At 73.5% G+C, this 922,746-nt stretch carries 810 protein-coding genes, 1 tRNA gene, 6 rRNA genes, 7 pseudogenes and 5 riboswitches (2 of these 829 only partly in view); of the genes and pseudogenes, 302 read left to right on the forward strand and 522 right to left on the reverse strand.

Annotated features, from left to right (window positions below):
• Both C8E97_RS36270 and C8E97_RS24645 read right to left on the reverse strand, forming a co-directional pair.
• On the reverse strand, positions 1–183 hold the 5' portion of the coding sequence (locus tag C8E97_RS36270) for a type I polyketide synthase (protein WP_281275456.1). 22,392 nt of this gene lie to the left of the window's left edge; 183 of the gene's 22,575 nt are visible here — the first part of the coding sequence; the start codon lies at positions 181–183; its stop codon lies beyond the left edge, outside the window.
• Positions 184–467: 284 nt separating this feature from the next.
• Positions 468–668 carry an antitoxin gene (locus tag C8E97_RS24645; RefSeq protein WP_121007856.1) on the reverse strand — a complete coding sequence of 67 codons (201 nt, stop codon included), beginning with the start codon at positions 666–668 and terminating at the stop codon, positions 468–470.
• A 365-nt stretch (positions 669–1,033) separates the two neighbouring features.
• Here C8E97_RS24645 and C8E97_RS24650 point away from each other — a divergent pair, with 365 nt between their 5' ends.
• Entirely contained in the window at positions 1,034–2,431 is a 1,398-nt protein-coding gene (locus C8E97_RS24650; protein ID WP_121007857.1) for a M20/M25/M40 family metallo-hydrolase, read from the forward strand.
• Positions 2,432–2,498: 67 nt separating this feature from the next.
• Here C8E97_RS24650 and C8E97_RS24655 read toward each other — a convergent pair whose 3' ends face one another.
• The 3 genes from C8E97_RS24655 to C8E97_RS24665 form a co-directional block, all read right to left on the reverse strand.
• The gene (locus C8E97_RS24655; RefSeq protein ID WP_147455222.1) at positions 2,499–2,987 is read right to left on the reverse strand and encodes an STAS domain-containing protein; all 489 of its coding nucleotides are present in this window, start codon (positions 2,985–2,987) and stop codon (positions 2,499–2,501) included.
• Between the two features lie 140 nt (positions 2,988–3,127).
• The gene (locus C8E97_RS24660; protein WP_121007859.1) at positions 3,128–4,351 is read right to left on the reverse strand and encodes an Nramp family divalent metal transporter; all 1,224 of its coding nucleotides are present in this window, start codon (positions 4,349–4,351) and stop codon (positions 3,128–3,130) included.
• A gap of 69 nt (positions 4,352–4,420) precedes the next feature.
• Entirely contained in the window at positions 4,421–5,284 is an 864-nt protein-coding gene (locus C8E97_RS24665) for a manganese catalase (RefSeq protein WP_121007860.1), read from the reverse strand.
• 188 nt (positions 5,285–5,472) lie between these two features.
• On the opposite strand from C8E97_RS24665, the gene C8E97_RS24670 reads away from it, so the two are divergent.
• The 11 genes from C8E97_RS24670 (at position 5,473) to C8E97_RS24720 (ending at position 13,587) form a co-directional block, all read left to right on the forward strand.
• A complete protein-coding gene (locus tag C8E97_RS24670) occupies positions 5,473–6,183 on the forward strand; it encodes an AfsR/SARP family transcriptional regulator (protein WP_121007861.1) in 711 nt (236 codons plus the stop codon).
• Positions 6,180–6,398, forward strand: a complete 219-nt coding sequence (locus tag C8E97_RS24675; protein WP_121007862.1) for a hypothetical protein — start codon at positions 6,180–6,182, stop codon at positions 6,396–6,398. Before C8E97_RS24670 ends, C8E97_RS24675 begins: the two co-directional genes overlap by 4 nt.
• A complete protein-coding gene (locus tag C8E97_RS24680) occupies positions 6,395–6,952 on the forward strand; it encodes a hypothetical protein (RefSeq protein WP_147455223.1) in 558 nt (185 codons plus the stop codon). The genes C8E97_RS24675 and C8E97_RS24680 overlap by 4 nt, the downstream gene beginning before the upstream one ends.
• A gap of 302 nt (positions 6,953–7,254) precedes the next feature.
• The gene (locus C8E97_RS24685; RefSeq protein WP_121007864.1) at positions 7,255–8,160 is read left to right on the forward strand and encodes a Ppx/GppA phosphatase family protein; all 906 of its coding nucleotides are present in this window, start codon (positions 7,255–7,257) and stop codon (positions 8,158–8,160) included.
• An 11-nt stretch (positions 8,161–8,171) separates the two neighbouring features.
• Entirely contained in the window at positions 8,172–8,549 is a 378-nt protein-coding gene (locus C8E97_RS24690) for an STAS domain-containing protein (RefSeq protein WP_121007865.1), read from the forward strand.
• 507 nt (positions 8,550–9,056) lie between these two features.
• A complete protein-coding gene (locus tag C8E97_RS24695; RefSeq protein WP_147455224.1) occupies positions 9,057–9,413 on the forward strand; it encodes a hypothetical protein in 357 nt (118 codons plus the stop codon).
• A gap of 10 nt (positions 9,414–9,423) precedes the next feature.
• Positions 9,424–9,918 carry a GNAT family N-acetyltransferase gene (locus C8E97_RS24700; protein ID WP_121007867.1) on the forward strand — a complete coding sequence of 165 codons (495 nt, stop codon included), beginning with the start codon at positions 9,424–9,426 and terminating at the stop codon, positions 9,916–9,918.
• 54 nt (positions 9,919–9,972) lie between these two features.
• Positions 9,973–10,893 carry a sensor histidine kinase gene (locus C8E97_RS24705; protein ID WP_211347128.1) on the forward strand — a complete coding sequence of 307 codons (921 nt, stop codon included), beginning with the start codon at positions 9,973–9,975 and terminating at the stop codon, positions 10,891–10,893.
• Between the two features lie 129 nt (positions 10,894–11,022).
• Entirely contained in the window at positions 11,023–11,745 is a 723-nt protein-coding gene (locus C8E97_RS24710; protein WP_246019131.1) for an alpha/beta fold hydrolase, read from the forward strand.
• Positions 11,746–11,974: 229 nt separating this feature from the next.
• Entirely contained in the window at positions 11,975–12,622 is a 648-nt protein-coding gene (locus tag C8E97_RS24715) for an HAD family hydrolase (RefSeq protein ID WP_121007869.1), read from the forward strand.
• Positions 12,623–12,630: 8 nt separating this feature from the next.
• Positions 12,631–13,587 carry a TIGR03557 family F420-dependent LLM class oxidoreductase gene (locus C8E97_RS24720; protein WP_121007870.1) on the forward strand — a complete coding sequence of 319 codons (957 nt, stop codon included), beginning with the start codon at positions 12,631–12,633 and terminating at the stop codon, positions 13,585–13,587.
• Between the two features lie 34 nt (positions 13,588–13,621).
• On the opposite strand, the gene C8E97_RS24725 is transcribed toward C8E97_RS24720, so the two are convergent.
• Entirely contained in the window at positions 13,622–15,136 is a 1,515-nt protein-coding gene (locus C8E97_RS24725; RefSeq protein ID WP_121007871.1) for a serine/threonine-protein kinase, read from the reverse strand.
• 205 nt (positions 15,137–15,341) lie between these two features.
• Here C8E97_RS24725 and C8E97_RS34930 point away from each other — a divergent pair, with 205 nt between their 5' ends.
• Entirely contained in the window at positions 15,342–15,500 is a 159-nt protein-coding gene (locus C8E97_RS34930; protein ID WP_170211984.1) for a hypothetical protein, read from the forward strand.
• Positions 15,501–15,706: 206 nt separating this feature from the next.
• Here C8E97_RS34930 and C8E97_RS24730 read toward each other — a convergent pair whose 3' ends face one another.
• Genes C8E97_RS24730 through C8E97_RS24740 form a run of 3 tightly spaced genes read right to left on the reverse strand, consistent with a single transcriptional unit; the run spans position 15,707 to position 18,022 of the window.
• Positions 15,707–16,189, reverse strand: coding sequence for a hypothetical protein (locus C8E97_RS24730; RefSeq protein WP_170211985.1), 483 nt, complete (start codon positions 16,187–16,189; stop codon positions 15,707–15,709).
• Positions 16,190–16,232: 43 nt separating this feature from the next.
• Positions 16,233–16,697 carry a hypothetical protein gene (locus tag C8E97_RS24735; RefSeq protein ID WP_121007872.1) on the reverse strand — a complete coding sequence of 155 codons (465 nt, stop codon included), beginning with the start codon at positions 16,695–16,697 and terminating at the stop codon, positions 16,233–16,235.
• A 47-nt stretch (positions 16,698–16,744) separates the two neighbouring features.
• On the reverse strand, positions 16,745–18,022 hold the full coding sequence (locus C8E97_RS24740) for a PucR family transcriptional regulator (protein ID WP_121007873.1): 1,278 nt from the start codon (positions 18,020–18,022) through the stop codon (positions 16,745–16,747).
• Positions 18,023–18,504: 482 nt separating this feature from the next.
• Between C8E97_RS24740 and C8E97_RS24750 the strand changes: the two genes are divergently transcribed.
• The gene (locus C8E97_RS24750) at positions 18,505–19,932 is read left to right on the forward strand and encodes an aldehyde dehydrogenase family protein (RefSeq protein WP_121007875.1); all 1,428 of its coding nucleotides are present in this window, start codon (positions 18,505–18,507) and stop codon (positions 19,930–19,932) included.
• Between the two features lie 147 nt (positions 19,933–20,079).
• Here C8E97_RS24750 and C8E97_RS24755 read toward each other — a convergent pair whose 3' ends face one another.
• A complete protein-coding gene (locus tag C8E97_RS24755) occupies positions 20,080–21,132 on the reverse strand; it encodes an AI-2E family transporter (RefSeq protein ID WP_121007876.1) in 1,053 nt (350 codons plus the stop codon).
• A gap of 87 nt (positions 21,133–21,219) precedes the next feature.
• On the opposite strand from C8E97_RS24755, the gene C8E97_RS34935 reads away from it, so the two are divergent.
• From C8E97_RS34935 to C8E97_RS24770, 3 genes are all read left to right on the forward strand, one after another.
• On the forward strand, positions 21,220–21,834 hold the full coding sequence (locus tag C8E97_RS34935) for a hypothetical protein (RefSeq protein WP_170211986.1): 615 nt from the start codon (positions 21,220–21,222) through the stop codon (positions 21,832–21,834).
• 379 nt (positions 21,835–22,213) lie between these two features.
• Positions 22,214–22,948, forward strand: a complete 735-nt coding sequence (locus tag C8E97_RS24765) for a class I SAM-dependent methyltransferase (RefSeq protein WP_121012284.1) — start codon at positions 22,214–22,216, stop codon at positions 22,946–22,948.
• A 459-nt stretch (positions 22,949–23,407) separates the two neighbouring features.
• A complete protein-coding gene (locus C8E97_RS24770) occupies positions 23,408–23,926 on the forward strand; it encodes a lytic polysaccharide monooxygenase auxiliary activity family 9 protein (RefSeq protein ID WP_121007877.1) in 519 nt (172 codons plus the stop codon).
• Between the two features lie 61 nt (positions 23,927–23,987).
• Here the strand turns inward: C8E97_RS24770 and C8E97_RS24775 are convergent, their stop codons facing one another.
• The 3 genes from C8E97_RS24775 to C8E97_RS35590 all read right to left on the reverse strand — a co-directional run bounded on the left by C8E97_RS24775 (position 23,988) and on the right by C8E97_RS35590 (position 25,817).
• On the reverse strand, positions 23,988–24,716 hold the full coding sequence (locus C8E97_RS24775) for an SDR family oxidoreductase (RefSeq protein WP_121007878.1): 729 nt from the start codon (positions 24,714–24,716) through the stop codon (positions 23,988–23,990).
• Positions 24,717–24,996: 280 nt separating this feature from the next.
• Positions 24,997–25,638: a UdgX family uracil-DNA binding protein gene (locus C8E97_RS24780; RefSeq protein WP_425470672.1), complete on the reverse strand. Its 642-nt coding sequence runs from the start codon at positions 25,636–25,638 to the stop codon at positions 24,997–24,999.
• Positions 25,635–25,817: a CsbD family protein gene (locus tag C8E97_RS35590; protein ID WP_121007880.1), complete on the reverse strand. Its 183-nt coding sequence runs from the start codon at positions 25,815–25,817 to the stop codon at positions 25,635–25,637. The genes C8E97_RS24780 and C8E97_RS35590 overlap by 4 nt, the downstream gene beginning before the upstream one ends.
• 72 nt (positions 25,818–25,889) lie before the next feature.
• Here C8E97_RS35590 and C8E97_RS24790 point away from each other — a divergent pair, with 72 nt between their 5' ends.
• On the forward strand, positions 25,890–26,246 hold the full coding sequence (locus C8E97_RS24790) for a VOC family protein (RefSeq protein WP_121007881.1): 357 nt from the start codon (positions 25,890–25,892) through the stop codon (positions 26,244–26,246).
• Positions 26,247–26,441: 195 nt separating this feature from the next.
• Positions 26,442–26,933: an ANTAR domain-containing protein gene (locus C8E97_RS24795; RefSeq protein ID WP_121007882.1), complete on the forward strand. Its 492-nt coding sequence runs from the start codon at positions 26,442–26,444 to the stop codon at positions 26,931–26,933.
• Here C8E97_RS24795 and treZ read toward each other — a convergent pair.
• From treZ to C8E97_RS36275, 9 genes are all read right to left on the reverse strand, one after another.
• Complete coding sequence (treZ, locus tag C8E97_RS24800) at positions 26,882–28,612, reverse strand: malto-oligosyltrehalose trehalohydrolase (RefSeq protein ID WP_121007883.1); 1,731 nt, start codon at positions 28,610–28,612, stop codon at positions 26,882–26,884. The genes C8E97_RS24795 and treZ overlap by 52 nt on opposite strands.
• Entirely contained in the window at positions 28,609–30,765 is a 2,157-nt protein-coding gene (treY, locus tag C8E97_RS24805; protein ID WP_121007884.1) for a malto-oligosyltrehalose synthase, read from the reverse strand. The genes treZ and treY overlap by 4 nt, the downstream gene beginning before the upstream one ends.
• The gene (glgX, locus tag C8E97_RS24810; RefSeq protein WP_121012287.1) at positions 30,762–32,885 is read right to left on the reverse strand and encodes a glycogen debranching protein GlgX; all 2,124 of its coding nucleotides are present in this window, start codon (positions 32,883–32,885) and stop codon (positions 30,762–30,764) included. The genes treY and glgX overlap by 4 nt, the downstream gene beginning before the upstream one ends.
• Positions 32,886–32,964: 79 nt before the next feature.
• On the reverse strand, positions 32,965–33,300 hold the full coding sequence (locus C8E97_RS24815; RefSeq protein ID WP_121007885.1) for a hypothetical protein: 336 nt from the start codon (positions 33,298–33,300) through the stop codon (positions 32,965–32,967).
• Positions 33,301–33,386: 86 nt separating this feature from the next.
• Positions 33,387–35,249, reverse strand: coding sequence for a 4-alpha-glucanotransferase (locus C8E97_RS24820; RefSeq protein WP_121007886.1), 1,863 nt, complete (start codon positions 35,247–35,249; stop codon positions 33,387–33,389).
• A gap of 106 nt (positions 35,250–35,355) precedes the next feature.
• On the reverse strand, positions 35,356–36,303 hold the full coding sequence (locus tag C8E97_RS24825) for a LacI family DNA-binding transcriptional regulator (RefSeq protein WP_121007887.1): 948 nt from the start codon (positions 36,301–36,303) through the stop codon (positions 35,356–35,358).
• A 183-nt stretch (positions 36,304–36,486) separates the two neighbouring features.
• Complete coding sequence (locus C8E97_RS24830; protein ID WP_121007888.1) at positions 36,487–37,437, reverse strand: LLM class F420-dependent oxidoreductase; 951 nt, start codon at positions 37,435–37,437, stop codon at positions 36,487–36,489.
• A 202-nt stretch (positions 37,438–37,639) separates the two neighbouring features.
• Positions 37,640–38,575 (reverse strand): M23 family metallopeptidase, encoded by a 936-nt coding sequence (locus C8E97_RS24835; protein ID WP_246019133.1) that lies wholly within the window; start codon positions 38,573–38,575, stop codon positions 37,640–37,642.
• Positions 38,576–39,624: 1,049 nt separating this feature from the next.
• Positions 39,625–39,732, reverse strand: a complete 108-nt coding sequence (locus C8E97_RS36275; protein WP_342776277.1) for a helix-turn-helix domain-containing protein — start codon at positions 39,730–39,732, stop codon at positions 39,625–39,627.
• A 74-nt stretch (positions 39,733–39,806) separates the two neighbouring features.
• On the opposite strand from C8E97_RS36275, the pseudogene C8E97_RS24845 reads away from it, so the two are divergent.
• Positions 39,807–40,561, forward strand: a pseudogene (locus C8E97_RS24845) (IS982 family transposase); the annotation flags it as partial.
• 30 nt (positions 40,562–40,591) lie between these two features.
• On the opposite strand, the gene C8E97_RS24850 reads toward C8E97_RS24845, so the two are convergent.
• From C8E97_RS24850 to C8E97_RS24870, 5 genes are all read right to left on the reverse strand, one after another.
• Entirely contained in the window at positions 40,592–41,704 is a 1,113-nt protein-coding gene (locus C8E97_RS24850; RefSeq protein WP_121012290.1) for an IS630 family transposase, read from the reverse strand.
• Between the two features lie 119 nt (positions 41,705–41,823).
• Positions 41,824–43,935 carry a transglycosylase domain-containing protein gene (locus C8E97_RS24855; protein WP_246019139.1) on the reverse strand — a complete coding sequence of 704 codons (2,112 nt, stop codon included), beginning with the start codon at positions 43,933–43,935 and terminating at the stop codon, positions 41,824–41,826.
• 226 nt (positions 43,936–44,161) lie between these two features.
• Positions 44,162–45,202 (reverse strand): carbohydrate kinase family protein, encoded by a 1,041-nt coding sequence (locus tag C8E97_RS24860; RefSeq protein WP_121007890.1) that lies wholly within the window; start codon positions 45,200–45,202, stop codon positions 44,162–44,164.
• Positions 45,203–45,221: 19 nt separating this feature from the next.
• A complete protein-coding gene (gene shbA / locus C8E97_RS24865; protein ID WP_121007891.1) occupies positions 45,222–45,917 on the reverse strand; it encodes an RNA polymerase sigma factor ShbA in 696 nt (231 codons plus the stop codon).
• Between the two features lie 309 nt (positions 45,918–46,226).
• Positions 46,227–46,907 (reverse strand): alpha/beta hydrolase, encoded by a 681-nt coding sequence (locus C8E97_RS24870; protein WP_121007892.1) that lies wholly within the window; start codon positions 46,905–46,907, stop codon positions 46,227–46,229.
• A 56-nt stretch (positions 46,908–46,963) separates the two neighbouring features.
• On the opposite strand from C8E97_RS24870, the gene C8E97_RS24875 reads away from it, so the two are divergent.
• From C8E97_RS24875 to C8E97_RS24890, 4 genes are read left to right on the forward strand one after another with little or no spacing between them, the layout of a single operon-like run.
• The gene (locus tag C8E97_RS24875) at positions 46,964–47,791 is read left to right on the forward strand and encodes an alpha/beta fold hydrolase (protein WP_121007893.1); all 828 of its coding nucleotides are present in this window, start codon (positions 46,964–46,966) and stop codon (positions 47,789–47,791) included.
• 50 nt (positions 47,792–47,841) lie between these two features.
• Positions 47,842–48,027 (forward strand): helix-turn-helix domain-containing protein, encoded by a 186-nt coding sequence (locus tag C8E97_RS24880; RefSeq protein WP_121007894.1) that lies wholly within the window; start codon positions 47,842–47,844, stop codon positions 48,025–48,027.
• Positions 48,028–48,031: 4 nt separating this feature from the next.
• A complete protein-coding gene (locus C8E97_RS24885) occupies positions 48,032–48,592 on the forward strand; it encodes a nucleotidyltransferase family protein (RefSeq protein ID WP_121007895.1) in 561 nt (186 codons plus the stop codon).
• Positions 48,593–48,634: 42 nt separating this feature from the next.
• Positions 48,635–49,273 carry a hypothetical protein gene (locus C8E97_RS24890; protein WP_147455225.1) on the forward strand — a complete coding sequence of 213 codons (639 nt, stop codon included), beginning with the start codon at positions 48,635–48,637 and terminating at the stop codon, positions 49,271–49,273.
• A gap of 104 nt (positions 49,274–49,377) precedes the next feature.
• On the opposite strand, the gene C8E97_RS24895 is transcribed toward C8E97_RS24890, so the two are convergent.
• Positions 49,378–50,142 carry a DeoR/GlpR family DNA-binding transcription regulator gene (locus C8E97_RS24895; RefSeq protein ID WP_121007897.1) on the reverse strand — a complete coding sequence of 255 codons (765 nt, stop codon included), beginning with the start codon at positions 50,140–50,142 and terminating at the stop codon, positions 49,378–49,380.
• Positions 50,143–50,249: 107 nt separating this feature from the next.
• On the opposite strand from C8E97_RS24895, the gene C8E97_RS24900 reads away from it, so the two are divergent.
• Positions 50,250–50,987 (forward strand): SIS domain-containing protein, encoded by a 738-nt coding sequence (locus tag C8E97_RS24900; protein WP_121007898.1) that lies wholly within the window; start codon positions 50,250–50,252, stop codon positions 50,985–50,987.
• A gap of 63 nt (positions 50,988–51,050) precedes the next feature.
• Positions 51,051–52,640, forward strand: coding sequence for a penicillin-binding transpeptidase domain-containing protein (locus C8E97_RS24905; protein ID WP_121007899.1), 1,590 nt, complete (start codon positions 51,051–51,053; stop codon positions 52,638–52,640).
• 90 nt (positions 52,641–52,730) lie between these two features.
• On the opposite strand, the gene C8E97_RS24910 is transcribed toward C8E97_RS24905, so the two are convergent.
• From C8E97_RS24910 to C8E97_RS24935, 6 genes are all read right to left on the reverse strand, one after another.
• A complete protein-coding gene (locus tag C8E97_RS24910) occupies positions 52,731–54,575 on the reverse strand; it encodes an ABC transporter ATP-binding protein (RefSeq protein ID WP_425470584.1) in 1,845 nt (614 codons plus the stop codon).
• A gap of 555 nt (positions 54,576–55,130) precedes the next feature.
• The gene (locus C8E97_RS24915; protein ID WP_121007901.1) at positions 55,131–55,982 is read right to left on the reverse strand and encodes an enoyl-CoA hydratase/isomerase family protein; all 852 of its coding nucleotides are present in this window, start codon (positions 55,980–55,982) and stop codon (positions 55,131–55,133) included.
• Positions 55,983–56,048: 66 nt separating this feature from the next.
• Positions 56,049–56,258, reverse strand: coding sequence for a helix-turn-helix domain-containing protein (locus tag C8E97_RS24920; RefSeq protein ID WP_015103570.1), 210 nt, complete (start codon positions 56,256–56,258; stop codon positions 56,049–56,051).
• A gap of 164 nt (positions 56,259–56,422) precedes the next feature.
• Positions 56,423–58,051 (reverse strand): ABC-F family ATP-binding cassette domain-containing protein, encoded by a 1,629-nt coding sequence (locus C8E97_RS24925; RefSeq protein ID WP_121007902.1) that lies wholly within the window; start codon positions 58,049–58,051, stop codon positions 56,423–56,425.
• A 322-nt stretch (positions 58,052–58,373) separates the two neighbouring features.
• A complete protein-coding gene (locus tag C8E97_RS24930; RefSeq protein WP_121012296.1) occupies positions 58,374–59,039 on the reverse strand; it encodes an acVLRF1 family peptidyl-tRNA hydrolase in 666 nt (221 codons plus the stop codon).
• Positions 59,040–59,142: 103 nt separating this feature from the next.
• Positions 59,143–59,718, reverse strand: a complete 576-nt coding sequence (locus C8E97_RS24935; protein WP_246019141.1) for a hypothetical protein — start codon at positions 59,716–59,718, stop codon at positions 59,143–59,145.
• A gap of 307 nt (positions 59,719–60,025) precedes the next feature.
• On the opposite strand from C8E97_RS24935, the gene C8E97_RS24940 reads away from it, so the two are divergent.
• On the forward strand, positions 60,026–61,003 hold the full coding sequence (locus C8E97_RS24940; protein ID WP_121007903.1) for a helix-turn-helix transcriptional regulator: 978 nt from the start codon (positions 60,026–60,028) through the stop codon (positions 61,001–61,003).
• A 116-nt stretch (positions 61,004–61,119) separates the two neighbouring features.
• Here the strand turns inward: C8E97_RS24940 and C8E97_RS24945 are convergent, their stop codons facing one another.
• The 4 genes from C8E97_RS24945 to C8E97_RS24960 all read right to left on the reverse strand — a co-directional run bounded on the left by C8E97_RS24945 (position 61,120) and on the right by C8E97_RS24960 (position 67,970).
• Positions 61,120–62,694: a deoxyguanosinetriphosphate triphosphohydrolase family protein gene (locus tag C8E97_RS24945; RefSeq protein WP_121007904.1), complete on the reverse strand. Its 1,575-nt coding sequence runs from the start codon at positions 62,692–62,694 to the stop codon at positions 61,120–61,122.
• 99 nt (positions 62,695–62,793) lie between these two features.
• Positions 62,794–62,910, reverse strand: a 5S ribosomal RNA gene (gene rrf / locus C8E97_RS24950).
• 116 nt (positions 62,911–63,026) lie between these two features.
• Positions 63,027–66,106 (reverse strand): 23S ribosomal RNA (locus C8E97_RS24955).
• Between the two features lie 348 nt (positions 66,107–66,454).
• Positions 66,455–67,970: ribosomal RNA gene (locus C8E97_RS24960) — 16S ribosomal RNA — on the reverse strand.
• Together the 16S, 23S and 5S rRNA genes form the textbook arrangement of a ribosomal RNA operon.
• A gap of 355 nt (positions 67,971–68,325) precedes the next feature.
• Between C8E97_RS24960 and C8E97_RS24965 the strand changes: the two genes are divergently transcribed.
• From C8E97_RS24965 to C8E97_RS24980, 4 genes are all read left to right on the forward strand, one after another.
• Positions 68,326–69,300, forward strand: coding sequence for an MASE1 domain-containing protein (locus C8E97_RS24965; RefSeq protein WP_246019143.1), 975 nt, complete (start codon positions 68,326–68,328; stop codon positions 69,298–69,300).
• The gene (locus tag C8E97_RS24970; protein ID WP_121007905.1) at positions 69,300–70,385 is read left to right on the forward strand and encodes a lycopene cyclase family protein; all 1,086 of its coding nucleotides are present in this window, start codon (positions 69,300–69,302) and stop codon (positions 70,383–70,385) included. The genes C8E97_RS24965 and C8E97_RS24970 overlap by 1 nt, the downstream gene beginning before the upstream one ends.
• A gap of 40 nt (positions 70,386–70,425) precedes the next feature.
• Positions 70,426–72,129 carry a GGDEF domain-containing protein gene (locus C8E97_RS24975; protein WP_121007906.1) on the forward strand — a complete coding sequence of 568 codons (1,704 nt, stop codon included), beginning with the start codon at positions 70,426–70,428 and terminating at the stop codon, positions 72,127–72,129.
• Positions 72,130–72,219: 90 nt separating this feature from the next.
• Complete coding sequence (locus tag C8E97_RS24980) at positions 72,220–73,338, forward strand: carboxylate-amine ligase (RefSeq protein WP_121007907.1); 1,119 nt, start codon at positions 72,220–72,222, stop codon at positions 73,336–73,338.
• 114 nt (positions 73,339–73,452) lie between these two features.
• Here the strand turns inward: C8E97_RS24980 and C8E97_RS24985 are convergent, their stop codons facing one another.
• The 8 genes from C8E97_RS24985 to C8E97_RS25020 are packed head-to-tail and all read right to left on the reverse strand — an operon-like array spanning position 73,453 to position 80,137.
• Positions 73,453–73,869, reverse strand: a complete 417-nt coding sequence (locus tag C8E97_RS24985; RefSeq protein ID WP_121007908.1) for a metal-sulfur cluster assembly factor — start codon at positions 73,867–73,869, stop codon at positions 73,453–73,455.
• Positions 73,866–74,309 (reverse strand): Fe-S cluster assembly sulfur transfer protein SufU, encoded by a 444-nt coding sequence (sufU, locus tag C8E97_RS24990; RefSeq protein WP_121007909.1) that lies wholly within the window; start codon positions 74,307–74,309, stop codon positions 73,866–73,868. The genes C8E97_RS24985 and sufU overlap by 4 nt, the downstream gene beginning before the upstream one ends.
• Entirely contained in the window at positions 74,310–75,587 is a 1,278-nt protein-coding gene (locus C8E97_RS24995) for a cysteine desulfurase (protein ID WP_121007910.1), read from the reverse strand. It lies immediately after the preceding gene.
• 55 nt (positions 75,588–75,642) lie between these two features.
• Positions 75,643–76,416 (reverse strand): Fe-S cluster assembly ATPase SufC, encoded by a 774-nt coding sequence (sufC, locus tag C8E97_RS25000; RefSeq protein WP_121007911.1) that lies wholly within the window; start codon positions 76,414–76,416, stop codon positions 75,643–75,645.
• Between the two features lie 35 nt (positions 76,417–76,451).
• Complete coding sequence (locus tag C8E97_RS25005; protein WP_246019415.1) at positions 76,452–76,763, reverse strand: non-heme iron oxygenase ferredoxin subunit; 312 nt, start codon at positions 76,761–76,763, stop codon at positions 76,452–76,454.
• A 5-nt stretch (positions 76,764–76,768) separates the two neighbouring features.
• Positions 76,769–77,962, reverse strand: coding sequence for a Fe-S cluster assembly protein SufD (gene sufD, locus C8E97_RS25010; protein ID WP_246019145.1), 1,194 nt, complete (start codon positions 77,960–77,962; stop codon positions 76,769–76,771).
• A gap of 1 nt (position 77,963) precedes the next feature.
• Positions 77,964–79,409 carry a Fe-S cluster assembly protein SufB gene (gene sufB, locus C8E97_RS25015; protein WP_121007913.1) on the reverse strand — a complete coding sequence of 482 codons (1,446 nt, stop codon included), beginning with the start codon at positions 79,407–79,409 and terminating at the stop codon, positions 77,964–77,966.
• Positions 79,406–80,137: a helix-turn-helix transcriptional regulator gene (locus C8E97_RS25020; protein ID WP_246019146.1), complete on the reverse strand. Its 732-nt coding sequence runs from the start codon at positions 80,135–80,137 to the stop codon at positions 79,406–79,408. Before C8E97_RS25020 ends, sufB begins: the two co-directional genes overlap by 4 nt.
• Positions 80,138–80,233: 96 nt before the next feature.
• Here C8E97_RS25020 and mptB point away from each other — a divergent pair, with 96 nt between their 5' ends.
• Entirely contained in the window at positions 80,234–81,817 is a 1,584-nt protein-coding gene (gene mptB / locus C8E97_RS25025; RefSeq protein ID WP_121007914.1) for a polyprenol phosphomannose-dependent alpha 1,6 mannosyltransferase MptB, read from the forward strand.
• Positions 81,818–82,092: 275 nt separating this feature from the next.
• Complete coding sequence (locus tag C8E97_RS25030) at positions 82,093–85,752, forward strand: patatin-like protein (RefSeq protein WP_121007915.1); 3,660 nt, start codon at positions 82,093–82,095, stop codon at positions 85,750–85,752.
• Between the two features lie 352 nt (positions 85,753–86,104).
• Here C8E97_RS25030 and C8E97_RS25035 read toward each other — a convergent pair whose 3' ends face one another.
• Both C8E97_RS25035 and C8E97_RS25040 read right to left on the reverse strand, forming a co-directional pair.
• Complete coding sequence (locus C8E97_RS25035; RefSeq protein WP_121007916.1) at positions 86,105–88,135, reverse strand: glycosyltransferase; 2,031 nt, start codon at positions 88,133–88,135, stop codon at positions 86,105–86,107.
• Entirely contained in the window at positions 88,132–88,749 is a 618-nt protein-coding gene (locus C8E97_RS25040) for a DUF998 domain-containing protein (RefSeq protein WP_121007917.1), read from the reverse strand. The genes C8E97_RS25035 and C8E97_RS25040 overlap by 4 nt, the downstream gene beginning before the upstream one ends.
• Positions 88,750–88,886: 137 nt before the next feature.
• On the opposite strand from C8E97_RS25040, the gene C8E97_RS25045 reads away from it, so the two are divergent.
• The 3 genes from C8E97_RS25045 (at position 88,887) to C8E97_RS25055 (ending at position 91,654) form a co-directional block, all read left to right on the forward strand.
• Positions 88,887–89,819 carry an ABC transporter ATP-binding protein gene (locus tag C8E97_RS25045; RefSeq protein ID WP_246019147.1) on the forward strand — a complete coding sequence of 311 codons (933 nt, stop codon included), beginning with the start codon at positions 88,887–88,889 and terminating at the stop codon, positions 89,817–89,819.
• Positions 89,816–90,607, forward strand: coding sequence for an ABC transporter permease (locus tag C8E97_RS25050; protein WP_425470586.1), 792 nt, complete (start codon positions 89,816–89,818; stop codon positions 90,605–90,607). The genes C8E97_RS25045 and C8E97_RS25050 overlap by 4 nt, the downstream gene beginning before the upstream one ends.
• Before the next feature lie 105 nt (positions 90,608–90,712).
• Positions 90,713–91,654 (forward strand): COX15/CtaA family protein, encoded by a 942-nt coding sequence (locus C8E97_RS25055; protein WP_121007919.1) that lies wholly within the window; start codon positions 90,713–90,715, stop codon positions 91,652–91,654.
• Here the strand turns inward: C8E97_RS25055 and C8E97_RS25060 are convergent.
• Genes C8E97_RS25060 through C8E97_RS36585 form a run of 4 tightly spaced genes read right to left on the reverse strand, consistent with a single transcriptional unit; the run spans position 91,591 to position 95,826 of the window.
• A complete protein-coding gene (locus C8E97_RS25060) occupies positions 91,591–92,055 on the reverse strand; it encodes a GbsR/MarR family transcriptional regulator (protein ID WP_121007920.1) in 465 nt (154 codons plus the stop codon). The genes C8E97_RS25055 and C8E97_RS25060 overlap by 64 nt on opposite strands.
• A gap of 45 nt (positions 92,056–92,100) precedes the next feature.
• Positions 92,101–92,634 carry a DUF742 domain-containing protein gene (locus tag C8E97_RS25065; protein ID WP_121012314.1) on the reverse strand — a complete coding sequence of 178 codons (534 nt, stop codon included), beginning with the start codon at positions 92,632–92,634 and terminating at the stop codon, positions 92,101–92,103.
• Positions 92,635–92,641: 7 nt separating this feature from the next.
• Positions 92,642–93,085: a roadblock/LC7 domain-containing protein gene (locus C8E97_RS25070; protein ID WP_121007921.1), complete on the reverse strand. Its 444-nt coding sequence runs from the start codon at positions 93,083–93,085 to the stop codon at positions 92,642–92,644.
• A complete protein-coding gene (locus tag C8E97_RS36585; RefSeq protein WP_121007922.1) occupies positions 93,082–95,826 on the reverse strand; it encodes a nitrate- and nitrite sensing domain-containing protein in 2,745 nt (914 codons plus the stop codon). Before C8E97_RS36585 ends, C8E97_RS25070 begins: the two co-directional genes overlap by 4 nt.
• A 359-nt stretch (positions 95,827–96,185) precedes the next feature.
• Between C8E97_RS36585 and C8E97_RS25080 the strand changes: the two genes are divergently transcribed.
• Positions 96,186–96,590: a DUF485 domain-containing protein gene (locus tag C8E97_RS25080; protein ID WP_121007923.1), complete on the forward strand. Its 405-nt coding sequence runs from the start codon at positions 96,186–96,188 to the stop codon at positions 96,588–96,590.
• A complete protein-coding gene (locus C8E97_RS25085) occupies positions 96,587–98,164 on the forward strand; it encodes a solute symporter family protein (RefSeq protein WP_121007924.1) in 1,578 nt (525 codons plus the stop codon). Before C8E97_RS25080 ends, C8E97_RS25085 begins: the two co-directional genes overlap by 4 nt.
• 130 nt (positions 98,165–98,294) lie before the next feature.
• Here the strand turns inward: C8E97_RS25085 and C8E97_RS25090 are convergent, their stop codons facing one another.
• Positions 98,295–99,161: an ATP-grasp domain-containing protein gene (locus tag C8E97_RS25090; RefSeq protein ID WP_121007925.1), complete on the reverse strand. Its 867-nt coding sequence runs from the start codon at positions 99,159–99,161 to the stop codon at positions 98,295–98,297.
• A gap of 865 nt (positions 99,162–100,026) precedes the next feature.
• Positions 100,027–100,335, reverse strand: coding sequence for a hypothetical protein (locus C8E97_RS25095; protein WP_246019148.1), 309 nt, complete (start codon positions 100,333–100,335; stop codon positions 100,027–100,029).
• Positions 100,336–100,372: 37 nt separating this feature from the next.
• On the opposite strand from C8E97_RS25095, the gene C8E97_RS25100 reads away from it, so the two are divergent.
• From C8E97_RS25100 to C8E97_RS25110, 3 genes are all read left to right on the forward strand, one after another.
• On the forward strand, positions 100,373–101,995 hold the full coding sequence (locus C8E97_RS25100) for a DUF885 domain-containing protein (protein WP_246019149.1): 1,623 nt from the start codon (positions 100,373–100,375) through the stop codon (positions 101,993–101,995).
• A 161-nt stretch (positions 101,996–102,156) separates the two neighbouring features.
• The gene (locus C8E97_RS25105) at positions 102,157–103,128 is read left to right on the forward strand and encodes a quinone oxidoreductase family protein (RefSeq protein WP_121007927.1); all 972 of its coding nucleotides are present in this window, start codon (positions 102,157–102,159) and stop codon (positions 103,126–103,128) included.
• A 281-nt stretch (positions 103,129–103,409) separates the two neighbouring features.
• On the forward strand, positions 103,410–104,615 hold the full coding sequence (locus C8E97_RS25110; RefSeq protein ID WP_121000639.1) for an IS110 family RNA-guided transposase: 1,206 nt from the start codon (positions 103,410–103,412) through the stop codon (positions 104,613–104,615).
• 77 nt (positions 104,616–104,692) lie between these two features.
• Here the strand turns inward: C8E97_RS25110 and C8E97_RS25115 are convergent, their stop codons facing one another.
• Entirely contained in the window at positions 104,693–105,289 is a 597-nt protein-coding gene (locus C8E97_RS25115; protein WP_121007928.1) for an FKBP-type peptidyl-prolyl cis-trans isomerase, read from the reverse strand.
• Positions 105,290–105,512: 223 nt separating this feature from the next.
• Here C8E97_RS25115 and C8E97_RS25120 point away from each other — a divergent pair, with 223 nt between their 5' ends.
• From C8E97_RS25120 to C8E97_RS25135, 4 genes are all read left to right on the forward strand, one after another.
• Positions 105,513–106,520: a hypothetical protein gene (locus C8E97_RS25120; RefSeq protein ID WP_121012320.1), complete on the forward strand. Its 1,008-nt coding sequence runs from the start codon at positions 105,513–105,515 to the stop codon at positions 106,518–106,520.
• Between the two features lie 6 nt (positions 106,521–106,526).
• The gene (locus C8E97_RS25125; RefSeq protein ID WP_246019150.1) at positions 106,527–107,174 is read left to right on the forward strand and encodes a hypothetical protein; all 648 of its coding nucleotides are present in this window, start codon (positions 106,527–106,529) and stop codon (positions 107,172–107,174) included.
• A gap of 49 nt (positions 107,175–107,223) precedes the next feature.
• Positions 107,224–107,877, forward strand: a complete 654-nt coding sequence (locus C8E97_RS25130; RefSeq protein ID WP_121007929.1) for an HD domain-containing protein — start codon at positions 107,224–107,226, stop codon at positions 107,875–107,877.
• A 141-nt stretch (positions 107,878–108,018) separates the two neighbouring features.
• Positions 108,019–108,606 carry a sigma-70 family RNA polymerase sigma factor gene (locus C8E97_RS25135; RefSeq protein WP_281275460.1) on the forward strand — a complete coding sequence of 196 codons (588 nt, stop codon included), beginning with the start codon at positions 108,019–108,021 and terminating at the stop codon, positions 108,604–108,606.
• A 145-nt stretch (positions 108,607–108,751) separates the two neighbouring features.
• On the opposite strand, the gene C8E97_RS25140 is transcribed toward C8E97_RS25135, so the two are convergent.
• Positions 108,752–109,675, reverse strand: a complete 924-nt coding sequence (locus C8E97_RS25140; RefSeq protein ID WP_121007930.1) for a heme o synthase — start codon at positions 109,673–109,675, stop codon at positions 108,752–108,754.
• 263 nt (positions 109,676–109,938) lie between these two features.
• Here C8E97_RS25140 and tkt point away from each other — a divergent pair, with 263 nt between their 5' ends.
• The 7 genes from tkt (at position 109,939) to C8E97_RS25175 (ending at position 120,227) form a co-directional block, all read left to right on the forward strand.
• On the forward strand, positions 109,939–112,032 hold the full coding sequence (tkt, locus tag C8E97_RS25145; RefSeq protein ID WP_121007931.1) for a transketolase: 2,094 nt from the start codon (positions 109,939–109,941) through the stop codon (positions 112,030–112,032).
• A gap of 23 nt (positions 112,033–112,055) precedes the next feature.
• Entirely contained in the window at positions 112,056–113,183 is a 1,128-nt protein-coding gene (tal, locus tag C8E97_RS25150) for a transaldolase (RefSeq protein ID WP_121007932.1), read from the forward strand.
• Positions 113,184–113,189: 6 nt separating this feature from the next.
• A complete protein-coding gene (locus C8E97_RS25155; protein WP_121007933.1) occupies positions 113,190–114,806 on the forward strand; it encodes a glucose-6-phosphate isomerase in 1,617 nt (538 codons plus the stop codon).
• 73 nt (positions 114,807–114,879) lie between these two features.
• Positions 114,880–116,421: a glucose-6-phosphate dehydrogenase gene (gene zwf, locus C8E97_RS25160; RefSeq protein WP_121007934.1), complete on the forward strand. Its 1,542-nt coding sequence runs from the start codon at positions 114,880–114,882 to the stop codon at positions 116,419–116,421.
• On the forward strand, positions 116,418–117,824 hold the full coding sequence (gene opcA / locus C8E97_RS25165) for a glucose-6-phosphate dehydrogenase assembly protein OpcA (RefSeq protein ID WP_425470588.1): 1,407 nt from the start codon (positions 116,418–116,420) through the stop codon (positions 117,822–117,824). Before zwf ends, opcA begins: the two co-directional genes overlap by 4 nt.
• Positions 117,821–118,600, forward strand: coding sequence for a 6-phosphogluconolactonase (pgl, locus tag C8E97_RS25170; RefSeq protein ID WP_121007936.1), 780 nt, complete (start codon positions 117,821–117,823; stop codon positions 118,598–118,600). The genes opcA and pgl overlap by 4 nt, the downstream gene beginning before the upstream one ends.
• 271 nt (positions 118,601–118,871) lie before the next feature.
• Positions 118,872–120,227, forward strand: coding sequence for a sensor histidine kinase (locus tag C8E97_RS25175; RefSeq protein ID WP_211347131.1), 1,356 nt, complete (start codon positions 118,872–118,874; stop codon positions 120,225–120,227).
• 383 nt (positions 120,228–120,610) lie between these two features.
• Here C8E97_RS25175 and C8E97_RS25180 read toward each other — a convergent pair whose 3' ends face one another.
• The 9 genes from C8E97_RS25180 to uvrC all read right to left on the reverse strand — a co-directional run bounded on the left by C8E97_RS25180 (position 120,611) and on the right by uvrC (position 129,685).
• Entirely contained in the window at positions 120,611–120,955 is a 345-nt protein-coding gene (locus C8E97_RS25180) for an RNA polymerase-binding protein RbpA (RefSeq protein WP_015103628.1), read from the reverse strand.
• 35 nt (positions 120,956–120,990) lie between these two features.
• On the reverse strand, positions 120,991–121,224 hold the full coding sequence (gene secG, locus C8E97_RS25185) for a preprotein translocase subunit SecG (RefSeq protein WP_121007938.1): 234 nt from the start codon (positions 121,222–121,224) through the stop codon (positions 120,991–120,993).
• 91 nt (positions 121,225–121,315) lie between these two features.
• Positions 121,316–122,104: a triose-phosphate isomerase gene (gene tpiA / locus C8E97_RS25190; RefSeq protein WP_121007939.1), complete on the reverse strand. Its 789-nt coding sequence runs from the start codon at positions 122,102–122,104 to the stop codon at positions 121,316–121,318.
• Positions 122,104–123,267, reverse strand: coding sequence for a phosphoglycerate kinase (locus C8E97_RS25195; protein ID WP_211347132.1), 1,164 nt, complete (start codon positions 123,265–123,267; stop codon positions 122,104–122,106). Before C8E97_RS25195 ends, tpiA begins: the two co-directional genes overlap by 1 nt.
• A 23-nt stretch (positions 123,268–123,290) precedes the next feature.
• On the reverse strand, positions 123,291–124,295 hold the full coding sequence (gene gap, locus C8E97_RS25200; RefSeq protein ID WP_121007940.1) for a type I glyceraldehyde-3-phosphate dehydrogenase: 1,005 nt from the start codon (positions 124,293–124,295) through the stop codon (positions 123,291–123,293).
• Between the two features lie 526 nt (positions 124,296–124,821).
• Complete coding sequence (gene whiA / locus C8E97_RS25205; protein WP_121007941.1) at positions 124,822–125,808, reverse strand: DNA-binding protein WhiA; 987 nt, start codon at positions 125,806–125,808, stop codon at positions 124,822–124,824.
• Positions 125,799–126,824, reverse strand: coding sequence for a gluconeogenesis factor YvcK family protein (locus tag C8E97_RS25210; protein WP_121012332.1), 1,026 nt, complete (start codon positions 126,822–126,824; stop codon positions 125,799–125,801). Before C8E97_RS25210 ends, whiA begins: the two co-directional genes overlap by 10 nt.
• Before the next feature lie 5 nt (positions 126,825–126,829).
• Entirely contained in the window at positions 126,830–127,687 is an 858-nt protein-coding gene (gene rapZ, locus C8E97_RS25215; RefSeq protein ID WP_170212153.1) for an RNase adapter RapZ, read from the reverse strand.
• 39 nt (positions 127,688–127,726) lie between these two features.
• Positions 127,727–129,685 carry an excinuclease ABC subunit UvrC gene (uvrC, locus tag C8E97_RS25220; protein ID WP_121007943.1) on the reverse strand — a complete coding sequence of 653 codons (1,959 nt, stop codon included), beginning with the start codon at positions 129,683–129,685 and terminating at the stop codon, positions 127,727–127,729.
• Positions 129,686–129,805: 120 nt separating this feature from the next.
• Between uvrC and C8E97_RS25225 the strand changes: the two genes are divergently transcribed.
• Complete coding sequence (locus tag C8E97_RS25225; protein ID WP_121007944.1) at positions 129,806–130,018, forward strand: helix-hairpin-helix domain-containing protein; 213 nt, start codon at positions 129,806–129,808, stop codon at positions 130,016–130,018.
• Between the two features lie 317 nt (positions 130,019–130,335).
• On the opposite strand, the gene C8E97_RS25230 is transcribed toward C8E97_RS25225, so the two are convergent.
• From C8E97_RS25230 to C8E97_RS25240, 3 genes are all read right to left on the reverse strand, one after another.
• On the reverse strand, positions 130,336–130,758 hold the full coding sequence (locus tag C8E97_RS25230; protein ID WP_246019151.1) for a Rieske (2Fe-2S) protein: 423 nt from the start codon (positions 130,756–130,758) through the stop codon (positions 130,336–130,338).
• A 169-nt stretch (positions 130,759–130,927) separates the two neighbouring features.
• Positions 130,928–131,323 (reverse strand): Rieske (2Fe-2S) protein, encoded by a 396-nt coding sequence (locus tag C8E97_RS25235; protein WP_121007946.1) that lies wholly within the window; start codon positions 131,321–131,323, stop codon positions 130,928–130,930.
• A 14-nt stretch (positions 131,324–131,337) separates the two neighbouring features.
• Positions 131,338–131,826 (reverse strand): hypothetical protein, encoded by a 489-nt coding sequence (locus C8E97_RS25240; protein WP_121007947.1) that lies wholly within the window; start codon positions 131,824–131,826, stop codon positions 131,338–131,340.
• A 414-nt stretch (positions 131,827–132,240) separates the two neighbouring features.
• On the opposite strand from C8E97_RS25240, the gene C8E97_RS25245 reads away from it, so the two are divergent.
• The 3 genes from C8E97_RS25245 (at position 132,241) to C8E97_RS25260 (ending at position 136,078) form a co-directional block, all read left to right on the forward strand.
• On the forward strand, positions 132,241–133,659 hold the full coding sequence (locus C8E97_RS25245) for a helix-turn-helix domain-containing protein (protein WP_246019152.1): 1,419 nt from the start codon (positions 132,241–132,243) through the stop codon (positions 133,657–133,659).
• Entirely contained in the window at positions 133,659–134,144 is a 486-nt protein-coding gene (locus C8E97_RS25250) for a hypothetical protein (RefSeq protein WP_121007949.1), read from the forward strand. The genes C8E97_RS25245 and C8E97_RS25250 overlap by 1 nt, the downstream gene beginning before the upstream one ends.
• Positions 134,145–135,091: 947 nt before the next feature.
• Entirely contained in the window at positions 135,092–136,078 is a 987-nt protein-coding gene (locus tag C8E97_RS25260; protein WP_170211988.1) for a helix-turn-helix transcriptional regulator, read from the forward strand.
• Here C8E97_RS25260 and C8E97_RS25265 read toward each other — a convergent pair.
• Positions 136,035–137,369, reverse strand: coding sequence for a M28 family peptidase (locus tag C8E97_RS25265; RefSeq protein WP_121007951.1), 1,335 nt, complete (start codon positions 137,367–137,369; stop codon positions 136,035–136,037). The genes C8E97_RS25260 and C8E97_RS25265 overlap by 44 nt on opposite strands.
• A gap of 518 nt (positions 137,370–137,887) precedes the next feature.
• Between C8E97_RS25265 and C8E97_RS25270 the strand changes: the two genes are divergently transcribed.
• The gene (locus C8E97_RS25270; RefSeq protein WP_121007952.1) at positions 137,888–139,006 is read left to right on the forward strand and encodes a serine hydrolase domain-containing protein; all 1,119 of its coding nucleotides are present in this window, start codon (positions 137,888–137,890) and stop codon (positions 139,004–139,006) included.
• Between the two features lie 46 nt (positions 139,007–139,052).
• Here the strand turns inward: C8E97_RS25270 and C8E97_RS25275 are convergent, their stop codons facing one another.
• The 6 genes from C8E97_RS25275 to rpe form a co-directional block, all read right to left on the reverse strand.
• A complete protein-coding gene (locus tag C8E97_RS25275; RefSeq protein WP_121012335.1) occupies positions 139,053–139,481 on the reverse strand; it encodes a PH domain-containing protein in 429 nt (142 codons plus the stop codon).
• A 5-nt stretch (positions 139,482–139,486) separates the two neighbouring features.
• Complete coding sequence (gene ribH / locus C8E97_RS25280; RefSeq protein ID WP_121007953.1) at positions 139,487–139,966, reverse strand: 6,7-dimethyl-8-ribityllumazine synthase; 480 nt, start codon at positions 139,964–139,966, stop codon at positions 139,487–139,489.
• The gene (locus C8E97_RS25285; protein ID WP_121007954.1) at positions 139,963–141,234 is read right to left on the reverse strand and encodes a bifunctional 3,4-dihydroxy-2-butanone-4-phosphate synthase/GTP cyclohydrolase II; all 1,272 of its coding nucleotides are present in this window, start codon (positions 141,232–141,234) and stop codon (positions 139,963–139,965) included. Before C8E97_RS25285 ends, ribH begins: the two co-directional genes overlap by 4 nt.
• The gene (locus C8E97_RS25290) at positions 141,231–141,923 is read right to left on the reverse strand and encodes a riboflavin synthase (RefSeq protein ID WP_121007955.1); all 693 of its coding nucleotides are present in this window, start codon (positions 141,921–141,923) and stop codon (positions 141,231–141,233) included. The genes C8E97_RS25285 and C8E97_RS25290 overlap by 4 nt, the downstream gene beginning before the upstream one ends.
• Before the next feature lie 10 nt (positions 141,924–141,933).
• Positions 141,934–142,911, reverse strand: coding sequence for a bifunctional diaminohydroxyphosphoribosylaminopyrimidine deaminase/5-amino-6-(5-phosphoribosylamino)uracil reductase RibD (gene ribD / locus C8E97_RS25295; RefSeq protein ID WP_121012338.1), 978 nt, complete (start codon positions 142,909–142,911; stop codon positions 141,934–141,936).
• 164 nt (positions 142,912–143,075) lie between these two features.
• Positions 143,076–143,741: a ribulose-phosphate 3-epimerase gene (rpe, locus tag C8E97_RS25300; protein WP_211347283.1), complete on the reverse strand. Its 666-nt coding sequence runs from the start codon at positions 143,739–143,741 to the stop codon at positions 143,076–143,078.
• A gap of 196 nt (positions 143,742–143,937) precedes the next feature.
• Between rpe and C8E97_RS25305 the strand changes: the two genes are divergently transcribed.
• Positions 143,938–144,567: an SDR family NAD(P)-dependent oxidoreductase gene (locus C8E97_RS25305; RefSeq protein WP_170211990.1), complete on the forward strand. Its 630-nt coding sequence runs from the start codon at positions 143,938–143,940 to the stop codon at positions 144,565–144,567.
• 39 nt (positions 144,568–144,606) lie between these two features.
• On the opposite strand, the gene C8E97_RS36590 is transcribed toward C8E97_RS25305, so the two are convergent.
• From C8E97_RS36590 to pyrR, 20 genes are all read right to left on the reverse strand, one after another.
• On the reverse strand, positions 144,607–147,486 hold the full coding sequence (locus C8E97_RS36590) for a helix-turn-helix transcriptional regulator (protein ID WP_281275462.1): 2,880 nt from the start codon (positions 147,484–147,486) through the stop codon (positions 144,607–144,609).
• A 31-nt stretch (positions 147,487–147,517) separates the two neighbouring features.
• Positions 147,518–148,072 (reverse strand): flavoprotein, encoded by a 555-nt coding sequence (locus C8E97_RS25315; RefSeq protein ID WP_246019153.1) that lies wholly within the window; start codon positions 148,070–148,072, stop codon positions 147,518–147,520.
• A gap of 223 nt (positions 148,073–148,295) precedes the next feature.
• Positions 148,296–149,723, reverse strand: coding sequence for an RsmB/NOP family class I SAM-dependent RNA methyltransferase (locus tag C8E97_RS25320; protein WP_121007958.1), 1,428 nt, complete (start codon positions 149,721–149,723; stop codon positions 148,296–148,298).
• A complete protein-coding gene (gene fmt / locus C8E97_RS25325) occupies positions 149,720–150,646 on the reverse strand; it encodes a methionyl-tRNA formyltransferase (protein WP_121012346.1) in 927 nt (308 codons plus the stop codon). Before fmt ends, C8E97_RS25320 begins: the two co-directional genes overlap by 4 nt.
• Positions 150,647–150,648: 2 nt before the next feature.
• Complete coding sequence (def, locus tag C8E97_RS25330) at positions 150,649–151,194, reverse strand: peptide deformylase (protein WP_121007959.1); 546 nt, start codon at positions 151,192–151,194, stop codon at positions 150,649–150,651.
• A gap of 61 nt (positions 151,195–151,255) precedes the next feature.
• Entirely contained in the window at positions 151,256–151,468 is a 213-nt protein-coding gene (locus tag C8E97_RS25335; protein WP_147455226.1) for a hypothetical protein, read from the reverse strand.
• A gap of 108 nt (positions 151,469–151,576) precedes the next feature.
• Positions 151,577–153,346: a gamma-glutamyltransferase gene (ggt, locus tag C8E97_RS25340; protein WP_121007961.1), complete on the reverse strand. Its 1,770-nt coding sequence runs from the start codon at positions 153,344–153,346 to the stop codon at positions 151,577–151,579.
• Between the two features lie 367 nt (positions 153,347–153,713).
• Entirely contained in the window at positions 153,714–155,705 is a 1,992-nt protein-coding gene (locus C8E97_RS25345) for a primosomal protein N' (protein WP_121007962.1), read from the reverse strand.
• Positions 155,706–156,092: 387 nt separating this feature from the next.
• The gene (gene metK, locus C8E97_RS25350; protein ID WP_170211991.1) at positions 156,093–157,295 is read right to left on the reverse strand and encodes a methionine adenosyltransferase; all 1,203 of its coding nucleotides are present in this window, start codon (positions 157,293–157,295) and stop codon (positions 156,093–156,095) included.
• A 107-nt stretch (positions 157,296–157,402) separates the two neighbouring features.
• Positions 157,403–158,641: a bifunctional phosphopantothenoylcysteine decarboxylase/phosphopantothenate--cysteine ligase CoaBC gene (coaBC, locus tag C8E97_RS25355; protein ID WP_121007963.1), complete on the reverse strand. Its 1,239-nt coding sequence runs from the start codon at positions 158,639–158,641 to the stop codon at positions 157,403–157,405.
• Positions 158,638–158,916: a DNA-directed RNA polymerase subunit omega gene (rpoZ, locus tag C8E97_RS25360; protein ID WP_015103666.1), complete on the reverse strand. Its 279-nt coding sequence runs from the start codon at positions 158,914–158,916 to the stop codon at positions 158,638–158,640. Before rpoZ ends, coaBC begins: the two co-directional genes overlap by 4 nt.
• A 61-nt stretch (positions 158,917–158,977) precedes the next feature.
• Complete coding sequence (gene gmk / locus C8E97_RS25365) at positions 158,978–159,580, reverse strand: guanylate kinase (RefSeq protein ID WP_121007964.1); 603 nt, start codon at positions 159,578–159,580, stop codon at positions 158,978–158,980.
• Positions 159,577–159,894 (reverse strand): integration host factor, actinobacterial type, encoded by a 318-nt coding sequence (gene mihF / locus C8E97_RS25370; protein WP_033427832.1) that lies wholly within the window; start codon positions 159,892–159,894, stop codon positions 159,577–159,579. Before mihF ends, gmk begins: the two co-directional genes overlap by 4 nt.
• Positions 159,895–160,194: 300 nt before the next feature.
• Positions 160,195–161,013, reverse strand: a complete 819-nt coding sequence (gene pyrF / locus C8E97_RS25375) for an orotidine-5'-phosphate decarboxylase (protein ID WP_121007965.1) — start codon at positions 161,011–161,013, stop codon at positions 160,195–160,197.
• The gene (gene carB / locus C8E97_RS25380; RefSeq protein WP_121007966.1) at positions 161,010–164,321 is read right to left on the reverse strand and encodes a carbamoyl-phosphate synthase large subunit; all 3,312 of its coding nucleotides are present in this window, start codon (positions 164,319–164,321) and stop codon (positions 161,010–161,012) included. The genes pyrF and carB overlap by 4 nt, the downstream gene beginning before the upstream one ends.
• A 1-nt stretch (position 164,322) precedes the next feature.
• Positions 164,323–165,462, reverse strand: coding sequence for a glutamine-hydrolyzing carbamoyl-phosphate synthase small subunit (carA, locus tag C8E97_RS25385; protein ID WP_121007967.1), 1,140 nt, complete (start codon positions 165,460–165,462; stop codon positions 164,323–164,325).
• Complete coding sequence (locus C8E97_RS25390) at positions 165,459–165,944, reverse strand: PH-like domain-containing protein (RefSeq protein WP_121007968.1); 486 nt, start codon at positions 165,942–165,944, stop codon at positions 165,459–165,461. The genes carA and C8E97_RS25390 overlap by 4 nt, the downstream gene beginning before the upstream one ends.
• Positions 165,941–167,296 carry a dihydroorotase gene (locus tag C8E97_RS25395; RefSeq protein ID WP_121007969.1) on the reverse strand — a complete coding sequence of 452 codons (1,356 nt, stop codon included), beginning with the start codon at positions 167,294–167,296 and terminating at the stop codon, positions 165,941–165,943. The genes C8E97_RS25390 and C8E97_RS25395 overlap by 4 nt, the downstream gene beginning before the upstream one ends.
• Positions 167,293–168,252 (reverse strand): aspartate carbamoyltransferase catalytic subunit, encoded by a 960-nt coding sequence (locus C8E97_RS25400; RefSeq protein WP_121007970.1) that lies wholly within the window; start codon positions 168,250–168,252, stop codon positions 167,293–167,295. Before C8E97_RS25400 ends, C8E97_RS25395 begins: the two co-directional genes overlap by 4 nt.
• On the reverse strand, positions 168,249–168,821 hold the full coding sequence (gene pyrR / locus C8E97_RS25405) for a bifunctional pyr operon transcriptional regulator/uracil phosphoribosyltransferase PyrR (RefSeq protein WP_121007971.1): 573 nt from the start codon (positions 168,819–168,821) through the stop codon (positions 168,249–168,251). Before pyrR ends, C8E97_RS25400 begins: the two co-directional genes overlap by 4 nt.
• A 259-nt stretch (positions 168,822–169,080) precedes the next feature.
• On the opposite strand from pyrR, the gene bldD reads away from it, so the two are divergent.
• Positions 169,081–169,569, forward strand: a complete 489-nt coding sequence (bldD, locus tag C8E97_RS25410) for a transcriptional regulator BldD (protein ID WP_015103676.1) — start codon at positions 169,081–169,083, stop codon at positions 169,567–169,569.
• A gap of 286 nt (positions 169,570–169,855) precedes the next feature.
• Here the strand turns inward: bldD and nusB are convergent, their stop codons facing one another.
• From nusB to C8E97_RS25425, 3 genes are read right to left on the reverse strand one after another with little or no spacing between them, the layout of a single operon-like run.
• The gene (nusB, locus tag C8E97_RS25415) at positions 169,856–170,275 is read right to left on the reverse strand and encodes a transcription antitermination factor NusB (protein ID WP_121007972.1); all 420 of its coding nucleotides are present in this window, start codon (positions 170,273–170,275) and stop codon (positions 169,856–169,858) included.
• Between the two features lies 1 nt (position 170,276).
• Positions 170,277–170,840, reverse strand: a complete 564-nt coding sequence (gene efp, locus C8E97_RS25420; RefSeq protein ID WP_121007973.1) for an elongation factor P — start codon at positions 170,838–170,840, stop codon at positions 170,277–170,279.
• Between the two features lie 51 nt (positions 170,841–170,891).
• Positions 170,892–171,977 carry a M24 family metallopeptidase gene (locus C8E97_RS25425; protein ID WP_121007974.1) on the reverse strand — a complete coding sequence of 362 codons (1,086 nt, stop codon included), beginning with the start codon at positions 171,975–171,977 and terminating at the stop codon, positions 170,892–170,894.
• A gap of 52 nt (positions 171,978–172,029) precedes the next feature.
• Here C8E97_RS25425 and C8E97_RS25430 point away from each other — a divergent pair, with 52 nt between their 5' ends.
• Positions 172,030–172,434, forward strand: a complete 405-nt coding sequence (locus C8E97_RS25430; protein ID WP_121007975.1) for a B-4DMT family transporter — start codon at positions 172,030–172,032, stop codon at positions 172,432–172,434.
• On the opposite strand, the gene C8E97_RS25435 is transcribed toward C8E97_RS25430, so the two are convergent.
• From C8E97_RS25435 to C8E97_RS25470, 8 genes are all read right to left on the reverse strand, one after another.
• Positions 172,431–173,930, reverse strand: coding sequence for a glycoside hydrolase family protein (locus tag C8E97_RS25435; RefSeq protein ID WP_121012352.1), 1,500 nt, complete (start codon positions 173,928–173,930; stop codon positions 172,431–172,433). The two genes, C8E97_RS25430 and C8E97_RS25435, sit on opposite strands and share 4 nt — an antisense overlap.
• A gap of 188 nt (positions 173,931–174,118) precedes the next feature.
• Entirely contained in the window at positions 174,119–174,589 is a 471-nt protein-coding gene (gene aroQ, locus C8E97_RS25440; protein WP_121007976.1) for a type II 3-dehydroquinate dehydratase, read from the reverse strand.
• Complete coding sequence (gene aroB / locus C8E97_RS25445; protein WP_121012355.1) at positions 174,586–175,692, reverse strand: 3-dehydroquinate synthase; 1,107 nt, start codon at positions 175,690–175,692, stop codon at positions 174,586–174,588. The genes aroQ and aroB overlap by 4 nt, the downstream gene beginning before the upstream one ends.
• 200 nt (positions 175,693–175,892) lie before the next feature.
• The gene (locus C8E97_RS25450; protein WP_121007977.1) at positions 175,893–176,414 is read right to left on the reverse strand and encodes a shikimate kinase; all 522 of its coding nucleotides are present in this window, start codon (positions 176,412–176,414) and stop codon (positions 175,893–175,895) included.
• On the reverse strand, positions 176,411–177,610 hold the full coding sequence (gene aroC, locus C8E97_RS25455; protein WP_121007978.1) for a chorismate synthase: 1,200 nt from the start codon (positions 177,608–177,610) through the stop codon (positions 176,411–176,413). Before aroC ends, C8E97_RS25450 begins: the two co-directional genes overlap by 4 nt.
• Positions 177,611–177,631: 21 nt before the next feature.
• A complete protein-coding gene (locus tag C8E97_RS25460) occupies positions 177,632–178,198 on the reverse strand; it encodes a prepilin peptidase (RefSeq protein WP_246019155.1) in 567 nt (188 codons plus the stop codon).
• Between the two features lie 90 nt (positions 178,199–178,288).
• A complete protein-coding gene (locus C8E97_RS25465; protein WP_121007980.1) occupies positions 178,289–178,744 on the reverse strand; it encodes a PTS sugar transporter subunit IIA in 456 nt (151 codons plus the stop codon).
• Positions 178,741–178,974, reverse strand: a complete 234-nt coding sequence (locus C8E97_RS25470) for a PTS sugar transporter subunit IIB (RefSeq protein ID WP_121007981.1) — start codon at positions 178,972–178,974, stop codon at positions 178,741–178,743. Before C8E97_RS25470 ends, C8E97_RS25465 begins: the two co-directional genes overlap by 4 nt.
• Positions 178,975–179,138: 164 nt before the next feature.
• On the opposite strand from C8E97_RS25470, the gene C8E97_RS25475 reads away from it, so the two are divergent.
• Genes C8E97_RS25475 through C8E97_RS25485 form a run of 3 tightly spaced genes read left to right on the forward strand, consistent with a single transcriptional unit; the run spans position 179,139 to position 181,522 of the window.
• On the forward strand, positions 179,139–179,909 hold the full coding sequence (locus C8E97_RS25475) for a GntR family transcriptional regulator (RefSeq protein WP_121007982.1): 771 nt from the start codon (positions 179,139–179,141) through the stop codon (positions 179,907–179,909).
• Positions 179,906–181,222, forward strand: a complete 1,317-nt coding sequence (locus C8E97_RS25480; RefSeq protein ID WP_121007983.1) for a PTS transporter subunit EIIC — start codon at positions 179,906–179,908, stop codon at positions 181,220–181,222. Before C8E97_RS25475 ends, C8E97_RS25480 begins: the two co-directional genes overlap by 4 nt.
• 30 nt (positions 181,223–181,252) lie before the next feature.
• On the forward strand, positions 181,253–181,522 hold the full coding sequence (locus C8E97_RS25485) for an HPr family phosphocarrier protein (protein WP_121007984.1): 270 nt from the start codon (positions 181,253–181,255) through the stop codon (positions 181,520–181,522).
• A 105-nt stretch (positions 181,523–181,627) separates the two neighbouring features.
• Here C8E97_RS25485 and C8E97_RS25490 read toward each other — a convergent pair whose 3' ends face one another.
• From C8E97_RS25490 to C8E97_RS25515, 6 genes are all read right to left on the reverse strand, one after another.
• Positions 181,628–182,464, reverse strand: coding sequence for a shikimate dehydrogenase (locus C8E97_RS25490; RefSeq protein WP_121007985.1), 837 nt, complete (start codon positions 182,462–182,464; stop codon positions 181,628–181,630).
• Positions 182,465–182,466: 2 nt separating this feature from the next.
• On the reverse strand, positions 182,467–183,678 hold the full coding sequence (mltG, locus tag C8E97_RS25495) for an endolytic transglycosylase MltG (RefSeq protein WP_121007986.1): 1,212 nt from the start codon (positions 183,676–183,678) through the stop codon (positions 182,467–182,469).
• On the reverse strand, positions 183,675–184,190 hold the full coding sequence (gene ruvX / locus C8E97_RS25500) for a Holliday junction resolvase RuvX (RefSeq protein ID WP_121007987.1): 516 nt from the start codon (positions 184,188–184,190) through the stop codon (positions 183,675–183,677). Before ruvX ends, mltG begins: the two co-directional genes overlap by 4 nt.
• On the reverse strand, positions 184,177–186,849 hold the full coding sequence (alaS, locus tag C8E97_RS25505) for an alanine--tRNA ligase (RefSeq protein ID WP_121007988.1): 2,673 nt from the start codon (positions 186,847–186,849) through the stop codon (positions 184,177–184,179). The genes ruvX and alaS overlap by 14 nt, the downstream gene beginning before the upstream one ends.
• A gap of 63 nt (positions 186,850–186,912) precedes the next feature.
• On the reverse strand, positions 186,913–187,179 hold the full coding sequence (locus C8E97_RS25510; RefSeq protein WP_121007989.1) for a hypothetical protein: 267 nt from the start codon (positions 187,177–187,179) through the stop codon (positions 186,913–186,915).
• On the reverse strand, positions 187,176–187,568 hold the full coding sequence (locus C8E97_RS25515; protein WP_121007990.1) for a DUF948 domain-containing protein: 393 nt from the start codon (positions 187,566–187,568) through the stop codon (positions 187,176–187,178). The genes C8E97_RS25510 and C8E97_RS25515 overlap by 4 nt, the downstream gene beginning before the upstream one ends.
• Positions 187,569–187,781: 213 nt before the next feature.
• Between C8E97_RS25515 and C8E97_RS36595 the strand changes: the two genes are divergently transcribed.
• From C8E97_RS36595 to C8E97_RS25525, 3 genes are read left to right on the forward strand one after another with little or no spacing between them, the layout of a single operon-like run.
• Complete coding sequence (locus C8E97_RS36595; RefSeq protein ID WP_281275464.1) at positions 187,782–187,904, forward strand: hypothetical protein; 123 nt, start codon at positions 187,782–187,784, stop codon at positions 187,902–187,904.
• A gap of 9 nt (positions 187,905–187,913) precedes the next feature.
• Positions 187,914–189,104 carry a cupin domain-containing protein gene (locus C8E97_RS25520; RefSeq protein ID WP_121007991.1) on the forward strand — a complete coding sequence of 397 codons (1,191 nt, stop codon included), beginning with the start codon at positions 187,914–187,916 and terminating at the stop codon, positions 189,102–189,104.
• A gap of 16 nt (positions 189,105–189,120) precedes the next feature.
• Positions 189,121–190,053, forward strand: coding sequence for a ferredoxin family protein (locus tag C8E97_RS25525; RefSeq protein ID WP_121007992.1), 933 nt, complete (start codon positions 189,121–189,123; stop codon positions 190,051–190,053).
• A 181-nt stretch (positions 190,054–190,234) separates the two neighbouring features.
• Here the strand turns inward: C8E97_RS25525 and C8E97_RS25530 are convergent, their stop codons facing one another.
• Positions 190,235–190,966, reverse strand: coding sequence for an SAM-dependent methyltransferase (locus tag C8E97_RS25530; protein ID WP_170211992.1), 732 nt, complete (start codon positions 190,964–190,966; stop codon positions 190,235–190,237).
• 65 nt (positions 190,967–191,031) lie between these two features.
• Complete coding sequence (locus C8E97_RS25535) at positions 191,032–192,378, reverse strand: replication-associated recombination protein A (RefSeq protein WP_121007994.1); 1,347 nt, start codon at positions 192,376–192,378, stop codon at positions 191,032–191,034.
• A 158-nt stretch (positions 192,379–192,536) separates the two neighbouring features.
• Between C8E97_RS25535 and C8E97_RS25540 the strand changes: the two genes are divergently transcribed.
• Positions 192,537–193,322, forward strand: coding sequence for a helix-turn-helix transcriptional regulator (locus tag C8E97_RS25540; protein WP_246019156.1), 786 nt, complete (start codon positions 192,537–192,539; stop codon positions 193,320–193,322).
• Between the two features lie 117 nt (positions 193,323–193,439).
• Here C8E97_RS25540 and C8E97_RS25545 read toward each other — a convergent pair whose 3' ends face one another.
• The 6 genes from C8E97_RS25545 to C8E97_RS25570 all read right to left on the reverse strand — a co-directional run bounded on the left by C8E97_RS25545 (position 193,440) and on the right by C8E97_RS25570 (position 197,120).
• Complete coding sequence (locus tag C8E97_RS25545) at positions 193,440–194,060, reverse strand: TetR/AcrR family transcriptional regulator (RefSeq protein WP_211347134.1); 621 nt, start codon at positions 194,058–194,060, stop codon at positions 193,440–193,442.
• 62 nt (positions 194,061–194,122) lie between these two features.
• Positions 194,123–194,989: an SDR family NAD(P)-dependent oxidoreductase gene (locus C8E97_RS25550; protein ID WP_121012358.1), complete on the reverse strand. Its 867-nt coding sequence runs from the start codon at positions 194,987–194,989 to the stop codon at positions 194,123–194,125.
• Between the two features lie 128 nt (positions 194,990–195,117).
• Positions 195,118–195,618: a hypothetical protein gene (locus C8E97_RS25555; RefSeq protein WP_121012361.1), complete on the reverse strand. Its 501-nt coding sequence runs from the start codon at positions 195,616–195,618 to the stop codon at positions 195,118–195,120.
• An 11-nt stretch (positions 195,619–195,629) separates the two neighbouring features.
• Complete coding sequence (locus C8E97_RS25560; RefSeq protein WP_121007997.1) at positions 195,630–196,259, reverse strand: hypothetical protein; 630 nt, start codon at positions 196,257–196,259, stop codon at positions 195,630–195,632.
• Positions 196,252–196,518: a WXG100 family type VII secretion target gene (locus C8E97_RS25565; RefSeq protein ID WP_121007998.1), complete on the reverse strand. Its 267-nt coding sequence runs from the start codon at positions 196,516–196,518 to the stop codon at positions 196,252–196,254. The genes C8E97_RS25560 and C8E97_RS25565 overlap by 8 nt, the downstream gene beginning before the upstream one ends.
• Positions 196,515–197,120 (reverse strand): hypothetical protein, encoded by a 606-nt coding sequence (locus C8E97_RS25570; RefSeq protein ID WP_147455227.1) that lies wholly within the window; start codon positions 197,118–197,120, stop codon positions 196,515–196,517. Before C8E97_RS25570 ends, C8E97_RS25565 begins: the two co-directional genes overlap by 4 nt.
• Positions 197,121–197,276: 156 nt before the next feature.
• Here C8E97_RS25570 and C8E97_RS25575 point away from each other — a divergent pair, with 156 nt between their 5' ends.
• From C8E97_RS25575 to C8E97_RS25615, 9 genes are all read left to right on the forward strand, one after another.
• A complete protein-coding gene (locus C8E97_RS25575) occupies positions 197,277–197,882 on the forward strand; it encodes a uridine kinase family protein (RefSeq protein WP_246019157.1) in 606 nt (201 codons plus the stop codon).
• A 96-nt stretch (positions 197,883–197,978) separates the two neighbouring features.
• Positions 197,979–200,462, forward strand: coding sequence for a DEAD/DEAH box helicase (locus C8E97_RS25580; protein ID WP_121008001.1), 2,484 nt, complete (start codon positions 197,979–197,981; stop codon positions 200,460–200,462).
• 76 nt (positions 200,463–200,538) lie between these two features.
• Positions 200,539–203,532 (forward strand): AfsR/SARP family transcriptional regulator, encoded by a 2,994-nt coding sequence (locus C8E97_RS25585; RefSeq protein ID WP_121008002.1) that lies wholly within the window; start codon positions 200,539–200,541, stop codon positions 203,530–203,532.
• A gap of 102 nt (positions 203,533–203,634) precedes the next feature.
• Positions 203,635–204,474 carry a LytR/AlgR family response regulator transcription factor gene (locus C8E97_RS25590; protein ID WP_211347135.1) on the forward strand — a complete coding sequence of 280 codons (840 nt, stop codon included), beginning with the start codon at positions 203,635–203,637 and terminating at the stop codon, positions 204,472–204,474.
• Entirely contained in the window at positions 204,471–204,860 is a 390-nt protein-coding gene (locus C8E97_RS25595) for a DUF485 domain-containing protein (RefSeq protein WP_121008003.1), read from the forward strand. The genes C8E97_RS25590 and C8E97_RS25595 overlap by 4 nt, the downstream gene beginning before the upstream one ends.
• Positions 204,857–206,566, forward strand: a complete 1,710-nt coding sequence (locus C8E97_RS25600) for a sodium/solute symporter (protein WP_121008004.1) — start codon at positions 204,857–204,859, stop codon at positions 206,564–206,566. Before C8E97_RS25595 ends, C8E97_RS25600 begins: the two co-directional genes overlap by 4 nt.
• Positions 206,563–207,735, forward strand: coding sequence for a histidine kinase (locus C8E97_RS25605; protein WP_121008005.1), 1,173 nt, complete (start codon positions 206,563–206,565; stop codon positions 207,733–207,735). The genes C8E97_RS25600 and C8E97_RS25605 overlap by 4 nt, the downstream gene beginning before the upstream one ends.
• Positions 207,736–208,026: 291 nt before the next feature.
• Positions 208,027–208,308 carry a hypothetical protein gene (locus C8E97_RS25610; protein ID WP_121008006.1) on the forward strand — a complete coding sequence of 94 codons (282 nt, stop codon included), beginning with the start codon at positions 208,027–208,029 and terminating at the stop codon, positions 208,306–208,308.
• 57 nt (positions 208,309–208,365) lie between these two features.
• A complete protein-coding gene (locus C8E97_RS25615; RefSeq protein ID WP_121008007.1) occupies positions 208,366–208,653 on the forward strand; it encodes a hypothetical protein in 288 nt (95 codons plus the stop codon).
• Positions 208,654–208,924: 271 nt separating this feature from the next.
• Here the strand turns inward: C8E97_RS25615 and C8E97_RS36880 are convergent.
• A pseudogene (locus C8E97_RS36880) lies at positions 208,925–209,260 on the reverse strand (transposase); the annotation flags it as partial.
• 425 nt (positions 209,261–209,685) lie between these two features.
• On the opposite strand from C8E97_RS36880, the gene C8E97_RS25625 reads away from it, so the two are divergent.
• The 3 genes from C8E97_RS25625 to C8E97_RS25635 are packed head-to-tail and all read left to right on the forward strand — an operon-like array spanning position 209,686 to position 212,672.
• Positions 209,686–210,525: a metallophosphoesterase family protein gene (locus C8E97_RS25625; protein WP_121008009.1), complete on the forward strand. Its 840-nt coding sequence runs from the start codon at positions 209,686–209,688 to the stop codon at positions 210,523–210,525.
• The gene (locus C8E97_RS25630) at positions 210,522–211,184 is read left to right on the forward strand and encodes a 4'-phosphopantetheinyl transferase family protein (RefSeq protein WP_121008010.1); all 663 of its coding nucleotides are present in this window, start codon (positions 210,522–210,524) and stop codon (positions 211,182–211,184) included. The genes C8E97_RS25625 and C8E97_RS25630 overlap by 4 nt, the downstream gene beginning before the upstream one ends.
• A 9-nt stretch (positions 211,185–211,193) precedes the next feature.
• Positions 211,194–212,672, forward strand: a complete 1,479-nt coding sequence (locus tag C8E97_RS25635; RefSeq protein WP_121008011.1) for a glutamate-cysteine ligase family protein — start codon at positions 211,194–211,196, stop codon at positions 212,670–212,672.
• Positions 212,673–212,825: 153 nt separating this feature from the next.
• Here the strand turns inward: C8E97_RS25635 and C8E97_RS25640 are convergent, their stop codons facing one another.
• Together C8E97_RS25640 and C8E97_RS25645 are read right to left on the reverse strand one after the other, a co-directional pair.
• A complete protein-coding gene (locus C8E97_RS25640; protein WP_246019158.1) occupies positions 212,826–213,782 on the reverse strand; it encodes an isopenicillin N synthase family dioxygenase in 957 nt (318 codons plus the stop codon).
• Positions 213,783–213,817: 35 nt separating this feature from the next.
• A complete protein-coding gene (locus tag C8E97_RS25645) occupies positions 213,818–215,257 on the reverse strand; it encodes an MFS transporter (protein ID WP_246019159.1) in 1,440 nt (479 codons plus the stop codon).
• Positions 215,258–215,411: 154 nt separating this feature from the next.
• Here C8E97_RS25645 and C8E97_RS25650 point away from each other — a divergent pair, with 154 nt between their 5' ends.
• A complete protein-coding gene (locus C8E97_RS25650; protein WP_246019160.1) occupies positions 215,412–216,134 on the forward strand; it encodes a TetR/AcrR family transcriptional regulator in 723 nt (240 codons plus the stop codon).
• Positions 216,135–216,205: 71 nt separating this feature from the next.
• Here the strand turns inward: C8E97_RS25650 and C8E97_RS25655 are convergent, their stop codons facing one another.
• Positions 216,206–216,613 carry a type III secretion system chaperone family protein gene (locus tag C8E97_RS25655; protein WP_121008014.1) on the reverse strand — a complete coding sequence of 136 codons (408 nt, stop codon included), beginning with the start codon at positions 216,611–216,613 and terminating at the stop codon, positions 216,206–216,208.
• A gap of 238 nt (positions 216,614–216,851) precedes the next feature.
• Between C8E97_RS25655 and C8E97_RS25660 the strand changes: the two genes are divergently transcribed.
• Positions 216,852–218,465, forward strand: coding sequence for an AMP-dependent synthetase/ligase (locus C8E97_RS25660; RefSeq protein ID WP_121008015.1), 1,614 nt, complete (start codon positions 216,852–216,854; stop codon positions 218,463–218,465).
• Here C8E97_RS25660 and C8E97_RS25665 read toward each other — a convergent pair.
• The 7 genes from C8E97_RS25665 to C8E97_RS25695 all read right to left on the reverse strand — a co-directional run bounded on the left by C8E97_RS25665 (position 218,429) and on the right by C8E97_RS25695 (position 225,232).
• Positions 218,429–219,052: a DUF998 domain-containing protein gene (locus C8E97_RS25665; RefSeq protein ID WP_246019162.1), complete on the reverse strand. Its 624-nt coding sequence runs from the start codon at positions 219,050–219,052 to the stop codon at positions 218,429–218,431. The genes C8E97_RS25660 and C8E97_RS25665 overlap by 37 nt on opposite strands.
• A 187-nt stretch (positions 219,053–219,239) precedes the next feature.
• Positions 219,240–219,758, reverse strand: coding sequence for an HD domain-containing protein (locus C8E97_RS25670; protein WP_121012370.1), 519 nt, complete (start codon positions 219,756–219,758; stop codon positions 219,240–219,242).
• Between the two features lie 50 nt (positions 219,759–219,808).
• Entirely contained in the window at positions 219,809–220,723 is a 915-nt protein-coding gene (locus C8E97_RS25675; RefSeq protein ID WP_121008017.1) for an XRE family transcriptional regulator, read from the reverse strand.
• 557 nt (positions 220,724–221,280) lie between these two features.
• Positions 221,281–221,856, reverse strand: a complete 576-nt coding sequence (gene idi / locus C8E97_RS25680; protein ID WP_121012373.1) for an isopentenyl-diphosphate Delta-isomerase — start codon at positions 221,854–221,856, stop codon at positions 221,281–221,283.
• Positions 221,857–221,884: 28 nt separating this feature from the next.
• On the reverse strand, positions 221,885–223,237 hold the full coding sequence (locus tag C8E97_RS25685) for a class I adenylate-forming enzyme family protein (RefSeq protein ID WP_121008018.1): 1,353 nt from the start codon (positions 223,235–223,237) through the stop codon (positions 221,885–221,887).
• A 4-nt stretch (positions 223,238–223,241) separates the two neighbouring features.
• Complete coding sequence (locus C8E97_RS25690; RefSeq protein WP_121008019.1) at positions 223,242–224,408, reverse strand: 3-dehydroquinate synthase II family protein; 1,167 nt, start codon at positions 224,406–224,408, stop codon at positions 223,242–223,244.
• Positions 224,409–224,440: 32 nt separating this feature from the next.
• Entirely contained in the window at positions 224,441–225,232 is a 792-nt protein-coding gene (locus C8E97_RS25695) for a 2-amino-3,7-dideoxy-D-threo-hept-6-ulosonate synthase (RefSeq protein WP_121008020.1), read from the reverse strand.
• A 214-nt stretch (positions 225,233–225,446) separates the two neighbouring features.
• Here C8E97_RS25695 and C8E97_RS25700 point away from each other — a divergent pair, with 214 nt between their 5' ends.
• On the forward strand, positions 225,447–226,640 hold the full coding sequence (locus C8E97_RS25700) for a LysR substrate-binding domain-containing protein (protein ID WP_121008021.1): 1,194 nt from the start codon (positions 225,447–225,449) through the stop codon (positions 226,638–226,640).
• Between the two features lie 71 nt (positions 226,641–226,711).
• Here the strand turns inward: C8E97_RS25700 and C8E97_RS25705 are convergent, their stop codons facing one another.
• Positions 226,712–227,293: a dihydrofolate reductase family protein gene (locus tag C8E97_RS25705; RefSeq protein ID WP_121008022.1), complete on the reverse strand. Its 582-nt coding sequence runs from the start codon at positions 227,291–227,293 to the stop codon at positions 226,712–226,714.
• A gap of 93 nt (positions 227,294–227,386) precedes the next feature.
• Here C8E97_RS25705 and C8E97_RS25710 point away from each other — a divergent pair, with 93 nt between their 5' ends.
• From C8E97_RS25710 to C8E97_RS25730, 5 genes are all read left to right on the forward strand, one after another.
• Positions 227,387–227,998: a TetR/AcrR family transcriptional regulator gene (locus tag C8E97_RS25710; RefSeq protein WP_121008023.1), complete on the forward strand. Its 612-nt coding sequence runs from the start codon at positions 227,387–227,389 to the stop codon at positions 227,996–227,998.
• A 101-nt stretch (positions 227,999–228,099) separates the two neighbouring features.
• Positions 228,100–229,497: an SDR family oxidoreductase gene (locus C8E97_RS25715; protein WP_246019164.1), complete on the forward strand. Its 1,398-nt coding sequence runs from the start codon at positions 228,100–228,102 to the stop codon at positions 229,495–229,497.
• 171 nt (positions 229,498–229,668) lie between these two features.
• Entirely contained in the window at positions 229,669–229,947 is a 279-nt protein-coding gene (locus C8E97_RS25720) for a hypothetical protein (protein ID WP_147455230.1), read from the forward strand.
• A complete protein-coding gene (locus tag C8E97_RS25725) occupies positions 229,944–230,882 on the forward strand; it encodes an ATP-binding protein (protein ID WP_121008026.1) in 939 nt (312 codons plus the stop codon). The genes C8E97_RS25720 and C8E97_RS25725 overlap by 4 nt, the downstream gene beginning before the upstream one ends.
• Complete coding sequence (locus C8E97_RS25730) at positions 230,879–233,146, forward strand: hypothetical protein (protein WP_121008027.1); 2,268 nt, start codon at positions 230,879–230,881, stop codon at positions 233,144–233,146. The genes C8E97_RS25725 and C8E97_RS25730 overlap by 4 nt, the downstream gene beginning before the upstream one ends.
• A gap of 305 nt (positions 233,147–233,451) precedes the next feature.
• Here C8E97_RS25730 and C8E97_RS25735 read toward each other — a convergent pair whose 3' ends face one another.
• From C8E97_RS25735 to fxsA, 4 genes are all read right to left on the reverse strand, one after another.
• Complete coding sequence (locus C8E97_RS25735; RefSeq protein WP_147455231.1) at positions 233,452–234,600, reverse strand: hypothetical protein; 1,149 nt, start codon at positions 234,598–234,600, stop codon at positions 233,452–233,454.
• A gap of 31 nt (positions 234,601–234,631) precedes the next feature.
• Complete coding sequence (locus tag C8E97_RS36600) at positions 234,632–235,594, reverse strand: hypothetical protein (RefSeq protein ID WP_121008029.1); 963 nt, start codon at positions 235,592–235,594, stop codon at positions 234,632–234,634.
• 19 nt (positions 235,595–235,613) lie between these two features.
• Positions 235,614–239,330, reverse strand: a complete 3,717-nt coding sequence (gene fxsT, locus C8E97_RS25745) for an FxSxx-COOH system tetratricopeptide repeat protein (protein WP_147455232.1) — start codon at positions 239,328–239,330, stop codon at positions 235,614–235,616.
• A gap of 83 nt (positions 239,331–239,413) precedes the next feature.
• Entirely contained in the window at positions 239,414–239,581 is a 168-nt protein-coding gene (fxsA, locus tag C8E97_RS25750) for an FxSxx-COOH cyclophane-containing RiPP peptide (protein WP_170211993.1), read from the reverse strand.
• 160 nt (positions 239,582–239,741) lie between these two features.
• On the opposite strand from fxsA, the gene C8E97_RS25755 reads away from it, so the two are divergent.
• The 4 genes from C8E97_RS25755 to C8E97_RS25770 all read left to right on the forward strand — a co-directional run bounded on the left by C8E97_RS25755 (position 239,742) and on the right by C8E97_RS25770 (position 246,336).
• Positions 239,742–240,863: an FxsB family cyclophane-forming radical SAM/SPASM peptide maturase gene (locus C8E97_RS25755; RefSeq protein WP_121008032.1), complete on the forward strand. Its 1,122-nt coding sequence runs from the start codon at positions 239,742–239,744 to the stop codon at positions 240,861–240,863.
• On the forward strand, positions 240,860–242,005 hold the full coding sequence (locus tag C8E97_RS25760; protein ID WP_170211994.1) for an aKG-HExxH-type peptide beta-hydroxylase: 1,146 nt from the start codon (positions 240,860–240,862) through the stop codon (positions 242,003–242,005). Before C8E97_RS25755 ends, C8E97_RS25760 begins: the two co-directional genes overlap by 4 nt.
• Before the next feature lie 270 nt (positions 242,006–242,275).
• Complete coding sequence (locus C8E97_RS25765; protein WP_121008034.1) at positions 242,276–245,725, forward strand: TM0106 family RecB-like putative nuclease; 3,450 nt, start codon at positions 242,276–242,278, stop codon at positions 245,723–245,725.
• A gap of 71 nt (positions 245,726–245,796) precedes the next feature.
• A complete protein-coding gene (locus C8E97_RS25770) occupies positions 245,797–246,336 on the forward strand; it encodes a snapalysin family zinc-dependent metalloprotease (RefSeq protein ID WP_121008035.1) in 540 nt (179 codons plus the stop codon).
• A 193-nt stretch (positions 246,337–246,529) separates the two neighbouring features.
• Here the strand turns inward: C8E97_RS25770 and C8E97_RS25775 are convergent, their stop codons facing one another.
• Genes C8E97_RS25775 through C8E97_RS25785 form a run of 3 tightly spaced genes read right to left on the reverse strand, consistent with a single transcriptional unit; the run spans position 246,530 to position 249,191 of the window.
• Positions 246,530–247,486, reverse strand: a complete 957-nt coding sequence (locus C8E97_RS25775) for an ABC transporter substrate-binding protein (protein ID WP_121008036.1) — start codon at positions 247,484–247,486, stop codon at positions 246,530–246,532.
• A gap of 11 nt (positions 247,487–247,497) precedes the next feature.
• A complete protein-coding gene (locus tag C8E97_RS25780; RefSeq protein ID WP_170212156.1) occupies positions 247,498–248,250 on the reverse strand; it encodes an amino acid ABC transporter ATP-binding protein in 753 nt (250 codons plus the stop codon).
• The gene (locus tag C8E97_RS25785; protein ID WP_121012376.1) at positions 248,250–249,191 is read right to left on the reverse strand and encodes an amino acid ABC transporter permease; all 942 of its coding nucleotides are present in this window, start codon (positions 249,189–249,191) and stop codon (positions 248,250–248,252) included. The genes C8E97_RS25780 and C8E97_RS25785 overlap by 1 nt, the downstream gene beginning before the upstream one ends.
• Positions 249,192–249,886: 695 nt before the next feature.
• On the opposite strand from C8E97_RS25785, the gene C8E97_RS25790 reads away from it, so the two are divergent.
• On the forward strand, positions 249,887–250,534 hold the full coding sequence (locus C8E97_RS25790; protein WP_121008038.1) for an LPXTG cell wall anchor domain-containing protein: 648 nt from the start codon (positions 249,887–249,889) through the stop codon (positions 250,532–250,534).
• Positions 250,535–250,835: 301 nt separating this feature from the next.
• Here C8E97_RS25790 and C8E97_RS25800 read toward each other — a convergent pair whose 3' ends face one another.
• Complete coding sequence (locus tag C8E97_RS25800) at positions 250,836–251,429, reverse strand: enoyl-CoA hydratase/isomerase family protein (protein WP_147455234.1); 594 nt, start codon at positions 251,427–251,429, stop codon at positions 250,836–250,838.
• Between the two features lie 43 nt (positions 251,430–251,472).
• On the opposite strand from C8E97_RS25800, the gene C8E97_RS25805 reads away from it, so the two are divergent.
• The 5 genes from C8E97_RS25805 to C8E97_RS25825 all read left to right on the forward strand — a co-directional run bounded on the left by C8E97_RS25805 (position 251,473) and on the right by C8E97_RS25825 (position 259,092).
• Entirely contained in the window at positions 251,473–252,024 is a 552-nt protein-coding gene (locus C8E97_RS25805; RefSeq protein WP_147455235.1) for a hypothetical protein, read from the forward strand.
• A 215-nt stretch (positions 252,025–252,239) separates the two neighbouring features.
• Positions 252,240–255,128 (forward strand): type 2 lanthipeptide synthetase LanM family protein, encoded by a 2,889-nt coding sequence (locus C8E97_RS25810; protein WP_121012379.1) that lies wholly within the window; start codon positions 252,240–252,242, stop codon positions 255,126–255,128.
• Positions 255,125–255,334 (forward strand): hypothetical protein, encoded by a 210-nt coding sequence (locus C8E97_RS25815; protein WP_121008041.1) that lies wholly within the window; start codon positions 255,125–255,127, stop codon positions 255,332–255,334. The genes C8E97_RS25810 and C8E97_RS25815 overlap by 4 nt, the downstream gene beginning before the upstream one ends.
• A gap of 84 nt (positions 255,335–255,418) precedes the next feature.
• Positions 255,419–258,340 carry an ATP-binding protein gene (locus C8E97_RS25820; RefSeq protein WP_121008042.1) on the forward strand — a complete coding sequence of 974 codons (2,922 nt, stop codon included), beginning with the start codon at positions 255,419–255,421 and terminating at the stop codon, positions 258,338–258,340.
• Positions 258,341–258,405: 65 nt separating this feature from the next.
• Entirely contained in the window at positions 258,406–259,092 is a 687-nt protein-coding gene (locus C8E97_RS25825; RefSeq protein ID WP_121012382.1) for a peptidylprolyl isomerase, read from the forward strand.
• Positions 259,093–259,202: 110 nt separating this feature from the next.
• On the opposite strand, the gene C8E97_RS25830 is transcribed toward C8E97_RS25825, so the two are convergent.
• Both C8E97_RS25830 and C8E97_RS25835 read right to left on the reverse strand, forming a co-directional pair.
• Positions 259,203–259,505, reverse strand: a complete 303-nt coding sequence (locus C8E97_RS25830; RefSeq protein ID WP_246019165.1) for a hypothetical protein — start codon at positions 259,503–259,505, stop codon at positions 259,203–259,205.
• The gene (locus C8E97_RS25835; protein WP_147455236.1) at positions 259,502–259,846 is read right to left on the reverse strand and encodes a hypothetical protein; all 345 of its coding nucleotides are present in this window, start codon (positions 259,844–259,846) and stop codon (positions 259,502–259,504) included. The genes C8E97_RS25830 and C8E97_RS25835 overlap by 4 nt, the downstream gene beginning before the upstream one ends.
• A gap of 271 nt (positions 259,847–260,117) precedes the next feature.
• On the opposite strand from C8E97_RS25835, the gene C8E97_RS25840 reads away from it, so the two are divergent.
• Complete coding sequence (locus C8E97_RS25840) at positions 260,118–261,290, forward strand: helix-turn-helix domain-containing protein (RefSeq protein ID WP_211347136.1); 1,173 nt, start codon at positions 260,118–260,120, stop codon at positions 261,288–261,290.
• Positions 261,291–261,323: 33 nt separating this feature from the next.
• On the opposite strand, the gene C8E97_RS25845 is transcribed toward C8E97_RS25840, so the two are convergent.
• Positions 261,324–262,046, reverse strand: a complete 723-nt coding sequence (locus tag C8E97_RS25845) for a hypothetical protein (protein WP_121008045.1) — start codon at positions 262,044–262,046, stop codon at positions 261,324–261,326.
• Between the two features lie 100 nt (positions 262,047–262,146).
• Between C8E97_RS25845 and C8E97_RS25850 the strand changes: the two genes are divergently transcribed.
• Positions 262,147–262,800 carry an MOSC domain-containing protein gene (locus C8E97_RS25850; RefSeq protein WP_121008046.1) on the forward strand — a complete coding sequence of 218 codons (654 nt, stop codon included), beginning with the start codon at positions 262,147–262,149 and terminating at the stop codon, positions 262,798–262,800.
• 175 nt (positions 262,801–262,975) lie between these two features.
• Here C8E97_RS25850 and C8E97_RS25855 read toward each other — a convergent pair whose 3' ends face one another.
• Together C8E97_RS25855 and paaZ are read right to left on the reverse strand one after the other, a co-directional pair.
• Positions 262,976–263,815 (reverse strand): aldo/keto reductase, encoded by an 840-nt coding sequence (locus tag C8E97_RS25855; RefSeq protein ID WP_121008047.1) that lies wholly within the window; start codon positions 263,813–263,815, stop codon positions 262,976–262,978.
• Between the two features lie 138 nt (positions 263,816–263,953).
• Complete coding sequence (gene paaZ / locus C8E97_RS25860; protein ID WP_121008048.1) at positions 263,954–265,984, reverse strand: phenylacetic acid degradation bifunctional protein PaaZ; 2,031 nt, start codon at positions 265,982–265,984, stop codon at positions 263,954–263,956.
• Positions 265,985–266,201: 217 nt separating this feature from the next.
• Between paaZ and C8E97_RS25865 the strand changes: the two genes are divergently transcribed.
• Entirely contained in the window at positions 266,202–267,173 is a 972-nt protein-coding gene (locus tag C8E97_RS25865) for an LLM class flavin-dependent oxidoreductase (RefSeq protein ID WP_121008049.1), read from the forward strand.
• 119 nt (positions 267,174–267,292) lie between these two features.
• Here C8E97_RS25865 and C8E97_RS25870 read toward each other — a convergent pair whose 3' ends face one another.
• The gene (locus tag C8E97_RS25870) at positions 267,293–268,192 is read right to left on the reverse strand and encodes a proteasome assembly chaperone family protein (RefSeq protein WP_121008050.1); all 900 of its coding nucleotides are present in this window, start codon (positions 268,190–268,192) and stop codon (positions 267,293–267,295) included.
• Between the two features lie 12 nt (positions 268,193–268,204).
• Positions 268,205–269,215 carry a TetR/AcrR family transcriptional regulator C-terminal domain-containing protein gene (locus tag C8E97_RS25875; RefSeq protein ID WP_246019167.1) on the reverse strand — a complete coding sequence of 337 codons (1,011 nt, stop codon included), beginning with the start codon at positions 269,213–269,215 and terminating at the stop codon, positions 268,205–268,207.
• 73 nt (positions 269,216–269,288) lie between these two features.
• Between C8E97_RS25875 and C8E97_RS25880 the strand changes: the two genes are divergently transcribed.
• Both C8E97_RS25880 and C8E97_RS25885 read left to right on the forward strand, forming a co-directional pair.
• Positions 269,289–270,485, forward strand: a complete 1,197-nt coding sequence (locus C8E97_RS25880) for an FAD-dependent monooxygenase (protein WP_121008052.1) — start codon at positions 269,289–269,291, stop codon at positions 270,483–270,485.
• Between the two features lie 227 nt (positions 270,486–270,712).
• Positions 270,713–272,593 (forward strand): ABC transporter ATP-binding protein, encoded by a 1,881-nt coding sequence (locus C8E97_RS25885; RefSeq protein ID WP_246019419.1) that lies wholly within the window; start codon positions 270,713–270,715, stop codon positions 272,591–272,593.
• A gap of 81 nt (positions 272,594–272,674) precedes the next feature.
• Here the strand turns inward: C8E97_RS25885 and C8E97_RS25890 are convergent, their stop codons facing one another.
• From C8E97_RS25890 to C8E97_RS25905, 4 genes are all read right to left on the reverse strand, one after another.
• Positions 272,675–273,193: an SRPBCC family protein gene (locus tag C8E97_RS25890; RefSeq protein WP_121008054.1), complete on the reverse strand. Its 519-nt coding sequence runs from the start codon at positions 273,191–273,193 to the stop codon at positions 272,675–272,677.
• Positions 273,190–273,540 (reverse strand): metalloregulator ArsR/SmtB family transcription factor, encoded by a 351-nt coding sequence (locus C8E97_RS25895; RefSeq protein WP_121008055.1) that lies wholly within the window; start codon positions 273,538–273,540, stop codon positions 273,190–273,192. The genes C8E97_RS25890 and C8E97_RS25895 overlap by 4 nt, the downstream gene beginning before the upstream one ends.
• A gap of 21 nt (positions 273,541–273,561) precedes the next feature.
• Positions 273,562–274,644, reverse strand: coding sequence for a M20 family metallopeptidase (locus C8E97_RS25900; protein ID WP_121008056.1), 1,083 nt, complete (start codon positions 274,642–274,644; stop codon positions 273,562–273,564).
• 155 nt (positions 274,645–274,799) lie between these two features.
• A complete protein-coding gene (locus C8E97_RS25905) occupies positions 274,800–276,437 on the reverse strand; it encodes an AMP-binding protein (protein ID WP_121008057.1) in 1,638 nt (545 codons plus the stop codon).
• 80 nt (positions 276,438–276,517) lie between these two features.
• Here C8E97_RS25905 and C8E97_RS25910 point away from each other — a divergent pair, with 80 nt between their 5' ends.
• Positions 276,518–277,105 (forward strand): hypothetical protein, encoded by a 588-nt coding sequence (locus C8E97_RS25910; protein ID WP_121008058.1) that lies wholly within the window; start codon positions 276,518–276,520, stop codon positions 277,103–277,105.
• 48 nt (positions 277,106–277,153) lie between these two features.
• Positions 277,154–278,001, forward strand: a protein-coding gene (locus tag C8E97_RS25915) for an IS5 family transposase (RefSeq protein ID WP_121012388.1) whose coding sequence is annotated in 2 segments (ribosomal slippage) — positions 277,154–277,507 and positions 277,510–278,001 — 846 coding nt in all. Because the reading frame shifts where the segments join, the coding sequence is not laid out codon by codon here.
• A gap of 210 nt (positions 278,002–278,211) precedes the next feature.
• Here the strand turns inward: C8E97_RS25915 and fxsT (C8E97_RS25920) are convergent.
• Complete coding sequence (gene fxsT / locus C8E97_RS25920) at positions 278,212–280,593, reverse strand: FxSxx-COOH system tetratricopeptide repeat protein (RefSeq protein WP_147455237.1); 2,382 nt, start codon at positions 280,591–280,593, stop codon at positions 278,212–278,214.
• Between the two features lie 370 nt (positions 280,594–280,963).
• On the opposite strand from fxsT (C8E97_RS25920), the gene C8E97_RS25925 reads away from it, so the two are divergent.
• Both C8E97_RS25925 and C8E97_RS25930 read left to right on the forward strand, forming a co-directional pair.
• A complete protein-coding gene (locus tag C8E97_RS25925; protein WP_121008060.1) occupies positions 280,964–281,566 on the forward strand; it encodes a DUF4230 domain-containing protein in 603 nt (200 codons plus the stop codon).
• 12 nt (positions 281,567–281,578) lie between these two features.
• Positions 281,579–282,484: an RluA family pseudouridine synthase gene (locus tag C8E97_RS25930; RefSeq protein WP_121008061.1), complete on the forward strand. Its 906-nt coding sequence runs from the start codon at positions 281,579–281,581 to the stop codon at positions 282,482–282,484.
• A 40-nt stretch (positions 282,485–282,524) separates the two neighbouring features.
• Here the strand turns inward: C8E97_RS25930 and C8E97_RS25935 are convergent, their stop codons facing one another.
• The 8 genes from C8E97_RS25935 to C8E97_RS25970 form a co-directional block, all read right to left on the reverse strand.
• Complete coding sequence (locus C8E97_RS25935; RefSeq protein ID WP_121008062.1) at positions 282,525–283,103, reverse strand: DUF305 domain-containing protein; 579 nt, start codon at positions 283,101–283,103, stop codon at positions 282,525–282,527.
• 81 nt (positions 283,104–283,184) lie between these two features.
• Positions 283,185–283,961, reverse strand: a complete 777-nt coding sequence (locus C8E97_RS25940; protein WP_121008063.1) for a lytic polysaccharide monooxygenase — start codon at positions 283,959–283,961, stop codon at positions 283,185–283,187.
• Between the two features lie 399 nt (positions 283,962–284,360).
• A complete protein-coding gene (locus tag C8E97_RS25945) occupies positions 284,361–285,119 on the reverse strand; it encodes a lytic polysaccharide monooxygenase (protein WP_121008064.1) in 759 nt (252 codons plus the stop codon).
• 446 nt (positions 285,120–285,565) lie between these two features.
• A complete protein-coding gene (locus C8E97_RS25950; protein WP_121012391.1) occupies positions 285,566–286,639 on the reverse strand; it encodes a glycoside hydrolase family 19 protein in 1,074 nt (357 codons plus the stop codon).
• A gap of 303 nt (positions 286,640–286,942) precedes the next feature.
• Entirely contained in the window at positions 286,943–287,788 is an 846-nt protein-coding gene (locus C8E97_RS25955) for an alpha/beta fold hydrolase (RefSeq protein WP_211347137.1), read from the reverse strand.
• Positions 287,785–288,651, reverse strand: a complete 867-nt coding sequence (locus tag C8E97_RS25960; RefSeq protein ID WP_121008065.1) for an LLM class flavin-dependent oxidoreductase — start codon at positions 288,649–288,651, stop codon at positions 287,785–287,787. Before C8E97_RS25960 ends, C8E97_RS25955 begins: the two co-directional genes overlap by 4 nt.
• Complete coding sequence (locus C8E97_RS25965) at positions 288,651–289,598, reverse strand: zinc-binding dehydrogenase (RefSeq protein WP_121008066.1); 948 nt, start codon at positions 289,596–289,598, stop codon at positions 288,651–288,653. Before C8E97_RS25965 ends, C8E97_RS25960 begins: the two co-directional genes overlap by 1 nt.
• Before the next feature lie 89 nt (positions 289,599–289,687).
• A complete protein-coding gene (locus C8E97_RS25970; RefSeq protein WP_121008067.1) occupies positions 289,688–290,326 on the reverse strand; it encodes an alpha/beta fold hydrolase in 639 nt (212 codons plus the stop codon).
• A gap of 42 nt (positions 290,327–290,368) precedes the next feature.
• Between C8E97_RS25970 and C8E97_RS25975 the strand changes: the two genes are divergently transcribed.
• The gene (locus C8E97_RS25975) at positions 290,369–291,328 is read left to right on the forward strand and encodes a helix-turn-helix transcriptional regulator (protein WP_246019168.1); all 960 of its coding nucleotides are present in this window, start codon (positions 290,369–290,371) and stop codon (positions 291,326–291,328) included.
• Here the strand turns inward: C8E97_RS25975 and C8E97_RS25980 are convergent.
• Complete coding sequence (locus C8E97_RS25980; protein WP_121008068.1) at positions 291,282–291,989, reverse strand: SDR family oxidoreductase; 708 nt, start codon at positions 291,987–291,989, stop codon at positions 291,282–291,284. The genes C8E97_RS25975 and C8E97_RS25980 overlap by 47 nt on opposite strands.
• A 488-nt stretch (positions 291,990–292,477) precedes the next feature.
• On the opposite strand from C8E97_RS25980, the gene C8E97_RS25985 reads away from it, so the two are divergent.
• The 10 genes from C8E97_RS25985 (at position 292,478) to C8E97_RS26030 (ending at position 303,040) form a co-directional block, all read left to right on the forward strand.
• Positions 292,478–293,899, forward strand: a complete 1,422-nt coding sequence (locus C8E97_RS25985) for a Dyp-type peroxidase (protein WP_121008069.1) — start codon at positions 292,478–292,480, stop codon at positions 293,897–293,899.
• 377 nt (positions 293,900–294,276) lie between these two features.
• Complete coding sequence (locus tag C8E97_RS25990) at positions 294,277–295,311, forward strand: LacI family DNA-binding transcriptional regulator (RefSeq protein WP_121008070.1); 1,035 nt, start codon at positions 294,277–294,279, stop codon at positions 295,309–295,311.
• A gap of 162 nt (positions 295,312–295,473) precedes the next feature.
• Positions 295,474–296,796: a hemolysin family protein gene (locus tag C8E97_RS25995; protein WP_121008071.1), complete on the forward strand. Its 1,323-nt coding sequence runs from the start codon at positions 295,474–295,476 to the stop codon at positions 296,794–296,796.
• Complete coding sequence (locus tag C8E97_RS26000) at positions 296,793–297,827, forward strand: hemolysin family protein (RefSeq protein WP_121008072.1); 1,035 nt, start codon at positions 296,793–296,795, stop codon at positions 297,825–297,827. Before C8E97_RS25995 ends, C8E97_RS26000 begins: the two co-directional genes overlap by 4 nt.
• Before the next feature lie 159 nt (positions 297,828–297,986).
• Positions 297,987–298,484: a toxin-antitoxin system HicB family antitoxin gene (locus C8E97_RS26005; RefSeq protein WP_121008073.1), complete on the forward strand. Its 498-nt coding sequence runs from the start codon at positions 297,987–297,989 to the stop codon at positions 298,482–298,484.
• A 49-nt stretch (positions 298,485–298,533) separates the two neighbouring features.
• Positions 298,534–299,400, forward strand: a complete 867-nt coding sequence (locus tag C8E97_RS26010) for a DUF4097 family beta strand repeat-containing protein (protein WP_121008074.1) — start codon at positions 298,534–298,536, stop codon at positions 299,398–299,400.
• Complete coding sequence (locus tag C8E97_RS26015) at positions 299,397–300,590, forward strand: cytochrome P450 (protein ID WP_121008075.1); 1,194 nt, start codon at positions 299,397–299,399, stop codon at positions 300,588–300,590. The genes C8E97_RS26010 and C8E97_RS26015 overlap by 4 nt, the downstream gene beginning before the upstream one ends.
• A 223-nt stretch (positions 300,591–300,813) precedes the next feature.
• Positions 300,814–301,752 carry an ATP-binding cassette domain-containing protein gene (locus C8E97_RS26020; protein WP_121008076.1) on the forward strand — a complete coding sequence of 313 codons (939 nt, stop codon included), beginning with the start codon at positions 300,814–300,816 and terminating at the stop codon, positions 301,750–301,752.
• Positions 301,749–302,522, forward strand: coding sequence for an ABC transporter permease (locus tag C8E97_RS26025; RefSeq protein ID WP_121008077.1), 774 nt, complete (start codon positions 301,749–301,751; stop codon positions 302,520–302,522). Before C8E97_RS26020 ends, C8E97_RS26025 begins: the two co-directional genes overlap by 4 nt.
• Before the next feature lie 215 nt (positions 302,523–302,737).
• Positions 302,738–303,040 carry a hypothetical protein gene (locus C8E97_RS26030; protein ID WP_121008078.1) on the forward strand — a complete coding sequence of 101 codons (303 nt, stop codon included), beginning with the start codon at positions 302,738–302,740 and terminating at the stop codon, positions 303,038–303,040.
• 186 nt (positions 303,041–303,226) lie between these two features.
• Here C8E97_RS26030 and C8E97_RS26035 read toward each other — a convergent pair whose 3' ends face one another.
• Entirely contained in the window at positions 303,227–304,459 is a 1,233-nt protein-coding gene (locus C8E97_RS26035; RefSeq protein ID WP_121008079.1) for an MFS transporter, read from the reverse strand.
• Between the two features lie 198 nt (positions 304,460–304,657).
• Between C8E97_RS26035 and C8E97_RS26040 the strand changes: the two genes are divergently transcribed.
• Together C8E97_RS26040 and C8E97_RS26045 are read left to right on the forward strand one after the other, a co-directional pair.
• Entirely contained in the window at positions 304,658–305,533 is an 876-nt protein-coding gene (locus C8E97_RS26040) for a 3-methyladenine DNA glycosylase (RefSeq protein WP_121008080.1), read from the forward strand.
• A 191-nt stretch (positions 305,534–305,724) separates the two neighbouring features.
• Complete coding sequence (locus tag C8E97_RS26045) at positions 305,725–307,503, forward strand: substrate-binding domain-containing protein (RefSeq protein ID WP_121008081.1); 1,779 nt, start codon at positions 305,725–305,727, stop codon at positions 307,501–307,503.
• 119 nt (positions 307,504–307,622) lie between these two features.
• On the opposite strand, the gene C8E97_RS26050 is transcribed toward C8E97_RS26045, so the two are convergent.
• The gene (locus C8E97_RS26050; protein WP_246019169.1) at positions 307,623–308,045 is read right to left on the reverse strand and encodes a M15 family metallopeptidase; all 423 of its coding nucleotides are present in this window, start codon (positions 308,043–308,045) and stop codon (positions 307,623–307,625) included.
• Positions 308,046–308,234: 189 nt separating this feature from the next.
• On the opposite strand from C8E97_RS26050, the pseudogene C8E97_RS26055 reads away from it, so the two are divergent.
• Positions 308,235–308,906, forward strand: a pseudogene (locus tag C8E97_RS26055) (response regulator transcription factor); the annotation flags it as partial.
• A 184-nt stretch (positions 308,907–309,090) separates the two neighbouring features.
• Positions 309,091–310,218, forward strand: a complete 1,128-nt coding sequence (locus tag C8E97_RS26060; protein WP_281275466.1) for a sensor histidine kinase — start codon at positions 309,091–309,093, stop codon at positions 310,216–310,218.
• On the opposite strand, the gene vanX is transcribed toward C8E97_RS26060, so the two are convergent.
• From vanX to C8E97_RS26080, 4 genes are all read right to left on the reverse strand, one after another.
• Positions 310,182–310,802 carry a D-Ala-D-Ala dipeptidase VanX gene (vanX, locus tag C8E97_RS26065; RefSeq protein WP_121008084.1) on the reverse strand — a complete coding sequence of 207 codons (621 nt, stop codon included), beginning with the start codon at positions 310,800–310,802 and terminating at the stop codon, positions 310,182–310,184. The two genes, C8E97_RS26060 and vanX, sit on opposite strands and share 37 nt — an antisense overlap.
• Positions 310,799–311,839, reverse strand: a complete 1,041-nt coding sequence (gene vanA, locus C8E97_RS26070) for a D-alanine--(R)-lactate ligase (protein WP_121008085.1) — start codon at positions 311,837–311,839, stop codon at positions 310,799–310,801. Before vanA ends, vanX begins: the two co-directional genes overlap by 4 nt.
• Positions 311,832–312,857, reverse strand: a complete 1,026-nt coding sequence (locus C8E97_RS26075; RefSeq protein ID WP_121008086.1) for a D-isomer specific 2-hydroxyacid dehydrogenase family protein — start codon at positions 312,855–312,857, stop codon at positions 311,832–311,834. The genes vanA and C8E97_RS26075 overlap by 8 nt, the downstream gene beginning before the upstream one ends.
• A gap of 428 nt (positions 312,858–313,285) precedes the next feature.
• Positions 313,286–314,263 carry a helix-turn-helix transcriptional regulator gene (locus tag C8E97_RS26080; protein WP_121008087.1) on the reverse strand — a complete coding sequence of 326 codons (978 nt, stop codon included), beginning with the start codon at positions 314,261–314,263 and terminating at the stop codon, positions 313,286–313,288.
• A gap of 62 nt (positions 314,264–314,325) precedes the next feature.
• Here C8E97_RS26080 and C8E97_RS26085 point away from each other — a divergent pair, with 62 nt between their 5' ends.
• Together C8E97_RS26085 and C8E97_RS26090 are read left to right on the forward strand one after the other, a co-directional pair.
• Positions 314,326–314,745 carry a DUF3224 domain-containing protein gene (locus C8E97_RS26085; RefSeq protein WP_121008088.1) on the forward strand — a complete coding sequence of 140 codons (420 nt, stop codon included), beginning with the start codon at positions 314,326–314,328 and terminating at the stop codon, positions 314,743–314,745.
• A gap of 46 nt (positions 314,746–314,791) precedes the next feature.
• On the forward strand, positions 314,792–318,385 hold the full coding sequence (locus C8E97_RS26090) for a hypothetical protein (protein ID WP_147455238.1): 3,594 nt from the start codon (positions 314,792–314,794) through the stop codon (positions 318,383–318,385).
• Between the two features lie 64 nt (positions 318,386–318,449).
• On the opposite strand, the gene gcvP is transcribed toward C8E97_RS26090, so the two are convergent.
• From gcvP to C8E97_RS26130, 8 genes are all read right to left on the reverse strand, one after another.
• Positions 318,450–321,338 (reverse strand): aminomethyl-transferring glycine dehydrogenase, encoded by a 2,889-nt coding sequence (gene gcvP / locus C8E97_RS26095; protein WP_121008090.1) that lies wholly within the window; start codon positions 321,336–321,338, stop codon positions 318,450–318,452.
• 161 nt (positions 321,339–321,499) lie between these two features.
• Positions 321,500–321,590: riboswitch (glycine riboswitch) on the reverse strand.
• A 76-nt stretch (positions 321,591–321,666) separates the two neighbouring features.
• The gene (locus C8E97_RS26100; protein WP_121008091.1) at positions 321,667–322,233 is read right to left on the reverse strand and encodes a MerR family transcriptional regulator; all 567 of its coding nucleotides are present in this window, start codon (positions 322,231–322,233) and stop codon (positions 321,667–321,669) included.
• 568 nt (positions 322,234–322,801) lie between these two features.
• A complete protein-coding gene (locus tag C8E97_RS26105; protein ID WP_121008092.1) occupies positions 322,802–323,275 on the reverse strand; it encodes a bifunctional nuclease family protein in 474 nt (157 codons plus the stop codon).
• Positions 323,276–323,418: 143 nt separating this feature from the next.
• The gene (ftsR, locus tag C8E97_RS36295; protein WP_246019170.1) at positions 323,419–324,333 is read right to left on the reverse strand and encodes a transcriptional regulator FtsR; all 915 of its coding nucleotides are present in this window, start codon (positions 324,331–324,333) and stop codon (positions 323,419–323,421) included.
• The gene (garA, locus tag C8E97_RS26115) at positions 324,330–324,794 is read right to left on the reverse strand and encodes a glycogen accumulation regulator GarA (protein ID WP_015103832.1); all 465 of its coding nucleotides are present in this window, start codon (positions 324,792–324,794) and stop codon (positions 324,330–324,332) included. The genes ftsR and garA overlap by 4 nt, the downstream gene beginning before the upstream one ends.
• Before the next feature lie 113 nt (positions 324,795–324,907).
• Positions 324,908–325,309 (reverse strand): glycine cleavage system protein GcvH, encoded by a 402-nt coding sequence (gene gcvH, locus C8E97_RS26120; RefSeq protein WP_170211995.1) that lies wholly within the window; start codon positions 325,307–325,309, stop codon positions 324,908–324,910.
• 39 nt (positions 325,310–325,348) lie between these two features.
• Entirely contained in the window at positions 325,349–325,936 is a 588-nt protein-coding gene (clsA, locus tag C8E97_RS26125; RefSeq protein ID WP_121008093.1) for a cardiolipin synthase ClsA, read from the reverse strand.
• A gap of 204 nt (positions 325,937–326,140) precedes the next feature.
• Positions 326,141–326,380 (reverse strand): hypothetical protein, encoded by a 240-nt coding sequence (locus C8E97_RS26130; protein ID WP_121008094.1) that lies wholly within the window; start codon positions 326,378–326,380, stop codon positions 326,141–326,143.
• A 547-nt stretch (positions 326,381–326,927) separates the two neighbouring features.
• Here C8E97_RS26130 and C8E97_RS26135 point away from each other — a divergent pair.
• Positions 326,928–327,239 carry an STAS domain-containing protein gene (locus C8E97_RS26135; RefSeq protein WP_246019171.1) on the forward strand — a complete coding sequence of 104 codons (312 nt, stop codon included), beginning with the start codon at positions 326,928–326,930 and terminating at the stop codon, positions 327,237–327,239.
• Here C8E97_RS26135 and C8E97_RS26140 read toward each other — a convergent pair.
• Positions 327,178–327,984, reverse strand: a complete 807-nt coding sequence (locus tag C8E97_RS26140) for an ATP-binding protein (protein ID WP_121008096.1) — start codon at positions 327,982–327,984, stop codon at positions 327,178–327,180. The two genes, C8E97_RS26135 and C8E97_RS26140, sit on opposite strands and share 62 nt — an antisense overlap.
• Positions 327,985–328,111: 127 nt before the next feature.
• Between C8E97_RS26140 and C8E97_RS26145 the strand changes: the two genes are divergently transcribed.
• Positions 328,112–328,537 (forward strand): ATP-binding protein, encoded by a 426-nt coding sequence (locus C8E97_RS26145; protein WP_246019173.1) that lies wholly within the window; start codon positions 328,112–328,114, stop codon positions 328,535–328,537.
• Complete coding sequence (locus tag C8E97_RS26150) at positions 328,534–329,322, forward strand: SigB/SigF/SigG family RNA polymerase sigma factor (protein ID WP_121008098.1); 789 nt, start codon at positions 328,534–328,536, stop codon at positions 329,320–329,322. The genes C8E97_RS26145 and C8E97_RS26150 overlap by 4 nt, the downstream gene beginning before the upstream one ends.
• 488 nt (positions 329,323–329,810) lie before the next feature.
• Here the strand turns inward: C8E97_RS26150 and C8E97_RS26155 are convergent, their stop codons facing one another.
• The 6 genes from C8E97_RS26155 to C8E97_RS26180 all read right to left on the reverse strand — a co-directional run bounded on the left by C8E97_RS26155 (position 329,811) and on the right by C8E97_RS26180 (position 334,345).
• A complete protein-coding gene (locus C8E97_RS26155) occupies positions 329,811–330,104 on the reverse strand; it encodes a WhiB family transcriptional regulator (protein ID WP_121008099.1) in 294 nt (97 codons plus the stop codon).
• Positions 330,105–330,196: 92 nt separating this feature from the next.
• Positions 330,197–330,457, reverse strand: coding sequence for a hypothetical protein (locus tag C8E97_RS26160; protein WP_425470596.1), 261 nt, complete (start codon positions 330,455–330,457; stop codon positions 330,197–330,199).
• Complete coding sequence (locus C8E97_RS26165; RefSeq protein ID WP_121008100.1) at positions 330,454–331,419, reverse strand: TIGR03557 family F420-dependent LLM class oxidoreductase; 966 nt, start codon at positions 331,417–331,419, stop codon at positions 330,454–330,456. The genes C8E97_RS26160 and C8E97_RS26165 overlap by 4 nt, the downstream gene beginning before the upstream one ends.
• Positions 331,420–331,638: 219 nt before the next feature.
• Positions 331,639–332,295, reverse strand: coding sequence for a M50 family metallopeptidase (locus C8E97_RS26170; RefSeq protein WP_121008101.1), 657 nt, complete (start codon positions 332,293–332,295; stop codon positions 331,639–331,641).
• Between the two features lie 243 nt (positions 332,296–332,538).
• Complete coding sequence (locus tag C8E97_RS26175) at positions 332,539–333,270, reverse strand: DUF4383 domain-containing protein (RefSeq protein WP_121008102.1); 732 nt, start codon at positions 333,268–333,270, stop codon at positions 332,539–332,541.
• Between the two features lie 502 nt (positions 333,271–333,772).
• A complete protein-coding gene (locus tag C8E97_RS26180) occupies positions 333,773–334,345 on the reverse strand; it encodes a class I SAM-dependent methyltransferase (protein WP_121008103.1) in 573 nt (190 codons plus the stop codon).
• 179 nt (positions 334,346–334,524) lie between these two features.
• Here C8E97_RS26180 and C8E97_RS26185 point away from each other — a divergent pair, with 179 nt between their 5' ends.
• Together C8E97_RS26185 and C8E97_RS34160 are read left to right on the forward strand one after the other, a co-directional pair.
• Positions 334,525–335,493, forward strand: a complete 969-nt coding sequence (locus C8E97_RS26185; RefSeq protein ID WP_121008104.1) for a zinc-binding dehydrogenase — start codon at positions 334,525–334,527, stop codon at positions 335,491–335,493.
• A 1,292-nt stretch (positions 335,494–336,785) separates the two neighbouring features.
• The gene (locus tag C8E97_RS34160; RefSeq protein WP_147455239.1) at positions 336,786–337,070 is read left to right on the forward strand and encodes a hypothetical protein; all 285 of its coding nucleotides are present in this window, start codon (positions 336,786–336,788) and stop codon (positions 337,068–337,070) included.
• Between the two features lie 397 nt (positions 337,071–337,467).
• Here C8E97_RS34160 and C8E97_RS26200 read toward each other — a convergent pair whose 3' ends face one another.
• The 4 genes from C8E97_RS26200 to C8E97_RS26215 all read right to left on the reverse strand — a co-directional run bounded on the left by C8E97_RS26200 (position 337,468) and on the right by C8E97_RS26215 (position 339,602).
• Entirely contained in the window at positions 337,468–338,181 is a 714-nt protein-coding gene (locus tag C8E97_RS26200) for an anti-sigma factor family protein (RefSeq protein ID WP_121008105.1), read from the reverse strand.
• Positions 338,178–338,729 carry a sigma-70 family RNA polymerase sigma factor gene (locus C8E97_RS26205; protein ID WP_121008106.1) on the reverse strand — a complete coding sequence of 184 codons (552 nt, stop codon included), beginning with the start codon at positions 338,727–338,729 and terminating at the stop codon, positions 338,178–338,180. Before C8E97_RS26205 ends, C8E97_RS26200 begins: the two co-directional genes overlap by 4 nt.
• A 232-nt stretch (positions 338,730–338,961) precedes the next feature.
• Entirely contained in the window at positions 338,962–339,339 is a 378-nt protein-coding gene (locus C8E97_RS36605; RefSeq protein ID WP_170211996.1) for a hypothetical protein, read from the reverse strand.
• Positions 339,312–339,602 (reverse strand): hypothetical protein, encoded by a 291-nt coding sequence (locus C8E97_RS26215; protein WP_147455240.1) that lies wholly within the window; start codon positions 339,600–339,602, stop codon positions 339,312–339,314. The genes C8E97_RS36605 and C8E97_RS26215 overlap by 28 nt, the downstream gene beginning before the upstream one ends.
• 198 nt (positions 339,603–339,800) lie before the next feature.
• Between C8E97_RS26215 and C8E97_RS26220 the strand changes: the two genes are divergently transcribed.
• Positions 339,801–340,790, forward strand: coding sequence for a PHP domain-containing protein (locus C8E97_RS26220; protein WP_121008108.1), 990 nt, complete (start codon positions 339,801–339,803; stop codon positions 340,788–340,790).
• 173 nt (positions 340,791–340,963) lie between these two features.
• Here the strand turns inward: C8E97_RS26220 and C8E97_RS26225 are convergent, their stop codons facing one another.
• On the reverse strand, positions 340,964–341,968 hold the full coding sequence (locus C8E97_RS26225; protein WP_121008109.1) for a radical SAM protein: 1,005 nt from the start codon (positions 341,966–341,968) through the stop codon (positions 340,964–340,966).
• Positions 341,969–342,161: 193 nt separating this feature from the next.
• Between C8E97_RS26225 and C8E97_RS36300 the strand changes: the two genes are divergently transcribed.
• From C8E97_RS36300 to C8E97_RS26250, 4 genes are all read left to right on the forward strand, one after another.
• The gene (locus C8E97_RS36300; protein ID WP_246019175.1) at positions 342,162–343,070 is read left to right on the forward strand and encodes an ATP-binding protein; all 909 of its coding nucleotides are present in this window, start codon (positions 342,162–342,164) and stop codon (positions 343,068–343,070) included.
• A 7-nt stretch (positions 343,071–343,077) separates the two neighbouring features.
• Positions 343,078–343,746, forward strand: a complete 669-nt coding sequence (locus C8E97_RS26240; protein WP_121008110.1) for a response regulator — start codon at positions 343,078–343,080, stop codon at positions 343,744–343,746.
• A gap of 210 nt (positions 343,747–343,956) precedes the next feature.
• Positions 343,957–344,580, forward strand: a complete 624-nt coding sequence (locus tag C8E97_RS26245) for a helix-turn-helix transcriptional regulator (RefSeq protein ID WP_121008111.1) — start codon at positions 343,957–343,959, stop codon at positions 344,578–344,580.
• Positions 344,581–344,728: 148 nt separating this feature from the next.
• A complete protein-coding gene (locus C8E97_RS26250; protein WP_121008112.1) occupies positions 344,729–345,568 on the forward strand; it encodes an NPCBM/NEW2 domain-containing protein in 840 nt (279 codons plus the stop codon).
• Between the two features lie 19 nt (positions 345,569–345,587).
• Here the strand turns inward: C8E97_RS26250 and C8E97_RS26255 are convergent, their stop codons facing one another.
• A complete protein-coding gene (locus C8E97_RS26255; RefSeq protein ID WP_147455241.1) occupies positions 345,588–345,839 on the reverse strand; it encodes a hypothetical protein in 252 nt (83 codons plus the stop codon).
• A gap of 70 nt (positions 345,840–345,909) precedes the next feature.
• Between C8E97_RS26255 and C8E97_RS26260 the strand changes: the two genes are divergently transcribed.
• The 8 genes from C8E97_RS26260 to C8E97_RS26295 all read left to right on the forward strand — a co-directional run bounded on the left by C8E97_RS26260 (position 345,910) and on the right by C8E97_RS26295 (position 350,005).
• The gene (locus tag C8E97_RS26260; RefSeq protein WP_246019176.1) at positions 345,910–346,770 is read left to right on the forward strand and encodes a helix-turn-helix domain-containing protein; all 861 of its coding nucleotides are present in this window, start codon (positions 345,910–345,912) and stop codon (positions 346,768–346,770) included.
• A gap of 2 nt (positions 346,771–346,772) precedes the next feature.
• The gene (locus tag C8E97_RS26265; protein WP_121008114.1) at positions 346,773–346,955 is read left to right on the forward strand and encodes a DUF397 domain-containing protein; all 183 of its coding nucleotides are present in this window, start codon (positions 346,773–346,775) and stop codon (positions 346,953–346,955) included.
• Positions 346,956–346,959: 4 nt separating this feature from the next.
• A complete protein-coding gene (locus C8E97_RS26270; RefSeq protein ID WP_425470597.1) occupies positions 346,960–347,148 on the forward strand; it encodes a DUF397 domain-containing protein in 189 nt (62 codons plus the stop codon).
• 10 nt (positions 347,149–347,158) lie between these two features.
• Entirely contained in the window at positions 347,159–347,335 is a 177-nt protein-coding gene (locus tag C8E97_RS26275) for a DUF397 domain-containing protein (protein ID WP_121008115.1), read from the forward strand.
• Positions 347,336–347,491: 156 nt separating this feature from the next.
• Positions 347,492–347,851, forward strand: a complete 360-nt coding sequence (locus C8E97_RS26280) for an ATP-binding protein (protein WP_121008116.1) — start codon at positions 347,492–347,494, stop codon at positions 347,849–347,851.
• Positions 347,848–348,594, forward strand: coding sequence for a SigB/SigF/SigG family RNA polymerase sigma factor (locus C8E97_RS26285; protein WP_121012420.1), 747 nt, complete (start codon positions 347,848–347,850; stop codon positions 348,592–348,594). The genes C8E97_RS26280 and C8E97_RS26285 overlap by 4 nt, the downstream gene beginning before the upstream one ends.
• Before the next feature lie 64 nt (positions 348,595–348,658).
• On the forward strand, positions 348,659–349,030 hold the full coding sequence (locus C8E97_RS26290; protein WP_147455242.1) for a hypothetical protein: 372 nt from the start codon (positions 348,659–348,661) through the stop codon (positions 349,028–349,030).
• A 114-nt stretch (positions 349,031–349,144) separates the two neighbouring features.
• A complete protein-coding gene (locus tag C8E97_RS26295) occupies positions 349,145–350,005 on the forward strand; it encodes a baeRF2 domain-containing protein (protein WP_246019177.1) in 861 nt (286 codons plus the stop codon).
• Positions 350,006–350,036: 31 nt separating this feature from the next.
• Here the strand turns inward: C8E97_RS26295 and C8E97_RS26300 are convergent, their stop codons facing one another.
• Positions 350,037–350,999: a DNA topoisomerase IB gene (locus C8E97_RS26300; protein ID WP_121008119.1), complete on the reverse strand. Its 963-nt coding sequence runs from the start codon at positions 350,997–350,999 to the stop codon at positions 350,037–350,039.
• Between the two features lie 76 nt (positions 351,000–351,075).
• Here C8E97_RS26300 and C8E97_RS26305 point away from each other — a divergent pair, with 76 nt between their 5' ends.
• Positions 351,076–352,209, forward strand: a complete 1,134-nt coding sequence (locus C8E97_RS26305; RefSeq protein ID WP_121008120.1) for a carboxylate-amine ligase — start codon at positions 351,076–351,078, stop codon at positions 352,207–352,209.
• A 14-nt stretch (positions 352,210–352,223) separates the two neighbouring features.
• Positions 352,224–352,583, forward strand: a complete 360-nt coding sequence (locus C8E97_RS26310; RefSeq protein ID WP_170211997.1) for an STAS domain-containing protein — start codon at positions 352,224–352,226, stop codon at positions 352,581–352,583.
• A gap of 105 nt (positions 352,584–352,688) precedes the next feature.
• On the opposite strand, the gene C8E97_RS26315 is transcribed toward C8E97_RS26310, so the two are convergent.
• Both C8E97_RS26315 and C8E97_RS26320 read right to left on the reverse strand, forming a co-directional pair.
• Positions 352,689–353,117, reverse strand: a complete 429-nt coding sequence (locus C8E97_RS26315) for a nucleoside deaminase (RefSeq protein WP_121008122.1) — start codon at positions 353,115–353,117, stop codon at positions 352,689–352,691.
• 189 nt (positions 353,118–353,306) lie between these two features.
• The gene (locus tag C8E97_RS26320) at positions 353,307–355,919 is read right to left on the reverse strand and encodes a CHAT domain-containing protein (RefSeq protein ID WP_121008123.1); all 2,613 of its coding nucleotides are present in this window, start codon (positions 355,917–355,919) and stop codon (positions 353,307–353,309) included.
• Positions 355,920–355,951: 32 nt separating this feature from the next.
• Between C8E97_RS26320 and C8E97_RS26325 the strand changes: the two genes are divergently transcribed.
• From C8E97_RS26325 to C8E97_RS26340, 4 genes are all read left to right on the forward strand, one after another.
• Positions 355,952–357,196, forward strand: a complete 1,245-nt coding sequence (locus tag C8E97_RS26325) for a S8 family peptidase (protein WP_246019178.1) — start codon at positions 355,952–355,954, stop codon at positions 357,194–357,196.
• A 165-nt stretch (positions 357,197–357,361) separates the two neighbouring features.
• Entirely contained in the window at positions 357,362–357,916 is a 555-nt protein-coding gene (locus C8E97_RS26330; protein ID WP_281275496.1) for a sigma-70 family RNA polymerase sigma factor, read from the forward strand.
• Complete coding sequence (locus C8E97_RS26335; RefSeq protein ID WP_121008125.1) at positions 357,888–358,349, forward strand: hypothetical protein; 462 nt, start codon at positions 357,888–357,890, stop codon at positions 358,347–358,349. The genes C8E97_RS26330 and C8E97_RS26335 overlap by 29 nt, the downstream gene beginning before the upstream one ends.
• 182 nt (positions 358,350–358,531) lie before the next feature.
• Positions 358,532–360,247 carry a diguanylate cyclase domain-containing protein gene (locus tag C8E97_RS26340; RefSeq protein ID WP_246019180.1) on the forward strand — a complete coding sequence of 572 codons (1,716 nt, stop codon included), beginning with the start codon at positions 358,532–358,534 and terminating at the stop codon, positions 360,245–360,247.
• A 109-nt stretch (positions 360,248–360,356) separates the two neighbouring features.
• Here the strand turns inward: C8E97_RS26340 and C8E97_RS26345 are convergent, their stop codons facing one another.
• From C8E97_RS26345 to C8E97_RS26360, 4 genes are all read right to left on the reverse strand, one after another.
• Positions 360,357–360,965: a GTP-binding protein gene (locus C8E97_RS26345; RefSeq protein WP_211347138.1), complete on the reverse strand. Its 609-nt coding sequence runs from the start codon at positions 360,963–360,965 to the stop codon at positions 360,357–360,359.
• A gap of 38 nt (positions 360,966–361,003) precedes the next feature.
• Positions 361,004–361,426 carry a roadblock/LC7 domain-containing protein gene (locus C8E97_RS26350; protein WP_121008128.1) on the reverse strand — a complete coding sequence of 141 codons (423 nt, stop codon included), beginning with the start codon at positions 361,424–361,426 and terminating at the stop codon, positions 361,004–361,006.
• Positions 361,423–364,566 carry a sensor histidine kinase gene (locus tag C8E97_RS26355; RefSeq protein WP_121012426.1) on the reverse strand — a complete coding sequence of 1,048 codons (3,144 nt, stop codon included), beginning with the start codon at positions 364,564–364,566 and terminating at the stop codon, positions 361,423–361,425. Before C8E97_RS26355 ends, C8E97_RS26350 begins: the two co-directional genes overlap by 4 nt.
• Before the next feature lie 259 nt (positions 364,567–364,825).
• Positions 364,826–365,851: an ABC transporter substrate-binding protein gene (locus C8E97_RS26360; protein WP_121008129.1), complete on the reverse strand. Its 1,026-nt coding sequence runs from the start codon at positions 365,849–365,851 to the stop codon at positions 364,826–364,828.
• Positions 365,852–366,034: 183 nt separating this feature from the next.
• On the opposite strand from C8E97_RS26360, the gene C8E97_RS26365 reads away from it, so the two are divergent.
• Positions 366,035–367,237, forward strand: coding sequence for a 4-hydroxybenzoate 3-monooxygenase (locus C8E97_RS26365; RefSeq protein ID WP_121008130.1), 1,203 nt, complete (start codon positions 366,035–366,037; stop codon positions 367,235–367,237).
• Between the two features lie 102 nt (positions 367,238–367,339).
• On the opposite strand, the gene C8E97_RS26370 is transcribed toward C8E97_RS26365, so the two are convergent.
• The 11 genes from C8E97_RS26370 to ald all read right to left on the reverse strand — a co-directional run bounded on the left by C8E97_RS26370 (position 367,340) and on the right by ald (position 376,661).
• Positions 367,340–368,227: an ABC transporter ATP-binding protein gene (locus C8E97_RS26370; RefSeq protein WP_121008131.1), complete on the reverse strand. Its 888-nt coding sequence runs from the start codon at positions 368,225–368,227 to the stop codon at positions 367,340–367,342.
• A gap of 1 nt (position 368,228) precedes the next feature.
• Positions 368,229–369,026, reverse strand: a complete 798-nt coding sequence (locus C8E97_RS26375; protein WP_121012429.1) for an ABC transporter permease — start codon at positions 369,024–369,026, stop codon at positions 368,229–368,231.
• Positions 369,023–369,790 (reverse strand): ABC transporter permease, encoded by a 768-nt coding sequence (locus C8E97_RS26380; protein WP_121008132.1) that lies wholly within the window; start codon positions 369,788–369,790, stop codon positions 369,023–369,025. Before C8E97_RS26380 ends, C8E97_RS26375 begins: the two co-directional genes overlap by 4 nt.
• A gap of 589 nt (positions 369,791–370,379) precedes the next feature.
• Entirely contained in the window at positions 370,380–371,120 is a 741-nt protein-coding gene (locus tag C8E97_RS26385; protein WP_121008133.1) for a pseudouridine synthase, read from the reverse strand.
• Complete coding sequence (gene scpB / locus C8E97_RS26390; RefSeq protein ID WP_246019181.1) at positions 371,113–371,820, reverse strand: SMC-Scp complex subunit ScpB; 708 nt, start codon at positions 371,818–371,820, stop codon at positions 371,113–371,115. Before scpB ends, C8E97_RS26385 begins: the two co-directional genes overlap by 8 nt.
• Positions 371,817–372,650, reverse strand: a complete 834-nt coding sequence (locus tag C8E97_RS26395; RefSeq protein ID WP_121008134.1) for a segregation and condensation protein A — start codon at positions 372,648–372,650, stop codon at positions 371,817–371,819. The genes scpB and C8E97_RS26395 overlap by 4 nt, the downstream gene beginning before the upstream one ends.
• Entirely contained in the window at positions 372,647–373,141 is a 495-nt protein-coding gene (locus tag C8E97_RS26400) for a hypothetical protein (RefSeq protein ID WP_121008135.1), read from the reverse strand. The genes C8E97_RS26395 and C8E97_RS26400 overlap by 4 nt, the downstream gene beginning before the upstream one ends.
• Positions 373,138–373,962, reverse strand: coding sequence for a ParA family protein (locus C8E97_RS26405; RefSeq protein WP_246019422.1), 825 nt, complete (start codon positions 373,960–373,962; stop codon positions 373,138–373,140). Before C8E97_RS26405 ends, C8E97_RS26400 begins: the two co-directional genes overlap by 4 nt.
• Before the next feature lie 253 nt (positions 373,963–374,215).
• On the reverse strand, positions 374,216–374,536 hold the full coding sequence (locus C8E97_RS26410) for an ArsR/SmtB family transcription factor (RefSeq protein WP_121012438.1): 321 nt from the start codon (positions 374,534–374,536) through the stop codon (positions 374,216–374,218).
• A 137-nt stretch (positions 374,537–374,673) separates the two neighbouring features.
• Positions 374,674–375,546, reverse strand: coding sequence for a site-specific tyrosine recombinase XerD (gene xerD / locus C8E97_RS26415; protein WP_170212159.1), 873 nt, complete (start codon positions 375,544–375,546; stop codon positions 374,674–374,676).
• A 5-nt stretch (positions 375,547–375,551) separates the two neighbouring features.
• Entirely contained in the window at positions 375,552–376,661 is a 1,110-nt protein-coding gene (ald, locus tag C8E97_RS26420) for an alanine dehydrogenase (RefSeq protein WP_121008137.1), read from the reverse strand.
• 69 nt (positions 376,662–376,730) lie between these two features.
• On the opposite strand from ald, the gene C8E97_RS26425 reads away from it, so the two are divergent.
• Complete coding sequence (locus tag C8E97_RS26425) at positions 376,731–377,357, forward strand: DUF1707 domain-containing protein (RefSeq protein ID WP_121008138.1); 627 nt, start codon at positions 376,731–376,733, stop codon at positions 377,355–377,357.
• Positions 377,358–377,388: 31 nt separating this feature from the next.
• On the opposite strand, the gene C8E97_RS26430 is transcribed toward C8E97_RS26425, so the two are convergent.
• The 12 genes from C8E97_RS26430 to C8E97_RS36305 form a co-directional block, all read right to left on the reverse strand.
• Complete coding sequence (locus tag C8E97_RS26430) at positions 377,389–377,772, reverse strand: DUF2752 domain-containing protein (RefSeq protein ID WP_246019182.1); 384 nt, start codon at positions 377,770–377,772, stop codon at positions 377,389–377,391.
• Between the two features lie 153 nt (positions 377,773–377,925).
• Positions 377,926–378,570: an NUDIX domain-containing protein gene (locus C8E97_RS26435; RefSeq protein WP_170211998.1), complete on the reverse strand. Its 645-nt coding sequence runs from the start codon at positions 378,568–378,570 to the stop codon at positions 377,926–377,928.
• Positions 378,567–380,258, reverse strand: a complete 1,692-nt coding sequence (locus tag C8E97_RS26440; protein ID WP_121008139.1) for a CTP synthase — start codon at positions 380,256–380,258, stop codon at positions 378,567–378,569. Before C8E97_RS26440 ends, C8E97_RS26435 begins: the two co-directional genes overlap by 4 nt.
• A gap of 1,035 nt (positions 380,259–381,293) precedes the next feature.
• A complete protein-coding gene (locus tag C8E97_RS26445) occupies positions 381,294–382,232 on the reverse strand; it encodes a copper transporter (RefSeq protein ID WP_121008140.1) in 939 nt (312 codons plus the stop codon).
• A complete protein-coding gene (steA, locus tag C8E97_RS26450; RefSeq protein WP_121008141.1) occupies positions 382,229–383,416 on the reverse strand; it encodes a putative cytokinetic ring protein SteA in 1,188 nt (395 codons plus the stop codon). The genes C8E97_RS26445 and steA overlap by 4 nt, the downstream gene beginning before the upstream one ends.
• A gap of 231 nt (positions 383,417–383,647) precedes the next feature.
• Complete coding sequence (locus tag C8E97_RS26455; protein WP_121008142.1) at positions 383,648–384,250, reverse strand: hypothetical protein; 603 nt, start codon at positions 384,248–384,250, stop codon at positions 383,648–383,650.
• The gene (gene recN, locus C8E97_RS26460) at positions 384,247–386,025 is read right to left on the reverse strand and encodes a DNA repair protein RecN (RefSeq protein WP_121008143.1); all 1,779 of its coding nucleotides are present in this window, start codon (positions 386,023–386,025) and stop codon (positions 384,247–384,249) included. Before recN ends, C8E97_RS26455 begins: the two co-directional genes overlap by 4 nt.
• Before the next feature lie 69 nt (positions 386,026–386,094).
• The gene (locus tag C8E97_RS26465) at positions 386,095–386,976 is read right to left on the reverse strand and encodes an NAD kinase (RefSeq protein WP_246019423.1); all 882 of its coding nucleotides are present in this window, start codon (positions 386,974–386,976) and stop codon (positions 386,095–386,097) included.
• A 179-nt stretch (positions 386,977–387,155) separates the two neighbouring features.
• Positions 387,156–387,962, reverse strand: a complete 807-nt coding sequence (locus C8E97_RS26470) for a TlyA family RNA methyltransferase (protein ID WP_121008144.1) — start codon at positions 387,960–387,962, stop codon at positions 387,156–387,158.
• Positions 387,963–387,966: 4 nt separating this feature from the next.
• The gene (locus tag C8E97_RS34945) at positions 387,967–388,140 is read right to left on the reverse strand and encodes a hypothetical protein (protein WP_170211999.1); all 174 of its coding nucleotides are present in this window, start codon (positions 388,138–388,140) and stop codon (positions 387,967–387,969) included.
• Positions 388,141–388,144: 4 nt separating this feature from the next.
• On the reverse strand, positions 388,145–388,930 hold the full coding sequence (locus C8E97_RS26475; RefSeq protein ID WP_121008145.1) for an HAD-IIA family hydrolase: 786 nt from the start codon (positions 388,928–388,930) through the stop codon (positions 388,145–388,147).
• A 60-nt stretch (positions 388,931–388,990) separates the two neighbouring features.
• The gene (locus tag C8E97_RS36305; RefSeq protein ID WP_246019183.1) at positions 388,991–390,034 is read right to left on the reverse strand and encodes a tetratricopeptide repeat protein; all 1,044 of its coding nucleotides are present in this window, start codon (positions 390,032–390,034) and stop codon (positions 388,991–388,993) included.
• Between the two features lie 75 nt (positions 390,035–390,109).
• Between C8E97_RS36305 and C8E97_RS35615 the strand changes: the two genes are divergently transcribed.
• Positions 390,110–391,294 (forward strand): hypothetical protein, encoded by a 1,185-nt coding sequence (locus tag C8E97_RS35615; protein WP_211347140.1) that lies wholly within the window; start codon positions 390,110–390,112, stop codon positions 391,292–391,294.
• 46 nt (positions 391,295–391,340) lie between these two features.
• Here the strand turns inward: C8E97_RS35615 and rrf (C8E97_RS26485) are convergent.
• The 4 genes from rrf (C8E97_RS26485) to tyrS form a co-directional block, all read right to left on the reverse strand.
• Positions 391,341–391,457 (reverse strand): 5S ribosomal RNA (rrf, locus tag C8E97_RS26485).
• A 118-nt stretch (positions 391,458–391,575) separates the two neighbouring features.
• Positions 391,576–394,656: ribosomal RNA gene (locus tag C8E97_RS26490) — 23S ribosomal RNA — on the reverse strand.
• A 348-nt stretch (positions 394,657–395,004) separates the two neighbouring features.
• A 16S ribosomal RNA gene (locus C8E97_RS26495) occupies positions 395,005–396,520 on the reverse strand.
• A 512-nt stretch (positions 396,521–397,032) separates the two neighbouring features.
• On the reverse strand, positions 397,033–398,307 hold the full coding sequence (gene tyrS / locus C8E97_RS26500) for a tyrosine--tRNA ligase (protein ID WP_121012451.1): 1,275 nt from the start codon (positions 398,305–398,307) through the stop codon (positions 397,033–397,035).
• A 234-nt stretch (positions 398,308–398,541) separates the two neighbouring features.
• Between tyrS and C8E97_RS26505 the strand changes: the two genes are divergently transcribed.
• The gene (locus C8E97_RS26505; protein WP_211347142.1) at positions 398,542–399,066 is read left to right on the forward strand and encodes an EF-hand domain-containing protein; all 525 of its coding nucleotides are present in this window, start codon (positions 398,542–398,544) and stop codon (positions 399,064–399,066) included.
• Here C8E97_RS26505 and C8E97_RS26510 read toward each other — a convergent pair.
• From C8E97_RS26510 to pheS, 12 genes are all read right to left on the reverse strand, one after another.
• Positions 399,063–399,704, reverse strand: a complete 642-nt coding sequence (locus tag C8E97_RS26510) for a DNA-3-methyladenine glycosylase (RefSeq protein WP_121008147.1) — start codon at positions 399,702–399,704, stop codon at positions 399,063–399,065. The two genes, C8E97_RS26505 and C8E97_RS26510, sit on opposite strands and share 4 nt — an antisense overlap.
• Positions 399,697–401,040: an argininosuccinate lyase gene (gene argH, locus C8E97_RS26515; protein WP_246019424.1), complete on the reverse strand. Its 1,344-nt coding sequence runs from the start codon at positions 401,038–401,040 to the stop codon at positions 399,697–399,699. The genes C8E97_RS26510 and argH overlap by 8 nt, the downstream gene beginning before the upstream one ends.
• A 44-nt stretch (positions 401,041–401,084) precedes the next feature.
• Positions 401,085–401,465, reverse strand: coding sequence for an adenine nucleotide alpha hydrolase family protein (locus C8E97_RS26520; RefSeq protein WP_121008149.1), 381 nt, complete (start codon positions 401,463–401,465; stop codon positions 401,085–401,087).
• Positions 401,458–401,964, reverse strand: a complete 507-nt coding sequence (locus C8E97_RS26525; protein ID WP_121008150.1) for an arginine repressor — start codon at positions 401,962–401,964, stop codon at positions 401,458–401,460. Before C8E97_RS26525 ends, C8E97_RS26520 begins: the two co-directional genes overlap by 8 nt.
• Positions 401,961–402,908, reverse strand: a complete 948-nt coding sequence (gene argF / locus C8E97_RS26530) for an ornithine carbamoyltransferase (RefSeq protein ID WP_121008151.1) — start codon at positions 402,906–402,908, stop codon at positions 401,961–401,963. Before argF ends, C8E97_RS26525 begins: the two co-directional genes overlap by 4 nt.
• Positions 402,908–404,080 (reverse strand): acetylornithine transaminase, encoded by a 1,173-nt coding sequence (locus C8E97_RS26535; protein ID WP_121008152.1) that lies wholly within the window; start codon positions 404,078–404,080, stop codon positions 402,908–402,910. Before C8E97_RS26535 ends, argF begins: the two co-directional genes overlap by 1 nt.
• The gene (gene argB / locus C8E97_RS26540) at positions 404,077–404,973 is read right to left on the reverse strand and encodes an acetylglutamate kinase (protein ID WP_121008153.1); all 897 of its coding nucleotides are present in this window, start codon (positions 404,971–404,973) and stop codon (positions 404,077–404,079) included. The genes C8E97_RS26535 and argB overlap by 4 nt, the downstream gene beginning before the upstream one ends.
• Positions 404,970–406,163: a bifunctional glutamate N-acetyltransferase/amino-acid acetyltransferase ArgJ gene (gene argJ, locus C8E97_RS26545; RefSeq protein ID WP_121008154.1), complete on the reverse strand. Its 1,194-nt coding sequence runs from the start codon at positions 406,161–406,163 to the stop codon at positions 404,970–404,972. Before argJ ends, argB begins: the two co-directional genes overlap by 4 nt.
• A complete protein-coding gene (argC, locus tag C8E97_RS26550) occupies positions 406,160–407,176 on the reverse strand; it encodes an N-acetyl-gamma-glutamyl-phosphate reductase (protein WP_121008155.1) in 1,017 nt (338 codons plus the stop codon). Before argC ends, argJ begins: the two co-directional genes overlap by 4 nt.
• 428 nt (positions 407,177–407,604) lie before the next feature.
• The gene (locus tag C8E97_RS26560) at positions 407,605–408,084 is read right to left on the reverse strand and encodes a hypothetical protein (RefSeq protein ID WP_246019184.1); all 480 of its coding nucleotides are present in this window, start codon (positions 408,082–408,084) and stop codon (positions 407,605–407,607) included.
• A gap of 328 nt (positions 408,085–408,412) precedes the next feature.
• Entirely contained in the window at positions 408,413–410,890 is a 2,478-nt protein-coding gene (pheT, locus tag C8E97_RS26565; RefSeq protein WP_121008158.1) for a phenylalanine--tRNA ligase subunit beta, read from the reverse strand.
• A gap of 3 nt (positions 410,891–410,893) precedes the next feature.
• Positions 410,894–411,961 carry a phenylalanine--tRNA ligase subunit alpha gene (gene pheS / locus C8E97_RS26570; protein WP_121008159.1) on the reverse strand — a complete coding sequence of 356 codons (1,068 nt, stop codon included), beginning with the start codon at positions 411,959–411,961 and terminating at the stop codon, positions 410,894–410,896.
• A 358-nt stretch (positions 411,962–412,319) separates the two neighbouring features.
• On the opposite strand from pheS, the gene C8E97_RS26575 reads away from it, so the two are divergent.
• Both C8E97_RS26575 and C8E97_RS26580 read left to right on the forward strand, forming a co-directional pair.
• Positions 412,320–414,086 (forward strand): HSP90 family protein, encoded by a 1,767-nt coding sequence (locus C8E97_RS26575; protein ID WP_121008160.1) that lies wholly within the window; start codon positions 412,320–412,322, stop codon positions 414,084–414,086.
• Positions 414,083–416,881 carry a hypothetical protein gene (locus tag C8E97_RS26580; RefSeq protein ID WP_121008161.1) on the forward strand — a complete coding sequence of 933 codons (2,799 nt, stop codon included), beginning with the start codon at positions 414,083–414,085 and terminating at the stop codon, positions 416,879–416,881. Before C8E97_RS26575 ends, C8E97_RS26580 begins: the two co-directional genes overlap by 4 nt.
• Positions 416,882–417,330: 449 nt before the next feature.
• Here C8E97_RS26580 and C8E97_RS26585 read toward each other — a convergent pair whose 3' ends face one another.
• From C8E97_RS26585 to infC, 4 genes are all read right to left on the reverse strand, one after another.
• Positions 417,331–418,167: a TrmH family RNA methyltransferase gene (locus C8E97_RS26585; RefSeq protein ID WP_121012457.1), complete on the reverse strand. Its 837-nt coding sequence runs from the start codon at positions 418,165–418,167 to the stop codon at positions 417,331–417,333.
• Positions 418,164–418,553: a 50S ribosomal protein L20 gene (gene rplT / locus C8E97_RS26590; RefSeq protein ID WP_121008162.1), complete on the reverse strand. Its 390-nt coding sequence runs from the start codon at positions 418,551–418,553 to the stop codon at positions 418,164–418,166. The genes C8E97_RS26585 and rplT overlap by 4 nt, the downstream gene beginning before the upstream one ends.
• Positions 418,554–418,619: 66 nt before the next feature.
• On the reverse strand, positions 418,620–418,814 hold the full coding sequence (rpmI, locus tag C8E97_RS26595; RefSeq protein WP_121008163.1) for a 50S ribosomal protein L35: 195 nt from the start codon (positions 418,812–418,814) through the stop codon (positions 418,620–418,622).
• Between the two features lie 71 nt (positions 418,815–418,885).
• On the reverse strand, positions 418,886–419,500 hold the full coding sequence (gene infC / locus C8E97_RS26600) for a translation initiation factor IF-3 (RefSeq protein ID WP_121008164.1): 615 nt from the start codon (positions 419,498–419,500) through the stop codon (positions 418,886–418,888).
• Between the two features lie 267 nt (positions 419,501–419,767).
• Here infC and C8E97_RS26605 point away from each other — a divergent pair, with 267 nt between their 5' ends.
• Positions 419,768–420,118, forward strand: coding sequence for a DUF1844 domain-containing protein (locus C8E97_RS26605; RefSeq protein ID WP_211347143.1), 351 nt, complete (start codon positions 419,768–419,770; stop codon positions 420,116–420,118).
• Between the two features lie 571 nt (positions 420,119–420,689).
• Here the strand turns inward: C8E97_RS26605 and C8E97_RS26610 are convergent.
• The gene (locus C8E97_RS26610) at positions 420,690–421,313 is read right to left on the reverse strand and encodes a hypothetical protein (protein WP_121008166.1); all 624 of its coding nucleotides are present in this window, start codon (positions 421,311–421,313) and stop codon (positions 420,690–420,692) included.
• A 90-nt stretch (positions 421,314–421,403) separates the two neighbouring features.
• Here C8E97_RS26610 and C8E97_RS26615 point away from each other — a divergent pair, with 90 nt between their 5' ends.
• Positions 421,404–423,689, forward strand: a complete 2,286-nt coding sequence (locus C8E97_RS26615) for an ATP-binding protein (protein ID WP_121008167.1) — start codon at positions 421,404–421,406, stop codon at positions 423,687–423,689.
• Between the two features lie 140 nt (positions 423,690–423,829).
• Here the strand turns inward: C8E97_RS26615 and C8E97_RS26620 are convergent, their stop codons facing one another.
• The 3 genes from C8E97_RS26620 to C8E97_RS26630 form a co-directional block, all read right to left on the reverse strand.
• Positions 423,830–424,213: a RidA family protein gene (locus C8E97_RS26620; RefSeq protein WP_121008168.1), complete on the reverse strand. Its 384-nt coding sequence runs from the start codon at positions 424,211–424,213 to the stop codon at positions 423,830–423,832.
• Between the two features lie 203 nt (positions 424,214–424,416).
• Complete coding sequence (locus C8E97_RS26625) at positions 424,417–425,223, reverse strand: IclR family transcriptional regulator (RefSeq protein WP_121008169.1); 807 nt, start codon at positions 425,221–425,223, stop codon at positions 424,417–424,419.
• Positions 425,220–426,188, reverse strand: a complete 969-nt coding sequence (locus C8E97_RS26630) for a sugar kinase (protein ID WP_121008170.1) — start codon at positions 426,186–426,188, stop codon at positions 425,220–425,222. Before C8E97_RS26630 ends, C8E97_RS26625 begins: the two co-directional genes overlap by 4 nt.
• Before the next feature lie 85 nt (positions 426,189–426,273).
• Between C8E97_RS26630 and C8E97_RS26635 the strand changes: the two genes are divergently transcribed.
• Genes C8E97_RS26635 through C8E97_RS26645 form a run of 3 tightly spaced genes read left to right on the forward strand, consistent with a single transcriptional unit; the run spans position 426,274 to position 430,567 of the window.
• Positions 426,274–427,557: an amino acid deaminase gene (locus C8E97_RS26635; RefSeq protein WP_121008171.1), complete on the forward strand. Its 1,284-nt coding sequence runs from the start codon at positions 426,274–426,276 to the stop codon at positions 427,555–427,557.
• Between the two features lie 14 nt (positions 427,558–427,571).
• On the forward strand, positions 427,572–429,176 hold the full coding sequence (locus C8E97_RS26640) for an N-acyl-D-amino-acid deacylase family protein (protein WP_121008172.1): 1,605 nt from the start codon (positions 427,572–427,574) through the stop codon (positions 429,174–429,176).
• The gene (locus C8E97_RS26645; protein ID WP_121008173.1) at positions 429,173–430,567 is read left to right on the forward strand and encodes a GntP family permease; all 1,395 of its coding nucleotides are present in this window, start codon (positions 429,173–429,175) and stop codon (positions 430,565–430,567) included. The genes C8E97_RS26640 and C8E97_RS26645 overlap by 4 nt, the downstream gene beginning before the upstream one ends.
• 95 nt (positions 430,568–430,662) lie before the next feature.
• On the opposite strand, the gene C8E97_RS26650 is transcribed toward C8E97_RS26645, so the two are convergent.
• Both C8E97_RS26650 and uvrA read right to left on the reverse strand, forming a co-directional pair.
• The gene (locus tag C8E97_RS26650; RefSeq protein WP_121008174.1) at positions 430,663–431,127 is read right to left on the reverse strand and encodes an SRPBCC family protein; all 465 of its coding nucleotides are present in this window, start codon (positions 431,125–431,127) and stop codon (positions 430,663–430,665) included.
• A gap of 220 nt (positions 431,128–431,347) precedes the next feature.
• Positions 431,348–434,224 (reverse strand): excinuclease ABC subunit UvrA, encoded by a 2,877-nt coding sequence (gene uvrA / locus C8E97_RS26655; RefSeq protein ID WP_121008175.1) that lies wholly within the window; start codon positions 434,222–434,224, stop codon positions 431,348–431,350.
• Positions 434,225–434,455: 231 nt separating this feature from the next.
• On the opposite strand from uvrA, the gene C8E97_RS26660 reads away from it, so the two are divergent.
• Positions 434,456–435,247, forward strand: coding sequence for a maleylpyruvate isomerase N-terminal domain-containing protein (locus C8E97_RS26660; protein WP_121008176.1), 792 nt, complete (start codon positions 434,456–434,458; stop codon positions 435,245–435,247).
• Positions 435,248–435,381: 134 nt separating this feature from the next.
• On the opposite strand, the pseudogene C8E97_RS26665 reads toward C8E97_RS26660, so the two are convergent.
• Positions 435,382–436,317 (reverse strand): annotated as a pseudogene (locus C8E97_RS26665) (acyltransferase family protein); the annotation flags it as partial.
• A 121-nt stretch (positions 436,318–436,438) separates the two neighbouring features.
• On the opposite strand from C8E97_RS26665, the gene C8E97_RS26670 reads away from it, so the two are divergent.
• The gene (locus C8E97_RS26670; RefSeq protein ID WP_121008177.1) at positions 436,439–437,116 is read left to right on the forward strand and encodes an MBL fold metallo-hydrolase; all 678 of its coding nucleotides are present in this window, start codon (positions 436,439–436,441) and stop codon (positions 437,114–437,116) included.
• Positions 437,117–437,145: 29 nt separating this feature from the next.
• Here the strand turns inward: C8E97_RS26670 and C8E97_RS26675 are convergent, their stop codons facing one another.
• Positions 437,146–437,550, reverse strand: coding sequence for a PIN domain-containing protein (locus C8E97_RS26675; RefSeq protein ID WP_121008178.1), 405 nt, complete (start codon positions 437,548–437,550; stop codon positions 437,146–437,148).
• Positions 437,543–437,821 carry a type II toxin-antitoxin system Phd/YefM family antitoxin gene (locus C8E97_RS26680; protein ID WP_121012460.1) on the reverse strand — a complete coding sequence of 93 codons (279 nt, stop codon included), beginning with the start codon at positions 437,819–437,821 and terminating at the stop codon, positions 437,543–437,545. Before C8E97_RS26680 ends, C8E97_RS26675 begins: the two co-directional genes overlap by 8 nt.
• A 67-nt stretch (positions 437,822–437,888) precedes the next feature.
• Between C8E97_RS26680 and C8E97_RS36310 the strand changes: the two are divergent.
• A pseudogene (locus tag C8E97_RS36310) lies at positions 437,889–438,076 on the forward strand (MBL fold metallo-hydrolase); the annotation flags it as partial.
• Positions 438,077–438,889: 813 nt separating this feature from the next.
• Positions 438,890–441,664 carry an AfsR/SARP family transcriptional regulator gene (locus C8E97_RS26690; RefSeq protein WP_121008179.1) on the forward strand — a complete coding sequence of 925 codons (2,775 nt, stop codon included), beginning with the start codon at positions 438,890–438,892 and terminating at the stop codon, positions 441,662–441,664.
• Between the two features lie 9 nt (positions 441,665–441,673).
• On the opposite strand, the gene C8E97_RS26695 is transcribed toward C8E97_RS26690, so the two are convergent.
• Genes C8E97_RS26695 through C8E97_RS26710 form a run of 4 tightly spaced genes read right to left on the reverse strand, consistent with a single transcriptional unit; the run spans position 441,674 to position 450,856 of the window.
• A complete protein-coding gene (locus tag C8E97_RS26695) occupies positions 441,674–444,580 on the reverse strand; it encodes a pPIWI_RE module domain-containing protein (RefSeq protein WP_147455244.1) in 2,907 nt (968 codons plus the stop codon).
• Between the two features lie 10 nt (positions 444,581–444,590).
• The gene (locus tag C8E97_RS26700; RefSeq protein ID WP_211347144.1) at positions 444,591–448,211 is read right to left on the reverse strand and encodes a pPIWI_RE_Z domain-containing protein; all 3,621 of its coding nucleotides are present in this window, start codon (positions 448,209–448,211) and stop codon (positions 444,591–444,593) included.
• 28 nt (positions 448,212–448,239) lie between these two features.
• Entirely contained in the window at positions 448,240–449,313 is a 1,074-nt protein-coding gene (locus C8E97_RS26705; protein ID WP_147455245.1) for a pPIWI_RE_Y domain-containing protein, read from the reverse strand.
• A 28-nt stretch (positions 449,314–449,341) separates the two neighbouring features.
• Entirely contained in the window at positions 449,342–450,856 is a 1,515-nt protein-coding gene (locus tag C8E97_RS26710) for a PD-(D/E)XK nuclease family protein (RefSeq protein WP_121008182.1), read from the reverse strand.
• 336 nt (positions 450,857–451,192) lie between these two features.
• On the opposite strand from C8E97_RS26710, the gene C8E97_RS26715 reads away from it, so the two are divergent.
• The 5 genes and pseudogenes from C8E97_RS26715 to C8E97_RS26735 all read left to right on the forward strand — a co-directional run bounded on the left by C8E97_RS26715 (position 451,193) and on the right by C8E97_RS26735 (position 455,519).
• Complete coding sequence (locus tag C8E97_RS26715) at positions 451,193–452,380, forward strand: serine/threonine protein kinase (RefSeq protein ID WP_121008183.1); 1,188 nt, start codon at positions 451,193–451,195, stop codon at positions 452,378–452,380.
• 103 nt (positions 452,381–452,483) lie between these two features.
• Positions 452,484–452,591, forward strand: a pseudogene (locus tag C8E97_RS36315) (MBL fold metallo-hydrolase); the annotation flags it as partial.
• 473 nt (positions 452,592–453,064) lie between these two features.
• On the forward strand, positions 453,065–454,423 hold the full coding sequence (locus C8E97_RS26725) for an MFS transporter (RefSeq protein ID WP_246019187.1): 1,359 nt from the start codon (positions 453,065–453,067) through the stop codon (positions 454,421–454,423).
• A gap of 410 nt (positions 454,424–454,833) precedes the next feature.
• On the forward strand, positions 454,834–455,313 hold the full coding sequence (locus tag C8E97_RS26730; protein ID WP_121008185.1) for a DUF2975 domain-containing protein: 480 nt from the start codon (positions 454,834–454,836) through the stop codon (positions 455,311–455,313).
• On the forward strand, positions 455,313–455,519 hold the full coding sequence (locus C8E97_RS26735; protein ID WP_026874506.1) for a helix-turn-helix domain-containing protein: 207 nt from the start codon (positions 455,313–455,315) through the stop codon (positions 455,517–455,519). The genes C8E97_RS26730 and C8E97_RS26735 overlap by 1 nt, the downstream gene beginning before the upstream one ends.
• Positions 455,520–455,559: 40 nt before the next feature.
• Here the strand turns inward: C8E97_RS26735 and rnhA are convergent, their stop codons facing one another.
• Together rnhA and C8E97_RS26745 are read right to left on the reverse strand one after the other, a co-directional pair.
• Complete coding sequence (rnhA, locus tag C8E97_RS26740; RefSeq protein WP_121012467.1) at positions 455,560–456,024, reverse strand: ribonuclease HI; 465 nt, start codon at positions 456,022–456,024, stop codon at positions 455,560–455,562.
• 360 nt (positions 456,025–456,384) lie between these two features.
• Entirely contained in the window at positions 456,385–457,527 is a 1,143-nt protein-coding gene (locus C8E97_RS26745; RefSeq protein WP_121008186.1) for an aminotransferase-like domain-containing protein, read from the reverse strand.
• Positions 457,528–457,611: 84 nt separating this feature from the next.
• Between C8E97_RS26745 and C8E97_RS26750 the strand changes: the two genes are divergently transcribed.
• The gene (locus tag C8E97_RS26750) at positions 457,612–457,914 is read left to right on the forward strand and encodes an ArsR/SmtB family transcription factor (protein ID WP_121008187.1); all 303 of its coding nucleotides are present in this window, start codon (positions 457,612–457,614) and stop codon (positions 457,912–457,914) included.
• 237 nt (positions 457,915–458,151) lie between these two features.
• On the forward strand, positions 458,152–458,862 hold the full coding sequence (locus C8E97_RS26755; protein WP_121008188.1) for a S1 family peptidase: 711 nt from the start codon (positions 458,152–458,154) through the stop codon (positions 458,860–458,862).
• Between the two features lie 88 nt (positions 458,863–458,950).
• On the opposite strand, the gene C8E97_RS26760 is transcribed toward C8E97_RS26755, so the two are convergent.
• Both C8E97_RS26760 and C8E97_RS26765 read right to left on the reverse strand, forming a co-directional pair.
• Positions 458,951–460,423 carry a choice-of-anchor A family protein gene (locus C8E97_RS26760; RefSeq protein WP_121008189.1) on the reverse strand — a complete coding sequence of 491 codons (1,473 nt, stop codon included), beginning with the start codon at positions 460,421–460,423 and terminating at the stop codon, positions 458,951–458,953.
• 220 nt (positions 460,424–460,643) lie between these two features.
• Positions 460,644–461,699 (reverse strand): DNA polymerase IV, encoded by a 1,056-nt coding sequence (locus tag C8E97_RS26765; protein WP_121012470.1) that lies wholly within the window; start codon positions 461,697–461,699, stop codon positions 460,644–460,646.
• Between the two features lie 344 nt (positions 461,700–462,043).
• Here C8E97_RS26765 and C8E97_RS26770 point away from each other — a divergent pair, with 344 nt between their 5' ends.
• From C8E97_RS26770 to C8E97_RS26780, 3 genes are all read left to right on the forward strand, one after another.
• Positions 462,044–462,493, forward strand: coding sequence for a DUF309 domain-containing protein (locus C8E97_RS26770; protein ID WP_121008190.1), 450 nt, complete (start codon positions 462,044–462,046; stop codon positions 462,491–462,493).
• Positions 462,494–462,736: 243 nt separating this feature from the next.
• On the forward strand, positions 462,737–462,919 hold the full coding sequence (locus C8E97_RS26775; RefSeq protein WP_121008191.1) for a hypothetical protein: 183 nt from the start codon (positions 462,737–462,739) through the stop codon (positions 462,917–462,919).
• Between the two features lie 87 nt (positions 462,920–463,006).
• A complete protein-coding gene (locus tag C8E97_RS26780; RefSeq protein WP_121012473.1) occupies positions 463,007–463,759 on the forward strand; it encodes an EI24 domain-containing protein in 753 nt (250 codons plus the stop codon).
• On the opposite strand, the gene C8E97_RS26785 is transcribed toward C8E97_RS26780, so the two are convergent.
• Positions 463,752–465,677 (reverse strand): beta-propeller domain-containing protein, encoded by a 1,926-nt coding sequence (locus C8E97_RS26785; RefSeq protein ID WP_121008192.1) that lies wholly within the window; start codon positions 465,675–465,677, stop codon positions 463,752–463,754. The two genes, C8E97_RS26780 and C8E97_RS26785, sit on opposite strands and share 8 nt — an antisense overlap.
• Positions 465,678–465,920: 243 nt before the next feature.
• Here C8E97_RS26785 and C8E97_RS26790 point away from each other — a divergent pair, with 243 nt between their 5' ends.
• The 6 genes from C8E97_RS26790 to C8E97_RS34170 all read left to right on the forward strand — a co-directional run bounded on the left by C8E97_RS26790 (position 465,921) and on the right by C8E97_RS34170 (position 469,835).
• Entirely contained in the window at positions 465,921–466,289 is a 369-nt protein-coding gene (locus C8E97_RS26790) for an FKBP-type peptidyl-prolyl cis-trans isomerase (protein ID WP_121008193.1), read from the forward strand.
• 123 nt (positions 466,290–466,412) lie between these two features.
• On the forward strand, positions 466,413–466,937 hold the full coding sequence (locus tag C8E97_RS26795; RefSeq protein WP_121008194.1) for a YbaB/EbfC family nucleoid-associated protein: 525 nt from the start codon (positions 466,413–466,415) through the stop codon (positions 466,935–466,937).
• Between the two features lie 165 nt (positions 466,938–467,102).
• Positions 467,103–467,936, forward strand: a complete 834-nt coding sequence (locus tag C8E97_RS26800; RefSeq protein ID WP_121008195.1) for a hypothetical protein — start codon at positions 467,103–467,105, stop codon at positions 467,934–467,936.
• Positions 467,937–468,110: 174 nt separating this feature from the next.
• Positions 468,111–468,695: a DNA-binding protein gene (locus C8E97_RS26805; RefSeq protein WP_121008196.1), complete on the forward strand. Its 585-nt coding sequence runs from the start codon at positions 468,111–468,113 to the stop codon at positions 468,693–468,695.
• Between the two features lie 21 nt (positions 468,696–468,716).
• Positions 468,717–469,373 (forward strand): RES family NAD+ phosphorylase, encoded by a 657-nt coding sequence (locus C8E97_RS26810; RefSeq protein WP_121008197.1) that lies wholly within the window; start codon positions 468,717–468,719, stop codon positions 469,371–469,373.
• 171 nt (positions 469,374–469,544) lie between these two features.
• Entirely contained in the window at positions 469,545–469,835 is a 291-nt protein-coding gene (locus C8E97_RS34170) for a hypothetical protein (protein WP_147455246.1), read from the forward strand.
• A 172-nt stretch (positions 469,836–470,007) separates the two neighbouring features.
• Here C8E97_RS34170 and C8E97_RS26815 read toward each other — a convergent pair whose 3' ends face one another.
• The 5 genes from C8E97_RS26815 to C8E97_RS26835 form a co-directional block, all read right to left on the reverse strand.
• Positions 470,008–470,571, reverse strand: a complete 564-nt coding sequence (locus C8E97_RS26815) for a GNAT family N-acetyltransferase (RefSeq protein WP_121008198.1) — start codon at positions 470,569–470,571, stop codon at positions 470,008–470,010.
• 33 nt (positions 470,572–470,604) lie between these two features.
• Positions 470,605–471,210: a hypothetical protein gene (locus tag C8E97_RS26820; protein ID WP_246019189.1), complete on the reverse strand. Its 606-nt coding sequence runs from the start codon at positions 471,208–471,210 to the stop codon at positions 470,605–470,607.
• Positions 471,211–471,251: 41 nt separating this feature from the next.
• On the reverse strand, positions 471,252–471,965 hold the full coding sequence (locus C8E97_RS26825) for a Crp/Fnr family transcriptional regulator (protein ID WP_121008200.1): 714 nt from the start codon (positions 471,963–471,965) through the stop codon (positions 471,252–471,254).
• 77 nt (positions 471,966–472,042) lie between these two features.
• Positions 472,043–473,947 carry a S9 family peptidase gene (locus tag C8E97_RS26830; protein WP_121008201.1) on the reverse strand — a complete coding sequence of 635 codons (1,905 nt, stop codon included), beginning with the start codon at positions 473,945–473,947 and terminating at the stop codon, positions 472,043–472,045.
• 110 nt (positions 473,948–474,057) lie between these two features.
• Positions 474,058–475,053: a TerC family protein gene (locus C8E97_RS26835; RefSeq protein WP_121008202.1), complete on the reverse strand. Its 996-nt coding sequence runs from the start codon at positions 475,051–475,053 to the stop codon at positions 474,058–474,060.
• A gap of 296 nt (positions 475,054–475,349) precedes the next feature.
• On the opposite strand from C8E97_RS26835, the gene C8E97_RS26840 reads away from it, so the two are divergent.
• From C8E97_RS26840 to C8E97_RS36320, 3 genes and pseudogenes are all read left to right on the forward strand, one after another.
• Positions 475,350–478,202 carry an alpha/beta fold hydrolase gene (locus C8E97_RS26840; protein ID WP_121008203.1) on the forward strand — a complete coding sequence of 951 codons (2,853 nt, stop codon included), beginning with the start codon at positions 475,350–475,352 and terminating at the stop codon, positions 478,200–478,202.
• On the forward strand, positions 478,202–479,131 hold the full coding sequence (locus C8E97_RS26845; protein ID WP_121008204.1) for an ABC transporter permease: 930 nt from the start codon (positions 478,202–478,204) through the stop codon (positions 479,129–479,131). Before C8E97_RS26840 ends, C8E97_RS26845 begins: the two co-directional genes overlap by 1 nt.
• A 4-nt stretch (positions 479,132–479,135) precedes the next feature.
• Positions 479,136–479,357, forward strand: a pseudogene (locus C8E97_RS36320) (IS481 family transposase); the annotation flags it as partial.
• A gap of 354 nt (positions 479,358–479,711) precedes the next feature.
• Here the strand turns inward: C8E97_RS36320 and uvrB are convergent.
• Entirely contained in the window at positions 479,712–481,868 is a 2,157-nt protein-coding gene (gene uvrB / locus C8E97_RS26855) for an excinuclease ABC subunit UvrB (RefSeq protein WP_121012476.1), read from the reverse strand.
• Between the two features lie 126 nt (positions 481,869–481,994).
• The gene (locus C8E97_RS26860; RefSeq protein WP_121008205.1) at positions 481,995–483,383 is read right to left on the reverse strand and encodes a DUF5685 family protein; all 1,389 of its coding nucleotides are present in this window, start codon (positions 483,381–483,383) and stop codon (positions 481,995–481,997) included.
• Positions 483,384–483,493: 110 nt separating this feature from the next.
• On the opposite strand from C8E97_RS26860, the gene C8E97_RS26865 reads away from it, so the two are divergent.
• Positions 483,494–484,006 (forward strand): ribonuclease FAU-1 family protein, encoded by a 513-nt coding sequence (locus tag C8E97_RS26865; protein ID WP_121012479.1) that lies wholly within the window; start codon positions 483,494–483,496, stop codon positions 484,004–484,006.
• A gap of 135 nt (positions 484,007–484,141) precedes the next feature.
• Complete coding sequence (locus C8E97_RS26870; RefSeq protein ID WP_121008206.1) at positions 484,142–484,660, forward strand: ribonuclease FAU-1 family protein; 519 nt, start codon at positions 484,142–484,144, stop codon at positions 484,658–484,660.
• On the opposite strand, the gene coaE is transcribed toward C8E97_RS26870, so the two are convergent.
• From coaE to rpsA, 3 genes are all read right to left on the reverse strand, one after another.
• On the reverse strand, positions 484,636–485,772 hold the full coding sequence (coaE, locus tag C8E97_RS26875) for a dephospho-CoA kinase (RefSeq protein ID WP_121008207.1): 1,137 nt from the start codon (positions 485,770–485,772) through the stop codon (positions 484,636–484,638). The genes C8E97_RS26870 and coaE overlap by 25 nt on opposite strands.
• A gap of 71 nt (positions 485,773–485,843) precedes the next feature.
• Positions 485,844–486,464 carry a hypothetical protein gene (locus tag C8E97_RS26880; RefSeq protein ID WP_121008208.1) on the reverse strand — a complete coding sequence of 207 codons (621 nt, stop codon included), beginning with the start codon at positions 486,462–486,464 and terminating at the stop codon, positions 485,844–485,846.
• 98 nt (positions 486,465–486,562) lie between these two features.
• Positions 486,563–488,056, reverse strand: coding sequence for a 30S ribosomal protein S1 (gene rpsA, locus C8E97_RS26885; RefSeq protein WP_121008209.1), 1,494 nt, complete (start codon positions 488,054–488,056; stop codon positions 486,563–486,565).
• A gap of 204 nt (positions 488,057–488,260) precedes the next feature.
• Between rpsA and C8E97_RS26890 the strand changes: the two genes are divergently transcribed.
• From C8E97_RS26890 to C8E97_RS26910, 5 genes are all read left to right on the forward strand, one after another.
• Positions 488,261–489,091 (forward strand): class I SAM-dependent methyltransferase, encoded by an 831-nt coding sequence (locus C8E97_RS26890; protein ID WP_121008210.1) that lies wholly within the window; start codon positions 488,261–488,263, stop codon positions 489,089–489,091.
• 9 nt (positions 489,092–489,100) lie between these two features.
• Complete coding sequence (locus C8E97_RS26895; RefSeq protein ID WP_121008211.1) at positions 489,101–490,066, forward strand: GNAT family N-acetyltransferase; 966 nt, start codon at positions 489,101–489,103, stop codon at positions 490,064–490,066.
• An 82-nt stretch (positions 490,067–490,148) separates the two neighbouring features.
• Positions 490,149–491,354: a P-loop NTPase family protein gene (locus tag C8E97_RS35620; protein WP_211347145.1), complete on the forward strand. Its 1,206-nt coding sequence runs from the start codon at positions 490,149–490,151 to the stop codon at positions 491,352–491,354.
• Positions 491,351–493,246: a YhgE/Pip family protein gene (locus C8E97_RS26905; protein ID WP_121008212.1), complete on the forward strand. Its 1,896-nt coding sequence runs from the start codon at positions 491,351–491,353 to the stop codon at positions 493,244–493,246. The genes C8E97_RS35620 and C8E97_RS26905 overlap by 4 nt, the downstream gene beginning before the upstream one ends.
• The gene (locus C8E97_RS26910) at positions 493,243–493,839 is read left to right on the forward strand and encodes a TetR/AcrR family transcriptional regulator (protein ID WP_170212000.1); all 597 of its coding nucleotides are present in this window, start codon (positions 493,243–493,245) and stop codon (positions 493,837–493,839) included. The genes C8E97_RS26905 and C8E97_RS26910 overlap by 4 nt, the downstream gene beginning before the upstream one ends.
• A gap of 473 nt (positions 493,840–494,312) precedes the next feature.
• On the opposite strand, the gene C8E97_RS26915 is transcribed toward C8E97_RS26910, so the two are convergent.
• The 3 genes from C8E97_RS26915 to C8E97_RS26925 form a co-directional block, all read right to left on the reverse strand.
• Positions 494,313–494,957 carry a Rossmann-fold NAD(P)-binding domain-containing protein gene (locus C8E97_RS26915; RefSeq protein ID WP_121008214.1) on the reverse strand — a complete coding sequence of 215 codons (645 nt, stop codon included), beginning with the start codon at positions 494,955–494,957 and terminating at the stop codon, positions 494,313–494,315.
• Positions 494,954–495,550: a P-loop NTPase family protein gene (locus C8E97_RS26920; protein WP_121008215.1), complete on the reverse strand. Its 597-nt coding sequence runs from the start codon at positions 495,548–495,550 to the stop codon at positions 494,954–494,956. Before C8E97_RS26920 ends, C8E97_RS26915 begins: the two co-directional genes overlap by 4 nt.
• 71 nt (positions 495,551–495,621) lie before the next feature.
• Positions 495,622–496,230, reverse strand: a complete 609-nt coding sequence (locus tag C8E97_RS26925) for a TetR/AcrR family transcriptional regulator (RefSeq protein ID WP_121008216.1) — start codon at positions 496,228–496,230, stop codon at positions 495,622–495,624.
• 64 nt (positions 496,231–496,294) lie between these two features.
• On the opposite strand from C8E97_RS26925, the gene C8E97_RS26930 reads away from it, so the two are divergent.
• Both C8E97_RS26930 and C8E97_RS26935 read left to right on the forward strand, forming a co-directional pair.
• Positions 496,295–496,750 carry a DUF1453 family protein gene (locus C8E97_RS26930; RefSeq protein WP_121008217.1) on the forward strand — a complete coding sequence of 152 codons (456 nt, stop codon included), beginning with the start codon at positions 496,295–496,297 and terminating at the stop codon, positions 496,748–496,750.
• Positions 496,751–497,015: 265 nt separating this feature from the next.
• Positions 497,016–497,504, forward strand: coding sequence for a hypothetical protein (locus C8E97_RS26935; protein ID WP_147455247.1), 489 nt, complete (start codon positions 497,016–497,018; stop codon positions 497,502–497,504).
• Between the two features lie 115 nt (positions 497,505–497,619).
• Here C8E97_RS26935 and C8E97_RS26940 read toward each other — a convergent pair whose 3' ends face one another.
• Positions 497,620–498,975: an alpha/beta hydrolase family protein gene (locus tag C8E97_RS26940; protein ID WP_121008219.1), complete on the reverse strand. Its 1,356-nt coding sequence runs from the start codon at positions 498,973–498,975 to the stop codon at positions 497,620–497,622.
• A 95-nt stretch (positions 498,976–499,070) separates the two neighbouring features.
• Positions 499,071–501,740, reverse strand: coding sequence for a DNA polymerase I (gene polA / locus C8E97_RS26945; protein WP_121008220.1), 2,670 nt, complete (start codon positions 501,738–501,740; stop codon positions 499,071–499,073).
• A gap of 31 nt (positions 501,741–501,771) precedes the next feature.
• Between polA and C8E97_RS26950 the strand changes: the two genes are divergently transcribed.
• On the forward strand, positions 501,772–502,224 hold the full coding sequence (locus tag C8E97_RS26950; protein WP_121008221.1) for a hotdog fold thioesterase: 453 nt from the start codon (positions 501,772–501,774) through the stop codon (positions 502,222–502,224).
• Complete coding sequence (locus C8E97_RS26955; RefSeq protein WP_121008222.1) at positions 502,221–502,763, forward strand: DUF4352 domain-containing protein; 543 nt, start codon at positions 502,221–502,223, stop codon at positions 502,761–502,763. The genes C8E97_RS26950 and C8E97_RS26955 overlap by 4 nt, the downstream gene beginning before the upstream one ends.
• A gap of 654 nt (positions 502,764–503,417) precedes the next feature.
• On the opposite strand, the gene C8E97_RS26960 is transcribed toward C8E97_RS26955, so the two are convergent.
• The 7 genes from C8E97_RS26960 to C8E97_RS26990 all read right to left on the reverse strand — a co-directional run bounded on the left by C8E97_RS26960 (position 503,418) and on the right by C8E97_RS26990 (position 510,496).
• Entirely contained in the window at positions 503,418–504,122 is a 705-nt protein-coding gene (locus tag C8E97_RS26960; protein WP_121008223.1) for an ABC transporter ATP-binding protein, read from the reverse strand.
• Entirely contained in the window at positions 504,112–504,852 is a 741-nt protein-coding gene (locus C8E97_RS26965) for an ABC transporter ATP-binding protein (protein ID WP_121012482.1), read from the reverse strand. The genes C8E97_RS26960 and C8E97_RS26965 overlap by 11 nt, the downstream gene beginning before the upstream one ends.
• 32 nt (positions 504,853–504,884) lie before the next feature.
• The gene (locus C8E97_RS26970; protein ID WP_121008224.1) at positions 504,885–506,027 is read right to left on the reverse strand and encodes a branched-chain amino acid ABC transporter permease; all 1,143 of its coding nucleotides are present in this window, start codon (positions 506,025–506,027) and stop codon (positions 504,885–504,887) included.
• Entirely contained in the window at positions 506,024–506,986 is a 963-nt protein-coding gene (locus C8E97_RS26975; RefSeq protein WP_121008225.1) for a branched-chain amino acid ABC transporter permease, read from the reverse strand. The genes C8E97_RS26970 and C8E97_RS26975 overlap by 4 nt, the downstream gene beginning before the upstream one ends.
• Positions 506,987–507,118: 132 nt before the next feature.
• The gene (locus C8E97_RS26980; RefSeq protein ID WP_246019193.1) at positions 507,119–508,288 is read right to left on the reverse strand and encodes a branched-chain amino acid ABC transporter substrate-binding protein; all 1,170 of its coding nucleotides are present in this window, start codon (positions 508,286–508,288) and stop codon (positions 507,119–507,121) included.
• 265 nt (positions 508,289–508,553) lie between these two features.
• A complete protein-coding gene (locus C8E97_RS26985; protein WP_121008227.1) occupies positions 508,554–509,165 on the reverse strand; it encodes an ANTAR domain-containing response regulator in 612 nt (203 codons plus the stop codon).
• Between the two features lie 365 nt (positions 509,166–509,530).
• Positions 509,531–510,496: a hypothetical protein gene (locus C8E97_RS26990; protein WP_121008228.1), complete on the reverse strand. Its 966-nt coding sequence runs from the start codon at positions 510,494–510,496 to the stop codon at positions 509,531–509,533.
• Between the two features lie 349 nt (positions 510,497–510,845).
• Between C8E97_RS26990 and C8E97_RS26995 the strand changes: the two genes are divergently transcribed.
• The 8 genes from C8E97_RS26995 (at position 510,846) to C8E97_RS35625 (ending at position 520,805) form a co-directional block, all read left to right on the forward strand.
• The gene (locus C8E97_RS26995; protein ID WP_121008229.1) at positions 510,846–512,432 is read left to right on the forward strand and encodes a thiamine pyrophosphate-binding protein; all 1,587 of its coding nucleotides are present in this window, start codon (positions 510,846–510,848) and stop codon (positions 512,430–512,432) included.
• Entirely contained in the window at positions 512,429–512,935 is a 507-nt protein-coding gene (locus C8E97_RS27000; protein WP_121008230.1) for a DinB family protein, read from the forward strand. The genes C8E97_RS26995 and C8E97_RS27000 overlap by 4 nt, the downstream gene beginning before the upstream one ends.
• A gap of 124 nt (positions 512,936–513,059) precedes the next feature.
• Positions 513,060–514,559 carry an aldehyde dehydrogenase family protein gene (locus C8E97_RS27005; protein ID WP_121012485.1) on the forward strand — a complete coding sequence of 500 codons (1,500 nt, stop codon included), beginning with the start codon at positions 513,060–513,062 and terminating at the stop codon, positions 514,557–514,559.
• Between the two features lie 172 nt (positions 514,560–514,731).
• Positions 514,732–515,802 carry a CaiB/BaiF CoA transferase family protein gene (locus C8E97_RS27010; protein WP_246019195.1) on the forward strand — a complete coding sequence of 357 codons (1,071 nt, stop codon included), beginning with the start codon at positions 514,732–514,734 and terminating at the stop codon, positions 515,800–515,802.
• A 169-nt stretch (positions 515,803–515,971) separates the two neighbouring features.
• Positions 515,972–516,781: a S1 family peptidase gene (locus C8E97_RS27015; protein WP_121008231.1), complete on the forward strand. Its 810-nt coding sequence runs from the start codon at positions 515,972–515,974 to the stop codon at positions 516,779–516,781.
• A 149-nt stretch (positions 516,782–516,930) separates the two neighbouring features.
• Positions 516,931–517,359, forward strand: coding sequence for a CoA-binding protein (locus C8E97_RS27020; RefSeq protein WP_121008232.1), 429 nt, complete (start codon positions 516,931–516,933; stop codon positions 517,357–517,359).
• A 236-nt stretch (positions 517,360–517,595) separates the two neighbouring features.
• Positions 517,596–518,396 (forward strand): alpha/beta fold hydrolase, encoded by an 801-nt coding sequence (locus C8E97_RS27030; protein WP_121008233.1) that lies wholly within the window; start codon positions 517,596–517,598, stop codon positions 518,394–518,396.
• 345 nt (positions 518,397–518,741) lie between these two features.
• Positions 518,742–520,805, forward strand: coding sequence for an NACHT domain-containing protein (locus C8E97_RS35625; protein ID WP_211347146.1), 2,064 nt, complete (start codon positions 518,742–518,744; stop codon positions 520,803–520,805).
• Here the strand turns inward: C8E97_RS35625 and C8E97_RS27040 are convergent.
• Positions 520,774–521,232, reverse strand: coding sequence for a DUF2269 domain-containing protein (locus C8E97_RS27040; RefSeq protein WP_121008234.1), 459 nt, complete (start codon positions 521,230–521,232; stop codon positions 520,774–520,776). The two genes, C8E97_RS35625 and C8E97_RS27040, sit on opposite strands and share 32 nt — an antisense overlap.
• A gap of 270 nt (positions 521,233–521,502) precedes the next feature.
• Between C8E97_RS27040 and C8E97_RS27045 the strand changes: the two genes are divergently transcribed.
• A complete protein-coding gene (locus C8E97_RS27045) occupies positions 521,503–522,081 on the forward strand; it encodes a TetR/AcrR family transcriptional regulator (RefSeq protein WP_121008235.1) in 579 nt (192 codons plus the stop codon).
• A 129-nt stretch (positions 522,082–522,210) separates the two neighbouring features.
• Here C8E97_RS27045 and C8E97_RS27050 read toward each other — a convergent pair whose 3' ends face one another.
• The gene (locus C8E97_RS27050) at positions 522,211–523,029 is read right to left on the reverse strand and encodes a pentapeptide repeat-containing protein (RefSeq protein WP_121008236.1); all 819 of its coding nucleotides are present in this window, start codon (positions 523,027–523,029) and stop codon (positions 522,211–522,213) included.
• A gap of 368 nt (positions 523,030–523,397) precedes the next feature.
• Entirely contained in the window at positions 523,398–525,200 is a 1,803-nt protein-coding gene (gene recQ, locus C8E97_RS27055) for a DNA helicase RecQ (RefSeq protein WP_121008237.1), read from the reverse strand.
• 283 nt (positions 525,201–525,483) lie between these two features.
• On the opposite strand from recQ, the gene C8E97_RS27060 reads away from it, so the two are divergent.
• Together C8E97_RS27060 and C8E97_RS34950 are read left to right on the forward strand one after the other, a co-directional pair.
• The gene (locus tag C8E97_RS27060) at positions 525,484–527,334 is read left to right on the forward strand and encodes a DNA/RNA helicase domain-containing protein (RefSeq protein WP_121008238.1); all 1,851 of its coding nucleotides are present in this window, start codon (positions 525,484–525,486) and stop codon (positions 527,332–527,334) included.
• A gap of 57 nt (positions 527,335–527,391) precedes the next feature.
• On the forward strand, positions 527,392–528,594 hold the full coding sequence (locus C8E97_RS34950; RefSeq protein ID WP_246019197.1) for an HNH endonuclease: 1,203 nt from the start codon (positions 527,392–527,394) through the stop codon (positions 528,592–528,594).
• Between the two features lie 7 nt (positions 528,595–528,601).
• Here the strand turns inward: C8E97_RS34950 and C8E97_RS27070 are convergent, their stop codons facing one another.
• The 3 genes from C8E97_RS27070 to C8E97_RS27080 all read right to left on the reverse strand — a co-directional run bounded on the left by C8E97_RS27070 (position 528,602) and on the right by C8E97_RS27080 (position 533,131).
• Entirely contained in the window at positions 528,602–529,633 is a 1,032-nt protein-coding gene (locus C8E97_RS27070; RefSeq protein WP_121008239.1) for a hypothetical protein, read from the reverse strand.
• A gap of 216 nt (positions 529,634–529,849) precedes the next feature.
• On the reverse strand, positions 529,850–532,372 hold the full coding sequence (locus C8E97_RS27075) for an FtsX-like permease family protein (RefSeq protein ID WP_121008240.1): 2,523 nt from the start codon (positions 532,370–532,372) through the stop codon (positions 529,850–529,852).
• Positions 532,373–532,375: 3 nt separating this feature from the next.
• The gene (locus C8E97_RS27080; protein ID WP_121008241.1) at positions 532,376–533,131 is read right to left on the reverse strand and encodes an ABC transporter ATP-binding protein; all 756 of its coding nucleotides are present in this window, start codon (positions 533,129–533,131) and stop codon (positions 532,376–532,378) included.
• A 134-nt stretch (positions 533,132–533,265) separates the two neighbouring features.
• Between C8E97_RS27080 and C8E97_RS27085 the strand changes: the two genes are divergently transcribed.
• Entirely contained in the window at positions 533,266–534,492 is a 1,227-nt protein-coding gene (locus C8E97_RS27085) for a sensor histidine kinase (protein WP_121008242.1), read from the forward strand.
• A complete protein-coding gene (locus tag C8E97_RS27090) occupies positions 534,480–535,124 on the forward strand; it encodes a response regulator (RefSeq protein WP_121008243.1) in 645 nt (214 codons plus the stop codon). The genes C8E97_RS27085 and C8E97_RS27090 overlap by 13 nt, the downstream gene beginning before the upstream one ends.
• A gap of 202 nt (positions 535,125–535,326) precedes the next feature.
• Here C8E97_RS27090 and C8E97_RS27095 read toward each other — a convergent pair whose 3' ends face one another.
• Positions 535,327–536,976 carry a S8 family peptidase gene (locus C8E97_RS27095; RefSeq protein WP_121008244.1) on the reverse strand — a complete coding sequence of 550 codons (1,650 nt, stop codon included), beginning with the start codon at positions 536,974–536,976 and terminating at the stop codon, positions 535,327–535,329.
• 529 nt (positions 536,977–537,505) lie between these two features.
• On the opposite strand from C8E97_RS27095, the gene C8E97_RS36610 reads away from it, so the two are divergent.
• From C8E97_RS36610 to C8E97_RS27115, 4 genes are all read left to right on the forward strand, one after another.
• Positions 537,506–540,337 carry an AfsR/SARP family transcriptional regulator gene (locus tag C8E97_RS36610; RefSeq protein WP_121008245.1) on the forward strand — a complete coding sequence of 944 codons (2,832 nt, stop codon included), beginning with the start codon at positions 537,506–537,508 and terminating at the stop codon, positions 540,335–540,337.
• Between the two features lie 549 nt (positions 540,338–540,886).
• Entirely contained in the window at positions 540,887–542,107 is a 1,221-nt protein-coding gene (locus C8E97_RS27105; protein ID WP_121008246.1) for a glycosyltransferase 87 family protein, read from the forward strand.
• Positions 542,108–542,180: 73 nt separating this feature from the next.
• The gene (locus C8E97_RS27110; protein ID WP_342776260.1) at positions 542,181–542,651 is read left to right on the forward strand and encodes a winged helix-turn-helix transcriptional regulator; all 471 of its coding nucleotides are present in this window, start codon (positions 542,181–542,183) and stop codon (positions 542,649–542,651) included.
• 239 nt (positions 542,652–542,890) lie between these two features.
• Positions 542,891–544,060, forward strand: coding sequence for a sensor histidine kinase (locus tag C8E97_RS27115; protein WP_246019199.1), 1,170 nt, complete (start codon positions 542,891–542,893; stop codon positions 544,058–544,060).
• Positions 544,061–544,132: 72 nt separating this feature from the next.
• Here C8E97_RS27115 and C8E97_RS27120 read toward each other — a convergent pair whose 3' ends face one another.
• The 18 genes from C8E97_RS27120 to C8E97_RS27205 form a co-directional block, all read right to left on the reverse strand.
• Positions 544,133–544,537, reverse strand: coding sequence for a YbaB/EbfC family nucleoid-associated protein (locus C8E97_RS27120; protein WP_211347147.1), 405 nt, complete (start codon positions 544,535–544,537; stop codon positions 544,133–544,135).
• A gap of 1,161 nt (positions 544,538–545,698) precedes the next feature.
• Positions 545,699–560,377 (reverse strand): protein-glutamine glutaminase family protein, encoded by a 14,679-nt coding sequence (locus tag C8E97_RS27125; RefSeq protein WP_121008248.1) that lies wholly within the window; start codon positions 560,375–560,377, stop codon positions 545,699–545,701.
• A gap of 38 nt (positions 560,378–560,415) precedes the next feature.
• Positions 560,416–561,132: a hypothetical protein gene (locus tag C8E97_RS27130; RefSeq protein WP_121008249.1), complete on the reverse strand. Its 717-nt coding sequence runs from the start codon at positions 561,130–561,132 to the stop codon at positions 560,416–560,418.
• A 29-nt stretch (positions 561,133–561,161) separates the two neighbouring features.
• Positions 561,162–561,563, reverse strand: a complete 402-nt coding sequence (locus C8E97_RS27135) for a YbaB/EbfC family nucleoid-associated protein (protein ID WP_121008250.1) — start codon at positions 561,561–561,563, stop codon at positions 561,162–561,164.
• 132 nt (positions 561,564–561,695) lie between these two features.
• Positions 561,696–565,058 (reverse strand): right-handed parallel beta-helix repeat-containing protein, encoded by a 3,363-nt coding sequence (locus tag C8E97_RS27140; RefSeq protein ID WP_246019200.1) that lies wholly within the window; start codon positions 565,056–565,058, stop codon positions 561,696–561,698.
• 15 nt (positions 565,059–565,073) lie between these two features.
• The gene (locus C8E97_RS27145; RefSeq protein ID WP_147455248.1) at positions 565,074–567,968 is read right to left on the reverse strand and encodes a hypothetical protein; all 2,895 of its coding nucleotides are present in this window, start codon (positions 567,966–567,968) and stop codon (positions 565,074–565,076) included.
• A 2-nt stretch (positions 567,969–567,970) separates the two neighbouring features.
• Positions 567,971–569,329, reverse strand: a complete 1,359-nt coding sequence (gene eccB, locus C8E97_RS27150; RefSeq protein WP_121008252.1) for a type VII secretion protein EccB — start codon at positions 569,327–569,329, stop codon at positions 567,971–567,973.
• 6 nt (positions 569,330–569,335) lie between these two features.
• Positions 569,336–570,760, reverse strand: a complete 1,425-nt coding sequence (eccD, locus tag C8E97_RS27155) for a type VII secretion integral membrane protein EccD (RefSeq protein ID WP_121008253.1) — start codon at positions 570,758–570,760, stop codon at positions 569,336–569,338.
• Positions 570,761–570,878: 118 nt separating this feature from the next.
• Positions 570,879–574,922: a type VII secretion protein EccCa gene (gene eccCa, locus C8E97_RS27160; RefSeq protein ID WP_121008254.1), complete on the reverse strand. Its 4,044-nt coding sequence runs from the start codon at positions 574,920–574,922 to the stop codon at positions 570,879–570,881.
• A gap of 34 nt (positions 574,923–574,956) precedes the next feature.
• Entirely contained in the window at positions 574,957–577,767 is a 2,811-nt protein-coding gene (locus tag C8E97_RS36615; RefSeq protein ID WP_121008255.1) for a WXG100 family type VII secretion target, read from the reverse strand.
• A 161-nt stretch (positions 577,768–577,928) separates the two neighbouring features.
• On the reverse strand, positions 577,929–578,639 hold the full coding sequence (locus tag C8E97_RS27170; RefSeq protein ID WP_147455249.1) for a hypothetical protein: 711 nt from the start codon (positions 578,637–578,639) through the stop codon (positions 577,929–577,931).
• A 110-nt stretch (positions 578,640–578,749) separates the two neighbouring features.
• Positions 578,750–578,998, reverse strand: coding sequence for a hypothetical protein (locus tag C8E97_RS27175; RefSeq protein WP_147455250.1), 249 nt, complete (start codon positions 578,996–578,998; stop codon positions 578,750–578,752).
• A gap of 89 nt (positions 578,999–579,087) precedes the next feature.
• Positions 579,088–579,420 (reverse strand): WXG100 family type VII secretion target, encoded by a 333-nt coding sequence (locus C8E97_RS27180; RefSeq protein WP_170212003.1) that lies wholly within the window; start codon positions 579,418–579,420, stop codon positions 579,088–579,090.
• 194 nt (positions 579,421–579,614) lie between these two features.
• The gene (locus C8E97_RS27185; protein ID WP_246019202.1) at positions 579,615–580,781 is read right to left on the reverse strand and encodes a hypothetical protein; all 1,167 of its coding nucleotides are present in this window, start codon (positions 580,779–580,781) and stop codon (positions 579,615–579,617) included.
• A complete protein-coding gene (locus C8E97_RS27190; protein ID WP_246019204.1) occupies positions 580,778–581,410 on the reverse strand; it encodes a type VII secretion system-associated protein in 633 nt (210 codons plus the stop codon). The genes C8E97_RS27185 and C8E97_RS27190 overlap by 4 nt, the downstream gene beginning before the upstream one ends.
• A gap of 273 nt (positions 581,411–581,683) precedes the next feature.
• Positions 581,684–582,373, reverse strand: a complete 690-nt coding sequence (locus C8E97_RS27195) for a helix-turn-helix transcriptional regulator (RefSeq protein ID WP_342776261.1) — start codon at positions 582,371–582,373, stop codon at positions 581,684–581,686.
• 385 nt (positions 582,374–582,758) lie between these two features.
• Positions 582,759–584,261, reverse strand: a complete 1,503-nt coding sequence (locus C8E97_RS27200; protein WP_121008259.1) for a hypothetical protein — start codon at positions 584,259–584,261, stop codon at positions 582,759–582,761.
• 354 nt (positions 584,262–584,615) lie between these two features.
• Complete coding sequence (locus C8E97_RS27205) at positions 584,616–585,044, reverse strand: hypothetical protein (protein ID WP_121008260.1); 429 nt, start codon at positions 585,042–585,044, stop codon at positions 584,616–584,618.
• 193 nt (positions 585,045–585,237) lie between these two features.
• Here C8E97_RS27205 and C8E97_RS27210 point away from each other — a divergent pair, with 193 nt between their 5' ends.
• The 3 genes from C8E97_RS27210 to C8E97_RS27220 all read left to right on the forward strand — a co-directional run bounded on the left by C8E97_RS27210 (position 585,238) and on the right by C8E97_RS27220 (position 588,639).
• Entirely contained in the window at positions 585,238–585,609 is a 372-nt protein-coding gene (locus C8E97_RS27210; RefSeq protein ID WP_121008261.1) for a YciI family protein, read from the forward strand.
• Between the two features lie 83 nt (positions 585,610–585,692).
• Positions 585,693–586,952, forward strand: coding sequence for an RNA polymerase sigma factor (locus C8E97_RS27215; RefSeq protein ID WP_211347289.1), 1,260 nt, complete (start codon positions 585,693–585,695; stop codon positions 586,950–586,952).
• A 505-nt stretch (positions 586,953–587,457) separates the two neighbouring features.
• Positions 587,458–588,639, forward strand: a complete 1,182-nt coding sequence (locus C8E97_RS27220) for a M35 family metallo-endopeptidase (protein WP_121008263.1) — start codon at positions 587,458–587,460, stop codon at positions 588,637–588,639.
• A 439-nt stretch (positions 588,640–589,078) separates the two neighbouring features.
• Here the strand turns inward: C8E97_RS27220 and C8E97_RS27230 are convergent, their stop codons facing one another.
• On the reverse strand, positions 589,079–589,993 hold the full coding sequence (locus tag C8E97_RS27230) for an alpha/beta hydrolase family protein (RefSeq protein ID WP_121008264.1): 915 nt from the start codon (positions 589,991–589,993) through the stop codon (positions 589,079–589,081).
• 164 nt (positions 589,994–590,157) lie between these two features.
• Between C8E97_RS27230 and C8E97_RS27235 the strand changes: the two genes are divergently transcribed.
• The gene (locus tag C8E97_RS27235; protein WP_121008265.1) at positions 590,158–591,063 is read left to right on the forward strand and encodes a helix-turn-helix domain-containing protein; all 906 of its coding nucleotides are present in this window, start codon (positions 590,158–590,160) and stop codon (positions 591,061–591,063) included.
• A gap of 312 nt (positions 591,064–591,375) precedes the next feature.
• Here C8E97_RS27235 and C8E97_RS27240 read toward each other — a convergent pair.
• Both C8E97_RS27240 and C8E97_RS27245 read right to left on the reverse strand, forming a co-directional pair.
• A tRNA-Leu gene (locus C8E97_RS27240) sits at positions 591,376–591,449 on the reverse strand.
• Between the two features lie 105 nt (positions 591,450–591,554).
• Positions 591,555–591,836, reverse strand: a complete 282-nt coding sequence (locus C8E97_RS27245) for a metal-sensitive transcriptional regulator (protein ID WP_121008266.1) — start codon at positions 591,834–591,836, stop codon at positions 591,555–591,557.
• A 278-nt stretch (positions 591,837–592,114) separates the two neighbouring features.
• Between C8E97_RS27245 and C8E97_RS27250 the strand changes: the two genes are divergently transcribed.
• Positions 592,115–592,456, forward strand: coding sequence for a histone-like nucleoid-structuring protein Lsr2 (locus tag C8E97_RS27250; protein ID WP_121008267.1), 342 nt, complete (start codon positions 592,115–592,117; stop codon positions 592,454–592,456).
• A gap of 105 nt (positions 592,457–592,561) precedes the next feature.
• Here C8E97_RS27250 and pabB read toward each other — a convergent pair whose 3' ends face one another.
• Positions 592,562–594,619 carry an aminodeoxychorismate synthase component I gene (pabB, locus tag C8E97_RS27255; RefSeq protein ID WP_121008268.1) on the reverse strand — a complete coding sequence of 686 codons (2,058 nt, stop codon included), beginning with the start codon at positions 594,617–594,619 and terminating at the stop codon, positions 592,562–592,564.
• A gap of 178 nt (positions 594,620–594,797) precedes the next feature.
• Between pabB and C8E97_RS27260 the strand changes: the two genes are divergently transcribed.
• The 4 genes from C8E97_RS27260 to C8E97_RS27275 all read left to right on the forward strand — a co-directional run bounded on the left by C8E97_RS27260 (position 594,798) and on the right by C8E97_RS27275 (position 598,713).
• Positions 594,798–596,144 (forward strand): metallophosphoesterase, encoded by a 1,347-nt coding sequence (locus C8E97_RS27260; RefSeq protein WP_342776278.1) that lies wholly within the window; start codon positions 594,798–594,800, stop codon positions 596,142–596,144.
• 74 nt (positions 596,145–596,218) lie between these two features.
• A complete protein-coding gene (locus C8E97_RS27265) occupies positions 596,219–597,406 on the forward strand; it encodes a type III PLP-dependent enzyme (RefSeq protein ID WP_121008269.1) in 1,188 nt (395 codons plus the stop codon).
• Between the two features lie 57 nt (positions 597,407–597,463).
• Positions 597,464–597,874 (forward strand): adenosylmethionine decarboxylase, encoded by a 411-nt coding sequence (gene speD / locus C8E97_RS27270; protein WP_121008270.1) that lies wholly within the window; start codon positions 597,464–597,466, stop codon positions 597,872–597,874.
• Positions 597,871–598,713 (forward strand): spermidine synthase, encoded by an 843-nt coding sequence (locus tag C8E97_RS27275; protein ID WP_121008271.1) that lies wholly within the window; start codon positions 597,871–597,873, stop codon positions 598,711–598,713. The genes speD and C8E97_RS27275 overlap by 4 nt, the downstream gene beginning before the upstream one ends.
• Before the next feature lie 60 nt (positions 598,714–598,773).
• Here C8E97_RS27275 and C8E97_RS27280 read toward each other — a convergent pair whose 3' ends face one another.
• Complete coding sequence (locus C8E97_RS27280) at positions 598,774–600,831, reverse strand: S9 family peptidase (protein WP_121012517.1); 2,058 nt, start codon at positions 600,829–600,831, stop codon at positions 598,774–598,776.
• 441 nt (positions 600,832–601,272) lie between these two features.
• On the opposite strand from C8E97_RS27280, the gene C8E97_RS27285 reads away from it, so the two are divergent.
• On the forward strand, positions 601,273–601,731 hold the full coding sequence (locus tag C8E97_RS27285; protein WP_147455252.1) for a hypothetical protein: 459 nt from the start codon (positions 601,273–601,275) through the stop codon (positions 601,729–601,731).
• 92 nt (positions 601,732–601,823) lie between these two features.
• Here the strand turns inward: C8E97_RS27285 and glyA are convergent, their stop codons facing one another.
• From glyA to C8E97_RS27320, 8 genes are all read right to left on the reverse strand, one after another.
• Complete coding sequence (glyA, locus tag C8E97_RS27290; RefSeq protein ID WP_121008273.1) at positions 601,824–603,089, reverse strand: serine hydroxymethyltransferase; 1,266 nt, start codon at positions 603,087–603,089, stop codon at positions 601,824–601,826.
• Positions 603,090–603,098: 9 nt separating this feature from the next.
• Complete coding sequence (gene gcvT / locus C8E97_RS27295) at positions 603,099–604,199, reverse strand: glycine cleavage system aminomethyltransferase GcvT (protein WP_246019428.1); 1,101 nt, start codon at positions 604,197–604,199, stop codon at positions 603,099–603,101.
• A gap of 107 nt (positions 604,200–604,306) precedes the next feature.
• A riboswitch (glycine riboswitch) is annotated at positions 604,307–604,392 on the reverse strand.
• 1 nt (position 604,393) lies between these two features.
• A riboswitch (glycine riboswitch) is annotated at positions 604,394–604,481 on the reverse strand.
• Between the two features lie 68 nt (positions 604,482–604,549).
• On the reverse strand, positions 604,550–604,852 hold the full coding sequence (locus C8E97_RS27300; RefSeq protein ID WP_121008275.1) for a DUF3817 domain-containing protein: 303 nt from the start codon (positions 604,850–604,852) through the stop codon (positions 604,550–604,552).
• Between the two features lie 22 nt (positions 604,853–604,874).
• A complete protein-coding gene (locus C8E97_RS27305) occupies positions 604,875–605,231 on the reverse strand; it encodes a hypothetical protein (protein WP_121012519.1) in 357 nt (118 codons plus the stop codon).
• Between the two features lie 467 nt (positions 605,232–605,698).
• Positions 605,699–606,187, reverse strand: a complete 489-nt coding sequence (locus C8E97_RS27310) for a helix-turn-helix transcriptional regulator (protein ID WP_121008276.1) — start codon at positions 606,185–606,187, stop codon at positions 605,699–605,701.
• A 189-nt stretch (positions 606,188–606,376) separates the two neighbouring features.
• Positions 606,377–606,538 (reverse strand): hypothetical protein, encoded by a 162-nt coding sequence (locus tag C8E97_RS34955; RefSeq protein WP_170212004.1) that lies wholly within the window; start codon positions 606,536–606,538, stop codon positions 606,377–606,379.
• Positions 606,539–607,079: 541 nt separating this feature from the next.
• On the reverse strand, positions 607,080–608,210 hold the full coding sequence (locus C8E97_RS27315; protein ID WP_121008277.1) for a CaiB/BaiF CoA transferase family protein: 1,131 nt from the start codon (positions 608,208–608,210) through the stop codon (positions 607,080–607,082).
• Positions 608,210–609,358, reverse strand: a complete 1,149-nt coding sequence (locus C8E97_RS27320; RefSeq protein WP_121012522.1) for an acyl-CoA dehydrogenase family protein — start codon at positions 609,356–609,358, stop codon at positions 608,210–608,212. Before C8E97_RS27320 ends, C8E97_RS27315 begins: the two co-directional genes overlap by 1 nt.
• A 195-nt stretch (positions 609,359–609,553) precedes the next feature.
• On the opposite strand from C8E97_RS27320, the gene C8E97_RS27325 reads away from it, so the two are divergent.
• The 4 genes from C8E97_RS27325 (at position 609,554) to C8E97_RS27340 (ending at position 614,107) form a co-directional block, all read left to right on the forward strand.
• Positions 609,554–610,756 (forward strand): acetyl-CoA C-acetyltransferase, encoded by a 1,203-nt coding sequence (locus C8E97_RS27325; RefSeq protein ID WP_121012525.1) that lies wholly within the window; start codon positions 609,554–609,556, stop codon positions 610,754–610,756.
• Positions 610,756–612,819, forward strand: a complete 2,064-nt coding sequence (locus C8E97_RS27330) for a 3-hydroxyacyl-CoA dehydrogenase NAD-binding domain-containing protein (RefSeq protein ID WP_121008278.1) — start codon at positions 610,756–610,758, stop codon at positions 612,817–612,819. The genes C8E97_RS27325 and C8E97_RS27330 overlap by 1 nt, the downstream gene beginning before the upstream one ends.
• Positions 612,820–613,098: 279 nt before the next feature.
• Complete coding sequence (locus C8E97_RS27335; RefSeq protein WP_121008279.1) at positions 613,099–613,455, forward strand: peptidase inhibitor family I36 protein; 357 nt, start codon at positions 613,099–613,101, stop codon at positions 613,453–613,455.
• Positions 613,456–613,522: 67 nt separating this feature from the next.
• The gene (locus C8E97_RS27340; protein ID WP_121008280.1) at positions 613,523–614,107 is read left to right on the forward strand and encodes a hypothetical protein; all 585 of its coding nucleotides are present in this window, start codon (positions 613,523–613,525) and stop codon (positions 614,105–614,107) included.
• Positions 614,108–614,171: 64 nt separating this feature from the next.
• Here the strand turns inward: C8E97_RS27340 and C8E97_RS35630 are convergent, their stop codons facing one another.
• The 3 genes from C8E97_RS35630 to C8E97_RS34175 form a co-directional block, all read right to left on the reverse strand.
• Positions 614,172–614,372, reverse strand: coding sequence for a hypothetical protein (locus C8E97_RS35630; protein WP_211347149.1), 201 nt, complete (start codon positions 614,370–614,372; stop codon positions 614,172–614,174).
• 678 nt (positions 614,373–615,050) lie between these two features.
• Positions 615,051–616,043 carry an AraC family transcriptional regulator gene (locus C8E97_RS27350; protein ID WP_121008281.1) on the reverse strand — a complete coding sequence of 331 codons (993 nt, stop codon included), beginning with the start codon at positions 616,041–616,043 and terminating at the stop codon, positions 615,051–615,053.
• Positions 616,044–616,736: 693 nt separating this feature from the next.
• Positions 616,737–617,123 (reverse strand): hypothetical protein, encoded by a 387-nt coding sequence (locus C8E97_RS34175; protein ID WP_147455253.1) that lies wholly within the window; start codon positions 617,121–617,123, stop codon positions 616,737–616,739.
• Positions 617,124–617,306: 183 nt separating this feature from the next.
• On the opposite strand from C8E97_RS34175, the gene C8E97_RS27360 reads away from it, so the two are divergent.
• Complete coding sequence (locus C8E97_RS27360; protein ID WP_121012528.1) at positions 617,307–618,338, forward strand: LacI family DNA-binding transcriptional regulator; 1,032 nt, start codon at positions 617,307–617,309, stop codon at positions 618,336–618,338.
• Positions 618,339–619,003: 665 nt separating this feature from the next.
• Here C8E97_RS27360 and C8E97_RS27365 read toward each other — a convergent pair.
• The 13 genes from C8E97_RS27365 to C8E97_RS27425 form a co-directional block, all read right to left on the reverse strand.
• Positions 619,004–620,425 (reverse strand): GH1 family beta-glucosidase, encoded by a 1,422-nt coding sequence (locus tag C8E97_RS27365; RefSeq protein WP_121008283.1) that lies wholly within the window; start codon positions 620,423–620,425, stop codon positions 619,004–619,006.
• A gap of 4 nt (positions 620,426–620,429) precedes the next feature.
• Positions 620,430–621,254, reverse strand: a complete 825-nt coding sequence (locus tag C8E97_RS27370) for a carbohydrate ABC transporter permease (RefSeq protein WP_121012531.1) — start codon at positions 621,252–621,254, stop codon at positions 620,430–620,432.
• A gap of 5 nt (positions 621,255–621,259) precedes the next feature.
• Positions 621,260–622,156, reverse strand: coding sequence for a carbohydrate ABC transporter permease (locus C8E97_RS27375; protein WP_246019429.1), 897 nt, complete (start codon positions 622,154–622,156; stop codon positions 621,260–621,262).
• A gap of 59 nt (positions 622,157–622,215) precedes the next feature.
• A complete protein-coding gene (locus C8E97_RS27380) occupies positions 622,216–623,490 on the reverse strand; it encodes an ABC transporter substrate-binding protein (protein WP_121008285.1) in 1,275 nt (424 codons plus the stop codon).
• Positions 623,491–623,993: 503 nt separating this feature from the next.
• Complete coding sequence (locus C8E97_RS27385; protein ID WP_121008286.1) at positions 623,994–626,501, reverse strand: ABC transporter permease; 2,508 nt, start codon at positions 626,499–626,501, stop codon at positions 623,994–623,996.
• 4 nt (positions 626,502–626,505) lie between these two features.
• Complete coding sequence (locus C8E97_RS27390) at positions 626,506–627,258, reverse strand: ABC transporter ATP-binding protein (RefSeq protein ID WP_121008287.1); 753 nt, start codon at positions 627,256–627,258, stop codon at positions 626,506–626,508.
• A gap of 720 nt (positions 627,259–627,978) precedes the next feature.
• The gene (locus C8E97_RS27395) at positions 627,979–630,951 is read right to left on the reverse strand and encodes a helix-turn-helix transcriptional regulator (RefSeq protein WP_121008288.1); all 2,973 of its coding nucleotides are present in this window, start codon (positions 630,949–630,951) and stop codon (positions 627,979–627,981) included.
• 11 nt (positions 630,952–630,962) lie between these two features.
• Positions 630,963–631,151, reverse strand: coding sequence for a hypothetical protein (locus C8E97_RS27400; RefSeq protein WP_121008289.1), 189 nt, complete (start codon positions 631,149–631,151; stop codon positions 630,963–630,965).
• 155 nt (positions 631,152–631,306) lie between these two features.
• Positions 631,307–633,643, reverse strand: coding sequence for a chitinase C-terminal domain-containing protein (locus C8E97_RS27405; RefSeq protein WP_121008290.1), 2,337 nt, complete (start codon positions 633,641–633,643; stop codon positions 631,307–631,309).
• Positions 633,644–633,815: 172 nt separating this feature from the next.
• Complete coding sequence (locus C8E97_RS27410) at positions 633,816–636,674, reverse strand: AfsR/SARP family transcriptional regulator (protein WP_246019208.1); 2,859 nt, start codon at positions 636,672–636,674, stop codon at positions 633,816–633,818.
• 458 nt (positions 636,675–637,132) lie between these two features.
• A complete protein-coding gene (locus tag C8E97_RS27415; protein ID WP_121008292.1) occupies positions 637,133–637,780 on the reverse strand; it encodes a DedA family protein in 648 nt (215 codons plus the stop codon).
• A gap of 728 nt (positions 637,781–638,508) precedes the next feature.
• Complete coding sequence (locus tag C8E97_RS27420) at positions 638,509–638,715, reverse strand: DUF397 domain-containing protein (protein WP_425470606.1); 207 nt, start codon at positions 638,713–638,715, stop codon at positions 638,509–638,511.
• Positions 638,708–639,568, reverse strand: coding sequence for a helix-turn-helix domain-containing protein (locus tag C8E97_RS27425; protein WP_121008293.1), 861 nt, complete (start codon positions 639,566–639,568; stop codon positions 638,708–638,710). Before C8E97_RS27425 ends, C8E97_RS27420 begins: the two co-directional genes overlap by 8 nt.
• A gap of 172 nt (positions 639,569–639,740) precedes the next feature.
• Between C8E97_RS27425 and C8E97_RS27430 the strand changes: the two genes are divergently transcribed.
• Positions 639,741–640,061, forward strand: coding sequence for a hypothetical protein (locus C8E97_RS27430; protein ID WP_121008294.1), 321 nt, complete (start codon positions 639,741–639,743; stop codon positions 640,059–640,061).
• A gap of 241 nt (positions 640,062–640,302) precedes the next feature.
• Here the strand turns inward: C8E97_RS27430 and C8E97_RS27435 are convergent, their stop codons facing one another.
• The 3 genes from C8E97_RS27435 to C8E97_RS27445 form a co-directional block, all read right to left on the reverse strand.
• Positions 640,303–640,917 (reverse strand): rhomboid-like protein, encoded by a 615-nt coding sequence (locus C8E97_RS27435; protein WP_121008295.1) that lies wholly within the window; start codon positions 640,915–640,917, stop codon positions 640,303–640,305.
• 24 nt (positions 640,918–640,941) lie between these two features.
• Complete coding sequence (gene gndA / locus C8E97_RS27440) at positions 640,942–642,381, reverse strand: NADP-dependent phosphogluconate dehydrogenase (RefSeq protein WP_121008296.1); 1,440 nt, start codon at positions 642,379–642,381, stop codon at positions 640,942–640,944.
• Between the two features lie 262 nt (positions 642,382–642,643).
• On the reverse strand, positions 642,644–643,240 hold the full coding sequence (locus C8E97_RS27445; protein WP_121008297.1) for a LysE family translocator: 597 nt from the start codon (positions 643,238–643,240) through the stop codon (positions 642,644–642,646).
• 59 nt (positions 643,241–643,299) lie between these two features.
• Here C8E97_RS27445 and C8E97_RS27450 point away from each other — a divergent pair, with 59 nt between their 5' ends.
• Positions 643,300–643,809, forward strand: a complete 510-nt coding sequence (locus C8E97_RS27450; protein ID WP_121008298.1) for an Lrp/AsnC family transcriptional regulator — start codon at positions 643,300–643,302, stop codon at positions 643,807–643,809.
• Positions 643,810–643,837: 28 nt separating this feature from the next.
• Positions 643,838–645,265 carry a pyridoxal phosphate-dependent decarboxylase family protein gene (locus tag C8E97_RS27455; protein ID WP_121008299.1) on the forward strand — a complete coding sequence of 476 codons (1,428 nt, stop codon included), beginning with the start codon at positions 643,838–643,840 and terminating at the stop codon, positions 645,263–645,265.
• A 48-nt stretch (positions 645,266–645,313) separates the two neighbouring features.
• On the opposite strand, the gene C8E97_RS27460 is transcribed toward C8E97_RS27455, so the two are convergent.
• The 3 genes from C8E97_RS27460 to pyk are packed head-to-tail and all read right to left on the reverse strand — an operon-like array spanning position 645,314 to position 648,285.
• On the reverse strand, positions 645,314–645,874 hold the full coding sequence (locus C8E97_RS27460) for a Uma2 family endonuclease (protein WP_170212005.1): 561 nt from the start codon (positions 645,872–645,874) through the stop codon (positions 645,314–645,316).
• Between the two features lie 50 nt (positions 645,875–645,924).
• Positions 645,925–646,851: an acyl-CoA thioesterase II gene (tesB, locus tag C8E97_RS27465; RefSeq protein WP_170212006.1), complete on the reverse strand. Its 927-nt coding sequence runs from the start codon at positions 646,849–646,851 to the stop codon at positions 645,925–645,927.
• Between the two features lie 9 nt (positions 646,852–646,860).
• Positions 646,861–648,285: a pyruvate kinase gene (pyk, locus tag C8E97_RS27470; protein ID WP_121008301.1), complete on the reverse strand. Its 1,425-nt coding sequence runs from the start codon at positions 648,283–648,285 to the stop codon at positions 646,861–646,863.
• A gap of 106 nt (positions 648,286–648,391) precedes the next feature.
• On the opposite strand from pyk, the gene C8E97_RS27475 reads away from it, so the two are divergent.
• Entirely contained in the window at positions 648,392–648,709 is a 318-nt protein-coding gene (locus tag C8E97_RS27475) for a VanZ family protein (RefSeq protein WP_246019210.1), read from the forward strand.
• A gap of 410 nt (positions 648,710–649,119) precedes the next feature.
• Here C8E97_RS27475 and C8E97_RS27480 read toward each other — a convergent pair whose 3' ends face one another.
• Positions 649,120–649,773 (reverse strand): DUF2461 domain-containing protein, encoded by a 654-nt coding sequence (locus tag C8E97_RS27480; RefSeq protein ID WP_121008302.1) that lies wholly within the window; start codon positions 649,771–649,773, stop codon positions 649,120–649,122.
• A gap of 92 nt (positions 649,774–649,865) precedes the next feature.
• Here C8E97_RS27480 and C8E97_RS27485 point away from each other — a divergent pair, with 92 nt between their 5' ends.
• Positions 649,866–651,815, forward strand: coding sequence for a helicase-associated domain-containing protein (locus C8E97_RS27485; RefSeq protein WP_121008303.1), 1,950 nt, complete (start codon positions 649,866–649,868; stop codon positions 651,813–651,815).
• A 546-nt stretch (positions 651,816–652,361) separates the two neighbouring features.
• On the opposite strand, the gene C8E97_RS27490 is transcribed toward C8E97_RS27485, so the two are convergent.
• From C8E97_RS27490 to dctA, 3 genes are all read right to left on the reverse strand, one after another.
• On the reverse strand, positions 652,362–653,867 hold the full coding sequence (locus C8E97_RS27490) for a glutamate synthase subunit beta (RefSeq protein WP_121008304.1): 1,506 nt from the start codon (positions 653,865–653,867) through the stop codon (positions 652,362–652,364).
• Complete coding sequence (gltB, locus tag C8E97_RS27495; RefSeq protein ID WP_121008305.1) at positions 653,860–658,425, reverse strand: glutamate synthase large subunit; 4,566 nt, start codon at positions 658,423–658,425, stop codon at positions 653,860–653,862. Before gltB ends, C8E97_RS27490 begins: the two co-directional genes overlap by 8 nt.
• 408 nt (positions 658,426–658,833) lie before the next feature.
• A complete protein-coding gene (gene dctA / locus C8E97_RS27500) occupies positions 658,834–660,207 on the reverse strand; it encodes a C4-dicarboxylate transporter DctA (RefSeq protein WP_121008306.1) in 1,374 nt (457 codons plus the stop codon).
• A 348-nt stretch (positions 660,208–660,555) separates the two neighbouring features.
• Between dctA and C8E97_RS27505 the strand changes: the two genes are divergently transcribed.
• Positions 660,556–661,485 (forward strand): TAXI family TRAP transporter solute-binding subunit, encoded by a 930-nt coding sequence (locus tag C8E97_RS27505; RefSeq protein WP_246019211.1) that lies wholly within the window; start codon positions 660,556–660,558, stop codon positions 661,483–661,485.
• Positions 661,486–661,511: 26 nt separating this feature from the next.
• Here the strand turns inward: C8E97_RS27505 and C8E97_RS27510 are convergent, their stop codons facing one another.
• The gene (locus tag C8E97_RS27510) at positions 661,512–662,915 is read right to left on the reverse strand and encodes a sensor histidine kinase (protein WP_121008307.1); all 1,404 of its coding nucleotides are present in this window, start codon (positions 662,913–662,915) and stop codon (positions 661,512–661,514) included.
• A 366-nt stretch (positions 662,916–663,281) separates the two neighbouring features.
• On the opposite strand from C8E97_RS27510, the gene C8E97_RS27515 reads away from it, so the two are divergent.
• The gene (locus tag C8E97_RS27515) at positions 663,282–663,812 is read left to right on the forward strand and encodes an AMIN-like domain-containing (lipo)protein (RefSeq protein WP_121012546.1); all 531 of its coding nucleotides are present in this window, start codon (positions 663,282–663,284) and stop codon (positions 663,810–663,812) included.
• A 74-nt stretch (positions 663,813–663,886) separates the two neighbouring features.
• On the opposite strand, the gene C8E97_RS27520 is transcribed toward C8E97_RS27515, so the two are convergent.
• The 8 genes from C8E97_RS27520 to C8E97_RS27555 form a co-directional block, all read right to left on the reverse strand.
• The gene (locus tag C8E97_RS27520; protein WP_121008308.1) at positions 663,887–664,555 is read right to left on the reverse strand and encodes a response regulator transcription factor; all 669 of its coding nucleotides are present in this window, start codon (positions 664,553–664,555) and stop codon (positions 663,887–663,889) included.
• A gap of 5 nt (positions 664,556–664,560) precedes the next feature.
• The gene (gene lgt / locus C8E97_RS27525) at positions 664,561–665,715 is read right to left on the reverse strand and encodes a prolipoprotein diacylglyceryl transferase (protein WP_211347290.1); all 1,155 of its coding nucleotides are present in this window, start codon (positions 665,713–665,715) and stop codon (positions 664,561–664,563) included.
• Positions 665,716–665,750: 35 nt separating this feature from the next.
• Complete coding sequence (locus C8E97_RS27530; RefSeq protein ID WP_147455254.1) at positions 665,751–666,128, reverse strand: hypothetical protein; 378 nt, start codon at positions 666,126–666,128, stop codon at positions 665,751–665,753.
• 152 nt (positions 666,129–666,280) lie between these two features.
• The gene (gene trpA, locus C8E97_RS27535) at positions 666,281–667,066 is read right to left on the reverse strand and encodes a tryptophan synthase subunit alpha (protein WP_121008310.1); all 786 of its coding nucleotides are present in this window, start codon (positions 667,064–667,066) and stop codon (positions 666,281–666,283) included.
• Entirely contained in the window at positions 667,063–668,286 is a 1,224-nt protein-coding gene (gene trpB / locus C8E97_RS27540; RefSeq protein WP_121008311.1) for a tryptophan synthase subunit beta, read from the reverse strand. Before trpB ends, trpA begins: the two co-directional genes overlap by 4 nt.
• A 10-nt stretch (positions 668,287–668,296) precedes the next feature.
• On the reverse strand, positions 668,297–669,106 hold the full coding sequence (gene trpC, locus C8E97_RS27545) for an indole-3-glycerol phosphate synthase TrpC (RefSeq protein WP_121008312.1): 810 nt from the start codon (positions 669,104–669,106) through the stop codon (positions 668,297–668,299).
• A 201-nt stretch (positions 669,107–669,307) separates the two neighbouring features.
• A complete protein-coding gene (locus tag C8E97_RS27550; protein ID WP_121008313.1) occupies positions 669,308–669,784 on the reverse strand; it encodes a Trp biosynthesis-associated membrane protein in 477 nt (158 codons plus the stop codon).
• The gene (locus tag C8E97_RS27555; RefSeq protein WP_121008314.1) at positions 669,777–671,318 is read right to left on the reverse strand and encodes an anthranilate synthase component I; all 1,542 of its coding nucleotides are present in this window, start codon (positions 671,316–671,318) and stop codon (positions 669,777–669,779) included. The genes C8E97_RS27550 and C8E97_RS27555 overlap by 8 nt, the downstream gene beginning before the upstream one ends.
• A 155-nt stretch (positions 671,319–671,473) precedes the next feature.
• Between C8E97_RS27555 and C8E97_RS27560 the strand changes: the two genes are divergently transcribed.
• Positions 671,474–672,088 (forward strand): TetR/AcrR family transcriptional regulator, encoded by a 615-nt coding sequence (locus C8E97_RS27560; RefSeq protein ID WP_246019213.1) that lies wholly within the window; start codon positions 671,474–671,476, stop codon positions 672,086–672,088.
• Positions 672,089–672,116: 28 nt separating this feature from the next.
• Here the strand turns inward: C8E97_RS27560 and hisI are convergent, their stop codons facing one another.
• From hisI to hisF, 3 genes are read right to left on the reverse strand one after another with little or no spacing between them, the layout of a single operon-like run.
• Entirely contained in the window at positions 672,117–672,479 is a 363-nt protein-coding gene (hisI, locus tag C8E97_RS27565) for a phosphoribosyl-AMP cyclohydrolase (RefSeq protein WP_121008316.1), read from the reverse strand.
• Positions 672,476–672,844, reverse strand: coding sequence for a hypothetical protein (locus C8E97_RS27570; RefSeq protein WP_121008317.1), 369 nt, complete (start codon positions 672,842–672,844; stop codon positions 672,476–672,478). The genes hisI and C8E97_RS27570 overlap by 4 nt, the downstream gene beginning before the upstream one ends.
• A gap of 1 nt (position 672,845) precedes the next feature.
• Complete coding sequence (gene hisF / locus C8E97_RS27575; RefSeq protein WP_121008318.1) at positions 672,846–673,619, reverse strand: imidazole glycerol phosphate synthase subunit HisF; 774 nt, start codon at positions 673,617–673,619, stop codon at positions 672,846–672,848.
• Positions 673,620–674,117: 498 nt separating this feature from the next.
• On the opposite strand from hisF, the gene C8E97_RS27585 reads away from it, so the two are divergent.
• Positions 674,118–674,321: a cold-shock protein gene (locus C8E97_RS27585; RefSeq protein WP_121008320.1), complete on the forward strand. Its 204-nt coding sequence runs from the start codon at positions 674,118–674,120 to the stop codon at positions 674,319–674,321.
• Between the two features lie 88 nt (positions 674,322–674,409).
• On the opposite strand, the gene C8E97_RS27590 is transcribed toward C8E97_RS27585, so the two are convergent.
• Positions 674,410–674,604, reverse strand: coding sequence for a hypothetical protein (locus C8E97_RS27590; RefSeq protein WP_121008321.1), 195 nt, complete (start codon positions 674,602–674,604; stop codon positions 674,410–674,412).
• A 58-nt stretch (positions 674,605–674,662) separates the two neighbouring features.
• Between C8E97_RS27590 and C8E97_RS27595 the strand changes: the two genes are divergently transcribed.
• Together C8E97_RS27595 and C8E97_RS36345 are read left to right on the forward strand one after the other, a co-directional pair.
• Complete coding sequence (locus tag C8E97_RS27595; RefSeq protein WP_121008322.1) at positions 674,663–675,028, forward strand: PPOX class F420-dependent oxidoreductase; 366 nt, start codon at positions 674,663–674,665, stop codon at positions 675,026–675,028.
• Positions 675,029–675,377: 349 nt separating this feature from the next.
• Entirely contained in the window at positions 675,378–675,578 is a 201-nt protein-coding gene (locus C8E97_RS36345) for a Clp protease N-terminal domain-containing protein (RefSeq protein WP_246019215.1), read from the forward strand.
• Here C8E97_RS36345 and priA read toward each other — a convergent pair.
• The 5 genes from priA to C8E97_RS27625 form a co-directional block, all read right to left on the reverse strand.
• Positions 675,544–676,275, reverse strand: a complete 732-nt coding sequence (priA, locus tag C8E97_RS27605; RefSeq protein WP_121008323.1) for a bifunctional 1-(5-phosphoribosyl)-5-((5-phosphoribosylamino)methylideneamino)imidazole-4-carboxamide isomerase/phosphoribosylanthranilate isomerase PriA — start codon at positions 676,273–676,275, stop codon at positions 675,544–675,546. The two genes, C8E97_RS36345 and priA, sit on opposite strands and share 35 nt — an antisense overlap.
• Before the next feature lie 53 nt (positions 676,276–676,328).
• Positions 676,329–676,964 carry an imidazole glycerol phosphate synthase subunit HisH gene (gene hisH / locus C8E97_RS27610; RefSeq protein WP_121008324.1) on the reverse strand — a complete coding sequence of 212 codons (636 nt, stop codon included), beginning with the start codon at positions 676,962–676,964 and terminating at the stop codon, positions 676,329–676,331.
• Between the two features lie 9 nt (positions 676,965–676,973).
• A complete protein-coding gene (locus C8E97_RS27615; protein WP_147455255.1) occupies positions 676,974–677,450 on the reverse strand; it encodes a hypothetical protein in 477 nt (158 codons plus the stop codon).
• Positions 677,451–678,061: 611 nt separating this feature from the next.
• Positions 678,062–678,943 carry a transketolase family protein gene (locus C8E97_RS27620; protein ID WP_425470675.1) on the reverse strand — a complete coding sequence of 294 codons (882 nt, stop codon included), beginning with the start codon at positions 678,941–678,943 and terminating at the stop codon, positions 678,062–678,064.
• Positions 678,944–679,017: 74 nt separating this feature from the next.
• The gene (locus tag C8E97_RS27625) at positions 679,018–679,707 is read right to left on the reverse strand and encodes a thiamine pyrophosphate-dependent enzyme (RefSeq protein ID WP_121008327.1); all 690 of its coding nucleotides are present in this window, start codon (positions 679,705–679,707) and stop codon (positions 679,018–679,020) included.
• 71 nt (positions 679,708–679,778) lie between these two features.
• On the opposite strand from C8E97_RS27625, the gene soxR reads away from it, so the two are divergent.
• Positions 679,779–680,222 (forward strand): redox-sensitive transcriptional activator SoxR, encoded by a 444-nt coding sequence (gene soxR / locus C8E97_RS27630; RefSeq protein WP_425470677.1) that lies wholly within the window; start codon positions 679,779–679,781, stop codon positions 680,220–680,222.
• A gap of 344 nt (positions 680,223–680,566) precedes the next feature.
• On the opposite strand, the gene C8E97_RS34960 is transcribed toward soxR, so the two are convergent.
• Genes C8E97_RS34960 through hisD form a run of 4 tightly spaced genes read right to left on the reverse strand, consistent with a single transcriptional unit; the run spans position 680,567 to position 683,734 of the window.
• Entirely contained in the window at positions 680,567–680,722 is a 156-nt protein-coding gene (locus C8E97_RS34960) for a hypothetical protein (protein ID WP_170212008.1), read from the reverse strand.
• Positions 680,722–681,321, reverse strand: a complete 600-nt coding sequence (gene hisB / locus C8E97_RS27645; RefSeq protein ID WP_121008330.1) for an imidazoleglycerol-phosphate dehydratase HisB — start codon at positions 681,319–681,321, stop codon at positions 680,722–680,724. Before hisB ends, C8E97_RS34960 begins: the two co-directional genes overlap by 1 nt.
• The gene (locus C8E97_RS27650) at positions 681,318–682,421 is read right to left on the reverse strand and encodes a histidinol-phosphate transaminase (protein WP_121008331.1); all 1,104 of its coding nucleotides are present in this window, start codon (positions 682,419–682,421) and stop codon (positions 681,318–681,320) included. Before C8E97_RS27650 ends, hisB begins: the two co-directional genes overlap by 4 nt.
• On the reverse strand, positions 682,418–683,734 hold the full coding sequence (gene hisD / locus C8E97_RS27655; protein WP_121008332.1) for a histidinol dehydrogenase: 1,317 nt from the start codon (positions 683,732–683,734) through the stop codon (positions 682,418–682,420). Before hisD ends, C8E97_RS27650 begins: the two co-directional genes overlap by 4 nt.
• Positions 683,735–684,350: 616 nt before the next feature.
• Between hisD and C8E97_RS27660 the strand changes: the two genes are divergently transcribed.
• Positions 684,351–685,658: a M14 family metallopeptidase gene (locus C8E97_RS27660; protein WP_121008333.1), complete on the forward strand. Its 1,308-nt coding sequence runs from the start codon at positions 684,351–684,353 to the stop codon at positions 685,656–685,658.
• Here the strand turns inward: C8E97_RS27660 and C8E97_RS27665 are convergent.
• Entirely contained in the window at positions 685,639–686,814 is a 1,176-nt protein-coding gene (locus tag C8E97_RS27665) for an aminotransferase class V-fold PLP-dependent enzyme (protein ID WP_121008334.1), read from the reverse strand. The two genes, C8E97_RS27660 and C8E97_RS27665, sit on opposite strands and share 20 nt — an antisense overlap.
• 102 nt (positions 686,815–686,916) lie before the next feature.
• Here C8E97_RS27665 and C8E97_RS34965 point away from each other — a divergent pair, with 102 nt between their 5' ends.
• A complete protein-coding gene (locus C8E97_RS34965; RefSeq protein WP_121008335.1) occupies positions 686,917–687,684 on the forward strand; it encodes a hypothetical protein in 768 nt (255 codons plus the stop codon).
• Here C8E97_RS34965 and C8E97_RS27675 read toward each other — a convergent pair.
• Positions 687,681–689,225, reverse strand: a complete 1,545-nt coding sequence (locus C8E97_RS27675) for an ABC transporter substrate-binding protein (RefSeq protein WP_121008336.1) — start codon at positions 689,223–689,225, stop codon at positions 687,681–687,683. The genes C8E97_RS34965 and C8E97_RS27675 overlap by 4 nt on opposite strands.
• Positions 689,226–689,254: 29 nt before the next feature.
• Here C8E97_RS27675 and C8E97_RS27680 point away from each other — a divergent pair, with 29 nt between their 5' ends.
• Together C8E97_RS27680 and C8E97_RS27685 are read left to right on the forward strand one after the other, a co-directional pair.
• Positions 689,255–690,028 carry a carbon-nitrogen hydrolase family protein gene (locus C8E97_RS27680; RefSeq protein WP_121008337.1) on the forward strand — a complete coding sequence of 258 codons (774 nt, stop codon included), beginning with the start codon at positions 689,255–689,257 and terminating at the stop codon, positions 690,026–690,028.
• Between the two features lie 157 nt (positions 690,029–690,185).
• The gene (locus tag C8E97_RS27685) at positions 690,186–691,109 is read left to right on the forward strand and encodes a DUF2382 domain-containing protein (RefSeq protein WP_121008338.1); all 924 of its coding nucleotides are present in this window, start codon (positions 690,186–690,188) and stop codon (positions 691,107–691,109) included.
• A gap of 111 nt (positions 691,110–691,220) precedes the next feature.
• On the opposite strand, the gene nadC is transcribed toward C8E97_RS27685, so the two are convergent.
• The 3 genes from nadC to nadA are packed head-to-tail and all read right to left on the reverse strand — an operon-like array spanning position 691,221 to position 694,683.
• On the reverse strand, positions 691,221–692,051 hold the full coding sequence (gene nadC / locus C8E97_RS27690; protein ID WP_121008339.1) for a carboxylating nicotinate-nucleotide diphosphorylase: 831 nt from the start codon (positions 692,049–692,051) through the stop codon (positions 691,221–691,223).
• Positions 692,048–693,667, reverse strand: coding sequence for an L-aspartate oxidase (locus C8E97_RS27695; RefSeq protein WP_121008340.1), 1,620 nt, complete (start codon positions 693,665–693,667; stop codon positions 692,048–692,050). The genes nadC and C8E97_RS27695 overlap by 4 nt, the downstream gene beginning before the upstream one ends.
• The gene (nadA, locus tag C8E97_RS27700; RefSeq protein WP_121008341.1) at positions 693,664–694,683 is read right to left on the reverse strand and encodes a quinolinate synthase NadA; all 1,020 of its coding nucleotides are present in this window, start codon (positions 694,681–694,683) and stop codon (positions 693,664–693,666) included. The genes C8E97_RS27695 and nadA overlap by 4 nt, the downstream gene beginning before the upstream one ends.
• Before the next feature lie 66 nt (positions 694,684–694,749).
• Here nadA and C8E97_RS27705 point away from each other — a divergent pair, with 66 nt between their 5' ends.
• The 4 genes from C8E97_RS27705 (at position 694,750) to C8E97_RS27720 (ending at position 698,494) form a co-directional block, all read left to right on the forward strand.
• Positions 694,750–695,439 carry an NUDIX hydrolase gene (locus C8E97_RS27705; protein ID WP_170212009.1) on the forward strand — a complete coding sequence of 230 codons (690 nt, stop codon included), beginning with the start codon at positions 694,750–694,752 and terminating at the stop codon, positions 695,437–695,439.
• Positions 695,436–696,101, forward strand: a complete 666-nt coding sequence (locus tag C8E97_RS27710; protein ID WP_121008342.1) for an LON peptidase substrate-binding domain-containing protein — start codon at positions 695,436–695,438, stop codon at positions 696,099–696,101. The genes C8E97_RS27705 and C8E97_RS27710 overlap by 4 nt, the downstream gene beginning before the upstream one ends.
• Before the next feature lie 342 nt (positions 696,102–696,443).
• Positions 696,444–697,709, forward strand: coding sequence for an MFS transporter (locus C8E97_RS27715; RefSeq protein WP_121008343.1), 1,266 nt, complete (start codon positions 696,444–696,446; stop codon positions 697,707–697,709).
• A gap of 2 nt (positions 697,710–697,711) precedes the next feature.
• Positions 697,712–698,494 (forward strand): putative hydro-lyase, encoded by a 783-nt coding sequence (locus C8E97_RS27720; protein ID WP_211347293.1) that lies wholly within the window; start codon positions 697,712–697,714, stop codon positions 698,492–698,494.
• Between the two features lie 283 nt (positions 698,495–698,777).
• Here the strand turns inward: C8E97_RS27720 and C8E97_RS27725 are convergent, their stop codons facing one another.
• From C8E97_RS27725 to bioD, 4 genes are all read right to left on the reverse strand, one after another.
• Positions 698,778–699,368 (reverse strand): DUF2567 domain-containing protein, encoded by a 591-nt coding sequence (locus C8E97_RS27725; protein WP_211347294.1) that lies wholly within the window; start codon positions 699,366–699,368, stop codon positions 698,778–698,780.
• A 40-nt stretch (positions 699,369–699,408) separates the two neighbouring features.
• Positions 699,409–699,615, reverse strand: a complete 207-nt coding sequence (gene bsaP / locus C8E97_RS27730; protein WP_121008346.1) for a biotin synthase auxiliary protein BsaP — start codon at positions 699,613–699,615, stop codon at positions 699,409–699,411.
• The gene (bioB, locus tag C8E97_RS27735) at positions 699,612–700,628 is read right to left on the reverse strand and encodes a biotin synthase BioB (protein ID WP_121008347.1); all 1,017 of its coding nucleotides are present in this window, start codon (positions 700,626–700,628) and stop codon (positions 699,612–699,614) included. The genes bsaP and bioB overlap by 4 nt, the downstream gene beginning before the upstream one ends.
• Positions 700,629–700,778: 150 nt before the next feature.
• Complete coding sequence (bioD, locus tag C8E97_RS27740) at positions 700,779–701,495, reverse strand: dethiobiotin synthase (protein WP_121012555.1); 717 nt, start codon at positions 701,493–701,495, stop codon at positions 700,779–700,781.
• A 60-nt stretch (positions 701,496–701,555) separates the two neighbouring features.
• Between bioD and C8E97_RS27745 the strand changes: the two genes are divergently transcribed.
• Positions 701,556–701,795 carry a glutaredoxin family protein gene (locus C8E97_RS27745; RefSeq protein ID WP_121008348.1) on the forward strand — a complete coding sequence of 80 codons (240 nt, stop codon included), beginning with the start codon at positions 701,556–701,558 and terminating at the stop codon, positions 701,793–701,795.
• Positions 701,796–702,294: 499 nt separating this feature from the next.
• Here C8E97_RS27745 and C8E97_RS27750 read toward each other — a convergent pair whose 3' ends face one another.
• The 3 genes from C8E97_RS27750 to dnaE form a co-directional block, all read right to left on the reverse strand.
• Positions 702,295–703,563, reverse strand: coding sequence for an adenosylmethionine--8-amino-7-oxononanoate transaminase (locus C8E97_RS27750; RefSeq protein ID WP_121008349.1), 1,269 nt, complete (start codon positions 703,561–703,563; stop codon positions 702,295–702,297).
• A complete protein-coding gene (locus C8E97_RS27755) occupies positions 703,550–704,776 on the reverse strand; it encodes a cytochrome P450 family protein (RefSeq protein ID WP_121008350.1) in 1,227 nt (408 codons plus the stop codon). The genes C8E97_RS27750 and C8E97_RS27755 overlap by 14 nt, the downstream gene beginning before the upstream one ends.
• A 237-nt stretch (positions 704,777–705,013) precedes the next feature.
• Complete coding sequence (dnaE, locus tag C8E97_RS27760; protein WP_211347150.1) at positions 705,014–708,550, reverse strand: DNA polymerase III subunit alpha; 3,537 nt, start codon at positions 708,548–708,550, stop codon at positions 705,014–705,016.
• A 163-nt stretch (positions 708,551–708,713) separates the two neighbouring features.
• Between dnaE and C8E97_RS27765 the strand changes: the two genes are divergently transcribed.
• Positions 708,714–709,646, forward strand: coding sequence for an AsnC family protein (locus C8E97_RS27765; RefSeq protein ID WP_121008351.1), 933 nt, complete (start codon positions 708,714–708,716; stop codon positions 709,644–709,646).
• Here the strand turns inward: C8E97_RS27765 and C8E97_RS27770 are convergent.
• The 7 genes from C8E97_RS27770 to C8E97_RS27800 form a co-directional block, all read right to left on the reverse strand.
• Positions 709,643–710,059 carry a hypothetical protein gene (locus tag C8E97_RS27770; RefSeq protein ID WP_147455257.1) on the reverse strand — a complete coding sequence of 139 codons (417 nt, stop codon included), beginning with the start codon at positions 710,057–710,059 and terminating at the stop codon, positions 709,643–709,645. The two genes, C8E97_RS27765 and C8E97_RS27770, sit on opposite strands and share 4 nt — an antisense overlap.
• Positions 710,060–710,168: 109 nt before the next feature.
• Entirely contained in the window at positions 710,169–711,053 is an 885-nt protein-coding gene (locus tag C8E97_RS27775; RefSeq protein ID WP_121012561.1) for an RluA family pseudouridine synthase, read from the reverse strand.
• Between the two features lie 41 nt (positions 711,054–711,094).
• A complete protein-coding gene (gene lspA, locus C8E97_RS27780) occupies positions 711,095–711,799 on the reverse strand; it encodes a signal peptidase II (protein ID WP_121008353.1) in 705 nt (234 codons plus the stop codon).
• 4 nt (positions 711,800–711,803) lie between these two features.
• Positions 711,804–713,120: an aminotransferase class V-fold PLP-dependent enzyme gene (locus C8E97_RS27785; protein ID WP_121008354.1), complete on the reverse strand. Its 1,317-nt coding sequence runs from the start codon at positions 713,118–713,120 to the stop codon at positions 711,804–711,806.
• Between the two features lie 38 nt (positions 713,121–713,158).
• Positions 713,159–713,273: riboswitch (SAM riboswitch) on the reverse strand.
• Between the two features lie 166 nt (positions 713,274–713,439).
• Positions 713,440–714,912 carry a potassium/proton antiporter gene (locus C8E97_RS27790; RefSeq protein WP_425470678.1) on the reverse strand — a complete coding sequence of 491 codons (1,473 nt, stop codon included), beginning with the start codon at positions 714,910–714,912 and terminating at the stop codon, positions 713,440–713,442.
• Between the two features lie 360 nt (positions 714,913–715,272).
• The gene (locus tag C8E97_RS27795) at positions 715,273–715,557 is read right to left on the reverse strand and encodes a DUF167 domain-containing protein (protein ID WP_121008356.1); all 285 of its coding nucleotides are present in this window, start codon (positions 715,555–715,557) and stop codon (positions 715,273–715,275) included.
• Complete coding sequence (locus C8E97_RS27800; protein WP_121008357.1) at positions 715,550–716,101, reverse strand: TetR/AcrR family transcriptional regulator; 552 nt, start codon at positions 716,099–716,101, stop codon at positions 715,550–715,552. Before C8E97_RS27800 ends, C8E97_RS27795 begins: the two co-directional genes overlap by 8 nt.
• A 314-nt stretch (positions 716,102–716,415) precedes the next feature.
• Between C8E97_RS27800 and C8E97_RS27805 the strand changes: the two genes are divergently transcribed.
• Genes C8E97_RS27805 through C8E97_RS36620 form a run of 3 tightly spaced genes read left to right on the forward strand, consistent with a single transcriptional unit; the run spans position 716,416 to position 717,804 of the window.
• Positions 716,416–716,964: an RNA polymerase sigma factor gene (locus C8E97_RS27805; protein ID WP_121008358.1), complete on the forward strand. Its 549-nt coding sequence runs from the start codon at positions 716,416–716,418 to the stop codon at positions 716,962–716,964.
• Positions 716,961–717,680 (forward strand): RNA polymerase sigma factor, encoded by a 720-nt coding sequence (locus C8E97_RS27810; protein ID WP_121008359.1) that lies wholly within the window; start codon positions 716,961–716,963, stop codon positions 717,678–717,680. The genes C8E97_RS27805 and C8E97_RS27810 overlap by 4 nt, the downstream gene beginning before the upstream one ends.
• Before the next feature lies 1 nt (position 717,681).
• Positions 717,682–717,804: a hypothetical protein gene (locus C8E97_RS36620; RefSeq protein ID WP_281275471.1), complete on the forward strand. Its 123-nt coding sequence runs from the start codon at positions 717,682–717,684 to the stop codon at positions 717,802–717,804.
• 203 nt (positions 717,805–718,007) lie between these two features.
• Here the strand turns inward: C8E97_RS36620 and C8E97_RS34970 are convergent, their stop codons facing one another.
• The 14 genes from C8E97_RS34970 to ftsW form a co-directional block, all read right to left on the reverse strand.
• Positions 718,008–718,163 (reverse strand): hypothetical protein, encoded by a 156-nt coding sequence (locus C8E97_RS34970; protein WP_170212010.1) that lies wholly within the window; start codon positions 718,161–718,163, stop codon positions 718,008–718,010.
• Between the two features lie 401 nt (positions 718,164–718,564).
• Positions 718,565–721,675 (reverse strand): isoleucine--tRNA ligase, encoded by a 3,111-nt coding sequence (gene ileS / locus C8E97_RS27820; RefSeq protein WP_121008361.1) that lies wholly within the window; start codon positions 721,673–721,675, stop codon positions 718,565–718,567.
• 285 nt (positions 721,676–721,960) lie between these two features.
• Positions 721,961–723,553, reverse strand: coding sequence for a caspase, EACC1-associated type (locus tag C8E97_RS27825; protein ID WP_170212011.1), 1,593 nt, complete (start codon positions 723,551–723,553; stop codon positions 721,961–721,963).
• 230 nt (positions 723,554–723,783) lie between these two features.
• Complete coding sequence (locus C8E97_RS27830) at positions 723,784–724,290, reverse strand: hypothetical protein (RefSeq protein ID WP_121008363.1); 507 nt, start codon at positions 724,288–724,290, stop codon at positions 723,784–723,786.
• Positions 724,291–724,334: 44 nt separating this feature from the next.
• Positions 724,335–725,147, reverse strand: a complete 813-nt coding sequence (gene wag31, locus C8E97_RS27835) for a DivIVA-like cell division protein Wag31 (RefSeq protein WP_121008364.1) — start codon at positions 725,145–725,147, stop codon at positions 724,335–724,337.
• Positions 725,148–725,192: 45 nt separating this feature from the next.
• Positions 725,193–725,477, reverse strand: coding sequence for a YggT family protein (locus tag C8E97_RS27840; RefSeq protein ID WP_121008365.1), 285 nt, complete (start codon positions 725,475–725,477; stop codon positions 725,193–725,195).
• Positions 725,478–725,497: 20 nt separating this feature from the next.
• Positions 725,498–726,118, reverse strand: coding sequence for a cell division protein SepF (locus C8E97_RS27845; RefSeq protein ID WP_121008366.1), 621 nt, complete (start codon positions 726,116–726,118; stop codon positions 725,498–725,500).
• A gap of 68 nt (positions 726,119–726,186) precedes the next feature.
• A complete protein-coding gene (locus C8E97_RS27850; protein WP_121012564.1) occupies positions 726,187–726,921 on the reverse strand; it encodes a YggS family pyridoxal phosphate-dependent enzyme in 735 nt (244 codons plus the stop codon).
• 116 nt (positions 726,922–727,037) lie between these two features.
• Entirely contained in the window at positions 727,038–727,742 is a 705-nt protein-coding gene (pgeF, locus tag C8E97_RS27860; RefSeq protein ID WP_121012567.1) for a peptidoglycan editing factor PgeF, read from the reverse strand.
• 142 nt (positions 727,743–727,884) lie between these two features.
• A complete protein-coding gene (ftsZ, locus tag C8E97_RS27865; protein WP_121008367.1) occupies positions 727,885–729,201 on the reverse strand; it encodes a cell division protein FtsZ in 1,317 nt (438 codons plus the stop codon).
• Positions 729,202–730,189: 988 nt separating this feature from the next.
• On the reverse strand, positions 730,190–730,918 hold the full coding sequence (locus C8E97_RS27870; protein ID WP_121008368.1) for a cell division protein FtsQ/DivIB: 729 nt from the start codon (positions 730,916–730,918) through the stop codon (positions 730,190–730,192).
• Complete coding sequence (gene murC / locus C8E97_RS27875; protein ID WP_246019432.1) at positions 730,915–732,261, reverse strand: UDP-N-acetylmuramate--L-alanine ligase; 1,347 nt, start codon at positions 732,259–732,261, stop codon at positions 730,915–730,917. The genes C8E97_RS27870 and murC overlap by 4 nt, the downstream gene beginning before the upstream one ends.
• 44 nt (positions 732,262–732,305) lie before the next feature.
• On the reverse strand, positions 732,306–733,409 hold the full coding sequence (gene murG, locus C8E97_RS27880; protein ID WP_121008370.1) for an undecaprenyldiphospho-muramoylpentapeptide beta-N-acetylglucosaminyltransferase: 1,104 nt from the start codon (positions 733,407–733,409) through the stop codon (positions 732,306–732,308).
• 123 nt (positions 733,410–733,532) lie between these two features.
• Positions 733,533–734,972: a putative lipid II flippase FtsW gene (ftsW, locus tag C8E97_RS27885; protein ID WP_121008371.1), complete on the reverse strand. Its 1,440-nt coding sequence runs from the start codon at positions 734,970–734,972 to the stop codon at positions 733,533–733,535.
• Between the two features lie 145 nt (positions 734,973–735,117).
• Here ftsW and C8E97_RS27890 point away from each other — a divergent pair, with 145 nt between their 5' ends.
• Positions 735,118–735,978 (forward strand): aminoglycoside phosphotransferase family protein, encoded by an 861-nt coding sequence (locus C8E97_RS27890; protein WP_246019217.1) that lies wholly within the window; start codon positions 735,118–735,120, stop codon positions 735,976–735,978.
• Here C8E97_RS27890 and C8E97_RS27895 read toward each other — a convergent pair.
• Together C8E97_RS27895 and C8E97_RS27900 are read right to left on the reverse strand one after the other, a co-directional pair.
• Positions 735,968–736,138, reverse strand: coding sequence for a DUF397 domain-containing protein (locus tag C8E97_RS27895; protein ID WP_121008373.1), 171 nt, complete (start codon positions 736,136–736,138; stop codon positions 735,968–735,970). The two genes, C8E97_RS27890 and C8E97_RS27895, sit on opposite strands and share 11 nt — an antisense overlap.
• On the reverse strand, positions 736,128–736,994 hold the full coding sequence (locus C8E97_RS27900) for a helix-turn-helix domain-containing protein (RefSeq protein ID WP_170212012.1): 867 nt from the start codon (positions 736,992–736,994) through the stop codon (positions 736,128–736,130). The genes C8E97_RS27895 and C8E97_RS27900 overlap by 11 nt, the downstream gene beginning before the upstream one ends.
• Positions 736,995–737,097: 103 nt before the next feature.
• Between C8E97_RS27900 and C8E97_RS27905 the strand changes: the two genes are divergently transcribed.
• Positions 737,098–737,457: a hypothetical protein gene (locus C8E97_RS27905; protein ID WP_170212013.1), complete on the forward strand. Its 360-nt coding sequence runs from the start codon at positions 737,098–737,100 to the stop codon at positions 737,455–737,457.
• Here C8E97_RS27905 and murD read toward each other — a convergent pair.
• The 8 genes from murD to mraZ all read right to left on the reverse strand — a co-directional run bounded on the left by murD (position 737,442) and on the right by mraZ (position 747,500).
• Positions 737,442–738,845 (reverse strand): UDP-N-acetylmuramoyl-L-alanine--D-glutamate ligase, encoded by a 1,404-nt coding sequence (gene murD, locus C8E97_RS27910; protein ID WP_121008376.1) that lies wholly within the window; start codon positions 738,843–738,845, stop codon positions 737,442–737,444. The two genes, C8E97_RS27905 and murD, sit on opposite strands and share 16 nt — an antisense overlap.
• Before the next feature lie 3 nt (positions 738,846–738,848).
• Positions 738,849–739,937 carry a phospho-N-acetylmuramoyl-pentapeptide-transferase gene (mraY, locus tag C8E97_RS27915; RefSeq protein WP_121008377.1) on the reverse strand — a complete coding sequence of 363 codons (1,089 nt, stop codon included), beginning with the start codon at positions 739,935–739,937 and terminating at the stop codon, positions 738,849–738,851.
• Positions 739,934–741,394 (reverse strand): UDP-N-acetylmuramoyl-tripeptide--D-alanyl-D-alanine ligase, encoded by a 1,461-nt coding sequence (locus C8E97_RS27920; protein WP_121008378.1) that lies wholly within the window; start codon positions 741,392–741,394, stop codon positions 739,934–739,936. Before C8E97_RS27920 ends, mraY begins: the two co-directional genes overlap by 4 nt.
• Entirely contained in the window at positions 741,391–742,920 is a 1,530-nt protein-coding gene (locus C8E97_RS27925) for a UDP-N-acetylmuramoyl-L-alanyl-D-glutamate--2,6-diaminopimelate ligase (RefSeq protein WP_170212014.1), read from the reverse strand. The genes C8E97_RS27920 and C8E97_RS27925 overlap by 4 nt, the downstream gene beginning before the upstream one ends.
• Before the next feature lie 240 nt (positions 742,921–743,160).
• On the reverse strand, positions 743,161–745,068 hold the full coding sequence (locus C8E97_RS27930) for a peptidoglycan D,D-transpeptidase FtsI family protein (RefSeq protein ID WP_121008380.1): 1,908 nt from the start codon (positions 745,066–745,068) through the stop codon (positions 743,161–743,163).
• An 85-nt stretch (positions 745,069–745,153) separates the two neighbouring features.
• The gene (gene ftsL, locus C8E97_RS27935; protein WP_121008381.1) at positions 745,154–745,966 is read right to left on the reverse strand and encodes a cell division protein FtsL; all 813 of its coding nucleotides are present in this window, start codon (positions 745,964–745,966) and stop codon (positions 745,154–745,156) included.
• Positions 745,963–746,907, reverse strand: coding sequence for a 16S rRNA (cytosine(1402)-N(4))-methyltransferase RsmH (rsmH, locus tag C8E97_RS27940; protein WP_121008382.1), 945 nt, complete (start codon positions 746,905–746,907; stop codon positions 745,963–745,965). The genes ftsL and rsmH overlap by 4 nt, the downstream gene beginning before the upstream one ends.
• A 161-nt stretch (positions 746,908–747,068) precedes the next feature.
• Positions 747,069–747,500, reverse strand: coding sequence for a division/cell wall cluster transcriptional repressor MraZ (gene mraZ, locus C8E97_RS27945; RefSeq protein WP_121008383.1), 432 nt, complete (start codon positions 747,498–747,500; stop codon positions 747,069–747,071).
• A gap of 444 nt (positions 747,501–747,944) precedes the next feature.
• Here mraZ and C8E97_RS27950 point away from each other — a divergent pair, with 444 nt between their 5' ends.
• The 3 genes from C8E97_RS27950 (at position 747,945) to C8E97_RS27960 (ending at position 753,989) form a co-directional block, all read left to right on the forward strand.
• A complete protein-coding gene (locus tag C8E97_RS27950; protein WP_121008384.1) occupies positions 747,945–749,039 on the forward strand; it encodes an AAA family ATPase in 1,095 nt (364 codons plus the stop codon).
• Between the two features lies 1 nt (position 749,040).
• A complete protein-coding gene (locus tag C8E97_RS27955; RefSeq protein WP_121008385.1) occupies positions 749,041–750,306 on the forward strand; it encodes a DUF58 domain-containing protein in 1,266 nt (421 codons plus the stop codon).
• Positions 750,307–751,568: 1,262 nt separating this feature from the next.
• Positions 751,569–753,989: a transglutaminase TgpA family protein gene (locus tag C8E97_RS27960; protein WP_121008386.1), complete on the forward strand. Its 2,421-nt coding sequence runs from the start codon at positions 751,569–751,571 to the stop codon at positions 753,987–753,989.
• A 434-nt stretch (positions 753,990–754,423) separates the two neighbouring features.
• Here C8E97_RS27960 and C8E97_RS27965 read toward each other — a convergent pair whose 3' ends face one another.
• The 6 genes from C8E97_RS27965 to C8E97_RS27995 form a co-directional block, all read right to left on the reverse strand.
• Entirely contained in the window at positions 754,424–754,807 is a 384-nt protein-coding gene (locus C8E97_RS27965; RefSeq protein WP_121008387.1) for a DUF3040 domain-containing protein, read from the reverse strand.
• A 929-nt stretch (positions 754,808–755,736) separates the two neighbouring features.
• Positions 755,737–756,693, reverse strand: a complete 957-nt coding sequence (locus tag C8E97_RS27975) for a hypothetical protein (RefSeq protein WP_121008389.1) — start codon at positions 756,691–756,693, stop codon at positions 755,737–755,739.
• Between the two features lie 333 nt (positions 756,694–757,026).
• Positions 757,027–757,284: a hypothetical protein gene (locus tag C8E97_RS27980; RefSeq protein ID WP_121008390.1), complete on the reverse strand. Its 258-nt coding sequence runs from the start codon at positions 757,282–757,284 to the stop codon at positions 757,027–757,029.
• A gap of 113 nt (positions 757,285–757,397) precedes the next feature.
• The gene (locus tag C8E97_RS27985; protein ID WP_246019219.1) at positions 757,398–758,081 is read right to left on the reverse strand and encodes a Crp/Fnr family transcriptional regulator; all 684 of its coding nucleotides are present in this window, start codon (positions 758,079–758,081) and stop codon (positions 757,398–757,400) included.
• 195 nt (positions 758,082–758,276) lie between these two features.
• A complete protein-coding gene (locus C8E97_RS27990; protein WP_121012573.1) occupies positions 758,277–759,587 on the reverse strand; it encodes a DNA polymerase IV in 1,311 nt (436 codons plus the stop codon).
• A 52-nt stretch (positions 759,588–759,639) separates the two neighbouring features.
• A complete protein-coding gene (locus C8E97_RS27995) occupies positions 759,640–760,740 on the reverse strand; it encodes an amidohydrolase family protein (RefSeq protein ID WP_121008391.1) in 1,101 nt (366 codons plus the stop codon).
• A gap of 37 nt (positions 760,741–760,777) precedes the next feature.
• On the opposite strand from C8E97_RS27995, the gene C8E97_RS28000 reads away from it, so the two are divergent.
• Positions 760,778–762,103: a glutamine synthetase family protein gene (locus C8E97_RS28000; RefSeq protein ID WP_121008392.1), complete on the forward strand. Its 1,326-nt coding sequence runs from the start codon at positions 760,778–760,780 to the stop codon at positions 762,101–762,103.
• A gap of 25 nt (positions 762,104–762,128) precedes the next feature.
• On the opposite strand, the gene C8E97_RS28005 is transcribed toward C8E97_RS28000, so the two are convergent.
• On the reverse strand, positions 762,129–762,728 hold the full coding sequence (locus C8E97_RS28005) for a sigma-70 family RNA polymerase sigma factor (RefSeq protein ID WP_121008393.1): 600 nt from the start codon (positions 762,726–762,728) through the stop codon (positions 762,129–762,131).
• Positions 762,729–762,812: 84 nt separating this feature from the next.
• Positions 762,813–763,535, reverse strand: a complete 723-nt coding sequence (locus C8E97_RS28010; RefSeq protein ID WP_121008394.1) for a class I SAM-dependent methyltransferase — start codon at positions 763,533–763,535, stop codon at positions 762,813–762,815.
• Positions 763,536–763,569: 34 nt separating this feature from the next.
• Here C8E97_RS28010 and C8E97_RS28015 point away from each other — a divergent pair, with 34 nt between their 5' ends.
• Genes C8E97_RS28015 through C8E97_RS28030 form a run of 4 tightly spaced genes read left to right on the forward strand, consistent with a single transcriptional unit; the run spans position 763,570 to position 766,855 of the window.
• A complete protein-coding gene (locus tag C8E97_RS28015; protein ID WP_170212015.1) occupies positions 763,570–764,412 on the forward strand; it encodes a ParA family protein in 843 nt (280 codons plus the stop codon).
• A complete protein-coding gene (locus C8E97_RS28020; RefSeq protein WP_121008396.1) occupies positions 764,409–765,044 on the forward strand; it encodes a LysE family translocator in 636 nt (211 codons plus the stop codon). Before C8E97_RS28015 ends, C8E97_RS28020 begins: the two co-directional genes overlap by 4 nt.
• Positions 765,031–765,825 carry a DNA-formamidopyrimidine glycosylase family protein gene (locus C8E97_RS28025; RefSeq protein ID WP_121008397.1) on the forward strand — a complete coding sequence of 265 codons (795 nt, stop codon included), beginning with the start codon at positions 765,031–765,033 and terminating at the stop codon, positions 765,823–765,825. The genes C8E97_RS28020 and C8E97_RS28025 overlap by 14 nt, the downstream gene beginning before the upstream one ends.
• A 10-nt stretch (positions 765,826–765,835) precedes the next feature.
• Positions 765,836–766,855, forward strand: a complete 1,020-nt coding sequence (locus C8E97_RS28030; RefSeq protein ID WP_121008398.1) for a quinone-dependent dihydroorotate dehydrogenase — start codon at positions 765,836–765,838, stop codon at positions 766,853–766,855.
• Positions 766,856–767,014: 159 nt separating this feature from the next.
• Here C8E97_RS28030 and C8E97_RS28035 read toward each other — a convergent pair whose 3' ends face one another.
• From C8E97_RS28035 to rimO, 7 genes are all read right to left on the reverse strand, one after another.
• Entirely contained in the window at positions 767,015–768,256 is a 1,242-nt protein-coding gene (locus C8E97_RS28035) for a uracil-xanthine permease family protein (protein WP_121008399.1), read from the reverse strand.
• A gap of 413 nt (positions 768,257–768,669) precedes the next feature.
• Positions 768,670–769,488, reverse strand: a complete 819-nt coding sequence (gene pspM, locus C8E97_RS28040; protein WP_246019221.1) for a phage shock envelope stress response protein PspM — start codon at positions 769,486–769,488, stop codon at positions 768,670–768,672.
• Positions 769,489–769,517: 29 nt separating this feature from the next.
• Positions 769,518–770,369: a PspA/IM30 family protein gene (locus C8E97_RS28045; RefSeq protein ID WP_121008400.1), complete on the reverse strand. Its 852-nt coding sequence runs from the start codon at positions 770,367–770,369 to the stop codon at positions 769,518–769,520.
• A gap of 312 nt (positions 770,370–770,681) precedes the next feature.
• Positions 770,682–771,104 carry a helix-turn-helix domain-containing protein gene (locus tag C8E97_RS28050; protein WP_121008401.1) on the reverse strand — a complete coding sequence of 141 codons (423 nt, stop codon included), beginning with the start codon at positions 771,102–771,104 and terminating at the stop codon, positions 770,682–770,684.
• Between the two features lie 151 nt (positions 771,105–771,255).
• Positions 771,256–771,735 (reverse strand): CinA family protein, encoded by a 480-nt coding sequence (locus C8E97_RS28055; RefSeq protein ID WP_246019222.1) that lies wholly within the window; start codon positions 771,733–771,735, stop codon positions 771,256–771,258.
• Positions 771,732–772,316, reverse strand: a complete 585-nt coding sequence (gene pgsA, locus C8E97_RS28060) for a CDP-diacylglycerol--glycerol-3-phosphate 3-phosphatidyltransferase (RefSeq protein WP_281275472.1) — start codon at positions 772,314–772,316, stop codon at positions 771,732–771,734. The genes C8E97_RS28055 and pgsA overlap by 4 nt, the downstream gene beginning before the upstream one ends.
• A complete protein-coding gene (gene rimO, locus C8E97_RS28065) occupies positions 772,313–773,683 on the reverse strand; it encodes a 30S ribosomal protein S12 methylthiotransferase RimO (RefSeq protein WP_211347296.1) in 1,371 nt (456 codons plus the stop codon). The genes pgsA and rimO overlap by 4 nt, the downstream gene beginning before the upstream one ends.
• A gap of 286 nt (positions 773,684–773,969) precedes the next feature.
• Between rimO and C8E97_RS28070 the strand changes: the two genes are divergently transcribed.
• Together C8E97_RS28070 and C8E97_RS28075 are read left to right on the forward strand one after the other, a co-directional pair.
• Positions 773,970–774,470, forward strand: a complete 501-nt coding sequence (locus tag C8E97_RS28070) for an amino-acid N-acetyltransferase (RefSeq protein WP_121008404.1) — start codon at positions 773,970–773,972, stop codon at positions 774,468–774,470.
• Between the two features lie 63 nt (positions 774,471–774,533).
• The gene (locus C8E97_RS28075; protein ID WP_121008405.1) at positions 774,534–775,367 is read left to right on the forward strand and encodes a MerR family transcriptional regulator; all 834 of its coding nucleotides are present in this window, start codon (positions 774,534–774,536) and stop codon (positions 775,365–775,367) included.
• A 381-nt stretch (positions 775,368–775,748) separates the two neighbouring features.
• On the opposite strand, the gene C8E97_RS28080 is transcribed toward C8E97_RS28075, so the two are convergent.
• Positions 775,749–778,265, reverse strand: coding sequence for a DNA translocase FtsK (locus C8E97_RS28080; protein ID WP_121008406.1), 2,517 nt, complete (start codon positions 778,263–778,265; stop codon positions 775,749–775,751).
• Between the two features lie 129 nt (positions 778,266–778,394).
• Here C8E97_RS28080 and C8E97_RS28085 point away from each other — a divergent pair, with 129 nt between their 5' ends.
• The gene (locus C8E97_RS28085) at positions 778,395–779,174 is read left to right on the forward strand and encodes a lysophospholipid acyltransferase family protein (RefSeq protein ID WP_121008407.1); all 780 of its coding nucleotides are present in this window, start codon (positions 778,395–778,397) and stop codon (positions 779,172–779,174) included.
• Positions 779,171–780,082, forward strand: coding sequence for an EamA family transporter (locus C8E97_RS28090; protein ID WP_246019223.1), 912 nt, complete (start codon positions 779,171–779,173; stop codon positions 780,080–780,082). The genes C8E97_RS28085 and C8E97_RS28090 overlap by 4 nt, the downstream gene beginning before the upstream one ends.
• Positions 780,083–780,819: 737 nt before the next feature.
• Here C8E97_RS28090 and C8E97_RS28095 read toward each other — a convergent pair.
• From C8E97_RS28095 to thyX, 6 genes are all read right to left on the reverse strand, one after another.
• Positions 780,820–782,499 carry a ribonuclease J gene (locus tag C8E97_RS28095; RefSeq protein ID WP_121008408.1) on the reverse strand — a complete coding sequence of 560 codons (1,680 nt, stop codon included), beginning with the start codon at positions 782,497–782,499 and terminating at the stop codon, positions 780,820–780,822.
• On the reverse strand, positions 782,496–783,392 hold the full coding sequence (gene dapA, locus C8E97_RS28100; RefSeq protein WP_121008409.1) for a 4-hydroxy-tetrahydrodipicolinate synthase: 897 nt from the start codon (positions 783,390–783,392) through the stop codon (positions 782,496–782,498). Before dapA ends, C8E97_RS28095 begins: the two co-directional genes overlap by 4 nt.
• Positions 783,393–783,442: 50 nt before the next feature.
• On the reverse strand, positions 783,443–784,063 hold the full coding sequence (locus tag C8E97_RS28105) for a TIGR03085 family metal-binding protein (protein WP_121008410.1): 621 nt from the start codon (positions 784,061–784,063) through the stop codon (positions 783,443–783,445).
• A 194-nt stretch (positions 784,064–784,257) separates the two neighbouring features.
• Positions 784,258–785,685, reverse strand: a complete 1,428-nt coding sequence (locus tag C8E97_RS28110) for a serine/threonine-protein kinase (protein ID WP_246019225.1) — start codon at positions 785,683–785,685, stop codon at positions 784,258–784,260.
• Between the two features lie 117 nt (positions 785,686–785,802).
• Positions 785,803–786,192, reverse strand: coding sequence for an ACT domain-containing protein (locus C8E97_RS28115; RefSeq protein ID WP_121008412.1), 390 nt, complete (start codon positions 786,190–786,192; stop codon positions 785,803–785,805).
• 2 nt (positions 786,193–786,194) lie between these two features.
• Positions 786,195–786,947, reverse strand: coding sequence for an FAD-dependent thymidylate synthase (gene thyX / locus C8E97_RS28120; RefSeq protein ID WP_121008413.1), 753 nt, complete (start codon positions 786,945–786,947; stop codon positions 786,195–786,197).
• 384 nt (positions 786,948–787,331) lie between these two features.
• Between thyX and C8E97_RS28125 the strand changes: the two genes are divergently transcribed.
• On the forward strand, positions 787,332–787,853 hold the full coding sequence (locus C8E97_RS28125) for a toxin-antitoxin system HicB family antitoxin (RefSeq protein ID WP_121008414.1): 522 nt from the start codon (positions 787,332–787,334) through the stop codon (positions 787,851–787,853).
• A gap of 6 nt (positions 787,854–787,859) precedes the next feature.
• Entirely contained in the window at positions 787,860–788,753 is an 894-nt protein-coding gene (locus C8E97_RS28130; RefSeq protein WP_121008415.1) for a DUF4097 family beta strand repeat-containing protein, read from the forward strand.
• A 277-nt stretch (positions 788,754–789,030) separates the two neighbouring features.
• Here the strand turns inward: C8E97_RS28130 and C8E97_RS28140 are convergent, their stop codons facing one another.
• Together C8E97_RS28140 and C8E97_RS28145 are read right to left on the reverse strand one after the other, a co-directional pair.
• A complete protein-coding gene (locus tag C8E97_RS28140) occupies positions 789,031–790,236 on the reverse strand; it encodes a winged helix-turn-helix domain-containing protein (RefSeq protein WP_121012585.1) in 1,206 nt (401 codons plus the stop codon).
• A gap of 25 nt (positions 790,237–790,261) precedes the next feature.
• Positions 790,262–791,113, reverse strand: a complete 852-nt coding sequence (locus tag C8E97_RS28145; RefSeq protein WP_121012588.1) for an EamA family transporter — start codon at positions 791,111–791,113, stop codon at positions 790,262–790,264.
• A 42-nt stretch (positions 791,114–791,155) separates the two neighbouring features.
• Here C8E97_RS28145 and C8E97_RS28150 point away from each other — a divergent pair, with 42 nt between their 5' ends.
• Positions 791,156–791,701, forward strand: coding sequence for a GNAT family N-acetyltransferase (locus C8E97_RS28150; protein WP_121008417.1), 546 nt, complete (start codon positions 791,156–791,158; stop codon positions 791,699–791,701).
• Positions 791,702–791,731: 30 nt separating this feature from the next.
• On the forward strand, positions 791,732–792,232 hold the full coding sequence (locus C8E97_RS28155) for a YqaA family protein (protein ID WP_211347297.1): 501 nt from the start codon (positions 791,732–791,734) through the stop codon (positions 792,230–792,232).
• Positions 792,233–792,364: 132 nt separating this feature from the next.
• Here the strand turns inward: C8E97_RS28155 and C8E97_RS28160 are convergent, their stop codons facing one another.
• The 20 genes from C8E97_RS28160 to rimP all read right to left on the reverse strand — a co-directional run bounded on the left by C8E97_RS28160 (position 792,365) and on the right by rimP (position 812,370).
• Positions 792,365–792,718, reverse strand: a complete 354-nt coding sequence (locus C8E97_RS28160) for a PRC-barrel domain-containing protein (protein ID WP_147455258.1) — start codon at positions 792,716–792,718, stop codon at positions 792,365–792,367.
• 238 nt (positions 792,719–792,956) lie between these two features.
• Positions 792,957–793,412 carry a tetratricopeptide repeat protein gene (locus C8E97_RS28165; protein ID WP_121008420.1) on the reverse strand — a complete coding sequence of 152 codons (456 nt, stop codon included), beginning with the start codon at positions 793,410–793,412 and terminating at the stop codon, positions 792,957–792,959.
• The gene (gene dapB / locus C8E97_RS28170; protein ID WP_121008421.1) at positions 793,409–794,176 is read right to left on the reverse strand and encodes a 4-hydroxy-tetrahydrodipicolinate reductase; all 768 of its coding nucleotides are present in this window, start codon (positions 794,174–794,176) and stop codon (positions 793,409–793,411) included. Before dapB ends, C8E97_RS28165 begins: the two co-directional genes overlap by 4 nt.
• A complete protein-coding gene (locus C8E97_RS28175) occupies positions 794,173–795,477 on the reverse strand; it encodes a M16 family metallopeptidase (RefSeq protein ID WP_425470679.1) in 1,305 nt (434 codons plus the stop codon). Before C8E97_RS28175 ends, dapB begins: the two co-directional genes overlap by 4 nt.
• Positions 795,478–795,586: 109 nt before the next feature.
• Positions 795,587–797,830, reverse strand: a complete 2,244-nt coding sequence (locus C8E97_RS28180) for a polyribonucleotide nucleotidyltransferase (RefSeq protein WP_246019227.1) — start codon at positions 797,828–797,830, stop codon at positions 795,587–795,589.
• Between the two features lie 232 nt (positions 797,831–798,062).
• Positions 798,063–798,332: a 30S ribosomal protein S15 gene (gene rpsO, locus C8E97_RS28185; RefSeq protein ID WP_121008423.1), complete on the reverse strand. Its 270-nt coding sequence runs from the start codon at positions 798,330–798,332 to the stop codon at positions 798,063–798,065.
• 125 nt (positions 798,333–798,457) lie between these two features.
• The gene (locus C8E97_RS28190) at positions 798,458–798,925 is read right to left on the reverse strand and encodes a 2'-5' RNA ligase family protein (RefSeq protein WP_121012591.1); all 468 of its coding nucleotides are present in this window, start codon (positions 798,923–798,925) and stop codon (positions 798,458–798,460) included.
• Positions 798,922–799,407 carry a helix-turn-helix domain-containing protein gene (locus tag C8E97_RS28195; protein ID WP_121008424.1) on the reverse strand — a complete coding sequence of 162 codons (486 nt, stop codon included), beginning with the start codon at positions 799,405–799,407 and terminating at the stop codon, positions 798,922–798,924. The genes C8E97_RS28190 and C8E97_RS28195 overlap by 4 nt, the downstream gene beginning before the upstream one ends.
• A 91-nt stretch (positions 799,408–799,498) precedes the next feature.
• Positions 799,499–800,437: a bifunctional riboflavin kinase/FAD synthetase gene (locus tag C8E97_RS28200; RefSeq protein ID WP_121008425.1), complete on the reverse strand. Its 939-nt coding sequence runs from the start codon at positions 800,435–800,437 to the stop codon at positions 799,499–799,501.
• Between the two features lie 123 nt (positions 800,438–800,560).
• Positions 800,561–800,929 carry an apolipoprotein L family protein gene (locus C8E97_RS28205; RefSeq protein WP_147455259.1) on the reverse strand — a complete coding sequence of 123 codons (369 nt, stop codon included), beginning with the start codon at positions 800,927–800,929 and terminating at the stop codon, positions 800,561–800,563.
• Positions 800,930–800,945: 16 nt separating this feature from the next.
• On the reverse strand, positions 800,946–801,842 hold the full coding sequence (gene truB, locus C8E97_RS28210) for a tRNA pseudouridine(55) synthase TruB (protein ID WP_121008427.1): 897 nt from the start codon (positions 801,840–801,842) through the stop codon (positions 800,946–800,948).
• A gap of 11 nt (positions 801,843–801,853) precedes the next feature.
• Positions 801,854–803,173, reverse strand: a complete 1,320-nt coding sequence (locus tag C8E97_RS28215; RefSeq protein ID WP_121008428.1) for an MFS transporter — start codon at positions 803,171–803,173, stop codon at positions 801,854–801,856.
• Between the two features lie 83 nt (positions 803,174–803,256).
• Positions 803,257–804,555 carry an MATE family efflux transporter gene (locus C8E97_RS28220; RefSeq protein WP_281275474.1) on the reverse strand — a complete coding sequence of 433 codons (1,299 nt, stop codon included), beginning with the start codon at positions 804,553–804,555 and terminating at the stop codon, positions 803,257–803,259.
• A 926-nt stretch (positions 804,556–805,481) separates the two neighbouring features.
• Entirely contained in the window at positions 805,482–806,468 is a 987-nt protein-coding gene (locus C8E97_RS28225) for a DHH family phosphoesterase (protein ID WP_121008429.1), read from the reverse strand.
• Positions 806,469–806,478: 10 nt separating this feature from the next.
• Positions 806,479–806,928 carry a 30S ribosome-binding factor RbfA gene (gene rbfA / locus C8E97_RS28230; protein WP_121008430.1) on the reverse strand — a complete coding sequence of 150 codons (450 nt, stop codon included), beginning with the start codon at positions 806,926–806,928 and terminating at the stop codon, positions 806,479–806,481.
• 42 nt (positions 806,929–806,970) lie between these two features.
• Positions 806,971–807,267: a DUF503 domain-containing protein gene (locus C8E97_RS28235; protein ID WP_121008431.1), complete on the reverse strand. Its 297-nt coding sequence runs from the start codon at positions 807,265–807,267 to the stop codon at positions 806,971–806,973.
• 69 nt (positions 807,268–807,336) lie between these two features.
• Positions 807,337–810,372 (reverse strand): translation initiation factor IF-2, encoded by a 3,036-nt coding sequence (gene infB / locus C8E97_RS28240; protein ID WP_121008432.1) that lies wholly within the window; start codon positions 810,370–810,372, stop codon positions 807,337–807,339.
• A gap of 87 nt (positions 810,373–810,459) precedes the next feature.
• Positions 810,460–810,873 (reverse strand): YlxR family protein, encoded by a 414-nt coding sequence (locus C8E97_RS28245; RefSeq protein WP_246019232.1) that lies wholly within the window; start codon positions 810,871–810,873, stop codon positions 810,460–810,462.
• Complete coding sequence (nusA, locus tag C8E97_RS28250; RefSeq protein ID WP_121008434.1) at positions 810,827–811,849, reverse strand: transcription termination factor NusA; 1,023 nt, start codon at positions 811,847–811,849, stop codon at positions 810,827–810,829. Before nusA ends, C8E97_RS28245 begins: the two co-directional genes overlap by 47 nt.
• Complete coding sequence (rimP, locus tag C8E97_RS28255; RefSeq protein WP_121008435.1) at positions 811,846–812,370, reverse strand: ribosome maturation factor RimP; 525 nt, start codon at positions 812,368–812,370, stop codon at positions 811,846–811,848. Before rimP ends, nusA begins: the two co-directional genes overlap by 4 nt.
• A gap of 144 nt (positions 812,371–812,514) precedes the next feature.
• Between rimP and C8E97_RS35635 the strand changes: the two genes are divergently transcribed.
• On the forward strand, positions 812,515–812,961 hold the full coding sequence (locus tag C8E97_RS35635) for a hypothetical protein (protein ID WP_246019234.1): 447 nt from the start codon (positions 812,515–812,517) through the stop codon (positions 812,959–812,961).
• Positions 812,958–813,386: a ferritin-like domain-containing protein gene (locus tag C8E97_RS35640; protein ID WP_246019235.1), complete on the forward strand. Its 429-nt coding sequence runs from the start codon at positions 812,958–812,960 to the stop codon at positions 813,384–813,386. Before C8E97_RS35635 ends, C8E97_RS35640 begins: the two co-directional genes overlap by 4 nt.
• Positions 813,387–813,645: 259 nt before the next feature.
• Here C8E97_RS35640 and C8E97_RS28270 read toward each other — a convergent pair whose 3' ends face one another.
• From C8E97_RS28270 to C8E97_RS28285, 4 genes are all read right to left on the reverse strand, one after another.
• A complete protein-coding gene (locus C8E97_RS28270) occupies positions 813,646–814,332 on the reverse strand; it encodes a hypothetical protein (protein WP_121008437.1) in 687 nt (228 codons plus the stop codon).
• Between the two features lie 475 nt (positions 814,333–814,807).
• On the reverse strand, positions 814,808–815,818 hold the full coding sequence (locus C8E97_RS28275; RefSeq protein WP_121008438.1) for an aminotransferase class V-fold PLP-dependent enzyme: 1,011 nt from the start codon (positions 815,816–815,818) through the stop codon (positions 814,808–814,810).
• Between the two features lie 54 nt (positions 815,819–815,872).
• Entirely contained in the window at positions 815,873–816,355 is a 483-nt protein-coding gene (locus C8E97_RS28280) for a DUF4442 domain-containing protein (protein WP_121008439.1), read from the reverse strand.
• A gap of 42 nt (positions 816,356–816,397) precedes the next feature.
• Positions 816,398–817,174, reverse strand: a complete 777-nt coding sequence (locus tag C8E97_RS28285; protein ID WP_121008440.1) for an SDR family NAD(P)-dependent oxidoreductase — start codon at positions 817,172–817,174, stop codon at positions 816,398–816,400.
• 82 nt (positions 817,175–817,256) lie between these two features.
• Between C8E97_RS28285 and C8E97_RS28290 the strand changes: the two genes are divergently transcribed.
• The 3 genes from C8E97_RS28290 to C8E97_RS28300 all read left to right on the forward strand — a co-directional run bounded on the left by C8E97_RS28290 (position 817,257) and on the right by C8E97_RS28300 (position 819,669).
• Positions 817,257–817,664 (forward strand): YjbQ family protein, encoded by a 408-nt coding sequence (locus C8E97_RS28290; RefSeq protein WP_121008441.1) that lies wholly within the window; start codon positions 817,257–817,259, stop codon positions 817,662–817,664.
• Between the two features lie 78 nt (positions 817,665–817,742).
• The gene (locus C8E97_RS28295) at positions 817,743–818,870 is read left to right on the forward strand and encodes a DUF8017 domain-containing protein (RefSeq protein ID WP_147455260.1); all 1,128 of its coding nucleotides are present in this window, start codon (positions 817,743–817,745) and stop codon (positions 818,868–818,870) included.
• Between the two features lie 115 nt (positions 818,871–818,985).
• The gene (locus tag C8E97_RS28300; protein ID WP_121008443.1) at positions 818,986–819,669 is read left to right on the forward strand and encodes an HAD family hydrolase; all 684 of its coding nucleotides are present in this window, start codon (positions 818,986–818,988) and stop codon (positions 819,667–819,669) included.
• A gap of 151 nt (positions 819,670–819,820) precedes the next feature.
• On the opposite strand, the gene C8E97_RS28305 is transcribed toward C8E97_RS28300, so the two are convergent.
• Positions 819,821–821,569: a proline--tRNA ligase gene (locus tag C8E97_RS28305; RefSeq protein WP_121008444.1), complete on the reverse strand. Its 1,749-nt coding sequence runs from the start codon at positions 821,567–821,569 to the stop codon at positions 819,821–819,823.
• Between the two features lie 270 nt (positions 821,570–821,839).
• Here C8E97_RS28305 and C8E97_RS28310 point away from each other — a divergent pair, with 270 nt between their 5' ends.
• The 8 genes from C8E97_RS28310 (at position 821,840) to C8E97_RS28345 (ending at position 830,089) form a co-directional block, all read left to right on the forward strand.
• Positions 821,840–822,190, forward strand: a complete 351-nt coding sequence (locus C8E97_RS28310) for a VOC family protein (protein WP_121008445.1) — start codon at positions 821,840–821,842, stop codon at positions 822,188–822,190.
• Positions 822,191–822,378: 188 nt separating this feature from the next.
• Positions 822,379–823,113 (forward strand): peroxide stress protein YaaA, encoded by a 735-nt coding sequence (gene yaaA / locus C8E97_RS28315; RefSeq protein WP_121008446.1) that lies wholly within the window; start codon positions 822,379–822,381, stop codon positions 823,111–823,113.
• A 374-nt stretch (positions 823,114–823,487) separates the two neighbouring features.
• Positions 823,488–823,835: a hypothetical protein gene (locus C8E97_RS28320; RefSeq protein WP_121008447.1), complete on the forward strand. Its 348-nt coding sequence runs from the start codon at positions 823,488–823,490 to the stop codon at positions 823,833–823,835.
• On the forward strand, positions 823,808–824,767 hold the full coding sequence (locus tag C8E97_RS28325) for a GlxA family transcriptional regulator (RefSeq protein WP_121008448.1): 960 nt from the start codon (positions 823,808–823,810) through the stop codon (positions 824,765–824,767). The genes C8E97_RS28320 and C8E97_RS28325 overlap by 28 nt, the downstream gene beginning before the upstream one ends.
• Positions 824,768–824,818: 51 nt before the next feature.
• Complete coding sequence (locus tag C8E97_RS28330; RefSeq protein ID WP_121008449.1) at positions 824,819–825,337, forward strand: hypothetical protein; 519 nt, start codon at positions 824,819–824,821, stop codon at positions 825,335–825,337.
• Between the two features lie 457 nt (positions 825,338–825,794).
• Positions 825,795–826,706, forward strand: a complete 912-nt coding sequence (locus C8E97_RS28335; protein ID WP_121012600.1) for a serine protein kinase RIO — start codon at positions 825,795–825,797, stop codon at positions 826,704–826,706.
• Between the two features lie 483 nt (positions 826,707–827,189).
• Positions 827,190–828,650: a DEAD/DEAH box helicase gene (locus tag C8E97_RS28340; protein WP_246019237.1), complete on the forward strand. Its 1,461-nt coding sequence runs from the start codon at positions 827,190–827,192 to the stop codon at positions 828,648–828,650.
• A 401-nt stretch (positions 828,651–829,051) separates the two neighbouring features.
• On the forward strand, positions 829,052–830,089 hold the full coding sequence (locus C8E97_RS28345) for a hypothetical protein (protein WP_121012603.1): 1,038 nt from the start codon (positions 829,052–829,054) through the stop codon (positions 830,087–830,089).
• Here C8E97_RS28345 and cobA read toward each other — a convergent pair.
• From cobA to C8E97_RS28385, 8 genes are all read right to left on the reverse strand, one after another.
• Complete coding sequence (gene cobA, locus C8E97_RS28350; RefSeq protein ID WP_121008451.1) at positions 830,034–831,251, reverse strand: uroporphyrinogen-III C-methyltransferase; 1,218 nt, start codon at positions 831,249–831,251, stop codon at positions 830,034–830,036. The genes C8E97_RS28345 and cobA overlap by 56 nt on opposite strands.
• A gap of 248 nt (positions 831,252–831,499) precedes the next feature.
• Positions 831,500–832,288, reverse strand: a complete 789-nt coding sequence (locus tag C8E97_RS28355) for a S1 family peptidase (RefSeq protein ID WP_121008452.1) — start codon at positions 832,286–832,288, stop codon at positions 831,500–831,502.
• A gap of 368 nt (positions 832,289–832,656) precedes the next feature.
• Positions 832,657–833,910: a cobalamin biosynthesis protein gene (locus C8E97_RS28360; RefSeq protein WP_121012606.1), complete on the reverse strand. Its 1,254-nt coding sequence runs from the start codon at positions 833,908–833,910 to the stop codon at positions 832,657–832,659.
• 16 nt (positions 833,911–833,926) lie between these two features.
• A complete protein-coding gene (locus C8E97_RS28365; RefSeq protein ID WP_121008453.1) occupies positions 833,927–834,769 on the reverse strand; it encodes a bifunctional cobalt-precorrin-7 (C(5))-methyltransferase/cobalt-precorrin-6B (C(15))-methyltransferase in 843 nt (280 codons plus the stop codon).
• Position 834,770: 1 nt separating this feature from the next.
• Positions 834,771–835,838 carry a cobalt-precorrin-4/precorrin-4 C(11)-methyltransferase gene (locus C8E97_RS28370; protein WP_121008454.1) on the reverse strand — a complete coding sequence of 356 codons (1,068 nt, stop codon included), beginning with the start codon at positions 835,836–835,838 and terminating at the stop codon, positions 834,771–834,773.
• 292 nt (positions 835,839–836,130) lie between these two features.
• The gene (locus C8E97_RS28375; RefSeq protein ID WP_121012609.1) at positions 836,131–837,642 is read right to left on the reverse strand and encodes a cobyrinic acid a,c-diamide synthase CobB; all 1,512 of its coding nucleotides are present in this window, start codon (positions 837,640–837,642) and stop codon (positions 836,131–836,133) included.
• A complete protein-coding gene (gene cobO, locus C8E97_RS28380) occupies positions 837,639–838,253 on the reverse strand; it encodes a cob(I)yrinic acid a,c-diamide adenosyltransferase (RefSeq protein ID WP_121008455.1) in 615 nt (204 codons plus the stop codon). The genes C8E97_RS28375 and cobO overlap by 4 nt, the downstream gene beginning before the upstream one ends.
• Before the next feature lie 8 nt (positions 838,254–838,261).
• Positions 838,262–840,283: a putative cobaltochelatase gene (locus C8E97_RS28385; RefSeq protein ID WP_121008456.1), complete on the reverse strand. Its 2,022-nt coding sequence runs from the start codon at positions 840,281–840,283 to the stop codon at positions 838,262–838,264.
• Between the two features lie 38 nt (positions 840,284–840,321).
• A riboswitch (cobalamin riboswitch) is annotated at positions 840,322–840,437 on the reverse strand.
• 185 nt (positions 840,438–840,622) lie between these two features.
• Between C8E97_RS28385 and C8E97_RS36625 the strand changes: the two genes are divergently transcribed.
• On the forward strand, positions 840,623–840,757 hold the full coding sequence (locus C8E97_RS36625) for a hypothetical protein (protein WP_281275475.1): 135 nt from the start codon (positions 840,623–840,625) through the stop codon (positions 840,755–840,757).
• Positions 840,758–841,363: 606 nt separating this feature from the next.
• Here the strand turns inward: C8E97_RS36625 and C8E97_RS28390 are convergent.
• Complete coding sequence (locus tag C8E97_RS28390; RefSeq protein ID WP_211347151.1) at positions 841,364–842,611, reverse strand: cytochrome P450; 1,248 nt, start codon at positions 842,609–842,611, stop codon at positions 841,364–841,366.
• Positions 842,612–842,653: 42 nt separating this feature from the next.
• On the opposite strand from C8E97_RS28390, the gene C8E97_RS28395 reads away from it, so the two are divergent.
• Positions 842,654–843,841, forward strand: coding sequence for an 8-amino-7-oxononanoate synthase (locus C8E97_RS28395; RefSeq protein ID WP_121008457.1), 1,188 nt, complete (start codon positions 842,654–842,656; stop codon positions 843,839–843,841).
• Here the strand turns inward: C8E97_RS28395 and C8E97_RS28400 are convergent.
• Positions 843,795–844,253, reverse strand: a complete 459-nt coding sequence (locus tag C8E97_RS28400) for a GNAT family N-acetyltransferase (protein WP_121008458.1) — start codon at positions 844,251–844,253, stop codon at positions 843,795–843,797. The genes C8E97_RS28395 and C8E97_RS28400 overlap by 47 nt on opposite strands.
• Positions 844,254–844,701: 448 nt before the next feature.
• Here C8E97_RS28400 and C8E97_RS28405 point away from each other — a divergent pair, with 448 nt between their 5' ends.
• Positions 844,702–845,313 (forward strand): LysE family translocator, encoded by a 612-nt coding sequence (locus C8E97_RS28405; RefSeq protein WP_121008459.1) that lies wholly within the window; start codon positions 844,702–844,704, stop codon positions 845,311–845,313.
• Positions 845,314–845,480: 167 nt separating this feature from the next.
• Here C8E97_RS28405 and C8E97_RS28410 read toward each other — a convergent pair whose 3' ends face one another.
• A complete protein-coding gene (locus C8E97_RS28410; RefSeq protein WP_121008460.1) occupies positions 845,481–846,230 on the reverse strand; it encodes a S1 family peptidase in 750 nt (249 codons plus the stop codon).
• Between the two features lie 96 nt (positions 846,231–846,326).
• A complete protein-coding gene (locus C8E97_RS28415) occupies positions 846,327–847,343 on the reverse strand; it encodes a M48 family metallopeptidase (protein WP_121008461.1) in 1,017 nt (338 codons plus the stop codon).
• A 69-nt stretch (positions 847,344–847,412) separates the two neighbouring features.
• Here C8E97_RS28415 and C8E97_RS28420 point away from each other — a divergent pair, with 69 nt between their 5' ends.
• Positions 847,413–848,345, forward strand: a complete 933-nt coding sequence (locus C8E97_RS28420; protein ID WP_121008462.1) for an alpha/beta hydrolase — start codon at positions 847,413–847,415, stop codon at positions 848,343–848,345.
• Positions 848,346–848,726: 381 nt separating this feature from the next.
• Here the strand turns inward: C8E97_RS28420 and C8E97_RS28425 are convergent, their stop codons facing one another.
• Positions 848,727–849,527, reverse strand: coding sequence for an SAM-dependent methyltransferase (locus C8E97_RS28425; protein ID WP_121008463.1), 801 nt, complete (start codon positions 849,525–849,527; stop codon positions 848,727–848,729).
• 234 nt (positions 849,528–849,761) lie between these two features.
• On the opposite strand from C8E97_RS28425, the gene C8E97_RS28430 reads away from it, so the two are divergent.
• The gene (locus tag C8E97_RS28430) at positions 849,762–850,313 is read left to right on the forward strand and encodes a cysteine hydrolase family protein (protein ID WP_121008464.1); all 552 of its coding nucleotides are present in this window, start codon (positions 849,762–849,764) and stop codon (positions 850,311–850,313) included.
• Positions 850,314–850,326: 13 nt separating this feature from the next.
• Here C8E97_RS28430 and C8E97_RS28435 read toward each other — a convergent pair whose 3' ends face one another.
• On the reverse strand, positions 850,327–851,199 hold the full coding sequence (locus C8E97_RS28435) for an aminoglycoside phosphotransferase family protein (protein ID WP_147455261.1): 873 nt from the start codon (positions 851,197–851,199) through the stop codon (positions 850,327–850,329).
• 173 nt (positions 851,200–851,372) lie between these two features.
• Here C8E97_RS28435 and lon point away from each other — a divergent pair, with 173 nt between their 5' ends.
• Complete coding sequence (lon, locus tag C8E97_RS28440) at positions 851,373–853,721, forward strand: endopeptidase La (RefSeq protein WP_121008466.1); 2,349 nt, start codon at positions 851,373–851,375, stop codon at positions 853,719–853,721.
• Positions 853,722–853,800: 79 nt separating this feature from the next.
• Here the strand turns inward: lon and C8E97_RS28445 are convergent, their stop codons facing one another.
• Together C8E97_RS28445 and C8E97_RS28450 are read right to left on the reverse strand one after the other, a co-directional pair.
• Entirely contained in the window at positions 853,801–855,447 is a 1,647-nt protein-coding gene (locus tag C8E97_RS28445) for a PstS family phosphate ABC transporter substrate-binding protein (RefSeq protein WP_246019239.1), read from the reverse strand.
• 115 nt (positions 855,448–855,562) lie between these two features.
• The gene (locus C8E97_RS28450; protein ID WP_121008468.1) at positions 855,563–856,393 is read right to left on the reverse strand and encodes a polysaccharide deacetylase family protein; all 831 of its coding nucleotides are present in this window, start codon (positions 856,391–856,393) and stop codon (positions 855,563–855,565) included.
• A 194-nt stretch (positions 856,394–856,587) separates the two neighbouring features.
• On the opposite strand from C8E97_RS28450, the gene C8E97_RS28455 reads away from it, so the two are divergent.
• Positions 856,588–857,115, forward strand: coding sequence for a YbhB/YbcL family Raf kinase inhibitor-like protein (locus tag C8E97_RS28455; protein WP_121008469.1), 528 nt, complete (start codon positions 856,588–856,590; stop codon positions 857,113–857,115).
• 40 nt (positions 857,116–857,155) lie between these two features.
• The gene (locus C8E97_RS28460) at positions 857,156–858,529 is read left to right on the forward strand and encodes a mycothione reductase (protein WP_121012615.1); all 1,374 of its coding nucleotides are present in this window, start codon (positions 857,156–857,158) and stop codon (positions 858,527–858,529) included.
• A gap of 152 nt (positions 858,530–858,681) precedes the next feature.
• On the opposite strand, the gene C8E97_RS28465 is transcribed toward C8E97_RS28460, so the two are convergent.
• Entirely contained in the window at positions 858,682–859,941 is a 1,260-nt protein-coding gene (locus tag C8E97_RS28465) for an MFS transporter (RefSeq protein ID WP_121008470.1), read from the reverse strand.
• An 86-nt stretch (positions 859,942–860,027) separates the two neighbouring features.
• Here C8E97_RS28465 and C8E97_RS28470 point away from each other — a divergent pair, with 86 nt between their 5' ends.
• Positions 860,028–860,699, forward strand: a complete 672-nt coding sequence (locus C8E97_RS28470) for a FadR/GntR family transcriptional regulator (protein ID WP_121008471.1) — start codon at positions 860,028–860,030, stop codon at positions 860,697–860,699.
• A 444-nt stretch (positions 860,700–861,143) separates the two neighbouring features.
• Here C8E97_RS28470 and C8E97_RS28475 read toward each other — a convergent pair whose 3' ends face one another.
• Entirely contained in the window at positions 861,144–862,052 is a 909-nt protein-coding gene (locus C8E97_RS28475; protein ID WP_121008472.1) for a LysR family transcriptional regulator, read from the reverse strand.
• 73 nt (positions 862,053–862,125) lie between these two features.
• On the opposite strand from C8E97_RS28475, the gene C8E97_RS28480 reads away from it, so the two are divergent.
• On the forward strand, positions 862,126–863,007 hold the full coding sequence (locus C8E97_RS28480) for an EamA family transporter (RefSeq protein WP_121008473.1): 882 nt from the start codon (positions 862,126–862,128) through the stop codon (positions 863,005–863,007).
• A gap of 126 nt (positions 863,008–863,133) precedes the next feature.
• Complete coding sequence (locus tag C8E97_RS28485) at positions 863,134–864,060, forward strand: pentapeptide repeat-containing protein (protein ID WP_342776265.1); 927 nt, start codon at positions 863,134–863,136, stop codon at positions 864,058–864,060.
• A 339-nt stretch (positions 864,061–864,399) separates the two neighbouring features.
• Here the strand turns inward: C8E97_RS28485 and C8E97_RS28490 are convergent, their stop codons facing one another.
• The gene (locus tag C8E97_RS28490) at positions 864,400–865,965 is read right to left on the reverse strand and encodes a cobyric acid synthase (RefSeq protein WP_121012621.1); all 1,566 of its coding nucleotides are present in this window, start codon (positions 865,963–865,965) and stop codon (positions 864,400–864,402) included.
• Here C8E97_RS28490 and C8E97_RS28495 point away from each other — a divergent pair.
• The gene (locus tag C8E97_RS28495; protein WP_246019243.1) at positions 865,943–866,680 is read left to right on the forward strand and encodes an alpha/beta fold hydrolase; all 738 of its coding nucleotides are present in this window, start codon (positions 865,943–865,945) and stop codon (positions 866,678–866,680) included. The two genes, C8E97_RS28490 and C8E97_RS28495, sit on opposite strands and share 23 nt — an antisense overlap.
• Here the strand turns inward: C8E97_RS28495 and map are convergent.
• The 6 genes from map to dxr form a co-directional block, all read right to left on the reverse strand.
• Positions 866,667–867,524, reverse strand: coding sequence for a type I methionyl aminopeptidase (gene map, locus C8E97_RS28500; RefSeq protein WP_121008475.1), 858 nt, complete (start codon positions 867,522–867,524; stop codon positions 866,667–866,669). The genes C8E97_RS28495 and map overlap by 14 nt on opposite strands.
• A gap of 269 nt (positions 867,525–867,793) precedes the next feature.
• Positions 867,794–869,551: a penicillin-binding transpeptidase domain-containing protein gene (locus C8E97_RS28505; protein WP_121012624.1), complete on the reverse strand. Its 1,758-nt coding sequence runs from the start codon at positions 869,549–869,551 to the stop codon at positions 867,794–867,796.
• A 60-nt stretch (positions 869,552–869,611) separates the two neighbouring features.
• The gene (locus C8E97_RS28510; RefSeq protein ID WP_170212018.1) at positions 869,612–870,466 is read right to left on the reverse strand and encodes a GNAT family N-acetyltransferase; all 855 of its coding nucleotides are present in this window, start codon (positions 870,464–870,466) and stop codon (positions 869,612–869,614) included.
• A 50-nt stretch (positions 870,467–870,516) separates the two neighbouring features.
• Complete coding sequence (ispG, locus tag C8E97_RS28515) at positions 870,517–871,674, reverse strand: flavodoxin-dependent (E)-4-hydroxy-3-methylbut-2-enyl-diphosphate synthase (RefSeq protein WP_121008476.1); 1,158 nt, start codon at positions 871,672–871,674, stop codon at positions 870,517–870,519.
• Positions 871,675–871,701: 27 nt separating this feature from the next.
• Positions 871,702–872,895 carry a M50 family metallopeptidase gene (locus C8E97_RS28520; protein WP_246019245.1) on the reverse strand — a complete coding sequence of 398 codons (1,194 nt, stop codon included), beginning with the start codon at positions 872,893–872,895 and terminating at the stop codon, positions 871,702–871,704.
• Between the two features lie 2 nt (positions 872,896–872,897).
• A complete protein-coding gene (dxr, locus tag C8E97_RS28525; protein WP_121008478.1) occupies positions 872,898–874,118 on the reverse strand; it encodes a 1-deoxy-D-xylulose-5-phosphate reductoisomerase in 1,221 nt (406 codons plus the stop codon).
• Between the two features lie 158 nt (positions 874,119–874,276).
• On the opposite strand from dxr, the gene C8E97_RS28530 reads away from it, so the two are divergent.
• Positions 874,277–874,543 (forward strand): GlsB/YeaQ/YmgE family stress response membrane protein, encoded by a 267-nt coding sequence (locus tag C8E97_RS28530; RefSeq protein ID WP_121008479.1) that lies wholly within the window; start codon positions 874,277–874,279, stop codon positions 874,541–874,543.
• A 745-nt stretch (positions 874,544–875,288) separates the two neighbouring features.
• On the opposite strand, the gene C8E97_RS28535 is transcribed toward C8E97_RS28530, so the two are convergent.
• The 6 genes from C8E97_RS28535 to C8E97_RS28565 all read right to left on the reverse strand — a co-directional run bounded on the left by C8E97_RS28535 (position 875,289) and on the right by C8E97_RS28565 (position 882,336).
• The gene (locus C8E97_RS28535) at positions 875,289–875,939 is read right to left on the reverse strand and encodes a response regulator (protein WP_121008480.1); all 651 of its coding nucleotides are present in this window, start codon (positions 875,937–875,939) and stop codon (positions 875,289–875,291) included.
• On the reverse strand, positions 875,936–877,573 hold the full coding sequence (locus C8E97_RS28540; protein WP_246019246.1) for a sensor histidine kinase: 1,638 nt from the start codon (positions 877,571–877,573) through the stop codon (positions 875,936–875,938). Before C8E97_RS28540 ends, C8E97_RS28535 begins: the two co-directional genes overlap by 4 nt.
• Positions 877,574–877,613: 40 nt before the next feature.
• The gene (locus tag C8E97_RS28545; protein ID WP_121008482.1) at positions 877,614–878,426 is read right to left on the reverse strand and encodes an ABC transporter permease; all 813 of its coding nucleotides are present in this window, start codon (positions 878,424–878,426) and stop codon (positions 877,614–877,616) included.
• Positions 878,423–879,271 carry an ABC transporter permease gene (locus C8E97_RS28550; protein WP_121008483.1) on the reverse strand — a complete coding sequence of 283 codons (849 nt, stop codon included), beginning with the start codon at positions 879,269–879,271 and terminating at the stop codon, positions 878,423–878,425. Before C8E97_RS28550 ends, C8E97_RS28545 begins: the two co-directional genes overlap by 4 nt.
• A 775-nt stretch (positions 879,272–880,046) precedes the next feature.
• The gene (locus C8E97_RS28560) at positions 880,047–881,192 is read right to left on the reverse strand and encodes a polyamine ABC transporter substrate-binding protein (RefSeq protein WP_121008484.1); all 1,146 of its coding nucleotides are present in this window, start codon (positions 881,190–881,192) and stop codon (positions 880,047–880,049) included.
• Positions 881,185–882,336 carry an ABC transporter ATP-binding protein gene (locus C8E97_RS28565; RefSeq protein ID WP_121008485.1) on the reverse strand — a complete coding sequence of 384 codons (1,152 nt, stop codon included), beginning with the start codon at positions 882,334–882,336 and terminating at the stop codon, positions 881,185–881,187. The genes C8E97_RS28560 and C8E97_RS28565 overlap by 8 nt, the downstream gene beginning before the upstream one ends.
• 167 nt (positions 882,337–882,503) lie before the next feature.
• Here C8E97_RS28565 and C8E97_RS28570 point away from each other — a divergent pair, with 167 nt between their 5' ends.
• Positions 882,504–882,761 (forward strand): DUF2631 domain-containing protein, encoded by a 258-nt coding sequence (locus tag C8E97_RS28570; protein WP_121008486.1) that lies wholly within the window; start codon positions 882,504–882,506, stop codon positions 882,759–882,761.
• A 170-nt stretch (positions 882,762–882,931) separates the two neighbouring features.
• Entirely contained in the window at positions 882,932–883,432 is a 501-nt protein-coding gene (locus tag C8E97_RS28575; protein WP_121008487.1) for a beta-class carbonic anhydrase, read from the forward strand.
• A 78-nt stretch (positions 883,433–883,510) separates the two neighbouring features.
• Here C8E97_RS28575 and rlmN read toward each other — a convergent pair whose 3' ends face one another.
• Entirely contained in the window at positions 883,511–884,617 is a 1,107-nt protein-coding gene (gene rlmN, locus C8E97_RS28580; protein WP_121008488.1) for a dual-specificity RNA methyltransferase RlmN, read from the reverse strand.
• Between the two features lie 107 nt (positions 884,618–884,724).
• Here rlmN and C8E97_RS28585 point away from each other — a divergent pair, with 107 nt between their 5' ends.
• Positions 884,725–885,354, forward strand: a complete 630-nt coding sequence (locus tag C8E97_RS28585; RefSeq protein WP_121008489.1) for a PadR family transcriptional regulator — start codon at positions 884,725–884,727, stop codon at positions 885,352–885,354.
• Positions 885,355–885,391: 37 nt separating this feature from the next.
• Here the strand turns inward: C8E97_RS28585 and C8E97_RS28590 are convergent, their stop codons facing one another.
• Positions 885,392–886,138: a class I SAM-dependent methyltransferase gene (locus C8E97_RS28590; RefSeq protein WP_246019247.1), complete on the reverse strand. Its 747-nt coding sequence runs from the start codon at positions 886,136–886,138 to the stop codon at positions 885,392–885,394.
• Positions 886,139–886,193: 55 nt separating this feature from the next.
• Here C8E97_RS28590 and C8E97_RS28595 point away from each other — a divergent pair, with 55 nt between their 5' ends.
• Complete coding sequence (locus tag C8E97_RS28595) at positions 886,194–887,009, forward strand: VOC family protein (protein ID WP_121008490.1); 816 nt, start codon at positions 886,194–886,196, stop codon at positions 887,007–887,009.
• Positions 887,010–887,051: 42 nt separating this feature from the next.
• On the opposite strand, the gene C8E97_RS28600 is transcribed toward C8E97_RS28595, so the two are convergent.
• The 5 genes from C8E97_RS28600 to rpsB all read right to left on the reverse strand — a co-directional run bounded on the left by C8E97_RS28600 (position 887,052) and on the right by rpsB (position 891,226).
• Positions 887,052–887,927 (reverse strand): phosphatidate cytidylyltransferase, encoded by an 876-nt coding sequence (locus tag C8E97_RS28600; RefSeq protein ID WP_121008491.1) that lies wholly within the window; start codon positions 887,925–887,927, stop codon positions 887,052–887,054.
• 80 nt (positions 887,928–888,007) lie between these two features.
• Positions 888,008–888,565, reverse strand: coding sequence for a ribosome recycling factor (frr, locus tag C8E97_RS28605; RefSeq protein WP_121008492.1), 558 nt, complete (start codon positions 888,563–888,565; stop codon positions 888,008–888,010).
• A gap of 47 nt (positions 888,566–888,612) precedes the next feature.
• Entirely contained in the window at positions 888,613–889,323 is a 711-nt protein-coding gene (gene pyrH, locus C8E97_RS28610; protein ID WP_246019436.1) for a UMP kinase, read from the reverse strand.
• Between the two features lie 112 nt (positions 889,324–889,435).
• Positions 889,436–890,251 carry a translation elongation factor Ts gene (gene tsf / locus C8E97_RS28615; RefSeq protein WP_121008494.1) on the reverse strand — a complete coding sequence of 272 codons (816 nt, stop codon included), beginning with the start codon at positions 890,249–890,251 and terminating at the stop codon, positions 889,436–889,438.
• A gap of 108 nt (positions 890,252–890,359) precedes the next feature.
• Complete coding sequence (gene rpsB, locus C8E97_RS28620) at positions 890,360–891,226, reverse strand: 30S ribosomal protein S2 (RefSeq protein ID WP_121008495.1); 867 nt, start codon at positions 891,224–891,226, stop codon at positions 890,360–890,362.
• Between the two features lie 610 nt (positions 891,227–891,836).
• On the opposite strand from rpsB, the gene C8E97_RS36355 reads away from it, so the two are divergent.
• Positions 891,837–892,697, forward strand: a complete 861-nt coding sequence (locus C8E97_RS36355) for a M23 family metallopeptidase (RefSeq protein WP_246019437.1) — start codon at positions 891,837–891,839, stop codon at positions 892,695–892,697.
• 135 nt (positions 892,698–892,832) lie between these two features.
• Here C8E97_RS36355 and C8E97_RS28635 read toward each other — a convergent pair whose 3' ends face one another.
• The 27 genes from C8E97_RS28635 to allB form a co-directional block, all read right to left on the reverse strand.
• Positions 892,833–893,663, reverse strand: a complete 831-nt coding sequence (locus C8E97_RS28635) for a FliA/WhiG family RNA polymerase sigma factor (RefSeq protein WP_425470680.1) — start codon at positions 893,661–893,663, stop codon at positions 892,833–892,835.
• A 181-nt stretch (positions 893,664–893,844) separates the two neighbouring features.
• Positions 893,845–894,822, reverse strand: coding sequence for a tyrosine recombinase XerC (locus tag C8E97_RS28640; RefSeq protein WP_121008496.1), 978 nt, complete (start codon positions 894,820–894,822; stop codon positions 893,845–893,847).
• 33 nt (positions 894,823–894,855) lie between these two features.
• Positions 894,856–896,004 carry a DNA-processing protein DprA gene (gene dprA / locus C8E97_RS28645; RefSeq protein ID WP_121008497.1) on the reverse strand — a complete coding sequence of 383 codons (1,149 nt, stop codon included), beginning with the start codon at positions 896,002–896,004 and terminating at the stop codon, positions 894,856–894,858.
• A complete protein-coding gene (locus C8E97_RS36630) occupies positions 896,001–896,126 on the reverse strand; it encodes a hypothetical protein (RefSeq protein ID WP_281275476.1) in 126 nt (41 codons plus the stop codon). Before C8E97_RS36630 ends, dprA begins: the two co-directional genes overlap by 4 nt.
• 1,605 nt (positions 896,127–897,731) lie before the next feature.
• On the reverse strand, positions 897,732–899,252 hold the full coding sequence (locus C8E97_RS28655; RefSeq protein WP_121008499.1) for a YifB family Mg chelatase-like AAA ATPase: 1,521 nt from the start codon (positions 899,250–899,252) through the stop codon (positions 897,732–897,734).
• Position 899,253: 1 nt separating this feature from the next.
• Positions 899,254–899,610 carry a YraN family protein gene (locus C8E97_RS28660; RefSeq protein ID WP_121008500.1) on the reverse strand — a complete coding sequence of 119 codons (357 nt, stop codon included), beginning with the start codon at positions 899,608–899,610 and terminating at the stop codon, positions 899,254–899,256.
• 272 nt (positions 899,611–899,882) lie between these two features.
• Positions 899,883–900,206 carry a DUF2469 domain-containing protein gene (locus tag C8E97_RS28665; RefSeq protein ID WP_015104440.1) on the reverse strand — a complete coding sequence of 108 codons (324 nt, stop codon included), beginning with the start codon at positions 900,204–900,206 and terminating at the stop codon, positions 899,883–899,885.
• A complete protein-coding gene (locus C8E97_RS28670) occupies positions 900,206–901,000 on the reverse strand; it encodes a ribonuclease HII (RefSeq protein WP_121012636.1) in 795 nt (264 codons plus the stop codon). The genes C8E97_RS28665 and C8E97_RS28670 overlap by 1 nt, the downstream gene beginning before the upstream one ends.
• Positions 901,001–901,009: 9 nt before the next feature.
• On the reverse strand, positions 901,010–901,912 hold the full coding sequence (lepB, locus tag C8E97_RS28675) for a signal peptidase I (protein WP_121008501.1): 903 nt from the start codon (positions 901,910–901,912) through the stop codon (positions 901,010–901,012).
• 4 nt (positions 901,913–901,916) lie between these two features.
• A complete protein-coding gene (gene lepB / locus C8E97_RS28680) occupies positions 901,917–902,831 on the reverse strand; it encodes a signal peptidase I (protein WP_121008502.1) in 915 nt (304 codons plus the stop codon).
• Between the two features lie 35 nt (positions 902,832–902,866).
• Positions 902,867–903,226 carry a 50S ribosomal protein L19 gene (gene rplS / locus C8E97_RS28685; protein WP_073896548.1) on the reverse strand — a complete coding sequence of 120 codons (360 nt, stop codon included), beginning with the start codon at positions 903,224–903,226 and terminating at the stop codon, positions 902,867–902,869.
• Between the two features lie 167 nt (positions 903,227–903,393).
• Positions 903,394–904,131 carry a tRNA (guanosine(37)-N1)-methyltransferase TrmD gene (gene trmD / locus C8E97_RS28690; protein WP_121008503.1) on the reverse strand — a complete coding sequence of 246 codons (738 nt, stop codon included), beginning with the start codon at positions 904,129–904,131 and terminating at the stop codon, positions 903,394–903,396.
• Positions 904,121–904,639: a ribosome maturation factor RimM gene (gene rimM / locus C8E97_RS28695; protein ID WP_121012639.1), complete on the reverse strand. Its 519-nt coding sequence runs from the start codon at positions 904,637–904,639 to the stop codon at positions 904,121–904,123. The genes trmD and rimM overlap by 11 nt, the downstream gene beginning before the upstream one ends.
• A gap of 8 nt (positions 904,640–904,647) precedes the next feature.
• Positions 904,648–904,887: an RNA-binding protein gene (locus tag C8E97_RS28700; RefSeq protein ID WP_015104447.1), complete on the reverse strand. Its 240-nt coding sequence runs from the start codon at positions 904,885–904,887 to the stop codon at positions 904,648–904,650.
• Complete coding sequence (gene rpsP / locus C8E97_RS28705) at positions 904,884–905,312, reverse strand: 30S ribosomal protein S16 (RefSeq protein WP_121008504.1); 429 nt, start codon at positions 905,310–905,312, stop codon at positions 904,884–904,886. The genes C8E97_RS28700 and rpsP overlap by 4 nt, the downstream gene beginning before the upstream one ends.
• Before the next feature lie 151 nt (positions 905,313–905,463).
• A complete protein-coding gene (locus tag C8E97_RS28710) occupies positions 905,464–906,216 on the reverse strand; it encodes a LamB/YcsF family protein (protein ID WP_121008505.1) in 753 nt (250 codons plus the stop codon).
• Complete coding sequence (locus C8E97_RS28715; protein ID WP_121008506.1) at positions 906,216–906,992, reverse strand: CPBP family intramembrane glutamic endopeptidase; 777 nt, start codon at positions 906,990–906,992, stop codon at positions 906,216–906,218. Before C8E97_RS28715 ends, C8E97_RS28710 begins: the two co-directional genes overlap by 1 nt.
• Positions 906,993–907,006: 14 nt before the next feature.
• On the reverse strand, positions 907,007–907,717 hold the full coding sequence (locus tag C8E97_RS28720) for a CPBP family intramembrane glutamic endopeptidase (RefSeq protein WP_121008507.1): 711 nt from the start codon (positions 907,715–907,717) through the stop codon (positions 907,007–907,009).
• Positions 907,718–907,794: 77 nt separating this feature from the next.
• Positions 907,795–908,871, reverse strand: coding sequence for an amidohydrolase family protein (locus C8E97_RS28725; RefSeq protein ID WP_121008508.1), 1,077 nt, complete (start codon positions 908,869–908,871; stop codon positions 907,795–907,797).
• A complete protein-coding gene (ffh, locus tag C8E97_RS28730; RefSeq protein WP_121008509.1) occupies positions 908,868–910,406 on the reverse strand; it encodes a signal recognition particle protein in 1,539 nt (512 codons plus the stop codon). Before ffh ends, C8E97_RS28725 begins: the two co-directional genes overlap by 4 nt.
• Before the next feature lie 36 nt (positions 910,407–910,442).
• On the reverse strand, positions 910,443–911,009 hold the full coding sequence (locus C8E97_RS28735) for an AAA family ATPase (RefSeq protein ID WP_121008510.1): 567 nt from the start codon (positions 911,007–911,009) through the stop codon (positions 910,443–910,445).
• A gap of 572 nt (positions 911,010–911,581) precedes the next feature.
• The gene (locus C8E97_RS28740; RefSeq protein WP_425470682.1) at positions 911,582–913,900 is read right to left on the reverse strand and encodes a [protein-PII] uridylyltransferase; all 2,319 of its coding nucleotides are present in this window, start codon (positions 913,898–913,900) and stop codon (positions 911,582–911,584) included.
• 39 nt (positions 913,901–913,939) lie between these two features.
• Entirely contained in the window at positions 913,940–914,278 is a 339-nt protein-coding gene (locus C8E97_RS28745; RefSeq protein ID WP_121008512.1) for a P-II family nitrogen regulator, read from the reverse strand.
• A complete protein-coding gene (locus C8E97_RS28750) occupies positions 914,275–915,609 on the reverse strand; it encodes an ammonium transporter (RefSeq protein ID WP_121008513.1) in 1,335 nt (444 codons plus the stop codon). The genes C8E97_RS28745 and C8E97_RS28750 overlap by 4 nt, the downstream gene beginning before the upstream one ends.
• Before the next feature lie 249 nt (positions 915,610–915,858).
• Entirely contained in the window at positions 915,859–917,427 is a 1,569-nt protein-coding gene (locus C8E97_RS28755) for an alpha/beta hydrolase (protein ID WP_121008514.1), read from the reverse strand.
• A gap of 118 nt (positions 917,428–917,545) precedes the next feature.
• Entirely contained in the window at positions 917,546–918,544 is a 999-nt protein-coding gene (gene alc / locus C8E97_RS28760) for an allantoicase (protein WP_121008515.1), read from the reverse strand.
• On the reverse strand, positions 918,541–919,845 hold the full coding sequence (gene allB, locus C8E97_RS28765; protein WP_121008516.1) for an allantoinase AllB: 1,305 nt from the start codon (positions 919,843–919,845) through the stop codon (positions 918,541–918,543). The genes alc and allB overlap by 4 nt, the downstream gene beginning before the upstream one ends.
• 150 nt (positions 919,846–919,995) lie before the next feature.
• On the opposite strand from allB, the gene uraD reads away from it, so the two are divergent.
• Both uraD and pucL read left to right on the forward strand, forming a co-directional pair.
• Complete coding sequence (gene uraD, locus C8E97_RS28770) at positions 919,996–920,517, forward strand: 2-oxo-4-hydroxy-4-carboxy-5-ureidoimidazoline decarboxylase (RefSeq protein ID WP_121008517.1); 522 nt, start codon at positions 919,996–919,998, stop codon at positions 920,515–920,517.
• On the forward strand, positions 920,502–921,380 hold the full coding sequence (gene pucL / locus C8E97_RS28775) for a factor-independent urate hydroxylase (protein WP_121008518.1): 879 nt from the start codon (positions 920,502–920,504) through the stop codon (positions 921,378–921,380). The genes uraD and pucL overlap by 16 nt, the downstream gene beginning before the upstream one ends.
• A 43-nt stretch (positions 921,381–921,423) precedes the next feature.
• Here the strand turns inward: pucL and C8E97_RS28780 are convergent, their stop codons facing one another.
• Positions 921,424–921,651: a hypothetical protein gene (locus tag C8E97_RS28780; protein ID WP_121008519.1), complete on the reverse strand. Its 228-nt coding sequence runs from the start codon at positions 921,649–921,651 to the stop codon at positions 921,424–921,426.
• A 113-nt stretch (positions 921,652–921,764) separates the two neighbouring features.
• Between C8E97_RS28780 and C8E97_RS28785 the strand changes: the two genes are divergently transcribed.
• Together C8E97_RS28785 and C8E97_RS28790 are read left to right on the forward strand one after the other, a co-directional pair.
• Positions 921,765–922,622: a helix-turn-helix domain-containing protein gene (locus C8E97_RS28785; protein ID WP_121012642.1), complete on the forward strand. Its 858-nt coding sequence runs from the start codon at positions 921,765–921,767 to the stop codon at positions 922,620–922,622.
• A 2-nt stretch (positions 922,623–922,624) separates the two neighbouring features.
• A protein-coding gene (locus C8E97_RS28790; RefSeq protein ID WP_121008520.1) for a DUF397 domain-containing protein crosses the window boundary here: on the forward strand, positions 922,625–922,746 show its 5' portion. The gene runs 58 nt beyond the window's last position; 122 of the gene's 180 nt are visible here — the first part of the coding sequence; the start codon lies at positions 922,625–922,627; its stop codon lies beyond the right edge, outside the window.

Consider the following 922,746-nt stretch of genomic DNA (forward strand, 5'->3'; position numbering starts at 1 on the left):
GTCCACCCGGTCCAGGTAGCCGCCGGGGCGGGTACCCGCGCGCCCCTCGGGCGGCGGGCCCACCGCGTCCACCCCGTCGCGCAGCAGCCGCCAGAACGCCTCCGGGTCCGGTGCCTTCGGCAGTCGGCAGGACATTCCGACGACCGCGATCCGATCGTCGTCCGACGTGGTGGCCGAGCCCATCGAATCAACCTCCCCGAGCCGGAGAATGCGGTTGGTTCGCGGACGTCCGACCACGGCGTCGGAATTCCCCGCAGACCTCGCGCGGCCATTCGCGCGCTTCGTGGGCGAATGGCCAACCGGAACGTACCTCGGGCTACGGCCGCCCGCTACGGCCGTCCACCGGGTTCGGCGCAACCGCATCGGGAAACCGATTGTCGGACTGGCACCGCGCGCGGAGTTCGGCTTCAATGACCGTGCACGACAACGGGGGCCGTCCACGGACGACCCCCGTTCGGCTTGACGGCCTACTGCTGTTCGCCGAGATTCCGGAGACCCTCCTGGGCCTTTTCGGTCCCCTTCCCGATCTGTTCGGAGTGCTGCCCGCCGGTCTTCTCGTCGACGAACCCGCCCGCCCGCTCGACGCCCTCCTGGGCCTTGTCGCCGTGCTGCCCCAGCGCGTCCTTGGCCTTGTCCTTCAGCTCGTCGAACTTGTCGCCGATGCCCATCTGAACACCCTCCTGACGCGGAGCCTCCCGAGTGGACACTCCGTCGGCAGGGGTACCCGCGCCGAGCGCGGTTCGAGGCGGACTCACTCGAACGAGGGATGACATCAGGTCACCCCATCACCCCTGTCGGGGATGGCGTGGAACATCCGGCTCCACGCGGTGACGATGAGTCCACTCGGGACGGAATTCCAGCCGCCCGCGACTCCCGGAACACGAGCCCGTCACACCTTCGTGGCATCCGTCGCTCCCGCCCGGTCGGCCCGGAGGTCCCGTGCCACGATGCCGGTGAGGCGGTTCGCCCGCGGCCCGCGCGCCCGACCGCGCCGCCTCGCTCACGCCGGACCCGGCCACCCGGAGGGCTGCCCATGACCGCGACCTCCTCGACGCGCGACGTGCGCGAGCGGGTCCGCGGCCACCTGCCCGCGCTGTGGCGCACGCTGGCCGAGCTGGTCCGCGACCGGTCGGTCGGCGCCGACCCGGACCCGCCGCTCGCGGTCACCGCCGAGAAGGTCGCCGCCCTGTTCCGCGGCGCGGGCCTGCCCGGAGCGGCCGTCACGGCGGTCACCCACGAGGGCCGCACGTCCGCGCCGCTGGTGCACGCCGACGCGCCGGGCCCGCCCGGAGCGCCGACCGTGCTGCTCTACGCGCACTACGACGTGCAGCCGGCCGACGGGTCGAAGTGGACCGTCACCGCGCCCTTCGAGCCGAAGGAGGTCGACGAGGGCGACGACACCCGCCTGTACGGGCGCGGCGCGGCCGACGACAAGTCGGGGATCGTGATGCACCTGGGCGCGCTGGAGGCGTTGCGCGCCAACGGGTCCGACCTGCCGATCGGCGTGAAGCTGGTGGTGGAGGGCGAGGAGGAGGGCGGCGACAGCGTGCTGGCGGCGCACGTCGCCGCGAATCCGGGCGACACCCGGTTCCACGCCGACGTGGTCGTGGTCGCGGACACCGGCAACCTCGCGGTCGGCCGGCCCGCGCTGACGTCGACGCTGCGCGGCGCGCTCGTGGTCGACGTGGCGGTGCGCACCCTGCGCCACGAGGTGCACAGCGGCGTGCACGGCGGGCCCGCGCCCGACGCCTTCCTGACGCTGGCGCAGATCCTGGCGACGCTCCAGGACCCGGTGACCGGTGACGTGGCCGTGCCCGGCCTCGGCGTGCTCGACCACCCGTGGCCGGAGGTGCCGCCCGAGGAGTTCCGGCGGGACGCGGGCGTGCTGGACGAGGTGGACCTCATCGGGTCCGGCACCATCGCGCAGCAGCTGTACGGGCGGCCGTCGGTGACCGTGGTCGGCCTGGCGGGCGCGCCGAGCGCGGCCCGGCCCGCGAACGTCCTCACCCCGTCCGCGACCGCCCGGATCAGCCTGCGGCTCGCGCCGGACCAGGACCCGGACCGGGCGTTCGCCCTGCTGCGCCGGCACGTGCTCGGCGTCGCGCCGTTCGGGGTGCGGCCGGTGGTCACCCCCGTCGGCCGGGGCGCGGGTGTCACGGCGGGCGGCGGCGCGTTCCAGGCGGAGGTGGAGGCGGCGCTCGCCGCGGCCTACGGCACGACGGAGGTGGCGCACGTCGGCCAGGGCGGCTCGATCCCGCTGGTCGCGGCGCTGCGGGCGGCGAACCCGCGGGCGGACCTCGTGCTGTGGGGCTGCGAGGAGCCGCGGGCGCGCATCCACGGCGACGACGAGAGCGTCAGCCGCTCGGAACTGGAGCACATGACGGTCGCGGAGGCCCTGCTGCTGCACGCCCTCGCCGGGCACGGCCGCTGACCACCCGCGGATCGCCTGTCCCCCCTCGCTCCACACCGGGGAGCTGGGCGGTCGGGTCCGGCTGGGCTCACGCGAGGGCGTCGCCCAGCGTCGGCACCAGGTGCAGCACGTGGTGCGCCCGCGTGACGAGCAAGGGCCGGAGGACCCTGCGGTGGGCGGCGACGACGGACAGGCCGACGCCGCGCCGACGCGCGCACCGCTCGACCCCGACGAGCACCGAGACACCGCACGCGCCGAGGAACCCGACGCCGCGCAGGTCCACCACCAGGGTCGCGGGGCGCTCGTCCAGCCGCGCCAGCAGTTCCGCGCGGACGGTCCCGGCGGTGGACGCGTCGACCTCACCGGCCACGGTGGTCACGACGGCGTCCCGCCGCCACTCGCTCCGGAGGCTGACGAGCCCCGCGGGGTCGTCGGCGGCGATCAGGCGCCGGTCGTGGGTGGCGGCGCGGGCCGGGTGCGCGCCGTCCGGCGTGCCGCCGGGCCGCGGCAGGTCGTCGACCCGCCGCACGTGCCGCCGCGGGTACCGGGTCACCGGGTCGTCGTCGAACAGGTCCATCGCGCCCACCGCCCAGCACCAGTGCCCGTCGCCGGCGCCGACTGTTTGACGCCTGCCCGGACTACCCCGGACACCGGTCCGCTACCGCCGCGCGGGCCACTGTTCCGATCAAGTCGCGCCGACGCCGGTGTCCCCGGCCCTCAGCCCGTGATCGTGCGCACGACCAGGAACACGTTGAGCCCCGAGATCAGCACCGCGCCCGCCACGCCGAACCACGTCGTCGCCCGCCGGTCGGCCGACTCGCCCATCACGTCCGCGCGACGGCCCAGCAGCACCAGGGGGACCAGGGCGAACGGGATGCCGAACGACAGCACGACCTGGCTCAGCACCAGCGCCTGCGTCGGGTCGACGCCCGCGGCGAGCACGCACAGCGCGGGCGCCATCGTCAGCAGCCGGCGCAGCGCCGGCGGCACGCGGCGGCGCAGGAAGCCCTCCATCACCACCTGGCCCGAGTAGGTGCCCACGCTGGACGCGGCCAGCCCGGACGCCAGCAGCGCCAGCGCGAACGCCAGCGCCGCGCCCGGACCGAGCACGTCGCCCAGGCCGGAGTGCATGTCCTCCAACGACTTTCGGGGCGGCGCGCCCGCCGTGTGGAACGCGCCGGCCGCCACGATCAGCATGCCGGCGTTGACCAGACCCGCGATGCCCAGCGCCACGACGATGTCCACCCGACCGGCCCGCAGGGTCCGCGCCCGCACGGCCGGGTCCGGGTGGTGGTGCCGCTGGGTGAGCGCCGAGTGCAGGTAGATCACGTGCGGCATGACGGTCGCGCCGAGCATCCCGGTGGCCAGCAGCACGCTGTCCGCGCCCGCGAAACCGGGCACCAGGCCCGCCGCCGCGCCGGTCGGCGGCCCGAGCCGCAGCGCCTGGTAGAGGAAACCGCCCAGCACGACGCCGAGCAGCCCGATGATCACCGACTCGAACCCGCGCCTGCGCACCGGCGCGAGCCCCAGGATGCCCGCCGACACCGCGGCGGTGATCAGCGCGGCGGGCAGCAGCGGCACGTCGAACAGCAGGTTCAGCGCCACCGCCGCGCCGACGAACTCCGCCAGGTCGGTCGCCATCGCGACCAGTTCCGCCTGCGCCCACAGCAGGACCGCGACCGGGCGCGGGTAGTGCTCCCGGCACAGCTCCGGCAGGTTGCGGCCGGTCACCACGCCCAGCTTCGCCGACTGGTACTGGACGAACATCGCCAGCAGGCTCGCGCCGACGATGACCCACAGCAGCAGGTGGCCGTGGCTCGCGCCACCCGCCATGTTGGTCGCGAAGTTGCCCGGGTCGACGTACGCGACCGCCACCACGAACGCCGGACCCATCACCACCGCGGCCGAGCGCAACCGCGCCGCCACCGGCAGACCGACCATCCGGACCGCTCCTTCCCGTGCCGGGGCGCGTGCCGCCCGGTGCGGGCGGCACGCGCCGAGGGGATCCCCTCACGTGAGCTTGCGGATGGCCTTCTCGATCAGGCCCAGGTTGGCCGGGCTGGTCGCGTACAGCAGCGGGTCCGGCGCGGGCGCGGACGCCTTCTCGCCCAGCGGGGCCGGCTCGGTGACGTAGCTGAACTCGTGCGCGCCGTCGGGGGTGGGCCCGGAGGCCCAGCGGCCCTCCTGCCCGGCCGGGCCGTCCGAGTTGTGCCAGATGGTGGCCGCGTGCTCCTGGTGCTCCTCGTCGAACAGCGCGCTCGGCACGATCGGCCCCTCCAGCCCGTCCTCCTGGAGTTCCTCGATCGCCGCCAGCCACATGTTCTGGTGCGCGGTGTCGCGGGCGAGGTTGAACCGGAGCATGTCGCGCACGCCAGGGTCGTCGGTCATGTTGTACAGCCGGGCGGTCTGCAACCGGCCCTGCGCCTCGGCGGCGACGTTGGCCCGGAAGTCGGCCATCAGGTTGCCGCTGGCGACGATGAACCGGCCGTTCCACGGGACGCCGTTGCTGTCGGACAGGGTCGGGCCGCCGCCGCTGACGATCGCCTGCTGCGGGTCCATGCCGCCGATCACGGCGGCCACCACGGGGTCGTCGGCGACGGCCTTGGCGGTCACCTCCGAGGGTGCGCCTTCCAGCAGGCGGGCGACCATCGTGGCGATCATCTCGACGTGCCCGATCTCCTCGGTGGCCACGTCCATGATCAGGTCCTTGTACTTGCCCTCCATCCGGCAGTTCCAGCCCTGGAACAGGTACTGCATGGTCACGGTCATCTCGCCGTAGGCGCCGCCGATGAGCTCCTGGAGCTTGCGCGCGTAGTGCGCGTCCGGCTGGGTCGGCTTGGCCTCGAACTGCAACCTGCTGGTGTGCAGGAACATCGCGCCTCCTCGATGCGGGGACCCCCGACGCTAGGGAGCCCGCGTGACCGCGCCCGCGCGCCTGCGTCACCGCCGCGTCACCGCCGCTGGTGGGACGCCTGGAAATTTCGTCGGGCGGCGGGTGTGCGGACGCGATCCGGGGGCATCCGACAGGAGTTCGATCGATCCTCGACAGATGGGGCGTCCCGATGACCGACACCACGACCCGGCCCCTCAAGATCCGCCTCCTCGACGGGTTCGGCGTGGACGACGGTCGGTTGCACGTCATACCCGCCGCGCGGAGGCTGCTGGCGCTGCTCGCGATCCGGGAGACCGCCGTGACCCGCGCGACCGCCGCGGGCCTGCTGTGGCCGGAAGCGCCGGGCAAGCGGGCGGCGGCGTCCCTGCGGTCCACCCTGTGGCGGCTGGCCAAGCCGACCGGGCCGCTGGTCGAGACCGACGACGACGTGCTGCGGCTGCGGCCGGGCGTGGAGGTGGACTTCCACGCGGCGCGCCGCCTGGTGACCACCGTGGTGTCGACCGACCGCGTCCCCGACGCCCGCGCCCTCGACCTGCTCCGGGCCGAGCTGCTGCCGGACTGGGACCAGCCGTGGCTGGTCGCCGAGCAGGACTGGTGGCACGAGGCGCGCCTGCGGGCGCTGGAGGCGCTCAGCCAGCGCTTCCGGTGCGCCGGCGACCACCACCGCGCCCACCAGGCGGCGCTCGCGGCCGTGCACAGCGACCCGTTGCGCGAGAGCGCCCAGCGGACCCTGGTGGAACTGCACCTGGCGGACGGCAACCCGGCCCAGGCGGTGCGGCAGTACACCGGTTACCGGCACCGGCTGCGGGCCGAGCTGGGTCTCCACCCGTCACCGGAGATCCACCGCCTCGTCCGCCCGCTGCTGGACCGCACGCCGTGACGGGCCTCGGCGCCGCCCTCACCGGCACGGGGCTGACCTGGCTGCTCGGGCTCGGCGTGTTCGCCCTGGCGTGCCGGGTGTCCGCGACCGAGCCGCGCGGGTCGCGGGTGGCGCGGCGGATCGCGGCTTGGCAGCGCGCCGTCCCGTGGGCGGCGGCGACGTGCGCGGTCTTCGTCGTGACCGGCGCGGGACTGCTGCTGACGTCACCTCCGTGACCCGTGGTCGTGGCCGGCGGCCGTGGCGTGGCACCGCCGTCGTGGCGCGGCGGGGCCGGTGGCCCCTGCGGCGGAGCTTCCTGTGGCTGCACTGGCTGGACCAGTCGACCAGGGTTCAGAAGCCGGCGGCCTACCCGGGCGCGGAACTGGCGCCGCGCGCCACCGCGGCGGCCGGGCGGCCCGTGCTGGGCCGGGAGAGCTACCTCGGCCAGCTCAACGAGCGCCGCCTGTCGCTCCGGACGCCGCGCGGCGACGACCCGCCGGCGGGCGCTTCGGGCATCGTGCGCCCGTGGCGGGCGGACTGGCACACCCCGCTGCTGTTCGGCCTCACCCCGCTGCTGCTGACCGGTTTCCACGTCGCCGCGAACATCCGGCACCCCGGCACGCCCGCGCCGATCCGGCTCGCGGCCGTCGGCTGCGCGCTGGCCCTGTGGGTGTTCAGCCTGACCCGGTTCGCCGACTTCCCGCGCGACGCCAAGGCGGTGGAGCAGGCCATCCTCGCGGCGGCGGTGTGCGGGCCGCTGTCGCCGCAGCGCGGGGGCGACCGGCGCTGACGGCCCGCCGGGACGGCCCGGTTCCCGCGTACCCGTGCACGTCACCCGACCTGCATCGATCCCGCGCGACGGGCAGTCGGTCGCGTCCGCGGCGCACCGTCGGACCGGGAAATCCCCCGCCCACCCGACCGCCGCGCGGGTGGCGTGGACCTCACGCCACCGACACCCCACCTTCGGGCGACGCGGGGTGCTGAACAATCGGGGTACTACTACGTACAGCTATGGAAATCAGCGGGGGTTTCACCCGATGTCGCTGTGGGCACCCCCCGGTACCTCGTCCAGTGGCGGTTTGGTGGTTACGGATGTCCGGAGGAACAGGTCGGGTCGGCGTGCTCGACGTCGGCTGCTTCAGCGCACACCTGGTCGTGGTCGAGGGCTCGCTGCTGCGCCCCGTGCTGTCCCACAAGACCAGGTTGCGCCTGGACCTGGCCCTGGACGACGAAGGGCGGTTGTGCCGCTCCGGTGTCGAGCAGGTCGTGGCGGCCGTCCGGCAGGCGGGCGAGGTGGCCGACCGCGCCGGTGTGCGCCAGGTGGTGCCGTGGGCGACGTCCTCGCTGCGTGACGCGCCGAACGCCGCCGAGGTGTTCGGCGAGGTGGCGCGCCGCACCGGCACGAGGCTGACCGTCCTGAGCGGCGCCGAGGAGGCCCGCCTGAGCTACCTCGCCGCGCGCCGCTGGTTCGGCGCGCAGGCGGGGCCGCTGCTGGTGCTGGACATCGGCGGCGGCACGGTCGAGGTCGCCGCGGGCGCCGAGGGCGAGCCGTCCGTCGTCGCCTCCCTCCCCTACGGTGCGCGCACGGTGACCCGGCACCCGGTGGACCCGGCGGTGGTGCGGGCCGACGTGCGCGCGGCGCTGGGCGACGTGCGCGGCCACTTCGCGGTGGGGTGCTCGAAGGTGTTCCAGCAGCTCGCCCGGCTCTCCGGCGCGAGACCCCAGCGCGACGGGCCCTGCGTGCGCCGGTCGCTGCACGTGGACGACCTGCGGCGCTGGATACCGCGCCTGGCGTCGATGCCGGCGCGGAAGCGTGCCCGCCTGCCCGGCATCTCCCGGCACCGCGCGGGCCAGTGCCTGGCGGGCGCGCGGGTGGCCGAGGCGCTGATGACGGCCGCCGGGCACGACGAGGTGGCCATCTGCCCGTGGTCGACCAGGGAGGGGCTGCTGCTCCGCCTGGCGGGAACGGGTGAGGACGAGATGTGCCGGGTGGCGTGAGAGGACCAGGGATGCTGGCGTTGTCGGTCGAATCCCACCGGACGGGGTGCGCGGTGGTGGTGGCGACCGGGGAACTCGACCTGGCGGGCGCCCGCCGGGTGCTGGACAAGCTGGACCGCCTGGTGACCGAGGGGCGGGACCGGATCGTGCTCGACATGTCCGGGGTCGCCTTCTGCGGCGCGCAGGCGATGAGCGCGCTGGTGCGCACCCGCGCGCGGGCCCAGCGCGCCGGCGGTTGGCTGCGCCTGGCCGCCGTGCCGCCGCACGTGCGGCGGGTGTTCGGCCGCATGGACCTGGACCGGTTGTTCCCGCACTACCCGGACGTGGCGGCGGCGGCGACGGGCCGGGCCATCCCCGCCCAGCGGACCCCGCCCACCAAGGCCAAGTGACCGGACCCCGCTCCCGACCACGTGCTCGCGCTCGACGACGCGACCGACGTGCCACTCGCCTTCCGGGCCGCTGGTGGGCTGTCTTGGACGGTCGTCGGGAACGCTGAGCAGAGCGGCCACCCCGACGACGAGACCCTCGCTCGGCCGCGATCCCCCGTCTGTCGGGCTTGGCGCAGCACCGCTCCCGGGGTCGGTGACGGGTCGAAGCCGAACGGACGGGAGGTCCGCCCGGCGGATTCGTACCCGGTCGAAGGGGTGGTCGTTGTGCGTAGCGCCCCCGACGACCGTCCAAGACCTGCCTGGCTCCCGGCCACCCCGCCGTCGTGGTCCCCCTGCTGTGGTCCCGTTGCTCCAAAAGAAGATGCGTGGAGCCTCGGCTGCGTCGGAGTCGGGACATTCCGCGCCCCTGGGTGCGGCGCGGGTGGCAAAGTCGGCGGCGGTTCGGGCGAAACCGCTGGTCGCAGGCATGGGCTCAGGCTGTCGGGGTAACCCGGTCGAGTGATTACGGTGCGACGTGACATCGCGGCCCTACCCGATCTGGTGTTCGCCACCGCGGCCGAACCGCAGAAGGTCGCCGGCTGGTTGCCCGAGCCCTGGGAGCTGGTCGGCGTCAACGACGGCGTCCTGATCCTCCGCGCGGGCGACCGCCTGGCGCAGGTGCGCCTGACCGCCGACCTGGACCGCCTGGTCCTGTCGTGGACGGCGCTGGCCGACGACGGCTGCACCGGCTCCCTCCGGGTCAGCCCGCTGGGTGCGGGGCAGAGCGTCGCCGAGCTGGAACTGGACCACTCGGATGAGACGTTGGCCGCACGGCTCCTCGAAGCGCTCGCCGACGGGGTTGAAGCGACCTTCACACCGGGGTGATCATGCGGGCGTGCAGATCAGACCAGCGCTGCCCGCGGAGTTCCCGACCCTCCAGGCCATCGAGGTGGCGTCCGGCGAGCCGTTCCGCGCGCACGGGATGCCCGACATCGCCGACGACGACCCCATGCCGCTCGACGTGCTGCGCGGCCTGCACGTCTGGGTTGCCGCCGACCCGGAGCCGGTCGCCTGGATCGCCGCCGAACCCGTCGACGGGTACGCGCACGTCGAACAGGTCAGCGTGCACCCCGACCACGCGCGCCGGGGCATCGGCGCGGCGCTGCTCGACCACGTCCAGGACTGGGCCGCCGCGCGCGGCCTGCGAGGGCTGACGCTGACGACGTTCCGCGCCATCCCGTGGAACGCCCCGTACTACGAGCGCCTGGGGTTCCGGGAGGTGGCGGAGCCGACGCCCGGCCTCGCCGCGATCGTGGCGGCGGAGGCGGCCAGGGGTTTGGACCCGGCCGAACGGGTATGCCTGCGACGAAGCCCACAGCAGGGCGTTTGAGGGCGATACTGCACGGGGCAGACCTCCTGCAGCACACCGTTCGGGGGTTGGCCAGTGGTCGATTTCGTGCACGAGGCGTTGCTCTACCGCGATGCCGGGCAGTTCCTCGCGGGAACGGTGCCTTTCGTGCGTGAGGGCTTGTCGGCCGGTGAGCACGTGTTGGTCGCCGTGCCGGCGGCCAACCTCGAACTGCTGCGCGACGGCCTGGGCTCGCACGCCGACCAGGTCGAGTTCCTGGACATGGCGCGGGCCGGCCGCAACCCCGGCCGGATCATCCCCGGTGTGCTGGGCGCGTTCACGGACAACGCGCCCGGCTGCCGGGTCCGGATCGTCGGCGAGCCGGTCTGGCCGGGGCGCACCGCGCTGGAGTACCCGGCGTGCGTGCAGCACGAGGCGTTGATCAACACCGCCTTCGCGGACCGGCCGGCGTGGATCCTGTGCCCGTACGACGTCGGCGCGCTGGGCCCGGACGTGCTGCGCGACGCGGAGGCCACCCACCCGGTCGTGGTCGAGGGCGCCCGCCGGCGGGCCAGTCCCGGCTACCGGGAGCCGTTCGAGGTCGCGGAGGAGTTCAACCGGCCGCTGCCCGCGCCGCCGCCGGACGCGCGCCTGCTGCCGTTCGACGCGGGCGGCCTGGTCGCCGCGCGGCGGCTGGTGGCGTCGTTCGCGCTGGACGCCGGGTTACCGCGGGACCGGGTGGAGAACCTGGTGATCGCGGTCAACGAGCTGACCACCAACAGCGTGGTGCACGCGCGGGGGCACGGCGTGCTGCTGCTGTGGCAGGACGGGAGGGACGTCGTGTGCGAGGTGCGCGACCGTGGCCGCATGACGAACCCGATGGTGGGCCGCCGCACCCCCGCGCCGTCCGCGCACGGCGGGTACGGCGCGGTGCTGGTGAACCTGCTGTGCGACCTCGTGCGCGTCCACACGGGCGAGAGCGGCACGACGGTCCGCGTGCACCTGTCCGCCGAGTGACCCCCGCCGATGGCCGTGGCACGGATCACGGCAGGCGGGCGCGAACCGCCGGCTCGGGGCGACGGTCGTGCGCGGTGACCCCGAAGAACCCGCCACGCCGCACGCACCCGGCCCGGCAGAATCCTCCGCGTGACCACAGCTCTCCTGCTCGCCCACGGCGCCGGCGGCACCGCGCGCGCGAACTTCGGCCCGCTCATCCCCGCCCTGTCCCGCGACCGCGCGGTGTTCCCGGTGGACTTCCCCGGTTCCGGCGACACGCCGCGCGCCGCGCGGCCGTTGCACCTGGACGACCTGGCCGACCGGCTGGTGACGGCCGCGGGTGACACGCCCCGGTTCGCGATCCTCGGGTACTCGCTGGGCTGCGCCGTCGCGGTGCGCGCCGCGCTGCGGTATCCCGAACGGGTCACCGGCCTGGTCCTCACCGCCGGGTTCGCGCGGGTGGACGAGGAGTCGCTGGCCCGCACCACCGAGTGGCGGCGGCTGCTCGACGGGGACCGCGCGGCGCTCGCCCGGTTCGTCATGTCGGTGTTGCTGGGCGAGCCGTTCCGCCGCGCCATGACCCACGAGCAGGTGGCGGGCTTCCTGGAGATCATCGCGGCGACCGTGCCCGCGGGCGTGGACGAGCAGGTGGAGCTGGTGCAGCGGTTGGACGTGACCGAGGACCTGCCGCGGCTCGCCCTGCCGACGCTGGTCATCGGCACCAAGCACGACCGCCTGATCACCCCGTCGTCCACCCGCGCGCTGGCCGACGGGATCCCCGGCGCGCGGTGGGCCGAGCTGGACAGCGGCCACGCGCCGGCGCTGGAGGCGCCCGCCGAGTGGACGCGGCTGGTGACCGAGTTCCTGCGCTGACCGGCGGAGGACGGCGGCGGGCGACCACGCGGATCCTCTTCCGGCCGGCGGCGAGCGGGGCCGGGGATCGCGCGCCGACCGGTCGGCCTCGCCCGTGGCGCGGCTCGCCGCCGGCCGGCGACGTGGCCGATCACGGGAGCCGGACCCGGCCCGCCGCCCACCCGGACGTGTGAAGCGGTGACGTACCGGCGCGGTTTGCCGGTGGGCCGGTCGGGCTAACCACGCCGGTATGAGGAACACGCTGGTCCTGGACGTGGACGGCACGCTGGTCGACACCAACTACCACCACGCCGTCGCCTGGTTCCGGGCGTTCCGGCGCTTCGACATCACCGTGCCCACGTGGCGCCTGCACCGGGCCATCGGCATGGGCGGGGACAAGCTGGTCGCCGCCGTCGCCGGCCAGCGCGTCGAGGACGAGCACGGCGACGGCCTCCGCCAGGCGTGGGAGGCCGCGTTCGAGCCGATGCTCGCCGAGATCCGGCCGTTGGAGGGCGCGCACCGGCTGGTCACCGCGGCGCTGGAGCAGGACTTCACCGTCGTGCTGGCCAGTTCCGGCAAGCGCCACCACGTCGACCACTACGTCAAGCTCCTCGACGTCAGCGGCGTGGTGACCACGTCCTCCGACGACGTCGAGAAGTCCAAGCCCGCGCCCGACCTGATCGAGGTGGCGCTGAGCCGCGTCGACGCGGAGGGCCGGGCCGTCGTCATCGGTGACTCGGTGTGGGACTGCGACGCGGCCGGCCGCGCCGGGCTGCCGGTGGTGGCGATGCGGACCGGCGGCTTCGGCGAGGCCGAGCTGCGCGAGCACGGCGCGTCCGCCGTCTACGAGGAACTCGACCAGTTGCGGGCGGACTTGACCGACCTGCCGATGGCGTAGGAGGAACCGTGCGGATCGGCTACACGCTGATGACCGAGCAGGCCGGACCCAAGGCGCTGGTGGACCACGCCGCGCGGGCCGAGCGGGCCGGGTTCGACTTCGAGGTCATGAGCGACCACTACTTCCCGTGGCTCGCCGAGCAGGGGCACGCGCCGTACGCGTGGAGCGTGCTGGGCGCGGTCAGCCAGGTCACCGACCGGGTCGAGCTGATGACCTACGTGACGTGCCCGACGATGCGCTACCACCCGGCGGTCGTCGCGCAGAAGGCGGCGACGGTGCAGCTGCTCAGCGACGGCCGGTTCACCCTCGGGCTGGGCGCGGGCGAGAACCTGAACGAGCACGTCGTCGGACGGGGCTGGCCGCCGGTGAACGTGCGGCACGAGATGCTGCGGGAGGCCGTGGAGATCATCTCGATGCTGTTCGACGGCGGGCACGTCAACTACGCGGGCAAGCACTTCCGGGTGGACTCGGCCAAGCTGTGGGACCTGCCGGAGAAGCGGGTGCCGCTGGCGGTCGCGGTGTCCGGCAGCCAGTCGGTGCAGACGTTCGCGCCGCTGTCCGACGCGATGGTGGCCACCGAGCCGGACGCCGAGCTGAGCCAGGGCTGGGACGTGTTCCAGGGCGGCGAGGCGCGCAAGATCGGGCAGCTGCCGGTGTGCTGGGACCGGGACCGGGAGAAGGCCGTGGCCCGCGCGCACGAGCAGTTCCGCTGGTTCGCGGGCGGGTGGAAGGTGAACGCCGAGCTGCCCGGCCCGGCCGGGTTCGCGGGCGCGACGCAGTTCGTGCGGCCGGAGGACGTGGCCGAGCAGATCCCGTGCGGCGCGGAGGTGGGTCCGATCGCGGAGGCGGCGCGGGCGTTCGCCGACGCCGGGTTCACGGACCTGGCGCTGGTCCAGGTCGGCGGTGACCACCAGGAGGAGTTCCTGGAGTTCGCGCGGGACGAGCTGCTGCCCGCGCTGCGCTGACCGCCCGCGGCGGACGGGCGTCGCCGGGGTCCGCTCAGCCCCCGTCGTCCTTGCCGCCGCGGTGCTCGGGCTTGCCCTTGCCCTTCCCCGTGGGCGGCGACGGGCGGTCGTGGTCCTGGTGCTGCCCTTGTCCCCGGCCCTGACCGGCCGGGGGTTCGGCGGTCGTTTGCGGCGAGGGGTCGTCGGCGGCGGGTCGGTCCTCGGGCGGGACGGCCCGCGCGGACCCGGTGGGCGAGGTGGACGGGGGCGCTTCGGTCGGCGCGGGCAGCTCCCGGACGACCGTCACGGTGGACGCGCTCGGTGGCGGCACGGCGGTGGCGTCGATTGTGACCGGTGGCCCCGACTGCTGCCGCGTTTCCGCGCCGGGCAGGTTCACGGCCACCACCACGGCCAGCACGCCGACGGCCGCCACGACGCCGCTGAGCACCAGCACGGCTTTCCGGCGGGACGACGGGCGCACCGGTACGGGGTCGGAGGCCGGGACCCCGGCCGGTGGAGCCCCGGCCCGCGCGAGCCCGGCGCGCGGGACCTCGGCCGGTCCGCGCCGCGCCGGCGCGGCGTCGACCGGCACGGCCCCGGCGGACGCGACCTCGATCGACCCGACCTCGGCCGACCCGACATCGGCCGACCCCACCTCGGCCGGCCCGACATCGACCGGCGGGGCGTCGACCGGCGGGGCGTCGACCCGCACCACCGGGGCCGGCACGCGCGACGCGGGCACGACCTCCGTCGACGGGGCCGCCCCGGCCCGCTCCGCCTCGGTGAGCAGTGCCGCGCACTCGGCGGCGTCGGGGCGCCTGGTGGGCAGCGAGCGGGTCATCGCGGTCAGCGCGGCGATCCACGGCGCGGGCAACCCCTCCGGCACGCGCGGCTCGCGGTGCAGGCGGGACAGGGCCGCCTCCGTGTCGCCGCCGGGGTACTCGGGACGCCCGGTGAGGCACTCCAGCAGCACCAGGCCGAGCGCGTAGACGTCGGCGGCCGGCCCCACCTCGGCGCCGCGCACCTGTTCCGGCGCGAGGTAGCCGGCGGTGCCGACCAGCATCCCGGACCGGGTCACCCGCGTCACGTGGGCTTGCAGCGCCAGCCCGAAGTCGGCCAGGTAGGCGCGGCGCTCATCGGGTTCCAGCAGGATGTTGGACGGCTTCACGTCCCGGTGCACCACGCCGTGCCGGTGCACGTGGGCGAGCACCTCGGCCACCTGCGCGCCGATCCGCGCCACCACGCCCGGCGGCAGCGGCTCCCGCATCCGGCGGCGCAGCGTCCCGCCCTCGACGGGCTGCATGACGAAGAACGGGCGGCCCTGGAACGACCCCGTGTCGTACACCGCGACCACGCCGGGGCAGCGGAGGGCGGCCAGCACCTGCACCTCGCGGTCCAGCCGGACCCGGTCCTCGCGCGTGGCGCTGCCCTGGAACAGCTTGATGGCGACCCTGCGGTCCAGCCTGGTGTCGAACGCCCGGTACACGTCGGCCATGCCGCCCGACCCGTAGAGGTCGCCCAACGCGTAGCGCCCGCCGATCACCTCTCCGGTCAGGTCCCCGTCCCACATCCGGTCGACCTCCGCTGGTGTCCCCAGAGCCGTTCGTGCGCCGCGTTCGTCGGCGGAACCTACCGGCCGCGATCAGGAGCGGGCTACCCGTTTGGTCGTTCCGCGTCCACCTACCCGTAGTGCTCCGGACACAAACACCCCGTTCGTGCCCGTCGGCGGGGGACCGGGAGGTTCGGCACCGCGCCGCGCCGGGTAGACCCCCGTCATGACCGGACACGAGCGGGAGCCCACGCTGAACGAGTTCATCGAGGACCCGGAGGCGAAGCTGGACGCCCTGGGCGAGGTGGACGGCACCAGGGACGTGGTGGACACCGAGTCGGACCCCGACGAGGAGTACGAGCACGCGCCGGTCGACGAGGTGTGAGGCCGCCGGGCACCCCGCCCACGACCTGACGCACGCCCGACCCGCTCCGAGCACCGGCTGCCGCCACCCGGCCGGCGCACAGGCGCTTTCCCCCACGACCGGGACCGCGGCGGCCATCGGGACCCGCCCACGTCCTGCCGGCAGGCCGCGCCCGCACGACCGGGCCGTGGTCGCGGGCAGGCGCGCCCGCGACCACGGCCCTCGTGTCACGCCACCGCGGTAGCGCAGGGCGTCGTGGGCGGTGTGGTGGTCGCCGTCGGCGAGGGCGCGGTGCTCGGCGGACCACCCGACGCCGGGCGCGTGCCGCTGCACAGGTTGGTCTCGACCGCGCCGTCACCGCTGTCGCCGTGCGCGAACACCAGGTACTTCACGCCCACGGTGAGCCGCACGCCGCACGCCGCCCCGCTGGTGGAGGTGAGCACGTCCACCCGGCGCGGCACGTCGCCCTTGTACTCGCGACCGACCCGGACCGCGTAGCGGTACTTGTCGTCGTGGCCCACGTCCGGGTCGCCGGTGACCGGCTCCTCGCTCACGACCACGCCGGCGAACACGTGGCTCGCCCGTGCGTACCGCTGGGGCTCGTCGTCGCCGGGGATGCAACTGCACGCGCCGGCGGTGCCCGTGGTCACGGCGGTCAGCAGGCCCGCCACCACCGTCGCGACGGCTGCCGCGTGGGTCGGGGTTCGCAAGCTCGCCAAGGTAATACCCCTCCAGGTGTCGGCTCGTGCGGCGTCACGGCGCGGCGGTGGCGCAGGTGGGCGCGGCGGACGCGGTCGTGCCGGGCGGCAGGCTCGTACTCGGTGGGCCGCCCGAGGCGAGGCGGGTGCCGCTGCACTGGGTCGACTCCACCTGGCGGTCGCCGCTGTCGCCGTGCGCGAACACGAGGTACTTCGCGCCCACGGTGAGCCGGATGCCGCACGCCGTGCCCTGGTAGTGGGTGGTGATCTCGACCCGGCGGGGCACGTCGCCCTTGTACTCGTGGCCGACCTTCGTGGAGTAGATGTAGCGGCTGCCGGGTTCGAGCCGTTCGCTGAGCACCACCGCGACGAACACGTGGTCCGCGCGGTGGTACTTGGCGGCCTCGCCGCCGGGAAGGCAGCTGCACGCGCTCGCGGTGCCGGTGAACGCCGCGGTGACCAGCCCCGCGGTGAGGGTGGTGACTGCCGCGGCGTGGGCTAAGAGACGTCTGCGCGCCAAGGTGTCCCCCTGGGATGGGATGTGGACGCGGCGGCGCCGCGCACAGCCTACTGCCCGGCGTGCAGGGCGAACCAGAGTTCCGCGCGCAGTCCCGGCGAGTCGAGCGAGCGGCCCAGCAGCTCCTCCGCGCGCCGCACCCGGTTCCGGATGGTGTTCCGGTGCACGCCCAGCCGGGCCGCGGCCCGGTCCCACTGGCCGTGGCAGGCGAGCCAGACCCGCAACGAGTCGCGCAGCCGCGCGTCCAGCGGTGCGAGCAGCGTTTCGGCGTGCCGGGCGGCGTCGGCCGCCAGCAGGCCGGCGCCGGGCACCTCCTCGAACGTCGCGACGTGCTCGTCCCGCGCCCGCAGCGCTTCCCGGTAGCCGCGCGCGACCTCCGACGCGTCCACCGGGCTCGACGCGTGGGCGGGCCGGTCGAGCTCGGCGGCGAGGACGACGACGTGCCCGTCGTGCTCGGCCCAGAAGCCGGGCGGCTGCTCGGTTCCCTTCGGCAGCACGAAGACCCGGAACGGGCCGGTGGGCGCGTCGGGGACCGGCACGCCGGCGAGCAGCAGGCGGAACCGCGCGGTCCGCAGCTCGCGGCGCACCACGTCCACGTCGTCCGACCGGGCGAGCGCGAGCGTCAGCAGGGACGCGGCGGTGTCGACGACGGTGCGGTCGGCGGGGTCCAGCGGCGCGGCGGTGGCGACGGCGAGGTAGCCGGGCCGGCCGAGCGCCTGCATCGCGAGGTGCCGGTCGCCCGCCCGCCACGCCGCGCCGGCCGGGCCGGGGCCGAGCCGCTGGGCCTCGGGGCGCAGGTCGGGCAGGTCGCCGTGGACGTGCACCGGGTCGCCGGCCGCGTCGAGCAGCCCCACCGCGCCGCGGACCAGGCCGGCCAGCCTGCGCACGACGGCCGCCGCGGAGGTCAGCGCGGCGCGGGTGAGCACGCGCTGGGCGTCACTGGTGCGGGCGAGGGTGGCGTACTCGTCGGCCGCGACCGCGCGCGACACGGCCTTGGTGATCGCGATGAACGGGATCTCGCGGGGCACCTCGACCAGCGGCAGGCCCGCCTCGCGCGCGGCCTCGACCAGGCCCGCGGGCACGTGGTCGTGGCTGAGGCCGGTGCCGAAGCCGAGGCCGGCCGCGCCCGCGTCCACCAGCCGCCGGACGTAGGCGCGGTGGGGACCCAGCGCGATGCCGGTGGTCAGCAGCAGCTCCCCGCCCGCCAGGAACGGCGTCGGGTCGGCCAGCTCGGTGCTGTGCACCCAGGCGACCGGTCGGTCCGGTCCGGGGTCGACGTGCACCGTCAGCCCCACTTCCCGGACCAGGCCGGCGAGCGTCAGCGGCATGGGCACTTTGTACAGGGTCGACGCCGTCCTTGGCCATTTCCGACACTGGCGGTCGGGCGTCCGAGGACGGATGCTGGACCCGTGCTCCGACCGCCCACGCCGCTGCCCGCACCCGGGTCGCCGCGGCGCGCCGGACGCGGGACGGCGCCGGTCGCGTCGACGCAGGTCAGGCCGGCGCTCGCGGCGACGGGACTCGGGTCGACGCTCGCGTCGACACCGGTCGCGTCGACGCCGAGCGGGCGAGCGGCAGTCGGGTCGGCGGCGGTCGGGTCGACCGCCGTCGGATCAGCACCGGTCGGATCAGCACCGGTCGGGTCCGCCGGGCGGACCCCCGTGGCCGGGACGGCGTGCCACGCGCCCGGCGTGGCCGTCCTCACCGGTCAGGCGCACGGCGACGCGCCCCACCCGCCACCGGTCGTCCCGGACGACCCGCCGGGGCGCGCCGAAGCGCCGCGACAGGCCATCACCGAAGGAGTTGGGCGATGAACACCCCGTACTGGGTAGCGGGACAGGCCGCGACGAGCGACGACGTGGTGGAGGTGCGCAGCCCCCACGACGGTGCGCTCGCCGGCACCACCTCGAACGCGTCGGCGGACGACGTCGAACGCGCCATCGCCGCCGCCTCCGCCGTGGCGGAGGAGTTCGCCGCCCTGCCCGCGCACGCCCGCGCCGCCGCCCTGGACCACGTGTCCCGCCGGCTCGCCGAGCGCGCCGACGAGGTCGCCGCGCTGATCACGGCCGAGTCCGGCAAGCCGCTGAAGTGGTCGCGGATGGAGGTGTCGCGGGCCGTGTCGACGTTCCGCTGGGCCGCGGAGGAGGCGCGCCGCTTCTCCGGCGACCTCCAGCGCCTGGACACCGACCCGGCCGCGACCGGCCGCATGGCCCTGGTCCGCCGCGAGCCGCGCGGCGTGGTGCTGGGCATCGCGCCGTTCAACTTCCCGCTGAACCTGGTCGCGCACAAGGTCGCGCCGGCCATCGCGGTGGGCGCGCCCATCATCGTGAAGCCCGCGCCCGCCACTCCCCTCGTGGCGCTGCTGCTGGGTTCCCTGCTCGCCGAGACCGACCTGCCCGCCGGGTCCTGGTCGGTCCTGCCGGTGCCCAACGAGGTGGCCGGCGAGCTGGTCGAGGACCCGCGCCTGCCGGTCGTGTCGTTCACCGGCTCGGGCCCGGTCGGCTACGGCATCCTGGACCGCGTGCCGCGCAAGCACGTGGTGCTGGAGCTGGGCGGCAACGCGGCGGCCGTCGTCTGTCCCGACTGGACGGACCTGGACTGGGCGGCGCAGCGCATCGCCACGTTCGCGATGTACCAGGGCGGCCAGTCGTGCATCTCGGTCCAGCGCGTGTACGTCCACCGGGACGTCTACGACTCGGTGGCCGACGCCGTCGTGGCGCACGTGCGCAAGCTGAGCACGGGCGCGCCCGACGACCCGGCGACCGACGTCGGCCCGCTGATCAACGAGGCGGCGGCGCGGCGGGTCGAGTCCTGGGTGGAAGAAGCGGTGGCCGCGGGCGCGCGCGTGCTGACCGGTGGCACGCGTTCCGGCGCGACCTACGCGCCCACCGTGCTGGCCGACGTGCCCGAGGGCTGCAAGGTGGTCGAGGAGGAGGTCTTCGGCCCCGTGCTGGTGCTGGCGGCCGTGGATTCCGTGGAGGACGCCTTCGCCAAGGTCAACGCGTCGCGGTTCGGGCTCCAGGCGGGCCTGTTCACGCACGACCTGCGGGTGGCGTTCCAGGCGTCCAAGCGCCTGGCCGTCGGCGGCGTGATCGTGGGCGACGTGCCGAGCTTCCGGGCCGACCAGATGCCCTACGGCGGTGTGAAGGAGTCCGGCACCGGCCGCGAGGGCGTGCACGCGGCGATGGAGGACCTGACCGACCCGCGCGTCCTGGTCCTGACCGGGCTCGACCTGTGACGCCCCTCGGCCGCTGAGCCGAGCCGGGACGCCCCGCGGCGACGAGCCGCCGGCGCACGCGCTCCCTGGGTGCGCGTGCGCCGGCGGGTCCGGCCGCGCTCGGGCGGTCGTCCGGGCCGCCCGAGCGGCAACCGGGCGGCGGCCCCGTCAGCTCCGCCCCGGCACGCGCGGGGCGGGCCGCACGCGGGAGGTCAGCAGCGCGTCGGCCCACCGGGCGCGCGGGTCCACGTCCACCAGCAGCAGCTTGGCCAGCAGGGTCAGCGGGATGGCCAGGATCGCGCCCAGCGCGCCGAGCAGCCACGCCCAGAACAGCAGGGCCAGGAACGTGACCGTGGTGGAGAGGCCGACCGAGTCGCCGACGAACCGGGGCTGGATCAGGGTCTGCACCACGAAGTTCAGCACGCTGTAGGCCACGACCACCCACGCCGCGAGCGGCCAGCCGCCCTCCAGCAGCGCCAGCAGGACCGGCGGGATCAGGCCGAGGACGAACCCCACGTTCGGGATGTAGTTGGTGATGAACGACAGCAGCGCCCACAGGACCGGCAGCGGGATGTCCATCACCGCCAGGGCGACGCCGTCGAGCACCGCCACGATCGCGCCGAAGACCGTCGACACCACCAGGTACTTGCGGGTGCCCGCCGCGAACCGGCCCAGGGCCGCCGCGACGTCCGGCCGGTCGGCGGCGATCAGCGCGGTCCGCTCGCCGACGGTGTTCGCGTCGACGCTCAGGAACAGCAGCAGCGACAGCAGGAACACGATGTTGGACGCCAGGCCGCCCACGCTGCTCAGCACCGCGCCGAGGACGCCCGCGAGCCGGCCGACGTCCAGGCCGTCGGCGAGCCTGGTCAGCTGCTCCGCGCCCACGCCGAACGCGGCCAGCTCGCCCGCGGCGGCGTCGACCAGCGCGCCGGCGCGGTCGGCGTAGCGGGGCAGCTCCGTCGCCAGCCGCGCCGCCGACACGACCAGGACGGCGACCAGGGACAGCAGGATCGCGTACACGCAGACCACCAGCGCGGTGGACGCGAGCCAGCCAGGCACGCCCTTCCCGCGCAGCCAGGAGTGCACGGGGCCGACCGCGATGACCAGGGTCAGGGCGAGGAACACCGGGCCGATGAGCCAGGACATCGCCATGACGCCCGCGCCGGTGACCACCGCGGCGGCCGTGCCCAGCAACACCACCAGACCTCGGGGCAGCACCATCGTCCGAGCGTAGGACCGGGGTGGCGGATCGGCTCGGGTTGCGCGCGGCGGCCCCTCGCCGGCGGGGGCGCCGGTAGCGTCACGGCGATGCGGGTGACGTCCGGCGCGGAGCTGTCCCGGCTGCCGCGCGAGCGGCCGGTGCTGGTGCTGGTGGGCGGCGCGGACGGGATGGCCGCCGAGCCGCTCGCGGCGCTCGGCGCGGCGCTGGCCGACCTGGTGCCGGTGCTGGACGAGCTGGGCGCCGTCGTCGTGGACGGCGGCACCGACACGGGTGTCATGCGCGCCGCGGGTCGGGCCCGCGCCGCGGCGGGCGGTCGGTTCCCGCTGATCGGGGTCGTCGCGGACGGGGTGACCGCGACCTACGAGCCGAACCACACCGACCTCGTGCTGGTGCCGGGCGACCGGTGGGGCGCGGAGGCGCCGTGGCTCGCGGACGTCGCCGGGGTGGTCGCGGGGTCGCGGCCGTCGGTCACCGTGCTGGCCAACGGCGGCGGGATCGCGTACGAGGACGCCGCGCTGAGCCTGGCGCGTGGCCGCCGCCTGGTGGTGGTGCGGGGCACCGGCCGCACGGCCGACGCGATCGCCGGGCGCGCCGGGCCGAGGGCGGCGCGGATCGCCGCCTCGCCGCTGACCGCCGTGGTCGGGTTGCCGGGGCTCGTCGCGCACGTCGGTCGGGTCCTGCGGGAGGCGGGCGGCGCCTGAGCGGGGCGGGCATCCGACCGGGTCTGGCCGGCCGACGCCGCGTCACCGGGCGGTGGGTGCGGCTGGTGCCGACGACGGCCACCGCCGCGACCGGCGTGGCGGCCGGCGCAGGACGCGGTGCGCCGCGAGCACCCCATGTGGCCCGGACCGCCCCGAACCGATCCCGCCGAGCCGACCGGCATCCCACCGCTGACGAGCCGCGCGACCCACGCGCCGTGCCGGGCACCCCCGCCCCCGTCCCGCGCCGCCGCCGCTCCCCCGGACGCGGAGCCGCACCGGGCGAGTGGTGCGCGCGGGACGGCAGCGCCGACGCCGTGATCGGCTGGGCCGCGAGATGACCTCCTGGCGTCTTGATCGATCACGCGACAGTATGGGGAACATGCCTGCCAATCTTGAGAGCTCCGCCGACGTGGCCGTGGAGAACGACTACGACAGCTTCGCCGAGGCGTACGCGGCCGAGAACGACAGCAGCCTCGTCAACGCCTACTACGCCCGGCCCGCGATCCTGGACCTGGCCGGCGACGTGGCCGGCCGGCGGATCCTCGACGCCGGTTGCGGCGCCGGCGCCGTGTCGGCGGCGCTGCGCGACCGCGGTGCCGTCGTGACCGGCTTCGACCGGAGCGCCCGGATGGTGGAGCTGGCCCGGCAGCGCCTCGGCGCCGACACGGACCTGCGGGTCGCCGACATCACCCGACCGCTGCCGTACCCCGACGGCGCGTTCGACGACGTCGTCGCCGCCCTGGTGCTGCACTACCTGGAGGACTGGACCGGACCGCTGGCCGAGCTGCGGCGGGTGCTGAAGCCCGGTGGCCGGCTGATCGTGGTGGTCAACCACCCCATCATCCTCAAGATGGCGCATCGCGAGAGCGACTACTTCGCGACCACCAAGTGGTCCGACGAGTACGACTTCAACGGCCGGAAGGCCGTGCTCACCTACTGGCACCGGCCGCTGCACGCGATGACCGACGCCTTCACCGCGGCCGGCTTCCGCACGGCCGTCATCAGCGAGCCGCCGCCGGCGCCGGAAGCCCACGAACTCTTCCCCGACGAGATGGCGAGGTTCCCCTCCGGGGCCTTCCTGAGCTTCCTGTTCTTCGTCCTGGAGGCCGCCTGACCGCGGCGCATGAATGACAAAGCCGCTCCCGAGCTTGAGTTCGTCGCGGCACGCCTCAGTCAGGGACCGGTCCTACCCGGACAGGCTGTCCAACGGATGCATCCGGGTCAGCGCCCAGGTCCTGATCCGGCGCTGATCAAGGTAGCGGGCGTGCGACTTCGGCTGCCCGGTGCCCGAGACGCCCGTCCACCGACCCCGAGCGCGACACCGGCCCGGTGTCGGCGCGGCCGTCCACGCTCGTCGCCCCGCCCGGCGTCGGACCGCTCGCCGAGCCCTGCCGGAGCCCCCGGAGCACGACAAACGGAACCACGGTCGAGCTAAAAGTTGTCACTCGGCAATCACACAGAGTATGGTCTAGACCTGCCGCCGCGTTGGGTGAATGTCCTGCCCAGAGCGGTTCACGCTGCTTCGGGTAAGGGGGTGCCCAGCGAAGTTCCCGCCCTCCCGAAAGGAGCCGACATGGCTCTCCGCCGAAGGATCGCCGCACTGGCGGCCGGTGTTCTCGCCGCGCCGCTCGTGGTCGTCGCACTGCCGACGGCACCGGCGTTCGCCCACGGATACGTGTCGTCGCCGCCGAGCAGGCAGGCCCAGTGCGCGAAGGGCACGGTGCCCTGCGGCAGCATCAAGTACGAGCCGCAGAGCGTCGAGGGCCCCAAGGGCCTGCGCACCTGCCACGGCGGCAACGCCGGGTTCGCCGAGCTGAACAACGACAGCAAGGGCTGGAAGGTCACCAACGTCGGCCGGAGCGTCACGTTCAACTGGGTGTTCACCGCCCGCCACCGCACCGCCAACTACGAGTACTACGTCGGCGGCCAGCGGGTCGGGTACGTGGACGGCAAGATGCAGCAGCCGCCGTCGACGGTGTCCCACACCGTCAACCTCGGCAACGTGTCGGGCAAGCAGAAGGTCCTCGCGATCTGGAACATCGGGGACACCTCGAACGCGTTCTACGCCTGCATCGACGTCAACGTGAGCTGATGACGCGGTTCTGAACACCGGTGGGGGCGTGCCAGCCTGTAGGCACGCCCCCACCACCGCGTCAGATGGTGAAACCGCCGTCGACGTGCAGCTGCGCGCCGGTGAGGTAACCGGCCTCCGGCGACGCCACGAAGGCCACCAGGGCGGCGACCTCGTCCGGCTCGGCGTACCGGCCGACCGCCGTGAAGCCCCGGATCACGTCCGCGAACGGGCCGTCCGCCGGGTTCAGGTCGGTGTTCGTGGGCCCGGGGCTCACCAGGTTCACGGTGATGCCGCGCGGCCCCAGCTCACGCCCCAGCGCCTTGGTGAGGCCCACCAGCGCCGCCTTGCTCGCCGAGTACAGCGACAAGCCGGGGAAGGGCGCCCGCTCGGCCACGTTGCTGCCGATGCCGATGATCCGGCCGCCCTCGCCCAGGTGCGGCAGCGCCGCCTTCACCGCCACCCACGGCGCGCGCACGTTCAGGTCGAACGTGCGGTCGAAGTCCGCCACACCCAGCTCCTCGACCGGGCCCACGAGGTAGGCGGCGGCGTTGTTCACCAGGATGTCCAGGCGTCCCAGCGCGCCGACCGCCTCGTCCACGGCCGCCGTGACGGCGTCCGCGTCCGCGCCGTCGGCCCGGATCGCCACCACCCGGCGGCCGAGCGCCTTCACCCGCTCCACGATGTCGTCCGCGTTGTTCCGACAGGTCACCGCGATGTCCGCGCCGTCGCGGGCCAGCCGCGCCGCGACCGCCGCGCCGATGCCCCTGCTGCCGCCCGTGACCAGCGCGACCTTGCCTTCGATGTGCATGGGGACGATCTTCGACGGCTCCCGGCGACGGGTCCGGCGGCAATCGGACGCCGTGCCGGCGGCGCCGGAAATCCGTTGCGCGGTGTCACCCGATTGCCTAGCGTTCCCGGTACACGAGGAAGGAGGTGGTCCGAAGTTGTATAGCTACAGGACTCGTCGTGAGGTGGCTGTCCGCTAGGACCGGCCTTTCCCAGGTGGTCCGGGCGAATCCCAGGCAGCCACCCGGCCCCCGTGACCCCGAGCCCAGTCCAGCTCGGCCCGCACCCCGTGCGGGAAGCGGTCAGGGGGCCGTTTCACGTTCCAGGTGCCGCCGCACCACGCGCAGGTCGGCCAGGAACCCGGCGTACGCCTCGGCCCGGTCGGGCGCGCGCAGCACCGCCGACGGGTGCACGGTGGCGATCACGTGGTGGCCCTCGTCGCTGCGCTCCAGCCGCCCCCGGCGCTCGCTGACCTTGTAGTCGACGCCCAGCACGGCCTTCGCGGCGGTCGCGCCCAGGCAGACCACCAGGTCCGGGCGCACCTCGGCCAGTTCCGCGCGCAGCCACGGCAGGCACGCGACGACCTCGCCCCTGGCGGGCGTCTTGTGGATGCGGCGCTTGCCGCGCTCGGCGGGCACGAACTTGAAGTGCTTCACCGCGTTGGTCACGTAGACGCCCTCGCGCAACAGGTCCGCCTCGTCGAGCGCCTTGTCCAGCAGCTTCCCCGCGGGCCCCACGAACGGCTCGCCCTCGCGGTCCTCCACGTCGCCGGGCTGCTCGCCGACGAGCAGCAGGCGCGCGTCCGGCGGACCCGACCCGAACACCGTCTGGGTCGCCGGCCCGTACAGGTCGCAGCCCCGGCACCCGCGCGCTGCGGCGCGCAGCGCCGCCAAGTCCGCGCCCTCGGGCACGAACGGGGCGGCGCTGCGCTTGCGCACGGTCAGTGGCCGTCGGGGCGGAAGGCGTCCTTGACCTTCTCGCCGGCCTGCTTGAGCGCGCCCTTGGCCTGCTCGGCCTTGCCCTCCGCCTGCCACTGCTCGTTGTCGGTGGCGTCGCCGAGGGTCTCCTTGGCGCGACCCTTCATCTCCTCGGCCTTGTTGCTGACCTTGTCGTCGGCACCCATGAGCGGTCCTTTCGTCGACATCAGGTCCCACCCGAGGCATACCCACCGGGGCCGCCGGGAAACCCGGCGGCCATGACCAGCCGGATCATCGCCATCGCCCTGGACAGCCCCGCCGACCACACGGCCCTGCGCGGGTTCTGGTGCGCCGCCCTCGACTACCGGGTGTCCCGGACGTGGCGCGACGCGAAGGGCGTCGAGTACGCGGAGCTGTCCGGCGACGGGCCGGTGCTGCTCCTCCAGCCCGTCGACGAGCCGAAGCGGGTCAAGAACCGGCTGCACCTCGACCTCGCGGCGGACGGCGACCGGGACGCCGAGGTGGCGCGGCTGGTCGGGCTCGGCGCGCGGGTCGTCGACCGCGACCCGGAGCTGCCCTGGGTCGTGCTGGCCGACCCGGCGGGCAACGAGTTCTGCGTCCTCCCGCCGCGCTGAGGACCCTCCGGTTTCTCCTCCGCACCCGGCTCTACTACGGTGATCGTCTACGCGGTTGAAAAGCCAGCCGCAAGCCACCCGGCGCCCAGCCCTTGGGCACCAGGGTCAGCGTCAGCTGAGGGCTTGCCGGAGCTGGCACCGCCTGCCCTCGCATGCGCCGCTGACCCGGTTTCGACGTGCGAGAGGAGCCCGACCGTGGTCGGGGACGACGGACTGGACGAAACGCTTGCCGCGCGGATCGCCAGCCTTGAGGCCGAGGTGATGGGACTGCGCAAGGCGGTGCAGACCCGCACCGTCATCGGACAGGCCACCGGCCTGATCGCGGCCGTGCAGGGCTGCACGCCCCAGCAGGGCTTCCAGCTGCTGGTAGCCATGTCGCAACACCACAACGTCAAGCTGCACACCATCGCGGTGAAGCTGCTCGACCTCGCGGCCGAACTCGGGCCGCGCCAAGCCGTGCGCGCGGTGCACCTGTCGGCCGAGTCGAACGGCGCGGTGGCACCAGCGGACTGGCCCGGCGTCGAGGTCGTGCACGCGGCACGGCGGCTGGTCGCGGCCTACGACGCGGCGGGCACGGCCGGTGACGAGCACCCGGACGTGCGAAGACAGCTGGCCGACCAGATCACCCTGGCCGGTCAGCTGCTGGCGGAGAAGTTGACCGAGGTCGGCTGGCTGCCCGACAGCTGAACGACCGCGAACGACTCGGCGGGCAGGCGCACCGCCTGCCCGGCCGCCTCCGCCGCGTCGGACGCGAGCAGCACCTCGCCGGGCGCGCCGAGCGGCACCTCCGCGGCCGGGCCGAGGTTGCACACCACCCGCAGCGCGCCCCGGTGCAGCACCAGCACGTCACCCGAACAGGTGACGTGGAAGCGGTCCAGCCGGGGATCGGCCAGTTCCGGCCGCGACCGGCGCAGCGCGATCAGCGACCGGTACAGGTCGAGCACCCGGCGGTGCGGCTCGGCCGACAGCTCGTCCCACGCCAGCGTCGAGCGCTCGACGGTGGCCGGGTCCACCGGGTCGGGCACCTCCGACTCGCCCCACCCGTGCCGGGCGAACTCCCGCCGCCGCCCGGTGCGCACCGCCTCCGCCAGCTCCGGGTCGGGGAACGAGGCGAAGAACTGCCACGGCGTGCTCGCCGCCCACTCCTCGCCCATGAACACCATCGGCGTGTACGGGGAGCAGAACACGATCGCCGCGCCCACCGCGAGCCGCCCGAACGGCACCGTCGCCGACAGCCGGTCGCCCACCGCCCGGTTGCCGACCTGGTCGTGGTTCTGGAGGTAGGCGAGGAACCGGTAGCCGGGCAGGCGGCGGTCCACCGGCCGCCCGTGGTGCCGCCGCCGGAACGACGACCAGGTGCCCGCGTGGAGGAACACGTCCCGCAGGGTCCGGGCCAGCGCGCCCTCGAAGTCCGGGTAGTACCCGGTGGTCTCCCCGCTCAGCGCCACGTGCAGCGCGTGGTGCAGGTCGTCGGACCACTGCGCGGCCAGCCCGTACCCGCCCGCCTCGCGCGCGGTGACGAGCCGGGCGTCGTTCAGGTCGGACTCGGCAATCAGCGTCAGCGGCCGGCCGAGCGCCGCCGACAGCGCGTCCACCTCCTCCGCGAGCTGCTCCAGCACGTGCCGGGCGCCGCGGTCCACCAGCGCGTGCACCGCGTCCAGCCGCAGCCCGTCGACGTGGAAGTCGCGCAGCCAGCCGAGGGCGTTGTCGACGACGTAGCGGCGCACCTCGTCGGAGTCCGCGCCGTCCAGGTTCAGGCCAGGGCCCCAGTCGTTGCTGCCCGCGAAGTACGGCCCGAACCGGTCCAGGTACGCGCCCGACGGCCCGAGGTGGTTGTAGACCACGTCCAGCAGCACGGCCAGTCCTCGCGCGTGGCAGGCGTCCACGAACCGCTTGAACCCGTCCGGCCCGCCGTACGGCTCGTGCACCGCGCCCCACAGCACGCCGTCGTAACCCCAGCCCGCGACGCCGTCGAACGCGTTCACCGGCATGACCTCGACGTGCGTGATCCCCAGGTCGACCAGGTGGTCGAGCCGCTCCACCGCGCCGTCGAAGGTGCCCGCCCGCGTGAACGTCCCGACGTGCAGCTCGTAGATCACCGCGCCCGGCAGCGCCCGCCCGGTCCACGACCCGTCGGTCCACTCGAACGCCGAGTGGTCGTAGACGCGGGACGCCTCGTGCACGCCGTGCGGCTGCCACCGCGACCGGGGGTCGGGCAGCGGGTCGCCGTCGAGGACGAACGCGTAGTCGGTGCCGTCGACGGGCGAGTGCCACCACCCGCCGTCGCCGGCCGTCATCTCGTGATCCTGCCCGTCGACCCGCACCGCGACGCGCTCGTGGTGGGGCGCCCACACCGAAAAGCTCACCGATCTCCTCGCACCAGCAGTGCCACCGGGTAGTGGTCCAACAGGTCGGCCAGGCGGGTCGCCGCGGGCCGGGACGTCAGCACGTCGGTCCAGCGGCCCGGCGGCAGCGGCAGCTCCGTGTCGCCCCAGCCGCCCGCCTCGGCCAGGCCCACCGGCAGGCGGGTCGCCACCGCGACCAGGCCGGAGCGCTCGAACGCGACCAGGTGGTCGGCCGCCGGCCCCGCCGCGCGCAGCGGCCGGTAGCCGCGGAACAGCTCGGGCCGCGCCCGGCGCAGCGCCAGCGCCCGGTGCACCACCAGCAGCTTGGCCGCGCCCGAGTCGTCCACCGCGGGCAGCCACCCGGCGCGGACCCGGTCCAGCAGCCCGCGGCGCACCGCGTAGTCCACCGGCCGCCGGTTGTCCGGGTCGACCAGCGACAGGTCCCACAGCTCGGTGCCCTGGTACACGTCCGGCACGCCGGGCGCGGTGAGCTGGAGCAGCTTCTGCCCCAGCGCGTTGGACCAGCCGTGCGGCGCGATCCGGGAGACGAACTCCGCCACCTCGCCGGCGACCGGGCCGCCCAGCACCTGCTCCGGCCACGCCGCGACGGCCGCCTCGAACTCCTCGTCGTGGTCGACCCACGTGGTGCGGACCTTGGCCTCCTTGGCCGCCTTGTCCAGGTAGGCCGCCATCCGCTCGGCGGTGATGGGCCACGCGCCCACCAGCGACTGCCACGCCAGCGCGGCCAGCGACGGCTCGTCGATCGGGTGCGCGGATGACCAGCGCCGCACGGCGGCGGCGAACTCGTCGGGCAGCTCGGCCAGCACCGCGAGCCGCGCCCGCACGTCCTCGGACCGCTTGGTGTCGTGGGTGGACAGCGCGGTCATCGCGGCGGGCGACCCGGCCTCCCGCGCGGCGGCCCGCGCGTGGAACTCGGCGGGCGGCACCCCGAACCGGTCCGGCGCGCCGCCGACCTCGTTCAGCGCCACGAACCGGGTGTACCGGTAGAACGCGGTGTCCTCGGTGCCCTTGGCCACGACCATGCCGGAGGTCTGCTGGACGCGGGTGGCCAGCTCGCCGCGCGGGTCCGCCCGCACCTGCTCGTCCAGCGCCCGCGCGGCGGGCGACGTCGCGGCCGCGACCGCCGCGCGCCAGGCGTCCCAGCCCTCCGGCAGGTACGACCGGTACACCGGGAACGCGACCATCACCTGCGCCACGGCGTCCTCGGCCTGCGCCCGGTCGGGGTGGTCGACCAGCGCGGCGATCCGCCGCACCTCGGCGCGCAGGATGCTCCGCGCCACCAGGTCGCGGCACTCGCGCTCGACCGCCGCGAAGTCCACCGGCACGCCCAGCTCCGCGGCCAGCGCCGTGATCGCGGGCTCGCCCGCCGGGTCCACGAACACACCGCACACCTCGCGCAGCGCGTCGTAGCCCGTGGTGCCGTCCACCGGCCAGCTCGCCGGCAGCGCCTCGTCGGGCCCGAGGATCTTCTCGACCACGAGCCAGCAGCCCGCGCGCTCCTTGAGCCGCCGCACGTACCCGCCGGGGTCGGCCAAGCCGTCGGGGTGGTCCACCCGCAGCCCGGTCACGTCGCCCGCCGCGACCCACCGCAGCACCTCGCGGTGCGTCGCGTCGAACACCTCCGGGTCCTCCACCCGCACGCCGGCCAGCGTGGTGATGTCGAAGAACCGCCGGTAGTTCAGCTCGGCGTTGCCGCGCCGCCAGAACACCAGCCGGTAGTGGTCGTGCTCGCGCTCGTCCTCCGGCGACCCGGCGAACGGCAGCAGCAGCGGGCCCGCGGACCGGTCGACGTCGAAGTAGCCCGCGTAGGGCGAGTCCTCGCCGCGCTGGAGCACGTCCCACCACCAGGGGTTGGCGGGGCTGTCGTCCACCGCCATGTGGTTGGGCACGATGTCCAGCACCAGGCCGAGGCCGGCTCGCCGGAGCGCCTTGCCGAGCGCCTGCCTGCCGGTCTCGCCGCCGAGCTCCTCGCGCGCCCGCGTCGGGTCCACCACGTCGTAGCCGTGCGTCGACCCCGGCACGGCCTCCAGCAGCGGAGAGGCGTAGAGCGCGCCGACGCCCAGCGCGTCGAGGTAGTCGACGACGGCCTCGGCGTCGGCGAAGGTGAAGTCGGGGGTGAACTGGATGCGGTACGTCGACGCGGGCGGGGTCATTCGACGCCCGTCCGCTGGAGCACCACCAGCGACCGCGCGGTCAGCGCGACCGTGCCGCCCGCGGGCACCGCCTCGCCGCGCTCGGCGTCCCGCACCACACCGGTCGCCGTGTCGACCACGACCGTCCACTGCGGACCGTAGCTCGGGTCGGGCAGGGTGATCGCGATGTCCTCGTGGTGGGCGTTGAACGCCACCAGGAACGAGTCGTCGAGCACGCGCATCCCGCGCGGGTCCAGGTCGGGTATGCCCTCGCCGTTGAGGAACACCACGACGCACCGGCCGAAGTCGTCCTCCCAATTCTGCTCGGTCATCTCCTCGCCCGACGGCGTGAACCACGCGATGTCGCGCAGCTCGTCGCCCTTGCGGATCGGCTTGCCCTGGAAGAACCGGCGCCTGCGCAGCACCGGGTGCGCGCGGCGGAACGCGGTGAGCGCGGCGGTGAAGTCCAGCAGGTCGCGGTTCTTCTCGACCAGCGTCCAGTCCACCCAGGACAGCTCGTTGTCCTGGCAGTAGGCGTTGTTGTTGCCCCGCTGGGTCCGGCCCAGCTCGTCGCCGTGCAGGAGCATCGGCACGCCCTGCGACAGCAGCAGCGTCGCCAGCAGGTTGCGCCGCTGGCGGGCGCGCAGTTCGTTGACCTCCGGGTCGTCGGTCGGGCCCTCGACGCCGCAGTTCCACGAGCGGTTGTCGTCCGCGCCGTCGCGGCCGTCCTCGCCGTTGGCGTCGTTGTGCTTGTCGTTGTAGGACACCAGGTCGTTGAGGGTGAACCCGTCGTGGGCGGTGACGAAGTTGACCGACGCGTAGGGCCGGCGGCCGTCGTCCTGGTAGAGGTCGGAGGAGCCGGTGATGCGGGACGCGAACTCGCCCAGCGTGGCGGGCTCGCCGCGCCAGAAGTCGCGCACGGTGTCCCGGTACTTGCCGTTCCACTCGGTCCACAGGGGCGGGAAGTTGCCCACCTGGTAGCCGCCCGGCCCGACGTCCCACGGCTCGGCGATCAGCTTGACCTGGCTCACCACCGGGTCCTGCTGCACCAGGTCGAAGAACGTCGACAGCCGGTCCACGTCGTAGAACTCGCGGGCCAGGGTGGCGGCGAGGTCGAACCGGAAGCCGTCCACCCGCATCTCGGTCACCCAGTACCGCAGGGAGTCCATGATCAGCTGGAGGGTGTGCGGGCTGCGCACGTTGAGCGAGTTGCCGGTGCCGGTGTAGTCCATGTAGTACTCGGGCTCGTCGTCCACCAGCCGGTAGTACGCCTGGTTGTCGATGCCGCGCATGGACAGCGTCGGCCCGAGGTGGTTGCCCTCGGCGGTGTGGTTGTAGACCACGTCGAGGATGACCTCGATGCCCGCCTCGTGCAGGGCGCGCACCATGCCCTTGAACTCCTGCACCTGGTTGGCCTGCTCCGGCAACGCGGCGTAGCCGTCGTGCGGCGCGAAGAACCCGATCGTGTTATAGCCCCAGTAGTTGCGCAGGTCCTTCTCGGTGAGCCCGTGGTCGGTGACGAACTGGTGCACGGGCATCAGCTCGACCGCCGTCACGCCCAGCGACTTGAGGTGGTCGATCACCGCCGGGTGCGCCAGCCCCGCGTACGTGCCGCGCAGCCGCGGCGGCACCTCCGGGTGCTGCATGGTCAGGCCGCGCACGTGCGCCTCGTAGATGACCGTCTCGTTGTACGGCGTCTTCGGCGGCCGGTCGTTGGCCCAGTCGAAGAACGGGTTGACCACCACCGACAGCGGCACGTGGCCGGCCGAGTCCTGGTCGTTGCGCTCGTGCGGCTTGCCGAACCGGTAGCCGAACAGCGACTCGTGCCAGTCGACGCCGCCCGTGATCGCCTTGGCGTACGGGTCGATCAGCAGCTTGTTCGGGTTGCACCGCAGACCCTGCGCGGGGTCGTGCGGTCCGTGCACGCGGTAGCCGTACTTCTGGCCGGGACCGACGCCCAGCAGGTAGCCGTGGTGGACGAAGCCGTCCACCTCCGGCAGCCGCACGCGCGTCTCGGTCCCGTCGTCGTCGAACAGGCACAGCTCGACGTACTCCGCGACTTCGGAGAAGAGGGTGAAGTTGGTACCTACGCCGTCATAACCCGCGCCGAGCGGGTAGGGCGTTCCGGGCCAGGGCCGCAGCACTGATGCTCCTCGGGGGCGAGCTGGAACGAATGCCTCTCGGGGACGAGCGGGAACTGGTCGACCCTGCGCTGCTGGATCACGTCCTCCGGGCCTGCGACCGGACGAGCCTGCCGCGGGCCGCGACGAGCAGCAGCCTGGCCTCCTGGAGTTCGCCGTACCGCAGGTGCTCGGTGGCGGCCTCGGCGCAGGCCACGGCCTGCACCAGGGCGTCGTCGGTGCCCGGACCGGCGCGGCGCAGCGCTTCCCGGAGGGTTTCCTCGGCGGTGAGCGCGCCGGACAGCGGGTCCGCGAGGTTCGACGGGCGGACCGCGTCCAGGGCGCTCTCCACGGCCAGTTCGAGCACGTCCGCCGAACGCGGCGGGATGACCTGTTCAGGCACCAGCCCGGTGCGGGAGACCAACTCGGTGTTCACGGGAGAATGCCACCTCCAACCATGACGCGGTGACTGACAGACGATACTCCGCACCGGTGCGGGTCGCGTGACGAGCGGGTTCCCGCTCAGCGCCCGCGACCCGCCGCCAGGGCGGCGGCCACCGCGCGCACCCGCGCGTCGGTGAAGAACTCCGACAACCGCACCGGCAGCGGTATCCGCCAGTTCGGGTACTCGTCGACGGTGCCCGGCAGGTTCGGCTGGCGGATCTCGCCGAGCGCGTCCTGGGGTGAGGTGAGCAGCAACGACGAGGGCGCCTTCGCCAGGAGGGCGTGGAACGCGGTGACGAGGTCATCGACGGCCAGACCTTCCTGTTCGAGGAGCGCGACCAGTTCGGCGCGCTCGCGCCCGGCAGCGTGGTATTCCCCGTCCACGTCGCCTTCAAACTGCCCCAGTTCGGCTCGCACCCGAACGTGTTCCGCCGCCAGGAACCCGGCCGCGGTCGGCAGGTCGTGGGTGGAGATGCTGGCCATCGCGGACCCGGTCCACTCGGCAGGCGGGATCAGCGGGTGGCCGGGCCGCTCGTAGTCGCGCTGGAACCACAGGACGGCGGAGCTGAGCATCCCGTGCTCGTGCAGCGCCTCGGTGACCTTCGGCTCGACGGTGCCCAGGTCCTCGCCGACGACGACCGCGCCCGCCCGGTGCGCCTCCAGCGTCAGCACGGCCAGCATCGCTTCGTCGTCGTAGCGCACGTAGGTACCGCGCGCGGGCGACTCGCCCGGCGGTATCCACCACAGCCGCCACAGCCCGGCGACGTGGTCGACGCGGATGCCGTCGGCGTGCGCGAGGACGTTGCGGATGACCGCGCGGAACGGCTCGTAGCCCTGCTCCGCCAGCCGGTCGGGCCGCCACGGCGGCAGGCCCCAGTCCTGGCCCTGCCTGCTGAACGCGTCCGGCGGCGCGCCGACCCGGACGTCCGGCGCGAACGCGTCCCGCACCGCCCACGTGTCCGCGCCGCCGGGGTGCACGCCGACCGGCAGGTCGTGGACGATGCCGACGGCCATCGCGCCGGCCGCCCGGCGCGCGGCGGCCAGCTGCTGCTCGCACAGGTGCTGGAGCCAGGCGTGGAAGGCGACGCGGTCGGGGTCGGCGGTCGCGGTGGCCGGGTCGCGCTGCTGCTCGGGCCAGGCGCGCCAGTCCGGGCCGTGCACCTCGGCCAGCGCGCAGAACCGGGCGAAGTCGCGCAGCTCGCCGGTCGGCTCGACGTGCTCCACGCGGGTCCAGAGCAGTTCGAGCGCGGCCTTCTTGGCCAGCCACACGGCGTCGTAGTCGATCAGCTCGGTGTCGTTGTCCGGCCGGAGCGCGTCCACCGCCGCCCTGGTCGCCGCGTCGGCGTCCCGGTAGGCGGGCACGTCGGCGACCCGCAGGTACAGCGGGTTCGCGAACCGGCGGCTCGCGGGCGAGTAGGGCGACCGCTCGACCGGGGTGGTGGGGCTGATCGCCTGGACCGGGTTGACCAGCAGCACGCCCGCGCCGAGGTCGTCGGCGGCGCGGCGGGCGGTGGTCGCCAGGTCGCCGAAGTCGCCCATGCCCCACGACTCGTCCGACCTCATCGCGTAGAGCTGGAGCATCAGGCCCCACGTGCGCGGTGGCGGCGGTAGCCGGCGGGGCGCGACGATCACCGTGCGGTCGCCCAGCCGGTGGTAGCCGGGCGGGAGCGCGGCGGGCAGGGCGACGGAGCCGCCGTCCTCCAGCGCGGCGACGCCCGGCCCGTCGAGCACGTCGCCCTCGCGCAGCACGACGGTCCTCGGCTCGGGCCGGGGCGCGGCCAGCGCGCGCCGCACCGCCCCCGGTGTCGAGGCGTCCACGTCCAGTTGGGCCAGCACGGCGACCACGACGTCGGCGTCGACGTCCACCCGGCGCTGCCCGGCGTCCTCGTAGTGGGTGGCCACGCCGTGTCGTTCGGCCAGTGCGATCAGCTCGTCGTCCACGTGGGACAGCTTCGCGGCACGGGGCGACCGGGAGCCAGGCGGGGGTGGTCTTGCTCACCCGATGGTCGCAGGAACCGGCGCCGGCGTCCACGGACGGGACGGCCGGTCATCGCGGTCCCGTCGACTCCCGGACCACCAGGCGCACCGACGGCGGCTCGCCGCCGTGGGACTCGCCGCCGTGGGACTCGCCGCCGTGGGACTCGCCGCGCAGCGCGGCCAGCAGCCGGCCGACGGCGTGCTCGCCGCGCTCCCGCCAGGCGCCCTCGACGGCGGTGATGCCGACCGCCCGCGCGAGTTCGGTGCCGTCGAGGCTGACGATCGACACGTCGCCGGGCACGTCCCGGCCGTCGCGGCGCAGGCGCAGGAACACGCCGAGCGCGACCTCCCCGCCCGCGCAGACGACGGCGGTGGGCAGCCGGTCGCCGTCCAGCAGCACGTCGACCACCTGCTCGCCGCCCGCGACCGTCGGCGAGGACCACAGCGTCCACTCCGGGCGCACCCGCAGACCCGCCTCGACCAGCAGCTCGCCGCAGGACTCGTCGGCGTCCTCGGCCAGCACCAGGGCGACCTCGCGGTGCCCCAGGTCGCGCACGTGCGCGGCGGCCAGGCGCAGCGCGTCGCGCAGGTCGTCGTCGCGCACCGCGACCACGGGCACCGCCACCCCGTCCAGCGCGGCCCGCTCGTCGTCGGCCAGCCGCGCCGACAGGGCGAGGACCCCGTCCACCCGGCGGGCCAGCGCGGGCAGGTCCTCGAAGAACGCGGCGCGCGCGCCGTCGTCCCGCAGCACGTAGAGCAGCACGTCGTAACCCGCGGCGCGCAACGCGCCCTCCGCGCCCGCGAGGAGGTCGCCGCGCCCGCCGTCGGCGGTGAGCACCGCCACGGCGTACTTGCGGCCGCCCGCCAGGCTGGAGGCGTCGCGGGCGATCGCGTACCGCATCCGCTTGGCCACCTCGGTGACGTAGCGGCGGGTCGCCTCGGACACGCCGGGCTCGCCCCGCAGCGCCCGCGACACCGTCGCGGCGGACACCCCGGCGGCCCGCGCGACATCGGACATGCTGGTCAACTCACACCTCCCGGACTGACACGAGAGTAGCCAGGACCGGGCGGCGACCTCGGCGCGAGCACGGTGCGCGACGTTCCCACGACGCCGCGCCGGAAGGCCACCGCGCGACCCGCGCCTCGGGCAGCGAGGAGCCCACCCGCGGTCGCACCGCACACGGATGTCGGCCGGTCCCCCTCAGGCTCCGGGCGCGAGCGCGCGCACCAGGTCGAGCTGGTCCGCGCCCGTCGGCAGGACGGCGATGATCGGCGTGTCCACCCCGTTGGCCGCGTACTCGGCGACCCGCGCCCGGCACCGGTCCACGTCGCCGTGCACGACCAGGTCGTCCACGACCTCGTCCGGGACGAGCGCCGCCGCGCCGCGCCGGTCACCGGCCGCCCACGCCTCGTGCATCGGGCGCAGCGCCTCGCCGCGACCGAGCCAGTCGTGGAACGCCGCGTACGCGGGCACGGTCAGGTAGGTGCTGATCAGCGCCCGGCCGAGCGCGCGTGCGGCGGCGGCGTCCGCCGTGGGGCACACGAAGACCCGCGCCGCGAGTTCGCCCCGGCCCAGCTCGGCGCGCACCTTGCCGACGTCGCCCGCGCCCAGCCAGTTGGTGATCGCGCCGTCGGCCTCCCGCCCGGCGAGCCGCAGCATGGTCGGGCGCAGCGCGGCGAGCATGATCGGCACCCGCCGCTCCGGCGGGCGTTCGAGGCGGAACCCCCGCACGGCGAACGTCTCGTACTCCTCGCTGACCTTCCCACCCGCCAGCGCGGCCTTGAGGAAGCGGAGGGTGTCGCGGGTGCGCTTGACCGGCTCGGCGAAGTCGACCGCGTTCCACCGCCGCACGATCGTCGGCGAGGACGAGCCGATGCCGAGCACGAACCGGTGGCCGGACACCTCGGCGAGCGTGGCGGCGGTCATGGCGAGCGTCGCCGGGCCGCGCGTGTAGACCGGGGCGACGGCCGTGCCGAGGCGCAGGCCGTCCGACCACTGCGCGGCGAGCGCGAGCGGCGTGAACGCGTCGGCGCCCGCCGTCTCCGCCGACCAGACGTCGGTGTAGCCGAGGTCGGCCAGCTCGGCGACCAGGGCGCGGTGGTCGAGCACCGGGACGCCCGTCAACGGCAGCGTGACTCCCCAGCGGCCCACGTCCGCCTCCGTCCCGAGGTTCCGGGGTTCCGAGCCGCCACCGTACCCCAGGTACCGACCAGTCGGTATGCGCGTACGGGTGCGCGCACGGCCGTGGGCCCGTGCCCCGGCGTCACCGGGTCACGGGCCCACGGCCGTGTGTGTCGAACTGTCGGTCCCGGATCACCACGCCTCGGGGTGGCGCAGGGTGCTCCGGACCGGATCAGAGGGTGATGCCCCGCTCACCGAGCCAGCCGAGCGGGTCGATCTTGTCCGACCCGCCGATCCACACCTCGAAGTGCAGGTGCGGGCCGGTCGACTGGCCGCGGTTGCCCATCGTCGCGATCTGCTGGCCCGCGCCGACCTGCTGGCCCTGCGCCACCAGGATCTCGTTGACGTGCCCGTAGACGGTGATCGTGCCGTCGTTGTGCTGCACGCGGACCCAGAGGCCGAACCCGCTGGCGGGACCGGCCTCGACCACGACGCCGTCCATCGCCGACAGGATCGGGGTGCCGATGGAGTTCGCGATGTCGACGCCGAAGTGGGTCGTGCCCCACCGCGAGCCGTAGCCCGAGGTGAACGTGCCCTCGGCCGGCTTCACGACCGAGGCGCGTGGCGCACTGGCGGCCGGCCGCTCGACCGGCCGCTCGACCGGCCGGGCCGCGGCCTCCTCGGCGGCCCGCGCCTCGGCGTCGGCCTGGGCCTGGGCCTGGGACCGCTCGGCGGCGACGCGGGCCTTCTCCGCCTCTTCGGCGGCGACGCGGGCCTTCTCGGCCTCCTCGGCGTCCTTCTGGCGCTTGATCTCGGCCTGGCGCGCGGCGTAGCCCTCGGAGGCGTGCCGGAGGGCCTGGTCGACGTTGCGGCGGGCGTAGAGCCCTTCGGACCGCATGAGCTTCGCCGTCTCCAGGCCCGGCTCGATCGCGTGCCGGGTCTCGGCGGTCCGGTGCGTGGACGGCTCGGCCAGCGCGGCGGCCAGGTCCGTGCTCGCCGCGAGCGGCGTGATCCGGGGGTCGATCGAGTTGGCGACGACGCCGACGCCCGCGGTCAGCGTGCCGAACGCGAGGACCGCCGCGATCTTGCCGGTGAGCGGTGTGGTCTTCCGGTCTTCCACGCGGTGGGAGCCGGACTCGCCGGTGGGTTTCGGGGACGTGCGGAACACGCTGCGACCACCGGCTTTGAAATGCCGTGTCAAAGGGTTGCCTTCCTGCATCGGGGAGCCCGGTCAGGACGTCCGGCGGGGGATCCGGGTGACGGCGCTTTCGGGGAGCGCCGCCGTGTCCTTTTGGTGACCGAACCGTGACATGCGGCGGGGAACGTAACCCGATGTCACGAATGAAGGCAACCCACACTTCCGCGACTAGGCAAGATTGGTGACATACCACACTGATCGCTACTTTTCGTGTTCAAGTACCCCCAAGTTCTGAAACCTGGCGTTATAAACCGCAGGTCAGGCAACGGTTCGCAAGATCACACGATCCCCGTTCAAACATGATCGAAATGCGCACCGTGCCGAACTCCTGACGCACCGCCACAACGCCGACAAAGCCCCATTCCGCACCGAAAATCGACCACTCGCGCCGCCTCGAAGATCACGCCCGAGCACTCCCCGCGCCCCCGGAAGATCACGACCCGAACGCTTTCCCCTCCATGTGAAGATCGGCACCGGAGCGCTTTCCCGTCCAACCGAAGATCGGGCCCCGAGCGCTTTCCCCGCCCATTCGGAGAGCAAGTTCGCGCACGCCCCGGCCCGCCGGGACAGGTCGACGCGGGCACGTCCGCCGATCGGGATCATGCCGCCCACCGGCGACAGGTCGGTCAGGCTGCTCGGGATCGTGGGCGGCCCCGGCGTTGGTGGCGTTCGCTGCGGATGCGTGCTCGTTCGCGGCGTCGGACGTCGGGGTGACGGGCGTTGGCGTTGCGCCGGCGCAGATGCTGCTGGAGCCGTCCGGCCGGGACGGTGTGGTTGGGGTGGTTGATGTTGGCGATGACGAAGGTGCGCAGTGGCCCGAGCTGCTTCGTGCACGGTGCCCGGCCCGAGCCGTGGTGCGGGCGGATCGACAGCGGCCCGCACTGGTCGAAGGCGGAACACCGGTTCGAAAAGCGGGTCAGGACCTCGTCGCTGCGGTCGAGTCCGGCGTCGAAGTCGGGACCGTTGGAGGTCTTCCAGGTGCGGGTGCGCTGGAAGCCGACGCCGTAACGGTGCGGGATCTACCGCAGCCGCTCCCGGCCGGGGTCCAGGGCCGCCGGGCCGCGGGCGTTGAAGTCGTGGATGACATCGCGGACGGTGTCCGGGTCGGCGGCGACCAGCCGTGCGATCGACGGCGCGGGGGTCCCGGACGACGAGGCCGGGGATGATCATCGCCCGGCGCATCCGGATCGTGCCCTGCCAGCTGCGGTTCCTGCCCGCCCGGAGGCCCGGCGCGTTCCGGCACCTGCCCGGCCAGTCACGCTACAACCGCCGCCTGCGAGCCGCGTTACCGCTGATCAAGCCGGTCACGCGCTGGCCGGCGACCGACACCGACCTGTGGACCGACACACCACCTGGATCGTCGACTCCACCCCGGTCGAATCCGGCCGGTCCCGGCCCACGGTCAAGCGCTCGGAGTTGGCCGGCTGGGCGAGGTACGGCTACTGCCGCTCCCACTCCCGCTGGTTCCAGGGACCGCGGCCGCACCCGGTCTGCACCCCCGCCGGGCTCCCGGTCACCTGGGCACTGGCCGACCCGGAGATCGACGAGCGGCAGGTGCTCACGGCGATCTGCGACCACGAACCCCGCCTGCTCGCCGACCGCCCCGGCCTGCTCGTCATCGCCGACAACGGCTACGTCTCCCGCGAACTCGACCACTACCTCGCCGAACGCGGCGTCCGACTGATCCGGCCCTCCTACCGCAACCGCACACCGCGCCCGGCCGAACCACTGCTCAAGTCCATCCGCCAGCTCATCGAGTCCGTCAACGACACCCTGAAGAGCCAGTTGGACCTGGAACAGCACGGCGGGCGCACCATCGACGGCGTCGGAGTCCGCCTCGCCCAACGCATCCCGGCCCTCACCGCCGCCATCCGGCACAACCGCGCCACCGGCCAACCCGTCACCCGATCCTTGACCGCCTACGACCACGGACCGGGTTACGCATTACTCGTCTAGTGCGTTGACCACATAGGTTCGCCGGATTGGTCAGGCTGCTCGCGGTCGGCCCCAGCGTTGGTGGCGTTCGCTGCGGATGCGTGCTCGTTCGCGGCGTCGGGCGTCGAGGACGTCGGGGTGACGGGCGTTGGCGTTGCGCCAGCGCAGGTGTTCTTGGAGCCTGCGGGCCAGAACGGTGTGGTTGGGGTGGTTGGAGTTGGCGATGACGAAGGTGCGCAGTGGTCCGAACTGCGGCTCGATGGGATTGGCCCAGGAAGCGTAGGTGGGGGTCAGGCGGATCTCGACGTTGTTGTCGGAAGCCCAGCCGAGGATTTTCGGGGTCTTGTTGGCCGACAGGTTGTCCATGATCACGTAGATCGGCGTGCCGTCCGGTCTGGCCGCCCGGATCGATCTGAGGGCGGCCAGGCTGTGGTCGCCGCCCTTGCGGCGGCGGGTCATGCCCCAGAGCTTGTCGTCGCCGACGGAGTAGCAGCCGTGGAAGTAGCGGATTCCGTGGGTGCGGCGGTAGGTCGCCGGCAACCGTTCCGGCTTCGTGCGCGGTGCCCAGCCGGAGCCGTGGTGCGGGTGGATCGAGAGTGGTCCGAACTGGTCGAAGGCGAAACACCGGTGCGGGAACCTGATGAGGACCTCGTCGATGCGGTCGAGTTTGGCGTCGAAGTCCGGATCGTTGGAGGTCTTCCAGGTCCGGGTGCGCTGGAAGGTCATCCCGTGTTCGCGCAGGATCTGCCGCAGTCGTTCCCGGCCGATGCGCACCCGCCGGTCGGGGTTGCGGTGCAGATGGGCGGCGAGTGTGCGCAGGCTCCACCGGGTGAAGGGCAGGCCCGCCCTCGCGGGGCGGGCCTTGGCCGTCGCCAGGACGAACGCGATGTCGTCGGGGCCGATCAGGCGGGGACGGCCTCCCGCCCAGCTAGGGTCCAGCGCCGCCAGGCCGCGGGCGTTGAAGTCGTGGATCACGTCCCGCACGGTGTCCGGGTCGGCCGCGACCAGCCGGGCGATCGACGGCGCGGGTGTCCCGGACGACGAGGCCAGGATGATCACCGCCCGGCGCATCCGGATCGTGCCCTGCTTGCCCCGCCGCACGTAATTCAGCAGACGACGGCCCTCGTCCTCGGTTAATCGACGTGCTCTGACCGGCTCGGCCATCGACCCGTCCTCGTGCTCGGCGGCGACTACGTCACCACCGAGCACGAGATCACCACGAACCGGAATCGGGGATCTTGTCCGGCGTGTCCCCAACCCGGTGAACGTATGTGGTCAACGCACTAGCGGTAACGGGGTTCGACTGGTGGCAGGGGCTTGTGCGGCAGTGGTTCGTGGAGGACGCGCATGGTGTTGAACCACGTCGGCGCGGCCACCTGGCCGCCGAAGACGCCGTTGCTGTCGTTCGTCCCGCACAGGCGCGGCGGGGTGCTGTTGCAGATCACCTGGGGCGCCACGCCGTCGGTGAAGGTCATCACCGCGCCCGCGTAGTCCGGGGTCGCGCCGAGGAAGGCCACCGAGTGGTGGTTCTCCGTCGTACCGGTCTTGCCCACCATCGGCCGGTCCCAGCCCCTGGCCGCGCCGTGCGCCGTGCCGTTGGGCTTGACGTCCGCGCTCATCGCGGTGGCGAGGGCGTTGGCGACCTCGGGCGCCACCGCCTGGTCGCACGGCGCTTCCTTGAGCTGCACCGGACGGCCCTCGCGGTCGACGATCTTCTCCACCGGGGTCGGCGGGCACCACTTGCCGCCGCTGACGATGGTCGCCGCCACGTTCGACAGCTCCAGGATGCTCGTCGGACCCGCGCCCAACGTGAACGACCCGGCGTTGTCGCGCTTGTACTGGTCGCCCTGCGACGGGCCGTTCGACCCGTCCGCCTTCAACGGCTCACCGCGGCTGTTCACGCCCTGCATCGACTCGCGCAGGCCCAGCCGGTACGCCATGTCCACGACGTTGTTCAGCCCGGCGATCTCCTCCAGGATGATGAACCCCGTGTTCGGCGACTGCGCGAGCGCGTCGGTCAGCGTCATCTTCTCCGGGTACGTGCCCGCGTTGCGCACCGTGTAGCCCTTGGTGCCGCCGTACTGCCGGGACGTGTACACCGATGGGACGTCGATCTGCCGGTCGATGCCCGCCACGCCGCGCTCCAGCGCCGCCGCCGCCGTGAACACCTTGTAGATCGAGCCCGCGCCGAACTTCGTCACCTCGGCCGGGATCGAGTAGGCGCTCTGCCCGGCCTCGGCGTTGTTGCCGAAGTCGCGGTTCGCCGCCAGCGCGCGCACGCGGTGCTTGTCGCCGCCCGGCTGCACGACGGCGATGGCGTTCGCCACGCCCTCCTGGGTCTTGGGCACCTGCTGCTCCGCGGCCTCCTTCGCGGCGTGGGTCGCCACCGGGTCCATCGTGGTGGTGATGGTGTAGCCGCCCTTGCGCAGGTCGTCGATCGACAGGCCGCTCTTGTCGAGGTAGTCGATCAGGTACCGGCAGAAGAAGCCGTACACCGGGCCGTCGCCCGCGCCCACGCAACCGTTGGGCAGCACCCTGAGGTCCGGCACCACGCCGATGTCCGCCGCCTTGTACTCGGCGGCCTTCTCCTCGGCCACCTTCTGGTCCGCGCCGAACGCGCCGTTCTCCCGCATCTTGTCGATCACGGTGTTGCGCCGCTTGATCGCGGGCTCCACCGCCGCGCCGGGGTTGAGCCGGCTCGGCTCGTTGACCAGGCCGGCGAGCATCGCCGCCTGCGGCACGGTGAGCTTGTCCGGCGTCGTGCCGAAGTAGGTCTTGGCCGCCGCGCCGACGCCGTAGGTGCCGTTGCCGAACGGGACGACGTTGAGGTAGTTCGTGAGGATCTCGTCCTTGGACATCTTCTGCTCGAGCTGCGTGGCGATGCGCGCCTCGCTGATCTTGCGGCCCAGGGTCGCCTCGGTCGCCTTGGCGTACGCCTCCTGCTCGCCCTTGCCCACCACGAACGCCAGGTAGTTCTTGACGTACTGCTGGGTCAGCGTCGACGCGCCCTGCGACGTCTCGCCGTCCACGCCGGCCTTGGCCGCCGCACGCGCGATGCCCTGCCAGTCCACGCCCTTGTGCTCGAAGAACCGCTTGTCCTCGATCGCGATGATCGCGGCCTTCATGGTGTCCGCGATGTCCTTGGACGCCACCGGGATGCGGTACTGGTCGTACAGGTACGCGATCGGCTGGCCGTGCATGTCCTGGACGGTGGTGACCAGCGGCAGCTCGGCCTTGGTCAGCTCACCCGAGGTCTGGTCGACGGTGTCGGCGGCCCGGTTGGACGCGAGGCCCATCCCTCCCACGACGGGGAACAGCAGGGCGGCCACCAGCACACCCGCCACGAGGCACAGCCCCACCAACTTGAACAGACCCGTCGCGCGCGCGGCGAACACTGGTCAACCCCTTCCGAAAGCCCTGCGAAGCCCCTGTGATCCCCCACGGGAGAAAAGCTCCCTGGTCATTAAGTCGCGCGGCGACCGCCCCAGGTTGCTTGCGCACCCGAAATTACTCCTGCCCCGTCCGGCCGGCGGCGAAACCCCCCGCGCTCGGGTGGCCGCCGTCCGTCCGGGTACAGTGTCGAACAGGAGTTCGATGGTGGGCAAGATCACGATCGGGTGATCAGCCCGAGGCGCGCAGGCGGATCGTCGCGCTCGCCCGCCGCACCTCCGCGCCCGCGTGGCACGGCAGGACGTCCTCCAGGAACGCGTACCCGCGCAGGTCCTCGTCCACCGCGCGCCGGCTCACCGTCCGCCACCACGTCGCGATGTCCACCCAGCCCGGCGCGGACAGCGACCCGCCGAAGTGCTGCACGGACAGCGCCGCGCACAGGTTCGCGAACCGCACGCGGTGCGCCAGCGGCCACCCGGCGAGCGTGCCCAGGACGAACCCCGCGCCGAAGACGTCGCCGGCGCCGGTCGAGTCCAGCGGAGCGACGTTCAGGCCGCGCACGTCCACCACCTCGCCGGTGGCGGAGTCGACGGCGACCGCTCCCCGGCCGCCGCGCGTCACCACCACCACGGGCACGTGCTCCGCCAACGCCTTCGCGGCGCGCTCGGGCGACTCGCAGCGCGCGTAGCTCATCGCCTCCACCTCGTTGGGCAGGAACACGTCGTACCCGTCGAGCCGCCGCAACAGCTCCGCGCCCCACACCTCGGTCCGGTCCCACCCGATGTCGGCGAACAGCAGCGCGCCGTCCTCCTTCGCCCGCCGCACCCACCGCTCCTCCTCCGGCTGGAGGTGCACGAAGCACGCCCGCGTGCGCGGTGGCGGGTCCAGCATCTCGTCGGCCGACACGGGCGCCCGGTGCCCGTGGGTGACCATCGAGCGGTCGCGGTCCATCGCCATCGACACCGTGACCGGCGAGTGCCAGCCGTAGAACCGGCGGCAGTAGGAGAGGTCGACGCCCTCCTGCTCGGCGAGGACCTCCCAGCAGAAGTCGCCGTAGGCGTCCTCGCCGAACGCGGCGGACAGGGCGGTGCGGAGCTGTAGCCTGCGCAGCGCCACGGCCAGGTTCGCGATGCCGCCGGGGCACGAGCCGAGGCCCTCGGCCCACACCTCGGTGCCCGGCGCGGGCGTCCTGGGCAGGCCGGTGAAGATGATGTCCAGGAACACCGTGCCGGACAGCAGCACGTCGAACCGGGGCGCGTCGGCGGACTCCATCCCCCAACGATGCCAGGCGTCAGCCCTGCACGGCGGCGAACATCTCCCTCATCCGGGCCAGCGCGCGGTGCTGGGCGACCCGCACCGCGCCGGGCGTCGAGCCGACGGCCGCCGCGGTCTCCTCGGCGGACAGCCCCACCGCGACCCGCAGCACCAGGATCTCCCGCTGCCGCTCGGGCAGCTGCTGGAGCAGCTGGGTGATGTGCCCGATCATCTCGCCGTTCACGGCGCGCTGCTCCGGCCCGTCCTCCGGGGCGGGCGTGTCGGGCAGCTCGGGGACGACCTCGGAGCGGCTGCGCACGGCGCGCCTGCGCGCGTCGGCCACCTTGTGCGCGGCGATGCCGTACACGAACGCGAGGAACGACGCGGGCTCGTACCGGTACCGGCCGACCGCCGACACCACGGCCAGGCACACCTCCTGCGCGATGTCCTCGGCCGACACGAGGGTGCGCTCGCGGGAGCCCACGCGCGCCCGGCAGTAGCGCAGGACCAGCGGCTGGATGCGGACCAGGAGCTGCTCGATCGCGCGCGGCTCGCCCGCGAGCGCGGCGTCGACCAGCTCGGACAGCTCGGCCTCGGCCAGCCAGCGCGCGGTGATCCGCCGCGGCGCGCCGCCGGCGACCAGCCTGACCTCGGGACGACCGGGCGCACCCGCGTCGCCGACCGCGCCGATCCCGATCCCGACGTCGGCTCGCGCGGATGCGTGCTGCGCCATCCGGCGACCTCCTCACGCTCGTCAACCCTGCCCGGCACATCCCGGCTCACTCATGAGGAGGGGGAACCGCGCCTCCTGATACGGGATTCGCCAAAGCTGACCACGAACGGAGTCCACGTGGTGGGAACAGCACCCGTCCGAGGGAGGGAAGCAGCCGATCGGATCAGTCGCAACGCGCGTTGGTTCACTTCACCGAGCGGACACGCACCCGAACGGGGTATCGAGAAACGACGTTCCAGCGTAGACGTGTGCAGGTGGTCGGTTGGGCGTGCGGCATCCGGTGATCTGTGCGGTGCCGCCGCGCGGTCGTCACAGGGGCACCGCCATGTCCCGCGACGCGGGCTCGCGCATGGCGGCGGCGAGGTAGGGCGCGACCGGCCCGTCCCCGAGCTCGCCCGCCACGAAGTCGGTGACCAGCCGGGTCCAGTCACGGGCGCGGTGCAGCATCGTGTGGCCGCCCCCGCGCACCGAGAACCGGGCGACGCGGTCGCTGACGCCCCCGGCGAGCAGCGCGTAGCGGCGGGACCCGTCGGGGTCGGTGTCGCGGTCGCGGTCGCCGTGCGCGATCAGCACGGACCGCCCGGCCAGGTGCCGGTACGGCTCGTCGTCCTCGACCCACGGCGCCAGCGCGCACACCGCCACCACCCCGGCCTCGTCGGCGACGCGCAGCGCCGTCCGGCCGCCCATCGAGTGGCCGACGAGCACCACGGGCACGCCGGGGTGCTCGCGGCGGATCCGGGCCAGCGCCCGGCGGGCGTCCACCACGGGGTGCAGGTGCGGCGCGTTCCACCCCCGGTACCGGTGCCGCAGCAACCACGCCGCCACGCCGTCGCCGCGCCGGCGGACGGCCAGCCCGAACGGGACCATCCGCAGGTAGGGCGGCGCCAGGCGGTGCACCCGGCCGTAGTGCTCGGTGCTGCCGCCGTGCAGGAGCAGGACCACCGCGCGGACCGGTCCGGCGGGCGCGAGGACGTCGATGGCGGGTTCCACGCCACAATGGTCGCTCGCACGGCACGACCGGATCAGGGATGGGGACTCGGATCACAGTGATCGAACAGCTCGGGGTGGAGACGGCCGAAGGCGTTTTCGACGCGATCGCGGCGGGGCCCGCCGACGGCAGGCCGGTCCTGTTCCTGCACGGCTTCCCGGAGGCGGCCGTGCAGTGGGAGCACCAGGTCGCGGTGCTGGGCGGGCAGGGGTACCGGGCGGTGGCGTTCGACCAGCGCGGCTACTCCCCCGGCGTGCGGCCCGACCACCACCGCGAGTACGGGATGGACTCGCTGGTGGGCGACGTGCTCGCGGTCGCGGACGCGCTGGGGTGGTCGTGCTTCGACCTGGTCGGGCACGACTGGGGCGCGGCGGTGGCGTGGTGCGCCGCCCACGAGCACCCCGGACGGCTCCGGACGCTGACGGCGGTGTCGACGCCGCACCCGCGCGCGTTCGCCGACGCGGTGGAGTCCGACGAGGACCAGCACCTGCGGTCCAGGTACATGACCGAGTGGCGGTCGACGTCGACCGAGCAGCGGATGCTCGCGGACGACGCGGCGGCGCTGCGGCGGATGTTCGAGTGGCAGGTGCCGCCCTCGAAGGTCGACGAGTACGTGCGGCGGCTGTCCGAGCCGGGCGCGCTGACCGCCGCCCTGAACTGGTACCGCGCGGGTCGTCCGGGCAAGGGCATCGGCCGCGTCACCGTGCCGACGCTGTACGTGTGGAGCACGGAGGACGTGGCGTTCGGGTCGACGGCGGCGTTCGGCACCGCGGAGTGGGTCAGCGGGCCGTACCGCTTCGAGATGCTGGAGGACGTGTCGCACTGGGTGCCCGAGCAGGTGCCCGAGGTGCTGACGGCGCTGATCGCGGAGCACCTCGGAACGTGATTTCCCCCGTCGGTTGAACCGAGCACCCGGCGTGGCACGTGTGCTCTCGTATGACGGAGTTGACCTACTCGGAGCGCAGGGTCGCGTCCCTGGCCGCGTGCGGCCACAGCAACCGGGCGATCGCGATGCGGCTGCACATCACCGTGAGCACCGTGGAACAGCACCTCACCAGGGTCTACCGGAAGCTGGCGGTGAGCAGCCGGGCCGAGTTGAAGGGGCACCAAGCCCTAGTGTGACCTCGTGCGGGTCGCGGGGTTGCTGCTGGCCGCGGGCGCCGGGCGGCGGTTCGGCGGCCCGAAGGCGCTGGTGACGCGCGGTGGCGCGCCGTGGGTCGAGTCGGCGGGCGCGGTGCTGCGCGACGGCGGGTGCGCGCCGGTGGTCGTGGTGCTGGGCGCGGGCGCGGACGAGGTGCGGGCGCGGGCGGCGCTGGACGACGTCGTGGTGGTGGAGAACCCGGCGTGGGCGACGGGCATGGGTTCGTCGCTGCGGGCGGGGTTGGCGGCGTTGCCGGGCTCGGCGGACGCCGTCGTCGTGCTGCCGGTGGACACGCCGGGTGTGACGGCCGCGGCCGTCCGGCGGTTCGTGGACCTGGCCGCGCCCGCGGCGCTGGCGCGCGCCTCGTACCGGGGTGCGCCCGGTCACCCGGTGCTGATCGGCCGCGAACACTGGGCCGGCGTGTCCTCCGCCGCCACCGGGGACGCCGGCGCGCGGCACTACCTGCGGGTCCACGGCGCGGCGCGGGTGCCGTGCGAGGACGTGGCGGACGGCGCGGACGTGGACCGGCCGCAGGACTTGCCCTGATCCGCGCGCGCCGGGGGAACCCCCTGTGCCAGAGTCGACGACATGTCGCATCTCAGAGCCGGGCTCGCACTCGCCGCGGTGGTCGCGCTGTCCGGGTGCGGCGCGCCCGCGGGCGCGGGCTCGGACGGTGTGCTGTCCCTGGCTCCCCCGCCGCCGTCGCCGACGCCGACCGGTCCCACGTTCGTGCCGGCGAGCGGGCAGTGCCAGGTCACGCTGAACGCGCCGGAGCCCACGGCGGCGGCGACCACCCAGCCGACCGCCCAGCCGGACCCCGGCGGGCCGACGACCACCCGCGCGCTGCCCGGCGACATGCCGCCCAACCACGCGGACAACCGGTCCTGGCGGGTGCGCAAGCCGCTGTCGCCGGAGAACCACGCGCGGGGGCTGACGTTGGCCGAGCGGGTCCGCCCGGAGCTGGCGGCGCTGTGCGACGCGGGCAACTTCGCCCAGGACGCGACCCGCGCGGCGTTCGCCGCGGCGGGCCACCCCGAGGTGTGGGTGACCGGCATGAAGTCGTTCAGCGGCGACACGCCCCCGGCGGGCGTCGTCTTCAACGCCACGCTCGCCGACCCGGCGCAGGGCACCGCGTGCGTCCTCGGGCTGCTCCAGCCCGGTTCGGTGGCGATCTCCGTGCTCGGCACGACCGGCGAGGGCTCGTGCGTCGAGCCGGACTCGCACTGAGCGCCCCGGCGCGCGGTCCCCGACCGCCACACCGGGGCGCCGCACGGGCAGGACGCCCGGCGCGGCGAACGCGTGCGCCGTGGTGACGCGGGCCCCGCACCGGGTCAGACCAGGCGGACCTCGACGCCCTCGTCGCGCAGGCGCGCCACCTCGTCCTCGGGCGCGTCCTCGTCGGTGACCAGCACGTCGACCTCGCGCGCGCCGCACACCCGGCCGAACGCCGCGCGCCCGAACTTGGAGCTGTCGACGGCCAGGACGACCCGACCGGACGCCTCGACGGCGGCCCGCTTCACCGCGCCCTCGGCCAGGTCGTGGGTGGACACGCCGTCGCGCGCGCTGAAGCCGCAGCCGCCCAGCACGGCGGTGTCGAACCGCACGACCCGGAACGCCTGCTCGGCGAGCGGCCCGACGAACGCCAGCCCGCCGGGCCGCAGGTCGCCACCGGGCAGCACCAGCCGCACCCGGTCGGCGGCGCGCAGCACGTCGACGGCGTGCAGGGACAGGGGCAGCACGGTCAGCCGCCGGTCGGTCAGCCGCCGCGCCACCTCCAGCGCGGTGCTGCCGCCGTCGAGCACGACGGTCTCGCCGTCGTCGAGCAGCGCGGCGACCGCCGCGCCGATGCGCCGCTTGACGTCCAGCCGCTGCCGCGCGCGGGCCGCGAACGGCGTCTCCTCGCCGGTCGGCACGCCCTCGGCCGCGCCGCGCACCCGGCGCAGCAGCCCGTCGCGTGCCAGCGCGTCGAGGTCGCGCCGCACGGTCATCCCGGACGCGCCCACCAGCCGCGCGAGCGCGCCGACGCCGACCCGCCGGTGCTCGCGCAGGCTCTGGAGGATCAGCTCGTGCCGCTGGGCGACATCCACGGCGTTCATCCGAACACGCGTCGTGTTCGATCGTCAACCCGGTCCTGGCGGTCGGACCGGAGATCGGGTAGGACTGGCGACCACGTCTTGGTGTAGACCACTGGAGGGTGGACCGCATGACCGACACCGTGCCCGGCTCCGACTACGGCGACGTCGTGCGCACCCACCTGACGAGGGTGGAGCAGCAGAACGCCGCCGCGCTGGACGACGTGGCCGAACTGGTGCTGGCCAGCGTCCGGGCCGACGGCATGGTCCTCGCGGCGGGCGCGGGCCACTCGCTCGCCGCCGTCGCCGAGACGTTCTACCGCGCGGGCGGCCTCGCGTGCGTGCGCCCGATCTACCACCCCGAGCTGCTGCCCATGCACGGCGCGGTGAGCAGCACCGCCGCCGAACGCCGCTCGGGCCTGGCCGCCGAGGTGCTCCGCGAGGCGGGCCTCGCCGCCCACGACGTGCTGTTCGTGTTCTCCACCTCGGGCGTGAACCCGTACCCGGTGGAGCTGGCCGTGCAGGCCGCCGACGCGGGGTGCCCGGTGGTCGCGGTGACCTCGCTCGCCGCCGGCGCCGCCGCGCCGCGCCGCGCGGGCACGACGCTCGCCGAGAACGCCACCGTGGTGCTGGACAACCTCGTGCCGCCCGGTGACGCCACCTACCCGCCGGACAACCCGGTCACCGCCGCCGTGTCCACCGTGGCCACGGCGTTCCTGTGGAACCTGCTGCTGGTGCGGCTGATGGACAAGGCCACCGAGGCGGGCGTGGTCCTGCCGCTGTGGCGCAGCGCCAACGTCGAGGGCGGCGACGCGGCCAACGCGGACCTGCTGCGCAAGTACCAGGTGCGCGTGCCGCAACTCGGCTGAGACCGGACGCTCACGTTTCCTCCACAAGGTCTGGCTAGTCTCCGACCGACGAGGGGGGAACACGTGAACAGGACAACCAAGCGCGGGGTGCTGGTCGCCGGGGGCCTGGGCGCGGTCGCGGCCGTCGTCGCGGGCGTGGTCGTGCTCCTGCCGGGCGGCGGCTCGTCCGCCACCTCCGGCCCCGGCACGACCACCGGCGCGGCGGGACCCGCGCCGGGCCCGGTGGCGCAGGAGTTCGTCGGCGCGCTCGCGGCGGGCGACCCGGCCAGGGCCGCGGCCGCCACCGACGCCGCCGCGACCGCCGGACCCGCCATCACGCGCACGTTGCAGGGCATGAAGGACGCGCGGTTCAGCGCCCGCCTCGGCGCGACGCCGCCGATCGGCGACGACACGACCACCGTGACCATCGACGCCGACGTCACCTGGACGCTGCCCGGCGGCGTGCCGCTGAAGCACACCACCGGCGTCGGGCTGCACCGCGCCGGCGACCGGTGGCAGGTGCGGTGGTCGCCGACCCTGCTGCACCCGCAACTGGCCGAGGGGCAGGCACTGGCCTACGAGGCGACGTCCGGTGACGGCGCGCTGCTCGACCGCGACGGCAAGCCGGTGGGGCCGGGGTTCGCGCCGGTCGTGCTCGGGTCGGTGAACCGCGAGGTCGGCAGCCTCTCCGGCACACCGGGCTGGCAGGTCGCCGTCGTCGACGCCGCCGGCGCACCGGTCACCGTGGTGCGCGAGCAGAAGGCCGTGGCCAAGCAGAAGCTGACGCTCACCCTCGACCCGGCCGCGCAGCACGCCGCGCAGGCCGCCGTGGACCGGGTCGCGCTGCCCGCCGTGGTCGTCGCGCTCGCGCCGTCGAACGGAGAGCTGCTGGCCGTGGCGCAGAACCAGGCGGCCGACCAGCAGGGGCCGATCGCGCTGCAGAACCTCTTCGAGCCGGGCTCCACGTTCAAGATCGTCACCGCGGCGGCGGCGCTGACCGGCGGTATCGCCACCGCCGACACCCCCGTCGAGTGCCCCGGCAAGGAGACCATCGGGCCGCGGCAGATCGTCAACGACGGCCAGTTCGACCTCGGCACGGTGCCGCTGCACCGGGCGTTCGCCGCGTCGTGCAACACCAGCTTCAGCCGGCTCGCGGCCGGGCTGCCCGCCGACGCGCTGCCGCGGGCCGCCGCGATGTTCGGCCTGGGCGCGGACTACACGGTCGCGGGCATCACCACCAACACCGCCAAGGTGCCGCCGTCGGAGACGGTCACGCAGCGCGTCGAGGCGGGCATCGGGCAGGGCACGATGCAGGTGACGCCGTTCGGCATGGCGTTGGCGGCGGCGACCGTGGCGCGGGGCAGCACCCCGACGCCCCAGCTCATCCGGGAGATCCCGACCACCGGCGGTGGCGGCGCGCCGCTGCCCGGCGGGGTGGCGACCGCGCTGCGCTCGATGATGGGCGAGGTCGTGACGAGCGGCACGGCCACCGCGCTCGCCGGGCTCGGCGGTGTGCGCGGGAAGACGGGCACGGCGCAGCACGGCGACGGCACCCGGTCGCACGGGTGGTTCGTCGGCTACCGGGGTGACGTGGCGTTCGCGGTGATGGTGGTGGACGCCGGGACCTCGAAGGCGGCGGTCGACACCACCGCCGCGTTCCTCCGCGGCCTGTGAGCGGGTCCACCGGCGCGCTCGGACGGGTCCGGGCGCGCCGGTGGACCCCCGCCGGTGATCGGTCCGCCGTCCCCGGCGGCGGACCCGCCGTCAGGCCGCCGCGGGCGCGTCGTCGAACTGCGTGCGGTACAGCTCGGCGTAGCGCCCCTCCTCCGCCAGCAGCTCGCCGTGCGTACCCCGCTCCACGACGCGCCCGTCCTCCACCACGAGGATCTGGTCGGCGGCCCGGATCGTGGACAGCCGGTGCGCGATCACGAGCGCCGTGCGCCCGTCGAGCGCTTCGGCCAGCGCCTCCTGCACGGCGGCCTCCGACTCGGAGTCGAGGTGGGCGGTCGCCTCGTCCAGGATCACGACCCGCGGCCTGGCCAGCAGCAGCCGCGCGATGGTCAACCGCTGCCGCTCGCCGCCGGACAGCCGGTAGCCGCGTTCACCCACCACCGTGTCGAGCCCGTCGGGCAGCGACTCGACCAGCGGCCGGAGCCGGGCGCGGTCCAGGGCGTCCCACAGCTCGGCCTCGGTGGCCTCCGGCCGCGGGTAGGTCAGGTTCGCGCGGACCGTGTCGTGGAACAAGTGCCCGTCCTGCGTGACCACCCCGACCGCGCCGCGCAGCGAGTCGAACGCCAGCTCGCGGACGTCCACACCGGACAGGCGCACCGCGCCGTCGTCCACGTCGTAGAGGCGGGGCACCAGCGAGGCGATCGTCGACTTGCCCGCGCCGGACGACCCGACCAGCGCGACCAGTTGGCCGGGCTCGGCGCGGAAGCTGATGCCGTGCAGGACCTCCTGGCCGCCGCGGGTGTCCAGGGTGGCCACCGACTCCAGCGAGGCGAGCGAGACCCTGTCCGCCGCCGGGTACCCGAACCGGACGCGGTCGAACTCCACCGACACGGGGCCGTCGGGCAGGGCGGCGGGGCGCGGCGACTCGTCGATCATCGGCTTGAGGTCGAGCACCTCGAAGACCCGCTCGAACGAGACGAGCGCGGTCATGACGTCGACCCGCGCGTTGGCCAGGGCGGTGAGCGGCGAGTACAGGCGGCTCAGCAGCAGCGCCAGCGACACGACGGTGCCCGCGGCGAGGTGGCCGGTGAGGGCGAGGTAGCCGCCCAGCCCGTAGACGAGGGCCTGGGCGAGCGCCGACACCAGCGTCAGCCCGGTCATGAACCAGCGGGTGGCCATCGCGGTGCGCACGCCGATGTCGCGGACGCGGGCGGCCCGCTCGCCGAACTCGGCGGCCTCGGCGCGCGGGCGGCCGAACAGCTTGACCAGCGTCGCGCCGGGCGCGGAGAAGCGCTCGGTCATCTGCGTGGTCATGCCCGCGTTGAGCGTCGACGCCTCGCGCTGGAGGTCGGCCATCCGGTTGCCCATGCGCCGCGCGGGCAGCGCGAACACCGGCAGCAGGAGCAGCGCCAGCGCCGTGACCTGCCAGGAGAGCGTGAACATGACGCCGAGCGACAAGCCGAGCTGGATGACGTTGGTGACGACGCCGGACAGCGTCGAGGTGAACGCCCGCTGCGCGCCGATGACGTCGTTGTTGAGGCGGCTGACCAGCGCACCGGTGCGGGTGCGCGTGAAGAAGGCGACCGGCATCCGCTGGACGTGCTCGTACACGGCCCGCCGCAGGTCGTAGATGAGCCCTTCCCCGATCCGCGCCGACTGCCACCGCTCGGCCAGGCCGAGCCCGGCGTCGAGGAGCGCGATGCCGGCGATCACGACGGCCGGCCAGACGACGACCGACACGTCCCGCCCGCCGACGATGGCGTCCACCACCCGGCCGGCGAGGATCGGGGTGCTCACGGCGAGGACCGAGGACACGACGGTCAGGAGCAGGAAGGCGACCAGCTTCGCCCGGTGCGGGCGGGCGAACGCGAGCACCCTCCGGAACGTGCCCCGCCGCACCCCCTTGGGCAAGTCGGAAGCCGCCATCGCACTGCGCATCAAGCCACGGGACCCGTCCACACCAGACTGGAACACCCGCCGACCTGGCAACCTTCCCGACTACGCCGACGGCGAACCCACCCCGCTCACGCCACCCCTGCGACACCCGACAGCAGCCACCCCTTCGGCGGCAACCGTCAGCAGCCACCCCTTCGGCGGCAACCGTCAGCAGCCACCCCTTCGGCGACCAGCCCCCGACACCCAGCCCTGGAGCGGCATCCCTCGGCGCCCGTCAACGGCCGGTTCCTCAGCGTGTTCTCAGCGCGAGCACGCGATTGTCGGTATGCCACGGGAGAATGGAATCGGGGGCCGGAGGCCAACCCGCATCACCGCACCACTACGAAAACGACCGCCACCGATCACCCGATCCAGCACGGGAACCGACAGCGCGATCACCGGGCGAAGTCACCCGATCCAAAACACCGGATCATCCGATCATTCCGGGGTCGAGCCCGGACAACCCCACCGGGCCACCCCTCAAAACCGCTCAGCCGGAACCACGCGCAACCGAAAGACCGGCCGAATTCGCGGACCGCACGACCCCGCGACCGCCGCTCAGGCCGACCCCTCCGCGAGCGCCTGCCCCTTCGCGAGCGCCGACCCCTCCGCGAGCGCCGACAGCTCCGCGAGCCGCCGCACCTGCGCCACCCGCTCGGCCCGCAGCTGCTCCTCGGCCGAAGCCCCCTCGGCGGCGTGCGCCAGCAAAGCCAGCGTCTCGCGCACCGCGCCGGGCATCGGGCGGAGCACCTGCGCGACCAGCTCGTCCACCGCCGAGTCGAGTTCGGCGCCGGGCACCACGCGGTTCACCAGACCCGTGCGCAGCGCCTCCTCACCACCCACCCGCCGCCCGGTCAGGCAGAGCTCGGCCGCGCGGGAGTACCCGACCAACCGGACCAGCGGCAGCGTGCCGCCCAGGTCCGGCACGAGGCCCAGGGACGTCTCGGCCATGCAGAACAGCACGTCGTCGGCCGCCACGCGGAAGTCGCATGCCAGCGCCAGCTGGAAACCCGCCCCGATCGCGTGGCCCCGCACCGCCGCGATCGTCACCCGGTCGGGGTCGCGCAACCAGCGAAAACCCTCCTGGAACTCCGCGATCAGCGCCGCGCCCTCATCCGGGCCGCGCAGCGCGATCTCCGCCAGACCGGGCTCGCCCTCGACCCGCGCGCCACCGAACATGCGCCGGTCGAGACCGGCCGAGAAGGCACGACCGGAGCCCCGGACGACCACGACGCGGACGTCCGGGTCCAACTGCGCGCCGATCGTCCGCAACGCCACCCAGGTGGTCGGCGTCTGTGCGTTGAGCACGTCGGGACGGTCGAGCGTGATCGTCGCGCGCGGTCCGTCGACGACGAGCCGCACGCCACCACGCTCCAGCAGGTCGGCGTCGATGGTGGTCGGTGCCGACATGCGCGGGACCTCCGGGTTCGCGAGGGCGTCGGCTCTCCTCGACGCCTTGTGTTACCGGAGGGTAGCTTACTTCTTCTTCGTGCGGGTGGCGCCACCGCGACCGCGCAGCTGGACACCGGACTCGCTCAACACCCGGTGCACAAAGCCGTAGGAGCGCCCGGTGGACTCCGCCAACGCCCGGATGCTCGCGCCCTTTTCGTACTTCTTCTTCAGGTCAGCGGCCAGCTTGTCCCGCGTGGCGCCGGTGATCCGGGCGCCCTTCTTCAGGTCAGCCACCTTGTCCCGCCTTCCGTAGACAGCAGGTCGGGCCGTGAAAGCCCCTGTCGGGGCAATGATCGAACACGACGACCCAGAAGGCCAGCCGATCATGCGAAAAGATCGGTGAGCGGTCGGACGACCACTGAGGGTGGATCAGGCGGGCACGGGTGGAAACCCTTGGCTCAGGCCAACTGCACGAGTTCCAGGTACTCCGCCGACCAGTGGTCCTCGGTGCCGTCGGGCAGCAGGATCACCCGCTCGGGCTCAAGCGCCTCCACCGCACCGGGGTCGTGCGTGACGAGCACGACCGCGCCCTCGTAGCGGCGCAGCGCGTCGAGCACCTGCTCGCGACTGGCCGGGTCCAGGTTGTTCGTCGGCTCGTCCAGCAGCAGCACGTTCGCCGCGCTCGACACCAGGCCCGCGAGCGCCAACCGGGTCTTCTCGCCACCCGACAGGGTGCCGGCGGGCTGCTCCAGCTGCTCGCCGCTGAACAGGAACGTGCCGAGCAGCGACCGGAGCTGCTGCTCCTGCACGTCCGGCGCGGCGTGGCGGATGTTCTGCCACACCGTCGCCTCGTGGTCGAGCGTCTCGTGCTCCTGCGCGAAGTACCCGAGCTTGAGCCCGTGACCCGCGATCACCTCGCCGCTGTCCGGGCGCTCCATCGACCCGATCAGGCGCAGCAGCGTCGTCTTGCCCGCGCCGTTGAGGCCGAGGATCACGACCCGCGAGCCGCGGTCGATCGCCAGGTCGACGCCGCTGAACACCTCGAGCGACCCGTAGGACTTGCTCAGCCCCTCGGCGGTCAGCGGGGTCTTCCCGCACGGCGCCGGCTGCGGGAAGCGGATCTTCGCCACCTTGTCCGCCTGGCGCGTCTCCTCCAGGCCGGACAGCAGCTTCTCGGCGCGGCGCGCCATGTTCTGCGCGGCCACGGCCTTGGTCGCCTTGGCCCGCATCTTGTCCGCCTGGGCCATCAGGGCGCCCGCCTTCTTCTCGGCGTTGGCGCGCTCGCGGCGGCGGCGCTTCTCGTCGGCGGCACGGGCTTCCAGGTACTTCTTCCAGCCCATGTTGTAGATGTCGACCTCGCCGCGCGTCGCGTCGAGGAACCACACCTTGTTCACCACGTCGTCGAGCAGCTCGACGTCGTGGCTGATCACGACCAGCCCGCCGTCGTGCGACTTGAGGAACCCGCGCAGCCAGGCGATCGAGTCGGCGTCGAGGTGGTTGGTCGGCTCGTCGATCAGGAGGATCGTGCTCGACTTCGCGCCGACACCCGCCTCGGACGCGGCGAACAGGATGCGCGCCAGCTCGACCCGGCGGCGCTGACCGCCGGACAGCGTGCGCAGCGGCTGCGCCAGCACCCGGTCCGCGAGCCCGAGGTTGGCGCAGATCCGCGCTGCCTCGCTCTCGGCGGCGTACCCGCCCAGGGCGGCGAACCGCTCCTCCAGCCGGCCGTACTTGCGCACGGCGGCCTGGAGTTCGGCGTCGTCCACCAGCTCGGCCATCGTCGACTGGGCCTTCTCCATGTCGCGCAGCAGCTGGTCCAGCCCGCGCGCGGACAGCACCCGGTCCTTCGCGATGACGGAGAGGTCGCCCTCGCGCGGGTCCTGCGGCAGGTAGCCCAGCTCGCCGGAGCGCCGGACCTCGCCCGCGTAGGGCTGCCCCTCCCCCGCGAGAACGCGCAGGGACGTGGTCTTGCCCGCGCCGTTGCGCCCGACGAGGCCGATGCGGTCGCCGGGCTGGACGCGCAGGGTCGCGTCGGAGAGCAGGATGCGCGAACCGGCGCGCAACTCGAGGTCGGTCGCGGTGATCAAGAAGAACTCCGGGGTGGTGTGGTCGTGCGGGGTCGACGGCGCGGCACGCGCCGGACCTACTCGATCAAGATGACCACGACACCAGTCTACGGGTACCGCGCGACCGAATTAACCACATGTGTCCACCGGCATAACCGACCGTCGCGGGGTGCGCGGGTCGGCGTTCCGGCCGCGGAGGCGTTCCGACCGGGAGGCCCGAGCAGGAGAGGCCCGAGCAGGAGAGAGGCTCAGGGCAGGAGGGAGGCTCAGGGCAGGAGGGAGGCTCAGGGCAGGAGGGAGGCTCAGGGCAGCACGAGGGGTTCGGGCGCAAGCGGGGGTGGCGTCAGTCACGCACGACGACCTCCACCGCGCGGGCGCGGTCGGCGGCTTCGTCCAGCACCGCTCGCCGGGGTTCCGGCACGTCCAGGACGCGCCGGGAGGCGCGGGCGAAGATCGGCTCCAGCCGGCGGTCGGCCCGGAGGGCGTCCAGCGCCTGCCGGTCACCGCCGAGCACCACGGCGTCCAGTTCCGCCAGGCGCGGCAGCAGGACCCTGGCCGCGTCGTCGGCTGCGGCCTGGAGGGCGACGCGGGCCTGCCCTTCGCGGCGGCGGGCGAACCGCTGCTGGGACCAGCCGCCCGCCTTGTTCCGGCCGTGGACCTGGCGGCTGCCGGTCGTGGAAACGAGCACCCGGCCGTCCTGCGCGACGCCGAGGCTGTGGCCGCCCAGGCGGACCAGGAGGAGGCCGAGGCGGCGGGGCCGCGTGGCGTTGGCCAGCAGCGGGCCGAGGTCGAGGCCCTCGGCTTCGCCCGCGGGGGCGAACTCGTCGAAGGCCGCGGCGACCTCCGCGGTCGCGCCGTCACGGGCCGCGACCAGGACGTGGGACGGGGTGGTGCGGGTCGTCGCGATGCCGTCGTGGCGGGCGGCGAACCGGGTGAACCAGCCCGCCAGGCGCTCGGGCGCGACCTCGACGGCCCTGCCGCCGCCGGAGACGGGGCGCACCTTGGTCATGACCGGGCCGACCGAACCGCGGCCGACCCGAGGCACCGCGACTCCGGGCACCGGGTTCCCGGGTGCGGCGACGTCGGTCGCCGTGGCATCGCGCCTGCGCGTGTCATGCCGGTGCGACGGCCACCCACACCGGCAAGGGGTGGCCGCACTCGGCGGGCGACAGGCGTTGCACCGAGCTGAAGCCCGCGGCCGACAGCTCGTCCGAGACCTGTCGCGGCGACAGCACGCGGTGCCGGGTGGCGACCGCGTTGGCCACCTCCCACGTGCTCCGCCCGCGAACCAGTCGCACGACCTCCAGGGCGTACGACTCGCCGTCGGGTGACCAGTCCCACAACTGGACCGTCACCTGCCGGTCCCTCCCGTGACCCGAGACCTTCGGCGGCGGCGCCGTGGGGCGCAGGCGGCTGAGCCGGTCCAGTTCCGGCACGGCCGCGACGAGGAGCCCGCCCGGCCGCAGCGCCCGGCGGGCCAGCCGGAGCGCCTCGGGCAGGGCGTTCTCGTGGGCCAGCATCGGCAGGAGGTCGTCGCCGGCGCGCACCACGTCGACCGGGTTCGGGGCCGGGCCGTCGACCACGTCCAGCAGGTCGACCACCTGGAGCCCGTCCTCGCCCAGGACCGCGGAGGCCACCCTGGTCAGCGGGTCCTCCGGCACGGGCACGAGGTCCTCGGCGGCGGTCACCCGGACACAGTAGGGCCAACCGATCACCCGACGCCACGGTCCGCGGCGGCCGTGCTCCGGGCAGAGCCATAACGCGGCACAGATAGCCAAGAGGCGACTACCTGGACGGGAGACACCTCATGCACAATATTACCGGCGGGTTTACACGAACCGAAGCAAGAGCAATCACCACTTGACAGAACGAGTGCCCTCCCAGTGAACTCTTAACCCGTATGGCCCAACCACTGACTCCGCCTGGCAGCCATCAACGCACCGTGTTGGCGGGTAGGGTCACTGGGGCGTGATCTAATGACAGCGGGGAGTCACAATGACCAACGCTGCCGGTCGACCCAACCTGTCCGTCGACGAACTCGACTCGACGGGACACGGCAGTCTTGCGCAACTCCTGACCACGGGACCGTTCCCCGAGGCGTTGCGAGCGGCGATCAAAGCCAGCAGGCTGAGCCTCGACCGCATCCAGCACCGGCTTGCTCTGCGCGGGGTCACCATCAGCGTCGCGACGCTGAGCTACTGGCAGTCCGGCCGACGCCGACCGGAGCGACCCGAGTCGCTGGAGGCGCTGCGCCACCTGGAGACCGTGCTCGGCGTGCCGCAGGCGGGCCTGTCCGCGCTGCTCGGCCCGCCGAGGCCGCGCGGCAGGCGCTCGCGGCCCACGACGATGATGCCGATCGACGCGCTGTGGGCGCGCCGCGAGCGGGTCGCGAACCTGCTCACGAAGGTCGACACGTCGTCCGACGTCAAGCTCGGCCGGATCAGCCAGCACGACCGCATCGAGATCGCGGCCGACGGAGGGCAGCGGTCGGCCTGGGTGCGGCAGATCCTGCGCGCCGAGCAGGACGGCCCGGACCGCTGGGCGCTGGTGTTCGAGACCGAGGAGTCCGACGTCCTGCCCCGGGTCGCGAACCTGCGCAACTGCCACCTGGGACGGGTCGCCGAGGACACCGACGCGAACATCATGGTCGCGGAGCTGATGTTCGACCGGCCCCTGACCAGGGGCGAGACCATCATCATGGAGTACGAGCTGCTGTTCGCCGAGGGTCACTACCCGGCAGGCAACAACACGTTCGCCCGCAAGTTCCGGCTCCCGGTGCGCGAGTACGTGATCGAGGTGCGGTTCGACCCCTCGTACCTGCCGTCGCGCTGCCAGCAGTTCAGCGTGCCCGCCGGGGACGACACGCCGTCGCGGCGGCGCAACCTGGCGTTGGACAACGCCGGCGGTGTGCACGCGGTGGCCCTCGGGTTCGGGCCAGGTGTGTTCGGCATCCGCTGGGAGTGGCCGAAGTAACCGACCGGCGCACCCGCACGACGTGCACCGGACCGCGGGCGTCGGGGCACTCCACCGGATCGCGGTGACGGCCCTCGGGACACGTGCCCGAGGGCCGTCGCCACATCCACCACCGCTCACAGCACGAACGCGTCCGTCCAGAGCTGGCCGGTGCGCCCAGACAGCGCGTCGAGCAGCGCGGCGGCCTGGTTGTCGGTCAGCGAGGCGACGAAGTCCACCACCGCCCGCCCCCGCGCGAGCGCCCGGACGGCGTCCGGACCGGACGGCCGGTCGCCCGTCGCGCCGACCAGCGCCGCCGGGTCCGCCCGGAACAGCGCGGCGTACTCGGCGCTCGCGAGGTCGACCAGGTCGTGCAGGCGGCGCGGCAGCCGGTTCGCCTCGTGCCGGTCGGTGACCCACTGCTCCAACGCCTCCAGCAACGCCGTCAGCAGCCTCGCCTGACCGCGCTGGTGCAGGGCGAGGTCGGGGCGCAGCAGCACGAACCTCCGGTGCACGAACTTCAGCACCTGCACCTCGTGCCACTGCCGGACCGCCAGGACGACGTGACCGGACCTGGTGGTGGGCTCCTCGACCACACCGACCGCGTCCACCAACCGCCGCGTCCACCGGGCCGAGAAGCCCGCCACCGCCTGCTCCGCCTCGACCGAACCGTCGAACGGCACGGACAGCAGCCCGTCGACCAGCTCCGCCCGGACCTTCGCCACGGCCTGGGCGAACGCGTCGTCGTCCACCGCCCACGAGTCCTTGGCGTGCAGCCTGCGCCGCATCGCCTCCAGCGAGCGGCCCGGCCGCCGCTCCTGCGCGGCCAGGTCGGCGGCGCTCAGCCCCGCCAGCTCGACCGCGTGGTCGAGCCACGTGTTCAGCTCGGCCGAGACGGTGGCGTGCTGCAACACACCGACCCGGTAGAAGTCCTCCAGGTCGTGGATGGCATAGGCGATGTCGTCCGCCGTGTCCATCACCGACGCCTCCACCGTCTGCTGCCACGGCTCCACCCGACCGCTGTAGAACGAGCGGGCCTGTGTCACGTCGTCCAGCTCGGTGACGTAGGCGGAGAACTTCGCCGCGCCCGTGCCCGGCGCGTCGGGCGGTTCCGCGGCACCGCGCGGCGGCGCGGCCATGTCCTTCGGGTGCGGGTCCGGGTAGGACAAGCGGGTCCACGGGTACTTGAGCATCGCCGCGCGGACCGCGACCGTGAGGTCGAGTCCCAGCGCGGCCGGGCCACGCACGTCCGTGGTGGTGACGATGCGGAAGGACTGCGCGTTGCCCTCGAACCCGTCCGACAACCCGAACCGGTGCCGCGCCAGGCGGTCGAGCACCTGTTCGCCGAGGTGCCCGAACGGCGGGTGGCCCAGGTCGTGCGCCAGCGAGGCCGCTTCCACGACGTCCGGGTCGCAGCCGCCGAGCTTGTCGAGCACCCCGGCGAGTTCCGGCCGCGCGCCCAGCCGCTCGGCGATGGCCCGCGCCGCTTGCGCGACCTTCAGGCTGTGCGTCAGCCGGTTGTGCACCAGCAGTCCCGAACCCGTGGAGCTGACGACCTGCGTGACACCGCCGAGGCGCGCGAAGAACGGAGAACTGGCCACCCGGTCGCGGTCGACGCGGAAGGGGCTGGCCGCCAGGTCGGCCGGGACGGGCGTGGTGCTGTCGCCACCTGATCTGCGGATCGTCCGGGGGTCGGCGTGCTCGGGGTGCATGACAAGAAACTAGTCCGCGGGGACGCCGGCAGCAGCTCCGGAACGCCAAAAAGCCCTCAGGGGCACCCGGATGAACCGGGTGCCCCTGAGGGAAAGAATGTTCGGCGGCGTCCTACTCTCCCACACCCTCACGAGTGCAGTACCATCGGCGCTGGAAGGCTTAACTACCGGGTTCGGAATGGGACCGGGTGTTCCCCCTCCGCCATGACCACCGAAACACTATGAAATTACCAACCCGTCGGCACCCCCACAGCCCCAGACACAGTCTGGAACCACCAGGGGGTGGTCCGGTTCGGTTCTTTCAGAACCGCACAGTGGATGCGTAGCACCTTCATGACAAGTCCTCGGCCTATTAGTACCGGTCAACTCCAGCCGTTACCGACCTTCCATCTCCGGCCTATCAACCCAATAGTCTCTTGGGGGCCTTACCCCACAAAGGGTGGGATACCTCATCTAGGAACGAGCTTCCCGCTTAGATGCTTTCAGCGGTTATCCCTTCCGAACGTAGCCAACCAGCAATGCCCTTGGCAGGACAACTGGCACACCAGAGGTCCGTCCGTCCCGGTCCTCTCGTACTAGGGACAGCCTTCCGCAAGTATCCTACGCGCGCGGCGGATAGGGACCGAACTGTCTCACGACGTTCTAAACCCAGCTCGCGTACCGCTTTAATGGGCGAACAGCCCAACCCTTGGGACCTACTCCAGCCCCAGGATGCGACGAGCCGACATCGAGGTGCCAAACCATGCCGTCGATATGGACTCTTGGGCAAGATCAGCCTGTTATCCCCGGGGTACCTTTTATCCGTTGAGCGACCACGCTTCCACAAGCCATGGCCGGATCACTAGTTCCGACTTTCGTCCCTGCTCGACCCGTCGGTCTCACAGTCAAGCCCCCTTGTGCACTTGCACTCGACACCTGATTGCCAACCAGGCTGAGGGAACCTTTGAGCGCCTCCGTTACCCTTTGGGAGGCAACCGCCCCAGTTAAACTACCCACCAGGCACTGTCCCTGATCCGGATCACGGACCGAGGTTAGACATCCAGTACGACCAGAGTGGTATTTCAACGACGACTCCACAACCACTGGCGTGGCCGCTTCACAGTCTCCCACCTATCCTACACAAGCCGAACCGAACACCAATACCAAGCTATAGTAAAGGTCCCGGGGTCTTTCCGTCCTGCCGCGCGTAACGAGCATCTTTACTCGTAATGCAATTTCGCCGGGCCTGTGGTTGAGACAGTCGAGAAGTCGTTACGCCATTCGTGCAGGTCGGAACTTACCCGACAAGGAATTTCGCTACCTTAGGATGGTTATAGTTACCACCGCCGTTTACTGGCGCTTAAGTTCTCAGCTTCGCCCCGAAGAGCTAACCGGTCCCCTTAACGTTCCAGCACCGGGCAGGCGTCAGTCCGTATACATCGTCTTGCGACTTCGCACGGACCTGTGTTTTTAGTAAACAGTCGCTTCTCGCTGGTCTCTGCGGCCGAAAAATCCTAGCCCGCAAGGGGCTTCAAATTCCTCGGCCCCCCTTCTCCCGAAGTTACGGGGGCATTTTGCCGAGTTCCTTAACCACAGTTCGCCCGATCGCCTCGGTATTCTCTACCTGACCACCTGTGTCGGTTTGGGGTACGGGCCGCATGAACACTCACTAGAGGCTTTTCTCGACAGCATGGGATCACCCTACTTCGCCTCAATCGGCTATGCATCACGTCTCAGGATGATGAACTGCGGATTTGCCTACAGCTCTCCCTACACGCTTACACCAGTACTACCACTCACTGGCGGAGCTACCCTCCTGCGTCACCCCATCGCTTGACTACTACAAGTTCAGGTCCCGCGCTCCACACCACACCATCACCCGAAGGATCAGGTGCGGGCTTCGGGCGGTTAGTATCACAAGGTTCGCCATGGGCGCGTTCACACGGGTACGGGAATATCAACCCGTTGTCCATCGACTACGCCTGTCGGCCTCGCCTTAGGTCCCGACTTACCCTGGGCGGATTAGCCTGGCCCAGGAACCCTTGGTCATCCGGCGGCAGAGTTTCCCACTCTGCTTTCGCTACTCATGCCTGCATTCTCACTCGTCCAGCCTCCACACCTGGATCACTCCGGCGCTTCCACGGCTGAACGACGCTCCCCTACCCATCCCGGCAGAACCGGAATGACACGGCTTCGGCGGTGTGCTTAAGCCCCGCTACATTGTCGGCGCAGGACCACTTGACCAGTGAGCTATTACGCACTCTTTAAAGGATGGCTGCTTCTAAGCCAACCTCCTGGTTGTCTGGGCGACCCCACATCCTTTCCCACTTAGCACACACTTAGGGGCCTTAGCCGGCGTTCTGGGCTGTTTCCCTCTCGACTACGAAGCTTATCCCCCGCAGTCTCACTGCCGCGCTCTCACGTACCGGCATTCGGAGTTTGGTTGATTTCGGTAAGCTTGTGGGCCCCCTAGACCATCCAGTGCTCTACCTCCGGCACGAAACACACGACGCTGCACCTAAATGCATTTCGGGGAGAACCAGCTATCACGGAGTTTGATTGGCCTTTCACCCCTAACCACAGCTCATCCCCCAGGTTTTCAACCCTGGTGGGTTCGGGCCTCCACGCAGTCTTACCCACGCTTCACCCTGGCCATGGCTAGATCACCCCGCTTCGGGTCTAGACCACGCGACTCCACCGCCCTCTTCGGACTCGCTTTCGCTACGGCTACCCCACACGGGTTAACCTCGCCACGCAGCACTAACTCGCAGGCTCATTCTTCAAAAGGCACGCCGTCACCCCGAAAGGCTCCGACGGATTGTAGGCACACGGTTTCAGGTACTATTTCACTCCCCTCCCGGGGTACTTTTCACCTTTCCCTCACGGTACTCGTCCGCTATCGGTCACCAGGGAGTATTCAGGCTTAGCGGGTGGTCCCGCCAGATTCACAGCAAATTCCACGAGCTCGCTGCTACTTGGGAACACTACAAAGAGACGCCGGGTTTTCACGTACGGGACTCTCACCCTCTACGGCCGCGCTTTCCAGACACGTTCCGCTAACCACAACGTTTTCTGACTCTTTGCCAGTCCGGCAGAACTGACCAGTAGGTCCCACGACCCCGCACACGCAACCCCTGCCGGGTATCACACGAATACGGTTTAGCCTCTTCCGCTTTCGCTCGCCACTACTCACGGAATCACGGTTGTTTTCTCTTCCTGCGGGTACTGAGATGTTTCACTTCCCCGCGTTCCCTCCACACACCCTATGTGTTCAGGCGTGGGTGACCCCACATGACTGGGGCCGGGTTTCCCCATTCGGAAATCCTTGGATCTCAGCTCGGTTGACAACTCCCCAAGGCTTATCGCAGTCTCCTACGTCCTTCATCGGCTCCTGGTGCCAAGGCATCCACCGTATGCCCTTAATAACTTGCCACAAAGATGCTCGCATCCACTGTGCAGTTCTCAAAGAACAACCAGACACTCCCCACCACGCACAACGCCTACCCGGCAACCCAGGCGGTTCGAAGGCTAAGGAAGCCCTGCCGTCTCCTCGCTGAAAGAAACACAACACGCGTGTTCCCTCAGGACCCAACAGCGTACCGAACAGAAACCATGAACCCTTCGAAGACCCTTCCACACCCTCACAGGCAGTACTAACTCTCCGAACAACCCACGCTCTGCACTAGCCAGCATCCACATCATCGAGCAACCACCGGCCGATCGTTCGCCGACCGCATGGTTCTCCGAGCACACCGAGATGCACCCGCAGAATGCTCCTTAGAAAGGAGGTGATCCAGCCGCACCTTCCGGTACGGCTACCTTGTTACGACTTCGTCCCAATCGCCAGTCCCACCTTCGACCGCTCCCCCCCATACGGGTTGGGCCACGGGCTTCGGGTGTTACCGACTTTCGTGACGTGACGGGCGGTGTGTACAAGGCCCGGGAACGTATTCACCGCAGCGTTGCTGATCTGCGATTACTAGCGACTCCGACTTCACGGGGTCGAGTTGCAGACCCCGATCCGAACTGAGACCGGCTTTCTGGGATTCGCTCCACCTCACGGCTTAGCAGCCCTCTGTACCGGCCATTGTAGCATGTGTGAAGCCCTGGACATAAGGGGCATGATGACTTGACGTCATCCCCACCTTCCTCCGAGTTGACCCCGGCAGTCTCCCATGAGTCCCCGCCATCACGCGCTGGCAACATGGAACGAGGGTTGCGCTCGTTGCGGGACTTAACCCAACATCTCACGACACGAGCTGACGACAGCCATGCACCACCTGTACACCAGTCCGAAGAGGCCCCCATCTCTGGAGGTTTCCGGTGCATGTCAAGCCCAGGTAAGGTTCTTCGCGTTGCATCGAATTAATCCACATGCTCCGCCGCTTGTGCGGGCCCCCGTCAATTCCTTTGAGTTTTAGCCTTGCGGCCGTACTCCCCAGGCGGGGTGCTTAATGCGTTAGCTGCGGCACGGAGGACGTGGAAGCCCCCCACACCTAGCACCCACCGTTTACGGCGTGGACTACCAGGGTATCTAATCCTGTTCGCTCCCCACGCTTTCGCTCCTCAGCGTCAGTATCGGCCCAGAGACCCGCCTTCGCCACCGGTGTTCCTCCTGATATCTGCGCATTTCACCGCTACACCAGGAATTCCAGTCTCCCCTGCCGAACTCAAGTCTGCCCGTATCGACCGCAGGCTCCACGTTAAGCGTGAAGTTTTCACGGCCGACGCAACAAACCGCCTACGAGCTCTTTACGCCCAATAATTCCGGACAACGCTCGCACCCTACGTATTACCGCGGCTGCTGGCACGTAGTTAGCCGGTGCTTCTTCTGCAGGTACCGTCACTCACGCTTCGTCCCTGCTGAAAGAGGTTTACAACCCGAAGGCCGTCATCCCTCACGCGGCGTCGCTGCATCAGGCTTTCGCCCATTGTGCAATATTCCCCACTGCTGCCTCCCGTAGGAGTCTGGGCCGTGTCTCAGTCCCAGTGTGGCCGGTCACCCTCTCAGGCCGGCTACCCGTCGTCGCCTTGGTAGGCCATCACCCCACCAACAAGCTGATAGGCCGCGGGTCCATCCCATACCGCCGGAACTTTCCACCCCCCACCATGCGATGGAAGGTCGTATCCGGTATTAGACCTAGTTTCCCAGGCTTATCCCGGAGTACAGGGCAGGTTACCCACGTGTTACTCACCCGTTCGCCGCTCGTGTACCCCGAAGGGCCTTACCGCTCGACTTGCATGTGTTAAGCACGCCGCCAGCGTTCGTCCTGAGCCAGGATCAAACTCTCCAATAAGGATTGTGTTGATCGCTCGAACAACACTGACACACGAACCGGAATATGGTCCGTGACATTGCCAGTTGTCCAGTCAATCTCAAAGGAAACCTCTTGACGAGGTTCATAAATTTACTGGCTATTCGGCACGCTGTTGAGTTCTCAAAGAACACGCGCTCACCATCGTAACCCACTCGATCCGAGTGACTTGCTCCGGGGCTTGTGCGCCGCGCTCCGTTCCGGTTTTCCCGGCCCGTTCCGCGCTGGCAGAGAGAAACTTACACGACGATCGTCGGATAGTGAAATCGGGGGGTCGATCCGGGCATCTCCGCAGCTAGGCGTGGTGCGGGCGCGGTGGACGGTGGATGCTGTCGGGGTGCTGCTCCCCCCTCGACTGCGTCCGTGGGGCAGGTACGCCTGCCACCTGGCGGTGGTCGCCGCTTGCTACTACGCCGGCGCACGCCTCGGTCTGCTCCAGGCGTTGGTCGGCGACCAGGTGACTCCCCTGTGGCCACCCAGCGGTGTCGCGCTGCTCGCCCTGATGCTGGGCGGCGTGCGACTGTGGCCCGCCGTCGCGGCGGCGGCGTTCCTCGTCAACGCGACGCTCGGCGACAGCGGCGCGGCGTTCCTGATCAGCGCCGGCAACACGCTCGGCCCGGTCGTCGCCTACCTGCTGCTCACGCACACCGGGTTCCGGCTGGAGCTGGACCGGGCGCGGGACGCGCTCGCGCTGGTCTTCCTGGGCGCGTTCGCGGGCATGGCGGTCAGCGCGTCGATCGGCACGGGTGCGCTGCGGTCGGCGGGCGTGATCGACGAGGCGGAGTTCTGGTCCACCTGGTCCGTGTGGTGGACCGGCGACGCGATGGGCGTGCTGATCCTGGTGCCGCTGGTGCCGGCGCTGCGCGGCCTGCGCTTCCCCCTGCGCCCGGCGCGGGTGCTGGAGGCGTCGGCGCTGCCCGCCTGCACGCTGGCGGTGATGCTGGTCGCGGTGAACAGCCCCGTCCGGCTGCTGTACGCGGTGTTCCCGTTCGCCGTCTGGGGCGCGCTGCGGTTCCAGCACGGGGGCGCCGCGCCGTGCGCCCTGGTGGCCGCGGTGCTCGCCGGGCACGGCGCGGCGGCCGGGACCGGGCCGTTCGCCGGGCTGGACGTGGTCGACCGGATGGTGACGGTGCAGGCGTTCAACGGCACGGTCGCGTTGACCGCGCTGCTGTTGAGCGCCGTGGTCGCCGAGCGCAACGAGGCGCGCAGGGCGGTCGAGCGGACGTGCGCCCGGCCGACCGAGGTGGTGGCGCAGTACCGCTCGTTGCTGCCGGCCGACGCGCGACCACCGAGCCCGCCGGACGCCCGCTGATGGACGTGGTGGTCGTCGGCGGTGGTCCGGCGGGACGCGCGCTGGCGTCGGCGTGCGCGGCGCGTGGCCTGGGCACGACCCTGGTGGACCCGCACCCGGAGCGGCCGTGGCGCGCGACCTACGCGGCGTGGTCGGACGAGTTGCCGCCCGGCGCGCCGGTCGCGGTGTCCACGACCCGCGCGCGGGTCGTGGCGGTGCACGAGCACCGGATCGCGCGCGGGTACGCGGTGTTGGACAACGACCGGCTCCGGCAACTGCCCGAGGCGGTGCGGGTCGTCGCGGGGACGGTGGTCGACCGGGGACCGCGGCACGTGGTGCTGCGCGACGGTCGGCTGCTGCGCGCCGGCGCGGTCGTGGACGCGGCGGGCGCGGCCGGTGGCGGGGCCGCCCAGCACGCGGTGGGCGTGGTGGTGCCGAGGGAGCGCGCCGCGCCGTTCGTGGGCGACGACGAGGCGCTGATCATGGACTGGCGGAAGCCGCCGGACGCGGCGGCTCCGGACCCGACGTTCCTCTACGCCATCCCGGTGGGGCCGGACGCGGTGCTGCTGGAGGAGACGTCGCTGGCCCGCGCGCCCGGCCTGCCGTTGGCCGAGTTGCGCCTGCGGTTGCACGCGCGCCTCGCGGCGCACGGCGTCCCGGTGCCGGACGGCGAGGAGAGGGTGCGCATCCCGCTGGCCGGCCGGGTGGCGCCCGGCGCGTTCGGCGCTTCGGCGGGCCTGGTGCACCCGGCGACCGGGTACGGCGTGGCGACCGCGCTGCGGCTCGCGCCGGAGGTCGCGCGGGCGGTCGCGGACGGCGTGCCGGTGGACCGGGTGCTGTGGCCGGCGCGGGCCAGGGTCGTCCACGCGCTGCGGCGGCACGGCCTCGCGGCGCTGCTCGCCATGCGGCCCGACGAAGTTCCGGAATTTTTCGACCTCTTCTTCCGAATGCCGGAGAATAGGCAACGAAAGTACCTGTCCGACCGGGCTGACCCGTGGGGCTCGCTGGCCGCGATGGCCGCCCTGTTCCACGCCTCGCCGTGGCGGCTGCGTGCGCGTTTGGCATTTTCCGTGCAGCCGGCCAAGCGTGTGAGAACACCAGGTTAACCCTCTGGGCATTTGAAGATCGACCGGGCAGGATCGTGGTGTGCCCGCCTTGCTGGATGACGTTCGCTTCGCCTTCCAGCCGCTGTTCAACCTCAACACCGGAGGGGTCGTCGCGGTCGAGGCACTGGCCCGCCCGCACGACGGCAGCGTGCAGGATCTGCTCCGCATGGCCTTCCGTGCGGGGTACTTGGCGAACACCGACGTGGCTCTCGCCTGTCGTGCGGTCCGCAGCGCGGCCGACCACGACTTCACCCTCCCGCTGCACGTGAACCTGCTCGCGATGACGATCGCGGACAAGCCCGAGCAGCTGGCGCCGCTCTACGCCGCGCTGCGCGACGCGGGCCGCCCGCCGTCGAACCTGGTGGTGGAGGTCGGCACGCCGTACTCGCGCGCGCCGCGCCACCGGCTGGTCAAGGGCCTGGAACGGCTGCGCGTCGACGGGTTCCGCATCGGGCTCGACGGCGTCGGCGAGGGCGACTCGCCGCTGTCGCTGCTAGCCGAGGTGCAGCCCGACGTGGTCAAGCTCGACCGCGAGGTGGTGCAGGAGCTGCCCACCGACCCGACCAGGTTCGCGCTGGTGCAGGCGTTGCAGCACCTGTGCGAGGCGACCGGTTCGCAGGTCGTCGCCGAGGGCGTGGAGACCGAGGCGCAGCTGGTCGCGCTGCGCCGGCTGGGCGTGCGGCTCGCGCAGGGCAACCTGCTAGCGGCGGCGCAGCGCAGGCCGAGGGTGGACGCGACCATCTCGGCGGTGCTCAGCGAGGCCAACGACCCCGAGGCGGCGGCCACCACGATGACCAAGCCGCTGCGCCGCAAGGCGGGGCCGAAGGTCACCGACTTCCTGCACCCGGCGACCACGCTGCCCGAGTCGGCGACCTCCGAGGAGGTCCGGGACGTCCTGGCCAGCCAGCCGACGGTGAGCGGCGTGGTGCTGCTGGACGACGACGGCAGGCCGACGTGGACCGTGGACCGCAACCGGTTCCTGCTGGCGGTCACCGGGCCGTTCGGGCACGCGCTGCACGCCAAGCGGGAGGCCGCGCGGCTGGCGGACAAGCCGCGGGTGATCGGCGCGGACTCCGCCGCGCTGGAGCTGCTGGACATCGTCGCGCACGCCAACCGCGAGCGCACCAACGACGACCTGGTGGTCGTGGACGACGACGACCGGTGCGTGGGCGTGGTCCGGGTGGCGGACGTGGTGCGCGGCATCGCGGAGCTGAAGGTGGAGCAGGCCGCCGCGCTCAACCCGTTGACGCGCCTGCCCGGCAGCGACTCGATCGCGCGCGAGGTGGACCGGCGCATCCTCAACGGCGACATCTTCGCCGTGGGGTGGCTGGACGTGGACGCGTTCAAGCGGGTGAACGACTCGGTGGGGTTCGCGGCGGGGGACGACCTGATCCGGGCGCTCGGGCGGACGCTGTCGGAGTGCGCCGCGGGGTTCCCCGGCGTCCAGGTGGGGCACGTCGGCGGGGACGACTTCCTGGTCGTCGCCGGGCTCAACGAACTCGTGCCGTACGCGACGGGCGTGCTGGACACGCCGTTCGACGCCGAGGGGCACGCCGTCACGCTGTCCCTGGCCACGCTGGTGTGCGCGGCGGGCTCCGCGGTCTCCTACCGGGAGGTCTCCCGGTTGCTCGCACCGCTGAAGGAGCACGCGAAATCCTTGCGCGGCAACAGCTGGGTGCTGGGCCGTCCGGGTAGCGACCAGGTGGACGTACTGCGCGGGGGCGCTCATCTCGCGGTGAGTTGATCGATCGCGAAGTTCACCGCAACGATGCCTGTGCACCCCCTCCGGTCACTCATAGCATCAGGGTGACTACCCATCGCAGGGAGGTCCCTGGTGAGCGAGGTCGAAGTCACCGCTCTACCGCGTCCGCGAACCGAGTTCGACACGGCGTTGTCGATAGGGGTCGAAGAGGAGTTCCTGCTCGTCGACGCGGACACCGGCGCGCTGGTGCCGCTGGCGGGCGAGGTGCTGGGCGACGCGGACGGCGTGCTGGATCTCCAGGCGGAGATCACCCGGTACCAGGTGGAGAGCGCCACCTCCGTCTGCCTGAACATGGCCGAGGTGCGGGACGACCTGCTGCTGTCGCGGCGCACGCTGCGCGACCTGGCGCGGGTGCACGGCGCGCGGGTCGTGGCCACCGGGACGCCCGTGCTGGCCGGGGGTCGCCCACCGCCGCTGACCGACCGCGAGCGGTACCGGGACATCGCGCGGCGGTACGGCTCGCTGGTCGACGTCCTGACCATCTGCGGGTGCCACGTGCACGTCGGCATACCGGACGAGGAAACCGGCGTGCTCATCTCCAACCACCTGCGGCAGTGGCTGCCGGTGCTGCTGGCGATCAGCGCGAACTCGCCGTTCTCCGAGGGGCGCGACACCGGGTACGCGAGTTGGCGCTACCTGTCGTGGAGCCCGTGGCCGTCGGCGGGCGCGCCGCCGTGGTTCGCCTCGCCCGAGGACTACCACCTCAACGCGCGGGCGCTGCGGATGTCGGGCGCGGCGATGGACGCGGGGATGATCTACTGGGACGTCCGCCTGTCGGCCAACCACCCGACCGTCGAGCTGCGGGTGTGCGACGTGGCGGCGACCGTGGCGGAGGCCGTGCTGATCGCGGCCCTGACGCGGGCCATCGCGGCGACCGCCGTGACGGGGCGGCCCGCGCTGCCGGTGTCGGACCTGGTGCTGCGGACGGGGTTGTGGCGCGCGGCGCGGGACGGCGTGGAGGGCGCGGCCCTCGAACCGCGCACCGGGCGGCTGGTGCCCGCGGCGGACCGGGTGCGGGCGCTGGTGGAGTGGACGCGGCCCGCGTTGCGCGCGTCCGGCGACGAGGACCTGGTGGACGAGGGCGTCGCGCGGCTGCTGGTCGACGGGTGCGGCGCGACGCGGCAGCGGCGGGCGTTCCAGCGGCGCGGCTCGCTGGCCGACGTGGTGGACATGCTGGCGGAGCAGACCTAGCGCCGGCGCTCACCCGGCGCGCAAGACGCGTTCGGCCCCTCCGGAACGGGTCCGGAGGGGCCGACCCGGTCGTCCGGACGGTGTCCGGCGGCGCGGGTGCGCGACCTGTGCGGGTCAGACGGTGAAGCCGAGGGCGCGCAACTGCTCGCGGCCGTCATCGGTGATCTTCTCCGGCCCCCACGGCGGCATCCACACCCAGTTGATGCGGAAGTCGTCGACGATGCCGCCGCCCGGACCGCCGACCAGCGCCGAGCGCGTCTGGTCCTCGATCACGTCGGTCAGCGGGCACGCCGCCGAGGTCAGCGTCATGTCGATGACGGCGACGTTCTCCTCGTCCACGCGGATGTCGTAGACCAGGCCCAGGTCGACCACGTTGATGCCCAGCTCCGGGTCGACCACGTCGCGCATGGCCTCCTCGACGTCGTCGAGGTTCGCCACGTCCGCCTTCGGCGCGGGCGGTTCGGGCATCCCCTCGACGCCGCGGACGACGTCCTCCGCCTGACCGCCGACCGTCTCTTCCGGCGTGGTCATGCCTTCGCTCCTTCGCTGCGGGCCACCGCGTCCTTGAAAGCCATCCACCCCAGCAGGGCGCACTTCACGCGTGCCGGGTACTTCGCCACGCCGGCGAACGCGATCCCGTCCTCCAGGACGTCCTCGTCCGGCTCGACCTGGCCCCTGCCCTGCATCAGCTCGACGAAGGCGTCCATCTTCACGAACGCCTCGTCCACCGGTCTGCCGACCACGAGGTCGGTCAGCACCGAGGTGGACGCCTGGCTGATGGAGCAGCCCTGGCCGTCGTACGACACGTCCGCGACCTTGTCGCCGTCCAGCTTCACCCGCAGCGTGACCTCGTCGCCGCACGTCGGGTTGATCTGGTGGGACTCCGCGTCGAACGGGTCGCGCAGGCCGCGGCCGTGCGGGTTCTTGTAGTGGTCCAGGATGATCTCCTGGTACATCTGCTGCAACTGCATCTACGCCACCCCGAAGAACTTCTGGGCTTCGCGCACGCCGTCCACCAGGGCACGCACCTCGTCCAGCGTGTTGTACAGGTAGAAGCTCGCGCGCACCGTGGCGGCGACGCCGAGGCGGCGGTGCAGCGGCCACGCGCAGTGGTGGCCCACGCGCACCGCGACGCCGAGGCTGTCGAGCACCTGCCCGACGTCGTGGGCGTGGATGCCCTCCACGACGAACGACACCGCGCCGCCGCGGTCGACCGTGTCGAGCGGGCCGACGACGCGGACGCCGGGCACCTCCGCCAGGCCGCGCAGGGCGGCTTCGGTCAGCAGGTGCTCGTGGGCCGCGACGCGGTCCATGCCGATGGCGTCCAGGTAGTCCACGGCCGCGCCGAGCGCGACCGCCTGCGAGGTCATCGGCACGCCCGCCTCGAACCGCTGCGGCGGCGGGGCGAACGTGGAACTGGCCATCTGCACCATCTCGATCATCGACCCGCCGGTCAGGAACGGCGGCAGCGCCTCCAGCAGCTCGCGGCGGCCGTAGAGCACGCCGACGCCGGACGGCCCGAGCATCTTGTGCCCGGAGAACACGGCGAAGTCGACGCCGAGGGCGGCGAAGTCGACCGGGCCGTGCGGCACGGACTGGCACGCGTCCAGCACCGTCAGCGCGCCGACCGACCGCGCCCGGTCCACCAGCAGGCGGACCGGGTTGACGGTGCCCAGCACGTTGGACTGGTGGGTGAACGCGACGACCTTGGTGCGCTCGTTGACCAGGTCGGACAGGTCGGACAGGTCGAGCCTGCCGTCGTCGGTGACGCCGAACCAGCGCAGGGTCGCGCCGGTGCGGGCCGCCAGCTGCTGCCACGGCACGAGGTTCGCGTGGTGCTCCATCTCGGTCACCACGATCTCGTCGCCGGGGCCGAGCCGGAAGCGCTCGGCCTCCGGGCCCGCGACGGCGGCGTTGCCCATCGCGTACGCGACGAGGTTCACGCCCTCGGTCGCGTTCTTGACGAACACGACCTCGCCGAAGTCGACGCCCACGAAGGCGGCGATCCGGGCGCGCGCGCCCTCGTACGCGTCGGTCGCCTCCTCGGCGAGCTGGTGCGCGCCGCGGTGCACGGCGGCGTTGGCGGTCTCCAGGAACGCCCGCTCGGCGTCGAGGACCCGCCCCGGGCGCTGCGAGGTGGCGCCGGAGTCCAGGTACACCAGCCGCTTGCCGTCCCGGACGGTACGACCCAGGATCGGGAAGTCCGCCCGCACGGCGGCGACGTCCAGCGGGGTGGCGGTGGTGGTCACGGCCGCGACGCCTCCTCTCGAACTCTCGACACGAAGTGCACGTACAGGACGAACGTCAGCCGACCTTGGCGGCTTCCTGGCTGCCGGTGTACTTCACGTAACCCTGCTCCTCGAGCTGGTCGGCCAGCTCGCGACCGCCGGACTCGACGATCCGGCCGTTCGCGAACACGTGCACGAAGTCGGGCTGGATGTACTTGAGGATGCGGGTGTAGTGGGTGATCAGCATGACACCCGCCTCGCCGGACGCCTTGAACTTGTTGACGCCCTCGGACACGACGCGCAGCGCGTCGACGTCCAGCCCGGAGTCGGTCTCGTCCAGGATCGCGATCTTCGGCTTGAGCAGGCCGAGCTGGAGGATCTCGTGGCGCTTCTTCTCACCGCCGGAGAAGCCCTCGTTGACCGAGCGCTCGGCGAAGGCCGGGTCGATGTCCAGGTCGGCCATCGCGCCCTTGACCTCCTTCACCCAGTGCCGCAGGTTCGGGGCCTCGCCGCGCACGGCGGTGGCGGCGGTGCGCAGGAAGTTCGACATCGAGACGCCGGGCACCTCGACCGGGTACTGCATGGCGAGGAACAGGCCCGCGCGGGCGCGCTCGTCCACGCTCATCTCCAGCACGTCCTCGCCGTCGAGCAGGACGGTCCCGGAGGTGACGGCGTACTTGGGGTGGCCGGCGACGGCGTAGGACAGGGTGGACTTGCCCGAGCCGTTCGGACCCATGATCGCGTGGGTCTCGCCGGACCGGATGGTCAGGTCGACGCCCTTGAGGATCTCCTTGGACGTCTCGTCGGTGGTGACCGAGACGTGCAGGTCCTTGATCTCCAGAGTGGCCATTGGTGCTCAGTTCTCCCGGGTGGCGAAGCGAAAAGTCAGTTCGTGGTGGTGGTGACGTCGACGTGGACGTCACCACCGCGGATCTCGACGGCGAAGACGTCGACCGGTTCGGTGGCGGGCGGGGACGACGGTCGGCCGGTGCGCAGGTCGAAGCACGACCCGTGCAGCCAGCACTCGACGCCCTTGCGGGTCACCTCGCCCTCCGACAGCGAGACCTCCGCGTGCGTGCACAGGTCGTGCAGCGCGTGGACGGTCCCGCCGTCGCGGACGAGGACCACGGGGGTGTGCTCGTCGCCGACCTCGAACGCGACCGGCTTGCGGTCGTCCAGGTCGGCCAGCGAGCACACCCTGATCAAGCTCCCACCGCTTCCAGTTCCGCCTCGATCGCGGCCTCCAGGCGCTCGCGCACCTCCGGCACGGTGATCTTCAGGAGGATCTCGTGGAAGAAGCCCCGCACGACCAGCCGGCGCGCCTGCTCCTCGGGGATGCCCCGCGCCTGGAGGTAGAACAGCTGCTCGTCGTCGAACCGGCCGGTGGCGCTGGCGTGGCCCGCGCCCTCGATCTCGCCGGTCTCGATCTCCAGGTTCGGCACCGAGTCGGCGCGCGCGCCGTCGGTGAGGACCAGGTTGCGGTTCAGCTCGAACGTCTCGGTGCCCTCGGCCGCCGCGCGGATCAGCACGTCGCCGATCCACACGGTGTGCGCGTCCTCGCCCTGTAGCGCGCCCTTGTAGACGACGTTGCTGCGGCAGTTGGACTCCGCGTGGTCGACGAACGTCCGGTGCTCCAGGTGCTGGCCGGCGTCGGCGAAGTACAGGCCCAGCAGCTCGGCGTCGCCGCCGCGCCCGGTGTAGGTGACCACCGGGGTGAGCCGGACCAGGTCGCCGCCCAGGGTGATGACGGTGTGCCGGAACGTCGAGTCCCGGCCCAGCTTCGCGTGGTGCGCCGACACGTGCACCGCGTCGTCGGCCCAGTCCTGGATGGCCACGACGGTGAGGTGCGCGCCGTCCTCGACGACGAACTCGACGTTGTCCGCGTACGCGCCGGAGCCCCGGTGGTCCAGGACGACGACGGCCTCGGCGAACCGCTCGGCCCGGACCTGGAGGTGGCCGTAGGCGACCTGGCCCGCGCCCGCGCCGGTCACCTCGACGGTGGTCGGCGCGACCTTCGTGTCCTTGGGCAGCGTCACGACGGTCGCCTCGGTGAACGAGGTCCACGCCTGCGCCGCGATCCGGTCGCCGGGGGTGCCCGCGACGCCCAGCCGCTCGTCGCCGCGCGCGACGGTCTCGACCCGGACGCCCTCGGGCGCCTCGACCCGGACGGTGGCCGAGCCCGTGGCCGCCGCGCCGGTGTGCAGGCCCGCCAGCCGCTTCATCGGGGTGAAGCGCCAGATCTCCTCGCGCCCGCCCGGCACCTCGAACGCGTTCACGTCGAACGAGGTGAAGTGGTCGGCCCGCGACGAGATCGGCGCCGCACCGGCGGGCTGCGCGCCGCCGCCGTGCGAGTGGGCCGTCAGGCCGTGTTGCTGGTCTTCGGTGGTGACGGCCATGTCAGCCGACGGCCCCTTCCATCTGCAGCTCGATCAGGCGGTTCAGCTCGAGGGCGTACTCCATCGGCAGCTCGCGCGCGATGGGCTCCACGAACCCGCGCACGATCATCGCCATGGCCTCGTCCTCGTTGAGACCGCGGGACATCAGGTAGAACAGCTGGTCCTCGGACACCTTGGAGACGGTCGCCTCGTGGCCCATCGACACGTCGTCCTCGCGGACGTCCACGTACGGGTAGGTGTCCGACCGGCTGATGTTGTCCACCAGCAGCGCGTCGCACTTCACGGTGGACTTCGAGTGGTGCGCCCGCTTGTTGACCTGCACCAGGCCCCGGTAGGAGGTGCGACCGCCGCCGCGCGCCACCGACTTCGACACGATGGTGGACGACGTGTGCGGCGCCATGTGCACCATCTTCGCGCCGGCGTCCTGGTGCTGGCCCTCGCCCGCGAACGCGATCGAGAGGACCTCGCCCTTGGCGTGCTCGCCCATCAGGAACACGGCCGGGTACTTCATGGTCACCTTGGAGCCGATGTTGCCGTCGACCCACTCCATCGTCGCGCCCTCTTCGGCCTTGGCGCGCTTGGTGACCAGGTTGTAGACGTTGTTCGACCAGTTCTGGATCGTCGTGTAGCGGCAGCGGCCGCCCTTCTTGACGATGATCTCCACGACCGCCGAGTGCAGCGAGTCGGAGGAGTAGATGGGCGCGGTGCAGCCCTCGACGTAGTGCACGTACGCGCCCTCGTCGACGATGATCAGCGTCCGCTCGAACTGGCCCATGTTCTCGGTGTTGATCCGGAAGTACGCCTGGAGCGGGATGTCGACGTGCACGCCCTTCGGCACGTAGATGAACGAGCCGCCCGACCACACCGCGGAGTTCAGCGCGGAGAACTTGTTGTCGCCGGACGGGATCACCGAGCCGAAGTACTCCTTGAACAGCTCCGGGTGCTCCTTGAGCGCCGTGTCGGTGTCCAGGAAGATGACGCCCTGCTCCTCAAGGTCCTCGCGGATCTTGTGGTAGACGACCTCGGACTCGTACTGGGCGGCGACACCGGACACCAGGCGCTGCTTCTCCGCCTCCGGGATGCCCAGCTTGTCGTAGGTGTTCTTGATGTCGTCGGGCAGGTCGTCCCAGGTCGCCGCCTGCTTCTCGGTCGACCGGACGAAGTACTTGATGTTGTCGAAGTCGATGCCCGAGAGGTCGGAACCCCACGTGGGCATGGGCTTCCGGTCGAACAGGCGCAGCGCCTTGAGCCGGAACTCCAGCATCCAGTCGGGCTCGTCCTTCTTGGCCGAGATGTCCCGGACGACGTCCTCGTCCAGTCCCCGACGGGCGCTCGCGCCTGCCACGTCCGAGTCGGCCCAGCCGAACTCGTAGTTGCCGATGCTCGCCAGGGTCTCTTCCTGGGTGAGCGGGGCGGTGGTGGTGCGCTGCTCGGCAGCGGCAGTCATGCGGGCTCCCCTCCATCTGAAGTCCGGGTGTCGGCGTCGCGGCCGACCTTGAGCGGGGGTGTGTTCGGGATGTGCGTCGTGCACACGGCGTCGCCGCGGGCGATCGTCGCCAGCCGCTGCACGTGGGTGCCGAGCAGGTCGGCGAACGCCGCCGTCTCGGTCTCGCACAGCTGCGGGAACTCGGCGGCGACGTGCGCGACCGGGCACAGGTGCTGGCACAGCTGCTCGCCTGCCCCCACGTGCCGCGCGGACGCAGCGTAGCCCTCCCTGGTCAACGCGGTCGCGAGGGCCTTGGCCCGATCGGCGGAGCCGGTCTGCCCGGCGATGGCGTCGCGGTGCTGCGCGACGAACGCGGCCACCCGGCGCTCGGCGAAGGCCCGCACCGCTTCCTCCCCGCCCTGCTCGGCGAGGAACCGCAGCGCGGCGACGGCCAGGTCGTCGTAGGCGTGCCCGAAGCGGGCCCGCCCCTGCTCGGTCAGCAGGAACAGCTTGGCCGGACGACCCCGGCCGCGCCTGCCCCGGCTCGGGGCCTCCCTGCCGACCGCCTCGCCGTCGGCCACCAGCGCGTCGATGTGCCTGCGCACCGCCGCGGGGCTCAGGCCGAGCTGCTCCGCGACGGACGCCGCGGTGATCGGCCCCTGCTCCAGCAGCAGGCGGGCGACGCCGTGCCGGGTCCGGCCGTCGTGCCCGGCGGGCACGGTGGCTGGGTCGGTCCCGACGTTTTTCACAACACCAGTGTTGCGTATTTCCCCGGTGACCGCAAAGAGGGCTCCGGCGCGGGTGACCCGACTCACGCGCGCGACCGGGTCGCTACCCTTCCGGGCGTGACGGCGGGCGGATTGCTGATGGCGGACCGGGACGGGACGGGCGAGGCGGGTCCCCTCGACGCCCCGGAACGGCGACAACTGGACATCATCCGCCGCTGGGGCACCGTGGGCGCGCTGCTGATGGTCGTGGGCGCGCTCGGCACGGGCGCGGCGCCGGTGTTCAGCCCGCTGCCCGGCACGCCCGTCCTGGGCCTGTTCGCCCGGATGCCCAGCGCGGCGATGGCCGTCGTGTGGACCGGCGTCTTCCTCATCGTGTCGGCGTGGCTGTGGCTGGGCAGGTTCGCGCGGCCGGGCCGGCCGCGGCTGGTGTCGCGCAGCCAGCTCGACCGCACGCTGTTGATGTGGATCACACCGCTGGTGTTCGTGCTGCCCATGTTCAGCCGCGACGTGTACAGCTACCTGGCGCAGTCGCAGATCGCGGCCAACGGCCAGGACCCCTACGAGCTGGGCCCGGCCTCCGCCCTGGGCGTGGACCACCCCCTGACCACCAACGTGCCGAACATCTGGCGCGAGACGCCCGCGCCCTACGGCCCGCTGTTCCTGGCGATGGGCCGGGTCATCTCGATGGTGACCGGCAACAGCGTCCTGCCGGGGATCTTCCTGCACCGGCTGCTGGTCCTGGTCGGCCTGGCGATGATCGTCTGGGCCCTGCCGCGCCTGGCCCGCCGGTTCGGCGTGCCGCCGGTGAGCGCGCTGTGGCTGGGCGCGGCCAACCCGCTCGTGCTGTTCCACCTGGTCGTGGGCGTGCACAACGAGGGCCTGGCCATCGGCCTGATGCTGGTCGGCCTGGAGCTGGCGCTGCGCAGGATGCCCACGACGCCGGGCACGCCCATGACGCGCGAGGAGCTGCTGTGGATCTCGCTCGGCGCGACGATGATCACGTTCGGCGCGGCCGTGAAGATCCCGGCCGCGCTCGCGCTGGGCTTCCTGGGCGTGATGATCGCCCGGCGCATGGGCGGCTCGTTCGCGGACCTGCTGAAGTCGGCCCTGCTGCTGACCGTCGTGTCCGGCGTGGTGATGGTGGCCACCTGCCTGGGCACCGGCCTGGGCTTCGGCTGGATCGAGACGCTGAACGTGGCGGGCACGGTGAAGAGCTGGATGTCGCCGCCCACCGCGATGGGCTTCCTCGGCGGCGGCCTCGGCCTGCTGCTGGGCCTGGGCAACCACACCGACGCGATGATCGCGCTCATGCGCCTGGTCACGCAGGCGGTGTCCGTGGTGATCGCGGCCACCCTGCTGTGGAAGGCGTTCCGGGGCCGGATCAAGGCGGTCAACGGGCTGGGCGCGGGCCTGGGCGCGGTCCTGGTGCTCGGGCCGGTGCTCCAGCCGTGGTACGTGCTGTGGGCGGCCCTGCCCCTGGCGACGGCGGTGCTGGCCAAGCGCTTCCGGCTGTTCGCGACGTGCGCCAGCGCCGTGATCGCGGTCATCCTGCCGCCCACCGGCTCGGCCTTCGACGGCCGCGCCTACATCGTGCCGCAGGCGGTGCTGGGCGCGCTGTTCGCGTTCGGCGTCTGCCTGTTCGTGGCGCGCAAGCAGGTGATGCCGCTGATCCGCCGCGACCCGCTCCCGCACGCGACGTAGCCACCCGGCACCGCCCGCAGCACCACCCGCACCGCAGCACCGCCCGCAGCACCGCCCGGCACCGCAGCACCGCCCGCCGCCTGCCGCACCACCCGACGCACCCGCACCGCCCGCCGCCCGGCATCGGCGGAGAACGCGGTCTTCCGCTGCCGTTCACCCGCCGTCCGTAACGCGGCGGGGCCGCCGCGCGTTGCCACCAACGGGCGGCCTGCCGGCGACCCTGGGAAGATCCGCCCGACGCCGGGAGCCCGACCTCACCGTGGGAGGGGAGCGCGATGGCCGACGTGCCGCAGGAGGAGATCAGGTTCGCCGTGGTGCTCAACGGCGGCGTCAGCCTGGCCGTGTGGATGGGCGGCGTCGTGCTCGAACTGGACCGCCTGACCAGGGCGGACGGCCCGTACGCCGACCTGCTCGACGTGGTGGGCAGCACGGCCAGGGCCGACGTGATCACCGGCACCTCCGCCGGCGGGATCAACGGCGCGGCCCTCGCCCTGTCGCAGGTCAACGCGAACGCCAAGCTGGACCGCCTGCGCGACCTGTGGGCCGAGCAGGGCCGGATGGAGCAGCTGCTCCGCACGCCCTTCCGCGGCTCGCCCGTCTCGCTGCTCAAGGGCGACGAGTTCTTCCTGCCCCGCCTGCGGGAGGCGCTCGACCGGCTGACCACCGACTTCGAGCCGACGCCGCCCGACCAGCGCCCGGTGGACCTGCGGATCACCACGACGCTGCTCGCGGGCGTGCCGACGGTGACCCACGACGACCTCGGCCAGGAGCTGGTGCAGTCGTCCCACCAGGGCAGCTTCGCGTTCCGCCGCGAGCCGGGCGGCCGGGACGACTTCACCGCCGACGGGCTGCCGACCCTGGTCGACCGGCTGGCGCTGGCCGCACGCTCGTCGGCGTCGTTCCCGTTCGCCTTCGAGCCGTCGTTCGTGCCGGTCACCGCCGAGGCCGCCGGCGGCGACCGCCCGAACATGGCCGAGGTCGCGTCGTGGGCCAACGGCGCGGACAACCGGTCCCGGTACGCGGTGGACGGCGGCGTCCTGGTCAACACGCCCACCAGGGAAGCCCTGGAGGCCATCGACCGGATGCCCGCCGAGGGCCCGGTGCGGCGCGTGATGCTGCTGGTCTTCCCGCACGCGCCGGAGTCCGCGACCGAGCCGACCGCGCCGGTGGACGGCGCGCCGCCCAGCACCATCGGGACGGGCGCGAAGCTGCTCAACGCGCTGACCCGCCAGAGCGGGCGCACCTACGTGGAGCGGATCGAGGAGCACAACCGCCTGGCGGCCTCCCGGCGCGGCGGGCGCAGCGCCCTGTTGGACCGCCTGGCGGCGGGCGGTTCGGTCACCGCGAAGCTGTACGCGCTGGCGGCCACCCTGCACGACCACTACGAGGACGTGCGCATCCGGCACGCGGCGCGCGACGTCACCGCCCGCCAGTTCGAGGTGCCGGGCGCGAACGCCGCCGGGTGGACCTTCGAACGGGTCCGGGCGGCGGCGGAGGCCGCGCAGCGCGCGCACCTGGCCAAGTGGGGCGGCCTGCCGTACGTGCCCGGCCGGCCGCAGCCCGCGGCGCTGCCCGCGACCGGCTGGCCCTGGGGCGTCGGGATGGCCGACCGGCTCGCCTCCGCCGTGCTCGACCTGCTCAAGCGCCTGGTGTGGGTGGTGCCGACGGACCTGGCCGCCGAGGGCAGGCTGGCCCAGGCCCGCACCAACCTCTACGACCTGCGGGCCGAGCTGCGGGCGGCGCGGGCCGAGCTGGACGCCCGGTGGACGACCAGCCGGCGGCAGCCGCTCAACCAGGCGTACTGGGAGCAGCGGGTGGAGGCGTTCGCGGCGGCGATGCTCTCGGCGGACGGGGTCGGGCAGCGCGTGCGGGTCCAGGTGGACCGCATCGGCGGCATCCTCGGCGACGCGCGCGACGTGCTCGACCGCCTCGACGACGACCGGGTGCGGATGGCCGGCCTGCGGTCGTGGCGCGCGCTGCTGGCCGAGCCGCGCACCGACGGCGAGACCGCGGCCGGGCTGGTCGGCAACGACCTCCTGCTGTCGCGGGTGCTGGCGCTGGAGGTCGCGGCGACCTGCCTGGCCGACGACTCGCGCGGCGGGTCGGACCAGGCCGTCGACCTCGTCCAGATCAGCCTCCAGACCCGCAACGCCTTCGCGGACTACAGCGTGACGCCCGACGACAAGGCGGGCGGCGCGTCGCTCAGCAGGTTCGCCGGCTTCCTGAAGCGGTCGTGGCGGGTGAACGACTGGATCTGGGGCCGGCTGGACGGCGCGACCATGCTGTGCAAGGTCGTGTTCGACCCGCAGCGGCTGCTGCGCATCGACCGGCTCACCGCCTCGGACGCGCCACCGGAGCAGCGCGCGCGGCGACGCGTGGACGACCTGGTGGGCAAGCTGTTCGGCGACGGGGTGCCCGACCGGCTCGCGCCGTACGTGGAGCGGGCGGTGGAGGAGCTGACCGCGATCTACGCCGACCCGGACGGCGACCACCCGCCGACCTGCCAGGCGCTGGCGGAACTCGGCGCGTGGGGCCTGCACGTGCGGATCATCTGCGAGGAGCTGCCCGCGCTGCGCGCGGCGATCCTGGCCGACCGCACCGAGGGCGCGGACCGGCGGTCGCGCGGCGAGCTGTTCCTGGAGGAGCAGGCGGCGCTGCTGGCGAAGCTGCCGGTGCGTAGCGACGCCGAGCGCGTCGAGATCGGCATGGAGGCGCTCAGCGCGTTCGACCGCGCCGGGATCGGGCGGGAGCCGCTGTCCCAGGAGGCGTCCAGCGACCAGGTGATCCGGACCGCCGCGACGGCCGCCGCGGTGGCGATCACCGTGGCGGACAGCGAGAACTCGGGCCTGGGCCCGGCGAAGCCGCTCACCCGCGCGCTGCGCGGCGCGGCGCTGCTGCCCTACTGGACCATCACCGGGCTGACCAGGGGCGGCCGGCTCGCGCAGTTCCTGGGGCTGCTCGGGTTCGCGCTCGGCGGCGCGCTGCTGGTGCTGGCGCTGTTCGACCTGCTGCCGCCGTGGGCGGTCGGCCCGGCGGCGGCGTTCGGCAGCGGCACCCTGCTGGCCGCGTTCGGGTACGCCGCGCTGCGGTCGGGGACGCTCCTGCACGGCCTGGTGCTGCTGTCGCCGGTCATACCCCTGATCGCGCTGGCGGTCGACCGGACGCGCGGCGCGGTGGCGGGCGGCGGGTCCGGTGAGCAGGTGGTGACCGGAGTGGTCGCCGTGGTCGGCGTCGTGCTCGTGGTGGTGGGCCTGCTGCTGATCGGCAGCCTGCCCGCGCCGGTCGGCACGCCGCTGGCGGTGCTGCGCGGAATCCGGCTGCGGCCCCGCCTGCTGGCCCGGCTCGGGGTGGTCGCGCTGATCGTGGTCGGCATCTGGGCGGTGGTGCGGTACCGGCTGTACGACATGAGCGCGACGCTGGTCGTGGCGGGCACGGCGGTGGCCATCGCGTTCGGCGCGGTCGTGTCGCTGCGGCTGGGCCGCTCGCTGCAGCGGTGGCGGCGGGTCGACGGCATGTGGGGCACCGAGCACGCCGAGCCGCCCGCCGCGGCGACCGCCGGGTGGGCGGCCGTGTACGGGTCGGCGCTGCTGCTCGTCGCGGCCTGCGTGCAGGTGTTCGAGCTGCGGTTCGTGGGCTGGGAGGCGGTGCTGGCGACGGCCCTGTCGTTCGGCCTGGTGCTGCTGCTCGTGACGACCTGGTGGGTGCCGCTGAAGGCGCGGCGGCGGATCGCGCGGAACCTGGTGGAGCAGTCGTCGTTCGTGGACTTCGAGGACGACGTGGCCGAGGGGCTGCTCAAGCGCTTGGAGGGCCACGCCATGCTGTTCCGCTTCCTGACCACCGTGGACGCCTCCGGCAAGCCGGCGCTGGGTCCCGGCGGGCTCCGGGTCGCGCGCCGCATCGCGCGGTTGCGGGCCACCGGGGTGGACCGGGACTGACGCGCCCGGCACCGGGCGCGCCGGGTGCCGGCGGGCTCCCCCTCGCCCACCGGCACCCGATCCCCCGGCACCCGTGGGCGCCTGATCCCCAGCCCTGTGAATGCCCGACCCCCTGGCACCCGCCCCCTGAACCCCCGACCTCATCCCCGGCCCTCGCCCCCCGGCAACCGATCCCCCGGCCCCGTCGCCCCATCCCCAGCGCCGGTCCACGGGCACCGTCCCCCGAAGCCCGATCCCGACGTCGATCCCCCACGCCCGCCCCCTGTGCCTGCCCCCTCTGTGCCTGCCCCCTGTGCCGCACCGCCCCCGATCCCCGGCCCACCGCCGCCGGACCCCACCGGCGGCCCGCGGCCTACGCCGCCAGCGCCTCCCGCTCCACCACCAGCGGCAGGCCCATCGCCCGCGCGTACAGCGCCTCGAACGTCTCCAGGGTCGACTCGATCGCGTGCGCCGAGATCAGCTCGCTGCTCGCCGCGCCCATCCGGGCCGTCACCGACGGGTCCGAGACGACCGAGTGCAGGCGCTCCGCCAGCCCCGCCACGTCACCGGGCGTGAACAGCCACCCGTTGCGCCCCGGCCGGCACAGGTGCGGCAGGGCCATCGCGTCCGCCACCACCACGGGCTTGCCCGCCGCCATCGCCTCCATCGTCGCCAGGCTCTGCAGCTCCGCGATGCCCGGCATGCAGAACACGTCCGCGCCCTGGTAGGCGTCCAGCAGCTCCTCCTCGCCCACGAAACCCCGGAACCGGACGCGGTCGGCGATGCCCAGGTCGGCCGCCAGCAGCTCCCACTCCGCGCGGCACGAGCCGTCGCCCACGACGTCGGCGTGCAGGCGGGGCACGAGGGCCACCGCGCGCAGCAGCTCGTCGACCCGCTTCTCCTCGTCCAGGCGGCCCACGAACAGCACCGTCGGCGCGTCGTTCGTCCGCACGGCCGGGCGCAGGCGGTACCGGTCGATGTCGATGCCGCACGACACCGGCACCGCGCGCTCGGGGAAGCCGTTGTCGTGCAGCAGTTGCACGGCGCGCGGTGTCGGGGCGGTCACCACGTCCGCCGCGCCGAACACCCGCACCAGGTCCCGCCACGCCCAGCGCGACGCCACGCCCTGGAGCCACGCGGGCACGCGGGCGTGGCCGAACAGGTTCTCCGGCATGAAGTGGTTCGTGGCCACCGTGGGTATGCCCAGCTCCGCCGCCTGCCGCAGGACGTACCGGCCGACCACGAAGTGCGCCTGGACGTGCACCAGGTCCGGCGTCAGCCGGGTCAGCAGCTCGCGCACGTCGCCGCGCACCTGCCACGGCAGGCCGATCCGGAACGTGCGGTGGAACGGCGTCCGGTGCGACCGCAACCGGTGGACGGTGATGCCGTCGACGTGCTCGGTGCGCGCGACGCCGACCGGGTCGACGGCGATCACGTGCACGTCGTGGCCGCGGCCCGCGAGGCCGGTGGCGAGCCGGTGGGCGAACCTCGCCGCGCCGTTGACGTCCGGGGGGAACGTCTCCGCGGCGATCACGATCCGCATGGCGCGTCCGTCGTTCACGATGGTCTCCGATCTGGGAAGTGCGGGAAGGACAGGGAGTTCCGGAGAGCGGGCCAGCACGACCACGCCACCGATGGCGACCGCGGCGCAGGCGACCTCGGCCAGGGCGACGAGCCCGCTGGTCCGGGTGGCTTCCCCGAGCAGGCCGGCGCCGATGCCGACGGCCACGAGCGGGTCCACCACGGTGAGGCAGGCCACCGCCAGGTGCGGCGGCCCGGCGGCGTAGGCGTGCTGGATGAACCAGCCGCCGACGACGAGGGCGACGGCGATGCCCGCCGCCGAGAGCCCGGTCGACCACGCGACCGCGCCCTGCTGGACGTCCTGGGACACCGAGCGCATGAGCACCGAGACGTAGCCGTAGGCGACACCGCCCGCCGCGCCGAAGCCCAGCGCGCGGGCGGTGGGCGCGGCGGCCAGCACCCCGAGCAGGCCCGGCGCGGCGATCAGGCCGAGCGCCACCAGCCCGGCGGTCAGCTCGGCCTCCGGCGCGACCGGGGTGGCCGTGGCGCTGCCCGCCGCGAGGAACACGAACGCGCCGACGCCGAACGTGGTGAGCGCCACGGCGGGCAGCTCCCGACGACGGCCGTCGAGCACGGCCGTGATGCCGATCGCGAGCACCCCGACGGGCTGGACGACGCTCAACGGCGCCATGCCCAGCGCCGCCGCGTGCACCGCCGCGCCGACGACCAGCAGCACCAGCCCCGCGAGCCACCGCGGGCGGCGCAGCAGGTCCAGCACCCGCAACGCGCCTTCCGCGGCGTGCACGGCGTCGTGCTGGAGCCGCGCGGCGAACGCGAAGAACGCGGCGCCCACCACCGCGAGCAGGACGGCGAGCCACGTCACGACCGCGCCTCCCGCCCGACCGCGGCGGCCAGCGCGAACAGCAGGCCGTACAGCATGAGGAAAAGCACCCGCTCGAAAAGCCCGAGCAACACGGCCCCCTCATAGCTGAGCGTCACGTGGCTCACCATGAATGCGCACGAGGTCAACCCCGCGGCGACCGAAAAACGACGCACCGCGGTACTGGAAATGAACCGACGGGAAATCAACCACCCCGCCAGCGGCAGGCTCGCGAACATCACCGCACCCGCGTACCGGTGCACCGCGCCGGAGAACGAGGTGGGCGTGCCGGTCGGGTCCGTGGGGAACACCGCGGCGACCGTCAGCCCGCCCACCCACAGCCCCATCAGCACCGTCACCGGCCCCCGCCTGGGCAAACCCCGCCGGACGAGGACCGCCAGCAGCACCGCCGAGGCCGCCGCGAGCGACAGCGCGGTCACCGCCAGCAGCCCGGAACCGTGCGCCACGAAGATGTAATCGCTGATCGTGTGGCTGATCGGGCTCAACTCGCCGACCGACGCCACGTGCAGGTAGACAATCGGGAACAGCGACAGGACAAGGCCCGCGACCGCCAGCGGCAAGGCCGCCGCGCGTCTTTCCCCCCGGATCTCCGTCACGAGGGAATCCTGTCGTCCGAACGGGTGGCGAAACTATCCGGAACACCCCCGAGGAAACCCTGAGGCGACCCCCAGGGGCCAGGTGGGGCTGACCCCACCACCGGGCCGGGGCGCGCCACGCCCTAGGCTCTGCCGTCGTGAGCCCGCACCCCCAGCACCCTGCCGTGGAAGTGTCGGGGCTGGTCAAGCGATACGGCTCGGTCGTCGCGGTGAACGGACTCGACCTCACCCTCGAACGCGGCACGGTGCTCGCCCTGCTCGGCCCCAACGGCGCGGGCAAGACCACCACCGTCGAGGTGTGCGAGGGGTTCCGGCGCGCCGACGGCGGACAGGTCCGCGTGCTCGGCCTGGACCCCCGCGCACCCGAGCTGCGCCCCCGCATCGGCGTGATGCCGCAGGGCGGCGGCGGCTACCCCGGCGTGCGCGCCGACGAGATGCTGCGGCTGGTCGCGACCTGCGCCGCCGACCCGCTCGACCCGGCCTGGCTGCTCGACGTCCTCGGGCTGTCCGGCGTGGGCCGCACGCCCTACAAGCGGCTCTCCGGCGGGCAGCAGCAGCGGCTGTCGCTCGCCTGCGCGCTGGTCGGCCGCCCCGAACTGGTGTTCCTGGACGAGCCGACCGCCGGCATGGACCCCCAGGCCCGGCGGGTCGTGTGGGACCTGGTCGCGGCCCTGCGCGCCGACGGCGTCAGCGTCCTGCTGACCACCCACCTCATGGACGAGGCCGAGGCGCTCGCCGACCGGGTCGTGATCGTGGACGCGGGCCGCGTGGTGGCCGCCGGCACACCCGCCGAACTGACCTCCCACCGGACCGAGGAGCAGCAGCTGAGGTTCCGCGCCCGACCCGGCCTGGACCTGACGCTGCTGTCCGACGCCCTCCCCGAGGGGATGCGGGTGCGCGAGGCCACCCGCGGCGGCTACCTCGTGCAGGGGCGGATCGACCCGCAGGTCGTCTCGACCGTGACGTCCTGGTGCGCCCAACAGGGCGTGCTGGCCGAGGAGCTGACGGTGGCCAAACGAAGCCTGGAAGACGTCTTCCTGGACCTGACGGGGCGGGAGCTGCGGTCGTGAGCGCGGACACCACCCGGTTCCCACCCGGCACCTTCACCCCCGCGCCCGGGCGCGGCGGCCTCGGCCGGATGCTGTGGGCGCAGGCCCGCACCGAAGCCCTGCTCACCCTGCGCAACGGCGAACAGGTCCTGCTGACCGTGCTGATCCCGGTCGCGCTGCTCATCGGGCTCAGCCTCATGACGGTGATCCCGCTGCCCGAACCGCGGGTCGCCTCCGCCACCGCGCGCATGCTGGCGCTGGCGGTCATCTCGTCGGCGTTCACCGGGCAGGCCATCGCCCTCGGGTTCGACCGCCGCTACGGCGTGCTCAAGCGGCTGGCCGCCACCGCGCTGCCCCGCTGGCTGCTGGTGGCCGGGCGCGTCGCCGCCGGGTTCGCCGTGGTCGCCGTGCAGGTCGTCATCCTGGCCGGGACGGCCCTGCTGCTCGGGTGGCGGCTGCCCGGCGCGGGTGGGCTGCTGTGGGCCGTGGCCCTGCTGGTGCTCGGCACCCTGGCGTTCGGGGCGCTCGGCGTCCTGCTCGGCGGCGCGCTGCGGGCGGAGATCGTGCTCGCGCTCGCGAACATCGTGTGGTTCCTGCTGCTCATGGTCGGCGGCGTCGCGGTCGGCGTGGACAGCCTGCCGCCCTGGCTCGCCACGGCGGTCGAACTGCTGCCGTCGGCCGCGCTGGCCGAGGGCCTGCACGGCGCGCTCGTCGACGGCTCCGCGCCCGGCCTGCGCCCGGTGCTCGTGCTGCTCGGCTGGGGCGCGGCGGCCGCGGCGCTGGCCGCCCGCACCACACGGCTCTCCTGACCTGGGCGACTCTCCTGACCTGGGCGGCCCTCGCGGACCCGGTCGGCGGCGGGACCGCCGACCCGGCCAAGCCGTCTCAGGAAGCGGTACCTACCATCGGTAGCCGTGCCCACCTGGTTCACCGCCCCGCTCGTCAGGTTCCAACGCGCGTTCGCCATCGCGGTGGTGATCGCCGAGGCCGGGATCGCGGTCACCGGGTCGGTCGTGCGGGTCACGGGCTCCGGCCTGGGCTGCCCCACCTGGCCCGAGTGTGTCGCGGGCAGCCTCATCCCGGTGGAGCACCCCGAGGTCGCCCCGCTCAACCAGTGGGTGGAGTTCGGCAACCGCACGCTCACCGGCGTGGTCGGCATCATCGCCGCGCTGTGCGTGCTGTCCGCCTGGTACAACCGCCCGCGCCGGCCGCGGGTGCTCAAGCTGGCGCTGGTCCAGTTCGGCGGCGTGGTGCTCCAGGCCGTGATCGGCGGGATGCTCGTGCTGGTCGACCTGCTCTGGTGGGCGGTCAGCATCCACATGTTGGTGTCGATGGTGCTGGTGTGGGCCGCCGTGCTGCTCGTGGCCTCGCTGCGCGAGGGCGACGAGCCGGCCGTGCCGCTGGTGTCGAAGAACGTCATGCGGCTCCAGGTCGTGCAGGCCGCCGTGCTGGGCCTGCTCATGCTCGCCGGCACGTTCGTCACCGCCGCCGGGCCGCACGCGGGCGACGCCGCCACGCCGCGGCTGGACCTGCCCGTGCCCACGCTCGCGCAGGTCCACGCCGACCTGCTCTTCCTGTTCCTCGGGATGCTGATCGCGCTCGGGTTCATGCTCGGCAGGCACGCCCGCCGCGCCTACGCGATCCTCGTCGCCGCGGTCGTCGCGCAGGGCGCGGTGGGCATGGTGCAGTACTGGACCGGTGTGCCCGAGGTGCTGGTCTCGGTCCACGTGCTGGGCGCCGGCGTCGTCGTCGTCGCCACCGCCAACCTGTGGACCGCGACCCGCGTGCGGCCTCACCTGGACGAGGCGGGCCTGCGCTCCCAGACGGCGGGCAGCTCGGTCGCCAGCCACGTGTAGAGGTCGTCCACGGTCCGCAGCCGCATCGCGCGCTCCGGGTCGCCGCTCATCAGCCGCATCCCGGACTCGGTCAGCTCCCGGACGCTCACCAGCGCGTCCAGCTTGCGCTGCACCAGGTCGGCCCACCTCTTCTCGTTGATCCGGAACTGCGCCGCCTGCCTGCCGCGCCGCGTGCGCTTCGTCACCAGCCCGGCGTTCACCAAGAACTTCAGGTTGGTCGAGATGGAGCCGCTGGACGCCTCCAGCTCCTGGGACAGCTCCGCCGCCGTCCGCTCCGACGGCAGGCACACCAGCAGGTAGCCGAGGATGCGCCCGCCGATGAGCGGGATGCCCTCCTCCGCGAAGTGCGCGGCGAACCGCTCGATCCACGCCGACAGCCGGGTCTCACGTCCGACGCCCACTGGCCATCCCCCTCATTCGGTCGACACTGAAGCCATAGTAGGCAGTCAGAGGCGCCGGAGGCCCGCCAACACGCGCTCCATCAGACCGAGATCCGGCTGTTCGCCGTCGGCGGACGCCGTCTCGTGCACGTCGATCAGCCCGCGCTCGGCCATGTCGCCGAGCAGCACCTTGGCCACGCCCAGCGGCAGCCGCAGCAACGCCGCGACCTCCGCCACCGAGCGCGGCCCGCCCACGAGGTTGATCACCTCCTGGTACTCGGCCTGCACCGCGCCGCGGTGGTCCCGGTCCACCGCCGACACCAGCGTCTCGACCTCCAACTGGCGCGCCGACGTGGTCCGCCCGCCCGTCCACGAGTAGGGCCGCACGATCGACGCGGCCTCCTCGCGCGGGTAGTCCTCGCGCGGGTGGTCGAGGTCCGCGTCGTCGTCCTGGAAGACCGGGTGCGGCCGGGTCGGGCGGTCCACCGGGTCCGGCTCCGGCGGCGGCCCGGTCCTGCGCCGCCGGTCGGAGCCCAGGCTGATCCCGTTGAGCAGCTCGGCGAACGCCCGCTCCGCGGACTCCTCGTCGTCCTCGCTCATGACCACCTCACGCCGACGGGTGGGCCATCATCCGCTGCGCGCCCTGCAACTCCGCGCGCAGCTCCGGGGTGAGGAGCTGGCCGACCTGGTCCACCACCACGGTCATCTCGTAGGCGACCTGGCCGACGTCGGCGTCCGGCGCGGCCAGCACCGCGAGGCACGAGCCGTCCCGGATCGACATCAGCAGCATGATCCCGTACTGCATCTCGATCACCGAGCGCAGCACGCCACCGCCGTCGAAGCACCGCGCGGCCGACTCGGTCAGGCTCGTCACGCCCGCCGCGATCGCCGACAGCTGCTCCGCGCGGTCCTCCGGCAGCCCGTCCGACGCCGTGAGCAGCAGCCCGTCCACGGAGATCACCACGGCGTGCGCGACACCGGGCACCCGATCGGCGAAATTGCTCACCAACCAGCCGAACTGGTCGACCTGCCGTGACCTCTGCCCGCTCATGTCGTGTTCTCCCGCCCCGTTCGGTGCTCTCCCGAGTCCCGGACACCTTGCCGGACCCCCGTCTGGTAACTCGCCAGGAACCCGCGTGTCGCGTTCGCATCCCTCCGGACGGGTGCCACCGCATCGGGTGCACCCGGCCGCTCGGCGACCAGGTTCGAGCGCGGACGCCGCTTGGGCAGCTCCGCGTTGTTCTCCTGCACAGGCGCCTCCCCCTGTCCGGGCACGCGCGCGTGCCCGGACTGTTCAACGGGCGGGAGGCGTGAGGGTTCCACGGCGTTGCGCCGCCCGGTGAACCACGTCGAGCCGGGCCGGGGCCCGGCGGGCGCCCGCGTCGCGGGTGTCGGCGCGCCGGGTGCGGAGGGCGGCGCGCCGGTGGGGTCGGCCGGCGCGCCGTGCGCGCCGGGTGCGGAGCGGGTCGGCACGCCGGGCGCGGGGCTCGGCGCGTCGGGTGGGACGAACCCGTTGAACACCGAGGACACGGGTTCGACGGTGTGGCCCTGGAAGGAGGTCCAGCCGCTCTCGCGGGACGCCGCGGGGTGCGCCGCCGTCGCGTGGTGCCCCGGACCGGCGGGCGCGGCGGTGGCCGGCGTCGGGAAGTCCGGCGCGGCGGCGTTCGGCGCGGGGTTCGGGGTCGCCGAAGCCGGTGCGGGGTTCGGTGCGGCGGCGGCCACGGGCGCGGGGGTCGTCGGCGCGGCGGTCGTCGGCGCGGGGGTGGTCGGCGCGGGGGTCGTCGGCGCGGCGGGCAGCCCGAACGCGGGTGGCGCGGCGGCGTGCCGGGAGGTCTGCGGACCGGCGGCGGGCCGGGCACCCGGCGGGGGCGCCGCCCGGACGAGGTCGGCGGGCAGCGCCACGACCGCGCGCACGCCCTCGCCGTGGTCGCGCAGCGCCACCTGGACGCCGTGCCGCCCGGCCAGCCTGCCCACCACGTACAACCCGAGCCGCCGAGCCACCGGCAGCTCGGCCGAGTCGTCCGCCGCGGCCAGCGCGATCTTGCGGTTGGCCACCGCCAGGTCCTCCTCCGACATGCCGACGCCGACGTCGAGGACGTCCACCAGCACGCCGCCACCCGGCCGGGCCCGACCGCCGACCACGACCTGCGTGCTCGGCGGCGAGAACGAGGCCGCGTTGTCCATCAGCTCGGCGACCAGCCGGACCAGGTCGCCCGCCGCGTAGCCGACCACCTCGACCGACGGCGTGGCCTGCACGACGACCCGCTGGTACTGCTCGATCTCCGACGCCGCGGCGCGCAGCACGTCGCCCAGCGGCACCGGCCGGGTGAAGCGGCGCGCCACGTCGCTGCCGGAGAGCACTATCAGGTTCTCGTTGTTGCGGCGCATCCGCGTCGCCAGGTTGTCCAGCTTGAACAGGTTCGCGAGCTGCTCGGGGTTCTCCTCCTGCCGCTCCAGCTCCTCCATCAGCCGGAGCTGCCGCTCCACCAGGCCCTGGCTGCGGCGGGACAGGTTGATGAACGCGTTGCGCATGCCCGTCCGCAGCTCGGCCTGCTCGGCGGCGGAGCTGACCGCCTGCCGGTGCACCGCGTCGAACGCGCGGGCGAGCTGGCCCAGCTCGTCGGTGGTGTGCACGGGCACCGGCTCCACGGTGACGTCCGGCGCGGCGTTGTCGCGCAGCTGCGCGACCAGGGTGGGCAGCCGGTGCTGGGCCACGTCGAGCGCCGCGACCCGCAGGGCGCGCAGCGAGCGCAGCATGTTCCGGCCGACGACGAACCCGACCGCGCCCGCCGCGAACAGCGAGGCGAGCAGGACCACCGAGGCCGCGCCCGCCCGGTCGCTGGTCTCGTCCTGTAGGCGTGTGGCCGCCTCGGTGAGCTGGTTCTCCAGGCCGCGCAGCACGACGTCGAACCGCTCGGCGGTGCCCACCGACCCGCTGTGCCACGCCTCGGCGTCCACGGCGGCGATCCGGTCCGGGTCGCCGCGGACCTGCTGCAACAGGCTGTTGCGCGTGTCCACGGGCAGGCCGGCGATGGTGGCGCGGTAGTCGGCCTGCTGCCGCGGCGTGGCGACGGCGTCGAAGTCGGCGATCTTGTCCTGCTGGCGGGTCCACGACTGCTCCAGCGCGGTCCGCTCGTCGTCGGCCAGCGCGCCCCGGCTGATGCCCGCCAGCACGGTGGCGTGCTGCCACGACATCTGCTCGTCCGCCATCGCGAGGTTGTGCAGCGCGGTGGCGGTGCCGGACAGCGCCGGGTCGCCGAAGTCGCCCACCATCGCCTGGTCGAAGTCCAGCAGGGCGCGCAGCACGACGGTGTAGCCGCCGATCGCGCTCGCGAGGTCGACACCGCCCGCGAGCACCCGGCCGCGCAGCTGCGGCAGGCCGTCGAGCTGCACGGTGGCGTCCAGGAACCGCGCGCTCGCGACGTCGCCGAGGGACGTGGCGCGCTCCATCAGGTTCCGCACGCCGGCCGCGGCGGCGTCCGTGGCGCGCGTGAGGTCCTTGAAGCGCCGCTCGTTGACGCCCGCGTTCTCGCCGCGCCGCGCCGAGAACGCGCGCTCCGCCTGCACGCCCGAGATCAACGGGTCCAGGCCGGCACGCAGGGTGACCATGTGCCGGGAGGCGGTGTAGCCGTCGGCCGCGCGGACGTAGCCGCGGATCTGCACCACGCCCGCGCCGACCGCGACGATCACCGGCACGGCCAGCACGGCGGCGAGCTTGACCGGCAGGCGCCAGTTGCGCCAGTCCGCGACAGCGCCCCACCACTGCCGGCGTGCGCTGTTGTCGCCAGTCACCAGACAAGTCCCCGGAGATGTGTCGGAAGTGTTCGCCCCACCACGCGATACGACACCCGCGCGGGTACGCGGCCGGCGGCGGGTGCTGCTGCGCGATAGTAGGTCGTGTTCCGGGCCACGACAACGACCTCGGCGCATGTGCTCATCCGTTCGGATCAGCCACGGATAGTGATCATCGCTCCACGATCGGGTCGGGGGCCCGCGCGGGCGAGGACCGTGAGCTGCCGGGACGACCACCCCCGCGGCGGCGGTCGCCGGTTCCGCCGTTGACTGGCGGCCACGCGCGGTTAGGCTGATCGCCCACCCAGCCGCGCTGCCCCCTGCGGTGGAGAGGCACATCCCATCCCCGTGGAGGTCCGATGGAGAAGGCGATCCCGCCCCCGGCGGGCACCCGCGCCCGCGGGTTCGCGACCTTCGACGAGCCACCGCCTCCCCTGCTGGTCGACGAGGCGGGAGAGCCGGACTACCCGGCGATCCGGGACAGCGCCGAGTTCCGCGAGCTGCGCCGCCGCACCGCCCTGTTCGTGGTGCCCGCGGTCCTGGGCTTCCTGACCTGGTACCTGGGCTACGTGGCGCTGTCGGCGTACGCGCCGGGCTTCATGGGCACGCCGGTGGTCGGCCTGGTGAACGTCGGGATGGTGTTCGGCCTGCTCCAGTTCGCCACGACGATCGCGCTGACCGCGTGGTACGCCCGCCACGCCCGCCGCCGGATCGACCCGCAGGTCGCGGCGGTCCGGGCGCTCACCGCGGAGGAGCGCCGGTGACCGGCGGCAACACGGCGATCAACGTGGGCGTGTTCGCCGTCTTCGTGCTGATCACGCTCTACGTCGTCTACCGGGTCGGCTCCCGCAACGCGACCGCGTCGGACTACTACGCGGCGGGCAGCAGCTTCACCGGGCCGCAGAACGGGGTGGCGCTGTCCGGCGACTTCCTGTCCGCCGCGTCGTTCCTGGGCATCTCGGGCAGCATCGCGGTCAACGGCTACGACGGGTTCCTGTACTCCATCGGCTGGGTCGTGTCCTGGCTGATGGGCCTGATGATCATCGCGGAGCGCCTGCGCAACACCGGCCGGTTCACCCTCGGCGACGTGCTGGCGTTCCGGATGCGGCAGCGGCCGGTGCGCGCGGCGGCGGCGAACGTGACGCTGGTGATCTCGCTGTTCTACATGATCGCGCAGATGGCGGGCGCGGGCGCGTTGATGGCGCTGCTGCTCGACGTGCACACCAAGGGCGGGCAGGCGGTCGTCATCGCGGTCGTCGGCGTCGTCATGGTGATGTACGTGCTGGTCGGCGGCATGAAGGGCACCACGTGGGTGCAGATCATCAAGGCCGTGCTGCTGATCCTGTGCGTGACGCTGATGACCGCGTTCCTGCTCGGCAAGTTCGGCTTCAGCATGTCGGCAATCCTGGAGAGCGCGAGCCGCAACACCCCGCTGGGGCCCGAGGTGCTGGCGCCGGGCGCGCGGTACGGCGGTTCGCCGTTGGCGCGCCTGGACTTCATCTCGCTCGCGCTGGCGCTGGTGCTGGGCACCGCGTCGCTGCCGCACGTGCTGATGCGGTTCTACACCGTGCCGAACGCGCGCGAGGCGCGGCGCTCGGTGGTGTGGGCGACCTGGCTGATGGCGACGTTCTACCTGTGCACGCTGGTGATCGGGTTCGGCGCGCTGGCGCTGGTGGGTTCGGAGGCGATCGAGTCCGCGCCCGGCGGCGAGAACTCGGCGGCGCCGCTGCTGGCGTTCCGGGTCGGCGGCGCGGTGCTGCTCGGCATCGTGAGCGCGGTGGCGTTCGCGACGATCCTGGCCGTGGTGGCGGGGTTGACGTTGACGGCGTCGGCTTCGTTCGCGCACGACGTGTACGCGAACGTGATCAAGCGCGGCGCGGCCGACCCGAAGTCGGAGGTGCGGGTGGCCCGGCTGACCGCCGTGGCGGTGGGGCTGCTGGCCATCGGCGGCGGGATCGCGGCGAACGGGCAGAACGTGGCGTTCCTGGTGGCGCTGGCGTTCGCGCTGGCGGCGTCGGCGAACCTGTCCACCATCATCTACTCGATGTTCTGGAAGCGCTTCAACACCAACGGGACGCTGTGGGCGATCTACGGCGGGCTCGGGTCGTGCGTGCTGCTGATCGCCTTCTCGCCCGCCGTGTCCGGCGCGAAGACGTCGGTGTTCCCGGACGTGGACTTCGCGTGGTTCCCGCTGGGCAATCCGGGCCTGGTGTCGATCCCGTTCTCGTTCCTGTGCGGGTGGCTGGGGACGGTGCTGAGCAAGGAGGAGGCGGACCCGGCGAAGCAGGCCGAGATGGAGGTCCGCTCGCTGACCGGCATCGGTTCCGGTCTGCGGTAGCCGCGTTCGGGTGGTCGGGCGTCCGGTCGTTCACTCGAACGATTCCACTCGAACGTGGTGTTTCGATCATGCTTCGGGGTGTCGTCCGGGCTGCGGGGCTCCCGAGGCCGGGGGGCTCGCGGACCGCCGGTTACGCCGCCACCCTCGCGCCCAACGCGGCCCGGACCGCCGACGCGAACCTCATCGGCGCCGACGCGTCGGTCTGCCGGAGCCCCAGCGAAGGCTCGACCAACTCCAGTTCGAGCACCAGCGGCGTGCCGTCCGCCCCGTTCACCAGATCGACCCGCGCGTACAGGAAGTCGTTGCGCCGCAAGCCGACCAGGGCCGCCGCGGCGTCCAGGGCGTCCTCGGCGACCCGCCGCTGGGCCCCGGACGGCGACGCGCCGGCGAGCCGCTCCACGACGAACAGCCCCGACTCGTCGACCTCGGCGTCGGGCGTGAGCATCGCGCCCTTGGCGAAGGCGTGCGAGTACTGGCCGCCGAAGAACACCACCGCCGTCTCGCCCTGGGTGTCCACTGCCGCCTGGTAGGGCTGCACCAGCGCCGTGCCGCCGAGCGCGTCGAGGTGGTCGGCGGCGGTCGCGAGATCGCCGGCGGCGACCCGCAACGCCCCGCGCGACCCCGCGCCGACCGCCGGCTTGACCACGAAGTCGCCCGCGGGCCAGTCGCGGAAGCCGGGCGCGGCGAGGGCGGTCGGCACCACGGGCACACCCGCGTCGGCCAGCTCGACGAGGTACTTCTTGTCGGTGTTCCACGGCACCACGGCCGCCGGGTTGGCCAACGCCGGCACCGAGGCGACCCACTCCAGGAACTCCGGCAACCGCTCGGTGTAGTCCCACGTGGACCGCAGGATCACGAGGTCGGCGTGCCGCGACTCGGCCGCCCCCCACACCGTCCACGAGGCGTCCACGCCGACCTCGGCGAGGGCGTCGACCAGCACGGCGTCGTCGCCGTCGCCGGTGGGCAGGGAGGCGCACGTCGCGAACAAAACCTTCACATCCGCAGCCTAGACAACCGAATCCCGCCACGCCGCACGGCGAGCCGCAGGTCACGCCCGCCGCCCCCGGCGCTCAGGCGCCCGACCGACCGGCACGGGCACACGAGTGACGCGACCGGCGCGGGCACACGAGTGACGCGACCGGCGCGAGCGCACGAGTGACGCGACCGACGCGAGCAGCGGAATGTCCTCTCGCGACGCGTCCTCTCGCGACGGTCTGGGTCCTCTGCCGAGCGACCGCAGGTACCTCCGGCGAGCGACGGCGGGGCCTCTGGCGGCGAGGGTGGGAGGCCCTGGCAGCGGTGAAGAGCGTCCGAAGAGTGTCCTCTGGCGACGCTTGGGCCGCCGTGCGGCATCAGGCGCAGCGGCGCTGTGGCGTCTCGGCTCCACTGTGGCCGGTCCGGTCACGCGCCGCGCTTCGGCACCTGCCTCCGGGAGCACCGGCCTCGGGCGGACCTCGGGCGAGGGCTTCGGGCGGGCTCCACGCGCGCGGGAGCGATCCACCACACGCGCCTGGCCGCGCAATCGCCTGGCCGCTCCGCCGTGCAGCCGCTTGGCCGTGCAATCGCCTGGCCGCTCCGCCGTGCCGCTCGGCCGTGCAGCCGTCTGGCCACGCAATCGCCTGGCCGCGCAGTCGCCGGCTCCGCAGCCGCATCAGCCCGCCGACGCCGCCCCATCGCCGACGCCGGTCCACCCAAGCGCGCCGGCCCACCCACGCGGCGCCACCAGCGGGCGCTTGAGCCTGGGTGGTGTTCCCCCCGCCAGCGCCGCCTCCTTGTTCTGGCAACGCGAATGGTAATGAAAAGGTGCCGCGAATCCGCCCAGTTCAGCCGATAGGGTGATCAAGGAGCAGCGGAAGCACTGGTCAGCGGCCTGCCATCCGGTGGCGGTGCCCGGCGCCGATCTTCACCTGCGCGGTCGTCTCCCGGTCCCACTCGTGCTGCTCCAGGTCGGGCACGGCCGCGATCAGCGCCTCGGCATCGGCCACCGAGCGCACGAACACGTCGCCCATCGCGCCGTCCTCACCCACCAGCACCACGCGCGCACCGGCCCGCCCGACGTTCTCCACCACGGCCCGCGCGGACTTTCCATGGGCCGCCACGAACGCCTTCGCCGCCTTGACCGCCGCACCGACCTTCCGGTCCCCGATGTCGACCTTCTTGTCCTCAGCCACCCCGCCAGCCTAGAACCTGCGGGTAACTTCCGTGCACGTGACCGAAACCACGACTCTCCCCCACCTGGTCGAGCAGTTCCTCGCCTGGCAGTTCGACCGCACCCCCGGCACCGCCGCGATGCTCGGCTCCCTCAACCACGACCACACCCTGGGCGACTTCAGCGCGCAGGCGTTCGCCGACCACGACCGCGAGGCCGACGCCTGGCTCGAACGGTTCGTGCGGGTCCGGACCGACGACCTCGAGGAGTCCGTCGACCGGGACCTCGTCGTCTCCGTCCTGCGCGGCCACCAGGCGATGACCGCTTGGCCCACGTGGCGGCGCGACCCGTCGTTCTACACCTCGGCGGTGCTGTTCCCGCTGTTCACCGCCTTCCTCAACCGCCTGCGCCCGGAGCCCGAGCTGGTCGCCAAGGTGATCGCCCGCCTCGCCGAGGTGCCCTCGCTGCTGGCCGCGTGCGAGGCCAACCTGGACCCCGACCTGGCCTCGCCCAAGATCGTCGAACGCGCCGCCGCCCAGGCCAGGACGGGCCGCTCCTTCCTCACCCGGACGCTGCCCGGCGAGGTCTCCGACCCCGCGCTGGCCGCCCGCCTCGCCGAGGCCGCCGAACCCGCCGCCGCCGCGTTCGACCGGCTCGCGGACTTCCTCACCCGGTTCGCCGGCACGGCCACCGGCGACTGGCGGATGGGCGAGAAGCTGTACTCGACGCTCCTCCAGGACAAGGAAATGCTGGGGTACGGCGCGGCCGAGCTGCACGAGCGCGGCAAGGCCGCGTACGCCGAGCTGGACGCCGAGATGCGCCGGCTGGCCGGGTCGGACGACTGGCACTCGGTGATGCTCGCCCTCCAGGACGACCACCCGCCGACGCCGGAGGCGATGCGCGCCGAGTACGAGGCGGAGACGCGGCGGGCGCGGGCGTTCCTCGTCGAGCACCGCCTGGTGACGCTCGCCGACGGCGAGGAGTGCCGCGTGGTGCCGTCGCCGACGTTCCAGCGCCCGGTCCTGAGCGTCGCGTCCTACATGTCGCCGCCGCCGCTCACGACCGCCCGCGTGGGCCACTTCTTCGTGCCGTCCCCGCCCGAGGACTTCACGCCGGACCAGGTGGCGCAGCGGTTGCGCACGAACTCCCGCGCCCAGCTCGCCTCGATCGCCGTGCACGAGGCGTACCCCGGCCACCACTGGCACCTCTCGTGGCTGGCCGCGCAGGACCGGCCGGTGCGCAAGGTGTTCCGCACCCCGTACTTCTCCGAGGGCTGGGCCCTGTACGCGGAGCACCTGATGCGCGAGCACGGCTACTTCAGCGCGGACACCGTCGGCGACGCCGGGAAGGCACGCGCCCAGGAGCTGGCGCACGTCGAGGCGCGCCTGTTCCGCGCCGCCCGGATGATCGTGGACACCGCCCTGCACTGCGGCGAGATGAGCACCGACGAGGCCGAGCACTTCATGACCACCAGGGCCTCCCTCACGCCGGGCACGGCGCGGGGCGAGGTCACCCGGTACTGCACGTGGCCGACGCAGGCACCCTCGTACCTGACGGGCGCGTTGGAGATCGAGCGCATCCGGGACGAGTTCACCGGCACCCGGCGGGAGTTCCACGACAAGCTGGCCGGGTCCGGCGCGCTGCCCCTCGGCCTGGCCCGGCGGGTCGCGCTCGGCCGGTGACGTCCCGTTGCCCGGCACGACGTCCCGTTCTCCGGCAGGGCGTCCCGTTCTCCGGGACGCGGAACAGGCCGCGCCGCGCGGCGGTTGCTGTTGAGCACGACCGAAGCGCGACGAGCAGTCGCGACCGAGCAGTACGACCGAGCAGTACGGAGGACGGGGACATGCCCAAGGCAGTGGTGGTGCGCGCGACCGGCGGGCCGGAGGTGCTGGAGTTCGACGACGTCGAGCCGAAGTCGCCGGGCGCGGGTGAGCTGCTGGTCGACGTGGCCGCGGCGGGCGTGAACTACATCGACACCTACCACCGCGAGGGCCGCTACCCGCTGCCGCTGCCCTTCGGCATCGGCCTGGAGGGCACGGGGCGGGTGGCCGCGCTGGGCCCGGACGTGTCGGGGTTCGCGGTCGGCGACCGGGTGGCGTGGGCGGCGGCGCTGGGCAGCTACGCGGAGCAGGCGCTGGTGAAGGCGTCGGACGCGGTGGCGGTGCCGGACGGCGTGGCCGACGACACGGCCGGCGCGCTGCTGTTGCAGGGTCTGACGGCGCACTACCTCGTGGCGTCGACCTACCCGGTGCGGCAGGGCGACGCGGTGCTGGTGCACGCCGCCGCGGGCGGGGTCGGGCTGCTGGTGACGCAACTGGCCAAGGCGCGCGGCGCGCGGGTGATCGGCACGGTGTCCACGGAGGCCAAGGAGGCGCTGGCGCGGGAGGCCGGCGCGGACGAGGTGATCCGCTACGACCGGGACGAGTTCGCGCCGCGGGTGCGGGAGCTGACCGGCGGCGAGGGCGTCGCCGCGGTGTACGACGGGGTGGGCGCGGCGACGTTCGACGGCAGCCTCGCGAGCCTGCGCCGACGCGGCTACCTGGTGCTGTTCGGCGCGTCCAGCGGCCCGGTGCCGCCGGTCGACCCGCAGCGGCTCAACCAGGCCGGCTCGGTGTTCCTGACGCGGCCGTCGCTGGGCGCGTACACGGCCACCCGCGAGGAGTTGACGTGGCGCGCGGGCGAGCTGTTCGCGGCGGTGGAGGACGGTTCGCTGGACGTCCGGGTCGGGGGCCGCTACCCGCTGGCCGACGCGCGCCGGGCGCACGAGGACCTGGAGGGCCGCCGCACCACGGGCAAGCTGCTGCTGATCCCCTGACCAGGCCCGCCGGGCGGCGACGTTGGGGGGCACCGGCCGGCGCCGGTGCCCCCCGTTACCTTTTTCGTAGCTCCTGATCAAGGAGTTGTGGTCGCCGGGTCCGGCATGACTGACGCCCCCAGTCGAAGGCATGATCCGGGGGGTGGTGTCACCGGACCCGGTGGCATCGCCGGACCGCTGATAGGGACACGGCCGCCCGCCGGGCAGGTCTCGTCGTAACGTGGGTGCCGGCCTGCGATGCCCACCGCGCGACCACCCGCGACGAACGAACGGCACGACCGATGACCAGTACTTTCGGGGTGTTCCTCGGCCTGGACGTGGGCAAGGGCGAACACCACGCCGTGGGCTTGGACCCCGCCGGGAAGCGGCTGCACGACGCACCGCTGCCCAACAGCGAACCGAAGCTGCGCGCGTTGTTCGACAAGCTCGCCGTCCACGGGCCGCTGCTGGTGGTGGTCGACCAACCCGCCACGATCGGGGCGCTGCCGGTCGCGGTGGCCCGCGCGGCCGGTCACCGGGTGGCCTACCTGCCCGGTCTGGCCATGCGCCGCATCGCCGACCTCTACCCCGGCCGGGCCAAGACCGACGCCCGCGACGCGTTCGTCATCGCCGACGCCGCCCGGAGCCTGCCGCACACCCTGCGCCCGGTCGACGTCGGTGACGACGCCCTGGCGGAGCTGGACGTGCTGGTCGGGTTCGACGACGACCTGGCCGGCGAGGCCACCCGGATCGCCAACCGCATCCGCGGCCTGCTCACCGGCGTCCACCCCGCCCTGGAACGCGCCATCGGCCCCCGCATCACCCACCCGGCGGTGCTGGAGATCCTGTCCCGCTGCGGCGGCCCGACCGGCATCGCCAAAGCTGGCCGCCGCAAACTCACCGCGATCGCCACCGCACACGCGCCCCGCATCGGCGAGGAGCTGGTCGCCACGATCCTGGCCGCGCTGGACGAACAGACCGTCACCGTTCCCGGCACAACGGCAGCGGACACCGTGCTGCCGCGTCTGGCCGACAGCCTGAAGACCGTTCTCCTGCAACGCAAACAGGTCGCCGCCGAAGTCGAAGGGATACTCGATGCGCACCCTCTCGCCGGGGTCCTGACCTCCATGCCCGGCATCGGGGTCAGGACCGCAGCCCGCATCCTGCTCGAGATCGGCGACGCCTCGGCCTTCAAGTCCTCCGGGCACCTGGCCGCCTACGCCGGCATCGCCCCCGTCACCCGCAGCTCCGGCAGCAGCATCAAGGGCGAACACCCGGCCCGCACCGGCAACCGCAAACTCAAACGCGCGTTCTTCCTCGCCGCGTTCGCCGCCCTCTCCGACCCGACCAGCAGGGCCTACTACCAGCGCAAACGAGACCAGGGAAAGAAACACAACGCCGCCCTGATCTGCCTGGCCCGACGACGCTGCGACGTCCTGTTCGCCATGCTCCGCACCAAAACCCACTACCGACACCCCGAGACCACTTCTGCCCCGGCTGCGGCTTGACAACCACATAGGGACACCCCCCAAGCGCCGGAACCCCAGCGTCGCAACCTCGGCGGCGGAACCTCAGCGGCGGGGCGTCAGCCCTGCACCTTCACGGCGTCGACCACGAAGACCAGCGTCTCGCCGGGGCGGATGTCGCCCTTGCCGTTCGGGTAGCCCTTGTCGGACGGCACGACGAGCAGCCGCCGCCCGCCCTCCTTCAGGCCGATGAGGCCCTCGTTCCAGCCCTGGATGACCTGCGCCTGGCCGATGTTCTTCAGCTCCAGCGGCTTGTTGGTGTCCCAGGACGCCTCACGGGTCTTGCGGTCGCGGAAGGTCGCGAGCACGTAGTGCAGCTCCGCGGTGGAGCCCGCCTTGATCTCCGCGCCGGTGCCCTCGGTGAGGTCCTTGACCACCAGGCCGTTCTGCGGCGTGCAGCCGGTGGGCACGGTGATGGTCGGCTTCGCGCCCGGCTCGCCGGTCACCTGGTACTGGGCGGGCTCGCACGGCGGGCCGCTCGGCTGGGACGGCTCGGACGGCTCGTCGGAGGTCCGGTCGTCGCTCGCCGCGGGCGCCGTCGCGGTGGGGGTGGTGGTCAGGGTGGACGGCCGGTCGCTCGCGGTGCACGCGGTCAGCGCCAGTCCGGCGGACAACAGGGACACGAGGGCCAGGGCCGTTCGGCCGACAGTACGCATGGTTGCGGAGCTTATGGTGCGGCCTCCGACGCCGTGCCGCCAGGCCCACCGGCAGGCGCAACGCCGATCACGGTGCGCTGCGGCTTCACCCCGAATTAATCCGCAAATGTGCCACTAATTGCCGCTATCGAAGTTCGACACCCGAGCGTACAGTAACTCCGCGCACCTGATCGGATACCTTCGGCCGTCGCTCTTCCGGGTGCCCCCCAAGGAGGTGACCACCGTGTCCGCGGAGCCCGGCGGGGAACGCGGCAACCTGTTGCGTGAATTGTTCTGGACCAGGACCGGGCTGCTCCTGCTGGTCCTCGTGGTCACGTCGGCGGCCTGCCTGGCCATTTCCAGCGGTATGGACCAGGGCACGCTGCGGAACTTCATCGGCTCGGTCGGCACCGGCACCATGATCTCCGCCGTGGTCGGGTTCGGGCAGACGCTGATCACCAGTTCCGCGGCGCAGCGCGCGCTCATCACCCCGGTCGTGGCGGAGAGCCGGAAGGCGCTGCGCGACCTCACCGCCGAGTACCGTGCGCTGGACCGCGAGTTCTTCCCGAGCCACGTGTTCGAGCCGACCGCCCGACCCGACCCGGTGTTCAACCAGGTGATGATGCAGGACCTGGAGCGCACCCGGCGGTACGGGTTCCGGGGGTTCGCGGGGCGCTACGCGGCGTGCCGCGTGCTGCTGTCGCACGCGGAGTGCGAGCTGAAAGCCGTGCTCGCGGACCCGCGCGACGCCGACGCGATCAGCGGCCGGGCCCGCTACCTGCTGCGGCACGAGGGCGCGGACGGCGACTACGACACCATCGTCGAGCGGCTGCGCGACCAGATCTCGATCGGCCTGGTGGGGCTGTTCATCGCCCGCAGCCGCTGCTCCCGCATCGACCTGACGATCGTGTCCGACCCGCCGCTGGACCGGCTGGAGCTGTTCGACGACAGCGCGTGGCTCACCCTCTACAGCAACACCAACGCGGGCGTGGTCCGGCTCTACCCGCGCACCCTCCGGTTCTCGGAGGGGTCCTTCCTCTACGGGATGGAACGCGCCGAGTTCCTGCGGATCAGCAATTCCAAGGCAGGACTGCACATCGTCATCACGCCGCGCACGACGCGCGACGACTTCCGCGCGCTGTTCGAGAAGATCACCGGCATGGCGCTGACCGAGGAGGGTTTTCGCGCCCTGGAGGACAAGTTCCACCGGTTCCGCCGGGAATTCTCCGCCTCTGCTCAATTGGGGAGCTGATAAGTCGTGTTGACCGAGTACGCCGGGCGCTCCGCCGTCGCGGAGCTCGCCGCGCTGATCGCCGTGGCCGACCCCCCTGTCGCCGACCACTGGGGGCACGTCGCGGGCCGTTTCCGGGAGTGGGCGGCCCGACCCTCGCTCAAGGAGGAGCTGCGCGCGCACCTGCACGCCCTGAGCCCGCGGGAGGAGATGAGGGTCGCCGCGCGGTCGCGGGAGACGACCACGCACTTCGCGTGGTGCCTGCGCGACGAGCCGGCCGAGCCGTTCACCTTCTGGTTGCACGAGTACAAGCCGCAGCGGGATTGGCGACGGGGTTACGCGGACTCGATCCACAACCACCGCTACCACTTCTGCACGACCCTGTTGACCGGCTCCTACCTGCACGAGCGCTTCACGGCGCGGCTCGCGGCGGACGGCCGGTCCATCGAGGACACGACGCTGCTGCGCAGCACGCACGCCCACGAGGGTGATTCCGGGACGATGCTGTCGCACGAATTCCACCGCATCCCGAAAGCGGCGGACGACACGCTGACGTTCCTGGTGAAGAGCCGCGCGGTGAGCCCGTGGAGCCTGTCCTACGACCCGGACACGCGCACCAGCCACCGGCACGTCCCGGTGGAGTCCAGGCTGGAGGAGTTGGCGAAGGCGCTCTGAGGGCCGCCCGGCCGCCTTACCATCGGCCCACCCGGCACGGGAGGGTCCAATGAGCACGGTTTCGGCACCGACGGTCACGGCGCGGGCGGTCTCCGAAGTGGAGCACGAGGTGTGGCGGCTGTGCCGCGACCTCGCCGCGAAGTTGCAGTTCCACGGCTGGCACCACGTCAGCTTCGTGCGCGAGAAGGCGGTCGACTTCGCCCGGCGCAACGGCGCGGACGTGGCGCTGGTCGAGGTCGCCGCCCTGGTGCACGACGTCAACTACATGGTCCGCAGGAACTCGCTGCCCGTCGACGGGCGGCGGCTGCGGTTGTCCATCCTGGCCGGCGCGGGCGTGCCCGACGCGGTGGCGGCACGGGTGGACGAGGTGGTCGAGGAGGCGGAGATGCGCACCCGGCACCGGCACATCTCGCTGGAGGCGCAGGCGCTGTCGGACGCGGACACCCTGTTCAAGGCGCTGCCGGTGACACCGGTGGTGCTCGCGCCGAAGTACCTGGCGGAGAACGGGATCACGCTGCGCGAGCTGGCGCACAAGATCGTCGGCGAGCAGCGGGCCAAGCACGACGAGGGGTACTACTTCTACGACCCCGAGGCGGCGGCCACGTACTCGCGGTGGGCGACGGCGAACCTGGAACTCTGGCAGTGCATCGTAGAATCGTTGAACGATCCTACGGTGGACCGCCTGCTCGCCGAGGTGCCCTGATTACAGTTCCACACCTGAATCACCCCTAGTTGGTCCGAAAGAAACGGCAAATTAGTCCGAATGCCCGCGTAAGACTCACGCACAGTGGCCGTCATCGGAGTGATGTCGCGGTGGGCGCCGCGGCTGGGGCGGAGGTGTGCGGTGTTCGCGGACGACAGGACGGTGCCGTTAAGGGAGACGGTCGCGCCGGAGGTCGTGACGGCGGCGGTGGCGGGCGACCGGCACGCGGTGGAGCAGCTGCTGCGCGCCGTGCGACCGGCGGTGCTGCGGTACTGCCGCGGGCGGCTGGGCGGGTCGGTGCTGTCCGCGGACGACGTGGCGCAGGAGGCGTGCCTGGCGGTGCTCAAGGCGTTGCCGCGGTACCGGGACGAGGGGCGGCCGTTCCTCGCGTTCGTGTACGGCATCGCGGCGCACAAGGTGGCCGACGCCCACCGCTACGGCGCGCGCAACCGGGTCGACCCCGTCGCCGAGGTGCCCGACAGCCCGCTGGCCGAGGCCGGGCCCGAGCTGCTGGTGCTGCGCGGCGAGCTGTCGGAGGAGATCTCGCGGCTGCTCGACGTGCTGCCGCCCAAGCAGCGGGAGATCCTGCTGCTGCGGGTCGTCGTCGGGCTGTCGGCGGAGGAGACCGCCGACGCGGTCGAGTCGACGCCGGGCGCGGTGCGGGTGGCGCAGCACCGGGCGTTGACCAAGTTGCGGAAGGTGCTCGCCGAGCACCTGGTCAGCAGCTGAGCACCCGGTCGGGAGCCGAGGGCGGGCACCGCGCTCGGCTCCGCCGGCCACCGGCCCCGAACGAGCCCCTGGAGACCAGCCCTCAAGACCCCCTGAAGACCAGCCCGAAGACCTGAAGACGAGCCCCGAGCCCCGCGTACGGGCCCTAGAACGGCCAGCCGAGGACCGGCAGCCCGACGACCGCGTCGACCGCCAAGCCGCAGAACACGAACATCAGGTACAGGTTCGACATGTGGAAGAACTTCATCGTGTTCGTCGAACCGCCGCGCCGCACCACGCCGTGCAGCCGGTGCGCGAACACGGCGAACCAGATGCCCGACACCGCCGCCACGCCCACGTAGATCCAGGAGGTGACCGGGGCCAGCAGCAGGGTGCACACCACGGTGATCCACGAGTAGATGACGATCTGCCGCGTCACCTGCTGCGCCGTCGCCACCACCGGCAGCATCGGCACGCCCGCCCGCGCGTAGTCCTCCTTGAACTTCATCGCCAGCGCCCACGTGTGCGGCGGGGTCCAGAAGAAGATCACGCCGAACATCACCAGCGCGGGCCACGCGACCGTCCCCGTCACCGACGACCAGCCGATGATCACCGGCATGCAGCCGGCCATGCCGCCCCAGATGATGTTCTGCGACGTCCGCCGCTTGAGCACCAGCGTGTAGACGAAGATGTAGAACAGGATCGTCGCGACGGCGAACACCGCCGAGATCAGGTTCGTCGTCAGCCAGAGGAACAGGAACGACACCACGCCCAGCACCACGCCGAAGATCAGCGCGTTGCGCGGCGGGATGGTGTTGCGGGCCAGCGGCCGGGCGCCGGTGCGCTTCATCACCGAGTCGATGTCGGCGTCGACGTAGCAGTTCAGCGCGTTCGCCGAGCCCGCGGCCAGCGTGCCGCCCGCCAGCGTGCACGCGATCAGCCACAGCGGCGGCAGGCCGCGGGCGGCCAGCAGCATCGCCGGGATGGTCGTGATCAGCAGCAGTTCGATGACGCGCGGCTTGGTCAGCGCCACGTACGCGCCGACGACCTGTCGGGGCGACCGCGCCGGAAGCTCGCTGACGGCACTCATCGCACTCCTTGGTCGCGTCGGGGGATGCCCAGATCGTAACCGCGCGTTGAAAGCACAGCCCGTTCGGGTACGCCTGGACCGGACGGAAGACCCGTTCACGCCCCTTGTGCGTACACCCACAGAGTGTTCGCGGCACGGGGGCCGGACCAGCCGACTAGGCTGGCCGGCGGACGAGGGAAAACCGCGGATCGGGCCGGACGGGATCGATTGAGAACAGCGCCCGTCGGACGCCGCCGCCTACGTGAGACTGGAGCTGGAAGTCCGTGTCCGTCACCGATGACATCAAGCGGCTGACCGAGGCCCACCTGCCCGACGACTGGACGGAGTTGGACCAGCGCGCCGTCGACACCGCCCGCGTCCTCGCCGCCGACGCGGTGCAGAAGGTCGGCAACGGCCACCCCGGCACCGCGATGAGCCTGGCCCCACTGGCCTACACCCTGTTCCAGCGCGTCCTGCGGCACGACCCGGCGGACCCCGACTGGGTGGGCCGCGACCGGTTCGTGCTCAGCGCCGGCCACTCCAGCCTGACCCTCTACATCCAGCTCTTCCTGTCCGGCTACGGCCTGGAGCTGGACGACCTCAAGGCGTTGCGCACGTGGGGTTCGAAGACCCCCGGCCACCCCGAGCACCGCCACACCCCCGGCGTCGAGATCACCACCGGCCCGCTGGGCCAGGGCCTGGCCTCCGCCGTGGGCATGGCGATGGGCGCGCGGCGCGAGCGCGGCCTGTTCGACCCGGACACCCCGGTCGGCGAGAGCCCCTTCGACCACCACGTCTTCGTGATCGCCTCCGACGGCGACATCGAGGAGGGCGTGACCTCCGAGGCGTCCTCGCTCGCGGGCACCCAGCAGCTGGGCAACCTCACGGTGATCTACGACGACAACAAGATCTCCATCGAGGACGACACCGCGATCGCGCTGTCGGAGGACACCGCCAAGCGCTACGAGTCCTACGGCTGGCACGTGCAGGTCGTGGAGGGCGGCGAGAACGTCACCGGCATCCTCGACGCGCTGGAGAAGGCCAAGGCGGAGACCGGACGGCCCTCGTTCATCCTGCTCCGCACGATCATCGGTTACCCCGCGCCGAACAAGCAGAACACCGGCGCGGCGCACGGCGCGGCCCTCGGCGCGGACGAGGTCGCGGCGGTCAAGGAGGTCCTGGGCTTCGACCCGGAGCGGACCTTCGAGGTCGCCGACGAGGTGCTGGCGCACGCCCGCGAGGTCGTCAAGCGCGGCGAGGCCGCCAAGGCCGAGTGGCAGCGGTCGTTCGACGCGTGGGCGGCGGCGAACCCGGAGCGCAAGGCGCTGTTCGAGCGCCTGAACAACCGGGAGCTGCCCGACGGCTGGACCGACGCGCTGCCGTCGTGGGACGCGGACCCGAAGGGCGTCGCGACCCGCAAGGCGTCCGGCGAGGTGCTCAAGGCGCTCGGCCCGGTGCTGCCGGAGCTGTGGGGCGGCTCGGCCGACCTCGCCGAGAGCAACCTGACCACGATCAAGGGCGCCGACTCGTTCGGCCCGGCCGCGATCTCCACCAAGATGTGGCAGGCCAACCCGTACGGGCGCACGCTGCACTTCGGCGTCCGCGAGCACGCGATGGGCTCGATCCTCAACGGGATCGCGCTGCACGGCCCGACCCGCCCCTACGGCGGCACGTTCCTGGTGTTCTCCGACTACATGCGCCCGGCCGTGCGGCTGGCCGCGCTGATGAAGTCGCCGGTCACCTACGTGTGGACGCACGACTCCATCGGCCTGGGCGAGGACGGCCCGACGCACCAGCCGATCGAGCACCTGGCCGCGCTGCGCGCCATCCCCGGCCTCACCGTGGTGCGGCCCGGCGACGCGAACGAGACCGCCGCGGCCTGGGCGGCCCGGCTGGAGCAGCTGGAGGGCCCGGTCGGGCTGGCGCTGAGCCGCCAGAACCTGCCGGTGCTGGAGGGCACCAAGGAGAAGGCCCGCGAGGGCGTCAAGCGCGGCGGGTACGTGCTGGCCGGCGACGGCGAGCCGGAACTGGTCCTCATCGCCACCGGCTCGGAGCTCCAGGTCGCCGTGGAGGCCCGCGCGGTCCTGGAGGCCGAGGGCGTCGCCACCCGCGTGGTGTCGATGCCGAGCGTCGAGTGGTTCGACGCGCAGGACGCGGACTACCGCGAGTCGGTGCTGCCGTCGTCGGTGAAGGCGCGGGTCGTGGTGGAGGCGGGCATCGCCCAGCCGTGGCACCGGTTCGCCGGCGACGCGGGCGAGATCGTGTCCATCGAGCACTTCGGCGCGTCGGCCGACTACCAGACGCTGTTCCGCGAGTTCGGCTTCACCACCGAGGACGTCGTCGCGGCGGCCCGCCGGTCGCTGGCCAAGGTCCGCTAGAACCGCAACGGGAGATGACGAGGATGACTGCCCCAGAGCAGGGAGCGCAGCCGCTGGCCGCGCTGAGCGACGCCGGTGTGTCCATCTGGTTGGACGACCTGTCGCGCAACCGGCTCGACACCGGCAACCTGGCCGAGCTGATCGAGCACAAGCACGTGGTGGGCGTCACCACCAACCCGACGATCTTCGCCGCCGCGCTGGCCGTCGGCACCGCGTACGACGAGCAGGTCCGCTCGCTCGCCGCGCGCGGCGCGGACACCGACGCGGCGGTCCGCGAGATCACCACGACGGACGTGCGCAACGCGTGCGACCTGTTCCGCTCGCTGTACGAGTCCACCGACGGCGTGGACGGCCGCGTGTCGATCGAGGTCGACCCGCGGCTGGCGAACGACACCGAGGCCACCATCGCCGAGGCGCTGGACCTGGCCAAGACGGTGGACCGGCCGAACCTGCTGGTGAAGATCCCGGCCACGGTCGAGGGCCTGCCCGCGATCACCAAGGTGCTCGCCGAGGGCGTCAGCGTGAACGTGACGCTGATCTTCTCCACCCAGCGCTACCGCGACGTCATGGAGGCGTTCGTGGCCGGCCTGGAGCAAGCCAAGGCGAACGGGCACGACCTGCGCGGCATCCACTCCGTGGCGTCGTTCTTCGTGTCCCGCGTGGACACCGAGATCGACAAGCGGCTCGACGCGCTGGACACCCCGCGCGCCGCCGAGCTGCGCGGCCGGGCCGCGATCGCGAACGCGCGACTGGCGTACGCGGCGTTTCAGGAGACCTTCCAGGGCGAGCGCTGGGAGGCGCTGGCCGCCGCCGGCGCGCGGGCGCAGCGCCCGCTGTGGGCGTCGACCGGCGTGAAGGACCCGGCCTACTCGGACACCCGGTACGTGGACGAGCTGGTGGTGGCCGGCACGGTCAACACGATGCCCGAGAAGACGCTGCACGCCGTCGCCGACCACGGCAGGATCACCGGTGACACCGTGACCGGGCGGGCCGCGCAGGCGCAGGAGGTCTTCGACGCGCTGGCCGAGGTCGGCATCGACCTCGACGACGTCTTCGTGATGCTGGAGACCGAGGGCGTCGACAAGTTCGAGAAGTCCTGGGCGGAGCTGCTGGAGACGGTGACCGGACAACTGGACCAGGCTAAGGACTGAGCGCACATGACCGAGGTGGTCTCCGTGGAGATCGTCCGCTCGCCGAACGAGGACCAGGTCGCCATCGTGGTGGACGACCTGGTCCGGGACGGGGTGGCGAGCAAGCTCACCGCCGGTGACGCCACGCTGTGGGGTCCGGAGGCGGAACCCGAGGCGTCCATCCGGCTCGCGTGGACCCGGCTGCACGAGACGTCCCGCCCGCTGGTGCCCGAGATCGCGGCGCTGCGCGCGGAACTGCTGGCCGAGGGCGTGGACCGGGTGGTGCTCGCGGGCATGGGCGGCTCGTCGCTCGCGCCCGAGGTGATCACCGGCACGGCGGGCGTGCCGCTGGTGGTGCTCGACACCACCGACCCCGGCCAGGTGGCCGAGGCGCTGGCGGGCGACCTGCACCGGACCGTGCTGGTGGTGTCGTCCAAGTCGGGCGGCACCGTGGAGACCGACAGCCACCGGCGGATCTTCGAGGCCGCGTTCGCCGCCGAGGGCATCGACGCGGCGTCGCGGATCGTCGTGGTGACCGACCCCGGCTCGCCGCTGGAGGCGGCGGCGCGGGAGGCGGGCTACCGCCGGGTGTTCCTGGCCGACCCGAACGTGGGCGGCCGGTACTCGGCGCTGACCGCGTTCGGCCTGGTGCCGTCCGGGCTGGCGGGCGCGGACGTCGGCCGGCTGCTGGACGAGGCCGCCGCCGCCGCGCCCCTGGTGTCGGCGGACTCGCCGGACAACCCGGCCGTGGTGCTCGCGGCGACGTTCGCCGTCGCGCACGCCCACGGCGCGGAGAAGGTCGTGTTCGCCGACACCGGCTCGGGCATCGCGGGCCTCGGCGACTGGGCCGAGCAGCTGATCGCCGAGTCGACCGGCAAGGACGGCACCGGCCTGCTGCCGGTCGTGGTCGAGGGACCGGGCGCGCCCGGCTTCGTGGACGCCCGCTCGGACGCCACGACCGTCGCGATCGGACCGGCCACCGGCTCGTCGTCGGTCGCCGTGGAGGGCGCGCTGGGCGCGCAGTTCCTGGTGTGGGAGTACGCGACCGCGCTCGTCGGCCGGGTGCTCGACATCAACCCGTTCGACCAGCCCGACGTGGAGGCCGCGAAGAAGGCCGCGCGGTCCCTGCTGGACGCGCCCGCGGCGTCGACCGCCGCGCCCGCGCTCGTCGACGGCCCGATCGAGGTGCACGCGAGCGGGGGCTGGCTGCCCGGCGACGTGAAGACCGTCGCCGACGCGATCAAGGCGCTCGTCGCCGCCGCGCCGGACCACGGCTACCTGTCCGTGCAGGCGTACCTGGACCGGCTGGACGACGCGTCGTTCGCGCTGGTCCGGCCGGAGCTGGCGCGGCGGTCGCACCTCCAGACCACGTTCGGCTGGGGCCCGCGGTTCCTGCACTCGACCGGCCAGTACCACAAGGGCGGCCACCAGAACGGCGTGTACCTCCAGCTCACCGGCGCGACGAGCGCCGCGCTGGACGTGCCGGGCCGGCCGTACGACCTGACCACGCTGCAACTGGCCCAGGCGCTGGGCGACGGCCAGGTGCTGGCCGAGCGCGGGCGCCCGGTGCTGCGGCTGCACCTCACCGACCGCGTCGCCGGGCTCGCGCAGCTCGTCGAGGCCATCCAGGAGGACGGTTCGTGATCGAGTTCGCAGGACTGCCGCGCGCCGCCGCACCGGCCGGCCGCCGGTCCGCCGCGCGCGGCGAGGGGGTGCGATGACCGCGCCGACCAAGCGGAACCCGCTGCGGGACGCCCGCGACAAGCGGCTGCCCCGCATCGCCGGGCCGTGCGGCCTGGTGATCTTCGGCGTGACCGGCGACCTGTCGCGCAAGAAGCTCATGCCGGCGATCTACGACCTCGCCAACCGGGGCCTGCTGCCGCCGGGCTTCGGGCTCGTCGGGTTCGCCCGGCGCGACTGGGCCGACCAGGACTTCATGCAGGTGGTCCACGAGGCGGTCAAGCAGCACGCCCGCACGCCGTTCCGGCAGGAGGTCTGGGACCAGCTCGCCGAGGGCATCCGGTTCGTGCAGGGCACGTTCGACGACGACGCCGCCTTCGACACGCTCGCCACCACGATCGCCGACCTCGACCGCGAGCGCGGCACGGGCGGCAACCACGCGTTCTACCTGTCGGTGCCGCCCAGCGCGTTCACCACGGTGGTCAACCAGCTCAAGCGCGCCGGCCTCGCCTCGCCGGCGGTGGACAGCCCCGGCCAGTGGCGGCGGGTCGTCATCGAGAAGCCGTTCGGGCACGACCTGCACAGCGCGCGGCAGCTCAACGGGATCGTCAACGAGGTCTTCCCCGAGGAGTCGGTGTTCCGCATCGACCACTACCTCGGCAAGGAGACGGTGCAGAACATCCTGGCGCTGCGGTTCGCGAACCAGCTCTACGAGCCCATCTGGAACGCCAACTACGTCGACCACGTGCAGATCACGATGGCCGAGGACATCGGCCTCGGCGGTCGCGCGGGGTACTACGACGGCATCGGCGCGGCGCGCGACGTGATCCAGAACCACCTGCTCCAGCTCCTCGCCCTGACGGCGATGGAGGAGCCGGTGTCGTTCCGGCCGTCCGACCTGCGGGCCGAGAAGGTCAAGGTGCTGTCCGCGACCCGGCCGGTCGGCCCGTTCGACGAGACCACCGCGCGCGGCCAGTACACCGGCGGCTGGCAGGGTGGGCAGAAGGTGCCCGGACTGGTCGAGGAGGGCGGGTTCGCCAAGGACTCCACCACCGAGACCTACGCGGCGATCACCTGCGAGATCAACACCCGGCGGTGGGCGGGCGTGCCGTTCTACCTGCGCACCGGCAAGCGGCTCGGCCGCCGCGTCACCGAGGTCGCCGTGGTGTTCAAGCGGGCGCCGCACCTGCCGTTCGACGACACCGCCACCGAGGAGCTGGGGCAGAACGCCCTGGTGGTGCGCGTGCAGCCGGACGAGGGCGTGACCATGCGGTTCGGCTCCAAGGTGCCCGGCAACACGATGGAGGTCCGGGACGTCACGATGGACTTCGGCTACGGCCACGCGTTCACCGAGTCGTCGCCCGAGGCGTACGAGCGGCTGCTGCTCGACGTGCTGCTCGGCGAGCCGTCGCTGTTCCCGAAGAACGACGAGGTCGAGCTGTCCTGGGAGATCCTGGACCCCGTGCTGGCCCACTGGGCCGCGACCGGCGCGCCGGAGAAGTACAAGGCGGGCACCTGGGGACCGGCGTCGGCGGACGAGATGCTGGCCCGCACCGGTAGGCACTGGAGGCGTCCGTGATCATCGACCTGCCCTCGACCACCACGTCGCAGGTCAACAGCAAGCTCGTCCAGCTGCGGGAGGAGGGTGGCGCGGTCACCCTCGGCCGGGTGCTGACCCTGGTCATCGTGACCGACGACGGCGCGAAGACCGAGGACGCCGTGGACGCGGCCAACGACGCCAGCCGCGAGCACCCCTGCCGGGTGATCGTGGTGGCCAGGGGCGCGCGCAAGGCCGCGCCCCGGCTGGACGCGCAGATCCGGGTCGGCGGCGACGCGGGCGCGTCCGAGGTGATCGTGCTGCGCCTGTACGGCGAACTGGCCAACGAGGGCGCGTCGTGCGTCGTGCCGCTGCTGCTGCCGGACACCCCGGTCGTGGCGTGGTGGCCGCACGAGGCGCCCCCGGTGCCCGCGCAGGACCCGATCGGGCAGCTCGCGCAGCGCCGGATCACCGACGCGGCAGCCGAGAAGAACCCGATCAAGGCGCTGGACCAGCGCAAGGCGTCCTACGCGCCGGGCGACACGGACCTGGCGTGGACGCGGCTGACGCTGTGGCGGGCGATGCTCGCGTCGGCGCTGGACCTGCCGCCGTTCGAGCGGGTCACCGAGGCCGAGGTCAGCGGTGAGGCCGACTCGCCGTCGACCGACCTGCTGGCCGCGTGGCTGGCGGGCGCGCTGCGGGTGCCGGTGAAGCGGTCCAAGGCCGCGCGCGGTGTCGGCATCGTCGACGTGCGGCTCGTGCGCCGCTCCGGTGTGGTGGAGCTGGTGCGCCCGGACGGCAAGGTCGGGACGCTGTCCCAGCCGGGCCAGCCCGAGCGCCGGGTGGCGTTGCAGCGCCGGGAGATCCGGGACTGCCTGGCCGAGGAGCTGCGGCGGCTCGACCCCGACGAGGTGTACGAGTCGGCGTTGCGCGCGCTGGGGAAGATCGTGCGCGGGCGCTCGCCGGCGAAGACCTCGACGAGGACGCCGGCGAAGGCCGCGGGCAAGGGGTCCGCGGCGGCGCGCAAGCCCGCGGCGGGCGCGGCCGGTGGCGCGGACAAGGCCGCTTCGGACGGCGCGGGCTCGGACCGGGCCGCCGCCGACGCCGCCAAGGCCGGGTCGTCGGCGGGCAGGGCGGGGTCGGACACCAAGGCGGACGGCAAGGCTGCGGACGGCAAGGCGACGACCGGTCGGTCCGGGTCGGCGGGCAGGTCGACGGCGGGCAGGTCCGCGGCGGCGGCCAAGTCGACCGCGGCGGCCAGGACGGCGTCGGCCTCCGCGTCGGCGCGCGTCGGCAAGGCGACGACCGGCGGCAAGACCGCGACCAGGGGCAAGGCGGCCACCGGCGGCAAGACCGCCACCGGGGGCAAAGCCGCTACGGGCGGCAAGAGCGCCGGGGGCAAGGCCGCGAGCGGCGGCAGGTCACGGGCGAAGGCGGGCGCATGAGCCGCCCCGAGGTCGTGGTGCACCGTGACGGCGACCTGCTGGCCGCCGCCACGGCCGCCCGCCTGGTCACCAGGCTGGTCGACGCACAGGCCGCGCGCGGCTCCGCGTCGCTGGTGCTGACCGGCGGTCGGACCGGCACCGCCGTGCTGGAGCAGCTGCGCGCGGCGCCGGCCCGCGACGCCGTCGACTGGTCTCGGGTGGACCTCTACTGGGGCGACGAGCGGTTCCTGCCCGCCGGCCACGAGGACCGCAACGAGACGCAGGCCAGGGCGGCGCTGCTCGACCACGTGCCGGTCGACCCCGACCGGGTGCACGCGATGGAGCCGTCCGACGGCCGGTTCGGCGACGACCCGGACGCGGCGGCCGACGCGTACGCCGACGTCCTCGCCGCCGCGTCCCGGCCCGAGGACCACGGTTCGGTGCCGTCGTTCGACGTGTGCCTGCTCGGGGTGGGCGAGGAGGGCCACACGGCGTCGATCTTCCCCGGCTCGCCCGCCGTCTACGAGCGCGACCGCTCCGTGGTGGCGGTCCGCAACTGCCCCAAGCCGCCGCCGACGCGGGTCAGCCTGACCCTGCCCGCCCTCCGCCAGGCCACCGAGGTGTGGCTGATGACCACGGGCGGTGCCAAGGCCGCCGCGGTCGCGATGGCGTTGACCGGGGCGGGCGAGGTCCAGCTCCCGGCGGCGGGCGCGCTGGGCAAGCGCCGCACGCTGTGGCTGCTCGACTCGACGGCCGCGGCCAAGGTGCCGGAGCTGTTCACACCTCCGCTGGCGTGACCCCGTGCGGTGCCGGTCCCCCGACCGGCACCGCACCGGTCGCCCGCCGGACCGCCCTGGTTCGGGCGTCCACTCCCCTCCGCACCGCCCCGACGGCCGGTGGCGCGCGTGATAACGGTCACCTCCTACTGGATTTCCGCGCTTTCTTCACCGTGAACGGGTGTTCGCGCGCGCAATTTTGTGGTCTCGTCAGCGTCCCATTCGGGTAATCGAGGCGTCTCGTTGGGTGAGGCGGGCCGGTGTGGACACTTCGGGGGCTGAGGAGCGGGTCATGCCAAGCGCGATGACGGCGCAGTACGGTGACGAGCAGCGGGTGGCTGACACGGGAGGGCGAGTCCTGGCCGGCAACGCTGTCGAACGGCTGCCGAGCGGCGGGGTCAATGGCGTCCCGGCCGAACGGGTGTCCGGGCCTGCCCGCCGTCTCCGGGAGCGGCTGGCCGAGCACCGGCGGGTGTTCGTCGACGCGGGCGCGGTGGCGGTCGCCGCGTTCGACGTGTGGTTCTGGTTCGCGCCGGACGCCAAGTCGTACAACTACGCGCTGTCGGTCGTCGCGGTGCTCGCGCTGGCGTTCCGGCGGCGGTTCCCGTTCCTGGTGGTGCTGCTCACCGTGCCGGGCTTCCTCGCGGGCATGGCGCAGCTCGCCGCGATGATCGCGCTGGGCACGCTGGCCAGGCAGCGGCTGCTGGCCGCGCAGACCTACGTGGCCGCCGCGCTCGTGTGGTTCAGCCGGTTCTTCCCGTGGCCGCCAGGGGAGTTCTTCGAGCGGCCCTGGACGACCCACGTGCACGACGCCATCTACGGCTGCATCGTGGCCGGGATGCCGGTGGCGATCGGGCTGCTCGCGCACGCCCGAGAGGAGCTGTCCGCCCGCATCGCGGAACTCGCCGCCAGCCGGGAGCGGGAGCGCCTGCTGCACGCGCACGCCGTCCGCGCCGACGAACGGGCCCGCCTCGCCCGCGAGATGCACGACGTGGTGTCGCACCAGGTGAGCCTGATCGCGATGCAGGCGGGGGCGCTGCGGGTGGCCGTCGCCGACCCGGACGCGCAGCGGGTGGCGAACACCATCCGGGCGCTGAGCACCCGGACGCTGGACGAGCTGCGGCAGCTGGTCAGCGTCCTGCGCACGACCGGCGGCGACGACTCGCCGCAACCACGCGTCGAGGAGCTGCCGCAACTGGTGGCGGGCGCGGGCGTCCCGGCGTCGCTGACCGTGCGGGGCCCGGTGGACGACCTGCCCGCGCCGATCTCGGGCGCGGTCTACCGCACCGTGCAGGAAGCGCTGACCAACGTGCGCAAGCACGCGGGCGGCGCACCCACCACCGTGCACGTCCAGGTCGAGGCCGACGAACTCAGGGTCGAGATCCGCAACGACGCCCCGGCGGGGCCCCGCGAGTGCTCCTCCCTGCCCAGCGGCGGCCACGGCCTGGTGGGGCTCCGGGAGCGGGCGGCACTGCTCAACGGCACCTTCACCGCCGGACCGTCGGAGGACGGCGGCTTCCGGGTCGCGGTGGTGTTCCCGCTGGCCTGCTCGCTGAACCGGTCGGGGGTGGCGGCTGGGCCCGGCGCGGCGGGGGAGGCCGGGGCGGCGGGAGGGGCTCGGGCGGTGCGGGAAGGGTGTGAAAGATGAAAAGCGGCGCTCGCCGCTGGGCAGGCCGCCGGGGGTAAGGGCGTCGTGTCCTCCCGCATGGCCTGCCGGAGGCAACCACCCTTGGCCGGCCGCGTCAAGCGAAGGGCGTGCTTGACACGGCCGACCGAGCGCGGTTGGGCTGCGCCCAGGCCATACGGGAGGACACGAGGCCCGAGTGGGCGCTGGCGCGGGGCTGGGGTGGGAGGGACCGGTTGTGTGGGTGCCCTGCGGTTGCGTTTTGGCGGGGGGTGGGGGGCGGAGGTGGGTCCCGGAGGTTGGGTGGCGGCCTCTGTCGTGGAGGCGCGGTAGTGGCAGGGTTGTCGCGGGCTGAATGACAGCGGCCCCCGTGGAGTTGTCCACGGGGGCCGGTGCGCGGGCTGACGCTAGGGCTCTTCGCGCTGCTTGCGCAGCTTGGTGAGAGCCTCTTCGAGGATTGCTTCGCCGTCCGCGTCGGAACGGCGCTCCTTCACGTACGCCAAGTGCGTCTTGTACGGCTCGTTGCGCGGAGGAGCAGGGGGTGCCTGCTCGTCCCTGCCCGCCGGCAGACCGCACCGGGGGCAGTCCCAGTTCTCCGGGATTTCCGCTTCGACCGCGAACGACGGACGCGACTCGTGCGCGTTGGCGCACCAGTACGACACCCGACGTCGGGGCGCGGACTCGCCGCGCTCCGACTCGCCCATCGGGCCTGCGCCGACGCGGGTACCGCGAATCGCGTTACCACCAGCCATCGACCCTCACACCCCCACCACGTGGTTTCCCTCTGTCAGTTGACCTTGAGCAGAAGCCCGATGCCGATGATGGCGATGACCCAGATCGCACCGACGAACAACGTCAGGCGGTCGAGGTTCTTCTCCACCACGCTCGACCCGGACAGGCTCGACTGCATACCGCCGCCGAACAGCGAGGACAGACCACCACCGCGGCCTCGGTGCAGCAGCACCAGCAGGATCAGCAGCACGCTGGAGACGATCAACAGGATCTGTAGGAACAGGATCATTTCTTCCTCGCTGTCAGGCAGGTGACGCCACAGAGTACCCGGTCGACTGCCGACCGTGGACCACCGTGTTGGCCGGGGGTGTTCGACCACATCAGGGTAGAGGCCCGCCGGCCGCCAGGGCACACAGCTTGGCGAACTCGTCCGCTTCCAGGCTCGCACCGCCCACGAGGGCACCGTCGACGTCCTTCTGCGCGATCAGCTCGCCGATGTTGCCGGACTTCACCGAACCGCCGTAAAGCACCCGAACGGCCGATGCCACGTCCTCGCCGTGCAGCTCGGCGAGCTTGGCCCGCAGCGCCGCGCACACCTCCTGCGCGTCGGACGACGACGCCACCTTGCCGGTGCCGATGGCCCACACCGGCTCGTAGGCGATGACGACGTCCTTCACCTGCTCGGCGGTCAGCCCCCGGAGGCCCGCCACGAGCTGGTCGGTGCAGTGCGCGACGTGGTTGCCCGCCTCGCGCACGTCCACCCGCTCGCCGAGGCAGAAGATCGGGGTGACGCCGTGCTTGAGCGCCGCCTTGACCTTCCGGTTGACCAGCGCGTCGTCCTCGTGGTGGTACTCGCGCCGCTCGGAGTGCCCCACGGTGACGTAGGAGCAGCCGAGCTTGGCCAGCATCGGACCGGACACGTCGCCGGTGTACGCGCCCGAGTCGTGCGGCGACAGGTCCTGCGCGCCGTACTTGAGCAGCAGCTTGTCGCCGTCGACCAGGGTCTGGATGGACCGGATGTCGACGAACGGCGGCAGCACCGCCACCTCGACCTTGGCGAAGTACTTCTCGGGGAGCGAGAAGGCGATCTTCTGCACCAGGGCGATGGCCTCGAGGTGGTTGAGGTTCATCTTCCAGTTGCCCGCGATGAGCGGCTGGCGCGTTGCCATCAGTCCTCCAGGACGGAGACGCCGGGGAGTTCCTTGCCCTCCAGGAACTCCAGGGAAGCCCCACCGCCGGTGGAGATGTGCGAGAAGCCGTCCTCGGGCAGGCCGAGGGCGCGCACGGCCGCCGCCGAGTCGCCGCCGCCGACCACGGAGAACGCGTCACCGGCGACCAGCGCCTCGGCGACCGCGCGGGTGCCGCCGGCGAACGCCTCGAACTCGAACACGCCCATCGGGCCGTTCCAGAAGACGGTGCGGGCGTCGGCCAGCTTCGCGGCGAACAGCTCACGGGACCGCGGGCCGATGTCGAGGCCCTGCCGGTCGGCCGGGATGGCGTCGGCGGGCACGACCTCGTGCTCGGCGTCGGCGGCGAAGTCCACCGCCGCCAGCACGTCGACCGGCAGCACGATCTCCACGCCGCGCGCCTCGGCGTCCTTGAGGAAGCCGGTGACGGTCTCCAGCTGGTCCTCCTGGAGCAGCGACCGGCCGACCTCGTGGCCCTGGGCCTTGAGGAACGTGTAGGCCATGCCGCCGCCGATGAGCAGCCGGTCGACCTTGGTGAGCAGGTTCGCGATGACGCCGAGCTTGTCGGACACCTTCGCGCCGCCCAGCACCACCACGTACGGGCGTGCCAGGTCGTCGGTCAGCTTGCGCAGCACCTCGACCTCGGCCAGCACCAGGTTGCCCGCGTAGTGCGGCAGCTTCTTCGCCACGTCGTAGACCGACGCCTGCTTGCGGTGCACGACGCCGAACCCGTCGGAGACGAACGCGTCGGCCTTGGCGGCCAGCTCGTCGGCGAACGCCTCGCGCTCCGCGTCGACCTTGCTGGTCTCGCGCGGGTCGAAGCGGATGTTCTCCAGCAGCGTGACGGTGCCGTCGGCGCCGGCCTCCGTGCCCAGCTCGACGGTCCGGCCGAGCAGCTCGCCCAGCCGCACGGCGACCGGGGCGAGGGAGAACTTCGGGTCGGGCTCGCCCTTGGGCCGGCCCAGGTGCGCGGCGACCAGCACGCGCGCGCCCCCGTCCACCAGCGCTCGGAGCGTGGGCACCGAGGCGCGGACGCGGCCGTCGTCGGTGATCTTGTCGCCGTCGAGGGGTACGTTCAGGTCGGCGCGCACCAGGACGCGCCGACCCGACACACCCTCGGCGATCAGGTCGCTGAGAGTCTTCACAGCTCCGCTTTCGGCTGGGGTGGTCAGAGCTTGGAGGCGACCAGGTCGACCAGGTCGGCGAGGCGGTTGGAGTAGCCCCACTCGTTGTCGTACCAGCCGACGACCTTGACCTGGTTGCCGATGACCTTGGTCAGCGGCGCGTCGTAGATGCACGACGCCGGGTCGGTGACGATGTCGCTCGACACGATCGGGTCGTCGTTGTAGCGGAGGTAGCCCTTCAGCGCGCCCTCGGCCGCGGCCTTGTAGGCGGCGTTGACCTCGTCGACGGTGGTCTCCCGGCCGACGGTCACGGTGAGGTCGGTCGCCGAACCGGTCGGCACCGGCACGCGCAGCGCGTAGCCGTCGAGCTTGCCGTTCAGCTCGGGCAGGACCAGGCCGATCGCCTTCGCGGCACCGGTGCTGGTGGGCACGATGTTCAGCGCGGCGGCCCGTGCGCGGCGCAGGTCCTTGTGCGGCGCGTCCTGGAGGTTCTGGTCCTGGGTGTAGGCGTGGATGGTGGTCATCAGGCCACGCTCGATGGTGAACTCGTCGTGCAGCACCTTGGCCAGCGGGGCCAGGCAGTTCGTGGTGCACGAGGCGTTCGAGATGACGGTCTGCGAACCGTCGTACTGCTCGTGGTTCGCGCCCAGCACCACGGTGAGGTCCTCACCCTTGGCCGGCGCGGAGATGATGACCTTCTTGGCGCCGCCCTCGTCCACGTGCTTGCGCGCCGAGGCGGCGTCGGTGAAGAAGCCGGTCGACTCGACCACGACGTCGACACCGAGGTCCTTCCAGGGCAGCTTGCCGGGGTCGCGCTCGGCCAGCGCCTTGATGGTCTTGCCGTCGACCTCGATGCCCTCGTCGTTCACCTTCACGTCGTGCGGCAGGCGGCCGAGGATGCTGTCGTACTTCAGCAGGTGCGCCATCGTGTTGACGTCACCGAGGTCGTTGAAGGCCACGATCTCGATGTCGTGACCGCTGGCCTGAACGGCGCGCCAGAAGTTGCGACCGATCCGGCCGAAACCGTTGACACCTACGCGAACCGTCACGGTGAGTCTCCTCGATACTCGACTGGCGATGCGCCAGTGGGCGTGCGGATTGACTGTCACAGCAGCCGCGCCTCAGCCTAGCCTCCGCGCTGCGCCCCTGGTCACGTGGATCACCAGGATCTCTTTATCGAGCAAGAAAATCCACCGCTACCGTCTAGTAACAACCAAACCGCTTTCCCTCTCGCATACCCACAAGCACCAACCCGCACACCCCGAACGTCACCGCCAGTGCGCACCGCGCACACCACCGGCCTCGTGTTCTCCCCGTATGGCCTGCCCGCAGGGCAACCGCGCTTGTCAAGGCAGGTCAAGCACGCCCTTCGCTTGACCTGCCTTGACAAGGGTGGTGGTCTTCGACCAGGCCATACGGGGAGAACACGACGCCCTTCCCCCTCCTCGGCGGCCTGCCCGTCCGGCGAGGACGCTCTTGATCTTTCACCAAGAGCCGCACCGCTCCACCTCGCCGATGACCGAGATCAGCACCGCACCACCTCTCCGACACCCGGAGCCGCACCGCGACAACCAGTCAGACCTCGGCTTCCAGCATGTCCGCCGTGACCGCCGACTCCGTGTCCGGCATGCCCAGCTCCTTCGCCCGCTTGTCCGCCATCGCCAGCAGCCGCCGGATGCGCCCCGCCACCGCGTCCTTCGTCATCTGCGGTTCGGACAGCTGCCCCAGCTCCTCCAGCGACGCCTGCCGGTGCGCGAGCCGCAGCGCGCCCGCCGCCGCCAGGTGGTCCGGCGCCTCCGGGCCCAGGATCTCCAGCGCGCGCTGCACCCTGGCCGCCGCGGCGACCGCCGCCCGCGCCGAGCGCCGCAGGTTCGCGTCGTCGAAGTTCGCCAGCCGGTTCGCCGTCGCGCGCACCTCCCGGCGCATCCGGCGCTCCTCCCACGCCAGCACGCTGTCGTGCGCGCCCAGCCGGGTGAGCATCGCGCCGATCGCGTCGCCGTCCCGGATCACCACGCGCTCCGCGCCGCGCACCTCGCGCGACTTCGAGCTGATGCCCATCCGCCGCGCCGCGCCGACCAGCGCCAGCGCCGCCTCGGGACCGGGGCAGGTCACCTCCATCGACGAGGAGCGGCCGGGTTCGGTCAGCGAGCCGTGCGCCAGGAACGCGCCGCGCCAGGCCGCCTCCGCGTCGCACACCCCGCCGGACACCACGGGCGCGGGCAGCCCGCGCACCGGGCGGCCGCGCGGGTCGAGCAGGCCCGTCTGGCGGGCCAGGCCCTCGCCGTCCTTCACGACCCGCACCACGAACCGGGTGCCCTTGCGCAGCCCGCTCGACGTGATGGTGAAGACGTCGGACTGGTGCCCGTACAGCTCGTGGACCTCCCGCCGCAGCCGCCGCGCGGTCGAGCCGAGGTCCAGCTCGGCCTCCACCACCACCCGGCCGCCCACGATGTGCAGGCCGCCCGCGAACCGCAGCAGGGACGCGACCTCGGCGCGCCGGCAACAGGTCTTGGCGACGGCCAGCCTGCTCAGCTCGTCCTTGACCGCAGACGTCATCGCCACGGCTCATCGCCTCCCCTGGTCTCGCGGTGTTCCTGGAGGGTTGTACTCGACGGCGCGCCGGCCGCCGCAGGCAGGCCGTCCAACGCGCGGCGGATGCTCGACGCGAGGGCGACCGGGTCGTGGCGGTCCGGTGAACCCGCCAGCGCGATCGGCGACAGGTGCGCCGCGGCCCCGAGAGCTGCGGCGGCCCGGCACAGCCGGTCCGGGACGGTCACCGCGTCCGCGTCCGCGATCACCGCGTCCACGCGCAACGTCGGCGCGTGCTCGCACAACACGTCCAGGTGCAGCTCCGGCGAGAATCCGGCGGTTTCCCCCGGTTGGGGGACGAGGTTGAGCACCACGACCTTCGCCGCCGCCGTGCGCGTCAGCGCGTCGTTCAGCTCCGGCACGAGCAAGTGCGGCAGCACGCTGGTGAACCACGACCCCGGTCCCAGCAGCACCACGTCCGCGCCCAGCACGGCCTCGACGGCCTGCGCGCAGCCGCGGGGCGCCTCGCCCGCGCCACCCGGTCCGTGGAGCCGGATGCGCTGCACGCGCCCCGGCGTGGTCGCGACCGCCACCTGGCCCCGGATGCGGCGCACCACGTCGGCGTCGTCGTCCAGGCCCGTCACGTCCGCCTCGATCTCCAGCGGCTCGGTGCACATCGGCAGCACCCGGCCGCGCACGCCCAGCAGCCGGCAGGCCGCCTCCAGCACCGCCACCGGGTCGCCGAGCTGCTCCAGCAGGCCGGCCAGGACGAGGTTGCCGACCGCGTGGCCGGCCAGCGCGCCCGTGCCGCCGAACCGGTGCTGGAACAGCCGCGCCCACAGCGCACCGCTGCCGCCGTCGTCGGCCAGCGCGACCATCGCCTTGCGCAGGTCGCCGGGCGGCAGCAGGCCCAGCTCGCGGCGCAGCCTGCCGGACGAGCCGCCGTCGTCGGCGACCGTCACCACCGCGGTCACGTCGTCGGTCAGGCGGCGCAGGGCGGTGAGCGTGACGTGCAGTCCGCGCCCACCGCCCAGGGCCACCGCTTTCAGGCCCGTCACTCGCGTCCCAGGTCCCGGTGGACGACCTTCACGGCCATGCCGTCCTCGGCGGCCAGCCGGGCGGCCAGCTCCTCGGAGATGGCGACGCTGCGGTGCTTGCCGCCCGTGCACCCGACGGCCAGCGTCAGGTACCGCTTGCCCTCGCGCCGGTAGCCCGCGCCGATCAGCCGCAGCAGCTCGTGGTAGCGGTCCAGGAACTCCTCCGCGCCCTCCTGCGTGAGGACGTAGTTCCGCACGTCGCCGTCCAGGCCGGTCTGCTCGCGCAGCTCGGGGATCCAGAACGGGTTCGGCAGGAACCGCACGTCCATCACCAGGTCGGAGTCCATCGGCAGGCCGTACTTGTAGCCGAAGGACAGCACCGTCACGCGGGTGCGCGTGGCCGACTCGGTGCCGAACGTGTCCTCGATCTTGGCCCGCAGCTGGTGCACGGACAGCGCCGACGTGTCCAGCACCAGGTCCGCCTCCTCCCGCAGCGGCGTCAGCAGGATGCGCTCGGCTTCGATGCCGTCCGCGAGCCTGCCGTCCGCCTGGAGCGGGTGGCCGCGGCGCACCGACTCGAACCGCCGGATCAGCACGTCGTCGGTGGCCTCCAGGAACAGCACCTTCGGCTTGTAGCCGCGCGCGTCCAGGTCCTTGATCACCGCCGCGAGGTCCTCGGTGAACGCGCGGCTGCGCACGTCCATCACGACCGCGACCCTGGTGATGGCCCCCCGCGCCTGCGCGCCCAGCTCCACCATCGTCGCGATCAGCTCGGGCGGCAGGTTGTCCACCACGAACCAGCCCAGGTCCTCCAGGCACTTCGCGGCGGTGCTGCGGCCCGCCCCCGACAGGCCCGTCACCACCGCCACCTCGATGCCGGACTTCTCGCCGGCCTGTGCGCTCACTTGTGCTCCCTAGTGGTTGTCGGCTCCGCCGACGCCTTCGGTACCGGCCGCGCTCAACGTCGCGTGCACGGCCTCGGCGGTGCGCCTGCCCACACCAGGCACCCCGCTGATCTCCTCGATGCTCGCCTCACGCAACTTCTTCAGTGAGCCGAAGTGCTTGAGCAGCGCGGCCCGGCGCGTCTGGCCCAGCCCCGGCACGTCGTCCAGGGCCGAGGTCGTCATCCGCTTGGACCGCTTCTGCCGGTGGTACGCGATCGCGAACCGGTGCGCCTCGTCCCGCACCCGTTGCAGCAGGTAGAGGGCTTCGCTGGTGCGGGGCAGGATCACCGGGTCCGGCTCGCCGGGCACCCACACCTCCTCCAGCCGCTTGGCCAGGCCGACCACGGCGACGTCCGTGATGCCGAGCTCGGCCAGCACGTCCGACGCCGCCTGGGCCTGCGGCGCGCCGCCGTCGACCACCAGCAGGTTCGGCGCGTAGGCGAACCGGCGCGGCTTGCCCGTCTCCGGGTCGACGCCCGGCAGCGCGCCGTCCTCCCGGTTCGCGTTCTCCCGCAGGTACGCCTGGAAGCGCCGCCGCACGACCTCCGCGATCGAGCCGACGTCGCCCTGCTCCGCCCCCTCGCGGAGGGCGAACCGCCGGTACTCCGACTTGCGCGCCAGGCCGTCCTCGAACACCACGAGCGACGCCACCACGTCCGTGCCCTGGACGTGGCTGATGTCGGTGCACTCGATGCGCAGCGGCGCGGTGTCCAGTCCCAGCGCCTCCTGGAGCTCCTGCAACGCCGCCGACCGGGCCGTCAGGTCGCCCGCGCGGCGCAGCTTGTGCTGCTGGAACGCCTCCTTCGCGTTGCGCTCGACGGTCTCCATCAGCGCCCGCTTGTCGCCGCGCTGCGGCACCCGCAGCACGACCTTCCCGCCCCGCAGGCCGCTCAGCCAGCGCTCCACGGCCGCCGCGTCGTCGGGCAGCTCGGGCACCAGCACCTCGCGCGGCACGGGCGCGGACTCCACCCCGCTGGCCCGCGCCGAGTCGACCTGCTCACCGTAGAACTGGGTGACGAACTGGTCGACCAGCGCCGCGACGCCGGTCTCCTCCACCTTGTCGACCACCCAGCCGCGCTGGCCGCGCACCCGGCCGCCGCGCACGTGGAAGACCTGGACGGACACCTCCAGGTCGTCCTGCGCGAACGCGACCACGTCGGCGTCCGTGCCGTCGCCGAGCACCACGGCCTGCTTCTCCAGGGCGCGCTTGAGCGCCGCCTGGTCGTCGCGCAGCCGGGCGGCCCGCTCGAACTCCAGCGCCTCGGCGGCGGCGGTCATCTCCTTCTCCAGCCGGCGCACCATGAGGTCGGTCCGGCCCGCGAGGAAGTCGCAGAAGTCGAGGACGATGTCGCGGTGCTCCTCGGCGGTGACGCGGCCGACGCACGGCGCGGAGCACTTGTCGATGTAGCCGAGCAGGCAGGGCCGGCCGATCTGGTTGTGCCGCTTGAACACGCCCGCCGAGCAGGTGCGCGCCGGGAACACGCGCAGCAGCAGGTCCAGCGTCTCGCGGATCGCCCACGCGTGCGCGTACGGGCCGAAGTAGCGGACGCCCTTGCGGCGCGGCCCCCGGTAGACGTGCAGGCGGGGGAACTCCTCGTGCAGCGTCACCGCCAGCACCGGGTAGGTCTTGTCGTCCCGGTAGCGGACGTTGAACCGCGGGTCGAACTCCTTGATCCAGTTGTACTCCAGCTGGAGCGCCTCGACCTCGGTGCCGACGACGGTCCACTCGACCGCCGCGGCGGTGGTCACCATCTGCCTGGTGCGCGGGTGCAGCCCGGCGATGTCGGCGAAGTACGAGTTCAGCCGCTGCCGGAGGCTCTTGGCCTTCCCGACGTAGACGACGCGGCCACCCGCGTCGCGGAACTTGTACACGCCGGGGGCGTCCGGGATGGTGCCTGTCGCGGGGCGATAGGTCGACGGGTCGGCCACTCGACAAGACTACGTGCGACCACCGACAGCGCAGGCCCAGGGCCGGGCCCGGCGGTGGGTAGGGTCACCGGGTGGGACACCGTGGCGTGACGCGCGCCACGGCCGAGGTGGGGGGATGGCATGGCGCCGCAGGACGCGACCGACACCGAGTACCCGGCCGGGATCGGGCGGACCGCCCGGCGGGTGCTCGAACTGCACGGCTACACGCGCTACGACCAGCTGACCGGCGTGACGCAGGCGGAGCTGCTGAAGATCCACGGGGTGGGGCCGAAGGCGATCCGCATCCTGGCGGAGGAGCTGGCGGCGAGGGGTTTGTCCTTCGCCGGCGGCTGACCTCCGCCGGACGGGGGTGTCACTCGGCGCAGGGCGACAGCGGCACCGCGCGCCTCGTGCACGGCGGTCGCGCACCGGCGCACGGCGGCACACGCCGTGCGCGGCTGGTCGGCCGGACGCGCCGCGTGCCCGACCGGGCGCGTCAGCCTCGTCGAGCGGCCGGGCACGTCAACCCGTCGAGCAGCCGGTCGGTCGTGCGCGGCTGGTCGTGCGCGGCTGGTCGTGCGCGGCTGGTCGTGCACGACCGGTCCGTCGCGGTCGGTCCGTCGCGGTCGGTCCGTCGCGGCCGGCTCTTCGCGGCCGGCGGGCGGTCCGGGTCAGGACAGGACCACCCGGTCGCCCTCCACCGCCACCGGCACGGCCGTCAGGCCCCTCGTCGCCGGTCCCTTCTTCACCGCCCCGTCTGCCGCGTTGAACTGGCTGCCGTGGTTCGGGCAGGTGATGGTGCCGCCGCTGGGCGCGCCGACCGCCGTGCCCGCGTGCGGGCAGGACGCGTCGAACGCCTTCACGGTGTCACCGGTCCGGGTGACGACCAGCTGCCGGCCGTCGGCCTCCACGACCACGCCGCCGCCGTCCGGCACCTCCGACAGCGACACGACGCCCTCACCGGCCCGCCCGCCGGACGAGGTCGGCGTCGCGCCGCCGCCCGTCGTCCCGGTGGTGCCGGCGGGCGGGGTCGACGTGGTGGGGGCGGTCCCGCACGCCGCCAGGCCACCGGGCACGGCCAGTGCCACGAGCACGCCGCACAACATCGATCGACGGGACGGTCCTGGGTTCTGGGTGGCGCTCAAACCGGTCCTCCGCGGTGTGGTGGTTCGTCGTTCGGTCACACCCGCACTACGAGACCACGCCGGGGCCGGTTCGACACTTCGACCGGCGCAAGCTGTCGACATCGACAGGTGACCGGCGTCACGCCAGCACGACGTCCTCGCCCGACACCCGCACGGGCACCTCCACCAGGCCCTTCGGCGACGGCCCGGTCAGCACCGCGCCCGAGTCCGGGTCGAAGGTGCTCTTGTGCGTCGGGCACGTGATCACGCCGGCCGCCGGCGGGTTGACCACCGTGCCCCGGTGCGGGCACGCCGGGTTGAACGCGCGCACCCCGTCCGCCGAGCGCACCACCAGCAGCAGCCCGTCACCGGGCAGGTCGACCAGCGCGCCCGAGCCGACCGGGACGTCGGCGAGCCCGGCGACCCGGTCCCCCGTCCTGGCGGAACCCACGCCGGGCCGTCGGGCGGCCCCGGCCCCGGAGCCGCACCCGGTCAGGGCGAGCAGTCCGCACAGCAGCAGCGTTCGGCGTTCCACCCGCCCATCTTCACCTACCGGTCCTGGCCGGCCGCCGTCCGGGCCAGCGCCAGCACCGCCGTGAACGGCGGGAACCAGTGCCGCGAGTGCGACGGCGGGTTCGCCCAGCGCAGCGAGCCGTAGCGGGTCATCGTGGGCGGCAGGGCGATCCGCTGCGGCGAGCGGACGAACTGGACCTCGGGCGGCGCCTTCAGGTGGGTGGGCAGCAGGGCGACGAGTTCGGCGAGGAAGATCCAGTGCTCCCGGGGGCCCGGTATGACGGTGACGGGCCCGGCCAGCATCCTGGCCTTGAGGTCGGCCAGCACGCGCGAGCCGATCCGCGCGGGCATGGCGAGGGCGGTGGTGGCCGGGCCCAGCGGCAGGAAGACGCCCTGCTCGGTGACGGACACCTTCCAGCCAAGCAGGCGGTAGCCCGCGATGGCCTCACCGAGCGCCTGCTGGTGCGCTCGGTCGCGGGGCCCGGAACGCGGGCTGCTCTCTGCGGTCGTGGCGGTGCTGCTCATCGGCGGAGGTCCCTCCCCGGTCGGGTGGAGCGGGCGGGTGCTCGGGCACGGGGGTCGTCCCGACTCGGACACACCGGGAGCGTGCGGCGAACCGGCCGCGATGACCACACCGGACGCGGGTCGGACCCATGCACCGGACGCATCAAGCCCATCCACCACACGGCGTCACCACGTCCCGACACGACGTCTCACCCCGTCTTATGCACGAAATGCATGGACTCGCGATCACGGGTATATACACTGTCGAGCACGCTCAGTGACGGGAGCGAGCCGATGGAACCGAAAGCTCGAAGAGCATCCAGTACCAGGCGCGCTTGTCCGTTGTGCGGGGCGCTCATCGCCGCCGACAACACCGACCGGCTCTGCCACCGGTGCCGTCGCAACGCGCGTACCGATATCTACGGCCCGCCCGAGGTGCCAGCCGACTTCTGGGACCACGAGGTGATGGCCGCCGCCTTCGCCGATCGTGACATGGGAGCGGTCCTCGCCGCTTACCGCCACCACCCGCACCACGTCAGCCGCGTCACCCAGGACCGCATGGCGTCCTGGCTGGGGATCAGCCAAGCGCAGCTGTCGCGGTACGAGACCGGCGAGAACCCGATCGACCGGATCGACCGCCTGCGCCACTTCGCGCGGGCGCTCGGCGTGCCCGGTGACCGGTTGTGGTTCGACCGCGTCGGAATCCCAAGCCAGGCGGACCGCCCTGAACAGGGCACCCCGCCCGATGTGCTCGCCGCGGCGTGGGACGCGTCGAGCATCGCAAGATCGGTCGAGGAGACGGCGAGGAGCGACTTGGCGATCAGCAGACGAGCGGCGCTCACCGGAGCAGCCGCGGTGGCTATGGGACCTGCCCTGGTCGAACCGCTACAGCGGTGGCTTCACCCTCTTCAGCCCCTGTCCAAGTGGTCGTCCAGCGCGGCGATCGGCGAGGAGGAGCTGGCGGCGTTGCAGCGCGTCGCCGACGGGCTGCGCGGGTGGGGCGGACGAGGCGGGTACGGGCTGGCGCGCAAGGCCGTGCTCGGGCAGTTGGAGGAACTGGCCGAGCGGTTGTCACGGGCGCCCGCAGGGCCCACTACGGAGCGGGCCTTCTTCATCGGCGCGGAACTGTCCAAGGTCGCGGCGAGCATGTCGTGGGACGCGGGGATGCACGACGCGGCCCAGCGGTACTACGTGCTCGGGGTCCGCATGGCGAAGGCGGGCCGCAACGACCCGTTCGCCGCGCTGTGCCTGGCGGCGATGGCGCGGCAGATGTTCGACCTCGGGCGGCCCGAGGACGGGCTGGAGCTGGTGCAGCTCGGCCAGTACGGCGCGCGGCGCAACGCCACGCCGACTTTAGAAGCGCTGCTGCGCACGCGGGAGGCGTGGGCGTACGCGCAGATGGGTCGGGTGCGCGAGTTCCACCGGGCGGTGGGGCAGGCGCAGGACAGCTTCGCGCAGCGCAGGGCGGACGCCGAGCCGTGGTGGCTGGACAGCTTCGACGAGGCGGAACTGGAAGGCGTGATCGGGGCCCGGATGCGGGACCTGGCCGGGCACGACCCGCGCCAGGCGCCGGGCGCCGAGCAGCACATCCGGCGTGCGCTGGACCTGCGTGACCCCGCGCGGGTGCGGAACCGGACGTTCGACGTGATCGGGCTGGCGCGCACGCGGATGGTCGCGGGCGAGCCGGAGGAGGCATGCGGCCTGATCCACGACGTCCTGCCGACGGCGGCGGGGCTGGCCTCGGGGCGGGTCGTGCGCAAGTTGCAGGACTTCGCCAAGGAGGCCGAGCGCCACCGCGACCTGCCGGTGGTGCGCGAGACCCGTGAGGCGATTCGCGGGGTGCGGACGGCCTGATGCGCGTGGGGATCACCGGGCACAGCAATCTGGTGCCCGACTGCGTCGACGCCGTGCGGGCGGCGATCCGGGCGGCGTTGGAGGCCGAGGCGGCGGGCGGGTCATCCCTGGTCGGGGTGACCTGCCTGGCGCCGGGCGCGGACCAGCTGTTCGCGCGGGCGGTGCTGGACCTCGGCGGTCGGGTCGAGGCCGTGCTGCCCGCCGCGGACTACCGGGACAAGCTCAAGCCGGAGCGGCGCGCCGAGTACGACGAGCTGCTGTCGAAGGCGCACGTGGTCAGCGTGCTGCCCAACCAGCTGTCCGGTCGGCACGCCTACGTGATGGCCAACGAGCGGATGCTCGCGTCGGTCGAGCTGCTGATCGCCGTGTGGGACGGCAACCCGCCGGACGGGCGCGGCGGCACGGCCGACGTCGTGGAGACGGCACGCGCGTCGGGCGTGCCGGTGGTGGTCGTGTGGCCGGAGGGAGCGCGCCGGAAGACCTGAACCCCGAGGCCGGGACCGGGGCCTGGGTTCCTGGAGAGCTGGGTACTCAGGGGCCTTGGGCCTTGGGCACAGCGGGCCATAGGCCGAAAGAAGGGGGACGCGGCCGCGGATTCGTACACAGGCGATGGGGTGGTCGTCGTGCGTAGCGTCCCCGACGACCGTCCAAGACCTGGCGGCCTTCCGGGCACGCGCACTCCGTGCTCACCCTGCTGTGGTCCCGGTGCTTCAAAACCAAGGACCGCAAAGCCACGAACCGGGGGGCCACGAACCGGGGCCACGAACCGGGGGCCACAGGGGCACGACACCCCTACCCCCAGGACTGAAGCCCATCAGGTCTTCTACGCAACGGGACCACAGCCAGGACACCACGGACCCAACGCGCCCGGAAGCCACGCAGGTCTTGGATGGTCGTCGGGGACGCCACGCAGCTCGACCACCCCCTCCGCTGTGTACGAATCCGCCGCGCCGATCCCCCATCTGTTCGAGCCTCGGCCATCAGCTACCGGGTCGCGGTCGCTGATGGCCGAACGGACGGGAGATCCGAACGGCGGATTCGTACACAGGCGATGGGGTGGTCGTCGTGCGTAGCGTCCCCGACGACCGTCCAAGACCTGGCGGCCTTCCGGGCACGCGCACTCCGTGCTCACCCTGCTGTGGTCCCGGTGCTTCAAGACGACAAGCAAAGCCCTCTGCATCCCACCGGCCGACCGGCCACACACGCGCCCCGCAACCCGGCAGGAGCGACACCCTTCATCTTTCGACGCAACTGGACCACGGCAGAGGGACCACGGGCTCAACACGCCCCCTCCGCCTGAGTACGAATCCGCCGCGCCGATCCCCCATCCGTTGGGGCCCGGTCTGGGAGTCGCCCGGCCACGGGGACCAGGCAACGCACACGGGCTGGATCGAGGACAGGAGTCGTCCGCGTCGCCTGCCAGACTGGCCGCATGCTCGAAACGTCGGCGCGCCTGCTGAAGCTGCTGTCCCTGCTCCAGGTCCGGCGCGACTGGCCGGGCCGGGAGCTGGCCGCGCGGCTCGGCGTGGACGTGCGCACCGTGCGCCGCGACGTCGACAAGCTGCGCAGCCTCGGCTACCCGGTGAACGCCGCGCCCGGTGTCGCGGGCGGCTACCAGTTGGGCGCGGGCGCGGAGTTGCCGCCGCTGCTGCTCGACGACGACGAGGCGGTGGCCGTGGCGGTCGGGTTGCGCACCGCCGCCAACGGCACCGTGTCGGGCATCGAGGAGACGTCGGTGCGGGCCCTGGCCAAGCTGGAGCAGGTGCTGCCCGCCCGGCTGCGGCGGCGGGTCAACGCCCTCCAGGAGCACACGGTGTCGTTGGCGCCCGCCGTCGCCACCGTCGACCCCCGGACGCTCACGGTGATCGCCGGCGCGTGCCGCGACCACCAGCGGCTGCGGTTCGCCTACGCGGGACGGGAGGGCGCGACGAAGCGGCACGTCGAGCCGCTGGGCCTGGCCCACACCGGGCGGCGCTGGTACCTGGTGGCGTGGGACGTCGACAAGGGCGACTGGCGCACGTTCCGGGTGGACCGGATACCCGAGGAGCCGACGCAGGGCGCGCGGTTCACGCCCCGCGAGCCGCCGGCGGAGGACCTGGCGTCGTACGTGTCGCGGCAGCTCACCGTCGCCCCGTACACGTACCGGGCGGAACTCGTCATGCACGCGCCGCTGGAGGAGGTCGAGCTGCGCACGTCCCGGACGTCGGTGCACCTGGAGCGCATCGACGACCGGACGACCCTGCTCACCGTCGGGTCGCCGTCGCTGGAGGAGCTGGGCCTGTGGATCGGGCTCATCGGCATCGACTTCGACGTGCGCGACCCGCCCGAGCTCGCCGAGCACCTGCGGGTGCTCGGCGAGCGGTTCCTCAACGCCGCTACCTCCGGGCGCGGGCCAGGCGGTACGCCGCCGCGCCGATGAGCTCCAGCGACACCTGGAGCCGTTCGACGCTGACGTTGGCCGCGATGGTGTCCTCGGGCGTGTGGTAGAGCGGTTCGAGCTGGTGCGGGCCGCCCTCGCCGCGCCAGCTGAAGTTCGCGGCGGCGATCCCGCGCTCGTGGAACGGCACGTGGTCGCTGCTGCCCCTGGCCACCGGGCCGTGCACGCGGGGGTCGTAGCCGAGGCGCGCGGCGGCGGCGGCGACCTCGCGGGTGGTGGCGTTGTCGCCGCCGTCGACCGAGAGCAGCCAGTACGCGGTGGCCGGGCCGTGGCTGGTCGCCACCATGTCGTTCTGGAAGACACCCGAGATGCGCGCCGCGTCCGCGTCCGCGAGTTGGCCGACGTAGTGCCGGGAGCCGAGCAGGCCCTGCTCCTCCGAGCCCCACAGCGCGAACCGCAGCGCCTGGTGCGTGGGCAGGTAGCGCAGGACGCGGGCGAGTTCGAGGGTGAGGGCGGTGCCGCTGCCGTCGTCGTTCGCGCCGGGCGAGCCGGGCACGCTGTCGTAGTGCGCGGTCACCATCACCACACCACGGCCGCCGAACGTCGCCGGTCGCTCGGCGAGCACGTTGTAGGAGGTCAGCGCCGCGTGGTGGGTCGTGGAGACGGTCAGCGAGGCGGGCGGGGCGGCGCGCAGGCGCTCGACGTGGACCTGCGCGACACCCAGCACCGGCACCGGGACGGTCGAGGTCAGCGCGGGCGAGAACGCGCTGGTCTTGCCCGCCGGCGGCGTCGAAACGCGGCCGAGGAGGATCGCGGCCGCGCCGCGGGCCGCCGCGTCCTGCACGGCGGTCGAGGTGGCGGGCACGTTGACCAGCAGCACGATCTTCCCGCTCAGGTCGGCGGGCAGCGCCGCGCCGCTGTCGGCGTCCACCACGGGCCCGGACGCGGTCACGCCGAGCGCGCCGGACTTGGACGCCCCGGCGTGCCACGTCGACCGGTCCGGCAGCACCAGCGACGACAGGTACTTGTCCGGCACGGTGAACGGCTGGAGCTCCACCCGGTAGCGCAGGTCCCGCAGCACGCCCGCGAGGTAGTCGCGGGCGCGGTGCTCGGACCCGGTGCCGCCGATCCGCTGGCCGATGCGGTCGCTGAGCACCCGGAGGTGCTCCATCGCGCGCCGGGCCCGCACCCGGCCCACCACGGGGTGGTCGCCGAGCAGCAGCTCGGGTGACTGGGACGCGCCGGGCCGCTGCGCCCGTGCCGCCGGGTTGAGCCCGAGGGTCACGGCGCCCGCCGCCGCGACCGCGCCCGCCAGAACGGATCTCCTACGCATCCAGGCCCCCTAGGTTCGGATCGGTCACCTGAACGTAGGCACGCCGGGATGGCTCCGGAAGAGTGCGGACGGTGGACAACGGTGCGCCGACCGTTCCACGACGACCAGGGGTTGCGCGCTCGCTGTTCGCCGTCGCCGCCGGCTCGCGCCTTGTCGGTCTCGTCATGTCGGTTCTCGGAGCAACGGGACCACAGCAGGGTGAGCACGGGCGCGCGTGCCCGGAAGGCCGCCGGGTCTTGGACGGTCGTCGGGGACGCTACGCGGCTCGACCACCCCATCGCCCGAGTGCGAATCCGCCGCGTCGATCCCCCATCTGCCCTGGTCACGGCCGGCAGCGATCCGGGTCGCGGTCACTACGAGCCGTACGCGGCGCGCCCAGAGCCTGAAGGGCTTCAGCCCTGGAGGGTTCGAGGGCTTCGGCGTCGCGGGGTCGAGTTCGCGTCCAGTGCGTGGGATGGCGTCGGGCTGGGACGTCGGTGACCATAAGCGCACGTGCCCTGAGATCCGGAGGTCGACCGATGCCACTCACCGTGGAAGGGATCGTCGCACCCGGTCTCGAACAGGTCGCGGAGGCGTTCCGGACCGTCGAAGCGCCCGCCCAGTGCTGCGTCCACCTCGACGGCGAACCCGTCATCGACCTGTGGCGCGGCCTGGGCGAGGACGACGTCCAGGTCGTCTTCTCGGCGACGAAGGGCGCGACGGCGGCGTGCGCCAACCTGCTCGTCCAGCGGGGCCTGCTCGACCTGGACGCCACCGTCACGCACTACTGGCCCGAGTACGGCGGGCACGGCAAGGAGTCGACCCTCGTGCGGTGGACGCTGACGCACCGCGCGGGCGTCCTGGCCCCCGCGCCCGGCCTGACCTTCGACGACGTGACCGACTGGGGAACGGTCGCCGACGCGCTCGCCGTCGCCGCCCCCGCGTGGGAGCCCGGCTCGGCCTACGGCTACCACGCCCAGTCCTTCGGCTGGCTGGTCGGCGAGCTGGTCCGCCGGGTGGACGGCCGCGGCCTCGGCCGGTTCTTCGCCGAGGAGGTCGCCGGGCCCGCGGGCGCCGACTTCTGGATCGGGCTGCCCGAGTCGGAGGAGCACCGCCTGGTCGAGGTCGTCTCCGCGCCGCCACCGCCACCGCCCGGCGACGTGGACGACGTGGACCTGTCCGCGTTCATCGGACCGCACCTGATGACCGCGTTCACGCTGAACGGCGCGCTGCCCCAGGACCTCGTGGCCGCCGCCGCGGACCGCCGCTACCGGGCGGCCGGGATCGGCGCGTCCGGTGGCGTGTCCAACGCCCGCGGCCTGTCGCGCCTGTACGCGTGGCTGCTGGACGAGTTCACCGACGACACCGTCGCCGACGTCCTGCGCCCCGAGACCTCCGGACCGGACCAGGTGCTGTCCACCCCGTCGATGCACGTGGAACAGCGGTTCGGGCGCGGGTTCCTGCTGCCCCGGCGCGCCGAGACGCCCGCCGACACGCCCACGTTCGGGCACGAGGGCGCGGGCGGGATCACGGCGTTCGCCGACCCGGCGCGCCGGCTGGCGTTCGCCTACACGACGCCCCACCTGGTGCCCGGCCCGCCCGGCCTGCACCCGGTGGTCGAGCCGATCGTCCGCGCCCTGTACGCGGCGCTGGCCTGAGCGCCGCCGGCGCGGGTAGGCCCCGACCGGCGCGGAGGACCGGCGGTCAGCCCCGCGCGGCCCGGTGCAGCTCGCGCAGCGCCCGCACGGCCGCCACGGCGTGCTCGCGGTCCACCGCCTGCACCGCCATGATCGACACGTACTCGTCGTCCGGCAGCTCCAGCCGCGCCCAGGACGCGCCGTCCGGGAACGACACGTGCAGCACCTCGGACCACTCGAACCGGCGCGCGGTGATCACGTTGCGCACCTCGACCCCGGTCTCGTCGGCCCGCACCCGCGGCCTGGCCAGCAGCAGCACGCCTGCCGCCAGCAGCACCCCGAGCAGCACCATCGCCACCTGGTCGGACGTCCGGAAGATCACGCCGGTCGGCGTGTCGCCCAGCAGCCAGCCGACCACGCCGAACACCGCCACCAGGAACACCGCGCTGACGACGGCGACGGTGCGGATCTTCCGGGGGCGGAACTCGACGGCCACGGCGATCACGACGTCGCCCTGAGCGAGCGCAGCACGAGCGCCGCGTCCAGCGCCGCCACCACCGCTTCGAAACCCTTGTCCTCCACGGAGTCGGCGAACCCGGCGCGGGCCAGCGCCTGCTCCTCCGTGTCGCACGTCAGGACCCCGTTGCCCACGGGCGTCGACGTGTCCAGCGCGACCCTGGTCAGACCGGCCGTCACGGAGTCGCACACGTACTCGAAGTGCGGCGTGCCGCCCCGGATGACCACGCCCAGCGCCACCACGGCGTCGTGGGTCCGCGCGAGCTCCTGCGCCACGACCGGCAGCTCGACGGCGCCGGCCACCCGCGCCACCGCCGGCGCGGCCACGCCCGCCTTGGCGGCGGCGGCCAGGGCGCGCTCCACCAGCTGCGACGTGATCTTCTCGTGCCACCGCGTCGCCACCACGGCCAGGCTCACGCCCGCCGCGTCCGGCACCACCGCTTCCGGTCGGCCCTCGCCGCTCATTCCACGCCCTCCGTGCTGACGATCGCGCCACCCTGGCTCAACGCCTCGTACTGTTCCAGCTGGTGCAGCTCGTGCCCCATCCGGTCCCGCTTGGTGCGCAGGTAGCGCAGGTTCTCGGGGTTCGGCGAGATGGGCAGCGGCACGCGGTCGAGCACGGTCAGGCCGTAGCCCTCCAGGCCGACGCGCTTGGCCGGGTTGTTGGTGAGCAACCGCATGGACTTCACGCCCAGCTCGCACAGGATCTGCGCGCCGGTGCCGTAGTCGCGGGCGTCGGCGGGCACGCCCAGCGCCAGGTTCGCGTCCACGGTGTCCGCGCCGCGGTCCTGGAGCTGGTACGCCTGCAACTTGTGCATCAGGCCGATGCCGCGCCCCTCGTGGCCGCGCATGTAGAGCACGACACCGCGCCCCTGCGCCGCGACGGCCTCCAGCGAGGCGTCCAACTGCGGTCCGCAGTCGCAGCGCAGCGACCCGAACACGTCACCGGTCAGGCACTCGGAGTGGACGCGGACCAGCACGTCCTCGCCGTCGCCCAGGTCGCCGTACACGAGGGCCACGTGCTCGATGCCGTCCAGCTTGGAGTCGTAGCCGACCGCCGTGAACGTGCCGTGCGCGGTCGGGATGCGCGCCTCGGCGGCGCGCACCACCTGCGTCTCCACCCGCCGCCGGTAGGCGATCAGGTCGGCGATGGTGATCAGCACCAGGTCGTGGTCGGCGGCGAACACCTCCAGCTCGTCGCGCCGCGCCATGTCGCCCTCGTCCTTCTGCGACACGATCTCGCACAGCACGCCGGCCGGCGCGAGGCCCGCGAGGCGCGCCAGGTCCACGGCCGCCTCGGTGTGGCCCGGACGGCGCAGCACCCCGCCGGCGCGGGCGCGCAGCGGCACCACGTGGCCGGGCCGGGTGAAGTCCTTGGCCTCGGCCGACGGGTCGGCCAGCAGCCGGATCGTCCAGGCGCGGTCGGCGGCGGAGATGCCCGTCGTCACGCCCTCGCGGGCGTCCACGGTCACCGTGTACGCGGTGCCTCGCTGGTCCTGGTTCGTGTGGTACATCGGCGGCAGGTCCAGGCGGGCGCAGTCCTCCTCGGTGAGCGACACGCAGACGTAGCCCGACGTGTACCGCACCATGAACGCCAGCAGCTCGGGCGTGGCCTTCTCGGCGGCGAAGATGAGGTCGCCCTCGTTCTCCCGGTCCTCGTCGTCCACCACGATCACCGGCCGGCCGGCCGCCAGGTCGGCGAGGGCCCGCTCGATGTCGGCGATGTTGTTCACCGTGCCTCCTCCGCGTCGGTGCCGCCCGGCCCCGGTTCGCCCTGGCCGGGCGCGTGCGGAGCGGACGCGCGCAGGTGGGGCAGTGCGAGCCGTTCGACGTACTTCGCCAGCACGTCCACCTCAAGGTTCACCCGGTCACCGGGGCCACGCCTGCCGAGCGTGGTCAGCTCCAGCGTGGTGGGGATGAGGCTGACGGTGAACTCGTCCTGCGTCACCGAGACGACGGTCAGCGACACGCCGTCCACGGTGATGGAGCCCTTCTCGACCACGTACCGGGCCAGGTGCGGCGGCAGGCCGATGCGGACGACCTCCCAGTGCTCGGCCTTCTCGCGGGCCAGGACGGTGCCCGTCCCGTCCACGTGGCCCTGCACGAGGTGGCCGCCCAGCCGCTGCCCGACGGCGGCGGCGCGCTCCAGGTTGACCCGGTCGCCCTCGGCGACACCGGCCAGGCTGCTGCGGACCAGCGTCTCGCGCATGACGTCGGCGGTGAACGCGCCGTCCGCGACGTCCACCACGGTGAGGCACACGCCGTTCACCGCGATGGAATCGCCGTGCTTGGCGTCGCTGGTCACCAGCGGACCCGCGATGGTGACGCGCGCCGCGTCCGGGAGGCCCGCCGCCCGGTCCCCGGCGTCGTCGAAGGCGACCCCGACGACCTCCCCCAACTCCTCGACGATCCCGGTGAACACCGTTCCTCCTCTAACGCGCGGACGCCGGCACTGCGGAGATCCGCACGTCCGGTCCGCACATGGTGACCTGCTCCACGACCAATCCCACGGCGTCGGTGATGGTCGACACCCCCATGTCCCGCAGCGCCGACGGCCCGTCGCCCAGCAGCTTCGGCGCGACGTAGGCCAGCACCCGGTCGATCCGGCCCGCTCTCGCGAACGCACCCGCCAGCGTAGGGCCACCCTCCAGCAGCACGTCCACCGCACCGCGCCGGACGAGTTCGGTCAACACTTCGTCCGGGTCGTGCGTGCGCACGTGCAGGGTCTCTGCTTCGTCGTCCAGGACCCTGGCGCGCGCGGGGAGGTCGCTGGTGCCCACGACCACCCGCAACGGCTGCCGGGCCGCTCCTGTTCCCCGCGCGGTCAGCCGGGGGTCGTCCACCCGCACCGTGCCGGTGCCGACCACGATCGCGTCGACCGCCGTGCGCAGCGCGTGGACCTCGGCGCGCGACTCCGCGGAGCTGATCCAGCGGCTGGTGCCGTCCGCGGCGGCGGTGCGGCCGTCGAGGGTGGCGGCGTACTTCCACGTGACGTGCGGGCGGCCGGTGCGGGCGAAGTGCAGCCACGCCCGCAGCGGCTCGACGTGGGTGGGCAGGTGGACGACCTCGACGCCGGCGGCGCGCAGGACGTCCGCTCCCCCGGCGGCCTTGGGGTTGGGGTCGGGGTGGGCGAAGACGACCCGCGCCACGCCCGCCGCCACCAGGGCTCGCGCGCACGGCGGCGTGCGGCCGAAGTGGGAGCAGGGTTCGAGGGTGACGACGGCCGTGCCGCCGCGGGCGCGCCCGCCCGCTTCCGCGAGGGCGACGACCTCGGCGTGCGCCTGGCCGGGCGGCCGGGTCGCGCCGGTGCCGACGACCTCGCCGTCCGCCGACAGGACCACCGCGCCCACCGGCGGGTTGGGGCTGGTCGTGCCGCGCGCCCGCGCGCTCGCGGCGATGGCCAGGGCCATCGCCTCGGCCAACGACGGCCGGGCAGCCGCGCCCGCCCGCACCACGACGGGTCCACCGGGCCGCGGGCCGTCCGTCGGACCACCGGGCGTCGCGCCACCGACCCGCGACCCGTCCGGACCGGGGGCGCGGTCGGCGGGCCGGCCGCCCGCCGCCTCGTCCCCGCTCACCGGGCGTGGGACGCCTGCGCGCGCGCCGCCTGACCGCGCAGCCGCTCCAGGGCCTGGCCCGGATCGGAGGCGTCGTAGATGGCCGAGCCGGCGACGAAGCAGTCCACCCCGGCCTCCGCCGCCTGCTCGATGGTGTCCGCGTTGATGCCGCCGTCGATCTCCACCACCAGCTTGAGGTGCCCGGTGTCGACCAGGCGGCGGGCCGTGCGGACCTTGTCCAGCACGTCCGCCATGAACTTCTGCCCGCCGAACCCCGGCTCGACCGACATCACCAGCAGCGTGTCGTAGTGCTTGAGCACGTCGACGTACGGCTCCAGGGGCGTGCCGGGCTTGAGCGACAGGCCGGCCTTCGCGCCCGCCGCGCGCAGGTTCCCGGCCAGGCGCACCGGGTCGGCGGCGGCTTCCACGTGCACCGTCACGTTGTGCGCGCCCGCCTCCGCGTAGCCGACGGCCCAGCGGTCCGGGTCCTCGATCATCAGGTGGCAGTCCAGCGGGATGTCGGTCGCGCCGCGCAGCGACTTCACCACCGGCAGGCCGATGGTCAGGTTGGGCACGAAGTGCGCGTCCATGACGTCCACGTGCAGCCAGTCCGCACCGGAGACGGCGGCGGCCTCGTCGGCCAGGCGGGCGAAGTCGGCGGACAGGATGCTCGGGGCGATCATCGGCTGGTGGACCACGGGCAGTCAGTCTAGGGTTCCGCGATCGCCCGGACCTACCGGGGAGTCATATTTCACCCCCGCCACCCGACCACGCGGTTTCGCGGTCACCCCGGTCTTTTCCGACTACTCACGCGGGTGGTTCCCCAACCGGCCGTCCGGCGATTACGTTCGTCGCGGGCCGAGCTGGGGAGCGCTGGAGATGAACGCCGAATTCGATCACGGGATCGCGCTCGTGACGGGCGCGTGCGCACCGCTGGGCGGCGAGGTGGTGGAGTGGCTCGCGCGGCAGGGCGCGCTGGTCGCGGCCGTGGACAGCGACGGGGCGCGGTTGGCCGACCTGGTCGAGCGGTTGCAGGCGGAGGGGTTGCGGATCGCGGGCAGGCAGGTCGACGTGACCTCCAGCGCGGCGGTCGACGCGCTGGTGGACCAGGTGGAGCGCGAATTCGGGCCGGTCGACGCGCTGGTGACGGCCGTGGGCGCGGCGCGGCCCGGTCCGGTGCTGTCCATCACCGACGAGGACTGGTCGCACGCCTTCGCGGTGAACGCCGACGGGGTGTTCCACGTCTCGCGCGCCGTGGCCGCGCGGATGGTGCGGCGCGGGCGCGGCGCGATCGTGCTGGTCGCCGCCCGCGCCGCCGTGCCCCGGTCGAACGCGGCGGCCTACGAGGCGTCCCGAGCCGCCGCCGTGGCCTACGCCGAGTGCCTGGCGACCGAGGTCGCGGCGCGGGGCGTGCGCTGCGCGGTGGTCTCGCCGGACGACTCGCGGCCGGTGGTGGAGCAGGTGCGGTTCCTGCTCGCCGACGCCGTGTCACGGCCCCGGTCGGCGTAACACCCGGCCTGGGTGACACCCGGCCTGCGCGACGCCCGCTCAGCGCAGTGCCCGGACCTCTGCGTGCGCCTGCTCGTGTGCCAGCCGCGCCAACTCGACCCGCGAGCTGATCCCGAGCTTCTTGAAGATGCAGCGCAGGTGGTAGTCGACGGTGTGGGGTGACAGGAAGAGCTGCTTGGCGACCTGCCGGTTGGTGAGCCCCACGCCCACGAGGCGGGCGATGTCGCGTTCCGGCCCGGTCAGCCGCTGCCAGTCGGTCGCCGCGGCGGTGACCGGGCTCGCGGCCCGGCCGTCGGGTGCGGCGACGGCCTCGTCGTCGGGCGCGGCGTCCCCGTGCCGTCCGTCGGGTGCCGGGTTCCCGGTGGGTACCTGGTCGGCGGCCGTGCGGTCCCCGTCGGGACGGCCGGGAGCGGCGCCGGCGACCACCGCGTCGTCGACGGCCGGGGTCGGCGCGGGGATCGCCCCGGCGGGGCCCGGCGCGGGGATGTCACCGGCGGGCGTCGGTTCGGGGATGCCGCCGGGCGTCGCGACGGGGATGCCGCCGGGCGTCGACGCGGAGGTGGCGCCGCCGGGCGTCGGGACGGGGATGGCGTCGACCGGGGTCGGGGCGGGGGTGGCGTCGGCCGGGGTCGGGGCGGGGGTCGTCCCGGCGCGCGTGGTGACCGCCCGGTCGCGCAGCCGGGCCACCTCGCCGTCCGCGCCCATCCGCGCGAACATCCGCGCCGCCTGCTCGCGGTGCCCGGCGGCGCGCTCGGCCCGGCCGCGCCGGGCCAGCAGCAGTGCCAGGTCCTCGTGGGCGTTCGCCTCGGCCCACGGGTGCCGGTGCCGCCCGACCACCGCCCGCAACGCCTCCTCGTCCCGGTCCACGAGGGCGCGGGCGTGGCTCGCCGCCGCCGACACCGCCGCGAAACCGGGGTTGCCGCGCGCCAGCTCCTCCGCCGCGCCGACCGCCGCGCCTGCCAACCGGCTGTCGCCCACGGTCAGCGCCAGCCGCACCAGCCACGCCGCCGCGCCCGGCTCCTCGACCAGCACCCGACGCGCGCGGTCGGGGTCGCACAGGCGGTCGCGGGCCAGTTCCGCCGCCCGTCCCGGCCCTCCCGAGGCGTGCGCGAGCAGCAGCTCCACCCAGTCGTGCCGCCCGGCGTGCGGCACGCCGCCACCCGCCAGGTCGCCCCGGCAGGGCCGCGCGTGCCGGGCCGCCGCCGACACGTCGCCGCGGTGCAGGGCGACCTCCGCCAGCACGCTCGACGCCGACGGCACCAGCAGCCGCAGGCCGCGGTCGCGCGCCAGCGACAGACCGGCGCGGGCGGCTTCCTCGGCCTCCGCCAGCCGGCCCGCGCGGGCCAGCACGTGGGACAGGGCGATCACCCGCGCCGCGGGCGCGCCGGCCGGCACGGTGTCGTCGGCGAGGGGGCCGTCGCCGCGCACGAGCCGCTCGGCCTGGTCGAACTCGCCGAGCGCGGACAGCTTCAGCGCGAACGCCACGGCGGTGTGCGACTGCCACCAGGCGGTCGGCCCGTCCAGCTCCCACCGGGCGGCCTCGCGGGCCCAGTACATGCTCTCGGCGAGCCGTCCCGCCGACCACTCCAGGCACGAGTGCACGGTCCCCGCCATCACCACGTCGGCGTCGCTGACCTCCCGGTCGCGGGCGGTCAGCACGGACATCGCGTGCGCGCCCGCCTCCCGGACCGTCGAGAGCAGCAGCGCCAGCAGGCGGCCGGCGGCGGCCGTCCGGCGCGGCCCGTCCGGCAGCTCCGGCACGGCCAGCGCGTGGTCCAGCTCCGCGACGGCCTCGGCGGGACGGCCGTCGGCGAGCAGCACACCGGCGAGCGCGAGGTGCATCTCGGCGGCGTCGGGCCCGTGCGGGCGCAGGGCGAGGCCGGCGCGGGCCAGCGCGACGGCCGACCCGAGCCGGCCGCTCGCGGCCAGCGCCCGGACGCCGGGCAGCGCCGCCGCGCCCCGGTCCTCCCCCGACCGGCCCGCCGCGGCCGGGGGCGGCAGGTCGCGCGACGCCGCGCGCAGCACCGCCGCGTCGCGGCGCAGCGCGTGCGCCACCGGATCGGGGATCGACTCGACCACGGCCCGCCACACCAGCTCCGAGGCGAACGCGAGCCGTTCGCCGGCGCGCACCACGAGGCCGGACGCGATCATCTCGTCCACGGCGGGCAGCAGCGCGGCGGCGGTCTCGCCCACCATCGTCGCGACGTCGGTGAGCGGGAACGACCGGCCGAGCACGGCCGTGACCCGGAGCAGCCGGGCGGCCTTCGCCGACAGCAGGTCGACCCGGCCGCCCACCAGGCCGGTCACCCGGCGCGGCAGCCGGCCGCCGCGCAGCCGGGCCGTGCCGCCGAGCACGTCGAGCCGGCCCTCCTCGCGCAGGCCGGTGACGAGTTCGCCGACCAGCCGGGGGTCGCCGGCGGCGGACGCGACGAGCGCCGCCAGGTCGGGTCGCGGTGTCGCGCCCAGCAGGTCCTCGACCACCCGCCGCACGACGTCGTCGCCCACCGGTCCGAGGACGAGCACGTCGCCGCGGCGGGGCAGGGCGCGGCGGACCTCCGCGCCCGCGTGCGCGCCGCTCAGCGCGACGAGGCCGGTGACGCGGTGCTCGCGCAGCCGCGGCAGCAGGTCGAGGAGCGCGCACGGGTCGCGGTGCGCGTGGTCGACGGCGACCAGGGTGCGCGCACCCGGCTCGCGCTCGGCCCGGCGCAGGGCGTCGGCGACGTCCGCCGAGGTCGCGACCTGCTCGCCGGGGACGAGGACGACGGCGTAACCCAGGTCGCGGGCCGCGCCGACCGCCTCGTGGAGCAGGTGGGTCTTGCCCGAGCACGGCGGGCCGTCGATGGCCAGCAGGCCACCGGGCGTGGACAGGAAGCGGAGAACCGAAGCCCATTCACGATCCCGGCCGTACAATTTCGACACATTCAAGACTGCTACGCGTCTCGTCCGGCTGTCAATTCAGGTCCGATTTGTCGAATGCGGCGAACGGCGCAACCAACGCCGGTTCCGCCATCACCGCTCCCGGCCCGCCCTCGACGAGTCGGACCCCCGCGTCGCGCAGCACCGCGAGGTGGCCGGCAAAGGCAGGATGACGGGATTGCTCCGCGCCGACCTGGACGAGCACGACCATCGGCGCGCGGCGGCCGAGCGCCTCGCCCAGCGCGGTGAGCGCCTGGTTGTCGCCGATGCCGAGGGCGAGCTTGGCGAGGGAGTTCAGCGTGGCGGGCGCGAACACGAACGCGTCCGGCACGGGGTGCGGCTTCGGCTCGGACGGCAGCCGCGAGCGCCAGCGGACCGGCAGGTCCGTCACCGCCGCCAACGCGGGCAGCTCGGGCTCCAGCCACCGGGCGGCGGTCGGGGTGAGCGTGATGGCGAGCCGCCAACCCCGCCGCGCCAGGGGCTCCGCCAGCCCGGTCCGGAACCACCGCTCGACGCCGCCGCCCGCCGAGGCGACCAGCCCCAGCACCGGGCGGTCCGCTCCCGACCGGCCCGCCACCGGTTCGCCCACCTGTGATCACCCCTGCCCCGGCGGCGCGTCCACCCGCGCATTCGGTTCACTCGCGTCAGCATTGTTGCGGCCCACTTGCCACCTTCGAGCCGTTGCAATCGGCAAATTCACCTTCAGCCTTCATGCAATCAGCTCGACGCCGCGGTGCCCGCCCGTCGCGCGGGCACCGGGTCCGCCGGATCGTCCGACGAATGGCGTCGTCCGACGATCCGGCGGTTCCCCGTCAGGCCGGACGGCGCAGCAGGGCGCAGAACATGGCGTCGGTGCCGTGCAGGTGCGGCCACAACTGCACGTGCGGGCCGCCGCCCAGGTCGGGCACGCCGGGGAACGCCGCACGGGTGTCCAGGCGTTCCGCGCCGGTCCGCCGAGCCACGTCCGCGACCACGCCGACGGACTCCGACAGGTGCGGCGAGCACACCACGTACGCCACCACACCACCGGGCCGGACCAGCTCCAGCGCCGACGTCAGCAGCTCGCGCTGCAACCGGGCCAGCGGGGCCACGTCGGACGGCTGACGCCGCCACCGCGCCTCCGGCCGCCGGCGCAACGCGCCGAGGCCCGTGCACGGCGCGTCGACCAGGACGCGGTCGAACCCGCCCGCGGGCAGGCCCGAGTCGCGGCCGTCGGCCACGTGCACCGTCACCGGCAGGTCGCCCGCCGCCTTGCGGATCAGCTCCGCGCGGTGCGGCGCCTTCTCCACCGCGTCCAGGGTCGCGCCCGACAGCGTCGCCAGCGCGCCCAGCAGCACGGCCTTCCCGCCGGGGCCGGCGCACAGGTCGAGCCACCGCTCGTCGGGGCCCTCCAGCGGGGCGCGGGTCAGGGCCAGGGCGCACAGCTGGCTGCCCTCGTCCTGCACCGTCGCCAGCTTCTCCCGCACCGGGTCCAGGTCGCCAGGGTCACCCGCGCCCGGCTCCAGGTGCACCCCGTACGGCGAGTGCGGCGCGACCTCGCCACCGGTCATGGCGGCCAGCTCGTCGGCGCTGCACTCGCCCGGCCGGGCTGCCAGGTGCACGGCGGGCCGCGCGTCGTCGGCGGTCAGCGCCGCCCGCAGCGGCTCGCCCCGGCTGCCCAGGGCCTCCGCGAACGCCTGCGCGATCCACCTCGGGTGCGCGTGCGCCATCGCGAGGTAGCCGACCGGGTCGGTCTCCTCGTCCGGCGCGACCTCGTCGATCCAGCCGGCCTCGTCCTGCCCGGTCACGCGCCGCAGCACCGCGTTGGCGAACCCGGCCGCGCCCGAGCCCAGCTCCGCGCGCACCAGGTCCACGGTGGACGCGACGGCGGCGTGCGCCGGGATGCGGGTCCGCAGCAACTGGTACGCGCCCAGCCGCAGGGCGTCCAGCACCGACCCGTCCACCTCGGACAGGGGGCGGTCGGAGCACGCGGCCAGGATCGCGTCGAGCAGGCCCTGCGCCCGCGACGTCCCGTAGGCCAGCTCGGTGGCCAGCGCGGCGTCGCGGCCGGTGATCCGGCGGTCCCGCAGCAGGCCGGGCAGCACCAGGTTGGCGTAGGCGTCGCGCTGCCGCACCGCGCGCAGCGTGTCCAGCGCGGCGAGCCGGGCCGGGTCCTCCACCGGGGGGCGCGCCGGACCGGTGCGCCTGCGCGGCGGGTGCGGGCCGCGCGGGCGGGACGGGCGCGAGGAGCGCTGGGTCATGAGATGCGCTCCCCCGCCTCGATGCGGACGCCGCGCGCCCAGTCCGTCGCCGCCATCCGCTTCTTGCCCTGCGCCTGCACGTCGCTGAGCACCACGGGCGTCGTGGCCGTGCCGACCAGCACGCGCTTCCGCTCCACCCGCAGCTCGCCGGGCGCGAGGCCCTCCTCGTCCACCGGGGTGACGGGGCCGAGCTTGAGCCGTTCGCCCCGGAACTCCGCCCACGCGCCCGGTTCCGGCGTCACGGCCCGCGCGACCCGGTCCAGGGCCGCCGCCGGGGTGCACGCGAAGTCGAGGCGGGCGTCGTCCACGGAGACCTTGGGCGCGTAGCTGACGTTCTCCTCCGGCTGCTCGACCGGGCGCAGCGTGCCGTCCTCGATGCCGTCGACCGTGGACAGCAGCAGCTTCGCGCCGGACTCCGCGAGCCGGCCGAGCAGCTCGCCCGCCGTGTCGCGCTCGCGCACCCGCTCGGTGACCACGCCGAACACCGGACCCGCGTCCAACGCCTTCACGATCCGGAACGTGGTCGCGCCGGTGATGTCGTCACCGTGCCGCACGGCCGCCTGCACCGGCGCCGCGCCGCGCCACGCGGGCAGCACCGAGAAGTGCAGGTTCACCCAGCCGTGGCGCGGGATCGCCAGCGCCGACTCGGGCAGCAGCGCGCCGTAGGCGACCACCGGGCACAGGTCGGGGCCGATCTCGCGCAACCGGTCCAGGAAGGCGGGGTCGCCCGCCTTGGCCGGCGTCAGCACCTCGATGCCGCGCTCGTCGGCCAGCGCCGCCACCGGTGACCGCTCGACCTTGCGGCCCCGGCCCGCCGGGGCGTCCGGACGGGTCACGACGGCCACGACCTCGTGCCGCGAGTCGAGCAGGGCGCGCAGGGAGGGCAGCGCCACCTCGGGCGTGCCCGCGAAGACCAGGCGCACGGTCACGCACCCCCGAACAGCGGGTGCGGCGACTGCTTGATCGTCGGCATCCCGCCGTCGAACCAGGACTGCCGCCGGATCGCGCGCATCGCCTCCTTGCGGGTCCCCTCGTCGAGCCGGTCGAGGAACAGCACGCCGTCCAGGTGGTCGGTCTCGTGCTGGATGCACCGGGCCAACAGGTCGGTGCCCTCCACCTCGATCGGCTCGCCGTGCATGTTCCAGCCGCGCGCGACGACGTTGCGGTGCCGCCGGCAGTCCCAGGACAGGCCGGGTATGGACAGGCAGCCCTCGGGGCCGTCCTGGACCTCGTCGCCGACCACCTCGAAGGTCGGGTTGACCAGGTGACCTGCGAATCCGTCGCAGTGATAGGTGAACACCCGCAGGCCGACCCCGAGCTGGGGGGCGGCCAGCCCCGCGCCGCCGGCGTCGCTCATGGTGTCCCACAGGTCCTTGACCAGCTTGCGCAGTTCCGCGTCGAAGTCGGTGACCTCGACGGCGGGGGTCCGCAGCACCGGGTCGCCGAACAGCCGGATGGGTTGGACGGTCACGCACTCTCCTCGAACGGGGGCAGACCGCCAGTCTAGGAGAGCGGCCAAAGCGGGGTGGGGCTCAGTGGTCGACTCGGTGGTCGGCTCGGTGGTCGGCTCGGTGGTCGACGTGCCGTCCGAGGAGGCCCAAGCCGGCCGGCGCGGTGAAGTGGCCGACGAACCGGGTGGCCGTCACCACGCCGGTCGCCACGCCCGTCGCCGCACCCGTCGCCGCCCTGGGGACCGCGCTGTGCACCGCCCGCATCCACGCCAACCGCCCCGTCAGCGAGCGCACGACCGCGCCACACCCGCCCCGGGGGTCCAGCGAGGCGGCACCACCCACGCCGCACCGACACCACGTCGACAGCGGAGCGCACGGCCTTCACCCCGCCCCTGAGGGTCCTCAGCGAGGCGACACCACCCGCGCCGCTCCCCCGCCACGCCGGGTCGTCTCGGCGGCGGCCCGCCAGCGCCCGTCGGGCAGGCGCTCGACCGCGGTGACCGCGCCGATCTCGTCGGTCGGCGTGAAGCGGTGCCCGAGCGCGTGCAGCGCGTCGGCCTCCCCCGTCGCGAGGAACGCCTTCTCCGCCTGGGTCGTGGCGGCGTTGCGCTGGGACGCGCGCGGCGCGGCGATGGCCGCCACCAGCGGCAGCCCCCGGTCCAGGCGCTGGGTCAGCACCTGGAGGACGGTCGTGATGATGCTCGCACCGCCCGGCGAACCCAGCGCCAGCACGGGTTGGCCGTGGTGCAGCACGATCGTCGGCGACATGGACGAGCGCGGGCGTTTGCCGGGTCCCGGCAGGTTCGGGTCGGGCACGCCGGGCGTCACCGGCGTGAAGGAGAAGTCGGTCAGCTCGTTGTTGAGCAGGAAGCCGCGGCCGGGCACGACGATCCCGCTGCCGCCCTCCTGCTCCAGGGTGAGGGTGTAGGCGACGACGTTGCCCCACCGGTCGGCGACGGTGAGGTGCGTGGTGTCGGTGCCCTCGTAGGGGGTGGCCGCGGGCGCGCCTGCCGTCGCGCACGGGCGCGGGTCGTGCGGGTCGCCCGGTGCGACGGGGCTGGTCAGGACGGCCGTCGGGGAGATCAGGCAGGCCCGGCTGTCGGCGAACCGCTGCGCCAGCAGCCGCTCGGTCGGCACGTCGGCGAAGGCCGGGTCGCCCACCCAGCGGTTGCGGTCGGCGTAGGACAGCCGGCTCGCCTCCAGGAACCGGTGCAGGTACTGGACCGGGGTCTCGTCGCCGAGGTCGGTGTGCTCCAGGATGTTCAGCGCCTCGCCGACCGTCGTGCCGCCCGAGGACGGCGGGGCCATGCCGAACACGTCCAGGCCGCGGTAGCGGGTGCGGGTGGGCTCGCGCCGCGCCACCTCGTAGCCGGCGAGGTCGGCGGCGGTCATCGCGCCGGGCCGGACCACGCGCGTCGTGCCGGGCGTCACGGGCGGTTCGGTGACGGCCGCGACGACGTCGCGCCCCAGGCGGCCCCGGTAGAGCGCGGACACGCCCTCCCGGCGCAGTTCGCGGTAGGTGTCGGCCAGGTCGGGGTTGCGGAACCGGCTGCCCACCGCGGGCACCGGCAGGTAGAGCGCCTTGGTGGAGGTGAAGTCGGCGAACCGGTCGGCGTTCTCCGAGACCTGCCGGTGGAACGTCGCGTCGACGGTGAACCCGCGCCGGGCCAGCTCCTCGGCGGGTGCGAGCGCCCGGTCCAGGGACAGCGTCCCCCATCGCTGGAGGGCACGCTGCCAGGTGCGCGGCGTGCCCGGCACGCCCACCGACAGGCCGCTGGTCACGGCTTCGGCGAACGGGAGCGCCCGGCCGTCCTCCACGAACAGGTCCGGGCCGACGGCGGCGGGCGCCGTCTCCCGGCCGTCCAGCGTGGACACCCGGCGGGTGCGGGCGTCGTAGTGCACGAAGAACCCGCCGCCGCCGATGCCCGCCGAGAACGGGTCGGTGACCCCGAGCGCGGCGGCGACGGCGACGGCGGCGTCCACCGCGTTGCCGCCCCGGCGCAGGACGTCCACGCCGATCCGCGAGGCGTCCGGGTCGATGCTCGCGACCGCACCGCCCCACCCGACGGCTTCCGGCTCGCGCGGCGGCGCGGCCGGTTCGGCTCGGGCGGGTGCGAGCGGGGCGACGAGGAGGAGTGACGCGAGTGCGCTGACGACCGTCGACCTGAGCATCGTTCCCTTGTACTCCACCGGGAGGAACCGGAGAAGCCCCTCCGACGAATCCCCCTGCGGAACGACCCGCCGCCACCGCTCACCGGGACGAGGGCTCGGCCGGTGGTCCGGCCGGGGCCCGGCCGCGGCGGGAGGAGTCCCGACGCGGGCCGATCCCCGGCGGCTTTCCCCCACGAGCCGTCCCCACGAGCCGTCCCCCGGAGGCTTCCCGGCGGGTCCCGGCGAGCCGATCCCCGGAAAGCTTCCCGGCGGGTCCCGGCCGGCCGACCTCTAGCAAGCGCCCGGCGGGTCCCGGCGGGCCGCCCTCCGGAGGACTTCCGGTGGGTTCCAGCCGGCCGGCCCCGGCGAGGGCTCCACCGGGTCGGGCTCAGAGGACTTCCAGCGGGTCGAGCTTCACCCGGATCGGCTCCGGGTCCTTGCGGGCGCTGCGCGTCGCCTGGAGGGTGGCCAGCGCTTCGGAGAGCGCCTTGCCCTCCGCCCTGGCCACGCGGACCAGGGCGCGCTCCTTCCGGCCGTCCTCGGACAGCGGCACCGGACCCAGCACCTCGCCGGTCGGCGGCAGCCGGAGGTCCTCCAGGGCCGACGCCAACGCCTCCGGCGCCCCGTCGACCGTGGCCATCCGCACGGCGGGCGGGAAGCCCAGCTCCGTCCGGGCCGCCAGTTCCTGCCGCGCGTGCCACACCGGGTTCCAGCGGACCAGCGCCTGCACCGGCGGCAGGGCCGAGTCGGCGATCACCACCACCCGCCCCGCCGGCCGGGTCAGCGCGGCGGCCGTCATCCAGCGGCGCAGGGTCTCCTCGGTCGCGCGCAGGTCGGCCCGGCCCAGCAGCGCCCAGCCGTCCAGCAGCAGCACCGCGCCGTAACCACCCTCGGCGGTCGGCTCCGCGCCCGGCGTCGCCACCACCAGCGCCGGACCGGACGGCACGGCGGACAGCACCTCGTCCGCGCCCGACGTGCGCACCGCGATCCCGCTGAACGCCCGCCCCAACTCCTCGGCCGTGCGCCGGGCGCCGATGACCTGGCCGCGCAACCGGCGCGAGCCGCAGGCCGGGCAGCGGAACGCCGCCTCGGTCGCGCCGCACCACCGGCAGTACGCCGGTCTCGGCACGCCGTCCTCGGTGCCGCCGGGCAGCGCCAGCGGCCCCGCGCACCGGCGGCAGCGGGCAGGCGCCCGGCACGTGCCGCACGCCAGCGACGGCACGTAACCCCGGCGCGGCACCTGGATCAGCACCGGCGCGCCCTCCGCGAACGCCGCCCGCGCCGCCTCGAACGCGATCGTCGGCAGCCGCGCCGACCTCGCCGCCGGGTCCTTCACCTCCTGCCACGCGTGGTCGCCCACCGCCACCACGCGCGGCGCGACCGCGCGCAGCGCGTCCCGCGACGCCACCACCTCGTGCGCCCAGCCGCTGTCCACCAGCAACTGCGCCTCGGCGGTCCGCGCGAACCCGCCGACGAGGAACGACGCCCCGGTCAGGTGCGCACGCTGCACCAGCACGTCGCGCACGTTCGGGTACGGCATGCGCGGCTCGGTGTGCAGGTCGTCGCCGTCGTCCCACACCACGACCAGCCCGAGGTCGCGCACGGGCGCGAGCGCCGCGCCCCGCGTGCCCAGGACCAGCCGCACCGAGCCCCGCCGCACCGCCAGCCACCGCTGGTAGCGCTCGGACGGCCCGAGGTCGGACGACAGCGTCACCACCGCCTCCGGACCGGCCAGCGCCACGCACGCCTCGTGCAGCCGCGCCAGGTCGCGGTGGTCCGGCACGACGACCAGGGCTCCCCGACCCGCGCTCACCACCGAGGTGGCGGCCTCGGCCAGCCGCGCGGGCCAGTCCTCCGCCGGCAGCGCCTGCCACACCGCCCGCGCCGGCCGACCCGCGCGGAGCGCGTCCAGCAGGTTCGGCCCGTACGGGTACCGCGACCAGCCCTCGGTCGGGGGCGCGGCGGGCAGCGGCGCGGGTTCGGGCGACGGCTTGGCCTCCACCCGCGCGTGCCGGGGCGGGATCGCCATCCGCAGGACGTCGGTCAAGGACCCCGCGTACCGGTCCGCCACCGCCCGCGCCAGCTCCGCCACCTCGGGCGACAGCACCGGCTCCGGCGAGATCACCCGGTCGAGGAAGCTGAGCTTGCGGCCGTAGTCGGACTCCTCCACCCGGTCGAGGAGGAAGCCGTCGACCAACTGGCCCGCGAACCGCACGCGGACGCGGCAACCGGGCACCGCGTCGGCGTCCTGCTCGGTGGACACCCGGTAGTCGAACAGCTTGTCGAGGTGGGGCAGCGGCACGTCGACGCAGATCCGGGCGACGGACAGCGCAGCCGCGGGCACGCGCTCCCCGCGCCTGGTGGTCGCCTTGCCTGCCATGCGCTGAGGTCTACCAGACAGCCTCCCGGCGGGTTCCGGGGCGGTGCGGCCGGACGGGTGAACGGATGGACGGTGCGGGGCGCGGGGTGGGGGCGTGGGGTCTCATGCGTCCATCTTCGAACGGGTGTTCGAGGCACGCAAGATCACGATCGGGTGAAGTCGATCGGGGACCCGACGGCACGGACGCACCGACCACGTCGTCGATCAAAGCCGCGACGAGCGGAAACCCGGAGAACGACCGCGCCACCCGAGCAGCCCGCCGGCCACGACGACACCCGCTGAAGAAACCCGCTGCCGACACCGACCCGCCGACGGCCGAGGCCCCGGACAGCCGACGGGGGCCGCCCGACCGGACGGCCCCCGCCTCACGTCAAGCGGTGCCTGGGATCACGCACCCGCCGCCGCGCGCAACGCCCCGGCGCGGTCGGTGTTCTCCCACGGCAGGTCCACGTCGGTGCGACCGAAGTGGCCGTACGCGGCCGTCTGCGCGTAGATCGGCCGCAGCAGGTCCAGGTCGCGGATGATCGCGGCGGGCCGCAGGTCGAAGACCTCGGAGATGGCCTGCTGGATCTTGCTCGGGTCGACCGTCTCGGTGCCGAAGGTCTCCACGAACAGGCCCACCGGCGCGGCCTTGCCGATCGCGTACGCGACCTGCACCTCGATCCGCGTGGCCAGGCCCGCCGCCACCGCGTTCTTCGCCACCCACCGCATCGCGTACGCGGCCGACCGGTCGACCTTCGACGGGTCCTTGCCGGAGAACGCGCCGCCGCCGTGCCGCGCCATGCCGCCGTACGTGTCGACGATGATCTTGCGGCCGGTCAGGCCCGCGTCGCCCATCGGGCCGCCGATGACGAACCGGCCGGTGGGGTTGACCAGCAGCCGCACGTCCTCGGTGTCCAGGCCCAGCTCCGCCAGCTCGGGCAGCACCACGTGCTCGCGGATGTCGACGCCGAGCAGCTTCTCCAGGTCGATGCCGTCCGCGTGCTGCGACGACACGACGACCGTGTCGAGCCGCACCGGCTGGTCGCCCGCGTACTCGATGGTGACCTGGGTCTTGCCGTCCGGGCGCAGGTAGGGCACCGTGCCGTCCTTGCGCACGGCGGTCAGCCTGCGGGACAGCCGGTGGGCCAGCGCGATCGGCAGCGGCATCAGCTCCGGCGTGTCGGTGCAGGCGTAGCCGAACATCAGGCCCTGGTCGCCGGCGCCCTGCTTGTCGATCTCGTCGTCCGCGCCGCCGACCCGCTGCTCGTAGGCGGTGTCCACGCCCTGCGCGATGTCCGGCGACTGCGAGCCGATCGCCACGTTCACGCCGCACGAGCGGCCGTCGAAGCCCTTGGCCGACGAGTCGTAGCCGATCTCCAGGATCTTCTCCCGGACGATCGACGGGATGTCCGCGTAGGTCTCCGTGGTGACCTCGCCCGCCACGTGCACCTGGCCGGTCGTGATGAGCGTCTCCACGGCCACGCGCGAGCGGGGGTCCTTGCGCAGCAAGGCGTCGAGGATCGAGTCGCTGACCGCGTCGCAGATCTTGTCCGGGTGCCCCTCGGTCACCGACTCACTGGTGAACAGCCTGCTGCTGTGCTGGCTCACGGCACTCCCTCATCTGCTCTCAAGTGATCCGACGACCTGTCCGGGCGCTCCCGCCGACCCGATCGGCTGCGACACCCTCAGCTTACTGAGGGTTGGCACGTGGGCCCTCACCCGCGGAACCACCGTTCGACGGCATCCCACACTGCGGACGCAAGACGCGCCTTCGAGCCGTGTGGTAGTGGCGTCTCGGTCCCGTCGGAGGACAGCAGCCAGCCCGCGTTGTCCTCGACCTCGAACGCCCGGCCGTCGCCGACCGCGTTGACCACGAGCAGGTCGCAGCCCTTGCGGGCGAGCTTGGCGCGGCCGTAGGCCAGCACGTCCGCACCGTCGTCGCCGGTCTCGGCCGCGAACCCGACGACGACCTGGCCGTCCCGGCGCGCGCGGACCAGCTCGGCGAGGACGTCCGCGTTGCGGGTCAGCTCGACCGGGTCCGGGTCGCGGTCGGTCTTCTTGATCTTGTGCGGGGCGAGCGCCGTCGGGCGGAAGTCCGCCACCGCCGCCGCCATCACGACGGCGTCCGCGTCCTTCGCGGCCCGGTGCACCGCGTCCCGCAGCTCGGCGGCCGTGCCCGCGCGCTCGACGTCCACTCCCGCCGGCGGGACGAGGTCGGCGGTGTGCGCGGCGACCAGCGTGACCCGCGCGCCGCGCTGCGCGGCGACCCTGGCCAGCGCGAACCCCTGCCGCCCCGACGAGCGGTTGCCCAGGAAGCGCACCGGGTCCAGCGGCTCGCGGGTGCCGCCCGCGGAGACCACGACGTGCCTGCCCTCCAGGTCGCGCGGCAGCGCGTCCGGGCGCTCCAGCAGCAACCGGGCCAGCTCGACGATCTCGGCGGGCTCGGGCAGCCTGCCCTTGCCGGTGTCCTTGCCGGTCAGCCGGCCGCTCGCGGGCTCGGCGACGACCACGCCGCGCGAGCGCAGCAGCGCCACGTTGGCCCGCGTCGCCGGGTGCTCCCACATCTCGGTGTGCATCGCCGGCACCAGCAGGACCGGGCAGCGCGCGGTCAGCAGGGTGTTGGTGAGCAGGTCGTCGGCCAGCCCGTGGGCGGCCTTGGCCAGCAGGTTCGCCGTGGCCGGCGCGACGACGACCAGGTCGGCGTCCTGTCCGAGCCGCACGTGTTGCACGGACGGTACGTCCGAGAACACGTCGGTGTGCACGGGCTGCCCGGACAGCGCCTCGAAGGTGGCCGCGCCGACGAACTTCAGCGCGCCCTCGGTCGGCACCACCCGCACGGCGTGGCCGGACTCCGTGAGCCTGCGCAGCACCTCGCACGCCTTGTACGCGGCGATGCCCCCGCCGACACCCAGGACGACCCTGGGGCGGACGGGGGCATCGGCGGTCTCGGTCACTCGCCTTCGGTGTGCTCGAGGAGACCCGCGTGGATCTCCCGGAGCGCGATCGACAGCGGCTTCTCGCGCGGGCCCGGCTCGACCAGGGGGCCGACGTACTCCAGCAGGCCCTCGCCGAGCTGGGCGTAGTAGTCGTTGATCTGGCGCGCCCGCTTGGCCGCGTAGATCACCAGCGCGTACTTCGAGCTGACCTGCTCCAGCAGGTCGTCGATCGGCGGGTTGGTGATGCCCTCCGGAGAACCCGAGAGCGGGCCCAGCTCGGTGTGCGTGGTCACTCGTCAACGCTCCTGCGGTCGGTGTGCGGAATCCGGGCCGTCCCGCGCCTGCGGACGCGCGTCACCGCACGTCGGGCGCCGGGCCGACCACCAAGTCTAGCAAGCGGGCCGCGGCGGAGCGCACGTCGGCGTTCACCACGACCTCGTCGAACTCGGGCTCGGCCGCCAGCTCCTCGCGCGCGATCGCCAGCCGGCGGGCCACCACGGCGGGGTCCTCGGTGCCGCGGCCGGTCAGCCTGCGCACCAGGTCGTCCCAGGACGGCGGCGCGAGCATCACCAGCTGCGCCTCGGGCATCGCGGCCCGGACCTGGCGCGCGCCCTGGAGCTCGATCTCCAGCAGCGACGGCCGGCCTGCCGCCAGCGCCCGCTCCACCGGCTCCCTGGGCGTGCCGTAGCAGTTGCCCGCGAACTCGGCGTGCTCCAGCAGCTCGCCGTTGGCGACCATCTTGCGGAACTCACCGGCGTCCACGAAGTGGTAGTGGACGCCGTCAACCTCCCCCGGCCTCGGCTTCCGGGTGGTCACCGAGACGCTGAAGTGCACGTCGGGCCCCTGTCGGCGCAGCTCGGCCAGCACGCTGGACTTGCCGACGCCCGAGGGCCCGGAAAGGACGGTGAGGCGGGACCGGGCGCGTGCGCCCGGTCCCGCCCCGGTGCCATCACTCACTCGCCGCTGAACTCGGTGAGCAGCGCCTTGCGCTGCCGCTCACCCAGGCCGCGCAGCCGACGGCTCGGAGCGATCTCAAGCCGCTCCATGATCTGCTGCGCGCGGACCTTGCCGACGCCCGGAAGCGCCTCAAGCAGCGCGGACACCTTCATCTTGCCAAGGACCTCGTCGCTCTCGGCGGCCTTCAGCACGTCCGTCAGGGTCGTGCCGCCACGCTTGAGGCGCTCCTTGAGCTCAGCCCGAGCGCGACGAGCGGCAGCAGCCTTCTCCAGCGCTGCGGCCCGCTGCTCCTCGGTAAGCTGGGGAAGGGCCACGATTTCCTCCGTGGTGTGGGAATTTCAATTCTGGATCGGTGCCGCGACCGTACCGAGCGCAATTGCCTGGGTACAACGTGGGCCCCAGTCAGGTGAATCTTTCAGCGCCTGGAGGTTGCGGCGGGTGGTAGTAGTACCAACACCCTCCGACAAGCCCATCACCGCCACCGGTAACGCCGTGCGCACGACCTGTGTGGTATGCGCTCGATGGGGGATGATCCCGTCAGTGGCCTGGACCGTACCAGGCCACGTTTGCGCAGGTGAGCGGACCACGCTCAGCGGGTCGGGATTTGATCGTGATCACATCTCCAGGGAGTGCCGGACAGCGGCCGCCGCGGACCGCAAACTTGCGGGTTCGGGACCGTGCCGGAGCACGTCCCGCGAGCTGGTCGGCAGCACGCCGCGCAGCTCCCGGCCGAACACCGCGCGCAGGTCCGCCACGGTGCCGCCCTGGGCCCCGAAACCGGGGGCCAGGACGTATCCGTGCAGGTCGGAGAGGTCGACGCCGAGGTCGCCCACGGTCGCGCCGACCACCAGCCCGACGTCGCCGAGGGGGTCGGCGCCCGCGTTCCGGGCCGCCGCCGCGTCCACGACCGCCTGCGCCACGGAACGCCCGTCCGGGCCCACCGCGCGCTGCACCGAGGAACCCTCGGCATTGGAAGTCAACGCGAGGACGAATACTCCGCGCCCGCTCGCGCGTGCGGCTTCGAGCGCCGGGTCGAGCGACCCGAAACCGAGGTACGGCGACAGCGTGACCGCGTCGCCCGCCAACGGCGAGCCGTCCGCCAGGTACGCCGCCGCGTAGGCGCTCATGGTCGACCCGATGTCGCCCCGCTTGGCGTCCACCAGGACCAGCGTGCCGCTGTCGCGCAGGTCCGCGACGACGCGCTCCAGGACGGCCACGCCCCGTGAGCCGTGCGCCTCGAAGAACGCCGCCTGGGGCTTCACCAGGGCCACGTGGCCCCCGAACGCCTCCACGCAGGTCAGCGCGAACCGCTCCAGCCCGGAGACGTCCCGCGGCAGGCCCCAGGCGTCCAGCAGGCCGGGGTGGGGGTCGATGCCGACGCACAGCGGGCCGTGCTCGGCCACGGCCCGCGCGAGTCGCTGCCCGAACCTCATCCGTCACCCCGCAGGGCCGCCTGGAGCGCCTGGAGGGGCCGTACGCCGATGTCGCCGCGGATGGCCGCCTCGATGCCGTGCACGGCCGCCGCCGCGCCCTGGATCGTGGTGACGCACGGGATGTCCCTGGCGACCGCCGCCGTGCGGATCTCGTAGCCGTCGACGCGCGGGCCGCTGTTGCCGTACGGCGTGTTGATGACGATGTCCACGGTGCCGTCGAGGATGGCGTCGACGATGTTCTTGTCGCCGTCGGAGTGCTTGCGGACCACCGTGCACGGGATGCCGTTGCGGCGCAGCACCTCGGCCGTGCCCTCCGTCGCCAGCACCTCGAACCCCAGGTCGGCGAGCCGCTTGACCGGGAAGATCATGGCGCGCTTGTCCCGGTTGGCGACCGACACGAACGCCCGGCCCGAGGTGGGCAGCGAGCCGTACGAGGCGGTCTGGGACTTGGCGAACGCCGTGCCGAAGGACACGTCGATGCCCATGACCTCGCCGGTCGACTTCATCTCCGGCCCGAGCAGCGAGTCCACGCCCTGGCCCTCCGGCGTGCGGAACCGGTGGAACGGCAGCACGGCCTCCTTGACCGCGACCGGCGCGTGCGGCGGCAGCTTCGCGCCGTCGCCGGACGCGGGCAGCAGCCCCTCGGCGCGCAGCTCGGCGATGGTGCCGCCGAGCATGATCCGCGCGGCGGCCTTGGCCAGCGGCACGGCCGTCGCCTTGGACACGAACGGCACCGTGCGGGACGCGCGGGGGTTGGCCTCCAGCACGTAGAGCACGTCGTCCTTGAGCGCGTACTGGACGTTGAGCAGGCCGCGCACGCCGATGCCCTCGGCGATGGCCCGCGTGGACCGGCGCACGTTGTCGATGTCGGTCTCGCCCAGCGTGATGGGCGGCAGCGCGCACGCCGAGTCGCCCGAGTGCACCCCGGCCTCCTCGATGTGCTCCATCACACCGCCGATGAACACGTCCTCGCCGTCGAACAGCGCGTCGACGTCGATCTCGATGGCGTCGTCGAGGAACCGGTCGACCAGCACGGGGTGCTCCGGGCTGACCTCGGTGGCGCGCTGGATGTAGCCGCGCAGCGACTCCTCGTCGTAGACGATCTCCATGCCGCGCCCGCCCAGCACGTACGAGGGCCGCACCAGCACGGGGTAGCCGATCTCGTCGGCGATCGCCTTGGCGCCCTCGAAGGACGTCGCGGTGCCGTACTTGGGCGCGGGCAGGCCGGCCGCGGTCAGCACCTCGCCGAACGCGCCCCGGTCCTCGGCCAGGTGGATGGCGTGCGGCGGGGTGCCCACGACCGGCACGCCCGCGTCCGCCAGCCGCCGCGCCAGGCCCAGCGGCGTCTGGCCGCCCAGCTGCACGATCACGCCCGCGACCGTGCCGGAGCGCTGCTCGGAGTGGACCACCTCCAGCACGTCCTCGAACGTCAGCGGCTCGAAGTACAGGCGGTCGGAGGTGTCGTAGTCGGTGGAGACGGTCTCCGGGTTGCAGTTGACCATCACGGTCTCGTACCCGGCCGCCCGCAGCGCCATCGCCGCGTGCACGCACGAGTAGTCGAACTCGATGCCCTGCCCGATCCGGTTCGGCCCCGAGCCCAGGATGAGCACCTTGGGCTTGTCCCGCTGCTCGGTGACCTCCGTCTCGGCCTCCGGGTCCAGCTCGTAGGCCGAGTAGTGGTAGGGCGTCCGGGCGGCGAACTCGGCCGCGCAGGTGTCGACGGTCTTGTACACCGGCCGCACGCCCAGCCGGTGCCGCAGGGCGCGCACGCCGTCCTCGCCGGCCAGCTCGCCGCGCAGCACGGCGAGCTGGCGGTCCGACAGCCCCGCCCGCTTGGCCCTGCGCAGCAGGTGCTCGTCCAGCACGGGCGCGCGCTCGATCTCCTCGCGGAGGCCGACCAGCCACGCCATCTGCTCGATGAACCAACGGTCGATGCGCGACGCCTCGTGCACCTGCTCGATCGTCGCGCCGAGCCGCAGGGCGCGGTCCACCGTGTACAGGCGGCCGTCGTGGCCCGTGCGCAGGGCGTCCAGCGTGGACTCCAGCGCGGTGGCGGGGTCGGTGTCCGCGTCGGGCACCGTCCAGAAGCCGGCCGCCTTGGTCTCCATCGAGCGGAGCGCCTTGCCCAGCGCCTCGATGAAGCTGCGGCCGATGGACATGGCCTCGCCGACGGACTTCATGGTCGTGGTCAGCGTCCGGTCCGCGCCGGGGAACTTCTCGAACGCGAACCGCGGCACCTTCACCACGACGTAGTCCAGCGTCGGTTCGAAGCTGGCCGGCGTCTCGCCCGTGATGTCGTTGCGGATTTCGTCGAGCGAGTAGCCGATGGCCAGTTTCGCGGCGATCTTGGCGATCGGGAACCCGGTCGCTTTCGACGCCAGGGCCGAGGAGCGGGAAACGCGCGGGTTCATTTCGATCACGACCATGCGCCCCGTTTCCGGGTTGATCGCGAACTGGATGTTGCAGCCGCCGGTGTCGACGCCGACCGCGCGGATGACCGCGATGCCGACGTCGCGCATGTGCTGGAACTCGCGGTCGGTCAGCGTCATCGCGGGCGCGACCGTCACCGAGTCGCCGGTGTGCACGCCCATCGGGTCGATGTTCTCGATGGAGCACACGACCACGACGTTGTCGTTGCGGTCGCGCATCAGCTCCAGCTCGTACTCCTTCCAGCCGAGCACGCTCTCCTCGATCAGCACCTCCGTGACCGGGGACTCCGCGAGGCCGGAGGCGGCCAGCCGCTCCAGCTCCTCGTGGGTGTGCGCCATGCCGGAGCCCAGGCCGCCCATCGTGAACGACGGCCGGATCACCACCGGCAGGCCCAGCTCGGCCACCGTGGCGCGGACCTCGTCCATCGTCCGGCACACCGCGCTGCGCGGCACCTCCGCGCCGATGCCCCGCACCAGGTCCTTGAAGATCTGCCGGTCCTCGCCGCGCTGGATGGCGTCGACGTCCGCGCCGATCAGCTCGACGTCGTACTTCTCCAGCACGCCGCGCTCGTGCAGCGCGATGGCCGTGTTCAGCGCCGTCTGGCCGCCCAGGGTGGCGAGGATCGCGTCCGGGCGCTCGGCGGCGATCACCTTCTCCACGAACTCCGGCGTGATCGGCTCGACGTAGGTGGCGTCGGCGAACTCCGGGTCGGTCATGATCGTCGCCGGGTTGGAGTTCACCAGGCTGACCCGCAGGCCCTCCTCGCGCAGCACCCGGCACGCCTGGGTGCCGGAGTAGTCGAACTCGCACGCCTGGCCGATGACGATCGGACCCGAGCCGATGACCAGCACGTGCTTGATGTCGGTCCTCTTCGGCATGTCAGCGGCCCTCGCCCTTCGTCTGTCCACCGGCCGAGCCGGACATGAGGTTGCAGAACTCGTCGAACAGCGGAGCGGCGTCGTGCGGGCCCGCCGCCGCCTCCGGGTGGTACTGCACGCTGAACGCGGGCACGTCCAGGGCGCGCACGCCCTCCACGGTGCCGTCGTTCGGGCAGTAGTGGCTGAGCTGGACGCGGCCGAAGTCGGAGTCGAACTCCTCCCCCGGCTCGCCCTCCAGGGCGAAGCCGTGGTTCTGCGCGGTGATGGCCACCTTGCCGGTCGCGACGTCGATGACCGGGATGTTGATGCCCCGGTGGCCGTAGCGCATCTTGTAGGTCTCCCGGCCGAGCGCGCGGCCCAGGATCTGGTTGCCGAAGCAGATGCCGAACAGCGGGATCCGCCGGTCCAGCACGGCGCGGGTCAGCTCGACGGCGTGCGCCTGCGTCGCCGGGTCGCCGGGACCGTTGGACAGGAACACCCCGTCCGGCGCGATCGCCGCGATCTCGTCGTAGGTCGAGGTCAGCGGCAGGACGTGCACCTCGATGCCGCGGGCCGCCATCATGCGCGGCGTGTTGGACTTGATGCCCAGGTCCAGCGCGGCCACGCGGAAGCGGCGCTCGCCGACCGCGTCCACCACGTACGGCTCGGCGGTGGTGACGTCGCCCGCCAGGTCCGCGCCCGCCATGCCGGGGCCGCCGCGGACCCGCTCCAGCATCTCCTCGGCGGTGCCCAGCTCGTCGCCGGAGAACACGCCCGCGCGCATCGCGCCCCGCTCGCGCAGGTGGCGGGTCAGCATCCGGGTGTCGACGCCGGAGACGCCGACGACGCCCTGGCGCGCCAGCTCCTCCTCCAGGCCGCGCGTCGACCGCCAGTTGGACGGCACGCGGGCCGGGTCGCGCACGACGTACCCGGCGACCCAGATGCGGGCCGACTCGTCGTCCTCGTCGTTCCAGCCGGTGTTGCCGATCTGCGGCGCGGTCTGCACCACGATCTGCCGGTGGTAGGACGGGTCGGTCAGGGTCTCCTGGTAGCCGGTCATGCCGGTGGAGAAGACGGCCTCGCCGAGGCTCACGCCGAGCGCGCCGTATGCCTCGCCGCGGAAGACCCGCCCGTCTTCGAGGACCAGTGCCGCGTTCGTCATACCTTGCCTCCCAGCACTCGCACCCACTGCTCGTACACGTCCTTGTCGTCGCCCCGGAACCCGGTGTCGAAGGTCTGGCCCTCGCGCCGCCAGCGCACCACCAGCAGCCCGTCGGCGCTCATCACCTTGCCCGCCAGACCGCGCGCGGTGCGGGCGCCCACCACGTCCTCCAGCGGTATCCACATCGCGCCCGCGCCGGTGCGCTCCACCAGCACGCCGCGCTCGGTCAGCCGCAGCGTGGCCTCGGCGCGGTGGCCGATGTCACCGACCGCGACCCGGTCCTGCCAGTCGTCGCCGATCGTCGTGCCCACGTAGACGCCGGTCGTCTCCAGCCGCGCCGAGCCGGGCTCGGCGGGTGGCCGAGGGAAGTCCGGCAGCGCCCCGGCCTGGCGGCGGGCCCTGGCGCGCCAGCCGTGCCACATGCCGTAGAGGCACAGCGCGAAGACGGCGAGCACCGCCAGGGACAGCAGCACGCGGGTCATGCGGCGACCCTCCCGCCGGTGGCCGTCACGCGTCCGCGCAGCAGCGTCGCCACGACCCGGCCGGGCAGCTCCATGCCCTCGAACGGCGTGTTCGCCGCGATGCTGGCCAGCTCCGCGCCCCGCACGGTCCACCGGGCGTCCGGGTCGACCAGGGTCAGGTTGGCCGGCTCGCCGACCGCGATCGGACGGCCCTGGTCGGGCAGCCCGGCGATCTCGGCGGGCCGCTCGCTGAGCACGCGGGCCACGCCGCGCCAGTCCAGCAGGCCGGGCCGGAGCATGGTCTCCACGACGATCGACAGCGCCGTCTGGAGGCCCAGCATCCCCGGCCGGGCGGCGGACCACTCGACGTCCTTGTCCTGGACGGCGTGCGGCGCGTGGTCGGTGGCCACGCAGTCGATGACGCCGTCGGCGAGGGCCTGCCGCAGCCGCTCGACGTCGGCCGCGGTGCGCAGGGGCGGGTTGACCTTGTTGACCGGGTCGTAGGTCGCCAGGCGCTCGTCGGTCAGCAGCAGGTGGTGCGGGGTGACCTCGGCGGACACCTCGGTGCCGCGCGCCTTCGCCCAGGCCAGGACGTCGGCGGTGCCCGCGGTGGACACGTGGCAGACGTGCAGCCGGGCGCCCACCTGCGCGGCCAGCAGGCAGTCGCGGGCCACGACGGCCTCCTCGGCGGCGGCCGGCCAGCCCTGGAGGCCCAGGCGGGCCGCCTGCTCGCCCTCGTGCGCCTGCGCGCCGACGGTCAGGCGGGGCTCCTCGGCGTGCTGCGCGACGACCACGTCCAGCGCCTTCGAGTACTCCAGGGCGCGCCGCATGATCAGCGGGTCGTGGACGCAGTGGCCGTCGTCGGAGAAGACCCGGACGCCCGCCTTGGCCATCGTGCCCAGCTCGGCCAGCCGCTCGCCCCCGAGGCCGACGGTGACCGCGCCCACCGGGTGGACGTCCACCAGGCCGACCTCCCGGCCGCGGCGGGCGACGTGCTCGACCACCACGGCGTTGTCCGCCACGGGGTCGGTGTTGGCCATCGCGAAGACGGCGGTGTAGCCGCCCAGGGCCGCCGCGGCCGAGCCGGTGGCGATCGTCTCGGTGTCCTCGCGGCCGGGTTCGCGCAGGTGGGTGTGCAGGTCGACGAAGCCGGGCAGGAGGACCGCGCCGCCGCCCTCGACGGTCCGGTGGCCGGTGCCGCCGCTCGTGACGTCACCGCTCGTGGTGCCGCCGGGGTGGACCGGGTGGCCGTCGAGGGTGGCGGAGGTCTCGTCGTAGGCGCCGATGGCCGCGATCACGCCGTCGCGGATCAGCACGTCGACCGGGTCGCCCTCGCCGTACGGTCGTACACCCTTGAGGATCAAGGGGCTCACGCGGTTTCCTCCTCGTGGGCAAGCAGGTGGTAGAGGACGGCCATGCGGACGTGGACGCCGTTGCGCACCTGGTCGGTGATGGCCGCCCGCGGCGAGTCCGCGACCGAGGACGCGATCTCCATGCCGCGCAGCATCGGACCGGGGTGCAGGACCACGGCGTGCTCGGGGAGGAGCTTCAGGCGGTTCTCGTTCAGGCCGTAGGCGATCGAGTACTCGCGGGCCGAGGGGAAGAAGTGGCCGTTGCCCTTCGCGCCGGCGGGCCCGCTGTACATCCGCTCCGCCTGCACCCTGAGCAGCATCACCGCGTCCTGGCTCGGCAGCTCGGCGTCCAGCTCGTGCGAGACGGTCACCGGCCAGTTCGCCACGCCGGCGGGCAGCAGCGTCGGCGGCGCGACCAGGGTCACGTGCGCGCCCAGCGCGGTGAGCAGGTGGACGTTCGAGCGCGCCACCCGGCTGTGCAGCACGTCGCCGACGATCGCGATCCGCCGGTCCGCCAGGTCGCCGAGGCGCTCCCGCAGCGTGGCGGCGTCCAGCAGGGCCTGCGTGGGGTGCTCGTGCATCCCGTCGCCGGCGTTGACCACCGACGTGCCGGCGTCCTGGAGCCAGTTCGCCAGGCGGTGCGCCGCGCCCGAGGCCGGGTGCCGGACGACCACGCAGTCCGCGCCGGCCGCCGCGAGGGTCAGCGCGGTGTCCCGCAGCGACTCGCCCTTGCCGACGCTGGACCCGGACGACGAGACGTTCACCACGTCCGCGCTCATCCACTTGCCGGCGATCTCGAAGCTCACGCGGGTGCGGGTCGAGTTCTCGTAGAACACCGTGACGACGGTCCGGCCCCGCAGCGTCGGCAGCTTGCGGACCTCGCGGCCCTCCAGCGACTGCTTGAGGGTCGCCGCCGTGTCCAGGATCGCGGTCGCCGCGGCCGGGTCGATGCCCTCGGTGGACAGCAGGTGCCTCACCGCAGCACCACCCCGTCCCGCTGGTCGAACTCCTCCAGGAGCACGTGGACCTCCTCGGACCGGGCGGTGGGCACGTTCTTGCCCACGTAGTCGGCGCGGATCGGCAGTTCGCGGTGGCCCCGGTCGACCAGCACCGCGAGCTGCACGGCGCGGGGGCGGCCGTGGTCGCGCAGGGCGTCCAGCGCGGCGCGGATCGTGCGGCCGGAGAACAGCACGTCGTCCACGAGGACCACCAGCCGGTCGTCGACGCCGCCGTCCGGGAGCTTCGTCGCCTCCAGCGGCCGGGTGGGGCCGCGGCGCAGGTCGTCCCGGTAGAGCGTCACGTCCAGCGTGCCTGTGGGTACCGCCACACCGCTGAACTCGTTGATCTTCACGGCTAGTCTTCGGGCGAGCGGCGCACCTCGGCTTGGAATCCCCATCAGGACTACTTCGGGTGCGCTCGGTGCATCGAGAGCGGTCTTCTCGATGATCTGATGGGCCATTCGGGCGACGGTGCGCGCGACGTCACCGGCCGAGAGCAGCTCGCGCTCTCCCGCCGGGTCCGTCGCGCCACGTTGACGTGGCGCCACGGTTGGACCTCCTTCCCCGCCTCGCTGGACGGGTCCTTAAAGGACGTCGGACACCCGGTTGCGACCGGGCTGACCAGCACGGTATCAGGCTTTCCCGGTCAATCTTCCGGGTGGTCCGCGTGGTCTCGACCACCTCGGCCGGCGAGATCAGCTTGACCTGGTGACCACGGAGAGCAATCATTACTCTGCGTATTGATCTAAGCCTCCCCGCGGCAGTCCCCTACCGGCTGACGGGGCGAATGAACGGAGAACCGCCAACATGGGCGACTACGCCAAGGCGCTGGGGGCAAAGCTCCGCGCGATCCGCCAGCAGCAGGGCTTGTCCTTGCACGGCGTCGAGCAGAAGTCCGGCGGTCGCTGGAAGGCCGTGGTCGTCGGCTCGTACGAGCGCGGCGACCGGGCCGTGACCGTGCAGAAGCTCGCCGAGCTGGCCGACTTCTACGGGGTGCCGGTCGCGGAACTGCTGCCCGAGGGCCGCGTCCCGTCCGGTGCCGAACCCGCCACGAAGATCGTCATCAACCTGGAGCGACTGCAACAGCTGCCCGCCGAGAAGGTGGGGCCGCTCGCGCGCTACGCGGCCACCATCCAGAGCCAGCGCGGCGACTACAACGGCAAGGTCCTCTCGATCCGCACCGAGGACCTGCGCTCGCTCGCGATCATCTACGACATGACGCCGGGCGAGCTGACCGAACAGCTCATCGACTGGGGTGTGCTTCCGCCTGAGGCCCGACCGGCCAAGGAGGACTGAGGTCCCGAGCCCTCGGGGGCCGGGGGTCGGAGCGTGAGGGCCGCTGCCTGTCGTGGTCAGGGGGTGGCCCTCGGGGCTCTGCGCCGGAAAGCGGAAAAGAGAAAAAGAGAAAAAGAGCGTCCTCGCCGGACGGGCCGGCCGCCGAGGATGGGGGCACTGCTCCAAGCTTCGCTTGAAGCAGTGCAGAGCGTGTCATCCCCGTATGGCCTGCCCTGCGGGCAGGCCATACGGGGATGACACGCTGGACTCGGTGTGCGCTGGGGCGCGTGGCCGGGTGTGCGCTCGGTCAGAGGACCGCGCGCAGTTGGTCGGCGATCACGGCGATGCGGCCGAGCACGCCGTTGACGAATCGCGGGGAATCGTCGGTCGACAGTTGTTTCGCCAGTTCCACGGCCTCGTCGATGGCGACCGCGTCGGGCACGTCGGAGGCCCACAGCAGCTCGTAGAGGCCCACGCGCAGCACCGCCCGGTCGACGCCCGGCATCCGCTGGAGGGTCCAGCCCTCGGCGTGCTCCGAGATCAGGTCGTCGATCCGCGCGCGGTGCGCCGTGACGCCCTCCACCAGGCTGACCGTGTAGTCGTTGATCGGCGGCACGTCCGGTGAGCCCACTCGCTCGGCCAGGAGCGTGACCGCGTCGATGCCCCGCAGGTCGCCCTCGTAGAGGACGTCCACGGCGCGTTTCCGGGCCTTGCTGCGTGCGCCCATGTCAGCCGTTGACGCGGCCGAGGTAGCGGCCGTCGCGGGTGTCGACCTTGATCTTCTCGCCGGTCGAGACGAACAGCGGCACCTGGATCTCCGCGCCCGTCTCCAGGGTCGCGGGCTTGGTGCCGCCCGTGCTGCGGTCGCCCTGGAGGCCCGGATCGGTGTGCTGGATGACCAGCTCGACGCTGGTCGGCAGCTCCACGTAGAGCGCGACGCCCTCGTGGACGGCGACGACCGCCTCCTGGTTCTCCAGCATGTAGTTCGCCGCGTCGCCGACGGTCTCCGCCGGGATGCTGATCTGGTCGTAGGTGTCGCCGTCCATGAAGACGAAGTCGGAACCGTCCCGGTACAGGTAGGTCATGCCCCGCTTGTCCACGGTGGCCGTGTCGACCTTGGTGCCCGCGTTGAAGGTCTTGTCCACGACCTTGCCGGACAGGACGTGCTTCAGCGTGGTGCGCACGAAGGCGCCGCCCTTGCCCGGCTTGACGTGCTGGAACGCGGTGACGGTCCACAGCTGGCCGTCGAGGTTCAGCACCAGGCCGTTCTTCAGGTCGTTGGTGGTGGCCACGGGGTGGGCTCTCCTGTTACTCGTGTGCGGGCGTCCGCCGGTGTTCGGGCATCAGACGACCACCAGCTCTTTCGTGGTCAGGGTGAGGAGCTCCGGGGCGCCTCGGCGCACCACGAGCGTGTCCTCGATGCGGACACCGCCCTTCCCGGCGAGGTACACACCAGGCTCGACGGTGACCGCCATACCGGGCAGAAGTGTACCGGCACCCGCCTTGGACAGCGCTGGAGCCTCGTGGATCTGGAGGCCGACGCCGTGCCCGAGACCGTGCAGGAACTGCTCGCCGTAGCCCGCCTGCTCGATCACGTCGCGCGCCGCCGCGTCCACCGCGCTGAGCGCCGTGCCGGGTGCGAGCGCCTGCCTGCCCGCCGCCTGCGAGGCCGCCACCAGGTCGTACAGCTCGCGCTGCCAGTCGGCCGCCGAGCCGACGACCAGGGTGCGGGTCATGTCGGAGTGGTAGCCGTCGACCAGCGCGCCGAAGTCCAGCTTCACGAAGTCGCCCGCGTGCACGACGGCGTCGGTCGGGCGGTGGTGCGGCACGGCCGAGTTCGCGCCGGCCGCGACGATGGTCTCGAAGCTGGGCGCCGCCGCGCCGTGGTCGAGCATCCGGCTCTCCAGCTCGCGCGCGATCTCCCGCTCGGTGCGGCCGGGGCGCAGGCCGCCGTGCGCGATGAGGTCGGCGAGCGCGCGGTCGGCCGCCGCGCACGCCATGCGCAGCGCCTCGATCTCCGTCTCGTCCTTGACCAGCCGCAGCTCCTCCACCAGCCCGGCCGCCCGGACCAGCTCGACGTGCTCGGCGGCGTCGGTGAGGACGTCCAGGCCGTCGACGGTGACGTGGTGGCTCTCGTAGCCCGCGCGGCGCAGGCCCGCCTTGCTCGCGCGTTGCGCCAGCGCCGCGTCGCACGGCCGGTCGATGACGCGTTCCAGGTCGGGCACCTGCCGCTCGGCCTGGGTGAGGTAGCGGCCGTCGGTGCAGAAGACCGTCTCGGCGTCCGACTCGGCGGACACCAGCAGCGCGGCGTTGGAACCGGTGAAGCCGGTCAGGTAGCGGACGTTCAGCAGGTTGGTGACCAGCAGCGCGTCCAGCTCCCGGTCCCGGAGCGTGGCGCGCAGCGCGGCGCGACGAGGTGCGTACGGCATACCCGCAGCCTAGAGGCACACAGGGGGCCGCACAGCGGCCTAGGGTAAGCCCATGCGCGGGTGGCTGCCACGGGGGCTTTGGACGGGGGTGCTGCACGGCGGGGTGCAGGTCGGCACGGGCGCGGTGGCCGTGCACAGCCCCGGCGGGTCGGCGGCGGCGCGGTACGCCGCGCTGGGGCTGGTGGTCGTGGTCGGGGTGGTGTGGGGCGCGCTCGACTCACGGCGCGGCCTGGACGAGGGCGGCCTGGTGTGGTTCTCCGCCGCGCTGGTCGCCGGGCCGGTGGCCGGTGTGGTGGGTGTGCTGGGCAGGTCGCTCCTGGTGGACCGGACGGGTGTCGAGGCGCTGGGGCCGGCGTTGACCGGCGGCGCGGCGTTCACGGCGCTGCTGGTGCTGGTCGCGGCCGGGCCGGGCCTCGCGCTGGGCCGCGTGGTGCCGCGACCCCGGCGGTCGTCCTAGCGGCGCAGGTCGCCCGCCTGTTCGTAGCCGTCCCAGGTCTTCTGCGAGACGGCGGAGACCGGGGACGAGTTGAGGGTGGTCACGTCCTCGCCGCCGACCAGCCACAGCCTGCCGTCCAGCAGCAGGCCCACCCGGCCGTCGGGCGCGCGGACGGCCTTCGCGCCGGCCGGGACGCGGGCCGCCGGCGGCAGCGCGTCCACGACGGCCGGGCGGCGGTCCAGCACGCGGGTCGCGAGGCGGTCGGCCACCGAGCGGCGTTCCACCCGGACCACCTCGCCGCCGACGACCAGGTCGACGGTGTTCTCGGGCGACGGCACGGCGAACCCGTCCAGCACGCGCGCGGCGTCCTTGGACCGGCAGCCGGGCGCGTTGACCACGTCCAGGCCGAAGTGGCCCAGGTCGGTGGGCGCGGCGGCGGCGCCGTCGACGGTCGCCCGCACCACGTCGAGCGGGATGCGCCCGCACGGGTCCTCCGGCGAGACCGGCGCGTGGCCGTCGGTGGTGCGGATCAGCCCCGGCCCCTCCCGCCAGCGGCCGGGGATGGTGACGGCGGGGATCGGGTTGACCTTGAAGTCGTTGTCCCAGAAGGTGACCGTGGTGCCCTGCTCGGTCTCGTGGGCGATGGCGAAGGACCTCAGCGCGTCCACGTACATCCAGTCGGCGCTGAACGCGTCGACCACCGAGCGGGTGCGGGGCTTGCGGGTGTCGGCGACCGGCTCGAACCCGCGTTCGCCGAGGGCTTCCACGTGGTTGAGGAACGTCGGGTTGCGGGCGCGCAGGACGAACTGGCCCGCGCCGTTCCAGCCGGCGGCCCGGCCGGTGGTGTCGGTGAACAGCAGGTAGAACCAGCCGTCGACGAACAGGACGGACGGCTGGCCGACGCCGTAGGTGTTGTCGCGGGTGGTGTCGTAGGAGGGGCTGACGATGGGCATGCCGCCCGCGTCCCTGGTCCAGTGGACGCCGTCCGGGCTGGTGGCGACGCCGATGGCGTTGCCGTGGGCGTGCTCGCCCGCCGCGCCGGTGTAGTACAGGTAGTACGTGCCGCCGACCTTGAGCACCGACGGGTCGCAGACGTGCTTGCCGTCGAACCCGGCCTCGCTGCCGGACAGGACGGACTGGCCGGGGCTGCCGTCGGGCGCGGTGAAGGGCCCGTCGGGGGTCGCGCTCTCCGCGAACAGCAGGTCGTCGCCGGGCGGACCGGCATCCCGGAGCTGGCTGCACCACCACATGCGCAGCTTGCCGCCCTCGCTGACGACGGCCGGCCCGTAGTTGTACGGGGCCTCCGCGCCGGCCGCGACAACGCCGGGACTCTGCCGCCCCCGCTCGGTCCCGACCGGAGGGGCAGGCGGCGGCTTCCTGCTCGTGGTGGCAGCGGCCGAGGCGGACGAAAGGGTGGTGGACACTGGTACGGCGACCGGCGCGGCCGTGCTGGGCGCACACGCCGCCAGCACACCCAAGGCGGACAACGCTCCGAGGAGCCGCGACGGGCCGGCCATGATCTCCACTTCCGACAGACGGACGACACCGCGGAAACCGCCACGGTCCGTTTCGCCCCAGTGTAGAGATCAACTCACTCGATCGGGTGAGAGAGCCAGACCCAACCCACGCACTACCGCGCCCGCGAGGCCGCGTCGGGGTGTCGCGCCTCATTTCCCGCCGATCCCGCTTTTGGATCGGCGGGAAATCAGGCGCGACGGTCCGACTCCCAGGCGGCCGAGCCCGCCGCGACGGAGTCGCGGCAAATCCAACGCAGCGCCAACGCGTACCCCTGCACGCCCAGGCCCACGATCACCCCGTCCGCCACGGCCGACAGGACGCTGTGGTGGCGGAACTCCTCCCGCTTGTGCACGTTCGAGATGTGCACCTCGACCAGGGGCGCGGTGAGCTGTGCGCACGCGTCGCGCACCGCGATGGAGTAGTGCGTCCACGCGCCCGCGTTGAGCACGACCGGGGTGCCCTCGTCGGCCGCGCCGTGCAGCCAGCCGAGCATCTCGCCCTCGAAGTCGGTCTGCCGGACCTCCACCTCGACGCCCAGCTCGCGGCCGGTCTCCTCGCACAGGGCGACCAGGTCGGCGTGGGTGGTCGCGCCGTAGACGGCAGGCTCGCGGGTGCCGAGGCGGCCCAGGTTCGGGCCGTTGAGCACGAGCACCTTCACAGCAGCACGCTCCCGCCCGCGGTCGGCTCGGCGGCCACCGCCGAGTACGCCGCCGCGATCAGCGCCGGGTCCGGGCCCTCCAGCCGCCCTGGCTTGGCGGGCCCGTCGAGCACCACGAACCGCAGCACGCCGGCGCGGTTCTTCTTGTCCGACCTCATGCCCTCCAGCAGCTGCGGCAGGGCGTCCGGGTCGTAGCGCGTCGGCAGGCCGAGCGCGGTGAGCACGCGGCGGTGCCGGTCGGCGGTCTCGTCGTCCAGGCGGCCGGCGAGGCGGGCCAGTTCGGCGGCGAACACCAGGCCGACGCTGACCGCCGCGCCGTGCCGCCAGCGGTAGCGCTCGCGCCGCTCGATGGCGTGGCCCAGGGTGTGGCCGTAGTTGAGGATCTCGCGCAGGTCGGATTCGCGCAGGTCGCTGGACACGACGTCCGCCTTGACCTGGATCTTGCGCCGGACCAGCTCCTCGATCACCTCGCCGGTCGGGTCCAGCGCCCGCTGCGGGTCGGCCTCGATCAGGTCGAGGATCGCCGGGTCGGCGATGAAGCCGCCCTTGACGACCTCCGCCATGCCCGCGATCAGCTCGTTGCGCGGCAGCGTCTCCAGCGTGGCCAGGTCGACCAGCACCGCGTGCGGCTCGTAGAACGTGCCGACCAGGTTCTTGCCCGCGTCGGTGTTGATGCCGGTCTTGCCGCCGATGGCCGCGTCGACCATGCCGAGCAGCGTGGTCGGCACGTGCACCAGCCGCACGCCGCGCATCCAAGTGGACGCGACGAACCCGGCCAGGTCCGTCACCGCGCCACCGCCGAGGCCGACGACGGCGTCGCGGCGGCCGAGCCCGATCTGCCCGAACACGTTCCAGCAGTACCCGGCGACCCTCAGGTCCTTGCCGTCCTCCGCGTCGGGGATCTCGACGCGGTGCGCGTCGACCCCGGCGGCGGCCAGCTCCTCGCGGACCGCCTCGGCGGTCTCGGCGAGCGTGGGCGTGTGGACGATCGCCGCCTTGTCCGTGCCCCGCAGGGTCTCGACCAGGTCGCCCAGCAGGCCGCGGCCCACCACCACGTCGTACGGCCGTTCCGCGGCCACGCGAATCCGCACCGGCTCGCCCATCACCACTCCTCTTCGTCGGTCACCATTCGACCACGGTCACCCGCGGCGCGTCCGCCTCCCCGGCACCGCGCCCGGGGGTACCCCGGTCCGACCGCCGGACCGACCCGGCACGGCGCGGCCTGCCTCGGGCGCACGGGCAGGCAGCCACCGGTCCCGGCCGCGGGCGGACACCGCGGCTCGGCGGCGGTCGGCCCCACCGGTCACTCGGACGCCCGCGCCGGCTCCCACCGGTCGAGCACGGCGTCGACCACCTGTTCCGGCGCCAGGTCGTCGGTGACCACCTCGATGGTCGCCACCTCCCGGTACAGCGGCAGGCGGGCGTCGAGCAGCGCCTTGAACGTCGAGCGCGGGTTCACCCCGGCCAGCAGCGGGCGCGCGGTGGACAGGCCGGTGCGCCGCACGCCCTCGGCCATGCCGACGTTGAGGAACACCACCGCGTGGCCGGCCAGGCGGGCCCGCGTCACGGCGGACAGCACCGCGCCGCCGCCCAGCGCCAGCACGCCGTCGTGCTCCGCGAGGCCGCGCTCGACCGCCGCCTCCTCCAGCGCCCGGAACGCCGGTTCGCCGTCGGTGGTGAAGATGTCCGCGATGGGCCTGCCCGCCGCGGCCACGACGTCCTCGTCGGTGTCCCGGAAGGACGCGCCCAGCCGCTCGGCGAGCAGTCGCCCGACGGTCGTCTTGCCCGCGCCGGGCGGGCCGAGGACGACCAGCCGGGGGCTCACCGGCCCTCCCAGCGGGCTTCCAGCGCGGCGAGGTAGGCCGCGACGTTGCGCTTGGTCTCGGTGATCGAGTCGCCGCCGAACTTCTCCAGCGCCGCCTCCGCGAGCACCAGCGCCACGACGGACTCCAGCACGACGCCCGCCCGCGGCACCGCGCACACGTCCGACCGCTGGTGGATCGCCACCGCGGGCTCGCCGGTGCGGACATCCACCGTGGACAGTGCACGCGGGACGGTCGAGATCGGCTTCATCGCGACCCGCACCCGCAGCGGCTCGCCGTTGGTGATGCCGCCCTCCAGCCCGCCCGCCCGGTTGGAGCGCCGCGTCACGCCCTTCGGCCCCGTGCCCCGGTCGATCTCGTCGTGCGCCTCGCTGCCCCACCGCTCGGCGGTGGTGAAGCCGTCGCCGACCTCCACGCCCTTCATCGCCTGCACGCCCATCAGCGCGCCCGCGAGCCGCGCGTCCAGCCGGCGGTCCCAGTGCACGTGCGACCCGAGGCCGGGCGGCAGCCCGTAGGCGATCACCTCGATGACGCCGCCGACCGTGTCGCCCGCCTCCTTCACCGCCTCCACCTCGGCCACCATCGCCTCGGTGCCGCGCGGGTCGAACGCCCGCACCGGGCTCGCGTCCACCGCCGCGAGGTCGCCCGGACCGGGCACCGGCGCGTCGGCGGGCGTCTTGGCCCGGCCGATGGACACGACGTGGCTGACCACGTCGACGTCGAAGACCTGCTTGAGGAAGTGCCTCGCCACCGTGCCCAGCGCGGTCCGGGCGGCGGTCTCGCGCGCGCTGGCCCGCTCCAGCACCGGCCGCGCCTCGTCGAACCCGAACTTCTGCATGCCGGGCAGGTCGGCGTGGCCGGGGCGGGGCCTGGTCAGCGCCTCGTTGCGCCCGGTCGGCTTCAGCTCCGACGGGTCGACGGGGTCGGCGGACATCACCTTCTGCCACTTGGGCCACTCGGTGTTGCCGATCCGCACGGCGATGGGGCCGCCCTGGGTCAGCCCGTGGCGCACACCGCCGAGGATCTCGACGTCGTCGGCCTCGAAGCCCATCCGGGGGCTCCGCCCGAACCCGAGCCGCCGCCGTTCCAAGTGGACGGTCAGGTCGGCAGTGGTGACCTCCACCCCGGCGACCATGCCTTCCAGCACGGCGACCAGGGCGGGTCCGTGGGACTCCCCAGCGGTGATCCAGCGCAGCACGCGCCGAATCCTTCCACAGCGTCACCACGGACCCCACACTGACGTCAGCCAGGTCGCACCCACCGCGCCGGGACCGTGCGGCAGCCCACCCGGGGGCCGCCACAGCGCCACGACCAGCGTGATCGCGCTCGCCAGCGCCGCGCCCACCGGGAGCGCGAGCCACGACACCGACCCGAGCACCGCCCCCAGCGCGCCGGACAGCTTGACGTCGCCGCCGCCGAGGGCCGCCGGCGCCAACAGGTGCACGGCCGCGTGGAGACCGGAGAAGACCAGACATCCGATCACCGCCCGCTCGAGGTCGGCGCCGGCGAGCCACAGCGCCACCCCGAGCACCGGGTGCGCGGAGAGGGTCAACGCGTCGGGCAGGCGGCGACATCGGAGGTCCGCAGCCACCAGGAGCACGCCCAACCACGCCAGCGCGAGCGGCACCGGCAGCCACCGCGGCGGACTCGCCGCCGAGGCGACCGACCACAGGACGGCCGTGGGCAGCGCGCACCACAGCCATCGGACGTCAACGCCGCGCGGCAGGACGCGCAGCACCCTCGAACCCAGGACTCCGGCGCTGAAGCCGGACAGCGGAATGACCATGGGCCCACCGTGGCGGCTGGGCCGTTCGGAGCACAAGGGCGGGCGCGGCCGAATGGTCCATTCGCCCGAACCCGCCCTCGGCGACCGTCCTCAGCGCTGCCAGGAGAACAACGCGCCACCGGCCGCGACCGGGCCCGCGGGGGCCTGGTCGAGCAGCGCGTCGGGGGCCGCGTCCAGCGCGATGACGGGGCAGATCGGGGCGAACCCGGCCGCCTCGACCTCGGCGGGGTCCCACGTGACGACCGGCTGGCCGGCCCGCACCGCCTCGCCCTTGACCACGTGCAGCGTGAAGCCCTCGCCCTTGCGCTTCACCGTGTCGATGCCCAGGTGCACGAGCACCGCCTGCCCCTCCGCCGTCGCCACCACGAACGCGTGCGGGTGCAGCGTCACGACGGTGCCGTCGACGGGGGACACGACCTCGCCGGCCACCCGGTCCGGCTCCACGGCGACGCCGGGGCCCACCATCGCCTGCGAGAACACCGGGTCCGGCACCTCGCCCAGCGGGACGACCCGACCCGCGACCGGGCTCGCCACGCGCAACGTCACAGCAGGTCCTCGATGTCGCTCGCGATGGTGTCGGCCTCGGGGCCCACGACGACCTGGACGATGTTGCCCGACCGCATCACGCCGTGCGCGCCGAGGCCCTTGAGCGCCTTCTCGTCCACGAGGTCGCCGTCCTCCAGCTCGCAGCGCAGGCGCGTGATGCAGGGTTCGATCTCGACGATGTTGTCCGCGCCGCCCAGCGCGGCAACGATCTTCTCGGCCTTGTCCGCCACTTCAAGTCCTCTCTCGACACCCGGAGCGCGGGCGCCGCCGCTCGGCCACGGTCGCGTAACGGCGGTTGACACCCGCTTGGAGCGCGGAGCATCCTCCCCGCACCAACTGGTCTAGACCGGAAAGTACCAATCGCGGTCTGAGTGCGCGAGCACGGGGAGGTGTCATGAACCGCAACGATGTGATCGTCGACGGGCCCAAGCCCAAGCACGCCCAGCTCAGGGACATCCTGCGGCGCATGGCCGAGCAGGAGCTGCCGCCCGGCGCGCCCATCCCCTCCGAGCGCGACCTCGCGCGGCAGTACCGGGTCTCCCGGATCACGGTGCGCGCCGCGGTCGGCCAGCTGGTCGCCGAAGGTCTCCTGACCAGGGCGAAGGGCCGGGGCACCTTCACCGCCCGCCGCCGGATGGACGTCCAGCTCTACCTGGAGTCCTTCACCGACGACATGCGCAGGCGCGGGCTCGTGCCCGCGACCGAGGTGCACCGGTGCGCCGACGAGGTGCCGCCGCCCGCCGCGGCGACCGCGCTCGGCCTGCCACCCCACGAACCCGCGTGCCGGCTCGTCCGGCTCCGCCGGGCCGACGGGGTGCCGCTGGCCGTCGAACGGGGCTGGTACCACCCGCGCATCCTGCCCGACCTGCACCGGCACGACCTGACCGGCTCGCTCTACACCCTGCTGGCCGACACCTACGGCGTGCAGCTCGACCACGCCAAGCAGACGGTCTGGGCCGAGGGCGCGGACCCGGAGACCGCGAGGTTGCTGGGCATCCGGACGGGCAGCCCCCTCCTCGTCTTCCGCCGGGTGGCCAGCTCGGCCGGGCGGCCCGTCGAGGACGCGACGTCCTGGTACCGGGGCGATCTCTACCAGGTGACCATGCAATTGGACCGGACCGACCCGGAATCCGGCCCGTTCTCCGCCAAGGGAGGTAACCCATGAGCGCCAGCGCCCCACAGGCGGTCGGCGGTCGTGACATCAAGGGGCTTGCCACGCTCCAGCGCTTCGGCCGCAGCCTCATGCTGCCGATCGCCGCGCTGCCGGTGGCAGGTCTGCTCGTCCGGCTGGGCCAAGCGGACCTGCTCGGCAAAGACGGGCTGGGCCTGGACAAGGTGTCGGCCGTCGTCGGCGCCGCCGGCGGTGCCATCACCGACAACCTGCCGATCCTGTTCGCGGTCGGCATCGCGATCGGCTTCGCCCGCCGGGGTGACGGCTCCACCGCCCTCGCGGCCGTGGTCGGCCACCTGGTGCTGAACGGCGTCTTCAAGGCGCTGTCGCCGTTCGTGCTCGACCAGCCGACCGACCCCACCGCCAAACCGGTGCTGATCAACTACGGGGTGCTCGGCGGCATCGTCGTCGGCCTCATCAGCGCCCTGCTGTGGCAGCGGTTCCACAAGATCAAGCTCCCGCCGTACCTGGCGTTCTTCGGCGGACGGCGGTTCGTGCCGATCCTGGTCGCCGCCACCATGATCGTGGTCGGCGTGCTCCTCGGCCTGATCTACCCGATCTTCAACGCGGGCATCACCTCCATCGGCAACGCGGTCACCGGCAGCACCATCGTCGGCGCCGGCATCTTCGGCTTCGTCAACCGGCTGCTGATCCCGCTCGGCCTGCACCACATCATCAACAACGTCGTGTGGTTCCAGTTCGGCACGTTCACCGACGCGACCGGCAAGGAAGTCCACGGCGACATCACCCGCTTCCTGGCCCAGGACCCGACCGCGGGCACCTTCCAGACCGGCTTCTTCCCCATCATGATGTTCGCGCTGCCCGCCGCCGCGCTGGCGATCGTGCACACCGCGCGCCCGGCGCAGCGCAAGCTGATCGCCGGCATCATGGGTTCGGCCGCGCTGACCGCGTTCCTCACCGGCGTCACCGAGCCGCTGGAGTTCGCGTTCATGTTCGTGGCGTGGCCGCTGTACGTGGTCCACGCGTTCCTCACCGCCACCTCGCTGATGATCACCAACGCGCTGGGCATCCACGACGGCTTCAACTTCTCGGCCGGCCTGTTCGACATGGTGCTCAACTGGGGCATCGCGACCAAGCCGCTCCTGCTCGTCGGCATCGGGCTGGTCTACGCGGTGGTGTACTACTTCCTGTTCCGCTTCATCATCACCAAGTGGAACCTGAAGACGCCGGGCCGCGACGAGAGCGAGGACCCGGAGGACGACCCGAGCGTCGTCGAGGGCGCCGGTGACCCCGACCGGAAGAACAAGCGCAGGAACGCCAAGGACGAGGGCGCTACCGCGTCCTGAGCACGGTGCACCACAACGAAAGGACGGATCATGCCTGAGCGACGGGTCACCGTGGCGAGCAAGGTGGGACTGCACGCCCGCCCTGCCGCGCTGCTGGCGAAGGCCGCGGCCGGCCAGCCGGTGAAGGTCACCATCCACAAGGACGGCGGCGAACCGGTCGAGGCGGCCAGCGTGCTCGGCCTGATGACACTGGGCGCGATGCACGGCGACGAGGTCGTGCTGACCGCGGACGGCGAAGGCGCGGACGCCGCGCTGGAGGCCATCGCGGAACTCATCGCCTCCGACCTGGACGAGGGCTGATCCCTCCCCACCGGCCCGCGGCCCTGCTCGCACCCTCGCGCGAGCAGGGCCGCGGTCGTGTCGTGCCGGGGCAGCGGTCCGCGGGAGCACCGCGCCCGCGGACGCTCACAGCGGCAGCGGGAGCACCCCGTCGGTCGCCGCCCGCAACGCGTCGCGCATCGCCGCGCGGGGCGCGGGGCGGCCCGTGAACTGCTCGCACTGGCCGAAAGCCTGGTGCAGCAACATGTCCAGCCCGGTCGCCGACGTGCGACCGCGCCGCTCCACCGCCTGCGCCAGCGGCGTGGGCCACGGGTGGTACACGACGTCGAGCACGCAGGGCGCTTCCGCCAACGCGTCGGCCACCGGCTCGGTCGCCGCCGTCGGCACGGTGCTCACCAGCACGTCCGAGGACGCCGCCAGCGCCGCGAAGTCCGCGCCGTCCCACGGGACCACGTCGAGCCGCACGCCCGCCCGCTCCGCGCACGCCACCGACTCCGCGGCGCGCTCGGGCGACCGGACCACCAGCGAGAACGACGGCACGCCGAGCGAGGCCAAGCCCACCAGCGCGGCCGTCGCGGTGCCGCCCGCGCCCAGCAGCACGGCGCGGGACCCGCCGGTGAACCCGCACGCGGCGCGCAGCGCGCCCACCACCCCGTCCACGTCCGTGCAGTCGGCGCGCCAGCCGTCGGCCACCGGCACCAGCGTGTTCGCCGCGCCCACCAGCGCCGCGCGGGGCGTCACCGAGGAGGCGACCGCCAGCGCGGCCCGCTTGCCCGGCATGGTCACGGACAGACCGGCCCACGACGGGTCCAGGCCGCGCACCAGCGGTTCGACGCCCTCGGCGTCGCACTCCACGCGCGTGTAGGTCCACGGCAGGCCCAGGGCCGCGAAAGCGGCGTTGTGCAGCACGGGCGACAACGAGTGGGCCACCGGGGAGCCGATGACCGCGGCTTGGCGGACCACCGTCAGAAGACACCTTCCGCACGGGCCTTGTCCGACAGCCGCCGGTGCTCGTCGTAGTTCTCCGAGAAGCACGTCGTGCCGTCCTTCTGGCACTTCACGAAGTACAGCCACGGACCGGGCTCGGGGCTGATCGCCGCCCTGATCGCCTCGCGGCTCGGCGAGCCGATCGGGGTCGGCGGCAAACCCTTGACCTTGTAGGTGTTGTACGGGCCGGAGCGGTCGCGGTCCTCGTCGCTCGTGGTGACGATCGGGCGGTCCAGCTTGTAGTTCACCGTCGAGTCGAACTGGAGGATCTGCTCGATGGACAGGCGCTTGTAGATCACCTGCGAGATCTTGGCGAAGTCCTTCTCCAGCCCTTCCTTCTCGATCAGCGAGGCGATCACCAGCACCTCGTACGGCCGGAAGCCCGTGCCGCTGGTGCCCGCCGGGATGCCGTAGCCCTGGAGGCGCGTGTTCGACGTCTCGATGACGCTCTTGAGCAGCTCCGGTGCCGACGCGCCCGGCTTGAGGTGGTAGAGCCCGCGCGTGATGAGACCTTCCAGGCGGTGCTCGCGCGGCGCGCGGTTGAAGTCGGCCAGCGCCCAGTCCGGCACGCCCAGGGCCGCCGCGTCGGCGTTCTCCGCCGCGTCGCGCAGCTCCTGCGGGCTGACGCACTTCCGCACGCCGTCCAGCTCCGCGCACGAGGCGTCGGACAGCATCGACAGGATGCCCTTGGTGACCTTGCCGTCCACGCCGGTGATGTCGTGCAGGACGTTCCCGCCCCGGACCTCCAGCGGCACGACCTTGGCCTTCGGGTCGGTCATCCGGTCGACCGCAGCCTGTCCGGACATCTTCGTCTTCATCAGGTAGAAACCGGGCTGGATGGCGGTGACCCGCGAGTCGCCCTTGCCCGCCTCGGTGAACGCCCGCGTGCTGGCCACGACCTCCTGGTCGCGCAGCGTGGTGGCGATGGTGGTGACCAGGTCGCCGTCCTTGACCTCGACCACCACGTCGGCCTCGCCCGTGCCGGGGTAGTCGTCGTACGACCCGATGCCGCTGAGCGTCCGGTAGCCGTAGTACGCGCCGACGCCACCGCCCGCGAGGACCAGCGCGACCACGACCCACAGGATCGTCCGCTTGCGCCGGACCTCGGCGCGGCGGGCGGCCTTGGCGCCGCGCGGTCGTTCGTCTTGGTGCACGTCAGGTTCGCTGAACAACCCGAGGTCGTCGCTCACGTGCGGTCCTTCGCTCCGGGGGCCTGCTCCTCATCGGCGGAGCGGGCCACGTGTCGTGCCCGTGCGTCCAACCAGGACTGGAGGATCTCGACCGCGGCAGCCTGGTCCACGACGGCACGTTGCCTCTTGCCGCGCACACCGCGCTCGGCGAGCACCCGGCTCGCCGTGACCGTGGTCAGCCGCTCGTCGTGCAGCCGCACCGGGACCGGGGCGACCCGCTCGGCCAACGCCGCAGCGTACGCCGACGCCGCCTCCGCCGCCGGCCCGTGTCGCCCGGCCAGCGTACGGGGCAGGCCGACCACGACCTCGACCACGTCGTGCTCGGCGACGAGCCCGACCAGGTCCGCGAGGTCCCGACCGGACTTCTCGTCCCTGGCCAGGGTAACCAGCGGGGTCGCCAGGAACGCGCCGGGGTCGCTGACCGCGACGCCGACCCGCACCGCCCCGACGTCGACGCCCAGCCTCCTGCCGAGGCCGGGATCGTCGACGCCGGGCCGGTCAGTGCTGCTCAACGGCGCGGTCCACCTCGGCGCGCAGGGCGGCCAGGGCCTCGTCCACCCCGGCGGGGTTGGTGCCGCCGCCCTGGGCCAGGTCGGGCTTGCCGCCGCCCCGGCCGCCGACGGCGGGCGCGAACGCGGGCACCAGCTTCCCGGCGGCGAGCCCCAGCGAGCGGGCCGCGGCGGTGGTGGCCACCACGAAGCTCACCTTGTCGCCGTCCGGCGCGAACAGGCCGACCACGCCGGGCCGCTCGCCCAGCCGGTTGCGCACCTCGCCCGCCAGCGTCCGCACGTCGCCCGCGGCGACGCCGCCGGGCAGCGCCACGGCCACCACGGCGACCCCGCGCACGTCCAGCGCCTGCTCGGCGAGCGAACCGGCGCTCGACAGGAGCTGGGCGGACCGGACGCGCTCCAGCTCCTTCTCCGCCGCGCGCAGCCGCTCGACCAGGGCCTCCACCCTGGCCGGCACCTCGGCGTCGGGCACCTTCAGCAGGGAGGCCACGTTCTGCACCAGGGCCCGCTCGCGGGCCAGGTACTGGAACGCCTCGATGCCCACGTACGCCTCCAGGCGGCGCACGCCGGAGCCGACGGACGACTCGCCGATCACCGTGATGGGTCCGATCTGGGACGAGTGCTCGACGTGCGTGCCACCGCACAGCTCGCGCGACCACGGGCCGCCGATCTCGACCACGCGCACGGTCTCGTCGTAGGTCTCGCCGAACAGCGCGACCGCGCCCATCTCCTGGGCGCCGCCCATGTCGGTGTAGACCACGCGCACTGGCAGGTCGCGGCGGACGGCGAGGTTGGAGACCTCCTCGATCTCGCTGCGCGCCTCCTCGGACAGGCCGCCCGTCCAGGCGAAGTCCAGCCGCAGGTAGCCCGGCTTGTTGTAGGAGCCGCTCTGGAGCGCGGACGGGCCGAGCACCTGGCGCAGCGCGGCGTGCACGACGTGCGTGCCGGAGTGGCCCTGGCGCGCGCCGACGCGCCACTCCGGGTCCACGCGGGCCTCCACGTGCTCGCCCTCGGCGATCTCGCCGGACAGCACCCGCACCTGGTGCACCCACAGCTTGCGGGCCACCTTCTGGACGTCGACGACCTCCAGCTCGGCCCCGCCGGACACGATGGTGCCCGCGTCGCTCTCCTGGCCGCCGGACTCGGCGTACAGCGGGGTGCGGTCGAGCACGACCTCGACGATCTCGCCCTCCTTGGCGGACCGCACCCGCTTGCCCTCGCGGATGATGCCGCGCAGGGTGGCCTCGGAGGCCAGCTCGGTGTAGCCGGTGAACTCGGTCGCGCCGAGGTCGAGCAGCTCGCGGTAGACGGTCTGGTCGCCGTGGCCGGTCTTCTTGCCCGCCGCGTCGGCCTTGGCGCGGGCGCGCTGCTCGGCCATCAGCTTGCGGAACCCGTCCTCGTCCACGGTCAGGCCCGCCTCGGCGGCCATCTCCAGGGTGAGGTCGATCGGGAAGCCGTAGGTGTCGTGCAGCTGGAACGCCTTGTCGCCGGGCAGCGTGGCGCGGCCGTCGGCCTTGACCTCTGCGGCGGCGTTGTCGAAGATCCGCGACCCGGACTCCAGGGTCCGCAGGAAGGTGTCCTCCTCGGCCTTGAGCACCTGCGCGATCCGGGCGAACCCGCTGACCAGGTCGGGGTACGTCGGGCCCATCGCGTCCCGGACGACCTCGGCGAACCGCACCAGCACCGGCTCGGTCACGCCCAGCAGGCGGGCGGAGCGGACGATGCGGCGCAGCAGGCGGCGCAGCACGTAGCCGCGGGCCTCGTTGCCGGGGGTGACGCCGTCGCCGACGATGAGCACGCCGCTCCGGGCGTGGTCGGCGATGACGCGGAACCGCACGTCGTCCACCGGGTTGTCGCCGTACTTGCGCCCGGACAGCTCCTCGGCCGCCTGGATCACCGGCCGCACCAGGTCGGTCTCGTAGACGTTGTCCACGCCCTGGAGCAGCACCGCGACGCGCTCGACGCCCATGCCGGTGTCGATGTTCTTCTTCGGCAGCGAGCCGATCGGCGGGTGGCCCAGCTTGGGGCTCTGCTCGCCGCGCACGTCCTGCATGAAGACCAGGTTCCAGATCTCCAGGTACCGGTCCTCGTCCGCCACGGGGCCGCCGGGCGCGCCGTACTCGGGGCCGCGGTCGTAGTAGATCTCCGAGCAGGGCCCGCCGGGACCGGGCACGCCCATGTCCCAGTAGTTGTCCTTGCCGTCCCGGCGCTGGATGCGCTCCGGCGGCAGGCCGGCGATCCGCTGCCAGAGCCCGATGGCCTCCTCGTCGTCGAGGTAGACGGTGACCCAGATGCGCTCGGGGTCGAAGCCGAAGCCGCCGTCCTCCTGCGCGCCGGTGATCAGCTCCCAGGCCAGCCGGATGGCGTCTTCCTTGAAGTAGTCGCCGAACGCGAAGTTGCCCGCCATCTGGAAGAACGTGTTGTGGCGGGTGGTCTTGCCGACCTCGTCGATGTCGGGCGTGCGCACGCACTTCTGGATGCTGGTGGCGCGCTTGTACGGCGCCGGGGCCTCACCGAGGAAGTACGGCTTGAACGGCACCATGCCGGCGTTGACGAACAGCAGGTTCGGGTCGTCCAGGATCAGCGACGCGCTGGGCACGACGGTGTGGCCGGCGCGCTCGAAGTGCTCGCGGAAGCGCTTGATGATCTCGTGGGTCTGCACGGGTCTGTCCTCAATCACGGAGTGGGTTCGGGCGCGGATCGGGCACGGCGAGGCGAACGACCCCTAGCGGTCGTTCGCCCTGCGCGCTCGACGACCCGGCGTGAAGCCCGTCTGCCGCTCCACGGTGTCGTGCAGCTCCTGCTCGCGCTCGGACATCCCGGCGCGCACCTCCGCGCCGAACGAGCCGATCGCGCCGGCCAGCTCCCGCAGGCCCTCGCCGACGTTCGCGCCGATGCCCGCCGGGGTGGCGGCGTGCGCGGCCTGGCCCGCCTTGCGGGTGGCGAACACGCCGGCGGCGATGCCGAGGCCGAACCAGAACAGCCGCCTCATCGCCGACCTCGCCGGGAGTGCTTCTTCGGGGCCTGCGCGGCGCTGCGGCGCGCCCGGATGGCCTTGCTGACGCCGTAGGACAGCGCGGCGGCCTTCACCAGGGGCCCGCCCAGGGTGGCGGTGAACAGCGAGGTGAGCGCGGAGACGTTGCCGGTGACCGCGCGCGCGTTGGCGGTGATGCCGTCCACCCGTTCAAGCTGGGTGTTCACGTGCGTGATCGTGGTGTTCGCGCCGGTGAAGAGGGGGTCGCTGTTCTGGTGCGCCTTGCGGATCGCGATGGTGGCCTCGTCCAGCGTGCGGCCCAGCTTGATCAGCGGTACGGCCAGCAGGATCACCAGCAGCACGAACGCGCCGGCGACGACCAGCGCGGCGATCTGCCCTGGCGACACGGATCCTCCTGAATAGGGCTTGCTGGGTGCGTGGGCGACCCAGGTTACCGCGTGTCGCCCGAATGACCTCTGGTGGATCACCGTTGTGCCTGCCGGAACCCCCCGATCGGCAGCCCGCGCGCATGTGAGAAGTACTCGGATGACCGATGACCAGGGCCGTTCCGCTGCACTACCGTGATCTTCGCTGTTCCCATCCAGCGAGGAGGACACGGCATGGCACAGGAGATCGAGACCCACGAGGCGCCGTCCAGCGGCCTGCTGCTCAGCGCGGAGGCGCTCACCGGCGCGGTCGACCGGCTGAAGACCGGCGGCGACGAGAACGACAACAACGACTAGCACCGAGCGATGGGCGTGGGGCACGCGCTGGCTGACCTCGTCGCACCGGTCGGGGTCAGCCGCTTCTTCCACACGGTGCAGGGTCGGGGGCACCGCCGGTTCCCCGGACGGGCCGGGCGGTTCGCCGACCTCCTGAGCTGGGCGGACGTCAACCGGGTGCTGCGGGAGCACCGCCTGGAGTTCCCCAGGGTGCGGCTCGCGCAGGACGGCGAGGTCGTGCCCGCGCACACCTACTCGGAGCTGGTGGAGACCCGGCGCACCGGTCCGGTGGCCCGGCTGCTGCCCGCCGCGTTCGCGGAGCGGATGCGCGGCGGCGCGACCCTGGTGCTCGACTCGGTCAACGAGCTGGTCGGGTCGGTGCACGAGCTGGCCGTGTCGCTGGAGCACGAGCTGCGCGAGCGGGTGCAGGTCAACCTGTACGCGGGGTGGGGCGTCACGCACGGCTTCGACGTGCACTGGGACGACCACGACGCGTTCATCGTGCAGGTCTCCGGCCGCAAGCGGTGGCGGGTGCACGGCCCGACGCGGCCCGCGCCGTTGCAGCGGGACGTGGCGCAACCGGAGCCGCCGTCGGACGAGCCGCTGGACGACTTCATCCTGGAGGACGGCGACGTCCTGTACGTGCCGCGCGGGCACTGGCACGACGTCTCGGCGATCGGCGAGGAGTCGCTGCACCTGACCATCGGGTTCAACCGGGCGACCGGCGTGGACCTGGTGGCGTGGCTGGCCGACCGGCTGCGCGCGGACGAGGTGTTCCGCGCGGACCTGCCCCGGTTCGCCACCCCCGAGGAGCAGGCGGCGCACGCCGACGTGCTGCGCGCGCGGGTGGCCGAGCTGATGGACGGCGGGGTGGTCGGCCGGTTCCTCGCCGACCGGGACGCCCACGGGCCGGCCATGTCGGTCATGGGGCTGCCGTGGACGGCGACGCGCGAGCTCCTGCCGCCCGGCGACGAGGCGGAGGTGCGCCTGCTCACCCCGCGCGCCGTGCTCACCTCGGACGCCTCGACGGTGACGCTGGCCGCGGCGGGCAGGCGGCTGGTGTTCGCGGCGGCGGCGAGGCCCGTGCTGGAGCGGTTGGCCGGCAGCGCGCGGCACTCGGTGAAATCACTGGTGGACGCCGGAGCGCCCGCCCTCGATCGGGTGACAGTGCGAGCACTGCTCGGAGAATTGGTCACTCAGGGTCTACTGGCACCCGAATGATCCGATAAGCTTAGGTATGCCTAACGTAAGTCCGGACGGCTTGCCTGGCTGCGCGGTGGTCACCCGGCTGCTCGGCAGCAGCCCGGCGGGCACCGCGACGCGGATGAGGTCCTGGCTGCTGGTCGAGCAGCCGGGGCCGTGGCCGGTCGACGCGGTGGAGCGGACGCTCGCGCCGGTGCTCCCGCCCGAGCGGCTGGAGCCCCTGCGCGCGGCTGGCCTCCGGCCGCTGCTCATCCGCCGGCCGGGCAAGCACCGGCGCGACCCGTCCGCGCCGCGCGCGGTGTACGTGGGCAGCGGGGTGCCCGGCAACCGGTGGCTGGAGCGGCTGGAGGTCGCCGACCTCGCGGAACTGGCCTCGCTCGACCTCGCCGCGGTGGCGGCGGGCCTGCCCGGCCACGGCGAGCGCGTCGACGGCCCGCTGTTCCTGGTCTGCACGCACGGCACGAAGGACGTGTGCTGCGCGGTGCTGGGCCGGCCGCTGGCGGGTGTGCTGGGCGAGAACCACCCCGGACGGGCGTGGGAGGTCAGCCACGTCGGTGGCGACCGCTGGGCGGGCAACCTGCTGGTGGTGCCGGACGGGTTCATGCACGGCCAGCTCGACCCGAACGAGGCGAGCCTGATCGCGAAGTCGGCGGTGGGCGGGCACGTCCTGCCGGAGCACCTGCGGGGCCGGACCACCGCGCCGAGCCCGTGGTCGCAGTTCGCGGAGATCGTGGTGCGCAAGGAGTTCGGGCTGCGCGGGCTGGACGCCGCGCTGGCCGTGGAGGAGCGCCCGCTGGAGGCGCCGGACGGCGAGTCGTGGGCGGTGACCGTGCGGACCGCCGGGCACGCCTACGAGGTGACCGTGCACCGCAACGACGTCCGGCCCAGCGGCGGCAGCCGGTGCTCGTCGTCGATCAAGCCGCCCGCCTTCACGACGAAGGCCATCAAGATCCTCGCCGGCGTCTGACCGGTCGGGCGCGCCGGGCACCGGCCCGGTCGGGCGCGCCGGCTCCGCGGGCCGGTCGGGCGCGCCGGGCACCGGCTCGCGGGCCGGTCGGGTCGCCTGCGGTCGTACCGGGCGTGGTCGTACCGGGAGCGGGCGGGTGCCGCCCCGCCCGGTATCCCCGGCCGGACGGGACGGCGGGTCCCTACCGGCGGACCAGCGTGAGGTAGGCGAAACCGAGGACGCCCCGGTAGCCCTTCAGCCAGCCGTCGCGGTGCTCGTCCACGATCGCCCGCACCTCGTCCGCCTCCGGGTGGTCCGGGTGCTCCAGCAGCCAGCGCTCGCGGCTCGCGCACCAGCGCGACTCGAACGAGTCCCACTCGTCCGACGTGGCGGTGGTCAGGTTGAGCAGCCGGAAGCCGGCGGCCAGCGCCAGGTCCACCAGCCCGTCGAGGGGCTCGAACTCGTCGCGGTCGAAGGTCTCCAGCGTGCGGGCGTTCGGCTCGGCCGCCCAGAACCCGTCGCCGAGCAGCAGCCGCCCGCCCGGCTTGAGGCGGGAGCGCATGGCGTCCAGGGTGGCACGGGTGCCGCCCCACGCGTGCGACGCGCCCATCGAGATGACCGCGTCCGCCGGCGGGGCCTCCCAGGTCGTCACGTCCGCGAGGTCGAGCCGCACGCGCCCGCCCAGGCCGCGGGCCTCGACGTTCGCCCGACCGCGCTCGATGGCGCGCTCGTCGGAGTCCACGCCCAGCGCCGTCGCGCCCGGTTCGTGCTCCACCGCCCTGAGCAGCAGTTCCGCCCAGCCGCAGCCGTAGTCCACGACGGTGCCGCCGGTGAGCGGGGCGAGCGAGGCGATCAGGTCGTACGACTTGGCGTCGGACAGCGGCGAGTTGAAGTCGAGCAGGGCGTGTCCGTTGGCGGGCGGAGCGGTAGTCACGGCGCACACCGTCGCAGACGCGGCCCTGATCGGCACCGGATTTACGCCGGCGCCGGCTCCCCCGGTCACTCCTGGCCCCGCACCACCCGGCGCAGCTTCGGCAGGCGCTCGGCGAGGTGGCGCTCCGCGCCCCGCCCGGTCGGCGCGTAGTAGTCGCGGCCCACGAGGTCGTCCGGCGGGTACTGCTGGGTCAGCACACCTTCCGGCACGTCGTGCGGGTACCGGTAGCCCCGCGCGTTGCCCAGCTTCGCCGCGCCCGCGTAGTGGCCGTCCCGCAGGTGCGCGGGCACCGTGCCGAGCAGCCCCTTCCGCACGTCGGCCACGGCCTCGCCGATCGCGACCGTCACCGCGTTCGACTTCGGCGCGGTCGACAGGTGGATGGTCGCGTGCGCCAGGTGCAGCGCGCACTCGGGCAGCCCGATCAGCTGCACGGCCTGCGCGGCGGCCACGGCGGTCTGCAACGCGGTCGGGTCGGCCATGCCGACGTCCTCGCTGGCGTGGATCACCAGCCGCCGCGCGATGAACCTCGGGTCCTCGCCGGCCTCGATCATCCGGGCGAGGTAGTGCAGCGCCGCGTCCACGTCCGAACCCCGGATGGACTTGATGAACGCGCTGGTCACGTCGTAGTGCTGGTCGCCCTGGCGGTCGTAGCGGACGGCGGCCTTGTCGACCGTCGCCTCCAGCGTCGCCAGGTCCAGCGACCCGGCGCCGGCCACCGCGTCGGCGGCGGCCTCCAGCGCCGTCAGCGCGCGCCGGGCGTCGCCGCCCGCGAGCCGCACCAGGTGGTCCTCGGCGGCCGGCTCCAGGGTGACCCGCCCGCCCAGCCCGCGCTCGTCCGCGACGGCCCGGCGGACCAGGGCGCGCACGTCGTCGTCGCCCAACGGCCGCAGCTGGAGCACCAGCGACCGGGACAGCAGCGGCGAGACGACCGAGAAGAACGGGTTCTCCGTGGTCGCCGCGACCAGCAGCACGATCCGGTCCTCCACCGCGCCGAGCAGCGCGTCCTGCTGCGTCTTGGAGAACCGGTGCACCTCGTCGATGAACAGGACGGTCGACTCGCCGGAGCGGACCAGGCGGCGGCGCGCCTCGTCGATGACCGCGCGCACCTCCTTCACGCCCGCCGACAGGGCCGACAGGGCCGCGAACCGGCGGCCCGTGGCCTGCGACACGAGCGTGGCGAGGGTCGTCTTGCCGGTGCCGGGCGGGCCGTAGAGCAGCACCGACGCGGGCGAGGAGCCCTCCACCAGCCTGCGCAGCGGGGCGCCCGGTCCGAGCAGGTGGCCCTGGCCGACCACCTCGTCCAACGTGCGCGGGCGCATCCGCACGGCCAGCGGCGCGTTGGCGGCGATCCGCTGCGCCCGCTCCTCCTCGCCCACGCCGAACAAACCCTCGTCGAACAGCCCTTCGTCCACGTGTTCGACTGTAGTCGCCCGGCGCGGCCCGGCCGGCCGGGCGTGCGGCGGGGTTCCGCGCACCGGCCGGCGGTGTCGGCCCGGCTCGGCACCGCACGGGCGGTCGCCCTCGCGGTCGGCGGGTCCGCGCGAGCCCGGCGGGCCGTACGCTGACCGCCGTGGAGGTCGCCGGCGGGCTGCTCACCGTGCGCGCATCGGGCGCCGCCGCGGCCAGGGCGGCGCTCAACGGCACGTCCGGTCCGCCCGAGCACATCCAACTGCTGGTGGGCTGCGCGGTGCCGGAGGGCCTGCCGAACAGCGGCGTGGAACTCCGGCTGCCCGACTGCTCGCTGCACGTCGTGCCGGCAGGCGCGGTGCTGCTCACCGTCGCCGAGACCCGGTTGACCATCGGGTTCACCGAGCTGAAGCCCCTGATGTTCCGGCCCGTGCCGGCCGACGCGGCGCTGCGCTCGGTGGTCGCGGGCGCGGTCGCGCACGTCCTCCCCGCCGCGCACGTGCTGGACCCGCACGGCCTGGCGCACCACCTGCTCGGGCTGGCCGAACTCGTGCTGCGCAGCGCGCTGAAGGCCGAGCTGGAGCGGGTGGACTCGCCCGCCGCGCGCCGGCGCGACGCACTGGAGTTCATGCGCGAGCACCTGTCCGACCCGAACCTGGGCGCGGACGTGATCGCGCGGGCGCTGCACATCTCGCGCCGCCGCCTCTACCAGCTGTTCGACGACGGCCAGGGCGTGTCCGAGCGCATCCGGGGCCTGCGCGTCGACCGGGCCAAGGCGCTGCTGTGCGACCCGGCGAAGGCGGGGCGCGGCATCGGCGAGATCGCCCGCGACTGCGGTTTCGTCAGCGCCGCGCACTTCTCCCGGACGTTCCGGCAGGTGGTCGGCCGGACGCCGAGCGAGTTCCGGGGCCGCTGGACGGGTGGCGCGCGACCGGGTCGGTGGCCGTAGGTGCCCGTGAACCGGGTGACGGGTCCGGTCGGCGGTTGCGCCGGGTGGTGGCGGTGGCGGCCGGGAGGCGTCGGGCGGTGCGGACGCCGTGCTGTTCCGGGCTCAGCTCGACGGGTTCTACCCCTGGCCGCGGGCCAGCGACGCGAGGACGATCTCCCGCGCCGCGCGGACCGTGGCCGCGAAGGCGGCCGGGTCTCGACCGATGCGTTCGGCGCCCGCGCGCATGACACCGGACAGCAGCTCCACCACGAGGTGCACGTCGCCCACGTCGCGGAACTCCCCGCGCGCGATGCCGTCCCGGACGACGTCCTCCACCGCGACCACGATCGCGTGGAACGGCTTGTCCGGCCCCTCGGCGACAGGGGCGCCGGAGCCCGGCCGGAACACCAGTTGCATGGTCCGGTCCCGGAACGACTCCAGGACCACCTCGATGATCTCCCGCATCCGGTCCGCGGCCGGCTCCGCGGACCGCGCGGCGACCTCGGTCACGCGCTCGACCGCGGGGCGGCCCGCCCGTCGGGTCAGCGCCAGGACCAGCGCGCTCTTGTCGTGGGCGTAGTTGTAGAGCGTGTTGCGCGCGAGCCCGGCCCTGGCCGCGATGTGGCCCATGTTGATCGAGTCGTAGTCGCGCTCCAGCAGCAGTTGCCGCAGCGCCTCGGCGAGGGCGGCCCACACCATCTCGTGGTGCTCCTCGATGCTGGCTCCCCGGATCCGCGGCACCCGGTCATCCTCTCCCATCGCGGTTCCCCGTGCGCACCGCTCCGAGCCGGTGATCCGGCGCGGGTCGGAGGTCGCGCGGGTCACGCGGTGGTTCCCGGCGGGTGGTGGCGGCGCAGGTTGGCGGCGGCGATGCGGTCGAGCGCGCGGTCGGGCAGGACTCGGGCCAGGCGGGTGATCAGGGCGGCGTCCAGGCCGATGGTGTAGCGGGTGCGCGGTCTGCGGGTCGTCACGGCCTTCGCGACGACCCGTGCGGCGGCGTCGGCGGTCACGCCCGCCGCGGTGCCCGAGGCCATCAGCGCGTTGGTCGCCCGGACCAGGTCGCCGTAGCGCTCGTCCTGCTCGGGCGTCATCCGGGCGGCCAGGTCGTTCGCCGTCGCGATCCCGCGGGCGGCCATCTCCGTGCGGACGCCGCCGGGCTGGACCACGACCACCCGCACGCCCAGCGGAGCGACCTCCCGGCGGAGCGAGTCGCTGACCGCTTCCAGGGCGAACTTCGCGCCGGCGTACGCGCCGTAGGTGGCCAGGGCGACCTTGCCGCCGATCGAGCTGATGGTGATCACCCGCCCCTTGTCGCGCAGCAGCGCGGGCAGGAGCGCCCTGGTGACGGCGATGTGGCCGAACAGGTTGACCTCGAACACCCACCGCCACTGCGCCATCGGCAGGGCTTCGACCGGTCCGTTCACCTGGATGCCGGCGTTGTTGACGAGCGCGTGCAGCGCGCGCGGGTCGTCGGCGACCCGCGCGGCGAGTGCTGCCACCTGTTCGGCCTTGGTGATGTCGAGGGTGACCGGCTCGACGCCGGTCGACCGGATGGCGTCGGCGTCGCGGTCGCGCCGCACGCCGGCCAGGACGTGGAACCCCCGACCAGCCAGTTCGCGGGCGGCCGACGCGCCCAGGCCCGTGGAGGCTCCGGTCACGACGACCAGCTTCCGGGTTTGCTCCGTCACGGCGTGCACCCCTTTTTACGACGACCTGTCGTCAAGATTACGACTTTCTGTCGCAAAAAGCGAGAGCAGGTGTGACGCCGATCACCGAGCGGACGGCTCGATCGCGTCAGCGCACCGCGAGGGCCGCCTCACCGGGACTCGGGCCGCTGGAACTCCATCCCCGACACGAAGCGCCCCGCCAGCCCGGCCACGTCCAGCCACCCGCGCCCGGTCGGCGAGTGCAGGGTGAACACGGCGACGCGCGGCCGCGCCGGGTCGGTCACCACGACCTGGAGCTGCGCGCCGGAACCGGTCACCGGGATGCGTTCCACGATCACGACCGGGCAGCCGGTCGCGGTCACGCCCTTCGTGACGTCCCGGATCGCCGGCCCGTCCAGGCGCAGGCCGAGCGCGGGGTCGGCGGACCGGTCCACCGGCAGCACGGCGGCCATCAGCAGCGCCGGGTCCGCGTCGCGGTGCTCGACCACCGCCAGCAGCCCGCAGCCGTGCCGGTGCGCCAGCTCCGCCGCGCGGGCCGCCGACACCTCCAGGCCGGGCTCGCGGGAGCCCTTGACCCGGCGCAGCACCGCCAGCAGCTCCGCGGCGGTGCGTCCGGGCGAGCCGAGTGCCACCGGGGTGACGCCCGGCACGGGGGCGAGCCTCACCCCAGGCCCGCCGCGAACGCCGCCGCCGCGCCGCGCGGTGCGGCGGTCACGGGTGCGCCGAGCAGCACCGACGCCAGCTCGGCGGTGGCGGCCGACAAGCCGGTCAGGGTGTCGGACAGCGCGGACGCCTCCTCCGACCGCAGCCGCGCGGCGACCCGGCCCGCCTCGGCGTGGTGGTCCCGCGCCAGCAGCCGCGCCTCACCCAGCACCTCGTCCAGCCGCCCGACCAGGTCGTCGTGCCGGGCCACGGCGGCGTGCGCCTCGGCGTGCGCCGGGGCGAGGCCGGCGAGCGCACCGGCCTGGTCCACCTCGTCGACGGCCTCGGCGAGGTCGCGGCGCAACCGCACGGCCCGCCGGTCCAGCTCCTCGGCGCGCCGCTGGTTGTCCAGCAGGGTGGTGGCCCAGGAGTCGAGCACCTCCGCCGCACCGCGCATCGCGCGCCGCACCTCCGCCAGCTCCGACACCACCGCCGCCAACCGCGTGGCCAGTCCGTCGGCCGCCGCGCCCGTCCACCCGTCGGGCACGCGGGGCACGACCACGTCGAACGAGCACCGCGCGCTGACCGCCGCGACGGCCTCCGCGCTGCCCGGCACCGGGTCGAAGCCCAGGCCCCGGTAGTCAGTCACGGCGCAGCTCGTCGGCCTGCCGGTAGGTGGCGGCCGCCGCGCGCACCGACTCCGCGACCCCGGTCACGTCCAGGCCCCGCACCGTGTCCGACCACTCCGCGAGCAAGCCGGTCACGGCCGCCGCGATGCCGCCCGGACCCAGGTCGCCGACCGGCTCGGCCAGCGCGGACCGCACCGCGCCCAGTTCGTCGGCCGCGTCGGCGAGCCGGTCGGCGAACCCGGCCAGTTCGTCCGGGTCGACCCGGAAGCCACCGCTCATTCGCCGAGCACGGGCGGGCACGCGGGCCGCAGGTCGTCGAGCAGGTCGAGGCCGTGGTCGTCGCGGGCGCGGTGCTCCTCCCGGCCGGTGCCCGCGACCGGCGGGAACATGCCGAACCCCTGCGGGCCCCCCACGCCGGCGGGTCCGACGCCGCCCCGCGCCGCCGCGCCGCCGGGCACCGCGCCGAGCACGCCCGTCGAGCCGCCGGGCCCCGGCGGGCCATACCCGCCGTACCCGTACCCGCCGTGGCCGAGCCCGCCCTGCGCGCCCCTGCCGGGCCAGGACGGCCCACCCGGCCCGAACCCGCCGTACCCGGACCCGCCATGCCCGAACCCGCCGTAGCCCGACCCGCCGTGCGCGCCGGTCGAGCCGGCCGCGTAGCCGTCGGGCACGGCCGCGCCGTCCGGCAGACCCGGTGCGCCGAAGGTCGAGCCGCCCGCCGCCGGAGTCGTGCGCCCACCGCGCCCGCCCGGCGTCAGCCGCGGTTCGGGCCGGTGCCCCGGTGCGGCGACCGTCGGTGGTGGCGCGTGCCGTCGCGGTCCGTCGTCGGCCGGCCGCTCGCGCGACCGCTCGGGGTCCTCGACGCCGCGCACCCTTCGCATGCCGCACATCGTGGCGTTCCCGGCCGCCGGAAGACCAGGTCGGGTGCACAACGGGAGCACCACCGGTGCACGATCGGACAAAGGTGACGTCACCTCGGTTCCCCGATCGTGCGAGAATCGTGCCCCGTGCCGACATCCGCCGTTCACGCACGCGTCGTGTTGCTCGCCGGTCCGTCCGGCTCGGGCAAGTCCACCCTCGCCGCCGACCTGGGCTGGCCGGTGCTCCGCCTGGACGACTTCTACCGCGAGGGCGACGACCCGCTGCTGCCGCGCGACGAGGCGGGCCGCCCCGACTGGGACGCCGAGGAGTCGTGGAACACCGGCGACGCGCTGCGGGCGGTGGTCGGGCTGGCCACCACCGGCCGGGTGGAGGCGCCGGTCTACGCGCTCGGCGAGGACCGGCGGGTCGGGTGCCGCGTCGTGGAGGCGCGGGGGCCGTTCATCGCCGAGGGCCTGTTCGCGGACCGGCTGGTGGCGGGCTGCCGGGAGGCGGGCGTGCTGCGGGACGCCATCGTGCTGGCGCCCGACGCCCTCGTCACGTTCGCGCGCCGGTTCGCCCGCGACGTGGCGGAGGCGCGCAAGCCCGTACCCCTGCTGCTCCGCCGCGGGCTGCGGCTGCTGCGCGAGCAGCCCGCCCTGGTGCGCCGCTGCGTCACGGCCGGGATGCGCCGGCTGACCCCGCAGCAGGCGCGCGCCGAGCTGGCCGCCGCGCCGGCGGCCGTCGTCGCCGAGCACCACGGCGGTGCCGCGAACACCCGCTGACCACCCCCACCGGACCACCGCCTGCCGTCCGCGCGGCGCACCGGGCCACGTGCGCCGACCGCCACCGGCCGGCGCTACCCCTATGATCTGCCTGCGATGACTCTCACCGACCTGCTGCCGCCCACCGCCGACCCGGACCTCCTCTACGAAACGTTCGCCGAGTGGGCGCAAGGCCGGGGCCTGGAGCTGTACCCCGCGCAGCAGGAGGCGTTGATCGAGATCGTCTCCGGCTCGAACGTCATCCTCAGCACGCCCACCGGCTCGGGCAAGAGCCTGGTCGCCCTCGGCGCGCACTTCGCCGCGCTGGCCGCGGGCAGGCGCACCTACTACACCGCGCCGATCAAGGCCCTGGTGTCGGAGAAGTTCTTCGCCCTCATCGACACGTTCGGCGCGGAGAACGTCGGCATGATGACCGGCGACGCCAGCGTCAACGAGTCCGCGCCGATCATCTGCTGCACCGCCGAGATCCTCGCCAACATCGCCCTGCGCGACGGCGCGGACGCCGACGTCGGCCAGGTCGTCATGGACGAGTTCCACTTCTACTCCGAGCCCGATCGCGGCTGGGCGTGGCAGGTGCCGCTGATCGAGCTGCCGAAGGCGCAGTTCGTGCTGATGTCGGCGACGCTGGGCGACGTCACGTTCTTCGAGAAGGACCTGACCCGCCGCACCGGCCGCCCGACCGCGACGGTCCGCTCGGCCCAGCGCCCGGTGCCGCTGAACTTCCAGTACGTGACGACGCCGCTGCACGAGACGATCGAGGAGCTGCTGCACGGCCGGGAAGCGCCGATCTACGTGGTCCACTTCACCCAGGCGTCCGCCCTGGAGCGCGCGCAGTCGCTGATGAGCGTCAACGTCGCCACCCGCGCCGAGAAGGACGCCATCGCCGCCATGATCGGGCGGTTCCGGTTCACCTCCGGGTTCGGCAAGACGCTGTCCCGGCTCGTCCGCCACGGTATCGGCGTGCACCACGCGGGGATGCTGCCCAAGTACCGCCGCCTGGTCGAGCAGCTCGCGCAGGCGGGTCTGCTGAAGGTCATCTGCGGCACGGACACGCTCGGCGTCGGCATCAACGTCCCCATCCGCACGGTGGTGTTCACCGCGCTCTCCAAGTACGACGGCACGCGCACCCGGCACCTCAAGGCCCGTGAGTTCCACCAGATCGCGGGCCGCGCCGGCCGCGCGGGCTACGACACGATGGGCACCGTCGTCGTGCAGGCCCCCGACCACGTGGTGGAGAACGAGAAGGCGCTCGCGAAGGCGGGCGACGACCCGAAGAAGCGGCGGAAGGTCGTGCGCAAGAAGGCGCCCGAGGGTTTCGTCTCGTGGAGCGACCAGACCTTCGAGCGCCTCAAGAACGCCGACCCCGAGCCGCTGACGTCCAGCTTCGCGGTGAGCCACGCCATGCTGCTCAACGTGATCGGCCGCCCCGGCGACACCTTCGCCGCCATGCGCCACCTGCTGGAGGACAACCACGAGGACCGGCCCGCGCAGCGCAGGCACATCCTGCGCGCCATCTCGATGTACCGGGCGCTGCTGGCGGCGGGCGTGGTGGAGCGCGACGGGCCGCACGTGCGGCTGACCGTCGACCTCCAGGTCAACTTCGCGCTCAACCAGCCGCTGTCGCCGTTCGCGCTGGCCGCGTTCGACCTGCTGGACCGCGAGTCGCCGAGCTACGCGCTGGACGTGCTGTCGATCGTGGAGTCCACGCTGGACGACCCGCGCCAGGTGCTGTCCGCGCAGGAGCACAAGGCGCGCGGCGAGGCGATCGGCGCGATGAAGGCCGACGGCATCGAGTACGACCAGCGGATGGAACTGCTGGAGGAGGTCACGCACCCCAAGCCGCTGGCCGGGTTGCTGGAGGCCGCGTTCGCCACCTACCGGCGCGGGCACCCGTGGGTCGCCGACCACCACCTGTCGCCGAAGTCCGTGGTGCGGGACATGTTCGAGCGGGCGATGACGTTCGGCGAGTACGTGTCCTACTACCAGCTCGCCCGCTCCGAGGGCCTGGTGCTGCGCTACCTCGCCGACGCGTACAAGGCGCTGCGGCAGACCGTGCCGGGCGACGCGAAGACCGAGGACCTCAACGACCTGGTGGAGTGGCTCGGCGAGCTGGTGCGCCAGGTGGACTCCAGCCTGCTCGACGAGTGGGAGAAGCTGCGCAATCCGGGCGCCGAGGACGCCGGGGCCGTGCTGGACGAGGCGCCGCCCGCGGTCACCCGCAACCCGCGCGCGTTCCGGGTGCTGGTGCGCAACGCCCTGTTCCGCCGGGTCGAGCTGGCGGCGCGCCGGAACTACCACGAGCTGGGGCAGCTGGACGGCGACGCGGGCTGGGGCGCGGAGGACTGGGCGGACGCGCTGGAGCCGTACTTCGAGGAGCACGACGAGATCGGCCTCGGCCCGAACGCGCGCGGCCCGGCCCTGCTGGTGATCACCGAGGAGCCCGGCCGCTGGGTCGTCCGGCAGGTCTTCGACGACCCAGCCGCGGACCACGACTGGGGCTTCACCGCCGAGGTCGACCTCGCCGCGTCCGACGAGCTGGGCACGGCCGCGGTGCGGATCACCGAAGTCGGCAGGCTGTAGCGCTTCGGTCCATCCGGTGGTACTCCGGCGTCGGCCGGGGTACCAGCATGTCAAGGTCGGGAGGGAGCGGAGGCGATTGACCCTGTCGCAGGACGAGTTCGGCGTGCTCGGGCCGCTGGTGGTCCGCCGGGAGGGTCGGATCGTCCCGATCACCGCCGCCAAGCACCGGATCGTCCTCGCGACGCTGCTGCTGGGCGCGAACCGCTCGGTGCCCGCCGCCGACCTGATCCGCCGGGTGTGGGGCGAGCAGCCGCCGGACCGCGCCGCCCAGACGCTGCCCGTGTACGTGATGCGGCTGCGCCGCGCCCTCGGCGACCCGCAGCTGATCCACACCACCCCCACCGGCTACCGGATCGAGCTGCGGCACGACGCGCTGGACCTGCACCGGTTCACCGACCTGGCGGAGCAGGGCGCGGCGCTGGTCGCGGCGGAGGACCACGTGGCCGCGTGCGCGGCCTACGAGCGGGCGCTGGCCGAGTGGCGCGGCGCGCCCCTGGCGGACGTGCCCTCGGAGTCGCTGCACGAGGCGGAGGCGCCGAACCTGGCCGAGCAGCGGCTGCGGGTGACCTCCGAGCTGATCGACGTGAAGCTGCGGCTGGGCCGGTGCGACGAGGTGATCGCCGACCTGCGCCGGCTGACCGCGCAGCACCCGCTGCGGGAGCGGTTCTGGTCGCAGCTGATGGTCGCGCTGTACCGGGTGGACCGGCAGGCGGACGCGCTGGACGCCTACCGGCAGGCCAGCACGGCGCTGGCCCGCGAGCTCGGCGTCGACCCGAGCGACGGGCTGCGCTCGGTGCACCACGCGATCCTCACCGGCGACCCGGCGCTGCACCAGCCGGCCGCGAACGCCTGGGCGCCGGTGTCGCAGCTGCCCGCGCCGGTGGGCAACTTCGTGGGCCGCGCCGCCGAGCTGGCGCGCGTGACGGCGCTGCTGACCCGCGCGGGCGCGACCGTGGTGGTGTGCGGACCGCCGGGCGTGGGCAAGACCGCGTTCGCCACGGCCGTGGGCCACGCGGCGCGCGACCGCTACCCGGACGGGCAGCTGTACGTGAACCTGCGCGGGCACTCCACGTCCGCGCCGCTGCCCACGTCGGCGGTGCTGGCGCGGTTCCTGCGGGCGATGGGCGTGCGGGCCGACCACATCCCGGTGGACGAGGACGACCTGGTCCGGGGCTACCGGGCGCGGCTGCGCGGGCGGCGGGTGCTGATCACGCTGGACAACGCCGCGTCGGTGGAGCAGGTGCTGCCGCTGCTGCCCGGCGAGCCGGGGTGCTCGGTCGTCATCACCAGCCGCAACGAGCTGCGGAAACCGCTGCGGGCCGCGCTGGTCCGGCTGGACGTGCTGCGCGGCGACGAGGCGTGGAAGCTGCTCGCGCGGTCGCTCGGCCCGGAGGCGGCGCTGGCGCAGTTCGACGCGATCGCCGAGCTGGCCAGGCTGTGCGGCTACCTGCCGCTGGCCCTGCGGATCGCGCTGGGCAACCTGGTCGGCTCGCCGCACGCCGATATCGAGTCCTATGTGGACGAACTGCGCGGCGGCGACCGGTTGGCGGCCCTGGCGGTGGACAACGACGACACGGCGGCCGTGCGGCGGGCGTTCGACCTGTCCTACGCGGCGCTGGGTCGCGGCGCGGCGCGGCTGTTCCGGCTGGCCGGGCTGGTGCCGGGGCCGGACTTCAGCGCGGCGGGCGCGGCGGCGCTGCTGGGCGCGCCGATCGGCGAGGCGCGGCGGCTGCTGGAGGAGCTGGCCACGGCGCACCTCGTGCAGCGGGTGGGCGCGGAGCGGTTCGCGCTGCACGACCTGCTGCACGACTACGCCGTGGACCGCGCCACCGCCGAGGACGAGGACGTGGAGGGCGCGCGGCGGCGGCTGTTCGAGTGGTACCTGCGGACCGCGGTCGAGGTCGGCGACGTGCTGTACCCGGAGCTGCGCCCGCCCTCGGGCGCGCCGACGATGCCGGCGGACGAGGCGCGGGCGTGGCTGACCGCCGAGCGGGCCGGCGTGCTGGCCGCGACCGAGCACTGCGCGGCGCACGGGCCGCTGCCGCTGGCGTGGCAGCTGATCGAGGCGGTGAGCGGGTACTTCGGGTCGCACGGCCACCACGTGGAGTTCCTGCGGGCGGTGGGCGCGGCGCTGGGCGCGGCGCGGGCCGCCCGCGACCGGGACGCCGAGGTGGCGATGGTGGTGTGGCTGGCGACCGAGCACCGCAACCTGGGCGACCTGCGGATGGCGCAGGCGTACCTGCGGACGACCGCGCCGTCGGGTCGGACGCGGTGGCTGCACACCGGGCTCGACGGGGTGGTGAACCTGGAGCTCGGCGACCTGCCCGCCGCGGCGGCGGCGTTCTCGCGGATGGCGGAGCTGGGCGAGGCCGCGCCGGCGCACCCGCACGTCCGGATCTCGGCGCTGGCCGGGTGGGGCGCGCTGCACCTGATGCGCGGCGAGTTCGGGCCGGCCCGCGACCGGCTGGCGGAGGGGCTGGCGCTGGCCAGGGCGGCGGACGGCGTCAACCTGGAGGCGACGTGCGCGGCGCTGCTCGGCCGGTGCCACACCGCGCAGGGCGAGTACGGGCAGGCGGTGGCGCTGCTGCGGCAGGCGTTGGCGCACTGGTACCGCAGCGGCGCGCGGCACCCCCGCGCCGAGGGCATGGCGCACCTGGCCACGGCGCTGTCGCTGGGCGGGGAGCACGTCGAGGCGCTGCGCACCGCCCAGCGGTCGCTCGCGCTCGCGCAGGAGGTGGGCGGCAGCCCGCGCATCGAGTGCGAGGTGCACCACGCGCTGGGCGTGGCGCTGCGCAACCTGGGCGAGCCGGAGCGGGCGGTGGCCGCCCACCTGCGCGGGCTGGAGCTGGCCACCGCCTGCGAGTACCGGTACGGGATGGCCAGGTCCCACCTCCACCTCGGGCAGGCCCTGCGCCGCGACGGCAGGCGGTCGGACGCCGTGCGGCACGCCCGGCTGGCCCTGGACCTGGCCGGGCGCAGCGGGTTCCACGGTTTCGTCGAGATGGCGGTCGGCCTGCTGACCGAGCTGGACGCGCCGGCCGCGACCCCGCGCCCCGACCACGCGGGGTGACCGGGAGGACGCGCCGCGCTCATTGCCCTCCGCCACCCCCAGGGGCGAGGATGACCGTCCGATGGACTCATCGCCGACGCCGTCGAACCGCATTGGAAATCCATGACGTCAGGACTCCCCTGCCCGCTCTGCGAGGGGCCGGACCGCCGCGGCGCGCTGGAGCGCGGGCTCCGGGTGCTCGCGGTGGACGACGAGGCCCCCGCCCTGGACGACCTGGTCTACCTGCTGGAGTCCGATCCCCGCGTGGCGCACGTCGAAGCGGTGACGGACGCGACGAAGGCCCTGCGCACGCTGCACCGCGCGATGGACGCCGGGCAGGCGGTCGACGCGGTGTTCCTGGACATCCGGATGCCCGGCCTGGACGGGCTGGACCTGGCGCGGGTGCTGTCGCGGTTCGCCCAGCCGCCGCCGATCGTGTTCGTCACGGCCCACCAGGAGCCCGCCGTCGAGGCGTTCGAGCTGAAGGCGCTGGACTACCTGCTCAAGCCGGTGCGGCCGGAGCGGCTGGCCGAGTCGGTGCACCGGATCGTGCACGAGGTCGTGGAGTCGAGGGCGGCCGAACCCGCGCCGGCCAAGCCCGTGGAGAAGGTGCCCGACGCGGGCGACGAGGTCATCCCGGTGGAGCTGGGCGGCATCACGCGGTTCATCCGGCTGGCCGACATCCGGTACGTCGAGGCGCACGGCGACTACGCCCGGCTGCACACCGCGACCGGCAGCGGGCTGGTGCGGGCCGCGTTGAACGGCCTGGAGGAGCGGTGGCGGTCGGCCGGGTTCGTCCGCATCCACCGCAGCCACCTGGTGTCGCTCGGGCACATCGACGAGCTGCGCCTGGAGGACGGGCACCTGAGCGTGAACATCGGCGGCGCGGTGCTGCCGGTGAGCCGACGGCACGCGCGGCACCTGCGGCAGCTCCTCGTGCGGCGCAACCGGCAGTCGCCGTGAGCGCGCCGGACCGGCCGCCCGCCCGGCAGCGGGTGGTGGTGACCAGTCCCCGGACCCGCGCGCCGCGCGTGCGCCGCCCGTACCCGGCGTCCCGCGAGATCGACGAGCAGAGCGAGCTGGGCGCCGTCTACATGCGGTCGCTGATCCGGGCCCAGCGGCGGCTCGGCCTGCTGCTGTGCGGGGTCGTCTGCGGGAGCGTCGCGGCGCTGCCGCTGCTGTTCCGCCTCGCGCCGTCGGTCGCGGCGCAGCGGCTGCTCGGGCTGCCGCTGCCGTGGCTGCTGCTGGGCGGGCTGGTGTTCCCCGTGTTCGTGCTGGCGGGCTGGTTCTACGTGCGGCAGGCCGAGCGCGGCGAGCGCGAGTTCGCCGAGCTGGTGGAGCGTTCGTGAACAGCGCCTACGGCGTCGTCGCGGTCGTGGTGGTCGCGGTCGGCACGGTCCTGGTCGGGGCGTACGGGTTGCGGATCTCCCGGACGACGTCGGACTTCTTCGTCGCCTCGCGCACGGTGTCGCCGTGGTGGAACGCCTCCGCCATCGGCGGCGAGTACCTGTCGGCGGCCTCGTTCGTCGGCATCGCGGGGCTGGTCTTCGCCCACGGGCCGGACATGCTGTGGTTCCCGGTCGGGTACACGGCGGGCTACCTGGTGCTGCTGGCGCTGGTGGCGGCGCCGTTGCGGCGCAGCGGGGCGTACACGCTGCCGGACTTCGCCGAGGCGCGGTTCGCGTCGCCCGTGGTGCGGGCGGTGGCCGGCGTGCTCGCGCTGGGCATCGGGTGGCTGTACCTGTTGCCGCAGTTGCAGGGCGCGGGGCTGACGCTGCACACCGTCACGGGCGCGCCGGACTGGCTGGGCGCGGTGGTGGTCGCGGTGGTCGTGACGGCCAACGTCATCTCCGGCGGGATGCGCAGCGTCACGTTCGTGCAGGCGTTCCAGTACTGGCTCAAGCTCACCGCGATCACCGTCCCCGTGGTGTTCCTGGTGATGGCCTGGCACGCGCACGGCGCGCGCGACCTGAACGGGCCGGAGCTGCCGGTGTTCCCGCGCGAGACCACCGTCGGGTTCGACGGCGACACGACCATCCACGTCGACCGGCCGGTGGTGTTCACCGGGGCCGGGGCGGTGGACGGCGCGCGGGTCGACGGGCCGGTCGGGCTCGCGGTCGGCGAGCACACCGTGGCGGCCGGCTCGCGGCTGGTGTTCCCCGAGGGCGCGGCGGTGCCGCGCATGACGTCGATCCCGTTCCACACCAACGAGACCTGGGCGCTGCCGCTGCGCGGCGGCGAGCGCTTCCCCTTGTACGCCGTGTACTCGCTGATCATCGCGACGTTCCTGGGCACGATGGGGCTGCCGCACGTGATCGTCCGCTTCTACACCAACCCGAACGGCCGGGCGGCCCGGCGCACGACGCTGATCGTGCTGGCGATGCTGGGCACCTTCTACCTGATGCCGCCGATCTACGGCGCGCTCGGCCGGCTCTACACGCCGGAGCTGCTGATGACCGGCGACACCGACGCGGTGGTGCTGGTGCTGCCGAGCAGGCTGGTGGACGGGGTGGGCGGGCAGCTGCTCGGCGCGCTCGTCGCCGGTGGCGCGTTCGCGGCGTTCCTGTCCACGTCGTCCGGTCTGGCGGTGTCGCTGGCCGGGGTGCTGAGCCGGGACGTGCTGCGGTTGCGCGGTGTGCGCGGCTTCCGGGTGTCCACGGTGCTCGCGGTGGTGGTGCCGCTGGGCATGACGTGGCTGGTGGGCAAGGTGCCGGTGGCGGACATGGTGGGCCTGGCGTTCGCCGTGGCCGCGTCGTCGCTGTGCCCGCTGCTGGTGCTGGGCATCTGGAGCACGCGGATCACCACGGTCGGCGCGGTGGCCGGGATGCTGGCGGGCGGCGTGCCCGCGCTGGTGGCCGGCCTGGTCACCATCGGCCTCGGCGGCGGCAACGTGTTCCTGACCAGGCCGGCGGCGTGGACCGTGCCGCTGGGTTTCGTCGTGATGTACGTGGTGTCGCTGCTGACGCCGCGCAGGGTGCCGCCGGGGGTGAACCACGTCATGGTGCGGTTGCACGCGCCGGAGAACCTGGGTCTGCGCAGCCAGGACCGCCGGTGACGGCGGTGTGGACGGCGGGCGCGATCCTGGTGGCGGGCCTGGCCGTGGTGATCACGCTGTGGCGCACGTCCCGCCACCGCAACGACTTCCTGACCCAGGAGCAGCGGATCACGTTCGAGACGCTGCACACGGCGTGGTCCGCCGCGCCGCCGCTGCGGGCCGGGCTGGTGCCGGAGGCGGCGAAGAAGTCGGCCAAGCACCTGCGGACGCTGCTCGGCACGCCCGCGCTGGCGCTGACCGACGAGAGCGAGGTCGTGGCGTGGGAGGGCAGCGGCGACCACCACGCGGCCGACGCCATGACGCTGGCCCGCGACGTGTTCGCCACCGGCCGCACGCGGGCGTTCGACATCGCGTGCGACGAGCCCGACTGCACCGTGCACACGGCGGTGCTCGCGCCGCTGGCGGTGGAGGGCCGGGTGGTCGGCGTGCTCGCCGCGTACAGCCGGGAGCCGTCCGCCGGGCTGGTGCGGGCCACCAACGAGGTCGCGCGGTGGGCGTCGGGACAGCTGGAGCTGGCCGAGCTGGACCGGTCGCGGACGCGGCTGGTGGAGGCCGAGGTCCGTGCGCTGCGGGCGCAGATCTCGCCGCACTTCATCTACAACTCGCTGTCCGCCATCGCGTCCTACGTGCGGACCAACCCCGAGCGGGCGCGGACGCTGCTGCTGGACTTCGCCGACTTCACCCGGTACTCGTTCCGGCGGGCGGGCGACTTCACCACGCTGGCGGAGGAGCTGCGGTCGATCGACCAGTACCTGGCGCTGGAGCGGGCCAGGTTCGGCGAGCGGCTCCAGGTGACGCTCCAGATCGCGCCCGAGGTGCTGCCGGTGACCGTGCCGTTCCTCTGCCTCCAGCCGCTGGTCGAGAACGCCGTCCGGCACGGCATGGAGGGCAAGGTCGGTCCCGGCCGCATCTCCATCCTGGCCGCCGACGCCGGCCAGGAGGCGCACATCACCATCGAGGACGACGGGATCGGCATGGACCCGGAGGCGCTGCGCCGCACCCTGGCGGGGCAGGTCGGCGCGACCGCGGGCATCGGGCTGGGCAACATCGACGAACGCCTGCGGCGCTGCTACGGCGACGACTACGGCCTGGTCGTCGAGACGGCGGAGGGGCTGGGCACGAAGGTCAGCGTCCGGGTGCCGAAGTACCGGGCCGGCGTGCACGCCTGAGCGGACCGCGCCCCGCGCAAGGCGCGGTGGTGTGGTCCGCGTCATTCGCGAGCGCGTTTCGAGCGGTACGGCGGGTGACCCCGTCGGGAACCCGACGACCGGTGGGGTGAAAGCCCTCCCCGTCGGGTGGCTCGACTGTCGTCCCGCGTCGCGGCGGGACCACAATCGAACCGGACCCGGCGGCCCGGTGGCACCACCCGAGGGGTGGCAGGCGATCGCCCCGCCGTTCCGGGCGACATCCGATCGCCGCACCGGTGTCGAATTCCCGCGCGTTTTCCGGAAGGAGAAGAGATGTCGATCGCGACCCGACTGCCGGCCGTCGCGGGCGTCGCCGCGCTGTGCCTTTCCCTCATGAGCGGCACCGCGACCGCGGAGAGCACGCCGGCCCCGCCGCAGGAGCCCGCGTGGCCCGCCGCGGCGTCGGCGTACCAGGGCGAGTGGAAGGAGTTCGGCCGGTACGAGAAGGCGATCCACTGCATCGCGGTCGGCGCGGGCTACAAAGCCGCCGGCCGGTGGAAGGAATACCGGTGCGTGCCCAAGGGCCGGAAGATGTGGGTGCTCTACTACCGCTGACCGACCACCACAGGGCGCACCGGGCGAACACCGCACAACCGGAAGGAATCGTCAGCCATGTCCGTCATCCGACGTGTCATCCCCGTTCTCGCCGCCGGTACGTTCGGCCTGGTCCTGGTCGCGGCACCCGCCGGCGCGACCGAGGCCGCCACCCCACCGCAGGACGCCCAGGGCGTGGAGCGGATCTCGGCGGAATACCCGCACAAGGACGGCCTGTTCGGCAACAAGAAGCGGTGCGTGGCAGCCGGTGAAGCCGGCATCCTGGCCAAGAAGTGGATCGCCTACAAGTGCAAGCCGGAGGGCCAGAACTACCGCCTTTGGTACCGCACCAAGGACGACATCTAATCCCGACCCCAGCCGACTCCCGCACTCCGAGCCGGGACTTCCTCACTCCGTAGGATCACACGGCTCGGCCGCCGTCGGGCTTGTCGCGCCTCATTTCCCGCCGCCTGCGAAGCAGCGGCCATCCGGCACGGCCGCCGTCGGGCTGTCGCGCCTCATTTCCCGCCGATCACGCTCTTCGATCGGCGGGAAATCAGGCGCGACAGCCCGACCACAGGGCGGCCGAGCCCGCCGCGACGAAGTCGCGGCAATCCAACACAGCTCAGACACCCCCCGCACGGCGCTCCGCCGCGTCCAGCAGCAGGCGCAGCCACTCGGCTTCCGGCGAGTCGTTCTCCGCCGCGACCCGGCGCAGCCGCAGCCACAGGCCGATGTCGGTCCACTCCTGGAACCGGCGGTGCGCGGTCGGCACCGTCACGCCGAACGTCGCGGGCAGGTGCCGCCACGCGCAGCCGCTCGACAGGACGAACACGATGGCCGTGAAGAGGGCCCGGTCCGACACCCGGCCGCGGCCGCCGCCCTGGCGGCGGACCTTCGCCGGCGGGATCAGCGGCTCGACCATCGCCCACAGCGACGGCGGCACGAGTCGGGCCGCCAGCTGTTCGACCACGTCGGCGTGCGGTGGCTTGCGGGGCGGTTCCGGCGCTCTGCGCACCCACGGTTCCTGGCGCTGGGCGTCGCCGCGCTGACGGGCGCGCAGCAGGGTCGCCAGCGCCGCCTCGTCGCGCCGGGGCGCGACGGCCGGGTGCGCGTGCTGCTGGGCCTGGCGGGCGATCTCGGCGCCCACCGTGCGGCCGAACGGCTGCGCGGTTCGTGCGTAGTCGGTCATCAGGTCCTCCGCCACAGGACTGCCGTGATGCCCATCACGCTAGGAAGCCGGCCGCCCGCCGGTAACCGCGTTCCGGTCGAACGGGGTGAGTCAGCGTCACACGGCCACCCGGGTACCGCCCAGCGGCGCTCCAGGCGCGACGAACGGGCGAGCGGTCGGTTTCGGGAAGCCCGCTCGCGCCCCTCGAAGACGGATACCCTCGACCCGTGACACCGCGCCTGCTTGCCACCAGCGACCTGCACGTGACCTACCGGCAGAACCGCGACTTCGTGTCGGCGATCGAGCCCGGCTCCCCCGACGACTGGCTGATCGTGGCCGGTGACGTGGCGGAGAAGTTCGACGACGTGGAATGGGCCCTGGACGCCCTGCGCAAGCGTTTTCGCCGGGTGGTGTGGTCACCCGGCAACCACGAGCTGTGGACGGTGAAGGACGACCCGGTCCAGAGCCGCGGCGAGGTGCGCTACAAGCAGCTCGTCGAGCTGTGCCGGAGCCTCGGCGTCCTCACCCCCGAGGACGAGTTCGCGGTGTTCGAGGGAGCGGGCGGGCCGGTCGCGGTGGCGCCGCTGTTCACGCTCTACGACTACACCTTCCGACCCGCCGGCACGACGGACAAGGCGTCCGCGCTGGCCGCGGCGCAGGAGGCGGGCGTGGTGTGCACGGACGAGTACTTCCTGCACCCGGACCCGTACCCGAGCCGGGAGGCGTGGTCCGCGGCGCGGGTCGCGGAGTCCGAGCGGCGGCTGGACGCGGTCGACACCGCGCTGCGGACGGTGCTGATCAACCACTGGCCACTGGTGCGCGACCCCACGTTCGTGCTGCGGTACCCCGAATTCGCGCTGTGGTGCGGCACGGAGCGCACCGCGGACTGGCACCTGCGCTACCGCGCGGCCGTCGCGGTGTACGGCCACCTGCACATCCCCCGCACCATCCGCAAGGACGGCGTGCGGTTCGACGAGGTGTCGCTGGGCTACCCGCGCGAGTGGCAGCCACGCGGCTGGACGCGGGCGCCCCTGCTGGACGTGCTGCGGGAAGGGGACGCCCGGTGATCGCCGACATCCTGCCCGAGGCGGTCTCGGCGGTCGACACGTTCGAGGACCACGACGTCGAGCTGTTCCCGGAGGAGGCCGAGCTCGTCGCCAACGCCGTCGACAAGCGGCGCAAGGAGTTCACCACGGGGCGGCACTGCGCCAGGGCCGCGCTCGGGCGGCTCGGCATCCCGCCCGTGCCGCTGCTCGCCGGCCCGCGCCGCGAGCCGACGTGGCCGGACGGCGTCGTGGGCAGCATCACGCACTGCAAGGGCTACCGCGCGGCGGCGGTCGGGCGCACCGACCGGGTGTGGACGATCGGCATCGACGCCGAGCCGAACGAGCCGACGCCGCCGGGCGTGCTGGAGGCCATCGCGCTGCCCTCGGAGCTGGAGATGGTCTCGGCGCTGCGCGAGGCGGGCGACAAGGTCGCGTGGGACCGGTTGCTGTTCAGCGCGAAGGAGACCGTCTACAAGGCGTGGTTCCCGCTGGCGCGGACGTGGCTGGGGTTCGAGGATGCGGAGTTGACGGTCAACCCGGACGACGGCACGTTCCGCGCGCGGGTGCTCATCGAGGCGCCGGTCGTGGACGGGGTGCCCCTGGACGGGTTCACCGGTCGCTGGCTGGCGAGGGAGGGGTTTGTGGTGACCGCTATCGCGGTACCTGCCTTGACGACCTAGGAGGCAGTGATGGGCGACGAGGTGGCACGGCAGGAGTTCACCCGGGAGGACCGGACGCGGTACCGCACGAAGGTCCGCAGCTGCCTGGACGTGTTCGCCCGGATGCTGAGCGAGTCCAGGTTCGAGTTCGACCGGCCCATGACCGGGCTGGAGATCGAGATGAACCTCGTGGACGACGCGGGCGACCCGGCGATGCGCAACGCGGCGGCGCTGGACGCGATCGCGGACCCGGACTTCGTGACCGAGCTGGGGCAGTGGAACCTGGAGATCAACGTCGCGCCGCGCGAGCTGACGGCGGGCGGCATCAGCGGGTTCGAGTCGGTGGTGCGCGACTCCCTGAACGAGGCCGACCGCAAGGCGCGCGCCGTGGACGCGCACATGGTGATGGTGGGCATCCTGCCGACGTTGCAGGCCAAGCACATGGCGCGGGACGCGCTGTCGGGCAACCCCCGCTACGGGCTGCTCAACGAGCAGGTCCTCGCCGCGCGCGGCGAGGACCTGCACATCTCCATCAGCGGTGTGGACAAGCTCCAGATGACGGCCGACTCGATCGTGCCGGAGGGTGCTTGCACCTCGACGCAGTTCCACCTCCAGGTGCCGCCCGACTCGTTCGCGGCGTACTGGAACGCGGCGCAGGCGATCGCCGGCGTGCAGGTGGCGGTGGGCGCGAACTCGCCGTTCCTGATGGGCAAGGAGCTGTGGCGGGAGACGCGGATCGCGTTGTTCCAGCAGGCCACCGACACCCGCAGCGACGAGCTGAAGGAGCAGGGCGTCCGACCGCGCGTGTGGTTCGGCGAGCGGTGGATCACGTCGATCTTCGACCTGTTCGAGGAGAACGTGCGGTACTTCCCGGCGCTGCTGCCGATCTGCGACGAGGAGGACCCCGTCCAGGTGCTGGAGCGCGGCGACACGCCCTCGCTGGCGGAGCTGCGCCTGCACAACGGGACCATCTACCGGTGGAACCGGCCGGTGTACGACGTGGTGCGGGACCAGCCGCACCTGCGCGTGGAGAACCGGGTGCTGCCCGCCGGGCCGACCGTGGTGGACACGCTGGCGAACGGGGCGTTCTACTACGGCCTGGTGCGGATGCTGGCGGAGGAGGAACGCCCGCTGTGGTCGCAGATGTCGTTCAGCGCGGCCGAGGAGAACTTCACCGCGGGCGCCCGGCACGGCCTCGACGCGCAGGTGTACTGGCCGGGGCTGGGCACGGTGCCGGTGGCCGAGCTGGTGCTGCGGCGGCTGCTGCCGCTGGCGCACGAGGGCCTGGTGAAGCTCCAGGTGGCGCAGGAGGAGCGGGACCGGCTGCTCGGCGTGATCGAGCAGCGCTGCCTGACCGGGGTGAACGGCGCGACGTGGCAGGCGGGCTCCTTCCACCGGCACTACGACCACACGTCGCTGGACCGGCCCGAGGCGCTGCGCCGGATGCTGCGCGGCTACCGGGACCTGATGCACACCAACGAACCCGTGCACACCTGGCCCGTGCAGTAGGCGCACCGGTCGCCCTGCGCCGGGCGCGGTCGGTGGTGGCTCCTGCGGCGCGGTCGGTGGTGGCTCGGGCGGCACGCGTCGCCGGGCTCTCGTGCGGTGCTCGCGGTCCGGTCGACGCGACGGGTGTGCCGCGTCGACCGGACCGCGCCCGCCTCAGTCCGCCGGCGCGAACAGCTTCCGGGTCTTCTCCGCCATCCACTCACCGGCGGTCACGTCACCGGCCGGCGCGTCGTGGTCGGGCTGGTGGAAGAACGGGATCGAGAGCCGGGACGAGGTGTTCCCCGGCTCGGCGTTGACCACCCGGTGCATGGTCGACACCCACCGGCCACCGCTCCACAGGGCCATCAGGTCGCCGATGTTCACCACCAGCCCGCCGGGCACGGCCCGGACGTCCCGCCAGTCGTCCTCGCCCCGGAGCACCTGGAGGCCCCCGTTGTCGTGCTCCTGGTACAGCACGGTCAGCGCGCCGAAGTCGGTGTGCGCGCCGCGCCGGAGCTGGCCCGGCAGCGGGTCGTGCACGCGCGGGTAGTAGTAGTTGGCGACCAGCGAGGAGACGTGCCGGCCGAACCGGTCGGCGAAGTGCTCCTCGGGCAGGCCGAGCGCGCGGGCGGACAGGCGCACGAGGTCGTCGGCGAGCGCCGTCACGGCCGCCAGGTACTCCCGCCAGGTGGCGGTGAAGCCGGGCGGGTTCGCGGGCCAGGCGTTGGCGAGCCGCCAGGTCGACGGGTAGTCGCCGAGGCGCGCCCGCTCGGCGTCGGGCAGGTCGCCCGTGACGTGCACGCCGAACGCCTCGCACATGTCGGGTGGCGTGCTCCGGTCGAGGCTCCGCGCGGTGGTGCCGCCGGACCGGCGGTACCCGGACACGCCTGGACGGCTCGCGACCAGGTCCTTCTCCGCGTCGGGCAGCCGGAAGAAGGCGTTGGTCACGGTGCGCATCCGCTCCACCAGGTCCGACGGCACGCCGTGGCCGACGACGACGTAAAAGCCGGACGTCTCGCAGGCCCGGCCGATGGCGTCGGCCAGGGCCACGCGCCCCGCCTCGCCGCCTCGGGACGAGAGGTCGATGACCGGCACGTAGCCGTCCACCAGGGTGACGGTTTCCTTGCTCACGGCAGTTCTTCCTTCCGGTGTTCGGGAACGGCGCGCTACCGCGCGGCGGGCACGGTGCCCCGCCCGCGGGAGGCGATCAGGGGCGCGGTGACGAGCACCGCGGCGAGGAGGATCGCGGTGGCGGCGGTCAGCGCGGTGGTGTAGCCGTGCACCTGCGCCTCGACGGGCGCGGCGTCCGGGTGCGCCGCCAGGTGGGTCCCGGCCGCGCCGGCCGCCACGGTGTTGAGGAGCGCGGTGCCGAGCGCGGCCCCGAGCTGCTGCACCGCGTGGTAGGTCGCCGAGGCCGCGCCGGTGTCCTCCGGTCGGACGGCCGACGTGGCGAGGGCGGCGGTCGGCGGCAGGACGCAGCCGAGGCCGAGCCCGGTGAGCACCAGGGCGGGCAGGAGGTGGGACCACAGGACGTCGACGCCCTGCGGCGGCAGGCGGGTCAGCACGGCCGTCCCGGCGGCTGCCGCGAGCAGGCCGGGCAGGACGAGCGCCGCGGGCGGCACGCGCCCGTGCAGCCGGCCGGCGACCGTCGAGCCGACCACGGCGGCCAGCGCGTTGACGATGAGCACCAGGCCCGCCTGGACCGGCGTGCACCCGAGCACGTCCTGCGCGTAGTAGCTCATGAACAGGTAGAAGCCGAACATCGCGACGAACACCAGGGTGATCGCGAGGAGCGCACCGCAGCGGGCCCGGTGCCGGAGCACGCGCACCGGCAGCAGCGGGTCCGCCGCCCGGACCTCGACGGCGGCGAACGCCGCGAGCAGCAGCGCGCCGCCGGCCAGCGGTCCGAGCACGACCGGTGATCCCCAGCCGCGCGGGCCCGCCTCGGCGCAGGCGAGGACGACCGCGCCGAACCCGGCGGCGCTGAGCACCGCGCCCGCGACGTCGAGCCGCCCGCGACGGCCGCTCGGGCGGTCGGCGGGCACGAGCGCCGTGCCGAGCAGGGCGAGCAGCGCGACGGAGACGTTGACGTAGAGGCACCAGCGCCAGCCCGCGTGCTCCGCGAGCAGCCCGCCCGCGACGAGCCCGACGGCCGAGCCCGCCGCGCCGACACCGGCGAACACGCCCAGCGCGCGCCCGCGTTCCCGCGTGCCGGTGAACGTGGTGGTCAGCAACGCCAACCCCGCCGGCGCGAGCAGGGCCGCGAAGACGCCCTGCCCGGCCCGCGCGGCGAACAGCGCCACCGGGTCGGCGGCGAGCCCGCCCAGGGCGGACGCGACGGCGAATCCCGCCAGGCCGACGGCGAACGCCCGCCGGTGGCCGAGCGCGCCGCTCACCCGGCCGCCGATCAGCAGCAGCCCGCCGAAGGCCAGCGCGTAGGCGGTGATCGCCCAGTGCCTGCTCGCGTCGGTCAGGCCCAGTTCCCGCTGCGCCGACGGCAGCGCGATGTTCACGATCGTGCCGTCCAGGACCACCAGGAGCTGGGCGGCGCAGACCACCGGCAGCACCCACCACCGCCGCCGTCCCCCGGTCTCGTGCTCGGTCACACCCATTACCGCCTAACGTCGTTAGAAGTATCGAACGTTGTTAGTTGTGGCGAACACGCTACTACACTGACCGCGCCGGCTGGTCGGCCGGCATCGGCGGACGGGTGCGGTGGACAGCGTGGGAAACGGGTGTGACCAGGGAAAAGACGATCAGGTGCACAGCGTCTGGCTGCGTCCGCGACGCGTGCCCAAGGGCGAGCCGCCGCTGACGCTCGCCCGGATCGTCGAGGCGGCCGTCGCCCTGCTCGACGAGGAGGGCATCGACCGGCTCACCATGCGGCGGCTCGCCGACCGGCTCGCGGTGGCCGCGCCGTCGCTGTACTGGCACGTCGACACCAAGGACGACGTGATCGACCTCGCGGTGGACGCGATCTTCGGCGAGGTGCCGGTGGCGGGCGGTGGCGGCGGTGGCGGTGGCGGTGGCGGTGAGGACGGTCGCGGGGACGACTGGCGCGGCGAGGACTGGCGGGCAGGCGTGACGGCCGTCGTGACCGCTTGGCGGACCGCGCTGCTGCGCCACCCGTGGGCCGCCGCCGTGCCGGCGCGGCGACGACCCACCATCGGGCCGAACTTCCTCGCGCGGATGGAGGTCCTCCAGGCCACGCTGGTCCGCGGCGGGCTGTCCGGCACCCGGCTCGCCGCCGCGGCGTGGGCGCTCTACAACCACGTCTTCGGCTCGGCGGGCGCGCAGACGGCGCTGCGCATCACCGACGAGGAACGCCGCGTGGGCCAGGCGAAGCTCACGGCGGACCGCGACCGGTACCCGACGCTGGCCGACAACGGGTACCTCTACGACGACGACTGGGACGGCAGCTTCGCCACCGGCCTGGAGTTCCTGCTCGACGGGATCGCGGGGCGGGCCGGCCGGGGGTCGTGAGCGTCGCGGCCCCTCGGGTCGGCGCGCGGCTCACCGGGTCGGCGCGCGGTCCCGCGCGCCGACCGCCCTCCTCAGTAGTTGTCGCCGCCGAAGAACTGCTCCTCCAACTGGTCCGCCGTCCCCGCGAGCAGCGCCAGCGGGTCGGTGAACTCGTGGATGTCCAGGTCCACCAGCGGCAGCGAGTGGCGCAGCACCACGTGGTCGCCCATGATCGCCGCGCCGCACGCGATCGTCGAGTGGCCGACTTCCTCCAGCAGCGCGCGCAGGTCCACGTTCGCCGCGAGGCCGATCGGCGACGCGATCTGCACCCACTCGTGCAGCTTGTCCAGCACCTCCCGCACCAGGATGATCACCTGCGTGCGGTCGTCGTCCTCGCTGAACTGCTCGAAGTTGAACAGGATGCGGATCTCGTCCTCCTGCTCGGAGATCACGTCGTAGGTGGCGCGGATGTACGCGGCGAGGTCACCCCAAGAAGCCATGCGCTCACCCTAGAGGCGCGACGACGCCCCGCGGCGGCCACCGCGACGGGGCCGCGCACCACCCGCTCGCCGTCCCCGCCGCCGGCGGGCGTGGGCCAGAATCGTCAGCAGGCGGTGCTGGACGCGACGCCGGCGCTGGTGGACGCGGGACAGCGGGCCACCCACCAGCGCGCTCCCGGCGTGCCGAGCGGCAGCACCCAGCACCACCGAACAACGCTCCACCCATCGGGAGGTCGCCGTGAGCCGTTCCATTCCCGATCTGCTGCGCGCACGCGTGCGCGCGACACCCGACGCGGAAGCGCTGCGCCACCGGGTCGACGGCCGGTGGGAGTCGCTGACCTGGGCGGAGGTGGCGGCGGCCGTCCGCGCCCATGCGCTGGGCTTCCGGCAGCTCGGGGTGAAGGAGGAGGCGCGGGTCGCGATCGTGGCGCGGACCAGCGCGGAGTGGATCATCGCCGACCTGGCCGTGCTCGCGGCGGGCGGCGTGACGACCACCGTCTACCCCAACAGCACGCCCGAGGAGGCCGCGCACGTCATCCGCGACTCGGGCAGCACCCTCGTGGTCGCCGACCCCGACCTGGCGGGCAAGGTGGGCGACGTCCGCGTGGTCACCACGGACGCCCTGCCGACGTCGGAGCTGGGCGACTACGACGCGATGGTGGACGACCTGTCCCCCGACCGGCTGGCGACGCTGATCTACACGTCCGGGACCACCGGCGTGCCCAAGGGCGTGGAGCTGACGCACGAGAACTGGCTGCACACCGCACGGGGCGTCGCCGAGCTGGACGTGCTGCGACCGGACGACCTGCACTTCCTGTGGCTGCCGATGTCGCACGCCTTCGGCAAGGTGCTCCAGCTCGCCATGATCGCGACCGGGGTGCCCACGGCGGTGGACGGCGACGCGGACCGGATCGCGGACAACCTCCGGGAGCTGCGGCCGACGATCGTGGCGGGCGCGCCGCGCGTGTTCGAGAAGATCCGCGGCCGGGTCCTCGCGACGGTGCGCGCCGAGGGCGGCGTGCGGGAGAAGCTGTTCCACTGGGCGCTGGAGGTGGCGCGGCACCCGGAGTGGGCGGTGCGCCGGAAGATCGCCGACCGACTGGTGTTCGCCAAGCTCCGGGCCCGCGTCGGCGGGCGCATCCGGTACTTCGTCTCGGGCTCCGCGCCGCTGTCGCCCGAGGTCGGCCGGTTCTTCGCGGACGCGGGCCTCACCATCCTGGAGGGCTACGGGTTGACCGAGTCGTGCGCGGCGTCCTTCCTCAACCGGCCGGGCGAGCAGGAGTTCGGCACGGTCGGGCGACCGCTGCCCGGCACCGAGGTCCGCATCGCCGAGGACGGCGAAGTGCTCATCGGCGGGCCCGGCGTCATGCGCGGCTACCACCACCTGCCCGAGGAGACCGCCGCGGCGCTCGTCGACGGGTGGCTGCGCACGGGCGACATCGGCGAGGTCGACGCCGCCGGCAGGCTCCGCATCACCGACCGGAAGAAGGAGCTGATCAAGACGTCGTCGGGCAAGTACGTCGCGCCGCAGGCGGTGGAGAGCAAGGTCAAGGCCGCCAGCCCGTACATCGGGCACGTCCTGGTGCACGGCGACCAGCGCAACTACTGCGTCGCGCTGGTCACCCTCGACCCGGACACCACGCCCGAGGGCCTGGACGTCGACGCGGAGGTGCGCGACGCCGTCGAGGCGGCCAACGCCCGGCTCGCGCGGCACGAGACGATCAAGAAGTTCGCCGTGCTGGACGAGGACTTCACGGTCGAGGACGGCACCCTGACCGCGAGCCTGAAGATGCGGCGGAAGGAGATCGAGAGCCGCTACCGGGAGGTGTTGGACAGCCTGTACGCGGGTTGAGCGACCGCGATCGCCCACCACCCGATCACCAGCACGGCGACCACCTCGACCAGCACCAGCAGCCGTTCCACGTAGCCGAGCGGCAACACCCGCCACCACGGGGTGCCGACCAGGACGTCCACCAGGATCGCGTACAGGATCGGCGTGAAGCTCAGCGCCGACAGCACACCCAGCCGGAACGTCCGGCGGGCGTGCGCTCCCCAGGCGGCGTCGCGCAACCAGGGGCGGGCGAGCAGCACGGCCGCGAGCGGCAGGCTGAGGAACGCGACGAGGCTCGCCACGCGGTGGATGCCGCCGCTCACGCTCGGCCCCACCGACCAGTCGTGCTTGGGGAACACCACGACCAGGGCCAGCCCGAGCGACCACGCGGCCAACGCCACCGAGCCCGGCGACACCCAGCGCGTGATGCCCCTGCGCACCAGCACGCCGAGGATCGCCAACGACCCGGCGGCGAGCAGCACCACGGCCGTGTCGAACACCCAGCGGTGCGGGCCCAGCGCGTACTCGGAGATGGTGCGCCGCAAGCCGACCGCGGTGGTCGCGAGCCGATGCAGGTCCAACGAGCCGACCAGGACGACGGTCAGCACGACGGCGGCGGCCCCACCGAAGGCGACGGGACGGGCACGGGAACGGGTCGGAGCAACTCCATCGGTCAGCACACCGGTCGAAACGGACCAACCCCGAACCGTGTTCCGCTGTTCAGCGAACCGACAGCTCCCCCGCTCGCTCCGGCTCGCCGATCGCGTTCCACCGCGATGGCGTTTCGGGCACCCGCTACCGGTTGCGCCATGCGAGAGGTGACAGCGTGATGGCGGCCTGCGCGATGTCGCGCGCGGTCGTCGTGTTCAGGTTCTTCAGCGCCGAGTCGATCCACCCCTCGACCCGGTGGACACCTACCTCCCGGTATTCGATTGCCTGGAGCAGCATCTCCAGCTTGTCCGCGTCACCGGCGCACAGCGCCTCATGGGACTGGCCCGCCTCGTACTCGTCCACAGCGGTTCGGACCGCGTCGCGGGAGCGTTCCGGCAGCTCGGCTGTTTGATCGGCCGTGATCCGACGCGGATCGGGCTTTTCGAGATACCCCTTGACCGTGTGCGGCAGGTCTCCGGTCCGGGTCTCCTGCGTGTCGTGCCACAGCGCGAGGAACGCGGACCGCGCGGGGTCGGCGCCTTCCTCGGCCGCGATCAGCGCGGCGAGTTGGGCCACCCTCATGGTGTGCTCGGCCACCGATTCCGGATCGCGCACGCCCGCGTGCCACCAGCCGGCCCGGCGAACCCTCTTCAGAACGCCCATCTCGTAACCGAACGCGGCCAACCCGGCAGCCTGGTCCGACACGTCGTCTCCTAGTGGTTTGAGATCCGCAACGCGTAGTTCAGCATCGTGACATGGCTGCTGCCGAGGCGGGTCAGCGTGCCGCTGTCAATCAGTCCATCCAGGGCCTGTGCCAGGGCCGCCCGAGCCTGCGGACTGCCGCTGAGCAGAGCGGGGCGTGCCGCCACGAGCGCCTGCGTCGTGTGCAGGTTCAGGGGCAGGTGCGGCGAATTCGGGTTCAGGCGCTCGGTGAGGTGGGAAAGCAGGCGCACGCCCGACCAGCCGTGCTTGTCCGGTGACAGCATGAACGAGTCATCGGCCTGGGTTTCGGGCAGCTCGCCGATCCAATGCGCCCAGTAGTTCAGGTTCACGAGCTCGGCATTCGTAGTGGCGGCTCTCGCGACGAAGTCATGGATGTGCGAGCTGTCGCCCGCTGTCGCGAGAGCCACCGCTGCGGAGCGGGCCGCCAGCAGGCTCGTCACATCATCGGGCCGGAAGGGCTTCCGCCCGGCCCGGAACCATTCCGCGCGAAGCCATTCGGCCACCTCTTCACGACGATCGAAACCGAGGAGGTAGACCGCTTGACGTCGCAGGAGCGTCTCCCCCGCGCTCCCCTTGTGGTCCGCGACCACTCGGAGGTGGTCGAAGAAGCGCACCTCTTCATCGGTTCCGAGCGACGGGTATGTCGCCGCGGGGCCGCGCCTCGGGATTTTCGGCACGAACTCCGACAACTGTGGCGGCGGGCATCGGGTGAACGGCCAGGTGATGAAGTTGGTCAGGTCCTTGCGGTGGACGCCTGTGGCCAGCGGGTGGAGATCCGGGTCGACCCACCCGCAACCAGCCTCGACCCCGGTCGACAGCACGAGGTCCGCGTCGGTTGCCCGTCCGAATGCCTCTTCCCGCTGCGCCGATCCCGGCTGATCGGGTCCCTCGTGGCTCGCCGACACCCGTCCGCTCGCAGTCGGCTACCAGCCCCCAGGGCACACCACGGCCGGCTGCGTGTCATCCCCGTACGGCCTGCCCGCAGGGCAACCACAGTCGCCAGAGGGGCGCAAGCACGCTTCACCGCTTGCGCCCCTCTGGCGACTGTGGTGGTCTTTGACAGGTCGTACGGGGATGACACGCAGCCCTGCAAAGCTTCGAAGAAGCTTTGCCCTCATCCTTGGTGGCCTGCCCAGCGGCGAGCGCCCTTCTTTTCCGCTTTGACCCGCTAAAACCGAAGAACTTCCGTGCGGAAGGCGCCCGCACAAGCTTTAAAGAAGCGCTCGCCGCTGGGCAGGCCGCCGGGGAGGAAAAGCTTTAAAGGCGTCGTGTTCTCCCCGCATGGCCTGTCAAAGACCACCACAGTCGGTCAGGGGGCGCAAGCGGTGAAGCGTGCTTGCGCCCCCTGACCGACTGTGGTCGCCCTGCGGGCAGGCCATACGGGGAGAACACGAGACCAGAGGTCTGTGCTGCGCGGTGCGGTGCGGTGGGTCTGGGTCGGTGCGGCTTTGGTCGGGAGTGTCTAAGGTCGTGCGGCGGGTGGTAGGGACGTGGTCGGTGCGACGGGCCAGGTCCACGGGTCCGGGTCGAGGGTGGCCAGTTCCTCCACCTGGAGGGCGCACCAAGGGGAGATCGGGCGCACGCCGGCCAGCACCGCCGGCACGAAATCGGACCACGGGACCCACTCGAAGTCGTCCACCTCGTCCGGGTTCGGGGTCGGGTCGTGGTCCAGTCGTCCCCGGAACACCGGGCACATCTCGTTCTCCACCACGCCGTTCTCCATCACCGCCCGGTACCGGAAGGTGGGCAGCACCAGGTCCAGTCGGACACCGGTCAGGCCCAGCTCGTCGGCCAACCGCCGCGCGACGGCCGACGCCGCGTCCTCGCCCGGCGCGGGGTGGCCGCAGCACGAATTGGTCCACACCCCCGGCCACGTCTTCTTGTGCAGCGCCCGCCTGGTCAGCAGCAGCCGCCCGTCCGGGGAGAACAGGTAGCTGGAGAACGCCAGGTGCAGCGGCGTGTCCGCGTGGTGCACGTGCGCCTTGTCGGCTACGCCGATGCCGGTACCGGACTCGTCGAGCAGCACGACCTGTTCCACGCGGATCACCTTGCCACACCGGCCGGGTTCACCGCGCGGCGGCGAGTGCCTTCGGGTCGCGGAGCAGCTTGCCGTTGGCCGTGCGGGGCAGGGTGCGCAGCACGTGGATCCGTTGCGGGTGCTTGTACTCCACCAGCAGCTCCCGGCACCACCGGGCAACGTCCTCGGTGGACAGCGTGTCGCTCTCCGCGCCGACGTACACCTCGACCCGGCCGTCGTACACCGCGATCGCCTCCGCCACGCGCGGGTGCCTGCGCAGCGCCGCTTCCACCTCCGTCAGGTCGACCATCTGGCCGCGCACGATCACCAGCGAGTCGCTCCGGCCGAGCAGGCGCAGGTTGCCGCGCGCGTCGAGTTCGCCGCGGTCGCCGGTGCGGAACCAGCCGTCGGCGTAGCGCACCACGCCGTCGTCGCGCAGGTAGGGCGAGTCCTCCAGGGCGACCTCGACGAGGCCGTCCCGCACGCGCAGTCGCGTGTCGCCCAACGGCCTGCCGACCGCGGGCCGGGTGGTGCCCGCCACGTCGAGCGTCAGCGCGCCGGTCTCGGTGGTGCCGAAGCACTCACCCACGCGGAACCCGTAGGCGCTCGCGAACCGGTCGGCCACCTCCGGCGGCATGAGTTCGGCGCCGGAGAACGCCGCCCGGACGGTGCGCAGCGCGGCGCGGTCCGGGTGCTCCGCCAGCCGGGCGAAGTGGAACGGCTGGCCGGTGATGAAGTGGACCTCGTGCGCGGCGGCGGCGCGCAGGACGTCGGCCGCGGTGCCCTGCCGTGGGAAGACCAGGTGCACGCCCTGCGCGAGCGAGTGCAGCAGCCCGCCGACGAGGCCGAAGCTGTACGCGGTGTTGTTGAGCAGCAGCAGGCGCTCGCCGCCGCGGACCATGCCCTCGGCGGCGGCGAACCGCTCGACCTCGCGGACCAGCGACGCGGTGTCGCGGCCGATGATCTTCGGCGTGCCGGTGGAACCGGAGCTGAACTGGACCAGCCGGTGCCGGGTGGTCGCCGGCACGCCGTCCGGCCTGCGCTCGGTGACCAGCTCGTAGCGCTCCCGGAACGCGCCGCCGACGTGGCCCGTGGCGCGCACGACGAACTGCGGTCGGGCCAGCGCGTGCTCCACCTCGCGCTCGGCGCGCGTGAACCGGTGGTCGAACGAGACGACCCGCGCGCCCAGCGTCCACAGCGCGAGCACCACTTCGAGCTGGGTGAAGCTCGGCGGCACCTGCACGGCGACGTTGCTGTCCGCGCCGACGCCCGCCGCGGCGAACAGGGCCGCCTCGGCGGCCACCGACGCGCGCAGGTCGCCGTGCGTCACGGTGTGGTGGTGGCTGAACAGCGGCACGTCGTCGCCGTGGCGGCGCAGCAGTTCGGTGACGTAGTCGCGCATCGGGTCAACTCTCCTTGCAGAACTCGCCGATGGGCAGGCCGACGTGCCGCTGCTCGGTCGCGAGGTACCCGAGCAACTCGTCGCCCGGCCGCAGCTCGGTGACGTTGCGGACCTTCCCGCCCGGACCGAGGACCCGCACGTGCCAGTCGTCCTGCGCGGTCAGGCTGACCGCGACGCCCTCCGGCGAGCGGGCGGTGACGGTGAGGACCGGGCGGGACTCCAGCTTGGCCCGGCCGACGGTGAGCTTGCGGGTGCGGCCGTCGGAGTCCACCGCCAGCACGGTGCTGCCGGACCGCAGCTCGGACAGGTAGTTGGTGCGGTTGTCCGGGCCGAGCACGTACGAGTGCAGCGCGCCCGCGTTGACCCGGAACGGCCGGGTCGGCATGTACGGCAGCGGGTGGGTCTCGCTACAGCACAGGATGAAGCCGGACGAGTACGACCCGACGAGGATGCCCTCGTCCTCCCGGAAGTGCGAGCAGGTGTCGACGCACACCCGGTCGCCGAGCCCGTTGTGCGTGACGCCCTCCACCACCAGCGTGGTCAGCGCCAGCGGCGGCGTGCGGTCCGCCAGCAGGCGGGCCAGGGCGAACACGTCCGCCGCGGCGCGCGGCGCGAGCAGCACGCCGTCCGGGCCGTGCTCCAGGACGTCCAGCACGACGGCGGCCTCCGCCAGGTCCGCGACGACGGTGACGAGCCTGCCCGCCGCGCCGTCGGCGGCGGCGATGACGATCTCCAGCGGGATCTTCGTCGGGTCGGTGAACGCGACGACGGTGTGCTCCAGCCGCACCGCCGCCGCGCACGCCAGCCGCAGCGTGCGGTCGTCGCCGACCCGCACGAACGCGGCGGTGGCGGTGAGGCGGTCCAGCTCGTCCTGCTCGTCCACCGCGACGACGACCAGGTGCGGGCCGCGGGCCGACCCGTCGGTGGGCGGGCGGGCGCCCTCCGCGAGCGGGTTCGCGGCCGGCCGGCCACCCGCCGCCGGCGGGTCGGTCGGGAGCGCGTCGGTCGGCCGGTCGGTGATCAGCACGCCGGTCACCGTCGGCGGGAGCGCGGCCAGCAGGGCCGGGTCGTCGGACACGATCCCGGCCAGGCGGGCGTGCACGGCGGCGTCGATCACGGACTCGCGGTGCTCCTCGGGGACGGTCCGGACGTCTATCCAGGCGAACTTCACGCCAGGCTCCAATGAGGGGTGGACGGGCGGGATCACGGCGCGACGCCGGCCACGGCGCGCACCAGGTCGGCGTGGCGGTCGACGTGGATCACCGACGCCAGCTCGGCGACCAGCGCCGCCGGCGACGGCGCGGTGAACACGCGGCGGCCCGCGGCCAGGCCCGCGCACCCGGTCGCCATCGCGGCGCGGGCGTGGTCGACGACGCTGCCGCCGGTGGCGGGGCCGCCCGCGACGAGCACCGGGACGGGGCAGCTCGCGACGACCTCCGCCATCCGCTCGACGGGCCGCGCGAGCGTGGTCTTGACCAGGTCCGCGCCGAGGTCGACGGCGATGTTGACGACGTGGGCGAGCAGCGCCGGGTCGCGCGGGTCGTCGACGCGCGGTCCGCGCGGGTAGGCCATGACGACGAGCGGGACGTTCCACGCGTCGCACGCGCCCGCGACCACGCCGAGGTCGGCGAGCTGGCGCTCCTCGGTGGCGGAGCCGATGTTGACGTGCACGCTGACCGCGTCCGCGCCCAGCCGCAGCGCCTCCTCCACGTCGCCGACGAGCACCTTGGCGTCGGCGTCGGCCGAGTGCGCGGTGCCCGCGCTCAGGTGGACGACGAGCGAGCACGCGCCGAGCAGCCGCGGGTCGATCGTGCGCACGCGTCCTTTGTGGACGATGATGGCGTCCGCGCCGCCGAGCGCGACGGAGCCGATCAGGTCGTGCCACCGGTCGCGCGACACCACCGGGCCGTCCGAGACGCTGTGGTCGAGCGGGACGAAGAGGTACCGGTCGTCCCCGGGGCGGGAAAGGCGTCGCAGGCGCAACGCTTTGCTCATGTCGCTCACACCTCTCCGGGCAGTCGGGGCGATGGCCACCAAGCAGGGTGCGCGAGGCCGTCCCGCGCCGGGAGGTGTGAGCTGGCGATAACTCCCCGGTTATGCACCTGTTGGAGCAGCCCGCTACCGCGCTTCCTCGACGCAGCGTCATCCGGTCGCACTCGCACGGTCGGTGTTTGCCGCCTCCCCGGTGCCCTAGTCTGCGGCGGTGCACATGGAGCTGCGACACCTCCACGTCGTGCTGACCGTGGCGGAAGCGGGCAGCATCAGCCGGGCCGCCTCCTCGCTGAAGATCGCACAGGCCGGGCTGACCGCGCAGCTGCGCCGCATCGAACGCGGGTTCGGCGGTCCGCTGTTCCTGCGGCGCACCGACGGCGTCGAGCTGACCGAACTCGGCAGGCACGTCGTGCTGCGGTCCCGCGACCTGGTGGAACGGTTCGACGACCTGCTGGTGACGGCGCGCGGGCTGGCGGCCGAGAGCGGCGGCCTCGGCCTGCGGCTGGGCGGCGTGGCGGGCTCGCCGACGCCGCTGCTGGTGAGCGTGGTGCGCGACCTGCTGCCGAACCGGCCGCAGACCACGCACATCGAGCGCAGTCGCGACGCGGTGCTGGAACTGGTGCGTGCCGGGAAGCTCGACGTGGCGCTGGTGGCGGAGTTCCCGCAGAGTCCACTGCGGATCCCCGAAGAGGTGGACCGCCGGTGCGTGGTGGTGGAGCCCATGTTGGTCGGCGTCGCGACGAGCCACCGGCTGGCCCAGCGCAAGGAGATCCCGCTGTCCGAGCTGGCCGATGAGGACTGGGCGGTGCCGGAGGAGAGCTACGGCGGTGGCCGGGTGAACCTGCGCCTGGCCTGCGAGGCCGCCGGGTTCACGCCGCGCTGCGTGCACTTCGGCGTCGACCCGCTGACGGCGGCCGAGCTGGTGCGCGCGGGCCACACCGTGGCCTGCTTCTTCCCGAGCGCTCGGGAACTGCCCGGTGTGGCGCTGAAACCGATCGTCGGCAACCCCGTCCAGCGCCGCGTGACCCTGGTGTGGCGACGGGGGTGCGCCGCCGCCGAGTACATCGAGGACATCCGCGCGGCGCTGCTGCGGGCGTACCTGGAACAGACCTGGAGCCTTGCTGTGTTGGATTGGCCCGACTCCGTCGGGCGGCTCGGCCGCCTGGAAGTCGGCGGCACACGGGGCGACTTCCGCCGATCGAAAAGCGTGATCGTCGGAAGTCGCGCCGTGAACCACCGACGCGGCCTCGCGGGAACGAGCGGGAGCGGACGGGAGCGGAGCGAAGGGAGCGAAGGGAGCGGAGCGAAGAGCAGTGAAGAGAGCGGAGCGAAGGGGGTGAAGGGAGCGGAGCGAAGAGCAGTGAAGGGCAGCGGAGCGAAGGGGGTGAAGGGAGCGGAGCGAAGGGGGTGAAGGCGAGCGGAGGGGAGAGAGGGCGGAGGGGCCGGGGGCGAGGGCGTGGGGTGGTTGTCGGAGGGTGGGGGTCAGGGGGTTGGGTGGTAGGTGGTGATGGTGCCGCCGTGGCTGAAGGTCAGGGTCTCCACGGGCGTGAAGTCGCGTGGTCCGAAAGCGCCGCTGAACATCGGCAGCCCGCCGCCCGCGACCACCGGGTAGCGCTTGACCACCAGTTCGTCGATCTCCGGCAGCAGCTGCCCCGCCAGGTCGGCCCCGCCGCACAGCCATACGTCCAGGCCGCCCTCCTCCGCCTTGAGCCGCCGCGCGAGCGCCGACGGGTCGCCGGGCACCAGCGTGACGGCCGGGTCGGCCACCCCGGTCAGCGACCGTGACACGACGTACTGCCGCAGGTGCGCGTACGGGCTGGCCACACCTTCGTCCAGCGCGGGCTGGTAGGTGCCGCGGCCCATGATCACCGTGTCGTACCGCCTGTTCGGCACGTCCGCGGCCATCCCGATGTGCGGCCGGACGTGCGTGGGCATGGTCTCCGGGTACTCCGACCGCAGGTGGTCGGTCATGTCCGGCGCGTACGGGTAGAAGTCGGCCTCGCCGGCCGGCCCCGCGATCACGCCGTCGATGCTGACGGCGATGAAGTAGACGAGCTTGCGCATGTGGTGGGTCCCCCTACCGAGATCACTCTGCCGTGAGTACTCTGCTTGAAGTGGTTCCAACCGTAGTACTACGAACGGAGTGGTGTCAACATCATGGTGCGGCGCAACGCCGAGCGGCGGGCCACGCTGCTCGACGCCTCGATCGACGTCCTGGCCCGCGAGGGCGCGCGGGGGCTCACGTTCCGCGCGGTCGACCAGCAGGCCGGGGTGCCCGCCGGCACGGCGTCCAACTACTTCGCCAACCGCGACGACATCCTCAAGCAGGCCGGCGAGCGCGTGTACGAGCGGCTGCTCGACGAGGCGGTCGTCGCCGACGGCCGGACGGGGCCGCGCGACCGGGCCCGCGTCGTCGAGCTGATGCACGCGCTGGTGGACCGCGTGGCCGCGTTCCCCACCGGTTTCCTGGCCCTGCTGGAGCTGCGGCTGGAGGCCACGCGCCGACCGGAGCTGCGCGAGGTGCTGACCCGCCGCATCCGCGCGGACGTGGAGTTCAACGTGGCCCACCACGAGGAGTCCGGCCTGCCCGGCGACGGCACGACGGTGGTCCTGCTGTGGCTGGCGCTGAACTGGCTGATCATGGAACGCCTGACGCTGCCCGACCTGTTCACCGACCGGCAGCGCCGCGACCTGGTGACGGCGCTGGTGGACCGCCTGCTGGCGGGCCGGCCCGACGAGCCGTCGAACCCGTTCCGGGCCGGGTCCTGACCCGGCGGGCCCGGTCGGGACGCGCGCGAGGCACCCCGCGCCACTTCACGCCGATTTCACCCTACCGGGGGATCGAATGCCGCCCAGGTAGGATTTTCACCGTGCAAATCGACCCTGCCGAGATGGAGATCGCCCTGAGGGTGCTCGCCCAGGTGGATGAACTGCCCACCGAGCACCCCGACGTGGTGGCCATCCGCCGGGCCACGTCGAGCATCTACAAGAGCGTGCGCAAGCGGCGCAAGGCGGCCCGCCGCGAGGCCGTCACCCTGGCCGACCGCGCCGTGACCGAGGCCACCGCCACCGGCTCGCCGTCCCGCATCGACGACGAGACCAGGGGCCTCCTGCTCCAGGAGCCCGAACCGGGCGCGGTCGCGGGCACGCTGCTCCGCGCGCGCTCCTGCTACACGTGCAAGACCCGGTACACCCTGGTCGACGCCTTCTACCACCAGCTCTGCCCGCCGTGCGCGGCGCTCAACCGCGGCAAGCGGGACGCGAGCGCCGACCTCACCGGCAAGCGGGCGCTGCTCACCGGCGGCCGGGCCAAGATCGGCATGTACATCGCGCTGCGCCTGCTGCGCGACGGCGCGCACACCACCATCACGACCCGGTTCCCGCGCGACGCCGTGCGCCGGTTCGCGTCGATGCCGGACAGCGCGGACTGGCTGCACCGGCTGCGCGTGGTGGGGATCGACCTGCGCGACCCCGCCCAGGTCGTGCAGCTGGCCGACTCGGTGGCCGCCGCCGGGCCGCTCGACATCCTGATCAACAACGCCGCGCAGACCGTGCGCCGGTCGGCGAACGCCTACGCGCCGCTGGTCGCCGCCGAGTCGACCCCGCTGCCCTCCGGTCCGCTGCCCGAGCTGGTGACGTTCGGGCACACCGTGTCCGCCCACCCGGTCGCGCTCACCAGCGGCCTGGCCGAGGCGGCGCGCGACGCGCTGCCCGACGTGACCGCGCTGGCGCTGACCGCCGGGTCGGCGGAGATCGACGCCGGCGGCCTGGTGCCCGACGAGCACGCCGTCAACAGCTGGGTGCAGCGGGTGGACGAGGTCGACCCGGTGGAGCTGCTGGAGGTGCAGCTGTGCAACAGCACCGCGCCGTTCATCCTGATCTCCCGGCTGCGCCCGGCGATGGCCGCCTCGCCCGCGCGCCGCAAGTACGTGGTCAACGTCTCCGCGATGGAGGGCCAGTTCAGCCGCGCCTACAAGGGTCCGGGGCACCCGCACACGAACATGGCCAAGGCCGCGCTGAACATGCTGACCCGCACCAGCGCGGAGGAGATGCTGACCGACGGCATCCTGATGACCGCCGTCGACACCGGCTGGATCACCGACGAGCGACCGCACCCCACCAAGCTGCGGCTGGCCGCCGAGGGCTTCCACGCGCCGCTGGACCTGGTCGACGGCGCGGCGCGGGTGTACGACCCGATCGTGCGCGGTGAGCTGGGCGAGGACCTGTACGGCTGCTTCCTGAAGGACTACGCGCCCGCGCCCTGGTGACGCCCGCCGCGAGCCCGCCCGCGTCCCGGTGATGCCACGGCGGCGGGGAGCACCGCTCCCCCGCCGCCTCCACCGTCCACTGCGGAATGGAGCAACGGGATTGCGCCATCCGGGTACGGCCGTCACCGGATCCGGAGCCGCGTGCGACTCTCCGTCGGTAGGCTTGAGCGGTTGCCGGGCGTGGGGGTGGGCATGGGTCGCGGGCGGGCGGGTCGCGCCGCGATCCCGCTGTGCGCCGCCACGTCGCCCCCTGGCCGGGCGATGCACCGCCCGGTGGGGCCGTCGGTGCCGCGCGTGGACGCGCACGCCGGGCCGTCGCCCGCCCGACCGCCCGTCCCGGCGCACCCCGCCGCCACCACCACCCGGCGCGAACGGGTGAACCGGGGCCGGCACGTCGGTGACGCCCCGCGCACGGGCCGCTCCGGCGCACCCGCCCGGACGACGACGTGATCCCGCCACGCCGCCCGATCAACCCGTTCCCGCTGCCTGGGTGGGAGCGGACGCCGATGCGCCCGCTGCGGCCGTGGGAGCGCAAGGCCCACCGCGACTACTACGTGGACGTCGACGGCGCGGAGAGCGCCTTCCAGGAGTTCCAGCAGGAGGTCGGCGACCTGACCGGCGTGCTGGAGGACGGGCGGCTGGTGCTGGTCACCGGCGACTCGGGCTGCGGCAAGACGGCGCTGGTGAACCGGTGCGCGGACTGGACCGTGCTGGAGCTGCGCAACCGCGGCCTGCGCGGCGTCGTGGTCGACCTGACCGGTTGCCTGCCGGAGGACGAGGAGCTGTCGATCCACGAGCGCACCGCGGAGGTGTGCGACCAGCTCTTCGACCAGCTCGTCGACCTCGGGGCGCTGCGCCCGACGGCCGCGGACGACCTGCGCGCCGACCGCGACAACCCGCAGCGCATCTTCCCCCGGCTCGGCCGGGCGCTGAACGACGAGGTCGTGCTGCTGGTCCTGCTGCCGTCGCCGAACGAACTGCTGGACGAGGTGATCCGGTACGCGCGCCAACTCCGCAGCCCGCGCGTGCTGTTCTTCGCCGAGTCGGCGTTCTTCGACGCCGACGACATCGCCGAACTGGTGCGGCGACTGGAAACCTGGGTTCCCCCGATCACGCTGGCGCTCGGGGAACTGCACGACGGAGATCCGGAACGGTTCGCCGACGACCGGCTCGTCCGTCACACCGGAGTGGGAATTTATCCACAACTGAGCGATGAGGCGATCGAATTGCTGAACAAAATCTGTCAATCGGTCGCCATGCTGCAAAGAATCCTCCACGGAACCTACGAGCGAAAGCTCGCGGCCGGCCTAAGCTACACCGAGGGCGACCAGGTGACCGTGGACGACATCCAGGCGTACCTGAACGGACAGGGGATGCACCGATGAGCGGCAGCGAAGAACTCCCGCACCCGCGGAAGAACCCCTTCTCGCCGATGGCGGTCGCCCTGATCGTCGAGGACCACGGCGACGACTCCGACGCCGCGGACGTCACCATCGCCACCGACGCCTCCCGGCAGGCCGTCGCGCACCTCGACGCCTACCTGGAGGCCGAGCCGGGCGCGGGCACCGTGCTGGCGATCCTCGGCGACTACGGCACGGGCAAGACGCACCTCGCGGTCCGGCTGGTGCGGCACGCCCGGCGTGCCCTGGACGACCCGTCGCGCGCCCTGTACCTGGAGGCGACGGCGGAGAGCTTCGTCGAGCTGTACCGGCGGTTCATGCGGCGGCTGGGGCGCGAGGGGGTGCGCGCGCAGGTCAGCGACTACTACGCGGACATCGTCGCCGACTCCCTCCAGAGCACCGGCCTGACCGCCGACACGCTGGAGTGGCTGGGCAGCAGGCAGCTGGAGCCGCAGGAGGTCGTGGAGCGGCTGGGGCTCATGGAGAGCGCGCTGCTGCGCAAGGTCCAGGACACCCTGCGCGAGGTCACCAACAACAAGGACTTCGGCACCGCGCTGACGCTGCTGCTGCGCCCCGGCTTCGAGCACGTCGTGTGGTCGTGGCTGCTGGGCGGCGCACCGGACCAGGTGCTGGTCGAGCGCGGCATCTCCACGCCGATCGACACGGAGGTCGCGGCGCTGGAGGCGATGGGCGTGTTCGCCCTGCTGTTCGGGGGGCGGCAGCGGCGGTTCGTGCTCGCGGTGGACGAGCTGGACAAGATCTTCTCCGCCGACAACCAGCCGCAGGCGCGGACGATGGCGGCGTTCCAGACGATGTTGCAGGTGTTCGCGAAGGCCGGCGCGTGCCTGGTGCTGTGCGGGCTGCCGGAGTTCAAGGCGGTGCTGTCGCCGGCGGTGCGGCAGCGCATCCCCTACACCGTGACGATGTCCGGGCTGAGCCACGCGCAGGTGCGCGAGTTCATCACGCGGGCCCAGCAGTCGCTGACGGGGTGGCCGACGCTGGCGCCGTTCACCCCGGAGACCGTCCGGTACCTGCGCGACGTGGCCGGCGGCAACACGCGCAACGTGGTCCGGTTGTGCCACCGGGTGTTCCGGCTGGTCGACGACCGGGCGCGGGCGACCGGCGACCAGGGCGTGACGGCCACCGACGACATGGTGCGGCAGGCCGCGCGCGACCTGTTCGGCTCGCTGAGCGCGGACGACCTCGACGGCGCGGTGCGGCGGCTGCTGGACGCGAACGGCTGGGAGTACCGGCACAACCACCTGCTCGGGCCCGGCGCGGACTCGCGGGCGGACTACTGGGTGACCTTCCCGGACCGGGACGGCGGGTGCGCGGTGCTGATCACCGGGTCGCTGCTGGACAACGCCGACGTGACGACCGTGATGCGGCGGGTGTCGGCGGTGCGGGAGGCCCAGGGCGACGCGGAGGTCGTCCTGCTGGTCAACGGGGTGCTGACCGACGGCGTGGCGATCCAGCTGCGCGAGCCGCTCGGCCGCGAGCCGCTGGTGTACTCGGAGCGGACGTTCGCCGACGACTTCAAGGCGCTGCTCGGCGCGACCGGGCGGCACGTGGCGCGGGACCCGCTGTCGGCGCTGCGCAGGCAGATGGAGCAGTTGTCGCGGCAGCAGTCGAGCATCTACGGCTTCATCGAGCAGCTGACCGAGCACGTGGACGGGGTGCGCACGTCGTCGGACCGCCAGTTCGGGGCGATCGGGCGGCAGCTGGCGCTGCTCACCGGGTCGGCGCCGGCGCGGGCGGCGGTGGACAACCGGCTGCCGGGCGAGGTCGAGCGCCTGTTCCGCGACGCCGTGGACGCGCTGGAGGGCCTGGTCCAGGTCGACGCGATGCTGGCCGAGGCGTTCGACTTCGCGCCGCCGCAGACGCAGGAGGCCGTGCACCGGCGGCTGCGCACGCGCGAGTTCACCGACGCGGCGGCGAAGGCCATCCTGATCCAGAAGACGGTGCTGGCGTTCCGGGGCGCGGTCGCCGAGTGGTACCGGGCGGAGGGCAGCTCGGGCGAGTCGGAGGACCGGCTGGAGCAGCTGTGCGGCATCTACGACGACATCGTGGAGTTCCTGCCGCTGTTCGACCTCGACCCGCTGTTCGGGCTGCCGCCGTGGGGCGCGCGCTCGGCGGGCGTGGTGGCCGACGTGAACCAGGTCGCCCGGCGGAACCGGGTGCGCGAGGCGCTGCGCAACTTCAGCCCCCGCGTCCGGCGGGCGGTGCTGAAGGCGTCGCACCAGAACTGACCGGTCCTCCCCGGCACCGCATCCCGGCGGGTGCGCATTCGACGAGACGTGCGCCCGGCACGCCGCGTGGCAAATCGAGCACGGGCTGTGGCGAATCAGGCACGACGGGTGGCGAATTCGCTCCGTCGCGTCCGGGGTTCGCCGCCGGGTCGACCGCCGGAATCGGCGAGCCGCCCCGGCTCCGACCGAGCGCGCGCACTCGGCGGCCCATTCGCGCGAATCCGGTGAATTGCGCTGCCGCCCGGCCGTGCGCCGGCCGACCCGGTTCGAGGCCGATCCCGGCCGGGGAATTCCCGCGCCTACCGCTACCCGACTTCGCCCAGCCGCCGGAAAGCGGCCGGCGCCAGCGGCGTCGCCGGCGCGGTGCGGCGGATCGGGCGCGGTTCGGCGATTTCCGGCGTCGGCGGGCGCAACCGGTCGTAATAGCCGTTCGCCAACGCGTGCAGCAGGTTCACCACGACGACCGCGGGCGCGACCACCGCGATCGCGCCGGGGAAGTTCGGCTCCAGCAGCAGCGCCAGGATGATCGCCGTCAGCCCGTTCTGCTGCCCGAGGCACAGCCGCGCCCGGTCGCCGCGCCACCGCCGGGGCAGCGTCAGCGCCCACGCCACGACGCCCTGCGACAGGAACGCCGCCGCGCCGAGCACCGCGCCGACACCCGCCAGCGCCCACGAGAACTCGGCCGCCAGCACCAGCCCCACGGCCGCGGTCGCGGCGAACATGCCGACCTCGGCCAGCCCGTCGACCCACCGCCCGAGGTCGGGCCGGAAGAACAAGCCGATCACCGCCAACGCCAGGAGCAGCGAGAACTGCACCGCCACGAACCCGACGGCCAGCACCGCGAGCACGAGCACCGCCCGCACGGCCCAGCGCCCCGCCCGCGCGCGGTCGCCCACCGGGACGCGCCGCCGCACCAGCCGCCACAGGGCGTACGCGCCGCCGGCCAGGGCGACGTTCAGGGCGAAGTCGACCGCGAACCCACCGAACCCGCCGACCGCGCCGCCGCGCAGCGCGAACGACGTGATGTACACCGTGAGCAGCACGGTGATCGGGTCGTCGAACGACGCCCACGCCGCCAGCAGGGCCTTCGCCGACGACGACATCCGCGACTTGCCCCGCATCGCCGCCACGGACAGCGGGTCGATCTGCGCGACCGCCACGGCCAGGATCAGGTGCCACGGCTCCCGGTACACCAGGAACATCACGCCGAAGATCAGCGCCACCTTCGCCAATACACCGAGGGTGACCGCGACGACTACCGTGCGAAACTGCTTGCGGAATTCCCCGAGTTCGATCCCGCTGGTGCTCGCGTACAATCCGAAGCCGAGCAGGGCGGTGATGAAGAACGCGTAAGCCGCGGATTCCTCGACTCCGCGCAGTTCCCACTGCCACGCCACGAACCAGCCCACGCCGAGGGCGACTAACAGCGCGACCGAACGGACAGCGGGCGTCACCATTCCACCGTAGGTAACCGCGCCGCGCGTTTCAAGGCCCGAATGGAGTGAGCCGTGCGGCCAAACCGGACATTCGATCATCCGCCTCACCGACCCTGGCCTGGTCCATGGTCACGCCCGCGACGTATTCCCCCGGACCGAGCCGGTAGTAATAGATCGCGCCCATCTCCACGTCCAGCACCATCCGCGCCAGCAGCCCGCCGACGGCCGGCCGCACCGCCCGGTTGAGCCTGGTCGCCAGGCCGCCCAGCTCGCGCGCGAACCCGAGGTAGAAGCGCCGGCGCGCCTCGACCGTGATCTGCTTGAAGAACGGGCCGAGCGCGGGGTGCTCCAGGTGGTCGACCATCGCCTGCACCTCGCCGCCCGCCACGTGCGCCACGAGGTGCAGGTCCCGCGCGCCCACCGCCGCCAGGCACTCCGCCAGCGCGCCCTCGCCCACCGACACGTGGGGCGCGAGCGGGCCCGCGCCCGCCGGCGGCTCGGGCGCGCCGAAGGTCTCCCACCCGCCGGGGTTGAGCGAGCCGAGGCTCAGCTCGGCCCGCAGGCCGGTGGCCAGCTCCGCGACCGCGCGGTCCGCCTCGTCCACCGCCGGGTGCCCGAACAGCGGGCCCGCGCCGGCGTGGTCGAGCACCAGGCCGACGACGTGCTCGGTCGGCACCACGGCGTCGCAGAACAGCGCGCCCTCCTCGGTGTGCAGCACGGTCCGGATCAGGCGGCCCGTGCGCGCCTCCCGCAGCGCCCGGTCGAGGGTCGTGGCCTGGAACGTCAGGTGCCGCCCCAGCCGCTTCAGCTCCTCGCGCCGGGTGCCGCCGGGCAGCGCGCCGGGCGGTGGCGGCGGGTCGCCGAGCGCGTCCACGCCGAAGTCGAACACCCCGTTGCTGTAGTGCGCGAGGTAGTGCAGCGCGGGTGTCTTGACGACCGCCGCGCGGCAGGCGTGCCGGGTGGTGTCGAACTCGGGGCCCAGGTGCTCGGCCTCCTCCTCGTGCAACTCCACGCTGTTCCCTCCTGCGCGCTCAGGTGTGCGGTACGTCGACGTCGCACTCGCGCCAGTCCTGGTCGGCCGGGTGCGCCGCGACCCGCAGGTTGTGCGCCGCCACGACCGTGTGCGGGTGGTCGGGGCCCAGGAACTCGACGCAGTCGGCGTGCGCCTCCGCGATCAGCACGGCCGCGCCGTCCACGTCGCCCGCCGCCGCGCGGACCCGCGCCTCGTCCACGGCGGCGGCCAGCGTCCACGGGTGCGTGTCGCCGAGCCGCGCGCGCAGCGCCTCCGCCGCCGCCGCGACGTGGTCGACCGCGCCGGCGTGGTCGCCCGCCGCGCCCAGCGCCAGGCCGAGCCCGAGCCGGCACAGCGCCGTGAACGGGTGGTCCTCCCGGATGCCCTCCAGCGCGCGGAAGCCGTCCAGGGCGGTCCGCGCCAGCTCCACCGCCAGCTCCGGGTCGCCGCCCACGCGCCGGTGGTCGGCGGAGAAGCTCAGCGCGCAGCCCAGCGTGTACGGGTGGTCGGGCCCGATGACCTCGCGGTAGTCCCGCAGCGCCTTCCCGGTGCGCTCCTTCGCCGCCCGCGTCCGCCCGGCGAGGCGCAGCGCGATGGCGTAGTTCCAGTGCACGCCGATCTGCGTCTGGTTCAGCTCGGGGCGCACGCTCTGGAGCTTCTGCGACGCGCCGAGCAGCGATTCCAGCGCCTCCGGGTAGCGGCCCAGCTCCCGCTGGTAGAGCCCGATCTGGGCGAGCGTGACCCAGGTGAACTCGTCGCCTTCGCCGAACAGCCGCCGCCGTCGGCTGAAGTTGTCCTCCTCCAGCGCGAGCGCGCCGGCCGCGTCACCGGACAGGAACATCGACGACGCCAGGTTGTTCGCCGCGCGGCGCGTGTCCGGGTGGTCCTCGCCGAGCACCATCCGCAGATTCTCCCAGGTCGACTGGTCCTCCACCAGCGCTTCCGCGAACAGGCCGAGACCGCGCAGGTCGCCGCCGCGACCGCGCGCGGTGATCAGCGGCTGCGGGTGCGTCAGGTCGAGGGCGCGGCGCTGCTGGGCCAGCGCGAGGTCGTCGAGCCGCAGCGCTTCCGCCGGTTCGCCCAGCACGCGGTGCACGTTGGCGAGCTGGGTGGCGAGCCGGTTGCGCAGCGGGTCGTCCGCGCCGAACCGCTCGGTCCACGACGTCAGCAGCTCGTGGCCGGGTTGCAGCGCGGCGCGCCGCACGCCCGCGCCGCCGTCGGTGAACAGGAACCGCACCTGGTTGACCAGCCAGCGCCGCACCTTCGGGTCGGCGCTGCGCACCGCGCCGGACGGGAACACGTGCCGCTGGAGCTCCTGGAACCGGGTGCGCCGGGTCGGCGACTTGTCCTCCACCTCGGTCGGCGCGTAGGCGGCGAGCGCGGCCAGCACGTCCGCCTGCCGCGCCTCCCGCTCCGGCGCGGGCATCCCGGCGCGCAGCGCCCGCTGCACGACCCGGTGCAGCCGCAGCGAGTACTGGTCGCCCCAGTCGACGCGGAACAGCCCGTGCCGCGCGCCCGCCCACAGCACCCGGTCGACCTCGCCCGCGTCCAGCTCCAGCGGCGCGGCGTCCACGCCGCCGACGGCCACCAGCCGCTCCAGGAAGGCGGGCGACCGCACCAGGCCGAGCGCGACGCCCTGCGGCGACAGGAACGCGCACAGCCGCGCGAGCAGCACCGCCACCCGGCCGGTCGCGTCCTCGCGCAGCGACTCGACCACGACGTCGACCACGCGCGCGACACCGTCCTTTTCGGACCGGCCGAGCCGGTCGAAGAAGGTGCGCACCGCCCACCCGGCCGCGTCGGCGTCCGTCGAGCCGGCGGCGCGCTCGGACCGCACGGCCTCGGCGAGCCACGCGGCGGCCAGGTCGAGCGCGAGCGGCAGGTGCCGCACCTCGGCCGCGACCCGGCGCGCGTCCACCGCGGTCAGGCCGCGCACGCGGTCCAGCAGCAGCGCGACGCTGTCCGCCGCGACCATCGGCGCCAGCTCCACCGACGGCGCGGCGGCGGAGTTCGAGGTGATCAGCACGTGTCCGGTCGAGCCCGGCGGCAGCAGGTCGGCGATCGCGTCGAGGTCGTCGGCGTTGTCGTAGACCAGCAGGAACCGGGCGTAGGACGGGTCGTTGGCCAGCCGGTCCAGCGCGGTCAGCGACCCGAAGTCGGTGGAGCCGGGCAGCCGCAGGCGCACCGCCAGCTCGGCCAGGCCCACCTGGACGGACTGCCGGTCCTGCGCCGACAGCCACCACACGGCGTCGTAGTCGGCGGAGAACCGGTAGGCGTACTCCAGGGCCAGCTCGCTCTTGCCGACGCCCGCCTCGCCGTTCAGCGTCACGACCGCGCGCTCGTCGCCCGCGTCGACGAACTCGTCGCGCAGCGCCTCGACGTCCTCGTCCCGACCGATGAAACCGCGGTGGCGCGGCGGCAGCCGGAACACCGCCGGGTCCGCGCCCGGCACGCGCATCGGCGCGTCGTGCGCGGTGCCGGGCCGGTCGATCAGGCCGAAGTGGCCGAGCAGCTTGGCGCTCAACGTCTCCGGCAGGTGCTCGTGCACCGACAGGCCGTCGTCGGACGGCTCGTCCTCGGCCAGCAGCAGCCGCAGCACCGCGACACCCGCGGGCAGCGCGACCTCGCGCAGGTGCGGCGAGACCAGCACCACCACGCCCGCGGGCACACCGCCCTCCCGGTCCAGCTCGGCGAGCGGCACGACCTGCGCGCCGGCGCGGGCCAGCTGGCCGCGCACCCAGTCGGCCCAGGGCCGGTCGGGCGGCGCGTGCACGACGGCCACCCGGTCCGCGTCGTCGGCGGCGGCGGCGAGCCCGAACACGCGGCGGTAGCGGGCGCGCAGCACGGACGGCACCGGCGGGCACGCGGTGACCGCGCCGCCGCTGACCGCCGCCGCCAGCCTGGCGTACTGCGCCTCCAGCGCGCCGCCGCCGCTCGGTTCCTCGGCCAGGATCGCGAGCAGCGGGTCGAACGCGTCGAACGGCCGGTACGGTATCTCCACCGTGCCGCCGTCCGGCACGCGTTTCGCCTGCCCCGCCAGCAGTTCGGCGAACGCCGCGTGGATCTGCGACCGGATGCGCCGCGCGCGGGACTGCTCGGCGTCGTCGAACAGCGTCGCCACCGGCACGACGTCGATGCGGATCGGCGCGCGCCTGCGCACCTGCGCGGCCAGGTCGGCGGCGTCCGCGATGGCCCTCGGGCGCGGCCGGAAGCACACCACGGCCAGCTCGCACAGCGTCGCGACCAGCGTCAGGGACTCCTCGACCGCGCCCGTCGGCGCGTCGATCAGCACCTGGTCGTAGTCCGATTCCGCCAGGCGGGACCGCAACTCCGCGATCGCGCCCGCGTCGCCGTGGCTCGTCTCCGGCCGCGGGCGGCCCGCCGCGTCGGTCGGCATCGGCGCCACCACGTCGATGTGGCCGGTCGCGTCCGGCAGGGGCAGCGCGAACCGCTCCACGACCGGCGGCGGTTCCTCGTCGCGGGCCGGGTCGGCGAGGTACGCGGCGAGCAGCGCGCGGCCGAGCCCGTCCGGCAAAGCCTGCCGCGACACCAGGAACGGCTCCAGGTACTCGCGCACGCGCGGCACCTCGGAACCCCAGTCCACCACCAGCACCCGCTGCCCCGCGCTGGACAGCACCCACGCCAGGTTCGCCACCGCGCTGGTGCGCCCGGTGCCGCCGGCGGCCGACAGGAACGCCGTCACACCGGTGTGGCCGTGCCCAGCGGGGCTGCTCATCGACTGCTCCAGATCGGCGGTGCGGTGGTGGGTCGCGCGGTGGCGCCCGCCCGCGGTGACGCGGACCACCGCGGTGGACGGGGCTACAGCGAGCTCTCGAACGCGGCGAACCGGTTCGGCATCTCCGCGTTCTCGGCGAGGATGCGGTGCAGGGCGGCGCGCAGCGCGGTGTCGGGCAGCTCCGCCACCCTGGCCAGGTCGATCCCGGTCACGTCGAGGAGTTCGGACTCCAGGACGGGTTCTTCAGCCATCTCGCCATACCCCCTCACCGCAAAGCTGCGGGTGCGTCCGCAGTGCGCCAACCCCATCCTAGTGCGAGGCAACGGGGAATGCGGGGAATCCTCCGATTGGCGGAAGTAGCGGCCGGGCCGATGTGTTTGGTTTGTCTGGGGCGGATGGATCGGGGGATCGATGGAAGCGCTGCCGTTCCGCCAGTTCGTGGTGAAGGTCCACGGCCGCTGCAACCTCGCCTGCGACTACTGCTACGTCTACGAACTGGCCGACCAGGGCTGGCGCTCCCGACCGCGCGCGATGTCGCCGCGAGTGGTCGCGCACACCGCCGAACGGGTGGCGCGGCACGTGCGCGCGCACGGGCTGTCCGAGGTGGAAGTCGTGCTGCACGGCGGTGAACCGCTCCTCGCCGGCCCGGCGGCGGTCGAGGGGCTGGTGCGCCGCTTCCGCGCGGCGGTGCCCGCGCGGGTGCGGTTCTCCGTGCAGACCAACGGAACCCTGCTCGACCGCGCTTTCCTGGCGTTGCTCGCACGACTGGACGTGCGGGTCGGGGTGAGCGTCGACGGCGTCGGGGAAACGCACGACCGGCACCGCGTGCGGCCCGACGGAACCGGCAGTTGGGCATCGGTCGAGTCGGGTTTGCGATTGCTGGCCGACGAGTTCCGCGCGGTGTACGGCGGTCTGTTGTGCGTGATCGACGTGCGCGCCGATCCGGTGCGCGCCTACGAGTCGCTGCGCGAATTCCGGCCGCCGGTGGTGGATTTCCTGCTGCCGCACGGCAACTGGGCCGCGCCGCCGCCGGCACGGGTCGCCGGGGCCCCCGAAACGCCTTACGCGGATTGGTTGACGGCGTTGTTCGACCACTGGTACCCGCGGCCGGGAACACGGGTCCGGTTGTTCGAGGAGTTGCTGAACGTGGTGCTGGGCGGGCGTTCCCGCGTCGAAGGCGTGGGATTGACGCCGAGCGCGCAGGTGGTGGTGGAAACGGACGGCGCGATTTCCGTGTCGGACATCCTGGCGTCCTCCTCGCCCGCCGCGGCGGCGACCGGTCTGCACGTGCTGCACGACGACTTCGACCGGGCGCTGGCCCTCCCGGAGGTCGTCGCGGCGCGGTCGGGGCGCGCCGGGCTGCCGGACGCCTGCCGGTCCTGCGCGGTGGTGGCGGCCTGCGGCGGCGGGCTGCGGGCCCACCGGTTCACCGGGGACGGTTTCGACCGCCCGTCGGTGTACTGCCCGGACCTGTACCGGTTGATCGCGCACGTGCGGGCGCGCGTGGCGGCCGACCTGGCGGAGCCGGCGTGACGGTGCGGCCGTGGCGGCTGTCCGCCGAGGACTTCGCCGCCCTGGCGCGGGGCGAGGGCGGCGCACGCGCCGTCCGGGCGCTGCGGCTGGCGCGGCGCAGCCGGACGTCGCTGCTGATCAGGATGATCGCCGCCGCGCCGGAGGCCCGCCCGGCGTACCGCCTGCTGGTGGACGCCGACCGCGCGTCGCCCTCGGCCGTGGCGGAGGTGCTGGACTACCCGTCGGTGGGCGCGTGGGCGACCCGGACGGCCCTGGCGCTGCGCCGCGGCTCGCCCGCGCGGCCGGTGGACCTCGCGTTCGTCGCCGCGGCGGCCGCGCTGCGGGCCGGTGTGCCGGCGCGGGTGGACCTGCCCGCGGTGGAGGTGTGCGCCCTGCCCTCGCTCGGCCTCGTCCACGACCCGCGCACGCTGGCCTACGAGCCGCTGCCCGAGGTGGACCTGGGCTCGCACGCGGTGCGCCTGGACGTGTGGGCGGGCGGTGGCGTGCCGCCGGGGTTGGCGGTCGCGACCCGGTTCGACCTGGAGCGGTGGCGGTCGGGGCTGGCCGGCGCGTGGGGCGTGCTGGAGCGCGACCACCCGGCGATGGCGGAGGAGTTCGCCGAGCTGGTTACCGTGCTGACGCCGATGCCGCCGTCGCCGACGGGCACGAGCAGCGCGACCGCGGCCGACGCGTTCGGCTGCGTGTTCCTGTCGCTGGCGCCGGACCCGGAGACGTTCGCGGTCACCCTCGCGCACGAGGCGCAGCACACCAAGCTGGTGGCGCTGATGGACCTGTTCCCGCTGCTGGTGCCCGACCGGCGGGAGATCTTCTACGCGCCGTGGCGGGAGGACCCCCGGCCGCTGGCGGGGCTGCTGCACGGCACCTACGCCCACCTGGGCGTGGCGGCGTTCTGGCGCGCGCGGCGCGGGCTGCACGCGCAGACCGAGTACGCGCGCTGGCGGTCCGCCGCGCTGACCACCGCCGAGACGCTGCTGTCCAGCGGGAAGCTGACCCCGACCGGGCACACCTTCGTGACGGGGATGGCGGAGGTGCTGCGGCGGTGGTGCGCCGAACCGGTCCACCCGGACGCGGCGGCCCGCGCGGCGGAGGAGGCCGCCGCGCACCGCTCGCGCTGGCAGGCGAGGGTGGCCGACCCACGCTGACGGGCACGACGTCCCGCCCACCCGTCGCGTGGTCCGCACCGGCCACGACGCCCGCCCGGCCGCCACGAGAACCGCACGGGGCCGACGACGGCCCGCACGCGCGGAGGTGTCCCCCCGGCACCGCCCGACCCGCGAACCACCGGCCACGACGCCCCCTGCCACCACGACACCCCCCGGACCGCCGCGCGCCGGGGTGTCGCTCCCGACACCGCCGCGACTCGCCGGGCGCGGTCCACGGGCGCGGGTGACCGGCCCGCGATACTGCCCGCCATGCTCAACGCCGACGGCCGGTTGGTGCACTCCCCGGCGGACCTGGTGGACCTGCTGGAGTGCGCGCACCGCAGCCGCCTCACCCTGGCGGCGGCCCGCGGGCTGCCGGGCGCGCCGCGCCCGGACGCCGGCCGGGACACCCTGGCCGCCCGGCACGGCATCGCGCACGAGCTGGCCGTCCTGGAGCGGTTCAAGGCGCGGGGCGACGTGGTGGAGATCGCCCAGCCGCCGCCGGACCACGAGGCGCTGACGCGGGCCGCGCTGGCGACGCGGCGGGCCATCGACGCCGGCGCGCCGGTGATCTACCAGGGCGTCTTCTACGCCGACGGTTTCGTCGGCCGCGCGGACTTCCTGGTGCGCACCGACCGCGGGTACGAGCCGCACGACGCCAAGCTCGCCCGGCACGCGACGCCGGGTGCGGTCGTGCAGCTGACGGCCTACGCGGGCGCGCTGGGCGTCGACGCCGGGCCGGGGATGCGCCTGCTGCTGGGCGACGGCGGCGTCCGGACGTTCCGGGTGGCCGACTTCCTGCCGCTGGTGCGCGACCTCCAGCACCGGCTGCGGGAGCGCACCGCCGGCACCCCCACCCTGCCGGAGCGGCTGTGGGACGACGAGCGGCCCGCGTGCGCGACCTGCCGGTTCGCGCGGCACTGCGCGGACGGCCGGGCACGGGACCGCGACCTGTCGCTGGTCGCGGGCATCCGGGCCGACCAGCGGCGCAAGCTCGTGGCGGCCGGGCTGGGCACGATCGACGCGCTGGCGAACGCGACCGCGCGGGAGCGGCCGTCGACCATGTCCGCCGCCACGTTCACCGGCCTGCGCGCGCAGGCCGCGTTGCAGGTCGTCCAGGACGTCTCGCGCACGGCCGACGACCCGGTCGGCAAGGTCGCGTACGAGGTCGTCGCGCCGGAAGCGCTGGCCGAGCTGCCCGCGCCCAGTCCGGGCGACCTGTTCTTCGACATGGAGGGCGACCCGTACGCGCTCGACGGCGAGGGGCTGGAGTACCTGTTCGGGGTGGTGACGCCGGACGAGGCGTTCACGCCGTTCTGGGCGCACACCCGGCCGCAGGAGAAGGCCGCGTTCGAGCGGTTCGTGGACTTCGCGGTGGCGCGGCTGGCCGAGCACCCCGGAGCGCACGTCTACCACTACGCGCCCTACGAGGTGAACGCGCTGAAGCGGCTCGCCGCGCTGCACGGCACGCGCGAGGAGGCCGTGGACCACCTGCTGCGGTCCGGGGCGCTGGTGGACTTGTACGCCGTGGTGCGAAAGGCGTTGCGGGTGTCGCAGCGGTCGTACTCGATCAAGTACCTGGAGCCGCTGTACATGCCGTCGGCGCGGGACGGCGACGTGACCACCGCCGCGTCCAGCATCGAGGCGTACGAGGAGTTCCTGACGCTGACCGGGGCCGGGGACGTGGCCCGCGCGGAGGAGGTGCTCGACGGCATCGCGGAGTACAACGCGTACGACTGCGTCTCCACCCGCCGGCTGTACCGGTTCCTGCTGGAGGTGCGGGACGAGGCGGGCATCGAGCCGCACGTGCCCGAGGTGTCCTTCGTGGACGAGGTCGAGGACGAGGTGGCGGCGCGGCGGCGGGCCGAGCGCGCCGAGCGGATCGCCGCCGTGGTCGACCCGCTGCTGGCGGGGCTGCCGGACAACCCGGCCGACCACTCACCCGACGACCGGGCGCGGGCGCTGCTCGCGGCGGCGGTCGGCTACCACCGGCGCGAGACGAACCCCGCCTGGTGGGACTTCTTCCGGCAGGTGGCCGCGCCGCTGTCGGAGCTGGAGTCCGACGGCGCGTGCGCGGTGCCGGTGTCGGTGCGGGCGGAGGACTGGGCGATGCCGTCCGGCCGCGTGCGCAAGGCCAAGCGGGAGGTGCGGGTGCGGTGCGACCCGGACCGCCCGCACCCGTTCGCGGCGGGCGACCAGGTGCGGCTGCTGTACCCCGGCACGCCGAACCGCACGCGCGACGCCGTCGTGCTCGGCGAGTCCGCGGAGGACATCGCGCTGCTGGAGAGCGCGGCACCGGACGACGTCGACGGCGACCGGCCGGTGGCGGTGCTGCCGGGCAGCCCGGTTCGGCCCTCGCCCAAGGACGAGGCGGTGTACGAGCTGGCCCGCGCGGTGGTGGACGGCCTGCCCGAGCTGCCGCCGCACCCCGGCGTCGACCTGGTCCGGCGCACGCCGCCGCGGGTGGGCGGCGCGCTGCCGCGCACGGGCGACGTCATCGCCGACGTGATCGCCGCGGTCGACGCGCTGGAGGGGTCGACGCTGGCCGTGCAGGGCCCGCCGGGCGCGGGCAAGACCTACCTCGCCGGGCGGCTCATCGCGCACCTGGTGCGCGGCGGGCGTTCCGTCGGGGTGACGTCGAACAGCCACAAGGCCGTGGAGAACGTGCTCGCCGCGGCGCAGGCGGCCGGGCGCGCGTCGGGTGTGCCGATCCCGACCGCCAAACGGCCCAAGGGCGCTCCGGCGAAGGACTGCTCCTGGGAGCAGCCGAAGGACAACGCGGCACTGATCCGCTGGCGGCACGACCAGGGCGCGGGGCACCTCGTCGGCGGCACCGCGTGGACGTTCGCCAACGCCGCGCTGCGCGAGCGGCCGTTCGACGTGCTGATCGTGGACGAGGCCGGGCAGTTCGCGCTGGCGGACGCGCTGGCGGTGTCGACGTGCGCGCGGAACCTGGTGCTGCTGGGCGATCCGCAGCAGCTACCGCAGGTGGTGCAGGGCACGCACCCGGCGGGCGCGGACGCGTCCGCCCTGGGGCACCTCATCGGCGACGCGGACGTGATCCCGGCCGAGCTGGGGTACTTCCTCGACCAGACCCGCCGGATGCACCCCGACGTGTGCGAGCCCGTGTCGCGGCTGTCCTACGCCGGGCTGCTCGGCGCGCACCCCAGCACGGCGTCGCGCGGGATCTCGGGGCTGGCGTCCGGTGTGTACGTGCACGAGGTGGAGCACCGGCACAACACCACCAGCTCGCCCGAGGAGGCGCGGGCCGTGGTGGACGTCGTGCGGTCGCTGATGGGTCGCATGTGGACGGACGGGCCGGGCGCGCGTGCGCTGGACGACTCGGACGTGCTCGTCGTCGCGCCGTACAACATGCAGGTGCGGCTGGTGCGGCGCGAGCTGGAGCGCGCCGGCTACGAGCACGTCCGGGTCGGCACGGTGGACCGGTTCCAGGGGCAGGAGGCGCCGGTGGTCGTCACCACCATGACGTCGTCCGCGGCGGTGGACCTGCCGCGCGGCCTGGACTTCCTGCTGTCGCGCAACCGGTTGAACGTGGCGCTGTCGCGTGCGCAGGGCGTGGCCGTCGTGGTGTGCTCGCCGCGGCTGGTCGAGGCCGACATCCGCGGTGTGGACCAGCTCCGGCTGGTGTCCGGGATGGTCGGGCTGGTGGCCGACGCCCGCCCGTGGCCCATCGACGGCATCTATGCCCAACCGCTATGACCCCATCCGGTCATCTGCTCTTAACGTGAACAACCACGAGAACCTTCTCCCCCTGCACCGAAGGAGATCGTGTGACCGGCAAGTTCGTACGCCTCGTCCTCGGGGCGCTGTGCACGTCCCTCGCCCTCGTGGGCACCAGCCTGTCCGCGACGGCGGCGCCCGGCGCGCCGTCGGCCTTGGCCAGGACCGTCTACTACAGCGCCTCCGGCTACTCGGCGGAAGCCGACCAGGCCGCGCAGATCTGGAACTCCAGGGTGCCCAACCTGCGGCTCGTCCGCGGTGGGAACGCCACGATCCGGATCTCCGCGACCAACGGCGGCGGCTCCCGCGCCTACCCCTGCGGGCTCGGGTGCGCCACGATCTACATCGACAACCGCGACGTCGCGGCGGGCAACTACGCGTTGCGGATCGTGGCGCACGAGATCGGGCACGGCCTGGGGTTGCCCGACACGTACAACGGCATCTGCTCGTACCTGATGTCGGGCGGCAGCGCGGGCACGTCCTGCCGCAACGTGAACCCGAACGCCCAGGAGGCGAACCGGGTGAACCAGCTCTTCGCCGGCCGCGGCGTCGCCGCCGCGGGCACCCCCGACGTCTACGCGAGGGGCTGACCGCCGGGGGCGGTGGCGGGCCCGCACTCCCCGCCACCGCCCGCGGGAGGACCACCCGGTCGGCGGCCTGAGCTCGGCGGCCGGGGTCGCCGACCGGGTGGTCCGACGAGCGGGTCGGACGGGCTCACCGCCCGTCCGGCCCGCTCGTGCCCGTGGTCCGGGTCGGATCTCGGGCAGGCCGGGCGGGTTGGCCTCAGCTCTCGGGCAGGCCGGGCGGGTTGATCTCGGACTTCGCCACCGCCTCGTCCGCGAGCCCCCAGCGGTCCAGCACCTCGGCGTACTTGCCGTTCTTGATCACGTGGTCGAGGGCTTCCGCCACGGGCTCGACCAGCCCGCTGCCCTTCTTGGTGGTCGCGGCGATCTTGCCGGGCAGCTCGCCGCCGCCACCGGAGAACGTGCCGATGACCTCGGTCTTCCCGGACGTCACCACGTGGTAGGCGGAGAGCGGGTTCGGGCCCAGGTACGCCTCGATCCGACCGGACTCCAGGGCCAGGTAGTAGTCCGAGGCGTTCTGGAAGTACTTGATGTCGGTGGGCGGCAGTCCCGCGGCCTCGTTCTGCCTGCTCCACGCCACCAGGATCTTCTCCTGGTTGGTGCCCGAGCCGACCGCGATCGTCCGGCCCGCCACGTCCTCCGGTTTCGTCACCCGCCACGTCCCGCCCTTGCGCGCCTCGAAGGCGAGCGTGTCGAGGCGGTAGGTGGCGAAGTCGTACTTCTCCTTGCGCGCCTCGGTGACGGTGATGTTCGACAGGCCCAGCGGGTACGCGCCGCTGTCCAGGCCCACGAACAGGTTCTCCCAGGACGTCACCTCCAGTTGCGGCTCCAGCCCCAGGACACCGGCGATGAGGACCGCGATGTCGGCCTCCACGCCGATGACGGTCCGGTCGTCGTCGGCGTAGAAGCGCAGCGGCGGCGCGGTGCCGGACGACCCGGCGACGACGAGCCTGCCGGTGGCGCGGATCGACTCGGGCACCTTCGCGGCGATCGCGTCGACCTTCTCGGCAGTCACGCGGTTCTGGTCCGGGCCGAGGTTGACGGTCCGGCCGCCGGCCACGACCTCGCTGCCGTCCACCGCGCCGCCGGCGCCGCCGCACGCCGCCAGCGCCAGGGCTGCCACCGTGAGCGCGGCGGCGGTTCTCCATGCGGGCAAGGGTCTTCCTCTCAGAGCACTTTGGACAGGAACGCGCGCGTGCGCGGGTGTTGCGGCGCGTCGAGCACGACGCCGGGCGGGCCCTGCTCGACGACGACACCGCCGTCCAGGAACACGACGGTGTCGGCCACCTCGCGGGCGAAGCCGATCTCGTGCGTCACCACGATCATCGTGGTGCCGCCCGCGGCCAGGTCCTTGACCACGTCGAGCACCTCGCCGACCAGCTCGGGGTCCAGGGCGGACGTCGGCTCGTCGAACAGCAGCACCTTGGGTTCGAGCGCCAGGGCGCGGGCGATGGCCACGCGCTGCTGCTGGCCGCCGGACAGCTGACGCGGGTAGGCGTCGCCCTTGTCCGCCAGGCCGACGCGCGCCAGCAGCGCGCGGGCGCGGGCACGCGCCTCGGCCACGGGCTGCCGCCGCGCCGAGACCGGGGCCTCGGTGACGTTCTCCAGGACGGTGAGGTGGGGGAACAGGTTGAAGTTCTGGAAGACGAACCCGATGTGCGTCCGCTGCTTGAGGATCTCCCGCTCGCGCAGCTCGTGCAGCTTGTCGCCCGAGCGGCGGTAGCCGACGAGTTCGCCGTCGATGGCGACCAGCCCCCGGTCCACCTTCTCCAGGTGGTTGATGGCGCGCAGCAGCGTGGACTTGCCCGAGCCGGACGGACCCAGGACGACCACCACCTCGCCGGTGCGCACGACGAGGTCCACGCCGCGCAGGACCTCGTTGCCGCCGAAGGACTTGTGGATGCCCCGCAGGTCCACCATCACCTCGCCCACTTCCGACCCCCCTTGTCGCGCGTGGCGCCCTTGGCGTAGCGCTTCTCCACGTAGTGCTGGACGATCGACAGCAGGGTGGTCAGCACGATGTACCAGGCGGTCGCGACCATGAGCAGCGCGACGACCCGCGCGTTGCGCCCGTAGATGACCTGGACCTGGTAGAACAGCTCGCCGATGGCCACCACGGACACGATGGACGTGCCCTTGAACAGGCTGATGACCTCGTTCGCGGCGTTCGGCAGGATCGAGCGCATCGCCTGCGGCAGGACGATCCGGCGGAACTGGCGGTGGCGCGGGATGCCCAGCGCCGCCGCCGCCTCCAGCTGGCCGTGGTCGACGGAGATGATGCCGGAGCGCACGATCTCGGCCGCGTACGCCGCCTGGTGCAGGCCGAGCCCGAGCACGGCCGCGCCCAGCGGGCTGATCAGGTCCTTGGTCGGCACGCCGAAGAACGACGGTCCGAACGGGATGCCGAAGTGCAGCTCCTCGTACAGGTACGCGATGTTGAACCAGAACAGCAGCTGCACGATCAGCGGGATGGACCGGAACGCCCAGATGTAGGTCCACGACACGGCGGCCAGGAACCTGCTGCGGGACAGCCGCATCAGCGCGAGCACGATGCCCAGCGCGAACCCGATCGCCGTGCCGTACGCGGTGAGCTCCAGCGTCACGCCGACGGCGCGCAGGATCGACTCGGCGGTGAAGTACCGGGCGAACGTCGGCCAGTCCCAGCCCGGATTGGTGGCCAGGCCGTGGACGAACTGGGCGACCAGGACGAGCACCACGGCGATGCCGACCCACCGCCACGGGTGGCGGGCGGGCACTACCCGCAGCCGTGACAGGTCGTCGTCCGGCGCGCGGGTGCCGGCGCCGCCGCGGCTGGGCCGGGCGGTGTCCGGAACGCTCACGGTGGGGTCCGAAACGCTCATGGTGGCGTCCTTCGGGAAGCCCGCCGCGCGGGACGGCGGCGGGTGCGGTGTGGTGGCGGAGGTGGCGGCCGAGGTGGTGGCGGCGCTCGTGACGCGACCGGCGCGCAGGGCACCGGGCCTCGACACGACCGGTACGCGGCGGAACCGGCGCGCGGCGGAACCGGCGCGCGACGAGCCCGGACGGCGCCGGAACCGGCCCGTGACAAGCCCGGACCGCGCCGGAACGGACCGCCCGCGACGCGACCGGACTGCGACGCGACCGGACTGCGATCAGCCCCGTGCGGGTGCCCGCGGTCCGGCGTGGCGCGCTCGGTTCAGGAGCGGCGACAGATCGCGCTGGAGACCCGGCCGAAGTCGACGTGCCTACGGGAGCGGAGGACGGCCATCGCGCGCTTCCCCTTCCAGGCGGTGGGCCGACGGGTTGATCACCCGACCGGCCGAAACGTAGCCACCCCGCCGCCGCGCGAACAAGGGCTGCCCACGGGCTGAAACCACGCTTCGGGGGCGGCTTGACAAGCGCACGGCCGCCCGGATCACGCCGTACGTCCGATTCGGCGCGACGGCGGGTGCCCGCGCAGTCACAGTTCGACAACGGGCTGGTTTCACCCGAACAGCCGTCCTGCAGGTTTGATCAGACGAGTGGTTTACCCCCGATAGGGTGACGCTTCCCGCACATTTGCACACCAGGAGTACCCATGCAGTTCGCACGGACCGTCGGCGCGACGCTCGGCGCCGCCGCGGTCATCGTGGCCACCGGCCTGATCACCAGCCTCCCCGCCTCGGCGCACGACAAGACCGTGTGGGCCAAGTGCGTGGACGAGAAGGCCGTGCTGCACGTGGACCTCAAGTCCTACGCCCGCCAGGGCAACGAGCTGACGGTCAGCGTCGACGGCAAGGAGCTGGACAAGAGGACGTTCGGCGCGGACTTCGCCCAGCGGTACGACGGCGGCGACGCCACCGCGCCGCACTCGTTCAAGGTCGTCGTGAAGGCGTCCGACAACGACAAGTACTCGTTCACCAGCAAGGAGGGCGAGCTGGACGTCCCGGTGTGCGCGGAGCGCGTGCCCACGACCGAGCCCAGCGCCCCCGGCACGCCCAGCAGCGAGCCGAGCACCCCCAGCAGCGAGCCGAGCACGCCGTCGGTGGAGCCCAGCACGCCGAGCAGCTCGCCCGCGCCGTCCAGCTCCGCGGCCGTCGCGCCGACCACGACCACCGCTCCCCCGGCCGAGGGCGGGCTGGCCAACACGGGCGCGAGCATCGCGATCCCGCTCGTGATCGGCCTGGTGCTGCTCGGCGGCGGTGTCGCCGTCCTGGTGGTGCAGCGCCGCCGCGCGAAGGCGTAGTCGCACCCGACCGACCGGCCCCGGTCCGCTGCCGCGCGGACCGGGGCCGGTTCGCGTCCAGGGCCGTCCAGCCCGCCGCGTCACCGCGCGGCCGACCCCGCCGCGAACCGGGTGCGGTTGTCCACCGAGCCGCCCCACCGGTCGGTGCGCAGGTTGGGTGTTCGATGCGATGAACCGGTGGATCAGGTAGCCGTTCGCGCCGTGCAGCTCGACGCCGTCGAACCGGCGGCCACGGCGTTGCGCGCGGCGGTACCCCGGCTCGCCCCGGCGGCGACACCGCCTGCCCGCCCGTCCGCTTCGGTCAGGGGCGGGAGCGAGCGCCCCGCCGGACCCGGCCGACCCGCGCCGCCCGGCAGCGGCTCGCCAGCTCCACCGCCGCCGACAGCACCGCGCCGCGCGCCACGACCTGGTCGACCATCCCGGTGCGCAACGCCTCGGCGGCGGTCACGCGGCGCACCATCAGCACCCGACCGCCGGTCATGCTGACGAGGTCGCCGCCCTCCGCGAGCACCCGGTGGTCGCACGCCATCGCCAGCTCGGCCACGTCGCCGACCGCGCTGCCGTCGATCGCCGCCACCACCGGCACCGGCAGCGCCGCCAACTCGTCGCGCAGCGCGTCCAGCTCCCGCAGGTGCGCGCGCCGCTCGGCGGGCGCGACCCGCGCCATGCCCTTGAAATCAGCACCTTTGAACTCGGGGGCCGCGGCGTCCGGCGGCGGCGGGCGCTCGCCGCCGTGCAGCACCAGGGCGGCGACGTCGGGCAGCTCCGGCAACGCGGCCCGCACGCGGGCCGGCGACAGCGGTTGGCGCACCCGGATGACCGCGACACCACGCGTGACTTCTACTGTGGCTGGCATCAGGTAGCCCATCGTGGCCGAGTTTTCGCCCGGTTGCATGCTCTGCACCCCTATCGGGTGAAATATGGGGTACAACTTGCCGGTGAGACGGATCTTGGCGTGCGCGCTGCTGCTGGCGACGGCCGGGTGCGCGACCCCGGTCGCGGGAAAGCCGGTGGCCGCGCCGACCACCACCACCACCGCCGCCGCGGCACCCGAGGTCGTGCGGTGGATGGACAACTTCTGCGGTGTCGCGAACTTCCTGGTCGCGTCCGGCGGCGTCCAGCTCGACCGGACGCCCGCCGACCCGGTCGCCGCGAAGAAGTCCGTCAGCGACGCCCTCGGGCGCGTGGTGGACGTGCTCAACGTGGCCGTACACGACCTCGGCGAGCTGACCCCGGCGCCCGTGCCCGCCGCCGACACCGCCGTCGAGGTGCTCGTCGAACCCCTGTCCAGGGCCCGTGACAAGTTCGTCTCCGCGAAGTCCACCGTGGACGGGGCGGCGGAGCTGACCTCGGACGTGTTCAACTCGATCGCGCAGGACCTGACCGAGGCCGTGACGGTGATGAACGACGCCGTGGAGAAGATGTCCGTCGTCTCGCTGCCCGAGGAGTTCACCGACGCCGCCGACCAGGCCGCCAACTGTAAGCGGTGACCGCACCTCCCGCGCCACCGCGCCGGCCGGCCGCCCACCCCCGGCCGGCGCCGGCGCCCGACCGCGACACCGGCCGCCCGCCCCCGCGACCGGCGCGGGCACCCGCGCACCACGTCCCGACCCGCCCCGCGCACCCGGCGTCCGCGCGGGCCGCTCGCAAATCTGGGGGCGCACCACCCATGTGCGAGCCGCTGTCGCGTGACACGTTGGGCGACGTGATCCCGTCCGCCGTAGACCGGCTCCCCGCCTCCTGGTGGCACCGCGGCGTGCGGTCGGGCACCCCGGACCCGGACGCCCCGCGAGGGCGGCCGGCGTGGGCCGCGTTCGTGGAACGCGCCACCGCGACCGCGGCCCACGAACACTTCACCGGCGGCGGCTGGGACGACGCGTTCGCGTTCGCCCTGCGCCCGCTGGTGCTCGCCGCCCGCGCCGAGGACCCCCGGCTGGACGACGACTTCGCCCGCCGCCTCGGCCACCGGCTGGCCCGCGTCGCCGCGCGCGCCCTGGTGCTGGAGCTGAACCTCCGGCGCCTCGCGGGCCGGCTGGAGGGCGACACGCCGCACGAGCGGTTCGCCGACTTCGTGCGGCGGCTGGACCTCGCGGAGCTGTGCGCGAAGTACCCGGTGCTCGCCCGCCTGCTCGGGCAGGCGTGCCTGCACGCCGTCCAGGCGCAGCGCGAACTGCTCGACCGGCTCGCCGAGGACCGCCCCGCGATCGTGCGCGACCTGCTGGGCGGCCGCGACCCCGGTCCGGTGGTCTCCGTCGAGACCGGCCGGGGCGACGCCCACCAGCGCGGGCGCGCCGTGGCGGTGCTGACGTTCCAGGACGGCAGGCGGGTCGTCTACAAGCCGCGCCCGGTCGCGCTGCACGCCGCGTTCGCCGGGTTGCTGGCGTGGTACGACGGCCACACTGGGCTGGGCCTGCGGGTGCCGCGCGCGCTGGTGCGGCCCGGCCACGGCTGGCTGGAGTTCGTCGAGCACGCGCCGTGCGCCGACGTCGCCGAGGTCGGCCGCTTCTACCACCGGCTCGGCGCGCTGATCGCGCTGCTGTACGCGGTGGACGGCACGGACATGCACTACGAGAACCTGATCGCGTGCGGCGACCAGCCGGTGCTGGTGGACGTCGAGACGCTGTTCCACCCCACCGTCGGCGTCGCGCCCGACCCGGCGGCGCGGGCGCTGGCCCGCTCGGTGCACCGCACGGCCGTCCTGCCCCACGTGCTGCTGGGCGAGCACGGCGCGCTGGACATCGGCGGGGTGGGCGGCGACCACGGCGACCGGTTCCCGGCGGACGGCGTGGCGTGGCGGCACCCCGGCACGGACCGGATGCGCCTGGTGCGCGAGCCCGTCCCGCTGCCGCCCGCGCCGAACCGGCCGACCGTGCTAGGCGAGGAGGCCGAGCCCGCCGACTACCAGGGCGCGCTGCTGGCCGGGTTCCGCGCCGGCTACGACGCCCTCTACGACCACCGCGACGAGCTGCTCGGCGAGGACGGGCTGCTGCGCGCGTTCGCCGACCTGCCGGTGCGGTTCGTGCCGCGCATGACCCAGCTGTACGCGACGCTGCTGGACGAGTCGACCCACCCGGACGCGCTGCGCGGCGCGCGGGACCGCGAGCTGGCGCTGGACCTGCTGTGGGACGAGTCCGCCGGGGAGGACGTGCTGCGCGCCCTGGTGCCGCACGAGCTGACCGACCTGTGGGCGGGCGACGTGCCGCTGTTCACGACCCGGCCGGGCAGCCGGGACGTCTGGTCGGCGACCGGCGAGCGGCTGCCCGACCTGCTGCCGGTGACCGGCCTCCAGGCCGCGTCGGCCAAGATCGCCGCCCTGGACGAGGTGGACCGGCACGAGCAGCAGTGGCTGATCAGCGCCGCGCTGGCCGGTCGGCCGCGACCGGTGGACCACCGCACCGGCGCGGGTGTGCCCGCGCCGGTGGAGGCGGGCGTGCCGGACCCGCAGCGGCTGCTCGGCGCGGCGTGCGCCGTCGCGGACGAGGTGCTGGCGCGGGCGAGCGCCGACGGCAGGCGCGTCAACTGGGTCGGCCTGGAGCTGGTGGACGACCGGCACTGGGCGGTGGCCGCGATGGGCGCGGGCCTGTCCAACGGCTACACCGGGGTGGCGTTGTTCCTGGCGCAGCTCGGTTCGCTGACCGGCGCCGCCCGCTACACCGAGTTCGCGCGCGACGCGCTCGCGCCGGTGCCGGGGCTGCTGCGCGCGTTCGCCGCCGACCCGGAGTTGGCGGCCGCCGTGGGCGGCGGCGCGTTCCACGGGCTGGGCGGCATCTGCTACGCGTTGGCGCGCTTGGCGAACCTGCTCGACGACGGCGACATCGCCGGGTGGCTGGCCGAGGCCGTCGACGTCGCGGCGACCGTCGAAGCGGCCGGTGCGGAACCGGCGAGCATCGTGGAGGGCTGCGCGGGCGGGCTGGCCGCGATGCTGGCCGTGCACGCGGAGGCCGGGCTGCCCGCCGCCGACCGGCTGGCCCGCCGCTACGCCGAGCGGCTGCTGACCGCGGAACCGGCGGGCGACGGTTTCGCGCGCGGTCGGGCGGGCGTCGGCTGGGCCGCGCTGCGCTACGCGCGGGCCCGCCGGGACACCCGCCTCGGCGTCCTCGGGCGCGCCCACCTGCGGGCGGACCGTGCGCTGCGGCAACGGCTGCTCGACGTGGCGGAGGCCGACCACAGCTGGTGCTCCGGCCTGTCCGGCGCGGTGCTCGCCCATTCGGCCCACCCCGATCAACCGGTCGACACCTACACGCTGCACCTCGACCGGTGCCTGAACGCCTTGGCGGTGCACGAACCCCTGCGCGACCTGAGCCTGTGCCACGGTGAGCTGGGCGTCCTCGAATCGCTGGCCGTGCTCGCCGAGCGCGGCCACGACCTGGCGAGGGCGATGCTGACCCGGCGCGCCGGTCTCGTGCTCGGCGCGCTGGACCAGTACGGGGCCCGGTGCGGCACACCCGGTGGGGTGCCGTCGGCCGGTCTGCTGACCGGCCTGTCCGGGATCGGCTACGGCCTGCTCCGCCTCGGTTTCCCCGAGCGGGCGCCCTCGGTGCTCCTGCTCGAAAGCCCTGCAAATCCCTACCCTCGCGAGGAGAAACACCGATGATCGACGCCGACCGCGACGAGGTCGCCACCTGGCACGACGACCAGGACGGCGACCACCCCGCCGGGGAGATGGCGCTGCACCGCAAGTCCAGGGCAGGAGCGCGGGCGCGTGCGCTGGCCGGCCTGACCCTGGCCGTCGGCGCGTACGCGGTGGTCACCGCGGGCCTCGCCAACAGCACCTCGGTGAGCGCGCCCGTCATCTCGTGACGCGCGCGTGACCCCGACGCCGGACTGCCCGTCCTGACTGGGGGTGCGGGCAGTCCGGCGTGCGCTTGGCTAAGGTCGGCACCCATGCAGACCCGCGCGCCGGTCGTGGTCGGCCGCGACGCCGAGCTACGGGTGCTCGACCAGGCCCTGTCCGACGCCGGCGCGCGACGCGGGCGCGCCGTGTTCCTCGTCGGCGAGCCCGGCATCGGCAAGACGCGGCTGGCGCGGGTGACGGCGGGCGCGGCGTTCGACCGCGGGATGCGGGTGCTGCGCGGGCGCGGTTCGACCATCGGGCCGATGGTGCCGTTCCGGCCGTTGACCGAGGCGCTGATGTCGCTGGTGCGCGGCGGCGACGGGCCGGACCCCCGGCAGCTCGGCCCCTACCAGCCCGTGCTGGGCCGGCTGGTGCCCGAGTGGGGCGGCGAGGGGCCGGGCGGCGACTCGGTCGTGGTCCTCGCGGAGGCGGTGCTGCGCCTGCTGGTGGTGATCGGCCGCGTCAAGCCGTGCCTGCTGGTGCTGGAGGACCTGCACGACTCGGACGCCGAGACGCTGGCGGTCATCGACTACCTGGTGGACAACCTCGACGCGGTGCCCGCGGCGCTGCTGGTCACCACCCGCGCCGACCCCGGACCGACGCTCGACGTGGTCCGCCTCGCGGCGCAGCGGGACGCGGGCACGCTGCTGGAGCTGCGCAGGCTCGACGAGGCGCAGGTGCGCCGGATGGTCGCGTCGTGCCTGGAGGTCGACGCCGCCGAGGTGCCCGACGCGGTGGCCGAGCGCCTGTGGGCGGACAGCGCGGGCAACCCGTTCGTCGTCGAGGAGCTGCTGCACAGCCTGGTCGGCGGCGGCCTGCTGGTGCGCGGGCCGGACGGCTGGCGGGTGCTGGGCGAGCTGCGCGTCGACGTCCCGACGGCCCTGGTGCGCTCCATCGCCCACCGCACCGACCGCCTCGGCCCGCAGGGCCGCGAGCTGCTCTCCGTCGCCGCCGTGCTGGGCCACCGGTTCCCGCTCTCGGTGCTGCGCGCGGTGACCGGCATGGACGACCGGACCCTGCTGTCCCACCTGCACGCGGGCGTGGCCGCGCAACTGGTGACGCCGGACGAGCCGGTGCCCGACTGGTACGCGTTCCGCCACCCGCTGACGGCGGAGGCGCTGCTCGCGCAGCTCACGCCGACCCACCGCGCGGACGTGTCGCGGCGGACCGCCGACGCCGTCGAGCGCCTGCACCCCGGCCTGCCCGGCGAGTGGTGCCCGCTCGTCGCGTCCCTGCGCCTGGACGCGGGCGAGACGGCGGAGGCGGGCGCGCTGCTGGCGGAAGCCGGTCGCCGCGCGCTGGCTGACGGGGCGGCCGGTTCGGCGGTGCGCCTGCTCGACCAGGCGCACCGGCTGCCCGCGGGCCTGGTCGACGTGGGCGTCCGGGCCGACGTGCTGGCGTCCCTGCTGCCCGCGCTCGGCGAGGCCGGCCAGTTCGAGCGGGCGTTCAAGCTGGTCGACGCGGTCGCCGAGCTGAGCGCCGCGGGCCTGGACCGCATCCGGCGGGCCGAGCTGCACACCGGGCTGGCGCGGGTGGCGTGGCTGGCGGGCCGGTGCTCGGAGGGCATGGCGCAGGTGGACGCGGCACGCGCCCTGCTCGGCCCGGACGACGACGCGCACCACGCGCGCGTCGACGCGGTGGCGGCGTTCCTCACCCTCGACGCCCAGCGCCCGGACCGCATCGCGTCCGCCGAGGTGCTGGCCCGCAAGGCCGCCGAGGCCGCCCGCCGGGCCGCGCTGCCGCAGGTCGGCTGCGAGGCGTGGCAGCTGCTGGGCATCCTGGCGCGCGAGCGGGACCTGGGCGAGGCGGCGGACCACTTCACCAGGGCCAGGCAGCTGGCCGAGGAGCACCGGCTGCCCATCCAGCGCACGTACGCGGCGGTCCGGCTGGCGGGCATCGACTGGTTGGCCGAGGGTTCGTCGGAGCGGCTGGTGGAGGCGCGCGAGGAGGCACTGCGCGTGGGCGCGATCACGGTGGCGTACAACGTGGACGCGATCCTCGGGCTGGACGCCGTGCTGCGCGGGCAGTACGCCGCGGCGGAGGAGAGGCTGGCCCGCTGCGGCGAGGGCACCCGACGCCTGCACCTGGACGCCATGACGCTCTACGTGCTGATGGCGCAGGCCACCGCCGCGGCGCACCGGGGCAGGCGGTCCGAGCTGGACGCCGCGCTCGCGGAGTTCGACGACCTGGGCGGCGTCGGCTCGCAGGAGCGCCCGCTCTGCTTCGGCCTCGCCCGCGCGTTCTGCGCGCTGCTGGAGGAGGACCGGGACCTGGCGGCGCAGGACCTGGCCCGCGCCGTGTCCTACGAGGCGGAGGCGCCGACCACGTTCCACCTGTCCGGTACGCACGGCCTGAGCCTGCTGCTGGCCGCGCTGTCCGGCGAGCTGGACCACGCGGGCTACCGGCTGGCCACGCGCTCGGCTGCCGCGGGCATGCGGTGGAACCGGGTGTTCGGCCAGTTCGCGCTGGCCGTCCTGCTGGGCCGCGACGGGCGGGAGGCCGAGGCCGCGGCGGCGGTGCGGGCGGCGAAGGACGCCGCGACCATCTACCCGCTCGCCCGGCACCTGGGCCTGCGGCTGGTGGCGGAGGCCGCGATCGGCGACGGCTGGGGTGAGCCGGTCGGCTGGCTGCGCGGCGCGGAGGAGCACTTCCACCAGTCCGGCGTGCCCGCGGTGGCCAGCGCCTGCCGCGGCCTGCTCAGGCAGCTGGGCGCCTCGGTGCCCCAGCGGCGGACGGGCTCGGACCAGGTGCCGCGCGAGCTGCGGGCGCTGGGCGTCACCGTGCGGGAGTTCGAGGTGCTCCGGCTCCTCGCGGGCAGGCTGGGCAACAAGGCCATCGCGACCCGCCTGCACATCTCGCCGCGCACGGTGGAGAAGCACGTGGCGAGCCTGATCACCAAGACCGCCCGACCGGACCGCGAGTCCCTGAGCAGCCTGGCGGCCGACCTCGGACCCCCCGACCGGCCCTGGTAGCCGACCGGGCCGTTCGCTAGGAACGTCACGTGAGACTTCTCCTGGCACTGGTGCTGGCGGTGGTGATGGGCGGCGGCGTCGCCCAAGCGTCCGACGACGCGGCGACGACGGCCCGCGACCCGGACGTGACGAAGGGGCCGTGCGCCTACGCGAAGACCCCCGACGACCCACCGGCGCGCCCGGTGAAGCTCCCACCGGACCCGAGGCGCACGCCGGCCAAGGGCAAGGTCGACGTGGTGCTCAAGACCAACCAGGGCCCCATCCCCCTGGTGGTGGACCGCGCGCAGGCCCCGTGCACCGTCCAGAGCTTCCTGCACCTGGTGACGAAGAAGTTCTACGACCGGACCACCTGCCACCGCCTCACCGCCTACCCGACCCTCAAGGTCCTCCAGTGCGGCGACCCGACCGGCACCGGCGAACGGGGACCGGGCTACAAGTACAAGGACGAACTGCCCACCGACCTCAAGCCCGCGCCGAACGACCCGACCGGCGAACGCCGCATCTACCCGCGCGGCACCCTGGCGATGGCCAACGCGGGCCCGGACACCAACGGCAGCCAGTTCTTCCTGGTCACCTCGGACTCGACGCTGCGACCCCACTACACCGTCTTCGGCACCGTCGAGCCGGCCGGCCTGGCCACCCTGGACCGGATCGCGGCAGCCGGCATCGCACCCACACCGGACAACCCGACCCCCGTCGACGGCCGCCCCGCCACGCCGGTGGACATCAGCCGCGCAAAGCGCACCTGCTGACCCCCACCACCCGCCCTTCCACACCACCGCGCACTGCTTCAAGCGCAGCTTTAAGCAGTGCCCCCATCCTCGGTGGCCTGCCGTCCGGCGAGGAATCTTTTTCTTTCCGCTCAAGTCCTTTTGCGCGTGCCGGACAGCCAAACGAGCCGGGGCGTGGTGTCGTTGTCGTCTCGGAAGTAGGTCAGGGCGCTCTCGGGCGTGTGGAGACGTGCCCGGAAGTCGCCGTCGGTGGAAATGATCTCAGCGTGGTCGTGAAAAGCCATGCCGTAGGCGGCGATGTGGCCGTCGTGGCGGTGGCCGTACTCCACAGCCACCGCGAACAACCGAGGGGCGTCGTCGACCGCCGGCCCTTCCAGGAACGCGGTGAACCCGGCCTCATCCCACAACGGTTCGGACTCGACGGAGTCGATCATGAGGTTTGCGCCTCCACGCTCGTCAGCAGCTCCGCCAACTCCACGGCGGGCAACAGCACGCGCCCGCACGCGTCAGGCGTCACCAACCAGCTGATCGAGATCCCGGCGACGGAGGTCGGCGGCAACGGCAGCACCGAGCCATCCGTGAAGATCCGCACGTCGTCGCGCGTCAGCCCTGGTGGAAAGGGAGGCCGGACGAGGAAGAAGTCGATCGGCAGGGCCAAAGCGGTCGCCACCGGCGTCGGCCGGTGCCGGAACCACTGGTGTCCGACCAGCGCCTCGGCTCGTTCCCTGCGAACGGACACCACACCGACCGACGGTCCGGTCACCACCAGCACCACGGGACCGCCGGCCCGCTGCGCGCCCCACCACTCACGCACCAAGCCGGGGTCCGTGGTGGCCTCGGCCGGTGCACGCAGGTGAACCTCCTCGACCGACTCCCCGGTGGCGGGGTCCACGAACCGCCCCGGCCGGAGGGAGGGGCCGGCGAAGCGGGGCGACTCAATGAGCGAACATCAACATCCACCGGTCAACTTGCACAGGCGGTGACCGATCGGCTACGCAACGGTAAGACCATGCATGGGAGGCACCGACTACGGGAAGGCTTCGGCCATGAGCGGTGACACTGGAACACCCGGACCGGGAAGGAACGTCGCGCTTCTGCGCAAGCAGCGCGGCATGAGTCAGGCGACGCTCGCCCGTCGGGCCGGCGTGTCCGTGTCCCTGCTGAGCAAGATAGAAATCGGTGACCGGGCGCTGAGCCAGGGAGTCGCCGCAGCCCTCGGCCGGGCCATGAGCGTCACGCTCGACGAGGTGCTGGGGCGAGCACAGCCGACGCCCAACAGCGAGGAACACCTCAAGGAACTACGGTCGTCGATCCGTCGGTTCGACCTGCCCGGCGAAGCGTCGGCCGACTTCGCGCTCCTCACCCGCGAACTGGACGAGCTGACCACTCTCCGGTCAAATGCGAAGCTCTCCGAAGTTCTTCGGAAGACGCCCGGTTTGCTGGCCAACGCGACGAATCACGCCCACGCGGTCGGCACGCCCCCGGCGTGGGCGATCGTCGCCGACATCTACAGCGCGGTTTATTGGCTCGCGGCCCGACATCGTTGGATGGATCTCGCGGAACTGGCCGTCGTGAAGCAGCGGTTGGCGGCGGAGCGGGCGACGCCGCTGGTCGCCACCGTCGCCGCGCGGGACGAGGCCGGGGTGTTCCTCAACTCGGGCGATTTCGAGGGCGGGTTGGCGGTCGTCGACCGCGCGATCGTCGAAGCCGAGTCCACCACGAGCGGACTGGAGAGGACGTTCGGCGTGGGGCAACTGCACCTCCGCGGCCTCACGCTGGCCGGGCGGCTGGGTGACCGCGCCGAAGCCGAGCGGCACGCGGCGGCGGCGTGGCGTCGGGCCGGAGAGCTGCCCGAAGACGTGCGACTGCACGGCATACACTTCGGCCCGGAGAACACCGCACATCACCTCGTCGCGACGTCCGTGGACCTGGACCAGCACCGGAAGGCCCTGGAAGTGGCGGACCAGCTCAACCGACACCCGCCGACTCTCCCGGCGACCAGAACCGGTCCCCTGCACCTGAACGAGGCCAGGGCGAAACTCGCGCTCGGCGACCGGGACGGCGCTCTGGAGTCGCTCACCCGCGCCTGGGGGTCGGCCCCGCAGCTGGCGAAGGTGCACCCGCACAGCCAAGAGCTGTTGCGCGTGCTCATCTCCCTCCACAGGAGGAGCAACCCGAGGCTGACGAAGCTCGCGAAGTCGGCCGGCGTCACCGTGTGACCGACAGCAGGGCCACCGCACACGGACCCGCCGTCAGCCAACCGGCGCGACGATCCGGATGTCCGAGCTCCACCCCGCGAACCGGTGCACGCTGCGCCGGAAGACCTTCTCCTCCAACGTCTTCAACGTCTGCTCCACGCGCACCGGCAGGTCGCCGGGACCGACCCAGACCACCGCCGTCGCCGTGAAACCCGAGTCGTACGCGGCCAGCAGGTGCGACCGGAGCGCGAGGTCCGCCGTCTGCTCGGCCTGCGCCCGCAGGTCGACCAGCATCGTGTACCGGTGGGTGGGCACGCCGTCCACCTCCTCGTCGCCGGTCGCCACGATCAGCGAGCCGCGCAGCGCGCCCACGACCGATCCGGGGTCGACCTCGTCCGGGATGCCCTCGACCGCGGTGCCGGACTTCACCGGCGCGCGGTCCGACCGACCGAGCCGCGACCAAGCCGCCGCGCCCGTCCTGGCGTACCCGGCGTCGGGCAGCACCACCACGTCGACGGCGTCCTCGCGCAACGCGACCAGCCGGCCCTCGCGGGCGCGCACCAGTTCGCCGTCGACCCGCACGCGCCGCCCGGACAGGGTGGTCTCGGCGTCGAACCGCACCGAGTGCTGCGCGGTCGACCGCGACACCAGCGACGCCACCAGCGACGCCGCGTCGGGCGCCACCGGTTCCAGCGTCGCGGCCGGCAGCGGTGTCGGCTCCGCGCACCCCGCCAGCAGACCGGCGCACAACAGCAACGGGACCACGGACCTGCGCATGACTTCTTCCCCCACGAAACGGTGAACGGCGTTCATCTTCCCGCACCCCCACCCGATAAGGAGTGCGAACCCGCGAACCACCTCGGCTACGGTTCGTACCATGCCTCATGTGCTATCGGTGAACACCGGCGAACGCACCGAATCCGATCACGCCCCGCTGGGTCACACCGGCATCGACAAGCGCCCCGTCGACACCCCCGTCCACGTCAGCGCACCGGCCGAGGTGGGCAGCGGTCTGGCGGGCGACCACATCTCCAACCACCGCCACCACGGCGGTCCCGACCAAGCGGTCTACGCCTACGCGCGGGAGGACCTCGACGACTGGGCGGCCGAACTGGGCCGCGACCTGCCACCGGGCAGCTTCGGCGAGAACCTGACCACGGTGGGCGTGGACCTGACGAACGCCCGGATCGGCGAGCGGTGGCGGATGGGTACCGCGCTGCTCCAGGTCACGCATCCCCGCGTCCCCTGCCAGACGTTCGCCGGCAAGATGGGCGAACCCGGCTGGGTGAAGCGCTTCACCCGCAAAGCGCTCACGGGCGCGTACTTCCGCGTCCTCGAACCGGGCGTCATCGCCGCGGGCGACCCGGCCGTGCTGGTCGAGCGCCCGGACCACGACGTGACGATCCGACTCGCGTTCCGGGCGCTCATGCTGGAACCCGAACTGCTGCCGAGCCTGCTCGCCGCCGGTGAGCACCTCACCGACGTCGTGCGCGACCGCGTCGAGCGGCGAGTGGCGTCCGACCCCGTGTAGTCACCGCACCACCCCGAACCGACTCCGCACCACCGCGCAGCGGCACCACTCCCGAAGCGGCCTCACCCCGGACCGACCCCGCACCGCCCCGAGCCGACCCCACCGCGAGCCGACCCGACGCGAGCCGGCACCGCGCGATCCCGCACCCGCGACCGCGCGGTCCCGACCCCCGCGCTCACGCGAGCGCCGACAGCTTCGCGAACTCCTCGTCGGTCAGCTCGATCGACGCCGCGGCGGTGTTCTCCTCCAGGTGCGCCAACGACGCCGTGCCCGGAATCGGCAGCACCACCGGCGACCTCCGCAACAGCCACGCCAGCGCGAGCTGCGCCGCCGTCGCGCCGTGCTCCTTCGCCGCCTCGTCCAGCACGCCGCCCGGCCGGGCGAGTTCGCCGGTCGCGACCGGGTACCACGGGATGAACGCGATCCCGTGCTCCGTCGCGTAGTCGAGCACCGCCTCGTGCTGCCGGTTCGCCAGGTTGTACAGGTTCTGCACGCTCACGATCGGCGCGACCGCCTGCGCCGCCTTGAGCTGGTCGACGTCCACTTCGGACAGGCCGATGTGCCGGATCTTGCCCTCCTCCTGCAACTTCCGCAGCTCGCCGACCTGGTCCTCCAGCGGCACCTCGGGGTCGACGCGGTGCAGCTGGAACAGGTCCACGCGCTCCACGCCGAGCCGGCGCAGGCTGCCCTCCAGGGCGTGGCGCAGGTAGGCGGGCTTGCCGAGCAGGGGCCACTCGTTCGGACCGGTGCGCAGCAGGCCCGCCTTGGTCGCGATGACGAGGTTGTCGGCGTACGGGTGCAGCGCCTCGCGGATCAGCTCCTCGTTGACGTGCGGCCCGTACGAGTCGGCCGTGTCGATGAAGTCGATGCCCAGCTCCACGGCCCGCCGCAGCACGGCGATCGCGTTGTCCCGGTCGGCCGGGTAACCCCAGATGCCCTCGCCGGTCAGCCGCATGGCGCCGTAGCCCAGGCGCTTGACGGTCAGGTCCCCACCCAGCGTGATGGTGTCGGCCACCTCTGCACTCCTCTTTGCTCTCGCCCGTTCCCACTCGTCCAACGGCGACAACCCGTCGCGGGGGCCGCGTTGTTCCCGACGGGCCGCACGGGTCTCCCCGAGCAGCCCGGACCCGCTGCCCGGTAGCGCAGGGCCACGTCACCCGGCGGTCTTGGCCACCAGCGTCAGCACGTCGTACCTGGCCACCGACTCGCCCTTCTGGTTCACCAGGTCCGCGTCCCACCGCACCTCCCCGTAGTCCTGGTCCTCCCGCGGCGTGATCTGCTTGGCGGTCAACGTCACCGTCAGCTCGTCACCGGGGAACACGGGCGTCAGGAACCGCAGGTTCTCCAGCCCGTAGTTCGCCAGCACCGGACCCGGCTCGGGCGACACGAACAGCCCGGCCGCGAACGACACCACGAGGTACCCGTGCGCGACCCGGCCGCCGAAGAACGGGTTCGCCGCCGCCGCTTCCTCGTCCATGTGGGCGTAGAAGGTGTCCCCGGTGAAGGACGCGAAGTGCTCGATGTCGGCCAGCGTCACCGCGCGCGGGCCGGCCACCACGGAGTCGCCGACGCGCAGTTCGGCCAGCGACTTGCGGAACGGGTGCACGTCCGACTCGCGGCGGTCCGCGCCGGCGACCCACCGGCCCGTCACGGAGGTGAGCACGCGCGGGCTGCCCTGGACGGCGGTCCGCTGGAGGTGGTGCAGCACACCGCGGATGCCGCCCATCTCCTCGCCGCCGCCCGCGCGCCCCGGCCCGCCGTGCACGAGGGCGGGCAGCGGCGAGCCGTGCCCCGTCGACTCACCCGCGTCGTCGCGGTCGAGCACCAGCAGCCGCCCGTGCCACGGCGCGACGCCCAGCACCACCTCGCGCACGAAGTCGGCGTCGTGGCTCACCACCGAGCCGACCAGGCTGCCCGCGCCGCGCGCGGCCAGCTCGACCGCGTGCGCCGGCCCGTCGTACGGCAGCAGCGTGGCCACCGGTCCGAACGCCTCCACCTCGTGCGGCTGTGCCCGGTCCGGGTCGGCCCTGACCAGCACCGGGGACAGGAACGCGCCGCGCTCGGCGTCGGCGTCCACCACGTCCACCCGGTCGGGCGAGCCGAAGACGACCTCCCCGGCCTCCAGCAGCGCCTTCAGCGACCGCCGCACCTCTTCGCGCTGCTCCAGGCCGGCCAGCGCGCCCATCCGCACCGACTCGTTGGCCGGGTTGCCGACGACGACCTTCGCGAGCCGGTCCCGCGCCGCGTCGGCCACCGCGCCCACCAGCGCGGCGGGCACCAGCGCGCGCCGGATGGCCGTGCACTTCTGCCCCGCCTTGACGGTCATCTCGGTGACCAGCTGCTTCACGAACAGGTCGAACTCGGGGGTGCCCGGCACGGCGTCCGGCCCCAGGATGGAGCAGTTCAGCGAGTCGGCCTCGGCGTTGAACCGCACCGACGACCGGATCACGGCGGGGTGGGTGCGCAGCAGCTGCGCCGTGGAGGCCGACCCCGTGAAGCCGACGAGGTCCTGCGGGGTGAGGTGGTCGAGCAGGTCGCCCGCGCCGCCCGTCACCAGCTGCACCGAGCCCTCGGGCAGCAGGCCGGAGGCCAGCATCAGCTCGACCAGCTTCTCCGTCAGGTACGCGGTCTGCGAGGCGGGCTTGATCAGCGACGGCACCCCGGCGACGAACGCGGGCGCGAACTTCTCCAGCGGGCCCCACAGCGGGAAGTTGAACGCGTTGATCTGCACCGCGACACCGCGGAGCGGCGTGCCGATGTGCCTGCCGACGAACGTGCCGCCCCGGCTCAGCGGCTCGACCGCGCCGTCCACGTACACCGTGTCGTTGGGCAGCTCCCGCTTGGCCTTGCTCGCGTAGCCGAACAGCACGCCGATACCGCCGTCGACGTCGATCAGCGAGTCGGCCCTGGTCGCGCCGGACCGCGCGGACAGGGCGTACAGCTCCTCGCGGTGCTCGCGCAGGTGGGAGGCGAGGGCCTTGAGCAGCGCGCCGCGCTGGTGGAACGTCAGCTCCCGCAGGGCCGGCCCGCCGACCCGGCGGCCGTGGTCCAGCGCCGCCGCCATGTCGACGCCCTCGGACGAGATGCGGGCGATCTCCTCGCCGGTCACCGCGTCGTGCAGCGGCGCGCCCTCGGCGGACGAGGTGTGCCAGCGACCGGACACGTAGCTGCGCAGCATGGCCATCGGTGTCGACCTCCTTGTCGGTGCCGGCGGGTGTCCCGGCCTACCGGACAGTAAAGCGCTCCGGGGCGTTCGTGGCCGGCACGGCGACAGGCGTGCCAGGGCGAGCAGAGCCGAGCGGGGCGGCGCGGCGCAGGGCGAACGCGCTGCGCGTGCGTGGCGGTCGACACCGCTCACCGGTGATCGGAATCCATCCCGCCCGGACGTTGTTGCAGCAGGTGTGCAGCTCTCCGTCCTCGACCGCTCGCGCACCCGCTCGGGTGGCTCGCACGCCGACGCGCTGCGGGACACCGTGGAGTTCGCCCGGCAGGCGGAGGCACTGGGTTACCACCGGTTCTGGGTGTCCGAGCACCACGGCGTGCCCGGCGTGGCGGGTTCGGCGCCCACCGTGCTGGCCGCCGCGATCGCCGGCGCGACCTCGCGCATCCGCGTCGGCACCGGCGGCGTGATGCTGCCCAACCACCAGCCGCTGGTCGTGGCCGAGCAGTTCGGCGTGCTGGAGTCGCTGTTCCCCGGCCGGATCGACATGGGCCTGGGCCGTTCGGTCGGTTTCACCGAGCCGGTCCGCAGGGCGCTGGGGCACGACAAGCGGGACGCGGACGAGTTCGGCGCGCGGCTGGCCGAACTGCTGTCCTACTTCACCGGCGACGCCGCCGTGTCCGGGTACCCGGCGCGCGGCCTGCGGGTGCCCGCGTTCGTCCTCGCGACCGGCGCGGGCGCGGAGGTCGCGGCGGCGCACGGCCTGCCGCTGGTCATCGCGGCGGTCCGGGGCGAGGAGGCGATGGTGCGGGCCGTCGACGGCTACCGCGCCCGGTTCCGCCCGTCGGCGTGGGCCGACGAGCCGCACGTGGTGGTCTCCTCGACCGTCGCGGTGGCCGACACCACCGAGGACGCGTGGCGGCTGCTGCTGCCCGGGGCGTGGTCGATGGCGCACTCCCGGACGCGCGGCGAGTTCCCGCCGCTCATCCCGCCGGACGAGGTGCTGGCGCTCGACATGACCGCGCGGGAGCGCACGTACTTCGAGGAGTCGTTGCGGGGCCACGTCTTCGGCACGCCGACCGAGGTGGCGAAGGCCCTGGACGGGCTCGTGCGGCGCACCGGGGCGGACGAGGTCCTGGTGACCACGAGCACCTACGACCGCTCGGCGATGCTCGCGTCCTACGAACGCCTGGCGGACCTGTTCACGCGGTGACCCCGCCCCGACCCCACGACCCCGGCTCTCCACGCGGTGACCCGAAGCACCGGGCTCGTGTCGGTGCGGACCCACCCGCCGGAGGCCGGCCCGCGCACGGCAAGCCGGCCCCGTCCGCGTCAGCGGTCCCGCTGCCGCTCCGCCAGGAAGCGCTCGAACTCCGCGCCCAGCTCGTCCGCGCTCGGCAGCGGCTGGTCGCCGGTGACGAGCAGGTTGTCCGACGCCTCGGTGAACGCGTCGTACTGCCGCTCCAGCGCCTCCACGACCTGCGCGACCTCCGCCGACTCACCCACCTGGCGGGCGATCTCGGCGTTCGTGCGCCGCGCGGCCTCGTGCAGCGCCGCGGACGGCACGACCAGCCCGGTCGCCTTCGTCAACGCCTCCAGCAGCCCGACGGCCGCCGCCGGGTACGTGCCCTGCGCGAGGTAGTGCGGCACGTAGGCGGCGAACCCCATCGCGTCGTGCCCCGTCTGCCCCAGCCGCAGCTCCAGCAGCGCCGACAGGTTGCCCGGCACCTGCACCCGGCTGAACGGCGACGCCTCGGCCACCAGCTCCGGCCGCGTGGCGTGGGAGATCACCGACAGCTTGCGCGTGTGCGGGACGCCCATCGGGATGCCGTGGAAGCTCACCGCCAGCCGCACGCCCCACCGGTCGACCAGCGAGCGCACGGCCGCCACCACCGCTTCCCACCGCCGGTCCGGCTCCGGGCCGGTCAGCAGCAGGAACGGCGTCCCGACGGAGTCGTGCAGCAGGCGCACCACCAGCTCGGGGGCGGCGTAGTCCTCCCACCGGTCGGTGTCGTAGGTCATCGCGGGCCGCCGGGCGCGGTAGTCGATCAGGTCGTCCACGTCGAACCGGGCCACCACCCGGTGCTCGTGCACCGCCAGCAGGTGGTCGACCAGGGCGGAACCCGCCGCGCCCGCGTCCATGAAGCCGTCGAAGTGGTGCAGCAGCACCGCTCCGCTCAGGTCCGGGACGTCGGAGTCGACCTCGAACAGATCCTCCGGGTCCAGCGCCACCTCGTGCCTCCCTCAGGTAGTCCTCTGCCCGTCCAACGCCGGGCGGTCGCTGATCCATTCCCCGATGCCGTCGAGCAGCCGCGCGAGGCCGAACTCGAACAGCGTGCCGAGCGCCATGTCGACCTCGGTGCCGGTGGTCCGGGTGAACAGCGGGAACCGGCCGGAGCCGGTGATGGCCGTCAGCACGGCGGACTGCCCCGCCAGCCACTCGTCGGGGGTGAGCCCGGTGTGCTGCCGCTGCTCGGCCTCGGTCTCCAGGTTCACGGCGGTGCCGCGCACGAAACCGAACACCGTCACCGCGGCGTGCAGCATCTCCTCCGCGGTGAGCCCGTGGCCGTCCAGGGCCCGGAGCATCCACTCGGTGTGGGCGATCGCACCGGGCAGCAGCTGGGGCCGGGTCATGGACAGCGCGCCCGCCAGCCAGGGGTGGGCGCGGAACAGGTCCCACTGGAGCCGCGCCGCCGCCTCCAGCCGCTCCCGCCAGCCGCCGGCGACGTCCGGGAGAGGTCGGGCGGCCAGCACGCTGTCGATCATCCGGAGGACCAGGTCCTCCTTGCCGGGCACGTGGCGGTAGAGGGACATGGTGGCGACGCCCAGGCGCGCGGCGACGCGCCGCATCGACAGGCCCGCGAGCCCTTCCCGGTCCGCGATCTCCACGGCGACGCGGACGAGCCGGTCGGCGGTCGGCTCCGGCCGGTCCGGGTGCACGCGGCCGTCAGCACTCGGATCGGGGCCACGCGGATCGGGGCCGCCACCCGGATCAGGGGCGCCGGTCGGATCGGCACCGCCCGGATCGACCGCGCGTTCCGCCACGACCGTGCCCACGCCCGGCACCGCGCGCACCAGCCCCTCGTCCCGCAGCGCCGCGAGCACCCGGCTGGCGGTGGCCATCGCGACCCGCCACCGCGCGGTGATCTCCCGAGTGGACGGCACCCGGTCGCCGGGCCGCAGCTCACCCCGCTCGATCCGCTGCCGGATCTCACCCGCGATCCGCCCGTACGCCGCCATGAGCCTCCTCCGCACTAGTGCACCACTTTAGCGCACTAGTGCACTACATGTCATTTGAACTGGTAGTACACCCATGTACGTTGTACGCATGGACACCGTACTGATCTCCGGCGCGAGCATCGCCGGCCCCGCCCTCGCCTACTGGCTGCGCCACTACGGCCTCACCCCGACCGTGGTCGAGCGGGCCACCGCGCCCCGACCGGGCGGCCAGGCCGTGGACGTGCGCGGCACGGCGCGCGAAGTGCTCGCCAGGACGGGCGTGCTGGACGAGGTGCGCGCCGCCCACACGGGTGCGCGCGGCATGGCGTTCGTCAACGCCTCGGGCAAGCGCACCGCGACGATGCCGTCCGACGCGATGGGCGACTCGGGCGGCGCGATCGCGGAGATCGAGATCCTGCGCGGCGACCTCGTGCGCATCCTCCACGAGCGAACGGCCACCGACGTCGAGCACCTGTTCGACGACACCGTCACGTCGCTGACCGAGACGCCGGGCGGCGTGGACGTGACGTTCGAGAAGTCGCCACCGCGCCGGTTCGACGTGGTCGTCGGCGCGGACGGCCTGCACTCCAAGGTGCGGTCGCTGGCGTTCGGGCCCGAGTCGGACTTCCTGCACGACATGGGCGCGTACACGGCCATCTTCGGCACCACGCAGGCCGAGGACCTGGACGGCTGGATGCTCATGCACACCGTCCCCGGCCGCACGGCGGGCATCTACCCGACACCGGGCGGTGGGGCGAAGGGCATGTTCGTGTTCAAGTCGCCGGTGCTGCCCCACGACCGCCACGACGACGCCTTCCGCCGCGACCTGGTCGCCCGGACGTTCGCCGGTGACGGCTGGGACGTGCCGCGCCTGGTGGCGGACATGAGGACCGCGCCGGACTTCTACTTCGACCGCCTGTGCCAGGTGCGGATGGGCGCGTGGTCGCGCGGGCGGGTCGTCCTGCTGGGCGACGCGGCGTGCTGCGCGTCCCCGATGGCGGGCAACGGCACCAGCGTGGCGCTGGTCGGGGCGTACCTGCTGGCCGGTGAGCTGGCGGTGGCCGTCGACCACACCACGGCGTTCCGGCGGTACGAGGAGGCGATGCGCGAGTACGCGCGGCGGTGCCAGGAGTTCGCGCTCGGCGGGATGGCCGGGCTGCTGCCGGACTCCCGCTGGTTCATCCGGGTGCGGGACTTGTCGATGCGCGTGATCCCGCGCGTCCCCGGCTTGGGCCGGGTGTTCGGCGACCTCCAGAAGATCGCGAACACCGTGACGCTGCCGGACTACCCGGTTCGAGCGCGCTGAGCCGGGAGAGCGCGAGCAGGGTCCGTGGTCCCCCTGCTGCGGTCCTGTTGCCTTCCGGGAAGCATCGGTGGGCCGGGGGTGGGGTTGTGTCGGCGGTCGGTGGTCGGCGATCGGGTTGCCGGGGCCGGGCGGTGGCGGAAGTGGTCGGGGCGGATGTGGTGAAAGCTTGACCTCCAGCTGGATCGAGGTCTTACGTTTCCGGCATGGACATGGAAGTCACGGCGTGGATGTCGCTTTACCACGTGACCAACGCGCACGACGACAAGCGGCCCTTCTCGAAAGCCACGCTGCGGCGCATCTGGTCGTTCGCCCGGCCCCGGAAGACGCGGCTGGTGCAGTACCTGGTCATCAGCGTCGCCGTCGCGGTGCTCGCGGTCGTGACGCCCGTCCTCGCCGGTCGCATCGTGGACGCCATCGTCAACGGGGCCGCGCTCGACGTCGTCCTCGGCCTGGCCGGGCTGATCGCCGGCATCGCCGTCCTGGAGGCGGCGCTGGGCCTGGTGTCGCGGTGGCTGTCCGCGAGCATCGGCGAGGACCTCATCCTCGACCTCCGGACCGCCGTGTTCGACCACGTCCAGCGGATGCCGATCGCCTTCTTCACCCGCACCCGGACGGGCGCGCTGGTCAGCCGGCTCAACAACGACGTGATCGGCGCGCAGCGCGCGTTCAGCGACACGTTGGCCGGCGTGGTGGGCAACGTCGTCACGCTGGTGCTGACGCTGGTCGTCATGATCGGGCTGTCGTGGCAGATCACGCTGCTCGCGCTGGTGCTGCTGCCGGTGTTCGTCCTGCCCGCCCGCCGCATGGGATCCCGCCTGGCCCGCCTGGAGCGCGAGGCCGCGAACCACAACGCCACCATGAGCACGCAGATGACCGAGCGGTTCTCCGCGCCCGGCGCGACGCTGGTGAAGCTGTTCGGCCGCCCGCGGCGGGAGTCGGCGGAGTTCGCCGCCCGCGCCCGCCGGGTCCGGGACATCGGTGTCCGGTCGGCCATGGTGCAGACCGTGTTCCTCACCGCGCTGACGCTGGTGTCGGCGCTCGCCCTCGCGCTGGTCTACGGCCTGGGCGGCTTCTACGCGCTGCGCGGGCAGCTCGACCCCGGTGCGGTGGTGGCGCTGGCGCTGCTGCTCACCCGCCTGTACGCGCCGCTGACCGCGCTGGCCAGCGCGCGGGTCGAGGTGATGAGCGCCCTGGTCAGCTTCGAGCGCGTGTTCGAGGTGCTCGACCTCAAGCCGCTGATCAGCGAGAAGCCGGACGCGACGACCGTGCCGGACGGCCCGGTGGCGGTGGAGTTCGACCGGGTGTCGTTCTCCTACCCCTCGGCCGACAAGGTGTCGCTGGCCTCGCTGGAGGAGGTCGCCGTGCTGGACAGCCGGGGCGGTGTGCAGGTCCTGCACGACGTGTCGTTCCGCGCCGAGCCGGGTCAGGTGGTGGCGCTGGTCGGCTCGTCGGGCGCGGGCAAGTCGACGATCGCCTCGCTGCTGCCGCGCCTCTACGACGTGGACGGCGGCGCGGTGCGGCTGTCCGGAGTGGACGTCCGCGACCTGTCGGCGCAGGCGATCCGCGACACGCTCGGCATGGTGACCCAGGACGGTCACCTGTTCCACGAGTCGATCCGGGCCAACCTCCTGCTCGCGCGCCCGGAGGCGACCGAGGACGAGCTGTGGGACGTCCTACTGCGCGCCCGGCTCGACGACCTCGTCCGGTCCCTGCCGGACGGCCTGGACACGGTGGTCGGCGAGCGCGGCTACCGGCTGTCCGGCGGCGAGCGCCAGCGCCTCACCATCGCCCGCCTGCTGCTGGCCCGGCCCAGGGTGGTGATCCTGGACGAGGCCACGGCGCACCTGGACTCCACGTCCGAGGCCGCCGTCCAGGCCGCGCTCGCGGAAGCCCTGGACGGCCGCACGGCCCTGGTCATCGCGCACCGGCTGTCCACGATCCGCGCCGCCGACCTGATCCTGGTCGTGGAGGACGGGCGGATCGTGGAACGCGGCACGCACACCGACCTGCTCGCGGCCGGCGGCCGGTACGAGGAGCTGTACCGGACGCAGTTCGCCGAGGAGGCGGGCGTGGTCGAGGAGGCGGTCGAGGAGGCGTCGGTCTCGTGACGGCGGGGTCGTCGCGGCGGCCGGCCCGGCGGCGGTCACCGCGACGACCCGCGCGGGTGGCGCGCGCGACCGAGTGTCCACTCAGGACATCGCGCCGTCGCGCGCGGTCGCACCCAGCCGGTCGAAGTAGGGCTTCATCGACGGGTAGTAGGAGTCGAACTCGGGCAGCGGCGCGCCGGCGCGCGAGGCGACCAGCATGTCCAGGTAGTACTCCCAGCCCGGCCCGATCTCGCCGACGGCCTCCGTCGACCGCAGGTGGTGCACCAGCTTCAGCTCGGTCACACCGTCCACTTCGGACAGGCGGAGTTCGAGCCGCCACCGGCCGTGCTCGTCGATCGTGGTGACGGCGAGCCGCATCGGCGGTTCGCACGCCTCGATGCGGGCCTCCATCCACGGTTGTTGCTCCTCGTAGGCCATCTGGACCTTGATGGTGCGACCGGGCCCGGCCTCGCCCTCCCAGGGGCCGAACCAGCGGGCGGTGCGCTCCGGTTCCGTGATGCTGGCCCACACGTCCTCCGCGTGCGCGCGGAACGTGCGGGTCAGCACGAGGTCGTGGCCGGTGGCGACGCGCAGCAGCCGGCCGGTGGGTGTGCGGGTCATGCGGTGTGCTCCTCTCGCCGGTCCGCGCGGCGTTCGCGGCGCGTCCGGTACACCTCGGTTTCCAGCGCGTCGAGGCGGTGCTCCCAGCCGGCGGGCCGGGTGACCCGCGCCAGCCAGCCGACGAGGCCGGCCAGCGGCTCCGGGTCGAGCACGTAGAAGCGCCGCCTGCCGACGAGTTCGTCGCGCACGAGGCCGCTGTCCCGGAGCACCTTCAGGTGCCTGCTGACGGCGGGCCGGCTGATGTCGAACCGGGCCGCGACCTCCCCGGCCGACAGCCGGGACGCGTGCAGCATCTCCAGGATCTCGCGCCGCACCGGATCGGCGATCGCGCGGGCCACCTCGTCCACGCCGGAAGCGTAACCGACTGGTTACGCGTCGGGCAATGACCCCAGGTAGTCCGCCAGCGCCCGCCGGTACGGCTCCACGGTGTCCAGGTCCGCGTACTCGTCGGGACCGTGCTGGCCGTCGCCGCCGATGCCGAAGATCACCGCGTCCACCCCGTGCCGGTGGAAGAAGCGCGAGTCCGCCGCGCCGTGCTTGCGCAGGAACTCGCCGGAGTAGCCCTGCGCGCGGGCCGCCGCCCGCAACGCCCGCACGTCGACGCCGTCCCGCGCCGCCCGGTGCGGCGGCTCGACGTGGAGCACCTCGACCGGCAGCCCGCACACCGCCGACAGGTGGGCGGCGACGGCCGCCGCGTCCCGTCCCGCGAAGTCGCCGTCCTCCGGCGGGAAGCGGATGTCCAGCCACGCGGTCGCGTCCGCGGGCACCTGGTTCACCGCCGTGTTCGCCGTCCCGATCCGGGCCACGTTCACCGTCGTCCGCCACTGCTCCTCGGTCGGCGGCGGGTACGCCGCGAGCAGCGCGTCGACCGCGCGCACCAGCTTGACCACGGCGTTGTCGCCCAGCCACGGGTACGCGCCGTGCGCGGCCAGCCCGACGGCGCTCACGCGGGCGGTGGCCAGCCCCTTCGACTCGGTCACCAGGCGCAGCCCGCTGTGCTCGCCGATCACCGCGAACCGCGCCGTGACACCGCGTTCGAGCTGGTGCAGCGTCCCGTCCCGGCCGCCCACCTCCTCGTCGGTCACCAGTTGCAGCGCCACCGGGAACGTCGTCGGCACGTCCCGGAACACCGAGGCCAGCACCAGCGCCGACAGCTTCATGTCCTGCGCGCCCCGCGCGTACAGGCGGGAGCCCGCGCGCCGCGGCCGGAACTGCTCCGGCGACCCCGGCACGACGTCGAGGTGGGCGTTGAAGATCACGCGGAACGGCACCCGCTCCCGGCCCCGGTACACCAGCGCGCTCGGCTTGCCGCCGGACTCGAACCGCTCGACCGTGCAGCCGGGCCCCACCACGTCGAGGACGAAGTCCAGCGCCCGCGCCAACTCCTCGGGGCGGTCGGCCGTCGACGGGATGCGCAGCAGCTCGTCCGCGAGCACCAGGAAGTCGTCCACGCGTCCATCGTGCCGCGGATCGGCCCGCCGGCAACCCGTCCGCCACCCCGCCGTCCCCTCCCGCGCCGTCCGCTACCCCGCCGTCCCCTCCCGCGCCCACCACACCGCGCGGCCCCCGGCCGAGCCGCCCGGCCCCCGCTCGACCACGAGGGCGCTCACGCCCGGTCCGCCGCCCCGGAGTCGGTTCGCGCTTCGTCGGCGAGTCCGAGGATCTCCACGGCCTGCCTGCGCATCTCGACCTTGCGGACCTTGCCGGTGACCGTCATCGGGAACTCGTCGACCACGTGCACGTAGCGCGGGACCTTGTGGTGCGCCAGCCGGCCCGCGCAGAACTCGCGCACCGCCTCGGCGGTCAGCGGGGTGGTGCCGGGCCGCATCCGCAGCCACGCCATCAGCTCCTCGCCGTACTTGGCGTCCGGCACGCCGACCACCTGCGCGTCGAGCACGTCCGGGTGGGTGAAGAGGAACTCCTCGATCTCGCGCGGGTACAGGTTCTCGCCGCCCCGGATCACCATGTCCTTGATGCGCCCGGTGATGGTGACGTACCCCGCGTCGTCCATCACGGCCAGGTCGCCGGTGTGCATCCAGCGCGCGGCGTCGACCACCTCGGCCGTGCGGTCGGGCTGCTCCCAGTAGCCGAGCATCACCGAGTAGCCGCGCGTGCACAGCTCGCCGGGCGTGCCGCGCGGCACGGTGCGGCCGTGCTCCGGGTCGACCACCTTGACCTCCAGGTGCGGGCCGACGCGCCCGACGGTGGACACCCGGCGGTCCAGCGAGTCGTCCCGCCGGGTCTGCGTGGACACCGGCGAGGTCTCGGTCATGCCGTAGCAGATGGAGACCTCGCTCATCCCCATGCGCTCCACGACCTGCTTCATCACCTCCACCGGGCACGGCGAGCCCGCCATGATCCCGGTGCGCAGCGAGGACAGGTCGTAGGAGTCGAAACCGGGGTCGGCGAGTTCGGCGATGAACATCGTCGGCACGCCGTAGAGCGAGGTGCACCGCTCGTCCGCCACGGCCTTCAGCGTCGCGGCCGGGTCGAACGCGGGTGCGGGGATCACCACGCACGCGCCGTGCGAGGTGGCCGCGAGGTTGCCCATCACCATCCCGAAGCAGTGGTAGAACGGGACGGGCAGGCAGATCCGGTCCTCGTGGGTGTACCCGCACAGCTCGCCGACGAAGAAGCCGTTGTTCAGGATGTTGTGGTGCGACAGGGTCGCGCCCTTCGGGAACCCCGTCGTGCCGGACGTGTACTGGATGTTGACCGGGTCGTCGGCGGACAGCTCGGGCCACTCGGGCAGGTCCGCCGAGTGCAGCTCCGTCCACTCCGGACCGTCGAGCAGGACGACCTGCCGCAGTGCCGCGCAGCGGGGCCGCACCTCGGCGATCATCCCGGCGTAGTCGGAGGTCTTGAACGACGACGCGGCGATCAGCGTGCGCACGCCCGCCTGCCTGAGCACGTACTCCAGCTCGTGCACCCGGTAGGCGGGGTTGATGTTGACCAGGATCGCGCCGATCCGCGCCGTCGCGTACTGCACGACGACCCACTCGGCCCGGTTCGGCGACCAGATGCCGACCCGGTCGCCGACGCGGACCCCGGAGGCCCAGAGCCCGGCCGCGACGGCGTCCACCTCGGCGGCCAGCTCCCGGTAGGTCCACCGCCGCCCGGTCGCGCACTCGACCAGCGCCTCGCGCTCGCCGTGCGCCGCCACCGCGCGGTCGAAGTCGCCCGCGATGGTGTCACCCAGCAGCGGCACGTCCGAGGTGCCCGACGAGTAGCTCAGCTGCGCCATCACGGCAACGTACCGCAGGTCGCGCCGCCGGGTCCCGCGCTCGACGGGACCCCGCCGACCCGGTACGGCACAGTGGGGGCATGGACCTCACGCCACGCGCGTTCTTCGACCTGGCCCGCCGGACCGTCGACACGGCCGTCTCGGTACCCGGCCGGGTGCTCGGCCTGCTGGAGGCGGCCGAGCAGGTGGTGCGCCGCGCCGACGACCTCGTCACCCGCACCGGTCGCGTCCTGGACGACACCGAGGCCCTGCTGGCGCGGGCGCGTGCCGTGACGACGACCGCCGAGGCCGTGACCGTCGACGCCGCGACCGTCACCACCGCCGCCGCGACCATCACGACCGACGCCGGGCAGGCCGCGCGCACCACCCGCGAGCTGCTGGACAGCTACGCGCCGCTGGCGCAGCGGGCGCACCCGCTGGCGCAGCGGTTCGTGGACGAGCTGTCGCCGCACGAGGTGGACGCGGCCGTCCAGCTCGTCGACCAGCTGCCCGTGCTGACCCGGCACCTGATCGACGACGTCCTGCCGATCCTGTCCACCCTGGACCGGGTCGGGCCGGACATCCACCAGCTGCTGGAGGTCACCAACGACGTGCGGCAGGCGATCCTGGGCATTCCGGGGTTCGCGTTCCTGCGCAAGCGCGGCGAGGAGAAGCAGGAGGTGGACTAGGGCCTGTCTTCAAAGACGATCAAGCGGTGTTGGATCATGTCGGTCGTGGTGCGTCGTCATGAGCTGTCGGATGTCGAGTGGGCTGTGCTGTCGCGGTTTCTGCCGGTTTCCGGGACCGCAGGAAGGCCCCGCTCGGACGACCGTGTGGTGCTGAACGGGATCGTGTGGAAGTTGCGGACCGGCTCGGCCTGGCGGGACGTGCCGGAGCGCTACGGCTCCTGGCAGACCCTTTACACCCGTTTCCGCAGGTGGGCGTTGGACGGGACGTTCTCGCGGATGCTGCGGGCGGTCCAGGCGGAGAGCGAGGCCGCCGGTGACCTGGACTGGTTGGTGTCGGTCGATTCCACGATCGTGCGGGCCCACCAGCACGCCGCCGGAGGCAAAAGGGGGCACGCGACGACGGCGAGGCGGGTGATCACGCCCTCGGTCGATCCCGCGGTGGGCTGAGCACCAAGCTCCACCTGGCCTGCGACGGGAGGGGCCGCCCGCTCGGATTCGTGCTGTCGGGCGGCAACACCAACGACTGCACCCGCTTCGAGCAGGTGATGGAGGCGATCCGTGTCCCCCGGATCGGGCCGGGCCGTCCGCGAACCCGCCCCGACCACGTGATCGCGGACAAGGGCTACAGCTCACGCAGGATTCGCGCCTACCTGCGAGGGCGGGGCATCCGGCACACGATCCCCGAGCGTGTCGACCAGGTCAACGGCCGCCTGAACCGCGGTTCGCGCGGTGGCCGCCCGCCCGCCTTCGACCGCCGCACCTACCGGCTGCGCAATGTGGTCGAACGCTGCTTCAACCGGCTCAAGCAGTGGCGCGGCCTGGCCACGCGCTACGACAAGACCCAAGAGTCCTACCAGGCCGCTGTCACCATCGCTTCGATCCTGCTCTGGATCTGATCTTTGAAGACGAGCCCTAGCGCCGGCGGGCGCGCCGCGGTCCCGCCCGGCGCGGCACGGCGTGACCGCCGCCGGTCACCGGTCCACGGGCACCGCTGCCACGTGCACCGGTTCCAGGGGCCCGCGTCCGCGGGCATCGGGTCCACGCGCATCACCGGACCACCGACGCGGCCAGACCGAACGCACCGCCGGACCACCCGCGCGGCCGGGTCACTCGCCGCGCCGCGCCCGGACCTCGTCCTCCAGCTCGGCCGCCCGCCGGTGCTCGCCCGCCGCCCGCAGCGTCACCGCCAGGTTCGCCGCCGACTTCAGGGTGTCCGGGTGGTCGTCGCCGAGCACGCGCCGGAAGCGCGCCAGCGTCTCCTCCCCCACCGACCGCGCGCGCCGGTGGTCGCCGACCTCGCGCAGGTCGATCGACACGTTGTGCGCCGACGCCAGCGTCTCCGGGTGGTCCTCGCCCAGCACGCGCCGCCGGCGCGCCAGCGTGTCCTCGTCCATCCGCAGCGCGCGTTCGTACTCGCCGACCTCGGTCAGGCAGACGCTGAGGTTGTTGGCGGAGATGAGCGTCTCGGGGTGGTCGTCGCCGAGCAGCCGGCGGCGGCGCGCCAGGGTGTCCTCGTTCAGCCGGCGCGCCTGGTCGCCCTCGCCCATCCACTGGAGCACGTTGGCGAGGTTGGTGGCCGCCATGAGCGTCGTGGGGTCGTCGTCGCCCGACACCTTCTTGAGGCGCGCCAACGTGTCCTCGCCCAGCACGCGGGCGCGCTCGTAGTCCTCCGCCTCGCGCAGGGTGTCCGCGAGCCCTGCGGCCATCGACAGCGTGTCGGTGTCGTCCGCGCCGAGGCGCCCGCGGGTGTCGCCGTAGGCGCGTTCCTGGAGCACGACGGCCTGGCGGGGCTCGCCGCGCGCGGCCAGGTAGGTGCCGGCGGCGTAGAGCAGCCACGACGCGCTGTCCGCGATCGCGTCCGGCGCGCGACCGGCCGCGGTGGCCTCCAGGACGTGCGGCAGCAGCTGCCGCCACCACGGCCACACCGCCGGGTTGTTCCACGAGTCCGGCGTGGCGGCGGACAGCAGGCGCACGGCGGTGAGCGGCCAGTCGCCCGACGACCGGTCGCGCAGCAGCGCGGCCGGGACGCGGTGCAGGTGCAGGCTGTCCGGCGCGACCCGCGCCATCGCGCGGCGGCGGATCGTGGCCAGGGTCTCGGCCAGCGCGAGCGGGTCGGCGGCGGTGCGGCGCAACGGGTCCGGCAGCCGGTCCGGGTGCTCGGTGAGCAGCGTCAGCGGCACCGGCTCGGGCGCGAGCCAGGCCAGCAGCTCCAGCACCTGCACCGCCGCCGGGTCGTCCTGCGCCAGCCGGTCGAAGGCCACCGCCCACGACGCGGCGAGCGACACCGGGTAGCCGCCGGTGCCGTCGCCCCGCGCCAGGACGTCGCCCGCGCGGTCGGCGAGCAGCCGGAGGTAGGCGTCCGGGGTCAGCGGCGTGTCGGCCAGCAGCGCCGCCGCCTGGTCCACCGCCAGCGGCAGGTCGCCCAGCGCCTCGGCCAGCCGGTACGCGTCGGCCGTCGACACCCGCGGCGCGCGGGAGCACAGCACCCGCACCGACTCCGCGCGGGTGAACTCCGCGACCTCCATCGGCGCGGCGATGTCGGCCCAGTCCGGGTTGCGCGAGGTGATCACCACGTGGCCCGGCCCGCCGGGCAGGAACGGGGCCAGCGCCGCCGGGTCCTCCGCGTTGTCGAAGACCAGCAGCCACCGGCCGTGCGCGCGCAGCCCGCCCCACAGCCGCGCCACCGCCGTGCCCGCGCCGTCGGACGCGTCGGCGAGGTCGAGCACGCGGGCCAGCTCGGCGAGGCGGTCGGGCACCAGTTCCGGCGACTCCGACGGCACCCACCACGCGATGTCGTAGTCGTCCGCGAACCGGTGCGCGTACTCCAGGGCGACGGTGGTCTTGCCGACGCCGCCCATGCCGCGCACCGCGCGCACCACCGTCGGCGTCCGGGCGAGCAGCCCCCGGCGCAACGCGGTGAGCAGTTCCTCGCGGCCGGTGAAGCGGGCGAACCGCGCGGGCACGCCCCACACGCGGCCGACCGCGCCGTCGCGGGCCCTCGGCAGCGCGGTCAGCGCGTGGAGCACGGCCGTCTCCGCCTGGTCGGGGGTGGAGAAGGTCGCGGTGGTGGTGCCGCTGCCGCGCAGCCGGGCGCGGAAGCCCTCCTGGCGCGCGCCGTGCTGCGGGTCGCGGAACAGCCCGGCGGGGCCCTCCGCGTCGTCGTCCAGGAGGAAGACCAGCCGGGGCAGGCCCGCCGCGCCTGCCGCCTCGTACTCCAGCTCGGTGTAGGACAGCTCGGGGCGGTCGCGGACCGGCGAGCCGTAGCGGAAACCGGCCAGCAGCACGTAGACGTCGGCGGCGGCCACCGCTTCCCGGCACACGGCCTCGGGTTCCGAGTCGCGGGCGGCGAAGTAGGCCATGTCGGAGACCGCGTCGCCCGCGCGCCCGACGGCCGACTCGACGGCCGCGACGAACGACCGCCCGGCCGGGTAGCGGCGCAGCTCGGACGTGTGGCTGATGAACACCCGCCGCGGCGTACCGTTCGGCATCCGGACCTCCTCGTGCACGTCCTACCACCCCGGCCGGGACAATCCCAGGCACAACAGCGGAGAGCACCGGTCCGGTGGACTTCCCGGTCGGCGTTCACCGCGTCCGTGCGGTTTCCCGTGCGGGACCCGCGGTCGTGCCCCGCCTCCCGAACCCGCCTCCCGAACCCCGCAGCCGCGCCGGACGCGCGGCCCACAGGCCGTGCAGCCCGCAACCGCGCCCCGCGCGCTCCCGCGACCGGGTCACGCGTGCTTTCCCCGCGACCGGGGCGCGTGCTTCTCCCGCGACCGCATTACGCGCGCTTCTCCCGCGACCGCGTCACGCGCCCGCACGAGGCGGTTCCCCGGTGCCCCCACGGGGTACCCGCCCGGCATGAGGTGGCGCATCGGGGTCGTGGCGGCGGCGGTGGCCGCCGTGGTCGTGCTGGTCGCGGCGTTCCTCGTGGTGCCGCGCATCGGCACGGACGCGGTCGACCGCAGCCACCCGGCCGTCCTCCAGTCGCTGCGGGAGCTGAGCCAGTTCCACGCCGCCGCGGGCGAGTACCAGGTCGTGCTGGACATCGAGCACGACGTCCGGTACGTGCCGGACGTGCTCGCCGGTCAGCGGACGCTGTTCGTCGCGGCCGGCTCGGTCAACGCCTACGTCGAGTTCGGCGACCTCGCCGACGGCGCGCTGAAGGTGTCGCCGGACGGCGAGTCGATCGAGGTGGCGCTGCCGACCCCGGTGCTGGACAAGCCGAACCTGCACCAGGAGCGGTGTTACGTGTTCGCCCAGGAGCGCGGCCTGGTCGACCGGCTGGCCGCGCTCGTCGAGACCCGCGACCAGCAGCCGTTCTACGTCGCCGCCGAGCAGAAGATCGCCGACGCCGCGCGGGAGTCCGGCCTGGTCGGGCGGGCCGAGGAGAGCGCGCGCAAGATGCTGTCCGGGATGCTCGGCGGGCTGGGCTACCGGGTGCGGTTCACCGACGCCGGGTAGGCTCACCGCCCGATGAGGCGCAAGCTCCGGCCGCCGCTGCCCCAGCGCCACGGCCTCGACCCCGCACGCCTGCGGCTGCCCGACGAGGGGCCGTGGGCCACGCTCCGCGACCACTTGGTGGCGCGGCTGCCGAGGGTCGCCCCGGAGCGCATCGACCTGATGCTGGCGCAGGGCCGGATCGTCGACCTCGACGGCCCGGTCGCGCCGGACGCGCCGTTCGCGCCCGGCACGTCGGTGTGGTTCCACCGCGACCTGCCCGACGAGGCGCCGGTGCCGTTCGGGATCGGGGTCGTGCACCGCGACGACGCCATCCTGGTCGTGGACAAGCCCCACTTCCTGGCCACGATCCCGCGCGGCAGCCACGTCGTGGAGACCGCCCTGGTGCGGCTGCGCCGGGAGCTCGGGCTGCCGGACCTCAGCCCGGCGCACCGGCTGGACCGGGTCACCGCCGGGCTGGTGATGTTCGTGGTGGACCCCGCGCTGCGCGGCCGGTACCAGACGTTGTTCCGGGACCGCTTGGTGCACAAGGAGTACGAGGCGATCGCACCGCATGACCCGGAGCTGGCGCTGCCCCGCACGGTGCGCAGCCGCATCGTGAAGGTCAAGGGCGTCATCACCGCGCAGGAGGTCGACGGGCCGGCCAACGCGGAGACGCGCGTCGAGCTGCTCGACCACCGGGACGGCTGGGGCCGCTACCGGCTCACGCCGCTGACGGGCCGCACGCACCAGCTCCGGCTGCACATGGCCGCGCTGGGCGTGCCGATCCGCCACGACGACTTCTACCCGGTGCTGCGGGAGAAGCCGCTGGACGACTTCACGAACCCGCTGCAACTCCTGGCGAAGGTCCTGGAGTTCACCGATCCGGTGACCGGGGCGCGCCGCCGGTTCGAGAGCGGGCTGCGCCTCGACCTCGGCTGACCCCGGCCGCCGCCGCTGCGGGCGCCGACCCCGGCCGCCGCTACTCCAGGTAGCCCAGCATCTGCGAGATCTGCCCGGTGCGGGAGTGGAAGATCCGCTCCGCCAACGCCTTCGCCTGCGGGTTGACGCCGCCCTCGCGCTCCAGCTTGGCGATCTCCACCGCGTTGTGCTGGTGGGCGATGAGCACGTTGAGGAACTCCTTCTCGAAGTCGCCCGACTCGGCCCTCGCCAGCGCCGCGATGGCCTCCGGGCTGGTGGAGTGGTCGCCGCCGTGCCCGGCGTGCAGCTGCGGGTCGTCGTCCGCGGACTCGGGCTGATTCCAGTCGTGCAGCCACTTGAGCATCGAGTCCACTTCGGACAGCTGTGTGACCTCGATGGCGGACGCGAGGTTCTTGATGTCGGCGCGCACCGGCCGGTCCTTGGCCAGCTTGACGATCTCCAGGCCGGACTTGTGGTGCGGCACGGCCATGTGCAGGAACATCACGTCGACCGGGTTGAACTCGTTGGTCTCCACGACCGTCGACACCGGTCCGGTGGGTGCGGGCACTTCGCTACCGCTGCCGATGCCGCAGCCGGCGACCAGCAGCAGGCCGACGAGTGCGGTCGTGAGGCGTCGCATGATCGTCCCCTCCTCGGGAGAACGGGGAAAGGCCCGTCCGCGCGGTGGGCACAGGGGCGCGGACGGGCTGTTCGCGGTCTTCTACAGTCGCTGCCAAAGGGACGCGACGTTCGGCGGTTCCCAGCCGGCCAGCGAGGTGTGGGCCTGGAGGCAGCGGTAGGACGCGCCGCCGTAGGTCACCTGCGTGCCCGGCGAGTAGGAGACGCCCACCGCCCACTCGCCGGCCGACGGCGGCGTGGTGGTCGTCGTGGGCGCGGTGGTGGTCGTGGGCGCGGTCGTGGTCGTGGGCGCGGTCGTGGTCGTGGGTTCGGTGGTGGTCGTCGGGCCGGGGCCGCCACCGGGGCCGACCTGGAGGTCGACGCAGTTGTAGAACGCCATCGCGGTGTCGGCGATGTTCCAGATGGCCAACAGCTTGATGCGGCCGGTGCGGCCACCGAGGCTGACGTTGTGCTTGACGGTCTTGCCCGGCTGGCGGCCGTGGTCGTTGAACTCGGCGATCTTGCTGCCGCCGACGAAGTACTGCCACGTGGTGGTGGAGTGGTTGGCGAGGATCGCCCAGTTGAACGAGACGGTGTCGCCGACCGAGGTGGCGGGCCACGCCTTGCGGTCGTCGTTCAGGGGCGCCCAGCGGGCGTCGCCGCCGTGGCAGTTCTGCTGCCCCTTGGGGCCCTCGACGCTCCCCGGTTCGTAGATGATGTCACCGCAACCGGAGACGCGACCCGCGAAGCACATCGCCTGTCGGCTCGGCGGTGAGGTGATGTAGCCATGCGCACTCGCCGTTCCCGCCGTCACCACGACGATGAACGGAGCAATGCCCACGCCGGCGAGAACCGCCGCGAGCTTGCGTTTCAGGCTCATTGTCCAGCGCTCCTTCGGAGGAGACCCTTGGGGTCTCCAGGGCAGGGTCCTGTCCGCGGCGGCCGGGCACACGCCGGGCGGTGTGACCGTCCGCAGGGAGGCGGTCACGCTCGGCAATGTGGTCTAGACCATAATCCTGATCGTCACCGCGGTCAAGAATGCGAACGGACTGGGCCGTTCGGCCGCGCTCCCCGGCAGGACCCCGCCTCCGCGACTCGCGTACCCCGCGACCGCCGCCCGCCGCCGAACCGCCCCGGCAGGCGTCGCCGTCGTCCGGATTCGACGACCGGCCGCGCCCGGCGACCCGGCCGACCGTCGAGTCCTGTGTGGACGGTCCGGGTGGCGGCGTCGCCCGCGCCGGGACAGGGCGGTGCGGGCGGAGCCGCTACCGGGAATCCCCTACAGCCGTTGCCACAGGGAGGCCACGTTCGGCGGTTCCCAGCCCGTCAGCGAGGTGTGGGCCTGGAGGCAGCGGTAGGACGCGCCGCCGTAGGTCACCTGCGTGCCCGGCGAGTAGGAGACGCCCACCGCCCACTCGCCGGCCGACGGCGGCGTGGTGGTCGTCGTGGGTCGCGTGGTGGTGGTGGTCGGCGCGGTGGTCGGCGTCGGCTCGCTGGTGGTCGTCGGGCCGGGGCCGCCGGAACCGACCTGGAGGTCCACGCAGGCGTAGAAGGCCATCGCCGTGTCGGCGATGTTCCAGACGGCCAGCACCTTCACCCGGCCGGTGCGACCGCCCAGGCTCACGTTGTGCTTGACCGACGAGCCGGGCAGGCGACCGCGGTCGTTGAACTCCGCGATCTTGCTGCCGCCGACGAAGTACTGCCACGTGCTGGTGGCGTGGCGGACGGTGATGGTCCAGTTGAACGGCACCGTGTCGCCCACCGACGTGGCGGGCCACGCCTTGCTGTCGTTGCTGAGCGGCGCCCAGCGGCTGTCCCCGGCGTGGCAGTTCTGCTGGCCCTTCGGGCCTTCCACGCTCTGCGGTTCGTAGATGATGTCACCGCAGCCGGAGACGCGACCCGAGGCGCACATCGCCTGCCGACTGGGCGGCGAGGAGACGTAGCCGTGCGCGCTCGCCGATCCCGCCGACACGACGACGATGAACGGTGCGATGCCCACGCCGGCGAGAACCGCCGCGAGCTTGCGTTTCAGGCTCATTGTCCAGCTCCTTCGGAGGAAACCCCGAGGGGCTTCCCTGGGCAGGGTCCGATCCGCGGCGGCCGGGCGCACGCCGGTCGTGACCGCCCGCAGGGAGGCGGGCACGCACGGCAATGTGGTCTAGACCATAATCGTGAAGGCCGGCCGGGTCAAGGAGGCGGACCGGCGGTCCGGCCCGCCGCGACGCGGTGCGGCGCGGCCGGCGACCGCCGAACGGCCCCGCGCCGGCGCGACCGGACGGCCCCGCGCGGACGGCCCCGCACGGCCGGTTCCGCACGGACGGCCCCGCACGGCCGGCCCCGCACCGCCGGTTCCGCACGGCCGGTTCCGCACGCGCCGCTCGCGGCAGCGCCGCACGCGCGGAGCCGCCGGGGCGGTGCGCGCCGATCCCGGCGGGCACCGCCCCGGTCGTGCTCGGCGGGTGGCGGGCACCGCGCCGGTGGGCGTCAGCAGGTCAGGTTGTTGCCGGGCGAGACGCCCAGCAGACCCGCGAACCGCTGGTAGGCGTTGACGCGGCTCTGCACCTGAGCGGGGTTGCGGCCGTCGCACTCCAGCGCGCCGTTGATGCTGCGGATCGTCTGGCCGAAACCGTGGCCGTTGACCATCGCGTTGTGCGGGGTCATGGTGCCGGGCCCGTTCTGGGTGTTCCAGTACCAGAGGCCGGTCTGCCAGGCGACCGCCGGGTCGTTCTGCACCAGGTACGGGTTGGTCAGCAGCGGCAGGCCCAGCGCGTCGCCGGCCGCCTTGTAGTTGAAGTTCCAGCTGAGCTGGATCGGGCCGCGACCGTAGTACGCCGCCTGCCCCGCCGGGCAGCCGTAGGGCTGGGACTTGTCGCAGTAGTGCGGGTAGTTGGCCTGGTTCTGCTCCACGATGTGCACCAGGCCGCCGGTCTCGTGGTTGACGTTGGCCAGGAAGGCCGCCGCCTCCTGCCGCTTCACGGTGTCGCTGCCGGTGTTCGCGAAAGCCGGGTAGGAGCGGAGCGCCGCCGTCAGGCCGGCGTAGGTGTAGAACGGGTTCCGGTTCGGGAACATCTGCTGGAAGACGGCCTCGGAGACGACGAAACCACCGGGCTGGGGCGGGTTCGTGGTGGTCGGCCCGCCGTCGCACTTGGTGTACGGGTCCCAGTACCAGGTGGAGATCACCGGGTCGTAGCCGGGGTTGTCGTGCTCGGCGACGTAGTACTTGCCGTCGGTGTACCGGACGATGCTGCCCGCGGCGTAGAACTGCCCGGCCACCCAGGCCGGGTGGTTGCACGACGTGGGCGGTGGCGTCGTGGAGCCGCCGCAGGCGCCCTGGTCGGCCCAGACCGGCGCCGAGCCCGGCGTCTCGTTCTGGGTCCACCACTTCGCCGACCAGTTGTGACCGTTGTGGGACGCCGTCGCGCCGCCGGTGTAGGCGGTGGACGGGCTCCAGGCGGTCGCACAGGTGGCGGCGGTGGCCGTGGTCGTGGCCACCGCGACGGTCAGCGCCGCCCCGACCACGATGGTGGCGATCGCCGCCACCACGCGGATTCTGGACACGTGGTCCCCCTCTTCCTTGAGGTCGTCGGATGTGACGCCGGCCACTCAACCCGAGTGGTCTGGACCAGGTCAAGGGTGGTTGACACGGTCTGCCCGGACATGCAGCGCCGCGCGCGGTAAAGGCATCGCCGCTGGTCGAAGGGGCAACGACGCTGCATCCACGGGCACCGCCCGCCGCCGCGCCGCTGCGGAATTTCCTCCGACGTCAACGTTTTCGCCCGATGCCGGGGTCCCGTCACGTCGCGATCCCCGCCGGGGCAGTGCTTTTCGCCGTCGGCGGGGAGCCCGCCGACGGCGGCGCGATCACGCCGTGTGCTCGACCAGCCGCTCGATCACCAGGTCCCACACGCCCCTCGGCAGTTCGTGCCCGGTGTCCGGCAGCACCACCAGGGTCGCGTCGGGGATCTCCGCCGCCGGCGCTTCCCCGTGCCCCGGCGGGACCAGCGGGTCGGCGTCGCCGTGCAGGACCAGCGTCCGCGCCCGCACCTCGCCCAGCCGGTGCCGCCACGGCCCGTCGCCGCCCAGCCGCGTGTGGTTGGCGGCGGACGCCGGGTGGGGCGAGCGGTCGAACACCCGCCCGGCCGGCGCGCGGGCCGCGTCCTCGTCGACCGGGCGCGGTCCCCGGAACGGGCGCTCGGCCGCGACCAGGTGCTCGACCACCGACTCGCGCGACGACCAGTCCGGCTCCGGTGTGCCGCCCGCCGCGAAGTGCGCCACCGGGGACGGCGCCACGGGCGGGAGGTCCGGGTGGCCGGGCCCCGTCGGGCCGGCGGCGACCAGGGTCAGCGTGAGCACGCGCTCCGGGTGCTCCAGGGCGATCAACTGCCCGATGCCGCCGCCCATCGACAGGCCGACCACGTGGGCCCGCGCGACGCCCAGCGCGTCCAGCACGCCGACCGCGTCCGCGACGAGGTCCTCGAACGCGTAACCGGGTTCGCCCGGCGGGTAGGCGGTGGACCGCCCGGTGTCGCGGTGGTCGTAGCGGATCACGTGCCGCCCGTGCGCCGCCGGCCGCGCGCAGAAGTCGTCCTCCCACAGGAGCATCGACCCGGTCGCGCCCATGACCAGCAGCACGGCCGGGTCGTCCGGCGACCCGAAGGTCTCCGCGCACAGGTCGATCCCGTTGACGCTCAGCATCCGTTCCGTCACATCGCCACGGTAGCCTCGGCGACCAGTTCGACCTGGCGGAACCGGTCCTCGGTGAACGGCATCGCGACGATCCGGTCCGCGCCCGCGTCGGCGAGGGCGGCGAACCGCTCGGCGGCCTGCGCGACCGACCCGGTGACGACCACCTCGCGGGCCACGTCCTCGGGCAGCCCGTAGTCGGTCATCCCCCGGACGCGCCCGTCGACCACCGACGCGGGCACGTCGCCGAGCGCCACGCTCACGCCGACCGTCACGCCCGGCGCGGGTCGGCCGTGCGCGGCGGCCAACTCCGCCAGCCGCCGCACACCCGACGCGACGGACCGCCGCGGCACGAACGCCGGGTACCAGTGGTCGCCGAACCTGGCGGCGCGGCGCAGCGCGGCGGCCGTGCCGCCGCCGACGAGCACCGGCGGCATGGTCGCGCCGGGCCGCAGCGCGACCGGTTCGCCGTGCAGTTCGACGGGTTCGCCGCGGACCAGCCGGGGCAGTACCTCCAACGCGGCGTCGGTGCGCGCGCCGCGCTCGGCGAACGGCACGCCCACCGCGTGCCACGCGGCCTCGCCGTGCGCCTCGCCGCCGCTGCCCACGCCGAGCAGCACGCGGTCGCCGGAGAGGTGTTGCAGGGTCGCGATCTGCTTGGCCGCCCACGCCGGCCCGCGCAACGCCGGCACCAGCACGCCGAACCCGAGCTTGATCCGGGTCGTGACGGCGGCGACCGTCGCGTGCACCAGCGTGGCGTCCAGGAACGGGTTCACGGGGATCAGATGGTCGCCGTGCCACAGCGACTCCAGCCCGAGGCCCTCGGCGTGCTGGGCGTGGGCGACGAGGTCCGCGCCGTGGCCGGGCAGCGTGACACCGACGTCCATCAGCGCACCTCCAACAGCGTCTTGCCGACGGTGCCGCGGGATTCGATGGCGGCGTGCGCGTCGGCCGCGCGCTCCAGCGGGAACCGCTGCCCGACGACCGGCCGCAGCACGCCCTCGGCGGCTTGGCGCAGCGCGGTGGCGACCAGTTCCCGCAGCTGTTCCGGCGTCGGCCGGGAACCGCGCACCAGCGTCACACCCCGCTCGGCGGCCCGCGCCGGGTCGACGTCGGCCCACTCGCCGCCGGCGAGGCCGTAGCTGAGCATCCGGCCGCCGGGTGCGAGCAGCTCGAACGCCGAGCGGGCCGTCGCGCCGCCGACGCCGTCGAAGAGCACGTCCACCGGCTCGACCCGCGTCGGCCAGTCGGCGGCGAGGTAGTCGACCACCTCGTCCGCGCCCAGCTCGCGCACGACGTCTCCCTTGCGCGCGCCGCCCGCCGCGCCGACCACGACCGCGCCACCGGCCTTCGCCGCCTGCACGAGCAGCGTGCCGACGCCGCCCGCCGCCGCGAGCACCAGCACCCGCCGGCCCGCCACCGGGCCGACCGCGCGGAGGTTGAGCAGCGCCGTCCGGCCGTCGGCCAGCAGCGCGACCGCCGCGTCCAGCGGCACCCCGTCCGGCACGACGACGGCGCCCGCCGCGTCCACCGCCGCCCGCTCGGCGTAGCCGCCCTGCCCGCCGGTCGACGCGACGACCGGCCGGCCGAGCAGCCCCGGGTCCGCTCCGGGTCCGACGCGCGTCACGACGCCGCCCACGCCGTTGCCGAGGATCGCGGGCGGTCGCGCGGTGAACGGCCCCTGCCCGCTGCGCCGGTACTGCGTCTCGACGAAGGTGGTGTTGGCGTAGGCCACCTCCACCAGCACCTGCCCCGGCCCGGCCTCGGGCTCCGGCGCGTCACCCGCCACCAGCACCTCGGGACCGCCGAACCCCGTCAACCACACCGCGCGCATCCGTTCCCCCCTGGGGCCGTTCCGACTGTGGGGGTCAGCCTGGTACCTCCAGCAAGCTGGAGGTCAACACCGCGGGCCCACCGGGTCGGTCAGGCCGCGCCGCCCGCGGCCTTGAGGACGTCGAGGAACTCCGCCGCGCCGCCGTCGATGAAGTTGTGCGTCGCGTCGAGGTCGCGCACCCGCCACGTCGGGTCGTCCCGGAACCTGTCGCGGAACCGCGTGAACGGGCTGTTCGGCATGTTCTTCGCGTACAGGTACCAGCGATCGGTGATCTTGTCGACGGCGCCGGTCAACCGCGCCCGCTGGAGCAGCGACGCCAGCGGGTGGGCGAAGGCGCGGGGATCGAAGACCGGCAGCGGCGCGACCGTGCGGCCGTCCGCCGCCGCGCCGGTGATGTACCACTCGCGGAGCGGGCCGTTGACCAGGTCCCACACCGACTGGTCGTGCGCGGGCACCACCGCGTCGACGTAGACGAGGGCCTTCACCTTCTCCGGCGCGCGGTCCGCGACGGTGGTGATCACCATGCCGCCGTAGCTGTGCCCGGCCAGGACCACCTCGTCCAGGTCCGCCACCAGCTCCAGCACCTGCTCGGTGTGCTCCTCCAGGTTCCCGTCCCGGCTCAGGGTCGGCGCGTGCACCTCGTGGCCGAGGTCGCGCAGCTCGGTGGTGATCGGGTCGTAGTACCAGCCGCCGTGGCAGGCGCCGGGGATCAGCACGTAGGTCGTCATGGGCCCGACACTAGGGACGCTTTAGGACATAGGATGTCCGTGATGAACATGCCCGCGCGGATGTTGCGACTCTTGTCACTCCTCCAGGGCCGGCGCGGGTGGACCGGCGCGGAGCTGGCCGGCCGGCTCGGCGTGACCGACCGGACGGTGCGGCGCGACATCGACCGGCTGCGGGAGCTGGGCTACCCCGTCGAGGGCACGACGGGCACGGCGGGCGGCTACCGGCTGGCGTCCGGGCGGGACCTGCCGCCGCTGCTGCTCGACGACGACGAGGCGGTGGCCGTCGCCGTGGGGCTGCGCACCGCCGCCGGCGTCGACGGCATCGAGGACAGCGCGGTCCGGGCGCTGGCCAAGGTCGAGCAGGTGCTGCCGGACCGGCTGCGGCGGCGGATCAGGGCGGTCGGCGCGGCCATCGCCCGGATACCGCTGGGCGACGGCCCGGTGTCCGACCCGGCGGCGCTGGGCGTGCTGGCGGCGGCGTGCCGGGACCGGGAGGTGGTGCGGTTCGCGCACCGCGGCGTCGAGCGGAAGGTCGAGCCCGTCAAGCTCGTCACCGCGGTGCGCCGGTGGTACCTGCTCGCCTACGACCCGGCCAAGCGGGACTGGCGGACGTTCCGCGTCGACCGGATGGGCACGCCCACGCCGACCGGCCACCGGTTCCCGGCGCGTCGGCCACCCGAGGAGCCGGCCGCCTTCGTGGCGCGCGCGCTGACCACCGCGCCCTGCCGGTACGCGGCGACCGCGCTGGTGCGGGCGCCCGCCGACGTCGTCGCGGCCCGGCTCGTGGTGGCGCTGCCGGGCAAGGTGGTACCGGTGACCGCCCGCACGTGCCGCGTCCACCTGCGCGCGAACGCCATCGAGCCCATCGCCGCCGACCTGCTGCTGATCGGCGCCGACTACGCGCTCGACGCGCCGGACGACGTGCGCGCGGCGCTGGCCGCGTGCGCCCGGCGGCTCACCGGTACGCGTCCTGACCCGCCGGCCGCACCAGGATCTCGTTGACGTCCACAGTGGACGGCTGGGACACCGCGTACAGCACGGCCCGCGCGACGTCGGCGGGCGCGAGCTTCGGGTCGCCCAGCCGGGACGCCGGGATGCCGCCGGTGTCGGTCAGGCCGGGCTGCACGAGCGTCACCCGGACGCCCGTGCCGACGCACTCGGCGCGGATCGCCTGCGCCAGCCCGGTGACCGCCCACTTGGTCGCGGCGTACAGGTTGCCCGGCCGCACGCCGCGCCCGGCCGCCGACCCGGTCAGCACCAGGTGGCCGCCGCTGCGGATCAGCGCGGGCAGCGCGGCCCGCGCCGTGAACGCCGGGCCGCACACGTTGGTCAGCACCATGTCGCTCCACTGCGACGGCGGCGCGCCCTGCGAGGACGTGAACGAGGTGACGACGCTGGTGCCCGCGTTCGCGAACACCACGTCCAGCCGGCCCCACTCCTCCTCGACCCGGCCCACCAGCGCGGCGAGCTGCTCCCACGCCCGCACGTCGCAGGACGCCACCCAGACCCGGTCCGGACCGCCCAGCCGCGCGGCCCGTTCGGCCAGCTCCCCGATGTCCCGCGCGGTCAGCACCAGCCGGTAGCCCGCCTCGGCCGCGAGCTGCGCGGTGGCCAGCCCGATGCCGCGGGAGGCCCCGGTGATGAGGAATACCCCTTCGCCCATGTCGGCAGGCTACTGCCGGATCGATCACGCCACCGCGCTGCACCGGTCGGCGGCACGGCGGAGGGCCCGACGGCGCAGGCGCGACGGCCGGGAGCGGGGACGACGCGCGACCACCCGCCCGACCGCGCGCCCGGCCGTTCGCCCGACCCGCCGGGCCGGCGCTCCGACCCGGCGTGACCGGGCGGCCTGCTCGACCACCCCCGCCACGCCGCGCCCGGCCACCCGAGCGCGCCACGCGCCCGCCCCCGCCACGCCGCCTGTCCGACCTCGCGGACCGGCCGTCGCTCGGCGGCACGCCCGACGGCCGCTCGTCCGCGCGGCCCGGCCGTCCGCCGGACCACACGTGAGGCCGCCACACGTCCGCCGGGGCGCTGCTCCCCTCTCAGGTCCGGCGGGGGAGAATCGGGAAAAACACCACGCGGTGTGTATCCGGCGGGACTGCGCGTGGTCTTCTTCAAGGGAACATTCGGGGGAATGGGAGGCTCGGGATGACCGAGCTGCTGCACTTGCACGCCGAGCGGCGGGGCGTGCGGCCGCCCCTGCGGGGGTCGCGGGAGATCCAGGGCAACGTGCTGGCCGCGTTCAACAAGGACTACCAGCAGTTCCGGTTCGTGCGGTTCACCGACGCGCGGCTGGGGCGTACGTGGCTCGCCGCCATGCTGGGCCACGTCTCGGTCACCGCGGACGTGGAGGACTTCAACGAGGCGTTCTCGCTGGGCCGCGCCCTGTTCGGCGGCGACCCGCGGAGCCTGCGGGCCACCTGGACCAACCTGTCGCTGACGCCGGCGGGCCTGCTCCGGCTGGCCGTGAACCCCGAGGCCGTCGAACGCGACCTGCGGGCGCGCGACCCGGAGCTGGTCGAGGGTGCCGAGGCGCGGGCCGCGTTCACCGGGGACGACCCGGAGGAGTGGCGGTTCGGCCGGGACGACGCGCCGGTCCACGCCGTGGTCACGGTCGCCTCGGACACCGGCGAGCGGCTCCAGGCCCTCGACGCGCTGCTCGACCTGCTGGACGACCTGCTGGGCGTGGTCAAGGTGCACGTGGAGAACGCGGGCACGCTGCCCGGCGAGCACCGCGGCCGGGAGCACTTCGGGTACAAGGACGGCATCTCGCAGCCGGGGGTGCGGGACTTCCACGAGGAGGACCCGAATCGTCCGGGGCACCGGCTGGGGCACGCGGGCGCGCTGCTGGTCGCGCCGGGCGAGTTCGTGTTCGGCTACGACACCGAGCGCGGCGACGAGGGCGACCGGACGGCGCGGTGGTTGCGGGACGGGTCGATCCAGGTCGTCCGGCGGCTGACGCAGGACGTGCGGGGCTGGCGGCGGGCGGTCGAGGAGCACGCCGCGGCGCTGGGCACCACCGCCGAGGAGGCGGGCGCGCTGCTGATCGGGCGGCACCGCGACGGCCGCCCGCTGGCCTCGCCCGCCGCGGGCGCGCCGGGCCTCGGGCCGGACCGCAACGACTTCGACTACGCCGACGACCCGCGTGGCGCGAGCACGCCGTGCGCGGCGCACATCCGCAAGACCAACCCGCGCTCGTTCACCTTCCGCGACCCGCGCCAGCGGCGCATCCTGCGGCGCGGCGTCCCGTTCGGGCCGCCGTACGACGCGGACCCGCGCGCCGAGCGCGGGCTGGTGTTCGTCGCCCACTGCACGTCGATCAAGGAGCAGTTCGAGTTCCAGCAGCGGGTCTGGGCGGGCAACCCGGACTTCGCGGGCGGCGAGGACGGCGCGCCCACCGGCACCGACCCGGTGATCGGCGGCGCCGGCGAGGCCCGGTTCGAGACGCCGGAGGCCGCCGCGACCCTGACGTTCCACCGGTTCGTCCGCACGACGGGCGCGCTGTACGCCCTCGTCCCGTCGATCAGCACGCTCCGGCTGCTGGCGGCGGGTCGGGAGCTGCCCCGGTAGGGGCGCGCGGGGGGCCGGCCGTGGCCGCCGTCCACGACCGGCCCCCAAGCGCACCTCCCGCGCTCCCCCGCGCTCCCCCCGCTCCCCCCGCTTCCCGCGCTCCCCCCGCGCCCGGCGCGGTACCGCCGCAAGGGCACGCCCCACACGGCACCGCACGAGGCACGCCCCGTACGGCACCGCGCGAGGCACGGCTCGTGCGGCAACCGTCACAAGGCACGCCTCGTGCGGCACGGCCTGGACACGACTCCTCGACGGCCGCGCGTCCACCGACCCGACCGGCCATCCGCGCCGACCCCGTCGCGGCCGGTCGGTTGGCCCCGAGCCGCCGACCACCCGGCGGACTACCCTCGGTCGTCCAGGGCCGTGGAGGAGTCGACGTGGCAGCGCGGCAGGTCACGCTGGCCGAGGTGGCCGAGCACGCGGGCGTCTCGCTCGCGACGGCCTCCCGCGTGCTCAACGGCAGCACCCGCCAGGTCGGCGACGAGCTGCGCGACCGCGTCCGGGGCGCGGCGGACGACCTCGGCTACCTCCCGAACGCCTCGGCCCAGGCGCTGGCCCGCAACAGCAGCGTCCTGGTCGGCCTGGTGGTCCACGACATCGCCGACCCGTACTTCTCGGGCATCGCCGCCGGCGTGACCCGCGTCGCCGAGCAGGCCGGCCTGGTCGTCGCGCTCGGCACCACCGGCCGTGACGCCGACCGCGAGGTGCACCTGGTCACGGCGTTGCGGGCGCACCGGCCGCGGGCGCTGGTGGTCGCGGGCAGCCGCACCACCGACCGGCACGCCGTGGGCAGGCTCGCCGCCGAACTCGCCGCGTTCGCCGACCAGGGCGGCCGGGTCGCGTGCGTCTCGCAGGCCAGGCTGGGCGTCGACGCGGTGGTGCCCGCGAACCGGGGCGGCGCGCGGGCGTTGGCGCGGGAGCTGGTCGGGCTGGGGCACCGCCGGTTCGCCGTGCTCGCCGGGCCGCCGGACCTGGTCGTGGCGCGCGACCGCGTGGCCGGGTTCCGGGCGGGTCTCGCCGACGCGGGCGTCGGCGGGCCGACCGCGCTGCACTGCGCGTTCAGCCGGGACGGCGGGTACGCGGCGGTGGCCGACCTGCTCGCCGCGCGGACCGGCGCGACCTGCGTGTTCGCCGTGAACGACGTGATGGCGGCGGGCGCGGTGGCGGCGCTGCGGCACCGCGGCGTGCGGGTGCCCGAGGACGTGTCCGTCGCGGGGTTCGACGACATCCCGACCATGCGCGACCTGGTGCCCGGCCTGAGCACGGTCCGGCTGCCGCTGGAGGAGATGGGCGAACGGGCCGCGCGGCTGGTGCTGGACGACGCCTGCGGCCCACCGCGCACGGTCCGCGTGGCGGGCGAGGTGGTGCTGCGCGCGAGCACGTCGTCACCCACCGGATCCGGACTGCGCTGACCGGCGTCGACTCTCTAAACTGGACGAGCAGACCGACCACCCCCGTCGAGGAGTGATCCCTCCCGTGCGCGACGCGCAATCGCCTGGTCGCAGTACCGAGCCGGGTCCGACACCCGGCTACCCGCAAGGTCCGCACGTCCCGGCGCCCACCGGGGGTGCCCGGTGAACGGGGTCCTGGTCAGCGTGCTCGGCCTGGTCGCCGTCGTGGCGCTGACCATCGGCACGTTCATCGCGGTCGCCGCCGAGTTCTCCCTGACCGCGCTGGAGCGCAGCACGGTCGAGTCGCACCTCGCCACCGTCGGCGACGCGAAGGCGCGCACGGTGGACAAGGCGCACCGCTCGCTGTCGTTCCAGCTCTCCGGCGCGCAGCTGGCGATCACCTTCACCACGCTCATCACCGGCTACATCGCCGAACCGGCCATCGCCCGGCTGGTGTCGCCCGCGCTGACCGCCGTCGGCCTGCCGGAAGCGGTGGCGGCACCGGTCTCGCTGGTCGTCGCGCTGGCCCTGGCGACCGCGCTGTCGATGGTGTTCGGCGAGCTGGTGCCGAAGAACCTCGCGATCGCCAAGCCGCTGGAGACGGCGCGGGCCGTCGCGGGCGTCCAGGCCGGGTTCTCCGCCGTGTTCCGCTGGCTGATCACCGGCCTCAACGGCGCGGCGAACGGGCTGGTGCGGGGGCTGGGCGTGGAGCCGGCCGACGAGCTGGCGTCGGCGCGCTCGCCGCAGGAGCTGGGCGCGCTGATCCGCTCCAGCGCCGAGCACGGCACGATCGACCCCGGCACGGCGACGCTGCTGGACCGCTCGCTGCGGTTCGGCGACCGCACCGCCGACGAGCTGATGACGCCGCGCGTGCGGGTCGAGTCGCTGCGCGCCGACGCGACCGTGCTGGACCTGCTGGCCAAGGCGCGGGAGACGGGCTTCTCCCGGTTCCCGGTCTACCACGGCGACCTGGACGAGGTGCGCGGCATGGTGCACGTGAAGCAGGCGTTCAGCGTGCCGCGCGCGCAGCGCGCCACGACGCCGGTGTCGGCGCTGACCAGGCCGGTGCAGACGGTGCCGGAGACGCTGTCCGGCGACGCCCTGCTGGACCGGCTGCGCGCGTCGGGGCTCCAGACGGCGCTGGTGGTGGACGAGTACGGCGGCACCGCCGGCCTGGTCACGCTGGAGGACCTGGTCGAGGAGATCGTCGGCGACGTGCGCGACGAGCACGACCGCCGGGAGGGCGCGCCGGTCCGGGCGCTGGGCCGCGACAGCTGGCTGATGTCCGGCCTGCTGCGCGACGACGAGGTGTTCGAGGCGACCGGTTTCCGGATGCCGTCCGGCGACTACGAGACGCTGGCCGGCCTGGTCCTGGCGCACCTGGGCCGCATACCGGACGTGGCGGACGAGATCCGCGTCGACGGCTGGCGGATCACCGTGGTGTCGATGGACCGGCACCGGGTGGCCGAGCTGCGCGTCGAGTCGCCGACGGAGGTGGCGCGGTGATCGTCCTGGTGGTCTTCCTGCTGCTGGCGGGCAACGCGTTCTTCGTCGGCGCGGAGTTCGCGATCATCACGGCGCGCCGCGACCGGCTGGAGGCGCTGGCCGACGCGGGCAGCTCGCGGGCCAGGGTGGTGATCCGGGCGGGCCGGGAGCTGCCGCTGCTGATCGCGGGCGCGCAGCTGGGCATCACGCTGTGCTCGCTGGGGCTGGGCGCGCTGGGCGAACCGGCCGTGGCGGCGCTGCTGGAGGGCCCGTTCGGCGCGCTCGGGCTGCCGGAGGCGGTGCGGCACGGGGTGGCGTTCGCGCTGGCGCTGGTCATCGTCGTGGCGCTGCACACCGTGCTGGGCGAGATGGTGCCGAAGAACCTGGCGATCGCCGGTCCGGAGCGCACCGCGCTGTGGCTGGTGCCCGCGCACTACTGGTTCTGCCGCCTGGTCGCGCCGCTGCTGCGCGGGTTCACCGTGGTCGCGACGGCGGTGCTGCGGCTGGTGGGCGTGACGCCGCGCGAGGAGCTGGAGTCGGCGTACACGCGCGACGAGCTGGCGCTGCTGATCGCGCAGTCCCGGCAGGAGGGCCTGCTGGAGGACTCCGAGCACCGGCGGCTGGCGCAGGCGCTGTCGTCGGCGGAGCGCAGCGTGGCGGACGTGCTGGTGCCGCTGGAGCGGATCACGTCGGTGTCGGCGCGGCCGACGATGGGCGAGGTGGAGGCGGCCGTGTCGGCGACCGGCTTCTCCCGGTTCCCGGTGTCCGACGACGGCAGGCTGATCGGGTACCTGCACGTGAAGGACGTGCTGGACCTGGCGGACGCCGATCCGGCCACGCAGGTGCCGCGCGGGCGCGTCCGGGGGCTGCCGGAGGTGTCGGTGGACGCGCGGCTGGACGAGGCGGTGGCGGTGCTGCGGCGGGCGCAGAGCCACCTGGCGCGGGCGGTGTCGGCAGACGGCTCGGTGCTCGGGGTGGTGGCGCTGGAGGACCTCGTGGAGGAGTACGTCGGGACCGTCCGTGACGGCACGCACGTCCGGCGGGAGGCGTGATCGCGCCGGCGGCGTGCGACCCGACCCGGCCGTGACGCCCCGCCAGCACACCATCCGACCTGGGTTGATGCCACTACGGCCACCCTGGTGAGCCAAAGTGGCACACGATGGCACCAAACAGGTCTTGCGATGGCACCACAGCACTGCCATAGTGGTGTCATGGACCTGACGCCCTTCGTCGACAGCCTCCGCCGCGAGTTGGCCACGGCGGCCGAGGTGGTCGGCGAGGACGCCCGCGCGCTCGCCGAGCGGCTGACCGCGCAGGTCGAGTCCGCCGCCCGGCTGACGCTGCTGGAGGCGCTGTCGGCGGCGGCGGCCGAGATCACCCGCGACCTGGCGCCCGGCTCGGTCGACGTGCGGCTGCGCGGTCGCGACCCGGAGTTCGTGGTCGCGCCGCCACCCGCGGAGCCGGCGTTCCGGGGCTCGGCCGACGCGCCGCCTCCCCCGCCCCCGCCGGCGGGCGACGAGGACGGCGCCATGACGCGCATCAACCTCCGCCTCGCCGAGCACCTGAAGCAGCGGGTGGAGGAGGCCGCCACCCACGCCGGCATCTCGGTCAACGCGTGGCTCGTGCGGGCCGCGTCCGCCGCCCTGCACCAGGGCGCGCACCAGGGCACCCACAACATCGGCCAGCACTACACGGGCTGGGTCCGCTAGCCCTCCCACCAGCACGGACACCGCTAAGACCCACTACCAGGGGACAGCCATGCCCACATTCGCCACACCCACGCCCATCGCGGTCACCCTCGACCTGTCGATGGGGCACACCCGGCTCGTCGCCGGCGACCGCGCCGACACGGTGGTCGACGTGCGACCCGGCAACCCGTCCCGCGCCGGCGACGTGAAGGCCGCCGAGCAGACCCGCGTCGAGTACCGGGACGGCCACCTGCTGGTCAAGATGGCCAAGGTCCGCGGCCTGTTCAACCGGGGCGGCTCGATCGAGTTGGAGATCGCGCTGCCCGCCGGGTCCAGCGTCCGCGGCGAGACCGCGCTGGGCGGCTTCCAGTCCGTGGGCCGGTACGACGAGGTCCGGCTCAAGAGCGCCGCCGGCGACATCGAGCTGGACACCGCGAGCACGGCGCACCTGCGCACCTCGATGGGCAACCTCACCGTCACCCACACCACCGGGCACGCCGACGTGCTCACCGGGTCCGGCACCCTGACCGTCGAACGCGTCGACGGCGACGCCGAGGTCCACAACTCCAACGGCCTCATCCGGGTCGGCCGGGTCGCCGGCACCCTGCGCGCCCGGACCGCGAACGGCGACATCGAGGTCCACTCGGCGCTCGCCGACGTCACCGCGAAGACCGCGTGCGGCAGCGTGCGCGTCGACGAGGTCGTGCGCGGGACCACCGTGCTGGAGACCGCCGCCGGCCGCCTGGAGGTCGGCATCCGCGACGGCAGCGCCGCCTGGCTGGACCTGCACTCCACGGTCGGCACGGTGCGCAACACGCTGGAGTCCGCCACCGGCCCCGACGCCGCCGCGGACACCGTCGAGGTCCGCGCGCGCACCGGGATCGGCGACATCGTGGTCCGCCGGGCCACCACCACTACCGGAAGGAACGCACCATGACCAGCGCCACCACCCGGTGGGACACCCACCCGAGCCAGTCCTGGCTGCGCGGCGAGCGCCCCGCCGAACCCGTCGCGTTCGACGAGGAGAGCGGCCTGTGGAACGTCTACGGGTACGAGGAGGCGGTCGCGGTGCTCGGCGACCCCGCGACGTTCTCCTCCTCCCACGTCGGCGACCTGCTGCCGGTCCAGGTCGACGACTCGCTGCGGGAGGGCAACCTCCTGGAGATGGACCCGCCGGACCACCGCAAGCTGCGCAACCTGGTGAGCAAGGCGTTCTCCGGCAGGGTCGTCGCCGACCTGGAGCCCCGGATCGCCGCGTTGACCCACGAGCTGCTCGACGCCGTGGAGGGCGACCGGTTGGAGCTGGTCGAGGACCTGGCCTACCCGCTGCCGGTGATCGTCATCGCCGAGCTGCTCGGCCTGCCCTCCGGTGACCGGGAGCTGTTCCGCGGCTGGGTGGACACGATGTTCTCCGGCTCCGAGGACTTCTCGCTCAACGCGGACCCGGAGCAGGTGGAGGCGGAGTTCGCCGACCGGTTGGACGCGATGACGCCCATGTTCGACTACCTGCGCGAGCACGCCGTCGAACGCCGCCGGAACCCGCGCGAGGACCTGATCAGCGGCCTCGTGCGGGCGGAGGTCGACGGGCAGCGGCTCAACGACAACGAGGTGGTCAACTTCGCCACCGTGCTGCTGGTCGCCGGGCACATCACCACGACCATGCTGCTGGGCAACACCACGCTGTGCCTCGACGCGCACCCCGGTCAGCGGGCTCGGCTGCGCGCCGACCGGTCCGGCATCCCGACGGCGATCGAGGAGTCGTTGCGCTTCCTCACCCCGTTCGCGGCCCTCAGCCGGGCGACGACGAGGGACGTCGAGCTGGGCGGGCAGCGCGTCCCGGCCGACCGGATGATCATGGTGTGGTTGTCGGCCGCCAACCGCGACCCGCGGAAGTTCGCCGACGCCGACGTGTTCGACAGCACCCGCGACCCCAACCCGCACATCGGTTTCGGCCGCGGCGTCCACTTCTGCGTCGGCGCGCCGCTGGCCCGCCTGGAAGGGCGCGTCGCGCTCGACATCCTGCTCGACCGGTTCCCCGACCTGCGGGTCGACCCCGACCTGGCGCCGACGTTCATGCCGTCGCCGATCATGACGGGCCCGCGCACGCTGCACCTGCGCACCGCCTGACCTGCACCACCGAGCCGGCACCACCTCGGGCCGGCACCGGCCGCACTCTTCCGGGCCGCACTTTTCGGGCCGCACTTTTCCGGGCCACGTTTTTCCGGGCCGCGCTCTGCCGGCCGCACTTTCCCGGACGGCATTCTTCGGAAACAACTCACCCGGTCGCACCCATCCGGGAGATCACTCCTGCCCGGACATTTATCGCAGCAATTCTTCCGAGGGGACCTCCATGACCATTTCGGCCACCGGACTGCGCAAGAGATTCGGCGACCACGTCGTGCTGGACGGCATCGACCTGGACGTCGCCGAGAGCACCGTGTTCTCACTGCTCGGCCCGAACGGCGCGGGCAAGACCACCGCGGTGCAGATCCTGTCCACCCTGATCACCCCGGACGCGGGCGAGGTGCGCATCGCCGGGCACGACCTGCGGACCGACCCGGACGGCGTGCGCTCGGCGATCGGCGTGACCGGCCAGTTCTCCGCCGTGGACGGCCTGCTCACCGGCGAGGAGAACCTGCGGCTGATGGCCGACCTGCGGCACCTGCCCCGCCGGGAGGGCAGGCGGGTCACCGCCGCGCTGCTGGAGCGGTTCGACCTGGTGGACGCCGCGGGCAAGCCCGCCGCCACCTACTCGGGCGGCATGCGCCGGCGGCTGGACCTCGCGATGACGCTGGTCGGCGACCCGCGGGTGATCTTCCTGGACGAGCCGACCACCGGGCTCGACCCGCGCAGCAGGCACGACCTGTGGCAGGTGATCCGCGAACTCGTCGAGGACGACGGCGTGACGATCTTCCTCACCACGCAGTACCTGGAGGAGGCGGACCAGCTCGCCGACCGGATCGCCGTGCTGGACCACGGGCGACTGGTCGCGCAGGGCACCGCCGACGAGCTGAAGCGCCTGGTGCCGGGCGGGCACGTGAGCCTGCGCTTCACCGACGTGCGGTCCCTCGACGTGGCGGCGGGCGCGCTCCGCGCGGCGCACCGCGACGACGACGCGCTGACGTTGCAGGTGCCCGGCGACGGCGGCGTGCGGTCGCTGCGCGCCCTGCTGGACGAGCTGGACCGCGTCGCCGTCGAGCCGGACGGCCTCACCGTGCACACCCCGGACCTGGACGACGTGTTCTTCGCCCTGACCGGGCGGCCGACCCTGGAGGAGTCCGCGCGATGACCGCCGCCCACACCCTGTCGGACTCGATGACGATGCTGCGCCGCGACTTCCGGCACGCGCAGCGCTACCCGGTGATGGCCGTCAGCGGCGTGCTGATGCCGGTCTTCATGATGCTGCTGTTCGTGTACGTGTTCGGCAGCGCGATCGTCACCACCGTCGGCGGCGGCTCGTACGTCGACTACCTGGTGCCCGGCATCCTCGTCATGGGCGTCGGGGCGGGGTCGGCCGCCACGGCGGTGAACGTCAACGTCGACATGACCGAGGGCGTCATCACCCGGTTCCGCACGATGGCCATCGCCCGCGTGTCCGTGCTGACCGGGCAGGTGCTGGGCAGCGTGATCCGGACGGTGGTCAGCCTCGCGCTGGTCGTCGGGGTGGCGCTGCTCATCGGGTTCCGGCCGCGGGCGTCGTTCGGGGAGTGGCTGCTGGCGGCGGCGGTGCTGCTCATGCTGACCCTGGCGCTGACGTGGTTGGCGGTCGCGGGCGGCCTGGCGGCGAAGAAGCCCGAGGGCGCGAACGGGTTCTCGCTGCCGTTCCAGTTCCTGCCGTTCATCAGCAGCGCGTTCATCCCCACCGACTCGATGGCGCCCGGCCTGGCGTGGTTCGCCGAGCACCAGCCGTTCACGCCGGTGATCGACACGCTGCGCGGCGTCCTGACCGGCACGCCGGTCGGGAACAGCGCCTGGTTCGCCGTCGGGTGGTGCCTGCTGGGGACGCTGGTCGGCTACGCGCTGGCGCGGAAGCTGTACAACCGCGACCCGACGCGCTGACCGGCACCCGGCCGGGTCGGACCGGGGCGTCGGGGCGGGGTCCGGGTCGAGGGGGTCCGGGCCGGGGGACCCGTCGCGGTCCGACAGGGGGAAGGCCGGAACGGGCCAGGGGGACCGTTCCGGCAGGGGAACGGACCGGGTGCGTCCACTGTGGACGCACCCGGTCCGTCGACCTGGCCCGTCGGCGGGAGGTGGGCCGGGCTACCGTGTCCCCCGTGGACGAGACTGGCGGCGAAGAGGACGACTTCGACCCCGAGGACGACGACTTCGCGGAGGACGAGTACCGCGCGGGCGACTTCGAGGACGGCGACTTCGAGGACGAGGAAGAGGACGAGGACGACCTGTTCGGGGTGACCTCGGAGCCGCGCACCATCTGCCACCTGTGCGGCGGCGCGGGTTTCGTGGCGCACCCCACGTCGGCGGTCATCGGCGGCGTGCCGCGCAGCGTCGACAACGGGCGGGAGTGCCCGCACTGCCGCGGGGCGCGGAAGTTCCCCGGCCTGGTCCCGCCGCTCTGAGCACCGGGCCACGGTCGCGAACGCGCCCCTCCCGAGCGCGGCCTCACGGCTGCGGTGCCGGGCACGGGGCCGCACAGCCGCCGCCGCACCCGGCACCGCCTCACGTGCACCACCGCACCCGGCACCGCCTCACGTGCACCACCGCACCCGGCACCGCCTCACGTGCGCGGCCTCACCCGCACCGCCTCACGTGCGCGCGCTCGCGGTCCCCTCCGGTTCGACCGCGTCCGCCGCCTCGGCCGCCGCGAACGCCTCCGGCGACAGCCGGAGCCACGCCACCACCAGCGCGACGGCCTGCACCGCCGCGCCCATGACGTACACCGCGCGCAGCCCGAACCCGTCCGCCACCAGGCCGCCGGCCAGCGCGCCGAGCGGCGTCAGGCCCCACGCCAGGGCGCGGTGGCTGGTCAGCACGCGGCCCAGCAGTCCGGTGGGCGTGAACCGCTGCCGGCTGGACTGCGAGCACACGTTCCACACCATGATGATCGCGGACTCCAGGAACAGCACCAGCCCGACCGCCACCGCCCACGGCGGCATCACCGCGATGAGCGCGTGGGCGACCACCATGCCGACCTGGGCGAGCCGCATCGACCACGCGTAGCCCAGCCGTCGCACGACCCGGTGCACCACGAACGACGCCGCGACCCAGCCGACGGACATGCACGCCAGCAGCACGCCGTAGCCGGTGGGGCCGAGGTGCAGGACCTCGTGCGCGTACAGCACGAACATCGCGATCTGGGCGCTCGCCGCGAACGACCCGAGCGCCACCGCGACCGTGATCGACCGCAGCAGCGGCGTGCCGACCAGGAACCGGAGCCCGTCGCCGATGTCGCGCAGCGGGTGTTGGCCCGACGGCGTGACCGGCCGCTCCGGGATGCCCCGGCTCAGCAGCAGCGCCGCCAGCGCCGCCACCAGGGCCGGCCACAGCGGCAGGCCGAACCCGAACGCGACGAGGTAGCCCGCGACGGGCGGCACCACGAACCGCACCACGCCCTGGTCGAGGAGGATCAGCCGGGTGTTCGCGGCGGCGAGCGCCGACGGCGGCACCACGTCCGGCACCAGCGCGCCGCTCGCGCCGTCGCCCAGCACCTGCGCGGACGTGACGACGAACGCCACCACCAGCAGCAGCGGCAGGCTGAGGGCGCCGGACGCGGCGGCCACGGCCAGCGCCAGCGCGGCGCACGCCTGCACGGCGTAGGCCAGCCCGAGCACGGCCGTCCGGCGCACCCGGTCGATCAGCACACCCGCGAACAACGAGCACAGCAGCCAGGGCGCTTGGCCCACGACCTGCACCAACGACACCTCGGTCGGGTCCGTCGTGATCGACACCGCCACGAGCGGCAGCACCGTCAGCAACACCCCCTCCGCGATCGACCCGGACACCGCCACGGCCTGGAGCCGAACCCACCCCTTGGTCATGCCGTCAACCATGCCAACCCCGTTGCCGGGCGCGAACGTTTTAAAAGTGGCATGAAGCGTGCCCTCCGGTTCGCCGTCCCACCCGGCGGCCCAGGTCGACGGGCTCCGGGTTCGGGCCGGGGCGTCGTGAGCCGTCCGCGCCGACCGCTGGTGGGGACACCCGTCCGCCGCGTCCGGGCCGGGAAGTACCGTGGAGGGGTGCGTGTCCTGCCCGAAGCCGAGTGGACCGCGCGCCGGGACGCGCACCGGGCCCGCGTCCGCGCGTGGACGGTCCCCCACCAGGAGCGCAAGGCGCGCGGCGAGAAGCACCCGGTGCTGGACTTCCTGTTCAGCTACTACTCTCACCGCCCCTCCCGGCTGGAGCGCTGGCACCCCGGACCGGGCGTCGTGCTCGCGGGCAAAGCCGCCGAGGAGTACCTGCGCCGGCCCGCCTACCGGCGGACCGACGAGGGCGTGACGCTCGACGTCGAGGCGTTCGCCCGTGACCGCGCCGCCACGATCGGGTTCGTCCACGACCTGCTCACCGCCACCGCCGCGCGCCCGCCCCGGCTCGGCTGCTTCGGCCTGCACGAGTGGGCGATGGTCTACCGGTCCGACCGGGTCCGGCACGAGGCGTGGCCGTTGCGGCTGGGCGGCGCGGGCACCGACGCGGTGGTGGAGGCCAACAGGATCCAGTGCAGCCACTTCGACGCGTTCCGGTTCTTCACCCCGGAGGCGCGCCCGCGCAACGCGGTACAGCCCACGCGGGCGACGCAGGTGGCCCTGGAGCAGCCCGGCTGCCTGCACGTCTCGATGGATCTGTTCAAGTGGTGCTACAAGCTCGACCCGGCGACGCCGTCGGACCTCATGGCGGACTGCTTCCAGCTCGCGCTGGAGGTCCGCGAGCTGGACATGCAGGCCAGCCCCTACGACCTGCGCGCGCTCGGTTACCGACCGGTGCCGATCGAGACCGCTGAGGGGCGCGGCGAGTACATTCGACGGCAGAGCGCGTTCGCCGAGGCCGCCGCGCCGCTGCGCGCGGCGCTGATCGACCTCACGCGGACTTTCCTGCCGCCCCCGGTCGCCGTCGGATAGGTGGTCTTCGCGGACGCGGGCAATCCCCCGGTGGAACGGTGCGGCGGTGCGGCCGGTCGGCCGGCGGCTCGGGTGACGACAGTGACCTGCGAGTAATGCTCCGTCACTTCACCCGTGCGAGCCCATGTCGCCTGTTAGCGTGACGCCGGTCGGGATTCGCCAGCAGTAGTCGGACGCTGAGAGGGAAGACGATGTCTCGACACCGCGCGCTGCGCACGAAGGTCCGGCGCGGAATCGCCAAGTGGCCGGTCGCGATCGTCGGTGTGGTCGCCCTCCTGGTCCTGGGCTACCTCGCGTGGACGTGGGTGGGTGGCATCCTCGAACGACGCGCGGCCGCCCAAGCGGGCGATTGCCGTTCGGGCGAAGCCCTGTTGCGGGTGGCCGCCACGCCCAGCGTCGCCGAGGCCGTGCGCGAGGTCGCCGAGGAGTGGAGCGCGCAGCGCCCGGTCGTCTACGACCACTGCATCCGGGTCGAGGTGCAGTCCATCGACTCCGAGGAGGTGCTCGGCGGCCTGACCCAGGGCTGGGACGAGGCCAAGCTCGGCGAGCAGCCCCACGCCTGGGTGACCGACTCCACGCTGTGGGCGAACCGGCTCGGTGCGCGGAACCGGGCGCTGCTGGGCGCGCAGCCGGTGTCCATCGCGGCGAGCCCCGTGCTGCTGGCGCTGCCGCAGGAGGCCGCGCAGGCGGTGCAGGCGGGCGCCGGGTTCCGGTGGACGGACCTGCCCGAGGTGACGTCGGCGGCGGGCGGCTGGCAGCGGTTCGGCAAGCCGGGCTGGGGCGACTTCAAGGTGGCCATGCCCGATCCCGCCACGAACGCCGCGACCGCGATGGCGGTCCAGTCCGCGCTGGCCGGCTCCAGCCCGGACGGCAAGGGGCCGGTGACGGCCGACATGCTGGCGCTGGACCCGGTCAAGTCGACCCTGAGCCGCCTCACCGCGTCCAAGCCCGCGCGGACGCCGGCGACGACGTGGGAGGCGCTGTCGCTGCTGACCGCCCAGCCGGCCGTGAACGGGCCGGGTTTCAGCGCCGTGCCGGTGTTCGAGGTCGACCTGTACCGGCACAACACCGGCAAGGACAGCGGCACGCCGCCCGCGCAGCCGCTGTACGGGGTGGCCGCCGGGGGCCCGTCGCCGGTCGCGGACTTCCCCTACGTGCCGCTCGCGGGCGACTGGGTCGGCGAGGCGCAGGTGCGCGCGTCGCAGGAGTTCCGGGAGTTCCTGCTGGAGGCCGAGCAGCAGAAGATCCTCGCGGGCGCGGGCCTGCGGGTCGACGCGACCACCGAGCGGCCCAAGCCGTCGCCGGGCATCCGCTGGGCCACCATGACCGACAAGCTGGTGCCCGCCGACGCGAACACCGCGCAGCAGATCTCCGCCGCGTGGGCGACCGCCGACGACGGCCAGGTGGTGACCGTGCTGGTGGACTCGTCCAAGTCGATGGAGGAGCCCGGCGGCGACGGCCGGTCGCGCATGACGTGGGTGAAGGAGGCGCTGTCCGGCCAGGTCAACCGGTCGGTGTCGGGCTCGCTGGGGCTGTGGGAGTTCTCCCGCTCGCTGGACGGCGAGAAGCCGTACCGGCAGCTCGTGCCCACCGGGCCGGTCGTCGGGCAGAAGCAGCAGCTGCTGGACGGCGTGGCCACCCTGCGCCCGCAGAGCGCGACCCAGCTGTACACGAGCCTGGTGGCGCTCTACTCCAGGACGCTGGAGAACTACCAGGAGGGCAAGCGGAACCGGATCATCGTGCTCACCGACGGCGCCAACGACGGCGGGCTGACGTTCGAGCAGCTCAAGGCGGAGCTGGCGCGGTTGAAGCAGGACGGGCGGGACGTCCCGATCAGCGTGCTGGCCATCGGGCCCGACCCGGAGCGGCAGCGGCTCGCGGAGATCACCCGGTCGACCGGCGGCACGCTGTCGGTGGTGGACGACGGGCGCGGGGTGGACGCGGCGCTGGCGCAGCTGCTGTCGTCGTAGCGGTAACGCGCAGCGCCCCGCTCCGCGCGCCCGCACCGGTGGGCCACCCCGACGACCTGCTCCAGCGCGCCACCCCGGCGGCCCGCTCCGGTGCGCCGCTCGAACAGGCCCCGCGCCGGTCAGCGCCGCAGCCTCGGGTCGTGCGACGGGTCGGCGTACATGGGCGGGCAGCCGTGCTCGACGGCTTCGGGGCGCAGTTCGAAGTGCCACGGTTCGTTGCGGTAGATCTGGCACAGCCCGTACCTGGCGCCGTGTTCGGACAACCACGCCTTCGCCGCGGAGTGCCCGATGTCGACCGCGTTCCCCGACACGTGGGCCGACGTGTCGGGGGTGGCCACCCACCGCGCCGCCTCTTCCGCCGAACCGTATTTCGAGATGGCTTCACGGTAAAGCTTGTTCTGGTAGGCCGGGGACCGCTTGCCGCTGTTGACGTAGAACACGACGCCGTCGCGGGCCGCGTCCGCCGCCGCCGCGCGCAGTGCCCGGAGCAGGTCGGGGGCGAGGCCGGACACGCCCGGATACCCGTCGTCGAACACGGTCACGCCGACCGGAAGGGCGCCGTCGGCCGCGCCGTGGGTACTCTCGTGATCACCGTGCCGGGCGTCGCCGGGTGACGCCGTCCGTGCTGGTTCGCGATAAGGCATGCCTCCAGTGCAGGAAACGCGCTGTTGCCGGCCCGTATCCGGTTTTCGATATGTCGACGATATGCGCCGGTTCGTAGCATCGGCACCATGCGCGTGCTGGTAGTCGAGGACGAGCCTTACCTGGCGGAGGCGATCCGTGACGGGCTGCGCCTGGCGGCGATCGCCGCCGACATCGCCGGCGACGGCGACACCGCCCTGGAGCTGCTGCACGTCAACACCTACGACATCGCCGTCCTCGACCGCGACATCCCCGGACCGTCCGGTGACGAGGTGGCCGAGCGCATCGTCGCCTCGGGCAGCGGCATGCCGATCCTGATGCTGACCGCCGCGGACCGGCTCGACGACAAGGCCACCGGGTTCGAGCTGGGTGCCGACGACTACCTCACCAAGCCGTTCGAGCTGCGGGAGCTGGTGCTCCGCCTCCGGGCCCTGGACCGCAGGCGCGCCTACAGCCGGCCGCCCGTGCGGGAGATCGCGGGCCTGCGGCTCGACCCCTTCCGCCGCGAGGTGTACCGCGACGGCCGGTACGTCGCGCTGACCCGGAAGCAGTTCGCCGTGCTGGAGGTCCTCGTCGCCGCCGAGGGCGGGGTGATCAGCGCCGAGGAGCTGCTGGAACGGGCGTGGGACGAGAACGCGGACCCGTTCACCAACGCCGTGCGCATCACCGTCTCCGCCCTGCGGAAACGACTCGGCGAGCCCTGGCTCATCGCCACGGTGCCCGGCGTCGGCTACCGCATCGACACCGGCCCCGCCTCCCAGTCCGACAGCGCACCCGCCACCAAGCCCACCTCCCGACCCGACACCGACACCGACACCGCACCCGACACCGGGCCGGGCACAGGCCCCGTCACCGGACCCGCCGCTCGGCCAGCACCCGCCCCCGCGCCCGCCTCCACCCGCGGCACCGGGCACGGGAGCGGCGACCGTGGGTAGGGCGCCCGGATTGAGCGTCCGCCTCAAGCTCACCTTCAGCTACGCCGGGTTCCTCATGCTGGCCAGCGTCCTGCTGCTCGCGGTGGTGCTGGTGTTCCTGCTGCGGTACGTGCCCGACAGCCCGGTGCGGCCCCCCGGCGCACGGCTGGACCTCCCCGGCCCCGACCGGACCGACCTGTGGCGCGCGTTCGCGCCGAAGGCGGGCGCGGCGCTGGTGTTCCTGCTGGTGTTCGGCCTGGTGGGCGGGTGGCTGCTGGCCGGCCGGATGCTCGCGCCCCTGACCCGCATCACCGACGCCACCCGCAGGGCCGCGGCCGGGTCGCTGTCCCACCGGATCGGGCTGCCGGGCCGCGCGGACGAGTTCCGCGAGCTGGCCGACAGCTTCGACGCCATGCTGGCGCGGCTCGAAGCGCACGTCGCCGAGCAGCGGCGGTTCGCGGCGAACGCCTCCCACGAGCTGCGCACCCCGCTGGCGACCACCCGGACCCTGCTCGACGTCGCCCGCGACGACCCGGACCGCGACAGCGGCGAACTGGTCGAACGCCTCCGCGCCGTCAACGCCAGGGCGATCGAGCTGACCGAGGCGCTGCTCCTGCTCAGCCGCACCGACCAGCGGTCGTTCACCCCGGAGCGCGTCGACCTGTCGCTCATCGCGGAGGAGGCCGCCGAAACGCTCCTGCCCCTCGCGGAGGAGCGCGGCGTCGCCATCGGGACGTCCGGCGACGTCGCCACCGCCGTCGGCTCGCCCGCGCTGCTGCTCCAGATGGTCACCAACCTGCTGCACAACGCGATCGTCCACAACCTGCCCGAGCACGGCACCGTGCGGGTCGACACCGCCGCCGGTCCCCGGTCGGTCGTGCTCACCGTCGAGAACACCGGCGCCCGGCTCGCCCCGCGACTGGTGCCGACCCTCACCGAGCCGTTCCAGCGCGGCGCCGCGCGCGTGCGCGGCGACCACGCCGGGGTCGGCCTCGGCCTGGCGATCGTCGCGAGCATCGCCAGGGCGCACGACGGAGCCCTCACCCTCACCCCTCGGGACGGCGGGGGGCTCCGCGTCACCGTGCGGCTGCCCGCCGCGCCGCCGTGCCCGGCGGGTGGCGGTCACCGGTCCGGCCACGTGATGGGGAAGTCGAAGTAGGTGTCCGGGTACGGCTCGTCGTCCAGCGTGTAGTGCCACCACTCGTAGTCGTAGGAGCGGAAACCGCAGTCCGCCATGACGGCGCGGAGCAGTCGCCGGTTGTCCGCCGCGACGCCCGTGACCCCCGGCGCGTCGTGGTGCGACACCGGGTCCATCAGGTCGTGGTCGCCGCCCATGTCCGCGAGTTCACCGGTCGCCAGGTGGTAGAGCGTCAGGTCGACCGTGCCGCCCCGGCTGTGCCCCGACCGGGCGGCCACGTACCCCTTCTCGAACATCTCGGCCCGGTCGATGTTCGGGTAGTGCCGCGACTTCGTCCGCCCGTCCTCCGGCTGCGCGGACCAGCGCAGGAAGCAGTCGACGGCGCGCTGCGGGCGGTACCCGTCCCACAACAGCAGGCCGAAGCCGTGCGACCCGGCCTTGTCCCGCGCCCTCTCCAGGGCCGCGCACAGGGCCCTGGTGCCGACGATCCGGTTGACCAGGTACCCGTCCACGGGTTTGCCGGTGAAGTTGTCCCAGGTGGCGTACTTGGCGTCCCAGCGGACGCCGGGCACCAGCTCGTCGACGAAGGCGAAGTCGGCGTTCACCGGCCCTGCCCGGCCAACGTCGACGAGATCACCCGGTCGAGCACGTCGGCCAGCGACAGCCCGGCGGCGGCCATCATGCGCGGGTAGCGGCTGTAGGAGGTGAGGCCGGGCAGGGTGTTGACCTCGTTGAGCACCACGCGGCCGTCCTCGGTGAGGAACAGGTCCACCCGCGACAGCCCCCGGCAGCCCAGCGCCCGGTACAGGGTCTTCGCGGTCTCCCGCACCAGCTCGCGGGACCGCTCCGGGATGTCCGCGGGGACGATCACCGTGGAGTTCTCGGAACCGCTCTCGGGCGCGTCCTCCTGGTGGATCTTGAAGAAGCCGTGGGACAGCGCGATGCGGTCCACCTCGCCCACCACCGGGTCCGCGCCGTCGCCCAGCACGGCGCAGCCGACCTCGCCGCCGACGACCGCCTGCTCGATCAGCACCTTCGAGTCGTACCGCCGCGCGGTCTCCACCGCGGCGGGCAGCTCTTCCGCGCGGGACACCTTGCTCACGCCGAACGACGACCCCGAGCGGGCCGGTTTCACGAAGACCGGGTAGGTCAGCCCGTCGGCGTCGACGGGCTCGTCCGCCGCGACCGTCCGGAAGTCCGGCGTGGCGATGCCCGCGCCCCGCGCGACGAGGTAGGTGAGGGACTTGTCGATGCACAGGGCTGAACTCGGGACGTCGCAGCCCGCGTAGGGGATGCCGGACAGCTCCAGCAGCCCCTGCGTCGCGCCGTCCTCGCCGAACCGGCCGTGCAGGACGGGCAGCACGAGGTCCAGCGCGATCGTCGCGTACCGGCCGCGCTCCAGCACGAGCAGCCCGCGCGTGGTGCTGTCCGGTGACAGCACCACCGGGCGGCGGTGGCCGTTCTCCCAGTCGTCGTCGGGTCCGTCGCACAGCCGCCAGGCGCCGTCGCGCGTGATGCCGACGTAGAACGGCTCGTACTTCCCGGTGTCGAGGTGCTTGGCGACCTCACGCGCGGATTTGACGGAGATCGGGTGCTCTTCACCGCGACCACCGAACAGGACGGCGATCTTCAGCCTAGCCACGCTGGTTCCCGCTTTCGAATCTCAGGCAGTTGACGATGGAGTTGTGGACGGCGTCGCGCAGGGCGTGGTCCGTGTAGTAGGCCGTGTGCGGGCTGATCACCACGTTCGGCAGCCGGTGCAGCCGCGACAGCGGTCCGTCGGGGATGGGTTCGTGGCGGCGGTCGGCGTAGAAGACCCCTTCCTCGCCTTCGACGACGTCCAACGCCGCGCCGCCCAGGTGGCCGTCCTCCAGCGCCGCCGCGAGGGCCTCGGTGTCCACCAGCGGCCCGCGCCCGGTGTTGACGACGACCGCGCCCGGTTTCATCCGCTCGATGCGCCCGCGGTCCAGCAGGTGGTGGGTGTCCGCGTCGAGCGGGGTGTGGAGGGTGACGACGTCGCTCCGCCGCAGCAACGCGTCGAGCGGGACGTAGTCGGCCGCCGCCCGCGGCCGGGTGTCGTGGGCGAGGGTGCGGCAGCCGAAGCCACGCAGCCGGTCCAGGACCGCCGTGCCGATGCGACCCGTGCCGACGACCCCGACGGTCAGGTCGCGCAGTTCCCTCCCGCGCGCGTCGGTGAGCCGGTAGTCGTGGACCGCGGTGCGGAGGATGACGGTCTTCGCGTTGCGCACCGCCATCAGCATCAGCATCAGCGTGTAGTCGGCGACGCTGTCGGGCGAGTAGGCGACGTTCTCCACGAGCACGCCGATGCTCTTCGCGTACGCCACGTCGACGTGGTTGTAGCCGATGCTCCGCGTCGAGACGTACTCCACGCCGGCCCGGCGGAGCGCGCGGAGCGCGGCGTCGGTGATCCGGGTCTTGTGCCCCACGCTGACGCAGCGGTTGCCGAAGGCCAACCCGGCGTTGTCCTCGGACACCGCGGCCTCGGTGACGGTGGGCACCACGCCGAGGCGGGGCCCCAACTCCCGGAACAGCTCAGCTTCGTCCGGCCCGCACCCGTAGACCGTGATCCCCGTGGCCGGGGAGGCCGCCGGCGACCGGTCGCGGCGAGCCGCCGTCGTTGCTGGTTCGCGGTCGGTCATGCCGCCAGTCAAACCACCGCGACGTTGCCGTCACGTATCCCTTTCCCGATACGCAGACAATATACTACCCACCAGTAACATCCAGCACCCCAACCACCCTCCCCTCCCCGCAGCCCCCGCACGCGAGCCGCCGACTTCAGGCAGCCGAGCCGCCCGACGGAATCGGGCCATCCAACACCGCGAGGCCGCGTCGGTGGTTCGCGGCGCGGGTTTCGCCGATCACGCTTTTCGATCGGCGCAACCCGCCCCGCGAGCCACCGACTCAACGGCGGCCGAGCCGCCCGACGAAGGAGGGCAAATCCAACACAGCGAGGCCGCGTCGGTGGTTCGCGGCGCGGGTTTCGCCGATCACGCTCTTCGATCGGCGCAACCCGCCCCGCGAGGCGCCGACTAACAGGCGGCCGAGCCGCCCGACGGAGTCGGGCCATTCAACACAGACTCGGCCCGTACAGCACAACCATCGCCTCCAGCGTCCCCTTCATCCGCTCGCGCAGTTCCAGCGGTTCGACCACCTCCAGATCCGGCCCCAGCCGCAGCAGGTCGACCAGCGCGTGGTCCAGCGACTCGACCGGCACGCGCACCGTCGTCCACTCGCCGGTCGGCACGACGCCCTCCAGCGCCCGCGCCGCCACCGCACCCAGCAGGCAGCGCGCCCGCGCCAGACCGGTGGCCGTCAACCGCACGGTGACCTCCACCGGGTACATGCGCCGCTCGAACTCCACGGACCAGCCCGCCCAGAAGTCGGCCAGGTCGAACCCCTCGGGCGGGTCGAACGGCTCCCCGGTGTCGCGCACGTCGAGCACCCTGGACACGCGGTAGGTGCGCGGCTCGCCGGACACCTCGGCCACCAGGTACCACAGGCCGCCCTTGAGCACGATGCCCAGCGGCCCGACGACCCGCTCGACCTCGGCGTCCGGGCCGCCCCACCGCCGGTACCGGACGCGCAGGCGACGCCGGCTCCACACCGCGTCGGCGACGACGGTCAGGAACGGCGCCTCCTCCGCCTGGCGGAACCAGCCGGAGGTGTCCAGGTGGAACCGCTCGCGGATGCGCCCGGCCCGCGAGCGCAGCTCCGGCGGCAGGGCGGCCAGCAGCTTGAGCTGCGCGGCGGCCACCACCTCGCCCAGGCCCAGCTCGGACGCCGGGCCGGGCATCCCGGTGAGGAAGAGCGAGTCCGCCTCCTGCCCGGTCAGGCCGGTGAGCCGGGTGCGGTAGCCGTCGAGCAGCCGGTAGCCGCCGGCGGGCCCCCGGTCGGCGTAGACGGGTACGCCCGCCGCGCCCAGCGCCTCCACGTCCCGGTACACCGTGCGGACCGACACCTCCAGCTCGTCGGCGAGTTCGCGCGCGGTCAGCCGGCCGCGGGACTGGAGCAGCAGGAGCAGCGAGAGCAGGCGGCCGGCGCGCATGACGCCGATTCTCCTCCCGTACCTGACACTCCCTGTCAGGTAGGTGCCGCAGGCTCGTCGGCATGAGCATTCGAGTCACCGGCACCGCCGAGCTGACCGGCTGGGACGAGCACACCTGGGACGGCAGGCGGTACGACGAGGTCACCGGGCCCAAGCAGACCGCGGGCGGCATGACCGCCGCCTACCTGGGCGACCTGGAGGGCAGCGGCGAGATGCGGTTCGTCATGTCCTACCCCGACGACGGGTCGTGCCGCTCCACCGGCTACGAGGTCGTGACCGGCACGCTGGCCGGCCGCTCGGGGACGTTCGTGCTGGAGCACGTCGGGACGTTCCGCGACGGCGTCGCCGAGCAGCGGTTCACCGTGGTCTCCGCGAGCGGCGGGCTGGCCGGGCTCACCGGCGTCGGCACGATCACGTGGGCGCCGGGCGGACCCGGCCGGTACGCGATCACCTGCCGGGCCCCGTGGCGGCCGGCCGGGTGATTGGCAGCCGCGCCGCCGGCGGGTGTACTGCCACCGGGAGGTGCGGGTGGAGGAGTCGGTCGTCAACACCGTCCGGGACGCGCACGGGAACGTGGTGCAGGCCGGGACCATCCACGGTGGCGTGCACTTCGGTCCGCCGCCGCCGTTCCGGGTCGACCCGTGGCGTGCCGCGCCCGCGCCGCTGCCCGGCGACCCGGCCCGGCAGCCCAGCCTGCTGCTCGGGGCCGCCGGCGAGGTGGTGCCGTTCGGCGGGCGGGACGACGAGCTGCGCGAGCTGGCCGCGTGGCGGGATGCCACGCCGGGGCTGTCGGTGCTGCTGCTGCACGGTCCGGGCGGGCAGGGCAAGACGCGGCTCGCCGCCCGGTTCGCGGCGCTGTCCGCCGACGCCGGGTGGTCGGTGTTCGCCGCCCGCGACTCGCCCGGCCCGCCCACGTCACCGGAGGGCGACGTGCTGGTGGTCGTGGACTACGCCGACCGCTGGCCGTACCGGCACCTGACCGCGCTGGTGGAACGGCTCGCCGAGGGCGCCGGGCGGGCCCGCGTGCTGCTCGTGGCCCGCACGGCGGGCTGGTGGCAGGCGGTGGCGGGCCGCGCCGAGCACCTGGGCCTGCACGTCGACGCGCTGCCGCTGGGCCCGCTGGGCGAACCGGACCGGCCGGCGGCGTTCGCGGCGGCCCGCGACCGGTTCGGCGAGGTGCTGGGCGCGCCCACGGCGGACGGCCCACCGACGTCGCTGGCCGGCCGGGCGTTCGGCTCGGTCCTGACGGTGCACATGGCGGCGCTGGTCACCGTCATGGAGGCCCGCGAGCGCACCACCGGCGTGCCCACCGACCCGGAGGGCATGGCCGCCTACCTGCTGCGCCGCGAATACCGGGGCTGGCGGGAGCTGGTCGAGCGCGGCGAGGGCTTCCGGACCGCGCCGGACGAGCTGGCCCGGATCGTGGCGGCGGCGGTCGTAACCGGACCGGTGCCCGCCGCGCGCGGCGACGCGCTGCTGGCCGCGCTCGGGCTGCCGGCGACCGCCGCGCGCGACCACCGGGCGTGCTACCCGCCGCACGACCCCGGCGACGTGCTCGAACCGCTCTACCCGGACCGCCTCGCGGAGGACTTCCTGGCGCTGCTGCTGCCGGGCCACCGGGCGCGCGGGTTCGACGCCGAGCCGTGGACCGCGCCGCTGCTGGCCAGGGTCGCCACCCTCGCGCCCGGCGGCGCGCCCGCCAACCGGCGCGTGGTCACCGCCCTGGCCGCCGCCGCCGAGCGGTGGCCGCACGTCGCCGCCCACCTGGCGGACCTGCTGCGCGCCGAGCCGGCGGTGGCGGTGCGGGAGGGCGGCGCGGCGCTGGAGGCCCTGGCCGCCTGCCCCGTCGACCCGGCCGCGCTGACCGCCGTGGAGGCGTGCTTCCCGCCCGGCCCGGACGTGGACCTCGACGTCGGCATGGCGGCGGTCGCCGAGCGCGTCGTCGGCGACGACCCGGACCGCCTGCGGGCGTTGGGCAGGCGACTGGCCGCCGCGGGCCGCCTGGAGGACGCCGTGCGCGCGGCGTGGCGGGCGGTCGCGGACCTGGCCGACCCCGCCGACGCGCTGACCGACCTCGGCGAGTGGCTGACCGCGCTGGGCCACCGCGAACAGGGGCTGGCGTGCACGCGGCGGGCCGTGGCGACCGCCGCCGAGCCGGCGCGGGCGCTGGCGAACCTGAGCGCGCAGCTCGCGGGCCTCGGCCTGCGCTCGGAGGCGGTCGAGGCGGGTGAGCGGGCGGTGGCCCGGCACCGCGCCCTCGACGGCCGGTCGACCGACCTGGCGCGGGTGCTGGCCGACGTGGGCCGGGCGCTGGCCGAGGTGGGCCGGGCGGAGGAGGCGACCGCGCACCTGCGGGAGGCGGTCGCGCTGTTCGCGGCGGCGGGTGAGCGGCCCGCCCTGGCCGCCGCGCTCACCGGCCTCGCGGAGACCGCGTCGGACAGCGGTCCGGCCGGCGGACCCGACAGCGGTCCGGCCGGCGGACCGGGCAGCAGGGCGGGCATCGGTTGGGCCGGCGGTTCGGCCGGCGGTTCGGCGGAGGCGGTCGACGCGGCCCGCACGGCGGTCGGGCTCGCCCGCGACCTGGTCCGGCGCAACTCCCGCGCGCACCGCCCCCTGCTGGCCCGGTCCCTGGCGGCCCTGGGCGGGCTGACCCGCGACCCGGTCACGGCGGCGGAGGCGGTCGACCGGTGGCGCGAACTGGCCGCCGAGCACCCCCGCGCGCACCTGCCGTCGCTCGCCGACGCGCTGGTCACCCTCGGCGGGCTGACGACCGGCGACGCCGCCGAGCACGCCCTCGACGAGGCCATCCGCGGCTACCGGCGGCTCTCGGCGGTCAACCCGCTGCCGCACGAGCGGCGACTGCTGTCCGCCGTGGCCGCGCTGGCGGCGCTGCGACCGGACGCCCGGCGGTGGCGGCCGCGCGACGGCCGCTCACCCGACACCGACGCCCTGTTCAACCGCGGTGTCCGGGCCGCGCGGGCCGGCCGGCCGCGCCGGGCCCGCCGCCACTACCTGCGGGCCGCCCGCGCCGGCCACGCCTACGCCATGGTCAACCTGGGGCACCTCGGCCCGCCCGCCGCCGCCGAGCGCTGGTGGCGCGCCGCCGTCGACCGCGGCGTCACGTCCGCGCTGCTCCTCCTCGGCGCGCTGTGCGAGGAGCAGGGCAGGCTCGCCGAGGCGAAGGACTGGTACCACCGCGGCGCGCTGGCCGGCGCGCCCGACGCGATGGTCCGGCTCGCCCGGCTCCTCGCCGCCGGGGGCGACGACGTCGCCGCACAGGGCTGGTTCGAGGCCGTCGCCGCGACGGGCGACGTCGCGGGCGACCACGGCCTCGGCGCCCTCCTCCTCGACCAGGGCACCCCCGACCGGGCCGAACCGCACCTGACCAGGGCCGCCGAGTTCGGCCACCTCGACGCGGCGGTGCTGCTCGGCGACCTCCTCGCCCGCCGGGGCGACGGGGAGCGGGCCCGCCACTGGTACCGGCGGGCCGCCGCCGCGGGCCACGAGGACGCCCGGCGGCGCCTGGCCGGCGCGCCGCCACCGCCACCGCCGCCCGACCGGCACCCGGTGGTCGGCGCGGCGCGGGAGCTGGACATCCCGGCGTTCGAGGTCAGCGGCGTCGGCGCGGTCGACCTGGCCGCCGCGCTGCTGGACCGGCACGCCGACGAGCTGGTGGCGGCCGGCGACCTGGCCGGCGCGCGCGACGTCTACCTGGAGGAAGCCCGCCGCCACCGCGTCCTGCTCGCCGGGCGGGCCGTACCGGTCAGCCCGCGGATGGCGGACGCGCTCACCTTCCACCTCGCCACGGCGCTGACCCGCGCGGGTTCGCTGGCGGGCAGGCTGCGCTCACCGGCCGCGCTGGAGCACACCGCCGAGGGGCTGGCCCTGTTCCGCGGGCTCGGCGACGCGGACCTGCGCGTGCGGTCGTCGCTGGCGCAGTGCCTGCGCATCTACGCGGCGGTGCGGATCGCCCGCGGCGCCGAGTGGGACGAGGCGTGCGCGGCGGCCCGCGAATCCGTCGACCTGCTCACCGCGCTCGCCGACGAGGCCCCCGACGCGTTCACCCGCGAGGCCGACCTCTCCCGGCAGACCCTCGCCCTGTGCCTGGAACACCGCCCGTAGCCGACCGCGCCCGCGTGCTGGGGACGCCACCCGCGGGCGACGTCCCCGGCGCACCGCGAACGGCTCAGCTCCCGAAGGCGGACACCGGCGGGCACGAGCACACCAGGTTCCGGTCGCCCTTGGCGCCGTCGATGCGCCGCACCGGCGGCCAGACCTTCGGCGCGGACGTCCCCGCCGGGAACACCGCGACCTCCCGGCTGTACGGGTGGTCCCACTCGCCGGTCACCGACGCGGCCGTGTGCGGCGCGTTGCGCAGCGGGTTGTCGTCCACCGGCCACTCGCCCGACCCGACCCGGTCGATCTCGCCCTTGATCGCGATCATCGCGTCGATGAACCGGTCGATCTCGGCGAGGTCCTCGCTCTCCGTCGGCTCGACCATCAGCGTGCCCGCCACCGGGAACGACATGGTCGGCGCGTGCAGGCCGTAGTCGGCGAGCCGCTTGGCCACGTCGTCCACGGTCACGCCGGTCGCCTTGGTGATGGCCCGCAGGTCCAGGATGCACTCGTGGGCCACGAACCCGCCCTCGCCGGTGTAGAGGACCGGGAAGTGCTCGTCCAGCCGCCGCGCCACGTAGTTCGCCGCCGCCACCGCCGTCAGCGTCGCCCGGCGCAGGCCGTCGCCGCCCATCATCCGCACGTAGGCCCACGAGATCGGCAGGATCGACGCCGAACCCCACGGCGCGGCGCTGATCGGGCCGACCCCGGTCGCCGGGCCCGCCGACGGCTGGAGCGGGTGGTTGGGCAGGAACGGCGCGAGGTGCGCGCGCACGCCGATCGGGCCGACACCGGGGCCGCCGCCGCCGTGCGGGATGCAGAACGTCTTGTGCAGGTTCAGGTGCGACACGTCCGAGCCGAACTTGCCGTATCGGGCGAGGCCGATCAGCGCGTTGAGGTTCGCGCCGTCCACGTACACCTGGCCGCCCGCGTCGTGCACCAGCCCGCACACCTCGCGCACGGTGTCCTCGTACACGCCGTGCGTCGACGGGTAGGTGATCATGATCGCGGCGAGGTCGTCGCGGTGCGCCCCGACCGTCTCGCGCAGGTGGTCCAGGTCGACGTTGCCCCGGTCGTCGCACTTCACCACGACGACCTTCATGCCCGCCATCACCGCCGACGCGGCGTTCGTGCCGTGCGCGGACGACGGGATCAGGCACACGTCGCGGTGCGCCTCGCCCCGCGACCGGTGGTAGGCGCGGATCGCCAGCAGGCCCGCGAACTCGCCCTGGCTGCCCGCGTTGGGCTGCAACGACACCGCGTCGTACCCGGTGACCTCGGCCAGCCACGCCTCCAGGTCCCGCACCAGCGACAGCAGGCCGGCCGCGTCCTCGGCGGGCGCGAACGGGTGCAGCTCGGCGAACTCCGGCCACGTCACCGGCTCCATCTCGGCCGTGGCGTTGAGCTTCATGGTGCACGAGCCGAGCGGGATCATGCTGCGGTCCAGCGCCACGTCCTTGTCCGACAGCGCCCGCAGGTAGCGCAGCAGGGCCGTCTCGGAGCGGTGCGCGTGGAACACCGGGTGGGTCAGGTAGTCCGAGGTGCGGCGCAGGTCCGCCGGGATGCCGTCGGCCGTGTCGGCGTCCAGCCCGTCGACGTCGGACACCGTCACCCCGAACGCCTTCCACACCGCCGACAGGTCGTCGCGCGTCGTGGTCTCGTCGCACGCGATCGAGACGACGTCCGCGTCCACCTGCCACAGGTTCACGCCCAGGTCGCGGGCGGCGGCCACGACCTCGGCGGCCCGGCCCTCGACCCGTGCCCGCACGGTGTCGAAGAAGTCGCCGTGCACGACCTCGACGCCGCCCTCGCACAGCCCGGCGGCCAGCACGGTCGCCATGCGGTGCGCGCGGGTCGCGATCGCCGCCAGCCCCTCCGGCCCGTGGTACACCGCGTACATCGACGCCATCACCGCGAGCAGCACCTGGGCGGTGCAGATGTTGCTGGTCGCCTTCTCCCGGCGGATGTGCTGCTCACGCGTCTGCAACGCGAGCCGGTAGGCGGGCGAGCCGTCCGCGTCCACCGACACGCCGACGAGCCTGCCCGGCAGCTGCCGCTCCAGCCCCTGCCGCACCGCCATGTACCCGGCGTGCGGCCCGCCGAACCCCATCGGCACGCCGAACCGCTGGCTCGTGCCCACCACGACGTCCGCGCCGATCTCGCCGGGCGGGCGCAGCAGCGTCAACGCCAGCAGGTCCGCCGCGACGACGACCTGCGCGCCGGCCGCGTGGATCTCCTCGACCAGCGCCGCCTGGTCCCGGACCACGCCGGACGCGCCGGGGTAGGACAGCAGGACGCCGAAGAAGTCGCCGCCCAGCCCCAGCCCCTCCAGGCCCTGCGACAGGTCGGCGGTGACCACCTCGATGCCCAGCGGCTCGGCGCGGGTCCCGATCACGGCCAGCGTCTGCGGCAGCGTGTCGACGTCCACCACGAACCGGTTCGACCTGTGCCTGCCCGCCCGGCGGACCAGCGTCATCGCCTCGGCGGCGGCCGTCGACTCGTCCAGCATGGACGCGTTGGCCAGCGGCAGGCCCGTCAGGTCGGCCACCGCGGTCTGGAAGTTCAGCAACGCCTCCAGCCGCCCCTGCGAGATCTCCGGCTGGTACGGCGTGTACGCCGTGTACCAGGCCGGGTTCTCCAGCACGTTGCGGCGGATCACCGGCGGCGTGACGGTGCCGTGGTAGCCCAGGCCGATCATCTGCTTGAGCGGGCGGTTGCGGGACGCCAGCGCGCGCAGCTCGGCCAGCGCCTCGGTCTCGGTGGCCGGCGCGGGCAGGCCCAGCACCAGGTCCCGCTCGCGGATCGACTCCGGCACGGCGCGCTGCGCCAACTCCTCCAACGACCCGACGCCGATGACGTCGAGGATCCGCGCCAACTCGGCGGGTCGGGGACCGACGTGGCGGTCGGCGAACGGCGTGCCGTGCTCAAGAGCAGCGAGGGGGATGCGGTCCTGCGTCATTGATACGCCTCCGGGGCCGGGCCGTTTCCTTCTGCGGAAACACTGGTGCCGTTGCCCTCCCCCTCTGTCTTCCGCCCGAACCGGGCGCCTGAGAGCTTCACCCGGCGTGCGGGCTTGCACCGTCGGCGGGGTCGGTGGCCCGACCCGCTTTCCAGAGGCGTCTCACCCGCGCGGTCCTTGCGCCTGAGAGGTTCCGGGGAGGATTTGCTCCTTCGGCGCCGAGACGGACTCGGACTCTCCCGCACGGGATAAAGCGACTACCCGCGAATGGTACCCGGCGGGCCGGACCGCGAAGCCGCGGAGGCGACGCGGATCTCAGGCGGGCGCGTCACCCGATGGCCCTGGTGCGCCGCCGCCGCGACAGCTCGTCGTTGGGCGCCTCGTCGACCTCCAGGCCGTCCGCGCGCTCGGCGGGGAACTCGTGGATCGTGCCGCTGATCTCCCGCATGGCGCCGCTGACCGCGATCCCGAACACCCCCTGCCCGCCCTGCAACAGGTCGACGACCTCCTCCGGCGAGGTGCACTCGTAGACCGTCGTGCCGTCGCTGAACAACGTGATGCGCGCCAGGTCCTGCACCCCGCGCCGCCGCAGGTGGTCGACGGCGACCCGGATGTTCTGCAACGAGACCCCGGTGTCCAGCAACCGCTTGACGACCTTCAGGACGAGGATGTCCTTGAACGAGTACAGCCGCTGGCTGCCGGACCCGTGCGCGCTCCTTATGGTCGGGTTGACCAGTCCGGTGCGGGCCCAGTAGTCGAGCTGGCGGTAGGTGATGCCGGCGATCTGGCACGCGGCGGGCCCCCGGTAGCCGACGAGTTCGTCCGGCAGCGAGGAGTCCGGGAACAGCTCACCCTGTTCGCCGGTCCCGGCCCGGATGGGCGCTTCCTCGACCACGCCTGCCTCCCCTCGGTCCGGCTGCACAGCCGGCGACCAACGTGAAGCCGCCAGCGGTGCTCGAATCACACCGTGGCAATTCACCTGAGTTCGACGGTAAGACCGCCTAGGGGGCAGGTCAACGCGACGCGCTGAGCGTGTCGCACCTCAACCTCAACCTGAGGTTGAGAGAGTCGGCCGATGTAAGCCATTCGGGTGACGTTTAGTGATCGTTTAGCGCAACACCACTGACGTTGTGTAATCCAGAGGTGTGACACCGGGGGGTGGCACGCGGGGCTGATCCACAACGCACCGCACACGCCACGGGGGGCCGCTCCACTTCGCGGATGGACCGGCACCCCGTGGTCCCCGCTCCGTCACCCACCCACACCACTGCCGCGCCAGGCGCCCCGCCGGCAACACGCCCTCGGCGCGCCGCGCGCCGCCCGCGCAGACCTCCGGCTCCGTGTTCTCCCCGTATGGCCTGCCCGTCCGGCGAGGACGCTTTTACGCTTCGACACCCTGCCGCACCGAACCCTCACCGGGCCGCGATACCGACCTCACGCGGCCGAGCCCGGCAGCCCCGGCCTCACGTGTCCGCGCCGCGGAAGTCCTCCGGCGACACCGAGTCGAGGAACTCGCGGAACTTCTCGACCTCGTCCTCCTGCTCGTCCGGGATGATCAGGCCGGCTTCCGCCAGCACGGCTTCCTCGGCGTGGATCGGCACCCCGATCCGCAGGGCCAGCGCGACCGAGTCGCTGGGCCTGGCCGACACCCGGACGTCACCGTCGAACACGAGCTCGGCGAAGTAGGTGCCCTCCTGGAGGTCCGTGATCCGGACCTGCTCCAGCTGCCGCCCCAACGCCCCGATCACGTCCTTGAGCAGGTCGTGGGTCAACGGCCGCGCGGGCCGGACGCCTTGTTGCTCCAGGGCGATGGCGGTGGCCTCGACCGACCCGATCCAGATCGGCAGGTAGCGCTCCCCCTCGGTTTCGCGCAGCAGCAGGATCGGCTGGTTGGCGGGCAGTTCCACCCGCACGCCCACGACGCGCATCTCGCTCATCGGGTCTCGCCTCCCTCAGCGCGCTGAAATTCTGGCGTCCCCGTTCCGAACGAGGATCTCCCATCTCCAGTTTCGACGCTACCCGCCAAGCGGGCTCTGTGCGCAACCACCGGGTACCACCGGATCACAATGCGGACACGGCTTCACCTGGGCGAAACCCGACCACCTGCGACGTCGCGGAGGCCCGTCTTCACCAGCAGTGTGTGCAGCGTTACGGAAAGCGCGGCGACTTCACGCGCGACCTCGTCCGCGCCCGCCCGGTGCGGGACGACCTGGTCGACCAGCCCCACGACGCGGTCGGCGGCGGCCCGGAACGCGCGCAGGTGGCGCGGTTCGAGCCCGCGCTCGGTCATGGCCCGGACGGTGAGGGCGACCTGGACCGCGTCCTGGTCGTAGACACCGGCCCTGATCAGGCCGGCCCGCTCCACCTCGGCGAGCACCGACGGGTCGAGCCCGGACCGGGCCAGCAGCTCCTCCCGGCTGATCCGGGACCCGGCCGGCGCCGCGAACCGGGCCGCGCACTGGTCCGCGAACAACCCCGCCGGGAACGACGACTGCCCCGCCGGCGGCTCCACGACCTGCCTCATCGGGGACACACCACCGACACCGGCACGGACGCCACCGGCCGCCACACCACCGACCGCCGACGCACCACCGGCCACCGCGGCGCCATCGACCACCGCGCCGTCGACCGCCACACCGTCCGCAGCCGCACCGAGCGCCGACGCACCGACCGCGGCCGCACCACCGGCAGCCACCCCGTCGACCGCGCGCAACGCGCGGGCGGACCCGCCCGCGTCCACCGCGTCCAGGTGCTCCTTGATGACCTTCAACGGCAGGTACCGGTCACGTTGCGCGGCCAGCACGAACCGCAGCCGCTCGACGTCGGCCGCGGTGAACTGCCGGTACCCCGAGGCAGTGCGCGCCGGGCGGACCAGGCCCTCCGACTCCAGGAAACGGATCTTGGAGATCGTGACGTCGGGGAAGTCCGATCGCAACTGCGCGAGCACCGCGCCGATGCTCAGACCCCCGCGCTGTGGCCGCCCGGCCGCCGTCACTGCGCCCCCTGACCCCCGGCGCCCGGACCGGTCAGGAACACGAGGCGGAACTTGCCGATCTGCACCTCGTCGCCGTTGGCGAGCACCGCCTGGTCGACGGGCTCGCGGTTGACGTAGGTGCCGTTCAGGCTGCCCACGTCGATCACCACGAACTCGCCGCCCTCGCGGCGGAACTCGGCGTGCCGGCGGGACACCGTCACGTCGTCGAGGAAGATGTCGCTGTCGGGGTGCCTGCCCGCGCTGGTGGTGTCCCGGTCCAGCAGGAACCTCGAACCCGCGTTCGGACCGCGCTTGACCACGAGCAGGGCGGACCCCGCCGGCAGCGCGTCGACGCCGGCGACCGCCGGCTCCTGGGCGGGCGCTTCGGCGCCCTCTACCTCGGCGAGGAAGTCCGCCCGGAAAACGGAGGTCCGCTCCGGGGACTGCTCGGGCGGAACGCCTGGCCCGTCGTTCGTGCTCACCTGAGCTCTCCTCCTGCTGCTGGAACCGTCGAGACCGCTAGAACCTATCGTGCCCGACCCCTGGTCCGAGGAGCGGCTCCCCCACCGACCGAAGAGCTTCCGGAAGATCGACGTCACTCCGCGGCCGCCAGCTCCTGGTACGCGGCGGCGTCGAGCAGGTCGTCGACCGCGGCGGGGTCCGCCAACCGCAGCTCCACCATCCACCCCTCGCCGTACGGGTCGGTGTTGACCAGGTCCGGTTGCTGGTCGAGCGAGTCGTTGCGGGCCACCACCTCGCCCGCGAGCGGGGCGTAGAGGTCCGACACGCTCTTGGTGGACTCCACCTCACCGAGCGTCTGGCCCGCGGTCACCTGCTCGCCGAGCTCCGGGAGCTGGACGAACACGACTTCACCAAGCTGCTCCTGGGCGTAGTCGGTGATGCCGACGCGCACGGTGTCCTCACCGGTGCGCAGCACCCACTCATGTTCCTCGGTGTACTTGAGCTCCTCGGGAATCACCGCGGTGCGCTCCTTCATGACGGTGGATCTTCGCTGCCGGATCTTCCCACGACCGGTTCAGACCGGCGCGACCCCCGGCGGTCTGCGCAGCGCCAGGAAGAACTGGTAGACGTACAGGGCGCCGGACCACAGGTACAGCGCGCTGCCCCACACCATGAACGCGTAGGCCACCGGCCGGGCGACCTGGGCGGCGGTGGACGTGCCCTGCGCGAGCAGCAGCATGGGGAACGCGTACAGCAGGTTGAACGTGGCGCCCTTGCCGAGGTAGCTGACCTCGAACGGGCCGTAGCCGCGCGCCCGGAGCACCGGCAGGCACGCGCCGACCACCAGCTCGCGGCCCACCAGCACGGCCGCCACCCACCACGGCACGATGTCGCGCACCACGAACGCCACGAGCGTGGCCAGGATGTACAGGCGGTCGGCGGCCGGGTCGAGCAGCGCGCCCAGGCGGCTCATCTGGTCCAGCCAGCGCGCGACCTTGCCGTCCAGCCAGTCCGAGAGCCCCGCCGCCACCAGGACCACCAGCGCCCAGCCGTCGGCGTGCGGGCCGAGCAGCAGGTACAGGAACAGCGGCACGCCGAGGAGCCGCAGCACGCTGAGCGCGTTCGGGATGGTCAGCAGCCGGTCGGCGGGATCTCGCGGCACACCGGAACTGTATTTGGGCCCGGCCCGGCGCGGTACGGCGGGCTCACCGGGCGGGTCGGCGCTGAACCGGTACAGCCGGGGATCAAGCGCGGCGGGCCGGGAGGTCACGAGCGGGGTGCGCCCGCGACCCCGGCGGGCCCGGATGACGCGGTCGGGCCACGCGTGCGACTCCCCAGTGCGGTCGCCCGCGGCCCGACGCGGCGGTCAGTGCGACCGGGTCCGGCTCCACCCGCGCCGCTGCAACTGCTCGCCGCTGAGCGCGTGCGGGCGTCCGCGGTCGTCCACCCCGACCCAGCGGGCGCGGAAACCTTCGAGCACGTACGCGTGGCCCTTGCTCCAGACCACGCTGCACGGGGCGGTGGGCAGCGCTCCCGCGCCGTTCGGGACGGCGCGCGCCGCCCTGCGCTTCGCGGGCTCGGACTCGGTTTCCGTTCTGGTGCTCATCACAATCCCTCCACCAGGGGTGTCGGCCGCGCCCCTCGCGGCGTTAACCCCTGCCCCGGATTCTGCGCGAACTGTGGCGTCCGCCACCCCCGTTCCGCCGCGCACCGCGTTCATCGGGCGGTTCGGTCGCCGAGTTGCGCGACGACCTTCCCCCGAGGTGTAGCCGACGACACGTCGGGCGGACCGCTCACCGTCCGCCGACGGCCGCACGCCGACGCCGCGATTACACTGGAGCTGATCAAGACGCCATCTGCCCGCTTGTGGCGCCCACGCGGGCTCCGTACGGTGGGTGGCGCAGCGGTTGAGCCAACAGCCGCGCCGGGGAAGCTCCGGCTTACGGGCCTCCAGTGCCGCCACGCTGCGATTTCGTGCTCGGCGCGTCCGCACGCCTGGGCTTCCCTCCCCAGCGGTAACAGGTGAAGAGGAGTCCCTCGTGACGGTTCAGGATCCGAACGTCGTGGCGACGAGCGGAGCCGGGTCCGCCTCCGACGACGCACGCGCCGGGCGGGTGGTCCGCTCGGTCGAACGACCGGTTGACGGAGTGACGGTGGTCGCCGCCACCGGGGAGATCGACATGCTCACGGCGCCCGACCTGCGCGCCGACGTCCTCGGCCGGATGGAGGACGCCGCCACGCTCGTGCTGGACATGTCGTCGGTGAGCTTCCTCGGCTCGGCCGGCCTCGCGGTGCTGGTGGAGGCGTCCCAGCACGCCAAGCGCCGCGGCACGGCGTTCCGGGTGGTCGCCGTCGAGCGGGCCGTGACCCGGCCGCTGGCCGCGACCGGCCTCGGCGAGGTGTTCAGCGTGTACGGCTCGGTGGCTGAGGCGCTGGCGGCGGACGGCGAGCCGGCTGCGGGCTAGCGTGCGCCACCAGGTCCACGACCTGGTCCACACCGGCGGCGACGAGCGCCGCGTGCGCCGCCCCGTCACCAGGGGCGCGCACCACGACCCGGTTGCCCGCCATCGCCGCGGCCTCCGCGATCCCCCGGAGGCTGCGCACCATCCCCTCGTTGCGGGCGCCGAGCCCGCGCAGGTCGACGACGATCGGCACGGAACCGCCCCTGGCGGCGGTGAGGATGCGGCGGCGCACGGACGGGCCCGCCCGCGCAGGCACGTCGCCGACCACGACGACCTCCACCCACCCGGCCCGCACCGACACCAGCACCTGGTCGGTCGGCGGCGGGCGGAAGGTGCCGCCCGCGGTGTGGTCCGGGTTGAGCACGAGCGTCACCCTGGTGCCGTCGGCGGCGCGCTCCACCAGCACCTCGTCCACGTTCTCGCGCATCAGCAGCAGGCCGCGGCCCCGGTCGGACAGCTCGACCGGCGGCACCCGCCAGCGGCCCTCGTCGGACACCACCACGCGCACGGACCCGTCCGGGCGCGCGTCGGCCTCGACGCGCACCGGGCCGGGCGCGTCGTCCGCGTAGGCGTGCTCGACGGCGTTGCTCACGGCCTCGTTCACCGCGATGATCAGGTCGTACCGGTCGTCCTCGGGCACGCCCGCGGCGACCAGCCACCTGTCCAGTTGGGTGCGGACCAGTGAGAGCCGTGCGGCGTCGGCCGGGATCTCCACCCGCCAGTGGTGGTCCGCGAGTCGATCGGTCAAAGGGCCTCCCCGTGGGCGCAACAAGAAGTCTTCCCAGGACGGGCGGGCGTTACACGTGTGAGGTTCGATCAGTTCGGGTACCGATAGCTTCAGCACCGCCGAGACAGAAACGGACGATGAGGTGAGCGTGTCGCACACGGAGCCGCTGAGCGGCGATTCGGATGACCCCTTGGCCGGGGTGGAGTTGCGGATGGCCGCCGATCCCACCCAGCTGTCGATCGTCCGGGCGGTGGCGGCCGACATCGCCATGCGCCAGGACTTCGACCTGGACTCGATCGAGGACCTGAAGCTGGCGGTGGACGAGGCGTGCTCGACGCTCATCTCGCTGGCCGAGCCGAGCGCCGTGCTCAGCGCCCGGTTCATCGTGGTGAGCGGTGCCGTGCAGGTGTTCACCACGGTCGGCTCGAAGCGCTCGGCGCCGCCGGACCGGGACAGCTTCGGCTGGCGGGTGCTCAGCGCCCTGGTCGACTCGGTCACCACCTGGGTGGCGCCCCGCAACGACGCCTACGAGGTGCACATCGACCTCGTCAAGCGCTCGCAGGGGACGGCGTGACGGCATCCGACAACGGGGGCACCACGCGTTCGCAAGGGGACTACGACCACCTGGCGCCGCTGTTCGTGCGCCTGGCGGCGACCGCGCCCGGCGACCCCGAGCGGGAGCGCCTGCGCGACGAGCTGGTCACCGAGCACCTGCCGGTGGCCAGGCACATCGCCCGCCGGTTCGGCCACCGCGGCGAGCCGTACGACGACCTGGTGCAGGTGGCCACGGTCGGGCTCATCAACGCGGTGGACCGGTTCGACCCGGAGCGGGGCAGCGACTTCCTGTCCTTCGCCGTGCCGACCATCATGGGCGAGGTCCGCAAGTACTTCCGCGACTCGTCGTGGTCGGTGCGGATGCCGCGGCGGCTCAAGGAGCTGCACCTGGCGATCAACGCGGGGTCGGCGCGGCTGTCCCAGCAGCTCGGCCGCGCGCCGACGCCGTCGGAGCTGGCCGAGCACCTGGGGCTGAGCCGGGAGGAGATCCACGAGGGGCTCGCGGCGGGCAACGCCTACCACAGCGCGTCCCTGGACGACCTGCTGGTGGCCGACGACAGCTCCATCTCGCTGGGCAGCACGCTCGGCGAGGAGGACCCGGAGCTGGAGGCGATCGAGCAGCGCGAGGCGCTGCACCCGCTGCTGGAGAAGCTGCCGGAGCGGGAGCGGAAGATCGTCGTGATGCGGTTCTTCGGCAACATGACGCAGACGCAGATCGCGCAGAAGGTCGGGATCTCGCAGATGCACGTGTCGCGGCTGCTCGCCAAGACGTTGCGGCAGCTGCGCGACGGGCTCACGGAGTAGCGGCTTCGACGGTGCGCGGAGTGGCAGCCCGCACGAAGTCGCCTTGAGCAGGGGCCTTCATGGTGTCGCCCTGCGCCGCCATGGTGTTGCCCTGCGCCACGGCCTTCGCGGAGGCGCCGTATCGCCGCGCGCGACGCCCTCGGGCTCGCGCGCGGCTGCCGTTCTCGCGGGTTTCCCGGTTGTGGCCGGGCATTTCCCGGTTGTGGCCGCGCATTCCCGGTGACGTCCCGTGTGCGGGTGGATACCCGAGGTCACGCGCGTCGTCCGTGCCGGGATCGTGGGCCTGCCCACCGTGCCGGCGACCGGGTGACCGGACACCGGTGGCCCGACCGGTCGCGGAGTCGTCGACCCACCGCTCGCCGGGGCCACCACCGTCGGCCCGGAGCGGACGGCCTGCGACGGCAGGCCCGGACTCCGTGCGGGCGCGGGGTCCGGGCCTGTCGCAGGGGGCGTGCCGGCCGACGGGGGTCGCGTCGTCGCGACCACGGTCACGCGGCCACCCGGCGGCGGGCGGCGGCGATGATGCGGCGGCGCTCGTCCTCGCCCATGCCGCCCCAGACGCCGTACGGCTCCTGGACGGCCAGGGCGTGCTCCCGGCACTCGCGGAGCACCGGGCAGCGACCGCACAGCTGCTTGGCCTTCTCCTCGCGTGCCGCGCGGGCGGAGCCGCGCTCGTTGTCCGGGTGGAAGAAGACGGCGCTGTCGCGGCCTCGGCAGAGCCCTTCCTTCTGCCAGTCCCAGACGTCGGTCACGGGCTTGGGCAGGCGCGCGGTGCTGGTCATCTCGGGAATACCCCCTGCTGGAGTCGTTTCAGGTGCTGATCACGGCGTACCCCGGCGGACGGGTGGGACAAACGTTCCTGCCCCCGTTCGGGTTACCCCTGCGCGTCGGGTTCCTCCTGGGCGAGCCGCTCGTCCAGCGTCTCCCCTTCCCGCAGCTCACGGGGGGTGGGACGCCGGTCGGCGGCCGACCACCGCTCGGGCGGGTCCATGCCCTCCTCCAGCGGGTCGCGGTTCAGCTCGTCCTCGTCGAGCTGCTCGATCTCGTCCAGCGGCCGCTCGTCGGGATCGGTCGTCTCCGGATCGGTCAGGCCGGGCTCGGTCGTGTCGGGATCGGGCGTACCCGCCGCGGTCATCGCGCACCTCCGTCGATCAAGGGGGCCACCTCGCGGGCCCAGAACTCGAAGAACTCCCCCTGGCGGGGACCGATCTGCTGCACGTACACCTCGTCGAACCCCGCGTCGGCGTACTCCCGCACCGCCTTCGCGTACGGCTCGGGGTCGGGGCCGACGGGCAGCGCGCCCGCCACCATCTCCTCCGTGACGAGGGTCGACGCCTGCTCGAAGTGCCGCGGCGTGGGCAGCACCTGGGCCAGCTCACCGGGCAGCTGCTCGTTGGGCCACAGGCGGAACGCGGTCGCCGCGCCCTCCTCGGCGGTGGGCGCCCAGCACACCTTGAACCCGGCCTGCGTCGGTTTGCCGTGGCCGCCGGTCTCGTGGAACTTCCGCACCAGCGACGCGTCCGGCTTGGTGCTGCACAGGCCGTCGCCGATCCGCCCGGCCAGCGTCGCCGCCTTGGGACCGAACGCCGACACGTAGATCGGCACCGGCTCGTCGGGCAGCGTGTAGACGCGGGCGTTCTCCACGGTGTAGTGCCTGCCGCGGTGCTCGACGTCCTCGCCGGTGTGCAGCTTCCGGATCACCTCGACGGCTTCCTCCAGCATCTCCAGGCGACGCGGCGCGGACGGCCACGGGTCGCCGAGGATGTGCTCGTTGAGGGCTTCGCCGGAGCCGACGCCGAGCACGAACCGGCCCTCGCACTGCACGGCGGCCGTGGCGGCGGCCTGCGCGACGACGGCCGGGTGGGTGCGCATCGTGGGGCACGTGACGGCGGTCGTGATCGGCAGCGTCGTCACCTCCGACAGCGCCCCGATCACCGACCACACGAACGGGCTCTGGCCCTGCTCGTCGTTCCACGGGTGGAAGTGGTCGGAGATCCACAGCCGCCCGAACCCGGCGTCCTGGGCCTGCCTGGCCTGCCGGACCAGCTCGCGCGGCCCGTGCTCCTCACAGGAGAGGAAGTATCCGATGCTGACCATGTGGCGGGGTTACCCGCGCAGCAACTCCTGAACCTCGGTGCGCACGCCCTCCGCCACCGCGTCCCACGTCACCCCGGTCGGGCAACGCACCCGAAGTCGCGCACCGGCTCGTCGCCGGGTCGCGTGCCGAGCAGTCCGATCGAACCGGTCACACCGGACAGGTCGCCGGGCGGCACGTCCTTCCCCGGCAACGCCTCGGCGACACCCGCGCCGGCCGGATCAGAACGGCAGCAGCATCCGCCCGCCGAGCACCAGCGCCCCGATCGTGACGACCGCGAACAGCAGCACCCACAGCAACCCCGGCACGCGGGTGATGCGCGCCAACTGGTCGGCGTCGGAGTTCGGCGCCCGCCCGCGCAGGCGGCGGCTCTGCAACTCGCCCACCGGCCGCACCCCGCCCAACAGCAGGAACCAGGACACGAACAGGGCGAACGCCGCCTGCCACTCGGCCGTGGCGTACCAGGACACGGCGAACATCACCCCGCCCGTCGCCACCACCGACACCACGCCGAACAGGTTGCGGATCATCACCAGCATCCCGACCAGCAGCACGACCGTCGCCCACAGCAGCGGGCGCACCTGCCCGACGGTCACGAGCGCCGCCGCGCCGAGCCCGAGCAGCGACGGCGTCACGTACCCGGCCAGGTACATCAGCATCACGGCGAGCCCGGTCGGCCTGCCGCGCGACACGGTCACGCCGGAGGTGTCCGCGTTGAGCTTGATGCCCTCCAGCCGGCGGCCGGTGAGCAGCGCGACCAGGGCGTGCCCTCCCTCGTGCGCGATGGTGATCGTCGTGCGGCTCCACCGCCAGACACCGGGGCTGGCCACGACGACCAGGGCGAGCACGGCGGGCGTCCACTGCGCGAATGTCGACATCGCCGTCCAGGATGCCAGGCTCCACCCCGGACGCGGTCCGCACCCGTGCCGTCAACCGCGCGGCGACAACGCCTCGGTTTTCTTGGGTGGCACGGTCGTCGCTGATGTCGGTGACCGGTATCAGGCCGCCTGCCGCCGCGTCGACCGCGCTGCGCCGGACGCGCCGTTCTTTCCGGGGAAACAGGCGTTTGCGTTGATGTCAGTGACTGACATCAACGCAAACGGTCATCCGGTGGCGGCGTATCAGCGGTAGTGCCGTGCCTTGTGCTGTTCGGCGATGGCCGGGTCGATCGGCTGGACCGGGCGCGGCGAGACGGTCGGGTCGGCCGATTCGACGCGCGGCTCCCGCTCGGCGTGGTGGCCGTGCGGGTCGGCCTCGTGCAGGCGGCCCTCCTGGTCCCGCTGGACGGGCATCGTCCGCGGGTCGCGGATGCTCTCACCGCGCACCGGCTCCGTGACCGGCTCGTCCGCCGAGCGGTGGACGGGCTGGTCGGCGGGCGGCGCGACCGGCGCCGCGTCCTGCTCCGTCACGAGCTTCCGCCGCGCGGGCAGCACGGCGATCAGCAGGCCCACCGCGGCGAGGCCGAGGTGCAGCCAGTTGTCGTTGGTGTTGAGCGCCAGCGGGTTGCCCAGACCCGCGACCGGGTTGGCCGACACGACGCCGGCCAGCATCAGACCCCACACCAGCACGGCGCCGTAGGCCAGGAACACGATCCAGCCGTACAGCCGGGCAAGCCCCGAGCCGGTGGCCATCAGCAGGCCCAGCACGCCGAACGCCAGGTGGATCACGTTGTGCAGCGGGTTGACCGCGAAACCGAGCAGCATCGAGTGGTGTTCGCCGGCGAAGTCGCCGAACCCCGTCCGCACGAAACCGGCGATGCCGGCCACGAGGAACACCACGCCGAGCAGGCCCGCCAGCACCTGGGCGGGCTGGAGTCCCGCGACCTTGACACGACCGACGGTCGAGTGGGTCATCACGCCCTCCCACGAGGACCACGGGAGCCCGCCAGCCGGGCTCCGGACGACCTTCGGCTACCCGACCGTCACAGAGGGCAAACCGGAGGGTGGACCGGGGGTGGGAGCGAGGAGGGACCGGGGGGCGAGGCGAGGGGCGGACCGGGGTGGGGACGGGCGCACGGACCCGTTCCCGTCCGGACAGGAGTCACCGACCCCGCCGTGCCGGGGTTCCGTCCCGACCCACCCCATGAAGGTCGGGGCGTCGCGGGGCGCGGCATTCCGCGCACATCGCCACGACGAAAAGCGCAAGGTGCCGACAATTGCCCGCCGACACCCGCCCAGGCGCACGCCGAAACGGGCCTATGCGCAGGTCGGCGGCGCTGTGGAGGGCACTTCGCGGAACACGCGCGTCGCCGCGCCGGTCCAGTCGGACACTTCGGTTTTCACCACGTCACCCCCTTTTTCGTCGGCCGACGGAACTATCGCCCCGGAACCGTCCCGCCGTCAAAGCATTAACCCGTTATCGGGTATCGGCGCGCGGCTTGGACCACACCAGCGAGTACCGCCAGTACAGGTGGCGTCGAACCCGCGCGCCGGGGATCAACCGCTCCGCGCCCGCCTTGATCTCGTCGACCGACATGGACCAGTCGCGCACCGGCGCGCTGTCCACGGGGTCGTCGCGCACCAGGCGCACGGCGAGGCTCAACGGCAGCGAAGCCAGGCTGACCGCCCAGTCGCGGGCGGTCTTCTCCTTGGCCAGTCCCAGCACGGCGAGCACGCCGCCCGGCGCGACCAGGTCCCGGAACCGCGCGATGGCCGTGCCGAACGGCATGTGGTGCAGCGCGGCGATGCACGACACGAAGTCGTAGGGCCCGCCGAGGTCGTCGGCCAGCGCGTCCGCACGCCGGAACGACACCCCCGGAACGTCGGCCTCGACGGCCCGGTCGACGGCCGTCACGGCGAGCCCGCGCGCGGCCAGCTTGCCCGCGAACACCCCGTGCCCGCACCCGATGTCGAGCGCCGTCCGCGCACCCGGTGGCACGTGCCCCAGCAGCAGCGGGTGGTAGTACGCGTTGTGGTCGAAGTGCTTCACGCGGTGGAGGACGTACGAGCGCGTGCCGGGGTTGGGCTACAGGCGGGGTCGGTGGCCGAACCGCGTGACCCGGCTGGATGGCCCGGACCGGCCGGAGTGGCGTGGATCGCTCGGAGTTGACCTCCAGTCAAGTCGAACTCCTACCGTGTCGATCAACGACGACCCGAGGGGGAAGCACGATGCACGCCATCCGCCAGCACGAGTTCGGCCCGGCCGAGAACCTGCGCTACGAGGAGACGCCCGACCCGCGCCCGCAGGCCGGACAGGTGCTGGTCGCCGTGCGCGCCGCCGGCGTGCACCTGCTCGACGCGTCGATCCGCCGCGGTGACGCGGGCGGGCCGTTCGCGGTGCCCGAGCTGCCCATGACACCCGGCCGCGAGGTGGCCGGCGTGGTGACCGCGCTGGGCGACGACGTCGACGCGGGCTGGCTGGGCAAGCGGGTCGTGGCGCACCTCGGCGCGGCCCACGGCGGGTACGCCGAGCTGGCCGTCGCGCACGCCGCCTCGCTGCACGAGCTGCCCGACCACGTCACCGAGGACGCGGCGGTGGCCATGATCGGGACCGGGCGCACCGCGTACGGCGTGCTGCGCGTCGCCGAGCTGTCACCGGACGACGTGGTGCTGGTGCCCGCGGCGGCGGGTGGTCTGGGCGCGCTGTTCGTGCAGGAGGCCAAGGCCGTCGGCGCGCGGGTGGTCGGCGCGGCGAGCACCGGCAAGCTGGAGGCGGTGCGCGACCTCGGGGCCGACCTGGTCGTGGACTACACCCGCGACGACTGGGCGGACGTGGTGCGGGCCGAGGTCGGCGAGGTGAGCGTCGCGCTCGACGGCGTCGGCGGCACGCGCGGGCGGCAGGCGTTGGAACTGCTCGGGGTCGGTGGTCGGATCGTGCTGTTCGGCTGGTCGTCGGGCGAGCCGACCCGCATCGAGACCGCCGACCTGTACGCGCGTGGCCTGACGGCGTCGGTCGCGGTGGGGCCGCGCATCCTGAAGAAGATGAACCTGCGGGAGCTGGAGACGGCGGCGCTCAAGGCGCTGGCTGACGGTCGGCTCACGCCGCTGACGACGTCGTTCCCGCTGTCCGAAGCCGCCGCGGCGCACACCGCGCTGGAAAGCCGCGCGACCACCGGCAAGGTCGTACTCCGACCCTGACCACCGACGCCGCGCGGTCGAGCGCCCACACGTGCCACCGCGCAACGGACACCACGCGCCTCACACCGGACCGCCACTCGACGAGTGCCGCGCGTGTCACACACCGAACCACATAAGCGTATACCGTACGCTCACGCCCGATCAGGTTGAGGACACGCCGGAGAAGATCCCGTCGACGGCCCGTGGCGATCTCCTGCCCGGTGGCGACTACGTTGCCACCGAGCAGGAGGACAGGCCGGTGGCCGAGCCGGTCGGAGCACGCCGACCAACCGGGGACGAGGGCTGTCGCCCGCCGGATCACGTGCGGCGGGGCAGGCAGGGCACGATCCGGATGCGCCGGGCGATGATCATCCCCGGCCTCGTCGTCCGGGACCCCCGCGCCGTCGAACACACGGCCGGTCGCGGCCGCCCCGGACACCGTCCGCGATGTCATCCACGACTTCAACGCCCGCGGCCCAGCGGCCCTGGACCCCGGCCGCGCTCTGAGGCGTCACCCGCCGTCGCAAGGGCGGCGACCACAGCCTGGCCGCCCTGAGGTCGACGAGGGCGACCAGACCGGACGGCGCGCCGACATACGTGATCATGGACTACCCGTCGGCCAACAAATTCGACCGGCACGCGACGTAGATCGCGCCCCACACCGGATCGCCACGCAGCGGACACCGCGCGCTTTTCATGCCTGACCAGGTAGGCGTATACCATACGCCAACCTTCGGTCACTACGCCGCGCGGGTCGCGCACCTCACACAAGGCCGCCATACGGCAGGCATCAACCGCCCCATTCCACGGAGGCACGTAGACGTACGACATACGCCCACCTCGGCCAGCACACGACGTAGATCACGCGCCCCACACGGGTCACCACGCAACGGAAATCCACGCGCTTCACTCACACCCGCCAGGTAGGCGTATACCGTACGCCTACCTCCGGTCGCCACGCCGTGCAGATTGTGCGACTCGCACCGGGCCGTCATACAGCGGACATCATGCACCTCACGCCGAGCCAGTTAGGAGTACGACGTACGCTTACGCGAGATCACCACGCGACACAGATGGTCCGCCTCACGCCGGCCCCACACGGCGAACACCGCGCGCTTCTCATGCCGGATCAGGTAGGCGTATGCCATACGCTCACTTTGGTCGCTGCGGCGCGCAGATCGCACACCTCACACCCGGTCGCCACACAGCGGACATCGACCGCCCCACTCCGAGGAGGCACGCAGACGTGCGGCATCCACCCCCTCGGCCAGCACACGGCGTAGATCGCGCGCCCTACACCGGGTCGCCACGCAGTGGACACCCACCGCAAGGACGACCCGGACCGCGAACTTGAACGCGCCGATGAAGCCGCCAGCTTCCGCGCGCCGGGTCCGGGCACCGTCCTCGCGATCGCCGCAGCCAGGCCGCAGCCAGGCCGCAGCCAGGCCGCCGCCAGGCCGTGGCCCGCCGTCGCCCACCGCCGGCCGCGCCGGCGGCTCAGCAGCCGCCAGAACATCGAAAGCGTGCCGCTCGCGCGCCATTTGCTCGGCGATCCACCGCCGGATGACGGCTCGCTTCGCTCATACCGGGCCAGGTAGGCGTATTGTGTACGCCTACCTTCGATCGCTACGCCGTGCAGATCGTGCGACTCGCACCGGGCCGTCACACGGCGGACGTCATGCACCTCACGCCGAGCCACTTAGGAGTACGGCATACGCTTACGCGTGATCGCCACGCGATACAGATGGTCCGCCTCGCGCCGAGCCCACGTGGCGAACACCGCGCGCCACACGCCAGACACTTAAGAGTACGGCGCACTCTTACGCTCGGTCGCACGCATCGCGGATCGTGCGCCTCACACCGGCTGCCATGCGGCGGGCATCGTGTGCCCTTACACCAGGCTCCCACGCTGCGGACACCGTGCGCCCCGCTCCGCCCGCGAGGCGGGGCGCACGGGCGGTTCCGGGAAGCGGACGGCCCCGGCACCGCGCGACCTCAGAACCGGACGGTGACGATGTGCCGTTCCGCGAAGTTGCGCACCTCCACCGCGACGACGTCCTCGGGCGCGACCAGCGCCGAGCCGTCCAGGTTCGTGCCCTCCCGCTCCCCGAGCGGCGACACCAGCCAGCTACCCGCCTCCCGCCGCGTGCCGTCCTTGGCCACGACGAACAGCCGGCACTGCTCGTCCTGCGCGACACCGGCCACCGACGCGTTCACCCGCACCCAGCCGGGCGCGGGTTGGAGCAGCGCGGTCAGCCGCGCGCCGGTCACCGGGTCGACCGCCGTGCCCACCCGGTCGCGCGTGCCGGTCGCGGGCGGCGCGGGTGGCGCGGGCGGCGTCGACACCGCCTGCCGGTCGGCGGGCGCGGTGCTCCGGCCGGCGGCGAACCCGCCGCCCAGCACCACCGCCGCGACCGCCGCCGCCACCAGCCCCACCGCGAACCGCCGACGCCGCACCCGGCGGTCGCGTTCCGCGCGGGCCTGGCGCAACGCCCGCCGCAGCACCGGGTCGCCACCCTCGGGCGGGCCGTCGAGCAGCAGTTCGGGCGGCACCTCGCTCATGGCCTCCTCGACGGCCCGCAGCTCCTGCTCCTCGGCGCGGCACACCGGGCAGCCCGCCAGGTGCTCACGCACCGCGCGCACCTCCGGCCCGTCGAGTGCACCCAGCACGTAGGCGCCCAGCAGCTGTGAGTCGTGGTGCGTGGTCATCCGGTCACCCCCTCCAGCGCGGCCCGTCGTCCGACGAACACCTCTCTCAGCGCGCGCAACGCGTAGTGCGATCTCGACTTGACCGTGCCGGGCGGCACACCCAGGGCCGCCGCCGCCTCGGCGACGCTCCGCCCGCGGAAGTAGATCTCCAGCAGCACGTCGCGGTGGTCCGACGACAGGCGGTCCAACGCCTCCAGCACCACCACCGCGTCCACCACGGAGTCGGCGTGGTCGCGCTCCACCGGCGAGGTCGCGGGCGACTCGGCCACTTCCCTCGGACGGGCGGCACGTGCCCTGATCCGGTCGGTGACGAGGTTGCGCGCCACCGTGAACGGCCAGCCGCGCACCGGACCCCTGCCGTTGAGCAGGACCTCCGGGTGCCGCCACGCGCGGACCAGCGTCTCCTGCAGGATGTCCTCGGCCGCCGCCCGGTCGCCGGTGAGCCTCGTGGCGTAGGCGAGCAGCGCCCGGCCGTGCTCCGCGTAGAGCGACCGGATCAGCGCCTCGTCGGCCGCGGCTTCCCGGTTCCGGGCCCACGAAGCCGCCATCCGCCCGCTCCTCTCGTCGCCCCCCCTGCCCGCGAACACGGACGGCGACCCGGTTCGGTTGACCGCAGGCGCGCACCGGCCCGGTTCACCGCGGAACGCGCCCGGCACGCGGCAGGTGACGGCCCGGAGCCGAGGCGATCGCGACCCACCTCGACGGCGATCGCGACCCACCTCGGCCGCCTCGCGGTGGTCGCCGAGCGGTGTTCGGTCCGGCAGGCGGCGGGGAGCGCGGTCAGGCGCAGGTGCGGCCCTCGTTGACGCACGCGGTGATCCGCGCCATCAGCGCGTCCGGCATGGCGTTGACGAACATCGCGTGGTCCGTCCGGGGGTCGCGGCGCTGCTCGGGGAAGCTGTCCAGCGCGAACGGCCGGCCCGGCGGCACGCCGTAGGCCACGCGGACCCGCAGGCGCGGCACCGGGAAGGTGCCCCTGGGGCACGCGCTGCCCGCCGCCGGGAACGCGATGTGCGCGCGGTGCGAGGCGGTGTCGGTGTTGCGGCCGACCGAGGCGACCACGGTGTGGCCGAACCGCTGCAACAAACCGACCAGGCCCTCGCGGAGCAACACCGCGTCGTCGGCGATCACTACCCGGAACCGGCGGTCTGCGGGCACGGGATCTCCACTCGAAGCAGGGTCGGCCCACCGGCCGGACTCGATATCGACAGTGTGCCGTCCACGACGGCGAGGCGGTCGGCCGGCCTGAGGTGCCGGCCCTCGTTGCGCCCGCAGTCGACGTGGAACGCGCCCGTCGACGCGTGCCCGCCGGCGGCGACCGGCGGTGCCGGGACCAGCACGTCGTCGATGGCGATGAACCGCCCGTCGGCACCGCACCCGGCGAGGAGGACGACGAGCACCGGCAAGGACATCCGCCGCACGGCCACCAGCTTGCCAGTGCGCGCGCCCCGGACACGTCCGTCCGGAGGCGGCGCCCCGCCGCCCGGTGACGAGGCGGGGCACGGCCATCCGGCGGCGGACGCGGCACGGGCGGCCCGGCAGTGGCGGTGGCGCGCTCCTCCGTTGCCCCGAGGCCGGTTGACGCGCGTCCCGGACGCGGGCGGAGTAGACAGGACCGGGTGGACCCCCTCTGGGCATTGCGGCAGGTGGCGTTCCAGTTGGAGCGCGCGGGCGAACCCACGTACCGGGTGCGGGCGTTCCGGCGGGCCGCCGACGTGGTCGCGGCGCTGCCGGCGGGCGACCTGGCGCGCCGGGTCCGGGACGGCACGCTCACCGACCTCAACGGCATCGGCAAGGCGACGGCGGGCGTGATCGTCGACGCGGTGGAGGGCCGCGAACCGGCCTACCTGTCGCGGTTCCGCGAGCCGGTGGTCGGCGGGCAGGCCATGCGCGCCCTGCTGAAGGGCGACTGCCACACGCACTCGGACTGGTCCGACGGCGGCAGCCCGATCCGCGAGATGGCCGAGGCGGCGCGCGACCTGGGCCACGAGTGGATGGTGCTGACCGACCACTCCCCCCGGCTGACCGTCGCCAACGGGCTGTCCGCCGAGCGGCTGCGCAGGCAGCTCGACGTCGTGGCCGAGCTGAACACCGAACTCGCGCCGTTCCTGGTGCTGACCGGCATCGAGGTGGACATCCTCCTCGACGGCTCGCTCGACCAGCACCCGGACCTGTTGGCGCGGTTGGACGTCGTGGTCGCGAGCGTCCACTCCAAGCTGCGGATGCCGAAGGCGGAGATGACCGAGCGGCTGCTGACCGCCGTCGCCAACCCGCACGTGGATGTCCTCGGGCACTGCACCGGCCGGTTGGTCACCGGCAGGGGCAGGCCGGAGTCCGAGTTCGACGCGGAGGCCGTGTTCACCGCGTGCCGGGACAACGGGACGGCGGTGGAGATCAACTCGCGGCCGGAGCGCCGCGACCCGCCGGGGCGGCTGCTGCGGCTCGCGGTGGAACTGGGCTGCACGTTCGCCATCGACAGCGACGCCCACGCGCCCGGCCAGCTCGACTGGCTGTCCTACGGGTGCGAGCGCGCCGAGGAGTGCGGCGTCGAACCGGACCGCGTGATCAACACGAGGAGCGCGGCGGAGCTGCTCGCCGGACGCGCCTGACCACCGGCACCGGCCACCGGCACCGACATCGGCCATCGACACCGACCGCTGGCACCGGCCGCCGACGCTGCCACCACACCGGCCGCCGACCTCGGTTACCGGCATTGACCAGCGGTTCTCGCGACTGATGTCAGTCACTGACATCAGTCGCGATCGACACACCGCCGAAACAATCAACGTCCTGCGGCGGCTGGTCGATGGGCACGCGACGCGCGGACCAGGTGCCCGTACCAGGGGATCAGCGGACCGGTGCGGCCGTCCACCAGCCGCTGCCACGTGGTGCGGCACAGCTCCCGGAACGGCGACGCGTCCCACGACCCGACGAGGTCGGCCAACGACCGCTCGTGCACGTTGCCCAGCGCGTAACGGCGGTCGAACCCGTAGGACACGGGCACGACCGCGCCGTTCGCCTCGACCACCAGCCGGGGCAGCCACCGGCCCAGCGGCGTCGACCCGGCGATCGGCGCGGCCATGAACGCCGCCGGCCGGCGGGCCAGCACGGTGCGCGGCACGGCGTCCAGCTGCACGGACAGCCCGTGCTCCTCGGCGATGCGCCCCAGCTCGACGGCCGCGTAGGCGAGTTCGACGGCGTCCGGCCGCTCACCCGCCAGGAAGCGGCTCGCCGCGCCCTCGGGCTCCAGCGGGTGCACCTGTAACAGCAGCGCGCCGGACCGCGACGCCGCCAGCGCCACGTCGCCGAGCTGGGTGGCGTTGCGCTGGGTGAGGGTGGTGACCACACCGACCGGGATGCCCGCCTCGGTGAGCCGCCGGATGCCGGTGAGCGCCCGGCCGAAACACCCTTCCTGGTCGCGGATGCGGTCGTGGGTCTCCTGGTCGCCGTCCAGCGACACGGCCACCAGGTCGACCAGTCCGCGCACCAGTCCGATGCGGCGCTGGGTGAGCGCCACCGCGTTGGTGGTGATGGTCGTTCGCATTCCGGTCGCCCGCGCGGCGCGCAGCAGGGCGGAAAGCTCCGGGTAGAGGAACGGTTCGCCGCCGGACACGTTCAGCACGTCGTACCCGAGGGTGGCGGCGTCGGCGACGACCTGTGACAACACGGCGATGGGCACCGACTCGGCGACGTCGGGCCCGGAACTGGAGTAGCAGTGCAGGCATCTGAGGTTGCACAGCCTCGTCGGGTGAACCTGTAGGACCGCCCCGCCGCCCCTCTGCCCCATTTCCACCCTCCCGTGTCATCTGCTAACCGTATGGAGCAGGCAACGGACGCGGCGATACGTCATTCCGTCACCATCGGCGCGATCAATTCCTTCCAACGTGGGAACCTGTCGGTTCTTTGAAACGAGGGGTGACCGTTCTCCGACGTTCTTAGCGAATCGGGGCAGCCGGGTTCCGCCGGGTGGGGGAGGGCGCATGCGTCGCAGGTCCGCTGTGTCCACCGACCCGGCCGACGAGGCCCACCGCCGGGTGCTGCGGGACCTGCACGACGGGTTGGGGCCGTCGCTCGCGGCGATCGCGCTCGGCCTGCGCGCGGCGCGGCACCTGGTGGCGCGCGACCCGGCGGCGGCCGGGTCGCTGCTGGCGCGGCTGGAGGACGAGGCGCACGACGCCGCCCGCGAGGTCCGGCGGCTGGCCGCCGGCGCACGCCCCGCCGCACCGATCACCGACGCCTCCCCTGCCGCACCGATCACCGACGCCCGCCCTGCCGCACCGGCCGCCGACGCACGCCCGGCGGAGCCGACTGCCGACACCCGCCCCGCCGAACCAGTCGCCGACGCGCGCCCTGCCGCACCAGTCGCCGACACGTGCCAGGCGGAGCCGGCCGCCGACACGCGCCAAGCCGAACCGACCACCGACACGCGCCCTGGCCGGCCGGTCGCCGACGCGCGCCCCGCCGCACCGGCCACCGGCGACTGCCCTGCCGAGCTGGCCGCGCTCGGCCTGGTCGGCGCGGTCCGGGCGCACGTCGCGGTGCTGGCGGACCGGCACCCGGTGCGGGTGCTCGTCCGGGTCGACCCGGCGCTGCCGGAACTGCCGGTCGCCGTGCGGGTGGCGGCGTACCGGATCATCCGCGAGGCGTTGACCAACGTCGTCCGGCACGCCCGCGCGCGCACCTGCGAGGTCCGGCTGTGGTGCGCGGACGGCCTGCACGTCGAGGTCGTGGACGACGGGTGCGGCGCGGACCGGGCCGCGTCGGCCGGCGTGGGGCTGGGCTCGATGCGGGAACGCGCGCACGAGGTCGGCGGGACGTGGGCGATGGAGGGCGCCGCCGCGGGCGGCACCCGGATCGCCGTCGCCCTGCCGGTCGCGGGCGCGGTGTGAGCGGGCGATGCCGCCGGCGCTGCGGGCGCTCGTCGTGGACGACCACCCGCTGTTCCGCTACGGGCTGTCGACCGCGCTGAGCGCCGCTTCCGACGTGGCCGTGGTGGGCGAGGCGTCCGGCGGGACGGCCGCGGTCGCGATGGCCGCCGCGCTGCGCCCGGACGTGGTGGTGATGGACCTCAACATGCCGGACCTGGGCGGGGTCGAGGCGACGCGGCGCATCGTGGCGCACGACCCCGGCGCGCGGGTGCTGGTGCTGACCATGTTCGACGACGACGATTCGGTGTCCGCCGCGATGCGCGCGGGCGCGCTGGGCTACCTGCTCAAGGCGGCCCGGCCGCAGCAGGTCGTGCGGGCGGTGCGGGCGGTCGCCGAGGGTGAGGCGATCTTCAGCCCGGCGATCGCGGCGCGGCTGTCGGCGTACTTCGGCGGCGCGGCCGGGTTCGGGGTGGCGGCGTTCCCGGAGCTGACCGCGCGGGAGCGGGAGGTGCTGCTGCTGATGGCCGTCGGCCGGGGCAACGCCGCGATCGCCCGCGTGCTGGTGCTCAGCCCGAAGACCGTGCGCAACCACGTGTCGAACATCCTGCGCAAGCTGCACGTCACCGACCGCGCGCAGGCGGTGTCCCGAGCGAAGCGGGCCGGTTTGGGCGACGAGCCGGGACACCTCGGGACCTGAGCCCGTGGTGCCGGGCCGCGTCGGCCGGCGACGATGTCGCCCAGGAAGGGCCGACACCACAAGCCGACGCCGCAGATCGGGCGGGAGCCGGTGACCCGCAGTCGGTGCCGGCGAGCGCATGCCGGGCTGGTTCCGGGCATCGGAGCCGGGAGCCGGGCAGCGGCGCCGAGGAGTCGGAAGCCGGGAGCGGGTCGCGAGGCGGGAGCGGACATGAACGGTGAGCGGATCGTGGTGGTCCTGCACGCGGCGGACCCCATCAGCAGGGTCGGGGTGACCACCGCGCTGCGGTCGCGGCCCGAGGTCCGGTTGGTGGAGCCCGGCGAGCCCGCCCCGGTCGCGCTGGTGGTGCTGGAGGTGCTAGACGGCGCGGCGCGGCGGCTGCTGCGCCGCCTCCAGGCGCCGGGCAGCCCGAACGTCGTGCTGGTCGCGGGTGACATCGCGGACCCCGCGCTGCTGGACGTCGTCGGCGGCGGCGTGTCGGCCGTCGTCCAGCGGTGCGACGCCACCCCGGACACGTTGGTGCGCCTGGTGAAGGCCGCCGCGGCGGGCCAGGGCGCGCTGCCGCCGGACCTGCTGGGCAGGCTGCTGGACCGGGTGTCCCGGTTGCAGCGCGACGTGCTGCACCCCCGCGGCTGGACGATGGCGGGCATGTCGGAACGGGAGGCCGAGGTGCTGCGGCTCGTCGCCGACGGGTTCGAGACCAGGGAGATCGCCGAGAAGCTGTGCTACTCGCAGCGGACCGTCAAGAGCATCCTGCACGACATCACCAACCGGTTCCGGCTGCGCAACCGCGCGCACGCCGTGGCGTTCGCGTTGCGGGAGGGGCTCATCTGACGCCCCGCGCGGGCCGTGCCGACGCCCTATTTCCACCCGCAACAACCGCACAAATAGGGATCTCCGCCTAGACCGTTCCATGCGTATTGGCCGACCCCGGATCGGTGCTACTGTGCGTCACCAGCCGACCGGAAAGGATTCATGAGCAATGGATGGCCGGCACCACCGGGATGATTCAACCGACAACCACCCCACAAGTGGTCCGACCACATCGAGGACGACCATTGCCGCGACGCGCTGGGCCGGTGCCGCCACCGGTCTGACCGGTGCGCTCATCGCCATTCTGACATTTCCCACCGCACTGCTGAAAATCGCCGGCACGGTGGTGTGCGTCGTCATCGGCGCGGCCACCCTCCTCGCCGCCCGCGACCGGGACAGGCCCTCGGCGGGCCTGCTCGCCCTGCTGGCCGGCGCGAGCGTCGCCACGTTCGCCCTGGTCATCGTGCTCGGCAGCCAAGGCGCGCCGGCACCCGCGTCGACCGCGGGCCCGACGCCCGCCGCCACGACCACCTCCGCGCCCGGCACGCCGAGAAGCACGCCCGCCGGCCCGTCGTCCCGCCCGAACACCATTTCGCTGACGGATTTGCGCCCGGTCCGCAACGACGCCACCGAGAATCTGTGGACCACCGGGCCGATGCGCTTGCGGAACGTCTCCCACGACCACGCGCTGGCGGCCACCGGCGCGTGGTGCGGTTCGGTCCGGGTGGAATTCGCCCTCGACGGGAAATATGACCGGTTCTCGGCGGTGATCGGCATATCCGACGAATCCGCGGAAACCAAACCGCTCGACTTCTTCGTGCTGGCCGACGGCCGGCCGGCCGCGGACTTCCCCGCGACCGGCCGGACACCGCGACTGGTGGAGGTGCCGGTCGCCGGCGTCACCCGCCTGGTGCTCGGCCTGGAGCCGCCGGACGGCGACGTCAGCTCGTGCCCCGGCCCCGAGCGGGTCGGCGGCTGGGCCGACCCGCTGCTGACACCGGCCGGGTGACGCGCGCCGGGTGACGCGGTCAGCCTTCGGTCAGGTCCTCGGGGATGTCGCGCACGTCCTCGAACCAGGAGGTGATGTTGTCGAGGGCGGCGGACACCAACTCGGCCTGCCGGGGCGTTATGGCGATCACGCTGCCGTCGGAGTCGGTGACCCGGACGTGCGGCAGCGTCAGTTCGATGCTGGCCGGCCCGACCCCATCGGCGGCGGGGATGACGAATTTCTTGCGCAGCGGGACCTGAGCCATGTGCGCGAGCTGCTCTTGTGCGTTCATAAAGGCACGCTGACACGTTGCAACCGGTGCAATATATAGCCCAATCGTGTCATTGCCGAACATAGTCCGCATGGCCAGCATGAACCACATGCCAGGTAACGCCTACACCTCCGTGCGGTCCCGCACGGTCGCCAACGCGCTCCGACTATACCGCGAGCAACACCAGTTGAGCTGCGAGGACGTGGCCTCGATGCTCGGCGTGTCGGCCAGCAAGATCAGCCGCATGGAGACCGGCAAGAGCGGCCTCCAGATCGACGACGTGGCCTCCCTGCTCGGCTTCTACAAGGTGCCCGCGCCACGCCGGAAAGAACTGCTGGACCTCATGCGCAAGGGCGAGGAGATGGGGTGGTGGGAACGCCAGGCGGGGCTGCCGAAACTCTGGCGCGCGCTCATCGACTTCGAGAACAAAGCGTTGCGCATACACAACTACGAACTGCTGATGGTGCCGGGCCTGCTCCAGACCGCCGAGTACACCCGTGCCCTGGTGAAGGCCATCGACCCGACCGTGTCCGACTACGAGCTGGACACCTTGGTCTCCGCGCGGATGGCGCGGCAGACCTTGTTGTCCCGGAGCAACGCCCCGCAGTACCTGGCGGTGATCCACGAGGCGGCGCTCCGCATCCAGGTCGGTGATCAAGCGGTGATGCGCCGCCAACTCCGGCAGCTCCAGGACGCCGCCGAGCGCCCGAACGTCACGGTGGTCGTCGTGCCGATGGACGCGGGACCACACGTCGGGTTGCGGGGTTCGTTCATGATCCTGGAGTTCCGCCACGAGCCGGCGATAGTGCACGTCGAGAACCAGGTGACCGGCCTGTTCCTCGAAGACCCCGCCGACTTGGAGGGTTACCGCCTTGCTCTCCGCAATATTCTCGGAGTCGGCCTTGCACCGGGTGCAACGGCCGACCTGCTCGCCGCACTGATCAAGGAGTGACCGTGGACCTCACGACCGCCCGCTGGCGCAAGAGCACCCGTAGCAGCAACACGTCGAACTGCGTCGAACTCGCCCGCACCGCACAGGCCGCCGCCATCCGCGACTCCAAGAACCCCACCGGCCCCACCCTCACCCTCACCACCAAGGCACTGACCAGCTTCCTCACCGCCCTCAAGCAGCACTGAGAGAGTGACCGTGGACCCCACCACCACCCGCTGGCGCAAGAGCAGCCGCAGCACCAACACGTCGAACTGCGTCGAACTCGCCCGCACCGAGGAGGCCGCGGCCATCCGCGACTCCAAGAACCCGGGCGGTCCCATGCTCGTCCTCACCACCAACGGCCTGACCGCCTTCCTCGCCGGTCTCAAGCAGCACTGAGGGAGTAACCGTGGACCCCACCACCACCCGCTGGCGCAAGAGCAGCCGCAGCGGCACCGCGTCCAACTGCGTCGAACTCGCCCGCACCGCACAAGCCGCCGCCATCCGCGACTCCAAGAACCCCACCGGCCCCACCCTCACCCTCACCACCAAGGCACTGACCAGCTTCCTCGCCACCCTGAAGTAGCACCGGGCACGCCGCACCGGTCCGGGCCGGCGTCACGGGGGCCGCTCACCAACCGTGACGCACCCGCCTCCATCCGGGTCCGGCTTTCACGATTCCGTTGCTCCGTCCTGTGTGGACGCGGGTGTAACCGGGTCACCGCTCGGGTATGCGCCATGCATGGACAGCGCGGAAGTGGAACTCAGGCTGGAGGCGCGGCCGGCGTACCTGTCCACCGTCCGAGCGGTCGCCGGGGCGCTGGCCAGGTCCACTCCCGAGCTCGCCATCGACTTGGTCATCGCGGTGGACGAGGCGTGCACGACCCTGATCGCCAAGGCGGCCCGGCACGCCGAACTGGCCTGCCGGTTCGTCCGGGACGGTGATTCGGTGCGGTTCCTCGCACAGGTCGCCTCCTCGGCCGTGACCGTCCCCGACCACCACTCGTTGTACTGGCGGGTCGTCAGCTCGGTGACCGACACCGTGGCCACCTGGGTGGACCGGGACGGCCTGCTGCACGTCGAGCTGAGGTGCCGGGCATGAACGCGGTCGACTACCAGCCGCTGTTCGTGGAACTGGCGGCGACCCAGCGGGACGGCTCGCGCTACGCGCAGCTGCGCGACCACCTGGTGACCGAGCACCTGCCGCTGGCCAGGCACATCGCCGACCGGTTCGCCGAACGCGGCGAGAACGTCGAGGACCTGCGGCAGGTCGCCGCGCTGGGGCTGATCCACGCCGTGGACCGGTTCGACGCGGCACGCGGCATCGAGTTCCTCGCCTTCGCGGTGCCCACCATCACCGGCGAGGTCCGCCGCTACCTGCGCGACCAGGGCTGGGCGCTGCGGGTGCCGCGCCGGCTCAAGGAGCTGTGCGTCGCCATCGACGGCGCGCGCGTGGAGCTGGCCCGCCGCACCGGCCGCTCGCCCAAGCCGACCGAGGTCGCCCGGCACCTGGGCATCGGGCTGGACGAGGTGTACGAGGGGCTGCACGCCACGTCCGCGCACCACCTGCTGTCGCTGGACGAGCTGGCCGGCGGCGGCGAACTCGACAACGCCGACGGGCTGGTGTGCGACGACCCGGCGCTGGAGGTGGTCGAGTTGCAGCACGCGCTGGACCCGATGCTGCGCGGCCTGCCCCGGCGGGAGCGGCGGATCGTCGTCCTGCGGTTCTTCCGGAACATGACGCAGAGCCAGATCGCCGACTCGGTCGGCGTGTCCCAGATGCACGTGTCGAGGCTGCTGAGCCGTTCGCTGGCCCGCCTGCGCAGCCTGCTCGACGACGAGTGACGAGCGGCCGGGCCGACGGGCGGCCGGGCCGATGACGAGTGACCGAGCGAGAGGAGTGATCGCCGTGGCGGACCTGTCCTGGCCGCAGCGCGCGGCGTTGGCGCTCGGCGCGCTGCTGGTGGTGTGGGCCGTGGCCGACCTCGTGGCGGGCCGCGCCCAGCTCGGCGTGCTGCACGTGGCCACCGGCCTGGTGGTGCTGGCGGCGGCGTTCCGGGTGCGGGCCGCGCGGTTCGCGGGGACCGTGCTGGGCGTGGTGTTCCTCGTCGTGTTCGCGTACGCGACGAGCGACACCGGCGGTCCGCTCAACGCGGGCCCGCTCGGCAACGGGGTGCACCTGCTGCTCGGCTTCACGTCGGTGGCGCTCGCGCTCGGCTGCGTCCGGTGCGAGCAGCGGGCCGCGCGGCCCCACGGCCGTCGCGCGGGACGGTTGCCCTGATCCCCTGACGGGTACCTCCCGAGTGAACGGCGACCGGGAGGGAACCGAATGCACACCACGGGCTGGCACGGGGTCATCGGAGTGGATGGCCCGTTCGTGTCGGTGTACCTCGATGTGAGTGACCACGTGGACCTGCGGTGGCGCGCGATCCGCGACCAGTTGGAGGGCGCCGGCGCGGACCTGTCGCTGTTGGCGGTCGTCGGGTCGGCCCTCGCGGAGGACCCCTCGCCGGGCGCACCGCGCGCGGGTCGCGGGCTGGTCGCCGCGGAGGGCCGCGTGCTGGTGGACTGCCGGCTGCCGGTGCCGCCGTCCGGGTACACGGCCCGGTTCGGCGGGTTGCCGTACCTGCTGCCGCTGCTGGACCTGTCGGAGCCGTTGCTGCCGCACGTGGTCGTGCGGGTGGACGCGCACGGCGCGGAGCTGCGCGGCGTGGACCCGAGCGGGCGGGCGGTGGCCGTGGCGTCGGTCGGCGCGCGGCGGCCGGACCGGCGGCTGGCGGCGGAGGAACTCGCCGACGTGGCGCAGGAGGCGACCGCGCTGGTGGACCGCCTCGACGCGCCGCTGCTGGTGCTCGCGGGCCCGTTGGCGGCGCGCCGCTCGCTGCGGGTCGCGCTGCCCGGCCGGTACCGCCACCTGGTGGTGGAGGTGGAGGGCGCGCCGGAGCGGGCCGTGCTGCACCTGGCGGGACGGGCGAACCAGGACGCGCGGCGCGCGGTGGTGCAGCGGTTCCGCGACGAGTCGGCGCGGCTGACCGGTCGGGCGGTGCACGGCCTGGAGGCGGTGCGGGCGGCGTTGGAGGAGGGCGCGGTGGACACGCTGCTGCTGACCGATCCGCTGGTCGGCTCGCGCGAGGTGGACGGCGGGCGGGCCGACGAGGTGCTGCCGCTGCTCGCGACGGCGGGCGGCGCGGACATCGCGCTCGTGGGGAACGCGGTGCGGTTGCACGAGGACGCGGGCGCGCTGCTCCTCCCGTGAGACCGGGATCGGGTCCCCGGACGGTGGGCCGTCAGCCCCGCAGCAGCTCCACGACCGACTTCTCCACCGTCTCGCGGTCCCCGTCGGTGTCCTGGAGCACGACGCCCTTGTGGTACAGGGCGACCACCCGCGGGTCCACATAGGACTTGCGCGCCACGGCGGGCGTGTTGCCCAGGTTCTCCGACACCTCGCGCATCACGGCCGCCTCCACGCTCTTGCGCCCCCGCTTCGACGACGGCCGGTCGCTGCTCGCGAACGCCACGGCGGCCAGCACGGTCGCGTGCCACGTCCGCAGGTCCTTGACCGTGTACTCGTCGCCGACGAGTTCCTTGAACCGCTCGTTCACGTCCTCGGCCGTCACGCCCCGCCCGGAGCGGTCCACCAGCAGGCGCTCGTCGCCGGAACGGTCGCGCAGCAACGACTTCACCGCCCGCGCCAGGTCGGCGTCGGCCACGCTGGTCTTGAACCGGATGCCGCCCTTGGCCGGGTAGTCGAACTCCACGGTGGACCCGCGCACGCGGACGTGCGAGCACAGCAGCGTCGCGACGCCGTGCGTGCCGTTGTCCTCCGCGTACGACTCGCCGCCCACCCGGAACACGCCGCGGTCCAGCATGGCCAGCGCCGCCGCCACCACCCGCTCGTGCCGCCTGCCGCGAGCGCGCAGGGCCCGCGCCACCTCCTCCCGGAACCCCGGCAGCGCGGGCGCGAGTTCGAGGACGCGGTCGTGCTTCTCCTCGTCCCGCTCCCGCCGCCACCGGTCGTGGTAGAGGTACTGCCGTCGGCCGGCGGAGTCGGTGCCCACGGCCTGGAGGTGGCCGTTCGCGTGCGGGCACACCCACACGTCCCGCCAGGCGGGCGGGATCGCGAGCGACTTGATGCGGGCCAGTTCCTCCGCGTCCGGTGTCGCGCCGTCCGCGTCGGTGTAGCCGAAGCCCCGGCCGCGGCGGCGTCTCCGCCAGCCGGGACCGCTCGGGTCGCTGCGCCGCAATCTCATCACCGCGTGGTGCCCGGATCGGGGACGGGTGAAACTACCGGGATTGAAAACGGTGCGGACGGGGTATGGGACGCGCATGACGCAGCCGTGGACCGTCGGGGTGGAACAGGAGTTCCTCCTCGTCGACCCCGAGACGCGCCTCCCCGTGCCGAGGGCCGAGGAGGTGGCGCGGCACGCCGGCGACGGGCTCGACGTGCAGCGCGAGTTGACGCCGTTCCAGATCGAGGTCGCGACGCCGGTCTGCCGCACGTCCGCCGAGCTGGCCGACCAGGTCCTGCTCGGCCGCACCCAGCTGGCCGAGGCGGCGCGGGAAGCCGGGTGCCGGCTGCTCGCGGCGGGCGTGCCGCCGGTCGGCACGGCCGGGCCGCCGCCGGGCACCGACGAGCGCCGCTACCGGCTCATGGAGTACTCCCACCGCAAGCTGCTCGGCGGGCAGGGCGTGTGCGGGATGCACGTCCACGTCGGGGTGCCCGACCGGCGCACCGCCGTCCGCGTGTCGAACGCGCTGCGGCCGTGGCTGCCGACGCTGCTCGCGCTCAGCGCGAACTCGCCGGTGGAGCAGGGCAGCGACACCGGGTACGCGAGCTGGCGCTCGATGGTCTGGTCGCGCTGGCCGGTCGGCGGGCCGCCGCCGCACCTGGACTCCCCCGAGCACTACGACGACCTCGTGCGGACCCTCGTGCGGACCGAGGTGGTGCTGGACTCCAAGATGGTCTACTGGGACGTGCGGCCTTCGTCACACGTGCCGACCGTGGAGGTGCGGGTCGCGGACGTGCCGCAGACCGCGCGCGAGGCCGTCGTCGTCGCCGAGCTGGTCCGGGCGTTCGCCCGCACCGCGGGCACCTCCGCGCGGGACCCCGGACGGGTGGACGACGTGCTGCTGCGCGCCGCGTACTGGCGTGCCGCGCGGGACGGCGTCGACGGGCTCGCGGTCGACCCGCGCACGGGACGGCTGGTCTCGGCGCTGGACCTGGCCGCCGAGCTGGTCGCGCGGTGCGCGGACGCGCTCCGCGACGCCGACGCGCTGTCCACTGTGGAGGGTCACTTGGCGTGGCTGCGCGTCAACGGCAGCGGCGCGGCGCGGCAGCGCCGGGCGCTGGACGCGTCGGCCGACCCGTGTGACGTGGTCGACCTGGTCCTGGGTGAGACCGTCGCCGACGGCCGCGCCGGACTACCGTGGACGTCGCACCGCACCGGCGGTGCGCGATGAGAGAGGAGACCGGCGTGCCAGAACCCGCGGCGACGCTCGCGTCCGTTCGGGTCGACGAGCCGGCGGACGGTGTGGTGGTGCTGCACGTGTCGGGCGAGTTGGACACGAGCAGCGCGGACGAACTCGCCAGACCGCTGAAGAGCACGTTGACCGAGGGCTTGCGGGCCGTGGTGGTGGACCTGCTCCAGGTCCGCTTCCTCGGGTCGGCGGGCTTGGAGGCGCTCGTCACGGGCAGCAAGCGCGCGCAGGAGCTCGGCGTCCCCCTGCTGCTGGTGGCGTCCGGGCGCGCGGTGCTGCGCCCGATCCAGGCGACCGGGCTGACGGCGGTGTTCACCATCGTGGAGACCGTGGACGAGGCCCTGGTGAAGGTCTGAGGTCCGGCGACCGGTGGCGGCGCGCGCCCCGCGCGGGGGTGCGCCGCCGGGCCGGTCGCACCGGCCCGCCGCCGGGCCGGGCGGCCCTCGACGCCCGCGAGCCGGTCAGTCCCGGCCGATGTCCTCGGACCACAGCTCGGGCCGGGCGGCGGTGAAGTCGCGCATCAGCCCGGCGCACACCGGGTCGTCCAGCAGGGTGATGTCGACGCCGTGCTCGGCCAGCCAGTCGTGGCCGCCGTGGAACGTGCGCGCCTCGCCGATCACCACGCGCGGTATGCCGAACTGGCGGACCAGGCCGCTGCAGTACCAGCAGGGCGACAGCGTGGTGACCATCACCGTGTCCCGGTAGGTGCGGCGGCGGCCGGCGGCGCGGAAGGCGGCGGTCTCGGCGTGCGCGGAGGCGTCGCCGTCCTGCACGCGGCGGTTGCGGCCCCGGCCGAGCAGCGTGCCGTCGACGGCGAACAGCGCGGCCCCGATCGGGATGCCGCCCTCGGCCAGGCCGGCGCGGGCCTCGGCCACCGCGACGGCGAGCATGTCCTGTGCGTCCACGCCCGCCAACCTACTTCCCGGCAGCAGGCGCGACAGCGGTCACGGCAGCACGCACGACAGCGGGCACGACAGCGGGCGTGACAGAACGCACGACAGCGGACCGGGCGGTCGCGGCGCGGTGGAAGGAGTCGGGGGCAAGCGCCCGCGGCACGGGCGGAGGTCGCGGACCGGCGGCTACGCCCCGAAGCACAGGAAGCCGACGCCAGCCGCGAACGCCGCGTCACCGCCGTCCACGTGGGCCTCCCGCGCGCCCGCCAACGCGACCGCGGGCGGGTCGCCCCGGCCGAGCCGCCGGTGCACCTCGACGACGAGCGGCGTCGTCGCCTCCGCGGGCACCGGCACCACCGGCGCGATCAGCGTCCGCGTGCCCAGGCCCAGCAGCGCCGCCGTGAAGCCCATCAGCTCGTCGCCCGGCCGCACCGCCGACCGCCCCGAGTCGCACGCCGACAGCACGACCCGCGCGGGCGGGGTGCGCAGGCGTTCGAGGTCGTAGACGGTCAGCGGGCCGTCGGCCAGCTCCAGGGCCGAGAACAGCGGGTTGTCCGCCCGGAACGAGCCGTGCGCCGCCACGTGGGCCAGCCGCGCGCCGTCCATCGCCGCCGCCACGGCGTCCACCGTCGCCGCGGGGCCCACCAGCGTCGACGCGTCGCTGGCGAACGGCGCGACCGCGTCGATCTCGGTCGGCGCGGCGGGCAGGCGCGGCCCGGCGGCCAGCACCGCCCGCCCGCGCGCCACCGGTGACGACGACGCCGCGCGCAGCCACACGGTGGCCGACGGCACGACCGTCACCGGCCGGTCGCGGCAGCCCGGCAGCGCCGACCACGGCAGGCCGCCCAGCGCGCCGGTCGGCGCGAGCACCAGGGCCCGGCCCTCGACCCGCCGCCGCAGCGGCGCCAGCAGCCGCCGGTCGAGCGCCGCCGCCGCGTGCTCCGCGCCCGCCCGCGCGCCCGACCGGTCCACGTGGCCGGGCAGCGTCACCAGGCGGTGCAGGGCGAACCGCAGCAGCCGGATCTCCCGCACCGCCTCGGCCACGGCACCCAGCCGGTGCAGCCCGGCCCGCCCGCCCGCCACCACCACCGCCAGCAGCGCGCCCTCGAAGTCGACGTACTCGACCAGCGCCGCGTCGCCCAGCGCCCACGCCAGGTCGCGCACCGCGGGCACCCGGTCGACCGCTCCCCCGCCGCTGGTCCGGCGGGTCAGCTCGCGCACCCGCTGCTCGCCGCGGACCTGCCGCCTGCGCAGCGCCGCCGCCGGGCGACCGGCGGCCAGGGCGGCTTCGAGGTCCGCCGTGACCGCGCGCAGCTCGGCCAGCGCGTCGGCCAACCCCGAGTCCTCCGGCGGGCGCGCGGGCGTCATCCGCAGCGCGCCGGCCCGCCAGCTCTCCGCCCAGCCCAGCACCCGCCCGGCGTGGCCGCTCGCGACCGCCGACCGCAGGCCCTCCAGCGCCAGCGCGCCGCCCTGCGCGCCGCTGAGCGCCCGCAGCTCCGCCGCGCCCAGCGACACCCGGTACTCGTCCAGCAGCCGCAGGCCGCGCCGCAACGCGCTCCGCGCGCCCCGCGCGTTGCCCACCAGGTCGCGGCGCAGCGCCTCGGCGTACCAGCCCTGCACGCGGTGCGCCGCAGGTCCGCCCCGCCGGGCCGCGCCGGCGACCGTCAGCTCGGCCAGGGCCCGCCGCCGGTCGCCGACGTCCCGCGCGACCAGCGCCGCGTCCACCCGCGCCTCCAGCGCCGCCATCGGCCTGCCCAGCGCGTGCAGCCGCGCCGCCACCCGCGCCAGCGCCGCGCACAGCGACCGCGACCGCTCGCCGCCGAGGTAGGCCGCGCGCAGCTCCAGGTGCCGCGCGCCGACCTCCCACACCGCGCGCCGCTCCCGGCGGAAGCCCTCGCGCGCCGACGCCGCCGTGCGCAGCGCCAGGTCGAGGTCGCCTTCCAGGAGCGCGACGCGCGCCCGGTAGAACAACGCCTCCGACCGCGCCAGCACCAGGCCCTTGCCCAGTTCCGCCAGCGCCCGGTCGGCCACCGCGCGCGCCTCCTCCAGCAGCGGCACGGACACCAGCAGCTCCAGCCGGTTGACCAGCAGCGCCGGGCGCGGCACGGCCAGCCGCCGGTACTCCCGCTCGGCCTCGGCGAACATGGTCAGCGCGCGCGGCACGTCGCCCGCGCGCGACGCCGAGATGCCCGCGTTCCACCGCACGTCCGCGACGGCCAGCTCCTGGCCCAGCTCCCGGTACAGGGCGGCGGCCCGGTCGAAGTCCTCGTCCGCCGCGCGCAGCCCGCCGGTGTACGCGCGCAGCAGGCCCCGGTTGTTCAGCGCCCGCGCCTCCACCAGCCGGTCGCCGGACCGGCGCACCGCCTCGATGGCGGCGTTGTACTCGCGCAGCGCCTCGTCGTACCGGCACAGGTAGTGCAACACCAGCCCGCGCTGCATCCGCCCGCTGCCCGCGTCCGCGCCGCGCAGGTGCGGCAGCGCCGCGTTGATCGCGCGCAGCGCCCCCGCGTGCCGACCGGTGTTGGACAGCACGAACGCGAGGCTCATGCGGGCCAGCGCGGCCAGGCGCGCCGACCCCGCGTCCTCGGCGAGGCGGACGGACCTCCTCAGGTGCCGCAGCGCGCCGTCGAAGTCGTGCAGCTCGCGCAGCGACAGGCCGATCGCGCGCTCCGCGACGGACGCCTCCTCCGCGTCGCCCGCCGCCCGCGCGGCGCGCAGCGCCGAACGGCCCAGCGCCGCCGCCGCGCGCGGGTCGCGTTGCCGAGCCTCCAGCGCCGCCGCCGCGGAAACCCCTGCCACGACGCCATTATTACCGCGAACGCTGTGGTAGCTTGATCAAGCTCAGCACCCGTCGACGCTGCTGTGAGGCCGTGGTGTCCGATCCGCCGAACCGCCCGGAGCTGTACCGGAGAGCGTTCGAGCGGGCGGTCCGCGAGCACCGGACCCTCCGGGTGCACCCCGAGCGCGGCCGGGAGTTCCTGTTCGTGGCGCGCGAGCTGCTGACCATCCCCGAGGACGTCGAGCGGGTGCGGCGCAAGCTGGCGCACAGCGGCATCGCCACCGAGCGCGGCCGGGACTTCGCGGGCATGTCGCGCCTGCTGCTGCCGCGCAACCCCGACGACATCCCGGCGGTCGTGCGCCTGCTGCGCGACCCCCGCCAGTGGCCCGGCGAGCGGGTGCCGTTCGTGCAGCCGCACCACGGGGTCGTCGGCCACGGCGGCAACATGCACGGCTGCCCCGGCCGACCGCCGAACGTCGCCGCGCCGCTGCCGGACCCGGCCGACGGCGACGAGGCCAAGGGCCGGGGCGTGGTCGTCGGCGTCGTCGACACGGGCATCGCGCGCGGCGCCGCGACCGACCACCCGAAGTGGCTGGGCGGCGCTTTCCTGCCCCGGCCCGACGAGGTGGACGCGGCCTACGCGCACGACGACGTGTTCGCCCTGGAGGGCGGGCACGGCACGTTCGTCGCGGGCGTGGTGCGGCAGGCCGCGCCCGGCGCCCGGCTGGACCCGGAGAAGGCGCTCGACCCGTCCGGGCTGGGCACCGAGGAGGACTTCGCGGCGGCGCTGGCGTCGTTCGACGAGCAGGTGCACGTCGTCAACGCCTCGCTGGGCTGCTTCACCCAGGACGACGTGGCGTCCGAGCCGATCCGCCGGGCGCTGCGGCAACTGCCCCCGTCGGTCGTGGTCGTCGCGTCGGCGGGCAACCAGGGCACCAACCGGCCGTGCTGGCCCGCCGCGCTGCCCGGCGTCGTCGGCGTGGCCGCGGTCGCGCGGGAGCCGGACGGCGCGCTCTCGCCGGCGTGCTACTCGAACTCCGGGCACTGGGTGGACGCGTGCGCGGTCGGCAACCGCACCAGCACCTACCTGAAGGGCCGGTGGGAGCTGCCGGGCGACCCGGTGGTCGACGTGTTCGACCGGTGGGCGTACTGGCTGGGCACGTCGTTCGCCGCGCCGCACGTGGCCGGCCGGATCGCGGAGGCGATGACCACGCACGGCCTGTCCGCGCCGGCCGCACGCGACCTGCTGCTGAGCGGCCCCGAGTTCTTCCCCGGCTACGGCCCCCTGGTGACCTGACCCCACCCCACCCGAGCCCCCACCCCGCTCCCACTTCACACCCGCGAGCCGCCGACTCGACGGCGGCCGAGCCCGCCCGACGAAGGAGGGCCAATTCAACACATCACCCCCCTGGCGGGGCTCGTCCACGCGGCGGCCCGAGGCGACCAGCGCGCCTGGCACGAGATCGTCGACCGGTACGCGCCGCTGGTGCGTGCGGTGATCCACCGGCACCGGCTGCGCCCGGCGGACGCCGCCGACGTCAACCAGACCCTGTGGCTGCGCCTGGTGGAGCGGATCGACGGGCTGCGCGACCCCGAAGCGCTGCCGGGGTGGATCGCCACCACCACCCGCAACGAGTGCCTGCGGGTGCTGCGCGCCCACCGGCGCACCCTGCCGTACGACCCGCTGTCCGACGACGAGCCGGTGAGCCCGGTCGACGCGGTGGCGGACCTGGACGAGGAGCTGGAGGCGGCGCAGCGGCGGCAGGCCCTGCGCGAGGGCTTCCGGGCGCTGTCCGAGCAGTGCCGCCGGCTGCTCGCCACGCTGATGGCCGACCCGCCGCCGAGCTACGCGGCGGTCGGCGAGGAGTTGGGCATGCCGGTGGGCAGCGTCGGACCGACCCGCGTCCGGTGCCTCGACAAGCTGCGCAGGACGCCCGCGGTGCTGCGGTTGGCGCGACCGCGGCCGGTCGGCGGAGGAGGTGCGCCGGGTGAACGGTCCGGGGTGGGAGAGCGATGAGGCGCTGCTGCGCGAGCTGGCCGAGGCGCTGGCCGAGGAGCGGGACGTGCCGCCGGGGTTCGCCGAGGCGGCCCGCGCGGCGTTCGCGTGGCGGGCGGTCGACGCCGAACTGGTGCGGCTGACCACGAGCTACGACTCGGTCCTGGACGCCGGGCTCGCGGGCCGGGCGCGGGCGGCGGCGACGGCGCGGCAGCTCGTGTTCGACGCCGAGGGGATCTCCGTGCAGGTGGAGGTCACCGAGGCCGGCGTGGCGGGCCAGGTGCTACCGGCCCGGCCGGGTCGGGTCGCGCTGGTCACGGCGTCCGGTCCGGTGGAGGACGCCGCGCTGGACGAGCTGGGCTGCTTCCTGCTGGGCCCGCCGCCGCCCGGACCCGTGCGCTTCCGCGTCGAGTCCGGGGGGACGGCCGTGGTGACCGACTGGGTCTGCGTGTAGGTCGCCGGCACCGCGCGCACCCCCTGGTGCGCCCGGACCACCGCGCCGGACGATCGTTTTCGCGCAGCACCGCCGGCCGAAAGCCTTGACGCGGAGCGGTCCGGATCCGCAGGATTTGCGGACCTGATCTTATGCACCCCATATTCGCGATGACGGGCCGGGCGCCGGGTGGGCGAGCCGCGGTGGACACCCCCGCGGCGGGTGGCGCGCGGGCGGGCGGCGGACCGCCCGAGTCGGTCGCGGCGCTGCTCGACGTGCTCACCGCCGACCACGCGAACGCCCTGCCGCGCCACGCGCCCGCCGGGCCGGGCAAGGCATCCACCGGTCCGGGGAGCGCGCCCGCCGAGCGGGAGCGCGACGAGCTGCGCGACAGCGAGGCGCGGCTGCGCCACGTGTTCGAGTCCTCCGCGACGGGCATCGCGATCTTCGACCCGGACGGCCGGGTGGTGGACGCGAACCCGGCGCTGCGGCGGATGCTCGGGCACGCCGAAGACCCCGGCCGGGAGCCGGTGGAGCTGTTCGCGCCCGCCGACCTGGCCGCGTTGCGGGCCGCGTGGACGACCATGCCGGCCGGCGGCACGCGCGTCGAGCGGCGGTTCACCGGGCCTACCGGCGATCCACTGTGGACCAACGTCGCGCTGTCCCTGGCCCACGACGGCGCAGGCCGCCTCCGCTACCGGGTCGCGGTGGTCGAGGACGTGACCGAGCAGCGGGAGCTGCGCGACTACCTGCGGCGCCAGGCGCTGCACGACGTGCTGACCGGGCTGCCGAACCGGCAGGGCTTCCTGCTCCGGCTGGAACGGGCGATCCACCGGCCCGGCTCGCTCACGCTGTGCTACCTCGACGTGGACTGCGTGGCGATCGTCAACGACGGCATCGGCTACGAGGCGGGCGACGAGCTGCTGAGGGTGGTGGCCCGGCGGTTGACCGCCGCGGTCGCCGACGAGGACGCGACGGTGGCGCGGATCGGCGGCGACGAGTTCGTCGTGCTGGTCGAGGACTCGCCCGGCACGCCGGGCATCCCGGCGCTGGCGGCGGCGATCGCCGCCGAGCTGTCCGAGCCGGTGTACCTGTCCGGGCGCGGCGTCGGGGTGTCGGCGGGCATGGGTTTCGTGCGCACGTCCGCGCGGGACGTGGCCCCGATGTCGTTGCTGCGGCAGGCGCACACCGCGCTGCGGCGGGCGGAGGACGGCGGCAAGGGCCAGTGGGGCGTCTACGACGCCGGGCAGGACGCCCGCGACCGGCCGCGGTTGGCGCTGCTGGCCGGCCTGCCCGGCGCGGTGGAGAACGGCGAACTCGCCATCGGGTACCGGCCGGTGGAGCACGTCGGCGGACCGGCGGCGGGCACCCGCGCGGCGGTGGCGGCCCGGTTCCGCCTGCCCTTGCCGGGGTACGGCGCGGTGGCGCACGAGGAGTGCCTGCGCTGCGCCGACGCGGTCGGGCTGAGCGGGCGGCTGGCCCGGTGGCTGCTGGCGGAGGCGTGCGCGTTCGCGGCGGCGGAGGCGACGCCGGTGCTGGTGCGGCTGTCGGCCGACCAGTCCCGCGACCCGGACCTGGCGGCGGTGGTCGTGGCGGCGCTGCGGTCCTCCGGCCTGCCGCCGGGGCTGCTGTGGCTCAGCCTCGACTCGGCGGCCCTGACCGGCGGGCCGGACGCGCTGGAGGACAACCTGACCACGTTGGCGGACATGGGCGTGCGGCGGCTGCTGCACGGTTTCGCCTGCGGGGTCGCGGAGGTCGCGCTGGTGCAGCGGCAGGCCCTGCACGGCGTCGAGCTGGACGCGCCGCCCGCCGAGCCGCTCGCCCGCGCCGCGCTCGCCGCGGTGCTGCCGCTGCTGCGCGACGGCGGGGTGCTGGTGGTCGGCGACGTGCCGGGCGCGGACCTGGTGGTGCGCAGGTGATCCCGCGCAGGTGGTACCGCGCAGGTGGTCCCAGGCGGGTGGTACCGCGCGGGTGTACCGGGAGCCGGCGCGGTCGCGGGTTCCGCACGACCGCGCCGGCGCACCGGCCTCAGGCGAACGTCGGCTGCCGCATCGCGTGCTGCACCAACGTGATCAGCGTCTGCTTGGTCGACTGCCGGTTGCGCGCGTCGCACGGCACGATCGGCACCGCCTCGTCGATCGTCAGCGCCTCCCGGATGTCCTCGATCCGGTGGTGCAGCAGGCCGTCGAAGCAGTTCACCCCGACCACGTAAGGCAGTTCGCGGTCCTCGAAGAAGTCGATGGACGCGAACGCGTCGGACAGCCGCCGGGTGTCGACCAGCACGACCGCGCCGATCGCGCCGCGCACCAGGTCGTCCCACATGAACCAGAAGCGGTGCTGGCCGGGTGTGCCGAACAGGTAGAGGATCAAGTCGCTGTCCAGCGACACGCGGCCGAAGTCCATCGCCACCGTCGTGGTCATCTTGTTCGGCGTGCCGGACAGGTCGTCGACGCCGACGCTGGCCTCCGTCATCACCGCCTCGGTGGTCAGCGGCACGATCTCCGACACCGAGCCGACGAACGTGGTCTTGCCGACGCCGAACCCGCCCGCGACCACGATCTTGGTCGACACGACCGACGGGCTCGGCGTCGCCGACGGGCTCGGTGTCTCCGGGCGTCCGGGGGCACCACCGTTCATGTTGCTTCCGCTTTCCCTAGTAGTGCCCCGAGAACCGCTCACCCGCGCATCGCGACGTGCAACCGCGAGCGGATCTCCGGGGTGAGCTGCACGCCCACCCGCTCGACCAGCCGGGTCATCGCGTAGCCGATGAGCCCGATGTCGCAGTTCGGCGCGGCCAGCACGGCCAGGCACGACCCGTCGCTGATGGACATCAGGAACAGGTAGCCCCGCTCCATCTCCACCACGGTCTGCTTCACGTCGCCCGCCTCGAAGCAGCGCGCCGCGCCGAGGTTGAGGCTGACCAGCCCGGACGCGACCGCCGCGAGCTGCTCGGCGCGGTCGACCGGGAGGCGTTCCGAGGACGCGAGCAACAGGCCGTCCGCGGACACCACGATCGCGTGCGCCACGCCCGCGACCCGGCTCACGAAGTCGTCGACCAGCCAACTGAAGTTGTCGAGTTCTTCGGCTGCGGTGGTCACTTCTGCTCCTTGCTCTGGTTGCCGGGGTTGTCTCCGTCGTCGAACGCCAGTCCCTCCCAGGGCAGCCCGCTGTCGTCGGCGGACTCGCGACCGAGTTGGACGCCGCGCTGGTAGGTGGCGAACCGCTGCCGCAGCCGGTCCGCGGACCGGCGGGGCGGCGCGGCGGTGGCCAGTCCGATGGCGGTCGGCGCGCCGCCGCCGGGCGACGGGTCCGGCGCCGACCGCGCCGGCGGCGCGCTCAGCGAACCGGGCATCAGGCGGGCCTTGGGCTTGCGCTTGGGCAGGCCCGCGGTGGTGGTGTCGTCCACCTCCGCCTTGAGCACGTCGCTCGCGGCGGACCAGCCGCCGTCGGCCGGTCCCCACCCGGAGCCGCCGGAGTCGACGGCGGGCACGGGCGACGGCGCGGGCGACCGCTTGGGCAGCCCGGCGGCGGTGGGCCGCGGCTCGACCCGGCTCACCTGCCGGTCGGCGGCCGGGCGCGCCGCGGCGCGGTCGCCGTCGTCGGCCGGTCCCGCCCGGTCGGCGAACCCGGTCGGCTCCGCCGCCCCGTCGTCGCCGACCAGGTCCACCCGGTCGGCGTACACCGTCTTCTCCGCGGCGGTCTCCGGCGGCACGCCGTCGGTGAGTTCACCGCGCACCGGCGCCTCCCCTCCCTCACCGCCCTGGAACCAGCGCGACAGCACGTCCTCGTAGATCGGCAGCCGCTGGGTGGACGCGTCGTCGCCCTCCTCCTCGTACACCGGCAGCGGCTTGGCCGTGCCGGGGTAGGAGTAGTCGGGCGCGCCCTCGGGCGGCGGCACGGTCTCGGTGACGGTGGCCGTGAACAGGTCCGCGGCGGGCGTCCGCTCGACCTGGAAGAAGTTGCCGGCGTCCTCCGGCGGCGCGGCGACGACCTGCGGGAACGGCGCGGGCGTCGACTCGCCGAACGACGCGGGCGGCGCGTCGGGGTGGCCGGGTTCCGGGCGGCCGAACGGCGTCGGCGCCTGGTCCGGCGTCCACTTCGGCACGCCCGCCAGCACGCCGCCACCGCCCGACGCCTCCAGCTCCAGGGGCTCCGGGGTCGCGGGCAGCGCGGGCGCGGCGGCCCGCGCGGGCGCCTGCTCCGGCCCGCGGTGCAGCAGCGACACCGGCAGCACGACCTGCGCGGTCACCCCGCCCTCGATGTCGTCGTTGTTGGTCAGCGTCACCCGGATCTCGTGCCGCTTGGCCAGCTGGCCCACCACGTACAGGCCCATCTCGCGGGCCACGGACACGTCGACCTCGGGCGGGTCGGCGAGCTTGGAGTTGGCCTCGACGATGTCCTGCTCCTGCATGCCGACACCGCGGTCGTGGATGCGGATGGACACCTCGCCGCGCCGGGTCTCGATGGCCCGCACCGTGACCTTGGTGGTGGGCTTGGAGAACGCGGTCGCGTTGTCCAGCAGCTCGGCGATGAGGTGCGCGAGGTCGTTGACGACGCGGCCCTGGATGCGCAGCTCCGGCGCGGGCGCGATCTGCACGCGCGCGTACTTCTCCACCTCGGACACGGCCGCGCCGAGCACCTCGGAGATCGGCACCGGCCGGGTGACCCGGCGGTTGACCGTGGTGCCCGACAGCACCAGCAGGTTCTCGCTGTTGCGGCGCATCTGGGTGGCCAGGTGGTCCAGCTCGAACAGGCTGGCCAGCTGGTCGGGGTCCTGCTCGTCCTGCTCCAGCCGGTCGATGACGGTGATCTGCCGCTCCACCAGCGCCTGCGAGCGGCGCGAGAGGTTGATGAACATGTCGTTGACGTTCGCGCGCAGCGCCACCTGCTCGACCGCGAGGCGGACGGCTTCGCGCTGCACGTCGTCGAACGCCCGCGCCACCTGGCCGACCTCCTCGGTGGTGTCGATCGGCACCGGCACCAGCGCCTCCTCCGCGGCGCGGGCCGGGTCGCGGTGCGTCCGGATGCGCTTGATCGCCTCGGGGAGCCGGTTGCGGGCCACGTCGATCGCGGAGCGGCGCAGCACGCGCAGCGGCGTGAGCATCGAGCGCGCCACGAACGCCATGAGCGCGAACGCGATCAGCAGCGCCACGGCGACCAGCGCCGCGTCCCGCCAGGCCGCGCCGCGCGCGGTGTCGGCGAGGTCCACCGCCGCCTGGTCGGCCTGCCGCTCGATGTCCAGGGCGACGTTGCGGACCAGCGCGGCGGTCTCCTCGCCGACGCGCAGCACCTCGGCGTCGGAGATGGACACCTCGTTCGACTCGGCCTGCTGCACCAGGGCGAGCTGCACCAGCCGGCTGCGGGCGTCCACCGCGGCGCCGGACACGACGTCGGAGTAGCGCTGGCGGTTGACCTGGCTCGCGGTGCTGGCGAAGTCGGTGAGCGCCGCGTCCAGCCGGGACTGCGCGGCGCGCAGCGCGTTGACCTGGCCGGGCGCGAACTCGCCGCGCTTGGCGGTGGACAGCAGGATCGCGTTCTGCTGGAACAGCTGCTCCTTCGCGCTGTACAGGGCCTGGTTCGCGCCCGACAGCGGCGTGATGGTCTCGTCGCTCAGGCTGCTCGCCGTGGCGCGGTGCACCTGCGCGAGCGCGCTGAGGATCTGGGTGTAGGCGCTGGCCACCGACATGTCGGGGTACCTGGTGGTCAGCGTGGTGTTGCGCAGCGACGGCAGGCTGTCCAGCGACTGCACCGACTTCTCGAACGCCTCGCGCACGCCGTCGTCGACGCCCGCGGTGGCGTCGGCGACCTCCCGGTACCGGCCGACCTGCTGGTCGACCTTCGCCGACCGGGTCACCAGCTCGGCGCTGTTGTCGCCCCGGCCGCCCGCGACGAACCACACGGCGGCGTCGCGTTCGAGCTGGAGCGCGTCGGCGACCGAGGCGGCCTGCGCGGACAGCTCCAGCTCGCGCCGCGCCTTGCCGAACAGCTCGACGTCGTCGAGCTGGGTGCCGAGCCGCAGGCCCGCGAGGGCGAGCGTGCTCAGCGCGGGCACCAGCAGCACCACGGCCAGCTTGCTGCGCAGCCTCCAGTTGCGCAGGCGCCACCGGGAGATGCCCCGGTCGGCGGGCGCGGTGGTGCCTGTGCTCGGCCCCGAGTCGGGCGGAACGGCGTCCGTGACCTCGTCGAGTTGGTTCCGCTCCGGTTCTACCCCGGAGGCGTGGTCATCGTGACCGCGCACCGTCAGCACACTCCCCAGCCCCCCAGCCAGTAAACGACACTTCCCTACAAACCGGGTGGATCTTGGTGGAAAATCCCCCGCGGTCATACCGCCGTTCGGACGAGGAACGCGGTATTTTGCAAATCAACCATTTTGCCGCATGGCCGGGCGACGTGGGCTAAACGATCGCTAACGATCGCGATCCCTTATTGCCCCGGCCGACCCGACGCGGAATCGCCGGGCGGGGAGCCCGCGGCCGGGCTCCCCGCGCCCGCTCCGGTCAGCTGCCCGGAGCGGTGAACAGCATGGGCTTGACGTCGAGGTCCTTCTCCAGCAACCCGTAGGTCTTCATCAGGGTCGCGACGCGCTGCAACCGGGTCGCGTCCAACGTGGTCGGGTACTCGCCGAAGTGGACCAGGCTCGCGGTTTCCTTGTCCACGTTGGCGTAGTCCACCAGCAGCGGCTCGACCGTGGGCCGGTCGGCCGCGTCCCGCTGGCCCTTGGCCATCGCGCGCTGGAACGCGGCGATGGTGTTCGGGTTGGCCTTGGCGAACTTCCCGGTCGTGCCGTAGCCGGCGATCGGGATGCCGTCGGTCGGGCCGGTCGCGGCGTCCAGCACGCTGATCGCGCCGATGGAGCGCTGCGCCTTGCTGATGTACGGCTCGACCATGAACGCGGCGTCGACGGTCTTGTTCTGCACCGCCGCCTGCATGTCGCCGAACGCGAACTCCTTGAACGTCACCGACTTCGGGTCCACGTCGTTCGCTTCCAGGGTCGCCTTCGCGGTCAGCTCGGCGATGTTGCGGAACGTGTTGATCGCGATCGTCTTGCCCGCCAGGTCCTTCGGCGCCTTGATCGTGGAATCCGCGGCGGTGAGGATCAGGAACATCTCCGGTTTGGCCTGGTAGCCGTCGCTGATCAGCTTCAGGCCGTCGACGCCCTTTGCCGCGTCCTTGGCCTCGGCGGCGAAGAACGACACCCAGTTGCCGAACGTGATGTCGATGTCGCCCTGGATCAGACCGGGGATGGCCAGGGCGCCGCCCTGGACCGGGACGGCGTCGACTTCGAGGCCCTCCTCCTTGAAGTAGCCCTTCTTGATCGCGACGTGCACCGAGGCGACGTCGAGGATCGGGAGGAGGCCGAGCTTGATCTTGGGCTTCTCGACCGCGCCGGGTGCCGCGGCGGAGTTGGCCGGCTTGTCCTCGGAACCGCCGAGCAGACCGCAGCCGGAGACCGCGGCGAGCAGCGCGATCGCGGACAGACCGCCGACGATCCTTCTTGCCGAGAGGCCGACTCTACGAGTCATGGGGGGCATCTCCTGTTGGAGTGGCGACATTGCGGGGGCAGGATGCACGGGCGACGGGGCGCTGTGAACCACTCAAAGTGACTTTGGTGGTTCGACAAGACCCCGGTCGACCGACACTCGAAGGCTGATCCACTACCTTCGGTGAGCATCTTTGCACAGGCTGTCCAGAGGTTGGGGTACTCGGTGAGCGATCTAGTTGGACAATGGGCCGGACAGAGCAACCACCGTCCGGTCGGAATCGTCGGCGCGGGACCGGCCGGCCTGACGCTGGGGAACCTGCTCCAGCAAGCCGGAATCCCTTGTGTGGTGCTGGAACGCGGCACGCGGGAGCACATCGAGAACCGCCCGCGCGCGGGCGTCATCGAGCACCGCGCCGTGCGGATGCTGGCGCGGCACGGCCTGGCCGACCGGCTGCTCCGGGAGGCGGATCGCCACGGCGTCTGCGAATTCCGGGTCGACGGGCGGGCGCACGAAGTGGACTACTCGTCCCTCTACGACGGACAGACCCACTACGTGTACCCGCAGCAGGAGGTCGTGCGGGACCTCGTGGCCGCGTACACGGCCGCCGGCGGCGACATCCGGTTCGGCGTCACCGACGTCGCGCCGCACGACATCGAGAGCGCCGAGCCCCACCTCACGTGGACTTCCGCCGAGGGCGAGGCGCAGCGGCTCGACTGCTCGTTCATCGCGGGCGCGGACGGGTTCCACGGCGTGACGCGGCGCAGCATCCCGCCCGGCGCGATCCAGGAGTTCTCGCACCAGCACGGCATCGAGTGGCTGTCCATCCTGGCGGAAGCGCCGCCGTCGACGCACAAGGTGATCTACGCGCTGCACCCCGACGGGTTCGCGGGGCACATGCTGCGCAGCTCGACCGTCTCGCGCTACTACCTCCAGGTCCCGGTGGACGACACAGTGGACAACTGGCCGGACGAACGGGTGTGGGCCGAACTCCACAAGCGACTCGCGCTGCGCGACTCCGACTGGTCGCTGACCGAGGGGCCCATCGTCGAGAAGCGCATCCTCGACATGCGCAGCCACGTCGTGGAGCCGATGAACCACGGCAGCCTGTACCTCCTCGGCGACGCCGCGCACATCATCACCCCGGTGGGCGCCAAGGGGATGAACCTCGCGCTGCACGACGCCGAGGTGCTCGCCGCCGCGCTCACCGCCCACCACCGGACGGGCGACGACTCGGGGCTGCGGTCCTATTCGGACACCTGCCTGCGCCGGGTGTGGCGCGCGCAGGAGTTCTCGCAGTGGATGGTGTTCATGCTCCACCGCTCGCCGGAACCGTTCCTGAGCCGATTGGGCGAGGCGCGGCTCGAACACCTCATCGGGTCCGGGTCGTCCGCGGGTTATTTCGCGCAGAACTACGTCGGTCCGTGAGCACCGGTCGCCCGCCGCCGGCCACCGGCGGCGGGCGACCGCGCGCCGCCGGGGTGGCGCCCCCGGAGGCCGTCGGCCCGCCCGCTCCGGCGTCGGGGAGGGTCAGGGCGTCGCGGCCCGGTCCTGCGCCTCCACGCGCGACACCTCGGCCCGCTCCGCCTCGGCCCACTTCGCCGCCGCCGAGTGCTCGTCGGCCCTGCGCCGCGCCCGCCGCTCCGGCGAACCCGCGCCGACGTTCAGCAGCCGCGCCACCTCGCCGCGCAGCGCCACGAACGCCTCCGACTCGCGCGTGGCGATCTGGTCCCGCTCCGCGGGCAGGTCCACCCGCAGGTCCGCCACCACCGACGCGGGCGACCCCGACAGCACCAGGACGCGGTCGCCCAGGTACACGCTCTCGTCGATGTCGTGCGTGACCACCAGCACCGTGGTGTCGTGCTCCCGCTTCACCCTCAGCAGCAGGTCCTCCAGCTCGAACCGGGTCTGCGCGTCCACCGACGCGAACGGCTCGTCCATCAGCAGCAGGGCGGGCCGGTAGGCCAGCGCCCGCGCGATCGCCACCCGCTGCTGCATGCCGCCGGAGAGCTGCCACGGGTACTTGCGGGCCGCGCCGGACAGGCCCACCCACTCCAGCGCCTCGGCGACCCTGGCGCGGCGCTCCGCGCGCCCCAGCGAGCGGCGCAGCGGGAACTCCACGTTCTTCTGCACCGACAGCCACGGGAACAGCGAGCGGCTGTAGTCCTGGAACACCACGGCCAGGTCGTCCGGCACACCGCGCACGGCGTCGCCGTGCAGGGACACCTCGCCCCTCGTAGGCCGGATCAACCCCGAGATGGTGCGCAGCAGCGTGGACTTGCCGCAGCCGGACGGCCCGACGACGCAGACCAGCTCGCCGGCGCCGACGGTGAACGACAGGTCGGAGATGGCGGTGTGCGCGCCGTCCTTCGCCTGGTAGGTATGGCCGAGGTCGGCCACGGAAAGCATCGCGGTCATGTCAATCCTCCACCGTCGCGGGGGTGCGCTCCCGCTTCGGCTGCCAGGCGAGGGCCTGCCGCTCGAAGGCGAGGAGCACGGTGTTGAGGGCGTAGCCGAGGACTCCCAGCAGGACGATCCCGGCCCACATGTCGGGGAAGTCGAACTCCCGTTGGGCGATCAGGAGTTGCGACCCGATCCCGTTGTCGGTGCCGACCAGTTCGGAGACCACCATGAGCACCAGGGACAGCGACAAGCTGACCCGCAGCCCGGCGAAGATCTTCGGTGCGGCGGCCGGCAGGACGACACCGAGGACCCACTGCGCCTTGGGGATGCGGAACACCGCCGAGGTCTCGTACTTCGTCGCGTCGACGCCGCGCGCGCCGTCGACGCTGTTGAGCAGGATCGGCCACAGCACGCCGAACACGATGGTGGCCAGCTGCATCTGCGTGCCGATGTTGAACACCAGCAGGAACACCGGCACGAGGGCCGGCGGGGGGATGGAGCGCAGGAACGTCAGCAGCGGCCCGGCGAACTGCATGGCCGTCGCGGAACGGCCGAGCGACACGCCGAGCGCGATGCCGAACACGGCGGCGATGCCCCACCCGGCGAGCAGCCTGCCGAAGCTGGGCAGCACGTGGTCGAACACCGCGTCGGTGAGGAACAACCGCTCCGCCGGGCCGGACAGCCACAGCGTCCGGGCCGCGGCGACGATCTCCGTGGGGCGCGGGAAGAACGTGTCGTCGGCCAGCCAGGTCAGCAGCTCCCAGACCACGACGAGGCCCGCGAACACCGCCCAGCGCTGGAGGAACCGGGTCACGACCGCCCCCCGGTGGCCGGGCTCCACGCGACCCAACGGCGTTGGGCGCGTTCCAGCCCCTCGTTCACCGCGAACCCGATGACACCCGCGACCACGGTCCCGGCGAGGACCAGGTCCATGCGGCCACCGCCGCTGCGCGCCTCCATGATGAACTGCCCGATCCCGCCGGACCCGCCCGCCAGCAGCTCCACGCTGACCAGCACGACGAGGCTCGTCGTGGCGGCGAGGCGGATGCCGGTGAGGACGAACGGCAGCGCGCTGGGCAGCGCCACGGAGAACAACACCCGCACCCGGCCGGTGCCGAACACGCGGGCCGTCTCGACCAGCAGGGGGTCCAGCTCGTCGAGCGCGTAGACGGTGTTGAACAGGATCGGCCACACCGCCGCGTACACGGCGAGCGAGATCTTCATCTCCGGGCCGACGCCCAGCAGCAGGATGGCCAGCGGGATCAGCGCGACCGACGGGATCGGCCGCAGGAACTCCACGACGGAGCGGGTCGCGTGCCGCACGGCCGGGACGGTGCCCAGCACCAGTCCCAACGGGACGGCGATCGCGACGGACAGCCCCACCGCGATCGCCAACGCGAGCACGGTGGCGATGAGGTCGCGCAGGAACGACTCGTCACCGAGCAGCCCGATCAACTCGACACCCACCACCGAAGGCGGCGGTAAGTACTCCACGTGAACCAGTCCGGACCGGCCGAACAGCTCCCAGATGACGAGGAACCCGGTCACACCGAGCAGTCCCCGGGTGAGCGCACGCACGCGCAACGCCTACTTCCAGTTGATCAATCCCAGCCAACCCGGCTCAATCTAGAGAGTCAGCCCCCATCGCGACAATGCGTGCACGGAAAATTACTGTCACGAATATCCACCGGTCGGGACGCCGCACCTGACAGCCCGGAGGACACCACGACGCCCGAGCCCCGCCACCCCGCCGGACTGAAGCCCTTCAGGTTTTCGGAGCAACGGGACCACGGCAGGGTGACCACAACGGCGAGGTGACCGGAAGGTACGCAGGTCTTGGACGGTCGTCGGGGACGCCACGCAAAACGACCACCCCATCGCCTGTGTACGAATCCGCCGCTCGGACCTCCCGTCTGTTCGGCCTCGGGTGCGCCGCGACCAAGGTCGCTGCTGGTCAGAGCCGGAACAGACGGAAGATCGGCGCGGCGGATTCGTACCCAGGCGGAGGGGTGGTCAAGCTGCGTGGCGTCCCCGACGACCATCCAAGACCTGCGAGGCTTCCTGGCACGTTGAGTCCGTGGTCACCCTGCTGTGGTCCCGTTGCTTCGGAAGGACGAGCAGAGGACGCGAACCGGGGGTCAGGGGCCGCTGGTCGCGGGGGCGGCGTCTACAGGCCGACGGCCTTGTAGAGGGAGCCGACCTCCTGGCGGTTCAGCACGCGCATCGAGCCGGGCCGCTGGTTGCCCAGCCGCACCTCGCCGACGGCCGTGCGCACCAGGCTCTCCACCGGGTGGCCGACCGCCTCCAACAGGCGGCGCACGATGTGCTTGCGGCCCTCGTGGATCACGACCTCCACCAGGGCGCGGCCGGGCGCGGAGGACAGCAGCTTGAACGAGTCGACCTTGACCGGCCCGTCCTCCAGCTCGATGCCCGCGCGCAGGCGCTTACCGACATCCTTCGCCACCGGTCCGGGCACCTCGGCCACGTACGTCTTGGACACGCCGTAGGACGGGTGCATGAGGCGGTGCGCGAGGTCGCCGTCATTGGTCAGCAGCAGCAGGCCCTCGGTGTCCGCGTCGAGCCGTCCGACGTGGAACAGGCGCTCCTTGCGGTGGACGAGGTAGTCGCCGACGCACGGCCGGTGCGTCTCGTCGTGCATGGTCGACAGCACGCCGCGCGGCTTGTTCAGCACGAGCGTGACCACGTCGTCCTTGAGCACCACCCGCACGCCGTCGACGTGCACGACGGCGGTCTCGGGGTCGATCCGGCGGCCCTGCTCGCGCACGACCTCGCCGTCGACCTGGACGCGGCCCAGCTCGATCAGCTCTTCGGCCACGCGTCGTGAGGCGATGCCCGCCTTGGCGAGCACCTTCTGGAGCCGAATCCCTTCGGGTCCTTGGTCAGACATCGTCGATCGCATCCACTTCGGGCAGGAGGGGGGCGATCGGCGGCAGGTCGTCCAGCGACGACAGCCCCAACCGCTCCAGGAACAGTTCGGTCGTGCGGTAAAGGATGCCACCCGTGTCGGGGTCCGTGCCCGTCTCGGCGATGAGCCCGCGCGCGACCAGCGTGCGGATCACCCCGTCGACGTTGACGCCGCGCACCGCCGCCACGCGGGCCCGCGTGACGGGCTGCCGGTAGGCGATGACGGCCAGGGTCTCCAGCGCGGCCCTGGTGAGCTTGGCCCGCTGCCCGTCCAGCAGCAGCTTCTCCACGAATGGCGCGAAGCGGTCCCGCGTGTAGAACCGCCAGCCGTCACCGATTCTACGCAGGTCGATCCCGCTGCCCTGTTCGGTGTAGCGGGCGGACATCGCGCGGAGGGCCTTCGTGACGCGCCTCACGGGCTGCTCGAACACGCCGGCGAGCTGCTTCTCGTCGATCGGGGTGTCCACGACGAGCAGCACGGACTCCAGCGCGCCCTCGAACTCGCGGTCGTCGGAGAGGTCGGGCAGCCCGGACTCCTCGGCGGCCTCGCCGGGGGCCTCGGCCGGGTCGGGGTCCTGGGCAGCCGCGCCGGGGTCCGACACCACGGGGTCCGGCGTCACCGGATCGGGTGCCGGGAACAGGCCCGCGTCCGGTCCGCCTGCGGTGCGCTCCAGCTCGGTCACCCGTACTCCTCGTCCTCGTCCCACGCCCGCGCACCGGCCTCCTCGGCGGTGCCGCCGACCCACGTGATGCGCAGCTCACCCAGCGGGTCCGGCTGCTCGAACGCCAGCACCTGCTCCCGGTACAGCTCCAGCAGCGCCAGGAAGCGGGCCACGACCTCCATCGTCTCGCCGCACTCGGCGACGATCTCGGCGAACGTCGCCGTGCCGAGCCGCGCCAGCAGCTCGCGCAGCAGCCCGGCGTGCTCGCGCACCGAGACGCGGTGCTGGTGGACGTGCGCGGTGGACACGGTGCGCGGTGGCCTGGGCCGGAAGACGGCGGCGGCGATCTCCGCGAACCGCCGCGCGTCCACGCCCAGCATCACCTCGGGCAGCAGGCCCTCGTACCGCTCCTCCAACGCCACCGACCTGGGGTAACGCCGGTACGCGCCCTGCTCCAGCTCGGCGAACAGCGCCGCGACCTGCTTGTACGCCCGGTACTGGAGCAGCCGCGCGAACAGCAGGTCGCGCGCCTCCAGCAGCGCCAGGTCCTCCTCGTCCTCCACGTCGCCCTGCGGCAGCAGGCGGGCCGCCTTGAGGTCGAGCAGCGTGGCGGCGATGACCAGGAACTCGGTCGTCTCGTCCAGGTCCCAGCCGTCGCCCAGCGCCCGGATGTGCGCGATGAAGTCGTCCGTGACCTGGTGCAGCGCGACCTCGGTCACGTCCAGGGTGTGCTGCGAGATCAACTGGAGCAGCAGGTCGAACGGGCCCTCGAAGTTCGTGAGCCTGACCTTGAACCGGCCGTCGGGCGCTTCCTCGGCGGGCACCTCGTCGGCTGTGGCGGCACCGCTCACTGCTCGCGCAACCTCCGCACGAGCAGGGACTCCCCGCCGTGCTCCTCCAGGTCGTCCAGCACGATCGCGATCGCCTCGCGCACGACGCGGCCCCGGTCGACGGCGAGCCCGTGCCGTCCGCGCAGGTCCAGCCTGGCGTGCTCCAGGGCCAGCAGTTCCTCGTCGGACACGTACACGGTGATCTTGGTGGAGTGCTTCTGGCGACCGGTGCCGCGGCGCGGCGCCTGCGGTGCCGCGGAATCGGGCACGGCGGAGTCGGGCGCTGCGGGATCGGGCACGGCGGAGTCGGGTGCGGCGGAGTCGGGCGCGGCACCCCGGCCGGCCCGGCCCCGGCCGGCGGCACCCCGACCCGCCGCGTCCTGACCTGCGGCGTCCCGGTCGGCGGCGTCCTCCACCGGCCGGCCCGGCGCGGGCACGGCGGTGTCGAGGACCGACGGGCTGGTGAGGCGGAACAGTTCGGACGCGCCCGGCAGTGATGGGCGTCGGGTCACCGGGCGATCACCTCGCGCGCCAGCGCGCGGTACGCCTTCGCGCCCGCGGAACGGGGCGCCCACCGGGTGATCGGCTCGCCGGCCACGGTGGTCTCCGGGAACCGGACCGTGCGGTTGATCACCGTGTCGAACACGACGTCGCCGAACGCCTCCACCACCCGCGCCATCACCTCGCGCGAGTGCAGGGTGCGCGGGTCGTACATGGTGGCCAGTATCCCGGTGATCTCCAGCTTCGGGTTCAACCGCTCCCTGACCTTCTCGATGGTGTCTATCAACAGGGCGACGCCGCGCAGGCTGAAGAACTCGCACTCCAGCGGGATGAGGACGCCGTCCGCCGCCGCGAGGGCGTTGACCGTGAGCAGGCCGAGCGACGGCTGGCAGTCCACCAGCACGTAGTCGTAGTGGTCGATGACCGGGCGCAGCGTGCGGACCAGGGTGTGCTCGCGGCCCACCTCCGACACCAGCTGGATCTCCGCCGCCGACAGGTCGATGTTGCTGGGCAGCAGGTCCATGTCCTCGACCGGCGTCTGCATGATCACGTCGCGGACGGTGACGTCGCGCTCCATGATGACGTTGTAGATCGTCTGGTCGAGCTGGTGCGGGTGCACGCCGAGGCCGACCGACAGCGCGCCCTGCGGGTCGAAGTCGACCAGCAGCACGCGCCGCCCGTACTCGGTCAGCGCCGCGCCGAGGTTGATGGTGGACGTGGTCTTGCCGACCCCGCCCTTCTGGTTGCAGATGGCGAGGATCTTCGCCGGGCCGTGGTGGGCGATGAGCGGCGGCTCGGGCACGGTGCGCAGCGGGCGCCCGGTGGGGCCCATGTCGCCGGCGACCTGCTCCGCGGCGTCCTCCTCGGTCGGCGCGGCGTGCGGGGCGAGGCTCAGCTCGACCGACGCCCGCGGCACACCGGACGCCTGCGCGCGCGGTGGTGGGCTGTCCCACGCGCCCGCGTGTTCCGGTGTCGACATCGCCTTCCCGATTCCTAGTCCTCTGCCTGGGCGCAGCCTAAGCACACCACCGCACACCGGCAACGCGCCTCGCCGTGGCGCGTCCGAGCAGTTCTCACCGCGGTCCTCACCGGACGGCGGCGGTCCGGTCGGCCGCCCTGAGCACCACGTCGAGCAGGCCGGGGAACAGCGCGTCGAGGTCGTCCCGGCGCAGCGACACCCAGCGCTGGTTGCCGCACGCCCTGGTCCGGGTGATGCCCGCCTCGCGCAGCACGCGCAGGTGCTGGGACAGGGTGGACTTGGCGACGTCCACCGAGAGCGCGCCGCAGCACCGCTCGCCGTCGGCCTCGATCTGGAGGACGACGGCCAGCCTCGTGGCGTCGCTCAACGCGTGCAACACGGCGCCGAGTTCGATGTCGGCGGCGTCCGGCTCGTCGATGTTCGGCACCGGCACGGCTCCTCCAGCTTGTCGCGTCCGGGGTGGGCCTTGTGTCTACGTCGTCGGTCGGTGGGACGTCACCCCTGTGGCAGGTCACCCGAAAGGCTGGCACCCGAGTGGGTTCACCCACAGTACCCGTAGGTGGCTCATGTTCCACCGGTCGCACGGGGGTGGGCGGTCGCGTAGACCTCCCGCAGGGTGTTCACCGTGACCAGCGTGTACACCTGGGTGGTCGTCACCGAGGCGTGGCCGAGCAGCTCCTGCACCACGCGGACGTCCGCGCCGCCCTCCAGCAGGTGGGTGGCGAACGAGTGCCGCAGCGTGTGCGGCGACACCTTCGCCGCGATGCCCGCGCGCTCGCCCGCGGTCCGCAGCACCTGCCACGCCGTCTGCCGGGACAACCGGCCGCCCCTGGCGTTGAGGAACAGCGCCGGCGTGCCCCGCTTGACCAGCGCAGGCCGGACGCGCACCAGGTACGCCTCCAGCGCGGCCAGCGCCGGGCGGCCCACCGGCACCAGGCGCTGCCGCCCGCCCTTGCCGTCGAGCAGCACCGTCCGCTCGGCGGTGTCCACGTCGTCCACGTCCAGGCCCACCACCTCGGAGATCCGCGCGCCGCTGGAGTACAGCAGCTCCAGCAGGGCGCGGTCGCGCGGGTTCGCGGGCGCCTCCAGCAGCCGCAGCACGTCGTCCACCGGCAGCGCCTTGGGCAGGCGGCGCGGCGGGGTCGGCGGGCGCACGTCCCGCGCCGGGTCGGTCGGCGACCGCCCCTCCAGGTGCGCGAACCGGTGCAGCCCGCGCACGGCGACCAGCGCGCGGGCGGCGGACGACTCGGCCAGGCCGGACTCGCGCAGACCCGCCAGGAAGTCACCGACCACCGCCTCGGTGACGTCCGCCGGCCGGGTGATGCCCCGAGCGTCCAGGTGCTCCGCGTAGCGGCGCAGGTCGCGGGCGTAGGAGTCCAGGGTGTTGCGGGCGGTGCCCCGTTCCACCGCGAGGTGGTCCAGGAACGCCGTGATCACGTCCCTCACGACTGCGCCAAGGGGACGTGCGGCAGGCCGTGCGCCCTGGCCACCTCCGCCAGCGCGATCGTGCCGCGCACCGCGTTCACCCCTCTCGCCAGCGCCGGGTCGTCACCCACGGCCCGCCGAAAACCCTTGTCCGCCAACGCGATCACGTAAGGCAGTGTGACGTTCGTCAGCGCCCACGTCGAGGTGTGCGGCACGGCGCCCGGCATGTTCGCGACGCAGTAGAACACCGACTCGTGCACCCGGAACGTCGGGGCGTCGTGCGTGGTCGGCCGCGAGTCGGCGAAGCAGCCGCCCTGGTCGATCGCGACGTCCACCAGCACCGAGCCGGGCCGCATCGTCGCCACCAGGTCGTTGTCCACCAGCGTCGGGGCCTTCGCGCCGGGCACCAGCACCGCGCCGATCACGAGGTCCGCCCAGCGGCACGCCTTCGCCACCTCGTAGGAGTTGCCGGCGACCGTCCGCAGGTCGCCCCGGTAGGCGAAGTCGACCTGCCGCAGCCGGTCGACGTTCGTGTCCAGCACGACGACGTCGGCCCGGAAGCCCAGCGCGATCGCGGCGGCGTTCATCCCCGCCACCCCCGCGCCGAGCACCGCCACCTTGCCCGCCGGGACACCCGGCACACCGCCGAGCAGCACGCCGCGCCCGCCCTGCGTCCGCTCCAGGCAGCGCGCACCGACCTGGGTGGCCATCCGCCCGGCGACCTCGCTCATCGGCGCGAGCAGCGGCAACGAGCCGTCGGGCAGCTGCACCGTCTCGTAGGCGATGGCGTCGACGCCGGCGGCGACGATCGCGCGCGTGCACTCGGCGTTCGCCGCGAGGTGCAGGTAGGCGAACAGCACCTGGCCCGGCCGCATCCGGTGGAACTCCTCGGCGACCGGCTCCTTGACCTTCAGCACCAGCTCCGCCGCGCCCCACACGTCGTCGGCGTGCGCGGCGATCCGCGCGCCGGCGGCGGCGAACTCGGCGTCCGGGATCGCGCTGCCGTGCCCGGCGCCCGCCTCGATCAGCACCTCGTGCCCGCGGCGCACCAGCTCGACCACGCCCGCGGGCGTGATCGCCACCCGGTACTCGTGGTTCTTCACCTCACGCGGCACTCCGACCAGCACCAGGTCAGCGTAGGTCGGCCGGCGCGTTCCGGCTGGACAGGGCGTCGGCTGCTGTTAGCGTCTCGGCCTGTGTCGGAACCCCACCAGGTGCGCATCGGGAACCAGCAGCGCGAGGCCGCCATCAGCGCGCTCAACGAGCACTTCGCGGCGGGCAGGCTGGAGATCGGCGAGTACGAGCAGCGGGTCGGCTACGCCACGGCGGCCCAGACCGCGGCGGAGCTCGCGGCCCTGTTCCAGGACATGCCGCCGCCGCACCCGCAGTTCCTGCCGCCGCCGCGGACGCAGTACGGGTCGCCGACCGACTACGCCACCCCGCCGCCGGGCTACCAGCAGGGCTACGGCGGCCACGCCCCTGGTTACGGGCCCGGTGCCGGCGGCTACCCGCCCAATCACGGCGGCTACCCGCCCGGCTACGGGGGTTACCCGCCCGGCTACGGGCCCGGCGTCGGCCCGAACGCGCCGTTCGGCGTGGACCCGCTGACCGGGCAGCCGCTGTCCGACAAGTCCCGCGTGGCGGCCGGCGTGCTGCAACTCGTCCTGCCGTTCGGCATCGGGCGGTTCTACATCGGTGACACGGCGCTCGGCGTCGCGCAGCTGCTGACCTGCGGCGGCTGCGGGTTGTGGTCGCTGATCGACGGGATCGTCCTGCTGGTCAACGGCGGCACCGACAGCCACGGCCGCAAGCTGCGCGACTGACCCGGCCGGGGCGGCCCTCACCGACCGGGTGCTACCCGACCAGGTTGCGCACGACCATCCAGGCGACGGCGAGCGCCAACACCGGCGTGCCCACCTTCGGCGACAGCGGGGCGGTGCGCTCGCCCCGGCGCGCCGCGCGGAACCACCGCGCCCACAGCCACGCCAGCAGCGGCAGCCCGACGACGAGCATCACGGCGTTGAACCGCCACGCGGCGGCGAGGTCGCCGTGCAGCAGCGCGTGCACCATGCGCGTGGACCCGCAGGCCGGGCACTGGATGCCGGTCAGGGCGAACAGCGGGCAGGGCGGCCACCACGACCGGGGCCCGTTGGGGTCGACCACCAACAACCCGGCCGCGGCGACCACCGCGCCGACGGCGACCGCCACCGGTCCACGCACACCCATGACCGCCCCCATGACCGCCATTGTCCCCGCCGCCTGTCCCCACCGCCGACTGTTCGCCCACCGCCGACTGTTCGCCGGCCGTCGTTCGACCGCCGTCAGGTGCGGTCCCCCGGCCGGGTCGTCGGTCCGCCCCCGGCCGGGGACCACGTGACGACGCGCCGGCGGTCAGTCCGCCTGCCGGGCCGCCTGCCGGGCCGCGAACCGCGTCGGCCGATCGGTGAACGGCGCGTCGGCCGGCCTGGCCTCGGAACGCCCGGCGAGCACCGCTTGGGCCGCGAGCAACCCGGCCACGGCCGCGCCGTTCACGATCTCACCGGCCAGCGCCATGCGCACCGCCTCGTCCAGCGGGAACCGCCGCGCCTCCAGGTCGGCCTCCTCCTCGCCCAGCTGCTCCCGGTCGACCTCCGACAGGTCACGGGCGAGGAACACGCGCACCACCTCGTCGGTGAAGCCCGGCGACGCGGCGACGTCGACCAGCGTCGACCACTCCCGCGCCGCCAGCCCGACCTCCTCCACCAGCTCGCGCCGGGCGGCCTCCAGCGGCTGCTCGCCCGCCGAGTCCAGCAGGCCGGCGGGCAGCTCCCAGATCCGCTTGCCCAGCGGGTGCCGGTACTGGTGGATCAGCGTCACGGAGCCGTCGGAGTCCACCGCCGCCACCGCGACCGCGCCCAGGTGCTCGACGATCTCGCGCGACGCCGTGCCACCGCCGGGCATGGCGACCTCGTCCACGCGCAGCGCGACGACCCGGCCGACGTGGAGGTCCCGCGTGGCGACGGTCTCGAACTCGTGCCTGGCCCCCTCGCGGCTCACTGGGCGGCCCCGGCGGTCTCGGGCAGGGGCAGCCGGTCGGCGAGCCGGTAGTCCAGCGCGGCCTTCACGAACGCCGCGAACAGCGGGTGCGGCCGGGTCGGGCGGCTCTTCAGCTCCGGGTGCGCCTGCGTGGCGACGAAGAACGGGTGCACGTCGGCGGGCAGCTCGACGAACTCGACCAGCCGACCGTCCGGCGACGTCCCGGAGAACACCAGGCCCGCCTTGGCCAGCACGTCGCGGTAGGCGTTGTTCACCTCGTACCGGTGGCGGTGCCGCTCGGACACCTCCGTCGCGCCGTACGCCGACGCCACCTGCGAGCCGGGCGTGAGCTTGGCGGGGTACGCGCCGAGCCGCATCGTGCCGCCCATGTCGCGCTGGCCGGACACCACGTCCTCCTGGTCGGCCATCGTGCTGATCACCGGCGAGCCGGTCTCCTCGAACTCCGCGGAGTTGGCGTCGGCGATCCCGGCGAGGTTCCGCGCGGCCTCGATCACGAGGCACTGAAGGCCCAGGCACAACCCGAGCAGCGGGATACCCCGCGTGCGGGCGTGCGTGATGGCGCCGATCTTGCCCTCGATGCCGCGCACCCCGAAGCCGCCGGGGATCAGCACGGCGTCCAGGCCCGCCAGCGCGTGCGCCGCGCCGGACGGCGTCTGGCACTCGTCGGAGGGCACCCACACGACCTCGACCTTGGCGTGGTGGGCGAACCCGCCCGCGCGCAGCGCCTCCGTGACGGACAGGTACGCGTCGGGCAGGTCGACGTACTTGCCGACCAGCGCGATGCGGACCTTCTCGGACGGGTTGTGCACGCGGTCCAGCAGGTCGCCCCACACCGTCCAGTCGACGTCGCGGAACGGCAGGCCCAGGCGGCGCACGACGTACGCGTCGAGCCCTTCGCCGTGGAGGACCTTGGGGATGTCGTAGATCGAGCGGGCGTCGACGGCCGCGACGACCGCCTCGGTGTCGACGTCGCACATCAGGGCGATCTTGCGCTTCAACGAGTCCGGGATCTCCCGGTCCGCGCGGCACACGATCGCGTCGGGCTGGATGCCGATGTTGCGCAGCGCGGCGACGGAGTGCTGCGTCGGCTTGGTCTTAAGCTCGCCGGACGGCGCGAGGTACGGGACGAGCGAGACGTGCAGGAAGAACACGTTGTCGCGCCCGACGTCGTGCCGGACCTGGCGGCACGCCTCCAGGAAGGGCAGCGACTCGATGTCACCGACCGTGCCACCCACCTCGGTGATCACGACGTCCGGCACGACACCGTCGGCGTCGGGCTCGGCCATCGCGCGAATCCGCCGCTTGATCTCGTCGGTGATGTGCGGGATGACCTGGACGGTGTCGCCGAGGTACTCGCCGCGCCGCTCCTTGGCGATGACCTCCGAGTACACCTGCCCGGTGGTGACGTTGGCGTCCCCCGACAAATCCCGAGCCAGGAACCGCTCGTAGTGGCCGATGTCGAGGTCGGTCTCCGCGCCGTCGTCGGTGACGAACACCTCGCCGTGCTGGAACGGGTTCATCGTGCCGGGGTCGACGTTGAGGTACGGGTCGAGCTTCTGCATCGTCACCCGCAGACCACGGGAGGTCAGCAGCTGACCGAGGCTGGAGGCGGTGAGTCCCTTGCCCAGGGAGGAGGCGACGCCCCCGGTGACGAAAACGTGCTTGGTCGTACGTGCCTGAAGCACCAAGGAGGCTCCCCGTGGTCTGAAGTTCCGCAGGGCAACCGGCCCTGTCCACGGGCCCTAACGCTAACACGCCACCGGTGACCGAGCGCGCTGGTGGTCCGATGTCGCATCACTCGGATGGCCTAACCTCTCACACTCCTTCTCCCACGACCTCCCACGACCCGCCAACAGGACACCCTCCCAGACCGGATCGCCAGGTCTCCGACTCAACACCTCGACCTTGCCCCGCACCTCGACCGTGGCCCGGCCCCGACGCCCGACGCTCGCCCTCGGTTGTCCCGCCGCGCTTCGATCGCCTCGCCGCACTCCGATCGCCTCGCCGCACTCGACTTCGATCGCCTCACCGCGCTCGATCACCCGCCGGCCGCGCCCGCCGGCCACCACCTCCGCAGTCACCGGCCGCCACCTCGCCGGCCACCCTGTGCCGAACGCCGTGCGCCGGAATCCACCCAGCAATCGGGTCGCGGCGCATTCGATGGCAGCTCTTCCCAGTCAGGGGCAGCTTCTGCCTTGCGTCAGGGGCAGCTTCTGCCTTGCCTCCCAGGCCGTATCATCCGTGCCTCCCAGGCGCGTCGTCCGGCGTTCCCAGGCGGGCCGTCCGGCCGTCCTCGGCGCATCGTCCGGCCCTCCTCGATGAGGCGCTCCCTCGGCGCGTCGTCCGGCCTCATAGGTGCGGTGTTCGGGCGGGATAGATGGGTGTGCGGGCGGGGCAGCGGGGGGCTGAGGGGAATGGTTGTGGTTGGAGTGGGTTGTGTTGTGCCTTCGAGGGTGGCAAGGCGTGGAACGGCCTCCGGGTTGGCCGAGGCGTGGGGCGCCGTAGTCGTGTCCGTTTATTTACGGCAACGAACAGCGGGCTCGGGAAGTGCCGAATCTGAGGGCGATTAGCGATATCGGGTGACTCGGAACAGCGCAGAACGCCATTCACTACGCGCTGCCGAAAACGAAAAATGCCATTCGTCACTCGATCGCGCCGATTGCCCGCACCGATCACGCCGGCCCAGCCCCCGCGGACCACGCCGACCGCGAGACCACCGCCCATCACCCGACCACCCCCGGAGCGGCGGACTCCGCGTTGCCGCCCACCCCGTACCGCCCCGACTTCCCCTCCAACTGCTCCCGCAAAGCCAGCACCACGACCACCCGCCCCGCCGCGGTCCCCGCGTTGTCCACCGTCGACAGGACCGACGTCGCCGCCGTGTCCGCCCGCACCACCCCGACCGCCCCGCTCCCCTCGGCCGACCCGTCACCACCCGCCAGCACCACCCCCGCCCCCGACCGGTCCAGTTGGGTCGCGAAGCGCCCCACCACCGCCGCCCGGTCCCCCGCCGAGTCACCCTCCACCGCGCCCCCGGTCAGCACGACCGCCAGCTGAGCCGCCCGCAACCCCGGCGACACCGTCACGAACCCCGCCGACGCCAGCCCCGTCAGCGCCGCCGCCGCCTCGTCCGGCCCGGACTGCGGCTGACCGGTGTCCTTGTTCACCAGCAGCACCGCGCCCAGCAACCCGCCGGCCCGCGTCCCCGGATCGGCACCCGTCGGCAACTGCGTACCCGCCGGCTGCAAGCGGGCCACCAGGTCCCGCAACTGGTCGGCCTTGCGCGGATCGGTGAAGGAATCCGTCAGCTGCACCTCACCGGTCACCGTCGCGCCCGACGCGCGCAAGAGTTCGGCCAACGCGTCGCGCTCGCCCGGTTCCGCGTCGGCGGTGGTCACCAGCACCACCGTCCGCTCGGCCAACGTCCCCTTCACCGCCAACGGCCCGATCGACTTCGCGAACCGGTCCGCCTCGGCGAGTTTCGCGGTCAACCCGGTCCGCTCCGCCCGCAGATCCGCGACTTCCTCGCCCAACGCCGAATTGTCGTCGGTCAGCCCGGACAACAACCGGCCGCTGATCGCCGTCGAACCGAGCACCACGCCCACGGCCAACGCCAGGAAAACCGCGGTGAGCGAAACGATGTGGTAGCGCATGGAAATCATGAGAAGAACCCCTTGAGCCAGTCGAAGCCGGACCGGAAAACGTCCACCGCCATGTCGACGTACACCTGCCCCACCCCGGACACCGCCAGCGCCGCGCCCATCGCCACCACGGCCGACAGCACCAGCAGGGACACCGCCCCGAACGACACCCGGCTGCGGTGCAGGGCGGCGACCGCCTCGCCGTCGACCAGCTTGCCGCCCAGCTTGAGCCTGGTCAGGAACGTCGACGGGGTGGAGCCCGAGTTGCCCCGGTCGAGGAACTCGCGCAGCCCGGCCCGCAGGCCGACCGTCACGACCAGCGCCGCGCCGTGCGCGTCGAGCAGGAGCAGCGCCAGGTCCTCCGCGTTGCCCGACGCCGGGAACGTCACCGCGCCGATGCCCAGGTCCTGGATGCGCTCCAGGCCGGGCGCGTGGCCGTCGGTCTGCGCGGGCACCACGACCTCCGACGCGGCCCTCAGTGCCTCCGTGCCGATGCCGTCCGGGTCGCCGACGATGATGTCGGGCCGGTACCCGGCGGCGTGCAGGGTGTCCGCGCCCGCCTCGACGCCGACCAGCACCGGCCGGTGCTCGCGGACGTACTTGCGCAGCCCGCGCAGCTCGTCGGCGGCGTGCCGGGGGCCGCCCGCGACGACCAGCACCTGCCGGCCGCGGAGCGGCACGTACACCTCGGGGACGCCGATGCCGTCGAGGAGCAGCGCGCGTTCCCGCCGCAGGAACTCGATGGTGTTCGCGGAGAACGCCTCCAGCTGCGCCGCCATGCCCGCCTTGGCCTCGATCATCGCGTCGGCGACCGACTCGGCGGTCTGCTCGACGCCCCGCGCGACCTCCCGGTCGCCGACGTACACCGCCCCCGCGTGCAGGCGGACCTTCTCGCCGTCCTTCAGCTCGCGCAGGACGCCCGTGCCGACGCCGTCGACCAGCGGGACGCCCGCCGCGACGAGCAGCTCGGGGCCGAGGTTGGGGAACCGCCCGGAGATGGACGGCGACGCGTTGACCACGCCCACCACCTCGGCGCCGACCAGAGCCTCGGCGGTGCGGCGGTCGAGGTCGACGTGGTCGAGCACGGCGACGTCGCCGGGGCCGAGCCGGCGCAGCAGGTCGCCCGTGCGGCGATCGACCCGCGCGACGCCGGTGACGCCCGGCGGTTCGTGGTTCGTGCGGCTGAGCAACCCGGAGAACTTCATGGCCCGATGGTGACCCACCCCGCCGTCGGCGCCGGGCTAACACGCCGTGCGGTCGGGGCAGGTCAGCCGGGGTGCTGATCCACAGTGGACGCACTACACCCGGACGGGGGACGTCGGTCGCCCAGGTGGTCGACCACCGCACACCGGCGGCGGTCGGGCCGGGCCGAGTGGTCCGGCCGAGCAGTCAGAGCCGAGCAGCCGGGCCGAGCAGCCAGGGCCGAGCAGCCGGGGTCACCGAGCCCGGTCGTCGCCCGTCGGCGGCTCGGTCTCCTCCGGCAGCACGGCCACCGCGATGCCGAACGGCGGCGTGTCGTCGTCGCCCTCGCCGACCCGGTGCACCACCGCCCCGGCGGTCCGGGGCGCGGACCGCCGGGAGTGCATGAGCACCGTCGCCACGACCGCCGCCACCACGGACACCACCAGCAGCCACAGTCCCTCGCCGTACCGGTAGTCGATGAAGGACCGCGCCTCGCCGACCGGTCGAGCCGACGCCCAGATCACCATGAACGTCGTCCACACCGCACCGGCCAGCAGACCGGTCGCGCCGACCGCCGTGTACCGGGCCGCCGACCGCTGGTGCTCGGGCAGCACGACCAGCGCCGCCGCGATCACCAGCAGCAGGGCCGCGATCACGATCGGCACGCCGAGCTGCGCGGGCCGGACGGCGGCGGCCACCTCCGCGGGCTCGGCGACGATGGTCCACCCGGTCGTGGTCAGGCCGAACCGGGCGGGCTCGGCCGACGCGCCGATCCAGCTCAGCGGCAGGAACGTCCCGACGACCGCCAGCGCCGCCGCGACCACGGCCAGCAGGACGCCCGCCGTCCGCCTGCTCACCTCTTCTTCTTCCGCCGCACCACCGGGGCGCTCGCCTTGTCCGCCTTGGCCGCCGCCAGCAGCTCCTCGGCGTGCGCGCGGCCGGTGTCCGTGGAGTCCATGCCCGCCAGCATGCGCGCCAGCTCGACGACCCGCTGCGCCTCGTCCAGCACCCGGACGCCGCTGCGGGTCAGCACGCCGTCGGCGGTCTTGTCCACCACCAGGTGCCGGTCGGCGAACGCGGCGACCTGCGGCAGGTGCGTGACCACGATGACCTGGTGGCTGCGCGCGAGCCGGGCCAGCCGCCTGCCGACCTCCACCGCCGCGCGCCCGCCGACACCCGCGTCGACCTCGTCGAACACCAGCGTGGGCACCGGGTCGGAGTGCGACAGCACGACTTCGAGCGCCAGCATCACGCGGGACAGCTCGCCGCCGGACGCGCCCTTGTGCACGGGCAGCGCGGGCGCGCCGGGGTGCGCGATCAGCCGCAGCTCCACGTCGTCGACGCCGGACTCGCCCGCGTGCAGCAGCCGCCCGCCCACCGACAGCGCCTGCGGGTCGCTCGCGTCGGCGGTCCGCGGCCGCACCGCGACCTCCACGGTGGCGTGCGGCATGGCGAGCCCGGTCAGCTCCTCGGACACCGCCCTGCCCAGCTCCTCGGCCGCGGCGACGCGCTCGGCGGTGACCTGCTCGGCGTACCCGGCCAGCTCGACGGCCAGCGCGTCGCGGCGGGCGGCCAGCGCGGCCAGCGCCTCGTCCGACGTGTCCAGCCCGGCCAGCCGGGCCGCCGCGTCGGTCGCCCAGGCGATCACGCCGTCCACGTCGGCGGCGTACTTGCGGGTCAGCGACTTCAGCTCGGCCTGGCGGGCGAGCACCTGCTCCAGCCGCGCCGGGTCCGCGTCCAGGTGCTCCAGGTAGGACGCGATCTCCGCGCCCACGTCGGCCAGCAGCGTCTCCGCCTCGACCAGCCGGGGCTCCAGGTCGCGCAGCTTCGGGTCCTCGGAGCCGCCCAGCCGGCGGCGGGCCTCGCCGATCAGCCCCAGCGCGCCGGGGCTGTCCGGGTCGCCGTCGGGCGAGCCGCTGACCGCGTACTGCGCGCCGGTCGCCGTCTCCCGCAACTGGTCGGCGTCGGCCAGCCGGCGGGCCTCGTCGTGCAGCTCGACGTCCTCGCCGGACCTGGGCTCGACGGCGTTGATCTCGGCCAGGCCGTGCCGCAGCAGGTCCGCCTCGCGCGCCAGCTCACGGGCGCGCTCGGTGCGCTCGGTCAGCTCGTTCGCGACGCGCAGCCACTCGTCGCGGATCTTCCGGTACTTGCGCAGCGGCGCGGCCACGTCGTCGCCCGCGAACCGGTCCAGCACCGCGCGCTGCTCGGTCGGCCGCAGCAGCCGGAGCTGGTCGTTCTGCCCGTGCACGGCCAGCAGCTGCTCGGCCAGCTCGGACAGCACGCCCACCGGCACCGACCGGCCGCCCAGGTGGGCGCGGGACCGGCCGTCGGAGCCGACGGTGCGGATCGCGATGACGCTGCCGTCCTCGTCGGCCTCGCCGCCGACCTCCTCGGCGACCTTCGCGGCGGGACTGCCCGCCGGCGCCTGGAACCGCCCTTCGACCACGGCCCGGTCCGCGCCGTTGCGCACGCGGGACGCCTCGGCCCGACCCCCACCGAGCAGGTGGAGGCCCGTGACGACCATCGTCTTGCCGGCGCCGGTCTCCCCCGTCACGACGGTGAAGCCCTCGGCGAGTTCAAGGGTGGCCTCGTCGATCACACCGAGGCCCTGGATGCGCATCTCGGCCAGCACAGCGGGAACACTACTGGGCGATGGCGGCGACGGGTGTGCTCGGGGGCGGGTGTCGGGCGAACAGGTGTTCTAACCGACCCACGGGCCGCGCCACCCCTGGACCGGCAGCGAGAACTTCTCCACCAGCCGATCCGTGAACGGACCCTCCCGCAACCGCACCAGCCGCAGCGGCGTCGAACCGCCCACGACCTCGACCCGCGCGCCCGGCGGCAGCTCCACGGTGCGCCTGCCGTCCGCGCACAGCACCGCGGGGTGCCCACCCGGATCGACCTCCAGCGCGACCACGGACGCGGGCGACACCACCAGCGGGCGCGCGAACAGCGCGTGCGCGTTCGACGGCACCACCAGCAGCGCCTGCACGTCCGGCCACACCACCGGGCCGCCGGCGGAGAACGCGTACGCCGTGGACCCGGTCGGCGTCGCCACCAGCACGCCGTCGCAGCCGAACGCCGACACCGGGCGGCCGTCGACCTCCACCACCACGTCCAGGATGCGTTCCCGCGAGCTCTTCTCGACGCTGGCCTCGTTGAGCGCCCACGTGCTCTCCAGCACCCGGCCGTCGACCGACGCGGTGATGTCGACCGTCATCCGCTCCTCGACCTCGTAGGACCGGTCGATGACGTGGTTGATGGCCTCGGCCAGCTTGTCCGAGTCGGCCTCGGCGAGGAACCCGACGCGGCCCAGGTTCACGCCCAGCACCGGGACGCCCGCCGCGCGGGCCAGCTCCGCCGCGCGCAGCAGCGTCCCGTCGCCGCCGAGCACGAACACCAGCTCGGTGCCCTCCGCTGCGGTGTCGTCGGCGGTCACCACCTGCGCGTAGCAGGTCGGGTCCAGGTCGGGCGCCTCGTCCTTGAGCACCCGCAGCCGCACGCCCGCCGCCGCGAACCGCTGCGCCACACCCTGGGCGACCGACACGTTGCTCCTGCGCCCGGTGTGCACGACGAGCAGGATCTCCCTGGTCGGACCGTCGCCCGCCGCGGCACCGGCCGTCACCGCGGCCTCGACCCCCGCGACCTCGGCCACCGAGCCGCCGGCCAGGTCGTCCCCGACCGCCGCGACCTCGGCCACCGCGTCCCCGACCACGGCGTCCTCGGTCGGGTCGTTCCCGGTCACCGCGTCCCCGCCCCTGGTCACCGGGGGCCTTCCGCCACCGCGGTCCGCACGAGCGCGGCGGCGGCGTCCGCCTCCAGCGGCTCGCCCCGGCGCAGCCACGCGAAGAACTCGACGTTGCCCGACGGCCCCGGCAGCGGGCTCGCGGTGACGCCGTGCAGCCGCAGGCCGAGGTCACCGGCGGCGGACACGACCTCCAGCACGGCCTCCGCGCGCAGCCCCGGGTCGCGGACGACCCCGCCCGACCCCAGGCGCTCCTTGCCGACCTCGAATTGGGGTTTCACCATCGGCAGCAGATCACCCTCCTCGTCGAGACAAGCGACCAGCGCGGGCAGCACCAGCCTCAACGAGATGAACGACAGATCGGCCACCACGAGTTCAACCCGGCCGCCGATCACTTCGGGGGTCAGGGAACGCACGTTGGTCTTGTCCTTGACCACGACCCGGTCGTCGGTGCGCAGCCGCCAGTCCAGCAGGCCACGCCCGACGTCGGCCGCGACCACCTCGCGCGCGCCCGCGCGCAGCAGGACGTCGGTGAAACCGCCGGTGGACGCGCCCGCGTCCAGGCAGCGCCTGCCGCCGACCACGAGTTCCGGGAACGCCGCCAGCGCGCCGACCAGCTTGTGCGCGCCGCGCGAGGCCCAGTTCGGGTCGTCGGTGTCGCGCACCACCAGCGCGGTGTCCAGCTCGACGGCGGTCGCGGGTTTCGTGGCGACCGTGCCGCGGACCGTCACCCGGCCCTCGGCGACGAGTTGGCTCGCGTGCTCCCGTGACCGGGCCAGGCCGCGACGGACCAGTTCGGCATCGAGCCGAGCCCTGCGTGGCACCGCGTCACACCTTGTCGATCGTCGTCAGCGCGGCGGTCAACGCCGTGTGCGCCTCGTCGAACCGGGCCACGTGCTCGGCGACGTCGAGCTGCGCCAGCCCGTCGAGCCCGGCGAGCGCGTCGTCGATCCCGGCCACCGGATCACGCGGCGGGCCGGGGAGGGGAACCTCGAAGCTCACGGCTTCACGGTAGCCGATCGAGCACCGACAGGTCCGCCGCCACGTACGTGGGCCGGTGGTCCTCCGGGAGGTCCGCGACCTCGGCCTCCGTGGACACACCGGTGAGCACCAGCAGCGAGTCCATGCCCGCGTGCACCGCGCCCAGGATGTCGGTGTCCAGCCGGTCGCCGACGACCAGCGGGCGCTGCGCGCCCAGCGACTTCGCGGCCTGCTCCAGCAGCGGCGCGGCGGGCTTGCCCGCCACCGCCGGCTCCGCGCCGGTGGCCGTCCGCAGCGCCGCGACCAGCGAGCCGTTGCCCGGCAGCAGGCCGCGTTCGGTGGGCAGCGTCGCGTCGACGTTGCACGCCACCCACCGCGCGCCCGCGCGGATCGCGACGGCGGCCTCGGCCAGCTCGCGCCAGCCGAGGTCCTGCGACAAGCCCTGCACGACGGCTTCCGCGCCCTCGGCCGAGCGCGTGGGCGTGAACCCGCGCGCGGCGACCTCGTCGACCAGGGCGTCGGTGCCGAGCACCAGCACCCGCGCCCCTTCGGGCACGAGGTCGAGCAGCATCGCCGCGGCGGCCTGGGCGCTCGTGCTCACCTCGTCCAGCGCGGCGTGGAAACCGAGCGCCACGAGGTGGTCCGCGACGTCGCGCGGCGACCGCGTCGCGTTGTTCGTGACGAACCGGATGCCGGTGCCGCGCCGACGGGCGGAGGCGACGGCCTCCACCGCTCCCGGCACGGCCTCCCGGCCCCGGTACACCGTGCCGTCGAGGTCCAGCAGCAGCGCGTCGTAGCGGTCGAGCAGCACAACCCCTCGTTTCAGTGCTCGGTGCGCCGGGCCGCCGACGGGCGGCGACCCGGCGCCGGGTCACTCCTGCGGGCTCAGGTCGAACGCCCGCTCGGCGGCGTCGGTCTCGTTGTCGTCATCGGCCTGGGCGGCGTTGAGGAACCACTGCACGGCCTCCTCGGTGCGCCCGGCGGCGGCGAGGTTGTCGGCGTAGGCGTAGAACAGCCGGGCGCTCCACGGGTCACGCCGCTTGGCGTCGAGGTCCGCGCCCTGCAACGCGACGACCGCCGCGTCGAGCTGCCCCATGTCCCGCCGCGCGCCGGCCGCGACGATGCGCAGCTCGACCGCCTCCTCGGGCGCCAGGTGGAGCGACTGCGCCTCGCGGGCGAGTTCGATGGCCCGCTCCGGCCGGCCCAGGGCGCGTTCGCAGTCCGCCATGACGGCGACGTGCCCGGCACCGTGCGTCATCCGCCGGGCCGCGCGCAGCTCGGACAGCGCCTCGGCCCACTCACCGGCGTGGTAGGCGGTGAGACCGGCGGCCTCGCGCACCACACCGACCCGCGCGGCCTTGGTGCGGGCGTAGCGGGCGTGCTCCAGGGCCAGTTCCGGCTCGCCGTCGATGAGGATGCCCGCCGCCGCCAGGTGCCGGCCGACGATCTCGGCCAACCCCTTCGGCAGGCCGCGCAGCTCCTGCTTGACCTCCGGGTCGAGGATCGAGATGTCCGCGTCCTCGGGCAGTTCGGGCGCGCGGGCGCGGGTGGACTCGCCGTTGTCGTCGCGCCGGTCGTCACGCCGGTCGCCGCGCCGGTCGCCGGCGTCACGGTCCGCGCGCACGCCTTCGACGTCCCCGCCCGAGCCCTCGGCGGCCTCGTCCGCCTCGGCGGCCTCCGCGCGGGTCTCGTCATCGTCGGATTCGACACCCGATGCGTCGGCGTCACCGTCGTCGGCGGAGCCCGCACCGGCCGGCTCGACCTCCTCCGACTCGTCCAGGTCCGCGGGGACCCGTTCCGCGACGGCGTCGACCGGCTCGACACGACCGATTCCGGCGTCGTAGTCCCGTGACGTCACCGACCCGGCGGTGTCGACCGCCTCGACCGCCGACTCCTCGACACCGTCGGCCGACACCTGGCCGCCCTGGACGGCCCGCTCCTGGAACCGCGCGGCACGCTCACGGCTGCGCTCGTCACGCCGATCGGTGGTGTGGTTGTCACGCGGCTTGTACTCGCGCGAACGCTCGCCCCGCCCCCGGTCGTCACGCCCCCGGTCGTCACGCCGCTGGTAGCCACCGCGATCGTCGCGGGGCTTGTACTCGCGCCGCTCGCCCCCACCGGAACCACGCGACTGGTATCCGCCACGGTCGTCACGCGGCTTGTACTCACGCCGCTCACCGCCACGGTCGTCACGGGGCTTGTACTCGCGCCGCTCACCACCGCGACCCTCACGAGGCTGGAAACCACCCCGGTCGTCACGGGGCTTGAACTCACGACGCGGCCCGCCGCGCGAATCACGCGACTGGAACCCACCGCGATCGTCACGAGGACGGAAATCGCGACGATCCCCACCCCGGTCGTCACGGGGCTTGAACTCGCGCCGCTCACCGCCACGGTCGTCGCGCGGCCGGAAGTCACGCCGGTCGCCACCCCGGTCGTCACGGGGCCGGAAGTCACGCCGGTCACTGCCGCGATCGTCACGCGGGCGGAACTCACGCCGCTCACCACCGCGACCCTCACGAGGCTGGAAACCACCGCGATCGTCACGGGGCTTGTACTCGCGCCGCTCGCCACCGCGATCGTCGCGCGGCCGGAAGTCACGACGATCACCACCGCGATCGTCACGCGGGCGGAACTCACGCCGCTCACCGCTGCGTTCCCGCGGCTGGTAGCCGCCACGGTCGTCACGGGGACGGAACTCGCGGCGGTCGCCACCGCGGTCGTTGCCACGCGAGCCGCTGCCACGGTCGTCGCGCTGGAAACCGGGCCGGTCGTCCCGACGCGGGTAGCCGCCTCGGTCGTCGCGCGGCTTGTCGTAGCGGGGCTTGTCGTAGCGGGGACGGTCCGATCGGTCGTCCTTGCGGAAGCCGCCCCGGTCGTCCCGACCGCGATCGTCACGGGCCCGCTCGTCACGGCCGCGGTCATTCCGGCCGCGGTCGAACCCCGACGAACGGTCGTCCCGGCGCGGGTAACCACCGCGATCGTCGCGACGCGGGTAACCACCCCGGTCGTCCCGGCCGGTTCCGCTCTGCCTGCGGCCTCCATCGGCGCGACCACCGTCGGATCGGCGCGGTCGGTCTCCCTGGCCACGCTGACGGTCGCCCGGCCGGTCTCCGAACCTCGACACCTTGGTACTCCTCCTACTGTGGACACGCCGAAAGGGCTTGTGATTTGAGCACATCTCGATGTGCCCCCACCACAAGCCCTTTCAGGGAAAGAATGTTCGGCGGCGTCCTACTCTCCCACACCCTCACGAGTGCAGTACCATCGGCGCTGGAAGGCTTAACTACCGGGTTCGGAATGGGACCGGGTGTTCCCCCTCCGCCATGACCACCGAAACACTATGAAATTACCAACCCGTCGGCACCCCCAACAGCCCCAAGCTCTCGCCTGGAACCACCAAGGGGTGGTCCGGTTCGGTTCTTTCAGAACCGCACAGTGGATGCGTAGCACCTTCATGACAAGTCCTCGGCCTATTAGTACCGGTCAACTCCAGCCGTTACCGACCTTCCATCTCCGGCCTATCAACCCAATAGTCTCTTGGGGGCCTTACCCCACAAAGGGTGGGATACCTCATCTAGGAACGAGCTTCCCGCTTAGATGCTTTCAGCGGTTATCCCTTCCGAACGTAGCCAACCAGCAATGCCCTTGGCAGGACAACTGGCACACCAGAGGTCCGTCCGTCCCGGTCCTCTCGTACTAGGGACAGCCTTCCGCAAGTATCCTACGCGCGCGGCGGATAGGGACCGAACTGTCTCACGACGTTCTAAACCCAGCTCGCGTACCGCTTTAATGGGCGAACAGCCCAACCCTTGGGACCTACTCCAGCCCCAGGATGCGACGAGCCGACATCGAGGTGCCAAACCATGCCGTCGATATGGACTCTTGGGCAAGATCAGCCTGTTATCCCCGGGGTACCTTTTATCCGTTGAGCGACCACGCTTCCACAAGCCATGGCCGGATCACTAGTTCCGACTTTCGTCCCTGCTCGACCCGTCGGTCTCACAGTCAAGCCCCCTTGTGCACTTGCACTCGACACCTGATTGCCAACCAGGCTGAGGGAACCTTTGAGCGCCTCCGTTACCCTTTGGGAGGCAACCGCCCCAGTTAAACTACCCACCAGGCACTGTCCCTGATCCGGATCACGGACCGAGGTTAGACATCCAGTACGACCAGAGTGGTATTTCAACGACGACTCCACAACCACTGGCGTGGCCGCTTCACAGTCTCCCACCTATCCTACACAAGCCGAACCGAACACCAATACCAAGCTATAGTAAAGGTCCCGGGGTCTTTCCGTCCTGCCGCGCGTAACGAGCATCTTTACTCGTAATGCAATTTCGCCGGGCCTGTGGTTGAGACAGTCGAGAAGTCGTTACGCCATTCGTGCAGGTCGGAACTTACCCGACAAGGAATTTCGCTACCTTAGGATGGTTATAGTTACCACCGCCGTTTACTGGCGCTTAAGTTCTCAGCTTCGCCCCGAAGAGCTAACCGGTCCCCTTAACGTTCCAGCACCGGGCAGGCGTCAGTCCGTATACATCGTCTTGCGACTTCGCACGGACCTGTGTTTTTAGTAAACAGTCGCTTCTCGCTGGTCTCTGCGGCCGAAAAATCCTAGCCCGCAAGGGGCTTCAAATCCCTCGGCCCCCCTTCTCCCGAAGTTACGGGGGCATTTTGCCGAGTTCCTTAACCACAGTTCGCCCGATCGCCTCGGTATTCTCTACCTGACCACCTGTGTCGGTTTGGGGTACGGGCCGCATGAACACTCACTAGAGGCTTTTCTCGACAGCATGGGATCACCCTACTTCGCCTCAATCGGCTATGCATCACGTCTCAGCCTCAACGCCTGGCGGATTTGCCTACCAGACAGCCTACACGCTTACACCAGTACTACCACTCACTGGCGGAGCTACCCTCCTGCGTCACCCCATCGCTTGACTACTACAAGTTCAGGTCCCGCGCTCCACACCACACCATCACCCGAAGGATCAGGTGCGGGCTTCGGGCGGTTAGTATCACAAGGTTCGCCATGGGCGCGTTCACACGGGTACGGGAATATCAACCCGTTGTCCATCGACTACGCCTGTCGGCCTCGCCTTAGGTCCCGACTTACCCTGGGCGGATTAGCCTGGCCCAGGAACCCTTGGTCATCCGGCGGCAGAGTTTCCCACTCTGCTTTCGCTACTCATGCCTGCATTCTCACTCGTCCAGCCTCCACACCTGGATCACTCCGGCGCTTCCACGGCTGAACGACGCTCCCCTACCCATCCCGGCAGAACCGGAATGACACGGCTTCGGCGGTGTGCTTAAGCCCCGCTACATTGTCGGCGCAGGACCACTTGACCAGTGAGCTATTACGCACTCTTTAAAGGATGGCTGCTTCTAAGCCAACCTCCTGGTTGTCTGGGCGACCCCACATCCTTTCCCACTTAGCACACACTTAGGGGCCTTAGCCGGCGTTCTGGGCTGTTTCCCTCTCGACTACGAAGCTTATCCCCCGCAGTCTCACTGCCGCGCTCTCACGTACCGGCATTCGGAGTTTGGTTGATTTCGGTAAGCTTGTGGGCCCCCTAGACCATCCAGTGCTCTACCTCCGGCACGAAACACACGACGCTGCACCTAAATGCATTTCGGGGAGAACCAGCTATCACGGAGTTTGATTGGCCTTTCACCCCTAACCACAGCTCATCCCCCAGGTTTTCAACCCTGGTGGGTTCGGGCCTCCACGCAGTCTTACCCACGCTTCACCCTGGCCATGGCTAGATCACCCCGCTTCGGGTCTAGACCACGCGACTCCACCGCCCTCTTCGGACTCGCTTTCGCTACGGCTACCCCACACGGGTTAACCTCGCCACGCAGCACTAACTCGCAGGCTCATTCTTCAAAAGGCACGCCGTCACCCCGAAAGGCTCCGACGGATTGTAGGCACACGGTTTCAGGTACTATTTCACTCCCCTCCCGGGGTACTTTTCACCTTTCCCTCACGGTACTCGTCCGCTATCGGTCACCAGGGAGTATTCAGGCTTAGCGGGTGGTCCCGCCAGATTCACAGCAAATTCCACGAGCTCGCTGCTACTTGGGAACACTACAAAGAGACGCCGGGTTTTCACGTACGGGACTCTCACCCTCTACGGCCGCGCTTTCCAGACACGTTCCGCTAACCACAACGTTTTCTGACTCTTTGCCAGTCCGGCAGAACTGACCAGTAGGTCCCACGACCCCGCACACGCAACCCCTGCCGGGTATCACACGAATACGGTTTAGCCTCTTCCGCTTTCGCTCGCCACTACTCACGGAATCACGGTTGTTTTCTCTTCCTGCGGGTACTGAGATGTTTCACTTCCCCGCGTTCCCTCCACACACCCTATGTGTTCAGGCGTGGGTGACCCCACATGACTGGGGCCGGGTTTCCCCATTCGGAAATCCTTGGATCTCAGCTCGGTTGACAACTCCCCAAGGCTTATCGCAGTCTCCTACGTCCTTCATCGGCTCCTGGTGCCAAGGCATCCACCGTATGCCCTTAATAACTTGCCACAAAGATGCTCGCATCCACTGTGCAGTTCTCAAAGAACAACCAGACACTCCCCACCACGCACAACGCCTACCCGGCAACCCAGGCGGTTCGAAGGCTAAGGAAGCCCTGCCGTCTCCTCGCTGAAAGAAACACAACACGCGTGTTCCCTCAGGACCCAACAGCGTACCGAACAGAAACCATGAACCCTTCGAAGACCCTTCCACACCCTCACAGGCAGTACTAACTCTCCGAACAACCCACGCTCTGCACTAGCCAGCATCCACATCATCGAGCAACCACCGGCCGATCGTTCGCCGACCGCATGGTTCTCCGAGCACACCGAGATGCACCCGCAGAATGCTCCTTAGAAAGGAGGTGATCCAGCCGCACCTTCCGGTACGGCTACCTTGTTACGACTTCGTCCCAATCGCCAGTCCCACCTTCGACCGCTCCCCCCCATACGGGTTGGGCCACGGGCTTCGGGTGTTACCGACTTTCGTGACGTGACGGGCGGTGTGTACAAGGCCCGGGAACGTATTCACCGCAGCGTTGCTGATCTGCGATTACTAGCGACTCCGACTTCACGGGGTCGAGTTGCAGACCCCGATCCGAACTGAGACCGGCTTTCTGGGATTCGCTCCACCTCACGGCTTAGCAGCCCTCTGTACCGGCCATTGTAGCATGTGTGAAGCCCTGGACATAAGGGGCATGATGACTTGACGTCATCCCCACCTTCCTCCGAGTTGACCCCGGCAGTCTCCCATGAGTCCCCGCCATCACGCGCTGGCAACATGGAACGAGGGTTGCGCTCGTTGCGGGACTTAACCCAACATCTCACGACACGAGCTGACGACAGCCATGCACCACCTGTACACCAGTCCGAAGAGGCCCCCATCTCTGGAGGTTTCCGGTGCATGTCAAGCCCAGGTAAGGTTCTTCGCGTTGCATCGAATTAATCCACATGCTCCGCCGCTTGTGCGGGCCCCCGTCAATTCCTTTGAGTTTTAGCCTTGCGGCCGTACTCCCCAGGCGGGGTGCTTAATGCGTTAGCTGCGGCACGGAGGACGTGGAAGCCCCCCACACCTAGCACCCACCGTTTACGGCGTGGACTACCAGGGTATCTAATCCTGTTCGCTCCCCACGCTTTCGCTCCTCAGCGTCAGTATCGGCCCAGAGACCCGCCTTCGCCACCGGTGTTCCTCCTGATATCTGCGCATTTCACCGCTACACCAGGAATTCCAGTCTCCCCTGCCGAACTCAAGTCTGCCCGTATCGACCGCAGGCTCCACGTTAAGCGTGAAGTTTTCACGGCCGACGCAACAAACCGCCTACGAGCTCTTTACGCCCAATAATTCCGGACAACGCTCGCACCCTACGTATTACCGCGGCTGCTGGCACGTAGTTAGCCGGTGCTTCTTCTGCAGGTACCGTCACTCACGCTTCGTCCCTGCTGAAAGAGGTTTACAACCCGAAGGCCGTCATCCCTCACGCGGCGTCGCTGCATCAGGCTTTCGCCCATTGTGCAATATTCCCCACTGCTGCCTCCCGTAGGAGTCTGGGCCGTGTCTCAGTCCCAGTGTGGCCGGTCACCCTCTCAGGCCGGCTACCCGTCGTCGCCTTGGTAGGCCATCACCCCACCAACAAGCTGATAGGCCGCGGGTCCATCCCATACCGCCGGAACTTTCCACCCCCCACCATGCGATGGAAGGTCGTATCCGGTATTAGACCTAGTTTCCCAGGCTTATCCCGGAGTACAGGGCAGGTTACCCACGTGTTACTCACCCGTTCGCCGCTCGTGTACCCCGAAGGGCCTTACCGCTCGACTTGCATGTGTTAAGCACGCCGCCAGCGTTCGTCCTGAGCCAGGATCAAACTCTCCAATAAGGATTGTGTTGATCGCTCGAACAACACTGACACACGAACCGGAATATGGTCCGTGACATTGCCAGTTGTCCAGTCAATCTCAAAGGAAACCTCTTGACGAGGTTCATAAATTTACTGGCTATTCGGCACGCTGTTGAGTTCTCAAAGAACACGCGCTCATCGTCACTCACCGCTCACGCGGCTCGATCGGAGGCTTGTGCATTCACAAAGCTGGTTGTGGAAACTAGACGCCCTGGTCACATCGGCTGCCTAGCAGCCCGGACTGGGTCTTCCCGTTTCGCGGTCACCCACTCTACCACACTCGGTGGGAGCTTGGTTCGTGACCCGCCGCGCTCCGTTCCGGTTTTCCCGGCCCGTTCCGCGCTGACAGAGAGAAAGTTACACGTACCCGAACCGGAGGTCAAATCGGGGTCGCGACGCGGCCGCACGGACTGAAACCGCAGGTCAGCAGCCCGTGCAGCACTCGCCACCACGCTATCCGACCCGGTTCGCGCGCAACAGTGTGACCGCCATCACACCAGAACCCGCACGCCGGCCGTGTTCCGCTTGCCCCGGCGCACGACCAGCCACGACCCGTGCAGCAGGTCGTCCCTGGCCGGCACCCACTCCTCGTCGACGACCTTCGCGTTGTTCACGTACGCGCCGCCCTCCTTGACGGTGCGCCGCGCCGCGCCCTTGCTGTCCGCCAGCCCGGAGACCACCAGCAGGTCCACGATGGTCGGCGAGTCCGCCAGGCGCACCTCGCCGGTCGGGGCCTCGGCCATCGCGGCCTCCAGCGTCGACAGGTCCAGCTCCCGCAGCTCGCCGCGCCCGAACAGCGCCTGGCTGGCCGCGACCACCTGTCGCGTCTCGCGCTCGCCGTGCACCAGGTCGGTGAACTCCTGGGCGAGCTTCTTCTGCGCGGCCCGCAGGTGCGGCGCCTCGGCGGTCTGCCGCTCCAGCTCGGCGATCTCGTCCCGCGACAGGAACGTGAACAGCCGCAGGTACCGCAGCACGTCGGCGTCGCCCACGTTCACGAAGTACTGGTACCAGGCGTACGGCGAGGTCATCGCCGGGTCGAGCCAGACGTTGCCGCCGCCGGTGGACTTGCCGAACTTGCGCCCCTCGGCGTCGGTGACCAGCGGCGCGGTCAGGGCGTGCACGGACTTGCCGTCGACCTTCCGGACCAGGTCGACGCCGCCGACGATGTTGCCCCACTGGTCGGAGCCGCCGACCTGGAGCCGCGTGCCGTACTCGCGGTGCAGCCGGAGGTAGTCGTGCGACTGGAGCAGCAGGTAGCTGAACTCCGTGTACGACATGCCGTCGCCGTCGAGCCGCCGCTTCACGGTCTCGCGGGCGAGCATGACGTTGACGGAGAAGTGCTTGCCGATGTCGCGCAGGAACTCCAGGACGGACACGCCGGCCGTCCAGTCGAGGTTGTTGACCACGACGGCCCCGGTGGGCCCGTCGTCGAACTCCACGAACCGCTCCAGCTGGCCGCGGATGCGCCCTGCCCACTCGGCGACGGTGTCCAGCGGGTTCAGGGACCGCTCGGCGGTGTCGCGGGGGTCGCCGATCATGCCGGTCGCGCCGCCCGCCAGGACGATCGGCCGGTGCCCGGCGCGCTGGAAGCGGCGCAGCATGAGCAGCGGGACCAGGTTGCCGGCGTGGAGGCTGGGCGCGGTGGGGTCGAACCCGGCATAGAGGGTGAGCGGGCCCGCGTCGAGGTCCTTCCGCAGGGCGTCGAGGTCGGTGGACTGCGCGATCAGGCCGCGCCAGGACAGCTCGTCGAGGATGTGCTCACTCACGGGCCGCATTCTCCCCTACGGCCGGACCGGGGCGCCGTCGTGGCCGGTGGTCGGCGCGGTGCCGTCCACCGCCGCGGTCCCCGCGGGTGGCGCTCCCGCGGCCGAACGGCGCGCCCGGCACGGCGGGCCGGCCCCGCCGGCGCTACCGAGGGTCACCGTGAGATTCACTCGGGTGAGGAAAAATCGCCCCGGTGGCCAATTGTCGCGCGGCCTCGTGACCGCCAGGTTTGCCTGGTGGCCAGCGACTTGCAGAAGCGGAAGAGCGCCATCGTCTTCAGCGCGATGGACAGCAACGACGACGGGTGCCTGGAACGGGCGGACTTCGAGGCGCTCACCGACCGGTGGGTGGCCCTGCGCCGCGGCGACGGCGGGGAGGACCGGCTGCGCGAGCTGATGATGACCTGGTGGGACACGCTGCGCGCGGCGTCGGACGGCAACTCGGACGAGCGGGTCACGTTCGACGAGCTGCTGTCGGTGGTGGACAACCTGGGCACCATGCTGGACCTCGTGGTGGCGACCGCGGAGTCCATGTTCGAGGCGGTGGACGAGGACGGCGACGGCGAGATCTCCGCCGAGGAGTACGGCCGGATGATCCGCGCGTGGACGGGTCGGGAGACCCCCACCGACGCCGCCTTCGCCCGGCTGGACCTCAACGGCGACGGGCACGTCTCGAAGGGCGAGTTCGCCCGGCACTGGGTGGAGTTCTGGGCCGGTGACGACGAGGACGCGCCCGGCACGCACGTCTTCGGCGAGGTCTAGGCGGTCCCGCCGCCCGTGCCGCCGGGCGCGCCGTTGCGGGTGCGCCGGGTGCCCCGGCGGTAGGTGCTGACGGCGGGCGAGTCGACCCAGAACCGCCACGGCACGTCCACCGCCACGGCGACGCCGACGCGCGGCCCGGTGCGGACCTCCGTCACCGGGTCGCCGGCGAGCAGCCGCACGGACGCGTCGGGCGCCGTGAGGTCGATGCCGTTGTGCGCCCGGTCCAGGCCGAGGACGCTGGTCAGCCGGGCCGGGCCCTTCGCCAGCTCGGCCCGGCTGCGGGCGGTCGGGCGGCGCCGCCCGGCCAGTTCGACGCCGGTGACGACCTCGCCCGCCCGCAGCAGCACCGCGCCGGGCACGCCGTCGGTGAGGGACACCACGTTGGCGCAGAAGTGCATCCCGTACACGAAGTACACGTACAGCCGGCCGGCCGGGCCGAACATGACGTCGTTGCGCGGGGTGCGCCCCCGGTAGCAGTGCGACGCCGGGTCGTCGCCGCCCCGGTACGCCTCGACCTCCACGATCCGCACGCCGACCACGCCCTCGGGCGTGGTGCTCTCGATGACGGAGCCGAGCAGGAGCCGCGCGGCGTCCACGGGGTCGACCGCCAGCTCCCCCTCGGTGAGCTGTCTAGCCACGGCGGGCCAGGTGCGCCTTGTCGCGCAGCCGCTTGAGCTGCTCGGCCACCCTGGCGGGCGCGGTGCCGCCGTGCGCGTCGCGGGACGCGATCGAGCCCGCGACGGTCAGCACGTCGCGCACACCCGGCGTGAGGTGCGGCGAGACCTCGGCGAACTCGGCGTCGGTCAGCTCGTCGAGCCCGACGCCGCGCGCCTCGGCCGCGCGGACGCACCCGCCGGCGGCCTCGTGCGCGACGCGGAACGGGACGCCCTGCCGCACCAGCCACTCGGCGATGTCGGTGGCGAGGGTGAACCCGGCGGGCGCGACCTCGGCCATGCGGGCGGTGTCGAACCGCATGGTGGCGATCATCCCGGCCAGGGCGGGCAGCAGGAGCTCCAGCTGCTCGACGGAGTCGAACAGCGGCTCCTTGTCCTCCTGGAGGTCGCGGTTGTAGGCGAGGGGCTGGGCCTTGAGCGTGGCCAGCAGCCCGGTGAGGTTGCCGATGAGGCGGCCGGACTTGCCGCGGGTCAGCTCGGCGACGTCCGGGTTCTTCTTCTGCGGCATGATCGAGCTGCCGGTGGCCCACGCGTCGTCGAGCACGGCGAAGCGGAACTCGGCGGTGGTCCAGATGATCACCTCTTCGGCGATCCGGGACAGGTCGACGCCGATCATCGCGAGCACGAACGCGATCTCCGCGGCGAAGTCCCGCGAGGCCGTGCCGTCGATGGAGTTCTCGGCGGGCGCGTCGAAGCCCAGCTCCACGGCCACGGCGGTCGGGTCGAGGCCGAGGGACGAGCCGGCGAGCGCGCCCGAGCCGTACGGTGACACGGCGGCCCGCTTGTCCCAGTCGCGCAGGCGGGCGACGTCGCGCAGCAGCGCCTGGCCGTGCGCCAGGAGGTGGTGGGCGAGCAGCACGGGCTGCGCGGACTGGAGGTGGGTGCGGCCGGGCATGACGGCGTCGGGGTGCGCCTCGGCCTGGTCGGCGAGGGCGTCCACGACGTCCAGGACGCCCTCGGACACGCGGCGGGCGGCGTCGCGCAGCCACATCCGGAACAGGGTGGCGACCTGGTCGTTGCGGGACCGGCCGGCGCGCAGCTTGCCGCCCAGCTCGGGTCCGGCGCGGTCGATCAGGCCGCGTTCGAGGGCGGTGTGGACGTCCTCGTCGGCGAGCACGGGCGTGAACGCGCCGGAGGCCACGTCGGCCTCCAGGGCGTCCAGCGCCGCGAGCATCCGGTCCAGCTCGTCCCCGGTCAGCAGGCCCGCGCGGTGCAGCACGCGGGCGTGCGCGCGGGAGCCCCTGATGTCGTAGGGGGCGAGTCGCCAGTCGAAGTGCGTCGACGCGGACAGCAGTGCCATCGCGTCGGCCGGTCCACTGGCGAACCGCCCGCCCCACAGTGCGCTCACTTGTTCAGGTCCCTCTTCGCGGCGATCTTGCTCGGCAGGCCCCACGACCGGACGAAGCCCTCGGCGAGCGGCTGGTCGGAGGTGTCGCGCTCGTCGTGGGTGGCGAGTCCGCGGCCGTGCCGCGACCCCTCGCCGCGCCGACCGGTGACGACCGCGCGACCGCCGTGCAGGACGAGCCGCACCTCGCCCGGCGCGTGCCGCCGGGTCGTCCCGGTGAAGCCGCCCAGAGCGTACTTCAGCGGTGCGGGCGGCGGTCCGCCGTGCACCGGTTCGCCCCGGTCGGCGGCCGCCGCGACGACGGCGGCCCCGGTCCCCTCGGCGTTCCGGCCGGTCGCGGCGGGGGTGTCCGGCCCGCCGGGCACGACCCGGTCACGCATCGGTCCCCCCCGGCGGCGGCTGGTCGGGTCCGGCGGCGAGCGCGGTCAGGCGCGCCGCCAGTCCCGCCCCGGTGAGCGGCTCCCGCGCGACGACGACGATGGTGTCGTCGCCGGCGATGGTGCCGACGACCTCGTCGAGCGCGGAGCGGTCGAGGGCGCTGGCCAGGAACTGCGCCGCGCCGGGCGGGGTGCGCAGCACCGCCAGGTTGCCCGACCAGTCGGCGGAGACCAGCAGTTCGCCGAGGACGCGGGCGAGGCGGGAGGTGCCGCCCTGGACGCCGCGCACGGGGCTGCCGTCCTCGGGGATGACGTAGACCGGCGCGCCGCCGTCGGCCCCGCGCAGCTTCACCGCGCCGAGCTCGTCCAGGTCGCGGGACAGGGTGGCCTGGGTGACCTCGATGCCCTCCGCCGCGAGCGTCTTCGCCAGCTCGGACTGGCTGCGGATGGCCCGCCTGCTGATCAGCTCGACGATGCGGGCCTGGCGGGCGGTGCGCGTCACGGCGCGGCTCCCGGCGGGACGCGCGAGTGCTCCAGCAGCCACACGAGGACCGCCTTCTGGGCGTGCAGGCGGTTCTCGGCCTCGTCCCACACGGCGCTGTCCGGCCCGTCGAGCACCTCGTCGGTGATCTCCCAGCCGCGGTGCGCGGGCAGGCAGTGCAGCACGGTGGTCTCGACGCCGGTGGCGGCGACGAGCGCGGCGTTGAGCTGGTAGGGCCGGAACGGGCCGACGCGGTCGCGGCCGTCGTTCTCCTGGCCCATCGACGTCCAGGTGTCGGTGACCAGCACGTCGGCCCCGTCGACGGCCGCGCGCGGGTCGGTGATCACCTCGACGGAGCCGCCGGTCTCGACGGCGCGCTTGCGGGCGTCGTCGAGGACCCACTCGGCGGGCCGGAAGTGCTCGGGCGCGGCGACGCGGACGTGCATCCCGGCCGTCGTGCCGCCGAGCAGGAGCGAGTTGGCCATGTTGTTCGCGCCGTCGCCGAGGTAGGTGACGGTGAGGCCGGCGAGCCTGCCGCGCGCGCGGCGGATGGTCTGGAGGTCGGCCAGCACCTGGCACGGGTGGAACTCGTCGGTCAGCGCGTTGATCACGGGGACGCGGGACACCGACGCCATCGCGTCGATGCGCTTCTGCGCGAACGTCCGCCACACCACCGCGTCGACGTAGCCGGACAGGATGCGCGAGGTGTCCTCGATGGTCTCCTCGCGGCCCAGCTGCATGGAGCGGCCGTCGACGATCACCGGGTTGCCGCCGAGCTGCGCGATGCCGACCTCGAACGACAGGCGGGTGCGGGTCGAGTTCTTTTCGAAGATCACCGCCACGGACTTGGGCCCGGCCAGCGGTTTGGCGCCGAGCCGGTCGGCCTTGAACGCGTCCGCGAGGTCGAGGACCTCGGCCTGCTCGGCCGGGTCCAGGTCGTCGTCGCGCAGGAAGTGGCGCACCATCAGGACTCCTCGGCCGACAGGAACGACGGCAGGTCGGCCACCAGGCGGTGGGCGTCGGCTTCGGCCAGGATCAGCGGCGGCGCGAGCCGCAGCACGTCGGGCTGGATGGGGTTGACCAGGTAGCCGGCCCGCTGCGCCGCCGCCGCGGCCTTCGCCGAGACCGCCTCGCGCAGCGTGACGCCGAGCAGCAGGCCGGCGCCCCGCACCCCGGAGACCAGCGGGTGGTCCAGCGCCTCGATGCCGGCCGCGATCTCCTTGCCCACCGCGGCGGCGTGCTCCAGCAGGCCGTCGGCGGCGATCGTGTCGAGCACGGCCAGCGCCGCGGCGCAGCTGACGGGGTTGCCGCCGAAGGTCGTGCCGTGGTGGCCGGGCTCGAACAGGTCCTTGGCCGCGCCGAACGCGACGCACGCGCCCAGCGGCAGGCCGCCGCCCAGGCCCTTGGCCAGCGTCATCACGTCCGGCACGACGCCGAACCGCTGGAACGCGAACCACGCGCCGAGCCGGCCGACGCCGGTCTGCACCTCGTCGAGCACGAGCAGCGCGCCGTGCCGGGCGGTGATCGCGCGGGCCGCCTGGAGGTAGCCCTCGGGCGGCACCACGACGCCCTGCTCGCCCTGGACGGGCTCCACGAAGAACGCGGCGGTGTCGTCGTCGATCGCGGCCTCCAGCGCGGCCACGTCGCCGTACGGGACGTGCGTGACGCCGGGCACCAGCGGCTCGAACGGGGTGCGCTTGCCCGGCTGCCCGGTCAGCGCCAGCGCGCCCATCGTGCGGCCGTGGAAGCCGCCCTCGGTGGCGACGACCTTCGTGCGGCCGGTGCGGCGGCTGAGCTTGAACGCGGCCTCGTTGGCCTCCGCGCCGGAGTTGCAGAACAGCACCCGGCCCCCGCCGTCCGCGCCGGCCAGGTCGAGCAGCCGCTCGGCGAGCCGGAGCGCGGGCTCGTTGATGTAGAGGTTGGAGGTGTGGGCGATCGTCTTGATCTGGGCGGTGACCGCGGCGACGACCGCCGGGTGCGCGTGGCCCAGCGCGTTGACCGCGATGCCGGTCAGCAGGTCGAGGTAGCGGTTGCCCTCGGTGTCCCAGACGTAGGCGCCCTCGCCGCGGGCCAGGGTCAGGCCGGGCGTGCCGTAGTTGTTCATCATCGCGGCCTGCCACCGCTGCTGGTCGCTCACTGCTTCTCCCCCGTTCGGTCACCGCTGGTCACCATCGTCCCGACGCCCTCGGAGGTGAAGACCTCCAGGAGCACCGAGTGCGCGAGCCTGCCGTCGATGACGTGCGCCTCGGGCACGCCGCCGCGCACGGCGCGCAGGCACGCCTCCATCTTCGGCACCATGCCGCTGTCCAGGTCCGGGAGCATCCGCTCCAGCCGGTCGGCGTCGACCCGGTGCAGCAGCGAGCCGCGGTCCGGCCAGTCCGCGTACAGGCCCTCCACGTCGGTGAGGACCACGAGCTTCGCGGCGCGCAGCGCCACCGCGACCGCGCCGGCTGCCGTGTCGGCGTTGACGTTGTGCACCACGCCGTCGGCGTCCGGCGCGACCGTGGAGACGACCGGGATGCGGCCCGCCGCGACGATGTCGAGCACCGCGTCGGGGTTCACCTCCACGATGTCGCCCACCAGGCCGATGTCCACCGGCTCGCCGTCCACCAGGGCCGGTCGGCGGGCGGCGGTCAGCAGGTGGGCGTCCTCGCCGGACAGGCCGACCGCGAGCGGGCCGTGCTCGTTGATCAGGCCGACGAGCTCGCGCTGCACCTGGCCGACGAGCACCATGCGGACCACGTCCATCGCCTCGGGCGTGGTGACCCGCAGGCCGCCGCGGAACTCGCTCTCGATGCCGAGCCTGGCCAGCATCGCCGCGATCTGCGGCCCGCCGCCGTGCACGACGACGGGGTGCAGGCCGGCGAGCTTGAGGAACACCATGTCCTGCGCGAACGCGCGCTTGAGCCCGTCGTCCACCATCGCGTTGCCGCCGTACTTGACGACCACGGTCGCGCCCCGGAAGCGCTGGAGCCACGGCAGCGCCTCGATCAGGACCTCGGCCTTCGCCTGTGCCGTCCGGTCGGTCATGAGCTGTAGGCGCTGTTCTCTTCGACGTAGCCGTGCGACAGGTCGGTGGTGAGCACGGTCGCGGCACCGTCGCCGACGTTCAGGTCGATCACGATGGCGATGTCGCGGCCGGACAGGTCGGCCTCGCCCCGGTCGGCGGCCTTGTGGCCGTCGGCGAACAGGGTGACGCCGTTGATCGTGATGCCGAGCTTGTGCTGGTCGACGGTGGCGCGCGAGCGGCCGACGGCCATCGCGACGCGGCCCCAGTTCGGGTCGGAGCCGAACAGGGCGGTCTTGACCAGGTTGTCCTCGGCGACGGTCCGGGCGACCGTGAGCGCGTCGGCCTCGGACGCCGCGCCGTTGACCGTGACGCTGATCTCCTTGGTGACGCCCTCGGCGTCGCCCTGGAGCTGCTTGACCAGGTCGGCGGCCACGGCGGTGAGCAGCCGGGCGAAGTCGCCCGCGTCGGGCGCGACGCCGGACGCGCCGGAGGCCAGCAGCAGCACGGTGTCGTTGGTGGAGGTGCCGCCGTCGACGTCGAGCCGGTCGTAGGTGCGCGCGGTGGTGGCGCGCAGGGCCGCGTCGAGCGCGTCGCCGTCGAGGGCGGCGTCGGTGGTGAGGACGCTGAGCATGGTGGCCATGTTGGGCGCGAGCATCCCGGCGCCCTTGACGAACCCGCCGACCGACCAGCCGTCGGGGTGCGCCGCCCAGCACTGCTTGGGGCGGGTGTCGGTGGTCATCACGGCGGTGGCGGCGGCCAGGCCGGCCGCGTCGCCGTCGGCGAGCCGCCCCGCGGCCAGCTCGACGCCCGCCGTCAGCCGGTCCATCGGGAGGCGTTCGCCGATCAGGCCGGTGGAGCAGACGGCGACCTCGATCGCGCCGACGCCCAGCACCTCGGCGACCTTCTCGGCGGTGGCGTGGGTGTCCTGGAAGCCCTCGGGCCCGGTGCAGGCGTTCGCGCCGCCGGAGTTGAGCACCACGGCGGCGAGCCTGCGCTCCCGGAGCACCTGCTGCGACCACAGCACGGGCGCGGCCTTCACCTGGTTGGTGGTGAACACGCCCGCGGCGGCCCGGCCCGGCCCCTCGTTGACGACCAGCGCGAGGTCCAGGCCGCCGGACTCCTTGATGCCGGCGGCGACGCCCGCCGCCTTGAAGCCCTTCGGTCCGGTGACGCCGCGGTCGCGGGTCGGTGCGGTGGCGGGTGTGGTCACGGTGCGACTCCAACGGTGGACAGGCCGGTGGTCTCCGGCAGGCCGAGGGCGAGGTTCATACACTGCACCGCGGCGCCCGCGGTGCCCTTCGCCAGGTTGTCCACCGCCGCCACGACCACCAGGCGGTTCAGGTCGTGGTCGACGGTGACCTGGAGCAGCACCGCGTTCGAGCCGAGCACCGCGCCCGTGGTCGGCCAGTGGCCTTCCGGCAGCAGGTGCACGAACGGCTCGTCGGCGTACGCCTCCTCGTAGGCGGCGCGGACGTCGCCCGCGTCGGCCTTGAGCGTCGCCGAGCAGGTGGCGAGGATGCCGCGCGGCAGCGGCGCGAGGACCGGCGTGAACGACACCCCGACCGGCTCGCCGGCGACCGCGGACAGGTTCTGCGCGATCTCGGGGGTGTGCCGGTGCGCGCCGCCGACGCCGTACGCGCTCAGCGAGCCCATCACCTCCGAGCCGAGCAGGTTCGGCTTGGGCGCCTTGCCCGCGCCCGACGTGCCGGACACGGCGACGACGGTGACCTCGGGCTCGACCAAGCCCATCGCGGGCGCGAGCGCGAGGGAGGACACGGTCGGGTAGCAGCCGGGCACGGCGACCCGCCGGGTGGTCCGCAGGGCGTCGCGGTGACCCGGCAGCTCGGGCAGGCCGTAGGGCCAGCTGCCCGCGTGCTCGCCGCCGTACCAGCGCTCCCAGGAGCGGGCGTCGGTGAGCCGGTGGTCCGCGCCGCAGTCGACGACCAGGGTGTCCTCGCCGAGCCGGGCGGCGAGCGCGGCCGAGTGGCCGTGCGGCAGGGCGAGGAAGACGACGTCGTGGCCGGCGAGGTGCTCGGCCGTGGTCTCGACCAGGGTGCGGTCGGCGAGGGGCAGCAGGTGGGGTTGGTGGGCGAGCAGCGGCGCGCCCGCGTTCCCGCCCGCCGTCAACGCCCCGATCTCCACGTCCGGGTGGCCGAGCAGGAGGCGCAACAGCTCACCCCCGGCATAGCCACTGGCACCCGCGACCGCGATCCGCACCGTCATGTGGATGATTATGCACTGTCGCGCAAAACTACTCAATCCCGTTTTCGCGGGTGGCGGGCCCGGCGGCCCGGCCCGACCTCCGGCGCGGCCCTCCGGCCGCGTGAGCGACCCTCGGGTCCGCATCCTCCGGCACCGTCACCCGTTCGGGCACATCGGGGTTCCGCAGAGTGCTCCAGCTCACTGTGTTCGATGGCCGCGACTCCGTCGCGGCGGCTCGGCCGCCTGTTGGTCGGCCCATCCCGCCTGATTTCCCGCCGATCGAAAAGCGTGATCGGCGGGAAATCAGGCGGGACAGGCCGACGCGGCCTCGCTGCGCGGGTGCGGGAGACCCCGTGATACCACCGTCGCATAGCACTTCATGCCGCTACCGCCCCCGCACCGCGAGGCCGCGTCGGCAGGTCGTGCCGCCGAGGCGAAGCCGAGGCCGATCAAACAGCCCTGGCGGCGCGGCCCGAGTAGGTCAGCGGGAACACCGAGTCCTGGCACGCGTCGGGCACGTCGTGCGCGATCTGCACGACCATCTCCACCTCGACCGCGCCGGACGGCGGGATCGTGACCGGTTCCGCCATCGGCACCACGGTCAGCACGCCCGCCGGGCAGCCCGGCACCCGGTTGTGCGCCGCGTCCAGCGGCTGGCCGGGCACGGCCTGGAGCGTCAGCACCACGATGTCGACGCTGTTCGGGTTGGACAGCCGGACCAGCCGGGAACCCTCGCTGCCGGGCGCCAGCTCCACCGGCCCGCCGGAGACGTCGTCGATCCCGAACGGCTGGAGGTCGGCGACGCCCGCCTCCCCGTTGCTCACCGCGTACGCCATCGCGGGCAGCTCGGGCTCGGGCCAGGTCAGGTGCATGGCGGCCACCACGGCGGCCCCGACGCCCAGGATGGTCATGGCGACGGCGACTTCCATCCGTGGTCCCAAGCTACGCATGAGGCAACCTCACTACGATTGCTGCATCAGGCGGTGGGTTCGCCGCTAGCTCCCCGTCGGACCGGCGACCAGACTCGCCCGGCGGTTCATCGCTTCGCCCCTCGGCCCAGCGGGCCGCGAAGCCAATCTTGGAGAACGTTCAACCTCGGCGCAAGAACCAAGCAGGCCCGGAAAGACAGGTACAAAGACCCCTTGACAGGTCACGGTGAGTGCCCTGAACTGCGCGTTCTCCTCGTGTCGGCCACCGAGTGGTTCACCCGGCCGGACGAGTTCCGGGCCCGCACCAGTGCGGACCCGGAACTGTGCGTCAGCTTCTCAGCGCCGCGCCGAACCGCTCGGCCGCCTCGGCGACGGCGGCGTCGCGGGCCGCGGCGGCCTCCTCGACGGTCAGCGTCCGGTCGGGCGCGCGGAACCGCAGCGCGTACGCGAGCGACCGCTTGCCCGGACCGACCTGGTCGCCGGCGTACACGTCGAACAGCCGCAGGTCCTCCAGCAGCGCGCCGCCGCCGGCGCGGAGCGCGCGCGCCACCTGCTCGGCGGGCACGTCCGCGTCGACCACCACGGCCACGTCCAGCAGCACCGGCGGGTACGCCGAGATGACCGGCGCGGGCCGGTGGTCCTCCAGCGGCAGGGCGTCCAGGTCCAGCTCGAACGCCACCGCGCGCGGCGGCAGGCCCAGCGCCTCCACGACCTTCGGGTGCAGCTCGCCCGCGTGGCCCACCGGCCAGTCGCCGACCCGCAGCTCGGCGCACCGGCCGGGGTGCCACGGCGCGAGCGAGGACGCCCGCGCGGACAGCTCCACGCCGTACGCCTGGCCGACCAGCCGCGCGGCCTGCACCGCGTCCGCCCAGTCCGCCGCGCGGCCCTTGCCCCACCAGCCCGCCTGCTCCCGCAGGCCGCTCAGCACGCCCGCCACGTGCAGGGGCTGCCGCGGCGACGCCGCCAGCAGCGCCGCCACCTGCTCGTCGGACGGCCGCGCGCCCACGCCCACCGCGGGCACCGGCACGGGCTCCGCGCGCGGCAGCGTCACCTGCGCCACCGCGTACAGGGCGACGTCCTTCGCGCCGCGCGCCAGGTTGCGCTGCAACGTGTCCAGCAGCACCGGCACCAGCGTGGTCGCCAGCGCGTGCTTGTCCGCCTCCAGCGGGTTGAGCACGCTCAGCGTGCGCCGCCGCACGTCGTCCGCGGGCAGCCCCAGCGCGTCGAACACGGCGGGCGACAGGAACGGGAACGGCTTGACCTCGACGAAACCGTGCTCGGCCAGGGCGCGCGACACGGTCCGCACCCGCCGCTGCCGCTCGGTCAGGCCGCGCCCGGCGGGCGCGGGCGGCAGCGTGGACGGGATCGTGTCGTAGCCCTCCAGCCGCAGCACCTCCTCCACCAGGTCGGCGGGCTGCGTCAGGTCGGCACGCCACGTCGGCGGCACGGCGGTGACCATCGTCGCGCCGTCGTCGCCCGTGGTGACCTCCACGTGGCAGCCGATCTGGCCGAGCCGCCGGGCCGTGACGCCGCGCGCGTACCGCACGCCGGCCACCCGGTCGGGCAGGTCGATCGGCATCGTCACCGGCGCGGGCGACGCGGGCGCGCCCACGTCGGTGCGGCCGGGCTGGATCGAGCCCTCGCCGAACAGGTGCAGCAGCCGGGCCGCGCGCTCCAGCGCGACCGGCGCCAGCGCCGGGTCGACGGTGCGCTCGAACCGCTTCGCCGCCTCCGAGGGCAGCTTGTGCCGCCGCACGGTCCGCGCGATGGACCTCGGCTCCCAGTTCGCGGCCTCCAGCAGGATGTCCGTGCTGGTGTCGCGGACCTCGGTGGACGCGCCGCCCATCACGCCGGCCAGCGACACCACGCCGCTGTCGTCGGCGATCACGATGTCGTCGGGGTCCAGCGCCCGCACCGCCTCGTCCAGCGTGGTCAGCTTCTCGCCCGCGACGGCCCGCCGCACCACCAGGCCGCCCCGGACGGCGGACGCGTCGAACGCGTGCAGCGGCTGGCCCAGCTCCAGCATCACGTAGTTGGTGACGTCGACCGGCAGCGAGATGGACCGGATGCCCGCGAGCATCAGCCGCCGCCGCATCCACCACGGGGTGGGCGCGGTCGGGTCGACACCGGTCACCCGGCGCGCCACGAACCGCGAGCAGGCCACCGGGTCCTCGACGCGCACCGGCAGCACGTCGCCCTCGCCCTCGGGCACCTCGGCCAGGCCGGGGTCGCCGAACGGCACGTCGAACGCGCACGCGATCTCCCGCGCCAGGCCGCGCACGGAGAACGCGTAGCCGCGGTCCGGGGTGGGCGCGACCTCGATCACCGTGTCGCCCAGGCCCAGCACCTCCGCCGCGTCGTCGCCGGGCTGCGCGGTGCCGCTGGGCAGCACCAGGATGCCCGCGTGGTCGTCGCCCAGGCCCAGCTCGCGGGCCGAGCAGATCATGCCCTGGCTGACGCGGCCGTAGGTCTTGCGCTCGGCGATGGCGAAGTCGCCGGGCAGCACCGCTCCGGGCAGCGCCACCACGACCGTGTCACCCTCGACGAAGTTCGTCGCGCCGCAGATGATGCCGTTGACCTGGTCGGGACCGACCTCGACCCGGCAGTGCCGGATGGGCTTCTTGAACTCGGTCAGCTCCTCGATCTCCACCACGCGGCCCGCCACGAGCGGCCCGGTGACGGGGCCGAGCCGGTGGACGTCCTCCACCTCGACGCCGATCCGCACGAACGCCTCGGCGATCTGCTCGGGCGTCGGCGGCTCCGGGAACTCCAGGTGCTCGACCAGCCAGGTAACCGGGATACGCACCGGTCATGCCTCCGTTCCGAATGGCTGGGTGAAGCGGACATCGCCTTCGACCATGTCGCGCATGTCCGGCAGGCCGTTGCGGAACTGCAGCGTGCGCTCCAGGCCCATGCCGAACGCGAACCCGGAGTAGACCTCCGGGTCGACGCCGCAGTTGCGCAGCACGTGGGGGTTCACCATGCCGCAGCCGCCCCACTCGACCCAGCCCGCGCCGCCCTTGCGCTCCGGGAACCACACGTCCACCTCGGCGGACGGCTCGGTGAAGGGGAAGAAGCTGGGCCGCAGCCGGGTCCGGGAGCCCTCGCCGAACATGGCGCGGGCGAACGCGTCGAGCGTGCCCTTCAGGTGCCCCATCGTGAGGCCCTTGTCCACGGCCAGGCCCTCGACCTGGTGGAACACCGGCGTGTGGGTGGCGTCCAACTCGTCGGTGCGGAACGTGCGGCCGGGGCACACCACGTACACCGGCGGTTCGCGGTCGAGCAGCGTGCGCGCCTGCACGGGGCTGGTGTGCGTGCGCAGCACCAGGCCGGAGCCGCGCGGCGCGACGTAGAACGTGTCCTGCATGGTGCGCGCGGGGTGGTCCTCGCGGAAGTTCAACGCGTCGAAGTTGAACCACTCGGCCTCCAGCTCGGGGCCCTCGGCGACCTCCCAGCCCATGCCGACGAACACGTCGGCGACGCGCTCGGCGAGCGTGGTGATCGGGTGGCGGGCGCCGCGCGCGACGCGGTCCCACGGCAGGGTGACGTCGACGGACTCCTCGCGCAGCACCCGCTCGTCGCGCTCGGCCTGCAGCACCGCGCGCCGCTCCTCGAAGGCGCGCCGGATCGCGTTCTGCGCCTCGTTCACCCGCTTGCCCGCGTCGGCCTTCGCGGCGGGCGGCAGCGCGCCGATCTCGCGGCGGGCCAGCGGCACCGGTGCGCGGTCACCCAGGTGGCTCGGCTTCACGGCGGCCAGCTCGTCGAGGTCGGCCGCCTTCGCGAACGCCTCCCGCGCCTGCTCCACCGCCGTGTCGAGCGCCTCCGGTGAGAGCGCCGCGACCTGCTTGGGGTCGTACGGGTCGTTGGCTCCGGACATGGTTGGTGGACAGCTCCCGTCGCGTGCCGTGTGAAAGCCGCCCCGTCAAGGGCACGGAGCGGCGGGTCGATCCTAGGTGATCGGCCGACGTCGGGGCGCACCGCGGCCGTGACGGGGCCGTCACCGGGGCCGGGCCGCGCGGGCGGGCGCGGCCCGGTGACCGCGCCGGACGCGCCGCCGAGCCCGTTCCGCCTGGTCGGCGGGCCACGCGCGGGAAATTGTCGGTGGTGGCCGGCACAGTGTCCCCCGTGCGCCGCCGACCCGGCGGGCGAACCGCCGAAAACCGGGTCCGCCGCAGCCGACGCGAGCTTAGAATCCCCCCGTCCTCCGTGACCAGACCCGAGGTGAACCCCACTCCATGCCACACACCTTCGGCGTCGACCTGCGCGGGATCATCGACCTGCTCAGCCACCACCTCTACAGCAGCCCCCGCGTGTACGCGCGCGAGCTGCTGCAGAACGCGGTGGACGCGATCACCGCCCGCCGCGCGCTCCAGCCGGACGCGCCGGGCGAGGTGGCGATCGAGCCGATCGAGCCCGGCGCGTCCGGCGCCCTCCGCATCACCGACACCGGCATCGGCCTGACCGAGCGCGAGGTGCACGACCTGCTGTCCACGCTCGGGCGCACGTCCAAGCGCGACGAGCTGGGCTTCGCCCGCCAGGGCTTCCTCGGCCAGTTCGGCGTGGGCCTGCTGTCGGCGTTCCTGGTCGCCGAGCGCGTCCGGCTCGTGTCGCGGTCCGCGCGGGGCGGCCCCGCCGTGCGGTGGACGGCGGACGCGACGGGCGAGTACGAGGTGGAGGTCCTCGACGACGCGGCGGGCGCGGGCGTCCCGGTGGGCACGACCATCGAGCTGGCGCCCCGCCGCGACGCGGAGCACTGGCTGGAGCGCGACGTGGTGCGCGCGCTCGTGGTCGAGTACGGCGAGCTGCTGCCGGTGCGGGTGGCGGTCGCGGGCGAGGTGGTGACCGCCGACGCGCCGCCGTGGGCGGAGGACGCGCTGGGCTACGGCGAGCGGGTGCTGGGCGTGCGGCCGTTCGACGCGATCCCGGTCGAGGTGCCCGCGGTGGGGCTGACGGGCGTGGCGTACGTGCTGCCGGGCGGCGTGCACCCCGGCGCGCGGCAGTCGCACCGCGTGTACCTGAAGCGGATGCTCGTCGGCGACGCCATCGAGGGGCTGCTGCCGGAGTGGGCGTACTTCGTCCGGTGCGTGGTCGACTCGTCGGCGCTGCGGCCGACGGCGAGCCGCGAGTCGCTGTACCAGGACGAGACGCTGCTGGCGGTGCGCGAGGAGCTGGGCAGGCAGGTCCGCGACTGGCTGGTGCGGCTGGACGCGACGAGCCCCGACCGCACGGCGGCCCTGCTGGACGCGCACCACCTGGGCATCAAGTCGCTGGCCAGGGTCGACGACGAGATGCTCCGCCTGGTCGAGCGGTGGCTGCCGTTCGAGACCACCGACGGCGGGCAGTCGCTGCGCCAGTTCCGGCGCAGGCACGGCGCGGTCGCGTACGTGGCCGACGTCGACGAGTTCCGCCAGCTCGCGCCGGTCGCGCACGCGCAGGGGATGGGCCTGCTCAACGCGGGCTACGCCTACGACGCGGAGATCATGGACCGGCTGGTGGCGCTGGACGGCCCGGCGGCGGCCCGCCGCGTGGCGCCGACCGAGGTGCTGGCCGCGCTGGGCGACCCGGAGCCCGCCGTCGAGCAGGCGCTGCGCGACCGGCTCCGGTTGGCCGCGGACGTGCTGGAGCGGCACGACTGCGAGGCCGTGCCGCGCGACTTCGACCCTGGCTCGCTGCCCGCGCTGCTGGTGACGAACGTGGAGGGCGAGCGCAGGCGCGACGCCGAGCAGGTCGGCGAGCAGGCCGACCCGCTGTGGGCGGAGCTGCTGGGCAGTCTGGTGTCGGACGGGTCGGGCGCGGCGCAGCGGCTGGTGCTCAACTGCCGCAACCCGCTGGTGCGGCGGCTGGCAGGGCTGGACGACCCGGCGCTGGTGGAGCTGACCGTGGAGTCGCTGTACGTGCACGCCCTGCTCCAGGCGCGGCGGCCGATGCGCCCGAAGGACACCGCCGCGTTGAACCGCTCGTACCTGGAACTGCTGGACCGCGCCGTCGGAGGGCACGCGTGAGCGAGGAGAAGACCGCCGCCGAACAGCAGTTCGTCGAGGCGTACCACCTGCCCGAGGGCACGGCGCGGCACGAGGCGCTGGAGCGCGCGGCCCGCGCCGCCGACGCGGTCGACCACCTGCCGCTGGCGGTCAGCTGCCGGATCGCGCTGCTGCGGTCCGCCTACGACCTGGGCCGCTACGACCTGATGCTCGCGCCGTTCGCGTGGTGCGGCGCGGCGGAGCGGCGCGACCCGTCGGCGTTCGACGAGTGGGAGACGCACAGCTACGACTGGGCGCACAAGTGGATCGTCAGCGGCCTGGTCGCCGACCCGCGCTTCTCGCTGGCGCAGGTCGAGTCGGTGCTGGAGCAGCTGGCCGACCGCTACCGGCGGCGCGGCTTCTCCCTCCAGCCGGTGCACGGCGCGCGGGCCGACCTCGCCGAGCACGTCGGCGACGACGAGGCGTACCGGGAGCACTTCGCGCGGTACCTGGCGGTCGACCGCGGCCCGATGAGCGACTGCGAGGCGTGCGTGGTCGAGGAGCAGGCCGGGCACCTGATCCGGCAGGGCAGGCACGCCGAGGCCGTCGCGCACGCCGAGCACCAGCTCGACCGGGACACCGGCTGCGCCACCCAGCCGCAGGGCATCCTGACGACGCTGGCGCCCGCGTTCGTGGCGCTGGGCGAGCTGGACCGGGCGCGGCAGGCGCACACCGCGGCGTACCGGCTGGTCCGCGACGACCGGTACGGCGGCTACGTCGACGAGCACCTGGTGTTCTGCGCGACGTCGGGGAACGTGCAGCGCGGCGTCGACCTGCTGCGCCGCCAGCTGCACCGCGTGCACCACTCCCCCTCGCCCGCGCAGGCGATGCACTTCGCGGCGGGCGGCGCGCTGCTGCTGGGCCGCGTCGACCAGCCGGTCGAGTTCGCCGTGCCGCGCGACGGGCAGGTCGAGGTGCTGTCCGGGCCGGAGTTGCGGGCGCTGCTGGAGGCGCGGGCGCTGGACCTCGCCGACCGGTTCGACCGGCGCAACGGCACCGACGCGGTGAGCCGCCGCGTCCGGGCCAGGCTGGCGCTGGCGGACACCGCGCACGTGCCGCTGGCCGTGCCGGTGCCCGCCGCGCCCGCGCCGGAGCCTGCGGAGGAGCCGGTGGCCGTCGGCGACCCGGTGGAGTTGGCGCGGGAGATGGGCCGGGCGTTCGACGAGGGCGACTTCGTGACCGGCGTCCGGCTGCTCCGGTCGCTGCCCGCCGACCTCGACCCGCTGCTGCCGGAGGGCCTGGCGGCGGCGGTCGCGGCCCGGCGGGCGCTGGTCGCGCGGCAGGCCAGGCCGCCGGCCGAGGTGCTGGCCGACCTGGACGCGGCGATCGCGCGGCTGGCCGCGGCGGGCGAGCACGACCTGGCCAACCGGCACCGCTGCCGGGCCGCGGTGATGCGCGCCGAGGTGGAGGGCCCGGACGCGGCGGCGGCGCGGGCCCGCGACTGCGTCGCCGAGGCCGACCGGTCCGGCACCCCCTACACCAGGGTGGTGACCCGGCTGCTGCTGGCCGACCTGCTGGCCGACGTCGACGAGTTCGACGAGCAGGGCGAGCTGGTGCGGTCGGCGCTGGCGGTCGCCGAGGAGGCGGTGCCGGAGCTGGTGTCGCGCGTGCGCTGCGACCTGGCCCAGCACCGGGCGACGGTCGGCCTGCTCGACGAGGCGGCCGGGCTGGTCGCGGACGTGCTGGCGACGTCGCCGCCGCCGTCGGTGCGGTTCGACGCGCTGCGGCTGCGGATGAAGATCGAGACCGTGCAGGGCTCGCCGGACGCCCTGGCCACGGCCGCCGAGTTCGTGGCGGCGTTCAGCGCGCCGCGCGGCCCGTGGACCGCCGAGGCGCACCGGCAGCGGGTGGCGTCGGTCGAGCGGCTCGGTGCGGAGGAGCACCACCTGGACGAGCTGCGCGCGGCGATCGCGGTCGGCCACGAGCTGGGCGTGCCCGAGGACGTGGCGAAGGCGTGCCACGCGCTGGCGGGCGGCTACCTGAAGTCGGGCCGGTTCGTGGAGGCCGCCGAGGCGTTGGAGGAGGCGGTCCGCGTCGTCGAGGGGCGCGACGTGGCCTACGACATCGTGGTGCCGGTGCGGTACCGCCTGGCGCAGGCGTGCTCGCGGCTCGACGAGCACGACGCGGCCCGCCGGCACCTGGAGGTCGCGCTGTCGCTGGTGCCCGCCGACGAGCCGTGGCGGCGGGCGCTGGTGCTGGACATGCTGGGCGGCGTGCTGCGCCGGTCCGACGAACCGTCGGCCGCGGCGCGGGCGTACGCCGACGCCGCGCGGGCGTGGCAGGAGGTGCCGGACGCGGTCGAGGCGGCGGGGTCGTGGGTCGAGTCGGCGGCGGCGCTGCCGCCGGAGGAGCACGACGGGTGCCTGGCGGCGCTGGCGTCGGCGGAAGCACTGCTGCCGTCGCTGGAGGACGAGGAGCACCGCACCCACCTGGCGGCGCGGGTCGCGGCGATCCGGGCGTTCCTGCACTCGTGCGCCGGTGAGCACGCCGAGGCGGTGGAGCGCAACGGCGTGGCCGAGGAGCTGGCGGCCCGGCTGGGCGACGTGGACTGGCAGGTGTTCCTGGTCCAGCGCGGCGCGCGGTTCCTGCTGGAGTCCGGTGACGCGGTGAACGCGGAGGCCGAGGCGCGGCGGGCGGCGGGTCTGGTCACCGACGCCACGCCGCCGCAGATCGTCGGCGACACGGCGGACGTGCTGGAGCAGGCGCTGCGGGCGCAGGAGAAGCCCGCGACGCGCGATCCGCTGCTGCGGGCGTTGGCGGCGCGGCTGGAGGAGTGAGCGACCCGACGGGTGAGCGACCCGAGGAGCGAACAGCCCGAGGGATGAGCGACCCGAGGAGCGAACAGCCCGAGGGTGAGCGGCCCGAGGGTGAGCGGCCCGAGGGTGAGCGGCCCGGCACACGCCGTTCGGGCGGCCCGCTGCCGCCGGCCGCGTCCTCGGGCTGCCTCGCCGTCGGGTCCGCTGCCGGTGGTGGCCGCCCGAGAGCGCGGGCGCACGGCCCCAGCACCGTGCGTGGGCGAGGAAGCGGGGCACCGAGCGCGGGGACAGGCCGCCGAACAGCGCGGACGCGGGCGGGTCCGTGCACGGCGGCAGTCGCCGGCGGGAAACCGCCGGGTCGCAGGGGTCGGCCGTTCCGCGCGGTCCGTCAGGGCGCGCGGTCCGCCAGCCGGACGAACTGGTCAGCCGGACGTGCGCTCAGCGGGACATGCCCTCAGCCGGACGTGCGCTCAGCCGGACGTGCGCTGGGCGCGGGCCGAGGCGTACAGGCACACCGCCGCCGCCGTGGCGAGGTTGAGGCTTTCCGCACCGCCGTAGATCGGGACCTTCAGGGACGTGTCGAGGGTCGCCAGCACCGCGTCGGGCAGGCCGTGCGCCTCGCTGCCGAACACCCAGGCGGTGGGCCGTTCCAAGTCGCCGCGCAGGTCGGCGGTCACCAGGTCCTCCTCGGCGTAGCCGTCGGCGGCCACCAGGCGGAGACCGGCGGCGCGGCAGGCCGCGAAGACCTCGTCGGCCGAGCGGCGGCGCGAGATCGGCAGGTGGAAGACGCTGCCGGTCGACGCCCGGACGCACTTGCCGTTGTGGGGGTCGACGGTGTCGCCGGCGAAGATCACGGCGTCCGCGCCCGCGGCGTCCGCGACCCGGACGACGGTGCCCGCGTTGCCGGGGTCGGCCACGCCGTGCAGCACCGCGACCAGGCGTGCGCCGGTCAGCGACAGCGGCACGTCGACCAGGTCGCAGACGGCGACGACGCCCTGCGGCGTCACGGTTTCCGACAGCCCGGCGGCGGCCTTGTCGGTGACGCGGCTCACCGGCACGCCCGCGTCGACGGCGGTGCGCACCAGGTCGGGGTTGCGGTCGGCGGCGGTCGACGTGACGAACAGCTCGTGCACCGCGCCCCGTCCGGTGGCCGCCCAGGCCAGTGCCTCCCGCACCGCCTGCGCGCCCTCGGCGAGGAAGCGCCCGGCGCGGTCGCGGCCGGAGCGCCTGGTCAGGTGCCGAGCGGCAACGACCCGAGGAGTCCGTTCGGTGAACGGAGCGTCCTCGGGTCGTGGTGCGACGCTCAGGCGTTGTCCCCGGCGGGCGCGTTCACGTCGGCGGGCAGCGCGGCCTTCGCCAGTTCCACCAGCGCGGTGAAGGCGCCGGGGTCGTTGACGGCCAGCTCGGCCAGGATCTTGCGGTCGACCTCGATCTCGGCGAGGCGCAGGCCCTGGATGAAGCGGTTGTACGTCATGCCGTTGGCGCGGACACCGGCGTTGATGCGCTGGATCCACAGCTTCCGGAAGTCGCCCTTGCGCGCGCGGCGGTCGCGGTACGCGTAGTTGAGCGAGTGGAGCACCTGCTCCTTGGCCTTGCGGTACAGCCTCGAACGCTGGCCGCGGTAGCCGCTGGCGAGCTCAAGGGTGGTACGGCGCTTCTTCTGGGCGTTCACGGCCCTTTTGACGCGTGCCACGGGTCCATCCTGTCGATCTCGTGGGGCCGGTCAGGGCCCCGGGTGTTCATGGGGGAGTGGAGAAGCTCAGAGCCCGAGCAGCTTCTTCAGCCGCGGCACGTCGTTCTTGGCGACCTCGGTGGCACCGGAGAGGCGGCGGGTCAGCTTGCTGGGCTTCTTCTCCAGCAGGTGGCGCTTGCCGGCCTTCTCGCGCATGAGCTTGCCACTGCCGGTGACCTTCACGCGCTTGGAGGTCCCGCTGTGGCTCTTGTTCTTGGGCATGTCCGTCCTCAGTCTCGTGCAGCCACCGGGATGGGGCGGCCGTGCTTGCTCCCGGCCCGGGGGCCGGGAGGTCACTCCTCGACAGACTCCTGCCCAGCGGCGCCGTCGGCAGTGTCCTGCTCGTGCTTGGCCGGGCGGGTCTTCGTGGTCTTGTGCGGCGCCAACACCATGATCATGTTGCGGCCGTCCTGCTTGGGGTTCGATTCGACGAAGCCCAGCTCCGCGACGTCCTCCGCCAGCCGCTGCAGCAGCCGGTAACCCAGCTCGGGCCGGGACTGCTCACGGCCCCGGAACATGATGGTCACCTTGACCTTGTTCCCGTGCGACAGGAAGCGGGCCACGTGGCCCTTCTTCGTCAGGTAGTCGTGCGGGTCGATCTTCGGGCGGAGCTTCTGCTCCTTGATGACCGTCAGCTGCTGGTTGCGACGCGACTCGCGGGCCTTCTGCGCGCTCTCGTACTTGAACTTGCCGTAGTCCATGAGCTTGCAGACCGGCGGCCGAGCCTGTGCGGCGACCTCGACGAGGTCGAGATCCGCTTCCTGGGCGAGTCGGAGCGCGTCCTCGATGCGAACGATCCCGACCTGCTCGCCGTTCGGCCCGACCAGGCGAACCTCGGGCACGCGGATGCGGTCGTTGATGCGCGGCTCGGTGCTGGCGGGGGCACCTCGGTTCGAGGGACTTGTCATTCACGTCCTTTGTGACTCGTTGTGCGCCAAAGACAAGAGGCCCCACACCCGTCCGGCGTGAGGCCCGCTTCCGACCGATCGCACAACGAAGGGCGCAGTCCACCCGTCGAGGTGACCGGACCCGGCCACCTGCGAGCGGTGGGACGCGGGTGGGAGCGGGGGCTCCACTTGCCGTCCCCACACGGGTGGGGACTGGTCGCGCGGAGAATGGTAGCAGATGGCCTTGTCAACCCCCGAACCGGCGACCCGTCCGGGGTAGTTGCGAGAATGGCTCCCGTGACCGACCTGCCTCCGAACAACGTCCGCGAGCTGTCCGATGTTCCCAGCATCGAGGTGATCAGCAAGGCGGCCATCATGCTGCTGTCCGCGTCGGCCGAGCGCCTCGGCCTGGCCGACGAGGACCCGGACACGAGCCCCCGCCGCGACCTCGACGAAGCCCGCCGCCTGATCACGGCGCTGGCCGGCCTGGTGACCGCGGCGGCGGAGTACCTGGGCCCCCACGCGGGACCGATGCGGGAGGGCCTGCAGTCCGTGCAGCGCGCGTTCCGCGAGGCGTCCGCCGTGCCGGACGAACCGGGCCAGGGCCCCGGCGAGAAGTTCACCGGTCCGGTCTACTGACGACCGACACCCCGTCCCCACCACCGACCGCCCCAGGCACCGACCGCCCGGCACCGACCAGACCGCACCGGCCGGGCCACCACCGACGCGAACGGCCACGAGCAGGCCGGCCCGCGATGTCGTACCCCCGTGGTTGGCTATGTGCAAGGGGTGCTCCACCACGGGGTACGCCTGCTTCGTCATCCGCTCCCTGCTCCCCCGCTCCCCGCTCCCCCGCTATCCGACGGCCGGTACATCGTGGCGGTGAAGACCGCGGCCGGGTCGACGCCGTCGCGGCGGCGGCCGGCGGCCGATCCGCGCGTGGTCTCGGTGGCGCAGGACCAGGTGGTCCGCGTGGCACACCGGCGACTCGGCGACCATGCACATCGCAACGCGGCGGCCCGTTGGATCCGGCTGATGTCAGTGACTGACATCAGTTGCGAACGATATCTCCCCGAACAACAACCACGTGCGCGGCACCACGGCGCACAGCACCACAGCGGCGCGACGGCGCGGGGCCGGCAGGGGGCATACGGCGCTACAGCACCGGACCCGCAGGGCACACGGCGCGACGGCAACTGACCGCAGCGGCTTACCGCGCCGCGGTTCCCCGGCGGCCACGGTCGTGCAGGCCGCACACCGCGAGTTGCCGTGCGGCCAGCAGGGAGATGACGTGCTCGTCGCGTCGCCGCCACGCCTCGGCCGGGTCGCCGTCGAACCGCGCCAGTTCCCGCAGCGGCAGGCGGTTGAGGGCTTGCAGTGCCAGCAGGTCGCGGCGGCCCGTGTCGCGCAGGCGGCGCACCGCACCGGCCCGCAGCGCGTAGCGCACCCGCAGCGGCAGCCACGTCACGAGCAGGAACGCCACGGGCACGGCGATCAGCGCGGTCGCCAGCCACAGCGCGCCGGTCTCCACGGCCTCGACCTGGGTGTTGCCCGCGTCGACCAGGGTGCCGCCCGCCGCGCGCCCCCGGTCGAGGGCCTCCCCCAGCTTCCCGCCCACCAGCGGGAGGTCGCGGGCCTTCGCCGCGGCTTCGCCGAACGTGTCGCGCAGGCCGCTGCCCGCCCTGGTCAGCCCGTCGCCGGGGCCGCGCAGCGCCAGCACCGCGTCCCGCGCGGCCAGCGCCGCGGTCACCCAGAACCAGACCCACGCCACCGCCAGCAGGTCGGCGACCACCTGCCACGCCAGCCGCCCCGGTCGATCCGCGTACCACTTCATGGCCGAAGCAATACCAGTTCCGCGACGCCCGCGGCGCCGGGGCGACACCGGTCGTGAGCCTTGATCGCGTTGCGCGCTAGGGTCGGAGCAGTGGGGACGACGTTCGGCGATCTGCTGCGCGGGCACCGTCGGCGCGCGCGGTTGACCCAGGAGGAACTGGCGGACGGCTCCGGGGTGAGCGTCCGCGCCATCAGCGACATGGAGCGCGGCCGGGCCAAGGGTCCGCAGCGGCGCACGGTGGAGGCGTTGGCCGGCGTGCTCGCGCTCGGCCCGGACGAGCTGAGCGCCCTGGTCGCCGCGGCGAAGGAGGGTCGGGCGCGGCGCCCGCCGGTCGTGGTGGAGGCGTGCGCGCTGCCGCCGGACGTCGCCGACCTGACCGGGCGGGAGGGCGAGTTGCGGGCGCTGGCCGAGGTCGCCGACGCCGGCGCGGCCACGTCGGTGGTCGTCGTCCACGGCCCGCCGGGCGCGGGGAAGACCAGCCTCGCGGTGCGGGCCGGGTACCGGTTCGGGTCGCGGTTCGCCGACGGGTGCTTCTTCTTCAACCTCCGGGGCATGGACGCGCGCCCCGTGCACCCGACCGAGGTGGTGCACCGGATGCTGCTGGCGCTGGGCGTCGAGCGCCCGCCCGCGAGCGAGGCCGAGCGGTCGGACCTCTACCGGGAGCTGTTGCGCGGGCGGTCGACGTTGCTGGTGCTGGACAACGCCGCCGACGAGGCGCAGGTGCGCCCGCTGCTGGCGACCGGGCGGGGCTCGCTGGTGCTGGTGACGTCCCGGCAGGTGCTGGGCGGCCTGGAGGCCGTGACGCGGCTCGGTCTGGACGTGCTCGGTCCGGCGGAGTCGGTCGACCTGCTGGCCGCGATCGCGGGCCGGTCGCGGGTGGCGGCCGAGCAGGCGGCGGCGGCGCGGGTGGCGAAGCTGTGCGGGCACCTGCCGCTGGCGCTGCGGATCGCGGGCAACCGGCTCGCGGCCCGTCCGAAGTGGACCGTCGCGCACCTGGCCGGGCAGCTGGCCGACGAGCGGCGCAGGCTGTCGGCGTTGACGGCGGGCGACCTCCAGGTGCGGGCGGCGTTCGAGATCTCCTACCGGCAGCTCGACGCGAAGGCGGCGCTGCTGTTCCGGCGGCTGTCGTTGGCGCCGGGCGCGTCGTGCACGCCGGACCTCGCGGCGGTCGCGGCCGGGGTGGACCGGTTCGCCGCGGAGGACGGGCTGGAGGAGCTGGTGGACATGAGCCTGCTGGACACCGCCGAGACGCCCGGCCGGTACGTGTTCCACGACCTGGTCCGGGTGTTCGCGCACGAGCGGCTGGTCGACGAGGAGCCGGACCACGAGGAGTCGCGGCGGCACGTCGTCCGCTCGCTCCTGCGCACGGCGGTCGCCGCGGCGGGGTTCTTCGGCCCGGACGCGCGGGACACGCCGGTGGACTCGCTGCGCGACAAGGAGGAGGCCGACGCGTGGCTGACCGCCGAGACGGAGAACTGGTTGGGCGCGCTGCGCTGGGCGGCCGGGCGCGGGATGCACCGCGAGGTGCTTGACCTGGCCACCGCCGTGCACTGGTACTCCGACCAGCGCGGGCGCGGCGAGACGTGGGAGGAGGTGTTCACGGCGGGTGTGGCGGCGGCGCGGGCGTTGGGCAGCGTACGCGACGAGGCGGTGCAGCTGAACTTCCTGACGTGGACGCTGTGCGTGCTGCTGCGCAGGCCGCGGGAGGCGCTCGCGCTGCACGGGCAGGCGTGGCGGGCGGCGGTGGCCGCGGGTGACGTCCGGGAGCAGGGCTGGGCGATGCACTACCGCGCGGCGTCGGAGTTGCGCGCCGGCGAGCTGGAGTCCGCCAAGCGGAGCGCGGGGCTGGCGCGGGCGTTGTTCCGGGACGCCGGGTACGTGCTGGGCGAGCAGATCTCGTTGTCGTGCCTGGGGTTGGTGCTGCACGGGTTGCGCCAGTACGAGGAGGCCGTCGACGTGCACCGGCAACTGCTGGCGATCGTCCGGTCCGGCGCGCTGGACCTGGCGCCGGTGATGGCGGACGAGATGCAGGCGAGCCTGCTCGTGCGGACGGCGGGGAGCCTGGCCGAGTTGGCGCGGTGGCCGGAGGTGTTGGAGGCGGCGACCGAGGCCCTGCAACACTCGGTCGCCGCCACCGCGCTCAACAGCATCCGGGACGCCCGGCACCTGCGCGGGTTGGCGCTGTACCGGCTCGGCGACCTCGCCCGGGCGCGTGATGAGCTGGTCGAGACGGCCGCCTTGATGGCCGGGCACCGCTACCACCGGTTGGGCGCGGTGCTCGACCTGCTCGCCGAACTGCACGGCGACCTCGGCGACCCGGCCGCGGCGAGTCGGTACCGGGCACGGGCCGCCGAACTGCGGTCAGCCGATCGGTGATGCGTTGCTGGCCATCGCCGCTGGTCCTTCCGTGACTTGCAGTGGGGGGTCGGCACAAGTCAACCGCCGGGTCCGCCGCGGCACCACGCAGAACGACCGGCAGAAGTACCGCGGATCACCGGGACGGGTGGGATGTGACGTCAGTCGACCACGGCGAGGGCGTCGATCTCGACCAGCAGGCCCTCGGGCAGGCCCACGTACACCGTGGTGCGGGCCGGGAACGGCTGCTGGGTCACGATCTCGTTGTACACCTCGTTCATCTCGCCGAAGTGCGCCGTGTCGGTGAGGTACACGCGCAGCATCACGACGTCGGCCAGGGACGCGCCGCCCGCTTCGAGCACGGCGGACACGTTGGCCAGCGCCTGCCGGGTCTGCTCGGCCACCGTGTCGCCGATGATGGCGTTGGTGGCGGGGTCGAACGCGACCTGGCCCGCGACTTGCACCAGGTTCCCCTTGCGGACGCCCTGCGAGAACGACGCCACCGGCTTGGGCGCGTTCGCGGTCCGGATCTCGGTCTTGGACATGTCACTCCTGTGTTGGATTGCCTCGGCTCCGCCGAGGCGGCTCGGCCGCCTGGTGGTCGGCCCATCGCGCCTGATTTCCCGCCGATCGGAAAGCGTGATCGGCGGGAAATGAGGCGCGACAGGCCGACGCGGCCTCGCGGGTGCGAGGCGGCGGGGGTCGTACTGGGTCGGGAAGGGCAAGGAGGCGAGGAGGGGGATCCAGGTCAGGGGGTGGCCGCGGTGGATTCCGGCGAGCGTCTGGGGGTGGGGCTGGTCGGGGGCTCGTCGCGGGGGGTCCAGCCGCATTCCAGGGAGGCCGCCCTGGCCGTGGACAGCAGGTCGGGCAGGTGGCCCATCAGGCCGTCGAAGTCCAGCATCACCTTCGGCACCGACATGGAGACGGCCGCCACGACCTCGCCGCGCGCCCCCCTGACGGGCACGGCCAGGCAGTGGATGAAGTCCTCGTGCTCGGCGTTGTCCACGGCGTAGCCGCGTTGCCGCACGCGGTCCAGTTCGGCCAGGTACGCGGCGGGTGTCGTGATGGTGTTCGCGGTCAGCGGCACGTAGTCGATGGCCTCCGCGACCTCGCGGCGGCGTGACTCGGGCAGGTCGGACAGCAGCACCTTCGCCACGGCCGTGCAGTGCAGCGGCGCGCGGCGGCCGATGCGCGAGTACATGCGCATCGGGTGGGTGCTGTCGTACTTGTCGATGTAGATGACCTCGCCGCCCTCGTAGGACGCCAGGTGGACGGTGTAGCCGAGGCGCGCGTTGAGGTCGCGGAGGGCGGGTTCGGCGGCGCGGCGCACGTCCCGTTCCTCCAGCGCCCGGTTGGCGAGGTCGAACAGCGCGGTGCCGAGCCGGTAGTGGTGCACGCCGTCGCGGCGCACGAACCGGTGCGCCTCCAGGGTGCGCAGCAGCCGCAGCGTGGTGGACTTGTGGACCTCGATGACGGCGGACAGCTCGTCCAGCGTCTTGGCCCCCGTCGCCAGCTCTCCCATCAGGGTCAACGCCCGGTCCAGGCTCTGACTCATGCCAGTCTCCTCAGGTGCGCGGCGGCCCACGTCGGCGGATCGGCGTCGAGCAGTGGCCCGGTGACGTCCGGCGGCAGTGGTTCCCCCACATCCTCGCTGGTGAGCAGCGCGGCGGCGGCCTGGAGGTGGCCGGCGCGCAACCGGCGTGTCGGCGACAGGCCCGCGAGGTGCCCGGCGAGGTACCCGGCGGCGAACGCGTCACCGGCCCCGACGGGTTCCACGACGTCGACCTTCAGCGCCTCCTGGAAGGTGAGGTCGCCGTCCTCGACGAGGGTCGCGCCCCGTTCGCCCTGCTTCACCACGAGGGTCGCCGGGCCGGGCAGCAGCGCCCGCAGCTTGTCGGGGTCGCCGGTGCCCCACACGGCTTCGGCCTCGTCCGCGCCGGCCAGCACGATGTCGGCCGCGTCGGCGAGTTCGAGCAGCACCGACGGGTCGCGGCCGGGCCACAGCGCCGGGCGCCAGTTGAGGTCGAACGACACGAGGTGGTCGCGTGGTCGGGCCAGGATCGCGCGCAGCAGGTCCAGGCAGCTGTCGGACAGGGCGGCGGTGATGCCGCTGACGTGCAGCAGCCGCACGCCGTCGAGGGAGATCCGGTCGAGGGTGTCCGGTCCGAGGGCCGAGGCCGCCGAACCGCGCCGGTAGTACCGGACGGGGCTGCCCGCCGCGTCCGCCTCCTTCACGTAGAGACCGGTGGGCCGGGTCGGGTCGACCCGCACCTCGGACACGTCCACGCCGGCGCCGCGCACGAAGTCGAGCACGGCCCCGCCGAACGCGTCGTCACCCACCGCGCCCACCCACCGGCTGCGCAACCCCAGTCGCGCCAGGTGGATGGCCACGTTGGACTCGGCGCCGCCGATAGCCCGCGTCCAGGTGCGCACCCCGCGCACCGGACCGGCTTCGGCGGGCACCAGCACCACCATGGTCTCGCCCAGGCACACCACGCCGCCCGTTAGGTCGAACCGCATCCGCTCCTCCGAGCTGTTGATTGACGAGGCGGCAGCCGAATGTTACACAGATCAGCATCACATCGCGCAATAGCCGTTGCAGAGCATGCAACGTGAGGAGCGAGACACAGTGGACATCGACCACGACGCCGTGGCCGCGATCCGTCGGGAACGCGTGGACTGGCGATTCAAGGGCCTGCCCGCGAGCGCGTTCGGCGCCACCGTCGGCGAGGTCGCGGACCGCCGGCCGGACCTGTTCGCCGACGGTTTCGTCGGTCCGCTGGTCGTGCTGGACGCCGCCGCGCTGGAGCACAACCTGACCACGATGTCCGAGTGGTGCGCGGCGCACGGCGTGCTGCTCGCCCCGCACGGCAAGACGACGATGGCGCCCCAGCTGTTCGCCCGCCAGCTCGCGCACGGCGCGTGGGGCATCACCGCGGCGAACACCAGCCAGCTGCGGGTCTACCGGGCGTTCGGCGTCCGCCGCGTGCTGCTGGCCAACCAGCTCGTCGACCCCGCCGGCCTGGCGTGGGTGGCGGCGGAGCTGGCCGCCGACCCGTCGTTCGAGTTCACCTGCTGGGCGGACTCCGTGGCGGGCGTGCGGCGGATGACCGAGGCGCTGGGCACGCCGGCGCGGCCGGTGGACGTCCTGGTGGAGCTGGGCGCGCCCGGCGGGCGCACCGGCGCGCGGGACCAGGACACCGCCGCGGAGGTCGCGCGGGCCGTCGCGGACAGCCCCGCGCTGCGGCTGGCCGGGGTCGCCGGGTACGAGGGCGCGCTGGCGCACGACGCGTCGCCCGCGGCGCTGTCCGCCGTGGACGGCTACCTGCGGGACCTGCGCGCGTTCACGACGCGGGTGCACGACCTGGTCGAGGTGGCCGAGCCGATCGTCACGGCGGGCGGCAGCGCCTACTTCGACCAGGTGGCGGCGGTGCTGACCGAGCCGTGGCCGTTCCCGGTGCGGCCCGTGCTGCGCAGCGGCGCGTACGTCACCCACGACGACGGCTTCTACCGGGGCATCTCGCCGTTCGGGCGGGGCGCTGGGCAGCCGTTCCGCTCGGCGCTGCGGGCGTGGGCGCAGGTGACGTCGCGCCCCGAGCCCGGCCTGGCGCTGCTGACCCTCGGCAAGCGGGACGCCTCGTTCGACGAGGGCCTGCCCGAGCCGCAGGTCGTGCGCGGCCGGGACGGCGTGGAGCGGCCCCTCGCCGCGACGGTGACCGCGCTGAACGACCAGCACGCGTTCCTGGCGCTGCCCGCCGACTCGACCGTGGAGGTCGGCGACTGGGTGGGCCTCGGGCTCTCCCACCCCTGCACGGTGTTCGACAAGTGGCAGCTGCTCCCGGTGGTCGACGGCACCACCGTCGTCGACCTGGTGCGCACGTACTTCTGAGAAAGGGTGTCGGCGTGGACATCGTCTTCAAGGGCGCGCTCGTCGCGGACGGCACGGGCGAGCCCGGCTACCGGGCGGACGTGGGGGTGCGGGACGGCCGCATCGCGGAGATCCGCCGGGGCGGCGGCGCCCGCGCGGGCGGGCGGCGCACGGTCGACGCCGACGGGCTGGTGCTCGCGCCCGGCTTCATCGACATGCACTCGCACTCCGACCTCCAGGTGCTGGCCAACCCGGACCACCTGGCCAAGGTCTCGCAGGGCGTGACGACCGAGGTGCTCGGCCAGGACGGGCTGTCCTACGCGCCCGTGGACGACGACGTGCTGGCCGCGCTGCGCGCCCAGCTCGCCGGCTGGAACGACGACCCGGCGGGCTTCGCCTGGGACTGGCGGTCGGTCGGCGAGTACCTGGACCGCCTCGACCGGGGCATCGCCGTGAACGCCGCCTACCTGGTGCCCCAGGGCACCGTGCGGATGCTGTGCGTCGGCTGGGAGGACCGGCCCGCGACCGAGGCCGAGCTGGCCCGGATGCGGTCGGTGGTGGCGGAGTCGCTGGCGCAGGGCGCGATGGGCCTGTCCTCGGGCCTGACCTACACCCCCGGCATGTACGCCGACGCGGCCGAGCTGGTCGCGCTGTGCCGGGTCGTCGGCGAGCTGGGCGGGTACTACAGCCCGCACCACCGCAGCTACGGCGCGGGCGCGCTGGAGGCGTACGCCGAGATGGTGGACGTGTCGCTGGAGGCGGGCTGCCCGCTGCACCTCGCGCACGCCACGATGAACTTCGAGGTGAACCGGGGCCGCGCGGGCGAGCTGCTGTCGCTGCTGGACAACGCGATCGCGGCGGGCGCGGACATCACGCTGGACACCTACCCGTACCTGCCCGGCGCGACCTACCTGTCCGCGCTGCTGCCGAGCTGGAGCGGCGAGGGCGGCCCGGACGCGACGCTGGCCCGGCTGGCCGACCCGGACACCCGCGAGCGCATCCGCGCGGAGATCGAGGAGACCGGCTCGGACGGGTGCCACGGCGTGCCGGTCGACTGGGACACCATCGAGATCAACGGCGTGCGCCGGGCCGAGCACGCGCACCTCGTCGGCCACAGCGTGGCGGCGTCGGCGCGGGCCGCCGGCACCACGCCCGCCGAGCTGTACTTCGACGTGCTGATCGCCGAGCGGCTCGGCACGTCGTGCCTGATGCACGTCGGGCACGAGGAGAACGTCCAGGCGATCATGCGGCACCCGGCGCACACCGGCGGCAGCGACGGGCTGCTGGTCGGCGACCGACCGCACCCGCGCGCGTGGGGCACGTTCCCCCGCTACCTCGCGCGGTACGTGCGGGAACTGGGCGTCCTGGGCTTGGAGGAGTGCGTCGCGCACCTCACCGGGCGGGCCGCCAAGCGTTTGCGACTGACGGATCGGGGCCTGGTGAAGGAGGGTTACGCGGCCGACCTCGTCCTGTTCGACCCGCACACCGTGGCCGACACCGCGACCTTCGAGGAGCCGCGGCAGGCCGCCGAGGGCATCCCGTACGTCGTCGTCAACGGCGTTCCCGTGATCGACGACGGCAGGCGCACCGATGCCCTGCCCGGCCACTCCCTGCGGAACAACACCCGGAGCAGTACGTGATCGACTGGTTGCAACACTCCACGGGCGGGCTGCTCACGCTGTCCGGCCTCAGCATCGCCCTGTTGCTGGTGCTGATCATCAAGGTCAAGGTCGAGCCGTTCATCGCGCTGCTCGTGGTCGGCCTGCTGGTGGCGCTGGCCGCCGGGCTGCCGGTCGAGAAGCTGGTCGGCTCCGCGCAGAAGGCGTCCGGGTCGCTGCTGGAGTCCGGGTTCGGCGGCATCCTCGGGCACGTCGCCGCGATCATCGGCCTCGGCACGCTGCTCGGCGCGATCCTGGAGGCGTCCGGCGGCGCGGAGGTGCTGACGCGGGCGCTGCTGCGGGCGTTCGGCGAGAAGCGCGCGCCGCTCGCGATGGGCCTGGCCGGCCTGATCTTCGGCGTGCCCGTGTTCTTCGACATCGGCATCTTCGTCCTGGCCCCGCTGGTGTACGCGGCGGCCAAGCGCGGCGGCCGGTCGATCGTGCTGTACGCGCTGCCGCTGCTGGCCGGCCTGTCGGTGATGCACGCGTTCATGCCGCCGCACCCCGGCCCGGTCGCGGCGGCGGGCCTGCTCAAGGTGGAGCTGGGCTGGATCATCATCATGGCGCTGGCCGTGGCGATCCCGGCGTGGTTCATCGGCGGCGTGATCTTCTCGTCGTGGGTGGGCAAGCGGGTCATCGTGCCGGTGCCGGAGGAGATGCTGGCCGCGGCGGAGGAGGTGCGGTCCGAGGAGGCGCGCGGCGAGCCGCCGCTGTCGCTGGTGCTGGGCATCATCGCGGTGCCGCTGGTGCTGATCCTGTCGGGCACGTTCGGGAGCATCCTGCTCCCGAAGGGTTCCACGCTGCTGGGCGTGTTCACGTTCTTCGGCACCCCCGCCGTCGCGCTGAGCATCGCGGTCCTGCTGGCGTTCTGGCTGCTGGGCTACCGGCGCGGCATGACGCGGGCGCAGGTCACCGAGCTGTCGGCGGCGTCGCTGCGGCCGGTGGCGATGATCCTGCTGGTCGTCGGCGCGGGCGGGTTCTTCGGCGCGGTGCTGTCGGCGACCGGCGTGGGCACGGTGCTCGCGACCGAGCTGTCCGACCTCGGGCTGCCGGTCATCGCCCTGTCCTACGTGATCAGCTGCGCCATGCGGATCGCGCAGGGCTCGGCGACCGTCGCGATCGTGACCACGACGGGCATCGTCGCGCCCGTCGTGGCCGACCTCGGCTACTCGCAGCCCCAGCTCGCGCTGGTGGTCATGGCGATCGCCGCGGGCTCGATCATCGCCTCGCACGTCAACGACGGCGGGTTCTGGATCGTGTCGCGGTACTTCGGCTTGTCGGTGAAGGAGACCCTACAGACGTGGACGGTCCTGGAGACCATCCTGTCCGTGGTCGCCTTCGTGGTCGCGGCGCTGCTCAGCCTCGTGGTGTGACCACCGCCCCCGGACCGGGGGCGACCGCTCGTGCGTCGGTGCCCGTCGGCCCTCTCCCCGACGGGCACCGGCTTCTTCCCGGACCCTCCTCCCGGTCACCTGCGCCGGGCCGCCCGGAACCCCGCCACGTAGGCGCGCAGGCCGCGCTGGCCGCTGCGCATCATCAGCTCGTGGTTGGCCTTGAGCAGCGGCCGGGCCACCGGCGACAGGCCGCGCAGGAGCGGTTTGCGGACCGTGACCTCCTGGTCGTAGACGAGCCGCGAGCCCGTCCCGGACGGCTGGACGCGCCAGCTCGCCGTGCCCTCCAGGTCGCCGACCAGGTCGGCCTTGAGCAGCCCGGTCCTCGGCTCCCTGGCGTTGTGCCAGGTCTGGAACACCAGGTCGTAGGGCAGCAGGGAGCGGCAGCGCAGCTCGGCGGCGTCCTCGGCGATCCGCCGCGCGTGCCGGACCTCCGGCCACCAGTGCGGGTAGCCGCCGAGGTCGGCGAGCACGTCGAACGCCTCGTCCGGCGGGAGGTCGGCCGACCAGACGCTGCGGAAGCGGTACGAGTGGAACGACATGATCGCGATCGTCGTCGGGTGGCGGTGGTCGCGCCAGAGAGCCGATCGGGGGACGCCCCGGCGGAGCCGGGGCGTCCCCCGATCATCGGCCCGCGGTCACCGGCCCGCGGTCACCGGCCCGCTGGGGGCACCGGCCGGCAGGCGACACCGGCCCGCCGGCGGGCGACACCGACCCGTCCGGGCACGGGTCACGACCCACCGGTCACGACCGCCGGCTCGCTCAGCCGGTCGCCGCCGCCTCCGCGCCCAGGACCTCGCGCAGGAACCGGCCGGTGTAGCTGTCCGCCACCTCGGCCACGTCCTCCGGCGTGCCCTCGGCCACCACCGTGCCGCCGCCCGAGCCGCCCTCCGGGCCCATGTCGACCAGCCAGTCCGACGTCTTGATCACGTCGAGGTTGTGCTCGATCACGATCACCGAGTTGCCCTTGTCCACCAGGCCGTTGATCACGCCGAGCAGCTTGCGGATGTCCTCGAAGTGCAGGCCGGTGGTCGGCTCGTCCAGGATGTAGACGGTCTTGCCGGTCGAGCGCTTCTGGAGCTCCGACGCGAGCTTCACGCGCTGCGCCTCGCCGCCGGACAGCGTCGGCGCGGGCTGCCCCAGCCGCACGTAGCCGAGGCCCACGTCGACCAGCGTCCGCAGGTGGCGGTGGATCGCGTTGATCGGCTCGAAGAACGCCGCCGCCTCCTCGATCGGCATGTCGAGCACCTCGGAGATCGTCTTCCCCTTGTAGTGCACCTCCAGCGTCTCCCGGTTGTACCGGGCGCCCTTGCACACCTCGCACGGGACGTAGACGTCCGGCAGGAAGTTCATCTCGATCTTGATGGTGCCGTCGCCCGCGCACGCCTCGCAGCGCCCGCCCTTGACGTTGAACGAGAACCGCCCCGGCTGGTAGCCGCGCACCTTCGCCTCGGTGGTCGCCGCGAACAGCTTGCGGATGTGGTCGAACACGCCCGTGTACGTCGCCGGGTTGGACCGCGGGGTGCGGCCGATCGGCGACTGGTCGACCTGCACCAGCTTGTCGACCTGGTCCAGGCCCCGGATGCGGGTGTGCCTGCCCGGCACCTGCCGCGCGCCGTTGAGCTTGTTCGCCAGCACCGTCGCGAGGATGTCGTTGACCAGCGTCGACTTGCCCGAGCCGGACACGCCGGTCACCGAGACCAGGCAGCCCAGCGGGAACGACACGTCGATGCCGCGCAGGTTGTGCTCGCGCGCGCCGACCACGGTGAGCTGCCGCTTCTTGTCGACCTTGCGCCGCGTCGCGGGCATCGGGATCCGCTTGCGGCCCGCCAGGTAGGCGCCGGTGATCGAGCCCTCGTTCTTGAGCAGCTCCCGGTAGGTGCCGCTGTGGACGACCTCGCCGCCGTGCTCGCCCGCGCCGGGGCCGATGTCGACCACCCAGTCCGAGGTGCGGATGGTGTCCTCGTCGTGCTCGACCACGATCAGCGTGTTGCCCAGGTCGCGCAGCCTGGTCAGGGTCTCGATCAGGCGGTGGTTGTCGCGCTGGTGCAGGCCGATCGACGGCTCGTCCAGCACGTAGAGCACGCCGACCAGGCCGGAGCCGATCTGCGTGGCCAGCCGGATGCGCTGCGCCTCGCCGCCCGAGAGCGTGCCGGACGCGCGGTCCAGGGACAGGTAGTCCAGGCCGACGTCGAGCAGGAAGTGCAGCCGCGCCTGGATCTCCTTGAGCACCGCGCCCGCGATCATCGCCTCGCGCTTGGCGAGCTTCAGCCCGTCGAGGAACTCCGAGCACTCCGCCACCGACATGGCGCACACCTCGGCGATGGACTTGTCGCCCTTGCGCGCGTGGCGCAGCGTGACGGCCAGGATCTCCGGCTTGAGGCGCGTGCCCTGGCACACCGGGCACGGCACCTCCCGCATGTAGCCCTCGTACTTCTCCCGCATGTAGTCGGACTCGGTCTGCTCCTGCCGCCGCTCCAGGAACGGGATGACGCCCTCGAAGTTCGCGTAGTACGAGCGCTCGCGGCCGTACCGGTTCTTGTACCGGACGTTGACCTGCTCGGGCACGCCGTGCAGGACCGCCTTCTGCACCTTCGCGGGCAGCTGCCGCCACGGGGTGTCCATGCGGAAGCCGATGGTCAGGCCCAGCGCCTCCAGCAGCCGCGTGAAGTACTCGGCGGTCTGCCCGGACGCCCAGGGCGCGATCGCGCCGTCGGCGAGCGACAGCTCGTCGTCGGGCACGACCAGCTCCGGGTCGACCTCCTTGCGCACGCCGATACCGGTGCACGTCGGGCACGCGCCGTAGGGCGAGTTGAACGAGAACGACCGGGGCTCCAGGTCCTCGATCGCCAGCGCGTGGCCGTTCGGGCACGCCAGGTTCTCGGAGAAGCCGCGCACGCGGCCGGGGTCGCCCTCCGGCACGTCCACGAACTCCAGCTCGACCAGGCCGTCGGCGAGCCGCAGCGCCGTCTCCACCGAGTCGGTCAGCCGCTGCTTGGCGCTCGCCTTCACGCTCAGCCGGTCGATGACGACCGCGATGTGGTGCTTCTCCTGCTTCTTCAGCTTGGGCACCTCGCCCAGGGCGTGGACCACGCCGTCGACCTTCGCGCGCGAGTAGCCCTGCGACTGGAGCGTGGCGAACAGGTCGACGTACTCGCCCTTGCGGCCCCGGATGACGGGCGCGAGCACCTGGAACTTCGTGCCCGCCGGCATCGCCAGCACCTGGTCGACGATCTGCTGCGGCGTCTGCTTGGAGATGGCCTCGCCGCAGGTGGGGCAGTGCGGCTTGCCCGCGCGGGCGTAGAGCAGGCGCAGGTAGTCGTAGACCTCGGTGATGGTGCCCACGGTCGAGCGCGGGTTGCGGCTGGTCGACTTCTGGTCGATGGAGACCGCGGGCGACAGGCCCTCGATGAAGTCGACGTCCGGCTTGTCCATCTGGCCGAGGAACTGCCGCGCGTAGGCCGAGAGCGACTCGACGTAGCGCCGCTGGCCCTCCGCGAAGATGGTGTCGAACGCGAGGCTCGACTTGCCCGAGCCGGACAGCCCCGTGAACACGATGAGGCTGTCCCTCGGCAGGTCGAGGTCCACGCCCCGCAGGTTGTGCTCGCGCGCGCCGCGAACGACAAGGCGGTCAGCCACAACGGTTCCCTTCGGTATTCGACCATCCCCGAACAGACGTTCGAAAAGCGTACTGGACCACCGCGGCGCACCCCATCGGGGAGGGGCGCGCCCCGCGCCAGGTGCGGGCACCGGCGGGAAAACGGGCGGGTCCTGCCCCGATCGTGCGCCAACGGCTCTACCGGTCGGTAGCGGACGCCCCTACGCTGGGACGATAGGCCATTCGGCCCAGACATCGGGGATGAGGTGCCCATGAGCTTCGCTGATGCCGCCCAGGTCCGGTCCGCCGGTACGAGCGTACCCGCGCCGCGCGAGCAGTCCGCCGCGGTGCAGGACGCCGTAACCGGGCTCACCGAGGTGGAACGGGCGACCGAGGCCCTGTACGACGTGGTGGCCGGCCTGGACCAGGTCGCGCTGCGCGGACCGAGCCTGCTGCCCGACTGGACGCGGGCGCACGTCGTGACCCACCTCGCACGCAACGCCGACGCCCTGGTCAACCTGCTGACCTGGGCGAAGACGGGCGTCGAGCACCAGATGTACCCGAGCCCGGCCGACCGGGACGCCGACATCGCCCGCGGCGCGGGCCGGCTGCCGCAGCTGCTGCGGGCCGACCTGGACGCGGCGTGCGAGCGGTTCGCCGCGGCGGCCCGCGACCTGCCGCCGACCGCGTGGGAGGCGGAGGTCGTGCACCCGCGCACCGGGCCGTTCCTGGCGCACCGCGTCCCGTGGCTGCGGCTGCGGGAGGTGTGGGTGCACCTGGTCGACCTGGACGCCGGGGTGGACTTCGACGACCTGCCGCCGCACCTGGTGGAGGCGTTCCTGGACGACGCCGCCGGGCAGTACGCCGACCGCCCCGGCGTGCCCGCGGTGCGGTTGGAGGTCGCCCTGCCCGACGGGCGTCAGCGCGGCTGGGAGTTGGCCGCCGGGAACGACGGGCCCGCCGTGGTGGGCGGCTCGGCCGCGGCCGTGCTCGGGTGGCTGACCGGGCGCAGCAGCGGCGCGCTGCTCGACGGTGACGCGCCGGAGCTGCCGGGGTGGCTCTGAGCGGCGTGCAGGCGGGCGGCGTGCAGGCGGGCGGCGTGCAGGCGGGCGGCGAGCAGCAGCCGCACCAGCAGCGGGCGTGAGCCGGCGGTCAGGGCGCGGTGGGCGGGCCGTTCGACGAACTTCGTCAGCAGCCAGCCGAGCACGACCGCGAGGCCGAGGAACGTGGCCAGCTCCACGCGGGGCCCGAATCGCGCCACCTCGGCCATCGCGACGTAGCCGATCTCCTGGTGCACCAGGTAGACGCCGTAGGAGATGCCCGCGAGCCACCGGACGGGCCGGCGGACGAGCCGGACGGGCGCGACGTCCCAGTCGGGGCCCTTCGCGCACGCGGCGACGGCGACCAGCAGCACGCCGAACCCGACCGTCGACGGCACGTCCTCGGTGTGGTGCGCCTGCGCGGCGAGCACGCCGAGCAGCAGCGCGACCAGGTGCCCGGCGCCGAGCCGGTCACGGGACCACAGCCAGAGCCCGACACCGGCCGCGAACAGCTGCGCGCGGTGCATCCCGAGGCCGTCGTAGAGGACGCGCACGACGCCCGGCTCGGCCGTCCACAGGCGGAGGACGAGGGGACCGGCGACCAGTGCCCACAGCAGCGCCTTGAGGGCGTTGCCGCGGACGCGGGAAGCCAGGACCGCGCCCGCGACGAAGCCGGTGACCTGCACGGGCAGCGTCCAGTAGGCGTAGTCGACCAGCCGCGCCTCCGGCAGCCAGTGCTGGAGCAGCAGGAGGTTGGCCAGCAGGTCGCGCGGCTCCACCGCGCTCCAGCCCTCCCCGGCGAACCGGGTCACGATCACGTAGGTGACGGTGGCCGCCACGGCGTAGGCGGGCAGGAGGCGGGCCAGGCGGTTGCGCAGGAAGCGGGCGGGCTCGCCCTTGGCGAGGGACGCGCAGGCGAAGAACGCCGAGATGACGACGAGCGTGCTGGCGCCCATCTCCAGGGGGAAGGTGAACACCGGGGGCCCGAGCTCGCCGTGGGCGGCGGGACCGGCGTGGGTGGCGTGCTGGAGCAGCACGGCGGCCAGGGCGAGGACGCGCAGGACGTCCCAGTTGATCCGGCGAGGTGTTGGCACGAGAGCTGAGGTACCCGGTTCGTCTCGACAGGGGTCGGGGGTGCTGTGTGAGCGTCGCCGACCCTATTGGACGAACCTGTGGGGAGCCTGAAGGGTGTCCGGTCCACTACGGTCGGCGGTCGTGGACGTACTAGAGGACTACACCGGCCACGTCGAGCCGAACGGCCCGGCCGCACGCCGCACGCTGGACGAACTGACCATCACGAAGATCTCGGTGGGCCCGATGGACAACAACGCCTACCTGCTCGTGTGCCGGTCGACGAACGAGGCCCTGCTGGTCGACGCGGCGGCCGACCCGACGCGCCTGTCGGACCTCGTGGGGCACTCCGTGGAGCGCCCGCGCCTGAAGACGGTGGTGACCACCCACCGCCACCAGGACCACTGGGGTGCGCTCGGGGCGGTCGCCGGGGCGAACGGCTCGAACACCGTGGCGCACCGCCTGGACGCGGAGGTCCTGCCCGTCCCGCCGGACCAGCTGGTGGACCACGGCGACACCGTGCTGGTCGGTCGGGTGCCGCTGGAGGTGATCCACCTGCGCGGCCACACGCCGGGCTCCATCGCCCTGCTGTACCGCGAGCCGGGCGGGCGGGCGCACCTGTTCACGGGCGACTCGCTGTTTCCGGGAGGGGTGGGCAAGACCACGTCGCCCGAAACCTTCACTTCCTTGATCGACGACGTGGAGAGCCGGATCTTCGCCGAGCTGCCCGACGACACGTGGGTCTACCCGGGTCACGGCGACGACACCACCCTGGGACGTGAGCGACCTCACCTGGCCGAGTGGCGCGCCCGCGGCTGGTGAGCCGGAGCGGGACTCACCAGCCGCACTTCTCACACCTCGACGATCTGGACCATGCTGTCGAGTCCGGCGAAGTCCTCGGCGTTGCGGGTGTAGAGCGGCAGACCCCGGGCCGAGGCGATGGCGGCGATCATCAGGTCCAGCCGACGCGGTTTCGGGTCGCGGTTCGCTTCGAGGGTCAGCGCCACCAGCGTGCCGAAGCGAGCCGCGGCCTGACCGTCGAAGGGCAACGGCTCGAACTCGGCGATCGCCGCACCCAGCTTCTCGGTCCGCACCGCCCGCGCCGCGGCATCCTTGGCCATCGCCACACCCTGGTGCAGCTCGGCCAGGGTGATCGCGGTCAACTCGGGGACCTCCGGCAGCACCGCCGGGTCCAGCAGTCCGAGGTCGATGTACGCGCAGGTGTCCAGCACGCCCGACGCGTGCCGGTCAGCCACGGCCTCGCTCCCACGGGTCGTCGTCGCCGATCCGGTCTTCGGAGCCGAACAACTCGTCGGCTTCACGCCGCATGAGGCCGTGGTCGACCTTCGGCAGCTTCCGGTGCCGCTCGACCAGTTCCTCGGCGGTCAGGCGCCGACGACGGGGCAGCGGGCGGACCTCGGCGATCTCCACGCCGTTGCGGGTGACGTGGTACGTCTCCCCCGCCTCGACCGCGTCCATGACCGCGGCGGAGTTGTTGCGGAACTCCCGCTGACTGATGACCTTCACCGACATAGCGTAGCCTTACGTAGCACAAGAAGCTACACACAGCTTGACCTGTTGCCCGTTCAGGTGATCCGCTGTTCCGGGAGGGGTGGGCAAGACCACGTCGCCGGAGGACTTCACCTCGTTGTTCGACGACGTGAAGGAGCGGATCTTCGACGTGCTACCGCACGACACGTGGTTCTACCCGGCCACGGGGACGACTCGACGTCGGGCAAGGAACGCCCTTACCTGGACGAGTCGCGCGCCCGAGGCTGGTAAGCGCGTGGAGTGTCGGTCGGCTCACCGGCACTCCACCCTCATGTCGTCCAGGCCGCCGTCCACCCCGTACAGCTCGCAGATCAGCCCGATCGCCTCTCTGGCGCGTGCGTCGACGGCAGCCGGCGACGGCAGCCGGGATCTTCACGAGAATCCCGTTCCACCGCTGAACGCGTCTGTAGATCGGTACCGAACCGCGAACACCGCTGGTCGTTCCCGCTGAAATTCTGGATGACCTGGGCGCGCTGACTCACCGGCGAAGCCGAAGAATCAAACTCCGCGGCACGTCGGTGAACAGCACCCATCTCAACCCCCTTGACGGAACACCTGCGGACGTACACTGTCATCGCGCTTCCGAGCGTGATGCCGATCAATACGGTCGCAAGCGGTCGCACGATTACACGGAAGCGGCTCGCGATCACCCCCTTCGCTGCCGTGAGTGGCCCTTCGACTGAACGGTGGGTGTTGGGCACGATCACTCCTGCACTCGACCTCGGTGTTGCGGGTGCGGTTGCCCGGCCGTGGCGGCCCGGCAACCGCAGGTGTCACGCGCCCGTCTGCGGGAGACCGCGGTCGCCGCTGGAACCTTCACCGCCGCCGCACTCGCCGGATCGGTCGCCGACGTGATTCTTGCGCACTGGCACTCCTCTTGGGATCGACGCTGGTTCAACCAGAAGTCCGCAGCCGAGGCCGGGACGCCAGAAGTATGTCGGTGCGGTGCTGCCCAAGAGCGGTTCGAGTGCGGGGCAAGTGCGGTGCTGCGGAACACCGGAGCGGCCGAATGACCGAGGAACCCGGATCTGCTTGACTCGAGAAATGAGTCAGGACGAGATCGCCGTCGAACTGCTCGGCCCGGTTCGGCTTCTGGTGGGTGGTGAACCGGTCAAATTTTCCGAGAAGCGGGTTCTTGCCATGCTCGCCGTGCTCGCGTTGGCCGACGAACTCACCGCCGACCACTACGAGGTGATGAAGCACCTGGTCGGGGTGGACCGCGAACTGAAGTCAGCAACGCTGCGGAAGTACGCGTCGATGTTGCGCGACGCCCTGGGCGACAAGGCCCGGCTCATTGGACGGCAGAAGTCGTTCACGCTGGTCGTTCCCCGGATCGCTGTCGACTACTGGCGTTTCGTCGACCTGGTGGACCAGGCCGGGAGGGTGGAACCCGATCGTCGACTCGAAAAGCTGCGCGCGGCCCTGGACCTGTGGCGCGGCAGCCGTCCCCTGACCGGGCTCGGAGACGCCCACTTCGACGACGACGTGCGCCGACTCGACGGGCTGCGGCGCTCCGCTCTCCTCGACCTCATCGACGTCCAGCACGGCCAGGGCCTGTTCCGTGAAGCCGCGGCCGACGCCGAGCTTGCCGGAACGCTGTGGCCCGTCGACGACGATGTCTGCTTGTTGCGCATGCGTGTGGTCGCCGCCCTGAGACGTCCCTCTGACGTGCGGCACGTGTACGACGAGTACGTCCAAGCCCTGGCCGCCATCGGCAGAACCCCGGAGCAGGACATGGCCGATCACGCTGAACAGCTCGTCGAGAAAGCCCGTACGGCAAGGCACGAAATCGGACCGATCGGGACCGGCGCACCACGACAACTGCCCCCGGTCATGATGAAGCTGCACGGACGCGACCGCGAACTGGCGAAGCTGGACAGCCTTCTCGAAGCCGACGGGGTGGGAGGGCGGGTCGCGGCACTCGTCGGAACCGCCGGTGTCGGGAAGACCCATTTGGCGCTCTTCTGGGCGCACCGGGCGGAGGAGCGCTTCGCTGACGGTGTCCTGTACGCGGACCTGGACGGGTTCTCCACCCGCGAACCGAAGGCGACCGAGCAGGTGATGGCCGGTTTCGTCGAGGCGTTGGGCCGATCAGCGGCGGGGATCGACGCCGAGGCACTCCTCTCGACGTACCGCTCGCTGCTCGCCGGGAAGTCGGTCCTCATCATGCTCGACAACGCCGCTGGAGCGGAGCAGGTGCGGGACCTCTTACCGGCCGGGTCGGAATCGGTCGCCGTCGTCACCAGCCGCGCGAGGCTCCACGAACTGCGGTTCCGGTCGAACCTGACCGAGATCGTGGTCGCCCCACTGGCCGACGAACCCGCGCTGGTGGTCCTGGCCGGTCTGATCGGCGAGAGACGAGTGCGTGCCGACCCGGGTGCGGCGGCCCTGGTGGCGGTCTGTGGTGGGCTGCCGTTGGCGTTGGTGGTGGCGGCGGTGCAGGCCGTACGGCACCCTCGGCGCGGGTTGGGTGACCTGGCCCGGACGTTGCGGGGGGCCACGCCGATCCTCGACGAGCCCAGTCCGGTGGCGAGCGGGGCCGAGGTGCGCACGACGCTCGCGTGGTCCTACCAGCAACTCGGTGAGACCGCTTCGCACCTGTTCCGCATGATCGGTGTCCACCCGGGACCAACGTTGGAGCTGACCGCTCTGCTGCACCTGGCGGCGCGGACCGAGGCGGAGGTCCTGCGTGGCGTCGACGAACTGCTCGACCAACACCTCTTGACGGAGGTGACCGCCGAGCGGTTCGCGGCACACGACGTCCTGCGGGAGTACGCGTCCGAGTTGGCGTCCGAGCTTCCCCAAGTCGCTCGGGAAGCCGCGTACGAACGTGTGCTGGAGCACCTGCTGCACGCGGGCCTCGCCGCGGACAGGGCGCTGGGTTCGGGACGCGACCTGCCGATCGGGAGGCATCCCGACGGCATGGTCCTGCCCGACTTCTTGGACGCGGAACAGGCGGCTGACTGGTTCGAACACGAGTACCCGACGTTCCGGGCAGTGCTGCACGGCGGCGTCGCGGTGCCGTCGCGGTACCGGTGGCTCCTGCCGCTGGTCCTCGTCACCTACCAGTTGCGCACCGGCCACTGGACGGAGGCCGAGAAGATGCTCAGGAACGCGCTCCCGGTCGCCTCCGCGGACACAACACCGCGGCACCAGGCGACCGTGCACCGGGTTCTCGGCAACGTCCGCCGCAAGCTCGGGCACCACAGCCAAGCCGCGATGACCATCGCTCGGGCGATCGAATTGAGCCGAGAGGCCCGTGACTCTCTCGGGGAGGCGCACGGTCACCAGGTGGCCGGCGTCAACGAGGAAGACCAGCGGAATTGGACATCCGCCGTCGAGCACTACGACAAGGCGTTCGAGCTGTACGACACCCTGGGTGATGTGCGGGGCAAAGCGCACGTGCTCAACGGCTACGCCAGTCACCACTTCGACGAAGGCAGGGTGCAGAAGGCCAAGGAGACGGCCATGCGAGCGCTGGAGATCGGGGACGAACGCACAGATCCCTACGGTCGGGCGTCCGTGCTGCGCAACCTCATGCGTTTCAACCTCCGATCCGGGGAATTCGATCGCGCCATCGAGTACGCGGAGTCCGCGATCGCGATCTACCGCGGTCTGCGTTCAGGGGCCAACGAGGCGCAGGTGCAGTTGACCCGAGCCGCCGCACTCCGGTCGGCAGCACGCCACGCCGAGGAGGCCGAGGCGTTGAAGCGGGTGACGACGCTCCTGCGCTTGCTGAAGCACCCTCGTCCGGACGACCGGGAGCGCTTGGAGAAAGCGGAGACCAGACTGGCCGAACTCCGCTCGAGTCGCTCCTGAGGGGAGCCGTCACTCGTTCTCCGCCTCCTCCTGTTCGTCCTCGTCCTCCATGAAGTCGATCTCCACGTCCTCGGTGTCCGACAAGGTGGGCAGCACGTATTCCTGCGCCAGTGCGGCGAGGTGGAGCGCCAACGGCAGCCGCAAGGGGTCCGGGTAGTCAGGGGCATGGCGTTGTTGATGGATGGCGAACCCGAGGGCGACGGGGTCATCGCCCTCCGCGGGGTGACATCCCAGGACCGCGATCTCGACCAGCCCCGGGTTCCACCCGGGTACTCCCGTGTCGATGGTCGGTTTGCCTTCGTTCTTGCCCTTCAGCAACAACCTGGTGGTCAGCTTGTCGGCCGCGACAGCCGAGTCGCGGAAGGTCGCGGGCTTCGGCGTGGTGCTGTAGAACACCCGGTCGGACTCCGGGCCGGACTCGTCCGGATCGGTGATCCAGAAGCCGGCGGCGAGACCGTTGACCCCGGACTCGGCCGGCGCCCACCACTGCGGAGTCTCCCGGTGTTGGGCCGTGCGCACCCGGACCAGTCGGAGCCCGGGGCGGAGATCGCCGGCGGGCGCGTGACCCGTCCGGAGGAGGTCTCGAACGACGACGGTGTCCTGCAACCACGGCCAGTCCGACCGACTGTTCTGGGCATGTGCCAACAACACCGTGGGACGTCCGAGCACCTCTTCCGAGAAGAGCACTTTCTGCAGGAAACGCGAAGCCTGCCCTCGACTCTCCTCCTCGCTCTTGCGGCGGATCCGCCACCACCCACGCGGCTTGTCCGGCATCACCTCCATGTCCTCGGCCTTGACCTCGGCCTGCTCGGTGAGCCGCAGCAGGAACCGGGGGTAGGGCACCCAACCCCCGACGCCACCGCCGGCCTCCTCATCCCACCCGAGCACCCGGTCGCCCTCCGGGCCGTCGTCGGCGCGGACGAGCACGGCGACCGGAAACCGACGCGGAACCCCGGTCACGCTGTCGCGCCTGCGCTTGACCACACAGATCGCCAAGTACTGCAAACCGTCGGGCAGCCGGTCACCGAGGCTGTGCCGGGGCACGGTCCGGATGCCGAGTTGCCGGAAGCCGTCCTCCCAGGCAGACCTCGTCCGGTGTGCGAGGTTCTTGCGCGAGTCCCACCCCTTCACCTTCTTGGGCACGACCGCGAACTGGGTCAGGACCCCGGCGTCCGCGCCGCCGAGGCGCAGCGCGAACTTCGGGTCGTCCGCTGCCTGGGCGAGGTCCTCCCTGCGGTCGATCTCCACCAGGGCCAACGTCGGCACTGCGAGCCCCGCGCCGTCCGCCGTGAGAAGTTTCGCGAACCGGATCCGGCGATTCTTGATCGCATCGGCTAGATCGCGTGCCTTGTTGCGACTCTTGCGGTCCAGTCGGAACGATTCGACCAAGCCGTCGACCGCCTTGAGACAGCGCAGGCACACGACCAGTTCGGGAGTGCGCCACACGAGCAGCGCGGGACGGCCGGCGCCGGCGCTTTCGTACTCATCAGGTCGCAGTTCGCGCAGGGGGGAGGGGAGGCCGAGTCCCTGCTCCAGAGCGGAGACGCAGGCGCTCCGCCACTCGGTCGTCTGCCAGAACAGGCGCGCCTCGAAGACCGGGATGTCGTCTGGTGCGCCGCCCGCCGTCGCGAGCCTCGCCAGGGCGATCCGGCGTGCCGAGGCGAGCTGTTCCTGCACCGCTTGGCGCTCGCCGGCTTTCGGCTTCGCCCGGGAGTTGAGCGGGGCGTTGCTCGCGATGTTGCACCTGAGCAGGTTCGGCACGGAGCACCACTCCGGGCGCAGGGCCTGTTCGGCCCACTCGACGATCTCCGACCGCTGGTGGGCCATCAAGCCAACACCGACACCGTGTCCGCCCCGGCGCGTGCTGTGGACCACTCCGGCGCGTAAGCCGTCTTCGTTGAGCAGCCACTTCACCGGCGCATTGAGCAAGTCGTCGACGGCGGGGAACGGGCGACCGACGGACACCCGTTCGAACATTCCTCCGGCCTGGCCCTCTTGCCATCGGTGCCCCTGCAGGTCTCGGTCCCAAGTGAGCCGGGCGACGGCGACCCGGTCGCTCAACGGCGAGCCGGGCAGCCACGGCCGCCGCGACCGCAGGTAAACCGAGGTGTTCCGGCCGAACGCCAGATTCATCCGGCCGACGCCGTCCTGCGCGGTGGTCGCCCAGCGACGGATCCCGGTGCACAGGTGGAGGCGTGGGACCGGGGAGAAGGGCACCGTGTGGACGAGCAGGTTGATCGTCACCGAGTACCACCACGTACGACCGTCCACCTCGTAGGGCAGCGGTTGCGACATCAACTCGGCACCCCGGTCGTCCGACCGCCTCGCCACGGCGTGGAACTTCAGCGTGCCCGCGCCGTAGTCGTACGGGGGCAGCGCCTGCACGCGGCGGGCGAAGTGGTCCGCGATCAGGGGGAACTGGCGGTCGCGCGGTGCGGCAGTTCCGCCGGCCGTGACGGGAAAGTCGAACAACCGGAGCACCGAAGGTTCCCACCGCGGCAGCTCGGCTTCCATGCGATCCCGCACGTCGAGCAACAACCTGCGGTACTCATCGTCTTGCGCGGACTGGGGGCGGAGGTCGGAGAGCCAGACGCCGAGCAGGCGGATCAATAGGTCGTCCGATAACGGTTGCCCGAGGTCGTCGGGCTGGTAGAGCCAGCGGTCGTCCGGTGACGGCTGATCAGCGCGCCGCCGCATCACCACGAGTTCCGGGAGAAGGCCCTGGAGGAACTCGTCGAGGCGCCTGGTCGGCGCGGTCCGGTAGGGCTCCGCCTCCGGGGAACGACCGAAATTGACCAGGTCGAGCACGCTCCGGTGAACGAGGTCGGGGAACGGCAGCGCCAGGAAGGAGTGCTCCACCGACTCCACGCCCGACTCGGGTCGGTACGCGGCGCGGCGGATCTTCGAGCGAACCACGGAACCCCTTTCAGGACCGGGTGGGCCGCTTTGGCGGTCCCACCTCTGGCATCTCGCACAGGGCGTTGTAGAGCGGCTGGTAGAGCCTTTGCACGAGGTCCGAGTCGGCGGGGTCGCCGGAGGGCCGTCCGGCCGAATCGGGGTCGAAGTACGGTGCGAGTACCTCACGCAGGTTCACCAGCAGGCTGGATGCGGCTGTGTCGCGCTGTCCCCGGACCTTCGGGTCGGCATTGGGTGCCGCCGCAGCCGCGGCCCGCGGGGCGAACTTCGCGTCGACGAAGACCACGCGTGCGGGTACTCCTCCGCGAACGAGCCTGCCGATGACCTGCCACATCGTGACGAGGTGATCCCAGGCGAAGGACTGCTTGTCGTGCTTGCCGAGGCGGGTGTAGACGTACCTGCGATGCAGGACGCGGTTCCACTGGGTCCTGCCGAGCTTGCGGAACGCCTTCCCGGCGAGGTCGAGGTCGTCGTGCTTGGTGACGACGTCCTCGAAGGTCCCGTATTCCGTGTCCGCCCTGCCCAGGCCGCGCGTGTAGCGGGTGGCCCAGTCGTTGATCGCGAACACCGCCATCGCCAGGTCGTCCGGCCGGGGGTGCGGACGCGCCAGGAAGATCGCGACACCGAAAGCGGCGACCTTGCCGACGTTGAGGATGTTGTGACCGCGCTCGACGGCCATCAGCGGAGCGACGAGCACCTCGGCGTCCTCGTCCTTGGCGAAGTCGGCGACGTCGCCGCGGCGCACCCCCGTGGCGCTGCTGGTCGGCTGGGCGGCGAGTTCCTGGTCATCGGGCACCAGGGCCCGTACCCGGCCGTTCCACCGGTTGCCCGCCGCGTCGAGGAGGTTCGCCACCTCCAGCGCATCCTTGTAGCTCCCGACGAGCAGCAGAACCCGCCTGCGGTCCGAATCCGCGACAGCGGCCAACTCCTCGTCGAGGGGGCTGAACTTGCGGCCGTCAACGGGCCGGGCAAGCTGGTGGACCATCTTGCGCAGGATGTCAGCCTTCGTGCCGGGTGGCGCCCCCGACAGGCTCAGCGGACGGTTGCCGTCGTAGAGAAACCGCGTGGTGAAGACCGTCTCCTTGACCGCGTCGAGGAACTCCTCCTTGGGGCCGAGCACAGCCCGAACAGGCGCGATCACGTGCGACTTCGTCGAGGTGCCCGCCCAACTCGTCCCAGACATGAGCATCACGTGCGGGCCGTGGCGACCGTTGTGGTGGTCACGACCGATTTCGGGCAACGACAACAGCAGTTCGCGGCCGACGCCCTCGCACCGGAAGAAGCGGAGCGTGCCGGTGACCCGTCCCTGATGGTCCTCCTCCTGGTCCGGGAGGTACTGGAAGCCGAGCACGTTGCCCATCGGCGATTCGGGGATGATCGGCGCGTAGTCGTGCAGCGGGCGCCGAACCAGTTCGTTGTCCGTGCGGTCGAGCCGCAGCGCGGATTCGACCTGCGGCCAGAGCTGGGTGAGCTGGTCGAGCCGGTGGTGCAAGGCCGCGACCAACAGGGCGAACTCCAGTCTGACGACCATCCGTTCGTACCACTCCGGACTTCCGGGAACCTCCGCGGCATGGATGTCCGCGCCTTCCCGCGCCTCCGGGGTGGGGAGGCGCTCTCCGAGCGCGGGCGGCCCCTCGAGGAGGAGTTCGAGCGCTGTTCGCGTCCGCTGCCGCGCGCCCACCGAGTCGACCGTCTGCAAGAGGTCCTTGGTCGCGTCCGTCAGGGCATCGGTGATCTGCTCCGACCGAATTCCCCGATCGCCGAGCGGGTCGTCGCGGAAGTCGTCGAAGGCTTCCGCGACGTATTTCTTCCGTGCGGCCCAGGGTGTCGGCGCGGGCCCAGCGCCGGAATCCGACACCGCGTCCGCGTCCGATTCGTACCGGTCCCAATCCTCGACGGGAGCGGCGGGCGGATCACTACCGGGAGCCTGTTCCGGGTACCAGTCGTGCAACAACTTCTCCTGGAGCGTCCAGGAGCTGAAGTACTCGATCCCCACCCACTCGCGCAGGTTCTCATCCTTGATCAACATCTCGTACAGTCGGTTGGTGGCGGTACCGACTACGGTGAGCGCCATCTCCCAGCGGGCGACGACGGGATCCGTAAGCTGCACGCGGCCCTCACGGGCCAGTTCACCGATCTTGTGCGTCAGGACCCGGTCCAACCAGGAATCCGGTCCTTTGACCACGAGGGTGGCCGACGGCGCGAAGGCGATGTCCAGGTTCGCCATGACGCGGTCCGCCTCGTCCACGACGACGATGTCGCTGCGCGCGCAGGCCAACTCCAGGTACCGCATCCGGTCGACGCTCAGGTGTCGGGGGACCCGGCTCTGGAGCAGACTGGCCGGATTGGCGACCCAGATCTTCGCGGTGACGAGGTGACGGGCTTCGAGGTGCCTCGGACAGCGGTACCACAGCGGGCACCCGCGCGCGGGTCCCAGGCCGTCGAGGGCACCCCGGTCGGGCTCCTCGTCGTCGGTGGCCTCCGGCGACGGGTCGTACAAGCCGGTGCAGGGCGCGTCGGTGAAGCGGAGCGGTGCAGTCGACGGGACGTCGCGCAAGGGGTCCGCCGGGCACGCCGTGCTCAGGCTGTCGAACCCGTCCTCGTCCGAATGCTGGAGGATGGACGGGCGGCCCCGGGCTGCCACGCGGCGGTGCAAGCGCTCGACGTGCAACTGCCGGGTCGCGGTGCCCAGCACGGGCGCCACCGCGGTGTCGTCGCCGTCCTCCGGGTCGTCGAGGATGTGGCGGAGCAGCCTGGTAAGCCGCAACTGCTCCGCGACGTCACCGACGACCAGGGTGATGCGCAGCCCGTTCTGCGCCGCCCACACCGCGAGCAGGACCATGAGGGTGCTCTTGCCGGCACCGACCATCCCCACCAGGTGAAGCAGGCGTTCCAGCCGCAGGGTGCCGGACTGCTTGAACTCGGACTCGCCCGCACCGCGCAGGTAGAGGTACAGGTTGTCGAACCGCTCCCGCCAGTTGTCCTCGTCCGGGATGCCGAGGCCATCGATGTGGTCGGCGACGTCCCCCAATTCGCACAGCGGGATGTCGAGGGGATCGGCGACGTTCGCCAAGCGGTGGGCGGCCCCGTGGCGTACGCGGTCGTCGTCCCGGACCCCGCATTCGTCCGGGATGGTCAGCGTGGTGATTCTCCGCTGCGCGATCAGCCGGTAGCGTCCCGGTTTCGCCAGGGTGATCGACTGCCGTGCGTGAGGCGGCAATGTCCGCAGTTCTTCCTCGTACAGCTTGTCCCGGTCAGCGGCGTGGGATGGCTTGAGGGGGGTGAACGACGTCAGTGCCGGGTCCAGGCCGTAACGGCGCAAGTGATCGGGCAGGTCGACATAACGTTGGAGCGCGTGCATCCAGTTGCGTCGTCGGCGTAGCGTCCACAGCCGATGCCGGGCACAGGTCACCATCCACTCCGCAGCGGGGTTGTCGACGAGACCTCCGACGCGGGCGAAGTGATAGCCGCCCAGGAGCGTCCACACCGCTGTCGGTGGTTGAGTGCGGTCGAGTTCCTCCACCAGCCGCAAACCCAACTCGACCTTGGCGAGCAGCGTCAGGTCGTGCACACGGTCGGCCGGTAGGAACATCGACTCCAACCGCTTTGTCCAGCCGTTCAGATCACGCACCCGAACCCTCCACCACCGTGTTCGAAAATCAGAGCTGTTCCAGCCGCAGGGAGGCTTTCGAGACCACCGCGTCCAGCGGCAGTACGCTCGGCCGCCACATTCCCGGCGCCAAGTGGTCCAGGCACGAGGTCGCGTAGTCGGGGTCCACGTCGAACCGAGCCCGCGGCACCGCCCACAGCAGCTCGTCGGCGGGCCCGTGCCCCTCCGCGATCACGGCCTGGCCGGCGAGCAGTGCCGGGTTGACCCAGTCCTTGACGTCGATCAGCCAGCTACGCCCGTCGGGGAACGAGACGCCCAGGTCGGCCAGCCCGAACTTCGGCCACCACTCGACCACCAGACCCAGATCGGACAGCTCTGCGGCCAACTTGACGCCGAAGCGCCCCGGGCCGGTGACGAACTGGCGAAGCGGTCGTGCGAGGTGGTGGAGTCGACCCACGTCGGCCGCGTCGAAGATGGGACCGGGTTGGGGCTTCCCGGCGAACTCACACAGGGCCTGTTCGCACCACCAGTCCCCTCCATCAAGGGGAAGCAGAAGGGTTCTGCACCGCGCACACGGCCGGTACTCACCTCTTCGCCGGTAGCGGTCGGGCACCGGCTCGTAGAGATCCTTCAGTGAGTCGATCACCAAGCTGAGGGTGTTGTCCGTCTCGAGCTCGAAATACTCCGCCTCGGTGATCACCGGTTTGCCGAGCAGCACACCCCGGAACGCTTGGTAGGCGGCGCGCGAGGACAGGGAGGCGCACGTGTCGCGCACGGAGTCGAGCACGCGTCCGACAGAGCCGACCGGGCCACCTCCCGGCACCTGCGACACCAACTCCAGGCATAGCTGCGTGGGGGTGAAGGAGCGGTCGTCGAGCAGCGAGGTGTTCCACACCGGGGTGCGGGGCAGCTCCAGCGGCCAGTCCTCCAGCCGCTCACCCGCGCACCAGGCGACGAGCTGCATGAGAGACGTCGGTGGACGCGCGCGACGCTGGAGGCACCTGAGCACCAAACGGTCGAGCGCGCGCTGCGCACCGGCCGGGTAGGGCAGTCGGAAGCCCTCCAGCTCGACCAAGCCGTCCAGACCGACGATCGCCGCGGCGATCGAGGCGACCAGCTCCACGTCGGGCTGGTCGACCAGCCGTTGCTGATCAGACACCAGTGGCCTCGACTTCCGCTCGCTTCACGTGCGAGGAGCCGGGTGCGCACCATGCGAGCGCCGCGCAGTGGTCGCAAGCCCTACCCGGGCGAGCGGGGAAGTCGGCGTCGGCGAGCCAGTGGTCAAGCAGCGGCCGAATCACCTCACGGGCCTCCTCCACCACCTCAGGACGACCGGGATCCACCTCCTCCAGCCCGCAATCCCCGTCGTTGAGCAGTTCGAGTTCGATCCTCGGCATCTTGGTCGTGTCACCGAGCACTCCGCCGGCGACCATCAGGACAGCCAGCGCCACCTGGGGGTACTGGCTGAGCAGCGGCTGTCCTGTCCACAGGTGGGAGCGGGTGGTCTTCGTCTCACGCCAGACCGGCGCACCCGAGCGCTCGTACACCAGGTCCGGTGTGGCGACGAAGACGAGGTCCAGCTCCGGGTCGTGCAGGGACAAGGTCCGCTGCACCCACACCCGGTCGCCTGTTCCCGGCTTGCCGATCGGGCAGAACAGCGTGTGCTGCCGGAGCATGCGAGCGGCGACCCCGGCCTCCTCGCCGTCGATCGTGAAGCGGCCGTCCCTCCACTCCTCCAGGGAGCCCGGCACCTCATCCATCTGACACCGCCGAGCGGGGCGCGCGGCGTGCCTCCGGTTGAGCCAGTCATCGACCACGCGACCACGCACAACGGCGGGGTCCTCGACCGCACCCGGCTGCCGCAGTTTCAACTGCCGGGTGAGGTGGTAGCTCGCCGGGCAGTCCACGTGCGCGCGAAGATCGCTCGCGGACACGCTGCGGCGCATCCACTTCGACGGTGCGATGCCCGGCTGCAACCGTGCACGGGGCACCGCGTCGCACTCCGCGATGACCCCGCATCCGACACAGTCCCGACCGGGTGTGCGGCCGACACCCGACAGCGCTGTGGCCAGCACGGGCGCGGAGGTCTCACGGAATCCGGCCAATGCCTGCTCACGGCTGAGTTCGACCCACTCGAAGCCGCCGGAGCCGCATCCGTACTCCACCACGCGAACCCGGTGCGGCAACTCGTACGCGCCAGGAGGCAGTCCGCGTAGAGGTTCATGTCGTCGGCCGTACGCCGGATGACAGGGCTCACCGTGGGCCACCGCATAGGCGGCCAAGGCAACCTCAGCCGCACCTCGGTCCCGTTTGACCTCGCCGAAGGAAAGAAGCCAGATCTCCCTCAGTTGGCCGTCGGCGGAGGCGTAGCGTCTGCCCCAACAGGTCTGTTCGTAGTAGTCGACACCCCGGTGGTCGACGTCGCGCAGCGAGGTGCGTACCACCCACGGGTACCCGACGGGAGCGGTGACCCAAGCGTCGTCGCCCACCGCGTATTGGCGCCGCGCGCCCAGGTAGCGCCCTACGGCCTCGACCGTCCACGCGATCAAGCCGTCGTGGGCGCGTCCACGCGAGCCGAGGGCCTCCCGAGCGCCCACCACGTCGGCGACGACGTCGTCGACCGACCGCTCCTGATCACTGAATTCCATGAGATCCAGCACGTCCATGAAGAGTCCGAGCGTGAAGTCCTCGACGGAAGGCGGCTTCGGTCGACGCCGGGAAACGCCTGCATGCCCTGGACGTGCTTTCACCGAAGCCGCGACAACACAGTTTCCCTCACCGAAGCGTGCGATCGGCAACCCTGTTCGGATAAATCCTCGCGCCGACACACCAGCCAAGCCCGCCCCCTGCTCTGCGGCATGTGCAAACCGGAACGCTCATCTACCGGAGCGTGATAGTACTGTGGGGCAGCTCCGAGGACAACTCATCCGCAAAACTGCGGAACCAACGTCGAGCCTTACCCCGTCAGCACCAAGCCACATTTCTGCGGAAGGTCGGACCACGTGATCGGCGAAGTCGTCAAAGGGCGCTACGAGGTGCTCAGCACGCTCGGCAGCGGCGGGATGGGTGCCGTTTTTGTCGCGCTCGACCTGCACAAGGGGCGAAAGAAGGTCGTGCTCAAGACGCCATTGGTCTCTTTGGGCACCGAAAGGCAGCCGACGACCGACCTTCAACGACACCTGAACCGGTTCGCCCGCGAAGCTGCGTTTCTTTGCCGCATCCGGCATCCCAATGTCGCGCGAGGCTACGACCACGGCCACCACGGAAAAGTGCCGTACCTGGTCATGGACTGGGTCAACGGGTACGGATTGGACAGATTCCTGGAAGACAACCCTCCCTTGCCGACGGAAGCCGTGGCAGCCGTGGTCGCCCAGATCGCCGAAGCACTTGCCGCCACCCATGCCGAAGATGTCGTCCACCGCGACTTGAAGCCCGGAAATGTGATGCTCTCGCACGCCGGCGTGGTTTACCTCATAGATTTCGGCCTCGCGAAACCGATGGACCCCGACGTCACGAAGTTGACCGGTACGGAACACTCTCCGGGGACCGAGGAGTACATGACGCCGGAACAGTTCGGAAGCGGTGACGATATCTGCCCTCAGACGGATCTGTACGCCTTGGGATTCATGACATACATCATGCTGACCGGAGTTCCACCATTTGCAGGGTCTAAAACCGGCATCAGCTGGAAAGAACACCACCTCCACACGCGGCCGGCACGGCCGGATCGCAAGGGTGACCCGATCCCGGACGCTTTGGCGGATCTCGTCCTGCACCTGCTGGAGAAACGGGTCTCCGACCGTCCTGCCGACGCCAGAGAGGTCGTCGACCGGCTCGAGCCGTTCCTTCCCGAACCCGGTTCCGCGGCCCCCTTCCCCTCGTTGAAACCCGACCCCACACGGGTGTACCGCCACCCTGGCGAGACAAGACCGCCTGACGCGCCGCCGGTCGCACCCGATCCAGTCCGGTCAGCGGTGACCGTGCGCAGGAGCGGGCCCGCACTGTCGCGACGCGAAATCCCGGCTCTGGTGGAGGAGGCGTTGGCCGCGGCGTCGAAGGACCCGACCGGGGGGCGTCTTCGACTCGAACGGCTGCTGAAACAGGCATCGGGGAAGTTCGGGGCCTTCGACGTAGCGGTCGAACCGATCCGTCAGGCACTGGGAGATCTGGACAACCGGCGCGTGGACTAGCTGTTCAGGCGCGCGGTCGACCGTCGGCTGCGTCTACCGTTGGACATCCCGGCCGGCCTTTCGGCTGGACAGCACGCCAGTAATGGACTGTGTCCACTGTCGAGGCGACTCGTTGTTCCCGGGCGGGGTGGGCCGGACCACGTCGCCCGAGGACTTCGCGTCGTTGATCTCCGACCTCACCTTGGACGAGTGGCGTTCGCGCGGCTGGTGAGGGAGAACTCCTGCGGACGGGCCTCCTGCCGCCAAGAGGCCCGTCCCTCTGGGGAGGAAGCCGGGCGGCCGTTCGCGAGAAGGCCACCCGACCTCACCCGGGAACCTCGACGAACGGGGTGGACCGCGAATCGGCGTAGCTGTGGACGCGTTCCACCCGCCGGATCCTCGCACCTCCGGCATCGGGTTGTCGGGTGTTCCCGCCGTTCGTTCGGCGGGGGTGCACCCGCACCCCCGCCGAATGAACGGCGGTGTTCGGATAGGCTGCCGGCGTGCCCGCCTCGGACAGGGTGCGCCGCCCGTAGCGGCGGCGCGAAACCCCGGCCTTCCCGGCGCGTGACTTCGCGCTCCGCCGCATCAGCGAACCCTCGCCGGTGCGGCCGTTCGAGCTGCCCGGCTCCGCCCACGCATCCCGGAGCCTTCCGTGCACTTCCTCCTTCGTCCCCTGCTCGCCCACCCGGACCGGTGGTCGCGGTGAACCGTCGTGTCCTCGTGCCGATCGCCGTCCTGCTCTCGTCGGCCGCGTTCCCCCTGACCATCACCGGCGCGTCGGTGGCCCTGCCGGGGCTTGCCGACGACCTCGCCGCCTCCCCGACCGCCGCCCAGTGGGTCGTCACCGGCTACAACCTGTGCTTCGCCGCGTTCCTGGCGTTCGGCGGCTCGCTCGCCGACCTGCTCGGCAAGCGCCGCCTCTACGTCTCGGGCGTGGTGGCGTTCCTGCTCGGCAGCGCCCTGTGCGCCGTCGCGGGCGACGTCGGCGTCCTCGTCGCGGCCCGGCTGGTGGCCGGCGCGGGCGCCGCCGTCGCCACCGCGACCGGCCAGTCGCTGCTGGCCGCCACCTTCGACGGGCGCGCCCGCGCCCGCGTGTTCGGCGCGCTCGGCACCGTCCTGGGCGCCGGGGTCGCCCTCGGCCCGACGATCTCGGGGTTCCTGGTCGACCTGGCCGGGTGGCGGGCCGTGTTCGGGGTGCCCGCCGCGCTCGCGGCCCTCGTGCTGCTGCTGTGCCCCGCCCTGCCCGCCGTGCCGGGCGCGGGCGGCGGGTCGGTCGACTGGCTCGGGGGCGGCCTGTTCACGCTCGGGCTCGGCGCGCTGATCTGGGTGTCCGTCGAGGCGCCCGCGCTCGGCGTCGCGCACCCCGCGGTGCTCGTCGGCGTGCTCGTGGTCGGGGCGGGCGCGATCGCGTTCGCCCGCGTCGAACGCCGTCGTGCCGCGCCGATGTTCGACCTGGCGCTGCTGCGCGACCGGGCGTTCCTCGGCTACTCGCTCGTCGCCGCCACCATGATGGGGCTGCTGGTGCCGCTGCTGGTGTACCTGCCGTCCTACTTCATCGACGTCATCGGGCTCGACCCGACCGAGGCGGGCCTGTGGATGCTGCTGCTCACCCTGCCGTCCGTGCTGCTGCCCGGCGCGGGCGCGGCCCTGTCGCGGCGGTCGCCCCGGCTGCTGTCGGTCGGCGCGATCCTGGTGAGCGCGGTCGGCGTGGTCGCGCTCGCCACGATCGGGCCGGGCAGCACGCCGTGGACGCTGCTGGCCCCGCTGCTGCTCGTCGGGGCCGGGGTCGGCGTCACCACGGGCGTCGTGGACGGGCTGGCGATCTCCAGCGCGCCCACCGAGCGGGCGGGCGCGGCCGCCGGCCTGTTCAACACCGCCCGCCTCACCACCGAGACCATCGCGCTGGCGACCGTCGGCTCGGCGTTGACGTCCCTCGCCGGCGGGCAGCTCGCCGGCGAGGGCTTCACCGACGCGCTGCGCGTGGTGGTCATCGCCCTCGGGTGCCTGGGGATCGTGGCCGCGGTCGGCGCGGACGCGTTGCTGCGCGAGAAGTCGGTGTGACACGTCCGGTGCGGCCGTGGCGGAACCGGCGGCCGCACCGGATCACGGCACGCCACAGGACAGTCCACAGTGGACGTACAGAGTCGAGGACGACCGTCCTGTCCGGAGGAGACGCGCGTAGCGCAAGCGGCCGGCGGTGAGGCGGCCCCGGTCGGCCGTCGGCGGTCGGCCGTCTGCGGTGAGGCGTCGGCGGTGAGGCGTCGGCGGTGAGGCGTCGGCGGTGAGCTGTCGACGTCCGCCCGGCTCGGCGCGTCGATCAGGCACAGCGCGTCGGTCCGACTTGGAGCCCCTGCCCGGCTCGGGGCGCCGGTCGGGGCGTGCCGGGAACGGGCCGCGTGCGCATGGCGTAATCGGCTGAACCTCAATAACTACCGATTGACTTTCGATAGCTTACTAGTGATACTCGATGCATGTTCTCAGAGCATCGAGCGGTCGCCGCTCTCCGCGTGTTCCTGGTGCTGCTCTTCGGCGTCCTGGTGATGTTCCAGGTGCTGTCGCTGCCCGGTCAGTTCCGGCACATGGCCCAGGAGTCGCCCGAGCACGCGTACCTGAGGTGGCCGTTGACCGCCATCACGGTGTTCTGGGTGCTGTGCGTGCAGGTCGTGGTCGTGTGCACGTGGAAGCTGCTCACCCTGGTGAAGAAGGACCGGATCTTCACCGAGGCGTCCCTGGTGTGGGTGGACGCGATCGTGTGGTCCATCACCGCCGCTTGGCTGGTGCTGGTGGGCGTGCTGCTCTACGTCGGGTTCACCGCGGACGACCCCGGGGCGCCCGTCCTGCTGTTCCTGATGACGATCGTCGTCACCGTGCTGGGGTTGTTGATGGTGGTGATGCGGGCCCTGCTGCGGCGGGCCACTACGCTCCGCGCCGACATGGAAGCGGTGATCTGATGCCGATCGTCGTGCGCATCGACGTCGAGCTGGCCAAGCGCAAGATGAGCGTGGGCGAGTTCGCCGAGCGCGTCGGCCTGACGCCGGCGAACGTGGCGGTGCTGAAGAACGGCCGCGCCAAGGCGGTGCGGTTCAGCACCCTGGAGGCCATGTGCCGGGTCCTCGACTGCCAGCCCGGTGACCTGCTGGAGTGGGTCGACGAGTGACGCACCGGCGGCGGGCCGGGCGATCGGTGGTGTCGGGGGTTCAGCGGTCGGCGGCGTCGCGGGCCGGTCGCCCGGCCGCCTCCCGCACGCCGCGGACGGCCAGCTGGTCGGCCCGCTCGTTGTCGACGTTGCCCGCGTGGCCCTTGACCCAGTGCCACTCGACCCGGTGCGGCGCGGCGGCCTCGTCCAGCCTGCGCCACAGGTCGGCGTTCTTCACGGGTTGGCGTGCGCTGGTCAGCCACCCGTTGGCCTTCCACCTGCCCAGCCACGACAGGATGCCGTTGCGGACGTAGGTGCTGTCGGTGTATATGCGCACCGCGGACGGCCGGGTCAGGCTCTCCAACGCCTTGATCGGCGCCATCAGCTCCATCCGGTTGTTCGTGGTCGGCCCGGCGTCGCCGCCGTAGAGGTCCTTCTCGTGCCGCCCGTAGCGCAGCACCGCGCCCCAGCCGCCCGGACCGGGGTTCCCGCTGCACGCCCCGTCGGTGTAGATCTCCACCACCACGTCACCCGCCACACCGGGCAACCTACCGACCGACGTTCGCCGGCGGCTCACCCGCCACCGGTGCGGTGTGGACCGCCGAGCGCATTCGAGTTCGGGTGAACGGCTGAAGCACCCGCGACCGCATTCCGGATACCGCGTCCCAATGCGGCCGTTGGAATCCGGAGTGGCCCACGCGGCGGCGCGCCCGTCAACGCGGTCGGCGTGGCGACCATCGCGCAGGTCTGCTCCGACGGCACGGGTTACACCTCGTTGCTCGCCGAGGGCGTGGTGGCTCCGCGCCAGGTGCTCGACGACACGGGTCTCCTCGTCGTCGAGGTCGGACCGAGCGGTCGCCCGCGTGGCGTCGTCACGCCGGGGGTGTCACCCGCGCAGGGCGGCGGCCAACCGCCCCATGCCCTCGCCGATCTCCGCCACCGAGTTGGTGGTGAACGACAGCCGCAGGGTGGCCCGGTCCGGCGCGGTGGCGAAGAACGGCGCGCCCGGCACGAACGCCACGTCGCGCGCGAGCGCCTTCGGCAGCAGCTCCGCGGTGTCGACGCCGCCCGGCAGCGTGAGCCACACGAACATCCCGCCGTCCGGGTCGCTCCACCGGGAGCCCTCCGGGAAGGTCGACGGCAGCGCGGCCACCATCGCGTCGCGGCGTTCCCGGTAGGCCGCGCACAGTGCCCGGACGTGCGCGGACAGGTCGTGCGAGTCGAGGTAGGCCGCGGCGGCGGCCTGGTCGACGGTGGAGGTGTGCAGGTCCGCCGCCTGCTTGACGATCACCAGCGTGCGCAGCAGCTCGGCGGGCGCGCGCAGCCAGCCCAGCCGCAGGCCGGGCGCGCCGATCTTGGAGAAGCTGCCCAGGTGCAGCACCTTGGGGCTCAGCGACGCCAGCGCGGGCAGCTCCTCGCCCCGGTAGCGCAGCTCGCTGTACGGGTCGTCCTCCACCACCCACAGGTCGTGGCGCTCGGCGAGCGCGGCGACCTCGGCCCGCCGCGCGGCGGTCAGCGTCCGCCCGGTGGGGTTGGCGAACGTCGGCACCAGGTAGAGCAGCTCGGGGCGCTCGCGCTCGACCACCTCGGCCAGCGCGGCGGGCACCAGCCCGTGCTCGTCGCTCGCCACCGGCACGACCCGCGCGCCCGCGAGCTGGAACGCCTGCAACGCCGCCAGGTACGTCGGCTCCTCCACCGCCACCACCGCGCCGGGCTCCAGCAGGGCCGTGACGACCAGCGTCAGCGCCTGCTGCGAGCCGGTGGTGACGAGCAGGTCGCCCGCACCGGTGGGCAGGCCGCGCGCGGTCATCCGGGCGGCGACGTGGGCGCGCAGGTCCGCGTCGCCCTCGGTGGGCGCGTACTGGAGCGACCGCCGGGACAGCGCCCGGTCGAACGCGGCGCGGAGGCCGTCGAGGTCGAACAGCTCGGGCGCGGGCAGGCCGCCCGCGAACGAGATGACCTCGGGCCGGGCGGTGAGCGCCAGCAGGTCGCGCACGGGCGAGCTGGACACGGTGGTGATGCGCGGCATGGGCAGTCCTCGGAGATCGCTGGGACGCCTTCACGCTACCGGCCGAAATGGCCTGCTATATACCGGGCCGGCTATATTCCCGCCATGACATCCACGTTCGCGGTGCTCGCCGACCCGCGCCGTCGGGCGATCCTCGACGTGCTGCGCGCGGGCGAGCGGCCCGTCAACGACCTGGTCGAGTGGCTGGCGCTGACCCAGCCCGCGGTGTCCAAGCACCTGAGGGTGCTCCGCGACGCGGGCCTGGTGGAGGTGCGCCGGGACGCCCAGCGGCGCTGGTACCGGCTGCGCACCGCGCCGCTGGCCGAGGTCGACGCCTGGCTCGCGCCGTACCGGCGGATGTGGGCGGACGACCTCGGCGGACCGGGGCCGGACCGGGGCGGGCAATGATTCCAATGGCCGAGTCGAGGCACCCGAACCGCTCGCGGCCATTCACATGAAGAAGTACCGTGAATCACGCGTTCCCGCAGGCGGGAAGGCGTTCCAGGGGCACCCACGAGCATTCTAACGCGGGGCTATGACCAATTCGGTATATCCCCTGCGCAGTTTTCGGGTGGTACGACTCATCGTGACCAAAGACACCCTGTGCGCGAGCAATCGCGCTGTCTTTCGGAAACGAGGAACACCTTGCGTATCACCAGGTTGCTCCCTGCGCTCGCAGCCGCCGCGCTCTCCCTGCTCAGCCTCGCGCCCAACGCCTCCGCCGCCCCGGCCGCCGCGGACACCGAGGTGTCGCCGTACATCATCGGCGGCGGGTACGCCTCGAACGCGCCGTGGGCCGCGCGGCTGTTCTCCAACGGCAGGCAGACGTGCTCCGCGACCATCATCGCGCCCACGTGGATCCTGACCGCCAAGCACTGCGTCAGCGGCGGTGGCCTGTCCTTCCGGATCGGCAGCCTCAACCAGTCGTCCGGCGGCACCCTGGCCAACGGCGTCCAGACCCACACCCACTCGTCGGACCTGGCCCTGGTCCGGCTCGACAAGTCCGTCTCGGGCACCTACGCCACGCTCGCGTCCAGCTCGCCCGGCGCGGGCACGTCCGTCCAGGTCTACGGCTGGGGCGCCACGTCCCGGTGCGGCTCGGAGATCAACTGCCAGTCCGAGCGCCTGAAGGTCGCGAACGTGACCGTGTCCGGCAGCTGCACCGACGCCTACGGCGGCACGGCGATCTGCGCCCGGCGGGGCAACGGCATCACCGCCGGCGGTGACTCCGGCGGCCCGATGATGTCGGGCGGCCAGCAGATCGGCGTCGCGTCCACCAGTGACCGGCAGACCACCACCGCGTACACCAACGTGACGCGTTACCGCTCCTGGATCCAGTCCATCGCCGGGGTCTGATCACCTCGCACAGCACGGGCCCGCCCGCGCGACCACACGGCACATCGCCGGTCGCGCGGGCGGGCCTTTTCCGTGCCCGGGGGCGGTGTCAGCCGCGACGCCTGCGGCTGATCAGCATCAGCAGCATCGCGCCGCCCGCCACCAGCAGGGTGCCGATGAGGACGTACCAGCCGACGTCCGCGCCGGTGGTGGACAGGTGGTGGTCCTTGCCGATGCCGTGGCCCTCGTCGCCGTCGCCGTGGCCGAACGGCGCGATGGGCGAGGTGGTGAAGCGCGTCGGGAGGGTGGGCAGCGTCAGCGTCGGGAGGGTCGGCTTGCTCGTCGTGCCCGTCGCCGAGGGTGCGGTCGTCGGCCGGGTCGTCGTGGTCGGCTCCGTCGTGGTGGTCGGCTCCGTCGTGGTCGGCTGGGTCGTGGTCGTCGGGTCAGTGGTGGTGGTCGTCGGGTCGGTCGTGGTCGTGGTCGGGTCGGTCGTGGTGGTGGTCGGATCGGTGGTGGTGGTCGTGGGCGTGGTCGTCGTGGTCGGGTCGGTCGTCGTGGTCGGCGCCGCGCACGACGGCAGGTCTCCGTTGAACGGGTAGGCGTGGATCTCCTGGCCGCCGTTCGACGGGCCGCCGTGGGTCAGCGAGCCCACCGTGAAGAAGCGACCGGCGAAGCCCGGCACGGTCAGGTTCGTCATGCTGCCCGCGTTGCCCACCAGCGTGCTGCCCTGGAACTGCGCCGTGCCGCCGATCGTCACGTCGGTCGCGTCCGGGAAGTTCCACAGCAGGCGCTCGCGCATCCGGTTGAGCTGCCCGTCGTCGGTCAGCTCGCCGGTGTAGGTGAGGATCCGGCGCGCCGGGCCCACCAGGTTGACCAGCACCGTGGCGCCCTCCGGGATGCCCTCGAACACGATGCCCTGCTGGCCGCCGTTCGGCGAGACGAGGTCGAAGTCCAGGGTGAACACCTGGATCGGCGACTGGCCGTCACCCGTGAACAGGGTGTGGTCGCCCTGGTTCCGGGCCGTGCCGGTCACGGGCGCGTCCTTGTAGCACTGGCTGGCCGAGGTGAGCTGCGCGGCCAGCCCGGCGTACGGGTCGAACGCGTTCGGGTCCGGCGCGTCCGTGCCGGCGACGGTGCCGGTGAGCGGACCGGCGTGGCGCACGACGCCGCCCTCCGCGAGCAGCCGCTGCCCCTCGGCGACGGACACCCCGCCGCCGGTGACCAGGAAGTCCGACCCCTCGGGCGGTGGCACGCGCGAGCCGACGCCGACGATGCCGATGTTGTAGACGGCCGACCCGCCGGCCGCCTTGTTCTGGTCGAAGTCGCCACCCACCACGACGCGGCCCTCCGCCTCCGCCGCCGCGTAGCGGACCAGGAAGTCCCCGCCGACGAAGACGCTGACCGCGTCGTCCCGGCCGGCGAAGTCGCCGTTGTGCACCGGCGGGAACTTCTCCGGGCACTGCGGGCCGACGCACGGGCCGAGCCCGCCGGGCAGCGGGTCCGCGACGCCGATCCCGGCGAGCACTACCGCGGCGACCAAGGCCATCGCGCCGAAAACACCGAACATGTGGGTGCGGGACATGACCTTGATGCTGTGCGCACCCGTCCCAGGACGCGCGGGCAAACCCGAACGGCCAACCCTCAGGGGGAAGCAGAACCCCCGGTGGGGTGACTGCCCGATCACGCCGCACCGAAACGCGGACGACGAACCGTGACCTGTCCGGGGGTGCCGCACGGGCGGTCCCGGAGTCGTCACACCGGCCGCGCGGTGCCGCGGGGCCGCCGACCGGGTGGTGCCGGCTTCACCCGGTCGGTTCGGACGGGTCGGGCGGCACGGCGAACTCCGCGCGCACGCCCAGCAACCGGACCGCCCGCGTCAGCTCGAACCTCGCCAGCGCCGCCAGCGCGCACCGCTCGATCACCTCCGCCTCGGCGCTCGGCTCGGGCAGCGGCACGCCGTGCGTGGCGGTGGAGAACGGCGCGAACCGCACCTTCACCACGACCCGCACGGCCGGCCGCCCCTCCTCCCGCAGGTCCCGCGCCACCCGCCGGGCCAGCGCCGACACCTGCCCGCGGATCTCGTCGACCGACGTCAAGTCCTCCTGGAAGGTGGTCTCCCGGCCCCGTGACCGCGCCACCCACGGCGTCGCGCTCACCACCGGGTCGCCCGCGCCGAGCGCCAACCGGCGCAGGTGCGGCCCGGTCGCGGGTCCGAAGTGGCCGGCCAGCTCCGCCGGGTCGGACCGCGCCAGGTCCGCGACCGTGCGGACGCCCACGCCCGCGAGCTTCGCCGCCGTCCGGCCGCCGACGCCCCACAGCGCCGTCACGGGCCGGTCGGCCATCACCGCCACCCAGTTGCCCGCGGTCAGCCGGTAGACGCCGGCGGGCTTGGCGAAACCGGTCGCGAGCTTGGCCCGCAGCTTGTTGTCCCCGATGCCGACCGAGCAGGACAGCCCCGTCCGCTCGGCGACGGTCGCGCGCACCACCGCCGCCAACGCCTCCGGGTCGGCCGTCCGCGCGCCCAGGAACGCCTCGTCCCACCCGATGACCTCGACCACGGCGGGCAGTTCCCGCAACACGGCCATCACCCGCTCGGACACCGCCTCGTAGGCGGGCGCGTCGGACGGCAGGAACACCGCGTCCGGGCAGCGCCGCGCGGCGACCCGCAACGGCATCCCGGAGCGGACGCCGAACTCGCGCGCCTCGTAGGACGCGGTCGCCACCACGCCGCGCCGGGTCGGGTCGCCGACGCCGCCGACGACCACCGGCCTGCCCCGCAACCAGGGCCGCCGCGCGACCTCGACCGCCGCGACGAACTGGTCGAGGTCCACGTGCAGGACCCAGTCCTGTTCGGACACGCCCACCAGTATCCGCGCGCCACGCCGACCGCGTGGCGCGGCGGAACCCGCGTGCCCGGCACCGGTTGCCACCCGTCCCACCGTCCCGACCGGACGGCGGGACCGCGCCGTCCGGTCACGGCACGCTCCCCGGGCCGGTGCGCGGCACGGCGCGGCCTCCAGCGCGCGGGACCGCGTGTCCCGCGACCCGCTCCTCGCGGTCCGGTGCGCGGCAAGGCGCGTTCACCAGGGCGCGGGACCGCGTGATCCCCCGACCCGTCCGGCCGGTCCTCGCGCGGTCCGGTGCGCGGCGGCGAGTCCGCGACGAGTGCGCGGCAGCCGCCGCCCGTGCCACGATCGGGGGTGTGGAAGGCAACCCCCGCGACCGCGACGACACCGGCCGAGCCCGCAACGCACGCCCCCGCGACGGCCTGGGCCGACCGCTGCCCTACGGCGCGCCGGGCGTCGAACGCCAACCCGAGGGCGTGCCGCGCACCGCGGGCGAGGCGTTGACCGAGGCGCAGCGGCTGCTCGACGACGGCAAGCCGTTCCACGCGCACGAGGTGCTGGAGGACGCGTGGAAGTCCGCGCCCGAGGAGGAGCGCGAGCTGTGGCGCGGGCTGGCGCAGCTCGCGGTCGGCCTGACCCACCTGGCGCGCGGCAACCGCAAGGGCGCGCGGAGCCTGCTGGAGCGGGGAGCGCGCAACATCGAGCCGTACCGCGCCTCACCTCCGCACGGCGTGGACGTGGCCGGGCTGGTGGCGTGGGCGGAGACGGGCACCCCCGCGCCGCCCCGCCTGACCGGCGAGGCATGACACCGCCCGCGAGCCGCGACACCGCGCAACACGACACCGCGCCATCCCGCCCGACCCGGCTGGCCGCGCACCGCACCACCCGTGGGACCGCACCGGTCCTGCCGACGGTCGGGCGAGGCGGCGGGCCGGGGCGCGAGGCGGCGCGCGGAGGCGGGGAGGAGTGCGCCCGAATTGGGCCGAATGCCTGCTTGGCGCGCGATGACGCGGGGTAGAGACAGGGCACCTACTCCCTAGGAGGCTCCTGTGTTCGCGATCATCGCCGCGGTCATCTTCGGGCTCGCCCTCCTGCTGGACCTCGCCGACGCGACGCTGGGTTCCGTCATCGACGGCGGCACGCTGCTGGTGGCTGGCCTGCTGTGCGTGGCGCTGCACCTGGCAGGGGTGGGCGCCGGCGCGCGCCCGTTCTCCTTCCGCCGCCGGCGCTAGCGGCCGGCGCCCGCGCCGGGCCCGTCCCAGGTCGCCGGATCGCACCGCCCGCAACCGGATGACCGTTATGCTCCGCCGGTGACCAGGGTGCTGCGCGACTTCTCCACCGGCGTCGGGTTGTTGGCCAAGGGCTTCGGGTTGGTGTTCCGGTCGCCGAAGCTGCTGCTGATCGGCGCGATCCCGGCGCTGATCACGAGCGCGCTGCTGATCGGCAGCCTGGTCGCGCTGGGCGTGTGGATCGACGACATCGCCGCGTGGGTCACCCCCTTCGCCGACGGCTGGAACGAGGCGCTGCGCACGGCCACCCGGTTCGCGGCGGGCGTGTCGATCATCGGCGCGTACGTGGCCGTCGGGCTGCTGCTGTTCTCCGCGCTCACGCTGGTCATCGGCGGACCGTTCTACGAGCACATCGCCGAGACCGTCGAGGACGAGCAGCTCGGCGGCGTGCCCGAGGCGCAGCGGGTGAGCTGGGGCCGCTCGGCCGCCGTGGGCATCCGGGACGCGGTCGTGCTGGTGGGCCTGGCGGTCCTGTGCGCGATCCCGCTGTTCCTCGCCGGGTTCATCCCGGTCGTCGGGCAGACGGTGGTGCCGGTGGTCGCGGTCTGCGTCAACGCCACGCTGCTCGGCATCGAGCTGACCGGCATCCCGTTCACCCGGCGCGGCCTCAAGCTGGACGTGCGCCGCCGGGTGCTGCGCAAGCGCCGCGCCCTGACGCTCGGGTTCGCCGTGCCCACCTACCTGCTGACCCTGATCCCGCTGGCGGCGCTGGTGGTCTTCCCGGCGGCGATGGCGGGCGGCACGGTCCTCGCGCACCGCCTGCTCCACGACGACCTCAGGTGAACGGCACCCACGCCCGCTCCGCCAGCCCGTCGAGCCCGCTCACCCGCAGTCCCGCCGCCGACACCGTCCACAGGTCGTCGCCGACGACCAGCGCCCGCCGCACACCGGGGTCGTGGTCCGGCGCGGACGCGTGCCGCACCGTCCCGACCTCCGTGAAAGCGTTGTCCCGCAAGCGGAGCACCAGCACGCCGCCCGACGGCGGAGCGGTCGACCGCTCCGCCGTCGGGTAGGTCAGGACCGGCAGCACCAGCAGGTCGCGGGCGGGCCAGTGCAGGAACGCGTGCGGGTCGTACTCGGCCTCCGAGCTGCCGCCCGGCACGTGGTGGGCGGCGACCCGCTTCGGCGCGGCGGCGTCCGACACGTCGAACAGCGACACCTGCGTGCCCAGCGCGCGGCCCTGGTCGGTGGCCTCCTGGCCGACGCCGATCAGCTTCCCCTCGCCCGCCGGGTGCAGGTGGGCGGAGTACCCGTTGATCTTCAGCTCGCCGGACCGGCGCGGGTTCGCCGGGTCGGCGAGGTCGAGGGTGTAGAGGGGGTCGGTCTCCCGGAACGTCACGACGTACCCGAGCGGCCCCAGGAACCGGACGGCGTGGACGCGCTCGCCGAGGCCCAGCCCGTCGACCCGGCCGACCTCGACCAGGTCCGCGCCGTCGCGCCGGAGCACCGTCACGGCGCTCTGCGAGGCGGGCGGGCGCTCCGGGATGCCGGGCGCGTCGAACGAGGTCGTCGCGACCCGCAGGTGCCCCTCGTGCTCGGACAGCGAGTACTGGTTGAGCAGCGTCCCCTTCACCCGGCCCGACGCCACGTGCCGGGGCGGGCCGGGCGCGGACACGTCGAACTGGTGGACCGCGGTCTCGGCGGGCGGCGCGGGCAGCCGGGGCGCGCCGGGCGACAGGTGGTGGTCGTCGGCGATGTAGAGCGAGCCGCCCGTGCCGTAGACGGTGTCGCCGTCGGCGACGATCGACACCGCGTCGCCCGTGCCCAGCTCGCCGGGGAAGTCGAAGGTCAGCACCGACAGCAGGGACGTCGCCGAGTGCCGCGCGGGGTGGCTGACCCGGTCGCACGCGACCAGCGCGCCGGTGTCGCGCGTGCCGTCGGCGGTGGTGCGCGCGTAGCGCGGCAGCCACGCGTCGACGGGCGCGGTGGCGACGACCTCGCGGTTGCGGAGCAGGGCCTCCGCCTCCGACCGGCCGCCCTCCGGGTACACCCACGGCAGCCGCGGCGCGGAGTGGACGACCACCCGCACGACGTCGCCGACCTGCCGCGCGTCGACGTACCGCCCGTCGACCTCCAGCGTGCCGGCGACCTTCGGCGCGCCCGCCAGGTCGACCAGGGTCAGGGTCGCGCCCTGCTCGGGCGCGAACCCGCCGGGCGCGATGCCGATGTCGTCGACGACCTGCGGCGACGCGGAGACCACCAGCGCGCGGTCGCCGTGCAGCAGCAGGTTCGACGCGTTCCCGGCGGGCAGGTCGAGCGTGCCGGTGAGCGCGCGGGACGCGACGTCGACCACGCGCAGCCTGCCGTCGACCACCGTGACCACCCGGCCGCCGTCGGTCTTCACCAGGTCCGGCTCGTCCACGCCGGCCTCGTGCACGGTGGTCGACGAGTGCTCCGGCACGGCCTTTTGCGCGACGCCCGCCGGCGCGGGCAGCGCGTCGGCGGCGGTCGTCTCCAGGTGCGCGTAGGCCCGGCCGGCCGGCCCGTACGCGCCGACGTGCGGCGCCATCGCCGCCCGCAGCCCCGCCAGCGCCGCGTCGCAGCCGTCGAACGCGACCAGCTCCACCGGCACGTCCCGCCCGGCGGGCGGTGGCGCGCCGCCGTCGAGCACCGCGGGCACGGCGGACGCCGCGCTCGTCACCGCCACCAGGGCCGCGCCACCGAGCAGCCCCGCCCGCCTGCCCCACGTCCATCGCGTCATGCACCCAGGACGGAACCGGGGCCGCGGCGCGTTGCGCGCCGGCCGGAACCCCGCGCCGGTGGGCCGACCGGCGCGTGGTTGACTCGCTGCCGGACGTACCCGCCCGCGAGGTCGCGCCGGGAGGTCGTGGCCTCGTCCCCGCGACGGCGCCGCCGTCACCGGGGCACCGCGCGGCGACCCGGCGGCCCCGGGCGACCCCGCCCGCCCCGACGCCGTCGGGGCCAGTGAACGACAGGAGCGAAGATGACCAAGCCCGTGGTCGAACCGCACGACGGTCCGGCGCCCGCGGACCTGCTGGTCGAGGACATCACCGTCGGCGACGGCCCCGTGGCCGAGTCCGGTCGGCAGGTGCACGTGCACTACGTCGGCGTCTCCCACTCGACCGGCGAGCAGTTCGACGCCTCCTGGGACCGCGGCGAGGCGTTCAGCTTCCCGCTCGGCGGCGGCCGGGTCATCGCGGGCTGGGACCGCGGCGTCCAGGGCATGAAGGTCGGCGGGCGGCGCAAGCTGGTCATCCCGCCGCACCTCGGCTACGGCGACCGCGGCGCGGGCGGCGTGATCAAGCCCGGCGAGACGCTGGTCTTCGTGGTGGACCTGCTGGGCGTGAACTAGCCCGGCGCGCCCGGTTCCGCCCCTCGGCCCGGAGCATCCGGGCGGGTGCCGGAACCGGGCCGTCCACCGCCGCGTCATCCTGGAGCGAAGTACCGAGCGCGATCGAGGGGGGGGGGGAGCGCCGTGCCCGAGGACATCGGTGGGTCCGAGCGGATGCTCGAGCAGTGGCAGGCGAACATCGAGCAGAAGGCCGCCCGCTACCAGCAGATGGCCGAGCGCGTGCAGGACCTGTCCATCACGGAGGCGTCGAAGGACGGCCTGATCCGGCTCACCATCGGCTCGAACGGCATCCTGCGCGACCTGGAGATCGCCGAGGGCGCGGCGGGCAAGCGCATGGCCGAGGTGTCGGCCGAGGTGATGCGGACCCTGCAACGCGCGCAGTCCCGCATCCCGGAGCTGCTGCGGCAGGCGATGGCCGAGACCATCGGCACGCAGGACGAGACGGCGAACGTGCTGTTCGACGAGGCCAGGAAGAACTTCCCCGCGCCGCCGCAGGAGGACGCGCCGCCCCCGGTGCACCGGGAGATGCGCTTCGGCATCGACGACGAGTACCAGCCGCCGCCTCCCCCGCCGCCGACCACCCGCCGCCCGCCCGCGCGCAGGCCGGAGGAGGACGACGACTTCGGCGGGCAGTCCTTCCTGTCCTGAGGCGCACCGCCCCGGAGCGCCGCCGGCGACCCGGGGCCCGTGCCCGACCGCCCCGTCCCCGCTCGTCCGCGCACCGCGGGCTCGCTCGACCCGACCACGGCCGGGTCGTGTGGCCGTTAAGATCAGCGGCACCGTGTCGGGGGGAGCCGAAGGGGTGTTCGACGCATGAGCCAGCCGGCCACACCGCTGTCCGAGCAGGAGCAGCAGCAGCTGGTCCGGCAGATCGGGCGCGCCATGCTCCCCGTGCTCCCGCAGGGCTGGCAGCGCGTCCGGGCCGAGTACCGGGCGGCCGGGCGGCACATCGAGGTCGACCTCGCGTTCGCCGGCCCGGACGGGCAGTGGCGGCCGGTCCGCCCGCCGATGGACGTCGTCGGGCTGTTCGGCCGGTTGCGCACCGGCATGTACGCGGCGGACCGCGGCACCTGGCTCAGCGCCGTCTACGAGATCGAGGCGCCCAGCCAGTTCACCGTCGACTTCAACGCCGAGGACGAGCCGCGCTGGCGCAACGCTCCGCCCGTGATCGGCTTCCAGGACGAGCTGCGCGCGTTCCCCCGCGCCGACGACCGCATCCCGGACTGGCTGCGCCACCGGCTCGGCCTGCCACCGCGCGCGGAACCCGTGCCGCCCGGCGAGCTGCGCACCGCCCACGTCTACGACGGGCGCGACGAGGAAGGCCGCCCCGTGGTGCGCCGCCAGGCCGTGGACCCGCGGCTGCGGGAGGCGCTGCTGACCTACCTGGAGGCCGCGCCGGTCGTGCTGGCCGCGCGGGACCTGGACGTGGACGAGTTCGCGCCCGGCGACCGGGACGTGCCGCTGAACTTCCGCACCGACGGCACCTGGGTCTGGGCCGGCGCGGTGCCGCACTACCTGCGCAAGCACGGCCTGCCACCGGAGCCCGCCCTGGTGCGCCACATCCTGGACCGCGACTTCCGGGTGTCCGAGGTCGACGACGCCGTCCGGGACCGCGCGGTCGCCCTGATCACCGGGTCCGGCGACTGACCACCCGCCACCGGTCCACCGCCCGCACGCCCCGCGACCGGTGTCCGGCGCCCGGATGAGCCGGCACCGCCGCCCCCTCACGGAGAGTCCCGGCCCACACCCGAACGGCGCACGGACTGCGACATCCGGGCTATCCGAGCGCACAGAAGCGCACGCTCGGGATAACCTGTGCGCATGACTCCCGCGCTGGAGGCGGTGTTGGCCGAGGCAGGTCTACAGGTGACCCCTGGCGAGTTCCTGTCCCTCGTCGCGGACGCGGCCAAGCGGCTCGCCCCACCGCACCCCGACCCCGCCGGCTACTTCACCCCGGACCAGCGCGCCGCCCTGACCGACGTCGGCCTCGACCTGCGCCCCCACCGCGCCGCGGACGACCGGCCCCGCGCGCGGACCGTCGTCGCCCACGCGGTGCTCCGCGACTCGGCGATGACCGTCGCCGAAGCCGCCCGCCGGCTGGGCGTGGACACCAGCCGCATCCGGCACCGGCTCGGCGTGGGCAGGCTCGTCGGCTGGAAGGACCGGGGCTCCTGGCGCCTGCCCGCGTGGCAGTTCGCGGGCAGCGGCGTCCTGCCGGGCCTGGAAGCGGTGCTGGCGGCGGTGCCTGCCGACCAGCCCGCGCTGGTCGTGGCCGGTTTCATGACCACCGAGCAGGAGGACCTGCCGGTGGAGGGCGACCGCGTGTCGCCGCGCGACTGGCTGCTGGCGGGCGGCGACCCGCGCCGCGTGGCCGACCTGGCCGCCCGCCTGGGCACCCCGGCCTGACACCCACCCGACAGGACTCGAATGTCACGGCTACCCCAGCCGCCCGCCCCTGCCGTGCTGCAGGCGAACCTGCGCCGCGCCGAGGACGTCGTGGCCGTGCACCGGGCGACCCGCCTGGTCCGCATCTTCACGGCCAAGGGCCTGCACCCGCAACGCTGGAACAGCTTCCGCCACACCGGCCCGCTGCCCCACGCGCGCTTCGACACCCAACCACCGTCACCGGACGGCGCGCCGACCCACGCCCAGGACCAGGGCGTGCTGTACTTCGGCCTGTCCGTGCGGACGAGCGTCGCCGAGGTCTTCCAGGCGACCTCGGTGGTGGACCGCCGCACGCGGAGCCCCTTCCTGGTCGTGCTGCGCCCCAGGCGAACCCTGCGCCTGCTCGACCTGACCGGCCTGTGGCCGACCAGGGTGGGCGCGTCCCAGGAGATCAGCACCGGCCCCAAGCACCTGACCCAACAGTGGGCGAGGGCCATCAGGGCGGCATACCCGGAACTCGACGGCCTCTGGTACCGCTCGTCGATGGACGCGGCAGCCCCGGCCGTCTGCCTGTGGAACCCACCCGCCGGCTCGGGCCTACCCCCCGCGCCGGACGTCCTGCTCCCCTTGGAACACCCGGGACTCGACCTACCTCTGTCCAGGATCTGCGAGGAACTCAACTACACCCTGCTGGGCTGACCGAGAACCATTCACACCACCACCCGCCCCAACAGGCACACCTCGGGCGGCTGCGTGTCATCCCCGTACGGCCTGCCCGCAGGGCGACCACAGTCGCCGGAGGGGCGCAAGCACGCTTCACCGCTTGCGCCCCTCTGGCGACTGTGGTGGTCTTTGACAGGCCGTACGGGGATGACACACAGCCAAGCTTTTCAAGCTTCGAAGAAGCTTGAAAAGCTCGCAAAGCTTCGAAGAAGCTTTGCCCTCATCCTTGGTGGCCTGCCCAGCGGCGAGCGCCCTTCTTTAAGCTTTGACCCGCTCAAACCGAAGAACTTCCGCGCGGAAGGCGCCCGCACAAGCTTTAAAGAAGCGCTCGCCGCTGGGCAGGCCGCCGGGGAGGAAAAACAAAAGCCAAGGGCGTCGTGTTCTCCCCGCATGGCCTGTCAAAGACCACCACAGTCGGTCAGGGGGCGCAAGCGGTGAAGCGTGCTTGCGCCCCCTGACCGACTGTGGTTGCCCTGCGGGCAGGCCATACGGGGAGAACACGAGACCAGAGGTCTGTGCTGCGCGGTGCAGTGGGCTTAGGTCTGCGCGGCACGAGCAGGGGCATTGGTCGGTGCGGCACGAGCAGGGTTGGCGTGCTGCCGCGATCGGGTCACCTGCGAGCGGCTGTCGCGCGTTTTCGCGGTGCCGGCAGGAAGCGGCCGTAGCGGACCTCCGGGAGTTCCTGCCCGCCCAGCTCGTACCGGTGCACGAGGCCGTCGTGGCGCCAGCCGTGGGCCTCGTAGAAGTCGCGGCTCCTGGTGTTGTCCTGGAACACCCAGAGCACGGCGTAGCGGAAGCCCTGGTCCAGGAGGTGCCGCACGCCGGCCTCGTGGACCTCGTGCCCGGCCCCGGTCCCCTGGTAGCGCGGGTCGGCGTAGATCGCGACCAGTTCGCCGGTGTGCAGGTCGGGGTGCGCGTCCTTCGTCTCGCGCACCGCGTCGACCGCGCTGTAGGCCCCGATCCGCCCGCTCTCCTCGTCCACCGCCACGAACACGCGACTCGGGTCGGGCAGCCGCAGCACGCGTGCCCACGCGGGCAGTCGGCTCTCCGGCAGCATCCGGTCGAGCACCGGGTCGTCGACGATCCCCCGGTACGAGTGCTGCCACGCGTCGACGTTGATCCTGGCGATCTCGGGCGCGTCGTCGGGACGGCCGGGCCGCACGGTCCACTGCATCCGGTGAGCGTGCCGCAACCGCCGTGCGGCCCGCTAGGTTTCCACCAACTCGGCCCGCGGAGCGCCCGCGCACAGGTAGCCCGCGTAGCTCGCGCCCTTGGCCGAGAAGCGGGCGGCGCGGAAGCGGGACGGGTCCAGCTCGTGGAACCGCGTGCGCACCACGTCGTCGAACAGGCGTCGGGAGATCACCAGCACGAGGTCGCCGTCGCCGTGCGCCAGCTCCTTGCGCACGACCCTGGAGTCGAGCAGCCGGCACGTCACGATCGGCGCGTCGCCGACGAGGCCGAACCGGCCCGTGGTGAGGGTGCCGCAGTGCATGGCGAGCCGGATGCGCAGCGGTGTGCCGTTGCGGCGTTGCTCGCGCAGCGCGCGGCCGACCTCCTCGGTGAAGTGAGCGATCACCGACGCCGTGTCGACGTCGGGTGGCAGCACGGCCAGTTCCCCGTCGCCGCGCAGCTGGCGGTACCACCGGGCGCGGTCCAGCCCGGCGTTGCGGGCGGCCACGTCCAGCACCTCGCCCAGCCTCGACTGCGCCAGGGACTGGTCCAGCGCGTCGAGCTTGCTGTAGCCCTCGACGTCCACGGCGACCACGAGCCGGTAGACCAGCCCGTCGAATGGTGTCTCGGTATCCGGCTTCACCACCACAGGATCTGCCCGGCGTCCCGGCGGAACCAGCGGTATCACCGGGTTTCCGACCAGTCGTACGCGATGCTGTTCAACACCGGGCGATCCACGATCGTGATCGTCCGATACCCCATTCGTATGACGCCCCGGTCACGCAGCGACCGGAGTTCCTTGCGGGCGGTGTCCTCCTCGGCGCCCACGAGCGCGCCGAGCTCGCGTTGCGTCAGGCCGAGGTCGAGCGTGACGCCCCCCGGCACCGCGCGGCCGTAGCCGTCGGCGAGTTCGTCCAGGACCCGTGCCAAACGGACGAACGCGGGGTAACCGTTGAAGTCGGTGCGGCGCTTGTCGGCCCACCGCAGCGTCTGCATGATCACCCTGGTCAGGGCGGGCCCCGCGTCGGCGAACCGGTTCAGGTACTCGCGGAACACCACCGCCGGGATCACCCGGACGTGGGCGTCGCCGCACACCGTGACCGTCGCCGAGCGCGGCTCGCCGCTCAGCGCCGCCATCTCGCCGACGACGTCGCCGCCGACCTTGATGCCGAGCAGGGCGACCCGGCCGTTCTCCAGGGTCACGGTCGCCTTGACCACGGCGCGCACCAGCAGCACGACGTGGTCGGACCGCTCGGCCTCGCGGAGCATGACGTCGCCGCGCCGGTACGCCCTGGGCACGCCGAGGCCGAGCAGCGCGGCCTGGCTCGCGGGCGACAGCAGGTCCAGGAACGTCCCCGCGGGCCAGGCGTCGGCCCTGGGTGGTGGGATCGCGGTCATGCCAGACCTCCCTCGCAGGTCACCAGTGTCCCGCGAAACGAGGGGGGCCAATCAGTGATTCGACCGCATTCCGGGTGTCACGCCAGGTGGCGGTCCCACCACTCCAGCACGGCGTCGAACCGCTGCTTGCGGTGCCGGGGCTTGCCGGACCGGGTCAGCTCGTGCCCCTCGCCGGGGAACAGCAGCAGCTCCGCCTCGACCCCGTTGCGCCGCAGCGCGACGAACATCCGCTGCGCCTGCTCCAGCGGGCACCGCCAGTCGTGCTCGGAGTGCGCGACCATGAACGGCATGGAGACCTTCTCGGCGTAGGTCAGCGGCGACATGGCCTTGTGCGCCTCCGGGTCGGGCCCGCAGTACGCCTCGGTGAAGAACCAGCCGATGTCCGACGACCCGGAGAACGAGTCCCACGCGTTGACCGCGCGCTCGCTCCACGCCGCCCGGAACCGCTCGCCGTGGTGCGCGGCCAGCCACGACGTCATGAACCCGCCGTAGGAGCCGCCCATCACGCCGACGCGGTCGGCGTCGAGGTCGGGCCGCTCCAGCGCCACGTCGAGCACGGACAGCACGTCGTCCACGTCGACGGTGCCGAACCCGCCGATCACGGCCTGCCCGTGCGCCTGCCCGTAGCCGGCGGAGCCGCGCGGGTTGGGCAGCACCACGGCGTACCCGGCGCCCGCGTACACCTGGGCCTCGTCGAAGAAGCCCCACCCGTGGTACATGAACGGCCCGCCGTGGACCACCAGCAGGACCGGGTGCGGGCCCTCGCCCTCGGGCAGCACGAGCCAGCCGTGCACGGGGTAGCCGTCCGACGCCGAGCCGGTCAGCTCGACCAGGGGCCGCGCCGGCACGGCGGACCCGAACGACGTCAGCACGCCGCCGCCGACGCGCACGACCTCGCCGGGGTTGTCGGCGCGCGAGACGACCGCGACGACGGTGTCGCCGTCCGCCGCGAACGCCCGCACCTCGGCCTGCTCGCCGGCCAGCACCTCCAGCGCCGACAGCGGCAGCTCGACCCCGTCCAGGGGCACGCGGCGCAGCTCGACCGCGCCCCGGTGGCGCACCGCGACGAGCACGTCGTCACCGACGACGACCGGCGGGCCCGCGGCCTTCTCGCAGTCGACGCCCTCCACGTCGGTGAGGCGGACGAGCGTGCCGCCGGAGTGCCGCCACAGGCTCATGTTGCGCGCGATGCTGTGCACGCCGTCGGACTCGGTGCCGTAGAACACGACGCCGCCGTCGGGCAGCGCCACCGGGTACGCCGCCAGCCCCCGCGTGCGCACCAGCAGCTCGGGCTCGCCGCCGGCGGCGGGCACCGAGTAGATGTCCTGGTGCAGCGTCTCGACCACGCCGAGGTCGCGGTCGGCGACGAACACCAGCGCGGTGCCGTCGGCCGTCCACTCCGGCTCGACCACGTCGCACGCGCCGTCGGTGAGCTGGACCGGGCCGGCGTCGCCGTCGAGGTCGACGGTGAACAGCCGGGCGTGCCGGTCGGCGGTGAAGCCGAGGTCGTCGAGCCGGTAGTCCAGCCGCTGGATGTGCCGGGGCGCCTCGGCGTCGGGCGTCGGCGGGTCCTCGCCCTCGGCCGCGGCGGTGCCGTAGCGGCCGGGCTCGGGCACGCGGGCGGTGAACGCGACGCGCCGGGAGTCCGGCGACCACACCGGCGTGCCGACGCCCAGCGGGAGGTCGGTGAGGCGGCGCGCGTCGCCGCCCGCCGTCGGCATGACGTGCAGCTGGGGCGCCTCGCCAGGCGCGCCGGCGCGGAGGAACGCGACCCACCGGCCGTCCGGCGAGATCCGGGGCGCGAGGTCGCGCTCGGCCCACGTCCAGCGCCGCGCGCCACCGCCGTCGAGGGGCACGGCGTACAGGCCGCCCCGGTAGGCGTTCGCGGCGACGTCCGGCGTGGCGGCGTTCACCAGGACCAGCTCACCACGCACCGACACGGAACCGGGCAGGATCAGCGACTGCAAGTCATCGGGGCGCACGAGGGAGCACGGTACCCCAGAAGTCTTTAGCAAGGCTCACGAGATTTTTCACGCTCACAGTTGCGTCGCCCCGGTGTCGCAGCGCGCCACGCCACCGGGGCGAACCCGTGTCATTTGGCGACGGGCTTGGCCGCCTCCGGGTCGCGCCGGACCTTGATCAGCGACGCGACCGTGGTGATCGCGAGGACGCCCACGATGACCGACAGCGACAGCTCGATCCCGATCACCGGCACCGGCAGCGGCTCGCCGCCGTTGAGGAACGGCAGCGAGTTCTGGTGCAGCGCCTCCAGGATCAGCTTCACGCCGATGAAGCCCAGGATCACCGACAGGCCGATCGACAGGTAGACCAGCTTGCTGAGCAGGCCGCCGAGCAGGAAGTACAGCTGCCGCAGGCCCATCAGGGCGAACGCGTTGGCGGTGAAGACCAGGAACGGCTCCTTGGTCAGGCCGAAGATCGCGGGGATCGAGTCGAGCGCGAACAGCAGGTCGGTGGTGCCGATGGCGACCATGACGATGAACATCGGCGTGACGAACCGCTTGCCGTCGACCTTCACGAACGACTTCGAGCCGTGGTAGCGGTCGGCCACCGGGAACACCTTGCGCACGAACCGCAGCGCCGCGTTCTCCTTGTAGTCCTCTTCCTCCTCGTCGTGGTCGGTGCGCGCGAGCTTGTAGCCGGTGTAGATGAGGAACGCGCCGAAGAGGTAGAAGACCCAGCTGAACTGCGCGATGACCGCCGCGCCGACGGCGATGAAGATGCCGCGCATGACCAGCGCCATCAGGATGCCGACCAGCAGCACCTTGTGCTGGTGGATGGCAGGCACCTTGAAGGTGGTCATGATGATCAGGAAGATGAAGAGGTTGTCGACGCTGAGCGAGTACTCCGTGATGTACCCGGCGAAGAACTCGCCCGCGTACGTGCCGTTGGCGAAGTACCAGATGCCCAGGCCGAACGCGATCGCGACCGCCACGTAGAAGGTGACCCACCTGCCGGCTTCGCCGATGGTGACCTCGTGCGGTTTGCGGTCGACGATGAACAGGTCGATCGCAAGCAGGACGAGCAGACCTGCGATCGTCGCGATCCACAACCACGCGGGAACAGCCATCGAATACCTCCGGTACATCGCGCGCACGCCAATGACCGGAGGTCTCCTCCATCGGTTGGCTCACCGACCGGCGGCACCGGGACCCCCACGCTGGGCTCCGTGCTGACGACACCGCCGCTTAGGGAGTACTCCCCTCCACGCTCACCCCAGTCTCACGCATGATTGCGGGTTCGCGCCAGCCGGGGTGATCAGACCCACCCGGCCGGGCGCGTCTTTCCTGAGAAAGAGCACCTCCGCCCACACCGCGTTCTCAGTGAACACGGCCCCTTGACACGTCTCACCCTAAGGTCGACGGGGTGGCCCCCTCCTCCCGCCTCGGCGGCAGGTGGTCGCTCCCCGCGCTGGTCGTGCTGGTCGCCCTGCTGGGCGCCGTCGTGGTCTGGACGCGGCAGGGCGACGACCCGCCCCCGGTGAGCACCCGCGACGCGGTGATCGACGTGCCGGAGAGCCCCGGCAGCGACCGGGCGATCCAGCTCGACACCACCCTCCACCTGCCCGAACGCACACCCGCGCCGGCCATCCTGCTGCCGCACGGCTTCGGCGGCAGCAAGGAGGGCGTGGCCGCCCAGGCGACCGAGCTGGCGCGGCGCGGGTTCGTCGTGCTGACCTACTCCGCCCGCGGCTTCGGCCGCAGCACCGGCCGGATCGCGCTGAACTCCCTCGACCACGAGGTCCGCGACGCGCAGAAGCTGCTGGACTGGCTCGCGACCCGCGAGGAGGTGCGCACCGACGCGGCGGGCGACCCGAGGGTCGGCGTCACCGGCGCGTCGTACGGCGGCGCGCTGGCGCTGTCGCTGGCCGGCGTGGACCGGCGGGTCGACACGATCGTCCCGGTGATGACGTTCAACGACCTGGGCCAGGCGCTGCTGCCGAACGCCGGCCGCGCCGACCGGGTGGACGCGACGTCGGTCGCGCCCGGCGCGTTCGGCGACGACGGCGTGTTCAAGCGGTCTTGGGCGGGCCTCCTGTTCTCCGCCGGGCTGTCCGGCGGCGACGTGGCGGGCCCCGGCCAGGAGGCGCAGGAGCCGGGCCAGGACGGCCGCGGGCAGGCCCCGAGCGACACCGCGGCCGTGCCCCCGGCGCAGCCCGGCCCGACGGCACCGCGCCCCGGCGCCGCCGACGGCGCGTGCGGCCGGTTCCAGGCCGACGTCTGCGCGGCGTACACCGACGTGGCGACCACGGGGCGGGCCGACCCGCGCACCCTGGAGGTGCTGCGGCGCTCCTCGCCCGCGGCGGTGACCGGCCGCATCACCCAGCCGACGATGATCGTGCAGGGCGAGCAGGACACGCTGTTCGGCCTGGACCAGGGTGACGCCAACGCGCGCCAGATCGCCGCGAACGGCGCGAAGGTCAAGGTCGTCTGGTACGCGGGCGGCCACGACGGCGGCTCGCCCGGCCCCGAGCTGCGCGGGCGCATCGCCGACTGGATGGCCTTCCACCTCGACGGCAAGGGCGCCGACCCCGGCACGGGCTTCGAGTACACCGTCGTGGGCGCGTTCCGCAGCAGCGGCACGCCGTCGCTGCGCGACGTGGTCGCGCCGCACTACCCCGGCCTGCCGGGCGCGGACCCGGTCGAGCGCCGGGGCGTGCCGCTGGCCGGCGGCGAGCAGGTGGTGGTCAACCCGCCGGGCGGCAACCCGGCGGCGGTGAGCAGCCTGCCCGGCCTCGGCTCGGCGCTGTCGCGGTCCAGCGCGGTCTCGTCGCGGCTGGCGGTCGACCTGCCGGGCCAGGCGGCGGTGTTCACCTCCGAGCCGCTCACCTCGCAGCTGCTGCTGACCGGCGCGTCGACCGTGCGGCTGCGGGTGGCGGCGGTGCCCGGCCGCCCCGTGCCGGACGAGGGCGCGGTGCTGTTCGCGAAGCTGTACGACGTCGACGCGAGCGGGGTGCGCACGCTGCCCGGCTCGGCCGTCGCGCCGATCCGCGTCACCGGCCTGCCCGCCGACGGCACGCCCGTCGACGTGCACGTGACGCTGCCCGGCGCGGTGCGGCCGGTGGAGAGCGACCACCGGCTCCAGCTCGTGGTCGCCACCACGGACCAGGCGTACGCGAACGCGACGACGCCCGCCGCCTACCGCGTCTCGCTGGCGACGCCGGAACTCGCGGCGCCGGTCGTGCCGGGCGTGAACGCGACCAGCGACGTGCCGACCGGTGCGCTGTGGGGCATCGCGATCGTGCTGGTCGCGTGCGCGATCGCGGCGGTGGTGGCGTGGTTCCGGCGGCGGCTGGCCGCCGACGTCGACCCCGCGCTGACCGGCGTGCCGCTGGTGATCTCCGGGCTGACCAAGTCCTACCCCGGCGGGCTGACGGCGGTGCGGGACCTGTCGTTCCGGGTCGAGCACGGCCAGGTGCTCGGCCTGCTCGGGCCCAACGGCGCGGGCAAGACGACCACCCTGCGGATGCTGATGGGCCTGATCACGCCCTCCGAGGGCGAGATCAGGGTGTTCGGGCACCGGGTGAGCCCCGGCGCGCCCGTGCTGTCGCGCGTCGGGTCGTTCGTGGAGGGCTCCGGTTTCCTGCCCCACCTGTCCGGCCTGGCCAACCTGCGGCTGTACTGGGCGGCGACCGGCCGCCCGGTCGAGCAGGCGCACTTCGACGAGGCGCTGGAGATCGCGGGCCTCGGTGACGCGGTGCACCGCCGCGTCCGCACCTACAGCCAGGGCATGCGGCAGCGGCTGGCCATCGCGCAGGCGATGCTGGGCCTGCCGGACCTGCTGGTGCTCGACGAGCCGGCCAACGGGCTCGACCCGCCCCAGATCCACCAGATGCGCGAGGTCCTGCGGCGCTACGCGGCGGCCGGGCGCACGGTGCTGGTGTCCTCGCACCTGCTCGCCGAGGTCGAGCAGACGTGCAGCCACGTCGTGGTGATGCACAAGGGCACCCTGGTCGCGGCCGGTCCGGTCGAGGAGATCGCGACGGGCGGCGGCGAGGCCAGCTTCCGGGTCGACCGGCCCGAGGAGGCGGCCGAGGTGCTGCGCGGCCTGGAGGGCGTGCGGGGCGTGTCGGTGGACGGCGAGCACGTGCACGCCGGCCTCAACGGCACCCCGCGCGCGACGGCCCTGCGGGCGTTGGTGCGGGCGGGGGTGGCGGTCGACCAGGCCGGCCCGCGCCGCAAGCTGGAGGACGCGTTCCTGGAACTGGTGGGCGAGTGATGGCGGACGAGCACGGCGTGCACACCGACCCGACGGCGATCGCCGACCTGGCCGACGCGGCCGAGCACGAGCACCCCGGTGTCGCGCCGGACGGGTCGAGGGTCGGCTACCGGGCGGGGCGGACGCTGCCGATCCGGGTGGAGCTGGCGCGCCAGCTGCGCCGCAGGCGGACGCAGCTGGTGCTGGGCTTCCTGGTGCTGCTGCCGTTCATCCTGGTGGTGGCGTTCGAGCTGGGGCAGGCGTCGCCGAACCGGCGCTCGGGCGGGTTCGTGGACCTCGCGACGGCCAGTGGCGTGAACTTCGTGGTGCTCACGCTGTTCGTGAGCGGCAGCTTCCTGCTGCCGATGATCGTGGCGCTGTTCTTCGGCGACACGATCGCGTCCGAGGCGTCCTGGTCGAGCCTGAAGTACCTGCTGGCGGCGCCCGTGCCGCGGCACCGGCTGCTGCGCCGCAAGGCGCTGGCGTCCGGGCTGCTGTCGGTGGCCGCGCTGGTCCTGCTGCCCGCCGTGGCGCTGGCGGTCGGCGTCGCCTGGTACGGGGCGGGCGAGGCGGTCAGCCCGACGGGCGAGGCGACGTCGTTCGGCGCGGGCGTGTCCGGGGTGGCGCTGGCGGTCTGCTACCTCTGCGTCCACCTGTTCTGGGTGGCGGGGTTGGCGCTGTTCCTGTCGGTGTCGACGGACGCGCCGCTGGGCGCGGTCGGCGGCGCGGTGCTGGCGTCGATCCTGTCGCAGATCCTGGACCAGATCACGGCGTTGGAGGGACTGCGGGACTACCTGCCGACGCACTACGCGCTGGCGTGGGCGGACCTGCTGTCGACCGAGGTGGACTGGTCGCAATTGGCGAAGGGCGCGTTCTCGGCGCTGGCCTACGGCGCGTTCTTCACGCTGCTGGCGGCCCGGAAGTTCGCGCGCAAGGACATCACGAGCTGAGCGGGCGGCCCGGTTCCAGGTCTCGCCGACCACCGCCGTCCACCGGGGCCGGCGTTGCCGCGAGCCGGGCGAGCCGGGTCTGGTCGACCGGTCCGGCCGCCCGCACCGCGGTCCGCGTCGCCTGCCCACCCGCCGCGAACGCCGGATCGTCAAGGTCCGCCCGGCGCGGCGGTGGGGGCCGGCCCGCATCGGCCCCCTGCCCGGCTTGCATCCCTCCACGGTGCACGGGTGCCGGCCGCTTCGACTTCGGCAGCTTGGCGACCACCGCGTCGTAGGACCGGTCGAGCAGTTCGCGCACGTCCTCCGCCGGCTGGCCGCACCCGGTTCCAGCCGTAGCGGCCGACGTAGGCGCTGATCGTGACGTCGTCGGGGAAGCGCTCCCGCCACTCGGCGTCGCCGCACCAGCCGCCTCTCCCCCGTCCGCGGAGACCGCGTACCGCGGTGGTCCCGCCGGCCTTCGGCAAGAGCTGTCCCCCGCGGCAACGGCCCGCGCTGAAGGGCTCCCACCGGCCCCGGTGCTCGGTCGCGCCAGGGCCGGTGGGAGCTGTGGTGGGAGCGGAACCGGTGGGGGGCGTCGGCCCTACTTCACGCCGGCCGCGTCCATGCCCCGCAGCTCCTTCTTCAGGTCCTGGATCTCGTCGCGCAGCCGCGCCGCCAGCTCGAACTGCAGCTCGCGGGCCGCGTTCATCATCTGGTCGGTCAGCTGCTGCACCAGGTCGGCCAGCTCGGACCGCGCCATGCCGCTGGTGTCGCGGTCGGCCAGGACGCCCGAGCTGCGACCGCTCGCGCCGGGGTCGCCGGCCGGCTTCTTGCCGCGCGACGCGTTGCGCCCCGAGCCGCCCGGCTCGATGACGTCCTCCGCCTCCGCGTACACCTGCTCCAGGATGTCGGTGATCTTCTTCCGCAGCGGCTGCGGGTCGAGGCCGCGCTCCTCGTTGTACGCGATCTGCTTGGCCCGCCGCCGGTTGGTCTCCTCGATCGCGTGCCGCATCGAGTCGGTGACGCGGTCGGCGTACATGTGGACCTGGCCGGACACGTTGCGGGCCGCGCGGCCGATGGTCTGGATCAGGCTCGTGCCCGACCGGAGGAAGCCCTCCTTGTCGGCGTCCAGGATCGACACCAGCGAGACCTCGGGCAGGTCCAGGCCCTCGCGCAGCAGGTTGATCCCGATCAGGACGTCGTACTCGCCCAGCCGCAGCTGCCGGAGCAGCTCGACGCGGCGCAGCGTGTCGACCTCGGAGTGCAGGTAGCGGACCCGGATGCCCAGCTCCAGCAGGTAGTCGGTGAGGTCCTCGGCCATCTTCTTGGTCAGGGTGGTGACCAGGACGCGCTCGTCGCGCTCGGCCCGCACGCGGATCTCGTGGACCAGGTCGTCGATCTGGCCCTCCGTCGGCTTGACGACCACCTCCGGGTCGACCAGGCCCGTCGGGCGGATGACCTGCTCGACGAACTCGCCGCCCGCCTGGCCCATCTCGTACGGGCCGGGCGTCGCCGACAGGTACACCGTCTGCCCGATGCGGTCGGCGAACTCCTCCCAGGTCAGCGGCCGGTTGTCCAGCGCGCTGGGCAGCCGGAAGCCGTGCTCGACGAGGTTGCGCTTGCGGGACGCGTCGCCCTCGTACATGCCGCCGATCTGCGGCACCGTCACGTGGGACTCGTCGATGACCAGCAGGAAGTCGTCCGGGAAGTAGTCGATCAGCGTCGCGGGCGCGGTGCCGGGGCCGCGGTCGTCGATGTGGCGCGAGTAGTTCTCGATGCCCGAGCAGAAGCCGACCTGGCGCATCATCTCGATGTCGTACGAGGTGCGCATCCGCAGCCGCTGCGCCTCCAGCAGCTTGCCCTGCCGCTCCAGCCTGCCCAGCTGCTCGGCCAGCTCGGCCTCGATGTTGGCGATCGCCTTCTCCATGCGCTCCGGGCCGGCCACGTAGTGCGTCGCCGGGAAGATGCGCAGCTCGTCGACCTCCTTGACCACGTCGCCGGTGAGCGGGTGCAGGTAGTACAGCTTGTCGATCTCGTCGCCGAAGAACTCGACGCGCAGCGCCAGCTCCTCGTACGCCGGGATGATCTCCACCGTGTCGCCGCGCACCCGGAACGTGCCCCGGTTGAACGCCACGTCGTTGCGCGCGTACTGGATGTCGACCAGGGCACGCAGCAGCAGGTCGCGGTCGATCTCGCCGCCCACCGCGAGCTGGATCGAGCGGTCGAGGTAGGACTGGGGCGTGCCCAGGCCGTAGATGCACGACACCGAGGCGACCACGATCACGTCCCGCCTGGTGAGCAGGCTCATGGTGGCCGAGTGGCGCAGCCGCTCCACGTCCTCGTTGATCGAGGAGTCCTTCTCGATGTAGGTGTCCGTCTGCGGGATGTACGCCTCGGGCTGGTAGTAGTCGTAGTAGCTGACGAAGTACTCCACCGCGTTCTCGGGGAAGAACTCCCGCAGCTCGTTGGCCAGCTGCGCGGCCAGCGTCTTGTTCGGCGCCATCACCAGCGTGGGCCGCTGCAACTTCTCCACGAGCCACGCCGTGGTGGCCGACTTGCCGGTGCCCGTCGCGCCGAGCAGCACGACGTCCTTCTCGCCCTCCGTGATGCGCCGTTCCAGCTCCGCGATCGCGGCGGGCTGGTCACCGGCCGGCTGGTAGTCGCTGACCACGCGGAACTTCCCGTCGGTGCGGGGGATGTCGCCGACGGGACGGTGCGCCGAGTGCGCCTTGACCGGGATCTCGGTTGGGAAAGCCACGGACACGACGGTACGCCTGGGGTACGACAAAGTCCGATCGGCCCAGGTCGGAGCGGTGCTCGGCTTGTCGCGCCCGGCGGCGACCGGCCCCGGGGCGACCGTCGGCGACCGGGCGCGCGGCGGTCGTCAGCAGTCGCACCCGCAGCAGTCGCAGCAGCCGCCGTCGCCGCCGCCCCGGCCGCTGCCGCCGCCGCAGTCGCAGCCCGAACCGCAGTCGCAGGGGTTGTGCCGCCACTTGCCGCTCCACGGGCCGGGGAACGGGTCGCGGCAGCAGTACTGGCACGTGCCGCACTGGTAGAGCACGGCCAGGCAGCCGAGCAGCGCGCCCCGCGGGCGGGGCGGGTGGACCAGCGCCGGCCAGCACCACAGGCCGCCGCCGGGGCCGGGCGGCTCGCCACGCCGGTCCCACTCGGTCGGGCGCGGCGGCGGTCCGCCGCCGTCGTCACCGCCGTCGTCACCGCCGTGGCCCGCGGCGGCGTGCGGCGGCACCGGGCCGGGTGGTGGCACGCTGCCGTGCCGGTCACCGCCGTGCGGGGCCTGGTGCGGCGGGTACGCGGCGGGCGCGGGATGCCAACCCGGCGGCGGCGTCCCCTGCGGGCCGTGCCCGTGCGGGCCGTGCCCGTGCGGGCCGTGCCCGTGCGGGCCGTGCGTGTGCGGGCCGTGCGTGTGCGGGCCGCCGAACGCCCGCCGGATCGACTCGCGCACCTCGTGCACGAGCAGCGCGTGCACCAGCCGCCCGTCGGTGAACTCCACGTCCTTCAGGGCCAGTTCGATGCCCATCGCGGCGTCCTCGCACAGCCGCCGCGCCTCCGCCAACGACGTGCCGGTGGCCTCCAGCGGGTTCCACGCGCCCGCCGCGCGGTCCTCCGCCAGGTCCTCCACGGCGTCGACCAGGTGCGCCAGGCGCCCGAACAGCCGCCCGACCTCGCGCAACGCGTCGGCGTTGCCCGGTCGCCCGGCCAGCAGGGCGGTCCGCGCCACCGCCTCGCCGGCGGCGGTCTCGGTCGGCTCGGTCACCAGCAGCACCGAGCCGCCCGGCCCGGCCGCCGCCTCCACCTCCGCCTGCCGCTCCACCGCCGCGACCAGCACGCCGGTGTCGAAGCCCAGGTCGGACCCGGTGGTCGCGGCCTGCGCGGCCCACCGCCGCGCCACCCGCCTGCCCAGGCCCCGGACGGGCACCCGCGCGAAGGCGCCGTCCCGGTCCGCCACGTGGTCGCCGACCTTCGCCGACGCCAGCACCAGCGACACCGTCGCGGCCAGCCGCGCGCCCGCGCCCACGGCCACGTCGGCCGACCTCATGCCGCGCAGCGCGCACGGGCCCGCCGAGCGCCGCGAACGGACCGTCTGGGCCTCGACGAGGGCGGACACGACCAGCCCGTCGTAGTTGGTGACCACGCGCGCCAGGTGGCCGTGGTCGTCGCGCAGCGCCAGGCACAGCCCGCACAGGTGCGCCAGCCACGATTCGCGCAGGTCCGCGCCCAGTCGGTGGCGGCACGGCCGGATGATCCCGAACATGGGGGAAGACTAAGCGATCATCATACTTTCGGGTGACAGAAACGGGTGTTCGACGGCCGGCGGTGCATAAGGTGCCGATCGTGACGCTGAGCACGGCAGGGACCTCGAAGATGCACATCCACCCGCCGAAGGTCGAGTACTTCGACCTGGACGCCAAGAGCAACACGGACCCCAAGGGCCACCTGCGCGGCGTCGAGGAGTACCGGTTGACCCGGCACGGGCTCTACATGTTCCGCCCGGTGCCCGGCCACCCGCGGCTGTCGCACTTCGAGTCGTGGCTGCTGCCCGCCCACGGCCTCCGCGTCACCCGCCAGTCCTGGCACCCCGGCCAGGAGCGCGACTACGACCACTACGTGGACGTCGTGGAGATCACCTCCAGCGGGTCGGTGTGGAAGACCGTCGACCTCTACCTGGACCTGATCGTGCGCACCGGCCGCAGCGTCACGGTGGTCGACACCGACGAGCTGCTGACCGCCCTGGAACGGGGCCTCATCCAGCCGCACCGGGCGCAGTGGGCGCTGGAGACCACCTACCGCGCGGTGGCGGGCATCGCGGCGAACGGGCACGACGCGGTGCGCTGGCTGGCCTCCCAGGGCACGGTCACCACCTGGCGGCGGCGGTGATGCGGACGGTGAGCGCCGCCGGCAACCGCCCTCCGGGTTTGTCACCTGACCGAGACCCTCTCCGGCACAGACCGTGATGTAACAAATCGACCCGCAGTGTTACGGGCCGCATACTTACGGCTACGCTCGGATCGCGTGGGAGCGGTCATCACACCTCAGCTCGTCGACGTGGTCGACACCGTCAGCGCAGTTCGGAGCTACTCCTCGGGCATGTCCCGGCACCTGACGACCTGCCGCGTCGAGCACTGGGGCCTGCGGCTGGAGTGCCCGACCCCCGAGGACCCGTTCTCCGACTCCGAGGTCACCTGGTTGATACCGGACCTGGGGTTGCGCCTCACCCACCACCGCCCCCGCTCGCGGCACGCCCGCGGCGGCCCGAGCGTGCTCAGCGCCGTGCGCGTGCACCGCGACGGCCGCTCCTGGCGGACGACCGACCTCCTGCTCGGCTTGGCGGTGCCCGGCGGGACGACCGCGCGCATCGTGCGCTCGGAGGAGTTCGCGGCGGCCGTCGCCGGCGGGGTCCTGAGACCCGACGACGCCGACCAGGCCCTGCGCACCGTGCACCGCACCCTGGAGGAGGTCAGCCTCCACCGCCACGACCTCGGCGCGTGGCTGACCCACCGGGGCATCTACGACGTCTGGCCGTCCGCGTAGCGGGCGTCCACCCGCGCCGCCACCCACGACCGCTTGGCCTCCGCGTAGCCGGACCCGTCCGCGCCGCCCGCGTGCCGGAGCTTCACCGCCTCGTACTCGCGGCGGGCGGCCTCGTCGGCGCGCAGCCGGTCCCGCAGCCGCAGCGCCCGCTCCCACGCCGGGCCGCCCTCCACCCGGACGCGCAGGTCGACCGGCCGCAGCGGGTCCGCGCCCACGTGCCGCCGCTGCCAGTCGCCCGCCGGGTCGTCCGGTTCCGCACCGCCCGACGCGGGGAAGCCCGCCTCGGCCAGGGCGTCGGCGAGCCCGTCGGCCTCCGCCGGCGACGCGACGCCCAGCTGGAGGTCCAGCACGTCCCTCGCCGCCAGGCCGGGCACCGACGTGGACCCGATGTGCTCGACCCGCCGGTGGCCCGCGACGAGCGCGATCCGCCCGGCGACGCGGGCCGCCTGCGCCTGCCACGTGTCGTCGTGCGGCACGACCCGCGGCGCGCCGACCGCGCCGCGCCGGAGCCGGACGTTCGCCTCGTAGGGCACCAGCCGGTCCGCCCACAGCCGGTCGACCTCCGCGAGCACCAGGTCGGGCGTGCCGGAGTTGTCCAGCCACACGTCGGCGACCGCCCGGCGCGCGGCGTCGTCGGCCTGCTTGGCCATCCGGTTGCGGGCGTCCCGCTCCGCCAGGCCGCGGCCGACCAGCCGCTCGACCCGCTGCTCCCGGTCCGCGTGCACGATCACGACCAGGTGGTACACGGGCGCGAGGCCGTTCTCCACCAGCAGCGGCACGTCGTGCACCACGATCGCCTCGGGCGGCGCGGCGGCGATCAGCTCGGCCGTGCGAGCGGCGATCCTCGGGTGGGTGATGCCGTTCAGCGTGGCGCGGGCCGCGTCGTCGCTGAACACCTTCGCGGCCAGCGCGGCCCGGTCGAGCGCGCCGGACGCGTCGACCACCCCGGTCCCGAACGCCTCGACGACCTCGGCCAGCCCCGGCGTGCCCGGCTCGACCACCTCGCGCGCGACGCGGTCGGCGTCGACCACCACCGCGCCGTGCTCGGCCAGCCTGCCCGCGACCGTCGACTTGCCCGACCCGATGCCCCCCGAGAGGCCCACGCGCAACATGGTCCACAGTCTGCCCGGTCACGCGCCGCGCGCGTGACCGGTCCGGGCGCGCCGGCCGGCGGGAACCGGTCTCAGGCGCCCTCGATCGGGGTCATGGACTGGGCGGCCAGCGCGCTCAGCACCGCGCCCGCCTGGTCGTCCGGCACGAAACCCGCCTTGGCCCGCGCCACGAACGTCGTCTTGCCCAGCGACCCGATGACCAGGCGTTCCTCGGCGGTGCTGACCAGCGACGCCTTCTGCTTGCCCACGTCGACCTCGGTCGACGAGCCGCCGGACTCCAGCTCCGCCTTGACGCTCTCCGCGACCCGCTCCCTGGCGGCGGCCTCGTCGGCGTAGGTGGCCAGCCCGATGACCAGCGGCGCGGTGGAGATCGGGCGGCGCTCGCCCACGTCGTAGTAGCAGTCGATCTTGGCGGTGCGCGCCACCTTGGGCTCCGGGATGCCGATGATCTGCTTCAGCTCGCCCGCCATCTCCCGGCCGATCCGCTGGTTCACGACCTCGACCGGGACGATCAGCTCGCAGTCCTCGGGCAGCTCGCGGTCGACCATGACCGGCGTCCGCACCACCGACGTGGGCGCGGCGATGGTCGGGATCCTGGGCGGCGGCGCGGCGGGCGCGGGTTCACGGGCGCACGCCACCAGGACCGCCAGCGCGGCCAACACCGCTGTCCCGAACCAGGTGCGCGTGCCCATAGCCGTCCCAATTTACCGCGCAGCAGGGCGGTCCCGCACCCGAAGCCGGGTGCGGGACCGCCGCTGGGCACTGCGCGGTCCGCCTGGGACCGCCGCTGTCAGGCGCCGCCCGACAGCTTCTCGCGGAGCGCGGCCAGCTGCTCGTCGCTGGCCAGGGTGCCGCCGGCCTGGGCCGGGGCGCCGGTGCCGCCGGACGTGGCCGCCGGGGCGTCGCCGCCGGAGGAGTAGTTGGTCTCCCCCGCCGCCTCTTCCTCGGCCGCCGCCGCCTTCGCGACCTGCTTCATGTGGGCCTCGTAGCGGGTGTGGGCCTCGGCGTACTGCCGCTCCCACTCCTCGCGCTGCTTGTCGAAGCCCTCCTGCCACTCCTGGGTCTCCGGGTCGAAGCCCTCGGGGTAGATGTAGTTGCCCTGGTCGTCGTACTCGGCGGCCATGCCGTACTGGGTCGGGTCGAACTCGGAGTCGACCGTGAAGCCCTCGTTGGCCTGCTTGAGCGACAGCGAGATCCGGCGGCGGTCCAGGTCGATGTCGATGACCTTGACCATCACGTCGTCGCCGACCTGGACGACCTGCTCCGGGATCTCCACGTGGCGCTCGGCCAGCTCGGAGATGTGGACCAGGCCCTCGATGCCCTCGTCCACCCGGACGAACGCGCCGAACGGCACCAGCTTGGTGACCTTGCCCGGCACGATCTGGCCGATCGCGTGGGTGCGGGCGAACTGGCGCCACGGGTCTTCCTGCGTCGCCTTCAGGGACAGCGAGACGCGCTCGCGCTCCATGTCGACGTCCAGGACCTCGACCGTGACCTCCTGGCCGACCTCGACGACCTCGGACGGGTGGTCGATGTGCTTCCAGGACAGCTCCGAGACGTGCACCAGGCCGTCCACGCCACCCAGGTCCACGAAGGCGCCGAAGTTGACGATGGAGGACACGACGCCCTTGCGGACCTGGCCCTTCTGGAGCTGGTTGAGGAACTCGCTGCGCACCTCGGACTGGGTCTGCTCCAGCCACGCGCGACGGGACAGGACCACGTTGTTGCGGTTCTTGTCCAGCTCGATGATCTTGGCCTCGAGCTCCCGGCCGACGTACGGCTGGAGGTCGCGGACGCGGCGCATCTCCACGAGCGAGGCGGGCAGGAAGCCGCGGAGGCCGATGTCGAGGATGAGACCACCCTTGACGACCTCGATGACCGTGCCGCGGACCGGCTCGTCCTTCTCCTTGAGGGCCTCGATGGTGCCCCAGGCGCGCTCGTACTGGGCGCGCTTCTTGGAGAGGATCAGCCGACCTTCCTTGTCCTCCTTCTGGAGGACCAGGGCCTCGACCTCGTCACCGACCTTCACAACCTCGTTGGGGTCGACGTCATGCTTGATCGACAACTCGCGCGAGGGGATGACGCCCTCGGTCTTGTAGCCGATGTCGAGCAGGACCTCGTCCCGGTCGACCTTGACGATGGTGCCCTCGACGATATCGCCATCGTTGAAGTACTTGATGGTCTTGTCGATGGCGGCGAGGAAGTCCTCCTCCGTCCCGATATCGTTGATAGCGATCTGCTTCGGCGCGGTGGCAGCCGGGACAGTGGTGGTGTCGGTGGACATTAGGTAGGTGGCTCCGGTACGGATTGGGGTCGTCTGGCATGTGGGTACAACACTGCGCGGGAGGCAAGGCTTCCCCCGACGACCAGTCCCGTGACGTGCATACCGATCATGGGCAGCGCGAACCCACTACGCGGGCGGTATCGTACGCGGCTCGACGACCGCCGGGCAAACCGGCGTCCCGGCGCGTAACCCACAAGGAGCAGTGTGTCCCACCAGCACGCGAGCGCCGAACTGGCGCTCGGCACGACCGGCATCGCGAAACGGGACGCCGACGCGGCGGAGTCGCGGGCCGCGAACCGCGCCTGGTGGGACGCCGACGCGGACGACTACCACGCCGAGCACGGCGGGTTCCTGGGCGCGGCGGACTTCGTGTGGTGCCCCGAGCGGGTGCGCGAGGAGGAGGTCGGCTACCTCGGCGACGTGCGCGGCAGGCGGGTGTTGGAGGTCGGCTGCGGCTCCGCGCCGTGCGCGCGGTGGCTGCGGTCGCGCGGCGCGGAGCCGGTGGCGCTGGACATCTCGGCGGGGATGCTGCGGCACGCGGCGGCGGCCAACGCCGCGACCGGGCTCGCCGTGCCGCTGGTGCAGGCCAGCGCCGACCAGCTGCCGTTCGCCGACGGGAGCTTCGACGCCGCGTGCTCGGCGTTCGGCGGGGTGCCGTTCGTGACGGACGTGGGCGAGGTGTTCCGCGAGGTGGCCCGCGTGCTGCGGCCGGGCGCGCCGTGGGTGTTCTCCGTGACTCACCCGATCCGGTGGATATTCCCCGACGACCCCGGACCGAACGGGCTGACCGTGACGCAGTCGTACTTCGACCGCACGCCGTACGTCGAGGTCGACGACACGGGCCGGGCGACCTACGTCGAGCACCACCGGACGCTGGGCGACTACGTCCGCGCGCTGGTCGGCGCGGGGTTGGCGCTGGTCGACGTGGTGGAGCCGGAGTGGCCCGCCGGGCACACCCGCACGTGGGGCCAGTGGAGCCCGCTGCGCGGCCGGCTGTTCCCCGGCACCGCGATCATGCGGGCGCGCAAGCCGTAACCTGCGGGCATGACCGTCAGTCGGGGGCTGGTGGAGGCTCAGAACACCCGTTTCGCGTGCCTGGACCCGGTGCTGCCGCCGGTGGCCGCGCCGCCGGAGGGCGACGTGCTCACGGCGGCGCTGCCGGACGGCTCGCGGGTCGCGGGCGTGCTCCGGCGGCAGGTGCACGACCGGGCCTCGGCCGCCCGCCTCTGGTCGGCCACCGAGGTGTGGGAGCTGACGCCGCTGCTGGGCGGCGCGGGCGCGGCGGGCATGGACGCGCTGCTGCGGGCGTGGCGGCGGCGGATGGACCGGGTCGGCGCGACCGAGCGGGACTCGGCGTGCGTGCTGACCTGGCCGAGCCGGGACGCCGAGGCGGCGCGGGCGCTGCTCGACCACGGGCTGGTGCCGCTGACGGTGATCGCCGTGCGGCGGGCCGGGGCGGGGGCCGACCCGCGCGCGACGCCGTCGCGGCCGGTCGCGGCGGACGGGGCTCCGGTCGCGCCGGTGATCCGGCGCGCGACGCCGGCCGACCTGGAGGCGGTGCTGGCCCTGGCGCTGGCGGAGCTGCGCTTCTCGTCGCTGGTCGGCTCGACGGTCGACCGCCCCGACGCGGCGGGGGTCAAGCGGCGCGCGCTGGCCGAGCGGCTGGCCGCGGGCGGGCCGGCGTGGCTGGCCGAGCGGGACGGGATCGCGGTCGGGCTGGCCGAGTGCGCGCTGGTGACCTCCGAACCGGGCAACCCGACGTCGACCCGCTTACCGCCCGGCCGGTGGGGGTACGTGAACTGCGTGTCCGTCCTGCCCGCCGCGCGCGGCGCCGGGATCGGGCAGCGGCTGATGGCGCACGCGCACCGCGAGCTGCACCGGCTGGGCACGGTCGGCAGCTACCTCTACTACAACCCGCCCAACCCGCTCTCCTCTGTGTTCTGGCCGCGACAGGGGTACCGTCCACTGTGGACCATGTGGGAAGTGCGCCCGGCGGGGGCGTTGCGCTAGATCACAACCGCTCCGGTTGCGAGTGACCCCCGGCTGGGCCACTATTTGAACTGACCGGTCAGTTCAAAGAAGGGGTTCCGCCGTGGAGATCCACGCCCAGCGCGTCGGCGTCACCGGGCCGCACGGCCCGCTGCTCAAGCCGACCAGCCTGCGCGTGCCACCTGGCGAACTGGTGCTGGTGGCAGGGCCGCCCGGCGCGGGGCACACCGCGTTCGGCCTGGTGCTGTCCGGTCGCCTGCGCCCCGGCACCGGGACCGTCACGCCCGACGCCGCCGAGCTGCGCGGGCACGTCGTGCTCGTGGACTCGCCGGACGTGAGCGAGCCGGAGGCGTCGCTGTCGCTGGCCGGGGTGGTCGGCGAGGAGCTGGCCGCGAACCGGCGGCGCAGCGGGCGCAAGGCGGTGGCCGACTGGCTGGCCGAGCGCGGGGTGGACGAGCACGCCCGCACGCGGTTCGAGTACGTGCCCGCCGACGTCCGGTGCGCGGTGATGCTGGAGCTGGGCGCGGGGCGGCCGGGCGCGCGGGCGGTGGTCCTGGACTCCCCCGACCGCTACCACGGCGACCCGGCGACCTGGTGGCGGCTCGCGCGCGAGCACGTGCGGCCCGACCTGTCCGTGGTCGTGCTGTGCACCACGACGTCGGCCGAGGTGCTGGGCGTGCCCGCCGCGCGGCTGGGCGCGGACAACACCGCGGGCGAGGCCGGGGGCGGCGGCGAGTACACCGCGCGGCCGATCGGTCCGGGCGAGCGCGTGCGGGGCACCGGGCCGACCGCCGTCGCCGCGCCGGCCGCCCTCGCGTCGGGCGAGGGGCCCGCCGCGCTGCCCGCGGGCACCGGGCGGGCCAGGCACGCCGGACCGGCCGCGGCCGTCGACCGCGCCGGGGCCGCGAACCGGACCGGGGCCGCCGAGGCCGGGGTCAGTGCCGGGAGCGGGGCCGTCGAAGCGAGGTCCGCGGAGCGGTCACGACGGCCCAAGCACGCCGAGGAGACCCGCCGCGCCGAATCCGGCGCCCCGGCGGAGCACACGCGGCGCGCCCGACCCGTCACCCCCGCCGAGCAGACCCAGCGCGCCGAGCCCGTCACCCCCGCCGAGCGCACCCAGCGCGCCGAGCCCGTCACCCCCGCCGAGCGCACCCAGCGCGCCGAGCCCGTCACCCCCGCCGAGCGCACCCAGCGCGCCGAGCCCGTCACCCCCGCCGAACCCGCCGGCGCCGCCCGGCCCGCCCACCCCGCCGAGCGCGGCGAGACCGCGGAGTTCCCGGCCACCCACGACTCCGAGGAGAACTCGTGACCGCCCTGCGGATGGCGTTCAGCGAACTGCGCCGCATCACGTCCGGGAAGCTGCCCAAGCTCGCCGTCCTGGCCCTGGCCCTGGTGCCGCTGCTGTACGCGGCCCTCTACCTGTACGCCAACAAGGACCCGTACGCGAACCTCAACCAGGTGCCCGCCGCCCTCGTCGTGGAGGACAAGGGCGCGACCGCCGCCGACGGCACGGTCAAGCACGCGGGCGAGGACGTCGCCGAGGAGCTGATCTCCGGCCACAAGTTCGACTGGCGGCGCGTCGACGCCCACGAGGCCGACGAGGGCGTGCGCAACGGCACCTACACGTTCGCCCTGACCCTGCCCGAGGACTTCTCCCAGGCACTGCTGTCCTCCGGCGAGTTCCAGCCGCGCCAGGGCGTGATCACGTTGACCACGAACGACGCCAACAACTACCTCGGCTCCACCATCGCCAACCAGGTCGTCGCCGAGGTGCGGCGCTCGGTGTCGGTGAAGGTCGGCGCGGAGGCGGCGGACAAGCTGCTGCTCGGGTTCTCCACCATCCGCCAGAAGACCGCCGAGGCGGCCGACGGCGCCACGCAGCTCGCGGCCCACCAGCAGGAGGCCCTGGAGGGCAGCCAGAAGCTGCTGGACGGCGCGGGGCCGCTGGCCGACGGCGCGGCCCAGCTGTCCGACGGCCTGCTCCAGCTGCGCGACCAGACCAGGAGCCTGCCGGTGCAGGCGCAGCAGCTCGCCGACGGCGCGAAGCAGGTCGCCGACGGCAACGAGACCGTCGCCCAGACCGCCGAGAACTACGCGGGCAAGGCGCAGGCGCTCATCGGGCGGCTCGACCAGTTCAACGGCGACGTCGCCAACCACCTGCGCGCCGCCGGGTTCAGCGAGGAGCAGGTCCAGCACGTGCTGGTCGCGCTCAAGGACGCCCGCGCGCCGCTGGACGAGGCCAACGGCCGGGTCCAGGGCACGGCGGGCGAGCTGCGGACGCTCGCGAACGGCGCGCACAAGGTCTGCGAGGGCGCGGCGAAGCTGGCCGCGGCGATGCCCGGCCTGACCGACGCGATCACCAAGCTCAGCGACGGCGCGGTCAAGCTCGCGACCGGCAGCGCGCAGCTCCGGGACGGCGCGACCTCGCTGCGCGACGGCGAGCAGCAGCTCGTCACCGGCGCGAACCAGCTGCGGGACGGCCTCAACGAGGGCGTGCAGCAGATACCCAACCCGGACGACCCGACCCGCGAGTCCACCGCCAACACCATCGGCGACCCGGTGAACGTGCGCGGCGTCAGCCAGTCCACGGCGGGCAGCTACGGCGCGGGCCTCGCGCCGTTCTTCCTCGGCCTGGCCACCTGGATCGGCGCGTTCGTGCTGTTCCTGCTGCTCAAGCCGCTGTCGCGGCGCGGCCTGGCCGCCGCGCAGAACCCGCTGCGGATCGCCCTGGGCGGGTGGCTGCCGGGCGTGCTGCTGGGCGCGGCGCAGGTGGTGATCATGTTCGCGGTGGTCGCGCTGGTGGTCGACATCCGGCCGACGCACACGTGGGCCACCCTGGGCTTCCTGCTGCTGGCGTCCGCGACCTTCGTGGCGCTGCTCCAGGCGCTGAACGCCCTGTTCGGCGCGGTCGGCAAGTTCATCGGCCTGGTGCTGCTGATCCTCCAGCTGGTCAGCGCGGGCGGCACGTTCCCGTGGCAGACCATCCCGGAGCCGCTGTACCCGCTGCACTACGGCCTGCCGATGGGGTACGCGGTCGACGGGCTGCGGCACCTGATGTACGGCGGCGAGCTGGGCGGCGTCGGGAAGGACGTGCTGGTCCTGTGCGGCTACCTGGTGGTGTCCCTTGCCTTGTCGGCGTTCGCCGCGTACAAGCAGCGGGTGTGGACACCGTCTCGCCTCAAGCCCGAGCTGGTGCTGTGACCGGCGCCCGGCCCGGCCGCACCGCCGCCACCAAGCAGAAGCTGTTCGACGCCGCGTTGAAGCTGGTGGGTGAGCGCGGCGCGGCGAGCGTGACCGTGGACGAGATCGCCGCCGAGGCCGGGGTCGCCAAGGGCACCGTCTACTACAACTTCGCGAGCAAGGACGCCCTGGTGGACGCCCTGCTGCGGCACGGCGTCGAGCTGCTCGCGGGCCGGCTGCGGGTCGCCGAGGTGGAGGCGGACACCGAACGGGCGATGGAGACGCTGGTCGACGGGGTGCTCGGCTTCTTCGCCGAGTACCCCGCGTTCGGGCAGTTGCTGGTCAGCGAGCTGTGGCGGACGCCGGGCCAGTGGCACGGCACGCTGAGCCTGCTGCGCGACGACATCGTCTCCATCGTGCGCGGCCAGATGCAGCGGCTGTCCGACGAGGGCAGGCTGCCCGAGGGCGTGCAGGTGGGCACGGCGTCGGCGGCGCTGTTCGGCACCCTGCTGGTGGTGGCGCTGGACTGGCAGGTGTTCCAGCCCGAGCGGGACCTCGCCGACGTGCGGGAAGCCGTGCTGCTGCTGGTCCGGGGCCTGCGGCCGGCGGTCTAGGCCCTTGGTTCGCGCTCTTCGTCCTCGATCCGAGTGCTGCCCCGTCGGTTTTTTGAGCAACGGGACCACAGGAGGGTTGGCACGGACTCAACGCGCCTGGAAGCTCGGCAGACCTTGGACGGTCGTCGGGGACGCTACGTGAAATGACCACCCCATCGCCTGGGTACAAATCCGCGGCTCGGACCTCCCGTCGGTACGACCGCCAGTGACCGCGACCCGGATCGCTGCTGGTCAAAGCCGGAACGGACGGAGGATCGGCGCGGCGGCTTCGTATCCAGGCGGAGGGGTGGTCGAGCTGCGTAGCGTTCCCGACGACCATCCAAGACCTGCGAGCCTTCCGGGCGCGCCGAGTCCGTGGTGTCCCTGCTGTGGTCGCGTTGCTTCGAAGGACTTGAAGGGCTTCAGTCCCGGAGGGTTGAGGGGCGTCAGGGCTTCGTCCGGGTGCGGATTCGCGGCCGTGGAAGATCCGCGCTCTAGGAGCGCACGACCCAGGTGTCGACCTCGCCCACCTGGTGCACCGACGACGGCCGGCCGTCCAAGGCCCGGCGCACCGCCGCCAGCACGCCGACGGACGCCTCCTCGTGGCTGAGCCAGCGCGTGGTGCTGCCGTGCCGGACGAAACCCAGCACCACCTGCTGGGTGGGGTGGCCGGCCAGGACCGGCTCGGGGAGGCCGTACCGCGGGCTGATGCCGCCGCTGTCGTGCACCTCGACCACGGGCGCGTCCGGCGCGAGCAGGGGCGCGACGGCGCGCAGCACCGGTTCGCGGTAGCTCTGGTGCACCCACGCGACCAGCAGGTCGGCCGGCGCGGGCAGCACCTCGCGGACCCGTTCGGCGAGGTCGGCGGGGCTGGCCCAGTCGGCGCGGACCCACGTCGCCGCGCGCTGGAAGTCCTCGCGGCGCCGGTGCTCGTCCTCGCGGCGCGGCGCGGTGACCAGGGGTGTGCCCCGGCCCTGCGGCACGTGGCCGCGCCGCCCGAGCGCCGCGCGGGCCGCCATGCCCGCCATCGGCGGTCGCCGGGACGGCAGCACGACCTGCCAGCCCTGTGCCAGCAGTTCGTCCGCGCAGCCCTGCAACATGCCGGTGCCGCCCAGCACCAGCGCCGTCCGCCCGCTCATCGCACCGACTCCTCGCCCCGCTCCGCCGCGCGCCGGAGGGGGCCGGCGCGCCACTGGTCCACTTCACGCTGCCCGCGCAGCCGCACCACCGCCAGTCGGGCGCCGTGCTCGCCCGCCAGCACCGCCGCGATCCGCTCACCGGTGCGGCCGTGCGACCGCCACGCCCAGCGCAGCAGGTGCTCGCGGTCGGTGAACACGGTCCACAGGGGCGGCTCCCGGTTGCCGTTCCACAGCTCCTGCCGCCGCACCCGCCGGAGCGCCGTGCGCACCGCCACCCGGCGCAGCACGGTGTGCTTGGGGTGGTCCAGCCAGACGAGCGTGTCCGCCCGCGCCAGCAGCAGCGGACGGGCGAGCGCGTACTGCCATTCGGTCGCCCACCTGCCGCGTTCGACCAGCGCGCGCACGTCGGCCTCGAACTCCGCGCGCGGCGTCCACTGGGGACCGTGGTACAGCGAGTCCATTTCCACGTAGGACAGTCCGAGGGCGTCCGCGACGCACCTGGCCAGCGTCGATTTTCCCGCACCCGAGGTGCCGGTGACCAGCACCCGTTTCGGCGAGTGCGGCAGCTCGTCGGCAGGTCCTAACAGCGGCACCGGGCAAGGCTACCGCCGCGGCGCAACCCCCTCCCCGGTGGCACGGGGCCCGGCGGCGGGCGGGGGTTGATCTACAGTGGACCTCGTCCGCCGGGCCGCAGCCCGGCCAGGTGGCGGCGCAGCACGGCGCGCATGAGGTCCGGCGTCGTCAGGTCGGGCTGGAGCACGGCGTCGACCGCCAGGCCGTCGAGCAGCGCGGCGAGCCGCTCGGTCTCCACCGGCACGTCCGGCACGCCGGCGCTCGCCAGCACCCTGCCGACCACCATCCGGATGCCCTCGTGGATCCGGCGGGCGGCCGGGCGCAGGGCCGGGCGCGTGCGGGCCGCGTGGGAGAACTCCAGCCAGATCACGGCCTCGTCGTGGCGGTCGGGGTCGAGCGGCAGCAGTTCGCCGAGCAGGCCCTCGACCCCGGCGAACCGCTCCTCGGGCGTCGACGCCGCGCGGACCCGCGCGACCCGCGCCATGACCCGCCGGTCGACCCGGCCGACCAGCTCCTCCAGCGCGAACGCCAGCAGCTCGTCGTGGTCGGCGAAGTAGTGGCGCACCGACCCGACCGCCAGGCCGGCCTCCTCGGCGACGTTGCGCAGGGACGCCTGGTCCAAGCCCTGGGCGCGCACCACCCGGAACACCGCCTCGGCGACGACGCGCCGGCGGGCCTCGGCATCCACGACCTTGGGCACCTCCCCTTTGTAGCACAGTCGTGCTAGCTTAATTAGCACAGATGTGCCACAAAGGGGAGGACACATGCTCACCTGGGGGTTGATCGCCATCGCCGTGGTGGCGGTCGTGGTCAAGCGGTTCCTCGGCGAACCGCTCGACGCGCGCGGCCTGGTCGTGCCGCCGCTGGTGCTGATCGGGATCGGCGTGCACGGGTTGACCTCGGTCGACCTCGCGACGGCCGACGTGCTGTGGCTGGTGGCCGGGTCGGTGGTCGGCGTCGCGCTCGGCGCGCTGCGCGGCACGACGATCCGGCTGTTCACCCGCGACGGCGTGCTGTGGCAGCGGTACACGCCCTGGACGCTGGCGGTCTGGGTCGGGTCGTTCGCGGTCAACGCCGGGCTGGGGTTCGCGGCGGCGGCCGGCGGGATGCACGCCGAGGCGCGCCCGATGACGCTGTCCATCGGCGTCGGCCTGCTCGGCGAACTCGTGCCGATCGGCCTGCGCGCGCTCCGCTCGGGCGTGCCGTTCGCGCGCCGGTGAGGGTGCCGGTGAGGAGTGCCGTCGGAAACCCCGCCGGAAAGCGCGAATCACGTTTTGGGAACCCACCGGGGGAGCCCCATACTGTGGCGACACAAAAGCAGGGGGAATGATGACTCACCCGGACTCCGAACGCCCGGACAGCCCGTCGCGCGACGTTCCGGCGCTCGAACCGGACGATCCTTCGCAGCGCGTTCCGGCACCCGGACCGGACGACTCGGCGCGCGGCGTCCCGGTGCACGAACCGGACCCGCCCCGGAGCGTCCCGGTGCTCGAACCGTACGGCCTGCCCGGCGAAACGCCCGCCGCACCGGCCGCGCTGCCCGAATCGGACTGGTCCGGACCGCCCGGCGCGGCCGTCCCGCCGGCGGCCGGGCCGTCGGACGCGCCGCGACCGGCGAAGAAGACCGGGCTGGTGGTGCTTTCCGTGCTCGTCGTGCTGTTCTTCGCGACGGCGGGCGTGTTCGGGGTGCTCTACTCGAACGAGGTGGGCGAGAACGACCGGCTGGTCGGCCGATTGGCGGACAAGGAAAAGGCGCTGTCCGATTCCGGTGAGCAGTTGAAGGACACGCGCGACGAGTTGTCCCGCGCCAAGGACTCGGTCGAGATCGCCGAGAACGCCCGCCGGCGCGCGGAGGACGACGGCGCGGCGATGGTGAAGTGCCGCGACGCCGCCCGCGCGCTGCGGGAAGCGGTGTTCGCCAACGACGACCCGAAGGGCGAGAAGGCGTTCGTGGACGTCTTCGCGCACTGCTGACCGGGCGCGCCGGGAGCCAGGGCCTCGGGGTCAGCACCCCGGTGATCAGCGCCTGGGGGGCAGGGCCTCAGGGGTCAGCGCCTCGGGGCAGGGCCTCGGGGATCGATCCAGGGCCTCAGGGGCAGGCCGGGAACAGCCCGCGGGTGCCGGTGCCGTAGGCCGCCGGGTCGCTGAACCGGCACCCGTAGCCCGGCGCGGCCACGGCGGCGGGGTCGTCCACGACGTCCGCCGCCGGCCGCCGCCCGGTGTCGACCCAGGTCACCAGGTCGTCCCAGGCGCGGCCGACCTCGACCGGGCTGAACTCGCAGTGCTCGGCCGCCCGGATCGCGCGCTGCGCGAGCAGGTGCGACCGGCCGTTGTGCCGCACGTCCCGCTGGTACTGCTGCTCCATCGAGAACGGCACGAACAGGTCGCCGAGGTCGTGCAGCGACAGCACCGGCGCGGTCGGGCGGCCGGCGATCCGGGGCACCTCGGTCAGGTGCGGCGAGAGCCGGGCCTTCAGGTTCGCCGGCAGCACCCGTTCCACCCGCCGGTTCACCTCGACCGGCGTGTCCGGGGTGTAGCGGGTGAAGGCGTTGGTGGCGAGCTGGAGCGGGTCGGCGTCCGGGGTCGGCGCGCCGTCCAAGCGGTCGCCGGCGATGCGGAACAGGAAGTCCTTCCAGCGCTCGAACGCCGCCTGCCCGCCGGGCCGCTCGCCGCCGCTCCGGTTCACCACGACCTGCCTGAACTGCGCGCCGCGCTCGTTCGGCGTGCCGTCCAGGCCGAGTTCCGCCTTGAGCTTCGGCACCACCGCCGACTGGTAGTCCGCGGGCAGCGGGTACGCGTCGACGCCGGCCAGCGCCTGGGCGACGAGCTGGTAGTCCAGCAGGAAGTCGAACAGCTCGTGGTCGCCGAGCACCCCGCACAGCGGCAGCGCGCCGCGGTAGAAGTCCGGGTACTGCTCCAGCGAGCGCCCCGTGACGTGGCCGCCCATCGAGACACCGACCAGGAACACGTCCCGCGGCCGGCCGACCACGTCGGCGAAGTGCGCGGCCAGGTCGCGGGTGCTCTCGACACCGGCCTTCACGTGGTAGCCGTTGGCGTAGTAGCTGGACGCGGCCCACGCGAAACCCTGGTCGAGCAGGCGCTGCCGCAGGCCGTACGCGGGCGGTTCGACGGTGAGGACGGTGGTCGCGCCCCGGTAGCCGTGGGCCCACATCGCGAGGCGGCCGTTCCAGCGCGGCGGCACCTCGATGACGTAGCCGGCGTGCCGGTGCACGCCTTGGAGCACGCGGCTGGGTGAGCCGCCGACCTGGACGGGGGGCAGCGGCGGGTTGTCGATGGTGTAACCGGGCAGCGGTTGGTCCGGCGGGGTCGCGGCCGATGCCGGGACTGGAGTCGCGGCCGGAGTCGCAGGCGGTGTCGAGGCCGCCGCCGAGGGTGTCCCGAACAGCAGGATGAGGACCGACACCAACCCCAGTACCCGTCGCATCCCCCCATTGTGGCCACCGGCGAGGGCCGGCGCCGGCACTGCGTGCGACCTCCCGCAACCACGCCGCCGACCGACGCCCGCCGCGTCCGGTGCGGCTAGTGCGCCGCGTCGTCCCAGGACCGGCCGACCCCCACCGACACCTCCATCGGCACGGACAGCTCGTACGCGTGGCCCATCTGCTCGCGCACGAGCGACTCGACCGCCTCCCGCTCGCCCTCCGCGATCTCCAGCACCAGCTCGTCGTGCACCTGGAGCAGCATCCGCGACCGCAGGCCCGACTCCTGGAGCGCCCGGAACACCCCGAGCATCGCCACCTTGATGATGTCCGCCGCCGAACCCTGGATCGGCGCGTTCAACGCCATCCGCTCGGCCATCTCGCGCCGCTGCCGGTTGTCGCTGGTCAGGTCGGGCAGGTAGCGGCGGCGGCCGAGGATGGTCTCGGTGTAGCCCTTCTTCCGGGCGTCCTCCACGATCGCGTGCAGGTAGTCGCGCACCCCGCCGAACCGGGCGAAGTACGCCTCCATCTGCTCCCGCGCCTCCTCCGCCGAGATCCGCAGCTGCTGCGCCAGCCCGTAGACCGACAGCCCGTACGCCAGCCCGTACGACATGGCCTTGACGCGGCGGCGCTGCTCGGCGGTGACCTCGGACGTGGGCACCGAGAACGCGCGCGAGGCGACGAACGTGTGCAGGTCCTCGCCCGACCGGAACGCCTCGATCAGGCCCGCGTCCTCCGACAGGTGCGCCATGATCCGCATCTCGATCTGGCTGTAGTCGGCGGTCATCAGCTCCGCGTAGCCGGGGCCGACGACGAACGCCTCGCGGATGCGCCTGCCCTCCTCGGTGCGGATCGGGATGTTCTGGAGGTTCGGGTCGGTCGAGGACAGCCGGCCGGTCGCCGCGATCGTCTGGTGGAACGTCGTGTGGATGCGGCCGTCGTCGGCGACCGACTTGAGCAGGCCGTCGACGGTGGACTTCAGCCGCGTCACGTCCCGGTGCGCCAGCAGGTGCTGGAGGAACGGGTGCTCGGTCTGCTCGAACAGGCTCTGCAGCGCGTCCGCGTCGGTGGTGTAGCCGGTCTTGGTCTTCTTCGTCTTCGGCATGTTCAGCTCGTCGAACAGCACCGCCTGGAGCTGCTTGGGCGAGCCGAGGTTGATCTCCTTGCCGATCACCGCGTACGCGTCCTGCGCGGCCTGCTTCACGCCCGCCGCGAAGTGCGCCTCCAGCGCGGCCAGGTGCTCGGCGTCGATCGCGATGCCCACCGCCTCGACCTCGTCCAGGACGTTCATCAGCGGCAGTTCGAGGGTGGCCAGCAGCGAGTCCTGGCCGGTGGCGACGAGCTGCGCGTCCAGCGCGTCGGCCAGCTCGGACACCGCGAACGCCCGGACGATGGCCGCCTGCGCCGTCTTCTGCCGCTCCTCCTCCTCGTCGGCGAGCAGGGAGAGCTGGCCGTCGTCCGGCTCCTCGGCCCGCAGCTCCCGCTGGAGGTAGCGCAGGGCGAGGTCGTCGAGCGCGAAGCTGCGCTGACCGGGCCGGACGAGGTAGGCGGCGAGCGCGGTGTCGCTGGTCAGGCCGTTCAGCCGCCAGCCGCGGGCGCGCAGGGCGCGCAGCGGCAGCTTGAGGTCGTGGCCGGCCTTCGGCACGTCGCCGTCGGCGAGCCAGGCCGCCAGGGCGTTCTCGTCGGCCTCGGTGAGCGTCGCGACCTCGACGTAGCCGCCCTCGTCGCCGGCGAACGCGATGCCCTCCAGGTCGACGCCGTTCGCGCGGAACGCCAGCCCGACCCGGCCCTGCCGGGCGTGCGCGTCGAGCCAGGCCGCGAGCGCGCCGGGCGCCACCGCGCCGCCGGACACCTCGAAGCCCTCCTCGGCCTCCGGCTCGGCGGTGGACAGCGTCGCGAACAGCCGGTCCCGCAGCACCCGGAACTCCAGCTCGTCGAACAGCCGGTGCACCGCGTCCCGGTCCCACGGCCGGGCCGCGAGGTCGGCGGGGCCGACCGGCAGCTCCACGTCCCGGACCAGCTCGGTGAGCTGCCGGTTCAGCATGATGTTGGGCAGGTTCGCCCGGATCGCCGCGCCGACCTTGCCCGGCACCTCGTCCACGTGGTCGATCAGGCCGTTGAGCGAGCCGAACTGGTTGAGCAGCTTCACGATCGTCTTCGGGCCGACACCGGGGGTGTTCGGCAGGTTGTCCGACGAGTCGCCGCGCACCGCCGCGTAGTCGGCGTACAGCTCGGGGCCGACGCCCTGCTTCTCCAGCACCAGCTCGGGGGTGTAGCGGGCCAGCTCGGACACGCCCTTGACCGGGTAGAGCACCGTCACCCGGTCGGTGACCAGCTGGAGCGCGTCCCGGTCGCCGGTGCAGATCAGCACCTCGAAGCCGAGGTCGGTGGCCTGCGTCGTCAGCGTCGCGATGACGTCGTCCGCCTCGTAGTTGTCCTTCTCCAGGGTCGGGATGTTGAGCGTGCCCAGGACGTCCTGGATGAGGCTGACCTGGCCCCGGAACTCGTCCGGCGTCGCGCTGCGGCCCGCCTTGTACTCGGCGTACGCCTCGGTGCGGAAGGTCTTGCGGGAGACGTCGAACGCCACCGCGACGTGCGTCGGCTGCTCGTCGCGCAGCAGGTTGATCAGCATCGACGTGAAGCCGTAGACCGCGTTCGTGGTCTGGCCCGTGCCGGTCTGGAAGTTCTCCTTGGGCAGCGCGAAGAACGCCCGGTAGGCCATCGAGTGGCCGTCGACCAGCAGCAGGCGGGAGGCTTCAGGAGTGCTCACGGGGCGAGTCTAGGGTGAGGGTCCGACAGTCATGCACCGAGTGGAGCAGCACGTGAGCGCGAGCCCCGAGGACATCCCCGGCGTCGACCAGGCGGTCGCGCACGAGCAGTTGACCGCCCGGATGGGCATCGAGATCACCCGATGGGATGCCGACCGCCTGGTCGGCACGATGCCGGTGAAGGGCAACCGCCAGCCGTACGGCCTGCTGCACGGCGGGGCGAACGCGGTGCTCGCCGAGACGCTGGGCTCGATCGCGGCGGCGATGCACGCCGCGCCCGAGCGCATCGCGGTGGGGCTGGAGCTGTCGTGCACCCACCACCGGGGCGTCACGGAAGGCGTCGTGACCGGGGTGTGCACGCCCATCCACCGGGGACGTTCCACCGCGACCTACGAGATCGCGATCACCGACGAGCAGGACCGGAGGACCTGCACCGCCCGCTTGACGTGCTTCCTGCGCGACGCCTCCCCCGAGGCCGGGTCATGAGGCGCGCGGCGGGGCTGGCGGTGGTCGCGGCCCTGGCGGCGGGGTGCACGAGCGCGCCGGCGACCGTGGCCCCGGCCCCTTCGTCGGCGACCGCCTACCCCGTGCCGTCGGTCACCGTGCGGCCCGACGAGAAGGTGCTGCACCTGCCCACCACGACGGACGGCGAGACGGCGTTCACGCTGCTGGGCCTGACGACGGGCCTGCCCTCGCTGGTCGGGAGCCACGCGGAGTTCGAGGCCAAGGGCCAGTTCGTCCGGATCCGGATGAGCGTGGTCAACACCGGTCGCAGCAGCGTCTCCTTCGACGCCCGGAAACACCTGCTGCTCGACGACAAGCGGACCGAGTACCGCGTCGACACCCAGGCGATGACCATCAAGCGGCAGCCCGAACTCCTCGACCTGGGCGCGAACGTCCGACTGGAGTTCGACGTCTACTACGACCTGCCCAAGGACGCCAAACCGCTGGCGCTGCGCGTGTTCGGCGGCCCGACCCTGACGTCGAAGAACGAAACGGGCACGGAAATCCTCCTCACCCAGTAACACCCCGCACAGACCCAGGCCCTGCTCGCGCAGCACAGGCACACACCCTTTGCTCGCGCAGCACCGACCCGGACCCACTGCACCGCGCAGCACAGACCTCTGGTCTCGTGTTCTCCCCGTATGGCCTGCCCGCAGGGCAACCACAGTCGGTCAGGGGGCGCAAGCACGCTTCACCGCTTGCGCCCCCTGACCGACTGTGGTGGTCTTTGACAGGCCATGCGGGGAGAACACGACGCCTTGGCTTTTGTTTTTCCTCCCCGGTGGCCTGCCCAGCGGCGAGCGTTTCTTTAAGCTTTGACCCGCCAAAACCGAAGAACTTCCGTGCGGATCTCAGCCGAACGAAAAAGCGTCCTCGCCGGACGGGCAGGCCACCAAGGATGGAGGCAAAGCTTCTTCGAAGCTTTGCAAGCTTTTCAAGCTTCTTCGAAGCTTGAAAAGCTTTGGCTGCGTGTCATCCCCGTACGGCCTGTCAAAGACCACCACAGTCGCCAGAGGGGCGCAAGCGGTGAAGCGTGCTTGCGCCCCTCTGGCGACTGTGGTCGCCCTGCGGGCAGGCCGTACGGGGATGACACGCAGCCGGCCGAGGTGTGCCGGCGCGCGAAGGCCCGCCGACCGGGGTGGGCGGCGGGCCTTCGGTGCGCGGTGACCGGGGTGTCAGTGGCCGCCGAGGTAGGCCGCTCGGACCTGCGGGTCGTCCAGCAGGTCGCGGCCGGGTGCCGACTTGACCACCCTGCCGGTTTCCAGGACGTAGGCCCGGTCCGAGAGCTTCAGCGCCTGCTGCGCGTTCTGCTCCACCAGCAGGACCGTCGTGCCGCGCCGGTTGATCTCCTTGATGATCTCGAAGATCTGCGCGATGAGCATCGGGGCCAGGCCCATCGACGGCTCGTCCAGCAGGAGCACCTTCGGCTTGGTCATCAGGGCGCGGCCCATCGCGATCATCTGCTGCTCGCCGCCCGACATGGTGCCGCCGAACTGCGTCTTGCGCTCCGCCAGGCGCGGGAACAGCTCGTAGACCTCCTCCAGGTCCGCGGTCAGGTCGTCCTTGCGGGTGTAGGCGCCCATCAGCAGGTTCTCCTGCACCGTCATACCGGGGAACACGCCCCGGCCTTCCGGTGACTGCCCGATGCCGAGCTGCACGCGCTTGTGGCCGGCCAGCCGGGAGATGTCCTCACCGTCGAAGACCACCTGACCGCTGGTCAGCGGCCGGAGGCCCGAGATCGTCTTCAGGGTCGTCGTCTTGCCCGCACCGTTCGCGCCGATCAGCGAGACGATCTCGCCCTCCGCCACCTCCAGGCTGACGCCCTTGATCGCGGCGATCTTGCCGTAGTGGACGTGGATGTCCTTGATCTCAAGAAGCATCTTCGGACACCCCCAGGTACGCCTCGATGACCTTCGGGTCGTTCTGCACCTCGTGCGGCAGCCCTTCTGCGATCAGCTGGCCGAAGTCGAGCACCGCCACGCGGTCGCTCACGCCCATGACCAGGCTCATGTCGTGCTCGATCAGCAGCACGGTCCGGCCGCTGTCACGGATCTTCCGGATGAGTTGCTGCAACGACTCCTTCTCCGCCGGGTTCATGCCGGCGGCGGGCTCGTCGAGCAGCAGCAGCTTCGGGTCCGTGGCGAGCGCCCGCGCGATCTCCAGCCTGCGCTGGTCGCCGTAGGGCAAATTCTTCGCCGTCTCGGTCATCCGGCCGGGGATGCCGACGAAGTCGAGCAGCTCCCGCGCCAGCTCGCGCCCCCGGCGCTCCTCCTTGCGGTGCCACGGCAGGTTCAGCGTGGCGCCGATGGCACCGGTCCGGTGGTGCGCGTCCGCGCCCACCATCACGTTCTCCAGGGCCGACATGTTGTGGAACAGCCGGATGTTCTGGAACGTGCGGGCGATGCCCCGCTTGGTGATCCGGAACCGCTTGGCGCCGTCGATGCGGTCGCCGCGGAACAGGACCCGGCCCTCGCTGGGCTGGTAGACGCCGGTCACCACGTTGAACACCGTGGTCTTGCCCGCGCCGTTCGGGCCGATCAGGGCGAAGATCTCGCCTTCCGCGATGCTGATCCTCGCCTCGCGCAACGCCGTGACGCCGCCGAACCGCATCGTCACGTCGTCCAGCTGAAGGACGGGAGTGCTCACTTGGCCGCCTCCGTCGTCGCGACGTCCGTGTCCGGACCGGGCACCTCGGCGCCCATCGTGCCCATTCCGCCCGTTCCCTCGTGCAGTTCCGCCTTGCGCCGCCGCGACGGCAGCAGGCCCTCCGGGCGCAGCGCCATCATCAGCACCAGCACGCCGCCGAAGATCAGGATGCGGGCCTCCTCGAAGCCGCGGAACCGCTCCGGCAGCCAGCCGATGAGGAACGCGCCCAGGATGACGCCCGGCAGGTTGCCCGAGCCGCCCAGCACGACCGCCGCGAGGATGGTCGCGGACAGGATGAACGGGAACGTCGTCGGCTCGATGAAGTTGGCCTTGCCGGCGTAGATGCCGCCCGCCAGGCCGCCGATCATCGCGCCGATCGCGAACGCCAGCAGCTTGAACTTGAACGTCGGCACGCCCATCAGCTCGGCCGCGTCCTCGTCCTCCCGGATCGCGGCCCACGCCCGGCCGACCCGGCTGCGCTGCAACCGCACCGAGAACACGATGACCAGCACGATGGCCGCGACGATCAGGTAGTAGTACGGCGCGGGGTTGATGCCGAACTTCGTGCCGAACAGGGGTGGCGGGTGGGGGATGCCCGCGATGCCGCGCGCGCCGCCGATCTCGTCGGTGTTCTCCGCGGTGATCCGGACGATCTCGCCGAACCCGAGCGTCACGATGGCCAGGTAGTCGCCGCGCAGCCGCAGCGTCGGCGCGCCCAGGATGACGCCGGACACGGCGGCGAGCAGGATGCCGAACACGACCGTGGCCCAGTAGTTCCAGCCGTGATTCGTGCCGTAGTAGGCGACCGAGTAGCCGCCGATGGCGAAGAACGCGACGAAACCCAGGTCCAGCAGGCCCGCCTGGCCGACCACCACGTTGAGGCCGACGGCCAGCAGGATGTAGGTGCCGATCGGGTAGATCAGCACGCTCGTCCAGTCGGTGTCGGGCGACATGAACGTGCCGATGGCGGGCGCGGGCAGGATCAGCGCGCCGACCACCAGTGCGATGTAGACCGCGTACCGCTGCCAGACCTTCGTGTGCTCCCACCAGTCGCGCAGCCGGTCGATCCCGTGCCCCAGGGCGCGCAGGCCGCCGCGCCGCGCCGGGGTTTCTTCGCTCGTCACTCCGTCGCCTTTCATGCGCGTGCCTTCTGCAGCGATTCGCCGAGGATGCCGGTCGGGCGGAACATCAGCACGACCACCAGGACGATGAACGCGATGACGTCCTTCCACTGGGAACCGAGGAAGATCGCGCCCCAGTTCTCGATGAGGCCGAGCACGACACCGCCCATCAGCGCGCCGCGCAGGTTGCCGATGCCGCCGAGCACGGCCGCCGTGAACGCCTTGATGCCGAGGACGAAACCGATCAGGTAGCGGGTGTTCTCGACCTCCATGATGTAGAGCGCGCCCGCCACGCCCGCCATCGCGCCGCCGAGCAGGAACGTGACGCGCACGATGTTGTCGATGCTCACGCCCATCAGGACGGCGGCCTCGGGGTCCTGCGCGGTGGCGCGGATGCCGCGGCCGATCCGCGTCTTGTTCACCACGCGGTCCAGCGCGACCATCACGACCACCGCCGCGATGATGACGATCACCTGGTCGAGCCGGACCTGGGCGTTGCCGATCTCGAACAGCGTGTCGCGGGCGACGAACCGGGGCGCGGACGCCTGGTTGCGGCCCGGCTTGTCGATCAGCCAGTCGATCACGAACAGGCCGAACAGCTCCTGGAGGAACAGCGACGCGCCGATCGCGGAGATCAGGGCGGCGAGCCGGGTCGCGCCCCGCTTGCGCAGCGGCCGGTAGGCCACGGCCTCCAGGACGACCGCGGACGCGCCGGAGGCCGCGGCGGACACGACCAGCAGCAGCACCAGCACCCCGACCAGCGCGATACCGCTGATGGGTCCGGTGGGCGCGATCGCGAGCAGCGTCACCAGGGACGCGAACGTGCCGATCATGAAGATCTCGGAGTGCGCGAAGTTGATCAGGCGCAGCACGCCGTAGACCATCGTGTAGCCCAGGGCGATGAGCGCGTAGATCGAACCGATCACCAGGCCGCCCACCGTGCTGGGCAGGAACTGGTTGAGGAAATCATCAAGCATGACAGGTTGCCTCACGAGACGGGGCGGGGAGAGGACTTCTTCGCCATAGGGGTGGGGAGCGGGAGCCGTCGCCGACCTCGACGACGCGCCCGCTCCCCAGCGCTGCCTGACTTCGCGAAACCGTCTCGGGGGTCAGCCTTCGAGCTTGGCGCTGACCGACGGGCCGAGCAGCTTTACGACGCCGCCCTGCACCTTGTAGACGAAGATCGAGTTGTTCTCGGGCTCGCCGTTCGGCTTGAACTTGATCGGCTTGGAGACGCCCTCGAAGCTCAACGTGGACAGGAAGGTGTTGATGTCCTCGGAGGTCGTCTTGCCCGCCTCGACCGCCTTGATGTAGGCGGTCGCGGCGTCGTAGCCCTCGGTCGAGTAGATGGCCGGGTCGGTGCCCGCGCTCTTCTTGTAGTTCTCGAAGAAGGTCTTCGACGCGCCGGACGCCTCGCTCGACGGGATGTTGCACGGGCAGGCGATGACGGCGCCCTCGGCGGCCTTCTCGCCCGCGCCGGAGATCAGCTGCTTGTCCAGCGAGCCGTCACCGGTGGCGAACAGGGTGTTCACGTTGTCGTCGCGCAGCGCCTTGAGCAGCCGGCCCGCCTGCGCGTAGTAGCCGCCGAAGAAGATCAGGTCCGGGTTGGCGGACTTGACCTTGGTCACGGTGGAGGAGTAGTCCGACGCGTCCTTCGAGAACTTGTCGGTCTCGACCTGGACGCCCTTCTGGTTGAAGGTCTTGGCGACCGTCTCGGCGAGGCCGACGCTGTACTCCTGCTCGTCGGACAGCACGAAGACCTTCTTGGGGCTCTTCGCCGCGTGGAGGAACTCGGCGATCTTCGGGCCCTGGTCGTTGTCGTTGGCCACGACGCGGTGCCAGAACTTCCAGCCCCGGTCGGCCAGGGCGAAGTTGGTGGCGGACGGCGAGATGCTGGGGATCTTGCTCTCCTCCAGCGTGCCGCCGATGGCCTTGGACTCGCCGGAGAACGCGGGCCCGATGAGCGCGGTGATCTTGTCCGTGTTGATGGCCTGGGCGATCAGCGAGGTGGCCTGCTCGGACTTGCCCTGGCTGTCGTACTTGACCAGCTCGATCTTCACCTTGGGGCTCTTGGCGTTGTACTCGTCGATCGCCATCTTGGCGCCGTTGAAGGGCGGGATCACGATCGCGGAGCCCTCGCCGGTGAGGTCGCCCATGAACCCGATCTTGACCGTCGAGGCGTCGCCGCCACCCGCGCCACCACCGCCGGCGCAAGCCGCGAGCGCGAGCGACGTAGCCGCCGCCAGCGCCAGAACTCGGCCGACTCGTGCTCCTGACACCGGATTACCTCCCATGACCAACCAGCCGCCGGTAGGCGGCGCGCCCCCCACACGAGGGCCTGGGTTAGGGCAGGAACGTAGCTTCAGACGCGATCCGTGAACAGGTGGTCTTCCAGCTCTGTGTCCACATCGTGACGGTAGTCACCGGCAAATGCACGTGCGTTGACAGTCTTAAATCAATGTCAAATCGCCGCAGGTCACAAGGCCGATGCGGGCAGTAGTCAACAATGGTCGGCGAGGGTCGCCGGGTAACCGAACGGCGAACTCAGCCGAAGTTTTCGATGACCGCTTCCGCGACGGCCTTCATCGTGGTGCGGCGGTCCATCGCGGTGCGCTGCACCCAGCGGAATGCCTCGGGCTCCGACAGGCCCTGCTTGGCCATGAGCAGCCCCTTGGCGCGCTCGACGACCTTGCGCGTCTCCAGCCGCTCGGTCAGGCCCGCGACCTCGTTCTCCAGCGCCTGGAGCTCGGCGAACCGGCTCATCGCCAGCTCGATCGCGGGCACCAGGTCGCGCTTGGCGAACGGCTTGACCAGGTACGCCATCGCGCCCGCGTCGCGGGCGCGCTCCACCAGGTCGCGCTGGCTGAACGCGGTGAGGATGACGACGGGGGCGATCCGCTTGGCGGCGATCGCGCCGGCGGCCTCGATGCCGTCCACCTTGGGCATCTTGACGTCCATGATGACCAGGTCCGGCCGCAGCTCCTCGGCCAGCGTGACGGCCTCCGCGCCGTCCGCGGCCTGCCCGGCCACCTCGTAGCCCTCCTCGCGCAGCATCTCGACGAGGTCGAGGCGGATGAGGGCTTCGTCCTCGGCGACCAGCACGCGACGCGGCACGGCCTGGCCCGCGGGCTGGGCCTCGGCAGCCTGTTGGGTCACCGCGCTCCTCCTGTGTGGTCGTCGTGGTCGGGCGGGCGGCGCTCGCGGCCGCCGCACCGGGCGAAAGTGCAGTCTACCTGCGCGGCGTGCGGCCACCGGCCAGTCACGCCGTGATCACGGCCACCGACGGGACTGCGGAGAACCGACGCCGCCGGGCCGCCGCACGGCGGGTGCGGCCGGCCGCGACGCGCGGGCACGCCCTTCGGCCGGTCGCCGAGGGGCGTGCCCGCGCGTCGTCGTCCTCCGGTGCGCCGCCTGCCGCACGGCCTCACCCGTTCGGTGCGCCGCGTCCGTTCGCCGGTGTGTCGCGCTCGTCCGGTCGGTGTGCCGTGTCGTGCGGCGGTGCGCGGGCCGCGTGGCGCGGGCTACTTGACGGGCTTGCGCGGCGGCTCCCACCAGCCGGTGACGCCCTCGGGCCACTCCACCGCCCCGAGCGCCTCCTCCTTGGCCGGGTCCGGCGGGTCCACCTCCCGCAGGTACAGGTCGTACCAGCCGGTGGTGATGCCCAGCCCGCCGGCCGGGCTCGGCGCCTCCACCGCGCCCGGCACGCCGAACACGGGGTGCAGCAACCAGTCCGCCACGGTCGGCACGCCGAGGCTCGCGGGCCACTCCAGCCACCACTGGTCGCCCCTCGGCAGCGACCGCAGCCACGGCGCGGCGGCGAACAGGTGGTAGCGGCGCAACACGGCGCTGCCCAGCCCGGTCGGGCGGCCGAACTCCGCCAGGTGCTCGCGCTCGGCCCCGCTCAACGCGCCTTCCACGAAGGACGCCGCCAGCCCGCGACCCCGGAGGAGGGTGTGGACGTAGCTCATGCCCGCGTCCCAGGCCGCCTGGTCCACCCCGGACAGCACGACGCTCGCGTCCAGGTCGAGCAGCCGGATCTCCACCGACCTCGGGTGCCGCTCCACCCGCAGCCCGGCCACGCCCGCGACCCACCGGTCGTCGTGCCGGGGCAGCAGCTCGTACAGCAGCGGCCCGAGGGCGTGCTCGGCGAGGTGCAGGCGCGGCGTGTCGGCCGGCTCGACGGCGGTGAAGACGTGCGCCGGCCGCAGCATCGACGCGGGCGGGCGCAGCTGGAGGTGGGCGGACGCGTCGGTGGCGCTGTGGAACAGCACGCACTCCAGCGTGCGCTGGTCGTCCGACGGGGCGTCGGGCAGGAACAGCCCGCGCACGTCGGCGCGGCCGTTGAGCGCGTCCACCACCCGTTCCCGCCGGTCGTCGGGCAGGTCGTGCAGGACGGACCGGACGGCGGGCACCGCCTGGCTCAGGTTCTCGCCCGTGCAGGCGCGGCGCAGGTCCACCAGCTTGTCGGTCAACGACGATCGTGACATCGCGGTCCTCGCTCCCGCCGCCCGGCTCGGCGCACAAGGACGCGCATCCGCGTCATCGGTCTGGGTTGCCTTGCTGACCGTGGTCAGGGGTGCCTTCACCCTGCGGCGGATACGCCACCCGTCTGCCGGGGAGTGGCTTCCAGCCTCACGTCTGCCCACACACGCCGCGCTCCACGTTACCAGCGCCCGTCCGGTCGCCGCACGCGCCGCCGGCCTCGCCCGTTCGCCGGCGGGTGGTCGGCCGTTCGCGCGTGCCCGCCCGTCGGCGTCCGACGGCGTCGCCGGCGCGGCGTGCGCGCGTCCGCCGACGCGCGTTGCCCCCGACGCCGGGAGTCCCTAGCGTCACCACATGGTGACCGGGGCGGGGCGGCTGTTGGAGGTGCTGGGCGCGCACGGCGTCGAAGTCGTGTTCGGCCTGCCCGGAGCGCACAACCTGCCCGTCTGGGAGGTGTTGCGCGGGTCGGGCATCCGCCTGGTGGGCGTGCGGCACGAGCAGACCGCCGTGTACGCCGCCGACGGCTACGCGCGGGCCACCGGGCGGCTCGGGGTCGCGATCGTCACGACCGGGCCGGGCGCCGCGAACTGCCTGGCGGCGACCGGCGAGGCGATGGCGTCCGGCTCGCCGGTGCTGGTGCTCGCCACGGACATCCCGTCCACGCTGCGCCGCCCCGGCGAGTACCGGGGCGTGCTGCACGAGCCGCGCGACCAGCGCGCGATGTTCCTGCCCGTGGTGAAGGGCGGCTGGACGATCCGGAGCGCCGAGGCGCTGGGCACCTACGCCGACAGCGCCGCGCTGCTGGCCGCCACCGCGCCGCAGGGCCCCGTGTACCTGGGCATCCCGACCGACTTCCTCACCGCCGACGCCGGGCCGTGGAGCAAGATCCCCACCAGCGGCCAGACCGCGCCGCCGCTGGACGGCGCGCTGGACCTGGTGCGCGCGTCGACCAGGCCGCTGATCTGGGCGGGCGGCGGTGCGCAGCGGGCGGGCGCGGGCCCGGCCGTGGCCGAGCTGGCGGACCGGCTCGACGCCCCGATCGTCACCACCTACGGCGCGCGCGGCCTGGTGGACCACCCGCACGTGGTGCACGGGCCGGTGCACCTGCCCGCGGTGGGCGCGCTGTGGGACGAGGCCGACTTGGTGATCGGCATCGGCAGCGACTTCGACGGCATGATGACGCAGAACTGGCTCCAGCCCGCGCCGCGCAAGCTGCTCAGCGTCAACCTGCACGCGGTGCGCAACTACCCGCCGGACGTGGCGGTGCGCGGCGACGCCCGCCTGGTGACCGCGGCGCTGTCGCGGGCGCTGCCCCGGCGGGACCGCGCGGGCACCGCCGAGCGGGTCGCCGAGCTGAACGCGGCGGTGCGCGCGGCGGTCGTCGAGGACGAGCCGCGGGTGGTGGGCCTGCTGGACGCGCTGGAGGGCCGCCGGGTGGTCGCCGACATGTGCGTGGCCGGGTACTGGGTCGGCGGTTTCGGGCGCGTGACGCGGCCGCGCGGCCTCGCGTACCCGGTGGGCTGGGGCACGCTGGGCTTCGGGTTCCCGGCGGCGCTGGGCGCGGCGCTGGCCGGCCGGGTGGTCGCGGTGTGCGGCGACGGCGGTTTCCTGTACGCGTGCGGCGACCTGGCGACCGCGCACCAGGAGCGGCTGCCGGTGACGGTCGTGCTGGTGGACGACGGCGGGTACGGGATGCTGCGCTACGACCAGGTCGCCGCGGGCCACCCGCCGCACGGGGTCGACCTGCACACCCCGGACTTCGTCGCGCTGGCGCGGAGTTTCGGCGTTCCCGCGTCCGAAGTGGACGGTTTCGGCGCGGAGTTCGCGGCCCGGCTCGACGAGTGCGCGGCGGACGAGGGCCCGAACGTGCTCGTCGTGCGTGCGGCGCTGAAGCCCCCGCCGAACACCTCGCCCCGCTGGTACCGTAGGGTCCGAACATGAGTTCGAACCGGGTGTGGCCGGTCGCGGCGGCGGACGACGAGCTGCGGCTGCTGACGGACTTCCTGACCTTCCTGCGGCTGACTGCGGTGTCGAAGGTGGAGGGGCTGGACCGGGCGCGGGCGTCGGCCGCGCCGATCCCGACCTCGCCGGTGGTCAGCGCGCTGGGCGTGCTCAAGCACCTCACGGCGGTGGAGCGGTGGTGGCTGTCCATCGAGGCGGGTGGCGTCGAGCTGCCGTCGCTGTGGGGCGCGGACGCGGACGCGTCGTGGCGGTTGCACGACGAGGACACCGTGGAGTCCGTGATCGCCGAGTACCGCGCCGAGTGGGAGCGGTCGGACCGGGCGCTCGCGGGGCTGCGGCCGGGCGACCGGACGCGCGGCGACCACGACGGGCAGGGCCGGACGGTGCGGTGGGTGCTCGCGCACCTGGTCCAGGAGACCGGGCGGCACGTCGGGCACCTGGACTTCCTGCGGGAACTGGCCGACGGCGCGAAGGGCGAGTAGCCGGGCACGCGCCCCGCGGCGACGCGGGCACGCGCTCCCTTATGGACCGGTCCAGCGGCCGGAGCGCCGGGGTTTCACCCTGCGGGAGCTAGGCACCCCCGGCCGGGCGCACCACGCTGTGTGGATGACCTACGTGTCCACGAACCCCGCCGACCTCAACGACGTCGTCGCACGCGTAGCACTCGCCGACGCCGAGGAGTTCGCCGACGCCGCGCGCCTCGCCAAGCGGGCTCAACGCGAGTGGGCCGCGGTGCCCGCGCCGGTGCGCGGACAGGTGGTCGCCAACCTCGGCGCGCTGGTGGAGTCCAACGCCGAGGCCCTGGCCAGGATCGTGACCCGCGAGATCGGCAAGCCGCTGGCCGAGGCGCGCGGCGAGGTGCGGGAGGTCGCCGACACCTGCGCGTTCTTCGTCGGCGAGGGCCGCAGGCTGTACGGGCAGACGGTGCCGTCGGAGATGCCGGACAAGCAGCTGTTCACCTTCCGCGACCCGGTGGGCGTGACGGCGTTCGTCACGGCGGGCAACTTCCCGATCGCCGTCCCGTCCTGGTACATCGTGCCGTCGCTGCTGTGCGGCAACGCGGTGGTGTGGAAGCCCGCCGAGTACTCGGCCGCGTGCGCGCAGGCGTTCCACGACCTGTTCGTGTCGGCCGGTGTGCCCGACGGCGTGCTGAACGTGGTGTTCGCCGAGGGTTCGCAGACCTACCGCGGGCTGGAGCTGGCCCTGGAGCAGCGCCTGGTGGACAAGGTCGGGTTCACCGGGTCCTCGGAGGTCGGCGCGCTGATCGGCGAGCTGTGCGGGCGGCACCTCCAGTCGCCGTGCCTGGAGCTGGGCGGCAAGAACCCGATGGTGGTGACCGAGGACGCGGACCTGGACCTGGCCGTGCGGGGCGCGTTGTTCTCCGGGTTCGGCACGGGCGGGCAGCGGTGCACGTCGCTGGGCACCGCGATCGTCCACGAGTCGGTGCACGACGAGTTCCTGCGGCGGTTCACGGCGGCCGTGGAGGGCGCCGTGGTGGGCGACCCGTTCGGCGACGTGCTGTACGGGCCGATGCTGGACGGGAAGTTCGCGGTCTCCTTCGAGAAGTACCTGGGCTGGATACGCGACCACCACGGGGTGCACGGGTCGACCGGGGTCGGTCGGATCACGGGGGCCAACCCGCGCAAGGGCTTCCTCGGCGACCCGGACAGCGGCCTGTTCTACCACCCGGTGGTCGTGTCCGGGGTGCGGCCGGACGACGAGGTGTTCCGGCACGAGACGTTCGGGCCGCTGGTCGGCGTGACGTCGTACCGGTCGCTGGACGAGGCCGTCGAGCTGGGGAACCTGCCCGGCTACGGGCTGTCCTGCTCGATCTACACCACCGACCCGCGCAAGGTGTTCGCGTTCCGGCGGGGCATCGGCGCGGGCATGGTGAGCGTCAACAACTCCACCTCGGGCGCGGAGGCGCACCTGCCGTTCGGCGGGAACGGCCGGTCGGGCAACGGTTCCCGCCAGTCCGGGGGCTGGGTGCTCGACCAGTTCACGCGGTGGCAGTCGATGAACTGGGACTACTCGGGGACGTTGCAGAAGGCGCAGATGGACACCCCCGCGATCGAGGCGGACCTCGACTTCCGGCTGGAGTGGTGACCGTGCCGGTGGCGGGCAGGTCCGATGTGTCCGGGTTCGCGGTGGCGCGGTCCGGGGTGTCGCGATGCAGGGTGTCGGGATGCAGGGTGGCGCGGTCCGGGGTGTCGCGGTGGGGCGCGTGCGCGTCCGATGTGCGCGGTGGTGGCGTGGTGGTCGCACGTGGATCGGTCGCGTGAGCGCGCTGGAGGGCGTGGTGATCGCCGACTTCGGTCGGGTGCTGGCCGCGCCGTACGCCACGATGGTGCTCGCCGACCTCGGCGCGGAGGTGGTCAAGGTCGAGCACCCGCGCGGCGACGAGACCCGCGCGTGGGGTCCGCCGCACGCGCACGGCCACTCCACCTACTTCCTGTCGGTCAACCGGAACAAGGAGTCCCGCACCCTCGACCTGGCGACGCCGGGTGGCCTCGCGGCGGCACGGGAGCTGGTGCTCGGCGCGGACGTGCTGGTGGAGAACTTCCGGCCGGGGACCATGCGGCGGTTCGGGCTGGACCACGAGTCGCTCCGGACCGTCCACAGAGGACTGGTCTACTGCTCGGTGACCGGCTTCGGCGCGGGCGCGGCGCTGCCCGGCTACGACCTGCTCGTGCAGGCGGTCGGCGGGCTGATGAGCGTGACCGGACCCGCGCCGGGCGAGCCGACCAAGGTGGGCGTGGCGCTGGTGGACGTGCTGACCGGGCTGCACGCCGCCGTGGGCATCCTCGCCGCGCTGCGGCACCGCGACCGGACCGGGGAGGGCCAGCTCGTCGAGGTCGACCTGCTGTCGGTCCTGCTGTCCGCGATGGTGAACCAGAGCGCGGGCTACGCGCTCGCCGGCGTGGTGCCCGGCATCATGGGCAACCGCCACCCGTCGATCGCGCCCTACGAGGTGTTCCCGACCGCCGACCGGCCGATGGTGCTCGCCGTGGGCAACGACCGCCAGTTCACCCGGCTGTGCCGGGCGCTGGGCCTGCCGCCCGACGACCGGTTCGCGACCAACGCGTCGCGGGTCGCGCACGTGGCGGCGCTGGCGGAGCTGATCGGCGCGCGGTTGCGCACCCGGACGGCCGCCGAGTGGTTCGCGCTGCTCACGCCGCTGGGCGTGCCGTGCGGGCCGGTCAACGACGTCGCCGGCGCGTTCGAGCTGGCCGAATCGCTCGGCCTGCGCCCGATCGCGGAGGTGGGCGGGATGAGGCTGGTGGCGAACCCGATCCGGCTGTCCGCCACGCCGGTCACCTACCGGACGCCGCCGCCGGACCTGGCCTGAGCCGCACCGGCCGGGCACGGCGAACCGCACGACGGCCTCGACTACGGCGTTCCGGACGGGTCGTCGAGGGCGGCATCCCGGTGATACCGACTCCCGGCCGTAGCGTGTCGTGCACGCTGAGCGACAAGCTGCTGGTTGGATGCCCCGTACTGTCGAGGAGGGTCCAACGATGGCCAAGCGCTTGACGGGCGCGGTGCTGACCGCCGTGCTCGTGCTGACCGCGTTCGCGATCCCGGCCAACGCCGGGCGCGCACCGGTGGACTTCACCGGGATCGTGGCGTTGAACAACTGCTCCGGCTCGGTGGTGCGACCACCGAGCGCCCAGTCGTCGGACCGGGCGCTGGTGCTCACCAACGGCCACTGCGTGAAGCTGATGGCGGACCGCGAGGTGATCGTCGACCGAGCGGACAGCCGCACGTTCACCCTGCTCGACCGGGGTGGCGGCGGCTCGCTGGGCACGTTGCGCGCCGAACGGCTGCTGTACGCGACGATGACCGGCACCGACGCGGCGCTCTACCGGCTCACCGCCACCTACGCGCAGGTCGAGGGCCTGGGCTCGCGGGCGCTCGACCTGTCACCGGCGCACCCGGTCGCGGGCACCGACATCCGCGTCGTCTCGGGGTACTGGAAGAGGATCTACTCGTGCCGGGCGGACGGGTTCGTCTACCGGATGCGCGAGGGGAACTGGACGTGGCACGACTCCATCCGCTACACGGCGTCGTGCAACGTCGTCGGCGGCACGTCCGGCTCGCCCGTGGTGGACGTGGCGAGCGGGGCGGTGGTGGGCGTGAACAACACCGGCAACGAGAGCGGCGGCCGGTGCACCACCAACAACCCCTGTGAGGTCGACGAGTCCGGCAACATCACCGTGCGGCGCGGCATCGGGTACGCGCAGCAGACGTACCAGATGGCGCCGTGCCTGCCGGGCGGTGGTCGGCTGGACCTGAACGCGCCCGGCTGCGGCCTGGCACGGCCGTAGCGACTCCCGGTTCGAGGTCGGCGGTGGGAGGGACCCGCTCCCGCGCGCACGACGTGCGCGACGGCTCGCGGTGCCGTCGCGCACGGCGGGCCCCGTGCCGTCGCGCGGATCATCCACCGCACCGCGCCGGCCCGATCTAGGCTGGTCGCATGACCGATCCCTGGGACGACCCCGCGACGATCCGGCGCATCCTGGCCGACTGCGACACGTGGGCCGTCGTCGGGCTGGCGAACCACCCGCACCGCGCCGCGCACGGCGTCGCGCGGTTCCTCCAGCAGCACGGCAAGCGCGTCGTACCGGTGCACCCGGACGCGGAGCCCGTCCTCGGCGAGCCGGGTTACGCGACGCTGGCCGACATCCCGTTCCCGGTGGACTGCGTGGACGTGTTCCGCCGCTCCGAGGCCGCCGGGCAGTTCGCCGACGAGGCCGTGCGCATCGGCGCGAAGGCCGTGTGGTTCCAGCTCGACGTCGTCGACACCGCCGCCTACGCCCGCGCCACCGCCGCCGGGCTGGACATGGTCATGAACCACTGCCCGGCGATCGAGTGGGCCGCGCACGGGCCCCGCGCCGGGCGGTGACCTCGGCCTCGATCCGCATCCGGGTATCGGCCGGCCCGCGCGCCAGCGTGGTCGCGGCCGGGCGCGCCTCGCCGAACGCCGCGCGCGGCACCGGCCGGCCCGGCTCGGGGTCCGGCAGGTGGTACGTGGACCCCGACAGGGCCGCTCGCCTCAGGGCCGAACCCTGACCCGCGTCCGGCGCGACGGGCTCGCCGGCGGGATGGCGTGCGCGCGGACCCGGTCGTTACCCTCCCGCCATGCCGACAGCCGCGCTCAACGGGATCACGGTCAACTACCACGTGGAGGGCGCCGGCGACCTGGTCGTGCTGGTGATGGGCACCGGCAGCCCCGGCCGGGTGTGGCACCCGCACCAGGTGCCCGCGCTGCGGGCGGCCGGTTTCCGGGTGGCGACGTTCGACAACCGGGGCATCCCGCCGACGGACGAGTGCGCTTCCGGCATGGAGGTCGAGGACCTCGTCGGCGACACGGCCGCGCTGATCGAGCACCTCGGCGGCCCCGCGCACGTCGTCGGCACGTCGATCGGCGCACGCGTCGCCCAGGAACTGGCGCTGGCCCGGCCCGACCTCCTCAAGCGCGCCGTCCTGCTCGGCACGGCCGGCCGCGACGACCCGGTGCAGCACGCCCTGTCGCAGGGCGAACGCGCCCTGTACGACCAGGGGATCACGTTGCCCGGCCGGTACTTCGCGGCGGTCAACGCGGTGCTCAACCTCTCCCCCGCGACCCTGCGCGACCCGGTGGCGGCCCGCGACTGGCTCGACGTCTTCGAGTTCACCGGGCCGGCCGTCGGCGCGGGCGTGCGGGCGCAGTACGAGCTGGACGAGTTCGGCAACCGGCTCGACGCCTACCGGGCCATCCGGGTGCCCTGCCTGGTGGTGGGCTTCGCCGACGACCGCGTCCTGCCGCCGCACCTGGGGCGCGAGGTGGCCGAGGCGATCCCCGGCGCGCGGTACGAGGAGGTCGCCGACGCGGGGCACTACGGCTTCCTCGAACGGCCGGCCGAGGTGAACCGGCTGATCGTGGACTTCCTGACGGGCTGAGCGCACCCGATCAGCGCACGGCCCGGTCCTCCGACAGCGGGTGCTCGCGCCGCACCGCACGCGCCCGTCACCGCCCCGCGCCACATGCGGCGCACCGCTCACCCTGACGCGGCGCACCGCCCACCTCACGCGCCGCACTTCCCACCGCACCCGCCGAAGCTCCCGCCGCACACGCCGAACTCGCGCCCCGCGCGCCGGACCTCCCGTCGCGCGCGGAATCCCGCTGCACACGCGTGGGCTCGGCCGTTCGAGGTAATCGCCGGTGGTGGTCACCCGCGCACGGGAACCCACCTACCACGGGACCGCAAACGCCGTTACCGTCGTTGCGACCTGCGGAAGGGGCACATGGACCACCGGAGACTCGCGCGCGCCTCACGCCGGATCGCCCTGATCGGCGCGGGTGGTGTGACGTGCCTGGTGCTCCTGCCGATCGCGATCAACGCCGCGACCGGCGGCTCCGCACCACGCGTGCTCGGGCCGTACGCGACGTGGCTGTGGCCGTCCCTGGTGCTGCTGTCCGCCGTCACCGCCGCGCTGGCCGCCTGGACCCCGCTCAGCGCCCTGCTGGTGCGCCGCCTGCCCGCGCACCCCGCGAACCGGGCCGCCGCGCTGGAGCGCGTGGAGCGGTACGTCCGGGCCAGGCAGGAGGGTTCGACGGCGGAGCAGGTGCGGCTCAAGCTCGGCGTCGCGCCGCGCGTCGGCCCCCGCCTGCCGACGCGCTCCACCGCGCCGCTGGTGGTGGTCGGCGAGCCGGGCGCGGGCAAGACGTCGCTGCTGCTGGAACTCGCCGCCACGCTGGTGCACCGCGCGAAGGCCGACGAGGACCGGCTGGTGCCGGTGCTGGTGGACCTGGGCGGGTGGCGGCCCGCGGAGGACTTCGGCGAGTGGCTGCTGGGGCACCTCGCCCGGCGGTACCGGATCGGCGCGCGGCTGGGCCGGGCGTGGCTGCGGGAGCGGCGGCTGGCGGTGCTGTTCGACGACCTGGACGAGGTGCCCGAGGCCGACCGCGCCGAGTGCCTGGCGTGGATCACCGCGCTGCGGCTGCCGCACGTCGTGCTGTGCTGCTCCACCGACGACTACGAACGGCTGCCGCGCTACGACGTGGTGCACGTGGAACCGCTGCGGCGCACCGACGTCCTCGGTCTGATCGCGGCGTGCGCGCCCCGCCTGGACGGGCTGGCCGAGGCGCTGGCGAAGGACCCGGACGCGTGGGACGAGGTGCGCACGCCGCTGGCGTTCGGGCTGCTGGCCCTGGCCTACCGGGCGGGGCGCGCGGAGTACCGGGGCGTGCTCGACACCTACGTGGTCGAGTCGGTGGCGCGCGGGCCGGGGCGGGCCGAGCGGACGTTGCGCGCGCTGCGGTTCCTGGCCCGGATCGCCCGCCGCCGCGCGGACCTCGTGGCCCGCCACCGGCTGCCGCGCCGGGAGGTGTGGCTGGACTTCGTCGGGCCCGAGGTGGTGTGGCGGCTGTTCCGGCGGGCCGCGCCGGGTGCGCTGGCGGGCGCGGCGGCGGCGCTGTGCCTCGTGGTGGGGCTGGCGTTCGGGGTCGTCGCGGCGGTGGTGGCTGCGGTGTGCGCGGCGGCGTTGCGGCGCGGGCGGTTCCCCGCACCGGTGGGTGACCGGGCGGGCGGCGCGCGGTGGGCGGCGACGGGTTTCGCGGCGGGCGCGCTGGTCGTGGGCGCGGTGGCGGTGGTGGGCGGCCGGCTGGGCGGGCAGATGGCGCGCTGGCCCGCGCCCGTCGGGTTCGGGCTGGTGCTGGTCGTGGCGTTCCTGGTGGCGCTGGGCGTGACGCGGGACCGGTACTGGGCGGTGGCGTCCGCGCTCGTGCCTGCGGCGGTGATGGTCCGGACCGGTCCGGCGGCCCTCCTGGCGGCGCTGGGCGTCGGGCTGTGCGCGGGCGCGGTGGTCGGCGTGCTGACCGGCGGGCTGACGAGGGTGTGGGAGGGCCTGCGCGGCGTCGCGCCGGCGGGACGCGGTCCGCGCTCGGCGCCCGTCGCGGGGCTGGCCGGCGCCGGGCTCGCCGCGGTGCTCGGCGCGGCGCCGGGCGTGGTGCTCGGCACCCTGCCGGGCGTGGTGCTCGGCACCGTGTTCGGCGCGGTGCCCCAGTGGACGGGCGTCGGGCCGGTGACCGGGCTGCTCATCGGGCTCGCCGTGACGCCGGTGGCCGCGCGACCGTGCGAGCCGGTCGCCGAACTGCTCGCCAAGCCGCTCGCGCTGGACGAGTTCCCGCTGCGGCGCAAGGCGGTCATCCAGTCGGCCCTGGACCGGGTGCTGCTCGTGGACGGCCACCGCTTCCCGCACGCCCTGGTGCGCGACCACCTGGCCGCGTGCGACCCGGTGGAACTGGGCGCGACCGCGGAGCGCCGGCGGGAAGGGCTCAGCCCCACCGCGTCCGGCCCCAGGGCTTGAACACCGACAGCGCGGTGTTGACCGTGTAGATGGCCAGCGACACGCAGGACGCGACGAGCACGTCCACCCCCGCGCCGCCGACGTCGCCGGTCGCCGCGCCGTCCGCCGCGCGGTGCAGGCCGGACCGCAGCGCGAAGGCCGTCGCCACCACGGCGATCACCGTCAGCACGAACTTCACCAGCACCCAGCGGTACTTCACCAGGCCCCACCTCGTGCCCACGGACACCACGACCCCGGACACCAGCGCGACCAGGCCCATCGGCAGCACGACGCGGTCGCCCAGCAACGCCATCGCCCGGTACAGCTCGGGCCGGTCGAACGCCGCGACCGCCAGGACGAGGTCGCCGACGGTGACGCCGAGCCACCCGACCGACGAGACGACGTGCAGCAGGAGGACGGACTTGCGGGCGGTCGGCTGGAGTCGCATGCCGTGCAGGGTGTCGCCGCCGACGCCGTCGCCGCGTCCGACGGGTGGCGGCTCGTGGGCCTACGCCCGTCGACGTAGGTCCCGGCCGTCGGGCGTGCCCGCCGTCGTGGTCGCCGTCGTGGTCGCCGCGGCGGTCCGGCCCGTCCGGTGGGCCCGGCGCGGTGGCCGGGTTGCGGATCGCCGAACTCCCCGGCACGGGACCGAACCAGCGGCGTTCGGGCGCGGTCGCGACCGCTCTCGATGCGTGCTCGACCGACTACGCTCCGGAACGTGGGCAGGCCGCGGGGTTTCGACGACGCGGCGGTCGTGGCCGCCGCGATGGAGATGTTCTGGTCGAAGGGGTACGAGGCCACTTCGACGGAGGACCTGTGCGCCTGCACGGGTCTCGGGCGGAGCAGCCTGTACAACGCCTACGGCAGCAAGCACGGCCTGTACGAGCGGGTGCTGCGCCGGTACGCCGAGGTGGACCTCGGCTGCCGGCGGCAGGTCCTGGAGGGGCCGGGCCCGGTGAAGGACCGGCTGCGGGCGTTCCTGCTGGCCGTGATCGACGACGACCTGGCCGACCCGGACCGGCGCGGGTGCCTGGCGGTGAACGCCGCCGTCGACGCGGGCGGCACCGACGAGCGGGTGGCGGAGGAGGTGCGGCGGCAGTTCGGGCGGTTGGAGGTGCTGGTGTGCCACCTGATCGCGGCGGGGCAGCGGTCGGGTGAGCTGTCGGGTGACGTCGAGCCGCTGGTGAGCGCCCGGTTCCTGCTGAGCGCCTACTACGGGTTGCGCGTGCTGTCGAAGGTGACGCACGACCGGCGGGCGTTGGAGGACGTGGTGGACGGGGCGTTGGCGCGGCTGTAGGCGGGCGGGCGCGGGATCGACGGTGGCAGCCGGAACCGGCACGGGCTCGACGCGGGCTGTCGGCGGGACCGGCGCGGCGTCGGGCTCGGGCTCGACGCGGGCTGTCGCGGGACCGGCGCGGTCGCGCGGTCAGCGCCAGTGGCCGGGCCGGGTCAGGGTCGGGGGCAGGACGGTCTTCCCGTCACCCTTCGCGGCGTCCACTTGGGCCTGCGTCAGGAACAGCGCGCCGGTGAGGTCCGCGCCGCTCAGGTCCGCACCCCGCAGGTCCGCGCCGATGAGGTCCGCGCACCGCAGGTCCGCGCGGGAGAGGTCGGCGCCGATCAGGTACGCGCCGCGCAGGTCGACGCCGCGCAGGTCCGCCCCGGCGAGCCTGCGGCCGATCAGGTCCGCGCCGCGCTTGGACTTCCGCTTGCCGTGCGCGGCCCGGACGTGCGCGCTGACCCGCTCCAGCAGCCCGCTCACCGTGCGCCACCGCGGCCCGACGTCCAGCTCCGCCAGCTCGTGCGGCGGCGCGGCGGTGAGCGCCGCGACGTCCGCCCGCGCCTCCGTCAGGTCGGCGTGCAGCGGGGTGTCCAGGCGGAGCGCTTCGGTGAGGTACCAGAGCAGTTCGTGCAGCTCGCGCATCACCGGGAAGACGTCGAACATCAGCTCGGCCGTCTCCGGGGCGTCCCGCCAGCTCCGCCCGGCGAACGTCACCTGGGCGACCTGCTGGCCCGCGCCGAAGCAGTCGTAGACCGTGCAGCCGCGGAAACCCCGGTCGCGCAGGCCGGTGTGGATGCCGCAGCGGAAGTCCGCGCCGAGGTTGCGGCACGGCGTGCGGGCCGGCTTGTCGATCGCGAAGTCCGACGAGGCGGCGAACGCGGGCACCACGCAGCACAGGCCGAAGCAGCGCTCGCAGTCGGCGCGGAGCCCGCCGGGCACGAGGGGCAGCTCACGCCTGCCGGACACGTCGACCGCTGCCGGCTCCCCGGCGGGGCCGGGTGCGCCGGCCGGGCCGGCGGTGCGGGACGCGCCGGGCGTGCTGGCGGGGCGGGACGCGCCGGGTGCATCGGACGCGCCGGCGGGGCGGGGCGTGCCAGGTGCATCGGACGCGCCGGCGGGGCGGGGCGTGCCGGATGTGCGGGGTACGCCGGGCGTGGCCGACGTGCCGCGTGCTTCGGAGGCGCCGGGCACCCGCCGCCGCTCACCGCGCACTCGCCGCGCGCCGGACCGCGCCGAAGCATCAGACCGCGCCGGGGCACCAGACCCCGCCGGCACGGCGGGGCGCTTCGGCGCGTCGGACGGCTTCGGCGCGTCGGGGCGCTTCGGGACGCCCGTCATGACGCGAGCGTGTCCAGGATCTGCTGACCGTACTTCGCCAGCTTGTTCTCGCCGACCCCGTTGACCGTGCCCAGCTCGGCCAGCGTGCTCGGCCCGGCGGTCGCGATCTGCCGCAGCGTCGCGTCGTGGAAGATCACGTACGCGGGGACGCCCTGCTCCTTGGCCGTCGCCGCCCGCCACGCCCGCAGGCGCTCGAAGACCGGCGCGGCCTCGGCGGGCAGCTCCACCGGCTCGGCGCGCTTCGACTTGGCGGTGCGGACCTTCGCGGCGCGCTCGGCCTCCCGCCGCATGAGCACCTTGCGGCCCCGGTAGAGCACCTCCTCGCTGCCCGGCGTGAGCACGAGCGTCGAGTACTCGCCCTCGACCGCGAGCAGCCCCTGGGCCAGCAGCTGCCGCACGACGCCGCGCCAGCCGCTCTCGTTCAGCTCGGTGCCGATGCCGAACACCGACAGCGCGTCGTGGTCGAACTGGATGACCTTGGCCGTCTTGCGCCCCAGCAGGATGTCGATGGTCTGCCCGGCGCCGAACTTCTGCCGCCGCTCGTTCTTGAGGCGGTACACGGTGGACAGCACCTTCTGCGCGGGCACCGTGCCGTCCCACGTCTCCGGCGGCTCCAGGCAGGTGTCGCAGTTGCCGCACGGCTCGCCGCGCTGGCCGAAGTAGTCGAGGAGCTGGACGCGGCGGCACTCGACCGTCTCGCACAGCGCCAGCATCGCCTCCAGGTGGGCGACGAGCCGGCGGCGGTGCTGCTGGTCGCCCTCGGAGTCCTCGATCATCTTGCGCTGCTGCACGACGTCCTGGAGGCCGTACGCGAGCCAGGCCGTGGACGGCAGCCCGTCGCGCCCGGCGCGGCCCGTCTCCTGGTAGTAGCCCTCGACCGACTTCGGCAGGTCGAGGTGCGCGACGAACCGCACGTCGGGCTTGTCGATGCCCATGCCGAACGCGATCGTCGCGACCATCACCAGGCCGTCCTCGCGGAGGAATCGCGCCTGGTTCTCCGCGCGCGTGCCGGAATCGAGCCCGGCGTGGTAGGGGAGCGCCCGGACGCCGTTCTGGTTGAGGAATTCCGCGGTCTTCTCGACGGAATTGCGGGACAGGCAGTAGACGATTCCGGCGTCGCCCGCGTGCTCGTTCCGCAGCAGTTCCAGCAGCTGCTTCTTCGGCTCGTTCTTCGGGACGATCCGGTACTGGATGTTGGGCCGGTCGAAACTGGCGACGAAGTGCCGCGCGCCGGTCAGGTCCAGCCGCTGCGCGATCTCGGCGTGGGTGGCCTTGGTGGCCGTGGCCGTCAACGCGACCCGCGGCACGTCGGGCCACCGTTCGTGCAGGTGGGAGAGGGCGAGGTAGTCGGGCCGGAAGTCGTGGCCCCACTGCGACACGCAGTGCGCCTCGTCGATCGCGAACAGGGCGATCTTCCCGCGCTCCAGCAACCGCACGGTCTGCTCCACGCGCAGCCGCTCGGGCGCGAGGTAGAGCAGGTCCAGCTCGCCGGCGAGGAATTCGGCCTCGACCAGCGAGCGCTCGTCGGGGTACTGCGTGGAGTTGAGGAACCCGGCCCGCACGCCGAGGTCGCGCAGGGCGTCGACCTGGTCCTGCATGAGCGCGATCAGGGGCGAGACGACCACCCCGACGCCGTCGCGCACCAACGACGGTATCTGGTAGCACAGCGATTTGCCGCCGCCGGTGGGCATGAGGACGAGCGCGTCACCCCCACCGATGACGTGCTCGACGATCTCCTGCTGGTCGCCCCGGAAGGAGTCGTACCCGAAGACCCTTCGCAGAACCTCATGCGAACCCACCGGGCGATACTAACGACCCCCACCGACACTCCCCCGCGCCCCCACCGGGCCGCGCGCGGGGACGCCGCGAGTCGATCACAGGTGGAAATCCGAGCATTCCTCCGGTGGTCGCACACGCGACCAGCCGCGCCACCGGGCGCGGGCGCGCCCGAACACCGCCGTGCCACCGGCTCCGCGGCACACCGATCCCGCCACCGCACACTCCACCACGCGCGTCGCACTGCCTGCACGTCGTTCCTCGACACGCCCGGAATCCGCCCGGCGGTTCTGGTAGCTCTGGATCATGCACGTGTACCAGGGCTCCGTCCGGGACGCGGCCGAGGTGCTGCGGTCCGACCCCGACGGCTTCGTCGCCGGGTGCGTCGACAGGTTCCGGCGTGGCCGGGGTGAACAACCGGGCGACGCCGAGATCCGGAGTTGGCGCAACAGCTGGCCGGTGCTGGTGGCCGCGTTGCTCAGGGCCGGCCTCGGGGACCTGGCGCTGGTGCTCGAGTTCGAGCTGCCCGGCACCGGTGAGCGGGTCGACGCCCTGGTGCTGGGCGCGCGACCCGGCGGCGGGTTGACGGGTGTGGTCGTGGAACTCAAGCAGTGGGACCGGGTCCGGCGCGCCGATTCGCTGGAAGTGGAGATCGCCCCGGGGATCGAGCGGGTGCACCCGTGCCGGCAGACCGCCGGTTACCTGAGCTACCTGGAGCGGTGGCTCGAGGACGCGACCCTGGACCTGCTGTTCCGCGGCGTCGCCGTGCTGCACAACGCCCGGAGCGACCTGGCGCGGCGGCTGCGCGCCGAGGTCGACGGCCGACCGGGCAGCGGCGCCGTGCCGATCCTGTCCGGCGACGAGTTGACCGACGCCGTGCCGGGCGACCTCGCCGCGCTGCTCGGGTGCGCGGACCTGAGGTCGCCTGCCGAGGAGCAGCTCGCCCGGTTCCTCGCCCTGGAGCACCGCCCCTCGCCGAAGCTGTTCGCCGCGCTCGACGAGATCCTCGCGCGGAAGTCGGAGTTCATCCTGCTCGGCGAGCAGCAGGCGGCGCAGGTGCGGGTGGCGAAGGCGGTGGTGGACGCCGTCCCCGGTCGCCGGCGGGTGATCGCGGTGACCGGCGGACCGGGCACGGGCAAGACCGTGGTCGCGCTGAGGCTGCTCGCCGACATCCCGTTCCTCACCGCGAAGGCGGGCCGGCTGACCACCCGCCTGCTCACGCCGTCGGGCACGCTGATGCGCCAGCTCCAACGCGCGTTGGACGAGCGGACCCGAACCAGGGGGCTGTTCGCGTTCCCGGACGCGCCCCTCGGCGACGGCGTCATCCCGCTGGTGGACGAGGCGCACCGACTCAGGAACGGGCCGTTCCAAGCCCGTCGCCTGGTCAGGAAGGCCCCGGTCAGCGTCTTCCTGCTGGACGAGCGCCAGGTGATCCGGCCGAACGAGGGCGTCACCGTCGAGCAGCTGCGGCGCGTCGCGGCGGAGGAGGGCGCCGAGTTCCGCCACGTCGAGTTGACCAGCCAGTTCCGCTGCGGCGGTTCCCAGGCTTACCTGAACTGGTTGAGCCGGCTGCTGTCGGACGAGGGCCGGCCGCCGGCGTGGACCGGAGCGGACTACGACGCGGGTGTGGTCCGGGACCCGGACGAGCTGGACGCCTGGGTCCGGCGGCAGGGGCCCGCCGGGCGCGTCGCGGCGGGCTTCTGCTGGCCGTGGCCGAAGCGCGTGGAGGGCAGGCCGCTCAGCGACGACGTCGTCATCCGCTGGACCGACCGCGAGGGGGTCGACCGGGTCTGGCGACGGCCTTGGAACGCCGGCTCCGCCCACCGCGGCCCCGACGGCACGATCATCGCCCCGCGCCGCGAGTTCTGGGCGACCGACCGGGGCGGGCAGGACCAGGTCGGCTGCGTCTACACGTGCCAGGGCCTCGAGTACGACTACGGCGGCGTGATCTTCGGCGCGGACCTGGTCCGCCGCGACGACCGCTGGGTGGCGGACCCGCGGCGAAGCCACGACACGGCCCTCAACAGCCTCTCCCCCGACCGCTACCTGCCGCTGGCGCTGAACACCTACTGGGTGCTGGCCAGCCGGGCGACGCGGGGCTGCCGGTTCTACTCCACCGACCCCGAGACGCAACGCTTCCTGAGCGGCCTGTGCTGACCGCGGTCGGTGGCGTTGTCGGTCGCGTTGTCGGTGGCGGCTCCTGCTCTGTGCGACATGGGGTACACGGACGTCCGGCGGCAGGACGTGGTGGCGGCGATGGCCGAGTACGACCGGAAGGGGCGGGAAGCCTTCCTGGCCGAGTACGGGTACGACAAAGCCCGGCTGTACGTGCTCGTCCACGACGGCAAGCGGTACGACTCCAAGGCGATCGTGGGCGTCGCGCACAAGTACCGGAACGGCACGGCGTTGCGGCACGACCAGCTCATCGGCGGACGGGCGACCGTCGGGCGGCACCTGGTGGCGCTCGGCTTCCGGGTCGACGGGATGGGCGCGCCCGCCGGGGGTGCCCGCTCCGGGCCGGAGGACGACGCCGAGCCGTCCGGCGCGCGGCCCACCAGCGCCGAGCGGGCGGGGTGGTCGACCGAGGAGTTCCTGGCCCGCTTGATCACCCTCGACCGGCGGCGGGCGGAGCAGTCCGGGAAGCGGCAGGCGCTGGCGCTGCTGTGGGCGATCGGCCGGTGGCACGGGCGCGCCACGAGGTGGCACGCGGAGGAGGACTTCTGCCGCGGTGTCGGCGACGTGCTCCGCGACTACGACGGCGACCCCGGCCCGGAGGCCGTGAAGGACCTGTTCTGGCACCTGGAGGGCACCGGGGTGTGGCGGGTCGACGCGACGGCCGCCGGCACGGGGCCCGTGGCGGGCTTCGACGACCGGTGCCATGAGCTGCTGTCGTCCGTCCAGGTTCGCACGCGGGCGATCAACGCCCTGCGCGGACGCCACCTGGACGACATCACCGAAACGGAGGAATTGCTCGCGAGCCTGGGGTTGGCGGACTACGCGCGGGCCGGCGGGCGGCCCCGGCCGAGGACCGGCCCCGCCCGGCGGCGGAGGCGGAGCGGGGACGTCGTCGCCCGTCGTCGGAGCGTCGCCGACCACGTCATCGCCCTGCACGACCACACGTGCCAGTTCTGCGGCACGCGGCTCCTCACCGGGGTCGGCTTCTACAGCGAGTGCGCGCACATCAGGGGCGTGGGCGCGCCGCACCACGGGCCGGACGACCTCGGCAACGCCCTGTGCCTGTGCCCGAACTGCCACGCGCGGTTCGACCGGTTCGGCATCTACGTCGACGCCGATGGCGTGGTCCGCCAGGTCCACGACAACGCGGTGCTCGGCGAGCTGCGCCACCACCCCGAGCACGAGGTCGACGAGGAGCACATCCGGTACCACCGGGAGCTGTGCCGCATCACGCCGGAGTAGGTCGCCGTCAGTCCGAGAAGTCGTCGTTCCACACGGGCAGCATGTGCGCGCGGCGAGCGGCGGGGGCCGGGACGCGCTCGAACTCGCCGGGCCCCGTCCGGTGCACGCAGTCGATGCCGACGCTGTGCAGGAGGGCGACGTCCACCGCGTCCGGGAGGGCCGGGAACAACGCGGTCAGCCGGGCCACGGGTTTCGGGCAGTGGGGTGCGTAGTGCAGCAGCTGGGCCACCGCTTGCCGGACGCGGTCCCGTCCGAACCCGCCCTTGGCCTCGATGACCTCCGCGCCGTCCTTGCCGACCGTGTACACGTCCGAGTACCCGGCCGCGGACACGATCCGCTGGAAGTGCGCTTCGGGGTGGGCCGCGACGTACTCGCGCACCAGCAGCGACTCCGCCCGGCGCGCGCGGACCGACCGCGCCGGGAGCGAGTAGTCGACCTCGGTGGTGTGGACGGCTTCGAGTTCGATCGCGAGTCCGCGTTCGAGTCGCGACCGGACGTGCTCCTCGCGCGCGTCCTCCACCACCGCGGCGGTCACCCTCTCGATGCCGAGCCCGCTGATCACCTGGTCGACGACCGCCGGGTCGTCGACCACGGAGCCCTGCCGGAAAGGGCCGTTGAGCGCACCGCCGGACGCGGCGGCGAGGGCGCCGTACGGGATGACCACCGTGTCGTCCAGCGCGATCAGGCTGTAGACGTTGACGAAGCTGTCCTCGTCCGGGGATTCCTTCCACAGCGCGTCGGCGAACGCCGAGTTGCGGAAGCTCGCGCCCACCTCGCCGATGGCGCGGACGTGGTTGTCCCAGGTGAACAGCGCCACGTCACCCATCCCCACGCCGGCCATGCCCCGATCGAGGAACGCGCGCGTCCCCCAGAACGGCGCCGTCCCGTCGGGATGCAGGTTCGACAGCAGCAAGCGTTCCCCTGCCGTCAGCGCACCCCAGTACCCGGCCTGGCGGAAGTCCACCTCGCGGTGCAGGGTCTTCCCCCGGTTGCGCCGGGCCTCCGGATTGGCCACGGGTTGGATCAGCAAGCGGGTCATGTGCCCCCCTGGTCCAGTCGAGAACGCACGCTGAACGCACATGGTCCCACATCGACCCCCCGTGCCACCCACCAGGAAGTCCACTGTGGACTCCAGGGCGTGCAGGGGTGGGCTGCCGGCATGGCACCGGAGTCGTGGCGGCGCGGCACACCCGGCACCGGTTCGTCGGCGGGTCGGGAGAACCCTCCGCCGGGCCGGTGCCGGGTGTGCCGCGGCCTACTCCCGCACGCCGATCGCGTCGATCGGCCGGGCCCGCAGCGCCAACCGGGTCGGCAGGCCGAGCGCCAGCAGGCCCAGCAGCGCCGCGAAGCCGATGATCCCCAGGTACACCGCGATCGGCCCGGCCGGCAGCACGGTCCCCGACAGCGCCACGCTCAGCAGCAGCAGCGGCACGGCGGGGATGAGCGTCCCGACCACGATCGCCATGCCCACCAACGTGAACGCCTCCTTGCGCATCATCCGCACCACCTGCCTGCGCGTGCCGCCGACCAGCCGGAGCAGCGCGAACTCCCGCCGCCGCTGCGCCGTGGTCAGGACCAGCGTGTTGGCCACCGCGATCGCGATGTAGCCCAGGATCACGCCCACCGCCACGATGTTCACCCAGAACTGGAGCGTGCGCCCGCCGTCCTCGGTGGGCGCCACGCCCGACCGGTCCGCGGTGGTCAGGCCCGGGTAGCGGCCGGCCAGCTCGCCGAGCGCCGCGGCGACCTCCGCCCGGTCCGCGCCCGGCGCCAGGCGGACCAGGGTGGAGCTGTCCAGGCGCGACTGCGAGTGCGCCCGCACGAGCTCGGCGGGCAGCGCGTGGTCGCCGAACGCGGAACCCCGCTCGTAGGTGGCGACCAGCCGCAGCTTCTTGGGCTGCCCGTCGTCCAGGTACAGCTCCACCTCGTCGCCGACGCGCGCGCCCAGCCAGCTCGCCTCCGCCTCGCTCAGCGCCACCGCGTCGCCGCGCAGGTCGTCCAGGCTCCCGCTCAGCACACCGAGGTCGAGCGTGCCGCCGGGCCGGTCCAGCCCGACCGCCGGGTACCGCTCGACGCGCTTGGCGCCGGCCTCGTCGTAGGCCACGACCACCTGCGTGCGGACCAGGGACGTGGCCGCCGCCACGCCGTCGATCCGCCGCGCCGCCTCCGCCACCTCCGGCGAGACGCCGCCCGGCGCGGACAGCACGTAGTCCGCCGTGGTGGCCCGCTCCGCCTGCTGCGCGGTGGCCGCGGTGGCGGTGGTGTGGCTGAAGAAGTTCACCACCGCGAACGCGATGGACAGCGTCAGCGGCGTCAGCGCGGCGGAGACCCGGCGCAGGTTGGCCCTGCTGTTGGCGGCGGCGAGGAAGCCGGTGACGCCGAGCCTGCCCAGCGGCACGGCGACCAGGCGCAGGATCGGCCCGACCGCGAGCGGGCCGAGCAGGGACACCCCGATCACGGCCAGCAGGACCGACATGCCGGTCATGGCGACCCCGGCATCGCCCGCGACGTACAGCGGCGCGGTCGCCAACCCCGCGCCGCCCGCGAGGACGAGCGTGCCCGCGACGAGCCGCCACCGACCCGGCTCGGGCCGTTCCACCGCGGCGTCGCCCAGGGCCTCCGTCGGCGGGATGCGCGCGGGTCGGCGGGAGGCCGCCCACGCGGCCAGGCGGGCCGCCCCGAGGCTGAGCGCGATCGCGGCGACCAGCGGCAGCGGGCCGACGGAGAGCGCGAAGCCGTCCGGGATGACGCCGATCGCCGCGAACGCGTCCCGCAGCCCGTGCCCGACCCCGATGCCGCCCAGCGCGCCGAGCACGGCGGCGACCGAGGCCACCATCGTGGTCTCCGTGGCGATCAGCCTGCCGACCTGCCTCGGCGTCGCGGCGATGGCGCGCAGCAGCGCCAGTTCCCGCCGCCGCTGCTCGATGGTCAGCGCCAGCGTGCCCGCCACCACGAACACCGCGACCAGCAGCGCGATTCCGCCGAACGACCCGGCGATCGCGATCAGCACCGCCCTGGACCGGCCGACGGCCGCGAACTCCACCGTGCCGCGGTCGTCGCCCGAGACGACCTCGACGTGGTCGCCTGCCAGCGCCCGCTCGACGCGGTCGACCACGCCGGCGTCGCCGAAGACGCCGATCGCGTGGAACCGGTCGGGCGTGCCGGACAGCTCACCGGCGCGCGCGTCGGTGAAGTACAGCGCCGACTGCCCGGCCAGGCCGTCCGCGCCGGGCGGCGCGGCGATGCCGACCACCTCGTAGGCGAGCGGTGTCGACGTCGTCATGACCTCGACCCGGTCGGCCACCCCGACGCCCGCCCGGCGCGCCAGGTCGGCGTCCAGCACCACTTCGCCGTCCGCCGCCGGTGCGCGCCCCTCGCGCACCGAGAACGGCGTGAGCACGGCGGACTCCCAGTTGTGCCCCAGCGCCTCCAGCACCGCGCCGTCCCGCACGACGCGCGCCGGGAACGTCCGCTCGCCCACGGCCTCCGCCACACCGGGCACCGCCGCGACCTTCCCCACCAGCGCGCCCGGCACGGCGGGCGGCGAGCCGACCGGCTGCGTGGCGAGGAAGTCGGCGTCGGGTGGCCGCACCTCCTGCCGTCCGCCGACCACGACGGGCGCGGCGGCGTAGCGCTCGGTGGGCACACCGGAGCGGAAACCGGACTCCATGAGGATGCCGCACGCGGCGACCACGGCCGTGCCGAGCAGGATCGCCAGGAACGCGCCCACGAACCCGATCTTGCGGGCCTTCACCAACTGCCAGGCGATGTCACGCACCGCTCACCACTCCCCGAGACCGGTCAGCCTGCGCACCACCTGGTCCGGCGTCGGCTCGCGCAGCTCGCCCGCGAACCGGCCGTCGGCCAGGAACAGCACGCTGTGCGCGAAGGACGCGGCGACCGGGTCGTGCGTGACCATCAGCACGGTCTGCCCCACCGTGTCGACCAGGCCGCGCAGCAGGTCCAGCACCTGCCGGCCGGTCCGCGTGTCCAGCGCGCCGGTCGGCTCGTCGGCCAGCAGCACCTCCGGCCGGGTCACCAGGGCGCGGGCGATCGCGACCCGCTGCTGCTGGCCGCCGGACAGCTCGGCGGGCCTGCGGTCCAGCAGCGCCGCGATGCCGACCCGCGCGACGATCTCCCGCAGCCAGTCCTCGTCCACCCGCGCGCCCGCGAACCGCAGCGGCAGGGTGATGTTCTGCCGCACGGTCAGCGACGGGATCAGGTTGTACGCCTGGAAGACGAACCCGATCCGCTGCCGCCGCAGCTCGGTGAGCGCGTTCTCGGACAGCCCGGTGAGATCCGTGTCGCCCAGCAGCACCCGCCCGGACGTGGGCCGGTCCAGGCCGGCGGCGCAGTGCAGGAACGTGCTCTTGCCCGATCCGGACGGTCCCATCACCGCCGTGAACGCGCCCCGGCGCAGGCCGGCCGTGACCCCGTCGAGCGCGGTGACCGCGTTCGAGCCCGAGCCGTAGACCTTGCGCACCGACTCCAGCCGCAACGCGTGTGCCGTGTCGACGGCGACCGTTCCTGACACCATGCCGTTCCCCTCCTCGAAGCTTGCCGGCCAGAAGTGTCGTCCGGGTTGGACGATCCGGGCGATACCGCTGGCAGGCGTCCCGTGGTATAGCCAGCACTACCGTGATCGCGGGCGTGGACGTGCAGAATCGCGGTATGAACGCTCGCCTCGCCGCGCTGTGGGCCGCCGTCCGCTACCTCGTCGTCGGCGCGGGCACGGCCCTCCTGTCGTTCCTCGCGCTGGCCTGCCTGCTCATCGTCGCGGTGCTGTGCCTGGTCGGGGTCGGCCTGCCCGCCCTGCCCGAGGCGCTGCACCTGGTCCGCCGGCTGGTCGACGTCGAGCGCCGCCGCGCGGGCGCGCTGCTGGGCACGCCGATCCCCGAGGCGTACCGGCTGCTGGACGGGCCGCTGTCGCACCGGGTCGGGACGGCGCTGGCCGACCCGGCCACCCGGCGTGACGCGGCGTGGCTGGTCCTGCACGGCACGGTGGGCCTCGTGCTCGGCGGGCTCGCGTTCGGCCTCGCGCCCAGCGCGGTGAACCACCTGCTCATGCCGCTGTACTGGTGGCTCGTGCCGGGCGGCGTGGAGACGTCGTTCGGGGTGGTGGTGGACTCGTGGCCGAGCACGTCCGTCGCGATCGCGATCGGGGTGGGCTACGGCCTGCTGACGTTGCAGCTGCCCGCCGTGGCCCGGTGGTACGCGCGGGTGGCGCGGCGGCTGCTGTCGCCCGCCAAGGGCGTCCGGCTGACCGACCGCGTGGCGGAGCTGACCGCGTCCCGCGCGGGCGCGCTGGAGGCGCACGGTGCCGAGCTGCGCCGCATCGAACGTGACCTGCACGACGGCGCGCAGGCCAGGATCGCCGCCGTCGTCATGCAGCTGGGCATCGTCGAGCAGATCCGCGCCCGGGACCCGGAGGCCGCGTTCGGGCTGGTCCGCAAGGCGCAGGACACGGCGATCGACGCGCTGGCCGAGCTGCGGGACGTGGTGCGCGACATCTACCCGCCGGTGCTGTCGGACCGGGGGCTGGACGGCGCGGTGTCGGCGCTGGCGGCCCGCTGCCCGGTGCCGTGCACGCTGGACGTGGCGCCCATCGGGCGGCGGCCGGCGGCGATCGAGGCGGCGGCGTACTTCATCATCGCGGAGGCGCTGACCAACATCACCAAGCACGCGGGGGCGAGCGCGGCGTCGGTGCGCCTGGCGGCGACGGACGACACCCTGCTGATCACGGTGCGCGACGACGGCCGCGGTGGTGCGGACGACCGCCGGGGAACCGGTATCGTCGGCATCCGGCGCCGCGCCGACGCCTTCGACGGCCGGGCCGAGTTGAGCAGCCCGCCCGGCGGGCCGACCGTGTTGCGAGTGGAGCTGCCTTGCGGGTCGTGATCGCCGAGGACGACGTCCTGCTGCGCGAGGGGCTGACGTTGCTGCTGGGCAACGCGGGGGTCGACGTGGTCGCGGCCGTGGACAACGCGACCGAGTTCCTGGCCGCCATCACCGACGACCGCCCGGACGCCGTGGTGATGGACGTGCGCCTGCCGCCGTCGTTCCGCGACGAGGGGCTGCGCGCCGCCGTCGAGGCCCGCCGCCGCCACCCCGGCCTGCCGGTCCTCGTGCTGTCGGCGTACGTGGAGAACAGCTACGCCGCCGAGCTGCTCGCGGACGGCGCGGGCGGGGTCGGCTACCTGCTCAAGGAGCGCGTCGGCAAGGTCGAGCGGTTCCTCGACGCCCTGCGGCGCGTGGCCGAGGGCGGCACCGCGATGGACCCCGAGGTGATCTCCCAGCTCCTGGTCCGCCGCAAGGCCGACGACCCGCTCCAGTCCCTCACCGGCCGGGAGCGCGAGGTGCTGGCGCTGATGGCGGAGGGCCACAACAACGCCACCATCGCGGACACCCTGGTGGTCAGCGAGGGCGCGGTGCACAAGCACATCCGGAACATCTTCACCAAGCTGGCCCTGCCCGACGACCAGGGCGGCCACCGCCGCGTGCTGGCCGTGCTGGCCTACCTCAACGCCTGAGCGGGCGGTGGTGCGGGCCGGCGGTCGCACGGGCTCGGCGGCGGTGCGGACCCGAGGCCATGTGGCTGGCCGGTCGCACGGCTCGGCGGTCGTGCGGGCCCGAGGTCGTGCGGGCCCGAGGTCGTGCGGGCCCGAGGTCGTGCGGGCCCGAGGTCGTGCGGGCCCGAGGTCGTGCGGTCCGGCGGCCGTGCGGGCCACGCGGTCACAGGGCCAGGGTCCACGAGTCGAGCTTGCCCGAGCCGCCGGTGCCGGCGTCCGCCACGCGCAGCGTCCACGTGCCCTCGCGCACGTGGCCGGACAGGTCGACGGTGTAGGCGCGCCGCAGCTCCCCCGTGCCGGCGTCCGCGCGGTCGTGCAGCACGTGCACGCCGCCGTCCGGCGCGACCAGCGAGACGACCAGGTCGCCGACGTCGGTGTGGGTGACGGCGACGGACACGGACGCGGTGGCGGAGGCGTTCCCCGCGCAGCCGGCGACGGTGACGGCGCTCTCGACCGCGCCACCGGCGGTGGTCGGGCGGTCGGTGTCGTCGGTGACGGGCGCGCAGCCGTTGAGGAAGGCGGTGTGCAGCAGGACGTTCGGCGAGTCGCTGCCGGCGTCGCCCACCTTCCCCGAGCTGCCGTGCGCGACGAGCGCGTCGCGGGCCTGCGCCGGCGTCGCGTACGGGTGCCGCGCCAGGTACAGCGCCACCGCGCCCGCGACGTGCGGCGACGCCATCGACGTCCCGGTCATGGTGGTGCTGCCGCGCTCGGCGGTGTGCACCGCCGAGACGATGTCGGTGCCCGGCGCGAAGAGGTCCAGGCAGGCGCCCTGGTTGCTGTTGCGCTGGCGGCCGTCGGACCGGGTGCTGTTGCCGACCGTGATCCCCTCGGGCAGGTGCTGCGGGCTGAAGTGGCACGCGTCGTCCGCCGCGTTGCCCGCCGCCTGCACCCACGGCACGCCGCCCGCGATCACCGACCGCACGGCGTCGTCGAGGGCCTGGTCCGCGCAGCGCTGCCGGCAGCCGATGCTGAAGTTCACCACGGCCGGTCGCGCGGCGTTGGCCTTGACCCAGTCGATCCCGGCCAGCAGGTCGTCGTCGGTGGCGCGGCCGCCGCAGTCGAGCACCCGCACCGGCACCACGGTCGCCTCCTTGGCGACGCCGTGGACCGCGCCCGCCGCCGTGCCCGCGACGTGCGTGCCGTGGCCGTGGCAGTCCTGCGGCGTCGTGTCGCGGTCGACCGCGTCGAACCCCTCGCCGACCCGGCCGGCGAAGTCCTCGTGCGCGGCGTTCAGGCCCGTGTCCAGGACGTAGACCCGCGCGCCGCGCCCCGGTGCGGCGGGGTGCGTGTAGGCGTGGTCCAGCGGCAGGTCGAGCTGGTCGATCCGGTCGTCGCCCCAGTTCGGCGGGTGCTCCTGGGTGTCGACCGCGACCATCCGCGACACCTGCTGCACGTAGCGGACGCCCGGCTCGCGGGCGACGCGGACCGCCTGCTCGGCCGTCATCTCCGCCGAGTAGCCGTCGAGCGCCGCGCCGTAGGTGTGGCGGACCTGCCCGCCGTGCTGCTGGGTCAACGCGGCGGCGGTCGCGGCGACCTGCTGGGCGTCCTGCCCGTCGCCGCGGAGCACGACGACGTACCGGTCGGGCACCGCGTCCGGCGCGCCCGCGTTGAGGATGACGGGCTCGTCCGGGTCCGGGGTGGCCGGGTCGGCGGTGACCGGCTCGGCGGCTGGGGCGGTGGCGGGTCCGGAGGACGCCGGGTCGGGGGCGGCGGTGGCGGGGTCGGCGGGCGTGGAGCCGGCCGGTGCGGGCAGGACCGCGACCGCCGCGGCGGTGACCGCGACGACGATCGCGCCGAACGTCTTGATCCTCATGGTCCACCGGCTCCTCGCCCGGACAGGGGGTGACGGGTCGCACCGCCCGCGACGCCCGGTGACCGCACGCCGCGCGGGAGGTACGACGTAGCGGTACCCGGTGCACCGGCCACGACTCCCCCGGCGCCGACGGATGCCCCGATGGTGTGGCTCCCGACGCCCCGAGCGGCCGTTCCCGACACCGGAACCCCGCGGCCGACCTGGTTCTTCGCCCGACCGCGTCCCCCACCCGCCCGGTTCGCGTCGTCCGGTGACGTCCGCGCGGGTCACCCCCGGCCGCGACCGGTTCGGGCGGCACGATCCCACCCGTCCGGGTCCGCCCGTCACCGAGCGCGGGTGGTCCGCGCGCGGTCCTGTTCGGAAAAGTGGTCACATGACCGGCCACCCGGCGACCACCGCACGGACCAGCACGCCCGCCCGAACGCGCGCAATCCTTTGGTAACGCTTGAGCTCCGAGACCGGCGTCCGATATGACAACACCCGGCGATCCGGGTCCGCGCTGCCGGCCCGACGCGGGGAAGGGCTCTGCATGGCGATGGAACTCCGTCTGCTCGGCAACATCGAGGCGCGGATCGGCGATCGCCCCGTCGAGGTGGGACCGGCCAGGCAGCGGTTCGTGCTGGCCGCCCTGTCCGTCGACGCCAACCGGGTCGTGCCGCTGGACGGGCTGGTGGAGCGGGTCTGGGGAGGCGGCCGGCTGCCCGTCCACCCCCACAACGCGCTGCACACCTACGTCGCCCTCCTCCGCCGGGTGCTCGCGCCCGCCGGTGACGTGACCATCACGCGGCAGGCCCCCGGCTACCGGCTCACCGCCGAGGAGGCGGCGGTGGACGTGCACCGCTTCCTCGCCCTGCTCGACCAGGCCCGCGCCACCGACGACGACGAGCGGGCCGCCGCCCGGTACGAGCGGGCGCTGGCGCTGTGGCGCGGCGAGCCGTTCGAGTCCGCGGACACCGCCTGGTTCGCCGCGGTCCGCGCCATGCTCACCCGGCAGCGCAACGCCGCCCGGCTGGACCTCACCGACATCCGGCTCCGCCGAGGCGAGCACACCGAGCTGGTCGTCACCCTCGCCGACGAGGTCGCGGAGAACCCCCTGGACGAGCGCCTGGCCGGCCAGTACCTGCTGGCGCTGTGCGGGTGCGGCCGCCAGGCCGACGCCCTCCAGCACTACGACCGGGTGCGGCGGCAGCTCGCCGACGAGCTGGGCGTCGACCCGAGCCGGCCGCTCCGGCGCCTGCACCACCAGATCCTGACCGGCGACCCGGCGCTGCCCGACCGGGGTGCCGCGCCGCCGCCCGTCGCGGCGGCCAAGCCCACCCCGGTCACGCGACCGGCCCCGGTGCCCCGCCAGCTGCCCGCCGCGCCCCGCCTGTTCACCGGTCGGACCGCCGAGCTGGCCGCGCTGACCGAGCTGCTCGGCGGGCCCGAGCACCCGGCGGGCACGGTGGTGATCGGCGGCGCGGGCGGCATCGGCAAGACGTGGCTCGCCCTGCACTGGGCGTACCGGAACCTGGACCTGTTCCCGGACGGGCAGCTGCACGTGAACCTGCGCGGGTTCGACCCCTCGGGGGAACCGGTGACGCCCGCGGCGGCCGTGCGGGGCTTCCTCGACGCGCTCGGCGTGGCGCAGGCCGCCGTGCCCGCCGACCTGGACGGCCGGGTCGGCCTGTACCGCAGCCTGGTCGCCGACAAGCGCCTGCTGGTGGTGCTGGACAACGCCGCCGACACCGCCCAGGTCACGCCGCTGCTGCCGGGCGGCACGACCGCCACGGTGCTGATCACCAGCCGGCGCAGGCTCACCGGGCTGGTCACCGCGCACTGCGCGCGGCTGCTGCCGCTGCGCGTGCTGGACGACGCGGAGGCGCGCCGCCTGCTCGCGGGCCACCTCGGCGAGGACCGGCTGGCCGCCGAGCCGGAGGCGGTGGCCGAGCTGCTGGACCGGTGCGCGGGGATGCCGCTGGCGCTCGGCATCATCGCGGCCCGCGCGCACTGCCACCCGGACTTCCCGCTGGCGGCGCTGGCCGAGGAGTTCCACGACCACGCGGCGCGGCTGGACGCGCTGGACACCGGTCACACCGACGTCAACCTGCGGGCCGTCGTGTCGTGGTCCTACCGGACCCTCGCCCGCGAGCCGGCCACCGTGTTCGGGCTGCTCGGCCTCGCGCCGGGGTCCGACATCGGCGAGCCCGCCGCCGCGGGCGTCTCCGCGCTGCCCGCCGCCGCGGCGCGGACCGCGCTCCAGGAGCTGGAGAACGCGCACCTGGTCGACCAGCACACGCCCGGCCGCTACCGGATGCACGACCTGGTGCGCCTGTGCGCGGCCGACCAGGCCCGGCGCGACCTGCCCGACGAGGCGCGCACGGCGGCGCTGCGGCGGCTGGCCGACTTCTACCTGCACACCGCGTACCGCGCCGAGCGCCTGCTGGAACCGCACCGGCCGCCGATCGCCCTGGACGAGCCCGCCCCCGGCTGCCACCCGCTCCCGCTCGACCACGAGGGCGCGGCGGTCGCGTGGCTCACCGTCGAGTACCCGAACGTGCTGGCCGTGCAGCAGCTCGCCGTCGAGCACGGGTGGCACGCCACCGCCTGGGGCGTCGCCTGGAGCCTCTACACGTTCCAGCGGCGGCACGGCTACCAGCTCGACGCCCTCGCCGTGTGGCAGGCGGCGCTGGCGGCGGCGGAGCGGCTGGACGACCCGGTCGTCGAGTCGACCACCCACCGCGCCATCGGCAGCGCGTACTCCGACGTCGACCGGCACCGGGAGGCGCGGTCGCACCTGCTGCGGGCGTTGGCCGTGGCCGAGGAGCACGACGACCTGTTCGGGCAGGCGCACGCCCACCACCTGCTGGCCTCCGCCCTGGAGGAGATGGGCTCGATCCGCGAGGCGCTGGCGCACTCGACGCGGTCCGTGGACCTGTTCCGCGCCGCCGACCTGCCGGTGTGGGAGGCGTGGGGGCTCGGCCACGTCGGCTGGTGCCGCGCCCTGCTGGGCGAGCTGCCACAGGCGCGGGTGGACTGCGAGGCCGCGCTCGACCTGGCCCGCCGCCACGGCGACCGCGAGGGCGAGTCGCTGGTGCTGGACACCCTCGGCTACATCGCCCACCACGCGGGTCGGTACCACGAGGCGCTCGACCACTACCGGCGGGCGGTCGCCCTGCTGCGCGAGGTGGACAACCCGTTCAACGAGGCGGAGGCGGCGGAGCGGCTGGGCGACACCCACCACGCCCTCGGCGAGCCGGAGCAGGCCACCGAGGCGTGGCGGCACGCGTTGCGGCTGTACCAGGCCCAGCAGCGCGCCTCGCAGGTCGAGCGCCTGCAACGGCAGCTCGACGTGCTCGGACGGTCCCGCGCGGGCTGCTGAGCCAGGCGCGGCCGGCGGGGCGCGGAGAGACGCAGCAGGGCGGAGCGCAGCGAGACCCGGAGACGCAGCAGGGCGGAACGCAGCGAGAACGCAGCGGGGCACGGCGCGGCGGGGCGAGGCGCGGGGCCGGGCGAGCGGGCAGGGGCTGGGCGAGCGGGCGGGGCGCGGGGCAGGCGGGCGAGGCAGGCGGGGCGGGGCGTGCAGCGGGGCAGGGCGCGGGTCGTTCGGAAAGCCGTCGGCGCCGGCCCCCTGTTGACGGCGCACCGCATTTCGTCCATCCTTTCCCGACACGCGCGCGACCGGCCGGGAAATGCACCGTCCACAGTAGACTGACGAAATCACCGCGACGCCCTGCCACCACCGAGGACACCGGCCGCCGCACCTTCCGGAACGCGCCGCCCGCGTTTCCGCCGAACCGTCCACGACTCCCTCCCCACGGTCCGCGCGCGAGTCGCCGGTGCGCTTTCCCGTACCCGCGTCCCACCGGCCCGGCCCCATTCCCGCCGCCCGGCACCCGCGCCACCCCTCGAAGGCGAGGCACCCACCACCATGACCGCGGACCCCGCACCGTTACCCCGCCCGACGGCCCGCGACCGCGTCCCGATCGCGTTCCTCGCCGTCGCCGTCGCCGCCGTCGCGACGGCCGTCGTGGTCGCCGGCCTGGCGCTCGGCGACGCGATACCGACCCTCCGGAACGACTTCGCGGTGTTCCACCTGGGCGGCTCGTCGGTGCTGTCCGGCGTCTCGCCCTACGACGTCGTGACCGACGACCACTACCGGTTCCTCTACCCGCCGTTCGCCGCGCTCGTGCTGGCGCCGCTGGGGCTGGTGGGCCTCGACGTCGGGTTCGCGCTGTGGACGTTCGCCTCGGTGCTCGGGCTGGAAGTCGTCGTGTGGCTGGCGCTCGGCCTGGCGGAGCCGGGGTCGCCGACCCGGCGGGCGCGGTTCGCGGTCTTCGCCACGGTGGCCGCGCTGCCCACGACCCCCGTGTTCTACCTGCTCGAATTCGGCCAGATCACCGTGCTGCTGGTGCTCCTGGCGATGGTCGACCTGGCACTGCGACCCGGCCGCTGGCAGGGGGTCGCCGTCGGCGTGGCGGCCGGGATCAAGCTGACGCCGCTGATCTTCGTCGCCTACTTCCTGCTCACGCGCCGCGTCCGGGCCGCCGCGCTGTCCGCCGGCGCGTTCGCGGCCACGGTGCTCGTCGGGTTCGCCGTGCTGCCGGGGCCGTCCGCGCGGTACTGGGGCGACCACTTCCTGGACTCGGGCCGGATGTGGCCGCCGGAGGCCGCGCCCTACAACCAGTCGCTGCGCGGCGTGCTGGCGCACCTGCCGGGCGCGCCGTGGTCCTGGGTGGTGGCCGCGGCCGTCGTGGGCGTCGCCGGCCTGGCGGTCTCGGCGTGGGCCGCCCGCCGGGACAAGCCGGCCGCGGGCGTCCTGGCGTGCGCGGTGACGGGCCTGCTGATCTCCCCCGTCTCGTGGCCGCAGCACTGGGTGTGGGTGGTCCCGGGGCTCGCGCTGTGGCTGTGGTGGGGCCGGCGGCGGGGCCCGGCGCACGCTCGGGGCGTCGGGTCGGCGTGGCTCGCGCTGGTCGTCTCCGCCGCGCTGATGTTCCCCACCCCGATCGGCCTGGCCGCGGTGGCACCGCCGGTGGCGTGGATCGTGCTGCTCAGCGCGCTCCAGGTGCTGGCGGGTCTCGCGTTCCTCGTCGTGCTCGCCGTCGTGCTGCGGCGGGAGGACCGCGCGGCCGGCGCGGGACCGCAACCCTGACCCGCCCGCGCACTCCCCACCGAGTTCTTGCATGTGCAACCATCAGGGCGGGGTGCGGGTAAAGTGCAAGCAGGTGGAGGTAGTCATGGTGGTGGAGGAACCGCGCTCGGGCTGCCCGGTCAACGCCGCGGTCGAGGTGCTGGGCGACCGGTGGAGCCTCGTCGTGCTGCGCGACATCATGTTCTGCGACCGCCGCCACTTCCGGGTGCTCCAGCGCGAGTCCGAGGAGGGCATCGCGTCGAACATCCTCGCGAACCGGCTGCGCGACCTGGTCGCCGCCGGGCTGCTCACCCGCGACGACCCCGGCGCCGGCCGCCGCGCGACGTACAGCCTCACCGAGGCGGGCATCCAACTGGTGCCCGTGCTGGCCGAACTCGGCTGGTGGGGCCTGCGCCACCGCCCCACCAGCGCCGAACTGCGCGCGCGGGCCGAAGAGCTGCACGACGGAGGGCCCGAGCTGTGGCGGGCCGTCATGGCCGAGCTGCGCGAACGCCACCTCGGCGGCCCGCGACCCGGCACGACGCCCGACGGCGCCGAGGAATAGTCCACTTAGGACCATCCGGGTTCCCGCGGTCCTGTGCCGCACCGGATTCGGCATCCCGTCGCGACCGGTGGCCGTTCGGGACGAGAAGGGGACTTTCGGGCAACGGGCGCGCCTTGGCGGATCACCTGGCCGGCCGGAGGTCGTACGCTGTGCCCGTGGTCGGATACCGCCGCGACGCAGTGACCGGGCCGGCAACGGGGCAGCCGGCGCGCCCCGCACCGAAGCGCGGCGGTGTCCGGGTGGGGCTGCCCGGCGTCGCCTTCGGACCGGACCGGGGCGCGCGGGCGGGGCACGAGCGGTTGCGCTTCCGGCCGCCGCCGCTGGACGTGCTGCTGGCGCTGGTGTTCACCGGGTTGACCGTGGCCACCACCGTCGACCAGCAGGCGGGCACGCACGGCCCGCCGGCGTACGCCCTGGCCGCGCTGACGACGGCGCCCATCGTCCTGCGGCAGGTCGCGCCGGTCGCGACCACGGCGGTCACGCTGGTCGCGGCCGCGATGTACAGCGTGCTGGGCTACGGCGACCTCCCCGGCGGCGGCGCGGGCCTGCTGGTGGGCGTGTTCACCGTGGCGACGCTGCGGTCCCGCCGGGCGGCCGCCGCGGCCTTGGTCGCCACGATCGCCGTGATCGCGGCCAACTACGCCGGGGCGAGCTCTTCGATCGCGTTGCCGACGCTCCTGCAGGGCTTCCTGCTGGTGCTCGGCGCGTGCGCGTTGGGACGGGCCACCAAGCGGTGGGGGCGGCACGTCGAGCGGGTCGTCGAGGAGGCGGCCACGGCCGTCACCGACGAGCGCGCCCGCATCGCCAGGGAGCTGCACGACATCGTCGCGCACCACATGTCGGTCATCTCGTTGCAGGCCGGCGTCGCCGGGTACGTGCTCGACACCGACCCGCGCACCGCCCGCGCCGCGCTGGACACGGTCGGCGACACCAGCCGCGAGGCGCTCCGGGAGATGCGTCGCCTGCTGGAGGTGCTGCGCGTCGACGACGAGGAGCCGGACGCGGAGGACGGCGCGCGGCACGGGATCGCGGCGCTGGACCGGCTGGTGGACCGCGTGCGCGCCGCCGGCGTCCCGGTCGAGGTCGCGGTCACCGGCCGGCCGCGCGACCTGCCGCCGGGCCTGGACCTGTGCGCCTACCGGGTGGTCCAGGAGTCCCTGACCAACGTGATCAAGCACGCGGGACCGGCCGCCGCGCGGGTCGAGGTCGACTACGGGGACCGGGTGCTCACGCTCCGGGTGCGCGACGACGGGCTCGCGGCCGGACCACCGCGCGCGACGCCGGGCTCGCACGGCATCCGGAGCATGCGCGAACGCGTCGAGCTGTACGGCGGTTCGCTCACCGCGGGACCGGCACGCGACGGCGGGTTCACCGTGACGGCGAGCTTCCCGCTGTCCGCCCCGGCCTGACACCGCCGTGCGGTCGCGACCCGCCGGGCACCCGGTCGGTCCGCACAGGACGGATCAGTCCACACAGGACTGTCAGTGGGCCAGGCCGTTCAGCACGTCCTCCGCCGTGCGCGGTTCGGCGGGCAGGATCGACGTCAGGCCCGCCCTGCCCGCGTCGACGTCCTCCGCGTCCTCGGGCCGGGCCATCGGCGCGAGCAGCCGGGCCGCCTCCACCGCCGCGCCGGCCCGCGCCGCGACGGTCGCGGCGAGGATCTCGGCCGACAGCTCCGCCGGTGTCATCCGCTTGTACGCCTCCGTGGGGAACCGGACGTCGGTCAGCTCCCCCTGCTGCCCCACGGTCACGGTCACCGTCCGGTACGGCGTGGTCGCGCTGATCGCGATCTCGCCCATGTCGCGCCGCAGCCTGGTCAGCCCGTCCCGCTGCGCGCGATACCCGCCGGGGGTTCGCCCGGTCCGCTCGTGAGAGGTGGTGGTCACTTCGGGACTCCTCGTGAGACGGTCGTTTCAGGTCCACCTCAGCGCGGAATGCCGACCGTGCCAAGGGATTCACCGCGAACGGGGTACCGATGCCCGGCAGGTCTTCCCTTTCACCCCCGGTATCACCCCCTGCGGGGCGCGCGCCCGGCCGCGTCGGACGGCGGGCGGGGGAAGGCCGCGCCGACGACGGCGCCGTCCGGGGCCGTCACGGGCACCGGCCGGGGCAGCCGCGCCGCGGGGAGCGGAGCCGGTGGCCGCGCCGGCGCGTCGCCGGGCGGGTACCCGGTCGACTCCGTCGAGCCCGCGGGCTCCCCGGCGGGCTCTCGCCCCTCGACCGGGTCCGTCGGACCCGCAGGCCCACCGGCGGGCACCCGCCCCTCGCCCACCGGGGCGTCGACGGGCGGAACGTCGACAAGCGGGTCGACAGGCGGGACGTCGACAAGCGGGTCGACGGGCGGGACGTCGACGGGCAGGGTGTCGACAGGCGCGTCGACGGGCGGGACGTCGACCGCTTGGGCCGGGTCGGCACCGGGTCGCGCCCGCCGCTCCGCGTCGCGCGCCTGCTCGTCGGCCACCTCCCGCAGGTGCGCCGCCCTGGCCTCCCACCAGTCCCGCTCGGCGCGGTCGACCGCGTCCTCCGCCAGGCGCAGCCGCTCGACCGCGGCGGCGTGGTCCCGCACCGGTCGCGGGTCCGGTCCGGGTGGCGTGTCCGACCACCGGCGAACCCGGTCCCGCTCGCGGCGGAGTCCGGCTTCCGCCGCCCCCAGCTCGTGCCGGACGGCCTGGCGCTCCGCGCGCTGGGCGCGGGCGCGGTCGGCGTCGCGCAGCGGCGAGTCACGGGCGTGCCGCTCGACGAGCACGCCCAGCCGCCGGCGCAGGGCCGCCACCTCGCCGGTCAGCCGGTCTTCCCGCCGGCGCGCGTCCGCCGGCTCCGCCCGGCGGCGGGTCGCCGCCACCGCCGCGTCCTCGTCCACCACCCGCCGCGCCGCGTCGACCGCCGCCTGCCGGGCGGTCCGCACCCGGACCGCCTCCGACCACGCCTTGCCGCGCCCGGCCAGCGCCGCGGTGGCGTCCACCAGGGACGGTGGCAGCTCGTGGCCGGTCACCGCGCGGGCGTGGTCGTCGCGCATCCGCAGCACGTAGGCGTCGCGCACCAGCACCTCACGGCCCGCCGCCTTCGGCTTGCGGAGCAGTCCCGCCGACGTCTCGCGCGCGACGACGCGGAACTCGGCGTCGGCCAGCAGGGCACGGGTGATCTTCTCGTCGTGCTCGCCGTCCGTGCTCGTCACCGGGTCGGACGTGGTGTGCTCGTAGTGCGTCCCGGACGCGGTGAGCGTCGCCGACGGGTCGCGCGCGACCAGTTGCCGGGTGCGCTCCGGGCCGCTGCGCATCCCCTCGAACGGCCGGCGCGCCTCCTTCGAGCCGTCCGCGTGCTCGCGGGGCGCCACCCCGCCCCAGCCCTCCGGCGTCGTCGTGGAGAGCTGGTGGGTGGTGCCGAGGCTCAGCTCGGTGGTGCGCGTGTCCTCCGTCGTGGTCTCGCCGTCGACCGTGACCGACCCGCTGGTGCCCGCGAACCGGAACCCGTTCGGGAACCGGACGTGGAGTTCGACCGCCCGGCCGAGGCCGGTGGGCATCGGGATCGTGAACGCACCGCGGCGCAGGGGCACCAGGCAGGCGCGGAGCGTGGAGGGGGTGATCGCGGTGTGCAGCGCGGTCACCGCGTCCGGGGTCGGGGTGACGCCGGACGCGCGCAGCACCTGCCTGGCCACCTCGCGCAGCCGGGTCACGTCGCCCAGGAAGTGCTCGGCCCAGGACCGCCTGGTCGTCGGCTCGGCGTGGCCGACCCCGGCGCGCCAGGCGGCGAGGCCGTCCGGCGCGAGGTCGTCGAGCGGCCGGTGGCGGGAGGGTGTGCTCGGGCAGGGACACCACCGTCATGCTCCTGCGGACGGTCAGCGCGGCGGCACGGGTGTCGTGGCGGGTGATCGCGAGGTCGACCGCCACCTCACCGCGGTGGATCGCGACCGGGCCGGTGGTCTTCGCGCTCTGCTCGTAAGTGGTCGTCCGCTCGTCGGTCCGCCGGTGGCTCCGCCGGCCGAAGTCCGCCGCGCCGCTCAGCGAGCCGCCGACGGCCCCGTACCCGGACCGGTGGCCTGACGACCCGCCCGCCTGCCCCGCGCCGTCGCGCACGGTCAGCAGCCCCTGCGCGGACGTCCGGAAGGTCAGCAGCGTGCTTTCCCGCCGCGTACCCTCGATCGCGGTGAGGGCGGTGCGGACGGACGCCTTCAGCGACGTGACGTGCTCGATGCCGCCGAAAGCGGGCGGCGCGGTGAAGCGGACCGCGGCGGTGAGGTGGTGGACCTCGCCGCTGAACCGGTCCTCCAGCCGCAGCGGGGTGATCCGGCCGCCGTTCAGGTGGCCGTTCATCGCGCCGGTGAGGTCGGAGAGGAACCGGACGGCCTCGCGGCGGTTGTCGTGGACCCCGTCCAGCCGGAGGTCCGGGAGGAGCCGGTCGGCCAGCTTCGGTCCCAGCTGTTCGCGCAACGCGGCCAGGTGCGGGGTGAGGTCGAGCGGTCCGCGTGCCGCGCCGAGGCCGATCGACGGTTTCGCGGAGACGCCCGGCGTGAGCGTCGGCGGCGTGGCGACGGTCCGCTCCGGCGGCGGCACGGGTCCGGCGGCGGGCGGGGTTTCGCCGCGCAGCGCGCGCAACTGGTCGGCGGTGAGCCACACCAGCGCGGCGCCGGGCAGCCGCCCGGTCGTGCCCCGGACCACCGGGCGTGCGGGCGCGGTGAGGTCGAAGTCGAGGTTGCCCCGCGACCTGGCCTCCACGACCACGGTGGCGTCCACGACGACCCGCGCGAGGTACGCGGGCTCCGGGCCGCCGGTGGTCTCGACCTCCTCGCCGGTCTCCAGCCCGCCGGTGGTGCTCCGCCCGCGCGTGGTGGTCAGCGGGGACGCGTTGCCGACCAGCCTCCCGCGCCCGCCCACGCCGTCCACGATCCGGCCGTTGGTGACGTGCCCGCCCGCGCCCGCGACCATCGCGCCGCCCTGGACGAACCCGCTCCACGTGTCGGCCACGTCCAGGGCGCCCGCCACCGACGACGACCCGGCGACGGTCCTGGTGACCCGCTCGAACTCCTCGGCGGTGACCTGGTCGTCGGCGAGGCGGAGGCGCAGCGAGACGCCGACGACCCCGTCGGTGTCGGCCCGGCGGCGCGGGTGGCGCAGGCCGTCCAGCACGGTCGTCCGGCTGAACAGCCTCGGGTCCGCGGCGAGCGACGCGGCGGACAGGTGGTCGCCGATGGCCTCGGCGACGGGGCCGCCGGCGAAGTCGAAGACCGGGTCGCCGCCGGACGCCTCGGTCAGCAGCGCGCGCGCCACCCGCTGGAGTTCGGGCGCGCCGGTGAAGGCGACCACCTCCACGTGGTCGAACGCGCGGGAAGCGCCCGGCGGCAGCCGCCCCGGCGGCGGCGGGTCGTCGAGCGGCGTCCACGCCGACGGTCCCGGCGCGGGCGCGGTCCGGGGATCGGTGGTCGTCACGTAGCTCTCGGGCACGCGGAACCCGACGGGGACGTCGATCCGCACCGTCTCGCCGATCCGGTGCGCCACCGGCGCGTGCCGCCCCGGTTTCCCGACCGACAGCTTGCGGAGCTGCCGGTTCAGCCGCTTGTGGGAGACGACGTCGGCGGTGATGCGCAGGGTGGCGCGGAACTCCCGCAGCTCCCGGTCGGCGAGCCCGCCCTCGTCGGTGAGGCCGCCGCCCCGCTCCCGGTCCACAGTGGACTTCACCGTGCCGCCGAAGGTGGTCGGCCTGCTCCAGGCGCGCTGGAACCGCACGCCGATCCGCCACACGCCCGGCCGCAGGGAGAACCACCCGCGTGCCCCGACGGCGGCCTTGGTGTCCCGGACCCGCGTGAAGTCGCCACCGTCGTCGTCCTCGGCCTTCCGCGCGGTCGTGGTGGCGCGGCCGGTGGTCAGGAGGTCCCCGTCGCGGATGTCGTCCACCGCGGCGCGCAGGGTGATCGTGGTCTCGTACTCGTGCCCGAACCCGTCGCGGAGCAACGGGATGACGAGGCCGGGACCGCTCATCCGATCGCGCAGCACCGCCAGTGCCTCGTCGGACAGGGCGTCGCGCAGCACGCGCTCGCGGTCGAGCGCGTCGGCGATCCCGCCGACCAGGCCCTTCGCGAACTCCGGGTCGTCGAACTGGCCGACGAACCGGCTGGTGCTCAGCAGGAGGCCGGTGCGCATGGGCACGTCGGTCATCGGCCAGGTGCGCAGGGGCACCCGGCGCAGCAGCGGCACCACCTGGTCGTGGAACCACTGGCGGGTGGACAGCGGGTCGAGCGCGCCGAGGAGCACCTCGCCGCGCTCGGCCTCCACCGGCATGAAGTGGGTGCGGGCCGCGCCGCTCCGGAACTCCCGCCGCCGCGCCGCCGGGATCAACCCGCCGCGGGCCGCGCTGCCGGCGTCGGTCCACTGCCAGGCGGTGACCGTGCCGCGCAGCCGGTGCTTCGCGCCGCCGAGCGGTCGCACCTCGATGTCGTAGACGACCTCGTAGCGGACGACGTCCTCGGTGGACTTGACCGACCCCTCCGCCGCCGCGGACCTCTCGTGCGTCCGCTTGACCTGGCGGCCGTGACCGAGCCCGCCCGCGGGGCCGGCCGCCACGGTCACCCCGCCCGGCACCACGGCGCCGCCGCCGGCGAACAGGTCGAAGCCGACCCGGCGATCCGCGCCGACCACGTCGGAGGACCGGAGTTCGGCCCGCTCGGCGGTGGTCGCCGCGCCCGTCCGGGTGGTCGGCTCGACCCTCGTCCAGCGCGGCACGGCGCGCATCTCCACCTGCGTGACGCGGGGGAACAGCTCGAACCCGCGGCCCTTGGCAAGGGGCTCGGACCTGATCCAGCCCGCGTCGGGCCGGGTGTCACCGTCGTGGGCGATCATCGCGGGCAGGCCGGCCTCGATGTGCTCGCGGCTGAGGAACCTCCGCAGGACCGCCTCGCCGTCCGCGCCGACGCGGGTCACGTCGTCGAAGCGGGCGCCGAGCCGCTCGGCGGTCTGGGTGAAGAAGTCGGGGTGGCCGCGGTGGTCGACGACGACGGCCTCGACGGCGGTCCGCCTCGGGGGCTCGGCGACGACGGGGCGCAGGCCGTCCGCGTGCAGGGCCCGCCGGGCGTCGTCGGACAGGTTCCGGGACGAGCCGTCGGGCGAGTGCGGCAGCAGCCGGGCGCCGGCGGGGTCGGCGGTGGACAGCCCGATCGGCGCCCGCAGCTCGACCCGGCCCTCGGCGCGGACCGGACCACGGGGCCGGGCGGCGCCGGAGGCGAGGGAGAAGGAGAAGGCCACCGGCAGGTCGCGGACGTCGCGCGCGGCGCCGACCTCGACCTCGGTGGACGTCGTCACCTCGGTCTTCCGCTCGCTCCGGCGGCTCTCGGTCGGCCCGGTCGGCGCTCGCACCCCGAGCGTGACGACCAGGGGCGGCAACCCGAGGAAGGACAACTCCGGGGACAGGCCCCGGTCGCGGGAACTCCCGCGGCCGCTCCCGGTCGTGCGCTCCACCTCGCCGGTGACGGTGAGCCGCTCACCCGCCTCGTCGCCCACCGCCATGCGACGCCAGTCGAACCGGGCGGCGACGGTGAGCCGGTAGGGGCGGCCGTCGCCGCGGACGGTGAACGTCCCGCCGTCACCCAGCAGCCCGCCGACGTCACGCGCCAGCAGGGACCGCACGACGTCCACCTCGGTCCACCGGCGCACGTGCGGCGCGAGCAGGCGGAGCTGGTCGACCACGTCGGGAACGCCCCGCACGGGGGTGAGCTGCCGGGCGGGGCCCAGGGTGCGGCTGTCGCGGAGGTAGGCGGGCAGGTCGCCGTACAACGCCTCGGCGGTCGGTGCGGGCTCCGGGGCCGCCGGTTCCGGTTCCGGTTCCGGTCTCCGGTCGGCATCGGGCATCCCCCGGTCCGCACCCGGCGTCCGGTCGCTATCGGGCGTCCCCCGGTCCGGCTCCGGTGCGGCGCGCTCGGGCGGTTCGGCGTGTTCCTCGGTCGGTTCGAGCGTCGGCCGCCAGCGCGGTCGCCCCGCCGGGTGGCCGGTCCGCGGCGGCCGGTCGGACGACGGCGGCCGGTCGGACGGCGGCGGTCGGTCGGACGGCGGCGGCGGTCCGGGCTCCCCGGCGTGCAGGACGTCGTACGGGGTGTCCCTGACCAGCGTCGCGTTGCCGGTCTGCTCGATCCGGGCGAGTTCCGGCGCGGTCAGCCGCGCGTGCGGCGAGTACAGGGCCGTGGTCATGAGGCCGCCGTCCCTGGCGACGGCGTCGCGCACGGGTGCGACCGGACCGTCCGGTCCCCGGTGCTCGCCTCCGGGGCGCGGGCTGTTGAAGATCACGCCCGCGATGAAGTGCCGGTCGCGCACCCCGAGCTTGTGCGCGATCTCGTGGGCGAGCGCGGGCAGGTCGATGTCGACGCCCCACGTGCTGTGCCGGTGTTTGCCGATGTTGCCGACGATCGCCACGGTCGTGTGCGCGTCGTCCGGGTCCGCGGCGAACTCCAGCCGGACGTCCAACTGGTCGCCGCCCGGCAGCAGGTGCCCGCGGTTGAAGAAGCGGTCCACCGCCAGGGTCGCGCGCCTCCGCACGTCCGCCAACTGCGGTTCGGTGACGACGCCGCGCTGCGGCGCGAGGTGCAGGCGGAGGGTGAACTCCCGAACCCACCGGCCCGGTCGTGCCTCCAGGCGGCGCAGGTCGTAGTTCACCGGGACCCGGCGCGACCGCTTGATCGTCGCGAGCGTCGCCTTTCGGGGTGAGCCCGGACCGGTGGTCCCGGACGGCCGCGCCTGGACGAAGTCCACGTACTCCGTGCGCACCTCGACCGGGGTCGCCCGGTGGCGGAGGTGCTCCCACTCGCTCCGCCGCACCGGGTCGTCCGACCGGGTCTCCGGGGTGCGCTCGACCGGGTGCGCCGGCTCGTCCGGGAGCCGGGGCGGCGCACCCGACGTGACGGGCTCGTCGTCGTCCGACGACTCGTCGTCCGGCAACTCGTCATCCGACGACTCCTCGTCCGAGGACTCGTCGACCGGGGGGAAGAGCCGGTCCAACTCCTCCAGGTCGCTCGGCAGCAGTTGCCGCAGCCACCCGTCGACCTCGGGCGCCCGCTGGAGCGCTCCGGGGGAACCGACCGGCTCCCGCGCCACGAGCTGCCGCAACGCGTGCAGCAGCTGCGGCCCGTCGTACTGGTCGTGCTGGACGTACCGCCAAGCGCTGACCGCCAAGTGCTCCAAGTGCCGGTCGACCGACCGCCGGTGACCGATGACGGCCTGCTCGACCAGTTCGAAGCGGATCAGCTCGAACAGCCGCGCGGCCTCGTCCCAGTTGCCCGGCGGCGTGTCGCCGGGGCCGGGGAAGCTGAACGCGTGCCCTTCGGTGTGCAGCACGACCGCACGACCGGAGGGCCACACCCCCTCGTCGTCCGCCCAGAGGTGCGGGGTCGCCTCCCGGTCCTCTTCGAGCGCCGCCTGCACGTCGAGGACCGTTCCCCTCAGGTTGAGGCTGGTCGCGGGGTCGACCCCCATCCGCTGGAGCCACTGCCCGAAGCCGAGCGGCCGGTCGGACATGACCTGGTCGAACACCATCGGGAACCGCGTGCCGCCGTCGGCGACCATCAGGGCCGGGGCGACGTGGTAGGTCCACGAGACCTCGTTCGAACCGGCGACCGGTACGGCCAGGGACGCGCTGAGGTCCGGGTTCGTCCGCGACACGAAGACCTTGGCGGGGACCAGGCCGAGTCGCCTCATCTCGGACGCCCAGACGTGGGCGCGGAGGTCGCAGCCGTGCTCGGGGTGATCGATGGGCACGCGCAACCAGCCGTGCTCCTCGTCGTGGAACCTCAGGTTCCGCAGGTGGTCGAAGACCTCTTGCGCGCGTCCGACGGGCAGCGTCCCGTCACCGGCCGGAGCGCTCGGCCCGGCTTCGGGGTGGCCGGCGGGGTCCTGTCGATCCGCCCCACCCGGCGGCGGTCCGCCGGTGCCCTGGTGCGCACCGGGTCCGAGGTGCACCGGTTGGTTCAACCCCGGGTCCGCCGGCGCGCCCTCGGGCAGGGCCGCGTTCCACGACGTCGGCTCGGACCCGCCCCACGGCAGGTGCCGCGTCCACCCACCCGGCACCCACATCGGGTTGCCCAGGGCATCCACCCGCGACGACCCCACCACCACCGGACTCCCCGGCAACCCCAACCAGACCATGTCCGTCGGCCTCGACACCGCGACACCCGTCGACGTCGACAGCCGCCGCGCGAAGTCCTCCAGCCCGGGCGTCGCGCACGAGTAGATCCGGATCTCGGCACTCCCGTCCCACCCGGCGGGCTCAAGCACGTCCATCGCCTGATCGGGCGAGAACGGCACACCACCGTGGTCGGCCGCCCGGAACACCAGCCCCACCACACCAGGCTCACGCGGCAACGACACCACCGCCTGGTCGAAGACGGCATCCTCCCGACCTCGCACGAACACACCCACCGGAACCACCACCGGCGCACCGGTGTCCACCGGGAGTGGGACCGCCGTACCGGGGGCCGCCGGGAGCGGAACCGACGAACGCCACGCCACATCGGTCGGCGGCAACCCCGCGGGGCCCGCCGTGAAGTTCGGAGTCGCCGGCATCCGGAGTTCGCCGAGGAAGTCCGTCGCGGCTTCCGGCGAGCTGGTGAACAGGTCGGCCGCCTCGGGTGGCAGCAGCACCGGCTCCCACCCGCCCTTCTCGTACCGGGACGCGGTGACGGTCCGCACCCCTGCCCAGAGGCTCGGCACCTTGGACAGGAACGACAGCGCCGCCGTCCACACCAAACCGGGGTCTTCGTGCCGCTCGACCGCCGCGCGGACCTGGGTCAGGTGCAGGTCACCCGGACGGTTGTGCAACTGCCGCACCAGGGTGTGCACCACCTTCGCCGTCAACGCGACGGTGCCCTCCACATCACCCATCGCCACCGGCGGCCGACCCTCGTTCTGGACGGTGTCCGTCACCCAGCTCTGCGCCTCGTTCTCCGTCAACCCCGACAACGGCGGAAGGACGAACTCCGACCCGATCCGCTCCTCCACCTGTTGAAGCATGTCGGGACCCGTCCGGTGCACCACCGACTTCCGCCGCACCCGCCCCTCGGGCGCGTCGTACTCCTGCGGCGTCAAGTTCCGCCACTCCGGCGGGAACACCTCCTCCTGCGTGCGGGAATAGTTCCCCGCCAACTCGTCCAGGTACACCGCGCCGAAGGGATGCCCCTTCCGCATGAGAATCCCGTTGTTGCCACGATGGGATTCGACGAACTCGTCACCGCTCTCGTCCACGACCTCCACGTCCCGGCCCGCGAAGGCGAAACCACTACCGTGATCGTCCCGATCGGTCCGGTCGGTCGCGATCAGGTTCTGCACATCGAGCAACCGGTCATCACCATCGAGGTACAAGCCGCCGAACCGGTGCAGGACCTCGACCCGCAACAGATCACTGGCCGCCGCGTAACCGGGACCGGTCGTCTTCGCCATCTCCGTGCGGAAGAACGGATTGAGCTGAAGGGGCGCCTCGGCGTTGAACACCTCGTCGACACCGACCAAGCCGATGCCGTTCTCCCGCGCCCACACCGCCATCTCCCGCACACCCTCAAGGTGCCAGGGAAGATTCTCATCGGGGTGCGCCGCCAAAGCCTCGACGATGTCCGACCGAGGCACATCCGTCCACAACACCGCCGACCCGCCAACCTCACGCATCCGACCGGCGGTCAGGGCGAAGTTCGCGCGGAAGACGTCCATCTTTCCCAACGCCCGCAGCGGACCGCCGAGCCAGATCCCGTGCACCACAAGCGGAAGCTCACCAACCGGCGGCACCGTACGGAGGTCGACACCGAACCCCTCCCAGAAGCGCAAGTCCTCCTCACGCCACCGGGTGTAGTGGATCGGCTGCTGAACCTGCCCCAACGCGTCCGGTTGGAGCTGATCGCGGGTAGGCGTCCCCTTTGTCATGTCGAGCAGGCCGAGCAACGTCATCCCCTGCGCCGCGGACAGCGCGGAGTAGTCCAAGCCGCGCAGGAACTCCGGCGCGCCCGGGGGCACGCGCAGGCCCAGGAGATCCGGACCCAGCAGAGCTTCCCGTTCCGGCGCGGACCCGGCGTGCGGGTTCAGCCGGTGGTTCCGCTCGACCATCGCCTCCAGGTGCTCGACCACCGCGGTCGCCGGGCGGACACCGCGGTACGGGTCAGAGGCGGCGCTCGGGACGGGGGCGGCACTCGGGGCGGGGGTGGGGCTCGGGGCGGGGGCGAGGCTCGGGAACCCCTGTCCTCCTGTGCGCTCGATCCGCTGCGGCTCCCGAGCGCGCCCCGGCCCGGACGCCTCCGCTCCCGGCCGCCGACGAGCGTCGTCGTCGACCCACCGCCCCAGCTCCTCCGCACGCCGCCGCGGCGACCTCGAACGCCGCTGCGGCCGATAGCGGTCCGGGTACCGCGGTCGGTCCGGCGGCGCGCCGCGCCTCCCGCCGCCCGGCCCCAGGTGCAGCGGCGGGTCCAACCGCAGAGCCGTCGGCACCACCGGTGGTGGCACCCCGTTCGACGCGCCGTTCGGCGACTGCCGCACCCACCTGCCCGGCACCCACACGTGACCGCCCTGGGCATCCACCCCCGGCGACCCCACCACCACCGGACTACCGGAATACCCCAACCACACCGCGTCCGTCGGCCACAACACCCCGACACCAGTCGACATCGACAGCTGCTGCGCGAAGTGCGCCAAACCGGGCGACGCGCACGAGTACAGCCGGATGTCCTCGCGCCCGTTCCACCCGCCGGCCACGCTCGCCCGTACCGCGTCCTCCGGTGAGAACCGCACACCACCGTGGTCAGCCGCCCGGAACACCAACCCCGTCACACCGGGCTCGCGCGGCAACAGCCCCACCGCCTGGTCGAAGGCATCATCCCCCCGACCACGCACGAACACACCCACCGGAACCATCACCGCTGTCCCGGTGCCCACCAGGAGCGGAACCGACGAACGCCACGCCTCGCCGGTCAACGGCAACCCCGTGGGGTCCGCTCCGGAGACCGGGGTCACCGGGACCCGGCCCTCGCCCAGGAAATCCGCCGCTCCCGGCAGGAAGGTGACCAGGTCCCCGACCACCTGCGGCAGTGGCACCTCCTGGTACTGACCGCGCTCGAACCGGGACCTGGTGGCCGTGCGCACCCGCGCCCACAACCCCGGCACCCTGGCCAGGAACGACAACGCCGCCGCCCACACCAAACCAGGGTTCTCGTGCCGCTCGACCGCCGCGCGGACCTGGGTCAGGTGGAGGTCGCCGGGACGGTTGTGCAACTGCCGCACCAGGGTGTGCACCACCTTCGCCGTCAACGCGACGGTGCCCTCCACATCACCTGTCGCCACCGGCGGCCGACCCTCGTTCTGGACGGTGTCCGTCACCCAGCTCTGCGCCTCGTTCTCCGTCAACCCCGACAGCAGCGGAAGGACGAACTCGGGCCCGATCCGCTCCTCCAGCTCCTGGAACATCTCGGGGCCGGTCCGGTGCACCACCGACTTCCGCCGGATGCGCCTCTCGGGCGCGTCGTACTCCTGCGGCGTCAAGCCCTGCAACTCGGGCGGGAACAGCTCCTCCTGCGTGCGGGCGTAGTTCCGCGCCAACTGGTCCAGGTACACCGCGCCGAAGGGGTGCCCCCTCCGCATGAGAATCCCGTTGTTGCCGCGGTGGACGTCGATGGAGTCGCCGACATCCACGTCTGCGCCCGCGAAGGCGAAGCCGTCACTGTGATCGTCCCGATCGGTCCGGTCGGTCGCGATCAGGTTCTGCACGTCGAGCAGCCGGTCGTCGCCGTCGAGGTACAAGCCGCCGAACCGGTGCAGGACCTCGACCCGCAACAGATCACTGGCCGCCGCGTAACCGGGACCGGTCGTCTTCGCCATCTCCGTGCGGAAGAACGGATTGAGCTGAAGGGGCGCCTCGGCGTTGAACACCTCGTCGACACCGACCAAGCCGATGCCGTTCTCCCGCGCCCACACCGCCATCTCCCGCACACCCTCAAGGTGCCAGGGAAGATTCTCATCGGGGTGCGCCGCCAAAGCCTCGACGATGTCCGACCGAGGCACATCCGTCCACAACACCGCCGACCCGCCAACCTCACGCATCCGACCGGCGGTCAGGGCGAAGTTCGCGCGGAAGACGTCCATCTTTCCCAACGCCCGCAGCGGACCGCCGAGCCAGATCCCGTGCACCACAAGCGGAAGCTCACCAACCGGCGGCACCGTACGGAGGTCGACACCGAACCCCTCCCAGAAGCGCAAGTCCTCCTCGCGCCACCGGGTCTGGTTGACCTGCTGCGGCACCTGCCCCAGCGCGTCGGGCTGGAGGTCGTGCCACGCCGGAGGGTGCCGGGTCATGTCGAGCCGGCGCAGCAGCGTCATCCCCTGCGCCGCGGACAGCGCGGAGTGGTCCAGGCCGCGCAGGAACTCCGGCGGGCCCGGGGGCACGCGCAGGCCGAGGACGTCCGGCCCCAGCAAACTTTCCGCCGGCGGTGGCACTCCCGAGCCCGAATTCCACCGGTGGTTCCACTCCGCCATCGCCTCCAGTCGCGCGACCACCCCGGCCAGCGGCGGGACACCGCCGTACGGGTCGGCGACGACACCCGCGGGCGGTCCGAACGGGCCAGGCGCGGCCGTCATCGGCTCGTCGGGGCGCGGGGCGATCCGCGGCGGTCGTCGGGCGCCGGACGGCCCCGGTTCGCCCTCGTAACCCCGCCTCGACCGCGAGGGCCGACCGGGGCCGCCGCCGACGAGCCCGCTGATCCTGGGGTTGTCGGTGTCGGCGCGCAGGCGTTCGGACAGGCGGCGCGCGCCGCGCTCGGGGTCGGGGCGGTCCCGGTCGACGTGCAACCGCCAGGCCACCAGGTCCATCACCGCGTGGTCCCGCTCGCTCCGGGCGCGCTCTTCCGGGGTCGGGTCGTCCAGGTGGAAGGTGATCTGGTGACGGGGCACGACGATCCCCGCGGCCTGCCTGCGCAGGTCGGCCGCGGCGCTCTCGCTGAGCTTGCCGCGGTCGAGGCCCTCGCGGGCCACCGACAGCGCGTTCTCCCAGCCGGGCAGGGAGGTCGGGTCGCTGACGGCGGTCGTCGGGTGGGCCCGGCGCTCGCCACCCGCCCCTTGGCGGACCCAGTCCGCCTTGTTCGCGTCGTGGGGCGCCCGCTTCTCGTCCTTGCCGGTGGGCTGCTTGTCGTCCTTGGCGGCCTGCTGCTGGTCCGTCGGAGGGGACGAGGTGGGGCCCGCGACCCCCTGGTCCGGGGTGGCCTGCTGCCGGGCAGGCTGATCCGGGGCGGGCTGGTCCGGGGCAGGCTGGTCCGGGGCGGGCTGGTCCGGAGCGGGTTGGTCGTAGGCCGGCGGGGACGTCTCGGCGTCGTAGGCCGGCGGGGGCGTCTCCACGTCGTAAGGCGGCGGAGCGTCTCGTGACTCCGGCGTGCTCGACGGCTGCCCGATCGGCGAGGCCGGGCCGGTGGGCCCCGCCTGGCTCGTCGATCCGGTCTGGCTCGTCGAACCGGTCTGGCCCGCAGTCACCGGCTGGTTGGTCGGGGCGGTCGAGGAAGTGCTCGGCGTGACGCCGGACGACGGAACACCCGGCGTGGTGCCGGACGACGGGGTGTTCGGCGTGGTGCCGCTGGGCGGCGGGGTGTTCGGCGTGGTGCCGGCTGACGGCTGGTCGGCGGTGGCGGGTGGCGGGGTGTCCACCGCGGTGTGTTCGGTGGTCGGGCGGCTGGACACCGCGTCCTCGGAGTTCGGCAGGCCCTCCGGTTCGCCGGACCGGTTCCCCTCGAACCGCGCGGACGGCACGTCCGCCGGATCGATCGCCGGTCTACCCGCCGGCTCCTGACTCGACGTGGGCGGCGCGTCGGGTCGCCCCTCGCCGCCGGGGGTTTCCCCACTGGGGTTCTCCCGGCTCGGAGTGCCGGGATCCGCGCTCGGCGCACCGGGGGGAGAACCGCTGGGCACGCCCGGGGACTGGCCGCCGGTCGATTCGCCGCGAGGGACGCCGCCCTCGGAACCCTGTCCAGGCGGAGGCACCCCGTGCGGGCCACCTGTGCCGCCGCCGTCCGGACCGGCACCGTCCACACCACGGCCATCCGGACCCGCGGGAGTGGAACCGCTTCCACCGGTGCCGGTGGAGTCGCTACCGCTCGCGCCAGGGTCGCCGGGTACGACACCGCTTCCGCCCGGATCGACCGAGCCGGGGCCGCCACCGACGCCCGGCGGCTCGGGCGCACCGCCGCGCGGCGGCTCGGGCGCACCGCCGCGCGGCGTCGGCGAATCCGGTCCCCCGCGCACCGGCGTGTCCGGTCCCTCGACGACCAGCCGATCGGGACCGGTCGGGCCCGGCCCCACCAGCCCTGGTGGGCCACCCCCTGGCGGCACGACCGTTCCGGGCGGCCCCGTCGTGTTGCGCGACAGCGACTCGCGCCACTGGTCGACCCGCTTCTCCAGCTCCTGCCCGGCGTTGTCGGCGGCCTGCCCGATGCCCCCGGTGACCGCGCCGTTGATCGCGCCCAGCAGGAGCCCCAGCGGGTTGCCGCCGGTGATCGCCAGGCCGACGAGCCCGACCAGGACCTCCACCTGCGCCTCGGTGAGGGCGGCGAGGGAGGAGCTGTTGCGGCGGATGTCACCCAGCAGCTTCATGTTCGCCAGCATCAGCGGCCCCATGAGGAAGCCGGCCAACCCGCCGAGCGCGGCGCTGAGGAGCGAGTTCTGCTTGTCCCACTCCGTGCGGTTGCCCTCGATGAACTGGATGCCCTGCGCCAGGGCGTCCTCGCCGACCTCCTGGCCGCTCTCCTGGAGGGTTTCCTGGAGCATCTCCTTACCGAGCCGCAGGCCGAGGGCGAAGTTCGCGCCGTACCGGTCGGCGAGGTTCTGCCAGACCTTCTCCTTCGCCGCGCCCAGCGCGTCGCTCGCCCTGGCGAACGCGCCGGGCGCGCCGGGCGGCGGGACCACGGGGTCGGGTGTCCTCGTGACCGGTGGCGGGGTCGGCGCGCCCTCGCCGCGGGGAGGCGGGGTCGGGCTGTGCTCACCACGGGGCGGCGGCGGGGCACCATCGCCACGGGGCGGCGGGGTCGGGGTGCCCTCACCACGGGGAGGCGGCGGCGTCGGGGTGCCCTCACCACGAGGCGACGGGGTCGGGTCCGGTTTGCCCGGCGGCGGCGTGGGGGTGTGCCCACCGGGAGGCGGCGGGGTCGGGGTCTTCTTCGGGGTCGGGGTGGGGATGTGCCGAGTGGTCAACGGGATGCGCTGCTCGAGCCGGTCGAACAGGTGCTTCACGGTGGGGCCGGGGACGTCGTCGAGGCCCCGCGTCACCGAGAGCGTGACGGACAGGCGGGTGTAGAAGTCGTTCTGGATCCGCATGGCGGAGATCCGGCCCGTCAGGATGAACGACGGGACGAGCGCCGCCGTGAACGGGTTCGTCAGCGCCCAGGTGATCTCCGCGCCGGTGGTGGCGCTCTGGATCAGCATCGAGTACTTGGTGTGCTCGACGTTCAGCGCCAGGTCGCGCACCTGGAACGACATCCGGTCGGCCAGCGAGGACAGGGCGGGCGCCCGGCCGCCCAACCCCTTCGCGAAGTCGCCGAACGCCTCGCCCGCCGGCCCCGAGATGTGGTTGCCGACGACGCGGGAGTGCCGGCCGACCTCGTCCACCGAGCCGAGCACGTCCCGCCCGGTGCTCTCCAGCTTCGACCCGAGCAACCGGAGCTTGTCCTCGTCGCCCCTCGGCCAGAAGTCACCGGCGATCAGGACCACGAGCGGGTCGAGGTCCGGCGGGATCTCCAGACTCATGTCAGGTGCTCGGCAGCCGGTCGTCAGGCGCCGGGTCGTCAGGCACCGGGCTCGGGCCGCGGACCGGGCCGGGGAGCGCTCGGCGGACGGGGCTCGGACGAGTCCGGCGCGACACCGCGGTCCGGCTGCTGGACGGGTGCGTTCGCGAGCACGGCGGGCCGCCCGTCCCCACCCTGCGGCGCTTGGCGGCCCTCGTTGCCGCCGGCGTAGCCGGCGTGGACCCTGACGTAGGGCACCCGGTCCTCGCGGCGCTCGTAACCCCGCACCTCCGGACCGACCTCGTGCAGCACCCGGTCCGGGATGTGCTCGAAGCGCGGCACCTCCGGGCCCACCTTGTGCGGCAAGCGGTCCTGGATGTGCTCGAAGCGCGACATCTCCGGGCCGGCCTCGCGCTTCCTCGGCTGCGGCGCGGTCGGCTGCTTCTTCTCCAGGCCCCCGAAGTCCTTGCCGAGGCCCTGGGCGAGCCGCGCGTTGCCGCCCTCGACCTCGGCCAACCGCGTCGCCAACGACTTCAGGCCCTGCGACGCGAACTCCAGCTCGTCCTGCAAACCCGCCAGGCCGTCGGTGAACGCGCGCCGGCTCTCCAGGTAGTGCGGGGCGAACTCCTTGCCCGCGTCGTCATCGCCCCAGGAACCCTCCAGCTCGGCGAGTTGCAGCAGGGTGAGGTTGATCTGGTGCACCCGGTCGGCGAGCCGGCCGTAGCCGTCCCCGCCGCGGGACAGACCGTCGGTGTCCACCCAGAACGTCCCGGACATCGTGACTCCTCGCTCTCCGCGGGTGGGGCTCAGCCGAAGTCGTGCGCGGGCGGCTCGCCGGGCACGTAGGAAGCCAGGTCCGCCTTCCCCTCGACGATGTCGCGCGCGTTCAGGCCGGCGGGCAGCAAGGGCGCCAACAACTCCGCCGCCGCGTCCAGCGCCTTGCCCCGCGCCTCGCGGGTGGCGGTGAGGATCGCGCCCGCCAGTTCCGCGGGCGCCATCCGCTTGTAGGCGTCCGTGGGGAAGGCGAGGTCGGTCAGCTCACCCTGGTTCCCCACGGTCACCTTGACCGTCTGCCGCGGCGCGGTCGCGGTGCACGAGATCGCGCTCATGCCCCGCTGGAACGCCTCCAGCTCGTCCCGCTGCTCCCGGTACCGGGCCAGCACCCGCTCCAGCTGCTCGTCGTTCACCGACACGGTGGCACCCCTCATCACGTGGTTGGTCGCGATTCCAGTCCACTCGGGAACCGCCGCGAGGACCAGCGAGCGGACCGATCCCGGCACCTTCGTCCGGCGGGATTACCCGTTCGTCCCCCGGCCCGGCTCATCCGTCCCCCACCCGGCTCACCCGACGGACGCCAGCCCCTCGGTGACCGCGGCCCCGGACGCGCGCCCCGGGCGCATCCCGCGCAGGTCGGCCGGGGTCAGCGTGCGGGACGCGGCGGTGGCGGCGAGCCGGTCGGCCATCCGGTGCGCGGCGCGCACGGTCCGCTCCGCCGCCCCGGCGAGCTGCTGGGCCAGCTCCGCGCGCACGTCGTCGGGCACCTCGTGCCCCCGCCGGCGCAGGCGGCGTGCCGCGATCTCGGCCAGGTCGCCGACGCCGTACTCGCCGATCGCCCACTCCGCGCCGAACGCCTCGCGCAGCCCGGGCGCGGCCTCGAACAACGCGGCCACCGACGCGTGGTCGCCGACCAGCACGACGACCACGTCCGCCACGTGCCGCCGGAGCGCGCCGAGCAGCGCGTCCGCGGTCTCCGCGCGGGTCTCCGCGTGCTCGGTCCCGTACGCGGTGTCGGGGTCGAGGTCGATCAGCAGCACCCCGCCGGAGGCGTCCTCGAACGCCCGGTCCGCCAACGCCTCCGCCTGTCCGGGCCACTGCGGGCGGAGGTCGGTGGCCAGGGCGACGCGGACGACCTGCCCGATGTCGACGAGGTCCAGCTCGGCCAGGCACTGCGCGTAGAGCCCGGCCACCTCGCCGCGCCCGCTGCCCGGCCGCCCGGACAGCACCGCGTGCGCGCGCCGCCCCGTCGGCGTGCGCCGGCTCGCGTGGTCGCACAGCTCCAGCAGCCGCGCGCCGACCGCGTCCCGCACCTCGTCCACACCGACCAGTTCGTGCAGCCGGCGCCAGCCCCGGCTCGCCCGGAGCGCCGCGACCGGGTCGGCGGCGGCGTCGGGCGCGGGGGGACCGCCGGCCGCCGCGGTCTCCACCAGGGTCAGCTCGGCCCGCAGGTCCGCGGCGGTGAGCCTGCTCAGCTCCACGTCCTTGGCCGGTGGGTGCATCGCCAACCGGGACGCCTGGTTGCTCACCATCGCCTCGAACAGCTTGCGCGCCACCCGGCCGTTGCCGAAGGTTTCGTCCTTGCGGACGCGCTCGAAGTAGTCGGTGACCGCGGCCACGCCGTCGTCGGTCAGCTCGTAGTAGTGCTTGCGGCACAGGTCGGTGGTGATCGTGACCAGTTCCTCGACCGAGTAGTTGGGGAACTCCACGGTCTTGGTGAACCGCGACGCCACACCGGGGTTGGAGGCAAGGAACCTGTCCATCAGCTCCGAGTAGCCGGCGACGATGACCACGAGCTCGTCGCGGTGGTCCTCCATCATCTTCATCAACGTGTCGACGGCCTCCTGGCCGAAGTCCGGGCCGTTGACGCCGCTCTGGCTGGTGAGCGTGTACGCCTCGTCGATGAACAGGACGCCGCCGAGCGCCTTGGTGACGACCTCGGTCGTCTTGATCGCGGTGGAGCCGATGTACTGGCCGACCAGGTCGGCCCTGGCCACCTCGACCATGTGCCCCTTGGCGAGGATGCCCAGTTCGGCGAGCACCGCGCCGTAGAGGCGGGCGACGGTGGTCTTGCCGGTGCCGGGCGGGCCGGCGAACACGAGGTGGCGGCTCAGCTGCGGCATGGGCAGCCCCATCTCCAGCCGCCGCTGGCTCATCCTGATCAGGTTGATCAGGCCGACGACCTCCTTCTTCACGCCCTCCAACCCCACCAGGACGTCGAGTTCGGCGAGCGGGCCCTCCAGCTCGACGCCGCCCGCCGTGCCGGCGATGGACGCGGCGGCCGGCCCACCCGCCGGTTCGGGCCGCGCGGGCGGGGTGGCCGCCGGTCGGTTGTCGGCCCGCCCGCCGGTCCGCCCGCCGGATCGCCCGCCGGTCTCCAGCCCGTCGACCGACACGCGGTCCCGCTCGGCCCGCCGGTGCACCGCGACGCCGCCGTTGTCGCTGACCAGGCACCGGCTCAGCCGCACGGGTTCGCCGGTGTCGACGCGCACGCCGTCGCCCGCGTTGCCGGTGATGTCGCAGCCGACCAGCGACGCGCCGCCGCCGGGCTCGACGGACACGCCGTGCCGCCCCGAGTCGCGCACCCGGCACCGCTCGGCGGTGGCCGACCCGCCCTCGACGACCCGGATGCCGTCGGCCGCGGAGTCGACGACCTCGCTGTCGCGCAGGGAGACCTCCGCTCCCGCGCCGACGAGCAGGCCGCCGCCGCGCAGCAGCGCCGACACGAACCGCGCCCGCGCGCCGCCGGTCACCGTCACGGCGGACTCGGCGCGCGTGGTGAGCCGGGCGTCGGTGGCGGTGAGCGTCGCCCCCTCGGAGACCTCCACCACGACCTCGGCGGCCTCCACGTCGACGTCGGTCAGCGCGAGCCTGCCGCGCCCGGCGAGCACGATGCCGGGTCCCCGGTCGGGTCGCGCGGTCAGGCCCGTGAACCGGGCGTCCGCCTCGGCGCCGACCTGGACCGCGCCCTCGGTGGTGGCGCGCACGGTGGTGTCCTCGAACGTCGGCGCGGCGCCTTCGTCGACGGCGATCCCCACCGGGGAGTCCTCCACGGCGCACCCCGTGAACGTCGGCTCGGCCCCGCCGGTGACCTGTACGGCGTTGCGGCCGGCCGAGGTGAACGTGCAGCCGCGCAGGACGGGCTTCGAGCCGCCCGCGATGTGCACGCCCTGCACGCCGGCCCCGCGGAACCTGCTGTCCGCGATGGAGACCTCGCCGGTGCTCAGCACGTACAGGTCCAGGTTGCCGCTGTCGGTGACGGTGAGCCCGGTGACCGCGACCGCGGCCCGTTGCTGGACGACCACCGCCGGCTTCTCCGCGCCGGTGATCGAGCCGCCCTCGACCACCGCGCGGGCGTCGCCGTTGACGCAGATCCCGTTGCCCCCGACCCGCCGCACCGAGCAGCGCCGCAGCACCGCCGAGCCCCGCTCGGTGACGACGAACCCCGACGAGCCGAGGCCGGCCAGCTCGGTGTCCTCGACGGTGCTGGTCACCGGTGAGGCGATCACCAGGCCGGCCCCACCGGGGTTGTCCACCGCGCACCCGCGCAGCACCACCGACCCCTCGGCCCGCGTCACCAGGGCCGCCCAGGACGCGCCGTGCAGCCGGCAGGAGTCCATCGCGACCTCGCCGCGCGGCACGTCCACCGCGGCCAGCTCGGCGTCGTCGCTGCCCAGCACGAGACCGTTGAGCTGCACGGCGTCGGCGGTGCAGGTCAGGACGCTCCCGGAGCGGGCGCGCACCTCGACCGTGCCCGGACCGTCCGCCGCCGTGAGGGTCACCATCTCGTCGATGACGAGGTTCTCCTCGTACCGCCCCGGCCGGATGCTGATCATCGCGTCGCTCGACGCGTGGGCGAGCGCCGCGCCGATGGAGGGAAACGCCCCCGGCACGTCACCCCCGACGGTGATCACCTGTCCCCGAACCACGTCCACACCCCTCCACTACCCCAGACCGGGCAAACGCCGGAACCTGTCCGCGGCGGGCGACGGCACCCGCCGCGGTCGCGCGGTGCCCGCCCACGCCTCGGCGCTGCGGCGCAGCGCCGTCCGGGCGAGGTCGTCGAGCGAGCTGCGGTTGGCGTCCACCCGGCCGTCCGCGTCGATCTCGGTCGCCGCCAGCTCGCGCAGGAGGACGCGGCCCCGGCCGCCCGGCGTCGGTTCGCTCACGTCCAGGACCTTGAAGCTCGTGCCCGGCACGAACAGCACGCGGTCCTCGACCGGCGCGTCGTCCGGTTCGAGCAACCTCGTCCGGCGCGCGGTCATCGACCACACCAGCACGTCGACGCTGCCTTCCAGGCCGGCGCACGGATCGGTGAGCGCGTTGAGGAACCCCCACTCGGTGAACAGCCGGTGGCGGGTGTAGAGGTCCCACTGGGCGCTCGTCGGCGTCATCGTGAACACGGTCGAGCCGCGGTGCGAGGGCAGGCGCTGGAGCCCCGCGACGACGCAGCGCGCGAGCGGGACGTGCGGCCCGACGGTCGCCGCGCGCAACGCCCGGTCGACGTCCGCGCCTTCCGCCGACAGGTAGTGGCGCACCGCGACGGCCTCGGTCAGCACGTCGGACGACGACCGCGACACCGTGCCCTGGAAACCGGGGTGCTCGGACAGCACCCTGGCGATCGTGTTGGCCATGACGCCGAACCGGGGGCCGAGGTTCTTGCGCAGCCACTCGCGTTCCTTGTCGATGCCCTTGGCGGGCAGCAGCGCGGACGCGACGGACCTGGGTGTCGGCTGCCTCGTGGCGGACAGGTCCGGCGCGGCGTCGGTCGGCGCGGCGTCGGTCGGCGCGGCGTCGGTCGGCGCGTGGTCGGTCGGCGCGTGGTCGGTCGGCACGGCGTCGGTCCCGGCGGGCGGTTCGTCGGCCGGCGGCTGCTCGGCGGCGCCGGTGGTCGACGCGTCGACGGCCCGCGGGTCGACGGGGTCGTGCGGCACGTCGGCGGGTGGCGTCCCGCCGGGAGGACCAGCGGGTGGTGGCCCGACGTCGGGGTCGGGTCGCGGCGACGGTGGTGACGGCGGGATGCCCGGCGCGTCCACGGGCGTGCTCTCCAGGCGCATCGCCACGGGCGGGAACGGCACGGCGGACGGCGTCCGCGCGGGCGGCGGCTCCGGAGTCGGCGCGCCGGTCGGTTCCGGCGTCCCGGCGGCGGTCACGTCGTCCGCCGACCCGCGGGTCGGCGCCCCGGTCACGTCGGCCGACAACCCACCGGTCGGTGCCCCGGTCACATCGGCCGACAACCCACCGGTCGGCGCCCCGGTCACATCGGCCGACAACCCACCGGTCGGTGCCGACGTCCCGGCCGCGGTGGTCGCGCCCGGCGGCGGTGCCGGGTGCTCCACGGGCATGTCCACCGGTTCGGGCGCGGTGATCGGTGGCGCGATCGCGGGGAAGGTCCCGATCCGTTCGGTCCCGGCCTCGATGCCGTCGGGGTCGACTCCCCCTGCTTCGGCCCCGAGCGCCTCGGCGGCACGGGCCCCGGCCGCGCCGAGGTCCGCGCCGGGGTCCCGACCGCCCGCCGCCTCGCCGGCCACGTGCCCGGCTGCCGGCCCGTACGCCACCACCGGCTCGGGCCGCCGCAGCGCCGCCGCCGGCACCAGCCGGCTGACCTGGCGGGTCGGGTAGTCCAGCCGCCCGAGCACGTCCTCGGCGAGCATCCGCATCCGGTCGGTCTGCCCCTGGCCCGCGCCGTCGAACACCACCATGCTCGCCGCCGCGTCGACCGGCGCCGCGCGCACCGCCTCGGCGTTCACGAGGTGGTGGGTCGGCCGGACCCACAGGCCGGCCCGCACGACCTCGACCACGGCGTCCGGCGCGTACCAGAACACCGCCGGCGCGACTTCCGCGACGCCCTGGATCGGCGGCCGGTAGCGGTGCGGCGCGACCTCGGCCGGGACCTGGTCGTCCTCCCGCGGCTCGTAGGCGACCTGCTGCACGAAGGTGTTCCAGCCGAGCGACCCGTCCGGCTGGACGGTGAACACGTCGGGCGCGTGGGCCGCGCCGACCGGCAGGCCGGTGTAGCACACGGCGCGCACCCGGAGGGAGTTCGCCAGGGCCTGGCCCAGCGGCAGGTGCGCCGGGTGCCGCACCGGTCCATAGTGGACGAACCGCACCTTCGGCTTGATGTCGTCGTGGACGGTCACGAAGAAGCGCGCGACGTCGTCCAGCGAGACCTCCGCGCCGCCGGGGCAGCCGAGCACGACCGCGAGCACGTCGGGCTGGCAGGGCAGTTCCGCGATCAGGTGGTTGCGCGCGGCCCACTGCCGCCGCCCCTCGCCGACCGGCCTGATCCACACCCCGCCGGGCAGCGGCTCGGCGACGCCCGTGGCGCTCGTGGGCACGGTGTCCGCGACCGCCCGCGAGTCCCAGGAGGGACGCGGGAAGCGCTTGGCCTCCCACTGCGGTGGCCGGCCGCGGTGGAACCGCACCCAGCCGCTGCCCCGCCCCGCGTGGACGAACAGCGAACCGCCCGCGCCGCGCACCACGGTCCCGTCCGGGACGACGACGGTGCGCCCTAGCCGCTCGGCGAGCCACTGCCCGGCGAGCGCCATCGTCTCCCGCGACCGGCCGCCGACGACGAGGCGGACGCCCTTGCGGCGGTCCGCCAGGCTCGACGCCAGTGACTCCCAGAAGTTGAACGGGCTCTCGGCGGGCAGGTCGACGATGACGACGTCGTGGTCGGGGTCGACGGGCACCGACAGCGCCAGCGACAACGCCTCGTCGGGGACCGCGCCCTTGGCGTGCACCACCGTCGCGTTGCCGACCGTCCGGTGGAACAGCTCGTCGCCGGGGTGCGGTCGGTGCCGACGGCCGAGCAACGGCCTCTTGGGAAGTGGTGCCACCGCTATCCGTCCTTCCTGACGCCGACCGCGGACCGGGACAGCGTCGGACCGGTGGGCAGCGCGGAGAGCACGACGTCGGGCACGGGGGTCGGCACGACACCGCCGTAACCCAGCGCCGTGACCGAGTCGTCGTCGGCTATCGGGTACTTCACGCCCCGATCGGTGATCAGGTAGCGGTCGGGCTTGCGCTGCCCGGCGGGCACCGGCACGGCGGCGGCGAGCATCCCGCTGCCGGGCCGCAGCGTCGCGCCGGCGGCGTCCCGCACCGGCCGTCCGGCGTGCTCCGCACCGACGGTCACGACCGCGCTGGTCACCTCCGCCCCGGAGGGCGTCTGCACGAGGCACGCGGCACCGGACCCGAGACCGGGCGCGGGGCGGGCCTGCGCCACGGCCGGCAGCCGGTCGAGCAGCGTGGTGTCCGACGACCGGCGGGCGGACGCGAGCGCGGGCGCGTCGATGTCGGTCGGCGACGAGCCCCGCGCCGCCACCGACAGCAGCGCCGCCTCCGTCGCCGTGATCGGGGCCAGGCCGTCCTCGCGGGCCACCCAGAACTGGTCGCCACCGGCGGCCAGGCGCTGCCGGAACACCTGGCCGACCACGGACGGACGCCCCGCCACCGCGGGTCCGGCGTTGCCCGCGCCCTGGATCTCCGCGGCCTCCAGCGCCGGTCCCTCGGGCAGCTGGGCCAGCCACGTGCCGGGCGCGGTCGGCACGGGCAGCGCCGGCACGCCGAGGGCCACCAGCGCGGCCTCGTGGCCGACCCGGTGCCTGACCCCGTCCAGCACCACGTGCCGCGTGCCGTCGGGCGCCCGGACGAGCACGTACCGGCCGCCCGCGACCGGGTCGGCCGCCGCCGCGCCGCCCAGCACCATGCTCATCGACGGCTCCGCGCCGGCACCGGGGTCCAGGCACAGCAGCCATGGCCCGGTGACGAGGTCGGCGGCGGGCGGCACGCTGTCCGGCGCGTCGGCGATGCCGATCGGGGGGCCGTGCGGCACGTCGGCCAGGGACGCCTTGGACACCATTTGCACCTTCGCCTGCCCGCCTTGGCGCAGCAGGGCGGACGCGTGGTTCAGCGTCGGGCGCAGCACCCCGTCGACGTAGACGTACCGGTTGCCGGTCTCCTTCTCGACCACGAGGGCGCCCGGTGTCCGCCAGGCCGTGTTCCCGCCGGGCACGACCAGGCCGTACACCCAGAACCCCACCCCGACCAGCACCCCGATGGCCAGCCCGGCGAACAGCCCGAACCGGTGGCCGCGCTCGGGCGGTTCCGCCGGGCTCGGGTCGCCGGACACCAGGGCCGAGGACATGCGGCCCATCAGGAAGCCGTAGGCGTGGACGCGGTCCCGCTGGGTCTGCACGGCCGGTCACCCGGCCAGACCGCGGGCCCAGGCGTACACGCCGAGCACCTGGAACAGCAGCGGGACGAGGGCCAGCGCGGTGCCGGTCTCCAGGATGTTGCCCAGGTGGCCCCAGATCGGCAGCAGCCTCCGGGTGGGCGGGCGGGTCGCCGCCAGCGCCAGCACGCCCACCGCCAGGGTCAGCAGGACCACCGCCACCACCTGGAACGCCACCGGCGCGCCGTCGACCAGGCGCAGCACGACGAAGACCGCGCCCGCCGCGCCCGCCGCGATCACCGCGAGCCGCTGGAGCAGGCCCGCGAAGCCGCGCGCCCGCAGGCACAGCGCGGCGGTGAACACGACCGGCAGCGCGACGCCGACCCAGCCGGGCAGGTCGAGCAGGTGCGGGAACGACACCGCGTACACCAGCGAGGCGGTCGTGGTGATCACGTTCAGGTACCGGTCGGCCATCCCGGTGCGCGCCACGACGTCCGCCGCCGGCAGCGGGTCGATGTCGACCTGGAGCTCGTCGGCGCTCTTCGGGAGCTGCGGTCCCCGGATGCGGGCCAGCCGGATCGCGATCCGGGGCGAGTAGATCATCACCACGAAGAACGCGCCGGACACCACGGCGGCGGTCTGCCCCGGCGTGAGGCCGACCCCGACCAGGAGCCACCCGGCGACCATCACGGCGACGCCGCCGACCGCGACGACGCCGAACGGGACGACGGGGACGTCGCGCGCCACGGAGTACCGCGCGCCGAGCAGCAGCCCGGCGACGCCGGTCGCGCACACCGCCGCGAGCACGACCGTCCCCGGCGCCCACCGCTGCGCCGGCTCGGACCCGGCCACCCCGATCAGGCCGGCCGTGGCGGCGAACGCGCAGGCGGCGAGTCCCGGCAGGGCCGCGAGCAGCCAGTCGCCCCGCCACCGGCCCGCCCCGACCGAAGCGACCGCGAACAGCAGCGCGAGCACGCCGGACGCGATCGTGGCGGCGGGCGGCGACGCGCCGCCGAGCAGCACGGCGAGGGTCGCGGCGACCGCCGACCCGGCCAGCACGAGGAACAGGGGCCGGGCGTGCTCGGGTCGCCAGTGGTTGCGCTGCCGGGCGATGGCGGTGGCCATGCCGTCGGCGATGTCGTCGAAGTCCAGTTCGGGCAGCGGGTCCCCGGCGGGGCGCAGGTGGAACTGCTCGCCCTCCACCCAGTCCAGGCTCTCCGGCGTGCCGTCCGCGTCGAACGGCGCGTCGCCGAGCCGTTGCAGGACCCACGAGCCCGCGTCACCGGTGTCGACCGGGCCGGTGACGTCGGCCGGTCGCCGGCGGTCCGCGGTGTGCCGGACCAGGACCGGCAGCAGGTCCGAGACCGTGGTGGACGTCGGCACCGCGAGGTCGGCCCGACCTCCGGGGCCGACGACCGTGATGCGGCACAGGTCGCCCGACAGCGCGCTGGTCACGCGAATCCCTCCCCCGCAGAGCCCGATGACACGCCGCTCACGCGAATCCCCTTGTGCAGCCCGAAGACGCGCCGATCACCCGGATTCCTCCACCAACGCCACGTCCCCCTGACCGCGGTCACGACTCCACCGCCCCGCGGTGCGCCACGAGCCCGGACGCCCGCGCACCGTCCACCGGCCCACCACCGGGCGCGTCCACGAACGCCGTCTGCACCAGCCGGATGCCCCGCCGCGTGACGAGCTGCGCCCGGCCCGCCGGGAGCGTGCGTGGTTTCGCCTCGCCGAGGAAACCGCCCTCCTCCTTGGGGTAGGAGAACAGCAGGGCGGGCGTCGCCAGCTCCCACAGCCGGCGCACCACCGGGTCCATCATCGCCCGCATCCCGCCCGCGCTGGTGCGCGCCACGATGAGGTGGAAGCCGATGTGGACGCCCTGGGCGAGCAGCGGCAGCAGCGGTTCCAGCGCGGACGAGCCGCCGAAGTCGCGGCCGAGCATCTCGTAGTCGTCCACGACGATGAACAGCTCGGGACCCTGCCACCAACCCCTGGCGCGCAGCTCGTCCGGCCTGACCTCGGGACCGGGCACCCGGCGGCCCAGCGAGACGGACGCCTGCTCCGCCAGCTCGTGCAGGGCGTCGGAGGTGACGGCGTACCCGGTCCGGTACTCCTCCGGCACCAGCTCGTCCAACCGCCGGGCCGAGTCGCCGAGCAGGATTTTCGCCTCGTCCGGGGCGTACCGCCGGGTCACGGCGTCCAGGACCAGCCGGAGCGCGTTGGTCTTGCCGGTCTCGGCGTCGCCGAACACGAGCAGGTGCGGCGTCACGCCGAAGTCGTGCCACACCGGGTTCAGGCGCTGCTCGTCCAGGCCGAGGCAGGCGCGCAGCACCTCGCCCTCCGGTGCGGGCAGGTCGGTCCGCGGCAGGCTGGTCGGCAGCATCCGGACGGGCGGCACCGGGCGGCCCGGCCAGAACTCCCGCGCCTCCTCGGCGATCGCCTTGGTGGCCGCGGTCAGGTCGGCGGCGTCGCCGCCGTCCATCCTGGGCAGCGCGGCCAGGAAGTGGTCGCCCGAGCTGGTGAGGCCCCGCCCCGGCTGGGCGGGCACCGTCGCCGCCTTGCGGGAGGCCACCTCGGACTCCATCGAGTCGCCGAGGCGCAGCTCGAACCGGGTGCCGAGCAGGTCGCGCAGCCAGGGCCGGATCTCCGACCACCGGGTGGCGACCACCACCACGTGGACGCCGTAGGACAGCCCGCGCGAGGCCAGCTCGTTGATCCTGGTCTCCAGGTCGTCGTAGTCCTGCCGCAGGCTGAACCAGCCGTCGACGACGAGGAACACGTCGCCGTGCGGGTCGTCGACCTCACCCCGCGCGCACATCGCGCGGTACGCGCCGATCGACTCGACGCCGTGCTCGGCGAAGGTGGCCTCCCGCTGTTCGAGGACCTGCATCAGCTCCTCGATCGTGCGGACCACCCGGTCGCGGTCCAGTCGGGTCGCGACCGAGCCCACGTGCGGCAGGCCGGACACGGACATGATCCCGCCGCCGCCGAAGTCGAGGCAGTAGAACTGGACCTCGCGCGGGGTGTGGGTCATCGCCAGCGCCAGCACGAGGGTCCGCAGGAGGGTCGACTTGCCGGTCTGCGGCGCGCCGACGATCGCGACGTGCCCGTCCGCGCCGGACAGGTCGGCCACCATCAGCTCGCGGACCTGCTCCTGCGGGCGGTCGACCAGGCCGACGGGCACCCGCAGCCGGCCGAACCCGGCGTCGTCGGCCACCACCATGCCGCGCACCGGGTCGGGCAGCACGCCCGGCAGGAGGCTGTCGAGGCTGGGCGACTCGGCGAGCGGCGGCAGCCACACCTGGCGCGCGGGCGGTCCCGCGCCGACCAGCCGCGCGATCAGCACGTCGGCGAGGCTCTCCTCGTCCTCGTCGCCCGCCGCGGGCTCCTCGTCGCCCGCGTCGGCCCCGTCGCCCGCCGCGGGCTCCTCCTCGGCGGCCAGGACGTGCGCCAGCGGGTGCGGCTGGGTGGTGAACGGGAGCACGTCGAGGCTGAGCGGCGTGCTCCGCGCGGCCTGCCCGTCCCGGACCGCGGGGACGGGGCAGTCGCCGGACACGTAGGCCGACTTGAACCGCAGCAGGTTCGTCGTGTCGAGCTTGAGGTAGCCGTTGCCGGGCTCGGGCGGCAGCTGGTAGGCGTCGGCGACGCCGATGACGCTGCGCGACTCCATCGACGAGAAGGTGCGCAACGCGATCCGGTACGACAGGTGACCCTCGACGCGGTTGATCCGCCCCTCGTCGATCCGCTGCGAGGCGAGCAGCAGGTGCACGCCGAGGCTGCGGCCGAGCCGTCCGATCGACACGAACAGGTCCATGAACTCCGGTTTGCTGCTCAACAGCTCGGAGAACTCGTCCACGATCACGAACAGCACCGGGAACGGCGCGAGCTGCCGACCGGCCGCGCGGGCCTTCTCGTACTCGAACAGCGACACGAAACCGCCGGCCCGCAACAGTTCCTGCCGACGCGTCAACTCGCCGTTGATCGCGTCCTGCATCCGGTCGACCAGCACCAGCTCGTCGGCCAGGTTCGTGATCATCGCGGAGGTGTGCGGGAGCCTGTCCATGCCGAGGAAGGTCGCGCCGCCCTTGAAGTCCACGAGCACGAAGTTCAGGATCTCCGAGGAGTGGGTCGCCGCGAGCGCGCACACCAGCGTGCGCAGCAGCTCGCTCTTGCCGGAACCGGTGGCCCCGATGAGCATCCCGTGCGGGCCGACGCCGCCCTGCGCGGGCTCCTTGAGGTCCAGCTCGATGACCTCGCCCTCCCCGGTCACCCCGATCGGCACGGACATCCTGGAGCGCAGCGCGTTCCGCGGTCGCCACTGCGCCGGCACGTCGAAGGTCCGGGCGTCGCGGATGCCGAGCAGCGTGGTCAGCTCGATGTCGGCCTCCAGCGCGCCGTCGACCACGTCGATCGTGCCGCTGGTCCGCTTCGGCGCGAGCACCCTGGCGAGGGTCTCCGCCTGCCCGGTGCTGATCCGGTCGCACTCGGCGACGCCGACCGCGTCGCCGGACGGGAACTCCACGGTGGTGCCCTTCGCGGTCAGGCGCAACACCTTCGGCCCACCGGTCATCTCGCCGGTGATGTCGAGCAGTACGACGTTGCGCAGTCCCGCGCCGTGCAGGCGCGAGTGCTCCGGGATGCGGCCCAGGTGCGCGACGACCACGACGAACGGCTCGTTGACGCCGACCGGCGCGGCCTTGTCGTGGTCGCCCCGGTCGGTGACCTCGGTGCCGAGCAGCGCCATCAGCTCGTCGTGGTCGCAGGCCAGCATCCGCACCGGCCCGGCGGCGTCCCGCGCCGTGGGGTGCGCGTTGTGCGGCAACCACTTCACCCAGTCCCACTCGGGCCGGGACGCCTCGGGCGTCAGCACGGCGACGCGCAGCTCGTCGGGCGCGTGGAAGGTCACCAGCTGGGCGAGGACCGCCCTGGCGAGGCCGAGCGCGGCGGTGATGTCGCCGGTCAGCTCGACGCTGGTGAAGCTGCGCATCCCGACCGACGTCGGGATGCCGTTGACCACGCGGTACGCCTCGCCGAACCGGCGCAGCGCCACGGACGACAGCGGTTCCAGGTCCTCGATCGGCTTGGTCGACGGCGGCAGGAACTCCAGCACCGCGGGCCGCGAGCCGAGCCCGATCCGCACCCGGCCGAAGTCCTCGTGGCTGCCCCTCCGCTCCCACAGCCGCGCACCCGTCGCGATCGACCACAGCCGAGCGGGGTCCGGGTTGTTCCACAGCACGGCCCGGCGCTGCTCGTGCGCGGTGTCCCTGGCCCGCGCGCGCAGCTGGGCGATGTACCGCAGGTAGTCCCGGCGCTCCGCGTGCAGCTGCTTCTTGCGCTCGGCGCCTGCCCGACCGATCTGGGAGAGGCTCATGAACAGCATGGAGACGGCCATCGCGCCGCCCACGATGTACATGACCGGGGACCCGTTGCCCAGGGAGTAGATGAGCACCATCGAGATGGCGCCGATGCCCATCGGGAGGTACATCATGACCGAGGTGAGGTCCTGCGGGGCCTCGTCGGTCATCACCGGCGGCTCCTCCAGCTGGACCTGGCCCTCGGGCATCGCCGGGCCGTCCGCGCGTGGCGGTCGCTTGACGGTGACGGTGCTCATGTCGCCTCCCTCGGCAGGACATCCGCACGGCGGTTCATCCGAGCACCCCGTCCGGGCCGGACCGGTCGGACCGGCCCCACGCGTCGTCGGACTGCTTGAGCAGGTCGACCGCGGCGCGCGGCTCGTCCTCGGGCTCGGTGTCGTCCTCCGGTTCCTCCTCCGGTTCCTCGAACTCCACGTCCGTGGAGTACAGGAGGGGACGCTCGTCCATGATCACTTCGCCGCCCTTCCGGCGGCGGTAGACCGCCCTGGGGGACGCGTCCGGGGGCGTGTCGTCCGGTGCGCTCTCCCACGGCTCCGTGCCGCGCTGCGCGTAATCGGGCGGCTGCTCCTCGTTCCGGTGGACGGGCGGTCGCCGCGCCGCGACCACCGCGGGCACGACCACGACCGGTGACGCGGTGTCGAGGAGGACGTCCCAGGCGTCGGGGTCCTCCTCGTCGTCGGACGGCCGGACGACGGGAACCCGGTCGTCATCCGGTTCCCACGGCGTCGTGCCGGACGCGGGCCGTGCTGCGGGCGTGCGCGGCCCGATGGGCAGTGGCGGTGCGGCGGGCACGGGCGGTGCGGCGGGCACGGGCGGTTCAGCGGGCACGGGCGGTGCGACCGACACGGGCGGTGCAGCCGGTGCCGGTGGGTCGGCCGGTTCAGCCGGTGCGGCGGGCACGGCCCGCGCGTCGGGTGCGATTCGCGCACGGTCCCCGGTCGCGGGCCTGTTGACCGGCGGCTGCGACACACCGGGCACCGGCACACCGGGCACGATCGGCTCACCGGGCACAGCCGGGACGTCCGGCACAACCGGGACGTCGGGCAGCACGGCGTCGGCGGGCACGTGACCCGCGACAGCGGCCCACGGCTCGGGTGCGGACGGGGGCGCGTCCGGCGCGTCCGGCGCACCGTCGAACGGCACAGCACCACTCCAGGGCTCCACCTCCTGCCGCAACAACCCCGAAGCGTCGGAACGCCCACCGGACGGGGTGCCACCGGGAGCACCACCGGGCGGAGCCATCATCGGCGGAGCCATCGGAGCGCCACCGGGCAGACCACTACCCGCACGAGACCCGTCGGGAGCAGCCCACTCCGCCGGATCGGACACCGGCGCGTCACCACCCGACGGCTCACCCACCGCGGGCAGGGCACCCCCCATCCACGGCGCGACCTCGTTGCCCAACAACCCCGACGCGTCCGAACGACCACCACCCGGTGACCCACCACCCGGCGCACCACCGGGCGGGGACATCATCGGCGGGGACATCATCGGCGGAGCCGCCGGAACGGCTCCCCGGTCCCGCGACGCGTCGACCGCGCCGGGGGTGCTGCCGGAAGTCCAGTTCTCCGGCTTGCTCGGCGGCGTGAGGCCGTCCGGCGACGTGCCGCCGGGGAACGGCTTCACCCCACCGGTACCACCGTCCACCGACGGGTTCCCACCGGGGAACGGGGTGGGCGTGCCGGCGCCGCCACCCGGCGGCTTCACCGACGTGGACGGTTCCAGCCCCGGCAGGCCCGTACCCGGCTTCGAGCCACCGGGGAACGGAGTGGGCGTCCTGGTGGGCGGTGCCACCCCCTTGTCCGCCCCGGACCCGGATGGCCGCGCGCCGACCGAGGGCGACCCGCCACCGGGGAACGGCCTCGGCGACCCGCCACCGGGGAACGGCCTCGGCGACCCCCCACCGGGGAACGGCGTCGGCGTGCCGCTACCGGGGAACGGCGAGCCCGAGGTGCCCGGACCACTCCTGCCCAGCGGTCCGTCGCTGGACAACCGGCCGGGGTTCGACAGGGAGTCCTTGCCCGGCGGCGTACCCTGCGGCCTGGCGTCCGGTGTGGACCGTCCGAGCCCACCAGGCCCCTTGCCGCCGGACAACCCGTTCGGCCCGGGACCGGGCGGCAGCCTGTCCGGCGCCCCCTTGTCCCCGGGCGGAGGGCCGGGAGGCAGCTTGTTCGGCGCTCCCCCGCCCCCCGGAGGGGGCAACTTGTCGCCCCCGGAAGGACCACCCGGCGGCTTCTTGTCCGGTGGCGGGGTGTACTTCTCGGGTGGAGGCGGCGTCTTGTCCTTGGGCGGAGGCGGCGGAGGCGGCGTCTTGTTCTTGGGCGGAGGCGGTGGAGGAGGCGGCGGAGGCTGCTGGTTGAGCCCCGGTGTGAGGTCGGACGTGTCGGGCAGCCTCACCTCGTGGACGGTGCGCATGTACTTCGCCCCGAGTTGACCCGCGACCCTGCGCATGTCCTGGGTCATCATCTCCACGATCTCGGGCTTGGCCGAAACCTGCACCGCGTTGTTGCTCATCCTCGGCGCGCCGGCCTCCAGCGCCTCGTTCGCGTACCAGCTGTCGATCCGGTTGATCTCGTCCCGCGCCCACTTGAGGTAGTGGGCGTCGTTCAGCAGCTGGTACGGCACCCGGTCCGTGCTGATCGCCTCGGCCCGCGCCTTGATCTGGCGGGAGAGCTTCTCCATCAGGTTCCGGAACTCGGTCGCGGCCGGCCCCTTCCACGAGCCGTTCTCGCCGGCGAGCGCGTTCGCCTGGTCCAGGACGCTCTGCGCGACGCTCACGAGGTCCCCGTGCACCTGGTTCAGGCTGTGCGCCGCCTGCCTGAGCGTCTCCGGGTCCGAAATGGACTTCAGCTTCGCCGCGTTCTCGTCCCGGTACTCGCCCTTCGGGCCGTTGTCGATCGCCGCGCCACCGTTGATGGCCGCCTTGATCTGCTTCCAGGTCCAGTGCGCGTGGTCCCCCGGCTTGGCCTGCTTGTCGCCGCCGACCCACATCGATCCGTTGTCGTCGAGCTTGAAGCCGGTGTTGTCGTAGAGGTCCTGCTCTTCCTTCTTCGGCTTGACCGGCTTGTAGTCGTCGGGCATGGTCTCCTCACACCACCAACGGATCGCGAGACGGCTTCCCCGGCTCTGGTCGGGTCGACGACGGACGCCGCGGACCGGCACGCGGCCGGGCGCCGCCGCCACTTCTGCCGGCGCTACTTCTGCCCGGCGCCACTTCCGCCCGGCGCTACTCCTGCCCGGCGCTACTTCTGCCCGGAGCCCAGGCCACCGATGTAGGTGTTGGCCTGGTACAGGTGCGGGCCCATCTTCTTCGCGTCGAGCTTGTTCAGCTCTTCGACGCTGTCGTACTTCTTCGCCAACGCGATGGCGGCGTTCCGCACCGCGTCGAGCGCCTGCTTGATCTCGAAGATGGACTTCCGCAGCTCGGGGACCAGCCCCTTGCCGCCCGAATCGCCGCCCGAACCCATGATCTTGTTGCGCAGCTCCCAGGACTCGCCCAGTCCGCCGGGTGCGAGGCTGATGTCCTCCACCAATTTGAGCGAGTTCTTCATCGGGTCGACGAGCTTGGCGACGTTGTCGCCGAACCGCTTCATGGCCACCGTGTTCACGACGGTCCGGTCGCCCTTGCCGTCACCGCCGCCGGGCACCGGCGGAGGCACGAAGGTGCTCTTCTTCAGCGATTCCTTCTTGGCGTCGAACTCCGGGGCCTGCGGGACGTCGTACCGCGCGGCCTCGGGCGACCTCTGGTCCTCGCCGTCCTGCTCGTCGTACTTCTTCTTGTAGTCCTCCCACGCCTTGTGCTCGCGATCGTACTTCTTCTGGTCGAAGTCCGGGTTGAGTTCGGTCCCCGTTTCGCTGTCCGGCCGGGGGACGTACCTCGTGTTCCCCTCGTCGATGAAGTCGAACGGCCCCTTGGGGTATTCTTTCCGGGTTTCCGGGTCCTTGTAGGTCATGTCCACTCACCACCTTGTCGACGGGACGGCCCAGCAGCTCACGGCGCGATCGGGGTGCCCGGTGCGACGCCCGCGCCCACCGCACCGGCGTCGCACCGGACGGCGAGGCGTCAGCCGCCCGCGCCCTGCCACATCCGGACGCCGTACTGCTCGCCCTGGTGGTAGTTGTCGATGATGCTGCCCAGCGCGCTCGCGGCGCTCTGGTAGTGCCCGTTCATCTCGACCGTCTTCACCTGCCAGCCCTGGACGATCCTCGTGTACTCGTCCTTGGCGGCCGAGGTCCAGACCGCGGTCGTCCTGCTCGCCGCGTTCACCATGTGCTCCAGCCGCTGGCTGAGCGAGCTCTGGATGGAGGACATGTCCGCTCTCATCTGGACGGCTTTCGCCGGGGCAATGCTGTACTCGGTCACCTGGATCACCTTTCGGACGTGCGCCGGATGCTTCTCGCCTACAGGTTGGGCAAGCCCTGGGACAACCTGCGGGACTGGTCCACCTGCATGTGCTCGACCTTGATGTAGTGGCCGATGTTCTCCTGCATGATGTTCGCGATGCGTTCGAGGTCCCGGATGATCGAGCCGTAGCCGTCCGCCCACCTCCGGTAGCTGGCGTCGAAGTACTTCGCCGCATCACCGGTCCAGGCGGACATGAGCTGCGCCTGGGTGTCGTTCGCGCGGTTGAACTGCCGCTGGAACTCGCCCAGGCCCGCCGTGTACTCGCCCCACGCCTGCTTCATCGCCGACGTGGAAACGTTGATCTGAGTGCCGTTTTGCTGTTCGGCCATTCTTCCTCCCTGGTGGTGCAACCAGGCGCGACACCAGGCCGCGACCATTCGTCGTTCCGCTGTACGAATTCTCGCGCGACCGGTCCGCCACACCGCCGCGACGGCGGCACATCTGCCCGATCGGCCAGTTTTGTCTGCCTGTATTCCCCGTCGTGCGGCCTCACCGCGTGCGTGCGGTCCGCTCTCCGCGCGCGTCAGGACGTCCTGCTGCCATCGGGTGGGCTCGTCAGCACCTGCGTGGCGCGGCTCAACGTCTCGGCGTCGACCTCGGGCGGCGGACCCTGCGCGGCCCTGATGTGCCGCAGCAGGTCCGCGTCGGGCGAGATGCCGTGCACCTCCGCGTAGTAGGTCACCGCGTCGGTCCAGATCCACGTGCCGTCGGTGCGGAAGCTCAGCGGGACCACCGTGCCGCGGTCCGGGTCGACGACGTCGTCCGCGCGCCCCATCGTGACGAGCAGGTCGGTACCGCCTTTGAGGTAGGCCAGCGCGCGCTTCCGGTCGTCGTCGGTCAGCCCGGGGCGGTCCGGCGCGAAACCCGGTCCGGTCGTCGGGTCGACCAGGTCGAACACGCGCGCGACGCGGATGTCCGGCGCGGGCCGCGCGGACCACAGCGGACCGCCGCGGTCCCTGGCGAATCGGTGGTAGGGCAGCGGGTCCGCGCCGGCCACGACCACCTCCACCTGGGGCGAGACCTCGCCGCCCGCGGCGAGCGCCCGCTGGAGCCGGCCGGTCAGCGCCGGCAGGTCGGCGGACCCGTCGGTCTCCACCACGTACACCGGGCGCGGCGGCGGGTACGGCGCGTCGCCCATCGGCGAGCGCCACGCCCGCCACAGCCCCAGCGCGGACGGTTCCCCGGCCACCGCCGCCACCGCGTCGGTCGCGGTCGCGGCGGGCATCGGCGGCGCGCCGCCCCCGCCGGTCGGCGGTTCCGGCGCGAACCGCCACAGCGGCGGAGCACCCACGTCGATCAGCTCGACGATGTCCAGGACGGACCCGTCCTCGACGCCGTCCTCCGCCAGCAGCCGCCCGAGCAGCGCGAGGTCTTCGTCGGTCAGCGGCAGCAGGGTGTGGATGCCGCAGAACGCGAGCGTCCGCGCCACCCCTCCGTGACCACCGGCCGCCAGGCGGCGGCGGCACTCGGTCACCAGGTCGTCGGGTGCCCAGCCGGCGACGCGCAGCAGCGTCCGGTGCAGTGCCGCGGCGGTGTCGCCGGGCCCTGCCACCGCCGCGGCGTCCCGACTGCCTGCCGCCGTGCCGTCCGGGGCCGCCACAGCCGTGCCGTCCGGGCCGGTGGCCGCGATGCCCTCCAGGGCCGCCGCCGTGCCAGGGTTTGCCCGGACCGTGCGGTCGTGGTCGGTCATTCCGCTGTCCCTCCTCCGGGGCCGGCCGCCCCGTCCCACCGCGTCACCCCGAGCCCGTCGGTGACGAGGTCGTCGACGGTGAACGCGGTGCCCACCTCTTCGCCGAGCAGCACCGTGTCGCGGATGAAGTCGCCGGTCAGCCGGACCGCGGCGGCGCCGTCCGGGTTGATCAACACGTCGGTGCCGTCCGCGAGCAGCGTGACGAGGCCGACGAGGTCCACCCGCGACCAGTCCGACCGCGGGAACCGGGCCCGGTGCGCCTCGCCGGTGACCAGCAGCACGCACGGGACGTCGTCGGGCGACGTCGTCACCAGCGGACGGCCGCTCCCGTCCACCGCGACGTCGAACTCCGTGTCCCACAGGAGGAGTTGGAGGTGGGCGGTGGTCGCCCCGCCGCGCTGGACGAGGCGCAGGACCGCGTCCAACGGGTCCGACGGCGCGTCCTCGTCCGGTGGCCGGTGCCCGGGGTTCACGCGGAACCGGCCGACCTTCCCGTCCTCGACCGGCCACGACCCGACCACCGCGTCGAACGGCGGCGGCACGTCCTCCCGCGCCGGCCGCCAGTGCGGGTTCACCAGCAGCAGGCAGTCGCCGGGCGGTCGCGGCGGTGCGCCGGTCGTCGCGTCCACGGCGATCCTCCGTTCTCGGTGTGTCCCGGTCGGATCCGGTCGTCGGCGCACCCGGACCGGGGCCGATGCCGGCGCGTCGCGCGCGGCCGCCGGACCGCCCCAGGGGGCGAACCGGAGCGGCTCGACGGGACGTGGTCGCGAGTGTCCGCTGAGGACTGATCACGATTCCGCGTCCTCCAGGCATGATGCAGGCCCGGTCGCGGTTCCCGCCCCGCCACGAGCGGATCGGGGCGCTTCGGGCAGTCCGCGTGCCCGAACGGCGGCGTCGCCGCCTCAGATCGAGCCGGCCCGCACCGCGTAGGCGACGGCGTGCGCGCGGTTGCCCAGGCCCAGCCTGATCAGCATCGTGTGGATGACGTTCTTGACCGTGCGTTCCGAGTAGCGCAGGCGCTCCGCGATCTCGGCGGTGTCGTGGCCGTCGGCCAGCAACCGCAGCACGTCCACCTCGCGCGGCGTCAGCCCCGACGAGCTGAGCCCGTGCGGCGCGAGCACTTCGCGCTGGAGGGTCCGCACCTGCTGGAGCATGGTCCCGAGCAGGTCCGGCGGCAGCGCGCCCCGTCCCGCGGCGGCGTCCCGGACCGCACGCGCGAGCACGTCGCCGGTCGTGGCCGCGCGGTAGAGCACCACCACGACACCGGACTCGACCATCGCCAGCAGGCCGACGGGGTCCACCGCGCCGGTCACCAGCACCCGGGGCCGCTGGTGCTCGGCGTCGGCGGCCCGCAGGAGCGCCACCGTGTCCGACCCGGTGCGGTCGGTGGCGACGACGAAGACGTCGGCGTCGGCGGCCCGCGTCCGGGGCAGCACCTCGATCTCCGCGCGCTCGTCGAGGCTGCCCGCGAGACCCGCCGCCGTGAGCGGGTCGGTGGCCTGGACCACCACCCGCACCTGTTTCACCGACACCTCCGGAGCCGACGACCGACAACCACCGACACCGACGTGCCGCGCGATGGCGGTGGCCACCCCGACTCCTCCACCCCGGTCCGCATCCCCGCAGAACCGGCCGCCACCACTGCCGCGACCGAACAACGCGTTCCCCTCACGAACCATGACGCTATGGGCGATCCGGCCGCCCCGCGTCATCCGAGAACGGGATATCGACCTACCCCGGATGGGGTACCCCCACCAACCCCCCAACCCCCGCCCCCGACCCCCACCCGTCGGGCCCGGCGACCGGAAGGTCCCCCGCCGCGGCGGCCTCTTCCGTGCAGTTCGGCACGGCGGCCACGCGGTGTCGGCCGCACCGACACCGCGACCACGCCCACCAGGTGGGATCGCGCTCGGCGGACACACCGACCGCCGCCGCGGGCAGCCGCCCGATCGGGCGTGGCGGCGGTCGGGGTGGGGGTCAGGCGTGTGCCAAAGGCTCCTTGTCCGTCGTCACGTCGAGTTCGCCCGCCGCCGGCACCGGGATCTTCGGCACGGGCGCGAACGGGCGGCCCACCTGCACCCCGAGGACGTGCGCCCGGTGGTCGGTGAGGCTGGGCGTCGCCGACGCCGGGTTCGGCTCGACGGTGATGGTGAAGCTGTTCTTCGAGGTGTCCCGCTCGAACTTCGCCTTCTTGTAGTGGTTGTTCGCCGAGCTCAACGGGATGCCGAACAGGGACACGACGAGGTCGTCCGACTGGCGCATCTCCTCCGCGGTCTGGTTCCAGGCCGACGTGCTGTAACGGACCTTGATCGACGGCAGGTTGCCCAGCACCAGGCCCTGCTGCACGGCGAAGTTCGCGACCTGCCTGGCCGGGAACCGGTGCAGGTGGAAGCCGGTGACGTCCTCGCCGTCGTTCTCCACCGCCTCGCGCAGCACCGCCGGGTCGAACCAGCCGGTCGAGCCGTCGTCCGACAGCGGCGCGGGGGTGAACTGCACGAAGGAGAGCCCCTTGAAGGACACGTCGATCTCGACCGAGGTGTGCTCCGCGGCGAACTTGTCGAGGGTGTAGCTCGCCGAGCTGGTGCCGAGGACCAACAACCCGCTCCACCCGATGATCCCGGCGGCGCGGCCGTCGATGCGCAGGCTGGCCTCACCCAGCCGGTAGTGCTCCGCCGCCACGTGGATGGACACCGACGACGTGCCCTTCTCCAGGTCCGCCCGGATCGCCTTGGGCTCCCGCGTCGGCTTGACCGCGATGCGGTACTTCTTGGACTTCCCGTCCGCGCCCACGGTCTGCATCCCGCCGTTCTCCTTGGACGGGTGCTTGATGTGCTGCATGATGAGGTTCAACCGGGCGCGTGCCGCCAGCTGCTCGTTGATGATCGGCAGCACGTGCTCCAGCCCGTTGAGGTACTCGCACAGCGCGACCAGCAGCCCGTCCGCCTCCGACGGCCGGTTGGGCAGGATCGTCTCCAGGTCGTCGACGCTGCCGGTCCGCAGCCGGAACCGGGGGTTGTCGGCCCACGTCGGGATCTGGTGGTCGAGGATGTAGCCGACCTTCGTCTCGACACCCGCCTCGTCGAGCTGGTCGTCGTCGATCTCGCCGAAGATCCGCTCGTAGTCGGCGACCAGCCGCTGCGCCGCCTCCTGGTTGTCGATCTCGGCCTGGTTCAGCCGCTCCCGCGTCTCGCTGCTCAGCACGAACTGCACGTCCTGGACGTACTCCAGGTACTGGCGACCGAACGACGTGCCGAGCATCCGGTACTCGTCCCCGCTCGCGTCCTTGGGCGCCAGGGTGCTGGTGATGTAGGACCACGCGTGCTCGGTGAAGATGTTCGAGGCGTTCTTGAAGTAGTACGGGAAGCCGCCGAGCGCGCCCACGTCGACCGGGCTCGGGTCGGTGATCTCCGTGAGGTTGCGGGCTTTCACGGCCAGTTCACGGAAGAAGTCCATTTGGGTGACGACGTCGCGGTGCACCATTGTTCTCTCCACTACCGGTAGCTGCGCGGGAAGGAGCGGGTCGCGTAGGGGCAGGGGTGCCCGCACGCCGCGCGGCCGGTGAGGCGCGAGCGGCGGCGCGCCCCGCACGACCAATGCACCACAGTGGAGCGACCGGAGAAACGGGCCGGCCCCGGAATCCCTCCTTGGCGCCGGGAACGCCGCTCGATAGCGCCCGGGCGTCACTGCGCGGAGCCGCGGGCCCCGCGTGGAGCGACACGCGGAAGACTCCGGCGCGTTTCCCGTTCCGGCGGGCCACGTGGGGTCGTTCCCGCGACGCGGACCACCGGCGGGCAGCGGCGACGGGAGGCCACCGCTGCCCGCCGGCGCCCCGGTTCAGACCCGGGTCATGGCGGACCGGTACCCGCCACCGCCGGGGTAGGTCCACTCGCCGACCACCGAGGTGCCGTCGGCGTCGAACGTGCCCCGGTAGAAGGCCGGGCTGCCCTTCGCGCCGCCCCAGATGGTCAGCGTGTCCCCGACCAGCTCGTAGGTGTAGTCGAGGGTGTTGCCGGTCGAGTCGTAGAACCGGGAGACCACGTCCGCGCCGACGGGTTCGCCGAACGGCCGCAGGTTGCCGATCACCTCCAGCCCGGTGACCGGCTGACCGGACTGCGTCAGCTCCACGTGCTGGAGCAGGAAGAAACCGCCGGGCATCCACTCGTACCGCACGGTCCCCTCGACGCCGCCGGTCACCGCCCAGGTGCCCACCAGCCGGTCCAGTGCCCGCAGCCCGGCGCTCGGCCGGGTCGTCGTCTCGGTCATGTCGTCCTCCTCGGATCGGGTCGTTCGCCGTAACCTCGGAGCCGCCGCCACGCCCTCGACACCCGATCCACGTGACGCACACCACATCCGGGTCGTGTCGAGATCCGCGGGTCCGCGACGTGGTCGCGGCGGGCGCCCGTCCCGCCCGCGCCGCGCACCGCCGGCCGGGCACGACCGAGGAAGAGGAACCGCCGTGAAGTACCTGCTGCTCAGCTACACCCCGGCCGCCGCGTGGGACGCCGACACCGCCAACACGCCCTCCGCGGAGGCGCTGGCCGCGTTCGCCTGGTACCAGGAGTTCGAGCGGGAACTGGTCGAGAGCGGCGAGTTCGTCACCAGCGCGGGACTCGGCCACCCCGCGGTCGGCACCACGGTCCGCAGGACGCCCGCCGGCGTGGAGGCGACCGACGGGCCGTTCGCCGAGCTGAAGGAGGTCCTGGCGAGCTTCGCCGTGGTCGACGTCGCCGGCCACGAGCGCGCCGTCGAGATCGCCGCGCGCATCGTCGACGCGCTGGGCGAACCGATCGAGGTCCGCCCGATCATGGGCGCGGACTTCACGGCGTGAGCGACGGCCCCGGAGACGGCGTGCGCGACGGCGTGGCCGGCCACGTTCGCGTCGACGGCGTCGACGACCGCGCCGCGACGACCCTGGAGGACGTGCTGCGCGCCGAGGCGCCGCAGGTGCTCGGCGCGCTGGTGCGGCGGTTCGGCCGGTTCGACGTCGCCGAGGACGCGGTGCAGGAGGCGCTGCTCGCCGCCGGCCGCACGTGGCCCGCCGACGGCGTGCCGGAGAACCCGCGCGGCTGGCTGATCCGCATCGGCTACCGCAAGATGGTCGACCTGCTCCGCGCCGACCAGGCCCGGCGCAGGCGCGAACGGGAAGCCGGCCTCGCCGAGTCGGCCGTGCACGACCCCGCGCGCCACGCCGGCCCGCCACCGGACACCGACGACAGCCTCACCCTGCTGCTGCTGTGCTGCCACCCCGCCCTGTCGACCACCTCCCGCGTGGCCCTCACGCTGCGCGCGGTGGGTGGCCTGACCACCGCCGAGATCGCCCACGCGCACGGCGTCCCGGAGAACACGATGGGCACGCGGATCAGCCGCGCCAAGCAGCGGCTCGCCCGCGCGGGCGCCCGCTTCACCCCGCCGACCGACGACGCCGACCTGGCCGACCGGCTGGCCGCCGTCGCGCAGGTGCTGTACCTGGTCTTCAACGAGGGCTACACGACCTCGGCAGGCGACCGGCTCAGCCGCGTCGACCTGACCCGCGAGGCGATCCGGCTCACCCGGATGCTCCGCGACACCCTGCCGCCCGACGACGCGATGGCCGCCGAGGTGACCGGTCTGCTGGCGCTGATGCTGCTCACCGAGGCGCGGCAGCCGGCCCGCACCGGCGACGACGGCCGGCTGGTGCCGTTGGACGAGCAGGACCGCACGCGGTGGCACGCCGGGCTCATCCGCGAGGGGACCGCGTTGCTGGACGGCGTCCGGCACCAGCGCGCGATCGGCCCGTACCGGTTGCAGGCCATGATCGCGGCCGCGCACGCCACCGCCGAGTCGCCCGAGCGGACGGACTGGCCGCGGATCGCGGTGCTCTACCTGTGGCTCGAACGGCTCTCCCCCACCGCGCCGGTCCGGCTCAGCCGGGTCGTCGCGGTGTCCAGGGCGTACGGCCCCGAACGCGGGCTGGCGCTGCTCGACGACCTCAACCGACGCCACCACCTGGACCGCGATCCCCTCACCCGCCAACGGGAACGCGCCGTCCGCGCCCACCTGCTCCAGCTGACCGGCGCCCCGGCCGAGGCGGCCGCCCGCTACCGCGAGGCAGCCGCCCTCACCGACAACCACGTCGAGCAGCGGTACCTGCGCGAGCGGGCCGACCACCTCGACCCGCCGGGTGACCGGTGAAGCCGGCGCGTGACCGGCGACGACGGGAAACCGTTGCCAGAGCACCACTTCACCGGCGCGGCAGCACCACGGCCGGGACAGCGGGAACGACCGCACGCTGACCTCCTCGACCGGCAACGGGACCGGCGACCCGCCGGACCGGCGCCCGCGGGTGGCGAGGTCCAGCTCGACGTCACCGACCCGCGGCACGCCCGGCCGGAGCCTCCAGCCCGGCTCTGGAGGGACTCGGCCGTCCGGACCTCGTCCTCGACCACGAGCAGTAGCACACCCGACACCCCACGGACACCGGGTGACCCGATCGAGGACGGATCGCGTCCCGCCCGGCGGCCCGACCGCCGAGGACCGATCGCGGTGACGGCCGGTCGCCGCCGTCACGCCTTCGCGTGAGCGCGCGTCACCGGTGCGGTGAAGGTGCTTCCGCTGCCGCCCGTGCCGGGACGACGCTGGGTCCGGCGCCACCGGTGGACCGCCTGGAACCCGCACTCCGAGGTGAGGAGACCTTGAGATGAGAACCACGTCCGCCGCTGTGGGAGCGGTGCTCGCCGCCGTGCTCCTGGTGATCGGCCCGGCGCCCGCGAACGCGGCGCCGCCGGGGCCTGCCGCGTCGCCCGAACGGGACGAGGACGTCGCCGCGATGGCCGACCGGTTCGCCGTGACGCTGACCGCCGAGCCGCGCTACCGGCTCGGCGAGCCGATCGCGCTCGCCTTCGGCCTGCGCAACCCGTCCGGGCAGGACTACTCCGTGCTGGCCTGGCACACCCCGCTGGACAACCCCGACCAGGAGGTGTTCGACTACCTGCGGGTCCGGCACGGCGACCGCGAGCTGCCCTACGAGGGGCGGCGGATCAAGCGCGGCGACCCGGGGCCGTCGGCATACCGGCTCGTCCGCGCCGGGGAGACGCTGCGCTCGACGGTCGACGTGTCGACCTCGTACGCGATCACCGAGCCCGGCGTCTACACGGTCACCCTGGCCACGCGCCTGGGTGACGTGGTCAGCGGCCCGACGCCCGCGGCGCGCACCACGGGCGAGTTCACGGGCGTCGACCTGGCCGAGGTGTCGGTGACGTTCGAGGTCGTGGCCGGCGGGCCGCCACGCCTGCCGCTGTCCGCGGGGCCGGCCGACGAACCGGGCGAGCCGGAGGGCCGCGTCGACGTGGCCGCCGCCAAGGACCCGAAGTTCTCGGGCGGGACCGCGGCGCGGAAGAAGCAGACCAAGAAGGCGCACCAGGACGCGTACAAGTACGCGGTGGCTTCGACCAACGCGCTGCCGAATCCTCCGCCCAAGCCCATCACCCAGCGGTACGTGACGTGGTTCGGCGCGTACGACGACGCGCGCTACGCGACGGCGCGCAGCCACTTCACCAAGATCCGCGGCCACTTGGAGAACGTGGTGGTCACCTACTACCTCGAACCGCCCAAGTGCGACCCGTCGACCTACGCCTACGTCTACCCGAGCGATTCGACCAAGCTGTACCTCTGCTCGGAGTTCTGGAAGGCGCCCGCGCTCGGCACGAACTCCAAGGCGGGCACCGTGATCCACGAGATGAGCCACTACAACGTCAACGGCGGCACCCAGGACTACGCGTACGGGCAGGCCGCGTGCAAGGCGCTGGCCAAGGACAAGCCGGCCAAGGCCGTGATGAACGCCGACAACCACGAGTACTTCGCGGAGTCCATCAGCGTCTAGCCGCCGATTCCGGCCGGCCGCGACCCCGGGGCCGGCCCCGGCGACGCCGCACCGCGATCGGCGAACAGCCGGCCGGCGGGCCTACGACGTGGCCGTCCCACCCGTGCGCGCACGGGTGGGACGGCGTCGAGCAGCGGCAACAGCCGGGTGATGTCATCGCGGTCGGCGCCGGTGGGCGTCACGGCCAAGGGCGCGCCGCCGCCGTCGGTGATCAGGTGGTGCGTGGAGCCCGTCCGGGCGCGGCCACACCCCGCGTCGGTCCGGTCCCGCAACCCCGAAAGGTCGCTGCCGCAGCGGCATCCGCTCGCGCGGCAGGAGCGTCAGGTCGACCTGCGCTTCCGCCGGCATGCCCACGGCCCACCGGGCGGTCCGCCCACCGGCGCCCGGCGCCAGTGCCCCCGTCATCGCCGCTTGTCCGGGTCGTCGCTGTTCCTGCCGGTCACTTGAGGTGCTTGTCGAACCAGTCGATCGGGATGCCGGGGTGCTCGGCGAAGTAGTTGTAGCCGTCGAAGCGGCGGTCGGTGCCGCGGATCCAGTGCAGGTCCTTGTCGGCGACCGGCAGCGCGTCGTAGATGGCCTGGACGTCGTCGGGGCGGGTCATGGTGTCGTCGTGGACCTGGGCGACGAGCGTGGGCACCGTGATCGCGTGGACGTGGCGGAGCGGGGTCTGCTCGTCGAGGTGGAACCCGGTCCGCTCGTGCACGGCCTGGTCGAACTTCGCAAAGCCGTCGGCCATTCCGATGCCCTCGACGAACCGCTCGACGACCGGGCGGGCCGAGACCGGCTGCAGCATGACCAGGGCCTGGATCCCGGTGAACTTTTCGGGGTGGCGGGACCAGGCGACGGCGGTCGAGTCGGCGCCGAGGCACACCGACAGGAGCACCTTGCGCATGTCCTTGGTGTCGGGGCGCGCGGCGGCGTAGCGCAGGGAGCCGATCACGTCCCGGTACTCGAGCAGGCCGATACCCGCGATCCCGCCGTTGCCCTGGCCGCTCAGGCCGTGGTTGCGCATGTCGTAGGCGAGGATGTTGTAACCGGCGTCGTGCAGCGCCCGGTACTCGGGCAGGAAGTTCACCTCGAAACCGCCCAGGCCGCCGAACTCGGGCAGGTGACCCGGGTACCCGTAGCGGTTGCCGGGCAGGAAGTGGTTGTGGATCACCAGCTTGTCCGAGTCGGCCGGGATGAACCAGCCCTCCAGCGGCACGCCGTCCATGGACGGGAAGGTGACGTCCTGGTAGGACAGGCCCACCTCGTCCGGGCGACGCAGCACCGGTGCGCGGCGCCCTCCAGTCGTGCCCGTGGTCCACAGCTGGACGAAGTTGTCGAACGCCTCCCGCACCTTGTCGTTCCCCATGGGACTCCATCTCCTCTCGCTGGGGTGGCCATTCGGGCTACCCGCAATCAATGGTGGCGACCCGCTCGACGGGCTACAACGGACAGTCCCTTCCCGGGGACAGTGCCATCCTGGGAAGGATTCTTCCCAGGCGCACGACGCGCACCGCTGCGACACTGAGGCGCATGTCCGGCAGCGACGCGCACCGCAGCGAGCTGGGGGAGTTCCTCAAGGCCCGCCGCGCCGAGCTGAGCCCACGGCAAGCGGGCCTGCCCGAGACCGGGACCGTGCGGCGGGTGCCGGGCCTGCGCCGCGAAGAGGTCGCCCAACTCGCCGCGATCAGCACCGACTACTACACTCGCCTGGAACAGGGTCGCGTCCCGGCCTCGGCTGCGGTGCTCGACGCCCTGGCACGCGCGCTGCGCCTCGACGACGACCAGCGGGAGTACCTCGCCGAGCTGGCCGGCAAGGACGTCCTCCGGCCACGGCGCCGCGCCCGGCAGACCGTCCAGCCGACCCTGCGGCGGCTGCTCGACGAGCTGCGCGGCATTCCCGCGATCGTGCTGGGGCGACGCATGGACATCGTGGCCTGGAATCCGCTCGCCGCCGCCCTCATCACCGACTTCGGGCAGATCCCGGACAAGCAGCGCAACTACCTCCGACTCATGTTCACCGACCCCGCCATGCGGGCCCTCTACACCGACTGGGAGGCCGTGGCCCACACCTGTGTGGCGCTGCTGCGCAGGGAAGCCGCGACCTACCCCGACGACCCGCAGTTGATCGCGCTGGTAGGAGAGCTGTCCGTGCAGGACCCGCGGTTCCGCCAGTGGTGGGCGGCCCACCACGTCGTGGGCAGACGCATCGGCACCAAGACCCTCCGGCACCCCGTGGTGGGCGACGTCACCCTCGACTGGGACACGCTCACCTGCACCGCCGACCCCGAACAGCAACTCATCACCTGGACCGCCGAACCCGGCACGCCCGCCGACGACAAGCTCAGGATCCTCGCCTCCTGGACCACCACCCACCACCAGGGAACCCCGCCCGCCGTGCCGGCCAATCAGCCACCGGACCCGCGGAAGGACGGTTGAGCATCTCCGCGGTGGGAAGGCCGGCGGCGGACGCCATCGGCAGGGCAAGGGGCTCGTGGAAGCAGGGGTCGGACCACGTCGGCGGCCGCTGCCGACGTGCGATGGGTCCCCGCTTCGAGCGCTCGCGTCACCCGAGCCGGACTCTTGCCACCCAACGTGCCGTCGAAGCTTTCCTGCCGACCGCACGGCCCGCGACGCGGCGGTCATCCCGCTCGACGAGGCACGGCAACGCCGCCGGCAGCGCATACACGAGAACGCGGAACAGGACCGTCGCCCATCGGGGTGGCGGTCCCGTTCCGCGTTCTCATGGGGTGCCCCCGGTGCGACTCGAACGCACACTGGACGGATTTTGAGTCCGCTGCCTCTGCCGATTGGGCTACGGGGGCGTGGGTGAGCACTCTACTGGATCAGGCGGACGGACCGCCGCGTACCCCTCGGGCGCGGCGGCCCGGTCCACGTCGACCGTAACCGAGCGGGCCGCGCGGGGTGGATTACGAGCGGACCAGGCGGCCGATCGCCGCGGACGCCTCGGCGATCTTCTCGTCGGCCACCTGGCCGCCCTCGGCCGCCGCCTGGGCCACGCAGTGCTTCAGGTGCTCGTCCAGCAGGCCGAGCGACACCGCCTGGAGCGCCTTCGTCGCCGCCGAGATCTGGGTCAGGACGTCGATGCAGTACTCGTCGTTCTCGACCATGCGCTGGAGGCCCCGGACCTGACCCTCGATGCGGCGCAGGCGCTTGAGGTAGGCGTCCTTGTCCCCTGTGTAACCGTGCATCGCGCGCTCCCGGCCTTCCCTACCCTGGGCGGGTATCCCGCACCCCAGGATAGGCCACCCGTCCGGGTGTGACGGGCACCACCTGTGGCCGGCCAGGGTGTCCTCACATTTCAGGACCACTGGTTTAGCCCGCGAAATGACCCGTCCGGGGGCATCAGTCACATTTTCGCGTCGAAAGGTTAGGCGATATTCCTTCCGTGCACTATGGTGACGTCCGAAGCGTGTGGCGCAGATACTACGACGGCAACACGCGCTATGCGAGCACACACGGAGGAACAGTGGCACAGCAGACCGTCGTCCAACTCATCGACGACCTCGACGGCAGCGAAGCCGCCGAGACCGTGACCTTCGCGCTGGACGGTGTGGAGTACTCCATCGACCTCTCCAAGGACAATGCGGACAAGCTCCGCGAGTCCCTGGCCGACTTCGTCGCCAAGGCGCGCCGCGCCGGCGGGCGCAAGCAGCGCAAGGGTAGCGGCAAGAGCACGGTAAAGGCTGGTGACAAGGCCCAGGCGCAGGCCATTCGAGACTGGGCGCGGGCGCAGGGTCACCAGATCTCCGACCGGGGCCGCATTCCCCAGGGCCTGGTCGTGCAGTTCCAGGAAGCGCACGCCTCCTGACCGCACCCGGCGTGTTTCCCCCGCGGTCGCCGACAAACCGGCCGCGGGGGAAACCCCCGGACGCCGCAGGTCAGGCGGGTCGGGCGGCCGCCGGGCGGCGGGCATTCACGCCCGGCCTGGAAACGCCGAGCCCAGCAGCCTGAGCAGGGCCGTCGCCTTGACGGCGGTCTCCTCGAATTCCTCGGCCGGGTCGGACAGGGCGATGACCGCCCCGCCCACGCCGAAACTCACCTTGTCCAGGTCCGCCACCAGCGTCCGGATGACGATGCTGAAGTCGGCCGTTCCGGACAGGGAGAAGTAACCCAGGGCACCGGAGTAGACACCCCGCGGCCCGGCTTCCAGCCCGTCGATGATCTGCATTGTCCGGATCTTGGGCGCGCCGGTCATCGAGCCGCCGGGGAACGCCGCCCTAACCGCGGCCACGGCCGAACTGCCGGCCCGAAGTCTCGCCCGAACGGTGCTGACGAGCTGGTGCACGGTCGCGTAGCTCTCCACGGCGAACAGCCTGGGCACCTCGACGCTGCCGACTTCCGCGCAATGGCCCAGATCATTGCGGACGAGGTCCACGATCATCAGGTTCTCGGCGCGGTCCTTGGGGCTGGTGGCCAAGCCCGCGCGCAAAGCCTCGTCGGCCTCGGCCGTCGCGCCGCGCGGCCGCGTACCCTTGATTGGCTCCGATTCCACGACACCCCGTCGGTCCACCCGGATGAACCGCTCGGGGGAAGTGCTGAGCACCGACAGCGCGTCGAAACGGAGCAACGCGCCGAACGGGGCCGGGCTTTCCGCACGCAGGAACCGGTACGCCTGCCACGGGTCGACCGCGCCGCGCCAGGTCACCGCGTTCGTCAGGCACACCTCGTAACTCTCACCCGCCGTGATGGCCTCCTGGCACGCGTCCACCAGTTTGAGGTATTGCGCCCGGTCGTGCCGCAGCCGCACGGACCCCGCCGCCGCGACCACCCCTGGCGGCTCCGCGCGGGGCGCGTCGAACGCCTCCAGGAACGCCGCCGTGCGGTCCAGCCAGCCGTCCGAGCCGGTCAGCGCCACCAGGTGGACGGACCGCTCCAGGTGGTCGAAGACGAGCGCCCGGTCGGCGAACACGAACGCCGCGTCCGGCTGCTCCGAGCGGTGCGCCGCCGCGCCGCCGCACTCGGCCTTCAGCTCGTACCCGAGGTACCCGACCCAGCCGAGGGCGAAGTCGAACGGCACGTCGGGGGCGATCACCCGGTTGGCCGCCAGGTCGGCCTCCAGCCAGTCCAGGAACGGCCCGTCGAACGACTCGCCGCCGACGGTGACCCGGCCGGTCCCCACGTCGTAGGTGGCGACCCGCGCCAGCGGGCCGCTCGCGTCGCCCATGATCGAGAACCGGCCCCGCTCACCCACCAGGCTGCTGTCGAGCCAGAACGCCGTCGGCGACGACCCGTACAGCGCGTGGAACACCTGTTCCGGGTCGGGGTGCAGGTCCAGCCGCCGCACGGTCACCTCGTGCGCGGCCGTCCCACGCGCGGTGACCCCGCGCCCGGTCTCCCCGCTCCCGGTCTCCGCGCGCCCGGCCGCCGGGGGCGCGAACGGCTCGGCGACGCCCGCGCCGCCCCCGCTGAGGTCCCGGAAGTTCGCCAGCAGCTCGTGCCCGAACCCGGTCCGGATCGACTCGGGGTGGAACTGGACGCCCCACGCCGGCCGTGACCGGTGTCGCACGCCCATCAGCACCCCGTCGGACGCCGACCACGCCACGGGCTCCACCGAGTCCGGCAGCGCGGTCACGGCCAGCGAGTGGTACCGCACGACCGGCAACGGCGAGGGCAGCCCGGCGAACAGGTCCGCCCCGGTGTGCCGGACCCGGTCGACCACGCCGTGCCGGGGCGGCACCAGCTCGACGGTCCCGCCGTGGGCGAGGCACAACCCCTGGTGGCCGAGGCACACGCCGAGCAGCGGCAGGTCGCCGTGGTCGAGCACCGCGCGGCACAGGCCGAGGTCGGCGGGCTCGTGCGGGCGGCCGGGACCGGGCGAGAGCACCACGTTGTCGAACCGACGCAGGTCGGACAGCCGGAACCGCGGGTCGTCGTTGACGATGACGACCGGCTCGCGCCCGTTCACCTGTGCGAGGTACTGGAACAGGTTGAACGTGAACGAGTCGTGGTTGTCGATGAGCAGGGTCCGCATGACAGCACGGAACGTTACCTGCCGAGCCACCCGGACGGAGTACTCCGGAGAGGCGCCCCGCGGTCCCGCGCGGTACGGGGTGGTCACGCTCGCGGGCGTCCGGACGGTTGCACGGCACGTGGACGGTTCGTGGAGACTTGGCATCACCGAGGTACGGGGAGGCCGGGTCTTGTTCATCGTGCTGTTCGGCGCCGTGATGGGCGCGATCCACTACTACGTGTGGCGGCGGGCCGTCCGCGACACCACCGCTCCCGGCCGTGCGCGGCGCGTGGGCACCGGTGTCGTCGTGGTGTTGTTCGCGCTGCTCGTGGCCGGGCTGGTGATCCGGTCGCCCGTGGTGGCGTGGCCCGGTTACGTGTGGCTGGCGTGCGCCTTCTACCTGGCGATCGCGTTCGGGCTGCTCGAAGTCCCCCGTGCGCTGCTGCACCGGGCGGCGCGCCGGAAGGCGGCGCGCCCCGACCTCGCGCCCCCGGCGGACCTGGCGGCGCCCGCCTCCGGGGACCTCGCGCCGGTGGCGGCCGGGGATGGCGCGGCGGGTGCGCGTGCCGCCGACGGGACCACCCGGAACAGGACCGGCACCGGCAGGACGGGCACCGACGGGACGGGCACCGAGGGGAAGACCCCGGTCGTCGACGGGACGGCCGCGGGTCGGGCCCCGCGCGGGACCGCCGGACCGGCCGACCCGGACCGGCGGCTGTTCCTCGCCCGCTCGCTGGCCGTGGTCGGCGGCGTGGCGGCGGCGGGCGTCGTCGGGTACGGCGCGACGCAGGCCCTGGGCGACCCGCTCGTCAAGCGGGTGCCCGTCACCCTCGCCAAGCTCGACCCGCGCCTCACCGGCTACCGCATCGCCGTGGTGAGCGACATCCACCTGGGCCCGCTGCTGGGCCGCGCGCACACCGAGCGGATCGTGCGGATGATCAACGAGCAGCAGCCGGACCTGGTGGCGATCGTCGGCGACCTGGTCGACGGCACGGTGGCGGAGCTGGGCGAGGCGGCGGCCCCGCTGCGCGACCTGGTGAGCACGCACGGCGCGTTCTTCGTCACCGGCAACCACGAGTACTACTCCGGGGCGGAGCCGTGGCTGGCCGAGCTGGACCGGCTCGACGTGCACCCGCTGCGCAACGAGCGGCTGCGCGTCGAGCGGGCCGGCGCGGCGTTCGACCTCGCCGGGGTGAACGACGTCGCGGGCGCGAACTTCGCCGACGGCCCGGACTTCGCGCGCGCCCTGGCCGGGCGGGACGAGCGCGACCCGGTGGTGCTGCTGGCGCACCAGCCGGTGCAGGCGCACGAGGCCGCGCGGCACGGCGTGGACCTCCAGCTGTCCGGCCACACGCACGGCGGCCAGATGTTCCCGTTCCACCTCGCCGTCGGCCTCCAGCAGCCGGTGCGCAGCGGGCTGGCCGAGGTCGACGGCACGCAGGTCTACACCAGCAACGGCGCCGGGTTCTGGGGTCCGCCGGTCCGGGTGGGCGCTCCGCCCGACATCACGGTGGTGGAGCTGCGTCACAACTTCGCCCGCCGATAGCGTGTTCTTCACCCGGACCGCTTAGAGTGGACGGCCGTGCCAGGACACGGTTGCGGAGGGGGACCCCTAGCGAGATGAAGACGAGCTTTGCCGGCCGACGGCTCCACCACGAGGCAACAGCTCGTATTCGTCGTTTCCTGGACCATGAGCGACCCGACACCCCGTGCCTGGTCATCGACCTGCCCACGGTGCGCGACCGGTTCACCGCGATCCGTGACGCGCTGCCCGGCGTGGGCGTCTTCTACGCGGTGAAGGCCAATCCGACGCCCGAGGTGGTCGAGCTGCTGGCCGCCGAGGGGTCGTGCTTCGACGTCGCGAGCCCCAACGAGATCGACCTGTGCCTGGCGCGCGGTGCCCGGCCGGAGGCGATCTCCTACAGCAACCCCATCAAGAAGGCCCGCGACATCGCCCACGCCCACGAGCGCGGCGTGCGGCTGTTCGTGTCCGACAGCGAGCACGACGTGCGCGCGATCGCCGAGCACGCGCCGGGCGCGTCCGTGCTGCTGCGCATCCTGGTGGAAACCAAGGGTTCCACCTACCCGTTCGGCAAGAAGTTCGGGTGCTCCCCCGAGATGGCCGCGGACCTGCTGCGCCTCTCGGGCGAACTGGGCCTGGTGCCGCTGGGCGTGGCGTTCCACGCCGGTTCGCAGCAGCTCGACCCGAACGGCTGGGACGGCGCGATCGCCGACGCCGCCGACATCACCGCGAAGCTGCGCGCCGAGGGCGTCGAGCTGTCCACGGTGAACCTGGGCGGCGGCCTGCCCGCGGGCTACCTCGACCCGCTGCCGCCGCTGGCCGAGTACGCCGCCGCCATCACCGCGTCGATCTCCCGCCACTTCGGCGACTTCGCGCCGCGGGTGATGGTCGAGCCCGGCCGCGCGATCGTCGCCGAGGCCGGCGTGCTGCGCTCCGAGGTCGTGCTGGTGTCGCGGAAGTCCTATTCGGACGAACGCCGCTGGGTGTTCCTCGACATCGGCCGCTACGGCGGCCTCGCGGAGACCGAGGGCGAGGCGATCGCCTACCCGCTGCGCACCGGCCGCGCCGGCGCGCCGACCGACCGCGGGCCGGTCGGCCCGGTGGTGATCGCCGGCCCGACGTGCGACGCGGACGACGTGCTGTACCAGGACACCTGCTACGAGCTGCCGCTGGACCTGCGGCCCGGCGACCACGTGGACCTGCTGTGCGCCGGCGCGTACACCGCGAGCTACTCCTCCGTGGCCTTCAACGGGTTCGAGCCGTTGGCCACCTACTGCGTGCGGTGAGCGCGCTCCCCGTTCCACCCGAGCTCCACCCCCTTCAGAAGATGTTTGGAGTGATTGATGTCCGAAGTCCCGTGCGAAACCGAGCCGGTCGGCTTGTTCGCAGGACAGCACGTGCTCGCCGAGCTCGAAGGTGTGAGCCCGGAACTGCTCGACGACGAGCGGTTCCTGCGACACGCGCTCGGTGAGGCGCTCACCCAGGCCGGCGCCACGGTCCTGGAGGTGGTCTCCAAGCAGTTCGAGCCGCAAGGGGTCACCGTGCTGGCCCTGCTGTCGGAATCGCACGCGTCCATCCACACCTACCCCGAGGTCGGGGCGGTGTTCGTGGACGTTTTCACGTGTGGCACGCGCGCCGATCCCGCGCTCGCGGCGCAGTTGCTGGCGGACGCGCTGGGCGCGGGGTCCGCACGGGTGGACATGATCAGCCGGGGCACGCAGGTCCCCGCGCTCGTCGGTGAGGAGAAGTCTTGATCCGCGAACCGCTCGCGGCCGGTCTGACCAGGCTCTGGGACGTCGAGGACGTCGTCGTCGACACCCGGACGAAGTTCCAGCACCTGGTGATCGCCCGCACGTCGCAGGGGTTGTCGCTGTTCTGCGACGACGACCGGCAGAGCACCGAGTTCAGCCAGTTGACCTACCACGAGGCGCTGATGGTGCCCGCGCTGCTGCTCGCCGACCGCGTGGACCGCGTGCTGGTCATCGGGTCGAGCGAGGGCGTGGTGTGCCAGATGGCCGTCGCGGCGGGCGCGTCCGTCGTCGACCACGTCGACATCGACGAAGAAGCCGTGAAGCTGTGCGCGGAGCACCTGCCGTACGGCTACACGGTCGAGGAGCTGGCCGCGGCGGAACGGGGCGAGGGCCCGGTGCGCGTCCGGTACACCGACGGCTGGGAGCACATCCGCACCACGTCCGAGCGCTACGACATCGTCCTGGTGGACCTGCCGGACGAGCGCGAGGAAGAGGCGCAGCACAACCGCCTGTACGGCGAGGAGTTCCTGCGCATGTGCAAGGCGCTCCTCACGCCGGGCGGCGTGGTGGTGACGCAGGCCGGGTGCCAGACCATGTGGCGCAACGGCACGCTGATCCGGTCCTGGCGGCGCTTCAACGACGTGTTCGGCACGGTCGCGTACTACGGCTCGGACGAGCACGAGTGGGCGTACCTGTTCGGGCGCGCCGACGAGGTGGCCGACCCGACCGCGCTGATGACCGAGCGGTTGCCGAAGTGCGGCTACCGGCCGGAGACGATCGACGACCTGGCGCTGCTGGGCAACTCGATCCCGCCGTACCAGGTGCGGCGGTCGCTCGCCTGACCTGTTCGGCGGAGGCCCGTTCCCCGTTGCGGCGCAAGGGGGAACGGGCCTCTCCCGTGCTCAGCCCAGGGACCGCTTCAGGAACTCCACCTGGAGCAGCAGCAGGTTCTCCGCCACCTGCTCCTGCGGCGTCATGTGCGTGACGCCGGACAGCGGCAGCACGGTGTGCGGCCGGCCGGCCGCCAGCAGCGCCGACGACAGGCGCAGCGTGTGCGCCGCCACGACGTTGTCGTCCGCCAGGCCGTGCACGATCATCAGCGGGCGCTCCAGCGCGGGCGCGTCGGCGATCAGCGAGTTCGCGTCGTACACCTCGGGCCGCTCGTCCGGGTGCCCCAGGTACCGCTCGGTGTAGTGGGTGTCGTAGAGCCGCCAGTCGGTGACCGGCGCGCCCGCGATGCCCGCGTGGAACACGTCCGGGCGGCGCAGCACGGCCAGCGCCGACAGGTAGCCGCCGTAGGACCAGCCCCGGATGGCGACCCTGGTCAGGTCCAGGTCGGGCTCCCGCGCGGCGACGGCGTGCAGCGCGTCGACCTGGTCGTCCAGCGTGGCGCCCGCGAAGTCGAACGCGATGGCCCGCTCCCACTCCGGCCCGCGGCCGGGCGTGCCGCGGCCGTCCACCACGAGCACCGCGAAGCCCTGGTCCGCCAACCACTGCGAGGCCAGGTAGGCGTTGCGGGCGCTGAGCACCCGCTGGGCGTGCGGCCCGCCGTACGGGTCGAGCAGCACGGGGAGCTTCGTGCCCGCGACGTGGCCGGCGGGGAACAGCAGCGCGGCGCGCAGGCCGCGCTCGCCGACGGTCAGCAGCCGCACGTCCGGGGTGAGCACCGGCGTCTCGGCGAACGAGGCGATCTCCCCGCCGGTCGACACGGTGGTCCTCGCGCCGAAGTGCCCGAGCCCGCTGGAGGACAGGACCGTGACGTCGCCGCCGCGCACCGCGCCGTGCACACCGTCCTCAGTGGACACGCGCTCGACACCGCCCGCCGTCACGCGGTACACGTGCACCTGGGTCGGGTCGTCGGTGGACGCGGTGACCAGGACGTCGGCGGCGACGTCGAGCACCGCGCGCACCTGGAAGCCGTCCGGCGTCCACACCTCGTCGCCCACCAGCAGCCGGTTCGCGCCGTCGACCGGCAGCACCCGCAGCAGCCGGCCGTCCGGCGTCCACGCCGGCGCGCCGGGCACGATCTCCAGCCAGTGCGGGTCGGTGTCGTCGGCGACCACCTCGACCCCGTCCGGTCCCGCGGCGAGGACCTGGACGCGGCGCTGGTCGCGGGACTGCACCTGGAGCAGCGGGCGGCCGTGCGCGGACCAGTTCGCCGTCGTCAGGTACGGGAAGGCGGCGCGGTCCCACTCGACCGGCTCGCGGCCGCCGTCCAGGCCGAGCACGAAGACCTCGACGACCGCGTTGGCCGTGCCCGCCGCCGGGTAGGCGATCTCGGCGGCCGGCGTCGCCGGGTTGGCGGGGTCGGCGATGTGCCAGCGCGCCACCGGCGCGTTGTCCACCCGCGCGGCCAGCACGTGCTCGCCGTCCGGGGAGAACCAGTAGCCGCGGAAGCGGCTCATCTCCTCGGCCGCGATGAACTCGGCCAGGCCCCACGTGACGTCCGGCCCGTTCGGCTCGGCGAGCGCCCGGTCCTCGCCGGACTCCAGGTCCACGACGTGCAGCGCGCCGTTCGCGACGTACCCGACCCGGCGGCCGGTCGGGTCCGGCCGGGGGTCGACGACGCTGCCGCCGGCCGGCAGCTCGCGCACCGAGCCGGACGCCAGCTCGACCACGAACAGCCGCCCGGACAAGGCGAACGCGGCTCGCGTCACGTCGGTGTCCGTGGCGTACCCGACGATGCCCGCGGCCTGCTCGCGGGTGCGCTCGCGCCGCGCCCGCTCCTCCGGCGACAGGTCCTCCGGGTCGGTGAGCAGCGTGTTCGGGTCCACCAGCAGCCGCTCGGCGCCGGTGGCGGTGTCGAACGCCCACAGGCCGTTCGCCCGGCTCGTGGCCGCGGCGGTGCGCAGGAAGTACACGTGGCCGCCGTCGGGTGTGACGGTGAAGGTCCGCGGAGCCCCGAGGGTGAACCGCTGGGTGCGCGCGTGCTGGCGCGGGAAGGAGGTCTCGTTGCCCACGGGCACACCTTATGTCCTGGTCGCCGACGCCTCCACGAACGTCCTCCGGCGCGGTCGGCCGTCCGCGCGCCGCCGTCCGGATCGGCGTCCGCACGGGTGGACGTGCGCGTGGCCCCCGTCCGGCGTCCACACAGGACGCGTGGTCACGACGGCCCGGTCCGCCGGCGGGTCCCGCCCGTCGGATCGCGTCCCGGCGGGACGACGCGGCGCGCCGACCCCTCCCGACCAGGTCGCGGAGCGAGGCGACAGGCGGTGATGTCAGTCACTGACATCACTCGGATACAGGTTCCCCCGAAAACACGACATCGCCGCGGAGCCGACGCGCTGCCGCCTGAGGGTCCCGGCGCGCCCGACCCCTGTCCCGGACCCCGCGCCGAACCGGCCCTACGACGTGCGCGTGGTGGTCGGTACAGCGATCGACGGACCGAGGAGGAGTTGACCGTGATCCGACGCAACCGCATCGCCGTCGCCGTCGCGGGCGGCTTGGCGGCCGTGCTCGCGCTGGTCGTCTGGAATCCCGGCGCCGTGGGCGTGCGGGACGCGAGCACCGCGCGGACCGGTCCGGTGGACGCCGCCGCCCGCGCCGGCTACCCCGACGCCCCGGCCGCGCCTGCCGCCACGACCCCCGCCGGCCGCACCGCGCCGCGACCCGCCGCGCCCGAAACCGCCGCGCCGCGACCCGACGTGCCGGGAGCCGCGCGGCAACCCGCCGCGACCCGGTCCGGCGCGCCCGAACCCGCCGCCGCACCGGCCGAAGCACCCCCGGTGACGCTCGTGGCGAAGAGCGTGCCGAAGATGGGCGAGGTCGTGCCGGACGGCGCGGGCCGCACCCTGTACCGGTTCGACAAGGACTCCCTCGACCGGCGTGATCCCCCCGCCGGACCCCCTCGAACGGCGTGATCCCCCCGCCCGAAGGGCGATGCGCACCCCTCGAACGGCGTGGTCCCCCGGCTCGGTGCCGAGCCGGGGGACCACGCCTGCCGCGAGGAGCCTTACAGCGACGGGTACAGCGGGTGCTTGGCCGCCAGCACCTCGACCCGCGCGCGGAGGTCCGCCAGGTCCGGCGACGGCTGGAGCGCCGCCGCGATGATGTCGGCCACCTCGGTGAAGTCCGCCGCGCCGAACCCGCGCGTGGCCAGCGCGGGCGTGCCGATCCGCAGGCCCGAGGTCACCATCGGCGGGCGCGGGTCGTTCGGGACCGCGTTGCGGTTGACCGTGATGCCCACCTCGTGCAGGCGGTCCTCGGCCTGCTTGCCGTCCAGCTCGGAGTCCACCAGGTCGACCAGCACCAGGTGGACGTCCGTGCCGCCGGTCAGCACCTTCACGCCGGCCGCCGCCGCGTCGGGCCGCGACAGCCGGTCGGCGAGGATGCGCGCGCCCTCGACGGTGCGGCGCTGGCGGTCGGCGAACTCCGGCGACGCGGCGTGCTTGAACGCCACCGCCTTGCCCGCGATCACGTGCTCCAGCGGCCCGCCCTGCTGGCCGGGGAACACCGCCGAGTTGATCTTCTTGGCGAGGTCGGCGTCGTTGGTCAGGATCACGCCGCCGCGCGGGCCGCCCAGCGTCTTGTGCGTCGTCGTGGTGACGACGTGCGCGTGCGGCACCGGGCTCGGGTGCAGGCCGGCCGCGACCAGGCCCGCGAAGTGCGCCATGTCCACCATGAGGTAGGCGTCGACCGAGTCGGCGATCCGCCGGAACTCCGCGAAGTCCAGCTGCCGGGGGTAGGCCGACCAGCCCGCGACGATCAGCTTCGGCCGGTGCTCGGCGGCCAGCCGCTCCACCTCGGCCATGTCCACCCGACCGTCCACATCGGACACGTGGTACGGCACCACGTCGTACAGCTTGCCCGAGAAGTTGATCCGCATGCCGTGCGTGAGGTGCCCGCCGTGCGCCAGGTCCAGCCCGAGGATGGTGTCGCCGGGCTTGAGCAGGGCGAACATGGCGCACGCGTTGGCCTGCGCGCCCGAGTGCGGCTGCACGTTCGCGAACGCCGCCCCGAACAGCTCCTTCACCCGCGAGATCGCCAGTCGCTCGATGACGTCGACGTGCTCGCACCCGCCGTAGTAGCGCCGGCCGGGGTAGCCCTCGGCGTACTTGTTGGTCAGCACCGAGCCCTGCGCCTGGAGCACCGACACCGGGGTGAAGTTCTCGGAGGCGATCATCTCCAGGGTGCCCTGCTGCCGGCCGAGCTCGGCGGCGACGGCCTCGGCGACCTCCGGGTCGAACTCCGCGAGGGAGGTGTTGAAGTGCTCGGACATGTGGTCTCCCTACGAGTTGCGCTTGTAGAACGGCAGCGCGACGACTTCCACGGGCTCCTGCCTGCCCCGGATGTCGACGGCCAGCTCGGTGCCGGGCTCGGCGTGCGCGGGCGGCACGTAGGCCAGGGCCACGGAGTAGCCCAGCGTCGGCGACAGCGCGCCGCTGGTCACCTCCCCGATGACCGCGCCCGCCGCGTCCAGCACCGCGTAGCCGTGCCGGGGCGCGCGGCGGGACGTCGTCTTCAGGCCGACCAGGCGGGCGTCCACGCCCTGCTCCGCGACCGCCGCCAGGGCGTCCCGGCCGACGAAGTCCTCGGGCTTGTCCAGCTTCACGACCCGGCCCAGGTTCGCGTGGTACGGGGTGCGCGCGGCGGTCAGCTCGTTGCCGTACAGCGGCATCCCGGCCTCCAGGCGCAGCGTGTCGCGGCAGCCGAGGCCGGCGGGCTTGAGGTCGTGCGGCGCGCCCGCGGCCAGCAGCGCGCCCCACACGTGCGGCGCGTCGGCGGGCGCGAGGAACAGCTCGAACCCGTCCTCGCCGGTGTAGCCGGTGCGGGCGAGCAGCGCGGGCCTGCCCGCCACCTCGGTCGGGTAGGACGCGTAGTACTTCACCGCCGCGAGGTCGGTGCCGGTCAGGCCGGCCAGGATCGCGGTCGCCTTCGGGCCCTGCACGGCCAGCAGCGCGTAGTCGGCGGAGCGGTCCTCGACCGCGGCGTCGTAGCCCTTCGCCCGCGCGACCAGCTCCTCGTGCACCGCCGCCGCGTTCGACGCGTTCGCGACGACCAGGTACTCCTGCTCGCCGGTGCGGTAGACGATCAGGTCGTCGAGCACGCCGCCGTCGGCCGCGCAGATCATGGTGTAGCGGGCGCGGCCGACGCCGATCGCGGACGCGTGGCCGACCAGCGCGTGGTCCAGCGCGCGGCCCGCCTCCGGCCCGGTGAGCACGATCTCGCCCATGTGGGTCAGGTCGAACAGGCCCGCCGAGGTGCGCACGGCGTGGTGCTCGGCGAGTTCGCTGTCGTAGCGCAGCGGCATCCGCCAGCCCGCGAAGTCGGTGAACTGGGCGCCCAGCGCCTCGTGCTCGGCGTGCAGCGGCGTCCGGCGGGTTTCCACGGGGTCCTCCCTGGTGGCGGGCACGGCAGTGACGCCGACCTGGTCGGTCGGCCTGCCGCTACGAAGGATGACACGGTCCATCGGGAGACTCCTCGCCTGAGTGAGCCTCCCCCTCTGTCATGGGCCTGAGAGCTTCGCCGCGGTAGCGCGGCTTGCACCGTGGGCGAGGCGTGCTGCCTGCTTTCCAGAGTTGCCTTCGTCGGGCGGTAGCTGTGCCTGAGAGATTCCGGGGAGGAGTTGCTCCTTCGGCGCCCCTGGTGGGGACTCTCCCGCGCGACATCGACGGCCGTGTTCAGTTGGTACCGCCAGACGCTAGGCGGGCCCGGCGGGCGCGGTCAACCGGGAGCCGGTCACAGGGCGCGTTCCGCCCGGACGCTCTCGACGACCTTGCGCTCGGCGTAGAACGACACGAACGGGATGGTGCCCGCCAGCAGCACCAGCGCGGTGCCCTTGAGCGACCAGCGCGCCTTGAGCGCCAGGTCGACGGTGAGGACCAGGTAGATGGCGTAGAGGAACCCGTGGACGGGGCCGACGACCGCCATCATGCCGGGGTTGTCGCCGAGGTACTTGACGAACATGGCGACCACGAGCCCGAGCAGGCCGACACCGACCACGTAAGCCATGAACCGGAACCGGCCCAACGCACCGCTCATCGCCCTACCGACCTGCCTTCGCTCACCGCTGGTCCCGCGCGTGGAGTTCCCGGAGGTAGCGGTTGTACGCCGCCAGCTCGTCGTCCTCGTCGTCGTGCGCGGGTGTCCTGACGGCGTCCACGGTAACCACCCGCTCGGTGATCACCCGTTCCGGGGCGGCCGGCGCGGGTCCGGGCGCGGCGTCGCCCGCGTCGCGGCGGGCGGCGAGCCTGCGCATCCGCCACACCATGAACGCGGGGAACAGGCCGAACAGCGGCCACTGGAAGACGTACCCGAGGTTCTGCCACGTGCCGCCCGCCTCGGAGAACCGCTCCCACTGCCAGTAGGCCAGGCCGCAGCACACGACGAGCGACAGCAGGCACACGACCGCGATGGCCAGCGGTGTCCCGAGGCGGCGCGCGGTGGTGCGGGCCTCGACGTCACCGGCCTCGACGTCACCGGCCTCGACGTCACCGGCCTCGACGTCACCGGCCTCGACGTCACCGGTCCCGACGTCGCCGCCGCGGGCCGCGCTGGTGTGCGCCGCGAGGGTCTCGGCGACACCGGTCCCGGCGACACCGGTGCGGGTGGCGCGGGTCCCGGTGGCGCGGGTGTCGCCTGCGCGGGCGTCGGCCGCGCGGTCCGGCCTGGGCGCGTGCTCACCGCCGGCGGGGTCCCGGCCTGCCGGCGGGGCCTCGCGCGGGAGTGGTGGGGTGGACACGGCTCCCAGCGTACTTCGTGGCGCGCCGGGTGGCCGTCACCCGTCGGAAGGGGCTCCCGGCACAGGAGCCCGCCCTCCCGGTCTGGTGCTGGTCCTGCCCACGTCTCCGTGCGCACGTCGCGCCGCGAGCGGCGCGACGCCCGGACCTAGGCGACGCCGTCCCGGCGCTGCCGCTGCAACCTGGCCACGCACCAGGCCGCCGCACTGCCCCGACGCAGGTGCTGGAGCACCGTCATCGGCCCGAGCCGACGTCCCAGGTCGGCGGGCGTGAGCCCGGCCGCCCGGTAGTCGAGAGCGCGCTGGTCGAGCGGGCTGATGCCCGCGTCCCACCACAGCTCCGCCTCGGACAGGTCGCCCACCAGCTGCCAGTAGCTGGCGGCCGCCGCGAGCAGCACCTCGGGCACCTCGGGCGCCCGCTTCCGCATCGCCGCCACGTACGCCGGGTCAGCGGATTCGACCCGAACCAGTCCGCGCGACCCGCCGTTCGCCCGCTGCGAGGGGATGCCCGGCGCGGGCGGCGGGGCCTCGGCCAGCCACTCGTCCTTGATCCGGTTCACCTCTTGCAGCTCGGCGTCGTCCGAGCGCTCAGCCGCCCACTGCCGCAGCAGCTCGTCGACTCCGGAGTCCTCGACCATTCTGCCTCCTCGTCGGTCGAAGATCAGCCAATGCAGCGCACCGTATTAGCGGGTACCGACAACCGCTAGACCCCGGATTGTCAAAAACCCTGTTACCAGCGCGTTATAGCCCTCTTTCCACCCGGACGGTCCAACGCGGACGGCCGATCGTCACCGATGGTGACCGGGTCGGCGGGGCCGCGCGGCGCGCTAGCCGAAGAGGCTCCGGACGAACGTGATGATCGCCTCCGCGCCCTGGCGGAGCCAGCCGATGGCGGTCTTGACCGCGTCCGCGGACTGGTCGGGCTGGGTGATCAGGAGGAACAGCAGCAGCGCGACGACCGCCAGCGTCACCACCTTCTTGACGTTCACGAGTCCCTCTCCGTCCGTTCACAGGTGCCCGGCCGGCGGGCGTCGTGCCCACCGCGTCACGTGCCATGCTCCCTCATTCACCCGGACGATGACGGCAGGACGCGCCCTGATCCCACGGTCGGGCGGTGCGGCGAGCGCTGCGCCACGCACGGCCGGCGCGCTCAGTCACCCGAACGGACGATCAAGGACTCGGGGGCCCCGGCCGATGTCCAAGGTACGGGCCACTCGCCCACTCCCCCTCGCACGAGCACCGAGGTTCCGCCACATCGTCCGACTTCTCCGCACCTCGCGCCGGTCACCCACATGCGCCCGACCCACGCACCGAGCGTCATCGGGTCGACACCGGCCGTCCCCTTTATTCACCGCGCGCCCCCGGCGATTTAACGCGGCCATTTTCCGGTCACCTCGCCGTCACCCGGACAACGCGGGCGCGGCACGGCCACCGCGCCCCCGACCCCTGCCCCGACCACGCCGGCGCGGCGCGCTCACCCGACGACGCTCCCCCGACGACGCTCACCCCACCACGCTCACCCCACGACGCTCACCCCACGACGCCCGCGCGGCGCAGCTCCTCGACCTCCGGCCCGGCGAGCCCCAGCTCCGCCAGCACCTCGGCCGTGTGCTGCCCGACCGACGGCGGCGCGGTGGGCGTCCCGGCCGGGGTGCGGTCGAACCGCGGCGCGGGCGCGGGCTGCGTCACGCCCCCGACCTCGACGAACGTGCCGCGCGCCGCGTTGTGCGCGTGACCGGCGGCCTCCTCGGGCGTCAGCACCGGCGCCAGGCACGCGTCCGTGCCCTCCGCCAGCGCCGCCCACTCGTCCCTCGTCCGGGTGGCCACGGCCGCGGCGATCCGGCGGCGCAGCTCGGGCCACCCCGCCGGGTCGCGCCGGTCCGGCAGGTCCGGGCCGGCCAGCCCCAGCACGGCCAGCAGCTCCGCGTAGAACCCGTCCTCCAGCGCCCCGACGGCCACGTACCGGCCGTCCGCCGCCTCGTACACGTCGTAGAACGGCGCGCCGCCGTCGAGCAGGTTCGCGCCACGCCCGCCCGGCCACGCCCCGGCGGCCTTCATGCCGTGCAGGAACGTCGTCAGCAGCGCCGCGCCGTCCACCATGCCCGCGTCCACCACCTGGCCGCGCCCGGACCGCTCCCGCTCATACAGGGCCGCGAGCACGCCCACCGCGAGCAGCAGCCCGCCGCCGCCGAAGTCGCCCACGAGGTTGAGCGGCACGGTGGGCGGCGCGCCCGCGCGGCCGATCGGCTCCAGCGCGCCCGCCACGGCGACGTAGTCGATGTCGTGCCCGGCGCGGCCGGCCAGCGGCCCGTCCTGGCCCCAGCCGGTCATCCGGCCGTAGACCAGGCGCGGGTTGCGGGCCAGGCACCGCGCGGGCCCGACGCCCAGCCGTTCCACCACGCCCGGCCGGAAGCCCTCCACCAGCACGTCGGACCGCTCGACCAGGCGCAGCAGCAGGTCCGCGCCCTCCGGTCGCCGCAGGTCGAGCCCGATCGAGCGCCGGCCGCGCCCCAGCACGTCGCCGGGCACGGCCGCGCCGCCCGACACCCGGTCGACGCGGACCACCGACGCGCCGAGGTCGGCCAGCACCATGCAGCCGAACGGCGCGGGCGCGAGGCCCGCCAGCTCGACCACGCGCAGCCCCGCCAGCGGCCCGCCCACTAGAGCGACCTCGCGATGATTTCCTTCATGATCTCGTTCGTCCCGCCGTAGATCTTCTGCACGCGCGCGTCCGCCCACGCGCGCGCGATCGGGTACTCGGTCATGTAGCCGTAGCCGCCGAAGAGCTGCACGCACTCGTCCACCACCGCGCACAGCCGGTCGGTGGCCCACCACTTGGCCATCGCCGCGGTCGGGACGTCCAGCCGGCCCGCCAGGTGGGCTTCGACGCACTCGTCGACGAACGCCCGCGTCACGCGGGCCTCGGTGGCGCACTCGGCGAGCTTGAACCGGGTGTTCTGGAACTTGATCAGCTCCCGGCCGAACGCGGTGCGCTGCTTGACGTAGTCGACGGTCAGGTCGACCGCCGCCTCGATGCCCGCGACGGACGCGACCGCGATGATCAGCCGTTCCTGCGGGAGCTGCCGCATGAGCTGCGCGAAGCCCTGCCCCTCGGCCCCGCCGAGCAGGTTGTCGGCGGGCACCCGCACGTCGTCGAAGAACAGCTCGGCGGTGTCCTGGCCCTTGAGCCCGACCTTGTCCAGCACCCGGCCGCGCCGGAAGCCGGGCGCGTGCCCGGTCTCCACGACCAGCAGCGACATCCCGGCCGCGCCCTGGGCGGGGTCGGTCTTGGCGACCACGACGACCAGGTCGGCCTGCGCGCCGTTGGTGATGAACGTCTTGGACCCGGTGAGCACGTACTCGTCGCCGTCGCGGAGCGCGCGCGTCGTGACGTTCTGGAGGTCGGAGCCCGCGCCCGGCTCGGACATGGCGATCGCGCCCACGTACTCGCCGGAGGCGAGCTTGGGCAGCCAGCGGCGCTTCTGCTGTTCGGTGCCGTAGGCGAGGACGTAGTGGGCGACGATCCCGCTGTGGACGCTGTTGCCCCACGCGGTGTCGCCGGCGCGGGCCTGCTCCTCCAGCAGCACGGCCTCGTGCGCGAAGGTGCCGCCGCCACCGCCGTACTCCTCGGGCACGGACAGGCACAGCAGGCCGACCTCGCCCGCCTTGGTCCAGAGGTCCCGGTCCACGTGCCGCTGGGCGGCCCAGCGCTCGTGGTGCGGCACCGACTCCTTGCGCAGGAACGTCCGGGCCAGCTCGCGCAGCTGGTCCAGGTCGTCGGTCATCCAGGGCGAACGGCGAGTGGGCATGCCGTCGACGGTGCCACCGGCGGGGCCGGCCCGCCATGACCGCCACACCCACGATGCCGCCCCGATCGTGAGCGCGAATGTCACCGCGGGCCCCGGCCCCCCGGACGAAGGACCGGGCCGGGCGGCGCGTGGTGAGCTGATAAGTCAGTCGCCTCGGTCATGGGCGTGGGGCCGCCGGCCGCCTACCGTGGCGGCATGAGCGATGCCTTGATCTTCGACGCGGTGCGCACACCGCGCGGCAGGGGTAAGCGCGGCGCGCTGCACGGCGTCAAGCCGATCACCCTGGCCTCCGGGGTGCTCGCGGCGCTGGCGGCGCGCAACGACCTGGACACCTCGGCCGTGGACGACGTGGTGTTCGGCGTGGTGTCGCCGGTCGGCGAGCAGGGCGCGGACATCGCCCGCACCGCCGTCCTGGCCGCCGGGTGGGACCTGCGGCCGGCGGGCGTGCAGCTGAACCGCTTCTGCGCGTCCGGGCTGGAGGCGGTGAACCTCGCGGCGGCCAAGGTGGCGTCCGGGTTCGAGGACCTCGTGGTGGCGGGCGGCGTGGAGTCCATGTCGCGGGTGCCGATGGGTTCCGACGGCGGCGCGTGGATGGCCGACCCGGAGACGAACCTGGCCACGAACTTCGTGCCGCAGGGCGTCAGCGCGGACCTCATCGCGACCCTGGAGGGCTTCCGCCGCGAGGACGTCGACGCGTACGCGCTGGAGTCGCAGCGGCGGGCGGCGCGGGCGCGCGCCGAGGGCCGGTTCGACCGGTCGCTGGTGCCGGTGGTGGACCGCAACGGGGTCGTGGTGCTCGACCACGACGAGGCGATCCGGCCGGACACCACGGCGGAGGGGCTGGCCGCGCTGAAGCCGTCGTTCGCCTTCCACGGCGACCTCGGGTTCGACGCGGTGGCGATCGACCGCTACCCGACCGTGGAGCGCATCGACCACGTGCACACGCCGGGCAACTCGTCGCAGATCGTGGACGGCGCGGCGGCGATGCTGATCGGCGGCGAGCGCGTCGGCCGCGACCTCGGCCTCACGCCGCGCGCCCGGATCGCGTCCGTCGCGGTGGTCGGCACGGAGCCGACGGTCATGCTCACCGGTCCCGCGCCGGCGGCCCGCAAGGCGCTGGACCGGGCGGGGCTGTCGGTGGAGGACGTCGACCTGTTCGAGGTCAACGAGGCGTTCTCGTCGGTGGTGCTGAAGTTCCGGCGGGAGCTGGACCTGCCGGCGGAGAAGGTCAACGTCAACGGCGGCGCGATCGCCCTGGGTCACCCGCTGGGCGCGACCGGCTGCATGATCCTCGGCACCCTGCTGGACGAGCTGGAGCGCCGGGACCTGCGCCGCGGCCTGGCCACGCTGTGCGTGGGCGGCGGCATGGGCATCGCGACGATCATCGAGAGGGTCTGATGGCCATCCACTACGAGCGGGACGCCGAGGGCGTCGTCACCCTCACCCTGGACATGTCGGGCTCGGCGAACGTGATGAACGCCGAGTACCACGAGGCGATGGGCGCGGCCGTCGCGCGCCTGGAGGCCGAGCGGGACGACATCGCCGGTGTCGTGCTGACCTCGGCCAAGAAGACGTTCTTCGCGGGCGGCGACCTGAACCTGCTGATCACGCTCACGCCGGAGAACGCGGGCGAGGCGCTGGGCTTCCTGGAGGACGTGAAGCGGCAGCTCCGGCGGCTGGAACTGCTGGGCAAGCCGGTCGTGGCGGCGATCAACGGCTCGGCGCTCGGCGGCGGGTTCGAGATCGCGCTCGCCTGCCACCACCGGGTGGTGCTCGACGACGACCGGATCAGGCTGGGCCTGCCCGAGGTGACGCTGGGGCTGCTGCCCGGCGGTGGCGGCGTGACGCGGCTGGTGCGCCTGCTGGGCGTGCAGCCCGCGCTGCCGCTGCTGATGGAGGGCAAGCAGCTCCGGCCCGCGCGGGCGTTGCAGGCGGGGCTCGTGCACGCCCTGGCGTCGTCGGAGGAGGACCTGGTCGAGCGGGCCCGCGCGTGGATCAGGGCCAACCCGGAGCCCCGGCAGCCGTGGGACGAGCCGGGGTACGCGGTGCCGGACGTGCGGTTCGGCGACCCGGCGGTGTACGGGCTGCTGGCCGCTGCGCCCGCCGTCCTGCGCAAGAAGACCCACGGCGCGTACCCCGCGCCGGAGCGGGTCCTCGCGGCGGCGGTCGAGGGCGCGCTGGTCGACTTCGACACCGCGCTGGAGGTCGAGGGCCGCTACTTCCTGGAGCTGGCCACCGGCCAGGTCGCGAAGAACATGATCTCCACGTTCTGGTTCCAGCTCAACGCGATCACCGCGGGCGGCTCGCGCCCGGCGGACGTGCCCGCCTCGAAGGTGACCAGGCTCGGCGTGCTGGGCGCGGGCATGATGGGCTCGGGCATCGCCGAGGTCAGCGCGAAGGCGGGCATCGAGGTGGTGCTCAAGGACGTGACGCCGGAGGCCGCCGAGCGCGGCGCGAAGGGGCTGCCCGGCATCACGCCGACCGACTCCGACGCCGACCTCGCCGGCTGCGACCTGGTGATCGAGGCCGTGTTCGAGGACCGCGCGCTGAAGAACCGGGTGCTGCCCGCCGCGGAGTCCGCCGCGCTGCCCGACGCCGTCATCGCGTCGAACACCTCGACGCTGCCGATCACCGGCCTGGCTGAGGCGGTCGCGGACCCGGCGCGGTTCATCGGGCTGCACTTCTTCTCCCCGGTGCCGAAGATGCGGCTGGTGGAGATCATCCGCGGCGAGCGGACCTCCGACGAGGCGCTGGCGCGGGCGTTCGACTACGTGCTGCAGATCGGCAAGACGCCGATCGTGGTCAACGACAGCCGCGGGTTCTACACGTCGCGGACGTTCGGCGCCTACGTCACCGAGGCCGTGTCGATGGTCGCCGAGGGCGTGTCGCCCGCGCTGATCGAGAACGTGGCCAGGCGGGCGGGCATGGCCGTCGGGCCGCTGGCGGTGTCGGACGAGGTCACGCTGACGCTACAGCTGAAGATCCGGGACCAGGCGCTGGCGGACGACCCGTCGGCGGCCGGCGCGCTCGGCGACCACCCGGCGTTCGCGGTGCTGGAGGAGCTGGTGGCGGAGGGCCGCACCGGGCGGTCCGGCGGCGGCGGGTTCTACGAGTACCCCGAGGGCGGGAAGAAGTTCCTGTGGCCGGGGCTGGCGCGGTACGCGCGCGACGACGCGGGGGTGACGGAGCGGGACGTCGAGGACCGCCTGCTGTTCGTGCAGTCGCTGGAGACCTTGCGGTGCCTGGACGAGGGCGTGCTGACGTCGGTCGGCGACGCGAACGTGGGCAGCGTCCTCGGGTTCGGGTTCCCGGCGTGGAGCGGCGGGACGCTGCAGTTCATCGTCAGCTACGGGCTGGGCGCGTTCGTGGAGCGGGCCGACTACCTGGCCGACACCTACGGCGAGCGCTTCCGGCCGCCGGCGTCGCTGCGGGAGCGGGCCGCGCGCGGCGAGCCGTTCTGACGGTTCGGGGCCCGGTCGTCACCGCCGGGCCCACCGGTTCCCGTGCCCGTCCCGGTCTGACGCGCGCCCGTGGGGAAGATCGACGCGCCGCTGTCAACCACCACCCGGTGGGCGGCGAAACCACCGCGGGATGGTCCCCGGCCCTCCCGGTCCGGCCGCAGACTGGTCCTCGTCGCGACAACGCCGCGGGAACCATCCCGCCGGGGCGATCGGATCGCGACGGCCAGGCACACCGGACATTCGCCGCAAGCGACTGTCCGACACCGGGAGGATGATTCGATGATTCGTCGACTCGCGGCGGGGCTGCTGGCGGCAGCAGCCCTGGTACCGCTCTCCGCCACGTCCGCGCAAGCCGCGCCGTACGCCTGCGACGCCAGGCACGTCTGCCTGTGGCAGGGCATCGACTTCACGCTCGGCAGGCAGGTCATCTCGGGGTTCGCCGAATACACCGATCTCGGCGCGGCTTTGAAGGACCAGGCGTCGAGCTGGGGCAGCAGCACCAACCAGCAGGTGATGTGCGTGTTCGACTGGGTCAACGGCAATCGGCAGGTCATCGGCAGGCTGGCGCCGGGCAACCGCACGCCGTGGGTGGGCGACGGCGCCAATGACAGGTCCGATGCGGTCGGCTGGTGCTGACGTGGCGTGCCACCCGCCTGCCCGCGGGCGGGTGGCACGCCACCGGCGTCGGAATTCGCGATTCGGGGTGCCGGCGCTGACCGTGCCGGCGCTGACCGTGCTGGCACTGACCGTGCCGGCACTCCTGTCGGCATGTGCCCCGTCCGCTCGCGATGACGCGCCGCCCGCCCCGACGGGGGTCGCGGACCGCATCTCCGGCTTGCGGGCCGAACCGGTGGACGGGGCGACGGCGGAGGATGCGACGCGGGCCGCCGACGCCTACGTCGAGCTGTTCGAGAGCACGATCGCGGCGCCACCGGCCGAGGTCCCCGCCTCGTTCTCCGACGTCGCGGCCGGGGCGGCACTCGCGCGGGTGGCGGAGCAGATCGGGGTCATGCACCGCAACGGACTCGCGGCCAGGGGGCGGACCGATCCCGCGTTCGACGTCGTGGGCCGCAGTGGGGACACCGTCTACGTCACCTCCTGCACGCCGGAAGGGCGGATCGGCATCGTCCACGTCGGGACCGGCGCTCCGGCGGAACGCGCGGGCGACGACTTCGCGGTCGTGCTGTTCGGGCTGCGCCTCGACGGTGGCCGCTGGAAGGTGAGCGAGGTGGAGACGTTCACTGTGGTGGATTGCCCGACTCCGTCGGGCGGCTCGGCCGCCTATTAGTCAGCGGCACACAGCGCGTGTTCCGCCGATCGAAAACATGATCGGCGGAACACGCGCCCCGCCGTCACCGATGACCACGTGGTCGCCGGAGGTGTAGGCGCACGCCCGACAGTGGTCCGATGTGGACGTTGGGCGAACCGGTCCAGTCGGCGCTCATCGGGTACCGCAGCGGGATCTGCCGCGCGCCTTGCGTGACCGACGCCGTGACGTCGACCGGCGAGCCCACGCGGACGGTGCGCGGCGCGGACAGGGTCAGCGCGTCCACGTGCGGCCGGATCTCCGCCGCTACCCACTCCTGCCCGTGTCGCGGTCGCGGGGTTGACGCCGACCAGCGACCAGCCGGAGAACCCCCTCGGCGGACGCCTTGCCGGAGTTGCCGTTGATCAGGTAGGGCACACCGTCCACTCTGGACCCGTGGAACGCGCCGACGAACTGCGCACCCTTGCCGGTGGCGCGGCGGAGCCAGCCAGTCCTCCACCACGTCGGCCTCCAGCCGGTCGCCGAGCGTCGTCGGTCACCGTGAACGCGGTCCACTCGCCGCGGCCGTGCCCGTGGGCCCACGCGCCGAGCGCCAGCGGCCGGCCCTCCACGACGATCGGCTTCGGCAGGATAGCGTACGCCGTACGCGTACCGGTGGACCGGCCGAAGTCGTAGGACAGCTTCAGCCCGGCGCGACCGGGCGGGTGGTGCGGACGGTCTCGATGCGCCGCGCCGGGTCGACCGCGGACCGGGCGGCGACGGCGTCGGGCAGGTCGAGGACGCCCGCGCCGGCGCGCTCGGGCGACGGGAGGTCGGCGGCGCCGGGCGGTGCGGCGATGCCGGGCGGAGTGGCGGTGCCGGGCGGTGCCGGGCGGAGTGGCGATGCCGGGCGGCGTGGCGGCGCCGAAGGATGCGGCGGCGCCGAAGGGCGCGGCGTGCGCGGGCCGTGCGGACCAACCGCGTCTCAAGTAACAGCACCCGTCCGGTACGCGCCAGGACTGTTGCCCGTCCAACGCTTGAACGCCCGGTGAAACGCGCTGGCCTCGGAGAAACCCAGGCGCAACGCCAACTCCTCCACCGACTCGCCGCCCCGCACGAGGCTCGCCACCGCCTGGTCGCGCAGCAGCTGCTCCCGCACCTCGCGGAACGACGTGCCCTCGGCGGCGAGCTTGCGCCGCAGCGTCGGCGCGCTCGTGCCCAACCGCGCGGCCACGGCGCCCAGGCCCACCACGCCGCCGGCCAGCTCCCGCCGCACCCGGCTCGACGCGTCCGCGCCGTGGTCGCGCCGCGACAGCAGCTCAGCGGGCGAGTGGCGCAGGAACCGCCGCAGGGCGGCCTCGTCCTGCACCACCGGCATCCGCAGGAACCGGGAGTCGAACGCCAGCACGGTCTCCGGCGCGCCGAACCGCAGCGGGCAGCCGAAGATCAGGTGGTACTCGGCCGCGTGCGGCGGCTCGGGGTAGGCCAGGTCGACCGCGCGGAGCGGGATGCGCCTGCCGATCAGCCACGAGGAGAACCGGTGCCACAGCACCAGCAGCGACTCGACCAGGAACCGGTCCGGGTCGTCCACGCCCTCTGCGGACAGCGTGAACCGCGCCGCGCCGTCCCGCTCGGCCAGCGCCATGACCGGGCGCACGTCGAACAGCCCGTAGAACGCGAGGCCGCGCCGCAGCGCGTCGCCCAGCGTCGCGCAGTGCACGGCGAGCAGGCACATCGTCGGGAAGGTGCCGCGCTTGCTGCGCTGGGGTCCCAGGCCCATGAACTCGTCGTCGAGCGCTTCCCACAGCGCCTGGACCAGCTTGGTGTACTGGGCGGGCGTGACCCGCGCCCGGTCGTCGGCCACCAGCGCCTCCGGGATGCCGGCCGCGCACAGCAGGCGGGACGCGTCGTGCCCGTGCCGGACCGCGCCCCGGAGGGCGGCGGTGACGTAGTGGATCGCGATGGTCCTGGTGAGCATCGCTCACAGTGTGGCAGCAGTCGCGGGCCCGGTGGTGGGCCCGGTGGCGGGCTCAGCGGTGGGCACGGCCGGGTGCGGCGGCGCGGTGTGGGGAGAGGTGACCGCGCCGCCGCACCGGGTGGCCCACCCCAGTGAGCCGGCGCCTCGTCGATGGGGCATCCGCCCGCCCACCCACGAGGGACGATGTGGCGCCCACCACTTTAAGTGGTCTAGACCAGATGCGTCAAGGGTGTGGAAAGGACCTATCTGGTCGAGACCAATCCGGTCCTGCCGGGTACAGCTTCGCGACCGCCGCGGCGGTGCCGCGGCGAGCACGGCGGACGACCTCCCGCCGCAGCTCAGGACACCGCTCCCGATCCCGCGGCGGCACCCGCCCCGCGCGGCCGGTCGCCGCGGCGGCGGGCGATCCGGGTTCGTGAAACCGGAGTTCGGACCCGCCCCCGACGGGCCCGACCCGCGCGCACGGGTCCGGACCACCGCGCCGCCCGCCCGGCGGCGACCGACCGCGCCCGCCCAGCGTCCCGCAACCGCCTGACGGAACCCTGACGCCCCGCCGGCCCGGCGGTCCGGCGGGAGGCCGTGACCGTCGGGCCGCTCGCTCGTTGACCGCGAGGATGCGGAGATCCGTGCCGGCCGACGCCGACCGGGTGACCCGATCGGCCGAGGTGGGCCGGGTCGGGTGGAACCGGTCGATCAAGCGGTACTGTTCTGCCGCTCAACAGTTGCGCCAACAACGAGAAGGCGGAGGCAGGCCGTGCGGGTGCTGTGGGCTGCGAGCGGCTTGGCCGTGGCGGCGTCGGCGCTGACGGGCGTGTTGATCGGCGTGTACATCGACGGCGTGGACGACGGGCCGAAGGCCGAGCTGCCCGCGTCGACGTGGATCACCACGCTGCCGTCCACCACGACGAGCACGACGAGCACGACGGAGAGCCCGGCCACGACGGACCCGGTGTCGGCGCCGCGGAACTCGACCGCGGCGCGGCCGACGACCACCACCACGACACCGCCGCCGCCGGAGACGACGCAGCCGACGACGGAGGAGCCGCCGCCCCCGACGTCGACGACGGCGATCACCACCACCAAGGCGAAGAACACCGAGTGGCCCTGCGGCCCCCTCAACCCGTTCCCGCCGCCCCACTGCGACGACTGAACAGGGGCCGCGCGGACACCGGCCGCGACCCGCTGTGAGAGCGCTCCCGAGCGGGTGACCTCCCGCTATGCTGTTCGGCGAGCAGGCTCGGGTGTGGCGAGGAGTTGGTGTTCGTGTCCGTCCCATCGCACCACGCCACCCGGCCGACGCTGGAGGACGTCGCGGCGAAGGCGGGCGTCTCGCGGGCGACGGCGTCCCGCGTCCTCAACGCGTCACCGCGCGTCAGCCCGGAGGCGCACGAGGCCGTGACCGCCGCCGTCGTCGAGCTGGGCTACCAGCCGAACCGGGCCGCGCGGGCGCTCGTGACGCGGCGGACCGGCGCGGTGGCGGTGGTGTTCTCCGAGCCCGAGCCGAAGATCTTCGACGACCCGCACTTCGCGTGGCTGATCCGGGCGGCGGCCCGCTCGCTGGCCGACGCGGACGCGCAGATGGTGCTGTTGCTGGTGCACTCGCCCGAGGACGTGGCGCGGGCGGAGCGGTTCCTGGCGGGCGGGCACGTCGACGGCGCGCTGATGTTCGCGCCGCACAAGGGCGACCAGCTGCCGTCCGCGGCGCGCAAGCTGCCGCTGCCGGTGGTGTGCGCCGGGCGGCCGTGGGGCCCGCTGCGCGGCCTGCACCTGGTCGACCACGACAACGAGGGCGGCGGCGTGCTCGCGACCGAGCACCTGATCTCGTCGGGGCGGCGGCGGATCGCGACGGTCACCGGGCCGCTGGACGAGCACTCGGCGATGGACCGGCTGGCGGGGTGGCGCACGGCGACCGGCGCGTCCGACGCCGACGTCGCGCTGCTGGCCGAGGACGGCGGGTTCACCAGGGACGGCGGGAAGCGGGCGATGGCGGCGCTGCTGGAGCGGGTGCCGGACCTGGACGCGGTGTTCGTGGCGAGCGACCTGATGGCCGCCGGCGCGCTGGACGCGCTGCGCGAGGCGGGGCGGCGGGTGCCGGAGGACGTGGCGGTGGTCGGGTTCGACGACCACCCGATGATCGCGCCGCACACGTCGCCGCCCTTGACGAGCGTGCGGCAGGACACGGACGAGCAGGTGAGGCACATGGTGACCCATCTGCTGCGGCTGCTGCGCGAGGAGCCGATCAAGGCGCGGCGGGAGGTCCTGCCGACCGTGCTGGTGCGCCGGGCGTCGGCCTGACCCCGCAGCCTCACGCCGCAGCCCGACCCCGCAGCCCGATCCCGCAGCCCGATCCCGCAGCCCGATCCCGCAGCCCGACCCCGCAGCCTGACGCCGCAGGCTGATCCCGCGACCGGCCCGCTCCGGCCGTGGCACGCCCCGCCCGCGACGCGGTGCCGGCCCCGCCGCATGACCACGCCGGCCTGCCACCGACTTGGGTCGGGCGCGACTGCCCGCGCGGGAATGTCGGTGCCGGCCGGCAAGATGAGCCCCAGGGGGCGGTTTTCCGGGATTGTCGGTGGTCTCTGGCAGGATGGAGATCGGGGGCTGCTCAGCACCGGATCGCGGACTGCTCAAGGACCGCCGACGCCGGCTCGGAGGGCTGCCGGCACCGCTCACGGGCCGCCTGACGCCGCCGACACCGCCCTCGGAACCGCCCTGCACCGATCGGCCCGCCCTGCGCGCCCGCCCTGCGCGCCTGCCCTGCGCGCCCGCCCAGCGCGCCCGCCCAGCGCGCTGCCCTGCGCACCCACCCAGCGCACCCACCCAGCGCGCCCGCCCAGCGCGCTGCCCTGCGCACCCACCCAGCGCACCCGCCCAGCGCGCGTCCTGCGCGAATCCCCCGCCTACCCGCCGCCCGAGCCGGGCGCACCACCGCCGCCCGTGCCCGGACGGCCCCGACCGCGTCACACCACGTCGTACCCGCTCGCCGGCACCGCGTTCCGCCGGATCACGCCCGCCAGCGTGTGCCCGCTCCGCTTCACGGTCCGCACCTGCGTGGCGTAGTCCACGTGCACGATCCCGAAGCGCTGGCTGTACCCCGCCGCCCACTCGAAGTTGTCCAGCAGCGACCACGCGAAGTACCCCCGCACGTCCACCCCCCGCGCGATCGCCGCGTGCACGGCCCGCAGGTGGTCCACCAGGTACCGGGTCCGACCGGTGTCGAGCACCGCTCCCCCGGCCACCACGTCGACGAACGCCGACCCGTTCTCGGTCACCACCAGCGGCACGGGCACGTCGCGCCCCAGGCGCTCCAACAGATCCGTGAACGCCCGCGCGTCGACCTCCCAGCCGAACCCGGTCACCTCACCGCGCGGCGGCAGCAGCGCCACCCCCCGCAGCCCCGCGAACGGCCCGTCCGTCACCTGCCCGGCGGGCGCGGGCGCGACGCGGGTGGGGCTGTAGTAGTTGACGCCCAGCCAGTCGATCGGCGTCGCGACGGCCTCCAGGTCGCCGGCGCGGACCACGCGCGACCAGTCGCCGAGCCACGCCGTCTCCGCCAGCACGTCCTCCGGGTAGCCCCGGCCCGCCAGCGGGTCGAGGAACAGGCGGTTCTGCAAACCGTCGACCTTGTGCGCGGCGGCGCGGTGGGTCTCGTCGTCGTGGTCGACCCGCACCGAGCAGAGGTTCAGCACGAGGGAGAAGCGGTGGTCGGCGGGCGCGGCCGACCGCATCGCCCGCACGGCCAGGCCGTGGCCCAGCAGCAGGTGGTGGGCGGCTTCCAGCGCGCCGCGCGGGTCGACCAGGCCGGGCGCGTGGACGCCGGTGCCGTAGCCCAGGAACGCCGAGCACCACGGCTCGTTCAGCGTGGTCCACGTCCGCACGCGGTCGGCCAGGTGGGCGTGGGCCAGCGCCGCGTACTCGGCGAACCGGTGCGCCGTGTCCCGGTCGCGCCACCCGCCCCGGTCCTCCAGCGCCTGCGGCAGGTCCCAGTGGTAGAGGGTGGCCACCGGTTGGATGCCGTGCGCCAGCAGCTCGTCCACCAGGCGGTCGTAGAACGCCAGCCCGCGCGGCTCCACGGGGCCCGCGCCGGTCGGCTGGATGCGCGGCCACGCGAGGGAGAAGCGGTAGGCCCGGAGCCCGAGGTCGGCCATGATGCGCACGTCGGAGGCGTACCGGCGGTAGTGGTCGCACGCCGGTTCGCCGGTGTCGCCGCCCGCCACCTTGCCCGGCGTGGCGGCGAAGGTGTCCCAGATCGACGGGCCGCGGCCGTCGACGGCGGTCGCGCCCTCGATCTGGAAGGCGGCCGTCGCGGCGCCCCACAGGAAGTCCGGCGGGAAGCGCAGCAGCTCCCGGCCGACTCGGGTGTCCGGGTCGGTTGCGGTCATGTGTTCACCCCTTCACGGCCCCCTGCATGATCCCGCCGACGACGTGGCGGGCCAGCAGGAGGAAGATCCCGACGACCGGCAGCACCGCGAGGGACGCGCCGGAGAGCATGAGCGAGTAGTCCGTGTAGTAGCCACTGGCCAGAGTGGACAGTGCGACCTGCACGGTGGGGCTGTCGTTCGGGTCGAGGACGATCAGCGGCCAGAAGAAGTCGTTCCAGGCCGTCATGAACGTGAACATGCCCATGACCGCCGCCTGCGGTCGCACGGCGGGCAGCGCCACGTGCCGGAACGTGCCCAGCACCGAGCAGCCGTCGACGCGGGCGGCCTCGACCAGCTCGCGCGGCACGGCCTCCTCGCACGCCTGGCGCATCCAGAACACGGAGAACGCGCCGATCAGCGCGGGCACGATCACCGCCTGGAGGGTGCCGTACCAGTCGAGGTCCGACATCAGCAGGTACAGCGGGACGACGCCGAGCTGGGTCGGCACCAGCGACGTGCCCACGACGACCAGGAACAGCGAGTGGCTGCCCCGGAAGCGCAGGTGGGCGAAGGCGAACCCGGCGAGCGTGCCCAGGACGACGTTGCCCACCGCGACGGTGCCCGCGACGACCAGCGAGTTCTGCATGGCGAGCCAGAAGTCGACGGTGTCGAAGACGCGGCCCAGGTTCGCGAGGAGGTTGCCACCCGGCACGAGGGAGGGCACGGCGTCGCCGAGCGCCGAGTTGTCCTTGCTCGCGATCAGGAACGAGTAGTACAGCGGGAAGACCGACGCGAGCAGCACCACGACCAGCAGCGCGTAGGTGACGGGACCCGCGCGGCGCGCGGCCACGGCGCTCACCCCTTGGGCGCGATGCGCCGCGCCAGCGTGAAGTTCACCAGGGCCACCACGAGGATCAGCAGGAACAGCACCCACGCGATCGCGGCCGAGTAGCCCGCGTCGAACAGCCGGAAGCCCTTCTCGTACAGGTACATCACCAGGGTCTGGAACTGCCGGTCCGTGCCGCCGGTGCCGAGCGCGGTGCCGCCGGGGTCGAACAGCTGCGGCTCCACGAACAGCTGCAACCCGCCGATGGTGGACACGACGACGGTGAACAGGATGGTGGGGCGGATGCTCGGCAGGGTGACGGACCGGAACAGCCGCCACCGCGACGCGCCGTCCAGCAGCGCCGCCTCGTACCGGTCGCGCGGCACGGACTGCATGGCCGCCAGGTAGATCAGGGCGTTGTAGCCGGTCCACCGCCACATCACGATCGAGCTGACGGCGAGGTGCGACGCCCAGGTCTCGCCGCGCCAGTCGACCGGGTCGACGCCGACCAAGCCGAGCAGGTGGTTGACGACGCCGAAGTCGCGGCCGTAGAGCTGCGCGAACACCAGGGCGACGGCGGCGACGGAGATCACGTTGGGCAGCAGCGCGCCCGCCCGCCAGAACGCCCGGCCGCGCAGCCCGCGGTCCAGCAGCGCCGCCAGCCCCAGCGCCGCCACCAGCTGCGGCGCGGTGGACAGCACGAACAGGCTCACGGTGTTGCCCAGGGCGTTCCAGAAGTTCCGGTCCGCCAGCAGCGCGCGGAAGTTCGTCAGGCCGACGAACCGCTGCGCGCCGTCGACGAGCTGCCAGTCGTGCAGCGACACCCAGGCGGTGAACAGCAGCGGGTACAGGCCGAAGACGCCGAACACCAGGAAGAACGGCGCGACGACCAGGTACGGCGTGAGCCTGCTGTCCAGGCGTCCCAGGCGGTCGCGCCACGACGGGCGCGGCGGCGCGGTACGCCCGGTCCCGGTCGGTGCGGCCGTCACCTGACGGCGTCCCGCGCTTCCCGCACCGCCTGCTCGAACGAGTCCTTCGTGGACTGTCGTCCGCTTTCGACGCGGCCGAGGGCGTTGTTGAACACGGGCGTGACCTGTGCGTCGCCGGTGCCGCGGTAGGTCGGCTGGAGGCTTTCGGCCGCGTCGCCGAAGATCCGGCCGACCGGGGCCTGGTTGAAGTAGTCGTTGACCGCCGAGGTGACCTCGGGGTCCCGGTAGGCGGCGGGTTCGCTGGGCAGGTTCCCGGTCTCCTTGAAGATCCGCTTCTGCTGCTCGGGCGCGGTCAGCCACGCGGCCAGCTCGTAGGCTTCCCTCGGGTGCGCGCTTTGCGCGGGCACGGCGAGGAACGAGCCGCCCCAGTTGCCGCCGCCGCCGCCGGGCGCGGCGGCCACGTCCCACCTGCCCGCCGCCTCCTCGCCCGCGCCGGCCTTGATCAGCGCCAGCGCCCACGCCGGGCACGTGGTGGTCGCGAAGGAGCCCTGCTTCAGGGCCACGTTCCAGTCCTGGCTGAACGGCGTCAGCGCACCGGTCTGGCGCTTCTCGCCCAGGCTCGCGGCGAGGGTGAACGCCTCCGCGACCTTCGGGTTGGTGTCGGCGATGAAGGTGTCGTCCTTGGCGAAGTAGCCCTCCTCGGTCTGGTCGAGGACGGCCTTGTAGACGTTCTGCGCGGTGTCGACGAACTTCACGCCCGGCGTGGCGGCGGTGAACCGGTCCGCGGTGGCGAGGAAGTCGGCCCACGTCGGCCACAGCGCGCCGACCGCCTCCCGGTCGACGGGCAGGCCGGCGGCCTGGAACAGGTCGCGCCGGTAGCAGAGCGCGAGGCCGCCCATGTCGGTGCCCAGGCCCAGCACGAAGTCGCCGTCGTCGGCGGTGCCCTGCTGCCACTTCCAGGCCGTCCACCGGGATCGGAGGTCCCGCGCGCCGTGGTCGGCGAGGTTGACGAACTTGTCCTTGGAGCGGCGGAACCGGGCGATGCTGCCCTCCTCGATGGCCACGACGTCCGCCGCGCCCCGGCCGCCGGCGAGCTGGGTGGCCAACTGCGTGTGGTGCTGCTCCATCTTGACCTTGCGCTGCTCGACCCGGACGCCGGGGTGCGCCGCCTCGTACTCCTCGATCAGCCGGTCGTACCCGAAGTCGGAGAAGACGCCGATCGACAGCTTCACCGCGCCGTCACCGGCGCCGTCACCGCACGCGGCCGTCATGGTGGCCGCCACGGCGATCGCGATGGCCGCCGCCGCCCGGCCGACCGGTGTCCCGCTCATCCGTCCTCCTCGACCCGCCGATAGAGTGAGAGCGCTCTCACGTTGGAGAGCGACAAGCCCCGCTGTCAACGGAGAGCGACCGGTCGACACCGACCCGTGACTTTACTCGCGTCGGCACGCGGCTCAAGGTTCGTCGCGGCTGATGTCAGTCACTGACATCACTCGCCGGCGACATTCCACTGATGTCAGTCACTGACATCAGTGGCCGACGACATCGGCCGACAACGGCGACCGACGACAGGGGTGGCACAAGCCCGAGCGGGAAGCCGAAGCCGGGGGCGGGCACACCGGACGTCCCGAGCCGGGGAGCGGGCACACCGGACGCCCGGGGCCGGGAACGCGACGAGTGCGGGGTGGCTCGGCCCTCGCCCGAGCCACCCCGCACTCCCATAGAGGGCCGCCGTGCGCGAACGTGACGCGCGCACGGCGAAAATCTTGTGAGCCACCGCACATGGCCGGCCCGCCCCGCGCCCCGAACGCGGAACGGGCCGGCCGTGCCCCGCCTACGCCTCGGCCATCCCCGCGACGACCGAGGTGCGGGCCGCCCGCCGGGCGGGCAGCGCGGCGGCGAGCACGGCGGCCACCACCGCCGCCGCGAGCATCACGCCGATCTGTCCGAACGGGACGGTGAACGCGACCGACAGCGTGTCCGACGACAGCGACTGCGTGATCACCCAGCCGAACCCGACGCCGAGCACCAGGCCGATCGCCGCGCCCATCATCGCCATCAGGATCGATTCGACCACCAGCATCAGCCGCAGCTGGCCCCTGGTCAGGCCGAGCGCCCGCAGCAGCGCCGACTCCCGCGTCCGCTCCAGCACCGACAGCGTCAGCGTGTTCGCGATGCCGAACAGCGCGATCACCACCGCCAGGCCGATCAGCGCCCACACCAGCGCCAGCACCTTGTCGAGCTGCTCGTTCAGCTGCGCCTTGGTCTCGGCGGCCGAGTCGATGACCGCGAGCGGCGAGGCGTCGGTGACCTTCTCCACCGCCGCGCGGCCGTTCGCCGCGCCGGGCTTCAGCTTGATCATGATGCCGTGGTAGCCGTCCAGTCCGGGTTCGAGCCGCTCGGAGGTCTCCAGCGTCACGACGCCGTCCTCCAGCCGCTGCCCGGACACCAGGGCGACGACCTTCAGCTCCGTCGTCCCGCTTTCGGTCTCGACGGCGGTGGTCGAGCCGACGGCCAGGCCCTGCTCCTTGGCGTAGGCGCTGTTCAGCGCGACCGTGCCGTCCCGCAGGTCGTCCAGCGTGCCGCTCTCCACCTTGGGCCGGAACAGGTCGCCCAGCGCGTCGCGGGACACCCCGGTGAACTGGCCGTGCTCGGCGGACAGCCGGGTCGTCGGCGCGACCTTCGCCACCTCGGGCAACGCCGCGAGCTGCGCCGCCAGGTCCTTCGGCAGCGGACGGCTGTAGACCGAGGAGGTGACCGTGTAGTCGGCGGGCAGCCGCTGCTCGACCTGCTCGTTGGCGGTCTGCTTGGCGCTGTTGGCGACCACGGTCACCATGCCGACGATGGTCACGCCGATCATCAGCGCCGCCGTCGTGGCGGCCGTGCGCTTGGGGTTGCGCCCGGCGTTGGCGGCGGCCAGCTTCGCGGGCACCCCGAACAGCGCCTTGGGCACGACGCCGAGCACCCGGTTCACCGGCCCGACCAGCAGCGGTCCGAGCACCACCACCGCGCCCAGCAGCAACATCGTCCCCGCGCCGCTGACGATCATGGGGAGCTCCTCGCCCTCCATGCCCAGGCCCAGGGCGGTGGTGCCGACGCCGGCGACGCCCAGCAGCGCCGCCGACAGCAGCCGCAGCGTGCCGGTGCGCGCCACCTCCTCGCTGCTGTCGACCTGGGTGCGCAGCGCCGCGACCGGGTGCACCCGCGTGGCCTTGCGAGCGGGCAGCACGGCCGCGAGCACCGTCACCAGCACACCCACGGCGAACGCCACGAGCACCGTCGTCACCGTCACGGGCAGCCGGACCGCGACCTCGCCGCCACCGCCGAGGAACCCGCCGATCGCCTTCTGGAGCAGCGCGGACACGCCGAGCCCGCCGGCCAGCCCGATCACCGAGGCCGTGAACCCCATGACCAGCGCCTCGACCAGCACACCCCGGAACACCTGCTCCCGGCTCGCGCCGACGCACCGCATCAGCGCCAGCTCACGGGTGCGCTGCGCCACCAGGATGGTGAACGTGTTGTAGATGACCATCGCCGCGACGATCAGCGCGATCACCGCGAACACCAGCAGGAACGTGGTGAACTCGAAGGACCGCGAGCTGATCCGCTCCAGCGCCGCGGCCGTCAACTGCTCGCCGGTCTGCACGGTGTAGGCGTCGCCGCCCAGCGCCTTGCGGACGTTCTCCGCGACCTGCTCCTGGGTGAACCCCTCGGCCTTGAACCCCACCACCTGGTACGGCAGGCGCTCCGGTTCGAGCGCCGCGAACGCCTCCGTCGACAGCACGACGTGGTCGAAGCCCGACACGGACACCTCGCCGACGCCCTGCCGGTACGTGCCGACCAACGTGTACTCGCGCCGCTGCTCGCCCTCGCCCAGCAGCGTCACCGGCTTGCCGATGGACAGCTTCGCGGTCTCCGCCGTGCGGACGTCGACGGCGATCTCGTCGGGGCCGCCGGGGTAGCGCCCGTCGGCCAGGTCGTACTCGCGCAGCTCCTCGTTGTCCGCGAGGGGGAACGCGAACGCGGGCTTCGCCTTGCCGTTGGCGGCCAGCAGCGGCGCGGGCTTGGAGGTGCGGGCGTCCGCGCCGCCGACACCCGGCGCCTGCCGGATCTTCGCCAGGTCCTCCGGCGCGATGCCCTTGAGGTCGGTCCGGCCGGACAGCGTGATCGAGACGTCGACGCCGCGCGCGCCCTTGGCGAACTCGTCGCGCAGGCTCGCGTTCAGGGCGTCGCCGAGGACGAGCGTGCCGGTCACGAACGCGACGCCCAGGGCGATCGCGACCGAGGACAACACGAGCCGCGCGGTGCGGGCCTTGAGGCCCGCGATGATCGTGCGCAGCATTACCTCACGCCCCCAGGTGCTTCAGCGCCGACAGGACGGAGTCCGCGGTCGGGTTGTCGATCTCGCCGGCCAGGTGGCCGTCGGCGAGCAGGACCACGCGGTCGGCGTACGAGGCCGCGACCGGGTCGTGCGTCACCATGATCACCGTCTGCCCGAGCTTGCGCACCGACATCCGGAGGAAGTCGAGCACCTCGGCGCCGGACCGCGAGTCGAGGTTGCCGGTCGGCTCGTCCGCGAACACGACGTCCGGCTTGGCGACCAGCGCGCGGGCGCACGCGACGCGCTGCTGCTGACCGCCCGACAGCTCGGTCGGCTTGTGCTTCAAGCGGTCCCGCAACCCGAGCACGTCGACGATCCGGTCGAGCCACTCGCGGTCGGGCTTGCGCCCGGCCAGCTCCAGCCCGAGCAGGATGTTCGCCTCGGCGGTCAACGTCGGCAGCAGGTTGAACGCCTGGAACACGAACCCGATGCGGTCGCGGCGGAGCTTGGTCAGCTCCTTGTCGCCCAACGACGTGATCTCAGTGCCGGCGATCTGCACCGACCCGCCGTCGACGTTGTCCAAGCCGGCGAGGCAGTGCATCAGCGTCGACTTGCCGGACCCGGACGGGCCCATGATGGCCGTGAACTTGCCTGCCTGGAACGCGACGCTCACGCCGTCCAGCGCCCGGACAGCGGTGTCGCCCTTGCCGTAGACCTTCACCAGGCTCGCGGCGGCTACAGCGGTACGGGTCCCGACGTCGGACACCAGTGCGGACATGCTCCCTCATTCCCTCTGCTCCAGCGGACAGGGGAAACCTATGGGCACGCCACCTACCCGGTCGTCACCTCCCCGACCGAACCACCATCCACCTGCGGTATGACCCTCCCTAGTCCCCACGTCTACCACCCCGGCCGCCCACCCTCGGGCACACGACGGCCGGCTGCGTGTCATCCCCGTACGGCCTGCCCGCAGGGCGACCACAGTCGCCAGAGGGGCGCAAGCACGCTTCACCGCTTGCGCCCCTCTGGCGACTGTGGTGGTCTTTGACAGGTCGTACGGGGATGACACGCAGCCAAAGCTTTTCAAGCTTCGAAGAAGCTTGAAAAGCTTGCAAGGCTTCGAAGAAGCTTTGCCCTCATCCTTGGTGGCCTGCCTGTCCGGCGAGGACGCTTTTGTTCGGCTGAGATCCGTACGGAAGTTCTTCGGTTTTGGCGGGTCAAAGCGGAAAAGAAGGGCGCTCGCCGCTGGGCAGACCTCCGGGGAGGAAAAGCTTTAAAGGCGTCGTGTTCTCCCCGCATGGCCTGTCAAAGACCACCACAGTCGGTCAGGGGGCGCAAGCGGTGAAGCGTGCTTGCGCCCCCTGACCGACTGTGGTCGCCCTGCGGGCAGGCCATACGGGGAGAACACGAGACCACGGGTCTGTGCTGCGCGGTGCGGTGGCTTTCGGTCGGTGCGGTGGGCTCGGGTCGGTGCGGCGGCGGGCGGTGGGGTTCCCGGTCAGTTCGGTTGTTCCAGCAATCCCCGGTCGTAGGCGATGGCCACGGCCTCCGCCCGCCTGCTCGCCCCCAGCTTGGCCATGATCCGGGTGAGGTGGACGCTGACGGTCTTCTCCGAGATGTACAGCTCCTCGCCCACCTCCCGGTTCGTCCGCCCCAGCGCGACCAGGCCCAGCACCGAGCGCTCCCTCGGGGTGAACGGGTCGACGCGCGACCGCGCGGTCTCGCCGTGCAGCGCCACGCGCGCCCGTCGGGCCACCACGCGCACCGCCTCCCGCAGCGGCGTCGCCCCGAGGCGTTCCGCCACCTCGTCGGCCGCCCGCAGCTCGGCGATCGCCGCGTCCCGCCGGTCGGCGGCCAGCAGCGCCTCCGCCAGCCGCCACCGGCAGCAGGCTTCCTCGAACACCGACCCGTACCCGAACCCGTCGGCCGCCGCGCGCCACAGGTCCGGGTCGCCCACGCCGCCCAGCCTGCTCTCCTCGGCCGCCGCCCGCGCCAGCCACGCGCGCCCCTCGGGGCCGAGCGTCCCGGTGCGCGGCGCGCCGAGTTCGGCGGTGGTCCGCGCGTACTCCGCCAGCCCGCGGCCCGCGGTCAGCGCGGCCTGTTCCGCCTCGCCGTCGCGTCGTCGTCGGGCGCTGGCCGCGAGTTCCGCGTGCGCCGCGATGCCCAGCGCGGCCAGCCGGATGCCGGCCAACACCCAGGTGCCGCCCTCCCGCCGGGACCAGTCGATGGCGTCGGAGGCGCGCGCCGCCGCCAGTTCCGGCTGGCCGCGCCACAGCGCCAGTTCGGTGCCGGTGCCGCCGGTGATCAGCGCGATCTGGAAATCGCGGTGCCAGTCGGAGCGCAGTTCGCCGATCAGGCGCTCGGCCTGCTCGAACTCGCCGCGGCTGACCGCCACGTGGGTGCCCGCCGCCGCGAGGCGCGCCGACACGGTGCTCGACACGCGCAGGCCGGGCGGTTCGGCGGCGACGGCCGCGTCGTCCCAGTCGCCGAGGTAGTACCGGGTCAGCACCTGGAGGATGCGCAGTTCCAGGCCGAACGTGCTCCAGGCCAGGCCGGTTTCCTTGGCGCGGGCCATGCCCTCGTCGAACGCGCGGGCCGCGTCGGCCAGCTCGCCGAGGTCGTAGTGGTGCATGCCGAGGAAGTAGCGGGCCCGCAGCTCGGTGCTGACGGCGCCGGCCGCCATCGCGCAGGCCACGGCCTCGGCGAGGTGCCGCCGCGCGGAGGCGACGTCGGCGGCGGCCTCGTCGAGCAGCCCGAGGGTAGCCAGGGCGTCGGCCACGGCGGCCTCGGCGCCGGCGGCGCGGCCGTCGCGCACCGCCTGCTCCGCCCGGTCCCTGGCCTCGGCGTACGCGCGTCCCTGCCGCAGCGACGCGGCCCACACCGCGAGGACCCAGGCGCGGGCGGGGCTCGCGGGCCGGTCGCGCACCAGCCGCCACGCCTCCTCGACGGCCGCGACCTGCTCCTGCTCGGTGCCGTCGAGCACCTGTAGCGCCTGCGCGAACCGCCGCCACATCTCGGCGGCCTCCTCCGGCGCGTCGGGGTCGACCAGCCGGGTGCCGCCGCGGGCGAGCGCGATGGCCCGCTCCGGCTGCCCGGCCGTGCCCGCCGCCCACGACGCGCGGCGCAGCAGCGCCAGTTCGGTGACGCCGTCCGGGCGGTCCTCGGCGGGCACCGCCTGCCACAGCTGCAACGCCTGCTCCAGGTGCCGCAGCGCCTCGGCGGGCGCGCCGGCGGCCAGCGCCTCCTGCGCGGCCTCCACGGAGGCCCGCAGGGCGCGGGGCAGGTCGTGGCTCTCCAGCGAGTGGTGCGCCAGCGCCGCCACCGCGCCCCGGTCGGACGTGGCGGCGAGGCGCGCGGCGTAGGCCGAGTGCAGCCGCACCCGCTCGCCGGGCAGCAGGTCACCGTAGACGGCCTCGCGCAGCAGGGCGTGCCGGAACGTGTAGACCTCGTTGCGGTCGACCAGCAGCACGTGGTGCTGCACGGCTTCGCGCAGCGCGTCGTCCAGGGCGACGTCGTCCGCGCCGGCCACCTGCCGCAGCAGGTCGTGCCGCACCGACCGGCCGCCCACCGACGCCACGCGCACGACGTGCTGCGCGGCGCGCGACAGCCGTTCGATCCGGGCCAGCAGCACCTCCGCGAGCGTCCACGGCATGCCGGAGCCGCAGGTGGCGACCGCGATCAGCTCCTCGGCGAAGAACGGGTTGCCGTCCGAGCGCTCCGCGACCTCCAGCACGACCTCGTCGGGCAGGTCGTCGGCCAGCGCCGCCACGAACGACCGCGCGTCGATGGCGCTCAGCGGCGCCAGGTCGAGCCGCTGCACGGCGGGCAGCCGCACCAGCTCGTTGAGCAGCGGTCGCAGCGGGTGGCCGCGGTGCAGGTCGTCGGACCGGTAGGTGCCCACCACCAGCAGCCGCTGCGACCGCAGGCGGGAGAACAGGAACGACAGCAGGTGCCGGGTCGACGCGTCCGCCCAGTGCAGGTCCTCCAGCACCAGCAGGACGGGCCGCTGCTCGGCCAGGTCGCCCAGCAGCCCGTGCACGGCGTCGAACAGCTGGAGCTGGCCGACGTCCTGCTCGGACCGCCTGCCCACCAGGTGCGACGGCAGCCCGGACAGCCCGCTGTCCTGGGTCGCGGGCAGCGCCAGTCCGGGCAGCAGCCGCCCCAGCGCGGGCCGCGCGCCGACGTCGAGCAGGCCGGCCTCCCGCACCTGGCCCAGCGCTTCGGTGAACGGCAGGTAGGGCAGGCCGGTCTCGCCCACGTCCAGGCACCGCCCGGTCAGCACCAGGGTGTCGGTCGCAGCGGCGGCGAGCTCGTCCACCAGCCGCGTCTTGCCCACGCCCGCGTCGCCGGCGAGCAGCACCGCCGCCGCCCGGCCGCGGGCGGCCTCCGCCAGGGCGGCGCGCAGCCTGGTGAGCTCCCGGCCGCGCGCCACCAGGGGTATTCCGGTACCGAGGCGTGCCACGGATGGCATGTTCGCACACCTCAGGCGGCGTCGTGGTGGCCATTCCCCGGCAGCGGCACGCGCGGGGCGCGCCGGTGCACCAGCCACCACCACCACGGGTGGCGCGGCGTGCCGTCCTCCCGCTCGACGCGGGCGCGTTCCGCGTCCTCGCGCAGCGCGGCCTGCCGGTAGTCGATCTCCGCCTTCAACGCCTCGGGCGTCCACTCCATGACGACTGCTCCTCGTTCGCTCGCTGACGAGGAGAAGAGTCGTCCTGAGGTGGACGCCCGGACATCGGGTGTTCACGCGCGTCGACGCCGTTGGTCCCCTTACCCGCCGCCGTAAGGGGTGGCAGACGGCGGGTAAGGGATGCCTCAGGCGGGCCTCAGCAGGGCCCCAGGTCCTTCCACACGCCCCACTCGCCGGTGGTGCCCGGCTCGTCACCCTGGGTCCACCACTTGGCCTGCCACTTGTTGCCCTTGTGGGAGACCTGGTTGCCGCCGTTGTAGACCTTGGCGGCCTCCCAGGCGGCCACCGAGCACGACGGGGCGCTCGTGGTGGTCGTGGTCGTGGAGGTCGACGTGCTGGTGGAGGTCGACGTCGAGGTGGTGGTCGGGTTCGGGCCGCCGGTGCCGCGCGGGTGGTCCGAGGCGATCGCGTAGGACTTGCCGCCGAAGGTGATCTTGAAGTTCGACGGCGACGCGATCGGCAGCTGGTAGCTCAGCGCGACGTCGACCGACGCGCCGGGCGCGAGCGACTGCCACGACGGCAGGGTCAGCTCGACGTGCTGGAAGTCGCCCTTGAGCCCGCCGACGTTGCTGCCGCTGTGCCCCTTGGCGGTGACCCGCAGGCCGAAGCCGGACTGGTCGGACATGGTGCCGGGCGCACTGGTCCCGTAGTCGAACTCGATCTTCGTGCCGCCCGGCAGGGTGGCCGTCGAGCTGTTGGTGATCCTCAGCTTCGGGTTGATCGGGTAGTTGTTGTCGCCCAGCGCGAACCCGGACACCGTGGCGGACACGTTGAGCACCTCGGTCGGCGGCGTGCCGGGCGCCTTCCGGTTGCCGTACGGCGCGGCGCCGCGCAGGCCGTCGTTGAGCTTGGTGAGCAGGGTGTCACCGATGGTGTACTGGTTCTTGGCGGTGTCGAAGCGGTAGTCGCCCGCCAGCTCCCAGATCATCACGCCGCCGATGCCCTTGTCCGCCACGTACTTCGCCTTGGTGGCGATGGACTGCTCGTCCTCGGTGGACAGGTACACCTTCTTGTCGGCGTTCCACAGCCACGGCGTGGCCATCGTGTTGTCGTAGTGGCGGGTGTAGGAGCCGGAGATCCGGTCGGTCGGGTCGTTCTTCGGGTCCAGGCCGTACTTCTCCAGGTAGTCCGGCGTGATCTCGTTCTCCAGGTTCTTGGCGTGCCACATGGGGTTCGCGCCCGCCGGGGACTCCGCGCCGGTCTTGTCCAGGTCGTGCCACAGGTTGTCGATGCCGATCGCGCCGTTGCCGCACGGCGTGGTGGACCCGACGGTGCCGCCGGTGCCGGGCGGGCACTTCTTCTGGTCGGGCAGCGCGGCCTTGCCCCACTGGCCGTTCGTGCCGCCGGTGACGCCCTGCCAGCCGCGCGTGTAGAACGGGACGCCGACGTTGATCCGGCCGGCCTGCATCGCGCCGCGGTAGTAGTGGTACGCCCAGTCGGTGTTCAGGTAGCCCATGCCGTCGTAGGCGCCGTAGACGCCGCCGGCCTGGAGTTCGCCGTCCTTGCCGTCGTCGTACAGCGCGGCGTTGGGGCCGACGAAGTGGTTCCACGCGCCGTGCAGGTCGTAGGACATGATGTTGAGGTAGTCCAGGTACCGGGTGACCTGGTACGCCTCCTGGCCACGCAGCAGCCAGCCCGACGCGGGCACGGCGGCCGTCAGCAGGTAGTGCTTGCCGTCGGCGGCCGACGCGCGGTCCAGCTTCTCCCGCAGCGTCTTCATGATCTTCTCGTAGCCGGCCCACAGGGTGCCGCGGTTGGCGTCGGAGATCCAGTAGTCGTCCGGGTTCCCGGCGTACTTGTTGGAGGTCGCGTACTCGTAGTCGATGTCGACGCCGTTGAACCCGTAGGTGCGGATGAACTCCACGGCGGAGTCGGCGAACGTGTCGATCGACGCCTGCGACTGGCCCATCTTGTAGAAGCCGCCCGACGCGTTGCGGGTGCCGTCGGGGTTGAGGAAGCCGCCGGTCTCGGCCCAGCCGCCGACGGACACCAGCGTCTTCACGTTCGGGTACTGCTTCTTGTACTTGTTGAGCAGGTTGAAGTGCCCCTTGTAGGGCAGGCTCGGGTCGAGCTCGACGCCCGGCCAGGTCATGCCGGTGGCGGCGTTGTCCGGCCCGTCGGGGCCGACCGACACCTTGTTCGCCGTGTTGACGTGGGCGAACGCGTAGTTCAGGTGCGTGACCTTCTGCCACGGGATGTCGGAGGCGAGGTAGGAGGGCGCGCCGTTCTTGCCGGTGCGCCAGCTGGTGAAGTAGCCGATCACCCGCCGGGAGTGGTCGGGGCCCATCGTCTCCCGGCCGTCGGCGTCGTAGACCGAGCAGTAGGGGACGGCGACGCCGGGGGTCTGGTAGAGGCCGTCCGGGCGGCACTCCTCCCCCGCGGCGGCGCTGGACGTGGACGGTGACGCGACAGCGATGACGAGTCCGGCCGCCGTGGCGAGCAACGCCGTGAGCGGCAACAGCTTTCTGTGCACTAGCCGTACCTCCTGCACCAGGCGGCGGCCTCGTCGCAGAGTGGAGCGAACGCAACGTAAATAGGTCCAGACCTTTATGTCAATAGGTCCAGACCACTTCACCGATCAGGGCGTTCGCGAGAGCGCTCCCACCGCCGTCGCCGCGCCCCGCCGCACCGCGCGCGGCGTCCGGTCAGCCCACCGGCGAGGAGGCCGATCGCACGCGCGCCAACCGCGCGCGCACCTCGTCCGCCTCCGGCGCGTTCAGCTCCGTGAACAACGCGAGGGCCCGCTGCCAGTGCGCCAGCGCGCCCGCCATGCCCTGCCGGTCGAACACCGTCGCCAGCCGGTCGTGCGCCAACGCCTGGTGGTACGGGCTCATCGCCGCGGACGCCACCGACAGCGCGGTCCGCGCCGACGCCACCGCGGCGGACAGCTCACCGGACTCCAGCAGCACCAGCGCCAGGTCCGTATGGCAGGTCGACTCGCCGCACTGCTCGCCCACCTCCCGGTAGATGCGCACCGCCGCGCGCAGCCACGTCTTGGCGTCCTCGTAGCGCCGCATCGCCAGGTACAGCGGGCCCAGGTTGTGGTGCGCCGCCGCCTCCGCCCACCGCGACCCGGCGGCGCGGCTGGCCTCCAGCGCCTCCCGGTAGAACGTCTCGGCCTCCTCCATCCGCCCCAGCGTCTGGAGCATGTCGGCGACCGTCGTCAGCGCGCGGGCCTGCGCGTGCACGTCGCCGCTGGACCGCGCCACCTCCAACGCCTCGCGCAGCCGCGCCAGCGCCTCGTCCGACCGCTGGAACTGCAGCAGCGCCACCCCGAGGTTGAACAGCGTGACGAACCGCGCCTCCGGGTCGCCCAGCGAGGTCGCCGCGCGCATCGCGGCCTCCGTGGTGCGCAGCCACGTCGAGCGGTCCGTCCGCAGCCAGAAGAACCGCGACAGCGTGTACGGCAGCTGCCAGGCGTGCACCAGCCAGGCCCGTTCCGCGCCCTCGCCCGCCAGCTCCGCCGCCGCGATCAGGTTCGCCTGCTCGGCGTCCAGCCACGCCGTCGCGTCGCCCGCGCCGGTCAGCCGGGGCACCTCCGCCGGCACCAGCTCCGGCGCGACCCGCACGCTGCCGCGGCCGACCGGCAGCAGCCCGTCGGCCAGGTCGGCGCAGTGCAGGTAGTAGTCCAGCATCCGGCCGGTCGCCTCGTGCCGCCGCTCGGGGGCCAGCTCGGCGGCCAGCGTCCGGGTGTAGACGCGCACCAGGTCGTGCGCCGCGTACCGGCCGGGTTCGTTGACCGACAACAGGTTCGCCGCCGCCAGCGCGTCCAGCGCCCGCTGCGCCTCCGCCACCCGCACGCACGCCATCGCGGCCACCACGTGTGCCGTCACGTCCGGGCCGGGGTGCAGGCCCAGCAGCGCCAGCAGCCGCGCGGGCAGCGGCGACAGCGCGCGCCGCGACGCGTCCAGCGCCGCCCGCACGGTCGAGTCCTCGTCCTCCAGGCCCAGCGCGGCCAGCCTGCCGTGCTCGTCGTCCAGCTCGGCCACCAGCTCCGCGACCCGCAGCGACGGCGACACCGCCAGCCGCGCCGCCGCGATCCGCAGCGCCAGCGGCAACCCGTCGCACAGCACCGCCAGCCGGCGCAGCGGGCCGACCTCGCCCGCGTCGCGCCCGGCGACCCGGCCCAGCACCTCCACCGCCGCGTCGGTGCCGAGCATGTCCAGCTCGACCAGCCGGGCGTCGGCGTGCGCCACCAGGCCCACCAGCCGCCGCCGGGACGTCACCAGCACGCACGAGGGCGGACCGGGCAGCAGCGGCATCAGCTCGGTCGACCCGCGCGCGTTGTCCAGCACCACGACCATCCGCCGGTCCGCGACCAGCGTGCGGAACAGCGCCGAGCGCTCCTCCACGGTCACCGGGATGTCGCCCGACGGCACGCCCAGCGTCCGCAGGAACCGGTTGAGCACCTCCCCCGCGCCCAGCGGCTCCTGGTTCGGGTCGTAGCCGTGCAGGTCGACGTAGAGCTGGCCGTCCGGGAACCCCTCGCGCACACGGTGCGCCCAGTGCAGCGCCAGCGCCGTCTTGCCGACGCCCGCCGGTCCCGTGACGACGAGCACCAGCCCGCCCGCCGGGTACGACGCCAGCAGCCCGTCCAGCCGCGCCACCTCGGCGTCGCGGCCGATGAGGGCGACCGGCGCGCGCGGCAGCTGCGCGGGGATCGTCGGCAGCGCGGGCTCGGCCGCCTGCGCGGGCAGCGCGATCGGCCGCGTCGGCCGCTCCGGCTCGGGGTCCTCGCCCGCCAGCACGGCCTGCTGGAGGCGGCGCAGCTCGGGGCCCGGCTCGACGCCCAGCTCGTCGATCAGCACCCGCCGCGCCGCGCGGTACGCGCCCAGCGCCTCGGCCTGCCGCCCCGCCTGGCACAGGGCGCGCATCAGCAGGCCGTGCCCGCGTTCCCGCAGCGGGTGCTCGGCCACCAGCGCCGTCAGCTCCTGCACCAGCGCCGCGCCGCGCCCGAGCAGCAGCAGCACCTCGGCGCGCTCCTCCTGGGCCGCGAGCCGCCGCTCGCCGAGCCTGCCCCGCTCGACCTCCGCGAACAGCCCGGCGACGCCGCCGAGGGGCTCGCCGCGCCACAGCGCCAGCGCCTCGTCCAGCGCGCGGGCCGCGGCCTCCAGGTCGCCCGCCGACCGCAGCCGGCCGGCGGCCACCACCCCGCGCTCGAACGCGTCCAGGTCGACCGCCGCCGGGTCCAGGCGCAGCAGGTAGCCGTCGCCGACGGAGGTCAGCAGCTCGGCGGGCGCGCGGCGGGCGCGGCTGGGCTCCAGGGCCCGGCGCAGGCCGGCCACGTAGGTCTGGACGAGGTTGACGGCGCTGGTGGGCACCGCGTCGCCCCACACCGCCTCGATGATGTGGTCCCGGCTGACCGGGGTGTTGCGGCCCAGCAGCAGCACGGCGAGCACGGCGCGCTGCTTGGCCGCGCCGAGGTCGACCTCCCGGTCGCCGCGCCGCACCCGGAGCAGGCCGAGCACCTCGAACCGCAAGGGCTCCACGCCGTCGTACGCCACCGACCGTTCCTTCACCGCAGGGCTGAGCTGACCCGACCTCACGACGGAGCCTAGGTGATCACTTCAGTGCGGCTCCAGTCGCGCTGTAGCCGCATTCTTACGCTAAGCGTGTCCGGCCGACCACACAGGGCGAACCCGAGTGGGGCAGGTTGGACCAGACAGCGGAACATCCGCTGCTCTCCCTGAACGACGAGGGCAGGCCGGCGTGCAAGGGGCATCCAGCCCGCGGCGGCGGAACGCCGGCCCGCCCTCGTCCCCAGGCTCCCCCGGGGAGCGCCATCCGGTAGGGATGGCTCCCTCCCCCTGCCCTCCCCCCAGTCGAAGGGGCCGTCCCCGGATCCCGAACTCCGGAGGCGGCCCCTTCGGCTGCGCGCGGCCGGGCGGCGTCCCGCGGGCCCGCCCGCGACGGGCGGGAGCCCTCGGCCCCCGCGCCACCGCGGCCGGCCCGCGGGAAGCGGTCAGCCGACCTCTTCCATCTCCTGCGGCGTCGCGGTGGCCGCCGCCTTGCGCCTGCGGCGCAGGAACACCACGACCGCGACCACGACCGCCAGGCCCATCAGCACCCACATCACGCCGTTGAACACGGACTCGATGTACTTGGCCGACGCGCCCGCCGCCGAGCCGATGCCGATGTGCAGCGCCGACCAGCACACCGCGCCCGCGATCGACGCGGGCAGGAACCGCCGGTACTCCAGCTTGGACGCGCCCGCCGACGCGGGCACCAGCGTCCGCACCACGGGCATGAAACGGGCGAAGAACACCGCCCACGCGCCCCGGCGGCGCAGCAGCTCGCCGGCCTTGTCCCAGTGCTCCTGCCCGAGCTTGCGGACGACCTTGCTGTCCCGCAGCCGGTCGCCGAACCGGCGGCCCAGGTAGTACCCGATGCTGTCGCCGGCCACCGCGCACACCGACACGACCAGCCACATGACGAGGAACCTCGGCACGCTGGTCACGGTCGTCGCCGCGAGCAGCAGCGCGCTCTCCCCCGGCGCGATGAAGCCCACGCCGAGCGTGCACTCCGCCAGCGTCAGCGCGCCGGTCACCGCCAGCACCGCGGGCTGCGGCAGCCCGGCCAGCCCCTCCAGCGCGTCGGTCAGGAAAGCCATCTCTCGTCCCCCAGGTGACGATCAGGACCGCGCCCGGTGGGCCGGCCGGTGTCCGACCGCGTGAACCGGTCGCTGTCGAGCGGTGGGCCGCCGGCCCGGAGCCGGGCGCCACCGCGGTCGTGCGGGATCGTGCCACCACGCCCGGCGCACCCGGCGCACAGGCTACGGCCGGCGGGGTGCGGCGGACCCGACGCGGGGTCGACACCCGGTCACCGCCGGGTGTCGCGCGGGTGAACACCCCGGACGCCGGCGGGGCGCGCCCGAGGTGCCGGGCCGTCCCCGGCACGCGTGCCGCGGGCGGTCGGGCGGTCCGGGCCGGACGGGACCGGCGGACGACACCGCCGAGCAGCGCGCGACCCGGACCACCGACACCACCCCCTCCGGCGACGAGTCCACCGGAACGAGGGTGGTCCGCGCATCAAACCCGGGTCTGGTCGCCGATCAGACCTTGGTCGTACCCGACCCCGGCGGAAGTCAGGGGCCACCCCTGGCTCCGCCGGCCCCGACCCGACCCGCCCCGCCGACCCGCTGCCTGGTTCGCCCCGCCAGCCCTGCCGGCTCTCCCCACCTGGTTCGCCCGGCCCGATCGCCCGGCCCGACTTCCCGTGCCCGACTCGCCTTGCCTTGCCTTGCCCTGCCCGGTCCGCTCGGCCCGCTCGCCCCGCTCGACCACCCCCGGGCGACCACCCCGGCCGATGGGGTCCGCCGGCCCCGCCACCGCGCCGGGCTCAGCGCCCGTCGTACCGACCGCCCTTGGCGCCACCGACGAAGCGCGACCACTGCGCCGCGCCGAAGCTCAGCGCACCACCGGCGCGGTCCTTCGAGTCCCGCACGGCCGCGCCGACGTCCGCCAACGCGATCTCCACGCAATCCGACCCGGACGCGGACGAACGCCCGCTCCTGCGCCACCGCCGCCGCACGGCCGCCTCACCCACGGTCGGCGAGCAGCCCGCGCGCGACCCGCGCCACCAGCGCCGCCGACGCCGAGGGGTCCAGCGACGCCGCCGCGAGCCGCGCGAACAGGTCCGCGTACCGGGCGACTTCGGCGGGCTGCTCCAGGTAGACCTCGCCGCGCGTGCCCTCCAGGTACACCAGGTCGGGATCGGACTTCTCCGGGAAGGCCAGGATCACGAACGGGCCGTCCATCGCCGCGTGGCCGCCCGCCTCGAACGGGATCACCTGGAGGGTGACGTTGTCCAGTTCCGCGACCTCGGCCAGCCGCCGCAGCTGCCCGACCATCGTCGCGGGCCCGCCGACCAGCCGCCGCAGCGCGGCCTCGTCGATCACCGCGTGCAGGGCGAGCGGCTCGTCCTCGACCAGCAGCGCCTGCCGCGCCCGGCGCAGCTCCACCCGCCGGTCGACCTCGCCGGGCGGCGCGTCCGGCAGCACGTCGGCGATCAGCGCCCTGGTGTAGCCCTCGGTCTGGAGCAGTCCGGGGATCATCAGGCCCTGGTAGGTGCGCGCCGCCTCGGCGTCGGCCTCGAACCCGATGTACCGGCCGGGCGCGACGTCGCCGAACGCGTCCCACCACGCCTTGCGCCTGGCCTCGCGGGCGAGCCGGACGAGTTCGTCGAGCGTGGCCCGGTCCGCGCCGTACGCGGCGAGCATGTCCCGCACGTCGCGCGGCGTGACGCCGACCCGCCCGGTCTCGATGCGGCTGATCTTCGACGCCGAGCACTCCAGCCGCTCGCCGACGTCCTCGATGGTGAGCGCGGCCGCCTCGCGCAGCCTGCGCAACTCCCCGACGAGCCGCCGCCTGAGCAGGGTCGGGCTGCCACCGCGTGGCATCGGCACACCTCCTCCTGGTCGCGTGGACGAGTCTGTTCGCCCACGTGCGTGGAGCAAAGGGCTGTCATCCATTCGTGTACTGCAACTTGCAGATCGCCGGTGGACGGTCGCAGGCTGCTGGGGCACACCGCGTCGGACGCGATCGCCGGAGGACGGGGAAGGAGCGCTGAAGGTGTCCGTGACGGTCTTCAGCCAGCTCGACAAGTCGCTGCACGAGCACCTCGACGCGCTGGTGCGGCTGGCCTCCGACGGCGACGACGGCACGGCGGCGGCCCTCGCCCGCTCGGAGCTGCCGCGCGTGGTCGCGGCGGTGAAGGCGCTGCTGGACGAGCACGCGCCGGACGAGCACGGCCGCTGCCCCACCTGCCGGACCAGGCGGTTCAGCCGCCGGCTGCCCGCGCCGTGCCGCGCCTACCTGGGCGCGCAGCTCGCGATGACGGTCGCCGCCGAGGCGCCCGGCAGGCACCACCGGCACGTGCGCAGCGCGGTGTAGCGGCACCCCGGACGAGCGGGCACACCCCGCTCCGCGGCGGGCGACGCGCCTCCCCCCGATGATCGAGCCCCCATCCGCGCCGCCCGACCGCACCCGCGGCGGAATCGACCTCGCACCCCGACCGGGGCCGGTTCCGCCGCGGCCACACCGCCCGACCACCGACGAGCGCCCACCGACGAGCGCCCACCGGCGCCGAGCCGACCGGCACCGGGCCGCGCGCCCGCGGCCGGACCCCGCCGGCTCACCGACCGGCGAACGCGAAGAACCGGCGGGCCGCCAACGCACCGCACCCCGCCCCGATCACCGCGGCGGCCACGTGCCCGACCGCGTCGAACTCGGGCACCGCGCCGAACCACTCGGCGACCAGCAGCGGGTAGCCGACCAGCACCGCCAGCCACGGCCCGCGCAGCACCACCGGCACCAGCACCGTCACCGCGCCGCCCGCCGCGAACGCGACGTGCCCGACGCCCACGTCGACGACCTCGGACAGGTCCACCGGGTACGCGCCCAGCGCGATGACCGCGGTCGCCGCCATCGTCGCGCCCACGTGCCCGGCCAGCGCGACACCGACCGCGCGCCACGGTCCGACCACCCGCTCGAACGCGCCCAGGCACACCGCCAGGCCGAGCAGCGCGACGGCGGTGAACACCACGCCGTCACCGGGGTCCAGCACGAACGCGCTGCCGACCAGGGCGTTCACCGGGTGGTGGGCGAGGTTGCCGGTGTTGGTGCTCAGCGACTCGACGATCTGCGCCGACATCCCGTCGGCGAACACGAACCGCATGAGCAGGGCGAGCCCCGCCACGGCGAGCAGGTAGCCCGCCGTGACGGGGTTGCGCCGGAAGCGGTCACGCACCCGGCCATGATCGGGCCGGTCGGGTCAGGCGTCCACTTGGGACCGGTCACCTGACCAGAGAGTGTGAAAACTGCCGGTCCGGTCGGTGCGCCGGTAGGTGTGCGCGCCGAAGAAGTCGCGCAGCCCCTGCACCAGCGACGCGGGCAGCCGCTCGGAGCGCAGCCCGTCGTAGTACGCCAGCGCGGACACGAACCCCGGCGCGGGCACACCCGCCGCCACGGCCTTGGCCACCACCCGCCGCCACGCCGCCTCGGCGTTCCGCACGGCGTCCCGGAAGTAGTCGTCGACCAGCAGCGACGCCAGTTCGGGCCGCTTGTCGTACGCCTCGCGGATGCGGTCCAGGAACCGGGCCCGGATGATGCAGCCGCCGCGCCAGATGGTCGCCATCGCGCCCAGGTCGAGGTCCCAGCCGTACTCGGCGCTCGCCGCGCGCATCTGGTCGAAGCCCTGCGCGTACGCGACGACCTTCGACGCGTACAGCGCCTGCCGCACGTCCTCCACCAGCGACTCGTCCGGCCGTGCCACCACCTCCGACGCCCCGAACGCCTCCCGCACGGCCGCGCGCTGCTCGACCCGGCCGGACAGCGACCGCGCGAACACCGCCTCCGCGATGCCGGTGACGGGCACGCCCAGCTCCAGCGCCTCCTGCACCGTCCAGCGGCCGGTGCCCTTCTGCTCGGCCTCGTCCGCGATCACGTCGACCAGCGCCGCGCCGCTCTCGGCGTCGGTGTGGCCGAGCACCTCGGCGGTGATCTCCACCAGGTACGACTCCAGGTCGCCGCTGTTCCAGCCCCGGAACACCTCGGCGACCTCCGCGGGCGTCCGGCCGCCGACGCGGCGCAGCAGGTCGTACGCCTCCGCGATGAGCTGCATGTCGGCGTACTCGATGCCGTTGTGCACCATCTTGACGAAGTGCCCCGCGCCGTCCGGGCCGACGTGCACGCAGCACGGGACGTCGTCGACCTTCGCCGCGATGGCCTCCAGGACGGGGCCGACGTGCCGGTAGGACTCGGCGGAGCCGCCGGGCATGATCGACGGGCCGTTGAGCGCGCCCTCCTCGCCGCCGGAGATGCCCGCGCCGACGAAGTGCAGCCCGGCCTCGCGCAGGGCGGCCTCGCGGCGGCGGGTGTCGGCGTAGTGGGCGTTGCCGCCGTCGATCACCATGTCGCCGGGCTCCAGCAGCGGGACCAGCTCGTCGATGACGGCGTCGGTCGGCGCGCCCGCCTTGACCATGACGATGATCTGGCGCGGGGTCTGGAGGCTCGCGACCAGCTCTTCGAGCGTGTCGGCCGGCGCGAAGTCGCCCTCGTGGCCGTGTGCCTCGATCAGGGCCCGCGTGCGGGCGGGTGTGCGGTTGTGGACGGCGACGCGGAAGCCGTGCCGGGCGAGGTTGCGCGCCAGGTTGCTGCCCATGACGGCGAGCCCGGTGACGGCGATCCGCGCGGGTGCCTCGGAGGTGGTCATCCACCCAGCGTGCCCCAGTTCCACGGCCGCGCGCAGTGTGCGCCACCCCTCATCCAGGGCGTGCCCGCGGTGGCCGGCGGGACGCCGCCCGGACCGCGCGCACCGTCGCCGGGCAGGGCCGCACCCGGCCGGGCCGCCGCCACACCGGCCCCACCGACCGCGCCCCACCGGCCACACCGACCGCGCCACACCGACCGCGCCCCACCGATCGCGCCGGGCCGGCCACCGACACCGCCACGCCGGCCCCTGCCGGGGCCGCCGGTCAGGCCGCCAGCACCGACGCCGCCATGCCGATCAGCGCCGCGCCGCAGACGCGCTCGAACACCGGACCCACCCTCGGCCGCGTGAGCAGCCGGGCCAGGCGGCCCGCGGTGGGCACCACGAGCGCCCAGAACAGCGCGAACACCCCCACGGTCACCGCCGACAGCAGCGCCGCCTGCGGCAGCGGCGGCGCGTGCGGGTCCATCGCCTGCGGGATCAGGCTCAGGAACGTCAGCATCACCTTGGGGTTGAGCAGGTCGCAGAGCATCCCGCGCAGGAACACCGACTTCTCCGACGGCGGCGCGGGCGCGACGGCGGTCTTGCGGGCGCGCAACGTCATGACGCCCAGGTACAGCAGGTAGGCCGCCCCGATCGCCTTCACCGCCCACAGGGCCGCCGGGGCGGCCGCGACCAGGGCCGACAGCCCGAGCGTGGCGAGCACGGCGTGCACCAGCAGGCCGCTCATCACACCGAGGGCGGTCAGCGCGCCCAGCCGCACGCCGCGCACGGCGTTACCGGTGACCAGGACGAAGTCGGGGCCGGGGACGATGGTGATCACCACCAGCGCCAGCAGGAAGGAGGTCCAGGCGATGTGCACGGCCGAATGGTCGGTCGGACGTTCGGCCCAACACCAGCGTCCCGATAGGATGTTCGGTTGTGGAGGAAGCAGCCGAACTGGATTCGGTCGACTGGCGGATTCTGGAGGAGTTGCAGAACGACGCCACCCTGCCGAACCGGACCCTGGCCGACCGGGTGGGGCTCGCCCCGTCGACCTGCCTGCACCGGGTGCGGCGACTGCGTGAGCTGGGGGTGATCACCGGGTTCCACGCCGTGGTCGACCCCCGGCTGACGGGCCTGCCGCTGGAGGCGGTCGTGTCGGTGAACGTCCGACCGCACACCCGGCCGGTGGTGGCGGCGTTCCGGGCGTTCCTGATGGCCCAGCCCGAGACCAGGTCGCTGTTCCACGTGAGCGGCCAGGCCGACTTCCTCGTGCACATCGCGGTGGCCGACAGCACGCACCTCCAGTCGTTCCTGATGGACAAGATCGCCTCGCGGACCGAGGTGCGGAACCTGACCAGCTCGGTCGTCCTGGAACGGGTCGAGACGCGGGCCCTGACCCCGCCCGAAGGGCGCAGGCCCACGCACCGCAGGCGGCGGGTGCCGTAGCGCGCCGCGCCCGGTTACCGTGCGGGACATGCAGCCTGACGAGTTCCGCCGGATCGGCCACGAGGTGATCGACTGGATCGCCGACTACCGCGAACGCCTCGCCGACCTGCCCGTGCGGTCCCGCGTCGAGCCCGGCTGGGTGCGGTCGCGGCTCGCGCCGCTGCCCGAGCGCGGCGAGGGGTTCGACGGCCTGCTCGCCGACCTGGACCGGGTCGTCGTGCCGGGCACCACGCACTGGCAGCACCCCGGCTTCTACGCGTACTTCCCGTCCAACGCCTCGCTGCCGTCCGTGCTGGGCGACCTCCTGTCGTCGGGCCTCGGCGTGCAGGGGATGCTGTGGTCGACCTCGCCCGCGTGCACGGAGGTCGAGCAGCACCTGCTGGACGAGCTGGTCGGCGCGATGGGGCTGCCCGAGTCGTTCCGGGGCGGCGGCGTCATCCAGGACACGGCGTCGAGCGCGGCCCTGGTCGCGGTGCTCGCGGCGCTGCACCGGAAGTCCGACAAGTGGCGTCAGTCCGGTGTGGACGGTGGCGAGACGGTCTACGTGTCGTCGCAGACGCACTCGTCGGTCGAGCGGGCCGCGCGGATGGCCGGCCTTGGCGCGGAGTCGGTGCGCGCCATCGCGGTCTCGCCCGGCGACCAGTCGATGGACGCGGCCGAGCTGGCCGGGCAGGTCCAGTCCGATGTGGACAACGGCCGGACGCCGGTGCTGGTGTGCGCGACCGTCGGCACGACCGGGACCGGCGCGGTCGACCCGATCCGGGCCGTCGCGGAGGTCTGCGCGCGGCACGGGATCTGGCTGCACGTGGACGCGGCGTGGGCCGGCCCGGCGGCGCTGTGCCCGGAGCACCGGCACCTGTTCGACGGGCTGGAGCTGGCGGACTCGTTCTGCGCCAACGCCCACAAGTGGATGCTGACGGCGTTCGACCTGTCCCTGTTCTGGACCGCGCACCCGGACGTGCTGGTGGACGCGCTGACGATCCTGCCCGAGTACCTGCGCAACAGCGCGACCGAGTCCGGGGCGGTCGTGGACTACCGGGACTGGCAGATCCCGCTGGGCCGCCGGTTCCGGGCGCTGAAGCTGTGGTCGGTGCTGCGCTGGTACGGCCTGGAGGGCATCCGGGCGCACCTGCGGGGGCACGTGGAGCTGGCCGGGCTGCTGGAGTCGTGGGTGGCGGCGGACGAGCGGTGGGACCTCGTCGCGCCGCGCTCGCTGTCCCTGGTGACCATCGCGCACCGGGACGGCGACGCCGCCACCCGGCGTGCGCTGGACGCCGTCAACGCCGAGGGGACCGCGTTCCTGACGCACACGGTCGTCAACGGCCGCCTGGCGATCCGGGTCGCCATCGGGGCGGAGGCGACGCGGGAGCACCACGTGCGCGCGATGTGGGACGCGCTGCGGGCGGCGGGCGAGCGGGACGGCGAAGCGACCCGGCCGGGCGGCGCGGCGGTCTGAGCGGGACGGCGCGGCGGTCCAAGCGGGACGGTCGGGCGGCGCGGCGGCCTAGCGGGTCAGCAGGGCCGGGAGGTCGAGCACGACCGGGAAGGGGCTGGGCAACTCGACCTTCCCGGTACCGCCCGCCACGTGCTCGTAGTCCCCGTCCACCAGGGTGAACGCGGTCAGCGTGACCGGGTCGTCCAGGTCGAGCAGCCAGTAGTGCGGGATGCCCGCGTCGGCGTACTCGAAGAGCTTGGTGACGCGATCCGTCCGACCGGTCCCCGGCGACACGATCTCGACCGCCACCAGGATGTCCTCCGCGTCGTACCGCGTCGGGTACTCCCGCGCGCGTCCGGTCGGCACGACCACCATGTCCGGTGCACGCACCGTGATCGGCGGCACCGGGTCGACCAGGACCTCGACGCCGGGCACCGCGACCACGTCGACCGGCAGCCGGTCATCGAGCAGGGTGCCCAGGCGCATCATCGCGACCTGGTGCTTCGGCGTCGGTTTGGGCGCCGCCACCAGCACGCCCTCGACCAGTTCCACGTGGTGCGACTCGATCTCGGGGAGCGCGTCCCACTCCTCCAGCGCAAGCAGGTGGTCGGGCCAGGACAGACCGCCCACCGTCCCGCCTTCCCTCGACGCGCCGCCGACGACCGCACAGCGTAGCCGGGTCACGACACGACGCGGAGCAGGCCCTCCTGCACCACGGTCGCCACCAGGCGGCCGTCCTGCGCGTAGAACCGGCCCGTCGCCAGGCCGCGCGCCCCCGACGCCGACGGCGACTCGCAGTCGTACAGGAACCACTCGTCGGCCCGGAACCGCCGGTGGAACCACATCGCGTGGTCCAGGCTCGCGCCCAGCACCTTGTCCGTGCCCCAGTACACGCCGTGCCGCACGAGCACCGAGTCGAGCAGCGTCATGTCCGACGCGTACGCCAGCACGCACACGTGCAGCATGTCGTCGTCGGGCAGCTTGCCGTCCGCCCGCATCCACACCTGGCTGCGCGCCTCGCCCGGACCGTCCTCCCGCGCCCGCCACGGCGGCCGGGTCACGTACCGGATGTCGATCGGCCGCGGCAGCCGCGCCATCCCGACCTTCTCCAGGTACCCGGTGGCCGCCTCGGCGTAGGTCGGCAGCGAGTCCGGCGCGGGCACCGACGGCATGGGCTCGAAGTGCTCCATGCCCGGCTCGTCCAGCTGGAACGACGCGGACAGCGTGAAGATGGCCTTGCCGTGCTGCACGGCCACCACGCGCCGGGTCGTGAACGACCGCCCGTCCCGGACGCGGTCCACCTCGTACACGATCGGCACGGTCGGGTCGCCGCCCCGGATGAAGTACGAGTGCAGCGAGTGGACGCGCCGCTCCGGCGGGACGGTCCGGCCTGCGGCCACCAGGGCCTGCCCCGCGACCTGCCCGCCGAACACCCGCACGGGCGACTCGGCGGGCGACACCCCGCGGAAGATGTTCTCCTCGATGCGTTCGAGGTCCAGCAGCGCGACGAGGCGGTCGAGCACCGGCTGCCCGTGCGGCACGCCGTCGGTGTCCAGCGGCAGGTCGGCGTAGCCGGCGGCGGCTGCGGCGCGGGCGGCCTCGGTCACTTCTGTCCCCTATGCGTGGTCGTCCTCACCGAGCCGGTGGACCCGGATGAGGTTGGTGGAGCCGATGGTGCCGGGCGGGGAGCCCGCCACGACGACGACCAGGTCGCCCGGCTGGTACCGGCCGATGTGCAGCATCGACGAGTCCACCTGGCGGACCATCTCGTCCGTCGAGTCCACCTTAGGCACCAGGAACGTCTCGGTGCCCCACGTGAGAGCAAGCTGACTGCGGACGCTCTGCTCCGGCGTGAACGCCAGCAGCGGCAGGTGCGTGTGCAGCCGGGCCAGCCGGCGCACCGTGTCGCCGGACTGGGTGAACGCGACCAGCGCCTTGGCGTTCAGCCGCTCGCCGATGTCGCGCGCCGCGTAGGAGATGACGCCGCGCTTGGTGCGCGGGACGTGCGTGAGCGGCGGGACCTGCGTGGACTCGGTCTCCACCGCCTCGATGATCCGGCCCATCGTCTTGACCGACTCGATGGCGTACCGGCCGACGGACGTCTCGCCGGACAGCATCAGCGCGTCCGCGCCGTCCAGCACGGCGTTGGCGACGTCGGAGGTCTCGGCGCGGGTCGGCCGCGAGTTGGTGATCATGGAGTCGAGCATCTGGGTGGCCACGATCACCGGCTTGGCGTTCTCGCGGGCGATCTGGATCGCGCGCTTCTGCACCAGCGGCACGTGCTCCAGCGGCAGCTCGACGCCCAGGTCGCCGCGGGCGACCATGACGCCGTCGAACGCGAGCACGATCGCTTCCAGGTTGTCGACCGCCTCGGGCTTCTCGATCTTGGCGACGACCGGGCGGCGGCCGTGGCCGACGCGGTCCATCACCTGGTGCACGAGGTCGATGTCGGCGGGCGAGCGCACGAAGGACAGGGCGATGAAGTCGACGCCCAGGTTGAGCGCGAACTCCAGGTCCTCGATGTCCTTCTCGGACAGCGCGGGCACGGACACGTCCATGCCGGGCAGCGAGAGGCCCTTGTTGTTGCTGACCGGGCCGCCCTCGGTGACCTCGCACACCACGTCGGGGCCCTCGATGTCGGTGACGACGAGGCCGACCTTGCCGTCGTCGACCAGCAGCCGGTCGCCGACCTTGGCGTCCTTGGCGAGTTCCTTGTACGTGGTGGACACCCGGTCGTGCGTGCCCTCGACGTCCTCGACGGTCACCCGGACGACGTCGCCGGTGCGCCACTCGACGGGGCCGTGGGCGAACCGGCCGAGGCGGATCTTGGGACCCTGGAGGTCCGCGAGGACGCCCACCGCGCGACCGGTGCGGTCCGACGCCGCGCGCACGAGGTTGTAGACCTGCTTGTGGTCGGCATGGCTGCCGTGGCTGAAGTTCATCCTGGCCACGTCCATGCCGGCCGCCACCAGCTCGTTGACCTTCTCCTCGGTCGCGGTGGCGGGGCCCAGCGTACAGACGATCTTCGCGCGTCGACTCACGTTGGGTCAGCCTAGTCCCCTTCACTGGACCGATCAGGTTGTACCGGGAAGTAATCTGTCCGAACCAGGGAGAATCCGTCTTGTGAGTCGCAGAATCCTTCCATTCGTGACCGCGGTGTCGCTCAGCGTCATCGTGCTGTTCATGCCGCAGTCAGGTGTGCCGGACTCGCCGCCGGGCACCGACAAGGTGGTGCACCTCGTGCTGTTCGCGCTGCTGGCGGCGACCGGCCGCTACGCGCGCCTGCCGCACCGGCCGCTGCTCGCGGGCCTGGTGGCGTACGCGGTCGGGTCCGAGGTGGTGCAGGGGCTCGTCGTGGCCCTCGGGCGCGGCGGTGACGTGGTGGACGGCCTGGTCGACGTGGCGGGGATAGCCCTGGGCTGGCTGGTGGCGCGACTCGCGCTCGACCGGCGACCGGTCTCCTGACGGGCCGGCCCCACCCGCACCGGCCCCATCCGCACCGGACCCCGCCCGCACCGGCCCGCCCCACCACTCCGTCCCCGCCCACCCCTCCACCGCACCGCTCGCACCACGTCGCCGGAACACCGAACCGCTCTGATGTCAGTCACTGACATCAGAAAAAACGACATCACCCCGCGATCCACCGCAGGACCCCCCACCGCCGCCCACCACCACGGCCCACCACGGCACCGGCCGGAGGCCCGACCACTACGGCCCACCGTCGCACCGGCCCGAGACCCGACCGCTGCGGCCCGACCGCCGCGGCACGACCACCGCGGCACGACCACCGCGGCCCACCGCATGGGCCGGCCCCCGCGACCCGCCGCACCAGCCGGACCCATGACCGGCGCGGCGGGTCGCGCGGGCCCGGCGGCTCAGCGGAACCCGACCTCCGTCAGCCCGATGTGATCGGCGCACCAGTCGACGAGCGGGTTCAGCGCCCGCCACCCGTCCCGCACCCGGTCGAGGCACCCCGGCTCGTGCAGCACGTCGTCGGGCGGCCACACCTTCGCCGCGTAGAGCCGCTTGTGCTTGAGCAGGTCGATCCGCGGGTGGTCGGGGTCGACCCCGCGCGGCGCGCGCTTGAGCCGGTCGCCGCGCACCTCCCACCCGTCGCGGGTGAGCCGGTCGAGGACCTGTTCCAGCGCCCGGCCGCGCACCTCGTCCGCGACCGACTCGCGGTAGCGGGCGACCTGGTCGGACGCCATCGCGAACGACCCGCCGCCCACGAACAGCCCCTCCGGGCCGATCTGCACGTAGTGCGCGCCGCCGCCCCGCCCGAGTTCCACCACGCCGCCGCAGTGGTTCTTGTACGGCGTCTTGTCCTTGCTGAACCGCACGTCCCGGTACGGCCGGAACACCTTGCCCTTGCCGAACTCCGGTTCCAGCACCGCCAGCAGGGCCTCCATCGGCGCGCGCACGTCGGACAGGTAGGTCTGCTTGTGGCTCTCCCAGTAGGTCTTCGAGTTGTCGGCCTCCAGCCCGTCGAAGAAGTCGATGGCGTACTCGCCGAAGCCGGTGAATTCCACGGGAACAGCTTACGTTCGCCCGTCCGCCGCCCATTCGTACGCTCTATCGCGGGGAATAACCGGCCCGTCACGGCGTGTGCATAATCAGCCGGGTGGGCAGGAAATCGGCGCTGGCCAGTTGGCTGCACGAACTCGACGCTGCGGAAATCCGGGCGATCCTCGCGCTGCGCAAGGACGCGGCGGACGCCCATCCCCACTCGCTGCACGGGTTGGCCGAGGAGCTGAGCGCGCCGTCGTCGGTGCGGCTCGCGGTGGACGGCCTGGACCGGGCGTGCCGGGACGTCCTGGACGCGGTGCTGCTGCTCGGCGCGGACGCGAGCCCGGAGACCGTCGCCGAGCGCCTGCGGTGCCACGGGAAGGCGACGCGGGCCGAGCTGAAGCGGACCCTGGCGCGGCTGCGGGCGCACGCCCTGGTGTGGCCGGCGGGCGGGCGGCTGTGCGCGGCGGCGGGGCTGCGGCCGTCGGACGGCGACCCGCCGCGGCGCATCACGCCCGCGCCGCGCGCGCCGCGCCGGGTGGCGCAGCGCCGGGACTACGCGGACCGCGCGGCGATCGCGCCCGCGACGTCCACCGTGGACGGCGTTACCCGCCTGGTGGAGCTGTGTGACAACGATGTCATCACCGCGCGTGGCGGCGTGGGCGTCCGGGAGCTGCGCCGGCTCGCGGGCGTCCTGCGCACCGACGAGCCGCGGGCCAGGCTGTGGCTGGAGCTGGCGGTCGAGGCGCGGCTGCTGGCCGTCGCCGACGACGACCGGCGGGTGCTGCCGACGACCGGGTCGGACGACTGGCTCGGCGCGTCGCCCGCGGACCGGCTGGCGGCGCTGGCGACCGCGTGGCCGCGCATGGCGTGGCCGCCGGCGCGGCACCGGGCCGCGCTGACCGCCCACCCGGCCGACCGCGGCGACGCGGCCAGGGCGGGGCTGCTCGCGCGGTACGCGGCGCTGGCCGACGACGAGGCGTTCGAGCACCGGCACGAGGTGGTGGCCGACCTGGTGTGGTCGCGGCCGGCGGTGCACGACGCGTCCGGCGCGGAGGCGGCGCTGATGGAGGCGGAGGCGGTCGGCCTGGTGGCCCTGGGTGCGTTGACCGCGCTGGGCAGGGCCGCGCTGGACGGCGACGCGCGCGCGGTGGCGGGCGCGTTCGTGCCGACGGCCGCGGACCGGGCCCACCTGACGCCGGACCTGACGGCCGTGGTCGAGGGCCTGCCGAGCCGGGCGCTGGGCGCGGCGCTGGACCTCGCGGCCGACCCGGCGGAGGGCGGGTGGCGGTTCAGCGCCACGAGCGTGCGGCGGGCGCTGGACGCCGGGCACACCCCCGAGCAGGTGTTGGCGCGGCTGGCGGAGGTCGCCGAGCGGGGCGTGCCGCGGGCCTTGGCGGAGCTGGTGCACGAGGTGGCCCGGCGGCACGGGCGGCTCAGCGTCACGGCGGTGGCGTGCTGCGTGCGGGCCGACGACCCGCGCCTGCTCACCGAGATCGTGCGCCACCGGTCGCTGGCGCGGCTGCGCCTCCAGCCGCTCGGGCCGACCGTGCTGGCGTCGGCGCGGCCGGCGGACGAGACCCTCGCGCTGCTCCGGGAGGCCGGGTACGCGCCCACCGCGGCGACGGTCGACGGCGGCGCCGCGGTGCCGCGGGTGTCGCGCCGGCGCGTCGAGCCGGTGCGCAAGGTGCCCGCGTGGCGGCCGTGGCGGCCCTCGCTGACCGAGCAGGAGGTGGCGAAGCTCGCCGTGGCGCTGGTGGAGCGCGGACGGCCGCGGCCGAGGTCCGTGGCGCCGCGCGCGGAGTCGCGGCGGATGAGCGCGGTGCGGCTGCTGCGCGACCAGTCGCTGGTGCTGCGCGACTCCGAAGTCGTGTTGCTGGCCGAGGCGCTGGTGACGCGGACGTCGGTGGAGATCGACGTGGCGGACGGGCCGCGCACCACGATCCGGCACGTGATCACGCCGGTCGACCACGAGTCGGGCAGCCTGACCGCGAACGACCCGCTCGGCCGGTCCCGCGAGTTCCTGGTCTGCCACATCCGCTCGGTGCGGGCGGTGGCCACCTGAGCGCCGGGCCGTCGGCCATGACGGGCCGATGCCCCTGGACTTCGACCACTACCGGGCCGAGGTCGTCACCCGAGCCCAGCTGACGCGGCTGCACGTCGAGGGCGTCGGGCCGGGGTGGGCCGTGCCGACCTGTCCGGAGTGGACGGTCGGCCAACTGCTCCGGCACACCGCGGCGGGGTTTGCGCCGGGTGGCGGGGATCGTCCGCACGAGGGCCGCCGGCCCGCTGCCCGACCGAGAGCTGCGCGACCTGGCCGACCACCGCGACCACGACCCGGCGCCGCCGGCGGGGGACGTGGTGGCCGAGGCGCGCCGGCCGGCCGACGTGCTGGGCCAGGCCGGGCCGGACGAGTGGACGCACCTCCACCGCCTGCCGGACGTGGCGAACCACAACCCCCGCCTGCGCGAGCTGCCCGGCCCCGGCCGCACCGTGCACCTCCATGATCCGCAGCCGGAGCACCGCGGCGCTCGGGCCTTCGTCGTTCTATCGCAAACCCGCGCCCGCCCCGACCGACCGGGAACGGGCGACGGCGATCAGGCCACCGCGGTCACACCACCGCGAGCGGCAGCATGTTCGGGATCACCGGCGACGGCAGGTCCGACGAGCCGGTCAGGAAGGCGTCCACCGCGTGCGCCACCGAACGGCCCTCCGCGATCGCCCACACCACCAGCGAAGCGCCCCGGTGCGCGTCACCGCACACGAACACGCCCGGCGCGCGGGTCTGCCAGTCCGAGCCGCACGGGATGGTGCCCCGCGGCGTCAGCCCGACGCCCAGCCCGTCCAGCAGCGGCATGTGCTCGACGCCCTCGAAGCCGATCGCCAGCAGCACCAGGTCCGCCGGCAGCACCTCGACCTCCTCCGACGTCGGCACCACCACCCGCCGGCCGGAGGCATCCCGCTCCACCCGCACCTTGCGCAGCCGGATCTGCCGCACGTGGCCGTCCTCGTCGCCGATGAACCTCTCCACCGCGACGGCGAACCTCCGCTCGCCCGCCTCCTCGTGCGCGGGGTAGGTGCGCAGGACCCACGGCCACACCGGCCACGGCGAGCGCTCGTCGTCGCGCCGCGCCGGCGGACGCGGGTACTGGTCGAGTTGCAGCACCGACGCCGCGCCCTGCCGGACCGCCGTGCCGAAGCAGTCCGCTCCCGTGTCGCCGCCGCCGATGATGACGACGTGCTTGCCCGCCGCGTCGACCGACGGCGCGCCGTCGCCCTCGCACGCCCGGTTGGCGGGCACCAGGTGCTCCATCGCCAGGTGGATGCCCGCCAGGTCGCGGCCCGGCGTGGTGGTGTCGTCCCGGCCGCGCAGCGCGCCGACCGCGAGCACCACCGCGTCGAACCGCTCGCGCAGCTGCTCGACGGTCACGTCCACGCCGACCTCGCAGCCGGTGACGAACTTCGTGCCCTCCTTGCGCAGCTGGGCGAGCCGCCGGTCGAGGACCTTCTTCTCCATCTTGAACTCGGGGATGCCGTAGCGCAGCAGGCCGCCGAGCCGGTCGTCCCGCTCGTGGACGGTGACCTCGTGGCCGGCGCGGGTCAGCTGCTGCGCCGCCGCGAGGCCCGCCGGGCCGGAACCGACCACGGCGACGCGCTTCCCGGACGACACGTGCGACTGCGTCGGCCGCACGAGGCCCTGTTCCCACGACACGTCCGCGATCGCCTGCTCGACGCGCTTGATCGCGACCGCGCCGCCCGCGTCGTGGCTGATCGCCAGCACGCACGCGGCCTCGCACGGCGCGGGGCACAGCCGGCCGGTGAACTCGGGGAAGTTGTTGGTGGCGTGCAGGCGGTCCGACGCGAGGCCCCAGTCGCCGCGGCGCACCAGGTCGTTCCACTCGGGGATGAGGTTGCCCAGCGGGCAGCCCGCCGAACCCGAGTGGCAGAACGGGACGCCGCAGTCCATGCACCGCGTCGCCTGGGTCCGCACCTGCGCGTCGCGGGTCTCGGGCGGCAGGTCGCGGTAGACCTCGCGCCAGTCCGACCGCCGCTCGGCGGCGGGCCGCTTCTCGGCGTCGGCGCGGTCGTGCTGGAGAAAGCCGTACGGGTCAGCCACGGGAAGCCTCCATGATCGCCTGGTCGACGTCCCGGCCTTCCGCGCGGGCGAGCGTCATCGCCTCCAGCACGCGCTGGTAGTCGGCGGGCATGATCTTCGTGAACGACGCGGACCGCCGGGGCCAGTCGCCGAGCAGCGACGCGGCCACGGCCGAGCCGGTGAGTTCGTGGTGCCGCGCCACGACACCGCGCAGCAGGCGCAGGTCCTCCGCGTCGGGGCGCTGCAACCGGACCATGTCCTGGTTGACCGAGGCCGGGTCGAGGTCGAGCACGTACGCGATGCCGCCGGACATGCCCGCCGCGAGGTTGCGCCCGGTCGGTCCGAGCACCACGGCGTGGCCGCCGGTCATGTACTCGAAGGCGTGGTCGCCCACGCCCTCGGCGACCGCCAGCGCGCCGGAGTTGCGGACGCAGAAGCGCTCGCCGACGCGACCGCGCAGGAAGATCTCGCCGCCGGTCGCGCCGTAGCCGATGACGTTGCCCGCGATCACCTGCCGCTCGGCGGCGAACGGCGCGTCGGGGTGGGGCCGCACGACGATCCGCCCGCCGGACAGGCCCTTGCCGACGTAGTCGTTGGCGTCGCCGACCATCTCCAGCGTGATGCCGCGCGGCAGGAACGCGCCCAGCGACTGGCCGGCGGACCCGGTGAACGTGACGTGGATCGTGTCGTCGGGCAGGCCGTCGCCGCCGAACCGGCGGGTGACCTCCGCGCCGAGCAGCGTGCCGACGGTGCGGTTCACGTTGCGCAGCGGCAGTTCCAGCCGCACCGGGTGCGCGTCCTCCAGCGCCGCCTCGGCGAGCTGGATCAGCGTGCGGTCCAGCGCCCGCTCCAGGCCGTGGTCCTGCTCGCGGACGCGGCGCTTCGCCGTCCGGTAGGGGGTTTCGGGCACCTGGAAGACCGGTGTGAGGTCCAGGCCGGCCGCCTTCCAGTGCTCGACGGCCGCGTCGGTCTCCAGCAGCTCGGCGTGCCCGACGGCCTCGTCGACGGTGCGGAAACCCAGTGCCGCCAGGTGTTCCCGGACCTCCTGCGCGACGAACTCGAAGAAGTTCACCACGTGCTCGGCCTGCCCGGTGTAGCGCTTGCGCAGCTCGGGGTTCTGCGTGGCGACGCCGACCGGGCAGGTGTCGAGGTGGCAGACCCGCATCATCACGCAGCCGGCGACGATGAGCGGCGCGGTGGCGAAGCCGAACTCCTCCGCGCCAAGCAGGGCCGCCACGACGACGTCGCGGCCGGTGCGCAGCGCGCCGTCGACCTGCACGGTGATCCGGTCGCGCAACCCGTTGAGCAGCAACGTCTGCTGGGTCTCGGCGAGGCCGACCTCCCACGGCGTGCCCGCGTGCTTGAGCGAGTTCATCGGCGACGCGCCGGTGCCGCCGTCGTGGCCGGAGACCAGCACGACGTCGGCGTGCGCCTTCGCGACGCCCGCCGCGACCGTGCCGACGCCGACCTCGCTGACCAGCTTGACGTGCACGCGGGCTTGCTCGTTGGCGTTCTTCAGGTCGTGGATGAGCTGCGCCAGGTCCTCGATGGAGTAGATGTCGTGGTGCGGCGGCGGCGAGATCAGGCCGACGCCCGGCGTCGAGTGCCGGGTCCGCGCGATCCACGGGTACACCTTGTAGCCGGGCAGCTGGCCGCCTTCGCCCGGCTTCGCGCCCTGCGCCATCTTGATCTGGATGTCGGTGGCGTTGACCAGGTACTCGCTGGTCACGCCGAACCGGCCGGACGCGACCTGCTTGACCGCGCTGCGCCGCTCGGCGTCGTACAGGCGCTCCGGGTCCTCGCCGCCCTCGCCGCTGTTGGACCGGCCGCCGAGCCGGTTCATGGCGATGGCGAGGGTCTCGTGCGCCTCGGCGGAGATCGAGCCGTAGGACATGGCGCCGGTGTTGAACCGCTTGACGATCGACGACACCGGCTCGACCTCGTCGATCGGCACCGGTTCGCGGTCGGTCTTCAGGGCGAACAGGCCGCGCAGCGTCCCGCCCTGGCGCGCCAGGCGCTCCACCTCCTCGGTGTAGCGGCGGTAGACCTCCTGCCTGCCGGTCTTCGTGGCGTGCTGGAGCAGGAACACCGTCTCGGGCGTGAACAGGTGCAGTTCGCCCTCGCGGCGGTAGGCGTACTCGCCGCCGACCTCCAGCCGCCGGTGCACGCGGTCGGTCGGGTTCTCCGGGTACGCGCGGCGGTGGCGCAGCGCGACCTCCTCGGCCAGCACGTCGAGCCCGACGCCGCCGAGCTTGGACACCGTGCCGGTGAAGTACTCGTCCAGCAGGTCCTCGGACAGCCCGACGGCCTCGAAGACCTGCGCGGCGGTGTACGCGCCGACGGTCGAGATGCCCATCTTGGACATGATCTTCAGCGTGCCCTTGACCAGCGCCGACACGTAGTTGCGCACGGCCTTCCGCGGCTCCGTGCCGGTGATGGCGCCCTGCGCGATGAGGTCCTCGATGGTCTCGAACGCGAGGTAGGGGTTGACCGCCGCCGCGCCGTAGCCCAGCAGCGCGGCGATGTGGTGCACCTCGCGGGCGTCGCCGGTCTCCACGACCAGCGCGACCCGCAGGCGCTCCTTGGTGCGCACCAGGTGGTGGTGCACGGCCGAGACCAGCAGCAGCGACGGGATCGGGGCGAGCCGGTGGTCGGAGTCGCGGTCGGACAGCACGAGGATCCGCGCGCCGGCCGCGATCGCCTCGGACGCCTCCCGGCGCACCCGCTCCACGGCCCGCGCCAGCGCCGCGCCGCCACCGTCCACTTCGTACAGTCCACTGAGGACGGTGCACGCGAAGCCGGGCAGGTCGCCGTCGTCGTTGATGTGGATGAGCTTGGCCAGCTCGTCGTTGTCGATCACCGGGTAGGACAGCTTGATGTGGCGGCAGCTGACCGGTCCGGGCTCCAGCAGGTTCTGCTCCGGGCCCATCACCCGCGACACCGACGTCACGATCTCCTCGCGGATCGCGTCCAGCGGCGGGTTCGTGACCTGGGCGAAGTTCTGCACGAAGTAGTCGTAGAGCAGGCGGGAGCGCTGGGACAGCACGGCGACCGGCGTGTCGGTGCCCATCGAGCCGAGCGGTTCCGCGCCGCCGACCGCCATCGGCCCGAGCAGGACCCGCAGCTCCTCCTCGGTGTAGCCGAAGGTGAGCTGGCGGCGCACCACGGACTCGTGGCTCTGCACCACGTGCTCGCGGTCGGCGAGGTCGGCGAGGTCGAGCAGCCCGGCGTGCAGCCACTCGTCGTAGGGCAGGTCGTCGGCCAGGCGCGCCTTGATCTCGTCGTCGTCCACCAGCCGGCCGGCGACGGTGTCGACCAGGAACATCCGGCCGGGCTGGAGGCGGCCCTTGGCGACCACCCGGTCGGGCGGGACGTCCAGCACGCCGGTCTCGGACGCGAGCACCACCCGCCCGTCGGCGGTCTGCCACCACCGGGCCGGGCGGAGGCCGTTGCGGTCGAGCACCGCGCCGACCAGCTCGCCGTCGGTGAACGTGACGCACGCCGGCCCGTCCCACGGCTCCATCAGCGACGCGTGGAACTCGTAGAACGCCCGTCGCTTGGGGTCCATCGAGGCGTGGTTCTCCCACGCCTCGGGGATCATCATCAGCACGGCGTGCGGCAGCGACCGGCCGCCGAGGTGCAGCAGCTCCAGCACCTCGTCGAACGACGCCGAGTCCGAGCCCGCCGGGTCGCAGATCGGGAACAGCCGCGTCAGGTCGCCGGGGATGAGGTCGGAGGCCAGCAGCGCCTCCCGCGCCCGCATCCGGTTCCGGTTGCCGCGTACGGTGTTGATCTCGCCGTTGTGCGCCACGTAGCGGAACGGGTGCGCCAGCGGCCACGACGGGAACGTGTTCGTGGAGAACCGCGAGTGGACCAGCGCGATGGCGGTGGCCAGCCGCTCGTCGCGCAGGTCGGGGAAGAAGTCGGGCAGCTGGCCGGTGGTCAGCATCCCCTTGTAGACGAGGGTGCGCGCGGACAGCGACGGGAAGTACGTGCCCACCTGGGCGGCGACCGTCTCGTGCTCGACCCGCTTGCGCAGCACGAACGCGAGCCGGTCCAGCTCCACCCCGGACGGCTCGGACCCGGTGGCCGGGGAGCCGGGGTGCGACGGGCCGGCCGTGACGAACAGCATCGCGAAGTGCGGCATGACCGACCGCGCCGTGGGGCCGACGTCGGCGAGGTCGGGGTCCACCGGCACCTCGCGCCAGCCGAGGACCCGCAGGCCCTCCTCCTCCGCGATCCGCTCCGCGAGCGCTTGCGCCTTGCCCCGCTCGGCCTCGTCGGGCGGCAGGAACGCGATGCCCGCCGCGTACGCGCCGGCGGCGGGCAGCTCGAAGTCCACCGCGGACCGCAGGAACGCGTCCGGCAGCTGCAGGAGGATCCCCGCGCCGTCGCCGCTGGTCGGCTCGGCGCCCGCGGCGCCGCGGTGCTCGAGGTTCGCCAGCGCGGTGAGCGCGTCGACCACGATGGCGTGGGACCGCCTGCCCTCGATGTCGGCGACCATCGCCACACCGCAGGCGTCACGCTCCGCGGCGGGGTCGTAGAGCCCCTGCGGGGACGGGATGGCGGAGAAGATCACTGCGCAGACCTCCTTCGTCGTCCTTCTGGAAGAACGAATCCGTGTCCAGTTCCTGGAATCCGGCTGCTGGGCACGGGACGACGATGGCCCGCGTGTTGACGCGACTTTAACAGCCGCGAAACCAGGACACACCATCCGTGGGGTGATCCCGGTCATGGACGCGTAACGATTCAGGCGGGCGGAACGACAGTGGGGCCGGCCAGGTCACGCGCTGTCACAGCATAACGGAGCGCTGGGCGGTTCGCGCACCCCTGAGAGGTTGCCGACAGGGTCCACGCTGGTCATTCGACTCCCCGCCGCAACCGATGTTCACCCGTTCGTGCAGCCAGGACGGGGCGGCCCTGTCGGCGGGCCCGACGCGCGCGGGAGGGGGGAGCGCCGCTCCCCCCCTCCCCCGTCGACGCCCGCTCACACCTTGGCGACGGCCCTCCCGGCGTGATCGGCGCGCTCGGCGTCGTGGCCCTCCCCGCGGTCCAGCAGGGCGTCGACGTCGACGTCGGCGGGGTTGTCCAGGACCTCCTTGAGCCGCGCCCGGTCGAGCTGCCCCTGCCAGCGGGCCACCACGAGCGTGCCGACGCCGTTGCCGATGACGTTGGTGATCGCCCGCGCCTCGGACATGAACCGGTCGATGCCGACGATCAGCGCGATGCCCACCGCCGGGATGGCGCTGTTCGCCTCGAACGCCGTCAGCGACGCCGCCAGCGTCACCAGCCCCGCGCCGGTCACGCCCGCCGCGCCCTTCGACGCCAGCAGCATGAACAGCAGCAGGCCGACCTGGGTGCCGATGCCCACGTCGTGGCCGGTCGCCTGGGCGATGAAGATCGCGCCCATCGTCAGGTAGATGCACGTGCCGTCGAGGTTGAACGAGTACCCGGTCGGGATCGTCAGGCCGACCACCGACTTGTCCGCGCCCGCCGCCTCCAGCTTCACCAGCATCCGCGGCAGCACCGACTCCGACGACGACGTGCCCAGCACGATCAGCAGCTCGTCCTTGAGGTACCGGAGGAACTTGAAGATCGAGAACCCGGCGCACAGCGCCACGCCGCCCAGCACGACCAGGACGAACAGCAGGCACGTCGCGTAGAACGACCCCATCAGCCACGCCAGCTTGCCGAGGATCGTGCCGCCGAACTTGCCGATCGTGTAGGCGATGCCGCCGAACGCGCCGATCGGCGCGGCGTACATGACGATCTTGATGACGCCGAACATCACCTTGGCGACCGTGTCCAGCGCGGCCACGACCCGCTCGCCGCGCCTGCCCATCCCGGCCACCGCGACGGCCACCAGGATCGCCACCAGCAGCACCTGGATGAGCTGGCCGTCGGTGAACGCGCCGACGAACGACTTCGGCACCAGGGACAGGATGAAGCCCGTCACGCCGGTCTCGGCGGTCTTCGCCTCGGCGAGCGTCTTGGCGGCGGCGTCGTCGTTGATCGGGATCGCCGGGCCGTGGTGTCCGGGCTGCACGAGGTTCACCACGACCAGGCCGATGACCAGGGCGACCGTGGTCATCGCGGTGAAGTAGAGGATGGTCCGCAGCGCCAGGCCGCCGGCCTTGGCGAGGTTGCCCAGACCCGCGATGCCGACCACGACGGTGCAGAAGATGGTCGGCGCGATGACCACCTTCACCAGCGCCACGAACAGGTCGGCCAACCACTTCATCCCGGACGCCTGCTCCGGGAACGCGTAGCCGACGACCACGCCCAGCACGATCGACACCAGCACCCAGAAGTACAGGTGCCGGTGGATCGGCTTGCGCTCACGGGTTCCCGCGGTGACCACGTCATCCTCCAAAAGCCGGTGTTGGTCGGTGATCCTGAGCACAGGGCCGGCCCTCGACAAGGTCGTCGCCGGAAACTTCAGATCCCTCTGACGTAACGCGCCGTCCGCTCCGCCGAGGGGAGCAGGCCGCACACCGGGTCGAGGCACGGCGGGCGGCCGCACCGCGAGGGGGCGCGGGTGGCCGCACCGCACGGGCGGGACGGTGGCGGCACGGAGGGGGCCCGGCACAGGTGGATGCCGGCCGGAACCGAAAAACGAGTGATGTCAGGGACTGACATCACTCGATTTCCGTGGTCGGCCCGCCACTCGCCCGACCCGGCGGCGACCGGCGGGACGTACCCTGCTGCCGTGCAGGTGACCCGGCGCTCGCTGCTGCTCGCCGCCCTCGCGGCGGGTGCGCCCGCGTGCACGTCGTCACCACCGCCCGCGCCCGCCGAGTTGGTCCTGGCGACCGGGCCGGAGGGTGCGGTGTTCCGCGAGGTCGGCGGTGCCCTCGCGGGGGCGCTGGCCGACCGGTTGCCGGGCAGCCGGGTGGTCGCGCGGTCCACCGGCGCGTCGGTGGCGAACGTCCGCCTGCTCGCCGCCGGTGAGGTCCACCTGGGACTGTCCTCGCTGGACCCGCTGTTCGAGGCGCGGCTGAGCGCCGACGACCCCGCCGGCATCAGCGCCGTCGGGCGGCTGTACGACAGCTTCCTCCAGGTCGTCGTGCCGGCGGGCGCGCCGGTGCGGCGGATCGCGGACCTCGCCGGGGCGCGCGTGTCGTTCGGCCCGCACGAGTCCGGGACGGAGTTCACCGCCTCCCGGCTGCTCGACCTGCTCGGCGTCCGGGTCGACGTGCAGCGCATGGCGCACGCCGAGGCCGCCCGGCGGATGGCCGCGGGCGCGATCGACGCGATGGTGGCGTTGACCGGCATCCCGACACCGGCCATCAGGGACCTGCTCGGCGGGTTCCCGTTCCGGCTGCTCGACCTTCCCGAGGAGGCGGTGCGGCTGGCCGACGCGTTCCCCGGCCCCTACGCGCCGGTGACGATCCCGGCCACCACCTACGGGTCGATGGGGCCCTGCCGGACGTTCGCGGTGCCGAACCTGCTGCTGGCGCGGAGCGCGCTGGACGCGTCGGTGGTGGAGGTGGTGACGCGGACGGTGTTCACCGAGTCGGCCCGCATCGCCGCCGGGCACTCGGAAGCCGGTCGGATCAACGTGCGCACGGGCATCGCCACCGGCCGCGTGCCGCTGCACCGGGGAGCGGAACGCTGGTTCCGCTCCGTCAAGCGCTGAGCCGCGCGGCACGCCGGCCCGTCGCGTCAGTCGCGGAGCGTTCCGCCGGCGCCCGGAGCGCTCCGGTCGGGCGACCCGACGCCGAGCACGACGACCGCGTCCAACCCGTGCGGCTCGACCGGCCGCAGGTGCAGTTCGCCGCCCGCGCTCACGACCAGCTCCGCGCAGATCGACAGGCCCAGCCCGGTGCCCGCGGTGTTCTGGTGCCGCGGCGCGCGCCAGAACCGCCGCAACGCCAGGGTGCGCTCCTCCTCGGCCAGCCCCTCGCCGTCGTCGGTGACGTGCAGCTCCGCCCGTTCGCCGTGCGTGACCGCCCACACCGCGACGCGGGTGGCCCCGGACAGCCGGATCGCGTTGCCGACGAGCTCGTCCAGCACGCTGCCCAGCCCGCCGGGCGGCGCCAGCACGTGCAGGCCGCGCGGCACGCGGACCTCCAGCGCGATGTCACCGGCCAGCGCCCGCCAGCCGGGCACGTGCGTCGCCAGCAGCGAGTCCACGTCGACCGGCTCGGCGGCCGACGCGCTGTCCAGGCGGGTCGCGGCGAGCAGGGTGTCCAGCACGCGCCCCATCTCCTCGGCCTCGTCGACGGCGATGCGCTGCGCCTCCCGCCCGGCGTCGCCCACGACGTGCGGCGCGAGGTTGTCCACCGCCAGCCGCAGGCTCGCGAGCGGGTTGCGCAGCTGGTGCGAGGCGTCCGACACGAACGCCCGCTGGCGGCGCAGCGCCCGGCTGACGACGTCCACCATGACGTTGAACGAGGCCGCGAGCCTGCGCAGCTCGGGCGGGCCGCCCAGCTCGTCCGCGCGGGCGTCGAGCTTCCCGCCGGCGACGGCGGCGGTGGCGTCGTCCAGCATCCGCACCGGTCGCAGCACCCACCGCGACATCGGCCACGCGACGGCCACGACGCCCAGCATCGGCACCAGCCCGACCAGGGCGAGCAGGCCCCACTGGCGGAGGATCGCGTGGCGCAGGCCGCTGGTCGGCGAGACCGTCACGACGGCGGCCACCACCTCGCTGTCGCGGCCGACCGGCTCCACGAGCACCAGGTCGACGTCCTCCCACGGCCAGATCGACCGGTCGGGTTCGCCGCGGTACCCGCTGAACGCGGCGTCCAGGCCCGCCTCGACCGCCGGACCGGTCAGCGGGAACGGTCGGCGCGAACTCTCCAGGATCGTGCGGTCGGTGCTGACCAGGGCGGCGGCGATGCCGTAGAGCTGGTCGTACCGCTCCAGCTCCTCGCGCAGGGCGGTGCGGCGGCCCGAGGCGAGGGCGTTCTCCGCCAGCGACGCGAACCGGCCCGCGTCGCCGAGCCGGTCGAGGTAGGTCTCCTGGCTCTCGCCCTGCACCACGGCGAACGCGAGCGGCACACCGAGGGCGGCCACCAGCGCCGCGAGCAGCGGCACGATGAGGACGAGCAGTCGGCGGAGCATCACACCTCGTCAGGGGTTCGGCAGGGCCATCGTGCCCCATCGGGTCTCCCGGTCCGCGGTCCGCCGGGGTGGCGGACGGTCACAGGGGCGGACGGTCACGGGGATGGCGGGCGCGGCGGACACGGTCGGGGTCGGCGATCGGATCGGCGGTCGGCGGTGAGGGTCGGCGGTCGGCGGTCGGCGGTCGGCGGTCGGCGGTCGGCGGTCGGCGGTGAGGGTCGGCGGTCGGGGGTCGCGGGGGTCGGCGAGTAGCCCACACAGGTGGTTCCGGGCCGAATGCCACCCGGTCGTGCTACTCGGGTGCTGTGCTCTGCGTCATTCGGGGATGCCGGGGGCCTCCCGGCACGGAGAAGGGGGATGGTGCTGATGGTTCGCCGTCTTGTGCTGACGGTCTCCGCGCTGGTCGCGGCGTTGACGGTCGTCGTGGCACCCGCCGTGCCGGCCACGTCGGCCGGCTGCGGTGTCGACTGGGGTTCGCTGCCCAAGACCGCCACCCCGACCACGGCCGGGCAGCTGGTCGACATCAGGTCGGGTCGCCAGGACTGCTACGACCGGCTGGTGTTCGACTTCCGGGGTGACAACGACGGGTACTTCGTCCAGTACGTCGACCAGGTCTACGAGGACCCCACGGGGCGTCCGGTGCCGCTGCGCGGCGACGGCAAGTTGCAGGTGGTGGTCCACTCGCCGGCGTACGACGAGCACGGCAACCCGACCTACACCTACGCCGACCGGGACGAGCTGGTGAACGTGGCGGGGTACACGACGTTCCGGCAGGTCGCCTGGGCCGGTTCGTTCGAGGGGCAGACCACGGTCGGCCTCGGGGTGCGGGCGCGGCTGCCGTTCCGGGTGTTCACGCTGCCCGGCCGGCTCGTGGTGGACGTCGCCCACACCTGGTGAACACCCCCGACGCGGTGAGCGCGCACGCCCGGTGAGCAACCGCGGTGGGCGCGTCCGCCGCCGGCGGGTCCGCCTCAGGGGTGGGCTGCCACCCGGTAGCCCACCCCGCGGATCGTCTCTATCCGCACCGCGTCGCCCAGCTTCCCGCGCAACGCCGCGATGTGCGTGTCGAGCGTGCGCGAGGGCGCTTCCCAGTGCGCCTGCCACACCTGGTCCACGATCAGGTCGCGGCTGACGACCGTGCCCGCCCTCGTCACCAGCAGGGCCAGCAGGTCGAACTCCTTGCGCGTCAGCGGGACCGGCTCGCCGCCCGCCGTGGCGAGGCGGGTCGCCGGGTCGAGGGTGAGCGGGCCCAGCGCGACCCGGTGCGCCGTGTCCTCCGCCGCGCGGGCGGCCCGCGTGCGGCGCAGGACCGCCTCGATGCGCGCCAGCAGCTCCGCCGTGCCGAACGGCTTGACGACGTAGTCGTCCGCGCCCGCGCGCAGGCCGAGCACGCGTTCGCGCTCCTCGCCGCGGGCGGTCACGGTGATGACCGCCGTGCCCGGCCGGCGGCGGAGTTCGCGCAGCACGTCCAGGCCGTCGCCGTCGGGCAGGCCGAGGTCGAGCAGCACGACGTCGGCGGTCGGCGCGGTGAGCGCGGCGGCGGCCGTCGCCGCGCGGTGCACCTCGTAGCCCGCGTGCCGCAGGGCGGTCAGCAGGCCCCGCGCCACCCGGTCGTCGTCCTCGACGACGAGGATGCGCATCGGGCCTACTCGGCCGGCTTCTCGCTCGGCGTGCCGTCCGGGGCCGCGGTCGGACCGGCCTTGGCGTCCGCCTTGACGGGCTCGGTGTCGGCCTTGACGGGCTCGGCGTCGGCCCGGTCGCGTGCGCCGCCCGACCCCGGCACCCCGTCGGCCAGGTCACGACCACCGCCCGACCCGGACACCCCGCCGGCCCCGTCACGCGCGCCGTCGGAGCCGGGGGCCGCGTCGGCCCGGTCGTGCTCGCCGTCGCGCCCGGCCCCGGCGTCCGCGGCGGTCGCGCCACCGCCGTCGGGTCCCTCGCCGCCGCGCACGATGACCTCGCGGCCGCCCCGCTTCCCGGCCAGCACGAAGTAGACGACCGCGCCGAGGAACACCACCACCGAGGTGATGACGTTGATCCGCAGGCCGAACACCTCCGTCGCCGGGTCGGTCCGCATGATCTCGATCCAGAACCGGCCCGCCGTGTAGCCGGCGACGTACAGCGCGAACGCCCGGCCGTGCCCGAGCCGCAGCTTCCGGTCGACCAGCACGACCAGCAGCGCCACGCCCAGGTTCCACAGCAGCTCGTACAGGAACGTCGGGTGCACGACGTCGATCGGCGTGTGGTCCAGCGCCACGCCGCTCAGCTCGTCCCGCAGGCCGGTGGCCGGGTCGACCCGCTCGTAGATCTCCAGGCCCCACGGCAGCGTGGTGGGACCGCCGTACAGCTCCTGGTTGAAGTAGTTGCCGAGCCGGCCGATGGCCTGCGCGGTGACGATGCCCGGCGCGAGCGCGTCGGCCATCACGGGCAGCGGGATACCCCGGCGGCGGCAGGCGATCCACGCGCCGACACCGCCCAGCGCGATGGCGCCCCAGATGCCGAGGCCGCCGTTCCAGATCGCGAGCGCCTCCCACGGGTTCCTGCCCTCGCCGAAGTACTTCGGCCAGTCGGTCGCCACGTGGTAGAGCCGGCCGCCGACGAGGCCGAACGGCACCGCGAACACCGCGATGTCGGTGACCTCGCCCTTCACCCCGCCACGGGCCACCCAGCGGCGTTCGCCCCACCAGATGGCCACGATGATGCCGAGGATGATGCACAGCGCGTAGGCGCGGATCGGAATCGGCCCCAGGTGCCACACACCCCGGTCGGGGCTGGGGATCGTCGCGAGGAAAGTCGTCACCACGGCCCCCACCGTAGCCGGTGGCCCGCACCGCCCTATGGCGGCAGCTCGATTGTTACCGGGAAGGGCTTGTCGAGGGTGAGCGCGCCCGCAGCGCCGCGCGCCACTTCGACGTGCTCGCCGGCGCTCGGCTCGAACAGCGTCGCGGTGATCCCGGCGTCCTCCGGGTCGACGACGAGGTGGTGCGGCGCCCCGCCCTCCGCGCACAGCTTCCGCTTCACGCACGCCAAGGCCATCAGGCGGAAGGCCGACCGCTCGTGCCGGTGGGTGCCGCGCGGGCCCACGAGGAGCGCCCCGTCGGCCGGTTCGACTCGCTGGAGCCGGTCTCCCGGCATCGCGAGGACGTCGTCCGGGGTCCAGGGACCGGCGTGGTGTGACATGCCTTCGGGTCGGTCGTCGGACGGCCGTGCCACCGGGCACCACCTCCGGAGGTTGCCCGAGGCACGTCGGTGTGGCGCACGTCGGATCGGGTGCGGGCTTGGTCATGGGCCCAGCATCCCGACGGGCACCGACAGTTCCGCCACCTGGTCGACCCCTCGGCCGGCGGTTCACCCGAAGGTGTCGCTCAGGCCGGTGTGGGCACCTGTCGCACGCCCTCCGCCAGCTCGGCGGCCAGCGCCGCCACGCGGTCGTCGCGCACGGCCGTCACGAAGGCCGACCCGACGATGACCCCGTCCGCGAACGCCGCCAGCTCCGCCGCCTGCGCGCCGGACCGCACGCCCAGCCCCACCGCCACCGGCAGGTCCGTGTGCTCCCGCACCCGCCGCACCAGCGCCGGAGCGGCCGACGACACCACGTCGCGCGCGCCCGTCACGCCCATCACCGACGTCGCGTACAGGAAGCCCCGCGACGACCGCGCCGTCAGGTCGATGCGCTCCTCGGTGGACGACGGCGCGACGAGGAAGACCCGGTCCAGGTCGTGTGCCTCGGACGCGGCCAGCCACTCCTGCGCCTCGTCGGGCACCAGGTCGGGCGTGATGAGCCCCAGCCCGCCGGCCGCGGCCAGGTCGCGGGCGAACGCGTCCACCCCGTACCGCAGCACCGGGTTCCAGTACGTCATCACGACCGCGCGCCCGCCGTGCGCGGCCACCGACTCGACCACGCCGAACAGGTCGCGCACCCGGAACCCGCCGCGCAGCGCCTGCTCGGAGGCGAGCTGGATGGTCGAGCCGTCCATCACCGGGTCCGAGTACGGCAGGCCGACCTCGACCAGGTCGCACCCGGACGCCACCATCGTGCGCAGCACGTCCTTCGAGCCCTCGACCGTCGGGTAGCCGGCGGGCAGGTACCCGATCAGCGCGGCCCGCGACTCGGACCGGCACTCCTCGAACACACCGGCCAGCCTGCTCATGACTCCACTCCCAGCCCGAACCACTTGATCGCGGTGTCCATGTCCTTGTCGCCCCGGCCGGACAGGTTCACCACGAGCAACCCGTCCGGGCCCAGTTCGCGGCCCAGCACCAGCGCGCCGGCCAGCGCGTGCGCCGACTCGATGGCGGGGATGATGCCCTCGGTGCGGGACAGCAGCGCGAACGCCTCCATCGCCTCCGCGTCGGTCACCGGCCGGTACTCGGCGCGCCCGGTGTCCTTGAGGTGGGCGTGCTCCGGGCCGACGCCGGGGTAGTCGAGGCCGGCCGAGATGGAGTGGGCCTCGGTGATCTGGCCGTCCTCGTCCTGCATCACGTAGGACAGCGCGCCGTGCAGCGAGCCGGGCGTGCCGACGGTCAGCGTCGCGCCGTGCCGGTCGGTGTCGACGCCGTCGCCGCCGGGCTCCAGGCCGACCAGCCGCACCGACGGGTCGTCGATGAAGCCGTGGAAGATGCCGATGGCGTTCGACCCTCCGCCGACGCACGCGGCGACGGCGTCGGGCAGCCTGCCCGCCTGTTCGAGCACCTGGGCGCGGGCCTCGATGCCGATCACCCGGTGGAAGTCGCGGACCAGCACCGGGAACGGGTGGGGGCCGGCCGCCGTGCCGAGCAGGTAGTGCGTGTCGTCGACGTTGGCGACCCAGTCGCGCAGGGCCTCGTTGATCGCGTCCTTCAGCGTCCGCGACCCGGTCTTGACCGGGATGACCTCGGCGCCGAGCAGCCGCATCCGGGCCACGTTGAGCGCCTGCCGCTCGGTGTCGACCTCGCCCATGTAGACGACGCAGTCCAGGCCCATCAGCGCGCACGCCGTCGCCGTGGCCACGCCGTGCTGGCCGGCGCCGGTCTCGGCGATGACGCGCTTCTTGCCCATCCGCTTGGTGAGCAGCGCCTGGCCCAGCACGTTGTTGATCTTGTGGGAGCCGGTGTGGTTCAGGTCCTCCCGCTTGAGGAACACCCGCGCCCCACCGGCGTGCGCCGCGAACCTCGGCACCTCGGTGAGCAGCGACGGCCGCCCGGCGTACTCGCGCAGCAGCCGGAAGAACTCGTCGAGGAACTCCGGGTCGACCCTGGCCTTCTCGTAGAAGGCCGCGAGCTCGTCCACGGCGGCGATGAGCGCTTCCGGCATGTACCGGCCGCCCCACGGTCCGAAGTGGCCCCGCTCGTCGGGGTCGTGGGGCGTCGGCGCCAGGTGGCCGGGCGACATGCGCTGCTCCTTACCGGCTCGGCCGGGGACACGCGGGGTGCGACCCCGCCGTCACCAGCTTGTTCACCGCGACCTTGGGGTCGCCGCTCGTCACGAGTGATTCGCCGACCAGCACCGCGTCGGCTCCCGCGCCCGCGTAGGCCATCAGGTCGCCCGGCCCGGTCACCCCGGACTCGGCGATCTTGATCGTCTCGAAGGGCAGGCCGGGCGCGATCCGCCCGAACACGTCCTTGTCCACCTCCAGCGTGTGGAGGTTGCGCGCGTTCACGCCGATGACGCTCGCGCCGGCCTCCAGCGCGCGGTCGGCCTCCTCCGCCGTGTGGACCTCCACCAGCGCCGTCATGCCCAGCGACTCCACCCGGTCCAGCAGCGACACCAGGGCGTTCTGCTCCAGCGCCGCCACGATCAGCAGCACCAGGTCCGCGCCGTGCAGGCGCGCCTCGTGCACCTGGTACGGGCTGACGATGAAGTCCTTGCGCAGCAACGGGACGCCGACCGCGGCGCGCACCGCGTCGAAGTCGGCCAGCGACCCGCCGAACCTGCGCTGCTCGGTCAGCACGCTGATCACCCGCGCGCCGCCCGCCTCGTACTGCGCGGCCAGCTCGGCGGGCTCCGGGATCTCCGCGAGCGCGCCCTTGGACGGGCTGCGCCGCTTCACCTCCGCGATCACGCCCACGCCCGGCGACCGCAGGACCGCCATCACGTCCTGCGGCGGCGCCACCCTGGCGGCCTTCTCCCTGAGCACGTCGAAGGGCAGTTCCGCCTCGCGCGCGGCGAGGTCTTCCCGGACGCCTTCGATGATCGAGTCCAGCACGGTCATCCGAGCACCTCGCCCGGGTCCGTCAGTCCATCCGGTCCGCTCGCCAGCTCCCGCACGTCACGCTCCCCTTCCCGCCACCAGGATGCTAACCCCGGCCGGAACCCCGTCCGGCCACCGGGTGTGCCCGTTCAGGCGGATGACCGGGGCCCTTCCGAGTCGACGTGCGCAAACGTGCGGCGCCCGCGCCGCCTCGGCCGCCGGTCAGTCCCGGTCGGTGGGATCGTCACCGCGCTCCAACGCGTTCCACAGCTCGCGCTCGGGGTCGGCGGCCCGCCTGGCCGCGCCGGGCGTCCGGTAGCCGCCCCCCAGGCCGGGCATCGCCGGACCCCGCACGACCAGCACCGCTCCCGCGCCGAGCACGAGGGCGCCGGCCAGCGCGGCGAGACCGCGACCGGCCGGCGCGCCGGCCGTCGAGAGCCCGAGGAACGCCGCCGTGCCGCCCGCCGCGGCCACGAGCACGCCCAGCGCCCGCCGCAGCCGGCCGCCCAGCGCCACCACCGCGGCGATCGCGGCCAGGCACAGCAGGGCCAGCGGCCCGAGCGCGGGCACCACCTCGTCGCCCCTTCGGTCCGCCGAAGCGTCCCAGACGAGGCTCGACGACCCCCACAGCGCCGCCGCGCCGCCCAGCAGCAGCAGCACGACGATCCACAGTGGACGCCTCGCGCGCGGCTCAGACACGCGCCGGGTCCACCGCCGGGGCCATCGTCTGCGCGGTGGCGACGGCCGACAGGACGGCTCCTGCCTTGTTCAGGCACTCGTTGTCCTCGGCGACCGGGTCGGAGTCGGCCACGATCCCGCCGCCCGCCTGCACGTAGGCGACGCCGTCGCGCACCAGGGCGGTGCGGATCGCGATGGCGGTGTCCGCGTCGCCCGCGAAGTCCAGGTAGCCGACGACGCCGCCGTACAGGCCGCGCCGCGTCGGCTCCAGCTCCTCGATCAGCTCCATCGCGCGGGGCTTGGGCGCGCCGGACAGCGTGCCGGCCGGGAAGCACGCGGCCACGGCGTCGAAGGCCGTGCGGCCCTCGGCCAGCTCGCCGCTGACCGTGGACACGATGTGCATGACGTGGCTGTACCGCTCGACCTTGAAGAAGTCGACGACGGTCACCGAGCCCGGCTTGCACACCCGGCCCAGGTCGTTGCGGCCCAGGTCGACCAGCATCAGGTGCTCGGCGCGCTCCTTGTGGTCGGCGAGCAGGTCCTTCTCCAGCAGGGCGTCCTCCTCGTCGTCCACCCCCCGCCACCGGGTGCCGGCGATGGGGTGCGTGGTGGCCTTGCCGTCGCGCACGGTCACCAGGGACTCGGGGCTGCACCCGACGATGTCGAAGTCGTCCAGCCGCAGCAGGTACATGTAGGGGCTGGGGTTGGACGTGCGCAGGACGCGGTAGATGTCCAGCGCGTCCGCGGTGGTGGGCATCTCGAACCGCTGCGACAGCACCACCTGGAACGCCTCGCCCGCGCGGATGGCGGCCTTGGCCTTCTCCACGACCGCGTGGTGCTCCTGCTGCGACCGGCGGCGCGTGAACTCCGGCTTCGGCCGGGCGAACACGGCGACGGTGGGCGGCGCGGGGCTCTGGAGGTCCTCGGTCATCCGGTCCAGGCGCGCCACCGCGTCGTCGTAGGCGGCGTCGACGCGCTCCGCGGAGTCGTCCCAGTTGATCGCGTTGGCGATGAGCGTGACGGTGCCCTCGTGGTGGTCGAGCGCGGCGAGGTCGGTCGCCAGCAGCATGACCAGCTCGGGCACCCGGAGGTCGTCCTCGGCGAGGTCGGGCAGCTTCTCCAGGCGGCGCACGGCGTCGTAGCCGATGTAGCCGACCATGCCGCCGGTCAGCGGCGGCAGGCCGGGCAGCGGGTCGGTGCGCAGCACCTCGATCGTCTCGCGCAGGGCGAGCAGCGGGTCGCCGCCCTCGGGCAGGCCGACGGGGTGCGCGCCGGTCCAGTACGCCTCGCCGCCGGTCGCGGTGAGCGCGCCCGCGCTGCGCGCGCCGACGAACGACCAGCGCGACCAGGAGCGGCCGTTCTCGGCGGACTCGAACAGGAACGTGCCCGGCCGGTCGGCCGCGAGCTTGCGGTAGAGCCCGACGGGTGTCTCCGCGTCCGCGAGCAGCCGGCGCACGACCGGGATCACCCGCCGCTGCGCGGCGAGTTCGCGGAACTCCTCGCGCGTCGGGCTGACCTCGCCCAGACCCGCGCCTGCACCGATGACGCTCACCATGCCCGTCATTGTGCCGTGCCGCCCGCGCGGGCCCGCGGCTGCCGACCCGACGCGCCTGCGGGACGCCGATGGCGCTGGTGGCGGTGGTCGCGTCGCCGCCGGCCCGGATTTCATCACATGTTGAAAAAGCTGTCGGACTGCCTCATCATGGTGAGGTGACCGACGCCGCGCAACCGACCGCGCCCAAGCGCCGTGGCCGCCGCGCCGGCGGCGAGGACACCAGGGCCGCGCTGCTGCACGCCGCGCGCGAGGCGTTCGTCGAACGCGGCTACGAGGGCGCGACGGTGCGGTCCATCGCGGCCCGCGCCGGTGTCGACGCGGCGATGGTGAACCACTGGTTCGGCAGCAAGGAGGAGCTGTTCGCCAAGGCCGTGCTCCAGGTGCCGCTCGACGTGAACGCGCTCGCCGAGCGGCTGGTGACCGGTCCGCGCGAGGAGATCGGCGAGCGGATCGTGCGCAGCTTCATCGGCATCTGGGACACCACCGGCGGCGGCCACTTCGCGGCCCTGGTCCGCAGCATCACGGCGCACGACCGGGTCGCCGAGGTGATGCGCGAGTTCTTCGTGCAGACCCTGCTGCGCCGCGTGGTGGCCGCCGCCGGCGCCGATCAGCCCGACCTGCGCGCGACGCTGGCCGCCAGCCAGATCTTCGGCATGGGCATCGTCCGGTACGTCGTGTGCTTCGAGCCGCTGGCCAGCGCCGACGTGGAGACGATGGTCAAGGCCGTCGCGCCCAACCTCCAGCGCTACCTGACCGGCGACATCGGCTGACCGGCCCGCCGCGCGGTCGGCCCCGCCCCTACCCCTGTCCCGGCTCCGGCGTGAGCAGCGCGGTCGCGTCGAAGCACGTCCGGTCGCCGGTGTGGCAGGCCGGTCCGACCTGGTCCACGACCAGCAGCAGGGCGTCGCCGTCGCAGTCCAGCCGCACCTCGTGCACGTACTGGGTGTGGCCGGACGTCTCGCCCTTGACCCACAGCTGCTGGCGGCTGCGCGAGTAGTAGGTGGCGCGCCGGGTGGTGAGCGTGCGGTGCAGCGCCTCGTCGTCCATCCACGCCACCATCAGGACCTCGTTCGTGCCGCGGCGCTGCACCACCGCGCACACCAGGCCGTCCGCGGTCCGCTTGAGCCGCGCGGCGATCGCCGGGTCGAGCGCGCCGGTCACCGCGGGGCCCCGAAGTGCAGCCGGGCGGGCCGGGTGTTGAGCAGCACGAGGCCGAAGACGTGCCCCGCGGACAGCAGCCCGGACAGCACCCGCACCCACACCGGGCCCTCGTTGAGCACGGCCAGCAGCTGGATCAGGGCGACCAGCGCGTAGACCACCGCGCCGGTCAGGCGGGCGGGCCGGAGGCGGGCCAGCAGGCCGCCGACGACCAGCAGCTCCAGCACCAGCACGATGAGCGGGAATTTCACCCAGGCGGCGTCGCCGTCGGCCTGCAGGCGGATCAGCCCCTCGACCACGAACAGCAGGCCGCCCGCCGCGCCGACCAGCGTCGCGAGCCGGACCTCCACGGGTGCGTCGCGCAGCACGTCAGCGCACCTCCACGCCCGCGTCGCGCAGGCCCTTCTTGACCTCGCCGACGCGCAGCTCGCCGAAGTGGAACACGCTCGCGGCGAGCACGGCGTCCGCGCCCGCGCCGATCGCCGGCGGGAAGTGCTCGACCCGGCCCGCGCCGCCGCTGGCGATCAGCGGCACGTCGACCACCCCGCGCACCAGCCGGATCAGCTCCAGGTCGAACCCGGTCTTCGTGCCGTCGGCGTCCATCGAGTTCAGCAGGATCTCGCCGACGCCCAGCTCCTGGCCCCTGGCGGCCCACTCGACGGCGTCGAGGCCGGTGCCCCGGCGGCCGCCGTGGGTGGTGACCTCGAAGCCCGAGGGGGTCGGCCGCTCGCCCTCGGGCACCCGGCGGGCGTCGACCGACAGCACGACGCACTGCGCGCCGAACCGGCGGGACAGCTCGCCGAGCAGCTCGGGCCGGGCGATGGCGGCGGTGTTGACGCCGACCTTGTCCGCGCCGGCGCGGAGCAGCTTGTCGACGTCCTCCGCGGTGCGCACGCCGCCGCCGACGGTGAGCGGGATGAACACCTGCTCGGCCGTGCGGCGCACCACGTCGAACGTCGTCTCGCGGTCGGAGGACGACGCGGTGACGTCCAGGAAGGTCAGCTCGTCCGCGCCCTCGGCGTCGTAGGCGCGGGCCAGCTCGACCGGGTCGCCCGCGTCGACCAGGTTGGTGAAGTTGACGCCCTTCACCACCCGCCCCCGGTCGACGTCCAGACAGGGAATCACGCGCACCGCCACCGACATGGGGGAAAGCCTACGGGGAGCCCTCCGCGCGGCGCGGGACCCACCCGGCCCGCCGCCGCCCGACCCCTGCGCCGCGCCACCCGACCCCTGCGCCGCGCCGCCGCACCCCTGCGCCGCGCCACCCGACCCCTGCGCCGCGCCACCCGACCCCTGCGCCGCGCCGCCGCACCCCTGCGCCGCGCCGCCCGGCCCCGCACTGCCGCCCACGTCACACCCGCGGGCCCCCGCACCCGGCCGCGCACCCCGCCACCAGCCGATACCCGCTCGCGCACACCGGCGGCGGGACCCGCCCGGACGCCGATCCGCGCGCCTGACGACGCATTTCCGGCGCGGACGTGGTTAACTGGAAGCGGTCGTAGGTTTTGTGTCCGTGTCACCACGCTCGCGAAACGTGTTTCGAGCGTGTGATTTTCCTGCGGGTTCCTCGGGAGAGTCCCCGCCCCGAACCGGCCGCGGTGGAGCATCAGCCCGCCGGCACCCGTACGGAAAGAGATCAAGATGGCTCAGGGCACTGTGAAGTGGTTCAACTCGGAGAAGGGCTTCGGCTTCATCTCCCCCGAGGACGGCGGCGCGGACGTGTTCGTGCACTACTCGGAGATCCAGGGCAACGGCTACCGCAGCCTGGAGGAGAACCAGCGCGTCAGCTTCGACGTCGGCCAGGGCGCCAAGGGCCCCCAGGCCACGAACGTCAACCTGGTCTGAGCAAGGACCACGCCGGCCCTCACGAGGACCGCGCCGAGGGCCCCGTTCCGGTTTCCGGAGCGGGGCCCTCGGGCTTCGCCGCCGGCCGCTAGCGGCGCTCGGCCGCCGGTTCGAGCCCGAGCATCTCCAGCAGCAGCGAGCACTCCTCCGCGCTGTCCGCGCGACCCGCGACCATGCGGGCCGCCCGGACGTTCCGGATGACCGCGTGCGCGCGTTCGTCCTCACGGGCGTCCGCGAGCCGGTCGCGTTCCCTGGCCGGGCCGATCCGTCGTTCCGTGGGCATGCGTCTCCTCGCGTCGGCCCCCCGCGCATGACACTACGCCCCGCACTAGCGTTGCCCCATGGCCCTCGGTGACGACAAGTACCTGCTGCTGACGACGTTCCGGCGCGACGGGACGCCGGTGCCGACCCCGGTGTGGGCGGTCCGGCGCGACGGGGTGATCCGCGTGTGGTCGGCCGCCGACGCGGGCAAGGTCAAGCGCATCCGCAACAACCCGGAGGTCACGGTCGGGCCGTGCGACTTCCGGGGCAACCCGACCGGCGCCGGCACGCCCGCGCGGGCCCGCGTCCTCGACGAGCGGGCCGGCGCCGAGACCCGTCGCCTGATCGGGGCGAAGTACGGCCTCGTCGGCAGGCTCGCGCTGCTGGGCAGCCGCCTCCGCCGGGGCGGCGCGGGCACGGTGGGCATCGAGATCAGCACGGACTGACGCGTCGACCCGGCGTTGACGGTCCTCCGCGCGTCGACCCGGAGTTGACGGGTGGCCACCACCGACCTCGTCGTCACCGTCGCCCAGGAGCACGACCACGTGCCGGGCAGGCTCACGGCGGCCGTCGAGCCGGGTGCGCAGCTCGACGAACTCGGTGATCACCTGATCGGGCACTTCGTCGACGAGGCGCGCCGCGCGGGCGAGCCGGAGCGACATCCGCGAGCCGGACCGACATCGGCGAGGGCATCGGCGTCACGAAGCAGGCCGCGCAGAAGCGGTTCGTGCCCGGCAGTCGCCCGACCTCAAGCCGAACCTCGACCGCCGCACCGACCGCGCCCGCCGCGTCGTCGTGCCGGCCCGCCACCACGCCCGGTTCAGCGAGCGGATCGGCACCGAGCACCTGCTGCTCGGCCTGCCGGGCGAGCCGGACCGCGCCGCGGCCAAGGCGCCGGCCGCCTCGGGCGTCCGGGAGCACGCCGCCGAGGCGCACATCACCGCGGAGTTCGAGGAAGCGGTCAGCGGACAGCGGCGAGGGCCTCGGGGAGCGTGAACGCGCCCGCGTACAGCGCCTTGCCGATGATCGCGCCCTCCACCCCGTCGCAGGCCAGCGCCGACAACGCCACCAGGTCGGCCACGCCGGACACGCCGCCGGACGCGATCACCGGCGCGTCGGTGCGGGCGCAGACCTCGCGCAGCAGCTCCACGTTGGGGCCCTGGAGCGTGCCGTCCTTGCCGACGTCGGTCACCACGTAGCGGGCGCAGCCGTCCCGGTCCAACCGGTCCAGCACCTCCCACAGGTCGCCGCCGTCGCGCGTCCAGCCCCGCGCGGCCAGCCGGTGGCCGGCCTCGGTGATCCGGACGTCCAGCCCGACCGCGACCTTGTCGCCGTGCTCGGCGACGACCTTCGCGCACCACACCGGGTCCTCCAGCGCGGCGGTGCCCAGGTTCACCCGCGCGCAGCCGGTCGCGAGCGCGGCGGCCAGCGACTCGTCGTCCCGGATGCCGCCGGACAGCTCCACCCGGACGTCCAGCTCGCCGACGACGCGGGCCAGCAGCTCGCGGTTGTCGCCGCGGCCGAACGCGGCGTCGAGGTCCACCAGGTGCACCCACTCGGCGCCGTCGCGCTGCCAGGCCAGCGCGGCCTCCAGCGGCTCGCCGTAGGAGGTCTCGGTGCCGGCTTCGCCCTGCACGAGTCGGACGGCCTGGCCGTTGGCCACGTCGACGGCCGGAAGCAGCGTGAAAGTCACGCGAACAGCGTAGTTGCCGCTGGTCCGGGCGCGGCAGGGGCCCCGGCGGCGGCCTAGCGGAAGCTCTTGAGCCAGTTCTCCAGCAGGTGCGCCCCGGCGTCGCCGGACTTCTCGGGGTGGAACTGGGTGGCCCACAGCGGCCCGTTCTCGACCGCGGCGACGAAGTCGTCGCCGCCGTGGGTGGACCAGGTCACCAGCGGCGGCCGGATCACCTCCGACGCCTCCAGCGTCCACTCGCGCACGCCGTAGGAGTGGACGAAGTAGAACCGCGTGTCGGCGTCGAGCCCGGCGAACAACCGCGTCCCCTCGGGCGCGCGGACGGTGTTCCAGCCCATGTGCGGCACGACGGGCGCCCGCAGCCGCTCCACGGTGCCCGGCCACTCGCCGCAGCCCTCGGTGGTGACGCCGTGCTCGATGCCGCGATCGAACAGGATTTGCATCCCGACGCAGATGCCGAGGACGGGACGCCCGCCGGCCAGCCGCTCGCCGACGATGCGCCCGCCCTTGACCTCGTTCAGCCCGGCCATGCAGGCGGCGTACGCGCCCACGCCGGGCACCACCAGGCCGTCGGCGTCCAGCGCGGCCCGATGGTCGGAGGTCACCTCGACGGACGCGCCCACGCGCTGGAGCGCGCGTTCGGCGGAGCGGAGGTTGCCTGATCCGTAGTCCAGTACGACGACTCGTGCCACCGGTCCAGGCTAGGCCAACGGGGCGCCGCCCTGCGTCACCGGTACCACGGGCAGCACCGTGTTGATCGGCAGACCGGCCCGATCGGGCAACGCGGTGACCCACGTGTCGGCCCGCCCCTGGTCGACGAGCGCCCGCACCTCGGCGGCGTCACCCGGCAACCCCAACTCCCCGGCCACGGCCTTCAACCGCCACCAGCCGAGCACCCCGACCAACCTCCGGGCGGCCCCGCTGTACCCGGCGACCTCCCCGTCGGACCAGACGACACCGCGCGCGTCCCAGCGGACGAGGAGCGCGGACCCACCCACCTCGCGCACCCGCGCGGCGAACCGGTCGGCGGCCGGGAACGAGATCCGCCGGCGGGGCAACACCACCGTGCCGGACGCGACCGGGACCAGCGCAGCCGGGCCCGCCACCGCACGGTGCAGGGCCAACTGCAACTCCGCGGTGGGCGCGGGTGTCCAGATGAGGGTTCTCGGCACGCTCACGACCGGAGATCATGCCCCAAACACCCGGCTCCCAAACATGCGACGCACGGCCGGCACCCCCTGACTTCCACCCTCGCCGCGCCCGCGCAACACCCCGCGCGAACCGGCGCGGGCGACCGGGGCAGGACCAACCCCGCCCTCGCCCGCGCCGCGCACACGTATGGCGTCGTGTTCTCCCCGTATGGCCTGCCCGCAGGGCAACCGCGCTCGTCGAGGCAGGTCAAGCGAAGGGCGTGCTTGACCTGCCTCGACAAGGGTGTGGTCTTCGACAGGCCACACGGGGAGGACCGACGCCTTGAAGCCCTTCCCCCCGGCGGCCTGCCCAGCGGCGAGCGCCCGCTTTTACGCTTTGACACCCACCCCCACCCCCGCACCTCTCCCCGAACACTTCCAGCAAAAACCTTCACGCTGAAGCTTCCGCGGATATCCGCAGGTCAACGCCTACCACAACACCCCGACCCGACCCCGAAAACGTCAGGCGCGTTGCCTCCGGCCCCCGCGTTCCATCATCCCACGCCCCTCTGACAGTCCCCCCGAGAAACCGCCACAAACACAATCGGGTGAACTCCTACGACCAACGGCTGCCGAACCGCCGGCGCGGCGTCGGACGCTCACACCGCCGCCGAACCGAACATCCGCCGAACCGCCGCCGCGATGCCCACCACGTCCAGGTCGTGCGCGGAGTCGTGGTCCTCGGCCGTGCCGTACGCCCGCAGCTCCGCGTCCCGCCGCACGCCCAGCGACCGCAGCCGGTGCGGGACGTCGGCCAGCGCCTCACCCACCCGGAACGCCGACGTGCCCTCCAGGTACGGCTCGACCAGCAGCACGTCGGCCCGTCCCCCGGACACCGCGGCCCGCAGGCCCCGGCCGTCGAACGGGCGCACGGTGGTCGCGTACAGCACCGTCAGGTCCACCCCCGCCGTGGCCTCCAGCACCGGGTCCAGCATCGGGCCCACCGCGACCACGACACCCGCCGAACCGCGCCGCACCTCGGTGAACCCCTCCGCCACCGGGCGGGCGACCGCGTTCTGGCGCAGTGACAACCTGATGTACACGCGGTCGTCCGAGGCCAGCGCGGCGCGGACGACGGGCTCGACCTCGTCCGCGTGGCCGGGCACGTGGATCCGCCAGCCCGGCAGCGTGTCGAACAGCGCCACGTCGCCCGGCGCCTGGTGGGTCCGCCCCCACACCGGGTCGTCGTACGAGCCGCCGATGCTCACGAACACCCCGCCGACGTCCTGGTGCCCGAAGTCCAGCTTGATCTGCTCGAACGGCCGCTCGACGAGGAACGGCGCGTAGGTGTGCACCACCGGGCGCAACCCGCTCAGCGCCAGGCCGCTGCCGACGCCGACCATCGCCTGCTCGCGGATCCCGACGTTGATCACGCGCGGCCCAGGCCGGAAAGCGTCGCGGGAGATCTCCGCCAGCACGACGGCCACCCCGGGGTTGTGGGCCATCACGCCTTCCACGGTCTCCACGAACACCTGGCGCATCGTCCGCTCCGACGCACCCCCGCCCTCCGCCACGGCCGCGGCCCCTGCCGTGCCCGAACCCGACTTCGACGCCATCACTCCACCTCGCTGATCCGAGCCACCACGGCCAACGGGCGACCGGGGTGCTCCGCCGTGAACGCCTCGTACAGGGCGTCCTGATCCCGTCCGTCCACTGTGGATGTTTCCCAGCCCTCCACCGCGAACCGCGCGGCGATGCCGCCGGGCCACCCGTGCGTGCCGGACTCGTTGTCCACCACCACCACGGTGAAGTTCTCCAGGCCCATCCGCCCCGCCAGGACGATCGCCTCGTGGTTGCTGCCCTCGTCCAGCTCGGCGTCACCCACCAGCACGACCACCCGCGGCGAACGGCCCTGTAGGCGCAGCCCGAGGGCCACGCCGACCCCGATCGGCATCCCGTGCCCCAGCGAGCCGCTGCTGATCTCGACACCCGGCACCAGGACCCGGTCCGGGTGCTGGCCGAGCGGCGAGTCCCACCCCGTCCAACCATCCAATGTGGACGGATCGAGGAAGCCCTTCGCGGCGAGCACCGCGTAGTACGCCATCGGCCCGTGCCCCTTCGACAACAGGAACCGGTCGCGGTCCGGGTCGTCCACCCGGTCCGGCGACACGTTCAGCACCCGGTCGTAGAGCACCCACAGCACGTGCAGCGTGGACGCCGCCGCCCACTCGTGCTTCTCATCCCCGGTCATCCGCTGGAACAGCGCGGGGATGTCCGCGAATCCCAGCTCGTTCACCACTGCCATGAACCCACCAAACAACCTCGACTTAAGTCGAGGTCAAGGCATACCATGCGCAGGTGAGCAAGTTGCCGGAGATGTTGACCATCGGTCAGGTGGCCGAGCGGAGCGGCGTGCCGCACACCGCGCTGCGATTCTACGAGGAACGGGGCCTGATCACGTCCGAGCGCACGGCGGGCAACCAGCGGCGTTACGCGCGTTCGGTGCTGCGGCGGCTGGCGTTCATCCGCACGGCGCAGCGCGTGGGGCTGAGCCTGGAGGACGTGCACGACGCCCTGGCCACGCTGCCCGACAACCGGACGCCGACCAAGTCCGACTGGAGCAGGCTGTCCGCGTCCTGGCAGACGGAGCTGGACGCGCGGATCGACGCGCTGATCCGCCTGCGCGACCGGCTGACGTCGTGCATCGGGTGCGGCTGCCTGTCGCTGCGGAGCTGCTTCCTGCACAACTTCGAGGACGAGCAGGCCGTCGACGGTCCGGGCGCGCCCAAGCTGAAGCCGGCCTGCGAGGGCGGGACCTGACCGCGACCGCCGACACGGCGATCCGCGTCGGCTCCCGGCGGGGCGGGCCGGTCGTGCTGGAGGTGGCGGCGGGCCGGGTGCACGCCGACGGGCACGAGTCCCGCGTCAGCGCGAACGGCGTGTGGCTGACCGCCGCCGTGCCACCGCGCTACCTGCGCGCACCGATACCCTGAACCAGCACCGGCGGGACGACACCGCACCACCCCGGCCGGACAGCACCGCGCCACCCGACAGCACCGCGCCACCCGACAGCACCGCGCCACCCGACAGCACCGCGCCACCGGGCACCACCGCCCGGCAGCACCCCGGCCGGGCAGCACCCCACCGAGGCGCGCGGGCACCGCCTACTGGAGCCAGAGGATCGCGCCGCCCACCGCGACGACGGCCAGCACGCCGAGGACGACCGCGAGCCCGCGAGCCGTCTTCCACGTGCTGTACACGCCGCCGATCAGGAACCCCGCCAGGGCGAGCAGCCCGATGACGACGTACTCCTTGGGCATTACAGGACGCCCTTGGTGGACGGCACGCCGCCGACCCGAGGATCGGGTTCGACCGCCGCGCGCAGCGCCCGCGCGACCGCCTTGAACTGGGCCTCGGTGATGTGGTGCGGGTCGCGCCCGTACTCGACCCGCACGTGCAGCGCGATACCGGCGTGGAACGCCAGCGAATCGAACACGTGCCGGTTGAGCACGAACGGGTAGTTGCCGCCGATGGTGAACGTGTTGTACTCCGCCGGCTCGCCCACGTGCACGCAGTACGGCCGCCCGGAGACGTCCACCGCCGCGTGCGCCAGCGTCTCGTCCATCGGGATCCACGCGTCGCCGAACCGGCGGATGCCCGCCTTGTCCCCCAACGCCTCCCGCAGCGCCTGGCCCAGCACGATGGCCACGTCCTCGACCGTGTGGTGGGCGTCGATCTCCACGTCGCCGGTGGCCCGCACGACGAGGTCCAGCGAACCGTGCACCCCCAGCGCCGTCAGCATGTGGTCGTAGAACGGGACCCCGGTCGCGATCTCGACCCGGCCCGTGCCGTCGAGGTCCACCTCGACGTGCACCGACGACTCCTTGGTGGTCCGCTCCACCTTGCCGACCCGGCTCACCGGCCAACCTCCTTGCTCGCCGCGAGGAACGCGTCGTTCTCCTCCGGAGTGCCGACCGTCACCCGTAGGTGACCCGCGATGCCGACGTCCCTGATCAGCACGCCGTGCTCCAGGTAGGACCGCCACGTCGCGTGCGCGTCCTCGAACCGCCCGAACAGCACGAAGTTCGCGTCGCTCGGCACGACGTCGAAACCCATGCCCGCCAACGTTTCCGCGACGCGGTCGCGTTCGGCGGCGAGCAGCGCCACCGAGCCGAGGGTCTCCGCCGAGTGCCGCAGCGAGGCACGCGCCGCCGCCTGCGTCAGCGCCGACAGGTGGTAGGGCAGCCGCACCAGCAGCAGCGCGTCCACCACGGCGGGCGCGGCGGCCAGGTAGCCGAGGCGGCCGCCGGCGAACGCGAACGCCTTGCTCATGGTGCGGCTGACGATGAGCTTTTCGGGGTGGTCGGCGAGCAGCGTGACCGCGCTCTCCCGCGACGAGAACTCGGCGTACGCCTCGTCCACGACGACCATCCCCGGCGCGGCCTCGACGACGGCGCGCAGGTCCTCGGTCGGGACGCTCTGGCCGGTCGGGTTGTTCGGGCTGGTCAGGAACACCACGTCGGGGCGCCGTTCGGCGACGATCGCGGCCGCCGCCGCCGTGTCCAGCGAGAAGTCGGCGCGGCGGGGCGCGGGCGACCACTCGGTCCGCGTGCCCGACGCGATGATCGGGTGCATGGAGTAGGACGGCTCGAAGCCCAGCGCGGTGCGGCCGGGACCGCCGAACGCCTGGAGGATCTGCTGGAGCACCTCGTTGGAGCCGTTGGCGGCCCACAGGTTCCGCTCGGTCAGCGGCACGCCCGCGGCCGTCGACAGGTAGGCCGCGAGGTCGCGGCGCAGGGCGGTCGCGTCGCGGTCCGGGTAGCGGTGCAGGCCGGCCGCCGCCGCCGCGACCTCGCGCGCCACGTCGGCGACGAGTGCCGGCGTCGGCGGGTACGGGTTCTCGTTGGTGTTGAGCCGCACCGGGACGTCGAGCTGCGGCGCGCCGTAGGGCGTGCGCCCGCGCAGGTCCTCGCGCAGGGGCAGGTCGGCCAGGGCGACCCGCTCGCCGATCGGGCTCATCCGCGGAACCTCGCCGTGACGGCCTGGCCGTGCGCGGGCAGGTCCTCGGCCTCGGCCAGCGCGACCACCTTCGACGCGACCTCGCGCAGCGCGTCCTCGCTGTAGTCGACGACGTGGATGCCGCGCAGGAACGTCTGCACGGACAGCCCCGACGAGTGCCGCGCGCAGCCGCCGGTGGGCAGCACGTGGTTGGAGCCGGCGCAGTAGTCGCCCAGCGACACCGGGGAGTGCGGTCCGACGAAGATCGCGCCGGCCGCGCGGACCCGTGCGGCGACCTCGCGCGCCCGCGCGGTCTGGACCTCCAGGTGCTCGGCGGCGTACGCGTCGACCACCGCCAGGCCGTCGTCCACGGTGGACACCAGCACGGCGCCGGACTGCCTGCCGGTCAGCGCCGTGCGGACGCGCTCGGCGTGCTTGGTCGCGGCGACCTGGCGCGCCAGCTCGGCGTCCACGGCGTCGGCGAGCGCGGTGGACGTCGTCACCAGGACGCTCGCGGCGAGCGTGTCGTGCTCGGCCTGGCTGATCAGGTCGGCGGCCACGTGCACCGGGTCGGCCGTGTCGTCGGCGAGGATCGCGATCTCGGTCGGGCCGGCCTCGGAGTCGATGCCGACCAGGCCGCGCAGCAGCCGCTTGGCGGCGGTGAGGTAGATGTTGCCGGGCCCGGTGACCAGGTCGACCGGCGCGAGGTCGCCGCCGTCGGTGTCGACCCCGCCGTACGCGAGCAGCGCCACGGCCTGCGCGCCGCCGACCGCCCACACCTCGGTGACGCCGAGCAGCGCGGCGGCGGCCAGGATCGTCGGGTGCGGCAGGCCGTCGAACTCGGCCTGCGGCGGCGAGCACACCACCAGCGACGACACGCCGGCGAGCTGCGCGGGCACGACGTTCATGACCACGCTGGAGGGGTAGACGGCGAGGCCGCCGGGCGCGTAGAGGCCCACCCGCGCCACCGGCACCCAGCGCTCGGTCACCGTGCCGCCGGGCACGACGCGGGTGGTGGTGTCGGTGCGGCGCTGGTCGGCGTGCACCGCGCGGGCCCGCGCGATGGACTCCTCCAGGGCTTCGCGCACGGCCGGGTCCAGCCCCGCGAGCGCCCGGTCCAGCTCGGCCGCCGGCACGCGGACGGTCGCGGGCCGAACCTGGTCGAACCGCTCGCCGAACTCCAGGACGGCGGGCACGCCGCGCTCCCGCACGGCCGCCACGATCGGCCGCACCTGATGCAGCACCGCGTCGACGTCCACTTCGGCGCGCGGCAGCGCGGCGCGCAGTTCGGCCGGAGACGGGACTCGACCTCGCAGGTCGACGCGGTTGAGCATGGCTCAAGGGTAAGCCGTCCGGCTCACGTGGACGCAGGCCCACCCCGGAACTCCCGCGTCCCGCGAAACGCCGCGCGGAGCCACCCGACGGCAGCCCACCCGACGGCAGCCACCCGACGGCAGCCACCGGCCAGCAGCCACCCGACAACAGCCACCCCACAGCGCCGAACGTGCTCCTGCCGTGCGGCGTGTCGGCCTGGACACCAGCCCCGTGACCCGCCTCGGTGCCGCGACCACTGGTACGGGTCCACCGTCGTCGCTCGACGCGCGTGGTGTCGGTCGTGGCGGCTCGGATGTCTTTTCATCTGATGTCAGTGACTGACATCACCGCGGATCGCTTCCTCCGTCGGCAGTGGCCACGGCCCACCTCGCGCCGGCGGCCACCCGCGCCACCGACCTGCCGTCACGCCGGACACCCCCGGTACCGCGCACCGACGCCCGCTGGGCCGGACGGACGAACCGCTGGGCCGAGCAGGGGCGCTACGGGCGTGGTGTCAACTGTCAGCCGTGTCCGGTTCCGGATACCCGACAAACGGGGGCTATGCCGCCCTGTGACCCGCACGCCACCCTGCGTAGGCACAACTCCGTCGCAAACCCTGCTGATGATGGAGGCGCAATGTCATCCAAGCGGCGCGGCCTGGCGGCCGCCGTGCTCGGCGCGTGCCTGACGCTGGTGTTGCCCCTGAACACGGTGGCGGCCCAGCCGAACACGACCGGCACGCCCGAGCGGACCCTGTTCGAGGTCACCGCGAGCACCCCGGAGGCCCGGACCCGCGTGGCCCGCACGGGCGTGGACGTGCTCGGCTTGAACGGGTCGACCCTCACCGTGATCGCCCAGCCCCGGCAGCGGGCGGCGCTGCGCGCCACCGGCCTGCGGCTGAAGGACCTCGGCGACGCCGACGCCCAGCTGGGCGCGCTCGGCAAGGCCGACTTCACCGACCCGACCGGGGACGTCGGCGCGCGGGACTTCCCCTCCGGCTACGCGGGCTACCACAACCACCGGGAGATGGTCGCCGAGCTGAACCAGACCGTCGCCGACCACGGCAGCCTGGTGAAGTTGAGCAGCATCGGCAAGTCCCACGAAGGCCGGGACCTGTGGGCGTTGAAGATCAGCGACAACGTGGCGACCGACGAGAACGAGCCGGAGGTGCTGTTCACCTGCAACCAGCACGCCCGTGAGCACCTGACCGTCGAGATGTGCCTGCGCATCATCAAGCAGTACACCGACGGCTACGCCACCAACGCGAACATCAAGAACCTGGTCGACTCGCGCGAGATCTGGGTCATCCCCAGCGTCAACCCGGACGGAGCCGAGTACGACATCGCGACCGGCCAGTTCCGCGCGTGGCGGAAGAACCGCCAGGGCCAGGGCACCGACCCGAACCGCAACTGGGGCTACCAGTGGGGTTGCTGCGGCGGTTCCAGCGGCAGCCCGTCGAGCGAGACCTACCGCGGCCCGTCGGCGTTCTCCGCGCCCGAGACCCAGCGCGTCCGGGACTTCGTGAACAGCCGGGTCGTGGGCGGCACGCAGCAGATCAAGACGCACATCGACTGGCACACCTACTCCGAGCTGATCCTGTGGCCCTACGGCTACACCTACAACGACACCGCGCCCGGCCTGGACGCCACGCAGGCCAACGTGTTCGCCACGCTCGGCAGGCGGATGGCGGCGTTGAACGGCTACACCCCGGAGCAGTCGAGCGACCTCTACATCACCGACGGCAGCGTCAACGACTGGATGTGGAACGCGCACAAGATCTGGAGCTACACCTTCGAGATGTACCCCAAGACCGGCAGCGGCACGAGCGGGTTCTACCCGCGCGACACCGTCATCGCGGCGCAGACGGCCCGCAACGACAGTGCCGTGGAGCTGTTCCTGAGCTACTCGGACTGCGCGCCGCGCATCATCGGCCGCACCTGCTGACGGCCTCCACCGCCCGGTCGACCTGCGCGGGCTCGGTGAAGTAGTGCGGCGACGCCCGGACGACTTCGCCGAGCCCGCGCCGGGTCATGTCCAGCCGCGTCGAGCCGACGCGGCTGGCGGTGACCGTGACGCCGTCGTCCGCCAGCCGCGCGGCGACCTCGTCGGCGGTGCGGCCCTCGACGGTGAAGGTGACGATCCCGGCGTGCCGCCGCCCGATGTCGCGCACCTCGACGCCGGGCAGCTCGCGCAGGCCGCGCCGCAGCCGCTCGGCCCGGTCGCCGACCGCCGAGGCGATCTCGTCCAGCCCCAGGTCGAGGGCGTACCGGGCGGCGGCGACGAGGCCGAGCCGGTCGGCGACGCTGGTCTCCCACAGCTCGTGCACGCGGGCGTCCTCGCGCAGCCTGATCTCGTCCGGTCCGACCCACTGGCCGCTGTGCAGGTCGACCAGCCTGGGCCGCAGCCGGTCGCGCACGCCGCGCCGCACGACCAGGACGCCGGTGCCGCGCGGTCCGCGCAGCCACTTCCGGCCGGTGCCGGAGATCAGGTCGACGCCCAGCTCGTCGGCCCGCACGGGCAGCTGGCCGATCGACTGGCAGGCGTCCAGCAGCACCAGCGCGCCGACCCGGTGCGCCGCGTCGGCGACCTCGCGGACGGGGTTGACCAGGCCGCTGTTGGTGGGCACGTGCACCAGTGAGACCAGCTTGACGCGCTCGTCCAGCAGCCGGTCGAGGGCGTCGAGGTCGAGCTGGCCGGAGGCGTCCGACGGCACCGCCACGACCTCCGCGCCGACCTGGCGCGCGCGGTGCAGGATCGGGATGGCGTTGCCCGCGTACTCGACCTCGGTGACCAGGACCCGGTCGCCCGCGCCCAGCGGGATCGCGTCGAACGCCGCGAGCCAGGAGCGGGTGGCGCTGTCGGTGAAGGCGATCTCGTCCGGTTCCGCGCCCAGCAGCTCGGCGAGCACGCCGTAGCCGGCCTCCAGGTCGTCGGCGCGTTCGCGGGCGGCGGCGTAGCCGCCGATCTCGGCCTCGCGCTCGAGGTGGCCGATCACCTCGGCCAGCACGGGCCGGGGCGGCAGCGAGGAGCCCGCCGAGTCCAGGAAGACCCCTCGGGTCGCGCCGGGTGTGTCGGCGCGCACGGCGGCCAGGTCGATCACGTTCGTCCCCCAGTGGTGGTCTCGGGCCGGCCCGGTTCTCCGGTCGACCTGTCACCTCATCGTGTACACCATTGCGTGGGGGGACCGCGAGACGGAGGTGCGATGGTCGTCGAGCCGCCGGGAGCCGGGTCCGGGTCCGGGTCCGGGTCCGGGGACACCGCACGCGACGAGCCGGGCAGCCACAACGAGATCAACACCCCGTCGTTGACGCAGGGCGTGCAGGCCGCGCGGATCGACAACCTGTACATGTCCGCGCCGCCGGACGCCCGCCACCGGCCGTGGCCGCTCGCGGTGGCGGCCGTCGCGCTGCTGCTGGTCGGGTTCCTGGTGGCCCTCGCGTTCCGGGAGCGCACGGTGGCCGGTACGGCCGTCGGGGCCCCGCCCGCGCGGGCCACGGCGGGCGCGGACGACGGGACGCCGCGGACCTCCACGACCACCACCGACCGGACCTCCACGACCACCACGGCCACCAGCACGACCACCTCCCCGACCGCGCCGCCGGCCGGTGGGACGTGGTGGTCGGGCGACGTGGAGCTGGACGGGCTGGGCTACGGCGGTCTCGACTTCGACCAGGCGCGGCCGACCGCGCGACTGGCGCGCGCGCCCGGCAGCGACGTGGAGTTCGGCACCAGGGAACGGCTCGAAGGCCACGCGCTCGCCCTCTGGCGCGGTGACGTCCCGCCCGACCGCGCGCGGTGCGCGGAGGAGCTGAACCGCCACGTGGGGGTGCACCGCGTGCCGGTCGCGGTGGGCTCACGGGTGTGCTTCGCGACCACGGAAGGGCGCGTCGGCTACGTGGAGGTCACCCGCGTCGGCGCCGACCTGGACAACTCCATGACCTTGAGGGGCGCCGTCTGGGAAGCGCCTTAGCGCGGGGTCCACTTCTCCAGGTTCCACCACGGGCCCCAGGACAGCGCGCCGTGCGCGTAGGGGTCGACGACCTCCTCGTAGCCCGTCCAGTTGTCGCGCAGCACGTAGGTGTGCTGCGTGACCGCCAACACGACCATGCCCGGAGCGGCCAGGTAGGCGTGCTGGAACTGCCGGTACGCCGCCGCGCGCTGCGCCGGGTCGAGCTGGGTGCGCCCGGTGTGCAGGGTCGCGTCCACCCGCGGGTTGGTGTAGCCCCACGGGTTGCCGGTGTGCAGCGGCTGGTAGGCGGTCAGGTCCGGGTCGAACGGGGTGCCGCCGCCGTGCAGGAGGGCGTCGGCGGCCAGGCGCGGCGCGATGGCCTCCCGGCTCAGGCCGGCCAGCTGGACGTCGACGCCCACGGTTCTCGCGTCGGCCGCGAACGCCGTCGCCAGGTCGGCCCGCACCACGTCGCCGATGGGGTACATGAGGGTGAACCGGGCGGCCACGCCGTTGCGGGCGCGCACGCCGTCCTCGCCGCGTGCCCAGCCCGCCTGGTCGAGCAGGAGTTCCGCCTGGGTCTTGTCGTGCGGGAAGGTCGCCGCCGGGTCGTGGAACTCCGGCAGGGTGTCCGGGATCGGGGTGGCGGCCGGCGAGCCCTTGCCGCCCAGCAGGTTGTCGACGAGGCCCTTGCGGTTGACGGCGTGGTTGAGCGCCATGCGGATCGCCGGGTCGCCGGTCACCGGGCCCGCCGTGGGCAGGGTGACGGCGCGCAGGTCCGCGGAGCGGTGGGTGACCACGCGCATCCCGGCGGACGAGCCGAACGGCTGCGCCAGGCGCGGCGGCAGCTCCGCGCCGTCGAACTCGCCCGCCTGCATGCGCTGCGCGCGCGTGTTGTCGTCGGGGACGAACACCACGGTCACCTTGCGGATCGCGGGCTCGCCGCCGAAGTGCGCCGGGTTGGACTCCAGGACCAGCCGGTCGCCCTTGCGCCAGTCCGCCAGCCGGTACGGGCCGGTGCCGACCGGCTTGACGTCCTTGAGCGGCACGCCGAACGCCTCGCTCGGCAGCACGCCGAGCGTCAGCAGGTGCGGGAACGCCGCCCACGGCTCGGTCAGCGCGAACCGCACGGTGTGCACGTCGAGCTGCTCGACGCCGCCGAGGCCGGCGAACCGGGCGCGCTCGGTGGAGCCCGACGCCGGGTCCAGCAGGGCCCGGTAGGTGGCGACCACGTCCTCGGGCCCGAACGAGGAGCCGTCGGAGAACTTCACGTCGTCGCGCAGCCGCACCGTCCAGGACCGGCCGTCGGCGGACGGGCGCGGCGCTTCGGCGGCGAGGCGGGGCCGCACGGAGCGGTCCGCGCGGTGCTCGACCAGGCCGTCGTAGAGCTTGGACACGCCCTCGCCGCCGTAGCCGAGCAGCGGGTTGAGCGTGGTCGGCTCGGCGCTGTCGGCCAGCACGATCGAGCTGCCGTCGGCCGTGCCCTCCGCGTTGGGTGTCGTCCCCGTGCACCCGGCGGCGGCGAGCAGGGTGATCAGGATCAGCGGGGGCAACAGGGAGCGCACGGGACCCGACCCTACCTAGAGTGGGTGACATGCGTGTCGCGCTGTGCCAGATCACGTCGTCCACCGACCCGTCGGAGAACCTCGACCTGGTGCGCGCCGGGGTGGCGCGCGCGGCGGGCGCGCGGGTGGTGGTGTTCCCGGAGGCCACCCAGTGCCGGTTCGGCGTGCCGCTCGGCCCGGTCGCCGAGCCGCTGGACGGGCCGTGGGCGAGCGCCGTGCGGGAGGTCGCGGACGAGCACGGCGTGGTGGTCGTGGCGGGCATGTTCACGCCGTCGCCGGACGGGCGGGTGACGAACACGCTGCTGGTGACCGGCGGCGGGCGGCACCTCGGCTACGACAAGATCCACTTGTTCGACGCGTTCGGCTTCACCGAGTCGCGGACCGTCGCGCCCGGCGCGGCGCCGGTGACCGTCGAGGTCGACGGCGTGGTGCTGGGCCTGGCGACCTGCTACGACGTGCGGTTCCCCGAGCTGTTCCGGGCGTTGGCCGACCGGGGCGCGGCGGCCGTGGTGCTGGCCGCGTCGTGGGGCGCGGGTCCGGGCAAGCGGGAGCAGTGGGAGCTGCTGGTGCGGGCGCGGGCGCTGGACTGCACGTCGTGGGTGCTGGCGTGCGGGCAGGCCGACCCCGGTGAGGACCACGGCGGCGCGCCGACGGGCATCGGGCACAGCGCCGTGGTGTCGCCGCTGGGCGTCGTGGAGGGCCGGCTGGGCGGCGAGCCCGGCGTGCTGTTCGCGGACGTCGACGTCGAGGCGGTCGAGCGGGCGCGGCGGGCGCTGCCCGTGCTGGCCAATCGCCGGCTGTAGCGGCTTGCGGTCGCGGGACCCGGTCGTGCACCCGCCCCGAGGAACGTGAACTTCTTTCGGGCGAAGTGGGGCACACGGCCGTGTGGCCACCGGGTCCGTTGCCCCGTCCGGGGTAGTCCGCCTTCGCAGGTGACGAATCCCACGCGAAGGGGACACCATGATCAACCAGGCCGAGGTCGACCGGTTGTACGACTGCGACGTGCTCGACTCGCACGGCGAGCGGATCGGGACCGTCAAGCAGGTGTGGCTGGACGACCGGGACGGGCGGCCGATGTGGGCCACGGTGCACACCGGCCTGTTCGGGCTCAAGGAGACGTTCGTGCCGATCCAGGACGCCCGGATCGACAAGGGGCACATCACGGTGCCGCTGGAGAAGCAGAAGGTCAAGGACGCGCCGCGGATCGACGTCGACGACCAGCACATGACCGACGCGCAGCAGGACGAGCTGTACCGCTACTACGACATGATCCCGACCGCCAGCACCGGCGAGCACGACCGGTTGGCGGGCGGGCGCGGCGGGCAGGCGCGCGGCGGGCAGACGACCGGTGGGCAGACGACCGGCGGACAGATGCGCGGCGGGCAGATGCGCGGCGGACAGGCGACCGGCGGGCAGGCGACCGGCGGACAGATGCGCGGCGAGCAGGCGCGCGGTCAGCACGCCCGCACCGAGCACGCGCGCGGGGAGCAGGTCGGTGGTGAGCGGACCCGCGCTCGCGGCCGCGCCTCCGGTGGCGACTCGGTGACCCGCTACGAGGAGCACCTCGACGTCGGCACCCGCGAGGTGCGGGCCGGGCGCGTGCGGCTGGTCAAGCACGTCGTGACCGAGCAGCAGAACGTGAGCGTGCCGGTGACGCGCGAGGAGGTGCGCGTGGTGACCGAGCCCGCCGACGGCGCGACCGGCGAGCCGTTCGCGGAGGAGGAGGCCGAGGTGACGCTGCGGCGGCAGGAGCCCGTCGTCGAGAAGCGGGCGGAGCCGGTCGAGAAGGTGCGGTTGGACAAGAAGACCGTGACCGAGCAGCGCGAGGTCGGCGGCCAGGTGCGCAAGGAGCGCGTCGAGGTCGAACGTGACGACCGCGACTGAGCGGGGACCCGGCCCGCGCCCTCCGGCGAGGGCGCGGGCGGTCCGCCGCGGCCGGACCGCCGCCCGGTCACCCCGGACCGGTGGTCGGCGCGCCACCGGTCCGGGGTGCGGTCAGCGCAGGTCCATCCCCAGGTCCAGCGCCGGCGCGGAGTGCGTCAGCCCGCCCACGGCCAGGTAGTCCACGCCCGTCTCGGCGTACGCGCGGGCCACGTCCAGGGTCAGCCCGCCGGACGCCTCCAGCGCGACGCCACCGGCCCGCCGCACGGCCTCCGCGCACTCGGCGGCCGTGAAGTTGTCCAGCAGCACCAGTTCCGCGCCCGCGGCGACGGCCTCGTCCAGCTGCGCCAGCGAGTCCACCTCCACCTCGCACGGCAGGTGCGGGGCGTGGGCGCGCACGGCGGCCAGCGCGGCGGTGACCGAGCCGGCCGCGCGGACGTGGTTGTCCTTGATCAGCACGGCGTCGCCGAGGCCGAGCCGGTGGTTGACGCCGCCGCCGCAGCGCACCGCGTACTTCTCCAGCAGCCGCAGGCCCGGCAGCGTCTTGCGGGAGTCCCGCACCCGCGCGCGGGTGTGGGCGACCTCCGCGACCCAGGCGGCGGTGAGCGTCGCGATGCCGGACAGGTGGCACAGCAGGTTCAGCGCGGTGCGCTCCGCGGTGAGCAGGCCGCGCACCGGCCCGCGCACCACCAGCGCGGGCTCGCCGGGCACCGCCTTGTCGCCGTCCTCGCGGCGTTCCAGCACCTCGACGTCGAGCACCTCCTCGAACACCGCGAGCGCCACCGGGATGCCCGCGAGCACACCGGCCTGGCGCGGCGTCAGCTCGGCGACGGCCACGGCGTCGGCGGGCACCGTCGCCTCCGTCGTCGCGTCCGCGCCGTAGCGGAGGTCCTCGGCCAGCGCCGTCGTGATGACGCGGCGCAGGTCGTCCTGATCGGGACTCATGCCACTCCCCTCGAATCCGCCACCGGGTCGGCCAGCACGGGCTGGCCCGACGGGTTGAGCCGCACCACCTGGCTGCGCGCCCACCGCGCGTCGTCGCGCGCGGGCGCGTCGGTGCGCACGTGGCAGCCGCGCGACTCGGCGCGCTCCGCCGCCGCCGCGATCAAAGCCCGCGCCGCCACGGTGAGCGCCGCGTCCTCCACCAGTTCCCTGGTGTCCAGCTTCCGGTCCACAGTGGACAGGTCGAGCACCGAGCCGACGACGGCCAGGCCCTCGGCGTCCCGCCCGATCGCCGCGTAGCGGCTCATGACGCGCTGCAACGAGTCCCGGTCCGCCACCGGGGCGGTGGGCAGCTCCGCGTCGCCCGCGCAGCGGGCGAGCACGCCCAGCGCGAGGTCGGCCGCGACCGCCTCGGCGGCCCGCGTGCCGACCACCAGCCCTTCGAGCAGGCTGTTGGAGGCCAACCGGTTCGCGCCGTGGAGGCCGGTGCGGGCCACCTCGCCCGCCGCGTAGAGCCCGGTGACGCCGGTGCGTCCGTCCACATCGGACACCACGCCGCCGCACGCGAAGTGCGCGGCGGGCGCGACCGGGATCGGCTGCCGCGCCGGGTCGACGCCGGCCGCGGCGCACGCGGCGTGCACGGTCGGGAACCGCCGCGCGAAGTCGGCGACGCCGGTCGCGTCGAGGAACACGTGGTCGTCCACGCCGCCGGGCGCGTCCGCCACGTGCCGGGTGATCGCCGCCGCGACGACGTCGCGGGGCGCGAGGTCCTCCAGCGGGTGCACGCCGCGCATCACGCGCGCGCCGGTCGCGTCGACCAGCACCGCGCCCTCGCCGCGCACCGCCTCGGTGACCAGCGGGCACCGGCCGCGCGCGCCGCGCCCCGTGTACAGCACGGTGGGGTGGAACTGCACGAACTCCACGTCCGCCGCGACCGCGCCGGCCCGCAGCGCGAGCGCGAGCCCGTCGCCGGTCGCCACCTCCGGGTTGGACGTCGCCTGGTAGAGCTGGCCGAGGCCGCCACTGGCCAGCAGGACGGCCGGCGCGGTCAGCACGCCCGGCACGCCGTCGTCGGCGAGCACCAGCAGCCCGCACACCTGGCCGAGCGGCGTGCGCACCGCGTCCACCGCGACGTGCCGCTCCAGCACGGGGACCCGGCCGTCGCCCGCCGCCGCGAGCAGCGCCCGCTCCACCTCCGCGCCGGTCGCGTCGCCGCCCGCGTGCACCACCCGGAACGCGCTGTGCCCGCCCTCGCGGGTGCGCGCCAGCCGGCCGTCGGCGGCGGCGTCGAACACCGCGCCCCGCCGCCGCAGCGCGGTGACGGCGGCGGGACCGCCCCCGACGACGGCCCGCACGGCGTCCTCGTCGCACAGCCCCGCGCCCGCCACCAGGGTGTCGGCGACGTGCGCCTCGACCGTGTCGCCCGCGTCGTGCTCGCCGGGCAGGACGACGGCGACGCCGCCCTGTGCCCACCGCGTGTTCCCGTCGGCCTGGCCGGCCTTGGTGACGACCAGCACCCGCAGCCCCAGCTCACGCGCGCGCAGCGCCGCCGTCAGCCCCGCGACGCCGGTGCCGACGACCACCAGGTCGGCGCCCGCCTCCCACAGCGGGGTGCTCACTCCCCGCCGCCGGGCTTGCCGATCTCGATCATGCGCTGCACCGCGCCCCGCGCGCGCCGGGCGGTGTCGGGGTCGACGTGCACCTCGTCGAGGCCCTCGCGCAGGCAGCGCAGCAGCGCCGCCGGGGTGATCATCTTCATGTACCGGCAGGAGGCCCGGTCGTTGACGGCGCGGAAGTCGATCCCCGGCGCGGCGCGGCGCAGCTGGTGCAGCATCCCGACCTCGGTCGCCACGAGGACCGACCGGGCGCTCGTCGCGCGCGCGGCGGTGATCATGTCGCCGGTCGAGAGGATGCGCACCTTCTCCGCCGGGACGGTGCCCTCGCCCGCGAGGTAGAGCGCCGACGTGGCGCAGCCGCACTCGGGGTGGATGAACAGGTCGGCGTCGGGGTCGGCCGCCGCGCGCTCGGCCAGCTCGGGCCCGTTGATGCCCGCGTGGACGTGGCACTCGCCCGCCCACACGTGCAGGTTCTCCCGGCCGGTCTCGCGCTTGACGTGCGCGCCGAGGAACTGGTCCGGCAGGAACAGCACCTCGCGGTCGGCGGGGATCGACGCCACCACGTCCACCGCGTTGGACGACGTGCAGCAGATGTCCGTCTCCGCCTTCACCTCGGCGGTGGTGTTGACGTAGGACACGACGACCGCGCCGGGGTGCTCGGCCTTCCAGGCGCGCAGCTGCTCGCCGGTGATCGAGTCGGCCAGCGAGCAGCCCGCGCGCTCGTCCGGGATCAGCACGGTCTTGTGCGGCGCCAGGATCTTCGCCGTCTCGGCCATGAAGTGCACGCCGCAGAACACGATGGTCGACGCGTCGCTCGCCGCGGCGATGCGGCTGAGCGCCAGCGAGTCGCCGGTGTGGTGCGCGATGTCCTGGATCTCCGGCAACTGGTAGTTGTGCGCGAGGATCACCGCGTCCCGCGTGCGCGCCAGCTCCAGCACCTCGTCCCGCCAGGCGGCGTCCGGCGTGATGCCGTCGTACGCACCGTCCGAGGTTCGCTCCACGTAGGCGGTAGCGACCATAGGGGTTCTCCTCCTTCAGCCGAGTTTTCGCCTATCGGGCGAAAACGTGGCCGATAGTATCAGCCGGTGGGCTTGGCGGGACATGAGGTGCTGGCCGCGGTGCTCCAGGTGAGAGCCGGATCACTCCAGGTCATGCTGTGGGAACGCGCGCGGGAGCCGCACGCCCGCCGGTGGTCGCTGCCCGGCGGCGGGCTCGGCGACCACGAGGACGTCGAGGCGTCGATCCGGCGGCAGCTCGCCGAGAAGGTCGACGTGCGGCAGCTCACGCACGTCGAGCAGCTGGCCGTCTTCAGCGCGCCCGGACGCGTGCCCGGACCACGCGTGGTGGCGACGGCGTTCCTCGGCCTGGTCCCGTCCGACACGGACCCGGTGGTGCCGTCGGACACGGCGTGGCACCCGGTGGACGCGCTGCCCGCCACGGCGTTCGACCACGAGGCGATCTGCCGCCGCGCCCGGCACCGGCTGGCGTCCAAGCTGTCCTACACCAACCTGGGTTTCGCCCTGGCGCCGCCGGAGTTCACCATCTCGGCGCTGCGCAAGCTGTACTCGGCGGCGCTCGGGTACCAGGTGTCGGCGACCAACCTCCAGCGCGTGCTGTCCCGGCGTGGCCTGCTGGAGCCGACGGGCGCGGTCGCGCCGGTCGGACCGTCCGGCGGGCGGCCGGCGGCGTTGTTCCGGTTCGCGTCGCGGGAGATGCGGGTGACCGATCCGTTCGCCGTGCTGCGGCCACCGAGCAGCCGTAGCTTGGGCACGTGACCACGACGCTCCCGTTGTTCCCCCTGGGCACCGTGCTCCTGCCGGGGACGTCGATGCCCCTGCACGTGTTCGAGCCGCGCTACCGGCAGCTCACGGTGGACCTGGTGACCGAGAAGCTGCCCGGCCGCGGGTTCGGGGTGGTCGCGATCCGCCAGGGGTGGGAGGTCGGCCCCGGCAACGCGACCGCCCTGCACGACGTGGGGTGCGAGGCGCTGCTGGTCGACGCGAAACCCTTGCCGGACGGGCGTTTCGACCTCACCACCACCGGCGGGCGGCGGTTCCGGGTGCTGGGCGTCGACGCCACGAGCGCGCCCTACCTGGTGGGCGAGGTCGAGTGGGTGCCGGACGTGCCGGTGCCCGCCGACGTGGCGGAGGTGCTGCCGCTGCTGACCGACGGCGCGCTGGCGGCCTTCCGCCGCTACCGGCGGGCGGCGTTCGAGGACGACCCGGTGGTGGCGACGACACCGGGGCTGGCGTACGCGCTGGCCGGCGACTGCCTGCTGACGCTGGAGGACCGGCAGCGCCTGCTGGAGGAGCGCTCGGAGGCGCGGCGGCTGCGCCTGGTCCGCCGGGTGCTGCACCGCGAGGCGGGCATCATCTCGGCGCTGCGCGCGGTGCCCGCGCCGATCGCCGAGCTGGGCAACCTCCCCCACCGCAACTGACGACCCCGCAACCGGCGATCCCGCAACCAAGGGCCCCGCGAACGACGGCCACCGCGACCGACGACGCACTCCGCTCCGTTCCGCCATCGCCGAGCCGGGCCACGTCCGCGCGCGACGACCACCACGGCCATCGACGACGCGCCCCGCCCCGTTCCGCGATCACCGGGCGAGCCGTGCCCGCACGCGACCGGCACACCGATCCGCCATCCCGCGCCGCGACCGATCCTCGCCCGCCGCACCCGCCCGCGCGTGTTGATTCGTCCCATTGCCCTCTAGTCGGATTGTTCAACAATCCTCTACGGTGTGGTCCGGCGCACAACTCCATCGTCTGCGAGGTGAGAGATGAGCAGCAGCACCGCGGACACCACCCGCACGGACGACCGCCCGTTCGCCTGGTTCCGCACCCTCGGCCGCAACGGCAGGAAGGCGTTCATCGGGGCGTTCGGCGGGTACGGGCTGGACTCCTACGACTTCCAGGTCCTGCCCCTCGGCCTGGTCGCGATCACCGCCTACTTCGGCATCACCAAGGGCGAAGCGGGCCTGCTCACCACGGTGACGCTGGTGGTGAGCGCCATCGGCGGCGCGGTCGCGGGCATCATGGCCGACCGCATCGGCCGGGTCCGCACGCTCATGATCACGGTCGTCACCTACGCCGTGTTCACGGTGCTGTGCGGGTTCGCCACGAGCTACGAGACCCTCCTCGTCTTCCGCGCCCTCCAGGGCCTCGGGTTCGGCGGCGAGTGGGCGGCGGGCGCGATCCTCGTCGCCGAGTACTGCAAACCCCGGTACCGGGGCCGCACGGTCGCGTTCGTCCAGAGCGCGTGGGCGGCCGGCTGGGCGCTGTCGGTCCTCGTCTACACGCTGGTGTTCCACCTGTTCCCGCCGGACGTCGCCTGGCGGGTGCTGTTCTGGACCGGCGCGCTGCCCGCGGTGCTGATCATCTACCTCCGCCGGACCGTCGAGGACGCGCCGCGGGTCGACGAACGCCGTGCGCGCAGCGACCACCGGGGCTCGTTCCGGGCGATCTTCGCCGGCGACCTGACCCGCACCACGCTGTTCGCGTCGCTGCTCGCGACCGGCGTCCAGGGCGGCTACTACACGCTGGCGACGTGGCTGCCCACCTACCTGAAGTCCGAGCGCGGGCTCACCGTCATCGGCACCGGCGGGTACCTGGCGTTCCTCATCTCCGGCGCGTTCATCGGCTACGTCACCGGCGGGTACGTCACCGACTGGTGGGGGCGCAAGCGGACGTTCGCGCTGTTCTCGGTGCTGTCCGCCGGGCTGATCACGGCCTACGCGCAGATCCCGGAGGGCGCGAACACCGCGATCCTGTTCCTGGGCTTCCCGCTCGGGTTCTGCATGTCGGCGATCTTCAGCGGGTTCGGGTCTTTCCTCGCGGAGCTGTACCCGACGGCGCTGCGGGGCACCGGCCAGGGCTTCACCTACAACTTCGGCCGCGCGGTGGGCGCGCTGTTCCCCGCCCTGGTGGGGTTCATGGCCGACCGGATGGGCGTCGGCGGGGCGATGGTGTTCGGCGCGGCGGCCTACGGGATCGCCGTGCTGGCCCTGCTCGGCCTGCCCGAGACGCGAGGGAGGGAACTGCTGTGACCATCGGGGAAGCCGCACTGCGGGGCACGTCGACGCCGGCGGAGGTGCGGCGGAGCGCCACCGGCCCGACCGCGGGCCTCGCCGAGGGCTACGCCCAGGCCAACCTGATCGCCGTGCCCCGCGACTGGGCGTACGACGTGCTGCTGTTCGCCCAGCGCAACCCGAAACCGTGCCCGGTGCTGGACGTGACCGAGCCCGGCGGGCACCGCACCGTCCTCGCGGCCGACGCCGACCTGCGGTGCGACGTGCCCCGCTACCGGGTCTGGGAGCACGGCGAGCTGGTCGCCGAACCCGCCGACGCGGGCGGGCACTGGCGGGACGACCTGGTGGCGTTCCTGATCGGGTGCAGCTTCACCTTCGAGTCGGCGCTGAAGCTGGCCGGCGTGCCGCTGCGGTACGTCGAGCAGGGCCGCAACGTCCCGATGTACGTCACCGACCGCGAGTGCCGCCCGGCCGGCCGGCTGCACGGGCCGCTGGTGGTGAGCATGCGGTACGTGCCGGGGCACCTCGTCGAAACGGCCCGCGCGGTCACCGCCCGGATGCCCGCGGTCCACGGCGCGCCCGTGCACGTGGGCGACCCGGCGGCGCTGGGCGTCGCCGACCTGGACCGGCCCGACTTCGGCGACGCGACCATGCCGCACGACGGTGACGTGCCGGTGTTCTGGGCGTGCGGCGTCACCCCGCAGGCGGCGGTGATGGCGTCCCGGCCGCCGTTCGCGATCACGCACGCGCCGGGCCACATGTTCGTCACCGACGTCCGCGACGACACCTACCGCGTGTGCTGACCGACCGGCGCTCCCCCCGCCGTTCGGTCCGGCCGCCGTGTCGACGCCGGGTGGACCGGCCGCCGCCGACCGGACCGGCGGCCGGTCCGCCCGAGCCGGTGACCCGTCCACGGGGAGCCGGAGGTCGATCCGCGCGAGCAGACCGCCGACCGGGCGGGCCGGCAGCCGCCGGCCGAGCCCGCAACACGCCGGCCGAGCCCGCAGCCGCCGGCCGAGCCCGCAACCGCGAGCCGAGCCCGCAACCGCGAGCCGAGCCCGCAACCGCGAGCCGAGCCGGCGGCCGTCAGCCGAGCCGGCGGCCGAGGTCGTCCATGCCGTTCCACGCCGCCAGGCAGCCGTAGGCCAGCGCCGTGCCCAGCGGCCACGCCAGCACGCCCCACCACGTCTCCAGCACGGGCGCGAGGGCGAGCACGTCACCCACCGAGGGCGCGGCGCCGGGCGCGTACCGGCCGGCGGCCGACCCGACACCGGTGCGCTGCGCCAGGTAGGCCGCCACCCCGCTGCCCAGCGCGGCGGCGAGCAGCACCACCGGGCCGCGCCGCTCCCGCAGCAGCCACACCGCGACACCGGTGAGCAGGCCAGCGCCGACCCCGATGAGCACGAACAGCATCAGCCCGTCGAGCCGGTGGTAGCTCTCCCCCGTCACCGGCACCAGCGACGCGTCCTGCGCGACCACCACGTTCTGCGGCGGCGCGAGCCACGCCCACAGCCACCCGGCGGGCAGCCCGAACAGCGCGATCGTGGACAGCACGGCGAACGCGGGCAGCAGGTCGCGCTTCACCACCACCCTCGGGCGCGCGGGCGCGTAGCGGTAGACGAAGGCAGGCGGCACCCGGACGGGTTCGGCCCGCTCGTCAACCGGTTGTTCCGCCACCACGCGCGACCTCCCTGCCCGACTACCGACGCACCGCAGGCTACCGCGCGGAGTCGAGCGCGCCGTGCCGGCTGCACGTCGCCGTCCAGCCCGCCGGGGTCACCTGGACCACCATGCGGCGGGCGCAGGCCGCGCAGAACCGGGGCGGGTCGACCACGCCGAGCCGCCGCGCGCACGCGGCGTGGTCCGACCCGTCGAGCCCCTGCCCGCAGTACCCGCAGTACACCGCCTGCCCGGTCGCGGTCACAGGGCCTTGCCCAGTTCCTTGATCGGCATGGACAGGTCCCGGAGCATGTCCAGGTCGTCCTGCGCGGGGCGGCCCAGGTTGGTGAGGTAGTTGCCGACGATGATGGCGTTGACGCCGCCCAGCATGCCCTGCTTGGCGCCCAGGTCGCCCAGCGTCACCTCGCGCCCGCCCGCGAACCTCAGGATGGTGCGCGGCAGCGCCAGGCGGAACGCGCCGACGACGCGCAGCGCGTCCGGGCCCTCGACGACGGGGTAGTCCTCGTACGGCGTGCCGGGGTTGGGGATGAGGAAGTTCAGCGGCACCTCGTCGGGCTCCAGCGACGCGAGCTGGACGGCGAACTCGGCGCGCTGGGCCAGGGTCTCGCCCATGCCGATGATGCCGCCGCAGCACACCTCCATGCCCGCCGCGCGGACCATCCGCAACGTCTCCCACCGCTCCTCCCAGGAGTGGGTGGTGACGACGTTCGGGAAGTGGGAGCGGGCGGTCTCCAGGTTGTGGTTGTAGCGGTGGACGCCCATCGCGACCAGCTCGTCCACCTGCTCCTGGGTCAGCATCCCGAGCGAGCACGCGATCTGGATGTCGTTGCCGTCGTCCCGGATGGCCTTGATGCCGTCCCGGACCTGCGACAGCAGCCGCTTGTCGGGGCCGCGCACGGCGGCGACGATGCAGAACTCGGTGGCGCCGGTGTCGGCGGTCTGCCGGGCGGCCCGCACCAGGCCGGGGATGTCCAGCCACGCCGAGCGGACCGGCGAGGGGAACTGGCCGGACTGCGAGCAGAAGTGGCAGTCCTCGGGGCAGCCGCCGGTCTTGAGCGAGACGATGCCCTCGACCTCGACCTCGGGGCCGCACCACCGCATCCGCACCTGGTGCGCGAGCTCCAGCAGCTCGGGGATGCGGTCGTCGGGCAGCCGGAGCACGTCGAGCACCTGCTCCTCGGACAGGCCGACGCCGCCCTCCAGCACCTGCTCGCGGGCAACGCCGAGGACATCGACCTGTTCGGGGGCTGCGGTCACGGCTACTCCAGTGGGTTCGGCCGGCGGCGGTCCGACGGTGGTCCGACCGCGATCCGGCAGCGGTCCGGCGATGGTCCGGCGGTCAGTCTGCCGCACCACCGGGCCGACGCCCCAGCGATGTGCGTCACTGCCCACCCCCGGGGCGGGGGGTCAACAGGTGTGCGGAGCGGCGAACTTCTCCGGGTCGAACGTGCCACCGAACCACGGCGACAGCGCGCCGCGCGCCATCTCCACGAACTCGGCCCGCCCCAGGCCCGCCGCGCCGTCGGGCAGCACGCCCAGCAGCGGGGCGCCGGCCGCCTCGGGGAGGTCCACCAGGTTGCACCGGGCGGCGAGGTCGGGCTCGGCGGGCCAGCGGCCCACCACGACGCCCACCGACTCCAGGCCGCGCCGCAGCAGGGCCTCGGCGGTCAGGGCGGTGGTGTTCAACGTGCCGAGCCCGGCGTGCGCGACGACCAGCACGGGAGCGTTGAGCGCCCACGCGGCGTCGGCGATGGTCGTGCCGTCGTCGTCGAACCGCACCAGCAACCCGCCCGCGCCCTCGACCAGCACCAGGTCGTGCTCGCGGTCCAGCGCGGACGCGGCGGCGGCCACCTCGCTCGGGTGCACGGTGGGCGCGCCCGACCGGCGGGCCGCCGTCGCCGGGGCCAGCGGGTCCGGGTAGCGGCGCAGCTCACGGGTGGTGACCGGGCCCGCCAGGCGGACCACCTCGGCCAGGTCACCCGGCTCGTCGGCGGCGATGCCGGTCTGCGCGGGCTTCAGCACGGCGACCCGACGGCCGTCGGCCGCCGCGAGGGCGGCCAGCGCGGCGACGACCACCGTCTTGCCGACCTCGGTACCCGTTCCGGTGATCACGAGGACGCTCACGGCCACTCACCCTACGACTACCCGGAGGGTCGCGGCCGGCCACGTTCTAGCATCACGCGTATGGGTGAGATCGTTCTGTACGGTGCGGACTGGTGCGGCGACTGCCGGCGGGCCAAGGCTTGGCTGCGGGAGCACGAAGTGCCGTTCACCGAGGTCGACGTGGAACACGACGACGCCGCACGCGACCGCGCCGTGGAGATCGCCGGTGGCCGCCGCAACATCCCGGTGATCGTGCTGCCCGACGGGCAGGTGCTGGTCGAGCCGACGAACGTGCAGCTCGCGGCGGCCGTCAACGGCTGATCCGAGGGGACGGAACGCGCTGATGTCAGTCACTGACATCAGCGCGAAGAGTTCAACCGCAAGAACACGCAGTCGGTCGAAGGGCCCCGTTGCGACGGCATCGGGCGTGAGCGGGGCGTAGGCGGCGGGACAGCCGCGCGGTCGGACGCGACGGAGCCGAGCAGGCTCGGCGAGGAGCCGGAACGCCGCGAAGAGACGTCGGCCGGAACCCCGGGGAGCCGGCGCATCAGGCGACCGCCGCCCGCGCAACCGCCGACTTCCGGCCGCCGAGCCTGGCCACCCAGCCACCGACCGGCCAATCCCGCCTGGCCGCCTGGAGTTAAGCGTACGCCATACGCTTACCGCTTGGCCAGCCCTCGCGCGTTTGTTTGCGTACGGCATACGCTTACCAGATGTCATCCCGACACCTTGTTTGGGTACAGTGTACGCTTTCGTGGGCGGGACGCCGGTCCGGTGCGAGCCGAGGTGGGGCGATCGAGGCGGGGCGGAAGGTGGCCGGTCAGGGTTGGGTCGCGTGTGATGCGTGTGCCGCCGCCACCACGGCCGACGAGATCGCCGCTACGTCGTCGTCGGTGCTGATGAACGGCGGCATGGTGTAGATCAGGTCGCGGAACGGCCGCAACCACACCCCGTGTTCGACCGCCGCCGCCGTCGCCGCCGCCATGTCGACCTGGTGGTCCACCTGCACCACCCCGATCGCGCCCAGCACCCGCACCTCCCCCGGCGCGCCCGCCAGCCCCGCCCGCAACCCGTCCGAGATGCGCGCCACGGACGCTCGCCAGTCCTGCGACAGCAGCAGGTCGATGGACGCCGACGACACCGCCGCCGCCAACGGGTTCCCCATGAACGTCGGCCCGTGCGCCAGCACCGGCACCTCGCCGCGCGAGATCCCGTCCGCCACCCGCTCCGTGCACAGCGTCGCGGCCATCGACAGGTACCCACCGGTCAACGCCTTGCCCACGCACATCACGTCCGGGCTGACCGAGGCGTGGTCCGCCGCGAACAGCTCGCCCGTCCGCCCGAACCCGGTCGCGATCTCGTCGAAGATCAGCAGCACGTCGTGCGTCAACGTCAACTCCCGCAACACGTGCAGGTACCGGGGGTCGTGGAAGCGCATGCCCCCCGCGCCCTGCACGACCGGCTCCACGATCACCGCCGCCAGCTCGTCGGCGTGCTCCTCGACGAGCCGCGCCAACTCCTCCACGTACGCCGTCTCCAGCGCGGCCGGCGGCGCGGACGCGAACACCTGGTCTGGCAGCACCCCCCGCCACAGCGAGTGCATCCCGCCCTCCGGGTCGCACACCGACATCGGCTGGAACGTGTCGCCGTGGTACCCGCCGCGCCACGTCAGCAGCCGCCGCTTCCCCGGCCTGCCCCGCGAACGCCAGTACTGGAGCGCCATCTTCACGGCGACCTCGACCGACACCGAGCCCGAGTCGCACAGGAAGACGTGCCGCAGCGGCTCGGGCGTGATCTCGACCAGCCTGGCCGCGAGCGCGACGGCGGGCTCGTGGGTGAGGCCGCCGAACATGACGTGGCTCATCCGCCCGAGCTGGTCGCGCACCGCCGCGTCGAGCACGGGGTGGCGGTAGCCGTGGATCGCGGCCCACCACGACGACATGCCGTCGACGAGTTCCCGGCCGTCGTCGAGCCGGAGCCGGACACCCTCCGCCGCCTCGACCACGAGCGGCTGGTGGGTGCCCGGCATCGGGCCGTACGGGTGCCAGACGTGCGCCTGGTCCAGTTTCAGCAGCTCATCGCGATCCACGAGCCGAGAGGCTAATCGGCAGCGTGTACAGCCCGCGCATGAGCGTGGAGGACCGCCACCGCAGCGTCTCCGGCGCCGCGGCGAGCCCGATGTCGTACCGGTCGAGCAGGGCGCCCACGGCGATCTGCCCTTCGAGGCGGGCCAGCGGCGCGCCCACGCAGTAGTGCACGCCGTGCCCGAACGCGAGGTGCCCGCCGGAGGGCCGGGTGATGTCGAACGACTCCGCGTCGGGGAACCGCCGCTCGTCGCGGTTCGCCGCGATCAGCGACGCCAGGACGATCTCCCCGGCCGGGATGGTGACGTCGCCGACCACCACGTCCTCGGTGGTGTACCGGAAGGTGGCCTGGTTGACGGGTCCCTCGTAGCGCAGGAACTCCTCGATCGCCCCCGGCAGCAGCGTCGGGTCGGAGCGCAGCTTGTCGAGCTGCTCGGGGTGCAGCAGCAGGTTGTGGACGCCGTTGGCGATGAGGTTGACGGTCGTCTCGTGGCCGGCGATCAGCAGCAGGAACGCCATCGACACCAGCTCGGTGTGGTCGAGCCGGTCGTTGTCGTCGGTGGCGTGCACCAGGGCGGAGAAGATGTCGTCGCCGGGGTTGGCGCGCTTGTGCTCCACCAGGCGGGAGAGGAACGCGGCCATCGCGCCGCCCGCCTCCTCGACGGCCGCGGGCTCGTCGCCGCCCACGAGGATGTTGGACCAGCGCCGGAAGTCGTCCCGGTCGTCCATCGGCACGTCGAGCAGCTCGCAGATGACGGTGATGGGCAGCGGGAACGCGAGCGCGTCCACCAGGTCGACCTCGGCCTGCCCGGCGACGGCGTCGAGCAGCTCGTCGGTGATCTGCTGGATGCGCGGGCGCAGCTGCTCGACCCGCCGCGCGGTGAACGCCTTGCTGACGAGCTTGCGCAGGCGGGTGTGGTTGGGCGGGTCGCTGTTGAGCATGTGCTGCACGAGCGACTGGTCGAACCGGGCCCGGTCGCCCTCGCCGACGTGGTGCTTGTCGAACAGCTCCTCGAAGCCGCTGAACTCCTTGCTGAACCTCGGGTCCGCGAGCACGAACCGGGCTTCGTCGTACCGGCCGACGAGCCAGACCTTGAGGCCGCGGTGCAGCACGACCTGGCGCGCGGCGGACTGCTCGCGCAGCTCCGCGTGGAACCGGTGCGGGTCCTGGAAGTACTCGTCGTCGAGCACTTCCAGGGCGGTGGCGCCTTCCCCCATGACAGACCCCTTCTGATCAGTTAACCCTGTTTACTCAACGTTCGACGAATGCGAGACGTCCCCGTTCGGCCCAAATGTCACTCGAACGGAGCAAGGGTTGTACTCAGGGTGTCGGAAAAAGCCGGTTCGCGCCACCGGGACCGGCCCGCGCACGCACCGGAACCGGCCCGCGCACGGCACCACCGCCGCCCGCGTGCGCGGACGGCGGCGGCCACGAACCGGGATCAGCCCAGGGGATCAGCCCAGGCAGCCCGGACCCAGCAGCGCCTTCAGGTCGCCCATCAGCGACGGCGTCGGGCTGACCCGCAGCGCGTCGTCCAGCTTCAGCAGCGTGTTCCGCCCGGCGTTGATGATCAGGTTCAGGTGCACCTCGGTCGTGCCGGGGTGCGCCCGCAGCACTTCCTTCAGCGACGTCACCAGCTTCGGGTCGCAGCGCGACGCCGACACCTTCAGCTTCAACGCCTGCGCGCCCAGCTCCGACAGGTCCGGCACCACGAGGTCGTTGGCGATCAGCGAGATCCGGTCCTCGCGCTTGGCCACGCGCGCCTTCACCAGCACGATCGCGTCCTCGGCCACCGACATGCCGTGGACGACGTAGCTCTTGGGGAAGAACAGGACCTCGATGCCACCGGCCAGGTCCTCCAGCTGCGCCGACGCCCACGGCTCGCCGTTCTTGTTCACCCGCCGCGTCACCGACGCCAGGATGCCGCCCAGCGTCACCTGCGTCCCGTCCGGCACGTCGCCCTCCAGGATGCGGGCGATGGAAGCGTCCGAATAGGACTCCAGCACGTGCTCCACGCCGTTGAGCGGGTGCCCGGACACGTACAGGCCGAGCATCTCCCGCTCCAGCGTCAGCTGGTGCTTGGGCTCCCAGTGCTCGTCCGGGATCTTCACGTCGAAGACGCTGCCCACGCCGTCGTCGCCGCCGCCGTCGCCGAACAGGTCGAACTGGCCGCGCGCCTCCTCCTTCTTGGTCAGCATGATCGCGTCGACCGCCTCGACGTGGACCATGTGGAGGCCCTTGCGCGGGTGGCCGAGCGAGTCGAACGCGCCCGCCTTGATCAGCGATTCCACGACCTTCTTGTTGCACACCGTGGCGTCGACCTTGCGCAGGAAGTCGGAGAAGTCGACGAACCTCCCCTTCTCCTTGCGCGCCTTGATGATCGCCTCCACCACGTTCGCGCCGACGTTGCGGATCGCGCCGAGGCCGAACCGGATGTCGTCGCCGACCGCGACGAACTCGCGCTCGGACTCGTTGACGTCCGGCGGCAACACGGTGATGCCCATGCGCCGGCACTCGGCCAGGTAGATCGCCGACTTGTCCTTGTTGTCGGAGTTCGTGGTGAGCAGCGCGGCCATGTACTCGCCGGGGTAGTTCGCCTTGAGGTAGGCGGTCCAGTACGCGATCAGGCCGTAGGCGGCGGAGTGCGCCTTGTTGAACGCGTAGTCGGCGAACGGGACCAGGATGTCCCACAGGGTCTTGATGGCCTCGGGCGAGTAGCCGTTGTCCAGCATGCCCTTCTCGAAGCCCTCGAACTCCTTGTCGAGGATCTCCTTCTTCTTCTTGCCCATCGCGCGGCGCAGCAGGTCCGCCTGGGCCAGCGAGTAGCCCGCGACCTTCCGCGCGATCGCCATGACCTGCTCCTGGTACACGATCAGGCCGTAGGTCGTGTCCAGGATCTCGGCGAGCGACTCCTCCAGCTCCGGGTGGATCGGCACGATCTCCTGCTGCTTGTTCTTGCGCAGCGCGTAGTTCGTGTGCGAGTTCGCGCCCATCGGACCCGGCCGGTACAGGGCGATGACGGCCGAGACGTCCTCGAAGTTGTCCGGCCGCATCAGCCGCAGCAGGTCGCGCAGCGCGCCGCCGTCGAGCTGGAACACGCCCAGCGTGTCGCCGCGCCCCAGCAGCTCGTAGGTCTTCTTGTCCTCCAGCGTGACCGACGTGATGTCGACCTGGCCCTTGCCGTTCAGCTCGATGTTCTTCAGGGCGTCGTCGATCGTGGTCAGGTTGCTCAGGCCGAGGAAGTCCATCTTCAGCAGGCCGAGCGTCTCGCAGGTCGGGTAGTCGAACTGCGTGATGATCGAGCCGTCCTGGGGACGCCGCCACACCGGGATGTGGTCCGTCAGCGGCTCCGCGGACATGATCACCGCGCAGGCGTGCACGCCCGCGTTGCGGATCAGGCCCTCCAGGCCGCGGCCGGTGTCGATGATCTCCTTGACCTGCGGGTCCGTCTCGTACAGGGCGCGGACCTCGGCGGCCTCCGAGTACCGCTTGTGCGACGCGTCGAACACGCCCGCCAGCGGGATGTCCTTGCCCATCACCGCGGGCGGCATCGCCTTGGAGATCCGGTCGGCCACCGCGTAGCCGGGCTGCCCGTACAGCACGCGGGCGGAGTCCTTGATCGCCGCCTTCGCCTTGATGGTGCCGAACGTGATGACCTGGGCCACCTTGTCCGAGCCCCACTTCTCCGTCACGTACCGGATCACGTCGCCGCGCCGGCGCTCGTCGAAGTCGATGTCGATGTCGGGCGGGCTGACGCGGTCCGGGTTCAGGAACCGCTCGAAGATCAGGCCGTGCGCCAGCGGGTCCAGGTCGGTGATGCCCATCGCGTACGCGATCAGCGCGCCCGCCGCCGAGCCGCGGCCGGGGCCGACGCGGATGCCGTTCTCCTTGGCCCAGTTGATGAAGTCGGCCACCACCAGGAAGTACGACGGGAAGCCCATCTGGAGGATGACGTCGATCTCGAACTCGACCTGCTTGCGGTGCACCTCGTCGACGCCTTCCGGGAAGCGGCGGCGCATGCCCGCCCACACCTCGTCGCGGAAGTACTCGGCCTCGGTCTTGCCCTCCGGCACGGGGTAGCGCGGCATCAGGTTCTGGAACGCGAACATGCCGGTGGTGTCGACCTTCTCCGCCACCAGCAGGGTGTTCCGGCACCCCTCCTGCCACGCGTCGGACGAGTCGATCGCCCGCATCTCCTCCGGCGACTTCAGGTAGTAGCCCTGGCCGTCGAACTTGAACCGGCTCGGGTCCTGGAGCGTCTTGCCGGTCTGCACGCACAGCAGCGCGTCGTGCGCCTCGCGGTCCTCGGCGTAGGTGTAGTGCGAGTCGTTGGTGACCACGAACGGGATGGCGAGCTTCTTCGCGATCTCCAGCAGCCCGCCGCGCACCCGGCGCTCGATCTCGATGCCGTGGTCCATCAGCTCCACGAAGAAGTTGTCCGCGCCGTAGATGTCGCGCCACTTCGCGGCGGCCTCCAGGGCCTCCTTCTCGTGCCCGAGCCGCAGCCGCGTCTGCACCTCGCCGGACGGGCAGCCGGTGGTCGCCATCAGCCCCGCCGAGTGCTCGGCGACGAGTTCGGCGTCCATCCGCGCCCACTTGCCCAGCTGCCCCTCGGTGGAGGCGCGGCTGGACAGCTTCATCAGGTTGTGCAGGCCCTCGTTGGTGCGCGCCCAGATCGTCTGGTGCGTGTACGCGCCGGACGCCGACACGTCGTCGGACTTCTGGCCGGGGTCGCCCCACAGCACGCGCTTCTTGTTGAACCGGGAGTCGGGCGCCATGTACGCCTCGATGCCGATCACGGGCTTGATGCCGGCCGCGGTCGCCTGCCGGTAGAAGTCGTACGCGCCGTACATGTTGCCGTGGTCGGTGATCGCGGCGGCCGCCATGCCGAGGCGCTCGCACTCGCCGAACATGTCCTTCAACTTCGCCGCGCCGTCGAGCATCGAGTACTCGGTGTGCACGTGGAGGTGCACAAACGAGTCCGCCACCATGCCTCCTCGGAGATCGACTTCTGCCCGGTGGGAAGGCACCGGCAAGAGGCCACCGACCCTATAACCTCGCGGCCGGCGGGGTGAACCCGACACGGGACCTCGCGCCGCGCTCCCCGGCGGGGCGATGGCGCGGAGATCGCCGCAGGCGGGTAGCGTTCGAGGTGTGGTAGCGCCGGACCCCGTCGACGCCCGTCTCCTGGCCATGCTCGCCGAGATGGGCCGTGCCGCCGTGCACGAGATCGCCGCGAGACTCGGCATGGACCCGCGCGAGGCCGCGACCCGGCTGATCAGCCTGTCCGGGAGCGGGTTGCCGCTGCTGGTCGGCGTCGAGTGCGACCCGAACGGCATCCGCAAGGCCCTCGCCAACAGCGTGGCGTGGGGCAACTACACGGGCCCGCAGGGCCAGGCCGCGCGGGGCACGCCCAGCGGGCCGTACCAGCCCGCGCCGGGCACCGTGCGCGGCACGCCGTCCGGCGCGTACCGGCAGGGCCCGCCCAGCGGCCCGTTCCCGGCTCCTCCGCCGTCCGGCTCGTTCCCGGTCAAGCCGCCGACCGGGCCGGTGCCGTCGCAATCGCCGTCGCCCTCGCAATCGCCGTCGGCGGAGCCGATGAGCACGTGGGGCCCGCCGCAGTCGTCCGGGTGGGCGCGCGGCGACCAGGCCCCCGCGCCGAAGTCGCGCACCGGCAAGATCGGCAGCACGCTGGAGACCGAGGGGCTGGAGGGCGCGCGGTTCACCATCCAGCTCGTCGAGGTCGTCGACCCGGCCGACTTCCTGTTCACCGCCGCCGGCTACAAGCTCGCCGACGGCGAGCGGGCCGTCGTGGTGCACACCGAGCTGGCGAACATCGGCACGGTGACGTTCAACGCGCTGCCCGACATGTACCTGGTGCTGATGACGAACACCGGCGAGGTCATCGGCAAGGCCCCGGTGTCGCTGTCGTCCAGGCCGCCGCACAAGATCGGCGTCCAGCCGGGCGAGACGGCCGGCGGGCACACCGTGTACGTGCTGCCCGAGCACACGACCGTGACGTCGATCCGCTGGAGCGCCCGACCGGAAACGGACCTGAACACCCTGGTCTGGACGGTCGAGGACTAGGGCTCGTCGCGTCGGCGGTCGCGCCCGAACAGCTTCGCGAAGAACGAGCGCCCGGCGGGCCGCGGCTCGTCCGGTGATCGCTCCGCCCGCCCCGACGACCGCGACGACGGCGGTGGCTGCGACGACTGCGACGACGACTGCGGTGGCGGCTCGGTCGCCTCGGGCTGGTCGCCCCCGATCACGGCGGGCGCGACGCTCCAGCCGCCGCCACCGGTCGCCGCCCGGTCACCGCCGACGTCGACGGGCCGGTGCACGACCGTGTCGTCCGCGCGCGGGTCCACCGACCGCGCCCGCCGGTGCTGCGCCTCGGCCGCGTTCCAGGCGGCCACGTCCGCCGGGCGGCGACGTCGGCCCGGTGTGACCGGGATGCCCCGCGGTGGCGTGCGGTCCGGGTCGTCGTAGTGCGTGGACACCACACGTACCTCCCATACGAGCGTGCCGTTGATCCAAACGTTACGCGAACGCGACCCGTCCGTGGGAGGAATGTGCGAGTCGGCGCGGCACGCGCGCGGTATCCGGCGGTCAGCCCTCGGAACGCAGCAGTTCCAACGCCTTCGCGAGGTCGTCCGGGTAGGGGCTGGTGAACTCCACCCACTGGCCGTCCGCCGGGTGGTGGAACCCGAGGGTGCGGGCGTGCAGCCACTGCCGCGTCACGCCCAGCCGCTTGGCCAGCACCGGGTCCGCGCCGTAGGTCAGGTCGCCGACGCACGGGTGCCGCAGCGCCGAGAAGTGCACCCGGATCTGGTGCGTGCGCCCGGTTTCCAGGTGCACGTCCAGCAGCGACGCCGCCCGGAACGCCTCCACCACCTCGTAGTGGGTGATGCTCGGCTTGCCGTTGGCCATGACGGCGAACTTGTAGTCGTGCTTGGGGTGCCGGTCGATCGGCGCGTCGATGGTGCCCTTGATCGGGTCCGGGTGGCCCTGCACCAGCGCGTGGTACAGCTTGTCGACGGTGCGCTCCTTGAACGCCTGCTTGAGCACCGAGTACGCGTGCTCGCTCTTGGCGACGACCATCACACCCGTGGTGCCGACGTCCAGCCGGTGCACGACGCCCTGCCGCTCGGCCGCGCCGGACGTGGCGATCCGCACACCCGCCGCCGCGAGCCCGCCGACCACCGTCGGCCCCGTCCAGCCGGGGCTGGGGTGCACGGCCACGCCGACCGGCTTGTCGACCACGATGACGTCGTCGTCCTCGTGCAGGATCGCGAGCCCTTCGACGGCGATCGCCTGCACCCGCACCGGGTTCTCCGGCTCGGGCAGCGTGACCTCCAGCCACGCGCCGGCCACCAGCCGGTCGGACTTGCCCGCGGGCTGCCCGTCCAGCACCACGTCGCCGGACTCGGTCAGCGCCGCCACCGCCGTGCGGGACAGGCCGAGCAGCTTGGCCAGCCCGGCGTCCACGCGCATCCCGTCCAGCCCGTCGGGCACGGGCAGCGTCCGGTAGCCGCTCACGCGCCCGCCCCCGACCCGGAGGGACCCGACCCCGGAGAACCGGACGCCGGAGAACCGGACGCCGGGGAACCCTGTCCCGAAGAACCGGACGCCGGGGTGCCGGACGCGCCGGCCTTCGCCGGCCGCGTGCCGTCGTAGTCGCGCTGGAGCAGCGCCATCAGCACGATCACCGCGCCGCCGACGCAGATGCCCGAGTCGGCGACGTTGAACACCGGGAAGAACGCGCCGTAGGGCTCGATCACGGAGATGAAGTCCACCACGTGGCCGCGCAGCGGTCCGGGACCGCGGAACACCCGGTCCGCCAGGTTACCCAGCGCGCCGCCCAGCACGAGGCCGAGCCCGACGGCCCAGCCGACGGACCGGAGCTTGCGGGCGATCCACAGGATGAACCCGACGACGCCGAACGCCACCAGCGCGAGGATCAGCGTGAACCCCTCGGCCAGGCCGAACGCGGCGCCGGAGTTGCGCAGGAACGAGAGGTAGACCAAGCCGCCGAACAGCTCGACGGGCTCCTGGCCCTCCAGCGTCCGCACGGCGATCACCTTGGTGACGACGTCCAGCGCCAGCACCACGGGCGCGATCGCCGCCAGCAGCGCCACCCGCCGCTTGGGCAGCGGCCGTGCCCCGGTCGCCGCCGCGCCGTCCGGCCCGGTGCCCGGTTCGCTGTTGGACTCAGTGCTCACCGGCCCATTGTCCAGCATCGCCTCAGCGCAGGAACGGCGGGAGCGCCCGGCGGTCGTCCACCGGCACCCAGCGGCCCTCGACGACCTCGTAGTCCCACCGCGCGCCGTCGAGCACCAGCGACCGCAGCGCGGCCACGAGCCGGTCCACGTGCTCGACCGTCGTGCCCAGCCCCAGCGACGCCCGCAGCGCCCGGTCGCCGTCGGTCAGCCGGTGCACGGCCACGTGCGCGCAGAACGCGCCGTCGCGGACGCCGACGCCGTGCTCGGCGGACAGCGCGGCGGCGAGGTACCCGGCGTCCTGCCCGGCGACGACGAAGCTCACCACGCCCACCCGGTCGTGCTCCGGGCCGAACAGCGACAGCTCGCGCAGGCCGGGCACGGTCGCCAGCCCGGCGCGGAGCCTGGCCAGCAGCTCCCGCTCGTGCGCGACGGTCTGCGCCCAGTTGCGGCCGAGCAGGTCGCACGCCTCGGCGAGGGCGTGCACGCCGACCACGTTCGGCGAACCGGCCTCGTGCCGCTCGGGCACCGCCGACCACGCCACGCCGAGCCGGTCGCCGCGGTCGGTGACGCGCGCGGTCGCGCCGCCGCCGACCAGGTACGGCTCGGCCGCCTGGAGCCAGTCCGCCCGCCCGACCAGCACGCCCGCGCCGAACGGCGCGTACACCTTGTGCCCGGACAGCACGGCGTAGTCGACGTCGAGCGCCTTGAGGTCGACGGGCCGGTGGGGTGCGAGCTGGGCGGCGTCGAGCGCGACCCTGGCGCCGTGCCGGCGGGCCACCGCCGCGAGTTCGGCCACCGGCCACACCTCGCCGGTCACGTTCGACGCGCCGGTCACCACGACCAGGCGCGGCCCCTCGGGCGCGGCGGCCAGCGCCCGGTCCAGCTCGGCGACCGCGGCGGACGGCGAGGCGGGCGTGCGCAGCCGCCGGACGTGCGGCCCGCGCCACGGCAGCAGCGCGGCGTGGTGCTCGGTGTCGAACAGCAGCACGGCCGTGTGCCGGGGCAGCGAGCGGGCCAGCAGGTTCAGCGAGTCGGTCGTGTTGCGCGTGAACACCACGGTGTCGCCCGGTCGCGCGCCGAGGAACCGGCGCACCGCGTCACGGGCCTGCTCGTAGACGCGGGTGGACACCCGCGAGGCGAACCCCGCTCCCCGGTGGACGCTGGCGTACCAGGGCAGCAGCTCGTCGACGGCGTCGCGCACCTGCTCCAGGCAGGGCGCGCTGGCGGCGTGGTCGAGGTTGGCGTACTCGACGCGTTCGCCGGTGACCAGCGGCACGCGCAGCGCGGCGCCCACGACGCGGGGCAGGGCGGCGATCGATCCGGGAACTGCGACGGTCATGTCAACCTCCGACGGGTCCGGCGGACTCCGCTGGGGAAGGCCCGCGCTTGCCCGACGCCCTGCGCGCCGAGCCAGGTCCTCATCGGGGGCACCCCACCGCGGTAGGAGGGTTGCCGGCCAGCTAGCCCGAGCTTCGCGCTGGCACTCATGACCTCGACGCCGAAGTTAGCCGACACCGGCCCGCCGAGTCGAGCCGGGTTCACATCCTGGGAGCACGCTGATCACGGGTGCCGCGCCGGCGCGCCGACCCGGTCGCGGCGGTCCCGCCGCCGCGCGAGGACGACCGCGCCGGGCCGGCGTCGCCCGCCGACCGCGCCGGTCACGGCAGTCCCGCGTCGCCCTTCCACCGCGCGAACCGGCCCGCCCGGTCGACCGCCCGGATGCGCCGCTCGGTGGCGGTGCGGGCGTGCTCGGTGCACACGACGAGGAGCTGGTCGTGCTCCTGGAGCCGGGTGGTGGCCTGCGGCGTGAAGCCCTGGTCCTCGCGCACCACGAGGCTGACCGTCGCGCCCGGCGGCAGCCGCAGCTCCGACAGGTACACGCCGTGCAGCTTGGACCCGCGCTGGATGCGCACCTGCAACAGCTCCGCGCCCAGCTCGTCCAGCGCGGACGAGTCGACCTCGATCTCCCGCGCCTCGCCGGAGCGCACCAGCCCGAGCCAGCGCGCCAGCCACGGCAGCGACGTCCCCTGCACGATCGTGAGCACGATGACCAGCACGAACACCACGTCGACCAGCCGGCCCGCGTCGGGCACGCCCTGGATGAGCGGGATCAGCGCGAACACGATCGGCACCGCGCCGCGCAGCCCGGACCACGAGATGAACGCCTGCTCCCGCCAGGGCACCCGGAAGGGCAGCGCCGCGACCAGCACCGACACCGGCCGGGCGAGCAGCACCAGCACCGCGCCCGCCACGAGCGCGGGCACCAGCGCCTCCGGCAGCCGCTCGGGCGAGGCGTACAGGCCGAGCAGGACGAACAGGCCGATCTGCGCGATCCAGCCGAGCCCCTCGGCGAACGACAGCGTGTCCGACCGGTGCGGCAGCCGGGCGTTGCCCAGGACCAGCGCGGCGGTGTAGACGGCGAGGAAGCCGGACGCGTGCGCCAGGTCGCCCGCCGTGTACGCGAGCAGGCACACCGCGACCGTCGCCAGCGGGTACAGGCCGGTGGAGGGCAGCGCGGCCCGCCGCAGCGCGACACCGCCGAGCCAGCCCAGCCCGACGCCGATCGCCGCGCCCGCGAGGAGTTCGTAGACCAGCAGCAGCGGCGTGGTCCAGGTGATCGCGTCGGACGAGGCGAGCAGCACGACCGCGATGTACACGGGCGCGTCGTTGATGCCGGACTCCAGTTCCAGCGCGCCGATCAGCCGCTTGCCGACCCCGACGCCGCGCAGCACGCTGAACACCGCCGCCGCGTCCGTGGACGACAGCACCGCGCCCCACAGCAGTGCGGTGCGCCAGTCCAGGCCCAGCAGGTGGTGCAGCGCCAGCCCGGTCACGCCGATGCTGACCGCCACGGACACTGTGGACAGTGCGATGCCGAGGCCCAGCGCGGGTTTCACCGCCGACCACCGCGTGGTCAGGCCGCCTTCGGTGAGGATCAGCACGAGCGCGACCGTGCCCAGCGAGCGGGTCAGGTCGGCGTCCTCGAACTGGATGCCCAGCACCGCTTCCCCGAGCAGGACGCCGATGCCCAGGTACAGCAGGAGCGAGGGCAGACCGAGCCGGATCGACACCCGCACCGCGATGACCGAGAGCAGCAGGACCGCGGCGCCGATGCCGAGGAAGGCCGTCACACCACCCACTCGACCTCCTGGTTGTTCACGCTGTGGGTGTCATTCTCCCCGGTGAAGCCGGTTTGGACTAATCCGGCGCGGTCGCGACGTCGCTAACCGGACGCCGGCACCGCTCCCAGGAGCCGGTCGGCCGGGGTGCCGCCCGACCCGTCCGGCTCGCCGGAAAGCCTTGCAGGGCAATCGATTCAAGACACCCGGCCCGGCATGTCCACAAAGGACTGGTCAAGTTCGGCGGACCCGCCCGCGCCGACTTCGGCGAGACCGGCGGCACCCGCCCGCGCCCGCCCGGCCAGACCGGCGGGAGCCCGCCCGCGCCGGCCCCGGCCAGACCGCACAGGCCCCGGCCCGCCCGCGCCGGCCTCAGCCCGGACCGAGCAGGCGCGCCAACCGCTCGGGCGCGTCGGGCGGCGCGGGCTCGATCTCCACGACCTTGTCCCGGCCGCGTTCGCCCCGCACGACGCGGACGTCCTGCCGGCGCACGCCGAACGCCTCGGCCAGCGCCCTGCGCACCGCCTCGTTCGCCTTGCCCTCCACGGCGGGCGCGGCGACCGCGACGACCAGCGCCGTCGCGTCCCAGCGCCCGCCGACGGCGGTGCGCTTCGCGCCCGGCTTCACCCGGACGCCCAGGCGGAAGGCGTCAGCCACGGCTGGTCACCGCCGCCAGCGTGTCGTCCAGCAGGGCCCGGTGGGCGGTGACGACGTGGGGCGCGGCGGTCAGCAGCCGCGCGTGCCCGAGGTAGACCGAGTACGCGAGGACGGCCCGGTGCCGGGCGGTCGGCGCGGGGAAGCCGATGTCGCGGAACAGCCCCTCCAGGTAGTCGACGCGCCGGTCGGTCACGCGGCGCAGCACGGGCACGACCGCCGGGTCGTCCTTGGCGGCGAGCAGGGCCAGTTCGACCGCGCTGTCGCGGCCGTCCTCCAGGACCGTGCGGAACAGCCGCCGGAGCCGGTCGAGCGGGGCGGCCTCGGCCGCCACCCGCTCGATGACCGCCTCGGTGTGCTCGCGCTCCCACCGTTCGAGGGTGGCGGTGAGCAGCGCCTCGCGGTTCGGGAAGTGCCAGTAGGCGCTGCCCTTCGTCGCGCCGAGCCGGGCGGCCAGCGGTTCGACCGCCACCCCCGCCACGCCGTGCTCGGCCAGCGCCAGCAGCGCCACCGCGGTCCAGTCGTCTTTGGTCAGGCGCCTCTTCACTGCCCATACGCTACCGTATGGTGAGGGCCGTCACACGATCGGGTGGTACGCCCCGATTGCGCCACGCGCGGTGCGGCGCCTGCCCGAGGCTCTGGTCGAGCACCCCGCCGCACACCCGCACACCCGCCCAGCCGGGCACGCACCCCGTCCACACCCTGCCCGACCCCGGTCCCCCGGACCACACCGCGCCACCCGACCCCTCCCGCGCACCGGCCCCGCCGGCCCCCGCCGACCGGCTCCCGCGACACCCGGCATCCACAACTCCCCGCGGCACCCGTCTTCCGGTTGCCGGGCGCTGACCAGAGGGAGGGTTCGTGACACCGGAAGACTCCGATGACCACGCGGCCACCTTCAGCGACTTCTACCACCGCGAGCGCACCCGCCTGTTCCGGTTCGCCGCCGTGATGTCACCGCACCTGGACCACGAGTCCGCGGTGCAGGAGGCGTTCGTCCGGGCCTGGCGCGACTGGCCCTCGATCAGCCCGCACGCCCGCCGCGCGTGGCTGGTCAAGGCCATCCGCAACCTGCTGGTCGACCAGGCCCGGCGGCTGGAGCGGCCCAGCGAGGTCACCGACGAGGTCATCGCGCGGTCCCGCGTCCTGGTGCAGCGGCACCGCGAGGCCGAGGAGTGGCACGAGTTGACCACCACGCTCGCCGCCATCGCCCGGCTGCCCGACCAGCTCCGCACGGCCCTGGCGCTGCGGTTCTGGGACTTCGACGACCACGAGATCGCCGACGTGCTGGGATGCAGGCGCGAGTCCGTGCGCCGGTACGTGTCCGAGGCGCGGGCCAGGGTCAGCGCGGTCGTCGGCAACCCCGAACGCCGGGCCCGTGGTCCGCGGCGCGGGAAGGAGACGCCATGACCGACAACAACCTCGATCCGCGCGGGGACCTGGGCGTGCGGTCTGACCTCGAACCCAGGCTGGCCGAGCTGCGCACCGAGCTGGCCGAGGCCATCCCCGACGACCCCGGCTCCGACGACCTCGGCGTGGCCGCGATCATCGCGCAGGCGTCCCCGGAACCGTCCGGCCCGGAACGGCACGCCGCGCTGCTCACCGCCGCGCGCGACGGCGACCGGACCGCGCTGGACCGGTTGGTGACCGAGCTGACGCCGCTGGTCTGGCACGTGGCGCGGGGCAACGGGCTGGACCAGGCCACGGCGGAGGACGTCGTGCAGACCGTGTGGCTGAGCCTGCTCCGCCACCTGGACCGGATCGCCGAGCCGCGCGCCCTGGCCGGGTGGTTGATCGTCACCACCCGGCGGGAGGCGCAGCGGGCGTGGCGGGAGGCCAACGGGCGCGCCGCGCTCTCGACGGACTCGGCGCTCGACGTGCCGGACACGCGCTGGCTGCCGGAGACGGAAGCCGTCCGCGACGACCGCGACCGCCGCCTGTGGCGGGCATTCGCGGCGCTGCCGCGCCGCTGCCAGGAGCTGCTGCGGCTCACCGTGCTCGCCGGACGGGCCGAGTACCGGGCGGTGGCGGAAGCCCTGTCCATGCCGCGGGGCAGCATCGGCCCGACGAGGGGCCGCTGCCTGTCCGCCCTGCGCACCCGGTTGGAGCGGGAGGGAGGTGTCTGACGTGCCCGACGACCTGATGGGGTGGCTGACCGACCTGGTCCACACCCTTGACCCGCCTCCGCCGCACCTGGCGGAGAGGGTCCACCTGCTGCTGCTGATCGCCCGCCGGTTCGACGTGGCGTGACGGGGCGCGGCACGGCGGTCCGGCCATGCCCCACCAGGGTGATCAACGGGTGACCTGATCGCCCTTCCCGAAACCAGGAATACCTGGTCACCACGACCCGACCCGACAATCATTGGTTGGATTTCCGGAATAACGCGGCGGCGCGCCCGTTCGGTCGACGGGCGCGGCGCCGTCCACTCCCGTGGCACGCCGCCGCGCCCGCGTCACCGGACCACCAGGTCCACTATTCCGCCGGCCAGGGCGACGACCTGCACCAGCAGGGCGAGGATCGCGACGACCCGGCCGGAGCACCGGCTCCGCTCGGGACGTCGCCCCTGGTCACGCCGATCGTCACCCTCGGCGCGCTCGCCTTCCTCCATCGGTTCCCTCCACCGACCGTTCACCGCGGGGGGCGTCGGCATTCCCGGCCCGTACGGCGTCGGGAAACCGACCGCGGGAACCGTCGGCGCGACGTCGAAAAACGACGCCACGTGGCGGACTCTATCGGGTGATAACGACTCATCGAGCCACTCGCGACGGGCCGCGGCGCGACAAGAAACGCGCGCCGAGTCCATTCAGGGGCGATTTCTCCAGGTCAACGGTACCGGTGTTGCGCCGGCACAACACCGACCTGCCGACGAAACTTCCACCGATGAGGTGAACGTAGCATCCAGGTCTTGCGCACGCAACATGCGCAGCGCGCGAACAACACGATCGGGTGGCGAACGACGGGCGGCCGGGAGCAATCGCCCCCGGCCGCCCGCCCCACCACGTCGGACGCCTACACCCGCCGCACCGCGACCTTCACCTTCGCCCCGTCGCCGACGACGCCCTCCGCGCCGTCCTCGACGGGCGCGTAGACCACCTCGTCGGCCAGCGTCTCGGTCGCCACGAACGACTCGAACCGCCGCACCGCCCCGTCGACCTCGCCGTCGGGCAGCTCCAGCGCGAGCGCGATCCGGTCGGACACGTCCAGGTCCGCGTCCTTGCGCGCCTGCTGCACCACCCGCACCAGGTCGCGCGCGACGCCCTCCGCCGCCAGCTCCGGCGTCACGGCGGTGTCGAGCACCACCAGCCCGCTGTTGTCCGGCAGCGCCGCCGTCGCGCCCCGGTCGGTGGCGACCAGCCGCTGCTCGTACTCCTCGGGGAACAGCTCGACGCCCGCGGCCAGGACCTTCCCGTCGACCTCGGTCCAGTCGCCCGCCTTGACGGCCTTGATCACCTTCTGCACGTCCGGGCCCAGGCGCGGGCCCGCCACGCGCGCGTTGACCGCGAGCTGGAAGTGCCCGTGCGCGTCGACGTCGGTGGTCAGCTCGACCTCCTTGACGTTCACCTCGTCCCGCAGGATGCCGGTGAAGTCCGCCAGCCGCGCCGCGCCGCCCGCCGCGATGACGAGCTTCGCCAGCGGCAGCCGCACCCGCAGCTTGTTCGCCTTGCGCAGGGACAGCGCGGTCGACGCCACCTGCCGCACCTGGTCCATCGCGGCCACCAGCGCGTCGTCGGCGGGCAGGTCCGCCGCCGACGGGTAGTCGGTCAGGTGCACCGAGCGCCCGCCGGTCAGCCCGCGCCACACGGCCTCCGCCGTCAGCGGCAGCAGCGGCGCGGTCACCCGGCTCACCACCTCCAGCACGGTGTGCAGGGTGTCCACCGCGTCCTGGTCGCCCGCCCAGAACCGGTCGCGGGACCGGCGGACGTACCAGTTGGTCAGCACCTCCAGGAACTCCCGGACCGCCGCGCACGCGCCCGAGATGTCGTAGGTGTCCAGCCGCGCCGTCACGTCCGCGACCAGGTCGTGCGTCTTCGCCAGCGCGTACCGGTCGAGCACGTGCGGCGAGTCCGTCCGCCACCGGCCCTCCACGCCCTCCGCGTTCGCGTACAGGGCGAGGAAGTACCACGAGTTCCACAGCGGCAGCACGGCCTGGCGCACCGCGTCGCGGATGCCGCGCTCGGTGACGACCAGGTCGCCGCCGCGCAGGATCGGCGACGCCATGAGGAACCACCGCATGGCGTCCGAGCCGTCCCGCTCGAACACCTCGTTCACGTCCGGGTAGTTCTTGCGGGACTTGGACATCTTCTGGCCGTCGTCGCCGAGGACGATCCCGTGCGCCACGCAGTTCTTGAACGCGGGCCGGTCGAACAGCGCCGTGGCCAGCACGTGCATGGTGTAGAACCAGCCGCGGGTCTGGCCGTTGTACTCGACGATGAAGTCGCCCGGATAGTGGTCGTCGAACCACTCCTGGTTCTCGAACGGGTAGTGCACCTGGGCGAACGACATCGAGCCCGACTCGAACCAGCAGTCCAGCACCTCGGGCACCCGGCGCATGGTGGCGCGCCCGGTCGGGTCGTCCGGGTTGGGCCTGGTGAGCTGGTCGATGTTCGGCCGGTGCAGGTCGGTGGGGCGCACGCCGAAGTCGCGCTCCAGCTCGTCCAGCGAGCCGTACACGTCCACCCGCGGGTGGGCGGGGTCGTCGGACACCCACACCGGGATCGGGGAGCCCCAGAACCGGTTGCGCGAGATGTTCCAGTCGCGGGCGTTCTCCAGCCACTTGCCGAACTGGCCGTCCCGGATGTGCTCGGGCACCCAGTTGATCTGCCGGTTCAGCTCGACCATCCGGTCCTTGAACTTCGACACGGCCACGAACCACGACGACACGGCCCGCTGGATCAGCGGGTTGTCGCACCGCCAGCAGTGCGGGTACGGGTGGTCGTAGGTCTCGTGGCGCAGCAGCAGGCCGGTGTCGCGCAGGTCGCGGATGATCGCCTTGTTCGCGTCGAAGACGTGCTGCCCCTCGTACGGCGGCACCTCGGCCGTGAACCGGCCGTGCGGGTCCACCGGCACGACGACCTCGATGCCCGCCGCGTCGGTGACGGCCTTGTCCTCCTCGCCGAACGCGGGCGCGATGTGCACGATGCCCGTGCCGTCCTCGGTGGTGACGTAGTCGGCGGCGAGCACCCGGTGGGCGTTCTCGCGGCCGGCGAAGAAGTCGAACGGCGGCGTGTAGCGGCGGCCCACCAGGTCGGAGCCCTTGCAGCGGGCCACGACCGGGGGTTCCTCGCCGAGTTCGCGGGCGTACGCGGGCACGCGCGCCTCGGCCAGCACGTAGCGCTCGCCGTTCGCCTCGACGGTCACGTAGTCGACGTCCGGGTGGACGGCGGCGGCGAGGTTGGACGGGAGGGTCCACGGCGTGGTCGTCCACACCAGGGCCAGCTCACCGGTCTCCAGCCGCAGCCCGACCGTCACCGCCGGGTCCTGCCGGTCCCGGTAGGTGTCGTCCATCTTGGTCTCGGTGTTGGACAGCGGCGTCTCGCAGCGCCAGCAGTACCAGAGCACCCGGAAGCCCTCGTACACCAAGCCCTTGTCCCACAAGGTCTTGAAGGCCCACATGACGCTTTCCATGTAGTCCAGGTCGAGGGTCTTGTAGTCGTTGTCGAAGTCGACCCAGCGCGCCTGGCGGGTCACGTAGTCGCGCCACTGGTCGGTGTAGCGGAGCACCGACGTCCGGCACGCCTCGTTGAACTTCTCGATGCCGAACGCCTCGATCTCGGACTTCGACGAGAACCCGAGCTGCTTCTCGGCCTCGACCTCGGCGGGCAGGCCGTGCGTGTCCCAGCCGAACCGGCGCTCGACGTGCTTGCCGCGCATCGTCTGGTAGCGCGGGACGACGTCCTTGACGTAGCCGGTCAGCAGGTGGCCGTAGTGCGGCAGGCCGTTGGCGAACGGCGGGCCGTCGTAGAAGACGAACTCGTTGGCGCCCCCGTCGCCCGCCGGGCGGGCGGCGACCGAGTCCCGGAACGTCCGGTCGGACTTCCAGAAGTCGAGGACGTCCTGTTCCAGGGCGGGGAAGGACGGCTGGGAGGGCACCGAGCCCTCGCCTGCCTTCGGGTAGGCCATCGTGCTGCTCCTCGCGTGCTGCTGTGCGTCCGGCACGCGGGGACGACACGCCCGTTCGGGCGCACCGCGGTACCACCCCGCTTGCCGACGCGACGCGCGCGACGGCCTCTCGTCGACGGCTGTGACGGGCCGCACCCGTCCGGTTCTACTGGGGCTCGCGCCCGTTCTTCCGGAGGCTCCCCGGTGATGGCCGGATCAACGCCGTTCTAAGTCAAGCGTAACCGTTCTAAGTCAAGCGTAACCCGTTGGGCAAACCGGCTCACGCGTTGTGCCGACGGGGCGTCGTCAACCGCCCGCGAACCGCCACACGTGGAGGCCGTCGTTCAGCCCTGCCACGAGGTAGCGACCGTCGGGGCTGAACACCGGCACGCAGCCGTAGCCGACCTCGGCGAGGACTTGCACCGGCTTCCCCGTCGCCGCGTCGAGGACCCGCAGACCACGCGTGCTGCTGGTCACGAGGTAGCGGTTGTCCGGGCTGAACGCGCACCGCCGGGTGTGCCCGCCGTCGTGGCGGAACTCCACGAGCGTCGTCCAGTCCTCCAGGTCCAGCACCACGGTGTCGCGCATGCGGTGGAACGCGCCCAGGCGCCCGTCCGGGCTGAACCTCTCGAAGGTCAGCTCCGCACCACCGCGCACAAGTGACGCGTTCCAACCGGGAAGGTCGAACAGCGTCAGCTGCACCAGTGACGAGTCCACCACCACCAGCGGCGACATCGGGTTGAACACGACGGAACTCGCATCCGTCAGCACTCCCGGCAGCAGCCCGACGGCCGTCCAGTCCCGGCAGTCCCAGACCGTGGGAGCGCCGTCGCCCGACAGCGCCAGCATCGTGTCGTCGTGACTGAAGCTCAATCTCGTCCCCCAGGGGACGCTCCCTCCCGCCACGACGATCTCCTGCCAGGTGTCCGGATGGCCTTCCGTTTCCCAGATGGCGACCTCGTCGTCGCCGCCGCCGGCCGCGAGCAGGGTGCCCGCCCGGTTGACGGCGTGGGGCCCGTGCGCCTGGACGCGTGCCTCCTCCGACCAGGCCCCGACCCGCCAGATCCGCCCCTGCCACACCAGGAAGTCCCGCACGAAGGCTGCTTCACCGAGATCCGGTTCGGTCGTCAGGCGGACCTCCGGCACGAACACCCCGGCGGACCGGTTCGCCGCTCGCGCGACGGCCAAGGTCCCGACCACCGAGTCGTTGCTGGTCGGCGTCTGCCCCGGCATCGACCGGCGAACGTGGTCGTGGACGTATCCGTAAAGTTCGCGCGTGGTGATCTCGCCGTCACCGTCCAGGTCGGCCGCCCCGCTGCGCAGACCTTCGATGAGCGCCCGGGTGAACAGCGACGTCCGGGTCCCGCCTCGGACGTCACCGCTCGGCTCGTAGGCGAACTGGATCGCGGTCGAGGCGGTCATGATCGAGCGACCCCGGCCGTCGGAGAGCCGCGCGACCACGTCCACGTCTTCGCCCTTGGCCGACAGGTCGACCGGAAACGCGCCGCCGAAGCAGCAGTCCAGCCACAGGACGACCCGACCCGCGAGGCTGTCGTCCATCAGCTGCCGGACGAACTCCGCGGAGAGCGCGGTCGACGGCAGCCGGTCGGCCCTGGTGTCCTCGGTGGCGAAGTACAGGCGGCCGGTGCGGTCCTTCACGCCGTGACCCGAGAGGTAGAGCAGGACCATGTCGTCGTCGACGGCCTCCGCGAAGAGACCGTCGAGGCGTTCACGCAGGCGTTGGACCGGCTGGTTGAGCAGCAGCTCGGCGGCGAACGCGCCGATCGCGGGATCCGACAGCACGGTGGCCAGCTCCGCCGCGTCGCGGTGTGGCGCGCGCAGTGCGCCGAACGTCTCGTCGTGGTAGGTGTCCGTCGCGATCAACAATGCCGTCCGCACGACCGCGATTGTCGACGGGCCTCGGCGACCGCGGTCCGCAGCCCACCCCCAGCCCGCCCGCACCGCGGGGCGGTCGAGCAGCCGGCCACCGCGGCACCCGCACCTGTCTGTCGGGCGGGGCGGCGATGATCACCATGAATCACCTGGTCGAGTGATCACCGTGGATCGTCGGGAAGGCCGGCCCCTCACGCCGACACGACCGCTCGGGGATCGCCACCCGGCACGGCTCGTCAGCGGCCCGAGGAGCGCTTCCTCGCCGCCAGGGTCGAGTCCGGCGCGCAGACCGCGCACGGCGTGAAGCCGAGCTGCCGCGCCTCGGTCACCGGCAGCCCCAGCGAGGCACGCCCCGCCAGCCACGTGCACGCCGCCAGGTGGTAGCGCGGGCGCTCGTCCAGGACCCGCACCTCGTCGGTCAGGTCCGCCACCACGAGCGCGTCGGCGGCGTCCGTGTCCTCCTCGCCCGGCTCGGCGTCCTCCCCGGCGGGCTCGGCGGCCTCGCCGCCGGCCCCCGGCGGGGCCGCTCCGCCGACCTCCCGGTCGGCTCGTCCCGCCGCGGCGCCGGCCGCCGCCGGGACCGGACCCGGTCGGCGGCGCCGCCACCAGTCCCAGCACAGGACCAGGGCGGCGGCCGCGCTGGCACCCACGGAGAGCCACGCCCACCAGGTGTCGGACGTGGTCAGCGCGGGCACCAGCAGCCCGAGGGCGGCCAGCACCAGCAGCAGGACGATGAAGAGCACGTGCGCAGACTAGATCACCGGCCACGCCGGGATCAGGACCTCGCTCAGCCCGCCTCGGCGCGCGCCCCGAACGAGTAGCCCTGCTGACGCCCGTCGGACGGCGCGGCCGGGCCGCGGTCCTGCAGGTCGCGCAGCGACGACTCCAGCATCGTCTTGAGCCTGGTCCGGTACTCGCGCTCGAACGTCTGGAGCTTGTCGATCTGCTTCTCCAGCGTGTTCTTCTCCTGGGTGATGTTGCCCATCACCTCGGCGTGCTTGCGCTGCGCGTCGCGGTCGAGCGCGCTGGCCTTCTCACGGGCCTGCCGCTCCAGCGTGTCGGCGCGGGTGCGCGCGTCGTTCAGCATGGTCTCGGCGCGGGTGCGCGCCTCGTTGACCATCGTGTCGGCCTTCGCACGGGCCTCGGAGAGCAGCTGCTCGGACTTCGTCCGCGCCTCCGACAGCATGCCGTCGGCCTCGGCCTTGGCCTCGCCGGTGAGCCGGTCGGCCATCTCCTGGGCCAACCCGAGCACCTTCGCGGCCTGCACGTGGTGGTCCCCACCACCACCGGGCGAGGTCTGCTCCAGGGCCGAGGGGGGAGGCACCGGGGCGAGCCTGCGCGGCTCGTCGACGACGCGGCTCGGACCGACGCCCGCGGCGACCTTGGCCCGCGCGTCCTCCAGGTCGGCGCGTGCGGTCTCGACCTGCTGGTCGAGCTGCTCGACCTGCTGGCGCAGGTCGTTGTTCTCCTCGATCAGGCGGGCCAGCTCGCCCTCAACCAGGTCGAGGAACGCGTCCACCTCGTCCTCGTTGTAGCCCCGCTTGCCAATCGGCGGCTTGCTGAACGCGACGTTGTGCACGTCCGCGGGGGTCAACGGCATCAGATCACCTCACGCACTCCTGGGCTGTGGACATCCCTGGTCCCCTCACCTGGGATCGGCTACTCGCATCAGAATGATAACGACCAGCAACAGCACAATAATGGACAAGTCCAGACCGACGCCTCCGATCCGCACCGTCGGGATGAGCCGGCGGAGGAGTCGGACCGGGGGGTCGGTCACTGTGTAGACGGTCTCCAGGGCCACCGCCACACCGCCCGCCGGCCGCCACTCCCTGGCAAAGGACCGGACGAGCTCCACCACGACACGGGCCGTGAGCAGCAGCCAGAACGAGAACAGCACGTAGTAGAGCACGAGCGCGAGGGCATACACACCGTCAACTGTGCCATCACTCACCCGTGGTTGAGGAACCCGCCCTCCGCGAGTCGCCGCCGGTCCTCCGCCGTCACGTCGATGTTCGGCGGTGAGAGCAGGAACACCTTATTGGTCACCTTGTCGATGGACCCCCGAAGGGCGAACGCCAGGCCGGCCGCGAAGTCGACCAGCCGCTTGGCGTCCGCGTCGTCCATGTCGGTGAGGTTCATGATCACCGGGGTGCCGTCGCGGTAGTGCTCGCCGATGGTCCGCGCCTCGTTGTAGCTCCTCGGGTTGAGCGTCGTGATTCGCCCGAGTGGCTGACGCGCGGGCTCGGGCGCCGGGCGGACCCGGCTGACCGGCTCCCGCGTCGGCTCCACGGCCAGCGCGCCGTGCGTGGCCTCGGCGCTCCACGCCCGCCGCGGTGTGCGGGCGCGTGTGTCGGGCTCGTAGTCCTCCGCCTCGTCCGGCTCGCCGCGGTAGCGGCCCACCGCCCGGCGGCCGTTGCGCTGCTCGGGGTAGGTCTCGTAGTCGTCGGACTCGGCGTACTCGGCGCGGTAGTCGTAGCGGCCCGGCCGCTCACCGTCGTAGTCGGGGTCGTCGGCGTACTCGGCGGGAACCATCCCGAAGTAAGCCTTCAGCTTGTGAAACCCGCTCATGCTCGAGCCCTTCCTCCGCCGATCCCTACCCGCAAGGACGTCGCGGCCGTCCCAGAGGTTCCAGACAGTTACGGCGAGGCTAGTCTCCGGCTGCCCAGCAACGCTGTTCCGACACGCACGCACGTCGATCCGCACGCGATGGCATCTTCCAGGTCACCGGACATCCCCGCCGAGATCACGCTGGCATCGGGATGATCGACGTGCAAGCGGGTTACCGCACCTTGTAGAGCGTCAAACGCCTGTGCTGGAGACATTCCGAGGGGTGCGACGGTCATCACACCGCGCAGGACAAGTTCATCCTTACGAGCGACGTGATCGGCGAGCCGGGGCAGCTCGGGCAGCGGGCACCCGCCGCGCTTCGGGTCGCCGTCCACGCTGACCTGGACCAACACGTCCAGGGGCGCGGGCGCGGCCTTGGCGAGCGCGTCCGCCAACCGCTCGGAGTCGACCGAGTCGACGCGGTCGGCCCACCGCACGACGGACCGGGCCTTGTTCCGCTGGAGGCTGCCGACCATGTGCCACCGCGCCGCCGCGCCCGGTCGCAGCTCGGCGAAGGCGGCGACCTTCGGCCCGGCCTCCTGGTCGCGGTTCTCGGCGAACCCGGTGAGGCCCAGGTCGCTCAGCAGCGCCACGTCGCGCGCGGGGAACGTCTTGGTGACCGCGAGCAACGCGACCTCGGCGGGATCGCGACCGACCGCCGCGCACGCCCGCTCGATCCGCCGGCGCACGTCGGCGAGGTTCGCGGCCAACTCGGCGCGCCGCGCCTCGACCTCGACCGGGTCCGCATCACGACCGACCCCCACCGGGCCCGCGCTTCGATCCGCCTCGACCGGGTCCGCGCCGCGACCACCCCCGAGCCGGCCCACGCCCGGCTCCCGACCTGCCTCCGCCCGGTCCACGCCCGACTCCTCCCGCCGGTTCACGAGTCGATCCAGATCACGCCGGCGATCCGCCCCGTACCCGGATCGCGCCGGTGGCTGAACAGGTCCCGCTCCTCCACCGTGCAGCGCGGGTCGACGCCGATCCGCGCGACCCCCGCGTCCGCCAGCTGCTGCCACAGCCCGGCCCGCAGGTCCAGCGACGGCTTGCCGGCGCGGGACTCGGCCGCGCTGCCGGGCAGGTGCCGCTCGACGTCGGCCCGCATCGCGGCGGGCACCTCGTAGCACTGCCCGCACACCGCCGGCCCGAGCAGCACCTCGACCCGGCCGACCTCAGCGCCCAGGCCGCGCATCGCCTCCAGCGCCGCGGGCACCACCCCGACCCGCGCACCGACCCGCCCGGCGTGGACGGCCGCGACCACGCCGGCCTCCGGGTCGCCGAGCAGCACGGGCACGCAGTCGGCGGTGAGCACCACCAGCGCCAGCCGCTCCGCCCTGGTGACGACCGCGTCGGTCGCCTCCAGCGGCCCGTCCTGCGGGCCGTCGACCACGGCGACCGTGCGGCCGTGCACCTGTTCCATCCACACCAGGCGGTCGGGGGTCAGGCCGATGCCCTCGGCCAGGCGGCGGCGGTTCGCGGCCACGGCCGCCGGGTCGTCGCCGACATGGTCACCGAGGTTGAACGACTCGTAGGGCGGCTCGGACACCCCGCCCGAGCGGGTGGTCACGACACGACGGATGCGCACCGGCACAGCCTGCCATGCACGGGAAAGGGGAGACCCGCCGTACCCTCCGGCGACTCTCCCCTCGCACGTCCCGCGGATGCCGACGCCGCCCGCGACGTCCTCCACTGCCCGACGCCGCGCCGGCCACCCGATCCGGCCCGGCTCAGCGGCGCATGAACGGCGGCACGTCGACCTCGTCGTCCGGGTCGTCGGTCACCGGCACCGGCCGGCCGGGCAGCGAGCCCTGCGACAGCGGCCGGGGGATCGTCGTGGGCGGCGGCGGCGTCTGCGGCTGCACGGGCGCCGGCTGCACCGGCTGCGGCGCCGGCGCGACCGGCGGCGGGGGCGGCGGCGTGATGGTCCCCTGGTAGACCGGGTGCGAGCCGTTGGTCGGCGCGGGCTGCGGCGTCGTGGCGGGCCGCGGCGGCTGGTCCTCCGGCGGCGCGCTCACCACCCCCGACTGACCGGGTGCGACCGCGCCGGCGCGGGTCGAGCCGGACAGCGCCTGCGGTTCGAGCTTCTTGTGCGTCGGTCCGCCGCTGTCGAACCCGGCGGCGATCACCGTCACCCGCACCTCGTCGCCGAGGGAGTCGTCGATCACCGTGCCGAAGATGATGTTCGCGTCGGGGTGCGCGGCCTCCTGCACGAGCGACGCCGACTCGTTGATCTCGAACAGCCCGAGGTCCGAACCGCCCGCGATGGACAGCAGCACGCCGTGCGCGCCCTCCATCGACGCTTCCAGCAGCGGCGAGTTGATGGCCTTCTGCGCGGCCTGCACCGCGCGGCCCTCGCCGCGCGCCGACCCGATGCCCATCAGCGCCGACCCCGCGCCGGACATCACCGACTTGACGTCCGCGAAGTCCAGGTTGATCAGACCGGGCGTGGTGATCAGGTCGGTGATGCCCTGGACACCGGACAGCAGCACCTCGTCCGCCGAGCGGAACGCGTCCATCAGGCTGACGCCGATGTCGCCGAGCTGGAGCAGCCGGTCGTTCGGGATGACGATCAGCGTGTCGCACTCGTTGCGCAGCGCCTGGATGCCCTCCTCGGCCTGCTTGGCGCGCCGCTTGCCCTCGAAGGAGAACGGCCGCGTCACGACGCCGATGGTGAGCGCGCCGAGCTTGCGGGCGATGGACGCGACGACCGGCGCGCCGCCGGTGCCCGTGCCGCCGCCCTCGCCGGCCGTCACGAACACCATGTCCGCGCCCTTGAGGACTTCCTCGATCTCCTCGCGGTGGTCCTCGGCGGCCTTGTGGCCGACCTCGGGGTTCGCGCCCGCGCCGAGGCCGCGGGTCAGTTCACGGCCGATGTCGAGCTTCACGTCGGCGTCGGACATCAGCAGAGCCTGCGCGTCGGTGTTCACCGCGATGAACTCGACGCCCTTGAGCCCGACCTCGATCATCCGGTTCACGGCGTTCACACCGCCGCCGCCGATGCCGACGACCTTTATCACCGCGAGGTAGTTGTGCGGGGGCGTCATCGGAATCCGCCTTCCTGATCGTGTCCGTGCTCATGTGCTGGAGTGGATGACCACCGGTGTCACACCCGGACGGAGCTCCACCCGGATTGAAACCCTCAACCACAGAGGTCGAAGGTGTTGTCAACCCCGTATGTTCCCACCGGACGTTATGCACCAAAAATGCCTCGGTCCAGCAGCCACGCCGTAGTTGTGTCCTGACCGGGTGAGCCGGGACTACTCGCCGGTCACCCCGTCGAGCAGCCCGCGCACCGCGCCCAGGCGCCCCGCGTGCCGACCCTCCCCTGGATCGGTGGATCGGCACCCAGCGTACGGAAAGCCGCCGTCCCGCGCGGGACTCCACCTCCACTGCCGAGGTGGGTGCCCGCGACGAGTCGCGACTCACCGCGTCCTGCGCAGCGTAGTCGGCCGCCGATCCGGAGATCGTCCCGCCCGGCCCGATCCGCCGGTCGGCGGGCGGTTCGGCCGCGACCGGGCGACCGGATCGGGCAGCCGGCGGACGACAGCGGGGCGGCGGACGACGGCAGCGCGGCGGAGGACAGCGGCGGCGGGCGACAGCGGCGGTGAGCGGCGGCGGAGGCCGGCGGTCGCGGGAGCCGTGCGGGTTGCGCGTCCTCTTCGGACAGAGCGACGTGGCGATCGTCACCGCCCCGGCCGCCGGCAGTCGTCACGTGGTGTTCATGTGCCGCTACCGCTCGGACACGGTCCGGACGTCGTCCGGCGAGGTCGGACGGGCGGTTGCCCGGTGCCGGTGTGGGCGGGATCCCATTACGGCGGTGCGGGGTTCCGCGCGGTCGTCGGCACGTGGACCTCGCGATACGGACATTGCGGCACGGCGTGCGGGGTGGCCCGCCACGACGCCGCGACGTGCGCGGAGGTCGGTCGTCGCGACGGGGCGCACGTGTGGTGGTTCGTCGGGGGATGTTCGTTCGGAGTGTGTCAGTGACTGACATCAGGGTGGTCCCCCGGCACCGGCCACCCGCGCCGCGCGTCAGGACACCGTCGGCAGCTCCGGGCTCGACACGTCGAACACCGTGCCCTCGCGGGTCATCAGCACCTGCACGATCGCGGCCTTCCGGGCCGTGTCCGCCGACGAGCCCCAGCGCACCTCGCGGCCCGCCGTCAACGTCAACGTCACGTCCGCGCCCGTCGTCGCCGCCACCACCAGCACCTCCCGCCGCAACGCCTCGGGCAGGCCGTTCAGCACCGTGACCGCCGCGGTCATCGCCCCGCGCTCCGCCTTCAGCTCCGGCAGGCCGGCCGGCGGCTGCGCCAGGATCGCGTAGTCCTTGCCGGTCGCGTCCACGAGGTGCGCCCCGTCACCCAGCAGCGCCACGCCGACGGGCGCGCGCTCCCGCACGGTGAGCCGCACGGTGCCGGGCAGGGCGCGTTCCAACTCCACGGCCGCCACGCGGGGCACCGCGCGCACCCGTCCCTTGACGTCCTCGACGTCCAGCCGGGCCAGCGGCGTGCCCTGCTCGATCCCGGCCGCCGCGCGCACTTCGTCCGGCGTCAGCTCGACGGTGCCCCGCACCTGCACCTCGCGCACGCCGAACACCGGCGTGAACCACACCGCGACCACCACGCCGGTCACGACCAGCAGGGACAGGACCGCGACGAGCCGGCGGCGCAGCACCGCCCGCCGCGACGGCCCGCCCCGCCGGGACGGCCGCCGCCGCGACGCGGGCGCGGCGCGGCGCGGCGCCGTCCGGGTGCTCATCGCCGGTCCAGTTCCCCGACGATCTCGGGGCCGAGCATGGTCACGTCGCCCGCGCCCATCGTGACCACCACGTCGCCCTCGCCGACCAGGCCCGTCACCAGCGCGGGCACCCGGTCGAACGACGGCTCGTAGTGCACCTTCCCGCCGGCCAGCGGCACCTTGCCCGCCACCAGCGCGCCGGTCACCCCCGGCTCGGGGTCCTCGCGCGCGCCGTAGACGTCGAGCACCACGACCTCGTCGGCGAGGCCGAGCGCCGTGCCGAACTCCTCCGCGAACAGCCGCGTCCGCGAGTACAGGTGGGGCTGGAACACCACGACGAGCTTGCCGTCGCCGGCGACCGGCCGGGCGGCGGTGAGCTGCGCGGCGACCTCCGTCGGGTGGTGGGCGTAGTCGTCGTAGACCCGCACGCCGGACGCGCGGCCCTTGAACTCGAACCGCCGCCGCACACCGCCGAACGCGGCCAGGCCCTCCAGCACGCAGTCCTGCCGCGCGCCCAGTTCCAGCGCCGCGACGAGGGCCGCGATCGCGTTGCCCGCCATGTGCTCGCCGGGCACCGCGACGCGGACCCGGAGGGTGTCGCCGTCGACCTCGACGACCGCGAGCCCGCCGCCGTCGTCGGGCCGGTAGTCGACGAGCCGGGCCGCGCCCGGCCCGGTGGCGGTGCGGCCGTAGGTCCGGACCCGGATGCCGCGCGCCGCCGCCCGCCCGGCCAGCGCCGCCGCGCCGGGGTCGTCCGCGCACGCGACGAGCACGCCGTCGGGCCGGATGCGCTCCAGGAACGAGTCGAACACGGCGACGTAGGCGTCGACGGTGCCGTGGTGGTCGAGGTGGTCGGCCTCGACGTTCGTCACGACCGCCACGGACGGCGCGAAGAACAGGAACGACCCGTCGCTCTCGTCGGCCTCGGCGACGAACACGCCGCCCGTGCCGTGGTGGGCGTTCGCGCCGGACTCGTTGAGGTCGCCGCCGATCGCGAACGACGGGTCCATGCGGCAGTGCTGGAGGGCGACGGTGAGCATCGACGTCGTGGACGTCTTGCCGTGGGTGCCGGCGACGCAGGCCACGCGGTGGTCGAGCATCAGCGCGGCCAGGGCCTCGGCCCGCCGCAGCACGACCACGCCGCGTTCGCGGGCGGCGACGAGTTCGGGGTTGTCCTCGCGGATCGCGGTCGACACCACGACGGCGGTCGGCCCGCCGTCGAGCTGGTCGAGGTGCGCGCCGTCGTGGCCGAGCGCGATGGCCGCGCCCTGGGCGCGCAGCGCCAGCACGGTGCGCGAGTCCTTGGCGTCCGAGCCGGACACCTTCGCGCCGCGCGCGAGGAGGATGCGGGCGATGCCGCTCATGCCCGCGCCGCCGATGCCGACGAGGTGGACCCGTTCGAGCACGTTCACTTCCCGATCACTTCCAGCACGATGCGCGCCAGCACCTCGTCGGCCTCGCGGTGCCCGGTGCCCAGCGTCGCCGCGGTCATCGCCGCGAGCCGCGCCCGGTCCGCCACGAGCGGCACCACGTTCTGCGCGACCCACTGCGGCGTGAGCTGCTCGTCGGGCACCAGGATCCCGCCGCCCGCGTTCACCACCGGACCGGCGTTGAGCGCCTGCTCGCCGTTGCCGATGGGCAGCGGCACGAACACCGCGGGCAGGCCGACGGCCGACACCTCGGCGACGGTCATCGCGCCGGACCGGCACAGCACCGCGTCGGCCGCCGCGTAGGCGAGGTCCATGCGCTCCAGGTACGGCACCGGCACGTACGCGGGCGCGCCCGGCACGGCCTGCACCGCGACGGTGTTCTTCGGCCCGTGCGCGTGCAGCACGCCCACGCCGGCCTGCGCGAACGCCGACGCCGCGCCGGACACCGCGTTGTTGATCGACCGCGCGCCCTGCGACCCGCCGAACACCAGCAGCGTGGGCGCGTCGGGGTGGAGCCCGAAGTGCGCCCGCGCCTGCGCCCGCAGCGCCGCCCGGTCCAGCGCGGTGATCGACTGCCTCAGCGGGATGCCGATGACCTCCGCGCCGGCCAGCCCCGAGTCGGGCACGGCGGCGGCGACGCGCTCGGCGAACTTCGCGCCCACCTTGTTCGCGAGGCCGGTCTTCGCGTTGGCCTCGTGCACGACGATGGGCACCCGGCCGCGCGCCGCGAGGTAGGCGGGCAGCGACACGTAGCCGCCGAACCCGACCACCACGTCCGCGCGGACCCGGTCGAGCACCTCGCGGGTGCGCTTGACCGACTCGCGGACCCGCAGCGGCAGCTTGAGCAGGTCGGGCGACGGCTTGCGCGGCATCGGCACCGGCGGGATCAGCTCCAGCGGGTAGCCGCGCGCGGGCACGATCTTGTTCTCCAACCCGCGTTCGGTGCCGAGCGCGACGACGCGCGCGTCGGGCCGCAGCCGCATGACGGCGTCGGCCAGGGCCAGTGCGGGCTCGATGTGCCCGGCGGTGCCGCCTCCGGCGACCACCACGCACGGTCCGGCCTGCTGGGGAATCCCGGTCACGCACTTCCTCCTTGTTCGGTACTGCGTCTCGGTACTGCGTTCGGTTCTGCGTCTCGGCACTGCCGGGCTCGGTGTACCGCCGGGCCCGGTGCCGCCGGCGTCGCCCGGTGCCGCCGGGATCGACTACCTCCCGTCGCGACGCCGGGAGCGGTCCTGCGTCGCCCTGCGGGAGTCGCGCCGACGGTACTCCGACGGTGGAGCGTGCCGGCCGGCCATCCTCCGCTCGTCGACGGGTGGCGGCGCGGCCTTGCGGCTGCGCGGCGGCGCGGACGGCCGGACGGGCTTGCGCTTGGGCGGCGGCTTGTACGCCTCGGGCGCGGGCAGCCGCAGGACGCCACCGACCCGGCCCGGTCCGAGGGACCGCAGCGCGGACACCGCCTCGGGCTCGTGCCGCGCGCAGTTGGCCAGGATGCCGAACACCACCATCGTCGTGACGATCGACGTGCCGCCGGAGGAGATCATCGGCAGCGTGATCCCGGTGACCGGCAGCAGCTGCACCACGTAGCCGATGTTGATCGCGGCCTGCGCGACCAGCCACATGGTCAGCGTCGCGGACACCATGCGGATCCACGGGTCGGTGTTGCGCGCGGCGATGCGCAGCCCCACGACCGCCAGCAGCGCGAACAGCCCCAGCACCAGCAGGCACCCGATGAAGCCCAGCTCCTCGCCGATGACGGCGAAGATGAAGTCGCTGTGCACGTTGGGCAGGTAGCGCCACTTGGAGCTGCCGTTGGTCAGGCCCTTGCCGAAGATGCCGCCCTCGGCCAGCGCGAACAGCGCCTGCCGCGCCTGGAGGCCCGAGCCGAACGGGTCCTCGTCCGGGTTCAGGAACGACGTCACCCGGTCCAGCCGGTAGGGCGCGCCGATCGCCAGCACCACCGCGCCGGCCACCGCGGCGGCCATGACGAGCCCGAACAGCCGCAGCGGCGCGCCCACGAACCACAGCAGGCTGATCAGCACCACGCCGAGCGTGATCGTGCCGCCGAGGTCGGGTTGCAGCATCACCAGCGCGAACACGATCAGCGCCACCGGCACGACCGGCACCAGCAGGTGCCGGTACTGGTCGAGCAGCGCCCGCTTGGTGACCAGCACGTGCGCGCCCCACAGCGCCAGCGCCAGCTTGGCCGCCTCGATGGGCTGGAACGAGATCGAGCCGAGCCGGAACCACGACTGCGCGCCGTAGTCCTCGGTGCCCAGCGGCGTGAGGACCAGGCCGAGCAGGACGACGCACACCAGCATCGCCATCGTGCTCAGGTGCCGGATCGTGCGGAGCGGGATGCGCAGCACGACCAGGAACAGCACCCCGCCCACGGCCACGTACAGCAACTGCTTCTGGAACACGCTGTAGGCCGACGCGCCGTCGGCGACCTCGCCCGGCGCGGACGCCGAGAGCACCATGATGAGCCCGATGGCGGTCAGCAGGCCGAAGACGGCGAGCAGCAGGTGGAAGTCGGCGAGCGGACGGCCGAGCCAGGCGGTGAGCGCGCTGCGGGAGACGACCGCCTTCCGCTTGCGCGCGGGCCTCGCCGGCCGGTCCACGATCGCTCTGTCCGCCGCTGTCATGCGCTCATCGTCTCCCGCCTCGCGCGGGGTTGGGGTGGAAATCGGCCGCGTGTCGCGCAGACGCGACCCCGATCACGCCGTGCGACCCACCGGAGGACGTCCGAAATCCGTTGACGGTTGCCCCCTCCCGCGATCCGATCATCCCGTGCACCCCGACGAGCCCGTCATCGACCCGCCCCTCGTCCGCCGGCTGCTGGCGGAGTGCTTCCCGCGCTGGGCGGACCTGCCGGCGCGCCGGGTCGCGTCGGCGGGCACGGACAACGCCATGTTCCGCCTCGGCGAGGACCTGGTGGCGCGGCTGCCCCGGATAGGCTGGGCGGTGGAGGGCATCGCGCACGAGTGCGCCTGGCTGCCCCGCCTCGCGCCGCACCTGCCGGTCGCCGTGCCGGAGCCGCTGGGCCTCGGCCGGCCCGCCGCCGGGTACCCGTGGCCGTGGGCGGTGCTGCGCTGGCTGGACGGCGAGAACCCGGTGGAGGCGCCGCCGGGGCTCGCCGGCGACCTGGCCGGCTTCGTGTCGGCGCTGCGCCGGGTCGAGCTGCCGGACCCGCCGGCCGCCGGTCGCGGCCGGCCGTTGGCGACCAGGGACGCGCCCACCCGCGAGGCGATCGCGGCGCTGGGCGACGAGGTCGACGCGGCGGCCGTCACGGCGGTGTGGGAGTCCGCGCTGGCCGCGCCGCCGTGGGAGGGCGACCCGGTGTGGGTGCACGGCGACCTGTCACCGGGCAACGTGCTGGTGGCGGGCGGGAGGCTGAGCGCCGTGATCGACTTCTCGTCGTGCGGCGTCGGCGACCCGGCCGCCGACCTGCCGGTCGCGTGGAACCTGCTGCCGGCGGCCCAGCGCGACGAGTTCCGCGCCGCGCTGGGCGTCGACGACGCGACCTGGGCACGCGGTCGCGGTCTCGCGCTGTCGATCGCGCTCATCCAGTTGCCGTACTACCGGGACACCAACCCGATGCTGGTGGCCAACTCCCGGCACGTCATCGGCGAGGTCCTGGCTAGCGCTTGAGCCCGGCCAGGAACGCCGCCATCGCGCGGTCGGAGAACCCGAGCACCGCGCCACCGGAGTTCTTGCTGTCCCGCACCCGCACGGCGGTGGCCGAACGCGCCACCTCGACGCAGTTCCCCGACCCGTTGCTGCGGCTGCTCTTGCGCCACTCAGACCACATGACCCGCTCCCTCGACATCGTTGATCACCTGCTTGACGAACGACGCGGATTCCTTGGGGTCCAAGGCCGCCGCCCGCAGGTGGTCCATCGCCAGGCTATACCGCTCGGCTTCGGCGTCGTCGTCCAAGTAGAGGCCGCCGGTCAGGTTGTCTATGTAGACGACACTGGGAAAATCGGTGAACTTCAGCAACGTGAACGCGATGCCCATCGACATGTGCGCGCCCTTGCCGAACGGCAGCACCTGCAAGGTCACGTTCGGCAGCGCGGCCAGCTTGAGCAGGTGCCGCAACTGCTTCTCGTGGCTGTCCGGACTGCCCACCACCCGGCGCAGCGCGGCTTCGTCGAGGATCGCCCAGATCGACAGCGAACCGTCCTCCAGCCGCTGCTGACGGGTCTGGCGCAGCTCGGCCCGCTTGTTGATCACCTCGTCGGCGGCGTGCGGCGCGTAGGCACGGATCACCCACCGCGCGTACTCGGGCGTCTGGAGCAGGCCGGGGATCAGGTCGATCTCGAACGACTCCAGGGCGACCGCTTCCGATTCCAGGACCACGTACTCGGAGAACCAGTCGAACAGGACGTCGCCGTAGACGTGCCACCAACCGCGTTTCTTCGCCACCTTCGCCAGGCGTAGGAGCCACTGGATCTTCTCGGGGTCGGCCCCGTAGAGTTCGGCCAGCGCCTTGGTGTCTACTATGGACACCCCGGTGACCGCCGATTCGATGCGGCTGATCTTCGACTTGGAGTAGCCCAGTTCGCGGGTCACGTCGTCGAAGCCGAGCCCGGCTTCCTCGCGGAGTTGGACCAGCGCGCTGGCCAGGACGCGTCGGCGGACCCCCGGACCTTGGTTCTGCGGCATGGCTGCGACATTAGCGGCAAAGCGACCCACTGATCGGGTGAACTTTAGCAACACGGCCTTATGCTGTGTTGCAGAAAAATCGTGCCAGGTGGATGTTTCCGGCATGACCCCCATCACGTCCGCGCCGGTCGGCCCCGCGCTGGCCCGCGCACACCACCTGCTCCGCCAGGACATGCTCGGCTACCTCGACTCCGTCGAGCACCTGACCAGCGAGCACGACGTCGAGGACGACACGATCCTGACCGTCGCGCGCACCGAGGTCCCCCGCCTGATCGCCGTGCTGCGGGCGACCGTCGCCGACCACCGGGCCGACCGCGACGGCCGGTGCCTCGGCTGCCCACCCACCCCGGTCGACGGCCGGATGGTCAGGCGGGGCTGGCCGTGCCCGGTGCTCGACCGCGCCCAGGGCTTCCTCAACGACCCCGACAGCGTCTACGACGCCGTGCCCTACGAGCGGCGGTGACCGGTCTCCCCGACCAGCTCCAGCACCGCCTCGGCGAACGCCCGGCCCCGGTGCGCGTAGTCGGCGAACATGTCGATCGACGCCGCCGCCGGGGCCAGCACGACCGCGTCGCCGGGCCGGGCCAGCGACCGGGCCGCGCGCACCGCCTCCGCCATGCCCGCGTCGGCCCCGCCCGCGTCGGCCCCGCCCTCGGGGGCCAGCACGGTCACCGGCACCGAGGGCGCGTGCCGGGCCAGGGCGTCGGCGATGACGCCGCGGTCCGCGCCGATCAGCACCGCGCCGCGCAGCCGGTGGCCCTCGGCGCGCACCAGGTCGTCCACCGACGCGCCCTTGAGCAGCCCGCCGGCCACCCACACGACGCTCTCGTGCGAGCGCAGCGACGCGATCGCCGCGTGCGGGTTGGTCGCCTTGGAGTCGTTGACGTAGGTGACGCCGCCGGCCTCGGCGACGACCTCGGCGCGGTGCGCGCCGGGCCGGAAGTCGCGCAGGCCCCGCCGCACCGCCTCGGGCGACACGCCGTGCGCGCGGGCCAGGGCGGCGGCGGCCAGCGCGTCGGCGACACCGGGCGGCCCGGCGGGTCGGACCTCCGCGACGTCGGCCAGCACCGCGTCGGCGCCGAACGCCCGGTCGACCAGCCGCCCGTCGACCACGCCGAGCTGGCCGTCCTCGGGCGCGCCCAGGGTGAACCCGACGTGCGCGGCGGCCGGGGACACCGACAGCAGCGCGGCCACGCGGGAGTCGTCGACGCCGGCCACGGCGACCTCGCCGGAGAGCACGCCCGCCTTGGCGGCGGCGTACTCCTCGAACGAGCCGTGCCAGTCGAGGTGGTCCTCCGCGAGGTTCAGCAGCACGCCCGCCGCCGGCCGCACCGACGGCGACCAGTGCAGCTGGAAGCTCGACAGCTCCACCGCCAGCGCGCGGTGGCCGGCCAGCAGGGCGTCCACCACGGGCAGGCCGACGTTCCCGCACGCCACCGCGTCGATGCCGGCGGCCCGCAGGATCGACTCCAGCATCCCGACCGTCGTGGTCTTGCCGTTGGTGCCGGTCACCGCGAGCCACGCGGGCGGGTCGGCCAGCTCCAGCCCCATCCGCCAGGCCAGCTCGACCTCGCCGATCACCTCGACGCCCGCCGCCTGCGCCGCGACCAGCAGCGGGCTGTCGGGCCGCCAGCCGGGGCTGGTCACCACCAGCTCCACACCGGCCGGCGGCGCGGTGAGGCCGGGCGCCAGGGCGACGCCCGGCAGCAGCGGCTCCAGCGCCGCCAGCCGGTCGGCGCTGCCGTCGGTGACGGTCACCGCCGCGCCCGCGGCCAGCAGCGCCTCCGCGGCGGACCGGCCGGTCACGCCCGCTCCGGCGACCAGGACGTCGCGACCGGCCAGGAATCCCATGCGTCAGCTCCCCGCCGCCGTCAGCCACTCGCTGTAGAACAGGCCGAGGCCCAGCATGCAGCACATGCCGGCCAGCAGCCAGAACCGGATGATGACCGTGGTTTCCGCCCACCCGGCCAGCTCGAAGTGGTGGTGGAACGGCGCCATGCGGAACAGCCGTCGCCGGGAGGTCCGGAACACCGCGACCTGGAGCGCCACCGACAGCGCCTCGACCACGAACAGGCCGCCGATCACGATCATCAGCAGCTCGGTGCGGGTCGTGATGGACAGGCCCGCGACCAGGCCGCCCAGCGCGAGGGAGCCGGTGTCGCCCATGAAGATCTTGGCGGGCGCGGCGTTCCACCACAGGAAGCCGATGCAGCCCGCCATCGCGGCGGCGGCCACCAGCGCCAGGTCCAGCGGGTCGCGCACGTCGTAGCAGCCGGCCACCGACAGGTTCGAGCAGTTGTAGCGGAACTGCCAGAAGCTGATCACCACGTAGGTGCCGAGCACCATCGCCGAGGTGCCGCCGGCGAGGCCGTCGAGGCCGTCGGTGAGGTTCACGGCGTTGGACCAGGCGCTGATCGCGGCGTAGCTGAACACCACGAACCCGACCACGCCGAACGACACCACGGCGATGTCGCGCACGAACGACAGGTTCACCGAGGCGGGCGTCAGGCCGTCCTTGTTCGGGAACTGGATGACCAGGACGGCGAAGATGATGGTGGCGATGAACTGCCCGACCAGCTTGGCGGTCTTGTTCAGGCCGAGGTTGCGCTGCTTGCGGATCTTGATGAAGTCGTCCAGGAAGCCGACGACGCCCAGCGACGTGGTCAGCATCAGCACCAGCAGGCCGGACGCGCTGGGCGTCTGGTCGGCGGCGGACGCGGACATGGAGTTCACCAGGTGCGCGCCGAGGTAGCCCGCCCACATCGCGACCAGGATCGCGACGCCGCCCATCGTGGGCGTGCCGCGCTTGGTCTTGTGGCTCTGCGGTCCCTCTTCGCGGATCTCCTGGCCGAAGCCCTGCCGCGAGAAGATCTTGATCAGGTAGGGCGTCAGCATGATCGACGCGATCAGCGCGATGGCCGCCGCGATGAGGATGCTCTTCACTTGCTGACCGCCTCCAGGAGAGCCTCGGCAACCCGCCACAGGCCGTATGAGTTGGATGCCTTCACCAGCACGACGTCACCCGGCCGGACCTGGTCGCGCAGCAGCTCCACGGCCGCGGCGACGTCGGGCACCAGCACCGCTTCTTCGCCCCATGATCCTTCCAGGTGCGCGCCCTGGTGCATCGGGCGGGCGTCCGGTCCGACCACGACCAGCTTGTTGATGTCCAGGCGGACCGCGAGGCGGCCGATCTCGTCGTGCGCGCGGACGTGGTCCGCGCCGAGTTCCGCCATCGGGCCCAGCACGGCCCAGCTCCGCCGGGCGGGCGTCGTGGCGCGGGAGATCGTGGCGAGCGACTTCAGCGCCGCCCGCACGGACTCCGGGTTCGCGTTGTACGCGTCGTTGACGATGGTCACGCCGTCAGGGCGTTCGGTGACGGCCATGCGGTGCGCCGAGACCCGTTCGGCCTGCCCGAGCGCGTCGGCGACCTGCTGCGGCGTCGCGCCGAGTTCGAGGCCGATCGCGGCGGCGGTGAGGGCGTTGCCGACCTGGTGCGGTCCGTGCACGGCGAGCCGCACGCGCGCCTCGCCGCGCGGGGTGATCAGCCGGAACCCGGCGCGGGCCTGCGCGTCCAGCTCGACGTCGGCGGCGCGGACCTGCGCGTCGGGGTGCTCGCCGACCAGCACGACCTTGGCGCGGGTGCGGTCGGCCATGCCGGCGACGAGCGGGTCGTCGGCGTTGAGGATCGCGACGCCGTCCTCGGGCAGGGCTTCGACCAGTTCGCCCTTTGCGCGCGCGATGCCCTCGCGGGAGCCGAACTCGCCCAGGTGGGCGCTGCCGACGTTGAGCACCGCGCCGACCTTGGGCGGCGCGACCCGGCACAGCTCGGCGATGTGGCCGACGCCCCGCGCGGACAGCTCCAGCACCAGGAAGCGGGTGTCCGCGTCGGCGCGCAGGGCCGTCCACGGGTGGCCCAGCTCGTTGTTGAACGAGCCGGGCGGCGCGATGGTCTCGCCCAGGGGTGCGAGGACGCCGGCGATCAGGTCCTTGGTCGACGTCTTGCCGGACGAGCCGGTGACGCCGATGACCGTGAGCCCGGTGAGCCGGTCGGTGACGTGCCGGGCGAGCCGCGCCAGCGCCGCGAGGACCGCCGCGCCCGCGCCGTCGGTGTCGCCGGACAGCACGTAGGCGTTGCCGGAGCCGGCCTCGACCGGGGGCGCGACGACGGCGGGCACGCCCACCGGGCGGCCCGCGAGGACGCCCGCCGCGCCCGCCGCGACGGCGCGGGCGGCGAAGTCGTGGCCGTCGACCCGTTCGCCGGGCAGCGCCAGGAACAGGCCGCCGTCGCCGAGTTTCCGGGTGTCGAACTCGACGGTGCCGGTGACGACCGGCGAGCCGTCGGTGTCGTGCAGGGTGCCGCCGACGACGTCGGCGATCTCGGCCAGGGTGAGCGGGATCAACGGTGCGCCTCTCTGATGGCCGCGGTGAGCGTGTCGACATCCGAGAACGGGTGCACGACCCCGGCGACCTCCTGCCCGGTCTCGTGCCCCTTGCCCGCCACCACGACCACGTCGCCGGTGCGGGCCAGCGACACGGCGTGGCGGATGGCGCTGGCCCGGTCGCCGATCTCCAGCACCTCGCCGCGCTCGTGCTCGGGCAGGTCGAGCGCGCCGCGCAGCATCGCGGCGCGGATCGCCGCCGGGTCCTCGCTGCGGGGGTTGTCGTCGGTGACGATGAGGACGTCGCTGCGGCGCGCGGCCTCCTCGCCCATCAGGGGTCGCTTGGCGGTGTCCCGGTCGCCGCCGCACCCGAGGACGGTGATGATCCGGCCGGCGGAGCGGGCGCGCACGGCGTCCAGCGCGAGCGCGACCGCCTGCGGCTTGTGCGAGTAGTCGACGACGGCGGCGTAGTCCTGCCCCTCGTCGACGCGCTGCATCCGGCCCGGCACGCGCACGCCGGCCAGGCCGCGGCGGATGGCGTCCGGGTCGATGCCGCGCTCGTGCAGGCAGGCGATGGCGAGCAGGGCGTTGGCGACGTTGAACTCGCCGGGCAGCCGCAGGTCGACCGGGATCGCCAGGCCGTCCGGGCCGTGCGCGACGAACGCCTGCTCGCCGGTGGCCGACACCCGCAGGTCCGACGCCGTCCAGGCCGCGTCGCCGGTGGTCGACACGGTGATCGTGGCCGGCGTCACCAGCCGGCGGCCCCACCCGGTGTCGACGCAGACGACCTCGGTCGCGGCGCGCCCGTCGAACAGCCGCGCCTTGGTGCGGAAGTAGTCCTCCATGTCGGGGTGGAAGTCGAGGTGGTCCTGCGACAGGTTGGTGAACCCGGCCACCGCGAACCGGACACCGCCGACCCGGCCGAGGCGCAGGGCGTGGCTGGAGACCTCCATCGCCACGTCGGTGACGCCGCGCTCGGCCATGACGGCGAGCAGGGCGTGCAGGTCCGGCGCTTCCGGTGTGGTGAGGGCGCTGTCGAGGCGCTGCCCGGCGATGCGGGTCTCGACGGTGCCGATGAGGCCGGTCACCCGGCCGGCGGCGCGCAGCACGGCGTCGACGAGGTAGCTGGTCGTCGTCTTGCCCGACGTGCCGGTGATCCCGAACAGCGCGAGCCGCGTCGACGGGTCGCCGTACACGCGGGAGGCGAGGACGCCCAGCACCTCGCGCGGGTCCGGGTGGACGAGCACCGGGACGTCGCCGGCCTTCGCCGCGCCCGCCTCGTCGGTCAGCACGGCGACCGCGCCCCTCGCGACGGCCTGGGCGGCGAAGTCCGCGCCGTGCGCGCGGGCGCCGGGCAGCGCGGCGAACAGGTCGCCGGGTTGGACGTGCTGGGCCCGCAGCGTCACGCCGCTGACGGGGACGTGGGCGCGGTCGGGCGCGGTGAGGTGCGCGTCCACGGTCGAGGCGAGCTCGGACACGGCGACGGGCTGGACGCGGGAAGGGCGGGGCGGGGCGGTCGCGACCTTGCCCTCAAGCTTGGCAGGCACGCGCGGAAGGCTACCGGCGCACGGAGAGTGGCTGCCCACCACGTCCACTCGCGACACGAACCGCCCGGTCAAGCCGACGCGCCAAGGCGCCGCGGGCGGTGCACGCCGTCCGCGGTGACCGTCGTCGCGAGTGGTGGACGCATTCTCCCGCACGCGGCGGGATTCCGCACGGCGAACGGTGATCCGGGCGGTGGCGCCCCGCGTTGCCCCCGCGGCGCGCGCCGTCCCCGCGCGGGTCCGTCAGAGCGTGAGCGGCACGACGGGGCTCTGCTCGGCCGACATCGGCACCTGGTAGCGCTGGGCCAGGTAGGAGGCGATGTCGTGGAACAGCGGCGCGGCCGACTGGCTGTACTGCCCGCCGCCCGACGGCGCGTCGAGCATGATCCCGACCACGTAGCGCGGGTTGTCCGCCGGGAACATGCCGGCGAACGTGATCCAGTGCGTGGTGAGGCTGTAGCAGCCGCAGTTCTTGTCGACCTGCTGCGCCGTGCCGGTCTTGCCGGACACCTGGTAGCCCGGCAGCGCCGCCGACGGGCCCGTGCCGGTCTGCCCCGGCTCCTTCTGCACCACGGCGCGGAACATGTCCCGCACCGTCTTCGCCGTCTGCGGGCTCACCACCCGCGTCCCCTCCGGGCGCGGCGTCTCCTTGCGCACGCCGTTCTGGTCCACTTCGGCCCGGATGACGCGCGGCGGGACGCGGAGGCCGTCGTTCGCGATCGCCTGGTACATGCCGGTCATCTGGAGGAGCGTCATGCTGAGGCCCTGCCCGATCGGCAGGTTGCCGAACGTCGAGCCGGACCACTGGTTGCGCGGCGGCACCGAACCCGCCTCCTCGCCGGGCAGGCCGGACTCGGTGCGCTGGCCGAGGCCGAACTTGCGCAGCATCTCCGCGAACCGGTCCTCGCCGATCTTCTGCGCGGTCATGAGCGTGCCCACGTTGGACGACTTCGCGAACACGCCGGTGAACGTCATGTCCTGCCTCGGGTGCTCGACCGAGTCCCGGATGACGCGGTCGGCGACCTTGATCCGGTCGTCCACCGACAGCACGCTGGTCGGCTGGTAGACGCCGTCCTCGATGGCGGTGGCGGCGGTGACGACCTTGTTCACCGAGCCCGGCTCGAACAGCGACGACACGGCGTGGTTGCGCGTCTGCTCCTCGGTGGCCTTGCCGAAGTCCGCCGGGTCGAACGTCTTGTCGTTGGCCAGGGCCAGGATCTCGCTGCTGCGCGTGTCGAGCACGACCGCCGAGCCGGTCTTCGCGCCGGACTTGGCGGTGTACTCGGTGACCATGCGCTGCACCGCGTACTGCGTGTCCACGTCGAGCGTCAGCTCGATGCTGCGGCCCGGTGTCGCGGCGGCCAGCTCGCGGGACCGGTCCGGGCCGGGGATCACCACGTTGCTGTTGCCCTGCATGGTGTCCACCTCGCGCCTGCCGTTGCGGCCGGCGAGCAGGTTGTCCTGCGAGTTCTCCAGGCCGAGCACGCCGTGCGTCGCGGGCGGCTTCTGGTCCTTGCGCCAGTTCGCCGCGCCGATGATGTTCGAGGCCAGCTCACCGTTGGGGTAGACGCGGACCGCGCGGTACTCCGAGCCGATGTCGGCGTACTTGGCGGTGATGGCGGCGGCCTTGCCGGGGTCGACGTTGTCCGCCAGCTCGATGTAGGTGGTGTCCCTGGTGAGCATGTCGAACATGGTCTGCTCGTCGGTCTTCCGGCCGCCGACCTCCGTGCCCAGGGTGTCCTGGATGAACCTGGCGACCTTCCGCGCCCAGTCCTCGTAGCTGCCGATGTCCGGGTCGGTCTCCCGGTGCGCCTCCCACTTCTCGCGCGTCAGCTGCGGCACGGCGTACAGGGCGCGTGCCTCCACGCTGAACGCGAGCTGGTTGCCGTTGCGGTCGGTGATGGAGCCGCGCGCGGCGGGGATGTCGATCAGCGTGGCCCGCTGCTTCTTGGCCTGCTCCGACAGCGCCTCCGCCTGGAAGCCCTGCACCTGCACCAGCTTGACGCCGGCCGCGAGCAGCGCGGCGACCAGCAGCAGCCGCCCGACCACGAGGCGGACCCGGCTGTTGCCGCGCCGCCGCCGCTTGGCCAGGGCCGCACCGCGCACCGACAACGGCCGCCGTGCGGGCCTGCCCCGACTGGGCCCTGGCATCACAAACCTCCACTGACCGGTTCACTCCACGGGCCGATCGCGCCGCCGGTCCGGCGAGGCGACGGTCCCGATGCCGACGCGGGCGTCACCGGCTGCCGGGCGGCCCGCCCGCGCCGGGCGAGCGGCCGGCGGGCGGCCCGTGCGGGCCGGCCGGTGGCTGCTGCGCGTTCGGGTCGGCGGGCGGCTGCTGCGCGTTCGGGTCGGCCGGCGGCTGCCCCTGCTGGTTGGCCGGTGGCTGCTGGGCGTTGGCGTCCGCCGGCGGCTGCTGGGCGTTCGGGTCGGCGGGCGGCTGCTGCCCCTCCTGGCCGGCCGGCTGCTGCCCGTTCTGCCCGGCGGGCGGCTGCTGCGCGTTCGGGTCCGCCGGCTGCCGGGCGTTCGGGTCGGCCGGTGGCTGCTCCCGCGCGGGCGGTTCCGGGGCCTTGGCCTCCGAGGGCTTCCCGTACAGCTCGACGGTGCCGTCCGGGAGCTGCCGCAGCCGGGCCGGGTCGCCCGCCGGCACCAGGCCCAGCTTCGCCGCCGCCTCCGCGAGCTTCAGCGGCGACTCGGCGAGCGCCACGTCCTGCCGCAGCTGCTCGACCTGGCGCGCCAGCCGCGTCTCTTCGGCCCGCGCGTCCTGGAGCCGGTACGAGTCCGCCGTCGCCTGCGTCGACAGCCACATGATCGCGGCGATGCCGACGACCAGCACCACCATCACCATCGCCACGAACGGGCCGCGCGGCGCGGGCGCCTGCCGGCGCGTCACCGCCTTGCCGCGCGCGGAACCGCCGCGCTGCGCCCGACGCGCGTAGGCCCGTTCGACCGCGGCCGAGCGGGTGCGGGCGGGCACCGACTTCAGGGCCCGCTCGCGCGGCTTCGACCGGGTCGACGGCGCGCCGTTCGCCCGTGCGGGTGCGGTCACGTCGCCTCCCGGATGCGTTCCGCCGCGCGGAGTCGAACCGACGCGGCCCTGGGGTTCTCCTCGACCTCCCGCTCGTCGGCCACCTCCGCGCCGCGGGTGACCAGCTTCAGCTCGGGGCCGTGGCCGGGCAGCTCCACCGGCAGGCCCTCGGGCGTGCGGGAGACGGCCAGCGCGGCGAGCGCGCGCTTGACCATCCGGTCCTCCAGCGACTGGTAGGACTCCACGACGATCCGGCCGCCCACGGCCAGCACCGACAGCGCGGCGGGCAGCGCCTGCCGCAACGACTCCAGCTCGCCGTTGACCTCGATCCGCAGCGCCTGGAACGTCCGCTTCGCCGGGTGGCCGCCGGTGCGCCGGGTGGCCGCCGGCACCACGTCGTAGAGCAGCTCCACCAGCCGGCCGCTGGTCGTGAACGGCTCGCGCGCGCGTTCCCGCGCCACCGCCGCGGCGATCTTGCGGGCGAAGCGCTCCTCGCCGTAGTCGCGCAGGATGCGGGTCAGGTCGTCCACCGGGTACTCGTTGAGCACGTCGGCCGCCGTCATGCCGGTGCCCGCGCTCATCCGCATGTCCAGCGGCGCGTCGCGGGAGTACGCGAAACCGCGCTCCTCCGCGTCCAGCTGCAACGACGAGACGCCCAGGTCCATCAGCACGCCGTCCACCGGCCCGTCGACCGCGTCGGCGATCCGGTCGTAGGTGGCCTGCACGAACGTGACCCGGTCGGCGAACGGCGCGAGCCGCTCCCGCGACAGCGCGATGGCCTGCGGGTCGCGGTCCAGGCCGACCAGCCGCACCCGCGGGTGCGCCCGCAGCACGGCCTCGGAGTGCCCGCCCAGGCCGAGCGTGCAGTCCACGAACACCGCGTCCCGGTCCGCCAGCGCGGGGGCCAGCAGTTCGAGGACGCGGTCGAGCAACACCGGCACGTGCCGCGCCCGCTCCACCACGTCCCCTCCCAAGCATCCCCCCGACCGGCAAAGAAATTCGGGTGTCGTCAGGTCCCCGCCCGCCCGTCGGACCTGGCGCCGGGGAAGGTGCGCCAGGGCCGAAAGCCGAGCGGACCGAGGCCTCACGGCACCCGAAACCTCAAGCGTTCTCGAACCCGTACTCAGAAGACGCCGGGCAGCACCTCCTCGCGAGCCTCGGCGTAGGCGGCCTCGTGCTCCTCCAGGTAGCGCTGCCACGCCTGCGCGTCCCAGATCTCCAGCCGGCTGATCGCGCCGATGACCACGCACTCCTTGGTCAGCCCCGCGTACCGGCGCAGGTCCGGTGCGATGGACACCCGGCCCTGGCCGTCCGGCCGCTGCTCGTCGGTCCCCGCGAACAGGTAGCGCTGGTAGGCGCGGACGGCCTCGTTGGTGAACGGCGCCTCCGCGACCTTGCGCGCCATCTGCTCGAACTCGGCCCGAGGGAACACGTAGAGGCAGTGGTCCTGGCCCTTGGTGACCATGAGACCCCCCGCTAGCGCGTCCCGGAACTTCGCAGGCAGCGTCAACCGGCCCTTGTCGTCCAGCTTGGGGTGGTGGGTGCCCAGGAACACGGCAAGCCACCTCCCGCCGCCGGAGAACCGGCAGTGGAGCCCCCGTCTGCCCCACCGGCCGCCACAGTACCCCACTTTTCTCCACAGTCAACGCGGAAACGGGTGGTCGCACGCCACCCGGTCGAGCGTTTCCGCAGGTAGAGCGAAGATGGCCGGCGTGACGCGAGGTGGGGGACGAACGACACCTCCACCTCCGCGGGTGAGCCGAACCGGCCCGAAACCCACTCGAACGGCCCAACGAAATCGGGCAAAACCGGTCTGCCGACGGCCGGGGTGGGGAATCGTGGCGGGGCGTGCGAACCGGGCGCCGACCTGCGGCCGTGGAACCCGCGGCCACGAAACTGTTCAATCGGTGTAGGGCGCTTAGCCCTGGTTTGACACACTGCGTGAAACGCTCACCGCCTCCGCGAACCGGTCGCGGGTGGGCCCTCTTCAGGAGGTCGAGTGACTCCGAGTACCCAGCCGGCCGCGCTGCCCGACCACTCGTACGGGGGCGGTGGGCCCGACCACGCGACCAACGCGGCCCGCCCGCACGGCCGGCCCGACGAGGTGCTCGCCGAGCTGCACGCCGTGGTGGGGCGCATCGCGGCCAACGTCGAGAAGGTCATCGTCGGCAAGCCCGACGTCGTGCGCATCGCGCTGGTGACGCTGCTGGCCGAGGGGCACCTGCTGGTGGAGGACGTGCCGGGGGTCGGCAAGACGTCGCTGGCCAAGGCGCTGGCCCGGTCCATCGACTGCTCGGTGAGCCGCATCCAGTTCACGCCGGACCTGCTGCCCAGCGACATCACCGGGGTGTCCATCTACAACCGGCAGGACAACGACTTCGAGTTCCGCCCCGGCCCGGTGTTCGCGAACATCGTGGTGGGCGACGAGATCAACCGCGCGTCGCCGAAGACGCAGTCGGCGCTGCTGGAGTGCATGGAAGAGCGCCAGGTGACCGTCGACGGGAACACCTACCCGCTGAGCGCGCCGTTCATGGTGATCGCCACGCAGAACCCGATCGAGATGGAGGGCACCTACGCGCTGCCCGAGGCGCAGCGCGACCGGTTCACCGCGCGCGTCTCGATCGGCTACCCGGACCCGGCGGCCGAGCTGGCGATGGTCGACGAGCACGCGGGCCACGACCCGCTGGCCCAGCTGCGGCCGGTGTCCGACGCCGACCAGGTGCTCAAGCTGGTGCACGCCGTGCGGCGGGTGCACCTGTCCACGGAGGTCCGCCGGTACGCGGTGGAGCTGGTCGGCGCGACGCGGCGGCTGCCGGAGCTGCGGCTGGGCGCGTCGCCGCGGTCGACGTTGCAGTTGGTGCGTGCGGCGCGTGCGCAGGCGGCGCTGGCCGGCCGGGACTTCGTGGTGCCCGACGACATCCACGCGGTGGCGGTGCCCGTGCTGGCGCACCGGCTGGTGCCGACGGCCGAGGCGCAGGCCGCGCGGCGCTCGTCCGCCGACCTGGTCCGCAACCTGCTCCAGCGGGTGCCCGTGCCGCACGGGGCGCTGGACCCGACGGGCCAGTTCCTGCACCACGTCAACCCGAACCGCTGACATGCGCGGAGCCCTGTCCGGACTGACCACCAGGGGCCGCTGCCTGCTCGCCGCCGGGTTCGCCGCCGGCCTGTGCGCGATCGTGCTCAACGAGCGCGACCTGCTGCGGGTGGCGGCGTTCGTGGTGGCGCTGCCGCTGCTCGCGGCGTGGCTGGCGCAGCGGGCGCGGGTCGGGCTGCACGCGGCCCGGTTCCTGTTCCCCGGCCGCGTCCAGGTGGGCTCGGCGAGCGAGGTGCGGGTGGAGCTGCGGTCGACGGGCCGGCTGCCGACCGGTGGCCTGCTGCTGGAGGACGCGGTGCCGTACGCGCTCGGGTCGCGGCCGCGGTTCGTGGTGGAGCGCCTGCCGCGCAACACGGTCACGGCGCTGCGCTACCCGCTCAAGCCGGTGGTGCGCGGCGTCCAGCAGGTCGGTCCGCTGCTGGCGCGCGTCACCGACCCGTTCGGGCTGGCCGAGTTCGACCGCGAGCTGGCGGGCCGGTCGCGACTGGTCGTCGTGCCGCGGGTGGTGGGCCTGGTCGGGCTGCCGGGCGGGTCGGGGATGGGCGCGGGGGACGACGGCTCGATCCGGTTGCGGGCGGGGCAGGGTGAGGACGACGCGGTGGTGCGGCCGTACCGGCACGGTGACGACCTGCGGAAGGTGCACTGGCGGTCGACGGCGCGGCGGGACGAGCTGATGGTGCGGGTCGAGGAGCGGCCGTGGCGGGGCGGCACGACCGTCCTGCTGGACCACAGGCAGAGCGCGCACCGGGGCGCGGGTCCCGGTGCGTCGCTGGAGTGGGCGGTGTCGTTCGCGGCGTCGGTGTGCCTGCACCTGCACCGGTTCGGCCACCAGGTGCGGCTGGTCGGTGACGACGGGCGGGTGCTGGCGGGCGGGTCGGGCGACGGTGGGCACAGCGACGCGGTGGTGCTGGACGCGCTGGCGGCGTTGCAGCCTTCGCACCGGCGGGAGCCGGCGGTCGGCCTGGACCCCGGTGCGGGCCAGGAGGTGATCGCGATCCTGGGCGGCTCGACGCCCGGGGTGGTGGACGCGCTGGTGCGCAACCGGCCGCGCGGGATGCGCAGCCTGGCCGTGCTGCTGGACGTGCGGGCGTGGGCGGCGGCGGGCGAGGACCCGGCGCCGGACCCGGAGGAGGGGCGGCGCCTGCTGGAGGCGGCGGGCTGGGGCGTCGTGGTGGCCCGGCCGTCGGCCGCGATGGGTCAGGTCTGGCGGGAACTGTGCCACAGCGCGGGCAACCGCGGCCCCGTGGTGCGCACGGAGGTGGGCTAGGTGATCGACAGCACCGCCACAGGCCGAACAAGACAAGACACCACGCTCACCCCTCACCCCACTCCCCGCAGTCCGAACCCAGAAAAAACCCACCCCTCCCCACCCCCCGTACGCGTACACCACACGCCTACCACCGTAGGCGCACACCCCACGCCCACCGCCCCACACGCCCAGCCTCGGCCAACCACCCCACGCGTACACCGCACGCTCACCCCTCTACGCGTACACCGCACGCTCATCCTCCAGCGCGTACACCGCACGCCCACCGCCCCGTACACACACCGCACGCCCACCACCCCGCGCGCACACCGCACGCCCACCTTCCCGCGCGTACACCGCACGCTCACCTTCCCGCGCGTACACCGCATGCTCAGCACCAGACCGGTCGCCAGCCCCTACGCCACCCCGGTACGGACCGACTGCGACACCGCAGGCGACAGCAGCGCCGCGAGCAGCACCCCATCACGCGTACACCGCACGCTCATCCCCCAGCGCATACACCGCACGCTCACCACCCGAGGCGTACACCGCACGCCTTCCGTCCTACCCGCACACCGAGCACCCACCACCCCACGCGTACACCGCACGCCCACCGTCTCAGGCATACGTCGCGCGCCTTTCGCCCTGCGCGCACGCCGCACGCTTTCCGCCCCACGCGCACACCGCACGCCCACCACGCCAGACGCGCGCCCTACGCCTTCTGCTCCACGCGCACACCGCACGCCCACCGCCCCAGGCGTACGCCCTACGCTTTCTGCTCCACGCGCACACCGCACGCCCACCGCCCCATGCCTACGCCACACACCTTCAGCCCTGCGCGCACGCCGTACGCGTTCCGACCTGCGCGCACGCCGTACGCCCACCACTCCGGGCGCACGCCCTACGCCTTCTGCCCTGCGCGCACACCGCACGCCCACCACCCCATGCCTACGCCGCGCGCTTTCCGCCCCAGGCGTACGCCGCGCGCCCACCGCTCCAGGCGCACGCCGCGCGCTTTCCGCCCTTCGCGCGCGCCCTACGCTTGCTGGCGCACGCGTACATCGCACGCTTATCACCGCCCTACGCGTACACCGTGCGCTTGCCGTCATATGCGTGTGCCGTACGCCCATTGCCCTCTGCGTGCGGTGTACGCCTAACTTTGTATGCGTATGCTGTACGCTTACGGCGGTGGGTGATCTGTGGGCGCCGTGTCGCGTCGGCCCGTTGTGCGCGGATGTCGTCGGTGGCGCTTCGCGTGCCGTTCCCTGCCTGGAGGTGGCTTGATGGCCGGCCGTACCGCCACCGGCAACCGGGTGGTGAACGCGACGCCCGTGCTGGCGGGCCTGGCGACGCTTTGCGCCGCGACCGCCCTGTCGAGCGTCATCTCCGGCTTGCTGTGGCTGGTGAACCTGGCCGTGGCGATCGTCGTCGTCGCGGGTGCCGGCGTGCTGCTGCGCGCGACCCGCCTGCCCATCCCCCTGGTCGGGCTGGGCCAGGTGCTCGCGCTGCTGTGCCTGTTGGTGACGATCTTCACCCGGACCGGCGTGCTGGTGATCCTCCCCGGACCGCAGTCGGTCACCGACCTGTTCGAGGTGCTGGGCGCTGCGATCGCCGAGGTGCAGGGCGGCGTGCCGCCGGTCGACGACAGCGACGCCATGCGGTGCCTGGTGATGCTCGCCATCGGTCTCGTCGCGGTGCTCGTGGACCTGCTGGCGGTCAGCGCGTCCGCGCCCGCCGCGTCCGGGCTGGTGCTGCTGTGCGTGTTCGCCGTGCCCGCGTCGCTGGCCGACGAGATGCTGCCGCTGTGGACGTTCGTGCTCGGCGCGGCGGCGTTCGCGCTGCTGCTGGCGGTCGACGGGCAGCACCGCCACGAGGCGTGGCGCGGCAGGCTGTCGGGTTCCGGTCCGGGCGGCTCCGGTCCGGCCGCCACCGCCGTCGCCGGGCTGGCGGTGGTGGTCGCGCTGCTCGCGGGCGTGGGGTTCACCCCGATCGGCACGGTCGGGCGGTTGCCCGGCAGTGGTGACAGCGTCGGCGGCGGCGCGGACAAGCTGGGCCTCGACCCGATGACCGAGCTGCGCGGGATGCTCAACCAGGGCGCGACCCGCGAGCTGTTCCGGGTGCGCGGCCTGCCCGAGTCGGCGTACCTGCGGGCGATGACGCTGCGCGAGTACGTGCCCTCCCAGGGTTGGCGCATCGGCGAGGACCTGCCGCCGGGCGTGGCGGCCAACGGCGACCTGCCCGCGCAGCCCGGCGACCCCGGCGACGGCGAGACCGTCGAGGTCAGCGTCGAGCCGGTGAACTGGCTGGACAACTGGCTGCCGGTGTACGGCAGGCCGCGCCGCCTCGACGACGTGGACGACAACTGGCGCTACGACCCGGTGCGCGGCATGGTCTACAGCGTCCGGGCCAGGCAGGCCGGGACTTACAAGATCACGACGGTGCTCAAGTCGCCGGGTGCGGACACGCTGCGCCGGGCGAGCGGCGCGCTGGACGTGGAGGACACGTACCTGGAGGCGGAGGGCGTCAGCCAGGAGGTCGTGGATTTGGCGCGGCGGATCACGCGCGGCGAGAGCACGACGTTCGACAAGGCCACCGCGCTGCACCGGTACTTCACCGACGGCACGCAGGGCTTCACGTACACCACGGAGACCAGCGGCGCGCAGACCAACGACGCCCTGCGCGACTTCCTGTTCACGGGCAAGCGGGGCTTCTGCGAGCAGTACGCGTCGGCGATGGCCATCATGGCGCGGTCGATCGGCCTGCCGTCCCGCGTGGCGATGGGCTTCACCGCAGGGTTCCCGACCGGTGACGCCCAGAGCATCACGACGCAGGACGCGCACGCGTGGGTGGAGATCTACTTCCCCGGCCACGGCTGGATGGTCTTCGACCCGACGCCGCTGTCCGACGGGCGCGGCGTCGTGCCCCCGTACATCGCCGGGCAGAACCCGGACGGCGAGGAGACCGACACCACCGCCACGACCACCACGACGACCACCACGACCACCGCGCCGACGACCGGGCCTACGACCACGGCACCCGGCACGACGGGTCAGGGCGACCGGTCGGACGCCTCGCAAGGGGTGCCGACGTGGCACCTGGTGACGTTGCTGGCGGCGATCGGCGTGGGCGTGCTGCTGACGGCGTTGCTGTTCGTGCGGTGGCGCAGGCGGCCCGGCGGGTCGCCGTCCTGGTTGGCCCCCGTGCTGGCCGGCGGGGCCGGCGTGGCGTGGCTGACGGTGCTGACGTGCGCCGTGGGGCTGCTGTCGTGGTGGCTGGCGGCGCCGTTGCCGGTCTTGCTGACGGCGGCGATCCCGGCGGTCGTGCGGGCGGTGCGGCGGCGGACACGGGTCCAGGCCGTGGCGGGCCTGGGTCCGGACGCGGCGGACGCGGCTTGGCGGGAACTGCTCGCCGAGTCCGTCGACCGGGGAACGCGGGTGCCACCGACCGAGACCGTGCGCGTCGCGGCCCGACGCCTGGTGCGGGCGCACAACCTGGACGAGCAGGGCCGTGACGGGTTGCGCGCGGTGGTCGGCGCGGTGGAGCGCTCCTGGTACAGCACCCAGGTCGGGGCGGACCCCGCGCTGCCGCGGGCGTTCGAGGAGGTGCGCCGCAGCCTCCACCGCAACGCTCCGCTGGCGTTGCGGGCAAAGATGTTGCCGCGCTCCGTGCTCAAGCCGAACACGCCGGCCGACGACGCGGACTGACCCTGGCTCTCCCCGCCCGATGCCCGTGGCCGACCTGTGTCCGCCGCCGGGTTCGGGTGGCTGGCACGCGGCGACGACCGGCGGGTGACGACGAGCCACCCGCACAGGCTCCACCCGCGCAGGATCACGGCCGGTGGGGTGGTGACCGCAGGGGCGTGGTGACGGCGGCGGCACGTGGTGGCGGCAGCAGCAGATGGTGACCGGCAGCGGTGGGCACGCGGCTACTGCGGGCTCAAGGGCTCATGGCGGCGGGCGGGACCGGCGGGGCGGGACCGGCCGGGCGGGCGGCATCCTACAGCGGGCAGGCAGCGGCTTCAGGGTGGCGACGGCAGGTGCCTGTGCGGGCTCGTGGAGGGGCGGCGGTGCCGGGGCGCGCATAGGGCACGGCCCGCTCCCCTTTGTCGGGAGGCGGGCCGTGTACGACGGATGGTTCGCTACTCGTCCTCTAGGCGTCGACGGAAACGTTCTTCCATCTTCTGGGAGAACGAGCTGCGGCTCGGCCGACTTCCTTCTTCGGCGGGTTCCTCGGCACCCTGATCACCACGACGCAACGTCGTCACGGTGAGCAGCACGCCGAAGAACATCACCAGGAAGCCGACCACGCTCACCACCGGGATACCAGCGAGCTTCGGCAACATCACACCCGTCACCAGCAGGGCCACACCCACGGCGAACAGCACGATGCCCTGGATGCGACGCCGTCGGGACGGCTTGCGCAGCTTGGCGCCGCGCACGGTGGATGCGAACTTCGGGTCCTCGGCGTAGAGCGCACGCTCGATCTGGTCGAGCAGTCGCTGCTCGTGCTCGGAGAGTGGCATGGCTCCTCCTCCGGCACAGCGGTCGCGGGCGCCGGGTGTTCACGGTTTGCCGCCGGTCCCGGCGGACGCCCCGTCCTGGGGGCGTCACAACCAGGATACGATTCGCGGGCCTCTCCGACTACCCAGTCCGCGCCCCTAAGCGGTTCGTTCGGTCACCATCATCCTCACGGGTCAACGGTCAGACCTTCGTGAGGTCGCGAAAACCGCCCCGACGGTCAGTTGTCAAGCCGCCACCCACACTCAGACGACCACCATGTGATGTAACTAACACCCGGTCGGGGCCGTCTGTCACCCTCCCCCGTGGTTCGGGATGGCGAAGCCTTCACCTACCGACACGCCGGGCTCAGTCCGATCCCCCGACGAGGCCAACCAGCCGTCCCACCCGGTCAGGAACGCCACACCGCTCTCCGCGGGACCCATACCGGGCTGCACCCATACCGGGCAGGAGTCAGGTCGGGCAGGAGTCAGGTCGGGCAGGAGTCGGGCGCGCAGGAGTCAGACCGGTTCGGGGGCGGTCCGGTGCATTGGCCCGCGCCGGGTGCCACATCTCCGGTGCCCGGTGCGCGGTGTCGATGCCCGGTGCCCGGTGGTGGGACATGCCGATGGGCGTCGGGAGTGCCGGTCGGTGTGGCGGAAGTACTGGTCGGTGTGGCGGTCGGGCAGTCGGCAGTCGGCAGTCGGCGGGCGGTGGGCGGTGGAGGCGGGTTGGCCGGCCGCGCCGACGGAGGTCGAGGGCCGGGCCGACGGCCGAGGCGGGCCGGTGGAGGAGGCGGAGCCGCCGGAAGCCGAGGCGGACCGACGGTGAAGGCGGAGCCGCCGGAAGCCGAGGCGGACGACGGAGGTGGAGGTTGGGCAGCGCGGTCGAGGCCGGGGCGGTCGAGGCGGGGCGGACGGGTTTGTTGGTGGGTGGCCTTCTGGTCGGTGTGGCTTCAGGGGTGGGCGCGTTGGGGCGGTAGGTGCGGGGGTTGGGGGGTGGTCGGGTCGGGGGGAGCTGGGGTTGTCGACACCGGTGGGCGGGGGCGGGATTGGGCCTGGGTGGCGGCTTCGCTCAAGGCTTGGGCCACGGTGTGGGGCGCGTGGCGCAGTTCCTGGGGTGTGGTTCGGAGCACGACCACGCCTGCCGCGGTGAGCCGGTGGTCCGGGTGGCTGCTCAGTTGCCACGCCAGGCCGAGGCGGGCCCACCAGGCGTCCGCCCGCCCCAGCGGGACGCCCTCGGGGGTGCGCACCTCGACGTTCCACCTCGGCGGTGGCAGCGGCAGGTCGGCCAGGACGGCCCTCGCCCACGCCTGCGGAACGCTCCGGACGCCTTCCGCCAGCTCCCGCAGGATCTGCTTCACCGGCTCGGCATCGCGCGACTGCGCCCTGGCCAGCTCCGCCACCCGGACGCCCCCTCGGCACACCGCCCCCGTCAGCACGGCGCGCGCGGCCTCCTCATCCGGCGACGCCCTCGCCGCGTCGACCGCCGCACGGGCCAGCGGCGCGGTCAGGAAGCCCTTTCTCAGCACCGGCGGCGGGAGCCTGCGGACCCGTGCCGCCCGCACCCTCGGGGTCGGCTCGACCGGCTTGGTGGTCAGCACCTGCACCGGGCCGGCGGCGGGCACCGCGCGCATCCCGTGCAGTTGCAGCGCGTCCGCGCCGGTCAGCTGCGCTCCGGGGCCGGCGTAGCGGAGGGCCGCCTGCACGAGCTGCGGGCGGCTCGGTGGTTTACCGGTCAGCAGCAGGATGCCGGGCAGCACGCGCTGCCAGGGACCGCCCGGACGGCACCGGGCGGACAGTTCTTCCTGCGGCAGGCCCAGGCCGAGCAGGTCGGAGGCCGTGGCCACGTGGTGCGGGAACAGGGCGGCCAGGGCGTCCAGGCTGATGGTGGTGCGGTTCGTGGTGTGCATGGGTCCACGATCTTCGGGTTGAGGGTGGGAGGGCCAGTGGGGGTTGGCGGATTGTGGACAACTCGGGGGCTGTGGACAAGCGGCGGACCGGCTCGGCAGCCAGGCTCGCCGCCCAGGCCCGGCACCCACCCAGGCCCGGCACCCACCCAGGCCCGCCGCCAGACCCGCCACCGAAGCCCGGCATCGGGGTTCGGCGCCCAGGCCCGACACAGAGGCTCGGCATCGGAGCCCGGCATCGGAGCCCGGCGCAGAGGGAGGCCCTTCGCGGACCCGACCGTCCGCGAAGGGCCTCAGGGAAACGACGGCCACCCCTCGTTGAGCCGCCGCGTGGACCTAGAGCCGAGCGAGTTCCTCTTCGATGCCGGCCTCCAGCTCGCGCCGGTCGGACCGCACCACGCGCCACGCGTCGTGCACGGCCACCAGGCCGCCCGCCAGCACCAGCGCCACGGCCAGCGAGACGATCACGCTCGTGTCCAACTGCGTGACGATGACGACCGCGGACCAGAGCTGGACGGCGGTGAAGACCAGCGTGCAGGCGAGGCGTTCGGTGAACCGGCGGCGGGATTTGGCGGGTTCCTCGTGGTGGTTCATGACTCCCCCTCTGAACTCGGCGTGGTTCATTTGTAGGGGGGATCTCGACGATGTTCTGCGTCAGATGACGCACAAGCGGGAATCGGGTCCGAGCAGGTGAACCGGGGTGCGGGTCACGTCGTCAGGTCGTAGAGCCGTTCCACCGCGAGTATTTCGATCTTCCGCCGGCCGGTGCTGATGACACCTTCCTCGCGCAGCGACCGCAGGACCCGCACGAGCGATTCGCGGGACGTGCCGGCGATGCCCGCCAACTCCTCCTGGCTCAGCGACACCGCGCCCTGGTCGGCGATCCCGCGCTCCAGCGCCACGTCGATCAGCACGGCCGCCACGCGCTGGGTCGCCGTGCCGCTGATCTGGAGGCGCTGGCGGTCCGCGTCGCGCTGGCGGGCCACCACGACGGTCAGCACGGCCCACGCGATGCGCGGGTGGCGCTGGCACAGCGACGCGAACGCGGAGGCGGACAGGATGAGCGCCCGGACCGCGCCCAGGGCGCGGACGGTGGCCGACCGGGGCAGCCCGTCGATGGCCGAGCGCTCGCCGACGATGTCGCCCGCGCCCCGCACGGCCAGCACCTTTTCCCCGCCGCCCGCCTTCGTGGCGGTGACCCGCAGCAGGCCGCGGCGCACCACCAGCACGTGCCGGGTGACCTCGCCCTCGTGGCAGATCACCGCGCCGGAGGTGTACTCGCGCTCCGTGCCCGCCGCGCCGAGCACGGCGTGCTCGGCCGGGGTGAGGAGCCCCCAGAACCGGTCCACCCCGCCAGGGTGCACGGTGATCGTCGCGGCCGTGCGGTTCACGCGCCGCGACCACCCGATCGGCCCGCCGGCGGACGTCGGAAGGCCGAAGATCAGGACCGGGCCGGCCCGCCCGCGGTGCGGGGCGCGGCCCCGCGGTCCTGGGCTGCGCGGTCGGAATCCGGGCTCGGCGGTCCGGGCCCAGTGGTCCGCGCTCGGCGGTCCGGGCTCGGGGTTTCCGGCTCAGCGGCCCTCGGCTCAGTGGTCCCGGATCGGCGGTCCGGGCTCGGCGGCCCGGTCCGGGCCGGGCTGCGGCGCGTTGGGCCGGACCGGCGCGCTCGTGAGCAGGGAGGCCGGCCGCACCGCCGCCGTGCCGAACCGCGTCCTCGCCTGGTCGGCGGCCTGCTCGGCGTCCCGCCAGCCGCGCTCGGGCGCGTCGAACATCAGCTGCTCGCCGCCGTCGCCCTCGACCAGCTGCTCGACCCGCACGCCGATCAGCCGCACCGCGCCGGGCGGCACCTGCTCGTCCAGCAGGGCCGACGCCGTCCGGTAGACCTCCTGCGCCACGTCCGTCGGCACCCGCAACGTCTTCGACCGGGTGATCGTGGTGAAGTCGGCGAACCGGACCTTGATCGACACCGTCCGACCGCGCAGGCCGCGCGCCCGCAGGGTGGCGGTCGAGCGCTCGGACAGCCTCAGCAGCTCCCGCCTGAGCAGGGCGCGATCGAAGTGGTCGACCTCGAAGGTCTCCTCGGCCCCGATCGACTTCTCCCTGGTGGACGGCACCACGGGCCGGTCGTCCAGGCCCTGCGCCAGGGCGTGCAGGTGCTCCGCCAGCGCCGCGCCGACGACCCGCCGCAGCCTCGGCAGCGGGGTGGCGGCCACGTCCGCGATCGTCTCCAGCCCCACCCGGTCGAGCTGCTCGGCGGTGCGCTTGCCCACGCCCCACAGCGCCGACACCGGCAGCGGGTGCAGGAACTCCAGCACGGCCGCCTTCGGCACCACCATCATGCCGTCCGGCTTGCACAGGCCCGACGCCAGCTTCGCCAGGAACTTCGTGGGCGCCACGCCGACCGAGCAGGTGATGCCGTGCGCCTGCTCGACCTGCCGCCGGATCTCCTGCGCGACGGCGCCGGGACTCGACCGCAGCCGGCGCAGCGCGCCGCCGACGTCGAGGAACGCCTCGTCCAGGCTCAACGGCTCCACCAGCGGCGTGATGTCGCGGAAGATCGCCATCACCCCGCGCGAGACCTCCTGGTAGCGGGCGAAGTTCGGCGGCACGAACACCGCGTGCGGCGCGAGCCTGCGGGCGTGGGACGTGGGCATCGCCGACCGCACGCCGTACTCGCGGGCCAGGTAGTTCGCGGACGCCACCACGCCCCGGTGCGCCGTGCCGCCCACGACCACCGGCTTGCCGGCCAGCTCCGGGTGGTCGCGGATCTCCACGGACGCGTAGAAGGCGTCCATGTCGACGTGCAGCAGCGCGCAGCCGGTGTCGTCCGGCCACGTGCCGCCCCGCGCCCGGAAGCGCTCGACCAGACCGCGCGGGAGGTTGGCGCTGCGGCCCACGACCACTCCCCCCGGACACCCTTGATCACAGCTCGAACGCGTGTTCGACAGTCTAGTCCAACCGGTAGGCCCGGCGCGCGTTCTCCGACCCGATCAGGTGAGCGACGCGCACCGCGTCCGCCTCGGCGAAGGCGTGCCGCCGCAGGCCGGCCAGCAGGAAGTCCGACAGCGCCCGCCGGAAGAACAGCGCGCCCAGGTGGTAGAACTCGGCCAGGCCGAAGGCGTCCGTCGAGAACAGGAACTTCCCGAACGGCACGATCTCCAGCGCCTCGGCCAGCAGCCGGCTCGCCTGGTGGCCCACGCTGTGCGTCGCGAGCCCGAGGTCGACGAACACGTGCGGGAACACCTGCGCCAGGTAGCCCGCGCCCCGGTGGAACGGGTAGTTGTGCAGCAGCATGACCGGCACGCCGAGCGGCTCGGTGGCCCGCAGCAGGTCGCTCAGCAGCGACGGGTCGGCCCGGTGCAGCGCCAGGTCGCGGTCGCCGTAGCCGACGTGGAACTGCACCGGCAGCCCGCGCTCCAGCGCCTCCCACACCAGGAACCGCGACAGCACCTCGTCGGCGCACCGCCCGCCGCCGGCCGCCAGCCACCGCTCGCCCGCCGCGACGACCTCCGCGTCGGTCGGGCGCCGCCCGGACAGCGCCAACCCGACCCGGTACGCCGCGATCGACTTCGCCGCCACGGCCGGTGCGCGCTCCAACGCCCGGCGCACGCGATCCGGAAAGCCCGTGGCGCCTTCGATGATCACCTCTTCGGCGAGCCGTTCCAAGCGGATCACGCCGTGTTCACGCGATCCGGTGAAAACCGAGGGCCCGACGAGGCGCTCCGGCACCAGCCCGTCGTCTACCAGGAACGTCGTGATCCCGGAGGCCACGAGAAACGCCCGGTTGACCTCCGCCGCGCCCAGCGACCGCCGCCGCGCCACGTACTCGTCGGCCGGCGCGTGCGGCGGCAGGTCCAGCAAAGGCGCACACCAGCGCCGCACCGCGAGCCCCACCGACGAGTCGAACAGGGACGTGCCCCAGGGGCTCACGACGTCCGCCTGGGTCAACATCTCCTCGAACCCGGTCCGGTCCACGTCGTCCCGCAGCACCCCGTGGCAGTGGTGGTCCACGAGGTTCAACTCCGCGACGTAAGGCAGCAGCGGCTCCACTTGTTGAAGACTATGACCTGGTGTAACCACGCACCTCATGGACACCGCGGAACGCGACCACCGGCACGCCCGAGCGACCGACCTGCTGGAGGGCCTCGCCGAGCGCGACGTCGTGGCGGTCGCGATCACCTGGGTCGACCACAGCGGCATCACCAGGGTGAAGTCCGTGCCGCTGCACCGGTTCCCGGACGCCGCCGCGCACGGGGTGGGCTCGTCCCCGGTGTTCGACGCGTTCCTGCTGGACGACTCGATCGTCGCCGGGCGGCACGCCGGCGGCCCGGTCGGCGACCTGCGGCTGCACCCGGACCTGGACCGGCTCACCGTGCTCGCGGGCCAGCCGGGCTGGGCGTGGGCCCCTGGCGACCGCCTCGACCAGCACGGCGACCCGCACCCGCAGGACGAGCGCGGCCTGGCCCGCACCGTCGTCGACCGCCTCGCCGGGCACGGCTACGAGGTGCAAGCCGGGTTCGAGGTGGAGTGGGTGGTCGGCCAGGCCGGCACCGACCTGTTCCGCCCCGCCACGACCGGCCCCGCCTACGGCCACGTCCGCCAGGTCGAGCTGTCGGACTACTGCGCGGACCTGATCGCCGCGCTGGTCGAGCAGGGGGTCGACGCGCTCCAGTTCCACCCCGAGTACGCGCCGGGCCAGTTCGAGGTCTCCACCGCGCCCGAGGACCCGGTGCACGCCGCCGACACCGCCGTGCTGGTCCGCGAGACGGTCCGCGCGGTCAGCGCCCGGCACGGCCTGCGCGCGTCGTTCTCGCCCAAGGTGGTCGCGGACGGCGTCGGCAACGGCGGCCACCTGCACGTGAGCCTGTGGCGGGACGGCCGCAACCTGTTCGCGGCCGACGCGCCGCACCACCTGGCCCCCGAGGCCGAGTCGTTCGCCGCGGGCGTCCTGCGCCGCCTGCCCGCGCTGTGCGCGATCGGCAGCCCCTCGGTGGCCAGCTACCTGCGGCTGGTGCCGTCGCACTGGGCGGGCGCGTTCGCGGTGTGGGGCGTGGAGAACCGGGAGGCGGCGCTGCGCCTGGTCGAGGGCCGCGACCTGGAGGTCAAGTGCTACGACCTGTCGGCCAACCCGTACCTGGTGGTGGCGGCGACGCTGGCGGCGGGGCTGGCCGGGGTCGTGGACGGCGCGCGCCTGCCGCCGCCGGTCGGGGTGAACCCGTCCCTGGCGGGCGCGACCAGGCTGCCCACCTCGCTGGCGGAGGCGGTGGACGCGTTCGAGCGCGACGAGGTGCTGGCCGAGGCGTTCGGCGAGGAGTTCGCGGACACCATCGTCGACGTGCGGCGCGGCGAGATCGCCCGGTTCGCCGACTCCACACCCGAGGAGGTCGCCCACGTGACCCGCTGGCGGCACTGAGCACCGCCCGGTCGGGGCAGCACCCTCAGGGGCTCGCGACGCGCCCGCGCCGCCGCCGGCGCGGGGTGATCTCGCGGCGCAGCCTGGACAGCGCCCGGTGCTGCGCCACCCGCACCGCGCCGGGCGACGACCCGACGACCGCGGCGGTCTGCTCGGCCGTCAGCCCCACCACGACCCGCAGCAGCAGGATCTCCTGCTGCTTGTCCGGCAGGACCTTCAGCAGGGCGGCCACGTGGCGGGACAGCTCGACCCGCAACGCGACCTGCTCGGGGCCGTCCTCCTCGCTGGGCGCGTCGGGCAGGTCCGGCACGGGCTCGGCCCGGTTGCGCAGCGCCGCGCGGTGCGCGTCGGCCACCTTGTGCGCCGCGATGCCGTACACGAACGCCAGGAACGGCCGCCCGTGGTCCTTGTACGTCGGCAACGCCGTCAGCACGGCGAGGCACACCTCCTGCGCCACGTCGTCGGCCGACGTGAACGAGCGCTCGTGACGCCCGACCCTGGCCCGGCAGTAGCGGACCACGAGCGGCCGGATCGAGGCCAGCAACCACGCCGTGGCGAGGCGGTCGCCCGCGACGGCCCGGCGCACCTCGCCCTCCAACGACCCGGACGGCGGTTCCGGGGCCATCAGCGGGCCTCGGCTAAGTGCGGATCTCCCACGCGGGACTCCTGGCGGTCGGCGGCAGCTGCCGACCAAGGTTCTACCGCAAACTCAGGCCGGGCGGCGGGCCAACACGTGCAAGCGGGCCGCCACGTCGCGCAGCGGCGACAGGCTCGCGGCGGCCAGCTCCAGCTCGGCCAGCGCCTCGGCCGCGCCGGGGTTGCCCTCCAGCACCGCGCCGGGCACCAGGTCGGACACCACGCCGTGGCCCTGGAGCAGCTCCACCTCCAGGCCGACGGCACGCACCGCCGCCTCCAGCCCGGCCACGTCGAACCGCCGCTGCCCCTGCTCGCGCACGCCGGCGGGCTGCCCCGCCCCGTCGTCGAGCAGCCGGCGCGCGTCGACCAGCCTGCCCGCGATCGCCCGGTGCAGCACGGCCGCGAACCGGTTCGCCACCAGCACCGACACCGCGCCGCCTGGCGCGGCGGCGCGCGCGAGGGCGGCCAGCGCGACCTTCACGTCGTCCACGACCTCCAGCAGCCCGTGCCCGAGGACGAGGTCGGCGGACGCGTCGGCGTCCAGCGCGTCGGCGTCGCCCTGGACGGCCGTGACGCGGTCGAGCACGCCCGCCTCCGCCGCCCGGCGGTGCAGCGTCGCCAGGGCGTTCGGGCTGGGCTCGACGACGGTCACCGCGCACCCGGCCACGGCGAGCGGCACGGCCCACACGCCGCTGCCGCCGCCGACGTCCAGCACCCTGGGCGGTTCCCCGCCCCGGCGCTCCCGCGCGGCGGCCAGCTCGGCGTCGAGCACCCTGTGTACGGCGTCCGGTCGCATGGCACTAGAGCCTAGAGACCGTAGGCTGCACATCGTGCATACGGTGGCGGTGCTCAGCCTCAAGGGTGGCGTAGGTAAGACGACGGTCGCGTTGGGTCTCGCGTCGGCCGCGTTGCGGCGCGGTGTCCGGACGCTGGTCATCGACCTCGATCCGCAGTGCAACGCCACCTCGACGCTGGAGCCCGACGACACCGACGCCAGCATCTACGACGTGCTCCAGGAGCCCACGCTGGAGAAGGTCCGCGCGGCGATCAGGCCCAGCACCTGGGGCGCGGGCGTGGACGTGCTGTCGGGCTCGGAGGACGCCGAGCTGCTCAACCACCCCGATCCGGGCGAGTCGCGGCTGGGCAGGCTGCGCGAGGCGCTGCGCGCGCTGGCGGAGGAGGACGACGCGGAGCCCTACCAACTCGTGCTGCTGGACTGCCCGCCGTCGCTGGGCCAGCTGACCAGATCGGCGCTGGTGGCGGCGGATCGGGCGTTATTGGTGACGGAGCCCACCATGTTCGCGGTGGCGGGCGTGCAGCGGGCGTTCGAGGCGGTGCAGGCCGAACGGGAGCACAACGCGCGGCTCCAGCCGTTGGGCGTGGTGGTGAACCGGGTGCGACCGCGGTCGCACGAGCACCAGTTCCGCATCGACGAGCTGCGTGACATCTTCGGTCCGTTGGTGATGCCTGTCGCACTTCCGGACCGGTTGGCGGTGCAGCAGGCGCAGGGCGCGTGCATGCCGATCCACGAGTGGGGCACGCCGGGCGCCCGTGAGGTCGCGTTGGCGTTCAACCTGCTGCTGGCGCGCATACTGCGGCTGAGCCGCAGCCGGCGTCGTCCGGTGCACGAGGACTTCGACGACGAGGAGATCCAGGAGGCGGTGGAGGCGTGAGCACGACCGCGCTCCTGGCGTTCGCCCTCGCCGCGCTGCTGATGACGATCACCCCCGGTCTCGACACCATGATGCTGCTGCGCATGGTGCTCGGCGGTGGCCGCAAGGCCGGTTTCGTGTGCGGCCTCGGCACGACGCTGGGGTGCCTGGTGTGGGGCGCGGCGAGCGTCGTCGGGCTGACGGCGCTGCTGGTGGCGTCCCGGTTCGCCTACGACGTGGTGCGGTACGCGGGCGCGGTGTACCTGCTGTGGCTCGGCGGGTCGGCGCTGTGGCGGTCGTGGCGCGGCACGCGGGCCGAGCGGCCCGCCCGCGCCCCGGTGATCACGCCCGCGCAGGCGCTGCGGGTCGGGTTCACGACGAACCTGCTGAACCCCAAGATCGGCGTGTTCTACCTGAGCCTGCTGCCGCAGTTCCTGCCGACCTCGGGCGACTCGGCGGGCTGGGCGGCGCTGCTGGTGGGCGTCCACGTCGGCTTCGGGCAGGTGTGGCAGGTCGCCGTGGTGTGGCTCGCGGGCCGGGCGGCGGTGGTGCTGGCCAGGCCGCGCGTGCGGCGGTGGACCGAGCGGCTGACCGCGTCGGTGCTGGTGGGTTTCGGTCTCCGGTTGGCGTTCGACAGCGGTGCCCGAGGGTGACACGGTCTTCCTGACCGGGCGGCGGCTGGACGAGGCGCTGGCCGGGCGGACGCTGCTGCGCGCGGAGCTGCGCCACCCGCGGCTGGCCACCGTCGACCTCGCCGGGCGGGACGTGCTCGGGGTGGCCACGGCGGGCAAGCACATCCTCACCCGGTTCGCCGGCGGGCTGACGCTGCACAGCCACCTGCGGATGGACGGCTCCTGGCACCTCTACCGGCCGGGTGAGCGGTGGCGGCGGCCCGCCCACCAGGCGCGGGTGGTGCTGGCGGTGCCCGAGCGGGTGGCCGTGGGGTTCGCCCTGCACGACCTGGAGCTGGTCCCGACCGCCGAGGAGGCGCGGCTGGTGGGGCACCTGGGCCCGGACCTGCTGGGCGCGTGGACCGCCGAGGACGAGGCGGAGGCGGTCGCCCGCCTCACCGCCGACCCGGACCGCGAGATCGGCCTCGCGCTGCTCGACCAGCGGGTGCTGGCGGGCGTGGGCAACGTCTACAAGTCCGAGGTGTGCTTCCTGCTCGGGGTGTCGCCGTGGACACCGGTCTCCGGGGTGGACGCCGCCCGCGCGGTGCGCCTGTCCCGGAAGCTGCTGCTGGCCAACGCCACCCGGCCGGTCCGCAACACCACGGGGCTGATGGGGCGCGGCCAGGAGTCCTGGGTGTACGAGCGGGCGGGCCGGCCGTGCCGCCGGTGCGGCACGCGGGTCCGCGTCGCCGGGCAGGGCGCGGGCGTTCAGGAGCGGACGTCCTACTGGTGCCCGCGCTGCCAGCCAGGGCCGATCGCTTAGGGTTACCGCCGTGGTCTACAAGAGCGTGGTGCGCAAGGCGTTGTTCCGGATGCACGGCGGGGACGCGGAGCGGGTCCACGAGACCACGCTCGCCGCCCTGTCCGCGCTGAGCCCGCTGGCGCGGTTCGTGCGCCGCGCGCCGGCCGGCGAGCGCACCGTGTTCGGGGTCCGCTTCCCCAACCCGGTCGGGCTCGCGGCGGGGCTGGACAAGAACGGCCGCGCGCTGCCCGCGTGGGGCGCGCTCGGGTTCGGTTTCATCGAGGTCGGCACGGTGACCAGGCACGCCCAGCCGGGCAACCCCCGGCCGCGGCTGTTCCGGCTGCGCGCCAGCGAGGCGATCATCAACCGGATGGGCTTCAACAACGACGGCGCGCTGGAGCTGGCGAACCGGCTGGACCGGCTGGGCCCGCCTGCGGTGCCGCTGGGCATCAGCCTGGGCAAGTCGAAGGTGACGCCCGTCGAGGAGGCCCTGGAGGACTACCAGGCGTCGCTGCGGGCCCTGCACCGGCACGGCGACTACTTCGCGGTGAACATCAGCTCGCCCAACACGCCGGGCCTGCGCAGCCTCCAGGACCGCGCGGCGCTGACGTCGCTGCTGTCGGGGCTGACCGCGACCGCGCGGGAGCTGGCCGGGTCCGGCACGCCCAAGCCGCTGCTGGTGAAGATCGCGCCCGACCTGACCGACTCGGCGATCGGCGAGGTGCTGGAGGTGTGCGCGGAGCACGGCGTGGCCGGGCTGATCGCGACCAACACCACCCTGGCGCGGGACGGGCTGGCACCGGCGGACCGGGCGCTGGCGGGTGAGGCGGGCGGGTTGAGCGGCCGGCCGCTGGCGGCGCGGGCGCGGGAGGTCGTGCGGTTCGTGAGCCGGGAGACCGACGGGAAGCTGCCGATCATCGGCGTGGGCGGCATCGCGAGCGCGGACGACGCCAAGCGGATGCTGGACGCCGGGGCGAGCCTGCTCCAGATCTACACCGGCTTCATCTACGAGGGTCCGGGGCTGGTGCGGCGGATCGTGAAGAGTGTTTGAGGTTGTGTTGGATTGGCCCGACTCCGTCGGGCGGCTCGGCCGCCGGCAAGTCGGCGGCACACGGGGCGAGTTCCGCCGATCGAAAAGCGTGATCGGAGAAACACGCGCCGCGAACCACCGACGCGGCCTCGCGGGAGCGGCTGCGGGTGTTCGTGAGGGCTACCGTCGCGCGGCGCGTAGGGAGCGCAGCACCGGGTGCAGGATGACGACCAGCAGCGAGCCCCACACCAGGCCGCCGAGTTCCATGTCGCCCAGCCGGAGCGTGAGGTCGCCGACGCCCGCGACCAGCGCCGTGCCGCCGACCAGGGCGTTGGCGGGGTTGGCGAGGTCGACGCGGTTGTCCGTCCAGATGCGCACGCCGACCAGTGTGATCAGCCCGAGCAGCACCAGCGTCGCGCCGCCGACGACACCGGGCGGGATGGTGCCCAGCGCCGCGGTCGCCTTCGGCGAGAACGCCAGCAGCACCGCCATCCCGCCGGTCACCGCGTAGGCGGCCGTCGAGTACACCCTCGTCACGCCCATCACGCCGATGTTCTCGGAGTAGGTCGTGGTGCCGGTACCGCCGCCGAACCCGGCCAGGGTCGTGGACAAACCGTTGGCGATGATCGAGTCGCCGACGCTGCCGTCCAGGTTGCGGCCGGTCAGCCCGCCGACGGCCTTGACGTGGCCCACGTTCTCGGCCACCAGCACGATCACGACCGGCAGGACCAGCAGCGTGACCGACGGGCGCAGCTCCGGCGCGTGCAGGTCGGGCAGGCCCAGCCAGGCGGCCTCGGCTACGGCCGTCGTGTCGACGACGTCGAGCGCGAACCCGAGCACCCACCCGACGACCACGCCGAGCAGCACCGACAGCCGGAAGAACAGCTTCCGCCCGAGCACGCCGCACAGCAGGATGATCCCCAGCGTGACGACGGCGAGCAGCGGCTGCACGGAGAACGACGTCGCCGCGCGGTGCGACAGGTTCAGCCCGATGAGGATGACGACGGCCCCGGTCACGACCGGTGGCATGACGGACTCCAGGAGCCGCACGCCGAGCGCCTTCACCGCCACGCCGATGATGATCACCAGCAGGCCGGCGGCGACGACGCCGCCGAGCTGGGCGGCGACGCCCTCGCTGCGGGCGGCGGCCAGCGGCGCGACGAACGCGAACGAGGCGCCCAGGTAGCTGGGCACCCGGTTGCGCGTGATGACGAGGAACAGCAGCGTGCCGACGCCGGAGAACAGCAGGGTGGTGCCGACGGGCAGACCGGTGGCGGCGGGCACGAGGATCGTGGCGCCGACCATGACGACCAGGTGCTGGGCCCCGAACCCCACGGTGAGCGGCCAGCTGAGCCGCTCCTGGGGGCTGACGGCGTCACCGTCGGTGGTGCGCCCATCGCCGTGCACGGTCCACAACGCCACTCAATGCCCTCCCCGGCGACCAGGCCGGACGTCACTGTCCGACCACGGAATCCTGCCACGCCATGTAGTGGCCGCGACCAGATAACGGTCTGATAATCACACGATTGACGTAGGAAAAACCAGGCTGCCGGGTACTTCAGCGCAACTCGACTACGCGCAGTGATGCAATGGGTGTTCGTGCGGATGGCCCTGCCCCCGACCGCGGGCCACCGCCCACAGCGGCCCCCGAGCGTGCCAGATTGGGGCGCGACGTGGTCATCCGGTGCACCCGCGCCGGACGCGCGGACCGGTGTCCCGGCGTGACGCCGCCCGACCCGCCTCACCCGGATGGGGGACGGAAGCACGGCGCGGCACCACCCGGTTCAAATCACCCGGATGAGTGATGGAAGCACGGCGCGGGGCGGGCGCGGCGGTCAGGCCCACCGCGACAGGTCGCGCAGCGCCGACGCCAGGCCGGCCAGGTGGTCGGTCGCCTCGCCCAGCACCTGGCGCGGGTTCGACGCGGTGCTCTCCGCCAGCACGCGGCCGGCCGCCGCGACCAGGCCGCAGTAGCCCTCCACGCCCTCGTCCAGCTGCGCCCGCAGCCGGCGCACGCCCTCCACCAGCGGACCACGGTCCAGCGGCGGCGCCGTGTCGCGGGCGCGCTCGACCGCCTGGAGCTGGTGGGACACCGCCCGGATCGCCGACGCCGCCTCCGCGCCCGTCTCGCGGGCCTGGACCACCGACTCCGCCGGCACCGACGTCAACGCCGCCGAGTCGAGCTGGCGCAGCAGCTCGCGCAGGGTGTCCTCCGCCTCCTCCAGGCGCTCCATCGGCAGGCGGGCCGCCGAGGCGCGCGCGGGCAGCGGCGGCCGCACGGGCGCGGGTGCGAGGCGGCGGCGCTCCGCGTCGATGCCCCGCATCCTCGCGTTCGTGCGCAGCGCCAGGACGCCGGTGCCGGCGAACCCGACACCCGCGCCGACGCCCACCACCGCCGGCAGCGCGCCCAGCAGCGCGGACACGCCGACGACGGCCATGATCGCGAGCACGACCAGCCAGAACGTGAGCACGCGGCTCGACCGGCGGTAGCGCCGGTCGAGTTTCGCGCGCGGGTCGTTCCAGGCCGCGATCCGTCGTTTCACCTGGTCCGCGAGGTGACCTTGGAGCCGGCCCGGCAGGTCGCCCTGGAGCCGGCCCTGGAGCTGACCACCGACGAGCCGCGCGATCTCGCCGGCCGCCTTCCGGGGGTCCATCCTCGGCTGATCCATCGCGGACACCGCTCTCAGCCCTGGCTCGCGGGCGGGTTCTGCTGGGGCTGGGCCTGCGCCTGCTGGACGCGCTGCTGGATCTCCTGCTGGATGCTCGCCGACGCGCTGCCCGGCTTGCCCGCCGTCACCTCGCCGGCGACCTTGCCGCCCTGCATGGACGCGCGGATCTGCTCCAGCCGCGACGCGCCCGCCATCTGGGTGGTCGACTGCTGCACCTCCAGCATCCGGCCCTGCACGGAGTTCTGCGCCAGCTCCGCCGAGCCGAGCGCGGTGGTGTACCGCTTCTCGATCTTGTCGCGGACCTCTTCCAGGGACGGCGTGTTGCTCGGCGCGGCCAGCTCGGTCATCTGGCGCAGCGAGGAGGAGACCTGCTCCTGCATCTTCGCCTGCTCCAGCTGGCTGAGCAGCTTGGTCCGCTCGGCGAGCTTCTGCTGCAGCACCATCGCGTTGCGCTCGACGGCCTGCTTGGCCTGCGTGGCCGCCTGGAGCGACTGGTCGTGCAGGGTCTTCAGGTCCTCGATGCCCTGCTCGGCGGTGACGAGCTGGGTGGCGAACGACGTCGCGGCGTTCTCGAACTCGGTCGCCCGCTGCTCGTCGCCCTTCGCCCGCGCCTCGTCGGCGAGCACGAGCGCCTGGCGCGCGGACGCCTGGAGCTTCTCGACCTCACCGAGCTGCCGGTTGAGCTTCATCTCCAGCTGGCGCTGGTTGCCGATCACCGCGGCGGCCTGCTGGGACAGCGCCTGGTGCTGCCGCTGCGCCTCCTCGATGGCCTGCTGGATCTGCACCTTCGGGTCGGCGTGCTCGTCGATCTTGGACGAAAAAGCCGCCATGAAGTACTTCCATGCCTTCACGAAAGGGTTGGCCATCTCCTACGCCTGCCTTCTCCGCACTTCCCTGGCTCGCGCTCGTGATCGGCAACGACCCGGTGCCGGTGTTGGTTCCATCGTGTCAGTTGTCCGGTGCTGCTTCCACCGACCCGGGGAGATATCCGGGTTCACCCTGAGTCACCCCTGAAACTTCGGTGGACACGGCCATCCTGCCTGGTCCGCGCCGGGCCGGACGCGCCGACCCCGCGGCGTGCCGACTCGTCGCGGCGCGACCGCCGCCCGCGCCGGGCGTCCACGACGAGAAGCCGAGCCGGTGTCCCGGCTCGGCTTCGGCTGTGGGTGCCGCTGGGGCTATGCCGCCACCACGGCGCCGCGCGGCTCGCCGATCGACGTGGCCAGCCGGTGCGTGAGCATCGGCTGGATGCGCAGGTCGGACAGGTCGTTGCCGATGACGGCGGGCAGCAGGGAGCCGCCCTCCAGGCTCGGCGCGGCGGGCTGCGCGCGCTCGGCCAGCTCGGCGGGGCTGGGCACCGGCCGCTGGACCGCGCCGATGTCCGAGGCGACCAGGTGGAGCAGCTCCGACAGGGGCAGGTCCAACGCCTCGCAGATCGCGGCCAGCAGCTCGCTGGACGCCTCCTTGCGGCCACGCTCCACCTCGGACAGGTACCCCAGGCTGACGCGGGCGGTCCTGGAGACCTCGCGCAGCGTGCGGCGTTGGGTGGTGCGGGCATGGCGGAGCCGATCACCGATCGCCTCGCGTAGCAGCACGGTCATCGCGCGCCTCCTTCCGGCCGGCCGTGCCACCACGTTACCGACCCGTCCCGTCGACGGGCAGTGACTTACGGGCACGTCCGCCCAAAGCGAACGAGCGAACCCGCCGGGGAGTTCCCGCGCCCGCCCGCCGGTGTGACCGGGATTGCCCTGCTCACCGGTCCCGGCCGGGGATCTTGACGTGGTCGAGGAGTAGGTCGAGGGCGGTGTCGACGGCCGCCTCGCGCACCGCGGCGCGATCGCCACCGACCGTGATCGAGCGGACCGACGAACCGGGCGGACCGGACAAACCGATGTGGACGGTGCCCGCGGTGACGCCGTCCTGGGGGTCCGGGCCCGCCACGCCGGTGAGCCCGAGGCCCCACGTGGCCCCGCAGCGGCTCCGCGCGCCCTCGGCGAGCTGCCGGGCCACCTCGGGGTGCACCGCGCCGCGCTCGGCCAGCAGGGCGGCGTCCACGCCCGCGAGGGACGCCTTCAGGTCCGTCGCGTAGACCACGAGCCCGCCGCGCAGCACGGCGCTCGCGCCCGCGACGCCCGTGATCCGCGCCGCCACCAGCCCGGCGGTCAGCGACTCGGCCGTGGCGACCGTCTCGCCGCGCGCCCGCAGCGCCGCGACCACCTCGGCGGCCGTCACGCGCCCGCCACGGCCCGCTTGCCGCGCGCCCGCAGCCGGATCGCGCGGACCACGTAGTCGACGCCCGTGACGACGGTCAGCGCCACCGCCGCGTACATGGCGACCACCGCCACCACCTCGACGCCCGCCGGCAGCGGCAGCAGGTACAGCCCGATGGCGAGGATCTGCACGAGCGTCTTGGCCTTGCCGCCCCGGCTGGCCGGTATCACGCCGTGCCGGATCACCCAGAACCGCAGCAGCGTGACACCGAGCTCGCGCGCCGCGATCACGACCGTGACCCACCACGGCAGCTCGCCCAGCGCGCTCAGCCCGACCAGGGCGGCCCCGGTCAGCGCCTTGTCCGCGATCGGGTCGGCGATCTTGCCGAAGTCGGTGACCAGGCCGTGCTTGCGGGCGAGGTTGCCGTCGACGTGGTCGGTCACCGACGCGACGACGAACACCGCGAACGCCGCCAGCCGCCAGCGGTGGTCGCGGCCGTCCTCGGCGAACAGCAGGTAGAGGAACACCGGCACGAGCACCAGCCGGGACATCGTCAGCACGTTGGCGATGTTCAGCACCGGCACGCGCGCGGGCTCGGTCACCTCGGGAGCACCTCCAGCGCGGTGACCACCAGGTTCACGCCCTCGGCCGCGTCGACCCGGCAGCGCACCAGGTCGCCGGCGCGGAGCCCGCCGCCGTCGGCGACCACGCACTCGCCGTCGACCTCGGGCGCCTGGTGGGCGGCGCGGCCGACGCAGTCGTTCTCGTCGTCCTCCTCGGTCTCGACCAGGACGACCACCTCCTCGCCGACGCGGTCCTCGGCGCGCTGGGCGGTCAGCTCCTCGACCAGGTTCGAGATCCGGTTCACGCGCTCGGCGACGGTGTCGGCGTCGAGCTTGCCCGGCAGCCCCTCGGCCTCCGTGCCGTCCTCGTCGGAGTAGCCGAACACGCCGACCGCGTCCAGCCGCGCCCCGGTGAGGAAGCGCTCCAGCTCGGCCACGTCGGCCTCGGTCTCGCCGGGGAAGCCGACGATGACGTTGCTGCGGATGCCCGCCCGCGGCGCGAGGTCGCGGATCCGCTCGATCAGGCCCAGGAACGACTCGGTGGACCCGAACCGGCGCATCCGCCGCAGGACGGCCTCGCTGGAGTGCTGGAAGGACATGTCGAAGTACTGGGCGACGTTCGGGGTGGTCGCGATCGCCTTCACCAGGCTGGGCTTGGTCTCGGCGGGCTGGAGGTAGGACACCCGCACCCGGTCGACCACCTGCGCCAGGCGCTCCAGCAGGTTCTCCAGGCCGCCCAGCTCGCGCGGCAGGTCCTTGGCGTAGGAGGTGGAGTTCTCGCTGACCAGGAACAGCTCGCGGACGCCCTGCTCGGCCAGCCACCGCGCCTCGGCGACCACCTCGTCGGGGTGGCGGGACACGAACGCGCCCCGGAAGCTCGGGATGGCGCAGAACGAGCAGCGCCGGTCGCAGCCGGACGCGATCTTCAGCGGCGCGACCGGCGTGTCCGCCAGGCGGGTGCGCAGCACGCGCGGGCCCCAGCCGTGGCCGGGCACCTGGACGTCCTCGGCGGCCTTGGGCCGCTGCACGGGCGTCAGCGGGAGCAGGGTGCGCCGGTCGACCGGCTGGTGGGACTCGACGCGGCGACCGGCGAGGACGTCGTCCAGGCGGTCGGCCAGGCGGTCGTAGTGGTCGAACCCGAGCACGGCGTCCGCCTCGGGCAGGCTGTCGGCCAGCTCCGCCCCGTACCGCTCGGCCATGCACCCGACGGCGACGACCTTCGCGCCGCTGTCCGAGGCGGCCAGCAGCATGTCGACGGAGTCCTTCTTGGCCGACTCGACGAAACCGCAGGTGTTGACCACGATCACGTCGGGCTCGTCGTCCACGAGCTGCCAGCCGCCGGCGTCGAGCCGACCGGCCAGCTCCTCGGAGTCGACTTCGTTGCGGGCGCACCCGAGGGTCAGCATGGCGACGCGCTTGGACGTGGTGGGGGAAGGCACGGTGCTCAGGGTAACCGGCGGTCCGTACCGCGCTTGACGTCAGCGGGGCGGAGCGCGGCCCGCGCCGGAGGTCGGACGTGGCGGAGGGCACGGCCGTGACTTCGGTCCCGGGTTCGGCGTCGGGCGCGGCGCGGTCGCGCGGGCGGGGTGCGGGCGGGGTGCGGCGGGGTGCGGGCGGGTGCGCGGGCGGGTGCGCGGGCCGGTGACGAGCGCCCGTCGGCCGCGGGCCGGCCCGGGGGGTTACGTTGGCACCGTGAACGACCCGATCAACGTCCGGCGGGCCCGGACCGGTGATGTGCGGGCCATGAAGGCCGTCATCGACCAGTACGCGGGCAAGGTGCTGTTGGCCAAGCCGCTGGTCACGCTCTTCGAGGACATCCAGGAGTTCTGGGTGGCCGAGGAGGGCGGCGAGCTGCTGGGCTGCGGCGCGCTGCACGTGCTCTGGGAGGACCTGGCGGAGATCCGCACGGTCGCCGTCGCGCCGCGCGCCCTCGGCCGGGGCATCGGCCACCGGCTGGTGCACCGGCTGCTCGAAACCGCCCGCGAGTTGCAGCTGTCCCGGGTGTTCGTGCTGACCTTCGAGACGGAGTTCTTCGGTCGCCACGGGTTCGTGGAGATCGACGGCACCCCGGTCTCCCCCGAGGTCTACGAGGAGATCATGCGGTCGGCCGACGAAGGCGTCGCCGAGTTCCTCGACCTGTCCTACGTCAAGCCGAACACGCTCGGGAACTCCCGGATGCTGCTCCACCTGTGACTGTTCGAGTTCCGACTCGCACAGTCTTGACTCCACCAGCGCGGACCGAGCAGGATCACCCGGGTGGAGCAGTTGACGGTGGACGAACTCGCGGTCCGGGTGGGGCTGCCGGGCAGCACCATCCGGATGTACCAGACCAAGGGCGTGCTCCACCCGCCCAAGCGGCAGGGCCGCCTGGCGTTCTACGACGCGTCCCACGTCGAGCGGCTCACGCTGGTCCAGCGGTTGCAGGCGCGCGGTTTCTCGCTGTCCGCCATCGCCGAGCTGGTGAAGGCCCGCGAGCAGGGCGCGAGCGTCGCCGCCGTGCTGGGCGTCGGCGACACCGAGGGCCCGGACGACTGGGTCCGGGTCCGGGTGCGCGACATGCGCCGGCTGGTGCCGACCGGCGACGTGCGGCCGGCCGTGCTGCGCCGGGCCATCGAACTCGGGCTGGTGCGGTGGCGGCGCGGCTGGCCGCACACCCGGCGCTGGGCGCTGGAGGCGGGCAACCGGCTCGCGCTGCTGGCCGTGCCCGCCGACGACGTGCTGGACAGCTTCGCGAACCTGCGCGCCGCCACGGACGGCATCGCCGCCGACTTCGTCGAGGTGTTCGAGCGCCGCCTGTGGCCGCAGCTCGCCGAGAAGTCCGAGCAGGAGGACCAGCTCGACCGCATCCGGGCGCTGCTGGTCGAGCTGACCTACACCGCCGAGACCGTGGTCGTGGGCACGCTGCGCGAGTCGATCCGCGAGGCGGCCGAGGAGTTCGCCCGCCGGCACGGTCTGCTGCCCGGCGACGACTTCCGGCCGGCGTGGGCGGAGGAACCGCTGCCCATCGCCGAACGTCTCATCGACCACGAGAACGAGATCCCGGACGAGCCCGCGATCCGGCGATTCCTCGACCAGGGCGACGACTCCTGACGCCCTGCCAGCTGTGCCCGACGCCGGTGGCGCCGGGGTGGTCCGAGCCGGTGCGGAGGGGTTCGGCTCGCCCACCCGACGCCGCCGGCCGCCGGGCCTCCCCGTGCCCGGCGGGCCGCGCGGCCCGCCGGGCACGCATCCCGCCCGGCACCCGGCCCTTCGCATCCCACCGGGACGCGTGCGAGCAGGGCGAACCGCCCTCGACTTCGGCGCCCGCAAGCCCGCCCCCGACTTCGGCGCCCGCGGGCCCGCCGCCGTCGCGGCGGACAGGGGCCTGCCGTTCGGCGCTCACGCGCGGCGATCCGCCGTTCGGCGTTCCGGCGCGGATATGAGCTTCTTCACACCGTCCAGCCGGTGGCCCCGCGCGTCGGTACCGCGTCCTCAGCCCTCCGCCGCGTCGTCGGGCGCGGAGCCGCCCCGGATCAGGTGCACCACGGAGTCCAGCTCGTCCGGCTTGATCAGCACCTCGCGCGCCTTGGAGCCCTCCGACGGCCCGACCACGCCGCGCGTCTCCAGCAGGTCCATCAGCCGCCCGGCCTTCGCGAACCCGACCCGCAGCTTGCGCTGGAGCATCGACGTCGACCCGAACTGCGACGTGACGATCAGCTCCGCCGCCTGGAGCAGCAGCTCCAGGTCGTCGCCGATGTCGGCGTCGATCTCCTTCTTCTCGCCCGCCTTCGCCGCCGTGACGCCGTCGGTGTACTCCGGCTGCGCCTGCGCCTTGGTGAACTCGACGATCTCGGCGATCTCCTCGTCGCCGACGAACGCGCCCTGCACGCGCACCGGCTTGGACGCGCCCATCGGCAGGTACAGGCCGTCGCCCATGCCGATCAGCTTCTCTGCGCCCGGCTGGTCGAGGATGACCCGCGAGTCCGTCAGCGACGACGTGGCGAACGCCAGCCGCGACGGCACGTTCGTCTTGATCAGACCGGTCACCACGTCCACCGACGGCCGCTGCGTCGCCAGCACCAGGTGGATGCCCGCCGCGCGGGCCTTCTGCGTGATCCGCACGATCGCGTCCTCGACGTCGCGCGGCGCGGTCATCATCAGGTCGGCCAGCTCGTCGACGATCGCCATGATGTACGGGTACGGCCGGTACTCGCGCTCGCTGCCGGGCGGCGCGGTGATCTCGCCCGAGCGCACCTTGCGGTTGAAGTCGTCGATGTGGCGCACCCGGTTGACCTGCATGTCCTGGTAGCGCTGCTCCATCTCCTCCACCAGCCAGGCCAGCGCGGCGGCGGCCTTCTTCGGCTGGGTAATGATGGGCGTGATCAGGTGCGGGATGCCCTCGTACGGCGTCAGCTCGACCATCTTCGGGTCGATCAGGATCATCCGGACCTCGTCCGGCGTGGCCCGCGCCAGCAGCGACACCAGCATCGAGTTCACGAAGCTCGACTTGCCGGAACCCGTGGAGCCGGCCACCAGCAGGTGCGGCATCTTGGTCAGGTTCGCGGTGACGAAGTGGCCCTCGATGTCCTTGCCCAGCCCGATGACCATCGGGTGGTTGTCGCCGACCGTGGACGGCGAGCGCAGCACGTCGCCCAGCCGCACCATCTCGCGGTCGCTGTTGGGCACCTCGATCCCGACCGCCGACTTGCCGGGGATGGGCGCGAGCAGCCGCACGTTGTCCGTCGCCACCGCGTAGGCGATGTTCTTGGTCAGCGCGGTGATCTTCTCGACCTTCACGCCGTGGCCCAGCTCGACCTCGTACCGGGTCACCGTCGGGCCGCGGGTGAACCCGGTCACCTTGGCGTCGATGGAGAACTGGTCGAGCACGCCGGTGATGGCGTCGATCATCTGGTCGTTGGCCCTGCTGCGGGTCTTGGGCGCGTCGCCGTCCTTGAGGATGGTGGGCGGCGGCAGCTTGTAGTCGCCCTCCACCGCGCGGACCACCATGTCGGCCACCGGCTGCTCGGCGGGTTCGGCCGCCTTCGGCTTCGGCGTGGCGCGCGGCCTGGGCGGCGCGGGCGCGGGCGGCGGCTCCTCCTCGGCGTCCAGCGGCAGCTCGGGCTGGTCGGGCCGCTCGTCGGGCGCGGTCGACCGCCGCCGGGAGGACCGCCTGGGCCGGGTCGGCTCGGGCTCGGCGGCCTGCGCGTCGAGCGCGTCGCCCGCGTCGGCTTCGCGGCCGAACCCCTCCTCGTCGTACTCGTCGTACCCGGCGTCGTCGCGGCGGCCGGGCAGCAGCGCGCCCAGCCGCGCGGGCACGTCGCGGATCGGCAGGTGCGCCAGCACCAGCACCCCGTAGCCGAAGATCAGCACCAGCAGCGGGCCGGCGACCCACGGCGTCAGGCCCTGCGCGAGGAACCCGCCCGCCAGGTACCCGAGCGCGCCGCCCGCCTCGCGCCGCGCCACCGGGTCGGTGGGCAGGCCGCCGACGAGGTGGAACATGCCGAGGAAGCCGACGGTGACGAGCAGGCCGCCGATCACCAGGCGGGGCCGTGCCTCCGGCGCCGGGTCGGTGCGCATCAGCGTGACGCCGACCACCAGCAGCACCAGCGGGACGATCAGCGCGGGCGCGCCGACCGAGCTGCGCACGGCGACGTCGACCCACTGCCCCACCGGGCCGCCCGCCTGCCACCACACGCCCGCGCCGGTGATCACGGCCAGCGCGATCAGCACCAGCGCCAGGCCGTCCCGGCGGTGCGCGGGGTCGAGGTCCTTGCCCCGGCCGACCGCGCGCACGACGCCGCCGACACCGCGGCCGAGCAGGCCCCAGACCCTCGTGACGGAGCCCGACGACCGCTTGGCCGCCGGTTTGCGGGCGGTGCCGCGGGACCGGGGTTTCGCCGGGGTGGACCGGGAACGCGGTTTCGCCGCGGCGGCGCGCGGCTTCGACCCGGCGGCCCTGGAGCCGCGGGTCGTGCCCTTGCCGCGCGAGGTTCCGGTTCGGCCAGCCATGTGTCTACGGTAGTCCCTGGAGCCACACCAGCCACAGCCGTCACGGCGGACGTGACGTGCGGCGCTTCCGCCCATGCTCGCCGGTAATCGACTACACCGACGCGTCGACACGCCGTAGCCTTCCCCGCTGTGTCCACACCACTGCTGTGGCGCGTGCTGACGGCCGTCGACCGCGGGTTCGTCGGCCTCAGCGGACGGCTCCGAGTCACCGGCGACATCCCGGCGCACCTCAAGGGCCGCCCCCTGCTGCTCGCGTCCAACCACATCGGCAACCTCGACCCGTTCGTCCTGATCGCCGCCTGCCGGACCATCGGCGTGGCGCCGCGGTTCCTGCTCGCGGGCGGGCTGCTCGACGCGCCGATCATGGGTCCCGCGCTGAAGGCGTCCGGCCACCTGCGGGTGGACCGGGCGGCGGCCGACGTCGGCGAGGCGTACCACCGGACCGTCGAGGCGCTGCGGCGCGGCGGCGACCCGATCGCCCTGTACCCGGAGGGCAGGATCAGCCTGGACCCCGGCCTGTGGCCGGAGCGCGGCAAGACCGGCGCGGCCCGGCTCGCGCTCAGCGGCGGGGTGCCGGTGATCCCGGTCAGCCAGTGGGGCGCGCACGAGGCCGTCTACTGGGGCAACACGCGCGTCGCGGGCTGGGCCGACTTCAAGCCCTACCTCACGTCGTACCTGCGCGGGCTGCGGCGGCGGCCGACGTTCCGGGTGCACTTCGGCGCGCCGGTCGACCTGTCGGACCTGCGCGACGGGCGGGCGGGCGACGCGCGGCGGGCGCACGAGCGGATCATGCGGGCCATCACGGCGGGCCTGGCGCCGCTGCGCGCCGACGAGCCGGACCGGCCGCGGTTCCACGACCCGACGCGGCCCACCACGGGCCACAGCCCCTGGCGACCGGAAGCCGCGTGAACACCAGGGGTCTGTCGCTCGCGCTGCTGTCGTCGTTGACGTTCGGGGTGTCCGGTGTGCTGGCCAAGCCGGTGATGGCGGCCGGTGTCACGCCGACCCAGGTCACCAGCGCGCGGATCGGCATCGCGGCCGTGCTGCTGGTGGCGTTCGTGGCGCTGGTCCGGCCGCGGGCGCTGCGGTTCGCCCGCGGGGACTGGGGCCTGCTGGTCGGCTACGGGCTGTTCGGGGTGATCGGCGCGCCGCTGCTGTTCTTCGTGTCGGCGGCGCGCGTGCCCGTCGGCATCGCGATGTTGCTGGAGTTCACCGCGCCGGTCCTGGTGGCGCTGTGGGTGCGGTTCGTGCGGGGTACCCGGCTCTCGGGCGCCGTCTGGTGGGGCATCGGCGTGGCGCTGCTGGGGTTGGCGGTGGTCGGCGAGGTGTGGCAGTCGCCGCGGCTGGACACCGTCGGCGTGCTGGCCGGGCTGGGTTCGGCGGTGTGCACGGCCGCGTACTACCTGCTGGGCGAGCGGGCGGCGGGCAGGCACGACCCGTTCGGCGTGCTGGCGGTCGGGATGGTGGTCGGGGCGGTGGTGCTGGCGGTGATCAGCCCGCCTTGGCTGGCGCCGGTGGGGCGGGACACCGAGCTGGGGCCGGCGTGGTTGCTGCTGGTCGGTTTGGCGTTCGTGGCGACGGCGGTGGCTTATCTGGCGGGGATCGTGTCGCTGCGGCACCTGCCTTCTTCGGCGGCGAGCGTGATCGGCCTGCTGGAGCCCGTGGTGGCGACGGTGCTGGCGTGGTGGTTGCTCGGCGAGGCGCTGGGTGTGGTCCAGGTCGTCGGGGCGGTGGTGCTGCTGGGCGGGGCGGCGGTCGTGCAGGTGGCGAGCAGCCGCACCGTCCCCGTGGTGGAGCCGGTGCCCACGCCGGGGTGACGTCGGGCGAATCGCCAGTGCTCGCACCGTGACCGCTCCGGCGGACCGCACCGGCGTGACCGCACCGGCGTGACCGCACCAGGGCAGCCGCACCAGGGCAGCCGCACCGGGGCGACCGCGCCTGGGTGGCAGCAGGGGCGGATGACCGCCGGTGTTTCCATCGCGATGATCGCCGGCTGGTCGCGTTCGGATCGACGAGCACGTCGGGCTCGGCCGCTGTGTCCGGGCCCCGATACGGATACGGCGTACGCGCTCATTTAAGCGTACAACCTACGCCAATAAATAAGCGTAGGCTGTACGCTTAACTTACGCGTACAAGATACGCGCAATCTTGCGCGTATGACATACGCGCAAACTCGCATGAGGTTAGCGTATGCCATACGCGTACCAATAGGCGTATGTCGTACGCTTAAGCGGTGCGTGGAATGGCTGCGGCTAGGACTGGGCTGGGGCTGGGGCTGGAGGCCACTGGAGATGCGCTGGACGTCTTCAGGGCGGGTGGGCGGTCGTGGCGAACGCGTCCGGCCCGGCTGGTGTAGCCGGGCCGGACGCGGTGTCACTGTGCCGGTTCGCTGTCGGTGTCGCCGTCCCGGTGTCGCCGTCCCGCGGTGTCGCTGTTTCAGGGGCCGACGTCCTACAGGGTCGCCGTCCTGTGATGCCCTACGGTGTCGCCGTCTTGTGACGTGACCCGGTCGTCGGGCGAGGGCGTACCTCGGTCAGGCGGCGGGCAGGTGTGGTCACACCGGGATGATCGTCGGCACGATCATCGGCCGCCGGCGGTAGGTCTCGGCCACCCAGCGGCCCACCACGCGGCGCACGGCCTGCGCGATGCGGTGCGAGTCGGTGATGCCCTCGGCCTCGGTGCGGGACAGCTCCATCTCCACCAGGGAGATCGCCTGGTCCAGTGCCTTGGGGTCGTCGGAGAAGCCGCGGCCCGACACGGTCGGCGGCGCCACCGCCCGGCCCGTGCTGGAGTCCACGGCCACCGTGATGGCGATGAAGCCGCCCTCGCCCAGCACCAGCCGGTCGGACAGGGTCGACTCGCCCACGTCGCCGACGGACAGGCCGTCGACGTACACGTGGCCGACCTCGACCCGCCCGCTGATCGCCGCCTCGCCGTCGACCAGGTCCACCACCACGCCGTCCTCGGCGATCACGACCCGGTCCTCCGCCACGCCCGTCGCGACCGCGAGCGCCGCGTTGGCGCGCAGGTGCCGCCACTCGCCGTGCACGGGCATGACGTTCGACGGCCGCACCGCGTTGTACAGGAACAGCAGCTCGCCGGCCGGCGAGTGGCCGGACACGTGCACGTTGGCGTTGCCCTGGTGGACGACCGTCGCGCCCAGCCGCGCCAGGCCGTTGACCACGCCGAAGACGGCGTTCTCGTTGCCGGGGATCAGCGACGACGCCAGCACGATGGTGTCGCCCGGCCGGATCGAGATCTGCCGGTGCTCGCCGCGCGCCATGCGGGACAGCGCCGACAGCGGCTCGCCCTGCGACCCGGTCGACACGAACAGGACCTCGTTGGCGGGCATCTCCATCGCCTCGTTGAGGTCGACGAACAGCCCGTCCGGCACGTGCAGGAAGCCCAGCTCGGCCGCGATGCCCATGTTCCGGACCATCGACCGGCCGACCAGCGCCACCCGCCGGTGGTACTGCGCGGCCACGTCGAGCACCTGCTGCACGCGGTGCACGTGCGAGGCGAAGCACGCCACGATGACCCGCTGGTCGGCCTTGCGGATCACGTTCTCCAGCACCGGGCCGATCTCCCGCTCCGGCGCCACGAAACCGGGCACCTCGGCGTTGGTGGAGTCGACCAGGAACAGGTCCACGCCCTCGTCGCCCAGCCGGGAGAACCCGGCCAGGTCGGTCAGCCGCCCGTCCAGGGGCAGCTGGTCCAGCTTGATGTCGCCGGTGTGCAGCACCAGGCCGGCCAACGTGCGGATGGCGACCGCCACCGCGTCCGGGATGGAGTGGTTGACCGCGAAGAACTCCAGCTCGTACGGCCCGAACGCGCGCCGCTCGCCGTCGGAGATCTCGACCAGCGTCGGGTTCTGCCGGTGCTCCTTGCACTTGGCCGACAGCAGCGCCAGCGTGAACCGCGAACCCACCACGGGCAGGTCCGGGCGCAGCTTGAGCAGGAACGGCACCGCGCCGATGTGGTCCTCGTGCCCGTGGGTCAGGACCAGCGCGTCGATGTCGTCCAGGCGCTGCTCGATGGCGCGGAAGTCCGGCAGGATCAGGTCCACGCCGGGCTGGTCGTCCTCGGGGAACAGCACGCCGCAGTCCACGACCAGCAGGCGGCCGGCGTGCTCGAAGACGGTCATGTTGCGGCCGACCTCGCCGATACCGCCCAGTGCGACGACGCGCAGACCTCCGTCGGGCAGTGCGGGCGGGGGTGAGTTCGGGTTGATCACGCGTTGACTCCCAGTTCGGCCGTGATGGCCTCGATGTCCTCGGATGTTGCGGGTACCAGCGGCAGCCGGGGGTCGCCCACGTCCACGCCGCGCAGGCGCAGCGCGGCCTTGGTGTAGGTGACGCCGGGCATCCGGTCGAACGGCCGCAGCAGCGGCAGCAGGTCCTGGTGGATCGCGGTGGCGCGGGCGACGTCGCCGCCCTCGAACGCGTCCAGCATGTCGCGCAGCCGGTCGCCCACCAGGTGCGAGACGACGCTGACCACGCCGACCGCGCCAACGGCCAACCAGGGCAGGGTGAGCGGGTCGTCGCCGGAGTAGTAGGCGAGGTCCGTGGCCGCCATGACCCTGCTGCCCGCGAGCAGGTCGCCCTTGGCGTCCTTGACCGCGACGACGCGCGGGTGCTCGGCGAGCCGCAGCAGGGTCTCCACCTCGATCGGGATCACCGAGCGAGGCGGGATGTCGTACAGCATCACGGGCACCCCGACGGCGTCCGCCACGGCGCGGAAGTGCGCCTCGACGCCCGCCTGGGACGGTCGCGAGTAGTAGGGCGTGACCACGAGCAGGCCGTGCGCGCCGGCGGCCTCCGCCTGCCGGGCCAGCTCGACGCTGTGCGCGGTGTCGTACGTGCCGGCGCCGCCGACCACGGTCGCGCGGTCGCCGACGGCCTCCACGACGGCGCGGACCAGGTCCGCCTTCTCGGCGTCGGTGGTGGTCGGGCTCTCACCGGTGGTTCCGTTCAACACGAGACCGTCGCTGCCGAGCTCGACCAGGTGCTTCGCGAGCTGCTGCGCCTTGTCCAGGTCCAACGTCCCCGAGGCGTCGAACGGGGTCACCATCGCGGTGAGCACGCGGCCGAAGGGGCGGCCGGGCGAGGCGGTAGGGCATCCGGTCATGGCCAAACGCTACCGCCTGACCTGCGCGCGGGCCGTGATGGGCCCGGTGTTCACAGGCTCCGGTCGAGCGTCCTGACCGCCGTGACGGCGTCCTCGTCGCCGTCGTATTCCACTTCGGCGCGCTTCCGGCCGAACGCGTGCAGCAGCAATTCCGAGACCTGTCCGGTCAGCACCACGGGGTTCGGGCCCGCCTTGGCCGTGACCGACTCGCCGTCGGGACGGCGCAGCACCACGCCCACCGGGCTGCGGCGATGGGTGAGGCGGGCGGCGGCGCGCAGGCCGCGCCACAGCACGGCGTCCCGCGCCGGCTCCGGCGACCGGGGCCGCCAGTCGTCGCGGGCGCGGCGGACGTCCTCGTGGTGGACGAAGTACTCGACGCCGTTCACCAGCTCGTCCAGCAGGGCGTGCGGCGACCACTTCGGTGGTCCGGAGCGCACGAGGTCGACCAGCTCGGGCCACGGCCGGGCCGCGTAGCCGTCCTGGACCTTCCGCGTGTGGGCGGCGAGCGGTGCGAGCAGGATGCCCGCCGCCGCGTCCGGGCGGCGTTCGCGCAGCACGAGGTGGGCGGCCAGGTCCCTGGTCCGCCACGGGTCGCACAGGGTCGGCGCGTCCGGCCCGACCTCGGTGAACAGCCTGGTCAGCAGCCTGCGTTCGTCCTGCGCGACACCCATGTGCCCAGGCTACTTCCCGACGCGGGTCGCGCCCTCCCGACGGGCGGGCCCCCGGCCGGTCCGCGCGCCGCCGGGAGGGCGCGCCGGGGTGCCGACGACCCGCCGGCCGGCGGACCGGGGTGCGTGGGGCGCCGGCCGGTCCGGAGCCGGGCGCGACGCGTCTCGACCGGGGCCGGGCGCCGGCCGGGCGCGGGTCACTTCTCCGCGTAGACCTGCTCGGTGAGCAGCGCGCGGTCCTTGTTCCACAGCACGCAGGACACCTCCCTGGTGCCCTTGGACGACGCGGCGTCCTGCCGCCACTCGGCCTGCGTCGGCACCACCGCCGCGTACCGCAGGGTCGCGGACTTGCCCTCCAGCGGCACCCGCGGCGACTGGAACACCAGCGTGCAGTAGTCCTCGGCGAACTCCCGCAGGGCCTCCTCGCCCGGGTACGGCGCGGACGCCAGCGAGCCGAACGCGTCGCCCTGCGCGAACACCTCGATGTTGTGCGCCTCGTCGCAGTCCGCGCTGGCCACGCGCACCGAGTCGGCCAGGAAGTCGTCGCCGCACTGGTTCGCGCCGAGCTTGAACTCGGGCAGCTGCCCACCGCCGCCGAAGGTCAGCGTCCGGGCCATCGCGCCGGGCGGCCGGTCGGCGAACAGCCACCGGTCGACCGCGACACCGCCCAGGAAGAACGCCACCGCGCCCACCACGACACCCGCCGTGGCCAGCTTCTTCAGCCACGGCTTCCGCTGCCGCGGCGGTGCCGGCGGCGGCGCGTACCGCGCGGTCGGCGAAGGCCCGGCGAAGCCCTGCGGCGGCGTCGGCTGGGTGGCGGCCCGCTCCAGCATGGCGCGGGCCTGCGGTCCGGTGAGCCGGGCGTTCGGGTCGGGCATCAGCAGCCCGGTGATCACCGCGCCGAGCACGCCGTGCGCCCTGGTCAGCCGCGGCATCTCGTTCATGATCGCGTGCAGGGTGGACGCGGTGGTGGAGCGCTCGTAGGGGTTGGCGCCCTCCACGGCGTAGCAGAGCGTCGCGCCCAGCGCCCACAGGTCGGCGGCGGGCGACGCCTCGTGGCCGTGGATGCGCTCGGGCGACATGTAGGCGGGTGACCCGATCAGGCTGCCGCTCGTGGTCAGCCGGGGGTCGTCCACCGCCTGCGCGATCCCGAAGTCGGTGAGCTTCACCCGTCCGTTGGGCTGCACCATCAGGTTGCCCGGCTTGACGTCCCGGTGGACGATCCCGGCCTGGTGCGCGGTGTCCAGCGCGGACAGCGCCTGCACCGCGATGGGGATCACCCGTTCCTGCGGCAGCGGGCCGCCTTGGGCGACGATCGCGGACAGCGTCGCCGCCTCCACCAGCTCCATCACGATGTAGGTGGCGCCGTGCTCGGCGACCACGTCGAACACCGTGACCACGCCGGGGTCGTTGAGCCGGCCCGCGGTGCGCGCCTCGCGCAGCACCCGCTCCTCCAGCACCCGGCGCTCCTCGTGCGCGATGCCGTCGGGCAGGTGCAGCTCCTTGATCGCGACCTGGCGGCCGATCACGTTGTCCTGTGCGCGCCACACGACACCCATGCCGCCCCGGCCCAGCTCGCCGAGCAGCGCGTACCTGCCCGCGATGACCCGTGGCTGGACGCTCACACCTTGTGGACCTGTCACCGTCGTACTCCTCAGCCGTGGACGGCGGAACGCTACTTCAGACCACCGGCGGCACCACGCGGTTTCCGCGATTTCGGACCGGGTGGCGAAACGCCCGGCTCAGACCGGCAGGTGCACCTCGTGGCCCGACGCGCGGAGCGCGGTGACGGCGCGGCCCAGGTCGGCGGCCTTCACCAGCAGGTGGTCGGTGTCGTAGGTGGACAGCGCGAACAGGCCGACCCCGGCCGCGGCGAGCTCGCCGGACAGCGCCGCCATGATCCCGGTGAGGGTGAACTCCAGCGGCCCGCGCACGGTCAGCAGCCGCCAGCCCGCCTGGACGAGGTCGCTGTCCGGGGCGTGCGCGCTCGGGCACACGATCGACAGCTCGTCGGGCGTCCGGGTCACCGACACCAGCTCGTGGTCGAGCAGCCCGGCCGGGACGGGCGCGTCGGCGGGCAGCCGCGCGACGGTGTACTCCCCCGGCCGGACGTCGACGATGAGCCGCCTCACGCTCAGCCCTCGGTGACCAGCGGGCTGGAGGCGACCTCCGTGCCGTCGGGCAGCGTGGAGATCGTGAAGTCGGCGAACACGTTGGCCGCCGCCTTCTGGAGCTGGCGCAGGCACTCGACGGCGAGCGCGCGGATCTCGACGTCGGCGTGCTCGGTGGCGCGCATGGCGATGAAGTGCCGCCACGCGCGGTAGTTGCCGGTGACCACGATCCGGGTCTCGGTGGCGTTGGGCAGGATCGCGCGGGCCGCCTGCCTGGCCTGCTTGCGGCGCAGGGTGGCGCTCGGCACGTCGGAGAACTTCTCCTCCAGGCCCTTGAGCAGCTCGTTGTAGGCGTCGACGCTGGCCTGGGCCGCCGCGACGAACTTCGCGTGCAGCTCGGGGTCGTCGGCGATGACGTCCGGCTCCACCATCGCGGCGTTGCGCTCGGGCACGTACCGCTGGGACAGCTGCGAGTACGAGAAGTGGCGGTGCCGGATCAACTCGTGGGTGAGCGACCGCGAGATGCCCGTCAGGTAGAAGCTGACCGAGCCGTGTTCGAGCACGGAGAGGTGGCCGACCTCGATGATGTGCTTGAGGTAGCCGGCGTTGGTGGCGGTGGCCGGGTTGGGCTTGGTCCACGACTGGTAGCAGGCGCGGCCGGCGAACTCGGCGAGCGCCTCGCCGCCGTCGGAGTCGGTGGACCACGGTACGTCCGCCGGGGGGAAGAACTCCGTCTTCGCGATCAACTGCACCTTCGGCGACACCGTCTCAGCCATGCCGGAACCCTAACCGATCCGCGCGGTCGTCCACTTGCGACGGGCACCTGCTCGCGGAGGGTGTCGAGGCCGCGCCGCAGCGCTCGACGCACGACGTGACGGAAGTCGCGATCGAAGTCATGTCAGTCACTGACATCAGAGTGGAATCACATCCGCGACTCCGCCGACGACACCGCTCGACACCGCTCGGCCCCGTGCCGCGACGGTAAGCCCGCCGCGTCCGCCTGCGGCCCGCACAGGACCCGCATCCCTTTTGCGCACCGCGCCCGACGAGGTCGGACACCACCCGGCCACCCGTGCCGTGCACCCGGTGCCGCAGTGGTGACACCACCCTGGCGTCACTGACCTCTTGACTGGTGTCGGAAATGGAGTCATTGTGGTGTCATGGATCTGTCGCCGTACATCGCACAACTGCGCGAGGACCTCGCGACAGCCGCGTCCGCCGGGGATGACGACACCCGGCGCACCGCGGCCGTGCTGTCCGCCGCGCTGGAGCCCGCCGCCCGGCTGGCACTCATGAACGCCCTGTCCGACCTGGCCGCGGAGGTGACCGTGGCGCTCGACGGCCCGGTCGTCGAGGTCCGGCTGGACGGCCGGGACGTCCAGGTGGTCGTCACCGGCGCGTCACCCGCGCCCGAGGACCCCGAACCGGAGCCGAGCGAGGTCCCCCGGCCCACCGCCGGTGACGTCACGCGGATCACCCTGCGGCTGCTCGACGAGCTGAAGTCGAAGGCCGAGCAGGCCGCGGCGTCGCAGGGCATGTCGCTCAACACGTTCGTCGCCCACGCCGTGCAGGGCGCGGTGGGTGGGCGGCGCGGCCGGCAGTCGGCGCAGGGGCCGCAGGCCGGGCACGCCAAGCCACCCAAGGACGACGGTTCCCGCGTCCGCGGCTGGGTCCAGGGCTGAGGGGGGATCGTGGAGTCGTCGGAGGTCGTGAGGCGGCAGAGCTTCGAGGTGGAGGGCGTGGTCGAGGTCGACGTCGCCATCCTGTCCGGGCGGGTGCGGGTGCACCTCGTGGACGAGCCGGGCGTGCACGTGGAGGTGCGGCACCAGGAGTCCTCGGGCGAGTCGTGGACCGCGGGCTTGACCAGCCTGCTGAGCTGGGTGAACGACCAGTTCGGCGCCGGGCAGGGCCAGCCGGCCGGGCCCGCCGAGGCGGTGCGCGACGCGCGGCTGGAGCTGACCGGGCAGCGGTTGCGGGTCCAGTCGTCCAAGTCGCTGCCGCTGCGGGCGGTGCCGCTGGACGTGACGGTGCGCGCGCCGAGCGGGTCGCACGTGCTCGCGAAGGCGGGCGCGGCCGACGTGACGGTGACCGGCACGGCCGGGCGGCTGGAGATCCGGACCGGCACGGGCGACGTCACGGCGGACCGCGCGGACGCGCCGTCCCACGTGCACTCCGGCTCGGGGAAGGTGCGGCTGGGCCCGATGCTGGGCGGGCTGCGCGCGAAGACCGGCAGCGGCGACGTCGAGGTGTCGTCCGTCGGCGGCAACACCGTCGTGTACACCGGGACGGGTGACGTGTGGTTGGGCGCGGTGCAGCACGACGTGCAGGTGCGCACCGGCAGCGGTGACGTCACCGTCGCGGACGCGGCGGCGGGCCGACTCCAACTGGGCACCGGTTCGGGTGATCTGCGGGTCGGCGTCCGGCCGGGGGTGGCCGCGCGGATCGACCTGGCGTCGACCGGTGGCACGGCGCGCAGCGAGCTGGACGTGTCGGACACCCCGCCGGAGGGCGGCGAGGCGCCGCTGTCCGTCACGGGCCGCACCGGCAGCGGTCACGCGCTGGTGACCGCGTCGTCGAGCTGACCGACCGCTCGCGCGGTCCGACCGGCCGACCGCTCACCGAGTCGGGCTGACCGGCTTCCCGCGGCGCGCTTCGCACCCGCGCGCCGCGGGGTCGGCGACCGCGATGCCGTTCACCGCGCCAAGCCACACCGCGCCAAGCCCGACCCCGCCGCGCCGGCCCGCAACCGCACCGCGACCGCACCGGACCGCACCCGACCGGACCGGACTGCACCGCACCGCGACTGCACCGCGACTGCACCGGACCGCGACCGCCGTGCGCGTGCCCCCGAAAGTCGCCCTACCGCACCACCGCCTTCAGCGCCGGCGCGAGGTCGCCGCGCGGGACCACCCGGACGTCGTCCAGCTCCAACCAGTCCGCCATGTGCCGCAGCTCGGCGGCCAGCTCCACCGCCACGCGGCCGTGGTCGACGCCCGCCTCCGCGTGCGCCGCCTGCACCCGCAACACCCCCGCCGCCCGGTCCGCCTTGAGGTCCACCCGCCCCACCAGCCGGCCGTCCAGCAGGAACGGGAACACGTAGTAGCCGTGCACCCGCTTGGCCTCCGGCACGTAGATCTCGATCCGGTAGTGGAAGCCGAAGACCCGTTCGGTGCGGGCGCGCTCCCAGATCAGCGGGTCGAACGGGCACAGCAGGGCCCGCCCCGGCACCGCCCTCGGCACGCGCGCCGCCACGTGCCGGTACCCGACGGCCGGCCAGCCCTCCACCTCGACCGGCGTCAGCACGCCCTCCTCCACCAGCTCCGCGACCGCCTGCCGGCTGCGGGCGGGCGCGAGGCGGTAGTAGTCGCGCAGGTCCGGCTCCGTGGCCACGCCCAGCGCCGCGGCCGCGCGGGACACCAGCTCCCGCGCGCCCTCCTCCGGCGCGACGCGGCGCGCCAGCACCTCGGGCGGCAGCACCCGCTCGGTCAGGTCGTAGAGGCGCTCGAACCCCCGCCGCGTGCCCGTGGTCAGCGCGCCCACGCCGAACAGGTACTCGCAGACCTTCTTGACCTCGGACCAGTTCCAGCCCCAGTGGTCCTTGGCGCGCGGTCCGCCGCCCGCCAGCGCCTTCTCGATCGCGCCCGCGCCGATCGGCCCCAGCTCCTTCACCACCGCCAGGATGTCCTCCACCAGCCGCGGCTCCCGCTCGGCGACGGCGGTGTGGTGGTGCCACCAGCCCCGCCGCTTCGCGCCCGAGTGGAACAGCGGCCAGTCCTCCACCGGCACCAGGCTCGCCTCGTGCGCCCAGTACTCGACCAGCAGCCTCGGTCTGCGGGGCCCGTGCGACCACGCCGCGTCGTCCACCAGGGAGGGCGCGTACGCGCCGAGGCGGCTGAAGACCGGCATGTAGTGCGCGCGCACGGCGACGTTGACCGAGTCGAGCTGGAGCAGCCGCACGCGCGACAGCACCCGCTGGAGGTGCCGCCTGGTGGGCGGCGAGGCGGGCCGCGGGTCGGCGAAACCCTGGGCGCCCAGCGCGATCCGGCGGGCGACGTCTGCGCTCATCTTCTGCACGCCGGGATACTCCCACTCAGGTACGACATCTCCGCTCGGCCCGGACGACGAGCCCCACGGCCAGCACCACCAGGACACCGCCGGCGAGCTGGTACGCCCCGAACCGCTCGTCCGCCAGCCACACGCCGAGCAGGACGGCGATCACCGGGTTCACGTAGGCGTAGGTCGCCACCGTCGACACGGGCAGCTTGCCCAGCACATACACGTACGAGCTGAACGCGAGCAGCGACCCGAACACGACCAGGTAGCCCCACGCCCACCACGACGCCGGGGACACCGCCGCCGGCGCGAAGCGCTCCCCCGCGACCAGGCCGCCGAGGGTGAGCACCAGGCCGCCGACGATCATCTCCACCGACGACATCGCGAACGGGTCGCCGGACGGCAGGCGGCCGTTCAGGTACGACCCGAGCGCCCACCCGAACGCGGCCAGCAGCACCAGCCACGGGCCCCACCACGTCGAGCCGCCGACGTCGTGCAGCAGCAGCACGCCGAGCCCCACGAGCCCCAGCGCCACGCCCGCGTAGGTCACGCGGGGCGGCCGTTCGCCGCCCAGGCGCCGGAACAGCACGACGTACAGGGGCACCGACGCCACCAGCAGCGCCGCGAGGCCCGACGACACGGACTGCTCGGCCACGACGACGAGCCCGTTGCCCCACACCGGCAGCAGCAGTCCGACCAGGACCGCGGTGCGCAACTGGGGTCCGGTCATGCGCATCCGCCCGCGCAGGACCAGCGCCAGGACCAGCCCGGCCGCCAGGAACCTCGTGCCGGCCGACAGCAGCGGCGGGATGGTCTCGATGGTGAATCGGATGGCGACGTAGGTGGAGCCCCACACCACGTACACAACGCCCAAAGCAGCCCAACGCATGATCCGCACGCTGCCACGACCGACGACCACTAGGGTGCTCCTATGGCAGACGCCACTGTGCGCACCGCGAAGCCCGAAGACGTGCCGGAGATCGCCCGCGTCCACCGCGACACCTGGCGTACCGCGTACGCGCGTCTGGTGCCGGAGGAGGTGCTGGCCGGTCTGGGCGACACCGCGCAGGCGTGGGCGGAGGCCGTCGAGGAGGGGCAGGTGCTCGTCGCGACGGAGGGCCGCTTCCTGGTGGGCTTCTGCGTGTCCGGCAGCGCGCCGCGCGAGGAGGTGGCCCGCGCCGACGGCACGCTGCCCGCCGACGCCGGGACCACGGCGCTGGTCAGCGTGCTGGTCGAGCCACGGTGGGCGCGGCGCGGCCACGGCGGGCGGCTGCTCGCGACCGCCGCGCAGGCGTTGCGCGCCAACGGGAGCACGCGCGGGATCGCCTGGATACCCGAGGCGGACCGGGTTTCCGCGAACTTCTACGAGAAGGCGGGCTGGGCCGGTGACGGCACCGTGCGCACGCTGGACGCGGGCGGGCGTCCACTGCGCGAAATCAGGGTTTCCGGGGGGTTGACCCTACTGTTGACGGGCTGATCCGTTGCTAGCCTCGATCGGGTGTGGGCATTGCTGGGGTGGCTGGGACTGACGTTCGGGGTGGCCTTCGGGTCCGCGATCGTCCCGCTCATCAGCATCGAGGTCTTCGTCATCGGCCTGGTGGCGCACCAGCCGCACATCTCCTGGTGGGGCATCGGGCTGGCGGTCGCGGTCGGCCAGGTGCTGGGCAAGATGTTCTACTTCCTGGCCGCGCGCGGCGACTGGCACCTGCCGGCGTGGCTGCGGCGCAAGGAGAAGCCGGAGAAGCCGCCCACGGCGTGGCGCGCGCGGTGGAAGGCCCGGCTGGAGTGGGTCCGGGAGCGCTGCCACCGGCACCCGCACTGGATGTTCGGCACGCACGCGGTGAGCTCCGTGGTCGGTCTGCCGCCGTTCATGTTCACGACGGTGCTGGCGGGTCTCGCGGGCATGTCGTCGTGGCTGTTCATCACGACCGGGATGATCGGGCGGTTCGCCCGGTTCAGCGTGCTCGCGGCCGCGCCGGGGCTCATGGCGGGCTGGCTGGTGCACTGAAGTCCGGCGCGTCCGGTGGCGTCGACGGCGAGCCGCGCGCTTGCCGGGGCTCCTCCGCCGTGCGACGTCTCCGGTGCGCCGGGCGCGTGCCGCGGCAGTCGTTGCGCGCCAAGGCGATCGGGCGGCGCCTCATCAGGGTGTGCGTTGCCGGCTCGGCGTCCCGGAGTGCCGCACGTGGCGCACCAGGCGTTGCGCGGGCACGCTGAGCCCGTAGTGGTCGTGCAGTTCCACGTGCTCCACTTCGGACAGTTCCGCGCCCACGCGGGGTGCTTCCGCGATTTCCTGCCTCGCCACCGGCACGACGAGCCTGCGGTCCCGGACCTGCGCGCCCCGGATCGGCACGAGCGTCGTCACGCCGTCGACGCGCACGGCCGCCCACAGCGGACGACCGTCGTCCAGCCACAGTTCCACGACCGGACCGATGGGTTCGCCGTGCCGGTCCAGCAGCTCGCAGTCGTACAGGAGGTCCACCGCTGTTCGGTCCATGCCTTCGCGGCTACCCGAACGGCGCACCACCGGCACCTGGAAACACCCGGTCAGGTGAGGCGGTTCGCCTAGGTGAGGGCGAGGGCGGCACCGAGCGCAGTGACGATGACGAGGCAGGCGAAGGTCAGGCGGAGGTGGTGGCAGGCGTTCGTCACGCCTCCACGGTATCGAGGTGCCACCGGACGAACCAAGGCAAAAGACCGTTAAGGCCGGATGAACTGAATCTCACCCGGATGCCTCACAGGCGATTGTTCGGCACCTGGAAGAGTTCGATGGCCTTCCGCATGGTCTCCCGCGCCCGGCCGCGGTCACCCGCCAGGTCGTACGCCTGCGCCAGCAGGAACCAGCTCCGCCAGTCCTCCGGCGCGGCCACCACCTCGGCGCGCCGCCGCTCGAACCAACCGTCCGCCGCGTCCCGGTCGACCCGCCCCGACGGGCGGCGCGGCAGGTCGGACGTGTCGAGCAGCCCGCCCTCCCGCCGCAACTGCCGCGCCATCCGCTCGGTGACGAACCCGAACCGCAGGTTCGTCCAGGCGATCCACGCCCCGATCAGCGGCAGCACCAGCACGCCGACGCCCAGCCCGACGCCCACCGGGTCGCCCGTGCCGATCAACACCACCGCCCGCCCGCCGAGCAGCACGAAGTACACCGCGAGCGCGGCGGTGATGAGGAACGCGGTGGTGCGGGCCTTCACAGGTCCATGTACTCGTCGAGCCCCACCGACAGGCCGGGGTGGGCGGACACCGAGCGCACCGCCAGCAGCACGCCCGGCATGAACGACGTGCGGTCCAGCGAGTCGTGCCGCAGGGTCAGCGTCTCGCCCTCCGTGCCGAACACGACCTCCTGGTGCGCGACCAGGCCCGCGATCCGCAGCGCGTGCACCCGCACGTCGCCGACGAGCGCGCCGCGCGCGCCGGGGGCCTCCTGCGTGGTCGCGTCGGGCATCGGCGCCAGCCCGGCCGCCTCGCGCGCCCGCGTGATCAGCCGGGCCGTGTGCGCCGCCGTGCCCGACGGCGCGTCCACCTTGCGCGGGTGGTGCAGCTCGACGACCTCGGCCGAGTCGTAGTAGCGGGCCGCGATCTCCGCGAACCGCATCGACAGCACCGCGCCGATCGCGAAGTTCGGCGCGACCAGCACGCCCACCGCCGGCTTGGCCGCCAGCCAGCCCTCCACGGTCGACAGCCGCTCCGCGTCGAAGCCGGACGTGCCGACCACCGCGTGGAGGTCGTGCTCCACGCAGAACCGGAGGTTGTCCATCACGACGTCGGGGTTGGTGAAGTCGACCACGACCTCGGCGCCCGCGTCGGTCAGCGCGGACAGCTCGTCGGCCGCGTCCAGCGCGGCCACGACCACCGCGTCGTCGGCCGCGGTCACCGCGCGGACGACCTCCGCGCCCATGCGGCCGTGCGCGCCGAGCACGCCCACGCGGATCGGTTCGTCGGGGGAACGCCTGCTCAAGAGATCACCTCGTGCACCTGGGACGGCAAGTCGTCGGCGTGAGCGTAGGGGCCGACGACGGACGCGGCGACGGGACGCCGCAACAGCTCTCGGGCCAGCGCGGCCACGTCGGTCGCGGTGACCTCGTCGATGCGCGCCAGGGTCTGCTCCACCGACAGGTGGTCGCCGTAGTTCAGCTCGCCCTTGCCGATGCGGGACATGCGGGAGCTGGTGTCCTCCAGCCCGAGCACGAGCGCGCCGCGCAGCTGGCCCTTGCCGCGCGCGACCTCCGCGTCGTCCAGGCCGCCCGAGGCGACCTCGGTGAGCACGTCGCGCACGACGCCCGCCACGTCGCCGAGGCGGTCCGGCTGGCAGCCCGCGTACACCGACCACGTGCCGGTGTCCGCGTACATGCCCACCGACGAGTACACCTGGTAGGCCAGGCCGCGCCGCTCGCGGACCTCCTGGAACAGCCGGGAGCTCATGCCGCCGCCCAGCGCCGCGTTGAGCACGTTCAGCGCGAAGCGGCGCTCGTCGTGCCGGTCCAGCGCGCGGACGCCCAGCATCAGGTGCGCCTGCTCGGTGTCGTCGGTGTGCAGCACCAGCTTCCGCGCGGCCGGCACGCGGGCCCGGCCCACGCGGGGCGCGACGGGCGTGCCGGCGCGGTGCAGCCGATCGCCGATCTGCTTGCGCGCCAACCGCATCACGTGCGCGTGCTCCACGTTGCCCGCGACCGCCAGCACCATCCGGGGCAGCGTGTAGCGGCGCTTGTAGAACCCGAACAGCGCGGCGCGGTCCATGTCCCGGATGGACCGCTCGGTGCCCAGCACCGAGCGCCCCAGCGGGTGCTCGCCGAGGAGGGCGTCGAGGAACGCGTCGTGCAGCAGGTCTTCCGGGTCGTCGTCGCGCATGGCGATCTCTTCGAGGACGACGCCGCGCTCGGTCTCGAAGTCGCGCGGCTCGCACAGCGCCTCGAACACCACGTCGCACACCAGGTCCACCGCCAGCGGCAGGTCCTCGTCCAGGACGTGCGCGTAGTAGCAGGTGTGCTCCTTGGCGGTGAACGCGTTCAGCTCGCCGCCGACCGCGTCGATCTCCTCGGCGATGGCCGCCGCCGACCGGTTCGCGGTGCCCTTGAACAGCAGGTGCTCCAGGTAGTGCGCGGCGCCCGCGACCTCGGCGCGCTCGTCGCGCGAGCCGACCTGCACCCACAGCCCGACCGACGCGGACCGCACGCCCGGTATCTGCTCGGTGATCACCCGCAGCCCGGACGGGAGCACGCTGCGGCGCACCGTCACGCCCGTCGCGCCGCGCTCCAGCACGCGGGTGGTGCCGGGCCGCTGGAGGTGCCCGAGCCTCGTGGCGAGCGGACGGCCGCGGGTGCCGGTGGCACCCGCGGCCGTCCCGTTGACGCTCGTGGTCACCGTGCCGTCACTGCGCCGCGGAGTCGGCCGGCACCGCGTCCCCGGCCTGTTCCGGCGCGGCGGCGGTCGGCGCGGCGGCCTCGTCCTCGTCGACCAGGACCAGGCTGATCTTGCCGCGCTGGTCGATGTCGGCGATCTCCACGCGGAGCTTGTCGCCGACCTTGACGACGTCCTCGACCTTGCCGACGCGCTTGCCGTTGCCCAGCTTGGAGATGTGGATCAGGCCGTCCTTGCCCGGCAGCAGCGAGACGAACGCGCCGAACGCCGCGGTCTTCACCACGGTGCCGAGGAACCGCTCGCCCACCTTCGGCAGCTGCGGGTTGGCGATGGCGTTGATCAGGCCGATCGCGGCCTCGGCCGACGGGCCGTCCGCCGCGCCGACGTAGATCGTGCCGTCGTCCTCGATGGAGATGTCGGCGCCGGTCTGCTCGGTGATCGAGTTGATCATCTTGCCCTTGGGCCCGATCACCTCGCCGATCTTGTCGGTCGGGATCTTCACCGACGTGACGCGCGGCGCGAACGGGCTCATCTCGTCCGGGCGGTCGATGGCCTCGGCCATGACCTCCAGGATGGTCAGGCGGGCGTCGCGGGCCTGGCCCAGCGCCGCGCCCAGCACCTCGGACGGGATGCCGTCGAGCTTGGTGTCGAGCTGGAGCGCGGTCACGAACTCCTTGGTGCCGGCGACCTTGAAGTCCATGTCGCCGAACGCGTCCTCCGCGCCGAGGATGTCGGTCAGCGCGACGTACTCCGTCTTGCCGTCGACCTCGTCGGACACCAGGCCCATCGCGATGCCCGACACCGGCGCCTTGAGCGGCACGCCCGCGTTGAGCAGCGACATGGTGGACGCGCAGACCGAGCCCATCGAGGTGGAGCCGTTGGAGCCCAGCGCCTCGGAGACCTGGCGGATCGCGTAGGGGAACTCGTCGCGCTTGGGCAGCACGGGCACCAGGGCCCGCTCGGCCAGCGCGCCGTGGCCGATCTCGCGCCGCTTGGGCGAGCCGACGCGGCCGGTCTCACCGGTGGAGAACGGCGGGAAGTTGTAGTGGTGCAGGTAGCGCTTGTGCGTCTCCGGGGACAGCGAGTCGATCTGCTGCTCCATGCGCAGCATGTTCAGCGTGGTGACGCCCAGGATCTGGGTCTCGCCGCGCTCGAACAGCGCCGAGCCGTGCGCCCGCGGGATCAGCTCGACCTCGGCCGACAGCGACCGGATCTCGGTGAGGCCGCGGCCGTCGATGCGGACCTTGTCGCGCAGGATGCGCTGCCGCACCAGCTTCTTGGTCAGCGAGCGGAACGCCGCGCCGATCTCCTTCTCCCGGCCCTCGAACCGCTCGGCCAGGCCCTCCAGCACCGACGCCTTGACCTCGTCGATGCGGGACTCGCGCTCCTGCTTGCCCGCGATGGTCAGCGCCTGCGCCAGGTCGGCCGCGCCGGCCTCCTCGACGGCCGCGAACGCGTCGTCCTGGTAGGCCGGGTAGGTCGGGAACTCGGCGGTCTCCTTCGCGGCGCGCGCCGCGAGCTCGGCCTGCGCGTCGCACAGCACCTTGATGAACGGCTTGGCCGCCTCCAGGCCCGCCGCCACGACCTCCTCGGTCGGCGCCTGCGCGCCCTCGGCGACCAGGTCGACGACCTGCTCGGTCGCCTCGGCCTCGACCATCATGATGGCGACGTCGTCACCGACCACCCGGCCGGCGACGACCATGTCGAACACGGCCTTCTCCAGCTGCTCGTGGGTGGGGAACGCCACCCACTGGCCCTCGACCAGCGCCACCCGGACGCCGCCGATGGGGCCGGAGAACGGCAGGCCGGCGAGCTGCGTGGACGCGGACGCGGCGTTGATGGCCACGACGTCGTACAGGTCGGCGGGGTTCAGGCTCATCACCGTGATGACGACCTGGATCTCGTTGCGCAGACCGTCCACGAAGGACGGGCGCAGCGGCCGGTCGATCAGGCGGCAGGTCAGGATCGCGTCGGTCGACGGGCGACCCTCGCGGCGGAAGAACGAGCCGGGGATGCGGCCCGCGGCGTACATGCGCTCCTCGACGTCCACCGTGAGGGGGAAGAAGTCGAAGTGCTCCTTGGGGTGCTTCGACGCCGTCGTCGCCGACAGCAGCATCGTCTCGTCGTCCAGGTAGGCGACGACCGAGCCGGCCGCCTGGCGGGCCAGCCGGCCCGTCTCGAAGCGGATGGTGCGCGTGCCGAACCGACCGTTGTCGATCACGGCCGAAGTCTCGTGGACCTCGAGTTCCGTCATGTGTTCCTACTCCTCGTCACACGGGACGCCGCGGGTACGGGCGCGGGGTCGCGGTACGGACGAGGCCGGTCTTCGATCGAAGTCCCCTGGGAGGCGAATCGGCCAGGGGGCCACTACCGAGGACCGGCGGACTGTCGTCCCGTTGCGCCGCGCGCGTGCGCGTCCCTCTTCTTTGTCGCGTTGCGTCGCGCCGAGGGGGAGCGACCGGCCGGTCACTCCCCCTCGGCGGCTGTCACCTGCGCAGGCCCAGTCGCGAGATGAGCGACCGGTAGCGCTGGATGTCCACCTTCTGGAGGTAGTTGAGCAGCCGGCGGCGACGGCCGACCAGCAGCAGCAGGCCACGACGCGAGTGGTGGTCGTGCTTGTGCTGCTTCAGGTGCTCGGTCAGGTCCGCGATCCGCTTGCTCAGCAGCGCGACCTGCGCCTCGGCCGAACCGGTGTCCGTGTCGTGGACGCCGTACTCGGCGAGGATGGTCTTCTTTTCCTGGGTGGTCAGTGCCACGTTCCCGCTACTCCTCGGTACCTCGGTGTGTGTTCCGTGCGGCCCCCGTCGCCGGGGGTAGCCGGTCATGGCCGCCACGGACCGCAGCCAGACCCAACTGTCGAGGCTACCAGTAGTCGCCGCGCTCAGTCGTTTGGCGTGGTCAAGGGCACCCGCTGGAGCACCTCGTACCCCCCGCCCGGCCGGCTGCGCACCAGCGCCACCTCCGCGACGGTCCACTCGCGACCGGTGAACTCCACGCGCGGCCAGCGCGGCCGGCGGTGGCGCGAGCGGGCGACCGTCAGGTGTGGACGCCAGTCCGGGTCCGCCCCCGCCGCCTCGGCCAGCGGGCGCAGCGGGCCCTCGACCCCGACCCACAGGACGCCGGGGAACGCGCCGCTGCCGGCCAGCCGCACGGTCGGCGCGGGCAGGCCGCGCAGCCCGTCGAGCAGCCCCGCGGGCTCCGCGTGGTCGCCGTGGAAGCGGAGCGTGACGTGCCAGCGCTCGGGGTCGCTCCACCTCAGGTCCGGGCGCGCGGCGCGCAGCGGGCGCAGGGCGCCTGCCAGCTCGGCGACCACCGGCCCCGGCGGGAAGACGCCCGTGAACAGCCTCAGGGGACGCGGCCCTTGCCCGCGCGGCGCAGCAGGTCCGCCAGCGCCGGGAAGTCCTCGCGCAGCACGTCGGCCGCCTGGGACAGCTCGCGCTGGTCGGCGATGCGGCGCAGGAACGGGAACACCACGGCCTCGTCGTCCGCGCCGTTGACCGGCAGCGAGTCGCGGCTGACCGTGGGCTTGGACTCGCGCACCTCGTCCAGCGCCCGCTGGAGCGCGTCCGGCGCGCCGGTGGCCACGTCCGGGGTGAGGACCTTGCGCTCCAGCATGATCATCCGGGCCAGCACGGACGGGTTGCCGATCTTCGCGCGGCGTCCGCTCATCACCTGGCTGAGCATGGGCGCGCTGATGCCCAGGACGTCCGCCAGCTGCGCCTGCGACACGTTGAAAGCGACCACCAACCGGCGCACCCGGTCCCCCAAGGGCTCCCCGTACCACTCGCGCTGCAACGCGAGGTTGCGCTGGACGATCTTGTGGTCCTCCACCTTCGCCTCTCCCCTGCCCGGCCGACGTGACCGGCATCTTGCCAGGTAAGCAGCACCCGCATGACGCGTTCCACCCAGCTGGTGCAACGCGTCACGCGCCGTCCGCCGGCAGGATGCCCCGCGTTTCCGCGACGTCCCGGCGCATCTGCTCCAGCAGCGCCTCGACGGTGTCGAACCGCTCCATGCCGCGCAGCCGGGCCACGAAGTCCAGGGCGACCCGCTGGCCGTAGAAGTCCTCGTCGACGTCGAGCACGAACGCCTCGACCCGCCGCTCCCGCCCGGAGAACGTCGGGTTGGTGCCGACGGACACGGCCGCCCTCAGCCGGCGCCCGTCGGAGTGCACGAACCAGCAGGCGTAGACGCCGTCGGCGGGCACCGCCGCGAACCGCGCGGTGGACAGGTTCGCCGTGGGGAAGCCCAGCTCCCGGCCCCGTCCGTCGCCGCGCACGACGATCCCCTCCAGCCGGTGCGGGCGGCCCAGCGCCTGCGCGGCGGCCCCCACGTCGCCGGCGTCGATGCACGCCCTGATGTAGGTGGACGAGTACGTCACCCCGTCGTCGGTCACCAGATCCGCCCCCTCGGTACCGAACCCGAACCGCTGTCCCAACGCGCGCAGCAGGTCGACGTTGCCCGCGGCCCGGCTGCCGAACGTGAAGTTCTGGCCGACCACCACGGAGGCGACGTGCAGGCGCTCCACCAGCACCTCGTGCACGAACTCGGCGGCGGGCATCCGCGACAGCTCGACGGTGAACGGCAGGACGCAGAACACGTCCACGCCGAGGCGCTCCACCAGTTCGGCGCGCCGCCGCAGGCTGGTCAGCTGGGCCGGGTGGCTGCCGGGCCGCACGACCTCCGACGGGTGCGGGTCGAACGTCATGACGACGGACGGGACGTCCCTGGCGGAGGCCGACTCGACGGCCCGGCCGATGAGCGCCTGGTGCCCCCGGTGCACGCCGTCGAACACCCCGATCGTCACGACGCACCGACCCCAGCCACCGGGGAGGTGCTCCAACCCACGCCACCGCTGCACGGTGAGCAGCCTACGTGGCCGGGAGAGGACCGGTCCCCGGCGGGCGAGGGGCCCGGCGGCGGCGCGCGGGCGCCCGCCGGAACCGCGCGGCACGGCCGGTCCGGCGCGCCGCGGGCCCGCGCCTCACCGGCCCCGCTCGTGGCGGACGTCGCGGCCCGCCTGGTGGACGGTGCCGCCGTCGCGGGCGGTGGCGTTCTGGTTGACCGTCGACCCGGAGTCGATCGTCACGGAGCCCAGCGAGCCCGCCTGCACCACCCCGCCGTGCACCGTGCCGCTGACGATGTTGCGCACGTCCGCGGGCCGGTCCGGCGGGTGCTGCCGCTGCCGCTCGGAGCGCCGCGCCGCGAGGCCGACGCCGACGCCCGCCGCGGTGAGCAGCACGACGCCGCCCCAGGTCCAGGGGTTGTCCCCGTGGTCGGTGGCCAGGTTGACCACGACCCCGGTGGCCGAGGCCACGACGCCGGCCGCGGTCGGCCACACCCATCTCGCCATGCCCACCACGGTAGGGCTATCCGGCCGGCGTGAGAACCACCAGCGGCTTGGCGATCGGGCCCTCGTCCCTCGCCAGCGCCACCACGTGCCCGTCGGGGCCGAAGACGCCGTAGGTGCCGTCCAGGCCGCCCGCCGCCAGGCGCTGCCCGTGGGACAGGGCGACGGCCTCGCGGGGCGCGATCTCGCGGCGCGGGAACGCCTTCGCGACCGCCGCGTCCAGGTCCAGCGACAGGCCGGGCGACTCCTCCAGCCGCGCCAGCGTCCGCGCCACCCGCAGGTCGAACGGGCCGACGCGGGTGCGGCGCAGCGCCGCCAGGTGGCCGCCCACGCCGAGGTCCGCCCCCAGGTCGCGGGCCAGCGCCCGCACGTAGGTGCCGGACGAGCACTCCACCATCACGTCCAGCTCGGTGGCGTCGCCCTCGCGGCGGATCGACAGCACGTCGAACCGGTGCACCGTCACCGGCCGCGCCGGGATCTCCACCACCTCGCCGTCGCGGACCCGCGCGTAGGCGCGCTTGCCGCCGATCTTGACCGCGCTGACCGCGCTGGGCACCTGCTGGATGGGGCCGGTGAGCTTCGCCACGGCCGCCCGGATGGCGTCCTCGGGCACCCCGGAGGCGTCCGCGGTGGACAGCACCTCGCCCTCGGCGTCGTCGGTGGTGGTGGCCGAGCCGAGGCGGATGGTCGACAGGTACGCCTTGCTGTCCAGCGCCAGGTGGCCGAGCAGCTTCGTCGCCCGCTCCACGCCGAGCACCAGCACGCCGGTCGCCATCGGGTCGAGCGTGCCCGCGTGCCCGACCTTCCGGGTGCCGAGGATGCGGCGGACCCTCGCCACCACGTCGTGGGAAGTCATGCCGTCCGGTTTGTCGACGACGACGAGACCTGGCTGCACAGCGGAAGATGATGCGGACACGACCGGTCATCTTAAGCATCGGCCAGGACGTCCCACCGGCGGCGACGCAACTGCACCGGCACGCGCTCCCCGCGCCGCTCGGCGGCGAACACCGCGGCCCGCGCCCGCCGCCACCACACGACCGTGCGCCACACACCCGCCACCAGCACGGCAACCACGGCCAGGAAGGCGATCCGGTACGCCTGCGGCGCGTCCGCGCCGCGCGCCAGGTCGAGCACCACGCCGACCGCGAGGGCGTAGAACGTGATCGCCGCGAACCCGCCGACGTTCGCCACGCCGGTGGCCGTGCTCACGCGGTGCAGCGGGTTGTAGTCCCGCACCAGCGCGAACGCCACCCCCGACGCCGGGCCGCCGACGGCGAGCACCCCGAACACCGCGTACAGCACGCCCGGCGGCAGCACCCCGCCCGGCCACCCCAGCAGCACCGCCCAGCACACCAGCGCCGCGGCGAGGTAGCAGCCGACGATCGGCATCCGCCACTCGGGACGGCGCGCCATCACCGCGCCGGACACCGGGCCGGCCACGATGCCCACCACGACCAGCAGGCTCAGCACCGCCGACGCCTCCGGCCGGCTCATGCCCTGCGCCTCGACCAGGTACGGGAAACCCCACAGCAGGCCCAGCAGCGCGGGCGTCGACATGCACGTGAAGTGCACCCAGAACCCGAGCCGGGTGCTGGGTTCGCGCCACGCCGCCGAGACCCGCTTGGCGACCGTGCGCAGCGGCACGCTCTCCGGTGGCGGCGGCGGCACGCCGTCGGGCGCCTCCCGCACCCGCCAGGCGACGACCAGCGCGTAGCCGGCCGTCGCCGCGCCCGCGACGAGGAACGCCACCGTCCACCCGGCGCTCTGGAGCAGCAGCGTCAGCGGCAGCGTGGCCAGGAGGTTGCCCGCGCCGCCCAGCGCGGCGGACAGCGACATCACGACGGTGAACCGGCGCGGCGGGAAGTGCGCGGCGGCCAGGCGCAGCACGCTGACCCACGTCATGGCGTCGCCGACGCCGAGCACGGCCCGCGCCGCGAGCCCCACCGGGTACGAGGTCGCCAGCGCGAACAGCAGCTGGCCGACGCCCATCAGCAGCGCGGCGGCGGTGAGCACCCGGCGCGGCCCGAAGCGGTCCACCAGCAGGCCCGTCGGCACCTGCATCACCGCGTACAGGCCGATCTGGAGCACGGTGAACGTGCCGAGCGCGGCGGGGCCGACGGCGAAGCGGTCGGCGGCTTCCAGCCCGGCGACGCCGAGCGACGTGCGGTGGAACAGGGCGGCGACGTAGACGACGACGGCGGTTGACCAGACCAGCCACGCGCGTCGCGTGGCGCGATCGACCGGCAAGGCGGGCTCCTCGGGTCTCCGTGCGGCGGCACTACCTCCACCGGAAACACTTGCCCATTGTTAACAATTTCGGTAGGTGCGCCTCACCACACCGCGCCCACCCGCGCCCACCTGCCGGAACGCGTCCGCACCAGCAGCGTCGCCAAGCGCAGCGCCATGAACGCCGACAGCCCGGACCAGACGCCCACCAGCCCCCAGTCGAACGCCAGCGACGCCCACACCAGCGGCAGGAACCCGACCGCCGCCGCCAGCAGCGTGGCGCTGCGCAGGAACTTCGCGTCGCCCGCGCCGAGCAGCACACCGTCCAGCGCGAACACGACACCGGCGATCGGCTGCAACGCCACGAAGAACCACCACGCGTGCGGCACCTCGCCCAGCACCTGCGGGTCACCGGTGAACAGCGGCGGCACGACTCCCGACAGCGCGGCGAACACCGCGCCGAGCACGAGCCCGAACCCGAGGCCGTAACCGGTGACCTGCCACGCGAACCGCTTCGCCTCGTCCTGCCGGTGCGCGCCCAGCGCCTGCCCGACGATGGCCTGCGCGGCGATCGCCAGCGAGTCCAGCACCAGCGCCAGGAACGTCCACAGCTGGAGCACGATCTGGTGCGCGCCCACCGCGCCGACCGACGTCCGGGCGGCCACCGACGCGGCCGAGACGAAGCACGCCTGGAACGCGAGGCTGCGCAGCACCAGGTCGCGGCCGAGCCCGAGCTGGGCCCGCATCGCCGCCGGCCGCGGGCGCAGCGGCACGCCCTCGGCGAACAGCGCGCGGAAGAACAGGCACGCCGACACGACCTGCGCCACGACGTTCGCGACCGCGCTGCCTTCCAGCCCCCACCCGGCGACGTGCACCAGCAGCGGGCACAGCACGGCCGACAACCCGTTGCCGAACAACACGTAGCGCAACGGCCGAACCGTGTCCTCGACCCCGCGCATCCACCCGTTGCCGGCCATCGTCACCAGCACGAACGGAGCGCCGAACAACGCGATCCGCAGCCAGGAGACGGCCTCGGCGGCCACCTCGCCACCGGCCAGCACCCGCGCGGCGGGCGCGGCGAGCACCTGCCCCAACCCGATCACCAGCACACCGACGGCCAGGGCCAGCCAGGTCGCCTGGACGCCCTCCTGCACCGCGTCGGCCCGGCGGCCCGCGCCGAACAAGCGGGCGGCGCGCGCCGTCGTGCCGTAGGAGAGGAAGGTGAGCTGCGAGGCGACCTGTGTGAACAACACGCCGCCCAGCGCAAGCCCGGCCAACGGCAACGCGCCGAGGTGCCCGACGACGGCCGTGTCCACCAACACGTACAACGGCTCGGCGGCCAACACACCCAACGCGGGCACGGCCAACCCCAGAACCCGCCGCGCGGGCACGCGCTCGCTCACACCCACTCCTCCCAGACGCCCGGAGCAAACCCCGAACCGTTCAGAGCAGCCCCCGATCCACCCTCTCACGGGCCACCGACAATTCCGGCATACGCTCAGGTCAGCCCCTGTGCGACCCAGCACACACCGACCCCACCCCGACACCCACCACCACTCGCCTTCACCGCCCCCGCCCCGACCACTCACCCACCCGACCGATCCACCCGACCGATCCACCCGACCGATCCACCCGACCGATCCACCCGAGCGATCCACCCGAGCGATCCACCCGACCCACCGACCCGACCCACCGACCCGACCCACCGACCCGGCCGCCTGACCCGGCCGCCCCAGGCACACCACGGCCGGCTGCGTGTCATCCCCGTACGGCCTGCCCGCAGGGCGACCACATTTTTCACAGGGGCGCAAGCACGCTTTTCGCTTGCGCCCCTGTGAAAAATGTGGTGGTCTTTGACAGGTCGTACGGGGATGACACGCAGCCAAAGCTTTTCAAGCGCAGCGTGAAAAGCTTGCAAAGCTTCGAAGAAGCTTTGCCCCCATCCTTGGTGGCCTGCCCAGCGGCGAGCGCCCTTCTTTAAGCTTTGACCCGCTAAAACCGAAGAACTTCCGCACGGAAGGCGCCCGCACAAGCTTTAAAGAAGCGCTCGCCGCTGGGCAGACCTCCGGGGAGGAAAAACAAAGACAAGGGCGTCGTGTTCTCCCCGCATGGCCTGTCAAAGACCACCACAGTCGGTCAGGGGGCGCAAGCGGTGAAGCGTGCTTGCGCCCCCTGACCGACTGTGGTTGCCCTGCGGGCAGGCCATACGGGGAGAACACGAGACCAGAAGTCTGTGCTGCGCGGTGCTGTGTGCCCGGATCTGTGCTGCGCGGTGCAGTGGGCCCAGGTCGGTGCGGCGGCGTGCGGCGTCGGTGCGCGTGCGGTTCGGTCAGTTCGTCGCGACCGATTCCAGTGCGGTTCTCAGGTCGGCGAGCACGGACGAGGCTTCGCCCGTCGCCGTGAAGCCGGCCGCGAGTCGGTGCCCTCCGCCGCCGAGCCGTTGCGCCACCTCGCCCACGTCGACCCGGCTCACGGCCCGCAGCGACACCGACCAGTACGACGGGCGCAGTTCCTTCAGCACCGCCGCCACCTCGGCCTCCGACGTGGTGCGCACGAGGTCCACGACGCTCTCGACCTCCTCCGGGCGCAGGCCCTCCGAGTCCGCCAGCGTGACGACCGCGTGCACGAAGCCGAGGCCGCCGGCCGCCGAGCGGTCCAGCACCGCGCGGGCCAGCACCTTCGACAGCATCCCCAGGTAGCCGAACGGGTGGGAGTCCATCAGCGGCCGCGCCACCGCTTCCGCGTCGACGCCGGTCGCCAGCAGGCGCGCCGCCACCCGGTGGGTCTCCGGGCCGGCGTGGCGGAACGACCGGGTGTCGGTCACCAGGCCGGCGTAGAGGCACCGGGCGACGGGCTCGTCCAGCTCCACGCCGAGTTCGTCCAGCAGCCGCAGGACGACCAGCGCGGTCGCCTCGGCGGTCGCGTCCACCACGTTCACGGTCCCGTACCCGGGGTTGGACACGTGGTGGTCCAGCACGACGACCGTCCCCGCGCGCCCGACGCGATCCCCGAGCGGGCCGAGCCTGGCCACCGAGCCGGTGTCCAGGGCGACCAGCACCTCGGGCTCGGCGGGCACCTCGGCGGCCGGGACCAGCAGGCCCGCCGCGTCGAGGTCCCGCAGGGTCTCCGGCACCGAGTCCGGCGCGCCGAAGGACACCCGCACCGCCTTCCCCCGCCGGTGCAGGGCGAGGCCCAGGGCCAGCGCGCTGCCCAGCGCGTCCGCGTCCGGGTTGACGTGCGCGAGCAGCGTCACGTCGGAGGCGTCGGTCAGGGCGGCGGCTGCGGCCCGCAGGGGGGCGCTCAGGTCGTTGGACACACCGGGAACGCTAGTCGGCTTCGTCGGCCTCACGCGGAGGCTTGTACGGGTCCGCCTCGCCGGCGGGTTCGGCGCCGGACGCGATCCGGGCCACCTCCGCGTCCGCCTCGCGGGCGCGGGCCAGCAGCTCGTCCATCCGCCGCGCCTCGTCGGGCACGGTGTCGGTGACGAACGACAGGGTCGGCGTGAACCGCACGCCGGTCTGCTGGCCGACCATCGTGCGCAGCACGCCCTTGGCCTTCTCCAGCGCCGCGGCGGCGCCCGCGAAGTCCGGCTCGGCGTCCAGCTTCTCGCCCAGCACCGTGTAGTAGACCGTCGCGTCGTGCAGGTCGCCCGTCACGCGCGTGTCGGTGATCGTCACCCGCGCCAGGCGCGGGTCCTTCACCTCGTGTTCCAGCGCGGAGGCCACGATCTGCGAGATCCGCTTGGCCAGCTTGCGCGCCCGTGCCTGGTCGGCCACGGCGCTCCCTCCTCCATCTGCACAGCCGCCGTGAACGGCGGCTCAGTCGTCCTCCGGCCCGACCAGCCTGTGGCGGGCGGAGAGCAGTTCCAGTTCGGGCCGTCCGGCCACCAGCCGCTCGCACGCGGCCAGGACGTCCCTGACATGCTCGGCGTCGGCCGCGACGGCCGCCACTCCGATCAGCGCGCGGCGGTGCAGGTCGAGGTGACCGGCTTCCGCCACGGCCACCTCGAACCTGCGGCGCAGTTCGGCCACCACGGGCCGCACCGCGGACCGCTTCTGCTTGAGCGAGTGGACGTCGCCGAGCAGCACGTCCAGCTCCAGGGCACCCACGTACAAGTGTCGTCACCACGAGGTAGGAGGGGGCCGCCGCCACGACAGCGACGGCCCCCGGTGTCCGAAGACGTCCTAGACGCGCGGCTTCTCGCGCATCTCGAAGGTCTCGATGACGTCGCCGACCTTCAGGTCGGCGTAGTTGCCGAGCGTCAGACCGCACTCGAAGCCCTCGCGGACCTCGGTCGCGTCGTCCTTGAACCGCCGCAGCGAGCTGACCGGCAGGTTCTCCTGGACGACGTTGTTGTCGCGCAGCAGGCGGGCCCGCGCGTTGCGGCGGATCTCGCCCGACAGCACCATGCAGCCCGCGATCGTGCCGACCTTGGAGGACTTGAAGACCTCGCGGATCTCCGCGCGACCCAGCTGGACCTCTTCGTACTCCGGCTTGAGCATGCCCTTGAGGGCCTGCTCGATCTCGTCGATCGCCTGGTAGATCACGGTGTAGTAGCGGACGTCCACGCCCTCGCGGTTGGCGAGCTCGGTCGCCTTGCCCTCGGCCCGGACGTTGAAGCCCAGGACGATGGCGCTACCCGCGACGGCGAGGTTGATGTCGCCCTCGGTGATGCCGCCGACGCCGCGGTGGATGACCCGCAGCTCGACGTCGTCGCCGACCTCGATCTTCATCAGCGCGTCTTCCAGCGCCTCGACGGTACCGGAGTTGTCGCCCTTGATGATCAGCGTGAGGGAGCTGGTCTCCTTCAGGGCGGCGTCCAGGTCCTCCAGGCTGACGCGCTTGCGCCGCGCCGCGTTGGCGGCGTTGCGGGTGCGGGCCTGGCGGCGCTCGGCGATCTGCCGCGCGACGCGGTCCTCGTCGACGACGAGGAACGAGTCGCCCGCGCCCGGCACCGACGTCAGGCCGATGACCTGCACCGGGCGGGACGGCGTCGCCTCGGTGACGTCGTCGCCGTGCTCGTCCACCATGCGGCGGACGCGGCCGTAGGCGTCGCCGGCGACGATCGAGTCGCCGACCCGCAGCGTGCCGCGCTGCACCAGCACCGTGGCGACCGGGCCGCGGCCGCGGTCGAGGTGGGCCTCGATCGCGACGCCCTGGGCCTCCATCGCCGGGTTGGCGCGCAGGTCCAGCGACGCGTCGGCGGTCAGCAGGATCGCCTCCAGCAGGCCGTCGATGTTGATGGCCTCCCGCGCCGAGATGTCGACGAACATCGTGTCGCCGCCGTACTCCTCGGCGACCAGCCCGTACTCGGTGAGCTGCTGGCGGATCTTGGCGGGGTTGGCCCCCTCCTTGTCGATCTTGTTGACCGCGACCACGATCGGCGCGTTGGCCGCCTGGGCGTGGTTGATCGCCTCCACCGTCTGCGGCATCACGCCGTCGTCGGCCGCCACCACGATGACCGCGATGTCGGTCGAGTTCGCGCCGCGGGCACGCATGGCGGTGAACGCCTCGTGACCCGGCGTGTCGATGAAGGTGATGAGGCGCGGGTCGCCCTCCAGCTCGGTGCGCACCTGGTACGCGCCGATGTGCTGGGTGATGCCGCCGGCCTCGCCCTCCGCGACCTTCGCCTTGCGGATGGTGTCCAACAGGCGCGTCTTGCCGTGGTCGACGTGACCCATGACGGTCACGACCGGCGGCCGGACCTCCAGGTCCTCCTCGTCGCCCGCGTCCTCGCCGTAGGTGATGTCGAACGTGCCGAGCAGCTCGCGGTCCTCTTCCTCCGGGGACACGACCTGCACGTTGTAGTTCATCTCGGAGCCGAGCAGCTCCAGGATCTCGTCCGACACCGACTGGGTCGCGGTGACCATCTCGCCGAGGTGGAACAACACCTGCACCAGCGAGGCCGGGTTGGCGTTGATCTTGTCGGCGAAGTCGGTCAGCGAGGCGCCGCGCGGCAGCCGGATGGTCTCGCCGTTGCCCTTGGGCAGGCGGACGCCGCCGACCGACGGCGCCTGCATGTTGTCCATGTACTCCTGGCGCTTCTGGCGCTTGGACTTGCGCCCGCGACGCGCCGGGCCGCCGGGGCGGCCGAACGCGCCCGCCGCGCCACCGCGACCGCCGGGGCCACCGGGACGACCGCCGCCGCCGCGGAAACCGCCGCCGCCGGCCGGTGCGCCACCGCCGCCACCGGGGCCACCGCGGAAGCCACCGCCACCGCCGCCACCACCGCCGGGACCGCCGCGGAAGCCACCGCCACCGCCGCCGCCACCGGGACCGCCGCGGAAGCCGCCACCGCCGCCACCGGGACGACCGCCGCCGCCACCGGGACCGCGACCGCCGCCGCCGGGACCACCGCCCGGACGGCCGCCGCCGCCGGGACCGGGCCGGTTGCCGGCCGGACGGCCCGGCATCATGCCGGGGTTCGGCCGGGGCGGCATGTTGCCGGGGTTGGGGCGCGGGCCGCCGGAGCCGGCGGAGCCGCCCGGACGGGGACCGGCCGGGCGCGGGTCGCCGGGCTTGGGCGCGTTGCCCCGGTCACCGCGGTCGCCGCGCTCGGGGCGGTCGCCCGGAGCGGACGGGCGCGGCGCCTGCGGGCGCGGCGCGGGAGCGCCGCCGCCGACGCCGAACGGGTTGTTGCCCGGACGCGGCGGACGCGGGCCGGCGGGCTTGGGCGCCTGCGGCCTGGGCGGCACGACGGACGGGCTCTGCTGGGCCGCCGCGGGCTGCTGCGGCGACGGGCGGGGACCCGGCCGAGGACCGGCGGGCTTGGGCGCCTGCTGCGGCTGCTGCGGCGCGGGCGCCGGGGTCTGCTTCGCGGCGGGCGCGACCGGCTGCTGCGGCGCGGCCGGGGCCGCCGGGGCGGGCTTCGGCGCGGGCTGCTGCTGCTGCGGTGCGGGCTTGGGCGCCTGCGGCTTCGGGCCGGGCACCGGGCGCGGGCCGGGCTTGCCCACCGGTGCGGCGGGCCGGGGCGCCTGCTTCGCGTCGGCCGACGGCGCGGGCGCCTGCGGCTTCGGCGGCGCCGGGCGGGCGCCGGGCGGCTTGGGCTTGGCGTCGGACTTCGACGCGTAGGCGTCGCGGAGCCGCCGGGCCACGGGGGCCTCGACGGTGCTGGACGCGGACTTCACGTACTCGCCCTGGTCGGCGAGCTTGCTCAACAGTTCCTTGCTCGTGACGCCGAGCTCCTTGGCGAGCTCGTGCACGCGGGCCTTGCCTGCCACTGCACTCCTCTGGATGATGAGGCCGGCGGCAGTCCCGTCGACCTCGTCTTAACGTCGCGCGTTCATGTCTTCAGCTTCACGGCTGACTCATGACGGGTCGACCTGCTTCCTTGCTTCCTGCGGGTCGCGGGGCGATCCCGCGACCTGTGTCCCCTGCTGCTCCAGGTGCCCGCGCACCGGTTCCGCGTCGAGCGGCCCCCGGACCCGGAAGGCCCTGGGGAACGCCCTTCGCTTCTCGGCCTCGCGGAGACAGCCCGGATCGGGGTGCAGCCATGCACCCCGGCCGGGCAGCCGTCGGCGGGTGTCCGGGACCACGGCCCCGTCCACGACCACCACGCGCAGCAGCTCGGAAGGCGACGTCCGGGCGCGGCACCCGATGCACGTGCGAACCGGGCCGTTGTGCCCAGGAACCGATCCCCGACGTCGAACCACTGAGAAGTCTATCCCCTGATGCTCAATCAGCCGAACCGGATGTCGCCGCACCCGCCGGCGCGGCCCCACCCGGGTCCGCGTCGCTGCGGATGTCGATGCGCCAGCCGGTGAGCCGCGCGGCCAGCCGGGCGTTCTGGCCCTCCTTGCCGATGGCGAGGGAGAGCTGGAAGTCCGGCACGACCACGCGCGCCGTCTTGGCGCGTTCGTCGAGCACCCGTACGGACACAACCTTGGCAGGTGACAGGGCATTCCCGACGAACGTGGCCGGGTCGTCGGAGTGGTCGATGATGTCGATCTTCTCACCGGCCAGCTCGCTCATCACGTTCCGGACCCGCGCGCCCATCGGGCCGATGCACGCGCCCTTGGCGTTCACGCCGGCGACCGTCGAGCGGACCGCGATCTTCGAGCGGTGACCTGCCTCACGTGCCACCGCGGGGATCTCCACGGTGCCGTCCGCGATCTCCGGCACCTCCAGCGCGAACAGCCTGCGCACGAGGTTCGGGTGCGTCCGGGACAGCGTGATCTGGGGGCCGCGCGCGCCGCGCGACACGCCCACGACGTAGCACTTGATCCGCGAGCCGTGCTCGTACGACTCGCCGGGCACCTGCTCGGCGGGCGGCAGGACGCCCTCGGTGTCGCCGATCTGCACCACGACCATGCCGCGCGCGTTGGCGCGGGCGTCGCGCTGCACGACACCGCCGATGATCTCGCCCTCCTTGGCGGCGAACTCGCCGAAGGTGCGCTCGTGCTCGGCGTCGCGCAGGCGCTGGAGGATCACCTGGCGCGCCGTGGTGGCCGCGATCCGGCCGAACCCCTCGGGCGTGTCGTCCCACTCCTCGGCCACGGAGCCGTCCGGGCCCAGCTCCTGGGCCAGCACGCGCACGACCCCGGTCTTGCGGTCGATCTCCACCCGCGAGTGCGGGTGGTGCCCCTCGGTGTGCTTGTACGCGGTGAGCAACGCGGTCTCGATGGCTTCCAGCACGGTGTCGAAGGGGATGTCCTTGTCCCGCTCGATCGCCCGCAGTGCGGCGATGTCGACGTTCACTCCGACTCCTCCTCCGGGTGCGTGCCCTCCAGGAGCGCGAGCTCCTCGACGGGCGGCTGCTTGAACTCGACTTCGACCACGGCGCGCTCGATCGAGTCGTACTCGACGCGGCGCAGCTCGCCCTTGACCAGCAGCACGACCCCGCTGTCGTCGGCCTCGCCGACGCGGCCGAACCACTCGACCCGGTCCGGCTGCTTGACCTTGACCAGGCGCAGCCTCGCGCGCTTCCAGTGGCGCGGCCTGGTCAGCGGCCGGTCGGCGCCCGGCGAGGTGACCTCAAGCGTGTACGGGCCCGCGATGAGGTGCTCGTGCGCGTCGAGCGCGGCGGACACGGCGCGGCTGGCGTCGGCGACCTCGTCGAGCCCGATGCCGTCGTCGCCGTCCACGACCACCTTCACCAGCCTGCGACGCCCAGCCTGGTTCACGTCGAGCGATTCGAGGTCGAAGCCGATGGCCTCCACCGCTGCCCGCACGACGGGTGCTAGCTGCGCGGCGAGTTCTCCGCGCGGCGGGCTGGACACGTGGTGACTCCTTTCGGGTGCAGAAGGGCACGGCAACCCCGGCCGACGCTGCACTCGCCGGCCGTTGGTCGCCCAGACTATCCCCTCCCGGACACGCCGCACGCCCCAGAGGCGGTCGGGGCGGCTCTGGCAGGATCGGCACCCGTGATCGGAAGAACGGCGCTCAGCAGGCGCGGCGTGCTGTTGGCGGTGGCCACCGCGCCACTGGCGGCGGCGTGCACCACACCACCGCCCGCACCGCCGCCACCGGACCCGCTGGCGGACCTCGTCGTCGCGGCGCGGGCCGACGCGGCGCTGGCCACCGCCGTCGGCGCGGCCGAGACCGCGGCGGCGCGGTCGGAGCACGCCGCCCGGCTCCAGGCCGAGGTGGAGCGGGCGACGCCGAGGGTGCCCGGCGCGTCCTCGTCGCCCGCGCCGACGCCGTCCGCCGCGCCACCGCCCGCAGGCGCGACGCGGGAGGCGCTCGTCGCGGCGTTGCAGGCGGCGCGGAAGCAGGCGGGCGACCTGGCGGTGACGGTCCCGGCGCACCGCGCCGGGCTGGTGGCCGCGGTGTCGGCCGGGTGCGCGAGCCTGGTGGAGGCGTTGTCGTGAACGTGGACGCGGTGCAGTCGGCGCTGGCCGCCGAGCACGCGGCGGTGTGGACGTACGGGCTGGTCAGCGCGTTCGTGGCGCAGCAGGCGTCCGCCGTGGCGGAGGGGGCGAACGCCCACCGGGCGCGGCGCGACACGACCGAGCGGTGGCTGCGCGACCAGGGCGCGGTGCCCTCGCCGCCCGCGCCCGCCTACCTGCCGCCCCAGCCGGTGGACAGCGCGGCGTCGGCGATCGCGGCGCTGATCTCGGTGGAGACGGACGCGTGCGCCGCCTGGCACGGCGTGCTGGAGCGGACCGACGACCAGGCGCTGCGGAAGTCGGCGCTGGACGCCCTGACGACCTCGGCCGTCCGCGCGACCCGGTGGCGCAAGGCCGCCGGCGCGAGCCCGCTGCCCATCACCCTGCCGGGCAGGGCCGGCGGCTGAGCCCACCCGCCGACCGCGCGGGCCGGGTGCCCGCCGCGCAGGACGGCCTCCTGCGCGGATCTCCCGCCGCAGGACCGACGCCCGCGCAGGACCGACACCCGTGCAGGGCGGCGTCCGGGCTGGGCCGACACCCGCGCAGGGCGAGCGGGCGTCGGCCCAGCGGTCGGGCGCGACGTCCCCGTGCGCCGGCTGTGCGGGCGTGTGCCGGGTGGTGCGGCCGGGCGCTGTCGGGCGACCGGGCGCACCGGCGTGGGCGGGCTCACCCCAGTTCGGGCACCAGCCGGAACGCGTCGGCGGAGATCCGCTTCATCAGCGCGACGTGCTCCTCCTCGGTGGGCGAGCGCTGCGCGGCGTCCGACTCGATGATGATCACGTCGCGGTCCTGCTGCCGCGCCGCGAAGCCCCCGGACCCCAGCGACCGCAGGCCGGGCACCTGCACCGCGCCGTCGCGGACCAGGTCGTTGACGTTGCCGGTGCCGTCCCGCGTGGTGAGGTCCTTCAGCTTGTTCGCGTCCGCGATCGTCTTCATCCGCACCACTGACACGGACGTGTAGACAGTTCGCCCGTCCGGGGTCTTGGTGGTGAAGAGCCCGCGCGTGAGCTGCTGGCACGGCGTCGACGTCAGGAACGTCTTCGTCTCGCCGTACGCGTGCGCCGCGCACTGGCTGTCCTTCAGCGCCTCGGGCACCTGCGGCGCCCGCTCGAAGGCGAACTCGCCGACCGGGGCCGACGTGGGCGACGGCGTGGGCTTCGGGTCGTCCTTGGGCATGACGACCAGCCACACCAGCCCCGACACGACGGCCACCCCGAGCAGGCCCAGACCGCGCAGGAGCCAGCTGCGCGACCCGTCGCGCACCCCGCCGCGCGACGGCGGGGTGCGCGGCGGTGGGGTGCGCGGCGGCGAGTTCAGCAGCGCGTCGAGTTGGCCGATCTCCGACGGCCGCATGCGGGCGGTGTCGGTGAGCCCCGGCGGCCCCGGAGGACGTCCGCCCAAGGCGCCCGACGGCGGCCCGACCGGAGCGCCCGTCGGCGGCTGTCCCGCCGGCGGGCCCGCCGGGAACCCGGCCGGCTGGACCGCCTGGGGTCCCGTGTGCGGACCGGTCCGCGCCCCGGCCGGTTGCCCCGCCGGGGAACCGGCCTGCGGGACCCCGTTCGGACCTGCCTGCGGACCCGCTTGCGCGACCTCGTGCGGACCCGCCTGCGGGACCCCGTTCGGGCCTGCCTGTGCGACGTGCGGACCCGCCTGCGGCATCCCGTGCGGACCGGTCCGCGGTCCTGTCGGCGAGCCCGTCGGGGGCCACACCGGAGGTCCCGCCGGCGGCTGCGCCGGGGGCGGGGCCGGGACGCGGGGTAACCGCTGCGTCACCTCTTCGGGTGTTTCGGGAGGAACCGACACAACCCGTCACGGTAACGGACCGCCGTCAGGCGAGCGCTTCCAGCACGCGCTCGACGTCCTCCGCCGTGTTGTAGAGGTGGAACGCGACGCGCACCCGGCCGGCGCGCACCGACGACCGCACCCCGGCCGCAGCCAGCCTCTCCCCCGACCCCGGCGGCAGCTCCAGCGACACGATGGCCGACCCCCGCGCGGGCAGCCCCAGGCCGGCCAGCAGCGAGTCGGCCAGCCCCACGTTGTGGTCGCGCACCGCCGCCAGGTCCAGCGACGCCAGGTAGGGCAGGGACACCGCCGCGCCGTGGTGCGCCAGCCACACCGGCGAGATGTCGAACCGGCGGGCGTCGGACGCGAGGCGCAGCGGCAGCCCGTACACCGCGGTCCAGGGGTCCTCGCCGGCCCACCAGTTGGCCGACACGGGCACGGCGCGCTCGACGCCGGCGGGCGAGCAGGCGAGCCACGCGGACCCGCGCGGGGCCATCAGCCACTTGTACCCGGCGGCGACGACCCAGTCCGCCCACTCCAGCGACAGCGGCAGCCACCCGACGGCCTGCGTGGCGTCCAGCAGCACCGGCACGCCGGTCTCCCGCAGCCCGTCCAGGTCGGCGATCCGCCCGTCGGCGGACTGCACGACGCTCACGGCGACGAAGTCGTGGTCCGCCGCCGCCGACACGAGCGAGTCCAGCTCGACCTCGGTGACGCGCAGGCCGCGGGCCGCGAAGGGGAACGTGAGGGAGGTGAACTCGCCGCCGGCGACGAGGACCCGCGCGTCCGCCGGCAGCCCGGCCGCGACCTGCGCGACGAGCTGGGACACCGAGGCGCCGAGGGCGACCCGGTCGGTGGGCACGCCCACGAGCCTGCCGAACGCCTCGCGGGCGGTGGTGACCGCCGGGTCGGCCGTGGTCGGGGTGTCCTGGCCGGCGGCCCACCTCCGCACGGCCTCCGCGACGGCGGTCGCGGCGGGCGTGGGCGGGACACCGATGCTCGCCGTGTTGAGGTAGCCGGGGGGCACGTCGAACGATGATCCGAATGCAGTGCGCATGGACCCATCAGACATGTCCGAAACCCGCCAGGTCCACCGAGTTGCCGACGATCCTCAGGCAGTGGCGGTCGTCGACGCCTTTTCGTCCGGCGTGGTCGCCTTGCGGCGGGCGTAGACCTGCTTGCGGACGCGGGCCACCACCGACCCGTCCTCGGCGAGCACGTCCACGGGGAACCAGCGGAGCGCCTTGCCCCCGTCGGCGGCCTGGGCGCGCAGGTCGGCGAGGTGCTCGTCGGTGAGCCGGAACTCGGCGTGCACGGTGCCGCGGCCCGGCCGCACGAAGTCGATCTCGCCCGCCCGGTCCCAGACGACGTGGTCGCGCCCGAGGTGGTGCAGCACGAGCAGCATCCAGAACGGGTCGGTCATCGCGAACAGCGAGCCGCCGAAGTGCGTGCCCACGTAGTTGCGGTTGTACCAGCGCAGCCGCATCCGGACCCTGGCGTACCGGTAGTCGTCGGAGATCTCCACGACCCGGATGCCCGCGAACAGGAACGGCGGCCACAGGTTCATGCCCAACCGCAGACGTGATGCCTTCATGCGCGTCATGTTACCCGCCGGTAATGACGGGTCCGAGAGGTGTCAGCGCAGCACCACGACGTTACCCGTCACCCTGGCGGCGGCGGGCGAGCACAGGAACGCGATCACCGACGCGACCTCCTCCGGCCGGGCCACCGGGAACCGCTCCCGCACCGCGTCGTTGACCCAGCCGGTGTCGGTCACCCCCGGCTTGACCATGTTCGCGGTGACGCCGTGCGGCGCGAGTTCCGCCGCCGCCGAGAGCGTGTAGTTGTCCAGCGCCGCCTTGGCCGCGCCGTAGGACACCTCGCCGGGGAACCCGCCCGGACCGCCCGAGGTGAGGCCGACGATGCGGCCCCAGTTGCCGCCGCGCGCCAGGTGCCTGCGGGCGAACTCGGCGATCAGCAGCGCGCCCGCCCGCGCGTCCACCGCGAACTGCGCGTCGAACGTCTGCGGCGTGACGGCCCGCTGCACCCGGCCGAAGTGGTCGGTCCGGTCGGCCAGGAACGTGTCCTGCACCCACCCGGACGCGTTGTTGACCAGCACGTCCACCGGGCCGAAGAGCCGTTCGGCGGTGTCGAACAGCAGCGCGGGCGCGCCGACGTCGGTCAGGTCGACCTCCAGGGCGTGCGCCTGGCCGCCCGACTCGGCGATCGCCTCGACCACGGCGTCCGCGCCGCTCTCGCGGCTGGTGAAGTACTCGGGGGGCAGGCTCGGGTCCGGCGGGGGCGCGTAGCGCAGGAACGACAGGAGCACCCGGACCCCCTGCGCGGCGAGCGCCTTGGCCGTGGCGGCCCCGATGCCCTGGTTCGCCCCGGTGACGATGGCGGTGTGCGACACGGTCCGGATACTGCCCGACCGCCCCCGACGAGGGCAGCCGGTTTCCGGCCGGTACGACGCGGGCCACCTAAGCTGATGGTCCATGCGCAGTGAAGAGATCGAGGTGCACACCGGCTCGGACGAGGTCGTGCGCGACCTGACCCGCGCGTGCGAGCGGTTCCTGGAGGGCGTCGACGGCGACGGCCTGCTGCACGTCTGGGTGCCGCACGCCACGGCCGGCCTCGCGGTGCTGGAGACCGGCGCGGGCAGCGACGAGGACCTGCTGGCCGCCCTGGGCGACCTGCTGCCGCGCGACGACCGCTGGCGGCACCGGCACGGGTCGCCGGGCCACGGCCGCGACCACGTGCTGCCCGCGCTGCTGCCGCCGTACGCGACGATCCCGGTGCTGGGCGGTGTGCTCGCGCTGGGCACCTGGCAGTCGGTGTGCCTGGTCGACACCAACGTCGACAACCCCGTCCGCAAGGTCCGGTTGAGCTTCCTGGCGGGCTAGCGGGCGGTGCGGCCGTCGGGCCCGGTCGAATTCCTCGGCGCGGCCCGTCGAGCGGAACCGGCGGGGTACGGTTTGGCCGTGACATACCCAGGTGACGGGCAGAGCGGTTGGGGCGGCCGGCCCGGCCAGGGCGACCGGGGGCCGCACAACCAGGGCCACCCCCCGCAGGGACCTCGGGGCTACGGCCCGCAGCAGCCCGGATACGGGCAACCGGAGTACGGCCCGCAGCCGGAGTACGGCCCGCAACCGGGCTACGGCTACGGCACGCCGTCCGGCCACGGCGACCAGCCGGGGTGGGGCACTCAGCCCGGTTACGGTGACCAGGCCGGGCACGGCGCCCCCGGTTACGGCGACCAGACCGGGTACGGCACGCCCGGTTACGGCGACCAGGCCGGGTACGGCGGCGGGTACGGCGGCCTCGGCGTGTTCTCCGGCGGCGACGAGCCACCGCCCCCGAAGCGCGCCGGCCGGATCTGGCCGGCCGTCGGCCTCGTCGTCCTGCTGCTCGTCGGCGGGGGCCTGACCGCGTTCTTCGTCACCCGCCCCGACGACGCGCGGCCCGCCGCCGACAGCGGCGCGCCGGACCCGAGCACCACGACCAGCGCCGCGAAGCCCACGACCACCACGAAGGCGGGCGGCCCGTCCTGCAAGCCGGGCAAGGCCGACTGGAACTGCCTGCCCGTGGAGAACCTGTCCTACAGCTACGACGTGCCCAAGGGCTGGTCGCCCAACCCCGGCGCGGCGGACGTCGAGGGCATGGACGGCGTCCGGCTCACCGGCCTCACCATCTACGGCGTGTACGAGTGCGGTGGCGCGCGGTACAACCGGGGCAGCACCGGCGGTGTGGTCGTGCCACAGGGCGACCTGACCGCGGTGGCCAAGGACTTCGCGCAGAAGCTCGGCACCCAGTACTACCGCGGCGGCAAGACGTTCGACGTCAAGCTCGGCGAGCCCAAGCCCGTCAAGGTGCCCAACGGCGCCAAGGCGCAGATCGAGGGCGTGCAGGTGGACGCCGCGGTCACCACCGCGGGCAACGACTGCCTGGCCGCCAAGGGCATGGTCAAGGTCCTCGTCCTCAAGGGCGATCCGGGCCTGCACGTGTTCATGGCCAACGGCGACCTGGAAGGCGGCCCGGCCACGCCCAAGCCGGTCGCCGAGGCCGACCTCCAGGCGATGGTGGACTCCGTGAAGCCGCTGGCGGGCTGATCGGGTGGCGTGCGCCGCCCCCGCCGCGCGAGTCCACTGTGGACCGGATCGCGGCGCGGTTCGGCGCGGCCGAGCGGGAAGCGACCGACCCAACCGAGGAGAGCGTGCGACTGCCGTGAACACGTTGGTGCTGTGGGACATCGACCTGACCCTGATCGACGCGCGCGGCCTCGGCCACAGCTGGTACCGCACGGCGCTCCACGCCGCGGCGGGGCTGGAACTCGTGCACACGCCGAGCTTCCCCGGCCGCACCGAGCGCGCCATCACGCAGGAGCTGCTGACGCTGCACGCCCTCGAACCCACCGACGAGCTGATCGCCCGGCTGCACGCGGAGCTGATCGAGGTGGCGACGCGGGAGCACACCCTGCTGCCCGAGCGGGGCCGTGCGCTGCCCGGCGCGCTGGAGGCGCTGGAGGCGCTGTCCCGGCAGCGGGACGTCGTGCAGTCGCTGGTCACCGGGAACCTGGTGGAGATCGCCAGGTACAAGCTCGCGGCGTTCGGCCTCGACGCGCACCTGGACTTCGACATCGGCGGCTACGGCTCGGTCTCCGAGCACCGGCCGGAGCTGGTGCTGGAGGCCGTGCGGCTGGCGTCGGCCAAGCACGACAAGGAGTTCACGGCCGTCGTCATCGGCGACACGCCGCACGACGTGGACGCGGCGCTGCACCACGACGCGGTCGCGATCGGCGTCGCCACCGGGCGGAGCACCGCGGCGGAACTGCGCGCGGCCGGCGCGCACGTGGTGCTGGACGACCTGTCCGACACCGCCGCCGTCGTCAAGGCCGTGCTGCGGCGCTGATCGGCGCGCGACCCGGCCGGACGATGCCGGGGGAAGGGCCGCGCGGCTGCCGTGCGGCCCTTCCCCCCTTGCCCTCGCGGGTCTTCGTGCGACCGGTTGTCCTCGCCTCGCACGGGTCTTCGTGCGACCGGTTGCCCGCCCTGCGCTGGTCTCAGCCGCGGACGAGGTCCAGCAGGTGCCGCACCGCCTCGTCCACCGGCACCTCGACGCGCTCGCCGGAGCGGCGGTCCTTGACCTCCACCAGGCCGTTGGCCAGGCCGCGGCCCACCACCAGGATCGTGGGCACCCCGACCAGCTCCGCGTCGGCGAACTTCACGCCGGGGCTGGCCTTGCGGTCGTCCAGCAGCACGTCCAGGCCCGCCGCCGACAGCTCGCCCGCCAGCCGCTCACCGCCCGCCAGCAGCGCCTCGTCCTTGCCCGCCACGACGACGTGCACGTCCGCGGGAGCCACGTTGCGCGGCCACACGAGGCCGCGGTCGTCGTGGCTCTGCTCCGCGATCACCGCGACCAGGCGGGACACGCCGATGCCGTACGAGCCCATCGTGATGCGGACGGGCTTGCCGTCCGGCCCGAGGGCGTCCAGGCCGAACGCGTCCGCGTACTTGCGGCCGAGCTGGAAGATGTGGCCGATCTCGATGCCGCGCGCGGCGACGAGGACGCCCTTGCCGTCGGGCGACGGGTCGCCCTCGCGGACCTCCGCCACGTCGATCGTGCCGTCGGGCGTGAAGTCGCGGCCCTGCACCAGGTCCACCACGTGGTGGTCGACCTTGTCCGCGCCGGTGACCCAGGCCGTGCCGCGCACCACGCGCGGGTCGACCAGGTAGCGCACGCCGTTCGCCTGGAGCGCCCCCGGCCCGATGTAGCCCTTGACCAGGAACGGGTGCCGCGCGAAGTCGGCCTCGTCCAGCATCGACACCTCGGCGGGCTCGACGGCCGCCTCCAGGCGCTTGAAGTCGACCTCGCGGTCGCCGGGCACGCCGATCGCCAGCAGCGTCGGTTCCGCCGCGCCGGGCTCGGTGAGCTTCACGAGGACGTTCTTGAGCGTGTCCGCCGCGGTGAACTCGCGGCCGAGGCCCGCGCGGTTGAGGAAGTCGACCAGGGACTCGATGGTCGGCGTGTCGGGCGTGTGGTGCACCTGCGCCGCGGGCTTGTCCTCGACGCCCTGCTCGGCGGGCGCCGCCGTCCGCACGGCCTCGACGTTCGCCGCGTAGTCCGACTCCGTGCTGCGCACGAAGGTGTCCTCGCCGGTGGGCGCGACCGCCAGGAACTCCTCCGACGCCGAACCGCCCATCGCGCCCGACGTGGCGGACACGATCACGTACTCCAGGCCGAGCCGGTCGAAGATGCGGATGTACGCCTCGCGGTGCCGCTGGTAGGACTCCGCCAGCCCTTCGTCGGCGAGGTCGAACGAGTAGGAGTCCTTCATGACGAACTCGCGCCCGCGCAGGATGCCCGCGCGGGGCCGCGCCTCGTCGCGGTACTTCGTCTGGATCTGGTAGAGCGTGACCGGGTAGTCCTTGTACGAGGAGTACTCGCCCTTCACGGTGAGCGTGAACAGCTCCTCGTGGGTGGGGCCGAGCATGTAGTCGGCGCCCTTGCGGTCCTTGAGGCGGAAGACGTTCGGGCCGTACTCCGTCCACCGGTTGGTGGCCTCGTAGGGCTCCTTGGGCAGCAGCGCGGGGAACTGGATCTCCTGCGCGCCGATCGCGTCCATCTCCTCGCGCACGACCTGCTCGATCTTGCGCAGCACCCGCAGCCCCAGCGGCAGCCACGAGTACCCGCCCGGCGCGACGCGGCGGACGTAGCCGGCGCGGACCAGCAGCTTGTGGCTGGGTACTTCGGCGTCGGCCGGGTCCTCGCGCAGCGTGCGCAGGAACAGCGACGACATCCTCGTGATCACGGTGGGTGCTCCTAGTGGCGCGGGTTGTGCGAGAAAGGGTAGTGAACGGGGTCTGGCCAGTTCCAACGGGTTCCGCGCGGCGACGGCGGCCGGTGCCGGCGACCGGTGGCGGTGCGGTGGCGCGGCGTCGGGCCGGGGTCTTCGTGCACGGACCGTGCACGCGGCGAGCGGGGTGGCGGTGGCGGCCGGTCCGGTCCTGCCCGGTGGTGTCGGCGCAGGTCAACGTCGCGGCGGCGGCGGAGTGTCGGTGGTCGGGACTACCTTCCGGGCATGACGTTCACCATCGGGATGATCACCATCGACACGACGGACCCGCGCAAGCTCGCGGACTTCTGGACCAAGGCGCTGGGCACCGAGGTCGACCAGGACTACGGCGAGTTCGTCATGCTCGCGCCCGTCGGGGAGGGCGGCCTGCGCCTGGGACTCCAGCGCGTGGACGACGTGACGCCGGGGAAGAACCGGGTCCACTTCGACGCGCACGTGGCGGACCGGGCGGCGGAGGTCGCGCGGCTCGTGGGCCTGGGCGCGACGGAGCTGGCCGAGCACACCGTGCCGGGCCTGTCGTGGACCGTGCTGGCCGACCCGGAGGGCAACCAGTTCTGCATCGGCCAGGCGGGCTGACCTTCCCCTCCGCGCGTCGGCGGCGGAGGGCCGGTCAGCGGTCGGCCCTCCGCTCCGCCTCCGCCACCTCGCCGACACCGGCGGCCCGTCCGCGCACCGCCGCGGAACCGGTCACCGCCGCTCGTGCGGTCGGCACCGCACGCACCGGCGGGCCGATGCCGCTGAACGGCGCATTAGGCTCCCCGGTCGTGCTGGTACTGCTCCCCCCGTCGGAGACCAAAGCGGTCGGTGGCGACGGCCCGCCGCTCGACCTCGGACGCCTCGCGTTCCCCGAGCCGCTCGACCCGGTGCGCGCCAAGCTGGTCGACGCGCTGGTCGACCTGGCCGCCGACGTGCCCGCGAGCCTCGCCGTCCTCGGCCTGTCCGAACGCCAGGAGCAGGAAGTCCACCGCAACGCCGAACTGCGCACGTCCCCCACGCTGCCCGCGCTCGACCGCTACACCGGCGTCCTCTACGACAACCTGGGCCTGAAGACGCTCACCAAGGCCGAGCGCTCACGAGCCGCGCACCGGCTCGCCGTCGCCTCGGCCCTGTTCGGCGTGGTCGGCGGCGGTGACCCGATCCCCGCCTACCGGCTGTCCGGCGGCAGCGTGCTCCCGTCGGTGGGTCCGCTGGGCGGCCTCTGGCGCCCGGTGCTCGGGCCGGTGCTGGCGGGTGTCGACCTCATCGACCTGCGGTCGGCCCCGTACTCGTCGCTGGCGAAGATCCCCCACGCCATCACGGTGCGCGTGGTCACCGAGGACGCCGCCGGCCGGCGTCAGGCGGTCAGCCACTTCAACAAGGCGCACAAGGGCCTGCTGGCCCGCGCGATCGTGGAGTCGCGCGCGGAGGTGAAGTCCGTGCGGTCCCTGGTCCGGATCGCCGCCGCGGCCGGGCTCCGGCTGGAGCCGACCGCGGACCGGGCGCTCGACTTGATCGTCTGACCGCTCGTCGCTCCGACGTCCGACCGCTCGGCACTCCGGGCGACCGCTCGGCACCCCGGACGACCGCTCGGCACCCCGGACGACCGCTCGGCGCCCCAGGCGACCGACATCCACCGGCTCGGCACTCCGGGCGACCGGCGGCCGACCGCTCGGCACTCCGGGCGGCCGACGACGGGCCGTCCGGCACTCCGACCCGGCGGTCCGACCGGGCACCCCGGCCGGGGTGGCCCGACCGAGCGGGCGGTCGGTGTCGAGGGGGCCACCACAACAGGTGGCATTCATCGGGAAGTTTCTCGAAAAGTACCTTCATGGTGAAGTTACTTTTCCATGAAGGTGAATCAGGCCGTTGTCGTGCCGGATGAGCACCGCACGAGGTGGACGTCCGGGCCGAGCCCGCCAGGGGATCGCGCGCCCTCGACCTGGAGACGGTGGTCCGGGACGTGAGTGGTCGCAGCGCGCAGGTCGGCGACCGTGCGGGCGACATCGCGGTCGTCGACATCGTGACTGCCCGTGAGCGGGGAGCCGAGTCGGGCGTGGCGGCGGTGGTTGCGTTCCAAGGCGTGGACGACGAGTCCCAGGACGACGAGTACGACCAACGATGCGAGCATGGCCGTAACTATGCGACCGACGAGATACTGCCACCACTGGCAGTCGTGTCGTTGTTCGTCAAAATCCTGCCAGTTAGGCTGCCGCCATGCTCACCTCAGTCGCCGTGCCGGTGATCGACGGCGTCACGCCGTTCGAGTTCGGCGTGCTCTTCGAGGTCTTCGCCGTCGACCGCTCCGACGAGGGCGTGCCGCGGCTCGACTTCAAGCTGTGCGGCGAACGCCCCGGTGAGCCGGTCCGCATGGGCCTCGGGGCGTTCCTCGTCCCGGACCACGACCTGGACGCGCTGCACACCGCCGACCTGGTCGCGGTGCCCGCCTACGCCACCCACGACGGGTACCCGCCCGCGCTGGTGGACGCCATCCGCCGGGCCCGCACGCTGCTGTCGGTGTGCAGCGGCTCGTTCCTGCTCGGCGTGGCGGGCCGGCTGGACGGCCGCCGCTGCACCACGCACTGGCGGTACGCCGACGAGCTGGCCGAGCGGTTCCCGGCGGCCCGCGTCGACCCGGACGTGTTGTTCGTGGACGACGGCGACGTCATCACCGGCGCGGGCACGGCGGCGGGCATCGACGCGTGCCTGCACGTCGTGCGGCGGGAGCTCGGCGCGGCCGTCGCGACCACCATCGCGCGGCGCATGGTCGTCGCGCCGCAGCGGGACGGCGGGCAGCGGCAGTTCATCCGGCCGACCAGCGTCCGGGCGGACAGCCTCCAGCCGACGCTCGCGTGGATGCTCGACCGACTGGACACCGAGCACACCGTCGCGAGCCTGGCCGAGCACGCGCGGATGTCCGAGCGGACCTTCGCCCGGCGGTTCGCGGCCGAGACGGGCACGACACCGCACCGCTGGCTGACCGCGCAACGCGTGCTGCGGGCGCGGCAGCTGCTGGAGGAGACGCGGCTGAGCGTGGAGGACGTCGCCCGGCTGTGCGGTTTCGGCACGGCCGCCCTGCTGCGGCACCACTTCAACGCCGTGGTCGGGCTGCCGCCCAAGGACTACCGCCGGTCGTTCGCGCACGACCACGCGGCCGTGGAGCCACCGGAAGCGTGACCGAGCGCAGTTGCCTGTCACGACTCGTGACGGTGCCGGCAGACTGAGCCAGTGAGCCCCGACACACCTCGCGCCGCCACGGGGGACGCGTCGGAAGACGACACGGTCACCCCCGCCACGTTGCGCGGCATCACCGAGGACCTGGCAGCGGACGAGCTGGACGCGCCGGAGACGCTGAAACGCGTCTGGGCCGGCCTGTGCGCGGCGCGGCTGCTCGGGTTCCGCCTGGCCGCGTCCGGCCTGGGCAGGCTCCGCACCAACGCGGAGTCCGTCGAGCACCAGTTGGCCCAGGACCTGCGCACGACGGCGACGTTCGCCCGTGCGCCGCTGGTCCTGCCCACGCCCGCCGAACCCGCGCCGCTGTGCCCGGACGAGGTGGAGGAGGCGCTGGCGGCGCTGGTCGCGTTCAGCACGACCGCGCGCCGGCGGATGCTGTCCTCCGCCCGGCTGGCCACGCAGTGGCACGACGAGCGGGTCCTGCGGCACGACTCGCTGGTGGTGGGCGAACTCGCGGCGGCCTGGCAGGGCCACCGCAGGAGCTACCGGGTGGACCGCCGTTCCCGCCGTTGACGTGCCGGGCTCCGGTTCGCCGTCCCGGCGGGTCGCCTCGACCCGTGGTCCCGGCGGGCCGCCTCGACGACCCGGCGGTCCGCGGTCGGGACCGCTGGTCCGCGCCGGCGGATAAATCGGTTGCGCGCGGCCGGGGTGTCGGGCAGCCTGTCCGCGACCGTGATCGAGCGCCGGTTCCACGGCGGAGACGAGGAGGTGTCCCACATGGCTACAGCTGTCCGGGACGTGGCACCCACCCGTCCTCCCGCCCCGACCGCCTAGCGCGCCGACCACACGCGCCGGTGGGGCGGCCTCCTCCTCTTCTCCTGGAGCCCACCCAGTGCGCGAGCACGATCGTTTCGCGGACTTCGACGACGAGTCCGGCGAGTTCGACACCTCTTCCGACCACCCGTCCGCCGACTACGACGACTTCGGCTACGCCGACTTCGGTTACGACGACTTCGACCACGCCGACGACCTGGGCTGGCGCGCCAAGCGGCGCTCCCGGCGCGGCGACGACGAGCCCGCCCCGAACCGCCGGGGCCGGCTCACCGAGGAGGCCCGCGACCGCCTCGCCCAGCTGCGGGAGGACGCGCAGGTCGCGGACGTCCCCGACGGCGCGGACCGCTGGTCCACCTGGGGCGACGCCGACCAGGGACCGGAGCCGCGGCCCGAGTGGCTCGTCACCGAGCTGTCCGCGGTGGACCGCGAGCTCGGCATCCTCAAGACCGGCAAGGAGGCGGACGTCTTCCTGCTGGAGCGCGGGCTGCCCGGCACGGACCGGTCGTGCCTGCTGGCGGCCAAGCGGTACCGCAGCAACGACCACCGGATGTTCCACCGCGACGCCGGCTACCTGGAGGGCCGCCGGATGAAGCGGTCGCGGGAGATGCGGGCGATCGAGAACCGCACGTCGTTCGGCCGCAACCTGATCGCCGAGCAGTGGGCGGTGGCGGAGTTCTCCGCGCTGGCGCGGCTGTGGCAGTTGGGCGCGCCGGTGCCCTACCCGGTGCAGCGGGCGGGGACGGAGTTGCTGCTGGAGTTCGTCGGCGTGGACGGTGCGGCGGCGCCCCGGTTGGCGCAGCTGCGGCCGGAGCCGGACGAGCTGCTGGACCTGTGGCGGCAGCTCGTGGACGCGCTGGGCGTGCTCGCCTCGGCGGGGATGGCGCACGGCGACCTGTCGGCGTTCAACCTGATGGTGCACGACGGCCGGCTGGTCGTGATCGACCTGCCGCAGGTGGTGGACGTGGTGGCGAACCCGCGTGGCGCGGAGTTCCTGGAGCGGGACGTGCGCAACGTCGCGGGCTGGTTCGCCTCGCGCGGCCTGCCGCCGGACGTGGGTGATCCGCGCGAGCTGACCGACCTGCTGCTGGATCACGCGGGGCTGCGCTGACCCGAGCGGTCGGGTGGCCGGTCTCGGCGGGTCGGGGCAGGGGACCGACCGCCGGGACCGGTCACGCCGGGGCGCGCTCGGGCCGGTCGCGTGGGTCCGCGCTGAGCACGGGCCTCACCAGGTCGGACGCGGTGGCGGCCGGCCTCCGCCGGTCGGTCGCCGGCCAGTGGTGGACGAGCGGTCCGAACAGCAGGTCGCGGGCGAGGTCCGGGTCGGCGCGGCGCACGCGCTCGCCCGCTTCGCCACCCGTGTGCGGGAGAACACCGCGGGAATTCGCAAGTGGGGCCGTTGATCGGCTAGACTGAGTGGTGCATCGCCCGGCGGCGCAACAACCGTTCGCGGCCCCAGACCCAGCAGGTCGGCGGTGCTCCCAACCACTATCGGCGCACGACAGCGCCGGGCCCGTCCTTGCGATTCGCGCCTGCGTCAAGGCAGAAGCAATCCCCGAGACGTGCCTTGTCCCGGAGGTTTGTTTTGCCATCCATGTCCCAAGGCCGTACCGAGCGCCCGCAGTTCCGCAAGCCGCGGACGAGGCGTCCAGGCCAGGGCAACAACCGCCGTGCCCAGCCGGTGCTGGAGACGACGGTGCCGGATCACGTCGAGAGCACCCTGCCCGAGGGCCCGCTGCCCTCCTTCGCCGAGCTCGGCCTGGCCGACGAGCTGGTGCGCGCCCTGGAGCAGGGCGGCATCACCGAGCCGTTCCCCATCCAGGCCGCGACCCTGCCCGACGCGCTGGCGGGCCGCGACCTGCTCGGCCGGGGCCAGACCGGTTCCGGCAAGACCCTCGCGTTCGGCCTCGCGCTGCTGTCCCGCCTCGCGGGCGGCCGCGCCAAGCCGCTGATGCCGCGCGCGCTGGTCCTGGTGCCGACGCGGGAGCTGGCCATGCAGGTCGAGGAGGCGTTGTCGCCGTTCGCGCGGGCCCTGGGCCTGTGGTGCCGGACGGTCGTCGGCGGCACCTCGTTCCCGCGCCAGATCGACGCGCTGCGCCGCGGCGTCGACCTGCTCATCGCCACGCCTGGCCGGTTGTCCGACCACGTGCGGCAGGGCACGGCCGACCTGTCCGAGGTGATGTTCACCGCGCTGGACGAGGCCGACCAGATGGCCGACATGGGCTTCATGCCGCAGGTCCGCGCGATCCTCGACCTGACCCCGCAGAACGGCCAGCGGCTGCTGTTCTCGGCGACGCTCGACGGCGACGTCGACAAGCTGGTCCGCCAGTACCTGCACGACCCGGTGGTCCACTCGGTCGCGCCGCCCACCGGCAGCGTGACGACGATGGAGCACCACCTGCTGTTCGTGTCCGCCGAGGACAAGCAGTCCGTGGTGACCGAGGTCGCCGCCCGCGAGGGCCGCACGATCATGTTCGTGCGCACCAAGCACCACGTGGACCGGCTGGCGAAGAAGCTGCGGTCGGTGGGCGTCCACGCGGGCGCGCTGCACGGCGGCAAGGCGCAGAGCGCCCGGACCCGCGTGCTCGGCCAGTTCCGCGAGGGCACCACGCCCGTGCTGATCGCGACCGACGTGGCGGCGCGCGGCATCCACGTGGACGACGTGAGCCTCGTCGTGCACGTCGACCCGCCCGCCGACCCGAAGGACTACCTGCACCGGGCGGGGCGCACCGCGCGGGCAGGCCAGTCCGGCACGGTCGTGACGCTGGTGACGCACGACCAGCGGCGCGCGGTGCAGGGCCTGACGGCGCGGGCGGGCATCCGGCCGGCGTCGACCAAGGTCCGCCCCGGCGACGAGGACCTGGTCCGCATCACGGGTGCGCGCGTGCCCAGCGGCGTCCCGGTGACCGAGCCCGAGGTCCCGGTCCGGGTCCGGCGCGGTGGCCCGCGCCGGACCGGCGGCGGTCACGGTGGCGGTCACGGCGGTGGTTTCCGCGGTGGGCGGTCGTCCGACCGGGAGCGCGGCGGCCGTCCGCGCCGGGTGTCGCAGCACTAGTCACAGCTCGCGGGCACGTCCCGCTGAGCGCGTCTTGTGGGCGCGTTCCGCGGGCGGGTCCCGTGGGCGCGTTCCGCGCGGAAGCCGGTTCCCGGTCGGTCGACCGGGGGCCGGCTTCGGCGTTTCGGGCGTCCGGGCGGGGTCGGGCCCGAGCAGGACCAGGGTCGAGCGGTGTCGGGGGCGCAGCGGATGTCGGGGCGCAGCGGGTGCCGGGTCCGGGCGGGGTCGGGTCGGGGCTGTGCCGAGATCGAGCGGTGGCGGGCCTGAGTGATGGCGGCCCCGCGCGGTGGTCGCGGTCGGGTCGGCAGCGCGGCCGCCCCTCCGGCCGGGGGTGAACCCCACCTCCGAACGACCGGCCGACCCCAGTGATCACGAGCGCCGGGACGGCCACGCTCTACCGCATGACGAAGACCTGGCACCGGCCGACCCTGTGGCTCACCGGCGCGATGGCCGTGCTGACCCTGGTCAGCCTCGGTGGGCTGCTGTTCGACGGGCGCGAGTTGCAGGGCGCGCCGCTGTGGCTCAAGCCGTTCAAGTTCGCGGTGTCGCTGATGATCTACTCGGCGACGCTGTCGTGGATGGTGTCCTTGCCGCACAAGGGGAAGCGGTGGACGTCCGGTCTCACGACGTTGATCGCGGCGATCATGTTCGCCGATGTCGGGCTGATCGCGCTGCAGGCGGCGCGCGGCACGTTCAGCCACTACAACACCAGTGGCGACATCTGGAACCAGACCGTGCAGCAGATGTTCAAGTACACCATCCCGTTGATGTTCCTGGCGAACGTCGTGCTGGCCGTGGTGCTGTCGGTGCAGCGGTTCGCCGGCGGGGAGCGCGGCGCGGTGGCGGGCGACCGCGGCGCGGCGGGTGGTCCGCGCGGTGCCCTGGCCGGTCTGCGGGACGCCGCGACCCGCGCGGACCGGCCGACCATGTGGGCGGTGCGCACGGGTCTGTACCTGGCGGTCGTCGGCATGGGCCTCGGCTACCTGATGACCGCCCAGCTCGACAAGCGGGTGGAGACGCTGGACGCGGCGGGGCGCGCGGTGAAGCTGCGCGGCGGGCACAGCGTCGGCGTGCCCGACGGCGGTGACGGCCTGCCCGTGACGGCGTGGAGCACCACGGGCGGCGACCTGCGCATCCCGCACTTCGTCGGGATGCACGGCCTCCAGGTGATGATCCTGCTCGCGCTGGGCCTGACCCTGGTGGCGCTGCACGAGCGCGCCCGGCTGCGGCTGGTGCTCACCGCCGCCGCCGGTTACGCCGGGCTGCTGGCGCTGCTGACCTGGCAGGCGCTGCGCGGCGAGCCGCTGGTCGAGCCGAGCCCGCCGACGCTGGCCGCGTTCGCCTGCCTGGTCGCCGCCGTCGCCGTCGGGGTCGGGTGGGCGCTCAGGGCCGGACGGGCAGTTCCGCCGCCAGTCCGGCGACCGGTCCCACGACGATGATCGCGGGCGGGCGGACGCCGTGCGCCACGACGTCCGCCGCCAGCGCGTCCAAAGTGGACCGGACGACCCGCTGCGCGCGGGTGCTGCCCTCCTGGATCACCGACACCGGGGTGTCGCCGGGCCGCCCGGCCAGCAGGGCGGCGGCGAACGCGTCCGCCCGCTCGACGCCCATCAGGATCACGACGGTGCCGCGCAGGCGGGCCAGCGCGGACCAGTCCACGAGGCTGCGGGGGTCGTCCGGCGCGACGTGGCCGGACACGACGACCACCTCGTGCGCGACGCCCCGGTGCGTCACGGGCACGTCGGCGAGCGCGGGCACGCCGAACGCGCTGGTGACACCGGGCACGACGGTGACCGGCACACCGGCTTCGGCGCAGGCGATCAGCTCCTCGAAGCCGCGCCCGAACACGTACGGGTCGCCGCCCTTGAGCCGCACCACGAACCGGCCCGCCTTGGCGTTGTCCACGAGGGTGGTGTTGATGAAGTCCTGGGTGGCGGCCCGCCCGTAGGGGATCTTGGCCGCGTCGACGACCTCGACGTGCGGCGGCAGTTCGTCCAGCAGCTCCTGCGGCGCGAGCCGGTCGGCCACCACCACGTCGGCGCGGGCCAGCAGCCGCCGCCCGCGCACGGTGATCAGGTCGGGGTCGCCGGGTCCGCCGCCGACCAGCGCCACACCGGCGGGCTGGTCGTGCTGGTCGCCGAGGGAGCCGTCGCGCAGCGCGGCGAGCAGCCCGTCGCGCACCGCCGCCGACCGCTTGTGCTGCCCGCCGGCGAGGACGCCGAGCAGGAGGCCGTCGTGCTCGCCCACGGCGGGCGTGACGGCCGTGCCGCGCACCGCCACGTCGGCGCGGACGCAGAACACGCGCCGGGCGGTCGCGTCGGCGGTGACGCGGGCGTTGACCTCGGGGTCGGACGTGCAGGCCAGCACGTACCAGGCGTCGTCGAGGTCGCCTTCGGCGTACCGGCGGGCGTGCCACACCGCGCCGCCCGCGTCGACGATCCCCTGGACCGCCGGTGTCACCTCGGGCGAGACGACCTCCACGAGGGCGCCGGAGGCCACCAGGCGCGGCAGCCGCCGCTGGGCGACCGTGCCGCCGCCCACGACGACGACCCGCCGGCCGGCCAGGTCGAGGCCCACAAGGTAGTGCTGTTCACCGTGCATGGGTAGAAGCATCCACATCAGACATGCCCTGTCCAACCGGGGTGCTTCACATCACCACCGGCTGCGGGGCGACGAAGTGGACGGAGACGCCGGGGGTGCCGGCGAGGTGGGCGGCGTGCGGTGGGCGGGAACGCCGGATCGCGGTGTCGGATCGGAACGCCGGGTTCCCGAAGGCGCCCGGCACCCGGTGGCGGACGACCGCGCCCCGCGCCCGGTTGGTCCGCCGGGCGCGGGGCGCGGTGCGCGGGTCAGGAGGCGATCTGCTGGGCCAGTTCGGCGTGGTAGGACGCGATCCGCGCGTACACGCCGGGGTAGCCGGCCGAGGCGCAGCCCTTGCCCCACGAGGTCGCGCCGATCAGCTTGCCGTTGACGACCATCGGGCCGCCGGAGTCGCCCTGGCAGGTGTCCGTGCCGCCCTGCGGGTAGCCGGCGCACACCATCGCCGTGCTGTTGTACTGCGGGTAGGACCGCTTGCAGCCGGTGTCGGCGATGACGGGCACGGTCGCCTTGAGCAGGTAGCGGGACGCGGAGCCGCCGGACGACGTGGCGCCCCAGCCGAGGACGGTGGCGTTGGTGCCCGCGGTGTAGAGGGCGGTGTCGGCCGGGGTGGCCAGCGGCAGGTAGGGCGAGGCGAGGTCGCGGTCCAGCGTCAGGACCGACACGTCGTAGCCGGCGGTCGCGGACCGGTAGCTCGGGTGGGTCCAGATGCGGGTGACGGAGGCGACGACGCCCGCGCTGCTCTGCTTGTCCTCGCGGCCCCAGACGACGCGGGTGGACGCCGGCGTCCGGCCGCGCGTGCAGTGGGCGGCGGTGACGACCTTGTCGGCCGACACCAAAGTGCCGCCGCAGAACTGGCCGCCGCTGGACGAGGCCAGGTAGACGGTCCACGGGTGGTCGGCGATCCGCGCGCGGGAACCGCCGACGACGAGCGGTGACACGTCGTCGGTCGCGGCGTTGGCGGGCGCGACGGTGAACAGCCCGACCGCGGCGACGGCCGCGGTCAGAGCGGTGATGAGGCGACGCAGGGTTTTCGCCATCGGTGCGCTCGTTCCTTCCGGGCAGTGACGGAGGCGGCGTCGTTCCAGCTAGGACCAAGACCCCCTGGTGCGACAAGCACTCGGGGGTCGTTGACCGTTGACGGACCTTCGGTCCCGAAGCCGGATCGGGCCGGTGGCACAACGAAGTGCGGCCCTGCGCCCGGCGCGGCGGCGGAACGTTGCGGGAATGCCTCGGGCCACGCAGGTGCGCCGCGCAGGCCGAGCGCGCAACCGGACCGCGCAGGCCGGACCGCGCGAGTCGAGCGCGCGAGCCGGGCCGGGCAAGTCCACCGCGCAAGCCGGACTGGCGCAAGACGAGCGCGCGAGCCGGGCCGCGCAAGTCGAGCGCGCGACACGAGCACGCCGGTTCAGGTGCCGGCGACTCCGTTGACCCGCACGAGTTCCGCCCGCACCGGACCGGTCACCGTCGGCCCCGCGTCGGGACCCACGTACGCCACCGCCGCGCCCGCTTCGGCCAGTTCCACCGCGCCGTCGGCCCGCACCGCGGTCCCCGGCCGCAGCAGGTGCCGCACCCGCTCCACGCACTCGTCGGGGCCGACCACGACCGACGCGCGGCGGAGTTCGGCCTCCGCGCGCGGTGTCCGCTCGTCGGCGGCGCCCGGGCCGAGGCCGACCAGCGCCAGGCGTCCGCGCGGCAGGACGCGGGCCGCCGCCACGGTCACCGTCGCGCCCTTGACCTTCTCCACGGCCATCTCGACCCGGCCGCCGCCGGACAGCTCCATCGCGCCGCGCAGCGCCGCCGCCTCGGCCACGCTGGGTATGCCGATCGCCAGCTCCGCCGGGTTGGGCACCGGGATGACGGCCAGCTCCTCGCCGGAGTAGGCCAGCAGCGGCGCGGTCGTGGAGTCGTGCCAGAAACCCCAGTCCTCCAGGGCGTCCGCGATGCCCTGCTCGGCGACCTTGCGGTCCAGCGTGGCGAACGCCCGGATCGCGCGCAGGTCCAGCCCGCGCACCTCCAGTTCCGCGAGCGCCGCCGACACCGCCGACGCGGACACCCCGGTGCCGGAGCCGACGCCGACGACGAGGGTCCGGGGCACGAGGCGCAGGAGGTGGTCCGGTCGCGGGCCGGCGGGCACGCGGTCGTCCAGCAGCACGGTCCAGCCGGTGCCGTGCCCGCCGGTCACGACGTTGTCCGGCAGCGCGGGCAGCGGGAAGCCCAACGGGTTGGCCAGGTGCACCGGTTCGCCGTCGCGGACGGCCGCGCCGCAGGCGGCCAGGTCGCCGTCGACGGTCAGGTCGAGCAGTTCGACCAGTTCGTCCAGGGGCGAGGCCACCGAGGCGGACGTGACGACCGCGGTGGTGTCGAGGAGTTCGCCGATGCGGCCGGCGAGCGCGCCGACGTCGCCGAGCAGGGCGACCGCGAAGCCGCTGTCCACGCACACGACGCCGGGGTCGGAGCGCTCGTCGCGCAGCAGCGGCGCGACGAGGCGGACGGCGGCGTCGGCGCCGAGGAAGAACACCGCCGCGCCCAGGCGCGGCCACAGGCGGCGCAGGGCCGGGCCGACGGGACCGTCCGGCACCACGGCGTCCGGTCCCAGGAATCCCGCGAGTTCGGCGGCGGCCCGCCGCCCGCGCTCGCCGGCGGCGAACAACCCGATCACGCCCACGCCCTCCGCTTCACGACTTCCTCGTGCCCCACAGCACCGTCACGGGGTCGACGGCCAGCAGCGTCCCGCCGGTCAGGCGCGCCGCCGACAGCTGGCTGCCCGCCACCTCGTACCCGGCGTCGAGCAGCGCGTCCCGCGCGGGCACGACGTCCTCCAGGTCGGTGGTGGCGACGACGACCCGGCCGGCGCCGGACCGCGCGCAGCGCCGCACCGCGTCCGCGCCGCCGCCGCCGACGAACACCGCGTCGGGGCGGGGCAGGTCGGTCGCGTCGCCGAGCGGCGACTCGACGACGCGCACGTCGACGCCGTGCGCGGAGGCATTGGCGATGATCCGCACGCACTGCACCGGGTCCTGTTCGACCGCGACGACCGCCGCGCCGAGCCGGGCGCACTCGACGCCGATCGCGCCGGGGCCCGCGCCGACGTCCCACACCAGCACGCCGGGTCGGGGCGCGAGGCGGGCGAGGGCCAGCGCGCGGACCTCGGCGGTGGCGACCATGCGGTCGCGGTGGGCGAAGTCGTCGTCGGGCAGCGCCCAGCCGCCCGCCGACGGCGCCCACGTGCCGTCGGCGACGCACAGCGCGAACCGGGGCGATGCCCAGCGCCGCACCACGGCGTCCGCCGGGTCCACTGTGGACAGACCGGTGTCGTCGGAGACCACGAGCGTCCGCCGCCACCCGGCGAGCCCGGCGGCGAGTTCGGCGGGGTCCGCGCCGGACACGGCGACGGCCGGGCGGGCGCGGCACACGTTCAGCGCGTGCCGCGCGCCCACCGCGGCGGCGTCGACCACGGTCACCGATCCCCACGACCGGCCGGCCTCGGCGAGGAACCCGTGCAGGGCGACGACGTCCACGTCAGGCGCGCTTGGTCTTCTTGGTCCGCGGCGTCGCGGGCTTCTTCGCGGTCGCGCGCGGCGTGGTGCTCGCCTGCACCGTCGCGGGCTTGCGCTTGGCCGCCGCCGCGACGGCCGGCTTCGGCTTGGGCTCGGCCGGCGCGTTCGCCGCGTCGTCGTCGGCGGTGGTGTCGGTGGCGTCCACCACCAGCGCCAGGCCCGGCGCGGGGTCCGCCTGCTCGGTCCGGGCGGGCGCGGCGCGGCGGGCGCGGGCGGACTCCTGCCAGTCGTGCACGGCCGACCACGCCGCGACCGACGCCGAGTCGCGGGACACGCGCGCCGCCCACCTCGACGGGCGGGCGCGCCGCACCGGCTCGTCGCCGGCCGCCGCGCGGCGGGCCGGGGTCTCCTTGAGCGCCTCGCCGACGAGGAACAGCGCGGTGCGGTAGAGCTTGTGCTCCTTCACGCACGCCTCCAGCCCGCCCAGGGTGGTCCGCGCGATCGTCTCGTCCGGCAGGGACACCTTGTAGGCGACGACGACGGGCGTGTCGTCGGGGTAGCCGCCGGCGCGCAGCCGCTCCACGATCCGGGCGGTCCGCGCGCCGGACGCGGAGATCGCCATCGTGGCGCCGTGCGCGGCGAACTCGGCCACGTGCTCGTCGCCGTCGGGCCCGGTCAGCACCAGCGACCGCGCCACCCCGGACGCGGTCAGCTCGCGGGCGACCGCCGCGCCCGCCGCCGACACCGCCGACACGCCGGGCACGACCTCGGTGTCCAGGCCCAGCTTCCGGCACGTGTCGTGCTGCTCGCGCAGGCCGCCCCACAGCGACGGGTCGCCCGCGTGCAGCCGCACCACCTTGAGCCTGCTCGCCGCCGCGCGCCGGTAGAGGTCGACGATTTCGGACTCGGGCACGCGGGAGAAGTCGACCAGCTCGGCGTCGGGGCGGGCGTGCTCGCGCACGCACGCGGCCTCCACGACGCTGGGCGCCCACACCACGACGTCGGCTTCCGCCAGGCGCCGCGCGCCCCGGAGGGTGATGAGATCGGCGGCACCGGGACCGGCGCCCACGAAGGAGACCCGACCAGTCATCACAACTGCTCCCCACGACACGTGTACGGCTTGCCGGGGTGGGACGTTACCGCGCCGGCACGCGCCGCTACCCGGCGGCCTCGGGCCGCACCGACCCGGCCACGTCCGCGCCCGCGAACCGCGCCGCGGACGCCGGGCGCGCGGGTGCGACACGTGGACGCCACCCGGGGGCGGGGGCGCTCCCGCGCCGGCCCGCGTCGCCACCGGGTGGCCTCGGGCCGCCGGCCCGCGTGGCTACGGGGTGGTCCGGGGGGTCGCTACCCGGTGGCCTCCGGCGGACCGGCCCGCGTGGCTACCCGGTGGCCCCGGCCCGTGCCGCACACGCCTGCGCGAACCGCACCACCGACGCCGGCGCGGACGCCGGGTGCGTGTGCAGGTACGACGCGTGGACGCCGCCGAGCACGAACCCCTCCGCCACGGGCCGCCCGTCGTGGCCGCGCCACCGCCAGGCGGGCCGGTCGCCGGCGGGGGCGCTCAGCGCGGTGCGGTGGAACTCGTGGCCGGTGATCCGGGTGCCTTCGCGCGCGAGGACCGAGTCGACCGGCGCGACGGCGTCCCGGTAGCCCAGGGTCAGCCGCGGGGTCATCGAGCCGTCGGCGTCGAGCACGCCGCACATCGGCGCGCCGTCCAGCGAGCGCGCCAGGTACAGCAGGCCGCCGCACTCCGCGTGCACGGGCGCGCCGGACCGCGCGAGCGCGGCGACCTCGGCGCGCAGCCGGGCGTTGGCGGACAGCTCGGCCGCGTGCTGCTCGGGGAACCCGCCGGGCAGCACGAGCCCGGCCGTGCCCTCGGGCAGGCGCTCATCGCGCAGCGGGTCGACGACCACGACCTGCGCGCCGGCGGCGCGCAGCAGCTCCACGTGCTCGGCGTAGCCGAAGGTGAACGCGGCACCGCCCGCGACCGCGACGACCGGCGACCCGGCCACCGGCGCGGTCCCGCGCCCCGACGGCCCGGCCACCGGCGCGATCCCGTCCGCCGGCGCGATCCCGGCCCCCGAGGACCCGGACACCGACGCGACGCCGTCCCCCGACGACCCGGCCGGCGCGATCCCGTCCGCCGGCAACCCCGACACCGACGCGATCTCGTCCGCCGGCGACCACGGCGGGACGGCGGGCGCTGGTGCGGCGGCGGCCAGCCGCCGCACCGCGTCGAGGTCCACGTGCCGCGCCACCGCGGTGGCGATCGCGTCGACCGCCTCCAGCGCGGGCCGGCCGTGCTCGGCCGCCGTGACCAGCCCCAGGTGCCGGGACGGCAGGCCGAACCGGTCGTCGCGCGGCAGCACGCCCAGCACGTCGAGCCCGACCTCGGCGCACGCGCCGCGCAGTACCTGCTCGTGCCGCGCGGAGCCGACCTGGTTGAGCACCACGCCGCCCAGCCGCACGGTCGGGTCGTAGCCGCGGAAGCCGTGCAGCAGGGCCGCGAGGCTGCGGCTCTGGCCGCGCGCGTCGACCACGAACAGCACCGGCGCGGACAGCAGCTTGGCGACGTGCGCGGTGGACCCGACGCCCTCGGTGTCCACCCGCCCGTCGAACAGCCCCATGACGCCCTCCACCACGGCCAGGTCGCAGCCGCGCGCCCCGTGCGCGAACAGGGCGGGGACGCGGTGCTCGCCGACCATGACCGGGTCGAGGTTGCGGCCCGGCCGACCGGTGGCCAGCCCGTGGTAGCCGGGGTCGATGTAGTCCGGCCCGACCTTGAAGGGCGCCACCCGGTCGCCCGCGCGGCACAGCGCCGCCATGAGGCCGGTGGCCACGGTGGTCTTGCCGCTGCCCGACGCGGGCGCGGCGACCACCAGCCGGTTCACCACTCGATTCCCCTCTGCCCCTTCTGCCCCGCGTCCATCGGGTGCTTGACCTTGGTCATCTCGACCACCAGGTCGGCCGCCTCCACCAGGGCGGGCGGCGCGTGCCTGCCGGTGATCACGACGTGCTGGTGGCCGGGCCGGTCGCGCAGCGCCGCCACCACCTCGGCCACGTCGATCCAGCCCCAGTGCAGCGGGTAGGTGAACTCGTCCAGCACGTACAGGCCGTGCCGCTCCTCGGCCAGCCGGCGGGCGATCTCCCGCCAGCCCTCGCGCGCGGCGGCGGCGTGGTCGTCCTCGGTGCCCTGCTTGCGGGCCCAGGACCAGCCCTCGCCCATCTTGTGCCACTCGACGGGCCCGCCCTCGCCGGTCTGCTCGTGCAGCCTGCCCAGGGCGCGGAAGGCGGTTTCCTCGCCGACCTTCCACTTGGCGGACTTGACGAACTGGAACACGCCGATGGACCAGCCCTGGTTCCAGCCGCGCAGCGCCAACCCGAACGCGGCGGTGGACTTGCCCTTCATCTCCCCGGTGTGCAGGAGGGTGAGCGGCCGGTTGCGCCGCTGCCTGGTGGTGAGCCCGTCGGCGGGCACGACGGACGGTTGTCCCTGGGGCATGGTGTCTCCTACGCGGCTCGTGCGGCGCGCACGACGCCCGCGACCTGGTCGGCGGACAGTTCTTCCAGGCGCAGGCACACGCCGGCCAGCGCCTCGGCGACGCGCCCGGCCAGGCCGAGGCGCACGTGGCCGGACTCGCAGTCGACGACCACGGAGGCCACCTCGTCGGCGGCCAGCAGCCCGGCGGCGCGCAGCGCGTCGCGCATCGGGTCGCCGCCGGTGGTGGTGGCGGTGGCGCGGCCGTCGGTGAGCAGCACCAGCAGCGGGCGGCGGCGCGGGTCGCGGACCCGTTCGACCTCCAGCACCCGCCGGGCGCGCAGCAGGCCGTCCGCGAGCGGGGTGCGCCCGCCCGTGCGCAGCCCGCGCAGCCGGGCCGCCGCCGCGTCCACGGAGTTCGTGGGCGGCAGCGCGACCTCCGCGCCGCCGCCCCGGAAGGTGATCACGCCGACCTTGTCGCGGCGCTGGTAGGCGTCGCGCAGCAGGGACACGACCGCGCCGCTGACCGCGGACATGCGCTGCCGGGCCGCCATCGAGCCCGACGCGTCGACCACGAACAACACCAGGTTGCTCTCCTTGCCCTCGCGGACCGAGCGCCGCAGGTCGGCACCGCGCAGCACCAGGCCGGGTCCGCTGCGGCCGCGGGCGGCCTGGAACGGTGCGGCGGCGGCGAGCGTGCCGACCAGGTGCAGCCCCGCACCGTCCACAGTGGACGAGCGGACCACGCGGCCGGTGCGGGCGCGGGCCCGCGAGCGCTTGCCCGGCGCGCCCTCGCCGACACCGGGCACCGCGAGCAGCCGCGTCCGGAACGAGGGCGCGGGGGTGTGCGAGCGCTCGCCGGTCGAGCCGTTGCCCGCCGGCCGGTCCTCGGGTGCGGGTCCGGCCCCGCCCGGCGGCAGGCCGCCCCCGTCACCGGGGCCGCCACCGCCGTCGTCGGGACCGTCCGGGCCGTCCGGGTCGTCGTCCGGGCCGTCGCCGGGGCCGTCCTCCGGGTGGTCGCCGGGGTCGCCGGGCTGCCGGGCGTGCTCCGCGCCCTGGCGCATGGCGTCGGTCAGCTGGTCCTCTTCGAGGCCGGGCTCGTCGAACGGGTCGCGCCGCTTGCGGTGCGGCAGGGCCAGCCGGACGGCGACCTCCACGTCCTGCTCGGCCACCTCGTCCGCGCCGCGCCACGCGGCGTGCGCGGTGGCCGTGCGCGCGACCACGAGGTCCGCCCGCATCCCGTCGACGTCGAACGCGGCGCAGACACCGGCGATGCGGCGCAGCTCGGCGTCGGGCAGCACGACACCGGGCAGGTGGGCGCGCGCGGCGACGATCCGCCGCGCCAGCGCCGCGTCCTCGTCGGCCCAGCGCGCGGCGAACCCGTCGGGGTCGGCCTCGTAGGCCAGCCGCCGCCGCACGACCTCCGCGCGCGTCGCCACGTCGCGGGCCGCCCGCACCGCCACGGTCAGGCCGAAGCGGTCCAGCAACTGGGGCCGCAGCTCGCCCTCCTCCGGGTTCATCGTGCCCACGAGCAGGAACGACGCCGCGTGCGACACCGACACGCCCTCGCGCTCGACGTGCGCCCGGCCCATCGCGGCGGCGTCCAGCAGCAGGTCGACCAGGTGGTCGTGCAGCAGGTTGACCTCGTCCACGTACAGCACGCCCCGGTGCGCGGCGGCCAGCAGGCCGGGCTGGTAGGCCCGCACGCCCTCGGTCAGCGCGCGCTCCAGGTCCAGCGAGCCGATCAGCCGGTCCTCGGTCGCGCCGACCGGCAGCTCCACCAGCCGCGCCGGGCGGCGTTCGGACGCGGCGGCGTCGTGCGGCCCGTCCGGGCAGTCGACGGTCACGGCGGGGTCGCAGCCGAACCGGCAGCCCGCCACGACGTCCAGGGAGGGCAGCAACGCGGCCAGGGCGCGGACCACGGTCGACTTCGCGGTCCCCTTCTCCCCTCTGACCAGGACCCCGCCGATGCCGGGGTGGACGGCGTTGAGCACCAACGCCGTGCGGAGGTCGTCGTGTCCGACGACGGCGGAAAAGGGGAAACGCGCGCCCATGCGGCGGTGTCCTTCCTCGGGTGTCCACGCCCGTGTCCGGTCCGGTGAGTTCGGGGGCCGAGTTCCTGACTCCCGGACCCACGCCCGGTCACAGTGGCGGGACCGTGCCGGATTCGCACCGGCTTCCTCGCGCACCCCTACAGCCAGGGCATCGTCGCACCTCGGCCGGCGGGCTCCAAGTCCCCGGCGACCGCCGCCCGCGCGAGGGCCGTCACACCGGGGCCTGCCCGGGGACGCCGACCGACCCCTCGGGCGGCCGGGCGGCGCGGTGCCCGGCGGTCCGGGCGGGCGGGTCGCGCGGGTGGCGGGTGACCGCCCGGCGGGACCGGCCTGACCTGCGTGATCGAGTCCGGCGGGCGGGTGCGCGGGCGGGTCGGCGCGGTGCCGCGCCCCGAGCGGGCGGCGGACGCCCGCACGGGGTCGCGCGCCACCGGCCGGCAGGGCCCGGACCAGCGGCGGGGCCACCGGACGTGACCACGCTCTCGTCCGGTCGGCGGCCGGGCGCAGGCACGGCGTCCGACCGGCGCGGGCGCGGTGGCCGTTCGGCGCGGGCACGGTGGCCGTTCGCGGGCACGGTGGCCGTTCGGCGCGGGCGCGGTGCGGCGGGGCGGCACGGCGGCGGGCGGGGCAGGCGGCGGGTCGTGGTCGCCGATCGGGCGGGATCGCCGGGCGCGGCGTGCGTTCGGCCACCCGAACCTCCCTCGGCCCAACCGGGCCCCTGGTCCGTACCGTGGCCGACAGCGGAGCCCGGACCGACGGCCGCCGGGGTGCTCCCCCGGCGCGGACCGCCGATCGCGTCCGGCTCGGCCCGGAGAGCGGCGCAGGCGGAGGCTGCCGCGGGCGGGGTCGGCAGCCTCCCCGTGCCGCTCGCCGCCCGGTGGGACGAGCGCCGGTCGGGCACGCCGATCCACGCGCCTCCTCGGAGCCGCACCCGCAGGTCTCGCCGCCGCACCGCACAGGGCGGGCAACCGACACGGGGGCCACCGACCGGCGCGAGGTGCCGCATCCGGGACGCGCGCCACCGACCGGCGGGCCCGGAACGCGCACCGGCCGGCGCCGCGATGCCGCCTGGAACAGGAGCTACCGGCCGGCGCGGGCGACGCCGCGGCGTGCCGCGCCACCGCCGGGCACGTCTCCCGCCCCCCGCGCATCCGGCACCGGCTCGCCCGGCCCCCGCCCGTCCAGCCGCACCCGCACGCTCAGCGGCGCGCGGAACGACAGCAGGCCCAGCATCGGCGGTTCGGCGTCGTCCGCCAGGCGCAGCACCGGGAACCGCTCGAACGTCTCCCGCAGCACCACCGCCGCCTCCAGCCGGGCCAGCCCGGCGCCCAGGCAGAAGTGCCTGCCGAACCCGAACGCGAGGTGCTGCCGCGAGTTCGCCCGCGCCGGGCACAGCCGCTCCGGCTCCGCGAACACCTCCGGGTCGGAGCCCGTGCCCGCGAGCATCAGCAGCAGGTGCGCGCCCGCCGGGACGGCCACGCCGGAGATCGTCACCGGCTCCGCCGCGACCCGCCGCCACGTGTTCACCGGCGGGTCGCGGCGCAGCACCTCCTCCACGACCCGTTCCGGCACACCCGGCTCCCCCAGCCGCGACCACAGGTCGCCCTGCCGCAGCACCGCGTGGAACATCGCGCACAGCAGCTGCGTCGTCGTCTCCTGGCCCGCGATGAGCAGGAAGTAGCACAGGCCGGCCGCCTCGCGCACCGGCACGTCCCGCAGCGCGCCGAACAGGTCGTCGCCGCGCGCCGCCCTGATCCGGCCGGTCAGCCACCGGTGGAACGCGGCGGCCGGCTCGGCCAGCGCGCGCTGCCGCGCCGGCGACGGGTTGCCCCAGAACAGCTCCAGGGACGCGGTGCTCCACGCCTTGAGCGCGGCCACGTCGACGTCCCGGATGCCCAGGACCTCCAGCAGCACCACGGCGGGCAGGTCGCGCGCGAGCGCCGGGTGCAGGTCGGCGACCGGGCCGGTCAGCCCGGCTAGCCGGTCCCGCGCCAGTTCGGCGATCCGGGGGCGCATCCCGGCCACGCGGGCGGGCGTGAGGAACGCGGCGACCAGGCGGCGCAGGCCGGCGTGCGTCGCGGTGCCGTTGTTGGCCAGCGTCGGCGGCAGCGAGAAACCCGCGCGCGCCAGCGACCGCAGCACCGGTGGCGCGATCGGGGTCACGGCGGTCAGCGCGTTGTCCGGGTGGAACCGCCGGGGGTCGGCGAGGATCGCCCGCACGTCCCGGTAGCGGCTGACCAGCCACAACCCGGTGCCCTCGTCCCGGTGGACCGGCGCTTCGGCGCGCAACGACCGCAGGTCGTCCGGTCCGTGCTGGAATAGGTCCACGCGGGGACGGTAGCGGCAAGGTGCGACACTGCCGGCGTGAGTGTGAGCACAGACGTCGCGACCGGTCCGGAGTCGGTGTTCGACTGGATCGACACCCGCGCCGAGGCACGCGCCAAGGCCGGCCTGACCCGGCGCGTCCGGCCCCGGCCCGCCGGTTCCGCCGAGCTGGACCTGGCGTCCAACGACTACCTCGGCCTGGCCCGCGACAAGCGCGTGACCGGCGCGGCCGCCGCCGCCGCGCTGCGCTGGGGGGCGGGGTCGACCGGTTCGCGGCTGGTCACCGGCTCCACCGAGCTGCACACCGAGCTGGAGTACGAGCTGGCGAACTTCTGCGGCGCGCAGGCGGCGCTGGTGTTCTCCTCCGGCTACGCCGCGAACCTCGGCGCGCTGACCGCGCTGTCCGGTCCGGGCACGGCGATCGTGGCCGACCAGCACATCCACGCCTCGCTGATCGACGGCACGCGGCTGTCCAAGGCCGACGTGGTCGCCGCCGGGCACCTCGACGTGCCGCAGGTCGCGCACGCGCTGGCGACGCGCGGCAAGCGGCGGGCGCTGGTGGTCACCGACTCGGTGTTCTCCGTCGACGGCGACCTCGCCCCGCTGGCCGAGCTGGCGGCGACGTGCCGCGCGCACGGCTCGGCGCTGGTCGTGGACGACGCGCACGGCCTCGGCGTCGTCGGCGAGGGCGGGCGGGGCGCGGTGCACGCCGCCGGGCTGGCGAAGGCGCCGGACGTGGTGACCACCGTGACGCTGTCCAAGTCGCTCGGCGCGCAGGGCGGCGCGGTGCTCGGGCCGAGCCGGGTGATCCGGCACCTGGTCGACACGGCGCGCACGTTCATCTTCGACACCGGTCTCGCGCCGGGCAGCGCGGCGGCGGCGCTGGCCGCGCTGAAGGTGCTGCGCGAGGAGCCGGACCGCCCCGCGCGTGCCCTGGACGTGGCGCAGGACCTGGCGTTCCGGTTGCGGGACAAGGGTTTCCAGGTCAACACCCCGGCGGCGGCCGTGGTGTCGGTGCGGGCGCCGTCGCCCGAGGCCGCCGTAGCGTGGGCCGAGGCGTGCCGGGAGCGGGGCGTCGTCGTCGGCTGCTTCCGGCCGCCGTCGGTGCCCGACCAGGTGTCGCGCCTGCGGCTGACCGCGCGGGCCGACCTGACCGAGGCCGACGTCGACCGGGCCGTGCGGGTGATCAGCGAGACCGGCGCATCCGCAGGTGCGGTATCCCGTCCTCGATGAACTCCGACCCCTCGGGCGTGAACCCGAACGAGGCGTAGAAGCCGGCGACGTAGGTCTGCGCGTCCAGCACGCACGTCCGCCCGCCGACCTCGACCAGCGCCGCCTCGACCAGCCGCCGGCTGTAGCCGCGCCCACGCGCGGCGCGGGCCGTGCAGACGCGCCCGATGCGGAACGTGCCGTCCGGCTCCTCCAGCAGCCGCAGGCACGCCACCGGCTCCGGCGACCCGTCCGGCTCCAGCCAGAAGTGCCTGGTGCCGGGGTCGAGGTCGCGGCCGTCCAGCTCCGGGTAGGGGCAGGACTGCTCGACCACGAAGACGTCGCCGCGCAGCTTGAGCAGGGCGTACAGCTGCCGGGGCGTCAGGTCCGCCGACCACGCGCGGCGCAGCGTGGCCGGGTGGGGATGCGAGCGCACACCGCTTTGGTACCACAGTCCCGGAATCCGGGTCGGTAGCAGCGGTCCCACGCGCGGTCGCGATCCCGGCGCGTGCGCTCGACGGTGCCGCGCGCTCGATGACGCCGACACCCGATGACGCCGGCACCCGATGACGCCGTGCCCTTGACGACGCCGCGCCCCTGATGACGCCACGCGCTGGATGACGCCGGGCGCTGTGACGCCGCGCCCTCGATGGTGCCGTGCGCGGTGGCCGCGGGCCCCGCTCGGCGGCTGCGACGAGCACCGGCACGTGCGGCCGCACGGCCTACCCCTCTACGCCGGGCAGCGGTGTCGCCACGAAACGTGACGAACCGTCAACACGGGATCAAAACCGGAAGATTTGTTGTTAGTATCCCGTAGAGCCGAAGATTTGACGGTGTGTGCGACAGATCACGCTTGTCTGTCCGGAACCTGAGGGAGGGAAACCATGCACCTGGACTTCACCCAGCTACCGACGTTCCTCATCGCGTGCGCGGTCGTCGTGCTGACGCCGGGTGTGGACGCGTTCCTCCTCCTGCGGACGTCCATGCGCGCCGGCACCAAGGCGGGCCTGTGGGCCCTGGCCGGCATCCACACGGCGGCGGCCTTGCAGGTCGGGTTGGTGATCTCCGGCCTCGGCGTCGTGATCGCGCGGTACCCGGCGGTGCTCACCGCGCTGAAGTGGATCGGCGCGGCCTACCTGTTCTACCTGGCGCTGAGCATCACGCGCGGCCTGCTGCGGCGGAACCAGGCCGTCGAGAGCGGCGAGGTCGCGGCGGACCGCCCGTTCCGGCAGGGGTTCCTGACCAACATCACCAACCCGAAGATGCTGCTGTTCAGCCTGGCGTTCCTGCCGCACTTCATCGGGACCGGCCACCCCGCCGCCCAGTTGACCGTGCTGGCGCTGGTCTTCCTGGCGATGGCGGCGGTCTGGGAGCTGCTCATCGTGCTGGCCGCGAGCAGCATGGGCCGCCGGCTGCGCAAGCCGGGCGTGACCACCGCGCTCGACGCGGTGTGCGCGGCGGTGTTCCTGACCATGTCGGTCGGCCTGGTCGTCTGACGACCTCCACCGGGCGGCTCGCCGAGCCGCCCGGCACCCGCGCCGGCAGTCGAACCACACCACCGGTCCAACCACGCCACCGGTCCAACCACACCGCCGGTCCGACCACACCGCCGGTCGAACCACGTCGCCGAGCACCCGCGCCATCGGCCCGACCGCGCCGCCGGTCAGACCGCGTCGTGGATCTGCCGGTCCAGTTCCGCCCGGTACGCCGAGATCCGCGAGTACACGCCCGGCTTCCCCTCACGGGCGCAGCCCTCGCCCCACGACGTCACGCCGATCAGCTTCCCGCCCGCGACCAGCGGACCGCCCGAATCGCCCTGGCACGTGTCCAGCCCGCCCTCGGGCACACCGGCGCACACCATCAGCTCGGGCTTGTACAACGCGTAGGACTGCTCGCACGACTCGTCCGACACCACCGGCAGCCCCACCGCCATCAGGAACTGCGACATCGCGCCCTGCTCGGACGTGCGGCCCCAGCCGAACGCCGTCGCCCGCGTCCCCGCCGCGTACAGCGCGTCACCCCCGGCCAGCTCCAGCGGCGTGCCGGGCGCGGCCCTCGTCAGCGTCAGCACCGCCACGTCGTGACCGCGGTCGGCCGTCACGTACTCCGGGTGGGTCCACACGTCGGCCACCGGCAGCGCGACGCCCCGCCGGGTGTCCCGCTTGTCCTCCCGGCCGACCACGACCCGCGCCGTCTTCGGCGCGAGGCCGCCGGCGCAGTGCGCGGCGGTCACCACCTTCGTGGGCGCGACGAGCGTGCCGCCGCAGAACTGGTTGCCCTTCGAGTCCGTCAGGTAGACGACCCACGGGTAGTCCTCGACCGACACCCGTGAGCCGCCCACCACGCGCGGCTCGGCGGCCGCCACGCCACCGCCCAACGCCATCAGCACCAACACCAGCACACCGAGCCGCACGGCCCCTCCTCTGATCAACAGCAGTGGTCAGAGACTAGCCAGAACGTACGACAGCCATGCGCCATTCAGCCTAACGGACCAGCGGGGCGCGTCACCTCACTCGCCGTTGAACTTCGACCGGACGCGGCCCGCCGCGCCGACCAGCGCGTCGCCCACCTCGTTGAGCACCTTCACCAACGGGTCCTCGGACCGCTCGGCGGACTCCTTGTAGGACCGCGCCGCGCCCTTCAGGTCCTCGGTGAAGGTGGACGCGGGCCGGTCGTCCTCGCGCCGGGGGTAGGTGCCGGTCAGGATCTCCCGGTACTCCTCGCCCGCCGCCCACCGCTGGAGCTCGGCGGCCCGCACGACCGCCATCGGGTGGGTGCTCCGCCAGGTCTTGATCAGCTTGAGCAGGCTGTCGCGCACGTCCTCGACCTGCTCGTACTCCTTGGCCTGCTTGAGGAACTCGGACGTGTCCACCTGCGACAGGTCCATGCCGCCGGCGAGCGCCACGTGCACCCGCAGCGCCGCCGCCGGGTCCTGCGCGACCAGCAGCCCGGCCCGGTCGCAGCTCAGCTCGGTCTTGCGGTACCACTCGCGCAGCGCGGCGACCACCGCGCGCACCGCCCAGTAGCCGGCGGGCATCCAGCCCATGCCCTGCTGGATGTCGATCAGCCGGTGCAGGATGGTCTGGTACAGCGCGTGCCCGGACAGCACGTGGCCCATCTCGTGGCCGATGGCGAACCGCCGACCGTTGTTGTCCAACAACTCCAGCAAACCCGTGGACAGCACGATGAACGGCTTGTCGATGCCCAGCGTCCGCGAGTACACGCGGGGATCGCGCTGCACGAACATCTCCGGCACCGGGTCGACGTCCAGGGTCGCCGCCGCCTCCAGCCGCAGGCGGTCCAGTTCCGGGTACTGCTTGGGCCCCACGCGAATCGCGGAAGCCACGTAGCTCAGCCGCTCGCCCCGTTCGGCGAACGCGCCGGCCACCGCCTGCAGCACGGGTCCGATCCCCGGCACCGCGCGCAAGACCGCCAACGCCCCCCTGTCGACCGGGTGCTCGTACGCCCGCGGGCTGATGCCGGGGAAGCGGACGCGCGCCGTCGACCGCTCGATCTCGTCGCTCATACCGACCAGAGTGCCACGGACGGGGGCCCGGCCTCCCCGGAAACGGTGACCGCGATGCACACTGGCGCGATGACCGCAGACGTGCTCGGCGCCGACTACGAGACCCGGACGCTGCCGCTGGGCGGCGGTGGCGTCAGCGCGACGCTGGTCCGCCGCCGCGCGCGGCCCGCGACCAGGGGGGCCGTGCTGTACGTCCACGGTTTCGCCGACTACTTCTTCCAGGCGCACGTCGCCGAGCACTTCACCGCCCGCGCGTTCGACTTCTACGCCGTCGACCTGCGCGCGTACGGCCGTTCCCTGCGGCCCGGCGAAACCGCCAACTACGTGCCGGACCTGGCCGCGCACTTCGAGGAGATCGACGCGGCGACGCGCGTGATCCGCGAGGAGGACGGGCACCGGCACCTGGTCCTGCTCGGCCACTCGACGGGCGGCCTCATCACCAGCCTGTGGGCGCACGAGCGGCGCGCCGACGACGTGATCGACGCGCTGGTCCTCAACAGCCCCTGGCTGGACCTGGCCGAGCCGTGGCTCGTCCGCACCGTCGGCACGGCGCTGGTCCGGGTCGTCGGCCGCGTCGCGCCGAGGCTGGTGGTGAAGAAGGGGCTCGGCCCGGTGTACGGGGAGAGCATCCACGTCGACCACCACGGCGAGTGGGACTTCGACACGACGTGGAAGCCGATCGAGGCGTTCCCGGTGCTGGCCGGGTGGTTGCGGGCGGTGCGCCGGGGGCACGCGGCGGTGCACCGCGGCCTGGCCGTGGCGGCGCCGGTGCTGGTGCTGCACTCGGGGCGGAGCCACCTGCACGCGAAGAGGTGGTCTCCGGAGGCGATGACGGCGGACACCGTGCTGGACGTCGAGCACATGCGGCGGTGGGCGCCCCGGATCGGCCGGGACGTGACGCTGGTGCAGGTGGACAACGGGATGCACGACCTGTTCCTGTCCGCCGAGCCGGTCCGCAAGCGGGCGTTGGCCGAAGTGGACGAGTTCCTGGACGGGATCTAGCGGTGTTGGATTTGCCCGACTCCGTCGGGCGGCTCGGCCGCCTGGTGGTCGGCAGCTCACGGGGCGAGTTGTGCCGATCGAAAAGCGTGATCGGCACAACTCGCGCCGTGAACTGCCGACGCGGCCTCGCGGAGCGAGCAGGAGCGGAGCGAGCAGGAGCGGAGCGAGCAGGAGCGGAAGGGAACAGGAGCGGAGCGAGCAGGAGCGGAGCGAGCCAAGGGAAAGGATGGGGGCGAGCGGGGGGACGAGCGGGTGTGGGTGCGGCGGTGCTGTGGGTGGCGCGGGTGGGACCTGCGGTGGGCGCCGAGCGGTTCCCGGATGGCCGTTCCGGTCCACTTCGGACGGTGTTCGGCAGCGGGGCGTCGCGGACGGCGATAGCCGTCAGGGCTTGCGCCCCACGCCGACGTAGGCGCTGATGTAGGCGTCGTCGGAGTCCGGGCGCCACTCCGGCAGGGACACCACGCCCGGCTCCACCACGGTCAGGCCGGCGAAGAACGCGGCGATCTCGTCGCGGGGGCGCAGCGCCAGCGGGCTGTCGGTGCGGCGGTAGATGGCCTGCACGCGCTCGCTGTCGTCCAGGGCGTCCTCCGGCACGCCTTCCAGGCTGCCGTGGGAGATCGCCAGGTAGCTGCCCGGCGGCAGGGCGTCCCGGTAGCGGGCCACCACCTCGTGCGGCCGGTCCGAGTCCGGCACGAAGTGCAGCAGCGCCACCATGAGCAGGCCGATGGGGCGGTCCGGGTCGAGCAGGCGGCGCACCTCGTCGTGGCCGAGGACGGCGTCCGGGTCGCGCACGTCGGCCTGGATCGCCGTCGCCAGCGGGTTGTCCGCCAGGAGGGCCGTGCTGTGGGCCACCGCCACCGGCTCGACGTCCACGTAGACGACCCGCGCCGAAGGGGCGGCCTGCTGGGCGATCTCGTGCACGTTGCCCACCGTCGGGATGCCCGAGCCGAGGTCGAGGAACTGCTCCACCCCTTGCTCCAGCAGGTAGCGCACGGCCCGGCGCAGGAACGACCGGTTCGCCCGCGCCGCGCCGGACATGCCGGGGTAGATCCGCTCCACCGAGCGGGCGGCCTCGCGGTCGACCGCGAAGTTGTGCGAGCCGCCCAGGAAGTAGTCGTACATGCGGGCCGCGCTCGGGCGGTCCAGGTCTATCGAGGACGGCACCCAGCCTGCCTGTTCCATGCGACTTCCCCTCGATGGCCTCGTCGGTGACAAAGCGTGATCGTTCCCGGCGCGGGAATGTGCCACAACCGCTGAACGCGCGGAAACGGCCCTCGATCGGGCGACACGACCCGGCCTGGCCGCGAGGTGCCGGAACGCGGCCACCGTCCCCGGACGACCGGTGCCCCCGCCGGAACCGGACGGACGGCCGCGATCGCCGGACCGCGCCGCCGAACCCGGATAGGCTGTGCCGGCATGGTGACGGCGCTGGTGATCGTCGACGTGCAGGAGGCGCTGGTCCCGCTCGTCTGGCGCGGCGACGAGCTGGTCGACCGGATCTCGGCGCTGGCGCGCAGGGCGCGGCGGCACGGCGCGCCGGTGGTGGCGCTGCGGCAGGTCGGGCCCGCCGGCTCGGCGTTCGACCCCGACCACCCCGGCACGCGGCTCAGCCCGCGCCTCGGCCTCGGACCGGGCGACGTGGTGATCGACAAGACGGCGACCGACGCGTTCTACCGCACCGACCTCGCGGCGGTGCTCGCGGCGCGGGCCGTCGACACGGTCGTGCTCACCGGCCTGGCGACCGACTACTGCGTCGACGCGACCGCGCGGTCCGCGCTCAGCCACGGCCTGGACGTCGTGCTGGTCGCCGACGGGCACGCGCCGGCCGCCGACGGCGACCCGGAGGCGGGCCTCACCCCGGAGCGGATCGTCGACCGGCACAACCGCATCCTCGGCCGGGCCGTCCACCCCGGCGGCGTGCTGCGCGTGCGGCCGGCGGCGGAGGTCGTGTTCCCCGACCGGAGCTGACCGGCGGCGCGGGTCACGAGCGGCCGAACTCCAGCAGCGCGCCGGCGTCCCGGCCCCGCGCGGCGGCGGCGACGGCCAGCACCGGCGCGGCCACCCGGCACCAGTCGGCCAGCCGCTCGCCGTCGAACGCGGTGAGCGCCACCAGGTCGTCGATCCTGCCCGCCGCCGGCGCGGAGCCGTCGAGCACCCAGTCGACCGCGTCGAAGCACGGCTCGCCGACGCAGCTCTTCGGGTCGATCGCGACCAGGCCCCGCGCCGGACCGCAGTCCAGCAGGTTGCCGTAGTGCAGGTCGCCGTGCAGCAGCACCGTCTCGACCCGGCCGGCCACCAGCCGGTCCCGCAGCCGGCGCGCCCTGGCGAAGTCCTCGGGCAGCACCACGCCGGCCACGCCGGCGGACCCGAGCCTGGCCTCGGTGCGGACCAGGAACTGCTCGACGCCGTGCCCCAGCTCGCGGTCGACCACGTCGCGCGGTGCGGCCACCGCGCCGTGCAGGCCGGACAGCACGTCGGCCAGCTCGCGGGCGGACGGCGCGGTCACCGGCGCGCCGGGCAGCCGTTCGAGCAGCACCGCGCCGCGCTCGGGCGCGGACCGGAACACCGCGGGCACCCGCCCGCCCGGCTGGAACGCGCGCAGCACCCGGTCCTGCTCGGCGATCACGTCGGCCTGCGGCGACAGCTTGAGCACCGCGTCGACGCCGGACCCGGTGACGCACGCGACGGCCAGCGAGGTCGACCCGTCGGCGAACGCGGCGCCCGGGGTGAGCCCCCACTCGGCGGCCAGCCGCTCGACGAGCGCGGGCGCGGCCCGCACCCAGTCGCGCACCTCCGGGCCGAACCGGCGGCGCAGCCGGTCGGCGAAACCGGGATCGACGACGAACTCCGACATGGCGCCCACCGTAGGGCCGGGTCCACGACCGCCCAACGGGAATACCGGTCGCCTCGGGCACCCGCCGCCGGAGGTACCGCGCCCGCGCCGGATCGCTCAGGGCGAACGCCGGGTGGAAACAATCCACCGCTCACGTTGGTTGAGCCGGACAGACTCAACTTTGGAGGAACGACATGGGCGAGACGTTGGCGCTGCCGGTGCTGCCGCTGGACGACGTGGTCGTGCTGCCGGGCATGGTCGTCCCGATCCGGCTCACCGGTTCGGACGCCGCCGCCGAGGCCCGCGCCGCCGTCGAGGCCGCCTCCGCGGGCGGTGGCGAGGCGCGGGTCGTGCTGGTGCCCCGGCTGGACGGCAAGTACGCCAAGGTCGGCACGCTGGGCGTGGTCGAGCAGGTCGGCCGGCTGTCCGGCGGTGAGCGGGCGGCGGTCGTGCGCGGCACGGCGCGCGTCCGGATCGGCACCGGCACGACCGGGCCGGGCGCGGCGCTGTGGGTGGAGGCGACGGTCGCCGACGAGTCGCCCGTCGACGAGCGCACGCGCGAGCTGGCCCGCGAGTACCGGGCCCTGGTCACGACGATCCTCCAGCAGCGGGGCGCGTGGCAGGTGGTCGACTCGGTGCAGCAGGTGGACGAGCCGTCCGCGCTGGCCGACCTCGCCGGGTACGCCCCGTACCTGCGCGACGAGCAGAAGGTGTGGCTGCTGGAGACCAGCGACGTCGCCGAGCGGCTGGCGAAGCTGCTGGAGTGGGGCCGCGAGCACCTGGCCGAGCTGGACGTCGCCGAGACCATCCGCAAGGACGTCAAGGAGGGCGTCGAGCGGCAGCAGCGCGAGTTCCTGCTGCGGCAGCAGCTCGCCGCCATCCGCAAGGAGCTGGCCGAGCTGGACGGCAAGCCGGCCACCGAGGAGCAGGACTACCGGGCGCGCGTCGAGGGGGCGGACCTGCCCGACCACGTGCGCAAGGCCGCGCTGGCCGAGGTCGACAAGCTGGAGCGCACCTCCGACCAGTCGCCGGAGACCGGCTGGATCCGCACCTGGCTGGACACCGTCCTGGGGCTGCCCTGGAACGAGCGGACCGAGGAGTCCTACGACATCGCGGGCGCGCGGGCCGTGCTCGACGCCGACCACGCCGGGCTGGACGACGTGAAGGAGCGCATCACCGAGTACCTGGCGGTGCGGCGGCGGCGGGCCGACCGGGGCCTCGGCGTCGTCGGCGGGCGGCGCAGCGGCGCGGTCCTGGCGCTGGTCGGCCCGCCGGGGGTCGGCAAGACGTCGCTGGGCGAGTCGGTCGCCCGCGCGATGGGGCGGAAGTTCGTCCGGGTCGCGCTGGGCGGCGTGCGGGACGAGGCCGAGATCCGGGGCCACCGCCGCACCTACGTCGGCGCGCTGCCCGGCCGGATCGCGCGGGCGATCGCCGAGGCGGGCTCGATGAACCCCGTCGTGCTGCTGGACGAGATCGACAAGGTCGGCGCCGACCACCGGGGCGACCCGACGGCCGCGCTGCTGGAGGTGCTGGACCCGGCGCAGAACCACACGTTCCGGGACCACTACCTGGAGGTCGAGCTGGACCTGTCGGACGTGGTGTTCCTGGCCACGGCCAACGTCCTGGAGGCCATCCCCGGCCCGCTGCTGGACCGCATGGAGCTGGTGCGGCTCGACGGGTACACCGAGGACGAGAAGGTCACCATCGCCCGCGACCACCTGCTGCCCCGCCAGGTCGAGCGGGCCGGGCTGACCGCCGAGGACGTGGCGGTGTCCGAGGACGCGCTGCGCAAGCTCGCCGGCGAGTACACGCGGGAAGCCGGGGTGCGGCAGCTGGAGCGGTCCCTCGCGCGGGTGCTGCGCAAGATCACGGCGCGGGCCGCGCTGGACGAGGCCGCGCTGCCGGTGGCGGTGGACGTGCCGGACCTGCGCGGCTACCTGGGCTCGCCGAAGTTCACGCCGGAGTCGGCCGAGCGGACCGCCGTGCCGGGCGTGGCGACCGGGCTGGCCGTGACGGGCGCGGGCGGCGACGTGCTGTTCGTGGAGGCGTCGCTGGCCTCGCGCGGCACCGGGTCGGCCGGCGTCACGCTCACCGGCCAGCTCGGCGAGGTGATGAAGGAGTCGGCCCAGATCGCGCTGTCCTACCTGCGGTCGCACGACAGCCGGGCGGAAGCGCTCGCCGAGCGCGGCGTGCACATCCACGTGCCGGCGGGCGCGGTGCCCAAGGACGGCCCGTCGGCGGGCGTGACCATGACGACGGCGCTGGCGTCGCTGCTGTCCGGTCGCCCGGTGCGGTCGGACGTGGCGATGACCGGCGAGGTGTCCCTGACCGGCCGGGTGCTGCCCATCGGCGGCGTGAAGCAGAAGCTGCTGGCCGCGCACCGGGCGGGCATCACGACGGTGCTGCTGCCGCGGCGCAACGAGCCCGACCTGGACGAGGTGCCCGAGTCGGTGCGCGAGGCGCTGACCGTGCACCTGGTGGGCGACGTGCGCGAGGTGCTGGAGATCGCGCTGGAGCCGGCGGCGGTGACGGCGGCGGCCTGAGCCCGAGGGCACGACCGCGGCGGCGGTGCCGGAGCGCCGCGTCGGCGGGTGGCCGGCCGCGAAAGGCGCGGCCGGCCGCCTACCGCAGGTTGCACAGGTCCAGCGGCACGCCCTCGGGCGTCCGGCACGGCAGGTAGCCCGCGTCCTTCATCCGGACGCGGGCGTCGTCGTGCTCCCGCACGTAGCGCAGGAAGTGCGCCGACAGCGAGCCCTCCGCCGGCTGGGCCCGCGAGTAGAGGTACTCCACGGTCCAGAACGGGTAGCCGGCCTCGACACCCGCCGCCGCGTCGAACACCTTCCCGCCCAGCGACAGCGCGGTCAGCCGGTTGGTCTTGCGGGCCTCCGCCACCGACGGCGCGTCGGCGTACCCGATCGCGCCCTCCACCGCGCCGATCTCCCGCACCACGTCGCCGTTCTTGTCCCGCTCGCACCGGATCACGCGGGCCTGCGGGTCGCGGTCGGGGTTGCGGCAGTCGTTGGAGGACAGCGCGCCCTCGGTCGTGCCGAGCACCCGGCGCTCGAACAGCTCGCGGGTGCCCGACTCGCTGCCCCGGCCGACGATCCGGATCGGCAGCGGGTCCCCGCCGCGCAGCTCGCTCCAGTCGGTGTAACGACCGGAGTACACGCCCTGCAACTGCTCCACGGTCAGCGTGTCCATGCCGACGGAGCTGTGCACGACCACGTGGTAGACGACGATCGCGACCTGGTGCGCCACGACGTCGCCCGCGTCCTGCTTGCCGTCCGACAGCGCGAGCAGGGCGCGGTCCGGGTCGGCCGCCGCCACCGACCGCACGCCCGCGATGCTGCCGTTCGGCTCGGTGTCCACCACGGCCTCCGGGCACGCCTTCGCGTACTGCTCGGCGATGAGGTCCATCGTCGGCATGAACACGCTGGACCCCTCGACGCGCAACGTGCCCGCGCCGCACGCCACCGACGGGTCGCGGGTCTCCGGCGTCCACGCCAGCGTCAGCACGAGCACACCCGCCAGCACGGCCGCCAGGCCACCGGTCAACCGCGGCAGGGTGATGAACCGCTGCTGCCGCTCGTCGTGCAGCACGCCCACGCCGCCCAGGTGGCCCGTGATCTTGACCTCCTTGCCGATCTCGCCCGTCCGGTTGCTCTCCGGCTCCCGCAGCACCACCAGCAGCTTGAACTTCTGCTTGCGCTTGAGCCTGAGCCCGTCCAGGCGCACGCCGTGCCACACCGGCTCGGTCGACGCGCGCGAGCGGTCCCCGCCGGTGCGGAAGATGCGGGGCAGGCTCTGCGCCACGCGCTCGCGGACGGTCGGCAGGGAGGCCCGCACCTGGCTGGTGTCCTTGCCGAAGAACTGGAGGCTGCGCCGCACCTCCTCGCGCAGCTCCTCCGAACCTGCCTCCGACACCCTGGCGTTCCAGACGATGCGGTCGCCGAAGGTGAACGTCAGCGGCCGGTCGAAGTCGTCGGCGTCGATGTCGTAGTTGCCGTTGTTGCGCACCCGGATGACCACGATGCTCATCCGGTCCAGCACGCGCACCAGCTCCCGCAGCTGCGGGGCGTTGGCCTCGGTCCCGTCGTGCAACTGCTCGGGCCCGAGGCCGATCTTGGAGTTGTAGAGCACGCGGAACCCGACCCGCTTGCGGCGCACGAAGAGCCGGTCGATGACCGGGGCCGCGAACAGCAGCGCGATCGCGAGCGCCACCGGCCCCGGACCACCGAGGAACTCCAGCGCGGATTGCAGGAACTGCACACCGAATTGTCGGTCGAGCCCCCGGCGGCGTTCTGCCCACCGCACGACGTTCATCCGGACTTCACGTGCCGGTCACACGACCGCGCACCACGTCACGCCGGGTGCCGCACCCCGCTCACGGCCGGGACGGCGACAGGTGGTCCTCCAGCGGGACCGGGATCAGCCCGTCCTGCTTGCACCGCTGGAGGAACGCGACGAAGTCCTCCACGAACGTCTGCCGGAAGTGCATCAGCACGATGTCGCCCCGGTTGAGCTTCCCGCCCGCCTGGAACTGCACGACGCCGTCGTTCACCGCCGCCGTCCACATCACCAGCGCGCGGAAGCCGCAGTCGGCCGCCGCGCGCCGGGTGGTGGCGTCGTAGTTGCCGAAGGGCGGGCGGAACAGCGTGGCGCGCGGGCCCAGCACGCCTTCGAGGTAGTCGGCGTTGCCGCAGATCTCCCGGCGCTGGAACTCGTAGGACTTGCCCTGCAGGTTCGGGTGGGTCGCGGTGTGGGCGTGCACCCGCGCGCCCGCCTGGTCCCGCATCGCCTTGAAGTAGTCCGGCCCGCCGTCCTCCACGTGCTTGGTGTTGAGGAACAGCGACGGCCGGACGTTCGCCGACCGCATCAGCTCCAGCGCCGCCGGGTGCCGCACCGCGCCGTCGTCGATGGTGATGAACACGTACGGCTGGTCCGTCTCGATGCGCCGCACCACCGGCAGCAGCCCGTCGGCGGCGGCCGGCACCGCGGCCTGCGCCGTGCCGTACGGGTAGGGCGGCTGGAACACCGGGACGGTCGTGCCGCCGGGACCGGGCACCGCCGTCGGCGGCGTGGTCGTGGTGGCCGCCGCGGTCGTGGTCGCCGCCGCCGCGTCCGCCACCGGCGCGGGCTGCCGGGCCGGCTCGGGCGCGCACGCCGCGGTCGCGACGGCCAGGGCAGCGGCGACCGCCGCACCGATCTTTCGCATGTCCGGAGTTCTCCCCTGGATCTGGCCCCCTGCGGAAATGTCGGGGGTCGTCCGCCCATTCTGCGGTGTCCCGACCAAACCTGATCACCGGTGACGGATCTGCGACGCGGTTCACCCGACGATAGAGTCGATCACGCCGCGCGCCCGACCCCGTCGGGCACGCCGCGTTCCGGACCCAGTCGTGGAGGACTTCGATGAGCCTTGAGCGCCCCGTCGCCCCGGACCCGTACTCGCTGCTGCCCGCCGTGGCGTCGTTCGAGGTGACCTCGACCGACGTGCGGGACGGCGAGCGCCTGCCCGACGCCCAGGTGCACTCGGGGGGCGACACGTCGCCGCAGTTGAGCTGGTCGGGTTTCCCCGAAGGCACGAAGAGCTTCACGGTCACCTGCTTCGACCCGGACGCGCCCACGCCGTCCGGGTTCTGGCACTGGGTGGCGGTGAACATCCCGGCGTCGGTCACCTCGCTGGACACCGGCGCGGGCGCGTCGGACGACGCGCTGCCGGGTGGCGCGTTCCACGTGCGCAACGACTACGGCACCCGCGCGTTCGGCGGTGCCGCGCCGCCCGAGGGCGACCCGGCGCACCGCTACTACTTCGTGGTGCACGCGGTGGACGTGGCGGAACTGGACGTGACGCCGGACGCGTCACCGGCCGTGGTGAGCTTCAACCTGGCCTTCCACACGCTGGCCCGCGCCATCCTCACCCCGACCTACGCGAGCTGAACCGGGAATGAGCGCCTCGCGCGGCGGGTTGCAGCACGACGTGAGGCACTTCGACCTGGTCATCATCGGCACCGGTTCCGGCAACTCGATCGTGGACGAGCGGTTCGCGGGCTGGGACGTCGCGATCGTCGAGAAGGGCGTGTTCGGCGGCACCTGCCTGAACGTGGGGTGCATCCCCACGAAGATGTTCGTCCACACCGCCGACGTCGCCGCCGCGCCCGCCGCGGGCGCCCGCCTGGGCGTGGACGCGACCCTGGACGGCGTGCGCTGGACCGACGTGCGCGACCGGGTCTTCGGCCGCATCGACCCGATCTCCGAGGGCGGTCGGCGCTGGCGGGCCGAGGAGAACGCGAACGTCACCGTGTACGAGGGCACGGCCCGGTTCGTCGGCCCGAAGACCCTCGACACGGGGACCGGCGAGGTGATCACCGCCGACCGGTTCGTGCTGGCGGTCGGCTCCCGGCCGGTCGTCCCGGAGGTGGCCGACCTCGACGAGGTGGGCTACCACACGTCCGACACGATCATGCGCCTGGACGCGCTGCCCCGGAGGCTGACCATCCTGGGCAGCGGGTTCGTGGCCGCCGAGTTCGCGCACGTGTTCTCGTCGTTCGGCGTGGCGGTGACCGTGGTCGGCCGATCGGACCTGCTGCTGCGCCACGAGGACCGCGAGGTCGCCGAGCGGTTCACGGCGCTGGCCGCGGCCAAGTGGGACGTTCGGCTGAGCCGGAAGGCGGTGCGGGCGGAGCGCGTCGGCGGTGTCGTCCGGCTGCACCTGGAGAGCCCGGACGGCGCGGAGGTCGTGGAGTCGGACGAGCTGCTGGTCGCGGTCGGCCGGAAGCCGAACTCGGACCTGCTCGACCTCGCCGCCACCGGTGTGGCGGTGCACCCGGACGGCCGGGTCGTGGTGGACGAACACCAGCGGACGTCCGTCGAAGGCGTCTACGCGCTGGGCGACGTCAGCTCGGAGCACCAGCTCAAGCACGTCGCGAACCACGAGGCGCGGGTCGTCCAGCACAACCTGCTGCACCCGGACGCGCCGATCGCGGCGGACCACCGGTTCGTGCCGGCCGCCGTGTTCTCGTCGCCGCAGGTGGCGTCGGTCGGGTTGACCGAGGAGCAGGCCGCGGCGCGGGGCGTGCGGTACGTGGCGGCCTCGCAGGCGTACGCCTCGATCGCCTACGGCTGGGCGATGGAGGACACGACCGGGTTCGCGAAGGTCCTCGCCGATCCCGGCACCGGGCAGCTCCTGGGCGCGCACATCATCGGGCCGCAGGCGTCCAGCGTGATCCAGCCGATCGTGCAGGCGATGAGCTTCGGGCTCGACGCGAAGTCGATGGCGCGCGGCCAGTACTGGATCCACCCCGCCATGCCCGAGGTGGTCGAGAACGCCCTGCTGAACCTGCCGCTGGACTGAAACCCCACCACTGCACCCCACCACCGGACCGGACGAGGAAAGGGCCGCGCTGTCGACAGCGCGGCCCTTTCCTCGTCAGCGTTCCTCGCGTCAGCGTTCCTCGCGTCAGCGTTCCTCGCGTCAGCGTCCCGCCGGCAGTGCGGCGAACCGCCTCAGATGGTGCGCGGCCGGCCGGAGATCCAGCCGAGGACCATCAGCAGCACCAGGAGCGCGACCAGGACCAGCATGGACACCGTCCAGGACCCGGTCGCGCCGCGCAGCACGCCGAACGCGAACGGGCCGCAGGCGGAGATCAGGTAGCCGATGCTCTGCGCCATCGCGGACAGCCGGGCGGTGTCTGCGCCGGTCGCCGTGCGCAGCGACAGCATCACCAGGGCGAGCGGGAAGATGCCCATGCCCACGCCGATCAGCACGACCCACAGGGCGGGCGCGGCGGTCGGCGCGAGGGCCAGGCCGAGCACACCGGACACCGACAGCAGCCCGAGGCCGACCACCATGCCGGACTGGCTGGGTCGGCGGGCCGCGAGCGCGGGCACGACCAGGCTCACCGGCACGCCCAGCACCATCGTGATCGCCAGCAGCAGCCCGGCGGTCGTCCGGTCCACGCCGGCGTCGCCGAGGATCTGCGGCAGCCAGCCCATGACGGTGTAGGCGAGCAGCGACTGGAGCCCGAAGAAGACCGTGATCACCCACGCGAGCGGGTTGCGCGCCAGGGAACGGCGCGGAGCGGCGGTGGTGCGGTGCGCGGTCGAGCGGACGGCCGTGCCGTGCCGCGCGCCCGCCAGCCAGATCAGCAGCGCCGCCAGGGACAGCAACGCCCACGCGCCCACCGCGAGCCGCCACGAGCCGAACAGCGACTCCAGGCCGGGCGTGAACGCCGCGCCCAGGGCCGCGCCGGCGGCGAGCGCCGCGGTGTAGACACCGGTGACCAGGCCGACGCGGCCGGGGAAGGACTCCTTCACCACCACGGGGATCAGCACGTTGCAGACGGCGATGCCCGCGCACGCCACGAACGTGCCGCCCAGGACCACCGCGGGCCCGTCGACGACCCGCAGCACCAGGCCCGCGGTGAGCACCAGCAGCGCCAGGCCGACCGCGCGGGCCATGCCGAGCCGGCGGCCCAGCCACGGCGCGAGGAAGGCCGCGAACCCGAAGCACAGCGTGGGCACGGCGGTGAGCAGCGAGGTCCACGCCGTCGAGACGCCGAGCGAGCCGCGCACGTCGCCGAGCACGGAGGCCAGGCTCGTCACGGCGGGCCGCAGGTTGGCGGCGGCCAGCGCTACGCCGATCGCCAACAGGGTGCTGCCGACCAGGGCAACTTGGCGGTTCACCGCCACCGGACCAGCGGCAGTACCAGAAGGATGGGCCTCGATCGTCGCATTGGCACGGGAATCAGTGGCAATGTGAACCATCGAGGGTGTCCGGTCCGGCTCCGTCTGCTGGGTCGTCACCGGATTACTATTACAGACATGGGATGTTCGGATGAAAGGATGACGCTGTGCCGTTGGCCACTACCCGACGGGCCGGACTCGTCGACCAGGTGATCGACCAGATGCGGGACGCGATCGCCGGCGGCGAATGGCCGGTCGGCCAGCGCATCCCGCCGGAGCCGGAACTCGTCACCGCGCTCGGCGTGGGCCGCAACACCGTGCGGGAGGCGGTGCGCGCGCTGTCCCACGCCGGCCTGCTGGAGGTCCGCCAGGGCGACGGGACGTTCGTGCGGGCCACCAGCGAGCTGTCCGGCGCGGTCCGGCGGCTGTGCGGCAGCGAGCTCCGCGACGTGCTCCAGGTGCGCCGGACGCTGGAGGTCGAGGGCGCCCGCCTCGCCGCCACCCAGCGCACCGACGAGGAGCTGCGCCGGCTGGAGACGCTGCTCGCCGAGCGGGACGCCGCGCTCGCCGCGAAGGACTGGGAGAGCCTGGTCGAGCGGGACGCCGCGTTCCACGCGCTGCTCGTGCAGTGCTCGCACAACACCCTGCTCGCGGAGCTGTACCAGGGCCTGACCGAGGCCGTCCGCGCGAGCATCACCGCGACCGTGGAGACCGACCACGAGGACGACCACGTCTCGCACGCCGGCCTGCTGGACGCGGTGCGCGACCGCGACCCGGCGCGGGCGGCGGCCGAGGCGGGCGGGTTCCTGGAGGAGCTGCTGGAGCGGCACACCGACTGACGCCCGACCGCACGCGGGCCGGCGCGGGGACCGGGTGTCCGGCGCGGGGGCGCGGACCGGGGGCCCGGACCGGGGCGCGGCGCGCGTGCGGAGGTCGAGGACGTGAGCGGGAGGGGTGCGCTCGGGAACGGCCGACACCGGCGGTCACCGCGACGCCGAACAGGCCGGCACCGGACCGCGACACGACACGGGCCGCGCCGAGCGGTGACGCGGGCCCGGTGTCGAGGGCCCGGCGGAGCGGGTCGGGTGGAGCGGGGCGAGTGGAGCGGGGCGAGTGGAGCGAGGCCGCTGACGCCGCGCGGATGACGCGGGGCGGGGACCTCCCACGGTGGCGGAAGTACCTCGGGAGGTCCCCTCGGGCGACGCCCGCGGCGGCGACGTGCCGCACGTCCCGGAAGTCGTCGCGACCCGCGCCGGCGCAACACCGGGTTGCGCGATCGTTACTCACGCGGTGACGCGGTCGCCCCAGCAGCCGCGCAGCGCCGCCACGGTGGCCGCGACGGCGGGCCTCCGGGTGGCCTGCGTGCGCCACACCGCGAACACCCGCCTCGTCGGCGTGGGGGTGAACGCGACGGCCCGCACGGCGTCCGGCAGCGCGCCGCGCCCGAGCCGCGGCACCAGCGCGACGCCGACCCCGCTCGCCAGCAGCGCCAGCTGCGTCTCGTACTCGGCGACCCGGTAGGCCAGGTCGGGCTCCAGGCCCGCGCCCCGGAAGGTGTTGACCAGCCAGTCGTGGCACACCGTCCCCTCGGGCTGGCAGATCCACCGCTCCCCCGCCAGGTCCGCGGGCACCAGCGCCTCCCGGTCGGCCAGCGGGTGCCCGGCGGGCAGCAGGACGTCCGCGAAGTCCTCTCCGAGCCGCACCCGCGACACACCGTCCGGGACGGCCAGCGGCGCGTTGACCCAGTCGTGCGTGACGGCCAGGTCCAGCTCGCCCCGCGCGACGGCGTCGAGCCCCTGCGGCGGGTCGGTCTCGAAGAGCCGGACGTCCAGCGCCGGGTGGTCGCGGGCGAGCGCGACCAGCGCCGCGGGCAGCACGCCGCGCGCGGCCGTGGCGAACGCGCCGACCCGCAGCTCGCCCACCGCCGCGCCGCGCTGCTCCTCCAGGGTGACCTCCGCCTGCTCGACCAGCTTCAGCACCTGGTCGGCGGTGGCCGCGAGCAGGTGCGCGGCGTCGGTCAGCGCGACGCCCCGGCCCCGGCGTTCCAGCAGCGTGGTCCGGGTCTCGCGTTCGAGCTTGGCGATCTGCTGCGACACCGCCGACGCGGTGTAGCCCAGGGCCGAGGCCGCCGCGCCGACCGAGCCGTGCCGGGCGACCGCGTGCAGGGCGCGGAGCCTGCCCAAATCCAGCATGTAGCGATCCTAAACTGAAGTATGTAGAACTCTTCGCTGGTGCTAAACGATCAGGCCGCCGCAGACTCGGGGCGTGCATCCACGTCACGTCGCCCTGGCGGTGCTCACCACGACCATCTGGGGTGTCAACTTCGTCGTCATCAAGGTCGGGCTGGCGGAGTTCCCGCCGCTGCTGTTCTCGGCGCTGCGCTTCCTCGCCGCCGCCGTGCCCGCGCTGTGGTTCGTGGGCCCGCCGCGGGTGGCGTGGCGGTGGGTCGTCGCCGTGGCACTCGCGCTGGGGGTGGCGAAGTTCGGCCTGCTGTTCCTCGGCATGGGCGCGGGGATGCCGGCCGGGCTGTCCTCGCTCGTGCTCCAGAGCCAGGTCTTCTTCACGGTGCTGTTCGCGGCGGCGCTGCTGCGGGAACGCCCCCGCCCGGTCCAGCTCGCGGGCATGGCGGTCGCGGCGGTCGGCATCGTGCTCATCGCGGTCGACTACGGGGTGGGCAGCCCGGTCGCGGCGCTGCTGCTGGTGGTCCTCGCCGCCGTGGCGTGGGGCCTGTCCAACGTGGCCACCCGGTACGCCAAGCCGCCGGACCCGCTCGCGTTCAACGTGTGGGTGTGCGCGGTGGCCGTGCTGCCGCTGCTGGGGCTGTCGCTGGTCTTCGAGGGGCCGTCGGCCGCGCTCGCGGCGCTGGGCGACGTGAGCTGGTCGGGCGTCGGCGCGCTGCTGTTCATCGGCTGGGTCTCGACGCTGTTCGGGTTCAGCGCGTGGAGCTTCCTGCTCAAGGAGCACGACGCGAGCAGCGTGGTCCCGTTCGCGCTGCTGGTGCCGGTGGCGGGCATGTTCTCCGGGTGGCTGCTGCTGGACGAGGCGATCGGCCCGCTGCGGCTCGGCGCGGCGGCCCTGGTGATCGCCGGCATGGCCGCGACCACGCTGCGCCGCTCCCCCGCCCGCGCGCCGGTGGCGGTCCCGTAGCCGCCGGCCTGGACCAGCGCGCCGGACACCGTGCCGCTCAGGTCGTCGCGCTGGTCGGCCACCACGCTGTTCTACCGCACGGACCGGTGATTGACGGGCGGTCGCGGGTCCGATGGGGTGGTGCGCGTGGAACACCGGGTGCTGTCGGCCAGGACGATCGTGGCCTGGAGCATCGGGCTGGTCCTGCTGGCCGCCGGGTCGGTGGTGGCGCTGCTGCTGGTGCTCGGGTCCGGTGAGCCGCGCGACGGCGTGCGGCTGGACGTGATCCGGACGGCGTCGAGCATCGTGCTGGGCGCGGGCGGCGCGGCGGCGCTGCTGCTGAGCGCGCGCCGGCAGCGGTACGCCGAGCTGGACCTGGTGCACAAGGACCACGACGCCACCGAGCGCCGCGTCACCGAGCTGTACGGCAAGGCCGCCGACCAGCTCGGCAGCGACAAGGCGCCGGTGCGGCTGGCGGGCCTGTACGCGCTGGAGCGGTTGGCGCAGGGCAACCCCGCGCACCGGCAGACCATCGTGAACCTGCTGTGCGCGTACCTGCGGATGCCGTTCACGCCGCCGCCCGACCTGCGGCTCCGGGTGGGCGTGCGCGACGCCGCCCGCTTCCAGGAGCAGGAGGTGCGGCAGACCGCGACCCGGCTGCTGTCCGACCACCTGCGCCCCGACCGGCCGGACGCGTTCTGGTCGGACGTCGACCTCGACCTGTCGCACGCGACGCTGGTCAAGCTGACGCTGACGCACGGGCGGCTGCGGCGGGCGTCGTTCGTCGGCGCGACGTTCGTCGGGCCGGCGACGTTCCGGGGCGCCGAGTTCACCGGGCAGGCCGACTTCCGCGAGGCGCACTTCCGCGGCCTCGCGGACTTCCGGCGCGTCTCGTTCGGCGACGCGGTGTTCCGGGGCGCCGTGTTCGCCGGTGAGACGGACTTCGGCGTGCACACGGCCGCGTCGCTCGCCGGCGCACGCGCGACGGCCGACCGGGTGCGGCGGAAGTGGCCGGACGGGTGGGCCGAGCGGCCGGGCGAGGAGGGCTGGGTCGTCCTGGTGCGCGAACCGTGACCGCCTATCGCCCGATTGGGTTACGTATCCCCAGGGGGCGACGCGGTACCTTCAGTATGTGACTACTCGTGATCGGGGGTGTGCCGTGCGATTCCAAGCCCGCATGGACCTCCGCGCGTCCGCAGGTGTCGAACTCCCCTGAGTGGACTCAACGAGTGTTCCCGCTCCGGTCCGGCCGCGTCCGCGGCCACCGGGCCCGGCGTCGGCGAGTGGTCACCCCGACTTGGTGGTCGAACGGACGCTGGCCGCGCCCCCGGTGGTGCGTGATCGCGGACCCGTGACGACCATCCGGTGATCCCGCGCGACTTGGCGGTCGCGTGCACGCGGAGGGGCGACGGGTCAGCCGATCGTCGGCGCGCCGGCGGGTGGGACGACCCGGAATCCCGGAGGGGCTCCCCGTTCCAGCAGGGCGCGCACGGCGTCGGTGTCGAGGTGGTCGGCGACCAGGTCGCCGAGCAGGTCGAGCTGAGCGGCGCGCCGTCCCGCGAAGTCCGTGTCGGGCGCGGGCGCGAACCCGTCCCGACCCGCGTGGCCGGCGGCCCAGCGCAGGAACTCGCGCCGGAACGCGTCGTTCTCCAGCAGGCCGTGCCAGTGCGTGCCGGCCACCCGCCCGCTCAGCACGCCCTCGGGCGTGCCGTCCGGCAGGGTGACCAGCCCGTCGCCGGTGGCGCGCGTGACGCGGCCGTGGTGGATCTCGTAGCCGGTGACCGGCTCGCCGAGCGCCTCGCCGCGCGGCCGGCGCAGCGTCTTGTCCGGCTCGAACCGGATGTCGACGTCCAGCAGGCCCAGGCCGTCGACCCGGCCCGCACGGGACTCGACGGTGTCCTCGATCGAGCGGCCCAGCATCTGGAAACCGCCGCAGATGCCGAGCACCGGGCCGTCGTGCCGGGCGATGGCGTCGGCGAGCCCGTTGGCGCGCAACCACTTCAGGTCCTCGACGGTGGCCTTGGAACCCGGCACGACCACGAGGTCGGCGTCGGCCAGCCGGGACGGCTCGGTGACGAACCGCACCGACACGCCCGGCTCGCACGCGAGCGCCTCCACGTCGGTGGCGTTGGAGACGCGCGGCAGCCGCACCACCGCGACCCGCAGCCACTGGTCGCCGTGCGGCGGCGCGGGACGGCCGATCACGCCGTCGGCGGTGTAGGACAGGGAGTCCTCGGCGTCCAGCCACAGCTCCTCCCGCCACGGCAGCACGCCGAGCACGGGACGCCCGGTCAGGGCGCGCAACTGGTCCAACCCCGGCGCGAGCAGCGCCGGGTCGCCCCGGAACTTGTTCACCACGAACCCGGCCACCAGCGCCTGGTCCGCCGGGTCCAGCAGCGCCAGGGTGCCGAAGAGGTGCGCGAAGACGCCGCCCCGGTCGATGTCGCCGACCACCAGGACCGGCAGGTCAGCGGCCCGCGCCAGGCCCATGTTCGCGATGTCGTTCGCCCGCAGGTTGATCTCGGCGGGCGAGCCCGCCCCCTCGCACACCACGGCCTCGTACTCGGCCCGCAGTCCGTCCAAAGTGGACAGCACGGTCGCCATCAGCTCGGCCTTGCGCGCGCGGTAGGACAGCGCGGACACCTCGCCCACGGCCCGGCCCAGCACGACGACCTGCGAGCTGCGGTCGCCACCCGGCTTGAGCAGCACGGGGTTGAACCGCACGCTCGGCTCCAGCCCGCAGGCCGCCGCCTGGAGCGCCTGGGCGCGGCCGATCTCGCCGCCGTCCCGCGTGACGACCGAGTTGTTCGACATGTTCTGCGCCTTGAACGGGGCCGTCCGCACGCCCTCGCGGGCCAGCCAGCGGCACAGCCCGGCGACCAGGACGCTCTTGCCCGCGTCCGAGGTCGTCCCGGCGATCAGCAACGCACCGCTCACCGTACGCAAAACCCCCTCGTTGTCGTTCCCGGCTGACATCATCCACGTCATGGTCTCCGCGCCCACCACCACCGTCCTGGTGCACAGCCCCTACCTGGGTCCGGCGAGCCTCCGGCCGCTCGCCGGCGCGCTGGCCGCGCCGGGGCGGCCGGTGCTGCTGCCGGACCTCCGGGTGACCGTGAACGCGGCGCCCGTGCACCAGCGGCTGATCGGGGCGTTCGCCGACGCGGTGGGGGACTCGCCGGTGGAGGGCGACCTGGTGCTCGTCGGGCACAGCGGCGCGGGCCCGCTGCTGCCCGCGTTCGCCGACGCGCTGGAGTCGCCGGTCACCGGCCTGGTGTTCCTCGACGCCGAGCTGCCCACACCCGGCCGGAGCTGGCGCGACGACGCGCCCGCCGAGCGCATGGCGCACCTGAGGGCCATCGCGCGGGACGGCCTGATGCCCCGGTGGGACCGCTGGTTCGCGCCGGAGGCGCTGTCCGCGATGGTGCCGGACGTGCGGTTGCTGGAGGAGATCGTCGGCGAGGCGCCCGAGGTGCCGCTGGCGTTCCTCAAGGAGCCCCGCCCGACCGTCGGGTGGGCGGGGCCGTGCGGCTACCTGCGGCTGAGCGGGGCGTACGGCGACGCGTGCGCCGAGGCCCGCGGGCTGGGCTGGCCGGTGCGCGAGCTGGACGCCCACCACCTGGCCGCGGCGTCCGCGCCCGAGCGGGTGGCCGGGCCGCTGGCGGAGCTGGTCGCCGCGCTCAGCAGACCGTGAGGATCTCCGAGCCGGTGTCGGTGACCACGATGGTGTGCTCGAACTGGGCGGTCCAGCTCTTGTCGCGGGTGGTGACCGTCCAGCCGTCGTCCCACAGGTCGTGCTCGATGCCGCCGAGCGTGATCATGGGCTCGATGGTGAAGGTCATGCCCGGCTCGATGATCGTCGGGACGTGCGGCGCGTCGTAGTGCAGCACCACCAGCCCGCTGTGGAAGGTGCGCCCGATGCCGTGGCCGGTGAAGTCGCGGACCACGCCGTAGCCGAACCGGTTGGCGTAGGACTCGATGACGCGGCCGACGACGTTGAGCTGCCGTCCGGGCTTGACCGCCTTGATGGCCCGCATGGTGGCCTCGTGGGTGCGCTCGACGAGGAGCTTGGCCTCCTCGGACACGTCGCCCGCGAGGAAGGTCGCGTTCGTGTCGCCGTGCACGCCGCCGATGTAGGCGGTGACGTCGATGTTGACGATGTCGCCGTCCTCGACCACGGTCGAGTCGGGGATGCCGTGGCAGATGACCTCGTTCAGCGAGGTGCAGCACGACTTGGGGAAGCCCCGGTAGCCGAGCGTCGACGGGTACGCGCCGTGGTCGCACAGGAACTCGTGCGCGACGGCGTCGATCTCGTCGGTCGTGACACCGGGCACGACGACCTTCCCGGCCTCCTGCAACGCCTGGGCGGCCAACCGCCCGGCCACCCTCATGGCCTCGATGACCTCGGGCGGTTGCACCCACGGGTCGGTGTTGCGCCGGGGTTCCTTCCGGTCCACGTACTCGGGCCGTTCGATCTCGGCGGGCACCGGACGACGCGGGGACAGCACACCTGGCTTGAGGGCGGCACGCACGGACATACCCGACACATTACGGCTCAGCGTGACCCGCCATGCGCGGTGTGCCCGCATTGTGGCCGGCAGCCCCGCCGACCACCCGACCACCCCGGCCGCACCACGCACCACGCGGCACCGGCTCCGGCCCCAGCACCGGCCCCGGCACCGGCACCGGCACCGGCCCGAACTGTCGTACCCCCGTGCTTGGCTGTGTGTCGGGGGGTGCTCCACACCGGAGCACCCCCATGTGGCGTTGGTCACAGCGAGTGGAGCGTCCGACACCCGCGCCGCGCTCAGCCCAACCCCCGCAGGAACCGCGCCGAGGCGTCCACCGCCGGAGCGGACGTGTTCGTGCCCAGGAGCAGGGTCGCGAACGCGATGTCGTCCCGGTACCCCACGAACCACCCGTGCGAGTTGGTGCCGTCGCCGAACTGCGCCGTGCCGGTCTTGCCCCGCACCTCCCCGAACGGCCGCAGCTGCGTCGCCGTCCCGGACTCCACGACCTCGCGCATCATCGCCCGCAGCGGCTCCAGCACGGTCGGGCTCGGCGCCGCCGGCCGGTGGTCGACCTGGGTCTCCCGCCCCTTGAGCAGCGTGGGCGTCGGCATGGAACCCCTCGCCGCGGTGGCCGTCGCCAGCGCCATGCCGAACGGGCTGGCCAGCAGCTTGCCCTGCCCGAACCCGTCCTCCGCGCGCTCCACCACGTCGGTCGCGGGCGGCACCGAACCGGTGATGGTCGTGATGGCCGGGATGTCGAAGTCGACGCCGAGGCCGAACTTGTCGGCCTGCGCGGTGAGCGCGTCGGCGGGCATCCCGGCCGCGAGCTGCGCGAACGTCGTGTTGCAGGAGAACGCGAACGCCGAGTGCAGCGGGATGGTGCCCTTCTCGAACTCCTTGTCGTTGGGCACGACCCGCCGCCCGTCGATGGTCACCCTCGCCGGGCACGGCTGCGGCGAGTCGGCGGCCACCCCGGACTCCAGCGCCGCCGCCGCCGTGATGAGCTTGAACGTCGAGCCGGGCGGGAACTGCCCGGTCAGCGCGATCGGCCCCTGCGCGTCGGCCGGCCCGTTCTGCGCGACCGCCAGGATCTCGCCGGTGGACACCGACAGCGCCACCAGCATCGCGGGCTCGGCGACCGGCTCCAGCGCGTCCTCCGCCGCCGTCTGCGCGGTCCGGCTCAGGCCCGTGGTCACGGCCTGCGCCGGCTCGGGCGCGACCTCGTGCAGGATCTCCACCTGCCCGCCGGACGCGTTCGCGGTGTAGATCCGCAGGCCCGACCGACCCGCGATGTCCTCCTCGACGGCCTTGCGCACCGCGGGCAGCACCTGCGAGCCGAAGTCACGCGACGGGGCGAGCAGCGACGTCTGCGACGTGAACCGCACGCCCGGCAGCTCGTAGATCGCGGGTTTCACGGTCTGGTAGTCGGCGTCGCGCAGCGCCGCGACCTGGTAGACCTGCCCGGCGGGCAGCTTGCCGACGCCGTCGGTGATGCTTTGCGCCGTGATGGCCGGGTCGATCCGGCCCAGCGCGCCGCCCAGCGCGCCCGCCACGGCCGCGACGTCGCCCGCCTGCGCCGGGTCCAGCAGGACCGACACCACCTGCTCGGGCGCGAGCAGCGGCGCTCCCTCCCGGTCCAGCACGGGCGCCAGGGCGGGTTTCACGTCGGTCGCGCCGATGGTCTGCTGGACCGCGAGCTTGGGGTGCACGACGGACGGCGCCCAGTGCACCTTCCAGGCGTCCTCTTCGCGCCGCAGGTCGAACTTCGCCTGGTAGGACCACGTGCGCTGGTGCCCGAGGTCCCAGTCGAGCCTCGCCGTGGCGTCCGCCGCGGCGGACTCGCCCGCCGACCGGACCTGTTCCACGGACGCGCGCAGCGGCGCGGACTTCAGCGCGCCGCGCACCTTCTCCAGCAGGTCCTTCGCCGCGCCGGGGTCGTCGGTGAGCGCCGCCGCGCCCTCGACGTCACCGCTCGCGAGCTTCCCGAGGAAGTCGCCCGCGACCTGGTCGGGACCGGGCCGGGACGAGAACAGGCCGCACCCGCTGAGCACCATGAGCGTCACGACCGCCAGCGCGGTTCCCCGAAGCGTCACGGGTGCGAGTATGCCCAACACCTAGAACAGGACGGTCGCGTACTGCCCCACTTGGCTGAACCCGATCCGGCGATAGGCGGCTTTGGCGACCTCGTTGTAGCCGTTCACGTACAGCGAGGCGGTGCGGCCGAGGCCGCGCACGAGCCGTTCGGCGACGGCGGCGGTCCCGGCGGTGCCGATGCCGTGCCCGCGCCGGTCCGGCCGCACCCAGACGCCCTGGATCTGCCCGACCTTCGCCGACATCGCGCCGATCTCGGCCTTGAACACGACCTCGCCGCCCTCGAACCGGGCGAACGCCCGACCGCCCGCGATGAGTTCGGCGACCCGCGCCCGGTAGGACGCTCCGCCGTCCTCGGCGCACGGGTCGACGCCGACCTCCTCGACGAACATCCCGATCGCCGCGGGCAGGTACCGGTCCAGCTCCTCCGGGCGCACCGGGCGGACCAGCGGGTCGGGCGGCACGGCCGGGCTGCCGCCCAGCGCCATCAGCGGCTGGTCGTCGCGCACCTCGCGCGCCGGGCCCCAGTCCGGGGCCAGTTCCGCCCACAGCCCGAGCACCTGCTCGGCGGGGCCGACCAGGGACGAGCACATCCGGCCGCGCCGCCGCGCCCGGTCGGCGAAACCCCGCAGCGCGGAGGCGTTGCCGCGCAGCGGGATGAGGTTCGGACCGGCGAAGCACAGGGCGTCGACCCGGCCGCCGCGCAGCGAGCGGTGGTCGTACGCCCACACCTCGCCGCCCAGCCGCCACGGGTCCAGGCCCGCGACCTCGACCCGCGCGGCCACCATGCAGGAGGCCACCGGGTCGTCCGCCAGCAACGCGAGCACCCCGCCCAGGTCCCGCTCGTCCAGCAACCGCGCGCCAGCCAACCTCAGCACGGGTTCAAGCCTGCCAGATCGACCGCATTCCACGCGCGCCAGCCACCCGCTCAGCCGACCGTGACCACCGGTCCGCCCGCCTCGACGCCCTCGCCCATCTCCTCGGCGATGCGCATGGCCTCCTCGATGAGGGTCTCCACGATCTGGTGCTCGGGCACGGTCTTGACGACCTCGCCCTTGACGAAGATCTGGCCCTTGCCGTTGCCCGACGCCACGCCGAGGTCGGCTTCCCGCGCCTCGCCGGGACCGTTGACGACGCAGCCCATGACGGCGACCCGCAGCGGGACCTCCATCCCCTCCAGACCGGCCGTGACCTGCTCGGCGAGCGTGTAGACGTCGACCTGGGCCCGACCGCAGGACGGGCAGGACACGATCTCCAGCTTGCGCGGGCGCAGGTTGAGCGACTGGAGGATCTGGTGGCCGACCTTGACCTCCTCGACCGGCGGCGCGGACAGCGACACCCGGATGGTGTCGCCGATGCCCTGCCGCAGCAGCGCGCCGAACGCCACCGCCGACTTGATCGTGCCCTGGAACGCCGGGCCCGCCTCGGTCACGCCCAGGTGCAGCGGGTAGTCGCACTGCTCGGCCAGCAGTTCGTAGGCCCGCACCATGACCACCGGGTCGTTGTGCTTGACCGAGATCTTCAGGTCGTGGAAGTCGTGCTCGGCGAACAGCGACGCCTCCCACAGCGCCGACTCCGCCAGCGCCTCGGGCGTCGCCTTGCCGTACTTGGCCATCAGGCGCGGGTCGAGCGACCCCGCGTTCACGCCGATGCGGATCGGGGTGCCGCGGTCGCGCGCGGCGGCGGCGATCTCGCGGACCTTGTCGTCGAACTTCTTGATGTTGCCGGGGTTCACGCGGACCGCCGCGCACCCGGCGTCGATCGCCGCGAACACGTACTTGGGCTGGAAGTGGATGTCCGCGATCACCGGGATCTGCGACTTCTTCGCGATCGCGGGCAGCGCGTCCGCGTCGTCCTGCGACGGGCACGCCACCCGCACGATGTCGCAGCCGGCCGCCGTCAGCTCCGCGATCTGCTGCAGCGTCGCGTTGACGTCCGCCGTGACGGTCGTCGTCATCGACTGCACCGACACCGGGAACTCGCTGCCCACCCCGACCGACCCGACCATCAGCTGCCGGGTCTTGCGCCGCTCGGACAGCACGGGAGGCGGCAATGCCGGAATCCCGAGCATCACGCCGTCACTCATGAACAAACACCTCTCACTGTTCCGCGATCACTGGAGCCGGATGGGGTTGACGATGTCCGCGGTCACGGTCAGCAGCGTCACCGCGCCGCCGACGAAGATCACGAGGTAGGTCAGCGGCAGCAGCCGCAGGTAGTTGACCGGCGCGCCGGCGGGCATCCCGCGCAGCTTCCGGATCCAGTTTCGCACCCGCTCGTACAGGTTGACGGCGATGTGACCACCGTCAAGCGGCAGCAGCGGCAGGAGGTTGAACACACCGACGAAGAAGTTCAGCCCGGCCAGCATCAGGAAGAAGAACGGCCACAGGCCCGCCTCGACCGCCTCACCGCCCAGCCGGGACGCGCCGACGACGCTCACCGGGGAGTCCACGTCGCGCTCGGCGCCGCCGATGGCCTTGACCACGGCGGGGATCTTCTCGGGGAAGCGCAGCAGGCCCTTCCACGTGTTGGCGAACATGTCGCCGGTGGCGCGGGTGGCGCCGCCGACCGCGGTGAGCGCGTTGTACTCGAACCTGGTCTGGTGGATGATCCCGATCGCGCCGACTTCCTTGGTGTAGCGGGAGCCGTCCTTGCGCTGGAACTCGCGGTCCACGCGCGCCACGTCCGCCGTCAGGGTGATCTCGCGGTCGTCGCGCAGCACGCGGAACTCCGTCGAGCCGAAGCGGTCGCGGGTCAGCTTCAGCACGTCCTGCCAGGTCGGCGTCGCGGTGCCGGCGACCGCCAGGATCTCGTCGCCCGCCTGGAACCCGGCCTGCGCGGCGGGCGAGGAGTCGCCCGGCCCGCAGTCGGGCGCGGCGGTGCTCTGCACGCACGGCGCGACCTGCGCGACCAGCGGCGTGTCGCGCAGGTTGGGCATGCCGAAGGTGGCCGCCATCAGGTACAGGATGATGAAGCCGAGGATGAAGTGCGTGATCGAGCCCGCGCTCAGCACGACGACCCGCTTCCAGGTCTTCTGCCGGTAGAACGCGCGGTGCCGGTCCTCCGGCCGCACCTCCTCCAGCGCGGTCATGCCGGTGATCTCGCAGAACCCGCCGGCGGGGATGACCTTCAGCCCGTACTCGGTCTCGCCGCGCCGGAACGACCAGATCTTCGGCCCGAACCCGATGAAGTACCGGGTCACCTTCATCCCGAACATCTTCGCCGTGGCCAGGTGGCCCAGCTCGTGCAGCGCGATCGAGATCCCGATCAGCAGGGCGAAGAGCAGAATGCCCAAAAAGAAGACCACGGTCAGTCCCTTCCCGACCCCACCGAAGTGGCCACGAGTTCCCGCGCCCGCGCCCGGGCCCATTCCTCGGCGGCGAGCACCTCGGCGACGTCGGAGGGCTCGTGCGCCCAGCCGTCCGCCGCCGCCAGCACCCGGTCCACCGTGTCCACGATGGACGTGAACGACGTGCCGCCCGCGAGGAAGACGGCGACGGCTTCCTCGTTGGCGGCGTTGTAGACGGCGGGCAGGCAGCCCCCGCCGGAGCCCGCCTGCCTGGCCAGCCGGACCGCCGGGAACACCTCGTCGTCCAGCGGCTCGAAGGTCCAGGCGGTCGGTGACCCGAAGGTACACGGGGCGGCGGCGCCGGGGACGCGGTCGGGCCAGCCCAGGGCCAGCGCGATGGGCAGCTTCATGTCCGGCGGGCTGGCCTGGGCGAGCGTCGAGCCGTCGGTGAAGGAGACCATCGAGTGGACCACCGACTGCGGGTGGACCACCACGTCGATGCGGTCGTACGGGACGTCGAACAGCAGGTGGGCCTCGATCAGCTCCAGCCCCTTGTTCACCAGGGTGGCCGAGTTGACGGTGATGACGGGCCCCATCGACCAGGTCGGGTGGGCCAGGGCGTCGGCGGCGGTCACACCGGCCAGCTCGGCCCGCCCGCGACCGCGGAACGGCCCGCCGGACGCCGTGAGGACCAGCCGGTCGACCTCCTCGCGCCGACCGCCGCGCAGGCACTGCGCGAGCGCCGAGTGCTCGGAGTCGACCGGCACGAGCTGACCGGGCGCGGCGGCCTTGAGCACCAGGGGCCCGCCCGCGATCAGCGACTCCTTGTTGGCCAGCGCCAGCGTCGCGCCGGAGGCGAGGGCGCGCAGCGTCGGCTCCAGCCCGATCGAGCCGGTGATGCCGTTGAGCACGACGTCGGCGGGCGTCGAGTCGACCAGGTCGGCCATCGCCGCAGGTCCGGCGAGGATGCGCGGCAGCTTGAACGAGCCCTGCGCGTAGCCGCGGCGCTGCGCCTCGGCGTACAGCGCGAGCGTCACGTCCTCGACGGCCGTGGCCCTGGCGACGGCGACCGCCTCGACCCCGAACTCGACGGCCTGGGCGGCCAGCGCCCGCGGATCGGCGCCGCCCGCGGCCAGCCCGACGACGGAGAAGCGGTCCCGGTTGGCGGCGATGACGTCGAGGGCCTGGGTGCCGACCGAGCCGGTGGACCCCAGGACCAGGACCGTGCGTGAGGTGCTCATCGCCAACCATTGTTCCGGAACCAACCTGATAGCCCGCACAGCGGTACTCAGGTCACAGAATGGTAACGCACGCGTGGGCTCACCCAAAGGTGGGCAACCCCTGATCAAGAGCCGCTGACGGATTCCGCCCGTCGCGGTCGTCAGGAAGGAGACCCCCCGTGGGCATCTTGGGTTGGATCGTCCTCGGCCTCATCGCAGGCGCCATCGCCAAGGCCATCATGCCTGGTCGCGACCCCGGCGGCATCATCATCACCATGCTGCTCGGCATCGTCGGCGCCATCGTCGGAGGGTTCGTGGGCAAGGCCATCTTCGGCACCGACATCAACACGTTCTTCAGCCTGAGCACGTGGTTGCTGGCCATCCTCGGCTCGCTCATCGTGCTGGGCATCTACCGCCTGGTAACGGGCAACCGAGCCCGCGCCTGACGCGTTCCCCCCTCGCACAGGCGCGAACCAGCGCCCCCTCCCGGTTTCCCCCGCCGGCGAGGGGGCGCTTCACGCGCGGATTTCAGACCCCGCCGCCCCACCCGACCCGACTTCACCCGCCCCCAGGCACACACCACGGCTGCTGCGTGTCATCCCCGTACGGCCTGCCCGCAGGGCAACCACGCTCGTCAGAGGGGCGCAAGCACGCTTCACCGCTTGCGCCCCTCTGACGAGCGTGGTGGTCTTTGACAGGCCGTACGGGGATGACACGCAGCCTTGCAAAGCTTCGAAGAAGCTTTGCCCTCATCCTTGGTGGCCTGCCTGTCCGGCGAGGACGCTTTTTGTTCGGCTGAGATCCGCGCGGAAGTTCTTCGGTTTTGGCGGGTCAAAGCGGAAAAGAAGGGCGCTCGCCGCTGGGCAGGCCGCCGGGGGAGGAAAAACAAAAGCCAAGGCGTCGTGTTCTCCCCGCATGACCTGTCAAAGACCACCACATTTGTCGAGGGGGTGCAAGCGGTGAAGCGTGCTTGCACCCCCTCGACAAATGTGGTTGCCCTGCGGGCAGGCCATACGGGGAGAACACGAGGTCACAGCTCTGTGCGGCGCGAGCAAGGGCGTGGGCGTGGATCTGCGCGGGGTGAGCAGGGCAGGGGTCTGTGCGGCGCGCCCGGAGTCCCCGGCCCGACTCGATCATCCCACGGAAAACGCTCCATCCCGGCAAATCCGGAATGTCCCCGATCTGGTGAAATCACCCCGCCAATCCCGCGTCCCGCGCCAGCAGCGCCGCCTGCACGCGGTTCGTGAGGCCGAGTTTCGCCAGCAACCGGCTGACGTAGGTCTTCACGGTCGCCTCGCTCATGTGGAGTCGTTGGCCGACATCGGCGTTGGACATGCCCAACCCCAGCAGGGCGAGCACCTCCACCTCACGCTCCGTCAACCCCTCGACCTGCCGTCGCGCCTCCTGGCGGCGTGGTTGCCCCACCTGGGCGACCATCCCCACCACGCGGCTGGTCACCATCGGCGACAGGTACGCCTCACCCGAATGGACGGCCCGCACCGCGCGCAGCAGCTCCTCCGGGGCCGAGTCCTTCAGCAGGAACCCCGCCGCGCCGTCGGACAGCGCCCGCACGATGTTGTCGTCCTCGCCGAACGTGGTCAGCATCACGACCCGCACCGAGGGCGCGACGGACCGCAGCTCGCGCGCCGCGCCGAGGCCGTCCAGCCTCGGCATCCGGATGTCGAGCACGGCGACGTCGACCCGCCGTTCGAGGGCGATGCGCACGGCTTCGCGCCCGTCACCCGCCTCGCCCACGAGTTCGATGTCGTCGGCGGTGCCGAGGATGGCCATGATGCCCGCGCGCATCAACGGCTCGTCGTCGGCGATCAGGACCCGGATCAACGTTCACGTCCTTGCTGGTGGGTGGCCTTCTCGACGAGCTTCCCGCCGGCGAAGCAGAATCGCACGATCCTGGTCGACCGCTCGGAGTACCGCTGCTCGTCCGCGACCAGGTAGTCGCACCGGGCGCCCGGCGGCTCGGGCGGCGCGTCGGACCGCAGCTCGCCGATCGGCGGCGGCGCGCCCTCGGGCAGTTTCGCCAGCACCGCCGACTCCGCGTCGCCGACCTGGACGGAGTCGTAGGTCTCCGCGGTGACGAACCGCGAGATGGGCTGGCTGCCGAGCCAGGTGTAGCCGCCGACGACGACCACGACGACCACCCCGGCGAGCAGGATCGAGCCGACGCCGGCCCACTTGCGGATGCCGCTCGGCTTCACCTGCTCCGCGGGCGCCTCGTCGGACGGCTCGTCGTCCGCTGCGGCGGTGTCCTCGTACGGGAGCACGGCGGCGATCCGGAAGCCGCCGGACGGCAGTTCGCCGACGTGCAGCATCCCGCCCGCGAGCCGCACCCGCTCGCCGAGGCCGATCAGGCCGAACCCGCTCCCGTCGGCGGGCTTGACGCGGGCCGGGTTGTTGCGCACCTCGACGACCAGCGCGTCCGGCTCGTACTTGACCGTCACCTGGACGCTCGCGCCGGGCGCGTGCTTGCTGGCGTTGGTCAGGCCCTCCTGCGCGATCCGGTACGCCGCGTGGCTGACCTTCGCGGGCAGCGGGCGCGGCTGGCCGCCGCGCACGAGGCTCACCCGGACACCCGCCCGCCGCGCGCCCTCCACCAGCTCGTCGATGGCGTCGACGGTCCGCCGGACCTGGTCCTCCTCGGGCTCGTCGCGCCGCAGCACGCCGATCACCCCGCGCAGCTCCTCCATCGCGGTGAGGGCGGCGCTGCGCAGCACCTGCACGGCCTCGCGCTGCCGGTCGCCGAGCCCGGTGTCGAGGGCGAGCGCGCCCGCGTGCACGGAGATGAGGCTGAGCCGGTGGCCGAGGCTGTCGTGCATGTCCTGGGCGATCCGGTTGCGCTCGCGCAGCCGCACCTGGCGGGACACCATCCGGCGTTCGCGGGTCAGCGTCTCCTCGCGGTCCTGCAACGCGGCGACCAGGGCGTTGCGCTGCGCGGTGTAGCGGCCGACGAGGAACGGCAGCGCGACGACCATGCCGTAGACGGTGAGGATCACCCACGACCCGAAGGGCTTCTCCAGCCCCGGCGTCGACGCGTCCGCCACGATCAGGTACAGGGCGAGCCCGAACGCGGCGGTGGCCACCGATCGCTGCCACGGCACGATCCGGTAGCCCGCGGCGTAGGACAGCATGATGATCGGCGCGATCCCGCCGTGCTCGGCGGCGAACACGACCCAGATGGCCAGCAGCAGCGCCAGCGCCGGGAACGCCAGCCGCAGGAGGTACACCCCGACGTAGACCCCGCCGAGCGCGGCGTAGGACGCCGGTGGGACGCGGGCGTCGCCGACGAGCCAGCCGGGGTACACGTCGAGCACGACGATGACGGCGATCGCGAGCAGCTCGCGGCCGACCCGCCACGGGGTGACCTCGCGGAGGCGGCGGGCGCGGTCGCGCAGGAACGCCACCGGGGCCGCCCGGAGCCCGGCGCCCTCCGGCCGCAGGCGCTGCACAACAGAGGTCACACGGGACAACGTTAAACGACCTCCCCGGCCCCGTCGGCGTTCATTCGTCGCGGTTCGGCTCGACGAAAGTTGACGCGCGGGCCCGTCGGCCGGCCAGCAGGACACCGGCGACGAGCAGCGCGGCGCTGGCCGCGACCATCAGCGTGGACAGGGCGACGATCTCCGGCGACACGCCGCGCTTGCTCGCCTGCGCGTAGACGAACACGGGCAGCGTGGTGGACCCGACGCCGGTGAGGTAGCTGGACGTCACCACGTCGTCGAACGACAGCAGGAACGCGAACGCCGCGCCCGCCGCCACGGCCGGGGCGACCAGCGGCATGGTGACGGTCCGGAACGCCACGAGCGGGCTCGCGCCGAGGTCGGCGGCGGCCTCCTCCAGCCGGTGGTCCAGGCCCGCGACCCGCGACCGCACCACGACCACCACGAAGCTCAGCGAGAACGCGACGTGCGCGGCCAGCAGCGCGCCGAACCCGAGGGGCACGCCGGCGAGCTTGACGCAGAACCCGAGCAGCGCCACGCCCAGCACGACCTCGGGCACGACCAGCGGCAGGCTCAGCAGCAGCGTCCACAGGCCGCGGCCGGGGAACGCCCGCCGCAGCCCGAACGCCGCCAGCGTGCCGATCACCGTGGAGACCGCGGCGCTGGCCGCCGCGAGCCGCAGCGTCAGCCCCAGCGACTCCAGGACCCGGTCGTCGGCGAACAGCTCGGCGTACCACCGGGTCGACAGGCCGGTGATCCGGCTCAGCGAGCGGGAGTCGTTGAACGACACGGCCGCGAGCCACGCGATCGGGGCGTAGAGGAAGCAGAGCACCAGCCCGGCGACGCCGCCGAGCAGCCACGGTCGGCGGTTCACAGCACGTCCTCCCCGCGGCGTCCGCGCGCCACCAGCACCACCGCGACGAGCACCAGCAGCAGCACGGCCATCGCCGAGCCGAGCGGCCAGTTGTTGCCGCCCCGGAACTGGTCGTCGATCACGCTGCCGAACGTCGCCTGGTCCACCCCGCCCAGCAGCCGGGGCGTCACGAAGTCGCCCGCCGCGGGCACCAGCACCAGCAGCGACCCGGCGAGCACGCCGGGCAGGACGCCGGGCAGCACGACGCGCGCGAACGTCGACACCCGCCCGTGCCCGAGGTCGTAGGACGCCTCCACCTGCCGGTGGTCGAACCGCTCGCAGGCGACGTACAGCGGCAGCACCATGAACGGCAGGAACCCGTAGGTCAGGCCGACGACGACCGCGCCGTCGGTCAGCAGGAACCCGCCGTCCCGGTCCAGCCCGACGAGGCCGAGCAGCCGGTTGACCAGCCCCTCGCCGTCCAGCAGCGCCTTCCACGCGTAGATGCGGGCGAGGTAGCTGGACCAGAACGGCACCAGCACGGCGGCCAGCAGCGCCGTCCGGTACCGGCCGCCGTGCCGCGCGATGAACCAGGCGAGCGGGAAGCCCAGCAGCAGGCACAGCGCGGTCGTCGCGCCCGCGTAGGCCAGGGTCCGGCCGAAGATGGGCAGGAACGCCGGGTCCAGCGCGGTCAGGTAGGCGCGGGTGGTCCACGGCAGCACGGCGCGCGCGACGCCCGTGTCCCGCGTCGCGAAGCTGAACTGCACCACCAGGGCCAGCGGCGCGAGGAGGAAAACCCCCAGCCAGAGGCCGGTGGGCAGGAGCAGACCGGTGGCGACGAGCCACCTGCGCCGGGTCGGGAACACGAGCGCACATGATGCCACGCGGACGCCCCGGCACCGACTCGGAACCACCACCCACAGCCGGAACGTCAGCGACCACTTCGGAACATGTCTGCACCGTGGTGAACATGAGTGTCCACCTGCTGGAAACCGCGACCCGCGTGCTGCCGGCCGATCCGTCCGCGTCGCTGGGCGACGTCGCCAAGGCCGCCGGCATCGGCCGCACCACGCTCCACAAGCGCTACCCACCCGCCAGGACCTGGTGGTGGCGCCGGCGGACGCCGCGCTGGACGTGGTCGACCGGGCGGTCGAGGGCATCGGCCTCGCCGAGCCGACGCACGAGGTGCTCGACCGGCTGGTCGCCGCGCTCGTGCCACTGGGCCCCGGCTCCGGGCCGACCTGCCCACCTGGTGGGTGCTCGCCGCGCTCCACGCGGGCGTCTACAGCACGTGGGAGGCCATCGCGGCCGGCCGCCTCGCACCGCTGGACGCGCCGCGCCCCGTGCTCACCACCGTCTTGGAAGGAGTCCGGGCATGACCACGCTCAACGAGATCAGGTTCGTCCCGGCCCGACGGCCGGCAGGGCGTCAGGCCGCTGGTTCAGCCTCGTGGGCCGGCTCGACACCACCGATCGCCGAGTACGGGCGCGTCGTCTGGCGGGACCTCGACGGCCCGGCGACCCTGGCCCAGGCCCGCGCCCTCAAGCGTGCGCGCACTGGCCCGCCTGCCCGGACTGGCGCCGTCGGGCCCGCCGCGCCGCCGGGCGTCGACCGTGCCCCGCGGCTACGCGGAGTTCCCCGTCAGCCGGTCTTGACCCTCGTCCACGCGTCGGCGTAGCGGGCCTCGACCTCGCCGCCGAACTCCTTGGTGAACGGCAGCTTCGCCAGCTGCTCCGCCGGCGGGTACACCAGCGGGTCGTCCAGCAGCTCGCGGGCGATCAGCGGCTTGGCGGCGGCGTTGGGGCTGCCGTACCGGACGGCGTTCGCCAGCGCCGCGCCCACCTCGGGGCGCAGGACGTAGTCGATGAACCGGTGCGCGTTCACCGCGTGCGGCGCGTCCTTCGGCACGCACAGCAGGTCCACGTAGGACAGGCCGCCCTCGCTCGGGATGGCGTAGGCGATGTCCGGGTTCGCGTCCCGCGCCTGGAACGCGTCGCCGGAGTAGGACTGCGCCAGCGGCACCTGGCCGCCGGTCAGCGGCTCGATGACGTCGGAGGTGATCTGCCCGATCTTCTTCTTCAGCTCCAGCAGCACCGCCACCGCCTCGTCGAGGTGCCGGGCCTCGGTGGTGTTCGGGTCGTGGCCCGCCCTGAGCAGCCCGAGCGCCAGCGCGTCCCGCGCCTCGTCCAGGATCGTGCTGCGGCCCTGCGCGGCGGCCAGGTCGTAGGCCGCGAACCCGGTCACCTCGCCGAGCTGCGACTTCGAGTACGCGAGGCCCGTCGTGCCCCACGCCCACGGCACCGAGTAGGTGTTGCCGGGGTCGTAGTCGGCCTCGGTGAACCGCCGGTCCAGGTTCGCCAGGTTCGGCAGCAGGTCGTGGTCCAGCGGCGTCAGCAGGCCCGACCGCAGGAACCGGCGCAGGAAGTTGTCGCTGGGCACCACGAGGTCGTAGCCCGCCGCGCCGGAGGCGATCTTGGCCTCCATCTCGTCGTTGGTGCTGAAGTTGTCGTAGGTGACGGTGATGCCGCTCGCGGCCTGGAAGCCCGACAGCGTGTCCGGCGCGATGTAGTCGGTCCAGTTGTAGAAGTTCAGCCGGGGCTCGTCCCTGGCGTTGACCGCCTTCGCGCCGGACGTGGGCGCGTCGTTCGCGCTCGGCGCCTCGCCGACGCCGCACGCGCCGGTCGCGGCCAGCGCGAAGAACGCCGTGGAGCGCAGCACGGCGCGGCGGGACACCCGCGGGCTGCCGACGTCCCACAGGCGGGCGATCCGGAGGTCTCGGTCAGTCATCCGCGTTCTCCAACAGCACGGTGAAGTCGGGGTTCCAGGCCAGGCGCACCGGCTGGCCGGGCGCGCCCGCGTCGTCGATGCGGCGGGTGTTCTGCACGAACGCGACCAGCTCGCCCCCGCCGGGGATGTCGACCACGAACTGCGTCGACACCCCGGTGTACACGACGTCGCGCACGGTGCCGTTGAACACGCACCACCCCGGCGGCGGATCACCCGACTGGTCGTACAAGTGCACCTTCTCGGGGCGGACGGTCGCCGCGACGCGCCGGCCGTGGCGGGCGTGGCCGTTGAGCGGCGCGCGCAGCCGCGTCACGCCCGGCGCGTCCAGCTCGACCCAGCGACCGTCCACACCGGACACCTTGGCGTCGAGGATGTTGGACGTGCCGATGAACCCCGCCACGAACCGCGTCGCGGGCCGCTCGTAGACGTCCTCCGGGTAGCCGACCTGCTCCAGCCGCCCGGCGTTCATCACGGCGATCCGGTGGGACAGGACCAGGGCTTCCTCCTGGTCGTGCGTCACGTACAGGAACGTCGTGCCGACCTCGCGCTGGATGCGCATCAGCTCGATCTGGAGTTCCTTGCGCAGCACGGCGTCGAGCGCGCCCAACGGCTCGTCCAGCAGCAGCAGCCGCGGCCCGGCCGCCAGCGCGCGGGCGATCGCCACCCGCTGCTGCTGGCCGCCGGACAGCTGGGCGGGCCGGCGGCGGGCGAACGGGCCCAGCCGCACCAGATCCAGGTGCTCGCCGACGGTCTTCTTCACCGCGTCGCCCCGGACGCCCTTGCGCTTCACGCCGTAGGCCACGTTGTCCCACACCGACATGTGCGGGAACAGCGCGTAGGACTGGAAGACCGTGTTCACGTCGCGCCGGTAGGGCGGCACGCCGACCATGTCGACGCCGTCCAGCTCGATCCGGCCGGCGTCCGGGCGCTCGAACCCGGCGATCATGCGCAGCAGGGTCGTCTTGCCGCAGCCGGACGGCCCGAGGACGGAGAAGAACTCGCCCTCGTGGACGCGCAGGGTGATGTCGTCCACCGCGGTCTGGTCGGAGAACCGCTTGGTCACCCCGTGGAGACCGACCTCGACGGGTGCGTAGGTGTCCGGGGTGGGTTCCTCGGCCGGGTGGAAGCCGGGCAGCTCGGTCAACTCGTGGCCTTTCGGGCAGCGCTCGGGCGGTTCGGGCGTCGCCCGGTCGAACAGCGGCCGAGGGTAGACGCCGGGGCGGTGCCGCGCACCTCACGTCTCGGGCGTGCCCATGATGTGCGACGATTGCCGCGTTGGCGAACGTGATCGGGCAGGAAGGTCGTGCGGCTGTGTCTTCGTCCTCGGAACTGGACAAGCGTCCGGCGGTCGACACCCACGAGGAGCCGTCGGCCGAGTGGGGCTGGCACGGCACCTTCCCGAAGGGCATCCGGATCGCGGGCTGGCTGTCCGTGCTGGCGACGTTCTCCCTGCTGATCGGCAACCACCACGGCCGCACCGAGAACATCTGGGTCATCGCGTTCGGCGCCGGCATGGCGCTGCTGCTGATCTGGGAGCAGGTGCGCAGCCGCACCTCCTGGCGCCGCTAGGTCCGGGTGCCGGACCACCGGTGTCCGGCGCGGCGCCCCGCCCTCGTCGGGGTTGTCGCCGACACCGAGCGTTTCCCATCGTGTGAACCCCGGTTGCGGGCACGTGCGACCGCCAGTTGGCTCAGTGTCGCGCATCACCCCGCCAGCTCTCCACACGAGGGAGACCCGCCATGTCCGTCACGGACGAACTCCTCGCCAACAACGACGCGTACGCCGGGCAGTTCAGCGGACCGCTGCCGCTGCCCCCGTCCAAGCAGCTCGCGATCGTCGCCTGCATGGACGCCCGCCTGGACGTCTACCGCGTGCTCGGCCTCAACGAGGGCGAGGCGCACGTCATCCGCAACGCGGGCGGTGTGATCACCGAGGACGAGATCCGGTCGCTCGCGATCAGCCAGCGCCTGCTCGGCACCAGGGAGATCATCCTCATCCACCACACCGACTGCGGGATGCTCACCTTCACCGACGACGACTTCAAGCGGTCGATCCAGGACGAGGTGGGCGTGAAGCCGCCGTGGGCGGCGGAGGCGTTCAAGGACGTGGACGAGGACGTGCGCCAGTCCGTCGCCCGCATCCGCAACAGCCCGTACATCCCGGTGAAGGACTCGATCCGCGGCTTCGTGTTCGACGTGGCGACCGGGAAGCTGTCCGAGGTGCAGGTCGAGGCGGACTGACCGCCGGGCGGTTCGGCGGCGGCCGGCGCGACGCCCGGCCGCCGGTGCACCGCCCCGGAGCGGCGCGCCCGCGTCCGGTCAGCCCTCGGCGGCGAGCTGCCCGCAGGCGGCGGCGATCTCCTGGCCGCGCGTGTCCCGGACGGTGCAGGCGACGCCCTGCTCGTTGACCCGGCGCACGAACTCCCGCTCCACCGGCTTCGGCGACGCGTCCCACTGGCTGCCCGGCGTCGGGTTCAGCGGGATCACGTTCACGTGCACCAGCTGCCCGAGGTGCTTGCGGAGCACCTTGCCCAGCAGGTCCGCGCGCCACGGCTGGTCGTTGACGTCCCGGATCAACGCGTACTCGATGCTGACGCGGCGGCCGGTCCGGTCCGCGTAGCCGCGCGCCGCCTCCAGCACCTCGGCGACCTTCCACCGGGTGTTCACCGGGACCAGCGTGTCCCGCAGCTCGTCGTCCGGCGTGTGCAGCGACACGGCCAGCCGCACCTGGAGGTTCTCCTCGGTCAGCTTCCGGATCGCGGGCACCAGGCCGACCGTCGACACCGTCACCGACCGCTGGGAGATGCCGAGGCCGCGCGGCGCCGGGTCGCAGATCCGGTGCACCGCCTCGACCACCCGCTTGTAGTTGGCCAGCGGCTCGCCCATGCCCATGAACACGATGTTGGACAGCCGGCCGGGCCCGCCCGGCAGCTCGCCGTCGCGCATGGCCGCCGCGCCGCGCCGCACCTGGTCCACGATCTCGGCCGTCGACAGGTTCCGCGTCAGCCCGCCCTGGCCGGTCGCGCAGAACGGGCACGCCATGCCGCAGCCCGCCTGGCTGGAGATGCACAGCGTCGCGCGGTCCGGGTAGCGCATCAGGACGCTCTCGACCAGCGTGCCGTCGTGCGCCCGGAGCAGCGTCTTCCGGGTCGTGCCCCCGTCGGCCTCGACCGCGCGCAGCTCGGTCCACAGCGGCGGCATCAGGTCGGCCACCAGCTTCTCCCGCGCGGACGCCGGGATGTCGGTCATCTCGACGGGGTCGACGGTCAGCCGGCCGAAGTAGTGGTGGGACAGCTGGGCCGCGCGGAACGGCTGCTCGCCCAGCGCCGCCACCGCCTCCCGGCGCTGGTCGGCGGTGAGGTCGGCGAGGTGGCGCGGCGGCAGGCCGCGCTTGGGCGCGTCGAAGACGAGGGGGAGTGCAGTCATAGCACCCTCCAGTGTCCCACGTCCGCACGACCGGAATCACCGTTGCATCGCGATACGTTCCGATATATCGTCGACGCATCACAACCGATCGACGAAGGAGCGACACCATGCGTTTCCACCACGACCACCCCGGCCGGCGACACGAACGCCACCACCGGGAGCACGGGTTCGGCGACCCCCGACGGGGCTTCGGCGGCGGTTTCGGGCGTCCGCCGGTGCCGCCCGAGCCACCGGGCTTCTTCCGCGGCGGCGGCGAGCGCGGGCACGGCAGGCAGCGCCGGGGCAACGTCCGCGCGGCCGTCCTGACGCTGCTGGCCGAACGGCCCATGCACGGCTACGAGATGATCCAGGAGATCGGCAGGCGCACCGACGGCCTCTGGCGGCCCAGCCCCGGCTCGGTCTACCCGACGCTGCAACTGCTGGCCGACGAGGGCCTCGTCGCGGCCACCGAGGAGCCGGGCGGCAAGAAGCTGTTCACGCTCACCGAGCCGGGCCAGGCGGAGGCGGCCAAGCTGGAGGGCGCGCCGCCGTGGCAGCAGGTCAACGACGGGATCGACCTGCACGCCGCGAAGCTGCGCACGGCGTCCCGGCACCTGGGCTCGGCGATGCAGCAGATGGCGCACGCGGGCACGCGCGAGCAGAAGGCGCGGGCCGTCGAAGTCCTCAACGAGGCCCGGCGCAAGCTCTACGCCATCCTCGGCGAGCTGGACGTCGAAGAGGACACCGACGACGAGTGAGCCCGGCGGGGCCGGCGGACGCGCGTCCGCCGGCCCGCTACGGCAGCACGAGGCCGGACGGCTTGCGCCGGGTGTGGACGCGGTAGCCGACCTCGAACGACAGGCCGGGCGTCGCGGCGATCGCCCGTTCGGCGACCTTCGCGGAGAACTCGATGCGCAGCACCGCCGCCAGGTCCTCCCGCGTCTCGAACCGCCACCGCGCACGCACCCGGCGCAGCGCGAACCCGTGCGCCGCGAAGAACGCCTCCACCTCCGCCGGGTGGTAGCGGGGCTCGTCGGCGCACAACCACGGCCCGTACGGCTCGGCCGCGCCGTCGAGGTCCACGATCGCGAGCGTGCCGCCGGGCCGCAGCACCCGGTCCGCCTCGCGCAGGCCCGGCTCGCAGCCGGGGCCGAAGAAGTACGCCGTGCGCGCGTGCACGAGGTCGGCGGTGGCGTCCGGCAGCGGCAGCCGCTGCGCGGGACCGGCGACCACCGAGGCGTTGGGCGTGCCCGCCACCCGCTCGCGCGCCCGGTCCACCAGCGGCGGGTGCGGCTCGACCCCGACGACCCGCGCCGCGTCCCGCGCGAACACCGGCAGGTGGAAGCCGTCGCCGCAGCCGACGTCGACCACGTCCCGACCGGTCCAGTCGCAGGCTTCGCGCAATGCCCGCCAGATCGCGCCGTCGACGTCCTGCGCGCGGTTCTCGACCTCGTAGACGGCGGGCCACCGCCAGATGTTCGGGCTCGGCAGGACGTCGGCGGGTCGGACGGCGGACCAGGCGGCGCGGACGAATCCCTTCACGCCGACGACTGTAGAGCCGTACCGTGATCCTCCCCCGCCGCGCAGGAGGCAACCGGTGTCCATCGTCCCGAACTCCCCCGCCCTGGCCGAACCGCTCCACGGGGCGCCGTGCTGGGTCGAACTGCCCACCCCGGACGAGCGGGCGGCGATCGACTTCTACACCGGCCTGTTCGGCTGGACCTACGCCGACGTGCACGGCCGCACCATCGCCGTCGTGGCGGGGCTGCCGGTCGCCGAGCTGCTGCCCGCCGACGGCGGTTTCGGCTGGACGCTGTACCTGAACACCCCGCACGCGCGGGCGACCGCCGAGAAGGCGCACGCGCTCGGCGGGCACGTGCTGCGCGCACCCGACGACGTGTCCACGCTGCTGGCCGACCCGACCGGCGGCGTGATCGGCTTCCGGCACGTGCCGCCCGACTGGCTGTTCGGGACGGACGGGCACGGCGCGTACGCGTGGGCCGAGCTGAACACCCGCGACGGCGCGACGGCCGACGCGTTCTTCCAGGAGCTGTGCAACTTCGAGATCACCCAGATCGGCGACGGGCAGGCCGTGGACTACACGACCTGGGCCGTCGAGGGCCACACCGTGCTGGGCCGCCAGCGCATGGGCCGGGCGTTCCCGCCGGAGACGCCGGCGCACTGGATGGTGTACTTCACCGCCGCGCCCGAGATCGGGACGGACTCCGTCGCGTCCCGCGTGCTGGAGCTGGGCGGGCGCATCGTGGTGGAGCCCTACGACACCCCGTTCGGCAGGATCACCGTGGCCGCCGACCCCGCGGGCAACACCTTCTCGGCGATCGACCCGACCCGGCAGGCGCCCCTGTCCGAAGAGGAGACCGGCGCGCCGGTGGACGACCCCTACGACGACTGACGACCCCTTCGACGGCCGGCGCCGCCGTGCCCGCGCGTCACCTCACGCGGGCACGAACGCCTGGAGCAGCAGCCACGACACGACCGCCGACGGCAGCAACGAGTCCATCCGGTCCATCAGCCCGCCGTGCCCCGGCAGCAGCGTGCCCATGTCCTTGATCTTCAGGTCGCGCTTGATCAGCGACTCGACCAGGTCGCCGGTCGTGGCGGTGACCACCAGCGCGGCGCCGAACAGCACGCCCTGCCACCACTGGCCGTCGAGCATCAGCCCGACGGTGAGCGCGCCGCCGACCATGCCGGCCGCCAGCGAACCCGCGAAGCCCTCCCAGGACTTCTTGGGGCTGATGGAGGGCGCCATCGGGTGCTTGCCGAAGAACACGCCCGCCGCGTACCCGCCCGTGTCGGACAGGACCACGCCGATGAGGAAGCACAGCACGCGGGCCACGCCGTCCTCGGCGACCACCAGCATCACCGCGAACGCGGCGAACACCGCCACGTAGACCACGGTGAACACGGACGCGGTGACGTCCCGCAGGTACCCGTCCGCGCCGTCCTTCAGCCGCCAGATCAGGCACACCAGGACGGTGACCGCGAACGCGGTCAGCACGCCCTCGCGCCCGTACGGCCAGGCCAGCCAGACCACCGCCTGGCCGCCGAGCAGCACGGGGGGCAGGACGACCCGGATGCCCGCGCCGCGCCGCACCGCGCCCGCCAGCTCGTACATCGACACCGCCACGGCGATCGCGACGACGCCGACGAACAGCTGCCGGACCGTGAACAGGGCGAACAGGATCACCACGCCGAGGCCGACGCCGACGGCGACGGCCGCCCGCAGGTCCCGGCCGGCGCGCGACGTGCTCCGGCCGGTCGACCCGTCCGCCGCCTCGCCGGCCGCGCCCTGCTCACCGCCGCCTGACACCTGTGCTCCTATCACGGCCGCCGACCGGCCGGGGATGACCTGCGGCCGGCCGTGCGGCCGGACGACACCGACGCGTCCACCTAGACCTCGAGCAGCTCGGCTTCCTTGTGCTTGACCAGCTCGTCGACCTGGGCGACGTAGCGGTGCGTCACGTTCTCCAGCTCCTTCTCGGCGCGGACGCCCTCGTCCTCGCCGACCTCGCCGTCCTTGACCAGGCGGTCCAGCTCCTCCTTGGCCTTGCGGCGGATGTTGCGGATGGAGACCTTGGCGTCCTCGCCCTTGCCCTTGGCCACCTTCACCATCTCGCGGCGGCGCTCCTCGGAGAGCTGGGGGATCACCACGCGGATCACGGCGCCGTCGTTGCTCGGGTTCACGCCCAGGTCCGAGTCGCGGATGGCCTTCTCGACCGAGTTCAGCTGGCTGGTGTCGTAGGGCTTGATGACCGCCATCCGCGCCTCCGGGATGGCGACGCTGGCCAGCTGGTTCAACGGGGTCGGCGAACCGTAGTACTCGACGACGATGCGGGAGAACATGGCGGGCGTGGCGCGGCCGGTGCGCACCGCCGCCAGGTCTTCCTTCGCCACGGACACCGCTTTTTCCATTTTCTCCTCGGCGTCGAGGAGGGTCTCGTCGATCACGGCTGACTCCCTATGGTGTGCGAAGTTCGGCTCAAATCCCAGCAGGTCTAGAAAGACGGGCGACCACCGGGGGTGCTCACCAGCGTGCCGATCTTCTCACCGCGCACGGCCCGCGCGATGTTCCCCTCGGTGAGCAGGTTGAACACCAGGATCGGCATGTTGTTGTCCATGCAGAGGCTGAACGCGGTCGCGTCCGCCACGCTCAGGCCGCGTTCGAGCACTTCGCGGTGCGTGATGTGGTCGAACATCTGCGCGTCCGGGTCGACCCTCGGGTCCGCCGTGTAGATGCCGTCCACCGCCTTGGCCATCAGCACGACCTCGCAGCCGATCTCCAGGGCGCGCTGCGCGGCGGTGGTGTCGGTGGAGAAGTAGGGCATGCCCGCGCCGCCGCCGAAGATCACCACGCGACCCTTCTCCAGGTGGCGCATGGCCCGGCGGGGGATGTAGGACTCGGCGACCTGGCCCATCGTGATGGCGGTCTGCACGCGCGTGTCGATGCCGTGTTCGCGCTCCAGGAAGTCCTGCAACGCCAGGCAGTTCATGACCGTGCCCAGCATGCCCATGTAGTCGGCCCGGCTGCGGTCCATGCCGCGCTGCTGGAGTTCGGCGCCCCGGAAGAAGTTGCCACCGCCGATGACGACGGCGACCTGGACCCCTGTTCGGACGACCGCGGCGATCTGGCGCGCGACGGTCTGCACGACGTCGGGATCGACGCCCACCCCGCCACCGCCGAACATCTCGCCGCCGAGTTTGAGCATGACCCGGTGGTAACCGTGGCCCGGCTCCTCGTCTACCTCTGCGCTCACAGGTCCTCCTCTGGACACGGCAAGGGCGGGGTTGCCCCGGTGCGCAACCCCGCCCTCACGCGAATCAGGCTTCGCCGACCTCGAACCGGGCGAAGCGGGTCACGGTGACCCCGGCCTCGTCCAGCACGGCCTTGACGGTCTTCTTGGACTCCGTCACCGACGCCTGCTCCAAGAGCACGACGTCCTTGAAGAAGCCGTTCACCCGGCCCTCGACGATCTTGGGCAGCGCGGCCTCCGGCTTGCCCTCCTCGCGCGAGGTCTCCTCGGCGATGCGGCGCTCGTTGGCGACCACGTCGGCGGGCACCTCGTCGCGGGTGAGGTAGCGGGGGCGCATCGCGGCGATCTGCATCGCGGCGCCGCGCGCGGCGTCCTCGTCGTCACCGGTGTACTCGACCACGACGCCCACGGCGGGCGGCAGGTCGGCGGCGCGGCGGTGGAGGTAGGTGGTGACGGTGCCGTCGAAGATCGCGACCTTCGCCAGCTCCAGCTTCTCACCGATCTTGGCCGAGAACTCCTGGACCACGGCGTCGACGGGCTTGCCGTCGAGGTCGGTGGCCTTGAGCGCCTCGACGTCCGCCGGGCGGGTGGCCTTGGCGACGGCGACGATCCGGGCGGCCAGCTCCTGGAAGTCGGCGTTCTTGGCCACGAAGTCGGTCTCGCAGCGCAGCTCGATCATCACGCCGTCCTCGGCGGAGACCAGGCCGTTGGAGGTGGTGCGCGCGGCGCGCTTGTCGACGTCCTTCGCACCCTTGATGCGCAGGATCTCGACCGCCTTGTCGAAGTCGCCGTCAGCCTCTTCCAGCGCCTTCTTGCAGTCCATCATGCCTGCGGCGGTCAGCTCGCGCAGGCGCTTCACGTCAGCGGCGGTGTAGTTCGCCATCGTGCCGGTTTCCGTTCCTTCTGCGGGATACGCGCGGGGGTGTTGCGGTGGCCTGGTGCCGGCGCGCACGCCGTGCCCGCGTGTGCGGCGGGCACGGCGTGCGACGGGTCAGGACTGCGGAGCGGCCTCGGAGCCCTCGGCGGGCTGGGCGGCCTCGGCGGCGGCCTCGGCCGGCTTGGTGGCCTCGGCGCCCACGAGCAGCTCCTGCTCCCACTCGGCCAGCGGCTCGTCGGTCGCGACGCCCGGCTCGGGCTTGTCCGCGCCGTCGGCGGCGTTGGTGCGCGCGCCGGAACGGGCCATCAGACCGGCGGCGGCGGCCTCGGCCACGACCTTGGTCAGCAGCGCGGCGGACCGGATGGCGTCGTCGTTGCCCGGAATCGGGTAGTCGACCTCGTCGGGGTCGCAGTTCGTGTCGAGGATCGCCACGATCGGGATGTTGAGCTTGCGCGCCTCGCCGACCGCGATGTGCTCCTTCTTGGTGTCCACGATCCAGACGGCGCTGGGCACCTTGGACATGTCGCGGATACCGCCGAGCGTGCGCTCCAGCTTGTCCTTCTCGCGGTTCATCATCAGGATTTCCTTCTTGGTGAAACCCTGGAAACCGCCGGTCTGCTCCATCGACTCCAGCTCCTTGAGCCGCTGGAGGCGCTTGTGCACCGTGGAGAAGTTCGTGAGCATGCCGCCCAGCCAGCGCTGGTTCACGAAGGGCATGCCGACGCGGAGGGCCTCGTTGGCGATGGCCTCCTGCGCCTGCTTCTTCGTGCCGATGAACAGGATCGACCCGCCGTGCGCGACCGTCTCGCGGACGAACTCGTACGCCCGGTCGATGTAGGTCAGCGTCTGCTGGAGGTCGATGATGTAGATGCCGTTGCGCTCGGTGAAGATGTAGCGCTTCATCTTCGGGTTCCAGCGACGGGTCTGGTGCCCGAAGTGCACGCCGCTGTCGAGCAGCTGCTTCATGGTGACGACGGCCATGGCCGGATTCGCACCTCTTCGATCAGGCGCGCCGGCCGGGCCGGCACGCGTTCCGGTTGTCCGCGACGGACCGGGGTCGGACCGTCGCCCTGGTGCCCCTGCCGCCGTCCGAACCGGAGTTGACCTCAGGACCGCCGGACGCCGTGACCCGATCACAGGAGAGGACCGGATCAGCATTGGCACGCGAAGTCGCCCCGCACTGACACGGGCCGCGCAAGGAGTGTACGCCGGACAACGCCCGAGAAACGAACCGGGCTGAACTTATCCACAACCCCTCCCCCCATCCACAGTCCACGATCACCCCCTGGCACCCCAACCCACCCCCCGGCACGGTGGTCCCATGCACCCACTCCCCCGAACAAGCGAGGTCAACCCCCCACCGCGAGCCACCCGCCGATCCACGCCGCCCTCCACGCGGTCACCGACGCCACCCCCGACGCTGTCACCGGCGCCACCCCCGACGCTGTCACCCGAGCCGCCACACACCCGCCCCTCCGCGCCGTCCTCCGCGCTGCCATCCGCGCTGCCATCCGCAGCACCGCGCACCCTCCCCTCCGCCCGCCCCTCCACGCTGTCCTTCCCCGTGGCACTCACGCCGGCCTGCTCGCTGATGTTCGCGCTGGTGCTGGTGCTGGTGCTGGTGCCGGCAGCCCTGCCCGCGCCCCCGGCAGGCGCGTCGACCCGCCTACCCCGCTACGCCTGGCCGCTGGCCCCGCCGCACCCGGTGCTGCGCGCGTTCCACGCACCGCACACCGAGTACGGCGCGGGTCACCGAGGCGTCGACCTGGGCGCCCCACCCGACACACCGGTCCTGGCGGCGGGTGACGCGGTGGTGGTCTTCGCGGGCGCGGTCGCGACGCGGGACCTGGTGTCGCTCTCCCACGCAGGCGGCCTGCGCACCACGTACGAACCAGTGAAACCGCTGGTCAGCCGAGGCCAACGAGTCACCAGAGGCACCCCGATCGGCACCCTCCGGCCAGGCCACGAGGGCTGCCCGACCACCTGCCTGCACTGGGGCGCCTACCGCCCGACCCTTCGCGGCCGCACCTACCTGGACCCCCTCAAACTCCTGACGCCGGGCCGCACCCGCCTACTACCCCTCACCCCCGCCGACCTGCGACGAACGACGCCCTCCACCCACCGAACCCGCCACCCGCCACCACCCCGAGCCAACCATCACCGCCGAGCCCGCCATCACCGCCGAGCCAACCGTCACCGCCGAGCCCGCCACCCGCCCGAGCGAGCCATCGCGCCCGAGTCAGCCATCACCACCGAGCCAGCCACGCCCACAACTCCGTTCGCGCCGCCGCGACCACACAAGGAGCCGACCACACAGCCAACACGCGGAGCCGACCGCCCAGAACTACTTGTCCCAGGAGCAGCCCGCCACCACCGACCTGCCCGGCGCACAGCAGCCCACCCAGACCTGTCACCTGCGGTGATAGCCGAGACCAAGCCGCAATCGACCTGACTGTGAGCGCCGTGGGCGCGGGAGCGCCGTGGGCGCGGGAGCGCCGTGGGCGCGGGAGCGCCGTGGGCGCGGGAGCGCCGTGGGCGCGGGAGCGCCGTGGGCGCGGGAGCGCCGTACGTGCCTTGGGTCTGAAGTTCAGGATTCGAGTTGTTCGTTCAGCTTGGTGCGCAGCCGCAGCACGGCGCGGGTGTGGAGTTGGCACACCCTGGACTCGGTCACGCCCAGCACCTTGCCGATCTCGGCGAGCGTCAGGTTCTCGAAGTAGTAGAGCGTCACCACGACGCGGTCGCGTTCGGTGAGTTGCGCGATGGCGTCGGCGAGCTGGCGGCGGCTGTCCTGGTCGACCAGGGTGGCGATCGGGTCTTCCGCGCCCTCGTCGGGCAGCGACTCGGCGAGCGACGCGCCCGCACCGCCGGCACTCCGGCCCGCCGCGATCAGCTCGTCCAGGGCGACCACGCTGGTGAGCTGGAGCTGGGCGTACAGTTCCCGCAGCTCTTCCAGCCCGATCCTCAGCTCGGCGGCGAGTTCGCGGTCGGTCGGGGTGCGCTGGAGGCTCGCGCCGAGGCGTTCCAGGGCGCGCTCGACGTCGCGGGCGCGGCTGCGCACCGAGCGTGGCACCCAGTCCTGCGAGCGCAGGTCGTCCAGGATCGCGCCCCGGATGCGCTGCATCGCGTACGTCTCGAACTTCAGGCCGCGCTCCGGCTCGAACTTCTCGATCGCGTCGACCAGGCCGAAGATGCCGGACTGGATGAGGTCGGCGACGTCCACGTGCGCGGGCAGACCGGTACCGACGCGGCCCGCGACGTACTTCACCAGCGGCGCGTAGTGCAACACCAGGCGGTCGCGCAGGGTCTGCTGGTGCGACTGGCCGTAGGTGTGCCAGAGCGCGATGATCCCGGCCTCCACGTCGTCGGCGGTCCGCGACTCGGACGCCGGGTGCGCCGGTCTACCGGCGGCCGGGGTCACGGCGTGTCCGTTGCGCAGGCGTTCGTCTTCGGCGCGACCGCTGTGCGGGACCTCGCAGACGTGGTGACCGTTCGTCCCGGTCGGGGCGTGCGCGGCCGAAGTCTGCGCCTCCGACGAGGTCCCGACGTGCGCGGCGGTAGGAGAGGTCACGGTTGCGGTCCGCGAACCTCCCCCTGCGACATCAGGAGCGGGGGTGGGTTCGGTCATGGATCGCCTTCAGCCGTTCGACGGTGACGTGTGTGTAGAGCTGAGTCGTTGCGAGCGTAGCGTGACCAAGGAGCTCTTGGACGGTGCGCAGGTCGGCTCCCCCTTCCAGCAGGTGCGTGGCGGCGGTGTGGCGCAGCCCGTGCGGCCCCATGTCGGCCGTCTCGGGCACCGCACCCACTACATCGTGGACAACCCTCCTGGCGGTACGCGGGTCGAGCCGGCCGCCGCGGGCACCGAGGAACAACGCGTCCTGGGAACGGTCGGTGACCAGCGTCGATCGACCGTGTTCCACCCAGCGCCGTACTGCCCGTTCGGCCGGAACGCCGAATGGCACGGTGCGTTCGCGTCTGCCCTTGCCCAGAACCCGAATCACCCTTTGGGAGTAGTCGATGTCGCCGAGGTCGAGACCGCACAACTCGGCGACCCGGACGCCTGTCGCGTACAGCAACTCCACCACGGCTTGGTCACGGAGCGCAACCGGATCGGCCTGTTCCGCGCCGACTTCCGCGGCCGACATGACGGCCTTCGCCTGCTCCGGCCGCAGCACCGCGGGCAGTGTGCGGTGCGGTCGGGGAGCGGCGAGCCGAGGCCCCGGATCGTCGGCGAGCAGGCCGGTTCGCGACGCCCACGCCGTGAACGCACGGGCGGAGGCCGCGCGCCGGGCCAACGACGTCCGACTCGCACCCGCCGCGTGCTGAGCCGCCAGCCACGACCGGAGGCCGGCCAGGTCGATCGCCTCCACCGTCGCGTCGGCGGGCGTACCGGACGCCAGGTGAACCAGCAGCGACACCACGTCGGCCAAGTAGGCGCGAACGGTGTGCGGCGACAACGAGCGCTCCAGCGCCAGATGGCGTTCGTAATCGTGCAGAGCCACCGAGACATCGCCCGGCAGCGCGCGGCGTAAGCCGACGAGATCGACGCGGCGAGTCCGAGCGGGCGGCTGCGGGGACATAGCCCCTGACGCTGCGCCTCCGAGCGCTCTTGGTCAAGTATCGCCACGCTGACTCCCTTCGTGAGAACGCTTCCACCCGCCGTCGCTCCGGGCCGCGAGCTGAACCAGCTCCAACTGCGGCAACAACGCCCGGACGCGCGGCAGCTCGACCCCGGACTCCACGGCGACCGCCTCCGCGCTCACACCGGCGCCGAGCGGGAGGGCCTCATACACCCGCAACGCCTCGCCCTGCGGCAGGTCGACGTCGGTGTCCCGCGTGGCCTCCACGAGGTCGACCCCGAGCCGACCGGTCGACTCGATCACCTCGGCCACGTTGCTCACGGCCAACGCCTGCCCCGACCGCAACAGCTCGTGGCAGCCGGAGGAACTCGCCGACGTGATCGGGCCCGGCACGGCCATGAGCACGCGCCCCAGCGCCGCGGTCGAGGCGGCCGTGTTCTTCGCGCCGCTGCGCCTGCCCGCTTCCACCACCACGGTGCCCTCGCCGAGGGCCGCGATGAGGCGGTTGCGCGTGAGGAAGCGGTGCCGGGCGGGCCGGAAACCCGGCGGGTACTCACTCACGACGAGACCGTGGTGCGGGATGCGTTCGAGCAGGCCCTGGTGCCCCGACGGGTAGGCGATGTCGACCCCGCAGGCCAGCACCGCGATGGTCGGCCCGCCGGCGGTCAACGCCCCGCGATGGGCCGACCCGTCGATGCCGTACGCCGCACCGGACACCACCGTGACACCGGCCAAGGCCAGCCCGAACCCGAACTCCGCCGCGACCTGCTGCCCGTACCCGCTGGCCGACCGGCTGCCGACCACGGCCACCGCCCGCTCGGTGAGCGCCGCCGGCGACCCGTCGCCGCGCACCCACAGCGCGAGCGGCGCCAACCCGCACCGCAAACCGTGCGCGGCGGCCACCGCGAGGGCGTGGAAGGGCCACTCGGGCCACTCCTCGTCCTCGGGGATCACCAACCGGCCGCCCAGGTCGGCCACCGCGGCCAGGTCTTCCTCGGCCCGGTCCTCCGCACGCCGCGCGGAGGTCTGGCTGTCGACGGCGCTGGAGACCTCGCCCCGACGCACCAGCCACGCCGCCCGCACGGGCCCCACCTCGGCGACCAGGCCGGCCAAGGCGGCGGCGGGCGGCTCCGCGACCCGCGAGAGGTACGCACGTGCGCGGCGGACCTCCTCGTCACTCACGACACGCCGCCGACGGGCACAACCCGCCGCACGCCGACCGCCACGCACGGCTCCGCTGCCCACAGCCCCGCGCCGAACTCCGACAGCCGACCGGCCACTGCCCGCAGCCTGCCTTCAGCCACGACAGCCAGGCGTGCGCGACGAGGCCGCACAACCAGACCTTGGCGAGGCCGCCACCCCGCACGAACCCTCCGCAGCAGACGACCTCCGGCACGACGCAGGCACCGGCGCACGCCCGCCCCACCCCGCCGTACGACCGCATCCCGCACCCGCGTCCACACCGGTACCCGTGCCCCCGACCGCACCGATGCGCTTGCCTGTGCCCATGTCCGCGATGTCCGCGCTCGTCTCGGCGCTCGTGTCCGTATCTGCCCTCGTGTCCATGTCCGTGTCCATGTCCGTGTCCGCGCTCGTGTTCGTGTTCGTGTCGCGCGCCGACCTCCGATGCAGTGGACGGCGTGCCGCACACGCGTCCGTGCCACGCGCCCCGGCCGTCCGCCGCGCGCTCGCCCCGGTCCCGCGAGCCCGCGGCCCGGTCGTCAACGGCCTCGGTGACATCGTCGGCACGAAGCGACGTACCGCCCGACTGCTCCCCTGCCGAGGCGACCCTGGCCTCGTCCTCCACCGCGTGCCGGGCGATCCCCGCCCGTTCGTGGATAGGCGATGGCGCGCGGTCTTCGCCCGCACGAACGCGGTCGCACCTCTCGTAGGGCTCCTCCTGCTCGTCGCTCTCCGCCAGCCACCGGGGCTGTTCGTCGGTCGGTGCCGCATCCAGCTCGACCGGCCCTGCCGTTCCTGAACGGGTGCCTTGTCCGCCGCCCAGCGAGGGAGGCAGGGGGAAGGCACGCTCCGGCTTCGACGCGGGCGAGGAGGGCTGGGTGGGCTCGGTGGGCTGGGTGGGCTCGGTGGAGATGCCCGACAGCGCGCTCTGCGAGTTGGGCACGGACCACGGTGACGAGACCTCCGGGTCGGGTGCCGACCGGGACGGCGGGAGTTGGGGATCGGGTGCGGACGGGGATGGTGCTGCCTGCGGTGGTTCCGCCGGGGAGGGCCGTGGCGAGGGTTGCTGTGGTGCGAAGGGTTGTGGTGCGAAGGGCTGTGACGCGGAGGGCTGTGGCGGTTGCGGCGACGCGGGCGGTGGGGCGGGCTGCGCCTGGGGTGAGGGGTGCGTCTGCGGCGAGGGGTGTGCTTGGGGTGCGACCTGCGGTGGTGGTGGGGGCGGTGGTGAGGGGTGCGTTGGGGAGGTGGAGTGCACCTGGGGCGGTGCGGGTCGTGGGTCGGGGGTGGGGTTCGGGGGCTTGGGGGTGGTCATGGCGTGGCTCCATCGGGCGAGTCGGGGGTGTTCGCGGGGGTGGTGGGCTCGGGGTGGGAGGCGGTGATCCGCCTGCCTGGCACGCCGAGAGCCCAGCGCGTGCCGGTCTTCGGGTCGTCCAAGCGGCGCAGTCGTGGTCTGCCCGCGTATGGACCGTGGAGCAGGGCCGGTGCCACGGGCATCGGCACCGGTGGGCGGGGTGGGGTCAGTCGGGTGACCCTCGGTACTGCGGTCCGGGGCGTCGACGTTCGGGGCGTCGAGGTCCGAGGTGGCCAGGCTTGAGGCGCCGAGGCTTGAGACGGCGGGGCTTGAGGCGGCGGGGCTTGAGACGGCGAGGCTTGGGGTGGCGGGGTGCTGGCTGTCGGCACTCGGGGCGGCTTGGACCGGGGTGTGGAGTGGGTGGGGTTGGTGGGGGTCATGGCCTTCTCCGTTCGCGGAATTCGAGGGCCGCTGCCACGTGGTCGGCGGTCGGCTGGTCGGTCTCGGCCAGGTCGGCCAGCGTCCACGCCACTCTCAGGCAACGGTCCGCGCCTCGGCCGGTCAGCGCGCCCAGCGCCAACGCCCGGTCCAGGACCGTCGTCGCCTGCCTCGGCAGGCGGAACTCCCGCCGCAGCGCCGGGCCCGGCACCTCCGCGTTGGTCCGCCAGCCGTGCGCCGCCCAGCGGTCCCTGGCTCGCGTCCTCGCCTTGAGCACCCGAGCCCGGACCACGGCGGTCGGCTCGGGCTCCGACACCTCGGCGGCCATCATCGCCGTCAGGGGCCGCATGATCACGCGCAGATCGACCCGGTCGAGCAGCGGGCCGGAGAGCTTGACCTGGTAGCGGCGCTTGGCGGTCGGTACGCAGATGCAGTCGATGTCCTTCGGCGGGGCGCACGGGCACGGGTTGGTGGCCAGCACCAGTTGGAAGCGGGCCGGGTACCGGGCTATGCCGTCCCGCCGCGCGATGCGGACCTCGCCGTCCTCCAGGCACGTCCGCAGCGAGTCGAGGTTCCGCGCGCCGAACTCGCACGCCTCGTCGATGAACAGGACGCCTCGGTGGGCCCTGCTCACCGCGCCCGGCTTGGCCAGCCCCGTCCCACCGCCCACCAGCGCCGCCGTCGAGGTGGCCGCGTGCAGCGACACGAACGGCGGCGTGGCCACCAGCGGCGTCTCCGGGGTCAGCAGCCCCGCGACGGAGTGGATCGCCGTCACACCGATCGCCTCGTCGGCCGACAGCGGCGGCAGGAGGCTCACCAGGCGCTCGGCCAACATCGTCTTGCCGGAGCCGGGCGGACCGGTGAGCAGGACGTGGTGGCCGCCCGCCGCCGCCACCTCCAGCGCCCACCGCGCCTCGGGCTGGCCCACCACGTCCGACAGGTCGGGGCCGGGTGGCGCGGCCGGCGGCTGGGTGCCCTGCGCGGGCGGCCCGACCAGCGAGGCGTCGTCGCCGTTCAGCCAGCCGATCACGTCGGACAGGGTGGCCGCCCCGTGCAGGGCCAGCCCCTCGACCAGCGACGCCTCGGGCAGGCAGGCCGCGGGCACGATCGCCCGCTCCAGGCCGGCGCGGCGGGCCGCCATCAGCGCGGGCAGCACGCCCCGCACGCTGCGCACCCGGCCGTCCAGCGCCAGCTCCCCGATGAGCACCGTGCCCGGCAGGCGCTCCGCCGGCACCGCCTGCGCCGCCGCCAGCACCACGCACGCCAGCGCCAGGTCGTAGCTCGAACCGCCCTTCGGCAGGGTCGCCGGGGACAGGCCCAGGGTGACGCGCTGGGTCGGCCAGCTGTGGTTGCTGTTGCGGACCGCCGCCTTCACCCGGTCCTTCGACTCGTGCAGCGCCGCGTCCGGCAGGCCCAGGAGCTGGGTGCGGACCGTGCCCACGCCCACGTCGGCCTCGATCTCGACCGGCACGCCGTCCACGCCGAACAGGGCCACCGACCAGGCTCGCGCGAGCGCCATGTCAGGCACCTCGCACGTGGTGCAGGTGGATCGGCCCCGACCGCGGCCACAGGATGCCGACGAGGTCGCAGCGGATCTTCAGCCGGTTCAGGTGGTGCAGGTCGCGCCAGCGCACGGCCAGCGACCGGATGCGGTCGAGCCTGGTCGGGGTGACGGCCTCCAGCGGGCTGCCCCGGCCGGTGCCGGAACGGCACTTCACCTCGCACACGACCAACTGCGCGCGGTCGGTCGCGACGATGTCCAGCTCGCCCTCGGGGCACCGCCAGTTGCGGTGCAGCAGCGCCAGGCGCTCACGCCGGCGCAGGTACTCGCAGGCGACGTGCTCGCCCAGGTGGCCCAATTGCTGGGTGGTCGGCATGGGTGGCTCCGGCTCGGTCGGCTCGTGACATGACGTGACCGACTGTGCCGAACCGGATCTTGGGCGACCAGGAGCCGAGCGGGATCTGTGGACAGCTGAAGGGCCTGTGGACAACTCCCGGTCCGAGGCGGTGGAGCGACCGGGCTGTCAGGGGTCGGTGGTAAAGGCGCCCGAAACGCCGTTGAGGGGCCCACCCGGCACGGATGAGCCCCCGGCGCACCACACCGCCGTCCGGGGGCCGCAGCCCCGCCGCCGGCGGTCCTCCCCGGTCGTCAGGAGTTGAACGGGCCGTCCTCGGGCAGCCGCAGGTCTGGCTTGTCGAGTTCTTCGACGTTGACGTCCTTGAACGTGATGACCCGGACGTTCTTCACGAACCGGGCGGGCCGGTACATGTCCCAGACCCACGCGTCCGACATCCGCACCTCGAAGTAGACCTCGCCGTCCGCGTTGCGGACCTGCACGTCCACCGAGTTGGCCAGGTAGAACCGCCGCTCGGTCTCCACGACGAACGAGAACTGGCTGACGATGTCGCGGTACTCCTTGTACAGCGACAACTCCATCTCGGTCTCGTACTTTTCGAGATCCTCTGCACTCATTACGCCTCCGCGCGGGTGCTCATCGAATCCGCGCCCCTCCTCGTCGCGAGCCTGCCACCGCGGGTCTGCGGCGATGTTCCATTCTGGACCACGGTGGCGGAAAGCACGTCACGCGCCACTCGGTGCGGCGGTGTCATACCGTGCCGGGCCCCCGCGGACGCCACATTCGCATACGACCAGCGGTGCTCCTCGCTCGGCCCGTGCGCCAGCAGCGCCGCGGCGTGCTCCGGGGTGCTGTAGCCCTTGTGCACGTCGAACCCGTACACCGGGAACCGCTCGTGCAGCCCGGTCATGATCCGGTCCCTGGTGACCTTCGCCAGCACCGACGCCGCCGCCACGCACGCGGCCACCCGGTCGCCCTTGACGACCGGCATGTTGGGCGCGGTCAGCCCCGGCACCCGGAACCCGTCGGTCAGCACGTAGCCGGGGTGCGCGGACAGCCGCGCCACGGCCCGCCGCATCCCCTCGATGTTCGCCACGTGCACGCCGATCAGGTCGACCTCCCACGCCGGCACCACGACCACCGCGTGGTCCACCGCCCGCGCCAGCACCAGGTCGTACATCCGGTCGCGGGCCGCCGCGGTGAGCAGCTTCGAGTCCGTCAACCCCTCGAACCGGGCCGCGTCACCGGGCTTGAGCACGCACGAGGCGACCACCAGCGGACCCGCGCACGCGCCGCGCCCGGCCTCGTCCACCCCGGCCACGGGCCCCAGGCCACGCCGGTCCAGCGCGGCCTGGAACGCCCAGATGCCCGCGTTCTGCCGGACCTGGGCACGAGGCGGCTTGCGGATCACCACCCGACCCTATCCCAGCCGCGAGCGCCGGAACCGGGCCCTCAGCCGCCGACCGACGAACAGCACGGGCCACGCCGCCGCCACGCCGACCCCGGCGGGCACCGCGTCCTGCCACGCGGGCGCGCCCAGCGCCACGGCCTGCGGGTTGTGGTCGCCCACGCCGCCCCAGCGGGTCGGCGGCAGCACGATCACCCGCGCCTTGCCCACCACGTTCTCCACCGGCACCAGCCCGCCGAGCCGCCGGTCGCCCTGGCACCGCGAGTCGCACGAGTCGTTGCGGTTGTCACCCATCACGAACAGGAACCCGTCCGGGATCTTCAGCTCGTCGAACGACTCCTGGAAGGTGCCGCGACCCGGTTCCCAGTACACGTAAGGCTCGTCCAGCGGCTTGCCGTCCACCACCACGCGGTTCTGCTCGTCGCAGCACTTCACGGTCTGCCCGCCGACCGCGATGACCCGCTTGACGAAGTCCTCCTTGTTCGCCGTCGGGATGCCGATCAGCGAACCCAGCCCCTGGAAGAACCCGATCACCGGGTTCGCCGGCTCGGCCGGCGCGAAGTCCTGGTTGATCCAGCTGTCCGGGCCGTGGAAGACCACCACGTCGCCCGGCGAGGGCTCGGTGAAGTCGTAGGTGAGCTTGTCGACCAGCACCCGGTCGCCGAAGCACGGCGAGGCGCAGCCGTGCAGCGTCTGCTCCATCGACTCCGACGGGATCATGTACACCCTGGCCAGGAACGTCTGGATCAGGAACGCGAGCCCGACCGCCACCACGACCAGGATCGGCAGCTCGCGCCAGAACGACCCCTTCCGCTTCTTCTTCGAGCGCTGCCGGAACTCCTCGATCTTCTCCTCGTCGGAGGCTCGCTCGGGGTCCTCGTCGGACGAACCGCGGGAAGGTGCGACGTCTACCACCGGGTCAGCGTACCCATCCGGTCTGTGAGGCCCTGGTCAACCGCTTGCGGAGCTTCCGCCCGAGGAACACCACCGGCCACGCGGCGACCAGGCCCGCGCCGGCAGGGATGGCGGCCTGCCACGCGGGCGCGCCCAGCGCCACGGCCTGCGGGTTGTGGTCGCCCACGCCACCCCAGCGCGACGGCGGCAGCACGATCGCCCGCGCCTTGCCGATGACGTCGGACTCCGGCACGGTCCCGTTCACCCCGCCACCGCCCTGCCGGCGCGAGTCGGTCGAGTTGGTGCGGTTGTCGCCCATCACCCACAGATGGCCCTCGGGCACCTTGACCGCCTCGAACGCGTCGTGGTCCTCCGGCCCGGTGCCCGGCTGCCAGTAGATGTAGGGCTCGTCGAGCGGCTTGCCGTCGACCTTCAGGCGGTGCTGGTCGTCGCAGCACTCGACGGTCTGCCCGCCCACGGCGATGACGCGCTTCACGAAGTCGCGCTCGTCCGGCGGCGCGAGGCCGACCAGGGACAAACCGGATTGGAAAATTCGCACGATCGGGTTATCCGAACGGGGCGATTGGAAGTCGTCCGCGGTCCACGCGGGCGGCCCGCGGAACACGACGACCTCGCCCGGCTCGATGTCGGTGAAGTCGTAGACGAGCTTGTCCACGAGCACCCGGTCGCCGAAACAGGGGGCCGTGCAGCCGTGCAGCGTCTGCTCCATCGACGCCGACGGGATGACGTACACCCGTGCCAGGAACGTCTGGATCAGCACGGTGAGGACGAGGGCCGTGCCCAGGAGCACGAGGATCTCGCGCCAGAGCGGCGCCTTTTTCTTCTTCCTGCCCTTGCCGGCCGGCGCCGGGTCCGGGGTGGACTCGGCGCCGGGTTCGCGACCGTCTTCGTCAGCGGAGCTCTGCACGGGTTCTGCCACGATGGGCAGGCTACTGGCAACGCGTGAATCTCACGTCAGGAGGCCGGCTTGGCTTCCCGCTTCTCCTTGATCTTGGCGGCCTTGCCGCGCAGGTCGCGCAGGTAGTACAGCTTGGCGCGACGCACGTCGCCGCGGGAGGCGACCTCGATCTCGGCGATGTTCGGGGAGTGCACCGGGAAGGTGCGCTCGACGCCGACGCCGAACGAGACCTTGCGCACGGTGAAGGTCTCGCGGATGCCGCCGCCCTGGCGGCGGATCACGACGCCCTGGAACACCTGGACCCGCTCACGGGAGCCCTCGATGACGCGGACGTGGACCTTCAGCGTGTCGCCCGGCCGGAAGCTCGGGATGTCGGAGCGCAGCGACTGGGCGTCAAGAGCGTCCAGGGTGTTCATCGGTGGTCCGTCCTCGTCCTCACGTGTACGTACTCCCCCGGCAGGCGCGAAACATCTCAACTTGCACACACATCGCGCGGGGGCGGGCTTGCGGCGCACGCCGGACCGGCCGGGTGCAGCAACCTGTCCAGTGTGCCAGATGGGCCGCGCCCCGACGAAATCGGGGGTTACCGCAGCTCGTCGAGCAGCTTCCGGTCGTGCTTGTCCAGCGCGCCCTCGGGCAGGGCGTCGATCAGCTCGGGACGGCGCTCCCACGTGCGGCGCAGCGCCTGGTCGCGCCGCCAGCGGTCGATCGCCCGGTGGTTGCCCGACCGCAGCACGTCGGGCACGGCCAGGCCGCGCCACACCTCGGGCCGGGTGTACGAGGGGCCTTCGAGCAGCCCGTCGGAGAAGGAGTCCTGCGCGGCCGACGCCGGGTTGCCCAGCACGCCGGGCAGCAGCCGGACCACGGCCTCCACCATCACCAGCACGGCGACCTCGCCGCCGACCAGCACGTAGTCGCCGATGGACACCTCGTCCACGCGCATCCGGCGGGACGCGTCGTCCACCACGCGCTGGTCGATGCCCTCGTACCGGCCGCACGCGAACACCAGGTGCGGCTCGGCGGCGTACTCGTGCGCCAGCGCCTGCGTGAAGGGCCGCCCGGCCGGGGTGGGCACGACCAGCCGCGGCGTCCCGCCCGCGCACACGGCGTCCAGCGCGTCGCCCCACACCTGCGGCTTCATCACCATGCCGGGACCGCCGCCGTAGGGGCTGTCGTCCACGGCCTTGTGCACGTCGTGCGTCCAGTCGCGCAGGTCGTGCACGCCCACGCTGATCAGGCCCTTGTCGATGGCCTTGCCGAGCAGCGCGGCGCGCAGCGGGTCCAGGTACTCCGGGAAGATGGTGACGACGTCAATCCGCATCGAGCAGACCTTCGGGCGGGTCGAGCACCACGCGCCCGCCCGCCACGTCGACGGTGGGCACGATCTGCCGCACGAACGGCACGAGCAGCTCGCCACCGCGCTCGGGGCGGATCACCAGCAGTTCGCCGCCGGGGCCGTGCACGACCTCCAGGACGGACCCGACCACCGTGCCGTCGAGCAGCTCGGCCCGCAGGCCCTCCAGCTCGTGGTCGTAGAACTCGTCCGGGTCGCCGGTCGGCGGCAGGTCGTCGGTGCCCGCGAACAGCAGCGTGCCGCGGAGCGTCTCGGCGACGTCCCTGGTGAGGACCTCCTCGAAACGCACCAGCAGCCGCCCGGAGTGGTTCCGGGCGGCTGCGACGGTGAGGGTGCGGGACGTGCCGTCACGCAGTTTCGCGACCAGCGCCGAGCCGTGCGCGAAGCGCAGCTCCGGCGAGTCCGTCCGCACGTCGACGGCGAGTTCGCCGCTGATCCCGTGCGCCTTGGCCACGCGGCCGACGACGACGTCCATGCGCACGCTCAGCGGTCGGTGTCGACCACGTCGACCCGCACGCCACGACCGCCGATGCCGGCCATCACGGTGCGCAGGGCGGTCGCGGTGCGACCGCTGCGGCCGATGACCTTGCCGAGGTCGTCCGGGTGGACGTGCACCTCGAGCGTGCGACCGCGGCGGGTCGTGACCAGGTTCACCCGGACGTCGTCCGGGTGGTCGACGATGCCCCGAACGAGGTGTTCGAGGGCGTCAGCCAACAAGCTCACGCCTCGTCCTTGGGGGCCTCGGCCTCTTCGGACTTCTTCGCCGACTTCTTCTTCGGCGTGGTGGCCTCGGTGGTCGGCGCGTCGCCCGCGGCGGCGAGCGCGGCGGCGAACAGGTCGGCCTTGCTCGGCTTGGGCTCCTTGACCTTCAGGGTGCCCTCGGCGCCGGGCAGGCCCTTGAACTTCTGCCAGTCGCCGGTGATCTCCAGGATGCGCTGGACGGACTCGGTCGGCTGCGCGCCGACGCCCAGCCAGTACTGCGCCCGCTCGGAGTCGACCGCGATGAACGACGGCTCTTCCTTCGGGTGGTACTTGCCGATCGTCTCGATGGCCTTGCCGTTGCGACGGGTGCGCGCGTCGGCGACGACGATGCGGTAGTACGGCTGACGGATCTTGCCAAGCCGCTGAAGCTTGATCTTGACGGCCACGGGTGTGGGTGCTCCTCAGGCTCTCGTTTGCTCAGGTGCGGGCACTCCTCGCCCGCGTGGGGCACGGGTGGGAAAGCCCAAGTGTCTGGGCGCCGAGGCACGGTGAGAGGGACCGACCGCGGCGAACAACAGGCCATTCTGCCAGAACGGCCTACTCCACCACGAATCGGCCCACCCGCACACCGGCGTCGGTGAGCGCCGCACGCACCGACCGGGCGTGCGCTACGGCACCCGGAGTGTCCCCGTGCAGGCAGATGGAGTCGACTTCCGCCGCGATGGTCTCACCCGTCACGGTCACGAGTTCGCCCGATCGGGCAAGCCGCAACACCTGGGCGAGCACCGCGTCGGTCTCGGTCAGCACCGCGCCTGGTCGCCCGCGCGGCACCAACGTCCCCTCCGGCGTGTACGCGCGATCGGCGAACGCCTCGCGAACCGCCCGCAGGCCGGCGCGGGACGCGTGGTGCAGCAGGCGCGAGCCGGGCAGCCCCAGCACGGGCAGGTCGCCGAACGCCCGCACGCCGTCCACCACGGCCCCCGCCTGCGCGTCGTGGTGCACGGTGGCGTTGTAAAGCGCGCCGTGCGGCTTGACGTAGGACACCCGTGTGCCCGCCGCACGGGCACACGCGTCCAACGCGCCGATCTGGTACAGCACCTCGTCGGCCAGTTCGGCCGGGTCGACGTCGATGAACCGCCGACCGAAGCCCGCCAGGTCGCGGTAGGACACCTGCGCGCCGACCGCGACACCGCGCCCGGCGGCCAGCGCGCACACCCGCCGCATGGTCGACGGATCGCCGGCGTGGAAGCCGCACGCCACGTTCGCGCTGGTCACGACGTCGAGCAGGGCTTCGTCGTCACCGAGCCGCCAGATGCCGAACCCCTCGCCGAGGTCGCTGTTGAGGTCCATCACGTGGGCATCACCCCGATCGAGACGAGCAGGAGCGTGAGACCGGGCAGGAAGTTGTTCACCACGTGCGCCACGACGCTCGCGGTGAGCCGCCGGGTGATCAGGCGCGCGATGCCGATCGGCAGGGCGATCACGATCAACAGCGACGTGCGCAGCGGCTCCAGGTGACTGGCCGCGAAGATCAGCGTGGTCAGCACGAACGCGGCCCACTGGCTCCAGCCCTGGCGCTCGATCGCCCCCCACAGCAGGCCGCGGTAGATCAGCTCCTCGCAGATCGGGCCCACGAAGCACACGTAGAGGAACATCGCGATCGCGGCGGCCAGCGGCAGCGCCGCGCCGTCCACCAGCTCGCCGATCGCCGACGTGGCGTTCTGGTCGCCGACGACCCTGGACCAGACCAGCGCCGCCAGGTAGGTCAGCCCGAGGCCGAGCAGGCCCAGCTTGAGGCCGATCTTCACGTCCGCCCAGTTCCAGCTCAGCCGGAGGTCGACCAGCGGGCCGTTGCCGCGCACGCGCGTGATCACGACGGCGACCGCGGCGGCCAGGACGGTGGGCACCATCGAGCCGACGAGGACGAACGCGACCGACGTGCCGATGTCCGTGCCGGACGTGCGCGCCACCGCCGTGATGAACACCGCGGTCAGCACGAACACCGCTTCCACCAGCAGGAACGCGCCGAAACCCCAGCGCTGGCCCGCGTTCTCGGGTGACGGTTCACGACCGACCGCGCGCACGCCGGCGATCAGCCCGGGTGGGGGTTCATCCGGTGGCTTCACAGCGATCACCCTAGTCAGGAAGCGCCCAGGTACAGGTAGACGGCGGGGAGCAGGTTGTTGGCCGCGTGCGCGACGACGCTCGCCGAGACCCGTCCCGTGACCATCCGGGCGGCGCCGATGGCGAGGCCCTGGACGAACAGGCTGACCGTCCGCCACGACTCCTCGTGCAGGAACGCGAAGATCAGCGCCGTAAGGGCCAGGATCGCGATCCTCGGCACCTTGTAGTGCTCCAACGCGTTCCACAGGGCACCGCGCGTCAGCAGCTCCTCGGCCAGCGGCGCGCCGAGGAGGACGAACAGCGCCGCGAGCGCCAACCACACCGACCGACCGCCGGACAGCGCCTCGACCGTCCCCAACGGCCTGCCGGTGTCCTGTTCGACGTGCAACAGCAGCACGCCCAGCACCCACGCGGCCAGCAGCGACAGCCCACCGCACAGCAGCCCGACCTTCAGGTCGTGCACGCGCGGCACGATCCCGAAGTCCCGCTCCGGGCCCTGGCCGCGCAGCCGCGAGACGACGACGGGACCGAGCCCCAGCAGGGCGTTCGGCAGGAAGAACAGCAGCAGCAACGGGCCGAGCACCGGAGGGTCGGTGATGTCGACCTCGGCGAACCGGTCGGCCGTGACCGCGGTGAAGACCAGCGTGAACAGGTGGTAGCCGGCCAACCCGGCGAAGAAGGCGAGGAAACCCCAGTGCGCCCGATCGGTGACCCGCTGCTCCTCCACCCGTCCGAACGTAGCGGCCCCGCGGGCAGCGGCGTCCCGCGGGGCCGTCCAAGATCACTTCGGCGGGACGGGCGCGGTCAGTGGATCCGGCCGCGCAGCATCACCAGCGACGGGTGCCGCAGCGCGCCCAGGTCCTCGCGCGGGTCCTCGTCGTACACCACGACGTCCGCCGCCGCGCCCTCCACCAGCGACGGGAAGCCCAGCCACGCCCGCGCCGCCCAGGAGGCCGCCGCGAGCGCGTCGTGCCGGGACATGCCGACTTCGTGCAGCGCCTGGATCTCGTCGACGATGCGGCCGTGCCGGATGCCGCCGCCCGCGTCCGTGCCCGCGAACACCGGCACACCGGCCTCGACCGCCGCCGCGATGGTCGCCTTGTTGCGCGCGTGCAGGTGGCGCATGTGGGCGGCGTACGCCGGGAACTTCTCCGCGCCGGCCGCCGCGATGTCCGGGAAGTTCTCGATGTTGATCAGCGTCGGCACGAGGGCGGTGCCCGCCGCGGCCATCGTGGCGATGGTGTCGTCGGTCAGGCCGGTGCCGTGCTCGACGCAGTCGATGCCCGCCGCGAGCAGGCCGGGCAGGGCGTCCTCGCCGAACACGTGCGCGGTGACCCGCGCGCCGCCCCGGTGCGCGACCTCGATCGCCCGCGCCAGCACGTCGTCCGACCACAGCGGGGCCAGGTCGCCGGTGTCCCGGTCGATCCAGTCGCCGACCAGCTTGACCCAGCCGTCGCCGGCGGCCACCTGCTCGGCGACGGCGGACGGCAGCTCCTGCTCGTCCTCGATCTCGACGCCCAGGTACCTGATGTACCGCTTGGGCCGGGCGATGTGCCTGCCCGCGCGGATGATGCGGGGCAGGTCCAGCCGCTCCTGGAGGGGACGGGTGTCCAGCGGCGAGCCGCAGTCGCGCAGCAGCAGCGCGCCCGCGGACCGGTCGAGCAGCGCCTGCTCGACCGCTTCCGGCAGGTCGACCACGCCCTGCGGGCCCAGCCCGACGTGGCAGTGCGCGTCGACCAGGCCGGGCACCAGGTACCCGCCGTCCACGACCGTGCGCGCGCCCGGCACGGCCTGCGTGCGGATGCGCCCGTTGACCACCCACAGGTCACGCGGTTCGCCGCCGTCGGGCAGGACGACACCGCGCAGGTGCAGGCCGGTCACTTCGGGAACTTCAACTTCGACGGGTCGAAGCCCGGCGGCAGCTGGTCGAACCCGCCCAGCCCCGGCGGCAGCTCGGGCGCGCCGCCACCGGTCAGGCCGGGCGGCAGCCCGCCCGGCACCATGCCGGGGAAGCCGCCGCGGATCTTCGGCGGCGTGGGCCCGCGCCCGCTCTTGCCCTTCTTGCCCTTCTTCCCCTTGCCCTTGCGCGACGACTTGCCCGCTCCGGGCAGGCCGAACCGGCCGGCCATCTGCGACATCATCTTGCGGGCTTCGAAGAAGCGGTTGACCAGGTCGTTCACGTCGCTGACCCGCACGCCCGAGCCGTTGGCGATGCGCAGCCGGCGCGACGCGTTGATGATCTTCGGGTCCTCCCGCTCGGCGGGGGTCATGCCGCGGATGATCGCCTGCACGCGGTCGAGGTGCTTCTCGTCCAGGTTCGCGAGCTGGTCCTTCATCTGGCCCGCGCCGGGCAGCATCCCGAGCAGGTTCGCGATCGGGCCCATCTTGCGCAGCGTGAGCATCTGCTCCAGGAAGTCCTCCAGCGTGAGCCGGCCGGAACCCATCTTCACCGCGGCGGCCTCGGCCTGGTCCGCGTCGAACGCCTGCTCGGCCTGCTCGATCAGGGTGAGCATGTCGCCCATGCCGAGGATGCGCGACGCCATCCGGTCCGGGTGGAAGACGTCGAAGTCCTCCAGCTTCTCGCCGTTGGACGCGAACAGGATCGGCTGGCCGGTGACCTCGCGGACGCTCAGCGCGGCGCCACCGCGGGCGTCGCCGTCGAGCTTGGTCAGCACCACGCCGGTGAACCCGACGCCGTCCCGGAACGCGGTCGCCGTGTTCACGGCGTCCTGGCCGATCATCGCGTCGACCACGAACAGCACCTCGTCGGGCTGCACGGCGGCGCGGATGTCGATCGCCTGGCGCATCATCTCCTCGTCGACGCCCAGCCGGCCGGCCGTGTCGACCACGACGACGTCGTGCTGCGCCCGCTTGGCCTCGTCGATGCCCCGGCGGGCGACGTCCACCGGGTCGCCGACGCCGTTGCCCGGCTCGGGCGCGAACACCGGCACACCGGCCCGCTCGCCGACGACCTGGAGCTGCGTGACGGCGTTCGGGCGCTGGAGGTCGCACGCGACGAGCATCGGCGTGTGGCCCTGGCCGCGCAGCCACTTCGCGAGCTTGCCCGCGAGCGTCGTCTTGCCCGCGCCCTGGAGACCGGCGAGCATGATCACGGTCGGCGGGTTCTTGGCGAGGTTCAGCCGGCGCGTCTCGCCGCCGAGGATGCCGATCAGCTCCTCGTTGACGATCTTGACGACCTGCTGGGCCGGGTTCAGCGCCTGGGAGACCTCGGCGCCCTTGGCCCGCTCCTTGACCTTCGCGATGAAGGCACGCACCACCGGCAGGGCGACGTCGGCCTCCAGCAACGCCACCCGGATCTCGCGCGCGGTGGCGTCGATGTCGGCCTCGGACAGCCGCCCCTTGCCCCGCAGGTTCTGCAGGACCGAGGTGAGCCGGTCGGAAAGGGTGTTGAACACGATGCCGCCAGACCTCGCACGTCGTCGGACCAATGACTACCCGCCAGGGTAGCCGCTCGGGCTCACCGACAGGCGCAGGCGGTCGGCGCGGGTGAGCACGGTCAGCGCGTGCCAGCCGCGCGGCGCCCGCCCTTCGGCGAACCGCCTGCGCAGCCGCTCGGCCCGCCGGACGTGCCGGGCGAACGAGCCGCGCCGGATCAGCCTGCCCCGCCGCACCTGCCCGGACAGCGCCTCCTCGGGGCTGGCGTCCAGCCAGAGGAAGTGCCGGGACCGGTTGCTGACCACCCCGACGACGACCAGGCCGGCCCGCGTGGTCGGGCGGGTGGACGGCTCGTGGACCAGCAGCAGGCCCGCCGCCGTGACGGCGAACCAGAGGATGCGGAGCCGGTGCACGAGGTGGACGAGGGGCCGGTAGCAGCGGTACGGCAACGCGAGCGGGAGCACCGCTCGGAGGTACGCGCGCACCTGGTCGGAGTCCAACACGACGGCAGGCGCGCCGCCGGTGTCCACCCCGGCGAGCAGCGTCGTCTTACCCGCTCCCGGTAGACCGGCCAGCACGACCAGAGCACGAGGCGCTACGGCGACGGCGGTCATCGCATCCATACTAAAGAGACGTTTCGGACGGCCCGTAGTTCCCCGTGTCGGCACGAGCTGAACTCTTGGCGTCGGGTGGGCTTCGTGGTCGGCCCTGTGCCCGTGCCGGTCGTGGCGCTGGACATCGGGTGGCTTTGGGTCGGCCCCGGGGTCGCGCGGTGGAGTCGGGGTGGAACAGCGGGGTCGGGGTCGCGCGGTGCTGTTACGCCGGTGTAGTTGCGCCGGTGTGGTTGCGCCGGTGCGGTTTCGGGATGGGTCGGCGGGTGATGGGTGTGGCCTCCGGCCCCCGGTTCCGATTCTCCCGCAGGACACCGACAGTTTTCGGCGGGAATCCGGAGAGTCGCCCGACCGGGGCGGTGCCGCTGCCGGGTCCCGCGAACCGCCCGGGTGTGGTTCGGGAGCCGGCCCGTGGTTGCCCGAGGGCGGCCCAACCCCTCGGTGGACCGCCCCCGGACCTTTCGTCGGTGACGCTCCCCGCCCGTCCGGGCGGCCCCCCGCGTCACGGCTGGAAGCCTGCCCGTCGCGAACGCCGCAGGGCAGCGTGAGCACCCCCTATCGGTTGTGCGTAGACCTACGCATCTTCACCGGGCGGCGGCCAGCACCGCCCGCTCGACCGCCGCCCGCGCCCGCCCGTCGAGCGCGGTGGCGCCGGTGATCGCGAACGAGTCCACCACCGTGGAGCCCACTGTGGACACCCGCGCCCACACGACGTCCACCCCGGACCGCTCCAACGCGTCCGCCACGCGGTGCAGCAGCCCGATCCGGTCCGCCGCCCGCAGCTCCAGGACCGCCGCACCGGTCGACTCGTCGTCGAACCACAGCACGTTCGGCGGTGGCGGGTCGACCGGCGGGCCGCCGTAGTCCCGTTCCCTGGCCGCGAGCAGGTCCGCCAGCGGCAGCGCCCCGTCGATCGCCCGGCACAGCCGTTCCCGCAGCAGGCGCGCGTCGGGCAGCGCACCGAACCGGGGCGACACCGTGAACACGTCCACCGCCGCACCGCCGTGGGACCGCAGCACGGCCGCGTGCACCTCCAGCGAGTGCAACGCCAGCACGCCCGCCGCCCGCGACAGCAGCCCCGGCCGGTCCGGGGCCACGACCGTCACCGTCGCCGCGTGGTCGTGGGCGTCGACCAGCACGTCCGGCCGTCCCGCGGCCGACACCGCCGCCGCCAGCTCGCGCCGCCGCCGGTCCAGCGGTTCCGGCGCGGGCAGCGGGTCGCCCGCCATCGCCGCCCGGCACCGCGCCACCAGCTCGCCGACCAGCGACGCCTTCCACCCCGTCCACGCGCTCGGCCCGGTCGCGAGCGCGTCCGCCTCGGCCAACGCGTGCAGCAGCTCCAGCAGCACCGGGTCGCCGCCGAGCGCGTCGACCACGCGCCGCACGGTCGCCTCGTCCGCCACGTCCCGCCGGGTGGCGGTGTGCGGCAGCAGCAGGTGGTGGCGCACCAGCCCGGTCAGCGCGCGCACGTCCTCCGGCCACAGCCCCACCCGCTCGGCGACCTGCGCCGCCAGGGCCGCGCCGACCTCCGAGTGGTCCTGCCGCCGGCCCTTGCCGATGTCGTGCAGCAGCGCGCCCAGCAGCAGCAGGTCCGGCCGGGACACCCGCGTCACCAGGCGCGCCGCGTGCGCGGTGGTCTCCACCAGGTGCCGGTCGACGGTCCACGTGTGCGCGGCGTCGCGCGGCGGGAGGTCGCGCACCGCGCCCCACTCCGGGAACAGCCGGCCCCACAGCCCGGTCCGGTCCAGCGCCTCGACCACGTCGACCAGCCCGCCGCCGCTGCCCAGCAGCGCCAGCAGCCCGTCCCGCGCGCCGGGCGGCCACGGTCGGCGGAGCTCGGGCGCGGACCCCGCGAGCCGGGACAGCGTGCCCGCCGCGATCGGGTGACCGCCGCGCGCCGCCGCCGCCGCGACGCGCAGCAGCAGCGCGGGGTCCCGGCCGGGCTCGGCGTCCCGCGCCAACGCGACCTCCGACCCGTGCAGCACGACGCCTTCGTCCAACGGACGCCGCGCGGGGACCCTGCGCCCGAACACGCCCAGGCCGCGCTTCGGCACCGCGGCGCGCGCCGCTCGCAGTGCGACGTCCACCGCGTAGCCGATGGTGCGGGCCGCCGACGACACCGCGCGGGCCAGCTCGAACCGGTCGGCCAGCCCCAGGGCGGACGCGACCTCGTCGCCGTCCTGCGCGCGCAGCACGTCGCGCGGTCGGCGGGCCACCCGGCGGAGTTCGGTGCGCACGTCCAGCAGCGTCCGCCGCGCCCGCGCCACCTCGGCCGACGCCCGGTCGACCAGCTGCGCCGCCGCCAACGCGTCCAACAGGGCCGCGTCGCGCAGCCCGCCCCGGCCGTGCTGGAGGTCGGGCTCCGCGCGGTGCGCGACCTCACCGCCGCGCGCCCACCGCAGCCGCGCCGACTCGACCAGCTCGTCCAGCCTCGTCCGCGCACCGGCACGCCACGCCTGCCGCGCGGTCGCCGCGAGCCGCGCGCCGACCTCCGGGTCGCCCGCGAGGTGCCGGAGGTCCAGCAGCCCCAACGCCGTCCGCAGGTCGTCCGCCGCGACGCGCAGCGCCTCGCCGACGGTGCGCACCGAGTGGTCGAGGCCGACGCCGGCGTCCCACAGCGGGTACCAGAGCCGCGCGGCCACCTCGTCCACACCCCGGCGCCCGTCGTGCACCAAGACCAGGTCGAGGTCCGAGCACGGCACGAGTTCGCGCCTGGCCAGCCCGCCGACGGCGACCAGCGCCAGCCCGCCGCCCGGCCCGCCGACACCGGCCCGCGCGGCGTGCGCGGCCAGCCAGAACTCGTGCAGGTCCGACAGCGCCAGGCGCAGCGCCTCCCCCGTCAGCCGGCGGTCCGGCCCGAGCAGCCGGTCCCGCGCCCGCACCAGGTCGTCGGCCGTTCCCACCACGGCGGTCCCCGTCCTCTCCCGGAACACCTCCGACCGCTACAGCGCGTCCGAGCCGCGCTCCCCCGTGCGCACCCGGACGACGGCCTCCACCGGGGTCACCCAGACCTTGCCGTCGCCGATCCGGCCGGTGCGGGCCGCGTCCACCACGGCCTCCACCACCTTGTCGGCGACCGCGTCGTCGACCAGCACCTCGACGCGCAGCTTGGCCACGAAGTCCACGGCGTACTCCGCGCCCCGGTAGACCTCGGTGTGCCCCTTCTGCCTGCCGTACCCCTGGACCTCGCTGACGGTCATGCCCAGCACGCCCAGCCGCTCCAGCGACGTCTTCACGTCGTCCAGCGTGAACGGCTTGATGATCGCGGTGACGAGCTTCACGACTTGGCGCTCCCTTCGAGGACGGCCGTGACACCGGGCCCGGCGTGGCCGCGTGCGCCGGGCAGGGCCGCGCCGAGTTCGTACGCGGTCTCGGCGTGCTCGGCCTCGTCGATGCCGCCGACCTCGGACTCCTCGTCGGCGCGGAACCCGACGGTCAGCTTGACCAGGTAGCCGAGGCCCAGGCTGACGGCGAACGAGTAGGCGAGCACCGCCAGCGCGCCAACGGCCTGCCGCCACAACTGGTCCACGCCGCCGCCGTGGAAGAGGCCGTTCACGGCGGCGGGCGCGGCGTCGTCGGCGAACAGGCCCACCAGGAGGGTGCCGGACAGGCCGCCGACGAGGTGCACGCCGACCACGTCGAGCGAGTCGTCGAACCCGAACCGGTACTTGAGGCCGACCGCCAGGGCGCACAGCGCGCCGGTGATCGCGCCGACCGCGATCGCGCCCAGCGGCGTGACGGCGGAGCACGCGGGGGTGATCCCGACCAGGCCGGCGACGATGCCCGACGCCGCGCCCAGCGTGGTGGCGTTGCCGTCGCGCAGGCGTTCCACCAGCAGCCACGCGAGCAGGGCGGCGGACGTCGCGACCAGGGTGTTGACGAACGTGACGCCCGCCGTGGCGTTCGCGGCGGCGGCGGAGCCCGCGTTGAACCCGAACCAGCCGAACCACAGCAGTCCCGCGCCCAGCACGACCAGCGGCAGGTTGTGCGGTTTCACCCGGTCGCGCGGCCAGCCGACGCGCCGGCCCAGCACGATCGCGAGCGCGAGGCCGGCCGCGCCCGCGTTGACGTGGACGGCCGTGCCGCCCGCGAAGTCGACGGCGGCGAGGCGGTTGGCGATCCACCCGCCGGGGTCGACGACCTCGCCGGCCGCGTCCTTCCCGTCGAGGTCGAACACCCAGTGCGCCACCGGGAAGTACCCGAGCAGGGACCACAGCGCGGCGAACAGCAGCCACGGCCCGAACCGCGCGCGGTCCGCGATCGCACCCGAGATCAGCGCCACGGTGATGATCCCGAACATCGCCTGGAACGCGACGAACACCGTGGTCGGGACGGTGCCGGACACCACGCCCGCGCCGAGCAGGCCGGTCAGCCCGAAGAACTCGAACGGCGCGCCCAGCAGGCCGCCGCCCACGTCCGTGCCGAACGCGGTGGAGTACCCGACCAGCACCCACAGCACGCCGACCACACCGGCCGCGCCGAGGCTCATCATCATCATGTTGAGCACGCTCTTCGACCGCACCATGCCCCCGTAGAAGAAGGCGAGGCCGGGCGTCATCAGCAGCACCAGTGCGGAACTGGTGAGCAACCAGGCGGTGTCCCCTGTGTCCACGTGTCGACCTCCACTGCGCGTCGGTTGCAGGGAGCATCGGCACGTCCTGTTTCACGGGGTCACGTGTCAGGTTTCGCGTCGGTGAACTGTCCGGGGCACGGTGTTACGCACGCGTTTCACGAGGTTGAACGGACAACGGTCGCCGCGACTCGAAGACATGGCGCAGGGGGCCGCTCCTCGCCCGAGAACGAGGAGCGGCCCCCGCGACGCGTCCGGCCGGTCGTCACCCCTGCTCGGCCGGGAGGGTCGTCACCCGCCCCAGCCGGGCAGGTCCGGGCTCGGGCCGGCCGGCCGGTGGATGGCCGAGGCCGTCGCCAGGCCCGTCGCGGCGGGCTCGACGGCCGCGCAGCGGGTGCCATCGCGGGGCACGCGCCGCTCGATCAGGTAGGCGTCGGTGGTGTCCTGCGTGCAGGAGCTGCGGTCGTAGACGCCGTGGCCCCAGCCCTCGTAGGTGAGCAGGACCGTCGTGTCGCGGCTCTGGCGGTGGGCGTTGACGGCCCACTCGTAGCCCGTCGCCGGGTCGTGCAGGGCGTTCATCATCAGGATCTTCGGCGCGTGCTTGATGCGCAGGCGGTGCTGCGGGTTGTTGACCTTCTCCGGCAGGCCGACGCAGCCGGCGACGGCGTTGTGGCCGAGGCTCGACCCGCGCATGTGCGGCGCGATCTCGTTGGCCCGGCGCACCAGTCCGGAGAACTCGCGGTGGTCGCGCACGCGCATCGCCCAGTCCTGGCAGAACACCGCCGGGAACGGGAAGTTCACGGCCTCCTCCGCGAACAGCCGGGGCGCGGCCGTGCCCGCGTCGAGCTGGACCAGCGCCTCCGCCAGCGGCTGCCAGTTCGGGCCGTAGAACGCGCCGAACGCCGCCCGGATGATCAACTCGGCCGGGATCTTGCGCGTCGGGTCGGAGGGGTCCGTGACTTCACCGCGATCCGCCTTCGCCAGCAGATCGTCCCAGAACTTCGCCACGTCCCGGCCGTGCAGCGCGCACGACGCCGTCCGGTCGCACCACTTCACGAACTCGCGGAACGAGTCCTCCGCCGTGCGGGCCTCGCTCTCCACGAACCCGCGCGTGCCCAGGCTGTGGTCCATGTTGGAGTCGATCACCATCGACCGGATGTTGCGCCCGTAGCGCTCGGCGTACTGCTGGCCGATGAGCGTGCCGTAAGAGACGCCGTAGTAGTTGAGCTTGCGCTCACCCAGCACGCGGCGCAGCGCCTCGATGTCGTTGACGACGCTGATGGTGTCCACGTGGTCGTAGATCGGACCGGTCTTCTTGCGGCAGTCGGCGGCCAGCTCCCGGTTGTACCGGGCCAGCGCCTCGAACTCCGCCTGGTTCGCCGGGTACTGCGAAGGCGCGTTGACCAGGAGGTCCTCGGAGCACAGCACCGGTTGGCTGCGCGCCACGCCACGCGGGTCGAAGCCGATGATGTCGAACCGCTCCTGCACCCGCGGGCTGAAGAAGCGGTCGGCGAACAGGGCGAAGTCGACGCCGGACCCGCCGGGGCCGCCCGGATTGATCAGCATCGCGCCGATGCGCTCGGCCGGCTTGGTGGCCTTGCGGCGGGCCAGCGCCAGGTCGAACTTGTCACCGCGCGGGTTCGCCCAGTCGACGGGCAGCCGCAGCGTGCCGCACTCGACCTCGGGCAGCTCCTGGCAGGGTCGCCAGTCGATGTCCTTGAGGTCCGCGGCCTGCACGTCCGCGGCCGGCGCGTCCGCGGTGTCCGCCGCCGCCGGGTCGGCCGACGCGACTGACGTCAAGCCGACGGTGAGCGCGACGGCGGTGCCGACACCGCCCAGCGCTCGGATGATCGATCGCACAGGTTCCTCCCTAGTTCCTGTCACCCTGATGGGTGGTCGCAGGCTCGCAGGGGTGTGAACCAGCGCACAACCGCCTGAAGTCGTAGTGGAGTCCACCCGTGGGTTGACGACCGCTGGGCTAATCGGACAGTCGCCGGTGACGCCGGACCAGCTCGGCCTCCCCGTCCGGCGTGAGCGCGCCGATCAGCCGCAACCGCGCCATACCGCCGTCCGGGTAGATGTCGAGGCGCGCATGGGTGATCTCGCGGCCGGACACGCGGAAGCGGTGCCGCGTGTCGGGTTGCAGGCGGGTCCGGGGCAGCACGTCGAACCAGGTGTCCGGGTCCACGCGGGCGTCGCTGCCCCGCACGGCCGCCCAGCCCGGCGCGTTGCCCTTGAAGTGACTGGTGTCGAGTTCGGCGAGGCGCACCTCGCCGGGCGCGGCGAGCCGGATCTCCACCCAGTCGTTGCCGTCGTCGCGGCGGCGCGCGGTCTCCCAGCCGTCGCCCATCACGGCCGCCCGGCCGGGCGCGATGAGGTTGTTGGGCGACCCGAAGAACATGTCGCTGCACCCGGTGACGGACGCGCCGTTCTCCAGCGCCGCGAGGTCGACCGCGCCGGGCACCAGCAGGTCGGGGTCGGGCACCGGTTCGCCGAACACCCGCAGCCTCGCCACGCCGCCGTCGGGGTGGATGGTGAGGCGGACGTGGGTGTGGCGGCGCCGCGCCGAGACGTCGAAGTAGTGCTTGCGGTCCCCGCCCAGCGGCGACCGGGGCACCACGACCTCCCAGCCGGACAGCTCGGCCGGGCTCGGGTAACCGGTCGCCCGCGTGGCCTCCACCGTCGCGAACGGCGGGTGGTTGCCCTTGAAGAACGCGGTGTCGACGACGACGCCCCGGATCACGCCCGGCAGGCCGAGCCGCACGATCGCCCGGTCGTCGCCCGGCTCGCGCCGGCGGCGGGTCTCCCAGCCGTCGTAGACCTGCCCCTTGTGGCCGAACGTGCGCGGCCGGAACTCCGGTTCGGCGTGGGCGATCAGGTTCTCGCGCTCGGCGAACAGCTCGTCGTCCGCCCACACCACGCTGCCGCCCACGGCGCGGGACGCCAGGTCCGGCAGCCGGGTCCAGGTGGGCCTCATGCGTCTCCTCCGCTCAGCAGCCGTCCACGCGGGCGGTCACCCGTGATCTCCTCGCCGCGCAACCAGGTCCGCCGCACCACGCCGGCCAGCGGGCGGCCGTGGTAGGGCGTGCCGGGGTTGCGGTGGTGCAGCTTCCCCCGGTCGACCACGAACGCCTCGTCGGGCGCGAAGGCGACGAAGTCCGCGTCGCACCCCTCGGCGACGCGGCCCTTGCGCCGCAGGCCGACGAGTTCGGCCGGTCGCGCGGCCATCCAGCGCGCCACGTCGGTCAGGTCGTGGCCGCGCGGGCGGGCCTGCGTCCACACCGCGGGCAGGCCGAGCTGGAGGCTCGCGACACCGCCCCACGCGGTGGCGAAGTCGCCCGCCTTCAGCTCCGGCGTGCACGGCGAGTGGTCGCTGACCACCACGTCCACCAGGCCCTCGGCCAGGCCGCGCCACAGCCGCTCGCGGTTGGCGGCGTCCCGGATCGGCGGGCAGCACTTGAACCAGGTGGCCCGGTCGGCGATCTCCTCCGCCACGAACGTCAGGTAGTGCGGGCACGTCTCGGCGGTCAGCCGCAGCCCCTCGTCCCTGGCCGCCCGGAGGTGCGCCAGCGCGTCCCCGCTGGACAGGTGCAGGACGTGCAGCCGCGCGCCGGTGTCGCGGGCCAACCCGAGCAGGTCGCCGACGGCGCGGTGCTCGGCGCGGTCCGGGCGGGACGCCAGGAAGCCGGCGTAGTCGGGGCCGGGCTCGGTGACCTCCTGCGGGTGCTCGGCGTGGACGACCACCAGGGCGTCGACGCCGCGCAGCGCGGTCAGCGCCGCGCGCAGCCCCGCCAGGTCGACGGGCGGGAACTCGGCCACCCCGGAGTGGACCAGGAAGCACTTGAAGCCGAGCACGCCGGCGTCGTGCAGCGGGCGGAGGTCCGCCGGGTTGCCGGGCACCACACCGCCCCAGAACCCCACGTCGACGTGGACGCGGCCGGCGGCGGCCCGGCGCTTGGCGGCCAGCGCGGCGACGTCCGTGGTGGGCGGCACGCTGTTCAGCGGCATGTCGACGATCGTGGTGACACCGCCGGCCGCCGCCGCGCGGGTGGCGGTGGCGAACCCCTCCCACTCGGCGCGGCCGGGGTCGTTGACGTGGACGTGCGTGTCGACCAGGCCGGGCAGCAGCACCTCGTCGTCGGCCAGCCGCACCACGCGGTCCGCGGTGAGGCGGCCCGCGCCGGCGACGGCCACGACGCGACCGTCGCGCACCCCGATGTCGGCGGCGGTCTCGCCGTCGGAGGTGACCACCCGGTCCGCGCGTAACACCAGGTCCATGACGTCACTGTGCCAGGCGGAAGGCCCCGCGGGACCCGTCGGAAGGACCGTAGGGGTCGCACGTCGACCACTGTTGACACGGCTCGGAACCCGCTCGTACGGTCCCTTGATGCGGAACCGCGCTTCCGCGATACAGAAACAGGAGGCCGCGTGCCCGACCTGGACGGGTTCAACTCCGCACCGCCGGAGGAACTCCGTCCGCTGCTCGCCGCGTGCCTCGCCGTGCCGCGCTGGGTCGACGCCGTGCTCGCCGGCCGGCCGTACGCCTCCGTGGACGAGCTGGTCGCCGCCGGCGACCGGGCGGCCCAGCTCGACGACGACGAAGTGCTCGCGGCGATCGCCGCCCACCCCCGCATCGGCGAGCGCGCGGCGCACGACGGCGTCGCCGCCCGCTGGTCCGCCGAGGAGCAGTCCGGCGCGGGCGCGGCGGCGGACCGGCTGCGCGCCGCCAACCGCGCGTACGAGGACCGGTTCGGCCACGGCTACCTGGTGTGCGCGACCGGGTTGAGCGCCGACCGGGTGCTGGTCGACCTGACGTCCCGCCTGGCGAACTCGCCGGAGGACGAGCTGCGCGTCGCGAACCGGGAACTCGCCGCCATCGCCGCGCTGCGCCTGCGCAAGGCGCTCCGACCCACGACACGCGAGGGGGCCGACCGATGGGCGTCGTCCTAGGGCCGAACCAGTACGGCAAGGCGGAGATCCGGCTGGTCGCGGTGCGCCGCGACGGCGACACGCACACCGTCGACGACCTGACCGTCGGCACGGCGCTGTGGGGCGACCTCGCCGACACGCACCTCACCGGCGACAACGCCAAGGTGCTCGCGACCGACACGCAGAAGAACACCGTGTTCGCGTTCGCCAAGCAGGCCCCGGTCGGCGAGATCGAGGACTTCGCGCTGCGGTTGGCGCGGCACTTCACGTCCACGCAGGAGGCGATCACGGGTGCGCGGGTGGCGGTCGACCGGCACTCGTGGACGCGGATCGAGGGCAACGGCCATTCGTTCACGCGCGCCGGCGACGAGAAGCGGACGACGGCCGTGACGGTGGAGGGCTCGCGGGCGTGGGTCGTGTCGGGGTTGAGGGACCTGGTGGTGCTCAAGACGGCCGGGTCGGAGTTCCACGGGTTCCCGCGCGACCGGTACACGACGTTGGCGGAGACGACGGACCGCGTGCTCGCGACGTCGGTGACCGCGTGGTGGCGCTACCAGGGTCGGGGGATCGAGTGGGGCGAGAGCTTCCGCCGCGTCCGGGAGATTTTGTTACGCGCGTTCGCGGTGAAGCACAGCCTGTCGTTGCAGCAGACCCTGTACGCGATGGGCGAGGCCGTGCTGCTGGAACGGCCGGAGGTCGCCGAAGTGCGCCTGTCGATGCCGAACAGGCACCACTTCGAGGTCGACCTGAGCCCGTTCGGGTTGTCCAACGACAACGAGGTCTTCCACGCCGCCGACCGGCCTTACGGGTTGATCGAGGGTTCGGTGCTGCGCGACGATGCCGAGGACGCGGGCTCCGCCTGGCGCGCACTGCCGACCCACTGACCGCCCGAGACGGCTCCCGGAGCACTGCGCGGCACCGCAAAATTCACCCGATCAAGCGGTTCTCGAAGGCCGCGTCCGCTTTGGCGACCACCTCCGGCCACTGCTCCTTGAACTGCTCGAACCCACGCCGGGTGAAGAAGAGCGCCGCGTGCGTCCCACCGGAGAACTCCAGTTCGACCTGCTCACCGCCCTCGTGGACCGCGCTGACGAGGGTGAAGTTCTCGGAGATGTCGATCTGCGTCGAGACCTCGACCGGACTGCCTCGGTACATGGTTGCCTCCCGTAGAGTGCGGTGTCGGCACCGCTTGTAAGGGTTTGTTAGCGCGATCAAGGCTAAGCCTTACAAAGGAATCAGGGTTAGTCCCCGGAAGGGTGAAGCTGTCGATGGGCAAGACGGGGCAGACGGTGGAGCGGATGCAGCTCGGCCTGGCGCTCCAGGGTCTGCGGCAGCGGGCGGGCAAGTCCCAGCAGGAAGCGGGCGCGTTCGTCGGCAAGGCACACGCGCGCATCAGCCAGGTGGAGAACGGCCGCGGTGTCCTCAAGCACGAGGACCTGCTCAAGCTGCTGGACTTCTACGACGCCACCGACCAGGAACGCGACACCGTCCTGGCCATCGGGATGCAGGCCCGCCGCCGCCAACCCCGCCGCGCGTACACCGACGAGTTGCCGGACGCCTTCGGGCGGCTCGCCGACCTCCAGGCGAGCGCCGCGCGCATCCGCCACTACGAAGCCGGGTTGTACCCCGGACTCCTCCAGTCCCCGGACTACGTCCAAGCGCTGATGCACGTGGCCGGAAGCGTCTGGTACGACGCGACCGAAGTCGAGGAGAGGGTCGCCTTCCGGTTGGAGCACCAACGCCGGGTCTTCGACGCGGGGCACGACAAGGAGTTGAACTTCGTCTTCACCGAGGACGCCCTGACGAACGTCGTCGGCAGCGCCTCGGTGATGCAGGGCCAGGTCCTGCACGTGCTGCAACTGATGGCACGGCATCCCGATATGACTGTTCAAATCCTGCCGTCCGGCACGGCCGACAACCCCGCGCTCGGTGGCGGGCTCATCGTGCTCGACTTCGTCGGCGCGCCCAGGATCGCCTATCCGACAATGGTTTACGGCTCCGCGACCTACTACGATCAAGTGGCCGACACCGACGCGATGGCGAGGGCTTTCGAGCGTGTCAGGGAGTTGGCCCTTCCGCCTCAAGAGTCGAAGTCCCTGCTGATCGAGTCGCTCAAGGAGACGTGACCATGCACCGCGACACCGGTTGGTTCACCAGCAGCTACAGCGCCGCCGCCAGCAACGCCTGCGTCGAAGTCCGCCTCACGGACGCCGGCACGGCCGTCCGCGACTCCAAGAACCCCGCCGGCCC

It is taken from the genome of Saccharothrix australiensis (genome assembly GCF_003634935.1).
Taxonomy (GTDB): Bacteria; Actinomycetota; Actinomycetes; order Mycobacteriales; family Pseudonocardiaceae; genus Actinosynnema; species Actinosynnema australiense.

Excerpts from the sequence above, each read along its gene's own strand:
- C8E97_RS24645 (WP_121007856.1), bottom strand. The coding sequence starts at position 668 with ATGGGCATCGGCGACAAGTTCGACGAGCTGAAGGACAAGGCCAAGGAC.
- C8E97_RS24650 (WP_121007857.1), top strand. The coding sequence starts at position 1,034 with ATGACCGCGACCTCCTCGACGCGCGACGTGCGCGAGCGGGTCCGCGGC.
- C8E97_RS24655 (WP_147455222.1), bottom strand. The coding sequence starts at position 2,987 with ATGGACCTGTTCGACGACGACCCGGTGACCCGGTACCCGCGGCGGCAC.
- C8E97_RS24660 (WP_121007859.1), bottom strand. The coding sequence starts at position 4,351 with ATGGTCGGTCTGCCGGTGGCGGCGCGGTTGCGCTCGGCCGCGGTGGTG.
- C8E97_RS24665 (WP_121007860.1), bottom strand. The coding sequence starts at position 5,284 with ATGTTCCTGCACACCAGCAGGTTGCAGTTCGAGGCCAAGCCGACCCAG.
- C8E97_RS24670 (WP_121007861.1), top strand. The coding sequence starts at position 5,473 with ATGACCGACACCACGACCCGGCCCCTCAAGATCCGCCTCCTCGACGGG.
- C8E97_RS24685 (WP_121007864.1), top strand. The coding sequence starts at position 7,255 with ATGTCCGGAGGAACAGGTCGGGTCGGCGTGCTCGACGTCGGCTGCTTC.
- C8E97_RS24690 (WP_121007865.1), top strand. The coding sequence starts at position 8,172 with ATGCTGGCGTTGTCGGTCGAATCCCACCGGACGGGGTGCGCGGTGGTG.
- C8E97_RS24715 (WP_121007869.1), top strand. The coding sequence starts at position 11,975 with ATGAGGAACACGCTGGTCCTGGACGTGGACGGCACGCTGGTCGACACC.
- C8E97_RS24725 (WP_121007871.1), bottom strand. The coding sequence starts at position 15,136 with ATGTGGGACGGGGACCTGACCGGAGAGGTGATCGGCGGGCGCTACGCG.
- C8E97_RS34930 (WP_170211984.1), top strand. The coding sequence starts at position 15,342 with ATGACCGGACACGAGCGGGAGCCCACGCTGAACGAGTTCATCGAGGAC.
- C8E97_RS24740 (WP_121007873.1), bottom strand. The coding sequence starts at position 18,022 with ATGCCGCTGACGCTCGCCGGCCTGGTCCGGGAAGTGGGGCTGACGGTG.
- C8E97_RS24750 (WP_121007875.1), top strand. The coding sequence starts at position 18,505 with ATGAACACCCCGTACTGGGTAGCGGGACAGGCCGCGACGAGCGACGAC.
- C8E97_RS24755 (WP_121007876.1), bottom strand. The coding sequence starts at position 21,132 with ATGGTGCTGCCCCGAGGTCTGGTGGTGTTGCTGGGCACGGCCGCCGCG.
- C8E97_RS34935 (WP_170211986.1), top strand. The coding sequence starts at position 21,220 with ATGCGGGTGACGTCCGGCGCGGAGCTGTCCCGGCTGCCGCGCGAGCGG.
- C8E97_RS24765 (WP_121012284.1), top strand. The coding sequence starts at position 22,214 with ATGCCTGCCAATCTTGAGAGCTCCGCCGACGTGGCCGTGGAGAACGAC.
- C8E97_RS24770 (WP_121007877.1), top strand. The coding sequence starts at position 23,408 with ATGGCTCTCCGCCGAAGGATCGCCGCACTGGCGGCCGGTGTTCTCGCC.
- C8E97_RS24775 (WP_121007878.1), bottom strand. The coding sequence starts at position 24,716 with ATGCACATCGAAGGCAAGGTCGCGCTGGTCACGGGCGGCAGCAGGGGC.
- C8E97_RS35590 (WP_121007880.1), bottom strand. The coding sequence starts at position 25,817 with ATGGGTGCCGACGACAAGGTCAGCAACAAGGCCGAGGAGATGAAGGGT.
- C8E97_RS24790 (WP_121007881.1), top strand. The coding sequence starts at position 25,890 with ATGACCAGCCGGATCATCGCCATCGCCCTGGACAGCCCCGCCGACCAC.
- treY (WP_121007884.1), bottom strand. The coding sequence starts at position 30,765 with ATGACCCCGCCCGCGTCGACGTACCGCATCCAGTTCACCCCCGACTTC.
- C8E97_RS24825 (WP_121007887.1), bottom strand. The coding sequence starts at position 36,303 with ATGTCCGATGTCGCGCGGGCCGCCGGGGTGTCCGCCGCGACGGTGTCG.
- C8E97_RS24850 (WP_121012290.1), bottom strand. The coding sequence starts at position 41,704 with ATGGCCGAGCCGGTCAGAGCACGTCGATTAACCGAGGACGAGGGCCGT.
- C8E97_RS24860 (WP_121007890.1), bottom strand. The coding sequence starts at position 45,202 with ATGGAGTCCGCCGACGCGCCCCGGTTCGACGTGCTGCTGTCCGGCACG.
- shbA (WP_121007891.1), bottom strand. The coding sequence starts at position 45,917 with ATGGCGCAGCACGCATCCGCGCGAGCCGACGTCGGGATCGGGATCGGC.
- C8E97_RS24880 (WP_121007894.1), top strand. The coding sequence starts at position 47,842 with ATGACGGAGTTGACCTACTCGGAGCGCAGGGTCGCGTCCCTGGCCGCG.
- C8E97_RS24890 (WP_147455225.1), top strand. The coding sequence starts at position 48,635 with ATGTCGCATCTCAGAGCCGGGCTCGCACTCGCCGCGGTGGTCGCGCTG.
- C8E97_RS24895 (WP_121007897.1), bottom strand. The coding sequence starts at position 50,142 with ATGAACGCCGTGGATGTCGCCCAGCGGCACGAGCTGATCCTCCAGAGC.
- C8E97_RS24900 (WP_121007898.1), top strand. The coding sequence starts at position 50,250 with ATGACCGACACCGTGCCCGGCTCCGACTACGGCGACGTCGTGCGCACC.
- C8E97_RS24910 (WP_425470584.1), bottom strand. The coding sequence starts at position 54,575 with ATGCGCAGTGCGATGGCGGCTTCCGACTTGCCCAAGGGGGTGCGGCGG.
- C8E97_RS24915 (WP_121007901.1), bottom strand. The coding sequence starts at position 55,982 with ATGTCGGCACCGACCACCATCGACGCCGACCTGCTGGAGCGTGGTGGC.
- C8E97_RS24930 (WP_121012296.1), bottom strand. The coding sequence starts at position 59,039 with ATGACCAAGGTGCGCCCCGTCTCCGGCGGCGGCAGGGCCGTCGAGGTC.
- C8E97_RS24940 (WP_121007903.1), top strand. The coding sequence starts at position 60,026 with ATGACCAACGCTGCCGGTCGACCCAACCTGTCCGTCGACGAACTCGAC.
- C8E97_RS24945 (WP_121007904.1), bottom strand. The coding sequence starts at position 62,694 with ATGCACCCCGAGCACGCCGACCCCCGGACGATCCGCAGATCAGGTGGC.
- C8E97_RS24970 (WP_121007905.1), top strand. The coding sequence starts at position 69,300 with ATGGACGTGGTGGTCGTCGGCGGTGGTCCGGCGGGACGCGCGCTGGCG.
- C8E97_RS24985 (WP_121007908.1), bottom strand. The coding sequence starts at position 73,869 with ATGACCACGCCGGAAGAGACGGTCGGCGGTCAGGCGGAGGACGTCGTC.
- sufU (WP_121007909.1), bottom strand. The coding sequence starts at position 74,309 with ATGCAGTTGCAGCAGATGTACCAGGAGATCATCCTGGACCACTACAAG.
- sufC (WP_121007911.1), bottom strand. The coding sequence starts at position 76,416 with ATGGCCACTCTGGAGATCAAGGACCTGCACGTCTCGGTCACCACCGAC.
- sufD (WP_246019145.1), bottom strand. The coding sequence starts at position 77,962 with ATGGCCGTCACCACCGAAGACCAGCAACACGGCCTGACGGCCCACTCG.
- sufB (WP_121007913.1), bottom strand. The coding sequence starts at position 79,409 with ATGACTGCCGCTGCCGAGCAGCGCACCACCACCGCCCCGCTCACCCAG.
- C8E97_RS25030 (WP_121007915.1), top strand. The coding sequence starts at position 82,093 with ATGGCCGACGTGCCGCAGGAGGAGATCAGGTTCGCCGTGGTGCTCAAC.
- C8E97_RS25065 (WP_121012314.1), bottom strand. The coding sequence starts at position 92,634 with ATGAGCGAGGACGACGAGGAGTCCGCGGAGCGGGCGTTCGCCGAGCTG.
- C8E97_RS25070 (WP_121007921.1), bottom strand. The coding sequence starts at position 93,085 with ATGAGCGGGCAGAGGTCACGGCAGGTCGACCAGTTCGGCTGGTTGGTG.
- C8E97_RS25080 (WP_121007923.1), top strand. The coding sequence starts at position 96,186 with ATGGAGAAGGCGATCCCGCCCCCGGCGGGCACCCGCGCCCGCGGGTTC.
- C8E97_RS25105 (WP_121007927.1), top strand. The coding sequence starts at position 102,157 with ATGCCCAAGGCAGTGGTGGTGCGCGCGACCGGCGGGCCGGAGGTGCTG.
- C8E97_RS25110 (WP_121000639.1), top strand. The coding sequence starts at position 103,410 with ATGACCAGTACTTTCGGGGTGTTCCTCGGCCTGGACGTGGGCAAGGGC.
- C8E97_RS25115 (WP_121007928.1), bottom strand. The coding sequence starts at position 105,289 with ATGCGTACTGTCGGCCGAACGGCCCTGGCCCTCGTGTCCCTGTTGTCC.
- C8E97_RS25130 (WP_121007929.1), top strand. The coding sequence starts at position 107,224 with ATGAGCACGGTTTCGGCACCGACGGTCACGGCGCGGGCGGTCTCCGAA.
- C8E97_RS25140 (WP_121007930.1), bottom strand. The coding sequence starts at position 109,675 with ATGAGTGCCGTCAGCGAGCTTCCGGCGCGGTCGCCCCGACAGGTCGTC.
- tal (WP_121007932.1), top strand. The coding sequence starts at position 112,056 with ATGACTGCCCCAGAGCAGGGAGCGCAGCCGCTGGCCGCGCTGAGCGAC.
- C8E97_RS25155 (WP_121007933.1), top strand. The coding sequence starts at position 113,190 with ATGACCGAGGTGGTCTCCGTGGAGATCGTCCGCTCGCCGAACGAGGAC.
- zwf (WP_121007934.1), top strand. The coding sequence starts at position 114,880 with ATGACCGCGCCGACCAAGCGGAACCCGCTGCGGGACGCCCGCGACAAG.
- pgl (WP_121007936.1), top strand. The coding sequence starts at position 117,821 with ATGAGCCGCCCCGAGGTCGTGGTGCACCGTGACGGCGACCTGCTGGCC.
- C8E97_RS25175 (WP_211347131.1), top strand. The coding sequence starts at position 118,872 with ATGCCAAGCGCGATGACGGCGCAGTACGGTGACGAGCAGCGGGTGGCT.
- C8E97_RS25180 (WP_015103628.1), bottom strand. The coding sequence starts at position 120,955 with ATGGCTGGTGGTAACGCGATTCGCGGTACCCGCGTCGGCGCAGGCCCG.
- secG (WP_121007938.1), bottom strand. The coding sequence starts at position 121,224 with ATGATCCTGTTCCTACAGATCCTGTTGATCGTCTCCAGCGTGCTGCTG.
- tpiA (WP_121007939.1), bottom strand. The coding sequence starts at position 122,104 with ATGGCAACGCGCCAGCCGCTCATCGCGGGCAACTGGAAGATGAACCTC.
- C8E97_RS25225 (WP_121007944.1), top strand. The coding sequence starts at position 129,806 with ATGGCGCCGCAGGACGCGACCGACACCGAGTACCCGGCCGGGATCGGG.
- C8E97_RS25240 (WP_121007947.1), bottom strand. The coding sequence starts at position 131,826 with ATGAGCAGCACCGCCACGACCGCAGAGAGCAGCCCGCGTTCCGGGCCC.
- C8E97_RS25250 (WP_121007949.1), top strand. The coding sequence starts at position 133,659 with ATGCGCGTGGGGATCACCGGGCACAGCAATCTGGTGCCCGACTGCGTC.
- C8E97_RS25260 (WP_170211988.1), top strand. The coding sequence starts at position 135,092 with ATGCTCGAAACGTCGGCGCGCCTGCTGAAGCTGCTGTCCCTGCTCCAG.
- C8E97_RS25265 (WP_121007951.1), bottom strand. The coding sequence starts at position 137,369 with ATGCGTAGGAGATCCGTTCTGGCGGGCGCGGTCGCGGCGGCGGGCGCC.
- C8E97_RS25270 (WP_121007952.1), top strand. The coding sequence starts at position 137,888 with ATGCCACTCACCGTGGAAGGGATCGTCGCACCCGGTCTCGAACAGGTC.
- ribH (WP_121007953.1), bottom strand. The coding sequence starts at position 139,966 with ATGAGCGGCGAGGGCCGACCGGAAGCGGTGGTGCCGGACGCGGCGGGC.
- ribD (WP_121012338.1), bottom strand. The coding sequence starts at position 142,911 with ATGGCCCTGGCCATCGCCGCGAGCGCGCGGGCGCGCGGCACGACCAGC.
- rpe (WP_211347283.1), bottom strand. The coding sequence starts at position 143,741 with ATGATCGCCCCGAGCATCCTGTCCGCCGACTTCGCCCGCCTGGCCGAC.
- C8E97_RS25305 (WP_170211990.1), top strand. The coding sequence starts at position 143,938 with ATGAACGCCGAATTCGATCACGGGATCGCGCTCGTGACGGGCGCGTGC.
- C8E97_RS25320 (WP_121007958.1), bottom strand. The coding sequence starts at position 149,723 with ATGACCCAGCGCTCCTCGCGCCCGTCCCGCCCGCGCGGCCCGCACCCG.
- ggt (WP_121007961.1), bottom strand. The coding sequence starts at position 153,346 with ATGCTCAGGTCGACGGTCGTCAGCGCACTCGCGTCACTCCTCCTCGTC.
- C8E97_RS25345 (WP_121007962.1), bottom strand. The coding sequence starts at position 155,705 with ATGGCAGGCAAGGCGACCACCAGGCGCGGGGAGCGCGTGCCCGCGGCT.
- pyrF (WP_121007965.1), bottom strand. The coding sequence starts at position 161,013 with ATGAGGTTCGGGCAGCGACTCGCGCGGGCCGTGGCCGAGCACGGCCCG.
- carB (WP_121007966.1), bottom strand. The coding sequence starts at position 164,321 with ATGCCGAAGAGGACCGACATCAAGCACGTGCTGGTCATCGGCTCGGGT.
- carA (WP_121007967.1), bottom strand. The coding sequence starts at position 165,462 with ATGACGAACGCGGCACTGGTCCTCGAAGACGGGCGGGTCTTCCGCGGC.
- C8E97_RS25390 (WP_121007968.1), bottom strand. The coding sequence starts at position 165,944 with ATGACCCGCGTGCTGCTGTCCCTGGCGGTGCTCGCCGTCTTCGCGCTG.
- bldD (WP_015103676.1), top strand. The coding sequence starts at position 169,081 with ATGGGCGACTACGCCAAGGCGCTGGGGGCAAAGCTCCGCGCGATCCGC.
- nusB (WP_121007972.1), bottom strand. The coding sequence starts at position 170,275 with ATGGGCGCACGCAGCAAGGCCCGGAAACGCGCCGTGGACGTCCTCTAC.
- C8E97_RS25425 (WP_121007974.1), bottom strand. The coding sequence starts at position 171,977 with ATGCCGTACGCACCTCGTCGCGCCGCGCTGCGCGCCACGCTCCGGGAC.
- C8E97_RS25430 (WP_121007975.1), top strand. The coding sequence starts at position 172,030 with ATGCGCGGGTGGCTGCCACGGGGGCTTTGGACGGGGGTGCTGCACGGC.
- C8E97_RS25435 (WP_121012352.1), bottom strand. The coding sequence starts at position 173,930 with ATGGCCGGCCCGTCGCGGCTCCTCGGAGCGTTGTCCGCCTTGGGTGTG.
- aroB (WP_121012355.1), bottom strand. The coding sequence starts at position 175,692 with ATGGGCGAGCCGGTGCGGATTCGCGTGGCCGCGGAACGGCCGTACGAC.
- C8E97_RS25460 (WP_246019155.1), bottom strand. The coding sequence starts at position 178,198 with ATGGTCATTCCGCTGTCCGGCTTCAGCGCCGGAGTCCTGGGTTCGAGG.
- C8E97_RS25475 (WP_121007982.1), top strand. The coding sequence starts at position 179,139 with ATGAACCGCAACGATGTGATCGTCGACGGGCCCAAGCCCAAGCACGCC.
- C8E97_RS25480 (WP_121007983.1), top strand. The coding sequence starts at position 179,906 with ATGAGCGCCAGCGCCCCACAGGCGGTCGGCGGTCGTGACATCAAGGGG.
- C8E97_RS25485 (WP_121007984.1), top strand. The coding sequence starts at position 181,253 with ATGCCTGAGCGACGGGTCACCGTGGCGAGCAAGGTGGGACTGCACGCC.
- C8E97_RS25510 (WP_121007989.1), bottom strand. The coding sequence starts at position 187,179 with ATGAGGCGGCTGTTCTGGTTCGGCCTCGGCATCGCCGCCGGCGTGTTC.
- C8E97_RS36595 (WP_281275464.1), top strand. The coding sequence starts at position 187,782 with ATGGCACAGGAGATCGAGACCCACGAGGCGCCGTCCAGCGGCCTGCTG.
- C8E97_RS25520 (WP_121007991.1), top strand. The coding sequence starts at position 187,914 with ATGGGCGTGGGGCACGCGCTGGCTGACCTCGTCGCACCGGTCGGGGTC.
- C8E97_RS25525 (WP_121007992.1), top strand. The coding sequence starts at position 189,121 with ATGCCTAACGTAAGTCCGGACGGCTTGCCTGGCTGCGCGGTGGTCACC.
- C8E97_RS25545 (WP_211347134.1), bottom strand. The coding sequence starts at position 194,060 with ATGGGAGAGGATGACCGGGTGCCGCGGATCCGGGGAGCCAGCATCGAG.
- C8E97_RS25565 (WP_121007998.1), bottom strand. The coding sequence starts at position 196,518 with ATGAGCGGTGGCTTCCGGGTCGACCCGGACGAACTGGCCGGGTTCGCC.
- C8E97_RS25570 (WP_147455227.1), bottom strand. The coding sequence starts at position 197,120 with ATGCGAAGGGTGCGCGGCGTCGAGGACCCCGAGCGGTCGCGCGAGCGG.
- C8E97_RS25580 (WP_121008001.1), top strand. The coding sequence starts at position 197,979 with ATGACTCTCACCGACCTGCTGCCGCCCACCGCCGACCCGGACCTCCTC.
- C8E97_RS25590 (WP_211347135.1), top strand. The coding sequence starts at position 203,635 with ATGACGTCAGGACTCCCCTGCCCGCTCTGCGAGGGGCCGGACCGCCGC.
- C8E97_RS25610 (WP_121008006.1), top strand. The coding sequence starts at position 208,027 with ATGTCGATCGCGACCCGACTGCCGGCCGTCGCGGGCGTCGCCGCGCTG.
- C8E97_RS25615 (WP_121008007.1), top strand. The coding sequence starts at position 208,366 with ATGTCCGTCATCCGACGTGTCATCCCCGTTCTCGCCGCCGGTACGTTC.
- C8E97_RS25635 (WP_121008011.1), top strand. The coding sequence starts at position 211,194 with ATGGGCGACGAGGTGGCACGGCAGGAGTTCACCCGGGAGGACCGGACG.
- C8E97_RS25655 (WP_121008014.1), bottom strand. The coding sequence starts at position 216,613 with ATGGCTTCTTGGGGTGACCTCGCCGCGTACATCCGCGCCACCTACGAC.
- C8E97_RS25670 (WP_121012370.1), bottom strand. The coding sequence starts at position 219,758 with ATGGGCGTTCTGAAGAGGGTTCGCCGGGCCGGCTGGTGGCACGCGGGC.
- C8E97_RS25685 (WP_121008018.1), bottom strand. The coding sequence starts at position 223,237 with ATGCGCGACTACGTCACCGAACTGCTGCGCCGCCACGGCGACGACGTG.
- C8E97_RS25695 (WP_121008020.1), bottom strand. The coding sequence starts at position 225,232 with ATGAGCAAAGCGTTGCGCCTGCGACGCCTTTCCCGCCCCGGGGACGAC.
- C8E97_RS25700 (WP_121008021.1), top strand. The coding sequence starts at position 225,447 with ATGGAGCTGCGACACCTCCACGTCGTGCTGACCGTGGCGGAAGCGGGC.
- C8E97_RS25705 (WP_121008022.1), bottom strand. The coding sequence starts at position 227,293 with ATGCGCAAGCTCGTCTACTTCATCGCCGTCAGCATCGACGGCGTGATC.
- C8E97_RS25710 (WP_121008023.1), top strand. The coding sequence starts at position 227,387 with ATGGTGCGGCGCAACGCCGAGCGGCGGGCCACGCTGCTCGACGCCTCG.
- C8E97_RS25730 (WP_121008027.1), top strand. The coding sequence starts at position 230,879 with ATGAGCGGCAGCGAAGAACTCCCGCACCCGCGGAAGAACCCCTTCTCG.
- fxsT (WP_147455232.1), bottom strand. The coding sequence starts at position 239,330 with ATGAGCAGCCCCGCTGGGCACGGCCACACCGGTGTGACGGCGTTCCTG.
- fxsA (WP_170211993.1), bottom strand. The coding sequence starts at position 239,581 with ATGGCTGAAGAACCCGTCCTGGAGTCCGAACTCCTCGACGTGACCGGG.
- C8E97_RS25755 (WP_121008032.1), top strand. The coding sequence starts at position 239,742 with ATGGAAGCGCTGCCGTTCCGCCAGTTCGTGGTGAAGGTCCACGGCCGC.
- C8E97_RS25765 (WP_121008034.1), top strand. The coding sequence starts at position 242,276 with ATGCTCAACGCCGACGGCCGGTTGGTGCACTCCCCGGCGGACCTGGTG.
- C8E97_RS25780 (WP_170212156.1), bottom strand. The coding sequence starts at position 248,250 with ATGGTGGACCTGCGGGGCATCCACAAGTCCTTCGGCGGCAACGAGGTC.
- C8E97_RS25785 (WP_121012376.1), bottom strand. The coding sequence starts at position 249,191 with ATGAGCGTTTCGGACCCCACCGTGAGCGTTCCGGACACCGCCCGGCCC.
- C8E97_RS25790 (WP_121008038.1), top strand. The coding sequence starts at position 249,887 with ATGCAGTTCGCACGGACCGTCGGCGCGACGCTCGGCGCCGCCGCGGTC.
- C8E97_RS25800 (WP_147455234.1), bottom strand. The coding sequence starts at position 251,429 with ATGCAACCGGGCGAAAACTCGGCCACGATGGGCTACCTGATGCCAGCC.
- C8E97_RS25815 (WP_121008041.1), top strand. The coding sequence starts at position 255,125 with ATGATCGACGCCGACCGCGACGAGGTCGCCACCTGGCACGACGACCAG.
- C8E97_RS25820 (WP_121008042.1), top strand. The coding sequence starts at position 255,419 with ATGCAGACCCGCGCGCCGGTCGTGGTCGGCCGCGACGCCGAGCTACGG.
- C8E97_RS25825 (WP_121012382.1), top strand. The coding sequence starts at position 258,406 with ATGGGCGGCGGCGTCGCCCAAGCGTCCGACGACGCGGCGACGACGGCC.
- C8E97_RS25830 (WP_246019165.1), bottom strand. The coding sequence starts at position 259,505 with ATGATCGACTCCGTCGAGTCCGAACCGTTGTGGGATGAGGCCGGGTTC.
- C8E97_RS25840 (WP_211347136.1), top strand. The coding sequence starts at position 260,118 with ATGAGCGGTGACACTGGAACACCCGGACCGGGAAGGAACGTCGCGCTT.
- C8E97_RS25845 (WP_121008045.1), bottom strand. The coding sequence starts at position 262,046 with ATGCGCAGGTCCGTGGTCCCGTTGCTGTTGTGCGCCGGTCTGCTGGCG.
- C8E97_RS25850 (WP_121008046.1), top strand. The coding sequence starts at position 262,147 with ATGCCTCATGTGCTATCGGTGAACACCGGCGAACGCACCGAATCCGAT.
- paaZ (WP_121008048.1), bottom strand. The coding sequence starts at position 265,984 with ATGGCCATGCTGCGCAGCTACGTGTCCGGTCGCTGGCACACCTCGTCC.
- C8E97_RS25880 (WP_121008052.1), top strand. The coding sequence starts at position 269,289 with ATGGACACCGTACTGATCTCCGGCGCGAGCATCGCCGGCCCCGCCCTC.
- C8E97_RS25885 (WP_246019419.1), top strand. The coding sequence starts at position 270,713 with ATGTCGCTTTACCACGTGACCAACGCGCACGACGACAAGCGGCCCTTC.
- C8E97_RS25890 (WP_121008054.1), bottom strand. The coding sequence starts at position 273,193 with ATGACCCGCACACCCACCGGCCGGCTGCTGCGCGTCGCCACCGGCCAC.
- C8E97_RS25905 (WP_121008057.1), bottom strand. The coding sequence starts at position 276,437 with ATGGCGCAGCTGAGCTACTCGTCGGGCACCTCGGACGTGCCGCTGCTG.
- C8E97_RS25910 (WP_121008058.1), top strand. The coding sequence starts at position 276,518 with ATGGACCTCACGCCACGCGCGTTCTTCGACCTGGCCCGCCGGACCGTC.
- fxsT (WP_147455237.1), bottom strand. The coding sequence starts at position 280,593 with ATGCCGAACGGTACGCCGCGGCGGGTGTTCATCAGCCACACGTCCGAG.
- C8E97_RS25925 (WP_121008060.1), top strand. The coding sequence starts at position 280,964 with ATGAGGTGGCGCATCGGGGTCGTGGCGGCGGCGGTGGCCGCCGTGGTC.
- C8E97_RS25930 (WP_121008061.1), top strand. The coding sequence starts at position 281,579 with ATGAGGCGCAAGCTCCGGCCGCCGCTGCCCCAGCGCCACGGCCTCGAC.
- C8E97_RS25935 (WP_121008062.1), bottom strand. The coding sequence starts at position 283,103 with ATGCGACGCCTCACGACCGCACTCGTCGGCCTGCTGCTGGTCGCCGGC.
- C8E97_RS25940 (WP_121008063.1), bottom strand. The coding sequence starts at position 283,961 with ATGAGCCTGAAACGCAAGCTCGCGGCGGTTCTCGCCGGCGTGGGCATT.
- C8E97_RS25945 (WP_121008064.1), bottom strand. The coding sequence starts at position 285,119 with ATGAGCCTGAAACGCAAGCTCGCGGCGGTTCTCGCCGGCGTGGGCATC.
- C8E97_RS25960 (WP_121008065.1), bottom strand. The coding sequence starts at position 288,651 with ATGGACGTCGGTGTCACGCTGCCCGGCCACGGCGCGGACCTCGTCGCC.
- C8E97_RS25965 (WP_121008066.1), bottom strand. The coding sequence starts at position 289,598 with ATGCGCGCGGTGTGGTTGACGGGGTTCGGCGGTCCCGAGGTGCTGGTG.
- C8E97_RS25970 (WP_121008067.1), bottom strand. The coding sequence starts at position 290,326 with ATGACGACCTACGTGCTGATCCCCGGCGCCTGCCACGGCGGCTGGTAC.
- C8E97_RS25975 (WP_246019168.1), top strand. The coding sequence starts at position 290,369 with ATGAACATGCCCGCGCGGATGTTGCGACTCTTGTCACTCCTCCAGGGC.
- C8E97_RS25980 (WP_121008068.1), bottom strand. The coding sequence starts at position 291,989 with ATGGGCGAAGGGGTATTCCTCATCACCGGGGCCTCCCGCGGCATCGGG.
- C8E97_RS25985 (WP_121008069.1), top strand. The coding sequence starts at position 292,478 with ATGACCGAGCTGCTGCACTTGCACGCCGAGCGGCGGGGCGTGCGGCCG.
- C8E97_RS26005 (WP_121008073.1), top strand. The coding sequence starts at position 297,987 with ATGGACCTGACGCCCTTCGTCGACAGCCTCCGCCGCGAGTTGGCCACG.
- C8E97_RS26010 (WP_121008074.1), top strand. The coding sequence starts at position 298,534 with ATGCCCACATTCGCCACACCCACGCCCATCGCGGTCACCCTCGACCTG.
- C8E97_RS26015 (WP_121008075.1), top strand. The coding sequence starts at position 299,397 with ATGACCAGCGCCACCACCCGGTGGGACACCCACCCGAGCCAGTCCTGG.
- C8E97_RS26020 (WP_121008076.1), top strand. The coding sequence starts at position 300,814 with ATGACCATTTCGGCCACCGGACTGCGCAAGAGATTCGGCGACCACGTC.
- C8E97_RS26025 (WP_121008077.1), top strand. The coding sequence starts at position 301,749 with ATGACCGCCGCCCACACCCTGTCGGACTCGATGACGATGCTGCGCCGC.
- C8E97_RS26035 (WP_121008079.1), bottom strand. The coding sequence starts at position 304,459 with ATGACCAAGGGGTGGGTTCGGCTCCAGGCCGTGGCGGTGTCCGGGTCG.
- C8E97_RS26045 (WP_121008081.1), top strand. The coding sequence starts at position 305,725 with ATGTCTCGACACCGCGCGCTGCGCACGAAGGTCCGGCGCGGAATCGCC.
- C8E97_RS26075 (WP_121008086.1), bottom strand. The coding sequence starts at position 312,857 with ATGACCGACCGCGAACCAGCAACGACGGCGGCTCGCCGCGACCGGTCG.
- C8E97_RS26080 (WP_121008087.1), bottom strand. The coding sequence starts at position 314,263 with ATGCGCGCCGGCCGCCTGCTCTCGCTGCTCCTGCTGCTCCAGTCCCGC.
- C8E97_RS26085 (WP_121008088.1), top strand. The coding sequence starts at position 314,326 with ATGAGCATTCGAGTCACCGGCACCGCCGAGCTGACCGGCTGGGACGAG.
- gcvP (WP_121008090.1), bottom strand. The coding sequence starts at position 321,338 with ATGACGCAGGACCGCATCCCCCTCGCTGCTCTTGAGCACGGCACGCCG.
- C8E97_RS26105 (WP_121008092.1), bottom strand. The coding sequence starts at position 323,275 with ATGAGCGAGATGCGCGTCGTGGGCGTGCGGGTGGAACTGCCCGCCAAC.
- gcvH (WP_170211995.1), bottom strand. The coding sequence starts at position 325,309 with ATGAAGGAGCGCACCGCGGTGATTCCCGAGGAGCTCAAGTACACCGAG.
- C8E97_RS26130 (WP_121008094.1), bottom strand. The coding sequence starts at position 326,380 with ATGAGCACCAGAACGGAAACCGAGTCCGAGCCCGCGAAGCGCAGGGCG.
- C8E97_RS26155 (WP_121008099.1), bottom strand. The coding sequence starts at position 330,104 with ATGACCAGCACCGCGCGCCTGCCCAAGCCCGTGACCGACGTCTGGGAC.
- C8E97_RS26160 (WP_425470596.1), bottom strand. The coding sequence starts at position 330,457 with ATGACCGCGGCGGGTACGCCCGATCCCGACACGACCGAGCCCGGCCTG.
- C8E97_RS26165 (WP_121008100.1), bottom strand. The coding sequence starts at position 331,419 with ATGGTCAGCATCGGATACTTCCTCTCCTGTGAGGAGCACGGGCCGCGC.
- C8E97_RS26170 (WP_121008101.1), bottom strand. The coding sequence starts at position 332,295 with ATGTCGACATTCGCGCAGTGGACGCCCGCCGTGCTCGCCCTGGTCGTC.
- C8E97_RS26175 (WP_121008102.1), bottom strand. The coding sequence starts at position 333,270 with ATGACCCACTCGACCGTCGGTCGTGTCAAGGTCGCGGGACTCCAGCCC.
- C8E97_RS26185 (WP_121008104.1), top strand. The coding sequence starts at position 334,525 with ATGCACGCCATCCGCCAGCACGAGTTCGGCCCGGCCGAGAACCTGCGC.
- C8E97_RS26200 (WP_121008105.1), bottom strand. The coding sequence starts at position 338,181 with ATGACCACGCACCACGACTCACAGCTGCTGGGCGCCTACGTGCTGGGT.
- C8E97_RS26205 (WP_121008106.1), bottom strand. The coding sequence starts at position 338,729 with ATGGCGGCTTCGTGGGCCCGGAACCGGGAAGCCGCGGCCGACGAGGCG.
- C8E97_RS26225 (WP_121008109.1), bottom strand. The coding sequence starts at position 341,968 with ATGGGGCAGAGGGGCGGCGGGGCGGTCCTACAGGTTCACCCGACGAGG.
- C8E97_RS36300 (WP_246019175.1), top strand. The coding sequence starts at position 342,162 with ATGCGTCGCAGGTCCGCTGTGTCCACCGACCCGGCCGACGAGGCCCAC.
- C8E97_RS26240 (WP_121008110.1), top strand. The coding sequence starts at position 343,078 with ATGCCGCCGGCGCTGCGGGCGCTCGTCGTGGACGACCACCCGCTGTTC.
- C8E97_RS26245 (WP_121008111.1), top strand. The coding sequence starts at position 343,957 with ATGAACGGTGAGCGGATCGTGGTGGTCCTGCACGCGGCGGACCCCATC.
- C8E97_RS26250 (WP_121008112.1), top strand. The coding sequence starts at position 344,729 with ATGGATGGCCGGCACCACCGGGATGATTCAACCGACAACCACCCCACA.
- C8E97_RS26255 (WP_147455241.1), bottom strand. The coding sequence starts at position 345,839 with ATGAACGCACAAGAGCAGCTCGCGCACATGGCTCAGGTCCCGCTGCGC.
- C8E97_RS26260 (WP_246019176.1), top strand. The coding sequence starts at position 345,910 with ATGGCCAGCATGAACCACATGCCAGGTAACGCCTACACCTCCGTGCGG.
- C8E97_RS26280 (WP_121008116.1), top strand. The coding sequence starts at position 347,492 with ATGGACAGCGCGGAAGTGGAACTCAGGCTGGAGGCGCGGCCGGCGTAC.
- C8E97_RS26285 (WP_121012420.1), top strand. The coding sequence starts at position 347,848 with ATGAACGCGGTCGACTACCAGCCGCTGTTCGTGGAACTGGCGGCGACC.
- C8E97_RS26300 (WP_121008119.1), bottom strand. The coding sequence starts at position 350,999 with ATGAGATTGCGGCGCAGCGACCCGAGCGGTCCCGGCTGGCGGAGACGC.
- C8E97_RS26305 (WP_121008120.1), top strand. The coding sequence starts at position 351,076 with ATGACGCAGCCGTGGACCGTCGGGGTGGAACAGGAGTTCCTCCTCGTC.
- C8E97_RS26315 (WP_121008122.1), bottom strand. The coding sequence starts at position 353,117 with ATGCTCGCCGTCGCGGTGGCCGAGGCCCGCGCCGGCCTGGCCGAGGGC.
- C8E97_RS26345 (WP_211347138.1), bottom strand. The coding sequence starts at position 360,965 with ATGAACGGTGGTGCCCCCGGACGCCCGGAGACACCGAGCCCGTCGGCG.
- C8E97_RS26360 (WP_121008129.1), bottom strand. The coding sequence starts at position 365,851 with ATGACTCGTAGAGTCGGCCTCTCGGCAAGAAGGATCGTCGGCGGTCTG.
- C8E97_RS26370 (WP_121008131.1), bottom strand. The coding sequence starts at position 368,227 with ATGACCGCGATGCTTTCCGTGGCCGACCTCGGCCATACCTACCAGGCG.
- C8E97_RS26385 (WP_121008133.1), bottom strand. The coding sequence starts at position 371,120 with ATGTCTGACCAAGGACCCGAAGGGATTCGGCTCCAGAAGGTGCTCGCC.
- C8E97_RS26405 (WP_246019422.1), bottom strand. The coding sequence starts at position 373,962 with ATGGGCCCCACCGGGCGCCCGCTGCGCACCGTGCCCGAGCCGCCGCTC.
- C8E97_RS26430 (WP_246019182.1), bottom strand. The coding sequence starts at position 377,772 with ATGGGGGCGGTCATGGGTGTGCGTGGACCGGTGGCGGTCGCCGTCGGC.
- C8E97_RS26445 (WP_121008140.1), bottom strand. The coding sequence starts at position 382,232 with ATGATTTCCATGCGCTACCACATCGTTTCGCTCACCGCGGTTTTCCTG.
- steA (WP_121008141.1), bottom strand. The coding sequence starts at position 383,416 with ATGAAGTTCTCCGGGTTGCTCAGCCGCACGAACCACGAACCGCCGGGC.
- argH (WP_246019424.1), bottom strand. The coding sequence starts at position 401,040 with ATGGCACTGCTGTCCGCGTCGACGCACTTCGACTGGCGACTCGCCCCC.
- C8E97_RS26520 (WP_121008149.1), bottom strand. The coding sequence starts at position 401,465 with ATGCGTGACCGGGTCGTGCCCGGCGGGCCGGACACCCCCGCCGCGACC.
- argF (WP_121008151.1), bottom strand. The coding sequence starts at position 402,908 with ATGGTGCGCCACTTCCTGCGCGACGACGACCTGGACCCGGCCGAGCAG.
- argB (WP_121008153.1), bottom strand. The coding sequence starts at position 404,973 with ATGACCGACCGGACGGCACAGGCGAAGGCCGAGGTCCTGATCGAGGCG.
- argC (WP_121008155.1), bottom strand. The coding sequence starts at position 407,176 with ATGACGGTGCGGATCGCGGTCGCGGGTGCCAGTGGCTATGCCGGGGGT.
- C8E97_RS26560 (WP_246019184.1), bottom strand. The coding sequence starts at position 408,084 with ATGGAAGTCGCCGTCGCCATGACCATCCTGGGCGTCGGGGCCGCCGTG.
- pheS (WP_121008159.1), bottom strand. The coding sequence starts at position 411,961 with ATGTCCGGAGCCAACGACCCGTACGACCCCAAGCAGGTCGCGGCGCTC.
- C8E97_RS26575 (WP_121008160.1), top strand. The coding sequence starts at position 412,320 with ATGCCACACACCTTCGGCGTCGACCTGCGCGGGATCATCGACCTGCTC.
- rpmI (WP_121008163.1), bottom strand. The coding sequence starts at position 418,814 with ATGCCCAAGAACAAGAGCCACAGCGGGACCTCCAAGCGCGTGAAGGTC.
- infC (WP_121008164.1), bottom strand. The coding sequence starts at position 419,500 with ATGACAAGTCCCTCGAACCGAGGTGCCCCCGCCAGCACCGAGCCGCGC.
- C8E97_RS26605 (WP_211347143.1), top strand. The coding sequence starts at position 419,768 with ATGGCTCCCGTGACCGACCTGCCTCCGAACAACGTCCGCGAGCTGTCC.
- C8E97_RS26610 (WP_121008166.1), bottom strand. The coding sequence starts at position 421,313 with ATGAAGTGGTACGCGGATCGACCGGGGCGGCTGGCGTGGCAGGTGGTC.
- C8E97_RS26620 (WP_121008168.1), bottom strand. The coding sequence starts at position 424,213 with ATGTCCAAGACCGAGATCCGGACCGCGAACGCGCCCAAGCCGGTGGCG.
- C8E97_RS26625 (WP_121008169.1), bottom strand. The coding sequence starts at position 425,223 with ATGAGTCAGAGCCTGGACCGGGCGTTGACCCTGATGGGAGAGCTGGCG.
- C8E97_RS26630 (WP_121008170.1), bottom strand. The coding sequence starts at position 426,188 with ATGCGGTTCGACCTAACGGGCGGCGTGGTGTGCCTGGGCGAGACCATG.
- C8E97_RS26635 (WP_121008171.1), top strand. The coding sequence starts at position 426,274 with ATGCAACGTGAGGAGCGAGACACAGTGGACATCGACCACGACGCCGTG.
- C8E97_RS26650 (WP_121008174.1), bottom strand. The coding sequence starts at position 431,127 with ATGTCGTTCCACTCGTACCGCTTCCGCAGCGTCTGGTCGGCCGACCTC.
- C8E97_RS26660 (WP_121008176.1), top strand. The coding sequence starts at position 434,456 with ATGAGCTTCGCTGATGCCGCCCAGGTCCGGTCCGCCGGTACGAGCGTA.
- C8E97_RS26690 (WP_121008179.1), top strand. The coding sequence starts at position 438,890 with ATGAGTCAGGACGAGATCGCCGTCGAACTGCTCGGCCCGGTTCGGCTT.
- C8E97_RS26710 (WP_121008182.1), bottom strand. The coding sequence starts at position 450,856 with ATGGACGTGCTGGATCTCATGGAATTCAGTGATCAGGAGCGGTCGGTC.
- C8E97_RS26730 (WP_121008185.1), top strand. The coding sequence starts at position 454,834 with ATGTTCTCAGAGCATCGAGCGGTCGCCGCTCTCCGCGTGTTCCTGGTG.
- C8E97_RS26735 (WP_026874506.1), top strand. The coding sequence starts at position 455,313 with ATGCCGATCGTCGTGCGCATCGACGTCGAGCTGGCCAAGCGCAAGATG.
- C8E97_RS26745 (WP_121008186.1), bottom strand. The coding sequence starts at position 457,527 with ATGCCGCGCATCACCACCGTGTCCAGCTCGCCCGTGCGCGACCTGCTG.
- C8E97_RS26750 (WP_121008187.1), top strand. The coding sequence starts at position 457,612 with ATGACATCCACGTTCGCGGTGCTCGCCGACCCGCGCCGTCGGGCGATC.
- C8E97_RS26760 (WP_121008189.1), bottom strand. The coding sequence starts at position 460,423 with ATGTCCCGCACCCACATGTTCGGTGTTTTCGGCGCGATGGCCTTGGTC.
- C8E97_RS26785 (WP_121008192.1), bottom strand. The coding sequence starts at position 465,677 with ATGACGCGATGGACGTGGGGCAGGCGGGCGGGGCTGCTCGGTGGCGCG.
- C8E97_RS26790 (WP_121008193.1), top strand. The coding sequence starts at position 465,921 with ATGACCAAGCCCGTGGTCGAACCGCACGACGGTCCGGCGCCCGCGGAC.
- C8E97_RS26800 (WP_121008195.1), top strand. The coding sequence starts at position 467,103 with ATGAGCCAGCCGGCCACACCGCTGTCCGAGCAGGAGCAGCAGCAGCTG.
- C8E97_RS26805 (WP_121008196.1), top strand. The coding sequence starts at position 468,111 with ATGACTCCCGCGCTGGAGGCGGTGTTGGCCGAGGCAGGTCTACAGGTG.
- C8E97_RS26810 (WP_121008197.1), top strand. The coding sequence starts at position 468,717 with ATGTCACGGCTACCCCAGCCGCCCGCCCCTGCCGTGCTGCAGGCGAAC.
- C8E97_RS34170 (WP_147455246.1), top strand. The coding sequence starts at position 469,545 with ATGACACACAGCCAAGCTTTTCAAGCTTCGAAGAAGCTTGAAAAGCTC.
- C8E97_RS26815 (WP_121008198.1), bottom strand. The coding sequence starts at position 470,571 with ATGCAGTGGACCGTGCGGCCCGGCCGTCCCGACGACGCGCCCGAGATC.
- C8E97_RS26825 (WP_121008200.1), bottom strand. The coding sequence starts at position 471,965 with ATGACCGCGATCCCACCACCCAGGGCCGACGCCTGGCCCGCGGGGACG.
- C8E97_RS26835 (WP_121008202.1), bottom strand. The coding sequence starts at position 475,053 with ATGGCTGTTCCCGCGTGGTTGTGGATCGCGACGATCGCAGGTCTGCTC.
- C8E97_RS26845 (WP_121008204.1), top strand. The coding sequence starts at position 478,202 with ATGGCGGACGAGCACGGCGTGCACACCGACCCGACGGCGATCGCCGAC.
- C8E97_RS26860 (WP_121008205.1), bottom strand. The coding sequence starts at position 483,383 with ATGTTCGGGATCATCCGGCCGTGCCGCCACCGACTGGGCGCGGACCTG.
- C8E97_RS26865 (WP_121012479.1), top strand. The coding sequence starts at position 483,494 with ATGCACATCCACCCGCCGAAGGTCGAGTACTTCGACCTGGACGCCAAG.
- coaE (WP_121008207.1), bottom strand. The coding sequence starts at position 485,772 with ATGTTGCGCGTGGGCCTCTCGGGGGGCATCGGGTCGGGCAAGTCGACG.
- C8E97_RS26880 (WP_121008208.1), bottom strand. The coding sequence starts at position 486,464 with ATGGGCACGCGCACCTGGTTCGGGACAGCGGTGTTGGCCGCGCTGGCG.
- rpsA (WP_121008209.1), bottom strand. The coding sequence starts at position 488,056 with ATGTCCACCGACACCACCACTGTCCCGGCTGCCACCGCGCCGAAGCAG.
- C8E97_RS26895 (WP_121008211.1), top strand. The coding sequence starts at position 489,101 with ATGACCGTCAGTCGGGGGCTGGTGGAGGCTCAGAACACCCGTTTCGCG.
- C8E97_RS26915 (WP_121008214.1), bottom strand. The coding sequence starts at position 494,957 with ATGAGCGGGCGGACGGCGCTGGTGCTGGGCGGCACCGGCATGTTGCAG.
- C8E97_RS26930 (WP_121008217.1), top strand. The coding sequence starts at position 496,295 with ATGCTCACCTGGGGGTTGATCGCCATCGCCGTGGTGGCGGTCGTGGTC.
- C8E97_RS26940 (WP_121008219.1), bottom strand. The coding sequence starts at position 498,975 with ATGCGACGGGTACTGGGGTTGGTGTCGGTCCTCATCCTGCTGTTCGGG.
- C8E97_RS26950 (WP_121008221.1), top strand. The coding sequence starts at position 501,772 with ATGCACCGAGTGGAGCAGCACGTGAGCGCGAGCCCCGAGGACATCCCC.
- C8E97_RS26955 (WP_121008222.1), top strand. The coding sequence starts at position 502,221 with ATGAGGCGCGCGGCGGGGCTGGCGGTGGTCGCGGCCCTGGCGGCGGGG.
- C8E97_RS26960 (WP_121008223.1), bottom strand. The coding sequence starts at position 504,122 with ATGCTTCTTGAGATCAAGGACATCCACGTCCACTACGGCAAGATCGCC.
- C8E97_RS26965 (WP_121012482.1), bottom strand. The coding sequence starts at position 504,852 with ATGCGGTTCGGCGGCGTCACGGCGTTGCGCGAGGCGAGGATCAGCATC.
- C8E97_RS26970 (WP_121008224.1), bottom strand. The coding sequence starts at position 506,027 with ATGAAAGGCGACGGAGTGACGAGCGAAGAAACCCCGGCGCGGCGCGGC.
- C8E97_RS26975 (WP_121008225.1), bottom strand. The coding sequence starts at position 506,986 with ATGCTTGATGATTTCCTCAACCAGTTCCTGCCCAGCACGGTGGGCGGC.
- C8E97_RS26990 (WP_121008228.1), bottom strand. The coding sequence starts at position 510,496 with ATGTCACGATCGTCGTTGACCGACAAGCTGGTGGACCTGCGCCGCGCC.
- C8E97_RS26995 (WP_121008229.1), top strand. The coding sequence starts at position 510,846 with ATGGTGACCGGGGCGGGGCGGCTGTTGGAGGTGCTGGGCGCGCACGGC.
- C8E97_RS27000 (WP_121008230.1), top strand. The coding sequence starts at position 512,429 with ATGAGTTCGAACCGGGTGTGGCCGGTCGCGGCGGCGGACGACGAGCTG.
- C8E97_RS27005 (WP_121012485.1), top strand. The coding sequence starts at position 513,060 with ATGACCTACGTGTCCACGAACCCCGCCGACCTCAACGACGTCGTCGCA.
- C8E97_RS27015 (WP_121008231.1), top strand. The coding sequence starts at position 515,972 with ATGGCCAAGCGCTTGACGGGCGCGGTGCTGACCGCCGTGCTCGTGCTG.
- C8E97_RS27020 (WP_121008232.1), top strand. The coding sequence starts at position 516,931 with ATGACCGATCCCTGGGACGACCCCGCGACGATCCGGCGCATCCTGGCC.
- C8E97_RS27030 (WP_121008233.1), top strand. The coding sequence starts at position 517,596 with ATGCCGACAGCCGCGCTCAACGGGATCACGGTCAACTACCACGTGGAG.
- C8E97_RS35625 (WP_211347146.1), top strand. The coding sequence starts at position 518,742 with ATGGACCACCGGAGACTCGCGCGCGCCTCACGCCGGATCGCCCTGATC.
- C8E97_RS27040 (WP_121008234.1), bottom strand. The coding sequence starts at position 521,232 with ATGCGACTCCAGCCGACCGCCCGCAAGTCCGTCCTCCTGCTGCACGTC.
- C8E97_RS27060 (WP_121008238.1), top strand. The coding sequence starts at position 525,484 with ATGCACGTGTACCAGGGCTCCGTCCGGGACGCGGCCGAGGTGCTGCGG.
- C8E97_RS34950 (WP_246019197.1), top strand. The coding sequence starts at position 527,392 with ATGGGGTACACGGACGTCCGGCGGCAGGACGTGGTGGCGGCGATGGCC.
- C8E97_RS27070 (WP_121008239.1), bottom strand. The coding sequence starts at position 529,633 with ATGACCCGCTTGCTGATCCAACCCGTGGCCAATCCGGAGGCCCGGCGC.
- C8E97_RS27080 (WP_121008241.1), bottom strand. The coding sequence starts at position 533,131 with ATGGTGTCAGGAACGGTCGCCGTCGACACGGCACACGCGTTGCGGCTG.
- C8E97_RS27085 (WP_121008242.1), top strand. The coding sequence starts at position 533,266 with ATGAACGCTCGCCTCGCCGCGCTGTGGGCCGCCGTCCGCTACCTCGTC.
- C8E97_RS27095 (WP_121008244.1), bottom strand. The coding sequence starts at position 536,976 with ATGAGGATCAAGACGTTCGGCGCGATCGTCGTCGCGGTCACCGCCGCG.
- C8E97_RS36610 (WP_121008245.1), top strand. The coding sequence starts at position 537,506 with ATGGCGATGGAACTCCGTCTGCTCGGCAACATCGAGGCGCGGATCGGC.
- C8E97_RS27105 (WP_121008246.1), top strand. The coding sequence starts at position 540,887 with ATGACCGCGGACCCCGCACCGTTACCCCGCCCGACGGCCCGCGACCGC.
- C8E97_RS27125 (WP_121008248.1), bottom strand. The coding sequence starts at position 560,377 with ATGAGTCTGGAGATCCCGCCGGACCTCGACCCGCTCGTGGTCCTGATC.
- C8E97_RS27130 (WP_121008249.1), bottom strand. The coding sequence starts at position 561,132 with ATGTCCGGGACGTTCTGGGTGGACACCGACGGTCTGTCCCGCGGCGGG.
- C8E97_RS27135 (WP_121008250.1), bottom strand. The coding sequence starts at position 561,563 with ATGAGGGGTGCCACCGTGTCGGTGAACGACGAGCAGCTGGAGCGGGTG.
- eccCa (WP_121008254.1), bottom strand. The coding sequence starts at position 574,922 with ATGAGCACCGTCACCGTCAAGCGACCGCCACGCGCGGACGGCCCGGCG.
- C8E97_RS36615 (WP_121008255.1), bottom strand. The coding sequence starts at position 577,767 with ATGCCCGACGACTACAAGCCGGTCAAGCCGAAGAAGGAAGAGCAGGAC.
- C8E97_RS27170 (WP_147455249.1), bottom strand. The coding sequence starts at position 578,639 with ATGACCTACAAGGACCCGGAAACCCGGAAAGAATACCCCAAGGGGCCG.
- C8E97_RS27175 (WP_147455250.1), bottom strand. The coding sequence starts at position 578,998 with ATGTCCTCCATCCAGAGCTCGCTCAGCCAGCGGCTGGAGCACATGGTG.
- C8E97_RS27180 (WP_170212003.1), bottom strand. The coding sequence starts at position 579,420 with ATGGCCGAACAGCAAAACGGCACTCAGATCAACGTTTCCACGTCGGCG.
- C8E97_RS27185 (WP_246019202.1), bottom strand. The coding sequence starts at position 580,781 with ATGACCGACCACGACCGCACGGTCCGGGCAAACCCTGGCACGGCGGCG.
- C8E97_RS27200 (WP_121008259.1), bottom strand. The coding sequence starts at position 584,261 with ATGGTGCACCGCGACGTCGTCACCCAAATGGACTTCTTCCGTGAACTG.
- C8E97_RS27205 (WP_121008260.1), bottom strand. The coding sequence starts at position 585,044 with ATGACCGAGACGACGACCCGGCCGAGCGCCGGGCTGCGGGCACTGGAC.
- C8E97_RS27220 (WP_121008263.1), top strand. The coding sequence starts at position 587,458 with ATGAGAACCACGTCCGCCGCTGTGGGAGCGGTGCTCGCCGCCGTGCTC.
- C8E97_RS27230 (WP_121008264.1), bottom strand. The coding sequence starts at position 589,993 with ATGGGGAACGACAAGGTGCGGGAGGCGTTCGACAACTTCGTCCAGCTG.
- C8E97_RS27235 (WP_121008265.1), top strand. The coding sequence starts at position 590,158 with ATGTCCGGCAGCGACGCGCACCGCAGCGAGCTGGGGGAGTTCCTCAAG.
- C8E97_RS27245 (WP_121008266.1), bottom strand. The coding sequence starts at position 591,836 with ATGCACGGTTACACAGGGGACAAGGACGCCTACCTCAAGCGCCTGCGC.
- pabB (WP_121008268.1), bottom strand. The coding sequence starts at position 594,619 with ATGCGGACCCTGCTCATCGACAACCACGACTCGTTCACGTTCAACCTG.
- C8E97_RS27265 (WP_121008269.1), top strand. The coding sequence starts at position 596,219 with ATGAAGACGAGCTTTGCCGGCCGACGGCTCCACCACGAGGCAACAGCT.
- speD (WP_121008270.1), top strand. The coding sequence starts at position 597,464 with ATGTCCGAAGTCCCGTGCGAAACCGAGCCGGTCGGCTTGTTCGCAGGA.
- glyA (WP_121008273.1), bottom strand. The coding sequence starts at position 603,089 with ATGTCCGAGCACTTCAACACCTCCCTCGCGGAGTTCGACCCGGAGGTC.
- C8E97_RS27300 (WP_121008275.1), bottom strand. The coding sequence starts at position 604,852 with ATGAGCGGTGCGTTGGGCCGGTTCCGGTTCATGGCTTACGTGGTCGGT.
- C8E97_RS27310 (WP_121008276.1), bottom strand. The coding sequence starts at position 606,187 with ATGGTCGAGGACTCCGGAGTCGACGAGCTGCTGCGGCAGTGGGCGGCT.
- C8E97_RS27320 (WP_121012522.1), bottom strand. The coding sequence starts at position 609,358 with ATGCCCACTCGCCGTTCGCCCTGGATGACCGACGACCTGGACCAGCTG.
- C8E97_RS27325 (WP_121012525.1), top strand. The coding sequence starts at position 609,554 with ATGAGCGATGCCTTGATCTTCGACGCGGTGCGCACACCGCGCGGCAGG.
- C8E97_RS27330 (WP_121008278.1), top strand. The coding sequence starts at position 610,756 with ATGGCCATCCACTACGAGCGGGACGCCGAGGGCGTCGTCACCCTCACC.
- C8E97_RS27335 (WP_121008279.1), top strand. The coding sequence starts at position 613,099 with ATGATTCGTCGACTCGCGGCGGGGCTGCTGGCGGCAGCAGCCCTGGTA.
- C8E97_RS27350 (WP_121008281.1), bottom strand. The coding sequence starts at position 616,043 with ATGCTCACCAGGACCATCGCGATCCACTACGTCACCGCCGCCCTCCGG.
- C8E97_RS27365 (WP_121008283.1), bottom strand. The coding sequence starts at position 620,425 with ATGACCGCAACCGACCCGGACACCCGAGTCGGCCGGGAGCTGCTGCGC.
- C8E97_RS27380 (WP_121008285.1), bottom strand. The coding sequence starts at position 623,490 with ATGAGCGGGACACCGGTCGGCCGGGCGGCGGCGGCCATCGCGATCGCC.
- C8E97_RS27385 (WP_121008286.1), bottom strand. The coding sequence starts at position 626,501 with ATGCTGCGCACGATCATCGCGGGCCTCAAGGCCCGCACCGCGCGGCTC.
- C8E97_RS27390 (WP_121008287.1), bottom strand. The coding sequence starts at position 627,258 with ATGTCCGCACTGGTGTCCGACGTCGGGACCCGTACCGCTGTAGCCGCC.
- C8E97_RS27395 (WP_121008288.1), bottom strand. The coding sequence starts at position 630,951 with ATGCCATCCGTGGCACGCCTCGGTACCGGAATACCCCTGGTGGCGCGC.
- C8E97_RS27400 (WP_121008289.1), bottom strand. The coding sequence starts at position 631,151 with ATGGAGTGGACGCCCGAGGCGTTGAAGGCGGAGATCGACTACCGGCAG.
- C8E97_RS27415 (WP_121008292.1), bottom strand. The coding sequence starts at position 637,780 with ATGGCTTTCCTGACCGACGCGCTGGAGGGGCTGGCCGGGCTGCCGCAG.
- C8E97_RS27425 (WP_121008293.1), bottom strand. The coding sequence starts at position 639,568 with ATGCCACGCGGTGGCAGCCCGACCCTGCTCAGGCGGCGGCTCGTCGGG.
- gndA (WP_121008296.1), bottom strand. The coding sequence starts at position 642,381 with ATGACCACCTCCGAGGCACCCGCGCGGATCGCCGTCACCGGGCTCGCC.
- C8E97_RS27455 (WP_121008299.1), top strand. The coding sequence starts at position 643,838 with ATGCAGCCTGACGAGTTCCGCCGGATCGGCCACGAGGTGATCGACTGG.
- C8E97_RS27510 (WP_121008307.1), bottom strand. The coding sequence starts at position 662,915 with ATGCTCCGCCGACTGCTCGTCCTCATCGTGCCGCTGCTCGCGGCGCTG.
- C8E97_RS27515 (WP_121012546.1), top strand. The coding sequence starts at position 663,282 with ATGGTTCGCCGTCTTGTGCTGACGGTCTCCGCGCTGGTCGCGGCGTTG.
- C8E97_RS27520 (WP_121008308.1), bottom strand. The coding sequence starts at position 664,555 with ATGCGCATCCTCGTCGTCGAGGACGACGACCGGGTGGCGCGGGGCCTG.
- trpA (WP_121008310.1), bottom strand. The coding sequence starts at position 667,066 with ATGAGCAGGCTGGCCGGTGTGTTCGAGGAGTGCCGGTCCGAGTCGCGG.
- trpB (WP_121008311.1), bottom strand. The coding sequence starts at position 668,286 with ATGTCGCCCGGCCACCTGGCGCCGACGCCCCACGACCCCGACGAGCGG.
- trpC (WP_121008312.1), bottom strand. The coding sequence starts at position 669,106 with ATGACCGTGCTGGACTCGATCATCGAAGGCGTCCGGGAAGACCTCGCC.
- C8E97_RS27555 (WP_121008314.1), bottom strand. The coding sequence starts at position 671,318 with ATGGTGAGCGTCATCGGTGCAGGCGCGGGTCTGGGCGAGGTCAGCCCG.
- hisF (WP_121008318.1), bottom strand. The coding sequence starts at position 673,619 with ATGTCGGTGGCGGTGCGCGTGATTCCCTGTCTGGACGTCGACCGGGGG.
- C8E97_RS27585 (WP_121008320.1), top strand. The coding sequence starts at position 674,118 with ATGGCTCAGGGCACTGTGAAGTGGTTCAACTCGGAGAAGGGCTTCGGC.
- C8E97_RS27590 (WP_121008321.1), bottom strand. The coding sequence starts at position 674,604 with ATGCCCACGGAACGACGGATCGGCCCGGCCAGGGAACGCGACCGGCTC.
- C8E97_RS27595 (WP_121008322.1), top strand. The coding sequence starts at position 674,663 with ATGGCCCTCGGTGACGACAAGTACCTGCTGCTGACGACGTTCCGGCGC.
- C8E97_RS27620 (WP_425470675.1), bottom strand. The coding sequence starts at position 678,943 with ATGCGCCAGGTGTTCGTGGAGACCGTGGAAGGCGTGATGGCCCACAAC.
- C8E97_RS27625 (WP_121008327.1), bottom strand. The coding sequence starts at position 679,707 with ATGGCAGTGGTGAACGAGCTGGGATTCGCGGACATCCCCGCGCTGTTC.
- soxR (WP_425470677.1), top strand. The coding sequence starts at position 679,779 with ATGTTGACCATCGGTCAGGTGGCCGAGCGGAGCGGCGTGCCGCACACC.
- C8E97_RS34960 (WP_170212008.1), bottom strand. The coding sequence starts at position 680,722 with ATGCCCAAGGAGTACGTCGTCATCGGGCTGCTCGCCCTGGCGGGGTTC.
- C8E97_RS27650 (WP_121008331.1), bottom strand. The coding sequence starts at position 682,421 with ATGAGCCCGATCGGCGAGCGGGTCGCCCTGGCCGACCTGCCCCTGCGC.
- hisD (WP_121008332.1), bottom strand. The coding sequence starts at position 683,734 with ATGCTCAACCGCGTCGACCTGCGAGGTCGAGTCCCGTCTCCGGCCGAA.
- C8E97_RS27660 (WP_121008333.1), top strand. The coding sequence starts at position 684,351 with ATGTCATCCAAGCGGCGCGGCCTGGCGGCCGCCGTGCTCGGCGCGTGC.
- C8E97_RS34965 (WP_121008335.1), top strand. The coding sequence starts at position 686,917 with ATGGTCGTCGAGCCGCCGGGAGCCGGGTCCGGGTCCGGGTCCGGGTCC.
- C8E97_RS27680 (WP_121008337.1), top strand. The coding sequence starts at position 689,255 with ATGCGTGTCGCGCTGTGCCAGATCACGTCGTCCACCGACCCGTCGGAG.
- C8E97_RS27685 (WP_121008338.1), top strand. The coding sequence starts at position 690,186 with ATGATCAACCAGGCCGAGGTCGACCGGTTGTACGACTGCGACGTGCTC.
- nadC (WP_121008339.1), bottom strand. The coding sequence starts at position 692,051 with ATGAGTCCCGATCAGGACGACCTGCGCCGCGTCATCACGACGGCGCTG.
- nadA (WP_121008341.1), bottom strand. The coding sequence starts at position 694,683 with ATGGTCGCTACCGCCTACGTGGAGCGAACCTCGGACGGTGCGTACGAC.
- C8E97_RS27715 (WP_121008343.1), top strand. The coding sequence starts at position 696,444 with ATGAGCAGCAGCACCGCGGACACCACCCGCACGGACGACCGCCCGTTC.
- C8E97_RS27745 (WP_121008348.1), top strand. The coding sequence starts at position 701,556 with ATGGGTGAGATCGTTCTGTACGGTGCGGACTGGTGCGGCGACTGCCGG.
- C8E97_RS27755 (WP_121008350.1), bottom strand. The coding sequence starts at position 704,776 with ATGGGGGAAGGCGCCACCGCCCTGGAAGTGCTCGACGACGAGTACTTC.
- dnaE (WP_211347150.1), bottom strand. The coding sequence starts at position 708,550 with ATGGTGGCGGACTCGTTTGTGCACCTCCACGTGCACACCGAGTACTCG.
- C8E97_RS27775 (WP_121012561.1), bottom strand. The coding sequence starts at position 711,053 with ATGCGCGTGGACGCCGGGCTGGCCAAGCTGCTCGGCCTGTCCCGCACG.
- lspA (WP_121008353.1), bottom strand. The coding sequence starts at position 711,799 with ATGCTGGACAATGGGCCGGTGAGCACTGAGTCCAACAGCGAACCGGGC.
- C8E97_RS27785 (WP_121008354.1), bottom strand. The coding sequence starts at position 713,120 with ATGACCGTCGCAGTTCCCGGATCGATCGCCGCCCTGCCCCGCGTCGTG.
- C8E97_RS27810 (WP_121008359.1), top strand. The coding sequence starts at position 716,961 with ATGACCGACAACAACCTCGATCCGCGCGGGGACCTGGGCGTGCGGTCT.
- C8E97_RS34970 (WP_170212010.1), bottom strand. The coding sequence starts at position 718,163 with ATGGAGGAAGGCGAGCGCGCCGAGGGTGACGATCGGCGTGACCAGGGG.
- ileS (WP_121008361.1), bottom strand. The coding sequence starts at position 721,675 with ATGGCCTACCCGAAGGCAGGCGAGGGCTCGGTGCCCTCCCAGCCGTCC.
- wag31 (WP_121008364.1), bottom strand. The coding sequence starts at position 725,147 with ATGCCGTTGACCCCCGCGGACGTGCACAACGTCGCGTTCAGCAAGCCG.
- C8E97_RS27845 (WP_121008366.1), bottom strand. The coding sequence starts at position 726,118 with ATGAGCGGGTTTCACAAGCTGAAGGCTTACTTCGGGATGGTTCCCGCC.
- ftsZ (WP_121008367.1), bottom strand. The coding sequence starts at position 729,201 with ATGACGCCCCCGCACAACTACCTCGCGGTGATAAAGGTCGTCGGCATC.
- C8E97_RS27870 (WP_121008368.1), bottom strand. The coding sequence starts at position 730,918 with ATGAGCACCCGGACGGCGCCGCGCCGCGCCGCGCCCGCGTCGCGGCGG.
- murC (WP_246019432.1), bottom strand. The coding sequence starts at position 732,261 with ATGAGCGGCATCGCCCGCATCCTCCTCGCGCGCGGCGCGAAGGTGTCC.
- ftsW (WP_121008371.1), bottom strand. The coding sequence starts at position 734,972 with ATGACAGCGGCGGACAGAGCGATCGTGGACCGGCCGGCGAGGCCCGCG.
- C8E97_RS27895 (WP_121008373.1), bottom strand. The coding sequence starts at position 736,138 with ATGTGGTCTGAGTGGCGCAAGAGCAGCCGCAGCAACGGGTCGGGGAAC.
- C8E97_RS27900 (WP_170212012.1), bottom strand. The coding sequence starts at position 736,994 with ATGCCGCAGAACCAAGGTCCGGGGGTCCGCCGACGCGTCCTGGCCAGC.
- C8E97_RS27905 (WP_170212013.1), top strand. The coding sequence starts at position 737,098 with ATGACCCCCATCACGTCCGCGCCGGTCGGCCCCGCGCTGGCCCGCGCA.
- murD (WP_121008376.1), bottom strand. The coding sequence starts at position 738,845 with ATGGGATTCCTGGCCGGTCGCGACGTCCTGGTCGCCGGAGCGGGCGTG.
- C8E97_RS27930 (WP_121008380.1), bottom strand. The coding sequence starts at position 745,068 with ATGCCAGGGCCCAGTCGGGGCAGGCCCGCACGGCGGCCGTTGTCGGTG.
- C8E97_RS27955 (WP_121008385.1), top strand. The coding sequence starts at position 749,041 with ATGCGCGGAGCCCTGTCCGGACTGACCACCAGGGGCCGCTGCCTGCTC.
- C8E97_RS27960 (WP_121008386.1), top strand. The coding sequence starts at position 751,569 with ATGGCCGGCCGTACCGCCACCGGCAACCGGGTGGTGAACGCGACGCCC.
- C8E97_RS27965 (WP_121008387.1), bottom strand. The coding sequence starts at position 754,807 with ATGCCACTCTCCGAGCACGAGCAGCGACTGCTCGACCAGATCGAGCGT.
- C8E97_RS27975 (WP_121008389.1), bottom strand. The coding sequence starts at position 756,693 with ATGCACACCACGAACCGCACCACCATCAGCCTGGACGCCCTGGCCGCC.
- C8E97_RS27980 (WP_121008390.1), bottom strand. The coding sequence starts at position 757,284 with ATGAACCACCACGAGGAACCCGCCAAATCCCGCCGCCGGTTCACCGAA.
- C8E97_RS28000 (WP_121008392.1), top strand. The coding sequence starts at position 760,778 with ATGGACACCGCGGAACGCGACCACCGGCACGCCCGAGCGACCGACCTG.
- C8E97_RS28005 (WP_121008393.1), bottom strand. The coding sequence starts at position 762,728 with ATGGCCCCGGAACCGCCGTCCGGGTCGTTGGAGGGCGAGGTGCGCCGG.
- C8E97_RS28010 (WP_121008394.1), bottom strand. The coding sequence starts at position 763,535 with ATGCGACCGGACGCCGTACACAGGGTGCTCGACGCCGAGCTGGCCGCC.
- pspM (WP_246019221.1), bottom strand. The coding sequence starts at position 769,488 with ATGGACCCCCGGAAGGCGGCCGGCGAGATCGCGCGGCTCGTCGGTGGT.
- C8E97_RS28045 (WP_121008400.1), bottom strand. The coding sequence starts at position 770,369 with ATGGCCAACCCTTTCGTGAAGGCATGGAAGTACTTCATGGCGGCTTTT.
- C8E97_RS28050 (WP_121008401.1), bottom strand. The coding sequence starts at position 771,104 with ATGACCGTGCTGCTACGCGAGGCGATCGGTGATCGGCTCCGCCATGCC.
- rimO (WP_211347296.1), bottom strand. The coding sequence starts at position 773,683 with ATGCTGACCCTCGGGTGCGCCCGCAACGAAGTCGACTCCGAGGAGCTG.
- C8E97_RS28080 (WP_121008406.1), bottom strand. The coding sequence starts at position 778,265 with ATGGCTGGCCGAACCGGAACCTCGCGCGGCAAGGGCACGACCCGCGGC.
- dapA (WP_121008409.1), bottom strand. The coding sequence starts at position 783,392 with ATGACCGGATGCCCTACCGCCTCGCCCGGCCGCCCCTTCGGCCGCGTG.
- C8E97_RS28105 (WP_121008410.1), bottom strand. The coding sequence starts at position 784,063 with ATGGGTGTCGCGCAGGACGAACGCAGGCTGCTGACCAGGCTGTTCACC.
- thyX (WP_121008413.1), bottom strand. The coding sequence starts at position 786,947 with ATGGCTGAGACGGTGTCGCCGAAGGTGCAGTTGATCGCGAAGACGGAG.
- C8E97_RS28125 (WP_121008414.1), top strand. The coding sequence starts at position 787,332 with ATGGATCTGTCGCCGTACATCGCACAACTGCGCGAGGACCTCGCGACA.
- C8E97_RS28140 (WP_121012585.1), bottom strand. The coding sequence starts at position 790,236 with ATGAGCGCAGACGTCGCCCGCCGGATCGCGCTGGGCGCCCAGGGTTTC.
- C8E97_RS28145 (WP_121012588.1), bottom strand. The coding sequence starts at position 791,113 with ATGCGTTGGGCTGCTTTGGGCGTTGTGTACGTGGTGTGGGGCTCCACC.
- C8E97_RS28150 (WP_121008417.1), top strand. The coding sequence starts at position 791,156 with ATGGCAGACGCCACTGTGCGCACCGCGAAGCCCGAAGACGTGCCGGAG.
- C8E97_RS28160 (WP_147455258.1), bottom strand. The coding sequence starts at position 792,718 with ATGGACCGAACAGCGGTGGACCTCCTGTACGACTGCGAGCTGCTGGAC.
- C8E97_RS28180 (WP_246019227.1), bottom strand. The coding sequence starts at position 797,830 with ATGACGGAACTCGAGGTCCACGAGACTTCGGCCGTGATCGACAACGGT.
- C8E97_RS28205 (WP_147455259.1), bottom strand. The coding sequence starts at position 800,929 with ATGGCGAGATGGGTGTGGCCGACCGCGGCCGGCGTCGTGGCCTCGGCC.
- C8E97_RS28270 (WP_121008437.1), bottom strand. The coding sequence starts at position 814,332 with ATGCGGCCGTCGGAGATCGGCCAACTCGACGCGCTGCTGAACTCGCCG.
- C8E97_RS28275 (WP_121008438.1), bottom strand. The coding sequence starts at position 815,818 with ATGCGCACTGCATTCGGATCATCGTTCGACGTGCCCCCCGGCTACCTC.
- C8E97_RS28280 (WP_121008439.1), bottom strand. The coding sequence starts at position 816,355 with ATGAAGGCATCACGTCTGCGGTTGGGCATGAACCTGTGGCCGCCGTTC.
- C8E97_RS28290 (WP_121008441.1), top strand. The coding sequence starts at position 817,257 with ATGCGCAGTGAAGAGATCGAGGTGCACACCGGCTCGGACGAGGTCGTG.
- C8E97_RS28310 (WP_121008445.1), top strand. The coding sequence starts at position 821,840 with ATGACGTTCACCATCGGGATGATCACCATCGACACGACGGACCCGCGC.
- C8E97_RS28325 (WP_121008448.1), top strand. The coding sequence starts at position 823,808 with ATGCTCACCTCAGTCGCCGTGCCGGTGATCGACGGCGTCACGCCGTTC.
- C8E97_RS28340 (WP_246019237.1), top strand. The coding sequence starts at position 827,190 with ATGTCCCAAGGCCGTACCGAGCGCCCGCAGTTCCGCAAGCCGCGGACG.
- C8E97_RS28345 (WP_121012603.1), top strand. The coding sequence starts at position 829,052 with ATGACGAAGACCTGGCACCGGCCGACCCTGTGGCTCACCGGCGCGATG.
- cobA (WP_121008451.1), bottom strand. The coding sequence starts at position 831,251 with ATGCACGGTGAACAGCACTACCTTGTGGGCCTCGACCTGGCCGGCCGG.
- C8E97_RS28355 (WP_121008452.1), bottom strand. The coding sequence starts at position 832,288 with ATGGCGAAAACCCTGCGTCGCCTCATCACCGCTCTGACCGCGGCCGTC.
- C8E97_RS28370 (WP_121008454.1), bottom strand. The coding sequence starts at position 835,838 with ATGACTGGTCGGGTCTCCTTCGTGGGCGCCGGTCCCGGTGCCGCCGAT.
- cobO (WP_121008455.1), bottom strand. The coding sequence starts at position 838,253 with ATGCCCCAGGGACAACCGTCCGTCGTGCCCGCCGACGGGCTCACCACC.
- C8E97_RS28385 (WP_121008456.1), bottom strand. The coding sequence starts at position 840,283 with ATGGGCGCGCGTTTCCCCTTTTCCGCCGTCGTCGGACACGACGACCTC.
- C8E97_RS28405 (WP_121008459.1), top strand. The coding sequence starts at position 844,702 with ATGCACCTGGACTTCACCCAGCTACCGACGTTCCTCATCGCGTGCGCG.
- C8E97_RS28415 (WP_121008461.1), bottom strand. The coding sequence starts at position 847,343 with ATGAGCGACGAGATCGAGCGGTCGACGGCGCGCGTCCGCTTCCCCGGC.
- C8E97_RS28420 (WP_121008462.1), top strand. The coding sequence starts at position 847,413 with ATGACCGCAGACGTGCTCGGCGCCGACTACGAGACCCGGACGCTGCCG.
- C8E97_RS28425 (WP_121008463.1), bottom strand. The coding sequence starts at position 849,527 with ATGGAACAGGCAGGCTGGGTGCCGTCCTCGATAGACCTGGACCGCCCG.
- C8E97_RS28430 (WP_121008464.1), top strand. The coding sequence starts at position 849,762 with ATGGTGACGGCGCTGGTGATCGTCGACGTGCAGGAGGCGCTGGTCCCG.
- C8E97_RS28435 (WP_147455261.1), bottom strand. The coding sequence starts at position 851,199 with ATGTCGGAGTTCGTCGTCGATCCCGGTTTCGCCGACCGGCTGCGCCGC.
- lon (WP_121008466.1), top strand. The coding sequence starts at position 851,373 with ATGGGCGAGACGTTGGCGCTGCCGGTGCTGCCGCTGGACGACGTGGTC.
- C8E97_RS28450 (WP_121008468.1), bottom strand. The coding sequence starts at position 856,393 with ATGCGAAAGATCGGTGCGGCGGTCGCCGCTGCCCTGGCCGTCGCGACC.
- C8E97_RS28455 (WP_121008469.1), top strand. The coding sequence starts at position 856,588 with ATGAGCCTTGAGCGCCCCGTCGCCCCGGACCCGTACTCGCTGCTGCCC.
- C8E97_RS28465 (WP_121008470.1), bottom strand. The coding sequence starts at position 859,941 with ATGGTTCACATTGCCACTGATTCCCGTGCCAATGCGACGATCGAGGCC.
- C8E97_RS28475 (WP_121008472.1), bottom strand. The coding sequence starts at position 862,052 with ATGCTGGATTTGGGCAGGCTCCGCGCCCTGCACGCGGTCGCCCGGCAC.
- C8E97_RS28490 (WP_121012621.1), bottom strand. The coding sequence starts at position 865,965 with ATGATGTCAGCCGGGAACGACAACGAGGGGGTTTTGCGTACGGTGAGC.
- map (WP_121008475.1), bottom strand. The coding sequence starts at position 867,524 with ATGTCCGTGCGTGCCGCCCTCAAGCCAGGTGTGCTGTCCCCGCGTCGT.
- C8E97_RS28505 (WP_121012624.1), bottom strand. The coding sequence starts at position 869,551 with ATGGTGCTCAGCGGGTGCGGCCTGTTCTCGTCCCGGCCCGGTCCCGAC.
- ispG (WP_121008476.1), bottom strand. The coding sequence starts at position 871,674 with ATGAGTGACGGCGTGATGCTCGGGATTCCGGCATTGCCGCCTCCCGTG.
- dxr (WP_121008478.1), bottom strand. The coding sequence starts at position 874,118 with ATGAGCACCTCACGCACGGTCCTGGTCCTGGGGTCCACCGGCTCGGTC.
- C8E97_RS28560 (WP_121008484.1), bottom strand. The coding sequence starts at position 881,192 with ATGACTGACCGAGACCTCCGGATCGCCCGCCTGTGGGACGTCGGCAGC.
- C8E97_RS28575 (WP_121008487.1), top strand. The coding sequence starts at position 882,932 with ATGTCCGTCACGGACGAACTCCTCGCCAACAACGACGCGTACGCCGGG.
- rlmN (WP_121008488.1), bottom strand. The coding sequence starts at position 884,617 with ATGACTGCACTCCCCCTCGTCTTCGACGCGCCCAAGCGCGGCCTGCCG.
- C8E97_RS28585 (WP_121008489.1), top strand. The coding sequence starts at position 884,725 with ATGCGTTTCCACCACGACCACCCCGGCCGGCGACACGAACGCCACCAC.
- pyrH (WP_246019436.1), bottom strand. The coding sequence starts at position 889,323 with ATGCTCAAACTCGGCGGCGAGATGTTCGGCGGTGGCGGGGTGGGCGTC.
- tsf (WP_121008494.1), bottom strand. The coding sequence starts at position 890,251 with ATGGCGAACTACACCGCCGCTGACGTGAAGCGCCTGCGCGAGCTGACC.
- rpsB (WP_121008495.1), bottom strand. The coding sequence starts at position 891,226 with ATGGCCGTCGTCACCATGAAGCAGCTGCTCGACAGCGGCGTGCACTTC.
- C8E97_RS36355 (WP_246019437.1), top strand. The coding sequence starts at position 891,837 with ATGTTCGCGCTGGTGCTGGTGCTGGTGCTGGTGCCGGCAGCCCTGCCC.
- C8E97_RS28640 (WP_121008496.1), bottom strand. The coding sequence starts at position 894,822 with ATGTCCCCGCAGCCGCCCGCTCGGACTCGCCGCGTCGATCTCGTCGGC.
- C8E97_RS28655 (WP_121008499.1), bottom strand. The coding sequence starts at position 899,252 with ATGGCGCTCGCGCGAGCCTGGTCGGTGGCCCTGTTCGGCGTGGACGGC.
- C8E97_RS28660 (WP_121008500.1), bottom strand. The coding sequence starts at position 899,610 with ATGCCGACCACCCAGCAATTGGGCCACCTGGGCGAGCACGTCGCCTGC.
- C8E97_RS28665 (WP_015104440.1), bottom strand. The coding sequence starts at position 900,206 with ATGAGTGCAGAGGATCTCGAAAAGTACGAGACCGAGATGGAGTTGTCG.
- rplS (WP_073896548.1), bottom strand. The coding sequence starts at position 903,226 with ATGAACACCCTGGACGCTCTTGACGCCCAGTCGCTGCGCTCCGACATC.
- trmD (WP_121008503.1), bottom strand. The coding sequence starts at position 904,131 with ATGCGGATTGACGTCGTCACCATCTTCCCGGAGTACCTGGACCCGCTG.
- rimM (WP_121012639.1), bottom strand. The coding sequence starts at position 904,639 with ATGGACGTCGTCGTCGGCCGCGTGGCCAAGGCGCACGGGATCAGCGGC.
- C8E97_RS28710 (WP_121008505.1), bottom strand. The coding sequence starts at position 906,216 with ATGGACCTCAACAGCGACCTCGGCGAGGGGTTCGGCATCTGGCGGCTC.
- C8E97_RS28735 (WP_121008510.1), bottom strand. The coding sequence starts at position 911,009 with ATGGATGCGATGACCGCCGTCGCCGTAGCGCCTCGTGCTCTGGTCGTG.
- alc (WP_121008515.1), bottom strand. The coding sequence starts at position 918,544 with ATGAGGCCCACCTGGACCCGGCTGCCGGACCTGGCGTCCCGCGCCGTG.
- allB (WP_121008516.1), bottom strand. The coding sequence starts at position 919,845 with ATGGACCTGGTGTTACGCGCGGACCGGGTGGTCACCTCCGACGGCGAG.
- pucL (WP_121008518.1), top strand. The coding sequence starts at position 920,502 with ATGGGCGTCGTCCTAGGGCCGAACCAGTACGGCAAGGCGGAGATCCGG.
- C8E97_RS28780 (WP_121008519.1), bottom strand. The coding sequence starts at position 921,651 with ATGTACCGAGGCAGTCCGGTCGAGGTCTCGACGCAGATCGACATCTCC.
- C8E97_RS28785 (WP_121012642.1), top strand. The coding sequence starts at position 921,765 with ATGGGCAAGACGGGGCAGACGGTGGAGCGGATGCAGCTCGGCCTGGCG.